Origin of the sequence: Vescimonas fastidiosa (assembly GCF_018326305.1) — a bacterium.
Lineage (GTDB): Bacteria > Bacillota > Clostridia > Oscillospirales > Oscillospiraceae > Vescimonas > Vescimonas fastidiosa.
The window spans coordinates 171070-860917 of the sequence record NZ_AP023416.1 but is presented as its reverse complement, the minus strand read 5'-3'; the positions used below and the strand labels follow the sequence as shown (position 1 = coordinate 860917).

The 689848-nt window shown below is 57.5% G+C and carries 674 protein-coding genes, 8 tRNA genes, 1 other RNA gene, 17 pseudogenes, 3 riboswitches and 2 other annotated features (1 of these 705 cut by a window edge); of the genes and pseudogenes, 260 read left to right on the top strand and 440 right to left on the bottom strand.

The window, feature by feature from the left end:
• The first annotated feature begins 283 nt into the window (after nt 1-283).
• The 28 genes and pseudogenes from KI236_RS11420 to KI236_RS11295 all read left to right on the top strand — a co-directional run.
• A pseudogene (locus KI236_RS11420) lies at nt 284-3330 on the top strand (SrtB-anchored collagen-binding adhesin).
• 12 nt (nt 3331-3342) lie between these two features.
• Nucleotides 3343-3621 (top strand): hypothetical protein, encoded by a 279-nt coding sequence (locus KI236_RS12335; RefSeq protein WP_016440371.1) that lies wholly within the window; start codon nt 3343-3345, stop codon nt 3619-3621.
• On the top strand, nt 3569-3895 hold the full coding sequence (locus tag KI236_RS11415; protein WP_005339720.1) for a YdcP family protein: 327 nt from the start codon (nt 3569-3571) through the stop codon (nt 3893-3895). The genes KI236_RS12335 and KI236_RS11415 overlap by 53 nt, the downstream gene beginning before the upstream one ends.
• Nucleotides 3896-3910: 15 nt before the next feature.
• Nucleotides 3911-4295, top strand: a pseudogene (locus tag KI236_RS11410) (YdcP family protein).
• Between the two features lie 98 nt (nt 4296-4393).
• Nucleotides 4394-5160, top strand: a pseudogene (locus KI236_RS11405) (helix-turn-helix domain-containing protein).
• 56 nt (nt 5161-5216) lie between these two features.
• A pseudogene (locus KI236_RS11400) lies at nt 5217-6614 on the top strand (FtsK/SpoIIIE domain-containing protein).
• Nucleotides 6615-6799: 185 nt separating this feature from the next.
• Nucleotides 6800-7288, top strand: coding sequence for a helix-turn-helix domain-containing protein (locus KI236_RS12370; protein ID WP_408059065.1), 489 nt, complete (start codon nt 6800-6802; stop codon nt 7286-7288).
• Nucleotides 7237-7947 (top strand): replication initiation factor domain-containing protein, encoded by a 711-nt coding sequence (locus tag KI236_RS12365; RefSeq protein ID WP_408059068.1) that lies wholly within the window; start codon nt 7237-7239, stop codon nt 7945-7947. Before KI236_RS12370 ends, KI236_RS12365 begins: the two co-directional genes overlap by 52 nt.
• Before the next feature lie 65 nt (nt 7948-8012).
• Nucleotides 8013-8147, top strand: a complete 135-nt coding sequence (locus tag KI236_RS11390) for a DUF3789 domain-containing protein (RefSeq protein WP_003061156.1) — start codon at nt 8013-8015, stop codon at nt 8145-8147.
• A 1-nt stretch (nt 8148) separates the two neighbouring features.
• Entirely contained in the window at nt 8149-8370 is a 222-nt protein-coding gene (locus tag KI236_RS11385) for a hypothetical protein (RefSeq protein ID WP_003060793.1), read from the top strand.
• 71 nt (nt 8371-8441) lie between these two features.
• Nucleotides 8442-8858, top strand: a complete 417-nt coding sequence (locus KI236_RS11380; protein WP_212821954.1) for a nuclear transport factor 2 family protein — start codon at nt 8442-8444, stop codon at nt 8856-8858.
• Nucleotides 8859-8948: 90 nt separating this feature from the next.
• Nucleotides 8949-9247: pseudogene (locus tag KI236_RS11375) on the top strand (hypothetical protein).
• A pseudogene (locus KI236_RS11370) lies at nt 9166-9670 on the top strand (antirestriction protein ArdA). The pseudogenes KI236_RS11375 and KI236_RS11370 overlap by 82 nt, the downstream one beginning before the upstream one ends.
• A gap of 17 nt (nt 9671-9687) precedes the next feature.
• Nucleotides 9688-10193: pseudogene (locus KI236_RS11365) on the top strand (antirestriction protein ArdA).
• Nucleotides 10194-10311: 118 nt separating this feature from the next.
• The gene (locus KI236_RS11360) at nt 10312-10710 is read left to right on the top strand and encodes a conjugal transfer protein (RefSeq protein ID WP_010723729.1); all 399 of its coding nucleotides are present in this window, start codon (nt 10312-10314) and stop codon (nt 10708-10710) included.
• A pseudogene (gene tcpF, locus KI236_RS11355) lies at nt 10688-13142 on the top strand (conjugal transfer ATPase TcpF). Before KI236_RS11360 ends, tcpF begins: the two are co-directional and overlap by 23 nt.
• The gene (locus KI236_RS11350; protein WP_212821952.1) at nt 13142-15343 is read left to right on the top strand and encodes a CD3337/EF1877 family mobilome membrane protein; all 2202 of its coding nucleotides are present in this window, start codon (nt 13142-13144) and stop codon (nt 15341-15343) included. Before tcpF ends, KI236_RS11350 begins: the two are co-directional and overlap by 1 nt.
• Entirely contained in the window at nt 15340-16347 is a 1008-nt protein-coding gene (locus KI236_RS11345) for a bifunctional lytic transglycosylase/C40 family peptidase (protein ID WP_003059774.1), read from the top strand. The genes KI236_RS11350 and KI236_RS11345 overlap by 4 nt, the downstream gene beginning before the upstream one ends.
• A gap of 16 nt (nt 16348-16363) precedes the next feature.
• A pseudogene (locus tag KI236_RS11340) lies at nt 16364-17274 on the top strand (conjugal transfer protein).
• 145 nt (nt 17275-17419) lie between these two features.
• Complete coding sequence (locus KI236_RS11335) at nt 17420-17734, top strand: DUF6442 family protein (RefSeq protein WP_003061887.1); 315 nt, start codon at nt 17420-17422, stop codon at nt 17732-17734.
• Nucleotide 17735: 1 nt separating this feature from the next.
• Nucleotides 17736-17945 (top strand): helix-turn-helix transcriptional regulator, encoded by a 210-nt coding sequence (locus KI236_RS11330; protein ID WP_007286202.1) that lies wholly within the window; start codon nt 17736-17738, stop codon nt 17943-17945.
• A 14-nt stretch (nt 17946-17959) separates the two neighbouring features.
• Entirely contained in the window at nt 17960-18289 is a 330-nt protein-coding gene (locus tag KI236_RS11325) for a DUF3784 domain-containing protein (RefSeq protein ID WP_003061243.1), read from the top strand.
• 15 nt (nt 18290-18304) lie between these two features.
• Complete coding sequence (locus KI236_RS11320; RefSeq protein ID WP_003060191.1) at nt 18305-18535, top strand: hypothetical protein; 231 nt, start codon at nt 18305-18307, stop codon at nt 18533-18535.
• Between the two features lie 166 nt (nt 18536-18701).
• Nucleotides 18702-19472, top strand: coding sequence for an ABC transporter ATP-binding protein (locus tag KI236_RS11315; RefSeq protein ID WP_003061398.1), 771 nt, complete (start codon nt 18702-18704; stop codon nt 19470-19472).
• Nucleotides 19462-20256 (top strand): annotated as a pseudogene (locus tag KI236_RS11310) (FtsX-like permease family protein); the annotation flags it as partial. The gene KI236_RS11315 and the pseudogene KI236_RS11310, both read left to right, overlap by 11 nt.
• Nucleotides 20257-20324: 68 nt before the next feature.
• The gene (locus tag KI236_RS11305; protein WP_001814874.1) at nt 20325-20408 is read left to right on the top strand and encodes a 23S rRNA methyltransferase attenuation leader peptide; all 84 of its coding nucleotides are present in this window, start codon (nt 20325-20327) and stop codon (nt 20406-20408) included.
• A 124-nt stretch (nt 20409-20532) separates the two neighbouring features.
• Complete coding sequence (gene erm(B), locus KI236_RS11300) at nt 20533-21270, top strand: 23S rRNA (adenine(2058)-N(6))-methyltransferase Erm(B) (protein ID WP_001038795.1); 738 nt, start codon at nt 20533-20535, stop codon at nt 21268-21270.
• Nucleotides 21271-21439: 169 nt separating this feature from the next.
• Nucleotides 21440-21715, top strand: a pseudogene (locus tag KI236_RS11295) (topoisomerase DNA-binding C4 zinc finger domain-containing protein); the annotation flags it as partial.
• Between the two features lie 116 nt (nt 21716-21831).
• On the opposite strand, the gene tnpA reads toward KI236_RS11295, so the two are convergent.
• Nucleotides 21832-22302, bottom strand: a complete 471-nt coding sequence (tnpA, locus tag KI236_RS11290) for an IS200/IS605 family transposase (RefSeq protein ID WP_118107999.1) — start codon at nt 22300-22302, stop codon at nt 21832-21834.
• A gap of 479 nt (nt 22303-22781) precedes the next feature.
• Between tnpA and KI236_RS11285 the strand changes: the two genes are divergently transcribed.
• The 7 genes from KI236_RS11285 to KI236_RS11255 all read left to right on the top strand — a co-directional run bounded on the left by KI236_RS11285 (nt 22782) and on the right by KI236_RS11255 (nt 27818).
• Complete coding sequence (locus tag KI236_RS11285; protein ID WP_003061815.1) at nt 22782-23201, top strand: RNA polymerase sigma factor; 420 nt, start codon at nt 22782-22784, stop codon at nt 23199-23201.
• 3 nt (nt 23202-23204) lie between these two features.
• Nucleotides 23205-23459, top strand: coding sequence for a helix-turn-helix domain-containing protein (locus tag KI236_RS11280; RefSeq protein WP_002322727.1), 255 nt, complete (start codon nt 23205-23207; stop codon nt 23457-23459).
• A gap of 373 nt (nt 23460-23832) precedes the next feature.
• Nucleotides 23833-24036 carry an excisionase gene (locus KI236_RS11275; RefSeq protein ID WP_002322728.1) on the top strand — a complete coding sequence of 68 codons (204 nt, stop codon included), beginning with the start codon at nt 23833-23835 and terminating at the stop codon, nt 24034-24036.
• A gap of 77 nt (nt 24037-24113) precedes the next feature.
• On the top strand, nt 24114-25304 hold the full coding sequence (locus KI236_RS11270) for a site-specific integrase (protein ID WP_003062094.1): 1191 nt from the start codon (nt 24114-24116) through the stop codon (nt 25302-25304).
• A gap of 306 nt (nt 25305-25610) precedes the next feature.
• Nucleotides 25611-27068: a sodium/proline symporter gene (locus KI236_RS11265; RefSeq protein WP_212821945.1), complete on the top strand. Its 1458-nt coding sequence runs from the start codon at nt 25611-25613 to the stop codon at nt 27066-27068.
• Nucleotides 27069-27231: 163 nt separating this feature from the next.
• Entirely contained in the window at nt 27232-27429 is a 198-nt protein-coding gene (locus KI236_RS11260) for a ferredoxin-thioredoxin reductase catalytic domain-containing protein (RefSeq protein ID WP_212821942.1), read from the top strand.
• Nucleotides 27430-27593: 164 nt separating this feature from the next.
• Nucleotides 27594-27818 carry an ATP-binding cassette domain-containing protein gene (locus KI236_RS11255; RefSeq protein ID WP_212821941.1) on the top strand — a complete coding sequence of 75 codons (225 nt, stop codon included), beginning with the start codon at nt 27594-27596 and terminating at the stop codon, nt 27816-27818.
• Nucleotides 27819-27942: 124 nt separating this feature from the next.
• Here the strand turns inward: KI236_RS11255 and KI236_RS11250 are convergent, their stop codons facing one another.
• Nucleotides 27943-28962 carry an alpha-hydroxy-acid oxidizing protein gene (locus tag KI236_RS11250; RefSeq protein WP_212821939.1) on the bottom strand — a complete coding sequence of 340 codons (1020 nt, stop codon included), beginning with the start codon at nt 28960-28962 and terminating at the stop codon, nt 27943-27945.
• Between the two features lie 131 nt (nt 28963-29093).
• On the opposite strand from KI236_RS11250, the gene KI236_RS11245 reads away from it, so the two are divergent.
• The 4 genes from KI236_RS11245 (at nt 29094) to KI236_RS11230 (ending at nt 32154) form a co-directional block, all read left to right on the top strand.
• Nucleotides 29094-29624 carry a DUF6512 family protein gene (locus KI236_RS11245; protein WP_212821937.1) on the top strand — a complete coding sequence of 177 codons (531 nt, stop codon included), beginning with the start codon at nt 29094-29096 and terminating at the stop codon, nt 29622-29624.
• 123 nt (nt 29625-29747) lie between these two features.
• Nucleotides 29748-30458: a 5-bromo-4-chloroindolyl phosphate hydrolysis family protein gene (locus KI236_RS11240; protein ID WP_212821935.1), complete on the top strand. Its 711-nt coding sequence runs from the start codon at nt 29748-29750 to the stop codon at nt 30456-30458.
• 18 nt (nt 30459-30476) lie between these two features.
• Entirely contained in the window at nt 30477-31634 is a 1158-nt protein-coding gene (locus tag KI236_RS11235; RefSeq protein WP_212821933.1) for a toxic anion resistance protein, read from the top strand.
• 25 nt (nt 31635-31659) lie between these two features.
• Entirely contained in the window at nt 31660-32154 is a 495-nt protein-coding gene (locus tag KI236_RS11230) for a TPM domain-containing protein (RefSeq protein WP_212821931.1), read from the top strand.
• Between the two features lie 279 nt (nt 32155-32433).
• Here KI236_RS11230 and KI236_RS11225 read toward each other — a convergent pair whose 3' ends face one another.
• The 3 genes from KI236_RS11225 to KI236_RS11215 all read right to left on the bottom strand — a co-directional run bounded on the left by KI236_RS11225 (nt 32434) and on the right by KI236_RS11215 (nt 35081).
• On the bottom strand, nt 32434-32973 hold the full coding sequence (locus KI236_RS11225; protein ID WP_212821929.1) for a stage V sporulation T C-terminal domain-containing protein: 540 nt from the start codon (nt 32971-32973) through the stop codon (nt 32434-32436).
• 380 nt (nt 32974-33353) lie between these two features.
• Complete coding sequence (locus KI236_RS11220) at nt 33354-34010, bottom strand: prenyltransferase/squalene oxidase repeat-containing protein (RefSeq protein WP_212821925.1); 657 nt, start codon at nt 34008-34010, stop codon at nt 33354-33356.
• Between the two features lie 468 nt (nt 34011-34478).
• Nucleotides 34479-35081: a TetR/AcrR family transcriptional regulator gene (locus tag KI236_RS11215; RefSeq protein ID WP_212821923.1), complete on the bottom strand. Its 603-nt coding sequence runs from the start codon at nt 35079-35081 to the stop codon at nt 34479-34481.
• Between the two features lie 245 nt (nt 35082-35326).
• On the opposite strand from KI236_RS11215, the gene KI236_RS11210 reads away from it, so the two are divergent.
• The 5 genes from KI236_RS11210 (at nt 35327) to KI236_RS11190 (ending at nt 41193) form a co-directional block, all read left to right on the top strand.
• Nucleotides 35327-36523 carry an aminotransferase-like domain-containing protein gene (locus KI236_RS11210; protein ID WP_212821921.1) on the top strand — a complete coding sequence of 399 codons (1197 nt, stop codon included), beginning with the start codon at nt 35327-35329 and terminating at the stop codon, nt 36521-36523.
• Nucleotides 36524-36544: 21 nt separating this feature from the next.
• Nucleotides 36545-38488, top strand: coding sequence for an NAD(P)/FAD-dependent oxidoreductase (locus tag KI236_RS11205; protein WP_212821919.1), 1944 nt, complete (start codon nt 36545-36547; stop codon nt 38486-38488).
• Between the two features lie 70 nt (nt 38489-38558).
• On the top strand, nt 38559-39332 hold the full coding sequence (locus KI236_RS11200; RefSeq protein ID WP_212821917.1) for a cyclase family protein: 774 nt from the start codon (nt 38559-38561) through the stop codon (nt 39330-39332).
• A 43-nt stretch (nt 39333-39375) separates the two neighbouring features.
• Complete coding sequence (locus KI236_RS11195; protein ID WP_212821915.1) at nt 39376-39981, top strand: peroxidase-related enzyme; 606 nt, start codon at nt 39376-39378, stop codon at nt 39979-39981.
• Nucleotides 39982-40005: 24 nt separating this feature from the next.
• Entirely contained in the window at nt 40006-41193 is a 1188-nt protein-coding gene (locus KI236_RS11190; RefSeq protein ID WP_212821913.1) for an aminotransferase class V-fold PLP-dependent enzyme, read from the top strand.
• 308 nt (nt 41194-41501) lie between these two features.
• On the opposite strand, the gene KI236_RS11185 is transcribed toward KI236_RS11190, so the two are convergent.
• The gene (locus KI236_RS11185) at nt 41502-42146 is read right to left on the bottom strand and encodes a GntR family transcriptional regulator (RefSeq protein WP_212821911.1); all 645 of its coding nucleotides are present in this window, start codon (nt 42144-42146) and stop codon (nt 41502-41504) included.
• A gap of 384 nt (nt 42147-42530) precedes the next feature.
• Here KI236_RS11185 and KI236_RS11180 point away from each other — a divergent pair, with 384 nt between their 5' ends.
• Nucleotides 42531-43952 (top strand): sodium:solute symporter family protein, encoded by a 1422-nt coding sequence (locus tag KI236_RS11180; RefSeq protein ID WP_212821909.1) that lies wholly within the window; start codon nt 42531-42533, stop codon nt 43950-43952.
• Nucleotides 43953-44000: 48 nt separating this feature from the next.
• On the top strand, nt 44001-44999 hold the full coding sequence (locus KI236_RS11175) for an ornithine cyclodeaminase family protein (protein ID WP_212821907.1): 999 nt from the start codon (nt 44001-44003) through the stop codon (nt 44997-44999).
• Between the two features lie 152 nt (nt 45000-45151).
• On the opposite strand, the pseudogene KI236_RS11170 reads toward KI236_RS11175, so the two are convergent.
• The 4 genes and pseudogenes from KI236_RS11170 to KI236_RS11155 all read right to left on the bottom strand — a co-directional run.
• Nucleotides 45152-45352, bottom strand: a pseudogene (locus KI236_RS11170) (radical SAM protein); the annotation flags it as partial.
• Nucleotides 45351-45533: an AbrB/MazE/SpoVT family DNA-binding domain-containing protein gene (locus tag KI236_RS11165; protein WP_212821905.1), complete on the bottom strand. Its 183-nt coding sequence runs from the start codon at nt 45531-45533 to the stop codon at nt 45351-45353. The pseudogene KI236_RS11170 and the gene KI236_RS11165, both read right to left, overlap by 2 nt.
• Before the next feature lie 383 nt (nt 45534-45916).
• Entirely contained in the window at nt 45917-50617 is a 4701-nt protein-coding gene (locus KI236_RS11160) for a cadherin-like beta sandwich domain-containing protein (protein WP_212821896.1), read from the bottom strand.
• Between the two features lie 592 nt (nt 50618-51209).
• Nucleotides 51210-52766, bottom strand: coding sequence for an InlB B-repeat-containing protein (locus tag KI236_RS11155; protein ID WP_212821894.1), 1557 nt, complete (start codon nt 52764-52766; stop codon nt 51210-51212).
• A 546-nt stretch (nt 52767-53312) separates the two neighbouring features.
• Here KI236_RS11155 and KI236_RS11150 point away from each other — a divergent pair.
• Together KI236_RS11150 and KI236_RS11145 are read left to right on the top strand one after the other, a co-directional pair.
• On the top strand, nt 53313-53762 hold the full coding sequence (locus KI236_RS11150) for a MarR family winged helix-turn-helix transcriptional regulator (protein WP_212821893.1): 450 nt from the start codon (nt 53313-53315) through the stop codon (nt 53760-53762).
• The gene (locus tag KI236_RS11145) at nt 53743-55041 is read left to right on the top strand and encodes an MATE family efflux transporter (RefSeq protein WP_212821891.1); all 1299 of its coding nucleotides are present in this window, start codon (nt 53743-53745) and stop codon (nt 55039-55041) included. The genes KI236_RS11150 and KI236_RS11145 overlap by 20 nt, the downstream gene beginning before the upstream one ends.
• 278 nt (nt 55042-55319) lie before the next feature.
• On the opposite strand, the gene KI236_RS11140 is transcribed toward KI236_RS11145, so the two are convergent.
• Both KI236_RS11140 and KI236_RS11135 read right to left on the bottom strand, forming a co-directional pair.
• The gene (locus KI236_RS11140; RefSeq protein WP_212821889.1) at nt 55320-58700 is read right to left on the bottom strand and encodes a M14 family metallopeptidase; all 3381 of its coding nucleotides are present in this window, start codon (nt 58698-58700) and stop codon (nt 55320-55322) included.
• Nucleotides 58701-59300: 600 nt separating this feature from the next.
• Nucleotides 59301-59462, bottom strand: coding sequence for a hypothetical protein (locus KI236_RS11135; protein ID WP_212821887.1), 162 nt, complete (start codon nt 59460-59462; stop codon nt 59301-59303).
• Between the two features lie 161 nt (nt 59463-59623).
• Between KI236_RS11135 and KI236_RS11130 the strand changes: the two genes are divergently transcribed.
• Together KI236_RS11130 and KI236_RS11125 are read left to right on the top strand one after the other, a co-directional pair.
• On the top strand, nt 59624-60226 hold the full coding sequence (locus tag KI236_RS11130; protein WP_117570197.1) for a Type 1 glutamine amidotransferase-like domain-containing protein: 603 nt from the start codon (nt 59624-59626) through the stop codon (nt 60224-60226).
• 37 nt (nt 60227-60263) lie between these two features.
• Complete coding sequence (locus tag KI236_RS11125) at nt 60264-60473, top strand: hypothetical protein (RefSeq protein WP_212821885.1); 210 nt, start codon at nt 60264-60266, stop codon at nt 60471-60473.
• A gap of 128 nt (nt 60474-60601) precedes the next feature.
• Here KI236_RS11125 and KI236_RS11120 read toward each other — a convergent pair whose 3' ends face one another.
• On the bottom strand, nt 60602-61168 hold the full coding sequence (locus tag KI236_RS11120) for a flavin reductase family protein (RefSeq protein WP_212821883.1): 567 nt from the start codon (nt 61166-61168) through the stop codon (nt 60602-60604).
• Between the two features lie 119 nt (nt 61169-61287).
• Here KI236_RS11120 and KI236_RS11115 point away from each other — a divergent pair, with 119 nt between their 5' ends.
• Genes KI236_RS11115 through KI236_RS11100 form a run of 4 tightly spaced genes read left to right on the top strand, consistent with a single transcriptional unit; the run spans nt 61288 to nt 63878 of the window.
• Entirely contained in the window at nt 61288-61626 is a 339-nt protein-coding gene (locus tag KI236_RS11115; protein WP_117495876.1) for a winged helix-turn-helix transcriptional regulator, read from the top strand.
• A 32-nt stretch (nt 61627-61658) separates the two neighbouring features.
• The gene (locus KI236_RS11110) at nt 61659-63167 is read left to right on the top strand and encodes a Y-family DNA polymerase (protein ID WP_212821881.1); all 1509 of its coding nucleotides are present in this window, start codon (nt 61659-61661) and stop codon (nt 63165-63167) included.
• A gap of 41 nt (nt 63168-63208) precedes the next feature.
• Nucleotides 63209-63436: a hypothetical protein gene (locus KI236_RS11105; protein ID WP_212821879.1), complete on the top strand. Its 228-nt coding sequence runs from the start codon at nt 63209-63211 to the stop codon at nt 63434-63436.
• Between the two features lie 40 nt (nt 63437-63476).
• Nucleotides 63477-63878 (top strand): hypothetical protein, encoded by a 402-nt coding sequence (locus KI236_RS11100; RefSeq protein WP_212822040.1) that lies wholly within the window; start codon nt 63477-63479, stop codon nt 63876-63878.
• Nucleotides 63879-64220: 342 nt separating this feature from the next.
• Here the strand turns inward: KI236_RS11100 and KI236_RS12185 are convergent, their stop codons facing one another.
• The 6 genes from KI236_RS12185 to KI236_RS11070 all read right to left on the bottom strand — a co-directional run bounded on the left by KI236_RS12185 (nt 64221) and on the right by KI236_RS11070 (nt 80251).
• A complete protein-coding gene (locus tag KI236_RS12185) occupies nt 64221-67019 on the bottom strand; it encodes a pectate lyase-like adhesive domain-containing protein (protein ID WP_228738150.1) in 2799 nt (932 codons plus the stop codon).
• A gap of 32 nt (nt 67020-67051) precedes the next feature.
• Nucleotides 67052-68287: a collagen-like protein gene (locus KI236_RS11090; RefSeq protein WP_212821877.1), complete on the bottom strand. Its 1236-nt coding sequence runs from the start codon at nt 68285-68287 to the stop codon at nt 67052-67054.
• Between the two features lie 105 nt (nt 68288-68392).
• Complete coding sequence (locus KI236_RS11085) at nt 68393-76993, bottom strand: YDG domain-containing protein (RefSeq protein WP_212821874.1); 8601 nt, start codon at nt 76991-76993, stop codon at nt 68393-68395.
• Between the two features lie 32 nt (nt 76994-77025).
• A complete protein-coding gene (locus KI236_RS11080) occupies nt 77026-78222 on the bottom strand; it encodes a collagen-like protein (protein ID WP_212821872.1) in 1197 nt (398 codons plus the stop codon).
• An 86-nt stretch (nt 78223-78308) separates the two neighbouring features.
• Nucleotides 78309-78893, bottom strand: a complete 585-nt coding sequence (locus tag KI236_RS11075) for a TetR/AcrR family transcriptional regulator (protein ID WP_212821871.1) — start codon at nt 78891-78893, stop codon at nt 78309-78311.
• A 233-nt stretch (nt 78894-79126) separates the two neighbouring features.
• Nucleotides 79127-80251 carry an aminotransferase gene (locus KI236_RS11070; protein ID WP_212821869.1) on the bottom strand — a complete coding sequence of 375 codons (1125 nt, stop codon included), beginning with the start codon at nt 80249-80251 and terminating at the stop codon, nt 79127-79129.
• A gap of 419 nt (nt 80252-80670) precedes the next feature.
• On the opposite strand from KI236_RS11070, the gene KI236_RS11065 reads away from it, so the two are divergent.
• From KI236_RS11065 to KI236_RS11050, 4 genes are all read left to right on the top strand, one after another.
• Nucleotides 80671-82839: a Tex family protein gene (locus KI236_RS11065; RefSeq protein ID WP_212821867.1), complete on the top strand. Its 2169-nt coding sequence runs from the start codon at nt 80671-80673 to the stop codon at nt 82837-82839.
• A gap of 120 nt (nt 82840-82959) precedes the next feature.
• Nucleotides 82960-84480, top strand: coding sequence for an ASKHA domain-containing protein (locus KI236_RS11060; RefSeq protein WP_212821865.1), 1521 nt, complete (start codon nt 82960-82962; stop codon nt 84478-84480).
• 233 nt (nt 84481-84713) lie between these two features.
• The gene (locus tag KI236_RS11055) at nt 84714-85562 is read left to right on the top strand and encodes a substrate-binding periplasmic protein (RefSeq protein WP_212821863.1); all 849 of its coding nucleotides are present in this window, start codon (nt 84714-84716) and stop codon (nt 85560-85562) included.
• Nucleotides 85549-87744 carry an ATP-binding protein gene (locus tag KI236_RS11050; protein WP_212821862.1) on the top strand — a complete coding sequence of 732 codons (2196 nt, stop codon included), beginning with the start codon at nt 85549-85551 and terminating at the stop codon, nt 87742-87744. Before KI236_RS11055 ends, KI236_RS11050 begins: the two co-directional genes overlap by 14 nt.
• A 620-nt stretch (nt 87745-88364) precedes the next feature.
• On the opposite strand, the gene KI236_RS11045 is transcribed toward KI236_RS11050, so the two are convergent.
• From KI236_RS11045 to KI236_RS10975, 15 genes are all read right to left on the bottom strand, one after another.
• Nucleotides 88365-89462 carry a peptidoglycan-binding domain-containing protein gene (locus tag KI236_RS11045; protein ID WP_212821856.1) on the bottom strand — a complete coding sequence of 366 codons (1098 nt, stop codon included), beginning with the start codon at nt 89460-89462 and terminating at the stop codon, nt 88365-88367.
• A gap of 14 nt (nt 89463-89476) precedes the next feature.
• On the bottom strand, nt 89477-91315 hold the full coding sequence (locus KI236_RS11040) for a DUF859 family phage minor structural protein (protein ID WP_212821855.1): 1839 nt from the start codon (nt 91313-91315) through the stop codon (nt 89477-89479).
• 4 nt (nt 91316-91319) lie between these two features.
• A complete protein-coding gene (locus tag KI236_RS11035; RefSeq protein WP_212821854.1) occupies nt 91320-92069 on the bottom strand; it encodes a hypothetical protein in 750 nt (249 codons plus the stop codon).
• Nucleotides 92066-93784, bottom strand: coding sequence for a hypothetical protein (locus KI236_RS11030; protein ID WP_212821853.1), 1719 nt, complete (start codon nt 93782-93784; stop codon nt 92066-92068). The genes KI236_RS11035 and KI236_RS11030 overlap by 4 nt, the downstream gene beginning before the upstream one ends.
• Before the next feature lie 13 nt (nt 93785-93797).
• Complete coding sequence (locus KI236_RS11025; RefSeq protein ID WP_212821852.1) at nt 93798-94169, bottom strand: hypothetical protein; 372 nt, start codon at nt 94167-94169, stop codon at nt 93798-93800.
• Nucleotides 94170-94182: 13 nt separating this feature from the next.
• The gene (locus tag KI236_RS11020) at nt 94183-94386 is read right to left on the bottom strand and encodes a hypothetical protein (protein ID WP_212821851.1); all 204 of its coding nucleotides are present in this window, start codon (nt 94384-94386) and stop codon (nt 94183-94185) included.
• A 194-nt stretch (nt 94387-94580) separates the two neighbouring features.
• Nucleotides 94581-95798, bottom strand: coding sequence for a N4-gp56 family major capsid protein (locus KI236_RS11015; RefSeq protein WP_212821849.1), 1218 nt, complete (start codon nt 95796-95798; stop codon nt 94581-94583).
• Nucleotides 95799-96431: 633 nt separating this feature from the next.
• Nucleotides 96432-97019 carry a hypothetical protein gene (locus KI236_RS11010; protein ID WP_212821848.1) on the bottom strand — a complete coding sequence of 196 codons (588 nt, stop codon included), beginning with the start codon at nt 97017-97019 and terminating at the stop codon, nt 96432-96434.
• A 39-nt stretch (nt 97020-97058) separates the two neighbouring features.
• Nucleotides 97059-97364 carry a ribosomal-processing cysteine protease Prp gene (locus tag KI236_RS11005; protein ID WP_212821845.1) on the bottom strand — a complete coding sequence of 102 codons (306 nt, stop codon included), beginning with the start codon at nt 97362-97364 and terminating at the stop codon, nt 97059-97061.
• The gene (locus KI236_RS11000) at nt 97361-99259 is read right to left on the bottom strand and encodes a portal protein (protein ID WP_212821838.1); all 1899 of its coding nucleotides are present in this window, start codon (nt 99257-99259) and stop codon (nt 97361-97363) included. The genes KI236_RS11005 and KI236_RS11000 overlap by 4 nt, the downstream gene beginning before the upstream one ends.
• A 646-nt stretch (nt 99260-99905) precedes the next feature.
• A complete protein-coding gene (locus KI236_RS10995) occupies nt 99906-101270 on the bottom strand; it encodes a phage terminase large subunit (protein WP_212821837.1) in 1365 nt (454 codons plus the stop codon).
• Entirely contained in the window at nt 101258-101638 is a 381-nt protein-coding gene (locus KI236_RS10990) for a hypothetical protein (protein WP_212821836.1), read from the bottom strand. The genes KI236_RS10995 and KI236_RS10990 overlap by 13 nt, the downstream gene beginning before the upstream one ends.
• Nucleotides 101635-101799: a hypothetical protein gene (locus tag KI236_RS10985; protein ID WP_212821835.1), complete on the bottom strand. Its 165-nt coding sequence runs from the start codon at nt 101797-101799 to the stop codon at nt 101635-101637. The genes KI236_RS10990 and KI236_RS10985 overlap by 4 nt, the downstream gene beginning before the upstream one ends.
• A 778-nt stretch (nt 101800-102577) precedes the next feature.
• Nucleotides 102578-103162 (bottom strand): hydrolase, encoded by a 585-nt coding sequence (locus KI236_RS10980; RefSeq protein ID WP_212821833.1) that lies wholly within the window; start codon nt 103160-103162, stop codon nt 102578-102580.
• Between the two features lie 68 nt (nt 103163-103230).
• Nucleotides 103231-103764 (bottom strand): ferritin-like domain-containing protein, encoded by a 534-nt coding sequence (locus tag KI236_RS10975; protein ID WP_212821830.1) that lies wholly within the window; start codon nt 103762-103764, stop codon nt 103231-103233.
• Between the two features lie 125 nt (nt 103765-103889).
• On the opposite strand from KI236_RS10975, the gene KI236_RS10970 reads away from it, so the two are divergent.
• The 3 genes from KI236_RS10970 to KI236_RS10960 all read left to right on the top strand — a co-directional run bounded on the left by KI236_RS10970 (nt 103890) and on the right by KI236_RS10960 (nt 106874).
• Nucleotides 103890-104903, top strand: coding sequence for a DUF3592 domain-containing protein (locus KI236_RS10970; protein ID WP_212821828.1), 1014 nt, complete (start codon nt 103890-103892; stop codon nt 104901-104903).
• 304 nt (nt 104904-105207) lie between these two features.
• Complete coding sequence (locus KI236_RS10965) at nt 105208-105948, top strand: ABC transporter ATP-binding protein (protein ID WP_212821826.1); 741 nt, start codon at nt 105208-105210, stop codon at nt 105946-105948.
• Nucleotides 105945-106874: a SufB/SufD family protein gene (locus KI236_RS10960; protein WP_337490809.1), complete on the top strand. Its 930-nt coding sequence runs from the start codon at nt 105945-105947 to the stop codon at nt 106872-106874. The genes KI236_RS10965 and KI236_RS10960 overlap by 4 nt, the downstream gene beginning before the upstream one ends.
• 608 nt (nt 106875-107482) lie before the next feature.
• Here KI236_RS10960 and KI236_RS10955 read toward each other — a convergent pair.
• Both KI236_RS10955 and gap (KI236_RS10950) read right to left on the bottom strand, forming a co-directional pair.
• Nucleotides 107483-108259 carry a GntR family transcriptional regulator gene (locus tag KI236_RS10955; protein ID WP_212821824.1) on the bottom strand — a complete coding sequence of 259 codons (777 nt, stop codon included), beginning with the start codon at nt 108257-108259 and terminating at the stop codon, nt 107483-107485.
• A gap of 173 nt (nt 108260-108432) precedes the next feature.
• Nucleotides 108433-109443, bottom strand: coding sequence for a type I glyceraldehyde-3-phosphate dehydrogenase (gene gap / locus KI236_RS10950; RefSeq protein ID WP_212821823.1), 1011 nt, complete (start codon nt 109441-109443; stop codon nt 108433-108435).
• Nucleotides 109444-109758: 315 nt separating this feature from the next.
• Between gap (KI236_RS10950) and KI236_RS10945 the strand changes: the two genes are divergently transcribed.
• The 3 genes from KI236_RS10945 (at nt 109759) to KI236_RS10935 (ending at nt 112721) form a co-directional block, all read left to right on the top strand.
• Nucleotides 109759-110547: a sensor histidine kinase gene (locus KI236_RS10945; RefSeq protein WP_212821822.1), complete on the top strand. Its 789-nt coding sequence runs from the start codon at nt 109759-109761 to the stop codon at nt 110545-110547.
• 13 nt (nt 110548-110560) lie between these two features.
• Nucleotides 110561-111622 (top strand): tRNA 2-thiouridine(34) synthase MnmA, encoded by a 1062-nt coding sequence (gene mnmA, locus KI236_RS10940; RefSeq protein WP_212821818.1) that lies wholly within the window; start codon nt 110561-110563, stop codon nt 111620-111622.
• A gap of 265 nt (nt 111623-111887) precedes the next feature.
• Nucleotides 111888-112721 (top strand): PhlB family protein, encoded by an 834-nt coding sequence (locus KI236_RS10935; protein ID WP_212821816.1) that lies wholly within the window; start codon nt 111888-111890, stop codon nt 112719-112721.
• A 594-nt stretch (nt 112722-113315) separates the two neighbouring features.
• Here KI236_RS10935 and secG read toward each other — a convergent pair.
• Nucleotides 113316-113558 carry a preprotein translocase subunit SecG gene (gene secG / locus KI236_RS10930; protein WP_212821814.1) on the bottom strand — a complete coding sequence of 81 codons (243 nt, stop codon included), beginning with the start codon at nt 113556-113558 and terminating at the stop codon, nt 113316-113318.
• Between the two features lie 192 nt (nt 113559-113750).
• Between secG and lexA the strand changes: the two genes are divergently transcribed.
• Complete coding sequence (lexA, locus tag KI236_RS10925; protein WP_212821812.1) at nt 113751-114392, top strand: transcriptional repressor LexA; 642 nt, start codon at nt 113751-113753, stop codon at nt 114390-114392.
• A gap of 74 nt (nt 114393-114466) precedes the next feature.
• Here the strand turns inward: lexA and KI236_RS10920 are convergent, their stop codons facing one another.
• The 3 genes from KI236_RS10920 to ffs all read right to left on the bottom strand — a co-directional run bounded on the left by KI236_RS10920 (nt 114467) and on the right by ffs (nt 116906).
• Entirely contained in the window at nt 114467-114832 is a 366-nt protein-coding gene (locus KI236_RS10920; RefSeq protein ID WP_212821810.1) for a YbaB/EbfC family nucleoid-associated protein, read from the bottom strand.
• Nucleotides 114833-114860: 28 nt separating this feature from the next.
• Nucleotides 114861-116642: a DNA polymerase III subunit gamma/tau gene (dnaX, locus tag KI236_RS10915; protein ID WP_212821809.1), complete on the bottom strand. Its 1782-nt coding sequence runs from the start codon at nt 116640-116642 to the stop codon at nt 114861-114863.
• A gap of 164 nt (nt 116643-116806) precedes the next feature.
• Nucleotides 116807-116906, bottom strand: an RNA gene (gene ffs, locus KI236_RS10910) — signal recognition particle sRNA small type.
• A gap of 1091 nt (nt 116907-117997) precedes the next feature.
• Here ffs and KI236_RS10905 point away from each other — a divergent pair.
• The 7 genes from KI236_RS10905 (at nt 117998) to KI236_RS10875 (ending at nt 125821) form a co-directional block, all read left to right on the top strand.
• A complete protein-coding gene (locus KI236_RS10905) occupies nt 117998-119158 on the top strand; it encodes a CobW family GTP-binding protein (protein ID WP_212821807.1) in 1161 nt (386 codons plus the stop codon).
• Nucleotides 119159-119170: 12 nt separating this feature from the next.
• Complete coding sequence (locus KI236_RS10900; RefSeq protein ID WP_212821806.1) at nt 119171-120100, top strand: TIGR03943 family putative permease subunit; 930 nt, start codon at nt 119171-119173, stop codon at nt 120098-120100.
• Nucleotides 120101-120314: 214 nt separating this feature from the next.
• Nucleotides 120315-121232 (top strand): DUF4340 domain-containing protein, encoded by a 918-nt coding sequence (locus tag KI236_RS10895; RefSeq protein ID WP_212821804.1) that lies wholly within the window; start codon nt 120315-120317, stop codon nt 121230-121232.
• A gap of 203 nt (nt 121233-121435) precedes the next feature.
• Nucleotides 121436-122116, top strand: a complete 681-nt coding sequence (locus KI236_RS10890) for a response regulator transcription factor (protein ID WP_212821803.1) — start codon at nt 121436-121438, stop codon at nt 122114-122116.
• On the top strand, nt 122113-123339 hold the full coding sequence (locus tag KI236_RS10885; protein WP_212821801.1) for a sensor histidine kinase: 1227 nt from the start codon (nt 122113-122115) through the stop codon (nt 123337-123339). Before KI236_RS10890 ends, KI236_RS10885 begins: the two co-directional genes overlap by 4 nt.
• Nucleotides 123336-124919, top strand: coding sequence for an N-acyl-D-amino-acid deacylase family protein (locus KI236_RS10880; RefSeq protein WP_212821800.1), 1584 nt, complete (start codon nt 123336-123338; stop codon nt 124917-124919). The genes KI236_RS10885 and KI236_RS10880 overlap by 4 nt, the downstream gene beginning before the upstream one ends.
• Nucleotides 124920-124933: 14 nt before the next feature.
• Nucleotides 124934-125821 (top strand): MBL fold metallo-hydrolase, encoded by an 888-nt coding sequence (locus KI236_RS10875; protein ID WP_212821798.1) that lies wholly within the window; start codon nt 124934-124936, stop codon nt 125819-125821.
• Nucleotides 125822-125952: 131 nt separating this feature from the next.
• On the opposite strand, the gene trxA is transcribed toward KI236_RS10875, so the two are convergent.
• From trxA to KI236_RS10825, 10 genes are all read right to left on the bottom strand, one after another.
• Entirely contained in the window at nt 125953-126273 is a 321-nt protein-coding gene (gene trxA, locus KI236_RS10870) for a thioredoxin (protein WP_212821797.1), read from the bottom strand.
• Between the two features lie 155 nt (nt 126274-126428).
• Nucleotides 126429-126674, bottom strand: coding sequence for a ferredoxin-thioredoxin reductase catalytic domain-containing protein (locus KI236_RS10865; RefSeq protein WP_212821796.1), 246 nt, complete (start codon nt 126672-126674; stop codon nt 126429-126431).
• A 162-nt stretch (nt 126675-126836) separates the two neighbouring features.
• Nucleotides 126837-127520: a ribonuclease III gene (rnc, locus tag KI236_RS10860; RefSeq protein WP_212821795.1), complete on the bottom strand. Its 684-nt coding sequence runs from the start codon at nt 127518-127520 to the stop codon at nt 126837-126839.
• Between the two features lie 65 nt (nt 127521-127585).
• On the bottom strand, nt 127586-127834 hold the full coding sequence (gene acpP / locus KI236_RS10855) for an acyl carrier protein (protein ID WP_212821794.1): 249 nt from the start codon (nt 127832-127834) through the stop codon (nt 127586-127588).
• A gap of 79 nt (nt 127835-127913) precedes the next feature.
• Nucleotides 127914-128933, bottom strand: a complete 1020-nt coding sequence (plsX, locus tag KI236_RS10850) for a phosphate acyltransferase PlsX (protein WP_212821793.1) — start codon at nt 128931-128933, stop codon at nt 127914-127916.
• Nucleotides 128933-130243 carry a methylenetetrahydrofolate--tRNA-(uracil(54)-C(5))-methyltransferase (FADH(2)-oxidizing) TrmFO gene (trmFO, locus tag KI236_RS10845; protein ID WP_212821792.1) on the bottom strand — a complete coding sequence of 437 codons (1311 nt, stop codon included), beginning with the start codon at nt 130241-130243 and terminating at the stop codon, nt 128933-128935. The genes plsX and trmFO overlap by 1 nt, the downstream gene beginning before the upstream one ends.
• A gap of 2 nt (nt 130244-130245) precedes the next feature.
• Nucleotides 130246-132540, bottom strand: a complete 2295-nt coding sequence (gene topA, locus KI236_RS10840; protein WP_212821791.1) for a type I DNA topoisomerase — start codon at nt 132538-132540, stop codon at nt 130246-130248.
• Nucleotides 132541-132549: 9 nt separating this feature from the next.
• Complete coding sequence (gene dprA / locus KI236_RS10835; RefSeq protein WP_212821790.1) at nt 132550-133776, bottom strand: DNA-processing protein DprA; 1227 nt, start codon at nt 133774-133776, stop codon at nt 132550-132552.
• A 6-nt stretch (nt 133777-133782) separates the two neighbouring features.
• A complete protein-coding gene (locus KI236_RS10830) occupies nt 133783-134556 on the bottom strand; it encodes a TrmH family RNA methyltransferase (RefSeq protein WP_212821789.1) in 774 nt (257 codons plus the stop codon).
• A gap of 959 nt (nt 134557-135515) precedes the next feature.
• Nucleotides 135516-136976 carry an MATE family efflux transporter gene (locus KI236_RS10825; protein ID WP_212821788.1) on the bottom strand — a complete coding sequence of 487 codons (1461 nt, stop codon included), beginning with the start codon at nt 136974-136976 and terminating at the stop codon, nt 135516-135518.
• Between the two features lie 326 nt (nt 136977-137302).
• Between KI236_RS10825 and KI236_RS10820 the strand changes: the two genes are divergently transcribed.
• Complete coding sequence (locus tag KI236_RS10820; protein ID WP_212822044.1) at nt 137303-137470, top strand: hypothetical protein; 168 nt, start codon at nt 137303-137305, stop codon at nt 137468-137470.
• A 58-nt stretch (nt 137471-137528) separates the two neighbouring features.
• On the opposite strand, the gene lysS is transcribed toward KI236_RS10820, so the two are convergent.
• The 8 genes from lysS to KI236_RS10780 all read right to left on the bottom strand — a co-directional run bounded on the left by lysS (nt 137529) and on the right by KI236_RS10780 (nt 146746).
• Entirely contained in the window at nt 137529-139481 is a 1953-nt protein-coding gene (gene lysS / locus KI236_RS10815; RefSeq protein ID WP_212821787.1) for a lysine--tRNA ligase, read from the bottom strand.
• Nucleotides 139482-139520: 39 nt separating this feature from the next.
• On the bottom strand, nt 139521-139997 hold the full coding sequence (greA, locus tag KI236_RS10810; protein WP_212821786.1) for a transcription elongation factor GreA: 477 nt from the start codon (nt 139995-139997) through the stop codon (nt 139521-139523).
• Nucleotides 139998-140101: 104 nt separating this feature from the next.
• A complete protein-coding gene (locus KI236_RS10805; protein ID WP_212821785.1) occupies nt 140102-140794 on the bottom strand; it encodes a hypothetical protein in 693 nt (230 codons plus the stop codon).
• Between the two features lie 316 nt (nt 140795-141110).
• On the bottom strand, nt 141111-142253 hold the full coding sequence (locus KI236_RS10800) for a murein hydrolase activator EnvC family protein (RefSeq protein ID WP_212821784.1): 1143 nt from the start codon (nt 142251-142253) through the stop codon (nt 141111-141113).
• Nucleotides 142254-142264: 11 nt separating this feature from the next.
• Nucleotides 142265-143149: a permease-like cell division protein FtsX gene (ftsX, locus tag KI236_RS10795; protein ID WP_212821783.1), complete on the bottom strand. Its 885-nt coding sequence runs from the start codon at nt 143147-143149 to the stop codon at nt 142265-142267.
• Entirely contained in the window at nt 143146-143829 is a 684-nt protein-coding gene (gene ftsE, locus KI236_RS10790) for a cell division ATP-binding protein FtsE (RefSeq protein ID WP_212821777.1), read from the bottom strand. Before ftsE ends, ftsX begins: the two co-directional genes overlap by 4 nt.
• Nucleotides 143830-144791: 962 nt before the next feature.
• Nucleotides 144792-145886: a PucR family transcriptional regulator gene (locus KI236_RS10785; protein ID WP_212821773.1), complete on the bottom strand. Its 1095-nt coding sequence runs from the start codon at nt 145884-145886 to the stop codon at nt 144792-144794.
• A gap of 77 nt (nt 145887-145963) precedes the next feature.
• Complete coding sequence (locus KI236_RS10780; RefSeq protein ID WP_212821763.1) at nt 145964-146746, bottom strand: pseudouridine synthase; 783 nt, start codon at nt 146744-146746, stop codon at nt 145964-145966.
• Nucleotides 146747-146808: 62 nt separating this feature from the next.
• Between KI236_RS10780 and KI236_RS10775 the strand changes: the two genes are divergently transcribed.
• Nucleotides 146809-147258 (top strand): DUF4830 domain-containing protein, encoded by a 450-nt coding sequence (locus KI236_RS10775; protein ID WP_228738161.1) that lies wholly within the window; start codon nt 146809-146811, stop codon nt 147256-147258.
• A 153-nt stretch (nt 147259-147411) separates the two neighbouring features.
• On the opposite strand, the gene KI236_RS10770 is transcribed toward KI236_RS10775, so the two are convergent.
• Complete coding sequence (locus KI236_RS10770; protein ID WP_212821760.1) at nt 147412-147828, bottom strand: zinc ribbon domain-containing protein; 417 nt, start codon at nt 147826-147828, stop codon at nt 147412-147414.
• A gap of 338 nt (nt 147829-148166) precedes the next feature.
• The gene (glpK, locus tag KI236_RS10765) at nt 148167-149660 is read right to left on the bottom strand and encodes a glycerol kinase GlpK (RefSeq protein WP_212821759.1); all 1494 of its coding nucleotides are present in this window, start codon (nt 149658-149660) and stop codon (nt 148167-148169) included.
• An 80-nt stretch (nt 149661-149740) separates the two neighbouring features.
• Between glpK and KI236_RS10760 the strand changes: the two genes are divergently transcribed.
• The gene (locus KI236_RS10760; RefSeq protein WP_212821758.1) at nt 149741-150679 is read left to right on the top strand and encodes an alpha/beta fold hydrolase; all 939 of its coding nucleotides are present in this window, start codon (nt 149741-149743) and stop codon (nt 150677-150679) included.
• Here KI236_RS10760 and KI236_RS10755 read toward each other — a convergent pair.
• The gene (locus KI236_RS10755; protein ID WP_212821757.1) at nt 150670-151209 is read right to left on the bottom strand and encodes a putative ABC transporter permease; all 540 of its coding nucleotides are present in this window, start codon (nt 151207-151209) and stop codon (nt 150670-150672) included. The two genes, KI236_RS10760 and KI236_RS10755, sit on opposite strands and share 10 nt — an antisense overlap.
• A 77-nt stretch (nt 151210-151286) precedes the next feature.
• Between KI236_RS10755 and KI236_RS10750 the strand changes: the two genes are divergently transcribed.
• Nucleotides 151287-151865: a uracil-DNA glycosylase gene (locus KI236_RS10750; protein ID WP_212821756.1), complete on the top strand. Its 579-nt coding sequence runs from the start codon at nt 151287-151289 to the stop codon at nt 151863-151865.
• Nucleotides 151866-152421: 556 nt separating this feature from the next.
• On the opposite strand, the gene KI236_RS10745 is transcribed toward KI236_RS10750, so the two are convergent.
• Nucleotides 152422-155064: a cation-translocating P-type ATPase gene (locus KI236_RS10745; RefSeq protein WP_212821754.1), complete on the bottom strand. Its 2643-nt coding sequence runs from the start codon at nt 155062-155064 to the stop codon at nt 152422-152424.
• 333 nt (nt 155065-155397) lie between these two features.
• Here KI236_RS10745 and KI236_RS10740 point away from each other — a divergent pair, with 333 nt between their 5' ends.
• Nucleotides 155398-155934, top strand: coding sequence for a hypothetical protein (locus KI236_RS10740; RefSeq protein ID WP_212821751.1), 537 nt, complete (start codon nt 155398-155400; stop codon nt 155932-155934).
• Nucleotides 155935-156293: 359 nt separating this feature from the next.
• Here the strand turns inward: KI236_RS10740 and rpmA are convergent, their stop codons facing one another.
• From rpmA to mtnN, 5 genes are all read right to left on the bottom strand, one after another.
• The gene (gene rpmA / locus KI236_RS10735; protein ID WP_212821750.1) at nt 156294-156575 is read right to left on the bottom strand and encodes a 50S ribosomal protein L27; all 282 of its coding nucleotides are present in this window, start codon (nt 156573-156575) and stop codon (nt 156294-156296) included.
• 46 nt (nt 156576-156621) lie between these two features.
• Nucleotides 156622-156951 carry a ribosomal-processing cysteine protease Prp gene (locus KI236_RS10730; protein ID WP_212821749.1) on the bottom strand — a complete coding sequence of 110 codons (330 nt, stop codon included), beginning with the start codon at nt 156949-156951 and terminating at the stop codon, nt 156622-156624.
• Nucleotides 156952-156957: 6 nt separating this feature from the next.
• Nucleotides 156958-157269, bottom strand: coding sequence for a 50S ribosomal protein L21 (rplU, locus tag KI236_RS10725; RefSeq protein WP_022135013.1), 312 nt, complete (start codon nt 157267-157269; stop codon nt 156958-156960).
• A 147-nt stretch (nt 157270-157416) separates the two neighbouring features.
• Nucleotides 157417-157884 (bottom strand): S-ribosylhomocysteine lyase, encoded by a 468-nt coding sequence (locus KI236_RS10720; protein WP_212821747.1) that lies wholly within the window; start codon nt 157882-157884, stop codon nt 157417-157419.
• Nucleotides 157884-158558: a 5'-methylthioadenosine/S-adenosylhomocysteine nucleosidase gene (gene mtnN, locus KI236_RS10715; protein ID WP_022136310.1), complete on the bottom strand. Its 675-nt coding sequence runs from the start codon at nt 158556-158558 to the stop codon at nt 157884-157886. Before mtnN ends, KI236_RS10720 begins: the two co-directional genes overlap by 1 nt.
• Nucleotides 158559-158692: 134 nt before the next feature.
• Here mtnN and KI236_RS10710 point away from each other — a divergent pair, with 134 nt between their 5' ends.
• The 3 genes from KI236_RS10710 (at nt 158693) to KI236_RS10700 (ending at nt 160588) form a co-directional block, all read left to right on the top strand.
• Nucleotides 158693-159847, top strand: coding sequence for a tRNA(Met) cytidine acetate ligase (locus KI236_RS10710; protein ID WP_212821746.1), 1155 nt, complete (start codon nt 158693-158695; stop codon nt 159845-159847).
• A gap of 34 nt (nt 159848-159881) precedes the next feature.
• Complete coding sequence (locus KI236_RS10705) at nt 159882-160178, top strand: hypothetical protein (protein ID WP_212821745.1); 297 nt, start codon at nt 159882-159884, stop codon at nt 160176-160178.
• Between the two features lie 104 nt (nt 160179-160282).
• Entirely contained in the window at nt 160283-160588 is a 306-nt protein-coding gene (locus tag KI236_RS10700; protein ID WP_228738148.1) for a hypothetical protein, read from the top strand.
• A gap of 94 nt (nt 160589-160682) precedes the next feature.
• On the opposite strand, the gene KI236_RS10695 is transcribed toward KI236_RS10700, so the two are convergent.
• The 9 genes from KI236_RS10695 to htpG form a co-directional block, all read right to left on the bottom strand.
• Nucleotides 160683-161216: a hypothetical protein gene (locus KI236_RS10695; protein ID WP_212821741.1), complete on the bottom strand. Its 534-nt coding sequence runs from the start codon at nt 161214-161216 to the stop codon at nt 160683-160685.
• 76 nt (nt 161217-161292) lie between these two features.
• The gene (locus KI236_RS10690) at nt 161293-161670 is read right to left on the bottom strand and encodes a RidA family protein (protein ID WP_212821740.1); all 378 of its coding nucleotides are present in this window, start codon (nt 161668-161670) and stop codon (nt 161293-161295) included.
• A gap of 158 nt (nt 161671-161828) precedes the next feature.
• A complete protein-coding gene (locus KI236_RS10685) occupies nt 161829-162047 on the bottom strand; it encodes a hypothetical protein (RefSeq protein WP_212821739.1) in 219 nt (72 codons plus the stop codon).
• A gap of 366 nt (nt 162048-162413) precedes the next feature.
• A complete protein-coding gene (gene tuf, locus KI236_RS10680) occupies nt 162414-163616 on the bottom strand; it encodes an elongation factor Tu (protein ID WP_212821738.1) in 1203 nt (400 codons plus the stop codon).
• Between the two features lie 110 nt (nt 163617-163726).
• Complete coding sequence (fusA, locus tag KI236_RS10675) at nt 163727-165832, bottom strand: elongation factor G (RefSeq protein ID WP_212821737.1); 2106 nt, start codon at nt 165830-165832, stop codon at nt 163727-163729.
• A 33-nt stretch (nt 165833-165865) separates the two neighbouring features.
• Nucleotides 165866-166336, bottom strand: coding sequence for a 30S ribosomal protein S7 (gene rpsG / locus KI236_RS10670; RefSeq protein WP_212821736.1), 471 nt, complete (start codon nt 166334-166336; stop codon nt 165866-165868).
• 126 nt (nt 166337-166462) lie between these two features.
• Complete coding sequence (rpsL, locus tag KI236_RS10665) at nt 166463-166879, bottom strand: 30S ribosomal protein S12 (RefSeq protein WP_212821733.1); 417 nt, start codon at nt 166877-166879, stop codon at nt 166463-166465.
• Between the two features lie 92 nt (nt 166880-166971).
• Nucleotides 166972-167220: a ribosomal L7Ae/L30e/S12e/Gadd45 family protein gene (locus KI236_RS10660; protein WP_212821731.1), complete on the bottom strand. Its 249-nt coding sequence runs from the start codon at nt 167218-167220 to the stop codon at nt 166972-166974.
• A 493-nt stretch (nt 167221-167713) separates the two neighbouring features.
• Nucleotides 167714-169594 carry a molecular chaperone HtpG gene (htpG, locus tag KI236_RS10655; protein ID WP_212821729.1) on the bottom strand — a complete coding sequence of 627 codons (1881 nt, stop codon included), beginning with the start codon at nt 169592-169594 and terminating at the stop codon, nt 167714-167716.
• A gap of 248 nt (nt 169595-169842) precedes the next feature.
• Here htpG and KI236_RS10650 point away from each other — a divergent pair, with 248 nt between their 5' ends.
• The 5 genes from KI236_RS10650 (at nt 169843) to KI236_RS10630 (ending at nt 173659) form a co-directional block, all read left to right on the top strand.
• Entirely contained in the window at nt 169843-170496 is a 654-nt protein-coding gene (locus tag KI236_RS10650) for an acyltransferase (protein ID WP_212821727.1), read from the top strand.
• Nucleotides 170497-170862: 366 nt separating this feature from the next.
• A riboswitch (M-box (ykoK) riboswitch) is annotated at nt 170863-171024 on the top strand.
• Between the two features lie 98 nt (nt 171025-171122).
• Nucleotides 171123-172520, top strand: a complete 1398-nt coding sequence (gene mgtE, locus KI236_RS10645; protein ID WP_212821725.1) for a magnesium transporter — start codon at nt 171123-171125, stop codon at nt 172518-172520.
• A gap of 171 nt (nt 172521-172691) precedes the next feature.
• Nucleotides 172692-172880 carry a DUF1540 domain-containing protein gene (locus KI236_RS10640; protein WP_212821724.1) on the top strand — a complete coding sequence of 63 codons (189 nt, stop codon included), beginning with the start codon at nt 172692-172694 and terminating at the stop codon, nt 172878-172880.
• Nucleotides 172881-172937: 57 nt separating this feature from the next.
• Entirely contained in the window at nt 172938-173291 is a 354-nt protein-coding gene (locus KI236_RS10635; RefSeq protein WP_212821722.1) for a TSUP family transporter, read from the top strand.
• Nucleotides 173288-173659, top strand: a complete 372-nt coding sequence (locus KI236_RS10630; protein ID WP_212821718.1) for a TSUP family transporter — start codon at nt 173288-173290, stop codon at nt 173657-173659. Before KI236_RS10635 ends, KI236_RS10630 begins: the two co-directional genes overlap by 4 nt.
• Nucleotides 173660-174013: 354 nt before the next feature.
• Here the strand turns inward: KI236_RS10630 and KI236_RS10625 are convergent, their stop codons facing one another.
• From KI236_RS10625 to KI236_RS10605, 5 genes are all read right to left on the bottom strand, one after another.
• Nucleotides 174014-175303 (bottom strand): S1C family serine protease, encoded by a 1290-nt coding sequence (locus tag KI236_RS10625; protein WP_212821716.1) that lies wholly within the window; start codon nt 175301-175303, stop codon nt 174014-174016.
• Nucleotides 175300-176772, bottom strand: coding sequence for a sensor histidine kinase (locus tag KI236_RS10620; protein ID WP_212821714.1), 1473 nt, complete (start codon nt 176770-176772; stop codon nt 175300-175302). The genes KI236_RS10625 and KI236_RS10620 overlap by 4 nt, the downstream gene beginning before the upstream one ends.
• Before the next feature lie 2 nt (nt 176773-176774).
• A complete protein-coding gene (locus KI236_RS10615; protein WP_212821712.1) occupies nt 176775-177455 on the bottom strand; it encodes a response regulator transcription factor in 681 nt (226 codons plus the stop codon).
• A 116-nt stretch (nt 177456-177571) separates the two neighbouring features.
• Complete coding sequence (spoIID, locus tag KI236_RS10610; protein WP_212821710.1) at nt 177572-178555, bottom strand: stage II sporulation protein D; 984 nt, start codon at nt 178553-178555, stop codon at nt 177572-177574.
• A 594-nt stretch (nt 178556-179149) separates the two neighbouring features.
• Nucleotides 179150-179599: a nucleoside deaminase gene (locus tag KI236_RS10605; RefSeq protein WP_212821709.1), complete on the bottom strand. Its 450-nt coding sequence runs from the start codon at nt 179597-179599 to the stop codon at nt 179150-179152.
• Between the two features lie 105 nt (nt 179600-179704).
• On the opposite strand from KI236_RS10605, the gene KI236_RS10600 reads away from it, so the two are divergent.
• Nucleotides 179705-180010, top strand: coding sequence for a DUF2508 family protein (locus tag KI236_RS10600; protein WP_212821708.1), 306 nt, complete (start codon nt 179705-179707; stop codon nt 180008-180010).
• A complete protein-coding gene (locus KI236_RS10595; RefSeq protein WP_212821707.1) occupies nt 179998-180264 on the top strand; it encodes a pro-sigmaK processing inhibitor BofA family protein in 267 nt (88 codons plus the stop codon). Before KI236_RS10600 ends, KI236_RS10595 begins: the two co-directional genes overlap by 13 nt.
• 509 nt (nt 180265-180773) lie before the next feature.
• On the opposite strand, the gene KI236_RS10590 is transcribed toward KI236_RS10595, so the two are convergent.
• Entirely contained in the window at nt 180774-181499 is a 726-nt protein-coding gene (locus tag KI236_RS10590; protein WP_212821705.1) for a tRNA 2-thiocytidine biosynthesis TtcA family protein, read from the bottom strand.
• A gap of 241 nt (nt 181500-181740) precedes the next feature.
• Between KI236_RS10590 and rplM the strand changes: the two genes are divergently transcribed.
• From rplM to KI236_RS12180, 6 genes and pseudogenes are all read left to right on the top strand, one after another.
• Nucleotides 181741-182166 (top strand): 50S ribosomal protein L13, encoded by a 426-nt coding sequence (gene rplM / locus KI236_RS10585; RefSeq protein WP_212821704.1) that lies wholly within the window; start codon nt 181741-181743, stop codon nt 182164-182166.
• A 14-nt stretch (nt 182167-182180) separates the two neighbouring features.
• Nucleotides 182181-182585 (top strand): 30S ribosomal protein S9, encoded by a 405-nt coding sequence (gene rpsI, locus KI236_RS10580; protein WP_212821702.1) that lies wholly within the window; start codon nt 182181-182183, stop codon nt 182583-182585.
• Between the two features lie 345 nt (nt 182586-182930).
• The gene (locus KI236_RS10575) at nt 182931-184343 is read left to right on the top strand and encodes a helix-turn-helix domain-containing protein (RefSeq protein ID WP_212821699.1); all 1413 of its coding nucleotides are present in this window, start codon (nt 182931-182933) and stop codon (nt 184341-184343) included.
• Between the two features lie 178 nt (nt 184344-184521).
• Nucleotides 184522-184962, top strand: coding sequence for a LytTR family DNA-binding domain-containing protein (locus KI236_RS10570; protein WP_212821697.1), 441 nt, complete (start codon nt 184522-184524; stop codon nt 184960-184962).
• A 10-nt stretch (nt 184963-184972) separates the two neighbouring features.
• Nucleotides 184973-185437, top strand: a complete 465-nt coding sequence (locus tag KI236_RS10565; protein ID WP_212821695.1) for a DUF3021 domain-containing protein — start codon at nt 184973-184975, stop codon at nt 185435-185437.
• 115 nt (nt 185438-185552) lie between these two features.
• A pseudogene (locus KI236_RS12180) lies at nt 185553-185753 on the top strand (DUF3848 domain-containing protein); the annotation flags it as partial.
• A gap of 363 nt (nt 185754-186116) precedes the next feature.
• Here the strand turns inward: KI236_RS12180 and KI236_RS10555 are convergent.
• The 3 genes from KI236_RS10555 to KI236_RS10545 form a co-directional block, all read right to left on the bottom strand.
• Nucleotides 186117-186791, bottom strand: coding sequence for a P-II family nitrogen regulator (locus KI236_RS10555; RefSeq protein WP_212821690.1), 675 nt, complete (start codon nt 186789-186791; stop codon nt 186117-186119).
• On the bottom strand, nt 186788-188311 hold the full coding sequence (locus KI236_RS10550; protein ID WP_212821688.1) for a DUF1538 domain-containing protein: 1524 nt from the start codon (nt 188309-188311) through the stop codon (nt 186788-186790). Before KI236_RS10550 ends, KI236_RS10555 begins: the two co-directional genes overlap by 4 nt.
• Nucleotides 188312-188380: 69 nt before the next feature.
• Nucleotides 188381-188602, bottom strand: coding sequence for a helix-turn-helix domain-containing protein (locus KI236_RS10545; RefSeq protein WP_212821686.1), 222 nt, complete (start codon nt 188600-188602; stop codon nt 188381-188383).
• Nucleotides 188603-188858: 256 nt separating this feature from the next.
• On the opposite strand from KI236_RS10545, the gene secA reads away from it, so the two are divergent.
• From secA to KI236_RS10505, 8 genes are all read left to right on the top strand, one after another.
• Nucleotides 188859-191597, top strand: a complete 2739-nt coding sequence (gene secA, locus KI236_RS10540; RefSeq protein ID WP_212821684.1) for a preprotein translocase subunit SecA — start codon at nt 188859-188861, stop codon at nt 191595-191597.
• The gene (locus tag KI236_RS12360) at nt 191569-191715 is read left to right on the top strand and encodes an SEC-C metal-binding domain-containing protein (protein ID WP_212822036.1); all 147 of its coding nucleotides are present in this window, start codon (nt 191569-191571) and stop codon (nt 191713-191715) included. Before secA ends, KI236_RS12360 begins: the two co-directional genes overlap by 29 nt.
• A gap of 194 nt (nt 191716-191909) precedes the next feature.
• Nucleotides 191910-192722, top strand: coding sequence for a peptidoglycan editing factor PgeF (gene pgeF, locus KI236_RS10530; protein WP_212821682.1), 813 nt, complete (start codon nt 191910-191912; stop codon nt 192720-192722).
• Nucleotides 192719-194275 carry an ABC transporter substrate-binding protein gene (locus KI236_RS10525; RefSeq protein ID WP_212821680.1) on the top strand — a complete coding sequence of 519 codons (1557 nt, stop codon included), beginning with the start codon at nt 192719-192721 and terminating at the stop codon, nt 194273-194275. Before pgeF ends, KI236_RS10525 begins: the two co-directional genes overlap by 4 nt.
• A 38-nt stretch (nt 194276-194313) precedes the next feature.
• Entirely contained in the window at nt 194314-195801 is a 1488-nt protein-coding gene (locus KI236_RS10520; RefSeq protein WP_212821678.1) for a Mur ligase family protein, read from the top strand.
• A 16-nt stretch (nt 195802-195817) separates the two neighbouring features.
• The gene (gene thyA, locus KI236_RS10515; RefSeq protein WP_212821676.1) at nt 195818-196648 is read left to right on the top strand and encodes a thymidylate synthase; all 831 of its coding nucleotides are present in this window, start codon (nt 195818-195820) and stop codon (nt 196646-196648) included.
• 12 nt (nt 196649-196660) lie between these two features.
• Nucleotides 196661-197137, top strand: coding sequence for a dihydrofolate reductase (locus tag KI236_RS10510; protein ID WP_212821674.1), 477 nt, complete (start codon nt 196661-196663; stop codon nt 197135-197137).
• Nucleotides 197138-197465: 328 nt separating this feature from the next.
• Nucleotides 197466-197714 (top strand): sporulation transcriptional regulator SpoIIID, encoded by a 249-nt coding sequence (locus tag KI236_RS10505; RefSeq protein ID WP_212821672.1) that lies wholly within the window; start codon nt 197466-197468, stop codon nt 197712-197714.
• A gap of 83 nt (nt 197715-197797) precedes the next feature.
• On the opposite strand, the gene KI236_RS10500 is transcribed toward KI236_RS10505, so the two are convergent.
• The 11 genes from KI236_RS10500 to KI236_RS10450 all read right to left on the bottom strand — a co-directional run bounded on the left by KI236_RS10500 (nt 197798) and on the right by KI236_RS10450 (nt 208150).
• Entirely contained in the window at nt 197798-198106 is a 309-nt protein-coding gene (locus tag KI236_RS10500) for a barstar family protein (protein ID WP_212821670.1), read from the bottom strand.
• Between the two features lie 244 nt (nt 198107-198350).
• Nucleotides 198351-199748: a recombinase family protein gene (locus KI236_RS10495; protein ID WP_212821667.1), complete on the bottom strand. Its 1398-nt coding sequence runs from the start codon at nt 199746-199748 to the stop codon at nt 198351-198353.
• Nucleotides 199749-199840: 92 nt separating this feature from the next.
• Nucleotides 199841-200236, bottom strand: coding sequence for a recombinase family protein (locus KI236_RS10490; protein WP_005934733.1), 396 nt, complete (start codon nt 200234-200236; stop codon nt 199841-199843).
• Nucleotides 200233-201840, bottom strand: a complete 1608-nt coding sequence (locus KI236_RS10485; RefSeq protein ID WP_212821665.1) for a recombinase family protein — start codon at nt 201838-201840, stop codon at nt 200233-200235. The genes KI236_RS10490 and KI236_RS10485 overlap by 4 nt, the downstream gene beginning before the upstream one ends.
• Nucleotides 201841-203547, bottom strand: a complete 1707-nt coding sequence (locus KI236_RS10480; RefSeq protein ID WP_212821663.1) for a recombinase family protein — start codon at nt 203545-203547, stop codon at nt 201841-201843.
• Nucleotides 203548-203562: 15 nt separating this feature from the next.
• Nucleotides 203563-205197 carry a recombinase family protein gene (locus tag KI236_RS10475; RefSeq protein WP_212821661.1) on the bottom strand — a complete coding sequence of 545 codons (1635 nt, stop codon included), beginning with the start codon at nt 205195-205197 and terminating at the stop codon, nt 203563-203565.
• A gap of 214 nt (nt 205198-205411) precedes the next feature.
• Nucleotides 205412-205654 (bottom strand): DUF6870 family protein, encoded by a 243-nt coding sequence (locus tag KI236_RS10470; RefSeq protein WP_212821659.1) that lies wholly within the window; start codon nt 205652-205654, stop codon nt 205412-205414.
• A 511-nt stretch (nt 205655-206165) separates the two neighbouring features.
• A complete protein-coding gene (locus KI236_RS10465; protein WP_212821658.1) occupies nt 206166-206648 on the bottom strand; it encodes a hypothetical protein in 483 nt (160 codons plus the stop codon).
• Between the two features lie 208 nt (nt 206649-206856).
• Nucleotides 206857-207099, bottom strand: coding sequence for a hypothetical protein (locus tag KI236_RS10460; protein ID WP_212821656.1), 243 nt, complete (start codon nt 207097-207099; stop codon nt 206857-206859).
• Nucleotides 207099-207827 (bottom strand): ImmA/IrrE family metallo-endopeptidase, encoded by a 729-nt coding sequence (locus KI236_RS10455; protein ID WP_212821654.1) that lies wholly within the window; start codon nt 207825-207827, stop codon nt 207099-207101. The genes KI236_RS10460 and KI236_RS10455 overlap by 1 nt, the downstream gene beginning before the upstream one ends.
• Nucleotides 207824-208150, bottom strand: coding sequence for a hypothetical protein (locus KI236_RS10450; protein WP_212821652.1), 327 nt, complete (start codon nt 208148-208150; stop codon nt 207824-207826). The genes KI236_RS10455 and KI236_RS10450 overlap by 4 nt, the downstream gene beginning before the upstream one ends.
• Before the next feature lie 203 nt (nt 208151-208353).
• Between KI236_RS10450 and KI236_RS10445 the strand changes: the two genes are divergently transcribed.
• From KI236_RS10445 to KI236_RS10310, 28 genes are all read left to right on the top strand, one after another.
• Nucleotides 208354-208782: a helix-turn-helix domain-containing protein gene (locus KI236_RS10445; RefSeq protein ID WP_212821650.1), complete on the top strand. Its 429-nt coding sequence runs from the start codon at nt 208354-208356 to the stop codon at nt 208780-208782.
• Nucleotides 208783-208922: 140 nt separating this feature from the next.
• The gene (locus KI236_RS10440; RefSeq protein WP_228738147.1) at nt 208923-209387 is read left to right on the top strand and encodes an ImmA/IrrE family metallo-endopeptidase; all 465 of its coding nucleotides are present in this window, start codon (nt 208923-208925) and stop codon (nt 209385-209387) included.
• Nucleotides 209388-209411: 24 nt separating this feature from the next.
• On the top strand, nt 209412-210236 hold the full coding sequence (locus KI236_RS10435; RefSeq protein WP_212821648.1) for a hypothetical protein: 825 nt from the start codon (nt 209412-209414) through the stop codon (nt 210234-210236).
• 33 nt (nt 210237-210269) lie between these two features.
• Nucleotides 210270-210578, top strand: coding sequence for a carboxylate--amine ligase (locus tag KI236_RS10430; protein ID WP_118730100.1), 309 nt, complete (start codon nt 210270-210272; stop codon nt 210576-210578).
• Complete coding sequence (locus KI236_RS12330; protein WP_329958978.1) at nt 210575-211564, top strand: YecA family protein; 990 nt, start codon at nt 210575-210577, stop codon at nt 211562-211564. The genes KI236_RS10430 and KI236_RS12330 overlap by 4 nt, the downstream gene beginning before the upstream one ends.
• On the top strand, nt 211561-211986 hold the full coding sequence (locus KI236_RS10420; RefSeq protein WP_118730101.1) for a UPF0158 family protein: 426 nt from the start codon (nt 211561-211563) through the stop codon (nt 211984-211986). Before KI236_RS12330 ends, KI236_RS10420 begins: the two co-directional genes overlap by 4 nt.
• Nucleotides 211983-212672, top strand: a complete 690-nt coding sequence (locus tag KI236_RS10415) for an AlkZ-related protein (RefSeq protein WP_118730102.1) — start codon at nt 211983-211985, stop codon at nt 212670-212672. Before KI236_RS10420 ends, KI236_RS10415 begins: the two co-directional genes overlap by 4 nt.
• Before the next feature lie 4 nt (nt 212673-212676).
• The gene (locus KI236_RS10410) at nt 212677-213411 is read left to right on the top strand and encodes a hypothetical protein (protein WP_008982905.1); all 735 of its coding nucleotides are present in this window, start codon (nt 212677-212679) and stop codon (nt 213409-213411) included.
• Nucleotides 213401-213880 carry a flavodoxin gene (locus tag KI236_RS10405; protein WP_008982904.1) on the top strand — a complete coding sequence of 160 codons (480 nt, stop codon included), beginning with the start codon at nt 213401-213403 and terminating at the stop codon, nt 213878-213880. The genes KI236_RS10410 and KI236_RS10405 overlap by 11 nt, the downstream gene beginning before the upstream one ends.
• Nucleotides 213881-213914: 34 nt before the next feature.
• Nucleotides 213915-214334 (top strand): nuclear transport factor 2 family protein, encoded by a 420-nt coding sequence (locus KI236_RS10400; protein ID WP_118564777.1) that lies wholly within the window; start codon nt 213915-213917, stop codon nt 214332-214334.
• Between the two features lie 62 nt (nt 214335-214396).
• Complete coding sequence (locus KI236_RS10395; protein ID WP_005342549.1) at nt 214397-214999, top strand: alpha/beta fold hydrolase; 603 nt, start codon at nt 214397-214399, stop codon at nt 214997-214999.
• Between the two features lie 205 nt (nt 215000-215204).
• Nucleotides 215205-215732 carry a hypothetical protein gene (locus tag KI236_RS10390; protein WP_118564778.1) on the top strand — a complete coding sequence of 176 codons (528 nt, stop codon included), beginning with the start codon at nt 215205-215207 and terminating at the stop codon, nt 215730-215732.
• Nucleotides 215733-215797: 65 nt separating this feature from the next.
• A complete protein-coding gene (locus KI236_RS10385) occupies nt 215798-216175 on the top strand; it encodes a hypothetical protein (protein WP_118564779.1) in 378 nt (125 codons plus the stop codon).
• A gap of 39 nt (nt 216176-216214) precedes the next feature.
• Complete coding sequence (locus KI236_RS10380) at nt 216215-216424, top strand: hypothetical protein (RefSeq protein ID WP_008982901.1); 210 nt, start codon at nt 216215-216217, stop codon at nt 216422-216424.
• A gap of 20 nt (nt 216425-216444) precedes the next feature.
• Entirely contained in the window at nt 216445-216966 is a 522-nt protein-coding gene (locus tag KI236_RS10375; RefSeq protein WP_110441594.1) for an SRPBCC family protein, read from the top strand.
• A gap of 20 nt (nt 216967-216986) precedes the next feature.
• Nucleotides 216987-218024 (top strand): O-acetyl-ADP-ribose deacetylase, encoded by a 1038-nt coding sequence (locus KI236_RS10370; protein ID WP_118730104.1) that lies wholly within the window; start codon nt 216987-216989, stop codon nt 218022-218024.
• A gap of 5 nt (nt 218025-218029) precedes the next feature.
• Nucleotides 218030-219562, top strand: coding sequence for a hypothetical protein (locus KI236_RS10365; RefSeq protein ID WP_118599744.1), 1533 nt, complete (start codon nt 218030-218032; stop codon nt 219560-219562).
• A gap of 22 nt (nt 219563-219584) precedes the next feature.
• The gene (locus KI236_RS10360; RefSeq protein ID WP_118730105.1) at nt 219585-221093 is read left to right on the top strand and encodes a Y-family DNA polymerase; all 1509 of its coding nucleotides are present in this window, start codon (nt 219585-219587) and stop codon (nt 221091-221093) included.
• Between the two features lie 30 nt (nt 221094-221123).
• Nucleotides 221124-221642, top strand: a complete 519-nt coding sequence (locus KI236_RS10355) for a ClbS/DfsB family four-helix bundle protein (RefSeq protein ID WP_110441591.1) — start codon at nt 221124-221126, stop codon at nt 221640-221642.
• Nucleotides 221643-221678: 36 nt separating this feature from the next.
• Entirely contained in the window at nt 221679-222101 is a 423-nt protein-coding gene (locus KI236_RS10350; RefSeq protein WP_118564765.1) for a hypothetical protein, read from the top strand.
• Nucleotides 222102-222202: 101 nt separating this feature from the next.
• Nucleotides 222203-222862 (top strand): vWA domain-containing protein, encoded by a 660-nt coding sequence (locus KI236_RS10345; protein ID WP_117570225.1) that lies wholly within the window; start codon nt 222203-222205, stop codon nt 222860-222862.
• Nucleotides 222859-223518, top strand: coding sequence for an SIMPL domain-containing protein (locus KI236_RS10340; protein WP_118730106.1), 660 nt, complete (start codon nt 222859-222861; stop codon nt 223516-223518). Before KI236_RS10345 ends, KI236_RS10340 begins: the two co-directional genes overlap by 4 nt.
• A gap of 236 nt (nt 223519-223754) precedes the next feature.
• On the top strand, nt 223755-224084 hold the full coding sequence (locus tag KI236_RS10335; protein WP_118730107.1) for a plasmid mobilization protein: 330 nt from the start codon (nt 223755-223757) through the stop codon (nt 224082-224084).
• Entirely contained in the window at nt 224045-225409 is a 1365-nt protein-coding gene (locus KI236_RS10330; RefSeq protein ID WP_199677311.1) for a relaxase/mobilization nuclease domain-containing protein, read from the top strand. Before KI236_RS10335 ends, KI236_RS10330 begins: the two co-directional genes overlap by 40 nt.
• 149 nt (nt 225410-225558) lie before the next feature.
• Complete coding sequence (locus KI236_RS10325) at nt 225559-225798, top strand: helix-turn-helix domain-containing protein (protein WP_118730109.1); 240 nt, start codon at nt 225559-225561, stop codon at nt 225796-225798.
• A gap of 70 nt (nt 225799-225868) precedes the next feature.
• Nucleotides 225869-227260, top strand: coding sequence for an NYN domain-containing protein (locus tag KI236_RS10320; protein WP_118730110.1), 1392 nt, complete (start codon nt 225869-225871; stop codon nt 227258-227260).
• A 29-nt stretch (nt 227261-227289) separates the two neighbouring features.
• On the top strand, nt 227290-229338 hold the full coding sequence (locus KI236_RS10315) for an ATP-dependent DNA helicase (protein WP_118730111.1): 2049 nt from the start codon (nt 227290-227292) through the stop codon (nt 229336-229338).
• A gap of 75 nt (nt 229339-229413) precedes the next feature.
• Complete coding sequence (locus KI236_RS10310; RefSeq protein ID WP_212821646.1) at nt 229414-230025, top strand: hypothetical protein; 612 nt, start codon at nt 229414-229416, stop codon at nt 230023-230025.
• A 276-nt stretch (nt 230026-230301) separates the two neighbouring features.
• Here the strand turns inward: KI236_RS10310 and KI236_RS10305 are convergent, their stop codons facing one another.
• Complete coding sequence (locus KI236_RS10305; protein ID WP_117570213.1) at nt 230302-230877, bottom strand: SLOG family protein; 576 nt, start codon at nt 230875-230877, stop codon at nt 230302-230304.
• A gap of 151 nt (nt 230878-231028) precedes the next feature.
• On the opposite strand from KI236_RS10305, the gene KI236_RS10300 reads away from it, so the two are divergent.
• Nucleotides 231029-231358 (top strand): helix-turn-helix domain-containing protein, encoded by a 330-nt coding sequence (locus KI236_RS10300; RefSeq protein WP_117570214.1) that lies wholly within the window; start codon nt 231029-231031, stop codon nt 231356-231358.
• A gap of 143 nt (nt 231359-231501) precedes the next feature.
• On the opposite strand, the gene KI236_RS10295 is transcribed toward KI236_RS10300, so the two are convergent.
• The 36 genes and pseudogenes from KI236_RS10295 to KI236_RS10125 form a co-directional block, all read right to left on the bottom strand.
• Nucleotides 231502-231723 carry a hypothetical protein gene (locus tag KI236_RS10295; RefSeq protein ID WP_118730113.1) on the bottom strand — a complete coding sequence of 74 codons (222 nt, stop codon included), beginning with the start codon at nt 231721-231723 and terminating at the stop codon, nt 231502-231504.
• Nucleotides 231720-233492, bottom strand: coding sequence for an antirestriction protein ArdA (locus KI236_RS10290; RefSeq protein ID WP_228738146.1), 1773 nt, complete (start codon nt 233490-233492; stop codon nt 231720-231722). Before KI236_RS10290 ends, KI236_RS10295 begins: the two co-directional genes overlap by 4 nt.
• 13 nt (nt 233493-233505) lie before the next feature.
• Nucleotides 233506-233721: a transposon-transfer assisting family protein gene (locus KI236_RS10285; RefSeq protein ID WP_118730115.1), complete on the bottom strand. Its 216-nt coding sequence runs from the start codon at nt 233719-233721 to the stop codon at nt 233506-233508.
• Nucleotide 233722: 1 nt separating this feature from the next.
• On the bottom strand, nt 233723-234916 hold the full coding sequence (locus KI236_RS10280; protein WP_118730116.1) for a MutS N-terminal domain-containing protein: 1194 nt from the start codon (nt 234914-234916) through the stop codon (nt 233723-233725).
• Between the two features lie 12 nt (nt 234917-234928).
• Nucleotides 234929-236818 carry a DUF3849 domain-containing protein gene (locus tag KI236_RS10275; RefSeq protein ID WP_118730117.1) on the bottom strand — a complete coding sequence of 630 codons (1890 nt, stop codon included), beginning with the start codon at nt 236816-236818 and terminating at the stop codon, nt 234929-234931.
• A gap of 16 nt (nt 236819-236834) precedes the next feature.
• Nucleotides 236835-237593 carry an adenine nucleotide alpha hydrolase family protein gene (locus KI236_RS10270; protein WP_118730118.1) on the bottom strand — a complete coding sequence of 253 codons (759 nt, stop codon included), beginning with the start codon at nt 237591-237593 and terminating at the stop codon, nt 236835-236837.
• Nucleotides 237590-239659, bottom strand: a complete 2070-nt coding sequence (locus tag KI236_RS10265) for a DNA topoisomerase 3 (RefSeq protein ID WP_118730119.1) — start codon at nt 239657-239659, stop codon at nt 237590-237592. The genes KI236_RS10270 and KI236_RS10265 overlap by 4 nt, the downstream gene beginning before the upstream one ends.
• A complete protein-coding gene (locus tag KI236_RS10260; protein WP_118730120.1) occupies nt 239656-240435 on the bottom strand; it encodes a DUF4366 domain-containing protein in 780 nt (259 codons plus the stop codon). Before KI236_RS10260 ends, KI236_RS10265 begins: the two co-directional genes overlap by 4 nt.
• Entirely contained in the window at nt 240428-240664 is a 237-nt protein-coding gene (locus KI236_RS10255) for a DUF4315 family protein (RefSeq protein WP_006573549.1), read from the bottom strand. The genes KI236_RS10260 and KI236_RS10255 overlap by 8 nt, the downstream gene beginning before the upstream one ends.
• Nucleotides 240665-240680: 16 nt before the next feature.
• Nucleotides 240681-242885, bottom strand: a complete 2205-nt coding sequence (locus tag KI236_RS10250; protein WP_212821644.1) for a C40 family peptidase — start codon at nt 242883-242885, stop codon at nt 240681-240683.
• Entirely contained in the window at nt 242885-243715 is an 831-nt protein-coding gene (locus KI236_RS10245) for a DNA-methyltransferase (protein ID WP_230427128.1), read from the bottom strand. The genes KI236_RS10250 and KI236_RS10245 overlap by 1 nt, the downstream gene beginning before the upstream one ends.
• A 152-nt stretch (nt 243716-243867) precedes the next feature.
• On the bottom strand, nt 243868-244461 hold the full coding sequence (locus KI236_RS10240; RefSeq protein WP_212821643.1) for a nitrogen fixation protein: 594 nt from the start codon (nt 244459-244461) through the stop codon (nt 243868-243870).
• A 14-nt stretch (nt 244462-244475) separates the two neighbouring features.
• Nucleotides 244476-246875, bottom strand: a complete 2400-nt coding sequence (locus tag KI236_RS10235; protein ID WP_212822034.1) for a VirB4-like conjugal transfer ATPase, CD1110 family — start codon at nt 246873-246875, stop codon at nt 244476-244478.
• 1 nt (nt 246876) lies between these two features.
• Nucleotides 246877-247257, bottom strand: a complete 381-nt coding sequence (locus tag KI236_RS10230; protein ID WP_212821642.1) for a PrgI family protein — start codon at nt 247255-247257, stop codon at nt 246877-246879.
• Nucleotides 247226-247714, bottom strand: coding sequence for an XF1762 family protein (locus KI236_RS10225; RefSeq protein WP_008396842.1), 489 nt, complete (start codon nt 247712-247714; stop codon nt 247226-247228). Before KI236_RS10225 ends, KI236_RS10230 begins: the two co-directional genes overlap by 32 nt.
• A complete protein-coding gene (locus tag KI236_RS10220; RefSeq protein WP_050618447.1) occupies nt 247702-248271 on the bottom strand; it encodes an MT-A70 family methyltransferase in 570 nt (189 codons plus the stop codon). The genes KI236_RS10225 and KI236_RS10220 overlap by 13 nt, the downstream gene beginning before the upstream one ends.
• 13 nt (nt 248272-248284) lie before the next feature.
• Nucleotides 248285-249154 (bottom strand): VirB6/TrbL-like conjugal transfer protein, CD1112 family, encoded by an 870-nt coding sequence (locus KI236_RS10215; RefSeq protein WP_005934793.1) that lies wholly within the window; start codon nt 249152-249154, stop codon nt 248285-248287.
• Nucleotides 249155-249193: 39 nt separating this feature from the next.
• Nucleotides 249194-249409, bottom strand: a complete 216-nt coding sequence (locus KI236_RS10210) for a Maff2 family mobile element protein (RefSeq protein ID WP_005934794.1) — start codon at nt 249407-249409, stop codon at nt 249194-249196.
• 94 nt (nt 249410-249503) lie between these two features.
• A complete protein-coding gene (locus tag KI236_RS10205) occupies nt 249504-249719 on the bottom strand; it encodes a Maff2 family mobile element protein (RefSeq protein WP_005934794.1) in 216 nt (71 codons plus the stop codon).
• A gap of 134 nt (nt 249720-249853) precedes the next feature.
• On the bottom strand, nt 249854-251608 hold the full coding sequence (locus KI236_RS10200) for a VirD4-like conjugal transfer protein, CD1115 family (protein ID WP_408059067.1): 1755 nt from the start codon (nt 251606-251608) through the stop codon (nt 249854-249856).
• A gap of 11 nt (nt 251609-251619) precedes the next feature.
• On the bottom strand, nt 251620-252111 hold the full coding sequence (locus KI236_RS10195) for a PcfB family protein (RefSeq protein ID WP_005934796.1): 492 nt from the start codon (nt 252109-252111) through the stop codon (nt 251620-251622).
• Nucleotides 252112-252239: 128 nt separating this feature from the next.
• A complete protein-coding gene (locus KI236_RS10190; RefSeq protein ID WP_212822032.1) occupies nt 252240-253094 on the bottom strand; it encodes a DUF6017 domain-containing protein in 855 nt (284 codons plus the stop codon).
• Between the two features lie 46 nt (nt 253095-253140).
• A complete protein-coding gene (locus KI236_RS10185) occupies nt 253141-253902 on the bottom strand; it encodes a phage antirepressor KilAC domain-containing protein (RefSeq protein WP_228738144.1) in 762 nt (253 codons plus the stop codon).
• Nucleotides 253895-254143: a hypothetical protein gene (locus tag KI236_RS12170; protein WP_117570518.1), complete on the bottom strand. Its 249-nt coding sequence runs from the start codon at nt 254141-254143 to the stop codon at nt 253895-253897. The genes KI236_RS10185 and KI236_RS12170 overlap by 8 nt, the downstream gene beginning before the upstream one ends.
• A 126-nt stretch (nt 254144-254269) precedes the next feature.
• A complete protein-coding gene (locus KI236_RS10180) occupies nt 254270-254578 on the bottom strand; it encodes a DUF6050 family protein (RefSeq protein WP_005934801.1) in 309 nt (102 codons plus the stop codon).
• Between the two features lie 153 nt (nt 254579-254731).
• Nucleotides 254732-254986: pseudogene (locus KI236_RS10175) on the bottom strand (recombinase family protein); the annotation flags it as partial.
• 107 nt (nt 254987-255093) lie between these two features.
• The gene (locus KI236_RS10170; RefSeq protein ID WP_212821640.1) at nt 255094-255246 is read right to left on the bottom strand and encodes a hypothetical protein; all 153 of its coding nucleotides are present in this window, start codon (nt 255244-255246) and stop codon (nt 255094-255096) included.
• Between the two features lie 86 nt (nt 255247-255332).
• On the bottom strand, nt 255333-255680 hold the full coding sequence (locus KI236_RS12165) for a transposon-encoded TnpW family protein (protein WP_228738142.1): 348 nt from the start codon (nt 255678-255680) through the stop codon (nt 255333-255335).
• Nucleotides 255681-255906: 226 nt separating this feature from the next.
• Nucleotides 255907-256146, bottom strand: a complete 240-nt coding sequence (locus KI236_RS10160) for a helix-turn-helix domain-containing protein (protein ID WP_212821639.1) — start codon at nt 256144-256146, stop codon at nt 255907-255909.
• On the bottom strand, nt 256136-256564 hold the full coding sequence (locus tag KI236_RS10155; RefSeq protein WP_212821638.1) for an RNA polymerase sigma factor: 429 nt from the start codon (nt 256562-256564) through the stop codon (nt 256136-256138). The genes KI236_RS10160 and KI236_RS10155 overlap by 11 nt, the downstream gene beginning before the upstream one ends.
• A gap of 591 nt (nt 256565-257155) precedes the next feature.
• Nucleotides 257156-257344, bottom strand: a complete 189-nt coding sequence (locus tag KI236_RS10150) for a cysteine-rich KTR domain-containing protein (protein ID WP_212821637.1) — start codon at nt 257342-257344, stop codon at nt 257156-257158.
• A gap of 16 nt (nt 257345-257360) precedes the next feature.
• Nucleotides 257361-258131 (bottom strand): ABC transporter permease subunit, encoded by a 771-nt coding sequence (locus KI236_RS10145; protein ID WP_212821635.1) that lies wholly within the window; start codon nt 258129-258131, stop codon nt 257361-257363.
• Nucleotides 258128-259027: an ABC transporter ATP-binding protein gene (locus KI236_RS10140; RefSeq protein WP_212821633.1), complete on the bottom strand. Its 900-nt coding sequence runs from the start codon at nt 259025-259027 to the stop codon at nt 258128-258130. Before KI236_RS10140 ends, KI236_RS10145 begins: the two co-directional genes overlap by 4 nt.
• On the bottom strand, nt 259027-259230 hold the full coding sequence (locus KI236_RS10135) for a PLDc N-terminal domain-containing protein (protein WP_178872969.1): 204 nt from the start codon (nt 259228-259230) through the stop codon (nt 259027-259029). Before KI236_RS10135 ends, KI236_RS10140 begins: the two co-directional genes overlap by 1 nt.
• Nucleotides 259223-259957: a MerR family transcriptional regulator gene (locus KI236_RS10130; protein ID WP_178872967.1), complete on the bottom strand. Its 735-nt coding sequence runs from the start codon at nt 259955-259957 to the stop codon at nt 259223-259225. Before KI236_RS10130 ends, KI236_RS10135 begins: the two co-directional genes overlap by 8 nt.
• A 147-nt stretch (nt 259958-260104) precedes the next feature.
• Nucleotides 260105-260290 carry a helix-turn-helix domain-containing protein gene (locus KI236_RS10125; RefSeq protein ID WP_212821632.1) on the bottom strand — a complete coding sequence of 62 codons (186 nt, stop codon included), beginning with the start codon at nt 260288-260290 and terminating at the stop codon, nt 260105-260107.
• Between the two features lie 170 nt (nt 260291-260460).
• On the opposite strand from KI236_RS10125, the gene KI236_RS10120 reads away from it, so the two are divergent.
• The 7 genes from KI236_RS10120 to KI236_RS10090 all read left to right on the top strand — a co-directional run bounded on the left by KI236_RS10120 (nt 260461) and on the right by KI236_RS10090 (nt 265915).
• The gene (locus KI236_RS10120; protein WP_212821631.1) at nt 260461-260829 is read left to right on the top strand and encodes a helix-turn-helix transcriptional regulator; all 369 of its coding nucleotides are present in this window, start codon (nt 260461-260463) and stop codon (nt 260827-260829) included.
• A 226-nt stretch (nt 260830-261055) separates the two neighbouring features.
• Entirely contained in the window at nt 261056-261385 is a 330-nt protein-coding gene (locus tag KI236_RS10115; protein WP_177754699.1) for a MobC family plasmid mobilization relaxosome protein, read from the top strand.
• Nucleotides 261346-262680, top strand: a complete 1335-nt coding sequence (locus KI236_RS10110) for a relaxase/mobilization nuclease domain-containing protein (RefSeq protein ID WP_212821630.1) — start codon at nt 261346-261348, stop codon at nt 262678-262680. The genes KI236_RS10115 and KI236_RS10110 overlap by 40 nt, the downstream gene beginning before the upstream one ends.
• 121 nt (nt 262681-262801) lie before the next feature.
• Nucleotides 262802-263395, top strand: coding sequence for a type IV toxin-antitoxin system AbiEi family antitoxin domain-containing protein (locus KI236_RS10105; RefSeq protein ID WP_212821629.1), 594 nt, complete (start codon nt 262802-262804; stop codon nt 263393-263395).
• A complete protein-coding gene (locus tag KI236_RS10100) occupies nt 263392-264237 on the top strand; it encodes a nucleotidyl transferase AbiEii/AbiGii toxin family protein (protein WP_212821628.1) in 846 nt (281 codons plus the stop codon). Before KI236_RS10105 ends, KI236_RS10100 begins: the two co-directional genes overlap by 4 nt.
• An 18-nt stretch (nt 264238-264255) precedes the next feature.
• Nucleotides 264256-264648, top strand: a complete 393-nt coding sequence (locus KI236_RS10095; protein ID WP_195320741.1) for a hypothetical protein — start codon at nt 264256-264258, stop codon at nt 264646-264648.
• Nucleotides 264649-264793: 145 nt separating this feature from the next.
• A complete protein-coding gene (locus tag KI236_RS10090) occupies nt 264794-265915 on the top strand; it encodes a phospholipase D-like domain-containing protein (RefSeq protein ID WP_212821627.1) in 1122 nt (373 codons plus the stop codon).
• 57 nt (nt 265916-265972) lie between these two features.
• On the opposite strand, the gene KI236_RS10085 is transcribed toward KI236_RS10090, so the two are convergent.
• The 18 genes and pseudogenes from KI236_RS10085 to KI236_RS09995 form a co-directional block, all read right to left on the bottom strand.
• Nucleotides 265973-266191, bottom strand: a complete 219-nt coding sequence (locus KI236_RS10085; RefSeq protein WP_212821626.1) for a transposon-transfer assisting family protein — start codon at nt 266189-266191, stop codon at nt 265973-265975.
• Between the two features lie 2 nt (nt 266192-266193).
• Entirely contained in the window at nt 266194-267144 is a 951-nt protein-coding gene (locus KI236_RS10080; protein WP_212821624.1) for a hypothetical protein, read from the bottom strand.
• A gap of 3 nt (nt 267145-267147) precedes the next feature.
• A complete protein-coding gene (locus tag KI236_RS12160) occupies nt 267148-272370 on the bottom strand; it encodes a YodL domain-containing protein (RefSeq protein WP_408059064.1) in 5223 nt (1740 codons plus the stop codon).
• Between the two features lie 254 nt (nt 272371-272624).
• Nucleotides 272625-272993, bottom strand: a complete 369-nt coding sequence (locus tag KI236_RS10065; RefSeq protein ID WP_173849602.1) for a cysteine-rich VLP protein — start codon at nt 272991-272993, stop codon at nt 272625-272627.
• Complete coding sequence (locus tag KI236_RS10060; protein ID WP_212821622.1) at nt 272990-275068, bottom strand: DNA topoisomerase 3; 2079 nt, start codon at nt 275066-275068, stop codon at nt 272990-272992. Before KI236_RS10060 ends, KI236_RS10065 begins: the two co-directional genes overlap by 4 nt.
• Entirely contained in the window at nt 275065-275838 is a 774-nt protein-coding gene (locus KI236_RS10055) for a DUF4366 domain-containing protein (protein ID WP_212821620.1), read from the bottom strand. Before KI236_RS10055 ends, KI236_RS10060 begins: the two co-directional genes overlap by 4 nt.
• Nucleotides 275825-276082 (bottom strand): DUF4315 family protein, encoded by a 258-nt coding sequence (locus tag KI236_RS10050; RefSeq protein WP_173849605.1) that lies wholly within the window; start codon nt 276080-276082, stop codon nt 275825-275827. Before KI236_RS10050 ends, KI236_RS10055 begins: the two co-directional genes overlap by 14 nt.
• A gap of 3 nt (nt 276083-276085) precedes the next feature.
• Nucleotides 276086-276541, bottom strand: coding sequence for an XF1762 family protein (locus tag KI236_RS10045; protein ID WP_212821618.1), 456 nt, complete (start codon nt 276539-276541; stop codon nt 276086-276088).
• A gap of 11 nt (nt 276542-276552) precedes the next feature.
• Nucleotides 276553-278727 carry a C40 family peptidase gene (locus KI236_RS10040; protein ID WP_408059063.1) on the bottom strand — a complete coding sequence of 725 codons (2175 nt, stop codon included), beginning with the start codon at nt 278725-278727 and terminating at the stop codon, nt 276553-276555.
• 41 nt (nt 278728-278768) lie between these two features.
• A complete protein-coding gene (locus tag KI236_RS10035; protein WP_212821616.1) occupies nt 278769-279071 on the bottom strand; it encodes a hypothetical protein in 303 nt (100 codons plus the stop codon).
• Nucleotides 279068-280048 carry a DNA-methyltransferase gene (locus KI236_RS10030; protein WP_212821615.1) on the bottom strand — a complete coding sequence of 327 codons (981 nt, stop codon included), beginning with the start codon at nt 280046-280048 and terminating at the stop codon, nt 279068-279070. Before KI236_RS10030 ends, KI236_RS10035 begins: the two co-directional genes overlap by 4 nt.
• The gene (locus KI236_RS10025; protein WP_212822019.1) at nt 280045-282420 is read right to left on the bottom strand and encodes a VirB4-like conjugal transfer ATPase, CD1110 family; all 2376 of its coding nucleotides are present in this window, start codon (nt 282418-282420) and stop codon (nt 280045-280047) included. Before KI236_RS10025 ends, KI236_RS10030 begins: the two co-directional genes overlap by 4 nt.
• Nucleotides 282374-282808, bottom strand: coding sequence for a PrgI family protein (locus KI236_RS10020; RefSeq protein ID WP_212821613.1), 435 nt, complete (start codon nt 282806-282808; stop codon nt 282374-282376). Before KI236_RS10020 ends, KI236_RS10025 begins: the two co-directional genes overlap by 47 nt.
• Before the next feature lie 3 nt (nt 282809-282811).
• A complete protein-coding gene (locus tag KI236_RS10015) occupies nt 282812-283357 on the bottom strand; it encodes an MT-A70 family methyltransferase (RefSeq protein WP_408059066.1) in 546 nt (181 codons plus the stop codon).
• A gap of 14 nt (nt 283358-283371) precedes the next feature.
• Nucleotides 283372-284235: a VirB6/TrbL-like conjugal transfer protein, CD1112 family gene (locus tag KI236_RS10010; protein WP_212821611.1), complete on the bottom strand. Its 864-nt coding sequence runs from the start codon at nt 284233-284235 to the stop codon at nt 283372-283374.
• Nucleotides 284236-284304: 69 nt separating this feature from the next.
• Nucleotides 284305-284388: pseudogene (locus KI236_RS10005) on the bottom strand (Maff2 family mobile element protein); the annotation flags it as partial.
• A 91-nt stretch (nt 284389-284479) separates the two neighbouring features.
• Complete coding sequence (locus tag KI236_RS10000; protein ID WP_118045531.1) at nt 284480-286150, bottom strand: recombinase family protein; 1671 nt, start codon at nt 286148-286150, stop codon at nt 284480-284482.
• Nucleotides 286151-286348 (bottom strand): hypothetical protein, encoded by a 198-nt coding sequence (locus KI236_RS09995; protein ID WP_003020324.1) that lies wholly within the window; start codon nt 286346-286348, stop codon nt 286151-286153.
• Between KI236_RS09995 and KI236_RS12325 the strand changes: the two genes are divergently transcribed.
• Nucleotides 286322-286561, top strand: a complete 240-nt coding sequence (locus tag KI236_RS12325; protein ID WP_004612762.1) for a hypothetical protein — start codon at nt 286322-286324, stop codon at nt 286559-286561. The genes KI236_RS09995 and KI236_RS12325 overlap by 27 nt on opposite strands.
• A 28-nt stretch (nt 286562-286589) precedes the next feature.
• Here the strand turns inward: KI236_RS12325 and KI236_RS09990 are convergent, their stop codons facing one another.
• From KI236_RS09990 to KI236_RS09955, 8 genes are all read right to left on the bottom strand, one after another.
• Nucleotides 286590-287927, bottom strand: coding sequence for a virulence-associated E family protein (locus KI236_RS09990; RefSeq protein ID WP_212822018.1), 1338 nt, complete (start codon nt 287925-287927; stop codon nt 286590-286592).
• The gene (locus KI236_RS09985; protein ID WP_212821610.1) at nt 287896-288516 is read right to left on the bottom strand and encodes a CHC2 zinc finger domain-containing protein; all 621 of its coding nucleotides are present in this window, start codon (nt 288514-288516) and stop codon (nt 287896-287898) included. The genes KI236_RS09990 and KI236_RS09985 overlap by 32 nt, the downstream gene beginning before the upstream one ends.
• A 65-nt stretch (nt 288517-288581) precedes the next feature.
• Nucleotides 288582-290162, bottom strand: coding sequence for a MobQ family relaxase (gene mobQ / locus KI236_RS09980; protein WP_212821609.1), 1581 nt, complete (start codon nt 290160-290162; stop codon nt 288582-288584).
• A gap of 194 nt (nt 290163-290356) precedes the next feature.
• On the bottom strand, nt 290357-290866 hold the full coding sequence (locus KI236_RS09975) for a hypothetical protein (RefSeq protein ID WP_006873177.1): 510 nt from the start codon (nt 290864-290866) through the stop codon (nt 290357-290359).
• A gap of 57 nt (nt 290867-290923) precedes the next feature.
• Nucleotides 290924-291178, bottom strand: a complete 255-nt coding sequence (locus KI236_RS09970) for a CPCC family cysteine-rich protein (protein ID WP_006575072.1) — start codon at nt 291176-291178, stop codon at nt 290924-290926.
• Between the two features lie 311 nt (nt 291179-291489).
• Nucleotides 291490-291786 carry a DUF3847 domain-containing protein gene (locus KI236_RS09965; RefSeq protein WP_009296086.1) on the bottom strand — a complete coding sequence of 99 codons (297 nt, stop codon included), beginning with the start codon at nt 291784-291786 and terminating at the stop codon, nt 291490-291492.
• Nucleotides 291779-292120: a DeoR family transcriptional regulator gene (locus KI236_RS09960; protein WP_054328106.1), complete on the bottom strand. Its 342-nt coding sequence runs from the start codon at nt 292118-292120 to the stop codon at nt 291779-291781. Before KI236_RS09960 ends, KI236_RS09965 begins: the two co-directional genes overlap by 8 nt.
• On the bottom strand, nt 292117-292305 hold the full coding sequence (locus KI236_RS09955; protein ID WP_054328105.1) for a hypothetical protein: 189 nt from the start codon (nt 292303-292305) through the stop codon (nt 292117-292119). Before KI236_RS09955 ends, KI236_RS09960 begins: the two co-directional genes overlap by 4 nt.
• Before the next feature lie 483 nt (nt 292306-292788).
• Between KI236_RS09955 and KI236_RS09950 the strand changes: the two genes are divergently transcribed.
• A complete protein-coding gene (locus tag KI236_RS09950; protein WP_212821608.1) occupies nt 292789-293595 on the top strand; it encodes a helix-turn-helix domain-containing protein in 807 nt (268 codons plus the stop codon).
• A 61-nt stretch (nt 293596-293656) separates the two neighbouring features.
• On the opposite strand, the gene KI236_RS09945 is transcribed toward KI236_RS09950, so the two are convergent.
• From KI236_RS09945 to KI236_RS09900, 10 genes and pseudogenes are all read right to left on the bottom strand, one after another.
• The gene (locus tag KI236_RS09945) at nt 293657-294619 is read right to left on the bottom strand and encodes a DUF3658 domain-containing protein (RefSeq protein WP_005601707.1); all 963 of its coding nucleotides are present in this window, start codon (nt 294617-294619) and stop codon (nt 293657-293659) included.
• 29 nt (nt 294620-294648) lie between these two features.
• Complete coding sequence (locus tag KI236_RS09940) at nt 294649-295026, bottom strand: TnpV protein (RefSeq protein WP_005335912.1); 378 nt, start codon at nt 295024-295026, stop codon at nt 294649-294651.
• Entirely contained in the window at nt 294986-295258 is a 273-nt protein-coding gene (locus KI236_RS09935) for a helix-turn-helix domain-containing protein (protein ID WP_002593556.1), read from the bottom strand. The genes KI236_RS09940 and KI236_RS09935 overlap by 41 nt, the downstream gene beginning before the upstream one ends.
• 161 nt (nt 295259-295419) lie before the next feature.
• Nucleotides 295420-295572, bottom strand: a pseudogene (locus KI236_RS09930) (Maff2 family mobile element protein); the annotation flags it as partial.
• 18 nt (nt 295573-295590) lie between these two features.
• Nucleotides 295591-295905, bottom strand: a complete 315-nt coding sequence (locus tag KI236_RS09925; RefSeq protein WP_178566081.1) for a hypothetical protein — start codon at nt 295903-295905, stop codon at nt 295591-295593.
• A gap of 20 nt (nt 295906-295925) precedes the next feature.
• Nucleotides 295926-297737 carry a VirD4-like conjugal transfer protein, CD1115 family gene (locus KI236_RS09920; RefSeq protein WP_212821607.1) on the bottom strand — a complete coding sequence of 604 codons (1812 nt, stop codon included), beginning with the start codon at nt 297735-297737 and terminating at the stop codon, nt 295926-295928.
• On the bottom strand, nt 297734-298195 hold the full coding sequence (locus tag KI236_RS09915) for a PcfB family protein (protein ID WP_212821606.1): 462 nt from the start codon (nt 298193-298195) through the stop codon (nt 297734-297736). The genes KI236_RS09920 and KI236_RS09915 overlap by 4 nt, the downstream gene beginning before the upstream one ends.
• A 68-nt stretch (nt 298196-298263) precedes the next feature.
• Nucleotides 298264-299211, bottom strand: coding sequence for a DUF6017 domain-containing protein (locus KI236_RS09910; RefSeq protein WP_212821604.1), 948 nt, complete (start codon nt 299209-299211; stop codon nt 298264-298266).
• A gap of 20 nt (nt 299212-299231) precedes the next feature.
• Nucleotides 299232-299447: a hypothetical protein gene (locus KI236_RS09905; protein ID WP_212821602.1), complete on the bottom strand. Its 216-nt coding sequence runs from the start codon at nt 299445-299447 to the stop codon at nt 299232-299234.
• A gap of 233 nt (nt 299448-299680) precedes the next feature.
• Nucleotides 299681-299754, bottom strand: a tRNA-Gly gene (locus KI236_RS09900).
• A gap of 115 nt (nt 299755-299869) precedes the next feature.
• On the opposite strand from KI236_RS09900, the gene KI236_RS09895 reads away from it, so the two are divergent.
• The 9 genes from KI236_RS09895 (at nt 299870) to KI236_RS09855 (ending at nt 308997) form a co-directional block, all read left to right on the top strand.
• Nucleotides 299870-300994 (top strand): D-alanyl-D-alanine carboxypeptidase family protein, encoded by a 1125-nt coding sequence (locus tag KI236_RS09895; RefSeq protein WP_212821600.1) that lies wholly within the window; start codon nt 299870-299872, stop codon nt 300992-300994.
• 79 nt (nt 300995-301073) lie between these two features.
• Entirely contained in the window at nt 301074-302420 is a 1347-nt protein-coding gene (locus tag KI236_RS09890) for a glucose-6-phosphate isomerase (protein ID WP_212821598.1), read from the top strand.
• Nucleotides 302421-302505: 85 nt separating this feature from the next.
• Nucleotides 302506-302916 carry an ATP-binding protein gene (locus KI236_RS09885; RefSeq protein WP_212821596.1) on the top strand — a complete coding sequence of 137 codons (411 nt, stop codon included), beginning with the start codon at nt 302506-302508 and terminating at the stop codon, nt 302914-302916.
• Nucleotides 302917-303102: 186 nt separating this feature from the next.
• Nucleotides 303103-303189: transfer RNA gene (locus KI236_RS09880), tRNA-Leu, on the top strand.
• 210 nt (nt 303190-303399) lie between these two features.
• Entirely contained in the window at nt 303400-304287 is an 888-nt protein-coding gene (locus KI236_RS09875) for a DMT family transporter (protein WP_212821594.1), read from the top strand.
• Nucleotides 304288-304308: 21 nt separating this feature from the next.
• Nucleotides 304309-304908, top strand: coding sequence for an ankyrin repeat domain-containing protein (locus tag KI236_RS09870; RefSeq protein ID WP_212821592.1), 600 nt, complete (start codon nt 304309-304311; stop codon nt 304906-304908).
• Nucleotides 304909-305345: 437 nt separating this feature from the next.
• Nucleotides 305346-305597: a binding site (T-box leader), on the top strand.
• 99 nt (nt 305598-305696) lie between these two features.
• Nucleotides 305697-306764 carry an ABC transporter substrate-binding protein gene (locus KI236_RS09865; protein WP_212821590.1) on the top strand — a complete coding sequence of 356 codons (1068 nt, stop codon included), beginning with the start codon at nt 305697-305699 and terminating at the stop codon, nt 306762-306764.
• A gap of 525 nt (nt 306765-307289) precedes the next feature.
• Nucleotides 307290-308222 (top strand): ABC transporter permease, encoded by a 933-nt coding sequence (locus KI236_RS09860; protein WP_212821583.1) that lies wholly within the window; start codon nt 307290-307292, stop codon nt 308220-308222.
• Nucleotides 308209-308997: an ABC transporter ATP-binding protein gene (locus KI236_RS09855; RefSeq protein ID WP_212821582.1), complete on the top strand. Its 789-nt coding sequence runs from the start codon at nt 308209-308211 to the stop codon at nt 308995-308997. The genes KI236_RS09860 and KI236_RS09855 overlap by 14 nt, the downstream gene beginning before the upstream one ends.
• A 155-nt stretch (nt 308998-309152) precedes the next feature.
• Here the strand turns inward: KI236_RS09855 and KI236_RS09850 are convergent, their stop codons facing one another.
• From KI236_RS09850 to KI236_RS09830, 5 genes are all read right to left on the bottom strand, one after another.
• On the bottom strand, nt 309153-309683 hold the full coding sequence (locus tag KI236_RS09850) for a GNAT family N-acetyltransferase (protein ID WP_212821581.1): 531 nt from the start codon (nt 309681-309683) through the stop codon (nt 309153-309155).
• Between the two features lie 8 nt (nt 309684-309691).
• Nucleotides 309692-309961, bottom strand: coding sequence for a hypothetical protein (locus KI236_RS09845; RefSeq protein ID WP_212821569.1), 270 nt, complete (start codon nt 309959-309961; stop codon nt 309692-309694).
• Between the two features lie 80 nt (nt 309962-310041).
• Nucleotides 310042-310992 (bottom strand): hypothetical protein, encoded by a 951-nt coding sequence (locus KI236_RS09840; RefSeq protein WP_212821568.1) that lies wholly within the window; start codon nt 310990-310992, stop codon nt 310042-310044.
• A 12-nt stretch (nt 310993-311004) separates the two neighbouring features.
• Nucleotides 311005-312450 carry an MBOAT family O-acyltransferase gene (locus tag KI236_RS09835; protein WP_212821567.1) on the bottom strand — a complete coding sequence of 482 codons (1446 nt, stop codon included), beginning with the start codon at nt 312448-312450 and terminating at the stop codon, nt 311005-311007.
• A 71-nt stretch (nt 312451-312521) separates the two neighbouring features.
• Nucleotides 312522-313070 (bottom strand): NUDIX hydrolase, encoded by a 549-nt coding sequence (locus KI236_RS09830; RefSeq protein ID WP_228738140.1) that lies wholly within the window; start codon nt 313068-313070, stop codon nt 312522-312524.
• 320 nt (nt 313071-313390) lie between these two features.
• Between KI236_RS09830 and hydA the strand changes: the two genes are divergently transcribed.
• Both hydA and KI236_RS09820 read left to right on the top strand, forming a co-directional pair.
• The gene (gene hydA / locus KI236_RS09825; protein WP_212821565.1) at nt 313391-314764 is read left to right on the top strand and encodes a dihydropyrimidinase; all 1374 of its coding nucleotides are present in this window, start codon (nt 313391-313393) and stop codon (nt 314762-314764) included.
• A 17-nt stretch (nt 314765-314781) separates the two neighbouring features.
• Entirely contained in the window at nt 314782-315315 is a 534-nt protein-coding gene (locus tag KI236_RS09820) for a hypothetical protein (protein WP_212821563.1), read from the top strand.
• Nucleotides 315316-315391: 76 nt separating this feature from the next.
• Here KI236_RS09820 and KI236_RS09815 read toward each other — a convergent pair whose 3' ends face one another.
• Complete coding sequence (locus KI236_RS09815) at nt 315392-315589, bottom strand: hypothetical protein (protein ID WP_212821561.1); 198 nt, start codon at nt 315587-315589, stop codon at nt 315392-315394.
• 252 nt (nt 315590-315841) lie between these two features.
• Between KI236_RS09815 and KI236_RS09810 the strand changes: the two genes are divergently transcribed.
• The 3 genes from KI236_RS09810 (at nt 315842) to rpoC (ending at nt 325222) form a co-directional block, all read left to right on the top strand.
• Nucleotides 315842-317323, top strand: coding sequence for a DUF1846 domain-containing protein (locus tag KI236_RS09810; RefSeq protein WP_212821559.1), 1482 nt, complete (start codon nt 315842-315844; stop codon nt 317321-317323).
• A gap of 481 nt (nt 317324-317804) precedes the next feature.
• Nucleotides 317805-321488, top strand: a complete 3684-nt coding sequence (rpoB, locus tag KI236_RS09805; protein ID WP_212821557.1) for a DNA-directed RNA polymerase subunit beta — start codon at nt 317805-317807, stop codon at nt 321486-321488.
• Between the two features lie 20 nt (nt 321489-321508).
• The gene (gene rpoC, locus KI236_RS09800) at nt 321509-325222 is read left to right on the top strand and encodes a DNA-directed RNA polymerase subunit beta' (RefSeq protein WP_212821555.1); all 3714 of its coding nucleotides are present in this window, start codon (nt 321509-321511) and stop codon (nt 325220-325222) included.
• Nucleotides 325223-326398: 1176 nt separating this feature from the next.
• Here the strand turns inward: rpoC and KI236_RS09795 are convergent.
• The 5 genes from KI236_RS09795 to KI236_RS09775 all read right to left on the bottom strand — a co-directional run bounded on the left by KI236_RS09795 (nt 326399) and on the right by KI236_RS09775 (nt 330540).
• Nucleotides 326399-327148 carry an amino acid ABC transporter ATP-binding protein gene (locus KI236_RS09795; protein ID WP_212821553.1) on the bottom strand — a complete coding sequence of 250 codons (750 nt, stop codon included), beginning with the start codon at nt 327146-327148 and terminating at the stop codon, nt 326399-326401.
• The gene (locus KI236_RS09790) at nt 327126-327803 is read right to left on the bottom strand and encodes an amino acid ABC transporter permease (RefSeq protein WP_212821551.1); all 678 of its coding nucleotides are present in this window, start codon (nt 327801-327803) and stop codon (nt 327126-327128) included. The genes KI236_RS09795 and KI236_RS09790 overlap by 23 nt, the downstream gene beginning before the upstream one ends.
• Nucleotides 327804-327886: 83 nt before the next feature.
• On the bottom strand, nt 327887-328657 hold the full coding sequence (locus tag KI236_RS09785; protein ID WP_212821550.1) for a transporter substrate-binding domain-containing protein: 771 nt from the start codon (nt 328655-328657) through the stop codon (nt 327887-327889).
• Between the two features lie 109 nt (nt 328658-328766).
• Nucleotides 328767-329861: a HAMP domain-containing sensor histidine kinase gene (locus KI236_RS09780; RefSeq protein ID WP_212821548.1), complete on the bottom strand. Its 1095-nt coding sequence runs from the start codon at nt 329859-329861 to the stop codon at nt 328767-328769.
• Nucleotides 329848-330540, bottom strand: coding sequence for a response regulator transcription factor (locus KI236_RS09775; RefSeq protein WP_212821546.1), 693 nt, complete (start codon nt 330538-330540; stop codon nt 329848-329850). The genes KI236_RS09780 and KI236_RS09775 overlap by 14 nt, the downstream gene beginning before the upstream one ends.
• Nucleotides 330541-331106: 566 nt before the next feature.
• Here KI236_RS09775 and KI236_RS09770 point away from each other — a divergent pair.
• From KI236_RS09770 to KI236_RS09760, 3 genes are read left to right on the top strand one after another with little or no spacing between them, the layout of a single operon-like run.
• The gene (locus KI236_RS09770) at nt 331107-331967 is read left to right on the top strand and encodes a DegV family protein (RefSeq protein WP_212821544.1); all 861 of its coding nucleotides are present in this window, start codon (nt 331107-331109) and stop codon (nt 331965-331967) included.
• Between the two features lie 7 nt (nt 331968-331974).
• Complete coding sequence (locus tag KI236_RS09765; RefSeq protein ID WP_212821542.1) at nt 331975-332439, top strand: glycosyl-4,4'-diaponeurosporenoate acyltransferase CrtO family protein; 465 nt, start codon at nt 331975-331977, stop codon at nt 332437-332439.
• Entirely contained in the window at nt 332436-333533 is a 1098-nt protein-coding gene (locus tag KI236_RS09760; RefSeq protein WP_212821540.1) for an MGDG synthase family glycosyltransferase, read from the top strand. The genes KI236_RS09765 and KI236_RS09760 overlap by 4 nt, the downstream gene beginning before the upstream one ends.
• A 244-nt stretch (nt 333534-333777) precedes the next feature.
• Here the strand turns inward: KI236_RS09760 and KI236_RS09755 are convergent, their stop codons facing one another.
• Nucleotides 333778-337692 carry an efflux RND transporter permease subunit gene (locus tag KI236_RS09755; protein WP_212821538.1) on the bottom strand — a complete coding sequence of 1305 codons (3915 nt, stop codon included), beginning with the start codon at nt 337690-337692 and terminating at the stop codon, nt 333778-333780.
• Between the two features lie 435 nt (nt 337693-338127).
• On the opposite strand from KI236_RS09755, the gene gap (KI236_RS09750) reads away from it, so the two are divergent.
• Together gap (KI236_RS09750) and KI236_RS09745 are read left to right on the top strand one after the other, a co-directional pair.
• A complete protein-coding gene (gene gap, locus KI236_RS09750) occupies nt 338128-339195 on the top strand; it encodes a type I glyceraldehyde-3-phosphate dehydrogenase (protein WP_212821536.1) in 1068 nt (355 codons plus the stop codon).
• Nucleotides 339196-339672: 477 nt separating this feature from the next.
• Nucleotides 339673-340602 (top strand): DMT family transporter, encoded by a 930-nt coding sequence (locus KI236_RS09745; protein WP_212821534.1) that lies wholly within the window; start codon nt 339673-339675, stop codon nt 340600-340602.
• A gap of 365 nt (nt 340603-340967) precedes the next feature.
• On the opposite strand, the gene cysS is transcribed toward KI236_RS09745, so the two are convergent.
• The 10 genes from cysS to KI236_RS09695 all read right to left on the bottom strand — a co-directional run bounded on the left by cysS (nt 340968) and on the right by KI236_RS09695 (nt 352306).
• A complete protein-coding gene (gene cysS, locus KI236_RS09740) occupies nt 340968-342419 on the bottom strand; it encodes a cysteine--tRNA ligase (protein ID WP_212821532.1) in 1452 nt (483 codons plus the stop codon).
• Nucleotides 342420-342856: 437 nt separating this feature from the next.
• The gene (gene pgsA, locus KI236_RS09735) at nt 342857-343378 is read right to left on the bottom strand and encodes a CDP-diacylglycerol--glycerol-3-phosphate 3-phosphatidyltransferase (protein ID WP_212822014.1); all 522 of its coding nucleotides are present in this window, start codon (nt 343376-343378) and stop codon (nt 342857-342859) included.
• A gap of 9 nt (nt 343379-343387) precedes the next feature.
• Nucleotides 343388-344716, bottom strand: coding sequence for a 30S ribosomal protein S12 methylthiotransferase RimO (gene rimO / locus KI236_RS09730; RefSeq protein ID WP_212821530.1), 1329 nt, complete (start codon nt 344714-344716; stop codon nt 343388-343390).
• Nucleotides 344717-344731: 15 nt separating this feature from the next.
• Nucleotides 344732-345349 (bottom strand): RecX family transcriptional regulator, encoded by a 618-nt coding sequence (locus KI236_RS09725; RefSeq protein ID WP_212821528.1) that lies wholly within the window; start codon nt 345347-345349, stop codon nt 344732-344734.
• Complete coding sequence (gene recA / locus KI236_RS09720; protein ID WP_212821526.1) at nt 345339-346448, bottom strand: recombinase RecA; 1110 nt, start codon at nt 346446-346448, stop codon at nt 345339-345341. Before recA ends, KI236_RS09725 begins: the two co-directional genes overlap by 11 nt.
• Nucleotides 346449-346682: 234 nt before the next feature.
• A complete protein-coding gene (gene prmC, locus KI236_RS09715; RefSeq protein ID WP_212821524.1) occupies nt 346683-347549 on the bottom strand; it encodes a peptide chain release factor N(5)-glutamine methyltransferase in 867 nt (288 codons plus the stop codon).
• A 248-nt stretch (nt 347550-347797) separates the two neighbouring features.
• Nucleotides 347798-348751: a DUF1385 domain-containing protein gene (locus KI236_RS09710; protein WP_212821522.1), complete on the bottom strand. Its 954-nt coding sequence runs from the start codon at nt 348749-348751 to the stop codon at nt 347798-347800.
• Between the two features lie 76 nt (nt 348752-348827).
• Complete coding sequence (locus KI236_RS09705) at nt 348828-350297, bottom strand: HAMP domain-containing sensor histidine kinase (protein WP_212821520.1); 1470 nt, start codon at nt 350295-350297, stop codon at nt 348828-348830.
• Nucleotides 350297-350980, bottom strand: a complete 684-nt coding sequence (locus KI236_RS09700) for a response regulator transcription factor (RefSeq protein WP_212821518.1) — start codon at nt 350978-350980, stop codon at nt 350297-350299. Before KI236_RS09700 ends, KI236_RS09705 begins: the two co-directional genes overlap by 1 nt.
• A 12-nt stretch (nt 350981-350992) precedes the next feature.
• On the bottom strand, nt 350993-352306 hold the full coding sequence (locus KI236_RS09695; protein WP_212821516.1) for an FG-GAP repeat domain-containing protein: 1314 nt from the start codon (nt 352304-352306) through the stop codon (nt 350993-350995).
• Between the two features lie 307 nt (nt 352307-352613).
• On the opposite strand from KI236_RS09695, the gene KI236_RS09690 reads away from it, so the two are divergent.
• Nucleotides 352614-353972, top strand: coding sequence for a sodium-dependent transporter (locus KI236_RS09690; protein ID WP_212821514.1), 1359 nt, complete (start codon nt 352614-352616; stop codon nt 353970-353972).
• Nucleotides 353973-354068: 96 nt separating this feature from the next.
• Here KI236_RS09690 and KI236_RS09685 read toward each other — a convergent pair whose 3' ends face one another.
• The 50 genes from KI236_RS09685 to KI236_RS09440 all read right to left on the bottom strand — a co-directional run bounded on the left by KI236_RS09685 (nt 354069) and on the right by KI236_RS09440 (nt 389230).
• On the bottom strand, nt 354069-355799 hold the full coding sequence (locus KI236_RS09685) for a cadherin-like beta sandwich domain-containing protein (protein WP_212821511.1): 1731 nt from the start codon (nt 355797-355799) through the stop codon (nt 354069-354071).
• Between the two features lie 10 nt (nt 355800-355809).
• A complete protein-coding gene (locus KI236_RS09680) occupies nt 355810-357576 on the bottom strand; it encodes a dockerin type I domain-containing protein (protein WP_212821509.1) in 1767 nt (588 codons plus the stop codon).
• A gap of 232 nt (nt 357577-357808) precedes the next feature.
• The gene (locus KI236_RS09675; RefSeq protein WP_212821507.1) at nt 357809-358798 is read right to left on the bottom strand and encodes an ABC transporter substrate-binding protein; all 990 of its coding nucleotides are present in this window, start codon (nt 358796-358798) and stop codon (nt 357809-357811) included.
• Complete coding sequence (locus KI236_RS09670) at nt 358795-359610, bottom strand: ABC transporter permease (protein ID WP_212821506.1); 816 nt, start codon at nt 359608-359610, stop codon at nt 358795-358797. The genes KI236_RS09675 and KI236_RS09670 overlap by 4 nt, the downstream gene beginning before the upstream one ends.
• Nucleotides 359603-360358 carry an ABC transporter ATP-binding protein gene (locus tag KI236_RS09665; RefSeq protein ID WP_212821504.1) on the bottom strand — a complete coding sequence of 252 codons (756 nt, stop codon included), beginning with the start codon at nt 360356-360358 and terminating at the stop codon, nt 359603-359605. The genes KI236_RS09670 and KI236_RS09665 overlap by 8 nt, the downstream gene beginning before the upstream one ends.
• A gap of 154 nt (nt 360359-360512) precedes the next feature.
• On the bottom strand, nt 360513-360869 hold the full coding sequence (locus KI236_RS09660) for a bifunctional adenosylcobinamide kinase/adenosylcobinamide-phosphate guanylyltransferase (protein WP_212821503.1): 357 nt from the start codon (nt 360867-360869) through the stop codon (nt 360513-360515).
• Nucleotides 360870-360882: 13 nt separating this feature from the next.
• A complete protein-coding gene (locus tag KI236_RS09655; RefSeq protein ID WP_212821502.1) occupies nt 360883-361620 on the bottom strand; it encodes an adenosylcobinamide-GDP ribazoletransferase in 738 nt (245 codons plus the stop codon).
• Complete coding sequence (locus KI236_RS09650) at nt 361617-362156, bottom strand: bifunctional adenosylcobinamide kinase/adenosylcobinamide-phosphate guanylyltransferase (protein WP_212821501.1); 540 nt, start codon at nt 362154-362156, stop codon at nt 361617-361619. Before KI236_RS09650 ends, KI236_RS09655 begins: the two co-directional genes overlap by 4 nt.
• On the bottom strand, nt 362157-363248 hold the full coding sequence (cobT, locus tag KI236_RS09645; RefSeq protein WP_212821500.1) for a nicotinate-nucleotide--dimethylbenzimidazole phosphoribosyltransferase: 1092 nt from the start codon (nt 363246-363248) through the stop codon (nt 362157-362159).
• Nucleotides 363245-364003 (bottom strand): sugar phosphate isomerase/epimerase family protein, encoded by a 759-nt coding sequence (locus KI236_RS09640; protein ID WP_212821499.1) that lies wholly within the window; start codon nt 364001-364003, stop codon nt 363245-363247. The genes cobT and KI236_RS09640 overlap by 4 nt, the downstream gene beginning before the upstream one ends.
• A 559-nt stretch (nt 364004-364562) precedes the next feature.
• The gene (rplQ, locus tag KI236_RS09635) at nt 364563-364907 is read right to left on the bottom strand and encodes a 50S ribosomal protein L17 (protein WP_212821498.1); all 345 of its coding nucleotides are present in this window, start codon (nt 364905-364907) and stop codon (nt 364563-364565) included.
• Between the two features lie 46 nt (nt 364908-364953).
• Nucleotides 364954-365907 carry a DNA-directed RNA polymerase subunit alpha gene (locus KI236_RS09630; protein ID WP_212821496.1) on the bottom strand — a complete coding sequence of 318 codons (954 nt, stop codon included), beginning with the start codon at nt 365905-365907 and terminating at the stop codon, nt 364954-364956.
• Nucleotides 365908-365992: 85 nt separating this feature from the next.
• The gene (gene rpsD / locus KI236_RS09625; protein ID WP_212821494.1) at nt 365993-366595 is read right to left on the bottom strand and encodes a 30S ribosomal protein S4; all 603 of its coding nucleotides are present in this window, start codon (nt 366593-366595) and stop codon (nt 365993-365995) included.
• Between the two features lie 25 nt (nt 366596-366620).
• Entirely contained in the window at nt 366621-367022 is a 402-nt protein-coding gene (rpsK, locus tag KI236_RS09620; RefSeq protein WP_212821492.1) for a 30S ribosomal protein S11, read from the bottom strand.
• 16 nt (nt 367023-367038) lie between these two features.
• Nucleotides 367039-367407 (bottom strand): 30S ribosomal protein S13, encoded by a 369-nt coding sequence (gene rpsM, locus KI236_RS09615; protein ID WP_212821490.1) that lies wholly within the window; start codon nt 367405-367407, stop codon nt 367039-367041.
• 26 nt (nt 367408-367433) lie between these two features.
• Nucleotides 367434-367547: a 50S ribosomal protein L36 gene (rpmJ, locus tag KI236_RS09610; RefSeq protein WP_014116882.1), complete on the bottom strand. Its 114-nt coding sequence runs from the start codon at nt 367545-367547 to the stop codon at nt 367434-367436.
• Between the two features lie 13 nt (nt 367548-367560).
• Nucleotides 367561-367779 carry a translation initiation factor IF-1 gene (infA, locus tag KI236_RS09605; RefSeq protein WP_021858709.1) on the bottom strand — a complete coding sequence of 73 codons (219 nt, stop codon included), beginning with the start codon at nt 367777-367779 and terminating at the stop codon, nt 367561-367563.
• Between the two features lies 1 nt (nt 367780).
• Nucleotides 367781-368068 (bottom strand): KOW domain-containing RNA-binding protein, encoded by a 288-nt coding sequence (locus KI236_RS09600; protein WP_212821488.1) that lies wholly within the window; start codon nt 368066-368068, stop codon nt 367781-367783.
• 3 nt (nt 368069-368071) lie between these two features.
• Nucleotides 368072-368833: a type I methionyl aminopeptidase gene (gene map, locus KI236_RS09595; RefSeq protein WP_212821486.1), complete on the bottom strand. Its 762-nt coding sequence runs from the start codon at nt 368831-368833 to the stop codon at nt 368072-368074.
• Nucleotides 368834-368836: 3 nt separating this feature from the next.
• Entirely contained in the window at nt 368837-369469 is a 633-nt protein-coding gene (locus KI236_RS09590) for an adenylate kinase (protein ID WP_212821484.1), read from the bottom strand.
• A gap of 11 nt (nt 369470-369480) precedes the next feature.
• Entirely contained in the window at nt 369481-370764 is a 1284-nt protein-coding gene (gene secY / locus KI236_RS09585) for a preprotein translocase subunit SecY (protein ID WP_212821481.1), read from the bottom strand.
• Between the two features lies 1 nt (nt 370765).
• The gene (rplO, locus tag KI236_RS09580) at nt 370766-371206 is read right to left on the bottom strand and encodes a 50S ribosomal protein L15 (RefSeq protein ID WP_212821479.1); all 441 of its coding nucleotides are present in this window, start codon (nt 371204-371206) and stop codon (nt 370766-370768) included.
• A 14-nt stretch (nt 371207-371220) separates the two neighbouring features.
• Nucleotides 371221-371403, bottom strand: coding sequence for a 50S ribosomal protein L30 (rpmD, locus tag KI236_RS09575; RefSeq protein ID WP_212821477.1), 183 nt, complete (start codon nt 371401-371403; stop codon nt 371221-371223).
• A gap of 15 nt (nt 371404-371418) precedes the next feature.
• Nucleotides 371419-371919 carry a 30S ribosomal protein S5 gene (rpsE, locus tag KI236_RS09570; protein ID WP_212821475.1) on the bottom strand — a complete coding sequence of 167 codons (501 nt, stop codon included), beginning with the start codon at nt 371917-371919 and terminating at the stop codon, nt 371419-371421.
• Nucleotides 371920-371938: 19 nt separating this feature from the next.
• Entirely contained in the window at nt 371939-372298 is a 360-nt protein-coding gene (gene rplR, locus KI236_RS09565) for a 50S ribosomal protein L18 (protein WP_212821473.1), read from the bottom strand.
• Between the two features lie 14 nt (nt 372299-372312).
• Nucleotides 372313-372858 carry a 50S ribosomal protein L6 gene (gene rplF / locus KI236_RS09560; protein WP_212821471.1) on the bottom strand — a complete coding sequence of 182 codons (546 nt, stop codon included), beginning with the start codon at nt 372856-372858 and terminating at the stop codon, nt 372313-372315.
• A gap of 15 nt (nt 372859-372873) precedes the next feature.
• Complete coding sequence (gene rpsH, locus KI236_RS09555; protein ID WP_212821469.1) at nt 372874-373272, bottom strand: 30S ribosomal protein S8; 399 nt, start codon at nt 373270-373272, stop codon at nt 372874-372876.
• A 306-nt stretch (nt 373273-373578) separates the two neighbouring features.
• Nucleotides 373579-373764: a type Z 30S ribosomal protein S14 gene (locus KI236_RS09550; RefSeq protein ID WP_022177242.1), complete on the bottom strand. Its 186-nt coding sequence runs from the start codon at nt 373762-373764 to the stop codon at nt 373579-373581.
• A gap of 16 nt (nt 373765-373780) precedes the next feature.
• Entirely contained in the window at nt 373781-374320 is a 540-nt protein-coding gene (rplE, locus tag KI236_RS09545) for a 50S ribosomal protein L5 (protein WP_212821467.1), read from the bottom strand.
• Between the two features lie 18 nt (nt 374321-374338).
• Entirely contained in the window at nt 374339-374653 is a 315-nt protein-coding gene (rplX, locus tag KI236_RS09540; protein WP_212821465.1) for a 50S ribosomal protein L24, read from the bottom strand.
• 15 nt (nt 374654-374668) lie between these two features.
• Complete coding sequence (rplN, locus tag KI236_RS09535; RefSeq protein WP_212821463.1) at nt 374669-375037, bottom strand: 50S ribosomal protein L14; 369 nt, start codon at nt 375035-375037, stop codon at nt 374669-374671.
• 14 nt (nt 375038-375051) lie between these two features.
• Nucleotides 375052-375315 (bottom strand): 30S ribosomal protein S17, encoded by a 264-nt coding sequence (rpsQ, locus tag KI236_RS09530; RefSeq protein ID WP_212821461.1) that lies wholly within the window; start codon nt 375313-375315, stop codon nt 375052-375054.
• Nucleotide 375316: 1 nt separating this feature from the next.
• Nucleotides 375317-375508: a 50S ribosomal protein L29 gene (gene rpmC, locus KI236_RS09525; RefSeq protein WP_212821458.1), complete on the bottom strand. Its 192-nt coding sequence runs from the start codon at nt 375506-375508 to the stop codon at nt 375317-375319.
• A gap of 1 nt (nt 375509) precedes the next feature.
• Entirely contained in the window at nt 375510-375944 is a 435-nt protein-coding gene (rplP, locus tag KI236_RS09520; protein WP_212821456.1) for a 50S ribosomal protein L16, read from the bottom strand.
• Entirely contained in the window at nt 375944-376777 is an 834-nt protein-coding gene (rpsC, locus tag KI236_RS09515; protein ID WP_212821453.1) for a 30S ribosomal protein S3, read from the bottom strand. The genes rplP and rpsC overlap by 1 nt, the downstream gene beginning before the upstream one ends.
• Nucleotides 376778-376794: 17 nt before the next feature.
• Nucleotides 376795-377130 (bottom strand): 50S ribosomal protein L22, encoded by a 336-nt coding sequence (rplV, locus tag KI236_RS09510; RefSeq protein WP_212821450.1) that lies wholly within the window; start codon nt 377128-377130, stop codon nt 376795-376797.
• Between the two features lie 20 nt (nt 377131-377150).
• A complete protein-coding gene (gene rpsS / locus KI236_RS09505; RefSeq protein WP_212821448.1) occupies nt 377151-377414 on the bottom strand; it encodes a 30S ribosomal protein S19 in 264 nt (87 codons plus the stop codon).
• Nucleotides 377415-377429: 15 nt separating this feature from the next.
• Nucleotides 377430-378266 carry a 50S ribosomal protein L2 gene (gene rplB / locus KI236_RS09500; RefSeq protein ID WP_212821446.1) on the bottom strand — a complete coding sequence of 279 codons (837 nt, stop codon included), beginning with the start codon at nt 378264-378266 and terminating at the stop codon, nt 377430-377432.
• Nucleotides 378267-378286: 20 nt separating this feature from the next.
• Complete coding sequence (gene rplW, locus KI236_RS09495) at nt 378287-378583, bottom strand: 50S ribosomal protein L23 (RefSeq protein WP_212821445.1); 297 nt, start codon at nt 378581-378583, stop codon at nt 378287-378289.
• Nucleotides 378583-379206, bottom strand: coding sequence for a 50S ribosomal protein L4 (gene rplD / locus KI236_RS09490; RefSeq protein ID WP_212821444.1), 624 nt, complete (start codon nt 379204-379206; stop codon nt 378583-378585). The genes rplW and rplD overlap by 1 nt, the downstream gene beginning before the upstream one ends.
• 19 nt (nt 379207-379225) lie before the next feature.
• Complete coding sequence (gene rplC, locus KI236_RS09485) at nt 379226-379945, bottom strand: 50S ribosomal protein L3 (RefSeq protein WP_212821443.1); 720 nt, start codon at nt 379943-379945, stop codon at nt 379226-379228.
• A gap of 192 nt (nt 379946-380137) precedes the next feature.
• Nucleotides 380138-380446, bottom strand: coding sequence for a 30S ribosomal protein S10 (gene rpsJ / locus KI236_RS09480; RefSeq protein ID WP_212821442.1), 309 nt, complete (start codon nt 380444-380446; stop codon nt 380138-380140).
• Nucleotides 380447-380834: 388 nt separating this feature from the next.
• Nucleotides 380835-381056: a helix-turn-helix domain-containing protein gene (locus tag KI236_RS09475; protein ID WP_212821441.1), complete on the bottom strand. Its 222-nt coding sequence runs from the start codon at nt 381054-381056 to the stop codon at nt 380835-380837.
• A 255-nt stretch (nt 381057-381311) separates the two neighbouring features.
• The gene (proS, locus tag KI236_RS09470; RefSeq protein WP_212821440.1) at nt 381312-382751 is read right to left on the bottom strand and encodes a proline--tRNA ligase; all 1440 of its coding nucleotides are present in this window, start codon (nt 382749-382751) and stop codon (nt 381312-381314) included.
• Between the two features lie 109 nt (nt 382752-382860).
• Nucleotides 382861-383856, bottom strand: coding sequence for an asparaginase (locus tag KI236_RS09465; RefSeq protein ID WP_212821439.1), 996 nt, complete (start codon nt 383854-383856; stop codon nt 382861-382863).
• 215 nt (nt 383857-384071) lie between these two features.
• The gene (locus KI236_RS09460; RefSeq protein WP_212821437.1) at nt 384072-385151 is read right to left on the bottom strand and encodes a metallophosphoesterase family protein; all 1080 of its coding nucleotides are present in this window, start codon (nt 385149-385151) and stop codon (nt 384072-384074) included.
• A complete protein-coding gene (locus tag KI236_RS09455; protein WP_212821436.1) occupies nt 385148-385636 on the bottom strand; it encodes a YbaK/EbsC family protein in 489 nt (162 codons plus the stop codon). Before KI236_RS09455 ends, KI236_RS09460 begins: the two co-directional genes overlap by 4 nt.
• A 12-nt stretch (nt 385637-385648) precedes the next feature.
• Nucleotides 385649-386425, bottom strand: coding sequence for a TIGR00282 family metallophosphoesterase (locus tag KI236_RS09450; protein WP_212821434.1), 777 nt, complete (start codon nt 386423-386425; stop codon nt 385649-385651).
• Nucleotides 386426-386764: 339 nt separating this feature from the next.
• Nucleotides 386765-388315 (bottom strand): ribonuclease Y, encoded by a 1551-nt coding sequence (gene rny / locus KI236_RS09445; protein WP_212821431.1) that lies wholly within the window; start codon nt 388313-388315, stop codon nt 386765-386767.
• A 171-nt stretch (nt 388316-388486) separates the two neighbouring features.
• Entirely contained in the window at nt 388487-389230 is a 744-nt protein-coding gene (locus tag KI236_RS09440; protein ID WP_212821429.1) for an N-acetylmuramoyl-L-alanine amidase, read from the bottom strand.
• A gap of 102 nt (nt 389231-389332) precedes the next feature.
• On the opposite strand from KI236_RS09440, the gene KI236_RS09435 reads away from it, so the two are divergent.
• The gene (locus KI236_RS09435) at nt 389333-390562 is read left to right on the top strand and encodes a class I SAM-dependent rRNA methyltransferase (RefSeq protein ID WP_212821427.1); all 1230 of its coding nucleotides are present in this window, start codon (nt 389333-389335) and stop codon (nt 390560-390562) included.
• 48 nt (nt 390563-390610) lie between these two features.
• Here KI236_RS09435 and KI236_RS09430 read toward each other — a convergent pair whose 3' ends face one another.
• Complete coding sequence (locus KI236_RS09430; RefSeq protein ID WP_212821425.1) at nt 390611-391024, bottom strand: hypothetical protein; 414 nt, start codon at nt 391022-391024, stop codon at nt 390611-390613.
• Between the two features lie 168 nt (nt 391025-391192).
• Here KI236_RS09430 and murI point away from each other — a divergent pair, with 168 nt between their 5' ends.
• The 3 genes from murI (at nt 391193) to argS (ending at nt 394256) form a co-directional block, all read left to right on the top strand.
• Entirely contained in the window at nt 391193-392005 is an 813-nt protein-coding gene (gene murI / locus KI236_RS09425; RefSeq protein ID WP_212821423.1) for a glutamate racemase, read from the top strand.
• A 10-nt stretch (nt 392006-392015) separates the two neighbouring features.
• Nucleotides 392016-392441, top strand: a complete 426-nt coding sequence (locus KI236_RS09420; protein WP_212821421.1) for a DUF1934 family protein — start codon at nt 392016-392018, stop codon at nt 392439-392441.
• A 72-nt stretch (nt 392442-392513) separates the two neighbouring features.
• Entirely contained in the window at nt 392514-394256 is a 1743-nt protein-coding gene (gene argS / locus KI236_RS09415) for an arginine--tRNA ligase (RefSeq protein WP_212821419.1), read from the top strand.
• Nucleotides 394257-394494: 238 nt separating this feature from the next.
• On the opposite strand, the gene KI236_RS09410 is transcribed toward argS, so the two are convergent.
• Complete coding sequence (locus tag KI236_RS09410) at nt 394495-395019, bottom strand: spore maturation protein (RefSeq protein WP_212821417.1); 525 nt, start codon at nt 395017-395019, stop codon at nt 394495-394497.
• Entirely contained in the window at nt 395019-395588 is a 570-nt protein-coding gene (locus KI236_RS09405; RefSeq protein WP_228738139.1) for a spore maturation protein A, read from the bottom strand. The genes KI236_RS09410 and KI236_RS09405 overlap by 1 nt, the downstream gene beginning before the upstream one ends.
• A 148-nt stretch (nt 395589-395736) precedes the next feature.
• Here KI236_RS09405 and KI236_RS09400 point away from each other — a divergent pair, with 148 nt between their 5' ends.
• Nucleotides 395737-395985, top strand: a complete 249-nt coding sequence (locus tag KI236_RS09400) for an AbrB/MazE/SpoVT family DNA-binding domain-containing protein (protein WP_212821413.1) — start codon at nt 395737-395739, stop codon at nt 395983-395985.
• A gap of 336 nt (nt 395986-396321) precedes the next feature.
• On the opposite strand, the gene rsmI is transcribed toward KI236_RS09400, so the two are convergent.
• From rsmI to KI236_RS09385, 3 genes are all read right to left on the bottom strand, one after another.
• Nucleotides 396322-397155 carry a 16S rRNA (cytidine(1402)-2'-O)-methyltransferase gene (gene rsmI / locus KI236_RS09395; protein ID WP_212821411.1) on the bottom strand — a complete coding sequence of 278 codons (834 nt, stop codon included), beginning with the start codon at nt 397153-397155 and terminating at the stop codon, nt 396322-396324.
• A gap of 5 nt (nt 397156-397160) precedes the next feature.
• Nucleotides 397161-397886, bottom strand: a complete 726-nt coding sequence (locus KI236_RS09390; protein ID WP_212821410.1) for a tRNA1(Val) (adenine(37)-N6)-methyltransferase — start codon at nt 397884-397886, stop codon at nt 397161-397163.
• 156 nt (nt 397887-398042) lie between these two features.
• Nucleotides 398043-398216, bottom strand: a complete 174-nt coding sequence (locus KI236_RS09385) for a DUF362 domain-containing protein (protein WP_212821409.1) — start codon at nt 398214-398216, stop codon at nt 398043-398045.
• A 234-nt stretch (nt 398217-398450) separates the two neighbouring features.
• Between KI236_RS09385 and KI236_RS09380 the strand changes: the two genes are divergently transcribed.
• Genes KI236_RS09380 through KI236_RS09370 form a run of 3 tightly spaced genes read left to right on the top strand, consistent with a single transcriptional unit; the run spans nt 398451 to nt 401922 of the window.
• Nucleotides 398451-398900, top strand: coding sequence for a CtsR family transcriptional regulator (locus KI236_RS09380; protein WP_212821408.1), 450 nt, complete (start codon nt 398451-398453; stop codon nt 398898-398900).
• Between the two features lie 23 nt (nt 398901-398923).
• Complete coding sequence (locus KI236_RS09375; protein ID WP_212821407.1) at nt 398924-399370, top strand: UvrB/UvrC motif-containing protein; 447 nt, start codon at nt 398924-398926, stop codon at nt 399368-399370.
• Nucleotides 399371-399429: 59 nt separating this feature from the next.
• Complete coding sequence (locus KI236_RS09370) at nt 399430-401922, top strand: ATP-dependent Clp protease ATP-binding subunit (protein WP_212821406.1); 2493 nt, start codon at nt 399430-399432, stop codon at nt 401920-401922.
• Between the two features lie 291 nt (nt 401923-402213).
• Here KI236_RS09370 and KI236_RS09365 read toward each other — a convergent pair whose 3' ends face one another.
• The 12 genes from KI236_RS09365 to KI236_RS09310 all read right to left on the bottom strand — a co-directional run bounded on the left by KI236_RS09365 (nt 402214) and on the right by KI236_RS09310 (nt 415995).
• Entirely contained in the window at nt 402214-402927 is a 714-nt protein-coding gene (locus KI236_RS09365) for an ABC transporter ATP-binding protein (protein ID WP_212821405.1), read from the bottom strand.
• Entirely contained in the window at nt 402914-403852 is a 939-nt protein-coding gene (locus KI236_RS09360) for an ABC transporter ATP-binding protein (protein ID WP_212821404.1), read from the bottom strand. Before KI236_RS09360 ends, KI236_RS09365 begins: the two co-directional genes overlap by 14 nt.
• On the bottom strand, nt 403849-404931 hold the full coding sequence (locus KI236_RS09355; protein ID WP_212821402.1) for a branched-chain amino acid ABC transporter permease: 1083 nt from the start codon (nt 404929-404931) through the stop codon (nt 403849-403851). The genes KI236_RS09360 and KI236_RS09355 overlap by 4 nt, the downstream gene beginning before the upstream one ends.
• Before the next feature lie 3 nt (nt 404932-404934).
• Nucleotides 404935-405822 carry a branched-chain amino acid ABC transporter permease gene (locus tag KI236_RS09350; RefSeq protein WP_212821400.1) on the bottom strand — a complete coding sequence of 296 codons (888 nt, stop codon included), beginning with the start codon at nt 405820-405822 and terminating at the stop codon, nt 404935-404937.
• 176 nt (nt 405823-405998) lie between these two features.
• A complete protein-coding gene (locus KI236_RS09345; RefSeq protein WP_212821398.1) occupies nt 405999-407174 on the bottom strand; it encodes an ABC transporter substrate-binding protein in 1176 nt (391 codons plus the stop codon).
• A 439-nt stretch (nt 407175-407613) separates the two neighbouring features.
• Entirely contained in the window at nt 407614-409440 is a 1827-nt protein-coding gene (gene ftsH, locus KI236_RS09340; RefSeq protein ID WP_228738138.1) for an ATP-dependent zinc metalloprotease FtsH, read from the bottom strand.
• Between the two features lie 19 nt (nt 409441-409459).
• Nucleotides 409460-410194, bottom strand: coding sequence for a signal peptidase I (lepB, locus tag KI236_RS09335; RefSeq protein ID WP_212821396.1), 735 nt, complete (start codon nt 410192-410194; stop codon nt 409460-409462).
• 77 nt (nt 410195-410271) lie between these two features.
• Nucleotides 410272-410829, bottom strand: coding sequence for a hypoxanthine phosphoribosyltransferase (hpt, locus tag KI236_RS09330; RefSeq protein WP_228738137.1), 558 nt, complete (start codon nt 410827-410829; stop codon nt 410272-410274).
• Nucleotides 410819-412177: a tRNA lysidine(34) synthetase TilS gene (gene tilS / locus KI236_RS09325; protein ID WP_212821394.1), complete on the bottom strand. Its 1359-nt coding sequence runs from the start codon at nt 412175-412177 to the stop codon at nt 410819-410821. The genes hpt and tilS overlap by 11 nt, the downstream gene beginning before the upstream one ends.
• Nucleotides 412164-413510, bottom strand: a complete 1347-nt coding sequence (gene dnaB / locus KI236_RS09320; RefSeq protein ID WP_212821392.1) for a replicative DNA helicase — start codon at nt 413508-413510, stop codon at nt 412164-412166. The genes tilS and dnaB overlap by 14 nt, the downstream gene beginning before the upstream one ends.
• Nucleotides 413511-413539: 29 nt before the next feature.
• On the bottom strand, nt 413540-413989 hold the full coding sequence (rplI, locus tag KI236_RS09315; protein ID WP_212821390.1) for a 50S ribosomal protein L9: 450 nt from the start codon (nt 413987-413989) through the stop codon (nt 413540-413542).
• Nucleotides 413986-415995 carry a DHH family phosphoesterase gene (locus tag KI236_RS09310; protein ID WP_212821388.1) on the bottom strand — a complete coding sequence of 670 codons (2010 nt, stop codon included), beginning with the start codon at nt 415993-415995 and terminating at the stop codon, nt 413986-413988. The genes rplI and KI236_RS09310 overlap by 4 nt, the downstream gene beginning before the upstream one ends.
• Nucleotides 415996-416755: 760 nt before the next feature.
• Here KI236_RS09310 and KI236_RS09305 point away from each other — a divergent pair.
• Nucleotides 416756-418414: a ribonuclease J gene (locus KI236_RS09305; RefSeq protein ID WP_212821386.1), complete on the top strand. Its 1659-nt coding sequence runs from the start codon at nt 416756-416758 to the stop codon at nt 418412-418414.
• A gap of 647 nt (nt 418415-419061) precedes the next feature.
• On the opposite strand, the gene rpsR is transcribed toward KI236_RS09305, so the two are convergent.
• The 3 genes from rpsR to rpsF are packed head-to-tail and all read right to left on the bottom strand — an operon-like array spanning nt 419062 to nt 420128.
• Nucleotides 419062-419313, bottom strand: coding sequence for a 30S ribosomal protein S18 (rpsR, locus tag KI236_RS09300; RefSeq protein WP_212821383.1), 252 nt, complete (start codon nt 419311-419313; stop codon nt 419062-419064).
• A 46-nt stretch (nt 419314-419359) separates the two neighbouring features.
• Nucleotides 419360-419818: a single-stranded DNA-binding protein gene (locus tag KI236_RS09295; protein WP_212821381.1), complete on the bottom strand. Its 459-nt coding sequence runs from the start codon at nt 419816-419818 to the stop codon at nt 419360-419362.
• Nucleotides 419819-419831: 13 nt separating this feature from the next.
• Nucleotides 419832-420128 carry a 30S ribosomal protein S6 gene (rpsF, locus tag KI236_RS09290; RefSeq protein ID WP_212821379.1) on the bottom strand — a complete coding sequence of 99 codons (297 nt, stop codon included), beginning with the start codon at nt 420126-420128 and terminating at the stop codon, nt 419832-419834.
• A 313-nt stretch (nt 420129-420441) separates the two neighbouring features.
• Here rpsF and KI236_RS09285 point away from each other — a divergent pair, with 313 nt between their 5' ends.
• Entirely contained in the window at nt 420442-420951 is a 510-nt protein-coding gene (locus KI236_RS09285; RefSeq protein WP_228738136.1) for a QueT transporter family protein, read from the top strand.
• Nucleotides 420952-421223: 272 nt separating this feature from the next.
• Here the strand turns inward: KI236_RS09285 and KI236_RS09280 are convergent, their stop codons facing one another.
• The 27 genes from KI236_RS09280 to KI236_RS09150 all read right to left on the bottom strand — a co-directional run bounded on the left by KI236_RS09280 (nt 421224) and on the right by KI236_RS09150 (nt 450553).
• Nucleotides 421224-421457, bottom strand: a complete 234-nt coding sequence (locus KI236_RS09280; protein WP_212821377.1) for a FeoA family protein — start codon at nt 421455-421457, stop codon at nt 421224-421226.
• 58 nt (nt 421458-421515) lie between these two features.
• Nucleotides 421516-421938 (bottom strand): cytidine deaminase, encoded by a 423-nt coding sequence (locus tag KI236_RS09275; RefSeq protein ID WP_268978137.1) that lies wholly within the window; start codon nt 421936-421938, stop codon nt 421516-421518.
• Between the two features lie 14 nt (nt 421939-421952).
• Nucleotides 421953-423839: an ABC transporter ATP-binding protein gene (locus tag KI236_RS09270; protein ID WP_212821373.1), complete on the bottom strand. Its 1887-nt coding sequence runs from the start codon at nt 423837-423839 to the stop codon at nt 421953-421955.
• Nucleotides 423832-425571: an ABC transporter ATP-binding protein gene (locus KI236_RS09265; RefSeq protein WP_212821371.1), complete on the bottom strand. Its 1740-nt coding sequence runs from the start codon at nt 425569-425571 to the stop codon at nt 423832-423834. The genes KI236_RS09270 and KI236_RS09265 overlap by 8 nt, the downstream gene beginning before the upstream one ends.
• Nucleotides 425568-426026, bottom strand: coding sequence for a MarR family winged helix-turn-helix transcriptional regulator (locus KI236_RS09260; RefSeq protein ID WP_212821369.1), 459 nt, complete (start codon nt 426024-426026; stop codon nt 425568-425570). The genes KI236_RS09265 and KI236_RS09260 overlap by 4 nt, the downstream gene beginning before the upstream one ends.
• A 248-nt stretch (nt 426027-426274) precedes the next feature.
• Nucleotides 426275-427243 carry a tRNA dihydrouridine synthase DusB gene (gene dusB, locus KI236_RS09255; protein WP_212821367.1) on the bottom strand — a complete coding sequence of 323 codons (969 nt, stop codon included), beginning with the start codon at nt 427241-427243 and terminating at the stop codon, nt 426275-426277.
• A gap of 168 nt (nt 427244-427411) precedes the next feature.
• Complete coding sequence (locus KI236_RS09250; protein WP_212821365.1) at nt 427412-427684, bottom strand: hypothetical protein; 273 nt, start codon at nt 427682-427684, stop codon at nt 427412-427414.
• Nucleotides 427685-428073: 389 nt separating this feature from the next.
• Complete coding sequence (locus tag KI236_RS09245; RefSeq protein ID WP_212821363.1) at nt 428074-430053, bottom strand: PP2C family serine/threonine-protein phosphatase; 1980 nt, start codon at nt 430051-430053, stop codon at nt 428074-428076.
• A gap of 596 nt (nt 430054-430649) precedes the next feature.
• A complete protein-coding gene (gene ribF, locus KI236_RS09240) occupies nt 430650-431555 on the bottom strand; it encodes a riboflavin biosynthesis protein RibF (RefSeq protein WP_212821361.1) in 906 nt (301 codons plus the stop codon).
• Nucleotides 431556-431561: 6 nt separating this feature from the next.
• Nucleotides 431562-432431 (bottom strand): tRNA pseudouridine(55) synthase TruB, encoded by an 870-nt coding sequence (gene truB, locus KI236_RS09235; protein ID WP_212821359.1) that lies wholly within the window; start codon nt 432429-432431, stop codon nt 431562-431564.
• A gap of 220 nt (nt 432432-432651) precedes the next feature.
• Nucleotides 432652-433596: a DHH family phosphoesterase gene (locus KI236_RS09230; protein WP_212821357.1), complete on the bottom strand. Its 945-nt coding sequence runs from the start codon at nt 433594-433596 to the stop codon at nt 432652-432654.
• Nucleotides 433593-433979 carry a 30S ribosome-binding factor RbfA gene (rbfA, locus tag KI236_RS09225; RefSeq protein WP_212821355.1) on the bottom strand — a complete coding sequence of 129 codons (387 nt, stop codon included), beginning with the start codon at nt 433977-433979 and terminating at the stop codon, nt 433593-433595. Before rbfA ends, KI236_RS09230 begins: the two co-directional genes overlap by 4 nt.
• Nucleotides 433980-434334: 355 nt before the next feature.
• Nucleotides 434335-436698 carry a translation initiation factor IF-2 gene (infB, locus tag KI236_RS09220; protein ID WP_408059060.1) on the bottom strand — a complete coding sequence of 788 codons (2364 nt, stop codon included), beginning with the start codon at nt 436696-436698 and terminating at the stop codon, nt 434335-434337.
• Nucleotides 436699-436735: 37 nt separating this feature from the next.
• Complete coding sequence (locus KI236_RS09215; protein WP_212821354.1) at nt 436736-437344, bottom strand: L7Ae/L30e/S12e/Gadd45 family ribosomal protein; 609 nt, start codon at nt 437342-437344, stop codon at nt 436736-436738.
• A gap of 2 nt (nt 437345-437346) precedes the next feature.
• Entirely contained in the window at nt 437347-437613 is a 267-nt protein-coding gene (rnpM, locus tag KI236_RS09210) for an RNase P modulator RnpM (RefSeq protein WP_212821352.1), read from the bottom strand.
• 200 nt (nt 437614-437813) lie between these two features.
• A complete protein-coding gene (gene nusA / locus KI236_RS09205; protein ID WP_212821350.1) occupies nt 437814-438884 on the bottom strand; it encodes a transcription termination factor NusA in 1071 nt (356 codons plus the stop codon).
• A 131-nt stretch (nt 438885-439015) separates the two neighbouring features.
• Nucleotides 439016-439471, bottom strand: coding sequence for a ribosome maturation factor RimP (locus tag KI236_RS09200; protein ID WP_212821348.1), 456 nt, complete (start codon nt 439469-439471; stop codon nt 439016-439018).
• 385 nt (nt 439472-439856) lie between these two features.
• On the bottom strand, nt 439857-440120 hold the full coding sequence (locus KI236_RS09195) for an HPr family phosphocarrier protein (protein WP_212821346.1): 264 nt from the start codon (nt 440118-440120) through the stop codon (nt 439857-439859).
• A 244-nt stretch (nt 440121-440364) separates the two neighbouring features.
• Nucleotides 440365-442752 carry an endonuclease MutS2 gene (locus tag KI236_RS09190; RefSeq protein WP_212821345.1) on the bottom strand — a complete coding sequence of 796 codons (2388 nt, stop codon included), beginning with the start codon at nt 442750-442752 and terminating at the stop codon, nt 440365-440367.
• A gap of 1101 nt (nt 442753-443853) precedes the next feature.
• Complete coding sequence (gene recO, locus KI236_RS09185) at nt 443854-444612, bottom strand: DNA repair protein RecO (RefSeq protein ID WP_212821343.1); 759 nt, start codon at nt 444610-444612, stop codon at nt 443854-443856.
• A 353-nt stretch (nt 444613-444965) separates the two neighbouring features.
• A complete protein-coding gene (era, locus tag KI236_RS09180) occupies nt 444966-445868 on the bottom strand; it encodes a GTPase Era (protein WP_212821341.1) in 903 nt (300 codons plus the stop codon).
• 27 nt (nt 445869-445895) lie between these two features.
• Nucleotides 445896-446471, bottom strand: coding sequence for a GNAT family N-acetyltransferase (locus KI236_RS09175; protein ID WP_212821339.1), 576 nt, complete (start codon nt 446469-446471; stop codon nt 445896-445898).
• Between the two features lie 17 nt (nt 446472-446488).
• Entirely contained in the window at nt 446489-447139 is a 651-nt protein-coding gene (locus KI236_RS09170; RefSeq protein ID WP_228738134.1) for a DUF1287 domain-containing protein, read from the bottom strand.
• 473 nt (nt 447140-447612) lie between these two features.
• Nucleotides 447613-448107: an rRNA maturation RNase YbeY gene (gene ybeY, locus KI236_RS09165; RefSeq protein WP_212821335.1), complete on the bottom strand. Its 495-nt coding sequence runs from the start codon at nt 448105-448107 to the stop codon at nt 447613-447615.
• Complete coding sequence (locus tag KI236_RS09160; protein ID WP_212821333.1) at nt 448104-449063, bottom strand: PhoH family protein; 960 nt, start codon at nt 449061-449063, stop codon at nt 448104-448106. Before KI236_RS09160 ends, ybeY begins: the two co-directional genes overlap by 4 nt.
• A gap of 11 nt (nt 449064-449074) precedes the next feature.
• Nucleotides 449075-450271 (bottom strand): sporulation protein YqfD, encoded by a 1197-nt coding sequence (locus KI236_RS09155; RefSeq protein WP_212821331.1) that lies wholly within the window; start codon nt 450269-450271, stop codon nt 449075-449077.
• Entirely contained in the window at nt 450272-450553 is a 282-nt protein-coding gene (locus KI236_RS09150) for a YabP/YqfC family sporulation protein (RefSeq protein WP_212821329.1), read from the bottom strand.
• A 643-nt stretch (nt 450554-451196) separates the two neighbouring features.
• Here KI236_RS09150 and KI236_RS09145 point away from each other — a divergent pair.
• On the top strand, nt 451197-452090 hold the full coding sequence (locus tag KI236_RS09145; protein WP_212821327.1) for a sporulation protein: 894 nt from the start codon (nt 451197-451199) through the stop codon (nt 452088-452090).
• A 42-nt stretch (nt 452091-452132) separates the two neighbouring features.
• On the opposite strand, the gene feoB is transcribed toward KI236_RS09145, so the two are convergent.
• A complete protein-coding gene (feoB, locus tag KI236_RS09140; protein ID WP_212821325.1) occupies nt 452133-454121 on the bottom strand; it encodes a ferrous iron transport protein B in 1989 nt (662 codons plus the stop codon).
• A gap of 127 nt (nt 454122-454248) precedes the next feature.
• On the opposite strand from feoB, the gene KI236_RS09135 reads away from it, so the two are divergent.
• The gene (locus KI236_RS09135; RefSeq protein ID WP_212821323.1) at nt 454249-455535 is read left to right on the top strand and encodes a LysM peptidoglycan-binding domain-containing protein; all 1287 of its coding nucleotides are present in this window, start codon (nt 454249-454251) and stop codon (nt 455533-455535) included.
• Nucleotides 455536-455892: 357 nt separating this feature from the next.
• On the opposite strand, the gene truA is transcribed toward KI236_RS09135, so the two are convergent.
• Nucleotides 455893-456630 carry a tRNA pseudouridine(38-40) synthase TruA gene (truA, locus tag KI236_RS09130; protein WP_212821321.1) on the bottom strand — a complete coding sequence of 246 codons (738 nt, stop codon included), beginning with the start codon at nt 456628-456630 and terminating at the stop codon, nt 455893-455895.
• Nucleotides 456631-456695: 65 nt separating this feature from the next.
• Entirely contained in the window at nt 456696-457313 is a 618-nt protein-coding gene (locus KI236_RS09125) for a LysE/ArgO family amino acid transporter (protein WP_212821319.1), read from the bottom strand.
• A gap of 107 nt (nt 457314-457420) precedes the next feature.
• Between KI236_RS09125 and KI236_RS09120 the strand changes: the two genes are divergently transcribed.
• The 3 genes from KI236_RS09120 (at nt 457421) to uvrC (ending at nt 461753) form a co-directional block, all read left to right on the top strand.
• Entirely contained in the window at nt 457421-457747 is a 327-nt protein-coding gene (locus KI236_RS09120; RefSeq protein ID WP_212821317.1) for a winged helix-turn-helix transcriptional regulator, read from the top strand.
• 9 nt (nt 457748-457756) lie between these two features.
• Nucleotides 457757-459811 carry an ATP-dependent DNA helicase RecG gene (gene recG / locus KI236_RS09115; protein WP_212821316.1) on the top strand — a complete coding sequence of 685 codons (2055 nt, stop codon included), beginning with the start codon at nt 457757-457759 and terminating at the stop codon, nt 459809-459811.
• A gap of 109 nt (nt 459812-459920) precedes the next feature.
• Entirely contained in the window at nt 459921-461753 is a 1833-nt protein-coding gene (gene uvrC / locus KI236_RS09110) for an excinuclease ABC subunit UvrC (protein ID WP_212821315.1), read from the top strand.
• 359 nt (nt 461754-462112) lie between these two features.
• Here uvrC and KI236_RS09105 read toward each other — a convergent pair whose 3' ends face one another.
• From KI236_RS09105 to KI236_RS09090, 3 genes are all read right to left on the bottom strand, one after another.
• Nucleotides 462113-463471, bottom strand: coding sequence for a uracil-xanthine permease family protein (locus KI236_RS09105; protein ID WP_212821314.1), 1359 nt, complete (start codon nt 463469-463471; stop codon nt 462113-462115).
• A 152-nt stretch (nt 463472-463623) separates the two neighbouring features.
• Nucleotides 463624-463860, bottom strand: a complete 237-nt coding sequence (locus KI236_RS09100) for a hypothetical protein (protein WP_212821313.1) — start codon at nt 463858-463860, stop codon at nt 463624-463626.
• Between the two features lie 608 nt (nt 463861-464468).
• Entirely contained in the window at nt 464469-464687 is a 219-nt protein-coding gene (locus KI236_RS09090) for a hypothetical protein (protein ID WP_212821312.1), read from the bottom strand.
• A 145-nt stretch (nt 464688-464832) separates the two neighbouring features.
• On the opposite strand from KI236_RS09090, the gene KI236_RS09085 reads away from it, so the two are divergent.
• A complete protein-coding gene (locus tag KI236_RS09085) occupies nt 464833-465711 on the top strand; it encodes a LysR family transcriptional regulator (protein ID WP_212821311.1) in 879 nt (292 codons plus the stop codon).
• Between the two features lie 201 nt (nt 465712-465912).
• On the opposite strand, the gene nifJ is transcribed toward KI236_RS09085, so the two are convergent.
• Nucleotides 465913-469539, bottom strand: a complete 3627-nt coding sequence (gene nifJ, locus KI236_RS09080) for a pyruvate:ferredoxin (flavodoxin) oxidoreductase (protein WP_212821309.1) — start codon at nt 469537-469539, stop codon at nt 465913-465915.
• A 317-nt stretch (nt 469540-469856) separates the two neighbouring features.
• Here nifJ and KI236_RS09075 point away from each other — a divergent pair, with 317 nt between their 5' ends.
• The 9 genes from KI236_RS09075 (at nt 469857) to KI236_RS09035 (ending at nt 480679) form a co-directional block, all read left to right on the top strand.
• Entirely contained in the window at nt 469857-471374 is a 1518-nt protein-coding gene (locus KI236_RS09075) for a YifB family Mg chelatase-like AAA ATPase (RefSeq protein ID WP_212821308.1), read from the top strand.
• Nucleotides 471375-471546: 172 nt separating this feature from the next.
• On the top strand, nt 471547-472719 hold the full coding sequence (thiI, locus tag KI236_RS09070) for a tRNA uracil 4-sulfurtransferase ThiI (RefSeq protein ID WP_212821307.1): 1173 nt from the start codon (nt 471547-471549) through the stop codon (nt 472717-472719).
• A gap of 12 nt (nt 472720-472731) precedes the next feature.
• Nucleotides 472732-473982, top strand: a complete 1251-nt coding sequence (locus KI236_RS09065; protein WP_212821306.1) for a competence/damage-inducible protein A — start codon at nt 472732-472734, stop codon at nt 473980-473982.
• Nucleotides 473983-474003: 21 nt separating this feature from the next.
• Entirely contained in the window at nt 474004-474462 is a 459-nt protein-coding gene (locus tag KI236_RS09060; protein WP_212821305.1) for a hypothetical protein, read from the top strand.
• A gap of 51 nt (nt 474463-474513) precedes the next feature.
• Nucleotides 474514-474763, top strand: a binding site (T-box leader).
• Nucleotides 474764-475199: 436 nt separating this feature from the next.
• The gene (ileS, locus tag KI236_RS09055) at nt 475200-477968 is read left to right on the top strand and encodes an isoleucine--tRNA ligase (protein ID WP_212821304.1); all 2769 of its coding nucleotides are present in this window, start codon (nt 475200-475202) and stop codon (nt 477966-477968) included.
• A 76-nt stretch (nt 477969-478044) separates the two neighbouring features.
• A tRNA-Ala gene (locus KI236_RS09050) sits at nt 478045-478120 on the top strand.
• A gap of 516 nt (nt 478121-478636) precedes the next feature.
• Nucleotides 478637-479296 (top strand): YveK family protein, encoded by a 660-nt coding sequence (locus KI236_RS09045; RefSeq protein WP_212820933.1) that lies wholly within the window; start codon nt 478637-478639, stop codon nt 479294-479296.
• Between the two features lie 119 nt (nt 479297-479415).
• Nucleotides 479416-480156 (top strand): sugar transferase, encoded by a 741-nt coding sequence (locus tag KI236_RS09040; RefSeq protein ID WP_212821997.1) that lies wholly within the window; start codon nt 479416-479418, stop codon nt 480154-480156.
• A complete protein-coding gene (locus tag KI236_RS09035; protein WP_212821303.1) occupies nt 480056-480679 on the top strand; it encodes an acetyltransferase in 624 nt (207 codons plus the stop codon). Before KI236_RS09040 ends, KI236_RS09035 begins: the two co-directional genes overlap by 101 nt.
• A gap of 190 nt (nt 480680-480869) precedes the next feature.
• Here KI236_RS09035 and KI236_RS09030 read toward each other — a convergent pair whose 3' ends face one another.
• From KI236_RS09030 to KI236_RS09020, 3 genes are all read right to left on the bottom strand, one after another.
• On the bottom strand, nt 480870-481703 hold the full coding sequence (locus KI236_RS09030; RefSeq protein ID WP_212821301.1) for a hypothetical protein: 834 nt from the start codon (nt 481701-481703) through the stop codon (nt 480870-480872).
• 67 nt (nt 481704-481770) lie between these two features.
• Entirely contained in the window at nt 481771-482913 is a 1143-nt protein-coding gene (locus KI236_RS09025; protein ID WP_212821299.1) for a glycerate kinase family protein, read from the bottom strand.
• 22 nt (nt 482914-482935) lie between these two features.
• Complete coding sequence (locus KI236_RS09020) at nt 482936-483814, bottom strand: DMT family transporter (RefSeq protein WP_212821297.1); 879 nt, start codon at nt 483812-483814, stop codon at nt 482936-482938.
• On the opposite strand from KI236_RS09020, the gene KI236_RS09015 reads away from it, so the two are divergent.
• The gene (locus tag KI236_RS09015) at nt 483813-483992 is read left to right on the top strand and encodes a hypothetical protein (protein ID WP_212821295.1); all 180 of its coding nucleotides are present in this window, start codon (nt 483813-483815) and stop codon (nt 483990-483992) included. The genes KI236_RS09020 and KI236_RS09015 overlap by 2 nt on opposite strands.
• 113 nt (nt 483993-484105) lie before the next feature.
• Here KI236_RS09015 and KI236_RS09010 read toward each other — a convergent pair whose 3' ends face one another.
• The 12 genes from KI236_RS09010 to KI236_RS08950 all read right to left on the bottom strand — a co-directional run bounded on the left by KI236_RS09010 (nt 484106) and on the right by KI236_RS08950 (nt 499257).
• Nucleotides 484106-485476: an O-antigen ligase family protein gene (locus KI236_RS09010; protein ID WP_212821293.1), complete on the bottom strand. Its 1371-nt coding sequence runs from the start codon at nt 485474-485476 to the stop codon at nt 484106-484108.
• Nucleotides 485477-485620: 144 nt separating this feature from the next.
• Nucleotides 485621-486040, bottom strand: coding sequence for a PPC domain-containing DNA-binding protein (locus tag KI236_RS09005; protein WP_212821291.1), 420 nt, complete (start codon nt 486038-486040; stop codon nt 485621-485623).
• Nucleotides 486041-486368: 328 nt separating this feature from the next.
• Entirely contained in the window at nt 486369-486944 is a 576-nt protein-coding gene (locus tag KI236_RS09000; protein WP_212821289.1) for a 5-formyltetrahydrofolate cyclo-ligase, read from the bottom strand.
• 55 nt (nt 486945-486999) lie between these two features.
• Nucleotides 487000-488382: a dihydrolipoyl dehydrogenase gene (lpdA, locus tag KI236_RS08995; protein WP_212821288.1), complete on the bottom strand. Its 1383-nt coding sequence runs from the start codon at nt 488380-488382 to the stop codon at nt 487000-487002.
• An 18-nt stretch (nt 488383-488400) separates the two neighbouring features.
• Entirely contained in the window at nt 488401-489804 is a 1404-nt protein-coding gene (gene gcvPB, locus KI236_RS08990) for an aminomethyl-transferring glycine dehydrogenase subunit GcvPB (protein WP_212821287.1), read from the bottom strand.
• The gene (gene gcvPA / locus KI236_RS08985) at nt 489801-491120 is read right to left on the bottom strand and encodes an aminomethyl-transferring glycine dehydrogenase subunit GcvPA (protein ID WP_212821286.1); all 1320 of its coding nucleotides are present in this window, start codon (nt 491118-491120) and stop codon (nt 489801-489803) included. Before gcvPA ends, gcvPB begins: the two co-directional genes overlap by 4 nt.
• Nucleotides 491121-491123: 3 nt before the next feature.
• On the bottom strand, nt 491124-491501 hold the full coding sequence (gene gcvH, locus KI236_RS08980) for a glycine cleavage system protein GcvH (RefSeq protein WP_212821285.1): 378 nt from the start codon (nt 491499-491501) through the stop codon (nt 491124-491126).
• A gap of 79 nt (nt 491502-491580) precedes the next feature.
• Entirely contained in the window at nt 491581-494226 is a 2646-nt protein-coding gene (gene gcvT, locus KI236_RS08975) for a glycine cleavage system aminomethyltransferase GcvT (protein ID WP_212821284.1), read from the bottom strand.
• Between the two features lie 76 nt (nt 494227-494302).
• A riboswitch (glycine riboswitch) is annotated at nt 494303-494387 on the bottom strand.
• Between the two features lie 3 nt (nt 494388-494390).
• Nucleotides 494391-494471, bottom strand: a riboswitch (glycine riboswitch).
• A gap of 176 nt (nt 494472-494647) precedes the next feature.
• Entirely contained in the window at nt 494648-495577 is a 930-nt protein-coding gene (locus KI236_RS08970) for an SHOCT domain-containing protein (RefSeq protein WP_228738133.1), read from the bottom strand.
• A gap of 94 nt (nt 495578-495671) precedes the next feature.
• A complete protein-coding gene (locus KI236_RS08965; protein WP_212821283.1) occupies nt 495672-496952 on the bottom strand; it encodes an amidohydrolase family protein in 1281 nt (426 codons plus the stop codon).
• 21 nt (nt 496953-496973) lie between these two features.
• Nucleotides 496974-498713 carry a cobalamin-dependent protein gene (locus KI236_RS12320; protein ID WP_329958977.1) on the bottom strand — a complete coding sequence of 580 codons (1740 nt, stop codon included), beginning with the start codon at nt 498711-498713 and terminating at the stop codon, nt 496974-496976.
• Nucleotides 498714-498720: 7 nt separating this feature from the next.
• The gene (locus KI236_RS08950; RefSeq protein WP_212821280.1) at nt 498721-499257 is read right to left on the bottom strand and encodes a DUF2284 domain-containing protein; all 537 of its coding nucleotides are present in this window, start codon (nt 499255-499257) and stop codon (nt 498721-498723) included.
• 142 nt (nt 499258-499399) lie between these two features.
• Here KI236_RS08950 and KI236_RS08945 point away from each other — a divergent pair, with 142 nt between their 5' ends.
• Both KI236_RS08945 and KI236_RS08940 read left to right on the top strand, forming a co-directional pair.
• Nucleotides 499400-500617 (top strand): homocysteine S-methyltransferase family protein, encoded by a 1218-nt coding sequence (locus KI236_RS08945; RefSeq protein ID WP_212821279.1) that lies wholly within the window; start codon nt 499400-499402, stop codon nt 500615-500617.
• Between the two features lie 253 nt (nt 500618-500870).
• Nucleotides 500871-502199, top strand: coding sequence for a sodium-dependent transporter (locus KI236_RS08940; RefSeq protein ID WP_212821277.1), 1329 nt, complete (start codon nt 500871-500873; stop codon nt 502197-502199).
• 535 nt (nt 502200-502734) lie between these two features.
• Here KI236_RS08940 and KI236_RS08935 read toward each other — a convergent pair.
• The 7 genes from KI236_RS08935 to KI236_RS08905 all read right to left on the bottom strand — a co-directional run bounded on the left by KI236_RS08935 (nt 502735) and on the right by KI236_RS08905 (nt 510094).
• On the bottom strand, nt 502735-503151 hold the full coding sequence (locus KI236_RS08935) for a hypothetical protein (RefSeq protein ID WP_212821275.1): 417 nt from the start codon (nt 503149-503151) through the stop codon (nt 502735-502737).
• A 562-nt stretch (nt 503152-503713) separates the two neighbouring features.
• Nucleotides 503714-504388, bottom strand: a complete 675-nt coding sequence (locus tag KI236_RS08930; protein WP_212821274.1) for a hypothetical protein — start codon at nt 504386-504388, stop codon at nt 503714-503716.
• The gene (locus tag KI236_RS08925; protein ID WP_228738132.1) at nt 504385-504954 is read right to left on the bottom strand and encodes an RNA polymerase sigma factor; all 570 of its coding nucleotides are present in this window, start codon (nt 504952-504954) and stop codon (nt 504385-504387) included. Before KI236_RS08925 ends, KI236_RS08930 begins: the two co-directional genes overlap by 4 nt.
• Before the next feature lie 312 nt (nt 504955-505266).
• The gene (locus KI236_RS08920) at nt 505267-506877 is read right to left on the bottom strand and encodes a putative manganese-dependent inorganic diphosphatase (RefSeq protein WP_212821273.1); all 1611 of its coding nucleotides are present in this window, start codon (nt 506875-506877) and stop codon (nt 505267-505269) included.
• 193 nt (nt 506878-507070) lie between these two features.
• Nucleotides 507071-508861, bottom strand: a complete 1791-nt coding sequence (locus KI236_RS08915) for a hypothetical protein (protein WP_212821272.1) — start codon at nt 508859-508861, stop codon at nt 507071-507073.
• Nucleotides 508836-509735 (bottom strand): ABC transporter ATP-binding protein, encoded by a 900-nt coding sequence (locus tag KI236_RS08910; RefSeq protein WP_212821271.1) that lies wholly within the window; start codon nt 509733-509735, stop codon nt 508836-508838. Before KI236_RS08910 ends, KI236_RS08915 begins: the two co-directional genes overlap by 26 nt.
• A complete protein-coding gene (locus tag KI236_RS08905; protein WP_212821270.1) occupies nt 509732-510094 on the bottom strand; it encodes a GntR family transcriptional regulator in 363 nt (120 codons plus the stop codon). The genes KI236_RS08910 and KI236_RS08905 overlap by 4 nt, the downstream gene beginning before the upstream one ends.
• 443 nt (nt 510095-510537) lie before the next feature.
• Between KI236_RS08905 and KI236_RS08900 the strand changes: the two genes are divergently transcribed.
• From KI236_RS08900 to KI236_RS08890, 3 genes are all read left to right on the top strand, one after another.
• On the top strand, nt 510538-510726 hold the full coding sequence (locus tag KI236_RS08900) for a ferredoxin (protein WP_212821269.1): 189 nt from the start codon (nt 510538-510540) through the stop codon (nt 510724-510726).
• A gap of 178 nt (nt 510727-510904) precedes the next feature.
• Nucleotides 510905-511171, top strand: coding sequence for a 30S ribosomal protein S15 (gene rpsO, locus KI236_RS08895; protein WP_212821268.1), 267 nt, complete (start codon nt 510905-510907; stop codon nt 511169-511171).
• A gap of 188 nt (nt 511172-511359) precedes the next feature.
• The gene (locus KI236_RS08890) at nt 511360-513510 is read left to right on the top strand and encodes a polyribonucleotide nucleotidyltransferase (protein WP_212821267.1); all 2151 of its coding nucleotides are present in this window, start codon (nt 511360-511362) and stop codon (nt 513508-513510) included.
• A gap of 406 nt (nt 513511-513916) precedes the next feature.
• Here KI236_RS08890 and KI236_RS08885 read toward each other — a convergent pair whose 3' ends face one another.
• Nucleotides 513917-514120: a helix-turn-helix domain-containing protein gene (locus KI236_RS08885; protein WP_212821266.1), complete on the bottom strand. Its 204-nt coding sequence runs from the start codon at nt 514118-514120 to the stop codon at nt 513917-513919.
• A gap of 111 nt (nt 514121-514231) precedes the next feature.
• Between KI236_RS08885 and KI236_RS08880 the strand changes: the two genes are divergently transcribed.
• Nucleotides 514232-514540 carry a zinc ribbon domain-containing protein gene (locus KI236_RS08880; RefSeq protein ID WP_212821265.1) on the top strand — a complete coding sequence of 103 codons (309 nt, stop codon included), beginning with the start codon at nt 514232-514234 and terminating at the stop codon, nt 514538-514540.
• Nucleotides 514541-514582: 42 nt separating this feature from the next.
• Here the strand turns inward: KI236_RS08880 and gpr are convergent, their stop codons facing one another.
• On the bottom strand, nt 514583-515455 hold the full coding sequence (gene gpr, locus KI236_RS08875; RefSeq protein WP_212821264.1) for a GPR endopeptidase: 873 nt from the start codon (nt 515453-515455) through the stop codon (nt 514583-514585).
• 187 nt (nt 515456-515642) lie between these two features.
• On the opposite strand from gpr, the gene rpsT reads away from it, so the two are divergent.
• The 4 genes from rpsT (at nt 515643) to KI236_RS08860 (ending at nt 519440) form a co-directional block, all read left to right on the top strand.
• Entirely contained in the window at nt 515643-515906 is a 264-nt protein-coding gene (gene rpsT, locus KI236_RS08870) for a 30S ribosomal protein S20 (protein ID WP_228738131.1), read from the top strand.
• A 1076-nt stretch (nt 515907-516982) separates the two neighbouring features.
• Complete coding sequence (locus KI236_RS08865; protein ID WP_212821263.1) at nt 516983-518404, top strand: glycine--tRNA ligase; 1422 nt, start codon at nt 516983-516985, stop codon at nt 518402-518404.
• 1 nt (nt 518405) lies between these two features.
• Nucleotides 518406-518528 (top strand): hypothetical protein, encoded by a 123-nt coding sequence (locus KI236_RS12270; protein WP_268978133.1) that lies wholly within the window; start codon nt 518406-518408, stop codon nt 518526-518528.
• A gap of 153 nt (nt 518529-518681) precedes the next feature.
• A complete protein-coding gene (locus KI236_RS08860) occupies nt 518682-519440 on the top strand; it encodes a hypothetical protein (protein WP_212821262.1) in 759 nt (252 codons plus the stop codon).
• 176 nt (nt 519441-519616) lie between these two features.
• On the opposite strand, the gene KI236_RS08855 is transcribed toward KI236_RS08860, so the two are convergent.
• Both KI236_RS08855 and KI236_RS12265 read right to left on the bottom strand, forming a co-directional pair.
• Nucleotides 519617-520432: a ParB/RepB/Spo0J family partition protein gene (locus KI236_RS08855; protein ID WP_212821261.1), complete on the bottom strand. Its 816-nt coding sequence runs from the start codon at nt 520430-520432 to the stop codon at nt 519617-519619.
• A 94-nt stretch (nt 520433-520526) separates the two neighbouring features.
• Nucleotides 520527-520652, bottom strand: coding sequence for a hypothetical protein (locus KI236_RS12265; protein WP_268978132.1), 126 nt, complete (start codon nt 520650-520652; stop codon nt 520527-520529).
• Nucleotides 520653-520740: 88 nt separating this feature from the next.
• Between KI236_RS12265 and KI236_RS08850 the strand changes: the two genes are divergently transcribed.
• Nucleotides 520741-520968 (top strand): helix-turn-helix domain-containing protein, encoded by a 228-nt coding sequence (locus KI236_RS08850; protein WP_212821260.1) that lies wholly within the window; start codon nt 520741-520743, stop codon nt 520966-520968.
• Between the two features lie 318 nt (nt 520969-521286).
• On the opposite strand, the gene prmA is transcribed toward KI236_RS08850, so the two are convergent.
• The 5 genes from prmA to KI236_RS08825 form a co-directional block, all read right to left on the bottom strand.
• A complete protein-coding gene (gene prmA / locus KI236_RS08845; RefSeq protein ID WP_212821259.1) occupies nt 521287-522219 on the bottom strand; it encodes a 50S ribosomal protein L11 methyltransferase in 933 nt (310 codons plus the stop codon).
• Nucleotides 522216-523088 (bottom strand): DegV family protein, encoded by an 873-nt coding sequence (locus KI236_RS08840; protein WP_212821258.1) that lies wholly within the window; start codon nt 523086-523088, stop codon nt 522216-522218. Before KI236_RS08840 ends, prmA begins: the two co-directional genes overlap by 4 nt.
• A 636-nt stretch (nt 523089-523724) precedes the next feature.
• Nucleotides 523725-525092 (bottom strand): tRNA uridine-5-carboxymethylaminomethyl(34) synthesis GTPase MnmE, encoded by a 1368-nt coding sequence (gene mnmE, locus KI236_RS08835; protein ID WP_212821257.1) that lies wholly within the window; start codon nt 525090-525092, stop codon nt 523725-523727.
• A gap of 284 nt (nt 525093-525376) precedes the next feature.
• Nucleotides 525377-526369 carry an ATP-binding protein gene (locus KI236_RS08830; protein ID WP_178671803.1) on the bottom strand — a complete coding sequence of 331 codons (993 nt, stop codon included), beginning with the start codon at nt 526367-526369 and terminating at the stop codon, nt 525377-525379.
• Nucleotides 526370-526953: 584 nt separating this feature from the next.
• On the bottom strand, nt 526954-527844 hold the full coding sequence (locus tag KI236_RS08825) for a DnaD domain protein (protein WP_212821256.1): 891 nt from the start codon (nt 527842-527844) through the stop codon (nt 526954-526956).
• Nucleotides 527845-528083: 239 nt separating this feature from the next.
• On the opposite strand from KI236_RS08825, the gene zapA reads away from it, so the two are divergent.
• The 20 genes from zapA (at nt 528084) to KI236_RS08725 (ending at nt 551334) form a co-directional block, all read left to right on the top strand.
• A complete protein-coding gene (gene zapA / locus KI236_RS08820; protein ID WP_212821255.1) occupies nt 528084-528404 on the top strand; it encodes a cell division protein ZapA in 321 nt (106 codons plus the stop codon).
• The gene (locus KI236_RS08815) at nt 528404-530467 is read left to right on the top strand and encodes a U32 family peptidase (RefSeq protein ID WP_212821254.1); all 2064 of its coding nucleotides are present in this window, start codon (nt 528404-528406) and stop codon (nt 530465-530467) included. The genes zapA and KI236_RS08815 overlap by 1 nt, the downstream gene beginning before the upstream one ends.
• A gap of 72 nt (nt 530468-530539) precedes the next feature.
• On the top strand, nt 530540-530989 hold the full coding sequence (dut, locus tag KI236_RS08810) for a dUTP diphosphatase (protein WP_212821253.1): 450 nt from the start codon (nt 530540-530542) through the stop codon (nt 530987-530989).
• Nucleotides 530990-530993: 4 nt separating this feature from the next.
• Complete coding sequence (locus KI236_RS08805) at nt 530994-531572, top strand: Maf family protein (RefSeq protein WP_212821252.1); 579 nt, start codon at nt 530994-530996, stop codon at nt 531570-531572.
• Between the two features lie 3 nt (nt 531573-531575).
• Nucleotides 531576-532409, top strand: coding sequence for a rod shape-determining protein MreC (gene mreC / locus KI236_RS08800; RefSeq protein ID WP_212821251.1), 834 nt, complete (start codon nt 531576-531578; stop codon nt 532407-532409).
• 10 nt (nt 532410-532419) lie between these two features.
• Nucleotides 532420-532926, top strand: coding sequence for a hypothetical protein (locus KI236_RS08795; protein WP_212821249.1), 507 nt, complete (start codon nt 532420-532422; stop codon nt 532924-532926).
• A 58-nt stretch (nt 532927-532984) separates the two neighbouring features.
• Nucleotides 532985-535018, top strand: a complete 2034-nt coding sequence (locus KI236_RS08790; RefSeq protein WP_212821247.1) for a penicillin-binding transpeptidase domain-containing protein — start codon at nt 532985-532987, stop codon at nt 535016-535018.
• A gap of 205 nt (nt 535019-535223) precedes the next feature.
• The gene (locus KI236_RS08785; RefSeq protein ID WP_212821245.1) at nt 535224-537047 is read left to right on the top strand and encodes a glycoside hydrolase family 13 protein; all 1824 of its coding nucleotides are present in this window, start codon (nt 535224-535226) and stop codon (nt 537045-537047) included.
• A gap of 170 nt (nt 537048-537217) precedes the next feature.
• Nucleotides 537218-537991: a ParA family protein gene (locus KI236_RS08780; RefSeq protein ID WP_212821243.1), complete on the top strand. Its 774-nt coding sequence runs from the start codon at nt 537218-537220 to the stop codon at nt 537989-537991.
• Between the two features lie 5 nt (nt 537992-537996).
• Nucleotides 537997-538869, top strand: a complete 873-nt coding sequence (locus KI236_RS08775; RefSeq protein WP_212821241.1) for a ParB/RepB/Spo0J family partition protein — start codon at nt 537997-537999, stop codon at nt 538867-538869.
• Between the two features lie 36 nt (nt 538870-538905).
• Nucleotides 538906-540228 (top strand): serine--tRNA ligase, encoded by a 1323-nt coding sequence (gene serS, locus KI236_RS08770; RefSeq protein ID WP_212821239.1) that lies wholly within the window; start codon nt 538906-538908, stop codon nt 540226-540228.
• 12 nt (nt 540229-540240) lie between these two features.
• Nucleotides 540241-540624, top strand: coding sequence for a large conductance mechanosensitive channel protein MscL (gene mscL / locus KI236_RS08765; protein ID WP_212821237.1), 384 nt, complete (start codon nt 540241-540243; stop codon nt 540622-540624).
• Between the two features lies 1 nt (nt 540625).
• Entirely contained in the window at nt 540626-541324 is a 699-nt protein-coding gene (gene rsmG / locus KI236_RS08760; RefSeq protein ID WP_212821235.1) for a 16S rRNA (guanine(527)-N(7))-methyltransferase RsmG, read from the top strand.
• Between the two features lie 9 nt (nt 541325-541333).
• The gene (gene minD, locus KI236_RS08755) at nt 541334-542071 is read left to right on the top strand and encodes a septum site-determining protein MinD (RefSeq protein ID WP_212821233.1); all 738 of its coding nucleotides are present in this window, start codon (nt 541334-541336) and stop codon (nt 542069-542071) included.
• Between the two features lie 124 nt (nt 542072-542195).
• Nucleotides 542196-542612 carry a methylglyoxal synthase gene (locus KI236_RS08750; protein WP_212821231.1) on the top strand — a complete coding sequence of 139 codons (417 nt, stop codon included), beginning with the start codon at nt 542196-542198 and terminating at the stop codon, nt 542610-542612.
• 306 nt (nt 542613-542918) lie between these two features.
• Complete coding sequence (hisS, locus tag KI236_RS08745; RefSeq protein WP_212821230.1) at nt 542919-544274, top strand: histidine--tRNA ligase; 1356 nt, start codon at nt 542919-542921, stop codon at nt 544272-544274.
• Nucleotides 544275-544543: 269 nt separating this feature from the next.
• Nucleotides 544544-546316, top strand: a complete 1773-nt coding sequence (gene aspS, locus KI236_RS08740; RefSeq protein ID WP_212821228.1) for an aspartate--tRNA ligase — start codon at nt 544544-544546, stop codon at nt 546314-546316.
• A gap of 866 nt (nt 546317-547182) precedes the next feature.
• Entirely contained in the window at nt 547183-548334 is a 1152-nt protein-coding gene (locus tag KI236_RS08735) for an alanyl-tRNA editing protein (RefSeq protein WP_212821226.1), read from the top strand.
• A gap of 112 nt (nt 548335-548446) precedes the next feature.
• Nucleotides 548447-549829: an MATE family efflux transporter gene (locus KI236_RS08730; RefSeq protein ID WP_212821224.1), complete on the top strand. Its 1383-nt coding sequence runs from the start codon at nt 548447-548449 to the stop codon at nt 549827-549829.
• 620 nt (nt 549830-550449) lie between these two features.
• Entirely contained in the window at nt 550450-551334 is an 885-nt protein-coding gene (locus KI236_RS08725) for a LysR family transcriptional regulator (RefSeq protein WP_212821222.1), read from the top strand.
• A 758-nt stretch (nt 551335-552092) separates the two neighbouring features.
• On the opposite strand, the gene nadE is transcribed toward KI236_RS08725, so the two are convergent.
• From nadE to dnaA, 10 genes are all read right to left on the bottom strand, one after another.
• Nucleotides 552093-552863: an NAD(+) synthase gene (gene nadE / locus KI236_RS08720; protein WP_212821220.1), complete on the bottom strand. Its 771-nt coding sequence runs from the start codon at nt 552861-552863 to the stop codon at nt 552093-552095.
• A gap of 236 nt (nt 552864-553099) precedes the next feature.
• Nucleotides 553100-553534, bottom strand: a complete 435-nt coding sequence (gene rnhA, locus KI236_RS08715; protein WP_212821218.1) for a ribonuclease HI — start codon at nt 553532-553534, stop codon at nt 553100-553102.
• Between the two features lie 218 nt (nt 553535-553752).
• Entirely contained in the window at nt 553753-554433 is a 681-nt protein-coding gene (tsaA, locus tag KI236_RS08710) for a tRNA (N6-threonylcarbamoyladenosine(37)-N6)-methyltransferase TrmO (RefSeq protein ID WP_212821216.1), read from the bottom strand.
• The gene (gene gyrA, locus KI236_RS08705; protein ID WP_212821214.1) at nt 554433-556919 is read right to left on the bottom strand and encodes a DNA gyrase subunit A; all 2487 of its coding nucleotides are present in this window, start codon (nt 556917-556919) and stop codon (nt 554433-554435) included. The genes tsaA and gyrA overlap by 1 nt, the downstream gene beginning before the upstream one ends.
• Nucleotides 556920-557479: 560 nt before the next feature.
• Nucleotides 557480-559420, bottom strand: coding sequence for a DNA topoisomerase (ATP-hydrolyzing) subunit B (gene gyrB / locus KI236_RS08700; protein ID WP_212821212.1), 1941 nt, complete (start codon nt 559418-559420; stop codon nt 557480-557482).
• Nucleotides 559421-560057: 637 nt separating this feature from the next.
• Nucleotides 560058-560315, bottom strand: a complete 258-nt coding sequence (gene remB / locus KI236_RS08695; RefSeq protein ID WP_212821210.1) for an extracellular matrix regulator RemB — start codon at nt 560313-560315, stop codon at nt 560058-560060.
• Nucleotides 560312-561445 carry a DNA replication/repair protein RecF gene (gene recF / locus KI236_RS08690; protein ID WP_228738130.1) on the bottom strand — a complete coding sequence of 378 codons (1134 nt, stop codon included), beginning with the start codon at nt 561443-561445 and terminating at the stop codon, nt 560312-560314. The genes remB and recF overlap by 4 nt, the downstream gene beginning before the upstream one ends.
• Nucleotides 561405-561623 carry an RNA-binding S4 domain-containing protein gene (locus KI236_RS08685; protein ID WP_212821208.1) on the bottom strand — a complete coding sequence of 73 codons (219 nt, stop codon included), beginning with the start codon at nt 561621-561623 and terminating at the stop codon, nt 561405-561407. The genes recF and KI236_RS08685 overlap by 41 nt, the downstream gene beginning before the upstream one ends.
• A gap of 12 nt (nt 561624-561635) precedes the next feature.
• A complete protein-coding gene (dnaN, locus tag KI236_RS08680; RefSeq protein WP_228738129.1) occupies nt 561636-562745 on the bottom strand; it encodes a DNA polymerase III subunit beta in 1110 nt (369 codons plus the stop codon).
• A gap of 606 nt (nt 562746-563351) precedes the next feature.
• The gene (gene dnaA, locus KI236_RS08675) at nt 563352-564671 is read right to left on the bottom strand and encodes a chromosomal replication initiator protein DnaA (RefSeq protein ID WP_212821206.1); all 1320 of its coding nucleotides are present in this window, start codon (nt 564669-564671) and stop codon (nt 563352-563354) included.
• A gap of 1182 nt (nt 564672-565853) precedes the next feature.
• Here dnaA and rpmH point away from each other — a divergent pair.
• The 5 genes from rpmH to jag all read left to right on the top strand — a co-directional run bounded on the left by rpmH (nt 565854) and on the right by jag (nt 568600).
• Nucleotides 565854-565988, top strand: a complete 135-nt coding sequence (gene rpmH, locus KI236_RS08670) for a 50S ribosomal protein L34 (RefSeq protein ID WP_212821204.1) — start codon at nt 565854-565856, stop codon at nt 565986-565988.
• A gap of 124 nt (nt 565989-566112) precedes the next feature.
• Nucleotides 566113-566460, top strand: coding sequence for a ribonuclease P protein component (rnpA, locus tag KI236_RS08665; RefSeq protein WP_212821202.1), 348 nt, complete (start codon nt 566113-566115; stop codon nt 566458-566460).
• On the top strand, nt 566457-566666 hold the full coding sequence (gene yidD / locus KI236_RS08660; RefSeq protein WP_212821200.1) for a membrane protein insertion efficiency factor YidD: 210 nt from the start codon (nt 566457-566459) through the stop codon (nt 566664-566666). The genes rnpA and yidD overlap by 4 nt, the downstream gene beginning before the upstream one ends.
• A gap of 36 nt (nt 566667-566702) precedes the next feature.
• Nucleotides 566703-567809: a membrane protein insertase YidC gene (yidC, locus tag KI236_RS08655; RefSeq protein ID WP_212821198.1), complete on the top strand. Its 1107-nt coding sequence runs from the start codon at nt 566703-566705 to the stop codon at nt 567807-567809.
• Between the two features lie 11 nt (nt 567810-567820).
• A complete protein-coding gene (gene jag / locus KI236_RS08650; RefSeq protein WP_212821195.1) occupies nt 567821-568600 on the top strand; it encodes an RNA-binding cell elongation regulator Jag/EloR in 780 nt (259 codons plus the stop codon).
• Between the two features lie 739 nt (nt 568601-569339).
• Here the strand turns inward: jag and KI236_RS08645 are convergent.
• Genes KI236_RS08645 through KI236_RS08635 form a run of 3 tightly spaced genes read right to left on the bottom strand, consistent with a single transcriptional unit; the run spans nt 569340 to nt 571140 of the window.
• The gene (locus tag KI236_RS08645; RefSeq protein WP_212821193.1) at nt 569340-570101 is read right to left on the bottom strand and encodes a TatD family hydrolase; all 762 of its coding nucleotides are present in this window, start codon (nt 570099-570101) and stop codon (nt 569340-569342) included.
• Nucleotides 570102-570104: 3 nt separating this feature from the next.
• Nucleotides 570105-570383, bottom strand: a complete 279-nt coding sequence (locus KI236_RS08640) for a putative quinol monooxygenase (RefSeq protein WP_212821191.1) — start codon at nt 570381-570383, stop codon at nt 570105-570107.
• A 1-nt stretch (nt 570384) separates the two neighbouring features.
• Entirely contained in the window at nt 570385-571140 is a 756-nt protein-coding gene (locus tag KI236_RS08635; protein ID WP_212821189.1) for an exodeoxyribonuclease III, read from the bottom strand.
• Nucleotides 571141-572084: 944 nt separating this feature from the next.
• Between KI236_RS08635 and metG the strand changes: the two genes are divergently transcribed.
• Both metG and KI236_RS08625 read left to right on the top strand, forming a co-directional pair.
• Nucleotides 572085-574049 (top strand): methionine--tRNA ligase, encoded by a 1965-nt coding sequence (gene metG / locus KI236_RS08630; RefSeq protein WP_212821187.1) that lies wholly within the window; start codon nt 572085-572087, stop codon nt 574047-574049.
• A gap of 10 nt (nt 574050-574059) precedes the next feature.
• Nucleotides 574060-574575, top strand: a complete 516-nt coding sequence (locus tag KI236_RS08625; RefSeq protein WP_212821185.1) for a nitroreductase family protein — start codon at nt 574060-574062, stop codon at nt 574573-574575.
• 95 nt (nt 574576-574670) lie between these two features.
• Here the strand turns inward: KI236_RS08625 and KI236_RS08620 are convergent, their stop codons facing one another.
• Nucleotides 574671-576332 (bottom strand): M23 family metallopeptidase, encoded by a 1662-nt coding sequence (locus tag KI236_RS08620; protein WP_212821183.1) that lies wholly within the window; start codon nt 576330-576332, stop codon nt 574671-574673.
• A gap of 199 nt (nt 576333-576531) precedes the next feature.
• On the opposite strand from KI236_RS08620, the gene KI236_RS08615 reads away from it, so the two are divergent.
• Both KI236_RS08615 and lepA read left to right on the top strand, forming a co-directional pair.
• On the top strand, nt 576532-577185 hold the full coding sequence (locus KI236_RS08615; protein ID WP_212821181.1) for a helix-turn-helix domain-containing protein: 654 nt from the start codon (nt 576532-576534) through the stop codon (nt 577183-577185).
• Nucleotides 577186-577848: 663 nt separating this feature from the next.
• On the top strand, nt 577849-579657 hold the full coding sequence (lepA, locus tag KI236_RS08610) for a translation elongation factor 4 (RefSeq protein ID WP_212821178.1): 1809 nt from the start codon (nt 577849-577851) through the stop codon (nt 579655-579657).
• A 94-nt stretch (nt 579658-579751) separates the two neighbouring features.
• Here lepA and KI236_RS08605 read toward each other — a convergent pair whose 3' ends face one another.
• Together KI236_RS08605 and KI236_RS08600 are read right to left on the bottom strand one after the other, a co-directional pair.
• Nucleotides 579752-579928, bottom strand: coding sequence for a hypothetical protein (locus KI236_RS08605; protein ID WP_212821171.1), 177 nt, complete (start codon nt 579926-579928; stop codon nt 579752-579754).
• 118 nt (nt 579929-580046) lie between these two features.
• Nucleotides 580047-580457, bottom strand: coding sequence for a hypothetical protein (locus KI236_RS08600; RefSeq protein ID WP_212821169.1), 411 nt, complete (start codon nt 580455-580457; stop codon nt 580047-580049).
• Between the two features lie 158 nt (nt 580458-580615).
• Here KI236_RS08600 and KI236_RS08595 point away from each other — a divergent pair, with 158 nt between their 5' ends.
• Both KI236_RS08595 and KI236_RS08590 read left to right on the top strand, forming a co-directional pair.
• Entirely contained in the window at nt 580616-580816 is a 201-nt protein-coding gene (locus KI236_RS08595) for a helix-turn-helix domain-containing protein (protein ID WP_212821167.1), read from the top strand.
• A 125-nt stretch (nt 580817-580941) separates the two neighbouring features.
• Entirely contained in the window at nt 580942-581412 is a 471-nt protein-coding gene (locus tag KI236_RS08590; protein WP_212821165.1) for a peptide deformylase, read from the top strand.
• Nucleotides 581413-581599: 187 nt separating this feature from the next.
• Here KI236_RS08590 and buk read toward each other — a convergent pair.
• The 4 genes and pseudogenes from buk to KI236_RS08570 form a co-directional block, all read right to left on the bottom strand.
• Nucleotides 581600-582661 (bottom strand): annotated as a pseudogene (gene buk / locus KI236_RS08585) (butyrate kinase); the annotation flags it as partial.
• 147 nt (nt 582662-582808) lie between these two features.
• Nucleotides 582809-583657 carry an HAD-IIB family hydrolase gene (locus KI236_RS08580; protein WP_212821161.1) on the bottom strand — a complete coding sequence of 283 codons (849 nt, stop codon included), beginning with the start codon at nt 583655-583657 and terminating at the stop codon, nt 582809-582811.
• A 5-nt stretch (nt 583658-583662) separates the two neighbouring features.
• Nucleotides 583663-584922, bottom strand: a complete 1260-nt coding sequence (gene ricT / locus KI236_RS08575; protein WP_212821159.1) for a PSP1 domain-containing protein — start codon at nt 584920-584922, stop codon at nt 583663-583665.
• Nucleotides 584919-585755 carry a DNA polymerase III subunit delta' gene (locus KI236_RS08570; RefSeq protein WP_212821157.1) on the bottom strand — a complete coding sequence of 279 codons (837 nt, stop codon included), beginning with the start codon at nt 585753-585755 and terminating at the stop codon, nt 584919-584921. Before KI236_RS08570 ends, ricT begins: the two co-directional genes overlap by 4 nt.
• 256 nt (nt 585756-586011) lie before the next feature.
• On the opposite strand from KI236_RS08570, the gene ppdK reads away from it, so the two are divergent.
• Complete coding sequence (ppdK, locus tag KI236_RS08565; RefSeq protein WP_212821155.1) at nt 586012-588645, top strand: pyruvate, phosphate dikinase; 2634 nt, start codon at nt 586012-586014, stop codon at nt 588643-588645.
• A gap of 200 nt (nt 588646-588845) precedes the next feature.
• Entirely contained in the window at nt 588846-589790 is a 945-nt protein-coding gene (locus KI236_RS08560; protein WP_212821153.1) for an ROK family protein, read from the top strand.
• A 110-nt stretch (nt 589791-589900) separates the two neighbouring features.
• On the opposite strand, the gene KI236_RS08555 is transcribed toward KI236_RS08560, so the two are convergent.
• The 13 genes from KI236_RS08555 to KI236_RS08495 form a co-directional block, all read right to left on the bottom strand.
• A complete protein-coding gene (locus KI236_RS08555) occupies nt 589901-590779 on the bottom strand; it encodes an HAD family hydrolase (RefSeq protein WP_212821151.1) in 879 nt (292 codons plus the stop codon).
• Nucleotides 590780-591182: 403 nt separating this feature from the next.
• The gene (locus KI236_RS08550) at nt 591183-592001 is read right to left on the bottom strand and encodes a DivIVA domain-containing protein (protein ID WP_212821149.1); all 819 of its coding nucleotides are present in this window, start codon (nt 591999-592001) and stop codon (nt 591183-591185) included.
• A gap of 41 nt (nt 592002-592042) precedes the next feature.
• On the bottom strand, nt 592043-592498 hold the full coding sequence (locus KI236_RS08545) for a cell division protein SepF (RefSeq protein WP_212821147.1): 456 nt from the start codon (nt 592496-592498) through the stop codon (nt 592043-592045).
• A 20-nt stretch (nt 592499-592518) separates the two neighbouring features.
• Entirely contained in the window at nt 592519-593214 is a 696-nt protein-coding gene (locus KI236_RS08540; protein WP_212821145.1) for a YggS family pyridoxal phosphate-dependent enzyme, read from the bottom strand.
• 413 nt (nt 593215-593627) lie between these two features.
• Entirely contained in the window at nt 593628-594842 is a 1215-nt protein-coding gene (locus KI236_RS08535; RefSeq protein ID WP_212821143.1) for an HlyD family efflux transporter periplasmic adaptor subunit, read from the bottom strand.
• 16 nt (nt 594843-594858) lie between these two features.
• Nucleotides 594859-595092, bottom strand: coding sequence for an RNA chaperone Hfq (hfq, locus tag KI236_RS08530; RefSeq protein WP_212821140.1), 234 nt, complete (start codon nt 595090-595092; stop codon nt 594859-594861).
• Nucleotides 595093-595158: 66 nt separating this feature from the next.
• Nucleotides 595159-596103, bottom strand: coding sequence for a tRNA (adenosine(37)-N6)-dimethylallyltransferase MiaA (miaA, locus tag KI236_RS08525; RefSeq protein ID WP_212821138.1), 945 nt, complete (start codon nt 596101-596103; stop codon nt 595159-595161).
• 194 nt (nt 596104-596297) lie between these two features.
• Nucleotides 596298-598892 (bottom strand): DNA mismatch repair protein MutS, encoded by a 2595-nt coding sequence (mutS, locus tag KI236_RS08520; RefSeq protein WP_212821136.1) that lies wholly within the window; start codon nt 598890-598892, stop codon nt 596298-596300.
• 123 nt (nt 598893-599015) lie between these two features.
• Nucleotides 599016-600935, bottom strand: a complete 1920-nt coding sequence (gene mutL / locus KI236_RS08515; RefSeq protein WP_212821134.1) for a DNA mismatch repair endonuclease MutL — start codon at nt 600933-600935, stop codon at nt 599016-599018.
• Between the two features lie 553 nt (nt 600936-601488).
• A complete protein-coding gene (gene miaB, locus KI236_RS08510) occupies nt 601489-602901 on the bottom strand; it encodes a tRNA (N6-isopentenyl adenosine(37)-C2)-methylthiotransferase MiaB (RefSeq protein ID WP_212821132.1) in 1413 nt (470 codons plus the stop codon).
• A 928-nt stretch (nt 602902-603829) separates the two neighbouring features.
• Entirely contained in the window at nt 603830-604780 is a 951-nt protein-coding gene (locus KI236_RS08505; RefSeq protein WP_212821130.1) for an L-lactate dehydrogenase, read from the bottom strand.
• A gap of 27 nt (nt 604781-604807) precedes the next feature.
• On the bottom strand, nt 604808-605173 hold the full coding sequence (locus KI236_RS08500; protein WP_212821128.1) for an L-lactate permease: 366 nt from the start codon (nt 605171-605173) through the stop codon (nt 604808-604810).
• Between the two features lie 231 nt (nt 605174-605404).
• Nucleotides 605405-605602 carry a hypothetical protein gene (locus KI236_RS08495; protein ID WP_212821127.1) on the bottom strand — a complete coding sequence of 66 codons (198 nt, stop codon included), beginning with the start codon at nt 605600-605602 and terminating at the stop codon, nt 605405-605407.
• Between the two features lie 609 nt (nt 605603-606211).
• On the opposite strand from KI236_RS08495, the gene KI236_RS08490 reads away from it, so the two are divergent.
• Nucleotides 606212-606287, top strand: a tRNA-Val gene (locus tag KI236_RS08490).
• 83 nt (nt 606288-606370) lie between these two features.
• Here the strand turns inward: KI236_RS08490 and KI236_RS08485 are convergent.
• From KI236_RS08485 to KI236_RS08425, 13 genes are all read right to left on the bottom strand, one after another.
• A complete protein-coding gene (locus KI236_RS08485) occupies nt 606371-606694 on the bottom strand; it encodes a hypothetical protein (RefSeq protein WP_212821125.1) in 324 nt (107 codons plus the stop codon).
• 13 nt (nt 606695-606707) lie between these two features.
• On the bottom strand, nt 606708-607085 hold the full coding sequence (locus KI236_RS08480) for a hypothetical protein (RefSeq protein ID WP_212821123.1): 378 nt from the start codon (nt 607083-607085) through the stop codon (nt 606708-606710).
• Nucleotides 607086-607099: 14 nt separating this feature from the next.
• A complete protein-coding gene (locus KI236_RS08475; RefSeq protein ID WP_212821121.1) occupies nt 607100-607522 on the bottom strand; it encodes a hypothetical protein in 423 nt (140 codons plus the stop codon).
• 130 nt (nt 607523-607652) lie between these two features.
• Nucleotides 607653-608357 (bottom strand): hypothetical protein, encoded by a 705-nt coding sequence (locus KI236_RS08470; RefSeq protein ID WP_212821119.1) that lies wholly within the window; start codon nt 608355-608357, stop codon nt 607653-607655.
• A gap of 99 nt (nt 608358-608456) precedes the next feature.
• Nucleotides 608457-608669, bottom strand: a complete 213-nt coding sequence (locus KI236_RS08465) for a hypothetical protein (protein ID WP_228738128.1) — start codon at nt 608667-608669, stop codon at nt 608457-608459.
• Nucleotides 608662-609105 (bottom strand): hypothetical protein, encoded by a 444-nt coding sequence (locus KI236_RS08460; protein WP_212821117.1) that lies wholly within the window; start codon nt 609103-609105, stop codon nt 608662-608664. Before KI236_RS08460 ends, KI236_RS08465 begins: the two co-directional genes overlap by 8 nt.
• Before the next feature lie 948 nt (nt 609106-610053).
• On the bottom strand, nt 610054-610902 hold the full coding sequence (locus KI236_RS08455; protein ID WP_212821115.1) for an N-acetylmuramoyl-L-alanine amidase: 849 nt from the start codon (nt 610900-610902) through the stop codon (nt 610054-610056).
• A complete protein-coding gene (locus KI236_RS08450; protein WP_212821113.1) occupies nt 610895-611173 on the bottom strand; it encodes a phage holin family protein in 279 nt (92 codons plus the stop codon). Before KI236_RS08450 ends, KI236_RS08455 begins: the two co-directional genes overlap by 8 nt.
• Before the next feature lie 40 nt (nt 611174-611213).
• On the bottom strand, nt 611214-611462 hold the full coding sequence (locus tag KI236_RS08445; RefSeq protein WP_212821111.1) for a hypothetical protein: 249 nt from the start codon (nt 611460-611462) through the stop codon (nt 611214-611216).
• Between the two features lie 57 nt (nt 611463-611519).
• Nucleotides 611520-613487: a DUF859 family phage minor structural protein gene (locus KI236_RS08440; protein ID WP_212821109.1), complete on the bottom strand. Its 1968-nt coding sequence runs from the start codon at nt 613485-613487 to the stop codon at nt 611520-611522.
• Nucleotides 613488-613491: 4 nt separating this feature from the next.
• Nucleotides 613492-615885 carry a phage tail protein gene (locus KI236_RS12315; protein ID WP_329958976.1) on the bottom strand — a complete coding sequence of 798 codons (2394 nt, stop codon included), beginning with the start codon at nt 615883-615885 and terminating at the stop codon, nt 613492-613494.
• A complete protein-coding gene (locus KI236_RS08430) occupies nt 615885-616550 on the bottom strand; it encodes a hypothetical protein (protein ID WP_212821107.1) in 666 nt (221 codons plus the stop codon). The genes KI236_RS12315 and KI236_RS08430 overlap by 1 nt, the downstream gene beginning before the upstream one ends.
• Complete coding sequence (locus KI236_RS08425; protein WP_212821105.1) at nt 616547-618544, bottom strand: phage tail protein; 1998 nt, start codon at nt 618542-618544, stop codon at nt 616547-616549. The genes KI236_RS08430 and KI236_RS08425 overlap by 4 nt, the downstream gene beginning before the upstream one ends.
• A gap of 90 nt (nt 618545-618634) precedes the next feature.
• On the opposite strand from KI236_RS08425, the gene KI236_RS08420 reads away from it, so the two are divergent.
• On the top strand, nt 618635-619018 hold the full coding sequence (locus KI236_RS08420) for a PH domain-containing protein (protein WP_212821103.1): 384 nt from the start codon (nt 618635-618637) through the stop codon (nt 619016-619018).
• Nucleotides 619019-619276: 258 nt separating this feature from the next.
• Here the strand turns inward: KI236_RS08420 and KI236_RS08415 are convergent, their stop codons facing one another.
• From KI236_RS08415 to KI236_RS08220, 41 genes are all read right to left on the bottom strand, one after another.
• On the bottom strand, nt 619277-619681 hold the full coding sequence (locus KI236_RS08415) for a hypothetical protein (RefSeq protein WP_212821101.1): 405 nt from the start codon (nt 619679-619681) through the stop codon (nt 619277-619279).
• Between the two features lie 4 nt (nt 619682-619685).
• A complete protein-coding gene (locus KI236_RS08410; RefSeq protein WP_212821099.1) occupies nt 619686-620273 on the bottom strand; it encodes a hypothetical protein in 588 nt (195 codons plus the stop codon).
• 15 nt (nt 620274-620288) lie between these two features.
• Nucleotides 620289-620657 carry a hypothetical protein gene (locus KI236_RS08405; protein WP_212821097.1) on the bottom strand — a complete coding sequence of 123 codons (369 nt, stop codon included), beginning with the start codon at nt 620655-620657 and terminating at the stop codon, nt 620289-620291.
• Nucleotides 620654-621013 carry a head-tail adaptor protein gene (locus KI236_RS08400; RefSeq protein WP_212821095.1) on the bottom strand — a complete coding sequence of 120 codons (360 nt, stop codon included), beginning with the start codon at nt 621011-621013 and terminating at the stop codon, nt 620654-620656. Before KI236_RS08400 ends, KI236_RS08405 begins: the two co-directional genes overlap by 4 nt.
• The gene (locus KI236_RS08395; RefSeq protein ID WP_212821093.1) at nt 621010-621444 is read right to left on the bottom strand and encodes a head-tail connector protein; all 435 of its coding nucleotides are present in this window, start codon (nt 621442-621444) and stop codon (nt 621010-621012) included. The genes KI236_RS08400 and KI236_RS08395 overlap by 4 nt, the downstream gene beginning before the upstream one ends.
• Nucleotides 621445-621460: 16 nt before the next feature.
• A complete protein-coding gene (locus KI236_RS08390; RefSeq protein ID WP_212821091.1) occupies nt 621461-622600 on the bottom strand; it encodes a hypothetical protein in 1140 nt (379 codons plus the stop codon).
• A 2-nt stretch (nt 622601-622602) separates the two neighbouring features.
• Nucleotides 622603-623208, bottom strand: coding sequence for a phage scaffolding protein (locus KI236_RS08385; protein ID WP_212821088.1), 606 nt, complete (start codon nt 623206-623208; stop codon nt 622603-622605).
• Nucleotides 623209-623328: 120 nt separating this feature from the next.
• On the bottom strand, nt 623329-623727 hold the full coding sequence (locus tag KI236_RS08380) for an HK97 gp10 family phage protein (RefSeq protein ID WP_212821087.1): 399 nt from the start codon (nt 623725-623727) through the stop codon (nt 623329-623331).
• Between the two features lies 1 nt (nt 623728).
• Nucleotides 623729-623905, bottom strand: coding sequence for a hypothetical protein (locus KI236_RS08375; RefSeq protein ID WP_212821085.1), 177 nt, complete (start codon nt 623903-623905; stop codon nt 623729-623731).
• The gene (locus KI236_RS08370) at nt 623874-625433 is read right to left on the bottom strand and encodes a phage head morphogenesis protein (protein WP_212821083.1); all 1560 of its coding nucleotides are present in this window, start codon (nt 625431-625433) and stop codon (nt 623874-623876) included. The genes KI236_RS08375 and KI236_RS08370 overlap by 32 nt, the downstream gene beginning before the upstream one ends.
• Entirely contained in the window at nt 625420-626745 is a 1326-nt protein-coding gene (locus KI236_RS08365) for a phage portal protein (protein ID WP_212821081.1), read from the bottom strand. Before KI236_RS08365 ends, KI236_RS08370 begins: the two co-directional genes overlap by 14 nt.
• A 64-nt stretch (nt 626746-626809) precedes the next feature.
• Nucleotides 626810-628075: a DEAD/DEAH box helicase family protein gene (locus KI236_RS08360; RefSeq protein ID WP_212821080.1), complete on the bottom strand. Its 1266-nt coding sequence runs from the start codon at nt 628073-628075 to the stop codon at nt 626810-626812.
• On the bottom strand, nt 628038-628418 hold the full coding sequence (locus KI236_RS08355; RefSeq protein ID WP_212821079.1) for a hypothetical protein: 381 nt from the start codon (nt 628416-628418) through the stop codon (nt 628038-628040). Before KI236_RS08355 ends, KI236_RS08360 begins: the two co-directional genes overlap by 38 nt.
• A gap of 95 nt (nt 628419-628513) precedes the next feature.
• Nucleotides 628514-629185 (bottom strand): DNA-methyltransferase, encoded by a 672-nt coding sequence (locus tag KI236_RS12310; RefSeq protein ID WP_329958975.1) that lies wholly within the window; start codon nt 629183-629185, stop codon nt 628514-628516.
• A complete protein-coding gene (locus tag KI236_RS12305; protein WP_329958974.1) occupies nt 629080-629706 on the bottom strand; it encodes a ParB/Srx family N-terminal domain-containing protein in 627 nt (208 codons plus the stop codon). Before KI236_RS12305 ends, KI236_RS12310 begins: the two co-directional genes overlap by 106 nt.
• A 434-nt stretch (nt 629707-630140) precedes the next feature.
• Nucleotides 630141-630214 (bottom strand) — tRNA-OTHER (locus tag KI236_RS08345).
• 237 nt (nt 630215-630451) lie between these two features.
• The gene (locus KI236_RS08340) at nt 630452-630916 is read right to left on the bottom strand and encodes a hypothetical protein (RefSeq protein ID WP_212821078.1); all 465 of its coding nucleotides are present in this window, start codon (nt 630914-630916) and stop codon (nt 630452-630454) included.
• A 10-nt stretch (nt 630917-630926) separates the two neighbouring features.
• Entirely contained in the window at nt 630927-631220 is a 294-nt protein-coding gene (locus tag KI236_RS08335) for a hypothetical protein (protein ID WP_212821077.1), read from the bottom strand.
• A gap of 220 nt (nt 631221-631440) precedes the next feature.
• The gene (locus tag KI236_RS08330; protein ID WP_212821076.1) at nt 631441-631716 is read right to left on the bottom strand and encodes a hypothetical protein; all 276 of its coding nucleotides are present in this window, start codon (nt 631714-631716) and stop codon (nt 631441-631443) included.
• On the bottom strand, nt 631703-632140 hold the full coding sequence (locus KI236_RS08325) for an RING finger protein (protein WP_212821075.1): 438 nt from the start codon (nt 632138-632140) through the stop codon (nt 631703-631705). The genes KI236_RS08330 and KI236_RS08325 overlap by 14 nt, the downstream gene beginning before the upstream one ends.
• Nucleotides 632133-632333, bottom strand: coding sequence for a hypothetical protein (locus KI236_RS08320; RefSeq protein ID WP_212821074.1), 201 nt, complete (start codon nt 632331-632333; stop codon nt 632133-632135). The genes KI236_RS08325 and KI236_RS08320 overlap by 8 nt, the downstream gene beginning before the upstream one ends.
• 186 nt (nt 632334-632519) lie before the next feature.
• Nucleotides 632520-633041 (bottom strand): hypothetical protein, encoded by a 522-nt coding sequence (locus KI236_RS08315; protein WP_212821073.1) that lies wholly within the window; start codon nt 633039-633041, stop codon nt 632520-632522.
• Complete coding sequence (locus tag KI236_RS08310) at nt 633041-633373, bottom strand: hypothetical protein (protein WP_212821072.1); 333 nt, start codon at nt 633371-633373, stop codon at nt 633041-633043. The genes KI236_RS08315 and KI236_RS08310 overlap by 1 nt, the downstream gene beginning before the upstream one ends.
• 212 nt (nt 633374-633585) lie before the next feature.
• Nucleotides 633586-634035 carry a 3D domain-containing protein gene (locus KI236_RS08305; RefSeq protein WP_212821070.1) on the bottom strand — a complete coding sequence of 150 codons (450 nt, stop codon included), beginning with the start codon at nt 634033-634035 and terminating at the stop codon, nt 633586-633588.
• Nucleotides 634029-634613 (bottom strand): hypothetical protein, encoded by a 585-nt coding sequence (locus KI236_RS08300; RefSeq protein WP_212821068.1) that lies wholly within the window; start codon nt 634611-634613, stop codon nt 634029-634031. The genes KI236_RS08305 and KI236_RS08300 overlap by 7 nt, the downstream gene beginning before the upstream one ends.
• Nucleotides 634606-634986, bottom strand: coding sequence for a RusA family crossover junction endodeoxyribonuclease (locus tag KI236_RS08295; protein ID WP_212821066.1), 381 nt, complete (start codon nt 634984-634986; stop codon nt 634606-634608). Before KI236_RS08295 ends, KI236_RS08300 begins: the two co-directional genes overlap by 8 nt.
• Nucleotides 634979-635173, bottom strand: a complete 195-nt coding sequence (locus KI236_RS08290; RefSeq protein ID WP_212821064.1) for a hypothetical protein — start codon at nt 635171-635173, stop codon at nt 634979-634981. The genes KI236_RS08295 and KI236_RS08290 overlap by 8 nt, the downstream gene beginning before the upstream one ends.
• Nucleotide 635174: 1 nt before the next feature.
• On the bottom strand, nt 635175-635480 hold the full coding sequence (locus tag KI236_RS08285; protein WP_212821062.1) for a hypothetical protein: 306 nt from the start codon (nt 635478-635480) through the stop codon (nt 635175-635177).
• A gap of 1 nt (nt 635481) precedes the next feature.
• On the bottom strand, nt 635482-635979 hold the full coding sequence (locus tag KI236_RS08280) for a class I SAM-dependent methyltransferase (RefSeq protein WP_212821060.1): 498 nt from the start codon (nt 635977-635979) through the stop codon (nt 635482-635484).
• Between the two features lies 1 nt (nt 635980).
• Nucleotides 635981-636484, bottom strand: a complete 504-nt coding sequence (locus KI236_RS08275) for a DNA cytosine methyltransferase (RefSeq protein ID WP_228738127.1) — start codon at nt 636482-636484, stop codon at nt 635981-635983.
• A 156-nt stretch (nt 636485-636640) separates the two neighbouring features.
• Entirely contained in the window at nt 636641-637309 is a 669-nt protein-coding gene (locus KI236_RS08270; RefSeq protein ID WP_212821058.1) for an ATP-binding protein, read from the bottom strand.
• Nucleotides 637290-637934, bottom strand: a complete 645-nt coding sequence (locus tag KI236_RS08265) for a DUF6291 domain-containing protein (protein ID WP_212821056.1) — start codon at nt 637932-637934, stop codon at nt 637290-637292. The genes KI236_RS08270 and KI236_RS08265 overlap by 20 nt, the downstream gene beginning before the upstream one ends.
• A gap of 4 nt (nt 637935-637938) precedes the next feature.
• Nucleotides 637939-638112: a hypothetical protein gene (locus tag KI236_RS08260; protein WP_212821054.1), complete on the bottom strand. Its 174-nt coding sequence runs from the start codon at nt 638110-638112 to the stop codon at nt 637939-637941.
• A gap of 16 nt (nt 638113-638128) precedes the next feature.
• A complete protein-coding gene (locus KI236_RS08255) occupies nt 638129-638533 on the bottom strand; it encodes a single-stranded DNA-binding protein (RefSeq protein WP_212821052.1) in 405 nt (134 codons plus the stop codon).
• A gap of 11 nt (nt 638534-638544) precedes the next feature.
• Nucleotides 638545-638823, bottom strand: a complete 279-nt coding sequence (locus KI236_RS08250) for a hypothetical protein (RefSeq protein WP_212821050.1) — start codon at nt 638821-638823, stop codon at nt 638545-638547.
• Entirely contained in the window at nt 638816-639361 is a 546-nt protein-coding gene (locus KI236_RS08245; RefSeq protein WP_212821048.1) for a hypothetical protein, read from the bottom strand. Before KI236_RS08245 ends, KI236_RS08250 begins: the two co-directional genes overlap by 8 nt.
• Nucleotides 639362-639932: 571 nt before the next feature.
• Entirely contained in the window at nt 639933-640601 is a 669-nt protein-coding gene (locus KI236_RS08240) for a DUF1071 domain-containing protein (RefSeq protein ID WP_212821046.1), read from the bottom strand.
• Entirely contained in the window at nt 640598-640792 is a 195-nt protein-coding gene (locus tag KI236_RS08235) for a hypothetical protein (RefSeq protein ID WP_212821043.1), read from the bottom strand. The genes KI236_RS08240 and KI236_RS08235 overlap by 4 nt, the downstream gene beginning before the upstream one ends.
• Nucleotides 640779-641069, bottom strand: coding sequence for a hypothetical protein (locus KI236_RS08230; protein WP_212821041.1), 291 nt, complete (start codon nt 641067-641069; stop codon nt 640779-640781). The genes KI236_RS08235 and KI236_RS08230 overlap by 14 nt, the downstream gene beginning before the upstream one ends.
• 140 nt (nt 641070-641209) lie before the next feature.
• On the bottom strand, nt 641210-641413 hold the full coding sequence (locus tag KI236_RS08225) for a hypothetical protein (RefSeq protein WP_212821039.1): 204 nt from the start codon (nt 641411-641413) through the stop codon (nt 641210-641212).
• Nucleotides 641410-641604 (bottom strand): helix-turn-helix domain-containing protein, encoded by a 195-nt coding sequence (locus KI236_RS08220; RefSeq protein WP_212821037.1) that lies wholly within the window; start codon nt 641602-641604, stop codon nt 641410-641412. Before KI236_RS08220 ends, KI236_RS08225 begins: the two co-directional genes overlap by 4 nt.
• A gap of 603 nt (nt 641605-642207) precedes the next feature.
• Between KI236_RS08220 and KI236_RS08215 the strand changes: the two genes are divergently transcribed.
• Both KI236_RS08215 and KI236_RS08210 read left to right on the top strand, forming a co-directional pair.
• The gene (locus tag KI236_RS08215) at nt 642208-642570 is read left to right on the top strand and encodes a helix-turn-helix domain-containing protein (protein WP_212821035.1); all 363 of its coding nucleotides are present in this window, start codon (nt 642208-642210) and stop codon (nt 642568-642570) included.
• A gap of 2 nt (nt 642571-642572) precedes the next feature.
• Nucleotides 642573-642932, top strand: coding sequence for a hypothetical protein (locus KI236_RS08210; RefSeq protein ID WP_212821033.1), 360 nt, complete (start codon nt 642573-642575; stop codon nt 642930-642932).
• Between the two features lie 21 nt (nt 642933-642953).
• On the opposite strand, the gene KI236_RS08205 is transcribed toward KI236_RS08210, so the two are convergent.
• The gene (locus KI236_RS08205; RefSeq protein ID WP_212821031.1) at nt 642954-643130 is read right to left on the bottom strand and encodes a hypothetical protein; all 177 of its coding nucleotides are present in this window, start codon (nt 643128-643130) and stop codon (nt 642954-642956) included.
• A complete protein-coding gene (locus tag KI236_RS08200) occupies nt 643127-643297 on the bottom strand; it encodes a hypothetical protein (protein ID WP_212821029.1) in 171 nt (56 codons plus the stop codon). The genes KI236_RS08205 and KI236_RS08200 overlap by 4 nt, the downstream gene beginning before the upstream one ends.
• A gap of 303 nt (nt 643298-643600) precedes the next feature.
• Here KI236_RS08200 and KI236_RS08195 point away from each other — a divergent pair, with 303 nt between their 5' ends.
• The 15 genes from KI236_RS08195 to KI236_RS08125 all read left to right on the top strand — a co-directional run bounded on the left by KI236_RS08195 (nt 643601) and on the right by KI236_RS08125 (nt 659368).
• The gene (locus KI236_RS08195) at nt 643601-644194 is read left to right on the top strand and encodes a helix-turn-helix domain-containing protein (protein WP_212821027.1); all 594 of its coding nucleotides are present in this window, start codon (nt 643601-643603) and stop codon (nt 644192-644194) included.
• Nucleotides 644195-644209: 15 nt separating this feature from the next.
• Nucleotides 644210-645211 carry a tyrosine-type recombinase/integrase gene (locus KI236_RS08190; RefSeq protein WP_212821025.1) on the top strand — a complete coding sequence of 334 codons (1002 nt, stop codon included), beginning with the start codon at nt 644210-644212 and terminating at the stop codon, nt 645209-645211.
• A gap of 481 nt (nt 645212-645692) precedes the next feature.
• On the top strand, nt 645693-646424 hold the full coding sequence (locus KI236_RS08185) for a FadR/GntR family transcriptional regulator (protein ID WP_212821023.1): 732 nt from the start codon (nt 645693-645695) through the stop codon (nt 646422-646424).
• 258 nt (nt 646425-646682) lie between these two features.
• On the top strand, nt 646683-647684 hold the full coding sequence (locus KI236_RS08180; RefSeq protein ID WP_212821021.1) for a TRAP transporter substrate-binding protein: 1002 nt from the start codon (nt 646683-646685) through the stop codon (nt 647682-647684).
• A gap of 18 nt (nt 647685-647702) precedes the next feature.
• Entirely contained in the window at nt 647703-648209 is a 507-nt protein-coding gene (locus KI236_RS08175; RefSeq protein WP_212821019.1) for a TRAP transporter small permease, read from the top strand.
• Nucleotides 648206-649483 (top strand): TRAP transporter large permease, encoded by a 1278-nt coding sequence (locus tag KI236_RS08170; protein WP_212821017.1) that lies wholly within the window; start codon nt 648206-648208, stop codon nt 649481-649483. Before KI236_RS08175 ends, KI236_RS08170 begins: the two co-directional genes overlap by 4 nt.
• A gap of 140 nt (nt 649484-649623) precedes the next feature.
• The gene (locus tag KI236_RS08165; protein ID WP_212821015.1) at nt 649624-650505 is read left to right on the top strand and encodes an NAD(P)-dependent oxidoreductase; all 882 of its coding nucleotides are present in this window, start codon (nt 649624-649626) and stop codon (nt 650503-650505) included.
• A 4-nt stretch (nt 650506-650509) separates the two neighbouring features.
• On the top strand, nt 650510-651280 hold the full coding sequence (locus KI236_RS08160) for an MBL fold metallo-hydrolase (protein WP_212821013.1): 771 nt from the start codon (nt 650510-650512) through the stop codon (nt 651278-651280).
• A gap of 32 nt (nt 651281-651312) precedes the next feature.
• Nucleotides 651313-651789 (top strand): PPC domain-containing DNA-binding protein, encoded by a 477-nt coding sequence (locus KI236_RS08155; protein ID WP_212821011.1) that lies wholly within the window; start codon nt 651313-651315, stop codon nt 651787-651789.
• 52 nt (nt 651790-651841) lie between these two features.
• Nucleotides 651842-652825: a thiamine pyrophosphate-dependent dehydrogenase E1 component subunit alpha gene (locus tag KI236_RS08150; protein ID WP_212821980.1), complete on the top strand. Its 984-nt coding sequence runs from the start codon at nt 651842-651844 to the stop codon at nt 652823-652825.
• Nucleotides 652822-653799, top strand: a complete 978-nt coding sequence (locus KI236_RS08145; protein WP_212821008.1) for an alpha-ketoacid dehydrogenase subunit beta — start codon at nt 652822-652824, stop codon at nt 653797-653799. Before KI236_RS08150 ends, KI236_RS08145 begins: the two co-directional genes overlap by 4 nt.
• A gap of 12 nt (nt 653800-653811) precedes the next feature.
• Nucleotides 653812-655053 (top strand): dihydrolipoamide acetyltransferase family protein, encoded by a 1242-nt coding sequence (locus tag KI236_RS08140; protein ID WP_212821007.1) that lies wholly within the window; start codon nt 653812-653814, stop codon nt 655051-655053.
• A gap of 18 nt (nt 655054-655071) precedes the next feature.
• A complete protein-coding gene (gene lpdA, locus KI236_RS08135) occupies nt 655072-656799 on the top strand; it encodes a dihydrolipoyl dehydrogenase (RefSeq protein WP_212821005.1) in 1728 nt (575 codons plus the stop codon).
• Between the two features lie 78 nt (nt 656800-656877).
• On the top strand, nt 656878-657873 hold the full coding sequence (locus tag KI236_RS08130; protein WP_212821003.1) for a lipoate--protein ligase: 996 nt from the start codon (nt 656878-656880) through the stop codon (nt 657871-657873).
• A 328-nt stretch (nt 657874-658201) separates the two neighbouring features.
• Complete coding sequence (locus KI236_RS08125; RefSeq protein WP_212821000.1) at nt 658202-659368, top strand: AI-2E family transporter; 1167 nt, start codon at nt 658202-658204, stop codon at nt 659366-659368.
• 294 nt (nt 659369-659662) lie between these two features.
• Here KI236_RS08125 and KI236_RS08120 read toward each other — a convergent pair whose 3' ends face one another.
• Nucleotides 659663-660034 (bottom strand): metal-dependent transcriptional regulator, encoded by a 372-nt coding sequence (locus tag KI236_RS08120; RefSeq protein ID WP_212820998.1) that lies wholly within the window; start codon nt 660032-660034, stop codon nt 659663-659665.
• Nucleotides 660035-660278: 244 nt separating this feature from the next.
• Between KI236_RS08120 and nifS the strand changes: the two genes are divergently transcribed.
• From nifS to KI236_RS08105, 3 genes are all read left to right on the top strand, one after another.
• Nucleotides 660279-661466 (top strand): cysteine desulfurase NifS, encoded by a 1188-nt coding sequence (nifS, locus tag KI236_RS08115; RefSeq protein ID WP_212820996.1) that lies wholly within the window; start codon nt 660279-660281, stop codon nt 661464-661466.
• A gap of 16 nt (nt 661467-661482) precedes the next feature.
• Nucleotides 661483-661917, top strand: coding sequence for a Fe-S cluster assembly scaffold protein NifU (gene nifU, locus KI236_RS08110; RefSeq protein ID WP_212820994.1), 435 nt, complete (start codon nt 661483-661485; stop codon nt 661915-661917).
• A gap of 64 nt (nt 661918-661981) precedes the next feature.
• Nucleotides 661982-662404: an RrF2 family transcriptional regulator gene (locus tag KI236_RS08105; RefSeq protein WP_212820992.1), complete on the top strand. Its 423-nt coding sequence runs from the start codon at nt 661982-661984 to the stop codon at nt 662402-662404.
• A gap of 583 nt (nt 662405-662987) precedes the next feature.
• Here the strand turns inward: KI236_RS08105 and KI236_RS08100 are convergent.
• Together KI236_RS08100 and lspA are read right to left on the bottom strand one after the other, a co-directional pair.
• Entirely contained in the window at nt 662988-663905 is a 918-nt protein-coding gene (locus KI236_RS08100; protein ID WP_212820990.1) for an RluA family pseudouridine synthase, read from the bottom strand.
• Nucleotides 663874-664374 (bottom strand): signal peptidase II, encoded by a 501-nt coding sequence (gene lspA / locus KI236_RS08095; protein ID WP_212820988.1) that lies wholly within the window; start codon nt 664372-664374, stop codon nt 663874-663876. The genes KI236_RS08100 and lspA overlap by 32 nt, the downstream gene beginning before the upstream one ends.
• A gap of 268 nt (nt 664375-664642) precedes the next feature.
• Between lspA and ymfI the strand changes: the two genes are divergently transcribed.
• Nucleotides 664643-665377 carry an elongation factor P 5-aminopentanone reductase gene (ymfI, locus tag KI236_RS08090; RefSeq protein ID WP_212820986.1) on the top strand — a complete coding sequence of 245 codons (735 nt, stop codon included), beginning with the start codon at nt 664643-664645 and terminating at the stop codon, nt 665375-665377.
• A 63-nt stretch (nt 665378-665440) separates the two neighbouring features.
• Here the strand turns inward: ymfI and KI236_RS08085 are convergent, their stop codons facing one another.
• The 3 genes from KI236_RS08085 to KI236_RS08075 all read right to left on the bottom strand — a co-directional run bounded on the left by KI236_RS08085 (nt 665441) and on the right by KI236_RS08075 (nt 666883).
• Nucleotides 665441-666193, bottom strand: a complete 753-nt coding sequence (locus KI236_RS08085) for an XRE family transcriptional regulator (RefSeq protein WP_212820984.1) — start codon at nt 666191-666193, stop codon at nt 665441-665443.
• A 513-nt stretch (nt 666194-666706) separates the two neighbouring features.
• A tRNA-Tyr gene (locus KI236_RS08080) sits at nt 666707-666791 on the bottom strand.
• Between the two features lie 16 nt (nt 666792-666807).
• A tRNA-Thr gene (locus KI236_RS08075) sits at nt 666808-666883 on the bottom strand.
• 105 nt (nt 666884-666988) lie between these two features.
• On the opposite strand from KI236_RS08075, the gene KI236_RS08070 reads away from it, so the two are divergent.
• The 4 genes from KI236_RS08070 (at nt 666989) to KI236_RS08055 (ending at nt 669163) form a co-directional block, all read left to right on the top strand.
• Nucleotides 666989-667222 (top strand): hypothetical protein, encoded by a 234-nt coding sequence (locus KI236_RS08070; RefSeq protein ID WP_212820982.1) that lies wholly within the window; start codon nt 666989-666991, stop codon nt 667220-667222.
• A complete protein-coding gene (locus KI236_RS08065; protein WP_212820979.1) occupies nt 667203-667499 on the top strand; it encodes a sigma-70 family RNA polymerase sigma factor in 297 nt (98 codons plus the stop codon). Before KI236_RS08070 ends, KI236_RS08065 begins: the two co-directional genes overlap by 20 nt.
• Nucleotides 667500-667654: 155 nt before the next feature.
• Nucleotides 667655-668536: a YitT family protein gene (locus tag KI236_RS08060; protein WP_212820977.1), complete on the top strand. Its 882-nt coding sequence runs from the start codon at nt 667655-667657 to the stop codon at nt 668534-668536.
• Nucleotides 668537-668614: 78 nt separating this feature from the next.
• Nucleotides 668615-669163 (top strand): TetR/AcrR family transcriptional regulator, encoded by a 549-nt coding sequence (locus KI236_RS08055; RefSeq protein ID WP_212820975.1) that lies wholly within the window; start codon nt 668615-668617, stop codon nt 669161-669163.
• A 131-nt stretch (nt 669164-669294) separates the two neighbouring features.
• Here the strand turns inward: KI236_RS08055 and KI236_RS08050 are convergent.
• A tRNA-Leu gene (locus tag KI236_RS08050) sits at nt 669295-669379 on the bottom strand.
• A gap of 212 nt (nt 669380-669591) precedes the next feature.
• On the opposite strand from KI236_RS08050, the gene KI236_RS08045 reads away from it, so the two are divergent.
• The gene (locus KI236_RS08045; protein ID WP_212820973.1) at nt 669592-670437 is read left to right on the top strand and encodes a pyridoxamine kinase; all 846 of its coding nucleotides are present in this window, start codon (nt 669592-669594) and stop codon (nt 670435-670437) included.
• Nucleotides 670438-670519: 82 nt separating this feature from the next.
• Nucleotides 670520-671008: a gamma carbonic anhydrase family protein gene (locus KI236_RS08040; RefSeq protein ID WP_212820972.1), complete on the top strand. Its 489-nt coding sequence runs from the start codon at nt 670520-670522 to the stop codon at nt 671006-671008.
• A 335-nt stretch (nt 671009-671343) separates the two neighbouring features.
• Here the strand turns inward: KI236_RS08040 and KI236_RS08035 are convergent, their stop codons facing one another.
• The 14 genes from KI236_RS08035 to KI236_RS07970 form a co-directional block, all read right to left on the bottom strand.
• Complete coding sequence (locus tag KI236_RS08035) at nt 671344-671766, bottom strand: S1 RNA-binding domain-containing protein (RefSeq protein ID WP_212820970.1); 423 nt, start codon at nt 671764-671766, stop codon at nt 671344-671346.
• Nucleotides 671767-671804: 38 nt separating this feature from the next.
• Complete coding sequence (locus KI236_RS08030; RefSeq protein ID WP_212820968.1) at nt 671805-672095, bottom strand: septum formation initiator family protein; 291 nt, start codon at nt 672093-672095, stop codon at nt 671805-671807.
• Nucleotides 672092-672562 carry a spore cortex biosynthesis protein YabQ gene (gene yabQ / locus KI236_RS08025; protein ID WP_212820966.1) on the bottom strand — a complete coding sequence of 157 codons (471 nt, stop codon included), beginning with the start codon at nt 672560-672562 and terminating at the stop codon, nt 672092-672094. Before yabQ ends, KI236_RS08030 begins: the two co-directional genes overlap by 4 nt.
• A gap of 3 nt (nt 672563-672565) precedes the next feature.
• Nucleotides 672566-672850, bottom strand: coding sequence for a YabP/YqfC family sporulation protein (locus tag KI236_RS08020; RefSeq protein WP_212820964.1), 285 nt, complete (start codon nt 672848-672850; stop codon nt 672566-672568).
• Between the two features lie 53 nt (nt 672851-672903).
• Nucleotides 672904-673161, bottom strand: a complete 258-nt coding sequence (locus KI236_RS08015; protein WP_212820962.1) for an RNA-binding S4 domain-containing protein — start codon at nt 673159-673161, stop codon at nt 672904-672906.
• A gap of 66 nt (nt 673162-673227) precedes the next feature.
• Nucleotides 673228-673503: an HU family DNA-binding protein gene (locus KI236_RS08010; protein ID WP_212820960.1), complete on the bottom strand. Its 276-nt coding sequence runs from the start codon at nt 673501-673503 to the stop codon at nt 673228-673230.
• 65 nt (nt 673504-673568) lie between these two features.
• The gene (gene mazG / locus KI236_RS08005; protein WP_212820957.1) at nt 673569-674351 is read right to left on the bottom strand and encodes a nucleoside triphosphate pyrophosphohydrolase; all 783 of its coding nucleotides are present in this window, start codon (nt 674349-674351) and stop codon (nt 673569-673571) included.
• A gap of 35 nt (nt 674352-674386) precedes the next feature.
• Complete coding sequence (locus KI236_RS08000) at nt 674387-675973, bottom strand: putative polysaccharide biosynthesis protein (RefSeq protein WP_212820955.1); 1587 nt, start codon at nt 675971-675973, stop codon at nt 674387-674389.
• Nucleotides 675974-676001: 28 nt separating this feature from the next.
• Complete coding sequence (gene hemZ / locus KI236_RS07995) at nt 676002-677480, bottom strand: coproporphyrinogen dehydrogenase HemZ (RefSeq protein ID WP_212820953.1); 1479 nt, start codon at nt 677478-677480, stop codon at nt 676002-676004.
• The gene (locus KI236_RS07990; RefSeq protein WP_212820951.1) at nt 677477-678100 is read right to left on the bottom strand and encodes an MBL fold metallo-hydrolase; all 624 of its coding nucleotides are present in this window, start codon (nt 678098-678100) and stop codon (nt 677477-677479) included. The genes hemZ and KI236_RS07990 overlap by 4 nt, the downstream gene beginning before the upstream one ends.
• A 12-nt stretch (nt 678101-678112) precedes the next feature.
• The gene (gene dtd / locus KI236_RS07985; RefSeq protein ID WP_212820949.1) at nt 678113-678559 is read right to left on the bottom strand and encodes a D-aminoacyl-tRNA deacylase; all 447 of its coding nucleotides are present in this window, start codon (nt 678557-678559) and stop codon (nt 678113-678115) included.
• Nucleotides 678560-679093: 534 nt separating this feature from the next.
• Nucleotides 679094-681301, bottom strand: a complete 2208-nt coding sequence (locus tag KI236_RS07980) for a RelA/SpoT family protein (protein ID WP_212820947.1) — start codon at nt 681299-681301, stop codon at nt 679094-679096.
• A gap of 11 nt (nt 681302-681312) precedes the next feature.
• Entirely contained in the window at nt 681313-683391 is a 2079-nt protein-coding gene (recJ, locus tag KI236_RS07975; protein ID WP_212820945.1) for a single-stranded-DNA-specific exonuclease RecJ, read from the bottom strand.
• A gap of 388 nt (nt 683392-683779) precedes the next feature.
• On the bottom strand, nt 683780-684586 hold the full coding sequence (locus KI236_RS07970; RefSeq protein ID WP_212820943.1) for a diaminopimelate epimerase: 807 nt from the start codon (nt 684584-684586) through the stop codon (nt 683780-683782).
• A gap of 139 nt (nt 684587-684725) precedes the next feature.
• Between KI236_RS07970 and KI236_RS07965 the strand changes: the two genes are divergently transcribed.
• Both KI236_RS07965 and rlmD read left to right on the top strand, forming a co-directional pair.
• The gene (locus KI236_RS07965) at nt 684726-686330 is read left to right on the top strand and encodes an MBL fold metallo-hydrolase RNA specificity domain-containing protein (RefSeq protein ID WP_212820940.1); all 1605 of its coding nucleotides are present in this window, start codon (nt 684726-684728) and stop codon (nt 686328-686330) included.
• A gap of 55 nt (nt 686331-686385) precedes the next feature.
• The gene (rlmD, locus tag KI236_RS07960; protein ID WP_212820938.1) at nt 686386-687783 is read left to right on the top strand and encodes a 23S rRNA (uracil(1939)-C(5))-methyltransferase RlmD; all 1398 of its coding nucleotides are present in this window, start codon (nt 686386-686388) and stop codon (nt 687781-687783) included.
• A 159-nt stretch (nt 687784-687942) separates the two neighbouring features.
• Here the strand turns inward: rlmD and KI236_RS07955 are convergent, their stop codons facing one another.
• The 3 genes from KI236_RS07955 to KI236_RS07945 form a co-directional block, all read right to left on the bottom strand.
• On the bottom strand, nt 687943-688566 hold the full coding sequence (locus tag KI236_RS07955; protein ID WP_212820936.1) for an acetyltransferase: 624 nt from the start codon (nt 688564-688566) through the stop codon (nt 687943-687945).
• Nucleotides 688466-689149: a sugar transferase gene (locus tag KI236_RS07950; RefSeq protein WP_329958973.1), complete on the bottom strand. Its 684-nt coding sequence runs from the start codon at nt 689147-689149 to the stop codon at nt 688466-688468. The genes KI236_RS07955 and KI236_RS07950 overlap by 101 nt, the downstream gene beginning before the upstream one ends.
• Nucleotides 689150-689326: 177 nt before the next feature.
• Nucleotides 689327-689848, bottom strand: the 3' portion of a protein-coding gene (locus KI236_RS07945) for a YveK family protein (protein WP_212820933.1). Its footprint extends 138 nt past the window's final position; only the last 522 of its 660 coding nucleotides appear in the window; its start codon lies off the right edge, out of view; the stop codon is at nt 689327-689329.

The following is a 689848-nucleotide window of genomic DNA, read 5'->3' as shown; positions in this document are numbered from 1 at the left end:
AAAACACAATAAAAATCTGATTATCCGCTAAAACACAGTATCTATCAGCATTTTCAAGGAAACAAACACATCAATTTACTACTTATTTACTACTAACGAATGAGCCTTGATACGCAAGTTTTCCTAGATATGCAAAGATATGGTACAGCACATCAGTATTGAAACAAGAAAAAATTGAATAACTTATAGACTATGGAACGCCTAAAATGACGTTCCTTTTCTATTTCCAGCCGTTCTTATTGGACGGCTATTTTATTACCAAAAATGAAAGGAGCATTAAACTATGAAAAAGACATGGAAACGATTGTGTACGGGCTTCTTAGCTCTTGCAACTGTCGTTACTTCTTTACCGACTACACCCGTTCATGCAGAAAGCAAGCAATACTGGACGGAAAGTGCAGAGCGTGTCGGTATCATTGAAAAAGTAATGAATGACGGTTCTATCGGTTCGACATTCAATGAGGGCTATATGAAAGTTGAGGGCGAAACTGCCTATTGTATCGACATCAATACAGATTTCAAAAATGGTTACAAGACCAGAGCTGACGCAAGCTCACGCATGAGTACCGACCAGATTTCAGATGTGGCGTTATCCTTAGAGTATGTCAAACAGTATGGCGAAGCTCACAAGGAACTGAACTACAAGCAACTCTATCTGTTGGAACAATGTGTTGTCTGGCAGAGATTGAGCGTACATCTTGGCTGGCAATGTGATAACGTGCGAGCTTCTTATGATGAAATTCAAAAGGCTACGCAGGACGAAGTTTTCTCTGGTGCAAAAGCCTTTGTCAAAGAAAATAAAGGACGCTATGAATGTGGCGGTTATATCTACTCTGGCGAGGGGCAGGAATTAGGACAATTCTGGGCGAAACTGAATGTCGGAAATGCAAAACTACAAAAGACTTCCAGTAATACCAGCATTACCGACGGTAATGGGAATTACTATATTGCAGGTGCAACATACGGTGTCTTTTCTGATAAAGACTGCACAAAACAGCTTGCCACCCTTACGACTGATGAAAACGGAAACACAGATATTGCAGAGGTAAAAGCAGGCACAGTCTATATCAAGGAATTATACGCACCAGCAGGATATAAAGTGGATAAAACTGTATATTCCTTAAAGGTTGAAGTTGGAAAGACAGCAATTTTGAAAGTATCAGATACGCCAAAAGTAACGGACACTTTGATTGAGCTTTTCAAGATTGATATGGAAACACAGAAAGACAATCCGCAAGGGAACGCTTCTTTAGCAGGTGCGGAATTTACATGGAAGTATTATGCTGGCTTCTACAATAAAGACAATCTCCCTGCCGAAGCTACTCGTACATGGGTTACAAAGACAATCGCTGAAACAGACAGCGACGGGACAACTCATTACATCACAAAATTAGCGGACACATACAAAGTATCTGGCGACAGCTTCTATATGCAGGACGGCAAGGCGGTTCTTCCACTTGGAACACTAACCGTAGAAGAAACAAAAGCTCCAAACGGCTACTTGTTAGAGGGTGCATATATGCGATGCTGGCGATAAGTCCGAACAGATAAAAGGCTTATATGTAACACAGATTACCGAGGACGGCGACCTTGCCGTATTATCTGGAAGTAACCAGTTTTCCGTATCAGACAAGGTTATCCGTGGCGGTGTCAAAATTCAGAAACGAGATTTAGAAACGGGCGATACAAAGCCACAAGGAAGTGCCACTTTGAAAGATACTGCCTTTGACATCATTTCCTTAAATGATAATGCAGTATTGGTTGAGGGCAAGTTATACAAGAAAAATGAAGTGGTAAAGACAATTCGTACAGATATTGAGGGTGTCGCTTCTACTTCTTCTGACCTCTTACCTTATGGAAAATTCCGTATCGTTGAGAGTGAAGCTCCCAACGGTTACTTAACTGACGGTGCAAAGCCGATTGATTTTACAATCACAGAAAATGGAAAAATCGTGGACTTAACCGAAAAAGCCCATTCTATCTATAATCAGATTAAGCGTGGAGATATTGAGGGTGTAAAAATCGGTGCAGGCACACACAAGCGTCTTGCTGATGTTCCTTTTAGGATCACAAGCAAGACAACGGGCGAAAATCACGTCGTGGTAACTGATGATAACGGGCAATTCTCCACTTCTGCTGACTGGGCTTCTCATAAGCACAATACAAACGCAGGCAAGACCAGTGAGGACGGTGTGTGGTTTGGGACTTCTGAACCAGACGACAGCAAGGGGGCATTACCTTATGATACCTATATCATTGAAGAAATGCGTTGCGATAGTAACAAAGGCTTTGAACTTATCCCACCTTTTGAAATCGTGGTATCAAGAAATAACCTTGTGATTGATTTAGGAACGCTGACTGATGAATACGAAAAAGAAATCTCTATTCATACCACAGCGACCAGCAAAGACGGCGAAAAGACTATCCTTGCAGGAAAAGAGGTTACAATCGTTGATACTGTCAAATTAGACGGACTTACAAAAGGCACAAAGTATCAGCTCAAAGGCTGGCAGATGTTAAAGGAAGAAAACGCCGAGCTTATCATTGACGGGAAACGTGTAGAAAACGATTATACCTTTGTCGCTGATGATGAAGAAATGAAAGTGGAAATTTCCTATACATTCAATGCGTCTGCTTTAGGTGGCAAAAACCTTGTTACCTTTGAAGAATTATATGATTTCAGCAATTCAGACGAACCCGTAAAAGTTGCAGAACACAAGGACATTGAGGACGACGGGCAAACGGTACTTATCACAGAGCGTATCATCAAGATACATACTACCGTTACCGATAAGGACGGCAATAAAGAGCTTAAAGCAGGAAAAAGACGTTACAATCATTGATACCGTAACCTTAGAGGGCTTAGAAGTCGGTACACAGTACAAACTTGTGGGCTGGCAGATGTTGAAAGAAGAAAATGCAGAACTTCTTATCAATGGAAAACGTGTGGAAAGTGATTACACTTTTATTGCTGACAGCGAAGCTATGAAAGTGGAAGTTGCTTTTACGTTTGACGCTACTTCTCTTGACGGCAAACAGCTTGTAACTTTTGAGGAATTATACGATTTAAGCAATCCAGACGAGCCGAAGAAAGTTACCGAGCATAAGGATATTGAGGATAAGGGACAGACGATTACCTTTAAGGAAAAGCCAGAAGAACCAGAGAAACCCGAAACACCACCGACACCGGAAAAGCCTAACAGACCTAGCGACAGTCCCAAAACGGGCGACAGTACAAATGTAATGGCATTTATCGTGATGTTGCTTGCGTCTGCTGGTGGACTGGCTGGAACATATCTTTACAAACGCCGTAAAATGAAGAAATCATAAGGCGGTAACGGTATGAGGAAAGAAAAATCACGCTCTCCGCCGAAGCTGTCAAACGGCAGATTTTTGCTTATTCTGGCTTGTCTGCCAACAACCTGCAAGAACACGGATAGTCAAGGGTGCGTAAGCATTGATTTTACCCTTTACTATCTGGGGGATTGCTGGTACTTCCCAAACCGCCAGAATAAGAAATCACAATTAAAAAACTTATCAAATATAGAAAGAAACGAGGTAAAACAATATGGAAATGAAATATGTCGTGCCAGATATGGCACAGTCTTTTGGAACTCTTGAATTTGCAGGCGAAAGCGAGCCAGTCTTTGAAAGAGATAAAAATAATCGCAGGGTCTTAGCCAGACGAAGCTATAACCTTTATTCCGACGTACAGAAAGGCGAAAATGTTGTGGTAGAAATTCCCGTGCAGGCTGGCGAAAAGAAGTTCAAGTATGAGCAGAAAGTAAAACTTGTCAATCCGAAGTTATACGGCAGAGGTTACGCAATCGGGGATATGGGACATACCGATTATGTATTAGTTGCTGATGATATTGTAGCAGTTGAAGAAAAGTAAAGGAGTGAAGAAGTTATGAGATTATCAAACGGGATTTGTTATTGACAAAGAGAAAACATTTGGAGAATTAAAATTTACAGCAGTGCGTGATGTGTTCTTACAGAATGAGGACGGGACACCGAGTACCCAGCTTAAAAAGCGTATCTATGATTTGAAGTGCAGTCTGCATGGTGGAATTATCCCCGTATCTGTACCGCCAGAAGTACCGTTAAGAGAATTTCCGTACAATGCAGTTGTGGAACTTGTCAATCCCGTAGCCGATACGGTATCACGAAAGACCTATACGGGTGCAGATGTGGACTGGTATGTAAAGGCAGAGGATATTGTATTGAAGAATAAAGGAAACCAGAACGCAGGAAGTCCACAGAACCATACACCGCAGGGACAGCCGAAAAAATAAAAATTCTCCTCATAAGTTAGAAAAATAGAGGTACTCTCCCGTTAGTAGATTGCCTACCTTATCGTAAATGGTTAAAATAACGATAGGAGGTGGCACAAATGTATCAAATCAACAATGAAAAATTTGGACAATTTTTAGCCGAAGTGCGAAAAGAAAAACAAATGACACAAAAGGACTTAGCAGATAAGTTGTTTGTGTCGGATAAACAGTTAGTAAATGGGAACGTGGAAACAGTATGCCAAATGTTACATTACTTATCCCTATTGCTGATATACTTGGTATTACAGTAACAGAACTTTTACAAGGAGAAAAATTAAAAGAGAACAAGACATTAAATAGTGATGTGGTAGAAACTCTTGTTGTAAACTCGTTAGACTTGTCGTTGCGTGATACAATTCATCAACGAAAAAAGAACTGGATATTTGCATTTCTTATCTCAATCGGTGTGGTAGTTATAGAGGCAATATTATTAACTGTTTCTGGAATTTCCATAGAACAAATGGGAGATAGTTTGTATATATCTTTGTTAATGCTTTTGTTTGCAAGTTGGCTTTGCATTTTTGCGAAAGAATTATTACCGACATATTATGATACAAATAAAGTTAATTTTGTATCACAAGGAATTTTCAGAATACACATGGCAGGGCTATCTTTTAATAATGCAAACTGGGGATATGTATTAACAGTATTTAGAGTATTTACATTAGGAACTGCTATTCTATATCCTATTATTTGCTATATCAGTTTTTTAGTTGGTGGCATTTCATTATGGAATACTGTAAAACATCCAGCTATAATTATTTTGCTGATAGGAATGTTAGTAACAACCTATATTGTTGGGAAAAAAACACGAATAATGATATAAGCAGTTAGTCTTAGGATTGACTGCTTTTTTCATACCCAGAAAGGAGTGATTGATTTATGCGTAAGATTTGGAACAAAGGACACCGTATCAGAGCCAGCGACAAGCACCTTGTTTATCATTTTTCCATAGAGACGCTTCTGTTTGTGTTCGTGGCAGTTCTCCTGCTACTGAATAGCAAACAGCTCATGCGTACCGACTGGGAGCATTTCAGCTTGTTAGAAAACGGCTTGACGCTTTCCCCTTACAACTTCATAACCATATTGATAGCGACTGGTGTTTGTGCATTGGTCGCTTTTGGGTATTACCGCTTCTGTTACGACAGTTTCAAGAAGCTACTGCACCGTCAAAAGCTGGCAAGAATGATACTGGAAAATAAGTGGTATGAAGCCGATACCGTACAAGACAGCGGTTTTTTTACTGACCTGCAAAGCAGATCAAGGGAAAAAATCGTCTGGTTTCCAAAGATTTATTATCAAATGGAAAAAGGACTTCTTCATATCCGCTGTGAAATTACGTTAGGAAAATATCAAGACCAGCTTTTACGGTTAGAGGATAAATTGGAAAGTGGCTTGTATTGTGAGCTGACCGACAAGACCCTGCATGACGGCTATATCGAATATACCCTGCTTTATGATATGATAGCGAACCGCATTACCATTGATGAAGTACGGGCAGAAAACGGCTGTCTTAGACTGATGAAAAATCTTGTCTGGGAATATGACGCACTCCCTCATGCTCTGATTGCTGGTGGGACTGGTGGCGGTAAAACCTATTTTCTGCTGACGCTCATTGAAGCCTTACTGCATACCAACGCTGTCCTTTATATCTTAGACCCGAAGAACGCTGACCTTGCAGACTTAGGGACAGTTATGGGAAATGTGTATCACACCAAAGAAGAAATGATAGATTGCGTCAATGCCTTTTATGAGGGCATGGTACAGCGAAGTGAGGAAATGAAGCGACACCCGAACTATAAGACGGGCGAAAACTACGCCTATCTGGGACTGCCACCCTGCTTTCTTATCTTTGATGAATATGTGGCGTTTTTTGAAATGCTGGGGACAAAAGAAAGCGTGAGCCTACTTAGCCAGTTAAAGAAAATCGTTATGTTAGGGCGACAAGCAGGTTATTTCCTTATCGTTGCCCTCGCCAGCGTCCAGACGCAAAGTATTTCTCGGACGGTATCAGAGATAACTTCAATTTCCGTGTGGGACTTGGGCGTATCAGCGAATTAGGTTACGGTATGCTGTTTGGTTCAGATGTGAAAAAGCAGTTTTTCCAGAAGCGTATCAAGGGGGCGTGGCTATTGTGATGTGGGAACAAGTGTTATCAGTGAGTTTTACACGCCTTTAGTCCCGAAAGGACATGATTTTTTGCAGACTATCGGCTCTCTTGCACAAGCAAGGCAGGACGGGACGGCGACGTGCGAAGCGAAAGGCGACGGCACGGACTAGCCGTTGCTGGTGTGGCGTCAGCCACGCCAGCAGGTAAAACCCCTCGGTATCTAACAGAGGGGTACGTTTGCAAATAGACAATAGACAAAAAACATAGGAAACATAAGGCTTCTGGCATGGTTTTCTAGCAAAAATCGGCTGTGAAGTCGCCTTAAAAAACTTCACACTTTACAGATTGGGGGGGTATGGTTCTGAATGAAGAACAACGGATAAAAGAATTACGGGAGAAACGGATTGCTTACGGTATCTCACAAGGCAGGCTGGCGGTGGCTTCTGGTATCACAAGGGAATATTTCAACAAGATAGAAAGTGGAAAAATGAAGCCGTCAAAGGAACTTCTGGAAACTCTGCATAAGGAACTGGCAAGGTTCAATCCAGAAGTACCGCTTACCATGCTGTTTGATTATGTGAAAATTCGTTTTCCCACGCTGGATATACAGCACATCATCAAAGATATATTAAAACTGAATATCAATTATATGCTCCATGAAGATTACGGACATTACAGTTATACGGAGCATTATTCTTTAGGGGACATCTTTATCTATACGTCGGCTGACGAAGAAAAAAGGTGTCCTTTTAGAGTTAAAGGGGGCGTGGTTGCCGACAGTTTGAAAGTTACCTGCTGGCACAACAAAGAAGTTGGTATGACTTTCTCATGGACGCACTCATAGACGGTGGCGTGATGAAGCGTATCGACCTTGCTATCAACGACCATACGGGTATTTTGGATATTCCAGAGCTTGCGGAAAAATGCAGGAAACGGGAATATATCGGAAAGTCCAGAAGTTATAAGTTTTATCAGTCGGGCGAGCTTATCAAGCATAGAGAGGACGACAGAGAATATATGGGACGCACCCTTTATCTTGGTTCGCTAAAATCAGATGTGTATTTCTGTATCTATGAAAAGGACTATGAGCAGTACGTCAAGTTAGGGACACCGCTGGAAGAAGCCGACATTATCAACCGTTTTGAGATACGGCTTAGAAATGAACGTGCCTATTATGCAGTACGAGATTTGCTGACCTATTATGACGCAGAGCAGACTGCCTTTTCTATCATCAACCAGTATGTGCGGTTTGTTGATGAAGAAGCAGACAAGCGAAAAAATGACTGGAAACTCAATGACCGCTGGGCGTGGTTTATCGGCGATAACAGACAGAGCTTGAAGCTGACGACAAAGCCAGAGCCTTACACCTTAGACCGTACATTGCGGTGGGTACAACGGCAGGTAGCACCGACCTTGAAAATGCTGAAAAGGATTGATAAGGGAAACGGAACAGACTACATGAAAACTATCGAACAGCGAGGCAAAGCTCACAGAAAAGCATGAAATGATAATCAAACAGCAGACGACCCCTGCAAAAGATTTAGTAGAAAGTTAGGAGTGATGAAAAAATGTGGGAATTATTGAAAGACTTCCTGCTGGTATCTGTTGGAACGGGTATCGGCGTAGCCTTGATGTGTATTTTAAGTGTTGGCAAAGGAGCTGACTATGAAATGAAGAAATTAAAAGAAAGCGAGGACAAATAACATGAATTTCGGGCAAAATTTGTATCAATGGTTTTTAAGCAACGCACAGAGCTTAGTGCTTATGTCGATTGTGGTTATCGGTATCTACTTAGGGTTCAAGCGTGAGTTTTCAAAACTTATCGGTTTCTTGGTAGTTGCCTTGATTGCTGTCGGCTTGGTATTCAATGCTGGCGGTGTGAAAGATGTACTGTTAGAGCTGTTCAATAAGATTATCGGTGCATAAAATTTTATTGTGGGGCTGATGTATGGGTGCTATAATGTGAAAAAAGAAGTAATCGAGGTGTTCTATTTTGAATGAGAGAGAAAAAAATTATTCGTTTATGGTTTGATATGTGGTTGAAACAGCAAGACTTAGGAATAGATAAAATTTTTACAGAAGATGTTGTTTATACGGAAAGCTGGTGTCCTAAATATGAAAATCTTAAAACAGTAAAACATTGGTTTAATGAATGGAATACTCGTGGTAAAGTCATTATTTGGGATATTAAACAGTTCTTTCATAAAGAAAATCAAACTGTCGTAGAATGGTATTTTAAAAATGAAATGAATACGGGAAGCGTTGAAGAATTTGACGGTATTTCCTTAATTGAATGGACAGAAGATAACAAAATCAAATCATTAAAAGAATATGGTTGCAATCTGAATAACTATAATCCATATCAACACAGCGATAACCCTCAATTTAGAGATGAAAAAACAAACTGGTTTTAAAACTTAATCAAATTATATCCATATACATAAAGCAGTTAGTCTTAGGATTGACTGCTTTTTTCTTACCTAAAATCAGATTGGAGTGATGAAATGAGCGATATTTTTTAAGGATATGCGAAGCAAACGTCGGCTGTGATTATATTTCTAACCTGCCCTCTTACAAGCGTAAAGTGTGGCATGAAATGAAGCGATTACCGCTTACGAATTATGATATAAAACAGTTAGAAGATTTTTCAAAGTATGTGTTTGGTATGTCGTACCAGAGCTTAAAAGATGTGATGAAGCAACAGAAAGGACGTGAGGAACAATGCAGGAAACAAGGGTGCTGGTGGAAACGAGAGGAACAACTGGCGAAGAAACAATATCATACTGGTTCGACCTGCCGATAGATGTTGCCGAGTTTGAAGAAAAAGTTAGGTATCGGTGCAGAAAGTGGGGATTATCGTATTATCGAAAAGGTGTTGCCTTATGCTGATGAAGTCCACGAACACACCAGCGTGTACCAGCTCAACGAATTAGATTTTATGTACCGCCAGCTTTCAAGTGATATGCAGGAAGAATATGTATCACTACTTACGGTGTTTGAAAATTTAGAAGCACTTTATATTTGCAGGAACGTGATTATTGTTTATCCCGACTGTAAAAGCATGATAGATGTTGCAAGGCAAAAGCTGATGAACGACCCGATGTTCAAGCATTTATCCGAGGACTGTCAAGAATACTACTTTGACTTTGAAGCCTACGCTTCTCACTTGCAGGAACACGGGAAATTTTTAGTAACAGAACACGGTATCTTTGAACTGCCAGAGTAGGAAATGAGGTGGTGCTTATGATTGATGATATGGCGGTTTATATTGCTAATCTTGGCAAATACAATGAGGGCTATTTAGTCGGTGCTTGGTTCACGTTCCCCCATTGACGAGGAAGATGTGAAAAGAAAAAATCGGCTTGAATGAACAGTATGAGGAATACGCTATCCATGATACCGACAACTTTCCCATTGCGATTGGCGAGTATGTTTCCATTGAAGAACTCAATGAGATGTATGAAATGATAGAGGAACTTCCCGACTATATTGTAGAGTGTCTGGACGAATTTATCAGCCACTATGGGACGCTGGAAGAAGTCGTGGAACATAAGGACGATATTTATTATTATCCCGACTGTGAAACCATGACAGACGTTGCCTACTACTACATAGACGAATTGCAGGCACTTGGCGACATTCCACCCAGCTTACAGAACTACATTGACTATGAAGCCTACGGGCGAGATTTGGATATGGGCGGTTGCTTTATTGAAACAAGCCGAGGTATGTGCGAGATACCATATTAACGCTGGAAGATCAGCGACAAGCATTGTTGCTACTGACAGCGTATTTCTCTTTTAAGGGACAGTCTGAAACATGGCTGTCCTTTTCTATTTAGAAACTTACGAAAGGAGCTGAAAGAACTTGAAAAAGATTAAAAGCTACACGGGTATCTGGAACGTGGAAAAAGTCTTGTATGCAATCAATGACTTTAACTTACCCTTTCCCGTTACTTTTACACAGATTACATGGTTTGTGATTACGGAATTTCTCATCATTCTGTTTGGGGATATTCCCCCACTTTCCATGATTGAGGGAGCATTTCTCAAATATTTTGGTATTCCCGTTGCTCTCACTTGGTTTATGTCGCAGAAAACTTTTGACGGAAAGAAGCCGTACAGCTTTTTGAAATCACAGATAACCTATGCCCTGCGACCTAAAATCACTTATGCAGGAAAAGCCGTAAAACTGCATAAGCAGACCTTGAATGAAACAATCACGGCAGTAAGGAGTGTGAACTATGTTCCCGATAAAATATATTGACAATAACCTTGTCTGGAACAAGGACAATGAGGTGTTCGCTTACTATGAGCTGATACCGTACAACTATTCTTTCTTATCCGCAGAGCAGAAATTTATCGTGCATGACAGTTTTCGCCAGCTCATTGCACAGTCCCGTGAGGGTAAAATTCATGCCTTGCAGATTGCCACAGAAAGCTCAATCCGCAGTATGCAGGAGCAGTCAAAGAAACTGGTAACTGGAAAATTAAAGGAAGTTGCCTATCAGAAGATAGACGAACAGACCGAAGCGTTAGTATCTATGATTGGGGACAATCAAGTGGACTACCGCTTTTTTCTTGGCTTTAAGCTCATGGTTACGGAAGAACAGCTCAATCTGAAGAACATCAAAAAATCGGTGTGGCTGACGTTCACAGAATTTCTCCATGAAGTGAACCACACGCTGATGAATGATTTTGTTTCCATGCCGAATGATGAAATCAACCGTTACATAAAAATGGAAAAAGTTACTGGAAAATAAAATCTCCCGTCGCTTTAAGGTGCGTCGCTTGGAAATCCATGATTTTGGGTATCTCATGGAACATCTTTACGGCAGGGACGGTATCGCTTATGAAGATTATGAGTACCAGCTACCAAAGAAAAAAATTGAACAAAGAGACGCTGATAAAATACTACGACCTTATCCGTCCCGACAAGGTGTGTGATTGAGGAAAGCCAGCGGTATTTACGATTGGAACATGAGGACAAGGAAAGCTATGTGTCCTATTTTACCGTCAATGCGATTGTAGGAGAGCTTGATTTTCCGTCGTCTGAAATCTTCTATTTCCAGCAACAGCAATTCACATTCCCCGTTGATACGAGCATGAATGTAGAAATCGTGGAAAATCGGAAAGCATTAACGACCGTCCGCAACAAGAAAAAAGGAACTGAAAGACCTTGATAATCACGCCTATCAAGCAGGAAGTGAAACCAGCTCAAATGTGGTGGACGCTTTAGACAGCGTGGACGAGCTGGAAACTGATTTAGACCAGACAAAAGAAAGTATGTATAAGTTAAGCTACGTCATACGGGTGTCTGCACCCGATCTTGACGAGCTGAAACGCCGTTGTGATGAAGTCAAGGACTTTTACGACGACCTCAATGTAAAGCTGGTGCGTCCTGCTGGGGATATGCTGGGGCTTCATTCTGAATTTTTACCAGCCAGCAAGCGATATATCAATGACTATGTGCAGTATGTAAAATCAGATTTTTTAGCTGGGCTTGGCTTTGGTGCGACACAGCAGTTAGGAGAAACTACGGGTATCTATATGGGCTATTCTGTTGATACGGGAAGAAATGTGTACCTGCAACCGTCCCTTGCCAGTCAAGGTGTAAAAGGTACAGTTACCAACGCTTTAGCGTCTGCTTTTGTCGGTTCGCTTGGCGGTGGGAAATCGTTCTGTAACAATCTTCTGGTATATTATGCGGTGCTGTTTGGCGGTCAAGCACTTCTGTTAGACCCTAAAAGTGAGCGTGGTAACTGGAAAGAAACGCTCCCAGAGATTGCACATGAAATCAATATCGTAAATCTTACCAGCGATAAGGACAATGCAGGGCTTCTTGACCCGTTTGTGATTATGAAGAATGTAAAAGACGCTGAAAGTCTGGCAATCGACATCTTAACATTCCTTACGGGTATTTCTTCAAGGGACGGCGAAAAATTCCCCGTACTTCGTAAGGCAGTACGCTCCGTTACCCAGAGCGACAGTCGGGGCTTGCTCCATGTGATAGACGAGCTACGCCGTGAAGATACGCCCATATCAAGAAATATCGCAGACCATATCGACAGCTTCACGGACTACGACTTTGCACACCTGCTGTTTTCAGACGGTACGGTAGAAAATGCTATCAGTCTGGATAATCAGCTCAATATCATTCAAGTAGCCGACCTTGTACTGCCAGATAAAGATACCACTTTTGAAGAATACACGACCATTGAATTGTTGTCTGTGTCTATGCTGATTGTGATTAGTACCTTTGCCCTTGATTTTATCCATTCGGACAGAAGCATTTTTAAGATTGTCGATTTAGACGAAGCGTGGGCGTTCTTAAATGTGGCACAAGGAGAAACCTTATCAAATAAGCTGGTTCGTGCTGGGCGAGCTATGCAGGCAGGCGTTTATTTCGTTACCCAGTCTGCCTATGACGTGTCAAAGGAAAGTCTGAAAAACAATATCGGCTTAAAGTTTGCATTTAGAAGCACGGATATAAACGAGATAAAGCAGACCTTAGAGTTTTTCGGTATCGACAAGGACGATGAGAACAACCAGAAACGCTTGCGTGATTTGGAGAACGGACAATGCTTATTGCAGGACTTATACGGGCGTGTCGGTGTGGTGCAGATACACCCAGTCTTTGAAGAACTGCTACACGCCTTTGATACCAGACCGCCCGTACAGAGAAATGAGGTGGAGTGATGAAAGAAAGGATAAAAGGTGTGTTCACAAAAAAGAAGATTTTCCACTTTCTCAAAATGGCTCTGTTCGTGGTGGCACTCTCCCTTATCCTGCTTTCACTTTTGGGGACGGTGGCTCATGCGACGGGGCTTGTAGACGATACCATAAACGCAGAAAATCTTTATTCAAAATATCCCCTTTCCAACTACCAGCTTGATTTTTTCGTCGATAATAGCTGGTCGTGGCTTCCGTGGAACTGGCTCGACGGTATCGGAAAATCGGTACAATACGGGCTGTACTGCATTACCAACTTTGTCTGGACTATCAGTCTTTATTTAAGCAATGCTACGGGCTATGTGGTGCAGGAAGCCTATAAGCTGGACTTCATCAATGATATGGCAGACAGTATCGGAAAGAGCATACAGACCCTTGCAGGCGTTACCGAGAACGGCTTTTCTTCTACGGGCTTCTATGTTGGTTTCCTGCTTCTCATTATCTTAGTGGTGGGAATGTACGTTGCTTATACGGGACTGATAAAACGGGAAACCAGCAAAGCACTTCACGCTGTTATCAACTTTGTGGTGGTGTTCGTGCTGTCCGCTTCATTTATTGCTTATGCTCCCGACTATATCAAGAAGATAAATGAATTTTCATCAGACATCAGTACCGCTTCTTTGGATTTGGGAACAAAAATCATGCTCCCTAACTCCGACAGCGAGGGTAAGGACAGCGTGGACTTGATACGGGACAGCCTATTTTCTATTCAAGTGGAACAGCCGTGGCTCTTGCTTCAATTCGGGAACAGCAACGCAGAAGAAATCGGGACAGACCGTGTAGAAGCTCTCGTATCGGCAAGTCCAGAGGACGAGGACGGGAAAACCAGAGAGGAAGTCGTGAAAACAGAAATCGAGGACAACGACAATAACAATCTGACAATACCGCAGGTCGTGAACCGTTTGGGTATGGTGTTCTTCCTCTTGTTCTTTAACTTGGGTATCACGATATTTGTATTCTTGCTTACGGGCATGATGTTGTTCAGCCAGATACTTTTTATTATCTTTGCAATGTTTTTACCTATCAGTTTTTTACTTTCCATGATACCGAGCTATGAAAGCATGGCAAAGCAGGCAATCGTGAGAGTATTTAATACCATAATGACACGGGCAGGAATAACGCTCATTGTAACGGTGGCATTTAGTATTTCCAGTATGTTTTACAACATTTCCACAGACTACCCATTCTTTATGGTGGCGTTCTTGCAGATAGTATGTTTCGCTGGTATCTACATGAAGCTGGGCGACTTAATGAGTATGTTCTCACTTAATGCTGGCGACAGTCAAAGCATGGGACGACGCATATTCCGCAGACCGTATCTGTTTATGCGACATCGGGCTAGGCGTATGGAACACCGTATTGCAAGGGCGGTAAGTGCTGGCGGTATTTCGGGCGGTGTCGCTGGTGCGGTGGCTGGAAGTGCCGTTGCTGGAAAACGAGCTGAAAGAAAAAATACAGCTTCTAAAGAAAATCGGGGCAATACCACTTCCAGCATGGGACAGCGTGCAGGCTCAAAGGTGGGTGCTGTCTTAGATACGAAAAATAAAGTGAAAGACAAGGCAAACGCTGTCAAAGAGAATATCAAGGATATGCCGACACAGACCGCTTATGCGGTGTATTCCGCAAAGGAAAAGGCAAAGTCCAGCGTGTCTGACTTTAAGCGTGGCATGGTGCAGGAACAGCAGTCCAGACAGACGGGACGATTGGAAAAGCAGGAACAGCATAAGAAAAATATCGCTGACAAGCGTATGGAGCTTCAAAAGGCACAAGAAGCAAGGCAGGTACAGCGAAAGGCTGACGGATCAGCGACAACGGGAGCTACCCGTCCCCATGAGCGACCAGCCACAGCTTCAAAGCCGAGTGCGGAAAAAACACAGGAAGTCAAACGTCCTGCCACAGCGACCACTTCAAAAGCAAGTGAGCCAGTCAAGACAAATGTTATCAAAGAGCGTCCGTTATCTTCTGGTGCTTCTGATAAGAAAGCACCCCAGCCTACACAGACAGTACATAGGCAGAATGTAGAAAAAGTGGTATCGCAGGAAACACGCCAGAATGACACCAAAGACCGCAGGATAAAGGTTCAGCAGACCCAGAGCGTCCAGAAGAACCAGCAGACCATAGAGAAAACCCGTAACCTTGTAACGAAGAAAGGACAGAAGAAAAAATGAAACTGAAACATATCGCTATCATTGGCAGTCTGTTTCCTATCCTCTTTTCTCTGGTGCTTTTCTTTGGCGTCCTCATTAGTGCGGACAGCGACGACGAGAACAGCAATTTTTCTTCTGGCATTACGGGTATGAACCTATCCGCAGAAGTCTTGAAACATCAGCCTATGGTAGAAAAATACGCCAGAGAAAACGGTATCTCCGAGTATGTCAATGTGTTACTTGCTATCATTCAAGTAGAAAGTGGCGGTACGGCAGAAGATGTTATGCAGAGTTCGGAAAGTCTTGGTTTACCGCCTAATTCCTTAGATACGGAAAGCTCAATCAAGCAGGGGTGTAAGTATTTTGCGTCCCTGCTTTCTTCCTGCAAAAATCAAGGTATCGACGACTTGAATGTAGCGATACAGTCTTATAACTATGGCGGTGGCTATGTGGGATATGTGGCAGGAAAAGGAAAAAAACACACTTTTAATCTTGCAGAGAGCTTCGCCCGTGAGAAATCGGGTGGAAAGAAAGTAACCTACACCAACCCGATAGCCGTTGCTAAGAATGGGGGCTGGCGGTATGGCTATGGAAATATGTTCTATGTGGAAGTAGTCAATCAGTATTTAGCAGTTCCGCAGGTATCGGGAGAACTGGCACAAAAGGTAATGAATGAAGCGTTGAAATATCAAGGCTGGAAGTATGTGTATGGTGGCAGTAACCCGAATACTTCCTTTGATTGTTCGGGATTGACGCAATGGTGCTATGGAAAAGCTGGTATCTCCTTACCGAGAACAGCACAAGCACAGTATGACGCAACCCAACATCTGCCACTCTCGCAGGCAAAAGCAGGCGATTTGGTGTTTTTCCATTCCACCTATAACGCTGGTTCGTATGTAACACACGTCGGTATTCTTGTTTCGCCGACACAGATGTACCACGCAGGCGACCCGATAGGATATGCAGACCTAAGTAGTAGTTACTGGCAACAGCACTTAATCGGTGCAGGACGAGTAAAACAATAGAAAGGACTTGAAAAATATGTTTAAGAAGAATAAGAAACAGACAGAAACTATCAAAGAACCAAAAGAAAAAAAGGTGCGTACTGTCAAGGTAGGCACACATAAGAAACCGTGATTGCGTTGTGGGTGGTGCTTGTCGCAAGCGTGAGCTTTGGGGTGTATAAGAATTTTACGGCTATCGACCAGCACACCACCCATGAAAAAGAAATCATTGAACTTTGCTTGCAGGACACCAACGGGATAGAAAATTTCGTGAAAAACTTTGCGAAGTCCTATTACACATGGGATAACAGCAAAGAAGCTATCGAAGCAAGGACGCAGGCAATCAGCGGTTATCTGACAAAGGAATTGCAGGACTTAAATGTAGACACCATTAGAACCGATATACCGACCAGCTCCACGGTTACAGATGTGATTGTATGGCATATCGAGCAATCGGGAGCGGACACTTTTTCTGCTACCTACGAAGTAGATCAGCAGATAAAAGAGGGAGAACAGACAAGCAATGTGAAAGCAACCTATACTGTAAAAGTCTATGTGGACGCAGACGGGGATATGGTAATCGTTCAAAACCCTACCCTTGCACCAGCAGTTGAAAAATCAGACTATGAGCCTAAGACACCAGAAGCAGACGCAAGCGTGGACGCTGATACGGTAAATGACGCTACCGCTTTTCTGGAAACATTCTTTAAGCTGTACCCAACAGCGACGGAAAAAGAGCTTGCTTACTATGTATTGGGAAATGTGATTGAACCTATCGGCAGGGACTACCTTTATTCTGAACTGGTAAACCCTATCTTTATAAAGGACGGCGACAATGTGAAAGTCAAGGTTGCGGTAAAATTCATTGATAATCAGACAAAAGCGACGCAGGTATCGCAGTATGAGCTTGTGCTACATAAGGATAGTAACTGGAAGATTGTAGGATAAATGATATAGCGTGCATTTCCTATCAGATTTGCACGCTTTTTACAAAACGACAAGAAAACTGTGCAAAAATATTGACTTGTAATGACCGAATGCTATAATATAAATGACAAGTGTACTTGGTATTATTTGAAGGGAGCGTTATATAATGGATAAAGAAAAAATACTATCACAAAACAAAAAAGAGAATCTATATCTTGATGAATACGAAAAACATATTAAACTTCAAGGGAAATCTTTTGGCTTAATGTTTGTTTTATTTATCTGCATTTTAATTCTTTTCATTAAAGCAGTTTGTAAAGAACCTTACTATGACATAATGACAATTATTGGGTCTGTGGCATTTGGCTCTATGGGTTATGAAGCACATATTTCAAAAAATAAATCCAAATTTGTTATTGCTTTATTCTTTTTTCTATTTATGGGGTATTACTTTTATAAATTTTTAATGGTAGGTTTATAGAATGGACGAACATTTAATTTTGCGAAACAGATTAAAAACTGTACGAAAAGAAAAAAAATTATCACAAACAGAATTAGCTGAACTAGTCGGGGTTTCTCGGAATACAGTTAGTTCTATTGAAACTGGACAATTTAATCCAACAGCAAAATTGGCATTAGTGCTTTGTATAGCTTTAGATAAAAAATTTGAAGAATTATTTTATTTTGATTAAAGGAGAGAACGATTATGGAATTAGAGGAATTGATTGTTGAAATAGTTATAGGATTGTTTTTACTTTTTACATCTTATCAAATAGGTATAAAAGAGAATATTACTTTATTACATGGTTATCATTATACACAACTTGACCCTAAAGATAAAAAGGTGTTTACAAAAAAAATAGGAATAGGCACTTTACTGGTTAGTATTGGTATTCTTGTTATGCCGATTATCAATTTAATCTCTCATTCTGAATTAGGCTATTACATAGGTCTTATTTTGATTGTTGTAGGAGTGTTTTATATCATATTCATCATTGTAAAATACAATGGAAAACTTATTAGCTTTAAAAAGTAGAATTGAGGTATGAATATGATAGGACTGAACAAAAGAGATATAAAAAAGGCATTGAAAGCTGGTGCAAAAGCTGGCGGTGTATCATTGGCTGATGTTCGGGCGGATATTGAAGCTACGATTGATGAAGCTATGAATAGCACCGACCCAGAGGTGCAGGCAAATTTCAAAAAGTATTTTGGGAATAAACGCCCTACACCAGAAGAATATATTTATATCATTACGAAAAAGACAAAGGCAAAATTATAATAAAAGGGTCGTGGAAATGCTTCACAAAATTGTGATCTGCATTATCACGGCTCTTTTACTCTCTGTTTACTTTCAAAACTGTAAGTGTAATTGAATACTGCCCTTGCTATAATTTAATTGTATTCCAAAACAAATAAATGTGGCAGGAAGAAAGGAGCGATTTTTAATGGAACACATTTTAAATTTAGAGCAAGTAAAAAAATACTACGGGGGTAACTCTGGAAATATCACAAAGGCAGTAGACGGTATTTCTATGTATGTAGATAAGGGCGAATTTGTCGCAATCATGGGAGCTAGTGGTTCTGGAAAGACTACCCTATTAAACTGTATCTCTACGATTGATACTGTAACCAGCGGACACATTACAGTCAATAATCAAGATATTACCAAAATCAAGGATAAAGATTTTGCTGATTTCAGACGTGAAAATTTAGGGTTCATTTTTCAAGATTTCAACCTTTTAGATACTTTAACGATTGGAGAAAACATTTCTTTATCATTGGTTATCAACAAACAGAACCCTACTGATATTGAGAAAAGAGTTCATGCTATCGCCGATAAATTGGGTATTCGTGATATTTTATCGAAATTTCCTTATGAAGTTTCTGGCGGACAAAAACAGCGTTGTGCTTGTGCTAGAGCCTTAATCAATGAACCGAAACTGATTTTAGCTGATGAACCGACGGGAGCTTTGGACTCAAAAGCTTCCAGATTATTACTGGAAACAATGTCTGAAATCAACAAGAAAATGCAGGCTACTATTTTAATGGTAACACATGACCCGTTTAGTGCGTCTTTCTGTGAACGTATTTTGTTCTTGAAAGACGGTAAAATATTCAATGAAATTTTCAGAGGGGAAAAAAGCAGAAAAGATTTCTTCAATGAAATACTGGATATATTAACCTTGCTCGGAGGTGAAGTGGGAAATGTTAGGTAAGTTAGCGTATAGAAATACAAAAAGAAATATTAAAGATTATTTGATTTATCTGATAACCGTTACTGCATCCTTTTCTCTTATATTTGCTTTTAATTTGGTGGCAAATTCTGATGAAATTGTAAAGTTATGTTCCAGTATGGATGCATTTAAGAATTCATTGTTCGCTGTAAATATTCTTATTATTTTTGTGATATGCTTTTTGATCAACTATACAACGAAATTTATGTTTGAAAAAAGAAGTAAAGAATTAGGAACATATATGCTTCTTGGCATTAAGAAAAAAGAAATTGCCCACTTAGTTGTAATTGAAAATATACTGTTGGGAATTTTAGCATTTGTATTAGCTATTCCTATTGGCTTTTTATTCAGCCAGTTTGTGTCGTTAGTAATTGTAAACTTACTGGGTATTCCAAAAACTCTCTTTATTTCTTTGAATTTCGTTTCTATTGGACTATTGATAATTTATTTTTTAACTATTTATGTTTTGGTTTTGCTTAATCTATTAAGAAGAATAAGTAAAATGACGATACGTGATTTTCTTTATTTTGACAAACAAAATGAAAAGAAAATGTTCCGTGACAGTAAAAAAAGAAATGTCATTTTTGTTTTAAGTATTATTCTTGGTGCGATTTCTCTTTTTCTCTGGAATTCACGTTGTACTATGGATAATTTTAATAAGCAAGAAACACTTACTTATTTGATGGTAAGCGTAATCATGTTGATTATCAGCATTTATGGTATATCTACAACTTGTGCAGATATGTTCTTGACTGTTATCTTAAAATTTTGTATAATAGGAATTGAAGTTAAATTAGATGCTAAAAATTTGTAATTAAGAAGGAGGGATTCGTCATGTTGGTATTCCAAATGCGTAATGTAGATAAAACATCTACTGTTTTGAAACAGACTAAAAACAGTGATTACGCAGATAAATAAATACGTTAGATTAATTCCTACCAGTGACTAATCTTATGACTTTTTAAACAGATAACTAAAATTACAAACAAATCGTTTAACTTCTGTATTTATTTACAGATGTAATCACTTCAGGAGTGATTACATGAACAAAAATATAAAATATTCTCAAAACTTTTTAACGAGTGAAAAAGTACTCAACCAAATAATAAAACAATTGAATTTAAAAGAAACCGATACCGTTTACGAAATTGGAACAGGTAAAGGGCATTTAACGACGAAACTGGCTAAAATAAGTAAACAGGTAACGTCTATTGAATTAGACAGTCATCTATTCAACTTATCGTCAGAAAAATTAAAACTGAATACTCGTGTCACTTTAATTCACCAAGATATTCTACAGTTTCAATTCCCTAACAAACAGAGGTATAAAATTGTTGGGAATATTCCTTACCATTTAAGCACACAAATTATTAAAAAAGTGGTTTTTGAAAGCCGTGCGTCTGACATCTATCTGATTGTTGAAGAAGGATTCTACAAGCGTACCTTGGATATTCACCGAACACTAGGGTTGCTCTTGCACACTCAAGTCTCGATTCAGCAATTGCTTAAGCTGCCAGCGGAATGCTTTCATCCTAAACCAAAAGTAAACAGTGTCTTAATAAAACTTACCCGCCATACCACAGATGTTCCAGATAAATATTGGAAGCTATATACGTACTTTGTTTCAAAATGGGTCAATCGAGAATATCGTCAACTGTTTACTAAAAATCAGTTTCATCAAGCAATGAAACACGCCAAAGTAAACAATTTAAGTACCATTACTTATGAGCAAGTATTGTCTATTTTTAATAGTTATCTATTATTTAACGGGAGGAAATAATTCTATGAGTCGCTTTTTTAAATTTGGAAAGTTACACGTTACTAAAGGGAATGGAGATAAATTATTAGATATACTACTGACAGCTTCCAAGAAGCTAAAGAGGTCCCTAGCGCCTACGGGGAATTTGTATCGATAAGGGGTACAAATTCCCACTAAGCGCTCGGGACCCCTTGTAGGAAAATGTCCTAAGTGTGGCAACAATATTGTATTAAAAAAATCGTTTTATGGTTGTTCAAATTATCCTGAATGTAAGTTTACTTTAGCTGAACATTTTAGAAAGAAAAAACTAACCAAAACGAATGTAAAAGAATTACTGGAGGGAAAAGAAACCCTGGTAAAAGGAATCAAAAACAAAGAGAAAAAGCCCTACAATGCCGTTGTAAAAATTGGGGAAAAGGGATATATTGATTTTATCTCTTTTTCAAAATCAAAACCACCGGCTTAGCCGGTGGTTTGTACTAGCCCTATAAGGGCTTATTACCGACGCTAAGTCTAAAGACTCATCGAATTTGGTTCGCCAACTGTACCGTCATTTACTTATCAAGCCCTATGGGGCTTATTTTATTTATTTAGGTTTACTGGCTCACCCGTAAACGGGTCAATATATTCTTTTAGTGTCATCTGATCATACTCTAAATCATTTTGTAATTGATTTTGAATATATTCTTGTATCTTCTTTGCATTTTTCCCTACAGTATCTACGTAATATCCTCTGCACCAGAAATGGCGATTTCCATATTTGTATTTTAAATTTGCATGGCGTTCGAAGATCATAAGTGTACTTTTTCCTTTCAAATGCCCTACAAAACTTGAAACACTTAAACTTGGTGGTATCTTTACAAGCATATGCACATGGTCTGGGCATATCTCTGCCTCTACTATTTCTACACCTTTTCTTTTGCATAGCATACTTAAAATATTCGCAATATCCTGTTTCATCTTCCCATACGCTACTTTTCTTCTATATTTTGGTGCAAAAACAATATGATACTTACAATTCCATTTCGTATGTGCTAAACTGTTTATATCCATTTGGATAACCTCCTTTGATTTTATGTGGTTGGCGAACCAACATAATTATATCACTGGAGGTTTTTTACTGTAAGCTTAAGCAATGCTGACTCACCGGCCTAGCCGGTGGTTTATTTGTTCATCAAAGTTCCGTTTCTCTTCTGAGAAACTCCACTGTGCTGAACAGGCTTAAAGCCTAACAATAAACATAAAAGCCCTTTAAAGAGGGCTTTTATATATTAATCACAAATCACTTATCACAAATCACAAGTGATTAATCACAAATCACTTGTGATTTGTGATTCTTAATGATACAATATTACTATGTTTTAGCTTTAAAGGCTCGTACAGACTATATGTTTTGTGCGGGCTTTTTTCATACCCGAAAAAATTTAAAAAATTTTTCAAAAGAGGTCATTAAATCACACCTAGCTGTCCTTATATGGTGCGGAAAGAGGGATAAACACTTTTCAAATCATAAAGGAAAGGAGGTGAGATTGATGAAACCGTCTGACTTCCAGAAAACAGTTCAATGTCGTTTTGAAAGTTGTTTAAAGAAAGTTGTCCGTAGTGTCGTGAAAGATTATTACAAGGAATTAAACCGTCGTAAGAATAAAGAAATATCTTTCAGCGAATTGCCAGATGTCCTTGTTGATAAAATGGCTGTTTGGGACGACTACGAAACAGATTATACAATCTTTTCAGTATGTGGCATTGATATTCGTGTCCTTGATGATGAATTGGCAGAAGCCTTGAAGAAACTTCCAGAAAGAAAACGCAATACTCTGTTGATGTATTACTTCTTGGAAATGACAGAAAGTGAAATTGCCAACTTGCAGAAAATCACGCAAAGCGGTGTATTTAGAAACCGACATCACGCTTTGGAAACTATGAAAAAAATACTCAAGGAGGAACATTAGAAAATGAAACAGTTATTTAAGAAACCGTCTTATTACTTGATTTCATCAGCTATGGACGGAAACGAAAAAGCGATTGAAAAATTACTGGCATTTTATGACCCTTACATATCAAAGTGCTGTTTGCGTTCACTTTATGATGAATACGGCAATGTTTATATCGTTGTAGATATGGAATTAAAAGGACGTATCAGAGAAGCACTTATCAAAATGATTTTAGGTTTTGATATTGAAGATATGGACTTAGAACCAGAAGAATAAGCAGTTTTTAGCGGAGCATGATTTAATATCCCCCTCTTTCCTGCTCTGCCACCTGCTTTTATATGAAAGCAACACGCTTTCACCACAGCTCTTTGACAACTGAATAAAGCAGACAGATACGTTTGTGAGATGGCGAGCCACGGGGACTGTACGCCACGACCTTTTCAAAAGAAAGCGAGCGACCCACGCAGTGATCCGAGAGCGACTGTTGGAAAAGTTGTTTTGCCACGACCTATCCTCACAGAATAATGATACGTCCGCATGGTGCGGTTCTGCCCACAAGAATGGGAATAGTTGAGATACTAATGGAGCTTTCCAAAGCCGTCTGCCTGCTTGTAAAAAACGACACACAGTAAAGGGGGGTGCATAGATTATGAACAATACTGATGTGCCTATTTGGGAAAAATATACGCTGACGGTTGAAGAAGCGTCCAAATACTTCCGCATTGGCGAAAAGAAATTGCGTAAATTAGCCGAAGAAAATCTTGACGCTGGCTGGGTTATCGTGAACGGCAACCGTATTCAGATTAAGCGAAAACAATTTGAAAAAATCATAGATACATTGGACGAAATCTAATGTCATTGAGCCGTAGATATGGTATAATAAATATAGCGTATCACGGCTCGTTCCATGACGGAAAGGAGCTTTACACTATGTCTAATGTAAAACGAAAAGACAGTAAAAATCGCAATTTGCGTAATGGAGAGAGCCAGCGAAAAGACGGAAGATACGTTTATAAATATACCGATATATACGGAAAGCCACAATTTATCTATTCTTGGAAACTTGTACCGACAGACAAGACACCTGCTGGAAAGCGTGATGATATATCGTTGAGGGAAAAAGAAACACAGATTAAAAAAGACCTTAACGACGGTATCGATACAGCAGGCGGTAAAATGACAGTCTGCCAGCTCTACGACAAGAAGAACAGCCAAAGAAAGAACATCAAGAGGGCTACTGAAAAAGGACGACAGTATCTTATGAACGCTCTGAAAAATGACCCATTGGGTATGAGGGCGATTGATACTGTTAAGCAGTCGGACGCTAAAGAATGGGCTATCAGAATGAGCGAAAAAGGATACGCCTATAAAACGATTGATAACTACAAGCGTTCCTTGAAAGCGTCATTTTACATGGCGATACAAGACGACTGTATCAGAAAGAACCCGTTTGAATTTAAGCTAAGTGATGTTCTGGAAGATGATACGGAGCAGAAAGTTATCCTTACACCAGAGCAGGAAGAACGCCTGCTTGCCTTTATGGAAAAGGATAAGATTTACAGCAAGTATTATGATGAGGTTGTGCTTCTGCTGGAAACGGGACTTCGTATTTCTGAATTTTGCGGACTAACGACGCATATTGATATGCAGAACAGAATACTCAATATAGACCACCAGTTATTGAAAGACAGCGAAATCGGCTACTATATTGAAACGCCAAAGACCAAAAACGGAAAACGAGAACTTCCATTGACAGAACGGGCTTATCAAGCAATCCAAAGAATACTAAAGAACAGAGGAAAGGCACAACCGTTGATTGTAGGTGGTTATAGCAATTTCCTATTCTTGAACCGTGAGGGCTTACCTAAAGTTGCAGGAAACTATGAGGGCATGGTGCGAGGACTAATTAAGAAGTATAACAAGTATCACACGGACAAGTTACCGAACATCACACCACATTCATTCCGACATACTTACTGTACGAATATGGCAAACAGAGGAATGAACCCAAACACCCTGCAATATCTTATGGGACACGCTAACATAACCATGACACTTGGCTATTATGCACACGGTACATTTCAATCTGCAAAAGCAGAACTGGAAAGACTGGCTTGTTAATATCGGAGCTTATATTTACTACTCATTTACTACTTTTGGTTGCATTTTCATGCTGGTAAATGCCAGCTTATGCAAGGTATCTTCCAAAAAGAAAATACCGATAAAGCCCTAAAATACGGGATATATCGGCATTTACCAACTTATGAAAAGATAATCAGAAATTTAGTAAGTTTTTTGGCATAAAATTAGAAAATAACTTCCTATTTGTATAGACTGCATTCTATACATGATTCTGTATTTTGTTCTACTGTTTTTTGTGTTATACTGGCCCTTGTTAGTGTGACTTATCCTGTAGGAGGGAAAACCATGAAAATCAGTGAAATCGTTGTATTTATAGTTTATTTGGTATTTATGCTGTCCATCGGCATCTATTTCTTCTTTAAGAATCGCGATGGCGGCGAGAAAACCTATTTCCTGGGCGGCCGGCAGATGGGTCCCTGGGTCACGGCGCTGTCGGCCGGCGCCTCCGATATGAGCGCCTGGGTGCTCATGGGCCTGCCCACCTCCATTTACGCCCTGGGTCTGGGCCAGGTATGGATCTCCGTGGGTCTGGCCATCGGCTACACCATCAGCTGGCTCGCCGAGGCCCCCCGGCTGCGGCGGTTCTCCATCGTGGCCAACGACTCCATCACCATTCCCCAGTATCTGACCAACCGCTTCCTCTCCAAGTCCAAGGCCCTGCAGATCATCTGCGCGGTGATCTTCCTGGTGGCCTATACCGTGTACGCCGCCTCCAGCGTGAAGGCCTGCGGCACCCTGTTTAACACCGTTATCGGTATGGACGAGACGGCGGCTATGTATCTGGCCTCCCTCATTATCATTGCCTATACCTTCCTGGGCGGCTTCTCCGCCGTCTGCTGGACGGACTTCTTCCAGGGCATGCTGATGCTGGGCGCGCTGCTCATTGCACCGATTTTTGCCCTGTTCATGCTCCAGGGCGCGGGCGTTCACCCGGTAGACACCCCCAACTATTTTAATGCCTTCAGCAGCTGGAAGGACATCGTCTCCGGCCTGGGCTGGGGCCTGGGCTACTTCGGTATGCCCCACATTATCATTCGCTTCATGTGCCTGGAGTCCCAGAAGAGCCTGAAGAAGTCCGCCAAGATCGGCATTTCCTGGACGGTTCTGATCGTCATCTTTGCCGCGGCGGTAGGTATCATCGGCCGTCTGTTCCTGGGCTATGACGAGTCCATCAACGGTCACTCCCTGGTGTTTATCACCATGGTGCGCAAGATCTTCCCGGGTGTCATTTCCGGTCTGCTGCTGTCGGCGGTGCTGGCTGCGTCTATGTCCACGGCGGACTCCCAGCTGCTTATGGCTGCCAGCGCTTTTGCCAGCGATGTGTATAAGCCCGTTTTCCGCAAGGGCAAGGCCAGCGACAAGGAGATGATGTGGGCCGGGCGTATTGTGGTGCTGATCATTTCCGTGGTGGCTCTGCTTATCGCCTCCAACCCCGACTCCGGCAGCATTATGTCTCTGGTGTCCAATGCCTGGGGCGTGTTCGGCGCGGCCTTTGGCCCGGTCATCCTGCTGAGCCTGTTCTGGAAGCGGTTCACCTTTGCAGGCGCCGTGGCCGGTATCGTTGTGGGTGCGGCTGTGGACGGCCTGTGGCTGGCGTTCCTGTCCGGCACTGGGATCTATGAGATCATCCCCGCCTTCGCCGCCAGCATGGTCGCGGCTATTGTGGCTTCCCTGCTGAGCAAGAAGCCCAGCGCGGAGGTAGAGGCGCTGTTTGACAAGGCGCTGCAGCCGGAGGAAAACTAACGCACAAGATCGAGCTTTTGGATATTTGAATAGCGAAAACATTTAGCGCGCCGTTGTCCGGCTTAAAAAAGCCGGACAACGGCGTAGACTTTTGGTGAAAGTTGGGTATATAATGGGGACATAATAAGCGCATAAAACACGAATTTACAGGGAGGATATTGCAATGAAAGTACGACTCAATTCGGATCCGGAGGTAGTGCAGTCCATCCGGGAGGGACTGCAGCGCACAGGTGGGTATTGTCCGTGTCGGTTACAGCGGACACCGGAAAACAAATGTATGTGCAAGGAGTTTAAGGAGCAGATCGCAGACCCGAATTTCGAGGGGTACTGCCACTGCCGGTTGTATTATAAGGAAAAATAAACGAATTTCCCATTTTCTTCCTGTCGCCCGCCCCGGCGCGGTGAGACAGCCGCCGCTTCGGCGGCTACAAAAGAAAGGGCGTTTTTTGAGAAAAGGTATACCAGCCCACAGCGGGCGCCATTGTGCTGGACGGCAAGGGCACCCACAGCATGACCACAGACTAGGTGAATAGGGCCGGCATCGCCCGGACCTTTCAGAATATCCGTCTGTTCGGCGACCTGACCGTGGCGGAAAACCTGATGGTGGCCATGAACGACTCCATGCGCTACGGCCTGGTGGGGAGCATACTGCACTTTCCCCGGTTCGCCCGGGAGGAGCATATCGCCCGGGAGCGGGCGGAGGAGCTGCTGGAGAGCGACACCATCCGCAAGGCCTATCTGGGCGGATAAAACGAAAAAATACGGAAAACCACCATTGGCGCGGGCACTTTTCGTCCGTGGCAATGGTGGTTTTTGAAATTATATAGCTGCGTGAAAACGGGTCGGGAGGAGGCTTACTCTCCCCTTTTATGATTTAGGGACGGAGGATCTGGTCCCGGGTAATCTCCTTCAGGGTGTGGACACCGCACATTTGCATGGCGTCCTGCAGCTCGCTTTGGAGCTTGTCCGCATAGACACGCACGCCCTCTGCGCCGCCGCCGTAAACCATGGTGACGAAGGGACGGCCGATAAGCACGCCATCGGCACCCAGGGCCAGGGCCTTGAATACATCCAGGCCCGTGCGGATGCCGCCGTCTACGAAGATCTTCATACGGCCCGCTACGGCCTCGACGATAGCGGGCAGGACCTCTGCCGTGGCGGGGCACTGGTCCAGCACCCGGCCGCCGTGGTTGGACACCACGATACCGGCGGCGCCGGCCTCCAGGGCCTTACGGGCTCCGGCGGGGGTCATAATCCCCTTCAGAATAAAGGGCTTTTGCGCATACTCGATGATCTCCCGCAGCTCCTCCACCGTCTTGCTGCCGGCGGGGGGCATATGGTTTTTAAGGAACGGCAGGCCCGCAGCGTCGATGTCCATGGCCACAGCCACAGGGTCGGCTTTACGAGCCTGGGTGAGCTTGGCAAAAATAGTATCCTTATCCCAGGGCTTCACGGTGGGAACGCCGCAGCCGTCGGCGTGATGGATAGCCCGGAGGGCCCCCTCCATGACGGCGGCGTCCATGCCGTCGCCGGTGCAGGCCAGAATGCCCGCGTCACGGCAGGCGGAGACCAGAAGATCGTTATAGGCGGCATCGTCGTACTTATCGCCATAGTGCATCTTCATGGCGCCTACGGGGGCGGCCAGAACGGGCAGGCGCAGCTTCTTGCCGAAGAAGTCAAAGGAGGTATCGGCGGGACGATTTTCGCAGATGGTGTCCATCTGCACGCAAATCTCCTGCCACTTCTGATAGTTGCGCTGGAAGGTCACGCCCAGGCCCTTGGAGCCGGGACCGGGGATGGTGTTGCCGCAGGCCCGACCATTGCACACGGGGCAGGCCTTACAGTAGGGGCCCATGCAGGTACGGGCCGATTGCAGAATCTCATTATAATCCATTGTATCTCTCCCTTACTGGAATGATATGGCTTATTGTAACGCCCCGGGCGGCAAAACGCAACGGAAAATTTTAGGTATAAATTTCGGGATATGTGCGTAAAATTATGCAAAACGACAACGGAGGCGTAGCCATGAAGAACACGCGCTGGCAGGCTTGGGAGACCATCGGCCTTTTATGGACGCTGGCAGCGGGAAACCTGCTGCATTTTGTATACCAATGGACGGGAGAAAGCACGGTAGCGGGGCTGTTCGCCGCGGTGAACGAATCCACCTGGGAGCATATGAAGCTGCTGGCGGTGCCGTGGGTCCTGTTTTCCCTGGTGGAGTATATCGCCCTGCGCACGGACGGAGTGGCCGCACCTCGGGCGGCGGGACTGCTGGCAGGGCTGGCGGCCATTCCGACACTGTTTTACACCTACAAGGGGATCGTGGGACAGGGGTACATGATCGTGGACATACTGATTTTTCAGGTGTCGGTGCTGCTGGCCTTTTGGGTGAGCCGGGTCCTGCAAAAGGGCAGGCGGCTGGCCGGAGGCGCCTGGACGGTGGCGGGGCTGCTGGTACTGCTTGGGATATGGGCGGTGTTTCTACTGTTTACCTTCCAGCCACCGGAGCTGGCGATATTTATAGACCCGGTGACGGGGACAAGGGGGATCGGATAAGAGGAACATTCTATAAGGTACAGCGGTTTATGGGGCGGGCAAATCAGCCGTCCTTTTTTCTTGACCAGGGGGACGGGATACGGTATAATAGAGGGGAAAATCATCCCGGAGGGAGACGAAGGCATGAAAAAAACGATCGTGCATAGGTCGGCGGCACCGTTTTACACGGCGGCGGCAGCGTGGGCCGTGTATGCGCTGGCATTCCCGCTCTATAAGGTGGGGCATTTTGTCATCGCGGCGGTGGTGACGCTGGCGGTGTTTTTCGTCAGCCGCTGCATCTGGAAGGACAAAAAGGAAGTCATCGAGGTGGAGCCGGAGCCGGTACGCACCGGCAACGAGGCTCTGGACAAGATGATTGCCGACGGACAGCTTGCGCTGAAGGAAATGCGGCGGCTGGATGACGCCATTGACGACGAGGTTATCAGCGGCCAGATCCGCCAGCTGGAGGAGCTGAGCAAGAAAATCTTCGAGGTGGTGCAGCAGAAGCCTGAGAAGCTGCCGCAGATCCGCAAATTCATGGGCTACTACCTGCCCACCACCCTGAAGCTGCTCAATGCCTACCACCGCATGGACAGCCAGGGCGTTTCCGGCGGCAACATCGGCGGCACCATGGAGCGGGTGGAGAACATCATGGGCACCATTGTCACCGCCTTTGAGCGGCAGCTGGACGCTCTATTCGGCGCCGAAGCCCTGGATATTTCCACGGACATCACCGTGCTGGAGAACATGATGGCCCGGGAGGGCCTGGCGGAGGACGCCGTTCACCACACCGTAAATGAAGAAAAAGATAGCAAAACGGAGCCGACCGATGGCGGCATCCAACTGGAACTATAAGAAAGAGAGGATTGCACTATGACTGAGAACATGACCCCTGAGCTGACCCTGAATCCCACGGAAACGGATGTAGCTATGCCCGAGCTGACCCTGGAGCCCAACGCCCCCGCCCAGGTGGAGGAGAAGAAAATCGAGCCCGTAGCGCTGGACGACAAGCTGCTCACCGAGCAGGAAAAGAAGGCCGTGGACGAATTCTCCAAGAAGATCGACATTACCGACACCAACATGGTCCTGCAGTACGGCGCCGCCGCCCAGAAGAGTGTGGCCGGCTTCTCCGAGAACGCCCTGAGCAATGTGCGCAGCAAGGACCTGGGCGAGGTGGGCGCTGACCTCAGCGAGCTGGTGGTGCAGCTGAAGGGCTTCGGCTCCGGCGACGAGAAGAAGGGTCTGGCAGGTCTTTTCCGCAAGGCCGGCAATAAAATCGAGAGCATGAAGGCCCAGTACGGCAAGGTGGAGGCCAATGTGGACCGCATTGCCCAGTCCCTGGAGCAGCATCAGATCACGCTGATGAAGGACATTGCCATGTTCGATCAGATGTATGAGCTGAACCTGAAATATTATAAGGAACTGACCATGTACATTCTGGCCGGCAAGAAGCGGCTGGAGGAGGTGCGCGCAGGCCAGCTGGAGGAGCTGCGCGTCAAGGCGGAGAAAACCGGCCTGGCCGAGGATGCCCAGGCCTATAACGACATGGTGAACCTGTGCAACCGCTTTGAAAAGAAGCTCCACGACCTGGAGCTGACCCGGATGATCTCCGTGCAGATGGGCCCCCAGACCCGGCTGCTGCAGAACAATGACACCCAGATGGTGGAGAAGATCCAGTCCTCCCTGGTGAACACCATCCCCCTGTGGAAGAGCCAGATGGTGCTGGCCCTGGGCATGGAGCATGGCCGCCAGGCTACCGCCGCCCAGAACGCCGTCACCGAGATGACCAATGAACTGCTCAAGAAGAACGCCGATGCGCTGAAGATGGGCACCATCGCCACGGCCAAGGAGTCCGAGCGGTCTATTGTGGACATTGAGACCCTGCAGCACACCAATCAGCAGCTCATTTCCACCCTGGACGAGGTGCTGGCCATTCAGCAGGAGGGCGCTGCCAAGCGCAAGGCCGCCGAGGCAGAGCTGGGCCGTATCGAGGGCGAGCTGAAGCAGAAGCTCATGGAGCTGCACAAGTAAGAACCTCCGTGAAAGGAGCGGGAAAATGAAGTTTTTCAAAAGCAGCGCCGTGGCGCTGGCGGTGCTGATCCTGGTGGTGGCTGCCGGGTCTGTATACGGCCTCAGCCGCAAGCCCCTGGAGGTACAGTATCACCAATGGATCGTCGACGATGCCGGGGTACTGACGGAGTCCACCGTAGAAATGCTGCACAGCTACAACCAGCAGTGGGACAGCCGCTATAACGCCGCCATTGCCGTGGCTTCGGTGGACAGCACCCACGGGTGGTCCGGGGCAAAATATGCCGCTATGCTGGGCAAGCAATGGGGCCTGGGGCAGAATGATATGCTGCTGCTGATGATAGAGGGCAAGGACTACCAGGTGCTCTACGGAAACAGCGTAAACAGCACCATCACCGACACCCAGGAGTCTATGCTGCGCAGGGCTCTGGACAGCGACTACTACGACGGTGATTACGACCAGGCGGCGCTGAAGTTCTTCCGGGCGGCGGATGTGGTGTTCGCCCAGCTGGGACAGCAGTAAGGACTTAGGTTAATACTTAGCTTATATTATAACGGAGAACGCTCCTGCACGGGTGTGCAGGAGCGTTTTTTAGGGGACGGGGGATGTGGATTGTCACGGGCGCGGTGCGCCCTCGCAATGACAGGGGGCTTTACATGGGGTACGGGGCAAGGCCGGGCGGGTCGTCCGGGAGGCCGACCCCTACACGCCGTTTACCGATAGAACTTCGTAGGGGGCGGTGTCCCCGACACCCTGTTACCTCTCAGGTTGCGGGCGGCCGCAAGGGTCTCCCCTACCGCTTCAATTTTCCATGTGGCGGCCCAGGAAGGCAGAGACGGTTTGGGCCAGCTTATATTCGCTTTCGCCGGGGTATCGCCCTTCTTCAGCGGCGAAAAGCACCAGACCCAGCACATCGCCCTGGCAGAGGATGGGGGCGGCGGTAGCGGCATGGGTGTGCAGGTTATCGGCGCAGACGGGCAGGGCGGCGTCTCCCCTGCCCTGCTGATAGATACTGCGCTTTTCCATAAGCTGCTCCATTTGGGGAGAAACAGCCCGGTCTATAAGCTCCCGCTTGCAGGGGCCTGCGGCGGCGATGACGCTGTCCCGGTCGGTGATGACGGCGGTGAAATCCGTGGCCCGGGCCAGGATATCGCAGAGCTGGGCCGCAAAATCCTCCAGACCGCCGATAAGGGAATACTTCTTAAAAATGACCTCGCCGTCACGGGTAGTGAATATCTCCAGGGGGTCGCCCTCGCGGATACGCATGGTACGGCGGATCTCTTTGGGGATCACCACGCGGCCAAGGTCGTCGATGCGGCGCACGATTCCGGTTGCTTTCATATATAAAAACTCCTTGCTGTATATTATTGTACGCCTATTATTTGTCAAATCTTCGGTTTTATGCCGCAAGGGTCATTTTTTTCCGCAGGTCATCGGGAGGATCTTCGCTTTAATTTTGCCGGAATTGCGCGGAGCTTTGCCCACAGGATTTTACTTTTTTCAATCAAATCATCCATTCTCTGTAATTCGTAAAGAATACATTTTGGAACTATTATTTTCTGTATGTACCACGATGTAAATCTTGCGGACAACAGAGATAAAAAAAGCATACCCTATGGGGAGGTTTGACGGTTACGCACGAAAACCCCCGGGGTCTCTTGTCATGCAAGAGGCCCCGGGGGTGCTGTTTTATTTTGCCGCTTAGGTTTTTTCTTTTTGGCTTACGCCTCCTGCTCCTTGCGCTTCAGGACAAACGCTGCGGCCAAGGCCGTCACGGGCAGGGCGATGACCCAAACCAGCACGCCGGTATCGCCGGTGGCGGGGGTATTGCTGCCGCCGGTCTGAATGGCCACATCGGTCATGTCATAGAGCCGGGTCTGGGCGTTTACGAAGCGGTAGTAGGCCGCCAGGGCGTAGTAGCCCTGCTCGGTGGCCATGCCGTTCCGCTCGCCGCCAGCAGTGTGCCGGAAGCCGCCGCCGGTGACATAGAACCCGGCCAGAGCGTCCAGTACGGTGTGGCCGTTCTTGATGAACCGGCTGTCGGTGGCAGGATCAATACCCAGGGCCGTCAGGGCCACGATGACCTGATCGCAGTACTCGCTGTTCACGGTGCCCCAGCTGCCAAAGCCGCCGTCATTGCGCTGCAGGGTGGAAAGGGCCTCCAGAGCCTTATCCACAGCGGCCTTCACGGTCTCGTTGGTCTTGTAGTAAGGGGCCAGGGCCTGGATGGCCATAGCGGTCATGTCGGGGTCAGCCTTGGTGCCGCTGAGGGTCCAGCCGCCGTCGTTGAGCTGGGCATCCAGGATGACCTGAATCAGCTTCTCCCGGGTCAGCCAGACCGTTACCAGTTTCCCTTGCTCCTGCACAAAAATCTCCACAGGCAATCCCCCTTCTCCTATATTTTCCGCGGTTTTGCTTTTTCCTATACATGGGGGAGTGCTGCATCCATGATACAATATGTTACGGCAGAGCCCCATTTGTAGGGCTCTGCCGTTCATTCATTTCCGTGTATGTTCCCGGTGCCGGACTGCCAGACAGCAGGGCATCCGTTTTTTCAGTTCCCCATGGGCTGAGGATTCGCCCAGGTAGGGCGCATCCAGCCCCATCTTCTTGACAAATCCAGCATGGCGAAGCAGAATTTCTCCCACCGTGACAGTGTTATCTGTGACAGGTCCTTTCCCGGCATCCGCAAGTGCTCCGGCAAACGAGCCCGGTTAAAAGAACTGGGCAGCCATCGGCTGCCCAACAATATTTTGCAGGTGCTTACTCCCAGTTTATGCGAGGTTTTCTTTCTAATAATTATCAGGAAGGGCGATTAGAAGCAACATCTTTGCCTACAATCTCAGTCAAAAGCTGAGCTCACCACTGATGAGTGTACGGATTACAGGAGGCCAAAAGGTCTCGGCATACATATCCATGTCAAAGTCGTCACGGATGATCCACCCATACAGGATGCCGCGCTGCATAGTAAACAAAAACTCAACCAAAGTAGCCGGATCAGAGGTGTTAGCAATGGTGCCGCGCTCCTGTGCCAAAGTGATAAAAGTGTGTAATTCTTCTCGCTGAATGGGGCTGCATCCCAATGAGGTACGCGAGGTGGTCCAGTGAGACTTGTTGCTCAACAGCATGGGCCCTGTCTTTTCCCAGAGTCTCTGAACATCAAGCATGAAGTTTAGCAGGTAGTGATAAGGATCCTGCACTTTTTGCTCCAAATCCTGCGTGAGTCCGATGGATATATTGATGTCCCGCTCATAAATATGCCGCAGAATGTCATCCTTGTTACGGAAAAGATGGTAGACCGAACCATTGGAAAGCCCGGTCGCTTCACAGATGTCCTTTATTGTAGTGTCCTTATACCCTTTTTTATTGAAAAGGACTATTGAGGTGTCCAATACGGCGTTATAATTGGTACGGCTCTTTTCCTGCCGTTTTGTCATAATTGCATCCATGTTCCTACCTCGCGAAATATATATAACCAACTCAATACTATCACGCAGCACAATAAATTTCAAGCGGGAAATACTTTTTAGCAGTCTTGCTGAAATATGGCTCCTTCCGCTGTGTAATATTCCGATTTTCTTATGAGGTATTATTTTTTTCTTTACAAGTTTGAGTGGAACTGATAAAATTAGATTAGCAATCTAATTTTGCGCTCTACTTTTAATACTCTTTCATACATTAGGAGGAACTGCTTATGAATGTTCACATGTCTGAAAAAATCATGCGCCCCGACTTCCAGGGTGAGTTCACCGCCAGCATCCTGGCCGCCGCCGCCTCTCCCGATCTGATCTCCTTCGCCGGCGGCCTGCCCAACCCGGTGTCCTTCCCCGTGGAGGCCATGGAGAAGGCTACTGCCAAGGTCCTGGCCGAAAACGGCGTCCAGGCACTGCAGTACAGCGGCACCCAGGGCCTGCCCGCCCTGCGCGCATGGATCGCCAAGCGTTACGAGACCATGGGCGTCTACGATGTGACGGCCGACGATATCATCATCACCAACGGCTCACAGCAGGCCCTGGCCATGTTGGGCATGTGCATGATCGACCCCGGCGACAAGGTCCTGGTGGAAAATCCCACCTATCTGGTGGCCCTGCAGTCCTTCCACATGTTCGACCCCAAGATCATCCCCGTCCAGATCAACCCCGACGGCATCGACTGCGAGAAGCTCTCTGAGACCGTCAAGGCCAATCCCGACGCCAAGTTCATCTATGTCATCCCCAATTTCCAGAACCCCACCGGCCTGAGCTACACCAAGGAAGTCCACGACAAGGTGGTTGAGATCCTGAAGGGTACCGACATCCTGCTCATCGAGGACAATCCCTACCGCGAGCTGCGCTTCGCCGGCGAGGCCACCGACAGCTTCGGCAAGGAGCTGGGCGAGCAGTGCTGCATGCTGGGCACCTTCTCCAAGATCGTGGCCCCCGGTATGCGTATCGGCTGGATCTGCGTCCGCAACAAGGAGCTGAAGGCCAAGCTGCTGAGCTACAAGTCCACCGCCGACCTGCACACCAACATCTTCTCCCAGCTGGTGCTGGCCCAGTACCTCCAGGACAACGATGTGGACGCCCACATCGAAAAGACCAAGGAGCTCTACCGCGCCAAGGCCAACTTGATGATGGATTGTATGCGCAAGTATCTGCCTGAGGGCGTGACCTTCACCCCCACCGAGGGCGGTATGTTCCTGTGGGCCACCCTGCCCGACAGCATCACATCTGTTGACCTGTACCGCGCCGCTCTTGCCAAGGGCGTGGCCATCTGCCCCGGCGATCCCTTCTATGAGATAGACCGCGGCGTCCATACCGTGCGCCTGAACTACTCCAACAGCACCGACGAGATCATTGAGAAGGGTATGAAGCTGCTGGGCGAGGCCTGCGCCGAACTGCTGGGTAAGTAATCATTTTAGGAGGAAAGCACTATGGATAAACTCTTTACTCCCGGCAAGATCGGTAAACTGACCATCAAGAACCGTGCTGTACTGGCCCCCATGCAGATGATGTATGGCGAACACCAGGGTTATGCCGGCGAAAAGGCTATCGCCTATTATGAAGAGCGTGCCCGGGGCGGCGTGGGCCTGATTATCGTCGAGGGTGTGAATGTGGACGAGGTGAACAATAAGCCCTGGAATTTGCAGATGTCCCTGGCTAGTGACAAGTACACCGCCTCCTTCCAACCCCTGACCGAGGCCATCCACAAGTACGACTGCCGCTGCTTTGTCCAGCTGCACCACTACGGCGCCAAAAGCGCCCCTACCGCAGCCGGCAAGGCCTGGGCCGCCAGCGAGGTGCCTGTAGCTCCCGGTGGTCCCTCTGCCCACAAGATGACGGTCGAGGAAATCAAAATCGTGGAACAGCGCTTCATTGACGCCGCTGTCCGTGCCCAAAAGGCTGGCTTTGACGGCGTAGAGCTGGCCGGTAGTCACGGCTACTTGCTCCACCAATTCCTCAGCCCCTATTATAATGACCGCGCTGACGAATACGGCGGCAGTATTGAGAACTGTCTGCGCATCTACACCGAGATCGTCCAGGGCATCAAAGCCCGCCTGGGAAAAGATTTCCCCGTATCCGTTCGTTTCTGCGGCGACGAGTTCACCCCCCACATCCCCAAGACCCGCACCGTGGAAGATGCCGCCGCTATCGCTCGGGTGCTGGAGGCCGCTGGTGCCGATGTGCTAAATGTGTCCAATGGCAATAACTTTAATGCCAATGCCAACTGCGAGCCCTACTCCTACGACTCCTTCTGGAAAGCACATGTTACCCGCGCCGTGAAGGAGGCCATCTCCATCCCCCTGATCGCCACCAACACCATCAAGGACCCGCTGGTAGCCGAGGAGACACTGGAAAAAGGCCTGTGCGATTTCGTGGCCCTGGGCCGCGCCCTGATCGCCGACCCCTTCTTCATGAAAAAGGCTGCCAAAGGTGATGTGGTAGGTATCCGTAAATGTATCGGCTGCATGTACTGCCGCGAACAGCTTTACGCCCAGTTGCCTGTCAAGTGCGCACTGAATCCCCGTGTGGGATACGAGAGTGTCTATCCTCTTGTCCCGGAACAGGATGGGGCGGGCCGTGTAGTTGCCGTCATCGGCGGCGGCCCCGCCGGTATGCAGAGCGCTGTGACCCTGGCAAAGCGAGGCTTCGATGTGACGCTGTTTGAGAAGGAAGATACCCTGGGCGGCACCATGAACTTAGCTGACAAGGGCCCCCACAAAGAGAAGATCGCCCGCTTTGTGGAGACCATGAAGGCTGAGGTGGAACGCGCCGGCGTAAAAGTTCTATTGGGGAAAGCCCCCTCGATCGACGAGGTAAAGGCGCTGGCCCCGGAGGGTGTTGTGATGGCGGCCGGTGCCGCCCCCATCGTTCCCCGCATCCCCGGCGTGGATAAGCCGCATGTATGCACCGCTTACGATGTGATCTCCGGTGATGTGAAGGTCAGCGGCAAGGTAGCTCTGATCGGCTCGGGCATCACGGGCCTGGAGTGCGCCGAGATGATGCTCAACGAGGGCTGTCAGGTAGCTATGATAGAGATGCTGGATGCCGTGGGCACCGGGATGTTCTCCGTCATCATCAACGACATAATGAGCCGCATCAAACCCAAGGACCCCACCATGTACCTGCACACCATGCTCACCGAGATCGGCGATGGCTATGTGATGGTCAAAGATGTAAAGACCGGAGAAGAAAAACGCATTGAGGCCGACCATGTGGTGCTCTCCCTGGGCGTAGCTCCCCGGGCTGATGTGCTGGCTGAGTACCGCAGCGCTTTCAAAAATGTGATCTGCGTGGGTGACAATGCCCAGCGGGGCCGTATCCCCCACGCCACCAAAGAGGGCTACATCAAGTCCCTGGTGTTTTTGAAGGATTGATACAAAAACCGCATATTTTACCAAAGCACGAGCAGCTCCCAACAAAAACTATTTTTAGGAGGATGTAATTATGGCAAACCTTGCACTGTGGAATCTGGTAAGTGAACTGAAGTCTGAAAAGTACAAGTGGGTCGACCTGACCCATGAGCTGAGCCCCGAGACCCCCCATTGGTACGGTTTCAATCCTTTGGAAGCAAAACTGCTGTTTGACTATGTGGAAGGCACCCCTGAGGATATGATGGCTCCCATGCGCTGTTTCCAGGTCAGCGTGGCCAGCCAGTACGGCACCCATGTGGATGTTCCCCGTCACTTCTGGGGCGAAGGCCGCTCTATGGAATCCATTGATGTCACCGAGATGGTAATGCCTCTGGTGGTGGTGGATAAGTCCAAAGAGTGTGCTGCGAATCCCGACTTTATGCTGACCATCGACGATCTGAAGGCCTGGGAGGCTGAGTACGGCCAGATCCCCGCCGGCAGCTTTGTGGCTTTCCGCAGCGACTGGCACAAGAAAGGAACCAACCTGGACAATCCCGATGAAAATGGTGTGCCCCACTATCCCGGCTGGGATGTAGAGGCCATCCGCTGGCTGGTAGAAGAGCGCAATATCGCCTCGATCGGTCACGAGCCCGCCGACACCGATCCCGGTTTCGTTACCACCAAGCCCGACGCCTATCCCTATCCCGGTGAGCAGTACATCCTGGAGGTAAACCGTTTCCAGATTGAGGTCATGCGCAACCTGGATCAGTGCCCTGCCGTGGGTGCTATGATCGTGTGCGCTTTCCCCAAGCTGAAAGACGGCGTAGGTTTCCCCGCCCGCTGCTTTGCCATCTGCCCCGCAGAATAAACCTGATGTCTAATATCATAAAAGTGTAAAGGAGTAAAGAATCATGGCACTGGAATTTAATGAACAGCTTTCTCGCCTGCAAAAACCCGACCGTGCGGAAATGACCGATGAGGAATACGCCGTATTTGCAAAAAATGTAGAAGTGATGGAAAAAAACTGGGGGTTCATCAACAACCTTTTCAAGGTGTTGCCTCTGAACGCCAAGCAGTACATCGGATTTTTGAACTTCAAGGGCTCTCTTTTCAATGATAGTTGTTGGCTCACCGATGCCCAGAAAGAAATGATCGGCGTCGTGGTGTCCAGCTACAACTGCTGCTCTTATTGTCTGACCACCCACGGCGATAACCTGCGTGGTATGTGGAAGAATGCTGAACTGGTGGATAAGCTGTCTTATAATTACCGTTCCTGCAAAGGTTTGCTCTCCGATGTTGATTATGCATTGTGCGAGTACGCATGGTTTGTTACTGCCAACCCCCGTGAGATTGATGCCGTACAGGTTGAGAAGCTGCGTGAAGTTGGTTTAAATGACCATGAGATTCTGGAGGCTGCTTTTGTGGCTGGTTTCTTCAACTACACGAATCGCTGGGTAAGCACTATTGCCCCGGTTGCTAACTCTGGCCATTTTTCTCACAATCGCAACTTTGATTAATACACATCAGAAAGAAGTGTTTGTGTGATCTATCTTGACAACGGAGCAACCACTTTCCCTAAGCCAGAAGTGGTCTATCAGGCCATGGACACCTTTGCCCGTACCGGTGCAGTGAACGCAGGTCGCGGTGCCTACGCCGCCGCCCGTGCCGCTGACCAGATGATCAAAAATGTTCGCGCTGGGCTTATCAGCCTCATGGATGCCCGGGAACAGGCACAGGTGGTGCTCACCCCATCGGTGACTATCGCACTGAACCAGATCATTTACGGTCAGGCCTGGACAGAGAACTCCATCGCCTATGTCTCGCCTTATGAGCACAACAGCGTGCTGCGGCCGCTGCATGTACTGAGCCAAAAAATCGGTTTTCAGGTGCTGGAGCTGCCGCTGGCAGAAGATCTGTCCATCGACCTTGCTAAGACGGCGGCCATGTTTGAGAAGAATCCCCCCTCTTTCGTGGCGGTAACAGCGGTATCCAATGTAACGGGTTATATCCTGCCCCACCGGGAGATCTTCCGCCTGGCCCGCCGATACGGTGCTTTTAACCTGCTGGACGGCTCCCAGGCAGTGGGCCTGATTCGCTTGCCTTTTGCCCAAACGATGGCCGATGCCATCTGCTTTGCCGGACATAAAACGCTCTATGGGCCCTTCGGTATCGCAGGTTTCCTTATCAAAAATTCAGCGAAGCTACAGGTGACGCTGGCTGGTGGCACAGGAACCAAGTCCGAGGACCTTTCTATGCCCACATCCCTGCCTGGCAGTATGGAGGCCGGCAGCAAGGATACCGTGGCCATCGCTGGTTTGGAAGCGGCACTGAAGTGGCTGCCCTCCATCAAGCCACTGGAGCATGAGCGTGCCATGGCCGCCCACTTCATCGAAGAGGCGGGAAAGATCGACGGTGTAGAACTTTATTGTGCTCCCGGCGGACTTCAAAACCAGGCCGGTGTGGTATCCTTTGGCGTCAGAGGTTTCAAGGCCATTGAAGTGGCTGCCATCCTGGACAACAAATACGATATCGCCGTCCGTGCAGGACACCACTGTGCCGCCCTAATCCATCAGCACCTAGGCAGCAACAAGTATGCCGGTACGGTGCGCGTCAGTCCCGGGTACTTCAACACGATAGAGGATATCGACGTTCTGCTCACCGCACTGCGGAATCTTGACCGCTCTCAGCTGGAAAGTGTGGCCGATGACATCCTCCGTGGTGCCTGCTGAACCAGATTTCCAAGAAGCACAGCATGAAAGCATTGTAACCCCGTAAAGGCGAGGTTTGAATTCCTAAAAGAAGGTTCAAACCTCGCCTTTAACATTACTCCCGCCCTCCGACTGCTCGATAGCGGAGATCAGCAGGCTCCAGATGGATGCCGGCCGGCATTTCCGAATGTGTCTATATTATAATATGTATAGCCATGTTTGTCATTCCGCTTTTGCTATACCACGCTTCTGCCCATTTTGCAAGAGAGAGCGAAAGAATTTCGTGCGCTCGCGGACACTGACCCCGCCAGGCAGTAAGAGCCAGTCGTTTATTCTTCCGGTATTTGATTCGCCTCAAAATGGGGAACCGACCAGGTCCAAATCATGTCGCTTACGGTATCCACCAGGCCGCTTTTCACTGCGTCAATAATCGTAGCGGCGCGCTGCACATTTATATCCCAGTCGATCTCGCGGCCAAGATGGTTATAGTAGTAGGCCAGACACAGCCTGTCAAATTCGCTGCCGAAGGAGGAGATAAACACCGTATTTTCGGTGGCCGTGACAAAGCACCGCTGAAAATCCAGGATTGCAAAGATTCTCTCTCTGTCCGTCCCGCGGCGAATGACCTTTTTTAGTGCCCGAAGCCGCTCCTCCATCAGAGCCAAAAGACATTCAGTTTTCCCGTATTTCAGGCAGAGACGGTAAGCGCCCTCGATCCAGATGTTGATGGTGTCCACCAGCTCACGGTAAAGCTGCGGCGTGATCTCAATCACATACATCCCCGCGTTTGGGCGGTTTTCCACCAGCCGGTCCTTTACCAAAAGGGTCATAGCCTCCCGGAGCGGAGAATTGCTTACCCCCTGCTCCTTGGCAATAATGTCGATATTCAGGTGCGCTCCCGGAGGGTATACCCCATCGAGAATGCGCTGCTTCAGGGTCCGGTATAGCTGCTGGCGAATTGTCAAAACTGCCATATTGGGTGATTCCTTTCCGGCTGCAGAGAGTTGCCTCTAAGCAGGAATTTCTCTGAAAGTATAGGCTCGGCGTCCCGAAAAATCCATTTGCCCGCTCCTCGGCCTTTTGGGGCACTCCCAAAAAGCTCCAAAGCCATTGTTTTGAGCATTGCAGCCCGCTTTCTCTCCCGGCCTGCCGCCCACGCCCATTCCCCTGTAATCCTGCTGTTTTATCGGCATTCTCATTATAATCGATGGTCGTTTTTTTGTCAATTTGCAGAATAAACAGCAAAGGAAAATTTTCCCTTGACAAAGCCCACTTGATACGCTATGATGAAAATATGAATCGTGCATGATGCGCGATATGTAGACAATATCCAATAAAAAAACGAAAGGGATGAGATCATGACTCCAAAAGCACTGACTACCGTTTTGGCAACCTTAGCGATCCTCGCAGCGAGCTTTATTCTGTCGCTGCTTGTCAGCCGCAGGGGTAAAAAAGCCTCAACGGGTGACGCAACCGACGACTGGAATATCGGCGGACGCAGTTTGCCGCTGTTTGTTGTAATCGGCACCCAGTTCGCCAGCGCCATGGGCGGCGGCGTGCTGGTCGGCCAGGTGGGCAACGCCTATAACAACGGCTTGGCGATGCTGATTTATTCATTCTTTGCGGTGTTACCGTTTCTGATTTTTATGCTGATCGGCAACTGGATCCGCGCAAACGAATTTGAAACCATTCCCGATATGCTGGGCAGTTTTTGCGACAACGACCTCTTTGTCCGGATACTGTCCTCTGTCCTGACCATTCTTGTCCCCTTCGGCTGGCTGATTAACCAGTTGACGGCGTTTGCGAAAATCTATCGTGAGATCACCGGCATCCCTCTGGAGATACTGATCGTATCCATGGCCGTTATCAGTATTCTTTTCGTGATGCCCGCCGGCATGAAAACCGTGGCCTGGACAGACTTCTTCTTTGCCTGCTTCATGATTCTGATGATGGTCGTCACCTTCGTTTTTGTGGCGAAAAACGGTGGCTCCCTGGCAGAGGTCAAGGCGGCGCTTCCCGAGGAGATCATCGGCTTCCCCAAAGGCTTTGTCAGCGTGGGCTGGACCACCATCTTCCTGTGGATATTCTCCACCGTGCCGGGCGGCATGACCAATCAGATGTATTTCCAGCGTATCTGCGCTATTAAGGAAAAAAAGCAAATTAATAAAAGCCTTGCCATCACCTGCATCGTTACGCTGATCGCCCTGGGCTGGTCTTGCTTCCTGGGCATGGGCATCCGCGCCATGAATCCCAACATCGAGGGCGAAAATGCCACCGGCTGGCTGCTGACCCAGTTGCCCGTTTGGCTCATTGCGCTGTTCGCCGGTCTGATCGTAGCCACGATCATGTCCACCATCAGCTCCGCCGCGCAGTCTGTGGTGGTGAACATCACCCACGACATCTACCAGCAGCTCCATCCCGAGGTCAGCAGTCAAAAGGCGCTGAAGCTCTCCCGCCTGCTGTCGGTGCTGGTCATGGCGGTGGCCTGCGTGCTGGCCATTCTCTTCCCCCATGTGCTGACCGTTCTCGTCACTACCTACGCCTACTCCGCCGCCGGTCTTGCCGCGCCCATGTATCTGGGCTACGCCCTGCGCAAAAAGAACAAGGTCACGACCATGGGGCTTCGGGCCAGCATGATTTGCGGCATTCTGGGATGCATTATCAGCACACTGCTGAAGTCCACGATTCCCTATGTGATCTGGGGCATTCTGGCCTCTGTCGTAGCCCTGTTCTTGGTCAGCGCCCTGACCAAGGGTTCCGCAAAGGCCTTGGAAGAATAAGCTTTACCTGCAAAACAATCATTATTTTTTAGTAAAGGAGCTATCATTATGGAACACAAAACCCTGCTTCTGAATCAGTCTGACATTAACAGCCTCATCACAATGAAGGACATCGTCGAGATCGTAGACAAGACCTTTGTCGGCTTCGGCGAGGGCACGACCATCAACCCCACCAAGGTCAACCTGGACCTGGGCGAAACGGCCTCTTATCCTGATTACCACGGCTTTATGAATGCCATGCCTGCCTACATCGGCTGGGAGGACATTGCCGGTATCAAGTGGGCCGGCGGCTTTTTGGGCAAGCGCCGTGAAATGGGCCTGCCCTATGTAACGGCCATGATCCTGCTGATCGATCCCACCATCGGCGAGTTCAAGTGCGTAATGGACGGTGCTCTGATTACCAACCTCCGCACCGGTGCCCAGGCCGCCGTAGCCGCCAAGTATATGTTCCCCAACAAGAAGGAGATCTCCATCGGTCTGTATGGCGCCGGTATGCAGGGCCATATGCAGACCCTGGCCTTCGCCGAGCTCTTTGACATCAAGGAGCTGCGGGTGTACGATCTCTATCCCGCCGCCGCCGAGAAGTTCAAGGAGGACATGAAGGATGCCGTCAAGGGCGACATCATCGTCTGCTCCGATCCTAAGGATGCCTCTATCGGCGATGTGGTGGTGGGCTTCACCCAGTCCAAGGACAAGTACATCAAGGACGAGTGGATCAAGCCCGGCCAGATCGTTTTCCCCATGGGCTCCTACACCGAGTGCGAGGATGCTCTGCTGCTGAATGCGGATAAGATCATCGTTGACCATGTGGGTCAGTGCATGCACCGCGGCGCGCTGCACGATGTGGTGGCCGACGGCAAGCTGAAGGAAGAAGACATCTATGCCACCATCGGCGATGTGGCCGTGGGCAGAAAGCCCACTGATGCAGCCAATGAGCGCATTATCTGCGTGCCCATCGGCACCGGCGCCATGGATATCGCCGTGGCCGGTATCGTCTATAAGCGCGCCCTTGAGAAGGGCCTGGGCGGCACCTTTGAGTTCCTGTAAGCAATAGTCCTCCATTTTTGTTCCAACCACATAAAGCACATAGCGAGAACCCCGGCTGCGCATTGGGCGCAGCCGGGGTTCTCATCTCTCTATCCTATTCCTACTCTTTTGCGCGATGCGGCACCGCCTTTCGGTGCATCATGTCCCCGCCGTCATCCATTATGCTTTTCCTCCGCCCAGAGCTTTTCGGCCTCGGGCTTCCAGCAAGCGGCATAGGCCTTGCACTTCTCGCACAGATGCTCGGCACTCTCCGGAGCCTCCAGGTCGGTGGAGTGGGCGCCGCTCTGGGCCACCATCTTCGGCAGCAGCTGGGGGTTTTCCAGCATGGGGCAGGGACGCAGCTTTTCATTATTATGTATCATCCACCCCCCACCTTTTTGACAAAGCTAACATCGCAAAGCAGAACTTTTCCCATTGTTCCAATGTCATCTGTGACGGGTCGCCCTCGCGGATACGCATGGTACGGCGGATCTCTTTGGGGATCACCACGCGGCCAAGGTCGTCGATGCGGCGCACGATTCCGGTTGCTTTCATATATAAAAACTCCTTGCTGCATATTATTGTACGCCTATTATTTGTCAAATCTTCGGTTTTATGCCGCAAGGGTCAATTTTTTCCGCAGGTCATCGGGAGGATCTTCGCTTTAATTTTGCCGGAATTGCGCGGAGCTTTGCCCACAGGGTTTTGTTTTTTTCAATCAAATCATCCATTCTCTGTAATTCGCAAAGAATACATTTTGGAACTATTATTTTCTGTATGTACCACGATGTAAATCTTGCGGACAACAGCGAGAATAAAAAAAGCACACCCTATGGGGAGGTTTGACGGTTACGCACGAAAACCCCCGGAGTCTCTTGTTATGCAAGAGACCCCGGGGGTGCTGTTTTATTTTGCCGCTTAGGTCTTTTCTTTTTGGCTTACGCCTCCCGCTCCTTGCGCTTCAGGACGAAGGCTGCGGCGAGGGCCGTCACGGGCAGGGCAATGACCCAAACCAGCACGCCGGTATCGCCGGTGGCGGGGGTATTGCTGCCGCCGGTCTGAATGGCCACATCGGTCATGTCATAGAGCCGGGTCTGGGCGTTTACGAAGCGGTAGTAGGCCGCCAGGGCATAGTAGCCCTGCTCGGTGGCCATGCCGTTCCGCTCGCCGCCAGCGGTGTGCCGGAATCCGCCGCCGGTGACATAGAACCCGGCCAGAGCATCCAGCACGGTGAGGCCGTTCTTCACGAAGCGGCTGTCCGCGGTGGGGTCGATGCCCAGGGCAGTGAGAGCTACGATGACCTGGGCGCAGGACTCGCTATTGATGGTGCCCCAGCTGCCAAAGCCGCCGTCGCCCTGCTGCAGACCGGAAAGCACATCCAGGGCCTTATCCACAGCGGCCTTCACGGTCTCGTTGGTCTTATAGTAGGGGGCCAGGGCCTGGATGGCCATAGCGGTCATGTCGGTGTCGGCCTTGGTGCCGCTGAGGGTCCAGCCGCCGTCCTCCAGGGCCGCGCCCAGGATGGTCTCAATCAGCTTCTCCCGGGTCACATCGCCCATAGTGGGATAGTTATGGCTATCCAGGGCAATGAGGGTGAAAATGGGGCCGTTAATGCCCTGGGTCTGCACATAAGCCATGTTATCCAGACCCTTGAGCAGGTTATGGCCGTCCACATTGGTGACATCCTTGCCGATGGCCGTCAGGGCCAGGATCACACGGGCGTTGTCGGTAACCTTGTTCCTATCCAGCCGCTCGTTCTTGTCGGCGTTCTCCCGGACAAATTTCACTACATTGTCGTAGTACCCGGCGGGCACGGGGCGGCCGCTGCGGGCCAGGCCGATGACCATCCACTCGCCGCCGGTGGAGTTCACCGTGGGAGTGCCCAGAGTACCCATGAAGTCGCCGGTGGTCTTGTAGATTTCCTGCAGACGCTCACTCTGCTCGGCCAGCACCTGGGCATAATCCGCTTCAGCGGCGGTGAGCTTGTCATAATTCTTGACCTGGGCCTGCTGGGCCTCCGTCAGAGCCTCATAGGCAGTCCGGGCGGCGGTGATGGCGTCCTTGGACGCCAGGGTCACCTGGCCGATGGCGTCGATCTTCTCAATAGCATCGTTTACATGCCAGCCCTCCAGCTTCAGGGACAGGGCGGGCAGCTGGGCCAGCATCGCAGAGGGAGTAGTACCGTACTGCATGTCCATGCCACCGGTATAGGACTGCATGCGGTGCGTAGGCTTACCGGCAAAGCCGCCCACCTTGATGGCGCCGGTAAGATCATAGCTCAGGCCGGTCCAATTCTCGGGAATGGTGATCTCGATCTGCTGGCGCACAGGGTTTCCGCTGAAGTCATATGCACCAAAAGTGCTGCCGGGGTTGGATTTGAAGAAGGTCCCATTCTCGCCCTTATAGTACACGGAGAAATTAAAGTTATAATAGCCGGACAGCTTTTCCTTGGGGCTGACCAGATCGTGGAACTGGATCTTCACCTTGTCCCCGGCCTTGAACTCGGTGGTCGCAGGGAGGACATTTCCGTCCGCATCCAGGAAGTCATAGCTGACGCCCCGGGCGGTGACCACCTGATAGGTCTTAACGCCGTCCTTCTCCACGCAGATGATATGACGGCCGGTGGTGAGGCCGGTGACCGTCACGGTGCCGTCGGCGGCCACGGTGACGCCCTTGGAGGTAAAGCCACTAAAGCGCATCTTATCGGTGACGGTGGAGCGGGCCACGGTGACGGTGCAGCCTTCCTCGGGCTTAAAGCTGTAGGCTGCGCCGGCATCGCCCAGGTAGAACAGAATATCGTGCTCGGCATCCAATGCCTTCTGTGCATCGTTTTTCACGGGGGCATCCATGCGGTCCATGGTCATATTGGTCTGGATGGCAGAGCCGTCCGCTCCCACGGAGACCACGAACACGCCGGTGAACTCCGGCCAGATGGCGGAGAATTCTTTGCTCTTCGTGCTGCTCTGCCCCTGCATATGGGTCATAGCGTCATAGGTCACCAGCACCAGGGCGGTGCCGTTTTTATTGGCACGCATAGAGGCCAGGGAGCTGTTATTTGCATCGGGGGTGATGGTCACCACATCGCTGGGCTGGCCGTTGAAGTCCACCACGGTGTAGTGTACATCCGGCAGGGCGATCTTAGCATTCACAAAGCCCTCAATGGCCTGCCAGCAGCGGAACACATCCAGCTCCCGGGTCTGCCCCTGCTCCAGGTTCAGATAGCCCTTCTCATTGATGTTCAGGTACACATTACCCAGGTCGTAAACATTCTTATTGAAGCGGTTCACGGTGTCCTTGGTGAAGGAGGCATCGCCGATGTGCAGATCCTCCTTGGTCACGGTGATGCTCTGGCCATCCTTGAGAGAGTCGAAGGTCCAGTAGGTCACACCGTCGGGATGCTGCACACGCACGAAGTGGTTCATGTTGCCGGCAGCGGAGGGACGGAATTTGGCCACCACCGTGTCCCCTACCGTCTCCACGGACAGGGGCTCTTCAAACTGATAGATCCAGTAGCTGCCGAACCGACCCAGGCTGATGGTGGAGCCGGCAGGCGCCGTGACGGTAATGTTGAGGGCTTCAAGTAAGCTGGCGCTAATGGACAGGGCACCCTTACCCGGGGCCGTGTCTGCCGAGCTCTTGGTGATTGTGAGAGGATTAAACTTACCGGCCTTATCGCCCATGGGCGATAAGGTCGCCTTGACGGTGTCGCCCTCAACAAAAATGCCGGAGGTGTGGGTAGTGCCCCAGCTGGTGGAGGTGCCCATCTCAGCCTTGCGGTTCATGCCGTCGGCGCCCACCACCTGGTAGTCGATGGTGTAGTCCGTATTCTCGACCCAGCCGCTGTTGGTGGCATAGATCTCATAGACGCGCTGGAAGGCGATGGAGGTGGTGTCCTCCGACACGGTGACAACGATGCCACCGTTATATTGGCCGGCCTCGTTATAGCCCTGGACCCAGTAGTTGCCCGCAGGCAGCTTCACATCGGCATACTTCAGTTTGTAGCCATCAGCCACGGTGGACTTGCCGGCCAGCAGGTCCACATCGCCCCTGACGCCGCCGACATAGCTATACAGCTTCAGGGACGCCAGCTGGGCGCTGTGCAGACCCGTCAGGTCCACGGTGACCACGGGGATCTCCTTGACCTTGGTGGTGGGGTTGAGCAGGACATAAACCTCCTCGTCCTCGTTGTCCGCGTTGCTCACAGCGGTGAGATAGCCGGTAAAGCCGTTGGTCACGGTGAAGGTGGCCTGGCCCTTTTCATCGGTGACAGCGCCGTCAATGACGGTGACAGCGCCGGTCTCGGGATCCATCCAGCCCAGCTTGGCCCCCTCCAGGGGCTTGGCTGCGGCCTTGAGGGAAGCGGGATCCTTATACAGGTAGCCGCTCATGGCATAGAAGCCGGTAACGGTGGCTGTGACCTTCTTGCCCACCTGCATTTCGGCGGGAGCGTCCACCCAGGTGTAATAATCGGAATAGGTAGTGCCGTCACTCATGACATAGAAGTCCACCACATCGCCGCTGAGCAGCGGGGTGTTGGTGACCATGGTGCCGTTATAACCGCCACCATAGGATGCGGGCGTGCCGTCATTGGGATAGCCGCCGTTGATATAGAAGCCGCTGGCATAGGTGTCTGTGCCGAAAATCTTGGAGATCCAGCCGCTGCTGCCCACAGCCAGATACTCCCCGGCTGTTTCCTTGGTAAATGCATCACCGAAGACCAGCTCATGGGCCTTGACCAGGGCATCCAGGGCGGTCACGCCCTCCAGTGCATCGGTAAAGCCGTATTTCTCGGCGTCAAGGGCGGAAACCTCCACCTCCTGGGGCGCGTGGAGATAGCTGCCCGCTGCCTGGGAGCGGATGGTGACCTTCACCGCCTGCTCTACAGTGATGGTGTACTCCTCCGCCTTTTCGGGTTTGTCGTTCATGCTGGGCCAGGCGGGATCGCCGCACTTCACGGTGATGACGGTGCCGTCTGCCACGGGGATCTTAGCCGTGCGCTTATACTCCGTGCCGCCCACGCTGGTGCGGACCTGGAAGTTCTTGTTGCTGGCGGTGGGCGTCACCACCACGCTGCTGACATCGGCGGCCAGCTTCAGCGTGTAGCTGTGGGTGTCCTTATCGAAGGCGGGAGACAGCTCGCCGGCACTGAAGGAGAGGGCCTTGACGGTATTGTCACTGCTACCCCAGCTGCCGCCCAGGTCATCGCCAAAGGCGCAGGTGTACATGATGCGGATCTCGTCGCCGCCCTCCAGCTTGCCGGCCGCCACGGTAAAGGCGCCGAAGCCTTCGTTGGCAAACCAGTCGTTGAGGGTGCCCATCCAGCCAGACTGACCGCCGCCGTCAAACGCAGCCAGGCCGTTGATCTCGCCGATGTAATTGCTTTCAGCGCCGGTCTGGGTGTACCCCTTGGCCTCCAGCGCCTTCACAACACAGCTCATCATGGTGGATTCCTCGGTGAGCTTCACCCAGGTATCCACCAGCTTGCCGTCCCAAGGGGCGCCTTTGTCTTTGGAATAGGTGGTGTTTTCCACGATGACATGGACCTGGCCCAGGTCATCGGGCGCTGCCAGCACGGAGGTGGGCACCAGGGACAGGGCCATCACCACCGCCAGCAGCAGGGAGAGGATCTTTTTCTTCATCTCTTGTTTCCTTTCTTTTACATTTTATGCAAACGCCTCTATAGCGGATTTGCTGAGGAATTGGGGGCGGAGCGGCTTAAACTCCGGCCCCCGTATGGAAAGATGCGGCTGCTGCGCCGCTTCGACTTGACAAAAAATCACCCGGCCGCCAAAAAGCAGCCGGGTGAAGCAAATTCTATACGACAGCTTCGGCTCCGGAGATGGCGGTGCCCGGGAGCAGCGCCTTGCGTATCTGACTTAGCCGAATAAATCGGCATCACAGTGACCGTCTCGCGGGGATTTTCACCCCATTCCGCCGCCGGGATAAACCCGACTCACGCTGTCCCTTTTTTCATTTCATTTGCATTGTAGCACAGAACTTTCCATATTTCAACAAGAAAATCAGGTGTGTCGAAAAAAAATCGTCGCAAGGCCATTCGCCCACCTCGTTTTCAGCGCATCTTCTGTTAAGGCCTCTCCCCGATTTATTATAGGAAAAATGCGTACAGAAATCATTCCGGAGCGTGAGGCAGGCGGAGGATTACAGGGTGCGGGCCGAGCTTTCCGCAAGCTGCAGAGGCCGAGTTAGCATTGGCCCCAGAAGGCGCTGCTATCAGCGGCGGTTTTTCTTTTTGCTTACGACCAGGGCGGCCATCACTGCGCCGCCGCTGACAACGGTCAGACTAAGCCACAGGAGCATATGGCTGCTGTCGCCGGTCTGGGGAGTCTTGGTGGCGTCATCCTTTCCGGGCTTATCGGTACTGCTATCACCGCTGCCGGTACTACCGGTGCTGCCGCTGTCGGAGAGCTTGTCGATGGCCGTGTTCTCGCTGCGCTTAGCGCCGCAAACGGTGCATTCCTCGTGCTTGATGCCGGTGGCCTCCTTGGTAGCGGCCTTGTCGATCACCCACTGGAAGCTGTGCGCTGCGGTGCCGGCCTTGTCGCCGCAATCACACGCATGCCAGTGATTGGCGTCATCACGCTTCCAATCCGCGGCGTAGCTGTGGGTATGAGCGGGGGGCGCATCCTTATAGGTGGCCTCGAGCTTCACAGCACCTGCGGGCATGGTGAAGGTGGTAGTCGCCTTGGTGGCGTCTGCCGGGGTGACACCGCCCTCCAGCACGACCCACTTATCAAAGACCTTGCCGGTTTCCGGTGCGTCCGCCGTAACGGTCACAAGGGTGTCCTGGGCGATCTTATCGGTGATGGGGGCGCCTGCAACAGAGGCCGTGCCCTTGATGACCGTGACAGTGTACCCGGGGGCAGTGGGATTCTTTACGAACCTTGTCTCGCCGCAGTCGGCGCGCTGGCAGGTGTAGAGAATTCCTTCGCTCTTACCCTGCGTTGCGGGGCTGCCGCCGTCCCAGTCGTGGCTGAGCTTATTAATGACATGACCGTAGCGGAGAATCTGTCCGCAGCCGACTGTACACTGCTGGTCGCCGCTATAGCCTGCGGCGGTGCATCCGGGCTTAACCTCATTGATCAGCTTGGAGTTGCCGGCAATTTCGTGGAGGGACGGGGTAGAGACGCCCTCGGAGTTATCCCGGCAGCACTCCAGGCACAGGCCGCAGTCCTCGCAGGACTCCTGGTTCAACAGGCATTCCTCGCACTGCTCGCAGGCCGTGTGGCAATCGATGCAGTGGATGACGCCGGTATCATCGTCGTCCACGCACTCGTCCACCGCACCGAAGCAGCTGTTGCACAGCGAGCAGTGCATCGGGTCGCTGTCATCGTTTGCGCAGTCATCGCAGAAGCCGCAGGAGTCGCAGATGGTTATGGAGCAGCAGGGGCCCTTATGGCATTCGCCGCACAGCTGGTCATCCTCGCCGATGTAGCACTTGGCGCAGGTGGAGCAGTGCGTTTCCTCCATGCACTCCGCGCACTTGTAGCACTCCTCGCACCAGTAGGGCGTGTCTCCAAAGCACACACCGCAGTCGTTACAATGGGTTTCAACCCAGCACTCGTAGTTGCAGTCAATGGTGCAGAACAGGCAGTCACACATATAATCGCTGCCAAAATGGTAGTGGTCGCAGTTAGGACAATCGAAGCCGTCGTCGTAGTCGTCCCAAAAGGCATGGGCGGGAACCACCAGACTCGGCATCAGTGAGACCAGCATCACAAGCGCCAACAGGACGCTGACAATGCGCCTCCGCGTGTTCGTTTTTATCATACTAACATTTCCTCCCTTAAAATGATCTCGAAGATTTTTCTGCGCATTTTGAGTTTGGGTATAAGCCGTAGTTTTTTGTCGATCACAGAGGACGCCGCTTTTCGATGCAGCAAACGCCTCCTTTTAGGTTATATGATTATAGCAAAAAACCGGGGCACCGTCTGTCCTCAAAAGTGAGGACAAATGCAAGAGAAAATGTAAACAAATTGTGAACAAATGGGCGTTTTGCCTTTGGTTTGCAGGCAAATCCCCGCCTGTCCGCAAGGGCAAGGCTCTGCGGCGCGGTCTGTGTGCCTTCGGGAAAGGCGTCTCTCCGCCGCCGCGGCTGCAGCTGCATCTCCATCCGGTAACCGACTGCAAAAAAAGATTGCGATGTCGCCGCTTAGCATCCACTTCTCCCCGGTGCTGCTATACTGCCGAATCTAACCGGCATGGCCGGATTATGGACCGCACTCGGTGGTTTCTATCTGCTCCAAAACAGGGTTGACTTTCCGTTAAAGCGCCCTATAATAGTCTTTACAAATACCAATATAGGGAGGAATAGCCGTGGGACGCAGCGAAGATAAAATGTGGGAAGCGTGGGGACGGACAAACGCGCTGTACACGGCATGGTGCGCCGCCGCAGGGCAGAATCAGTACCGCGTAATCGTTTTATATGCCATAGATGCACACGCGCCTATCACGCAAAAGCACATAGCGGATTACACCGGACTGTCGAAGCAAACGGTCAGCACCGTCATGCGGGCGCTGAAAGAGGAAGGGTTTGTTTCCCTTCAAGCCGGCAAGTCGGATCGCCGGGAGAAAAAGGTGTACCTGACGCAGAAAGGAAGGCTCTACGCAGCGGAAGTCCTTTCCCCGCTGCACACGCTGGAGCAGCGGGTGTTCGACATCATGGGCGCAGATCGTATGAAGCAGATGACGGATGCCATCACCCTATTCAATCTTGTTTTTGAAAAAGAAATGGAGACCCAGGCAAATGAACACCGCACTGAATAAGAAATACTTTTCCCATGTCATTCCCTCCATCCTCGCGTTCGCATTGTCGGGGGTTTACACCATTGTCGACGGCTTTTTTATCGGGCAAAGCCTCGGCGACACAGGACTGACCGCTATTACCCTGGGCTATCCGATTTCGGCGCTGGTGGGTGCCATCGGCACAGGGCTTGGGCTGTCGGGGGCGATTCGCTTTGCGATCCTGAGCGCACAGGGGGAAACCCAAAAGCGGCAGGAGTGCTTTTCCGGGACAACGCTGCTGATGCTGATTGCCGCCGCTTTATTGACGGCGACTTTATTTGCCTTTGCCGAGCCGATTCTGTATCTGCTGGGCGCAAGAGGCGATATGCTGGCGCTCTGCGTTTCCTATGCCCGCGTCATTGCACTGGGCGCCGTCTTTCAGCTACTGGCAACCGGCTTCGTCCCGTTTATCCGTAATATGGGCGGCGCGACCGTCGCCATGATCGCCATGATCCTCGGATTTGTAACCAATATCGCCCTGGACTATGCCTTCGTGTGGGCTCTGAGCTGGGGAATGGCCGGCGCCGCATGGGCCACCATTATCGGCCAGGCCGTGACCATGATCGTGGCGGTCCTCTTCTTTCTTGTGAAAAAGAGCAGGTTTTGTCTGCCGGGGCCGCGGGAGCTATGCAGGCTCTGGAAAAATGTCCTCACCGTCGCCATTTCGCCCTTCGGACTGACCTTTTCTTCTACGATCACGATGCTGTTTATAAATCGCTTCCTGCTGCTATACGGGAATGAGCAGGCGGTGGCGGTTTACGGCTGCATCGGCTATATTACCTCGATCCTCTATCTGCTGCTGCAAGGGGTAGGCGACGGCAGTCAGCCGCTGATCAGCCAGTACTACGGAAAGGGTGACCACCGTTGCGTCCGAGCCACCCGAAAGCTGGCCTATGTGACCGCCATCGTAGTCACGGCCGTCTGCATGGCCGGCGTCTATCTCGCCAGAGCAAAGGTCGGCACGCTGTTCGGTGCGTCCCAGGAGGCAAATGCCGGGGTCATTCAATACCTGCCGCTCTTCCTGGCAACGCTGCTTTGTCTGGCGTTTGTCCGCATTACAACATCCTACTTTTACGCAACGGAAAAGAACAAACTTTCCTACCTTCTGGTGTATGCCGAGCCGGTCTGCACGCTGCTGATGCTCCTGATTCTGCCGCCCGTGCTGAAGCTGACCGGCGTTTGGCTTGCCGTGCCGATCGCCCAGGTCCTTACCTTTGTGATCGCCTGGGTGGCCAAGAGGCGTGTGGATGCGAAAATTTAGAACGGCGCTGTGGACAGGGACGAGAATCGGCACGCAGGCGAAGCATAGCATATAAGCAGAAAGCGGATGCGTGCCGCTCCGCTTGTGAGGTATATTTTCAGGGAAGCCGACTAAACGCGGCGTCCCATAAAAAGCCCCCTTAGCGCAGCCTCGATTTTTCGAGTGTCTGCACTAAGGGGGCTATATTCCTCGTCCGGGGTCTCCTCTTTTATGCCGTGGGGAGCGCAGCGGGAGCCGTCATAGACAGTTGGACGGGCCTGCGTGGGCTCCGCATGGTTTTAGCGGCTCTTACGCTTCAGGGTGACGGTCACGGGGATCATCGCCACGGTGAAGGAAGCGGCCAGGACCCAAACGATGATGTTGCCGGTATCGCCGGTCTTGGGGGCATCGGGCTTGCCGGTATCGCCGGGAGTGCCGGGATTCACGGTACCGGGATCGGCAGGCTGCTTCACGCCCTCATAGGCGGAGGCGGTCAGGCTGCGGGAGAAGATGAAGTTGCTGATGAAGCTGTACTCATCGGTCTGGTGCGTCTTGTGGTTCAGGACATTGGCAAACAGGGCGAGATCCAGATTGCCGCTCTGATACTCGAAGCCCACCACACCATTGTTGAAGCGTCCGAACTGCTCGGTGAGCTCATCACTCGTCAGGCAGATGCAGCCCTGGAGCGGATCCTTGCCGGCATTCTGCACCAGAACGGTGGCACCCTGGGGAATTTCGGTGAACCAGTTGGTGCCATACATGTACATTACATCGTCACCTTCGCTGATGTAGTTGGCGTTGACCAGGGTGTTGTTGGGATACAGCACGCGGCCCAGGAAGTCGGTGCCCATGTCGCAGGCGCTGAGTGCCACACCCAGACCCCGCAGGAAGTTGTCGTTTCCTCTGAAAGCGGCGGTGCCATAGGCCATGTAGGGAGTGCCGGCCTTCACTGCGCCCAGGGCCTCGTCGCTGAGCTTCTGGGAGCCCACAATGACGTTGGCCTTGGCCAGGTCCTCGGTCATGGTGAAGCCCATGCCGGTCAGAGCCAGCCAGTCGAAGCGGTAGTTATAGGAGCCGGCGCGCAGGGTGGCCTCCACATAGCCGGAGGTGTTATTGGCAGGCTTGCCGGGCAGGAACACCTGGGGATTGAGCAGCACGGCGGCCTTGTAGCCTGCGCCGTATACGCCGGTGGCGGTGATGACATAGTCCCCGGCGATGGTGAGGAAGTCCGCATAAGAGCAGATGAAGTTGCCCTTCTCGGCACCCTCGGTGATCATGCCAACGGTCTTACCGGCCCGCAGCAGCGCGTTGACGGCGGCGGCGGAGTCGTTGGAGACATTGTCGATGATGACATCGGCGTTCTTCACGCCATCAAACTGTGCAGCGAAGGTGGACAGATAGGTCAAGGCTTCGCTATAGCTGATGGTCTCGGGGCAGGCGTCCATAATGGTCTTATAGGCGGCGGGCTCGGCCACGATGATGCGGTCATAGCCCCGGGCGTTGCTGCGCTGGGCAAAGCTCTCGGAGTACAGGCCCTGCCACACATTGATGAAGGTGCCGTCGAACAGCTGGCTGTTGGCCAGGGAGCGCTTGGCCTGATACATGGGTACCACCATCGTACCGGCAGGATAGGTCACGCCGTTGTAGGTGAAGGCCTTGGAAGCCACATTGACCTTTACATCGTTGCGGGTCAGATACTTCATCTCAGCAGCGGCATCGTACAGATTCTTCTGGTTGACGCTGTCCATGGGGATGATGTAGCACTCGGGATAGAAGTTGCCGTTCTGGCCCTCGCCGTTGTACACAGGGCGCATCAGGTCCGCCTGCTTACCGGCCTGGTCGTACTGGTCCACATACCAGGGGCCCACCAGCTCGTTGGAGTTGGTGTTGTTGACGCCCCGAGAGAACAGCTTGGCCTGGATGGTCAGCATGTCGATCTTATTTTCCTGGATGTACATTGCCTGGGTCATCAGACCGTAAGGTACGATCAGCTCGGAGGAAATGTCGCTGTAAACGGGCAGCTCCCAGGTGATACCGGCGGTACCGATCAGCACAGGGAACTGGGAGCCGTAGGCAGTGGTCATGTCATCCCAGGGCTCGGTCCAGGCCACACCGGAGGGAGAGCTATCGTCTGTCCGCAGGAAATCACGATAGGGCATCTCAAAGCTGTTGTGGTCGGGGTTATTGGCGATGGCGCCCATACCCACGGCCTCACCCAGCTGGATGAACTGCTTGGCGATCAGGTCGTACTCATAGTTGGGCTCGTGAGGAGGCGTGCAGGGCTCAATGAGCATGGCCTCCACGCGGCCGTGGATCTCGGTGAACACCATGGGGTTGAACTTATTCACCAGGGCCATGGCGTTGGAGTCCTCAAAGCTGGTCTGATTGGCCTCGTCACGGTTCGGGTCATAGCCCAGGCCGAAGGTACGGGTCATGTGCTCGTAACCCTCGATGTTCTGCTCGGGAACGATGACCATGAACACATCGCTCAGCAGCTCCTTGACATTGACCTCATTTTCCTTGACATTGTAATATTCCGCCAGATTCAGCGGGCCGGAATACAGGCTGTCGTTGGCCTTATAGCCATTTTCACCGCGGATAAAGCCGATGTAGGAGGCAAAATCCTTGATCTGCTTGGGAACGGCCACGCCCTGCCGGGCCATCTCCTGTTCCAGCAGCGCCTTACCGGCTTCGGTGAAGCCATCCAGGGTGTTAACATTGATGGTCTCATTCTCCAGCAGGAGGTGGGCAAACTCCAGAATGCCGTTGACGGCGGCGTTCTCATTGGAGTGAACATTGGAGGCGAACATGGGGACCCGCAGGTCATTAAACTCGCCGTTGGCCAGCTTGGTCAGGACCAGGTCGGGGTCGGACTCCACCAGGTCGGTGTAGGCCAGCCACTTGTCCACAGACGCCTTGGAGTCGGCAACGATCAGATAGGGCATATCATAGCCGTCCACGGTGGTATGGCCCATGGACTCCTTGGCCACATACAGGTCGGTATCCATGGCGGCCAGGGCATCGATGTCGTCATACAGCTCATACACGGTGCGGAAGCTGTCGTAGGGAACTACCTTGGCATGAACGGAGCCCACCGCCTTTTCACCGGCGGTGACATGCAGGGTGTAGTAGCCGCACAGGTCTAGATACGCACCGCCGTTGCTGTGGGGGGCGCTGTAATCCACATTGCCGGAGCGGGTACCGAAGTAGCAGTTGATGTTAATCCACAGCTTCAGAGAGACCTTGCCTGCCTCATCGACGGAAATGCCCATCTCCGTAACGGTGAACATCGGCTGGGGCTGCTGGTCCTGCTTCCACTGGGTCATCCAGGTGTCCAGCTTACCGCCCTGATAGGGATAGGGGAATTTTTCAGGATTCAGATAGCCCCGGGTGCTGTCGCGGTCCAGGGACAGGGTCAGGTCGCCGCTCAAAGCGGTGCCCAGCTCTTCCTTCGTCATGTTGGTAGGAACGGTGACCATCGCCTGGGCATCCTCCGCCAGGGAGATCTGCCAGTCGATGTCGGTATATGCGGGGTAGGTATTCGCCAGGGACTTGCCGGGGACGCGCGTGTCCTTTGCCACATCTGCAACGCTTGCAAAGGCAGATGCCGGGAATACGAGAGCGAGGATCAGGACAAACGCCAGAATCTTCGTCGTCAGACGGGATTTTGGTTGCTTCATAATTTTCTCCTTTTCTTCTCTTTCTTTTCCGTGGTGGTCCTTGGTGGTCGTCCAGCGAGAGCCGCCGCTCCGGCTTAGGGCCTGCCGCCAACTGCTCCGGCCTGCCGAAAAACCGGTGCCGCACTTACCCTCACCGGATCGTTGGTTTCAGCTTAACATGCCCCGCCTACATTGTCAACCTATACAAGCATAGGCAATATAGCAGAAAAATCTTTGTGCATATTTGTTCATTCTGCTGCTATATTTCCCCATCATACACACGCACAGATGTAGGCTGATTTTTCGGGCAGGGCGACGATATTGACACCTTGCCGGGATCTACAGCCTAACCGTCTACCGAAGCGTGACACTTCGGTGACAGATAGGCGCGTTAGAATGTCCGTAACGCCAGTAAAAATCAAAACCTCCGGCTAAGCCGGAGGTTTGACCAGGCCCTATAAGGGCCCATTACGGACGAAGCCCCGCAGGAAATTTCCGTCCCCGAATTGCAAAATTCGCTCCGGAAGCCTTTCCTGTTCCGGCAGCGCTGCCGTCTGTCGAGTAAGCCGAGACACAGGAACATCTCCACATGATATATCTGTGATATATCATGTGCCGCCGCTATACCTCTGTCAACTCTTTTTTCGGAAAAACGGCACGCCATATTTCAGCAGAAAAATCGGGTAAGTCGGCTAAAACCGCCAGGTTGCCCGTCTCGTTTTCTGCGCTTCTTCCGTGTATAAAAATTTTAAAATAACCGGCTTTTCCTTCAGTGAAGCTCATTGTCCCTTTTATCCGCACTTCAAAATGCTGATTATTTATGATACAATAGTTTAAAGTATACGGGCTTCCAGGGCAGCGTCGGGCATCAGGAGCTTGCGGCGTGGGTTGAAGGACTTGGACTTTGAAAAGAGTACAAATCGAATTTATTAAGGAGGATATGGATGAAACTGTTTTTATGTTCGCACTTTTCAAGTGTAGGAAGTTTGATAAAAGAAGAAATTGATAACAAGAAAGTCGCATTTATTCCCACAGCTTCGTTGCGTGAAGGCTATACCGGTTATGTCGGCTCGGCTCGAAAGCTATTCAATAAACTGGGAGCAGCCGTAACGGAAATTGATATTTCAACGGAGGCTTATTTAACGATACAGTCCGTTTTTGAAGATGCGGATGTGATATATTTTACTGGTGGAAATTCTTTCTTCCTTATGGACCAGCTCCGTAAAACGGGAACGGATGAGCTATTGAAGCAGGAATTGGCAAAAGGAAAACTGATGATCGGTGAATCGGCGGGTGCGATTATATGCGCTCCAACTATCCAATATATTGAACAAATGGATAAAAAGCCGGAGGACTACTCACAAGAAGATGATGCAGGGCTTGATTTGATTGATTTCTATGTTCTTCCGCATTATCTTACAGCACCATTTAAGAAAGTTACCGAGAAAATAATGACTGAATTTTCGGATTTGAATCTATGCCCAATTAACAACCGTCAGGGAATTGTAATTGATGGTGAAGGTTCAAAGGTTATTTGCAAAGACTAATTTGAAAATTCAAGTTTAACGGACAGGAGATGATCGCATGAGAATTCTATATGAACTATCTTGGCTATGGGAAACGCTGGGCATTGCACTTTTGGCTGCGGTTGTCTGCATGGCTTGCGTCGCGCTGATCTGCAAAGCAGCAAAGAAGAAACTCAGCAAAAAGGTGTTGGCAATCATCGGTGCTGCGGCCTTTGTGGGCGCGATTCTGGCGGTCATTCTGATCGCCCGGACACCGATGCCCCTTTGATAGGACGGAGCGTTTGCAGGAAGCGTATGCGTTTGGGAAAAGAATTTACTAAACAAATTAGGATTTGTGAAATCCACATATTTTAAGAAGGAGCCTTCGCTTATGCGAAAGCTCCTTCTTTGCACACCTTACTTTTTCAGCTTCAAGCCGTCGCGGAACGCTTCACCCACGCGCTCGGTGACCTTGTAATAGCCATGGGTGTAGGGGTCAAAGGCGATGGCATTGACTTTAGACATATCAATTTTTCCGTCCACCATAACGCTCTCATCGGCAGTGACATTGACTACCTTACCGATGACGCCGCAGCCATACTCATTGTTCTGATACTCGATGAACTTGCACTCCAGACAAATCGGGAACTCGTTGATGACCGGCGCATCGACGGCTTCGGCTTTGCTTGCGGTCAGACCGCTGCGGGCAAATTTGTCGCCTACTTTATTGCCGGACTCCACGCCGAAATAATCCGCCTCGACCATGTGGGCGGCATCGGCAATGCTGACGGTAAATGCGCCCCGCGCCTTGATGTTCTGCACAGTTTTGTGGGTCTCGGTGAGGTTCAGCGCAACGGTGTCCCGTTCCTGCATGGTGCCCCATGCGGCGTTCATGACATTCACACTGCCGTCCTCGTTGTAAGTTGCAACCATCAGAACCGGCATGGGGAAAATGCCTTCGGTATTTTTCAATTTTGTTCTCATGATAACTCCTCCTTGTGATCATATTGACAGGACTGTTCATCCTGCTTATAATTATACGCAGGAAAATCAGAAATTCAAGTACTGGTAATTATGACAGGTACTATCCTTGGAGAAAGCAAATGATAAAGAACTATATTGAGAACGCCAATTTTGAGGACACCGGCTTTGCCTACACGCTGTCGCTGATCTCAGGCAAGCACAAGATGGTCATTCTCTATTGTCTGATGGAGTTTGAAACCGTGCGGTTCAATGAGCTGAAACGGTATCTGAAAACCATTTCCGACAAGACCCTCAGCATGAATCTCAAGGAGCTGGAAGCAGACAAACTGATCGTCCGCACCGAGTATCCGCAGATCCCGCCGAAGGTGGAATATACGCTTTCGGAACGAGGAAAATCGCTGATGACTGTGCTGGATCAGCTCTGTGTCTGGGGCGAGGAGAATCGACTGACAGAGTGACAACTTCCAGTTTGCGGAAGGAGGTATAGAAGATGAAACAACACACATACATCGCAATCGACCTGAAATCCTTCTACGCCTCCGTGGAGTGCAGGGAGCGCGGCTTGGATCCTCTGGACACAAATCTTGTTGTTGCGGATGAAAGCCGGACGGACAAGACTATCTGCCTTGCCGTTACTCCCTCTCTCAAGAGCTACGGTATCTCCGGGCGTGGGCGGCTGTTTGAAGTCAAGCAGCGGGTGAAAGAAGCGAATGTCGGGCGGCAGCACGACGCACCGGGACACAGACTGGACGGCACATCGCACTTCTTCTCGGAGCTGCAAGCAAACCCGTCTCTGGCGATTGACTTCATCATCGCGCCGCCTCGGATGGCGTACTACATGGAGTACAGCACCCGCATCTATCAGGTCTATCTCAAGTACATTGCGCCGGAGGACATCGTAGTCTACTCCATCGACGAGGTGTTCATGGACGTGACGGACTACCTGAATACCTACAAGCTCTCGGCACATGACCTCGCCATGAAGATCATCCTCGACGTACTTGAGACAACCGGCATCACAGCAACCGCCGGGATCGGTACGAATCTTTTCCTCTGCAAAGTGGCAATGGACATTGTGGCGAAGCACATCCCCGCCGACAAGAACGGCGTCCGCATTGCGGAGCTGGATGAGATGAAGTTCCGGCGTGAGCTTTGGACGCATCAGCCCCTCACGGACTTCTGGCGCGTAGGTCGAGGCATTGCCAAGAAACTTGAACAGAATGGAATGTTCACCATGGGCGATGTTGCCCTCTGTTCCGAGCGGAACGAGGACTTGCTTTACAAGCTCTTCGGCAAGAATGCGGAATTGCTCATCGACCATGCGTGGGGCTGGGAGCCAACTACCATTGAAGCAATCAAGGCATACCGTCCCAGCTCCAACAGCCTCAGCTCCGGTCAGGTATTGCACTGCCCCTATGAGCCGCAGAAGGCGAAGCTGGTTGTCCGGGAAATGACGGACTTGCTTGTGCTGGACTTGGTGGACAAGGGGCTTGTCACCGATCAGATGGTTCTTACCGTTGGCTATGACATTGAGAACCTGACCGATCCGGCGCGGCGGGCAAGGTATCACGGCGCGGTGGAGAAAGACCCCTATGGTCGGGAGATTCCCAAACAGGCGCACAGTTCTATCAACCTTGGCGAACACACATCATCCACGCGCAAAATAATGTGTGCTGTGTCAGAACTCTTCGACCGGATTGTGGACAAGAATCTGCTTGTCCGCCGTATGTATGTTGTAGCAAATCATGTCCTGCCGGAAGCGGACGCGCCGAAGAAAAACGGCGGTGCTGTCCAGCTCGACCTCTTCACCGACTATGCCGCCGAAGAGGAAAAACAGAAAGCCGAGGACGCTGCCTTGGAACGGGAACGAAAAATCCAGAAAGCGGCTCTCGCCATCAAGAAGAAGTACGGAAAGAACGCCATCCTCAAGGCAATGAATCTGGAAGAAGGTGCAACGGCGAAAGACCGTAATGCGCAGATCGGCGGGCATAAGGCATAAAGGATCAAACTAATCGGAATTTGATGAAGGAGTGTGATTGTATGAAAAAGGTATGGACATATTTTGCGATAGGCTGTGTAGTCGCAATCATAGGTATGTTCTTTTCTGACATTTGCGGAGATTTCTTCAATGGTATGGATTATGGAAGTGCTTGTGTATTAGGAATAGGAATGTATCTTTGTGTGGTAGTTGTTACTTGCACAGGTATTATTGTTTCAAAAATCAGTTCCAAGCCAAATGAAGATACTCCTGAAGAAAAAGAAGAATGACCAATCCCAGTTTATCTAAGAGGTGAGATACAGAATGCGTATGAACAATAGGTACGACGAGATTATGGGGCTTCCTCACCACGTCTCCAAGACGCGGCCACAGATGCCCATGTCAGATCGGGCGGCGCAGTTTGCTCCCTTCGCCGCCCTCACGGGCTACGACTCCGCTATCAAGGAAACCGGGCGTCTGACCGACGAAAGGATCGAGCTTGACGAGGAAGCGCTGACCGCATTGGACAGGAAATATCAGCTTCTCATAGAGGCCCTCGATGATGCACCGAAAGTCACCATCATCTACTTCCAGCCCGATGAGCGGAAAGCGGGCGGCCAATATGTATCCGCAACCGGCACGGTCAAAAAGGTCGATACTTTTGGCCGGCGAATCCTCCTGCAGGACGGCACAAGGATTCCGCTGGACAGCGTCTATGACCTGCGCTTTTAGCTTTGGTAATCACGGTGCAGTCGTAAAAGATCCCCATAATTGGAAGATGGCCGAAATGCGTTTTCGCATTTCGGCCATACAGTGTGTCAAAAAGCCTCGCAGAGTTTGCCGCCCGCAGACGGCAAAGAAATATAATCATTTTCTCTCGCGACATGTGCGTGAGAGAAAATACAGCTCGGGCTGCCAGTGTGGAATTTGTCCGTCATAGACGGACAAATTATGCGCGCAGCAGACCGCAAGCCTTTTGTCGGAAAAACCCGGAGGGTTTTTCGACAGTCGCAAACGCCGTATCGCTACGACGCTTTTGCTTTGCCGGGGAAAGGGGGTAAGGGGTATATTCCGTTATCTGTCGTGCTTTTTCTTTCTGCTGAGGGCCGCTGCGCCGGTGGCTGCGCCGCCGCCGGCAAGCATCAGGACAAGCCACGAGGAAAGGCTGCTTGTATCGCCGGTGGGGGGAGACTTCGGCAGCTTCGCCGTTACGGTGTCGGCCTTGGCGATCTCCTTGGTGCCGTCTTTGTCACTGTAATACTTTCCGCAACCTTTGCAGTACCAATACTCGATATTGCCCTCGGCATCCTCGGTGGCCGCCTTGGCGGGGATATGCTTCAGGTCGGTGTGGTTTTTCGGGTCAAGCTCACCGTAAGCCTTTCCGCAGACCTCGCAAACTGCCTTTTCGGTGCAAGTCGCCTTGCCGCCGGTATGCCCGTCGTTGACCGTCACGGTCATTTCGGCGGTGTTGCCCGCCTTATCGGTGACAACGATTTTCTGCTCGCCGTCTGCGGGAGCGAGGGTAAAGCTGCCGTTTTCGTCAAGCGTGACCGCCGTGCCGTTTACGGTGACGGTGTCCACATACTTTTCCTCAACGGTGACCGTCTGCGCCTCGCAGTAGGTCTTGCCGGCCTCTATGCCGGAGATCACCGGCCGAACATTGTCAAGCGTTACGCGGTCGGAGCGAAGGTATGTTATGTTCAGGCTCTCGTCAACGAGCATTGCATAAACAATATGCTCCCCGTTGGGGTCTATGCCAAACGGCTCCTCGTACCCGCTGAATACGAGGGATTTCAGTTCCTCTTCGGAAAGATCCCGATCGGTCACCAGATAAGAGACAAACACGGTTCCGCTGTTGTCGGCGGCGTTTATCGTCACCGTCTGCGTGTCCTTAAAGAACAGGCCGAAGGTGAGCTTATTCAGGAATTCCTGCCATTTATTGGCACCTATGATAATTTCGCCCGTGGGCTTTTCGGTGTCTTTCCACTGCGCCGTCAGCGTGGTTACAAGCGCCGGAACGCTGCCGCCGGGGGCGTACAGGTTTCCATCGCTGCCAAGCCACATAAAGTAGCGGCCTGTATTTCCGGCCGGGCGGGTCAGCCCGCCAGACGCGGGAGCGGTAAATGCACTGCCGTTTTTCACAATGATTTGAATATCCTCGGAGCTGCCGCCCAGCTTGCCGCCGCCAAGGGCAAGGGCAACCGTCTTCAGGCTGTCGGCGGCAAGATCTGTCGGCAGCTCAAGGACGGGGCGGTAACCGACATGTGTATCAAATCTTGTGGGCGCCCCCCCAAGCTGATTACGACCGCTGCGCACAGATCTGATTATACTGCCGCTGGTGTTTGTATCCTGTCCCCATGCCCAGATTTCCGACCATGACGGCGTTGCAAGCAACAAATTTTTAATAAAACCGGAATCCTTAAAAAGGATCTGATCCCACTCGTTGTTCTCCGGAATACCTTGGGAAGCAGAAAAGGCGTAGGTATTGCCGATAGTAGGAGCACGAAGAGTATAATCAACATCATTCACAGTGCAGGAGTTACCGAAAATAAAGTCTGATGCGCTCAGCGTATCATAACTTACGTCTGTTGTGAGTATATGATCAGCCATGAACAGACTGTGCCGATATGCATGGCCGTAAGGCGCACTGCTGTCTGCAGTATTGGCAGCCTTGTCAGAGGAGTCAAGTACGCCGCCCGATGCAGGCTTCAGCACATAGCCATCCAATGTTCCTACATAGGTAAAGGGTACATAGTGTAATGTGGTATCGGGAAGATTAGCGTTCACCGTACCGGGAATGCTCTCGTCCGACAGATCAAAATAATAGGTTTTGCCGACTTCAACACCGGAAAACTGCTGGGCCGTATCCCATCGTGCCGCAACACATATATGATCATTAACAACATCCCTTGTAAAATCCCACTTAGTACCGTCTGCCTTATACCAGCCGAGGAAGGTGCTGCCGGTGTTGCTTGTTGGAATTTCCGGCTCGACAGCCAGGTTTAAACTTTCAGAAGACATTATCTGCACGGCATATGGCGCGCCGTTAGCCAAGTAAACAATCTCACGGGTCGTTCCGTTGGAAGGCGGAACATAAAAGAGACCGTATTTGACGACACCGTAGCTGTCTGCATCAAATACATTCACCTTTTTTCTGAAGACAGTGACCCCGGCAAGGTCGTCGCGGGTGGTGATCTTACTGTTCTCCCTGAGAGCCACCGTTGCGTCAACCTCGCCGCCGTTAGCGTTCATGATAGCCCAAACTTCCAGATATATGCCGGGATCGTTTCCGCAGCCTACGATCCTGCCGCCGGTCATGGTGAATGTACCGAAGCTTACATATACGCCGCTGCCTAATTTATCGGAATCACAGCCGACTATATTACCGCCGGTCATAGTGAATTTCGTATCAGCCGAGACAGCGACTCCACCGCCGCCGGAACGCTGTTCGGTTCCGGTGCTTGTGATAATACCGCCATTGACGAGCATATCGCCGTTTTCATCAAGCTGCCACCGACCGTTTTTATCATCTGCTTTAAAACGGTGCTGGGTTGTGGGTCTGCTGTCGATAAGCGTCAGGTCGCCTATTTTTTGGTTTTTCTTTTCCACCCGGATAACAGAATCATTTCCGGTCATTTTCAGCATGTATCCGTTGAGATCAAGAGTGACGGTACGGGTCACGCTAAATGCCTCGCCGGTAACAATGTTGCTTGTCAGCCTGATACCCGGCACGCTGTCGTCAGCCAAAGCGCTTTTTAGTTCCGCCGCATTTGCAACATTCTTAAATGTCTCACCCTCGGCGAATACGCTTGTAGGCACAAGGCAGAACAGCATACACAGGGTGAGCAGGATACTAAGTATTCGTTTTTTCATATTCTATTACCTCCGTTTTCGTGTATGTCGGCTCAGTCAAGAGCGGTTATGGTAATGGTGCCGATGAACTCCATAAGAAGTGTATTGTATTCCGATTGCTCAAATAAAAATTTCAATGTTATATCCTTGGCTGATGCGTCATACATTCTGTTGAAGTTAAAGGAATGATAGTCGTTACTATACGGAAGTTTTGTTCCATCTCTTTTTATGCGTGTGATATTCCTGCAAAAATCTGCATCCTCACTGCTGTCTGTCATTTGGATGCCATAATAACCGGTGTTGCCGGTAGCATTTGAGCTGACTCCCAGAGAGCCGCTTATGACGATATTGTATATGTGCCCCTTTTTCAGCATAACTTCATTTCCGGAAGCTGAAATCAGGCCGCCTCTGTTTATTTTTTCATTAAATTCAATTCTTGCAGGATGGTTTTGAAGAGTAGCCACCCCTGTTGACGCTTTTGCATGAAAATACCCGGAGCTTCCGCCGTTCTGACCGGCATCGCCCTTGTCGCCTTTATCACCTTTATCTCCCTTGTCACCTTTTTCGCCGGTGTCTCCTTTATCTCCCTTTTCGCCGTTAACACCTGCGGCTTTTACACCGGTGTCGATTTCTCCGATCCGCCAGTTGCCGTTCTCGCCGATGAAGGGGGTGTTGCCGTCTTTGCCGTCAACACCGTCCTCACCGTCAAGCCCCTTCAGAATGGAAAGATCGTACAGATTCAGCCAGATTTCGTCGCCGGTGTAACGCCACTGCAGGGTGTTTTCATTAACACGGAACTCCGGTGTCTTTCCGTTTGCTCCGTCTGCGCCTTTCTGCCCGGTGGGGCCTGTGATGTCGGCTATCGCCACAAGGTCCTGCCACTCGCCGCCCTCATAGCGCCACTGGATGTGGGTTGCGGCGCGCTGCACCTCTATGCTTTTGCCGTTCACGCCGTCCTTGCCGTCAACCCCGTTAATACCGTCTTTTCCGTTTGTGCCGTTTATTCCGTTCTTACCGTCGGCACCGTTAGAGCCGTCTTTACCGTCTGTGCCGTTCTTTCCGTTTTCCCCGGCAGCCCCCCGCAGCTCGGAAAGGGCCACCAGGTCGCGCCAGTCGGTTTCATCGCTGTATTTCCACTGAATCGCCGTGCCGTTATTGCGCACCTCCGGCAGTGCGGCGTTGGCTTTTGCCGCTTTGTTCCATCCTATGGCAAGCACGATGCAAAGTGACAAGAGTACGGTGCAAAGGGCCAAAAGTGTGCCTGTGAGTAGTTTTTTCTCTGTTTTCATCTTCTTCCCTCCGTTCGGAATTGATTATCACGGCAAAGTTCCACGCCGATGCGTACGCTGCGAATAGGTTTACCGGTTACTTTTAATTGCCTCTCCTGCCGCCCGTTATTTCACGGAGCGGTTTTTCTTTTTGTTTGCAGCCACAGCGCCGGTCACAGCGCCACCGCTGACAAAGAGCAGAGCGATCCACAGAGTCAGAGCGCCTGCGTCTCCCGTCCCCGGTGAATTTTCCTCCTTAACGGAGGAAATCGGCTTCATATAGACCGTGTACTCCGTCACATTACCCGCCTTATCCACTGCGCGAATGACATAGGTTGCCTCCGTGTCGCCCTGCAGATGGAACACCTCCTCGACAGCCTCGCCGTTCAGGGTGACCGATGCAAGGTTTTCTTCATCGATTGCGACCCTCTTGGTCACATAATAGGTCTCGCCGCTGCCGATGCCGACGATTTTGGGCGCGGTCTTGTCGATCTTGTAGCTCTCGATCACCGGTGCAGAAATAGCTCCGGTTTCGGTGTTCTTCACGAAGAAGATCAGCTTTCCGTTATCGGTTTCCTCCGATGCCGTAAGGGAATCTGCCCAATCCCCGTTTTCCGCATCGGTCAGGCCGAGCTTGTAGCCCGCTTTTGCCGTGATAACAAAGTCTTTATTGATCCAGTCGTTGGAATTTACCTCATACTCGCTGCCGTCAGCAGAATATTCCACGATGCTCGCCGTAGTGCTTGCAGGCTGCGCCGACAGCACATAGTTTGCAGCGTCCTCTCCCGATAGGGCAAAATCATAGAATGTGACCGTCTTGCCGCTGCCGACATTCTTATCATCATACAGTGCCTTGCCGGTTACAATAGAGACCTTATCGCCGTCAACCAGCCCGTTTATTACTCCGGCGGCGGTAATCTTTGCGTTTGCGTTGCCGTCGTAGGCCTTGTCAGCGACCGCAACACCGGAGATAGTCACCTCTCTGGGCTTAATTTCAAAGGCCATCGTGGAGGAAGCCGCCTTGCATGTATCGGTCTCGGCCGTGGTAATACGGATTATATACTTGCCGACCTTCTTCGGCGCGGCTGCGGTATAGGCCGAGTCATCCGCCCCGGCAGGCTTGTATTCAACCGCCCAAACGCCGTCGGAATCGGTGTTAAAGGTCGGAGCGTCTATCGGCTTTCCGTCGTAGTTCTTTGCATCGCCCGGCGCATGATGGATGCTCGGCGTTTTCCTGCTCACAGTTAATTTCACCGATGTCATGGCAGGCTCGTCACCCGACCTATATTCCTCACCCAACGGGTTATAGGCCACACGGACGGTGTATTCACCTGCGGCAAGACCGGAAAGGTAACTGTTTTTAAGAGTTACGGTTCCGTCTGCGGATACCGTGTAGCTGCTGCTGTCAATGCGTGTGTCCCCGTTATACAGCGCCGCCACGGTATTGCTGTTAAGGCTGACACGGAAGGAAACATCCGCACTGTCAAGCTTCGTAAAGCTGACTGCCTCGGTGATCGCCTCGGCATCAGTGTAGACCACCACGCCGTCGGAATTGATAACGGTAATGTTGCCGCTCACATCTGTCACGCGGAGATAGACATACGCTTTTCTGCTCGGCTCAATATTGAAAGCCGCCGTGCCCTCTGTGAGCGTCAGCTCCGTCCAGTCGCCGGCAATCGCGTCCTTATCCTCAAATGCGGTCTCGGAAAGCAGATATTCCGCCTTGGAAAGGCCGCTGCCTACATCCGATGCCGTCACGGTCACGGTCTGGGTTTTCTTAAAGAACAGGCCGAAGGTAATCGTGTTCATAAAGGAGCTGAACTTATTGGTGCCGACTGCGATTTCCGCCGTAGGCGGAGTAATATCCGCCACACCCTCCACGGTGATGGTCATGCTGCCGCTCACGCCGGTGAGCAGGAAGGTGTCGCCGGTTTCGTCACCCATAATGCCGTCCACCGCAGAGCCGTTTACAAGAACCCGGTAGCTTCCGGTCTTGGAATAGCCCTCTGCAATGTCCACCTTGAATGTATAGTCGGTGCCGTGACCGGCCGTATTCGCACCGGTGGCGGTAAAGCCCGTGCCGCTCGGCAGCGTAACGCTGTATAGCTTCATCACGCTGATGGTAATGACGGCAGCATTGCCCGCAGCATCCGTTGCCGCGATCGTGTGCTGCTCATTGTCCGGCACGAGGGTAAACCTGCCGTTTTCAGGCAGTACGGGGTTGCCGTCCACCGTTACGGTAAAGTCGTTATCGTCGGTCACGGTGAATTCGGCAGCGCCGTAATAGGTCTTTCCGTTTTCAATGCCGGAGATTACCGGCGCGTCACTGTCGGTCGTCTCCACATAGCCGCAGACGCAGCTCTTTTCGTGGGTTTCGGTATTCCAGCGGCAGTCATGCGCATGGGGTAGGACCGTGACATTTTTAAGCCTGGTCACATACCCGTTTACGATGTCGCCGCTGTCCTTATCGGCGAAGGCACGGCCCTCCCCCAGATAGTCGGCAAGGACGCTGACTTTGGAGTTTTCCGTCATGTCGATATCTGCGAACTGACCGCCGGAGATACGAGCCTCACTACTTTTCAGGCTAACATAATTGGTGAATGTACCTCCCGTAATGCTGAGCTTTCCGCCGGTAAAGGTGACCCATGCGTCCATATTGCGGTCTATGGTTACATCCGCTCCGCTAATTGTGCAATAGTCGACAGCGGCGCCCCGAATTTCAAGGGCCAGCCGTCCTTTCCTCAGCGTTAAAGACCTGACTTCGCCATTGCAAAGGGTAAGGGCGCAGCCGTAATTTTCATCGCTTTGCGCATCGGAAATTGCCTCATTGATATCTGTATATCCCCTGAAAATACCGGGCTTTGTGATCGCCGCCGCTATCTTCAGCCCGCAATACGGGCAGTTGCCGTCTGCATCCATACCGGCGTGCTCGCATTTCATCACGGCAAGGTCGTACCGCCCGGCAGCCGCCCAGCCGGTTCTGTTTTCGGCGTCCGCACGGGGAACCCAGCTGCTCCCGGAAAACTCCGTTCCGATGCCGTCGTAGCGGCGATAGGCATAGCCCTCGGGGAGGAGATCCGTCAGCTTCACGCCGTTATAGAGGTCGCACATTTTGGCATTTATATGTCCGCCGGTGAATTTAAGCGTACCGCCGTAAACCGCGATGGAATAGGCTGTGTCCTTGCTGCCGCCGGCTGTCACCTCGCCGCCGTCTCTCACCGCAAGGCCCAGGGTGCCGTTGCCCCTTGTGTCGATAACCGTCAGCTTGCCGCTGCGCCCGGCGCCGCCCACATTCAGCGGATAACCGCCGAGACTCCTGCCGTTAAGATCCAGCGTGAAGCCCGTGGCATCGGTATCCGCATAAAATCCGTCGGGCAGCATGGTGTTCCGCGCCCAGATCTTCACCGTGCAGCCGGAGTTTTCCGGCTTGCAGGCTTCCTTCAATGCCTCGATAACGGTTCCGAAATGCGTTACCGTATCGCCCAGCTTCAGATCCGCCGCAACCGCAATACCGCAGTGACTGCAGATGTTGGTGTCAGGGTCGGGATCGTGCCCGTCATATACCGTTACGGTGATTTCCGCCCGGTGACCGAGCTTATCCGTGACAACGATCGTCACATCCCCGTTTGCTGGGGGGACGACGAACCGGTTGTTTTCGTCAAGGGCAACGGGCTCGCCGCCGACGGTAACCGTGTCAATATTCTCCTCGATCACGGTAGCGGTCACTTCATCGCAATAAACCTTACCCGCTTCAACGCCCTGGATGACCGGCGCGGTGGTGTCAATAACAAAGCCGTCGGAGCTTAGATAAGTGACCTTGCCGGAGGCATTGGTGAGCTTTACATACACGGCATATTTTCCGTCCGCATCGATGCCGATAGGGCCGGTGTAGGGAGCAAAGGTATTCCCCTCCCAGCTTCCCACAAAGTACATCTTATCACCGATAAAATATTCGACCTCCACATCCTCACCGCTTGCATCCCCGGCGGTAATGGTCACGGTCTTCTCCTCCCGGAAAAACAGACCGAAGGAAATGAGATTCAGAAATCTTTGCCATGCGTTGCGCTCGTCAATGCGGATCTCGCCCCAGGGATACCCGGTTGGCTCCCACAAGGCGGTGAGCGTGACGGATCGAACGCTCTCGTCCCCTGCAAGGTCGGCATAGGTCGTTGCCGCATGGACGGCTGTTTCGCCGCACATCCAGCCGGCAAAATAATACCCGGGTCTTTTGGGAGATTCTATGTTTTCCAGCACGCGATTTGTCCATTTCACATCGGTTCTGTCGGCAATCGCCGTGCCGCCATTTGTTTCAAATCTTACGGTATAGGACGGCTGCGCCTGACCGCCGATGGTGAAACAGTGTTCCGCCCTGCCGCAAAAGCTTCCCGTGCCGCAGATCGTCACCTTAGGTGCCTTTGCGGAATCAAACCCGGCATCGTCCGGCGAAAGGGCATACGGATATATATTATTTTTATAGGTTACGGTATAGTCCGTGCCTTCCTCCAAAACGGTAAGCACCTCCGGATCGGTCCGGTGGGCAAGCCTCGTCAGCTTCTTTTCGCTTCCGTCGAATACGCAGTTTTCAAGCCCGGAAAGGCGCAGAAGCCCCTTTTCATAGCAGTATCCCAGATCGTATTTTCCGCAGATACGGCATTTGCCGTATGCATCAACGTCATGGTCAAACCGCTTCCCGTTGACGGTGCTGCCGCAGAAGGTCATATTTTCCTCCGGAATACCCGGCAGGTTCTTTTCGTGCAGGCCGTCATAAATGCGGTAGTCATCGGGTTCCTCCCCGTATTCCTTAGTATGGCACAGGGATTCTACGGTGCTGTCCGTGATTTGGATTTTGACATTCAGCCATTTGCTGTAGCTGTCTTTTCCGATACCGGGAACATATGTGCCGGAGTTGCCCGAGCGCAAGGTGCCGCCTTTGGCGATCACATTACTGTTTTCAATGATGATCTCCAGCGTTGCGTCGCCGGTCGCATGATAGCCCGCACCGATTGCAGGGCACAGCCTGTAAGTGGTGGCATCTACCGTGCTGTTTGCAATGCGGATCCGTGCGTCTTCCTTAAATGAGGTGTACCATCCGCCGCCTATTGCCGAAGCATCCACAGCCACCGGCAGATGAAGCTTGCTGTCCTGTATGTCAATACTTTTAAAGGAGGCATACTTACCGCTGCCGATACAGCAGCGGTTGGGGTAATGATCGTCGCCCATGCTTATGTCGCTGCCGCGGATCACGATTTCACCCACAGCGGCATTATCGGCATTGCCGCCGATCATAGCCCCCGTTACCACGGTGCAGTCGGTAATTTCTACTTTTTTCAGCGTACCCGCACATTTCATATAGATTCCGCAGGTATGGATCTCGGAATTCTTAAGAATAATACTCGATCCGTCCCCGCCCTGTATGCTCCTTGGCTTCGGCAGGCTTATTTCGCTGTTTTCTACAATGAGCGTGCCGTTATTGCCTACGGAAATTCCCAAGTAGGTATCGTTTCCTTTCACGGACATAACACGGGAATTTTGAATGAGAATTTTATTCCCTTCTTCAAGGGGGTTGCCGCCGATAAGATTATATTTGCAGTTAAACAGAGGGAGATCGGCATCCGTGATCGTGATATCGCCGACGCTTTTATCCGCCGACGCACCGATACAGGGCCCGGACTCGCTGGTAAGGGACTGAATGGCATTGCCGATAATGGTGATCGATCCGTAATCCAAGCCGCTTGTTCCGCCTATAGCGGCGCCGTTGCCCTCTGCCGAAGCGTAAATTTCGCCGCCGGTGATGAGAAGGGACGCGTTTTCAGAATATTTCTCGGTTTTCCATACATTTGCACCGCCGATGCCTGCCGCACCGCCTTTGCCGTACGCATGGATAACACCGCCGTCGATCAGAAGGCTTTTTCCGCTGCCGATACCTACGGAGGGAGGAAATTTCGATTCTCCGCTTCCGGTAGCCTCGATATTGCCGCCGTGGATGGCGACATCCGCATAATATCCGCCGATTCCCGCTCCGCTGTAGACAGTGGAGGCGTTGATGTTACCGCCGTTTATGGTTACAGTACCATCATGCCACAAACCGATACCGATGCCCTCCGGCCAGTAGTGTCTAGTCGAATCTTCTGTTACGCCGGCTATCGCCGTCACATCGCCGCCGTTGATGGTAATGTTTCCGCCTTTCCCGGCGCCGATTCCGCAATCCACGCCCTTGGCTATGACGGCGCCGCCGTTGATGGTAACGCTGCCGCCCAACTCGTATTTATTGGTTCCGATCCCGACTCCGCTGTCGAGAGCACTTGCAAGGTAGCTTCCGGTGGATGCGTCGACAATACCTCCGTTTATGGTAATATTACCGCCCTTTATGCCTTCGCTGGGATAGCGCATATCGCCGGTCCCTCCGATGCCGGAAGCGCCTGTCCCCGCCTTTACCTTGATATGGCCGCCGTTGATGATGACATCTCCTTCATCCCGGGAAACGCCCCTTGTCCTTCCGTCTCTTCTGGCATGGTAGCTTTTCATACCGATGCCGGGGGTATTATTGCGGAACTCAGAGATCCATTCGGCTTCCTCTTTTTCCTCTTTGGGAATTCCGTACAGATCGATGGCATCCGGAATACACGCCGTCAGCTTACCCATGGTTTCGGCATCGTCAGTCTGACCGTAGATGGTAAAGGTGTCGCCGGCCCCCAGGTCAATGCCCCATTTTGCATCCAGCTGCGCGCCGTCCGTCAGTATGAATTTCACATCGCCGTTCAGGCGGATACGGCTGGTGACCGTCACATCGCCGCTTATTACATACCACCCTGCCGGCAGATCATAAAAGGGGTTATTTTTGATGTCCGGCTCGAAATAGCTCGTCAGCTCGGTATAGGTAAAGCACCCCTGCATCTGACCGTTTTCGTCCAGGTAAGGAACCGGAGGCATACCGATGCTGTCCTCCGACCACCGGGCCACCAGCATTCTGACATTTCCGGGCACGGTCGAGCCGGGGGCATAGGTATTTCCGTCGTCGCCCACCCACATAAAGTCTGCCGAAGCGGGATTGCCTTCGGAGTCGGTCAGGTGCTTGGCTGTGGGCGCCGTAAACGATGCCCCCTGCCGCGCGATCATTCGGACAGGTCCGGTATCGCCGCCAAGCTTGCCTTTGTTCAGGTTGATCGTTACCGCCCTCAGATCTTCGGCTTCCATCTCCTCCGGTATCTCAAGAATCGGGCGATAGCCTATACCCGTGCCGGAGGACGGAGAGGCGCCTACAAAGCTGTCGGCCCCCTCGCCGCCCCGATATACGCGCATGGAGGTATCGTCGGCAAAAGCATCCTGCCCCCAGGAGGGCGATCCCTGCCAATTTTTGATATAGTTCCGGGTGAGGCTTGCGGGGTCGATCTCGCCCTTGACACGGATGGTATCCCATTCGTTGTTCCACGGAGTGCCGCGCACTTCCGTTTTGTTCAAATAGCTGTCCGTTCCCGCCGAGGGCGCGCGCATGGTATAGCTCACACCGCCGCTCTCAAAAGGCTTTCCGAAAATAAAGCCCTTTTCATTCAGCTCGTCCCAGCTCACATCCCGTGTCACATTGTAGTTTGCCACAAGCAGGCTTCTGCTGCCGTTGACCCCTGCCGAGGAACCGTCCTTTTGAGCATAGGTGTCGACCGTTCCCGCATAGGTAAAGGGAACACAGTCCAAAGAGCCGCCGTAAAAATCGGTGTTGGCGCTGCCGGGAATACCGGCATCGGAGAGGTTAAAATAGTATGTCGAGCCGGCTTCAAAGGAAAACTTCTCCTCGAAGGTCCAGCACGCGGTAAGGGTATTTACTTCGGCAGGGACGGGGTCGCCCACTCGGTAAATATTCCCGTTTTCATCCCGCCAGTGGAAGTTGTTTTTCTTCAGGTTCGTGGCGAAATACATTTCGGAATTCACAGGCGCAGAGAAGTCCTGCCCGGCTTTTACGAGGATTTTGATTTTCCCCGAAGTCCTGCCGGCGGTGCTCCACACATAGCCGCCGTTAAGGTCCAGGGTGACCACCTTGAAATCCTTTTCCGTGAGCTCGGCGGGTATTTCCAGAACAGGGCGTATGCAGGTATCGTTTCCTTCCGATCTCAGCTCGCCGTTATCAAACCTGCGACTCGACCGCTTGGAGGCATCCTCGCCGAAGGTATCCTGCCCCCAGCAATAAGAGTCGTTGCCTTTTATATATCCCTTATTCCGGATGGCATCCCATTCGTTGTTTTCCGGGATAACCGTACCCCCCTCCAAAACTCCGCTGCCCACCGTGGGCGCACGCAGAGTGTAGGTTAATCCGCCGCTCTCAAAGGGCTTTCCGAAAATAACGCTGCCCCCATACAGTCCGTTCCAATCCGTACCGATTTCCAAAGCCTCCGCAGAAACAAACAGGCGATGGTCATAGCAATAACCGTACGGCGCATCGCTGTCCGTTGCAGCCGACGCGGCAGCGGAGGAATCGGCCTTCCCTGCCGAAGCGGCGCTGAGCACATAGGAATTCACCGTTCCGACATAAACGAACGATTCATAGTATTTGTACAGGCCGTTAATCATACCCCCTATTTGAAACCAATAGGTTTCGCCCTCCTCCAGGGATAGCGGCTCCCGGGTTTGCGGGGTATTGCCCTCCGGCTGCCCGCCTTCCGTAGCGGAAGCCAACGGCGTGACCATAGACAGCACCATGCAAAGGGTCAGTAGGATACTGAGTATTCGTTTCTTCATGTTGCGTTACCTCCGTTTTCGTATATGTCGGCTCAGTCAAGAGCGGTGATGGTGATCGTGCCTCTGAACGAAAGAAGATAGGTAGCATACTCGGCCTGCTCAAGTGCAAGCCGCAGGACAATATCGCCGCCTTTGGCATCGTATACCCGGTTGAAGCTCAGGGTATGCTGCTCTCTTCTCGTCTCGTTCAGCTTTTTGCCTTTGTCCACCTTTATGCTCGTAAGATCCCTGCACAGCTGGTTATCATAGCCGTCCGTCATCCGAACAGAATAGAAGCCTTTGTCATCATTTGACATGGCATAGACCGCCCCGTTTACGCTCACCTGATAATGATGTCCACGTGACAGTCGAACGGTATCCCCGTCACAGGAGACAAGCCCGCCGCTGCTCATTTTTCCCTGAAAATAGAGCGCCGCCGTTTCATCTTGAAGATTGACCGATTGTACCACCCCAACGCCGTAAAAATACCCCGGGCAGCTGCCGTTCTGACCGGCATCGCCCTTGTCACCTTTGTCTCCCTTATCGCCTTTGTCGCCCTTGTCGCCCTTGTCGCCGGTGTCACCTTTGTCTCCTTTATCTCCCTTGTCACCCTTCTCGCCGTCAATGCCGTCTGTGCCGTCAAGACCTTTCAAAACCGATAGGTCGTACAGGTTCAGCCATATTTCGTCGCCGGTATACCGCCACTGCAGGGTGTTTTCGTTCACGCGGAACTCCGGCGTTTTTCCGTTTGCTCCGTCCTTACCGTTCTGTCCGGCGGGGCCTGTGATGTCGGCAATCGCCACAAGGTTCCGCCACTCGTCGCCCTCATAGCGCCACTGGATGTGGGTTGCGGCTCGCTGCACCTCTATGTTTTTGGCGTTCATACCGTCCTTGCCGTCAATGCCGTCTTTGCCGTCGGCACCGTCTTTTCCGTCAACTCCGTTAATACCGTCTTTGCCGTTCGTACCGTTTATTCCGTTCTTACCGTCGGTGCCATTCTCGCCGCCTGCTCCGTCCTTGCCGGCTTCCCCGGCAGCCCCCCGCAGCTCGGCAAGGGTCACCAGGTCGTGCCAGTCGGCTTCATCGCTGTATTTCCACTGGATCGCCGTGCCATTATTGCGCACCTCCGGCAGTGCGGCGTTGGTTTTTGCCGCCCTGTTCCATCCGGTGGCAAGTACGATGCAAAGCGTCAAAAGAGCCCCGCAAAGTACCAAAAACACACCTGTGAGTAGCTTTTTCCCTGTTTTCATCTTCTTCCCTCCGTTCGAAATCGGTTGTTATTACGGCAGAGTGTTCCACCGCTGCCCACGCCGCGAATGGCCGGCGGCAGACCGGCTTATGCTTGGTTTTCTTTGTATTTATCTACAAACAGGGCGACTCCCTGCTTTAAGACCTCCATCTGGGTTTTCAGGTAATATTCGTCCTCGAACATGGCATAGTGAACGCTGGCCCGGACGAATATGAAAATCAGCGGCGTGATAATCGTATAGGGAATACCTATTTTCGGCTCCAGCCTCTTGGCATACTCGGTATAGCGCTCGTTGACGCCCTCAAAAAACTTCTTGCCGTGCTCGATATACTTCGGGTGCGTATAGATCTGATACATCAGGCGATATTTTTTGCCGTGCTTTTTAGCCGTCCAGTAAGGCACCTCCTTCACAAATCGGACAACATCCTTGGGGTCGGTGGGGGCCATCTCCATAAAGTCGTCCTCAACCTTTTCCATGCAGTATGCCGTTGACTCAATAATCAGCTCGTCAAGATTTTTGAAATACGAATACAGATTTGCCTTCGTGCAGCCGCAGGCATCGGCCAGGGCTTTAATCCCCGTGCCCGTGAGCCCGTTTTCCGCGTAGCACTCGAAGCACTTTTCCATGATTTCCTGTTTTCTTTGATTGTGTTGCTGTTCTGTGGTTTTCATGTTGCTTGCGTCCTCCTAAAACGACCGTTCGTTTAGCATTAGTATAACATAGAATCTCCCCCGCCGCAAGAGCATCCTGCAAAAAATGAAAAACCCGGGTCTCATTTCTGAGATCCGGGAAAAATTCGGTTTTTGTTCTGCCTCCCTGGCAGGGAGCATAGCAAGGGCAGCCGCCGCCTTAAAATTATTCTTCTCCCTTTCACGCCGTCCTTCGGCGTTTACACAGAGTCCGCTCAGGCCAAGGTGTCTGCAAAGGCGGCCAGAGCCGCCAGCCCGTCCCGGAGCGTCTGCTTGTCGCAGGCGTAGCCGATACGGACGCTATGGGGCTGCCGGAAGCAGTCACCGGGTGTGACAAAGGCGCCGGTCCGGTGGTACATCTCCTTGCAGAACTCATAGGACGGCATATCAAAATCATAATAGACCAGTACCGTGGTGCCCGCCTTGGGCTTGGTGTAGTAGAAATGCTTGTGGGAGGCCACCCACATATCCAGGATTGACAGATTCTCCCGAACAATGGTCTGATTCCGCTTCAGCATCCTGTCGCTGTGTGCCAGAGCGATGGACGCCACCGCATCATCGAACATACCGCAGCTGATGAGGTTGTAATCCCGATGGGACAGAAAGGCCTCCCGTGCCGTCTCGTCACGGGTGGCGATCCAGCCCATGCGAAGCCCCGCCAGAGAGAATACCTTGGACATACTGCTGACAGATATACCCTTTTCGTACAGATCGGCGATGGAGGGGCACCAGTCATCGGTCTGGGTCAGGTGGCGGTATACCTCGTCGCAGAGGATATAGGCATCCACGCTGCGGGCAATATCCACGATCTGCTGTAATTGCGTCTCGCTCATCAGCGCGCCGGTGGGGTTATTGGGGTTGTTGATGCAGATCATTTTCGTCTCCGGCGTCACCAGCGCCTTCAACTCCTCCAAATCGGGCAGGTAGTCGTTTTCCTGCTTGAGGTGCATGATGGCCACCTCCGCGCCAATGGCCTCGGGGATAGAGTAGAGCTGCTGGTAGGTAGGCATGATGCTGACCACCCGGTCGCCTGCAGAGATCAGGGAGCAGAATACATGGTGGTTCGCTCCCGCCGCACCGTGGGTAGGTACCACCTGCCGAGGCTGCACGGTCTTGTACAGCTTGCAGATGCCACTGCGCAGAGCGTCACTGCCTACGATGTCGCCATAGGTCAAGCGCTTGGCGCAGAAGTCCGTTAGAAACTGTGCCTTATCCTCACCTGTCAGGGCAAACAGCTCATCCAGCGACACGGAGTCCACACAGGTTTCCGCGATATTGAAGCGGGCACCCACTTCATGTTCATTCATCCATTCTTCCACAGCAAAAGGTTCGATGTTCATGGTCTTTTCTCCTTTTCTTTTAAAAAAGTAAAGACATCCATGACCAAATCTTATCCAGCAAATGCCGGAATACCTACGATTCGGTCACGAATGCCTTTGACCCCTCAGCCGGTGCCAAGGGAAGCAGTGCAATATTCAGCTTGTCTTGCATTATAGCATAGAGTATGTATAGCCGTACTTGCCATTCTATCCTTGTTATACCACGCTTCTGCCCATTTTGCAAGAGGGAACGAAAGAAATTCGCACATTCGCAGATGCTGACCCTGCCGCCTAGAGCTTTTCGGCCTCAGGCCTCCAGAAAGCGGCGGTGCCTGCCTTCTTTTTTCCCTGCCGGGTGTGTGGCGGGGCTATTGCGCGAAAGGGATTTGGGCTGTATAATTGGGAGGACGATTTTTGTAAAACGAGAGGTAAAAACGGTAATGAATATCATTAACGCGCTTGCACAAGAACTGAACGCAAACGAAAAATATGTGGAAAATGTGGTGCAGCTTTTGGATGAGGGAAACACCATCCCCTTTATCGCCCGCTACCGCAAGGAGCTCCACGGCGCCATGGACGACACCACTCTTCGCACCTTGGAGGAGCGGCTGCAGTATCTGCGCAATCTGGACGAGCGCCGGGAATCGGTGAAAAAATCCATCGCCGAGCAGGGAAAGCTCACCGACGAGCTGGCCGCCGCCATCGACAGTGCTAAGACCCTGGCGGAGGTGGAGGACCTCTACCGTCCCTATAAGCAAAAGCGCCGTACCCGGGCCACCGCAGCCCGGGAAAAGGGCCTGGAGCCCCTGGCCGCTCTGCTTTTTGCCCAGGAGCGAAGCTGCCCCCGGCCGGAGGATGCCGCCCGGGACTTCCTTTCTCCGGAAAAGGGCGTGGACACCGTGGCCGATGCCCTCCAGGGCGCTTCGGACATCATTGCCGAGCAGATTTCCGATGACGCCGTGATCCGCAAGGCTCTGCGAGACCTGCTGGGTCGGCAGGGTCAGCTTGTGAGCTGTGCGGCAGCGGAGGAGGACAGCGTGTACCGTCTGTACTACGATTTTACCCAATCTCTCTCCAAGCTCCAGGGGCACCAAATTTTGGCCATCAACCGGGGTGAGAAGGAGAATATGCTGAAGGTCTCCGTCACCCTGGACCGTGACCGGGCGCTGCCCCTGCTGCGTCGGGCGGTGGTGAAGCCCGGCTCCCCTGCTATGGAATTCATAAAGGCCGCCGCCGAGGACGCTTATGACCGCCTGCTCTTCCCCTCCTTAGAGCGGGAAGAGCGCTCTCGGCTGACGGAGCAGGCCACCGAGGGGGCCATCGGCCAGTTCGCCCTGAACCTGAAGCCGCTGCTGATGCAGCCGCCTGTAAAGGGCAAGGTCACCATGGGCCTGGACCCGGGCTACCGCATGGGCTGCAAGGTAGCCGTGGTGGACGAAACCGGTAAGGTGCTGGACACCACCGTGGTCTACCCCACCTACGGAGCCCGGCAGGAGCAGGAGGCCATCGCCACCCTGGCGAAGCTCATCGCCAAGGACGGAGTGGAAAACATCGCCATCGGCAACGGAACGGCCAGCCGGGAAACGGAGCAAATGGCCGTGAAGCTCATCCATCAGGTCAACGAGGCCGGAGCCCATGTCAGCTACATGATCGTATCCGAGGCCGGGGCCTCCGTGTATTCCGCCAGCAAGCTGGCGGCCGAGGAGTTCCCCCAGTTCGATGTAAATCTGCGCTCGGCCGTATCCATTGCCCGGCGGCTGCAGGACCCCCTGGCCGAGCTGGTAAAAATCGATCCCAAGGCCATCGGTGTGGGCCAGTATCAGCATGATATGCCCGCCAAGCAGCTGGACGAGGCCCTGGGCGGCGTAGTGGAGGGCTGTGTCAACGCCGTAGGCGTGGATATAAACACCGCCTCCCCCTCTCTGCTCCAGCGGGTGGCCGGGCTTAATGGCACCACGGCGAAAAATGTGGTGGCCTACCGGGAGGAAAACGGTCCCTTTACCTCCCGGGCCCAGATCAAGAAGGTACCCAAGCTGGGGCCCAAGGCCTTCCAGCAGTGCGCCGGCTTTTTGCGGGTGCCGGAGAGCAAGAGCGTGCTGGATAACACCGCCGTACACCCGGAGAGCTATGACGCAGCCAAGGCACTGCTGGAACTGATGGGCTACACCCTGGCAGATGTCCGGGCGGAAAAGCTGGCGGATCTGCCCCAGCGGCTGAAGGCCTACGGAGAGGCAAAGGCCGCCGAGGCGGTGGGGGTGGGCATCCCCACCCTGCAGGACATCACCTCCGAGCTTCTGAAGCCCGGCCGGGATGTCCGGGAGGAGCTTCCCCAGCCCATTTTGCGCACCGATGTCATGGAGATGAAGGACTTAACGCCCGGCATGGTCCTCAGCGGCACGGTCCGCAATGTCATTGACTTCGGCGCTTTTGTGGACATCGGCGTTCACCAGGACGGGCTGGTGCATATCTCGCAAATCTCCAATAAATTTATCAAGCACCCCTCGGAGGTGCTGTCGGTAGGCGATGTGGTAAAGGTAGTCGTATTGGATGTGGATGAGAAGAAAAAGCGTATCGGCCTGAGCATCAAGCAGGCAGCAGGCCGGAAATGAGCCTGCGCCCCGGCTCTGTCAGCGCCGTCTGCGTTTACCTCCGCAATACAGGCCGCCGGATGCGCACAGGCCGCCGGAAGTCCTTGTTTTTGACCGCTTATCTTACTTAGGAGGTGGCGTATGCCCCAAATCACGATCCATGACGCAGCGGGAGCGGTGTCGGTACGGAAGGTGCCCCTGGGCACGCTGCTGCTCCACGCCCTGGGCGGCGGGGTAGAGGCCCCCTGCGGCGGCCATGGCCGCTGCGGCAAGTGCCGGGTGACGGTTCAGGGGGCGCTGTCCTCTCCCGACCCCCGGGAGACATCCCTGCTGGGGGCGGCTCTCAGACGCGGCGTTCGCCTGGCCTGCCTTACCACGGTGGAGGGCGACTGCACCGTGACCCTGGGCGCAGACCGGGCCGTTCGGGTCATCCGCAGCGACGGCACTATGCCCGCCTTTGCCCCGGAGCCCATTTTCGAAAAGTACGGCGCGGCGGTGGACATCGGCACCACCACCCTGGCCGCCCGGCTCTATGACCGCGCCGGGGTCCTTCTGGCCCAGGCGGCGGCCCCCAACCCCCAGCGCATCTACGGTGCCGATGTCATCACACGCACCGAAAAGTCTCTGGCAGGAGAGCGAGAGGCCCTGGCCCGGTGTATCCGGGAAGGGATAGATTCCCTGCTGCGTAAGATGTCAGCTCAAGCCGGAATCCCCCCCGAAGCGGTGGACACCGTGGTTCTCACCGGCAACACCGCCATGCTGTATCTGCTCACCGCCCGGGATGTAGACTGTCTCTCCCACGCCCCTTTTCTTGCCGATGAGCTTTTCGGCCGGTACGCAGAGCCGGAGGAGCTAAGGCTCTCCGCAGCGCCCAAAGCCCGGCTGTACCTGCCCCGGTGTATTTCGGCCTTTGTGGGGGCAGACATCACCTCCGCTCTGGTAGCCAGCCAGATCTGCACCCGCGACGAAAGTGCCCTCCTGGCAGACATCGGCACCAACGGCGAGCTGGCCCTGTGGCATAAGGGCCGTCTGTTGTGCTGCTCCACCGCCGCCGGGCCCGTCTTTGAGGGTGCCACCATCTCCCGGGGGATGCAGGCCAGCCCCGGCGCCATCCACCGGGTGACCTATGAAAACGGCAAAATTTCCTGCCGCACCATAGAAAGCGCCCCCGCCGCAGGCATCTGCGGCAGCGGCCTCATCGATGCGGCGGCGGTTTTCCTCCGGGCGGGGATCATCGACGAAACCGGCGCCTTCACCGACGAGGAGGACGCCTATCCCCTGACGCCGGAGGTGTCCCTGACCCAGAAGGACATCCGTATGCTGCAGCTGGCCAAGAGCGCTATCTGCGCCGGGATGCTCACCCTGCTGGAGGCCGGGGACCTGGGCGCCGAAGGCCCCGCCCGTCTCGTCATCGCCGGGGGCTTCGGCAGCTTCCTGGACCTCCACAGCGCCGCCTGTATTGGTCTCTACCCCCCTGCTCTGGAGATCCGCGCCCGGACCATCGGCAATGCCGCCCTGGCAGGCGCGTCCATGATGCTCCTGCGGGGCAAGTACCGGCAGCAAGCCGCCGCCCTGGCCGAGCTGGCCGAAACGGTGGATTTGAGCGCAAGCCCTGTGTTCAGGGAAAACTATGTGGAGTGCATGGGATTTGAAACGCCATAAAAGATAAGCTCTATGCCCGGCTCGGCAGTACGGGCATAGAGCTCAAAACCGCTGAAAAACGAGTCCTTCGACATCCTCACAAGCCCACCGCCCCAGACCCGGTGGGCTTTCGCTGTATTTTTGTCCTTGCTTTTGTATTTCCGGTGCAGTAAAATGCCCATAAGAGGCTTTTTGCCTTTTCCCCCGGTCCCATCCTGCGGCCGCCGGGCGAATTTTCAGCCAGGAGGTCATCTATGGATTTGACATCTTTCAAGCGCGCGGCCGCCGGCCGCATTGTGGCCGGTCTATGTGCCGTGTGCCTGCTGTCCGGCCTGCTCAGCGGCTGTGCAGGCCCGGCGGACTCTGACTCCCCCAAGACGGATGCACTCCCTGTCATCACCGTGGGCAGCGACGACTATCCCCCCTTTAACTATCAGGACACCAGTGGCCAGCCCACCGGCATTGATGTAGACCTGGCCACAGAGGCCTTCCGCCGCATGGGTTACCGGGCCCAGTTCGCCACCATCGACTGGGAGGAGAAGAAGGATTTAGTGGAGAGCGGCGCCATCGACTGTATCTGGGGCAGCTTTTCCATCAATGGCCGGGAGGATCAGTACCTCTGGACCCAACCCTATATGTATAGCCGTCAGGTCGTCGCCGTGCGCAAGGACAGTGACATTTATTCTCTCAGTGACCTGGCAGGTAAGCGCATCGCTGTGCAGTCCACCTCCAAGCCCGAGGAGCTGTTTCTCAACCACACCGATCCCCACATTCCGGCCCCGGACGAGGTTTTCTCTCTGCAAAACCGCGAGCTGCTGTACCCCTATCTCAGCAAAGGCTATGCCGATGCCATTGCCGCCCACGAGACCTCCATTTTGCAGTGCATGGACGACTACGGCCTGGAGCTTCGCATCCTGGATGAGCCTCTTTTGGCCGTGGGCCTGGGCGTGGCCTTTGCCCGCACGGATGACCGGGGCCTGGCCCAGGAGCTCTCCCGCACCTTTTCGCAGATGCGCAGCGACGGCACCATGCAGCATATTTTAGGCAAGTATTTAAAGGATCCTCAGAAGTATATGGAGGCAAGCAGCTATGCAAACGATTGAGCCTACTAAGACCCATTCCAAACGCCGGGTCCTCCTGTGGCTGCTGGCCGGCGTGGTGATGCTGTCCGCCGTGTTTGCTGTAACCGTTCAGGCAGACCTTTCCCACACCCGGCAGAGCCTCTCCTCCGCTACCGACTATGTCTGGAGCCAGTGCGCCCGCTACGACCGCATTGAGCTGGCCACCCAGACCAAGAGCCTCATGCGCGTTATCCAGAGCTGCAAGCAGTCGGCCTATGACCTGGGCACAGAGAGCGATCCTCCCTCCTCTGCCCTGCAAAGCTGCGTTGAGACGAACTATCTCTCCGGCATCCTCCTGCTGGATGCCTCCGGCCGGGTGCTGTCGCAGTACCATGAAAGCGGCCAAATACCCGATGGCGTTGGCGAAGCCCTCGCCTCCTCGGCCCTACTGGACACCGCCGCCCACCCGGAAAAGCGCTATGCCATCCGTCTGGACTGCGCCGACGGCGGCAAGCTGGACCTGGCCGCCACAGCCCGCCCGGAGGGCGCCGGCATTGTGGTGGTCTATTACCAGACCCCCGCCGTGCATATTAACTCCTTCAATCTCTCCATTGCCTCCCTTCTCTCCGGCTATAGGACCGAGAATAACAGCACCGTCGTGGTGGTCCACGGCAAAACCATCATCGCCAGCAACGATGAGTCTCTCATCGGCTCCGAAACGGACGCCGTACCCATTTTACAGCAGCTCAGTCAGCAGTCCGGTAATAGGAGTCCCATGGAGACGGATACCGACCTGCAGCGCATAAAGCAGGATGGCTCCTCCTGGTACTTCGGGCTCGTGCGCCCGGGTCGCAATTTTTATATTTACAATTTTGCATCGCAGCACAATGTGTTTTACTATATGCCCCGTGCCATGATTTTTACTCTGGTGCTTTACCTCATTGTTGTCGGCGCCATCAACGGTCTCCGCCTGTGGGCCATCCAGCGCTACCGGGAAAAGCAGCTGGCCTCCCAGCAGGAGTACGCCCGGCAGCTTCAGGAGAAAAACCGTCAGCTTAGCGCCGCCGTGGAGCAGGCCGACCGGGCCAACGCCGCCAAAACCAGCTTCCTCTCCCGCATGAGCCACGACATCCGCACCCCTCTCAACGGCATCATCGGTCTTTTGGAAATTAACGCCGCCCATCCAGACGATGCGGCGCTGGTAAGCGCCAACCGCAGCAAAATGCGCACCGCCGCAGGCCATCTGCTCTCCCTTATCAATGATGTTCTGCAAATGAGCAAGCTGGAGAGCGGTCAGGTGATCCTCTCCCACGAGCCCCTGTCCCTAAGCCAGCTCGCCGCCGATGTGCTGGCCATCGTGAGCCAGCGGGCCAGCGACAGCGGCATCACCATGGAGTATACCTCCTCCCCCGATTCCCTGCCCGCAGACCGGGTCTACGGCAGCCCCGTCCACCTGCGTCAGATTTTCCTGAATATTTACAGCAACTGCATTAAGTATAATAAGCCCGGCGGCAAGATCTGCTCCCAGGTGGAATGTCTGTCCTCAGACAGCGATACCGTCACCTACCGCTGGACTATCTCCGACACCGGCATTGGCATGAGCCCGGACTTCCTCTCCCGCATTTTTGACCCCTTCACCCAGGAGCACTCCGATGCCCGCAGCATTTACCAGGGCGCAGGCCTGGGTATGCCCATCGTGAAGAGCCTGATAGAGAAGATGCACGGCACCATTGAGATACACAGTCAGGAGGGTGTCGGTACCACCTTCCTTATTACCCTCCCCTTCCAGCCGGCCCCGGACTCCGATCCCCGGTCCCCGGTCGCCCCGGCCCCCGGCATCCGGGGCTATAAACTGCTCCTGGCCGAGGATAACGAGCTCAATGCCGATATTGCCCGGACTCTTTTGGAGGATGCCGGAGCCTCCGTCACCGTCGTTGCCGATGGAAAGCAGGCCCTGGAACGGTTCCGCCAAGACCCCCCGGGGACCTATGACGCTCTGCTCATGGACATGATGATGCCCGTGATGGACGGTCTTTCCGCCACCCGTGCCATCCGCGCTCTGGACAGGCCGGATGCGAAAACCATCCCCATCATCGCCACCACCGCCAATGCCTTCACCGACGATGCCGAAAAGTGCCTCCGCGCCGGCATGAATGCCCACCTCCCCAAGCCCCTGCAAATGCAGTCCGTCATAGAAACCCTCGTCCGCTGCTGCGGCTCCTGAAAAGCATCCCGCCGCCCGATAACCATAGCATTTCCTGTAATGTGTCATTGCGAAGCCAGTGCGCACACTGGCTGTGGGGAGCGAACTGAGCGCTGCCGGTGGCAGAGGAAGCGAAGTGAGCGAGTGGCCGCGGTCAAAATTTCCAGCGTCCGCCGTAAGGCAGCGTGGAAATTTTGGGCACCGCAACAGGAACATCCGTGCCCCCCGTCCCCAAGGCCCCCTTGCCTAAAGGGGGCTGGCACGGCGAAGCCGTGACTGGAGGATTCCTCTTCGCACCGTGCCTCTTGTAACGCTTTCGTAGGGGCGACCCTTGCGGTCGCCCACCTATTGCACCTCTTGTTTCGCTTCCGTAGGGGCGGACGCCTCTGTCCGCCCGCCGACAACGCACCGCACCCCTTGTAACCCCTCCGTAGGGGCCGATGCCCACATCGGCCCGCCGTACCGCACTCCTTGTAATGTGTCATTGCGAAGCCAGTGCGCACACTGGCTGTGGCAATCCGTACCCCCCGTCCCCAAGGCCCCCTTGCCTAAAGGGCGGCAATTTTCATCCGCCCCATCTTTCCGCCAAAAAACGCACCCGCCCCATGGGCAGGTGCGTTTTCTATTTTATCCCGACCCCCTCACAGGTCGATCTGTGCCCCGTTGTCGGCAAAGAGCTTTCTCACCCTCTGCTTCTGGGCCGGTGTCATGCGGTCCCTGTACTGCTGTGCCAGCGCCGCCGCCCGGGCTGTCTCGCCGCCCTTAAAATAGTTGCTCATCGCCCTGTGCAGGCTCTGGGCCGCAGCCGAGCTGAGACTGGCCTTCTTCTCCTCCGCAGCCGCCGCCCCGGTGTTGGCCCGGACACCGCCGGAGGCCTTCTGCTCGGCGTTTGCCATGCTGGTGTAGTGCTGCAGGCGCAGCTTGTAGTCGTTGTACTCCGCCTGCCGCAGCGTTTCCGCCTCCTTGCCCGCCCGGTCGTAGTCCGCCTGCCAAGCCTCCTGCTCCTGCAGGTAGCGCTTGTAGTCCGCCTGCTCCCGCTGGCTCAGCCAGTCGTATTGGTCCGTCAGTCTCTGCCGGGATGCCTCATATTGCTGCCGGGCGCTCTGCTCCAGCTCCGGCATCAGCTCCGCCAGCTCCTGCATATAGCGCCCGTAGGCCTGCTGTGACGCTGTCTGGGCATAGCTGGAGGCGTAGCCCCCGGTGAGTCCCGAGGCCGTACCCAGGGTGTCCTCCATCGTCTCTCGTCCCCGCCGGGCGTAGAGATGGGCATAGTTCAAATACTGTGCGTCCTGCCCGGCATCATAGGAAAAATCCTTGCCTCCGCTGATCTGCTCATACAGCCGTGCCAGCTCCTCCTCAAAGGACGACCGGTATTCCCCCGGCCGTACCGATTCCAGACTGTTTTGCACCTCCCGGGCCGCCTCCACAGCCTCCGAGGGCTTGAATCCCTCCTCCAGTCGGTGCAGCTTGTCGTAGGTCTCGTCCGACACCCCCGTCAGCACATCCTTCCCCGTGGTAGGACGGCTGGGCACAGTGGTCCTGTTCAGGCTCCCCCAGGTCTCATCCCCCACCACGCCGTCCACGGCCAGGTTGTTCTTGCGCTGGTAGTCCAGCACCGCGTTATAGGTGCTGCTGCCGAATACGCCGTCCTCATCCAGGCTGTAGCCGTTCCGGTTCAGCTTCTGCTGCAGATCCAGCACCGAACTGCCTGTGTTCCCTCTCCAAAGCTTTGTTGCCATAGTCGCCCTCTCTTTCATTTCCACCTTGCGTTCACATGGTAATAGTAGGCCCGAGGGCCCGTCCCCGGGGTCCCATCCGGATTTCTGTCATATACGGATACGCTGCCGTCTTCGTACAGCCCGCCGCAGGTAATAATATTAGGCCGCGCCGCCCGGTTATCATCCGTGCCGTACCAGCTCGTCACCGTCACGGTAGAATTTTCGGCATTGACAACAGCAAGCGGCGCCGCCGGGCTTCTGTGCCATCCATCCTCCAGGGTGAAGCCCTGCTCCTTCCCCCAGTATTCCAAAATACCGCCGGCCCATTTCCGGTAAGTCCATATGCCGCTTACGCCCTGCTCTACGATGTAGTCCGCCGCCAGGTCTCCCAGCAGCTCCGCTTTCGTCCGGTAGCGTACCACGCCTCCCGGGTCCAGCACGGCGATCTTCTCCGCCGCCGCATTCAGATCCGTGGCCCCGGTCAGCTTCAGATGCCAGTCCTCCGCCAGCTCCAGCAGGCCCTCCGTCTCCGCCGCCTTGCCGAAGGCCGCGCCCTTGCCGCCCTCCTTCAGGTGGAAGGCCACCTTCTCCGTGGGGATGTTCTCCTCATAGCGGGCGCTGTTTCCCAGGCTGTCCGTCAGCACCAGCAGGGCTATATAGCTGCGGTCTGCGGAAATTTCCACATCCCCCGTCACCAGGCCCACGGCCCCCACCGTCAGGGTCTCCCCCGCGCCGTAGCCGCCGCCCACGCTCTTCCAGTAGCCCTTCAGCGTCACGCTGTTTAGGCCCCCCAATTCAGAGTACCGGGCCCGGGCCACCCCGGCAATGTGCGCCCCGCCGTCTGCCGCCACGCCCTCTCCGTCCGAGCGAAACAGGTCCGCCCCCACCAGGGCAGGCGGGGCGTACTCCAGCAGTGAAATGCTGAAATCCTCCCAGGCCGTCAGCCCCCGGCTGTCCGTCACCGTGCAGCGCACCGTGGCGCCGGTGGTGGAAATAGTCTCCGTCCGGCAAGGATTCCCCGCCGTGGTCTTTCCCAGGTAGGTAATGGAAAACTTACTGACCCCGGCCCCCTGCCGGCAGGTGACCTTACTGCCGTCAAAGGTAGCCTTGGCCTTGGAATACCCCTGCACCCAGGCGGCCATATTCTCCGCCGCCGTGCCGCTGTTGTCATAGCTCACCGCCGCCCAGCCGCTCAAAACCGTCGGCTTCATGCTCCCGGGCACCGAGGCCGTAAAGGTCACCGATTTCGTCCCGATGCAGGTGCTGCCGCTGTAGGTCTCGCAGGTCAGCGTGCCCTTGCCGCTGGCCGCATTGGGAATCTGGGCCGCCAGGCTCTCCGGCACAAGCCAGTCATAGCCCGTGGCCACCCCTGTGGCAATGGTCTCCGCCGCCCCGCCGAACACATAGCGCAGGGTATGCGTAAAGCCACCGGACGCTCTGGGCAGGCTAATGTGCGCCGTCTCCCCCATGGTCACGCCGCCGATACCGGGCGTGGTAGCCCGGGGGATGGTGGGCAGGGCGAAGCTTCGGCTGGAGGCGTTGTAGTCCCCGTTACCGTACAGCCACCCGGAGAAGGCCCCCACCACCAGGGTCTTGCTGCCGTCCCCGTCATGCTCCACCTCCAGGGTGCCGGAGCCGAAGGTGCGGTCCTTGTAGTCCGTAATATCGGAATAGGTGCCTCCGGCATAAACCTCCACGCCGCCTATCGTCACCGCCGACATTCGTATGGCATTGGTGTAGTACTGCTCCCCGGGGCTCAGGCCGCAGGACCAGGCGATGGTGGACTTGTTCGACGCCGTGTCCTGCTCCTGCACCTCCCATTTCACCCAGAAATAGGACTTGTATTTCACATCCGTCTTGATGGTCTCGCCCATGCTCTCACCCTCCGATCCACTTGAATTTCACGCCCCCGGTGAAGCTCACATCCCACCCGCCTGCGCCGGTGATGCGATTTGTGGCGATCTGGGCCACCGTCAGCTTACCGTTGGAGAAGTAGGCCGCCTCCTGGCCGCCGATGTAAAACGACAGCTTCTCCGTAGTCCACACGGACATATTGCTCCGCTTGTCGATAACATCAAAGACCCCCTGCTCCGTCTCCACCCCGGTCTGGGTGGTGCGGATGTCCTGGCCGATGGCAATGCCGATGATGGGCGTCACCCCGTCATAGTCCACGATGCCCTGGCGGATATACCCCTGCACATCGGTCTTGTAGGCGGAAAAGTCCGCGTCCACCTTGTTCACATCCGCCTGGATGTCCGCTGCAAACTTAAAATACCGGGTGATCTTGGTGGGGTCCTCCTCAATTTCCTGGCTGGTCTTTTCCAGATAGGTCCCGAAGTCCGACACCGCCACATATTCCCCCCGCAGCTCCGACTTCATCTGCTCTATCTGCCGGGACACCGTCTCCGCCGTTTTCACGATCAGGCTCTTCAGCCCCACCGCCGTGGCGGCTTTCTCCTCCCGGCCGCCCATCTTCTGCGTCGGCTGCTGCCGGGCGATCTGTCCCACCTCCAGCTGCTCCAGCGCCCGGTTCAGGGCCTGGGCCAGCTGAAAAAGATAGGTATTCTGCTGGCGTATCTGCTGCTGCAAAGTGCCCGTAGGCGCTCCCGGCATAGCCATTACGCTCACAGGCCGTCACTTCCCTTCTCATATAGGGCCGTCAGGGCATACAGGGTACACTGTCCGCTGCCTGTCAGCCGCAGCCGCAGCCTGCGGCACTGGCGGGGCCGAATGGCAATAGCCTGCTCCCGGATGCCGCCGCTGCCCACGATCTGCCCCTGGCGTATCCAGGTCTCTCCCTGGTCATAGCTGACCCAGGCCGTCACCGCCTGTCCCTTTTCCGGTCGCAGATAGAGAAATAGCTGCGTCAGTCTCTTGCGCTCCGGGGACTGCATTCCCATCTCCCCGGTCTCCACCTGCCAGGAAAAAGTTTCCTCTGCCTGGCCGCTCTGTCCGTGAAGGCTCCAGAGCTTCCCGTCTGCCCCCAGCGCATAAAGCTCCGTGCCCTTGCCCGCAAAGTCCACCGCCCGCAGCGCATCCTCTCGGTGCCAGAGCTGCCGGGCGCTGTCATACACCAGCAGCGACGGTTTTTCCTCCCGGTCCAAAGCGGAAAGGTAGTATTTCTCCTGCCAGCACCCGGCCACACCGCCGTGATAGCGCTCTGCCCCCAGGGCCTGGGAAACGCACACAGGCAGGCTCCCGTCAAAGGCCTGTACCCCGTCGCCGGAGAGGTAGTAAAGCACGCCGCCCACCACCTGCAGGCTCCTTGCGCTGCCCTTTTGCACGCCGCTGCACTCCGTGGTCACGATCTGATGAGCCCCGCTGCCGGAGGCATACACCCGCTCCATGCACCGCTCCTTAAAGAAAATAGGGTTTCCCAGGTAGCTCACCGCCCCGGTGAACACGCCGTCGGACCCTCGGGCAGCGGCGTAGCTGTCCGTAGCCAGCCCCGCAAAGCACCGCCAGTTCTTGCAGTCGCCCAGCTTGCTGGCGTATATTTCATTCACAGGCTTCCCGTCCACCATGCCGTACTTGCAGCCCCAGAGTCGGTTGCCGCTCTGGACCACATAGTCCATCTCCGGCACAAATCGCCGCAGCTTCATGGCCGTCTCCGTCACAGCGCCCCCCGCCACCGTACCGGGAAAGGCCACCCAGTCCGTGTCCGCCGCCTGCAGGACCGTCTCGCCGTTGAGCCGGGCCACGCTGCAGCCGGATACCTCCACGCCGTCCCCGGCGGCAAAGCCCGTGCCGATGCCCGTAGCCTGCACCTTCACGCATACGCCCTCCAGGGCTGTCCACACCTCTCGGCTGTACTGCCGCAGCACCGGCTCCGTCCCGGACAGATCCAGCCACAGCGCCCCCTCCCGAGGCTCCTCCGGCGCCCCGGCCGACTCCGTAACGCCGCTGTACGCCGTCCCCGTCTCGTCACACAGGGCCAGCCCGCTGCCCGCCGGGGCCGTTCTCTCGCACTCCAGGCTGCCGCAGTCCGTCACATCCTGGGTGTTCACATACACCTTGTCGGGAAACACCACCACATACGCCCCCATGGACACCAGGCTCTTCTCTCCGTCCGTAAGCTCCGGCCCCACCTCCAGCCCGTTCATGTAAAGGTGTTTCCCGTCCACCCACAGCAGCGCGTCCTTGGCCAGGAGCCCGTTGGGCTTTTTCAGGGTTTCTACCAAGCCCCGGCCGGGCCGTGTCCGCAGGGCGGGGTAGCCCTCCGAGCAGAGGTTTTCCATCTCCCGAAACCCCGGCGTCGCCGCGCTCTCCCGTCGATCCAGTCCCGGCAGCTTCGTCTCCGTCACCCGCTGCAGCCTCGTGCCCTTCAGCATCGGAAAAAACATCCTGCTCCTCCTTTCAGCACAGCCGCAGGTGTCGGGCCTCCCGGCCCATGCCGCCCCGGCGCAGCCGCTCTGCCTGCATGGTCGCCACCCCCTGGTTCCACAGGCTCATGGCGTTGCTGCACCGGGCCATGTCGCCGTTGGCATAGTGTATCTGCCCCTGCACATACAGGCTGTAAAGCTCCTCATACGGTGTCTCCGCCTTCAAAACGGTGTCCTCACGCAGCTCCGGGAAAACGGTCGGTGCCTCCCCTGTCGGCTGCCAAACCTCCCGTATAAGGCCGGCCTCCGCCTGGGCGAGCCACCGCAGCTTCTCCTCCCGGGTGTAGGCATTGGGCAGCAGACCGTCCACCTGCGCCAACACCTGTCCCGCCGTCAATGCACCCATAGTCTCCTCCTTCTCAGTTGGCCACCGCATCCACATAGCGCCGGGCGGCCTCGGCCATCATGCGGCTGTTCTCCAGCACCTCCGCAACGCATTCCGGCACCTCCACCTCAACGCCCTTCATAATTTTGTAGCTGCGCCCGTTCACCGACACGATCACAAAATTTTCCTCGTTCTTCCTGCCCCTGGGCAGAAAGACCTTCTTCATATCTTCTTTCATAAAAATCCCCTTTCATCACATTTCCACCCCACCACTCCCCTTGTGCCCCACCCGTAGGGGCCGATGCCTACATCGGCCCGCCCTACCGCACTTCTTGCAACCCTCCGTAGGGGCGGACGACCCTGTCCGCCCGCCGTGCCAACTCTCATCCCTCCGTAGGGCGGGGTGCCCTCACCCCGCCCCCCGCAAGTCACTCAGTTGGCCTTATCCTCACCGGAGTAAGAAGAGCCGCACTCCACGCGCACCATGTACTCGTCGTACAGGATGGCCGCAGCATGAATGCCCTTCCAGCCCACGCTGGAGCGCTGGTCCAGGGGGTCGGCGGTGCCGGAGGAGCCCCGCGGCTTCACAATGACCTCCGTTCCCTCGCTGAGATCCACCACGCCGTAAGCGCCCTTACCTACGAACAGGCAGCCGTATACAGCGCAGCCCTCTGCGCCGCCCTCACCGGGATAGATCACGGCGTTATCCGCGGCGGTAATGGCCTCCGCCAGGGTCATAGCGCTGCCGGTGTTGCTGAGCACCTTATAGCGCTTGCCGCCGATCAGCACATAGCGGCCTGCCAGGCTGCCGGAGTCCACCGTGCCGCCGTCAAAGCCCACGGTGGCGCTATTCGTCACCGCGCCGTTCACCGCCAGATTGCGGCTGTTTTTGGCCAGGTCAGCGCCGCAGAAAATTTTTGCCTCCGTGGTCTCCACAAAGCGCACCCCGTGCAGCTCGCCGATTTCGCCGGAAAACAGCTCCGTAGCGGCGGCATACTGGTGGGCGGCGATCCACGCCTCGTCCTGACGCAGGTCAAAGGCCACGGAGGGGTGAATGATGCACACATACTTGCCGTCAAAGGTAGGCGCGTTCATCTTCTTCAGCTGGGTAGCGGCCTTGGCCACCAGCTCGCTGGTCATCTTGCAGGCCGGGGTCAGGGCCACACGGCTGGTCACCGCAGTCTGCTGGCCGCCCTCACCCAGTACAGGGGCATAGATGACCTGGTTGCCCTGCTGAATTTCGTTGCGGGTCACGGTGTCCAGGGTCAGGCCCATGTTGTTGCCGTGGCGGTCGGTGATCTCCAGCACCACATCGTCAATGGCCGTCAGGTCCAGCATATCGGACACCGTGGTGTAGTCGCCGTACTGGGCCAGCTCCTTGGTGATGTAGCTGACCGAGATTCCGCTGCCGTCGGGGGTCACGCCCTCGGTCAGCGGCGTCAGTGCCTTGTCAAAGGCACCGAACTTGCGCCACTCCACCGTCTTGCCGCCGCCCACAGGCAGAGGCTTGGTGGCGGCAAACTGATTGTGCACCAGCTGGGGCTTGGCATTCTCCAGCAGCTCCATGCCGTAATAGGTTTTCATCTCGGCGGACAGACCGCCGGTAGTCTGGGTATTTGCATCTGCAAACATCTGATAATTCAACTCCATACACATCTTTCCTTTCTAAAAATCAAAATAATAAGCTCTCTGCTCTCCGTAGGGGACGATGACCCTGTTGCGGTGCCCAAAATTTCTACGCTGCCTTACGGCGGACGCTGGAAATTTTGACCGCGGCCACTCGCTCACCTCGCTTCCTCTGCCACTGGCAGCGCTCAGCTCGCTCCCCACATCGTCCCGCCTCCACGCACTCCATGTTACGCTTCCGCAGGGGCGACCCTCGCAGTCTCCCGCCCCACCGCGCTCCTTGCAACGCTTCCGTAGGGGCGACCCTTGCGGTCGCCCGCCCATTGCACTCCTTGCAAAAACCGTGTCATTGCGAAGCCAGTGCGCACACTGGCTGTGGCAATCCGTACCCCCGTCCCATTCGTAGGGGGCGGCGTCCCCGACGCCCCGCTCCACAAGGTTTCTTGTTACCCTCCGTAGGGGCGGACGCCTCTGTCCGCCCGCCGGCCTTGTACCGCACTCCATGCAAAAACCTGTCATTGCGAAGCCAGTACGCACACCGGCTGTGGCAATCCGTACCATCCGTCCCCTTGGCCCCCCTTGCCTAAAGGGGGCTGGCACGGCAAGGCCGTGACTGGGGGATTCCTCCCCCGTCCTAAAACCTCCTGCGCGCATCCGTCAAAATCGAATCTTTTCCCCGTCCAGCACACGCCTGCGAATGTCCGCCAGGTCCTCACTGGTAAGCCCCCTGGGGTCACTGGCCGTCACGGCAATGCTCCGCCCGCCGTTCTCCGCCACCCGGCCCATGCCGCTGGCCAGACTTCCGGCCACCTGTCTGCGGGTGCGTCCGGCGGCATAGCGCATAGCCTTTTCCATCAGCTCCCGGCCATGCACTGTCTCGTAGGCCGTCCGAGGCTCCACTCCGGCCAGGATCAGTCTGCCGAAATCCTCCCGGCGCATCTCCTCCTGCCAGCAAAAGTCCGGATACACCTTTTGCAGCTCTCCCTCCTGCCTGCGCAGTCGTTCGATCCGCCCCGCCGCCTCGGCACGGCGCTCCCGGTCGGTTTTCTCCTGCTGCTCCTTCAGATGCTGATTCTCCTGCCGCATCCCCCGCAGCCGACCGTCCAGAATTTTCCGCACCCTGGCGTCAAAGGCCTCCTTGTACCGGCCCCGGATCAAAGCCTCGAAGTCCTCCTGCTCCCCGGCGTCGGGAGCCGTATCGCCCGCTTGGTCACAAACCTGTGTCCCCTTCTCTTCCATATCCATGGCTTTCTCCTTTCCCGTGGTAGGCCACGACCCGTATCATCACTCCCTCATCGAGAGAAATGAACCCCCTGCTTCCTTCACTTCCACATACCGGGGAAACCGCCGCTGCAGCTGCTTGAGCCCGCACTTCACCAGCTCCGTCTCCTTTTCCGCGCCCCGCATGGCAATGCGCATATATCCCGGCCGCATAATAAGCTCCCTCACCAGGTTTTTCTCCTGCATCCGCTCCGCCAGCGCCAGCATCAGGGCCGATACCGCCGCGCACACAATGTCCTGTCCCGCCGGAGCATACCCTGCGTGTCCCTCCAGGGTCAGCCGCCCCGGCTCCGCCGTCACCCGTATCATCGGGGCCGCACCGCCTCCCGGGTGCTGCGGCGGCTGCGCTCCATGGCCGTGGTCTTTTCCTCCCGGTGCTTCCCGGCGCCGGTGCCGTCGGCAGCCGCACCGCCGGCGTATTCCCGGGCCAGCGTCTGCGCCAGATTAGTCCCCTTTGCCCGGTCCAGCACCTCCGCCGTCTGCAAAAGTCGTGTCCGCAGGCTCTCAATCTCCTTCTGCTGGGTCTGCCCCCGCCGGATCATGCCCATCACCAGGTCCTTGTTCTTAAAGTCCATCAGCTCCAGGCACCGCAGGGCCTGCTGGGCCATGTCGTCCCGGAAAAAGCCCATCTGGAAAAGCTGCAAGGCAAACTGGTTATACTCCATAGTCTTATAGGGGTTTTCCTGCTGGGCGGAAATCTCCAGGTCAAACACCGGCACCCGGTAAGAGACCTCCACCCCGTCGCTCATGGCCACCGGCTGCAGTCCGCTGCTGTCATAGCTGGCAAATTCGCCCCCCAGCAGGCGAAACTGCCGGGGCAGGCTGTAAAACTGCCTGATCAGCTCAATGCACAGCGTCACCACATCGGAAAACGCCTCGTACCCGTCGTCGATCATGTTCCGGGACAGCTTGCCTCCCGCCTCCTGGAGCGCCGCAATGGCCGTAGCCGCCGTCACGCCGGAGGCGGTGCCGCCGTTGGCCACATCCCGGTTGCCTGCGGTCTCCTTCATTTCGGCGATCTTACTCTGCAAAATCGCCACATACACGCTGTCCAGTCCCGCTGTGTGGATAGGTGCAATGGAGTCGCTGCCCAGGTTTCCGTTGGTGTGTACAAAGGGCTTTGTCCAGTCGGCGTATTCGTTTTCGTTCACCGCCCCGTCGGCCCGCACGAAAAATCTCGGCGTTGCCGCCGCCAGGGTGTTCTTGAGAATGGCCTGGTTCATCAGGTCGATCTGCTTCTGGGGCGATTTGCACAGGTCAATGTATCCGTACCCGCAGGGTGTCCCCTCCTCAGGAAACAGCACATCGAATACAAACGGGTATTTCCCGTGGTCGTACCACCCCCGCAGGGACATAGGCAGCCCCACCGGCACATTCTCCACTCTCGGCGTGCCGTCGGGCTCAAAGCCCGCCACCCTTTCCTCCGTGGGTACCTTCGTGTCGTTTTCCGTGGCGTAAAGCACCGTTTCTCCCACAAACTTGCAGTATTGCAGCACCCTTCGGCCTCCCTCCGTGGTGTGGTAGTACCAGTCCACCACCAGGGACTTGTCGGAGGTGTCCACGGTGTCGTCATAGAGAAACCGGCTCACCGTGAAGCTGCCGCCTCCCAGCTTCCCCTCCAGCTGCGGGTAGCTGCGCAGAAGCTGGGCATTGCTGATAAGCTCCGTAGAAAAGAAATGCTCGGAGTCCTGGATGTCCCGGACCCCCGGCTCCCAAAACAAATTCAAAAGGTCCATCCTGCGGATAGAGATGTCCCCCAGTCCGCCCAGCTTTCCTGCGTCCCAGAAAACGCCGTAGGCCGCGCACCCGCTTTTCAGCTTGTACCACCAGGCGTCGGAATAGGTCCGCTTAAACTGGTTCTGCTTCAGCACCACCGGCAAAATTCTTGTCAGCTTCGCCGCCTCCGCCCGGTCGCCCTCCTCCCGGGGCAGCACCGTGGGCTCTGGGTAGCAGTCCATGGCGTCTGCGTGCTTGGAGAGGAGGCAGTTCACCAGCCATGCGCTGGCCGGCTGGGGATCTCCGGGGTTGCCTCCCTGCCCGTTTTTCTCCATCTGCTGCCAGTGCCGCATTTTCCAGAACTGCTCGTTGTCGATGATGCGGCTCTCCAGATGTGCCTTCCCCTGCTTGTACTTTTTCAGGATCTGCGCCGCCCGGCGCACCTCCTCCGTGCCGATCTTAGGCTTCTGCAAAGTCATACCGTCCATGACTCAAACCTCCTTATAGTTCTCACCTATTCCCTCCCCTCCCTCTCCGTTGTCTCCCCCGTTGCCCTCTCCCGTGCAACACCCCAAAAATTCAGAAAATTTCACCCCGCCACACCTCCGTAGGGGCGACCCTTGCGGTCGCCCGCCCCACTGCCCCCCTTGCACCCCCCGTAGGGGTCGGCCTCCCGAACGACCCGCCCGGCCTTGCACCGCCCCCCCACGAAATGCATAGGGCGGGGTGCCCTCACCCCGCCGCCGACCACACTCCGCAGCTCTTGTAACCTGTCATTGCGAAGCCGGTGCGCACACCGGCTGTGGCAATCCGCATCCCCCGTCCTCAAGGCCCCCTTGCCTAAAAGGGGCTGGCACGGCGAAGCCGTGACTGGGGGATTCCGCTCTCCCCTGCCCCCCTTGTAACGCTTTCGTAGGGGCGACCCTTGCGGTCGCCCGCCCACCGCACCTCTTGTTGCGCTTCCGTAGGGGCGGGGTTCTACCCCGCCCGCGGGAGGGGCAGAGCCCCTCCCCTACGCACCCCATGATACGATTCCGTAGGGGCCGATGCCCACATCGGCCCGCCGTCCCGCCCTCTTGCAAAAAACTATGTCATTGCCACGGACGCAACGCACCCGTGGCAATCCGCCCCTACTCATCTCTTTCTCATATTCAGCGGATCATCCCCCAACGCCAGCTCCTCTCCCTGCCGCACGGGCCGAATGGGCCGCGCCATACAAAAATACCGGCACTCGTCCGCCACATGATCCTCCTGCCGTGTATCCAGGTCCTCCGGCTCGGTGTCGGAGAACATCAGCTCCGGGATCGTCCGAATAAAGGCCCTGCACCCACTGAATACATACATCTGCGGGTATCCCTCCCCGTCAAAGGCCATCCGGTAGTGCATCTGCATCCATCCCGGAATGCGCCGGTTGTCCCCCGGCGAAAAATACACCCGGTGCCGCAGAGCCGTTTCATATACACTCTCTCCCCGGCTGCTGTCCCAAATGGCCGGGTCCGCCACACCGCTGATGCTCCGTCCCTTCAGCCACGGGTGGGTGTCCTCGATCTCCCGGATTTTTGCAAACTGCTTCTCCGGTGTCCACCGGACCCCCTCGTTGGGATTCTCCGTGCAGCCGTAAAGCTCCAAAATCCGGTAAATGCACCCGTCAAAGTCCACCGCCCACCAGGCGCAGGAAAAGGGCTTTGCGTACCCGAAGTCATAGCTTCGGTAAATCCTCCACTCCCTGGGAATGGTAAACGGCTCAATAACATGGGTAAATCTCCGGTCCTTATAATGCTCCGGATCGTCCGTAAACTCCTGAAAGAACTGTCCCTGAAAGATGTCCCATTTCCCCTCCAGCCACGCCTCCCGCAGCTTCCGGGGCAGGGCCCTAAGCTGCTGCAAATACTCCGGCTGCTTTTTCAGCAGCGCCTCGTTGTCCGTCACCCGTGCCGGGATAAACACATAGTCCTCCCCGTTTTCCCCGGCCTGAAACCGCCGGTCAATAAACAGCCGCTTAATGTATCCATGCCCCGGCCCTCCGGGGTTGCAGGTGTAGTAAATGCGCTTGGGATAGTCGTTCACGCCCCGCAGGCACGCGGCAAACTGCCGCATCCATTCCTCCCGCAGCTGGGTGGCCTCGTCCAGGAAGATCACATCGTACTCCGCCCCCTGGTAGCGGTCCAGGTCTCCGTCACAGGCACAGTACCCAAAATCCAGTACACTTCCGTTGGGAAAAACAAACTGCCGCCCCGTGGCCCTGTACTCGGCGATCCCCGCCAGCTCCCGGCGCAAAAAGCGGATGTGGTTGTTTTCCAGTTCCTGATAGGTCCGCCGCACCAGCAGCAGCCGAATGCCCGGATAGCGCAGGGCCATGAGCTTTGCTTTCGTCCGCACCGCCCAGCTTTTCCCGCCGCCCCGGGCGCCGCCGAAGGCGATGTATTTGGCCCGGCACTGCAAAAACAGCTTCTGCTTCTCATTGGGTACCCCGATATGGAGGGTATTCACTCGCTCCACTGCTCCGTCTCCTCCCCCCACTGCACCCGCAGGCTCTCCGTCCGGTCCTCCCGGTCGCACTTAGCCAGCTGGTTCAGCTCCCGCACCAGAGCGGTCAGATCCCGGATGGTTTTCACATCCGCCTCCTGCTCCTCCAGCCGCTCCACCTCCCGCATCGCCGCGCTGTGGAGCTTCTGTGTCACCTCCCGCATAGCCCTCTGCTCCGGGCGCAGAAGCGGCTCCGTTTTTTCCCATGCCTCGTCTTTTCCGTGTCTGCAAATGGTCCGCTTGCTCACGCCGAACCGCTCCGCCAGCTCCTGATAGCTGCCCTCGCCCCTCTCGTACGCCCCGCGCACCTGCTCCCAAAAGGCCTTGCTTTTTCTGTTCATAGCTCCTCCCCCGCAATGAGCCGAAACGGCGCAAACCAATGCCCCGCAAACTCCTCCAGGCACTCTCTGCACACACACTGCCCGTTGATCTGGTAATATTCCGACCCCTCATAAATTTCCCCGTCACACCGGTCACACCGAATCCATTCTCTCTCCCGCATCTTAAAAATCTCCTTTCAAAAAACCTCTCTACCCTCCCCCAAATTAAGCCAAAAGTTTCCTTCCCGTTGCCCCTCCCCCGGCAACCCCCGCAAAAACCGTCTTCAATACCGCCTCCATGAAAAATAAAACTGTCATTGCGAAGCCAGTGCGCACACTGGCTGTGGCAATCCGCATCCCCCGTCTCCATGGCCCCCTTGCCTAAAGGGGGCTGGCACGACGAAGCCGTGACTGGGGGATTCTTCTTTCGCACCCCTTGTTACCCCTCCGTAGGGGCGACCCTTGCGGTCGCCCGCGGGAGGGGCAGAGCCCCTCCCCTACGCACCACAAGATACGCTTTCGTAGGGGCCGATGACCCTGTTGCGGTGCCCAAAATTTCTGCGCTGCCTTACGGCGGACGCTGGAAATTTTGACCGCGGCCACTCGCTCACTTCGCTGCTTCTGCCACTGGCAGCGCTCAGTTTGCTCCCCACATCGGCCCGCCCCACCGCACTTCTTGTTGCCCTCCGTAGGGGCGGACGCCTCTGTCCGCCCGTCGGTCTTGTGCTGTACCCCCGGCAGGGCACACGGGCCCTGCCCTACAAAATGCTCGGCTGTAGGGCGGGACCCATGTGTCCCGCCGCACACCGCACCCCATGTATAACTCCCTGTCATTGCGAAGCCGGTGCGCACACTGGCCGTGGCAATCCGCATCCCCCGTCCCCAAGCTCCCCAAAACGCAAAAAAACAAGGCCCCCGCAGGGACCTTGCCATAAAAAATATTCAGCTTCTATCAAACCCTCAAGCCTTCGCCAGCTCCTCCGCCACAAATGTCTCGCAGGAGCGCATGGCCTCCAGAGTTTTCTCCATCAGCACATCCAGCTCCCAGCCCAGGCGCTCGGCCCCGGTGATGATCACATCCCGGGAGCATCCGGCGGCGAACTTTTTGTCCTTAAACTTTTTCTTAATGCTCTTGAGCTCCATGTCCTGCACACTCTTGCTGGGCCGCATCAGCGCCGCCGCGCCGATAAGCCCCGTCAGCTCGTCGGCTGCATAAAGCACCTTCTCCATCTCCTCTGTAGGCTCCACATCACAGCAGATGCCATACCCGTGGCTGCACACGGCGTGAATAAACTCCTGGCTGCACCCGGCCTCCTGCAAAAGCTCCGGGGCCTTCACGCAGTGCTGCTCCGGCCACTGCTCAAAGTCGATGTCGTGGAGCAGGCCCACCGTGGCCCAGAAATCCGCGTCCTCGCCATAGCCCAGCTCGTTTGCATACCAGCGCATAGCGCCCTCTACGGTTAGGGCGTGCTGAATGTGAAACGGCTCCTTGTTATACTTCTTCAGTGCGGCCAAGGCCGCGTCTCTGCTGATACACTCTTTCATAAAGGGCGTCCTCCTTGTATTGATTTTGCCCTATTGTATCAGCAAATTCCCCATTGCGCAAGACCTATTTATTGAATCGGTATTAGTTTTTCCAAAAGCCCCAGCACCTGCCGTGCGTGTCGGTATTCGTCCTTGGAAAGCTCCGAAAATATCTCCCCCAGGCACTCGTCCGTAGTCTCGTCTCCGGCCCGGCGATAGTTCAGTCCCCCGCAGCTCTCCTGGTGATATCGCAGCCGCAGCAGCTCTCGCCAGGACCCCGGGCATTTCTCGCACCCGCCGCTCACCGCCGGGCAGTACACCTGTCCCGTCACCAGATAGTATACCCCCATGAGCTTTCGGGCGTGTCCCCCCTCCTCCGCCGCCAGCCGCCGCATCACCTGCCGCGCCGCGGCATTCGGGGCCATCCCTGCGCAGGCCAGATAGCTCCGCCGGTCCGCCAGCTCCTCCTCAATAAAGCCCTGTATGACCTCCACATCCTCCCGGGCGTTCACCCCCATGCAGCACACATTCACCGCGTCCGCCTCCGCCGGGTAAGGCTGCAAAGTAGGGTTCACCCTCTGCCAAATGGCCCTTTTCTGCTCCACGGTCTGTTCCGTATCCATACCGCATCCCCCTTTCCGTTTTCCGTACAGTGTATGCGCCCGCCCCGAAATGCTTTACATTTTTCCGGAAATCGGTTACACTTATTTTATATATAAATGACGGCATGGAGCAGGAGATCATAAAAATGTGGAAGCAATACAAAACATTTTTCGCTCGTTTTCGATTCATAGGCTATGTGCTGATGATCGCAGGCATCTACCTGATCGTGAACGGGATCAAGGACTATGCAGAGCAATCCCGCCAGAACGACTGGCTCACCACGCAGGCAACGGTCACGGATGTCTCCAGCCATGTTGTCCGCTCCCACGGGAGCGGTAACAGAAGCAGTACCTATTACACCCTCGTATACGAGTATACAGTGAATGGGGAAAACTATACCGGCAAATCGGGACAGCTGTCATCGCCCCGTTTGGTGGGGGATGTCATCACCGTGAAATACGACCCGGAGGCGCCGGAGGAGAGCACGACCACCCTCTCTCCCCATACCCGTGATCTGGTGGTTCTTCTGGTTTTGGGAACGGCCATTGCGGCGGTGGGGGTTTACCTCTCGGGAGTGATCGGTCTGGTTCGTGAGCTTCTGCAAAAGGGACGCACGGGGAAACCGAATGAATCGGTTTCGAAGACAGACACAGGGTTTGATTCATCGGCCATTGCAAAGATCCCGGCGAAGCAGTGGGTTCCCCGGCTTGCGGCTTGGCTACTTGCGTTCGCCGCCGTTGTCCTGTTCGTGAAATTTTTCCTCACATCAAATATCGCAAGCCCGGACGAGTTTCGCAATGCCGCCGTGTCTGCCGGGTACGCCGCCGCAGACTCCACGGAGGATCTCCGCGAGAGCTGGGGCGTCGGTTCCATGCTGAGCCGCTCCGTGTCCGTGTACGAGAGCTCCCTGCGGCTGGATCTATGCAAGATGGATTCCGCAGACAGCTGCCGCCGCTTATATGCCGGCATGACCCTCCCGATTACGGGCGAGGTGACGGAGAGCAATACCCTTTCCCATCAGGTCTATGCCGTTGACACCCCCACGAATTTTTCGGCGAAGATCTGCATTGGGCAGATGCTGCTTTATGTTTTTACCACGCAGGAGGACAAGGCCGATGTGCTTGCGTTTCTGGAATCTGTGGGCTACTGGGACGAATAAAAAGTATAGAAAAGGAGCGCCCACCAGAAAGCTCCAGCAGCTCAAATACGCCGTCACCGTCTCCGAGTGCGGCACCATCCGCATCCCCCGTCCCCCAAACACCTTTCCTCTCCTCTCATAAATCCCTCTCCCTCCGGGAAAAATAGGTAAAATGCCCCTGCGTCCATTGCTTTTCCCTGCGCAGTCTGTTATAATAATGAAACCAATTTGTCGATTTTCGTATTTTGTTGCAATTATCACATCCATTTTGCGGCAAAAATTGGTATAGTATCCCCGAGAAAACCTCAAAAGGAGGAATTTTTTCATGTTAGAGCTGAAAGACATCTGCTATCGTGTCTCCACGCCGGAGGGTGAAACAGACATCCTCAACCACATTGACCTGACCATCCCCGACCATAAGCTGGTGGTGTTCACCGGCCCCAACGGCGGCGGCAAGACCACTCTGGCCAAGATCATCATGGGCCTGGTCCGCCCCACCGGTGGTCAAATCCTCTATAACGGCCGGGACATCACGGACCTCTCCATCACCGACCGCGCCCGTCTGGGCATCAGCTACGGTTTCCAGCAGCCCCCCCGCTTCAAGGGCATCACCGTTCACGACCTGCTGCTTCTGTCCGCCGGCAGTGAAAAGCTCTCCAAGGACCGCTGCTGTCAGTACCTGACCCGTGTAGGCCTGTGCGCCAATGACTATCTGGACCGGGAGGTAGATGTCTCCCTCTCCGGCGGCGAGGTCAAGCGTATCGAGATCGCCACCATTCTGGCCCGGAACAGTCAGCTTATGATCTTCGATGAGCCCGAAGCCGGCATTGACCTTTGGAGCTTTGCCCGCCTCACCGAGACCTTCGAGCAAATTCATAACGAGGGCCGCTCCACCATGATCATCATTTCCCACCAGGAGCGCATCATCCAGCTGGCGGACGAGATCATCGTGGTCTCCGGCGGCGCCATTGCCCACCGGGGCACCACGGAGGAGATTTTCCCCCTGATCCTGGCGGACACCCTGGGCAGCTGCCCGGTACTGGAGAAAAAGGAGGCCAAGCTATGATTACCGACATTGACGCCAAGCTGCTGGAGAAGATCGCAGACCTCACCGGCAAGCCCGTAGGCGCCTTCAATATCCGCAAGGACAGCGGCTGCGAGGCCCGCCAGTCCACTGAGCACATTGAGATCACCCCCAAGACCGACGGCAAGCAGGGCATCGACATCCGCATCAAGCCCGGCACCAAGGGCGAGCAGTGCCACATCCCCGTCATCATCAGCAAAACGGGCCTTTCCGAGCTGGTGTATAACGATTTCTATGTAGGCGATGACTGTGATGTGGAGATCGTCGCCGGCTGCGGCATCCATAATTCCGGCTGCAATGAGAGCCGCCACGACGGCGTGCATACCTTCTATATCGGTAAAAACAGCCGGGTCCGCTATTCCGAAAAGCACTATGGCGAGGACGCCCCCGGCGAGACGGGCCGCAATGTGATGAACCCCCAAACCATCGTCCACCTGGGTGAAAACTCCACCATGCAGATGGATACCGTCCAGATTCGCGGCATCGACTCCACCAAGCGCGACACCCGTTTTTACTGTGATAAGGGCAGCGAGGTGGTGGTCACGGAGCGTCTGCTGACCCATGGCAGCCAGGAGGCCGAGAGCGATATGCATATCGAGCTCAACGGCGAGGACGCCAAGGGCCGTGTCATTTCCCGCTCCGTCGCCCAGGACGATTCCCGGCAGGTGTTCCACCCGGTCATGGTGGGCAATAGCCAGTGCTTCGGCCATGTCCAGTGCGACTCCATCATTATGGGCCACGCCCATATCGAGTCCATCCCCGCCATCACCGCCAACTGTCCCGACGCCCAGCTCATCCACGAAGCCGCCATCGGCAAGATCGCCGGTGACCAGCTCCTGAAGCTGGAGACCCTGGGCCTCACCCCCGAAGAAGCCGAAGAAACCATCCTCAAGGGCTTCCTGGCCTAAATAGCATAAAGGCAGCGCCTCCGCGCTGCCTTTTTTGCACCTCTCCCCACCGCACCACCAATAACCCGTCCGCCCACCCGGATTTGCCCCGTATTCCCTTGTAACCTTCCGTAGGGGCCGATGACCCTGTTGCGGTGCCCAAAATTTCTGCGCTGCCTTACGGCTGTCGCTTGAAATTTTGACCGCGGCCACTCGCTCATCTCGCTTCATCCGCCACCGGCGGCGCTCGATTCGCTCCCCACATCGGCCCGCCTTACCGCACCCCTTGCAAAACCCCCTGTCATTGCGAAGCCAGTGCGCACACTGGTTGCGGCAATCCGTCCCCCCGTCCTCTCGGCCCCCTTGCCTAAAGGGGGCTGGCACGGCGAAGCCGTGACTGGGGGATTCTTCACCACATCGCACTCCTTGTAACCCTCCGTAGGGGCGACCCTTGCGGTCGCCCGCCCGGACTCGTACCGCATTTCATGCAATGTGTCATTGCGAGGCCGGTGCGCACACCGGCTGTGGCAATCCGTCCCCTCGTCCCCAAGCCTTCCCGCCTAACGGCGGATTCCCCTGCCCCTGCAAAAAATCCGCCCCGCACTCCCGTGCGAAGCGGATATTTTCTTTCACCTGACCGTCCGATTAAAGGTCATATTGTTCTTCTGCATATGCACATCCAGCGTCACCCGGTCGCCCCGGATATAGCTGCAGGTGTACTCATAAATGCGTCCGTCCTCGGTGCGGGTACGGCGCTGGTGGTAAAAGGCGCAGCTCCCCTGGGGCACCCCCAGCAGGTTCGCCCGCACCTCATCCAGCACCACCGCCTCGTAGGTGTCCTCCGCCGCGGCGGGGGTAATGCCCACATGGTACAGGAGACTGTAAAAGCTGTGGGTCTGCACCAGCTCCCGGGTCAGGTTGGGATAGATGTACTGGGGATAATAGCTGGTTTCCAGGATCAGCGGCTCCCCGTCCACATTACGCACCCGGGTAAAGCAGTAGACCTTGGTGCCCTCCTGCAGCTGCATTTTCCGGCTCACCTCCGGAGGCGGCACCTCAATGCCGAAGTCCACCATGGTAGACGAGGGGATCTTACCCATGGAGGAAATCTCCGTGGTGAAGGAGTAGCGCACGCATTTGGCCCGGGCATTGGGGTCGGCCACGAAGGTGCCCTTGCCCCGCTTGCGCACCACCAGTCCCTCCTCCTCCAGCTCTCCGATGGCCTGTCGCACGGTGTTGCGGCTGATGTTCATAGCCCGGCACAGCTCCGCCTCCGAGGGCAACAGGTCCCCCACGCCCAGCTCACCGGAGGAAATGCTCTGCTTAATAATGCCCACCAACTGGCTGTACAGGGGGATATTGCTGTCCATACTCAGCCGGTTGGTCAAAATGGAATGGTTCTGCATAGCGGTTTCCTTTCCTGCGCTCAAAAGTATACTTAACCCTGGATGGCGGCAGAGCCGCCATCCAGTCTAAAAAAGCCTCGCAGAGTTTGCCGCCCGCCTGCGGCAAAATTATGCGCGCAGCAGACTGCAAGCCTTTTGTCGGAAAATTCCGAAGAAATTTTCGACAGGGATTTTTATTTGTGGTCTACGGAATACATATGCTCAATGAGGCACAGCAGCTTGTCAGAGTAGCCCATCTCGTTGTCGTACCAGCTTACCACCTTCACAAAGGTGTCCGTCAGGGCGATACCGGCCTTGGCGTCAAACACAGAGGTGTGGGGATCGCCCAGGAAGTCAGAGGACACCACCGACTCATCGGTGTAGCCCAGCACGCCCTTCAGCTCGCCCTCGGAGGCCTCCTTCATGGCGGCGCAGATCTCGTCGTAGGTGGCGGGCTTCTTCAGGTTCACCGTCAGATCCACAACCGACACATCCAGGGTAGGCACCCGCATGCTCATGCCTGTGAGCTTTCCCGCCAGCTCCGGGATCACCTTACCCACGGCCTTGGCCGCGCCGGTGGAGGAGGGAATGATGTTGCCGCTGGCCGCCCGGCCGCCCCGCCAGTCCTTCAGGGACACGCCATCCACGGTTTTCTGGGTGGCGGTGATGGAGTGTACGGTGGTCATCAGGCCGTCGGCGATGCCGAACTTGTCGTTAAGCACCTTGGCGATGGGTGCCAGGCAGTTGGTGGTGCAGCTGGCGTTGGACACAAACTGCATATCGGAGGTATACTTATCCAGGTTCACGCCCGTCACAAACATGGGGGTGTCGTCCTTGGACGGGGCAGACATCACCACATGCTTGGCCCCGGCGGCAATGTGGCCCTGGGCCTTCTCCTTGGTCAAAAACAGACCCGTGGACTCAATGACATACTCTGCGCCCAGGTCCTTCCAAGGGAGGTTCGCGGGGTCACGCTCGGCGCTGACGGGGATGCGCCTACCGTTAATGATAATGACGCCGTCCTCCGCCTTCACCTCTCCGGTGAACTTGCCGTGCATAGAGTCATATTTCAGCATATAGGCCAGGTAATCCGCCGGGCACAGGTCATTGATGCCCACGATCTCGATTTCCGGGTGCTCCAGGGCCCGGCGCACCACCATACGGCCGATACGGCCAAAGCCGTTGATACCAACCTTAATACTCATTATAAAATTCTCCTTTCGGGTGGAATATCCTAAACATATGGTACATTCTGTATTATATTCGATTTTTTTTAAAAATGCAATCCCCACTTTGTAAAAAATAATGCCCGCCCTTTCAAAAAATTATTCGTAATTTCGTCAATATTTCTCATCAATGTTCTTGCCTTTTCGGTCTCTTTTTGCTATGATGTGTTAACGGAAACCGCGATGTGTTAACGGAAACTATACACAAGCCCTTTTCCCTGTGCAATTTCCCACGCCCCCGCACGGGATATTTTCCTCTTTCCCTCAAACACTACCTATGAAAGGAGGCTTGGTATGGACTACACACCCCAGGAGGTGCAGCTCCTCACCAAAACGCTGCCCGGCATCGCCGCCCAGCTGCGCGGCACCCTGGCTAATATGCACGCAGCCCTGTCCTCGGGAGATACCCCGGACACCTGCATTCTGCGTCAAAGCTATTACCGCCTGCTGCGCACCGTCACCAACCTCACCGACGCCTCCCTGCTGGCGGAGGATTTCCCCCTGCCCAAGCAGGACATGGATCTGGTCCTTTTTATAGATGACCTGTGCCGCCAGGCCCAGCCCCTTTTGGAGCAGTGCGACCTGACCCTGTGCGCGGACCTCCGTCCCCGGCACCTCATCATGGGCTTCAACGGGACCTATACCGCCCGTATTTTCTGGAACCTGCTGTCCAACGCCGCCAAGTTCACCCCTGCCGGGGGTCAGGTGCGCGTCACCCTGCTCCAGCAGGGGAGCCAGGCCCTTTTGCAGGTGTCCGATACCGGCTGCGGCATTGCTCCGGAGCTTCAGGACACGGTGTACGACCGCATTTTCCATGCAGGCCGCATGGACCCTCCGCCCCACGGTCTGGGTCTGGGCCTGAGTCTTTGCCGCTGCTTTGCCCAGCGCCAGGGCGGAAGCCTCCTGCTCCGTTCCACCCCCGGCCAGGGCACCTGTGTCACCGTGTCTCTGCCCGCCCGGCGCTGCGGTGCCGCCGTGCAGGATGTGCCCTTCCACTATGCCGGCGGCTTCCAGCCGGTGATGATGGAGCTTTCCGATGCCCTGCCCTACGCAGGCTTTGCCGAAAAAAATCTGAATGAATAGAGCGTGCCGCAATATGAGCGAGAAAAAAGTCTTAGTGGCCATGTCCGGCGGGGTAGACAGCTCCGCCGCCGCCCTCCTGCTCCGGCAGCAGGGCTATGCCTGCGACGGGGCCATGCTGCGCCTGTACAGCGGAGAGACGGAGGGCACCTGCTGCTCTGCCGACGATGCCGCCGATGCCCGCAGCGTTGCCTACAGTCTGGGCATGAAATTCTATGTTTTCAATGAGACGGAGCGCTTTGCCCGGGATGTCATGGACCGCTTTGTCTCCGAATACTGCGCCGGGCGAACCCCCAACCCCTGTATCGACTGCAACCGCTGCCTGAAGTTCGGCGCCCTGCTGGAGCGCGCCCTGCTCCTGGGCTACGATTACCTGGCCACCGGCCACTACGCCCGGGTGGACTTCGATGCAGCCACGCAAAAATACCGCCTCCTCCGGGGCCGCGACCGGCACAAGGACCAGAGCTATGTCCTCTACCAGCTCACGCAGCACCAGCTTTCCCACCTGCTGCTGCCCGTAGGGGAGTACGACAAGCCCTCTATAAGAGACAGTGCCCGTCAGGCGGGCCTGCTCAATGCCGACAAGTCCGACAGTCAGGACATCTGCTTCGTCCCCGACGGGGATTATGTGCAGTTTCTCCGGGAATATGGCGGCGTAGACCTGACCCCCGGCGACTTTGTAGACCGGGACGGCCATGTGCTGGGCCGTCACAAGGGCCTGCCCTGCTACACCACCGGCCAGCGCAAGGGTCTGGGCGTCAGTGCCGGGAAGCATGTCTATGTCCTGCGGAAAAACGCCGCCGATAACACCATCCTGCTGGGGGATGATCAGGACCTTTTTACCTCCGACCTCACGGCAAACCGGGTGAATTGGATCAGCGGCGAGCCTCCTGCCGCCCCCCTCCGGGTCACGGCCAAAACCCGTTATAGCCAGACCGAGGCAGCGGCCACCGTGACCCCCCTTCCCGACGGCCGCATCCGGGTGACCTTCGACACTCCTCAGCGCGCCATCACCGCCGGTCAGGCCGTAGTCCTCTATCAGGACGAGGTCACCTTGGGCGGCGGCACCATTGAATGAAAGCCGCGTGTCAAAAAGCCTCACAGAGCTTGCCGCCCCACCGGCCCCTGTAATACCACCCTGCCCTTGCCACACCGGTGACCCATTCACCGGTGTGGCAATCTGTCTTTTTTCCCTCCCCCATCTTGCCCCCCGGGCCTCCCCATGCTATACTATCCCCGTAAACTTAAAGTTGCCCCCGAAAACCGCCCTGTGCAACTTCAAATAGGTGGTAAACCCACCCCGCGTCCTGTATGATAAAGAAAAAAGAGAGGAGGACTGAAATATGCCGACCATCCGCTGCGCCGCCTGCGGCAAACACTACGACTATCACCGGGAGGGCTGCTGCCCCCGCTGCGGTGCCTATAACCGCCCGCCCCGCCAGGAGTGGGTGGCAGCCGACGGCTCCGTCCACCACGGCACACCCTCGGAAAAGGTGTGCTACGAAAAGAAGGTCTGCTTCGAGGAGCAGACCCGCAAGCCCCGGAAAAAGCCCTCCGCCCCACAGGCGGAGGGCGCCGCCCCAAAGCCATCCCAGGTCCGCTATTCCAAGGGCAAGCCCCGAAATAACACCCTTGCCTTTGTTATCATCGTCATTGTTTTCCTGCTCATTTTCGCCCTGGCTAAGGGGGGTCTGCTGCACAAAGCCATCTGGGATCATGAATTCCGGGAGGCCAACGACTGGTCCGACATCGACTGGGATGATAGTGACTGGGATTCGGAGTCCACCACACCGGCTGTCCATTACCGGGACATCGAGGCCGACTGCGGCGACATCATCGACATCAGCGACGACCTGGCCATCCAAATTTTAGGCTATGTCTCCGGCGATAACGGACAGGTATATGTCCTCTATTGGGCCAGCGATACTGACCTCGCCAAAGCCCTGCTGGAAAGCGGCTCACTCCTACTCTGGTCCGATACAGGGGGCTTCGCCTGCCCCCCTGATGAAATAGGCGACGGCTATATCTATTTCAGCACCTACTCCCCGGACACCCGCTGGCAGACCCTCACCATTTCCGACTGCACCGCCGGCAATATCGCCATCCGCAGCCTCCTCCCCCACGAGGGTGCCGATATGTCCGACTACAACATCTCCACCACCGCCTACCCGGCATAAACCCCCGCACCTCTTGTAACCGTCCGTAGGGGTCGGCCTCCCGGACGCCCCGCCCACCGCACTCCTTGTAGCACATCCGTAGGGGCCGATGCCCACATCGGCCCGCCCGTTGTACCCCTTGTAACCACCCGTAGAGGTCGGCCTCCCGGACGACCCGCCCGCTGCACCTCTTGTAACCCCCTCGTAGGGGCGGGGTTCTCTTGCCCACCGTCGTGCCAACCGATTCCCGGCCACCGTTGTGGCCGCCAATCGGGGCACTTCCTCGAAACCGGCTCGCTTCCTCTGCCACCGGCAGCGCTTCGCCGATTTCCCCGCCCGCGGGAGGGGCAGAGCCCCTCCCCTACGCACTATAAGGGAACCCACCGTAGTCCTTGCAAAACCCGTGTCATTGCGAGGCCAGTTCGCAAACTGGCCGTGGCAATCCGCATCCCCCGTCCCCTTGGCCCCCTTGCCTAAAGGGGGCTGGCACGGCGAAGCCGTGCCTGGGGGATTCTTTTCCGCACCCTCCCCCCACACGCAAAAATACCGCCCGAAGCCATGGCTTCGGGCGGTATTTCTACACAACACAATTATTCACTTCATGCTCCCGGTCGATTACAAACCGGCGGCAACCATGCAGTCCAGCACCAGGGTCAAAATAACAAACACAGCGCCTACCCACTTGGTAGCCTTCGCCAGCTTGGCGTCTACGGTGCGAGCCTTGCCCTTGGACATATAGGAGTCGGCAATGCCGCCAATGGCGCCGGACAGGCCCTGGCTCTTACCGGACTGGAACAGCACAATCAGAATCAAAACAAGAGCAGCCAGCAGCTGCACAATGGTAACAGCGATCAACATAATCTTTCTTCCCTCCGTATTTTTGGATGCCATATGGCATAATATCCATTAAGTAATCATCATCATAGCATATTCTTTCCCCAAATGCAAGTATAAAACCAAAAAAGAATTCAAAAAAATAATCGAACAGTTGTTGCAATCTCCGGAAATGTGTGCTATACTATTTAATAACATAAGGCAGGAGGGGATCGTATGCAGAAATTGACCGCCATGCAGCAGAGAATCTACGACTATATCGCGTCCTTTATCCGCGACCAGGGCTATCCGCCCTCCGTCCGGGAAATCGGCGAGGCCGTGGGGCTGAAGTCCCCCTCCACCGTGCATTTTCATATTAAGCATCTGGAGGAGCTGGGCTACCTGAGCAAGGACGGGCGCAAGGGCCGGGCCCTGACCTTGGTGGAGCGGCCGGATGCTGCCCCCGCCACGCAGCAGGTCACGCCGGTGCAGGAGGCGGGCTATGCTCCCGGCCGGGTGCCGGTGCTGGGCGATGTGGCCGCCGGTACACCCATCTTGGCGCAGGAGTGCATTGACGATTATATCCCCTTCGACACCCAGGGTCGGGACGGGGAGTTTTTCGCCCTGCGTGTTCGGGGCGAGTCCATGCTGAACGCAGGCATTCTCCCCGGTGATCTGGTGGTGGTCCACCAGCAGAAAACCGCTCAGAACGGTGAGATCGTGGTGGCGCTGCTGGAGGACGAGGCCACGGTGAAGCGTCTCTCCCGCCGCAACGGGCAGGTCTGGCTCCTGCCGGAAAACGAAGCATACAGCCCTATTGATGGCCGCCACGCCTCCATTTTGGGCAAGGTGGCCGCCGTGGTGCGCACCTATTCTTAATTCTTTAAAATAATTTAAAATTTATAGCAAAGCATCCTGAAACCATGGGGTTTCAGGATGCTTTTGTTTGCTTTTTACAGGCCGAAGCCGGGGAAATTCAGCCCGCCGGTGAGGCTCTGCATGCTGTTTTCCAGGGCGTCCTCCGCCTGGCGCATGGCCTCGTTCACAGCGGAAATCACCAGGTCCTGGAGCATCTCCACATCCTCCGGGTCCACGGCCTCGGGCTGAATGGTCAGCTCGGTGAGCTGGCGCTTGCCGCTGACCGTTGCTTTTACCACACCGCCTCCGGCGGTGGCGGAGAAGAAGGCGCTCTCCACATCGGCCTGGGCCTTCTCCATTTCCTGCTGCATTTTCATGATTTTCTGCTGCATTTGCTGCTGCTGGCGCATCATTCCGGCGCCGCCGGTGAAGCCGCCTCTTGCGCTGTAACCCTTTGCCATACTTATGTTTCTCCTTATTTTATAATTATTATTTTATATTGAAATTATCCAGCCGTCCGGCCTCCTCCAGCAGCTCATCCATCCGGTCCGACGCAGGGGGCGGGGCCTCCCAGGGGGGCGTTTCGGCGGGCTTTTCCGCCGGGACAGACGGTGCCGATTCGGTGCTGTTTGGTGCCGGTTTGGTGCGCTTTGGCGGTGCCGATTCGGTGTCAGACCGGTGCAGCGGGGCGGACTTTCCGCTCCCCAGGGTGAACACCACCCGGACCGGGCTTCCGCACTGGGCCTCGGTGACGCTCTGAAGCACCCCGTTTACCTCGGGGCAGTCCAAATATCTTTTGACCATATCGTCCGGGCAGGTGACGGTGAGCACGCCGCCGGACAGGACGCCGCTGGCCCGATTCAGAAACACCCGCTTATCCGTCCGCAGCCCGGCCTTATACTGGTTTTGCAGGCGGGCCCAAATTTCGCCGTCCTCCCGGGCGGAGGCCGCCGCTTTCGGCTCGGACGGTGCCGGGGCTTTTTCCGCCGGGGCGGGCTGAATTTTCGGCTCCGGCTTGGCCGGGACAGGCTGGGCCTTGGGGGCCGGAGCGGAGGGAATGGGTTGGCGGATTTCCGGCTGCGGCACGGCCGGGGCCGAAGTGCTTTCCGAAGCCGGGGCCGCAAAGCCCTTGGCCGCCGCCTTTTCCAGCCGCTCCAGGCGGGTGTTCAGGGCCGAGAGGTCTCCGCAGAGGCTTTCGTCGCAGAGCTTCAGCAGGCACAGCTCCGCCTCGGTGCGGAGAGAGCCGCTGTCGCTGAGGCGGGCCAGGGTCTGCCCCAAAACCTCCGCCATATAGAACAGGCGACTGCCCGACGCGTTCGCGCCCAGAGCCGAGAGGGTCTTTTCCTCATACAGTCCCGTCAGCAGAGCCGCGCCGCCCTCCGGGGCCGTGTGCAGGATCAGTAGGTCCCGGCACAGGTCCGACAGCTCCCGCAGCAGGGCGGCGATGTCCTTTCCGTCCCGGTAGAGCTGATCCAGCAGCAGCAGGGCTTCCCGGGCGTCCCGCTTCAGAAGCAGTTCCATGAGCCGGGCGGTCTGCACTCCCCCTGCCAAACCCAGAAGGTTCAAAATAGCCGAAGCACTCAAGGTCCCCTCAAAGCTGCGGCACTGGTCCAGCAGGCTCAGCGCGTCACGCATGGCGCCGCCTGCCATCCGGGCCAGAATATCCGCCCCGTCCGGGGTCAGGTCAATCTGCTCCTCCCCGGCGATGTAGCGAAGCTGACGGGCGATGTCTCGGGGCAGGATACGCTTGAAGGAATAGCGCTGGCAGCGGGAGAGGATGGTGGCCGGGACCTTATGCAGCTCCGTGGTAGCCAGGATGAACACCAGATGCTCCGGCGGCTCCTCCAGGATTTTAAGCAGAGCGTTAAAGGCGGGGGTGGAGAGCATATGCACCTCATCGATGATATACACACGCTTTTTCAGCACCGAGGGGGTATACACCGCCTCCTCCCGAAGGGCCCGGACGCTGTCCACGCCGTTGTTGCTGGCGGCGTCCAGCTCGGTGATGTCCAGCAGGCGGCCCTCGTCGATGCCCCGGCAGGCCTCACACTGATTGCAGGGGGCGCCGTCCACAGGATGCAGGCAGTTGATGGCCTTGGCCAGGATCCGGGCGCAGGTGGTCTTGCCGGTACCCCGGGTGCCGGTGAAAAGGTAGGCGTGGCCCGTGCGGCCCTCAGCCACCTGACGCCGAAGGGTATCGGTGATATGCTCTTGGCCGACCACCTGAGAAAAGGTGATGGGCCGCCACTTGCGATAGAGTGCCTGATACATGGGCCTGCCTCCCTTATAAAAATCGGTTTCCCAAAAACCGTTTAGCCCGCCGGTGTGGAATTTTTGCGCTTTGCGCAAAAATTACGCGCGCAGCGGGCTGTAAATCTTTTCGTGAAAATTCCTTTGGAATTTTTGCGAAAATAGATAGTCCTCCCCATGAAGCCACAGAGCCGGCGCCCTTGCGGCACATGAATGATCCCTCTTAATGCTGCTCGGTTCCCCGCCTGACATGATTCGTGGGCATCCATTGCGCAAGACCGGCTCCGCAGCTTCACACGGAGGACTGTCAACAGGGTTATTTTACTACAAGTCGGGGCGTTTGGCAACAGGAAAAAAGCAGATGTGGCGCGTATCACAAAAAATTCACAGGGGAAGCCTTGCTTTTTTCGGAAAATGGGATAAGATAAATAGGATAAGAGGGATGCCCCGGCCCAAGAAGTGCGCCGCAGAGTGGAATCCCCCAGTCACAGCTTCGCCGTGCCAGCCCCCTTTAGGCAAGGGGGCCGAGGGACGGGGGTACGGATTGCCACACCAGTTTGCGAACTGGTCTCGCAATGACACATTACAAGGAGTGCAGTGCGTAGGGCGGGCTGCCCTCAGCCCGCCGCCCGATAACCACCGCACCATCACGGCGGCGTGAGGGCACGCCGCCCTACGGACGGGTTATAAGAGGTGCGGTAAGCGGGACGATGTAGGCATCGTCCCCTACGGAGCGTTTACCGATAGAACTTCGTAGGGCGCGATGTGAGCATCGCGCCGCGCGGTAGACGCAGAGGGCCACCCTGTTAGGACGGGCAGCACAAGCGCGGAGCGCGTCGCGGTGGATAGAGCCTGAGGCAATGCGAAAGCACGAAACGGATTTGTACTGTTTTATTCGCGGAGATGAAAGGCCCCGATACATTCCGCACCACGCCCGCGCAAGGATTCCAAAACCATTGGTTTTGGCGGCGTTCTTTGGGTACTTTCTGTCGCTGGTGACAGAAAGTGCCCCGCCGGAGGCATTCGCGTAACATGAAGTGCGGTAGGGCGAGCCAATGCCTACATCAGTCCCTACGCACCATTCACCGATAGAACTTTGTAGGGGGCGGCGTCCCCGACGCCCCCCTTCGCCACAGTTCTTGTTACGCTTCCGTAGGGGAGGGGCTCTCTTGCCCACCGTTGTGCCGACTGACTGACGGGCACTGTCGTGCCCGCCAATCGGGGCACTTCCTCGAAACCGGCTCGCTTCATCCGCCACTGGCGGCGCTTCGCCGATTTCCCCTCCCACGGGCGACCGCAAGAGTCGCCCCTACGGATATGGATATAGTTTACACATTATATTTTTATATACAAAAGTCAGAAAGGAAGCACGAATTATGACTAAAATTGATATTGTGTCCGGCTTTTTGGGCGCGGGAAAAACCACGCTTATTAAGAAGATGCTGGCGGAGGCCTACAAGGGCGAGAAGCTGGTGCTCATTGAAAACGAGTTCGGTGAGATCAGCATTGACGGCGGGTTTTTGAAGGACGCCGGGGTGCAGATCAGCGAGATGTCCTCCGGGTGCATTTGCTGCTCCCTGGTGGGCGACTTTGGCCGGGCGCTGGTGGATGTGCAGAAGCAGTTTGCCCCGGACCGCATCCTCATTGAGCCCTCGGGCGTGGGGAAGCTCTCCGATGTGATCCTGGCGGTGGAGAACACCGTGAAGGATGTGCCGGAGATGAAGCTGAGCAGCTTTGTCACCGTGGCCGACGCCTCCAAGGTAAAGGTCTACATGAAGAACTTCGGTGAGTTTTACAACAACCAAATCGAGACCGCCGGTACCATCATCCTCAGCCGCACCCAGAAGGTGAGCCCCGAGAAGCTGGAGGCCGCCGTGGCCCTGCTGCGGGAGAAAAACAAGGACGCCGCCATTATCACCACCCCCTGGGACCAGCTGGACGGCAAGACCATCCTGGCCGCCATGGAGAAGGTGTCTCTGGCGGACGAGCTGATGGAGCGCATCCGGGCCGAGCACGAGGCCGAGGAGGAGGAGCATCACCATCATCACCATGACCATGATGACCATGATGACCACGATGAGGGCGAGCATCATCATGACCACGACCATCACGACCACGAGGAGGACGAGGAGCACCATCACCACGACCACGACGGATGCTGCCACGACCATGACCACGACCATGAACATGAACACGAGCATCACCACCACGACGGCGAGTGCGACGACCCGGCGTGCGCCTGCCACCACCATCATCACCACGCCGACGAGGTGTTCACCAGCTGGGGCGCGGAGACGCCCAAGACCTTTACGGAGGCGGACATCGACCGCATTCTCACGGCTCTGGACGGCGGCGAATACGGCGCAATTCTCCGGGCCAAGGGCATCGTTCCCTGCGAGGGCGGAAAGTGGCTGCACTTTGACTATGTGCCCCAGGAGCACGAGGTGCGCTTCGGCCCGGCGGACTATACCGGGCGGCTGTGCGTTATCGGCTCCAAGCTGGATGAGAGCAGGCTGGCAGAGCTGTTCGGCCTGTAAGGGAGAAGAAGTATGGATATTCCTGTATATCTCATTGCCGGGTTTCTGGATGCCGGCAAGACAAACTTTATAAACGGCATCCTCAAGGACGGCTTTGCCGCCGAGGACAAGACCCTGCTCATTTGCTGCGAGGAGGGGGAGGAGGAATACGATCCCCACGGGCTTTTCAATGTGTTCACCTACACGGTGGAGGACCAGGCGGAGCTGACGCCGGAGCTTTTTAAGAAGCTGGAAAAGCAGTATCGCCCCAAGCAGGTCATCATCGAATATAACGGCATGTGGATGATGGAGCCCCTGTACCGGGACGGGCTGCCGGGAAACTGGGTCCTGTATCAGATCATCTGCCTGATGGACGCCCGGACCTTTGAGCCCTACCTGAAGAACATGGGCCAGCTGGTGATGGAGAAGGTCTCCAACGCCGATATGCTTATTTTTAACCGCTGCAACGAGCAGCTCCGGGCCGACCTGCGCTCCAAGAACCTGCGCATGGCCAACCGCCGGGCGGACATCTATCTGGAAAACGAGGACGGTACCAGCGAGGAATATGTAACGGAGGACATGATGCCCTTCGATCTGTCCTCGGGGCACCTGGAGGTGGCGGACGAGGACTACGGCATCTGGTATGTGGACCTGATGGACCACCCGGAGCGCTACGAGGGGGTCAGCGTCACCTTTAAGGCGCTGATGTGCCACTCCAAGAAGTTCAAAGGCGTGGACTGCCCCGGGCGCTTTGCCATGGTGTGTTGCGAAAACGACATGCAGTTTTTGGCCTTGGTGTGCAAGGGCCAGGGCATGGACCGCTTTAAAAACCGGGACTGGGTGAAAATTCGCGCCACGGTGAAAAAGGAAAACTGCGAGGCCTACCAGGGCCAGGGGCCGGTGCTGTATGTAGACCGCATCAGCGCCTGCCAGAAGCCGGAGCCGGAGACCGTCTCCTTCTGACTGGATAAAATTCCTTCGGAATTTTATGCCAAAAGGCTTGCAGTCTGCTGCGCGCATAATTTTTGCGCCTGCGGGCGCAAACTCTGCGAGGCTTTTATTGGGGCCGCCGCGGCGCTGTGGAGCGCTGCGGCGGCTTCCCTTTTTTAGGGGGGCTTCCCTTTTGCGGAAAAATCTGTTATAATCGGGGAAATTACGAAACAAGGAGTCGAATCCTATGAAGAAAATACAGATCCTTGCGGGGGCCTTGGCGCTGGCGGTGCTGGCCTGCGCGGGCTGCGGAAAAAAGGTGCCATCCGACCCCACCACGCTCAACGATACGGGGCTGGTGAGCAGCTCCACCCAGGAGCTGATCTACAAAAACTCCAGCTACACCCTGCGCTTTAACCACAACGACGCAGGCGAATGGCAGTGGAAGGATGACACCACCATCCCTCTGAACCAGTCGAAGGTCCAGGAGCTTTTGGACCAGGTGAGCGCTCTGAATGTGCTGGTGCCGCTGGAAAATCCCGGTGACATCACCACCTATGACCTGGATGCCCCGGACCGGACTCTGGAGGTAAAGGACGCCGATGGGTCGGGCATTTCCCTGCAGATCGGCAGCGCCGCCGAGGGCGGCGGACACTATATGTGCCGGGACGGCGACACGACGAAAATCTATGTGGTACCGGACGCCCTGGTGCAGATGATGGACCGCAACATCTATGAGCTGGTGCAGATACCGGCGGTGCCGGTATTGGCAGCGGAGCAAATTACAGCCATTGAGGCCCAGGGCGGCGGCGCAAGTGTGGCCGTCAGCCGCAGCGACGATGGCCGCTGGCTGCGGGAGGGCACGGATGTGTCCGGGCAGCTGGAGGGGCTGGTGAGCCTCCTGGGGCAGGGTATGACGCTGGAGTCCTGCGTGGACTATAACCCCAGCTCCGGGGCGCTGCCCATCTGCGGCCTGACTGACCCCACGGTGACGGCCACGGTGCATTACACCGCCGCCAACGGCAGTGCCGGGAGCTTCACGGTGAAGGTGGGGCTCAGCTATGAGGACGGGTATTTTGCCATGTACAACGAGGTACCGGCGATTTTCAAAGTGTCCGCCGCAACAGCCCAGCTTTTAACGGGGCTTTTGAGCCTGGCGGCGTGAGTATAACAGAATCGGTTGACCGGGAGGCTTCGTCCTCCCGGTTTTTTCATGGAGTGAGGGAATGCGGCGGTTTTTGCGGAAATAGGCTCTTTTTTTAATGTTTCTTAAAGCATGGCGGGATACGATGCTCTTACACGCCGGGGCTTGTGTCCGGGAGAATTTCGGTATACAATAGAGAAAAACGGAGCCGGGAGGGTATGGTCATGCGAATTCTTGTGGTGGAGGACGAAAAGCGGCTGGCGCAGACCTTGCGGGACCTGCTGCACCGGGAGGGGTACACGGTGGATGTGTGCTATAGCGGCACCGAGGGCCTGGACAACGCCTTATCGGGCATTTACGACCTGATGCTGCTGGATGTGATGCTGCCGGGGCTGGACGGGTTCACGGTGCTGGAGCGGCTGCGGGGGAGCGGGAGCCGGCTGCCGGTTCTGATGCTCACGGCCCGGGGCGAGCTTTCAGACCGCGTCTGCGGGCTGGACCGGGGCGCCGACTACTATCTGACCAAGCCCTTTCAGAGCCCGGAGCTGCTGGCCTGCGTGCGTCTCCTGCTGCGGCGGCAGGCCGGGACGGCCACGGTGGACGACACCATTCGCTGGGGCGACCTGCAGCTGCAGCCCGGCTCCTTTCAGGTTTGCTGCCAGGAGCGCAGCGCCCGGCTGAGCCGGAAGGAATACGACCTGCTGGAGATGCTCATGCGCAACGGCGGACAGATTCTCTCCAAGGAGCAGCTTCTGCTCAAGGCCTGGGGCTATGACTCCGATGCAGAGGACAACAATGTGGAGGTATACATCTCCTTTTTGCGGCGAAAGCTGGCGCTGATCCGCTCGGCGGTACAGATCAAGACCGTGCGGATGGTAGGATACTATCTGGAGGAAGCAAAATGATTCGGAAATTGCGGCTGAAGATCGTGGGCATCAGCGTCATTGCGGTGGCGGTGCTGCTGGTGAGCGTGCTGGCCGCGGTGGCGCTGTCCACCCGGAGCCAAATGGTGCGCGCCAGCGAAAGCCGCCTGCAGGAGGCCCTGGCGGGGCATATGCTCTCCGGCGCCCAGCCCGGAAGCGGCGGTGGCCAGCCCTGCTTTGTGGCAGATATTTATGCCGACGGCACCGTGCGTCTGGCGGGCAGCGGGTACTACGATCTGGATAACGATGCGCTGATATTAAGTATTGTGCAGGATGCTCTGCAGCGGGAGAGCCGGGAGGGCGTCCTGCAGGACTACGCCCTGCGGTATATGCGCCAGAACGGGATGCTGACGGTGCGCCTGGCCTTCACCGACTGTTCCCAGGAGCAGGCCACCATGCGCAGCCTGCTGCTGCGGATGGGCGGGGTATCCCTGGCGGCGCTGCTGCTGCTGACGGGGGTAAGCTACTGGCTGGCGGGCTTCGCGGTGAAGCCGGTGCAGCAGGCCTGGCAGGAGCAGAAGCAGTTTGTCTCCGATGCCTCCCACGAGCTGAAAACGCCCCTGACGGTGATCCTGTCCTCGGCGGAGCTGGCGGCCAGCGAGACGGACGGGGGAAAAAGCAGGCAATACCTGGACAACATCCACGCCGAGTCCCTGCGCATGAAGGACCTGGTGGAGGATATGCTGACCCTGGCCCGGACCGAGAGCGGCACAAGGCTGCCGGAGGAAGCGGTGGACCTGTCGGACACGGTGCTGGAGAGCGCACTGGCCTTTGAGCCGGTGGCCTTTGAAAACGGGAAGCCCATGGAATACACCGTGCAGCCGGAGCTGACGGTCTCCGGCCGAAGCGCGCAGCTAAGGCAGGTGGCGGATATTCTGCTGGACAACGCCGTAAAATATGCCGAGCCCGGCTCCCCCATTCAAATGGGCCTGCGCCGGGAGGGGCGAAACGCCGTGCTGTGGGTGGAAAACCGCAGCGCCCCCATCCCGCCGGAAAAGCTGGGGCACCTGTTCGACCGGTTTTACCGGGTGGACGAGTCCCGCACCGGAGGCGAGGGCTTCGGGCTGGGCCTGGCCATTGCCCGGACCATTGTGCAGAGCCACCGGGGCAGCATCGGCTGCACCAGCACCCAGGGCGTGACCCGATTTACCGTGACATTGCCCCTGGCTAAAAATGAAGTGACAAAAAGAGGGAGCGAAGCATGATCGATCTTTTGATTCGGGACGGAACGGTGGTAGACGGCACCGGCCGGGCCCCCTACGCCGCCGATGTGGCGGTGGAAAACGGAAAAATCGTCGAGGTGGGGCAGCTGCCCGAGGCCCACGCAAGACGGGTCATTAGTGCCCGGGGAAAGCTGGTGACGCCGGGGTTCATTGACATCCACCGCCACGCGGACCTGGCGGCCTACCGGCCCGGGTTCGGCCAGCCGGAGCTGCGCCAGGGGCTTACGACCATTGTAAACGGCAACTGCGGCCTCTCCGCCGCGCCTATCCGCCGCAGTCGTCGGGCGGAAATCGCCGCCTATTTGCAGCCCATATGCGGGCAGATGCCCGCCTCCGTCTCCACAGACTCCCTGGCGGCCTATTTTGAAAACCAGCCGGACTCCCCGCTGCACACCGGGATGCTGGTGGGTGCGGGGGTGCTGCGGGCCGGCGCGGCGGGCTACGCCTTGGAGCGGCTGGAGGAGAAGCACTACAAGGCCATCCATAAGGCCATGGAGCAGGCTCTGGGAGACGGGGCCCTGGGGGTATCCCTGGGCCTGGGGTACGCCCCGGAATGCTTTTACACCACCGAGGAGCTGATGCGGGCTCTATCGCCCCTGGCAGGGCAGAGCATCCCCGTGACGGTGCATATGCGCCAGGAGGGCGGCGGTGTTTTGGAGGCCCTGGAGGAGATGCTGACGGTGGCGCGGAAGCTGCGCATACCCGTTCACATCAGCCACCTGAAGGCCATGGGCCGGGACAACTGGGGGGTAAAGATCCCCAGGGCCCTTTCCATGCTGGAGCAGGCCCGGCAGGAGGGCCTGGAGGTGGGCTGCGATGCCTACCCCTACACGGCCGGGTCCACCCAGCTGATTCACATTCTGCCGCCGGACCTTCTCACCGGAGGCATGGAGGCGGTGGTGAAACGGCTTCAGGACAAGGGCGTGCGCCGGGAGCTGGCAGCACGCATCGAGGACGGCTGCGGCTTCGACGACATCGCCAAGCTGGCCGGGTGGGACGGCATTCGCCTCACCAGCCTCCACTGCCCGGAGGACCACCCGTACCAGGGCAAGAGCATCGCGGAAATCGCGGCTCTGTGGGGGCAGAATCCCCTGGACTGCTGCTGCGACCTGCTGGTGCGGGAGCACTGCGAGATCACCATGGTGGACTTTATGGCCTCCGAGGAGGACATCGTGACCATTTTGCAAAGTCCCCTTTCCAATGTGATCTCCGACGCCACCTACCCCACGGAGGGGCTGCTGCACCCCCGGGTATACGGTACATTTGTGCATATATTGGAGCATTTTGTGCGGGAGCGGGGCGTGCTGACGGTGGAGCAGGCGATACACAAGATGACGCAAAAGCCGGCGGAGGTCTTGCACCTGCCGGGCAAGGGCGTGCTGGCGGCAGGCATGGACGCGGACATCAATGTGTTCGCCCCGGAAAAGCTGCACCAGCCCGGCACCTATGAAAACCCCTGCTGCCTGGCAGAGGGTATGGACTATGTGCTGGTGGACGGTGCGGTGGCCGTGGAAAAAGGAAAATGCACCGGCGTGAAGGCCGGGCGGATTTTGCGCAGATAGCAAGGAGAAACGCTATGTACGAACTGATACAGCTCACGGAGCAAACCTACTACATCAAAAGTCCCGCCAATATCGGCCTGGTGCGGCTGGAGGGGCAGGAGGTCTGCCTCATCGACAGCGGCAGCGACAAGGACGCAGGGCGGAAGGTCCGGCAAATTTTGGACAGAAACGGCTGGACGCTCAAGGCCATTTACAACACCCACGCCCACGCGGACCACATCGGCGGCAACCGCTATTTGCAGGGGCAGACCGGGTGCAGGATCTACGCCCCGGGTATCGACTGTGCCTTCACCCGGCATCCGATCCTGGAGCCGTCCTTCCTCTACGGAGGCTACCCGCCCAAGGACCTGCGGCATAAGTTTTTGATGGCCCAGGACAGCGGCGCGGAGGTGCTGACGGCGGAGGCGCTGCCGGAGGGCTTCGAGAGCATACCGCTACCGGGGCACTTCTTCGACATGGTGGGCTTTCGCACGGCGGACGATGTGGTTTTCCTGGCAGATTGCCTGTCCAGCCGGGAGATTTTAGAGAAATACCAGGTTGGCTTTATCTACGATGTAGCGGAATACCTGCACACTCTGGAGACAGTGAAGGGCCTGCAGGCGCGGATGTTCGTCCCTGCCCACGCAGAGGTATCGGAAAATATAGCAGACCTGGCCCGGTACAACATCGACAAGGTGCTGGAGGTGGCGGAAAAGATTTTGACGCTGTGCCCGGAGCCCCGGTGCTTCGAGGAGATTTTGCAGGGGCTGTTTGCGGCCTTTGCCATGAAGATGGACTTCCAGCAGTATGTGCTGGTGGGCAGCACCCTCCGGTCGTACCTGGCCTGGCTGAAGGATGCAGGCCGAGTGCAGGTGGTCTTTGAGGACAACCGAATGCTGTGGCAAAGGGTGTGCAGCCTGTAAGCTGCAATGGGCACATAGGCAGGACACATAGCCGCTGCGCTCGTTCATGATGACCTGGGCGTGTTCATCCAGACGGCGGATGCGGGCGGCGGCAGAAGCTCCGCCCGCCACACCGCCTGCGATCACTGCTTTTATCTTGCGCCCTCCACCATTGCGGCGACCTCCGCCTTTGACCGGTAGCCCACCGATTTGGCAACGATCTTTCCATCCTTGAATACGACCAGCATCGGGATACTGGACACCTGAAAACGCATCGCCAGCTCCATCTGCTCGTCCACATTGACCTTGCCCACCTTGAGGGCACCGCTTTTTTCTTCGGCAAGCTCATGCAGTATGGGAGCGAGCATTTTGCACGGCCCGCACCAGTCGGCATAGAAGTCCAGCAGGACGGGTTTGTCGGAATGCAGTACCTCGTTTTCAAAATTCGCAGCAGTAATTTTCAGTTCAGTCATGAGAATGACTCATTTCTATTGTCCTTAATTATTCTTTGTTCTTCAGCTTGCAAATATCCTGCGCCACCCAATCAGCGACTGTGCCGGCGGTGTAGGCCCAGCCCCACGGCACACGGAATGGCGGCCAGTTTCTTTGGCAGCATAGCTTTCCCCCCTTAATCCTGCAAGGATTTGTAATAGAGCATACAGTGGCAGAATCCCTCGAAGTCCGGATCTGCAATTTGATCCTTAAACTCCTGGCACATACACTTGGTTGCCTCTGTGCGCTCTAAGCGGCAGGGACAGTATCCTCCGGTGCGCTTGAGTCCTTCCCGGATGGTATTGACAATCTCCTGATCGGGATTGAGCTTGATTTTCATGTTCGCCACCTCTTTCTTGTTTCTTGATTGTGGCTTTATCATACCCCAGGACAAAGCGTTTTTCTGTGACGAGGTCACATTGATAAAAAAAGTGGGTGCAACGGAAAACCGTTGCACCCACTTTTTATTTTTCAGCGGGTCGAAAAAACTTTTCGACCCGCTGAAACTCTCAAATATAAACAGATGCGCCTCTGTCGCTGGGGCTCATGCCTGCTGCAGCTTCTCCAGCGCCGCCCCGGCAGCCGCCTGCTCCGCTTCCTTCTTGCTGTGGCCCGTGCCTGTGGAAAACACTTCTCCGTTCAGCAGCACCGCCGCCTCAAAGACCTTGGCATGGTCCGGCCCGGTGGAGCCCACCAGCCGATAGCCCAGGGTGGAGCCGCTCTTGCGCTGCACCAGCTCCTGCAGCTCGGTTTTGAAGTCCCGGCGCCGCTCCTCCACGGCCTCCTCCCGGCCCTTATCCAGCAGCACCCGGTGTATCAGCTCCGACGCGGCCTCCATGCCGCCATCCAAATACACCGCCGCGAACACCGACTCTGTGGCGTCAGCCAGGATGGAGGGCCGCCGGCGGCCTCCCCCCTGCTCCTCGCCCCGGCCCAGCTTCAGATGCCGGCCCAGCTCCAGGCTCTGGGCCACCTCATGGAGGCTATCCTCGCATACCAGCGCCGCCCGAAGCCGCGTCAGGTCGCCCTCCGGCAGGTCCGGGTGCTTGCGAAACAGGTAGTCCGCCGTCACCACACCCAGCACCGCATCGCCCAGAAACTCCAGCCGCTCGTTGCTGCGCATACCACCGCCCCGATGCTCATTGGCATAGGAGCTGTGCTGCAGGGCATTTTCCAGCAGGGCCTTGTTCTTAAAGGCATAGCCCAATTTTTCCTCCAGTGTGAACATAAGATAAATAATCTCCTCTCCACAACTGAAAAAGGAAACCCCACGGGGATGTGGGGTCTCTTTTTTCAACTGTTGATTTTATGATTCAAATACTGCACGCAGTCGCGGACGGTTTTCAGCCCGGCCAGATCCTCCTCGTCGATCTCACCCACATCAAACTCCTCCTCCATGGCCATCACCAGCTCCACCAGATCCACGGAGTCGGCGCCCAGGTCATCCACGAATGAGCTGTCCATGGTGATCTCCTCCGCGTCGATGGCAAACTGCTCGGCGATGAGGTCCTGCATCGTTTTGAAAATTTCCTCTGCTGTCATATTGAATAAAACTCCTTTCGGATATATCTTGAAAAAGAATACTGCATCGGCGTAGGTATGTCAATAGTGAAATTGGTATTTAGTGTTCAATTTTCATCAAATTCACATTTTCCTCAATTTTTTCAATGAGGCCGCTGCGGGCGAAGGCCGCCGCCTGGCCGATGGCGTTTTCAATGGCCTCGGCGTTGGAGGCGCCGTGGGCCTTGATAACGGGCCTTGCAATGCCGATGAAGGCGGTGCCGCCCACCTTGTTGGGGTCCAGCTTGGCCTTGAAGTCGTTGAGCCCCGGCATCACCGCCAGAGCGGCCAGCTTGGTCAGCAGGTTTTTCTTGAACATCCCCTTCAGGGCCGACCCGGCAAAGGAGCCTACGCCCTCCATGGTTTTCAGCAGGATATTCCCGGAAAAACCGTCCGTCACGATGACATCACAGCCGCCCTTGATGGCCTCCTTGGCCTCGATGTTGCCGATGAAGTGCAGGTGGCCCTCCTCCGCAGCCTGGCGCAGCCGGGCCAGGGTCTGCTTTTGCAGGTCTGTACCCTTGCTGTCCTCGGCGCCGATATTCAGCAGGCCCACCCGGGGCTTGGCCAGCCCCAGCACCTGCTGGGCGTAGAAATTGCCTAAGTAAGCAAACTGCACCAGGTACTCCGGTGTACACTCAGCATTGGCGCCGCAGTCAATAAGCACCGCCTGCCCCGTGGTGGTGGGGATCACCGGGGCCATCGCCGCCCGGCGGATGCCGTGGATGCGTTTGGTGATGAGGGTGGCCCCGGTGAGCAGGGCCCCGGTGGACCCGGCGGAGACCAGCGCATCCCCCTGCCCCTCCCGGAGCATGGTCAGACCCACACCCATGGAGGTGTCCTTCTTCCGGCGGAACACCGTGGCCGGGTCATCGCACATTTCCACGGTCTGAGAGGTGGAAATGATCTCCATGCCCGTAGGCACCTCCGGCTGTCCGCACCGGGTCAGAGCCCCCCGGATGGCATTTTCATCCCCGGTGAGGACGATGTCCACACCCCAGTGCTTCTGCCCGGCCAGAGCGCCCTTTACGATTTCCAGGGGCGCATTGTCGCCGCCCATGGCATCTACAATAATCTTCATTAGGTCAGCACCTCCTCACGCATTTGGTCAATGATCTGCAGGGAGCGAGCGGAAAGCTCCGCATTCTTATTTCGCTTGCCCTTGACCCGGTGGTCAAGAGGCGGGATAATCCCGAAATTGATGTTCATAGGCTGGAAAGCTCCCACGCTTTCGTTGCTCACATACAGCCCCAGGGCTCCGATGGCCGTCTCCCGAGGGAAGTCCAGGGGCGGCTGCCCCTTGAGCCGGCGGGCCATCTCCACCCCGGCTAAAAATCCGCTGGCGCAGGACTCCACATAGCCCTCCACTCCGGTCATCTGCCCGGCAAAGGCAAGGCGGGGCTGGGTTTTCAGCCGGTAATAGCGGTCCAGCAGCCGGGGGGAGTCCAAATAGGTGTTGCGGTGCATGACCCCGTAGCGCAAAAACTGCGCATTCTTCAGAGCGGGGATCATGGTAAATACCCGCTTCTGCTCCGGCCACTTGAGATGGGTCTGGAAGCCCACCAGGTTATAGATGGACCCGTCGGCGTTGTCCTTGCGCAGCTGTACCACGGCGTAGCTCTCCCGGCCGGTCTTGGGGTCCTTCAGCCCCCGGGGCTTTAAGGGCCCGTAGCGCAGGGTGTCCTCCCCCCGCCGGGCCATAACCTCCACAGGCATACACCCCTCGAAAACCTGCCCGTCCTCAAAGCCGTGGACCGGGGCCTCCTCCGCCTCCGTCAGGGCTTTCCAAAAGGCCAGGTACTCGTCTTTTTCCATGGGACAGTTGATATAATCCGGCGTCCCCTTATCATACCGGGAGGCAAAATACGCCGAATCCATGTCCACGCTTTCAAAGGAAATCAGCGGGGCGGCGGCATCGAAAAAGTTTAAGGTCGTGTTCTCCCGGCCCAATAGATCCAGGAGCTTTTCGGCAAAGGCATCGGAAGTCAAAGGGCCGGTGGCTATCAGCACCTCCCCCTCCGGAATTTCCGTCACCTCGCCGGGGACGACCTCGATATTGGGGTGGCTGCAGACGGCCTCCGTGACCATTTTCGCAAAGCCCCGGCGGTCCACCGCCAGGGCGCCCCCGGCGGGGACCCGAGTGGCGTCCGCGCAGCGCAAAATCAAGCTGTCCAGCCGCCGCAGCTCCTCCTTCAGCAGGCCCACGGCGTTTTCCAGCTGGTCCGAGCGCAGGGAATTGCTGCAGCAAAGCTCGGCAAAATATTCGCTTTCATGGGCGGGAATTTTCTTCTCCGGCTTCATCTCACAAAGCCTTACGCAGATCCCTCTTTGGGCCAGCTGCCAGGCAGCCTCACTGCCCGCCAGACCCGCGCCGATCACCATTACTTGCATGCTCACTCCTTTTCCTCGCCCTTTTTGGCGGTGACTTTCGGTGACTTTTGGGCACCCTTCGGTGCAGCCTTGGTCACCTTTTTGGTGGTCTTTTTGGCGGCTTTTGCGGCGGTTTTTGCACCGGCTGCTTCACCGCCGTCCTCGGTCTTTTTCCGATAGCCCCGTTTATCCTCGGGAAGGAAGTTGGGACAGTCGGGGTTGATGCAGAAGGGACGGTTGAAGCCCTTGCCGGATTTTTTGAACATGGTCCAACCGCACAGGGGGCAGTCATCCTTGGTGGGTACATCCCAGGTGCGGAAGTCACAGCGCTGACTTTCGTCGGCGGCGGTAGAGCGGTCGCAGCAGTAGTAGGTGTACTGCTTGCCGCTCTTTTGGCTGACGCCGGTGCGCTTCATAAGCCGCCCGCCGCACTTGGGGCAGCGGCCCGGCATCTGGACCACCAGGGGCTTTGTAAAGGTACACTCCGGGTAGCCGGGGCAGGCCAGGAACCGGCCGAAGCGGCCGCTCTTGACCACCATGTTGCGGCCGCAGACATCGCACTTCTCCTCGCTGACCTCATCGGGCACCTTGAGATACACGCCCTCCATGTCCTTTTCCACCTGGGAGAGATTCTCCTCGAAGTCGCCGTAGAACTCCCGCAGCAGCTCCTTCCAGTTCTTATCGCCGGACTCCACCTCGTCCAGCTCCTTTTCCATATTGGCGGTAAACTTCACATCCACGATCTTGGGGAAGCGCTGGCACATCAAGTCGTTGACCACGGACCCCAGGGGAGTCATGCGCAGATACTTGCCCTCCTTGACCACATACTCCCGGTCCAGGATGGTAGACACCGTGGGAGCGTAGGTGGAGGGGCGGCCAATGCCGTTTTCCTCCAGGGCGCGAATGAGGGAGGCGTCGGTAAAGTGGGCGGGGGGCTGGGTGAAATGCTGCAGGGGCTCCATCTTCTGCAGCTGCACCGTCTCCCCCTCCTCCAGAGGCGGCAGAGCGGGCTCCTTCTCCTCCTTCTCCTCGTCCCGGCTCTCCTCGTACACGGCGGCATAGCCGGCAAATTTCAGGCTGCTGGCGCTGGCACGGAAGCTGTGGTCCCCCGCCTGAAGCTCGGCGGTGACGCTGTCATAGACGGCGTTGGACATCTGGCTGGCCAAAAAGCGGCTCCAAATGAGCTTATAGAGCCGGTACTGCTCGCCGCTGAGGTCGCCCTTTACCTGCTCGGGGGTGAGGCTGACATTGCTGGGGCGAATGGCCTCATGGGCGTCCTGGGCCCCGGCCTTGGCCTTATACTGGCGGAAGGCGTTGGGACGGTAGGCGGCGCCGTAGCGGCTGTCGATGAGCGCACGGGCGGCCACCTGGGCCTCATGGGAGATGCGCAGAGAATCGGTACGCATATAGGTAATAAGACCTACGGCGCCCTCGCCGCTGAGCTCCACGCCCTCATACAGCTGCTGGGCGATGGCCATGGTGCGGCGGGGGGTCATATTCAGCTTGCGGGAGGCCTCCTGCTGGAGGGTGGAGGTGGTGAAGGGAGGGGACGGAGAGCGCTGCTTATCCGCCCGCTTCACGCTCTTGACGGAGAAGGTCCGGGACATAACATCCTCACAGATGGCCTGGGTCTCCGCCTGGGAGGCGGGCTCGTACTTTTTGCCGTTTTTCCCGTAGTAATGGGCCTTAAAAAGGGTCTTATCCCCCTGCTTATGGAGCAGGGCATCCAAGGTCCAATACTCCTGGGGCACGAAGGTCTCAATTTCCTTCTCCCGCTGGGCCACCAAACGCATGGCCACGGACTGGACCCGGCCGGCAGACAAGCCCCGGCGGATCTTCTTCCACAGCAGCGGGGACAGGCGGTAGCCCACGATACGGTCTAAAACGCGCCGGGCCTGCTGGGCGTCCACCAGGTCCTGGTCGATGCGCCGGGGGGCGGCGATGCTCTCCTGCACCACTTTTTTTGTGATCTCGTTGAAGGTGACACGGCGGGTCTTGGCATCGTCCAGATCCAGCAGGTATTTCAGATGCCAGCTGATGGCCTCTCCCTCACGGTCCGGGTCGGTGGCAAGATAGACCATGTCGGCCTTATCCGCCGCCTTTTTCAGGCTCTTGATGATGTCCTCCTTGCCCCGGATGGCCCGGTAGTCGGGCTTAAAATCGTTTTCAAAATCAATGCCGATCTTGCTCTTGGGCAGATCGCGCAGGTGGCCCATGCTGGCCATGACCTCGTAGTCCGGGCCCAGGTACTTGCCAATGGTCTTGGCCTTGGCCGGGGACTCCACAATGACCAGATTTTTTGCAGCCTTTTTTGCCATAGTTCCTTTTTACTCCTTTGTTTCCTCGACCTCCACGGTCCGCAGGTACTTTCGCATACCCTCTCGGCGGATGAGGCCGTCTATTTCCATGATCGTTACCGCTGAGAGGACTTGGGCTACCGGCAGCTGTAAGCGGTCGGCGGCCTCATCGATCAGCAGGGGGATTTTATCGTCTAAAATGCGCAGGAGGGAGAGCTCCAGGTCACTGAGATCCCGGGCGCTGCGCCGGGGAAGGGCCGGGGCAGCCGGCTGGGGAGACCAGGGCTTATCCTGCACGGGTTTTTCCCACCGGGGGGTATCCTCCGGCCCGGCAGGCGGCTCCGCCAGAGGCGGCCTGTCGCCCCGGGGATGCAGCTTATGGGGAAAGCGGAGATAATAGCCGCTGAGAATATCGCTGCTCTGGGCAGCCAGACCCGCCCCATCCCGAAGCAGGGCGTTGCAGCCCAGACTGGTCCGGGCGTCGATGGGCCCGGGGACGGCGAACACCTCCCGTCCCTGATCCAAAGCCGTGGCAGCGGTGATAAGCGCGCCGCTCTTTTCCGGGGCCTCCACTACCAGGGTCGCCACGCTCAGGCCGCTGATGATGCGGTTGCGGACGGGAAAATGCCAGGAGCGGGCCTCGGTGCCCGGCGGATACTCGGAAAGCACCACGCCGGAGGAGAGAATATCGGCATAGAGCCGGGCGTTTTCGGCGGGATAGGCAATATCCGGGCCGCAGCCCAGCACCGCCGCCGTGATGCCGCCGGCCCGAAGCGCTCCCTCATGGGCCGAGGCGTCGATGCCCCGGGCCAGGCCGGAGACCACCAGAGCGCCCTCCCGGGCCAGAGAATAGCCGAAATGCTCCGCCGAGCGGAGACCGTAGGGCGAGCAGCTGCGGGTGCCCACCACGGCGATGGCAGCCTCGTCATCGAAGGAGGGCATGGCCCCCTTGCCGTAGAGCAGCAGAGGCGGGTCGAAGATATTGCGCAGGCGCTGGGGGTAGAGCGCATCGTGGAGGGTGAGGACGAACACATCCTTCCGGGCGCAGCGGTCCAGGATGGCCAGGGCCTTATCCAAAGATTTATCGGAAAGAGAGTCCAGCTGCTCCTTTCCCAAGGGCTCCACCGACGAAAGGGCCTGAGGGTCGGCATAGTAAACCTCCTCGGCAGAGCCGAAGCGGGCCAAAAGCGCACACTTGCAGGCCGTGGTGAGATGGGGCCTGGTGGAGAGCCAAATCCAGTATTGCAGGGCAGACATAGCTTCTCACTCCCTCCCGTCACTGCCCCGGTAGCCCTCCCACAAAAGGACGGAGGCGGCTACGGCGGCATTGAGAGACTCGCAGCGCGGGGACATGGGGATGCGGACGGTGCCGTCGCAAAGGGCCAACAGCTCCCGGGACAGGCCCCGGCCCTCGCTGCCGATGGCCACGGCGGCCCGGGTCAGGTCCACGGTGCGGGCGTCCAGGGTGTCGAGGCGGAGGGCGGCGCCGTAGAGGGGCAGGCCGCTCCTTTGCAGCAGCCGGCAAAGCTCCGAAGCCGAGCAGGACCACACCGGGCGGCGGAACAGGGCGCCCATGGAGGAGCGGAGGGTTTTGGGACTATAAGGGTCGGCACAGCCGGGGAGGAGAAAAAGCCCGTCCCCGTCAAAGGCGTCCAGGGTGCGCAGCACCGCGCCCACATTGCCGGGGTCCTGAACCCCCTCCAGGGCCACATAACGCCGCCCGGTGAGCTTTTCGGGCGGGGTGAGGGCCGGGATGCGGCCTGTGAACAAAACGCCCTGAGGGCTTTTCATGGGAGAAACGGAGGCCATGACATCCCCGGGCACGCAGACGACCCGGACACACTCCGGGAGGGTGGGAAGGGTCACTCCCTCGGTGCAGACCACGCACACCGGCTCCACCCCCCACTGCAGGGCCTCCCGGAGCAGTTTGGGGCTGTCGCCCACGAACTGACCGCTTTGGCGGCGGTAAGCAGCATCGGAGGACAGGCGGCGGATATGGGAAAGCAGAGGATTGGCGCGGGATGTGATGCGGTCCATGGAGGGGCCTCCTTTGGGTGGAGTAGAAGGATGGGGGTGCATGGGGTGCGGGATGCGGATTGCCACAGCCAGTGTGCGCACTGGCTTCGCAATGACAGGTTTTTTACAAGGGGTGCGGGGGAATGTCCGGCGGGCGGACAGAGGCGTCCGCCCCTACGGATGACAATAAGTGCGGTAAAACGGGGCGTCGGGGACGCCGCCCCCTACGGATAGGGTGCAAGAGGTGCGGGGGGCGGGCGACCGCAAGGGTCGCCCCTACGGAGGGTTACAAGGGGTGCGGGGAGCGGGCCGATGTGGGCATCGGCCCCTACGGAAGCGATTGTAGGGGCGGACGACCCTGTCCGCCCGGGCCCAATAACGCAACACCTTGTAGGGCAGGGCCCGTGTGCCCTGCCGGGAGTGCGGGAAAGGAATCCCCCAGTCACGGCTTCGCCGTGCCAGCCCCCTTTAGGCAAGGGGGCCATGGGGACGGGGGGTGCGGATTGCCACGACCAGTTTGCGAACTGGTCTCGCAATGACAGGGTTTTTACAAGGGGTGCGGTAGGCGGGCCGATGTGGGCATCGGCCCCTACGGAAGCGTTGCAGGAAGTGCGGGGGGCGGGCGACCGCAAGGGTCGCCCCTACGGAGGGGCATGCGTCTATATCATATACCTATATAATAAAGCAGTATTTTTTTGCGATGTCAAGAAAATTTTTTGCCGCAGAGGTAAATCTGCGGCAAAGGAGAGGGATTTTCAGATGGGATCGGGAGGGGTGCGGACCGGGAAAGTCTCCCCCCTGTGGCCGCTGCCGGTGCAAGGGGGCAGGGGGTATACGGGCGCGTTTTGCTATGCAAAAGCATAGCAAAATAAGAAATGTGCCATTTCCTCGCCCCTACGGGGCAACCGGAAATGATGCACAAAAAACTTCATGCACCGGCATTTGCGCATTTTCGTGGTGCAGCGTTCCTGCATGAAGTTTTATGCGGACAGGCTCCGCTGTTTTTTACTTTTTGCACCGAACAGATACCGCGCCGCCGGATAAATCAGCGAAGCCACCGCCAGGGTCCACGCCCCCGGATCTCCGAAGCACAGGGCAATATACGCCCCGGTGGAGGCCGAGGAGTCGATGGGCCCGCCGTTTACCATCGCCGGGAGAAATGCGCAGATCAGGACCCGCGCCACCAGCTCGGCACAGCCGGCCACCAGCGCGTACTCCGCGTGTCCGACGCCCTGGACCGCCGCCCTGAAAACAAACAGGATCATCAGCATGAAATACAGGGCCAGGTCCACATAAAGATAGATATTTCCGTAGCGGATCGTGGCCTCCGTGATCTTATCCGCACTCATAAACAGGTGCTGGTACGCGCCGTTTATGGTGAGAAGCATACCGAGGCCGCCGAGAATCCCATACATGGCAAGGCCGATAAGCAGGCTTTTTACGGTGCCGCGGCGGATCCGGTCCTGCCGTCCCGCGCCCAAATTCTGGGCATGGAAGCAGACGATGGCCGTGCTCAGGGCGTTCATGGGGCACATAAGGAAGTTATTGAGCTTATTGGCGGCGCCGAATCCGTTCTGGGCGGGATTGCCGGCTACCATGACCCCGCCCTCGCCGATGTCAAAGCCCACAAGCGCGCGCTGCATCACGATGATGCCGATTGCCAGCACCGAGAACTGAAGGCCCATGGGAATGCCCTGTCTCAGGTGCCGGACATAGAAGGAAAGGGCCACATGGAAGTCACTTTTCGTGGGGTGGAGCTCCTCGTATTTCCTGAACGCGTAGATCAGGCACAGTACCGCGCTCAATGCCTGGGCCAGCACGGTTGCCACCGCCGCGCCAACGACCCCGAGCCTGAGCGCAAGGATGAAAAACAGGTCCAGGCCGATATTCAGCACGGTGGAAAACAGCAGGAAAATCAGCGGCGTTGTGGAGTCTCCCAGGCTCCGCAGGACGGAGCAAATCAGATTGTAGTAAAACTGGGCGAATATGCCGATGAAAATTATCAGGGAATACTGATAGGCGGCCTTCCAGACGCCGGGATTTGTCTCGGACAGGCCGATGAAGCGAAGCAGGGGCCCCAGGGCCAGTATGGCGATGGCGGTCAGCAGCAGGGACATAGCACCGCCGAGAATGAGCTGCGCCGCGAAGGATCTTCTGACCCCGGGTTTATCGCCCTGCCCCGCCGCTATGGAGGTTATCACCGAGAATCCGGCGGTGCAGCCCACTGCAAACTGCAGGAATATAAAGAGGATCGGGAAAACATCATTTACGCCTGCAATTTCATCGACGCTGAGGGTCTGGCCGCAGATGGCGGCATCGCTGATGGTATAGATCTGCTGAAGCAGGTAAGAGAGAATGATCGGTACGGAAAATTTGAAGATCACCCATCCTTCGCTGCCGGAAAGCAGGTCGAGGGAGGGTCTGTTTCTGAGTCTTAACATTTTTATCCCTTCAGTTGCAAATTTGATTCCCGGGCTATAGACCCGGGGTTTTTAGTTTGGCCAGGGGGCAAGGGCTTACAGCCGCAGGCCCTTGATGTCCTTGATGCGCGAGAGGATCATGTGGCAGCTGCACAATCTTTTGATCCAACCCGTCCAGTCCGTCCAAATACATATTGCATCCTCCGCAGGCCATGCCCTTCCATGATCTTTAACGCCTTATAATAGCACCGCTCCCACAAAATGTAAATAGAATATTGACAGAATGCTTTAATAGACCTGCAATGCTTTCAAAATGCAGGTTTTTTCTTGCATTTCGGAGGCACGCTATGAATCAGGATTTAACGAAGGGTCCTGTTACCAAATCCATGCTGCTGTTTGCCGTTCCCATGATTTTAGGGGATCTGCTGCAGCAGCGCTATAACATCGCCGACAGTCTCAAAAGCCCGCTGACCGAAATCAGCGGGCTTTTTTCATGTGAACTTGAATTTGTCTGATTCGCATTTGGCGTAAGCCTGGCGTAAATTGGCGTAAGCACCGACAATTTAGGGGCAATCAATAGAGCTTTGCGCCGGCGGGGATGTGAGGATCCACCATCAGCAAATGGAGCTTTTCCTCGCCGTTTTCGTGATGCACGGCAGAGATGAGCATACCGCAGGAATCAATGCCCATCATGGGTCTGGGCGGCAGGTTCGTGATGGCGATGCAGGTCTTTCCAACCAGCTCTTCCGGCTCATAATATTCGTGAATACCGCTCAAAATGACCCTATCTGTGCCGGTTCCGTCGTCCAAAACGAACTTTAAGAGCTTTTTGGACTTCTTCACAGCTTCGCATTCCTTGACCTTTACGGCACGGAAATCGCTCTTGGAGAAGGTGTCGAAATCGACCTGATCCTGGAACAGCGGCTCGATCTCCACATTGGAAAAATCGATTTTTTCCTCCACGACCGGAGCCGCCTGAGCAGCCTCCGCAGGAGCCGAAACTTCCTTGGAAACCTTCTTGTCAGAGTCCAAAGGTTTCATTGTGGGGAACAGGATCACATCCCGGATGGAGTCGGTGCCGCAGAGCATCATGGCGCAGCGGTCGATACCGAAGCCCAGGCCGCCGGTGGGGGGCATACCGTATTCCAGAGCCAGGACGAAGTCCTCGTCCATCATGTCGGCCTCCTCGTCGCCCTGGGCGCGCTTTTCCGCCTGGGCCTTGAAGCGCTGGTACTGGTCGATGGGGTCATTGAGCTCGGAGAAGGCGTTGCCCATCTCGCAGCCGCAGATGAACATCTCATAGCGCTCGGTGAGGTAGGGGTCGGCGGGGCTGCGCTTAGCCAAGGGGCTGACCTCCACGGGGTACATGGTGATGAAGGTGGGCTGGACCAGGGTCTCCTCCACCTTCTGATCGAAGGTCTCATAGAGGGCATTGCCCCAGGTGTGGGCCACGCCGTCCATATCCACGCCTACGCTCTCCGCCAGCTCCACAGCCTTGTCGGCATCGCCCTCAATGGCCATGAAGTCGGCGCCGGTGACAGTCTTCACCGCGTCGGCCATGGTGACGCGCTTCCAGGAGGGGGTCAGGTCAACTTCATGGCCCAGCCAGGTGACCTTGTAGGTGCCCAGAATTTCCCGGGCAGCACCGGAGAGAATGCCCTCCAGAATGTCCATCATGCCGTCCAAATTGGTGAAGGCCTGATAGAGCTCACAGGTGGTGAACTCCGGGTTATGCTTGGTGTCCATGCCCTCGTTGCGGAAGATGCGGCCCACCTCGTACACCCGCTCCATGCCGCCGACGATAAGCCGCTTCAGGTGCAGCTCCGTGGCGATGCGCATATACATATCAATATCCTGGGCATTGTGATGGGTGATGAAGGGACGGGCGTTGGCGCCGCCGGCAATGGGGCTGAGAACGGGAGTCTCCACCTCCATAAAGCCCAGATTATCCAGGTAGCGGCGCAGGAAGGCCACAAACTTGCTGCGGATCTCAAAATTGCGCTTGCTCTCGGGATTCATAATGAGGTCCACATAGCGCTGGCGGTAGCGCAGCTCCTTATCCGTAAGGCCGTGGAACTTCTCGGGCAGGGGCTGGAGGGACTTACTCAGCAGGGTGATGTGCTTGGCCCGGACACTCATCTCGCCCTTTTCCGTGCGGAACACAGTGCCCTCCACACCCACGATGTCGCCGATGTCATACTTCTTGAAGCGGTTATACTCCTCGGGGTCCATCTCGTCCCGGCGGGCGTAAAGCTGGATGCGGCCGGACTTATCCTGCAGGTCGCAGAAGGAGACCTTGCCCATACCGCGCTTGGACATCAGGCGGCCGCCTACGGAGACGGTCTGACCCTCCAGGGCGTCAAAATTATCCTTAATTTCCCGGGCATGGTGGGTAACATCATACTTGGTGATGGTGAAAGGATCCATCCCCATATCCTGCAGGGCCTTGAGTTTATCGCGGCGCACCTTGAGAATCTGCTTGAGATCCTGCTCCTGTTGAATGTTACGGGTTTCCTGCTCTGCCATGGCGGATATCCTCCTTTGTAAAAATTTTGGTTTATAAACTCATCTCTCGATGGAGTCGATGCGGTAGCGAATGGCCCCCCGGGGAGCCTCTACGGTGATCTCCTCCCCTGCCTTGCGGCCCATGAGAGCCTTGCCGAAGGGGGAGTCCTCAGAGACGGCGAAGTTCATGACATCCGCCTCCTGGGAGCCGACGATCTTGTACACGGGCAGCTTTTTGCCGGTGGAAAGGTTGGTGACCGTGACCTTGCAGCCGATGGAAATCTTATCGGAATCGGTTTCGGACTCGCTGACGATCTTGGCGTGAAGCAGGATCTCCTCCAGCTCGGCAATGCGGGAATAGAGCTTGCCCTGCTCGTTTTTGGCCTCGTCGTATTCGCTGTTTTCACTCAGGTCGCCGAAGCCCCGGGCCTCCTTGATAAGCTCGGCGATCTCGTCGGCCCGGGTGGTTTTACTGTAATCCAGCTCCGCCTTCAGCTCGTCGTACCGCTCCTGGCTCATTTTGAACTCTTTAACCATGGTAACGCTTCCTTTCTATGATCCGGTGTGGCCCCTTATCTATACAATACTACACCGATTTTATAATAAGTCATACTGCATTATAGTGAGTTTCCCACCCGGTGTCAAGCACCGAAATGAATTCTTTTTACCGCCAGCTCCGATGCGGGGAGCCGGCCCTGTCGGTGCAGGGCCGCCAGCAGACACTCCCCCTCGATGCCGGGAGGCACCGCGTCCCGGAGAGTCGGGGGGAGTATGTACTCTACCGGCTGGCAGCGGCACCCCTCCCCCAGCAGCAGGGCGGAGGGTGGGGCGTCCGGGCTGAGGGACACCTCCAGGGACGGGGCTGCGCCGCCGCAGGCCAGGCCGTAGCGCCGGAGGAGCCAGTCCTCCAGAGCCTGCTGACCGCAGCCGGCAGCCAGGTGCAGGTAGCGTACCCGCTCCGCCAGAAGCTGGGCCGCCCAATAGACCGGCAGGCTCGTCCCCGGAGCGGTGAGGCGGACGGAGGCGCTGCCGGGTGAGAGGTGTTTTTGGTGAAAGGCGCAGGCAAGCAGGGACGGCAGCACGGCCCGGCGCAAGGGGGCAATGTCCACCGGGCGGAGATCCATTTGACCCCAGGAGGGCAAATCCTCCGCCCAGGCGCCCTCCCGAATGCCCGCCTCACGGAGAGCGTGACCCTCCCGGCGCAGAAGCAGCCGCAGCAGCACCGAGGGATGGCCGCCGATTTCCACCCGGCACAGAGGCAGGCCGCAGAGAAGCTGTATGTGATGACGCACCCGGGGCAGGCCCCGGGGCTGATATGTGATCCAGGCAAGCATGATGATCCCCTCCCATGGAAGTGTATGGAGGGAGAAGGGGGAATATGCGGGGAGAGGAAAGCGGTAGGGTGGGGATTACGGATTGCGAAGCCGGTGTGCGCACCGGCTTCGCAATGACACGGTTTTTACAAGAGGCGCGGTGCAAGGCTGACGGGCGGACAGAGGCGTCCGCCCCTACGCACCGTTTACCGATAGAACTTCGTAGGGGGCGGCGTCCTCGACGCCCCGTATGCACCAGTTTTCATATTATGCTTGGGGTTTTTGTCATGGGAAAAGGGCGGACACATTGTGTCCGCCCTCAGAGGCGCAACTATAATTACCAATCCCAGGCAATGTAACCGGGAAGGTAGGGCAGCGGGTCGATGGTGCCGCCGTTTTTATACATGGTGTAATGGATATGGGCGCCGGAGGAATTGCCGGTATTGCCGCAGATCCCGATGGTCTCGCCCTGGGACACCGTTTGGCCCACGGAAACGCTGCAGCCATCCATGTGTCCATAGAGGGTGGTGATGCCGTCGTCGTGGGCGATCATAACGCTGATGCCGTAGCCGCCGTTCCAGCCGGCCTGGATGACCCGGCCGGACTTGGCTGCCAGCACCGCAGAGCCCCGGGCGGCGTCAATATCTGCGCCGTTATGGCTCTCGTAGCCGTGGAAGGGGCACCAGCGCTCCCCATAGGGACTGGTGACCACCCGGGTATTATTCGTGGGCCAGATATAGCCGTCCACGCCGCTATTGCTGCCGCTGCTGCCACTGCCGCCGGAGCTGCCGCCGCTCTGCTGCTGACGGATCAGCGCCTGGATACGGGCCTCATCCTCCGCGGCCTCGTCCAGCATGGCCTGGTGGCCCGCCTCCGTCTCCTCATATTCCCGAATCAGGGTAGAGGCGGCATCTACCTGCTGCTGGAGCTTGGTCTGGGAGCTTTCCATCTCCGACTTTTGTTGCTCTAAGGCGGCCTTATCCTCTGTGAGCTGCCGGCGGGTGGTCTGGAGGTCGGAGATCACCTGACGGTCATAGTCCATGACCTCGTTTACAAAATCCATCCGGGCCAAAAGGTCCGTGAAGCTGCTGGCCTTAAAAAGCACCGACCAGTAGGACACGGTGCCCCGCTCCTCCTCCTCCCGCACCTGGCGGCAGAACAGCTCGTACTGCTCCTGCTCCTTTTGGGTCAGCTCCGTGATGCGGGTCTGGGTCTCGTCGGACTGCTGCTGCAGGAGGCTGATCTCCGAGCGGAGCTTATCATTCTGCCTATCCAGCAGGGCCTTTTCCTCCAGAGCCTTGCTCTTATCGGACTGAATGGCCTCGATCTGCTTTTCCAGCTCCGCCTGGGCGTCCCGGGCCTCCTGAAGCTGGTCGGACAGGCTGCTGGCATAGGTGGGAACGGGCTTGGCCATGCACAGAAGGGATGCTGCCATGCAGGCGGCGCACAAAAGGGATAGGGCTCGTTTACGACTGAACATTGCTGCCTCCTTTACACACGCAGGAATTTACGGATGGCGGTAAGGCTGCCGCCTACACCCACCAGGATGCCCGCCAGCAGGAACACGCCGCCCACGGGCCAGCCGATCTTTTGGAAGCTGACCACCCGGAGGATCTGCAGGCTGTCGGACCCGGCGATGCCGCTGGCAATGGCGTTATACAGCAGCCACTGGAGAAAGAACGCGATGACCGCGCCGAACAGGCCCAGAAGCAAACCCTCGAACACAAAGGGCCAGCGGATGAAGCTGTCGGTGGCTCCCACCATTTTCATGATGGCAATTTCGTCCCGCCGGTCAAAGGTGGTGAGCTTGATGGTGTTGGAAATGATGAATACGGACACCACCAGCAAGATGGCAATGAGGGCGATGCTGATGACACCGGCCACATTCCGGGCGGTGATGAACCCGGCGGAAACCGCCTCGTCCGCCCGGACCTTGGCAATATGCTCCACCCCGCGCAGGGCTTCCACGGTCTGGGAAAGCTGGGTCTCATCCTGCAAATGAACGACAAAGCGGTGGCGGAAGATGCTGGGGTCCAGGTCCGCATAGAGATCGTTTTCATCGTACTGGGCCACATAGCTGTCACGGGCCTGCTCCCGGGAGACGAAGGTGGCATCGGCCACATTGGGCACAGCCTCTACCTTCCCCTGCAGGGCCCGGGCCTGGTCTTCGGTAAGGCTCTCGTCGATAAAGGCCAGGACGGCGTTCTCCTTTTGCAGGTTTTTCAGGTTATAATCCGCGTTGTAGGCCACCAGGGAAAAGGTGCCCATAATGAGCAGGCAGGCCACGGTGATGCCGATGGCCGCAAAGGACATGAAGCCGTGGGAGAACATATTGCGGCTTCCTTCCCGGAAGAAATATCTGAAATTACCTTTCATCTGGCCACCTCGTACCGTCCCATAGCATCCCCGGCCACCATGCCGGCATTGATGGTGATGACGCGCTTGTCAAAATGATTCACCAGGCCCTTTTCATGGGTGACCACCACCACGGTGGTGCCCAGAGCATTGATGCGCTCTAAGAGGGTCATAATTTCCAGGGAGCGGGCGGGGTCTAAGTTGCCGGTGGGCTCGTCGGCCACGATGGTGCTGGGGTTATTCACCAAAGCCCGGGCAATGGCCACCCGCTGCTGCTCGCCGCCGGAGAGCTGATCGGGCAGGCTCTGCTCCTTACCCTTGAGGCCCACCAGCTCCAGCACATAGGGGATGCGGGCCTTGATCTCCCGGGGGCTGGCCCCCACGGCGCGCATAGCAAGGCTCAGATTGTCCCACACGGTCTTATTGGTAATGAGCCGAAAGTCCTGGAAAATCACGCCGATGGTGCGGCGCATATAGGGGATCTGCTTGTCGGAGATGCGGCCCATGGAAAAGCCATTGACCATGACCCGGCCGGAGGTGGGCACGATCTCCCCGGTGAGCAGCTTGATAACGGTGGATTTGCCGGAGCCGGAGGGGCCCACCAGGAAGGCAAACTCCCCGTCCTCAATGGAAAAAGAAATGCCCTTCAGGGCCTCTGTCCCATTGTCGTATACTTTTTTAACATCTATCAGACGAATCATAGGTTCCTCTCAATCAAAAACACAGGTTTCTTGTGTGGAAAAGTAACAAAACGGTTACATAATTTATTATAAGGGGTGGGGCAGTATTTTGCAACAGGAAAAATATGAAAAAAGTGTGAACTGTGGGGAAGGAAGGGGGATTTGAGGGAATAGGGGAAAATGAAATGCGCAGCGGGTTTGGGGACGGGGGATGCGGATTGCCACAGCAGTGAATCGGTCACCGGTTCGCAATGACAGGGGTTTTACATGGGGTGCGGTGGGGCGGGACGATGTGGGCATCGTCCCCTACGGAAGCGTATCTTGAGGTGCGTAGGGGAGGGGCTACAAGAGGTGCGGTGCAGAGAGGAATCCCCCAGTCACGGCTTCGCCGTGCCAGCCCCCTTTAGGCAAGGGGGCCAAGGGGACGGGGATGCGGATTGCCACAGCAGTGAATCGGTCACCGGTTCGCAATGACAGGGATTTTTGCAAAGAGTGCGGGGCAAGGCCGGGCGGGCGACCGCGAGGGTCGCCCCTACGGAGAGTTACAAGGGGTGCCTTGCAGCGGGCGGGGTAGAACCCCGCCCCTACGGAGGGGCTACAAGGAGTGCGATGGGGCGGGACGATGTGGGCATCGTCCCCTACGAATGCGATACAAGGGGTGCAAGGGGCGGACAGAGGCGTCCGCCCCTACGGATGCGTTACAAGAGGTGCGGTGCAGGGAGGAATCCCTCAGTCACGGCTTCGCCGTGCCAGCCCCCTTTAGGCAAGGGGGCCAGGGGGACGGGGGTTGCGGATTGCCACAGCAGTGAATCGGTCACTGGTTCGCAATGACAGGGATTTTTGCAAGGAGTGCGGGGCAAGGCCGGGCGGGCGGACAGAGGCGTCCGCCCCTACGGATACCTCTATTGATAATTGCCAATGGCCAGTGGCGTGAAAACAGGGAGGCACCGACGAGGGTGCCTCCCTGGGGGTCGATTGATTCTTTACGCTTCGATACCGCGGCTGGTGAGATACTTTTTCACCATCAGGGCTACCTTGAAGGTGATAGCGTCGTCGAATTCCCGCAGGTCCAGGCCTGTGAGCTTTTTGATCTTCTCCAGACGATAGACCAGGGTATTGCGGTGAACAAAGAGCTTCCGGGCGGTCTCGGACACATTGAGGTTGTTTTCAAAGAACTTGTAGATGGTGAACAGCGTCTCCTGATCCAAGGCATCGATGGGATTCTTCTTGAACACTTCCTGCAGGAACATCTCGCACAGGGTGGTGGGGAGCTGATAAATCAGACGCCCGATGCCCAGGTTCTCATAGTTGACAATGTAACGCTCGGTGTCGAACACCTTGCCCACCTCAATGGCGATCTGGGCCTCCTTGTAGGACTTGGCCAGATCCCGCAGATGGGTGGCAATGGTGCCCACGCCCACGAACACGGTGTTCTCCCCGTCTACCTTCAAGGCCTCGCCGATCTGCTGGGCCACCCGGTCCAGGTCACGGCCATCGGCGCCGTCGGGCAGCTGGTGAATGAGAGCCACATCCGCCTCGCCCACACTGAGGACGAAGTCGTTCTGCCGGTCGGGGAACAGGCCCTGGACCACATCCATGGGTACGCTCTCCATGCGCTCGTCGATAGGCCGGATGACAAACACACCCCGGTTTACCTCCACGGGTACATGAAGCTCCTTAGCACGCATATAAATGTCGCTGATAAGGATATTGTCGGAAATGATGTTCTTAATGAAGGAGCCCTTGTCGTGCTTCTCCTCATAATAGGCCTTGGCCGAGTTCAGTGCCACGCAGGCCATGGCGCAGACCGTGCGGCCCACGCTGTCGTCGCCGCTGGCAAACACGGCATAGTCGAAGTGGCTGCCCCAACCGGGCAAAGCCTTGAAGGTCTTGCCCTCCACGCAGACACAGTTGCCGTCGGCCCCTTCAATGGCGTCCACATACTTGGTCCACTTTTTGCCGATCCCGGTAAGTTCGCTGCAGGCAATAACGCAGCCGTCAGCGTCCAAAACGCCGATGACACGGTCCGTTGTCTCCTTGAATTGCAGCACTACATTTTGAAAAATCCGTCCCGACATGATAATCCTCCCGGCCATTCCCTTAGGAATGAATTTGTGCAATCTGTTTAGGCCTTTTTTGTATTATACCGTCAGAATCACGGTTTTGCAAGAGTTTTTTTATATTTCTCACAAAAATTGTTGTCATTTTTTTGGCAATCTGTCTCTGTAAACCCAACGCATTGGCCTAAGATGGCAATTTCTTCCTGGGTAAGATGACGAAATTCACCCGGGCGCAGGGTCTCATCCAGGCTGAGAGGGCCCATGGACAGGCGTTTGAGATAGGTAACGGGGGTGCCGCAGGCGGCCAGCATACGCTTGGCCTGATGAAACTTTCCCTCCTGCAGGGTCAGCAGCACCTCCCCGTCCCCGGTGACGCGCAGGTGGGCGGGCAGGCAGACCAGGCCGTCCGAAAGGGTGAGACCGGCGGCAAGGCGGGCGGTGTCCGCCGCCGTAGGGGTGCCCCGGGTGCGGGCATAGTACACCTTATCCACATGGCTCTTGGGAGAGAGCAGGCGGTGGGCCAGGGCGCCGTCGTTGGTGAGGAGCAAGAGCCCCTCGGTGTCCTTATCCAGACGGCCCACCGGCGAAAGGCCCCGGCGCCGCAGCTCCGGGGGCAGCAGGTCCAGCACCGTTTTCTGCCGGCTGTCCCGGGCGGCGGAGAGAACGCCGGCGGGCTTGTGGAGCATCAGATAGGTAAAGCGGCTGTAAGACAGGGCTTCGCCATCCACCCGAATATCTGCGGCGGTGGGGTCTATTTTCACATCTGCGGCGGCGGCAGGCTGACCATCCAGCTCCACACGGCCCTGGCGCACCAGGTCCTTCACCTCCCGCCGGGACCAGCGGCCCGTGGCGGCGAGGAGCTTATCCAATCGTTCCATGTTTTTTCTCCTGTGTGCATATCCCGGGCGCAGCGCGCATAGGCTGGTCCGGGGTGATCGAGATGAAAATGCTATGCTTTTCCCGCCGAAAGCTGCTGCCGGCGGCGGCGATAGTCCTGGTTATTGCGGTGGGGGCCGTGCTGCTGCTCTCCCGGGGGAGAGGAAAAGGGGCCGAAAGGGTATATCCGGGCGGCAACGAGGGCCGCGTCACCTACCTGGAAAAGCTGGGCTGGCAGGTGGAGCCGGAGCCGGTGGAGACGCTGCAAATAAAGCTGCCGGCGGACCTCAAGGGCTACGAGGACTACCTGGCCCTGCAAACGGAGCAGGGGCTGCCCTTTGCGGACTGCGGGGGGAAGGTGGTGTGCCGCTACACCTACCGGGTGACCAACTACCCCGGTGGGCGCAGGGACGCCCAGGTGAACCTGCTGCAATGCGACGGCGCGGTGGTGGCCGGAGATGTGGTGCTGCTGGGAGAGGACGGCGGGGTGTTTGGCCTGGAATTTCCGAAATAATCGTATATTATAATAGTTATGGTAAGGCAAATCGCCATGGGCGGACAGAGGCGGACGCCCCTACAAGCAATTTCGTAGGGGCCTCCGCTGCCGGGTGGCTTTTGCTCTAAAAAGGGCGGCGCGATGCGCCGCCCTTTTTGATTTCGGGGTTCATTACTCCTGGGTATCCTTGGCCTCGCCCATGGGGGCGCCGCACTCGGGGCAGAACTTGCTGTCGGCGGTGGTGCCGCAGACAGGGCAGGTACGCTCGGCGGGCTCTTCCTCCTCGTCCTTCTGGGGCTTGGAGGCCTCCAGCTCGGCGATCTTGGCCTTGGAGGCGTTCACAGCCTCCACCACATCCTTCACAGCATCCGGAATATCTTCGCCGTACTCGGCTACAAACCACTCGCCGATGGCCTTGTAATTCTTATCCAGCTCCCGCTGCTCAGACAGGATGGCCATATTGATCTTGGCGGAGTCGGCCACTTCCTTGGCCTTCTCGCTGGCGGCACCTGCCAGATCCTTTGCCTTATCCACGGCTACGCCTGCATAGGTCTGCGCCTTCTTGGTCAATTCATCAAAAAATGCCATATTATAATCTCCTTTCACATTTTGCGGTTTTGGTTATTATACAAAATTTTTTTAGGGTTTGCAAGAGAAAGATGGGGGTGGGGGACGCGCAATGACACTATTTTCGCAAGAGCTGCGGTGCAAGCCCGGGCGGGCGGACAGAGGCGTCCGCCCCTACGGGGGGGTACAAGGGGTGCGGTGGGCGGGCCGATGTAGGCATCGGCCCCTACGGAGGGTTACAAGGGGTACGGTAGGCGGGCCGATGTAGGCATCGGCCCCTACGGAGGGGTACAAGGGGTACAGTAGGCGGGCCGATGTAGGCATCGGCCCCTACGGGGGGGTGTTATCTATTGCTGTTTTTAATGCTCGATCCAGTCGGCGGCCCGGGCTACGGCCCGCTTCCAGAGACGGTATTCCTCGTCGCATTCGCTCTGGACCCTCTGGGGCAGGAACACCCGGTCGCTGCGGCGGAGGGTCTCCAGCTCCTCCAGGCTGCTCCACATACCGCAGGCCAGACCCGCCAGAGCCGCCGCGCCGAAGGCGGTGGTCTCCACCATGGCGGGACGATCCACGGGGATGCGCAGACCGTCGGCCTGGAGCTGCATCAGCAGGTCGCTGACGCTGGCGCCGCCGTCCACCCGCAGGCAGGCAATGTCGCACCCGGCGTCCTGGCGCATGGCCAGCATCAGGTCCGTGACCTGGTAGGCGATGCACTCCAGCACCGCCCGGGCAATATGGGCCCGGCCCGTGCCCCGGGTCAGACCCAGGATGGCGCCCCGGGCATACATATCCCAATAGGGAGCGCCCAGGCCTGTGAAGGCGGGCACCACCACCACGCCGCCGGAGGAAGGGACCGTGGCCGCCAGGGTATTGATCTCCGGGGCGGAGCTTATGATACCCAGCTCGTCCCGCAGCCACTGGATGGTGCTGCCGCCGTTAAAAACGCTGCCCTCCAGGGCGTAGCAGGTTTTACCTTTTACCTGCCAGGCAACGGAGGTGACCAGGCCCGCCCGGCTGCGCACCGGGTCCGTGCCTACATTTATCAGGGTAAAGCAGCCGGTGCCGTATGTATTTTTAGCCTGGCCGGGAGCAAAGCACCCCTGGCCGAAGAGGGCCGCCTGCTGGTCCCCCGCCGCACCGCACACCGGAACCCCCGCCACCTTTTCAAAGCCGGGAATATCGGGCTTCACGGTGCCGTAGATCTCGCTGTTGGACACGGGCCGGGGCAGGGCGGACATGGGAATATGCAAAATGTCGCACAGCTCCTCGTCCCAGCGGAGGTTATGAATATCGAAGAGCATGGTACGGGAGGCATTGGAGTAGTCCGTCACATGGCTGCCGGTGAGCTTCCAGATGAGGTAGCTCTCCACGGTGCCGAAGAGCAGCTCGCCACGCTCCGCCCGATCCCGGGCCCCGGGGACATTATCCAATATCCAGCAGATTTTCGTGGCCGAAAAATAGGCATCCAGCAGGAGGCCGGTGGTGGCCTGAATCCGCTCCGTAAGGCCCCGCTTTTTCAGCTCCTCGCACATCTCCGCCGTGCGGCGGCACTGCCAGACAATGGCGTTATACACCGGCTCGCCGGTTTTTTTGTCCCACAGCAGGGTGGTCTCCCGCTGGTTGGTGACGCCGATGCCCAGCACCTGGCCCGGCTTTACGGCGCGCAGAGCCTCTGCCGCCGCCCGGCTCTCAGACCCCCAAATGTCTGCCGGGTCGTGCTCCACCCAGCCGGCCTGGGGATAGATCTGGGGAAAGTCGTATTGGCCCACCGAGGCGATCTGACCGCGGCGGTCAAACAGAATGGCGCGGGAGCTGGTGGTTCCCTGGTCCAGCGCCAGAATATACTGCTCCATTGGCTTCTCCTCTTTTCTTTTTCACACCGATGTGATATAATACTACGCTGATAGTATACCACGGAAGGAGCGCCGATTCTATGACAAATTGTGAACATTTCCGTTTCCTCTCCTCCGACGGAAAGACCCAGCTGCACGGGTGCATCTGGACCCCGGAGGAAAAAATCAAGTTCCGGGGTGTTTTGCAGATCGCCCACGGTGTGGCAGAACACATTGAGCGGTACGACGACTTTGCCCGGTTTCTGAATAGCCAGGGCATCGTGGTGGCCGGGCACGACCACCTGGGCCACGGCAAGTCCCTGCCCCAGGGAGGCACGCCGGTATATTTCGGGGAAAAGGACGGATGGAAGCACGCGGTGGACGACATCCACGGCCTGCACCTGATTTTGGCCAAGCGCTATAAGCGTCTGCCTCAGCTTATCCTGGGGCACAGCATGGGGTCATTTCTCACCCGGTCGTATCTCATCCGCTATCCCGGGGAGAAAAAGGCCGCCGTCATCATGGGCACCGGCTGGCAGCCGGGCTATATGCTCACAGGCGGCACCTTGGTCGCCAAGCGCTTCCTCTATAAAAACGGACCGGACTCCACCAGTCCCTTTGTCACCGAGATGGCCTTCGGCGGGTATAACCGGGCCTTTGCCCCCAACCGCACGGGCGTGGACTGGCTCTCGGCAGACACGGAGAATGTGGACCGCTACATCGCCGACCCCCTGTGCGGAGCGGACGCTACGGTGGGCCTGTTCCGGGATATGCTGGGGGGTATCCGCTTCAATCAGAAGCGGGGGAACCTGGCAAGGATGGACACCTCTATGCCGGTGCTGTTCATCGCCGGGCAGGATGACCCGGTGGGCAACATGGGAAAGGGCGTGCGGCGGTCATATGATGCCTTCCGGGCCGCCGGGATGCAGGATGTTTCCATTCAGCTCTACCCCGGCCTGCGGCACGAGATCCTCAATGAAAAGGCCATGCAGGAGACGGTGTATAACGACATTTTGAATTGGCTTTCCCGTTATATCTGATGCAATTCCGCCCAGAGGTTTTTAAGGCCTAAGAGGTCTATATTATGGCTGCGGCGCAGGAGACGGACGGTAAAGAAGCTGTCGGCCATGAGCAGCAGCACCGCAGCTAAGGTCGCCTCCGGAGAGATACTCGCCAGCACCGGGGCAATACGCGGCTGCACCAGGCGCACCGCCAGGGCCGAGAGCAGTCCCCAGGCCACGGCAAAGGGGAAGCAGATGCGCCGGTGGAGGTCTAAGTGGGTGCCGCTGTAATCCCAAAACAGGACGCCCAGGCATTTTTCATAGAGAAAATGCACGGCGTACTCCACGGCGGTGCAGAGGATCCCTCCATACAGGGCCAGCTGCCAAAAGCTCTCCGTGTCCCCCGCCAGGCGAAGCACCGCCACCATGGCCAGGCCGTACACCGGGCACAGAGGCAGCAGCAGAAAGCACTTGCGCACCCGATGCCGGGCTCGGACGGCGAAGGCGTAGAGCTTTTCCAGGCCATAGCCCGCCAGGCTGTAAAAAATAAAGGTCCAAAACCAGATCATATGATCACCTCGCCTTTCAGTTTTTCACCCAGGCGGCGGTGTTATGCCCGATTTTGAAAATAGGGGGAGGAAAAGCTATGTCCGAATGGGAGAAATTGGAAAACGAATGCAGAAGCTGCCAGGCCTGCGCCCTGAGCCGGACCCGGAAAAATGTGGTGTTCGGCGTGGGAAGCCGAGAGGCGGAGGTCCTGTTCATCGGTGAGGGGCCCGGGGCCAACGAGGACGCAGAGGGCGTACCCTTCGTGGGCGCCGCCGGGAAGCTGCTGGATGATATGCTGGAAATGATCGGTCTGAAGCGGGAGGCGGTATACATCGCCAACATCGTCAAGTGCCGTCCGCCCCAGAACCGGGACCCGCTGAATGTGGAAAAGGACGCCTGCATCGGCTATCTGCGGCGGCAGGTGGCGCTTCTGCGGCCCAAGATCATTGTGTGCCTGGGGCGCATTGCGGCCATGGAGCTGATACGGGAGAATTTCAAGATCACCCGGGAGCATGGGCAGTTCTGTGAGAAAAACGGTGTGCTGATGACAGCCATGTACCACCCGGCAGCCCTGCTCCGGGACGGAAGCAAGAAGCCGGAGGCTTTCGTGGATCTAAAGGCCCTGCAGGAAAAGATCCGGGAGGTCTGCGTAAGAACGCCCATTGAATTTGATTAAATCGGAATGAGACGGGGGCGGGCGACCGCAAGGGTCGCCCCTACGAAAATGCTGGAATGCTTGCGTAGGGTGGGTTACAAGAAGTGCGGTGTGCGGGCCGATGTGGGGAGCGAACTGAGCGCTGCCGGTGGCAGAGAAAGCGAAGTGAGCGAGTGGCCGCGGTCAAAATTTTAAGCGTTCGCCGTAAGGCAGCGCAAAAATTTTGGGCACCGCAACAGGACCATCGGCCCCTACGGAGGTTTGGCAAGAAAGTGCCTGCTTGGAATCCCCCAGTCACGGCTTCGCCGTGCCAGCCCCCTTTAGGCAAGGGGGCCTGTAAGGACGGGAGTTACGGATTGCCACAGCCGGTGTGCGCACCGGCTTCGCAATGACACATTATAAGAAATGCGGTGCAAGCCCGGACGGGTGGACAGGGGCGTCCGGGCCTACGGATGACAAGGAAATTTGTGCAAACCCGGTTCGGGCCGATGTAGGCATCGGTCCCTACAACCGAATATCCGCGCCACGAAAAAAGACCGCCGAGAGGCGGTCTTTTTCCTGCATATATCTATTATGATTATTTGTGCTTTTTCTTTGCGGCACGGCGCTGGAAGAACTTCACCAGCTCCACCACCGGGATCACCAGCACGGCCAGGGCCAGGGCGATACCGTACTCGGCCCAGCCCACAGGGGTGAAGCCGAAGGCATCGGCAATGGGCCCCACCTCCAGGACCAGGGTGGTTATAAGGAGGCTGCCCAGCATGGCCGCCCACAGGACTTTATTATGGCTGTGGCCGGAGAAGATGCTGCGGCGCTGGAAGCGCATATTGAAGCTGTGGAATATCTCGCACATGCTCATGGTCAAAAAGGCCATGGTCATGCCGTGGGGAGAGACGCCGGAGGGCATCTCGAAATACCCCACCTCCACGCAGTGGCCGATGATATAGGAGGCCAGGGTAATGACGGTGATAAGCACGCCCTGATACAGAATATCCAGGCCCAGGCCGCCGGCAAAGATGCCGTCGTGGCTGTCCCGGGGCGGCCGATCCATCACATCCGGCTCCGCCTTCTCCAGGCCCAGGGCCAGGGCCGGGAAGCAGTCGGTAATAAGATTGATAAACAGCAGATGCACCGGCCCCAGCAGGGTGAAGCCCAGGAGGGTGGCGGTGAACACGCCCAGCACCTCGCTCATATTGGAGGCCAGGAGGAACTGGATGGTCTTGCGGATATTGTCGTAAATGCGGCGGCCCTCGCCCACCGCGCCCACGATGGTGGCAAAGTTATCATCGGAGAGGACCATGTCCGCCACATTCTTGGTGACATCGGTGCCGGTGATGCCCATACCCACACCGATGTCGGCGGTCTTGATGCTGGGGGCATCGTTGACGCCGTCGCCGGTCATGGCGGTAATGGCTCCGCGCTTTTTCCAGGCACTGACGATGCGCACCTTATGCTCCGGCTGGACCCGGGCATAGACGCTGTACCTGGGCACAGCCTCCGCAAGCTCCTCATCCGTCAGGTCGTTAAGGGCGCTGCCGGTGATGGCCTGGTCGGCGCTGTCGAGAATATCCAGCTCCTTGGCGATGGCCACGGCGGTGTCCTTATGGTCACCGGTGATCATCACCGGGCGGATGCCCGCCTTACGGCACTGGTGGATGGCGTCCTTCACCTCCGGACGCACGGGGTCGATCATGCCCGCCAGACCTATGAAGCACAGATCCTGCTCCAGGGTCTCGGGGCTTATATCCTCGGGCAGCTTGTCGCCCCAGCTGCGCTGGGCGGCGGCCAGGACCCGGAGGGCCCGGTCGGCCATAGCCTTATTCTCCAGCAGAATAGCCCGGCGCTTTTCCTCGGTCATGGGGCGCATTTCGCCGCTCTCTATATAGCAGGTGCAAAGGCGCAGCACCTCATCCGGGGCGCCCTTGGTATACTGGATAAAGCCGCCGTCGATCTGGTGGACGGTGGACATCATCTTTCGGGAGGAGTCAAAGGGGGCCTCGGCCACCCGGGGCTGCTGCTCCTCCAGCAGGGGTTTTTTCAGCCCCGCCTCGGCGGCGAAATTCACCAGAGCCGCCTCCGTAGGCTCGCCCTGGGCTCCCTCCTCTGTCCAGGCAGCGTCGCTGCACAGAGCCATGGCCGTGGCCAGGAGCCGCTGGGGGCCTGTGTGGTCCACCACGGTCATCTTATTCTGGGTAAGGGTGCCGGTCTTATCGGAGCAAATGACCTGGGTGCAGCCCAAGGTCTCCACCGCCGTCAGACGGCGGATCACCGCCCCGCGCTTACTCATGTTGGTAACGCCGATGGACAATACCACCGTCACCACCGTAGCCAGGCCCTCGGGAATGGCGGCCACAGCCAGGGAAACGGCCACCATGAAGGTTTTCAGAATGGCCTCCAGGGAGTAGTCACCCTCCACCAGCAGGTCAAACACAAAGATAAACACACAGATGGCCAGCACCAGGTAGGAAAGGGTCTTGCCCAGCTGGGTCAGCTTGCGCTGGAGGGGGGTCTCCTCCTGCTCCGTCCGGGCCAGAACCCCGGCGATCTTGCCCATTTCGGTGTCCATGCCGGTGGCGGTGATGACGGCGCTACCCCGGCCATAGACCACGGTGGAGCCCATATAGCACATATTTTTCCGGTCGCCCAGGGGCACATCCCCCTCGGCGCTGATGGTCTCGGCGGTCTTATTCACCGGAACGCTCTCGCCGGTGAGGGCGGCCTCCTCGATTTTCAGGGAAGCGGACTCCAGCAGCCGACCATCGGCGGGCACGGCGTCTCCGGCCTCCAACAGCACCACATCTCCGGGCACCAGGTCGGCGCTGTGCAGCACGGTGATCTTGCCGTCCCGCAGCACCTTGCTGGTGGCGGCGGTCATGGTTTGCAGGGCCTCAATGGCGGCCTCAGCCTTACTCTCCTGCACCACGCCCAAAACGGCGTTCAGCAGCACCACCGCCAGGATGATGATAACCTCCGTCAGCTTCTCCCCGGAGAGAATACTGGTAACGGCGGACACCGCGGCGGCGGCCATCAAAATCAGCAGCATAGGATCCTTCAGCTGCTGCAAAAAACGCTGGAGGTTGGTGATCTTCTTGGCCTCCTGCAGGCGGTTGGGGCCGTGCTTCTCCAGGCGAGCGGCAGCCTCCTGTGAGGTGAGCCCACCCCGCTGGCTGCCCTGACTGCACAGGACCTCCTCCGCTGACTGTAAATATTCCGGTTTCATTTTTATCCTCCTTTTCCGCCCAACCGGGCAAAACAAAAAGACTCCCACACAGGCACTGACCTATGTATGAGTCTCATTCTTTCAAGGCAGCCCGGGCCGCACAGGACCGTACTGACGGGTCTGTCTCATCCCACAAAGCAGGATGGAATTACTCCCTCAAAGCGGAAATTCGATTTGCTCCCATTATAATATCCAATTCATACTCCGTTGTCAAGTAAAATACACATAAAATAAAATAGTCTTGACGGGCCGGGGCTTTCCCGATACAATGAGGGAGTAAGGGTCGAAATCCGTCGCCCTGCAGACTGAGGCATTTTTTGAAAGGAGAACACTATGTACGACTACGCTCTTTACGGCTCCTCCCTAAACACCCTGGGGACCCTGGGCCTTATCGCACTGGTGCTGGCCATCGTGGCCACGGTGCTGGCCTTCATTTTTATCGTTCCCGCCAAGCGTCGGGACCAGATGGGGAAATTTGGTAAATTTCTCCATGACACCTGCAACTTCAAGTATCTTATCATCGAGAAAATTTTGCAGGCTCTGTATATTTTCGCCACGGCACTGACCATTCTCATCGGCTTCTTCATGCTCTTCTGCACTGACTGGAACGGCTGGATGGGCGGCAAGGGCATCCTGCTCATGATCCTGGGCCCCATTGGCGTACGGGTGACCTATGAGCTGCTGATGATGGCGGTGCTGGCGGTGAAGAACATCATCTCCATCAACAACAAGCTCCGCAACCAAAACGGGGATGCAGCGGCTCCGGACATCTTCTCCCCCGATATGAGCAACCTCAAGGACGCCTTCGGAAAGAAGGAAGCCCCCGTCCAGGCAGCCCCGGCGGCTCCGCAGGAGAATGACGCACAGTAACCTCATTGCAAGCTGCATAAGAGCGGCCCTCCGGTGAACGCCGGAGGGCCGGTTTTTTCGATAGAATGGAAAACGGAATCAGCGGCAGGACACGCGGGCCCTGCCCTACAAAATCAAATCATACAATGTAGGGCGGGCCCTATGTGTCCCGCCGCCCAGTTGCACACGCCTCTCCGTAGGGGCCGATGCTTACATCGGCCCGCCCACCGCACTCCTTGCAACATATCCGTAGGGGCGGGGTTCTACCCCGCCCGCGGGAGGGGCAGAGCCCCTCCCCTACGCACACCTACACCGGGCGCCCGCCGACATCCGATAAAAAAACTCCTCCGACTACTGCCGGAGGAGTTTTTATAAGCAAATTACTCGGCGGGGTAAACAGAGACCTGCTTACGATCCTTGCCCAGACGCTCGAAACGGACAACACCGTCAGCCTTGGCAAAGAGGGTATCGTCGGTGCCGATGCCCACATTCTTGCCGGGGTGAATGTGCGTGCCGCGCTGACGCACCAGGATGTTGCCGGACAGAACGAACTGACCGTCAGCACGCTTGGGGCCCAGGCGCTTGGACTCGGAATCACGGCCATTCTTGGTGGAGCCCATACCTTTTTTATGAGCGAAGAATTGCAGACCGATATACAGCATAATTCAGTACCATCCTTTCTATAAGATGATTGCGGAGAACAGGAGGTCACTCCTCCATTACTTCGATGTTTTCGGGGTATTCGTCGTGAAGCTGAGTAAGATACACCATGAGCCCCGTCAGCAGATTTTGGCAGGTACTCTCCGCCGGGGCGGACAGGCCGCCGGGCAGACGAAAGATGATCTTGGCGTCCTTTTCCCGGACCTTAACCGAGGCGCACAGGCCCATCACATCATTGACGGTGCTCTCCACCAGACGGATGGCGCTGGTTACGGCGGCACAGACGATGTCCGCGCCCTCGTCTCCCCAGCCGCTGTGCCCCTGGACATCAAAGCCCACGATGCGGGACTGCTCCACAAGGAATGAAACGGTGGTCATACGCTCTTAGAAAGTGATTTTGCCGATCTCAACCTTGGTGTAAGGCTGACGATGGCCCTGGCGTTTGCGATAACCCTTTTTGGGGGTGTACTTGAAGATACGGATCTTCTTGCCCTTGCCGTTCTTCACGACGGTGGCGTCCACCTTAGCGCCCTCCACCACGGGAGTGCCGAACTTGGTGTTCTCCCCATCTACGATGGCCAGAACCTGATCGAAGACCACGGCGTCGCCGGCGTTGACATCCAGCTTCTCAATGAACAGAGTGTCACCCTCAGAAACATTGTACTGCTTGCCACCGGTCACGATGATTGCCTGCATACTTGTTGCACCTACCTTTCCTTTATTACGGACTCGCTGTCGGGGGCGGCCTGCACGGGGCAGACGCTTATAACCCATTCAAAGCGGCTTATATAGTTTAGCAAACTTTTGGTAGTCTGTCAACCGATTTTGGGAACTTTTTCGGTATTATTTTGCGGGATAAACCAGCATTTCCTCCGTCCAGGAGGCAATCAGGTCACGATACCGGGCGCAGCAGGCCCGACCCTCCTCCACACTGAGGTTCCGGTAGTTTCCACACTCGGCGGCGGAGCAGCCGGGCATAGGCCCGTCATATTCCGCGGCCCGGGCAAAAACCGCCTGCAATAGGGCGATGGCCTGACTATTCGTAAGCTTATCCCCGTCAAAGAGGAAGTAAAAGCCCGTCTGGCAGCCCATGGGGCCGAAGTAGACCACCGCATCCCGGCTTTGGGAGTTGCGCAGGAGGGTGGCGATGAGATGCTCCACGGAGTGCATTTGGCTGTTTGAAAGCAGGTCGCCGGTGTTGGGCTTCTTAAAGCGCAGGTCAAAGGTCACCACATTCCCGTCCCGCCGGGAGAGATACAGCCCCGGCTCCAGCACGGTGTGGTCCACGGTAAAGCTGGCTATACGCTCCATCACTCCGCCTCCAGATTGTCGATGAATTTCATGGCCACGCCGTTTAATTCCCGGATGGCCTCGGGGAAGTTAAAGAAGAAGTCGTGGTGCTCCAGCACACAGTCGCTGACGGACTTCAGGGAGAGGAACGGCACGCCGTTTCGGTAACACACCTGGGCCACGGCGCCCCCCTCCATCTCGCACAGCAAGGGGTGGAAGGTGTCGTAGATCCAGTGGCTGCGGGGGGTGTCGGTGGCGAACCAGTCGCCGGTGGCCACCAGCCCCGTGCGATAGGGCAGGCCCGTCTTATCCATGGCGGCCCGGGCCTTCTCGGGCCAGGCGGTGGGGAACTCCACCTTATTCACCGTGGACACCAGGCCCACAGGGTCGCCCAGGGCGGAGGTGTCGGAGTCGTGCTGCACGAAGCCCGTGGCCAGCACCAGGGTGCCAATGGGCACATTTTCAAAGCACCCGGCCACGCCCACATTCAGCACCACATCCGGGGCGTAGCGGCTGAGGAGCAGCTGGGTGGACATGGCGGCGTTCACCTTGCCCACGCCTCCGGCGCAGGCCACCACATTTTCCCGAATCTGATAAAAGGAGGCACCGGATACCTTTTCTATAAGGTGGGCGTTTTCGTTTTTCAGCAGGCTCTCAATTTCGCCATCCATAGCGTACATCATGCCTATTTTCATGGAGGGGAACTCCTTTCGGTTGCAAATTTAATTGTATTGTACCTTTTTTTGTGTCGGATTGCAACAGGCCGTTGCCCAAAGCAGAAAAATAGGGTAAAATGGAATGAAAATAAGTATGCAAAGGAGGGACGGCCATGGACGCAGTGGGCGTTGTTTGTGAATTTGACCCCCTGCACCGGGGACATGAGGCGCTGCTGCGCCGGGTCGGTGCGTCGGGGCGGCCGGTGGTGTGCGCCATGAGCGGCAACTTCACCCAGCGAGGCAGCCCGGCCTGCGCGGAAAAATTCGTCCGGGCGGAGATGGCCGTCCGATGCGGAGCCGACCTGGTGGCGGAGCTGCCCACCCCTTGGGCCATGGCCACGGCGGAAAAATTTGCCGACGGCGGTGTAGGCCTGCTCTCTCTCTGCGGCGTGAAAACCCTCTGTTTCGGCAGCGAGTGCGGGGACATAGACGCCCTGTGGACGGCGGCGGAGGTCCTGCTGCGGGAGGATATACACCGGGCCATCCGGGCAGAAATGAACGAGGGCCTTTCTTACGCCGCCGCCCGGCAAGGGGTGCTGGAGCGGGAGGCCGGATGCGGCGGGCTCCTGGCCCAGCCCAACAACACCCTGGCCGTGGAATATCTCAAGGCCATACGCCGCCGGGGCCTTGCCGCAGATGCAATTACGGTGCGCCGGGAGGACGGCGGCCACCACGGGGCTGCCTCGGCCTCCCGAATTCGGGCGCTGCTGGCAGCGGGACAGGCGGCGGACGCTTTCGCCCTGATGCCACCGGCAGCGGCGGACATCCTGGACCGGGAGATAAAAAAGGGCCTGGCCCCGGCGGACCCGGCCCGGCTGGAGGCGGCTATGCTTGCCCGGCTGCGGCTGATGAGTGAAACCGACTTCGCCCCCTATGACGGCGGCAGTGAAGGGCTTTACCGTCGGGTGTATCGGGCGGTGCAGGCGGGGGTCAGTCTGGGGGACATTCTCACCCGGGCCACCACCAAGCGCTACCCCACCGCCCGGGTGCGGCGGATGCTGTGGGCGGCGTTTCTAAACCTGGAGCCGCCCTCGGCGGAGGTCCCCTATATCCGGGTTCTGGCCGCCACGGAGGCAGGCCGCAAGCTCCTGCGGCAAATGCAGGATAGCGGTGTGCCCGTGCTGACCAAGGCGGCGGATGTAGGGCGCTTAGGCCCCGCCGCCCAGGCCCTTTTCACCCGGGAGGCCCGGCGGACGGATGTTTACACCCTGGCCGCCTCTCCCCTCCCCTGCGGCAGTGACTGGAGAAAAACACCGGTAATGGTGTGAGGAACGAGAGATAACAAACTGAGGAGGATTCAGAATGAAAAATGTACTGCTGAGCGCCGACGGCCCCCTTTCCGTCTACTCCGTCCCCGATGATGTGGCGGATAGTTTGTGGGAATACTGCCTGGAGTTTATAGATTGGCTCCACTATAGCCCGGATGCGGAGGCTTATGTGCGAGATACAAGCGCCGGACCCATCATTTGCTTTGACGAAAGTGATTTCATCGACTACCTCAACCAGTATGTTTACCAGGAGCAGTCCACGCTGGTGGCGGCCCTTTCTTCCATGACCCCGCCCGAAGAATACAAGTATCTGCCCCACTTCAACTTTTGACGCGCAGCATATCCGCATAAAAAATAAGGGAGCCTTCCGGCTCCCTGTCATTGCTGAAAAATTTTGCAGAGGTGTTCTATATGCTAAAACACGAGTTTGGGATCATGCCGAAAGCTCCTAAACCGGGCAAAAGGTATGACAAATACGAGCCGCAGAAATATGACTGCATTTCTGTGGACGACGCCTATTTGCAGGAGGTCACCGATAGGCTCATCGCCATTGATTTTTATTGGCACACCCTGTCCGTCAGGGGCCGGGGGCTTGCATACTGCGGCATTACGCTGATTCCCCCCGATTCACTGAAAGTATTTGCAGATGTCGTTACCGACATTCCCCAACTGCGCGAGTTGGCAGAGCTGCTTAAGAAAGCAGCCCGTGAAAGCAAATGGGTCATTCATTTTGGAATCTAATTGCCATTTTAATTTCAAATCCCAAAGCAAAAGCGGAGCCGTTTCGGAAGGAAGCGGCTCCGCTTTTGCTCTTTTTTATAAATTATCTCCCGCCTCATTCAAAAAACGACCATATCGTTTCATAAAGGGCGTCGGTGTTTTTCAGGGCGGTGTCCAGGGGTTCGCCGGTGATGTAAGAGGACTGCGCATGGTCCGAGGGGTAGAGGGTGATCACCGCATAGGCGCCCTTTATCACCAGGCCGGGCTCCAAGGGTTCCTCGGTGATATAAGAAGCCTGGTCCTGGCCCGAGGGGTAGAGGGTCATGGTCGCATGGGTCCCCTGGGCGACAACATGGATAGAGCAGGCCCGATCGCTGGGCTCTATGTAGTTTCTGCCCTTGTACAGACCCTTATACTGGATGGCCGACAGGGCCGTGATAATTTTCTCCAGCTCCGCCGGGTCCGTCACTGTAATGCTCTCTGCGTCTCCAAAAATATACAGGCTGACCTCCATTTTCTCTGCGTGGGCTACGGACTCAGTGATGAACTGGACCTCTCTTTTTGCCGCGATCTCGCGGCTGGCCACCGCCCCCACTGCCAGCGCCAAAACGACCAGCCCGATGCGCATAGCCAGAGTCAACTTTTTCATGTTATCCTCCCTCTCCCCCATATTTATTTATAAAAAACGGAGGGGGCTGCAGGGCTCCCTCCGTTTTCCTTTTTCATCACTTAACGCAGATGCACTCGATCTCCACCAGGCCGCCCTTGGGCAGAGCGCCCACCTCCACGGCGGAACGGGCGGGGTAACTGCCCTGGGTGAAAAACTCGGCGTAGACGGCGTTCATGGCGGCAAAGTCGCTCATGTGCTGCAAAAACACAGTGGTCTTGATGACGCTGTCCATGGTCAGTCCGGCCTGGGCCAGAATTGCCTTCACATTCTCCAGGGCACAGCGGGTCTGGGCCTCGATGCCCTGGGCCAGCTCACCGGTGGTGGGGTCCAGGCCCAGCTGGCCGGAGGTAATAAGTACGCTGCCGCCGTCCACAGCCTGGGCGTAGGGGCCAATGGCCGCGGGAGCGTTGGGGGTGTCGATGATCTTCTTCATAGTCGGGTTCCTCCTGTTTTTATGCGCGGCAAAGCCGCTGCGGCGTATTCTTATGCCCTTATTTATAGCACATATTTTCCCCCTTGGCAAGCCCTCCGAAGGCCCATACAGGCGGGCCGAAGTGCAAAAGGGCCGCACTCGAAGATGCGGCCCGAGCGTCAGGAATCTTTTTCCAAATCGTCCTTGGTGAGCTTGCGGTTTTTCCACTGGGCAGGCAGACCCGGGCCGATGAGGGGAAAGAGGTTTTCCGTGTCGGCAGTGGCCTGGATATTGTAGGTGCCCCAGCCATTGATGATATCGCGGATAGTCTCCGGGGGTGCGTGAAAGGCATGGACATCCGGGGTGGCATCATGGGGCAGCTTGCGTTTTTCGCTCATAAATCATCGCCTCCGAGGTTAGGTTGCGCGGAGGAGCAGAATTTATGCGCTAAGGACGAGGGTTACGGATTGCCACAGCCAGTGTGCGCACTGGCTTCGCAATGACACCGACAATAAGCGAGGCGCCCCCCCACAAAAAGCCTCGCAGAGTTTGCCGCCCGCAGGCGGCAAAAATTGAGATCATTTTTCACCGCGACATGCGCGTGGGGAAAAATACCGCTCAGGCTGCCAGTGTGGAATTTTGGCGCCCTGCGCCAAAATTATGCGCGCAGCAGACTGCAAGCCCCTTAACGGAAAAATTTTCAATTTTTCCGTTAAATTAAAAAAGGCTGTCCCGAAGGACAGCCTTTTTGAAATTGGGGGAAATTACTCCTCGATGTCGATAACAACGCCGGAACCCACGGTACGGCCACCCTCACGGATAGCGAAACGCAGACCGTTCTCAATGGCGATGGGGGTGATCAGCTCAACCTTCATGTCCACATTGTCGCCGGGCATGCACATCTCGGTGCCCTCGGGCAGGGTGATGACGCCGGTAACATCGGTGGTACGGAAGTAGAACTGGGGACGATAGTTATTGAAGAAGGGGGTGTGACGGCCACCCTCGTCCTTGGTCAGAACATAGACCTGGCCGGTGAACTTGGTGTGGGGATGAATGGAGCCGGGAGCGGACAGAACCTGGCCGCGCTCGATCTCGGTCTTAGCAACACCACGCAGCAGAGCGCCGATGTTGTCGCCGGCCTCAGCGTAGTCCAGCAGCTTGTGGAACATCTCGATACCGGTAACGACGGTCTCGCGCTTCTCGTCCTGCAGGCCGACGATCTCGACCTTCTCGTTCAGCTTCAGCACGCCACGCTCCACACGGCCGGTAGCCACGGTGCCGCGGCCGGAGATGGTGAACACATCCTCCACGGGCATCAGGAAGGGCATATCCTCCTTGCGGTCGGGGGTGGGGATCCAGGTATCAACAGCGTCCATGAGCTCCTTGATGCAGGCATACTCGGGAGCGTTGGGATCGGTGGACTCGGAAACCAGGGCGTTCAGAGCGCTGCCGCGGATGATGGGGGTGTCATCGCCGGGGAAGCCATAGAAGTCCAGCAGCTCGCGAACTTCCATCTCAACCAGCTCCAGCAGCTCCTCGTCGTCAACCTGATCGCACTTGTTCAGGAACACCAGCACGGAGGGCACGTTCACCTGACGGGCCAGCAGCAGGTGCTCACGAGTCTGAGCCATGGGGCCGTCGGAGGCAGCGATGACCAGGATAGCGCCGTCCATCTGAGCAGCACCGGTGATCATGTTCTTGATATAGTCGGCGTGGCCCGGGCAGTCCACATGGGCATAGTGACGCTTAGCGGTCTCATACTCCACATGGGCGGTGTTGATGGTGATACCACGCTCGCGCTCTTCGGGAGCCTTGTCGATGGAAGAGTAGTCGGTGTACTCAGCGCCGCCCTGCATAGCCAGGTACTTGGTGATGGCAGCGGTCAGAGTGGTCTTGCCGTGGTCGATGTGACCGATGGTGCCGATGTTAACATGGGGCTTAGTTCTCTCAAATTTCTGCTTAGCCATTTGAAAAAATCCTCCTTAACAATTTGTGTATTGATTTTTATTTTGCAATGTCTGACACTAACATTGCTATTTTACAGTATTTTCGGCAGAAAAGCAATCCTTAATTAGAATTATTCGCTTTTGCCGGTGTGCTTGCTCACCAGCTTCTCCTGCAGGCTCTTGGGCAGCTCCACATAGTGGCTGGGCTCCATGGTGTACTGACCGCGGCCCTGGGTGCGGGAGCGCAGGTTGGTGGCATAGCCGAACATCTCGGACAGGGGCACGAAGGCGTCGATCTGCTGGGCGCCGGAGCGCATCTCATAGCCCTGGATCTGGCCGCGGCGGGCATTGAGATCGCCGATGACATCGCCCATGTACTCGTCGGGTACGATGACGCACACCTTCATAATGGGCTCCAGCAGCACGGGGTCAGCCTCGCGCATAGCCTCCTTGAACGCCATGGAACCGGCGATCTTAAAGGCCATTTCGGAGGAGTCCACCTCGTGATAGGAGCCATCGTACAGAGTGACCTTCACATCCACGACGGGGTAGCCGGCCAACACGCCGGCCTGCATGGCGCCCTGGATACCGGCGTCCACAGCGGGGATAAACTCCTTGGGAATAGCGCCGCCTACCACGGCGTTGACAAACTCGTAGCCCTTGCCGGACTCGTTGGGCTCCAGGGTGATCTTCACATGACCGTACTGGCCGGAGCCGCCGCTCTGACGCTTGTACTTGGTCTCGTGGTTGACCTTCTTGCGCACCGTCTCCTTGTAAGCCACCTGGGGAGCGCCTACATTGGCCTCCACCTTGAACTCACGGAGCAGACGGTCCACGATGATCTCCAGGTGCAGCTCACCCATGCCGGCGATGATGGTCTGACCCGTTTCCTCGTCGGTGTAGGTGCGGAAGGTGGGGTCCTCCTCGGCAAGCTTTGCCAGGGCAATGCCCATCTTCTCCTGACCGGCCTTGGTCTTGGGCTCGATGGCCACGCGGATCACGGGCTCGGGGAACTCCATAGACTCCAGGATAATGGGGTGCTTTTCATCGCACAGGGTATCGCCGGTGGTGGTGTTCTTCAGACCTACCACGGCGGCGATGTCGCCGGAATAGACCGTTTCCAGATCCTCACGGTGGTTGGCGTGCATCTGCAGCAGACGGCCCACACGCTCGCGCTTACCCTTGGTGGCGTTGAGCACGGCGGAGCCGGTGTTCAGCGTGCCGGAGTAGACACGGAAGAAGCAGAGCCGGCCCACATAGGGATCGGTCATGATCTTAAAGGCCAGGGCGGAGAAGGGTTCATCATCGGAGGGATGACGGTCCTCCTCCTCGTCGGTCTTGGGGTTGGTGCCCTTAATAGCAGGGACATCGGTGGGGGCGGGCATATAGTCCACAATGGCATCCAGCAGCTTCTGAACGCCCTTATTGCGGTAGGAAGAGCCGCAGACCACAGGCACCATCTCCACGGCCACGGTGGCCTGGCGGATGGCCTTGCGGATCTTATCCGTGGGGATCTCCTGACCCTCCAGATACATCTCCATGATCTCATCATCGAACATGGACACGGCATCCAGCAGCTTTTCCCGATACTGGGTGGCCAGATCCATCATGTCCTCGGGGATGGGCTCCACGCGCATATCCTTGCCCAGCTGATCGTAATACATATCGGCATTCATTTCCACCAGGTCGATGATACCCTTGAAGGTATCCTCCTTCCCTATGGGAAGCTGAATGGGCACGGCGTTGCACTTGAGACGGTCATGCACCATGTCCAGGACATGGTAGAAGTCCGCGCCGGTGATGTCCATTTTGTTCACATAGATCATCCGGGGCACATGGTAGTGGTCAGCCTGACGCCACACGGTCTCAGACTGGGGCTCCACGCCGCCCTTGGCGCACATAACCGTAACAGAGCCGTCCAGCACACGCAGAGAACGCTCCACCTCCACAGTGAAGTCCACATGGCCCGGCGTGTCGATGATGTTGATACGGGTCTGGGGGAACTGATCCTTGGAGCCCTTCCAATAGCAGGTGGTTGCAGCGGAGGTGATGGTGATACCACGCTCCTGCTCCTGCTCCATCCAGTCCATGGTGGCCGTACCCTCATGGGTCTCGCCAATTTTGTAATTGACGCCCGTGTAGTACAAGATACGCTCAGTAGTGGTGGTCTTTCCTGCATCAATGTGGGCCATGATGCCGATATTTCTTGTATTGTCCAGTGTAACCTTTCTCGGCATACCGTTCTCCTTTTTCTAACGATTCTGCTCCGATTACCAACGGAAGTGGGCGAATGCCTTGTTGGATTCGGCCATCTTGTGGGTATCTTCGCGTTTCTTGACTGCGCTGCCGGTATTGTTGGCAGCATCCATAATCTCGCCTGCCAGGCGCTCAGCCATGGTGCGCTCGCTGCGGGCGCGGGAATATGCGGTCAGCCAGCGCAGACCCAGGGTCTGACGACGGGCGGGACGCACCTCCATGGGGACCTGATAGGTGGCACCGCCCACACGGCGGGCCTTAACCTCGAGGCTGGGCATAATGTTTTCCATAGCCTCGGTGAAAACTTCCAGGGGCTCCTTATCGGTCTTTTCCTTGATGATGTCAAAGGCACCATACACGACCTTCTGAGCCACGCCCTTCTTACCGTCCAGCATGATGCTGTTGACAAGCTTGGTCACCAGCACGGAGCCGTACATAGGATCGGGCAAAATTTCTCTCTTGGGAACATTACCTCTTCTGGGCACTTTGCTTCCCTCCTTCATAAGAATATGATTTCATAGGTACTCAGCGGCGCTTTCACCGCTGTACGGCCTGCCAAAGAGGTAATACATATATAAAAACCTTTTCGGCAAAGCTCAATTCAGATGTGCTTACTTGCTCTTGGGACGCTTGGCGCCGTACTTGGAGCGAGCCTGCATACGGCCATTGACACCCTGGGTATCCAGCGTACCACGGATGATGTGGTAACGGACGCCGGGCAGGTCCTTTACACGGCCGCCGCGGATCATGACCACGGAGTGCTCCTGCAGAGAGTGACCCACGCCGGGAATGTAAGCGGTGACCTCGTAGCCGTTGGTCAGACGCACACGGGCGATCTTCCGCAGAGCGGAGTTAGGCTTCTTGGGGGTAGCAGTTCTCACGGCGGTGCAGACGCCACGCTTCTGAGGAGCGGAAAGATCGGTTTCCTTGTTCTTCAGAGTGTTCAGGCCCTTCTGCATAGCGGGAGAATTGGACTTGTAGGTCGTCTGCTTTCTGCCCTGCTTGACCAGCTGATTAAAGGTAGGCATACTATATTTCTCCTTTCTATAGAATAGGTTTGGGAGCATAGCTCCCTTTATTTTCCACGGAATAACGGAAAATTATTCCGACCGGAAACCCATTAGGGACTCTTTAATTCCGCCGCGGCGGCGCAGCCCACCTCAATGCGGCAGGCGCGGCCCAGCCGGGCCATGGTGAGCTCCCGATCCACGGGAATGCCGGACTGCCGGCATAGCTGCAGGATCGGCTCGGTGCGCGCAGGATCGGCGTCCTTGGCCAAAAACACACGCTCCGCCCGACCGGCCAGCACGGCCTTCTGGGTTTGGCGCAGGCCGGTGACCCTTCGCCCCGGGCTGTGTGCTTCCTCCACGCAGGTCCCTCCTGTTTGTGCATAACAAAATCCGCAGGATGCTACCCACGCAAGTTAGAATTATAGCATAGCCTTGAAAATGCGTCAAGAGCAATCGGCGGATTTTTTTGTATATTTCACTGAAATTTCTTGACCGTTTCCGGTGAAATTGGCAAAAGGCCTCTCCGCAGCCCCCGATGCGGAAAAAGTCCCGAGGTCCTGTGACCTCGGGACACCGTGTGTTAAAAAAGCCTCGCAGAGTTTGCCGCCCGCAGGCGGCAAAGAAATAAAATCATTTTCTCTCGCGACATGTGCGTGAGAGAAAATACCTCTCGGGCTGCCAGTGTGGAATTTGTCCGTCACAGACGGACAAATTATGCGCGCAGCAGACCGCAAGCCTTTTGTCGGAAAAACCCGGAGGGTTTTTCGACAGTCTCAGGCCCGAGGTCCTGCGACCTCGGGACACCGGGTGTTAAAACGCCTGCGTGCCGAAAAAATCTTTTCGCCGACCCGCTCAGCTCCACAGGGAGCATACCAGGTCTGTATACCCGGACGGGTCCGCCAGGGGCAGGCCCGCAATGAGCAGCGCCTGGTTATACAGCACCTCCGCGTACTTCTTGGCAAGCTCCGGATCGGTAGCCCGGACGCTCTCCAGCTTCAGAAAGGCCGGGTGGGCCACATTCACCTCCAAAATGCGCTTGGCCTTCATGGACAGCTCCGGCTGCACCGCCTGGAAATACTTCTCCATTTCAAAGGTCAGGCCGTCGCCGCTGGTCATGCACACCGGGTGGCTCTTGAGCTTCTGCGATGCCTTCACCTCGTCCACCCGGTCCCCCAGGGTCTCCTTGATGAACGCCAGGCACTCCTTGTCGCTCTCGCTCTCCTGGGGCTTGGGCTCGTCCTCCAGGCCCAGGTCGCCGTCCACGGCGGAGCGGAACTCCTTGCCGTCGTAGGTGCGCAGGCTGTCCGCCAGGAACTCGTCCGCCCGGTCGGTGCAGTAGAGGATCTCCGTGCCCCGCTCCTTCAAAAGCTCCGTCTGGGGCAGGCTGTCGATTGCCTCCAGGGTGTCCCCGGCGGCATAATAAATATACTTCTGGCTCTCGGGCATACGGTCTGCATACTCCCGGAGGGTTACGAGCTTCTTCTCCGTAGAGGAGTAGAACAGCAGCAGCTCCTGGAGGCTCTCCCGCTTTTCGCCGAACTGGTTCAGCACGCCCACCTTCAGGGCCCGGCCAAAGTTCTCATAGAACTTCTCGTAGCCCGCCCGGTCGTCGGAGAGCATCTTCTTCAGCTCAGAAATGATCTTCTTTTCCAGGTTGGAGGAGATGATCTTCAGCTGTCTGTCGTGCTGCAAAAGCTCTCGGGAGATATTCAGGCTCAGGTCCGGAGAGTCTACCACGCCCCGGACGAAGCTGAAATACTCCGGCAGCAGCTCCTGACAGTGGTCCATGATCATGACCCCCGCGGAGTAGAGCTGCAGGCCCGGCTTAAAGTCCTGGGTGTAGTACAGATTCGGCACCTTAGAGGGGAGGAACAGCAGGGCCTTGTAGGTCACCGCGCCCTCGGCGGACACGGAGATAACGCTCTGGGGCGGGGCCATCTCGCCGAAGCGCTGCTGGTAAAATTCGTCGTACTCCTCCTTGGTGACCTCGCTCTTTTTCCGCTGCCACAGGGGCACCATGCTGTTGAGGGTCTCCCACTCATACACCGTCTCATACTCAGGCTTATCGTCGGGGCTGTCGGGCTTTTTCACCGAATGGGGCAGGAGCATTTTAATGGGGAAGCGGATGTAGTCGGAGTATTTTTTCACCAGGCTCTTAATGGTCCAGTCCTCCAAATAGCGGCTGAATTCCCCGGCCTCCTCGCCGTCCTCTTTGATGTGCATGATGATGTCCGTGCCTACGGCGTCCCGCTCCGCCTCGGTAACGGTGTAGCCCTCCGCGCCGGAGGACTCCCACTTCCAGGCCTGGGTCTCGCCGTATTTCTTCGTCACCACGGTGATGTGGTCGGCCACCATGAAGGCCGAGTAAAAGCCCACGCCGAACTGGCCGATGATGTCGGTATCCGCGTCCTCGCTCTGCTCCCGGCGGAACTTATAGCTGCCGCTGGAGGCGATGACGCCCAGGTTGTTCTCCAGCTCGTCCGCGCTCATGCCGATGCCGTTGTCGCTGACGGTGAGGGTACGGGCATCCTTGTCCACCGAAATGGTAATGGCAAAGTCACCCCGGTTCAGCCCCACCTTATCGTCTGTCAGGGACAGATAGCAGAGCTTATCAATGGCGTCCGAGGCGTTGGAAATGATCTCCCGCAGGAAGATCTCCTTATGGGTGTAGATGGAGTTCACCATCAGGTCCAGCAGCCGCTTGGACTCGGCCTTGAATTGCTTTTTGCGCATGAAAAACGCTCCCTTCGTGTAAAAAGAGATGCCCACGCATCTCACTTGACTATTATTGACCATATTGTAACGCATCAAATTTCAAATGTAAATGCCCACCCTGTAAACAATTTTTGAACATATTTACAAAAGCCGGCGGGGGTGCTACAATGGCACCATGCAAAATCCCATGGCATTGTGCGGGCGCAGCGCACCCGCGGCAATCCGTTTTATCCAAACATACACTATAATAATACAAGGAGAACATCATGCTGACTATAAAAGACCTGTTCGACCTGGATCACACCATCGCCAAGGACTATCTCGCCCAATTCACCTACCCCTGGGAGGCCCTGGCGGGCATAAAGGACTTCATCCTCTCCGTGGGCCCCACTCTGGAGGACTACGACGAGGTTTCCCCCCAGGTCTGGGTGCATAAAACCGCCACCGTGGCCCCCACCGCCTTCCTGGGCGGCCCCTGCATCATCGGCCCGGAGACGGAGGTGCGCCACTGTGCCTTCATCCGGGGCAGCGCCCTGGTGGGGGCCGGCTGCGTGGTGGGCAACTCCGTGGAGCTGAAAAATGTCATCCTCTTCGACGGTGTACAGACCCCCCATTATAACTATGTAGGCGATTCCATCCTGGGCTATAAGTCTCACATGGGCGCCGGGTCCATCACCTCCAATGTAAAGAGCGACAAGCTGCCGGTGGTGGTCCGCTGCGGCGATGAGCGCATAGACACCGGCCGCAAAAAGGTGGGCGCCATGCTGGGCGACTTTGTGGAGGTGGGCTGCAACAGCGTCCTGAACCCCGGTTCCGTTATCGGCCGCCACAGCATCATCTATCCCACCTCCTGCGTCCGGGGCGTGCTGGCCGAAAACAGCATTCACAAAAACGACGGCACCGTTCTCTCCCGGAAATAATCCATCCGCCTGTCCGGGCGGGGCTCTGCCCCGCCCGGACGCACGATCAATACCCCAACGCACCGCTCGGGCAGAGTCGTCCGCCCCTACACCCCCCTACAATCGCCCCTGCAACTTTTCCCCTGACTCGCCTCACAAAAAGGGTTGACAGCGGCATTTTTTTGGCATACTATTAACACATTAAAGGCCTCGCAGAGTTTGCCGCCCGCAGGCGGCAAAAATTGAGATCATTTTTCACCGCGACATGCGCGTGGGGAAAAATACCTCTCAGACTGCAAGTGTGGAATTTTTGCGCTCTGCGTAAAAATTATGCGCGCAGCAGGCTGCATGCCTTTTGGCAGAAAAAACGAAGTTTTTTCGCCAGTTATAATATTCCGGTAGGTAAGGCTACCGCAGGGATACGGACTGCTGCCGCGAAGTGGTGGAGACACCATAAGATGGTTTGAACAGGCGATATCGAAACCAAGGTATCATCTAATGCAGTTTCATTGCCCCGCGATGCTAAAGCTTGTTACGGTGGACAATAGCCCGCGTCACACTCTGTATGGCGCACTTTTCCGCAGCGGCCCGCCTCACCCGGAGCCCGGCTGCGGCTTTTATTTTTTGCAGAAAAGGAGGAGCTAACCATGTTCGACCGCGAAGAAGAATTGGACCGCTATTTGGATGAAATTAAGGACATGCTGCGACGAAAGCAATACGCCGCCGTCCGAGACCTGCTCCTCCCCTTGGAGCCGCCGGACATCGCCATGCTTTTGGAGGAAGCCGGTGAGGAGTTCATGCCCCTGCTGTACCGGCTGCTGCCCAAGGAGCTGGCGGCAGAGGTGTTCGTGGAGCTGGAGTCCGACAGCCAGGAAATGCTCATCAACGGCTTCTCCAACACGGAGCTGAAGGAAGTGCTGGACGAGCTGTACCTGGACGATGCCGTGGACATTGTGGAGGAGATGCCCGCCAGCGTTGTCATCCGTATTCTGGATAAGGCCACCCCGGAAATGCGCAAGTCCATCAACGAAATGCTGCAGTATCCCGAGGACTCCGCCGGCTCCATTATGAATGTGGAGTACCTGAGTCTGAAAAAGGATATGACCGTGGCGGACGCCTTCAAGCGCATTCGCCGTATCGGCGGCGAGCTGGAGACCATCAACATCCTGTATGTCACCGATCCCACCCGCCACCTGCAGGGCGTGCTGTCTGTCCGGGACCTGCTTCTGGCCGACGAGGATGACCGCATTGAGGAGATCATGGACCCCAATGTGGTCTCCGTCACCACCCTGGACGACAAGGAAGATGTGGCCCAGGCCATGAGCAAGTACGACTATCTTGCCATGCCTGTGGTGGACCAGGAAAACCGCCTCATCGGTATCGTTACCGTAGACGATGCCATGGATGTTATGGAAGAGGAGACCACAGAGGACTTCGAGAAGATGGCGGCTATGCTGCCCTCGGACAAGCCGTATCTGAAAACCTCCATTTACTCCACCTGGAAGGCCCGTATCCCCTGGCTGATGGTGCTGATGCTCTCGGCCACCTTCACCGGCCTCATTCTCAACCATTACGAGAGCAAGCTGGCGGCCTGCCTGGTGCTCAACGCCTATATCCCTATGCTCTCCGGCACCGGCGGTAACTCCGGCACCCAGGCCAGCGTGGCGGTGATCCGCGCCCTGAGCCTGGACGAGGTGGACTTCTCCGACCTGCTGCAGGTGCTGTGGAAGGAGCTGCGGGTGTCGTTTTTGTGCGGCGTATGTCTGGCGTCGGCCAATTTTGTGAAAATGCTGCTGGTGGACCGTATGCTTTTGGGTAATGACGCCGTGACCATCACCGTCTGCACAGTGGTGTGCCTGACGATTTTGTTCGTGGTTATCTTCGCCAAATGTGTGGGCTGCGCCCTGCCCCTGCTGGCGGAAAAGGTGGGCCTGGACCCGGCTGTGATGGCCTCTCCCTTCATCAGTACCATTGTAGACGCCACCAGCTTGCTGATCTATTTTGCCCTGGCGTCGGCGTTTATCCCCGCACTGCACACTATGTAACTTGCCGGCAAAAGCCTGTCATTGCGAATCAGTGACTGATGTCGCAGGTTCGCAATCCGTAACCCCGTCCCGTATCCATCTATCAAAATTTTCTTCGCATATTTTCCCCCATACGATGCAAAATAAGCTCAGGCTTCGTGCCTGAGTTTATTTTTTTGGAGGAAGAACACCATGTCCAATTGTACCAACGACGGGTGCGCCTGCACCCCCAACTCCGCCATCAAGTGTACCGTCACCAGCTGCGCCCATCACTGCAGCGAGGTGAATAACTGCGGCCTGCGCTCCATTCAGATCGGCACCCACGAGAGCCATCCCTCCATGGATCAGTGCACCGACTGCAAGAGCTTCCAGAAGCTGTAAAGGCGCATCCCCTCACAGCTTTAGGGCCGTGAGGGGCTACATAAAGGGGGCAGGAGCATGAATAAAAGGTGGAAATACGGTCTCAGCGGCGCGGCGGCGGGGCTGGTGAGCGGTCTGTTTGGCGGAGGCGGCGGCACGGTGCTGGTGCCCCTGCTGACCGGCTGGTGCAAAATGGAGCAGAAGCGGGCCTTTGCCAACTGCGTGGCGGTGATCTTTCCTCTGTGTGCCCTGTCGGCGGTGATCTACCTGCTGCGCACGGGCCTGCGGCTGGTCACGGCCCTGCCGTACCTGGTGGGCGGCCTGGCCGGTGGCTTTGTGGGCGGCAAGCTCTTCGGCAAGGTATCCGCCCCCTGGCTGCGGCGGATTTTCGGCGTATTTTTGGTCTACGGCGGGGTGCGGTATCTGCTGTGAGGGACTTTTTTCTTCCCGCCCTGGTCGGATTTTTTACGGGCATTCTCTCCGCCTGGGGCATCGGCGGCGGCACCCTTTTGCTGCTGGTGATGACCCTGTTTCTGGGGGTAGACCAGCTCTCCGCCCAGGGCATCAACCTGCTTTATTTTCTTCCCACGGCGGCCATGGCCTTGGCGGAGCATAAGAAAAACGGCCTGTTGGAGCCGTCCCTGCTCCGCAGCGCCATTCCCTGGGCCTTGCCCGTCACCGCCCTCGCCGCCTGGGCCGCCACCGCCGTGGATGTGGAGGCGCTGAAAAAGCCTTTCGGCGTATTTCTTCTGGTGTCCGGGCTTTATACCGTTTTCAGTAAGCCGCCGAAAAGCAAATGATCCCCGGGCGGACAGAGTCGTCCGCCCCTACGCGCCATCAAGAACCCGCCGCCCCCCCTTGCAACCCCTCCGTAGGGGCCGATGCCTACATCGGCCCGACCGGTTTTTTCCCGCACCCACGGCAGGGCACACGGGCCCTGCCCTACAAGGTGTTGTGTTATCGGGCCCGGGCGGGCAGAGTCGTCCGCCCCTACAAATCCGCAACAGGCGGGGCGATGTGGGCATCGCCCCCTACGAAATTCTATCATTCATCGGTGCGTAGGGGCGACCCTTGCGGTTGCACGCCGCACAACGCAAAAAGGACGGACCAGGCGGTCCGTCCTTTTTTACATAACCGGTTTCCAACCGGTTTCGTCACTTCGTTGCCGTCAGGGTCACCTGGCAGTGGATCTCCTCCCCGTTTCGCAGCAGGGTCAGGTCCACGGTGTCCCCCACCCGAAGCTGCCGCCGGTAGTCCATCAGATCCCAGTTGTTGTGAATGGCGCAGTCGTCCGCCGCCACCAGTATGTCCCCGGGCTGCACCCCGGCCGCCTGGGCGGGCAGGCCCTCCTCCACGGAGTGAATGGACACATAGGACTCTCCGCTCTCGTCATACTCGGTCATAATGGTGAAGCCAAAGGTAGGCATCCCCGCATACTCGCCGGTGGCCAAAATGTCGTTGACCACATAGGACACCTGGGAGGTGGGCAGCGCAAAGCCCAGCCCCTCCACCGTGGCCTCGGCCCCGGTCCCGGACTGGCTCATTTTCATGGTCACGATGCCGATGACCTGGCCATAGGCGTTTATAAGGGGCCCGCCGGAGTTGCCGTTATTCACGGCGGCGTTGGTCTGGAGCATGGTCAGGGTCTTGCCGTCCATCTCCATCTGCCGCTCCAGGCCCGAGAGGATCCCCGAGGTGAAGGTCCCCCGCAGGCTCAGGTTCAGGGGATTGCCGATGGCATACACCGTCTCGCCCACCATGCAGTAGTCCGAGTCGCAGAATTCCGCCGGGGTCAGGCCCTCTGCGTCCACCGCCTTCAAAACGGCGATGTCCTGGCCCGCGTCATAGCCCACCAGCTTCGCCTCATAGGTATCGCCGGTGTCCAGGGCCATAATGCAGGAGGTGGTGCCCGACACCACATGGGCATTGGTGAGGAAATATCCGTCGGCGGTGAGCAGGACGCCGGTGCCCATAAAGTTCTTGCCTGTGGCGTCGGTGGCCAGCACCGTCACCGTAGAGGGACTCATTTTTTGAAATACATCCACCGCCGTCAAGGCCTGCTCCCCGGGGGCCACCAGGTTCAGCCGCACCTCCGGGGCCGGGTCCGCAGCGGGGATATGGCACCCGTCATCGCTGGAAATATCCACGATGCTCCCGGCGTGATTGTCGTCCGCACCCGTATCGTCGGAGCCCAGCAGATTCACCAGCAGCGCCGTCACGCCGATGATAACCGCCAAAACCGCCGCCAAAATTACGAAAATGGTCCGTCCCTTTTTCTTCTTTTTCACCGGTGCAGCCTCCGCCCGGGGGCGCACACTCTCCGGCAGGGGCCGGGGCTGCACATAGTAGCGCACCACTTCCTCCCCCTTTTCCGGGGGCACATACCAGGACACGACCTCTCGGCCCTCCTGCTCCCGGTGCGTCAAGTTGTTTTCATCCATCATTGCTCCTGCTCCTCCCCGTAGGCGCGGGCGCCGTCGGCCATCTGCACGGTAAAGCTAAAGGCCGTTACGCCGTTTTCACTGGTCACGGTGATTTTTTCTTTGTGTTGATTGAGAATGGTTTTCACCACATATAGCCCCAGTCCGTAGCCGTCCTTGTCCACGCTCCGGGACTTATCCGACTTATGGAACCGCTCGAAAAGCAGCGGTATCTCCTGGGCAGGAATGGTGTTGCCGGTGTTGCGCACGGTGACCACCGCCTTCTCCCCCCGGCAAGCCAGGCCCAGGTACAGGGTGGACCCGGGTGCGGCGAACTTGGTGGCGTTTTCCAGCAAATTGTACACCACCTGGGTAATCAGCTCGTTATCCCCCCGGACCATCACCGAGTCCTCCGGGATGTCCGCCTCCACATCCAGGCCCCGGTCGTTGATCTTCTGCTCCATGCTCAGCAGCGCGATGCGCATACTCTCGCACAGGTCGAAGTCCTCCTTGTGCATCTCCTGGGACTGGATCTGTGAGATGTCCAGCATCCGCCGCACCAGGCGGCTGAGCCGGTGGCTCTCATCGGAAATGATCTGCAGGTACCGCCGCTCATCCTTCTGGGGAATGGTCCCGTCCAGGATGCCGTCGGTGTAGCCGGCAATGGAGGTCATAGGCGTTTTCAGCTCGTGGGAAATATTGGCGATAAAGTCCCGGCGCTGGCGCTCCGTCTCGGAGAGGGAGTCGGCCATCATGTTAAAGGAGCGGGCCAGCTCGCCTATTTCGTCGCCCCGGCCCTCGTCCTCAATGCGTATGTCAAAGTTCCCGGCGGCGTAGGCCCGGGTACCCCGGACCATCTCCTTGATGGGCTGAATTTGCCGCATGGACATAAAGGAGCTGGCCACAAAGGCAATGAGCAGCACCACGGCGGAGATCATAAAGAACAGCCCCGTAAACGACCGCCACAGCCGCATGAGCTGGCTGGCGTCGATCATGGCCAGCACCATGCCCACCACCTGGCCCTCTGCCGACCTAACCGGCAGACCCACCGCAAATTGCCGCAGCTTATAAAGCCCCGACAGGGTGGTGTTGCCCTCGAAGCCGTTTTCGTTTTCCAGGATCTGCGTCCGTATCTCCTCCGGCAGGCGGATGCTCTTTCCGGCCAAGGCATTGTCGGTGGTGAGCATGGCCTGTCCGTTTTCATCGCAGATGAGGAAGTTTACCTCCGTCATCATGCTGGCCACCCCCGCCATGCGGCTGAGGCTGCTGTCCACCTCCTGGTCCGCCTCACTGGCGGCCAGGTAGTCTGCGGTCATTTGGGCAATGACCTGGGCCCGGGTCTGCATCTCCTCTCGCTTTTCCCTCACCAGATAGTTGTAGCTCAAGGCGTAAAAGGACGCCCCCAGCAGCAGCAGCGTCAGCAGCAGGATGCCCGCAATGAGGCTGAACTGCTGCCAGTACAGACTGCGAAAGCGTTTTTTCAGTTCCTTCATCGTTACTTCACTTCAAACTTGTAGCCCACGCCCCACACGGTTTTCAGCGCCCACTGGTCAGACACATTTTCTACCTTTTCCCGCAGGCGCTTGATGTGTACATCCACGGTGCGGCTGTCGCCGAAGTAGTCAAAGCCCCACACCTCGTCCAGAAGCTGGTTGCGGGTGTAGACCCGGTTGGGCGTGGAGGCCAGGTGATACAGCAGCTCCAGCTCCTTGGGGGGCGTGTCCACCTTTTTCCCGTCCACGATCAGCTCATAGCTGTCCAGATTGATAATGAGCTTGTCGAACACCAGCTTTTTCTTGGTGTCGTCGGGGATCTCGCTGCGGCGCAGCACGGCGTTGATACGGGCCATCAGCTCCTTCATCTCAAAGGGCTTGACGATATAGTCGTCCGCGCCCATTTCAAGGCCAGTGATGCGGTCGTTCACCTCGCTTTTGGCGGTGAGCATGATGATGGGCACCTTGCTGGTCTCGCGTATCTTACTGCAGACGGCCCAGCCGTCCATCACCGGGAGCATGATGTCCAGCAGCACCAGGTCCGGCGCCTGCTTTTCAAACTCCTCAATGGCCTTGCCGCCGTCATAAGCGCTGCGAACCTCAAAGCCCTCCTTTTCCATGTACATCCGGATCAGATCGGATATGTTGCGGTCGTCCTCAACCACCAAAATATTGCGTGCCATGGAGGCTCCTCCTTTGTTTCCGCCGGGGGCGGTCTTTTTTTCTATTATACCGGGAAAGCCCCTGCTTTCCTGAACATTTTGTGAATACTTACTTTAATTAGTGTATTATAGCATAACTATTTCCAGGTTTCAATAGACACGCCCCGGTAATACCACCGCAAAATTTCCTGCCAGCTCTTACCCTCCCGGGCCAGGGCATCGGCCCCGTACTGGCTCATGCCCACCCCGTGTCCGAAGCCTGTGACACGGAAGGTGATGTCCTCCTCCCCGCACTCCACCGTAAAGCACGCTGACCGCAGCCCCAGGATGCTCCGCAGCCGCGTCCCCCGGATGGGAACGCCTCCCACCGTGGCAGACTCCACCCGACCGGAGCTGTTTTTTTGCAGGTCCGTGACCCAGCCCTTGGCTGAGCCCTCCAGCACCGCCTCCGGCTCCTCGGCTAAGATCTTCTCCCGGAACTGCTCCGCCGTAAATGTGTTCACGCTGTAATAGTTGGGTACGCTCTCCGCCGTCTCCGGGCTCTTTACGCTCACCAGATACGGCAGGTCCGACACCCACGCATCCCCGCTCTTGGCCGTGATCCCTGCCGAGGAGGAGTGAAAGGCCGCCAGGATGGGCTTGCCCGCATAGAGCATCACCTGGCCGTCCGTTTCTTCTACAGATTGTAATATTTTTCGATCATATTCCTCAAAGTTATCGCCCCAGTTGCTTTTTGCCTGCTCCCGGGACACCCAGGCGTTGCAGCAGCGGTAATCCATACACACATCTGCGTCCGGGTGGGCCGCCTTGCGCCCGCCCTGCATGTGGTAATAAATGAAGGTCCGCTCCGCCACCGCCTGGGCCTTCAGGGCCTCCAGGGCAAAGGTGGCGGGCATCTCACCCCGCACCACCCCGGGAAGATACTCTGCCATGGTCATCTCCACGGTTTTCTCCCCGTCATACACCTGTAAAACAGACCGGCTGTCCGCCAGCGTCTCCCCGCCCGACTGCGCCGACGGCCCGGGCTCCTCTGCCTCTGCCGCCAGCCGGGGCGCCAGGAGCCATGCGCCTCCAAACAGCAGCACGACCCACAGCGCTCCCACCGCCAAGGCTTGTTTCATCGGTATCATCTCCTTCGGTGCTATCTCTATGCGCCCAAAGGAGAAAAAATGCCCCGCACGCCACCGCGCAAATTACAACCCACTCGTAGGGGACGATGATCCTGTTGCGGTGCCCAAAATTTTTGCGCTGCCTTACGGCGAACGCTTAAAATTTTGACCGCGGCCACTCGCTCACTTCGCTTCCTCTGCCACTGGCAGCGCTCAGTTCGCTCCCCACATCGGCCCGCCTTACCGCATCCCTTGCAACACATCCGTAGGGGTCGGCGTCCCCGACGACCCGTTTACCGCACCCCTTGATACGCTTCCGTAGGGCGGGGTGCCCTCACCCCGCCGCCCGTCAACCACCGCACCTACCCGGCAGGGCACGCGGGCCCTGCCCTACAAAAATAATGTAGGGCGGCACCCATGTGTGCCGCCGCCCGATAATCTCCCCGCCCCTTGCGGTGTCCCTAAAAAACCAAACGGCAGAGTACCCGAGGTCGGGTCCTCTGCCTATCTTGGTCAAAAGGAAGAATGATGAAAAAGTCTTGCTTGACTGTACCCATCATACCGAGAGGATATTAAAAAAGTTCGCAGCAAGTTATTAAAAAAGTATTAAATCTTCCGCAGCCGCCGGAAAAAATCCGTCAGCACACCCCGGCACTGCTCCTCCAGTATGCCCCCCACCAGGGCGGGCCGCTGGGGAAAGTCCTCCATAAACAGGTTCAGCACGCCTCCGCAGGCGCCCATCTCCCGGTCCCGGGCGCCGTAATACACCCTGGGGATCCGGGCATTGAGAATAGCCCCGGCGCACATGGGGCACGGCTCCAATGTCACATACAGGGTACACTCGTCCAGCCGCCAGGAGCCCAGCGCCTCATTGGCCTGCCGAATGGCCTCCATCTCCGCGTGGGACTGGGTGTGCTGCTTTTCCTCCCGGCGGTTGCGTCCCCGGCCCACCACTCGGTCTCCCTGCACGATAACGCAGCCCACGGGCACCTCGCCGCACTCCGCTGCCTCCCGGGCCAGGTCCAACGCCTGGCGCATATACCCTTCGTGGTCCATATAAGCTCTCCTTTTCTAAAAAAATCTTCGCCGCCGACTAAACCCCGGCATAATTGGCCAAACTGACAGTAAAATAAAACCAAGGCTTGTGCCGGGAGGAAGCATATGAAAAAACAACCTGTAAACGCCGAACACGATCTGCGCCTGCTGGAGCTGCGCCGGGAGCTCCGGGACACGGCCCGGGAGCTGCACTTCGCCTACGACCGCTTCAACTATGTCACCGACCCCGGTCTCATCGAGGCCGGTATCTACGACATCAACGCCCTGAAATCCCGCTATGACTTCCTGCTGCGCAAAATGAAGCTGGCACAGGGCCAGGCCGTGCCGTCCCGGTGCCCGGAGCCGCCGGCGGCAGAGCCCGCCTGTATGCCCGCCGGAAATGTGAAGGGAGGGCCCTCATGTCCGTCGTAGAAAAAATCGCCCTGGGCCTCACGCTGCTGTTTCTGGTGGTGGTGTGCCTGCGGCTGTTCGCCGCGCCGCTGAAGCTGGCGCTGAAGGTGGCGTTCAACTCCGCCCTGGGCTTCGGGGCGGTGTGGCTGCTGAATCTCACCACCTCTGTCACGGGGCTTTCCCTGGGGCTAAACTGGTTCAACGCCCTCCTCATCGGCATCCTGGGCCTGCCCGGCTTCGGCCTGCTGCTCCTGGTGCAGTGGGTGCTTACATAATATAGTGTATATGGTGTGTGCAAAGTGCTTGTAAATATGTCACTGCCAGGGTGCAGTGCGCCCGTGGCAATCCGCATCCCCCGTCCCCCAAGTCACGGCAAAGCCGTGACTTGGGGATTCTTTTTTCCACCGCACCGACAGGGCACGCGGGCCCTGCCCTACAAAGCGCTGCGTTATCAGGCCGGGCGGACAGGGTCGTCCGCCCCTACAAACCGTTCCGTAGGGGCCGGCGTCCCCGACGGCCCACTGTACCGCACTCCTTGTAACGCATCCGTAGGGGCCGATGATCCTGTTGCGGTGCCCAAAATTTCTGCGCTGCCTTACGGCGGACGCTGGAAATTTTGACCGCGGCCACTCGCTCACTTCGCTCCCTCTGCCACTGGCAGCGCTCAGTTCGCTCCCCACATCGGCCCGTCCCACCGCACCCCTTGTAAAAAGTCATGTCATTGCGAGACCAGCGCGAACGCTGGTCGTGGCAATCCGTATTTCCCTTTTTTACCCTCCCGGGATCACTTCTCCATCTCCTCCAGATTCCACCCATACAGGGGATACCGCTGCACCGCGCCGAAAATCTTCTGCCGCAGGTTCGGATACCGCTGCTCCAGCTGCACCAGCAGCTCCTTCACCTCCTGGCGCCGGGTGGAGCCGTTGGCGGGGCACGGATTCTGCACCACCGGCAGTCTCAGCCGCTCCGCCGCCCGGCGCACCTCGTCCTCGTGGCAGTAGAGCAGGGGGCGTATCTGGGTGATACCGCTGCGGTCCAGGTAAGTCACCGGCTGAAAGCACCCGATGCGACCCTCAAAGAGCAGGTTCATGAGCATGGTCTCCACCGCGTCGTCGAAGTGATGGCCCAGGGCGATCTTGGATATGCCCAGCTCCCCCAGAGCCGTGTTCAGGCTTCCCCGGCGGAGCTTGGCGCACAGGGAGCAGGGATTTTTCTCCTTCCGCTCCTCAAAGACGATCTGATAAACCGGTACGGAGATGCGGGTGTAAGGCACCTCCAGCTCCCGGCACAGATCCGCCACCGCGTCAAAGCACATCCCCGGTGTCCCCGTCTCCAGGGTGATAGCGTGTACCTGAAACGCCACCGGGTAGAATGCCCGCAGCCGGGCCAGGGCCACAAGGGTCAAGAGGCTGTCCTTGCCGCCGGACACCCCCACCGCCACGGTTTCCCCGGGCTCGATCATGTGGTAGTCCTCCACGCACCGGCGCACCCGTCCCAAAATATGCTGCATAAATTTTCCCTCCGAAAAATGTAAATTACGATATAAGAAATTAAGAGAAAATCAAAGAAATCATGAGATAATCGCAGATGTTTCCGCCGTAAATTAAATTCATCTTGACAATCGGGCGCGAACATGGTATAAATATTTTTGCGCGTTGAGCGCATTGATTTTTGTTTTCTCTCTCCCCCGATTTTACCAAGGGAGCATGAAAAAGTAAAGCAATACATTATTATACTGGAGGAAAAACACCATGTCCACTTTTATGGCAAACAAGGGCAATATCGTCCGCAAGTGGTATGTCGTTGATGCCGCCGGCAAGCCCCTGGGCAAGACCGCCGTCATCGTGGCTGACCTGCTGCGCGGCAAGGGCAAGCCCACCTATACCCCCCACGCCGACTGCGGCGACAATGTCATCGTCATCAACGCCGGCAAGGCCATCCTCACCGGCAACAAGATGGAGCAGAAGTATTACCGCACCCACTCCGGCTGGGTGGGCGGCCTGAAGGAGACCAAGTACCGCATTCTCATGCAGGAAAAGCCCGAGGTGGCCGTCCGTGTGGCCGTGCGCGGCATGATGCCCCGCAACATCGTCACCAAGGACTCCCTGAAGCGTCTTCACATTTATGCCGGTGAGCAGCATGAGCATCAGGCTCAGAAGCCCGAGCTGGTCAAGTAAGGAGGAAAAGAAGAATGTATCAGTCCAAGAATCCCTATAAGTACGGTACTGGCCGTCGTAAGTCCTCCGTGGCCCGCGTCCACCTGTTTGAGAACGGCACCGGCGCCATCACCATCAATGGCCGCGATATCGACGATTATTTCGGCCTGGAGACCCTGAAGATGGTCGTTCGTCAGCCCCTGAATACCACCTCCACCCTGGGCAAGGTGGACATCGTTGCCACCGTCGAGGGCGGCGGCGTGTCCGGCCAGGCCGGCGCTCTGCGTCACGGCATCTCCCGGGCTCTGCTGCAGGTGAATCCCGACTTCCGTCCCATTCTGAAGAAGGCCGGCTTCCTGACCCGCGATCCTCGCATGAAGGAGCGTAAGAAGTACGGCCTCAAGGCCGCCCGTCGCGCGCCTCAGTTCAGCAAGCGCTGAGTTTACTGGAAAAACTATCAAAAAGCCTCGGAAACCCTATGGTTTCCGGGGCTTTCGCATTTGTAGACAGCAGCAGAAATTTATCACATCTGGTACACATGCGTAGACAAAAATTTTATTCCAAAATAGGCTAATTAGCCTATTTTGGAAATTGCGTAGAGCCCCGGATTGGGCACATCTTTCGATGTGTCCAATAAGCGCGAGAACGAAATCGTCGGCGGTGAACCCGATGAGGGTGATAAGCCGCCCGAAAAGAAACCGAGGGACTTGGAAAGATAGCCGAACCTCTTGACAATCGTTATCATATATGATAACATTATAGTGGATCGGAAGGGAGGGTTTTGTATGACCGAAAAGGAACTATTGACAGCAAGGCAGAGCATCGTGCAGAAGCTGACGCAGGCAAGACTGGAAAAAGGATTGTCGCAGGAGCAACTTGCAAAGCGCATCGGAACCCAGCGTTCCAACATCTGCCGCATTGAAAAAGGAACGCAAAACCTCTCCCTTGACCTGATGCTCAAGATCGCAGAGGCACTTGACAAGGATGTGTCCGTAATGCTTGAGGAAAGGAGCAGCACAATGGAAAAAGTATATAGCCTGCGCCTTTATGATGAAACACTGCTGACCTTCACGCTGGAGGAAAGAGGCTTGGAAGGCTTGCAGGCGACAATTCTTCACACCGAAACGGCAAAGCAAAAGCTGTTTCCCCTCGACTTGGAGCTGACAAACGAGGGCGTTGTGAAGTGGCTGGAACGGCGGGTGATTCCGAAGAACCGGCAGTTTGTAGACGAGATCTTAAAGACGCTGAGGCTGAGTGTCAACAACACGAAGGGCATCATTGATGTCTGTATGGGGCTGTCCCTCAACGACAGCTATTGGGTCGTCCCCACCGACTTTGACGGCAAGTATGCCGATTATAACCTCTATAAAAACCGCTTCTCCGAAGCGCTGTCGCTGGTGGCTTATACCGGCGTGGGCGGCAGTCGGGAGGCATTCTCCACCTCGCCGGAGCTGACGACCAACGGTATGCTGCGGAAGGCTTGGAGGTTCGTGGAGGGTGACGGCATCTATCTGTATAAGGGCGGCACGGAGGGCGCTGCGAACACCGGAAACGAGCCGTACAGCGAGTATTATGCCTGTCAGATCGCAGACAAAATGGGCATCGGCTGCGTACAGTACGACTTGGAAACCTGGAAAGGTATCCTTGCTTCCAAGTGTCGGCTGTTCACAGATATTGATACCTCTTTCGTCCCTATCGGGCGTATTCTCCGCAAGACGACGCTGAAAGCCTGCCTGGATTATTACAAGACCTTGGGCGACGAGTTCTACGAGCAGCTTTGCAGTATGCTGGTTTTCGACGCCCTGATTTACAACGAGGACAGACACTTCGGCAACTTTGGCTTGCTGCGGAACAATCACACGGGCGAAATTATCGCCCCTGCACCGATCTTCGATAACGGCTTGTCGCTGTTCAACTATGCAATGCCGGATGATTTCAAGAACCTGCGTGCGTATGCAAAGACCCGTTCCAATCCCTACCGCATTTCCTATGAGGATGTGTGTAAAGAGGTAATGGGTGCAAAGCAGAAAGCGCAGCTGCGGCGAATGGTGGACTTCAAGTTCACCCGTCATCCGTCCCTCAATTTGCCGGAGCAGCGGCTGACAGCCATTGAAAAGCAGCTGGTCGAGCGCACAAGAGAGCTGCTCTCCATTCCGGTTCAGAGAAGTACAAAGCGCAAAAACGAGCCGGAAAGATGATCCGTCTGCGGTATGGGAGCAACCCCGTACCGCAGATACTTATCAGCCGCCCATCCAGACCGGTATGAGATTCCCGTAAAAATTACCACCTATGTTCTTAAAACAACCACCTATCGAGAATCAGTAGAAATCGGTTCTTGATTTTCCTATACTGTAACCGTAGCGAGGAGGTGAATCGATGCAAATTGAAATCAAGATAGACGAAAAATGCAAAGAGCCAAAAATCATCGTGATAACGGACAAAATGACCGATGAAGTCAATGCAATCATAAAAAGACTATCAGACGAGCAACCGCAGGTCATTGCCGGATTCAGGGAGGATGTGGTCGAGGTTCTGGAAGCGTCTGAAATCTACCGCGTTTTTGCCGAATCAGGTAAGGTGTTTGCCGAGACGAATCACGGCGAGTATGCGCTCCGCCTGAGGCTATACGAGGCGGAACAACGGCTTGACAGCAAGACTTTTGTCCGAATATCAAACTCGGATATTATCAATCTGAGAAAGGTCAAGAGCTTTGATTTGAGCTTTGTCGGGACAATTTGCATCACGCTTTCAAACGGTACGGTTACTTATGTTTCACGGCGATCCGTCGCCAAAATCAAACAACTGTTAGGAATGTGAGGTGGCAAAAATGAAGAAAAAACTGATTGGACGAGGTGTAATTGGTTTCCCTGTTGGCATTGCAATCGGATATGTCATTACGGTGATTATCTCAATCTGCATTGGGGATGGTTTCTTCCACCCGGTCAATCCAGAGCTTGTGAATAAAATGGGGAGCGAATTAAATGCGATTCTCATTCAAACCGGCCTGAGCGGAATAATGGGCACAGGCTTTGCAATGGCTTCGGTTATTTGGGAGATCGATTCGTGGAGTCTTGCAAAGCAAAGCGGGGTTTATTTTGCAATTGCTTGCGTGATTATGTTCCCCATCTCTTATTTTGCCAACTGGATGCCCCATTCGACCGGTGGAATTCTGTCTTATGTAGGTATATTCGTAGCGATCTTCCTCGCTGCTTGGGTAACTCAGTATTCTGTGTGGAAAAGGAAGATCAAAAAAATGAACGAAGGCATTAAAGATAATAACGATATGAATTGATCCCGCTGCTTTGCATCCTGCGCCTTGTTTTAACAGCAGAATAAACCACATACATAGCCGCTTGGTTTTCAAAAGAAATCAGGCGGCTATTTCTATTTTGAAGGAGGTGTTCGCTATGAGCGAAACAGATCACAATGCTCGACTTTACGAGAAAATGAAAGCCGAACAGGACAAATACCGGGACTGGCTACTGCATCAGGAGCCGTCTGAAATTCTTGAGCATACCTACGAATACACGATGCGGGAGGACATCGCAATGTGTATGGACATTTACGCCAAGGTGAAGTACAATAAGCCTTGGGAACTGGCACCGGTAATAAACCAAGTTTTCAGCATAAATAGCGAAAAAGAATCGGCTTAATTGATGGGTTAACTCGTAGGGGAAAACAGCAAGACAGAACGCAGAAACCCTTGAAAATACAGAGAAAAGGAGAAAAAACTGGTTCAATACGGCCTCAAAGCAGCCCGTCGCGCACCTCAGTTCAGCAAGCGCTGATTGGACGCAAATTTACAACTCAAAAGCTCAAAACCCCGGAAACACATGGTTTCCGGGGTTTCTTAGTATATCAAAATGTCTCTCAGGCTGCCAGTGCATAATTTGTCCGTCATAGACGGACAAATTATGCGCGCAGCAGACTGTGCGCCTTTTGTCGGAAAAGCCCGGAGGTTTTCCGCAACCTCAGTCCCCCGTCTCCCGGCGGAAGCCGAAGCCGGCCACCTCCGTGGTGGGCAGGGAAAAGGCAATGGACTGGGCCGGGGAATCGGGTCCGGCCTTTTCCAGAATGGAGCGCATGATCTCCGCCTTCTGCTCCGCCCGGGCCACGATAAGCACCACTTCCTTCTCCTGGGCGATGGTGATGTTATAAAACTTCTTCACCTGCTCATCGCCGGTGCCCTTTCCGTGGAGCACCGTGCCGCCCCGGGCTCCGGCGGCCCGGGCTGCGTCCATAACCAGGTCGCTCTGGCCCTGGCTGGCGATGACCACGATCAGCTCATAGGCAAAATTCAGCTCCGGCTTATATTTCCCCGAGCCGACCTCCGCGCCTTTCAAAAATTCCATGGTTTTACCTCCTCCTACGCTTTTCATGGGTACGGCAATGACAATGCCGTGGCCGGGCACGCCCAGGTGCAGGCGCTCCCGCTGGCCCTCAATAAAGGCCTTGGTTTTTTCCTCTGTGGCCGCCGAGAGCATCACCCGCTTTTCGTTGGACTCAATGCCCAGGAAGTCCAGCATACTCTGGATGGCCGTGCCATATCCCAGGAGCGTGACATTCAGCGGCAACGCCAGCTCCTCCGTCAGCTCCTCCAGCCGGGGCAGCGCCTCCGGCGTAACGATGGAAATTACATAATTCATGCCGGTTCCTCCCACAGCTCAATAATATCGCAGTCACCATAGCTCTCCAGCTCCCGGGTGACCTTCCGGGCCTTGCGCTGGTAGTAAAAGCCCACCACCTGAATGGACAGCAGCGGCATCATTGCCACCATTGCCACAATGCCGAAGGCATCGGTGAGCACATTGCCGCCCAGGGCGATGCTCACGCCCATCATAAATTGCAGCATAAAGGTCGCCGTCATGGGGCCGGAGGCCACGCCGCCGGAGTCAAAGGCGATGGCCGTGTAAATATCCGGCACGAAGAACGACAGGCCCAGGGCGATGGTATAGCCCGGCACCAGGAACCACAGCAGCGAGACGCCCGTCACCACCCGCAGCATGGCCAGGCCCATAGCCAGGGCAATGGCCACCGACAGGCTCACCTTGATTGCCTTGCCGGGGATAGCGCCGGCGCTGACCTCCTCGATCTGCTTTTCCAGCACCGCCACCGCAGGCTCTGCCGAGATGATGAACCAGCCCAGCAGCGCCGCCAAGGGAATCAGCAGCCACTCCAGAGAGCTGCTGACCAGTGCCGCGCCCAGCTCCGCACCCAGGTTGGAAAAGCCCACATTCACGCCCGTAAGGAACAGCACCAGCCCCACATAGGTATACACGATACCCACGAAAATTTTGCCGAAGCTGCGCGTATTCATGCGGAACACAAACAGCTGGAACAGCAGGAAGATGCCCACAATGGGCAGCATGGCTATGGCCATCTCCTTCATATACACCGGCAGCTCCTGCATAAAGGCCGTGCCGATGCCGGTGGTGCTGTCAAAATGCACCGGCGTAATGGCCGCCGCCTCGCCGCTGCCGCTGCTGAAAAAGCCCAGCAGCAGCACGGAGAGGATGGGCCCGATAGAGCACAGGGCCACCAGGCCGAAGCTGTCGGCCTCCGCCTTACGGTCGCTTCGCACATGGGAGATACCTACGCCCAGGGCCAGGATGAACGGCACCGTCATGGGCCCCGTGGTCACACCGCCGGAGTCAAAGGCAATGCACAGGAATTCCCTGTCCGTAAAGGTCGCCAGGGCAAACACGGCTATGTAACACCCCAGCAGCACCCACCGCAGGTTGATGCCGTAGAGGATACGCACCACGCACACCGCCATGAAAAAACCCACGCCGATGCCCACCGCCGCCAGGAGAACGGACTTGTCGATGTTGGGCACGGTGTCCGCCAGAACCTGCAGGTCCGGCTCCGCCACCGTCACCGCCACCCCCAGAGCAAAGGCCACCAGCAGGATGACCGGCAGCTTATTGGTCTTGGTCAGGGCCGTACCGATCTTGTTTCCGATAATGGTCATGGACCGCTCCGCGCCCAGGGAGAAAAGGCCCATACCCACCACGATCATCAGCGCGCCGATGAGGAAGGTCAGCAGCAGCGTGGGCTGCATGGGCACCAAAAACAGGCACAGCAGCGTCACGATGATGATAATGGGCAGCACCGACACCAGAGACTCCCTTATTTTCTCCGTAAGGAGGGTGCGGGTTTTTTCCATGTGTGCTTTTCGCTTTGCTTTGGATCTACTCAACAATTTGATTCCTCGCCTTCCTTTAATTATAAATTATTATACATCGTCCGTTTTATCCACCAGGTCCGCAATGTCCCAGAGCTGACAGTCCAGCGCGCAGCAGATGCGCACCAGCATTTGGGTAGATACCGGCTGGTCGTGCTGGAGCTTGAAGTAGGTGGACTGGCTGATGCCCGCCTTCTCCCGCAGGTCGTGGCCCTTCAGGTCCCGGTCGATCATCAGCTTAAAGAGCTTTTTGTAGCAGATCTTCTTTTGCATGACTGCCCCTCCGCATCTCTTTTTTTATTTAATATAACATTAAAATATTCAAAACACAATAGTTACATCCCGATTTGAATATTTTTTACGGTTTATTAACATCTCCCCCTCCGCCGGGGCTTCGGTGAGGCAGACCAGTGCCGGCTTCTATATTATCCGTCCAAAACGGGATAATTGTTTGCATATAGAATAAAAGTGTGGTATACTTTAGTATCTATTTGCAAACACTTACTGCATAGAAAGGAAGTTTTTAGATATGGGCCTGCTTACCAAGATTTTCGGTACATACAGCGACCACGAGCTGAAAAAAATCTATCCCATTGCCGACAAGATCGAGGCACTGGAGGAGGAGTATAAAGCCCTCACCGATGCCCAGCTTCAGGCAAAGACCGCCGAGTTTAAGGAGCGGCTGCAAAACGGGGAGACCACCGACGACATTCTCCCCGAGGCCTTCGCCACCGTCCGGGAGGCAGCGGACCGGGTGCTGGGGCTGCGTCCCTACCGGGTGCAGCTTATCGGCGGCATTGTGCTGCATCAGGGCCGCATCGCCGAGATGAAGACCGGCGAAGGTAAAACCCTGGTGGCCACCCTCCCCGCCTACCTCAACGCCCTTACCGGCCAGGGGGTACACATCGTCACCGTCAACGACTATCTGGCCAAGCGTGACTCGGAGTGGATGGGCAAGGTCCACCGCTTCCTGGGTCTTTCCGTGGGCCTTATCATCCACGACCTGACCAAGGCCCAGCGCCAGGCCGCCTACGCCGCCGACATCACCTACGGCACCAACAACGAGATGGGTTTTGACTATCTGCGTGACAATATGGCCCTCTACGCCAGCGAGCAGGTCCAGCGGGGCCACCACTTCGCCATCGTGGACGAGGTGGACTCCATCCTCATCGATGAAGCCCGTACCCCCCTTATTATTTCCGGCATGGGGGAAAAGTCCACCCAGCTCTATGACCAGGCTGAGCAGTTTGCCGCCCGCCTCAAGAAATATGTGGTCACCGAGACCGACGACAAGGCCGAGGAGGACCCTGCCATCGACGCGGACTATGTGGTTGATGAAAAGGCCAAAACCGCCACCCTCACCGCCCGGGGCATCGCCAAGGCCGAGGAATTCTTCGGCCTGGAGAACCTCTCCGACCCCGAAAACAGCACCATTGCCCACCACATCAATCAGGCCATCAAGGCCCACGGCACCATGAAGCGGGATGTGGACTATGTGGTCAAGGACGGGGAAATCATCATCGTGGACGAGTTCACGGGCCGCCTGATGTTTGGCCGCCGCTACTCCGAGGGTCTGCACCAGGCCATTGAGGCCAAGGAGCATGTGTCCGTCCAGCGGGAGAGCAAGACCCTGGCCACCATCACCTTCCAGAACTATTTCCGCCTGTATAACAAGCTCTCCGGCATGACCGGTACGGCCCTGACGGAGGAGGAGGAATTCTCCACCATCTACAAGCTGGACATCGTGGAGATCCCCACCAACCGCCCCGTTATCCGTATCGATAATGAGGACTCGGTGTATAAGACCGAAAACGGCAAGTATCGGGCCGTGATCCGGCAGATCAAGGCGTGCCACGAGAAGGGGCAGCCGGTGCTGGTGGGTACGGTTTCCATCGAGAAAAACGAACTGCTGGGCAAGCTCCTGACCCGGGAGGGCATCAAGCACAATCTTTTGAACGCCAAGAACCACGAGAAGGAAGCGGAGATCGTGGCCCAGGCCGGTAAATTCGGCGCCGTCACCGTGGCCACCAACATGGCAGGCCGTGGTACGGATATTATGCTGGGCGGTAACGCCGAGTACCTGGCCAAGACGGACCTGCGCAAGGCGGGTATGTCCGATGAGCTCATCGCCGAGGCCACCGGCTACGCCGAGACCGAGGACGAGGAAATTCTCAATGCCCGGAAGCTCTTTGCCGAGAAGCTCCGCCAGCACAAGGAGGAGATCGCGGGCGAAGCGGACCGGGTGCGCCAGGCCGGCGGCCTGTTCATCATCGGCACCGAGCGCCACGACTCCCGCCGTATCGACAATCAGCTCCGTGGCCGTGCAGGCCGTCAGGGGGACCCCGGCGAGACCCGGTTTTACATCTCCCTGGAGGATGACCTCATGCGTCTGTTTGGCGGCGAGCGGGTCACCAACATGATGGAGCGGCTGAATATTGACGAGGATACCCCCATCGAGCAGAAGTTCCTCACCCGGGCCATCGAGCAGGCTCAGACCACCGTGGAGTCCCGGAACTTCCAGGCCCGTAAGTCCGTGCTGGAATACGACGATGTGATGAATAAGCAGCGGGAGATCATCTATGACCAGCGCAAGCAGGTGCTGGACGGCCTGGATGTGAAGAACATCATCATGAACATGATGAATACCTCCATCTCCCACCTGGTGGCGGAGCATTTCGCCGGAAACGACCATCTGGATGCCGCCTCCTGCCGGGAGCTGCTGCGTCAGGTAGAGGGCCTGTACTTCCCCAAGTTCACCGTCCGCTTTACCGAAGAGGAGCTGAAGGAAAAGACCGCCGCCGATGTCACCGAGGCCTTTACCGCCGCGGCCGCCGCCTACTACGAGCAGAAGGAGCAGGCGTTCACCTCCCCCGTCATGCGCGAGGTGGAGCGTGTGGTGCTGCTGCGGGTGGTGGATGAATACTGGATGGACCACATCGACGCCATGGCCGACCTGCGCCAGGGCATCCGCCTGCGGGCCTATGCCCAGACCGATCCCATCATCGCCTACAAGAAGGAATCCCTGGATATGTTCGAGGAGATGATCTCCGCCATCCAGTCCGAAACCGTGCGTCGGCTCTACTCCGTGCGCATCAAGAAGGACGAGGAAATCAAACGCGAGCGGGTGGCCAAGGCCACCGGCGAGAGCGTCGGCGGCGACGGCACCGTGAAAAAGCAGCCCCGCCGGGTGCAGAAGATCGGGCGGAACGACCCCTGCCCCTGCGGCTCCGGCAAAAAATATAAGAACTGCTGCGGACGGAACGCGTAAAAATTCCATCTCGCCTATACCCTGTCATTGCGAAGCCAGTGCGCACACTGGCTGTGGCAATCCGTACCCCTGCGGCAGCGGCAAGAAGTATAAGAACTGCTGCGGCAGAAATGCATAAGCAATAATTCGTAGGGGCCGATGTAGGCATCGGCCCGCCCCGCAGGCACCCCTTGCAGCCCATCCGTAGGGGCGGACGACTCTGTCCGCCCGCCGGACCCTGTACCGCATTTCTTACTGTGTCATTGCGAGGGCGCTCTGCGCCCGTGGCAATCCGTACCCCCACTCATCTTCCCCCTTTTAAGGAGTCCCGTCATGTCCTTTCTCACCCATCAAAATAACGACCTGCTGTGGCTGTCCAGCTCTCTGCTGGACGGTGCGCCGGTGCGTCACGGCTTCTCCACCCGGTTAGGCGGCGTCAGCCCCGCCCCCTGGGACAGTCTGAACTTGGGCATCAGCCGGGGCGACAGCGACGAAAATGTGCGGGAGAACTATCGCCGGTTCTGCGCCGCTGTGGGGGTGACGGTAGAGAGCACTGTTTTCACCCAGCAGACCCACTCGGAAAACATCCGTCTTGTCACGGCGCAGGACGCCGGAAAGGGCTTGCTCCGCCCTCGGGACTACACGGAGGTGGACGCCCTCATCACCGACACCCCCGGCCTTTCCCTGGTGGTCTTTTCCGCCGACTGCGGCACCATCCTGCTCTATGACCCGGTGCATCGGGCTATTGGGGCCGTCCACGCAGGCTGGCGGGGCGTGGCAGCAGGCTTGGTCGCCAAAACTGCCTTGAAAATGCACGATACCTTCGGCACGGAGCCGGGAGACCTGCTCTGTGCCTTGGGCCCGGCCATCGGCCCGTGCTGCTTTGAAACGGACGACGATGTTCCCGCCGCCATGCACGACGCCCTGGGCGCCCAGGCCGATCCCTTCCTGACCCGCCGGGGTGCCAAGTGGCACATTGACCTCAAGGCTATCAACGCCCACTGGCTGAAGAGCCTGGGCGTGCGTCACATTGACATTTGCTCCCACTGCACCGCCTGCCGCCAAGACCTGTACTGGTCCCACCGCAAGGTGGGCAATGCCCGGGGCGCGCAGATCGCCCTGCTGGCGCTGGAGGACCCGCTATGAAGATAAAACGCCTGCTTTCCCTGCTGCTGGCTCTGGGTATGCTGCTGTCCCTGCTGGGGTGCAGCGGAACCGACGCCAATGCCGATTCCAACGAAATTTATAACGAGCTTGCCGACTACTATAAGCAAAAGGAGAAGAATAAAAGCACCACCATCTCCTCCTTTTCCCTGCCCTATCTCCAGGGCCTGACCCTGGACCCCGTCACCTGCGCGGACGGTACCCAGCAGGACATCGGCCAGCTTCTCTACGAGGGTCTGGTGCGCCTGAGCCTGACCCTGGAGCCGGAGCCGGTTCTGGCCGAGTCCTGGAGCTATGACGCCGCCAGCTATACCTGGACCATTTCCCTGCGCAGCGGTGTCACCTTTTCCGACGGGTCGGCCTTCACCGCCTCGGATGCGGTGGCCACTCTGCGCCGGGCCCAGTCCTCGGCCCGGTACGCCGGACGGCTGAGCCAGGTCTCCTCCATTTCCGCCAGCGGCTCTCAGACCCTTACCATCCGTCTCAGCCGCCCCAATTCCTCCTTCCTCTCCCTGCTGGATATTCCCATTGTAAAGTCCGGCACCGAGGGACAGCTGGTGCCCACCGGCACCGGGCGCTACACCTATGTGGCCGCCTCCGGCTCTGAGGGAGCGTATCTCACCGCAAACACCGCCTGGTGGCAGCAGCAGAAGCTCCCCATGGACCGGGTCAATCTCTACACCTGCAAAAACAGCGACACCGTTTCCTACGCCTTTTACGCCCGGGAGGTGCAGCTGCTGCGCTGCGACCTGTCCAATACCGCCTCCACCGGCACCGTGTCCTCCGCTGACTTCACCGATGCGGACACCACCGTTCTGCACTACCTGGGCTTCAATACCACCCGCGCCCCCTTCAACAATGCCGACCTGCGCCGGGCCGTGAGCCTGGGTATCGACCGCGCCGGCTGCGTCAGCTCCTTCCTCATGGGCCACGGCACGGTGACCCAGCTCCCGGTGAACCCCGCCTCCCCCCTCTATCCCAAGAGTCTGGACACTGTCTATTCCCCGGATAGCTTCACCTCTGCCGTCACCGCCGCCGGCTTCGGCAGCGGCTCGGAGCCCGTGTCCGTGACCCTGCTGGTGAATTCCGAGAACGCCCATAAGCAGAGCGCCGCCGCGAAAATCGCCGCCGCCCTCAGCACCTCCGCCCTGCGTGTTACCGTGGAGGCTGTGCCCTGGAGCGACTTTGTCTCCCGGCTGAAAAGCGGTCGCTTCGATCTCTACTACGGCGAGTATAAAATGACCGCCGACTGGGACCTGACGGACCTGCTCTCGACCTCCGGCGCCAACAACTACGGCCGCTTTAACGACGCCGATTTCGCCGCCCTGCTCACTGCCGAGCGCAGCGCCACAGGCGACGGGCACACCGACGCTTCGACCAAGCTGTACGAGGCCTTCTGCCGGCAGACGCCCATCGCGCCCATCTGCTTCGCCCGCAGCTCCATTCTCACCACCTCCGGAGCCATAGAGGGGCTCACCCCCTCCCTCACCGATCCGTTTTACAATCTGCAGGATTGGACCATCCATTTTTCCTGATTATTTTCCCTATACAAATGATAAAAAAGGAGGCTCCTATGATGAAGCAAACAACCGCATTGGAATCTGTTTTGCGTGCTGACGGCCTGTTGCTGCAGGGCATTGGCCGAAATGTGGACATTCTGGGTATCAGCAATGACTCCCGCACCGTCAAGCCCGGTGACCTGTTCATCTGCAAGGGCTACGGCTTTAAGCCCGAGTACCTGGCCAAGGCCCAGGAGGCCGGAGCCGTGTGTTACCTGGCCCAGGAGAAGCTGGAGAGCGATCTGCCCGCCATTTTGGTCCGCGATGTGCGCAAGGCACAGAGCCTGGCCGCCCAGTGGTTCTATGACTACCCCTCCCGTGCCTTTACCCTGGTGGGCATCACCGGCACCAAGGGGAAAACCACCACCACCTATATGACCCGCTCCGTTATGGACGCTGTGACCGGTACAAAGACCGGCCTTCTCTCCGGCATGGAGCATGACCTGGGCGGTGAGGTGACCTACACCCATCTGACCACCCCCGAGTCTCTGGAAATGCAGCAGCTCTTTGCCGAGGCCCGAGAGCGCAAGCTGCCCGTGGTCACCGCCGAGATCAGCAGCCAGGCCTACCAGGTCCACCGCACCTACGGCCAGCACTTCCGCTACGGCATTTTCCTGGACATCGGCCCCGACCACATCTCCGCCCATGAGCATCCCACCATGGAGGACTACCTCAAGTGCAAGGAAGCCCTGCTGGAAAATTCCGACACCGCCATCATCGTCCGCAGCACGGACTATTTTGACCATGTGCTTGCCGCCGCTCAAAAGGCCGGGCGCACCCTTTTGGTGGGCATGGCCGAGGACGGCGAGAGCGACTATACCGCCTCGGATGTGCAGAAGCTCCCCCGGGGCTATGCCTTCACCGTCACGGAAAAGGCCACCGGCCGCCAGGACATTTATAAGGTGGGGATGGACGGCCTTTTCAATATTGAGAATGCCCTCACGGCCATTGCCGTGGGCCGTGACATGGGCGGCGACCCCGCCGTTATCTCCGCCGCTCTGGAGCACCTGGTGGTGCCGGGCCGGGCGGATGTGATGGAGGGCGCGGGCCTGAAGATCTTCATCAACTATATGCACAACGGCATCAGCTGCCAGGCGGTGCTGAAGGCCCTGAAAAAAGACTACCCGGATAAGTTCGTCACCGTGGTCATCGGCGTGGCCGGCCAGCGTTCCCCCGCCCGTATTCAGGGTGTAGGCGAGGCCTGCGGCCGGTACGCCGACCGTGTGTTCTTCACCGCCGACGACCCGGACCTGGAGGACCCCCGGGACATCGACACCCGCCTTGCCCATGCCGCGGCGGACGGAAAGGCGGAGGTCATCATCGAGCCGGACCGTGTCATCGCCGTAGAGCGCGCCCTGCGGGAGGCCCCGGCAGGCTCCGTGGTGGTGCTGGGCGGCAAGGGCGACGAGGATACCCAGCGGGTAAACGGCGTCTATGTCCACTATGAGTCCGACCCGGTCATCGCCAAGCGCGTGGTGGCCGAGCTGGAAAAAGAGAGATAAAAAGGAGGGCCTGCCTGTGAGCCGTGCCGACGAGATTTTTAAGGCCAACTGCCGCGACATTCTGGAAAACGGCGTTTGGGATACCGACCTGGCCGTGCGCCCTCACTGGGAGGACGGCACCCCCGCCCACACGGTGAAAAAGTTCGGCCTTGTAAACCGCTATAATTTGCAGGAGGAGTTCCCCATTCTGACCCTCCGCCGCACCTATTTCAAAACCTGTATCGACGAGCTTCTGTGGATCTGGCAGCAGAAGTCCAATAATATTCACGACCTCCGTGGCCACATTTGGGACAGCTGGGCCGACGAAAACGGCTCCATCGGCAAGGCCTACGGCTACCAGCTCTCCGTAAAGCACCACTACCCCGAGGGGGACATGGATCAGGTGGATCGGGTGCTCTACGACCTGAAGCACAACCCTGCCAGCCGCCGCATCCTCACGAATATTTACAATTTTCAGGACCTGCACGAGATGGCCCTCTACCCCTGCGCCTACTCCATGACCTTCAATGTCTCCGGCCGCACCCTCAATGCCATTTTGAACCAGCGCAGCCAGGATATGCTGGCCGCCAACAACTGGAATGTGGTGCAGTATGCGGTGCTGGTCCATATGCTGGCCCAGGTGTCGGGTCTGAAGGCCGGGGAGCTGGTCCATGTCATTGCCGATGCCCATATCTATGACCGCCATGTGCCCATCATCCAAAAAATGCTGGAAAAGGAGCCCCGTCCGGCGCCTAAATTCGTCATAGACCCCACCGTCACCGACTTTTACCGGTTCACCCGGGACAGCTTCTCCCTGGAGGGGTACGACCCTCAGCCCTTTGAGGACAAGATCCCTGTGGCCATCTAAGGAGGTACGCCTATGCAAGCCATTGTGGCCGTAAGTCAGAGCTGGGGCATCGGTCGGGACGGGCAGCTGCTCTTTCGCATCCGGGCCGACCTGCAGCGCTTCAAGGCCCTCACCACCGGTCACACGGTGGTCATGGGCCGCAAGACCCTGGAGACGCTCCCCGGCGGCCGGGGTCTGCCGGATCGGCGCAACCTGGTGCTGACCCGGCAGGAAAGTCTCACCCCGGACCGGGCGGAAACCGTCCACTCCCCGGAGGAGCTGCTGGCCCTGGCTGACAGTGACGCCTTTGTCATCGGCGGCCAGGAGGTGTATACCCGGCTCCTGCCCTACTGCACCCGGGTCTATGTCACCAAGGTTTTTGCCGATGTTCCGGCGGATGCCTTTTTCCCGAATCTGGACAAGGACCCCCATTGGCAGATCGTCTCCGTGGGAAAGCCTCAGGAGGAAGCGGGCCTGCGCTTTCAATATGTAGAGTACCGGCGCGTATAAAGGCCGAAGGTTTTTCACCGCAGCGTGTCAAAAAAGCCTCGCAGAGTTTGCCGCCCGCAGGCGGCAAAGAAATAAAATCATTTTCTCTCGCGACATGTGCGTGAGAGAAAATACAACTCGGGCTGCCAGTGTGGAATTTTGAGCCAAGGGCTCAAAATTATGCGCGCAGCAGACTGCAAGCCTTTTGTCGGAAAAACCCGGAGGGTTTTTCGACAGTCTCAGGCGAAGCAAACGCTTCGTCCCTTTCTGTTTCTGCTGCATATCTCTCATATTATCGGGCGGAAACACATAGGATGGACTGTATCATTCAGTCTTGGGAGTGTTGCCGATGAAGGGAAATATGGAGCAGCGTGCCTGCGAGGAGGCCGTTTACATCATAGAGAGCCGGGGGACCGTGCGGGATGCCGCCCGGAAATTCGGCATCAGCAAGTCTACGGTGCATAAGGACATTTCCCAGCGTCTGCCCCTGTTCAACCGCAGTCTCTACCTGCAGGTAAAGGCCATTTTAGAGGAAAACAAGGCCCAGCGCCACATACGCGGCGGCCTGGCCACCCGGCGCAAGTACAAGGGCGGCTGAGCCCGCCCCAAAAGGAAAAGGACTTCAAGATTTTTCTTGAGGTCCTTTTTTGCGGCTGTCCGCAGGTATTGTTGTGCATGCAGTCAACGGTATGTTACTGAGACCCACGGATATTTTTCCTGAAGGTCACCGAAGATTTCCCGCATCGGAGCGGCATACTCCCGCAGCTCCCGGGGCATGGAGTCAAATCCTTCCACCACAATGTGCCTTTGTACCGGCTGCAAGAATACATCCGTCAGGCAATCCCACATGGCATCCCAGTTTTCCCCGTAATAGTCCGGAAACCCAAATGTCTTGCGGATGCGCCGGTGCAATGCGCCCCAGTCTTTACAGCCATCCAGGTGCAGGACAACGGGGTCAGTTGTAATGGGTATATAACCATAGTAATTCATAACGAAATCCCTTTCTGTCAAACGATCTCGACAAATGTGGCGTAATGGTCGTAAGTTGCAAAGATCAATCCGTCACTGGAAATGTATGCAAGGGGAACCTTAGTCGGGTTTCCCTTGCGTGTTAAATCACCCGCCCGCAGGCGACCACTTTTGCGGAGCAAAAGTGCTGCTCCAAAAAGAAAGACACCCGTACGGGGCGGTGACTTAAGAAAACATTGAAGCAAAAGACGGTTTAGCTTGACGGCTATGCCGTCTTTTGCTGTTTTTCAGTTGTATTGCGGGCTTCTTCGATAGCCCGTGTAAAGTCAAATGCACCGATGAAGTTATAGACAATGGTGATCTCCCTTGTCTTGGATTTCTTGTCTGCGTGGGACACTTCGATGCGGTCAATAAATTCACGGAGAACTGCCGCGTCAAGCTCCTGCATATCCGTGTACTTTTTCACCGCTGCGACAAATGCCTTGGCATTGGTTTTCTGCTGCTCCTGCTGTTTCAGCTCCTTGCGCAAAACTTCTGCCATAGATTTTAAGTTGCTCTGTTCCAGCTCGTAGTCGTGGGACAGTTTGATAAATCTGTCATCGGACAGTTTACCCATTACATTGTCCTCATACAGTTTGGAAATGATATGGTCAAGCTCTGCAATGCGTTTATCAGCTTTCGCAAGCGTATCACGTTTCCGCGCAAATTCCGCGTCACGATCTCGCATACTGATGTCTGCCGCTTCCTGCATAAACTCGGCTTCGTGCTGGCTCACATACTGTATGGCTTCGCGCAGATTTCTCAACACGATTTCATGCAGCACCACATTCTTGATGGAATGTGTTGTGCAAAGATCTTTTCCCTTGCGGTAGGTAGAACAGATAAAGTATTTCTGTTCCTCCGTAAAATTGGTGGCGCGGCATTGATACATCTTGCCGCCGCACTCTGCACAATAGAGCAGCCCGGAGAAGATACCCATATCACCCATCTTGGTAGGACGGCGGCGGGATTTACGGATATTCTGGACAATGATAAATACGCTTTCCTCAATGATCGCGGGCTGGGTGTTCTCAAAGATTACCCAATCCGCAGGATCGTTCCAGAGCTTCTTTTTGCTCTTGTAGGATTGCTTCGTTGTCTTGAAGTTTACTGTGTGTCCCAGATAGTCCACGCGCTCCAAAATGCGGGAAACGGTTTCATTTGTCCATTTGTACGGATCAGCCGTAGGTTTGTTGCTGGCTGGTAGCCCTTTGGAATAAGCATAAGCAGTAGGATTCAAAATCTGATGCTGTTTCAGCCACTTGGCAATTTGAGTAGGTCCCAAACCGTCAACACAGAGGGAGAAAATCTTTTGCACAACGGCTGCGGCTTCTTCATCGACAATCCATTTCTTTTTGTCCTCCGGGTCTTTGATATACCCGTATGGGGGAATGGTAGTCAGATGTTCGCCGGATTTTCCTTTGCTCTGCCATGTGGCGCGGATCTTCTTGGAAGTATCGCGGGCGTACATTTCGTTAAATACATTGCGGATAGCGGTAAACTCGTTTTCTCCGCGTGTACTGTCAACACCGTCATTGACGGCGATAAAGTGTACGCCAAACTCCGGGAAAAGAACATCCGTATACATACCCACTTGCAGATAGTCGCGCCCGAATCGGCTCATATCTTCTTGTGTCAAGTAGGGACTAAAAAAATTTTGAGAATTTACAAGCCGTTCATAGGTGGACAACCACCCGTGAACGGCTTGAGTTTTCTCTATGCTCTTTTGCCGTTCTTTGTGCGACGTTTCTTATACGCCGCTTCAAACGCCTCCATCATCGGAGTGACCGGAAGCTCGTTGTCAGGCTTGGACAGATACTCGAACCGGATGCCGTTCTCCCGGAACTTTCGCTCAAACCTCATGAAAGAGGAAGTGTCCCGGCTGATTCGCGAGGTGTCGCGGGTGAGGATCGTACCGATGTCCTGACGCTTTGCTTCGTTCAGCAGGAAGTTCATGATACCTTCCGTATGGACGCCGGAGATGCCGTCTGCCGCCACAGCAGCAGCCACCTCATAGCCTTTGTCCTTCGCATAGCGTTCCAGCTCTTCCCGCTGGTCTGCTGCCGCAAGCTGATCCGCACAGGCAACGCGGATATAAAGAAATACTTTCATTTGGCTTCTCCTTCTGATGTAGTGAGGAAGTCCTTGAACTTCCAGACGATTTCTATGTTGTCAAGATCGTAAATGTAGACCGCAGAAATGAATGCGTGGGTCAGCTCATAGGTCAGAGCTTTGCAGTCGGCGTACTGTTCGCAGACCGCATCCAGCTTTTCATCTGAACAGGCGGTCTCGGAGTCAAGCTCCTTCATCCGCTCGTAACTGCGCTGGATTACTCCATCGTTTTCAGCAATCTTCACATCCGCTGCCGCCTTCTGCTGAATGTACGCCTCCTTCGTGATGCTTCCGGCTGCATACTTCTCGTAGAGCCTCAGCTTGGACGCCTTGTGCTGCTCGTTCTGCTTTTGCAGAGTGCGGATTTTATCAGCACATTCCTTGATGGCAGATTTCCGCAGATCACCGACTTCGCGGTTCTGTATTGCTTCCTTCTGTGCCAAAGCAAGAAACTGAGTAAGGGCATGGAAGACAACCTTCTCAATATCCATTTCCGGAAAGCTCCTGCCAACCGGGCAGTCTGTGTTTCCGTTGTTGACCGAGTGAATGCACTGGAAGTATCGAATGCCAGCCTTGTTCTTTCGGCGTGTCATAGCACGTTTACAGTTACCGCAGCGGACGAGTCCCTTGAGCGGATAGTCATGCTGCTTGCGCGTGGGATTCCGACCTCCGCCTCGAATGACCTTCTGAGCAAGCTCAAAGTCTTCCTTGCTGATAATAGCTTCATGCGTACCTTCTACGATAATCGGCTCATTGACAACACGCTTTTTTGAGCCGACACCGCAGGACTTCATTTTGCGGCTGACCAGTGTTCCGGTGTAAACAAGGTTTTTGAGGATGTTGTAGACCATCACGGTTTCCCAACTGATTTTCTCGCTCATGTTACTGAACTTCTTCTTGTCGGGATGCTTGCTCTTGAAGTATTGCCCCGGCGTCGGAATGCCGTCATCATTCAGGCTGCGGGCGATCTGAGAGGTGTTGCTGCCTTCCAGCGCCTCGCGGAAAATACGACGGATCACATCAGCCGCCTCCGGGTCTACGGCAAGTTTGTTCCGAATGGTGGGATGCAGGACGTAGCCGTATGGGGCGTAGCCACCGACATACTTGCCCTGCTTCATCATCTGGATTTTTGCCGATGTGGTCTTTACGGAAAGGTCTTTGCTGTATGCGGCGTAGATGATGCTGCGCATAACCACTTCCAGACCGCCCGTTGTGCCTTTGTAATCGTCACTGTCATAGCCGTCGTTGATGGAAATAAAGCGGACGCCCATGAATGGAAAAGTGCATTCCAGATAGTTTCCCGTTTCAATGTAGTCACGAGAAAAGCGGGAAAAGTCTTTGACGCAGATCAGGTTAATCTCGCCGCGCTTGACCTTCTCCATCATCTGCGTGAACTGAGGACGGTGAAAATTCGTGCCGGTATAACCGTCATCCGCAAACTCAGACCGCTGACAGTGAGACAGATCCGGATGATTGTCAAGAAAGCGGTTGATGAGCATACGCTGGTTGCCGATGCTGTCACTTTCCGCCTTGCTGCCATAGCCGGTATCCTCATCAGCCATTGAGAGGCGGATGTAGATGCCGATGTTGTATTCCTTGCTCATTTACATCGCCTCCTGTACTTCCTTGATACTCTGAACGGTCAGAGCATAAATATCGCCGTATTTCATGACCAGCTCGATTGATCCGTCCTCATGGACTTTCACAAGCTCTACGGACTCGTCAACCAACTCCTGAGAGAGCATCGTTGTACCGCTGACGGATTTCATCAGCGTGAGCCACTTGTTGTCCTCGGACATTGCCTCGGCAAATCTTACTTTCCGCTGAACCGCTTCATCCAACCGCCGGGAAAGGTCGGCATACTGCTCATCGTAGGCTTTCTTGGCAAAGGTGTATTCCTCTTCATCGAGAATGCCTTCCGTGAAGTCCTCATAGAGCCGGGTGCGTTTCTTGGAGATGCCGCTGAGTTTCAGATTCAGGCTTGTAATGAGCGCATTCTGTTGATCGCGGATGCTGCGTTCACCTTCGCTGTTTCTCAGCTTGGCAAGCAGCTTGTCGTAATTGAGAGCCGCCTTGACTTGAAGCTGGATCGCCGCAAGCACATCGGCTTCGAGTTTATCCTGCCGCGTATAGTGCGGCGTACAGAGATTGCCGCGCTTGACGGATGAACTGCACTCATAGAAGGCGTACCATGCTCCGTCCTTGCGCTTGTCAACGCGCTTGCGATGGAAATAGAGCTTCCTGCCGCAGTCTGCGCAGACGATTCTGTCTTCAAAAAGATTGACGAGTGTAGCGCGAATTTCCTCCGTGCGCTCCATCTTCTCAACCCTTGTCCTTGCAGCAGCGTTCCGCATTTCTCGTACCTTCTGGAAGTCCTCACGGGAGATAATCGCCTCGTGAGTATTGGGAAAAACAATCCATTCCTCGCGGTCGATATGCTGATTCTTGACGCCCTTATAGATGGCGTTCAGCGTCCGTCCGAGAACGGTATCTCCGACGTAATGGGGATTATCCAGAATGGTAGTGAGTGAAGATTTGTTCCAAATCTTCTTTGCCGTAGCATTGCCTGTGCGGACGCCGACCTGATACTTCTGAAACTCCGGATTGGGCGCGTTCATTGCATCAAGCCGGTCTGCAATCGCAGGAAGGGACAATCCTTCAATTTTCCATTGGAAAATCTTCCGGACAATCGGTGCGGTTTCTTCATCGAAAACCATATTGCTGTGTTCTTCATCCCAGCGATAACCATACGGGAGATTGCGCTTCTTGAACTCTCCACTTTCCATCTGTGCTTTGAGCGCAGTAGAAACCTTGCGGGAGATGTCCTTCGAGTAAAGGGTGTTGATCATGTTTTGCAGAGGGATGATGAGGCTTTCGCCGGAGCCGTCCGTATCAAAGTTGTCGTAGTTCTCTTTGATGGCGATAAACCGAAGCCCGATCTGCGGAAAGACCCGTTCCAGATAGGTTCCAGCCTCGATGTAGTCACGCCCGAACCGGCTGAGATCACGAACTACAAGGCACTTGATCCTGCCGGTGCGGATGTCGTTCATCAGACGGTTGAACTCCGGTCTATCAAAAACCGTACCCGTTCGTCCGTTGTCCACATAGGTATCTATCAGATTCAGATAGGGACGCTCTGCAATGTAGGACTTGCAAATCTCAATCTGATTTGCGATGACATCCACCTTTTCGGACTTGCCGCTGTTTTCAACGGAAAGACGGGCATAGATGGCTGTTGAGAAGACCTCGGAAGAAACAGATTCGATAACCGGCTCTTCGACCGCAATTTGCTTTCTGCTTTTTCTTGCCATTTGCTCATCCCTCCTTTATACGGCAATATCCAGTTCGTCGGCATAACCAAGAACGTATTCAAGTGTCTGCTGGTATTCGTCCTTGTATTTGAAGACGATTTCGATTGCATGGTTTTCGTGAATCAGAATGCGGTCAACCAGCGACATTAGCACCCGGCGGTTCAGCTCTTCGACGTTTTCATACTGCTTGAAAAGCGTTACCCAGTTCCGTTCAGTCGTGCCGGTTGTCACCGTCTGCTTCATTTCTTTTTTGACACGCAGAAGCGCGTCCTGCTTGTCTTCAATGATTTTGGTGTAGCTGTTGCGGAACTCGAAGTATTCCGACTTATCAATGACGCCGCCGATGAAGTTCTCGTAAAGCCCCAGCTTGAGCTTTTGATACCGCTCAATCTCTTCCTCGATTTTGGCAATCTGGGCTTCGTAATTGAAAGCCTTGCGACTTTGAGACGGAAGCCGCTCTATCATCGCAAGCGCGTGTTCCAAATTGATGACAAGCTCGATCTGGTCATGAATGGCACGGAAGACCTTTTCCTCAACCTCTTTTGCGGCGATGCTGTGCGGGCTGCACGTCCGGCTGTGCTTATTAGTGGAGCAGACATAGTAGATATACTTTTTCGTCTTCGACGGGACGGTCTTGCGGATCATTGGCTGCTGACAGTCTCCGCAGAACAGGAAGCCGGAAAACAGATGCGCCTCGTTCTGATCGGGTGAACAGCGCATATCCCTTTGCATCATGACCTTGACTGCCATGAAGTCCTCGTAGGACACAAGAGCTTCATGCGCATTTTCAACCTTGACCCACTCAGATTCATCCTTGCTTTTCACGACGCGGACTTTGTAGTTGGGAGTGCCGCGCTTGCCCTGAGCCAGAACGCCGATATAAACCTCGTTGGTGAGAATACGCTGGACGGCTTTGTATGTCCATTTTGCGGTATCGCCGGTCTTGAAGACGGTGTCGAACTTCACACCGGCGGAATGCTTGTATTCCATTGGAGACAGGACGCCCATCTGGTTCAGACGCTTTGCAATACGTCCGATGGAGAAGCCGTCCTTGTACATGGAAAAGATCATCTGCACATATTCGCTGACCGCTTCATCCACGATGAGCTGATTCTTGTTCTCCGGCGATTTCATGTAGCCGTAAGGCGCGAATGAGCCGACGAACTCACCGCTCTTCTGCTTGACTTCCAGACTGCTTCGGATTTTCATAGAGATGTCCTTGCAGTAAGAATCGTTAATCAGGTTTTTGAACGGGATGACAAAGGAGTCGGACTGCGGATCACCGGTCAGACTGTCATACGCATCATTGATTGCGATGAAGCGAATGCCGAGCTGCGGGAAAATCTTTTCAATGTAGCGTCCGCCGTCGATGTAGTTTCTTGAGAAGCGGCTGAGATCCTTGACCACGATGCAGTCAAGCGCACCCTTGCGGATTGCCTCTTCCAGCTTTTTGAACTGAGGACGATTGAAGGAAACGCCGCTGTAACCGTCATCCACAAACGGCTCACAGACAAGCTCTAAATCATCGTGCCTTGCAATGTAGTCCTCGCAGATGGCTCTCTGGCTGGCGATGGAGTTGCTTTCTACTTTGTCTCCATCCTCACGGGACAGACGGCAGTAGATCGCCGTGCGGTAAACCTTATCTGGCATAAAAATAACCTCCGTTTTTCTGTTTGGTGTGGTACATCAAATCAGAAAGACGAAGGCTTGCTTCAACTCTTATGAAGAGAAACACGAAAACGCCACATGACCATCCGGGCAAGCGGCTTAATCCGTATTCATCTTTTTTTGACCGATTTCATTATACCACAGGCTCAATCGCTTGTCCATAGAACCGGGTGAAAAGATTCAGACTGTTCATAAATCAAAGACCTCTCAGATAGTGTTCCAGACAATCTTCCATTGTCGTGTCCGTCGCGGCGAAGCTGATCTTCACCACTGTCTTCCCGTCCAGATAACAATAAGGATTTCTGATCTGCTTGATGAACTCCCTCAGTCTGTCCTCTCGCGGTGCCGCAGGATCAAGCCGGACGCTGCTTCTCTGAACGAGTGTGCTTCGGTCAACCGTTTTCGGGCTGACGTTTTTCATTGTTTCAATGCCCATCATATTCTAAGCACCTCCTGTTTCGTGGAAATATTCAGGACAAAAGGATATGGCAGAGCATCTTGTGAAGACACTCTGCCACATAGTTTTCATCCTGAAACTATATAGTAAGTTTCTTTTGGGTTTGTTTCGTTGTCCGGCATATTTGCAGCTCGCGCCCCTGCCAGAAGAACTTTGCAGTTCCGGGAATGCTGCGGACTACCAACGGTTAATCGGTATCATGGGACTCTCACCCCTCCGAGGATCGCTCCGAGCCGCCCCTTCAAAGAAAAGACGGAAGTATCATTATACCCGGCATCTGCATCGTCGCAAGCAGCCGCACCACACGGCTGTTATAGCTCTCCGGAGGTCGCTCACTCCCTTTTGGGAGGTCTTGGCGTCGGAAGCTGTGTTGCTTCGCAGAAGCGGAAAGATCCGCAGCACTGAACTATTCAGTTTTCAAGGAACAGCGAAGTGGTCTGATTGACCCTTTCACTTTACAACGGACATCTTTTTGCCGTTTGTTGAGTACCGCTCAAAAAATTTTTTGAAATTTTTTCTGCACCGCTGCTTTGAGGTCAAATGCAGCTCTGATGCCGATGCCTTTCTTCCGGGCAAACTCTCGAAGAGTCAGCCCTTCACGGGTCATCGCAAGATACAATTCGCGCTGCTTCTCTGTCAGAATGGAAAGAAGCTCCTTCTCTTTGAGGGCGGTGATCAGTTCCTCCATGCAGTCGCGGGAGTCTGCCAGCCATGCAGCGGACTTCACATCGTCCTCCGGTATAGCGTCAAGGGACAGCACGGTATCAGAAATTTTCTCTGCGCCGTCCTCATCCTCGGAGGTGCTGTCAGAGCCATACGAGCGTCTGATCCGCTTTTCCTCTGCGCGAAGGATTCTCATAACCTTGCGGTCAACCTCGGAAACTTCGCCGGTTCGTTTCACGCGCACCATGCACTTGCCGTCCTCCGTAGTCCAGAGGTCGTAATCGAACGCGATAGGGGTTTTAGGGATTTTCATTGTTCATCCTTTCCGCTGCGCGGGAGCAGCGGGAAGGGTGAAGACAGAAAAAGAGCCGCATGACGGTGAGGTTTGAATCCCATGCCGATAAAACAGAGCAATTAAACTCTGTCTCATGCGGCATTAGGATGACTTCACCTATCAGGCGGCTCCACAGCTCAGCTATGACATATATTTTATTTTAGAACAGAGGCTTGTCCTCTGATTCTTACTTGTTACGCGGGCGCAGTCTTCTCATGTTCAGCACATCAAAGACTGTGATCCGTCCGCATTTCTTGCACTTGGATTCTACATGACCTCTCGTGTCCTCGTAGACAGCAATGGCATTATGCTGACAATACGGACATTTCAGGTATCTGGGCTTCTGCTGGGAAATGGCAACTCTTGCCCTGCGGATTTTTTCGGTCAGCTCCGGCGTCGGTTCCTGAACCCGAATGGATGCTCTCTTCATTACCATACCTCCAATGGGTCAACATACTCACAGAGTGGACGATCTACCATGTAGCCGAGCTGACGAAGGCGGATAGACGCCGTTGTCTTGGAGACACCGAACAACCGGCAGAAAAGACGCAGCGTTAAGTGATCACCATACGAATACCTCCCCTCGTAATTGATCAGCGGCGTTTCTTCAAACCGACGCATTGCCAGGTCAACCTCTTTCTGAGGAAGCAGGATCGCCGCGCCCAAGACATTTGCTTGCCACTCGTTCCAGTCCTCGCGGGTTTTCAGCTCTCGCGGCGTATAGGCTGTCCGTGCGGAATATCTCATTTCGCAGGATGCCTTTACATCTTCCGATTCCAGTTGGAAGAGAATCTGATGGGCGCACTCGTGGGCAAGGGTAAATCTGCGCTTGGCGCAGAGCCGCTGCACGTTGCCGGATCGAATGAAGCTCTCGTCCAAGATGACCTGATTACGCTTCAAAGCCAGTGTGCGCGTAATGCCAAGCTCCGTGATCTTGTACTCAGTGTCGGCATAGGCAGTGACACCGCAGATGCTTCCATCCGGCGAGAGACGGGCGAATGATACGCGAAGACCGAGATAATTCTTTGCAAACTGATCAATGGGTGTTGGCAAAGCTGATCGGTCGGGCTTGTCCGCCTCATCCCCGAAAAAGAACCGATTGAAGTCCTTTGTTGTTGAGGCTGCAATTTCTTCAAGTTGGCGCTGGGATAAAATCATGAGCAGTTGTCCTCCTTTGCTTCGACGAACCACTTGTCTCCTTCGTGAAAAAGAAATGACTCCTTTCCGCGAATCTGAACTGTGTAACGGATGCCTCCGCCCCCAACCTTCTTGGATGTGGCGCGGCATTTGTAAAGAATCTGGTCGATTTGAAAGATCACACCGTTGTCCCACCAGATAAGGCGAGGGAGGATTGCCCCCTCCTTGTCCACATCCAGCGTAACCGGGACGTATGCTTTTCTGTACTGTGTAGCCATTTGCGTTTTTCTCACTCCTGTTCCCTTATACCGGTGTATGTCAGTACGGATGATCTTCGGCAGCATAAATGCCTGTCCATTTGAACTGCTCAAAAGATGTAACTTTTTCGTGTACAACTACTCATGCCCCTTGACAGGATGAGCAATTCAGGATATACTATGAGTAGTTGGATTACTCAGTCATTATTATACGCACTTCAAGTGCCTTTGTCAATAGACTTGCGCAATTTGATGTCGCAAACTTTTTGTGAACAGGAGTGATTACCAAAATGACGTTTGGAGAGAAATTCAAGGCTGAACGGGAGAAGCGGAAGCTGACCCAGCAGGAAGTAGCCGATGCACTGGGAATCAACAGACGTATGATTACCCGGTACGAGAACGGCATTTCCTTTCCCCGTACCAAGGACGCTTACAGAAAAATCGCGGAATACTTCAAGGTGGATGTGAACTATCTGCTGACCGAGGACGAAGAGTTTGTGGTTCAGGCATCCGAGCAGTACGGCTCCCGTGGCATGAAACAGGCAAAGGACCTGATTGAAGGGATGTCCGGCTTGTTTGCGGGCGGTACGCTGTCTGAGCAGGACAAGGATGCGGTGATGAAGGCGTTGCAGGATATATATTGGGAATCCAAAGCCCGGAATGTTGAGAAATACACGCCGAAGAAATACAAGAAGACCAGTACGGACGCAGAGGAATAACTGTCTACGTCTCGGTTTCTTGACGGATTTACTTTGACTGTTTTCAACATGAAAGGGGTGAAGGTCCCGTGATAATTCGCTCCGAGGAAATATACAAAAAGGCGAACAGCATTGTCAAAAGCTGTGGAACAAGAGATACCTTGAAGATTGCCCGTGAGCTGGGCATTCATCTCCATTTTCTTGACAATCTGAACGATCTGCTCGGAATGTACACCTACCGCCATAAAGAGCGGCATATTCTTCTGAACTCCAGCATGGAGTATCTGATCATGCAAATGGTTTGCGGTCACGAGATCGGGCATGATACCTTTCACCGTGATCTTGCCAAAGGAAACGAACCGCTCCCGGAGTTCGTGCTGTTCGATATGCGCACAAAACACGAATATGAGGCGAATGCGTTTGCCTCCCACCTGATCATTGACGATGATGAGCTGATTGACCTGATGAAGCAGGACTACGATGTGGTGCAGCTTTCTGCTGCAATGGGAACAAACATCAACCTGATGCTGATCAAGCTCAACGAGCTGAACCGCATGGGCTGGCAGCTCAACTTGCCGTATGTACCGCACTCTGACTTCCTGAAAAATGTCAGACCGGAGGGCTGAATGAGGATGAAGGATAGTAATTAGATGAACAACAACGACTATAAAGAAGCCCTTTTCTATGCTGCTTCCATCTTTAACGAACGCTTGAGAACGGAGTTCAGCGAGGACAACCTTGTGCTGTGCTGCTTTCAGACGGAAAACCAGCAGGAAGTCTTTGAGCAGTTCTGCAAGCAGTATTTCCCTGACCGGCTGGAAGACCGATATACAGAGGACGGCTATTTTGACTTTCACGCCTCTGCATTCGTCGGCACAGGAGACGGCGCGGACGGAATCCTTCTGCGCACAGACATAGCGCGTCATCCGGCAGAGTTGAAACACATTCTTCTGCATGAGCTGGCGCATATCTTCTGCACCCGCAACGAGATTGACGGAGATAATTTCTTTGAGCGATACTGCATGGACGATACCATCAGCCGCGAAGAGGACGGAACCATAAACGCCGGTTATGCAGTCTGGCGGGAACTGATTGCGGAGCTGATTGCATTTGAGCTGGATGACAACTGCGATATGATTCCGCTTCGGCGCAAGAAAGACCTACTCAGCTATTACGAAGGAGAACTCCTGACCGGTAACGGGAAAATGGGCATCAGCATGATTCTCTGTGAGGCAATGACCAGTGCTGAGGGCGAAGCGTCTATGACATGGGACGCTGCCAAAAGCAAGTTTACGCGGTTCAAGCCCTTTGATGATCCACTGTACAGGGACTTGATGGAACTGGTTTTTACACACGTTAGAGAATACTTTATCGTAATCGACCGCGACTTTATCTATGAAATTGGAGTTTTGTATCTGAGCATTGCCGCGCAAGCGATGATTGCGTCCCTAAAGAACAGATTTCAGGAAGAATAGACAGACCGATAGAGAGAAAGGACGGGCAATGATATGAAATACAAGCTGTTTCGCTCCCCCGGTGATCTGGATAAGGCAGTCCGGAAGCATGAACTGGTTGCCGTGGAAACCGGCAAGAGCATTGATGATGTGGCGGACGCGCTTATCCGTGCCGTTCGGGATGATCTTGCGGAAATGCCGGAGTATGCGCACTGCGAGACTGCCGCCTATGCACCGGAGGCGGTTAAGTCGTTTCGCCGGGTGAGGCGTTATCGGTATGAGATGATGGGTATTGTCTGCCCGAAGTACGCCGAAGAGAACGTCCTGATTGACTACGGAATTATCGAGGAAGAAGAGGCATGAGCAAGGAACAGTACATCGAGTTTCCGGAGGAATACACACGCCGGGAGCTGAACGCCCGGTATCGGGAAATCCCGCTGAAGGACACGACCTCGCGCCTCCTGCGCAAATATTTCAATGCGATGGCAAACCTCTACGGTATCATTCCGCTGCACAAGGCAAAGGAGATTGTTTTCTCCCTCAGCCCGAAGCTGGTAACGGAAGATGAATTTCTTGCCTTTGCAGAGATCGCCCGTCATGAGTGCGAGGACTACTACATTCTGGGCGGAGATGAGCTTTACACAGATGTCAGGCACACAAAGCCGCTTGACCGCGAGATCATTGATGTCACACTGATTGGGGAGTCCATTGACCTTTTCATAGAGACGAAGCGCAGCCAGCGGGAAAAGCCTTACTATGTGCCTGACAAGAAGCATCTGCTGGAATACGACGATCCCTTCTACTGCGAGGACACTCCGGAAAAGACTGCGCTCCGCCGTTTTATGGAAGAGCGGCTTGGTCTGAGCGGCGACAAACTGGAAGATGCCTTTGACGATCTTCTCTACGGCGTCCGGTCTGTTTCGGGCAGTGTGGAGGGCGTTCTAAGTCACTTCGATAAAAGGAACATCCGCTTCCGGTCTGATCGGGACATGAATCGGTTTGTTGAACTTTACAGCAAATTCAGCAATACGACGCGGATGCCCTGCAACCGTGGCTACACACCGGATGAGATGATGCAGATGACGCCTCCGGAGGAACGCTTCAAGTCGCTCTCTCTTGGTCCGAACATCCGAAAATCCCTCCAAACCGGCGAAATGGACATTGAAAACTTCCGCAAGCAGATCCTCACAATGGAGCTGCCCAGCGAGGCATTGCGCTTTGACCTTCTGAAACAGCTTGCAGACATCAAGCCCTCCGCTCCCCAGCCGGAGAAACAGAAGAAGGTCGGACGCAATGATCCCTGTCCGTGCGGCAGTGGCAAGAAATACAAGAGGTGCTGCGGAAAATGACGATCCCATTAAAACAGGTCATTCAGGCAATCGAAGAAGCAAATGAAGTCTTCACGAGCTTCTGGGACACAAAGACCGGCAAGACCGTTTATCTTGCCGATCCATTGATGACTGATATGACGGAGGAAGACAAAGCTCTTGCTGCTGAAATGGAAAATACGCCGGAGCGGTTTCTTCGCTTTCCGACCAAGTGTGAGATTCATCAATACCGCATCATGGAGGATTTCATTGACCGGCTCCCTCCCGGAAAGGCACAGGAGGAACTTGCCTATGCCATCCGGGGAAAAGGCGCATTCCGCCGCTTCAAACAGTCTGTGCGCTATCACGGGCTGGAACAGCGTTGGTATGATTATCTGGCGGAGGCGTATCGAGAGCTTGCGATCCGCTGGTGCGCAGAGGAAGGCTTGGAGTACACAGAATGAAAGAGAATGAACAAAAGGCATTGCTGCGGAGCAGTGATGATCTGATTGCCGCCGTCGAACAATACGGCTTTCTGCCCTTCTTTCGGAACGAGATTCACGGCTTCTCCATCGAGGAACTTTGCCCACCTGAGTTATGGTTTGCGGATGATGTAGATGGTCCGTGGGAATGGAAAGGACCGGCTGCGCGGAGCGGCAAATGTCTTTACGGCAAACTTTTCAACAAGAAGGCTGGATTTGTGAGTCGGGAGTGGATTCCGGACTTTGCGAACTTCCGGCGTGACGGCTATGACTTTGACGCCCGTTGGGATGACGGCTTGGCGTCCTACAAGGACAAGGAGCTTTATGAAGCCATAGCCGGTGAAGGCAGGATGCTTTCCAAACGGCTGAAAGAGGCTCTGAACTACCGCAAGGGCGGCAACACCGGTTTTGAGACGTGCATCACGCGGCTGCAAATGCAGAGCTATGTCTGCATCGCGGATTTCGTCTATATGCAGGACAGATACGGAAGACCTTATGGCTGGGGTGTCGCAGAGTATGCGACGCCGGAAGAACTTTTCGGGTACGACCTTATCACATCTGCCTATCAGCGAGACCCGCAGGAATCTAAAGAACGTATCCTAAAACATCTGCATTCACGTCTGCCTAACGCGACCGAAATGCAGCTTGAGAAAATCATAAAGGGGTAACGCAATGGACGATATTATCTTTGAGAAGGATTACCGGGAAACCGAGTCTGCCGAATACGATAAATGGTGCGATGAGGTGTTTGACCGCGCAGTTAATTGTGGTATGCTGAAAGCGTACTCCGAAGCAATGGACAAGATACCAAAGATCATTGTACCGGAGGACAAGAAGAACTACGAGTATCTTCTGGAACGCTGTGATGCGTTTGTCAAGCAACACCGCGGGTATATCAAGGGAATCGTGGACTATCATCGTTGGCACGCGGAAATCAATATGTTTCTTCCGTTTGCGGAGTTCGATGACTCAGAAGACCTTGCATTTTTGAAAGAAATTGCAGAAAAATCGCAAACCGTCTGCTTCTCCCCGGAGGAAGAAGGTGGCATCCGCGTTCATATTTTTATCAACTACTTTGAAGAATTGATGTCAGCCGAGCACAAGTCATACATCGAATACGATGCTATTATGCAGGACAAGAAACTATCTGAGCTACTTGGCATACCGGAGCTTTCTGACGAGGAAAAAGAACTCGCTCTGAAAATGAAGGGCATACTTGACCGCATTGATGAGGAAACAAGGATTGACCGTGCCACGGCTTTTCGAGCCGTACTTGATAAGATGGCAAAAGAGCCGGAAGAAAACTGGTCGCTTCACTATATGGCAACATTGCTGGAAGCGCTGCTATACTTCATGCTGAATGAAGGAAATGAAAAGATTGATGAGGAAGAACACAATGAGCAATAAACTTGTAGCATATTTTTCTGCGTCCGGCGTGACCGCGAAGGTAGCTGAGACGCTGGCAGAGGCAATCGGCGCGGACATCTTTGAGATTGAGCCGAAGGTGCCTTACACGGAAGCTGATCTGAACTGGATGGACAAGAAAGCCCGCAGCACGATTGAGATGAACGATCCTGCCTCCCGTCCTGAGATTGCCGTGAAGCGGGACAACATGAAGGACTACGACACAATCTTTGTGGGTTTTCCGATCTGGTGGTACGTTGCGCCGACGATTATCAATACGTTCCTTGAGAGCTATGACCTGACCGGCAAGACGATCATCCCGTTTGCAACCTCTGGCGGAAGCGGCATTGGCAAGACGAACGAGCGCCTTGCGCCGAGCTGCAAAGGCGCAAAGCTGATGGACGGCAAGGTCTTCAAGAGCAGCGTCGGGCATCAGGAGCTTGCGGCGTGGGTTGAAGGACTTGGACTTTAAGGGGCAGACAAATCGGGAGTTGTGGAGGTGCTTTATGAACGAGAGAGAAAAAATTATCCGATTATGGTTTGATATGTGGATTAAGAAAGCAGATTTAGGAATTGACAATATTTTTACAGATGATGTTGTATATACTGAGAGTTGGAGTCCTAAATATGAAAACCGCAAAACGGTAAAGCACTGGTTTGACGAATGGAATACACGTGGAAGTGTTCTTGTCTGGGAGATTAAGCAATTTTTTCATCAAGGCAATCAAACAATCGTGGAGTGGTATTTTAAAGACAAAATGAATAATGGAAATGTTGAAGAATTTGACGGAATATCTTTAATTGTATGGACACAGGATAACAAAATAAAATCATTAAAAGAGTTTGGTTGCAATCTTCATAATTACAATCCATATCGAGATAGTGATATTCCCGTATTTCGAGAAGAAAAAGCAAATTGGTTTTGAGAGGACTATAAATTCCAGTTTGTTTGTGCATTGATGGTTATCTTGAGCTTAGGAGGCGTTTAATGAAAACTGTTTTTTTACATGGGTTGGGACAAACTGCACAGGACTGGAAAGAAGTAGTCCAACAACTATCAATTTCTGATGTCGATTGCCCAGAACTTTTTTCTTCAACAGAAGATGAAATATCCTATTCGCAGATTTTGGGTGATTTAGAACAGCGGTATTCAGAAGTAAAAGAGCCGCTTCGTATCTGCGGTCTTTCGTTAGGTGCGCTTCTTGCGATTGATTTTGCCATTCGACATGAGGAAAAAGTGGATTCGCTGGTTTTGATTGGCGCACAATATAAAGTTCCAAGTTTACTGATAGATTTTCAAAATCTTATCTTCCGTTGTATGCCAAACAAGGTTTTTGAAAGTATGGGACTATCAAAAAGCAGCACCATAAAATTGGCTCACTCTATGCGGTCATTGGATTTTACTTTGCAATTAAATAATATTCGTTGTCCAGTAACAATTTTGTGTGGCAAAAAGGATACTGCCAATCTAAAGGCTTCTAAAAGGCTAAAAGAATTGCTACCCCAAGCTACTTTGCACATCGTTCCAAATGCAGGACATGAACTCAATAAATATGCACCAAACACGATTGCAGAGATATTAAATCAGTAAATTTATTGTGCAAAAAATATAGTAAGATAAATTGTCTGACAGGTAAGCGATCTCTCTCACTTTCATCACAACATCCCACTGTCCTTAGAGAGATGGACGAAGTACAATGTAAGCAACAATCGGAATTGACCGAGTTCTTTGAGTGAGATACACTTCTTGGACGAAGGGAAGGAAGAAGAAAAAAGTACTTTAGAGGTATTATGGAATGAGTAATAAATTGGTTAAGCACCAAGAATCAAAAGAAATATTAACTGGAAATCAAAAGAAAATTTTGTTTTGGATTTGTTTCATTATTTTAAGTATAGCGTTCATTACAGTCTGGATAAATATACTTTTGACATCTAAAGCATTTAATACACAAATGGAAGAGATGGTACTGGGAGAAGATTACTATATAGAGGATATTGTGATTACAGGTAAAAGGGTTGAAGATGCTTCGGCTGATACGATATCTCAGAATTATTTCTTCTACTACAACAATGGAAAAGTGAATGATTATCACAAGCGAATGCAAGTACCGGGATTTGTATATTCGGAATATAATGTAGGAGATTCCATAGCTGCATATACCACAGACCATGTTAGTTATTCTTATTACAAGTATGGGATTCTTCCGGATACAGAGTATACAAACAATGAATTAATGAAAGTGGCTGGCGTATTGCTTGGAATTGGAATATTTTTATTGGCTTTGTTTGGGGTATTAAGTAAGAAAATGAATTACAAGAAGTAACCAACTTCCCGTTTATTGGGAAGTCGCAGAGAATGAAAAATCGAAAGTTTTAAAGGAGAAATACTATGGGATTATTTGGTAAAAGCAAAAAAGAACGAGAAAAAGAATACATGAACAAATTAGATGTTCCGTCGTGTTTAAAAGAAAATTTTGAATTGATTATTGATGATGCATTTACAATTATGGGGATTGGAACAGTTGCCACAGGAAACATATTAATAGGGATGTGCAGAGAAGGGGAAAATGCGTGTATTTATAAAGCAAATGGAGATATCTTAGAATCCAGAATTACTACTGTCGATGTACATACAAAAGAACGAAAAGCAAATGGTTGTGGATATAAAACAGAGCATGTTGGACTTGGGTTACGAGGAATTTCCAAGGAACAATTAGAAAAAGGCGATAAAGTAATTGTAAAAAATGCCAATATGTATGGAATGTAATTACAAATTCCAGTTTAACGAACAGGAGATGATGAACGCATGAAAATCCTACATGAACTTTCTTGGCTATGGGAAACGCTGGGCATTGCGCTTTTGGCGGCGGCTATCTGCATAGCTTGCGCCGCGCTGATCTGCAAGGCAGCGAAGAAGAAACTCAGCAAAAAGGTATTGGCTGTCATAGGGGCTGCGGCATTTGTAGGGGCAATTCTGGCGATCATTCTGATCGCCCGGACACCGATGCCGCTTTGACAGAATAGGAGAAACTGACAATGATTGTTCTTACAGAGCAGATAGAGATTCCGGCTTCCTATGAAAAATTAAAGGCATGGACTGCTAACTTTGAGGAAGAGTTTGTGAAATGGAGTCCCTACCACATCGAATGCAATCTCTATAACGGAAACTATAACGCAGGAAGCAAGATCCGCTTCCGCGAGATCGTCATGGGGCTGGACTACGATGTGACCGGCACAATTACGGAATGCGAACAGGATGAGAACCACTTCCGCATTGTATTCCGGAGCGACAAGAAAACGGCGTTCATCACCTTTGAAGGGAAAAGAACCAAAACAGGATGCCATTTCTCTCACACCGAGGCTTTCGGCATGACCACGCCGGTAATTGGGGCGATCATGAATTTCCTGATCTTCAAGGTGTTTTTCAGGAAAAAGGCAAACTGGCAGCTTATCCGGGATGATATGATTCTGGATAACAGGTATTTATATGACATTCTGACCGAAGGAAAATACCCGGAAAGAATCCCGCTGGACAAACTGCTGACCGGCGCGAAGTAACCGAATGGGAGGGCTTGATCATGCCGCTTCAAATCGTCAGAAATGACATCACAAAAATGAAGGTGGACGCCATCGTCAACGCTGCCAACGAGTCGCTGCTGGGTGGCGGCGGTGTGGACGGCTGCATTCATCGTGCCGCAGGACCGGAGCTGCTGGCAGAATGTGAAACGCTCCACGGCTGCGAAACCGGGAGCGCAAAAATCACGAAGGGCTATAAGCTACCCTGCAAATATGTCATTCATGCAGTAGGTCCGCGCTGGCATGACGGACGGCATGGTGAGCGCGAACTACTGACATCCTGCTATCGGACATCGCTCATGCTGGCGAAGGAATACGGATGCGAGTCGGTTGCGTTCCCTCTGATTTCCTCCGGCATTTTTGGCTATCCGAAGGATCAAGCTCTCAAGGTTGCGATTGACACCATCAGCAGTTTCCTTCTTGAAAACGAAATGACGGTGTACATCGTCATCTTCGACCGCAAAGCCTATCAGATCAGCGGGAAGCTATTTGCTGATATTGCAGCGTACATAGATGACCGCTATGTGGACGAGCATACCGATAGTCGTTCTGAGCGTCTGCGCAGAATGAGTGCCTTCCGGATGGAAGAACCCATACCTTGCGAGTCATCCGTTTGTGATGAAGCTATTGAAAAGCTCGCAGCTCCTATGGCAGTCAGTTCTGAAAAGGCAGCAACTCTTGACGATGCACTGGGACAGATCGATGAGAGCTTTTCGGAGATGCTTCTGCAGAAGATTGACGAACGCGGCATGACGGACGCACAGTGCTACAAGAAGGCGAACATTGACCGGAAACTCTTCTCGAAGATCCGCTCGGACAAGTCCTACAAGCCTTCCAAGCCCACAGTCATTGCGTTTTCCATTGCCCTTGAGCTGCCCCTTGCGGAAATGAAGGATATGCTCATGAAGGCTGGTTTTGCACTCTCCCACTCCAACAAGTTTGACATCATCGTGGAGTATTTCGTGGAGCATGGGAACTATAACGTCTTTGAGATCAACGAGGCTCTGTTTGCCTTTGACCAGAGCTTGATAGGAGCATAAGGCTTATGGATAAAGTATTTCAGAAATTTTTGCGGAGTGGTATTGACCTTTCGCCCGTAGGGGTGGAGCGTCGTGAAGATAATAACCCCTACTTTTGCACGCCCAAAGGTGCATCTATTTTTGGCTGGGCGGGTGTGGATGGCATCCACTTCTGCTTTGTTCGAGGCTTTGGCGGCGTGGTTTTTTCCGTTAGTCCCATGAACTCGGCTCCTGATTATGTTCATCCGTTGGCAAACAATTTTGAAGACTTTTTGAGGCTGCTCCTTGCTTGCAGTGATTCGGCAGCGTTGGAACAGGCGTGGATGTTGGATAAGTCCCAATTTGAAGCCTTTTTGCGGGATAACCCTCCAACGCAGGATCAGCAAAGAACGCTATTAGAGCTTGCCGAGAAAATGAAATTGACGCCTATGGAACAGCCGTGGGCATACATCAAAAAACTGCAAGCATCTTTTGATTACAGCAAGATCAAGTACACCGAGGACTATTATGATGTTGATATGAACCCGGAAGCAGAACTGACCATGCCTGAGTGGAAGGTCTACTTTGAGGGAAACTTCTGGGGACATTCGGGAAAAGGCCGTGCCGGAACGGAAATCCGGTTGAATAAGCAATTTGACTGGGCTGGGCATCATTGGGTTATTCCTGCGGCGTATTCTTGCAGTAAGGGACTCGTCATGGACTTTTGTATGCGCACCCCAGATGAAGACATTCGTAAGTTCATGACTAAATGGGATTTACACCCCGAAAACGACTCCTGCGAATACTTCACACAGGAGCAGCAAATGCAGATAGATTTAGACAATCCACTTTGCCTTGACTTTATTCCTCGTTTGGAATTGAACGGGAAAACAATGCTGACCTCCCACGGCTGTTCGGTGGTCTTTAATCCATGTTTGCCGGACAGGATGATCAATGAAGCGGAAGCAAAGTGGGCATTAGAACACTATGGTTTGGATACATCCTATGGATGGATGATTTTTCGGGCAGCTTTTCCATGGACAAGCAAACGCCGTCCTGAAATAAAAGCCCTCTCCCTTACAATGGAACAGCAGTCACGCCGTGTCCCGGGACCGCATTTCAAGACACACGCTCCCGGCGATTCGTTTTCTTTTTCCCATCCGGTCAGCGGAACAAAATATACATTGACCGTTCAGGAAATGGAGCAGCAAACAATTTCTGAAAAGTTCGTTGGTTCCGACCGGTGGTTCTATCCCACGCATTTTACTGCTATGAGCTATACGCTTTCTCCTGAACCGGACAATGATATTTCGATCTGTGATTGCGCTGAGGGAGACAAGCCTTTAGAAATTGCCTCATGCTCTGACCGCTATGCACCAGAGGCACAAAACGATATTGCTTGTATCGGCATTATCGGCGGAGCGGACGGTCCAATCGCAATCGTGTGTGGAGGCAGCTCAAAAGAAAAACTCCATGCGGCTTGTTCCTCTCTACACTTTGAGCCGGTGGAGGGTGATATTGAATGGCGTGTCGTATTCAACATTAAAAACTCTAATGAAATGTCATTAGAGCTAATCTAAGAAGAAAGCGGAGGCAAAGAAGATGAAGCAACGCACTTACATCGCAATCGACCTGAAATCCTTCTATGCCTCCGTGGAGTGCAGGGAGCGCGGCTTAGATCCTCTGGACACAAACCTTGTTGTCGCGGACGAAAGCCGGACGGACAAGACCATCTGCCTTGCCGTCACGCCCTCCCTCAAGAGCTACGGCATCTCCGGACGCGGGCGGCTGTTTGAAGTCAAGCAGCGGGTGAAGGAAGCGAATGCCGGACGGCAGCACGACGCACCGGGACACAGACTGGACGGCACATCGCACTTCTTCTCGGAGCTGCAAGCAAACCCGTCTCTGGCGATTGACTTCATCATCGCGCCGCCTCGGATGGCGTACTACATGGAGTACAGCACCCGCATCTATCAGGTCTATCTCAAGTACATTGCGCCGGAGGACATCGTAGTCTACTCCATCGACGAGGTGTTCATGGACGTGACGGACTACCTGAATACCTACAAGCTCTCGGCACATGACCTCGCCATGAAGATCATCCTCGACGTACTTGAGACAACCGGCATCACAGCAACCGCCGGGATCGGTACGAATCTTTTCCTCTGCAAAGTGGCAATGGACATTGTGGCGAAGCACATCCCCGCCGACAAGAACGGCGTCCGCATTGCGGAGCTGGATGAGATGAAGTTCCGGCGTGAGCTTTGGACGCATCAGCCCCTCACGGACTTCTGGCGCGTAGGTCGAGGCATTGCCAAGAAACTTGAACAGAATGGAATGTTCACCATGGGCGATGTTGCCCTCTGTTCCGAGCGGAACGAGGACTTGCTTTACAAGCTCTTCGGCAAGAATGCGGAATTGCTCATCGACCATGCGTGGGGCTGGGAGCCAACTACCATTGAAGCAATCAAGGCATACCGTCCCAGCTCCAACAGCCTCAGCTCCGGTCAGGTATTGCACTGCCCCTATGAGCCGCAGAAGGCGAAGCTGGTTGTCCGGGAAATGACGGACTTGCTTGTGCTGGACTTGGTGGACAAGGGGCTTGTCACCGATCAGATGGTTCTTACCGTTGGCTATGACATTGAGAACCTGACCGATCCGGCGCGGCGGGCAAGGTATCACGGCGCGGTGGAGAAAGACCCCTATGGTCGGGAGATTCCCAAACAGGCGCACAGTTCTATCAACCTTGGCGAACACACATCATCCACGCGCAAAATAATGTGTGCTGTGTCAGAACTCTTCGACCGGATTGTGGACAAGAATCTTCTTGTCCGCCGTATGTATGTTGTGGCAAATCATGTCCTGCCGGAAGTGGACGCGCCGAAGAAAAATGACGGTGCTGTTCAGCTCGACCTCTTCACCGACTATGCCGCCGAAGAGGAAAAGCGGAAAGCCGAAGACGCTGCCTTGGAACGGGAACGAAAAATTCAGAAGGCTGCTCTCGCCATCAAGAAGAAGTACGGAAAGAACGCGATCCTCAAGGCGATGAATCTTGAAGAAGGCGCAACCGCAAAGGACCGAAATGCTCAGATCGGCGGGCATAAGGCGTGAACAGCAATTCAATTTCAAGGAGAAAATATTTTGAGAACATACAAGGATAAAGAGGAATTAAAAGCCGAAATCAGCAAAGGCTTTGAAAAATACATTGCTGAATTTGATTCTATTCCGGAAGCCCTAAAAGATATAAGAGTAGCCGAGGTGGACAGAACACCGGCTGAGAATCTTGCTTATCAGATCGGTTGGACAACGCTGCTTCTAAAATGGGAAAATGACGAGAAGCGCGGAGTTGAAGTGAAAACACCATCAGAACTGTTTAGGTGGAATCAGCTGGGCGATCTATACCAATGGTTCACAGATACATACTCTCATTCATCCTTAGTGGAATTGAAGGATCAGTTAAAAGGAAACGTTACTTCTATCCAGACAATGATTGATTCTATGAGTGAAGAAGAGTTATTTCAACCGCACATGAGAAAGTGGGCAGATGATGCTACCAAAACAGCGGTATGGGAGGTTTACAAGTTTATTCACGTCAATACCGTTGCTCCCTTTGGAACATTTAGAACGAAGATCAGGAAGTGGAAAAAGGCAACGCTGTAACTATTATTTGACTGTAAAAGGAGATGTGGGATGCACATGAAAAGCAAATATGATGAGATTATGGGGCGTCCTCACCACGTCTCCAAGACGCGACCACAGATGCCAATGTCAGATCGTGCGGCGCAGTTCGCTCCCTTCGCAGCACTCACCGGCTACGATGCTGCCATCAAAGAAACCGGGCGTCTAACCGATGATAAGATCGAGCTTGACGAGGAAGCATTGACTGCATTGGACATGAAGTATCAGCTTCTCATGGACGCCCTTGATGATGCACCGGAAGTCACCATTACCTACTTCCAGCCTGATGAGCGGAAGGCTGGCGGCAAATATATAATGGCAACCGGCGCGCTCAAAAAAGTCGATGATTTTGAGCGGCGAATCACCATGCAGGACGGCACGAAGATTCCGATGGATGACGTTATAAGCATTGACGGGGAGCTGTTCTCATCGCTGGAATAATGTCGCTTGCCATGCGACCAAACGAAGTGAATACCAAAGTACAATATGACTGTAAGGTGAGACACCAAGCAGTCATATTTTTATATGCGGAGGTACTGAACATGAGAAAGAACTTAACGGAGATCGTATTCATCCTTGACCGCAGCGGCTCAATGAGCGGACTGGAAGCAGACACCATCGGAGGCTTCAACTCCACGATTGAAAAGCAGAAAAGGGAGAATGGCGAGGCATTGATCTCTACCGTCCTCTTTGACAACGTGAGCGAGGTTATTCATGACCGTGTACCGGTTCAGAAGGTCGAGCCGATGACCGACAAGGACTATTACGTTCACGGCTGTACTGCCCTTCTGGATGCTATTGGCGGAGCAATTCATCACATTGGAAATATCCATAAGTACGCAAGAATTGAGGATGTGCCTGAACACACGCTGTTCGTCATCACAACGGATGGCATGGAGAATGCAAGCCGCCGTTATGATAGCGAGAAGGTCAAGAAGCTGATTGAGCGGCAGAAGGAAAAGTACGGCTGGGAGTTTCTATTCCTCGGCGCAAACATTGATGCAGTTGAGACGGCAAAGCATTTTGGAATCGGAGCAGACCGAGCGGTCAACTACCACTCTGACCGCGAGGGAACGCAGCTCAACTATGAAGTTCTGAGCGAAGCGGTTTCCGCTGTCCGTTGCAGCGTACCGCTAGGTACGGATTGGAAAAAGCGTATTGATGAGGACTTCAATTCCAGAAAGGACGGGAGAAAGCAATGAGAACGATCACTGTAAAAGGGACAGGCAATGCCTCCGCCAGACCGGATTACATCATCCTCTCCCTGAACATTGAAGTCTTATCCGAAACCTATGACCACGCAATGTTGGAAGCTTCCGTGAGGATTGAAAAATTGCAGGGTGTTGCTGTCCGCGTTGGGTATCGCAAAGAAGACTTGAAAACCACGAGCTTTGATGTCCAGACAAGGTACGAGAACGTCAAGGATCGGCAAGGAAATTACAAGCGGGAGTTTGTGGGATATGCTTGCACCTACCGCCTAAAACTCGCCTTTGACTTCGACAGCAAGCAACTTGCACAGGTTATTTCTGCGATTGCAGAATGCGGTGCGAAGCCGGAACTCAGCATTGCGTTTACGGTGAAAAACCCGGCAACGGTAAGCGAAGAGCTCCTGAACAGCGCGACGGAGAACGCCAGAGCGAAGGCGGAGATTCTTTGCAAGGCGTCTGGCAATGCGCTGGGACAGCTACTCAATATCGACTATAGCTGGGGCGAACTCAATGTGTATTCCAGAACGAGCTATGAGGTCGAAGACTGTATTCAGCCTCTTATGGCAATGAGCAAATGCGCTGCACCCGAAATCGAGCCGGATGATATTGACGTATCGGACACCGTGGCTTTCACATGGGAAATCCAATGAATTTTTGACTTTTCTGAAATCTGGTACTCAACAAACGCTCTTATTGTGTCCGTTGTAAAGTGAAGGGACATTTCACGGAGGAATCTTCGGGGAATACGATTTTGGGAGATTAGCAAGCAAATCCGGTGAGTACCCACCGGAGAAAAATCAGTTAAGGAGACCCTGCCCTTAACATCAGATTTTTGCTTGTTGGGATAGTCCCAAACCCTTCTAATCTTTACGACGGAGGGCGCAGCATGGTACGAAGAACGCGAGACATTCAGAAGAAGATTTGGCTGACACCACAGGAAGAACGAACGATTGCAAAGAAGATGGAAATGATCGGCACGGAGAACTTCGGTGCGTATGCAAGGAAGATGCTGATCGACGGTTACATCATCGTTGTAGACTACACGGAGCAGAAAAAGCTCGCCGCCGAAATCAACAAGATCGGCGTGAACATCAATACCGTCTGCCGCAGGATCAACTCGACGGGACGATTCTATCAGGACGATATTGACGAGCTGAAAGAAAAGATGGACGCGGTATGGCTGTTACTAAAATCAAAGCAATCCGAGGAACTTTGAGCAAGGCAATCGCGTACATTCTGAATCCCGAAAAGACAGACGAGAAGCTGCTGGTCTCGTCCTACGGCTGTGCCAGCGAGACCGCAGCGCGGGAATTTGAATGGACGCGGAAAATAGCCGAGCAAAAAGGGATGAATCCGGTCAGGATCATAGCCCGTCATGTGATCCAGTCCTTTGAAATCGGAGAGGTCACACCGGAGCTTGCCCACGAGATCGGCAAGCAGTTTGCAGATGAAATCCTCGGAGGAAAATATGAGTATGTGCTGACCACTCACATTGACAAAGACCATGTTCATAACCACCTGATTTTCAATGCGGTTGACTTCGTGGACTACCACGCATATAAGAGCTACAAGCGGATTTACTATGATATGCGCGAGGTCAGCGACCGGCTCTGTAAGGAAAACGGTCTCTCTGTTATCCCTCCCTCTCAGAACAAGGGCATGGGCTACAAGGAGTACACCGAAGCCAAACGCGGCACGAGCTGGAAGCAGAAACTCAAGCAGACCATCGACCGGATTGTCATTACAGCGAAGGATTACGATGATTTTTTGCGGCTCATGCAGGAAGCTGGTTATGAAATCAAGACCGGCAAATACATCTCCTTCCGCGCTAAAGGTCAGGAGCGGTTTACCCGGTCTAAAACCATCGGAGAGAACTATACCGAGGAACGCATCAAAGAGCGGATTGCCGGACGGACGCCCCGAAGAAGTCAGAGACAGACCACGCCAAAGGGCATCTCTCTCATCAGAGATATTCAGGAGCGGATCAGGCTCATCGACAGCAGGGGTTATGAGTATAAAGCCAAGCTCACAATCCTCAAGGAAGCGGCGCGGACGCTTAACTATCTCACGGAAAACAGCTTGCTCCAATACGCCGATCTTGAAAAGAAGGTCGAGGACGTTCACAGCTCCTATGACCGCACCGGCAAGGAACTGAAAGGCGTCGAAGCGCGACTACGGGAAGTCCAACCGCTTATCAAAAACATCTCCAACTACCAGCGCCTAAAACCCGTATATGACGCCTTCCAGAAGGCGAAAGACAAGCCGAGCTTCAAGGCAAAGCACGAAGCCGAACTTGTGATCTTTGAGGCGGCGCGGAGTACGCTGCTTGCCATGCAGGGCGATGAAAAACTGCCGAGCTTGAAGACACTGCAAGCGGAACAGCAGCGACTTCTTGAAGAGCAACAGCGGCTCTATGATGAACGTGCGAAGCTCAAAAAAGAAGTAAAGCAAATAGAGACGATCAAGTCTAATGTTGATACATTTCTCGCTTCCTCTGCTGACCATGACCGTGATCATCTGCGCAGCACACAGCGCGAATAATCTCGTCAAAAGCAGGGCATCTCCTGTTGATCGGAGGTGCCCTGCATCCTTGAGAGAAGGTTCGAGAAATTGAAACTTTTTCTTTAATTTCTGCATCAACGGATTGCTTTTGAGAATGAAATCCAGTATAATATTATAAGCGATGTTGAATGCAAGCAAGTGAAAGGATGGTTGCCGTGCACATAAGCTATAAGAAACTATGGATGCTTCTTCTGGAACGCGACATAAAGAAGGCTTCTCTACGACATGAAGTAGGGCTGTCTGCCGGAACATGGACAAAACTGAATAAGGGGGAAGAAGTGTCCCTCTCTATTTTGCTGCGCATTTGTGATTACTTGAACTGTGACATCGGAGATATATGTGAGGCTGTGCGAACGGACAAAAACTGAGTCCGGTTTTTCGTACAGCTCTTTTTGTTGAATAAAAATCGCTCAACTCTCCGCAGGAAAGGAGCAATTTATGGGCAATTCAGTCATGTTGAATGGTATCGAATATGCCGGAGAACAGATTGCCTACAAAGGCAGCACCTACGAGATTGTATCGAAGGTTGCCTACCTGATCGGCGTCCCGCTCCGTATTTTTCAAAATGAACACGAGCCGCCAAAGATAGAGATATACAGCCGGCTTGAACAGGATAAAAATGCCCGCATCATTCGTAATCTATGTATCATCCGCACCGCCATTGAGCGCAACTACCGGAAAATAAATGACATCATGCGAATGGAGTATCGAGGGCTGCTTTCAATGCCAGAGATCATCCCGGCTTCCAGTATGCAGCAGCTTTCAAATGACGGAATCAACTTTATCAAAAAGGCGAGTACAAAGCTCTGCCACCACATTATCGAGATCAACCGGCTGATTTCAGACCGCATTAACAACTGCAAAAGCCTCTTTCCAATCTGGATTAACTGGGCGTACATAAAAGAGCTGTTCATCATGCCAAACGGCTTGACAGAGGACGGAACGAAAGATGCTGCGGACATCTATTACGCAAGTCTCTCCTACTACCCCTATCAAATGTATATCAACTGGGTACCGATGGACGAGGGTAATGTCCTCTATAATGATAAAAAGTTTGCTACCCTGCTTTATCAATGGCATTGCGACGCCTTCACGGAATACAGTAAAGTCTCCGATGCAGGGGCTTTTGTAAAAAACAATATCTACGACTTCATAGATGACAGTGAGAAAACCGTATTGGTAGTGGACTGCGAAAACTCCGACCCGTACAAGCTGTGCGCCACGCTCAAAAATCTTGATTATGAGGTCATGCAGAAAATTACGGCGATCATTCTCTTTGATGACGTACATACTGCTACGGCGTGGCGGATTCTTGAAAACTACACCCGCATCCCCGTTGAACATATCATGATTGAGCGGATCAAGCAGAACAAATCACTGGTAGACATCAAGCTCACCGCAAGAGCCTGTCAGGAACACTACCAGAAGCAAGTGGATTCCTTCGTCATCGTCTCAAGTGATTCCGACTACTGGGGGCTTATCTCTTCCCTGCCGGACGCCAGATTCCTTGTCATGATTGAGCGGGAAAAATGCGGACCGGATATGAAGGCGGCACTTGCAGAATCCGGGATATTCTACTGCTATCTGGATGACTTCTACTCCGGCAACAGCGAGGACATCAAGAAAAACGCACTATTCAAGGAGATGTACCGCTGGATTGACAACTCCGTTCACCTGAATGTCAACGATATGTTTGATGCGGCTCTGCGAAACACGCGGATAGAAATGTCTCCCGCAGAGCGGCGGCAGTTCTATGAGAAGCACATCAGGCACATGACGCTGACCATCGACGAGAACGGAAACGTCAGCATTGAACTGAAACGCGGATAACCTTGGTTTCTATTCCGGGAGGAATGTGGATGGACAACAGATTCTATTTTGGATTCAATACATCGGAGGAACGGAAAAAGCGCAGAAAAGCAGAGCTGTACTCCATGAGTGAGCAAGTCAGCACCTTCTTTTGGGATGAAGCCCCGCAGCATGGATTGGAAACGCGTGAGGGGCAGCAGGATATGTCCTTTGAGATTGTGGACGCCCTCATAAATGATCAACATTTTGCGATTGAAGCTGGCGTGGGCATTGGCAAATCCTTTGGCTATCTTGTGCCGGTGCTGCTGTACAGCAAACGCATGAACAAGCCGGTTATCATCGCAACCTCGACCATCGCGCTTCAAGAACAGCTCTGGCGTGATGTCCACGCGGTAATGCCCCTTCTTGGGCTGAACAGAGATGTGATTCTGGCAAAAGGACAGACTCACTATCTCTGCAACAAACGCGCAGATGAGTATATGTGCGATCCGAAAGCAGCTCCACCGGACGCGCTTAAAGAAGGAATCCAGCAAGGGTATGAGGAACGCAAGGATTTCCCGGAGGTTTTGCCGCAAGGCGTCTGGGACAAGGTAAACGTGCAGCGGTTCAGCATGAAGAATTGCGGCTCCTGTGAAAAGAAGTGCAAATATTACAAGGTCCGTGCAGCATTGAAGTTTACGGATGGCGTTGTTCTGTGCAATCAGGACTTTCTTACCCAGCATCTCATGAAACTACGACGCGGGCAGGACGGACTGATTAACGCCGCCGCTGATCTGCTTGTCGTGGATGAAGCGCACAACTTGGATGATAAGGTGCGGAGTGCCACAACGGAGCGTTTCGGGCAAGGTATGCTCTTTGGAATGATTAAAAGCGCATTCTATGAACTGCGACCCTCTGACCAAAGCAGTGTGTCCGGTGAAAAGCGAGAGGCAGAGAGCGCAATCATCGCCTTCTATAACTGCCTGAAAGCACAAGTTCAAAAGCAGATCGACGATGCAGATCAGGATATGCGCTACGCTGACCGCTTTTTCTTTGACCAAAGCGGCAGTGCGATTGAACTGCTTACCGAGATGAACGCCGCCATACACAACCTTTCGTCCAGCATTCAGATTTATTCCAGCATGGATTTCAGAAACAACCGTTCCTTTGCTGCCTCTGATGATCTGGATGCCGTCAGCGAGTCCCTTTCAGAGCTTCTTGACCGGATAGATGATATGCTGATCTGGATTGAGCAGCACGGCAGCAACACGGAACTCGTCTATTGCCCTAAAAACACAAAAGAAATTGTGAGCCGCCTATACTTCAATGGTGATGAAAGAACCATCTTGACCTCTGCCACGCTGACGAACGCCACGAGCGGGTCTCTGGAAGAACAGTATTCTTACTTTATCAGCAATACCGGCTTTCCCGCTGGTGATCGCGGCTGCTTATCCGAGCCAAAGCCTTCCCCATATCCATACGATGAACACGCCATGATCTACTATTGCGACGATCTCCCGCACCCGACCAGAGAACATGAAGCCTTCATTGAAAAGGGTGTGGAGCGGCTGCTTGAGATCCTGAGCATTTCCAATGGAAAGGCACTCGTGCTGTTTACGGCAAAGACCGACATGGAAGAGGTCTACTCCATTCTCAGTGAGAAAAATCTTCCGTACAAAATCCTGATGCAGCAGCCGGGATCGTCGCAGGACAAGGTGCTGCTTGAGTTTAAGGAAGATACGAACTCCGTACTTCTGGGGACGGGTGCATATTGGGAAGGAATCAGCATTGAAGGAAAAAGCCTTTCCAATGTCATCATTTTCCGGCTTCCGTTCCCTGTCCCCGATCCAATTATCGAGTATAAGTGTTCCGTCGCAAAGGATGCCCTGATGGATGTCCGCGTTCCCGAAATGATTATCAAGCTCAAGCAAGGTATCGGGCGATTGATCCGCAATTTCACAGACACCGGCATTGTCTGCATTATCGACCGAAGACTGCGGGACGAGCCGCCGGAACGCTATCATGACATTACATGGGACTCCCTGCCTATCAAAAATCGGACAAGCAGTTTGGACGAACTTAGGAAGTTTTACGAAGGTCTGCCCTCAGCCAAGGAATGATGATACAAACGGCAGTCTCTTCGGAAACATAGAGCAGCCCCCCAAAAAACGACAATCAGAAAACGGAGGTGTATCATGTTGTACAATGAAAATCTGCACGAAGAAGAACAACATCTGATCCAGCAGATTGCCGAGCAAACAGAGAGAGGAAAAATCGACTGGGAACTGACAGAGTATAATCCGCTGTCATTTCTGAATGAGGACAAGATAGACAAAAACCCAGCAGTAATCTGTCAGTCCTTCTCCTTTGAAGCGATCATCGGCGGCTCCCGTTTCGAGCTTGATGTCATGGAGAATATTGATGTGCCGTCCGGTATGGGAGACTACACCATAACCTTGACGCGGGATGAAACCGAAAATTATCTTAAAATTGAGGATGCGCTTTCCTTTGACTGTGACCGCTATGAATGCACACCGGAGGAAGTCGCAGAGCGATTTGCGGACAGCCCCATTGTCCGTCTCTGCAACGCTATCATTCCTGCCACGCTTGGGCAGGAGGATTTAGAAGAGGTCTTCACATGGGCAAGGTTTTTCAACGAGACTGGCATTTCTGCAAAGCTAATGAATCATCCGCTGACCAAGCTCTGTGAAAAGCTGTTCGACGAACACCGTTTGATGGACTTCCATCGCTGCATCTTGGATGTGGACTATCGAAAGCTGCTCCTAAATGAACTGGCTCATATCTAAGACACGGAAAAACGCCCCCGACACTGTGCCAGACGCACAGTGCCGGGGGCGTTCCCGTTTCCAGCGATTTATTTTTCCCTCGGCAATGGACTGTCCATAAGGTGACACTTTCCGTTTTGCGATGCCGCGAAAATTCGATGTGTTCCATGGAGATGTTCACTGGGCAGCATACGCCGTACACGTTTCCAATAATCACTGAGCAGTGCAATGGGTATTCGCTATCGGGAAATACTTCACGGTTTTCACAACGCTTGATTCAGAAGGGATTTTTTTGCCTTATTCCCGCGTGACATCAAGGGAAACCGGATTGATGACGATGATGGTCTTGCCCTTTTTGTGGGCATATCTCACGGTATTCCCGGTACCGCTGGGGCATCCATTCCATACTGCGAGAATATAATCGGCGTGATCGACCATGTACCGATTTCTCTTGTCCATGCAGTCCGGCGTGTACTCCCGTTGCAGCATGGTCTCCTTGTCACACTTTGCCGCGATATTATAATACCGTTCCCGTGAAGCCACAGACCATTTGATCGCTTGTGTCTCACAAGGGATTGCGCTTTCCAGAGTAATGCGAGGGTATTTTGATTTCAAATCGAGTACAATTTCCGCAGCGTACATATCGACGCCAAGAGCCATGCCGGTAATAAAATGCGTGACGCCCTCGTTCTCGATGAGTGCTACAATCTGATCCCGCATAACAGACTTCAAAGAAGTACAACGCTTATCGGATTCATCAAAGCCGAACGGAAGACTCTGTGGTCTATGACCGGTAAACGCACAAGTCTTGCCTTGAACGGATTGCTTTTCAGCTTTTTGAGCAGACTTTCTAAACTCAATAATGCGCGACATGACACCCCTTCTTTCACTCTTTTGGTAGGTAACTCCATTCTATCACCCTCATCACGGACAGTCAACGCATTGTCGTTAGTAAAATCAACGACAGCGTGCCGTGGATAATGACACCGCCGTTAGGTACACTAAATGCAAAGGTGGTGAGGCTATGCGAGAGAAGAAGGACATCAATATTGAAATCGGCGGCAATATTCAAGTGGCAAGAGAACAGGCGGGATATACGCAGGACACGCTCTCAGAAATGCTTGGCATGACGCCGAATCACCTGAGTGCTATTGAGCGTGGTGCTTCCGGTATCTCTCTCGAAGCCTTGCAGCGTCTTTGCCGTTTGCTCGGCGTCAGCGCAGACCGAATTATTTTTGGGACTGACGCGCCAGAAGCGGAAGCCCTTGCGCTTGCCAGACGTATTTCGGATATTAAGCCGGAATACCGGCAACAGGTTCAAGAGCTGCTGTCCGCTATTTTGAATATGTCGTAAAAAAAGAGCCTCTGCCGACACCCAAAACGGGCATCGACAGAGGCTTTTGGTTCGTTTTCCGGGCATTCAAACAAGTGCCGAAATCGACACTTATTTCTGCGCTAAAGAAGAAATTGCGCAGGGAATACAATCACTTAGGTTGGTCAATTTGCGCCGCTCTGGGGCTTGCAATCACAGGCTTTTTCGCCCCCTAACTGTCTACACTGCGATGCCTTGCGGGAGAAGTGCGGACAGGCGATGAGATCCGCGCGGAAACTCTGCTTGCAGCTATGGACGCAGCGGACGCAGAAGCGGTTATACTTCCGGCGTCCGCTGTCCCCGATGAAGAATGACCACTCCTGCCGCCATTTCTGACTTCTGCTCACAGCTCAATCTCTCCTTTGTGCTTTTTGGGAGGGCAGCATTCCTTCTGCTTTTCAGCCTTTGCAGACTTGAGTCTGTCCATGATGGAGGACTTTTCGCCCCTTTCGGGGGCTTTGACCTCTGCGGTCTTGTCCTCCTTCGGACCGTTGTTGATGATCCCATCAATCATGCCGTAGTCATCCTCCATCGACATCTCCGCCGCCTTGAGGTAGTTTTCCTTCTCAAGAGCTGCCATCCAGCTTTCCTTGCTGATACCGAGCATTCCGCCCTTTGACGCATGATCGGCAATCTCTTTGGCATCTACGCACAAGCCCTCGGTGTTATCGGAATAGAGACGGTAAACCTCGCAACCCTTCTCCAAAGCCTTCTCAGCCGCCTCCTGACCGGCGGGAAGAACACCAGCCCATGCGTAGCCGTAGTCCTTCATATCCTGAACGGAGAGCGCGGGATCGGGCATTTCCGGCACTTCCTTGACCTCAAGGTCGAGAAGGCGGAGCGTGTCATCGTCAAAGCCGTTGTAGACATCATCAAGGACGAGCTTGCCGCGCTCATCGACGATGATGCAAGCCGCCTCATCGCCGTAGGTGTCATGCTCCATCAGATAAAAGCTGTGACCGCCGACTTCGTGCTGGTCAATGGTGTGCCACGTCCCGATGTGACCGGCAACCGTCAGCCCGGAGGTGTCGGCGTTCATCTCGAAGTCCTTCTGCTCGATGCTTTCCTGCTTCTGCTGCTCCTTCGAGATCATGGGGATCGCCACAATCTTATCGCCCAGCTTGACAAACTGCTCCGGCACTTTGAAGTGGTCAGCGAACTTCTGCATCTGCTCTACGGTCAGAGAGTCGAAGCTGTCATCCGTCAAGCCGACCACCATGAATGTTCCGGCAACAACATCGTAGATGTCACCGTCCTCATCACGCAGAGCGCGGTTCAGGGGCAGACCTTCCAGCTTGCCTTCCTCGTTGCAGACTAAGGCAACCGGGTCTTCGTAGGGATAAATTGCCTCGATGCAGCCGCCGACCTCATGCTGCAAGGACTTGAGATCCGAGTCAATCTCCTTCACATAAGGCTCCTTTCCCGGCTCAACGACGAGAACGGCGATGGTGCTGTCACGCTCGGCGTCTTCCCCTGAGCCGGTGATCCGGTATTCGTCGGGAATATCGTCCAGCTCACCGTTAAACTGCCTGTCCCAGCGTTCGCTTGCGACGCGGACATAGCCTTCATCGGTGAAGCGTCCCTGTTCATCATAAGCGATGTCGTGACCATAGCGTTCATAGTCGATGTAGTCTGCCAGAGGACCGAGATCCTTTTCGGAGTAGATACCGGCTTCGTTGGCATAGTAATAGCCGAGGTCATATTCGTCGTTGATACCGGGCATGATGTCGTAGCAGTCCAGATTGAACGTCAGGTTGATGAGATCGTCGATGTCGCTGACCTCATCGCAGCCAGCCTCCATAATGGCAACGAGCTTTTCCTGATCGCTCAGGGAAAGCTCGTCAATCAAAGCGGCAAGGTAGTTGAGCTTATCAAGGCTCTCGTACTCGCCAAGCATCTTCTGAACGCCATAGATCGGGCATTCGTAGTCGGTGATAAACCACTCTTCGTAGGGCTGACCGAACTCATCCTGCTTGCCGATCCCGATACGCTCAAAGACCTTCTGCATCTCTTCCTCGGTGGTGGGCAACTTCACCCACTCACCGATCAGCATACCCTCGTTGTACTTGCCAAGGTTCGTGACGAAGGCTTCAAAATCACCGTCTAATACGGGCATAGGCATCCTCCTTTCAGTCATCCACCATGCCGTCCGGCATGATATACAGTTCCTCAAACTCCGCGTCGGTCATGACTTCGAGCTTCCGGACGGTCTTATACATCAGCTCCGCAATCTCACCGTCCATGTCGTTCAGGGTGACGCTCTTCATATCGTCGATCAGCCGCTTCCGGCTGGATGTGTTGAAGCAACACATCAGGTTGATTTCTTCCACGGTAAAGTTTTTCATATCAGAGTTCCATATCCTTTCCTTTCAATTTCTGCGGCTTCGGTGTGTGAGGCGGCTGTGCCTTCTGTGCGGATTTCAGTTTGTCACGGATGGATTCACGGGCAGCGGGCTTCTTCGGGATGGTGTCGTAGATGGCAGTTCCGGCATCCTCCACATAGGCGCGGACATACTGGATGCTCTCAGAAAAGCGGATGGGGCGGTTCTTGTCCTCGATGTTGGTCAGCCGGACTTCATCAGCGGCAAAATCAACCGCGTCGATTCTGCACTTGATCCCATCCACATTCAGCGTTGCGCCGACAGGAATGTAATCTGCGGCTTTGAGTTCCTTGAAGGTCTCGCCGTCCTTGCTGAGAAAGACATCCATGCCGGACTTCCAGAGCTTATGAGAACCAGCTACCCATGCGCTTTCACGGAAACCAGTAACCGGCACAGAAGGCTTGCCGCGCACCTTCTTTTCAAGGAGTTTTGTGCCGAGAAGCGGCGCGGCTTTCTCTGCGTCCTTGCCGTACAGCTCAAAATAGCCGTTCTGAGCAAAGCAGACCAGCGCGTCGGGATGCGCCTTTTTGACTGCCTCGTACTTACGGAGTTCTGCAACGGGCAGAGGCGAAAGCGCCTCTGTCCTTTCTGCATCCGGCAGTCTGTCACGGCGGCTTTTCTGCTTGGACAGCACTTCCGCCAGAGCATCCGCGTCCTTCGGGAGCGTCTGGTGGGTTTTGACGCCTCCATGCTCACCGACCAGAGCCATTGCTGCATCGAAGCTGCTGCGGCAGGGGGCGTCCAGCACAAAGCCGTCTGCGAAGGTCAGCCGGTCATGATCCGGCGCAACCGAGTTCTGCGCCACATTTGCCGCCTGTTCCCGGTAGTTGATCTCAAAGACATCCCCGAACACCTTGCCGCGCTTGACGGCTTTTGGGACGATGACGCGGGCAATGCACTCGTCGTAGGTCTGTTCCGCATAGAAACGGAAGGTATTGTGATCTCGCGTTCCCTGAATAAAGACCTGATTTTCGTTGAGGCAGTGCGTTCCATGCGGACGGCAGAACCACATCAGCGTCTTGTCTTCGGGATTCTGACTTTCGGCAGCGCGGCGGATGATGCGCTTGTCGATGTCGAAGTCTTCCTTGTAGCTGTCTACATGACTGTCCACGAGCTTCTGCAGCTCCGCAACGATGTCAACGTCTGTGTATTTCTTCATGCGTCTCCTTTCTCACAACTCCATGTCGTGCGTTTTGGATTTGACCGGAGACTTCTTCTCCGGCTGCTGTTTTGCGGCAGTCCTGAGCTGATCGCGGATGGAGGGCTTTTCCTGCTTCTGCTCCTGCCTGACGTATTCCAGCGTCGGCATCAGCTCACGGTAGCAGCCCTGTGTTTTTCGCGCCGCATGACGGCGATGGATTTTGAACAGCGGCTCACCGTTCTGCGTGACCGTGTTGCCCTCGATCCTGATGCCGTTCCGTGCCAGCAGATTGAAGGAATGGTTAGAGGCGCGATAGGACGCCCGCATACCGTCGTTGTTATAGGCAATCTGCCCCTTGAGCGTGTCCATGACGGCGGCTTTGATCTCCTTCTCTTCGGCAGTCAGGCGGTGCGCTTTCGGTGCTTTTGCCGCTTCCTCCGGCAAGGGCGCAAAGGGAGGCTTGACCTCCACGGTTTTTACCTCAATAGAGGTAATCTCATCATTCTCCCATGCAACAACCTCCGGGTCTCTTTCCTCTGTTTTTTCAGGCATGACTTCCTTCTGGGGTTCTGTCTGCTGACGGAACGCATCCACGAAAAGTGCCGTCAGTCCGGGATTGGGTTTATCCACAAGGAAGCGGGAGGCATTCTCCGGGCAGACATCAACGGTCTTCGCCCATTCCTTGAGGGGCTGCGGAATACGCCCATCAAAGTCTTTCTGCTGAATGGTGTTTGCAAGGACATATCGGACACGCTCCGGAGAGAACTGCTCAAGGACGCTTTTCACGGCAGCATCCGCATCCAGCCGGTTGTCTCCGTAGTTAGAACTGATTGCCGCCTCAATCGCACGGCGGCATTCCACGTTTGCAGCGAGAGAAGCACGATATGACTCCAGCTCACCGGCTTCATAAGCATAATTCGCCGTCTCGCGGTAAATGGGGACTTCCGGCTTTTCTTCCAGAATGGCTTCCTTTGCAGGAGCCTCGGCTTCCTTCTCTGCGGACTGCGCTTTTTCTGCCAGCAGCACCTTGAGCTTGCCGTCAATGCCCTCAATCATCTCAGCCGCCGTCTTGCGGATGGTGTCCAGAGAGCTTTTCAGTTCCTTGGTTTCCTTGCCGGATGACCAACCGGCGATATAGCCGAAGGAATAGTCTGAGGTTTCGATGCCGTAACGCTGGCAGACGGTGTAGGCAACGCTTTCCGCTTCAACCTCCTTGGTGTGCCGATCCTTCTTATCTTCTGGCGCGGCTTTCTCATCCGGCTTGACGGCGTGGAGCTTTGCGTGGGCGATCTCGTGAATGGCGGTCTTGACCGTCTGGATTTCGCTCATGCCCTCCTGAATGGCAATGCGGCTTTCAACCGGAGAGAAGAATCCCTTTGCACCGCCCGGAATGTCCTCAAAGGAAATAGGGACGGGAGATTCCTGCTTGAGCGCATCGAAGAACGCCTCGTAGTTTTCGACGGTGCCTTTCAGCTCATCGACGATGATGTCCGGAAGCTCCTTGCCGTCCGTCTGGGAAACATCAAAGACACTCACCACCTTGAAGGCAGGACGCAGAACCTCAACTGTTTCTGTGACCGCCTTCCCATCTGCGCCGATCACCGGCTTCTGCGTCGCGGGGTCAATCTTCTCACGCTCTTCCTGCGCCTTGTACGGCGCGGGTGCAAGAATCTTGATGCCCTTTTCGCCTTTCATGACCTGACGGTCAAAGTTGCGCTGCCACGAGGTATAACCAGCAACATAGGTTGCCTCTGGCTTCTGCATCGCAATGAGCAGCGTGTTGTTGAAGGAATAGTTGTAGAACTTGGACATCGTGCGGAGATATTCCTTGAACCGCTCGGATTCAAAAAGCTCCTTGATGCCCTGTTCCAGCTTGTCCGTGATTTCGCGGACTTGCTGTGCATTTTTGTTTTCAGCCATCTCAAACCTCCATTTCTTATTTGCTTTTGGGCGAAGAAAACCCCGTCTGGGATTTGCTCAGTAAACGAGCCTTTACCTCAGACGGGGTTTCTCTGCGCGTCATCCGACGATGGAAGATGTTATCCTCGTTCTCCCATTCAATCAGCCGGTCAAACATATCCGGGTGCTTTGTGACCATGTGCAACAGCTCCGAGTCACTGGCGTTGGGACAGAACCAGCAGCCGTTTCTTCGGCAGTGAGCGTAGATTGGGGAAAGCAGGCCGTGTTCCTGACAGAGCTTGTAGGCGTCCGCCTCGGTCATACCGTATTTGGCAAGCAGACTGACCTTCGTTATTCCATCCAGACGAGCAAGGCGTTTTGGCTCATCCTCCGCAATGCCGACATAGCTCACAGTGTCCGGCGAGAGCGTGGCGTTGTACTTGCGGACGGGCGGGATTTTGCAGTCCCGATTGACTGCGCACATACCAGCCCATGCGAAGCCGCGAACCTCGCCCTTATGCGGTCCGCGGGTGATGACGTGATGGAATACGTCATCGTAGGTCTTGCCTGCATGGAGAATGGTGAACTTGATGCCCAGCTCCTTTTCACAGAAGGGCTTGAGCCGGTCATAGATGAAGTCCCGGTGTTCCGGGACTTCACCGCTTGTATCTTTGTCGAACATGACCTCACTGAACACGGCTTCATCCAGCGGTTCATTGTGCTGTGCAGCCAGCAGGAGCGTCGCTACGCTGTCTTTGCCTCCGCTGCATGAAGCAACATACTTTGGGCGGGTCATCGATCAAACTCCATCTTGAAGCTGACGTATTTGCCGCCGCTGTCATCCAGCCGGATCACCGCATCATAGAGCTGAGGCTTCTTCGGCGTGTAAAGCCCGGTCACTCGGCACCAGCCCTTGTCCAGCATCTCCTTTGCAATCTTCTTGGTCAGCTTCTTTTTCTTGCTGGAAAAGAACTTATTGTCTTCCCACAGGCAGAAGGAGCATTCCTTGTTCGAGCAGTAGAAATTGCCCTTGCCGACATAGACCGGAGAGCCGCAGCGGGGACACTTGCCGATTTCCTCCTTGCCCGTGCCGAAACGCTGGGCTTCGGCATCGGAGAGAAACGGATAGGCTTTCACGAGATCACCGGTCATCCGGACAATGCCGCTGAGGAAAGCGTCTGCATCCGCATTGCCGCGCTCAATCTCCATAAGCGTGTTTTCCCATTCCGCCGTCATTGCGGGAGACGTGATCTGTTCCGGCAGGACGCAGACAAGGTTGCAGCCGTCCTTCGTGGGAATGAGAGACTTACCCTTGCGCTCTGCAAAGCCGGACTTCACCAGCTTTTCAATGATACCGGCGCGGGTCGCGGGTGTTCCAAGACCTTTCTTCTCGGTGTCATCGTCAAACTGATCGTTTCCGGCAGTCTCCATTGCAGACAGGAGCGTGTCTTCCGTGTACTGCTTCGGAGGCGTTGTGAAGTGTTCGGTGACGCTGGCGGACACATTATCCAGAACATCGCTCTCATGGACTTCGGGCAGGGACTTCATGGGATCGTCCTTTTCCTTCGTCTTGACGGAAGCCTTGAACAGCTCTTCAATGGCTTTCCATCCGTTTTGAGCGACGGTCTTGCCCTTGGCTTTGAACGCATAGCCCTCGCAGGAGAGCGAGATCTGCGTCTCTGCGTAGGTGTGCTTCTCGCCGGTCGCACACAGAAGGCGCATCCCAACAAGATTGAGGATTTTCTGCTCCGACTGAGGGAGAGCCGAAACATCCTGCTTTTCAAGCTGGACGGTCGGGAGAATAGCGTGGTGATCTGTGACCTTGCTGTTGTCGGTTACGCGGGCAATGTCCGGAGTAACCGAAACGCCGGAGAAAAGCGGAAGCTTGCGGCAGACAATAGAAATGACCTGACGGGCGGTGTCCTCCATATCATCCGTAATAAACTGGCTGTCCGTGCGCGGATAGGTCAGGAGCTTCTTTTCGTAGAGTGTTTGTACGAGATCGAGCGTCTGCTGGGCGGTGAAGCCGTAGTAGCGGTTAGCCTCGCGCTGCAAGGTAGTCAGATCATAGAGCTTCGGAGGATTGACGGTTTTCGTCTCCCGCTTGAGAGAAGAAACGACGGCTTGCTTTTTCTCGCAAGCCGCCGCAATTCTTTTTGCTTCCTCTTCGGTTTTGACCTTTTCCAGATCGGCGGTCAGATCGCCCTTGCCGACGTGGACGTTGAAATACTTCTCCTTCTGGAAGGTTGAGATTTTCCCGTCACGCTCCACCAGCATTGCAAGGGTCGGCGTCTGGACGCGCCCGACCACCAGCTTCTTATGATAGAGCGTGGTGAAAAGGCGGGTGCCGTTGATGCCGACAATCCAGTCTGCCTTCGAGCGGCTGAGTGCCGCTTCATAGAGACGGTCATATTCCTTGCCGTCCCGGAGATGGTTGAAGCCTTCGCGGATGGCGGAGTCCTCCAACGAGCTGATCCACAGACGCTTGAAGGGCTTGGTGCATCCGGCTTTGTTGTAGACCAGCCGGAAGATCAACTCACCCTCGCGTCCTGCATCGGTTGCGCAGACCAGCTCGGTGACGCGCTTGTCCTTCATAAGAGCGGACAGCACCTTGAACTGCTGTGCTTTGTCCTTTGTGACCTCGAACATCCAGTTTTCCGGAACAATGGGCAGATCGTCATACCGCCACTTGGCATACCGCTCATCGTAGGAGCTGGCGTCTGCCAGCTCCACCAAATGACCGAAGCACCACGAAACGATGTAGTTGCCGCCTTCCATGTAGCCGTCCTTGCGGGACGTCGCGCCCAACACCTTTGCGATGGACTGGGCGACGCTGGGTTTTTCAGCAATGACTAAGATCAATCTTCATCACCTTCCGTTTCGGCATCCTCCGCAATCTGCGGCTCATCATCCTCGTTGATGTACGGCTCTTCCTCGTAGCCTTCATCATCAAAGAAGTCCATATCCTCATCCTTGGGCTTTCTGCCCTTGACGAACTTGATGTAGTAATAAGCTGCACCCGCAGCACCGGCAAGGGCAAAGATGACGAGGATCATGCCGACGTTGGACTTCTTTTCGGGTTTAGGGGCGGGAGCATCGGTTTCTGCATCCTTATCCGGCTCAGGTGTAGCGGGGGCTGTGCCGGTGCATTCGCTCATGTTGGTCTTGCAGACCGGGCAGTCGGTGTTGACCTGACCGGCAGCGCATTTTTCCTTGCAGTTACAGGTAGTCAGAGCCGCCGCAGTATCATCATCCAGCAGCGCAAGCAGGTCGCTCTCATCGACCATGTTGAGGAAGTACGTCTGATACTGTTCCTCATCCTCGTTGATGGGCGCATCGTAGTCGATGACAATGAAGAAGGTGTTGCCGCTTTTCGTCTGGACAGTGATGAACTGCTTGTTGGTTGCCCTGTCATAGAGCAAGTCGCGGGTGTAGGCGTTGCCCTCATCGTCAATCGGCTCACCCTTCGGCTTTTCCGGCGTGGGAGTGACTGCGGGCTGCTGTTCGGGCTGAGTTGCCTCCGTAACGGGAAGGTTCTGCTCGGTATCATCGGCGTAGGCAAACGCCGTGACAGAGAAGCAGGACAGAACCATGACGCAGACCGCAAGGACGGTCAGAAAACGAAACTTCTTACGCATTGTCGATTACCTCCGTATTTTCAGCGGGCTTGGTGCCGCCCTTCATGGAAGACAGGAACGCCATGATCTGATCCTTGTCCATCACCATAGAGCGCACGGTGTTGATGATTTCAAGGTTTTCCAGCTCCGTCTTCTTGTCGTACAGCTCCTTGAGCTGTCCTTCGATTTCGGACTTCTTCTTTTCAGCCTTCTCAATGTCGGAGAGGACTTTCTGATACTTGGGATTCATGCAAAACTCCTTTCTTTTAATAGGCGGGTCTTCCGAAGGCGTAGAAATGCTGCTGCCAGTAGGAAGAGTTGATGGATGTGTACTGAATGGGATCGCCGCAGTGGATCATGACCCCATCACCAACGTAGATGCCGACGTGAGACACGCCGGGGGTGTCATACGTCCCGACAAAGAAGATGAGATCACCGGGCTGTGCATTCGCCTTTGAAACCGGCGTACAGACGTTGTAAAGCCCCTGTGCGCCCAGCCGTCCGGTGTTCACAAGTCCGCTGTTCGTGAGAACATAGCTGACGAAGCCGGAGCAGTCAAAGGACGTGTCGGGATTGGAGCCGCCCCACACATACGGATAGCCGAGATACTTTTCCGCCTCGGTAATCAGCGCTGCAAACTTCTCATCGTTCAGGTATTCCGGGTTGACATCGTAGTCGGCGGGAGGATTGGTGATGTACTTGTCCACATAGGGAGAGTCACCGAATAGATCCTCACGGTTGCCCAGCACAGACATATACGTCGCATACATGGAGAGCTGTTCCTGCCCCATGATGTAGACCGGGACATGGGAGAGGTTGAAGTTTTCGAGCTTCACGTTGCAGATGTAGTAGTCATACGGGACACGATAGGTTTCCGTGTGCGTATTGCCGTCTGCATCCGTCCATGTGTCGGTCTCCGTGCGGTATCTGGTTTCGACGATAACCTCTTCGGTGAGAATGTACTGCTTTTCAAACAGCATTTGGAGCGTACCCTGCACCTCATCCAGCGTGAACTCGCCCTCATGGAGAGCCGAGAGAATGGAGATCAGCACATACGGGTCATGCTCAATATCGTCCAGATCGAAGTGGTATTCATCGTAGTTGTGAGTGCTTTCGTAGGTGTCGAGATAGCGTTGCAGCTCCTGCTCCATTTGGCAATACTGCGCTTCTGCGCCCAGCATCGCATCATCCTCGCTGAGATAGGAGGAAGCGATAACCGACGAACCGGTAGAAGTAAGCATCGAACACGAGCTGATTCCGGCACCGAGCAAAACGAGAAGGGCAATTCCGACGCCGATCCAGATGAAGACCTTCTTGTTTTTCTCAAAAAACTCCTTGATCTTGTCGGACACCTTTTCACCGAGCTTCTTGCCGGTATTCTTTGTGGCAGTCCCGGCAGTCTGAGAACCGGCATTTCGAGCGGCGGCATATTCCTTCTTGATGTTCTGCTTCTGGTAGTGCTTGTTCAAGTTCTGCTTCTTCATCTCAGGATGCTCCTGCTGATTTCTCTCATATTGGAGCTTCGCATCGGCAGCATCCGCCTTGTGTTCCAGCTTGGAGACCTTCTCATAAGGCTTGTTGACGCTGCTTTCCCGATGATGACGGAAATGCCTCGCAGCGGTCTCAGCGGCAATCTCTGTTTTATGCGCCGCCTCAACCGCCGAGTTTTCCTGCTCGACCTCATGGATTTTGCCGTGAATGCCGGAAGCGAGGGTGTCACCGACCTTGCGGACGGTTTTATCTGCTTCAAATTGCAGCTTGCCTTTGCCCTTGGGCTTTTTCAGCTCATCCTCAAAATGAAGGCGGGTTTTGCCCTTGCCGGTCTCTTCATCGAAGACACGCTCTTTCTTGAGAACCTTGTGCGTGGGCAGCTTCTCACGGGCGGCATCCAGACGCTCATGCGCCTTCTCGGACTTCCTTTCGAGCTTCTGCATCCGCTTCGTGGGCGGGGCGGCATCGTCCGAGACCGGCTTTGCAGAGGCGGTTTCCGCCGCTTGAGTGAGAATAGCATCCGCATCCACTGCTTCAACCGCAGAGGTCTTGCGCAGCTTGTGTGTGACAACCGTTTCGGCAATCACCGTGCCGGTATGAGAAGAAACGCCGTGCTGCTCTAAAGTTGGAGGCTTGAACGGCGTTTCCGAGGGCAGCGGTTCAGGTACAATCTGGGGTGGATTTTCTGCCCTTTTCTCTTCTGTGACGGACGTTTCCGAGGGCGGCTGCGTGTCGTTATTCTCGGCGTGTTCCGCCTGAAACTGACGCTGCTGACGGCGCATCTGCACCTTTTTCTGTTCCTCCGCAGAAAGAGCTTCGGAAGGTTCTGCTGTCTCAGCGGGCTTCACCAGCTCCGCATCTTCCAGCCGCTTTGACACACGCTGCTCGGTGCCAGCCGTCAGGTTTTCCTCAACCGCGCCCTCCCGCTTCATCCGCAGAACAACCTTGTCGCGGGCTTTGAGTTCCGGTTCCTTGGGCATCAGATTTCACCTCCGATCCGCTTGTAGGCAAGCTCGGTGTATTCTGGGTTCAGCTCTACGCCTACAAAATGCCGCCCCATCTGTGAGGCAACCATGCCGGTTGTGCCGCTTCCCATGAACGGGTCAAGCACAATACCGCCTTCTGGACAACCGGCGAGAAGACAGGTTTCAACCAGCTTTGGAGGGTAGGCGGCATAGTGACCGCCCTTGAAGGGAACGGTGTTGATCTTCCAGACATCGCGTTTGTTGCGGAGTGGATTGATGTCTGCGTCCTTGATCTCGCCATGCTCACGGGGGCGGTTGATGGACTGCGGCTGAGGCTGACCGGGAACGGGTTTGCCGTATTTGTTGCCGCCCTTCATGCCGCGCTTGAGACGTTCTGCCGTCGCGGGAGCAATCGGCTCGGAGATTGCCTTGTAGTCAAAGAAATACTTCTTGGACTTTGAGAACAGGAAAATATGCTCATAGCAGCGGGATAGGCGGTCTTTCACGCTCTCCGGCATGGGGTTATCCTTCATCCAGATGATGTCGTTGCGCAGATACCAGCCGGTATCGCGGAGGGCAAAAGCCAGCATCCACGGAATGCCGATCATGTCTTTCTGCTTGCAGCCCTCAACCTTGTTGTTGAGAGCCACAGCCTGACCGTTTCTGCCGTTGGGGTTCTTCGGATCAACGAAATCACCCTGATTGCCTTTTCCGGCGTAGGTGTCCGAGATGTTCAGCCAGAGCGTTCCATCCGGACGCAAAACGCGCCTGACTTCGGTAAACACTTCCGTCAGGCGCGAGATATATTCCTTCGGCGTTGTCTCTCTGCCGATCTGAGCCTCCATGCCGTAATCGCGGAGCGCGTAATACGGAGGGGACGTCACACAGCAATGAACGCTGTCATCGGGCAGAGTTTTCAGGATTTTAAGGCAATCGCCGGTATGAATGATGTCAAGCTCTATAAAAACCAGCTCCTTTCTTCGGATTTGAGCGCATATCAGTCGGAGTAATACTCGTCCGGCTCGTAGTCCTCATCTTCCATGAAGTCCTTGTCGAGATCGTCAATCTCGTCCGCCCAACGGTCGAAGATTTCCTCGGCTTCCTTCGCCGCCTCACGATAGAGGCTCAACCGGTTCTTCTCGAAGGCAGCGAAGGCGGGGACGAACTTGCCGAACTCGCGGATTGCCTTCACATCCTGCGTGCGCATATCTGCGACGCACTGGATGATTTCGGACATCGTGAGCAGATCGTCGATCATCAGCTCATACTCATCCTTGGGGATAGATACGGCTTCAACATCCGCCGCGTCAGCGAAAGGGGTATTCTCGTCGCTGTTGCTGCTTTCGGGAACATCAACCTTGAAGTAGAAACCGATCATATCCACAGATACCTTGGTCATAATCTGACGCGCCTCCTTGACCTTCTCGTCGATGTCCCCCCTCACATGGAGGTAGGCGCGGTGATGCTTCTTGAGGTCGCTTTCCAGTCGGATCAGATCGGTCAGCTCCCACAGAGCCTTAAACAGCGCGGAGGTGTTCTCTCCGTATTCGATAGCGTCCGCATAGGGAATGGTAATCATCTTGTTGTTCATATTCAAAATCCTCCTTAGTTCTGTACGGTTTCTTCTAAGCGGGTGGTCATGATGCGGTAAAGCTGGGTGTCCTTCGGGAAATCGTCCTTGAAGGGAACGATGGTCGAGCCGTAGAAGATCAGCCCCTCACCGGCATTGGAATTGGTGATGTAGTTCTGCTGGCTGGGCGAGATGTTCAGCGCCTTCGAGAGAATCTGCCGGTCGCCGGATGCCTGATTCAGAAGGTAGACAAAATCCGAGTTTTCAAAGATGTTCTCCACCTCACGGGATGCAAGCAGATCCTTGACGTTCTGCGTGATTCCGGTCGGAATGCCGCCCCATTTTCTGAAACGCTTCCAGATTTCCACGCTGTACGCGGCGGTCTGTTCTTCCTTCAAGAGCAGATGGAACTCGTCCATGTAGTAGCGCGTTGCCTTGTGCTGGGCGCGGTTGATGGTAACTCTGTTCCACACCTGATCCTGAACAATCAGCATACCGAGCTTTTTGAGCTGCTTGCCGAGTTCGCGGATGTCATAGCAGACAAAGCGGTTGTTGACATCCACATTCGTTCTGTGATTGAAGACGTTCAGAGAGCCGTGAACATAGATTTCAAGGGCAGTTGCAATGCGCTGTGCCTCCGGCTCCTTCTGATTTCTCAGAATGTTGTAGAGGTCTTCGAGGATCGGCATTTTCTCCGGCTTGGGGTCTGCAAGAAACTCCTGATAGACCATGCGGACACTGCGGTCAATGATGGTCTTCTCAACCGGCTGCAAGCCGTCCTTGCCGCCGACAATCAGTTCACACATGGAGAGGATGAAGTCGGATTTCAGCGTCAGCGGGTTTTCCTCTTCGGAGTAGTTCGTGTTGATGTCCAGCGGATTGATGTAATCCGTGCTGACCGGCGAGATACGGATGACCTGACCGCCGAGCTTCTGCACGAGGGGGAAATACTCGGCTTCGGGGTCGCAGACGATGATGTCATCCTCCGTGATGAGGAAGGCGTTCGTCATTTCACGCTTTGCGGAGAAGGACTTACCGGAACCGGGGGTACCCAAGATCAGCCCGTTGGGGTTCTTGAGCTGCTTGCGGTCAACCATGATCATATTGTTGGACAGCGCATTCAGCCCATAGTAGAGAGCTTCGCCTCCCTGAAAAAGCTCCTGCGTGGTAAACGGCACGAAAACCGCTGTGCTGGAAGTGGTCAGTCCGCGTTCGATCTCCACCTGATTGACGCCGATAGGCAGAGAGGACATCAGCCCTTCTTCCTGCTGGAAGTCGAGACGCTTGAGCGCACAGTTATACTTTTGGGCAATGGCGGCGGTCTGAAATACCGCGTTTTCGAGCTTCTGGCGATTGGTTGCCGTATTCATGATGAGGATGGTCACGAGGAACAGTCTCTCATTGCGGGTCTGGAGATCCTGCAACAGACGCTTTGCCTCACCGCCGAAGGTGGCAAGATCGGACGGGATGATGTCCATATCGTAGCCGGAGCGGACTGCCTTTTTCTGCTCTTCGATCTTCATCTTGTCGAGGTCGGTGATCTTCATCTTGATGCTCTTGATTGCTTTCGCCTGGTCAATCGTCCGGATATGAAAATTGACCGTGATGTTGCTGTCCATCTCAAGGAAGTCGGCAAGCATACGGTCATTGAGTTCCGGCGCGAGGATTTGCAGGAAGCTCACCGCGCCGATGGTTCTGCCCATCTTGAAGCACTTGCCTTCACGGAAGTCAAAGGAAGTGGGCGCGATGAAGTCCTTCGAGCTGAGTCCCGTCCGGGCAACCATGTCAAAGGAAAAGCGGAACGGCTCATTGGTGTCCATGTTGAATACATCATGAAGCACTTTCAGCCGTTCATAGCCGGACAGCGGTTCCGTTCTCACACCGAGGGTTTTGAAGTTGTTGAGAATGTCGGTTTCAATGCGTTCGAGCTTCGGCTTTGCCGTGCGGAGGGAGTCTGCCTCAATGCCGAAGGTGATGTACTTCTTCTTGACCAGCCCGTTGTTGCCCTTGGTAAGCTGGCTTTGCAGCATACCGGAATACTCGGAGCGGATGTCGTTGAAGGCGTCCTCCTGTGCCGGAATGTTGATGCGCTTGCGGAACTCATTGAGGCTTGCCTTCTGATTGATAAAGGAGAGCTGGACGAAGATCGAGCTGTCGAAGTAGTTCAGAAAGTCGCACCAGTTCTCAAAGATGGCAGTTTTGTCCTCGTTCTGCGCAAGCTGGTAGTTGATGTCCTCAAAGGCGATGGACTTCGTGTAGAGGCGGCTGTTCACCTTACAGATACCGTCACGGCACATCTCCACATAGGGGATGGTCTGCTGGGCGGACTTGCGGACTTTCTTTGCCTTCCTGTCCTTTTTCTTCTGCATGACGATCCGCTTCTTTTCCTGAGCGGAAAGGGCATCGCCGTAAACGACACCGTTTTTGACGGTCATCTTAGGCTTTGCCTTTGCTGTGCCGTTGTTCAAGCTGCAATTCCTCCTGTTCTTTGATTTTCTGCTGAATCTCAGCGTAGAGATTGTTCGTGCGATAGGGACGCACCTTGTCCCGGATGAACATGGACTGTACGATGTGGTACAGATACTTTTCGGCGGGCTGACCGTCCTTCTCGTAAAGCGCGAAGAAGATAAACGGAAGCATGATCACCACCATCAGCATTGCCGCCGTAGACAAGTCGAGATGCGCCTTTGCCAGAAAGAAGATCGGGACGCCGACTGCCGCAGCGATGGAAAAACAAATGAGCTGCCGCTTGGTCAGGTTGAACATGACCTTCGTTTTGACGCGGTTAAGATCCTTCGGGACCGGAACAAATGCCATTGACTGTTTCCTCCTTTCTAAGCTGCTTTTCATAGCGCAGCTTCATTTGTGCGGGATATTGATCCTCCTTCGGTTGACGCTTGCCCGTCCAGCGAAGCCCACCCGCTTTGCCTTGACAGATCCAGCCGGAAGCCCGAAGGCTTGCACCGTTTTCACTTTCCAGTGTGTAGGTGATGATGCGCTTATAGCCCATAGCCGCAGCAGCTCTTGCCGCCGCGCCGTAGAGAAAGCTGCAAGCGTTCTTCTCTCCGTTGGTGCATAGCCTTGTAACCTCCAATGTGAAGCCGTCATCCAGATACCGGCTGACGGGACGCCCGGCGATAATCACGCCGACCAGCTCACCGTCTGCTTCACAGCCGATGGAAAACTTGTGACCGGCAACCGGCTTGTGATGCCGGTGATGCTGCCGGACATACTCGTTGGCGTCTCGAAGAGAGATGGGTCTTAGCCGCAGCATGGTGTTTCCTCCATAGGAAGATGAGCTGTGCATTCGACCTCATTGCCCCAAACGTCCCAGCCTTCGGGGGACTGACGGGCAAAAAGCTCCACGCGGGGAAGGTCTCCCATGAGCCGAACAATGCGCTCCCGCGCTTCATCCGGCTTTTTGGAATGCTCTTCGATGTGGCTGAGGATGACCTGACGCACACCGGCGTCAACTCGCTTCGGATGTCCCTTTGTTGCAAGGATGCAGATTTCGGCGTTCGCCCTTGTCCAATACCCCATGCCGGTGAAGAGGTCATCGTTCTTGCGGTTTTGCTTCACCCATACAAAAGCCACGGTCTTATAAGAAAAGCCCCATGCCGTCAGCACTTCGAGTGCTTCACAGAGGCACGGGAACGTGATCCAGAGGAACAGAGCGCAGTCCTTGGCGGCAAGCTCACCGACCGGAAGTGCCTTGATGTCTTCAATACACATTGTCGGGTAGTGGCTTTCTGCCGACCGTCCCTGCCCCTTCTTGGAATAAGTCCGATACGCCCAAGGGGGATCGGCGTAGATGATGCTGTACTTCTTCATGCTGCCGACCTCCTTAGTGCGCGTGGAAAATGGATTTTGCGAGGCTTCCGGTCTTGAACAGCGAGAAACACAGAATGACCGTATACGCTGCCACAGAGAACAGAGCCGAGTGAATGTTGTCTGCGATAATCATGCCGTTGATCAGCACTGCATAGATGCCGACACAGACCATGATGAGAAAGCCCTGAAATGCCAGAGCGAACAAGCCTTTCAGATAGTTCGTGCCGATGCTGCCCCATTCGCGGTTGCTCATGGTTGCGATGGGAATAGGCGCAATGCTCACGGTGCAGTAAATCTCAATCATGCGCCCGTAGAGAATAACCGTAATGAGGATTGCCATGATTTTGAGGCACAGGCTGATCAGAAGCGTTTCTATTGACAGACCGAGCAGTTCTCCGACGCCCATGTTCTCCATGCCGGTACGCATCTGCGCAATCGTCGCGTCAATGTCAATGCTGGTGTTGCCGTGGATGACTCCGGCTGCACCGGAAACCACGTTCTGCCCGATGTCGAATACTGCCATCACGATGTCAAACGTATGCGTCACGAGGTAGATCGCCACAGCCGCCTTGAAAAACCACTTGAAGAACATCCAAGTGTCCATGTCGTGAAGGTTGTTTTTCTCGGTGATCATGGAAATCAGCTCGTAGCACAAAACGAAGGTGATGATGATACCAGCGATGGGGACTATCACGTTTTCAGATAGTCCCCGGATCATCTGGTACACGCCGCCGTTCCAGCCGGACGGTGTTTGCCCAACTTCGGCGGCAATCGTTCCTACCTTCTCGTTGACATCGGTGAACATATTGGTCAGGTTGCTCTCGATCCATCCGATCAGCATATCCTTGAGAGCTTGTTCGATCTTTTCTAAAATGCTGCCCAATATTTCACCACCCTTCGGTTAAGCTGGGCTTGCCGTGGATTAGCCGAACAAACCGGAGAGCAGGGGGATGAGGGTCGTGCCGATCAGCACCACACCGCCGCCAGCCATGAGCTGCTTGATGCCCTGAGACTTAGCGCCGGGGTTGTCGTTGCCGTAGCCTTCCATGAGGTTGACAACACCCCACACCGCAAGACCTGCGCCGAGGGCGATAACAAGCGTCTGGAGAACCGTAACTGCCTGATTGATAAATGCCATACTTGAATTTCCTCCTTAAATCGTTGGTGAATTGTGAAGGGCGAGTGCCTTTTCCAGCACCCGCCCCGATGGTTACTTCTGCGCGGCTGCCGGATTAACCGAACAGACCGGAGAGCAGAGGGATGAGGGTCGTGCCGATCAGCACCACACCACCGCCAGCCATGAGCTGCTTGATGCCCTGAGACTTGGCGCCGGGGTTGTCGTTGCCGTAGCCTTCCATGAGGTTGACAACACCCCACACTGCGAGACCGGCTCCGAGAGCGATAACGAGCGTCTGAAGAACCGTGACAGCCTGATTGATGAAAGCCATAGATTTTCCTCCTTGATTTGAAAAAGATTGATTGTGTATTTCCGAAAATGGGCATAAAAAAAGAAGCCCCGTCGCTGTTCTGCTTTGGGATGAGCCATCAGGCTTTACCCACTGCGCAGTGCAGCGACGGGGCTTTAATCATCTTCGACCTCGCCCATATCATAGAGGTCGAACGTGTCATCGGGCTTGACTACCAGCTTATGCGTCCGGTACTTTTCAATGTCAAAGGCGTTTCGTTTATCGAAGTCGGAGAGCTGCCTATACTTTGGATGCTTCGTGATGTCGTATTTGTTACTGAGAAAAGGTCTCACGCCTCGAAGCTGTAAAATACACTTGCCTCCGTCCATGACGGCGATCTCATCCTGAGACATCAATTCCTTGCCGGTCTTCTGATAGTTCAAGCCATAAGAGTTGTTGTTGGAACGGGTTTCCGATGTGTTGTAAAGGTCGATTGTTTCCTTGCCCAGCACCTCGCTGATTTCCTTGAGCGTGGATTTCTCCTTGCCGCCGAGGAAAAGTGTGCAGTCGCAGTTGCCCGTGATGGTGTCCGCCGCATCCTTGTAGATGGTCTTGAGCTGAGACTGGGACTGTAAGATGATTGACGCCGAGATTTCCCGGCTTCGGATGGTTGCGATGAGCTTATCAAACTTCGGGATTTGACCGATGTTCGCAAACTCATCGAGCAGACAGCGCACATGAACAGGAAGCCGTCCGTTGTAAACGTCATCTGCTTTGTCGCAGAGAAGGTTGAAGAGTTGGGAATACATGATTGCCACGACGAAATTGAAGGTGTCGTCGGTATCAGAAATGATGACGAACAGCGCCGTCTTCCGGTCTCCGATGGTGTCCAGCTCCATCTCATCGTAGCTCATCAGCTCCCGCAGCTCTGCGATGTCGAAGGGCGCAAGCCTTGCACCGCAGGAAATCAGGATCGACTTCGCGGTTTTGCCCGCCGCCAGCTTGTATTTGCGATATTGCTTGACCGCAAAGTGGTCAGGGTCGCGGGCTTCCAGCTCATCGAACATGACATCCACGGGGTTCTTGAAGGTCTCATCGTCCTCTCTGGCTTCTGAGGCATTGATCATTTCGAGCAGGGTAGTAAAGTTTTTCTCGTGGTCGGGTGCCTCATACCAGATGTAGCCGATGAGAGCTGTGTAGTAGAGCTTTTCCGCCTTGACCCAGAAATCTTCGCCGGACTTATCGCCATCTCCCTTCGTGTTGACGATGATCGTATTGACCAGCTTGAGGATGTCCTTCTCACTGCGGATGTAGCTGAAAGGGTTGTAGTGCATGGATTTTCGGAAATTGATGGTGTTCAGCGACTTGATGACATAGCCGCCCTTTTCGAGCATCTTGCCGCACTCTACCAGCACCGTACCCTTCGGGTCGGTGACAACGTATGAACTGTGCATCTGCATAAGATTTGGTTTTACAAAAAAGCGCGTCTTGCCTGAGCCGGAACCGCCGATGACAAGGATGTTCTTGTTGCGGGCGTATTTCGGCTGCTTTGGACGGCTGTTCATGGTCAGGAACTCCGTCTGCGTCAGAATGACATTGTTGGAGAACTCCGGGTCCATGTACGGCTTGATGTCCTCCGGCTTACCCCATCGTGCAGATCCGTATTCTTCGCCCTGCCGGAACTTCTTGCGGTTCTTGCCCTTGACATAGACCGCCAGCTTGAGCAGCGCACCGGCAACCAGACCGACGAGCAGATCAACGGGATGAAAGCTGGGAAGCGGATTTGCAAAGGCAGTGCCGAACACGGCAAAGCCGTTTGTCAGCTTGTCGATGAACTCTGTGCCGGGAGCGAGACGAAATACGGCGGCAATCTTATCCGCAAAGTAGAAGGCGAAGACATACGGAAGGTTCAGAAGAATGAGCTTCTTCATATCGGGTTTGTTCACAGCTCCACACCCCGATCCTTGGTCTTGACCTTGACTTTCTCTTTGTGCTGTGCCTTGCTCTGGGCTTTCTCCTGATCCAGCTTGTGCCGGATGGACGGCTGTTCCTTCTGCTTGACGGTTTTTGCGGAGAACTCCTTGAACGCGGCGGTCATAACATCAACATCTCGTCCCTTGAAGAAGACAAGATAGCTGGGCGGCTCAACGGAAACGTCCTTCTTGAGCGCAAAGTCCAGACCGTATTTACTGGCTGTTCGCTCAAAGGACTTGATGTTGCCGTCCGTCACTTCGATGTTGGAGATGGCGGCGTTCTGGCTCATCAGATGCTTGATGGACTGCTTGCCGCGATAGGTTTTTGGCTGCTGCATCTGCTTCTGCGCCTTCTCAATCTCCTGCACGAACTTGTCCAGTGCCTTTTTCAGCACCTCGGCTGAGATTTTGCCGCCCTTGATCATGATTGCAACAACTTTGGTGTTGACTTCATCCTGCATTGCAGTGATACCTCCTTTCCTTGAAATGATTGAGGGAATGCTGCCTCAGCTAAGGCGGCACAATCCGGCGACAGATGATTTTCATTTACACTGTCCTCCTTTCCGAGCATTGCTCACGATGGTATTCATTAAAGAGTGTCTTCGCAAAGGCTATAATCGTAGGTCTTCGGCTTCTTTGACCCTGCCGATCTGTCCTGCCCGTAGAAATCATGATTGACGAGCGCGGAGTAGTAATTGTCTATCGTCAGAGAGGCGTTATACAGAGCGGTCAACAGGTACGCCCGGATATTACGGATGTCTGACGGGTTCTTGTTCATTGCTTCCAGAACGTACTCTATGTGGCTGCTATTCAGCTTGAGAAAGCGGGACTTAACCACTTGCTGCGGCATATCCTCGCCATTGATACGGATGGTCGGAGCGGTAGAGCAGACGGCATCCAGCATGATGTCCATGATCTCCCGGAAGCGGTCTTTATCGAACTTCGGATCCTGACAGAGAATGTTGTAGTCAAGATTCTCTTTGATAATCTCTCCATACTCGCTTCGCTCATCCATCCTGTCCATCACATCAAGATTGATGGATTGATAGTTCTTTGAGAGAGTATTTCTTTCTTGTGTAATTACTTGGATAGTATTTCTTTGTGCGGGATTTTCCCTATGGGGATTCTCCACGTCTGGATTCTCCACATCGGGATTTTCCCTGTGTGGATTATCCCTGTGTGGCAAACCGGCTTGCGGCATCTCATAGATGTCGAACTCCGTGCTGACCATTCTGCCCTTATCATCTCTGCCACGGTGACGGACAAGGTAGCCGTTTTCCTCAAGCTCCTTGAGTGCCGAAAGTATGGCGTCGGGACCTTCCTTGCAGAGTGCTGCAAGACCACGGGTGGAGAACTGCCAGCCGTCGTTGAAGGACAGCATCTTTGAGAGAAGACCGACTGCTTTGAGGGAGAGGTTCTTATCTCTCAGGTGGGTATTGCCCATGACCGTGAAGTCACGGGTTTTATTGACGCGATAGACTGACACATGATCACCCTGCCATTTCCGTAGATACTTCAACGCCGCAGATTCCAAAGTAGCGGATGCGGATGACGTTCTTGCCCTTCGGGGTGAAGTAGGTCTGAGAGCCGGTATAGCGGAAGGTCACGAAATCCCGGACGATGAAGAGTCCTTCGTTGCTCTTCTTGTTGTAGGGAAGAAGCTGACCGGAGGGAGAGCGGAACAGATACCCTTCGTTAAGCAGGAATTTGACGAACTTGCGCTCCGGGATTTTCAGTTCCTTCGCCGTGGTGCGAATGTTGGTGCAGTCATCTGGATTGACGAAGACGTCAAAGTAATCGGCTTTCGGTCTTGCGATGCCCAGCTCCGCTTCAAGGGCATTGGCGCGATTCGTTTCCTTGAGCAAGGTCTGCGCAAGCTCTATGATGACCGCCGGTTCCTTCTGAATGCGGTCCAGCAGGGATTCCGTCATGTAGCAGCCGGTCTTGCGGATCATGGGAACAACCTCATCGAACAGCCAGTGTTCAAATCTTTCCGCCGAGGGGAGTTTGCTATGGACAATTAGCCTGTAAACATCACCCTCCGTAATGTAGGAAAGGGACTGCGTACCGCCGCTCGTAAGGGTGTCCCGTTTTAGGACACCCTTGCAATGGTCAATAATTGCCTTGCCGGGTCTGGCATATCCCAATGCTCTTGCAACATCTGAGCCGCAGAACAGAAGTGTTTCTCCGTCGAGGATCGTCCTCACCTCACCGAACTGTTCATTCTTGAAGACTTCGATTTTGTTATCCATGACAGGTTTCCTTTCCGGCATCAGATGTGCCACTTTGATTTTTGAGTGTAGAAACGGGATTGCAGCAGTAGGGACACTCTGCAAACACGCAGGACTGATATTTCCAGTGAGGACGGTGAAAGCGGCAGCTTCGGCACTCAGGGAGAATGCCATCCGCGCCGCTGTCAAAATGCTCAAAGCCGGGTATGGTCTGCATCAGCAATTCCAGTGCTTGCAGATCACCGGCTGTCATGCGTTTCATGCTTAAAAACTCCTTTCCTTCGCCGCATCGCCAGCAAATATTCCGGCTTTTGGGCAACAAAAAAAGAGGGTTTGCTTCTTACTCCAAATTGGAGAAGAAACAAACCCTCTTCGTTTACGATGTAGTTCAGATGATTTCTCGGATGGTATGAATGACACCGAGCAGCAGCCCGATGAAGAAGGCAAGTCCTCCGATAAGACCGCCTATGATTAAGTTCAATGCGAAGATGCCGACTGAGCCGGAGATACCGTAGCCGCTGGGAACGAGCCAGAGGCACATCCTCCGGATGCCAAATGGCAAGCCGACGCAGATCCACATAAGGAAGTAGTCACATACGCCGTCAGGCATATAGATCGGCTTGAGAAATGACGCGAGGCAGAACGCAAGCGCGATTGGAAGCAGAACCTCCTTCAAGAAGACTTTGATAGCACCCACTATATCCTCCTTCTGCCGGAAGTGTGCAGCGGCACACTCCGGCTTGCTTGATTATTGTGAAAGTCCTTTGTTTTCGGTCAAAAAAAGAAGGGACTAAGCCAGAATGCCTTGGTTTTCAAGGTCTTTCTGATTTAGTCCTATTATCGCACAATAATCCTTTACGATGACGCGCTTGATTTTACCAGCCTTAATATCGGCAAGCATACGCTGGAAGCCCGGACGGTTAAAGTTCGTTCCCGAATAGCCGTCATCCTCGTCATAGTGTCGGATAGCGGTATACCCGTGATCTTTGCAGTAGCGTTCCAGAATCTTCTTCTGATTGGCAATACTGTTGCTCTCGCCGTCTAACTTATCTTCCTGCGACAAGCGTTCATACAGGGCGGTTATGCCTTCTTCCTGTGCATCCATTCCGTTGCCCTGCACATAGAATTGCAGAACATTGTCACGGATCACGCTGCGGAGTTCGCTGCTTAAAGCGTTAGGCGTCTGCACACTCTGAAACTGGATTCCGTTCATCATTTGCAGTCACCACCTTTCGCAGCAAGGGACACACCGTTTGTCATTGCATGGTGGAGAAGTCGGTACATTTGATTGTCAAGGTACAAATCTGTATTGATATGCGCCGCACGATAGTAGTATGCGGTCATCTTGTCTGGCTGCTGTTTCATGTTTACCTCCTGTTCCGGCAGCCGGACAAACAGGTTGCTCATATTATACCATAAAACCTGTTCGCCGTCAGTAGGCAAGATGTTAATTATTTGTGGCTCTTTGCCTGCTGCATATCATTTCTTATCATGCGGCGAATTTTTGTCGCGGCGTCCTCTTTTGCGCCGTCCTTAACGACGGCTTTCACGATATATGTCATGCCCCCGATTTTGTACTCTCGTACAACGGGGACATTTGCTTTCTGATTGATTGCTGTGTTCATAGAAATAAATCCCCCTTTCATGGGATAGAAAAATAAATCAAAATAAAGAAGCTCAAAGGACGGCTGCTGGCGCAGCTCCACGGGAGTTCCACCCCTCCGACGGTCTGCCGGAGATCCGCTCATTGCCTGCGACGGTTTTATCACGCTCGGACTGTGACTGCGAATGAGTACCATTGTTCCTCCTGCGCGTCCTCGCCCGCAAGCTGCCACGCTGCATTACGGTGATAGTGTTTGTCGCTCGGCATATCCTCCCGGATATGTGTCTTGGCGCATCCGCCGCACGGCTCGACGCAAAAGGGATGTGTCCTTTGTGCTTTATGACGCGGCGGGCGCGTGTTTGTCAAGGAGCATCAGCCGAATCAGACGGAAAGGGGAATGAAACGCTTGTCCGGCAGTCGGGTCAATTCACCCGAAAAGTAAGAATCTTCGTTATGAGCTTCGTTTCCAGCCTACGGCGCAGTTCTTCGTCCACACACAAATGAGGGTTGCCGTATTCGTCGTACAGCTCGCGCAACGACAGTCTGGCTATGTACCCCTCGTAGTGTTTCAAAACAGCGTTGATGGCTTCGACATCGCCGCCTGCCGCTTTCTGAATGACAGAAAAGGGCAGCAGATGCGCTTTCACATTGTTATGTGTCATCTGTGTTACCTCCCATCAGTTCTTTCAGCAGCTTCAAGGTGCTTGTCCTGCGGTATGCAACGGAGCTGCGTACCATATTCAGCAGCTTGGCGATCTCGTTGTCCGACATATCAAGGAAATAGGACAGCAGGATAATATCGCGCTTGTCCATCGGCAGGGCTGCAATCGCCTGCGCCAGATCGTCATTTTCGATATACACCGCATAATCAAGAACGCCAAAGGTCTTGTCCTCTACAAAATAGAGATCGCAGACGGAAAGCTGCTCCATAACTTCAACCGGCAGATCGGAAAAGGAAATCTCACGGTTTCTTTTCCGTGCAAGTTCGTCCTGGTAGTCCCGCGCTTCGTTCCGCAGTACCTTTTTGCAAAACGCATCAAAGGAGTGCTGGATGTGTTCTTCGTGCGAATGAGGCTTCATGTATTCACCTCCCTTCGCGTCCGCAAAGGCGGGTGATACTTTTCCTCCCCTTTCGCCACTACTACGGTAAGCGGGGGCTGAACTTCCAAATATGAAAGATGAATTTTTAGAAAGTTGTTACGACTAATCCATGCGTCGCACCTCCTGTCCGAGTGTTGAAATCAGCAACAGATCGGACAGCGGCGGGGATCGACAGCCGACAGCAAAGCGGCTAAAACGACAAAATGCGCCCGTCTGCAATTTGCAGACGGGCGCAAAGGATTTGTCAGCAGTATTTAGATGTATTGACAGTTCATGCTCATGGGCGAAATATCCCGACGGTGGGTAAAGGCTTTTTTTGAGCGTAGGCTATTTGGCGGGGGAGTACAAACAAAAATGAACATGACGATACCTCCTTGATACCGCCATATCCTTAAAAATGGGTGACTTTAATACCCCCCGTAAATCCAAATTTTCAAAAGGAAAACGGCGGCTTGAAATTGATATTTCAAAACCACCGTTGATTTTCTTTCACGCAAGATCGTCATTGAATGGCGGTTTTGTGTGTTGATAAAAATTAAGAGCCGATAATCCGCGCTCAATGGCTGCGGGTTATCGGCTCTGCGTCTCTGCGTCTGGCTCTTTGAGTATTGTAATTTTTAGTTGTTTAACGCTTATTAGCGTTTCTTGTTTGCACTTCGGGCAGAAAAGCGGAAAGTTTTTAAGTTCCGTATCTTCCCGCATCTTCAAGCGAGTTTTGTTTTTACAGATCGGACACAATATAAAATCTGTTTGTTTCATTGTTTTGATTTCAAAATTACAGTTGCTTTTTGTTAAATATAGGTATACTTACGGCAAAGCATATCAAACTCGCAACCACTGTAATTAAAATAGCTAGGATGTATGTTTTTGCTTCTACAACACCGTAAATCAAAGGGTTTCCGTTGGCTAATAAGGTCGGCAAATATTTACTTATTTTAGAAAGCAAGCCGAGCAGATAAGACGCAAGGACAACGCTACCCGTTCCGACAAGCACACCTGTGTTTGAATTTGCAATCGTAGAGAATAAGATCATCAACGAAATTACACACACACCGAACAGCCACCAACATACCACAGAAAGGATAAGGTTTTGTGCTACCGAATTATCCCAGAAATATGCGTTATATCCGTATGTGATCCCAAAGCACAGCCAATAGCCAACCGTCCAAAGCACAGTAAGCACAACAGTTTTGGAAACAACGACCTTAAAGCGTTCAAGCCCTTTGGTTAAAGACAGAACCAACGTGCCCGATTGATATTCCTTGGTGAAGATGCTGCTTTGAAGCAAAACAAAGACAATCAATCCAAGTGGCATATTCTTAAAGAATTGCACCCATGAATCCATTGCGCTTACAGTTACAGGCGTTACAGTCATACCGCTTTCCGCAAGGGAATCTGCCAATATCTCAAGCAGCCAAGGTGTTATTTTTGCAACAGCCGGATTCATAACGCCGAGCAGAACAAACAGTATGCCGAGAATCATCAATCTGCCCGAGCGAAACTGTTCCATTGTTTCTTTTTTTATAAAGGCAAGCAAGGATTTCATTTCTCAACCACCTCCATAAACAAAGACTCCAACGTTGGCTCTGCTCGTTCCAATTTCAAAAGTGCGATATGCTTACCCGCTATAAAGCGCAGTATATCAAATACGGTGTAATCGCCTTCGCAAAAAACAAGTTGATTTCTGCCGATTTGTTGCATATTAGGAAAAGTTTGCTGAAGAATGAGCATATCTGTATCATTTCCCGTTTCCAACTGATATTCTTCACTGCGGTATCTCGTTTTAATGTCGGAAAGTTTTCCTTGAACACCTACCACGCCGTTATTAAGAAAGGCCACGTCGGTACAAATGCGCTCTACGTCTGAAAGGATATGCGTGGAAAACAACACCGTCGTTTGTTCCCTGATAGCCAAAAGAATATCCAATATTTCTTTTCTTCCCACGGGATCAAGCGCAGAAGTGGGTTCATCACAGATCAACAGCTTTGGTCTATTTAAGAGAGCCTGTGCAATACCCAAACGCTGTTTCATACCTCTTGAAAAACCTTTTATGTGATGCGTTTCATTCCCAAGTCCAACTAACTCCAATAGATCCTTACAACGCTCTTCATTCTCTGTTCGCTTCATTCCTGTAATTTCGCCGCAAAAGTGAAGATATTCTGCCGCCGTCATAAATGGATAAAACTCCGGTACGTCGGGCAGATAACCTATATAACGATTAGTTGTTGTTTGTCCGTAAACCACTTTTTCACCGTTTACTATAATCTCACCTGCATCCGCTTTTAAGAGTCCGAGTACCATTTTCATCGTCGTTGTTTTGCCTGCGCCGTTTTTACCTATAAATCCGAATATGCTATGTTCTGGTACAGATAAATTCAGCCCATTCAAAACCTTTTTATCACTAAAACGCTTGTACAGATCGGAGATGTATAACATATCCATTATGCATCCTCCTTTCCGAACAGAAAGTAAAGGATCGGCCCAACAAAGTTCATCAGTACAATGGTTATGATAAGCCACAAAGTACGATTTCCACGCTTATAGGTGTTATGGGTCAAAATGTGATGCAATGTATACCCTAACAGTGCAAATTCCGCAATTACAAGCGGAATCAAAAACGGAAGAAATTCCATAACCTTATCCATTTTTCTTTTCCTCCTTTCCGTAAGTTTCTACACAGAAGCCGTGATATCCACAACAAGTACAGGTCAGCTTTCGGAGTGTCGGTGTATGTCTTGCCCAAAATGCTTCCTTAAAATTTGGTTTGAATACTTCATGGCACCGTGGACAGATATACGCAACTCGCTTGAAGTAAAAGTTGGATACCCAGATTCCATACGGAATCGCTAATAAAGCCCAAACAATGATAGGCCACCATATTCCTGTAGCTATCCACATAATAATTGATGTCCACTGAATTATGCCGATAGGAATACCAGAAATTAACAAAATGGCATGAAGCTGATTCATTTTCTTTTTGTTTCCCATCGCATATGCTATATCACCGATAGATTCAACAGAGAAATTCTCCATGCTCTTTAGCTCTCGTCTGATACCGTCGATCATTTCCAGCTTCGCTTTGCGCTCACTCACTTCTTCTTGCAGAAGCTGCTCTTGCTGTTCAAGTAAAACAGAAATAACACTGCCCGGATTATCTTCTGAAAGTAGTTCACCAATGCTGTTAATTGAGATTCCTGCATCACGAAGAAAGCAAATAATCTTCATTCGCTTCAAATCCTGCTCAGAGTATAGCCGACGTCCACCCTCTGACAATTCGCTGGGAATGAGAATATTTCTGGAATCATAATACTGTACCGTTCGGACAGAAACGCCACAGAGCTTTGCAATTTCTCCTGTTGTGTACTTTGACATAGCTTTCACCTCCTTACACTGCCTATTTTACATCATTACGCAGCGTCACAAGCAATACCTCACGCAAGGGGATTTTTCAAATATTCTCGATTTTTCGTTGAGTTTTAACTATAAAACCTATTTTGGTTTCTTTATGATGTAGCATTTTTAGGTCGATTTGCGATTTTCTTTTCTACGACCATCAAATGGCTTTTCTGCATTTCGGGGAATAAGCCAAACGCGACTTAATCTTACCACACCGTCAATTCTATTTTCTTCGCATAACTTTTGTATGCGGCGTTCGGAAATCTCCCACAACTTTGCCGCCTCTTGTACTGTCATATATTCAAACATAGATTATCCCTCCCTCCATAAAGTGATAGCACTATATATTATATACGGTCAAACGAATAAAATCAAGAAACATCCTGTGAATTATTTGAATTATATTGGCTAATCATAGGAACTGTATAAGCATATCCAAAACGAAAGATGAACTGTAAAATGTAATAGGGTGAATAAAAATGGCGAAAAGACCAGTACCACTTTATGACTTCAAGGCTTTCGGGCAAGCCATAAAAGCGGCACGGATGGAGAGAAAGGAATCGCGCAAAGATGTTTGCGACGCTATGAACTTATCTCCGCGCTACCTTGCGAATATCGAAAACAAAGGTCAGCAACCGAGCCTGCAAATCTTCTATGAGCTTGTTACCCGTTATTCCATATCGGTAGATCAGTTTTTCTTTCCGAACAAAGACGCTGAAAAGAATACACAGCGGCGTCAGCTTGATACCCTACTTGATGGTATGAGTAATGACGGATTGGAAATTGTCACCGCAACGGCACAGAAAGTTGTGGAAGTCGAGAAAAAACACGAAGCAGCAGCGGATTAAAAACCGCTGTTGTTTTCTTTTATACACGCTGCAAAAGCATACTGCTCCTGCGGCTTTTTTGTGTCTGTTTGGCAGTTTCGGGGGTGTTCACCGTAGTAGTAGTGAGGGTAGAGATACCGTAGCAAGCATAGGGAGTGTAGCCACACTCCCGAAAAAGCACCTGTCTGTGCTTTGCTTGTTGGGATAATCCCAAACCCTTATTCGGAGCGGAAAGGACGGTGAACAAATGGCAAACCGAACGCGGAATATCGTGCTGCGCGTTCCTGTGACTGCCGAGGAACGGGCAATGATCGAGCGTAAAATGCAGCAGATGGGAACGGGCTGTTTTTCCGTTTATGCGCGGAAAATGCTCATAGACGGCTATGTGATCCGGCTGGATTACAGCGATGTGAAAGCAATGACCGCCGAGCTGCAAAAAATCGGCACAAACATCAATCAGATTGCAAAGCGCGTGAACGCTACGGGAACGCTCTATGCGCAGGACATTGAGGACATCAAGGGGGCGATGGCGGAGATATGGCAATTACAAAGATCCATCCTATCAAAAGCACCTTGAAAAAAGCTATTGACTATATCGTTGATCCTGCAAAGACCGACGACAAGCTGCTGGTGTCCTCGTTCGGCTGCGCCGTGGAAACCGCAGACCTTGAGTTTGAGAAAACACGGCTGCTTGCCATGCAGAAAGGCAACAATCTCGCTCACCATCTGATACAGGCCTTTGAGCCGGGCGAGGTCAGCTATGCGCAAGCCCACGAGATCGGGCGGCAGCTTGCCGATGAAATCCTCGGCGGCAAGTATGAGTATGTCATTGCTACTCACATCAACAAGGAGCATTGCCATAACCATATCATTTTCTGTGCTGTGGATTTTGCGGAGCATAAGAAGTACGTTTCCAACCGCAAAAGCTACGCGCAGATCCGCCGCGTCAGCGATAGATTGTGCCGAGAAAACGGGCTGTCCGTTGTCACACCCGGCGCGGAGCGCGGCAAGCAGTATGCCGAATGGGACGCTCAGCGGAAAGGGACAAGCTATAAGCAAAAGCTGAAAATCGCTATCGACAGGCTCATTCCCATTTCCAAAGGCATTGACGACCTCCTGCGTCGGCTGGAAGCCGAGGGGTATGAAATCAAGCGTGGAAAGTATATCTCATTCCGCGCTCCCGGTCAGGCGCGATTCACCCGTGCAAAGACGTTGGGTGAAGCCTACACCGAGGAAGCCATAGCCGAACGCATCAAGAGCAAAGTCATTCTGAAAACGCCGAAGCCGGAACGCAGCGGCGTGTCGCTGCTGATTGATATTGAAACCTGCATCAAGGCGCAGCAATCCGCAGGATATGAACGCTGGGCAAAAATTGAGAACCTAAAACGCGCCGCCCGCACAATGGTATTTCTCGACCAGCACGGCATTTCCCACTATACCGATTTGGAGCAGAAAATCACGGAGCTTCAGGACAACAACGAGCAAACGGCCGCTGCGCTGAAAACGGCGGAACACCGCCTGTCTGATCTGGCGCTGCTGATAAAGCATACCGCCACCTACAAAGAGCTAAAGCCTCTGTATAGCGAATACAAAAAATCCCGTGACAAGGAAAAGTATCTGCGCGGACGTGAGCGCGAAATCATTCTCTTTGAAGCGTCGGCGCGGGCGCTGAAAGCGGCGGGCGTCGGTGACAAGCTCCCCGACCTTGCCAAGCTGCGTGAGGAATATTCCAGACTGACCGAAGAAAAGGATCGGCTGTACGCTGAGTACGGAAGCCTGAAAAAACGTATGCAGGAATACGATGCCGTCAAGCAGAACATCGACAGCATCCTGTCCCCCAATCGTGGGCAGGAACAGGACAAAGCCTTGTAGTTTCTCTGACATTCACACATTATTTCCAAACATTTTAATGTGTGTTCGTCGTTTCACGCTTGACAATCACACATTATTTCTCTATAATATAATGTGTGATTGTCAAAGCGAGGTGAGAAGCATGAACGCCAAGGAGAAAATCGAAGAACTGCTGGAAGCGTCGGAGGACGGCACGATCACCGCAGCGCAGGTGACGGAAGCCGGGCTGCACCGCAGCGTTTTACAGGAGTTCGTCAAGAGCGGTGAAATGTACCGCTTCGGGCGCGGCCTGTATGTGCGGAGCAGCGCATGGGAGGACGATTTCTACCTCTTGCAGCGCAAGTATGGGCGTGGGATCTACTCGCACGATACCGCCCTGTATCTGCTGGGCTATTCAGACCGTACCCCGGCAAAATATACGATGACCTTTCCCAAGGGTTACAATGCCCCGTCCTTAAAACAGGAGAACCTAATCATCAAGCGCGTTGTGCCGGAGAACTACGAGTTCGGCAGAGTTGAAATTGAATCCCCCTCCGGCAATCCAATTCGTGTTTACGATTTGGAACGGACGCTGTGTGACATCCTGCGCGGCAGCGGCAGCGATGTTCAGATCGTCGGAGAAGCCATGAAACGCTATGCAGCGTCCAAGGATAAGAACATTCACAAACTGATGCAGTACGCAGACCAGCTTCGTGTGAAGCCCAAGGTGCTGCGATACATGGAGGTTTTGCTATGATTACAAAAAATCCGATGCAACTGAAAGCCTTTATCAAGAACAAAGCGGCAGAGAAGCATATCTCGGCGCAGCTCGTCATGCAGAACTATATGCTCGAACGGCTACTGGAACGGATTTCGCTCTCGCCCTATAAGAACAATTTCATTCTCAAAGGCGGATTCCTGATTTCCGCCATTGTGGGACTGGACACGCGGGCAACAATGGATCTGGACACAACGATCAAGGGCTTCACCCTGACGCATGAAGCAATCCGCAAAATCTTTACGGAGATTTGCACTGTCCAGATTGCCGACGACGTGCAGTTTGAGGTTGTCGGTATCTCTGACATTCGGGAAACCGACGATTACCCCGGTATCCGGGTCGCGCTGAAAGCGAACTATCCGCCGATCAGCGTACCGCTGACGGTGGATGTCACCACGGGCGACATGATAACGCCCCGTGAGGTGGAATACACATTCTCGCTGCTGTTCGATGACCGCACAATCAGTATTCTTGCCTACAACCTTGAAACGGTGCTGGCGGAAAAGCTGGAAACTGTGCTGTCCCGCAACATTGCGAATACCCGTCCGAGAGATTATTACGACGTACATATCCTGTACGCGCTGCGCGGCGCGGAGTGCGACAAAGCGACGCTGCGCCGGGCGCTGGAACGGACGACGCAAAAACGCGGCAGCGGCATGATCCTGACAGACTACCCGGAGATTATGAAAGAGATCCGCGAAAGCGATACGCTCCGTAGACTGTGGGAGAAATACAGCCGCGAGTATGAGTACGCAAAGGATATTTCCTTTGACGATACCTGTAATACAATTCAGACGATTATGGACGCAATCATGGCGTAAACGAAAGGAGGCTTCTTTATGGGTTGGTTGGCAGCGCAGGGCGCGATTATGGCGATTGGGCTTTTCATTGGGCTTGTCTGCTCGGTGATCGGACTATTCTTTGGGCATATCATTCTCTTTGACAGCATCGCTCTTGGCATCGCCGCCGGAGTGTGCTGCAATCAGTTTACCGCAATTCATCCGGCGCTGTGCCTTGTGATTGGCATTGTGACATTCCTGCTACTGTTGTGGCTGCAAAATACCAGCATCGGCTTCTGGCTCGTGGGCGGGCTGCTCACGCTGATCTATGCAGCGGTGTTCGGGCTGCTGGCCTACTTCATTTCGGAGCATGATTCCATTTGGGGCTGGGTGATTTTCGGGCTGGTATTCCTGGTGGTCGGTGCGCTGCACCTACGCGCACGGGATAACTGAAAGCAAGTGCATAGTCACGGCTTAGAGTGCCTGTATGCCTTGCTGGGAGCGGCTTTGCAGCGTGGGAAACACAAGGGGAGTATGTTTTCCTGCCAGTTATGAAAAACGAGTTTGAAAGCGTGACGTAGGACGTAGGAGGTATAACATGGAAATCTCTTTTGAAAAGGGGAAGTTCGTTTATTGCCCGGGCGGTTTTAATTATCAAGAAGTTTTGGATGACTTCAAACGGGCAAAAAAAGTCAGAATAATAACATACAATATTTCAGGAACCGGAAATACGGATCCCTTATTGGAACAAATAAAGAAACTGGGCGAAGATGTTGATGTTCAGATAATAACAAATATCCCATCGAGGTTTGAAACTTATTATTCTTCTGCTGCTGGGGAAGCAATGCGGTCACGAGCCAAGCATAACATCGAAGTATATCTTAAAAAGCTGAATCCAGAATCTTTTCCAACTGCGTTTTCCATTTCCTTCAATTTCTTCAATCACGCAAAAATTATTGGGACGGAGAATATCGTTTACATCGGCTCTGCCAACTTTTCTAATGAAAGCAAACAAAACATTGAAACCGGAGTTATCATTGAAGATTCAGCGTTTATTGCCAGACTATATGATGAATTTTTTGAATATATTAAAGGCAACTCTACTCCTTACTTTGATGATGACTTCAATTTACTCAGACTGCTCACTCTTAACTTGATTGCGAAATTTACTGTTCATAGAGCAAAATTGTCGGACACACTATTCCAACGAACTGCCTATGGCACATACTATCTGCCGGATTCTCCTGACAACGTATATTTTTCTGGTGAGGATCTTGCAGAATTGGTATTTGACTTGCAGAGCTTTCAAGATTTGGATGTACGCGCCGAAAACACCTATTCGGAAGATAATAACGGGTACAATGATGATATTGATGAAATTGTGGCTCGTCTATCTGAAATAGATGTTAACTGGCTCATAGAAATTGCATCTGACGATGGGGTTTTGTTTGACTTTGTAAACTTCAATTATGAACAGACGTGGAATAACTGCTTACAAGAATACAGCGCAGAAGCCTACGACGAATACTTGGATGAATATGTAGAGAGAGCTCAAAATGATGCAATAGCTATCTATGATTCCAAAAAGCAAGATTTTGAAGATGTTTCAGATATTTTTATTCGGGGCATTGATTCAATCATTGAAGTACTCAAATTAGTTGAAGAACTAATTGACAGGTACAAGGATGCGAGAATAAGTGCCGACATTGATAATACATAATAGTAAAAAACGCGGGACGCAGCAGCCATCATCGGCTGCTGCGCCCCGCGTCATCTTTTACTCTGCGTCGGAAAGCGTCATGGTGAACTGCGTTTCCTCAAATGCTGCGTCGGTAATGTTGTGCAGCTTATGGATCGTCTGCTCCGCCAGCGGGCGCATATCTGCGTCCATATCCGGCAGCGCGTCGGAAATCGCCGCAATCGTTCTGCGGCGGTCGTGCTTGTGGTAAATGCAAATCAGATTTTCTTCCTCAATGGTGAACGGAACATTGTTCATGCTCATACCTCCAAATCATTATCTTTCGCCTTTGCCGCTGCCTTTTTGGGTGCAGCGGTCTTTTTTGACTGCCCCTCCTTGAGCTGCGCCCGGACAGATGGACGCTGCTTGCGCAGCGGCAGATCGCGCCGCTCGTCCTTGCTGATAAAAGCGAAAACGCCGTGTCTGTCCTTGACCGAGGAAAGATACAGCGTCTTATACGGAAGCAGCGCAAATAGCCGCTCATGCTCCCGGCTGGATGCGATGCGCTCAAACCACGGCGACACTTCTACGGCAAAATGTGTTCTGTTGGGGCTGTTGGGCGCTTGCAGGGATTGGAACGCCGCCGAAAGGCGCTGTGCTTCGGCAAGTACCTTTTCGTCGGAGAGCCGCCCGATATGCTCCTTGAAATTGCCGGGTTTCAGCCGTTCACGCTTCCGGCTCTCGTCGCGCAGCAGATCCCGCAGCGCGTCCGGGTCATGCGGCACGGCTTCATAGCGCAGGAACTTTCCGTAGTCCCGATCCGATGTCGCTTCAAAGCGGTATTCTTTCGGCAGCTCCCGTGTCCCTCGTTCATAGATCAGACGGTTATTATCCGTTCGCAAGGCAGTCTGGGCTGCAAGCTCGGCTTTTCGTTCGTAGTCCAGCTCATAAATACTCCCCATCACCTTGCCGCGCTCTACGCCGGACAGCACCACGGTATAGGCAAGCACACGCTCCTTGGTCTGCTCATGGTAGAAGCGGAACGTATTATGCTCCCGTGTCCCGCGCAGAAACACGTCCCATTCCCGCAAGCAATGTGTCCCGTTTGGGCGGCTAAACCACAGATAAATCTTGTCCTCTGGATTTTTGCTTTTTGCCGCCCGTGTCAGTATGTCCCTGTCAATGTCAAAATCGTTTTGGAAAAATGCTGTATTCTGCTGCATGATCTGTTGCAGGGATGCCAGCACATCCACATTTTCAAACTTATTCATAGGTCACTCCATTTCCAAAGCCTGCCGGATGCTCCGCTTGGCTTCCTGTTCCTTTTCCCGCTGCTGCGGCTTGCCGGACTGCGCACGATCCGCTTTGAGCTGCGCACGGATAGACGGTTTTTTGCCGTCCGGGTCGCGCTGGGGCGTTCTGCCATCCTCGGCCTTGACCGCTGCGGCAAGCGCGGAGAGCGAAATCACCTCGCCGCGCTTTGCCTTTTCTTCCAGCTCGTCCACGGACGGGGTGTTGTTGATCTGCCCGTCAATCATATTGTAGTTCTGTTCGGTGGACAGCTCCGCCGTGCGCATATAGTTTTCCTGCTCCCGCTGCTCGGCGGCAATGGCAAAGGCCTGTGTGCCGTTGCCCATGATAAGATACTTGCCGTCATCGGTGCTGTGGTGAAACCCATAGCCTGCGGCTTCCATCTGCTCGCGGGTCATATCGGCAACGTGAAAGCTGCCGCGCGGCGTTGAAATGTGCTCCCCGGTCAGGTGGGCGTCAGGGACAGTGGATTCCTGCTGCTGGGCGCTGCGCTGCACGTCAATGGGCTTTTCACCGGAGATAGGCTGAATACAGGAAATGTACCCTGCGGCGTAGTATGCGTTTTTGTTAAGCTGGCGCTGCCATGCGCCGACGCTGGGCGCCCAGCGGAAGCCGTTTGCTTTCAGCTCGTCTCGCGCCGCTTCATCCGGCTTACCGTCAAAGAACACTTGCAGACGGTTATCCGCTTTGTTGGCTTCCACGCGCCCGCCGTCAAATTCCCATCCGGCAAAATTGGTGTCCTCATGCTGCCGCACCTGTTCAATGCGCCCACGGATGCGGCGGATCTCGGCATTGTTGTTGGAGAGCATATAGGCGGGATACGGCCGGCTCTTATCCAGATGCCAGGACTGCGCCATTTCCTGCTGCAATTTGGTGATCTGCTCCGGCGTCAGACTGGGGCAGCCCTCCAAAGTCTTATTCTTACGGAAATAGGCGTTGACGGCTTTCATGGTTTCCTGCGCCGATTCCAGTTTGACGAGCTTGGCTTCCAGCTTTGCCGCCGCCTGCGGGTCGTCCATGCTGATACCGCTCATGCCTGTGCTGCGGATCTTGTCCAAAATCCCCTGAACATCCTGCCATTCCTGCATATTGCGGTCACGGGCGGCGTTTTGCTTCTCTTTCTTGCGAACGGGGAAATTGCTGCCGCCTGCAACGAGGATCGAGGGAACACGGGCTTCAATGGCATAGTGGTCGTTCAGATTTTCCGCCAGCTTGCGGGCGTAGGTGTCCAGCAGCGCGTCAATTTTCTCATGGTACATGGGATCGACGCGCTCTTTCTGCCGCTGCGCAATCGCCGCTGCCTGATCTACCATCTGCCGATATTCGGCGGTGGCACTGCCTGCGGCGTAGTCACGGTAGCTGTTTGCATCGTTGGCACGGCGGGCAGCGCCCTCATTGATGGTGTAATACCTGACGGCGGTTTGCTCCGGCGCGGTATCTGCGGGCGGCGCTTTCTCCGGCTGCTCCTGTACGTCGGCGGGCTGCTCCTGCGGCTCGTAGCCATTGGCGGCATATTCCTCCACGGTTATGCCTGCGGCTTCGGCTTCCTGTGCGATCTCACTTTCTACATGGGCTTTGTAGTCCTGAAGCTCTTTATCAAAATCGGAAAGCTGCGGTGGATCGGGCAGGTGATAATCGCCCGCGTTCAGCTTTTCCCGGCAAGCGTCCACATGAGCAAGAACCTCATGAAAATATGCTGTCTGCTCCGGCGTCAGGGTTTCTCCGTTTTCCAGCATAGCCGCAGCGGTGCGCTCCTGCTCGGAGAGATTGCAGTGCAGCCGCATATACGGCACGAACTCGGTGAGAAGCATTTCGCGTTCGGCCTTGTCCTTTTCCCACGCTTCCGCACCCTCGTTGTGCAGCACAAAGTTTTTCCAGTTTTCGTCCTTGGCATAGTATTCGTGATAGGCTTGGATATGGTCGATCAGAGCGCCGTCCCCGTCGCCAAAGTCCTGCCGTCCCTCGTAGCTGTCGCGTTCCCCGTGGAATGTGCAGTCAATGCGGAATTTGGTTTTATCGTACCAGCCGCCTGTATAACCGGGCTTCTCACGCTCGGAACGCTTTTCATCGTCCAGCGCCTTAAAAAGTGCGTCAGCGCGGGCAAGCGGGAGCTGTTCACCCTCTTGCAGCTTATCGCTCTCGCTCCAAACAATCGTCACGACAGGCTGTACCGCAGGATCAAGGGAGGGCGCTTCCTTGCCGGACACTTTCTCTTGGTCGTGGAACATGGCAATCTGCTCGTCGCTGGCATAGGTCAAGTCGTCAAACTCCAAATCGTTCAGCTCGCCTTGGATCAGCGCAGCCAGCGATTCATATTGTTGGCTTTCAATCAGCACGTCACCCAAATATTTTTCAACGCGGAAGTCTGTCAGGTTTGCGTATGCCTGAATGGGGATTTCATCATCCGTAATGGTCGTGTGTCCAATGCCGACGGCGGACAGGTCGCTGAAATCTGCGCCGGAATGAAATTCTTCGCGGCAGTAATCGTCGATCAGTTTTTTCGCAAGCTCCAATTCGGCGCGTCCCCATGCGGCGTCGCTCAGATGCAGAGAGTAAAGGCCGGAAGCAGAGGAAAAGCCGACGTTGTTGAAAACATAGTCCACATCACTTTCTTTCAGCGCTCCGGCTGCGTAGTAATTTTCCCGCGTGGGCGTCGGGCTTACGCTGCCGGATGCGATGTCGTGATTCAAGCCTGTTTCCAAATGCGTGCAGATTTTTCCGTCCACCGCCAGCGTCGCATAGTACCAACCTATGTAACCGCTGCTTTGCTGATCTGCGCCGTCGTTGAACTCCACATTCAGCAGAGTGTAGGGCTTCAAGCCCTTTTCTGCGGCAATGGCATTGTCCTGAAGCTCACGCTCTTTGAGGGCGGTATAAGCAGTTTCCTTTGCAATGCGGATGATTTCAGGGTTGTACCGTACCAACGCGCTATCGACAAGCTCCTGCTGTACCTTTTTGGTTTTGGCTTTTCGCGTCATGTGGTTGCCCAAAAACAGAGAGCTGCCGTTATCAAAGCGAATGGAAATATCACTTGTGCCGCGCCATTTTCCCGTGCAGGGCGAGGTTTCAATCGTGCCGGATGTGCAGCCGAACGCCTGCGCAATCACGCCGATTTTCTCCTGCATGGAAAGCGTTTCATACCGCTTGGCAATTTCAACAGCCTGCTTCTGTAGCTCTGTCAGCGGTCGTTCCGCTGGCGGGGCGTCAGCCTGTGCTTCCTGCTCTGCGGCCTGCTCCGGCTGAAAAAACTCCGGCACTTCGGTATAGCCGCCGCGATCCAGATAGTGCGCCGTTTCCTGTTCTCCGCGACGCAGCACAATGACATCGGACATGGAAAGGCTATGCCCGGTGAAGTCCTGCGGTCTGTCCATATTGAAGCGAACGAAAATGTCCTCCAGCGTGTCCGTATCGGAGAGGGATGCGGTATAGACCAGCTCATAATTTTCGCGGTCAACCCGCAGCCCGGCGGCCTTTACCTGTTCCAGTGGCCCAAATCGGAGATCCCGCGTTGCGTCGCCGTCTTTGAGCTGATAGATGGAAAAGGTGTTCTCCGGCATATCCTGCGCAGCAGCCTGTTCCTGCTCTGCGGTGTGCTGCGCCTGAAGCTCTGCAAAATGCCCCTCGATTTCGGAAATAAGCTCGCTGGCGGCGGTGCGGATGGTTTCAAGGGATGCTTTCAGCTCCTTAATATCGCGGCCGCTGCTCCACCCGGCGACGTAGCCAAAGGAGTAGTCCGACGTGTCCAGTCCGAAATGCTGGCACACCGTATAGGCGACGCTTTCCGCCTGCACCTCGCGGGTGCTGCGGTCGGGTCGCTCCGCCTGCTCCGGCGCGTTCAGGTCAATATCGTGCAGCTTGGCATGAGCAATCTCATGGATCGCCGTCTTGATGGTTTGCAGCTCGCTCATGCCGTCGTCAATGGCAATGCGCTTTTCTGCAAGGTCATAATAGCCGTGTGCGCTGCCGTCGATTTTTTCAAGTGTCACGGGAACGGGAGAGGTCAGCTTCAAGGCTCGCCAAAAATCCTCGTACTGTTCCACATTGCCCGTGAGCGCGTCCACGGCAATGTCGGGAAGCTCCTTGCCCTCGGTCTGGCTCACATCGAATACCGACACCACCTTGAACGCCGGAATCGTCACCTCTTGCTGCTCCGTGACTGGTTTTCCGTCTGCGCCGATCACGGGCTGCCCGGTGTCCGGGTCGGTTTTCGCCACATCCTTTTTGATTTTGTAGGGCGCGGGGGCAAGGATTTTAATGCCCTTTTCGCCGGATTTGACATGGCGTTCAAATTCGTCGCGCCACTTTCCGTAGCCTGCGACAAGGGATGCGTCCGGCTTCTGCATGACGATCAGCAGCGTATTGTTCAGGCTGTAATTGTGGAAGCGGGACATGGCTTTCAGATAATCCCGATACCGCTCACTTTCAAAGACCTCCTGTACGCCCTGTTCCAAATGCTCGGTGATCTCCTTGATTCTGCCCTGTGTGTCGGTGGCGTTCAGCACCAGCGGACGCACGGGGATTGGCTCTGCGGGCAGCGCCGCGCCCTGCGGCAGCTCGTCCATATCCCGTTGGGGGGTAGGCTGCGCAGTCAGACGATATTCCTGCGGCACTTGGTTGGCTTTGTACCATTCTGCATAATCGTTGCCGTTATTGTAGACATAGCCATAATCAGTAAAAATGCCGCGATCCTCTTTGACCGCTTCGCGCCCATAGCTCTTGTAATCAAAGAATCTCTTGGCGGCGTCCGGCAATTCCAGCTCGTCCAGATCGTCAATGAGGTAATGCCCGTAATCGTCGGAATTGTGTACGGTGGGATAAAGCCAGTAGCAGTCCAGATTGTGCGTCAGGTTGATTAAGTCCGCCGCGCTTGCCGCATGGTCGCCGTACTGCGCGGCAGTGGCAAACTTGTCGCGTTCCTCGTTGCTGCGCTGGGTGAGCAGCGCGGCAAGATAGTTCAAGTCGTCCAGACTTTCGCCGGGTTTCAAGGCTTCGCTCCACCCGTCCAGAGAGGAATGAAAGGCAGATACCTGATACTGTTCCGTGTCGCTCCCGTCTACGCCCAGCCGTTCAAAAACGGCTTTCATCGTTTCGGCGTCGGTGGGCAGCGATACCCATTCCGCAACAGGCGTTTCCTCGGTATGCCGTGCGGTGTTGATAAGATATACTTCCAAAAGGTGTTCGTCCACGTCTGCGCTCCTTTCTGACATAAGGGTTTGGGACTATCCCAACAAGCAATCGCCGCCCGGTCTGTGCCGGACGGCGATTTTCGGGAGTTGTAGCCACACTCCCTATGCTTGCTGCGTTACTGAATCGTTCTTTTATCTCCGTAAAATGCGTTCTGTCACGCTTTCAAAGCCGTTTTCCGTAGTTTCCATAGGAATACCCTGCATACTCCAAAAGCGCATCTGGAAAACCGCTTGCCGCAAGGCTTTTGAAGCCCTTAAACCGTGACACACCGCGCCTTTGCCCGCTGGCGGCGCTTGCGCTCGGCTGCATTGCGCCGGGCAGCATAGGGCGCACAGCGGTCACAGTATTTTGCGCGGTTGCTGCGGGCGGGAAAGGGCTTACCGCACAGCTCGCATTTCTTGCGGGTGTCCGCCGTGGCTGCAAGATCCGCGCATAGCTCCCGGTCTGCGGGCAGCACCGCTTCCCGGAAGTATCGGCAGAGTAGCGAATAGCTGATGGCCTGCACACAGACGCACGGTTCGCCATCGTCCAGCAGCAGACAGCACCCGCGCACATTGTTAGCGCAATGGCAGCGGGTCAGCTTTTTCACTCTGCGATGCTGCGCGTCATTCAGCCGGATCATTTTCTCTGCTCGATACGGTAATTCACATACTTCTCTCCCGTATCACACAGCAGCACCGTCCCGTCATAGGTCTTGCCCGTGCGCTCAGAGTACAGCCCCTTGACTTTCGCCTTGCCGTCCTTTAGGAGTGCGGCGGCGATTTTCTTGGAAAAGACGCTTCTCCGGCTTTCAAAGAACTTGTCATTCTTCCACATGACAAAGCGGCAGGAGCGGTCAGAGCAGTAGAAATTCTTCTTGCCCTCATAGACAGGGCTTTTGCAGCGTGGGCAGATGCCGACTGCTTCCTTTTCCGGTGCGAACAGCTTTTTACCGTCCTCGGTGATGTGGGAATACTGCTTCACCAGCTCCCGCGTCATATCCTCGATTCCCTGCATGAAGCTCTGCGGGTCGTCGCTGCCCTTGGCGATCTCCGTCAGGCGGGTTTCCCATTCAGCGGTGAGCAGCGGCGATTTCAGCATATCCGGCAGGATGACAGCGAGATTGATGCCGTCCTTGGTCGGCACAAGACTTTTGCCCTTGCGCTCGACAAATCCGGCAGAGAGCAGCTTTTCAATCATCGCTGCCCGCGTTGCCGGAGTTCCCAGCCCTTGCCGCTCTGCATCCTCCGGCATATCCTCCTTGCCCGCGTTCTCCATTGCGGACAGAAGCGAATCCTCGGTGTAGGGCTTGGGCGGCGTGGTGTAATGCTCGGAGACAGAAGCCGTGACCGTTTCAAAAATCTGCCCCTCGGAAAGCTCCGGCAGCGCCACATCCTCTGCGCTGCCCTCGTCTGGCTTTGCTTTGAGCGTGGCGCGGAAACGGGCGTCAATGTCTTTCCAGCCCGCAATCAGAATCGTTTTGCCCTTGGCGGTGAACGGCTTGCCGCCGCAGTCAAAGGCCGCCGTAACGGTTTCATACTCCTGCGGCGCTACAACGGCGCACAGCAGCTTGCAGCAGACAAGGGACATCAACTTCTTTTCGCTCTCCGGCAGTCCGTCAAAGCCGTTGCCTGCAAAGGCCGCCGTGGGGATAATCGCGTGGTGGTCGGAAACCTTGGCGCTGTTGATGACGCGCCCGATCTCCGGCACAAGCTCCGCGCCCCGCATAAAGGGAAGCACAGGCAGCAGCGCCGCAACAAGGTCAGTTGCCGTCTGCGCCATATCCTCGGTGAGATAATTGCTGTCGGTGCGGGGATAGGTCAGAAAACGCTTTTCATACAGGCTTTGCGCATAGTCAAGGGTCTGCTTGGCGGTAAAGCCGTAAACGCGGTTGGCTTCCCGCTGCAAGCAGGTAAGGTCAAAGAGCTTCGGCGGCAGCGCGGTTTTCTTCTCTTTTTTGAGAGAAACGCAAACGGCCTGCGACGCTTCGCAAGCCGTTCTCAGCGTATCCGCAGCGGCAGCGTCGGAAATGCGTTCACTTTCTGCGTCCACGCCGCCGCAGCCGATATGTACGATGTGGTATTTCTCCTTGTGGAACATCGTAATTTTTCCGTCGCGCTCCACCAGCAGATTCAGCGTGGGCGACAGCACCCGTCCCACATTCAGGGTCTTGTGATACAGCACGGAGAAAAGCCGCGTCGCATTGATGCCTACAAGCCAGTCTGCCCGCGCACGGCACAGCGCCGATTGATACAGCGCGTCGTATTCCGTTCCGGCTCGGCGTCCGGCAAAGCCCTCGCGGATGGCGCTGTCCTCCATAGAGGAAATCCAAAGACGGGAAAAGGGCTTCGTGCATCCGGCCTGTTCGTAGACAAAGCGGAAAATCAGCTCACCCTCGCGCCCGGCGTCGCAGCCGTTCACCACCTCGGAAACGTCGCTGCGGTGCAGCAGCTCTTTCAGAACGGCAAGCTGCTTTTCCTTGCCGGGAGTAGGGGCATATTTCCACGTTTGCGGAAGAATGGGAAGCTCCTCATAGCGCCACTTTTTGTATCGCTCATCATAGCTGCCCGCGTCTGCCATGCTGATAAGATGCCCGATGCACCACGACACCAGCAGCCCGTCGCCGGAAAGATACCCGTCCTTTTGCTCCGCAGCGCCCAGCGCAAGGGCAACGGTCTTTGCCACAGAGGGCTTTTCACAAATAATCAAAACACTCATTCTTCATTCTCCTGTTCGTCGGGATCGCTGGCGCTGTCTGCGTCCTCATCATCCCCGTATTCTTCGGCTTCGTCATCCTCGTCAAAATCGAACTCGTCCAGCTCGTCGCCGCCCTTGACGCTGGATTTCGGCTTGCGCAGCTTGAAGTACCACAGCGCACCGCCGCCACCCGCAGCAAGGAACAGTACAAGGATCAGAATGCCGCCCACATTGTTTTTCTTCTCTGGCATCGGCTCGTCGGGCTGTTCTGTTTCCTCCGGCGTCGCTTCCTTTCCGGCACAATTCGTCATATCCGTTTTGCAGAGGGTACAGTTCGTATTGACCTTGCCAGCGGTGCATTTTTCGGTGCAGGAGCAGACAACGGGCGTGTTCTGGCTGTCGTCCTCCAGCAGCGCCATCAAGTCGGCTTCGTCTACGGGATTTAAGAAATATGTCTGATAGCGTTCTTCTTCCTCGTCCAGCAGCTTGTCATAGTCAATAACGATATACAGCGTATGCCCATTTCGGGTTTCCACGGTGATAAACTGCTTATTGGTGTGTTTATCATAGAGAAGATCGCGGGTCGCAGCGATGCCGTCCTCGGTGAACGGAGTGCCGGGGACAATCGTGTTGTCCTCCGGCTGCGTTTCCTCCTGCCACGTTTCAGGCGGCAGCTCGTCATCGTAGTAGTCGCCGCCGTCCGCATACGCGACGGTGGCAAAGGCCGTCATGCACAGCACCGCGCAGAGCAGCGCGGCGAATACAGAGCGAAAATGCTTATTCCTCGTCATCGGTCATGTCCTCCTGTTCGTGATAGGCGGTTTCCACGGGCGGCGCGTCGTTGCCGCCGCCGCGCAGGAAGTTCATCAGCTCATCGCGGCTCATGCACATAGAGCGGACAAGATTGACGATTTCAAAGTTTTCCTGCTCGGTGCGCTGGGCTTCCAGTTCTTTCAGCCTGTTTTGGTACTCGGTGATTTTGCCGCGGGTCTTTTCAATCTCACGGTCAATGCGGTCAATTTTGCTCATAGCCATAGGTTAGCAGCTCCTTTCATTCAACCGCTTTTCGTAGCGGTATTTCATTTGTGCCGGATAGAGCGGCTGGGCAGGACGGCGGCTGCCTGTCCATGCCTTGCCGCCCGCAAGTCCGGCGTTCGTCCAGCCTGCGGCGCGTAAGCTCGCGCCGCTTTCGGTGTCTAAGGTGTAGGTAATGATTTTGCGGTAGCCCATCGCCCGCGCAGCCCGTGCCGCTGCCGCATAGAGGATGCTGCAAGCGTTCTTCGTGCCATCGCTGCATAGGCGGTTGACCTCCAGCGTAAAGCCGTCGTCCAAATAGCGGCTCACAGGCCGTCCCACAATGGCAACGGCGCAAAGCCGCCCATTTTCAGAACAGCCAATGGAAAACTTGTGTCCGGCGACGGGCTTGTGGTGGCGGTGATGCTGCCGCACAAACTCGTTCGCCTGCGCAAGAGAAACAGGGATCAGCGTCAGCATAGCCGCCCTCCTTAGTTGTACGGCGGTCTGGCGTAGGCGTAGAAATGTACCTGCCAATAGCTGCTGTTCAGGTTGGAATAGGAAATCGGATCTCCGCAATGGATCATCATGGAATTGCCGACGTAGATTCCCACATGGCTAACGCCCGGAGTATCGTATGTCCCGACGAAAAACACGAGGTCGCCCGGCTGCGGGTTGGAAACGGGGGTGGAAATGTTGTAAAGCCCCTGTGCGCCCAGCCTGCCCGTATTGCACACGCCGCTGTTTGTCAGCACCCAACTCACAAAGCCGGAGCAGTCAAAGGAGGTGGACGGGCTGCTGCCGCCCCACACATAGGGGTACCCCAAATACTTTTCTGCTTCTGTGATAACGGCGGCAAAGGTTTCGTCCTCCATTGCAGAGGGCGGGATCTCATATTCCTCCGGGCGGTTCGTGATGTACTTGGGGATGTACTCGCTATCCCCGAACAGCTCCGGCTTGTTGCCCAGCACCGACATATACAGCGCATACTTGGACAGCGTTTCTTCGCCCATGATATAGACGGGGATATGCGAGAGGTCAAAGTTTTCCAGCTCTACGGTGCAGATGTAATAGTTATATGGAACTTCTACCTCGTACTCGTTGCCCTCGCTGTCTGTCCGGGTAACGGTGCGGTAGCGCACCTCGGTCACGACGGTTTCTGTGAGAATATATTGCTTTTCAAAGAGCATTTGCAGCGTCCCCTGCACCTCGCTTGCCGTCCATGCGCCGTCATGCAGCGCGGAGAGGATCGATGCCAGGACATAAGGATCGTGTTTGATCTCGTCAAGGTCATAGTGGTATTCGTCGTAATCATGGGTGCGTTCATAGGTGTCGAGATATTCTTGCAGCTCGGCTTCCAGCGCACAGTAGGCGGCTTCGGCGGCAAGAATGTCCGCGTCCTCCGACTGATAGCTGGATGCCGCCACACCGCCGCCAGCCGCGCCCACCAGCGCAGAGCAGGATTGCAGCCCGCCGATCAGCATGACAATCAGCAGGAAACCAGCCAGAACGACCAGCACACCTTTCCAATGGCGGGCAACGAACTCCGCTGCTTCCTTTGCCTTTTCTGCCGCTTTTTTCGCTGCCGTCGCCGTGGCTTCTACGGTTTTTTCGGCGCTTTTGGCGGTTGCCTGCGCGGTGCTGCCCGCAGCCTTTGCCGTTCTTGCAGCCTTGGCATACTCACGCTTTAGACGCTGCTTCTGGAAAAAGCGGTTGAGCGGATTGCCGGAGAGCATTTCAGGGTTATCATGCAGCGCCTTTTGGTAGAGATATTCTGCATTGGCATTTACGGCTTTGCGCTCGGCCTTTTCCGCAGCGCGGTAGGGTTTCAGCTTGCGGTGACGGCGCTCCCAGCGAATTGCACCGCCTGCGCCATGCTCGGCAAGTTCCTCTGCCTTATGCCCGCTTTCCACACCGACGTTTTCATGCTCGACCTCATGGATTTTTCCGTGCGCCTGTACTGCGACCTCCCGCAGCGGACGGCCTAACGGATTCGGTTTCAGCTTGGGCGGGGACTTATCCACGGTATCAAAGCGCAGCTTGGTCTTGGCTGTTCCGCTGGCTTCGTCAAAAACACGCTCCTTGCGCAGCACCCGTTTCTTGGGGATTGCTGCCTGCGCCGCATCCAGCTTGTCGGCGGCCTTTTCCGCACGGTGAATATGCTTGCGCAGCTCCGGCGCGGCGCGTTCTTCCTCGGAAAACTGCAAACGGGATGCAGAATACCGCTGCTGCGCCGCGTTGCGGGACATCCGCGCTGTCTGCCGCGCCTTGTGTGCGTCATGCTCTGCGGCTGCACGGTCAAAGAGCTTTTCCGCTGTACCGCCCGGCACGGCGGACGTTGGAATGTCCTGCGGGATATGAGAAACGGGGCTGCCGCCCTGCGGTTGGAACGGCTCGGTGCTTGGCTGCTGCGGTTTTGACTGCTCCTTTTCTGGCTCTTTTTGCTCCTGTGCGCGAAGCTGCCGCCTGTGCTTTAGGGCATCCTCTGCCGGATTCATAGGTGCGTCGCGTTTTCCCATCTGGACAGGCTGCTCATTCGAGGAAAGTTGTTTTTCGGCATCGCGCCCGGAAATGTGGATTTCTTCACCCGTAGCCTGATTGTCCAGTACCGCGCCATCGCGGGTCATGCGCTGGGTGAGCTTATAGCGGGGCTTTTGCTCTTTCAATGGGTATCACCTCCGATCTGTCCCCCACATGGAGAACGAAATCAAATTTCAGTTTCTTCTGCATCATCGGGCAGTGGTGTCAGATACTTTTTTTCAAGCGCTTTTTGCAGCGTATCAATCGCAAAGGATTCGCAGTCCTTGGGGATGCCCCATTTGTGCATTTTCTTGTACGCTCTTTTTTGATAGCGATCAGCCTGCTTTTGCAGCCGCAGAAAATCCTTTTGGCTTTTGGCAGCAGATAGCCGCCGCGCCAAACTGACATTCTCCACAAAGACCAGATACAAGTCCAAAATCAACAGGCGGTAGTGCCAGCCCTCAATGATGTATCGCGTATCGTATATCACGGCAAATTCCCCTTTCCGCGCCGTTTGTCGGCGTCATGTTCAATTCGCGTCTGTGCGAGAGAGCAGAACTCTGTGTTCAGCTCAATACCGATGTAATGCCTGCCGTGCCGCTTTGCCGCAAGCCCCGTCGTGCCGCTGCCCATGAACGGGTCAAGGACAATGCCGCCCATGGGACAGCCAGCCAGAATACAGGTTTCTGCCAGCAGGGGCGGATAGGCGGCAAAATGCCCGCCCTTGTAAGGCACGGTGTTGATAAACCACACATCGCGCTTTGCCCGGACGGGCAAGATCATGTCGTCGGTGATGCTGCCTTTTTCCCTCGGCTTATTGATATTCTGCGTCTGCGGCTGTCCCGGCACGGGAGCGGAATACTTGCCCACGCCGCGCCCCGCCTTTTTGCGCAGGGCGGTCGTGGGGGCAATGGGTTCGGCAATGGCAAGCCAGTCATAGAAATAACGCCTGCTCTTGGTGAGCATGAAAATATGCTCATGGCTGCGGGTGCAGCGGTCTTTGGTACTCTCCGGCATGGGGTTTCCCTTTGCCCAGATCACGTCATTGCGCAGATACCAGCCGTCGGCGCGGAGCGCAAAGGCCAGCATCCACGGAATCCCGATCATGTCCTTTTGCTTGCAGCCCCGCACCGCTTGACAGAGAGAAATGTTCTGCCCGTTGCGCCCCTGCGGATATTTGGGGTCACGGGTATCACCTTTGCTGCCTGTGCCGCAATAGCTGTCCGCGATATTTACCCACAAGGTCCCATCCGGGCGCAGCACCCGGCGCACCTCGCGGAATACCGCTGTCAGCCGCGAAATGTATTCCTCCGGCGTGGCTTCCCGCCCGATCTGTGCGTCCATGCCGTAATCCCGCAGCCCGTAGTAGGGCGGCGAGGTCACGCAGCAATGAACACTGCCCTCCGGCAGGGCTTTCAGCACATTCAGACTGTCGCCGCAGAGAATGGTATCAAGCTCCATCATCATACGCCGTTCACCTCGCTTGGCTTGGTGGACATAATGCGGTAAAGCTCGGTGTCCCGTGGGAACTTGTCTGCAAAGGGCAGGATCACATTTTCAAAGAACAGCAGCCCTTCGCCGGGTGGGGAGTTGGTAACGAACTTTAGCTGCTCCGGCGAGATATTCAGACGTTCAGCAAGAATTTTGCGGTCGCCCGCCGCTTGGTTGAGCATACAGATGAAGTCTGAATTTTCCAGAATATTTTCGATTTCCGGGCTGGACAGCAGATCCTTGACGTTTTGCGTCGCACCTGTTGGCACACCGCCCCATTTTCTGAATCGCTTCCAGATCTCCGCGCTGTATGCTGCGGTTTGCGGCTCTTTTAATAACAAATGAAATTCGTCCGCGTAGTACCATGTCGATACGCCTGTGTTGCGGTTGCGGGTGACACGATTCCAAACCTGATCCTGAATCACCAGCATACCCGGCTTTTTCAGGTTCTTCGGCAGCTCCTTGATGTCAAAGCAGACAAAGCGGTTGTCAATGTCAACCGTCGTTCGGTTGTTAAAGAAATTGAGCGATCCCGACACATACAGATCAAGCGCCTGTGCCACACGGTCGGCTTCCGGCAAATGCTGCGCTGTCAGCGCGGCATGGAGGTCGGAGAGGATCGGCATATTCTCTGGGCGCGGGTCTGCAAAGTAGGGCTGATAGATACGCTGCACAGCGCGGTCAATTACGGTGCGTTCGATGGCTTCCAGCCCGGTCTTGCCGCCCATAATCAGCTCACAGAGGGACAGCACAAAATCGGATTTGAGCGCCAGCGGGTTTTCGTCCTCGGAATAGTTCAGGTTGATGTCCAGCGGATTCAGGTAATCGCGGCTGGTGGGAGAGAGCTTGATAATCTGCCCATGCAGCAGCTTTACCAGCGGCGCATACTCGCCCTCCGGGTCACATACCAGCACATGATCGTGGGTTTTCAGCAGCACACCGATCATTTCCCGCTTGCAGGAGAATGACTTGCCGCCGCCCGGTGTGCCGAATACAAGGCCGTTGGGTGAACGCGCATTTTTGCGGTCAAGCATAATCATGTTGCCGGACTTGGCGTTTAGCCCGTAGTAGAGGGAATCGCCGCCTTGAAATAGCTCCTGCGTCACAAAGGGAACGATGATTGCCACGGCCGAGGTCGTCATGCCCCGCGTGATATGGATTTGATTTTCCCCCAGCGGCAGCGAGGACACAAGACCGCGCTCCTGCTGGAAGTCCAGCCGCGTCAGGGTGCAGTTGTGCTTTTGCGCTACGCCTGCTGTACGGAACACATCGTTTTCCAGCTTGCGTTTGGTATCTCCGTAGTTCAGAACAAGAAACGTCAGCAGAAAATACCGCTCGTTGCGGCTTTGGAGATCTTGCAGCAGCTTTTTCGCCGCACCACCGTAGGTGGCAAGGTCGGACGGCAGAATATCCATATCGTAGCCGTCCCGGACAGCCTTTTTCTGCTCCTGAATTTTCATAGCGTCAAGGTCTGTGATTTTCCGCTTCACCATTTTTACGGCTTCTGTCTGCTCCAATGCCTGAATATGGACATTGACGACAAGGCTACTGTCCGTATCAAGAAAATCGGTCAGTATGCGGTCGGTCAGCTCCGGCGTAATGATCTGCAAAAAACTTGCAGCGCAGAGCTTGCCGCCCATCTGGAACATACGGCTATTCTTGAACGCAAAGGAGGACGGCGCGATAAAGTCCTTGGTGGAAAGCCCGCCAGCGGCAAGCCACTTCCAGTCAAAGTTGAAGCGTTCTCCATCCGGGTGCATGATGCCGTGCAGCACCTCTAAACGCTCCTTGCCGTCCAGCACACGGGACACCGCACCCATGATTTTGAAGTAGCCCTGAATATCCAGCGAGATACGCGACAGCCTTGCCCGTGCCGCCTTGAGGTTATCGGCTTCAATGGTATAGGTAATGTATTTGGTTTTCACGCTGCCGTTGTTGCCGCGGGCAAGCTGCCGCTTGAGAATGTCCGTCTGCTCCTGTCGGATCGGATCTAAACCGTCATTGCAGGGCGGCATTTCAAAGCTCCGAGCAAGCTGCTCCCGATCGGACTTACGGTTGGGATAGGTGAACTGCACATAGATGGAAGAATCCAAATAGTTATACAGATCGCAGAGATATTCAAAAATAGCCGTCTGATCGTCAGGCTGCGCAAGCAAATAGTTGATGTCAAAAAACTCAATGCTCTGCGAATAGCGCCTGTTTCCGAGATAGCAGATGCCGTCCGGGTACATGATCTGATAGGGTATCGTGTCCTGCGCGGTATGGGGCTTGCCGTCACCGCGATATTTACGAATGACGGCTTCAATCTGTTTTCTTTCGGCGCGGGTGAGCTTGGGCTTGTCCGCCATGCTTTTTGCTTCCGCGCTGTCTGCTCTTTTCGACAATCGCCTTTACCTCCTGTTCCATTTGATATTGACACACAAGGGCGTCGTATGCGTTGACGGTCTGATAGGGGCGCTCCTTGGGGCGCAGAAAGCAGCTTTCTATGATTTGCCGCCCTACCACTTCAAGGGGCTGCCCGTTCTTCTCATACACCCCAAACAGAAAACCGGGGAGCATGACAACGATCATCACCATTGCCGCAGCCGTCGTCCCGATGCCGCCTTTGAGCAAAAAGAAAAGCGGCACTCCCATGAGCGCCGCCAGCCCAAAACAAATAAGCTGCCGCTTTGTTAAATTGAAAAGCACCTTGGATTTGATTTTCGTCAAATCCTTTGGCACATTCACATAGGCCATGTGCTAACTCCTTTCCGCAAGCGTAATATCGCTTGCAATTTCATTGCCCCATGCGTCCCAGCCCGGCGTTTTCTGCCGGGCGAACAGCTCCACGCGGGGCAGATCGCCCATGAGCGCAAGAATTTTGTTCCGCGCTTCATCCGGCTTTTTGCTGTGCTGCTCAATGGGACTGATGATAAACTGATGTACGCCTGCCGACTGCCGTTTTGGTTTGCCCTTGGTCGCCAGCAGACAGATTTCCGCATTGCTTCGTGTCCAGTAGCCCATACCGTAAAACCATGACGGACTTTTACGGTTACGTTTGAGCCAGACGAACGCCACGGTTTTATACCGAAAGCCCCATGCGCGGATCAGCCGCAGGGCTTCGGGAAGCTGCGGAAAGGTCGCCCAGAGGAACAGGGCGCAGTCCTTCGCCGCCAGCTCCGGCACGGGCAGGGCGCAAAGCTCGTCAATGCTCATGGTGGGATAGTGATTTTCTGCCGCGCCCTGCACCTTTCGCTGCTCATAGCGCCACGGCGGGTCTGCGTAAATGATGTTGTATGTTCTGATAGGCAAGCCCTCCGTCAATGGGCGCTGAACACGGCCTTTGCCATACTGCCCGTTTTGAACAGGCAGAAGCACAGCAGCACCGTATAGCCCATTGCCAGCCAGATTGCGCCGGACACGTCGCCCGTCGCGGAAATGCTCTGGATCAAGACCGAGTAGATGCCCACGACCACCATAATCAAGAACGCCTGAAAGCCCAGCGCCAGCAGAGATTTCAGATAATTTTGCCCGACATTGCGCCATTCTCCGTTTGTCATGGTAGCAAGCGGGATGGGTCCCAACGAGGTCACAAGATATATTTCAATCATTCTCCCGTAGACCACCAGCATAATGCAGATGGAAAGAATGTTCATCGTCAGCCCGACAAACAGAGATTGAAACCACAGTCCAATCAGTCCGCCAAGACTCATAGCTTCCAGCGACGTTTGCAGATCACCCACAATGGAATCTATGTCAATGCTGGTATTGCCGATTATCACGCCTGCGCTCTGATTGACGACCTGCTGCGCTGCATCAAAAACGCCCATGACAATATTCCAAGTGTTCGTGACAATCAGAACAGCCGCGTAAGTTTTGAACACCCATTTGAAGAACATAAAGGTGTCAATGTCGTGCAGATTGTTTTTCTCTGTCACCATCTGGATCAGCTCGTAGGTCATTACAAATGCGAGAATTGCACCTGCAATCGGGATGATGACGGATTCGGACAGGTTGCGGATCATATTGAAAATGCCGGAGTTCCAGCCCTGCGGCGTCGCTCCGACATCAGCGGCAATTTCACCCACCTTTGTATTCACTGTATCGAACAGCCCCGACAGGTTGCCGATGATTCCGTCGATCAGAACGCCCTTAAACCATTCCTCCAGCCAATCAATAATCAAAAGGCAGCACCTCCTTTCCCGCGCCGCCCCCGGTCAGGGGGGCGGCGCGGCGGTGTATTTCAGAATCGGTTAGCTGAACAGGCCGGAGAGCAGCGGGACAAGAACGCCGCCAATCAAGGCAACGCCGCCGCCCGCCATGAGCTGTTTTATCCCCAATTAGGTGTAAAACTCTGCTCGATGGCGGGCGGCGGCGTACAAAAAATCTATATGGTATTTTTTAAGAGAACCGTCCCGGCGGGACAGGTCAGGCAGTGACCTGTTCCACCTCCGGGATGGGTTTGAGATTAAAATGAATTTCGATAGAAATGTGTCTTGTTTTATCTTCGTCAATGCGCTCATGCACGACGATTTCTTTGATTAAGCGGTTGAGGGTGGCTGCGTCCAGCTCTGTGATGTTGGCGTATTCCTGAATGGCTTCCACCCATTGTTTTGCGTCATTGGCAAGCTGGACTTCATCGGACAGCCGCTTTCTGCCCTCGGACACTTTTGTTTTAAGCTCCGTCTGCTCGGTCTGTGTCTTTTCCAGCATGGTGTTGAAATTCTGCTCACTGATACGCCCTGCAATCATATCCTCATAAAGCCGCATGACCATTTTGTCCAGAACCTCAATCCGTTCCTCGTCCCTTGTAAGGGAGCGTTCCATTGCTTCCCGCTGTTCCCGCTGCTCGGCTTCACAGGTATTGGTCAGGCGGTCAGCAACCGCTTCCCCGTCCATCAGGGCAGCTCTGGCACATTCCCGGATTTTCCGCAGCACATGGCTGTAAAGGGTGTCATAGTCAATCCGGTGCTGGGTGCAGTGGTTCTTTCCAAAGGCATTGTAGGTCTTGCAGGAGTAAATCCGCTGGGGATGTTTTGCGTTTGTGTAGCGTATCGTCAGCGACTTCCCACACTCGCCGCATTTTATCAGTCCGGCAAACAGGCTGATTTCATTGGTCTGCCCCGGACGCTGGCGGGATTTCAGCTTGTTCTGCACAATATCAAAGCTCATGCGGTCAATCAGCGGTTCGTGCTGTCCCTCAACCACAACCCAGTCCTCCGGTTTCTTTTCCCCAATCGTGCCGATTTTGAAGCGGTAGTCTTTTTTCTGGGAAGCAATCGCCCCGGTGTAGACGGGATTCATCAAAAGGTCTTTGATAACGGAGAAGTCCCACATATACCGCCCGTTTTCCGGGTCTTTCTTTTCCCATTTGGTGCGGGTATTGCGAAGCCCCCGTTCCCGGTTCCACCATGTGGGGCAGGGGATTTTTTCTTCCTCCAGCCGTCTGCGGATATAGTTCGGACCATGACCGTTTAGGGCATATCCGAAAATCAGCCGCACAATCGGGGCGGTTTCCTCGTCAATGAGCAGATGGTTTTTGTCCTCCGGGTCTTTCCGATACCCAAACGGGGCAAGACACCCGGTAAACTGTCCTTTCTGCGCTTTCAGAAGATAAGAGGAATGGACTTTCTTGGAAATATCCTTGCTGTACATCTCGTTCAGGATATTCTTGAACGGGGCAATATCGTTGTTATCCCGCAGGGTGTCGATACCGTCATTCATGGCGATATAGCGGACACCGTTTCTTGGGAAAAAGTCCTCAATCAAATGCCCGGTTTGCAGATAGTTACGCCCCAGTCGGCTGAGGTCTTTCGTGATGACAAGGTTGATTTGCCTGCGCTCAATGGCTCTCAACATTCTCTGTAAATCAGGACGCTCCATATTAAGACCTGTGAAGCCATCGTCCTGATAGACTGCCACAACCTCCCATCCCTGCTTTTCGCAGTATTTTTCCAGCATATCACGCTGGTTTGCGATACTGGCACTTTCGCCTTGCAGGTCATCGTCCTTTGACAGCCTGCAATAGACCGCTGCACGATACCCTCCGGCAAGTGCCGAACCGATTGTTCTGTATTCCATTTCGTTCATCATAGCCATTTACCCACACAATCCAGACGGTATCTGGCTCTTTTGAACCTCATCTTCATTATAGCTCATATCTTTCCTTTTAGCAAGATATTCTTTCGTATTTGTCTTGCCGTATTTCTGGGAAATCAGGCTGACGAACACATCGGTTGCGTCAAGCTCCCCGTCAAACACAGTAGTCACATGAATCTCTGTTTTGTTTTTTGCCATAGGCAGTTATCCTCCATACATGAAAATAGCCAGACAGAGGGTGTCGGCAACGAAGTCCGGCAACGGGCTTCAAAAGACCTTGCAAACAATCTCAATCTGGCGATGATTACTATTTATACTTTTCTTTTATTTTTCTGTTGTTTTGGTTGTTATAAGGGAGAAAAGCCCGGAAATAAGGGGTTTTCCCCGGCAACCGGCTCGGCAACGGGATAGCAACAGGGGGTGCAACGGGCTGTCATTTTCAGAATGGAAGCTCCATCTGTTCTGTGACCTCCACAAAACCGTCCATCGTTTTTTCAGACGGGTTGCCGGAGTCCGTTGCCGGGTTTTCACGCTCCCAGCCCTTTTGTCTGCCATATTCGGAAAACATTCTTGGGTTCGGGAAGTACCGCCAGCCAGAAATGCACTGGTTCATAATCTCGTTGATTTCCCGGATTTCCCATTGCTTCGGCTCGTCAAAGGCATGGTTCAAGGCTTCCTTATAGAGCTGCTTGGAGCAGACCATGCTCCCGGTGTACTTATCAAGATACGCCTGTATCATCCCGGCTTTGGTGTCCTCCGGCATAAAATCCCGCTGGTGTTCTTTGAGATACCGCTGCATGGCAGGGCTGAAAGCCAGCTTGAACCTTCCGCTTCTGTAAATTTCCATCGCTTCTGCCCACATCTGCTCGATATAGGCTCTGGAAGCGGCTTCGTCCTCCAAAATGTGAACCTCGGCTTGCTCCGGGTACACCATGACGGGGATAAAGCGGCGGTTGCCGGAACGGTCAAGGGGCAGGAAGTCAAGGGCATTGGAAGTGCCGCCAAACACGCACTGACGGGGGCGGTCTGCTGGGTGGGTTTCATAGGGTATCTTGTAAACCTCTTTCTGTCGGCTTAAAAATGACTTGATTTCCTCAATGCTCTTGGCGTTGGCGGTTGCCATCATTTCCGACATTTCGATAATCCAGTGACCTTGCAGCTTGCGGTACACATTGTCATCGTCCAACTTCCGCAAATCATCGGAGAACCACTCGTCCCGGACTGCCAGCAGACGGAAGAAGGTGGACTTGCCAGCCCCCTGACCGCCTACCAGACAGAGCATGATTTCAAATTTGCATCCCGGCTGAAAGGCTCGTGAGATTGCGCCCAGCAGGAACAGCTTCAACGCTTCATAGGTGTAATCGTCTGCGTCAGCCCCCAGAAAGTGCCGCAGGCAGAAACGGATTCGTTCTGTCCCGTCCCACACAAGGGTATTGAGATAGTCCCGGATGGGATGGTACTTGTTTTCATTCGCCACAATCCCGATGGCGTTATCAATCTTCTTCTCATTGGTAAGCCCGTAGGTTTCTTCCAGATAGAGAAGCAGATACTTCATGTCCGTATCGTTCAGGGCGGTGCTTTCCCTGTGGAAGCCGATGGGCTTTATGATGTCCTTGCGGTCGGTCAGGATGTTGTATGCGATAGCCCCGGAAAGCAGCGGGTCACGCTGGAATACGGTCAGGCAGTTCCGTATGCTCTGACGGACACCGCCTTTCTCGGTAGTTCCCAGCCCCGCCTTGATTTCCTCAATGCTCTGGGGCGGCTGCATGGCGTTCATGGTGTTTTTTAGTTCTTGCTGCGTTTGCGGCGGCAAGCTCTGCCATTCGCTTTTCAAGCTGTATCACATCCTTTCCGTAGTCCGTAATCAAAGCTGCTTTTTCCTCTGTCTCCCCAAAGAGCAGCACATCCAGCAGATATTCCACTTGGTCTTGCTTCTGTAAGGCTTCCTCCGGGGAGTGCGGGGCATAATCCTTTCTCCATGCCCGAAGCAAGTGAAGATAATCGGCAAGAATACGGAAGCAGCGGTTTTTTGCTTCCTGAAACTGTTCCTCCGGGGATTTCTGCCGGGGCTTGGGCTTTTTTACCTTCCCCGGCGGTTTCCAGTCCTCATAGGAAAGCCCGAAGTCCTGTGCCAGCTGTACGGCGGCTTCTTTCTTTCCCAGCCCATACAGGGCGGCGGCAAAATCAATCACATCCCCATCCGCACCGCAGCCGAAGCAGTGGTAACGCCAATCCAGCTTCATGCTTGGGGTTTTATCGTGATGGAACGGGCAACAAGCCATCCCGTTCCGGCCTACACGGATTCCATAATGCTCCGCAGCCTGTCTTGTTGTGACGGACTGCTTCACAGCTTCAAATACATTCAAATCTATCCCTCCTTGAAAAAAAGAAAAGCACCTGACATTCTCTGATTGAAAATGGCAAGTGCCTGTTAAAGTTCCATATCCTGTTGTTTGTGTTTTGTCTGCTCCGGGGCAGTTCTTTGTGCTTTTTTCTCGTCTGTCTTATCCTGCAAGACTTCCTTGATGGGCTGCTTCTTGGGCGGCTCTTTGCTTTCCTCTGTGCCGGGTGTGGCTTTCCGTACCCAGTAGCGGATGTCCCGCAGCTTCTTCAAATCCTCCTGTACCTCGGTCAGCGGTGTTTTCAGAGCTGCAATTTCTTCCAGAAGCGTTTCCTGCTCCTCTTGCAGCTCCTTTTGGGTACTGTCCTTATCATCTGGGTGCTTGGCAAGGTGGGTGGCGGCTTTTTCATACCGGGCAACCTCCGGGTGTTCCTGTTTGAATTTCTCCTTTGTTTTCTTAAAAAATATCTTCTGGTACTTCTCATAGACAGGCTTACATTCCTTGCAGTCTGTCCGGCTGGCAAGAATCCCGTCAATCACTTTGCTGCGGGCTTCCTTTGGCTTCATCTGATTGCGGTAATCTGCGGCTGATTTCCCGGAAGATTCCAGAAATGCTTCTAAGTCCTCCACAGTGGAAAGCCCCTTTTGCCGGAGATAGGATAGGGCTTCGCTGACTGCCTTTAAGTCCTGTGAAGTCCCCCGGTTCTGTCCAGCCCTCGTCCAGTCCTTCCGTTCTTCCTTTCGTATCTCCATATACTTCATCAGCAGATTGGGAAGAAGTGTCGCTTCCTCCGCCGCTTTTTGTGCAAGCAGCTCCTTCCGTTTTTCTCCCAGCTCGGTAATCCAGCCTTTGAGGTTTTGGATAAGCTGCCGGATGGACTTCATTAGGCGGTTGGCAGCTTTGATTTCCCGGTTCAGGTTGCCGATATTTGTCTGGATACCACGCTTTTCCATCTGCTGGACAGCAGCCCCCTCATGGACAGTAGGGATAATATCAAGCCCCTGTCTGGCATAGGAACGCAAGTCCACACGCTCCGGGCGGTCATTGGCTTCCAGATAGCGGTTCTGGATTACTTCCCATTCATGCCGCCAGATTTCACAATATTTCTGGTCGTTCCAGTCAACCGTATCCTCCTTGTGGCTTTTCCACCTGCCGGACGGAAGTTTTATCCGTTCTCCGCTTTCATCAAGGTCATAAACCTTGCGGCTCTTGGGAAGCCATTTCCCATGTTCGTCTATTGCCCTCATAGTGAGCATGACATGGGCGTGGGGATTGTGTCCCGGCGGATGGGGGTCATGGATGGCAAAGTCAGCAATCATGCCTTTGGAAACAAACTGCTTCTGGCAAAACTCCCGGACAAGGACAGCATACTGGTCGGGCGGTATCTCTCTGGGGATGGTAAGCACCCACCGCCTTGCAAGCTGGGAGTTCCATTGTTTTTCCACCGCTTCGGCGGCGTTCCACAAAGTATTGCGGTCTGCATATTCCTGTGGGGCATTAGGTGGGAGCAGGATTTCATTGTGGACGATACCACGCTTTTCCGGGTAGTGCTTCACTTGCTGGTCATATTCACAGAACAGTTTTTCGCCACTCTGGTAAGCAGCGGCGGCAACCGCAGACTGCCGCTGACTGCGCTGAACAATCGTGATTTCGTTGTGTGGACAGGGCATTTCGTGTCCCTCCTTTCGCTAATTGGTGGACGGGGTGGCGTTTTACCACCTCATTTTGGGCAGAAAAAAAGCAGGAAACCTTTCTTTCAGATTTCCTGCTCGGTGTGCCGCTGTGTGGGCGGCGGGTATTTAGTTGTAAAAGTTCGGGACAAGTTGACCCGATGTGAAGCTGACGAACTGGAATTTATTTGTTGTTATTTTCTATCAATCCCCAAAACATCATAGTATTCATCACTATACTCAATGCCACTATTGTCAAAGCGAGATTGCAGTTCTTTTACATAGTCATAAGGGTTATCAATAGGGGAAATTTCTAATTCTGTTTCAAGATAACTTAATGTCGCTTTCTGTTCCTCTGTGCGGATTGCTTCTTCCTCTTTGAGGTGTTTTTCAAATTTGTCTTTGTCCATCCAAATAATCTGCTCAATAGGATTAGTAGAACCACAAGCAAGAATAAGTCTCATAAAATCCTCAAAGGTTCTTGCCAGTGGATAAACAAAAACATCTGCACAAGTATCAGGATTGCAGGCAAAAACCATTTCCCCATACGGCTCAATAAAGCAATACATAATACTTCCTTCAAAACCTATTGCCTTTGCATTGGTCGGATAGCAGAAGTAAGAATAAATATCTTCAACTTGTTCAAGACAAATCAAAGAGCCATTTATATTCAGTTCTTTGTATTGGTCAAAAAGTGTTTCCATTTTATCACACTCCTTTACAACTTCTAATTTTTCAGTTCTACAAGTTGGAAGTTGTCGCTATGAAATTTCTTTTTCATCATCTCTTGGTGGTCGGACATAACATAACATTTCTTTTTCACAAGCACCAAATTTTGAGAAATTGGATTTCGCTTCTTTTAGCGTTATTCCATGATTAGAGTCGCTTGGTTCGTTATCAGAAGCAATGAACGGGTCATTCTCCCAAAAACAAACGGGGCAAATATACCCACAATCTTCATTTGCCGGAACATTATAGGTAAAATATCCGCAGCAAGGACATTGGTATTTTTTCATATAAACCTCACGTTTAAGCCTTGACCTCAAATTCCTGATTTATTTCTGACTTTATTATACTTCATCGATTATCGAAAAGATAGCATATTTTATGAAACTTGTCGGCTGGGAACAGCTTGCACCGCAAGGTGTCCCCAACAGGCAAGTCCACAAAAGGGTAGCTGGCTGCAGCCAGCGCAGGGGAAGTGTAGCGTCCCCTGTTTGATTTGGAGCAGACCATGACTGCGGAAAATCACAGCTCTCCGGCGAGGAGCCTTCGGAGAACGCAATGCACCAACCTCTGGGTGGTGTATAATTGCGCCCTTAGTAAACTAAGGGGTTTCCGGCTTCTCCCGTTCCAGCATTTTTTTCAATAGTTCCTGCGTGTCCTGCCTGTGAAAAATGAGTTTCAACAACAGCATGACATCATCATCTGTTAGGCGTTCCGGCTCTTGCAGAAAACTTTCCAGCATACCGCCACGAGTGCAGAGCCGGTGCGTCCGTTCCTTTCGGGTAAGCTGCTTTAACTGGTGCTGCAATGCCTTTTCATCATTGATGGCTTTCCGCAGTTTCTTTTCGCTTTTCTCCAGCTCCCGGTTGAGCTTTTCCAGCTTCGAGGTATCAGGCAAGGGCAGCGTCCTCCTTTCCCGGTATCAGCACATAAATCCTATTCGGTTCTCCCACGCCCTGACGCACCCGCATGATAAGTCCGGCGTTTTCCAGTTCATTCAGAGAACGCTTGACCGTCATGGGACTGCGGGACAGGACTGCGGCAATGGCTGTGACAGGGAAGCAGACAAACAGGATTCCGTTCTCGTCCTCCTGCTCTTTGGATAGCATAGCGTCCAGCATCCGGCAGTACATGACCTTTGCGGTGCTGCTGACTGGAAATCCTGTCAACGCTCTGGGAAATGGCATACAGGGCGGCAATGGTGTGTCTATCGTCATAAATTCAAAATTCATTCGGTGTGTTCCTCCTTTTTCTTTGATCGTTTGGATAAATAACGGGGGCAGTCAATCACAACCGCCCGGAAGCTCTGCTTGCACCCATGCTGGCATTTCCGGCATAATTCGTTGTAAGTGACACGCCCCCGGTCATTGAGGTAAAAGGAAAGCTCATGCTTCCTCTTTTTGCTCATTCTCGGCATATTGTATTTCCTCCCGTTTTAGTGTATGGTTTCGGGGCGATTTTCGGCAAAATTACGGTCATAGAGCCGATTAAAATCTCCCGAAGTATCAGCGATAGGGTAGACTATCCCCCTATCAGATTGTCGTGTTTCGGTATCATTTCGGTGTCAGTTCGCCAGTTCTCCCCGGTGTCGTTCCTCCCCTGAATCTCACAGCGGCGTATCGCTCCCTTTGGTACGCTCGTTTCGGTCAGGGTTCCTCCACATCCCTGCCAAAAGTCATGGCGCTACATCGCCGGGGAAGCATATCCCACACAGGCTGGTCATTCGATTGGAATAATCCATCGATGAACTACCTGTATCATAGAACATTTTTGTGCCCTGTGCCGTATGTCCACAAAGTAGGAATTAGGGGTAAAAATCAGAAATTTCCACGATTGCGGAAAGTGTGATATAATCCAGATAAGCGGCAGCAATGAAACCATTGGAAAGGAGCGTGCGCCCATGAAAGGAGCAACAAGCATACAGGAACGCCTTTGGGAACTCCGCAAGGACAAAGGCTTAAATCTGGAAGAACTATCAAAGCTGACGGGCATTTCTAAATCAGCCCTTGGCAGTTATGAAAAAGAGGATTATAAGGAAATCAATCATGGCAACCTTATCACGCTGGCAGACTTCTATGGGGTTTCCGTCGATTATCTGCTGTGCCGGACAGAGAACAGGGAGCAGATCAACACGCCACTGACGGAGCTGCATTTGAACGATGAGATGGTGGCACTGCTGAAAAGCGGTCGGATTAACAACCGTCTGCTCTGCGAACTTGCCACCCATAAGGACTTTATCAAGTTTCTTGCGGACATTGAGATTTATGTGGACGGGATTGCCACCATGCAAATCCAAAATCTCAACTCCCTTGTTGATACCGTCCGGCATGAAATTATTGAACGGTATCGCCCCGGCGAAGATGACCCGCATTTGAAGGTGCTGCAAGCCGCACATATCAGTGATGATGAGTATTTCAGTCACATGGTTCTGGATGACCTCAACCTGATTATCCGGGATATTCGGGAATTCCACAAAAAGGACAGCGAGAGTGCGCCCCAAACTACCGTTGCCGATGAACTGAAAGAAAATCTGGAAGCGGTCGAAAATTTCAAGGGCAGTCGAGATGAAAAACTGGTTATCCTTTACTGCAAGCAGCTTGGTATCAACTATAAAAACCTGTCAGAAGAAGAATTTCGCTGGTTCATTCGTATTCTCAAAAAATCAAAGAAAATGGGAACGCCTATCAGCCAGAGGAAAAAACGGTAAAGGAAAACCGCTGTTGCATGGTTTGTTGGATTCCATGTAGCAGCGGTTTGTGCTGTGGTTATTATTTCATTCGTTTTCTTAATATTCGGCGATAATTTGTTTCTCCCTTTGGTGCGTCCTGTATAATTTCCAACACACCATCTTCAAGCATTTTATCAATGCGATTGGAAATCCATACATCACTAATTCCAAGTTGATATTTTCCTAAAACATTACCTATGACAATAGCCATTTTGAATTGCTCTGGCTGTTCCGCAATTTCACGAAGAATGAAACTATCATATATATCTTCTGAAACGCTTTGCAATTTACCATTTAACATTGCACGCAAAGGTGCATTTTCATTTTGAAGTTGATTCCATTTCATAGTACAAGCTGAAAGAAATACAGGATTAGCTTTCTCTTGTAGAGTTATATAGTTTCCCCATTCGCCAGGAGACACCTCGCCCCATGCTATTTTGGATGTCATAGTATTTTCTTTTCCATATTCCCATGTAGGTAACTTAACCAAATAAATTGTTGTCTGGCAGTTTAATGGTTGAAGTTGTTTCATAAGCCAATACATACCACAAAGCTCATCTGGATTATAGCTATACCAAATGCGAATTTCTTCCCCAGCTACATATCGTTCAATCACTGAGGTCAATGTAGTTTTAATTTTCTGTATTTTTTCTTCAACCTGATAATCTAAATCCTCTACAAAGCAGACAGACAGCATTTTCTTGAAAATATTTTTCCGCTGTTCGCCAATTCCATTATCAGAAATATCTCCCACACTAAGAACCATATCAAAACAATAAACATCACTGCTCTTGCCTCCCAATGGAATAGCATTCTCCCAAGCAATGCGTTCTTGTTCCTGTGCTTGAAGCTGTGCCTTTTTCATTTCATCTGAAGATGGAACACTCCCGTCTTCGTGCCTCATAAATATTGAAACAGCACTTCCTCTATACTTTCCCTTGCCGTAAGTTTGGGCAATTTTCAAACTTCCACAGGCACTTTCACCAAATACAATTTCAATCATCTTATATACCTCCGATTTAATTGCTCCCGTTATGAATAAATCATCTCATACAAAACAATTTCTTCTGCCCTGTTGTGAATGTTATTGCAACGCTGCACCCATTCCATTTGTCGGGTACACTTCAATTCCTCTGTCACGCCCTCGGTAGCTTTCATCTGCTCCATGATAGTGTCTAACCGTTTTTGTGCCTGTTCATTCAGGTCTGCAAGATATGTCAACAATTCTCCGGTCAGTATCAATGTATTCAATCTGGCTGGGTGGACTTCTCTTAAATATTCCCGGTGCATTCGTCCGTACTTTCCGATAGGGCGGTGTTCCTCCGGCAGTTTCAAGCCTGGAATGTAGTAATCTCCGACAAGGATATAATCAATTCCGTTTTCCGTTATTCTTGGTTTCAATTCGCTCATGTTCCTTACCTCCTGTGGAAGCAGGCTCGTCTGGTACTAACTCAATCACATCAGTAATCTCACAATTCAGAGTTTCACAGATACGGGCTAATGTATCCATGCTGATGTGCTTTCCCTCTTTGCTCATGTTGGCAATCATATTTGTTGTCATACCAGCAGCAAGCCTTAAATCCTCTTTTCTCATATCACGCTCTAACAGTGTGTGCCAGAGTGGTTTATAGCTGATGTGCATATTGTTTTCCTGCCTTTCTATCCATACCACCGGGGCGGTTGCCCCGGCAGGAACTTTTCTCTTATTATAACACCAATCTTGTGAAATCACAATTTATTCTTGTAGCCTGCCGCTGATACCGTCTGGATTGTGCATTCCCTTTCTTTTTGTTCCCTTTAATTAGCCATGAACTGTTTCATGCCCTGGCTTTTGGCACCGGGGTTGTCCGAGCCATAGCCCTCCAAGAGGTTAATCACACCCCAAATGCCAAGGCCTGCACCGAGTGCGATCACGAGGGTCTGCAAAACACCAACTGCGCTATTGAAAAATGCCATATTCGTACCTCCATAAAATCATGTTGAATTGTTGTGTGTAGGAAAATTGCAGCCGTTTTCTCCGGCTGCGGCATCGGAAGTATCGCTGTTCTGGGCGAAGTGCTGCTCTGTCCATTCGTACAGGGCAAGTGCATACAGCCTGTCATGCGACATCATAAGGCGGTAGGCTACATCCTGCGAAACCGCTTCAATGTCAATATCTGTGTAGGGAACACCGCGCCTGTCACAATCCTGCATCTGCTCCCAAAGGGCAAGACCGCAGAGGATGTTGCAGCCAATCTTTTCCCACTTGCGCATACATTCCATAAATGCCTGATAATTCGAGAGTTCCATAAACAGCTCCTTTTGCCGCGTTATTCTGCGACGGTAAAATCAGCGTCCTCGTCGGACAACTCAATCTCATAGAGGTCAAACGGTTCCTCCGGCACAATGACTGCCGAGGGATGTTTCTTCTTTTTTCGCTGCACCCGAATGTAGCGTTCTACATCAAAGGTGTTCTTCTTGTCGGCGTCGGACAGGTACTTATAGCGTGGGTGCTTGGTGATGTCATACTTCTTGGAGAAGAACGGGCGTACACCACGTAGCTGCAAGATACACATTCCGCCGTCCATTGTTGCAATTTCGTCCTGTGTCATCAGCTCCTTTCCTAATTTCTGATAATTTAAGCCGTGGGAGATTTCCTTTCCCCGATTTTCTGAGGTATTGAAGCTGTCGATGGTTTCTTTGCCCAATATCTCCGAGATTTCTTTCAGGGTTGTTTTCTCCTTACCGCCTAAAAACAACATGGTATCGCAGTTGCCGACTATGGTATCGGCGTTATCCTTGTAAATCGCCTTTAGCTGGCTCTGCGACTGCAAAATAATAGAAGCCGATATTTCACGGCTTCGGATGGTGGCAATCAACTTATCGAATTGCGGGATTTGACCGATGTTGGCAAACTCGTCCAGAATAAAGCGCACATGAACGGGCAGCCGCCCGCCGTACACATCATCGGCTTTGTCGCATAACAGATTGGTAAGCTGGGATTGGAGAATGGCAATGACAAAGTTAAAGGTCGAATCGGTGTCGCTCATAATGAGAAACAGCGCCGTTTTCTTATCTCCGATGGTATCAAGCTCCATCTCGTCATAGGCCATCAGGTCGCGCAGCTCTTTGATGTCAAAGGGAGCAAGTCGTGCGCCGCAGGAAATCAGAATCGACTTAGCTGTTTTGCCAGCAGCCAATTTGTACTTGCGGTATTGCTTCACCGCGAAATGCTCCGGCTCGCGTTCCTCCAATCGGTCAAACAGAAGATCCACGGGATTTTTATAATCCTCGTCGTCCTCGCGGGTATCGCTGGCATTTATCATGTCAAGCAGGGTGATGAAGTTCTTTTCTTCCTCCGGCGCTTCGTAGTGGATATAGCCGATCAGCGCCGTATAATAAAGACGCTCCGCTTTCACCCAAAAATCTTCGGTGCTTTGTGCGCCCTCGCCCTTGGTATTGACAATGATGGTGTTGACCAACTTCAAAATGTCTTTCTCCGTGCGCAAATACGCAAAGGGGTTGTAGTGCATACTCTTGGAAAAGTTGATAGTGTTGAGAACGGCAATGCGGTATTTTGCTCGCTGCAAAAGCTGTCCCACTTCGCAAATCAGGCTGCCTTTGGGGTCAGTAATGACATACGAACTGTGAAGCTGCATGATATTGGGCTTGCAGAAAAAACGTGTCTTTCCGCTGCCAGAACCGCCGATGACAAGAATATTCTTGTTTCTTGCGTTCTTCGGGTCTTTGGGGCGGTTGGACATCATCAGCCGTTCCGTGGCGGTCAGCAGCACATTGTTGTCAAAGACAGGATCAATGAACGGCTTGATGTCTGCCGCTGTACCCCAACGTGCCGTGCCGTACTCCATGCCCTTGCGGTATTTTTTGGCGTTCTTTTGCTTGGAGTAGACCACCAGCCGGATAATCACGGCTGCGGCAAGCCCAATCAGCAGATCGCTGGGATGGAAGCTGGGGGCGGCGCTGGCAAAGGCAGCGGAGAAGCCCTGCCCGATATGCAGCAGCTTTGCAGATATATCCACACCCTGCGCCAGCCGGAACGCCTGTCCGACCTTTCCAAACAGATAGACAAAGGCAAGATATGGGAGATGGAGTATGATTTGCTTTTTGATTTCCGGCTTCATCGGTCGATCCCCCTGTCCATATTTTTCACCTTGTCCCGCTTGGCGGTCTGAGCGGCTTCGGCCTTCTTCTCGGCAAGGTCGCGTCGCACAGAGGGCTTGCGCTCCTTATCCAGTTTTTTCTTGGAAAACTCCCGAAACGCTGCCGTCAGCACGTCCGCGTCCCGTCCCTTGAAAAACACAAGGTATCGGTCATCTGCCTTTTTCAGTGCAAAATCAATGCCGTATTTCTTCGCCGTGCTTTCAAAGGCTTTGATATTCGCATCGGTGATTTCGATATTGGAAACGCCTGTGCCATGCCGCATAAGCTGTTTCAGCGTTTGCTTGCCGCGATGGGGCGTGTCCCTTGCCTTGCGGTAGAGCTGCAAGAGCTTCCGCAGCGCGGCTTGCAGCACCTTTCCGTCCAGCTTTGCCGTCTTGATTGCAAGGGCAATCGTCTTTCGGGTCACTTCTTCCTGCAACGGTTATCACTCCTTTCGATTTTTCTGCCGCAGTCAGGGCGGGCGCACCCGCCAGATCAGCCATATCCTCATAGGCTCTCGCCCGGCGAACAGGAATAGTCCGGGATGCCTGATTTCGGCTTGCCCCAATCAGGGCTTGCCATGTCGTGAGCGACGAGGGCGGTATAGTAGTTGTCGATGGTAGACGGAGCGTTGAACAGCACCGCCCGCAGATATTGCTTGATGTTGCGGATCTTCGTGGTGTTCTCCCGCATACAGTCCATGACAAACTCGATGTGGCTGCTGTTCAGCTTCAAGAATTTACTCTTTACCAGCTCGGCGGGGTAATCGTCGCCAGCGATGCGGAGCGTCTTTCGCGCAGAGCAGACAGTTTCCAGCATGAGGTCTACAATCTCGTCCAAACGCTCCTTGTCCATTTTGGGGTCCTGCATGAGTTCGTCGTACTCGATATTCTCCATGATGATTTCACGGTAAATATCTACGGCACTCTGTTTGAACGCTTCCGTTCCTTTCCGTTCCGGCGCAGCCCCGCAAGGTGAGGGGTCAGGGGAAAGGATAGGAAAGGAATCGGTATTTGATAGATCTGTAATTGATTTTTCTTTCTTTGATAAGTTAGTTCTTGATCTATCTTTATTTAATTGCGTTGGATTTTCCGACGTCGGATTATCCGCTGTCGGATTTTCCAACATCGGTTTACCCGGCATTGGATTTTCCAACATCGGCTGCGGCTGTTCATAAATGGTGTATTCGATAGCAGTCATTTTGCCTTTTTCATCGCGTCCCTGCCGTCGCAGGATATATCCGGCTTTTTCAAGCTCCCATACGGCGGTGCGGATCGCGTCGATGCTCTCACGGTTGATATGGGACAGCCCTGCGAGGGTGTAGTCCCAATCCTCCGGCAGGGACAGCATTTGCGACAACAGCCCCTTGGCTTTCAAGGTCAGCTCCTTGTTTCGCAGATGGTGGTTTGACATGACGGTGTACCCGCTGTTGCGCTCCACCCGAAATACTGCCATAGGTTATCAGCTCCTTTCGCTCACTTCGCCGTGCCGCGCCGGAGGACAGTCAGTTTGCCCGGCTCATACGGACATTCCGCGTACACACAGAACTGGTACTTCCAATGCGGACGGTAAAAGTGACAGGTATTGCAATCCTCACAGTCGGCACAGCCGCCGTTTTCGTAGCGGTCAAAGCCGGGCTTTCCCCGCATGAGCATTTCAAACGCACGGCTGCTGCCGTTCGTAAAGTACATTGTGGCTGCACCTCCTCTCAGATTTGGGCAGAAAAAAACGCCGTAGACTTTTCTCAAAATCTACGGCGTGGGCGTATGCGAAAAGGGATGCTGCCTTGCGGTAACATCCCTTTTGACGCTTGTTTATTCAATTTTTGAGCTAACCTGTTTGCCCTCTGCCCTTAAAAGCGTTGATTTTACTGGGTTTCTGCTTGTTTTCCTATGTCAACGCTCTTTAGGGGTGTCTTTCTTTTTGGAGCAGGGTACGGGAATCGAACCCGCCTCCTCGGCTTGGGAAGCCGATGTACTACCGATGTACTAACCCTGCATCGCGATAGCTATTATAGCAGAGAAATCCGTCCTTTGCAACCGAAAAATGCCGGTAAGCATGAAATTTCTTTTTGCGGCATAGGATAGGCCAGCTTATTTGGGGAGGGTGGACGATGAAAAAGCGAGTTTTAGCGCTGCTTTTGGCGCTGCTGCCGATGGCTGTCCCGGCGGCAGAGGCGGTAGAGCTGCCGGTGGAGGCCCCGGCGGCGCTGCTGATGGAGAAGGAGACAGGGCAGGTGCTCTACGCCGAAAACGAGCATGAAAAACTGGAGCCTGCCAGCGTCACAAAGGTGATGACCCTGCTTTTGGTCATGGAGGCCATGGAGCGCGGGGAGCTGAAGTATGAGGACACAGTCACCGTCAGCGCGGGTGCCGCGTCCATGGGCGGCAGTCAGGTGTATCTGTCCGAGGGGGAGCAGATCACCGTGGAGGAGCTTTTGAAGGCTGTGTGCGTCTCCAGCGGCAACGACGCCGCCGTGGCCCTGGCGGAAAAGGTGTCCGGGGTGACGGAGCTGTTCGTGCAGCAGATGAATAACCGGGCCGCTGAGCTGGGTATGCAGGACACCCATTTCGTAAACCCCACGGGCCTGCCCGCCGAAGGACATGTGACCAGCGCCTATGACATTGCCCTCATGAGCCGGGCGCTGATTTTGCGCCACCCGGACATTCGGCGCTTTACCACCATCTGGATGGACACCATACGGGGCGGCGAATTCGGCCTCTCCAATACCAACAAGCTCATTCGCTTTTATGAGGGGGCTACGGGGCTGAAAACCGGGTCCACAGGCTCGGCAGGCTACTGCATCTCGGCCACGGCAGAGCGGGACGGCATGGAGCTTATTGCCGTGGTGCTGGGGGACGAGACCAGCCAGCAGCGCTTTGAGGACGCCAAGACCCTGCTGAACTACGGCTTCTCCGCCTACGCCCTGGCCCATGTTGCCCCGCCGGAGCCGCCTACGGTACCGGTGAAGCTGGGAGCGTCCAAAGCCGCTGCCCTGACCCCTGCTGAGAATGTGCTTCTGGTGAAAAAGGAGCGCGCCGGGAGCCTGACCTACGGCACCGACCTGCCGGAGTGTCTCACCGCCCCAGTGGAAAAGGGGCAGCAGGTGGGAACACTGACGGTGCGCTGCGGGGACGAGATTTTGCGGGAGATCCCCCTGACGGCAGCGGAGGGCGTGGAGCGAATGTCCTGGAGCGGCCTGTTTCTGCGTCTGCTGCAGCGGGCGGTTTTCGGGTAAGAAAACCGCCGGATTTCTCTTGTATTTTTCGCCGGATAGATGTAACATAGGAAAAAGAACAAAACAGGAGGGCGCTATTATGATCCGTGTTGATCTTTCCCATATGCGGCACTTTATCCCGCTGCCCTATGAGGCGGCGCTGACCCCCCGGCTGCATTTGGCCCACGAGCGGCTGCGCAGCGGCACCGGGGCCGGGGGCGAATTCACCGGCTGGGTAAGCCTGCCCCGAACCTACGACCGGGAGGAGTTCGGGCGCATCAAGGCGGCGGCCAAGAAGATCCGGGGCGATTCTCAGGCGCTGGTGGTCATCGGCATCGGCGGGTCTTATCTGGGGGCCCGGGGCGTTATCGAGTGCCTGTGCTCCCCTAATTACAATCTGAAAAAGAAGGATACCCCCAACATCTATTTCGTAGGCAACGGCCTGGATAACGACCAGCTGGCCGAGGTGATGGAACTGCTGGAGGGGCATGATTTTTCCGTGAATGTCATCTCCAAGTCCGGCACCACCACGGAGCCGGCGGTGGCCTTCCGCTTCTTCCGCCAGCTTTTGGAGCAGAAATACGGGCGTGAGGAGGCGGCCCGGCGCATTTACGCCACCACTGACCGGAATAAGGGCGCCCTGAAGGCCCTGGCTGCGGCGGAGGGCTACGAGAGCTTCGTGGTGCCGGATGACATCGGCGGGCGGTACAGTGTGCTGACGGCGGTGGGGCTGCTCCCCATTGCCGTGGCGGGTATCGACATTGAGCAGCTCATGGCCGGGGCGGCCGCCATGGAGGCCGACTGCGCCCGGGAGGGGATGGACGCCAACCCCGCCTGGCAGTATGCCGGAGCCCGGTACGAGCTGCAGCACCGGGGGATGGAAATTGAGGTCCTGGCCTGCTATGACCCCTTCTTCCGCTTCATGGCGGAGTGGTGGAAGCAGCTTTACGGCGAGTCCGAGGGCAAGGAGGGCAAGGGCCTGTTTCCGGCCAGCGTGGAATTTACCGCCGACCTCCACTCCATGGGTCAGTATCTCCAGGAGGGGCGGCGAAATCTCTTTGAGACGGTGGTGCGCTTTGAGCCCCGGGCCGGGGAGCTGGCCGTCCCCTTCGATGCGGAAAACGGCGACGGGCTGAACTTCCTGGCGGGCAAGACCATGAGCGACTTAAAGCAGCAGGCCATGGACGGCACTCTCCTGGCCCATGTGGAGGGGGGCGTGCCCAACATCCGCGTGTGCTGCGGAGCGCGCAGCGCATTCACTCTGGGAGAGCTAATTTACTTCTTCTGCTACGCCTGCGGCCTGTCGGGCTACCTGCTGGATGTAAACCCCTTTGACCAGCCCGGGGTGGAGGCCTATAAGAAGAATATGTTTGCTCTGCTGGGAAAGCCCGGCTACGAGGATCTGGGGCAAAGTCTCCGGGCGCGGCTGGCGGAAAATGATTCATGAAGTTTTCATGAATTTTGCTTTCTCCATTGCCATTGCCGCAGAAGTGTGGTATAGTATTGGTAAATACACAAAGGAGTGATCTCTTATGGTTAGACTGATCATGGGTGCGAACGGCGCCGGTAAAACAAAGCAGCTCATCGACCTGATCCACAGTGCCGTGGAGTCCGAAAACGGCAGCGTGGTCTGCATCGAGCCCGGTGCGGATATGACCTTTGACATTAAGTCCAGCGTGCGTCTGGTCAATGGCAAGGAATATAATCTGAATTCTTTTGAGTGCCTGCGAGGCTTCATCAGCGGCCTGTACGCCGGCAATTACGATATTTCCCATGTGTTTGTAGACAATCTCTCCAAGGTGGTAGGCAGCAACAGCCTGCCCGATGTAGAGAACTTCCTGCACTGGCTGGACCGCTTCAGCGAGGCAAACAGTGTGAAGTTCACTGTGACCCTCAGCATGGACGAGGGTACCGCCACCGAGGGTATGCGCAACTACCTGTAATATTTTTCGGATATGCGTACATAAAATGCACGGCGCTTTTGCGCCGTGCATTTCACTGCTTCAGGCCCCGCTCCAAAAAACCACAGCGATTGCCGCCCCCAGGCCGGGGCGTGAACGATTTCCCCGACAAATGCAAATTTTCCTCTTGAAATAGGCCCGAAAGTGCGCTATAATAATTCAGCACCTGCCGGTGTGTTGGAATTGGTAGACGAAGTGGACTCAAAATCCACCGCTGGCGACAGCGTACCGGTTCGAGTCCGGTCACCGGCACCATATCGAGTGTTCATAACCAACCTGAGAGTTGGATGTGGACACTCGATTTTTTTGCGGTGAAACGGTCCGAGCGGTCCGTGGCGGCAGAGGCATCGCCTCCCCTGCGGGGTCGGAAAGCCGCCCTTGCACCCGGGATAAAAATAGTATATGATAAGTGGGAAGGTAGGTCGCTCCTGCCTCCCCGCTTTGCTATGATAGGAGGTCCCCCCCATGACAACACAGAGAAAAGCCGACCTGCTGCTGGTGCTGATTACCGGCTTTTGGGGCTGCTCCTACTACCTGTCCGACCTGGCCCTGGGGGAGATGCCGCCCTTTGCCCTGTGCGCCGTGCGGTTTTTGCTGGCCTTTGTGCTGCTGGGCATTGTGCTGTTTCCCAAGCTGCGGCATGTAAACCGCAAGACCCTGCTGTGGGCGGTCCCGGCGGGCCTTTCCCTTACCCTCACCTACATCGGCGCCACCGTGGGCCTGCTGTATACCTCCATCTCCAACGCCGGGTTTATCTGCTCCCTGCCGGCGGTGACCACACCCCTTTTGACCTTTTTGGTGTACCGGAAAAAGCCGGAGCGGCGGATGCTGCTGTGCCTGGTTCTCTGCACGGTGGGCCTTGGGCTGCTGACCCTGGGAAATGATTTTCGCCCGGCGCCGGGAGACCTTATCTGCCTGCTGTGCGCCTTGGGCTACGGCATCAACCTCCTGGTGGTGGAGCACGCGGTACACCAGCCGGAGGTAGATGCTCTGCAGCTGGGCGTGTTCCAGCAGCTGGTGACGGGTGCGGCCATGCTGGTGCTGTCGCTGCTGTTTGAGACCCCCTGCCTGCCCCAAACCCCCACAGGCTGGGGCAGCGTCCTGTTTCTGTCCGTTTTCTGCACAGGCATCGCCTTCGCCATCACCGCCGTGCAGCAAAAGCACACCTCTGCGGTCCATGTGGGGCTGATTTTTACATTGGAGCCGCTGTTTTCGGCCATCGTGGCCTTCTTCTTCGCCGGGGAGCGGCTGGCTCCCCGGGGCTATGTGGGGGCAGCGCTGATGATGCTGGCCCTGGTGACCATGGAGGCGGGCTTTCCATTTCTCAAAAGGAAAAAAGCGGTGGAGGAGTGAACCGTCAGAAAGGAGAACATCATGGGATTTGACGCGGCACACGCCATCAGCGCCCTGTCGAAGCTGGCGCTGCGGCTGATGCGAAACGCTAACAAAAAGGAGGCTTCCCAGCAAATGGATATGTATTTTTCGGCCAAACGGCAGACCCTTGCGCAGTTCATGGAGGTCTACGACCCGCAGCGGCTTCACGAGGTACACGGCGGCTCCACCATCGTATTTGACGCCATGGCCCACCAGTCGCCCCAGGACCGATATGACATAGTTCGTTTTCTCATCGCCCAGGGTGCGGAGTTGACGGGCACGAACAGTGAAAACGAAACCCTGTTTCACATCCTGTTCTCGCGCCCGAAGCACAACATGGCGCAGACGGTGGAGCTGACAAAGCTGCTGATAGATGCCGGGGCTGATATAAACCAGCCGGACGCGAAAGGCCGGGTGGCGCTCCAGTATCTCATCAGCCATCCCAAACTGGCGGACCGGGACATGGCCCCGCTGTATGACCTGCTTTTCACCCGGTGCCGCCTGGATCTGTCCATAAAAAACGCCTGGGGCTATACCCCCATAGACCTGGCCCAAAAGCTCCCCTACCGGGCGGACCTGCTGCGGCGAATGACGGAGTGAGTTGGTACCTGATACCCACCGCGCCACCCACGGCAGGGCACACGGGCCCTGCCCTACAAAAATATTGCGCACCCACATCGGGCGGACAGGGTCGTCCGCCCCTACAATCGCTTCCGTAGGGGCCGATGCCTACATCGGCCCGACCTGGTTTTTTTCGCACTCCCGGCAGGGCACACGGGCCCTGCCCTACAAAAATGGTTGTAGGGCGGGACCCATGTGTCCCGCCGCACACGGCACCACCAATAACCCGTCCGTAGGGGCGGACGCCTCTGTCCGCCCGCCGGGCTTGTGCCGCACCCCCTTGTGAGGTGTCATTGCGAGGGCGCACCGCGCCCGTGGCAATCCGCCTCTCCCCTTCCCAAAATTTTCTCAAAATATTTTCGTTTTCCCTCTTGACAAAGGCCCAAAATGCGATTATAATGCGCTTAATTTCAAACGACAAACCTGTGAGGAAGAAGAGTAGCTCAGCACAGAGCATCCTAAGAGAGCTTCGGGTGGTGAGATCGAAGCGGTGCGCGGCGGTGTGAATGGCCTTCCGAGGGCGGCTTGAACAGGAACATTCCTAAGTAGGGTCCGACGGGAACCCTCCCGTTATCCGTGGGGTACGCATGATGGTGCGTAAAAGCGAGTGGGCATCGCAAGATGTCAATTTGGGTGGTATCGCAGAAGCAAAGGCTTTTGTCCCATGTGGGGCAGAGGTCTTTTTTGTTTTTAAAATCCAGGCCGCCGGCAACGGCCCCTCCATCCGCTACCCAAAACCCTATATTAAATTTTGGAGGTAAACAAAAATGAAAAAGAACATTCTGAAGCGTGTGCTGACCCTGGCCCTGGCCGCCCTGCTGACCCTGTCCCTCTTCGCCTGCGGCAAAAAAAACAACGACAGTTCCACCAGCACCTCCGGCGCCACGTCCTATAAGGTCGGCATCTGCAACTATGTGGACGACGCATCCCTGAATCAGATCGTGGACAACATCAAAACCCAGCTGGCTGCCATCGGCCAGGAGAAGGGCGTCACCTTTGAGATCAGCTATGATAACTGCAACGCCGATTCCGCCGTGCTGAATCAGATCATCGCCAACTTCATCGCCGACAAGGTAGACCTGATGATCGGCGTAGCCACCCCCGTGGCCGTGGCCATGCAGGCCGCCACCGAGGGCACCGACATCCCCGTGGTCTTTGCCGCCGTGTCCGACCCCGTCAGCGCCGGCCTGGTGGAGAGCCTGGAGGCCCCCGGCGCCAACATCACCGGCACCTCCGACTATCTGGACACCGACGCCATCCTGGACCTGATCTTCGCCGCCAACCCCGGTGCCAAGAACATCGCCCTGCTGTATGACCAGGGTCAGGACTCCTCCACCACCCCCATCAAAAACGCCAAGGCATACCTGGACAAGAAGGGCGTGTCCTACAAGGAGTATAACGGCACCACCACCGATGAGATCAGCCTGGCCGTCAGCAGCATCGTGGCCGACAAGGCCGACGCCGTGTTCACCCCCACCGACAACACCGTGATGACCGCGGAGCTGGCCATTTACGAGACCCTGGCCAAGGCCGGTATCCCCCACTACACCGGCGCTGACTCCTTCGCCCTGAACGGTGCGTTCCTGGGCTACGGCGTGGACTATGCCAACCTGGGCGTGGAAACTGCCAACATGGTCTCCGGTATTCTCCTGGACGGCAATAAGCCCGCCACCACCCCCGTGCTGACCTTTGACAACGGCACCGCCACCATCAACACCGACATCTGCAAGGAGCTGGGTCTGAACTACGACGACCTGGCCAAGACCTTCGCCCCCCTGTGCACCAAGGTCCAGTCCATCGTCACCGCCGAGAACTTCGACGATCTGAATAAGTAAGAAGCAAAAATTCCACCCACAGGGCGGGGCGCTCCCCCGCCCTGTTGACGGGCGAAAGGCCGCTTGCAGCCCCTCCCCCACGCACCACAAAGTAACATAATATAATGTAGGGCGGGCTGCCCTCGCCCCGCCGCCCGATAACGATCGCACCTCTTGTTATATTTCGTAGGGGCCGATGCCCACATCGGCCCGCGCGCAGGCACTTCTTGCAACCCTCCGTAGGGGCCGATGGTCCTGTTGCGGTGCCCAAAATTTTTGCGCTGCCTTACGGCTGTCGCTTAAAATTTTGACCGCAGCCACTCGCTCACTTCGCTTCCTCTGCCACCGGCAGCGCTCAGTTCGCTCCCCACATCGCCCCGCCCATGGCACTTCTTGTTACGCTCTGTAGGGGCGACCCTTGCGGCCGCCCGCCCAGACTCGTACCGCATTTCATACAATGTGTCATTGCGAAGCCAGTGCGCACACTGGCTGTGGCAATCCGCATCCCCCCGCCCCCCCATCACTCTTCATCAAAGGAGATCCCCCATGAACATTTTATCCCTGGTCCAAACCGCCCTGGAGCTGGGCCTCATCTGCTCGCTGACGGTGCTGGCACTGTTTTTGAGCTACTCCATGCTCAATGTGTGCGACCTGTCCACCGACGGCTGCTTCACCCTGGGCGCCGCCGTGGGTGCTACGGTGGCTATTGCCGGGCATCCCTACCTGGCCATCCTGGCCGCCATGGCCGCCGGAGTCCTCTCCGGCTTCATCACCGCCCTGCTGCAAACGAAAATGGGCATCGACAGCCTCCTGGCGGGCATCATTGTCAACACCGGGCTCTACTCCATCAATATCGCCGTCATGGGCGGCTCCTCCCTGCTGAACATGAATAAAACCGAGACCGTGTTCACCAAGGCCCGGGCTCTGCTGCAAGGCACCGTCCTTTCCGAGCAGTATAAGCTGCTGGTGGCGATCATCGCCGTAGCCGCCGTGGTGGTATTTTTGACCCTGTTTCTGCGCACCCGCCTGGGTCTGGCCATCCGCGCCACCGGCGACAATCCCGACATGGTCCGCTCCTCCTCCATCAACCCCACCTTCACCACCATCGTGGGCCTGTGCGTGGCCAACGCCTTCACGGGCCTGTCCGGCTGTCTGCTGGCCCAGAGCCAGAAATCCGTCAGCATCGACATCGGCACCGGCATGGTGACCATCGCCCTGGCCTCCCTGCTCATGGGTCAGGTGCTGCTGGGCAAGGGCAGCATTTTCAAACGGGCCATGGGCATGGTGGTGGGCGCTTTTGCCTTCCGCCTGGTGTACACCATCGCCCTGCGGCTGGATATGCCAGCCTTCATGCTGAAGCTGGTGTCCTCGGTGATCGTGGTGCTGGCCATCGCCACCCCCTATTTCAAAAAGCAACTTCCCATGCTGCGCCGCCGTATGGCCGCAAGAAAGGAGGCCCGCCGCTATGCTGAAGATTGAAAACATTTCCAAGACCTTCAACCCCGGCACCATCAATGAAAAGGTGGCCCTGCAGGACCTGAGCCTGCACCTGGCCCCGGGAGATTTCGTCACCATCATCGGCTCCAACGGCGCAGGCAAATCCACCCTCTTTAACGCCATCTGCGGCAGCTTTTTCACCGATAGCGGCAGCATTTATCTGGACGGAAGAAACATCACCTTCCTGCCGGAATACCAGCGCTCCCGGCAGATCGGCCGCCTGTTCCAGGACCCCATGCGCGGCAGCGCCCCCCATATGACCATTGAGGAAAATCTCTCCCTGGCGGCGGCCTCCGGCGGCTGGCTCAGCCATGTGACCCGGGCGGAAAAGGCCGCCTTCCGGGAAAAGCTGGCCCAGCTGGACATGGGCCTGGAGGACCGGATGAAGCAGCCTGTGGGCCTGCTCTCCGGCGGCCAGCGTCAGGCGCTGACGCTGATGATGGCCACCTTCAAGCCGCCGAAGCTCCTGCTGCTGGACGAGCATACCGCCGCCCTGGACCCCGCCACAGCGGAAAAGGTCCTGGAGATCACCCGCCGGACCGTGGCGGAAAACCGCATCACCACCCTCATGGTCACCCACAATATGCACCAGGCCCTGGAGCTGGGCAACCGCACCCTGATGATGGATAGCGGCCATATCATTCTGGATGTCTCCGGGGCGGAGCGCTCCGGCATGACCGTAGACGACCTGCTGGCCAAGTTCAAAAGCGGTGCCGGTAAAGCCCTGGATAATGACCGCATTCTGCTCTCGGAGTGAGCTTTTCCCGGGCCAGCCATCAACGCTGCATAAAAAGCTCGCAGTCCATACCGCCCGCAAGCGGAAAGCTCTCTGCCGGAAACCCCACGGCTTTTTCGGCAGCGCCAAAAAAGCACCCCTCATCGGGGTGCTTTTCAGCGCTTGTCGCAGCTCCATTAGTAAATTTTCTTCTCCAGCATAACCAGGTCTACATCCGGGAGGCCGTTAAACCGGCAGGGGACGATGCCCACCTCCCGATAGCCCAGTTTTTTGTAGAATTTACGGGCCACCTCGTTGCGGGCATTGGTGTCAATGCGCAGGTAAGGGCAGCCGTTTTGGGTGGCATAGGCCTCGTAGAACGCGGCGAACTGACCGCCGTAGCCGTGGGCGCTCTCCGAGGGGTCGATAACCAGGGTGTGCAGGACCATAACCTGGCTGTCCTGCGCCGGATACTGCCAGGCAGCCTGGGCGTAGACATCCACCTGGGTCTGGTTGATGATGGCGGAGCCCACGACCTTTTCCCCCCGGCGCTGCACGAAGAGCTCGTCCCGCTCCAGGGCCGCCCGGGCCGTTTCCAGAGTGGGATACACCCCGGACTGCCAGCCGATGTAGGGGCCGCCCCGGTCCTGGCGGGCGATGATGTCCTCATAGATCTGCGCCACGGCGGGCAGGTCAGCGGCGGCAGCCTTGGTGATAACGGCTTCCATAGGTCACCTCACAGGCCCAGCACATAGCTGTATATCTCAAAGCCGCCCACCACCAGGTTAAACAGTCCGAAGGCCAAAACCAGAATGGCCGCCAGACGGCGGGAGGTGTTTTTCTTTTTTCCGGTGCCCTTGAGCATATCCGCCCCCTCTGCGCACATAGCCACGCACAGGGTCAGCGCCGTAAGCCCCGGCACATAGGACACGCCTGTTTTGTGCAGGATCCCACTGGCGGCGGCAATAACCAGGAACACTACGGCAATCTTCTGCATTTTACTCATACGCAATTCTCCTCTCGGCACATAGCTCTGCCTTCAGTGTAACGGAAATGCCTCCAAAGCGCAAGGGTTTTCTTGTGGGGTCAAGAAATAAGGGCTGCTAAATCTTCTTGCAGGGCCTGTGAAAAGGCTTTGGCTCCGGACAGGTTCAGGTGGTCGATGTTCTTGAAATAGGAATACTGCCCTGAAAAGTCAGCGTCCCGGGAATAGTCCAGCCAGGGGGCACCCGTCTCTGCGCTCAGGCTCGTCATAAGGTCTTGAAAGCACCCTAAAATTTTGGCGGAATAGCACTGGGTATAGACATCCGGGTAGGGAGGGGTCACAAACACCGCGTTCCAGGCGTTTTCCCGGCAGAGAGCCGCTATTTCCCGGAGTGCATCCAGCATCACTGGGTTGCCGTCGGGCATGGCCGGTTCCACGGCGGTCAGGTGGTCTTTTTGGATGCGCTGCTGCTCGCCTGCAATGTCCTGAGGCGAGAGGACCTGCTGGCCGTAGAGGGTGTTGGTGTCTGCCCGCAGCTCCGGAGGGTGGATGAACGCCGACAGAACATCGGTGCAGTCGTTGGTCAGCAGCGGTGACCAACGCACCAGCACCCAATGGCCCACATCGCAGTCCACAATGTTTTGGGGGCTGAGGATGCGGTAGTAGCGCTCCTGCTTGTCCGAAAAGCTGTCCTCCGACTCCGTCCAGAAGGGAGACATATAGCTCACCGTCACCACCACAGTAGCACCAGGAGTCAGATGCCCCCGAAACTGCCGGAGCTGCATCAGGTCGTAGAGCGGGGTCTGGGAGGACATGGAAAAATTGAAAAAGGTTTTGTCGGGGTAGTCCGCTGCCTGAAAAGCGTCGCGGCCATGGGATGCACCGAACACGGCGAAGGTGATGCCGTCGGGCATGGCGTGGTATTTCTCCGTTTCCTCTGTGCGGTCCAGGTTTTTGTAGGTGGTTGTATGCTTATAGGCCAAGCCGCCCACCCAGAGCAGCACGGCGACCACCAAAAACAGGGCGGCACAGCGACACAAAAATTGTTTCATCGGCCAGCCTCCTTAAAACTGGAAATAGATAAACGGCGCTGCCGTAGTTTTGGGGATCAGCAGGAGTATACCCAGCAAAAACACCACATACAGGGCGTACCGAGCCGCAGGCCGCAGCCGCCCCACCGCCGCCATGGCGTCGTTCTTTTCGTCCAGCAGGTCGCCCAGGAGCAGGACCAGTACGGAAAAGACGGTGATGGCCGCCGTCAGGGTGCCGCCTGCTGTCAGCAGATGCCAGGCATCCTGCATCCAGGTCAGGGGATGCCGCAGTCCCGCAAAAGCAGCCCCCAGGACGGCCAGGGCGTCGGCCATGGTGTCCGCCCGAAAAAATGTCCACGCGATACACGCCAGGACAAAGGTTTTCAGCAACAGAAGCGCCTTGCAGCAGGGGCCGGGAGCCTTGGGGGCGTTGCGGCGGAGCCGGTTCCAAATCAGCTCTGCGCAGAGGTACAGGGCGTGGAGCAGCCCCCACACCACGAAGGTCCAACTGGCACCATGCCACAAGCCGCTGAGGGCGAATACAATCAGTGTGTTGCGCAGGGTACGGGCAAAGCCCCGGCGACTGCCACCCAGGGGAAAGTACACATACTCCCGAAACCAGCTTGTGAGGGAGATATGCCAGCGCTTCCAGAAATCACGCATGGAGAGGGCGAAATAGGGCGCTTTGAAGTTCACCATCAGCTCCACACCCATCATCTCCGAGCAGCCCCGGGCGATGTCGGAATAGCCGCCGAAGTCGCAGTAAATTTGCAGGGCAAAGGCTGCCGTGGCCAAGGCCGCCGCGCCGCCGGAGGCATAGGAAGCATCGTTATACACCGCGTCCGCCAACCGCGACAGGTAAGCGGCACACACGCACTTTTTGAAAAAGCCCCAGACCATGAGCCGGACGCCATGGGCGGCCTGGTCATACCGGAAAACCTGCTCCTTTTTGAGTTGAGGCAGGAGGTTATCCGCCCGCTCGATGGGGCCGGCCACCAACTGGGGGAAGTAGGACACAAACAGAGCAAAGGTGATAAAGTCCCGCTCGGGCTCCATCTTGCCCCGGTACACATCGATGGTGTAGCTGAGAGTTTGGAAGGTATAAAAGGATATGCCAACCGGCAGGATGATGTCCAGAGCCGGGGCGGTAAAGGGGATACCCACCGCCCGGCACAGGGCCGTAAGGGTCTCACCGAAGAAATTCAGGTATTTGAAGAAAAACAAAAGTCCGAAGTTAACGATCAGGTCGGCAATGAGCATAGGCTTTTTGGCCCCGGGATAGCGCCGGATGCACAGGGCGCAAAAATAATTGACCGCTGTGGAAAACAGGATCAGCACGATAAACTCCGGCTTCCAGCACATATAAAAATAGTAACTGGCCGCCAGGAGCAGATATTTCCGAAACCGATGAGGCAGGGCCCAGTAGAGGACCAGCACCGCCGGCAAAAAGACCATGAATTTCAGTGAATTGAAAAGCACCTGTATACCGCCTCTCCTGTAATGAATCGATGAACATTATAGCCTGTTCCGGTTGAAAAAGCAACCGGGCTTTATAGGCCACTCTTTTCCCTCAGCACCTTGGCCTTGAGCACGACGGCCACGGTTTTGGCGTCCTGGAGCTGGCCGTTCAGGCATTTTTCCACAACCTCCTCAAAGGGGAAAAACCGCACCTCCAAAAACTCGTCCTCATCCAAATGCTGCCGGGTAAAGGTCAGTCCCTCCGCTTTATACAGGTACAGCCGCTCAGCGTAGCAGCCGGGGGAGGCGATGAGCGTCCCCAGGTCCGTCCACCTTTCGGCGTCGGCGCCTACCTCCTCATGCAGCTCCCGCCGGGCCGTTATCCGGGGCTCCTCGCCCTTCTCCCGCTTGCCGGCAGGTATCTCCCACAGATGCTCGCCCACCGCATAGCGGTACTGGCGCACCAGGGCCACCTGTCCCTTGTCATCCAGGGCCAGGATACCCACGCCGCCGGGGTGGTCCACCACCTCCCGCAGGCCGTGGCCGCCGTCGGGCAGCAGCACCTCGTCCCTGCGCACACGGATGATGCGGCCATTATAGATCGGGTGGCTTTGCAGCAGTTTTTCCGTTAAGTCCAGCATGAAGCATTCCTCCTTTGGGCCCTACTATAACACAGGGCGCGGTTTTTTTCAATTTTTATAGACTTTTTTTGCGGGTGTGGTATAATAAACCTGTCAAAAATTCCTTTGGAATTTTTCGACAAAAGGCTTGCAGCCTGCTGCGCGCATAATTTTGCCGCCTTGCGGCAAAATTCCACACTGGCAGTCTGAGAGGTATTTTTCCCCACGCGCATGTCGCGGTGAAAAATGATCCCAATTTTTTGCCGCCTGCGGGCGGCAAACTCTGCGAGGCTTATGGATGCACAGGATATAATTTGTTTATAAAATAAGGAGGGCCTGAGATGAGATATTTGCTGAAAGGCGGCACTGTGGTCTCCGGACGGGGCACCCGCCGGGCGGATGTGCTGGTGGAGGACGAGAAGATTTTGCAGGTGGGCCGCAGCCTCCGGGACCCCCTGGCCCGGGTGGTGGATGTATCCGGGAAGCTTCTCCTGCCCGGCTTTATCGACGCCCACACCCACTTTGACCTGGATGTGTGCAACACCACCACCATCGACGACTTCGACAGCGGCACCAAGTCCGCCATCCGGGGCGGCACCACAACCATCGTGGACTTCGCCTGCCCCAACAAGGGTGAGTCCCTCCGCTACGGCCTGGACCTCTGGCACAAGAAGGCCGACGGCCACTGCTGGTGCGACTACGGCTTCCACATGACCATTGACGACTGGAATCCGTCCATTGAAAAAGAGATCGACGATATGTATGCCGAGGGCATTTCCTCCTTTAAGATGTACATGACCTACCCGGCCATGATGATCGGCGATGAGGCCATGTACAAGGCCCTAAAAAAGCTGAAGGAAAAGGGCGGCATCTGCGGCGTCCACTGCGAAAACAGCGGGGTTATTAGCGCCCTCATCGAGGAGAAGAAGGCCGCCGGCCGGATGGGCGTTTCCTCCCACCCGGAGACGAGGCCCGATTTTCTGGAGGCGGAGGCCGTGAGCCGTCTGCTGCGCATCGCCCAGGCGGTGGACATCCCGGTGGTCATCGTCCACTTGACCAACGCCGCCACCTTGTCGGAGGTCACCGCCGCCCGGCGTCGGGGGCAAAAGGTGTATGTGGAGACCTGTCCCCAGTATCTGGTGCTGGATGACAGTGTGTATTATAATGAGGACTATTCCCGGGCCGCCCGCTATGTGTGCGCACCGCCCATCCGCAAATCGGAGGACTGCCGGGCTCTGTGGGCCGGACTGCGCAAGGGCGAAATCCAGACCGTTTCCACGGATCACTGCGCCTTTACCCTGGCGCAGAAGGAGGCGGGCCGGGGCGACTTCACCAAGATACCCGGGGGCCTGCCCGGGGTGGAGGCCCGGGGCGAGCTGGTGTATTCCTTCGGCGTAGCCACCCGGAAGATTTCCCTGGCCACCATGTGCCGGGTCCTGTCGGAAAATCCGGCTAAGCTGTACGGTATGTTCCCCCGCAAGGGCATCCTCGCCCCCGGCGCAGATGCGGACATCGTAGTCTATGACCCCCAGGCGGACCATGTTCTCCGGGCGGAGGATATGCAGAGCCGAGCCGGATACACCCCCTACGAGGGCTTCGTGACCCGCGGCTCCGTGAGCCAGGTCTGGCTGAGGGGTCAGCTGGCGGTGGAAAACGGGCAAGTCCTCGGCGGGCAGCGGGGCCGGTATATCGTGCGCGGCAAAAATATGCTGTAAAAAATTAGGAGACTGCTATGAATCATACCTTTGGATATGTGCTGTGCTGCCAGTCGCCGGCGCTGTTTCTGCTGGCCATCGCGCTGGTGATCGACTTTTTCGTGCGAAAAGGACGGGCCAGGCTCCGGGCCATTCTGGCGCTTTTGGGCGCAGGGGTGTGCATAGGGCTGGGATTCGTGCTGTATTACCAGGGGATGCTGCAGGAATATTTCGAGGTGAAGAACTTCTGGCGCATCCGGGCCCCCGGCTGGGTGGGTCTGGTGCTGGCGGCGGCGCTGCTGGTGTATGTGCTGGTAAAGGCCATTGCCCGGGCCTCAGCCCAGCGGACGGCGCAGAAGGAGGCTGCCCGGGCCGAAAACGCCCGAAAGCAGGAGATGGAGAGCGCGAAAAACGCCGCCTATGAAGCGGGCCGGGCCGACGCCCTGTCCGGGGCGGCCGCCTTCCAAAGGGAGACCCCGCCGGAGCCGGCGCCAGCCGCTGCCGGGACGGATTGCCCTGCGGCAGAGGCGGATAAAAGCAACGAAGGCGCACCGGACAGCCCCACATTATAATATAAAATGAAGCACCGGTCCTGCGCTTTTGCGCAGGACCGGTGCCATAAATATAATATTGTGTATATCCGCGCCGTCAGACCCGGTAGACCAGGGCATCAAAGTCTCGGACGATCTCCCCGCGCTTGGTGTCCTGCACATAGACATTGTTGGTCTCGTCAAAGGCCAGACGCATGGCGAAGTCCTTGGCCTCGTCGATGCTGTCGGTCTCGAAAAAAGCCCGGTACTCCTCCGTAGATTGGTTGATCTTTTTCTGCATAATGTGAAAGCGCATAGAAGCCTCCCGAAAAATAGCCATTTTATAAACGCCCTGCCGGGCTTGCCGCCCCGGGTGAAAAAAAGGGGTATTTTTAAGTATATCCTAAATGACTGCGAAAAACAAGCCGTCCCGCCTCCAAATTTTCCACAAATTTTACCCTTAAAGTTTGGCCCCCGAAAATGGGGAAAAGGCCTTTTCCCCGGCGGCTTTGCGATGTATAATTGCCATGTTATTTTGAAAATGAGACGCTTAGAAGAGGTGCTGCATATGAAGATCGGATTTGACAACGACAAATACTTGGCCCTGCAGGCCGCGCATATCAAGGAGCGCCGCAGCCAGTTCGGCGACAAGCTGTATCTGGAGTTCGGCGGCAAGCTCTTTGACGACTACCATGCCTCCCGGGTGCTGCCCGGCTTCCGGCCCGACAGCAAGATTCGTATGCTGGCCACTCTGAAGGACGAGGTGGAGATCGTCATCGCCATCTGCGCCGGAGACATTGAAAAGAGCAAGATGCGCGGCGATTTGGGCATCAGCTACGATGACGATGTGCTGCGCCTGACGGATGTGTTCCGGGGTCTGGGCTTTTATGTGGGCTCCGTGGTCATCACCCAGTATGCCGGGCAGCCCGCCGCCGACGCCTTCATCAAGCGCCTCACTGACCTGGGCGTGAAGAGCTACAAGCACTACCCCATCGCCGGCTACCCCTCGGATGTGGCCCACATTGTCTCCGATGAGGGCCTGGGGAAAAACGACTATATCGAGACCACCCGCTCCATTGTGGTGGTCACGGCTCCCGGCCCCGGCAGCGGCAAAATGGCCACCTGCCTGAGCCAGCTCTACCACGAAAATAAGCGGGGCGTCCGGGCGGGCTACGCCAAGTACGAGACCTTCCCCATCTGGAACCTGCCCCTGAAGCATCCGGTGAACCTGGCCTACGAGGCGGCCACCGCCGACCTCAACGATGTAAACATGATCGACCCCTTCCACCTGGAGGCCTACGGCAAGACCACCGTGAACTATAACCGGGATGTGGAGATTTTCCCGGTGCTCAACGCTATGTTTGAGAAGATCCAGGGCAACTCCCCCTATAAATCCCCCACGGACATGGGCGTGAATATGGCGGGCTTTGCCATTGTGGACGATGCCGCCTGCCAGGAGGCCAGCCGCATGGAGATCCTTCGCCGCTACTATGCGGGCCTGGTGGACCGGGTCAGAGGCAAGTGCGACGAGTGCGTGGTGCGCAAGCTGGAGATCGTTATGCAGCAGGCCGGCGTCACCCCGGACATCTGCCCGGCGGTCCGGGCCTCTTTGGATAAGGCCCAGGCCACCGGCGCCCCCGCCGGCGCCATGGTGCTGCCCGATGGCCGTGTCGTCACCGGCAAGACCAGCTCCCTTCTGGGCCCCTCTGCGGCCATGCTTCTTAACGCCGTGAAGCTCCTGGCGGGCATTGACAAGGACCTGGACCTGCTCCCGGCCTCCATCATCGCCCCCATCAGCGACATGAAGCTCCGTCACCTGGGCCACCACAATCCCCGCCTGCACTCCGACGAGGTGCTCATCGCCCTGTCCATCTCCGCCGTCACCAACCCCCTGGCGGAGCGGGTGCTGAAAAAGCTGGATGATCTGCGGGGCAGCGATGCCCACTTCTCCGTCATTCTCTCCGAGGAGGATGCCAAGCTCTATAAACGCCTGGGCATCCAGGTAAGCTGCGAGCCGAAATATGAGGTAAAAAAGCTCTATCACAAGTAACTACGGTTTTTCCCCGGTCTCCTCAGCGTTTCAAAAAAGCCTCGCAGTGTTTGCCGCCCGCGGACGGCAAAGAAATAAAATCATTTTCTCTCGCGACCTGTGCGTGAGAGAATCCCCGGCGCACCGAAAGGACTTTTCGGTGCGCTGCTTTTTTGCCCCAGGCAGGGTGCCTCTCCGGCTTTTTCCCCTCCCAAAACGCAAAAAAACCGGGGTCTGTCCCCGGAAAAAACAAAAAGCCCTTGACAAGCAGGGGCTTGACTTGCTATAATAAATCGATTATGTTCGGATAGTGGGGCTATATCCCCTTTTACGATCTGCTCATAGCATACCATCTTCAGCTGGCAATTACAAGCCGGGAAGCGGGAAAAGAAACAACTATCCCGTGCGTGTCGCTTCCGAGCAGAGCCCCACCCCACCGTCATCCCCCAATCCGTTAAGCAAAAATGTTGACATAAAAGCAAGAAAGGCGTGAGTATTGAAGATGGCCAAGGACAAGTATTACGGCAAAACCCTGCGCAAGAATTTTGCCAGACACGAAGAGGTCATGGCGATGCCCAACCTGCTGGAGATCCAGAAGAAAAGCTATCAGTGGTTCCTGGAGACGGGCCTGCATGAGGTGTTTGAGGATGTAGCATCCATCAGCGACTATGCCGGGAACCTGGAGCTGAGCTTCATCGACTTCAGCATGAACGAGCAGCCCAAGTACGATGAAGAGGAGTGCAAGTCCCGGGACGCCACCTATGCGGCCCCCATGAAGGTCAGCGTGCGTCTGCACAATAAGGAGACGGGCGAAATCAAGGAGCAGGAGATCTTCATGGGCGATTTCCCCCTGATGACCCACTCCGGCACCTTCGTTATCAACGGTGCCGAGCGCGTGGTGGTCAGCCAGATCGTCCGCTCCCCCGGCATCTACTACGGCAAGGAGGTGGACCTGAAGACCGATCTGCCCCTGCTGACGGCCACGGTCATCCCCTATCGCGGTGCCTGGCTGGAGTATGAGACCGATGCCAGCGAGGTTTTCTGGGTCCGTATCGACAAAAACCGCAAGCTCCCCATCACCTGCCTGATCCGTGCCCTGGGTCTCAAGACCGACAGCGAGATCCTCGACCGCTTCGGTGATGACCAGCGCATCGTGGCCACCCTGGAAAAGGACGGCTGCAAGTCCTACGAGGAGGCCATGCTGGAGATCTACCGCAAGCTCCGCCCCGGCGAGCCCCCTACCCTGGACTCCGCCGAGACCCTGCTCAATAACCTGTTCTTCGATCCCCGGCGCTACGATCTGAGCATCGTGGGCCGCTATAAGTTCAATAAGAAGCTCACCCTTTGGGCCATTGCCCGGGATCGCCAGCTGGCCCTGCCCGTGGCGGACCCCGCCACCGGCGAAATTCTCTTTGACGAGGGCCATGTCCTCACCGGCAAGGAGTGCCGGGAGCTGGACGCCATCGGCGTAGCCGAGGTCTCCGTCCGTGCCGACGACGGCTCCACCGTCCGCATTTTCACCAACCGTATGTGCGACATGAGCCGCTATGTGGACTTTGACCCCAAGGCCCAGTGCGGCATCAAGGAGCGTGTCCGCTTCGATATTCTCCAGGACCTGCTGGGCCAGTACCAGGGTCAGGAGCTCATCGACCAGTGCCGTCTCCATGCCGACCAGCTGGTTCCCAAGCACATCATCGTAGACGACATTCTCGCCTCCATCAACTATATGAACGCCCTGGCCCACGGCCTGGTCACCAAGGACGACATCGACCATCTGGGCAACCGCCGTCTGCGCTGCGTGGGCGAGCTGCTGCAAAACCAGTTCCGCATCGGCTTTAGCCGCATGGAGCGTGTCATCCGCGAGCGCATGACCATCCAGGACCTGGATGTGGTCACCCCCCAGAGCCTTATCAATATCCGGCCCGTCACCGCGGCCATCAAGGAGTTCTTCGGCTCCAGCCCCCTGAGCCAGTTCATGGACCAGACCAACCCCCTGGCGGAGCTGACCCATAAGCGGCGTCTGTCCGCCCTGGGCCCCGGCGGTCTGAGCCGTGAGCGTGCCAACATGGAGGTCCGCGATGTCCACTACTCCCACTATGGCCGTATGTGCCCCATCGAGACCCCCGAAGGTCCCAACATCGGCCTGATCTCCTACCTGGCCACCTATGCCCGGGTCAATGAGTACGGCTTCATCGAGGCCCCCTTCCGCATGGTGGACCATGCCACCGGCAAGGTCACCGACGAAATCCATTACATGACCGCCGATGTGGAGGATCAGTATGTGGTCTGCCAGGCTGCCGAGCCGGTAGACGAGGAGGGCCGCCTCACCGGCAAGCGTATCACCTGCCGTCACCGGGACGAAATCATTCAGGTGGAGCCCCAGTATGTGGACTATATGGACATCTCTCCCCGTATGATGGTGTCCATCGCCACCGCCATGATCCCCTTCCTCCCCAACGACGACGCTAACCGCGCCTTGATGGGCGCCAACATGCAGCGCCAGGCCGTGCCCCTGCTGAAGCCCCACGCCCCCATTGTGGGCACCGGTATGGAGCACAAGATCTGCCTGGACTCCGAGGTGGCCGTCCTGGCCGAGGGCGACGGTGTCGTTACCAAGGTAGACGCCCGAGCCATCTCCGTCCGCTACGACAGCGGCGAAACCAAGGAGTATAAGCTCATTAAGTTCCTCCGCTCCAACCACGGCACCTGCATCAACCAGAAGCCCATCGTCTCCGTAGGCGAGCGGGTCCATGGCGGTGAGGACCCCACGGTCCTGGCCGACGGTCCCGCCACCGAGCAGGGTGAGATCGCCCTGGGTCAGAACATTCTGGTGGGCTTTATGACCTGGGAGGGCTATAACTACGAGGACGCCGTGCTGCTGAACGAGCGTCTGGTGAAGGAGGACCTATATACCTCCATCCATATTGAAGAGTACGAGATCGACGCCCGGGACACCAAGCTGGGCCCCGAGGAAATCACCCGGGACATCCCCAATGTAGGTGAGGATGCTCTGAAGGATCTGGACGAGCGCGGCATCATCCGCGTAGGTGCCGAGGTCCACGCCGGGGACATCCTGGTGGGTAAGGTTACCCCCAAGGGTGAGACCGACCTCACCGCCGAGGAGCGGCTCCTGCGGGCCATCTTCGGTGAAAAGGCCCGGGAAGTCCGTGACACCTCTCTGAAGGTACCCCACGGCGAGAGCGGCATCATCGTAGACGCCAAGGTGTTCACCCGTGAAAACGGCGATGAGCTGGGCCCCGGTGTCAACGAGGTGGTCCGTGTCTATATCGCCCAGCGCCGCAAGATCCAGGTGGGCGACAAGATGGCCGGCCGCCACGGTAATAAGGGCGTTGTCTCCCGGGTCCTGCCCCAGGAGGATATGCCCTTCCTGCCCGACGGCACGCCTCTGGACATCGTTCTGAACCCCCTGGGCGTTCCCTCCCGTATGAATATCGGTCAGGTGCTGGAGGTCCATCTGGGCTACGCCGCCAAGACCCTGGGCTGGAAGGTGGCCACCCCCATTTTCGACGGTGCCACCGATAAGGACATTACCGCCGCCCTGGAGCAGGCGGGCCTTGATCCCGAGGGCAAGAGCTGGCTTTATGACGGCCGCACCGGCGAGCGCTTCGATAATAAGGTCACCGTAGGCTATGTCTACTTCCTGAAGCTCCACCACCTGGTGGACGATAAGATCCACGCCCGCTCCACCGGCCCCTACTCCCTGGTCACCCAGCAGCCTCTGGGCGGCAAGGCCCAGTTCGGCGGCCAGCGCTTCGGTGAGATGGAGGTTTGGGCCCTGGAGGCTTACGGCGCCAGCTACACCCTGCAGGAGATCCTCACCGTGAAGTCCGACGATGTCACCGGCCGTGTGCGCACCTATGAGGCCATCGTCAAGGGTCACAATGTGCCCACCCCCGGCGTGCCCGAGTCCTTCAAGGTGCTGGTGAAGGAGCTGCAGTCCCTGTGCCTGGACATTCAGGTTCTGGACGAAAACGGCAACGAGATCGAGCTGAAGGAGGACGAGGACGCCCTGGATACCTTCAACCTGGCCCGGATGGATGCCGACGACGACCGCCAGAGCCGCTATGCCGACGAGAGCGAGCTGGCTGATGCCGGATATGAAGAGGTCGATGACGAGGAAGTTGACGCTTCCTATAACGACATCGGCGATGACGACGAGTATTAAGGAAGGGAGGAGCTTTTACAATGAGTTACGCAACATTTGATGCTATTAAAATCGGTATCGCTTCTCCGGAAATGATCCGTGAGTGGTCCTTCGGCGAGGTGAAAAAGCCGGAGACCATCAACTACCGCACCCTCAAGCCCGAGCGGGACGGTCTGTTCTGCGAGAAGATCTTCGGGCCCACCAAGGACTGGGAGTGCCACTGCGGCAAGTATAAGAAGATCCGCTTCAAGGGCAAGATCTGCGACCGCTGCGGCGTGGAGGTCACCCGTGCCAAGGTGCGCCGGGAGCGCATGGGCCACATTGAGCTGGCCACCCCCGTCAGCCACATCTGGTACTTCAAGGGCATCCCCTCCCGCATGGGTCTGCTGCTGGACATCAGCCCCCGGATTTTGGAGAAGGTCCTGTATTTTGCCGCCTATATCGTCACCGATCCCGGTGAGACGCCTCTGGTACGCAATCAGATCCTCTCTGAAAAAGAGTACCGGGATATGCGCGAGAAGTATGAGAACGACTTCGATGCCGGCATGGGCGCCGAGGCCGTGAAGAAGCTGCTGCAGCAGGTGGATCTGGAGTCCCTGAGCCAGGAGCTGCACACGGAGCTCAAGACCGTTTCCGGCCAGAAGAAGGCCCGGGTCGTCAAGCGCCTGGAGGTAGTAGACGCCTTCCGTCTCTCCGGCAACAAGCCCGAGTGGATGATTATTGATGTGCTGCCCGTGATCCCCCCGGAGCTGCGCCCCATGGTGCAGCTGGACGGCGGCCGCTTCGCCACCTCCGACCTCAATGATCTCTACCGCCGCGTTATCAACCGCAATAACCGTCTGAAGCGCCTGCTGGAGCTGAAGGCCCCGGATATTATCGTCCGCAATGAAAAGCGTATGCTTCAGGAGGCCGTGGACGCGCTGATCGACAATGGCCGCCGTGGCCGTCCCGTCACCGGCGCCAATAACCGCGCTCTCAAGTCCCTGAGCGATATGCTCAAGGGTAAGCAGGGCCGTTTCCGTCAGAACCTGCTGGGCAAGCGTGTGGACTACTCCGGCCGCAGCGTTATCGTGGTAGGCCCCGAGCTGAAGATTTACCAGTGCGGCGTGCCCAAGGAGATGGCCGTGGAGCTGTTCCGCCCCTTCATTATGAAGAAGCTGGTGGAGGACGGCGTGGCCAATAACATCAAGTCCGCCAAGAAGATGGTGGATAAGGGTGTCACCGAGGTGTGGGATGCCCTGGATGTGATCATCAAGGACCACCCCGTCATGCTCAACCGCGCCCCCACCCTGCACCGCCTGGGCATCCAGGCCTTCGAGCCGGTGCTGGTGGATGGCCGCGCTCTGAAGCTGCACCCCCTGAACTGCACCGCCTTCAACGCCGACTTCGACGGCGACCAGATGGCCATCCATGTGCCCCTGTCCGCCGAGGCCCAGGCCGAGGCCCGGCTGCTGATGCTCTCGGCCAATAACCTCCTGCGTCCCCAGGACGGCGGCCCCGTCACCGTGCCTACCCAGGATATGGTGCTGGGCTCCTACTACCTGACCATTGAGCGCTTTGAAAACGGCATGAGCCAGCTGGAAAACGACGAGTTCTGGCCCGAGAATATCGACTTCTCCCTGGCCGGTAAGAGCTACGATGAGCTCACCGACGAGGAAAAGTCCCATAACCCCCTGAATATCTACCGCAATGAGGATGAGGTGCTCATGGCCTATAATGAGCATATCATCGGTATCCACCAGCCCGTTTGGGTCCGTGTGGAGAAGGAGCTGGACGGCGTCAAGACCGCCCATGTGGTCCGGGGCTCCGCAGGCCGCATCATCTTCAACCGCAACATTCCCCAGAACCTGGGCTTCGTAAAGCGGCTGAATGAGGACGGCACCCCCACCGACAAGTTCTTCGACTACGAGATCACCGAGATCTGCGGCAAGAAGCTCCTGGGTAAGATCGTGGACCGCACCATCAAGCAGTACGGCTTCACCGTAGCCGCCGAGGTGCTGGATAATATCAAGGCCACCGGCTATAAGTATTCTACCCGCGCCTCCATCACCATCTCCATCGCCGACATGACCGTGCCTGAGAAGAAGTACCAGCTCATTGCCGAGACCGAGCAGCGGGTGGTGGACATCGAGGACCAGTACAACATGGGCTTCATCACCGATGAAGAGCGCTATAAGCTGGTGGTCCGCGAGTGGGAAAAGACCACCGCCGATGTTACCGATGCCCTCACCGCCAGCCTGGATAAGTATAACCCCATCTTTATGATGGCCGACTCCGGCGCCCGCGGCAGCATGAAGCAGATCCGTCAGCTCACCGGTATGCGCGGCCTGATGGCCAACACCGCCGGTAAGACCATTGAGATCCCCATCAAGGCCAACTTCCGGGAGGGTATGTCCGTGCTGGACTACTTTACCTCCTCCCGCGGCGCTCGTAAGGGCCTGGCCGATACCGCTCTGCGTACCGCCGACTCCGGCTACCTGACCCGCCGCATGGTGGATGTGTGCCAGGATGTCATCATCCGCGAGGATGACTGCGGCGTGGATAAGGGCATCGTTGTCTCCGAGATCGAGGAAAACGGTCAGGTCATTGAGAAGTTCTCCGAGCGTCTGAAGGGCCGCTTCCCCGTCCGGGATATCCTGAAGCCCGGCACCGATGAGGTGCTGATCTCCAAGGATCACATGATGACCGAGGACGATGCCGCCCTGCTGGAGAAGTTCGATATTCACTCCGCCGAGATCCGCACCGTGCTGACCTGCAAGGCCCACAGCGGTATCTGCGCCAAGTGCTACGGCATGAACCTGGCCACCTCCAAGCCCGTTGCCCCCGGCGAAGCCGTGGGTATCATCGCGGCCCAGTCCATCGGTGAGCCCGGTACTCAGCTGACCATGCGTACCTTCCACACCGGCGGCGTGGCCGGCGGCGACATCACCCAGGGTCTTCCCCGAGTGGAGGAGCTGTTTGAGGCCCGTAAGCCCAAGAAGATGGCGACCCTGTCTGAAATCGCCGGTAAGGTCCGCTTTGAGGATGCCGCCAAGGGCAGCCTCCTGAACATCATTGTCACCGCCGATGACGGGGATACCCGCACCTATTCCATGCCCCACACGGGCTTGCAGGTACGGGATGGCGATGTTATCGAAAAGGGCAAGCAGCTCCAGGACGGCGCTCTGAACCCCCACGATGTGCTGCGTATCCGCGGTGCGTCTGCCGTGCATAACTACCTCATCCAGGAGGTTCTGAAGGTGTACCGTCAGCAGGGCGTGGACATCAATGATAAGCACATTGAGGTCATCGTCCGTCAGATGATGCGCAAGGTCCGGGTGGAGGAGGCCGGTGATACGAACCTGCTCTCCGGCGCCATGGCCGATGTCCTGGAGGTGGAGCTCGAGAACGCCAAGCTTCGCGACCGCATCGCCGCCGGCGAGGTGAACGCCGAAACCGGCGAGCCCCTGAAGGAAGCCACCTATACCCAGCTCCTTATGGGTATCACCAAGGCCTCCCTGGCCACGGATTCCTTCCTCTCCGCCGCCTCCTTCCAGGAGACCACCAAGGTCCTCACCGAGGCCGCCATCAAGGGTAAGGTAGACCACCTGGTGGGTCTGAAGGAAAATGTCATCATCGGCAAGCTGATTCCCGCCGGCGCAGGTCTGGGTGCCTACCGCCACTTTGCCGAGGAGCTGGTCCCCGAAAAGGAAGAGCCTGCCCACGAGGTGCAGATCATCTCCAACGCTGTGGCTGCCGCCCATACGGAGGACTGATTTTAAAACCGACCTACGCTGAATAGCCCCCTCCGCGGAGATCCCCCTCTCCGCATATACCCCTTCTGAAGCCCCCGCCCCCCGGCGGGGGCTTTATCGTGTCAAAAAGCCTCTGTTTTCTCCCGTCCTCCTCGGCCCCCTTGCCTAAAGGGGGCCGGCACGGCAAAGCCGTGACTGGAGGATTCCGCTCTCCCCTGCCCCCCCTTGTAGCGCTTTCGTAGGGGCGACCCTTGCGGTCGCCCGCCCCGCAGACTTCTTTCAAACCGCCCGTAGGGGTCGATGATCCTGTTGCGGTGCCCAAAATTTTTGCGCTGCCTTACGGCGAACGCTTAAAATTTTGACCGCGGCCACTCGCTCACTTCGCTGCTTCTGCCACTGGCAGCGCTCAGTTCGCTCCCCACATCGGCCCGACGGTTTTGTACCGCATCCACGGCAGGGCACACGGGCCCTGCCCTACAAGGTGTTGTGTTATCGGGCCCGGGCTTGTACCGCACTCACGGCAGGGCACGCGGGCCCTGCCCTACAAAATGTTCGGCTGTAGGGCGGGACCCATGTGTCCCGCCGCACACCGCACCCCATGAAAAACCATGTCATTGCCACAGCCAGTGCGCACACTGGCTGTGGCAATCCGTACCCCCGTCCCCTCGGCCCCCTTGCCTAAAGGGGGCTGGCACGGCAAAGCCGTGACTGGGGGATTCCGCTCTCCCCCGCACCTCTTGTTATGTGCCCGTAGGGGCCGATGCCCACATCGGCCCGCCCCACCGCACTTCTCGCTACACTCCGTAGGGGCGGGGTTCTACCCCGCCCGCGGGAGGGGCAGAGCCCCTCCCCTACGCACCGCAAGATACACTTCCGTAGGGGCGAACGCCTCTCCCCGTCCCTCGTTCTCCCTGCTCCAAAAAAATAACCCCGACCCGCGTTTTCGCGGGTCGGGGCAGCGTGTCAAAAAAGCCTCGCAGAGTTTGCCGCCCGCAGGCGGCAAAGAAATTAAATCATTTTCTCTCGCGACATGTGCGTGAGAGAAAATACCTCTCGGGCTGCCAGTGTGGAATTTGTCCGTCATGGACGGACAAATTATGCGCGCAGCAGACCGCAAGCCTTTTGTCGGAAAAACCCGGAGGGTTTTTCCGACAGTTTTCCCCGACCCGCGTTTTCGCGGGTCGGGGAGCATACGCTTCACAGCACCTTATTCAGGAAATCAATGGCCCGGGGCGTCTTGGGATGGTTAAATATCTCCTCCGGCGTCCCCTCCTCCACGATGCAGCCCTCATCAATGAACAGCACCCGGTCAGCCACCTCCCGGGCAAAGCCGATCTCGTGGGTCACAATCACCATGGTCATGCCGTCGGCAGCCAGGGCCTTCATGATCTGCAGCACCTCGCCTACCATTTCCGGGTCCAGTGCACTGGTGGGCTCGTCAAAGAGCATCACATCCGGCTCCATGCACAGAGCCCGGGCGATGGCCACCCTCTGCTTCTGTCCGCCGGAAAGCTGGCTGGGAAAGTTCTCCGCCTTGTCGGCCAAACCCACCCGCTCCAGCATCTCCAGAGCCTTGGCCCGTGCCTGCTCCTTGGTGGCTTTTTTCAGGTCCACCGGGGCCAGCATCAGGTTGCGCAGCACATTCATGTTGTTGAACAGGTTAAAATGCTGAAACACCATGCCGATTTTTTCCCGGGTGGTGTTAATGTTGGTCTTGCGGTCAAAAATGTCCACATCGTCCACAACGACCTTGCCGCTGTCGATCTGCTCCAGGTGATTCAGGCACCGCAAGAAGGTGGACTTGCCGCTGCCCGACGGGCCAATGATGACCACCACCTCGCCCTCGTAGATGTCCGTGGAGATACCCCGCAGCACCTGCAATTTGTGGAAGCTCTTTTTCAGATCCTCAACATGGATCTTAATGTTACCCTCGTTCACGGCCTGCATTGAGCCTCCTTTCCAAGCGCTTGGCAATGATGGACAGTATGCTGATAACGATCAGATACATCACGCCCACAATCGCCCAGATCTCAAAGACCTTGCCCTCTACGGCGTTTACATTCTTCGCCGCATTGATAAGCTCCGGGAACCCGATGATGGACAGGATAGAGGTGTCCTTCAGGGTGATAATGAACTGGTTGATGATGCTGGGGATCATGGTCTTGATGGCCTGGGGCATCACCACCCGGTGCATGGCCCGCCAGTAGGGCAGGCCCAGGCTTCTGGCCGCCTCCATCTGCCCCACATCCACCGACTGGATGCCGGCCCGGATAATTTCGGACATATAGGCGCCGCAGTTCAGCGCCAGGCAGATGGTGCCCGCCTGCAGCGCGCTGAGCAGCAGGCTCCCGGAGGTGTAGTTGTTCACAAAGAACGGCACACCGAAGTATACAAAGTAGGCCAGCACAATCATCGGCACGCCCCGGATCAGATACACAAACACGAATGCGATACCGTTGCAGACCTTACTTTTCAGTACGCTGAGTATACCGAAAATCACGCCGATGATGCAGGCAAAAAACAGGCCATACAGCGCCAGCAGCAGCGTTTGGCCCATTGCTTTGAGCAGTATGTTGCCGTAATCAGCAATTAGATGTGTCATGTGGCATTCCTTTTCTTTTCCTTATAGTACCGCTGTGCCGCCCAAGCGGCACAGCGGTACTTATTCTTTATTTGCGGGTCAGATCAGCCCAGATACTTGGCAATGATCTTGTCATAGGTGCCGTTGGCCTTGATGTTGGCCAGGCCCTTGTTGAACAGGTCCAAAAACGCCCGGTTCTCCTCGTCGAAGACGGCCACGCCGTAGTCGGCGCCGTCGTTCTCGCTGCCCTCCACCACCTTCAGGTCGTAGCCGTTCTCCTTAATGGTGGTGATCATGATGGGGGTGTCCTCGAAGCAGGCCACAGCCTGGCCGCCGATGACGGCCTGGTACATGGTGGGAGAGTCCTCATAGTAGCTCAGGGTGAAGCCGTACTGATCCTTCAGGCTCTCGGCGTAGGTAGCGCCCATGGTGCCGGTTTTCACGGCCACAGCCTTGCCGCTGAGGTCGCCGAAGCCCTTGATGTCGCTGTCGGTGCGCACGGTCATGCACTGGGTGGCGGTGTAGTAGCCGTCAGAGAAGATCCAGCCGCTGTCGATGCGGTCCTGCTTAATGGAGGCGCCGGCGATCATGGCGTTGGCCTGCTTAGACTTGCAGGCGGCGATGGCGGCATCCCAGCCCAGGCTCTTCAGCTCATACTTAAAGCCCTGGTCGGCGGCCACAGCGGCCATGATGTCCACATCAATGCCCACGAAGTTGCCGTCCTTGTCGGTGTACTCAAAGGGGCGGAAGGTGGTGTCGGTAGCCACGACCCAGGTCTTGTCGTTGTTGGTATCGTCGTTTTTCTTAGAGCCGCATCCGGCCAGTAAGGCGACGGTCATCAGTGTGCAAAGCACAAGTGCAAGAATTCTTTTCATTTTTCATTCCTCCAAACATTGGTATTTCTATCATACATAATAATATGGCTTTCGTCAAGAAATAATCGCACATATCTTCCCGATTTTGCAAGAAAAATCTTCCTAACTTTCATTTTCCTCCCTGAAAGCCCCTCTCCTTTCCCCCTCCTCTGTCCTCCATTCCCAGCGTCACCGTAAAGGTTGCCCCCTCTCCGGGCCGGGAAAAAACCTCCACCGTGCCGCCGCATAGCTCCACGGCCCGGCGCACAATGGAAAGCCCCAGCCCGTTCCCCCGGCTGTCTGAGCCCTGTTCTCCCCGGTAAAACTTGTCGAAGATGTGCCTTTGGGTCTCCGCGTCCATGCCGATGCCCGTGTCCGACACCGCCACGCTCACCGCCCCCGGCTCCTTCCGCAGCACCACGGTGATCTGTCCTCCGGCGGGAGTAAAGCGGATGGCATTTGCAATAAGGTTCGACCAAATATGCTCCACCAGCTCCTCATTGCCGTAGTAATCGGCCCGGTCCAGGTCCCCCTCCACGGTGAGTCCCTTCTGCAGCCAACTCCGCTCCTGCTGGTGGATGCACCGGCGCAGCTGCTCATCCAGGCTGTATAGGGTCTTGCCGGACACGATCTCCGTGTTTTCGTACTGGGTCAGCTCCAAAATATGCGTGCTCATGGCCGCCAGCCGCTCCGATTCCCGGGCGATGGTCCCGGCATAGGTGGCCCTCTGCTCCGCAGAGAGGTCCGGGTTCTGTAAGAGCTTGGCAAACCCCCGGATGGAGATAAGGGGCGTCTTGAATTCATGGGAAAAGGTGTTCACGAAGTCCGACTGCAGCATCTCCACGCTCCCCAGCTCCTCGGCCATTTTGTTAAAGCTGCGGATGTAGTCCGCCACCTCGCCCCGGGCTCCCCGCAGCTCCACCCGCACCGAGTAATCCCCGGCAGCCACCGCCTGGGTGGCCTGCATCAGCCGGGACAGCGGCGCCAAATATCCCCGGAAAATGAAGATGGCCAGCACCACGCCCAAAATGGCGCTCACCGTCAAGATGAGAATGGGCCATACCAGGGTGTAATTGCTCTCGTCCAGCCGCACCAGCCGCTGCACCAGGGCAAAAATGCCCAGAGCCAGGGTTCCGTACACCACCACCAGCCCCAGCACCAGCAAAAACATAGTCCATAGGAGCCGGGCCGGAGGATTCTCTTTTTTCACCCTACTGCTTTGCATTCTCGTCCTCCTTGGGCATTCCCATGTACCCAAACCCCCGGATGGTCCGCAGCTCGAAGTCCGGGCTCCCCCGGAACCGCTCCCGCAGCCGGGAGATGTATACCTCCACCGTATGCTCATCCACCTCGCTGTCCAGATCCCAGATGTCGTCAATGAGCTGACGCTTGGTAAATAATGTTCTGGGATAGGATAATAATTTGAATAGAAGCATAAATTCCTTGGCCGTCAGCTGCTGAACGCCTCCGGGGGTGATGACCTGCATCGAGCTGCGGTCCAAAACCGTGCCGCCCACCGTCAGCCGCCGCTCCGCCGTGCTGCGGTAGCGCCGCAGCAGCGCCTCAATGCGCCAGAGCATTTCCTCCTCGTCCACGGGCTTTACCATGTAGTCGTCGCACCCTGCCCGGAATCCCCGGCGCTTGTCCTCCTGGGTCACCCGGGCCGTCACCATCAGCACCGGCAGATCGCAGTTCCCCTCCCGGAGGGTCTGGGTAAAGGCGACGCCGTCCATCCGGGGCATGGTGATGTCCACCACCGCCAGGTCGCACTGGTAGTGCTCCATCACCTCCAGGGCCTCCACGCCGTTGCAGGCCGGGCACGGCTCATATCCCGCCTGACGCAAAACCTCACACATCAGCAGCCGGGTGCTCTCGTCATCCTCCGCCACCAAAATCCGAAACATACCATTCCCTCCCTGTCAAAAAACTTCCGCAAGGGCCGATACCCAGCCCACACATTCCTCGCAGCCCTCCGTAGGGGGCGATGGTCCTGTTGCGGTGCCCAAAATTTTTGCGCTGCCTTACGGCGAACGCTTAAAATTTTGACCGCGGCCACTCGCTCACTTCGCTGCTTCTGCCACCGGCAGCGCTCAGTTCGCTCCCCACATCGGCCCGCGTCCTGTACTACTTGCAACCCTCCGTAGGGGCGGGGTTCTACCCCGCCCGCGGGCGGGGCAGAGCCCCGCCCCTACGCACCACAAAGAAACCCACCGTTCCCCTTGCAAAAAATCGTGTCATTGCGAGACCAGTGACCGATGTCACTGGTTGTGGCAATCCGCATCCCCCGTCCCCTCGGCCCCCTTGCCTGCTGTGGTCTGTCGGCGATTCTTCCCTTCTCCAAAGGCCATTTTTCTTTCTCCCCCCATCCTACCACATTTCCTCTCAAAAAACGACCCTAATTTTGAGTTTCGCTTGAGCTTTCTCCCTTATAATGCTATACTGTAATACAAGACATAGGAGGAACCTTGCCGTGTCCAGACCCGTATGCATCACATATGACAGCACCTGCGACCTTACCCCCGCTCTGCTGGAGCGCTTCCAAATCCGTACCGTACCCCTGACCATCCAGAGCGGCCAGCGCACCTTCCCCGACGACGGCAGCTACACCGCGCTGGACCTCTATGCCGACTATCAAAAGGACGGCACCCTGCCCAAGACGGCGGCGGTAAGCCCGGAGGAATTCAAAAACTTCTTTGCCCCCATCCTGGACGAGGGCTTTGACATCGTCCATATCGACATCAGCTCCAACCTCTCCTGCACCTGTCAAAACGCCCTCCTGGCCGCCACGGAAATGGAGGCAGCCCACCGCATCCATGTGGTAGACAGCCGCCAGCTCTCCACCGGCGGGGCTCTCCTGGCCCTCCAGGGCTCCAAGCTCCGGGACCAGGGCCTGCCCGCTGCGGAGATCGCGGAGGAGCTGCGCCGTCTGGCCCCTCTCAGCGACACCAGCTTCGTCCTGGACACCCTGCAGTTCATGTGGAAGGGTGGCCGCTGCAGCGGTGTCACCGCCCTGGGTGCCAATGTGCTGAAGCTGAAGCCCTGCCTGGAAATGCGGGAGGGCAATCTGGTGGTCTGCAAGAAATACCGCGGGTCTATCGAAAAGGTCTACCCCCAGTACATCTCCCAGCGCCTTGCGGGCAAGTCCGTGGTGGAGGACTGGGTCTTTATCACCCACTCCGGCCAGGTGTCCGAAGAAACGCTGCGGGAGCTGACAGAGCAGGTCAAAGCCGAAGCCCCCTTCCGGGAGGTGTTCATCACCCAGGCCGGGTGTACCGTCTCCTCCCACTGCGGCCCCAAGACCCTGGGCGTTCTGTTTTTAAGAAAGGAATGATCTCCCCATGCCGCCGCTTCTGAAAGGCGTTTTCTACCTTCTGGCCCTGAGCCTGCTGGCCCACCCCGTGGGCCAGGCCCTGCCCCGCCGCTGGTTTTCCGGTGACCGATGGCCCTGGGCCTCCGCCCCCTTTGAAAAGGAGGGCCGGTTTTGGCGCAAATTGGGCGTCCACCACTGGAAGGACAAGGTGCCGGACATGAGCCGCCTGTTGGGCGATATGGTCAAAAAGCGGCTTGCTCCCGACGGGAAAACCGACTATGCCCTCCTGGTGCAGGAGACCTGCGTGGCCGAGTGCGTCCACTTCTGCCTGGGCCTTCTGTCTCTGGGTGCCTTCGCCCTTTGCCGAAGCGGCTGGATGGTTTGCATCGTGGCCGTATACATTCTTTTGGGAAACCTCCCCTTTCAGATCATCCAGCGGTATAACCGTCCCCGGCTGCTGCGCCTTATGCGGAAAGCGAGAAAAGCAAAATGAAAGTGACGATCTTCACCTGCGCCACCGGCGGCGGGCACAACAGCACCGCCGCTGCCATCGGCCGGGAGCTGACGGCCCGGGGCCACACCCCTGTTATCCGGGATGCCCTGGCCTTCCTGCCTAAGTCCTCGGCTAACTTTATCAGCAAGGGCCACAACTTTGCCTACCGCTATGCCCCCAAGCTCTACGGCGTAGGCTACCGCCTGGAGGAGCGAAACCCCTCCCCACTGCTGTATGAGCAGTCCATCAAGGGGGCCGATCTCCTCCGGGAAGCCCTCCGGGCCGATGGGGCCGATGCCGCCATCTGTGTCCATGTGTTCCCGGCCATGATGATAACCGAGCTGCGCCGCCGGGGGGAGCTGTCCCTTCCCGCCTGGTTCGTGGCCACGGACTACACCTGCTCCCCCGGCGTGGGTGAGCTGGATATGGACGGCTACTGCATCCCCCACCCGGCGCTGCTGGAGGAGTTTGCCGCCGCCGGGCTGGACCCCTCCCGGCTCCACGCCACGGGCATCCCTGTCTCCCCGGACTTCATCCGCCCCCTGGATAAGCAGACGGCCCGCCGCGCCCTCCACCTGGAGAATAAGCGCCATGTCGTCGTCCTGGCCTGCGGCAGCATGGGGGCAGGCCCCATGCGCTCGGCAGCGGAGAAGATCGCCCGGGAGCTCTCCCCGTCGGAGGACAAGCTGGTCATGGTCTGCGGCAGCAACCGCCGCCTCTACCGCAGCAGCAAGCTCACCCTGGAGGAGTACCCGCAGATCCAGGTGGTGGGCTTCACCAAGCGGATGCCCCTGTACCTCCACGGCTGCGACGCCCTGGTCACCAAGGCCGGGGGTCTTACCACCACCGAGGCCGTGGCCGCCGGAGTCCCCCTGCTCTATTTGGATGCCGTCCCCGGCTGCGAAACCAGAAATCTGGAGTTCATGTCCTCCCGGGGCTATGCCCTGGCCGCTGCGGACGAGGCGGAATTGCCCCCGCTGATCCGGGGTCTCTTCTCCGGCGCCATCGACCCGGAGACCATGCTCCGCAACCGGGAAAAAAACTTCCCCCGGGACGCGGCCAAGGCCATTTGCACTCTGGTGTGTCCGGCGTAAAAACGGCACCGAAACGGCACCGAAAACCATCACCGAATTGGCACCGAATTGACACCAACCTTCACCGCACTTGCACCGCGGTGAAGGTGTTTTTTTGCGTAAAAAAAAGCGGCCACCCGCCAAGGGGGTGGTCAGTCTGTCAAAGACTGACGCAGGGCGATACCGGTTTCGGTATCGCCCTGCGTGCAGCTATTGAATAAAAATCGCGATTTTTCTCCGGGGGTCTTTTACGGGCGGAAGGGCTTTACGGTGTTTCAGCGGGGGTCTTTTCCTCGTAGGACAGGTCGCTCTCGGACACCTTGCGCAGCTCCTTACGGCTGATGATGTCGTACATACACGGCACCACCAGGAGGGTCATGAGGGTGGCATAGACCAATCCGCCGATGCAGACCAGGGCCATGGGCTGCATCAGGGCTGTGCCTGCATCGCCGCCAAAGGCCATGACCAGCAGGCCCAGGATCGTGGTGATGGAGGTCATCAGGATAGGGCGCAGTCGGGTGACGCCCGCCTCAATGATGGCCTCTTGGCGGTCCATGCCCTCCAGGCGCAGCTGGTTGATATAGTCCACCAGGACGATACCGTTATTGACGATGATGCCCACCAGCATCACAAAGCCGATGAGGGACACCACGCTCAGCTCCACTCCGCACACAAGAAGGATGATAAAGCCGCCGGTGAAGGCCAGAGGGATGGTGAACATGACAATAAACGGAGACTTCAGGGACTGGAACTGGGCCACCATCACCAGGTACACAAGCAGTATGCCCAGCAGGAGCATGAGCAGGAGCTGCTGCATGGCCTCCATGATGGTCTCGTTTTCGCCGCTGAACTCGGCAGTGGTGCCCGCCGGGAGGGTCAGGGCTTCCACCGCCCGAATGGCCTCGGAGGAGACCCGGGTCACATTGTGATCCTCGTCCACAGCGGCGGTGACGGTGATGCACCGGCGCTGCTCCTGACGGCTGATGGTGCTGAGGCTCACGGTGCGCTCCAGGGTGGCCACCTCGCCCAGCTTGAAGCTATCGGCGGAGGCAGCAGCCGCAGCGGAGCTGCCCAGGGAGGAGCCGCCCATGGAGCTGCCGCTCATGGAGGAGCCGCTCATAGCGCTGCCCGTGCCGCCGGACATAGAGCTCATGGCACTGCCGGTAGAGGAGCCGGGGGTGATCTCCAGGTCCATAAGGTTATCCAGGGTCACCTGCTGCTCCTGGGGCCGCCCGATGGTGACGGTCATATCCTGACCGTCTAAGGTCATGTCCGCCCCGGTGGTGGTGCCGGACAGGGCCTGGGCCACCTGCATATAGATCTGGGCAACGGTCATGCCGTGGGTCATGGCCTTCTCCCGGTCCACGGTGATATGGATGGCGGGGACGGCATCCTCCAAGCCGTTGGAAACGCTCTCTACGCCGGTAACGCCCTCCAGGGCCTCTCCGGCCATTTTGGCGGCCTCCTGGAGCGCGGTCATATCATCGCCGTACACCTGCAGGGTGATGCCGCTGCCGGTGAGCATCTGGGTCATGCTGTCCGCCGCGCCGGCATAGGAGACGGTACACTCCATATCCTTGCACAGCTCCACCAGCTCCCGGCCTGCGGCGTTGCCGCTCTCCCCCTCCGGGACGATGATATAGGCCGTAACATCGTAGTCACCCCCGGTGCCGCCCATGCCGCCCATATTCATCATGGACATGGCGGAGCTGGAGGACATGGCCGCGCCGACGGTCTGGACATTGTCAATGGTCAGCGCCCGGCGGGTCACCTCGTCGGCAAGCTCGGCGGCCTTATCATGGTCGCAGCCCTCGGGCATGGTGATGGTGGCGCTGACGGTGTTCAGGTCGATTTCGGGCATGAACACGAAGCCCCGGTGAATGGTCAAAGCTGCCGAGCCTACCAGCAGCACCACCGCCGTACCCAGCACCGCAGCCTTGTGGCGCAGGGACCAGGCCACGGCCATGCGGTAGCCGGGATAGACCTTATCCAGCAGGCCCGGCTTCATGGGCTTCTGCTTTTGCAGCATACCCGCCGCCATAGCCGGAACCAGGGTCAGGGCAATCAGAAGGCTGGCCAGGAGGGAGAAGGTCATGGTCAGGGCCAGGTCTGTGAAGAGCTGCTTGGTAATGCCCTCCACGAACACGATGGGCAGAAACACGCACACGGTGGTCAGGGTAGAGGCAGTGATGGCCCCCAGCACCTGGCCCGCTCCGGCCACCGCCGCCTGGCGCACATTGGCGCCCTGAGAGCGGAGCCGGTAAATATTCTCAATGACCACCACGGAGTTATCCACCAGCATACCCACCGCCACGGCCAGGCCCGACAGGGAGATCATGTTGATGGTGACACCGCAGAAATACATAAGCACCACGGCGAAAATGACACTGATGGGGATGGAGACCAGGGTGATGACCGTGGGGCGCAGGTCACGCAGGAACAGATACAGGATCAAAATGGCAAACAGGGCGCCCCAGGCCAGGCTGGAAAAGATGGAGCCGATGATGATGCGAATATAATCCCCCTGGTCCATAAGGGCGGTGAAGTGCAGGCCGTCGTACTCCTGCGCCAGCTGGTCGAAGCGGTTGGAGATGTTTTTGGATACCTCCGCCGTGGCATAGTTGGACTGCTTATTAAAGGTGACGGTGACGCCGTTTTCGCCGTTGAGCTTGGCATAGATCTTATCGCTGTTATCGGTGACGAATACCTCCGCCACATCCTCCAGGCGGATGGCGTCTACCCCCTCCAGGCCCAGGTCCAGCAGCACTAAATGGCGCAGGTCCTCCTGGGTGGTGATCGTATCGCCCACGGACACCATATACTGCACGCCGTCCTCCTGAACATAGCCTGCGGGCATGGAAAAGTTCTGCGCCGTAAGCAGGGCGGAAACGGTGCTCAGCTGCAGCATGCCAGAGAGGTCTGTCTGGGCCAGGGCCGCCGAGCGGCTCTGCTCCAGTGTGGCCAGGCCCGAATCCAGCTGGGTCAGGGCCAAGTCTATCTGAACGCTGCCGGAAATGAGCTGCTGGGCCCCCTCAGCCAGGGTCATGGCTCCGGAGGTGATCTTCTCCACCAGGTCAGCCAGGACAGCGTTATCGGACTTGAATTGCCGGATCTTTTCCTGGAGCTGACGGAGCTGCTCCGCTGTTTTCTCGATTTCATCCCGCAGATGGTCCCAGTCCGTACCCAGGGCCTTCAAGCGCAGGTCGATCTCCGCCAGCTCGGAGGTGATGCGGATATATTCACTCTCGGCCTTGATGGCGGCGATCTTCTCCTCCTTCTGCTCGGGCGTCAGGAGGGGGTTATTCTCAATGGCGGCAATGCGGGCATCGTAGCCGGCCTTTTTTGCCTCCAGCTCGGTTTTCCGCTGCAAAAGCTCTTGGAGCAGGGTCAGTCTTTCCCGGAGGGACTGCTCCTGGATATCCATTTCCCGGAGGCTATCCCGGACGGCCAAAAGGGCCTTTTCCGCCGTCTGCGAAATGGCCGTCTCCTCTGCCGTGCGGATGGCCTCCTTAGCGTCCAAAAGCTGCTGGCGGGTCTGCCGGAGCTGGTCCCGGGAGGCGTCTAACCGGGCACTGACGGCGGCGGCCAGCTTTTCGGACAGGGCGTCCAGCTTCTCCTGACTGAGGATCACATTCATCTGCCGCTGCAATACGCCGCTGACGGAGACGCTGGCTACGCCGGTGATACCCTCCAGCTTAGCGGAGAGGGTACTGTCTACAAACTCGGAAAGCTCCGCCACATCCATCTTGTCGCTGGACACGGCCGCCACAGCCACCGGGAGCATGGTGGGGTTTATTTTCAGCACATAGGGGGTGCCCACGGTATCATCCCAGCCGCCCTGGAGGGTGGCTATTTTCTGCTGGATGTCCACGCCCGTGGAGTCCATGTTCACGCCCTGCTCAAACTCCAGCACCACCATGGAGACGCTGTTTTGGCTGGAGGAGGTCACATGCTTTATTTCATTCAGCGTAGCCATGGCCTGCTCCATGGGCTTGGTGATGTCCGCCTCCACGGTCTCGGGGCTGGCACCGGGGCTGGTGGTCACAATGACCACATAGGGGAAGTCCATATTGGGCATCAGGTCCGGCGTCATCTTCAGGTACGCCACCACACCCAGCACCAATATGGCCAGCACAGCCACAAACACCGTAAGGGGTTTTTTCACGCTGAATTTCGGCATCCGATCCACTCCTCTTTTTGGGCGCAGCGCGCCCAAAGTCCTCCGGGTTTTCCGGCAAAAAGTGTGCCGCCTGCACAGGCAAGCTCCGGGAGGCTTTTTTGACACATTATATAAGGGTAAGTTTAGCATGGGGGATTTTTTTTTGCAAGAAGGAGGCTGCATTATTTACGAAAGCGTTACAAAAAAAAGGGTGTCCGGTGGGAGCGGAATTTACGGCAAAAATTGGATTTGCTCATTTGAGATGTATGGAATGTTTGGGTATGATTTTTGAAATTTTTGTTGAATTCCTATAAAAGGAGTTTAAAAAAGAGATTATTTTCGTCAATGATTTTTGAAAATTGCACAAGACAAACGCCGTGGGCATGATATAATGATTTTAGATGAAAACGCCTCCGTCGGGGGCAAGTCTTGAGGATGAAGAAAGGTACTTTTGCTATGGCGATTAAAATTGGTATCAATGGTTTTGGCCGTATCGGCCGGGTGATCCTGCGCATTTTGATGAAGAATCCGGAGAAGTTCGATGTGTGCGGCATCAACCTGCGCAAGGCCGACATCGACTACATGGTCTACCTGCTGAAATACGACTCCGTATTCCGCAATTTTGAGGGCACGGTGGAAAATCTGGACGGCAATCTGGTGGTGAACGGCCACAAGATCCGCGTGTTCAGCGAGAACGATGCCGCCATGATCCCCTGGTCTCAGTGCGGGGCGGAGTACATCCTGGAATGCACCGGTGCCAACAACACCACCGAGAAGGCCTCCCGCCATTTCAAGGGCGGCGCCAAGCGTGTGCTTCTCACCGCCCCGGCCAAGGACGAGGTGACCCCCACCTTCGTTTACGGCATCAACAGCAAGCTCTATCGCCCGGACATGAAGGTGGTTTCCAACGCCAGCTGCACCACCAACTGCCTGGCTCCCCTGGCCAATGTGATCCACGAGGTCTTTGGCATTGAGCAGAGCCTTATGTCCACCATCCACGCCTCCACCGCCAAGCAGAAGGCTGTGGACTCCCGCGGCGGCAGCGACTGGCGCACCGGCCGCTCCATCCTCAACAATATCATTCCCTCCACCACCGGCGCGGCCAAGGCCGTGGGCCGGGTCATCCCCTCCCTGAAGGGGAAGATGACGGGTATGTCCTTCCGGGTGCCCACCGCCGATGTGTCTGTGGTGGACCTGACCGCCAGACTCTCCCGTCCCACCAGCTACGCCGAGATCTGCTATGAGATTCGCCACGCCAGTGAGACCAACATGAAGGGCATCATCGGCTACACCAAGGACCAGGTGGTGTCTACGGACCTCATCGGCAACCCCTGCCCCTGCATCTTCGACGAGAGCGCCGGCCTGATGCTGGACCACGACTTCGTGAAGCTCATTGCCTGGTACGACAATGAGTGGGGTTACAGCTGCCAGGTGGTGCGGATGCTGGATCATATGGCCACCATCGACACCGAGGAGGAGGCCAAGGAGGCCGACGCCGCCAAGCAGGCCGGCGCCGCTAAGTAAGCAAGCAAGTCGTACATAGATTACCCTCTTTTAAGCGCCGAGCCGCTGCAGTTTTTGCAGCGGCTCGGCGTTTTTTTTGGGGCGGATTGCCACGGGGCGGTGCGCCCTCGCAATGACAGGGATTTTTGCAAGAAGTGCGGTGCAAGACAGGCGGGCGACCGCGAGGGTCGCCCCTACGAAAGTGTTACAAGGGGTGCGGTGGGGCGGGCAGGGGCAGCGGCCCCTACGGTGGGTTGGCCGGTACGATGGCCTTTCTTTTTAGGATGATTTGTCCTATTTCATTTACCGCTGGCTGATCTGCCATTCGTCTTCATAGATCATGTCGTCGATGTCTTTCTTGTCTTTTTCCATGGCGCTTCCCTCCCCTTTTTTCATATACCTGACAGTATATGCGGCGGGGCGGGATTTATGTCCTTGCAGGGCATGACTTTCTATGTTAGTATAGAGTTAATTTTGAGGAAAAAGGTCGTGTTTTTTATGTCCGGTTCCCGCAGGCATACGGTGGCCGTGCTTACGGCGTGCGTTGCCTTTGTGATTTTCGGCTTCAGCTTTATGTTTTCCAGCATCGCGCTGTCCATCACGGCGCCGATGGTGCTGCTGTGCTGCCGGTTCGTGGCGGCAGTGGTGACGCTGTCTCTGGTGGTGGGTCTCAACGCCCTGGTGGGACGCATCCGGGGACGGGCCTGGTTCTCCTTTTCCCTGAAGGGGAAGCCTCTGGGCGGATTGATCCTGTTGGGACTGGTGCAGCCGGTTTTCTATCTGGTATTTGAAAATTACAGCATTCTCTACACCTCCTCCGCCGTCACAGGGACGGTGCTGGCGGTGGTGCCGGTGATCTGCATTTTGGTGGATGTGTTCGTGAGCCACGAGTCTGTGAGCAAGCTGCAGGTGGTGTGCGCCGTGGCCTGCGTGGCAGGCGTGGCCCTGGTGGAAACGGGCGGGGAGAGCCGGATGAGCCTCCTGGGCTCCTTCTGCCTGCTGATGACCCTGGTGTGCGATGTGGGCTACTACGCCCTGAGCCGCCGGGCCTCCCAGCAGTTCAGCCCGCTGGAGGTGACCTATGTGATGTTCCTGATGGGTATGCTGGTGTTCGTCCCGGCGGCGCTGATACAGGGACGGGGACAGATGGCGGAGCTGTTTCTCCCGGCGCTGCGGTCCGGGGCCTTTTGGGGCAGCGTATGGTTTTTGGGCGCGGTGTCCTCTGTGGGCGCCTACGGCCTGCTGAACTTCGCCAATGGCACTCTCACAAACTCCGAAGCGTCTCTGATCGGCAACATCGGCACGGTGGTGTCGGTGCTGGCGGGGGTGCTTCTGCTGCACGACCCCTTTACCCCGGTGCAAGCGGCGGGGGTTGTGGTGATCCTGGTATTCGTTACCCTGGCCAATTTGCCGAAAAAGAAGAAATAGATGAAATCATGGTGCGTGCAGGGTATGGGGTGTTCGTTTGCGGGAAGCTGGTGCGGGGAGGAATCCCCCAGTCACGGCTTCGCCGTGCCAGCCCCCTTTAGGCAAGGGGGACGGGGGAAGCGGATTGCCACGACCAGTTTGCGAACTGGTCTCGCAGTGACACATTACAAGAAATGCGGTACAAACCCGGAGGGCGGACAGAGGCGTCCGCCCCTACGGGTGGGTTACAAGAGACGCAACGCAGGCGGGCGGCGGGGTGAGGGCACCCCGCCCTACAGGATGTTCCTAACAGTATATATATATATATATAGCAAATCGCCCGAAGATAGGCTTCGGGCGATCTTTTCTCATTTGTTGGGTTTTTCTCAGATGCGCTTCCACTTGGCGCCGCCGGGAACATCGGTGACTTCCACACCCATGTCCTTCAGGGCGTCGCGGATGCGGTCAGCCTCGGCAAAGTCCTTCGCCTTTTTGGCGTCCTGGCGCTGACGGATCAGCGTCTCCACCCGGGCATCCTCCTCCCCGCTCTCGCTAACCACGGTGAAGGCAGCGGGACGGGCGGCCATCTGGGCCAGCTTTTTGCGCTGCTCAGCCGCTTTTTCCGGCAGCTTCAGGCCCAGAACACTGTCGAAATCCGCCAGCACGGCGCACTTAGTGGCACCGTTTGTCTTGGCCTTGAGCACATCGTAGAGCACCGTCACAGCCATGGAGGTATTCAGGTCGTTATCCATGGCCTTGGTGAATTTCTCCTTCAGCTCTGCGGCAGCGGCTTCGTCCACGGGGCCGTCGCCCGGGTCCAGGGCTGCGATTTTCGCAATGAGCTTGTTAAAGGCCACGGTGGCATTATCCAGATTCTCCCAGGAGAAAACCAGGCTCTTGCGGTAGTGGCTTTGCAGGCAGAAGAAGCGGTAGGCCAGGGGGTCGTAGCCCTTTTCCTCCAGGAGGGAGACGGTGAGGAACTCGCCCTTGGACTTGCTCATTTTGCCGCCCTCGGTATTCAGGTGGGCCACATGGCACCAGTGGGGGCACCAGGGATGGCCCAAATAGCTCTCGGACTGGGCGATCTCGTTGGTGTGGTGGGGGAAGGCGTTATCCACGCCGCCGCAGTGGAGGTCCAGGTACTCGCCGTTATACTTCATGGATATGCCGGAGCACTCAATGTGCCAGCCGGGGTAGCCCACGCCCCAGGGGGAGTCCCACTTCAGGGCCTGATCCTCGAACTTGGACTTGGTAAACCAGAGGACGAAGTCGTTTTTATTGCGCTTATTGGCATCCTCCTCCACGCCCTCACGAACGCCCACGGCCAGGTCCTCCTCGTTGTGGTCGTTGAAGATATAGTACCGCTCCAGCTTGGATGTATCGAAGTACACATTGCCGCCGGAGAGGTAGGCATAGCCGGTGTCCAGGAGCTTGGTGATGATCTTGATATAATCGTCAATGAGGCCGGTGGCGGGCTGGACCACATCCGGGCGCTTGATATTCAGCTTGCGGCAGTCGGCAAAGAAGGCATCGGTGTAGAACTTGGCAATCTCCATGACGGTCTTATGCTCACGCTTGGCGCCCTTGAGCATCTTGTCCTCGCCCTCGTCGGCGTCGGAGGTCAGGTGGCCCACATCGGTGATGTTCATGACGCGGTTCACATCGTATCCGGCGTAGCGAAGGTACTTCTCCAGCACATCCTCCATGATATAGCTGCGGAGGTTGCCGATGTGGGCAAAGTGGTAGACGGTGGGGCCGCAGGTATACATCTCCACATGGCCAGGGGTGTGGGTCTTGAACTCCTCTTTCTTGTGGGTGGCGGAATTATACAGATACATGGTCAGGTCTCCTTTATGGTTGCAGTTTTATTATATAGACGGATTTGCGGGGGATGCGGATTGCCACAGCAGTGACATCGGTCACTGGTTCGCAATGACAGGGTTTTTTACAAGGAGTCGGTGCAAGGCCGGGCGGGCGGACAGGGGCGTCCGCCCCTACAGGTTGGCTCCAACTAAAAACGCCTCCCATGCCCGGAGGCATGAGAGGCGAAAAAATCGCGGTTCCACTCTCGTTTATCACTCAATGGGGGCCTTTTACGCAAGGCCGGGCGGAGGGCGTCTGCATCCCCCGCGCTCCCGGACGCACTTTCCGCGCCGCTTCACAGGGCGGCTTGCAGCCGGTGACCGCCCCTCTCTTGGAAAAGCTGTGGCGCGTACTCTTTCCGATCAACGCGCTATGTAGTTTACAGCCATTTTAGCAGGCTTTGCCCTTGGTGTCAAGATTCCTTGAAAACATCCCAGTTTTTGGCGAAATATTCCACGCCGGAATATACCGTGGTCACCAGGATGACCCCCTGGCAGACATAATTGAGCACCTGGGGAATGCCGAAGAGCATCAGGCAGATGCAGACCATGGTGCTGGCGGTCTTGACCTTGCCAGACCATCCGGCGGCAATGACCCGGCCCTTTTCCACGGCCACCAGGCGCATACCGCTGACGGCAAACTCCCGCAGCAGCACCGCGGCCAATATCCAGCCGTAAAACTCCCCGGACTCCACCAGGCAGCACAGGGCTGCCATGACCAGGCACTTATCCGCCAGGGGATCGGCAAACTTGCCAAAGTCGGACACCTGGTTATAGTGCCGGGCGATGTACCCGTCCAGCAGGTCCGTGAGACAGGCCGCCACATAGACGGCCAGGGCCACATACCGGTAGCCGGGAAAGCCCCAGTACATCACCACCAGGAAAACCGGGATGAGAAAGACCCGCAGCAGGGTCAGCTTATTGGCTGTATTCATGGGCATAGGTTATTCCTCCGTTTCTATCACTTCGCCGGTGAGATCGCCGTCCATAGTGCCCGTAATACGCACGGACACGAACTGGCCGGACTGAACATCCCGATCCGCTGTAAAATAAATCACGCCGTCGATGCCGGGACTTTCGGCATAGCTGCGGCCCACATAGGCCATGGCCTGGGGGTCAAAGCCGTCGCACAGCACCTCCAGGGTAGTGCCCAGGCGGGTATCGTTGAACGCGTCCATCACCTGGCTTTGCAGCTGCATCACCAGCTCAGCACGGCTCTGGGCCTCGTCGCTATCCACCCGGTTGAGCATCTTGGCTGCCGGGGTCCCCTCCTCCGGAGAATAGGGGAAGGCGCCGGCCCGCTGGATTTTCTCCTCCTGCAGGAAGTCGCACAGCTCCTCAAAGGCGGCCTCGTCCTCATAGGGCAGGCCCGTGATGACGGTGGTGCGCAGGACCAGGCCGGGGATACGGCTGCGAAGCTTTGTAAATAGCTGATGCAGACCCGCGTTAGTCTCCCGGCGGCGCATGGCTTGGAGGATGGTATCGTTGCAGTGCTGGATAGGGATATCCATATACTTGCAGATTTTCGGCTCGGATGCGATGGTGTCTATGAGCGCATCGGTAATGCTGTCGGGGTAGAGGTAGTGCAGGCGAATCCAGTGAAAGTCCAGCTTGCACAGCTCCCGCAGCAGCTCCGGCAGCTTCTTCTCTTTATACAGGTCGATGCCGTAGCGGGTGATGTCCTGGGCGATGACGATGCACTCCTTTACGCCGCTGTCAGAAAGGGCCTTGGCCTCGGTGAGGATGTCCTCCATCCGGCGGCTGCGGTACTTGCCCCGCAGGGCCGGGATAATGCAGTAGGCACAGCGGTTGCTGCACCCCTCGGCGATGCGCAGATAGGCATAGTGCATGGGGGTGGAAATGACCCGGGGCAGTTCCTCCACTGGGCCGCTGATGTCGGCAAAGTGGCTGAATTTCTGCCCGGCGGCCACCTGCTCCACGGCGGAAACAATGTCGCCGTAGCTGCCGGTGCCCATGATGCCGTCCACCTCCGGAAGCTCCTCTAAAAGCTCCGCCTGATAGCGCTGGCTCAGGCAGCCGGTGACCAGGATTTTACCCACCCGGCCCGCTGCCTTCAGCTCCGCCACGGAGAGAATGGTCTCGATGGCCTCCAGCTTGGCACTGTCGATGAAGCCGCAGGTGTTCACCACCACCACATCGCTGCCGGCGCAGTCCTCCTGCACCGTCATGCCCGATTGCAGGCACAGGGCCATCATCTGCTCGGTGTTTACACGGTTTTTGTCACATCCCAGGGATATAAATGATACGATCACGGTTTTTATCTTCCTTTATTCCTGAATCTCGGACTCCAGGCGGCGAAGGGGGGCCTGGATATCCTGCCACGAAAAGCCCCGGCGCTGCAGGGCGGCAGAGAGCTTGCGAAGAAGCGCCTCGTCCACGGTTTTATTCCGGCAACGGGCCCGGAGAAAACGCTCCGCCGCTTCCTCCGCCGGGGGCATTTGAGAAAGAAGCTCCTCCCACAGATCCCGGGGGATGCCCCGGTGGCTCAGCTCCTGGCGGATGCGGCCGGGACCGTAGCCGGAGGCGCTGTAATGCCGGACAATGGCGGCGCCGTAGGCCGCCTCGTCCACCGCACCCAGCTCCTCCAGCCAGAGGGCGGTGTCCTCCGCCGTCTCCCTGTCGCCGCCCCGGCGGGTGAGATGCTCTACCACCTGCTTCTTTGACAGCATACGGCTGCCGGTGAGCTGGGCGCCCCGGGCCTTCATTTGGGAGGTCTGGGCGGCCTTTTTCAGCTCCACCACCGTCTCCTCCGAAAGCTCCGCGCCCGGGCGGAGGTCATAGTACAGCAGTTCGTTTTCGGTTATTTTCAGCAGCTCGCCGCCCTCTAAAAAGACCAGTATCCGGTTCTTTTTATGCTTGGACGGCTCCACGCGCTCAATCCGCATCGTCGAAATCGTCGGCGGACACATCCACGGCCCGGCCGGCAGCCCGGGCGGCTACCTTGGACTGGTTGCTCATGAGCTTGTGGAAATTCTTGCGGATCTCCTGCTCCACGGCGTCGCACTGGTCGGGGTGGTCCACCAGATACTGCTTGGCTGCGTCCCGGCCCTGGCCCATGCGCACCTCGCCCAGGCTGAACCAGGAGCCGCTCTTCTGAATGAGGTCCAGCTTCACACCCAGGTCCAGAATCTCCCCTGTGCGGCTGATGCCCTCGCCGTACATGATGTCAAACTCCGCCTCACGGAAGGGAGGGGCTACCTTGTTTTTCACCACCTTGGCCCGGGTGCGGTTGCCGATCATCTCGCCATTGGCCTTGAGGGTCTCTATCCGGCGCACATCAATGCGCACGGAGGCATAGAACTTCAGAGCCCGGCCGCCGGTGGTGACCTCGGGATTGCCGTACATGACGCCCACCTTCTCCCGGAGCTGATTGATGAAAATGACCACGGTATTGGTCTTGGCGATGACGCCGGTGAGCTTGCGCAGAGCCTGGCTCATGAGCCGGGCATGGAGACCCACGAAGCTGTCGCCCATCTCGCCCTCGATCTCCGCCCGGGGCACCAAGGCCGCCACGGAGTCCACCACCACCACATCAATGGCGCCGGAGCGCACCAGGGCCTCGGTGATCTCCAGGGCCTGCTCGCCGGTATCGGGCTGGGAAATGAGCATATCCTCGATCTTCACGCCCAGGGCCCGGGCATAGGTGGGGTCCAGGGCATGCTCGGCGTCCACGAAGGCCACCTCGCCGCCCTTCTTCTGGGCCTGGGCCAAAATATGCAGGGCCAGGGTGGTCTTGCCCGAGGACTCAGGGCCGTAGATCTCAATGATGCGCCCCTTGGGAACGCCGCCGATGCCCAAAGCCACATCCAGGGCCAGGGAGCCGGTGGGAATGGCCTCTACATTGGTCTCGGCGTTATCGCCGTAGCGCATGATGGAGCCCTTGCCGTACAGGCGCTCGATCTGCTGCATGGCCCCCTCCAGAGCCTTTTTCTTGTCGGACTTGTCCACCACCGCGGCGGCGGTGGGCTCTTTCTTTGCTGCCATGATCCATTCCTCCTACATTATAATTCCATTATAAATATAAGTTTTAGCTTAATAAGCCTCGCAGAGTTTGCCGCCCGCAGGCGGCAAAAAATTAAAATCATTTTTCACCGCGACATGCGCGTGGTGAAAAATACCTCTCAGGCTGCCAGTGTGGAATTTTGCCGCAAGGCGGCAAAATTATGCGCGCAGCAGACTGCCATCCCTTTGGCAGAAAAATCGAAGATTTTTCGCCAGTTATATCTCGTCGTAAAGAATGCCCTGCACCACCCGGGGGATGCCGGCGGGGTCGGGGGTGATCTCCAGATCCCCGAAGCCAAAGGAGCGCATGATGCGCAGCACATCATCCGCCTGACCGATGCCCACCTCGAAAAGAAGCATTCCGCCGGTGCGCAGAGCCTCCCGCCAGAGGCTGCTGACGGCGCGGTAAAAGTCCAGGCCGTCCTCCCCGCCGTCCAGAGCGCTGCGGGGCTCGTAGTCCCTCACGGAGGTGTCTAAGCCGGCGATGTCGCCGGAGGGGATGTAGGGGGGGTTGCAGAGGAGGCAGTCGAAGGTACCCAGGCGGCTGGGCGGGGACTGCATGGCGTTCATCTGCAGGGGGGCCACCCGGTCGGAGAGATCGTTGCGGCGGATATTTTGGCGGCAGATCCGCAGAGCTCCCTCAGACAGATCACCCAGGGTCACCCGGCAGTCCGGCACCTGGCTGGCCACCGCCAGGCCCACGCAGCCGGACCCGGTACAAAGGTCCAGCACCCGGCTGCCCGGATTCACCCGGAGAAAGGGCAGGGCGCAGTCCACCAGAGTCTCTGTGTCTGCGCGGGGAATGAGCACCTGGCGGTCGATGTCCAGGGGCAGGCCGTAAAACTCCCACTCGCCGATGAGATAGGCCACCGGCTCCCCGGCCAGGTGCCGCTGCACCAGACTGCGGACCTGCTCCTCCACCACCGGGGGTACATAGAGCTGCCCGTCCCGCAGGAGCTGCTGGCGGGTCTTGCCGGCGGCAAAGCACACCAGCTCCCGGGCCTCCAGGGTGGAGGCTCGTATTCCGGCCAGGCGGAGCTGCTGGCGAATATCCATATACAAATTGTTATATGTAATGGCCATAATACTATTCGTTGTCACTTTCTGTGGAAATTTGGAATTTTTTAACTTGCAAAGTCTAAAATGGCCTCGCAGAGTTTGCGTCCGCAGACGCAAAAAATGGGGATCATTTTTCACCGCGACATGTGCGTGGGGAAAAATACCGCTCAGGCTGCCAGTGTGGAATTTTTGCGCCCGGCGCAAAAATTATGCGCGCGGCAGGCTGTAAGCCTTTTGGCAGAAAATTCCGCAGGAATTTTCGCCAGAGTTCTTTACCAGGCGTCCTTGCCTTTTTCGTCGGGCAGAACCAGTTTCAGGGCCTCGATGGCCACCTCCAGCATGGAGTCGTCGGGCTCGAAGGTGGTGAAATTTTGCAGCCACATACCCGGCGCCGACAGCACCCGGGTGACGGCGTTATCATGACGGCCCACGAAGCGGTTAAACTCGTAGGTGATGCCCACCACCGGCACCAGCAGCAGCAGATGCATCCCGATACGCACCCACAGATTCTGCCACTCCACCTGGGTAAAGGCCAGGGAGGAGAACAGGATGGACACCACGATCACCACGAACAAAAAGCTGGTGCCGCAGCGGGGATGATGCCGGGGCTGGATGCGGGCGTTTTCCACCGTCAGGGGCAGGCCCGCCTCATAACAGAAAATGGTCTTATGCTCGGCGCCGTGATACTGAAACACCCGGTGCACATCCTTTTGCTTGGAGCAGAGGATCAGGTAGGCCAGGAATATGGCGATCTTGATGACACCCTCGATGAGATTGTGGACCAAGGCGCTTTGGGCATGGAACAGGCCCGCCACAAAGGTGGGCAGCAGCATGAACAGCAGCAGCGTAAGCCCCAGGGAAAGCACCAGGGACACGCCTACCAGCACGCTCTGGAGCTTTTCCGCCGGCACATGCTTCTCCAGCCATGTATCCAGCTTGGAGGGCTGGGCAGACGCATCGTCGGGGAAGTAGTCCGCCGAGAACATCAGGGCCTTGATGCCCTTGACCATAGAGTCCAAAAAGGTCACCACGCCCCGGATAATGGGTAGGCCCAGGATGGGGTACTTGTCCCGCACCAGCTTCAGCTCCTCCACCTTTGTCACCAGGCCCTCCGGGGCCCGGACCACGATGGCCTGCTTCTCCGGGCCGCGCATTAAGATGCCCTCAATGAGAGCCTGGCCGCCGATGGAGGTACGGAAGGTTTCTTTCTTTTCGCGTTTTGCCATGTGTCAGTAAGTCCTCTCTGCTTCCCCCACAGTATAGCACAGCCGTGGAGGAAATGCAACATTTGTTCTACTATTTTTATTCTTCTTCGCGGGAAATCGGCAGGCGGATGGTGACCACGCAGCCGCCGCCGGGGGCATTACCGATGTCGAAGGTGCCCTCGTGGCGGTGGATGATCTCATCGCACACCGCCAGGCCTATGCCGCTGCCCCGGGCCTTGGAGCTGCCCTTATAGAACTTCTGCTTCACATAGGGAAGCTCCGCCTCCGGGATGCCAGGGCCATAGTCCCGGACCCGTACCGTATAGTACTCTCCCTCCTGCTCCATGGACACGGTGATGCGCTTGCCGGAACCGCCGTGCTTGGCGGCATTGTCCAGCACATTGCACAGCACCTGCTTCAGCCGCTCCGGGTCGCCGGTGATGGGCCGCTCGAACATCTCCCCGGCATTCAGATACTCCAGGTCGATGCCGTCCTGACGGAAAAGCTCCCGATAGGTGTAAATGGCGTCCTCCACCTCGGCCTGAAGGTCCATCTGCTCCACCCGAAGGGTAAAGCGGCCGTCCTCTATCTTGGAGAACTCCAGCAGCTCCTCCACCATGTTGGTGAGTCTGCGGGACTCCCGCAGAATGATCCGCACGCCCCGGCGCAGCTGCTGGATGTCGCCGCCATCGTCGGCCAGGAGGGTCTCGCCCCAGCCGTTGATAGCGGTAAGGGGGGTGCGCAGCTCATGGGACACGGAGGAGATGAACTCCGTCTGCATCTTCTCGCTCCGGCTGATTTGCAGGGACATCTGGTTGATATTGTCCACCAGCTGCCCCATTTCATCCTCGTATTTATTGGGGATCTGGATGCCGTAGCTGCCATCGGAAATGCGCTTGGCGGCCTCCGTCACCTCCGCCACCGGGGCGGCGATCCGGCGCATAAACACCAGGTTCACGCACAGCACCACGCCGCTGATGACGGCTGCCAGGCCCATGACGGCTACGGCCAGCAGGGCCACCTGCTTATCCAGCTCCCGGGTGGAAGTGACCAGGCGCAAAGCGCCTACCACGCCGCCGTCATACTCCAGGGGTGCGGACACGGCCAGGATATTCTCCCTGGTAAGGGGGTCCCGCCCGGTGAAGGAGTCCATTCTTCCGGTATCCAGGGCCCGGCGTACCTCCGGGGTCTCCGGGGTGATGCCCACGGTCTGACCCCGGCTGGAAATTTCCACGCGGCCATTGCGGTCTAAAAACTGCAGCTCAATGGTGTCCGCCTCGTCGAAATTCCCGGCGTAGAGCACCGCGTTGCGATAATATTCGCTGTAGTTGGCCATGGCATAGGTATTGAAATAGCTTGCCCCGGCCCGGGCCTTATTTTCCAGGGCGAAGCGGGCATTGCTGTAATAGCTCGCCACCAAGACAACCGAGCTGAGGGCGGCAATGAGCATGAGAATGGTGATGACCGGAAACACGCTGGTGATGATCCAGCGGCGGCGCATACCCATCATGCGCCGCTTGCGGCCGTGGCTGACCTTAGCGGTATCCCCGGCGCTCCTGTCCTGCATTATGCGTCCCACTTATAGCCGTACCCCCATACCGTGGTGATGTAGGTGGGATTGGTGGCGTTATCCTCGATCTTCAGCCGCAGGCGGCGGATGTTCACATCCACGATCTTCAGCTCGCCGAAGTAATCCCGGCCCCATACCAGGTCCAAAATTTCCTCCCGGGACAGAGCCTTGCCCGGGTTCTCCATGAACATCTTCATAATAGCGTATTCCATCTGGGTGAGCTTAATACGCCGGCCGTCCTTCTCCAGGGTGCGGTTGCGGGTGTTGAGGACGAAGGGCGGCTGGGTGAGCTGGCCCGACATCTCCTCGGCCATGCCGGAGCGGCGCATGAGGGCGTCCACCCGGGCCGTAAGCTCCGCCGGAGAAAAGGGCTTTGTCACATAGTCGTCGGCGCCGGTCATCAGGCCCGTGACCTTGTCCATCTCCTGAGACCGGGCCGTGAGCATGATGATACCGATACGCAGATTGGTGGCCCGGATACGGCGGCACACCTCGAAGCCGTCGATGCCGGGCAGCATGATGTCCAGCAGGGCCACCCGGATGTCCGGGTTCTGCTGCAGCTTTTCCAGGGCCTCCTCGCCGCTCTCGGCCTCGATAACATCGTAGCCCGCCCGGCGCAGATTGATAACGATAAAGCTGCGGATGCTGCTCTCATCCTCTAAAACCAGTACTTTTTTCATTGCCCTCTCCTCTCAGTTTCCGGCGGCCCAAGCCGTCGAGATCAAATAGAAATGGCTGTTGACCCACTCGTTGCTCACGCCGATGCGTTCGCCCTCCTCCGTGATACGCATGGCATACGCCATGTTGGAGCGGAGCATCAGCAGCGTACGCCCGTCGCTGCGGGCCTCCCGGTCCCGGTCCTCGCCGCTGAAGCTGTACAGGTACAGCACCGCCTCCCCGTTACACTGCAGGGTCACGCAGGAGCCCTTGTCGGTGCTTATGATGTCGGTGCCCTTCATGCAGCCGTGCCAGTCTTCGCTGAGGGTCAGATACCAGCCGTCGGGCTGGTTGTGATAGGTGTCCATGACCCAGACGCTGTCCCCGCGGTCATTGTACCGATACCAGCAGAACACCCGGGCCGCCGAGCGAACGGTGCTGTCGGCGGGATAGGGGATCTCGATGATGCCGTCGTTATTGATGTCCTGGGGACGGAGCTGGCTGAAGGCGTAGCGGACATCGGTTTTCCCGGTGCTGCGGCTCTGGGTCACATTTTTAAGCTCGCCCTCCCGGCTCACCAATATGTCGGTCATGGCCTGGTTGCCCTCGTCCACGCCGGTGATGAAGGCGGCGTTGCTCTGGCTGTCCAGCTTGCCGCAGACGATGCTGCCCCGACTCAGCTCCGCCGCCGTGCAGCTCAGGCGACATGGGCTGCCGCTGCGCAGCTCCCCCTCCCGCCAGCGGAAATGCTCGGCCAGGGTGGCGCCGTCGGCATCTGTGCGCAGGAGCAGCAGGTCAAACAGACCGTCGCTGTCCAGATCGTCCACCACAAAGCGGCTGTATCCGCTTTGCATCATCACCTCGGGGGTATTCCCCCGCAGGCGATACACGGCCACCGTCTGCACCTCTGTACTGATGCGCCAGCCCACAGCCACCTCCAGCTTGCCGTCGCCGTCAAAGTCCCGGAAGGAAATGGAATCAATGGAGGTGCCGCCGGACTCAATGGTGCAAAAGAGGGTGAACGACTCCTCCTCCGACCGGAAAAACAGAATCTTCAGGGGCTTCTCGTCCGACGCGCAGCGGAAAAAGGCCACCGCCTCCTTGCTGCCGTCGCCGTCCAGGTCGATCATCTGCAGAGACTGCATATTGTTGCCGCCGGTGGGGTTTATATATTCGTAGCCGCTCTTCAAATAAGTGTTGAGGGTGTTGGACAGGCCCGTGTACTCCACCGGCACCTCCGGCAGGGTAAACAGGTTTTCCGCAGAGGTCTCCAGGGCGCAGCCGCAAAGCCCCAAGGCCAGCGCCAGGCTCGCCACCAAAACTGCCATTTTCTTCTTCCACTTCTTCACGCCTCACCCTCCCATGTGTCGATTCTTATACAGAATATACTATACCACGAATCGTGCCGTTTGGGTAGCCCCTGTTTTGCTTTTTCCGGGGAAAGGGGCTGCCTCGGACAGCGGGGCAGATCGTGCCGGGTTTCGGGCTCGTTTTCGTTGTTTTCGCTAATTTCAGGGCGATTTTATCAGCGTTTTCCCGATTTGCAAAAACTTGACAAAGATGAATTTTCTCCCTATGATACTATTGTTATACTATTTTAGCGGGCTCTTAACATGATCCCCTGCAGCGCCCGCCCGAAAACAGGAGAGAAACATCGTGGAAAGAGAATCTTTTAAGTCAAGACTGGGCTTCCTGCTGGTGAGCGCCGGGTGCGCCATCGGCATCGGCAATGTGTGGCGCTTCCCCTTCGTGGCGGGGCAGAACGGCGGCGGATTTTTCGTGCTGATCTACCTGATCATGCTGGTGGTGCTGGGCCTGCCGGTGCTGACCATGGAGCTGGGCGTGGGCCGCGCCAGCCGCAAGAGCGCGGTGCTGGGCTACAAGGCCCTGGAAAAGCCCGGCAGCAAGTGGCACATACACGGCTGGTTCGCCATTCTCGGCTGCTACCTGCTGATGATGTACTACACCACCGTATCCGGCTGGATGCTGGACTACTTCTTCAAGTTCGCCACGGGCACCTTTGCCCACGGCATGAGCAGCGAGGCCAATGCCAAGGTCTTTACCGATATGCTGGCCAACCCTATGGAAATGGGCCTGTGGATGGCCATTACGGTGGCGGCAGGGGTGCTGGTGTGCAGCATCGGGCTGCGCAAGGGTCTGGAGCGGGTCAGCAAGGTAATGATGACGGCGCTGCTGGTGCTGATCGTGGTGCTGGCCATTCACAGCTTCACCCTCTCCGGCGCCCGGGAGGGCATTGCCTTCTATCTGGTGCCCAACATGGACAATGTACGCTCCGTGGGCCTGGGCAATGTTATTGCCGCGGCTATGAACCAGGCCTTCTTCACCCTGAGCCTGGGCATTTCCGCCATGGAGATCTTCGGCAGCTACATGAGCAAGGACCACACCCTTCTCAGCGAGGGCGCCCGTATCTGCGGACTGGACACCTTTGTGGCCATTATGGCGGGCCTTATCATCTTCCCCGCCTGCTTCAGCTATGGCGTGGAGGTAGACTCCGGGCCCAACCTGATCTTTATTACCCTGCCCAGCGTGTTCACCAACATGGCCGGGGGCCGGGTCTGGGGGGCACTGTTCTTCCTGTTTATGACCTTCGCCTCCTTCTCCACGGTCATTGCGGTCATTGAAAACATCATGTCCTCGTGCATGGATCTGTTCGGCTGGAGCCGCAAGAAGGCCGCCGTGGTAAACGGCGCTCTCATTCTCATCGCCAGCATTCCCTGTGTGCTGGGCTACAATGTGCTCAGCGGCTTCCACCCCATCGGCGGCCGGGATGTGCTGGACAGCGAGGATTTCCTGGTCAGCAGCATTCTGCTGCCTCTGGGGTCGCTGGTATACCTGCTCTTCTGCGTGACCCGCTGGGGCTGGGGCTTCAAAAACTACCAGGCTGAGGCCAACACCGGCAAGGGCATGAAGGTGGCCGGGTGGATGCGGTGGCTGTTTATGATCGTGCTGCCCATTATGATTCTGGCGATTTTCGTTATCGGGCTGATGGGATAAAAGCAGAATATGCCCGCTTGCACGCGGTAAACTCGAGACCTTTTTATACAAAAACCACCTGGCGTATCCGATGATGCGCCAGGTGGTTTTTTGATTTTACAGGTCCCGGATGTCTTGCAGAAGCTCATCCAGGGGCAGCTTTCGCAGGGTGTCCTCCAGGGACTTATCCTCGGTGGGGGCCTCCTCCGGCTGGGCCGGGGGTGCTTCCTCCGGGACAGAGGTTTCCTCCGGGGTGGGGGCAGGCTCTGAGGTGGAGGCTGCCTCCGGGGTCACAGGCTCCGGGACTTCCGGGGCGGCAGGCTCGGCAGCGGGAACGACTTCCTCTTCGGAAGTCTCCGGCTCCTGGGCAGCGGGCCCAGCTTCCTCCCCGGGAACGGGTTCCTCTGCCGGGGCTTCCGCTTCCTCCTCCGGGGCAGGCGTCGCTTCCTCCACAGGGCTCTCCTCCGGGGTCTGTGTTTCCTCCGGCAGGGCCTCGGGAGCGGCTTCTTCGGCGGGCTCCGTCTGCTTAGATGCAAGGGCCCGGAGCTTCCGCCCGCGGCTGCCGGAGACGCAGGCAAAGACGAGCATCAAAATCAGCAGCAGCGCCGCTGCGCCGCCGGCGATGTACACATACAGCATGGGCACGGCCAGGGTTTCGCCGCTGTCGGTAAACACCGCGCCGCTGAAGCGCTGGAGGGTGGCGTTTTTAGTGTCATAGGTGTAGTAGCCGTATTGGCCGCTGTCATCCATCAGGTAGAGGACCAGGAAATCCGACAGAGCCGCATCCTCATAGCGCCAGCCGGAAAGGGTCTGGGAAAAGGCCTCCACGGTGGCGGCTTTCAGGCCGGGCACCGCGGCTTTCTCCGACGGGATGCCGGTATAAATATAGGTGGCGCCGCCACAGACCAGGGGGAGATAGGGAGACAGAACGCCCTCGGTCCGGGAATAGAGGTAGAACCCGGCCACGCCCTTCTCGTCCACCAGGTAGACCAGGGTGTGCTTGCCGCTGGCATCTACCCAAAGGGGCAGGGTGTCCCCTCCCTGGGAAACAGGCTCGGCGGCGGTAAAGCCCGTGGGCGGGGTGACCCCCTCCACATCCTTCACAACCCCCAGCTTGGCCCCGGAGAAGCTGAGAAACAGCGTGGGGGCCTGGGCCACCTTGGCGGTGACGGTATAGGTCTTGGTATCGCCGTTTTCGGCGGTGACCACCAGGGGAAGCGTATTCTCCCCCTCCTGAAGCGTCAGCTCCCCGTCACCCTGGACGGTGGCGTTGGAGTCGGAGGGCGTGGCGGTGAGCGTGAGCTTCTCGGTGCCCTGGGGCAGGGAGATGGTATACTCGGTCACAGCCGGGTCAAAGGCTGGGGTCAGGGTCCCGGCGCTGACGGTGAGAGCGGAGAGGGCATTGTTGCCGCTCTTGCCCGGGGTGCTGGGGGTGTAGTCCGGCTCGCTGTCGTCAGGGGTGGAAGCGGAGACGATGGACACCGAGGCGCTGCCGGAGGCATCATAGTCCACGCCGGACACGCAGTAGGAGCCGGCGGAGATCCACACGGAGCCGGTGCCGGTGTCATTGGCCCGGAACACGAGTTGGTTGGTGCGGTTATCCCCCTCAAAGCCCATGGGGGCCAGGTCGCCGGACTCCAATGTAAGGTTAGCGGAATAGGCCACGGAATAGGTCCACGCCTCAGACCCGGCAGGCACGGTGATGGTAAAGGCCACGGTACGGCCCACGCTGACGGTGCTCTGTCCGGCGGACACAGACATTCCCGCAGCATAGCTCACCTGCAGGAGGGAGAAAAGCATGACGCACAGCAGCGCAAGGCTCACAAGGGGTTTTTTCAGTAGTTTCATAGGTCACCTATCATTTCTGCACGATGGGCGCAGTGCCCAGGATGTGTTTCTTAATGGCCAGCAGTGAGGTGGCCGCGATCTTGCTGCCGGAGAGCTGGGCAGCGCGGGCATAGGCCCCGGATAGAGTCTGGGTGCCCAGGATGTGCTTCTTCACCGCCAGCAGGTCCGTGGCGGCAATGCGTCCGTCGCCGTTAGCATCGCCATACACCACGCAGGTGTAGGTATAGGTCCCGGCGGCGTCCTGGATGGTCAGCACCTGGCCGGTAGCGACCAGGGCACTGCCCGCAACGGCCTCTCCCCTGGCGGTGACGGTGACGGTGGCATTCTTATTCACCGACTTGATCTGGGAAATCAGGCTCTTAACAGGGGTACCCAGGGTGAAACCAGAGAGGTAGGAATCCGACAGACGCAGGTTCAGCTCATTCACATAGTCATAGCGCTCAGAGGGCTCCGGATTGGGATTGGGCTCAGGTTCAGGTTCGGGTTCGGGCTCCGGGTCCACATATTCGTCCTCGTACCTGGCCGTGGGCAGCTTGGTCACAGCGGGCATATTCTCCAGAATCGGCACGGAGATTATGAGATTAACACCCAGCATATTGTTCTCAGCATAAGACCCATAGGTGTCCCAGCCTCCCATATACGCATAGGTAATGTCTGTGGCGTACTGGTGTTCGAAGGTATTTGTTTTTGAAAAGTTAAAGCGCTGAAGAAACATTGTATTCTGTCCCTTGGCTATGTAACTCCCGGATATAAATTTTGCCCCGCCCAGCAGCGCCTTGTAGCTGGTGTCCCAGCCTTCTTTTTGCGCATATAGAATTCCATTGTAGTTGGGGTCACTGCCGCCGTAGGCGCCGATATTGAAGAAATTATAATATTTTTTTCCGTCGCTGAGGGGGTATCCGGTGGCATTTTTGGTAGCGCCGGTGCCGATCTCGCCCCGGGCCTTCACCGCCAGGTAAATGGGGCTGACATTGGCCTCTTTTCCGGCCTGAATAAATTCGTCGATAAGCTCGTCTGTAGCCCAAACGCAGTCGCCCAGCACCTTTTTCAGCTGGTCACGGGTGATCGCATTGTTGCTGGAAAGCAGCTCAAAGGCAATGCAGGTGCCGTCTGTCAGGTAGGAACGGGGGTCCATGTAATAGGCCACCGTCTCCCGGCTGGCGGCGTACCAGCCCGGCTCAAACTGCCTCCACTCTCCGGTGGAGCTATCGTAAGCGCCGGGGGCCGTGGAGCGCTGGGCGGTGTCATAGGACCAATGCAGCAGCGCCCGGCCCAGGGTGGACTCGTTTTCCAGGGCCTTCTTCCAGTCCAGGCCGGTCTTGTAGGCCACAAAGGTCCACTTGCCGCCGCTGGCGGCGTACAGGGCCCGGAGATAGGGCTGGTAGCTCTTGGGAAAGCCCTGCTCGTCCAGATACTTGCGGTACGCCCGGTCATCACCGATGTAGGTGATGAAGTCGCTGCGCATATAGCCCACCTTGGTGTAGCCCTTGTAGACGAACACGATCTGATACCAGTCGTACCCATCGCTGCCCCGCTGCACGGCAATGACCCGCACATACTGCCCCCGATAGAGCCGGATGGACTTGGAGCCATTGAACAGCACGGTACCGTAGCCGGTGCCGGGGCCGGTGCGGACATTGATCTCGTCGTCGTTAACATAGGCGTCCGTGCCCACGCTGCCCAGCACGGGAATGATCATGCCCGCCAGAAGCAGCAGGACCAGCAGCGCGGAAATGATCTGCTTGACGGTATTCACTTTTGTCACAGAGGCTGTCACAGCGATATTTCATCCTTTCCCAAACAAGTAAAACGCACTTGATGATACTAATACAAAATAAAGATAGCACAAATCGGGATATTTGTCCACAATTTCCGCCGAAAAATGTGGAAAACCTCCGAAAAAGAGCAGTCCCGCCGCCGGGACAGGCCCCGGGCGGCGGGAATTTTTCACAAAAAGCCTCGCAGAGTGCGCCTCCGCAGACGATAAAATTCAAATCCTTTTTGCCAGCTTAGTTGATCGCGTTTTGGGCAAAGGTGTTGTTTACCAGCTCCTCAAAGGGCACCCAATCGCTATGGCGCAGCTCACCGGCCTGCTCCATCACCGTCTCCAGCCGCTCCAGGGCCTGGCGCTCCATCACCGGGGTGGCATTCCAGGCATCGATCTGCCGGTGCCGGGCGGTGACGGCCTCCAGCTCCGCCAGGTCGGTATCCGGGAACTGGTCGCAGATGGCCTCGGCCACCTGCCGGTCCGTGTGCTCCTGCACCCATTTCTGGGCCTTGGCAATGGCGTTTACGAACCGCTGGGCCGTGTCGGCGTTCTTTTCCAGCCAGCTGATGTTGGCAAAATAAGCCGTGTAGGGAATTTCGCCGCTCTCCAGGCCGATGGAGGTGAGCACATAGCCCTGGCCGGCAGCCTCCACCTGGGTGGCCGTGGGCTCAAAGAGGGTCACATAGTCCCCCTGACCGCCGGTGAAGGCCCCGGCCATCATGTTAAACTGCACGGAGGTGTCCACGGTCACATCCACGCCCGGGGTCAGGCCGTTCCGGCGCAGCACATATTCCAGGGTCATCTCCGGCACGCCGCCCTTGCGCCCGCCGATGACGGTCTTGCCCCGCAGGTCCTCCCAGGAGAACTCCCCGTCAGACCGACCCACCAGGAAGGAGCCGTCCCGCTTAGTGAGCTGGGCGATGATCTGTGTGTGGTCCTCCTTGCCCTGATTATATACATAGATGCTGGCCTCGGGCCCTGCCAGGCCGATGTCCGACTGGCCGGAGACAACGGCGGTCATCACCTTGTCGGCCCCGCCGCCGTTTGTAAGCTCCACCTTCAGGCCCTCGGCCTCAAAGAATCCCTGGCTCATGGCCACATACTGGGGCGCATAAAACACCGAGTGGGTCACCTCGTTCAGCCGCACCAGGGTCTGCTCCTTCTTGCCGCAGGCACACAGGGCCGGAACGATCATCAGTGCAGCCAGCAGGAATGCAAGAATCTTTTTCATAGTCCTTTCCCCCAAAAACGATTTAAGATTTTTTCCACCCACAGCACCAGCCGGTACATCACCACCGCCGCCACCGCCAGGATCACCACGCTGGTCATGACCAGATCCATGTTGAACACCTGGGAGCCGTACACGATGAGATACCCCAGTCCGGCCTGCGAGACCAGAAACTCGCCCATGATGACACCCACCCAGGAAAGCCCTACATTCACCTTCAGGGTGGAAAAAAGGGTGGGGGCGTTGGCCGGGAATACCAAAAGCCACAGTATCTGACGGCGGTTGGCTCCCAAAGAGCGCAGCAGCCGAATTTTTTCCTCATCCGTGGAGAGAAACCCCTGGTACATATTCAGTATGGTCACGATCAGGGAGATGGCCAGGGTCATGACGATGATGGCGCCCTGTCCCGCCCCCATCCATACGATGAAAATGGGGCCCAGGGCCGTTTTGGGCAGGGCATTGAGCACCACCAGATACGGGTCTAAGATCCGGGCCAGCTTCCCCGACCACCACATACAGATGGCCACCGCTGTGCCCAGGGCGGTGCCGGAGAGAAAGCCGATGACCGTCTCTCCGCAGGAAACGCCTATGTGCCGCCACAGGTCGCCGCCGCGGCAAAGGGAGACGAAGGTGGCGGCCATGCGGCTGGGACTGCTGATGAGAAAGCCGTCGGACAGGCCCACCCGGCAGCTCAGCTCCCACAGCGCCAGCAGGCCCGCCAGCAGGGCCGCCTGCCACAGCCGCACCTGCCGCTTCTGCCGCCGCACCGCCAGCAGATACGCCTGTCGGCCCGGCGACAGAGAGGGACTATTCATGGTGATCCAGCTCCTTCCAAATGGCCTGAAAATAAGTGTGAAACGCCTCTGTGTCCCGCCACTCCAGAGGGGAAAGCCCCCGAAGCTTTGCAAGGTCGTGGACATTTTTCACCACGGCGGGCCGGGCACTGAGCACGAAAATGCGGTCTGAGAGGCTGATGGCCTCGGAAATATCATGGGTGACCAGAAGCGCGGTCTTGCCCTCCCGGCGGATGATGCGGCTGATGTCCGAGGACACCGAGAGCCGGGTCTGGAAATCCAGCGCCGAAAACGGCTCATCCAGCAGGAGAATTTTCGGCTTGGTGGCCATGGTGCGAATGAGGGCGCAGCGCTGACGCATACCGCCGGAGAGCTGGGCGGGCCGCTTCCGGGCAAAGTCCCACAGGCCGTAGCGCCGCAGAAGGGTGTCGGCGTAGGCCAGGTTTTCCGGGGTCCGCTTGCCCAGCACGGATAGGCCCAGGGTCACATTGTCCCGAATGGTGCGCCAGGGGAAAAGCTGATCCCGCTGGGGCATGAGGCCGATTTTATCAGAGGGGCCGCACACCGCTGCGCCGTCTACCTCCACCGTGCCGGAGGTGAGTCTTTCCAGCCCCGAGATCACAGACAGCAGCGTGGATTTGCCGCAGCCGGAGGGGCCCACCACGCTGCAAAATTCCCCTGGGGCAATGTCCATATCCACCTGCCGCAGAGCCTCCACCTCCCCGTCGGGCGCCTGATAGACAAAGGACGCGCCACGAAGATGAATCATTTGATCTGCCTCCTTTGCTGAGAGGAATGCCTCTCCTGGTCATACTATGCCCGGCCGGGCTCGAGGGTGCGCCCTTCGCAGTCGCCCGCCCAGCAATTCTCCCCAGCAAAAAGCGCCACAGCCGGGATTTCCGGCCGTGGCGTTTTTTCTTTATTCACTTCAGCCTTAGCGACAGTCCGCAGAACACCCGTGTTACGCTGTCTGCCCGGCGGGCCAGGGCGCACACGGTCCGGCCCACCTCCTCCCGCCACAGGCGCTGCACCCTCTCCATAGGCACTACGCCGCAGGACACATCCGTGCAGATCACCACGGCGTCCGCCCGCAGCGGGGGCAGCTCAAAGGGGCGCCCCGCCGCCACTGCGTCATACACCGCCTGCTCCAGATAGCAGAGGCAGCGCCGGGTGGTATCATATCCGTTTTCATAAAAGGCCAGGTCCTCCGCCTCCAGATGAAACCGTTCCCGGGCGTAATCCAGCTTGCCCTGATAGGCCCCGCCGATAATCAGATCCATGGTTTTTCCTCCTTCACAGCAGCAGCGCCGCGCTGCCTGCCAGCTCTGCCAGAGTAATGGCCGCCCCGGAGATGTCCCCGGACATGCCGCCCAAATTCCGCCGCAGCAGCAGTATAACGATCCCCGCGGCAACGGCAGCCGCGAGGGGCGCCAAAATGCCCTGCCCGGGCAGCCATACGCCCAAAGCCACGGCTGCGGCGACCAGAGCCAGGGCCCCTATGGCCGGGGCGGCGCCGTGCTCCATGGACTTATACCCGCTGCTCTCCAGGGGTGCAAACCCCAGCACCGCGGCGGCACTGGCGCCCCGGGCGGCGGCGCACAGAAGCGGCAGCGCCCACAGCTTCCCGCTCTCCACCGGGCAGGACCACACGCTGTACCCGGTCAGGGCCAGCAGCACCAAACAGATGACAGCAAAGGAGCCCACATGGGGATCCTTCAATATCTCGATGCGCCGGGCTCTATCCCGGCGGGATAACACCGCGTCGCTGCAATCCATGAATCCGTCCAAATGGATGAACCCTGTCAGGCACCAGGGTACAGCGGTCATGCACAGGGCAAAAATAGGCCCTGGGGCCGAAATATGCACCAGCAAAAAGCCGATCCCCGCCCAAATAAGCCCCAGCATACCCCCCAAAAAGGGCAGGCACAGGAGCATCTGGCGGTAGCACCCCTCATCCCAGCGGCGCACCGGGTTGGGTATGGCGCAGAACATCCCCCAGCACATGGAAAAGCCTGTAAGCCATTTTTTCATACGGGAATTTCTCCTTTATACACGATCCGCCCGCCGAAGCTCACCTCCGCCACCGTGTCACAGGCGGCAGCCAGGGTCCGGTCGATGTGCGCCAGACCCCGGCGGTAGGCCTCGGTGAGTTCGTCGTAGGGCAGGGCATCGGAATAGATGTAGTCGCTGACAAATACGATGTGTCGCAGGCGGCCCGCCAGGGCTATAAGCTCCCGGGCCACCCGCGCCGGAGCGGTCAGGTCTACGGACCCGTCCGGGCGGAACATCTCGTTAGAGAGCAGGGCCGTGACGCTATCCAGCAGGTAGCTGCCCTCCGGGTCCGCGTCCTGAAGTCCCTTTTCCAGAGACAGGCCGCATTCGACCGTTTGGAAGCCCAGCCCCGCCCGGCTCTCTACATGGCGGGCAATCCGGGCCCGATCCTCCTCGTCGTGGGGGATCATGGTGGCCAGATAATACAGCCGGCCCGGCTGGCTCAAATGCACGGCGATCTGCTCCGCCAGGGTGGATTTCCCGTTTTTGCAGCCGCCGGAGAGGAACACGGTCATTCAGAAACAGTCCTTTCCGCGAATTTCGTTCAAGTAGCTGTCGTCAATGGCGGCACCCTCAAAGGTGGCCATGCCCCGGGCGGCAGCGCAGGCGGCCTCCAAGACCCGAAAGGCTATCGGACAGCCGCTGCCCTCCCCCAGGCGCATCCCCAGATGCAACCACGGAGCCAGGCCCAGCTCCTCTATGGCGGCGGTATAGCCTACCTCCCGGGACAGGTGGGAAGCAAAGAGATAGTCTCCCACGGCAGGACACAGGCGGTAGGCGCACAGGGCCGCCACAACGGAGATGAACCCGTCAATGACCGCCGGGAGGCCATACCGTCCTGCGCCCAAAAACACGCCGCACATGGCCGCTAAGTCCAATCCGCCCACCTTACTTAAAACATCCAGGGCGTCGTTTTTATCGGGCCTATGCAGGGCTAAGGCCCGGGTAATGACCTGCTTTTTCCGCAGGAAGCCCGCATCGGTCATGCCGCCTCCCCGGCCCGTAACCGCCTCCACAGGCAGCCCCGTCAGGGCAGCCAGCACCGCAGCGGAGGTAGTGGTATTGCCAATGCCCATCTCCCCTACGCCCAAAACGGCCACGCCCTCGGCTTTGGCCCGGCGGGCCAGCTCCATGCCCGTCCAAACAGCTTGGGCAGTCTCCTGCCGTGTCATGGCAGGCTCCCGGCCCAGGTTGCGGGTCCCGGGTCTGATTTTTCGGTTTACAATTTCCGGGCAGTGATATTCGTCGGCGATGCCCACATCCACCACCTGCACCTGGTCGCCAAAGTGGTGGGCCATGGCGCTCATGCCCGTGCAGTGGCGGGTCATATTCACCGCCTGGGCCGCCGTAACGCTTCGGGGCGTGACAGACACCCCTTCCTTCACCACGCCGTTATCCGCGCAGAGGACAATGATACGGCAGGGCGTATAGCCGGGGCACAGGGTCCCGGTAATGCCGCACAGGCGAATGTAGATATTTTCCAGTTCTCCCAGACTGCCGGGGGGCTTGGCCAGGGTGCCCTGGTACACGGCGGCCCGGGCCATAGCGCCTTCGTCGGCGGGTGTGATAAGGGTCAGCTCCCGGCGGAGCATTTCTTCGTAATTCATAGCTTCAAAAATCCTTTTTCCAGCAGCCAGGTCACATTTCCCCCGGCCTCCAGGGTCTCCAGTGTGTAGGTCAGGCTCGTGTCCTCAGACAGCAGCTCCAGGACTTCCTCCATGGGCACAGTACCCCGCTCCAGGGGATCGTGAAGGTCCCAGCCTCCGGCGTTGTTGTGCAGGTGCAGGTGCGACAGCCAGGGACGGCATCGCTCCACCCACTCCTCCACCGGAGTGAGGGACAGCTCCGCATTGGCATGGCCCACATCCAGGCACAGCCGCAGGCGAGGGTCATTCACCTGGCGGACGATGTCCACCAGCATCTGCGGAGAGGGCTCCATGACATTCTCCAGGCACAGGACCATTTGCTCCGGGATCTGCGTCAAAAAGTCGCGCCAAAACTCCACCGATTTTTCCACAAACCACACCGGAAAATACACCCGGGGAATAAATCCCGAGTGAACCACCAGCTTGCGGCAGCCCCAGCCCTGCGCCGCCTGCACCGCTTGGGCATACCGGTGCCGGGACAGCTCCAATGCCAAGGGGTCAATAGCCGCCGGGCAAAGCTCATTGAACGGGGCGTGGAAAGTAAAACGGTCCGCCGCCTGTCGGTGTCCGGCTACGGCGCTGACCACCTCCGGCGTGGGGGCGTCCAGATTGGCGGCGGTACAGTATTCCGCGATCTCCAAACCCAGGCCGTAGCGGGCGGCGGCTTCGTCGCAACCGGCGGCCACGGTGGAAATATATAGCTGCCTACGGTCCATGGCTCCGTGCCCCTTCCCAAAAAAATATAGCCCGTCCGATCGGCGAGCCGATGGAAAAAGTATAGCACGGCGGGGCAGAAATGTAAAGGCGGGGGAAATAACGTGAAAGCGGAAAGGGGAAACGGAATAAAGGCTTCCTTTATGTAGGGGGGCAAGGGGACGGAGATGCGGATTGCCACGACCAGTTTGCGAACTGGTCTCGCAATGACACCGTTTACAAGAAGTGCGGTACAAGGCCGGGCGGCGGGCTGAGGGCAGCCCGCCCTGCAAGTTTGATTTTGTACGGAGAGACGGGCGGGGTAGAACCCCGTCCCTACGGAGGGGGCATGGGGTGCGGGGGAGGCGGGACGATGTGGGCATCGGCCCCTACGGAGGGGTTACAGGGAGTGCGGTAGTTGGCAGGCGTCCGCAAGGGCCGGCCCTACGGAATGGATTGTAGGGACGGACGACTCTGTCCGCCCGGTGCATAGTTTTTCCGTTTAGGGGCGACCCACATAAAAAAAGCCCTTTGCTATGACGCAGGCATCATAGCAAAGGGCTTTTTTATTTTGGACTGCGCTTACTTGACCAGCTCGATGATGGCGGTCTCGGCTGCATCGCCGCGGCGGACGCCGGTGCGAACAATGCGGGTATAGCCGCCGTTGCGCTCTGCATATTCAGGAGCGATTTCCTTGAACAGCTTGTGCGCCACATCCTCTCTGGTGATGAAGCTCAAAGCCTGACGATAGGCTGCCAGATCACCCTTCTTGCCCAGGGTAATCATCTTTTCAGCCAGGGGCTTGATCTCCTTGGCACGGGTAATGGTGGTTTCCATACGGCCGTTATCCAGAAGATCGGTGACCTGCTGACGGAGCATCGCCATACGCTGATCGGTAGTTTTACCGAGCTTACGAGTTCCGGGCATTTCTGTTTCCTCCTTGTAAGGATCTTACTGCGCGGGGGCGCGCAGGTTAGTTGTTTTCTTCGCCGGCCAGATGCAGACCCATCATGGCCAGTTTGTTGATGACTTCCTCCAGAGACTTGCGTCCCAGGTTGCGGACCTTCATCATTTCATCCTCCGTCTTGGAAATCAGGTCCTCCACGGTGTTGATGTTGGCTCGCTTGAGGCAGTTGAAGCTGCGCACAGACAGGTCCAGCTCCTCAATGGTCATCTGCAGCTGCTTGCTCTGGCTATCGCCGGACTTCTCCACAATGACGGGCTCGCCGCCCACATTTTCGGACAGATCCGTGAACAGAGCAAAGTGGTCGCAGAGGATCTTGGCGCCCAGAGACACAGCATCCCGGGCGGAAATGGTGGAGTCCGTCCATACCTCCAGCGTCAGCTTGTCGAAATCGGACATATTGCCGACACGGGTCTTTTCCACCGTGTAATTGACCTTATACACGGGGGTATAGATGGAGTCGATGGGAATGACGCCGATGACGCCGGGACGCAGAGCCTTATTCCGGTCGGCGGACACATAGCCGCGGCCATGGCTCAAGGTCACTTCCATGCTCAGGGTGGCGCCTACATCCAGGGTTGCGATGTGCAGCTCGGGATTCAGGACCTCCACCTCGCCGTCGGGCTTGATGTCGCCGGCTGTAACTTCACAGGGGCCGGTGGCCTCGATGAAAACGGTCTTTCCACCGTCGCAGTGCAGCTTGGTCAGCAGGCTCTTTATGTTCAGAACGATCTCCGTGACATCCTCTTTTACGCCGGGGATGGTGGAGAACTCATGCTGAACGCCTGCAATCTTGATGCTGGTGGCTGCGGTGCCGGGCAGGGAGGAGAGCAGGATGCGACGCAGGGCGTTGCCCAGAGTCGTTCCGTAACCGCGCTCCAGGGGTTCGATCACATACTTTCCATAGGAAGCATCGCCAGGTGTTTCGATACACTCGATCTGAGGCTTCTCAATTTCGATCATGCAGTACCCTCCTTCATTTCAGTTGGGCGGAGTTGTGGCTCCGCACCGTATTCGGTTCCAGTTCTGGTTGAGGGCTTCGACCCTATTACTTGGAGTACAGCTCGACGATGAGGTGTTCCTCGATAGGCATATCAATGTCATCACGAGCGGGCATCCTGGTTACGGTGCCCTTCAGGGCGTTCTTGTCACGCTCCAGCCAAGTGGGAACGGTGACCAGGGGGGCATCCTCAGCAGTGAAACGCTTGAAAGCCACGGAGGAGCGGCTGCTCTCCTTGACCTCGATGACATCGCCCACACGCACCAGGTAGGAAGGAATGTTGACCTTCTTGCCATTGACGGTGAAGTGAGCGTGGCTCACCAGCTGACGGGCCTCACGGCGAGTCATGGCAAAGCCCAGACGATAGATCACATTGTCCAGACGACGCTCCACCAGGCTCAGCAGGTTCTCGCCGGTCTTGCCGGGCATACCGGTAGCCTTCTCGTAATACATACGGAACTGCTTCTCCAGGATGCCGTAGACGAACTTCACCTTCTGCTTCTCATTGAGCTGGATGGCATACTCGCTCTTCTTCTTTCTCATCTGGCCGCCGGGGTTGCGCTTGGTGTCCTTCTTGGCGTAACCCATGACGGTAGGAGAAATACCCAGCGCCTTGCAACGCTTGGCGATAGGCTGCATATTCTTAGCCATAATCTAATTATCCTCCTTGTTCCGATTACACGCGACGACGCTTGGGGGGGCGGCAGCCATTGTGGGGGATGGGAGTGACATCCTTGATCATGGTCACTTCCAGGCCCACGGCCTGCAGCGCACGGATGGCAGCCTCACGGCCCTGGCCGGGGCCCTTGACAAAGACCTCAACGGTCTTCAGGCCATGCTCCATAGCGGCCTTGGCAGCCGTCTCGGCTGCGCTCTGGGCGGCGAAGGGAGTGGACTTTTTGCTGCCACGGAAACCCAGACCACCGGAGGAGGCCCAGGACAGGGCGTTGCCCTGTGCATCGGTAACAGTTACCATGGTGTTATTGAAGGAAGAACGGATATGGACCTGGCCCTTTTCGACATTCTTCTTTTCACGGCGGCGACGGATAACCTTCTTGCCGGTCTTAGCATTAGCCATATTCTATCTTCCCTCCTTACTTCTTCTTGTTGGCAATGGTCTTCTTGGGACCCTTGCGGGTACGGGCGTTGGTCTTGCTGCGCTGACCGCGGACAGGCAGGCCGCGGCGATGGCGCATACCGCGGTAGCAGCCGATCTCAGTCAGACGCTTGATGTCCAGGGCCACCTGGCGGCGCAGATCGCCCTCCACGGTGTAGCTCTGGTCAATGGCCTCACGGAGCTTGGCCTCATCGGCCTCCGTCAGGTCCTTCACGCGGGTGTCGGGGTTGATGCCTGTTTGCGCCAGGATGTCCTGTGCGCTCTTTCTGCCAATACCATAGATATAGGTCAAACCGATCTCGATTCGCTTATCCTTGGGCAGGTCAATACCGGCAATTCGTGCCATACTCTTAAAGCACCTCCATTTTCTTCTTAGCCCTGTCTCTGCTTATGCTTCGGATTCTCGCAAATGACCATAACACGGCCCTTGCGGCGGATCACTTTGCACTTCTCGCACATGGGCTTCACGGACGGTCTTACTTTCATTTTGATAAACCTCCTACTTACTACGCCAGGTAATCCGGCCCCGAGTCAAATCGTAAGGAGACATTTCCACTGTCACCTTGTCACCGGGCAAGATCCTGATGAAATTCATTCTGAGCTTTCCGGAAATATGCGCTAATATGGTGTGTCCATTTCCAATGTCTACCTGGAATGTGGTGTTGGGCAGGGATTCGACCACTACGCCTTCCACTTCGATCATATCGGATTTTGCCAAGCTATAATCCCTCCTGGTCTTGATTACCGCTGCCTGTGCAGGCAGCTAAGGCTTTACGAAGCTCACTATTTGTGATTTTTTCGCTGCTCCTGATCTTCTCGGCAACGACGCTGTGGCTCTCGCCCACAAAGGAAACATGCTTGCGCTTTTTCCTCTTGGGGCTTTCTACCCGGCGGCGCTTACCGTCTGCCAGCAGGAGAAACTCCTCCTGGGTATCCAGCACGAAGAAGAGGTCCCCTTCGTCCCGTCCGGCAGTGGATTTTACGATGTTGGATTTGACAATGTCCATAGCTTACACCAATGACTCTGCGGGATCCGTCAGAAGCTCCGGGTCGCCGGCTGTGATCAGGATGGTGTTTTCATAGTGGGCGGCATACTTGCCATCGGCGGTTTTCACCGTCCAGCCGTCAGGCATTTGCTTGATGGCGGCGGTGCCTGCGTTGACCATGGGTTCTACGGCCAGGGTCATGCCCCGCAGAAGGCGGGGGCCGTGACCGGGCTTGCCGTAATTGGGCACCTCAGGCGCTTCGTGCATATTCCGGCCAATGCCGTGGCCCACATATTCGCGCACCACGGAATAGCCGTTTGCCTCCACAAAGGTCTGCACTGCATGGGATATATCCGACAGGCGGTAGCCCTCCCGAGCGAACTTCAGGCCCTCAAAGAAGGAGTCCTGAGTCACGCGGATAAGGCGCAGGGCTTCGTCGGACACCTGGCCGCAGGGGTAGGTGCCGGCGCAGTCGCCATGGTAGCCGCCGATGTATGCACCCACATCCACGCTGACAATGTCACCCTCCCGCAGCACCCGTTTGCCGGGGATGCCGTGGATGATCTCATCGTTGACGCTGATGCATACACTGGCCGGATAACCGTTGTAGTGCAGGAAGGAGGGGATAGCCCCCTGCTCCCGGATAAAGTGGAACACTGCCTTGTCAATTTGTTGGGTTGTTACGCCGGGCTTTACCATTTCCCGAGCCAAGGCCCGGGCAGCCGCGGTAATTTTTCCCGCCAGGCGCATCGCTTCGATCTCGTGAGCTGACTTTAGGGTGATCATAGCTTATCTCCCCAGTGCTTCCAAGATCGCCTGCGTCGTACCGGCCACAGTGGACTGGTCCTCCACAGTTTTCAGAATCCCCCGGGCCTCGTAGAAACCCTTGAGCGGTTCTGTTTCTTTATGATAAACCGCCAGACGGTCACGGACCGTCTCGGGGTTATCATCCTTACGCTGCACGAGCTTGCCGCCGCACACATCGCACACGCCGTCCTTTTTGGGAGGTATGTTTACAATGTGATAGCTGGCGCCGCAGTTCTCGCAGACCCGTCTGCCGCCCATACGGGCGACGATCTTTTCATCGGGAATTTCGATGGCTACCACAGCGTCGAAGCTGATGCCGGCCTGCTCCATGGCCTCGGCCTGGGCGATGGTGCGGGGCACGCCGTCCAGAATATAACCATTGGCGCAGTCGGCCTCCTGCAGGCGCTCATTGATGATGCCGATGATGACCTCATCCGGCACCAGCTTGCCTGCGTCCATGTACTCTTTGGCCTTGAGACCGGTGGGAGTGCCGTTTTTCACAGCTGCACGCAGAATGTTACCCGTGGATATGGTGGGGATATTCAGCTTGACCTTGAGAATGTCAGCCTGGGTCCCCTTACCGGCACCCGGGGCACCTAATAGGATCAGTTTCATAAAAACACCTCTTATTCCAAGAAGCCCTTATACTGACGCATCAGCATCTGGGACTCCAGAGCCTGTACGGTCTCCAACGCAACACCCACCACGATGATGACGGAGGTGCCGCCGATGGACAGAGCGGCATTGTTGACAGCCTTGCCGATGATGAGGGGCAGGATAGCCACAATACCCAGATAGATGGCGCCAAACAGCGTGACCTTATTGAGGACCTTCTTGATGAAGTCTGCGGTGGGCTTGCCGGGCCGGAAGCCGGGGATGAAGCCGCCGTTTTTCTTCAGGTTGTTGGAGATCTCAATGGGGTTGAACTGGATGGTGGAATAGAAATAGCTGAAGCCGATGATCATCACGAAGTAGAAGATCATATACAGCACAGACTTGGTATCGATGGCGTTCAGGAAGCTATACCAGAAGGTTCCCTTCTCAGGCTGCTTGCAGAAAGCGGCGATGGTGGAGGGGATCATGGCGATAGACTGCGCAAAGATGATGGGCAGAACGCCGGACATATTCACCTTCATGGGGAGGGTGGATGCCTGGCCGCCATACATCTTACGACCCACCTGGCGCTTGGCATACTGCACCGGGATGCGGCGCTCGGCGCCGTTGACCCAGGTGATCAGCACGATCAGAGCCAGGATACCGATAACCACCAGCACGGCGGCCCACCACTGGAGGCTGCCTGTCTGCAGACCGGAGATCATGGAGGAGACCATGGCCGGCACGCGGGACAGAATGCCTGCGAACAGGATGATGGAGATGCCGTTGCCGATACCGAACTCGGTGATCTGCTCGCCCATCCACATAACGAAGGAGGAGCCGGCGATGAAGGAGGCAATGATGACCAACGCGGCCCAGACGCCGGTATTGGTAAGGATGCCGTAGTTCTTCATCAGCATATAGTAGCCCCAGCCCTGCAGGATGGCGATGGCCACAGTAGCATAGCGGGTAATGGACTGGATCTTCTTCTTGCCCTCCTCGCCGCCATCACGGGCCAGACGCTCCAGGGCCGGAATGGCGATGGTCAGCAGCTGGATGATGATGGAGCTGTTGATGTAGGGCTGAACACCCAGTGCAAAGACAGTTGCCTCGGCAAAGGCGCCGCCGGACATGACATTGTACAGGCCCAGGACGGTGGTGCTGAGCTGATTGATGTAATCATTCAGCAGGGTGGTGTCCACATAGGGCACCGGGATAGCATTGCCGATGCGGAAGATCAGAAGGATCAGTGCGGTGAAGATGATTTTCTTGCGAAGTTCGGGAATGCCCCATGCCTTGCGAATCGTCTGAATCACCTTAGATCACCTCTGCCTTTCCTCCTGCTGCTTCGATCGCATCCTTAGCAGCCTGAGAGAAAGCAGCGGCCTGCACGGTCACCTTCTTGGTAACGGTGCCGTTACCGAGAACCTTGACGCCATACTCGCACTTGCTCAGGATGCCCTTGGCCAGCAGAGCTTCTGCGTTCACAGTCTCGCCGTCCTCGAACTTGTTCAGAGCGGACAGGTTGATGATCTCCAGGGGCTTGGCGAAAATGTTGTTGAATCCGCGCTTGGGAATGCGGCGGGCCAGAGGCATCTGACCGCCTTCAAAGCCGATGCGGGTGCCGCCGCCGGAGCGGGCCTTCTGGCCCTTGTGGCCACGGCCGGCAGTCTTACCGTTGCCGGAGCCGGCACCGCGACCCTTGCGGTAGGCCTCCTTGGTGGAGCCGACTGCGGGGGACAGTTCATTGAGTTTCATCCTCTCGCACCTCCTTATTCTACTTCGGTGACCTGGAGCAGATAGCCGATCTTGGCGATCTTGCCCTTGGTCTGAGCGTTATCGGGCTGAACGGTGGTGTCACCGATCTTACGCAGGCCCATGGAATGAGCAGTAGCAATGTGCTTTTCCAGGCGGCCATTGAGGCTCTTGACGAGCTTGATATTCAGATTAGCCATTTTTCAAACTCCTCCTTAGCCCACGATCTCGTCCACGCTCTTGCCGCGGGTTCTGGCAACTTCCTCGGGAGTGCGCAGAGCCTTCAGGCCCTCGAAGGTGGCGGCGACAACATTGACTGCGGTATTGGAGCGCAGGCACTTGGTACGAATATCCTTCACGCCGGCTGCTTCCATAATGATACGCACGGGACCGCCGGCGATAACGCCGGTACCGGGTGCGGCGGGCTTCATCAGCACGCGGCCTGCCCCTGCCTCACCGGTAACCTCGTGAGGGATGGTGCTGCCGGACAGAGAAACCTGAATCATGTTCTTCTTAGCATCCTCAATGCCCTTGCGAATGGCCTCGGGAACCTCGGCGGCCTTGCCCAGGCCGTAACCGACCTTGCCCTTGCCGTCGCCCACGACCATGAGAGCGGAGAACTTCATGACACGACCGCCCTTAACCGTCTTGGATACACGGTTGGTAGCAACTACTTTTTCGATATACTCGCTTTGTTCTCTTTCAAATCTTGCCATTGTCAGTTATCCTCCTCTCTTAGAATTCCAGGCCGCCCTCGCGGGCACCCTCGGCCAGCTCGGCCACGCGACCGTGGTACACATAGCCGCCGCGGTCAAACACGACAGTATCGATACCCTTGGCCTTGCAGCGCTCGGCAACCAGCTTGCCCACGGCACGGGCTGCGGTCTTATTGCCGCCGTTGCCCTCGATGGCCTTATCCAGAGAGGACGCGGAGACCAGGGTGTTCCCGGCCACATCGTCGATCACCTGGGCATAGATGTTCTTTTCGCTGCGGAAAACATTCAGACGGGGTCTCTCGGCGGTGCCGAAAACCTTAGCGCGCACTCTCTTGTGGCGCTTGAGACGCTGAGCGTTGGTATTGGGTCTTTTAATCATATCGGCACACCTCCTTACTTCTTAGCGCCGGTCTTACCGACCTTGCGGCGGATGACTTCATCGACATACTTAATGCCCTTGCCCTTATAAGGCTCGGGAGGACGCTTCTCGCGGACTTCGGCAGCGAACTGACCGACCTTCTGCTTATCGGCGCCGTGGATGACGACCTTGTTCTGCGCGGGGACCTCGATGGTAATGCCATCGATCTCGGGCACAATGACCTGGTGGGAATAGCCCAGGTTCATAACCAGCTCGTTGCCCTTCTTCTCGGCGCGGTAACCGACGCCGTTGATCTCCAGCTCCTTCTTGAAGCCTTCGCTGACGCCAACGACCATGTTGTGCAGCAGAGCGCGGGTCATGCCGTGCAGAGCGCAGTGAGCCTTGTCGTCGGTGGGGCGCTTAACATGAATGATGTTGCCCTCCTGCTCCAGGATCATCTCGGGATGCAGCGTCTGCACCAGAGTGCCCTTGGGGCCCTTAACGGTGACAACATTGCCCGCAGCAATGGAGACCTCCACACCGGCGGGGACGGTAATGGGCATTCTACCAATTCTCGACATTGTTCAAATACCTCCTTACCAAACGAATGCCAGGACTTCACCGCCGACATGAGCTGCGCGAGCAGCCTTATCGGTCATGACGCCCTTGGAAGTGGATACGATTGCGATGCCAAGGCCGCGGAGAACGCGGGGCAGCTCGTCGGTGCCGACATACACACGCAGGCCGGGCTTGGAAACACGACGCAGACCGGTGATGACCTTCTCCTTGCCGGCGTTGTACTTCAGGGTGATGTGAATGGTGCCCTGGGTACCGTCGTCGATGACCTGGTAGGCCTTGATGTAGCCCTCGTCCAGCAGGATCTGAGCGATGCTCTTCTTCATGTTGGAAGCGGGGACATCCACGGTCTCATGCTTGGCATTGTTTGCGTTGCGGATACGGGTGAGCATATCGGCAACAGGATCAGTGATGTGCATAATGGGTTATCCTCCTAATTTAGAGTTACAGGAAATCTTCCTGTTGAGGCAGCGAGGTATCACTGCTAATTTAGCGCACCGGAAGCCGATGTTTAATTAACAGTGACCTTTCGCCATCCTTTTATTGCCAGAGCGTCACCTACGCTCTTGGACACGGTTTTGCGGAGAACATTCTCACGCAGGACGCTGCTCTCCTATTATAAAGAGCAGTATCGGAGTTGGAATTTTTTTCGTCAGACGAGGCGGCAAGGCGAAGGCGTACTTTGTGTACGCCGAGCCGAGCCAACGAAGTATGGCGGAAAAAATTTACCAGGAAGCTTTGCGGACACCGGGGATCTCGCCCTTGTAAGCCAGCGTGCGGAAGCAGACACGGCACACGCCGTAGTCACGCAGATAGGCGTGGGGGCGGCCGCACAGCTTGCAGCGGTTGTACTTACGGGTGGAGAACTTAGCGGGAGCCTGCTGCTTCAGGATCATAGACTTCTTTGCCATTTTTTTCTCCTCCTAATCAGCGTTCAAAGGGAGCGCCGACCAGAGTCAGCAGCTCGCGGGCCTCTTCGTCGCTCTGCGCAGTGGTGCAGATGACGATGTCCATACCACGGATCTTGTCGATCTTATCGTACTCGATCTCGGGGAAGATCAGCTGCTCCTTGACGCCCAGGGCATAGTTGCCGCGGCCGTCAAAGGCGTTGGCGCTGATGCCGCGGAAGTCACGCACACGGGGCAGAGCCACATTGAACAGACGATCCAGGAACTCCCACATCTTGTCGCCCCGCAGGGTGACCTTGGCGCCCACGGGCATACCTTCACGGAGCTTGAAGTTTGCAACGGACTTCTTGGCGATGGTCACGATGGCCTTCTGGCCGGTGATCTGGCCCAGGTCCTTGCAGACAGCTTCCAGAACTTTGGGATTTTCACGGGCTTCGCCGCAGCCGACATTCACGACCACCTTGTCGATCTTGGGGATCTGCATGGTGGACTTGTAGCCGAACTTCTTGAAGAGAGCGGGAGCCACTTCTTCGGTATACTTTACTTTCAGTCGTGCCATTTTTACCTCTCTCCTTTCTTACAGCTCAGCGCCGCACTTCTTGCAGACGCGGACCTTCTTGCCGTCGGTGACCTTGTAGGCCACGCGGGTGCCCTTGTCGCACTTGGGGCAGACGACCTGCACCTTGCTGGCATAGATGGCAGCCTCACGCTTCACGATGCCGCCCTCCTCGCCCTGCTTGCGGGGCTTGATGTGGCAGGTGACCATGTTGATGCCTTCCACGACGACCTTGGCCTCGCTGGGCACGGTGCCCAGAACCTTGCCGGTCTTGCCCTTGTCCTTGCCGGACAGGACAACGACCTTGTCGTTCTTTTTGATTTTCAGACTATTCATTTCTTCGGCCCCTCCTTAAACTACTTCGGGAGCCAGGGACAGGATCTTCATGTAGTCCTTGTCACGCAGCTCGCGGGCAACGGGCCCAAAGATACGGGTACCTCTGGGGTTTTTGTCGTCCTTGATGAGGACGGCGGCGTTTTCATCAAAGCGGACATAGGTGCCGTCGGCACGGCGAACGCCCTTGGCGCTGCGAACGATGACAGCCTTGACGACCTCGCCCTTCTTAACCTGGCCACCGGGGGTAGACTTGCGCACGGAAGCGACGATGACATCGCCGATGTTGCCGTACTTGCGCTTGGAACCGCCCAGGACACGGATGCACTTAATCTCCTTGGCGCCGGTATTATCGGCAACCTTCAGATAAGACTCTTGCTGAATCATTCTCGGTTACCTCCTTACTTAGCCTTCTCAACGATCTCGACCACGCGCCAACGCTTGTCCTTGGACAGGGGGCGGGTCTCCATCACCTTAACAATATCGCCTACGCCGCAGGTGTTCTCCTCATCGTGGGCCTTCAGCTTATAGGTGCGGCCAACGATCTTCTTATACAGAGGGTGAGCGACACGATCCTCAATGGCCACGACCACGGTCTTGTCCATCTTGTCGGAAACTACCTTGCCAACTCTGACCTTGCGGGAGGAAACTCTCTTTTCTTCCATATTACTTCTCCTCCTTTTCACGGATAACGGTCTTCACCCGGGCGATGTCACGCTTGGTTTCAGCGATTTTGAGAGGATTGTCCAGCTGATTGGTTGCGTGCTGCATACGCAGGAAGAACAGATCCTTCTTCAGGGAGTCGAGCTTTTCATTGAGCTGCTCAACGCTCATAGTACGCACTTCAGTTGCCTTCATCTCATTCACCTACTTCCTGGGCTGCGATGTCCTCGCGCTTGAGGATCTTGGTCTTGATGGGCAGCTTGTGGCTGGCCAGACGCAGAGCCTCGCGGGCGACATCTTCGGAAACACCGGCGATCTCAAACATGACACGGCCGGGCTTAACAACGGCTACCCAATACTCGGGAGAGCCTTTACCGGAACCCATACGGGTCTCAGCGGGCTTCTCGGTAACGGGCTTATCGGGGAAGATCTTGATCCACACCTGACCGCCACGCTTGGTATAACGGGTCATGGCGATACGGGCGGCTTCGATCTGGTTGCTGGTGATCCATGCGGGCTCCAGCGCTACGAGGCCAAATTCACCGTAGGTGATCTTGTTGCCTCTGGTGGCCTTGCCGGTGAGGCGGCCACGGTGTACTCTGCGGTACTTAACTCTCTTGGGCAGAAGCATTACTGAGCGCCTCCTTCTTTCTTTTCTGCGGGTTTGCGGAAACCACCCTGGGGACGGCTGCCGTTACGGTCGCGGTTGAAGCCACCGTTCTGACCGTCACGACGGAAGCCACCACGACGGTCGCCGTCACGGCGGCCACGGCGCTCACGGCGCTCCTGGTAGGGCTTGCTGGTGTCCAGGGTACGGGGGGTGGTGCGCAGAGCCTGGCTCAGCACCTCACCCTTGTAGATCCACACCTTCACGCCGATGCGGCCAAAGGTGGTGGCAGCCTCAGCGAAGCCGTAGTCAATGTCGGCACGCAGGGTCTGCAGGGGAATGGTACCCTCGTGATAGTGCTCGCTGCCGGCGATCTCACGGCCACCCAGGCGGCCGGAGCAGTTGCACTTGATGCCCTTGGCACCGGCGCGCATGGCGCGGCCCATGGCATTCTTCATGGCGCGGCGGTGAGAAATACGCTTCTCCAGCTGAGCGGCGATGTTCTCGGCCACAAGCTGGGCGTCCATATCGGGGTTGCGGACCTCGACGATGTTCAGCTTCACGGTCTTGCCGATGAGCTTCTCAACGCTCTTGCGATACTCCTCGATCTGCGTGCCGCCCTTGCCGATGACCACGCCGGGACGGGCCACATGCAGGTAAATGGTAACGACCTCGCTGCTGCGCTCGATCTCGATCTTGGAGACACCGGCTGCATACAGGAGCTTCTTCAGGTACACGCGGATCTTGTGATCCTCTACCAGGAGGTCGCCTACCTTCTCATTGCTGGCATACCAACGGGAATCCCAGTCTTTGATGACGCCCACGCGGAAGCCGTGGGGATTAATTTTCTGTCCCATAAAACTGTCTCCCTCCCTTACTCTTTCTCAGCGACGGCCAGCGTCACATGAGAGGTTCTCTTGTTGATGCGATAAGCACGGCCCTGGGCCCGGGGCATCATTCTCTTGAGAATGGGGCCGGGAGTGGCGAACACCTGGGTGACCACCAGCTTTTCAGGATCCATGTTGAAGTTGTTTTCTGCGTTGGCGCAGGCGCTCTTGAGCAGCTTCACCAGGGGCTCGGAGGCCGCCTTGGGGGTCTGCATCAGAATGGCCATGGCCGTCTTGGCATCCTTGCCGCGGATCAGATCGCAGACGATCTGGACCTTGCGGGGAGAGATGCGGACATATCTCAAATAGGCTTTAGCTTCCATTGTATTCTGCATCCTCCTTCTTACTTAGACTTTGCGTGGCCGCGGAAAGTGCGGGTGGGAGCGAACTCACCCAGCTTGTGACCCACCATATCCTCCTGGATATATACGGGCACATGGCGGCGGCCATCATGCACTGCGATGGTGTGACCCACGAATGCGGGGAAGATGGTGGAGCTGCGGCTCCAGGTCTTCAGCACATTCTTCTCGCCCTTTGCGTTCATCTCTTCGACCCGCTTGAGAAGCTCCGGGGCAACATACGGGCCTTTTTTAATAGATCTGCTCATATTCTCTTGCCTCCCTTACTTCACATTACGACGCTTGACAATGAACTTGTCGGTGGGGTTCTTCTTCTTGCGGGTCTTGTAACCCATAGCAGGCTTGCCCCAAGGAGTGACAGGGCCGGGACGACCCACGGGGGACTTACCTTCACCACCGCCGTGGGGGTGGTCGCAGGGGTTCATGACGGAGCCGCGGACGGTGGGACGCCAACCCATGTGGCGCTTGCGGCCGGCCTTACCGATCTGCACATTCTCGTGCTCCAGGTTACCCACCTGGCCGATGCAGGCCTTGCAGTTGGTGCGGATGATGCGCACCTCGCCGGAGGGCATACGGACCTGGGCGTTGTCGCCCTCCTTAGCCATCAGCTGGGCATAGGCACCGGCGGAGCGAACCAGCTGGGCGCCGCGGCCGGGATGCATCTCGATGTTGTGAATGACAGTACCAACGGGGATGTTGGCGATGGGCAGGCAGTTGCCGGGCTTAATGTCGGCAGCGGCGGAGGAGAGGACCTTGTCCCCGGCCTTCAGGCCCACGGGAGCGATGATGTAACGCTTCTCGCCATCCTCATACTGCACCAGCGCGATGTTGGCGCTGCGGTTGGGATCGTACTCCAGCTGCAGGACGGTGGCTTCCATGTCCATCTTGTCGCGCTTGAAGTCGATGATACGGTACTTGCGCTTCTCGCCGCCGCCGCGATGACGGACGGTGATGCGGCCATAGCTATTGCGACCAGCATTCTTCTTCAGGACCTCGGTCAGGCTTGCCTCGGGCTTGGCGTGCTTGTTGATGCCGTCGAAGCCGTTGACAGTCATGTGTCTGCGGGAGGGTGTGGTCGGCTTAAAGGTTTTAATAGACATTCTTTACACTCCTTCCGTTATCAGACCATACCTTCGAAGAACTCGATGGTCTTGGAATCCTTGGTCAGCTGGACATAAGCTTTCTTCCAGCTCTTGCGCTTGCCGGGACGGCCGGCGCCCAGGCGCTTGGCCTTGCCATCGTAGTTGATGGTGTTGACCTTTGCCACCTTCACGCCGAAGATCTTCTCCACGGCGTCCTTGATCTCGATCTTGCCGGCGGTGGGAGCTACCTCGAAGACATACTTCTTCTCGCCGGTAGCAGCCATGGAGCGCTCGGTGATGATGGGACGAATAATGATGTCGTATACGGTTGCCATTATGCGAACACCTCCTCGATTACTGCGAGGGCTTCCTTGTCGATGACCAGGTACTTGGCCTTGAGAATATCATAGACATTGATCAGGTTGGCCATAGCGGTCTCCACGCCGGGGATGTTGCGGGCGGACTTAACGATGATCTCATCCTTGGCAGGAGTGACCACCAGAGCCTTGCCCTCTGCCTTAACGGCGCCCAGGAAGGTGCGGAAGTCCTTGGTCTTGATAGCGTCCATCTTGATGGAATCCACCACGATGATCTCGCCTGCGGCTGCCTTGGCGGACAGAGCAGACTTCATAGCCAGTCTCTTGACCTTCTTATTCAGGACATAAGAATAGCTGCGGGGCTTGGGGGCAAACACGATGCCGCCGTGGGTCCACTGGGGCGCACGGGTGCTGCCCTGACGGGCGTGACCGGTGCCCTTCTGACGCCAGGGCTTCTTGCCGCCGCCGGAAACTTCAGCACGGGTCAGAGCGCTCTGGGTACCCTGTCTGCAGTTTGCCAGGTGATTTTTCACCACTTCGTGAACGACGCACGCATTGGGCTCGATGCCAAAGATGCTGTCCTTCAGCTCCACGGTACCGACTTCTGCGCCGGCCATGTTCAAAACTTTAATAGTAGACATTGTTCAAGCACTCCTTTCCTTACTTATTACGCGCAGAGGCCTTCTGGGGATTGCGGCCGGAAGCCTTCTGCGGGTTGTTGCTGATACCGGCCTCCACATTCTTGACGCGGTGGGTCTTGACGGTGCTCTTGATGAGAACCAGGCCGCCCTTGGGGCCGGGCACGGCACCGCGAACAGCGATGAGATTCAGGTCAGCGTCCACCTTCACCACATCCAGGTTCTGGACGGTGACGGTATCGCAGCCCATCTGACCGGCGCCGATGTGGCCCTTGAAGATACGGCTGGGATCGGTGGTGGAGCCCATGGAGCCGGCATGACGATGGACGGGGCCGCCGCCGTGGCTCATGGGGGTGCGCTGTGCGCCGTGGCGCTTGATGGGACCCTGGTAGCCGTGGCCCTTGCTGGTGCCGGTCACATCCACAAAGTCGCCCTCCTTGAAGGTGTCGGCCTTGACGATGTCACCGATGTTCAGCTCGGCGGCGTTTTCCAGGTTAAACTCGCGCAGGTACTTCTTGGGGGCCACGCCAGCCTTGTTCAGGTGGCCCATTTCGGGCTTGGTCAGCTTCCGCTCGGGAACATCCTCAAAGCCCAGCTGGACAGACTCATAGCCTTCCTTCTCGGAAGTCTTCTTCTGAACGACGGTGCAGGGACCCGCCTCGATAACAGTGACGGGAATGACCTTGCCGTTTTCGTCGAAGATCTGAGACATGCCAACTTTCTTGCCGATGATTGCTTTCATGTATGATCCTCCTTAAAGGTTATTGGTCGGCATAGTTCAGTCTGCATTGGGTACAGGCCGCTTGCTCTGCCGACTTAACCCCGCCCGTCTCACGCAAGTCGACGGACGATGGGCTTGCAAGCAATGATAAATGGTTTTGCGCACTCCGGCGCAGGGGTCAATTTGAGATGCGCTATATTATATAAGGTATAATTACAGCTTGATCTCGATTTCCACACCCGCGGGCAGATCCAGGTCCATCAGGGCCTCCACGGTCTTGGGGTTGGAATTGGTGATGTCGATCAGTCTCTTGTGGGTGCGGCGCTCGAACTGCTCGCGGCTGTCCTTATACTTGTGGGTAGCGCGCAGGATGGTGACGATCTCCTTCTTGGTGGGCAGAGGGATGGGGCCGGACACGGTGGCGCCGTTGCGCTTAGCGGTCTCCACGATCTGCTCAGCGGACTTGTCGATGACCTGGTGGTCATAGGCCTTCAGGCGAATGCGAATCATTTCTTTTGCCATTTGGTTTGTTCCTCCATTTTTCGTACGGTTTGTGTTTTGCGAGGGCCGCGTTCCGTACGGCGAGAAGAATTTCTATACGCTCACCCGTGCGTATCATTCCGACTCATAAGAAACACCGGCACGAACTCCGGCCGGTGTCACTCTGGCACAGCGATCTACGCTGGCGTAGAGGTTCTTCTCAGCCGCCCGATTATCGGACATACTCCCCGAAAGTTACCTCCTTGCGGAGCAATCTCCCGGTTCATCGCATTTGTAAACGCTCCCGGGTGTGCAGCACCCATGATGCGCGTACCTGCTTATAATATAGGAAAACCCCCTTTTTGTCAAGGGGGTTTTCGTCTCATTTTTATAAAATTTTGAAATATTTTTGTAAGGGGTGCCGAAATTTTTACCGAGGCCGTTTCAGCCCCTCCGGCAGACCCAAAATGTAGTCCGCGCTGACCTCATACAGCAGGCAAAGCGCCCGTAAATGCCGCACGGGCAGCTCGTTTATGCCCTTTTCATACCGGGCATACACCTGCTGCGTAGTCCCCAGCGCCGCCGCCACCTGCGCCTGGGTCAAGTCGCTGTCCTCTCGCAGCTCCCGCAAAATTTCCGTATAGTCAGCCATAGCGTTGTTTCGCCCCCATCCTGTAAAGACCGGCGCGGAAATTTATCCGCGCCGGTCAGCTTATTCGCAAAAAGCCTCGCAGAGTTCGCGTCCGCAGACGCGAAAAAATTAAATCATTTTTCACCGCGACATGCGCGTGGGGAAAAATACCTCTCAGACTGCAAGTGTGGAATTTTTGCGCCCAGAGCAAAAATTATGCGCGCAGCAGGCTGCAAGCCTTTTGGCAGAAAAATCAAAGATTTTTCGCCAGGTGTCTTAATACGCCACGCCCCAGTAAATGTCTGTGGTACATTCCTTGCCGCACACAGGGCATTTGCCGGTGGTGCCGGACTGCTTCAGGGGCATGCAGCGGCTGGAAACACCGGCCTTTTCCTTCATAGCCAGCTCACACTCCAGGCTGCCGCACCACTTGGTCCGGGCAAAGCCGCCCTTGCCCTGGGCCATCTCCTTGACCTCCTCCCAGGTGGTGAAGTCAAAGGTATTGTCCTCCAGGTTCTTCTCGGCCATAGCGTAGAGGTTATCGTGGATGTCCTGCAGCAGAGACTGCACGGCGCTCTCCAGGTCAGACAGGGGCACGAAGGTCTTTTCGCCGGTATCACGGCGGGCTACGCAGCACTGCTGCTTTTCCATATCCTTGGGGCCGATCTCCACCCGCAGGGGCACGCCCTTCATCTCGTACTGGGCGAACTTCCAGCCGGGGGACTGCTCACTATCGTCCATTTTCACCCGCAGGCCCAGCTTCTCCAGCCGGTCCCGCAGCGCCGCAGCGGCATCCAATACGCCGGGCTTGTGCTGGGCGATGGGCAGAACGATCACCTGAATGGGTGCCACCGCCGGGGGCAGGACCAGACCGTTATTGTCGGAATGGGTCATGATGCAGGCGCCGATGAGGCGGGTGGTGGTGCCCCAGGAAGTCTGGAAGGGGTACTGCAGCTTATTGTCCCGGCCCGTAAAGGTCACATCGTAGGCCCGGGAGAACTTGTCGCCGAAGTAGTGGCTGGTGCCGGACTGGAGGGCCTTATGGTCCTTCATCATGGCCTCGATGGTGTAGGTGGCCTCGGCCCCGGCGAACTTCTCCTTCTCGGTCTTGCGGCCCTTGACCACAGGCATAGCCAGAGCATCCCGGCAGAAGTCGGCGTAGCAGTTCAGCTGCTGCTCGGTCTCGGCAATGGCCTCCTCCGCCGTCTCGTGGATGGTATGGCCCTCCTGCCACCAGAACTCACGGGAGCGCAGGAAGGGACGGGTGGTTTTTTCCCACCGGATGACGGAGCACCACTGGTTATAGAGCATGGGCAGCTCCCGGTAGCTCTGGAGCACATTGTGCCAGTGGTCACAGAACATGGTCTCGGAGGTGGGCCGGAAGGCCAGGCGCTCCTCCAGCTTCTCGCTGCCGCCGTGGGTGACCCAGGCCACCTCCGGGGCAAAGCCCTCTACCAGCTCCCCCTCCTTTTTCAGCAGGCTCTCCGGGATCAGCACGGGCATAGCCACATTCACATGGCCGGTTTTCTTAAACATTCCGTCCATGATGCGCTGAATATTTTCCCAAATGGCATAGCCGTAGGGCCGCAGGATCATAAAACCCTTGACGGAGGCGTAATCCACCAGCTCCGCTTTCAGGCAAATATCGGTGTACCACTTGGCGAAGTCCACCTCCATGGGGGTGATGGCTTCCACATTTCTCTGGTCTTTAGCCATGATGTATCTCCTAACTTTTTCTATAAAATAATTTTCAAAAAGATGTATTCTAACTAAATATTGTATCGCGCAGGGCGCGGATTGTCAAGGCCGCAGCCAGCCCCGGTTTTCAGCTTTGGGTGAGAATATCCCAGGCCACCGGGCGGTTAAACAGCGCCCGTACCTGCTCAAATTCCCGGGTCTGCCCCAGGATCCACATGAGCTTGCACACAGCGGCCTCGGTGGTCATGTCGAAGGCCTCCAGCAGGTGCAGGGTGTTTTTCAGGTGTCCGCCCACATGGTACACCGACAGGTCGCTGCCCTCGTTGGGTACCTGGGTGGTCATCACCACGATCTTGCCCTGCTCCACCGCCCGCTGCACCAGGGGATAAAACTCCTCCCCGGGATACTCCGGCAGGCCGCCCACGCCGAAGCTCTCCACCACGATGCCGTCATAGCGCTCCATCATAAACTCCACCAGCTCCCGCTTGGTGCCGGGGATCAGCTTCAGCAGGCCCACATTTTCGCAAAGCTTATCATAGAAAACGGGCCGGGGCAGGCTCTCCGTGCGGATATATTGGAGCAGTCTCTCATCCTGCAGCACCGCCAGATCCGGGTAGTTGACGCTGGAAAAAGCCTGAAAGCTCTTGGAAAAGGTCTTTCGCGCCCGGGTACCTAAAATCACCTTGCCGTTAAAGACGATCTGCACGCCCCCGCAGCCCCGGCAGGCGTAGAGAAAGGCGTCCGTCAGGTTGCGCTTGGAGTCCGTGCCGTCGAACCAAATGGGCTTTTGGGCCCCGGTGAGGACGATGGGCTTGGCGCTGCCCTGGACCAGGTAGCTCAGGGCCGCCGCCGTATAGGCCATGGTATCGGTGCCATGGCTGATAACGAAGCCGTCGTAGGCATCGTAGCTTTTGCGCAGGAGGTCCGCCACGCCCAGCCAGTCCGCGGGGCGGATATTGGTGCTGTCCAGGTTATAAAGCTGGAGGCAGTCTACCCGGCAGAACTTCCCGATGTCCGGGATGAATTCCAGCAGCTGCTCCGTGTTCAGCTCCGGGGCCAGGCCCTCGGCGGTCATCTCCGAGGCGATGGTGCCTCCGGTGCCGACCATGAGAATCTTCTTCATACACACCTCTTATAACGCAGCTTTTCAAAAAGCCTCGCAGAGTTTGCCGCCCGCAGGCGGCAAAAAATTCAAATCATTTTTCACCGCGACATGCGCGTGGGGAAAAATACCTCTCAGACTGCCAGTGTGGAATTTTGCCGCTATGCGGCAAAATTATGCGCGCAGCAGGCTGCAAACCCCTTGGCAGAAAAAACGAAGTTTTTTCGCCAGGTTATTTAGTCTCTATTGTCCAGGGCCGCCAGGCCGAAGCGCACCGCCAGGAGGATCTCCTTCTTCTCTTCCTCCGATGCCCCATCGTAGCGCCCCCGCAGCTCCTGCAGGAAAAGCCCCCGCAGAGAGTCCTCTCCGCACCGAGCCCAAATATCCTCCTCCGGATAGGTCTCATCAGAAAAGGTCAGGGCCGCGCAAAGGCCCGTCAGCTCCTCCTCCAGAGCCCCCAGGGAGAAATCCTCCCGTCGGGCGCCGGTGAGCAAAACCCGGCATACATCGCCCCCGCAGCCGGGTCCCAAGGCCCGGCGCACAGCCTCCGCCGGGTCCCGGTCCGTAATATCCGCCGTGACGCTCAGGTAGCGCCGCCGGGCAAAGGGGATAAAGTCCAGGTCGGCGCCCTTTTCAGTCACCTCGCCGAACAGGAAGCCCTTGTCCCCGGTCTCGTCAAAGCCCCGGCCGGGCAGGCAGCCGGGATAGGCGTAGGCGGTAGCCCCTGCCCGCTGCACGCCGCCAAAGCGGTGAACATGACCCAGGGCCAGATAGGTAAGGCCGGTTTTTTCTATTTCCGCCGGGGGAATGGGGCGATACCGGCTCTCCCCCGCCGTTACCTCACCGTGGAGAACACCCAGGCGAATGGGGGCATCGTCTCCGCCGAAGGCCGCACCATCCAGGCCCGTGCGCTCCTCGGCGGCGGTGAAGGCCGCCCCGGTAACAGAGGCGTTCAGCTCCGGCAAGGCTACCGTCCGGGCCGTCGGGGCGGTGAAAATATGCACATTTTCCGGCCAGGCTACGGTGTCATAGCTGCTGCCGGGGGCGTAAAAATCATGGTTGCCCGGGGCCAGAAAAATCTTGCCCCGAAAGCGCCCCAGAGCCAGGGCCAAGGTCTGGGCCGTCTGACTGTAAAGCCGGTCGGAGTCGAAAAGGTCTCCGGCCAGCAGCATCACATCGGCTCCATGGTCGTTGCCCCAGTCCACCAGGCGGCGCACCGTGGTGCGGCTCTCCTCCCGGCACAGAGCAGCCTCCCGGTCGCTGAGACCGGCAAAGGCGCTGTCTAAGTGCAGGTCGGCCGCGTGCAGGAGCTTCATGCCTGCTCCTCCTGCCAGCCCTTACACACATCCACCCACTCCACGAAGTTCGCGCCGCAGCAGCGCTCCAGCTCGTCGCAGGTAAGCTCAATAGCCGAGGCGGCACTGCCCACGGCAGGGAACACCGTGTCAAACCGCTTCAGCGACACATCCAAATAGGTCTTTACATCCTCCGGCAGGGCAAAGGGGCACACCCCGCCCACCGCATGGCCGATGCGCTCCACCGCCTCCTCGGGGGTAAGCATCTTGGCCTTGGTGTGGAAGAAATGCTTATACTTGCTGTTATCCACCTTGGCGTCCCCGGCGGCCACCACCAGGATGGGCGTCTCGTCCACCTTAAAGCTCAGGGTCTTGGCAATACGGGCCGGCTCCACGCCCACAGCCACCGCCGCCAGCTCCACCGTGGCGCTGGACACGGTGAACTCCTGCATTCTCTCGGCCATGCCGTAGCCCTTCAAATATTCTCTCACCTTTTCAACGGACATAATTTTTCCTCCTTACGAAACTTCTATACGCTCCACACCGACGCACAGGCCGGTGCCGCTATCCAATGTAAACAGGGCCCCCTGCAGTCTGCAGGGCCCCTCCGCCGTCTGATACCGCCCCGGGAGACCGCCCAGGAAAAACTCCACCGACTGCTCCGGCCGAATGCCCAAAACAGACCGGGCAGGTCCGGTCATGCCCAGGTCGGTGATGTACCCGGTGCCCTTCTCACAAACCCCGGCGTCGGCGGTGGGCACATGGGTATGGGTGCCCCACAGGGCGGACACCCGGCCATCCAGATAGTAGCGCATCGCCAGCTTCTCGCTGGTGGCCTGGGCGTGAAAATCCACCAGCACAAAGGTGGGCTTGTCCGCATTTTTCAATATGCGGTCGGCAGTGGTAAAGGGGTTTTCCGCGTTAAAATCCAAATCGCAGCGGCCAATGAGGTTCAGCACCCCCACCTGCACCCGTCCGCAGTCATACACCGCCCAGCCCCGGCCCGGCGCCCGGCCCGTGAAGTTGGCAGGACGCAGCATATAGGGGTTCTCCTCCAAAAAATTCGACACCTGTACCTTGCCGAAGGTGTGGTTGCCCAGGGTGATGACATCCGCCCCGGCGGCCAGAATATCCTCCGCATGGGCAGGCAGCAGGCCGTTCCCGGCGGCATTTTCCCCGTTGACCGCCACAAAGTCGATGCTCTTTTCCTTTTTAAGCGGGCGCAGCTTACGGCGCAGAAAATCCACGCCGCTCTCCCCTGTCACATCGCCCACGGCCAGCACCTTAAACAGCATGGCACGCCCTCCGTTTCTATCGATTCACCTTATTATATATAAAATACCCGCCCTACGCAAGCGGCAAACGCTGTTTTTTCGCGGTTTTACGGTATTAAAAAGCCTCGCAGAGTTTGCCGCCCGCAGGCGGCAAAGAAATAAAATCATTTTCTCTCGCGACATGTGCGTGAGAGAAAATACAACTCGGGCTGCCAGTGTGGAATTTGTCCGTTATAGACGGACAAATTATGCGCGCAGCAGACCGCAAGCCTTTTGTCGGAAAAACCCGGAGGGTTTTTCGACAGTCATAGAAATACTGCGTGTACGCAAGCGTACACGCAGTATTTTTGTGAACAAGTTTTACTTGGCGTACTCCACCACTTTGGTCTCCCGCAGAACATGGACCTTGATCTGACCGGGATACTCCAGCTCGCTCTCGATGCGGCGGGCCAGCTCCCGGGCCAGGATAACCATTTGGTCCTCGGACACCTGCTCGGGCTTCACCATCACGCGGACCTCCCGGCCGGCCTGAATGGCGTAGCTCTTCTCCACGCCGGGATAGTCGCTGGTGATCTCCTCCAGCTTCTCCAGGCGCTTGATGTAGTTCTCCAGGTTCTCACGCCGGGCGCCGGGTCTGGCTGCGGAAACGGCATCCGCCGCCTGCACCAGGCACGCCACCAGCGTCTTGCACTCCACATCGCCGTGGTGGGCCTGAATGGCGTGGATAATATCCTCTTTTTCTTTATACTTGCGGCAGAACTCCACACCCAGCTGGATGTGCGTGCCCTCCATCTCATGGTCCACGGCCTTGCCAATATCGTGGAGCAGGCCCGCCCGCTTGGCGGCGGCCACATCGGCTCCCAGCTCAGCAGCCATCATGCCCGCGATATGGGACACCTCAATGGAGTGCTGCAAAACATTCTGGCCATAGCTGGTGCGATAGTGCAGGCGGCCCAGAAGCTTCTGCAGCTCCGGATGCACGCCCCGCACGCCGGTCTCCAGCACAGCCCGCTCACCCTCGGAGCGGATGACGGCGTCTACCTCACGGCGGGCCTTCTCCACCATCTCCTCAATGTGGGTGGGGTGGATGCGCCCGTCGGCAATAAGCTTCTCCAGGGCCAAACGGGCTACCTCCCGGCGCACCGGCTCAAAGCAGGACACGGTGATGGCCTCCGGGGTATCGTCGATAATCAGGTCCGCCCCGGTCAGGGTCTCCAGGGTGCGGATGTTGCGGCCCTCGCGGCCGATGATACGGCCCTTCATCTCGTCATTGGGCAGGGGAACCACACTGACGGTAATCTCGGCCACATGGTCTGCGGCGCAGCGCTGGATGGCGGTGGCCACGATCTCCCGGGCGCGCTGGTCGGCCTCGTCCTTGGCCCGGGCCTCGATCTCCTTGATCTTCAGGGCTGTTTCGTGGGTGACCTCCGACTCCACCTGCTGAATCAGGTACTCCTTGGCCTGCTCGGCGGTGAATCCGGAGATGCGCTCCAGCATTTCGGTCTGGCTGCGCTTGATGAGCTTGATCTCATCCTGTTCTTTCTGGAGGGCGTCGTGCTTCTGGCTCAGCGCCTCCTCCTTTTTCTCGATGGCATCGGTCTTGCGATCGATGTTCTCTTCCTTCTGCTGCAGACGGCGCTCCTGCTTTTGCAGGTCGGCTCTGCGCTCCTTGACTTCCTTTTCGTACTCTGTGCGGTTTTTCAGAATCTCTTCCTTTGCCTCCAGCAGCGCCTCGCGCTTTTTGCCTTCGGCGCTCTTGATGGCCTCGTTGATAATGCGCTTGGCCTCATCTTCAGCGCTGGAGATTTCTTTTTCCGCTACCTTCTTGCGGTACTGAATGCCGATAGGAAAGCCAATCACCAGCGCAATAACAAAGGCTGCAGCCGCTACAATGTAGCCAACTGTGGTCATGATCGGTTAACCTCCTGTGATAGTGTATAAATCCCTGTGAAACGGTTTCCCGTTTGAGTGTAGAAAACAACCAAAAAGATCCCCTAAATCTCTCGGGTGCATATCTTTACTAATTCTAATCGCATTCTGCGAAACTGTCAAGGGCAAAACGGCCTATAGGAAAAATATTTCCTACAATTGTATAAAAGCCGAGTTGGCGTAGCCCAGGGCATCCCCGTACAGCACCACATACCACCCCCGGTACCGGCCGAAAACCGTCACCGTGGAGCCGTTTGGAATTTGAACAATCACCTGTCCCTGGGCGGAGGGATAGCTCCGCAGGTTGACGGGCCCGCCGGAGTCGGTAACGGCCAGGCCCGTCTGGCTGGGGCCCGGGCACACATAGGGCAGGCCGAAATACTCCGTCAAGGCCTGCACCAAGGTCTGGGCGATGAGGCCGATATGCTCCTGGACCCACATGGCGTCGGCGGCATTGTCGTGGTAGCCCAGCTCCAGCAGCACCGCCGGGGCCTTGGTGCGCCGCAGCTCCGTCAGGTTTGCGGCGGAGCGGGTCGTGACCCGGTCGGGCAGGGGATAAATTTCCCGCAGGGCCGACGCAAACAGCTCCGCCGCCCGCTGGCCGCTGACGCTCCCGGGGTAGTAAAAGACGATAATGCCCCGATTCTGTCCCTCGCTGCCCGAGCCGGAGGCATTGGAGTGGAGGGCCAGGTGAAAGTCATAGCTGTCGGCGTTACTCTGGCGAATGGAGTTTCCCACCGTTCCCTGGGGATCATTGCGGACGAACTGGATGCCGTTGGCCAGCAGCAGCGGCTCCATAGCATCGGCCAGCAGATTCATGAAGTATTCCTCGCTGCCCGCCCCGGTGACATAGGGGTTATATTCCTGCGTGGATGGGCTTAAAAAAATCGTCGGCATAGGTCGCATCCTCCCTGATTGCAATTTCTCCTTTTATTTATATGGCAATCTCCGGGCAAATGTGCTACAATGAATTGATTTTTTGGAAAGGCGGATGCAGTTATGAAGGCAGAACGACCCTATCCCCAGGTACATATCACCCCCAAGGGCCAGCGGGCCCTGCAGGCGGGCCACCCCTGGGTGTACGCCGGAGAGGTGACGGAGCTTACAGGCCCCGTGGAGGACGGCGGCCTGACGGACATCATCGGCAGCAAGGGCGCCTATTTGGGTACCGGCTTTTATAACAGCCACTCCCTTATCCGCTGCCGGCTGCTCTCCCGCAACGCCAACGACCGCTTTGACGACGCCTTTTGGCAGCGTCGGGTGCAGTACGCCTGGGACTATCGCAAGAGCGTGATGCCCCCGGAGGACCTGCTCTGCTGCCGGGTCATCTTCGGAGAGGCGGACGGCTTCCCGGGCCTGACGGTAGACCGCTTCGGGCCTGTGCTGGTGGCCCAGGTGCTGAGCCTGGGCATGGAGCGCATCCAGCAGCGCCTTCTCCCCCTCCTGGCCCAGGTGCTGCGCCGGGACGGCCAGGACATCGCGGGCATCTATCTGCGCAACGATGTGGCCCTGCGGGAAAAGGAAGGGCTGGCCCAGGGAAAGGGCTGGTTCCCCCTGCCCGGAGAGGAGGAGCCCACCCTCACCGAATCAGACATTGTGGAAAACGGCATCCGCTACCATGTGGACTTCATCAACGGCCAGAAAACCGGCTTTTTCCTGGACCAAAAATATAACCGCCAGGCTGTGGCTCGGCTGGCCAAGGGCCGGACGGTGCTGGACTGCTTCACCCACACCGGCTCCTTTGCCCTGAACGCCGCCAAAGGCGGGGCCAAGCATGTGACGGCGGTGGATGTGTCAGAGTTTGCCGTCCAATGCGCCGCGGAAAACGCCCGGCTTAACGGGCTGGACGGGGTCATGGAGTGCCGGGCCGCCAATGTATTCGACCTGCTGCCGGAGCTGGAAAAGGCGCCCAGGAGCTATGACTTCATCATCCTGGATCCCCCGGCCTTTACCAAGAGCCGCAAGACCATTGACAGCGCCATGACCGGCTATAAGGAGATCAACTATCGGGCCATGAAGCTGCTGCCCCGGGGCGGGTATCTGGCCACCTGCTCCTGCAGCCACTTCGCCTCCACGGAGCGGTTCATCACCATGCTCCGCAGTGCCGCCCACGATGCCGGGGTGCAGCTGCGCCAAATTGAGCAGCGTCAGCAGTCCTGCGACCACCCCATCTTATGGGGCGTGGAGGAGACGGATTATCTGAAATTTTTTCTCTTCCAGGTCGTTTAACACTCCTCACTAAAAAAGAGACGCCCCCGGCGTCTCTTTTTTCAATTGTCACTCCTCCAGCTCCACCGTCACATGGTCGGTGCCGTGGCGCTGAAATTCGCCCAGGTATGCATTCATCCGCTCCATGACCTCGTCGTAATTCTCCTCCGTAATGGGCGGGTCATCCAGATCCCGCAGCGCCAGCTCCTGGGCCAGGATCTCAAAAAACACATTGTCCTCATAGGCCATGATGGCCTCGTGAATACCGCCCTCGGCAAAGGCCCGGGAGGGGATCAGCTCCCCCTCGTACAGCTCCGTCAGCTTCTCCATGCCCCGGCCCAGGCAGTGGGAAAACACCAGGCTCTCCACCTGGTCGTAGTCCCGTATACGGTCGTCGCCCCGGGTGGAATTGAGCACCCAGTTGCCGATATACACCAGATCCAGCAGCCGCCGGAACTGTTTTTGCGTCAGTTTAAGCTCCATTTTCAGGCACCTCCTCGCTTCACTTCTTCCCTTTCGGGTCTCAGTATAGCAGAACTCACGGAAAATTACCACTGAAAAAAATGGGCAGCCGCGCCAAATTTTCCTTGAGATACCCGCCGATCCATAGTATAATTGATTGGTTACTATAATCATTCGAGGTGAATCACTATGGATCAGCGGCCTGTGGGTGTATTCGACTCCGGCGTAGGCGGACTGTCCGCCGTCCGGGAGCTGCGAAAACTTCTGCCCTCTGAAAACATTATATACTTCGGCGATACTTCCCGTGTGCCCTACGGGGGCCGCTCCCCGGAGATCCTGCTGAAATATGCCCGGCAGGATGTGCATTTTCTCCGCAGCTTCGACATCAAGGCCATTTTGGTGGCCTGCGGCACTGTGTCCACCACCTGCCTGCCCATTCTGCGCCGGGAAAATGACCTGCCCATCCTGGGCGTGGTGGAGCCTGCCTGCCGCCGGGCGGTGCAGGTGACCAAGACCCGTCGGGTGGGCCTCATTGCCACCGCCGCCTCCGTCCGCAGCGGCGCATACGAGAAGTGCATCGGTGGTCTTGACCCGGCGGTGGAGGTCATCGCCAAGGCCTGCCCCCTGTTCGTCCCCCTGGTGGAAAACGGGCGCTATCGCCCCGGCGACACGGTCATCGAGACCGTAGCCCGGGAGTATCTGGAGCCCCTGCGCCAGACGGGTATCGACACCCTCATTCTGGGCTGCACCCACTATCCCCTGCTCATGGATGTCATCGGCAGCGTCATGGGTCCCGCCGTCACTCTCATCAACGCCAGTGAGGAGGCCGCCTGGGACCTCAAGCGCGCCCTGCGGGACGGCGGCCTGCTCTCCCCCGGGCCCGGCGGTGAGGCCACCCTCTACGCCAGCGACCAGCCCTCGGATTTTCGCACCGTGGCCCAGCAGTTTTTGCGGGAGGAACTGCACAAGCCCGTCTTGCCCGTGGACATCGACCGCTATTAAGGAGGCCGCTATGGAAGGAAACGCTCAAATTCGCATTGCCAGCCGCAGCGTGTTCGGCGGCGTGGAGGATGTGATCCGCCTGGAGGGCACGGCCACGGTGGAAAAGACCGACTACGGCTGGCACCTCCAATATGAGGCCGTCAACTGCGAGGATGAAAAGTCTGCCGTCCGCTCCGACATCAAGCTGGAGACGGATACCCGCCGGGCCATTGTGGTCAATCAGGGAGAGGGCTACGGCCTGCTGTTAGACCCCGCCGCCGTCACCGCCACCCAAATCAAAACGCCCCAGGGGAGCCTCACTCTGAATGTGAAGGCCAAGGAGGTGGCCTGGGACCTGGCTGGACGAAAAGACGGCTCTGTGACCCTGGAATATATGCTGCTGGTGGGGATGCAGCCCCTCAGCGCCCTGCGCATCAGTCTGTTCCTGAAAAAATAACCGGCGAAAATCCTCGGTTTTTCTGTCATCTGATAAACTGTGTTTCTAAAGAAAAGTAAGGAGTTAATTGCTATGAATATGATCCAAAACGCCAAGGACCAGGTGCTGGAGCTGACCCTGGCCGCCTACCGCAAGGCCGCTGATGCCGGCCTTCTCCCGGCTGACTGCCCTGTGCAGCCCTCGGTGGAGATTCCCAAGGACACCGCCAACGGCGACTACACCACCACCTTCTGCCTGGCCGCCGCCAAGGCTCTGCGCAAGAATCCCCGGGAGGTGGCCCAAATTTTGCTGGACAACATGGCCCTGGAGGGCAGCTACTTTACCTCCGCCGCCATGGCCGGTCCCGGCTTTCTGAATTTCACCCTGGGTCAGCGCTGGTTCAGCGAGACCGTGGCCACCGTCCAGCGTGAGGGGGCGGACTACGGCAAAAACGATATGCTCGCAGGCAAGAAGTACATGGTGGAGTTCGTCTCCGCCAACCCCACCGGCCCCATGCACATGGGCAACGCCCGGGGCGGCGTATTGGGTGACACCCTGGCCTCGGTGCTGCAAAAGTCCGGTGCCGATGTCTGGCGGGAGTTCTATGTCAACGATGCAGGCAACCAGATCGAGAAATTCGCCAAAAGCCTGGAGGCCCGGTATTTCCAAATCTTCAAGGGAGAGGACGCGGTGGAGTTTCCCGAGGACGGCTACCACGGCGACGACATCCGGGAGCTGGCCCAGCTCTACGCCGATGCCCACGGCGACGAGCTGCTCCATGTGGACGAAAAGACCCGCCACGATGCTCTGGCCCGGTTCGGTCTGGACCACAACATCCCCAAGATGAAGGCCGACTTGGCCCGCTACGGCATTCAGTACGATGAGTGGTTCTTCGAGTCCAGCCTCCATGAGAGCGGCTATGTGGCCGACTCTGTGGCGGAGCTTACCAAGCGCGGCTACACCTACGAAAAAGACGGCGCCCTGTGGCTCAAGACCAGCGAAATTCTCGCCGCACAGCTGCGGGCCGCCGGAAAGAGTGACGAGGCCATTGAAAAGCTGGGTCTGAAGGACGATGTCCTTCGCCGGGCCAACGGCTTTTACACCTACTTCGCCGCCGACATTGCCTATCACCGCAACAAATTCGCCGTTCGCGGCTTCGACAAGGTCATCAATATCTGGGGCGCCGACCACCACGGCCATGTGGCCCGGCTGAAGGGCGCCATGGATGCCCTGGGTCTGGACGGTGCCCATCGCCTGGACATCGTGCTCATGCAGCTGGTGAAGCTGGTGCAGGACGGCGAGGTGGTCCGTATGTCCAAGCGTACCGGCAAGGCCGTGTCTCTGACCGACCTGCTGGATATGGTCCCCGTGGACGCCTGCCGCTACTTCTTCAATGCCAAGCCCGAGACCCAGATGGAGTTTGACCTGGGCCTGGCGGTTCGGGAGGACAGCGAAAACCCTGTCTACTATGTTCAGTACGCCCACGCCCGGATCTGCACATTGCTTAAAAATCTGGCCGCCGACGGCCACACCGTCCCCTCTCCCGACGCCGTAGACTTCTCCCTGCTCACCGATCCCACGGAGCTGGCCCTTATCAAGCAGATCGCAGGCTACAGCGACATTGTGCGCCTGGCCGCCCGGGACTACGACCCCAGCTTCATCAACCGCTATCTCACAGACCTGGCCGCCGCCTTCCACAAGTTCTACAACGCCTGCCGCATCAAGGGCGAGGCCGAGGACCTGCTGAATGCCCGCCTTCTGCTGGCCGACACCGCCCGCAGCGTGCTGAAAAACGGCATGGAGCTTATCGGCTGCTCCGCACCGGAGAAAATGTAATCTATAATGTAACGTATATCAAAACCCTCCGACTTCAGAAACCGAAGTCGGAGGGCTCTTTTTCCCCCTTATCCCCGCCGTAGGGGACGATGCCCACATCGTCCCGCCTCACCGCACAACTTGTAATTTGTCCGTAGGGGGCGGCGTCCCCTACGCCCCGCTTTCACGCACTCTCCTATAATCCGTAGGGGCAAACACCTCTGTCCGCTCACTTTCCATGTGCCCCCTATCTCTTCCTCTAAAATATCCATCGCACCGTCCACGCCGCGGCCAGAAAGCCCGTAATATCCGCTGCCAGGGCCGCCGGAATGGTGTGGCGGGTGCGGCGTATCCCCGCCGCCCCGTAGTATACCGCCACGGTATAAAAGGTCGTCTCCGTGCTTCCCAGCATCACCGCCGCCGTGCGCCCGATGGCGCTGTCGGGGCCGTAAGTCTGCATGATTTCGCTGCCCACAGCCAAAGCCCCGCTGCCGCTGACCGGGCGGATAAGCAGCAGCCCCACCGTCTCCGGCGGGATGCCCACACGGGTCAAAATCGGTGTCAAAAGCCCTGCCAGCAGCTCCATGGCTCCGCTGGCCCGCAGCATATACACCCCCGTCAGCAGTGCCGTCAGCGCCGGCAGGATGCGCAGCGTCACGGAAAGCCCCTCTCCGGCCCCGGCACACAGCGCCGAAAATACATCCACCCGCCGCCACAGAGCATACAGCGCCGTCCCCGCCAGCAGCAAAGGGATCAGCCACACGCTGATACGCGCCAAATCCATCACCGCACCACCCTTTCCAATAGCCGGGCCGTCAGCAGTCCCGCCGTCACCGACAGCACCGAGCTGACCCACACCGCCGGCAATATGTCAAAGGGCGCAGCGGACCCACATCCGGCCCGCACCGCCGCCACGGTGGTGGGCAAAAGCTGTACCGAGGCAGTATTCAGCACCACCAAGCGGCACAGCTCATTATCGGCCGTGCCCTGGGACCCCAGGGCCATGCGTCGGGCCGCTCGAATACCCAAGGGCGTGGCGGCGTTTCCCAGCCCCAGGAGGTTGGCCGACAGATTCCCGCTCACCGCTGCCAAGGTCTCCGGGTCCCGGCTGGCCCTCGGCAGCAGCCGCCGCAGCGCCGGGCGAAACAGAGCCGCCAGCTTCTTATCCAGCTCACACTGCTTTAAAAGCTCCATAAATCCCGACCACAGGCACAGGGCGCCTGCCAGGGAAAGGCACAGCTCCACCGCTGCCCCGGCTCCCTCCAGCGCCGCCGCGGACACCTCCGCCATGCGTCCGCACGCCGCCCCACACAGGACCGAGGCCGCTACCATGGCCGTCCATATAAATGCCATTGCCAATGTCCTCACCTCATAGGACTATATGCACAAACATCGTGGAAAAGAAATATACCATTTGCATAAATTGTCGATTTATAGTTGACTTTTTTCTTGTATCATGACATAATTAGGGCAGCAAAAAAGGGAAAAGGGGTATACCAGAGTGAAAGCAACCGGGATCGTAAGAAAAGTTGACGAGCTTGGGCGGATCGTGCTTCCCGCCGAGCTTCGCCGCACACTCAGCATCGCAGAGAAGGACCCGCTGGAAATTTATGTAGACGGCGGCTCCATCATTCTGCAAAAGCACGAAGAGCGCTGCGTTTTTTGCGGCGGAAGCGAGGATCTTCGCACCGTCTTGGGCAAGAACATCTGCGGCAGCTGCCTGTCGCGGCTGAAGAAAACACGCACATAAAAAAACAGAGGAGTCTTTCGCTCCTCCGGAGGGCGTACCGGAAAATTCTTCTCGGTACGCCCTCTAAGACTGTCGAAAAACCCTCCGGGTTTTTCCAACAAAAGGCTTGCAGTCTGCTGCGCGCATAATTTGCCCGTCTATGACGGACAAATTCCACACTGGCAGCCCGAGAGGTATTTTCTCTCACGCACATGTCGCGAGAGAAAATGATTTCATTTCTTTGCCGCCTGCGGGCGGCAAACTCTGCGAGGCTTTTTTGACACACTGGGAGGGCGTACCAAAAATTTCTTTTTGGTACGCCCTCTAATTTTAATTGTAAAGGGTCCGCTGCGGCTCTCACCTTTCCGCCTGCAGCACCGCCTCGTAGAGGTCGTTTTTGTTCAGCTCTGTTTGGGCTGCCACTGTGCGGACGGCTTCCTTCATTTTCATGCCGTCCTCCCGCAGCCGCAGCACCCGCTGCACGCCCTCCTCCAGGGTCAGGGTGGTCTCCTCCTCCGGCTGAGCCCCGGCCACCACCAGCACATATTCGCCCCGGGGCTCCCGCTCTCCATACAGGGCCACCGCCCCGACGAGGGTCGTGCGCACGGTCTCCTCGTGGAGCTTCGTCAGCTCCCGGCACAGGGCCACGGGCCGATCGCCCAGGATCTCCGCCATGTCCGAGAGGGTCGCACGCAGCTTGTGAGGGGCCTCGTGAAACACCATGGTCCGCTCCTCGCCCTGCAGCTTCAGCAGCGCCGTCCGGCGCTCTTTTTTGTTGGCAGGGAGAAAGCCCTCGAAGGTGAACCGCCTTGTACTCAGGCCCGACACCGCCAGGGCGCACACCGCCGCGCAGCAGCCGGGGATGGCCTCCACCGTCACGCCGTTCTCTCCGCACAGGCGCACCAGGTCCTCCCCGGGATCACTGATGGCCGGGGTCCCGGCGTCGGTCACCAGGGCGCAGCTCTCTCCCGCCAGCAGCCGGGCCAGGATGGCCTGCCCCGCCGCCGCCCGGTTGTGCTCGTGGTAGCTCACCAGCGGCTTTTTTATTGCAAAATGATTCAGCAGCTTCACGGACACCCTCGTATCCTCGGCCGCAATGAAGTCCACCCGGTCCAATGTCTCCCGGGCCCGGGGCGAGAAGTCCCCCAGATTTCCGATGGGCGTAGCTACCAAATACAGTGTTCCGGCCATAGCTTTTACTCCTTATCACGAAAATAGATCTGCGCCAGCTCCTCTGACTCGCCGCCGTCCGGGCCTCGCAGCAGCAGCGGCGCCGCCACGGAAAGTCCCGGCTTGCCGCCCTTTCTGGCCTCCAAAAGCAGCAGCTTAGGGGCACTTTGGGCCGTATTTTGCACCAGGCGCAGCCGTTTCGGTTCCAAAGTACAGCTCTGCAGGCAGGCAAAAAGCTCTGCCATCCGCTCCACCCGGAACACCAGGCAAAAGCTGCCGCCGTGGCGCAACAGCCGTGCAGCCGCGGCGCAGAGCTGGGGCAGCGTACAGGTGCAATCCGCCCGGGCCAGGCCCCTTTCGGTGCCTTTTGCCACAGCGCCCCGGGCCGCGTCAAAATACGGCGGGTTGCTGACCACCAGATCGAAGGTCCCCGCCGGGGGCAACCGGGTTTTGTCCCGCAAATCCACCCGGAGATTTGCCACCCGGTCCGAAAGGCCGTTCAGGGCCGCGTTTTGCCTTGCCAGCTCCACCGCTGCCTCCTGCAGCTCCACATTGGTTACCTGCAGGGACGGCTCCCGGGCCAGAAGCAGCAGGCCCAAAAGCCCTGTTCCGGCCCCCAGGTCGCACACCCGCGCCCCCCGCCGCAGCCGGGGAAAGCTCCCCAGGAGGAATGAATCCGTTCCCGGCTGAAACAGCCCGTCGTCAAAGAAAAAGCGGAAGCCGCCGGGCCAAAGCTGATCCTGTTTTACCACCGTGGCTCCCTCCTGCATCGTTTTCACCCATTATAATATAAAAACAGCCCCAGGGCAATGCCCGGAGCGATCCTCATTAAAAAAGCCTCGCAGATTTTTCGCCGGGCAAAAAAATATCGCAGGGCCAGGCCCTGCGATATTTTTCACTATGTAAGATTAGTCAGCGGGGCTGATAGCGCCGTTGGGGCAAGCATCGCTGCAGGAACCGCAGTCCAGGCAAGCGTTTGCATCGATCACATAGCTGGAATCGCCCTGGGAAATAGCACCCACGGGGCAAACATCTGCGCAAGCGCCGCAGCTGACGCAGGCAGAACCGATCTGATAAGCCATAAGAGCACCTCCATTAAGATTTGTAACCTCATTGTATCACAAGAATCTCAAAAAGCAAGTAAATTCTATTTGAAAAAGTGCTATTTTGTCAAAAGAATACAAATAAATTCTTATGTTCACAATTTGTTTTCAAAAAGGTCAAAGAAAGTCAAATTTTCCCCCTTGACATTTTGCCGCATCGTGCTATACTACAATCAAAGTCAAAGAAGGTCAAACCAAGAGGAGGAGTTCCCTATGGGCATTTCAGATTTGATAGCAGGATTCATTCAAGAGGCTTTGGATGAGACCGACGGGGTGCTGGAGCTGCAGCGCAGCGACCTGGCCCAGCGGTTTGGGTGCGTGCCCAGCCAGATTAACTATGTGATGTCCACCCGGTTCTCCCCGGAGCATGGCTACATTGTGGAGAGCCGTCGAGGCGGCGGCGGATACATCCGCATCACGCGGGTGCAGATGGACCGGCAGACGCTTTTGATGCATGTCATCAATTCCATCGGCGACAAGCTGGATGGGCCCAGCGCCCGGGCCATCGTTGCCAACCTAAGGGACTCCCAGGCCATCGCCCCGCAGGCGGCGCAGGCGGCCCTGTGTGCCCTGTCGGACAGCGCTCTGCGCAGCGTTCCCCGGGAGAGCCGCGACACCCTGCGGGCGGATATTTTGAAACAAATTCTTATCCATTTGGTTTGAACGGAAGTAAGGAGGAACATATTATGAAGTGTGAACATTGCGGAAAGAATGAAGCCACATTTTTCTATAAGAGCAGCGTAAACGGCCATGTGACCCAGGTGCATCTGTGTCAGGACTGTGCCCGGGCCATGGGCTACACCAGCTCCCTGCGCCGCAGCATGCGACCCATGAGCCTGTTTGGTGACGACGACTTTTTCAGCCGTCCCTTCTCCATGCTGGAGCCGTTTTTGGAGGGCTTCGGCACAAGGATGCTCACGGAGTTCCCGGAGCCGGGCCAGCCGGTGGCTGTGGAGGCGCAGGTCCCTGAGGAAAGCGCAGGTCTTGTAGACAAAGCGCAGCAGGATTCTCTGCGCAGCCAGCGCCAGAGAAACGCCCTTGAGCAGCAGCTCAAGACCGCTGTGGAAAGCGAAAACTATGAGGAAGCCGCCCGCATTCGGGACCAGCTTCGTTCCCTGCCCTCGCAGTCGTAAGGGCGGCGGGTATTTCAGCGATTGCATAACGATACTGTAAGCGAGAGGAAGTGTTCTATATGACACATGAAAATCAATTTACACCCCGTGCAGAGGAGGCCCTGCGCCTGGCCCAGGAGGCCGCTGAGGAGATGGGCCACGGCTATGTGGGTTGTGAGCATATTTTGTTAGGCCTGATGCGGGAGGAGGATGGCATTGCCCACCGGGTCATGCAGGAGTACGGCATGACGGAGGATATGATCTGCACTGTGCTGGAGCGCAGTGTGGGCAAGGGTATGTCCGGTGCAGCCCCCACCCAGGGGCTTACTCCCCGGGCCAAGAGCGCCGTGGAGCTGGCTGTGTCTGAGGCTATGCGCACCGGCGCCGGGTACATCGGCACCGAGCATCTGCTCATGGGCCTGCTGCGGGAGGGCAACAACATGGCCATCCGCGTGCTGGACACCGTGGGTATCGACCCCAAGAAGATGTACAGCTCCGTGGTTCAGAAGATCAACGAGGGGCCCCGGGCTTCCGCCGGAAGCGCCCCCGCTCCCCATCGGGAAGACGGCAAGAAGGGCAAGACCCTGGCCGAATTTACCCGGGATCTGACCGAGGCGGCCCGTCAGGGCAAGCTGGACCCGGTCATCGGACGGGAAAAGGAAATTCAGCGGGTCATCCAAATTCTGTCCCGCCGCACCAAGAATAACCCCGTTTTGATCGGCGAGCCCGGCGTGGGCAAGACGGCTATTGCCGAGGGTCTGGCCCAGCGCATCGCTGCGGCGGATGTGCCGGAGGAGCTGCTGGACAAGAAGGTCCTGTCTTTGGACCTGTCCGGCATGGTCGCCGGGACTAAGTACCGGGGCGAATTCGAGGAGCGCATTAAAAAGACCATCGACGAGGTGAAGAAGGACGGCAATGTCATCCTCTTCATTGATGAGCTGCACACCATCGTGGGCGCAGGCTCTGCCGAGGGCGCCGTGGATGCCGCCAACATCCTCAAGCCCGCTCTGTCCCGGGGCGAAATTCGCGTGGTAGGCGCCACCACTCTCAATGAGTACCGCAAGTACATTGAGAAGGACGCCGCCCTGGAGCGCCGGTTCCAGCCGGTGACCGTGGGGGAGCCCACCCCCGAGACAGCCATTGAGATCCTGAAGGGTCTGCGGGACAAGTACGAGTCCCACCACAAGCTGACCATCACCGACGAGGCCATTGAGGCCGCCGTGCGCCTGTCCGTGCGGTACATCAACGACCGTTTCCTGCCCGATAAGGCCATCGACCTGATGGACGAGGCCGCCAGCCGGGTGCGTATGGACGCCGAGGCCGCCTCTCCGGAGCTGAAGAGCCTGGAGGAGAAGCTGGCTGCCCTGCGCAAGGAGAAGGCCGATGTCATTGCCGCCCAGGACTACGAAAAGGCCGCCCAGCTTCGGGACATCGAGCAGAACTATGTCCAGCAGGTGGAAATCGAGCGGGACAACTGGCGCAAGAATCTGGCCGTGAATCGCGGCACTGTGGGTGAAGAGGACATCGCTAAGGTGGTGGCCGGGTGGACCGGCATTCCCGTCACCCGTCTCACCGAGGACGAGAGCCAGCGTATGCTGAAGCTGGAGGAGACTCTGCATCAGCGTGTGGTGGGCCAGGATGAGGCCGTCACCGCTGTGGCCAAGGCCATCCGCCGGGGCCGTGTGGGGCTGAAGGACCCCAAGCGTCCCATTGGCTCCTTCCTGTTCCTGGGCCCCACCGGCGTAGGCAAGACGGAGCTGTGCAAGGCTCTGGCTCAGGTAATGTTCGGCAGCGAAAACGACATGATCCGTATTGATATGTCCGAGTATATGGAAAAGCACACCGTGTCCCGGCTGGTTGGCTCGCCTCCCGGCTATGTGGGCCACGAGGAGGGCGGCCAGCTCACCGAAAAGGTGCGCCGTAAGCCCTATTCCGTGGTGCTTTTCGATGAGATCGAGAAGGCCCACGAGGATGTGTGGAACATCCTGCTGCAGATCCTGGAGGACGGCATCGTCACCGACTCTCAGGGCCGCCGGGTGGACTTCAAGAACACCATCATTGTCATGACCAGCAATGTGGGCGCCCGGAACATTACCTCCGCCGACAAACCCCTGGGCTTTGACGGCCGGGAATCCGACGCCGACGAAAAGGCCCGCTTCGCCCGCATCAAGCAGGCGGTGATGGAGGAGCTGCGCCGGACCTTCAAGCCCGAGTTCCTGAACCGTATCGACGAGACCATTGTGTTCCGCCAGCTTACGGAGGAGGATATCCGCCACATCGCCCAGCGTATGCTGCAGATCACCGGCGGGCGCATGGCCCAGCAGGGCATCACCCTCCTGGCTGACGATGACGCCGTCACCGCCCTGGCCAAGGATGGCTTTGACCCCCAGTACGGTGCCCGTCCTCTGCGCCGGGCCATCCAGAACGAGGTGGAGGATGCTGTGGCCGAGCTGATGCTGGAGGGCACGCTGCAAAGCGGCGATACCGCCCGCATCTGCCTGCGCGACGGCAAGGTCACCATCGAGAAGGAGGCCGCCCCTGTCAAGGAGCAGTCCGAGGGCGCAGCGGTGTAAACACCGTAGCTGTACTGCAAAAACGGAGACTCCCATCCGGGAGTCTCCGTTTCCATGTTTTAAAAAAGCCTCGCAGAGTTTGCCGCCCGCAGGCGGCAAAGAAATAAAATCATTTTCTCTCGCGACATGTGCGTGAGAGAAAATACCTCTCAGGCTGCCAGTGCGAAATTTATGCGTCTACGGCGCACAAATTCTGCGCGCAGCAGACTGTAAACCTTTTGTCGGAAAAACCCTCCGGGTTTTTCCGACAGTTTCAAGCGGAGACTCCCATCGGGAGCCTCCGCTTTTTTGTTACTTTTTGCTCTTGCCCAAATAAGCCTCTTTGATAGACTCGTCTGCCAGGAGCTCCGCGCCGGTGCCGAACTTGGTGATGGTGCCGGTTTCCAGCACATAGGCAAGGTCTGCCACCTTCAGGGCCATGTTGGCGTTCTGCTCGATGAGCAGCACCGTCACGCCCTCCTTGTTGATGGTGCGGATGATGTCGAAAATACCCTGCACCACCAGGGGAGCCAGACCCAAGGACGGCTCATCCATCATCAGGACCTTGGGGCGGCTCATAAGCGCCCGGCCCACGGCCAGCATCTGCTGCTCGCCGCCGGAGAGGGTACCCGCCAGCTGCCAGCTCCGCTCCTCCAGCCGGGGAAACAGCTCGTAGACCCACTTGAGGTCCTTCTCGATGCCGTCCTTATCCTTGCGCAGGTATGCGCCGATCTTCAGGTTTTCCAGCACCGTCAGGTTGGCAAAGACCCGCCGGCCCTCCGGAGACTGGGCGATGCCCGCCTCCAGAATTTTGTTGATGGGCTTACCCAGCAGCTCCTGGCCGTCATAGGTGATGGAGCCGCTGTCGGCCTTTACCAAGCCGGAGATGGTGCGCAGAGTGGTAGATTTGCCCGCACCGTTAGCGCCGATGAGGGTAACGATCTTTCCGTCGGGCACCTCCAGGCTAATGCCGCGCAGAGCCTTGATGCCGCCGTAGGACACATGTAAATTCTCAATCTTCAGCATCTTCAACCACCCCCAAATAAGCGTCGATAACGCGCTCGTTGCTCTGGATCTCCTCAGGCGTACCCTGGGCGATCAGCTTGCCGAAGTCCAGCACATAAATGCGGTCGGCAATGTCCATGACCAGGTCCATGTGGTGCTCAATGAGCAGAATGGTCATGTGGAAATTCTTGCGGATCTCGCCGATGAACTCCGTCAGCTCCAGGGTCTCCTGGGGGTTCATACCGGCGGCAGGCTCGTCCAGCAGCAGCAGCGTGGGATTCGTGGCCAAAGCCCGGGCGATCTCCAGGCGGCGCTGCTTGCCGTAGGGCAGGGAGGTGGCCAGCTCGTCCTTCACATCCTCCAGACCCACCAGCTTCAAAAGCTCCAGCACCTCCGCGCGCTGCCGGGCCTCCTCCTTGCCGTTGAGGTGGAGGGCCGCGGTGAACAGGTTGCTGGTGCGGCGCAGATGCTTGGCGATGAGCACATTGTCAAACACCGTCTGGGTCTTCCACAGGCGGATGTTCTGGAAGGTACGGGCCATGCCCTGGACGGTGATTTTATCCGGTGTGGGAGAGAGCACATGGTCGCTAAAGGCGTATTCGTCCCGCTCCTTCTGTGCAAGCTTCCACGCCTTCAGTGCCTCGTCCTCCAGAGCCTCCCGGGGCCCAAACTGCGCGGTATACATGGTGGGCTCTTCGCCCTTATAGGCCTTTTTCATCTTGCCGGTGGGGTGATTGCGCACGATGCATTTCTCGTTGAAGCACACCCGGCCGTTGGTGGGGGCGTACACGCCGGTGATGACATTGAACGCCGTGGTCTTTCCTGCACCGTTGGGGCCGATAAGGGCCACGATCTCGCCCTCGTTTACCTCCATGGTCAGGTTATCCACGGCCACCACGCCGCCGAACTGCATGGTGACATTTTCCACTTTCAGCACATTTTTCATTTGGAGGCCACCTCCTTCTTTTCCTTCTTCTTAAAGAGCTTTTGGAAGAAGCCGATGATGCCGTCCCAGGAGAACTCCCGGTCGCCCATGATGCCCTTGCGGAAGAACAGCACCACGATCATAATGACCACCGAGAACACCAGCATACGGAAGCCGCCCCGCATGAAGGGGATGTTCACGCCCAGGTAGGGCATGGGGTCGTCCAGGAAGCGCAGCCACCACTCGGAGGAGGCGATGTAGAGGAATGAGCCCAAAATGGAGCCGGTGATGGAGCCGATACCGCCGATGACCACGATGAGCAAAATCTCATAGGTCATGGTAGAGGTAAAGGTGTTGGCCTGGACGCTGGACTGGAACATAGCCAGCAGCGCGCCGCCGACACCGGCGAAGAAGGAGCTGATGAGGAAGGCCTGCATCTTGTGCTTGGCCAGGTTGATGCCCATAGCCTCGGCAGCGATCTCGTCGTCGCGGATGGCCTTGAAGGCCCGGCCATAGGTGGAGTTGATGAGCAGCACAATAAAGCCGATGCAGATAGCCGACACGACGAAGGGGAACAGGATGGAGTCGAAGTTTGCAAACTTCTTCAGCAGGTTGGAGGCGTTGGTCAGGGGACCCACCTGCTTCCACTGGATGATGGCGCGCATGATCTCGGCAAAGCCCAGGGTGGCAATGGCCAGATAGTCGCTCTTCAGCTTCAGCACGGGCAGGCCGATAAGCCAGGCAAAGATAGCCGGTACGACACCCGCCAAAATCAGGCCCACCAGCATGGGCAGGCAGAACTGCACGATGCCGCCGTCAAAATACTGGTAGATGTCGGGCCGGTCCGCCACGGGAATCGTCAGGATACTATAGGTGTAGGCGCCGATCATCATGAAGCCCGCCTGGCCCAGGGAAAACAGGCCCGTAAAGCCGTTGAGCAGGTTCAGAGACACGGCAACCAGGGAGTAAATGGCGCCCTTTTTCAGCACCGTGGCCAGCATGGAATAGTGCTGGAACTTGTCCACATACAGCAAAAACGCAATGCAGACAGCTGCCAAAATCAGTGACAGCAGCAGATTTCTTTTCTTGTTATTCTTCATAGCTTACACCTTCTCCGTCAGTTTCTCACCGAACAGACCGTTGGGCTTGCACAGCAAGATCACGATCAGCAGGGCAAAGGTGAAAGCGTTGCTGAATACGGCGATGGTCTCATTGGCCTTGATAAAGGACTCGCAGATACCAATGATGAACGCACCGATCACGGCGCCGGGAATGGAGCCAATGCCGCCGAACACAGCGGCCACGAACGCTTTCAGGCCGGGCATAGCGCCGATCATGGGGCTCACCTGGCCGTAGTTGGCAAAGTACAAAATGGAGGCCACGCCCGCCAGGAACGAGCCGATGACAAAGGTCATGGAAATGACGCTGTTGATCTTAATGCCCATGAGCTGGGAGGTCTCGAAGTCCCGGGACACGGCACGCATAGCCATGCCCACCTTCGTCTTTTGAATGAGGATCACCAGCACCACCACCAGGGCGATGGTCAGCAGAGGGGTGACGATGGTGATGCGCTTGACGCTCAGGCCGCCCACACTCATCACCTGCGTCAGGAAAGGAATGTCGGGGTAGGCTCGGGCAATACCGCCGGTGATGTAGTTGGCCAGGTTTTGCAGCAGATAGCTGACACCGATAGCCGAGATCATCACGGACATACGGGGCGCCGTGCGCAGGGGCTTGTAGGCCGCCCGCTCAATGACCACACCCAAGATCACCGTCAGCAGCAGCACCAGGGGGATAGACACCGCCAGGGAGCAGGAGGCGGAGATATACACCATGAAAAAGCCCGCCATCATAAAAATGTCGCCGTGGGCAAAGTTGATAAGGCGCAGGATGCCGTAGACCATGGTATAGCCGATGGCAATGAGGGCGTACAGACTGCCCACCGTGACGCCGGAGAGCAGAAGCTGGATATAGTAAGCTGCGTCATGCATAAGTACGGAAACCTCCTTCTATATGAATCATGCGCTTTCAGCATTCGGGGAGTGGATGTCCCTCGTCTGCCGAAAACGCAAGAGTCATCAAAGTGCAAAAACCTCGGAATCGTGAGGGGAGCGGCGCTCCCCTCACGATGAAGCTCTATGTCGTTTATAGAAACGCCGGGTACTTATCAGCCGTTGTAGGTGCTATAGTACACGATGTCGCCATCCTTGATGGTCTTGATAACGGCATAGGTCTTGATAGCGTCGCCGTTTTCATCGAACTTCAGGTCGCCGGTGACCAGGCCCTTAACCTCCAGGGCAGCCAGCGCGTCGCGGATGGCAGCGCCCTCAGTGGAGCCGGCCTTCTCAATGGCGTTGACAGCGGCCATGTAAGCGTCGTAGCCGCAGGGGATCACGCTGGAGATAGCGTCAGCGGTGCCGCCGTTGTTCTCGATACGGGTCTTGTCCTCGGCAACCCACTTCTTGAAGCCCTCCACGAAGGTCTTACCTTCGGCGTTGGACTCGTCGGCTGCATCAAAGAAGGCGGAGAAATAAATATCGGTGGCCTTGTCGCCGGTACGCTGAGCGATGGAGATGTCATCCCAGGTGTCGCCGGCCATGATGGGGCAGGTAACGCCGCTGTCCCGGGCCTGGCTGATGATCATGGCAGCGGTCTCGATGGACACGGGGGCGAAGATGCCGTCATATCCGGCGGACTTGATGGTAGCCATGATGGTGGAGAAGTCGGTCTCGCCCTTCTGGAACTCCAGAACGGTGGCCTTACCGCCCAGGCGCTCCATTTCCTTCTGGAAATAGTTACCGAAGCCGGCGGAGTAGTCGTCGCCGGACTCAATAATCAGAGCGCAGTTGACGCTGCCCTTTTCCTTGTTGGCGAAGTTGGCCATCACAGCGCCCTGGAAGGGATCAATGTAGGAAACGCGGAAATAAAAGTCGTTGCCCATGGTCACATTGGGGTTGGTGCAAGAGGTGCCGATAGCGGGAACCTTCGCATCCTTGAACAGGTCGCCGGCGGCAATGGCGCAGCCGGAGCCGTAGGTGCCGATGACCACGGACACACCCTTGGAGATCAGGGTCTGAGCCGCAGCGGGAGCCTTGGACGCATCGGATGCGTTGTCGGCGGTGATGAGCTGGACCTTGTACTCCTTGCCGTTAATGGTGACGGTGGGCTTGATGGAGTTGGCATACTCGATGCCCAGGATCTCCTTCTTGCCGCCGGCGCCGTTCTGGCCGGAGGTGGGCTCAAAAATACCGATCTTCACGGTGTCGCCGCTGTCCGAGCTGCCGCAGGCAACCAGCGCCATGGCCATGACCAGGGCCAGCAGCAATGCAATGATTTTTTTCATCTTTTCTTCCTCCTAGTTTGTTTCAGTCACAAGCTATCCAAAAATCACCTATGACTATTTTTACATTTTATTAGAAACCTGTCCCGATTGCAAGAGAAAATGTTGCATTAAATTTCCGCCGCCGCAGGCTTTTTTTAAAAGAATTTTTCGCGTTTTATTTTGACATTTGTCCGCCAGCGGCGGACAGTTTCTTTCGTAGCCCCTTTATTTTCCGTTTTTTTCCTTTTCCTGTCTCTCATTGAGAGACACTGTTTTTCGTGATTTTGCACAAGTGGCCTTTGCTGCGCAGAAAAATAAATCGTCCCCTCTGCTGTGCAAAGGGAACGATTTACAAACAGCGTGTCGAAAAAAAGCTCTCCGCCATGCGGTTTCCTGATTTTAGGTAGCGAGGAGCCTTTCGCGGAGCTCTCCTTTTCCGGGCAGCGGAACAGGTATTTTTTTACGGGTTTTCCGTCTTAAAAACAGACGCAAATTCCTCTGCCGTCATGGTCTCATGCTCCAGCAGGAAGTCCGCCACCGCCTGCAGCTCCATCCGCTGGCGCTTCAGGATCTCCGTGCAGCGGTCGTAAGCGTCCGAGAGGATCTGCTGGATCTCGTCGTCCATCTCAGCGGCGATTTTCTCCGAATAGGGGCGGGTGTGGCCCATACTCTTGCCTATGAACACCTCGTCGCTGCCCGCGTCAAAGGCCACATGGCCCAGGCGGCCGGACATACCGTAGGTGCCCACCATTTTGCGGGCGATGGTGGTGGCCCGCTGCAGATCGTTGGATGCACCGGTGGAAATATCTCCCAGCATCAGCTCCTCGGCCGCCCGACCGCCCAACAGCACCACGATCTCGTCCTCCATGTAGCGCTTGGACAGATAGGAGCGGTCCTCCTCCGGCAGGCTGATGGTCATGCCCCCCGCCTGGCCCCGGGGCACAATGGTGATCTGATGCACCGGGTCCTGACCCGGCAGTTCATGGGCTGCAATGGCGTGGCCCGCCTCATGAAAGGCGGTGAGCCTGCGCTCGGCCTGGGGAATGACACGGCTGTGCTTCTCCGGCCCGGCGATAACCTTAATAATGGACTCCTGAATGGTCTTTTGCCGGATCACCGGCTCGCCCCGACGGCCCGAGAGCAGCGCCGCCTCATTGAGCAGGTTCTCCAGGTCCGCCCCGGTGAAGCCCGCGGTGCCCCGGGCGATCTCTCCCAGGTTCACATCCTCTGCCAGAGGCTTATTCCGGGCATGAATTTTCAGAATTTCCTCCCGGCCCTTGATGTCCGGCAGGCCCACATAGACCTGGCGGTCAAACCGGCCCGGGCGCAGCAGCGCCGGGTCCAGAATATCCACCCGGTTGGTGGCGGCCAGGACCACTACGCCCTGGCTGGCGGTGAAGCCGTCCATCTCCACCAGAAGCTGGTTGAGGGTCTGCTCCCGCTCATCGTGTCCGCCGCCCAGGCCGCTGCCTCTCTGGCGGCCCACGGCGTCGATCTCATCGATGAATACAATGGCCGGGGACTGCTTTTTCGCCTGCTCAAACAAATCGCGCACACGGCTGGCGCCCACGCCCACATACATCTCCACAAAATCAGAGCCCGAGATGGACAAAAACGCCACATCCGCCTCCCCGGCCACAGACTTCGCCAGCAGCGTTTTGCCCGTACCCGGAGGGCCCACCAGCAGCACGCCCTTGGGGATATGGGCGCCCAGTTGCAAATACTTGTCCGGCTCCCGGAGGAACTCCACGATCTCCTGTAGCTCCTCCTTTTCCTCGTCGGCCCCGGCCACATCGTCAAAGGTGACGCGGTTTTCGCCCCGGCCGGGCATCTGCACCCGGGCCTGGCCGAACTTGGCCATTTTGTCTTGGGCGGCGGCATTTCCCCCGGCCATGCGCCCCATAAGGTTAATAATCAGCAGCAGGGCGATGAAGCCCATCACATAGGGCAGCAGGGCGGAGACCCAGTTGGTAGCGTGGATGAAGCTCTGCTCCTTCACGATGCCGCTTTCCACCTGCTGCTGCACCAGGCCGTCTAAGTCACTGTAAAAGGTCTCCACGCTGCCGATGGTGCAAACCACCACCGTGCCGTCCTGCAGCTTGGCCTGCAGGCTGTCGCCGGTGATGGTGAAGCTCTGCACCTTCTCCTCCCGGAAATACTGGCACATCTGGCTGTATGCAATGCCGCTGTCACCGGCGCCGATGTTTCGGGCCAATGTAAAAACGCACAGCACCAGCAGCAGCAAAAACAGGATGCTGCCGGGCCGCACTCTTCGTCTCTCCGTCACGGTTTTTCCTCCTCTTTACTCACGCCACCGCTCGAATACCGAGCCAGCTGTTTCCCTTCAAAAAGAATATGCACACCAACACATGGGACCGCACATTTTCCACCGGGATGAAGGGATCGTCCCAGGAGCGCGCATCCCAGGAGCCGGTGCGGTTATCTCCCAGGAAAAACAGATGTCCCTCCGGCACCGCATATTCTTCCCGGCTGCCGCTGGCGCTTATGCCCTGCCGGGGCAGGTAAGACTCATCCAGCTCCTCCCCGTTTACATACACATAGCCGTCCCGAAAGCTCACGGTGTCCCCGGGCAGTCCGATGACCCGCTTGACCAGGAGCTTGCCCATTTCATCGCTCCAGAAGGTCACGATCTCCCCCCGCTGGGGCGTGGGGTCGCTGACGGCGTAGGGAAGCTGCCACGACAGCAGCAGGGATCTGGTGGGCAGGGTAGTCTCCATGGAGCCGCTGGGCACCCAGGCGATCTGAAAGATCACCTTGAACAGCAGCAGCATACACACCACCGTCACCGGGATGTAGCCGTAGTCCTTCCACAGCCTGCGCCAGGTGTTCTCCTTTTGCAGTCTGCGTCCGGGCTGCGCCGCCCGGGTCTGCCTGGGTTCTCTCACCGGCTGCCCGGTCTCCTCCGGGGCATTCTCCTGCCGGAATAGCTCCGGCAGCTCCATGTCCGGCAGGGGAGCCTCCGCCCGGTGATCCTGCCGGTCCTGTGCCTCCTCCGGAAAGCCGTCTCTGTTTTCGTCCATGATAACCTCCTTTTCCCCGGGCCATGCGCCCGGAGAAAACCTGTCCTTGCGCAGCCGGCGTCCACGCCGATAGCGCTTTACTTGCTGTACACCTCGGGCTTCAGCACGCCGATATAGGGCATATTGCGGTACTGCTGGCAGTAGTCCAGGCCAAAGCCCACCACAAACTCGTCCGGCACCTCAAACCCAGACAGGTCGGCCACAATGGGCTTTTCCCGGCGGGAGGGCTTATCCAGCAGGGTCACAACGGTAATAGACCGGGCGCCCTTGGCCAGCAGATAATTGCGCAGGAAATAGAGGGTATTGCCGGAGTCGAGAATATCCTCTACCACAATGATGTCGCGGCCCGTAATATCCCGCTGCAGATCCCGGGTGATCTCCACCACGCCGGAGCTCTTGGTGGCGTTTTTATAGGAGGACACGCTGATGAACTCCACCTCGCTCTTGAGCTGAGCGGCCCGTACCAGGTCTGCCATAAACACAAAGCACCCGTTGAGCACGCCCACAAACATAGGGTCCTTGTCCCGGAACTTTTCAAACAGCTCATCGCCCATCTCCTGAATGCGCTGATGCAGCTGCTCCTCCGACAGCAGTACCTTCAAAATATCCTGATTCATGTTGCTTTTAGCCATCATTCTGTCCTCCTGATGTTTCTCTCTCAATGGTAATTATAATCCTCATGCCTCCGGTCTCCCGGGGCAGAAATTCCCGATCTGTGCCCAGCGGCCACACCGCCGCCAGCCTTCCGCCTGCGTAAACGGCAGGCAGTCTATCCCGCTCCACGGGGTCCAGGCCCCGGTCCAGGCACAGCCGCTTCACGCTGCGCCGTCCCCGGCCTTCCGGCAGGTACAGCCCGTCCCCGGGCCTGCACGGGCCCAGGGTGAGCCCGCCGGTTATCTTATCCGCATCCAGCACCAGCGCATTTCCCCCGGAGACAGGATGCTCCGATTTTTCAAGTAAAACGGTATATCCGCCCCACCGGGTCACCCCCGGCAGCAGCGCCACGGTCTCCGGGGCTCTGTCCTCCTTTTCCAGGGAAAATTTTTCTCCCCGGCACAAGGCCACCACCCCTCCGGGCAGGTGTAAAAGCCCCCCCGGCCCGTGGGCCAGCCGCTCCATAGCCTCGTAGTGCGCCGCGCCGTAATCCTTTCGGCCCACGGCAGTGCGCTCCACCAGGGCCCGCAGGGCCCGCAGCCGCAGGGCATAGGGAAGCTCCAGCAGCACCCGGCGCTCCATCTCCGTGCCCCTCTCGGGCAGGGCTCGCTCCACCAGCTCCCGCCAGCACTCCTCCTCCCGCCGGAGGATCTCCGCCGTGCGGCAGATGCTCCCTTCTGCGCCGGGATACAGCTCCCGCAGCAGCGGCATAATGTCCAGCCGGAGCCGATTTCGGGTCAGGCTCCTGTCGCCGTTGGTCTCATCCTCCACATGGTCGATGCCGTGCTGCTCCAAATAGGCCTCGATCTCCTGCCGGGAGGTCTCCAGCAGGGGACGGATGATCTCCCCCCGCACCGGAGGGATCCCCGCCAGGCCCTCGGGGCCCGTGCCCCGCAGCAGGTTCAGCAGCACCGTCTCCGCCTGGTCGGCGGCATGGTGGGCCGTGGCGATGCGGTCCGCGCAGGTCAGCTCCGCCGCCCGGCGGAAGGTCTCATACCGCAGCCGCCGCCCGGCCTCCTCGATGCCCACGCCCCACTCCTTTGCCTTTTCCGGCACACTCACCTGCTCCGTAACGCAGGGGATGCCCCGCTCCCGGCAAAAATCCTGAACGAAAAGCACATCTCTTTGGGCCGTCTCCCGCTGGCCGTGATTCATATGCACAGCGGCCACGGAAAAATTCTCCCGCCGGCCAAGGGTCCACAGGTAGTGAAGCAGGCACATGGAGTCCCGCCCGCCGCTGACGGCGCAGAGAATGCGTCCTCCCGGAGGGGGCAGCATATCCCACCGCCGCATAAACGGCAGCAGGTCCAGACCCTCACTCCTCCTCATAGCGGTTTTCCAGGGTGCTGAAGGCGGTGTATTCCGGCATCCAGCGCAGCTCCACCTTGCCGGTCTCGCCGTGACGGTTCTTGGCCACGATGCACTCGGCAATATTCCGCTTTTCGGAATCTTCATTATAATAGTCGTCCCGGTACAGGAACAAGACGATGTCCGCATCCTGCTCAATGGCGCCGGACTCACGCAGGTCCGAGAGCATGGGTCTCTTATCCTCCCGCTTCTCGTTGGCACGGGACAGCTGCGACAGGCACAACACCGGCACCTGCAGCTCCTTTGCCATGATCTTCAGCATACGGGAAATGTCCGCCACCGCCTGCTGGCGGTTCTCGCCGCTGTAGCTTCTGCCCCCGGCGGAGGTCATGAGCTGCAGGTAGTCGATAACCACCAATCCCAGGTTTTCGAGCCTGCGGCACTTGGCGTTCATGTCCGCCACGGTGAGCAAGGGGTTGTCGTCGATGCGGATGTTGGTACGATTCAGAACCGAGGCGGCCTGGGCGATCTTCTCCCAGTCGCTCTCCCGCAGGTTGCCGGTGGCGAGTCTTGTGTTTTCGATCAGTCCCTCATTGGCCAAAAGCCTTGTCACCAGCTGCTCCTTGGACATTTCCAGGGAAAATACAGCCACGGTTTTCTCCGGCGACGCCTTGGCCACCGACAGCGCCACATTCAGGGCCATACTGGTCTTGCCCATACCGGGCCGGGCGGCCAGAAGCAGCAGGTCGGACTTATTCAGGCCGTTGATCTTTCTGTCCACAGCGGAAAGTCCCGTAGACAGGCCCGGAGGCTCAGCTCCGGCGGTGAGCTTGGCCAACTGGTCCATGACCTCCTCCACCACCACGCCCACATGGGTCATCTCCTGAGAGCCCCGGCCCTGGCGGATGGCATAGATCTTCTGCTCCGCCGAGGCGAGAATTTCCCCGGCGTTGCCCACCCCCTCCTGGACCATGGCCGCAATGTCCCCGGCGGCCTTGGCCATGGAGCGCAGCAGGGCCTTGTCCCGGATGATGCCCGCGTACTCCAGTACATTGGCAGAGGTCGGGGTCACCTCCATAAGCTGCAGCAGATACGCCCGGGTATCCTCCCGGTATACCCCGGCTTTTTCCATCTCCCGGGCCACCGTCACGCCGTCGATGGGCTTGGAGTAGATGAACATGGAATAAATGGTCTCGAAGATCTCCCGATTTTGCCGCAGGTAAAAATCCTGGGGCTGGAGCCGGTCCATCACATCCTTGATGCAGTCCGCGTCAATGAGCATGGACCCCAGCACCGCCTGCTCCGCCTCCGGGGAATGGGGCATGGCACGGCTCAGCAGCTCGTCCATAGGCATAGGGGAAACCTCCTTCCGTCCTGTTTTTCTTACTTCTCCTCCGTCACGATCACATACACCGTGCCGCTGATCTCAAAGCCCAGCTTGGCCTTCACCTGATAGCTGCCGAAGCTCTTGATGGGCTCGTCCAGCACCAGCTTCTTGCTGTCGATGTCCACGCCGTGCTGCTCCGTCAGGGCAGCGGAAATTTCCCGGCCCGTCACGGCGCCGAAGAGCTTACCGCCCTCGCCGCCCTTGGAGACCACCTTCACCTGCACGCCCTTGAGCTTCTCGGCAAGGGCCGTGGCGGCAGCCTTAGCCTCCGCGTCGGCCTTGGCCTTTGCCTTTTCCTGCAGGCGCATGGTGTTTACCGCGTCCGCCGTAGCCAGAACGGCCAAGCCCTTGGGCATCAGGAAGTTCCGGGCGTAGCCTTCGGCCACCTCGATCATCTGGCCCTTCTTACCCTTGCCTCTCACATCGGCCTTTAAGATAACTTTCATTTTGCAGTTCCTCCTTGGTTGGATTTTTCGTAATATTTATCAATGGCTTCCTGGAGCATTTGGCGCACCTGCTCCACCGTCACGCCGGGCAGCTGCCCGCCTGCGCTGGTGGAGTTGCCGCCGCCGCCCAGAGCCTCCACAATGACCTGTACATTCACCTCGCCCAGGGACCGGGCGGAGATATACACGCCGCCGTCCTTTGGGTAGAACACAAACGATGCCTGCACGCCGCTGAGGGTCAGCAGCTCGTCGGCCGCCTTGGCCGCCGTCACCCGCTCGCACTCCTCGTCGATGGCGGCGATGGCCAGGTCCTCCCGGTACAGCACCGCCTGGCGTATGATGGCGTAGCGGTCGATCATAGACTCCAGATCGCTCTGGAACATCCGCTGCACATCCTGGGTGTCGGCCCCGGCCCGGCGCAGATACGCCGCCGCCTCAAAGGTCCGGCCTCCGGTGCGGTTGGTAAAGTTCTTGGTGTCCAGCACAATGCCCGCCAGCAGGGCCTCTGCCTCGGTTTTCAGCAGGTCGCCGGGCTCCAGCAGGTAGCCCAGCAGCTCCGTCACCAGTTCGCTGGCGGAGGAGGCGTAGGGCTCGTGGAAGTTCAGGGCCATTTTTTCAATGTAGCTGCTGCCCCGGCGATGATGGTCAATGACCGCCACCCGGTTGCACGCCTCCAGCAGAGGCTCCGACTCCACACTGGCCGGGCGGTTGGTATCCACCACCACCAGGAGCGTGTCCGGCTGTACCCGCAAAAAGGCGTCGCCGCCGCCGATGAACACATCCTTGTACTCCGGCAAGGCCTTCAGCTTTCGCAGCATGGGCCCCACGGAGTTGTTCTCCGTGTCCATCACGATCCGGGCGACCTTGCCCCGCTTACGGGCAATGGCGCACACGCCCGCCGCCGCGCCCAGGGTATCCATGTCGGCGTACTGGTGGCCCATAACATACACATGCTCCGTTTCGTCCATCAGGTCGCCCAAGGCGTTGGCCATGACCCGGGACTTCACCTTTGTGCGCTTTTCCGTGGTCTTGGCCCGTCCGCCGTAAAACTCGAAATTCATCCGGTCCTTTACCACGGCCTGGTCTCCGCCCCGGCTCAGGGCCATCTCCAGCGCCAGACCCGCATTTTTGAATAGCGCGTCGTAGCTCCCGGCCTCCCGGCCCACGCCGATGGACATGGTGGCATACACGCCCTCGGCGGCCTGCACCGTGCGCACCTCGTCCAAAATGGCAAACCGCCCCTGGGCAAAGGCCTCGTACTGCTTCTCCGTGAACACCATCAGGTAGCGGTCCCGGTCGTACTTCATCAGCAGCGCCCCGGAGGTGCCCCGCCACTGGTCCATTTTCTCCTCAATGGCCGCCCGTATCGCCGAGCGCTTCCCCTCCGGGCAGGCGCTCATCAGATCCTCGTAGTTATCGATCATCACAATGGCGGCCACGGGCTTGGTCTCCTCCAGCGTAGAGCGCATATGCTCCAGGTCCGTCACATCCATCCAATAGGTGGTGGCCAGCACCCCGAAGCGACCCTTTTCCTCAGGCTGCGACAGGCAGCCGAACACCCGATAGCGCCGGTCGTTCCAGGTGAAAATCCCCGGATACTCGGGCTTCCCCTCCATGAGCCAGTGGGTCTCGAAGCCCTTTACCACATCCCGCACCCGGGACTCATAGATGTTCTCTCCCACACCCGGCAGCTCCGCAAACAGGTCGTTGGCCCACAGCACATCCTCGCTGTCGGGGTTAAAGACCATCATAGGCATGGGAGCGAAAAGCATATTGCTGGTCTTGGCGGTGTCGGCGCCGCCGGAGATGCGCTCCACATACTGGTGAAGCTGCTGCTGCATGACCTTGTTGCGCCGCCGGCTCACATACCACACCAGCAGGGCCGCCGCCACCTCACCGGCGGCAAGCAGCGGCGACAGCCGCGCCGTCAGTCCGGCAAACACCAGCAGCAGCAGGATATACAGCACCATATTCGTCTGCACGAGCTTGCGTAATTTCCCGTTCATTGCCTGCCCTCCTGTCGCATAGGGATAGTGACCCAGTTTCATTTTGATTGTTCATTATACCATAATAACGCAAAGCAGACAAGGGGTTCTTTCGAGACTTTTGGGACGGGCAGATTTTTTTGAGGCTGTCGGCAAAGCAGCAGGATTTTCGATAACGGCATGGAAGACCGTATAAGGGCCTCCCTCGCCGCTGAAATCGGTCGTCCCGCCCTCCTTCTGTCGAGCCCGGGCAAAATCCGTCGCACGGTTGGGGGTGTACAAATGATAAAAACTGTGCTATACTATAAAATAATCGAGGAAAATCCTCACCAAAACCCGTCACTGCGAAGTGATCGGTGTCACCGGCTGTGGTGTTTCAAAAAGCCTCGCAGAGTTTGCCGCCCGCAGGCGGCAAAGAATTGGGATCATTTTTCACTGCGACATGCGCGTGGGGAAAAATACCTCTCAGGCTGCCAGTGTGAAATTTTGCCGCAAGGCGGCAAAATTATGCGCGCAGCAGACTGCCATCCCTTTGGCAGAAAAATCGAAGATTTTTCGCCAGTTATCTGTATCTTTTCGCGTGCAATGTGGATGCCGCGATGCGATAAACGGGGCTTATCCCCCGAAAAAATTAAACTACGGTCACGGTCAGGCGGTCCTCCGCCGCCGCGCAGGGCGATGCAGGGCCCGGCGCAGGCGGGGCGCCTTTGTTTTGGCGCGCATTTTTGCGTTGTTCCCGCCCGCCGCGACCCCGGAACTAAAAAGGAGAATCAATACTTTTATGGCAGAAAAATTAAAAATCATCCCCCTGGGCGGCCTCAATGAGATCGGTAAAAACATGACCGCCTACGAATACGGCGGTGAGATCATCGTGGTGGACTGCGGCATGGCCTTCCCCGGCGACGATATGTACGGCATCGACTGTGTCATTCCCGATGTCAGCTACCTGATCAAAAATCACAACCGCCTCCGGGGCCTGTTCATCACCCACGGTCACGAGGACCACATCGGGGCCATTCCCTATGTTCTCAAGCAGGTGAATATGCCCATCTACTGCACCCGCTTCACCGCCGGACTTATTAAGCTGAAGCTCCAGGAGCACCGCCTGCTGGACTCCACCAAGATCATCACCGTGGAGCCGGGCAGCACCGTCCGGGCCGGCAAGTTCCAGGTGGAGTTCATCCATGTGAACCACTCCATTGCCGACTCCGTGGCCTTCGCCATCCGCACCCGCATGGGCACCGTTGTCCACACCGGCGACTTTAAGATCGACTCCACCCCCATCGACGGGGAGGTCATCGACCTGGCCCGCTTCGGTGCCCTGGGTCACGAGGGCGTTCTGGCCCTGCTGGCCGACTCCACCAATGTGGAGCGCCCCGGGTACACCATGAGTGAGCGAGCCGTGGGCAAGACCTTTACCCGCCAGTTCACCGGCTGCAAAAAGCGCATTATCGTCACCACCTTTGCCAGCAATGTCCACCGCATTCAGCAGGTCATTGACGCCGCCCACGCCTGTGGGCGCAAGGTGGCCGTCACCGGCCGCAGCATGGAGAATATTATGAAGGTCTCCACAGACCTGGGGTATATGAAGGTGCCCAAGGGCACCGTGGTGGACCTGAATCGGCTGAAAAATCTGCCCCCGGAGCAGCAGGTCATCGTCACCACCGGCTCCCAGGGCGAGGAAATGAGCGCCCTGTACCGCATGGCCTTCTCCACCCACAAGCAGATCGATGTGGGCCCCACGGACAAGGTCATCATCTCCGCCTCCGCCATCCCCGGCAACGAGGTGACGGTGGGCCGGGTCATCAACGAGCTGTTCCGTAAAGGCGTGGATGTAGTGTATGACAAGGCGGATATGCTCCATGTCTCCGGCCACGCCTGCCAGGAGGAGCTGAAGATCATCCATGCCCTCACTAAGCCCCGCTTCTTCATTCCCCTCCACGGCGAGCAGCGTATGCTGCAGATCCACAAGCGCGTGGCGGAGTCCATGGGCATGAACCCCAATAATATCGTGGTGGCCGACAACGGCTCCGTCATCGAGATCACCGGCAAGCACATTAAGTGCGAGACCAGCGTCCCCGCCGGCGAGGTGTTCGTGGACGGGTCCGGCGTGGGCGAGGTAGGGGCCGTGGTCCTCAACGACCGCAAGCTCCTGGCTGAGGACGGCATGGTGGTGGTGGTGCTGCCCATGTCCTCTCACGATCACCAGCTCCTGTGCCCGCCGGAGATCGTCACCCGGGGCTTCGTGTATGTAAAGGAGTCCGAGGAGCTGCTGCATCAGCTCCGGGAGGTGGCCCAGAAAACCGTGGACGCCATGCCCGCCCGGAAGCGCCGGGACGACGGCGAGGTCTCCCGGGCTGTACGCAGCGCCGTGAGCAGCTACCTGTATAAGCACACCAAGCGCAGCCCCATGGTCATCCCCATGGTCACAAAGCTGTAAAATAAAATAATCAAAATAAAGTGGTCTATCCCGGCTCAAGCCCCGGAATAGGCCACTTTTTCGCATCCCCGCCGCCCCGTTTATCTCATTTCCTGACCCATTTCCGTAGGGGCGGGGTTCTACCCCGCCCGTGGCCCGTGGGAGGGGCAGAGCCCCTCCCCTACGCACCATCAAGAACCCACTGCACCGGGCGGACAGGGTCGTCCGCCCCTACGAAGATCTATCGATAAACGGTGCGTAGGGGCCGATGATCCTGTTGCGGTGCCCAAAATTTCTGCGCTGCCTTACGGCGGACGCTGGAAATTTTGACCGCGGCCACTCGCTCACTTCGCTTCCTCTGCCACTGGCAGCGCTCAGTTCGCTCCCCACATGGGCCCGCCCCACCGCACCATCCTGTCATCCGTAGGGACGGGGTGACCTCACCCCCGACGCCCCGAGTCTCTCCTGACCCCACAGCAAAAAAGAAACCGCCACTCCGACAAGTGACGGTTTCCACTTTGGTAAACTTGTAAAACTACCGGGCTAACCGCTTGCTGCAGCGTCCTTTCTATATCCATTATACCGCCCACACCCATTTGTCAACCCGTTTCCACGAAAAAACAGGCGCACCCATGGGATGCACCTGTTTTGATTTTGTTCTCTCTGCCTTATTCGGTGACGAAGGGCAGCAGGGCGATCTGACGGGCCCGCTTAATGGCCATCGTCAGCTGGCGCTGATGCATAGCGCAGGTGCCGGTGGTGCGGCGGGGCAGAATCTTGGAGCGCTCGCTGATGAAGCGGCGCAGCTTGGCAGCGTCCTTGTAATCAATGTGCTCGCACTTGTCCACGCAGAACTGGCAGACCTTGCGGCGCTTGCGGCTGTTGCCGCGGGGCGCTCTATTTTCGCGTTCCATAGCCATGGAAAAATTCCTCCTTTATAGAATTGGTGTACCCCGGGGGTACAGGTCAGAACGGCAGGTCGCCGTCCTCGTCGTCGATCTCGGAAAAACCGGAGCTCGTGCCGCCCACAGGTGCGGCATAACCGCCGGAGGGGGCACTATAGCCGGCAGCCGGGGCAGCATAGTCGCCGCCGGTGGCGCCGTCGCGCTTGGAGTCGCCGAAATACACATTGTCGGCCACCACCTCCGCGCTGCGGCGGTTGTTGCCGTCCTTGTCCTTCCAGTCCCGGATCTGCAGGCGACCCTCCACAATGGCCATGCGGCCCTTGCTGAAGTACTTGCTCACGAATTCCGCCGTGCTGCGCCAGGCGACCACATCGATGAAATCCGTGCTTCTCTCGCCGTTTTGAGACTTGAAATCCCGATCCACTGCCAGGGAAAATCTGGTCACAGCGGTGCCGTTTTCCAGTCTGCGCAGCTCCGGGTCCCGGGTCAGACGACCCATAATAAAGATCTTGTTCAGCATTTGCGTGCCTCCCTTACTCGTCCTTGCAGACGATCATGGAACGCATAATGCCCTCGGTAATGCCCAGGATACGATCCAGCTCCTTGGGGAACTCGGGCGCGCTGGTGAAGCTCATCAGCACATAGTAACCCTCGGTCTTGTAGTCGATAGCGTAAGCAAGACGACGCTTGCCCCACTCGTCCACGACTACATCGGAACCGTTCTGCTCAGCCAGAGCCTGGAACTTTGCCACCGTGGCGGCAATAGCCTCCTCACCCTGTGCCGGGTCGATGATGTAAACGACCTCATAGTTGGCAGAAATTTTAGCCATACTTTTGCACCTCCTTCTGGTCTTATGGCCCTCACATTCGGTGAGAGCAAGGATTTGCCTGCATAATGCAAGCCTTATTATTTTACCTGATTTTTGTCAAAAGTCAAGGCCTTTTTGTCGCAAACTCCCACTTTTTTTGCAAAAAGCGCCCCTCTAACCCCGATTTCCGCTGCGTCGTTTCTCTTTTTCCCCTTGCATTCTTCCGTTTTTGTGTTATACTACCTCCCGACCGGTTTCCACACCCTGTCCAAGCGCCGATAGGCGTTCGTTCGGCTTCGGCCGTTCTCTAAACAAAAAATGGGAGGATATTACCATGAAAAAATTCACTGTTCAACACCTTGCCACCGCCGCCGTAGTGGGCGCCGCCTATGCGGTGCTGTCTATTTTCGGGTCCGTTTTCGGCGTGACCTTCGGCCCCGTCCAGTGCCGCTTTGCCGAGGCCCTGTGCGTGCTGCCGTTTTTCTTTCCGGAGACGGCAGGGGGGCTGTTTGTCGGCTGCCTCATCACCAACCTTCTCAGTCCTTACGGCCTGCTGGACATCGTCATAGGCTCCCTGACCACACTCTTGGCGGCGGTTTTAACAGCCCGGTGTAAGCGCAAGTGGCTGGCCCCGCTGCCCCCGGTGGTGTGCAACGGTCTGTTGGTGGGCGGGATGCTGGCCTGGGAGCAGGTGGGCTTCACCGATGCCTTCGCCGCCACCTTCGCCCTGAACGCTGCCTCCGTAGCCCTGGGCGAGCTGCTGGCCTGCTACGGCCTGGGCTCTCTGCTTCTGTGGCGGCTGCCCAAAATCTCTTTTTTCAAAAGCCGCATGAGCAAAGCATAAAATAACAAGCCGGGATGTTGCGGTCATGCCGACTTGTTCAGCGTGTCAAAAAAAGCCTCGCAGAGTTTGCCGCCCGCAGGCGGCAAAGAAATAAAATCATTTTCTCTCGCGACATGTGCGTGAGAGAAAATACCTCTCAGGCTGCCAGTGTGGAATTTTGAGCCATGGGCTCAAAATTATGCGCGCAGCAGACTGCAATTCTTTTGTCGGAAAAACCCTCCGGGTTTTTCGACAGTCACAACAAGCCGGGATGTTACGAGCATCCCGGCTTGTTATTTTACTGTTTCGATCTCAATACGCCTGGCATCGGCGCTGCGCAGGGCAATCACCGTCCCCATAACCTCATAGGACACGGCCCCGCCGAAGGGTGCCCTTTGCAGGGCCGTCACCGCCGCGCCGGGAATGAAGCCCAGCTCCATGAGCCGCCGTCTTTTCCCTCCGGAAAAATGCAGCCGGGTAATCACGCCCCTCTGTCCGCTGCCCAGGCAGGAAAGATCGCTCTCCACAGGCACCGCCCTCCTCCGTTCCGGGCTGTGCCATTCTATGCCCGGCTCAGCCCGGGCGTTACAGGTATTCCGGTCCGAAGCTCTCCGGCAGCAGCTCCTTCAAGGCGAAGTGCCGCGCCTCTCCCTTGCCGTTGAGGCAGATGACCTCGATGTCCGGCGCAAACTCCCGCAGCACCTGCCGACAGGTGCCGCAGGGCACGCAGAGCTGTTCGCAGCGGCCGGCGATGGCGATGCGGCGGAAGGAGCGGTGGCCTTCGCTGACCGCCTTGGCGATGGCTGTGCGCTCGGCGCAGATGGTGGGGCCGAAGGCAGCGTTTTCAATGTTGCAGCCGGTATACACCGTGCCGTCGTCGCACTCCAACGCCGCTCCCACGGGGAAGTGGGAGTAGGGCGCATAGGCCATATCCAGCATTTTCACGGCCGTTTGGATGAGTTCCTTTTCCGTCATGTTCTGTTCCTCCTTAAAATTATTATCCTGAATATTTTTGCTTGAAATCAAGAAAGCTCGCTCTGACCGGTGTAGAGCTGATAGTACCGTCCCTTTTGCTTCAAAAGATCCTCGTGGTCCCCCCGCTCGATGATCTCCCCCTGCTCCAGCACCAGGATGGCCTGGGCATTGCGCACGGTGGAGAGCCTGTGGGCGATGACGAACACCGTCCGTCCGGCCATAAGGGAGTCCATGCCCTTTTCAATGAGCTTTTCCGTCCGGGTGTCGATAGAGGAGGTGGCCTCGTCCAGTATCAGCACCGGCGGGTCGGACACCGCCGCCCGGGCAATGGCCAGCAGCTGCCGCTCCCCCTGGCTCAGGCTGCCGCCGTCGCCGGTGATCTGGGTTTCATATCCCTGGGGCAGGTGCCGGATAAAGCCGTCGGCGTTGGCCAGCTTAGCCGCCGCCACAATCTGCTCATCGGTGGCGTCGGGCCGTCCGTAGCGGATGTTCTCGGCCACGGTTCCGGTAAACAGGTGCGTGTCCTGCAGCACCATACCCAGGGACCGGCGCAGAGAGTTTTTCTCAATATTGCGCACATCAATGCCGTCATAGGTGATGGTTCCGGCGTCGATGTCGTAAAAGCGGTTAATAAGGTTCGTAACGGTGGTTTTTCCTGCGCCGGTGGAGCCCACAAAGGCGATCTTCTGCCCGGGCTTGGCGAACAGGCTCACATCGTGCAGCACGGTCTTTTCCTTGGTGTAGCCGAAGTCCACATGGTCAAACCGCACATCGCCCCGCAGCTCCGTCATGGTGCCGTCCGGGGCCTTCCAGGCCCAGCAGCCGGTGCGGTAGGGCACCTCCCGGAGCGTCCCGTCCTTCTTCTCCGCCCGGACCAGCACGGTCTTGCCCTCGTCCGTCTCGGGCTGCTCCTCCATCACGGCGAATACACGCTCTGCGCCGGCCACGGCGGCCAGAATAGTATTCACCTGCTGGCTCATCTGGGCAATGGGCTGGGACACCTGCTTTACATACAGCAGGTACGCCGCCAGGGAGCCGATGTCCCCCACGCCGCCGATAGCCAGCAGGCCGCCCACGCAGCAGGTAACGGCGTAGTCAATGCGGGAGAGGTTGCCCATGGCGGGCATCATGGAGCTGGCGTAGGCCTGGGCGGCGGTGGCCGCCTGGCGATAGCTCTCGTTGAGGGTGTCAAACTGGTCGATGGTCTTTTGCTCGTGGTTAAAGACCTTAATGACCTTTTGTCCCTCGATCATCTCCTCCACATAGCCGTTCACTGCGCCCAGCGCCGCCTGCTGCCGCTGAAAGCTCACCCGGCTGCGCCCGCCGATGGTCTTTACCGTCAGGAGCATCAGCGCCAGGAAGGCAAAGGTGATCAGCGTCAGCACCCAGTTCAGGTACAGCATCATTCCGATGGTCCCCAGGAAGGTCAGGACGCAGGAGATGAGGTTTGCAAAGCTGGAGTTGATCATCTCTGAAATGGTGTCGATGTCGTTGGTAAACCGGCTCATGAGGTCGCCGGACTGGTGGGTGTCAAAGTAGCGCAGGGGCAGGGACTGCATTTTGTTGAAAAGGTCCCGCCTTATGGCCGCCACGGTGTTTTGGGCAATGTGGACCATGAGCCGCGCATAGGCGTAGGAGCACAGGCCCGACAGGGCAAAGGCCCCGCCCAGCAGGCACAGCATCTTGATCAGTCCCGGGAAATCCCCCGGCAGAATATAGTCGTTGATAATGGGCTTGAGCAGGTAACTGGAGAGGATCGACCCTCCGCTGCTCACCACCAGGCACAGGGCCACCAGCACCAGCGCCCCCTTGTAGCGGCCCATATAGCGCAGCAGCTTTTTCACGGTGCCCTTCATGTCCTTGGGCTTCTGGTATCCGTGGCGCTGCCCGCCGCCGGGTCCGTGGGGCCCGGGTCTGCGTTTTGTCTCAGCCATCAATGGCGCCTCCTCCCTGCTGGGATTCATACACTTCTCTGTATATCTCGTTGGTTTTCAGCAGCTCCGTGTGGCTGCCCACGCCGGAAATTTTTCCGTCGTCCAGCACCACAATGATGTCCGCGTCCTGCACAGAGGAAATGCGCTGGGCGATAATGACCTTCGTGGTCCCCGGCAGGGTGGAGCGCAGCCCCTGACGAATGGCCGCATCCGTAGCCGTGTCCACTGCCGAGGTGGAGTCGTCCAGAATCAGTACCTTGGGCCTGCGCAAAATGGCCCGGGCAATGCACAGCCGCTGCTTCTGCCCGCCGGACACATTGGTGCCTCCCTGCTCGATATAGGTGTCGTAGCCATCGGGCATTTTCTCAATGAACTCCTCCGCGCAGGCAATGCGGCAGGCCTGTCGCATCTCCTCCTCGGTGGCGCCTGCATCGCCCCAGCGAAGATTTTCCTTGATGGTGCCGGAGAACAGGGTGTTCTTCTGCAAAACCATGGCGCAGGCGTCTCGCAGCTGCTTCATGGAGTATTCCCGCACATCGTGTCCGCCCACGCGCACACTGCCCCGAGTTGCCTCGTACAGCCGAGGGATCAGACTCACCAGCGTGGTCTTGGCGCTGCCCGTGCCGCCCAGAATGCCCACCGTAGCCCCGGAGGGAATGTCCAGGTCGATGTCCTCCAGGTTCCAAGTCTGGCCGTTGGGATTGTAGCGGAAGTACACATGGTCAAAGCGGATAGAGCCGTCCTCCACCGCCAGAGCCTCCCGGGCCTTTTCATCGGTGATCTGCGGCTCCTCGTTGAGCACCTCCATCACGCGCCTGCCGCAGGCGATGGATCGGGTGAGCATCATCATCACCATGGACACCATCATCAGCGACATGAGAATTTCCGACACATAGGTAAAAAAGGCAATGAGGTCGCCGGAGAGCAGGCTCCCCTCATACACATAGTTGCCGCCGATCCAAAGCACAGCCACAATGGTGCCGCCCATGAGGAGGAAGATCAGCGGCATAAACATCACCACAAATCCAAAGGCCTTTTCCGCCATGCTCTTGAGCTTTTCATTGCGCCCGGCGAATTTCTCCTTTTCCACATCCTCCCGCACGAAGGATTTCACCACCCGGATGGCGTTCAGATCCTCCTGTACCACCAGGTTCAGGTCATCTGTGGCCTTCTGCAGGGAGGTGAAGAACGGCCCCACCTTTCCCAGCACCAGGGCCACCCCCAGCACCAGCAGGGGTATCACCACCAGGAACACCTGGCTCAGCCGTGTACTGATGATGAGGGCCATCACCAGGGCCGTCACCAGCATCACCGGGGCCCGCACCAGCATCCGCATCCCCATCATCAAGGTCATCTGCAGGCTGCTCACATCGTTGGTGAGCCGGGTAATCAGCGAGGCCGTGGAAAAATGCTCAATGTTTGCAAAGGAGAACCTCTGCACCTGCCGATATTCCGCAGCCCGGAGATTGGCGCCGAAGCCCATGCCGGCCTTGGAGGCCAGCACCGCCGCCCCCACGCCCAGTGCCAGGGCCACCAGGGCCATCAGCACCATCTTAAGCCCCGCCATCAAAATATACTCTCTGTCTCCGTTCTGAATGCCGATGTCCACAATGTCGCTCATGACCTGGGGCAGCAGCAGCTCCAGCACGGCCTCCCCCGCCGAGCACAGGATGCCCAGTATAATGAGCCCCCGGTACCCGGCGGTATAGTCGAATAGTTTTTTCTTCTTCATGGATGTTTTTCCTCCGTTTCCCGGGACAAATTCTCAGCCACCCGCACTAAAAAGCTCTGCAGCAGCTTCACCTCATCCTCTGTGAAGCCCCGCTCCGCCTGCCGGTGGACCTCCTCCGTAATGGCGATAAACTCCTGATAAAAGCACCGCCCCTCCTCAGTCAAATGCAGCAGCTTGCACCGTCCGTCCCCGGGAGAAATGCTCCGGGTCAGCAGATGCTTTTCCTCCAGCCGCTCCACGATGCCGTTCACCGTAGGCGGCTTCACCCGCAGAAATTCCTGGAGCTTTTTCTGGGTCACATCCCCCTGCTGCTCATAGAGAAAGGTCAGGGTGCGGCACTGCATAGGCGACACATCGTACCCCCGCAGCTTGCGCACCATCAGCTTCATCATCTGGTGGTCACAGTATCCCAGCAGCGGGCCGAAATGCTCCTGCTGTGCGTCACAGCACTTCACGGTCCATCCCTCCTTTTTATAAATTTAGCGTGCTAACTTTTAGAGGACTAAATATTACCACGCATTTTTTGAATATGCAATAGGCATTTTGTCCCATTCTTGTAAACAATTTATGAATCCTGTCCCTGCGCCGTTGACAATTCCCCCTCCATCCTGTAAGTTAAACCTGTACATAGTGTTTTTCTCTCCTCTTCTTAAAAAACAGGCGGCAGCCCCACCCCGGGCCGGCCGTCTGTTTTCCTTTTTCCCTACCGCAGATCCCGCTTGATCCCCTCCGTGATCCGCGTCACATCCTCCAGGGTGTTCATCCGCACGATCTGCTCCTTGTAATAGTTGGCATGGGCCACGCCCTTTAGATACCAGGCGTACTGCTTCCGTGCCTCCAAAATGGCAATATGCTCCCCCTTGTCCTGGGCGGCCCAGTGAATTTGCCGCACCGCCGTGTCGCATCTTTCATCCAGCGGCGGCAGGGGCGGGATCTCCCGGCCCTCCAGAGCCGCCAGAGCCTGCTGAAACAGCCACGGATTGCCGAAGGCTCCCCGCCCGATCATGGCAAAGTCCGCCCCGGTGAACTGCAAAATCTTCACCGCATCCTCCGCCGAAAAAATATCCCCATTGGCCATCACCGGAATGGATACCGCCTGCTTCACCTGGCGGATGGTTACCCAGTCGGCGGCCCCGGCGTACATCTGCGCCCGGGTGCGCCCGTGGACGGCCACGGCGGCCACCCCCACCTGCTCCAGCATTTTCGCCAAGGCCACGGCGTTGATACTGCCCTTGTCCCAGCCCCGGCGCATCTTCACCGTCACCGGCACCTTTACGGCCTTTACCACCGCCTCCGCGATCCGCGCCGCCTTCTCCGGGTCCTTCATCAGGGCCGAGCCGTCGCCGTTCCCGACGACCTTTCCCACCGGGCAGCCCATGTTGATGTCAAGGATGTCCGCCCCGCTGATTTCCAGGGCGATCTGCGCCGCCTCGGCCATGCAAACCGGGTCGCTGCCGAATATTTGTGCGCTGACCGGATGCTCTCCGGGCCCCAGCTTCAGCAGGCCCCGGCTTTTTCTGTCCTGGTAGCACAGGGCCTTGGCGCTGACCATTTCCGTCACCGTCAGCCCGGCCCCCAGCTCCCGGCACACCCGGCGAAAGGCCAGGTCCGTCACCCCCGCCATAGGGGCCAGCACCAGGGGATTGGGGATGAACACATCGCCTATATACATTGCGTTTCCTCGCTTTTTTCAGATTTTATCCCAGTATACCACAGAATTCTCCCGCCGAAAAGTAAAAAAGCCGGGCGACCCCAGGCCGCCCGTAAGTGAGGAGAAAAAATGATGAAAAAAGCAAATTATCAGCCCACCGAAAAGCCTTGCCGGGTTTTTCGGCAGCCTCTACAAAAGCGCCGCCGCCAGCCATACAAGGCCCATGAGCCCGCCGCCCAAAATGGCGGCAATGATCGGGGACAGGCGGTGGCGTTTCGGGGGCGGCAGGCCCTGGGTACGGGTGTAGCTCTTGGCGATGCGCACCGCCTGGTCCACAAGCTGCCGGGAAGAAACGCCGTCCTCCCCCAACACATCGTTGCGCAGAATAAAGATCGCCTGATCGAAAACGCGGGGGTCGGGAGACTCCACAACAATGACCCGCCTGGAAATACCCTTGACCAAAACCTAAGCCCTCCTTCAATGTGGATCGGATAGTCTCAGTATGGGCAAGGAACCTGGAAATTATACACTCGAAATCCATCAAAAACGCAGCGTGTCGAAAATGCCTTTTCACCCCGCTGCCGGGCTTGCACTGCATTCCTTGCAATGTGTCATTGCGAGACCAGTTCGCAAACTGGTCGTGGCAATCCGCATCCCCCGTCCCCTCGTCCCTCTTGCCTAAAGGGGGCTGGCACGGCAAAGCCGTGCCTGGGGGATTCCTCACCGCACCGCACCTCTTATAACCCGTCCGTAGGGCGGCGGGCTGAGGGCAGCCCGCCGCCCTACGAAATTCTATCGTTAAACGCTTCGTAGGGGCCGATGATCCTGTTGCCTTGCCCCGCAAGGCCCCCTCACACTGCCGTGCTTCGGTTCTCCCCCGCAAGGGGCAGGTGCAGCACCATCACGGCGCAGTCGTCCCCCAGGCCCTTGCGGCACCGGGATTCCTCCAATATCAGCGCCGCCAGCTCCCGGGCGTCCGTCCCGGTGAAGCCTGCCAGCAGGTTCAGCAGCCACTCGTCGCAGCTCTGATCGGCTATACCGTCGCTGACCAGCACCAGAAAATCCCCGCCCTGAAGGGGCACGCTCACCCGGTCCGGGGGCAGGGGTGAATCGGATAGGCCCGTGGGCGGTGCATCGGAGCGAAACCGCCGCACGGTGCCTCCGTGCTTGAGGTAGGACGGTGCCGCCCCGCACTTGTAAAGCTGCACCGTACCGCTGCGCCGCTGCATCACCGCCAGGTCCACCGTGGAAAAGCCCCCGCAGCTCTCCCCCCGCAGTTTCATAGCCGCGTTGAGGGTTTTCAGCGCCGGGCCGGGCCGAATCCCCGCCTCCAGAAATTGCCGCAGCAGCCGCACAGTCATGGCCGCCTCCCGGTGGGCCTCCTGGCCGCTGCCCATGCCGTCGCACAGCAGCAGGTACACCTCATCTCCCACCTCGAAGTGGTCCACCTGATCCCCGCACAGATGCTCCCCGCTCCGGGGCCGCAGGGAGGTGCTGACCCGGTAGCCGATGCTGTCTCCGCCCGACACCGGCACCGCCGCCTGATCCAGCAGCTCTGACAGGCAGGCGTACTGCTCCTTGGCGCTGCTCCGGGCCTCCTGTAATTGTCGGTGAAACTGCCTGCGCAGGAGATAGTCGTGGGTCTGGCGGTCAATGGCCTGCAAGAGGGCCGGGAAATGCACACACCGAGAGGAAAAATGCAGGGGAAAATCCTGGGCCTCCGCCCGTCCCCGCTTCATAAGCTCCGGGCAGGCGTCGTTAAAGGCGCTGTAAGTGTCGCTGTAGCGGCTCTGCCAGCAATCGGTGCGCAGCACGCATCCGCTGCAAACCTCTTGGGCCGCCCGGTCAAAAATCACCGCCGGATTCTCCGGCGGCCGGGGCTGCTGTCCCCGGAAAAAGCTGTCATAGAGGGCTCGCAGAGCCGCCGCAGGCCGGGCATAGGGCGCCGCCGCAGGCTCCGGCGTGTTTTCTGCCCGCTTCCCGGCGGCGTAGAGCCCCGGCAGGATTTTTTTTGGCAGAAGTGCATAGATGCCTGCCCCCGCTCCGCACTCCCACAGGGTCACCGGCAGAACATCCGCCCCAAAGAGTAGCGCCAGTCCCCCGCTGACGGCGGCGGCGCACAGGCCGCACACCCCCCGGGGCAGCCGCCGCAAAAGGCCGCTCACCGCACCACCGGCTCCGTAAATCAGCGCCAAAAGCACCACCGGCTCCGTAGCTGTCAGGTCAGCCAATAGGCCCAGGCAGCCCCCCAGGGCCGCACACTGGGACACGCTGCACCCCCGTCCCGCCGCCAGCAGCAGGGCCATCAGCGCCACCCGCCCCAGGGAAAAGCCGTAGGCCGATACCGGCAGCAGCGCCAGAGCCAGGCCGCACAGAAATCCCCAGTTCTCCAGCTTCCGCTCCCGCAGCCACGCGGCCCCTGCCGCTGCCGCCCCGGCGCACAGGGCCAAAAGCCAGCTTGAGGCGCTGCGTCCCAGCAAATAAATGCTCTGCACCAGCAGAAAGAATACCGCCGTGCAAGCCGGCCTGAAATACGGCTTTTTGTACACCGCCGTGTCGTAGAGCGCCGTGTTGGCGGCAAAAATAAGGATGGCCGCCGCCGCACACCGCAGCCCCGACTGGAAATCCATAAATACAAATGCGCCCCCGGCCACACCCAGCACAGCCCCCAGGCCCGCCAGCCGTATTCCGGCCACCGCCACAGCGGCCAGGGCAAAGGGGGCATAAAGTCCCGCCACCTGTCCGCCGCACAGCAAAAAGCCCAGCAGGGGCCATTTCACTGCCGCCGCCAGCTTCCGCGCCTCCGGCGGCAGAGCCCGTCCTTTTTTCACGCGATCCCCTCCTTTGTCTCCCCCATTGTAGACGGCAACCCGGAAGAAAAAAGTCGGGAAATCACCGAATCCCCCTGTCTCAAAAAATTTTCGTCAGGAAAAATAACGAAATGCAAAATTTCGTAGGGGCCGGCGGTTGCCCACCGTCGTGCCAACCGATTCCCGGTCACTGTCGTGTCCGCCAATCGGGGCACTTCCTCGAAACCGCCTCGCTTCTTCTGCCACTGGCAGCGCTTCGCCGATTTCCCCGACGACCCGTTTTGCTGCGCCCCTTGTAACCCCTCCGTAGGGGCCGATGCCTACATCGGCCCGCCCGACCTTGCCCCGCACTTCTTGTAACCCTCCGTAGGGGCCGATGCCTACATCGGCCCGCCCGACCTTATGCCGCCCCCCGGCAGGGCACACGGGCCCTGCCCTACAAGGTGTTTCGTTATCGGGGACGGGCGGACAGGGTCGTCCGCCCCTACAAACCGCTCCGTAGGGGCGACCCTTGCGGTCGCCCGCCCACCTATCCCCTTTTTCCCTTTAATTTCCCTCTCCCCGCAAAAAAACAGCGGGGCTTACGCCCCGCCGCTTCATACCATATTCTCTCCGCCTCACTCCACGCCGTTTTCCTCAAAATACGCCCGTGTCTGGCGGATATTTTTCTGTATCTCCTCCCGCAAAGCCTCCAGGGAGTCAAATTTCACCTCGCCCCGCAGCCGCTTGCAGAATTCCAGCCGAATGTCCTGCCCATAGAGATCCCCGTCAAAGTCCAGCAGAAATGTCTCCACGGACACCGCCTCCCCCCGGCTCACGGTGGGCCGGGTGCCCACATTGGTCACCCCGGCGCAGCTCCGCCCGTCCGGCAGATACACCCGGCTCACATACACGCCGAATTTCGGCGTCAGCACATGCTCCGGCACTGTAAGGTTCACCGTGGGAATGCCGATGGTCCGGCCCAGCCGCTGGCCGTGGCCCACGGTCTGGGTCATGCAGTGGCGGTGTCCCAAAAACCGCGCCGCCGTCTCCACATCGCCGCTCTCCACCAATTCGCGGATGTAGGTGGAGCTGACGGTGATGCCGTCCACCTCCACCTTGGGGATAATGTCGCACCCCAGGCCCAGCTCCCGGCACTTCTCCTGCAAAAGCTGGGGCGTCCCCTGGTTTTTGTGTCCGAAGCGGTGGTCGTGTCCGGCCACCAGATGCACGGCGTGCATATCCCGCACCAGCTTCTGCTCCACAAAGGCGTCCCAGGGCAAGGTCATCATCTCTCGGTCAAAGGGCGCCAGAATGATCCGCTCTATGCCGTACAGGCGCTTCACCAACCCCCGCCGGTCCTCCGGCGAGTTAATGAGCAGCACAGGCTTTCCCGTGACCACCTCCTTAGGCGGGCGGTCAAAGGTAAATACCACCGGCTCTGCGCCCAGCTCCCGGGCCCGCTGCACGGTCTTTTCCAGCAGGGCCCCGTGGCCCCGATGCACCCCGTCAAAAAAGCCCAGGGCAATGACTGTCTGGTTCAAAATCTCTCACGCTCCGAAAAAGTTTTTCAGGGAGGTCATGGTGTCCCCCTGTAAGCGGCTCAGGCAGAGGAACTCCCCCTCCCGGCCGTAAATGCGGTATTCGCCCTCCGGCAAATTTTCCCGAATGAAAAAGGGATTACCGTTGCGGCACCGCTCCTCCTGCTTCTCTGTTTTCAGCCGATAATCAGGCCGGTCCCGAAACAGGCTGTCCGTAGGCCGCAGCAGCGCTTCGCCGCCCTCCTGCATCTGCTCCAGGGTCACGCTCTCATCCAATGTGAATCCGGCGGCCATGGTACGCCGCAGGGAGAACATACATCCCCCGCAGCCCAGAGCCTGTCCGATGTCGTGGCACAAGGTCCGCACATAAGTCCCCTTAGAGCAGCGAATACGCAGAATATAGTCCGTTTCGGACACCTGCTCCACCACCTCCAGGGCAAAAATCGTCACCGCCCGGGCCTTGCGCTCCACCTCCTTGCCTTGCCTTGCCAAATCATAGAGCTTCTGCCCGTTTATTTTAATGGCGGAAAACATCGGCGGGATTTGGCTGATTTCCCCGGTAAACCGGGGCAGCACCGCCTCCAGCTCTTCCCTCCTCACCGCAACGGGAGATTGGGTCAGGGTCTCACCCTCCGTGTCCTGGGTGTTGGTGACGAGTCCCAGGCGCAGCCCGGCCACATATTCCTTCTCCCCGCCCTCAGCGAAGCTGACGGCCCGGGTGGCCCGGCCCACAAACACCGGCAGCACCCCGGTGGCCATAGGGTCCAGGGTCCCGGCGTGGCCGATTTTTTTTGTTTTCAAGATCCCCCGCAGCTTCGCGCACACATCCATCGATGTCCACCCGGCAGGCTTGTCAATAATGATGATACCATTTGCCATACAGGCACTCCTTTTCTCTGTGTGTGCGCATCGCACCAAGTGGTGCGTACAAGCGTTTTCCCATAGGGAAAACCTTGCCGCAGGCGGAATTCACTTCCGCCGAGGAATTAAAATCCGTGCGAGGGCCCCCACAAAATGCTCCGTCATTTTGTGGGGACGGGCACACATCCATCGATGTCCACCCGGCGGGCTTGTCAATAATGATGATACCATTTGCCATTTATTCGCCCACCACCATGTCGATGGCTTGCAAAACAGCCTGTTTAGCCTCTTTGAGGGTGCCGCTGAGGGTAGCCCCCGCCGCCGCCGCGTGTCCGCCGCCGCCCAGCAGGGCGCACACTTCCGTTGCGTTGACCCGAGGCCCGGTGCGCAGGGAGATCTTCACCTTCCCCGGCTCCAGCTCCCGGAGCGTCACGCCGCAGTCGGTACCCGCCACCAGAGCCGCCAGGCTGGACAGCTCCTCCACATCCGCCTCGGTTGCCTTATAGTCCAGGCACAGGGACAGGGGGATCTGCATAATCACCACCCGGTCGTTGTCGTAGTATTCCGCCCACTCCGCCATCCAGGCCTCCATGGCCAGACGGGTGCGGCTCTTGGTGCGAAACAGCGCCTTGTTCACCCCAGCCACGGCAATACCCGTGTCTATCAGGGCCGCCGCCACCTGATGGGTGTGGGCCGTGGTGTTGGCGTATACGAAGCATCCGGTATCCGTGGAAACGGCCACATACAGCGGCAAAGCGATCTCCGCCGTCATGGGCGTCAAAAGGCCCACGATCTCATAAATAATCTCCCCGCAGGCCGCCATTTCCGCCAGCACGCAGCTCTCCTTGGCAAAGCCCTCGTTGGAGGGATGATGGTCGATGGCTAGGTCAATGCGCGAGGCGTATTTCTTGGCGTTCTCCGGCAGCAGCCCCAGGGCCGCAATATCCACCGACACCACGAAATCCGGCTCGAAGCCCTCCTCCGCCCAGTAGGGTGCGGCATAGCACGCATAGGTCTCCGTGATGCCCGGATTCGGCAGCAGATAGGCGGTCTTGCCCAGATCCCGCAGGGCTCGGCACAGGGCGGCGGCGGAGCCGATGGTGTCCCCGTCCGGGCGCACATGGGTCAGCAGCAGCACCCGGTCCATGGTTTGCAGCAGAGCTGCGGTCTCCTGAATGGTCATTTTATATCCTCCGGCAGCACGATGTTCTCATTTTCGGGGTTAGCGGGCTTCACATGGTTCAGCATATCCAGAATATGGGCCCCGTAAGCAATGGAGTCGTCGGCGATGAACTGCAGCTCCGGGGTGTAGCGCAGGTCCACCCGGCTGCCCAGCTCCCGGCGCAGGAAGCCCGCCGCGGATTTAAGCCCGCGCATCAGCTCCTTTTCGTCCTTGCAGTTCAGGGCGCTGACATAGACCCGGCACTGGCGCAGGTCGGGGGTGGTGTCCACATGGGTGATGGTGAGCATAGCCTCCGCCACCCGGGGATCCTTCACCGTCCGCAGCAGCGCCGAAAGCTCCTTGCGAATTTCCTCGTTAATGCGTCCGATACGATTGGATGCCATAGTACACTCCTTTCAATAACTGGCGAAAAAACTTCGTTTTTTGCCAAGAGAATTGCAGTCTGATTTTCTAAAAAACGGGGCGGGCGAAACGCCCGCCCCTCGGCTTAATTACTGTGTTCCGAAAAAACTGTCATTTCCTTTACTGCGGAATTTCCTCCATAGTAAAGGCCTCGATAATATCGCCTGTCCCCATGAAACGGGGTTTCATGGGGGCCCCGGATCAAATCCTCTTTGGCAGAAGTGAATTCCACCAAAGCAAGGTTTTGCTTTGCAAAACACTTGTACGCACTTTGTGCGGCGCAGCCGTGCTGCGCAGGAAGGCGACCGGGGTTATTCCTGTCTCGGCAGCTTTTCCTTACTGCGGAATTTCCTCCATAGTAAAGGCCTCGATAATGTCGCCTTCCTTAATATCATTGAACTTCTCAATGGTCATGCCGCACTCGTAGCCGGAGGCGACCTCCTTCACCTGGTCCTTAAACCGCTGCAGGGAGGCCAGCACGCCCTCGTGAATAACGATACCGTCGCGCACCAGACGCACCTGGCAGTCCTTGCGCTGGATCTTGCCGTCCTGGACATAGCAGCCCGCCACGGTGCCCACGCCAGAGACCTTGTAGGTCTGGCGCACCTCGGCGTGGCCCAGCAGGGCCTCCCGATACTTGGGGGCCAGCATACCCTTCATAGCGGCCTCGATCTCATTGATGGCGTCGTAAATGACCCGGTACATCCGCATATCCACATTGGCCCGGGCCGCGCTCTCCCGCGCCGCCGCGTCAGGCCGCACATTGAAGCCCACGATGATAGCCTGGGAGGTGGAGGCCAGCATCACATCGGATTCGTTGATGGCGCCCACGCCGCCGTGGATCACCCGCACTCGCACCTCGTCGTTGGAGAGCTTCTCCAGAGATGCCTTCACAGCCTCCACGCTGCCCTGAACATCGGCCTTGACAATGAGGTTCAGATTCTTCATCTCGCCCGCCTGGATCTGGCTGAACAGATCCTCCAGGGACACCTTGCTCACCGGAGCGTTTGCCTTGGCCTTTTCCTCGGCCTTGCGCTGCTCCACCAGCTCCCGGGCCAGCTTTTCGTCGGCCACGGCGTTGAAGGTGGCGCCGGCGGAGGGAGCCTCCGAAAGGCCCGTAATTTCCACAGGCACCGAGGGTCCGGCGGAGTTGATCTTCTGTCCCTTGTCGCTGACCATGGCCCGCACCCGGCCTACGCTGGTGCCGGCGATGATAATGTCGCCCTGGTGCAGGGTTCCGTTCTGCACCAGCAGGGTGGCCACGGGGCCCCGGCCCTTATCGAGCCTTGCCTCGATAACCGTACCCTGGGCGGCGCGGTTGGGGTTGGCCTTCAGCTCGCCCACCTCAGCGGTAAGAACGAGCATTTCCAGCAGATTGTCCACGCCCATGCCCGTCTTGGCGGAGATGGGGCACACAATGGTCTCGCCGCCCCACTCCTCGCACACCAGGCCGTACTCGGTGAGCTGCTGCTTGATGCGCTCGGGGTTGGCCTCGGGCTTATCCATCTTGTTGATGGCCACGATGATGGGGATCCCCGCGGCCTTGGCATGGTTGATGGACTCCACGGTCTGGGGCATGATGCCGTCCTCGGCAGCCACCACCAGAATGGCGATGTCCGTGACCATGGCGCCCCGGGCGCGCATGGAGGTAAAGGCCTCGTGGCCCGGAGTATCCAGGAAGGTGATGGGCTTTCCGTTTACCATCACCTGGTAAGCGCCGATATGCTGGGTAATGCCGCCGGCCTCGCCGCTGGCCACATGGGCGTTGCGGATGTAGTCAAGCAAACTGGTCTTGCCGTGGTCTACATGGCCCATAACCACCACCACCGGGGCCCGGGGCACCAGATCCTCGGCCTTATCCTCGTGGTCGTCAATGAGCTTTTCCTCGATGGTAACGACGACTTCTTTCTCTACCTTGCAGCCCATTTCCTCAGCGATAATGGCGGCGGTGTCGAAGTCGATCATCTGGCTCAGGGAAGCCATAACGCCGTTTTTCATCAGGCACTTGACCACCTCGGCGCCGGTCTTTTTCATCCGGCTGGCCAGCTCGCCCACGCTGATCTCGTCGGGGATCTGCACGGTAACGGGGGTCTTTTTAATAACCTCCAGCCGCAGGCGGCGCAGACGGTCTGCCTCCTCCTGCTTGCGCTTGTTGCTTACAAAGTTGCCGTCCCGCCGCTGCTTGCTGTTGCGGAACTTCTCCTTGCCCTGGGTCTGCTGCTGGTCCCGGCGACCGCCGCCGGTGCGGCTGTCGGCCATGTCCTGCAGCTTTTCATCGTACTTGGCAAGGTTAATGTTGGTGGCCTTGCTGGTGTCCACCACCTTGGTCTTGGGCACCCGGCTCATGGGCTGGCCGGACTGCTGGACCGGCTTCGCCTCCGGCTTTTTCTGGGCAGGCTCCGCCTTGGGAGCCGGGGCCTTGCCCTGCTCCTTCTTCGGCTCTGCCTTCTTCTCCGGGGCCGGCTCCGCCTTCTTCTCGGCAGGCTTCATCCCCTCGGCGAAGATCACCTGGATGCCCGATACCGGGTTGTGCTGGGTCAGATACTCAAAGATCAGTGACAGCTCTCTGTCCTCCAGCACCTGCATGTGGTTTTTGGGGGTCTGCGCATACTGCGTCAAAATCTCCGTGATCTGCTTGGTGGGCAGGCCGAAGTCCTTGGCCACCTCATGCACTCTGTATTTGTTCCCTATATTACCCAAATAAAGCCACCTCCATATTGTGATGCTTAGTTTACGATTACTTGCGTTCGGAGCCCTTGCCCTTTTTCACCGGGCGACTTCCCTCAAACCGGGCCCGCGCCTGGGATTTCTGACGGCTCCTGGCCGCCGCGCTGCGCTCCCTCTTGCCTGGCCGGGACGGCTTCTTCTCCCGCTCACGCCGCTCCTCTTTCTCCGGCGGCGCGGCCTTTTCCGGGGGCTTCGGCGGACGCTTTTTTCCCATGCGCACATTTTTCTCGTGGGCCAGCTGCTCCAGCTTCCGCTCCCGGGCCCGCTGGGCCTTCACAGCCATACGCTCGGCGGCGCTTCCAAAGCGCTGCGGGTCCAGCGCCGCCAGCTTTTTCGCAATGGCGTCGGCAAAGCCCATGTCCGTAATGGCTGCCATAGCGCAGCTTGTGCGCCCCAAGGCCCTTCCCAGCTCCTCCTTAGAGGCCGGAATCACCAGGCACAGGCAGCTCCCGGTATTGGCAAAGCTCATGGCCCGGCGCACGGAGCTGGCCGCCGCGTCTCCGGCCACCAGGATGATCCGCGCCTTTTTGGCCCGGGCCGCAGAGCCCACCGGCTCCTCGCCGATCTCCACCCGGCCCGCCTTGTGGGCCAGGCCGATCATAGATAAAATCTTCTCCATGCTCAGCCCTCGATCTGCGCCTGCAGCGCCTCATAAATATCCGGGCCGATGGCCGCCTCAAAGGCCCGCTCCAGGGCCCGGGACTTCCGGGCCTTTTGCAGGCACTCGGCATTGGGGCAAATGTACGCCCCCCGGCCGGACTTCTTGCCGGTAGCGTCCACGCAAATCTCCCCCTCCGGGGTTTTCACGATGCGCACCAGCGCCTTTTTATCCTTCATGGTGCGGCACCCCACACACTGCCGCTGGGGAATTTTCCGCTGCTTCTGCATGGCGTACCTCCCTTAATTTTACTGGCGAAAAAACTTTGTTTTTTCTGCCAAAAGGTTCGCAGTCTGCTGCGCGCATAATTTTTGCGCCGTGCGCAAAAATTCCACACTGGCAGACTGAGCGGTATTTTCTCTCACGCGCATGTCGCGAGAGAAAATGATCTCAATTTTTCGCGTCTGCGGACGCGAACTCTGCGAGGCTATTACTCCGCCGCTTCCTCCTCGTGATAAGAAGCGGGCTTAATGTCGATCTTGCAGCCGGTGAGCCGGGCGGCCAGACGGGCGTTCTGCCCCTCCTTGCCGATGGCCAGACTCAGCTGGTCGTCGGGAACAATGGCCCGGCAGGCCTTGCCGTCCTCCGACATGGTCACGCTGATGACATCCGCCGGAGCCAAGGCGGCGGCCACAAACTCCGCCGGATCCTCGCTAAAGGGCACAATGTCGATCTTCTCCCCGTGGAGCTCCTCCACAATGGCGTTCACCCGCTGACCCCGGGGGCCCACGCAGGCGCCGATGGGGTCCACATTCTCATCGGAGGACCACACCGCCATCTTCGTGCGGCTGCCCGCCTCCCGGGCGATGGAGCGAATTTCCACCGTACCGTCGAAAATCTCCGGCACCTCCAGCTCAAACAGCCGCTTCACCAGCCCCGGATGGGTCCGGGAAATGAGCATCTGGGGCCCCCGGGTGCCCCGGCGGACCTCCACCAGATACACCTTCAGCTTCTGGCCCTCGTAGTACTCCTCGCCGCTGACCTGCTCGCCCAGCAGCAGCACCGCATCAGAGGCGTCTGCGCCGGTGCCCAGGCGGACGGTGGCATTGCCGGTCCGGGGGTCCACCCGCACCACGGTGCCGGTGAGGATCTCATGCTGCTTGGAGTTGTACTCGTCATAGATCATGCCATGCTCGGCCTCCCGCAGGCCCTGGATGATCACCTGCTTGCCGTTTCCGGCGGCGATGCGTCCGAAGTCCACATTCTTCACCGGGAAGCGCACGGTGTCGCCCACATGGTACTTGGCGGAGATAGCCTTGGCCTCCTCGGCGGAGATCTCGGCGGCGGGGTTCTCCACCTCCTCCACCACGGTCTTTTCCACGAACATCTTCAGGTCGCGCTTTTCCTCGTTCACATCCACCACCACATTTTCCACATCCTCGTGGTCACGCTTGTAGGCGGTAACAAGGGCCTGCACGATTTTTTCCATCATAAAGTCCTGGGGGATGCCCCGCTCCTTCTCCAGCAGCGCCAGCGCGGCAAAGATCTCGTCACATTTCATAGCTGAATCTCCTGTTCTGTATTAGAAAAATCTTTAATAACAAAATTATACTATTAAAAAATAGTGTACATTAAAAAAGCCTCGCAGAGTTTGCGCCCGCAGGCGCAGAAAGATGAAGTTTTTTCGCCCGGTCAGAATACGACCCGCAGCCGCACCATAGCGACCTCGTTTTTCTCAAACCGCAGCTCCTTCGTGCCCATTTCCAGCACCACCGCGCCGCCTTCATACCCCTTCAGCACCCCGGCGAACTCCTTGCGTCCGTCGCGGTTTTGATAGGTTTTCAGCAGCACGGGACTGCCCATAAACTCCTCAAAGTCTCCGGGCCGCTTCAGCTGCCGCTCGGCCCCGGCGGAGGAAACCTCAAAGATGTAGCTGCCCTCGATGGGGTCCGCCGCATCCAGCAGGTCGCTGACCTTCCGGCTGACATTTTCGCAGTCCAGGATGTCCACGCCGCCGTCCTTATCCAGGTACAGCCGCAGATACCACTGCCCGGCCTCCCGCACATACTCCGTGTCCCAAAGCCGGCATCCGAACTCCTCCACCACGGGCGCAGCCAGCTCCGCCACGATCTCGGTCACTTTTTTCATCGAAAACCCTCGCATTTCCGCAATTTTAAGGTTTGGATTTTAGCCAACAAAAAGAGCGGACCGGGAAGTCCACTCTGCGAAACACATACCTTACTGCTTATACTATAACATATCCCGCCCTGCAATGCAAGCCTTTTTTATAAAGTAAAATAAGATAAAATGCCCCGCGCCTCTTGTTAAAGCACCGTAGGGGACGATGATCCTGTTGCGGTGCCCAAAATTTTTGCGCTGCCTTACGGCTGCCGCTTAAAATTTTGACCGCAGCCACTCGCTCCTCTCGCTTCATCCGCCACCGGCGGCGCTCGATTCTCTCCCCACATCGTCCCGCCTTACCGCCTTAACAAAAAACGAAGCGACCGAAGCCGCTTCGTTTTTTCGCTTGTTCTTATTCGCCGAAGTTGCCGTTAATCAGCTCCGTCAGGGCCTCCACAGCCTCTTTTTCATCGGAGCCGTCGGCAATGAGGGTGATGGTGGTGCCGCCCACGATGCCCAGGCTCAGAACGCCCAGCAGGCTCTTGGCGTTTACGCGGCGCTCGTCCTTTTCCACCCAGATGCCGCACTTGAACTCATTGGCCTTCTGAATGAAATAAGTAGCAGGTCTGGCGTGCAGGCCCACCTCATTGTTCACGGTGACTTCCTGTGTATACATATGCTCTTCTCCTCTGTACACTGCAAGTAGGTGAAAAAAAGATTCTCAACCACCTATAATTATACGGAAAGAGCCCGGAAATGCAATGGCAAAAACCACAAAAAAAGTGGCAAAACCTGTCCAAACCCTGTAAAAAATCTACTTTTCCCGCAAGATAAGCCCATTCCGTTTCCCGAAAATCGTTCCGTCCCCTGTAAAACTCCGTCTCTACCGGGGTGTCCTGCCTTCCTTCGCGCCCTTGCGCTCACTTCAGCTCCACCACCGTCACGCCGGCCTCGCCCTCACCGTAGCGGCCCAGGCGGAAGCTCTTGACCGCCTTGCTGCGCTTGAGTATTTCATGCACCGCCTTGCGCAGGGCCCCGGTGCCCTTGCCGTGGATAATGGTCACCGTCTCCAGCTTCGCCATCACTGCGGCGTCCAGGTAGTTTTCCACCACGCTCTCGGCCTCCAGGGTCTCGTAGCCCCTTATGTCCAGCTCCGAGGAGGCCCGCCGCTCCAGGTGCAGGGTGGGTGCGGTCCCCGCCTTGGGCACCGCCGCCTGCTTTTTCGCCTGGGGCTGACCCTCAATCAGCCGTACCTGCCCGGGCTTAGCGGTCATTTTCATCTTGCCCGCCTGCAGCACCAGGCTCCCGTCGCCGTTCACCTGCACCACCGTGGCGGCGGTGTGCACACCGGGCAGCTCCACCCGGTCTCCGGCCGCAATGGGCCGGGACGGGGTCTCCGGCTCCGGGGTCTCCTCCCGCAGATGCAGGGCCTCCTGGGCGGCGTTCATGTGCTTCCTGGCCGACACCTTTGCGTCGTTGATAGCCTGGAAATCCGCCTGCTGCTGCATTTTCCTGCGCAGCTCGTCCAGCTCCGCGAATATCTCGTCCACCTGCTGCTGGGCCTGCCGCACAATGCGGCGCGCCTCGTTTTCGCCCTTGCTCCGGGCGTTCTCCTTGGCCTTTTCCATCTGCTCCCGGAAGGTCCGGGCCTTCCGGGCATCCTCCTGGCTCTGCTGCCACAGCCGGTCCGCCTCAGCCTGGGCCTTTTCCAGCCGCTGCCGCTTCTCCTCCAGCTGGGTCAGCACATCCTCAAAGCGGATGGATTCGCTGTCCATCTGGGCCTTGGCGGCGGCAATAACCTCCTCGTCCAGGCCCAGTCGCCGGGAAATAGCAAAGGCGTTGGACTTGCCGGGAATGCCGATGAGCAGCCGGTAGGTAGGCCGCAGGGTGGCCACATCGAACTCGCAGCTGGCATTTTCCACCCCCGCCGTGGTCATGGCAAAGGTTTTCATCTCCGCGTAATGGGTGGTGGCGGCGATGAGTGACCCCTTGCTGCGCCCGTTTTGAATGATGGCAATGGCCAAGGCCGCCCCCTCCACCGGGTCGGTGCCCGCCCCCAGCTCGTCAAAGAGCAGGAGGCTGTTCTCGTCCGCCTGACGCAGAATTTCCACGGTGTTGGACATATGCGCCGAGAAGGTGGACAGGCTCTGCTCAATGCTCTGCTCATCCCCCACATCCGCCAGCACCCGGTCAAAGACCCGCAGCCTGCACCCGTCGTCGGCGGGGATCTGCAGCCCGCACTGGGCCATCAGTGTCAGCAGCCCGATGGTTTTCAGCGTCACGGTTTTGCCGCCGGTGTTGGGGCCCGTAATAACCAGGGTATCATAGGAATTGCCCAGCTCCAGGGAGATAGGCACCGCCTTGGCCTGGTCCAGCAGCGGATGCCTTGCCCGGCGCAGCACGATGCCGCCCCTCCGGGCCAAAATAGGCTTGGCTGCGTTCATCCGGTAGCTCAGCTGTCCCCTTGCAAAGATCACATCCAGATGCACCAGGATGTCGTAGTCGTAGAGAATGTTCATCATCTGGGCCGCGCACTCCCCGGAGAGGATGCGCAAAATGCGGTCGATCTCCTTCTCCTCCCGGGCCTGCAGCTCCTTCAGCTCGTTGTTGGCCTGCACCACGCCCATAGGCTCCACAAACAGCGTAGCCCCGGAGGAGGAGATGTCATGGACCAGTCCCGGGATGCTCCCCTTGCACTCGGCCTTCACCGGCACCACAAACCGCCCGTCCCGCTGGGTAATGAGGGCCTCCTGCAAAACCTTGGCATAGGAGGGAGAGGAAATGATACGCTGCAAAATCTGCCGGCCCTTGCTGGCCGCCAGGCGCATCTTGCGGCGAATGTCGGCAAGCTCCGGACTGGCGGAGTCGGCAATGGTCTCCTCGTCCAGAATCGCCCCGCGAATTTTGTCCTCTAAAAATTTGTTGGTGTGCAGGGCGGAGAACAGGTGGTCCAGCACGGTTTTCTCTCCCTGCCGGTCCCGGTCGTATTCCGCAACCCGGCGGGAGGCCGTCAGCAGGTCTGCCACATCCAAAAGCTCCCTTGTGTTCAGCACCCCGCCGTGGTCAGCCCGGTTCAGTGCCCGGGACACATCCTTCACCCCCGAAAAGCTGGGACTGCCGTAAAGCCCCAGCCGTTCCCGGGCGCTCTGGGTCTCCTCCTGAAGCCGCACAGCCTCCTCCAGCTGGCACACCGGCGAAAGTCCCCGGCACTTCTCCTTGGCCGCGTCACTCACCGCCAGGGAAGCCAGCATCTCCAAAACCACCGGCAGCTCCAGCGTCCGTATGGATTTTTCAAATAATGTATTCATAAATATTCCTCTTTTGCCCCGGAAATATAAATTTTCCTATGTAAATAAAGCCAAAATGATCCCGTAGAGTCGTCCGTCCCTACAAGCCGTTCCGTAGGGGCCGATGCCCACATCGGCCCGCCGTACCGCGCCCTCTTGTAATCCTCCGTAGGGGCGACCCTTGCGGTCGCCCGCCCATTGCACCCCTTGTAACGCTTCCGTAGGGGCGGACGCCCCTGTCCGCCCGCCGGGTTTGTACCGCATTTCTTATAATGTGTCATTGCGAGGGCGCAAGGCGCCCGTGGCAATCCGCATCCCCCGCCCCCTCGGCCCCCTTGCCTAAAGGGGGCTGTCACGGCGAAGCCGTGACTGGGGGATTCTTCACCTCACCACGCCTCTTGCAACGCTTTCGTAGGGGCGGGGTTCTCTTGCCCACCGTCGTGCCAACCGATTCCCGGCCACTGTCGCGGCCGCCAATCGGGGCACTTCCTCGAAATCGCCTCGCTGCATCCGCCACTGGCGGCGCTTCGCCGATTTCCCCGCCCGTTCTTCCGCGCCCCTTGTAACGGACGCGGGGCGATGTGGGCATCGCCCTCTACGAAATCCTATCGGTAAACACTCCGTAGGGGCCGATGCCCACATCGGCCCGCCGTACCGCGCCCTCTTGTAACCCCCCGTAGGGGCGACCCTTGCGGTCGCCCGCCCATTGCACCCCTTGTAACCCCTCCGTAGGGGCGGACGCCCCTGTCCGCCCGCCCGGGCTTGCACAAATTTCCTTGTCATCCGTAGGGGCCGATGCCTACATCGGCCCGCCGTACCGTGCCCTCTTGTAACCCTCCGTAGGGGCGACCCTTGCGGTCGCCCGCCCATTGCACCTCTTGTTGCGCTTTCGTAGGGGCCGGCGGTTGCCCACCGTCGTGCCAACCGATTCCCGGTCACTGTCGTGTCCGCCAATCGGGGCACTTCCTCGAAACCGGCTCGCTTCATCTGCCACTGGCAGCGCTTCGCCGATTTCCCCGACGGCCCGAACCGAATTTTTCCCGCACCCACGGCAGGGCACACGGGCCCTGCCCTACAAGGTGTTGCGTTATCGGGCCCTGGCGGACAGGGTCGCCCGTTCTCTCAAATAAGTATTGCCTTATAATACCCCAGCGTCCGAAAGCTCCGCTCCAGTTGCGCCGCGGCGAAGCCCTCCGCCGCCCTATCCAGCAGCTCCAAATCCTCCGGCCCCAGGGTGAAGCTATACAGCCTCCGGCTCGGTCCGTGGAGGATGTGCTCCAGCGCCGTCACGCACGCCGCCGACAGGGGAAGCTTCTCCCCGCTCCCCTCGCCGCATTTACGGCAGTGTACCACGCCCTGCACCGCATCCAGCACCGGGTCCCGGGCCGTCTCTGCCCCGCACACGGCGCAGCCGTCGCATAGCGGCTCAAACCCCGCCAAAGCCAGCAGCCGAAAGGTAAACGCCGGCTTCACCAGGGCCGGGTCCCTGCCCAAATTTCCCAGGGCGTACAGTCCGTTGAGCAGTAGCCGCAGCAGCTCCCCGGCCTCCGTTTCCTCCCCGGCCACGAATTCCGTCAGCTCCGCCAAATAGGCCGCCAGCGCAAACCGCACCAGATCCTTTTGCAGCCCCGAAAACAGCTCCTCCGGCTCCGCCGCGTCCAGGTAGTACCAGTTCCCCCGCCGGTACAGCGTCATTTCCGACCAGGCAAAGAGCTGGCAGGCCGCGGCCAGGCGGCTGTTTTTCCGCCGAGCGCCCCGGGCGATAACGGAGATCTTCCCCATTTCCGCCGTAAGCACCGTGAGGATCTTGTCCGTCTCCTTCGTGTCCGTGTCCCGCAGGATCAGCCCGTGGGTGACGGTTTTTCCTTGTTCTCCCGGCATATCTCGTCCTCCCGGGCCCGGTACAGCATATAAAACTCCGGCGCCCCCGTCTCCAAAAATAAGCTCCAATAGTCCTCCACAGCCGCCGCCTCCTTTTTGAGGTTAGCTTGCCGTAGAGCCGCCGTTTTCATCCGTGGAAAGTTCTGGCTCTTTGCCCTTCGCCGCAGCGAAAAGCCTCGCAGAGTTCGCGTCCGCAGACGCGAAAAATTGAGATCATTTTTCACCGCGACATGCGCGTGGGGAAAAATACCTCTCAGGCTGCCAGTGTGGAATTTTGCCGCTCTGCGGCAAAATTATGCGCGCAGCAGACTGCAATCCTTTTGGCATAAAATTCCGAAGGAATTTTAGCCAGCTTAATTTTCGTTGTACCCCTGGCTGCGAATGAAGTTCACATTGTCTCTCCAATTCTCCTTCACCTTCACCCAGGTCTCCATGTAAACCTTCGTGCCCATGAACTTCTCAATGTCCCGCCGGGCCAAGGAGCTGATGCGTTTGATCATCTCCCCGTTTTTGCCGATGATAATGCCCTTGTGGCTGGCCTTTTCACAGTAGATGGTCACATCCAGGTCGATAATGCCGCTGTCCCGCTCGGAAAACCGTGTCACCTCCACCGCCGTACCGTGGGGGATCTCCTTGTCCAGGCACAGCAGCATCTTCTCCCGCACCGTCTCGGCGCAGACCTGGCTGTCGGCCTGGTCGGTGGTCATGCCGTCGGGGAAAAGCTGGGGCCCCTCCTGGGCGTAGCCCGCCAGCAGGCCCATCAGCTCCTCCAGCCCGTCACCCTTTCGCGCCGAAATGGGTACGATAGCCGCGAAATCCGGGTAAACCTCGCTGTACGCGGCGATCACCGCCAGCAGCTCGTCCTTTTTGGCAACGGTGTCAATTTTATTGATGCACAAAATGCACGGCAGCTTCTCCTCCCGGATGCGCTCCAGCAGGATCTTCTCCGGCTCCCCCACATGGGCAATGGGCTCCACCAGCAGCACCGCGCACTCCACATCCGCCAGGCTCTCCCGCACCACCTTCACCATGTAGTCTCCCAGCCGGGACCGGGGCTTGTGCAGGCCCGGGGTGTCCAGCAGCACAAACTGGGTGTCCCCCCGGTTCACCACCCCGTAAATACGGTTTCTCGTGGTCTGGGGCTTATTGGATACAATGGCGATCTTCTCCCCCACCAAGGCGTTGGTCAGGCTGGACTTGCCCACATTGGGCCGTCCGCACACGGTGATCATAGCGGTTTTTGTAATGTTACTCATAGGTGATCCTCTCTTTCGAGCAATTTTTTATGTAAAATCCATCTTCACATCCGTAAACGGGACAATATTCGCCTGCCCCGCCTGGTGCTGACCGATGATTTTTTCCATCCAGATCATATCATACCACCGCCCGAATTTGTACCCGCAGGCGGTAAAGGTCCCGATTTTTTCAAATCCCAAATGGGCGTGGAAATCGGCGCTGTTGGTGCTTAAATATTCATCGTCCCCTTCCCGGGGATAGCCGATGCAGGCGTAGAGATTCAGCACACCCATAGCCCCCAGAGCCTTCTCCATGGCCTCATACAGTGCCCGGCCCAGCCCGCGCTTTCGGGCCTCCGGGTCTAAGTAAATGGTCAGCTCGCAGGCCCAGTCGTAGGCAGCCCGGCCCACGAAGGCCCCGGCGTAGGCGTACCCCGCCACGCGCCCGTCCACCTCCGCCACCAGATAGGGGTAGCGGCGCATAGTGCGCTCCATCCGCCCCCGGAACTCCTCTGGGTTCGGCACGGTGTATTCAAAGGAAATGGCCGTTTTCTCCACATAATATCCGTAAATCTCCACCAGCCGCGGCGCGTCCTCCGGCACCGCCCTGCGAATGCTCACCATTTAAATCCCTCCTTCGCTCAGCTCATCCGATAGTGCCCCACCAGGTCGTCCCGGTGCTCCAAAATGTCCTCCTCGTAAAAGAGCTGCAAGGGACTGCCGTTGTGCAGCACAAAGGCCACGCCCCTGCCGTTGCGCTTGTCCGACACAATGCCGATGTGGTTCTCGAAGATCACAATGTCCCCGCCCTGCCACTGGCCGATGTCGTAAATGTCCGTGGTCAGCGCCGTGGCGGTGTGTTGAAAAAACACCTTGAGATTCCGCACCCGCCGAAAGTCGATGTTCGCGTCCACCGGGTCAATGTTGTAGCGGTCCCCATGGGCCAAAACATCCTCATGCACCAGCTCCATCAGGTCGTACCCGGCCCCCAGCAGCCCAAAGGCCACCACATCCGTGCAGACCCCGTACCCGTCGTCCGGGTAGCCGGTGGCGTAATACTTGCTCTTGTACTTGGGCCGGGTGGCAAGATAGGCCCGGACAGACTGCAGAATATCCGTCTGGTCGTCCACTCCGTCCCCGTCCCGGTCCACTTGGCTGCTGTAAGTCTCAATGCCGAATTTCTCGTTAGTATACTTCGGATGCGGCAAATAGTTAAAGCGATACAGCACATAAATCAAAGCCAGCGCCAAAACCGCCAGAGAGCCCAGCAGAATTCCTTTCTTCTTCGTCATACCGCCGCCCTTTCTCCGCATCTTTTGTATAAAACTCCTCCGTAGGGGCGACCCTTGCGGTCGCCCGCCCATTGCACCTCTTGTTGCGCTTCCGTAGGGGCGGACGCCTCTGTCCGCCCGGGCGGGCTTGTACCGCACTCACGGCAGGGCACACGGGCTCTGCCCTACAAAATGCTCGGCTGTAGGGCGGGACCTATGTGTCCCGCCGCACACCGCACCCCTTAAATACCATGTCATTGCGAGGCCAGTGCGCACACTGGCTGTGGCAATCCGCATCCCCCGTCCCCTTGGCCCCCTTGCCTAAAGGGGGCTGTCACGGCGAAGCCGTGACTGGGGGATTCCTCACCGCATCGCACTCCTTGTAACCCCTCCGTAGGGGCCGATGCCCACATCGGCCCGCCGTACCGCACTCCTTGTAATGTGTCATTGCGAGGCCAGTGCGCACACTGGCTGTGGCAATCCGTTCCCCCGTCTTACCTTTCCAGCCCCAGCAGGGCCATGATGGCTTCCTCCCGCTCCCGCATCTGCTTTTTCATCGCCCCCTCGTCCAGGTGGTCATACCCCAGCAGATGCAGCACCGAGTGGGTCACCAGGTACGCCAGCTCCCGCCGCTTGGAGTGGCCGTACTCCTTGGCCTGGGCCGCCACCCGTTCCATGGACAGAACCATGTCCCCCAGGGGGATAAGTCCCGTCCCCGGGTCTGCGTCCTCCTCTGTGGGCAGCTCCCCCGGTCTCAGGTCAAACTCCGGGAAGCTCAGCACATCCGTGGGCCTGTCCACATTGCGCATATCCAGGTTGATCTGATAGATGCCCTCGTCCCCGGTCAAAAGCACATCAATTTCGCACGGCAAGGCCATCCCCTCCGCCGCCAGGGCCGTGCGGATGGTTCGGCGTATCAGCGCGCAGTTCCCCTCCGACGCCGCCCCGGGCACATCGGCGGTAACGGGTATATAGTGGGTCTTTCTCATTTCTTTTTCCTCTCCTCAAACCTCGCGTAGGCCTCAATGATCCGCTGCACCATAATGTGCCGCACTACATCGTTTTGGGTGAGGCGGCAAATGCCCACTCCCTCCACGCCGTCCAGCACCCGCATGGCCTCCTTCAGGCCGCTGGGCTTGTCGCTGGGCAGGTCGATCTGGGTCACATCGCCGGTGATGACCACCTTGGACCCGAAGCCCATTCTGGTCAGGAACATTTTCATCTGCTCCCGGCTGGTATTCTGGGCCTCGTCCAGAATGATAAAGCTGTCGTCCAGGGTACGCCCCCGCATATAGGCCAGGGGCGCCACCTCGATGTTGCCCTTTTCCAAATACTTCTGATAGGTCTCCGGCCCCAGCATATCAAACAGGGCGTCGTACAGGGGCCGCAGGTAGGGGTCCACCTTGCTCTGCAGATCTCCGGGCAGAAAGCCCAGCCGCTCTCCGGCCTCCACCGCCGGGCGAGTGAGGATAATACGGCTGACCTCCTTCTCCCGGAAGGCCGCCACCGCCGCCGCCACGGCCAAATAGGTCTTGCCCGTGCCCGCCGGCCCCACGCCGATGGTCACCGGGCAGGCCTGAATGGTCTTTATGTAGTCCTTCTGGCCGATGGTCTTGGGCTTAATGGGGCGGCCCTTGGCGCTGATGCACACCACATCCCTTGTCAGCTCGTCAATGCGGTCTAATTGCCCGCTGCGGCACAGGCCGATCACATAGCGCACATGCTGCTCGCCCACATTCTCCCCCCGGGAGATGAGCCGCAGCAGGGCCTCAATGGCCTTTTCCGCCAGCATAGTGTCCTCCGGCTCCCCGGTGATGATAAGCTGCTCCTCCCGGTTTACCACGGACACATGAAATTCATTTTCCAAAATGCGAATGTTTTCGTCAAAGGAGCCGAAAAGGCTGACAGCCTCCTCCATGCGCTCCAAGCTGATGCGCTGTTCCATGCGCTCCCTCCTTAGTTGCTCTCCTCCGCCTGCACCTGCACCGGCAGGCCGATCTGCTCCAGGCACTCCGCCTGCATGAGTACGATCAGATTCTCCCCCTCTGTTTTTGAGGAGAATTTCGTCTCCGTAATGCGCCCGGTGTCCCGGAGCTGCCGGCGGAGCTGCTGCACCAGAAGCGTCTCCCCCTCCTTCTGGGCCTGCTCCCGGCTGCGCCGCACCTGCTGCGGTGCATAGACCGTCACAGTCTCCCGCACCAGGGTGATGGGCAGCCGCAGTCCCCCCGGCAAGGTCAGCGGATGATAATATGTTATTTTATCACAGTTCGGGCCGCTTATGCTACCCCTGCCCCACAATTTTATTCTTTTTTTGCCAATATCCACGGATATAGCCGTCTTTTCCCGCCGCTCCCCGCTCTTTTCCGCAATGGCCAGGGGCACGGAGACGGAGAGGTCATACCAGGTCCGGGCCTCCACGGTGCCCAGGCTGTGGGTCATGTAGGTGCTGCCTTCCCGGGATTCATATACCCCCGTCACCAGCAGCTCCCCCGCCGTCACGGTGCTGCCCGCCGACACCAGGGCCTTTCCGTCCAGGGCCTGCACCCGGGTCACCAGGCCGTCCCGGGCGGACACAATGTTCCACACCCCGTCCTTTTCGGCAATTTCCGGCGGCCGCTGCCGCTCCACCACCTGCACATGGGCCACGCACCCCTTCACATTCACCGTCAGCCACGACAGGTCACCTACCTCCAGCAGCACATGGTTGCGCATATCCTCCTGGTCGATGTGCAGTCCCGGAGAGCCGATGGTGATGCCGTAGTTTTCCAGGGCCCGGAGCACCGTCTCCGTGGGTACGGTTTCATTTCCGCTGACCCGGAATTCCCATATAAAGAGGTTTCCCCCGAATAAAAGCAGCCAAAACGCCGCAAACCCCGCCAAAAGCACATACCGGGTGCGAAACCGTTCCCATAGGACCGGCGCTCCCCGCCGCCGCAGCACCGTCACCTCCGCCCCGGCCACGGCGCCGATCTCCTGCAAGGTCTCCACCTGGGGCAGCAAAAGCCACAGCCGAAAGCAAATTTCCGACTGCCAACGCAGTCCCCAAAACACCACCCCCCGGCTCCCCAACAGATTCAGCACCCGCTCCGGGCAGGCGCACTGCACCTCCGCCAAGGCGCTGCCCCGCAAAAAATGGACGGTTTTTTTATACATTTATTTCATCAGCTCCACTTGCTCAATGTGTCCCGTCAGCCGCAGCTCCGAGTCCGTCATAGCCGCCAGCTGCAAATTCTCCCCCTTGATGCGCACCGTAAGGCTCCCTCCGGACACGGCCACCTCCTCCGTGCTGTAAGCGATGACGCCCCGGTGCCCGGCCATATAGAGCTGCCTGTCTCCGTACAGCTCCACCTGCGGCACCCCCGCTGCCACCTCTGGCGGCAGATCCAGCCGCTCCACCGCCTCCTGCCCCACCTGGGAGATTTTCCGCCTCTGCATACCCCAACCTCCTGCATTTTATAACTGTCCTTGCCAAGCCGGTGCGCACACCGGCCGTGGCAACCCGCATCTCCCGTCCCCTCGGCCCCCTTGCCTAAAGGGGGCTGGCACGGCGAAGCCGTGACTGGGGGATTCCTCACCTCACCGCACCTCTTGTAACGCTTTCGTAGGGGCGGGGTTCTCTTGCCCACCGTCGTGCCAACCGATTCCCGGCCACTATCGCGGCCGCCAATCGGGGCACTTCCTCGAAATCACCTCGCTGCATCCGCCACTGGCGGCGCTTCGCCGATTTCCCCGCCCGTTCTTCCGCGTCCCTTGTAACGGACGCGGGGCGATGTGGGCATCGCCCCCTACGAAATCCTATCGGTAAACCCTCCGTAGGGGCCGATGCCTACATCGGCCCACCCCACCGCACTACTTGTAATGTGTCATTGCGAAGCCAGTGCGCACACTGGCTGTGGCAATCCGTACCCCGTCCCATTCGTAGGCCCGGACGACTCTATCCGCCCGCACGCCTGCACCGTTCCGCTTGCAAATCCTATGCCCCGGGAATAGAAAACTTGCCTGTCCGGGGATAGACAAACCGAAACCAGGCAAGCCCCGCGGCCCCGGCGCATAGAGTGATGCCGAAGGGGGCGAGGCCGTGACAAGACGAAAACTGTGGGCTCTGATTTTGGTGTCCGTCATGGTGCTGCTGCTGTGGCGCAGTGCCGTGGCGGCGGAGGCGGTGCGGCGGGGACTGACCCTTTGCGCCCGGTCGGTGATTCCGGCGCTGTTTCCCTATTTTGTGGTGTCGGGACTGTTCATTTCTTTGGGCTTTGCCGACGGGGTAGGGCGGCGGCTGGAGCCGCTTACCCGGCGGCTTTTCGGGGTGGGCGGGGCCGGAGCCTCGGCTTTTTTCCTGGGTCTTTTGGGCGGCTACCCGGTGGGTGGGCGCACGGTGGGCCAGCTCTATCGGGCGGGCCGACTCTCCAAAGACGAGGCGGAGCGGCTGCTGGCCTTTTGCAACAATGCAGGACCCTCATTCATTTTGGGCGTCGTGGGGGTGGGCTGCTTCGGGAGCCTGCGCACGGGGATTTACCTCTATCTCGTCCATGCCTTTTCGGCGGTTTTGGTGGGAATTTTATTCAGAAAAAAAGCCCCGGTATCGGGGCAAAAAGTCAGGCATTCCGCGGCTTTTGAGCCCATAGCGGCCTTTGTGCGCGCCGTGGGGGAGGCGGCGAAGGGGATGGTGCAGCTGTGCGGCTTCGTGGTGTTTTTCCTTGTTATTTTAGCCCTGATCACGGACCTGACCGGGCTAAACCACCCGGTCCTTTTGGGCCTGGCGGAGCTGACCACCGGAGTCACCGCCTTGGAGGGAAGGCCGGGGGATCTTGTGTGGGCGGCGGCGCTTCTGGGCTGGGGCGGGCTGTCCGTCCACGGACAGACGGCGGCGGTGCTCAGCGACACGGACCTGGGCCTGGGCCGGTACTTTCTTGGAAAAATCTTGCAGGCGATCTTCTCCGCCGGGGTGGTGACTTTTGGGGAGATTTGGTGAAGCATCGGTGCCGTTTCGGTGACGAAAACCCTGCCGTAACGGCTACGGAACGATGCAGAAAAGCCCGTGGAGCAGGCAGCAGGTGAAAAGTCCCCAAAAAAGGGATAGGAGCATCCCCACCAGGGTCCACTTTTTGCTGCCGGTTTCTCGCAGCAGGGTCAGGCAGGTGGTGCCGCAGGGCAGGTGGAAAAGACACAGCACCGCCGCGCACACCGCCGTCTGCCACGACCAGCCGTGGGAAAGGAGGACAGCCCCCAGCCGGAGGGTATCCACCTCCGCCATGACGGAGGTGGAGAGGTAGCCCATGGCCAAAATAGGGAGCATGATCTCGTTGGCGGGAAAGGCCAGGAGGAAGGCCAGCAGCACCATACCGTCCAGGCCCATGAGACCCCCCAGGGGCTGAAGGAAATCGGCCAGGACGGTGAGCAGAGGCCGGCCCGATACGGTGAGATGGGCCAGCACCCAAATCAGCGCCCCGGCAGGCACGGCCACCGTCACCGCCCGGCCCAGGACGAAAAGGGTCCGATCCAGCAGGGAGCGGACCAGGACCCGCCCCACCTGAGGCAGGCGGTAGGGGGGCAGCTCCAGAGAGAAGGAGGAGATCTCACCCCGCAGGAGGGTGCGGGAGAGGAGCTTGGAGGAAAGGAGGGTCACGAGCACAGAAAAAACAATGATGGCCAGAAACAGGCCCGCTCCCAAAAGCCGACGAAGGGGCCCGGCGGTATTTCCCAGGAAAAACAGGGTCAGCAAGGTCACCAGGGTGGGAAAGCGGCCATTGCAGGGCACGAGGGAATTGGTGAGCTGGGCCGTGAGCCGCTCCCGGGGAGAGTCGATGATGCGGCAGCCGGTGACGCCGCAGGCGTTGCAGCCGAAGCCCATGCACATGGTTAGGCTCTGGCGTCCGTGGCCTCCGCAGCGGCAGAAAAGACCGTCTAAATTAAAGGCAACCCTTGGCAGATACCCGGCATCCTCCAAAAGGGTAAACAGAGGGAAAAAGATAGCCATGGGCGGCAGCATCACCGCCACCACCCAGGCGGTGGTGCGGTAGACCCCGTCGCACAGAAGGCCCCGGAGCCACTCCGGCGCGCCCAGGGCGGAGAGGCCCCGGCCCAAGGGCTCCAAAAGGGAAAAGAGCGTCTTCTGCAAAAAGGCAGAGGGGGCGGCGGCTCCCCAAATAGTGAGATAGAACACGGCTCCCAGCAAAAGAAGCATGGCGGGGATGCCCACCAGGCGGCCCGTAAAGAGCCTATCCAGGCGGCGGTCCAGCCGGTGGGGCGGCTTGCGCCAGCGCTGGCAGGCGGCGGCCACGGCTTCGGCCCGGCGGACCCGGGCGGCGGTGACGGCATCCCGGAGAGGGCGGCCCGTGAGAGAGCCTAAGGTCTCCCGGGCCCGGGCCAGAGCGGACTCCTCCTCGGGCCGGGGCGACACCTCCTCGCACAGCAGCAAAAGGCCCCGGTGCCGGGGACAGGGGAGTTTGGAGAGGGCGGCTTCAACAGGCTCGGGGTAGACGATACGCCAGGAGTCCGGAGTCTCCGGCCGGGCGGCCTCTTCCACAAGGGCGGCGGCCAGGGCGGAAAGACCCCGGCCGCTGCGGGCGGCGGTGCCGATGACCGGGCAGTTGAGCCGTTGAGACAGGGCGGAGAGGTCTGTCTCTACCCCCTCCTTTTCCGCTTCGTCCAGAAGATTCACGCACAGGACCAAGCGGGGCGTGATCTGCCGAATTTGCAGCACCAGGCTCAGGTTCCGGGCCAGGCAGGTGGCATCGGCCACGGCCACGGTCACATCCGCCGCCCCGGAGAGGAGATAGTCCCGGGCTATCTCCTCCTCCGGGGAGTCGGCGCTGAGGGAATAGGTGCCGGGCAGGTCCACCAGGCGCACGGCGGTGTCTCCGACCCGAAAGCCCCCCTCCGCCGAGGCAACGGTCTTTCCGGGCCAGTTGCCGGTGTGCTGGTGCAGACCCGTGAGGGCGTTGAACACCGTGGATTTGCCCACATTGGGGTTTCCCGCCAGGGCGGCTGTGATTTCTTTCATGTGCGCTCCCCCTTGCCCCATTGATTTTCCACCCATTGTATGCCGGGGAGGTGGATGAAGTGTCTATTTAAGCGGGGGGGTGCATATACTGCTGCGTGCTGCAAAGCAGCCGGGAGGAGGATGAACATTGAAAATTCATGTGGTGAAAAAGGGAGAGACGGTTTTATCCATTGCCCGACAGTACGGCGTGTCCCCCGGGCTGCTGCAAAGGCAGAACCAGGTGCCGCCGGACGGGGCCCTGGTGCCGGGGCAGACCCTGGTGGTGCAGGAGGCAGAAAAGACCCACACCGTCCGGCCGGGGGACACGGTTTGGTCCATCGCAAGGCGGTATGGCATCACGGTACGGGCACTCTATCAGAACAACATCTTCTTACAGGGACAGGGGCGACTGCAGCCGGGGGAGGAGCTGGTGATCTCCTACCGGGCGGAGGGCAAGGCCGGGCCCCTGGGGGTGAACGGGTACGCCTACCCCTTCATAAACGGCGACCTGCTGCGCCAGGAGCTGCCGTACCTGACCTATGTGACCCCCTTTACCTACGGCATCGGGCCGGAGGGGGAGCCGGTACCCCTGCGGGATGAGGGGATTCTGGCGGCGGCGGGGCAGTACGGCGTGCTGCCGTGGATGCATCTGTCGTCCCTGACGGAGGAGGGGTGGTTTTCGTCCAGCCGGGCAGAGGTGCTGCTGAAGAGCAGCCACCGGCAGGAGGCGCTGCTGGAGCAAATTAAGGAGATTTTGAAGGAAAAGGGCTACGGCGGCGTAGATGTGGACTTTGAATACCTGCAGCCGGGGCTGGCAGGGGCCTACACAGCCTTTATAGAGCGGCTGCGGCAGGAGCTGAACAAGCTGGGCTACACGGTGCAGGTGGCCCTGGCCCCGAAAGTCTCCCGGGGGCAAAAGGGGCTTTTGTACGAGAGCCACGACTACGCGGCCCTGGGCCGGGCTGCCAACGGGGCGCTGCTGATGACCTATGAATGGGGCTACAGCGCCGGGCCGCCTATGGCCGTGGCCCCCCTGGACAAGGTGCGGCAGGTGGTGGACTATGCGCTGGGAGAAATCGAGGCAAAGAAGCTGTTTTTAGGGGTGCCGGTGTACGGGTATGACTGGCCGCTGCCGTATAGGCAGGGAGCGACCCGGGGTGTATCCGTCGCGCCCCAGGAGGCCCTGGACCTGGCACGGCGGCAGGGGGCGGAGATCCAATTCGACGAGACGGCCCAGGCACCGTGGTTTCGCTACACGGCGGCAGACGGGCGGGCGCATGAGGTGTGGTTTGAGGATGCCCGGAGCAGCTATGCAAAGTTCCGTTTGGCGGCGGAGAAGGGCTTGCAGGGTGTGGGCCTATGGAACCTGATGCGCCCGGCGGTGCAGACCTATTTGGTGCTGCACGGGGGATTTGAGATCGAGGAGGTGCGGTGAGGAATTCAGTCCCCTACGGAGGCGCAACAAGGAGTGCGGGGGAGCGGGACGATGTGGGCATCGTCCCCTACGGGCACATAACAAGAGGTGCGGGGAAGGAATCCCCCAGTCACGGCTGCGCCGTGCCAGCCCCCTTTAGGCAAGGGGGCCGAGGGGACGGGGGACGGATTGCCACGGGCGCAAAGCGCCCTCGCAATGACAGGGGGTTTTACATGGGGTGCGGTACAGGGATACAAAAACAGGTGAGCCGATTTACTCACCTGTTTTTTATCATGTTCTTTTTTAAGGCAATTCCGCATAATTGGACAAGAGCGATTTGTGAGTAAATTTTGCGACCTGATAAGGTGCGGTGTTGCCTTAATAATCCACCTTCATCAGGCACAGGCCCTCCGGGGGGGCGGTGGGGCCGGCGAGCTTGCGGTCTTTACTATCCAATATTTCCCGGACATAGGCCGGCTCCCAGCGGCCACGGCCCACCTCCAACAGGGTACCCACCAGGATGCGGACCATATTCTGCAAAAAGCCGGTGCCGTGGAAAGTGAAAAGGATGCGGTCCTTGCGCTCCTCGATTTGAATGGTGTCCACCAGGCGGACGGTGGATTTTTTCATCCGGGGGTTGCCGCAGAAGGCCCGGAAATCGTGCTCACCCCGGAGAATTTCCGCCGCCTGGCGCATTTTTTCTATATCCGGGGAGAAGTCCAGCAGGGTGACATATTTGCGGTCGAACACGGGCTTTACGGGGCCGGTGAAGCAGGTGTAGCGATAGGTCTTGCCCAGGGCGTTATAGCGGGCGTGAAAGCGGTCGGACGCCTCCTTCACCTCCCGGACGGCGATGGAGTCCGGGAGATAGCGATTCATATAATCCCGAATCTCCTCCGGGGACCGGCGCACATCCAGGCGGACGCTGGCCACCATAGCCCGGGCGTGGACCCCGGCATCGGTGCGCCCGGCGCCGATGAGGTCCACCGGGTGACCCTGGAGACGCTCCAGGACGGTTTCCAATTTTCCCTGTATGGTTTCTTTATCCGGCTGGTGCTCCCAGCCGAAAAAGCGGGTGCCGTCGTAGGCCAGTGTTAATTTATAATTTTTCTCCATAAAATGCCCCTCCGTTTCTACTATAATCATAGCAGAAACGGAGGGGCTTGAACAGTCTTATTTTATTACAGCCAGCCCATGAGCTTTACAAAGCTCCACAGGAGCTTGCAGCCGTAGAAGATAATCACCGCGCCGCAGACCTTATTGATGATATTGAGAACTTTCTCATTGAACTTGCTGCCCAGCAGGGACACCACCGTGGAAAGGGTCAAAAACCACAGGATCGAGGCGCTGCCGAAGCCGAAGATGAAGGGCAGATCGCCCCCGACCGGGAGGGTGGCCCGGAAGGCGCCCAGCATCATGGTGCCGTCGATCAGGGCCTGGGGATTCATCCAGGTGACCACGAAGGCGGTGGTGAACAGCTTCCAAATGGGGATATTCACATCCTTGCCGCCCTCTAAGCTGGCCTTGGCTCGGAGGAGGCCGACACCGATATAGATGACGATGAGGCTGCCCAGGCCCAGGATGACCTTTTGCAGCCACGGCACCGCCTGCATCAGCGCTCCCGCGCCCAAAAAGCACGCAACGCCCAGGGACACATCCCACAAAATAACGATGAGGGCCGTGATATACACCCGGCTGCGCTTTTGGGTCAGGGCGGAGTTGATAACAAACAGATTTTGCAGGCCGATGGGGGCCACATACGCAAGGCCCATGGTGAGGCCCTGGAGATAGATGTGCATAATTTCCTATTTACTCCTCTTTTCTTACTTGGTATAATCAGTATAGAGCATTTCGGGAAAAATGCAAGAGAGCAGATTATCCTGTGTAGGTAAGGAGGAGCTTACTTATGGGTCACTATGACTGTCCCTGCATGGAAAAATGCCCCCTGCAGCACGCTATGCTGCTCATTGGCGGCAAGTGGAAGGTGCAGATCCTCTGCGCGGTGTGCAATGCCGGCTCCATCCGCTACAACGCCCTGCGGGGAAAGCTGGACGGGGTGAGCAACACGGTGCTGTCGTCGGCTCTGAAGGAGCTGGAGCGGGACGGACTTATCCAGCGGCAGGAGTTTTTGGAGGTGCCGGTGCGGGTGGAATACCGCCCCACGGAGCGGTGCCGGACGCTGCTGCCCATCCTGGAGGCCCTGTCGGACTGGGCGGAAGAGGACATGAAGTGAGGTGGCAAAATGGCGGATTTGCAGACGGATGTGCGCTATATAAAGGGCATCGGCGAGGCCCGGGCCAAGGCCCTGTCTAAGCTGGGCATTGGGACGCTCCAAGACCTGATCGGCTATTTCCCCCGGCGGTACGAGGACCGGACCATGACCCGGGCCATCCGGGAGCTGGAGCTTGGGGAGACGGTGTGCGTCCGGGCTATGATCGCAAATGACCCCGTGGCCAGCCGCATTTCCGGCGGACGCACGGTGGTGAAGGCCCGGGCCGTGGATGACAGCGGCGCCCTGGACCTGACCTTTTTTAACCAGGAGTACCGAAAAAACAGCCTGCACCGGGGCGAGACCTATATTTTCTGCGGCAAGGTGGAGGGGAATCTGCTGGCTCGGCGGATGATCAACCCCATTGTGGAGCAGGAGGGGCAGCAGGTGCTTACAGGGCATATTGTGCCCATTTATCCCCTCACCGCCGGGGTGAGCCAAAATCTTCTGTACAAGGCCGTGGGCCAGGGGCTGACCGAGTGCCGCCATCTGCTGGCAGACTGCCTGCCGGACGCGGTGCGGCAAGAACATCAGCTGTGCCACAGCGGATACGCCTATGAGAACATCCACTTTCCGGCGGACGCGGAGGCTCTGACTCTGGCCCGGCGGCGAATGGTGTTTGAGGAGCTGTTTATCCTCTCCTGCGGGCTGCAGATGCTCCGCTCCCGGCGCACGGATGTGGCGGGGCCTGCCTGCAAGGCGGCAGACATGGAGGAATTTTACCGGGCCCTCCCCTTCCCCCTTACGAAGGCCCAGCGCAGAGCCATTACGGAGGCGGTGACGGACATGGAATCCGGGCGGCCCATGAATCGGCTGTGCCAGGGAGATGTGGGCAGCGGCAAGACCATGGTGGCGGCGGGGTGCGTGTGGTTCGCCGCCCAAAGCGGATGGCAGTCGGCCCTGATGGCCCCTACGGAAATTCTGGCCCGGCAGCACTACGAGAATCTCGCGCCGCTATTTGAAAAATTCGGACTCCGGTGCGCCCTGCTTACCGGGTCCACCAAGGCCAGGGAGCGGCGGGATATTTTGGAAAATCTGACCCTGGGGAGCATTGATCTGTGCATCGGCACCCACGCCCTGCTGACGGAGGATGTGTCTTACGCCCGGCTGGGACTGGTGATTACCGACGAGCAGCACCGCTTCGGGGTGAACCAGCGGGCGGCCCTGGGGCAGAAGGCGGAAAATCCCCACATGCTGGTGCTGTCCGCCACGCCCATTCCAAGGACGCTGGCGCTGATCATCTACGGCGATTTGGATGTGTCGGTGATGAACGAGCTGCCCCCGGGGCGGCAAAAGGTGGACACCTTCGCCGTGGGCGAGAGCTACCGGCAGCGGGTGAACCAATTCATCCGCAAGCAGGTGGAGGCGGGGCATCAGGTATTCATCGTATGCCCGCTGGTGGGCCAGGAGGACCACATCCCCGACGAGCGCAAGGCCGCCGCAGCCTACGCCAAAAAGCTGCGGGAGGAGGTATTCCCGGATTTGCGGGTGTGTCTGCTCCACGGGAAGATGAAGGCCAAGGAAAAGGAAAAGGTCATGGAGGACTTTGCCGCCGGAAACGGGGACATTTTGGTGGCCACCACGGTGGTGGAGGTGGGCGTGGATGTACCCAACGCCACCTGCATGGTGGTGGAAAACGCCGAGCGCTTCGGTCTTTCGCAGCTGCACCAGCTCCGGGGCCGGGTGGGCCGGGGACAGGCGAAAAGCTACTGCATTTTGCTCTCGGAGCACCCGTCGGAGGAGACGAAGCGGCGGCTGAAGGTGATGACCAAGACCAACGACGGCTTTGAAATTTCCCGGGAGGACCTGGCCCTCCGTGGGCCCGGCGACTTCTTCGGCCAAAGGCAGCACGGGCTGCCGACGCTGAAAATTGCCGACCTCAGCTGCGACATGGCGCTATTGGACGAGGCCCAGCAGGCGGCAAAGGGCTGGATGGCCCAGGACCCTGGGCTGGAAAAGCCTGAGAGCGGGGCGCTGCGGGCAAGGATCGAGACGCTGTTCGCGGTGAAGGCGGAGGGATTAAACTGAATCTGACGAAAAAACTTCGTTTTTTCTGCCAAAGAGATTGCAGTCTGCGGACGCGAACTCTGCGAGGCTTTGGGAGTATACTGAAAAATGCACGAAAGGAGGGGGCTCCGTGACCAAGGACGAATTGCGGGAGAAGGCCAATGACCTGCCGCTGGCGCCGGGGGTCTATCTGATGATGGACAGCGGCGGGCAGGTGATTTATGTGGGCAAGGCCAAGAAGCTGAAAAACCGGGTGAGCCAATATTTTCAGGACACCGCCTCCCACAACAGCAAAACGAAAATGATGGTGTCCCAGGTGGACCGGTTCGACACCATTTTGGTGCGGTCGGAGTTTGAGGCCCTGGTGCTGGAAAACTCGCTGATCAAGCGCCATATGCCCCGGTTTAACATCCTCCTAAAGGACGACAAGGGCTACCCCTTTGTGCGCCTGGACAAGGGGGCGGCGTACCCCCGGTTTAGTCTGGTGAGCCGGGCGGAGGAGGACGGGGCCCGGTACTTCGGGCCCTTTGGCGGGCGGCGGGAGACCAGGCTCGCCATTGAGGCGGTGTGCGGGGCGCTGAAGCTCCCCACCTGCAGCCGGAAATTCCCCCGGGACATCGGAAAAGAGCGGCCCTGCCTGAATCTGCACATCGGAAAATGCGACGGCTTCTGCCGCCCGGAGGGGCCGGGACAGGCGGAGTATCAGCGGCGCACGGAGCAGGCGGCGCGTATTTTCAGCGGCCACTACCGGGCCCTGACCCGGGAGATGGAGCAGGAGATGGCCCAGGCGGCGGAGGAGCTGGACTTTGAACGGGCCGCCGCCCTGCGGGACCGCATTCGGGCGGTGAGCGTGCTGGGCAAGACCCAGGGGGTCATTGCCGGGGTGTGCGCCGACACGGATGTATGGGGTCTGTACCGGGGCCAGGTGCGCTGGGGCTTCGGCGTGCTGCACCTGGAGGAGGGAAACCTCCTGGGCCGGGAGGTAAAGGTCCTCTCCGCCGGAGCCGAGGAGGACGAGGGGGAGACCCTCTCCGCCGTGCTGCGGCAATATTACGCGGGCCGGGGCGCGGCACCGAAGGAGATCTGCGTGGCGGCCCTGCCGGAGGACGCGGAGGCCCTGGAGGAGCTGCTGAGCCGGGACTGCGGTCACCGGGTGCGGCTGCGGGTGCCCCAGCGGGGCCAGCGGGCGGAGCTGCTGCGCATGGCCCAAAGCAACGCCCGGGAGGAGACGGAGCGCATTACCTCCGAGGCGGAGCGGGTGAGCAAGACCCTGGAGCAGCTGGGCGCTCTGGCGGGGCTTTCCGCCGGGCCCCACCGCATAGAGGCCTACGACATTTCCAACACCGGAAGCGCCGACATGGTGGCCTCTATGGTGGTTTTTCAGGACGGCAGGCCCCTGAAGCGGGACTATCGGAAATTTCAGGTGAAAACCCTGGATCACCCGGACGACTACGGGGCCATGGAGGAAATTTTGGGGCGGCGGCTCCAGCGATATTTGGACGGGGATGAGAAATTCAGCCCGCTGCCGGACCTTATTTTAATGGACGGCGGCCAGCAGCACGCCGCCGTGGCGGAGCGGGCCTTGGCGGAAAAGGCGCTTTCCGTGCCGGTTTTGGGCATGGTGAAGGACGACAGGCACCGGACCCGGGCGCTGATGACGGCCCGGGGGCAGGAGCTGGGCATACAGCAGAGCCCGCCGCTTTTCGCCCTGGTGGGACAGGTGCAGGAGGAGGTCCACCGCTTTGCCATCACCTACCACCGGAAAAAGCACAGCCGCAGCGCCATACGCTCCCGGCTGGAGGGCATACCCGGGCTGGGGGAGGTGCGGCGAAAGAAACTGCTGCAGCAATTCGGCACGGTGAAGGCCGTGATGCAGGCGGAGCTGCCGGAGCTGGAGGCGGCGCTGCCCAAGGCCGTGGCCCTGGCGGTGTATGAGCGGTTTCACGGGGCAGAGGATAAGTGAATTTTTGCGCGAAAAATGACCGCCGGGGGGCGGTCATTTGGGGCTGTCGAAAAACCCTCCGGGTTTTTCCGACAAAAGGCTTGCGGTCTGCTGCGCGCATAATTTGCCCGTCTATGACGGACAAATTCCACACTGGCAGCCCGAGAGGTATTTTCTCTCACGCACATGTCGCGAGAGAAAATGATTTCATTTCTTTGCCGCCTGCGGGCGGCAAACTCTGCGAGGCTTTTTGACACACTGAAATGACCGCCGGGGGCGGTCATTTTTTTGGTAGGTTAGGGGGTACGGATTGCCACAACCAGTGACATCGGTCACTGGTTTCGCAATGACAGGTTTTTTGCAAGGGGTGCGGTGGGGCGTTATTTCTCCTCCTTGGGCAGGACCAAATTCAGGAACACGGCCATGAGGGTGGCGATGACCACCGGGGACTTGCCGAAGATGGTGGTGACGGCCTCGGGGAACTGGGCCAGGGCGGCGGAGGCCTGGGAGATGCCCACGCCCAGGGCCGCAGACAGGCCCACGATGGTGGTATTGCGGGCGGTGATGCCCTCGGCGGCGATGAGCTTCATGCCGGTCATGGCAATGGTGGAGAACACCGCCACGGTGGCGCCCCCCAAAACGCACTGGGGAATGGTGGTGAGCGCGGCGGAGAATTTCGGCACCACGCCCGCCAGAAGGAGGAAGGCACCTGTGAGGGCAAAAACCCAGCGGTTGACCACCTTATTGGTGGCCACGATGCCCACATTCTGGGAATAGGTCGCCGTGGGCAGGCCGCCCAGCAGGGCCGTTATAACATTGGATACACCATAGGCCACGATGCCCCCCTGAAGCTCCCGGGTGGTGGGCTCCCGGTCCATGCCGCCCACGGTGGTGGCGGTGAAGTCACCGATGGCCTGAATGGAATTGATGGCAAACAGCAATCCCAGGGCCACACAGCCGGAGAGCTCGAAGGTCACACCGAAGGGCACGGGACGGGGCAGGGAGAACCAGCCGGCCCCGGCGACACCGGAGAGATTCACCATCCCGGCCGCAAACGCCACGGCGTACCCGGCCAGGATGCCCAGAAGAATGGAGGCCAGCTTGCAGATGCCCCGGCCATGATTGGTCAGCAGCATCACCACCGCCAGGGTGAAGGCGGCGATGGCCCAGTTTTGCCAGGAGCCGTAAACCAGGGCCTCGGTGAGACCCCGCTCCTCCACCACGGACTGATAGGTGTTGCCGGCGCCGCCGGCCATATAGTTAATGGCGGTGGGATAGAGGGACAGGCCGATGGTAAAGACCACGGTGCCGGTGATGACAGGCGGGAAAAGCCTGCGGATAGGCTTTATGAAAAGGCCCACCAGGGTGGCGATGACGCCGCCCACCAGCATGGCCCCGGCCACCGCCGCCATGCCGCCCCTTCCGGTGGCAATGGCCTGCATACTGGGCAGGTACGCAAAGCTGACACCGAATATCACCGGCAGCCCCGAGCCGAAGCGGCCCCCGATAGGGAAAAGCTGTAGGAGCGTTGTAACGGCAGACAGCACCAGAGACGCCTGGATCAGCAGCACCTGCTCCCTGTGGGTGAGGGCGGCGGCGTGGGCGATGATAATGGCCGGGGTGACGCAGCCTACGATCATGGCAACCAAATGCTGCAGGGCCATGGAGACGGTGAGGCCCACAGGCGGCAGGCCCCGATATCGGAACAGTGCCTGGGGATCGGCGGTAAACTTTCGCATGGTGTAAACTCCTTTGCAGGATTTTGCAGGGTTGTGGATAGTTTATATTATAAAAGAAGTATAACACATTTTTAACGGGTAAAACAAGGTTTTGCCATAAAGAAACGCCCCCGGGTCTATGCCGGAGGGCGCTTCCTTGTCGATTTTTCTTCTCAGTTTTCGGGATTGTCCCGCAGGTATTGCAGGCGCTTCCAGGCCCGGCGGGCTACCAGAAAGCCGCCGATGGCCAGGACGGCGCAGAGGAGGCCCAGAAGGATCATCCACCAACGGAAGGCCGGCACCTCACACAGGTAGGCAAAAATCCGGTAGGCCAGCAGCACCGACACGATGCCCGCAAGGAGCAGGCCCACCAAAAGGTCGGTGTGGGTACAGGTATCGATGCGTTTCATGGGGCGTCCTCCTTTGTCTTGGTGCGTCCATTATAGCAAAGGGAGAAATTGGCTGTCAATAGGGGGAATCAGCCCTTTTTGCGGTAGAGAAAGGCCACGGTCAGGCCCAGGGTCAGGACCATGTCCAGAACGGAAACGCTGGTCACATTTTCCAGGAAGCTGGATTTGAAGATGTCTGAGAAGGTCATAATGGTTTCTCCTTTTTTATTTTTTGGGGGGACGGGGTGCGGGGAAAGAATCCCCCAGTCACGGCTTTGCCGTGCCAGCCCCCTTTAGGCAAGGGGGCCGAGGGGACGGGGGATGCGGATGTCCCTGTTGCGGTGCCCAAAATTTCTGCGCTGCCTTACGGCGGACGCTGGAAATTTTGACCGCGGCCACTCGCTCACCTCGCTTCTTCTGCCACTGGCAGCGCTCAGTTCGCTCCCCACGGCCAGTTTGCGAACTGGCCTCGCAATGACACGGTTTTTGCGCGGAGAAGGCCCAGGCCGCAGGGGCGTTTTCGCAAATGCTGGGGGGTAAAAAAGAAAAGAACGCACGAATGTGCGTTCTTTTCTTTTTGGAGAGAGGAAGAAAGAGTCTTGCAACAAAGCAGTTCTCTGTGTCAGCAATCAGTTGGCATGGGCGTGAGCTTGGTGCTGCTCCTCACGCTTTTCCTCGGCCAGCATTGCCTTGGCGGTGAACCAGGTGCTGATAGCGCCGAAGATCAGGGTGACATAGCCGCTGGCTTGGCGAATTTCCGCGTCGGCGGCGGTCAGCAGGAAGGCGGACGCCACCATCATCATCAGCGCAACAACAGCGGCAAGCAGATAGATTTGAATGTTTTTCATGGTAGGTTCCTCCTTAAAGATTTTGCCAAATTTAGGTCTTGCGGTTTCTATGGTCATATAGTAGAATAAATAACAAGAAAAGTAAAGCTACGGTTTATTACACCGTATATTAGAACTACTTACAGCTAAAAAGGAGGCGATCGTAATGGAAACGGCAAGATGTCGGGCGGTGCTGGCGGCAGCGGAAACAGGCAGCTTTTCCAGGGCGGCGGAGGTGCTGCGCTACACACCGTCGGGGGTAAACCAACTGGTCACGGCCCTGGAAAGCGAGCTGGGCTTTGCCCTATTCCGGCGCAACACCAAGGGCGTGGCTCTCACGGAAAACGGTGAGCTTCTGCTGCCCACCATTCGGGAATTTCTGCGCCAGGAGGACCGGATATTCGAGCTTTCCACGGAGATAAACGGCCTGCTCGTAGGCAGCGTCACCATCGCCGCCTATTCCAGCATCGCCACCCACTGGCTGCCGGAGGTGATCCGGGTCTTTCAGCAGGATTTCCCCCATGTGAACATACGGCTCATGGAGGGCATCTGGCAGGAGGTTTCCGGGTGGCTGGACGAGCGCACGGCAGACATCGGGTTTTTCAGCTACCAGGAGGGGATGCCCTACGAGTGGATCCCCCTGGCCGAGGACCCCATGCTGGCCCTGCTGCCGCCGGACCACCCCCTGGCCGGGGAGGCGGCCTACCCGCTGATAAACTGCCAGGAGGACCCCTTCATCATGCCCGCTCTGGGCTGCGACGATGATGTGGAGGCCCTGTTTCGGCGCAACGGCATTAAGCCCCGGATCCACTTTACCACTTTGGAGAGCTTTTCGGCCATGTCTATGGTGGAGCAGGGCCTGGGCATCTGCGTGATGAATCGGCTCATTACGGAAAAGTACATCTGCAATGTGGTAAAGCTGCCTCTGGACCCCCCTGCGCAGATCACCATGGGCGTGGCCCTGCACTCTAAAGTCGATGTGTCCCCGGCGGTGAAGATGTTCCTGAAATATGCCGTGCGGATGCTGACTAAAAAAGAAAAATAAGACGGCCACGGAGCAAGGGCCAGCGGGGCGAAAGCCAGCGGGGCAAAAAGCCAGCGGGGCAAAAAGCCAGCGGGGCAAAAAGTCTTTTCGGCAAAAGGATTGCCGCCTGCGGGCGGCAATCTCTGCGAGGCTTTTTAGGCACGCAAAAAGGGACACGCCGGAGCGTGTCCCTTTTTTGCGTACTATTTGCAAGCCTAAGGCTTACTTGTCATACATCTCAATGAGCTTGAGCAGGTGATCGTAACGAGCCTTGGCCTCGTCCTCGTTGCGCTGGAAGAGCACACCGGCACGATCCGGGAACTCGCGGGTCAGGCGGGAGTAGCGAGCCTCGTTCATCAGGAACTCCTGATAGCCGCCGGCGGGCGCCTTGGAATCCATGGAGAAGCGCTGGCCTGCCGGAGCAGCGGGATTGAAGCGGAACAGGTTCCAGTAGCCGCAATCCACAGCCTTCTTCATTTCCTTCTGGCAGTTCATCATGCCGCCCTTGATGGAGTGCATCTCGCAGGGGCTGTAGCCGATGATCAGGGACGGGCCGTGATAGGCCTCGGCCTCGCTGATGGCCTTGATGGTCTGGGCGGGGTTGGCACCCATAGCTACCTGGGCCACATACACATAGCCGTACTGCATGGCGATCTCGGCAAGGCTCTTCTTCTTCACTTCCTTACCGGCTGCGGCAAACTGGCAGACCTGGCCAATGTTGGAGGCCTTGGAAGCCTGACCGCCGGTGTTGGAATAGACCTCGGTATCGAAGACGAAGATGTTCACATCCTGCTTGGAGGCGATGACATGATCCAGTCCGCCGTAGCCGATGTCGTAGGCCCAGCCGTCGCCGCCGAAGATCCACATGGACTTCTTGGCCAGGTACTCCTTCTTGCTCAGCAGGTCAGCGGCGATGGTGCAGGCCTCGCAGTCGCAGAACAGAGCGCCCTTAGCCTTCAGCTCGGCAGCGTGTGCAGCGAACTTAGGATTGGCGGCCAGCTCCTCTACGGTGGTGATGCTCTCCTCCAGGGCCTTGACGAAAGCCTTGGTGGGCTCTGCATTGGCGGTGCCATCGTTCATGGTGTCCAGCCAAGCCTGGGCGGCAGCCTTCAGCTCGGGGCGGGCCCACTCGATGTTCACCAGGCGGCGGGTCTCGGCGGCCAGATCCTCGCGGATCTTATTCTGGCCCACGAACATACCCAGACCGTGCTCGGCGTTATCCTCGAAGAGGGAGTTGCACCATGCGGGACCGTGGCCCTCCTTATTGGTGCAGTAGGGAGAGGTAGCCGCGGGACCGCCCCAGATGGAGGAGCAGCCGGTGGCGTTGGAGATATACATATGGTCGCCGAACAACTGGGTCACCAGACGGGCATAGCTGGTCTCGGCGCAGCCGGCGCAGGAGCCGGAGAACTCCAGCATGGGCTGCTTGAACTGGCTGCCCTTGACGGAATTATCCTGCATATCCTTCTTCTCGGAGACCTTGCTGACGCAGTAATCAAACACATCCTGCTGTTTGAGCTCACCCTCCTGAGGAACCATAGACAGGGCGCTCACCGGGCACACGCCGATACACACGCCGCAGCCCATGCAGTCCAGAGGAGACACGGCCATGGTGTACTGATACACACCCTTGCCCTTGCCGGCCTTCACATCCACGATCTTAGCGGCCTCGGGAGCGTTCTTAGCCTCCTCGGCAGTGAGAGCGAAGGGACGGATGGTGGCGTGGGGGCAGACATAGGCACACTGGTTGCACTGGATGCACTTGGTGCTGTCCCAGGTGGGGACGGAGACGGCTACGCCGCGCTTTTCATAAGCGGAGGCGCCCAGCTCGAACTGGCCGTCCACATGGTCCACAAAGGCGGAAACGGGCAGGCTGTCGCCGTCCATCTTGCCCACGGGCTCCAGGATCTCCTTCACCATCTTCACCAGCTCGGGCTTGCCCTCCAGGGCCTTGTGCTCGGGCTCGTCCACGGCATTGGCCCAGTCGGCGGGAACATCGATCTTCTTAAAGGCGGTGGCGCCCAGGTCGATGGCCTTGTAGTTCATATCCACCACGTCCTGGCCCTTCTTCAGATAAGAGGCCTTGGCCTTCTCCTTCATGTAGCGGATGGCATCCTCCTGGGGCATGACCTTGGCCAGGGTGAAGAAGGCGGACTGGAGAATGGTGTTGTTGCGCTTGCCCATGCCGATCTCAATGGCCAGATCAATGGCGTCGATGGTGTAGAGCTGGATGTTATTCTTGGCGATGTAACGCTTGGCATCGGCCTTCAGGTGATGGTTCAGCTCATCCATATCCCACTGGCAGTTGATCATGAACACGCCGCCGGGCTTCACATCGTTGACCATCTTAAAGCCCTTGGTGATATAGCTGGGGTTGTGGCAGGCCACGAAGTCGGCCTTGTTGATATAATAAGGAGAACGGATGGGCTTATCACCGAAGCGCAGATGGCTGATGGTGACGCCGCCGGTCTTCTTGGAGTCGTACTGGAAGTAGGCCTGTACATACTTGTCGGTATGGTCGCCGATGATCTTGATGGAGTTCTTGTTGGCGCCCACGGTACCGTCGCCGCCCAGGCCCCAGAACTTGCACTCGATGGTGCCGGGAGCTGCGGTGTTGGGGCAGTTCTCCTCCTCGGGCAGGGAGAGATTGGTCACATCGTCCACGATGCCGATGGTGAACTGACGCTTCATCTCGTCCTTCTTCAGCTCGTTATAAACGGCGAACACGGAGGCAGGAGGCGTATCCTTGCTGCCCAGGCCGTAACGGCCGCCGATGACCTTCACATCGTTCCAGCCGGCGTTGGCAAGAGCGGTGACAACATCCTGATACAGAGGCTCGCCCATGGCGCCGGGCTCCTTGGTGCGGTCCAGCACGGCGATCTTCTTCACGGAAGCGGGGAAGGCCTCCAGCAGTTTCTCGGGAGCGAAGGGACGGTACAGACGCACCTTCACCAGACCCACCTTCTCGCCGTGGGCGTTCAGGTAGTCGATGACCTCCTCGGCCACATCGCAGATAGAGCCCATGGCCACGATGACGCGGTCGGCCTCGGGATGGCCATAGTAGTTAAACAGCTTATAGTCGGTGCCCAGCTTGGCATTGACCATGTCCATGTACTTCTCCACCACGGCGGGCAGCTCTGCATAATACTTGTTGCAGGCCTCGCGGTGCTGGAAGAAGATGTCGCCGTTTTCGTGGCTGCCGCGCATATGAGGATGCTCGGGGTTCAGGGCGTGACGGCGGAACTCGGCCACAGCGTCCATATCGCACATATCCTTCAGGTCCTCATAGTCCCAAACGGCGATCTTCTGGATCTCGTGGCTGGTGCGGAAGCCGTCGAAGAAGTTGATGAACGGCACCTTGCCGGAAAGGGCGGCCAGATGGGCCACGGGGGACAGGTCCATGACCTCCTGCACATTGCCCTCGCACAGCATAGCAAAGCCGGTCTGGCGGCAGGCCATTACATCGCTGTGGTCGCCGAAGATGTTCAGCGCCTGGGTGGACACGGTACGGGCGGACACATGGAACACGGCGGGCAGCTGCTCGGCTGCGATCTTGTACATATTGGGGATCATCAGCAGCAGGCCCTGGGAAGCGGTATAGGTAGTGGTCAGAGCGCCGGAGCCGAGAGAGCCGTGAACGGCACCGGCTGCGCCGGCCTCGGACTGCATCTCCACCACTTTGACCTGGGTGCCAAAGATGTTTTTCAGACCGTTAGCGGACCACTGGTCCACAAAGTCGGCCATGGGAGACGACGGGGTGATGGGGTAGATGGCCGCTACTTCCGAGAACGCATAGGATACATGCGCCGCGGCGTTGTTGCCATCCATGGATTTCATTTTTCTAACCATGTTATTTGCTCCTTCCATTTGTTTATCTAAAATGTGATGCTCTTGCAGGAATCTTTCGCATTGTTGATAGTAGCACAATTTCCTTTGTTTGTAAACGATATTTTTGTATCTTTCGTCGTTATGATGCTTTTTCATTGTCATGCACAAAAATTCTTACAACGGGTGGGAACTTTTTTTATATTTTTGTTTCCCGCGGCGTGATTTTGTGGTAATATGGGGATGATTTGGTAGGCGGGCCGAGGACACCTGCACCGGGTCAAGGCCAAACGCATACTTCCGTGGGAATTATCATCGAGTCTTTGAAAGGAGTGGGCCACATGGTCGTTACCGTGCGCTCTCTGGGCCTGGGCGGCCTCAGCGGATATGAGGTGAGCGTGGAGTGCTTCCTCTCCGGCGGCCTGCCCGCCTTTGATATTGTGGGGCTGCCGGACACGGCGGTGAAGGAGGCCCGGGAGCGGGTTCGGGCGGCAGTGAAGAACTGCGGAGCCAAGTACCCCGTCAGCCGCATTACCGTGAACTTGGCCCCTGCCTCCCAGCGCAAGGAGGGGACGGTCTACGACCTGCCCATCTTTCTGGGCATCCTGGCTGCCTCGGAGGAGCTGCCGCCCCTTCCGGCCGACGCGGCCTTCATAGGGGAGCTGAGTCTCACCGGACGGCTGCGGCCCGTAAGCGGTGTGCTGCCCATGGCCATGGCGGCTCCCCGGCTGGGTATACGCCAACTCTACCTCCCGGCGGAAAACGCCGCCGAGGCCACCCTGGCCCAGGGTCTGACCGTGTACCCGGTAGAGACCGTGGAGCAGCTTGTGGCCCATCTCCGGGGACAGGCTCCTCTCTCCCCCGCCCCCATCTGGCAGCCTCAGCCCCGGGAGCGGCAGCAGCAGCCGGATTTTGCCGATGTCATGGGGCAGGAGACGGTGAAGCGGGCCCTGGAGATCGCCGCCGCTGGAGGACACAACATCTTACTCATCGGCTCTCCCGGGTCGGGCAAGTCCATGCTGGCAAGGCGTCTGCCCTCCATCCTCCCCGACATGACCAGGGAGGAATCCCTTCAGACCACGGAGATCTACTCGGTGGCCGGGCTCACGGAGGCCCGGCATCCTTTGGTGACCAGCCGCCCCTTCCGCAGCCCCCACCACACGGCCTCGGCGGTGTCCCTTACCGGCGGCGGCGCAGTGCCGAAGCCCGGGGAAATTTCCCTGGCCCACAACGGTGTGCTGTTTTTGGACGAGCTGCCGGAGTTCGATAAGTCCGCCATGGAGACCCTGCGCCAGCCCCTGGAGGACGGAGTGGTGACTATCACCCGGGCCTCCGGCTCCCTAACCCTCCCCAGCCGATTCATGCTGGTGTGCGCCATGAACCCCTGCCGCTGCGGCTGGTACGGCCATCCGGAGCGCCGATGTACCTGCTCGCCCCGGCAGGTGGAGAGCTATATGCGCCGCATATCCGGGCCCCTGCTGGACCGCATCGACCTGCACATTGAGGTGCCATCGGTGGACTACGAGGCTATGCGCCGCAAGGATAGACCCGAAAGCTCCCGGGAGGTGCAAAGGCGGGTAAACGCCGCCCGGAAAATTCAGCAGCGGCGCTATGAGGGTACCGGCATCTCCTGCAACGCCTACATGGTCCCGGCCATGATCGGAAAATACTGCGCCTTGGACGAAAAATGCGAGGCGATCATGCGCAGCGCCTTCGACCGGCTGGGTCTCACCGGCCGCAGCCACGACCGCATTCTGCGGGTAGCCCGGACCATTGCCGACCTGGACGGCGCCGAGGCCATTGCCCCCGCCCACATCGCCGAGGCTATCCAGTACCGCAGCAGCAACCTATTAAAATAGGGAATTCCCCGCACCACTTATAAAGATGTCCTTGCGCGGACGCAAAGCGTCCGGGGCAATCCGTTCCCCTTTAGATTTGCACAGAGATTCCCACGACCCGTGTGCGCACCGGTCTCGGAATGACAGGATACGCTTTTCACTTTTCAACTATATTTATATAAGGAGAAACCCCATGCATGAAATCATCCTCTGCAAGCTGGGCGAGGTGGTCCTCAAGGGCCTGAACCGCCACAGCTTTGAAACCAAGCTCATGTCGAACATCCGCCGCCGGACCCAAAAATTTGGCAAGTTCAAAATCTACTCCCGCCAGAGCACCATCTATGTGGAGCCGGTGGGGGACGGCTGCGACCTCGCCGGGGCCTATGCCGCCTGCAAACAGGTCTTTGGCCTCATCGCCATCGCCCGGGCCGTGCCCTGCGAGAAGAGCAAGGAGGCCATTTTGGAAACCGCCAAGGCGTACCTGGGCGACAGTCTCCGTAAGGCGGTCAGCTTTAAGGTGGAGAGTAAGCGGGCGGACAAATCCTTCCCCATGAGCTCCATTCAGATCAGTCAGTGGGTGGGGGGTATGCTCCACGACGCCTTTCCCCATCTGAAGGTGGATGTCCACACCCCGGAGCTGACGGTGTATGTGGAAATTCGTGAGGACGCGGCCTATGTCCACGCCCCTGCCGAGCCCGCCGCCGGGGGCCTGCCCCTGGGCATGGGCGGCAGCGCCCTGAGCCTTCTCTCCGGGGGCATCGACTCCCCGGTATCCTCTTACATGATGGCAAAGCGGGGCGTGGTGCTGGAGATGCTTCACTTCGCCGCGCCCCCCTATACCTCCGACCTGGCCCGGCAAAAGGTCCTGCGGCTGGCCCAGGAGCTTACGCCCTGGTGCGGCCGCATGAGCGTACACATCGTACCCCTGACGGAAATTCAGGAGCAAATTCGCAAGCAATGCCCGGAGGAGTATTTCACCCTCATCACCCGGCGGTTCATGATGCGCATTGCAGATAAGCTGGCCAAGGAATTTGACTGCCGAGCCCTCATAACCGGGGAAAACCTGGGGCAGGTGGCCAGCCAGACCATGGAGGCCCTGCGGGTCAGCGAGGATGTAACGGATCTGCCCGTGCTGCGCCCCCTCATCGGCATGGATAAGGAGGAGATCGTACGCATCGCCCGGCACATCGGCACCTTCGACACCTCCATCCTCCCCTATGAGGACTGCTGCACCGTCTTTACCCCCCGGCACCCCAAGACCAAGCCCCATGTGGAGGAGGTACGGGAAATTGAAAGCGTGCTGGACATCGAGGGGCTGGTTTCCCGCGCCATGGAGCAGCGGGAAGTGGTGAAGGTCAAGCTGTAAGGAGAGATCACTATGTTTCATCATGCCGAGATCATTGCCGTAGGCTCGGAGCTGCTGCTGGGCAACGTAGCCAACACCGACGCCCAGTATGTGTCGCAAAAGCTGGCCGCCGTGGGGGTGGACGTGCTGTACCACACGGTGGTGGGCGACAATCCGGAGCGGCTGCGGCAGGTGACGGACATTGCCCGCCAACGCTGCGACCTGCTCATTTTCATCGGCGGGCTGGGGCCGACCTATGACGACCTGACGAAGGACACCGTCTGCGCCGCCTTCGGCGTGGCGACGGAATTTCACGAGGATGTCATGGAGGAAATTTCCGGCTATTTCAAAAACGTTTTCCGGCGGGAAATGCCGGACTGCAACCGTCGGCAGGCGTATCTGCCCAAGGGCTGCACGGTGCTGCACAATCCGGTGGGCACCGCCCCGGGCTGCGTTTTCACGGCGGACGGCGTGACGGTGGCCATGCTGCCGGGAGTGCCCCACGAGTGCCGCTATCTCACCGACCACGCCCTGCTCCCCTATCTGCAGGCGCGGCAGGAGAGCATGATTTTGTCCCACACGCTGCACGTGTTCGGGCTGACGGAGCCGAAGGTGCAGGAGGAGCTGGGCGACCTGATGAATGGCGCTGTGAATCCCTCGCTGGCGCCCTATGCCAAGGGAGCGGAGGTGCAGCTGCGGCTCACCGCAAAGGCGGCTACGGAGGCGGACTGCGAACGCCTGCTGGCGCCGCTCATGCAGGCGGTGCGGCAGAGGCTGGGAGCGCACGTGTACGGCGTGGACATGGGCAGTCCCGAGCAGCACGCCGTGCAGGCGCTGACAAGGCGGGGACTGACGGTTTCCGCCGCCGAGAGCTGTACCGGCGGGCTTATCGCCAAGCGGCTGACGGACGTGCCCGGCGCTTCAGCGGCCTTTTTGGGCGGCGTGGTGAGCTACACCAACGGCGTGAAGCACGGAGTCTTGGGCGTGCCGGAGGCGCTTTTACAGCAGTACGGCGCCGTGTCCGAGCCGGTGGCGAAAGCCATGGCGGAGGGCGCGCGGCGCATCACGGGCAGCAACCTCGCCCTGTCGGTGACGGGGCTGGCGGGGCCTGACGGCGACGACCGGGGCAACCCCGTGGGCACCGTTTACATCGGCCTTGCGAAAGCGGGCGGCACGCAGGTGACGCAGCTTTTTCTCAAGGGCGACCGGAAAAGCATACGCCAGCAGGCGGCGGACTATGCCTTTGCCCTGCTGAACAAATATTTGCAGAAGATAAATCCATAAATAAAAGGAGAAAACGGAACCATGGCAAAGAACAGCACCCCCTACGACCCTTACCGCAGCCAACAGGAGGCCATACGCAAGGCCAAGGGAAATCCCAACAAAAACGTACATCACAAGAAAAACAACTCCAACTACGGCGGCGGAGACTACCAAAAGGAAAAGGCTGCCCTGAAAAGCCAGGCAACCGAAAAGGTCAAGCTGCCCCTGTGGCTGAAGATCACCCTGGGCGTGCTGTTCGGCGTGCTGCTGGCGGCGCTGATCCTGCGCATGACGGTGTATAAGGAAAGCCTGTTTATGAACTATCTGACCTCGCTCCTGCTGGGTCTGGCCTGCGCGGCGCTGTTTTACACAAGGCGGTTCCGCAATAGCAAAAAGGACGGGAAGCTATACTCTGTGATTACGGTGCTGCTGGCCATTATGGCGGTGATCTACGGCGGCATGGGACTGCTGGGGCTTTTGACCTATTTCGGAATTGTGTAATTTTCCTGTTGACAAAAGCGACTTTTGTGGTAAAATGACAAGCAATACAGCGCAAATGCAAGGATGGGGATCAGTAACCCCAGGCTATCGGTGCCAAGAGATCCGCCGGTTTGGTGTGAGGCGGAGACCGGGTCTGCGGCGAATATCACCCCGGAGCTTCCGGCTGAACAGGAGAAAGCCCTAAGTAAGCACGGACGGCGGAGGGCCGTTATCAACCCTCGCCCACGGATGGTGGGACGGAGTGGCCGCCTTGGGGCGGCAACAAGAGTGGTACCGCAGAGGTTTATTTTTCGCCTTTGTCTCTTAGAGGAGACAAAGGCGATTTTTTTACTGGCGAAAAAACAGCTCCCGACAAGGACGGTGGGACGGATTGCCACAGCCGGTGTGCGCACCGGCCTCGCAATGACAGGTTACAAGAAGTGCAGTGAGGCGGGCCGATGTAGGCATCGGCCCCTACGCGCCGTTTACCGATACGATTTTGTAGGGGCGGACGACCCTGTCCGCCCGGGCCCGATAACGCAACGCCTTGTAGGGCAGGGCCCGTGTGCCCTGCCGGGGTGCGAGGGAGAAAAGAATCCCCCAGTCACGGCTTCGCCGTGCCAGCCCCCTTTAGGCAAGGGGGCCGAGGGGACGAGGGTTACGGATTGCCACGGCCAGTTTGCGAACTGGCCTCGCAATGACATTCATTAATTCGTTTTTAATTTTGTTTTTTCAATACACATATATGGAGGTACATCATGGAGTACAAAAGCACACTGAACATGAGCAAAAGCGGCTTTCCCATGCGGGCGGGGCTGCCCAAGCGGGAGCCGGAAATGCTCAAGCACTGGGAGGAACTGGACCTTTACAATGAACTGCTGAAAAAGAATGAGGGCAAGCCCCTCTTTAACCTGCACGACGGCCCTCCCTTCTCCAACGGCGCCCTGCACATGGGTCACGCCCTGAATAAGTCCCTGAAGGACTTCATTACCCGTATGTACGCCATGCGGGGCTACTACACCCCCTATATCCCCGGCTGGGACAACCACGGCATGCCCATCGAAAGCGCCATCATCAAGCAGAACAAGCTCAACCACAAGGCTATGAGCGTGGCGGATTTCCGCACCGCCTGCCATGAGTTTGCCGACCACTACATTGATGTGCAGCGGGAGGGCTTCAAGCGCATGGGCGTGGTGGGTGACTGGGAGCATCCCTACAAGACCATGGACCCGAGCTTTGAGGCCCAGGAGGTCCGGGTGTTCGGCAAGATGTATCGCAACGGCCACATCTACAAGGGTCTCAAGCCCGTGTACTGGTGCCCCCACGACGAAACGGCTCTGGCAGAGGCTGAAATCGAGTATCAGGATGACCCCTGCACCACGGTGTATGTGAAGTTCCCCATGAATGACGACCTGGGCAAGCTGGGCCATCTGGACAAGAGCAAGCTCTCCTTCGTCATCTGGACCACCACCATCTGGACCCTGCCCGGAAACCTGGCCATCGCCCTGCATCCCGCTGAGAGCTACGCCGTGGTGAAGGCCCCCAACGGGGAAATGTACATCATGGCCGAGGCCCTGGTGGAGAAGGTCATGAAGATCGGCGGCTTTGACAGCTATGAGATCGTGGAGACCCATCCCGGCTCCTTCTATGAAAATATGCTGGCCAGCCATCCCTTCCTGCCCAAGACCAGCCGCCTGGTTCTGGCGGACTATGTAACCATGGACAGCGGTACCGGCTGCGTCCATACCGCCCCCGGCTTCGGCGCCGACGACTATGAGACCTGCAAGCGCTACGGCATGGAGATGGTGGTACCCGTGGATGACCAGGGCCACCACACCGACTACGCAGGCAAGTATGCCGGAATGGGGACCGACGAGTCGAATCCCGTCATCCTGGAGGACATGAAGAAGGCCGGCTCCCTCTTTGCCAGCGAGGATATCGTACACAGCTATCCCCACTGCTGGCGCTGCAAGAATCCCATCATCTTCCGGGCCACGCCCCAGTGGTTCTGCTCGGTGGATTCCTTTAAGGACGAGGCCATTGCCGCCTGCGAGGATGTGCGGTGGGTGCCCGGCTGGGGCAAGGACCGTATGCGCTCTATGATCCTGGAGCGCACCGACTGGTGCATCAGCCGCCAGCGTCGGTGGGGCCTGCCCATCCCCGTGTTCTACTGCAAGGACTGCGGCAAGCCCATCTGCACCGAGGAGAGCATCGAGGCTGTGGCGTCCCTGTTTGAAAAGAAAGGCTCCAACGCCTGGTTTGACATGGAGGCAGAGGACATCCTGCCCAGCGGCTTCACCTGCCCCCACTGCGGCAAGCAGGCCGGCTTTGAAAAAGAGACGGACACCCTGGACGGCTGGTTCGACTCCGGCTCCACCCACTTCGCCGCTATGGAGCGGGACCAGGGCTTCTGGCCCTCCACCATGTACATCGAGGGTTTGGACCAGTATCGCGGCTGGTTCCAGTCCTCCCTGCTGGTGGCCGTAGGCGCTCTGGGCCGGGGCGCACCCTTCAAGGAGTGCGTGACTCACGGCTGGACCGTGGACGGCGAGGGCAAGGCCATGCACAAGTCCCTGGGCAATGGCATGGATCCGGCGGAGATTTTCGACAAGTACGGCGCGGACCTGCTGCGCCTGTGGGCGGGCTCCTCGGACTACCATGTGGATGTGCGCTGCTCGGACGAGATTTTCAAGCAGCTCTCCCAGAATTACCTGAAGTTCCGCAACACCTGCAAGTTCTGCCTGGATAACCTGGTGAATTTCGATCCCAACGACCTGGTAAAGCCCGAGGACATGCTGCCCCTGGATAAGTGGGCCGTGACAAGGCTTAACAACCTTATCGGCAAGGTCTTTGGCTGGTACGACAATTACGAGTTCCACTCTGTATCCCACGCCATCAACGACTTCTGCGTGGTGGACCTGAGCAGCTTCTACTTTGACATCCTCAAGGACCGGCTGTACTGCGACGAGGCGGATGGCCCGGAGCGCCGCAGCGCACAGACTGCTCTGTACCTCATTCTGGACGCCCTGACCCGGATGTTCGCGCCTATCCTGGCCTTCACCTGCGACGAGGTGTGGCTGGCCATGCCCCACCGGGCCGAGGACGACGGGCGCAATGTCCTCTTTAACGAGATGGTGCAGCCCTACACGGAGTACGCCCTGTCCGAGGAGGAAATGGCCAAATGGGGCCGCATTGCCGCCCTGCGCAGTGCCGTGAACGGCGCGCTGGAGCAGGCCCGGGCGGACAAGGTCATCGGCAAGAGCCTGGAGGCCGCCGTGGATCTGACCGTACCGGAGGAGGACGCTTTCCTGGTGGAGATGGATGCGGACGAGGTGGCAGACCTGTTCATCGTGTCCCAGGTGAGACTGACCGTAGGCGACCAGGTGAAGGTGGCTGTGGAGGCCGCCCAGGGCGCCAAGTGCGGACGCTGCTGGAAGGTGCTGCACAGCGTAAAGGCCGTGGGCGAGCACGAGGCCCTGTGCCCCCGCTGCGCCGCCGTGATGGCAAAGCTGCCGAAAGTGGAATAAAACACTTGCATTTCCCGCAAAAGTGTGTATAATGATGGGGTGGAACGAGTTTGTTCCACCCCATTTTTCCATATCCGGGCTTGTAGCTCAGCTGGGAGAGCGTTCGGTTCGCATCCGAGAGGTCGAGGGTTCGAATCCCTTCAGGTCCACCAAACAAGGTTCGGACGAACACCTATTTCTTCAGCGGTGGTTTCGCCGTGAAATGTTCGCTCTGATCCGCAACAGAAAAACGCCGTCTTGGAAGTGATCCCGAGACGGCGCTTTTTTACTATCCGCACATTCGCTTTCTGCTAATTCTCCTGCTACAATGGTTGCAAAAATAAAGAGGAGGTTATACAAATTCACCTTTTCCCTTACACTGTCCGCCCCTGTGCAACAGGGGCAGATTTTTAGCCGGTGTTAAATTTCCGTATATTTCGATAATAGGAGAATTGCAAAAATTACGATTGATTCCACATAAATCCCCCTTATTTTTCGGTATATTGCCGAAAAAGCGCAACAAAAATCTACAAACAGGTATATAGGAAATGCTGGTAAACTTATTCTTATATGTTATAATTAGACCGTAAAATCTTTCGTTTATTCGGCAAAATGAGACAGGCACTTGTCCGGCGCAGCCCGCTGGGGCCGAAGGCATTGCCTGTGATTTAAGGGGACGAATCTGCATTATGGATGAGAAAAAGTCCATAAAACTGGATTTTTGGAAGTGCATAGAGTACCTCCGCCCCAAGGCGGCGGTGGTGATCTGTCTGACGGTCCTATTGGCGTTGGGCGGATTTTTAACGGCGCGTTTTCTCATTCCCCCCACCTACCGTGCCGAGCTTCTTCTTTACGCCAGCAACAGTGGCGGCCCGGGCGTCGCCGAGCCGGCAACCCTCACCGCCTCCGACCTCGCCGCGTCCAAAAGTTTGGTGGATACCTGTGCGGCCCTGCTGGACTCCCGGACCCTGTACGAGGAGGTGGCCCGGCTTTCAGACCCGGACGGCGGCTATAAGTCGTGGCACCGAAGGGTCACCGCCGCCTCCGCGGAGGGCTCGGAGGTGTTTCGAGTCTATGTGACCGATAGAGACCCGACCCGGGCCGCGGCCATAGCCAACGCGGTGGCGGAGGTTTTCCCGGGGTATGTCTCGGGCATTGCGGAGGGCTGCTCCCTGCATGTGGTGGATCGAGCCACCGTGCCGGAGGAGCGCTATGCTCCGAGCAGCGCCAAGTATGCAGCCCTGGCGGGACTGCTGGGCGCTGCGCTCTCGTGTGCGTGGGTCGTTATGAGTGGGCTGGCTGCCGAGCTCAGGGGCAGCGCTGCCTGTGCTGCCTATAAGGGGAGGTAGAGCCAGCGGCAGCAGCCGTAACGATGGAAAGAGCCGGGGACGAGAGCGTGTCCTCCGGCTTTTTCTCTTGTGGCCCGACGGGTATGCCGGGAAAAATCTGTCAGATCTTCGAGGCCGTTATGAATACACATAGGAGAGGTTTTTACGAGAAGTATATCAAGCTGCCCCAGGACACGGTGCTGGCTCTGGTGGCCCTGGCGGTACTGAGCCCGGTGCTGGGTCTGGTGGCCCTGGCGGTGCGGCTGCACCTGGGTGCGCCGGTGCTGTTTCGCCAGGAGCGGGCGGGAAAGGACGGCCGGAGCTTCACCCTGTATAAGTTCCGCACCATGTCCGACCGGCGGGACGCCGCCGGAGTCCTGCTGCCGGACGAGCAGCGGCTGGACGGGTTCGGCCGGTTTCTGCGCAGCACCTCCTTAGACGAGCTGCCGTCGCTGTGGAATGTGGTAAGCGGCAGCTGCGCCCTGTGCGGGCCCCGACCGCTGTATGTGAAATATGTGCCGCTGTACAGCCCCCGGCAGGCCCGGCGGCTGTGGGTGCGTCCGGGGCTTACGGGCTTGGCTCAGGTCAGCGGACGCAACGCCATCGGTTGGGAGGAAAAATTTTCCTATGATGTGCGCTATGTGGAGCGCATTACTTTTTGGGGAGACTGGAGAATCCTTTTCAAAACCGTCCGTATGGTCCTGCACCGGGAGGGCATCACCGCCCCGGGCTGTGCCACGGCGGAGGAATTCAAGGGAGGGAAAGAGGCGAGAGCGGAGCATGAACAAGCGCCTTGTGATCCTCGGCGCCGGCGGTCATGGCAGAGCCGTGGCCGATGCCGCGCTGAAAATGGGCTACCGCACCATCGTGTTCCTGGATGACCGCGCCGCGGGCCGGTGCATCGGCTTCCCCATTGCGGGGCCGCTGGACCGGGCGGAGGCGCTGCGGGACGGGGAAACGGACTTTGTCATCGCCCTGGGCGATAACCGCCTGCGCCGCCGGGTGGCCATGGGGCACGATCTGCCCTGGGCCCGGATCGTTCACCCCTCCGCCCAAATCAGTCCCTTTGCGGAGCTGGGGGCGGGTACGGTGGTCCTGGCCGGGGCGGCGGTGAATGTCTGCGCCCGGGTGGGCCGGCACTGCATCGTCAACACCGGGGCCGTGGTGGAGCACGACAATATGCTGGAGGACTTCGCGCAGGTGGCACCCCGGGCGGCCCTGGGCGGCTCGGTCCGGGTGGGGGCCCTGGCGCAGATCGGCATTGGCGCGGTGGTAAAGAACAATGTCGCCGTGGGCATGGGCTGCGTCATCGGCGCCGGAGCCGTGGTGGTGAAGTCCACGGAGCCCGGGGGCGTATATGTAGGTGTCCCGGCCTGGAGACGGGAGAAGGGGGCCGCCGGATGAACATTCTCCTGCCGGACAGGCTGCCCCGGAAGTTTTTCTGCTCAACTATTTAATTCTTACCGAGCCGCGCATCTTTTCTCCAGCCTTCCATGAAAACACCCCTATTTCCGCTATTATAGCAGAAATAGGGGCGGTTGGGTAGTTTTTTGACAGGCTGACCACCGTCCCTCGGGACGGTGGTTTTTTGCGTTTATTTCTCCCCCTGCGGGGTGCTGAAGGGCAGGGTCAGCACCTCGGGGTCCCGGAGGATGCGGCGAAAATCGTGGCAGAAGGCGGCGTATTCGTAGCCGGTACAGATACGCTCGTCCATGACAATGCCCAGGGGCATCATCTTCCGGCTCAGGTCTCCGGCCATATAATTAGGCACGGGCTTACCCATGCACACAAAGATGCTGGTGGTGCCGAACTCATAGCAGTGGTGGTGGATGTAGCTGGTCTTGATGGAGGCCAGGTTGGTAATAAAGAGGCTGGTGTGGAAGGGAGAGAGGTCGATGATCTTCCGGGGCAGCAGACCATGCTTATCCAGGAAATAGGCCAGGCCCACCACAAAGCCCGGAAGCCCCGGCACGGAGAACATGAACCGGGCAAAACGGTCAGTACTGTTGCTCTGGGCCGTATCCCGGTTGGCCTCGATGGCGGACTTTATTTTCTTATTCACGGTAAACACCGTGTCCTCCGGCTCCAGGTAAATCTTCAGCGTGGTCTCGCTGGGAGAACCGTCGGGCAGTCTTTTCATGATGACAAAGGACACGCAGAAGTGATTGCGCTTATAAATCTTACGGTTCATCACGAAATAGTTTAGCTTCGGATTTTCCAGGGTGGCCTTGTAGTAAGCGGCGATGATGACGCTCATGTGGTTCAGGCGCACACCGGCGCGGCGTTGGTCGCGGATGAAAGCCTTGATGACCTCCTCGTCGATATTCTCCGTGATGGTGTTCCAGGCGTCATAGCGCTTGGGCATGATATAGGGAATGGCCGCCACCAGAGGCGGCAGGTCTTTTACGCGGGTTCCGTCGGGACGCATGGGAAGTCCCCCTTTCCATATTATAAATCTCAGTATATCGTGAAAATGCAGCCATGGCAAGCGGCTTTTACCGATTTTCTTCCAGGCACCGGGCAAAGCGCAGCACATTCTCCGCCGTAAAGGCCAGGTGCGTCCGGGCATGGGCCAGAGCTTCGCTTAGGGTAGTGGGCGCGGGATTGATGGGGAAAACGGCCGTGACCCCTGCATCGTAGGCGGCGGCAATATCCGTCTCACTGGAGCCCACCAGAGCCACCACAGGCACGCCCAGGGCCCGGGCCCGGCGGGCCACACCCACGACCACCTTGCCCCGAAGGCTCTGGCTATCCAGCCGGCCCTCCCCGGTGATGACCAGATAGGCATCTGCGGCCAGGCGGTCAAAATCCGTCAGGTCCAGAACGGCCTCGATGCCCATTTGCAGCCGGGCACCCAAAAAGGCCACACTGCCTGCGCCGAAGCCGCCTGCCGCGCCGCCTCCGGGGAGAGTGAGCAGGGAGCGGCCCAGGTCCTTTTCGATAACGGCGGCCAGGTGCGCCAGGCCCTCATCCAGCATACGGACGGTGGCCGCGTCCGCGCCCTTTTGGGGGGCGAATACCGCTGCCGCACCACTCTCGCCGCAAAGGGGGTTATCAATGTCGCACATGGCGATAACCTCCGCCTGCCTCAGAGCAGGCAAAAGGCCATCCGTGCGGATGTGGGCAATGCGGCGGAGGGTCCCGCCTACGGGCACAAAGGCCTTGCCCTCCGCGTCCAAAAATTCTACGCCCAAGGCCGCCGCCGCACCGCAGCCGCCATCGTTGGTAGCGCTGCCGCCCAGGCCCAGAATAATGCGCTCCGCGCCGCGCTTGAAGGCATGGGCTATGAGCTGGCCTACGCCGTAGGTGGTGGCATCGGCCACACGGCGGTCCTCCCCCACCAGAGGCAGTCCCGCGGCGGCGGCCATCTCGATGACGGCGGTTTTCCCATCCGGGAAAAGCCCGTAGTGGGCCGTAAGGGGGCGGCCATAGGGGTCCCGGCAGGGCACGGCTATTTTTTCGCCGCCCAGAGCCCCAAGGAAGGCATCCACCGTACCCTCGCCGCCGTCAGCCACCGGGAGGGTGTACACCCGGGCCTCCGGGTCCCGACAGCGTATTTCCCGGGCAATAATGCCGCAGATCTCCCCCGAGGACAGGCAGCCCTTGAAGGAGTCGGGGATGACCACATATTTGCGCATAATACTCCCTCCCGCAAAAATTTCAGTGTCCCATCCGGTCCCGATGGCGGTTATACAGGAACATTCCAACGCCCGCGCCGCAGATAAGCACATAGCCCACCACGCTCCAGCCATCGGGCACCTGGCGGAAGAAGATATAACCCAGGGCGGCGGCAAAGAGGATCTGCGAGTAGTCATAGACGCTTATTTCCTTGGCCGGGGCGCAGAGGTAAGCGCAGGTGATGCCGAACTGACCGATGCAGGCGGAGGCGCCGCACAAAAGCAGCATCAGCAGCTGGTGGTCGGTAAGGCGCACGGGGCTGAGCATAAAAAACGGCAGGGTCAGCAGCGTGGAAAAGAGTGAGAAGTAGAACACGATACGCAGGCTGTTTTCCCCTCGGGTGCCCAGCTTGCGCACAAAGGTGTAGGCCAGGCCCGCCGTCGCGCCGCTGATGAAGCCCGCCATAGACGGCACGAAGGGCGCCCCCTCAAAGCCGGGCTTAATGATGAGAGCGCTGCCCAGCAGGGCCGTGAATACTCCCGCGATCTGCACGGCGGTGGGCCGCTCCTTCAGCAGAAAAACGGAGAAAATAATGGCGAAAAAGGGCGAGAGCTTATTGAGCATATTGGCATCCGCCAGCACCAGACGGTCCACGGCGTAAAAATTCAGCAGCATGCCGATGGTGCCGAAAACGGCACGGCCGGCCAAAAGCGGCCAGTCCCCCGGCCGGGGCTTCAGAGGCACTCGCTTCACGGCCAGCAGCGCGCTCACCAGCAGCAGGGCTACAAAGTTGCGGAAAAAAGCCTTCTCCGCCGTGGGTACATCTCCGGCCAGGCGGACGAACACCGTCATCATGGAGAAACCAAAGGCTGCAAAGAGAATGCAGACAATGCCCTTGGTACGCTGGGAAATTTTATTCATGAAATCCGATACCCCTTTCCTTGGCAAGCAGAAAAAGCACCCCCAGCGGGATGCTTCTGCGCGTCAAAAAAGCCTCGCAGAGTTTGCCGCCCGCAGGCGGCAAAGAAATAAAATCATTTTCTCTCGCGACATGTGCGTGAGAGAAAATACCTCTCAGGCTGCCAGTGTGGAATTTTGAGCCATGGGCTCAAAATTATGCGCGCAGCAGACTGCAAGCCTTTTGTCGGAAAAACCCGGAGGGTTTTTCGACAGTCTCAGCACCCCCAGCGGGATGCTTCTGCGCGGTGACTGTCATTTTCGCCGATGCAGTGCGGCGGCAGGGCCGTCCACGCACTTTTCCAGCACGGTGAACACAAGCACCGTCAGCGCGGCATTGGGCAGGGGGCAGAACAGCCCCGGATTCGTCATGGACACCATCAGCATTCCCAGGTAGTACATGCCCGCCATGTAGCAGGCCTCCCGGTCGTGGAGCAGCAGCCGCAGCCGATCTCCCAGCAGCAGGGTGTAGGCCGCTACGCCCACGATGCCCATGCTGCCCAAGACCTGCAAAACGGCGTTGTGGTAAAACACCATGCTCCCAGGCACCCCGGCGAAAAGGTCGATATTCTTCTGGTTGCCCAGACCGATGCCCAAGAGCGGATGGTTGAAGAAGTCCGCAAAGCCCCGATCCAGCAGCAGCCAACGCTCCTCCGTGGGGCTGATGAAGTGATCCGGGTCGCCCCGGGCACCGAAAAACATATCATAGATTTGGGAGCCGAACAGGGCCATGATCACCGTTACGGACGCCACAATGACAAAAAAAGACCACAGGGGCAGATAGTTCCGCTTCACCAGGTACACAAAGCCCAGCAGCACCATCACCGCGCCGAAAAGCAGGGCGCTGCGGCTGCCGGAGAAGAACATGGCCGCGCACCACAGCAGCACCGTGAACAAATGGCGCCGGCTCCGCCCGGCCATGTAAAACACCGCCGGCAGGGTGGAGACCAAAATGGTGGCGGCAAAGTTGCGGTAGGAGATGCCGGGCAGCTCCCAGCACTGGGAAAACTCCGCCCAGTGGTGCAGGTAGTAGCTCCCCACCGCCAGCACCATGGCAAGGCCGATGGTGTAGAGCAGCTGCATCAGGCGGTAGAGCAGATCGTAGCTGCGGGGCAGCTCCAGCTCGGCACGCAGCAGCAGATACACGGCCAAAAGACCCAGGCCCAGGCCCAGGGTGTAGTAAACGGACAGGGGAGAAAAATACTGCGAGGCAGGGATAAAGCCCACGCCCCCCAGCAGCGTGGCCACGGATACCGCCAGCAGGCTCCGAATGCTGCGCCCGGCCACCGCGGGCTTTTTCCACCGCACAAGATGCACGATCAGCCCGCCGATGACCAGCGCCGCCAGAGGCGCGCAGGGCAGGAAAACGGACAGATCATTATATTGCAGGGTGGACAGCAGGAATATCAGCAAAAACGGCAGCGCCGCCGCCAAAATATCCCGGCAGAATACCAGCATCCAGGCGCACAGCACCGCCAGCGCCACCGTGGAGGGGACCACATTCTGCGTCAGCATGGACACAGCGGTCACCGCCAGCATCAGGGCAAAATAGAGATTCGTATTCCAAAAATATTCAGTTTTCTCCGTTACGCGGCCCCAAAAGGAGCCGGAAGTCGATTGCGTCATAAAGCAGTGAATTCTCACTTTCAGGGGCCCGCAGCGGGGCCCGTATTAAATAAGGTATCGCATCCGCTTGGAAAGCCATTTTACCATATCATTTTGCGGGCAAAAAGTCAACAGTATACCTGAAAAATCCTCCCCGGCAGGCGGTCAAAACCGAAAGAGATTCAGCCCCACATCCTCGCTGAAGCGGCGCTCCACGGTGCCGTCGATGATCTGAATGACCATTTCGCAGGTGGCGCTGATAACGGCCCGGTTCAGATGCCCGCCGAAGGCCTGCCCCTGCTCGTTTCCGGCGCACATATGCAGATGGGCATAGAACTCGCCGTCCTTGGTGGTGACGGTGCCCGTCAGGGACACGATCTCATAGGCGCCCTGAAAGCGGTTGGCGTGGTACTGCTTCTGCCGCACATTGAAAACGCCTACGGTAAAGTCATCCGTAGCGCCCAGGGCGCTGACGGCGGCCAGCTTGATATTCTCCCGGAGTGCGATGTCCTTCAGGGCGCTTAAAACCTCCTCGCCCCGGTCGATCCGGGCCACCACTGTGCTGCCAAATCTTTTGTACTCCATTCTATTCTCCTTTCCGCCCCGGCGGCAGGGAGCGCCCCCGGAGCCTTTCGTTTATGCAATTCTATCACAGCTTGCGTCAAAATACGAGAAAATTCTCCACGAAGAGAATTTTTTCTTTTTTTCTGAAAAATTTGAAAAAATGCTTGCTTCGTTCAGGGGTGAACGGATTATAATAGCGTTATTAAGAGCATCTTTGTGAAAAACGATACATACGGACGAGACGCCCTCAGATACCGCACCGGTGTGATCACTGGAAAGACAGTGTTTACATAATGTCATTAATAGAGCACAAAGCCGCACCGGTGCAGTCCGGTGCGGCTTTGGTGTCTTATTCGGCGGCCCAGAGCCGCCCCTTTTCCGTAATCACGGCGGGAACGCAGATGTCGTGGGTCTCCCGGGGAATGTCCGGGCACAGGAGCCTTTCCCGGCACAGCAGCAGGGCGGAGCCGGTATACCGGGCCAGAAAGCGGTCATAGTAGCCGCCGCCCCGGCCCAAACGCCGGCCATCCGCCGCCGCGCCCACACAGGGGACAATGGCCAGGTCAATGTCCTCCGGCACCGCCGCCGGGGCCTCCGGGGGCGGCTCCGGAATGCCGTAAGAGCCGGGGCGCAGCACGGACAGATCCTGCACCCGGCGGCACTCCATGCGCCCCGGGCCGGTACACAGGGGCACGCACAGCTCCTTGCCCTCGGACAAAATCCGCTCCAGCAGGGCCCGGGTGCCGATCTCCCGGCCACAGCCCACAAAGGCGAACACCGTGCGGGCCCGGCGGTACTCCTCCGTCCGGGTCACATGGTAGATAATGGCCCGGTCGGAGAGCTCCCTTTCCCGCTGGGTCATGGCCTGCTCCCGGGCCGCCAGCCGGCGGCGCAGGGCGGCCTTTTGCTGCTGTATCGTCTCCATAAAAGTACCTCAAAAAGCAGGCAGAGAAGCCATCCGCTTCCCTGCCTGCTGCGATTTATGCCAGCTTGGCGGTCAGATTTTCCACGGCCTCGCTCAGGGCCTCCTCAAAGGAGGGGTGGGGCCGCATAACGGAGAGAAGCTGCCGGGCCGTCAGGTGATTCACCATGGCGGTGCTGAGCTGGGAAATCATGTCGCTAGCGTGCTGACACATGAGCTGCGCACCGATGATCTCCCGGGTATCGCTGCGGGCCACCAGCTTCATGAAGCACCGGCCCGGATCCTCAATGATGGTGCGAGCGTTGCTGAACAGGGTGCATTTGCCGGACACGGCGGGGATGCCCTGCTCCTTGGCCTCGGCCTCGGTGAGACCCACCACGGCGATCTCCGGGGCGCTGTAAATGCAGCTGGGGATCACATTCAGATCCGTGCTGCCCTTGCCGCCGCACATCCGCTCCACGCAGTCCGTCCCCTGGGCCGCAGCCACATGGGCCAGCTGCACGGCGGCGGAGGCATCGCCGATGGCGTACACGCCGGGAATGCTGGTGCGGTAGTCCTCATCCACCAGCAGGCGCTTGCCGTTCAGCGCCGGGTTCAGGTCCGGGGCGAATAGGCCCTCGAAATACGCACGGCGGCCAATGGCACACAGGACCTTTTCGCCGGTGACGGTCAGCTCCTTGCCCTTTTGCTCCAGATGGACGCACAGGCCCTCCCCTGTCTGCTCCAGGGACCGGACCATGGCGGAGGTCAGCACCTCCACGCCCTGCTTTTTCAGAATCTGCGCCAGATTTTGGCCCAGCTCCCGGTCCAGCTGGGGCAGCAAATTGGCCATGCCCTCCACCAGGGTCACCCGGCAGCCCAGGTGACTGTAAAAGGTGGCAAATTCCACGCCGATGACGCCGCCGCCGATGATAACGATGGAGGCATAGGGCGTGTCCGTCCCCTCCAGCAGCTCGTCGGAGGTCATGACCCCGGGCAGATCCAGGCCGGGGATGGGCGGGCGGACATTCACAGAGCCGGTGGCGGCCAAAATGCGCTCCGCCGTGTACGCCGTCCGGGTGCCGTCAGCGCCGGTGACACTGACCTGGCCGGGGGCGGTGATCTGCGCCGTACCCTCAAGCACATCCACCTTCGCACTCTTCAGCAGGGAGAGGATGCCGCCCCGGAGCTTCTCGCTGACGCTGCGCTTAAAGGCGAACATCTCCCCCATGTCGTAGGAAAGAGCACCGTGGACGCCCACGGACGCGCCGTTTGCGGCGTCGTGGTAGACCTGGGAGGCGTGGAGCAGGGTCTTGGTGGGGATGCAGCCCCGATTCAGGCAGGTGCCGCCCACCTCCCGGCGCTCCACAATGGCGGTGTGCAGCCCCAGCTTGGCGGCGCGCAGGGCGGCGGTATAGCCCCCGGGACCTGCGCCGATGACCAGCAGTTGATAATCAGACATAGGAGTCCCTCCTGTGAATCATGTGTTTTTCCAGCGCAGGACGGGCTTGCGGGCCGCCTGAACCTCGTCGGGCCGGCCGATGGGCATATTGTGGGGGGCGGTGTGCATGGACGCTGCATCCTCAAAGGCCTTATGATACAGCTTGCGCAGTACCTCCGCCGCATGGTCCAGGGTCTCGATGCCCTCGGTCTCCGTGGGCTCCAGCATCAGCGCCTCATGGACGATCAGCGGGAAGTACATGGTGGGCGGATGGATCCCCTCGTCGATAAGGGACTTGGCCACATCCAGGGCGGACACGCCGGTCTCCTTCTTCAGGTCGCTGAGATCCAGCACGAACTCATGCATACACAGCCGGTCGTAGGCGGGGGTGTAGGTGCCCCGGAGCTTGGCCATGAGATAGTTGGCATTGAGCACGGCGTTCTCCGCCGCCTCGGGGATGCCCTCCTTGCCCAGAGTCAGCAGGTAGGCCAGGGCCCGGACCACCACCAGGAAGTTGCCCTGGAAGCTGCGCACCTGGATATGACCCGGCTCCTCCGCCAGGGCGCTATGGGGCAGGAACTCCTTCAAAAACGCCTTGCAGCCCACCGCACCTGCGCCGGGACCGCCGCCGCCGTGGGGCGTGGCAAAGGTCTTGTGCAGGTTCATGTGGATGCAGTCAAAGCCCATGTCGCCGGGACGGACCACGCCCATAACGGCGTTAAGGTTGGCGCCGTCATAGTAGCACAGGCCGCCGGCCTCGTGGACCAGACGGGTGATCTCCAGAATATTCTTGTCGAAGATGCCCACGGTGTTGGGGTTGGTGAGCATCAAGCCGGCGGTGTCCTCCCCCAGAGCGGCCCGAAGCGCGTCCAGATCCACACAGCCGTCCGGGCCGGAGGCGATGTTCACCACATCGAAGCCGCACATGGCCGCGGTGGCGGGGTTGGTGCCGTGGGCGCTGTCGGGCACGATGATCTTGGTGCGCTTTTTATCGCCTCGGGCATCGTGATACTGCTTGATAAGCAGCACGCCGGTGAACTCGCCGTGGGCACCGGCGGCGGGCTGGAAGGTCATATCGTCCATGCCGGTGATCTGGCAGAGATATTCGGCGGCGGTGTCCAGCACCTGCTGCATACCCTTGCGGTCTTGGGCGGGAGAAAGGGGATGTACCCCCGCAAAGCCGGGCAGGGCTGCCATTTCCTCGTCGATGCGGGGATTATACTTCATGGTGCAGGAGCCCAAGGGGTAGAACCCGCAGTTTACGCCGTGGACCTGCTTGCACAGCTCCGTATAGTGGCGGGAGATGTCCGTCTCGCTCATTTCCGGCAGGGCGGGCTTTTCCTCGCGCCGCAGGGAGTCGGGCAGGGATACGCTCTCCACATCGCAGGCGGGCAGAATGGTGCAGCGGCGTCCGGGAACGCTCTTTTCAAAGATCAGCTTCATTTTGCCAGCACCTCCTTCACAATGGAAACAGCCTTGTCAAGCTGGGCTCGGGAGACCTTCTCCGTGGCGCACCACAGAACGCCGTCCTCACCCACAGGCAGGCCGCCCAGGATGTCGCCCTCCGCCAGAGCGGAGAGAACGGCCTCCCGCCGGGGCATATGGGTGACGAACTCGTGGAAATATTCTCCGGTATAGGCCAGGGACACGCCCTCGATGGCGCACAGGGCCCGGGCCAGATAGTGTGCCTTGGCCATGGACTGCTCCGCCGCCTGGGCCATACCGTCCGGGCCCATGGTGGCCATGTACAGCCCTGCGGTCAGGGCGCACAGAGCCTCGTTGGAGCAGATGTTGCTGCTGGCCTTTTCCCGGCGGATGTGCTGCTCCCGGGCTTGCAGGCTCAGCACATAGGCCCGGCGGCCTTCGGAATCCGTGGTCTCGCCCACGATACGGCCGGGCAGCTTGCGCATGAGCTTCTCCGTGGAGGCCATGTAGCCCAGGTAGGGGCCGCCGCAGCCCAGGGGCAGGCCCAGAGGCTGCCCCTCCCCCACGGCGATGTCCGCGCCGCAGGCCCGGGGTGTTTTCATAATGGCCAGAGCGATGGGGTTGCAGCCCATGATATACAGGGCTCCCGCCTGGTGGGTCAAAGCGCCCAGGGCCTCTGCGTCCTCTAACTGGCCGAAGAAGTTGGGCTGCTGCACATAGAAGCCGGACACCTCCGCCGTGAGCATCTCGCCCAGGGCGTCCATGTCGGTCTTGCCGTCCTTCACGGGTACGATACGCACCTCGTCGCCGGTGCCGTAGCAATAGGTGCGGACGGTGTTGATGGTGTCGGGGTGCGCCGCGCCGGAGATAAGCGTCACCCGGCGCTTGCGGTCCCGGCACATGGCGGCGGCCTCGGCGGCGGCGGTGGCGCCGTCATACACGGAGGCGTTGGACACATCCATGCCCGTCAGCTGGCAGATCATGGTCTGGTACTCGAAAATGGACTGCAGAAGTCCCTGGCTCATTTCCGCCTGATAGGGGGTGTAAGCGGTGAGGAACTCCTCCTTGGCAGGGATATACTTTACGATGGAGGGGATATAGTGGTCGTAGGCCCCGGCGCCCCGAAGCACCGTACCGTACACGCGGTTCTCCGCGGCCATAGCGGTCATGGTGCGGCTGACCTCCAGCTCACTCATCCCGGCGGGGATATGCAGCGGCTCGGTGAGGAGCATCTGCTCCGGCACATCCCGGAACAGCTCGCGCATACTGCTTACGCCTACAGCCTTACGCATTTCCTCCCGCTGCGTCCCGGTAGAGGGAACATAGCTGCCCATAGCTTAGCCCTCCTCGGTGCAGAAGGCCTCATAGGCGGCGGCGTCCAGCAGCTCCTCGCTGCCGTCCACATTCTCCACCTTGATGATCCAGGCGCCGTAGGGGTCGCTGTTCAGCTTCTCCGGGGCGTCCAGCAGGTCCTCATTCACGGCGCACACGGTACCGCTGACAGGGGAAACCAGGTCGGACACGGCCTTCACGGACTCCACATCGCCGAAGGCATCGCCGGCGGTGACGCTGTCGCCCTCACCGGGCAGGTTTACGAACACCACATCGCCCAGGGCGTTCTGGGCAAAATCGGAAATGCCCACGACAGTGACGCCATCCTCTACCTTCACCCACTCATGGGACTTGGAATATTGCAGCTCGACAGGATACAACATGATACTTTACCTCCATTAAATAAATATATTGTTTGCTTTCTCTGCCCCGCCCCCGACGGAGGCGGGGCGTAACGCTTTTTTACACCAGCTTGGCAGCCAGATTCTCCAGAGCCTCGTCGATCTCGGCATCGCTGAAGCAGTAGCGCATCTCCAAATGCTCGCTACGCAGCTTCTTCACTTCCTCCTTCACCTCCGTGCCCCGGAGGATGCAGTCGGCCATGAGGGCGGCCAGGCGGTCAAAGTCGGCGGCCTCGAAGCCGAAGCGGGTCATCTCGCTGACGCCCATGCGCAGGGCGCCGGAGGCGGTGAAGCCCTCCTCATCGGGGGTGGCCTGGTAGTTCACCACGATGTTGTTGCGCTCCAGGCGCTCGGCGATCTCGGGGCCCTCGCCGTAGCCCACGGACACGATGACCTGGTGGGTCTCGGTGTAGTCAATGGCGGGGTCGCCGGCCACATCCAGCCCATGGGCCTTCAGGCTGCGGGCAAAGGACTTGGCGTTTTCGATGACGGCCTTCTGGTACACATCCCGGAACTGGTTCATTTCATAGGCGGCCATCAGCATACCCAGCTGGGTGCCCAGGTGATGGTTGGAGACGCTGCCGGGGAAGGTGCGGCTCTCAATGGTCTTCCACAGGCCGTACTTCAGGTCGTCCTCCTTGTAATTCACGCCGATGACGCCGCGCTGGGGGCCGAAGAAGGTTTTGTGGGTAGAGCCGGTGACGATCTCTGCGCCCTCGGCAAAGGGATTCTGGAAATGGTCGCCGATGAGGCCCAGCACATGGGCCATGTCGTACATGATGGTGGTGGGGATGTTCTGCTCATCCACGAACTGACGGATGGCGGCCACAGGCTCCTTGTGCAGCACCATGCTCTTGCCGAATATGATCAGCTCCGGGCGATAGCGGTCAATGAGCTTCTTGGTCTCCTCCACATCCATCTTATAGGGATTATCGGCGCAGACGGGGAAGTTGACCACAGCCGGCTTCTCCGTCACGGGGTCGATGGCAATATAGTCATGGAGAGCGCCCATGGGCTGGGCAGACAGGTGGCCGCCCTTGATGATGTGGTTATTCATCACATAGCCCAGGCGCTTGGCCTCGTGCTTGCGGTCCACACGGTTTTTCCAGTCCATCAGGGCGGAGAATACAGCCATGTTGGACATCTGGCCGCTGAGGGTACGGGTCTCCACCTCGGTGCAGCCGAAGTAGGCGCGCATCTCCTCCACCAGGCGGCGCTCCACCTCGTCGATGAACTTGGTGCCCTGATAATAGAACACTTCCTTCTCATAGAAGGCCAAAACCTTCTTATGCTCGGCGTAACGGCAAGCGGGATCGCTGCCGCTGAGCAGACGCACGGCGCGGCTGGGGGTGTTCTCCGAGGGGATGAGGTTGATGCACTGCTCCTGGCGCCAGATATGGTTCTCCAGGGCCTTGTGTACCAGCTCCAGGGCCTTAGGAGCGCGGTCACCGCCGCCTACACCATGCTCGTCCTCCTCCACACCATAGAGCAGAGGTCTGGCAAAGGGGGGCGCACCCACGCTCATGTGCCGGGCGGGAATCACGGCCTTGAGCCGCTTACCCCGCACATCCACCTCCACGGTGTCGTCGGTGAGAATATCGCTGTCAATGTAGCACAGGCCGATGGCGCGCTTGCCGCTGGCCTCCAGGATCACGGTGGAAAGGCCCTGGCCCTCGGTCTTGAAGTAGGGAACCATGGTGCCGCTGGTGACCCAGCCCACCAGCTTATCCCCCTGATAGATCTCCATGCCCGCGCGCATAACGCCCCGGTCCTCCAGAGCGATGGGAGCGATCTTCCGGGGCAGGCCGGACAGGTCGGAGAAGTCACGGTCCATGTACTTCATAAAGTACTTATGCTGCTTTTCCAGAGCGGCGCGGCCGATGTAGTCCCCCTTCTGCTCCGAGAAGCTCACGGCGAACTTAGCCAGCGGCACGGCGAAAATGGGGATCTCGCTGCCATCGGGGGCGGTGCCCATCTCATGGCCGTACAGGGGCATGGATGCCTCCATGCGCAGGGTGTCCCGGGCGCCCAGGCCGGCGGGGTGTGCGCCCATTTCCACCAGGCGGTTCCACAGCCACGCTGCGTCCTCGCTGCGCACATAGACCTCGTAGCCCAGGGGCTCGCCGGTGTAGCCGGTCTTGGCTACCCGGGCGTAGTGACCCTCCAGGGACACGGTGCCCAGAGCATTCTTCATGGGCTCGGTCATCTGGGCGCCGCCGTTGAGAGCGGTGAGCATCTCCTTGCTCCGGGGGCCCTGGACGGCGATGGCCGCCCAGTCGGCAGAGATGTCGGTGATGGTGCAGTCGAAGCCCTGCAGGGCCGCGCGCAGGTGGGCCAGGTCCTTCTCGGTGTTGGCGGCGTTTACCACCAGCAGGTAGTTATCCTCCTGGAACATATACAGGTAGGCGTCGTCCACGGCGCCGCCGTTTTCATTGGGGATGATGCAGTACTGGGCCAGGCCCACATCCAGGGCAGCCACATTGCTGGTGAGCACATGCTGCAAAAAGGCCTTGCGCTCCGGGCCCTCCACCAGCAGCCGACCCATGTGAGACACATCGAAAAGGCTGCACACCTGACGGGTGTACAGATGCTCGGCAATGATGCCGCCGGGGTACTGGATGGGCATTTCCCATCCGCCGAAGTCCACCATTTCCGCACCGGCGGCCACATGGACATCGTATAATTGGGTACGCTTCAGTTCGCTCATTCTGGTTCCTCCTTAAAAGATGAATGGTTTTTAAGCAGCAAAAAGGGACACAAAGCCGCTTTATACGGCCTTGTGCCCCCGTTGAGTTACCTGAGAGATTCCCTCCCCGGCGGGAGGTTGCACCTTCGGTGGTCGGGCGTTACCGTCCGGCCTTTTCGGAGTATCGTCCGAAATCGGTCCTTTTGCCTGAGAGCTTCTGCGTTCCCCTTCGGCGCCGCCTGGGCGGTCTCTCCCGATTCCATCGTCCGATCTATATGAAATTATATCTGCGGGCATATCGCACCGCTATTTTGATTTTATCACCCGAAAAGCGCATTTGTCAAGGGCCAATTCCCGCTGTTTCGTTCCGTTTTTTTAGCTTTACAGGAAATTTGTCCGGTGGGGTAAGCCCCGGTTGCGCCCCGATTGAGCCTTCGGATTTTCAGATGCCCAGAAGCTGCTTTTTCTTGGCGGCGAATTCCTCCTCGGTGAGGACGCCAGCGTCGAAGAGCAGCTTATACTTCTGAATCTCCGCCACCGGGTCGGCGGCAGGGGCGGGAGCGGCGGCTGCGGCGGCGGGCTGGGGGTCATCCTCCCGGCGCTGGGGGGCGTCGGGGTTGACGATGTGCTGGAGCCGGGAGGCAAGCTCACGGAGGGCCTCCACCTTCTCCTCATACTCCCGGAGATAGTCCTCGGCGCTGGGATACTGGCTGCTGAAGTCCGGGGCGCCGATCTCCTGGGTGAAGCTCTTCCAATAGGGATGGGAGAAGGTCAGCTCCAGGCGGAACTTGCGCACCGGGGGCGTACACACAAACTCGGGCCGGGGAGGACGGGGATGGTCGTGGTCGTGATCCCGGTCCCGATCCATCATGCGGTGCATCTCCTCCATGTGCTCAAAGTCCTGCTTGCGGCGCATGAACTGGTCGATGCTGGGGATCAGGGCCTCCACCTTATCGGGCACATCGCTGCGGTGGCAGGTGAGGCCGTCGGCGTTTCCCGTAAACAGAGGATCGGAGTCCTCCAGGATGCGGAAGGACTGCAAATTCTCCGGGCCGAACACCAGCGCACTATCGTAGGGCTTGATGCGCAGCAGGCGGTGGGCGCTGTCCACCACCAGGGCGCCGCTGAGGAGGCCGAAGCCGTAGCGGTAGTCCTCGCTGAAGGTCTCGCGCAGGGCGGCGTTTTCCTCGTAAAAGGCCATGTACTGCTCCAGCTGCGCCAGGGTCATGCAGTCCAGGGCCCCGTCGGGCAGGTCGATCTTCCCGGCACACTCCTTGCACAGGGGCATATCCTCCACCTTGGTGGCCAGGAGCCGGGGGGTGGGATTGCCGCAGAGGGGGCAGGGTTTTTTGTTATTGCTGAAAAGTCCCATAGTGATTTTCCTCCTATTTCTATGCCTCGATTTTACCACGGTGGCCGGGGTATTTCCAGTGTTTTCCTCCGCCGGAGGGGCAATTTTCGGAAATTTACAGGAATTTATCCAGCTCCCGCTGGGCTTTTTCGATTTTCTTGACCTTGGGGCTCCGGTAAACCTTGCCCCGGGCGATGACCAGGTCCACATGGCGGAGGGCCTTCAGGTCCTCCAGGGGGTTCTGCCTTGTCACGATGAGGTCGGCGCACTTGCCGGGCTCTACGGAGCCGATCTCCTCCCCCAGACCCGCTACCCGGGCGTTGCCCAGGGTGGCGGTGTGGAGGGCGAAGGCGTTAGAGACGCCGCAGAACTTGTGGAAATAATAGACCTCCCGCCACATATCATAGTGGGTGATATAGGGGCAGCCGGTGTCGGTGCCCAGGCCCACGGGAATGCCCCGGGCCAGGCAGGCCTTGGCGCAGTCGATGATGCCGTCCATGACAAGCTTGCCGTTATACTGCTCCGTTTCCGACGCGCCGGTGACGCTGCGGTCAAACAGCGCGTAGGGCAGGGCCGGCGAGATGGTGGCGATATGGCAGGCCTTGCGCTCTTCAAACAGGCGGAGGATCTCCTCGTCGGGCCGGGCGCCATGCTCAATGGTATCTACCCCGCCCTCCAGGGCCACCCGGACCCCCTGGGGACTCTCCACATGGGCGGCCACGGGCAGGCCCAGGGCGTGGGCCTGGTCACAGGCGGCCTTCACCAGGGCCGGAGACATTTTCAGCTCCCCGGGCTCCCCCTTGCACTTGGCGTCCAGGACGCCGCCGGTGATCATCAGCTTAATAAGATCGGGCTTGTCCTGAGCAATTTTCCGGACCAGGGCCGCCGCCTCCTCCGGGGAGGTGGCCTCGTAGGCCAGGGACCCGGCCATATGGCCCCCGGGCACGGACACAGCCATGTTCCCCGCCAGAATCCGGGGGCCCACGGCCCCGCCGGAGAGAATCTTATCCCGGAGGCGGGAGTCTATCGCCTGAATGCCGCCCACGGAGCGGAGGGTGGTGACGCCGGAGAGCAGCTCCGTTTTGGCGTAGCCTGCGCAGACCCGGAACGCAACAGAGCGAAGGAGGGCGTTGCTGGTCATAAGGCGGACGGCCTTTTTGGGGTCCTTTTGCTTGACGGTGGGTTTGCCGGAGGCGGGCAGGTGGACATGGAGGTTAATAAGGCCGGGCATGACATAGCCGCCGGAGAGGTCGATTTTCTCGTAGTCCGGGGTCTCCGTCCCGGCGGGGACGATAGCCTCGATGCGGTCGCCCTTTAGAAGAACGGTCAGGCCCGGGCGGGGCTGCATAGCTTCGGTGCCGTCCAGGAGGATACCGTTCACCAATGCGTATTTCATGGAAGAAGCTTCCTTTCTTTTTTATTTTGCCGGATGGGTCAGGCGGTCTACGGCGGCCCGGGCCGCGGAGGCGGCGTCGGGGGTGTAGAGGTCGGCGTGAATTTCGTCGCAGAAGCTCTGGCTGATGGGTGCGCCGCCCACCATAATGCAAACCCGGTCACGGATGCCGCTCTCCCGGGCCAGCTCCACCACCCGGCGCATCTGCTGCATGGTGGTGGTGAGCAGGGCAGAGCAGGCGATGATGTCACAGTGATGCTCCCGGGCGGCCTGGATAAAGGTCTCCGGGGCCACATCCGCCCCCAAGTCATAGACCTCGATATTGCTGCCCTCCAGCATGATCTTCACCAGATTCTTGCCGATGTCGTGCATATCGCCCCGGACGGTACCGATACAGGCCGAGCCGATGGTGCGGCGGACACCGCCGCCGTCCACCAGATGGGGCTTTAACTGCGCCGTGGCGGCAGACATACAGCGGGCAGCCATGAGCATCTCCGGCACAAAGGCACGACTGGCGGAAAAATCCTCACCCAGGTCGTTCATACCCTTTATCAGGCCGCCGGAGAGGATGTCCTGGGCGGAGATGCCCCGGGAAAGAGCCTTATCCACCAGAGCCAGCAGCTTTTTCTGCTGGCCGCGCTTGGTGGCGGCGGCAACGGCGGCCAGGAGGTCCTCCCCCTGCTCCGCCGGAGTCTCCGATACGGCGGCAGTGGGAGCGGAAGCACGGGGCGCCAGGCTGCGCCGAGGCTCCGGCGGCAGCGGAAAAGCAGGCAGGTGTACGCCGGCGTTGTAGGCGTCGATGGTCTCATCGATATACCGGTCGATATGAGAATAGACGGCGCCGGGGAGGCCGTAGGTAATGGAGGGGATGAAGTGGCCCCCGGGGCAGCAGGCCCGGAGGGTACGCCGGGTGTAGTCGCAGACCTCCCCGGCCGTGGCGTCCGAACGGTCGATGGCTGCGCCGATGCCGCCCATGAGGACCAGCTTGCCCTGCAAATGGCGCTGGAGAGCGGGGATGTCATTCTCCGGCAAAACCCCCTGCCAGACCTGAATGCCGATCTCGGCCATGTCGTCCACGATGGGCACCAGATAGGAGTCGGCGTGGTGGATGGCGATGCAGCCCCGGGAGCGGATATAGCCGTAGAAGCGGCGGTAGGGCTCCTTGAAAAACGCCCGCCACATATCCGGATGCATAAACAGGGCATCCTTGGTGCCCCAGTCATCGTGGGAGAAGATGACATCCGGGTGAAGGTTATCGATGAGCAGCTTCACATAGCCCAGGCGGTAGTCGGTGATGTAGTCAATGAGCCGGTGCATTTCATCGGGATGCTCATAAAGGGCGGTGAGGGTGTTTTCAAAGCCCATGAGAAAATGGCACTGCTCAAAAATACCCGTGCCCATGAAGCCTGCCAGGAGCTTTTCCTCTCCGGCGGCAGAGCGGGCGGCGGCGCGGCAGTCCTCCCAGCCCGCAGTGCAGCTCACCGCCAGGTCCGGGGCATGGACCGTCTCCTCCCAATGCGTCACATCCGGGCAGACGGTGAGGTCGTCCGTGTGGACGGGAATGGCCCCGGGGGCGTCGGCGGGAAAGCTGATGGTGGTGCCCCAGCGGTCACGGCTGACGCTGCCGCGGCGGCGGTTTCCCCGCAGGTAGGTGTTAATAGGGTCATTGAGGCACATATACAGGGCCTCATACTGCTTCAGCACCCGCTCCGGGCGGCCATTGGGCTTTAATAGCTCCAGGAAAATTTCTTTGGGTGTCTGCATGGCTTTTTCACTCCTCCGCAATAAGCACACAGGATGTATAGGTGAGGGTCTGGGGGCCGTAATTATAGGGCAGGCCGGACTTTTGGCAGATGTCGCTGACCCAGAGGCCATAGGCCTCCATGGAGGTCAGGCGCTTGGACGGGTAGCGGCAGGGCCGGGTGGGACAGGTACACCGGGCGCACAGGGTGCAGGCTCCGGCTGTGAGGGCCAGGCAGCCCGGGTGCAGCAGCCGCGCCTGCCGGGCAAAGCCTTGAAAAGACTTTTTATGCTGCCGGGCCAGGCTCTCCATGGCGGGATAGTCCAGCGGGTGAGCCAGGGGGCCGGTGGTCTGGACCAGGAGGCCCCTGCGGCACCTTGCAATGGCGGCGGCTGCCTGGGTGAGACTTCCGCAGGCCGGGGGGCAGGCCCAGTTTTTACCGTATTGGCCGCAGCGGTCCGCCGCGCACATGGCCCGGACAGACGCCAGGGGCTGAAAGGCCGAGAGATTGGCCGCCCCCCAACGGGTGAAGCCGTTTTCCCTCGCCAGGGTCATAAGCCGCTCCACGGTCTCCCCTCCCCTCTTGACAAAGCAGCCCGGGACTGCTAAAAATTATAGGTAGATATAGTATAATAAGGTGTCGGGGCCGTGTCAAGGTCGGCGGCACCGGGTTTCCATTTTTTGATTTTACGAAACGGAGGACGGCAGGATGCAGGTACAATTTCCGCTGATTTTGGACGGGGCCACCGGCACGGAGCTGCAAAAGCGGGGCTTTACCGGGGCGGTGAGCGCCGAGGAGTGGGTGCTTGCGCACCCGGAGAGCATTTTGGACATCCAGCGGCGCTATGTGGACGCCGGGAGCCGGGTGCTGTATGCCCCCAGCTTCGGCGCAAACCGCCAGAAGCTGGAGGAGCACGGGATCTTCAACCAAACGGCAGCCTATAACCGAAGGCTGGCGGCGCTGTCAAAGCAGGCGGCGGCGGGCCGGGCCCTGGTGGCCGGAGACCTGTCCCCTACGGGGCTGTTTCTCTCGCCCATGGGAGAGACCTCCTTCCGGGAGCTGGTGGACATTTACACGCCCCAGGCGGCAGGGCTGGAGGAGGCCGGGGTGGACCTGTTCGTTATTGAGACCATGATGACCCTGTCCGATGCCCGGGCGGCGGTGCTGGCGGTACGAAGCGTCAGCGACAAGCCCATTTTCGTCACCTTTACCTGCGATGAAAAGGGCCGGACCGTCTCCGGCACAGACATCACGGCGGCCCTGGTTATTATGCAGGGCATGGGCGTGGATGCCTTTGGCCTGAACTGCTCGGCGGGGCCGCAGGAGATGCTGGTGCAGCTGCGGCGGCTGCGGGAATATGCCCGGGTGCCGCTCATTGCCAAACCCAACGCCGGAATGCCGCAGATCGTGGACGGCAAGGCGGTATATAGCTGCCCGCCGGAGGAATTTACGGCGCTGGTGCCGGAGCTTTTGCAGGCAGGTGTGGCCATTTTCGGCGGCTGCTGCGGCACGGACGCCGGGCACATTGCAGCGCTGAAAAAGGCCCTGGACGGGGCGGAGATCACGCCCCCATCGCCCCGGCACCCGACGCTTTTACCGGCGGCCACGGAAAAGCTGCCTATGTATTTGCCGGCGGACGCCAAGCACGGGCCGGTGATCGCCGTGACGGAAAATCTGGAGGATGACCTTCAGGAGGCCATGGACGGAGACGAGCCCATGGTGGCCGTGGCGCTGCAAAGCACGGCGGACGCGGAGGAACTGGCCCAGGTACAGTACCTGATCGAAAAGCCCCTATGCCTGGTGTGTGACGACGGGGCGGTGCTGGAGGCGGCTCTGCGGAGCTACCAGGGCCGGGCCCTGTACGAGGGCGCGATACCGGAGGAGACCCTGGCGCGGCTGCAGGAGCTGTATGGGCTGATTTACTGAGCGCCGGCGCCCTCTGCCTACGGAAAAGAATCGGATTGCTTCGGTAGGTATTTCCGCCGCAGCAATCCGATTTTATCTTTTTTACAATTTATTAACACTTCCCAGGAGGCCTCCTTGACTTTTGCGATTCAATGCGCTAAAATGGCAGTGGTTTGAGGAACTCTCCGCCACGGAGGCGGAAAAACGAAAAAAGGCCGCGGCGCTGAGGGGCCCCCCCGGGGGGCGGATTTTTTGCGGCCGGACGGGAGAAGCAATGAAAGAGAAAAGTACAAAGAATTTCGGCACCCGCTGGGGCTTTATCCTGGCCTCGGTGGGCTCCGCCGTGGGCATGGCCAATGTGTGGGGCTTTCCCAACAAGCTGGGCAGCAACGGCGGCGGTGCATTTCTGCTGATCTACCTGCTGTTCGTATTCATTTTCAGCTATGTGGGTCTGCCGGCGGAGTTCGCCATGGGCCGCCGGGCCGGCACCGGTACTCTGGGCGCCTATGAAAACGCCTGGTCCACCCGCAGCAAGGGCATGGGCAAGGCCGGCGGTCTTTTGGGCTGGCTGCCCCTGGCAGGGTCTCTGTGCATCGCCATCGGCTATGCGGTGATCGTCACCTACATTCTCAAGGCGCTGGTGGATTCCGTGGTGGGTACGCTGATGACTGCGGACACCGCCGCTTGGTTCGGCGAGTTTTCCTCCACGCCCTTTTCCGTGGTGCCCTATCACATTATCGTGGTGGTGGGGACGCTGCTGACCCTCTATCTGGGGGCCCACAGCATTGAAAAGACCAATAAGATCATGATGCCGGTGTTTTTCATCATTTTCCTGGTCCTGGCGGTGCGGGTGGCGCTGCTGCCCGGGGCGGCGGAGGGCTACCGCTTTATGTTCACCCCGGACTGGGCGGCGCTGAAGGACCCGATGATCTGGATCTGGGCCATGGGCCAGGCCTTCTTCTCCCTGTCGGTAACAGGCAGCGGCATGATCGTGTACGGCGCGTACCTCTCGAAGGAGGAGGATGTGGTGCATATGGCCCAGCGGACGGCACTGTTTGACACCATCGCGGCGGTGGTGGCGGCGCTGGTCATCATCCCGGCGTGCTTCTCCTATGACCTGGATGTGGGCGCAGGCCCGGGGCTGCTATTCGTGACCCTGCCCACCATTTTGCAGGACATCCCCCTGGGGCGGCTATTCGCCATTATTCTGTATGTGGCCATGATTTTCGCAGGGGTCAGCTCGCTGCAGAATATGTTTGAGGCGGTGGCGGAGTCGCTGCTGCACAAGTTCCCGAAGCTGAATCGCACGGCGGCCCTGGCGGTGCTGTGCGTGCTGTGCCTGGGCGCAGGACTGTTTATGGAGCCTATCGCCAAGTGGGGACCCTGGATGGATCTGGTATCCATCTACATCATCCCCATCGGGGCCACATTGGGCGCAGTGTCGTGGTTCTATGTAATGAAGAAGGACGACCTGCTGACGGCTATCAACACCGGCAGCCACAAGACCCGGGGCGCCCTGTGGTACAGCGTGGGCCGGTATGTGTATGTGCCCTTGGCGCTGGTGCTGTGCCTGGTGGCGCTGATCGGCGGCGTGGCGTTTTAAGGAAAAATTGAAATTGGGCATAAGAATCCCCTCCGGAAGCCGCGGCTTCCGGAGGGTTTTTGCGTGGGAAGGATGAAAAAGAGAAAAGCTGAAAGTGGAAAGAGGGAGCGTAGGGGCGACCCTTGCGGTCGCCCGGGGGCAAGGAGGACGGATTGCCACGACCAGCGTTCGCGCTGGTCTCGCAATGACGGGCTTTTTGCAAGGGGTACGGTGAAACGGCGGGACACATGGGTCCCGCCCTACACGGCATTATTTTGTAGGGGCGGACGACCCTGTCTGCCCGGCTCGGCGTGTTCCTTGTGGTGCGTAGGGGAGGGGCTCTCTTGCCCACCGTCGTGCCAACCGACTGACGGGCACTGTCGTACCCGCCAATCGGGGCACTTCCTCGAAACCGGCTCGCCTCATCCGCCACTGGCGGCGCTTCGCCGATTTCCCCTCCCGCAGGCGACCGCGAGGGTCGCCCCTACGGAGGGGAACAAGAAGTGCGCCGGTTATCGGGCGGGGCAGAACCCCGCCCCTACGCATGATAGGGGTTTTACAGGTGCGGGGGGATATTGGGGAGCAGGTGTGGGCCGGACAGGGTGAAGATGGCACCGTTTAAGGCGATTTCCGGCGTGCCGTCCGTGGAGAGGATTTGCAGGGTACGGGTCTCGTGAGCAGTGGTGAGGGTCAGGGTTGGGACGCCACCGTTCATTTGGCCCGGGCGATACTTTTTCACATAGGTAAGCTGAAGAGCCCGGAAATAGTCCGTCCAGACCTGGAATTCCTCCCCTGTCAGGGCGGTGGAGGCGGCATAATCCACGGTGGGACGCAAGACGATTTCGGTCATGGGGGTTTGGAGGAAGGCCTGGCAGGAGGATGTTACCGTCCGGGTGCGGGGAATGCACAGACACGCTGCCAAGGCAGCAGCACAGAGGAGGACCAGGAGAGGGAGGGCGAATTTTCGTGGCATGGGGACACCGCCTTTCTGTTAAGTTGAAAGTGGAAAGCGGAAAGAGGGAGCGTAGGGGCGACCCTTGCGGTCGCCCGGGGGCAAGGAGGACGGATTGCCACGGCCAGTGTGCGCACTGGCTTCGCAATGACGGGCTTTTTGCAAGGGGTACGGTGGGACGGCGGGACACATGGGTCCCGCCCTACACGGCATTATTTTGTAGGGGCGGACGACCCTGTCCGCCCGGCTCGGTGTGTTCCTTGTGGTGCGTAGGGGAGGGGCTCTCTTGCCCACCGTCGTGCCAACCAACTGACGGGCACTGTTGTGCCCGCCAATCGGGGCACTTCCTCGAAACCGGCTCGCTTCATCCGCCACTGGCGGCGCTTCGCCGATTTCCCCTCCCGCGGGCGACCGCGAGGGTCGCCCCTACGGACGGGAACAAGGAGCGCGGTAAACGGGGCGTCGAGGACGCCGCCCCCTACGGAGGGGAACAAGAAGTGCGGTGGTTATCGGGCGGCGGGCTGAGGGCAGCCCGCCCTACGGAAGTGCAATATGAAGTGCGTAGGGGCGGGGGTGCCTGCTCTTATGGCGTGGACAGGGTGCCGGTGGGCGGCAATGATGAGGCATCGGCGGCGGTAATGAGATTGGGTTCCTCTATTTGAACGGGGGTGCCGTCGGGGTTGGTGGGGAAGCAGAAAGCGTAGCCATACTCGGAATTTACGGGAAAATTTCGAATCTGCTCCTCGGTGAACAGGCCCACTGCGATGGGCCAGGTGATGATCAGGTCGTCGTCCTGTTCCTGCAAATTCACCAGGCGGAGGTCATAGCCCAGGGCGGCCAAACGCTTAAATTCGCCGCCCAGGCTTCCGGCGGCTACCTGTTCCCCATTTTGGAATACATCCATTTCTAAAAGGAACTTTACATTCCGGCCCGCGTACTGCTTTCGGGCGGCGTTGACCTCCACAAAGCAGAAATACTCGCCGGGGTCCGGGGCCTTGTAGCAGGCTTCGACGCCGATTTCGTAGTCTGTAACGGACTGGCTGGGGGAATAGTTCGTGTCTCCGTCCTTATATTCCTTCAGCGGCAGGTAGCGGGCCGTCAGCAGCACGGCTATGGCCGTGACCAGACACAGGCAGGCCGCCGCGCTCCAGCGGTGCCAGGTGGGTGCGGGCCGGCGGGGGCGGACGGGTTCATGGGCCCGGGCCACAAAGTCATCCCGGATGTCTCCCAAAAGCAGGGAAAATTCTTCTGTTTTCATAGCATAAAGCCCCTTTCCGAAAGGCGGCGGCGCAGCTGCGTGCGCAGGCGGTGGAGGGTGACATAGACATGGTTTTCCGAGAGGGCGAAGCGCCGGGCGATGTCGGGCACGCTGTCAAAATACCAGTAGCGGCAGACGAAAATCCGGCGCTTGGTGTCCGGGAGGGCGGCCAAAAACTCGTTGATAGCTCCCAGCAGCTCCCGGCGGTCCAAATCGGACTCGGGGGTGTCCTGATGGGAAACCACTTGGGCCAGCTCCTCAAATACCGCGTCCGCTTCCCCACCGCCCCGTTTTTCCGCCGCGTCCTTACGGCGGCGGTTCAGGGCCAGGTTTCGGGTGATCTTACCCAGAAAAGCCGACAGCACCGCCGGGCGGTGGGGCGGCATGGCGTTCCAGGCCCGGAGATAGGTGTCGTTGACGCACTCCTCCGTGTCTCGTTGATCTCGGAGTATATTCCGGGCCACGGCGGTGCAGTAGGAGCCATATTTTTCGGCGGTAGCAGGGATGGCTTGGGCGTCTCGGTGCCAATACAGGCTGATAATGGCGGCATCCTCCAGGTGGTCCATGGGCTTCCCTCTCCTTCCTCGTTGCCTTTCACTTTTAAGGACAGCTTTTGACGGCGATTCTTACAGCGATTTTGAAAAAAACTCCCGGAAACGGATTCCGGGAGTTTTTAGTTCTGATAAAGGGCAAAAAGCCTCGCAGAGTTCGCGTCCGCAGACGCGAAAACTCCAATCATTTTTCACCGCGACATGCGCGTGGGGAAAAATACCTCTCAGCCCGCAAGTGTGGAATTTTGGGCCTTTGGCCCAAAATTATGCGCGCAGCGGGGTGCAAGCCTTTTGGCAGAAAAAACGAAGTTTTTTCGCCAGGAATTTTTATCCCCACAGGGCGGTGAGCATGGGGATGATCTGCTTTTTGCGGCTCATGACCCCCGGAAGGAAGAGGGTGTTGTCCTTGGGCTCCACAGAGAAGGCGTTGCGAATGGCGTCGTCGCTGCCCACATACAGTAGCTGCGTGCCCTCCAGCAGCACATCCGTGAGCATCAGAAGCACCATGTCGTAGTGGCGCTCGTCCCGGAGGCGGGCCATCTCCTTCAGCAGCTCGTCCTTGCGGTTCATGATTTCCAGAGAGTCCAGGCAGGTGATCTGCCCCACGCCCAGCATCTGCTCGGCAATGTGGAACTCCTTGAAATCGGAGGCGATAAGCTCCTGCACGGGCTTATCGGGACTGACGGAGGAAAACAGCTCCTTGCCCAGGTCGTCCAGCTTCACATTGGCAATGCGGGCCAGGCGCTGGGCCATGGAAATATCCCGCTTGGTGCAGGTGGGGGACTTGAACATCACCGTGTCCGACAGGATGGCCGCCGCCATAAGACCCGCCATGGGCCCCGAGGGGATGACCCCGTGCTCCTGGTACATGGCGGCGATGATGGTATTGGTGCTGCCCACCGGCTCATTGCGCACATAGATGGGCTGGCCGGTCTGAATATCCGCCAGGCGGTGATGGTCGATGATCTCCAGGATCTCCGCCTGGTCCAGGCCCGGGACGGACTGGGCAAACTCATTATGGTCCACCAAAACCACCTGCTTGCGCCGGGGACGGAGCAGATGATAGCGGGACAGGGTGCCCACCACCCGCTCCTTTTCATCCAGCACCGGGTAGCTGCGGTAGCGGCTCTTTAGCACCACCTCACGGACATCATCGATATAATCATCCAGGTGGAAGCAGACGATCTCTCCCCGCTGGCAGGGACGGGAGATGGGGATGGCCTGGTAAATCAGGCGGCAGGCCCGGCCCGCGGCAAAGGGAGTGGAGATGATGCAGGTGTCGCCCTCGTAATTCTCCAGGTCCGGGTTAATATCCGCCCGGCAGATGATGAGGCAGCTGACCTTCTGGTCCAGGGCCCGCTGGATCATGTCCGGCTGGCTGGCCACCAGGACGATATTATTGCTGCCGGTGAAGCGGAGGTTTTCGGAGGCCTGGGGCATGGCCACCACCACATTGCCGCTGATGCTGGTGGGGATGCCGGTACACTCATTGACAATGCGCCCCTCCAGGACGCTGACCAGGTTGAATACCGGCAGATCCTCCACCCGGGTGTCCACCAAAGTCTCCATGCTGAAGGTGGCAATGTCGCCGGCAGAGAGCATACCGTAGAGGGAGCCATCGTCATTGACCACGGGGACAGCGGAAATGCGCTGCTCATGCATCACATGCCAGGCCCGGTCCATGGTGACGGAGGAGCTGAGGCAGGGAGGCGTGTCGAAATCCAGGTCTCGGACCTGGGTGCGTACGGTGCGGATGGACTCGGGCTCGGAAAGGCCGAAATGCCGAAGCATACGCTCCGTTTCATCGCTGATATGGCCCAGATGGACCGGAATATATCGACGGTCACCCAGGGCATTGCGCAGCGCGGCATAGGACATGGCGGCGGCAATGGAGTCCGTATCGGGATTTCGGTGACCGGTTACATAAATCTCGTTCATAAGCTCTCCTCCTGTGAGCGTTTTTTTTCATTATAAAACGGGGCAATTCGTTTTTCAATACGGGGATATTATAAATTTTTATTTTTTAGAAAGTTTTTTTCGCAAAAAGGTAGGGAGTGGCGGAGAGGCAAGGCAGAAGCGGAAGGGTTTTTCGACAGTCTTAAAGCCCCGCCGGGTAGGCGGGGCTTTGGGGTCAGCCGATGGCGATATTGTGTATGCCGCCGGAATATGCTATGGTATCCTCTGCATCCTCCTTGTCCGTGGCACCGAAGGCTTCTCCGGGGGAGCCGATCAGCCCCCACTCCTGCAGGAGGGCCAGGGTGCGGGTACACTGGGGATTGAGTCTGGCGGAGATGGTTTTTTCATCGTCCTCCAGCATGATATCGAGGCAGGGGTCCTGGTAGTCATAGAGGTCGCGGTCCAGCATATTCATGTGGGCGATGTCCTCCAAAAGCGTCTGATACAGGAGCCTGCACTCCTGGGCCGTCAGCTCTCGCCTCCGTTCCTTTGCGAAATTGATTATATAGCCGTGGCGGAGAGCATCCGCGTTCACATTCACATCGTCCAGCACCAGGCTGCGGCGGAAGGTCTCCGATTCCAGCATAGCCCGGACGGCGGTGCGATCCTCATTGCGCAGCTGGTACTGCCGGGAGAGGGTTCCGCCGTTTTTCAGATGGTAGGTGATGCTAATGGTGTTCTTCCCCAACCAGTCGGAGCCGAGGTTTTCTTTGGCAGCACAGTCGGCAAGGTAGCGGTGGGCCTGCACAATGGCGTCGATCTCCTCCGGGTCGGTGATTCTTGCCCTGCTTCCGTAAATGGCCCGCTGATAGACCTCCACAGACTCCACCTGATTGGTCTGGGGAATGCGCTGCTCGAAGCCGAAGAGGTCGGCCTTGATGCACAGGGTCAGGGCCAGGAGCACCGCGCACAGGGCCAGCAGCTCCGGCCAGAGCTTGCCGAAGACGCGGGGGGTCCGGGCAATGAGCATCTGGGTGACGATCATGCACGCCAGGCCCAGGGTCACGATGCAGGCCAGCAGGGCCGGGGTATTTTTGGTGCAGCTGAGCATCCCCGCCAGCACAAGGCCCAGGCCCAGGCCGCCCAGCAGACCCACCGCCCACCGCACCACCGGGCGCAGAGGCCGGAAGGCCAGGGTGTCGCCGGAGGCCTCGCTGCGGCGGATGCGGTAGAGCAGGGCGCTGGCCGCCAGCAGCACCAGGGCCACGATGCCGTACACCAGCAGGCTCTTCCAGGTGCCGGCGCTCAGGAGGGGGCCGCTGCCGTTATTATACACTTCATACAGGTTCTGGTGCAGGCGCAGGACCGGGGTAAGCCAGACCACGATATGATCTCGGCCCATGGAAAACGCCGTGTCGTTATAGCTGGGGTAAAAGATGCTGCACATGGCGTCCGCCAGGATACGGCAGAAGATGACCACGCAGTTCACCGCGCCGTAGGCCACGGCCATGGCCGGGAGCCAGCCGCAGAGCATACAGCAAAAGACACCCAGGGAGAAAAACAGCAGGAAGGTCACCAGGGAGAACACCAGCCAGGAAAGGCTGGCCCCCCAATGGGTGCCGCCGCTCTGGGCCGAGAGCAGGCAGATAAGCACATTGCTCACCACCACGCAGCCCACGCAGCTCAGCACATGGGTGCGGAACTGGCAGCCCCGGCTGGCGGGGAAGCTGTGCATACCGTAGGTGCCCCGGGCGCTGGACAGATAGGAAAACAGGGCCATGGCCAGGACAATGCCGAAAATAAGATGGATCCAAATGGCGGCGGTGGTGGCGTTTGCGATGATTTCCAGGGCCACGCGCCGGGCCTCATACGGATGGGCGGCTTGCAGGTCCGCCGGGACATCGTTCCACATCCGCAGGGGCAAAATCAAAAACCACAGGAAGGTATAGCCGGCAAAGAGGGGCCAGCAGCGGCGCAGGTCGCTGCGCAGCAGGGCCGGGTTAAAGAAGGATTTTGTGAGCAGCATCGTCCGCACCTCCTAATTCATAGATAAAGATTTCCTCCAGGGTCAGGGGGATGGCCTCCAGCAGCACCGGGTCGGTGATCTGCATACGGCGGCAGATCTCCTCGCTGCTGCCGCGCATAATATAGGTATGCACCCGGCCCACCCGGGAATGATGGAGCACCTGCAGCTCGGCGGGGAGGGTGGGCTCCTCTGCCGTTTTGTAGGCCACCTGTATTTTCACGGTGTTATCCTGCAGATCCGAGAGGGTGCGCTCCAAAAGCACCTTGCCCTTATCCATAATGCCCACATGGTCGCACACATCCTCCAGCTCCCGGAGGTTATGGCTGGAGAGAAGCACCGTGGTGCCCCGGGCGGACACATCATCCAGCAGCACCTGCCAGACCTGCCGACGCATCACCGGGTCCAGGCCGTCCACCGGCTCATCCAGCACCAGGTACTCGGGCATACAGCTCATGGTGATCCAAAAGGCCGCCTGGCGCTGCATACCCTTGCTCATGCGGCGGATGGGCTTTTTCTCCGGCAGACGGAAAAGCTCCCGGAGCTTATAAAACCGCTCCCGGTCAAACTGCGGGTACATCCCGGCATAGAGCTTGGCCATTTCCCAAATGGTAGACTGATTATAATAGAACCAGTCGTCGGGAATGGAGACGATGCGCTCCTTGGCATGGCGGTTTTCATACACCGGAACGCCGCACACCGTCACCTGACCGCTATCCTGCTTATAGACCCCGGTGATGTGGCGCAGCAGTGTGGACTTGCCTGCGCCGTTGGGGCCCACCAGGCCGTACACCGCCCCCTTGGGCACGGTGAGAGTGGCGCTGTCCAGGGCTGTGAAGCCGTCAAAGGTTTTTACCAGATTTTTTACCTCGATCATTTTCCTTCCTCCTCTCTCCACAGATCCAGCCACTGCTGCTCTGTCATGCCCAGCTGCCGCAGCTCCAGTATCGTGTCGTGCAGGCCCTCCGTAAGCTCAGCCATGCGGCGCCGACCTTGGTCGCCGTCCTCCGCCACAAAGCTGCCCCGGCCCGCTACCGTGTACACGAAGCCCTCCGCCTCCAGCTGGGCCATGGCCCGCTGAATGGTGTTGGGATTGATGGCCAGCTCCGTAGCCAGCTTGCGCACCGAGGGCAGCTGGTCCCCCGGCTGCAGAACGCCGCTTACCATCAGACGCCGCAGCCCGTCCCGCACCTGCTGGTGAATGGGACGGTTGTCCCGATAGTCCAAATGCAGCACAGTATCTCCTCCCCTCTTGTGTTTTTAGTGTATTAGTAGTATTAGTACGGTTAATATATCATAGCCCCTGTTGGCTGTCAAGGGGGCGGGGAATATTTTTTTGTGGGGGCGGGTATGCTGGGAGGGGCGGACTGCATAGGGGCCGGAAATCGGCTGGTACAACGGTGGGCAACCGACGCCCCGTTACCTCTCAGGTTGCGGGCGACCGCAAGGGTCGCCCCTACGGAGGGGTCACAAGGCGTGCGGTAAGGTGGGCCGATGTGGGGAGCGAGCTGAGCGCTGCCGGTGGCAGAGGAAGCGAAGTGAGCGAGTGGCCGCGGTCAAAATTTTAAGCGTCCGCCGTAAGGCAGCGCAAAAATTGTGGGCACCGCAACAGGATCATCGGCCCCTACGAATTATTGTTTTCTTGGGGATTACATATTTAATATAAAGGAGGGTCGAATATGAAGGCTATGGTCTACGCCAAGAGCTGCATTCAGTGCGGGCTTTGCGTGTCGGTCTGTCCGGAGGTGTTTTCCCTGCTGCCGGGGCAGACGGCGGTGGCCCGGGACGAGGACATCCCCACCGATTTGCAGCTGAGCGTGCAGGCGGCGGCGGAGGGGTGCCCTACGGATGCCATTTCCCTGCAATAATTTGCGGAAAAAACCTTATTTTTTCAAAAATCAGGCTTTACAAGACGCAATGAGTGTGGTATCTTAATTAAGTACGCACGCTATGCGTACAGGTTGCCCTTGCCTTAGTCCCGCGGATGCTTCACCCGTCCCGGCACTCAGACAACGGGCGAAACAAAAAGAAAGGTGGAACAAAACCATGATGCTGAAAGACCAAAAGACCTCTATCATCGAGGCCAACCGTACCCACGAAAGCGACACCGGCTCCCCCGAGGTGCAGGTGGCTATCCTCACCGAGCGCATCAGCCAGCTCACCGCTCATCTGAAGGTGCATCCCCACGACTTCCACAGCCGCCGCGGTATGCAGATGATGATCGGTAAGCGCCGTCGTCTGCTGGACTATCTGGCCAAGAAGGACATCGAGCGCTATCGTGCTCTGATCGCCAAGCTGGGTCTGCGTCGATAATTTCAGGAATCCGGGTGGTGCAGGCTCCCCTGCGCCACCCTGTTTTCGCATTTACCTGCCGCGTCAATCCATCCGCCGGAGAAAACGGCACCTTTAGCGTTTGAAACTGCGCCCTGTGCGGGGACGCGCTTTCAAGTGCTAAAGGGTTTATCTCCGGAGGAAATCCAATTCAAAAAGGAGATAAAACCATGTCAACGATCATTACCAAGCGCCAGTTCCCCGGCTACCACAAGTATGAGCTGGACCTGGCCGGCCGCCCCTTGACCCTGGAAGTGGGCAAGCTGGCCGAGCTGGCCAACGCCGCCGTGATGGTGGGCTATGGCGACACCCGTGTGCTCTGCTGCGTCACCGCTGCCCCCCGTCCCCGGGACGGCATCGACTTCTTCCCCCTGAGCGTGGACTTTGAGGAGAAGATGTACTCCGTGGGCCGCATTCCCGGCAGCTTTAACCGCCGCGAGGGTCGCCCCGGCGAGAAGGGCATCCTCACCAGCCGCGTCATCGACCGGCCCATCCGCCCTCTGTTCCCCTCCGATTTCCGCAACGATGTGTCCGTGATGTGCACCGTCATGGCGGTGGATCACGACTGCTCCCCCGAGGTAGCCGCCCTCATCGGCACCTCCGCCGCTCTGGCCATTTCCGACATTCCCTGGAACGGGCCCGTGGCCGCCCTGAAGGTGGGCCTGGTGGACGGCAAGCTGCTCTTTAACCCCACCAGCGAGCAGCGCAAGATCAGCGACCTGGATGTGACCGTGGTTTCCACGGGCAAGAAGGTGGTCATGATCGAGGCCGGCGCCAATGAGGTGCCCAACGATGTGATGTTCGAGGCCATTCGCATGGCCCACGAGGAGAATCAGAAGCAGATCGCCCTCATCAATCAGATGGTCGCCGAGATCGGCAAGCCCAAGTTTGACTATCCCCACGCCGACTTCAACCAGGAGCTGTTTGACAAGATCGTTCACGACTTCATGGATGAGGCCAAGGCCGCCATGGACACCGACGACAAGAATATCCGCGAGGCCCGCTGGAACGAGATGATCGAGCACTGGCACGAGAAGTATCTGGAGGAGTATCCGGATATGGATCAGTACCTGGAGGAGTTCACCTACAAGTTCCAGAAGAAGATCGTGAAGGCCTGGCTGCTGGAGGGTCACCGTGTAGATGGCCGCCAGAAGAACGAGATCCGTCCCCTGGACGCCGAGGTGGCCGTGCTGCCCCGTGTCCACGGCTCGGGCCTGTTTACCCGGGGCCAGACCCAGGTGCTCTCCGTCTGCACCCTGGATACCCTCTCCGCCAACCAGAAGCTGGATACCATCTGGGAGGAGACCGAGAAGCGCTACATGCACCACTACAACTTCCCCGGCTACTCCGTGGGTGAGGCCAAGCCCGCCCGCAGCCCCGGCCGCCGGGAGATCGGCCACGGCGCGCTGGCAGAGCGTGCCCTGCTGCCCGTGATTCCCCCGGTAGAGGAGTTCCCCTACGCCATCCGCGTGGTGTCCGAGGTGGTCTCCTCCAACGGCTCCACCTCCCAGGGCTCCATCTGCGGCTCTACCCTGGCGCTGATGGACGCCGGCGTGCCCATTAAGGCCCCGGTGGCCGGCATCTCCTGCGGTCTGATCCAGGACGATGACGGCTCCTTCACCACCTTCATCGACATTCAGGGCGTGGAGGACTTCCACGGCGAGATGGACTTCAAGGTGGCCGGCACCAAGAAGGGCATCACCGCCATTCAGATGGACCTGAAGAACGACGGCCTGACCATGGAGATCATTCAAAACGCCCTGGACATCACCTACGATGCCCGCTGCCAGATTCTCGACCAGGTGATGCTGCCCTGCATTGCCGAGCCCCGGCCCGAGGTCAGCAAGTACGCCCCCAAGATGGTCACCATGCACATTGACCCGGACAAGATCCGCGAGGTCATCGGCAAGGGCGGCAGCGTCATTCAGAAGATCGTGGCCGAGTCCGGCGCCAAGATCGACATCGACGACGACGGCACCATCCACATCGCCTCCCCCGACGCCGAGAGCTGCGCCATCGCCAAGAAGTGCATCGACGACATCGTGTTCGTGCCCGAGGTGGGCGCCCTGTACTATGGCCGCGTGGTGCGCCTGATGACCTTCGGTGCCTTCGTGGAGCTGGCCCCCGGCAAGGACGGCCTGGTGCATATCTCCAAGCTGGCCGACCACCGCATCGAGAAGGTGGAGGATGCCTGCAAGATCGGCGACATGATGTGGGTAAAGGTCACGGAGATCGACGAAAAGGGTCGCGTGAACCTGAGCCACAAGGACGCCATGAAGGAGATCAAGGCCAAGGAGGCCGCCGGCGAGCCCATCAAGTAAGGCCCGGATTTTTGCCCGAATACAGCAGCAGGAGGACACCCCGGCGGTGTCCTCCTGTTTTTAGACTGTCGAAAAACTCTCCGGTTTTTTCCGACAAAACGATGGCAGTCTGCTGCGCGCAATTATTATATTGACAGGTTTTATTTAAATTGCTATAATTTCGTCAGGCGCTGCACGAACGGCAGGCGGTTGGCTACATCTCCGAGAGGAGGTGGTAGATATGCCTATTACGATCACGCTACATATCTTCGGATATACAGTTACGATTCGTATTAAAAAAGGCGAAAACCGCCACCCGGCACGGTGACGGTTTTCTTAGCTTCGGCTAAAAAACTATAAATCCACTGGGCTAACCGCTTGTCGCAGCGCCCTTTCTATGCTTATTATAGCAGAAAATTGGGGGGTGTCAAGGGGCCGTGTCGCTCCGCTCCCGGCCTACTAAATAATCAATGCTCACATGGAAATAATCTGCAATCCGTATCAGTTCCGCGATGCCCGGCTCCCTCTCCCCGTTTTCGTAGCGGCTGATGGTGTTTTGAGACATATTCAAGTCCATCGCCATCTTTAATTGGGTAATATGTCGTTGGGTGCGGAGTTCTTTTATCCTCATACCATTTCCCCCTTGACATTATTATCCCAAAACGGTATAATAAAAATATCCCGTTTTGGGATACTTTGTGCATTTTAAGACCAGGATTCTTAAAAATTAGGAGGGAGATTTATGCAAGTAAAAATCTGCCCGAAATGTGGACACCAAAACGGGCCGTATTTTTTGGAATGCTCCAAATGCCATGCACCGCTTAGCACGGTCTCTGTAACAGAGAAAACCATGATTGCAAAAGCCCTAAGAATCATCGCCATAGCGATATATATTGTCGGTTTTATCGGCGGCGGTCTGGCGGGTCCGGTGACAGAGAGCTTTGCGGCGATCCTGCTGGTTTGGATCTCCGCTGCTGTGTCCGGCACCTTGATGCTGGGCTTCTCGGAAGTGATCCGTCTGCTGCATGAGATTAACGCAAAGATAAAATAAGCTGCCGCCCTCCGGTTATGCCGGAGGGCTTTTCCTCTCCCCTCACCCCAGCAAACCCGTGATGTCCTCCACCGTCAGGTGGGGCTGCAAGGCCAGGTCTATGCCGTAGGCCATCATGCGGCTCAGCTCCCGAACCCGTTGGTCGATGTCCCGAGGGGTGACGAACAGGGGCTCCCCCTCCGCTGGGGTCTCCTCCCCTACCAGCTGTTCGGCCCGAATCACCGTGGGCAGGCCCAGGGCCAGCACCGGCACCCCCAGCGTTCGCCGGGACACCTCCTTGCGGTGGTTGCCCACCCCGGAGCCGGGGGTCAGGCCCGTGTCCGTCAGCTGCAGCACGGCGCAGAGCTTTTCCCGAGTGGCGGCAGCCAGGGCATCCAGGACGATGACGCACCGGGGCCGCAGCTTTTCCGTCGCCGCGGCGATAAGCTCGGAGCTTTCCAGCCCCGTCTCCCCTAAGACCCCGGTGGCCAGGGCCGCCACAGAGGAAAAGCCCGCAAACTCCTCCGGCATGGCCCACAGCATATGCCGGGTGACTAAAATGTGCGGCAGGGCCAGGGGGCCCACGGCGTCCGCCGTCAGGGAGCGGTTGCCCAGGCCCACCACCAGGGTCGGCCCCTCCCCCTCCGGCAGCAGCGCCGCCAGCTCCCGGGCGATGCACCCGGCGCCCCGGGCGAAAAAATCCCGCTGCCGGTGCAGGTACGGCCCTAGCTCCATGGTGATGTATTTACCCACCGGCCGCTGCAGCTCCGCCGCCCGATGGGGGTCCGTCAGGTCCATGGCCGTCAGGGCGTAGCCGCCGCGCTCCCGGCGCCGCACCTCCAGGCCCGGGCGGCTGGTCAGGCGGGTGGTTTTTGCCTGCATTTGCGCCGCTTCCAGCGCCAGATCCGTTCCCAATACGCTCACGCTTGTGGTCACACCCCTTCTTAAAACACAAAATATTGTGGCTATGGCGTAGGTTGCCGCCGAAATTTGAAAATATTCAATTTTTTCCGGCAAATCTCAAAAAAAGGCTTGCAATTTGCGGAAAACAATGCTAAAATATCATCCTGCGTGGATGTTTTTTAAGCGAAGCGCAAAATTGATCATCGGGGAGGTGTATGGTTTGCCGAATATCAAGTCTGCTAAGAAGCGTGTTCTGGTGTCCGAGGCTCGCAATGCCCGTAACAAGGCCAATCGCTCCGCACTGAAGACCGCTATCAAGAAGTTCGAGGCTGCTGCCGTTGAAGGCAATCGCACCGAGGCCGAGGGCGCTTACAAGGTCGCAGTGAAGAGCATCGATAAGGCTGCTGCCAAGGGTCTGCTGCACAAGAACAATGCAGCCCACAAGAAGAGCGCTCTGACTCTGAAGCTGAACAACATTGGCTAATGAACCGCACCAAGAGGACATCCGAGAGGATGTTCTCTTTTTGTTTGTCGCAGGAATATACGAATTGCCGCGGGTGCTTTGCGCCCCAGCAATGACACCGTTAACAAGAAGCGCAGGGTACGGCGGGAGACATGGGTCCCGCCCTGCAACCGTACATTTTTGTAGGGCAGGGCCCGCGTGCCCTGCCGGGGGCGCGGGAAATAACCGGTCGGGCCGATGTAGGCATCGGCCCCTACGAATAGGGTTGTAGGGGCGGACGACCCTGTCCGCCCGGTGCAGTGGGTTCTTGATGGTGCGTAGGGGCGGGGCTCTGCCCCGCCCGCGGGCGACCGCAAGGGTCGCCCCTACGGAGGGTTGCAAGTAGTACAGGACGCGGGGCGATGTGGGGAGCGAACCGAGCGCTGCCAGTGGCAGAGGAAGCGAGGTGAGCGAGTGGCCGCGGTCAAAATTTCCAGCGTCCGCCGTAAGGCAGCGCAGAAATTTTGGGCACCGCAACAGGATCATCGCCCCCTACGGACTTCTATCGGTAAACGGCGCGTAGGGGCCGATGCCTACATCGGCCCGGTTGCACCGATTTTCAAACCGTGCGTAGGGGCGGGGTTCTCTTGCCCACCGTCGTGCCAACCGATTCCCGGCCACTGTCGTGTCCGCCAATCGGGGCACTTCCTCGAAACCGGCTCGCTGCATCCGCCACTGGCGGCGCTTCGCCGATTTCCCCGCCCGCGGGAGGGACAGAGCCCCTCCCCTACGGACGGTTACAAGTAATGCGGTGGGGCGGGCGACCGCGAGGGTCGCCCCTACGCAAAAATTTATATTGGGTCGTCACACACAAAAGTTTCTCTTGACTCCCGGGGGAAAAAGTGATACCCTTAACGCAATACAGGCGATGATGGGCGTGGCGGCCCGGAGCTGCGGGAGGAAATGCCCGCCGGATGGCACCGTTATGGCCGTTGAGTGCGGAGTTTTCCGAATTCAGGTGGAACCACGGACTATGATTTAGTTCGCCCTGAGCTGCGTCGGCAGTTCAGGGCGTTTTTTTACTGAACTGAAAAATCTTACCATAAAGGAGAATCCCTATGAAAAACACCGAGAAAACCATGGACAAGATCGTTGCCCTGTGCAAAAACCGCGGCTTCATTTTCGCCGGCTCCGAAATTTATGGGGGCCTGGCCAACACCTGGGACTACGGCCCCCTGGGCGTGGAGCTGAAGAACAACATCAAAAAGGCCTGGTGGAAGAAATTCGTTCAGGAAAACCCCTACAATGTGGGCCAGGATGCGGCCATTTTGATGAATCCCCAGACCTGGGTGGCCAGCGGCCATCTGGCAGGCTTCTCCGACCCCCTCATGGACTGCAAGGAGTGCAAGGAGCGCTTCCGGGCCGACAAGCTCATTGAGCAGTGGTGCCAGGAAAACGGTGTGGAGCTGCCCAAGCCCATCGACGCCTTCTCCCAGCAGGAGATGAAGGACTTCGTGGAGGACAAGAACATCCCCTGCCCCTCCTGCGGCAAGCACAATTTCACCGACATCCGGCAGTTTAACCTGATGTTCAAGACCTTCCAGGGTGTCACCGAGGACGCCAAGAACACCGTGTACCTGCGGCCCGAGACCGCCCAGGGCATCTTCACCAACTTTGTCAATACCCAGCGCACCACCCGGCGCAAGCTGCCCTTCGGCGTGTGCCAGATCGGCAAGTCCTTCCGCAACGAGATCACCCCGGGCAACTTCATCTTCCGTGTCCGGGAGTTCGAGCAGATGGAGCTGGAGTTCTTCTGCAAGCCCGGCACCGACCTGGAGTGGTTCAACTACTGGCGCACCTTCTGCCACAACTGGCTGCTGGGCATCGGCCTGAAGGACGAGAATCTCCGTCTGCGTGACCATGACCCGGAGGAGCTGTGCTTCTACTCCAAGGCCACCACGGACTTTGAGTTCCTCTTCCCCTTCGGCTGGGGCGAGCTGTGGGGCGTGGCTGACCGCACCGACTACGACCTGACCCAGCACCAGAACACCTCCGGCAAGGACCTGACCTACTTCGACCCCGAGACCAACCAGCGCTACATTCCCTATGTGGTGGAGCCGTCCCTGGGCGTAGAGCGCAGCGTGCTGGCGGTTCTGTGCGACGCTTACGACGAGGAAACGGTGGACGAGAGCAAGAACGATGTGCGTGTGGTGCTGCACCTGCACCCGGCCCTGGCCCCCTACAAGGCAGCCATCCTGCCCCTGAGCAAGAAGCTGTCCGAGCCCGCCCGGAAGATCTATGAGGAGCTTTCCAAGGAGTGGATGCTGGACTTCGACGAGACCGGTTCCATCGGCAAGCGCTACCGCCGGGAGGACGAGGTGGGTACCCCCTTCTGCATCACCGTGGACTTTGACACCGTGGGCGACGCAGAAAAGGCCGGGGACAACTGCGTCACCGTCCGGGAGCGGGACAGCATGGAGCAGGTGCGCGTGCCCATCAGCCAGCTGAAGGAATACCTGGCAGAGAGGCTGGCGTACTGATATGAAGCCGAAAAAACAGCTTGCCCTGGGCACCGTGCTGCTGGCGGCCACCGCTGCCGCCTGCGTAAACCTGGCCAAATGGGCGGGTAAAAAAATCGAAGAGCGGACAAAGAAAAAGAAGTAATATTTATAGCATTTATAGCACAGAGGGACAGGCGCTGACCTGTCCCTCACCCTTATAATCCCCCTGTGCCGTCCGCATAAATTCAAAATTTCACTTGATCTTTCGTCAAGATGTGATAAAGTTAAAATACTAGAAATAATGCGAGGTGACGATATGACTTCTTTATTGCATAAAAATTCCCCCGAGCCACGCGACCCCGAAAAAGGCTCACCGGACTCCTCTCGCATTCTCTTAATCATTCGGTGGAGCCTGACCGCATTCTTTTTCTCCGGAATTCTTGTTTTCTTCCCCTCCGTCAGCAGTGTACTGCTTCTTTTGCTCACGGTGCTGACCGTCCCCATTAAACCGTTGGAGCGTTTTTTTTGCAGTAAGATTCCTTTAAAAAAAGGCATCAAAATTGCTGCAATGGCGGTAGTTTTTTTCGTCTCCGTAGCTATCTCGCCGAATTTGGAAACAACTCCAGCGGAGAGCTCAAGGCAGCCGTCGACCATCCAGACTGATCCCAGCTCCAAGGGACAAATCTCTACCGATAAGACCCCCGTACAAACGCCCGCCAAGGATGCGCCCGCCACCGAAACACCCAATTCTCCGGCGCAGACCGGCTCCGGCACTGACGCGGTGCCAGCCTCTGACTCGCAAGCCAATTCCTCCTCCGACTCTGAGGGCACTTCCAACGCAGAACCTGCACCCGCCCCCGAGCCAGAACCCGAGCCCGAGCCAACACCTGCCCCGGAGCCGGAAATTCCATATAAGGAAAATTATCATGGACATGTGTACGCAACCCCCAGCGGCAAACGCTATCATTACGAAGAATACTGTGCTAACGGCAAAAAGAAAAACAGCGTAGAGATTACATGGGACGATGTAACTCGCCGTGGCCTTACGCCTTGCCAAACCTGCGTAGCAAACTAATGCACCTACACGAAGAGCACCGACAACTTTTGTCGGTGCTCTTCGTGCTGTTGGGGACGGGGGATACGGATCGCCACGGGCGCTTCACACCCTCGCAATAACACTATGGAGTACCGTGCATTTTGGGGTAGCCTCCCCCTTGCCCTATTATGGATATTTCCTTGCAGGCCTTTTTCTCACCCCACCCTCCGGGCCTTGGGGATGCGGATGGTCAGCAGGATTTCATCCTCCGTGTCCTGGCGGCCGCAGGCGGCATTTACCCCTGCCGAGCGCATGAGATTCAGGGAGCGGTCCAAGCTGTTGAGAAACAGGCGGACATCCTTTAATATGAAGGTGGGCCTCCGTCGGGACGGTGCGGTTTGTATTTCCCGCAGCAGGGTCTCTATGTATTCCTCCGTTTGGGCCACATTCAGGTGCCGGGCCAGGATGGTTTTCACCGCCGCCAGCTGCTCCTCCGGGTCCGTCAGCCGCAGCAGGGCCCGGGCATGGCGCTCGGAGAGGTCGCCCTGCCGGATCTGCTCCACCACGGCCTCGGGCAGGCGCAGCAGACGCAGCTTATTGGCCACGGCAGACTGGCTCTTGCCCAGGCGCCGGGCCGCCTCCTCCTGGCTCAGACCCCAGCGCTGCACCAACTGGGCGATGGCCGCCGCCTCCTCCATAAAGCTCAGGTCCCGGCGCTGGAGATTCTCCATCAGGGCCAGCAGGGCCGAGTCCTCCTCCCCCACCTGGGCGATGAGGCACGGAAGCTCCCGAAGCCCGGCCATCTTGGCCGCCCGCAGCCGCCGCTCCCCGGCCACCAGCTCATAGTCCCGGCCCCGGGTGCGCACCGTGGCGGGCTGCAAAACCCCATACTGACGGATGCTGTCGGCCAGCTCCGACAGGCCCTCCGGGTCAAAATCCCGCCGGGGCTGGTGGGGATTGGGCACGATGCGCTCTAAGGGTATGTACCGTACACGGCTGGAAATGAAGTCACTTTTGGGAATATTTTTCACGCAAAACGCCTCCTTTTTCTCGAATATAACAGAAACAGGTGAAAAAAAAGTGGGAAAGCTGTCGGGAAATCCAAAAAAGTTTGCGTGTCGTGGGTCAGTCCTCGTCGTCCTGGGTGTCCAGGTACATCTCCTCGCACTTTTGCTGGGCCTCGATGAGGATGTTTTGGGCCTGCTCGGCGGCGCGGACCATGTTGAGGTACATTTCTTTGTAATCGGGCATTGATTTTCACCTCCCTCTTTCTAATTATAGGACAATTTGACCCTATAATCAATAGGACAAATTGGCATAATTTCATTGGGTGATGAAATTGAGCAGAATTCGGGAGCTTCGCAAAGAGCGGGGCTATACACAGGTGAAAATGCAGATGCTGACGGGTATCGACCAGAGCGCCTACTCCAAGATCGAGCGGGGCGAGCGGTACCTGAGCTTCGAGCAGTGCAAGCGGGTGGCCCAGGCGCTGCACACCAGCATGGACTATTTGGCCGGGCTTACGGACGAGAAGAAACCGTATCCGAGAAGTAAACGCGCAGAGTGAATCTCTGCGCGGTTTTTTGTTTTTTGCAAGAGGTGCGGGGGCACATGGACCCCGCCCTACAATGGTATTTTTTTGTAGGGCAGGGCCCGCGTGCCCTGCCGGGAGGCGGTGGTTGTCGGGCGGCGGGCTGGGGGCAGCCCGCCCTACGCATTACATGAAGGTGCGCGAAAGCGGGGCGTCGGGGACGCCGCCCCCTACGGGTGGGTAACAAGTAGTGCGGTGGGGCGGGCCGATGTAGGCATCGGCCCCTACGATTTTTATTTTTTGGCGCGCAAAAAAGCACCCCGCCGGGGGTGCTTTTCGGCTTAATTCAATTTTTCAGCGGCAGAGGAAGCTGTACCAGCCCTCGCTGGTGTTGGTCTCCCGTATCTCCCATCCGTCCTGGCGAAGGCGGTCGGCCACTTCTTCGGCCCGGGTGTCAATGATGCCGGAGCAGAGGAACAGGCCGCCTTTTTTCAGAAACGGGCGCACCTGGGGGGAGATGCCTATGATGACATCGGCCACAATGTTGGCCACCACAATATCATATTCCCCGCCAAACTCCCTTTGCAGGGCCTGGTCCGTGACCACATTGCCCCAGCGGACGGTGTAGCGGTCCTTGCCGATGCCGTTGATGGCGGCGTTTTCATAGGCCACATCCACGCATTTATCGTCGATGTCGCAGGCAAAGGCCTCCGCCGCGCCCAGGCACAGGGCGGCAATGGACAAAATCCCGCTGCCGCAGCCCAGGTCCAGGACCCGCTCGCCGCCGTGAATATGGGCGTCCAAAGCCCGGAGGCACAGGCGGGTGGTGGCATGGCTGCCGGTGCCGAAGGTAAGGCCCGGGTTCAGCCGCAGCTCCACCCGGCCGGAGGTACCGGCCTGCTCCCACTCCGGGATCACCAATAGCCGCTCCCCGATCTCCATGGGCTTATAAAACTGCTTCCAGTTATTCTCCCAGTCGGCATCTTGGACAGCAGCCCGGCTCAGGTGCGCCTGGGGAAGCGCCCCGACCATTTTTTCAATGTCTGCAAGCTGACGCTGGCCGTCCGGGTCGTCGGAGAGGTAAAAGGTCACCCGGCACAGGCCCTTTTTCTCCTGCAACAGATCGTCGTCCACATAGTCCCAGTACTGGTGATTATTTTCCAGAAAATCCTTGAAATCCGCCTCATCGTCGATGACCAGCCCGGTGATGCCTTGGCTCTCCAGCCGGGCGCAGAGATCGTCCAGCTCCCCGGGGCAGGTGTCGATATGTACCTCGATCCAGTTCATCGCTGGGTGCCCACAAAGAAGATGCCCATGGTGTTGGGGCCGGTGTGGCTGCCGATGACGGGCCCGATGTAGTTAATATGCACCGTAGGGGTGCCGAAGCGGTCCTGGATGGTCTGGGCCACGGCCTTGGCGTCCTCCTCGCAGTCGGCATGGCAGATGAACATGGTCTGCTTCTCCGGGTGAATGCCCAGAGCCTCGATCTTATCCAACAGGGCGGCAATGGCGGCCTTGCGGCCCCGGGCCTTGCTGACGGGGACCAGCTTGCCCTCGTCGGAGGTGTGCATAATGGGCTTAATGGAGAGCATGGTGCCCAGCAGCGCCGTGGTGGCGCTGACCCGGCCCCCGCGCTTTAAGAAGTTCAGGTCGTCCACGGTGAACCAGTGGCAGACGGTCAGGCGGTTATCCTCCACCCACTTGGCAAGCTCCGCCGCCGTGAGGCCCTTTCGCTTTTGCTCCACGGCCAAATACAGCAGCAGGCCCTGGCCCAGAGACGCGCTGAGGGAGTCCACCACATGGATCTCCGCCTCCGGAAACTCCGAGCGCAGGTCCTCCGCCGCAATGACGGCGGACTGATAGGTGGTGGAGAGGGCCGAGGAAAAGCAGACGCAGACAATGTCCCTGCCGCTCTCCAGCACCCGGCGCATGGCGTCCTGGAACTGGCCCACATTCACCGCCGAGGTGGTGGCCAGCTTCCCGGCGCGGATGCGCTTATAAAACTCCTGGTTGGAAATAGCCGTGCCGGCCAGGTCGTTGGGGTAGTCCTGTCCGTCCATGTGCATGGTCAGGGGCAGGACCTCCAGCTCCAGCTCCCGGGCCATCTGGTCGGTGAGATCGCAGCAGCTATCGGTCATGATAACATAATCGCGCATAAAATATGCCCTCCTTTGGTTTATTTATGAATTGTCCGGGCGCAGCCCGGCGGGAAATACGATAATAGAGGAAATGGATGGATGTACAGCGGGGGAAACGGATTGCCGCAACCCCCGTCCTCTTGGCCCCCTTGCCTAAAGGGGGCTGGCACGGCGAAGCCGTGACTGGGGGATTCCACACCTCACCGCACCTCTTGTAACGCTTCCGTAGGGGCCGATGCCTACATCGGCCCGCCCGGGCTTATACAGCACCTCTTGTTAACGGTGTCATTGCGAAGCCAGTGCGAACACTGGCTGTGGCAATCCGTTCTCCTCGACCTTTGTGCAGGGGTATTACGGATTCCCACGACCAGTCTGCGGACTGGTCTCGGAATGACACGCAAGTTCTTTCGGCTTCTGTTATTGCGAGGGCGCAAGGCACCCGTGGCAATCCGTCCCCCGTCCCTCGGCCTCCCTTGCCTAAAAGGAGGGGGACCAGCCGAAGGCTGGTGGAGGGATTTCGTGGGGAGTAGGGAGTTCATTTATCGAATGTGCGGTGCGGGCCGATGTAGGCATCGGCCCCTACGGAATGCGTTGTAGGGTCGGACAACTCTGTCCGCCCGATGCGGTGGGTTCCGATCCGTGTAGGGGCAGGGTTTATTTCCCCACGCAGAAGCGGGAGAAAATGGTGGTTACCAGGTCCTCCCGGATGCTCTTGCCCGTCAGTTCCCCCAGGGCGGCCAGGGCCTCCTCGGCATCGGTGAGGACGGCATCGGGGGTCAGACCCCCGTCCAGGGCGGCGGCAGCCCGGTCCACCGCCTGCAAAGCCCGGCTTACGGCCTCGGCCTGGCGGCTGTTGGTGAGCAGGGCCCCGGTCTCCCGGTGGGGAGTGGGGTACAGCCTTTGAATCAGCGCCCCAAGCTCCTCCAGGCCCTCCCCGGTTCGGGCGCTGAGGGTGCAGATGTTCGGAAACCGCTCCTGTATAGCTCCCGTGTCCAGCCGCTGGGGCAAATCGTTTTTATTGATAATTATAATGGTATGCTCCGCCTTTTCCGCCAGGGTCAAGACCGCCTCCTCCCCGCCGGTAAGGCTTTGGGAGCCGTCCAGCACCACCAGGGAAAGGCCGGCCTGCTCTGCCGCCGCCACGGCCCGGTCCACGCCCAGCTTCTCCACGCTGTCGCCCGTTTCCCGGATGCCTGCGGTGTCGCACAGCCGCAGAAGCTGGCCGCCGAAGCAGACCTTTTCCTCCAGGGTGTCCCGGGTGGTGCCGGCCACCTCGGTGACGATGGCCCGGTCGTAGCCCAGCAGGGCGTTAAGCAGCGACGATTTCCCGGCGTTGGGCAGGCCCAGCAGCACCGTGGGGATGCCCCGCTTCAGAATGCGGCCCCGGCGGAAGGTGTCCAGCAGCCGCTGAAGCTCCCGGCGGCAGCCGGTGAGGGTATCGGCTATCTGCCGATGCTCCGGCGGCTCAATGTCCTCGTCGGGGTAGTCCACCGCCGCATAAAAGCGGGAGGTAATGTCCATGAGGTCGCCGTACACCCGCTCCACGCCCCGGCTCAATGCGCCGGAGAGCTGGAGGGCGGCGTTTTGGGCGGACTCGGCGGTTTCGGCGTCAATGAGGTCCGCCACCGCCTCCGCCTGGATCAGGTCCATCCGCCCGCTGAGAAAGGCCCGCTTGGTAAACTCCCCGCCCCGGGCCTGCCGGGCCCCGGCGGCAAAGGTGCTGCGCAGCACCTCGTCCAGCACCACAGGGGAGCCGTGGCAGTGCAGCTCCGCCGACCACTGGCCGGTATAGCTGCTCTGGGGCGGAAACAGGACGCACAGGCCGTCGTCGATGACCGTCCCCTCCGCCGTGCGCATCTGGCCGTAGAGCATCCGGCGGGTAGCCTGGTCGGCGGCAGGCTTTCCGTTTTTGGCCCGAAACACACGGTCCGCCACCGAAAGGGTCTCCGGCCCGGAAATGCGCACAATGCCGATGGCGGCAGGCGTCCGGGCGGTGGCAATGGCGGCAATGGTATCGGTCATGGTTTTTATACTCTCCTTAAGAAAACTGGCGAAAAAACTTCGTTTTTTCTGCCAAGAGGATTACAGTCTGCTGCGCGCATAATTTTGAGCCATAGGCTCAAAATTCCACACTTGCAGCCTGAGAGGTATTTTTCCCCACGCACATGTCGCGGTGAAAAATGATCCCAATTTTTTTCGCCTGCGGGCGCAAACTCTGCGAGGCTTTTTATAGGTTAGTTGAATCTATTATAGCATATTAGATACGCCGTGTATAGCGTAACTTTTTTCTGCCGGGGCCGGGAAAATCAGCTCCGTTCCCGCTTCAGCTTGCGGATGTCCCGGCCGATGAAGGGCAGGACGGTGTACTCTCCCTCCAGCCGGGAGCGGACGGCTGCGCCGTAGCGCACGCCCAGCTCGGGCGGGGTGAGATTGGTGTTTATCACGGTGCTTTTCCCCGCCAGAAGGCGGCTATTCACCAGCTGATACAGGGCGCTCTGGACAAAGGCCGTGGTCATCTCCGTGCCCAGGTCGTCCAGGATCAGCAGGTCGCTCTTTTCATAGCGGCGCACATCCTCCGCCGCGTCCGGCTCCTCATCGGAGCGGAACTTGGCGGCCTCGCACCGGGCGAACACATGGCCCGCCGTGTCATACACCACGGAAAATCCGTCCTCGCTGACCACCCGGGCGATGCTGGCGGAGAGGAAGGTCTTGCCCAGGCCCGGGTCGCCGAAAAGGAGCAGGTTGCCCCCGGAATGCCCAAAGTCCTGGGCAAAGCGGCGGCAGACGGTGAAATTCCGCTCCATGGTCTCCCGGGGACTGCGGCTGAAGGCGCCGGGCTCGGTGTCGTACCAATCCAGCTCGAAGGTGTCGAAGCTCTGGGTGCTTACATCCAGCATACTGCTGAGCTGACGAATTTGCTCTCGGGCATAATAATTTTGCAGGCAGGCGCAGACGCTACCCCGGCAGTACCCCGTGTCGCCGCAGAGGATGCACCGGGGCCGCTCCTCCAGGGCGTCGGCGGGATACCCATGCTCCTTGAGCAGGGCCGAGCGCTCCTGCTGCAGGGTCAGATTCTCCGCCCGCAGCCGGGCGATAGCCGGGGCCGGGTCCTCTCCCCGGCGCAGGGCCTGGGCCATAATGCGCCCCACGGTGCCCCGGAGCTGCTTTTCGATCTCCTCCAGCCGGGGCACCTCCTGATAGATGCGCCGGCGGCGAGTCTCCGCCTGGGATGCCCGGCGCTGCTTATCCTCCTCAAAGCGCTGCCACGCCGCGCGCATAACCTTGCCGTCGTATGCCATATGTCTGCCCCCTTCGTGCCTGATTCTATGTTATTATCTGTTTATATCAAAAAAGTCTCCCGGAGTTTGTGTCCGCAGACGCAAAACACCTCTCCAAAAAACTTCCCTTGTCATTGCGAAACCAGTGACCGATGTCACTGGTTGTGGCAATCCGTTCCCCTTTGGCTTTGTGCAAGGGTATTACGGATGACCCTGTTGCGGTGCCCAAAATTTCTGCGCTGCCTTACGGCGGACGCTGGAAATTTTGACCGCGGCCACTCGCTCACCTCGCTTCCTCTGCCACCGGCAGCGCTCGGTTCGCTCCCCACGACCAGTGTGCGCACTGGTCTCGGAATGACAGTTTATAATGGGTGTGCGGGTGTAGGGGCGGACGACTCTGTCCGCCCGGGCCCGATAACACAACACCTTGTAGGCCAGGGCCCGTGTGCCCTGCCGTGGGTGCGGTACAGAACCGTCGGGCCGATGTGGGCATCGGCCCCTACGGAGTTTTCATTTCACCGTTGTAGGGGCGGACGACTCTGTCCGCCCGGTGCAGTGGGTTCTTGATGGTGCGTAAGGGAGCGGCTCCCCACGACCAGTGTGCTTTACCACTTCATATATTCCTCAATGGCCTGGGTTTTCCCCTGCTGGGACTTAGGTTCCGGCCGCTTTTCCTGCTCCAGGGCCTGCGGGGTGTGGAGGCCCTCCTGGTTCCAGCGGCGCAGGATGCCGTTTAAGTATTTCCAGTTCATGCCCTGCTTTTTCAGCACTGTTTTTTCGTAGGCAATGGCCACCATCTCCGGGGAAAAGCCCCAGTCCATCCACTGGCCGATGTACTTCTCCTCCGCCTCCACCGGGCGGCGGTCCCCCATTTGCAGGGCGGCCATGTATTCCCCGGTCCGCTCCCGGCGCTGGGACACCGACCGGAGAAACCGGGCGGCGGATTCCTGGTCAAACAGGCCCCGCTTTGCCCAGTAGTGTCCCTCCCGCTCGATGAAGGCCACCGTGGGCCGGCGGCCCGGGCCGTAGCAAAGCTCCTGGTTTTCTACGCAGTGGCGCACCAGCAGGAAGATCACATCCGCCGGCAGCCCCACCTCCCGGTGGAGGCTGGCCAGACGCTTCAGGTCCATGGTGGTGAGCTTTTTGCCCAGGGCCCGCTCCGTCTCCTCCACCAGCATTTGAAATTCGCCGTCCCGCAGCAGGTCCCCCAGCTCCCGGTCGGTAAACTCCGCCGGCCGGCGCGGGGGCTCCGGCACCGGCAGGGCCTGGGCACGGATGAGGCCCAGCTTCTCCAGCTTGGTCTGGGCCGCCTGGAGCCGCAGGGCGCTCAGGTGCAGCTTTTCCATCAGCTGCTCCGGCGTCACCGCCCCCTCCACGCGCATAAGGCACAGGTACAGCAGCGCCGCGTCGCCGTCGGAAAGGTCCAGCAGGGCGTCCACCTGCCGGGCAGGCAGGGTGAGCATCTGCTCCCGATCCTGAATTATATAGCCTGCCATACGCCCTCCCCTTTCAAATACCGGCGAAAAAGCTTCGTTTTTCTGTCAAAAAGACTGCACAATAATGCAGAGTATATTTTACACGAAAACCCCCTTTTCGTAAAGCCGCGAAAGCGTTTTATTTGTTAATTTTTTATTTTCATACAGAAAAGGCTTTTCCCCATGGAAAAATGTGCTATAATAAAGTGATTTAGTATGAGGATGTATACCCTTTTTCGGAAAAAGAACAGGAGGCAGCTATGGCGAATCGAATCACAGTGAACATCTGCGGCGAGGACTACACCCTGGTGGCCGAGGAAAACACCGCCTATATGGAGCAGGTGGCGAGCCTGGTGGACAAAAAAATGACCGAGATCATCGCAGGGGCCAAGGTGGGCCGGGGCGACGCAGCGGTGCTGGCGGCGGTAAACCTGGCCGACGAGCTGCTGAAAAGCGAGCAGACGGCGGAGAACCTGCGCCGCCAGGTAAAGAGCTATCTGGACGAGGCCGCTCAGGCCAAAAACGAGGCCTCCGAGCTGAAGCGCCAGCTCTACAAGGCCCAGCAGCAGGGCCGGAAGTAATGGAGCTTCTCTCCCCTGCCGGGTCTCCGGAGGCCCTGCTGGCCGCCGTGCAAAACGGGGCCGATGCCGTATACATGGGCCTGGGCAGCTTCAACGCCCGCCGCAGCGCCCGAAATTTTACCGATGAAACCTTTCCCCAGGCCGTGGACTACTGCCACCGGCATGGGGTGAAGGTCTACCTGACCCTCAACACCCTCCTCACCGACCGGGAGCTGCCCGAGGCGGCGGAGACCCTCCGCAAGGCCAGCGCCTGGGGTGTGGACGCGGTGCTGGTGCAGGACTGGGGCCTGTGGCTTTTGGCCCGGCAGGTGGCCCCGGATCAGCCCCTCCACGCCAGCACCCAGATGAGCCTGCACACCCTGGCCGGAGCCCGTCTGGCGGCGGAGCTGGGCATGGAGCGGGTGGTGCTGGCCCGGGAGCTTTCCGCCCACGACACGGAAGTCATCTGCCGCCGCTGCGGAGCGGAGGTAGAGGTGTTCGGCCACGGAGCATTGTGTATGTGCTACTCCGGCCAGTGCGCCATGAGCGCCATGATCGGCGGCCGCAGCGGTAACCGGGGCACCTGCGCCCAGCCCTGCCGGCTGCCCTATGCCCTGGGCGAAAAGCGCGGATACCTGCTGAGCTTAAAGGACAACAATCTCTCCCCCTATCTCCGGCAAATGGAGGAAATGGGGGTGGCGTGCCTGAAAATCGAGGGACGCATGAAGCGGCCCGAGTATGTGGGGGCGGTGACGGGCATTTACCGCCGCCTGCTGGATGAAAAGCGTCCCCCCTCCCCGGCAGAGTCGGCGCAGCTGGAGCAGGCCTTTTCCCGCAGCGGCTTTACCGATGGATACTGGACCGGACACCGGGGCGCGGCCATGTTCGGTATGCGGCCCGAAAATGCCCGCTGGCCCGAGGACTGGTTTGCGCAGGTGCGCAAAACCTATGAAAACGGGGCGGAGAATCGGCCCGTGGCGGTGGACTTCACCTGCCGGATAGCGGCGGGAGCCCGGGCCCTCCTGACGGCGGCTCTCCCGGACGGGCGGCAGGTCACCGTAGACGGCCCCGTGCCGGAGGCGGCCCGAAGCCGCTCCCTGACGGAGGAGGAGCTGCGCGCCCGGCTGCAAAAAACCGGCGGCACGGAATTTGTGTGCCGCAGGATAGATATTTCCCTGGAGGAGGGGCTGATGCTCTCCGCCGGAAGCATCAACGCTCTGCGGCGGGAGGCCCTTTCCCGGCTCCGGGCGCTGCTGACGGAAAAGCCGCCCCGGCGCGTCCTTGACACCCCGGCGCCGCCCCCGGCTCCAGCGGCCTGCACAGGCGCGCCGAAGCTCACCGCCTCCGTCACCTATGCCCACCAGCTCACACCGGAGCTGGCCAAGGCCGTGGACTATCTATACCTGCCCCTTGCCCTATTGGATGCCATTGACCTGGAGGAATACGCCGGGTACACAAGGCTCTGCGCCGTGCTGCCCCGGGTTTTCCGCACGGAGGACGAGGCCGCTTTCCGAAAGGTCCTGCAGTCCCACCCCCGGCTCTCCGCCGTGGCGGTGAGCAACCTGGGCCACCTGCCCATTGTAGCCGGTCTGGGTCTGGAAATTCGGGGCGACATGGGCCTGAATGTGTTTAACAGTCTCTCCCTGCTTTTCCTGGGGCAGCTGGGTGTGACCGCCGCCACGGTGTCCCCGGAGCTGCGGCACCAGCAGGTGCGGGACCTTTCCAAGTACCTGCCCTGCGAGGCTGTGGTCTACGGGCGGCTGCCGCTGATGATCACAGAGAACTGCCCCCTGCGGTGCAGCGGTCAGTGCAGCCATGGAAACGGCGGCACCCTCACAGACCGGACCGGCGCAGCCTTTCCCCTTCTCTGCGCCCACGGCTGCCGCAGCGAGATTCAAAACAGCAAGGCCCTGTATCTGGCGGATAAGCCCCAGTGGAAAAAATGCGGCCTCACCTGGGCCCGGCTCCGCTTCACCACCGAGACGGCGGAGGAGGCTCTGGACATCCTGCGGCGGTATCAGGGGGAAGATTTCCCCGCCCCCGCAGACTTCACTCGCGGCCTGTTTTACAGGGGAGTCGAGTAAAATTCTGATAGATAATTGTATTATTATCATATAATATTACTATTTGTATTTACTTTTTGAGAGGTTGACCCCATGGAACTGAAAATCAAAGCGGTACATCCCAAGATGGGCAAGGACTTTCCCCTACCCAAGTTTGCCACCCCCGGCTCGGCGGCCATGGATTTGCTGGCCTGCATCGACAGCCCTGTGACCCTGGCCCCCGGAGCGCGGCAGACGGTGCCCACGGGCATCGCCATCGCCCTGCCCTCTGCCGACTATGTGGCCCTGGTGTTCGCCCGGAGCGGGCTGGGCATCAAGCAGGGCGTGTGCCTTTCCAACGGCGTGGGCGTCATCGACAGCGACTATCGGGGCGAGATCGCCGTGGGGCTTGTGAACCTCTCCGATGTGTCCTACACGGTGCAGCCCGGTGACAGAATTGCGCAGCTTATGGTGACACCGGTGGTGCAGCCCCGGGTACATTTGGTGCCGGAGCTGGACGAAACGGAGCGGGGCGTCGGGGGCTTCGGCTCCACCGGGAGGTAAGGCTATGGAGAGGATCGTTTTGGCCTCCGGGTCACCCCGGCGGCAGGAGCTGCTGGGCCGCATGGGCATCACGGATTTTGACATCCGGGTGCCGGAGGTGGAGGAGCGCTATCCGGAAAACCTGTCCCCGGAGGAGATCGTGCAGTTCATCTCCCGGGAGAAGTCCGACGCGGCGGCCCTGCTGTGCAGGGAGGATGAGCTTATCATCACCGCCGACACCATGGTTTTTTTAAGGGAAAAGCGCCTGGGAAAGCCCCGGGATGAGGCCGAGGCCCTGGAGATGCTCACCATGCTCTCCGGGGAGCGGCACACGGTATGTACCGGCGTGACCGTGCGCCGGGGGACGAAAATCTCCACCCGGGCCCAAAAAACGGATGTGTATTTCCGTCCGGCCACGGAAAAGGAGCTGCGGGCCTACATTCGCACCGGAGAGCCCATGGACAAGGCCGGGGCCTATGGCGTCCAGGGCAAGGGCGCGCTGCTGGTGGAGCGCATCGACGGAGACTTTTTCAATGTGATGGGTCTGCCGGTGGGCATGCTGGCGGATATGCTCAGGGACTTCGGGATCGAGCTTTTGGAGTAAACTATGAAGAATTTTTTTAACAAAATGGGAATATGGATCCTGGCGGCGGCGGTGGTCATTGTGCTGACGCTGTCCATCCTCTCCGCCACCGGGACGGGACTGCTGGATAACATTGCCGGGACCATCGCCTCCCCCTTCCGCTCCGCCGGGGCCGCCATCGGCAACTGGGTGGGGTCTATCAGCGATAAATTCGACGATGTGGACACCCTGCAAAAGGAGAACGAGGAGCTGAAAAAGCGCATTGCGGAGCTGGAGGAGGCCAACCGCCAGGCCCAGACGGACAGCCAGGAAAACGAGCGCCTGCGCAACCTCCTGAATCTGCGCCAGCAGCGCAGGGACTTCACCTTTGAAAGCGCCAAGGTGACCCAGTACGAAAACTCCAACTGGGCCTCCACCCTGACCCTGAACCGGGGCACAAGCAGCGGCGTAGCCGTGAACAACTGCGTGGTGGATGAGTACGGCGCCCTGGTGGGCGTGGTGACGGAGGTGGGGCTCAACTGGTGTACCGTGGCAACGGTTTTGGACACCCAGGCCCAGTTCGGCGCCACGGTGTTCCGCACCGGGGAGGCCGCCGTGGCTATGGGCGACCTGTCCTTAATGAGCAGCGGCAAGGTGAAGCTCAACTATCTCTCCGGCACCAATCCCCCGGTGGGCGGCGACCTGGTGCTTACCTCGGGCCTGGGCGGCTACTTCCCCTCGGGCCTGGTCATCGGCTCGGTGGAGGATGTACGCACGGACGACTCGGGCCTGACCCAGTACGCCGTGGTGCAGCCCAATGTCCGGCCGGAGAGCCTGGTGCAGGTGTTCGTCATCACCGCCTTTGACATTGTGGACTGAGGGGTGCGCTGTGGAACGTCGTGGCTATGTATATAAGTGGCTCTCTTACACCCTGGTCTCCCTGCTTTTCATCCTGGTCCAGTGCTTCGGGCTGGTGCATCTGCGGGTATGGGGGGTGCATCCCTTTATATTCCCGGTGCTGGTGTCCACGGTAGCCGCCTTGGAGACCGCCCACGAAAGCGCCATTTACACCCTGGCCCTGGGGCTGCTGATGGACCTGACCATGCCGGGGGTGCTGCCGTGCTTTTACACGGTGTCGTTTCTGGTGGTGTTCGTGGCGACGCAGCTGCTGTCGGCCAAGGTGCTGTCGTGGCCGTTTTTCTGCTGTATGCTGTGCGGGGTGCTGAGCATGGTGTGCTGCTCTGTGCTGAACATCCTGTTTTTGCAGGCAAAGGTGGACTTCACCCCCCTCTCCGCCCTGATGCTGCTGGGCAAGGAGCTACTGCTGACCCTGCCCCTGATGCCCCTGGTATATCTGCCCATGCGGAAGCTGCGGCGGGTGTTTGACCGGGAATAAGGCCCACCGAAAGGTTTTTTCGACTCTTTGCCCCTCTGGAAAGGAGGAACTCTGACCCATGAAAAAAAATAATCCCTACCGCACCCGGCTCATCGTGCTGCTGAGCGTGTTTGCGGCGGTGCTGTGCCTGTTCGGCATTCTGCTGGTGCATTACCAGATCGTTGAGGGAGACAGCTACCGGGCTCTTTCCGCCGCCGGCACCGCCAAGCGGGAGGTGGTGGAGACCAGCCGGGGCATCATCACCGACCGAAACGGCAAGGTGCTGGTGTCCAACCGCCTGACCTACACCCTGAAATTCTCCGCCGAGAGCTTTGCCGATGACGCTGCGTGCAACGCGGCAGTGTGGCGGCTTCTGGAGCTCTGCACCCAGGAGGGCCTCACCTGGATCGACCCCCTGCCCCTGGGCCGGGACGACCCCTACGGCCTGACGGACCTGGAGCCCGGCGAGGCCTTTACAACCTGGATGGACGACTACAAGATCGCCTATTCCGGGGAGGAGCAGATCACCCTGTCCCTCTCCGGCGACGAGATGATGGCCAAGCTGCGGAAGATCTACACCATTTCCTCCGACTACACCGACCAGCAGGCCCGGCTCATCGCCGGGGTGCGGTACGGCGCGGAGGTTTCCGGCGGCTATGTGTTCGCCGAGGATGTGCCGGTGCGGGTGATCAGCCAGGTGGTGGACGGCCACTTTGCAGGCGTGTCCACAGGCACCTCCAGCCAGCGGGTGTATAACACCACCTATGCCGCCCACATCCTGGGCCGGGTGAGCCGCATCTTCGCCGAGGACTGGAACGAAAAATACAAGGACAACAGCGACTACTCCATGGACGACCTGGTGGGAAAGGGCGGCGTGGAGGAGGCCTTTGAGCAATATCTCCACGGCGTAAACGGCGTGAAGCTGGTGACCACCGACAAAAACGGCAAGGTTACCGGCGAGCTTTACGCCAAGGAGCCCCAGCCCGGCAACACCGTGGCCCTGACCATTGACATCGACCTGCAAAAGGTGGCCGAGGACTCCCTGGCCGCCACCATCCAGTCCATGACCGGCAGAGACGGCGTGGCCCGGGGCGGCGCGGCGGCGGTCATCGGCGTGGGCACCGGGGATGTGCTGGCCCTGGCCAGCTACCCCACCTACGACCTGAACCGGTGGGACGAGATGTACGACAGCTGGAGCAAGGACCCGGCCCTGCCCATGTTCAACCGGGCCACCGACGGCACCTATGCCCCCGGCTCCACCTTTAAGCTCTGCACCTCCGTGGCGGGGCTGGAATCCGGGGTGATCACCCCCTCCACCACCATTGTGGACCGGGGCATCTACACCTACTACGAGTTCCCCCAGCCCAAGTGCTGGATCTATAACGCCACCGGCGGCACCCACGGGGCGGTGAATGTGTCCCAGGCTATCACCGTGTCCTGCAACTACTTCTTCTACGAGGTGGGGCGGCTCACGGGCATTCGGCGGCTGGACGACTACGCCAGCCAGTTCGGCCTGGGCCGCAGCACGGGCATTGAGATCGGCGACTCCAAGGGGGTGCTGGCCAGTCCCGAGTACGCCGAGGAGATCGGCGAGACCTGGACCGACGGCCAGACCATTACCGCCGCCATCGGCCAGTCCTATAACCTCTTCACCCCCCTGCAGCTGGCAAACTATGTGGCCACTCTGGTCAGCGGCGGCGACCATTACGACGCCCACCTGCTGAAAAGCGCCAAGGCCTACGACAATTCCTCCGTGGTCTACGCCTACAACAAGGGCCCCAGCAACCATGTGGACATGGCGGACAGCACCCTGGAGGCGGTAAAGTCCGGCGCACGGGGTCTGGCCACCGGGAGCCTCAGCTATGTCTTTAACAGCTGCATCGTACCCGTGGGCTGTAAAACCGGTACGGCGGAGACCGGCGGCGAGCTCTCCAACGGCTGCTTCGTGGCCTTTGCCCCCTACGACGATCCCCAGATCGCCGTGTGCGTGGTCATTGAGCAGGGCGGCGGCGGCTCCAACCTGGCCCCCATCGCCCGGGACATCATCAACGCCTATTTCTCCAGCGCCTCCGCGGACACCACGATTTCCGGGGAGAACACCCTGATCCAGTGAGCTGGCGAAAAAACTTCGTTTTTTCTGCCAAAAGGATTGCAGCCTGCTGCGCGCATAATTTTTGCACTGGGCGCAAAAATTCCACACTTGCAGTCTGAGAGGTATTTTTCCCCACGCACATGTCGCGGTGAAAAATGATTTAAATTTTTCGCGTCTGCGGACGCGAACTCTGCGAGGCTCTTTTGACCTGTCGGAGGAGTTTTATATGTCGATTTATTTTGATTCCAAAGATTTACAGTGTAAAAACCCCTTCGGTGCCGTTTTGTGCGGCACCGAAGTGTCTTTTTCCCTGCTCTGCTCCCGGGAGGAGGACATCTGCGCCGGGGCCCTGCGGCTCCGGGCGGAGTTCGCCGGCCTTGACCGGACGGTGCCCCTGACACCGAACGGCGGCGCTTGGCGCTGCACGGTGACGGCCCCGGAGGAGCCGGACCTGCTGTGGTACGATTTCACCCTGACCCGAGGAAGCGGCGAGACCGTGTCCCTTACCCGAAGCGGCGGCCCCTGGCAGCTGACGGTGTATGAGGACACCGGGACGCCGGAATGGTTCGGCCATGGCGTGAGCTACCAAATTTTCCCAGACCGCTTTTGCCGCAGTCGCCTGCCGCAGCCGGAGGGGCTGGTGGGGGAGCGAACTATTCACGAAAGCTGGGAGGACACCCCGGACTATCTGCCGGACGAGAAGGGGGAAATTCGGAACTGCGACTTTTTCGGCGGCGATTTTCGGGGCATTACGGAGAAGCTGGACTATTTGCAGAGCCTGTCGGTGACGACGCTGTATCTCAACCCGATTTTCGAGGCTGCGTCCAACCATCGGTATAACACCGCCGACTATCGGGCCGTGGACCCCATGCTGGGTACGGAGGAGGATTTTCGGGAGCTGTGCCGCCAGGCCCACAAGCGCGGGATGCGCTTGCTGCTGGACGGGGTGTTCAACCACACCGGCAGCGTGAGCCGATATTTTAACCGGGACGGCTTTTACCCGGAGCTGGGGGCGGCCCAATCCCAGGCTTCTCCTTATTATAATTGGTATCATTTCACCCGCTGGCCGGAGGAGTACGACGCCTGGTGGGGCATCAAGACCCTGCCTGCGGTGGACGAGGGGCAGGACTCGTACCGGGCGTTTATCATCCGGGACCGGGACTCCGTGGTCCGGCGCTGGCTCCGGGCCGGGGCCGACGGCTGGCGGCTGGATGTGGCCGACGAGCTGCCGGACGACTTCATTCGGGAGATTCGCCGGGCCATGGAGGAGGAAAAGCCCGACGCAGTGCTTATCGGCGAGGTGTGGGAGGACGGCAGCAACAAGATCGCCTATGATCGGCGGCGGTATCTCCTGGGCCGGGAGACCCACGGGCTGATGAACTATCCCTTCCGCACGGCGGCCATAGACTGGCTCCTGGGCGGGGACGCGGCGGCGTTTCGTGAGCGGATGGAGGAGCTTCGGGAGAACTACCCCTCCCCTGCCTTCTACTGCGCCATGAATTTTTTGGGCACCCACGACACGGCCCGGGTCCTCACCCTCCTGGCCGGAGAGCCTGTGCCGGAGAGCAGGAGTCAGCGGGCGGCGGCTTGCCTCTCCCCTGCCGGATACCGGCGGGCGGCGGCCCGGCTGCGGCTGGGGGCGCTGCTCCTCTATGCCTTCCCCGGCTCACCCACGGTGTACTACGGGGACGAGGCCGGGATGCAGGGCTACGAGGACCCCCTGAACCGCCGCACCTATCCCTGGGGCCGGGAGGATGCCGCTCTTTTGGCCTGGTATCGGCGGCTGGGGCAGGTGCGCAGGGAGCGGCCCTCCCTGCAAACCGGCTCCCTGCGCTATCTTTTTGCCCAAGGGGGCGGCCTGGTGCTGGAGCGCCGGACCGAAAAGGATGTGACCGTAGCGGCCCTGAACGCCGGGGAGGAGGCCCTGGAGCTGACCCTTCCCTGGGCCGGAGCCGTGGCCACGGATGCCATGTCCGGGCAGCAGTTTTTGGCGGTGGAGGGCCGGGTGCATCTGACCCTGCCTCCTATGGGCGGCGTGCTGCTGGTGTGAGGCTTTTTTGTCAAGCCGGGGGGTGTTTCACATGAAACATCTCCCGGCTTTGCAAAATGTTTCACATGAAACAAATTCTTTCAAATTTTTTCGCATTATCTATTGAAACGACACTCTTTTTTGGTATATAATAGAGCGGAAAGGCAAAAAACAGGAAGGCGAGTGGTCTCATGGCTAAAGTTGTTGCAATTGTGAATCAAAAGGGCGGCGTGGGCAAGACCACCACCTGCGTGAATCTGGCCGCCGCGCTGAAGGATAAGGGCGCCCGGGTGCTGCTGTGCGACTTTGACCCCCAGGCCAACGCCACCTCCGGCATGGGCGTGGACAAGACCCGCAGCAACGGCGTGTACGATGTGCTTATCAACGGCGTGGAGACGGAGAAGGTGCTGGTGCGCACCCCTTACGGCGATGTGCTGCCCAGCAGCAAAGCCTTGGCCGGAGCCGGGGTGGAGATGATCGACCTGGAGGGGCGGCAGTTTCTGCTCAAGCGCGCCCTGGACCAGGTGGCCGACGGCTACGACTTCATTTTCATCGACTGCCCGCCGTCTTTGGAGCTGCTGACACTGAACGCCCTATGCGCGGCGGACACCCTGCTGGTGCCGCTGCAGGGGGAATACTACGCTCTGGAGGGGCTCAGCGACCTGATGGGCACTGTGCGCATTGTGCGCCGGGGGCTGAATCCGAAGCTGGAAATCGAGGGCGTGCTGCTGACCATGTTCGATGGCCGCACCAATCTGGCCATTCAGGTGGCCCAGGAGATCAAGCGCTTCTTCCCCGGCAAGGTGTACAGCACCGTCATTCCCCGAAATATTCGGCTTTCCGAGGCCCCCAGCCACGGAAAACCCATCAACGCTTACGACCGTACCTGCCGCGGTGCCGAGGCCTATAACGCCGTGGCGGAGGAATTTTTGAAGAAAAATCCCCTTGAAAAGGAGGAGGGCTGAATCCTATGGCGAACAATGCAAAAGGCTTGGGCAAGGGCTTGGCCGCCCTGCTGGGCGACAATGTGATGGAGTCCGGCCAGGAGAAGAGCAGCCTGTATCTGCCCATTTCCCAGGTGGAGAGCTGCGCCGCCCAGCCCCGAAAGCAGTTTGACCCCGATGCCCTGGCGGACCTGGCGGACTCTATCCGCGAGCACGGCATCATCCAGCCTCTGACGGTGCGCAAGCTCCAGTCGGGCTATTATCAGATCATCGCCGGTGAGCGGCGCTGGCGGGCCGCCCGGATGGCGGGTCTGGACCAGGTCCCCGCCATTGTGGTGGAGGCCGACGACCGCAAGGCCATGGAGCTGGCCATGATCGAGAACCTCCAGCGGGAGGACCTGAATCCCATGGAGGAGGCCGAGGGCTATCAGCAGCTGATGACCCAGTACAACCTCACCCAGGAGGAGACCGCCCAGCGGGTGGGTAAATCCCGCTCCGCCGTGGCCAACGCCCTGCGTCTGCTGAACCTGTGTCCCCCGGTGCGGGCTATGGTGGAGGATGGCCGTCTCTCTAACGGCCACGCAAGAACCATCCTGCCCCTGTCCCCTGCCCTGCAGGAAAAGGCGGCGGATGCCATCCTCAAGTCCGACCTTTCCGTGCGGCAGACGGAGCTGCTGGTGAAAAAGCTCACCGCCGAAGAAAAAGCCCGGCCCGCCGTGACCACCGGAGGTCTGGAGGTAAACTATGCCGAGGAGGCGGCCAAGTCCCTGGGCGCCCACCTGGGCCGGGGCTGCAAAATCGTCAGCGGCCGCAAAAAAGGCCGCATTGAACTGGAATACTACGGGGTGGACGACCTGAATAATCTCCTGGACGCCCTAAACGCCCTGAAGCTGAAATAAAATTGTTTCACATGAAACAGAACGGAGAGAACATCCATGCTGGATATTAAGTTTGTGCGGGAGAATCCCGAGCTTGTAAAGGAAAACATCCGCAAGAAATTTCAAAATGCCAAGCTGCCCCTGGTGGACGAGGCCATTGCCCTGGACGCCGAGCGCCGCCAGGCCATTGCCGACGGCGAGGCCCTGAAGGCGGAGCGCAACAAGCTGTCCAAGGCCAACGCCCCCCTGTTCGGCCAGCTGAAAAAGTGTACCGACGAGGCCAAAAAGGCGGAGCTGCAGGCGCAGATCGACGCCAACAACGCCGCCGTGAAGGCCAGCGCCGAGCGCATGGCCCAGATGGAGGCCAAGAAGGAAAACGCCGAGGCGGCTCTGAACAAGATCATGCTGGTCATTCCCCAGATCATCGACCCCGCCGTGCCCATCGGCAAGGACGACAGCTGCAATGTAGAGGTGGAGCGCTTCGGCGAGCCCAAGGTGCCCGACTTTGAGATCCCCTACCACACGGACATTATGGAGCGCTTTGACGGCATCGACATGGACGCCGCAGGCCGCGTCTCCGGCAGCGGGTTTTACTACCTACTGGGGGACATCGCCCGGATGCACGAGGCGGTGCTGGCCTATGGCCGGGACTTTATGATAAACAAGGGCTTCACCTACTGCATCCCCCCCTTCATGATCCACGGCAATGTAGTAGAGGGGGTCATGAGCCAGACAGACATGGACGGCATGATGTATAAGATCGAGGGAGAGGACCTCTACCTCATCGGCACCAGTGAGCATTCCATGATCGGCCGCTACATCGGCCAGATCCTCCCGGAGAGCGCCCTGCCCCAGACCCTCACCTCCTACTCCCCCTGCTTCCGCAAGGAAAAGGGCGCCCACGGCATCGAGGAGCGGGGCATCTACCGCATCCACCAGTTTGAAAAGCAGGAGATGATCGTGGTCTGCAAGGCCGAGGATAGCAAGGACTGGTACGAGAGGCTGTGGCGCTACAGTGTGGAGCTGTTCCGCTCCCTGGACATCCCCGTGCGGCAGCTGGAGTGCTGCTCCGGCGACCTGGCAGACCTGAAGTGCCGCTCCTGCGACATTGAGGCCTGGTCCCCCCGGCAGCAGAAGTATTTTGAGGTTTGCTCCTGCTCCAATCTGGGTGACGCCCAGGCCCGGCGGCTGAAGATCCGCTATAAGGACGAAAACGGCAAAATGCAGCTGTGCCACACCCTGAATAACACCTGCGTGGCACCGCCCCGTATGCTCATCGCCCTGCTGGAGAACAATCTCCAGGCCGACGGCAGCGTGCTGATTCCCAAGGCCCTGCAGCCCTACATGGGCGGCACGGAAATTCTCCGCCCCAAGCACTGACAGGAGAAGCGTATGAAGAAATTTTTCCAGGAATTTAAGGAATTTGCCATGCGCGGCAATGTGCTGGACATGGCCGTGGGCGTTGTGGTGGGCTCTGCCTTCACCGCCATCGTCACCTCCATCGTGCAAAATCTGCTGACCCCCCTGCTGGGCCTGCTGATTCCCGACAGCACCTTTGCCGAGTGGGCCCCCGGCGGCTTCGGCATCGGCGCGGTCATCAACTCCATTATCACCTTTCTCATCACGGCCTTCGTGGTGTTCCTGCTGGTAAAGGGCGTGAACAAGCTGACGCACCTGAAAAAGCAGGAGGAGCCCCAGGAGCCGGAGGAGCCCAAGGCCCCCACCACCGAGGAGCTGCTGACGGAGATCCGGGACCTGCTGAAGGAGCAGAAGTAAGTTGGAGGAAATTTTGAAACAGGGCCTGGGTTCCCTGGGCCTGGACACGGCGGCCGTCCCGCAGCTCACGGAGTTTGCCCGGCGGCTGCTGGAGAAAAACAAGGTGATGAACCTGACGGCCATCACGGAGCCTAAGGATGTGGCCACGCTGCACCTGCTGGACTCCGCCTGGCTGCTGACGGCGGCGGACTGCCGGGGCAAAGCCCTGGTGGATGTGGGCACCGGGGCCGGATTTCCCGGAATGCCCATGGGCATTTTGGAGCCCACGGCGCAGCTGACCCTGCTGGACAGCCTGGGAAAGCGCATTGACTTCCTGCAGGAGACGGCCCGGGCTCTGCACCTGCAAAACATCACCTGCGTACACGCCCGGGCGGAGGAGTTCGCCGGGCAGCACCGGGAGGGCTTCGACCTGGCCGTGTCCCGGGCAGTGGCGGCCCTGCCCATGCTCTGCGAGCTGGCCATGCCCTTGGTAAAGACGGAGGGCCTGTTTTTGGCTATGAAGTCCGTGGAGTCGGACGGGGAAATTGAGAGCGCCCGGGGCGCCATTGGGCAACTGGGCGGAAAAATCGAAAAAATTCTCGACTACACTGTCCCCTGCACGGAGGTGCGGCACCGGCTGGTAGTCATCCGCAAGGTGCGGCCCACGCCGTCCCAATTCCCCCGACCCTTTGCAAAGATCAAAAAATCCCCTCTGAAATAAGGAGGCACAATGGGCAAGATCATTGCCGTGGTGTCCGGCAAAGGCGGCACCGGAAAAACTACATTTACCTCCTGCATCGGCTTCGCCCTGGCATCCATGGGCAAAAAGGTGCTGTGCCTGGACTGCGACATCTCCCTGCGGAATCTGGACCTGGCCCTGGGCCTCAGCGACAGCGCCCTGATGGATTTCTCCGATGTGCTGTCGGGCCGATGTACCCTGGAGCAGGCGGTGGTGAGCCACCCCAAGTACCCCTCCCTGTTCCTGCTGGCGGCGCCCCTGGCCTACGACGGCTTCCGGGTGGAGCCGGAGCAGGCGGCGGCGCTGATGGGCGCCATCCGGGAGAGCTTCGACTTCTGCCTGGTGGACGCCCCTGCCGGACTGGGCCAGGGCTTCCGCCTGGCCACCCAGGAGGCGGACCATGTGGTGGTGGTGACCACCACGGATGTGACGGCCCTGCGGGATGCCCAGCGCACCGTTATGGAGCTGGAGCGCTTCCCCAACGGCAAGGTGCATCTGGTGGTAAACCGGGTGGCCAAGAAGCTGCTGCGCCAGCTCCACACCACCATCGACGACGCCATGGACGCGGCGGGCCTGCCCCTGCTGGGTGTGGTGCCGGAGGACGGGGACATTCCCCGGTGTCTCAACCAAGGTGTGCCCTTATGCGACGATAATTATTACGCCGCCCGGGCCTTCTATAACATTGCAAGACGCATCGCGGGATATAAAATTCCGCTGATGAAGCTATAAGCACCTGGCGAAAAAACTTCGTTTTTTCTGCCAAAAGGCTTGCAGTCTGCGGACGAAAACTCTGCGAGGCTTTTTTATATTTCTATATAACTACTCTTAATTGCACAGAAAGGAGAGCGCAATTATGAATATCGCACTGATCGCTCACAACAACCGCAAGGAACTCATGGTCCAGTTCTGCACCGCCTACTGCGGCATTCTGGCCAAGCATACCCTCTGCGCCACCGCCACCACCGGCCAAATGGTGGCAGATGCCACAGGTCTCACCATCCACCGCTTCCTGAGCTTTTATCAGGGCGGAGGCCAGCAGATCGGCGCCCGCATTGCCTACAACGAGCTGGACATGGTCCTCTGCTTCGACGACCCCAACACCAAGGCCCCCTCCGAGGACATCATCTATATCTCCCGCCTGTGCGACAGAAATAACATCCCCTACGCCAGCAACATCGCCACGGCGGAAATGCTGGTACTGGGCCTGGCACGGGGCGACCTGGATTGGCGGGATGTGGTCAATCCCAAAAGCAGCCCCTTCACCGCTTGACAAGCAGGCCGAGATAGGCTAAAATAAATTGATATACCGCAATAACGGAGCAGGAGTAGCTCTGTCCCCGCCGATGCAGAGAGGCGCGCCCCGGCTGAAAGCGCGCCCGGCACACAGAGAGAAGACAGCCCCAGCAGCGGGGATGGAAACATCCACGGCCCGCTCCCCGTAACAGGAGCGCCAAAGGGCCCCCTTGGGGCCGAAATTGGGTGGCACCACGAAGCTTCACGCTCTCGTCCCAATGCATGGGACGGGAGCGTTTTTTCTTTCCGTCTATCGAAATTCATCACAAAGGAGTAAACGAACATGGCAAAAATGACCCCCCGCACCCTCTCGGGCTTTATGGAGCTGCTGCCGCAGCCTCAGCAGCAGATGGAGCGGATGATGCAAATTCTCCGGGAAACCTATGCCCTCTACGGCTTCACCCCCCTGGATACCCCGATCATCGAGGCCAGCGAGGTGCTGCTGGCCAAGGGCGGCGGCGAAACCGAGAAGCAGATCTACCGCTTCCAGAAGGGCGACGCCGACCTGGCCCTGCGCTTTGACCTGACGGTGCCCCTGGCCAAGTATGTGGCCCTCCACGGCGGCGAGCTGTCCTTCCCCTTCCGCCGGTATCAGATCGGCAAGGTCTACCGGGGCGAGCGGGCCCAGCGGGGCCGGTTCCGGGAGTTTTATCAGGCGGATATTGATGTCATCGGCGACGGCAAGCTGGACATCACCAACGAGGCGGAGATTCCTTCCATTATTTACCAGACCTTTACCCGCCTGGGGCTGAAGCGGTTCCAGATTCGGGTAAATAACCGCAAGATACTCAACGGCTTTTACGCCATGCTGGGGCTCACGGAGCAGTCCGGGGCCATTATGCGCACCGTGGACAAGCTGGATAAAATCGGGCCGGACAAGGTGCGGGATTTGCTGCTGTCCGACTGCGGGCTGCGGGAGGACCAGGCGGCGGAGATCCTCAAGTTCATCGCCATTACCGGGTCTAACGCCGAGGTTTTGGCGGCCCTGGAGGGCTACATGGGCCGGCACGAGCTGTTTGACACGGGGCTTTCCGAGCTGAAAACCGTGGTCAAGTACCTGGCGGACTTCGGCGTTCCGGAGGAGAATTTCGCCGTGGACCTGACCATCGCCCGGGGCCTGGACTACTACACCGGCACCGTATACGAGACCACCCTCCTGGACCACCCGGAGATCGGCTCCGTCTGCTCCGGTGGCCGGTACGACAATCTGGCCGAGTACTACACCGACCGGCAGCTCCCCGGCGTGGGCATTTCCATCGGCCTTACCCGGCTGTTCTATGTCCTGGGTGAGCAGGGGATGCTGAACCCGGACCTGCCCACCGCCCCGGCGGATGTGCTGGTGCTGCCCATGACAGAGGACCTGGCCCCGGCCATCAGCCTGTCCACCCGGCTCCGTGGCGCCGGGGTGCGGACCCAGCTCTACACCGAGCAGAAGAAGTTCAAGGCCAAGATGAACTATGCGGATAAGATCGGCGTGCCCTATGTGATCTTCCTGGGCGACGATGAAATTGCCGCCGGGGTGGTGGCCTGCAAGGATATGAAAACCGGCGAGCAGACCAAGCTGCCCTTTGCCGAGACTCTGGACCTGATTCGCTCGGGTCTGGCGGAGAAAAACAAGGGTACCGTGATTTTGGAGTGAGGTACGGGGCGGACGACCCTGTCTGCCCGATCCCGGTAACGCAACACTTTGTAGGGCAGGGCACGCGGGCCCTGCCGGGTAGTGCGGTACAAGCCCGGCGCGGCGGGGTGAGGGCACCCCGCTCTACGGAATTCCTTGTAGGGGCGGACGACCCTGTCCGCCCGGTATGAGGGGTCCCATCACATCCCTTTTGGAGCCATTTTTGAAAACTTATAGTTATATCCAACTTAAATTATACAATTCATTATCAAAACAGGAGGAAGAATACCATGATGCAAATGCGTACACACACCTGCAACGCCCTTCGTCTGGCCGATGTGGGCAAGAGCGTGAAGATCGTGGGCTGGATGGAGAATGTCCGGGAGGTGGGCAGCAATCTGGCCTTTGTGGTCCTGCGGGACTTCTACGGCACCACCCAGGTGGTGGCCGAGACCGAGGATATGCTGGCCATTATCAAGGGGCTGAACAAGGAGTCCACCATCAGCGTGGAGGGCGTGGTCCGGGAGCGGGCCAGTAAGAATCCCAAGCTGGCCACCGGCGAGATCGAGGTGGTGCCTAATAAAATCGAGATTCTGGGCCGCTGCCGCTACAACAGCCTGCCCTTTGAGATCAACCGCAGCCGGGAGGCCGACGAGACCGCCCGCCTGAAGTACCGCTATCTGGATCTGCGCAACCCCGCCGTGAAGAAGAACATCATTCTGCGCTGCCAGGTGGTGGCAGCGCTCCGGGCCGCCATGACCGAGCACGGCTTCCTGGAGATCACCACCCCCATCCTCACCGCCTCCTCCCCGGAGGGCGCCCGGGACTACCTGGTGCCCGCCCGGAAGCACCCCGGCAAGTTCTACGCCCTGCCCCAGGCCCCCCAGCAGTTCAAGCAGCTGCTGATGACCTCCGGCTTTGACCGCTATTTCCAGATTGCCCCCTGCTTCCGGGACGAGGACGCCCGGGGCGACCGCTCCCCCGGCGAATTCTATCAGCTGGACATGGAGATGGCCTTTGCCACCCAGGACGATGTGTTCGCCGTGCTGGAAGATGTGCTGCCCCCGATTTTTGCCAAGTTCGGCACCTACAGCGTGGCCTCCTCCGCCCCCTTCCGCCGCATCCCCTATTTGGAGTCTATGGAAACCTACGGCTCCGACAAGCCCGACCTGCGTATTGATTTGACCTGCAAAAATGTTACGAAGCTCTTTGAAAACAGCGACTTTGACGCCCTCAAGGGTCAGACCGTGAAGATGGTGGACATCACCGATTGCACCCTCACCCGCAAGCAGATCGAAAAGCTCCTCACCGACTGCCAGGTGCAGTCCGGCAGCAAGGGCTACTGGTTCAAGGTGGATGAAAACGGCGAGCTGGCCGGGGGCATCGGCAAGTTCGTGGGGCCTGTCCGGGAGGAGCTGTCCAAGGTCCTGGACCTGAAGCCGAACACGCTGGTGGTGGTAGCCGCCGGGGAGAGCGCCACCAAGTCCGTGGGCGTGATGATCAAGACCTTCGGCGCCGCCTGCGAGGGCCACATGGACAAGGAGCGGTACGAGTTCTGCTGGATCGTGGACTTCCCCATGTACGAGATCGGCGACGAGAGCGGCGAGCTGGAGTTCTGCCACAATCCCTTCTCCATGCCCAGCGGCGGCATGGAGACCCTGCTCAAGGCCGAGCGGGGAGAGCTGGACCCCCTGGACATCATGGCCAACCAGTACGACCTGGTGTGCAACGGCGTGGAGCTGTCCTCCGGCGCCGTGCGTAACCATGACCCGGAGATCATGATCAAGGCCTTTGAGATGGTGCGCCTGGGCGAGGAGGATGTGAAGAAGAAGTTCCCCGCCATGTACAACGCCTTCTGCTACGGTGCGCCCCCTCACGCAGGCATCGCCCCGGGTGTGGACCGGATGGTGATGCTCCTGGCCGGCGAAAGCTCCATCCGGGAGATCATCCCCTTCCCCATGAACAAGAACGCCCAGGATGTTATGATGGACGCCCCCTCCACCGTGGAGCAAAAGCAGTTAGATGAATTGCATATCGCTCTGGTGGGTCAGCTGGAGGAGTAAGCGCCCCGCAATCGCAGTTTTATAAGAGGTGGCCACCCGGCCACCTCTTTTTTTGGGGAGATGAAGGAATAAATGCGTAGGGGCGGGGCTCTGCCCCGCCCGGCACAAAAGCCTCCCTTGCCTAAAGGGGGCCATGGGGACGGGGGATGCGGATTGCCACAGCCAGTGTGCGCACTGGCTTCGCAATGACGGAAGCCGAAAGAATTTGCGTGTCATTCCGAGACCAGTCCGCAGACTGGTCGTGGGAATCCGTAATACCCCTGTGCAAATCCAAAGGAGAACGGATTGCCACACCAGTGACATCTGTCACTGGTTCGCAATGACAGGGTTTTTTCATGAGTTGCGGTGCAAGTCCGGGCGGCGGGGTGAGGGCACCCCGCCCTACAACCACACACTTTGCAGGGCGGGGCCCGCGTGCCCCGCCGTGGGTGCGTTGGAAAACCGCTTCGGGTCGTCCGGGAGGCCGACCCCTACGCACCATTCAACGATAGAGCTTCGTAGGGGGCGGCGTCCTCGACGCCCCGTCAGAATCAGCTATCAAGTTTTGCGTAGGGCAAGGAAGAATCCCCCAGTCACGGCTTCGCCGTGCCAGCCCCCTTTAGGCAAGGGGGCCATGGGGTCGGGGGAACGGATTGCCACAACCAGTGACATCTGTCACTGGTTCGCAATGACAGTTTTTTGCAAGAAATGCGTAGGGGCGGGGTTCTACCCCGCCCGTCCGTGCTTGTTCAAATCTCCTTGCTTGGTGTAGGGGCGGACGACCCTCTCCGCCCGGCGGTGGGCTTGTTTTCCCTTTCCCTCTTGCATTTCTCCCGGTTTTGCGGCATACTGGGGGTGTTCAATCTTACATTAAAGGAGTTTTCGCCATGGAAACCGTGAAGCTATATTATGAAAATGCGTTTTTGCGGGAATTTGACGGGGTGGTGGTCGATTGCCGTCCCCAGGGGAAAAAGTGGCTGGTGCAGCTGGACCGCACCGCTTTCTATCCCGAGGGGGGCGGCCAGCCTGCCGACCATGGGATTTTAGGCGGCGCCAAGGTCACCGATGTCCACGAGCGGGACGGGGTGATTCTCCACACCTGCGACCGGGCTCTGACGGTGGGCGAGACCGTCCACGGGGAAATCGACTGGGCCCGCCGCTTTGACCATATGCAGCAGCACTCCGGGGAGCACATCGTCAGCGGAATGCTCTGCGCTGCCTATAACTGCGACAACACCGGCTTCCACCTGGGCGAGGAGTCCGTCATCATTGACTACAACGCCGACATCCCCTGGGAGGGGGTGCTGGACATCGAGGCCCGGGCCAACCGCTACCTCTGGGAAAACCACCCCTTTGAGGCCCTCTATCCCAGCGCCCAGGAGCTGGCCGCCCTCCCCTACCGGAGCAAAAAGGAGCTCACCGGCCAGGTGCGCATCACCCGCTTCCCCGGGGCCGACTGCTGCGCCTGCTGCGGCACCCATGTGGCCTATTCCGGGCAGGTGGGGCTGGTGAAATTCATCGGCTGGCAAAAATTCCGGGACGGCGTGCGCCTGGAGCTGCTGTGCGGCAGCCGCGCCCTGCATTACCTGGCCCTGAACTGGGCGCAGAACACCGCTGTGGGCCGGAGCCTGTCCGTAAAGCCCGGCAAGACCGCCCAGGCCGTGGAGCGGCTGCAGGGGGAGCTGCAGGCGGTGAAGGCCCGGTGTGCGGACCTGGAGGAGAGCAGCTTTCAGCGGCTGGCGGAGGACTACCGGGACGCAGGCAATGTGCTGCTGGTGCAGCCGCCTATGGAGTCGGACAGCGTGCGCCGACTGTGCGACGCAGTGAGCCGGAGCTGCGGGGGCCGGTGCGCCGTGTTCGCCGGAGCGGACGGCAGCTACAAATACGCCGTCATCCACCCGGGTCAGGACATTTCTCCCCTGATCAAGGCCCTGAATGCCCAGCTCCATGGCCGGGGCGGCGGACGGGACGGCTTCGCCCAGGGCAGCGCCGCCTGCACGGAGGAGGAAATTCGCCGTTTTTGGGCAGAAAGCGCATAAAACAAGGAAAAAAGGCCGGAAAAGCCTGCGTTTTTTAGCTTTTTCTGTCTTTTCTTTTCCTTAAAAAGGTGTTATACTGGCTGGGTCTGAAGTTTCAAAGAGGGTAAATGCTATGCAAAAGGAAAACAAGCTGGGCGTCATGCCCATTGACAAGCTGATATGGAATATGTCCCTGCCCATCATCATCTCCATGCTGGTGCAGGCCCTGTATAACATCGTGGACAGCGTGTTCGTCTCCTGGGTCAGCGAGGCGTCCCTGACGGCGGTGTCTCTGGCCTTCCCGGCTCAGAACCTGATGATCTCCCTGGCCTCCGGCACCGCCGTAGGCGTCAACGCCCTTATGGGCCGGGCCCTGGGCGCCAAGGATCAGAAGCGGGCGGACACCGTGGCTATGAACGGCCTGTTCCTGGCCTTTGTGGGCTTTGTCCTGTGCGCCGTCCTGGGTCTGACCCTGTCGGATTTCTATTTCCGCAGTCAGACCGATGTGGAGGAGATCATTCAGATGGGCAACCGGTATCTGATGATCGTCATGGGCGCATCCGTGGGTATTTTCGGCCAAATGATGCTGGAGCGGCTGCTTCAGGGCACCGGCCACAGCATTCTCTCCATGTATACCCAGGGGACCGGGGCCGTTATCAACATCATCCTGGACCCCATTTTCATCTTCGTGTTCAAGATGGGTGTAGCCGGGGCGGCCGTTGCCACGGTCATCGGGCAGGTTTTTGCCTGCATCTTTGCCCTGGTGCTGAATCTGAAGAAGAATCCGGAGATCCACCTGGTGTTCCGAGGCTTCCGGCCCAACTGGTCCATCATCGGCAGCATTTACGCCATCGGCCTGCCGTCGGTGGTGATGATGGCTATTGGCTCGGTGATGACCTTCCTGATGAACAAGATCCTCATCACCTATCACTCCGCCCGGGAAACCGCCGCCACGGCCTTCGGTATCTACTTCAAGCTCAATAGCTTTGTGTTCATGCCCGTGTTCGGCCTGAATAACGGCGTCATCCCCATCATCGCCTTTAACTACGGCGCCCAGCAGCGCCGCCGCATGATCGAGACCATCAAGCGCAGCACCGTCTATGCCTCCTGCGTGATGGTCCTGGGCATGGTGATTTTCCAGCTCTTCCCCGGCACCCTGCTGAAAATTTTCAAGGCCACGGACACCATGATGTCCGTGGGCATCCCGGCTCTGCGCATCATCTCCCTGAGCTTCTGCATGGCCGGGGCCTGCATCGCCCTGGGGGGCTGTTTCCAGGCCCTGGGCAAGTCTATGTATTCGCTGATCGTGTCCTTCATCCGCCAGCTGGTGCTGCTGATCCCCGTGGCCTTCGTCCTGGCGCAGATCGGCCACAGCATGGGCAACGACAACCTGGTCTGGTGGTGCTACCCCATTGCGGAGGTGTTCTCCCTGGGCGTGACCCTGCTGTGCTACCGGCGTCTGTACCGCACCCTGATCTCCAAGCTGCCCGAAAATGGCCCGGAAATCCCGGCTTAACATTGTATCCTGTCAAAGCGCCTCGCAGAGTTTGCCGCCCGCAGGCGGCAAAGACCGAAGGGTTCTTCGACAGGCAGGAAAAGGACCGCTCCCGTTGGAGCGGTCCTTTTCCTGTTTAAGAGGGGGAGGGGAAGAATTTACTATGGGAAAGAACAGACTTCTTGTACTTACTTAGCTCTTCGTGGCAGCAGAAACGATACCCACCACTGCCAAAATACCCGCCAAAGCGGCCAAAATAACATTCAGGATCATTGTTCTGACCTCCTTTTTCTTATTTCAGGTTTTCCCTGTTCGGGTTGATTTCATATTAGCAGAATCTTAGCAATTTGTAAAACGAATGTTATTCATCATTTTCATGAAATTTACTTGTGCCTGACACGCAGATGTGCTATAATAATTAAGCAATAGGCTGCCAAAAAGCCTCGCAGAGTTCGCGTCCGCAGACGCGGAAAATTAAAATCATTTTTCACCGCGACATGCGCGTGGGGAAAAATACCTCTCAGACTGCAAGTGTGGAATTTTGCCGCAAGGTGGCAAAATTATGCGCGCAGCAGGCTGCAAACCTTTTGTCGGAAAAATCTGAAGGATTTTTCGACAGCCTCAAAAGGAGGGGGTGCGCCATGAGCGTGACAAAATACCAGGTTTTTCTGACGGTGGCGGCCTGCGGGGGCTTTACCCGGGCGGCGGAGGAGCTGCACTTCACCCAGTCCGGGGTCAGCCACACCGTGGCCGCCCTGGAGAGCGAGCTGGGGGTGCCGCTGTTCGTCCGAAACCGCAGCGGCGTGACCCTCACCGCCGATGGCCGGGCTCTGCTGCCCTATATCCAGGCCCTGTGGGACGACGCCCGCCGCCTGGAGCAAAAGGCCGCCGACCTCCGGGGTCTGGACACGGGCCTGGTGCGGGTGGCCACCTTCAGCAGCGTGTCCATCCAGTGGCTGCCGTACCTGCTGAAGTCCTTTCGGGAGGTACACCCCCATATTGAGTTCGAGCTGCTGCCCTTTGTGGAAAATGCGGAGCTGGAGGAGGCGGTGCTCAGCGGCAAGGCGGACTGCTGCTTTGCCAGCCTTCCCACCATACAGCCCCTGGACACCTGGCTGCTGCACCGGGACCAGTGGCGGGTCATCGTGTCCTATGGGCATCCCCTGGCCGGCCGGGACCCCTTCCCCTTAGAGGCTCTGTCCACGGAGCCCTTCATCTTCCTGCAGGAGGGCGACGACTATGAGATTCAGGCGGTGCTGGACAGTCTGCAGGTGCGGCCCAATATCCAGTACATCCTTCGGGACGACCTTTCCATCCTGGCTATGGTCTCCAACGGCCTGGGCATCAGCATCATGCCGGAGCTGGAGCTGGAGCACTGCCCCTACCCCCTGGTGGCCTGTCCCCTGCCCCGGTCCTTTTACCGCAACATCGGCATCGCCGTGAAGGACAAAAACGCCCTGTCCCTGTCCACCCGCTGCTTCATAGACCACACCCGCCACTGGGTAGGGACCCATTACAGTAAATAAGGGCCGGTGAACGCCGCCCCTTGACAAATAACGAAAACCCGTTATAATAAATAAAAAAGGCACTGCGACAAGCGGTTAGCCCGGCTTAGAAAATTTTGCTAAGATAAACTTAGAAAACCGTCACCGGCCAGGGTGGCGGTTTTCTTTTTTATTGACAAGTTTACCGTATTTTGCTATAATTTCGCCAGGCGCTGCACGAACGGCAGGCGGTTGGCCACACCACCCGAAAGGGGGTGAGGCTCATGCGAGTTACTTTACATATCGGGCCATTTACGGTCACGATCATTGTAAAACGCAGAAACCGCCACTCGGCAAAGTGACGGTTTCTTAAGGTTTCTTAAGTTGCTTCTCTTTTGACGGGCTAACCGCTTGTCGCAGCGCCTTTCTATGCTCATTATAGCAGAAATATCCGTCCTGTCAAGTACGGGGGTGCTATTTCCGCTTTCTGACTTTTGCGCGGGGGCGCGGATTGGTTCTTCTGTTGACAAAATAATAAAAAATTGCTATAATTTCGCCAGGCGCTGCACGAACGGCAGGCGGTTGGCCACACCACCCGAAAGGGGGTGAGGCTCATGCGAGTTACTTTACATATCGGGCCATTTACGGTCACGATCATTGTAAAACGCAGAAACCGCCACCCTGCACGGTGACGGTTTCTTAACAAATAGAAACATAAACTTGAAGGGCTAACCGCTTGTCGCAGCGCCTTTCTATCCTCATTATAGCAGAAATGTCCCCTTTGTCAAGGGCAGCTCCCCTTATTTGTAGAAGCCCGTCTCCTCCTCCAGCGCCATAGGCAGGCCGTTGTGGTACACGGGAATGGAGGAGAACTTGAAGCGGCTGGCCTTGTGCTTTTGGTCGATCTGCTTCTTGATCTCCGGGTCGCAGATCCCCCGGCGCACATACTCATTCACAGCGTGGTAGGTAAAGCCCAGGTTGTCCTCGTCCGTGAGTCCGGTGAGCCCGTCGGAGGGGGGCTTTTGCAGGAAATGCTCCGGCAGACCCAGGACGCGGCCCAGGGCGATGACCTCCTCGGTGGTGTACATGCCCAGGGGCGAAAAGGCCCCGGCGCTGTCGCCGTAAATGGTGCAGTAGCCCACCCAGTCCTCGGAGAGGTTGGAGGTGTTCAGCACCGTGCCGCCGGGGAGGGACTGGGCCACGGCATAGAGCGTGGCCATGCGGATGCGGGAGGGCAGGTTCACGGTGGTCTGGCGGCTGGGCTCCAGGCCCGCCTTCTTCATCTCAACCAGCACCCCCTGCACTGCGTCGTGGATGTTGATGGTGCAGTGGGGAATTTGCAGATGCTCCACCAAGCCTTGGGAGAAGTCAATGTCCGGCTGCTCGCCGTCGGGCATCAGCACACCGTACACATTCTCCCGCCCATAGGCCGCCACAGCCAGGGCCGCCACGGTGGAGCTGTCCTTGCCGCCGGAGATGCCGATAACCGCCGTCTTGCCATGGCACGCCTGCATTCTCTCGTGCATCCATTCCAGCAGGCCCGTAAGCTGCATCTGGGGGTTAAATTCCATAAAAAACGCCTCCCTACTATAATAATGGTCTATTGTACGGCAAATTCAGAAAAAATGCAATGTATTTTTCCCAATCGCAGAAAATCCCCCCAGCCTGATAGCTGAGGGGATTTTCCGTGTGTTTGTTAGGAGAGAGAGAGAAAATCACTTATGGAAAGGTTTCTTTGTATGCTGTTATATTACTTTGTAAATATGGCAAAACAATAAATTACCGATGAACAATTTGTGAACAATGCTCAAAATTTTCGGCTTTCCGCCACCGCCAGCTCATCGCAGCGGTTGTTTTTGGCGTTGGAGGCGTGGCCCTTGACCCAGTGGTAGTGTACCTGGTGCCGGTCGATAAGGGGTAGGAGCTGCTCCCACAGGTCCACATTCAGGGCGGGCTTTTTGTCGCTCTTGATCCAGCCCTTTTTCCGCCAGCCGTAGACCCAGCCCTTGGAGAGGGCATCAATAACATACTTGCTGTCACTGTAAAGCTCCACCACGCAGCTCTCCTTCAGCAGCTCCAAGGCCCGAATAACGCCGGTAAGCTCCATGCGGTTGTTGGTGGTCTCCGGAGCGCCGCCGGAGATCTCCTTCTCCACGCCGTTCCACTCCAAAATCGCTCCCCAGCCCCCGGGCCCGGGATTGCCGGAGCAAGCGCCGTCGGTGTAAATGGTAACAGTTTTCATAATAACTCCTTGGAAACACCAATGTCATTGCGAAACCAGTGACCGATGTCACTGGTTGTGGCAATCCGTACTCCTGGTGCGGCGGGCGACCGCAAGGGTCGCCCCTACGGAGGGTTTCCCGATAGGATTTCGTAGGGGGCGATGATCCTACGAAGTTTTCATTTCACCGTTGTAGGGGCGGACGACCCTGTCCGCCCGGTGCGGCGCATCCGCCCCTGTTACTCCTCCACTGCCAAAACCGTCAATACCCGGTCCCGCACGGTAAACTTCACATTTTTCCCGGCGAAGGCCAGGCCGTATACCCGCTCCGGGTCCTCCTGGTATCGGGGCCGGGGGTCACAGGCCAGCACGCCCATAAGCCCCGCCCGCTGCGGCGCCTCCAGACCCGCCAGCAGCGCCTCGTCGCACTCCACCTCCAGGGGCTCCGTCTCCAGGGGGTCGGTAAAGCCCCCGGTGGCATCCCTTGGGCAGTCGGCATAGGGCAGGTACGGCTTAATGTCCAAAATCGGTGTTCCGTCCACCAGGTCCGCCCCGCTGACACGGATAACAGGCCCCAGCTTCTCGTCCCGGCTCACTCCCTCCAGCTTCACGCAGGACAGGCCCAGGTTGTTGGGCCGAAAGGGTGACCGGGTGGCGAACACGCCCATGCGCCGGTTGCCCCCCAGCCGGGGCGGGCGCACCGTGGGGGACCAGCCCTCCCGCTCCGCCCGGTGAAACCGGAAAATCAGCCACAGGTGGGAAAAGCTCTCCAGCCCCCGCAGGGCGTCCGGATTTCGATAGTCCGGCTCGAACACGATGGTCCCCTGCAGCTGCGGCACCAGGCCGCTCTGCCGGGGCACGCCGAATTTTTCCGGCAGATCCGTGCGGATGTGGGCAATGGTGTGCATGGTGATGTCCATTATTCCTCCGCCGTCCCGGCCTGCTCCTCCGGGTCAGCCAGGGCCATGGAAATGACCCGGTCGCCCTCGGTCTTAAAGCGCATAACGATAACGCCCTGGGTGGCGCGGCCCGCGGTGCGGATGTTCTGCACCGGGGTGCGGATGAGGATGCCGCTCTCGGTGACCAGCAGCAGATCCTCGCCGCCGTCCACCACCTTAATGCCCACAATGGGCCCGGTCTTGTCGGTAACCATGTAGTTGCGGATACCCAGGCCGCCCCGGCTGGTAATGCGGTAGTCCTCCACGGGGGTACGCTTGCCGTAGCCCCGCTCGGTGATGGTGAGGACGGTCTTACCCTCCTGGGCCCGGGCGGCGCCCACCACATAGTCGCCCTCCCGGAGTCGGATGCCCCGGACGCCCACCGCCGTGCGGCCCATGGGCCGCACATCGCTCTCGTGGAAGCGCACCGCCTGGCCGTCGTGGGTGGCGATGAGGATATACTGCTCCCCGTCCGTCTCCTGAACGCTGATGAGCTGGTCGCCCTCGTCCAGGGTCAGGGCGCGGATGCCGCTCTGGCGAATGTTCTTCAGCTGGTCCACAGGCAGCCGCTTCACGGTGCCGCTGCGGGTGGTCATAAACAGGTACAGGGGCTTATCCTCCGTCTCCCGGAAGTGGAGCATGGCCTGGACCTTCTCCCCGGTCTCCACCTGAATGACATTGACCATGTTGATGCCCTTGGCGGTCTTGCCGCTCTCGGGGATCTGATAGCCCTTCTTGCGGTAGACCTTGCCGGTGTCGGTGAAGAAGAGGATGTAGTCATGGGTGGACGCGGTGAACACCGACACCACCTCGTCCTCCTCCCGGGTGGACATCCCCTTCTTGCCCATGCCGCCCTTGCTCTGGGCGGCGTACTCGCTGACGGGGGTACGCTTGATATACCCGGCCTTGGTGAGGGTAAAGACGCACTGCTCCTCCTCGATGAGGTCCTCGATGTCGATCTCGTCCTCCACATCCTGGATCTCGGTCTTGCGCTCGTCGCCGAATTTCTCGGCCAGGGCGGAAAGCTCCTCCTTGAGGATCTGCCGCACCAGAGCATCGTCGGACAGCACCCGGCGGAAATAGGCGATCTTCTCCTCCAGGTCGTCGTACTCCTTCTGCAGCTTCTCCCGGTCGAGGCCCTGTAAGGCTTTCAGACGCATATCCAGAATGGCCTGGGCCTGGACCTGGTCCAGCCCGAAGCGGCGCATGAGGTTTTCCCGGGCGTCGTCGTAGCTCTCCCGGATGATCTTGATAACCTCGTCAATGTTGTCCTGAGCGATGAGCAAGCCCTCCAGCAGATGGGCCCGCTCCAAAGCCTTGTTCAGGTCGAACTTGGTGCGGCGGATGATAATTTCTTCCTGGAAGGTCAGGTACTCGTCAATAATGTGCCGCAGGGACAGGATCTTCGGCTGGCGCTGGTTGTCAACCAAGGCCAGCATATTGATGGCGAAGGTGGTCTGCAGCTGAGACTGGGCAAACAGGCGGTTTAATACCACCTGACTGTTGGCGTCCCGCTTCAGCTCGATAACGATGCGCATACCGTTGCGGTCGGACTCATCCCGGATGTCGGAAATTCCCTCCAGGCGCTTGTCCTCCACCTGCTCGGCGATGTTCTTAATGAGCATCCGCTTATTCACCTGGTAGGGCAGCTCGGTAATGACGATGCGGGTGCGGTCCTTGCCGAACTCCTCAAACTCGTGCCTTGCCCGGACCACCAGCCGGCCCCGGCCCGTGGCGTAGGCGGCCCGGATGCCGCTGCGGCCCATGATAATGCCCTTTGTGGGGAAGTCGGGGCCCTTGATGTGCTCCATCAGGTCTCCCAGGGTGGCGTTAGGGTCATCCAGCACGCAGATGCACGCGCCAATGACCTCCCGCAGGTTGTGGGGCGGGATGTTGGTGGCCATGCCCACGGCAATGCCGCTGGAGCCGTTCACCAGCAGGTTCGGGAATCGGGCCGGAAGCACCCGGGGCTCTTTCCGGCTCTCGTCGAAGTTGGGGTCCCAGTCCACGGTGTCCTTTTCAATGTCCCGGAGCATCTCGTTGGAGATTTTGGAGAGCCTTGCCTCGGTGTAGCGGTAGGCGGCGGCGGGGTCTCCATCCACGGAGCCGAAGTTACCGTGGCCGTCCACCAGCATATAGCGCATGGAAAAGTCCTGGGCCAGACGCACCAGGGCGTCGTACACCGACGCATCGCCGTGGGGATGATACCGGCCCAGCACATCGCCCACGCAGGTGGCGGATTTCTTAAAGGGCCGGTCGGAGGTGAGGTTGTCCTCGTACATGGCGTAGAGAATACGCCGGTGGACGGGCTTCAGGCCGTCCCGCACATCGGGCAGGGCCCGGCCCACGATAACGGACATGGCGTACTCGATGTACGACTTCTCCATCTCCGGCACCAGGGGCGACTCCACAATGTGCTGCTGGGGATACCGAATTTCCTCCGGATCGTATTGGGGTTTTTTACTCATATCGTTTCTCCTTTGTCAAAGGATTGGTTCATCGGATTTTATGGGATTGTGCGGAGCGGGGCGGCGGGGACGCCGCCCCCTACGGACTTCTATCGGTAAACGGTGTGTAGGGGCCGATGCCTACATCGGCCCGGTGGCACCGTTTTTCAATTCATGCGTAGGGCGGACAGGGTCGTCCGCCCCTACAAGGGGAAATTTTTTCGTAGGGGCGACCCTTGCGGTCGCCCGAATCGCCGCACCCTCGGAAACCGTTGCCTCCCTTGCCTAAAGGGAGGGGGACCAACCGAGCTCTGGTGGAGGGATTCCGTGGGGGGTAGGGGGCTCATTTATCGAATGTGCGGTGCGGGCGGCGGGACACATGGGTCCCGCCCTACAATTAGAATATTTTGTAGGGCAGGGCCCGCGTGCCCTGCCGGTGCGCAGGGGCGGGGCGATGTAGGCATCGCCCCCTACGAAATTTTATCGTAATTTGGTGCGTAGGGGAGGGGCTCTGCCCCTCCCGCGGGCGGGGTAGAACCCCGCCCCTACGGACGGTTTAGGGTGAAATCCCCCGCCTTATTTTAGTAATCCAAATTCACCGCGTATTTGGCCTTCTGCTCGATGAACTCCTTCCTGGGCTCCACCTTCTCGCCCATAAGCACCGTAAAGGTGGCGTCGGCGGCCACAGCATCGTCCAGGGTAATGCGGCGCAGGGTCCGCTTCTCCGGGTCCATGGTGGTCTCCCACAGCTCGTGGGGATTCATCTCGCCCAGGCCCTTGAAGCGGCTGATGTCCACCTTGGCGTCCGGGTTATCCCCCCGGAGCAGGGCGGAAACCGCGTCCCGCTCCTTGTCGGAGTAGGCAACCCTCGTCTGCTTGCCCCGACTCAGCTTATACAGCGGCGGCACCGCCGAATACACATATCCGTTTTCAATGAGGGGCCGCATGAAGCGGAAGAAGAAGGTCAGCAGCAGCGTGCGGATGTGCGCGCCGTCCACATCGGCATCGGCCATGATGATGATTTTGTGATACCGGAGCTTGGCCGCGTCAAACTCGTCGCCAATGCCTGCCCCCAGGGCGGTGATCACGGGCTGGAGCTTGTCGTTTCCATACACCTTGTCCGCCCGGGCCTTTTCCACATTGAGCATCTTGCCCCACAGGGGGAGGATGGCCTGAAACCGGGAGTCCCGACCCTGGGTGGCGGAGCCGCCTGCGGAGTCGCCCTCCACGATGTAAAGCTCTGTCAGCTCCGGATTATTTTCATTGCAGTCCCGGAGCTTGTCGGGCATAGCCGCACCGCCCAGGGCGGTCTTGCGCCGGATGGATTCTCTCGCTTTCCGGGCGGCCTCCCGGGCGCGGTTGGCGGTGAGGGCCTTGTCGAGAATGGTCCTGGCCACCGCCGGATGCTCCTCCAGATACACCGAGAGCTGGTCGGACACGATGCTGTCCACCAAGGTGCGGATGTAGGCGTTACCCAGCTTGTCCTTGGTCTGGCCCTCGAACTGGGCCTCCGTCAGCTTCACGGAAATTACCGCCGCGATGCCCTCCCGGCAGTCCTCGCCGGAAACCTTGTCGTCCCCGTCCTTGAGCATCCCGTATTTCGTGCCGTAGGCGTTCAGCACCCGGGTCAGCGCCGCCTTGAAGCCGGTCTCGTGCATACCGCCGCCGGGGGTGTGGATGTCGTTGGCAAAGGAGACCAGGGTCTCGTTGTAGCCGTCGTTATATTGCAGGGCGATCTCCGCCGTGGAGTCCCCCTTGGCCCCGGAGAGATAGATGACCTCCTGGTGCAGAGGGGTCTTGTTGCGGTTGAGATAGGTCACATACTCCCGTATGCCCCCCTCGTAGCACATGGTCTCCCCCTGCTCGCTGCCGGGCCGGGCGTCGGTGATGGTGATGCGCAGCCCCGCGTTGAGAAACGCCTGCTCCCGCATACGGGTGTGGAGGATGTCGTAGTCGTACACCAGCGTGTCGAACATCTCCGGGTCCGGCTTAAAGGTGACGGTGGTGCCGGTGCGGTCGGTGTCGCCGACGATCTTCATCTCCTGGGTAATGTCGCCCCGGGAGAATTTCATCTCGTAAATGTGGCCGTTCTTGTAAACCTGCACCTCCAGCCACTCCGACAGGGCATTCACCACGGACGCGCCCACGCCGTGAAGGCCGCCGGAGACTTTGTAGCCCCCGCCGCCGAACTTGCCGCCGGCGTGGAGCACGGTGTAAACCACCTCCAGGGCAGGCCGCCCGGTCTGGGGCTGGATATCCACGGGGATGCCGCGCCCGTTGTCGGTAACGGTGATGGTGTTGCCTTCGTTGATGGTCACGGTGATGTCCGTGCAGTACCCGGCCAGGGCCTCGTCAATGGCGTTGTCCACGATCTCGTACACCAGGTGGTGCAGGCCCGAGGAGGAGGTAGAGCCGATGTACATACCGGGCCGCTTTCGCACGGCCTCCAGGCCCTCCAGCACTTGGATCTCCGAGGCATCATATTCCGTCTCCACGGCGATGACTTTTTCCAGTTCTGACATAAATCCTATCCTTTCTCAAGGGAAGATGATCTTCCGCTGTATTTACAAAACAAAGACGGGGGGAACAAAATGAGCTGTGTTACGGCGGGGCGATGCTCACATCGCCCCCTACGAAATTCTATCGAAAACCCTCCGTAGGGGCCGATGATCCTGTTGCGGTGCCCAAAATTTTTGCGCTGCCTTACGGCGGACGCTTAAAATTTTGACCGCGGCCACTCGCTCACTTCGCTTCCTCTGCCACCGGCAGCGCTCAGTTCGCTCCCCACATCGGCCCGCCCGGGCTTATACCGCATTTTCTGTAATGTGTCATTGCGAGGGCGCAGCGCGCCCGTGGCAATCCGTCCCCCTCGTCCCTAAGGCCCCCTTGCCTAAAGGGGGCTGGCACGGTGAAGCCGTGACTGGGGGATTCTTTCCCCGTACCCACGGCAGGGCACACGGGCCCTGCCCTACAAGGCGTTGCGTTATCAGGACCGGGCGGACAGAGTCGTCCGCCCCTACAAGCATTTCCGTAGGGGCGACCCTCGCGGTCGCCTGCTACAAGCATTTCCGTAGGGGCGACCCTTGCGGTCGCCCGCCCCACCGCACATCTTGTGCCCATCCGTAGGGGCCGATGCCTACATCGGCCCGCCCTACGCTCCTACTCTCCCCTGCTCCGCTTCTGCAGGGTCTGGGTATTCAGCTGCGAAATATACACGATCTGCCTGTGATACGGGTGGTCGCACACCAAAAAGGACTTGGGAATGTCCTCCGTCACCGGCACCACCACCCCCTCCTGCTCCGCTTTTTCCAAAAATTCCCGGGTGCGCTTGGATTGGGAGGTAATGTCCAGGTCGAATATGCCGATGATCCGCTTTTCCGGAAGCATGGCATTTTGCCCGATGTGCAGGTAACTCATAAAACCACCTCCCCGCTTCGTATGTGAAACAGCCGCCCCGCTTGCAAGCGGTCCAGCCTGTCGTTTTCGCAGCAGGTGATGAACACCTGTCCCCCGGAAATGCGGTTTAATACATATTCCTGCCGCTTGGGGTCCAGCTCCGAGAGCACATCGTCCAGCAGCATCACCGGGTACTCCCCCACGGCGCTGCGGTGTATCTCCCGGTCGGCCAGCTTCAGGCACAGGGCCGCCGTGCGCACCTGCCCCTGGGAGCAAAACTGCCGTGCGCTCCGTCCGTTGACCTCCACCAGAAAGTCGTCCTTGTGGGGCCCCGACAGGCACAGCCCCGAGGCAAGCTCCGCGTGATAATGGCTCTGCTGGTGGTCCCGTAAATTCTGGGCGATGTCCTCCGTCTTGGCAAAGGGGTCTACCACGGTTTTCACCGTCTCATATCGTAATTTTAATTTTTCCCGTCCCCCGCTGCAATCCCCGTGGGCCGGGGCGGCATAGGCGTCCAGGGCCCGGCAATACTGGGCCCGATAATGGATGAGGATGGCCCCCATCCGGCACATTCCCTCGTTAAAATCCGGCAGCATGGCCAAAAGCCCCGGGTTTTCCTCCCGATCCCGCAAAATACGGGTCTTGTGCTCATAAAGCCGGTGGTACTCCGCCAAGGCCCGGGCGTACCGGGGCCGCAGCTGGCACAGGGACTGATCCATGAATCTCCGCCGGGCCGCCGCCCCCTCCCGAATGAGGAACAGATCCTCGGGGCTGAAGAACACCGTGTGCAGCGTCTCGGAAAGCTCCGAGGCGTTCTTGGCAGCCACGCCGTTCACGGTCATTTTCCGCCGACTTCCGGCCCGGAGGGTGATGTCGGTGATGAATTCCCGCTCCCGGGAATAAATCTCCCCGATGATCCGGGCCTCGCCGCCGTCAAAGGAGATCAGCTCCCTTTCCGTCCGGGTCCGGGGGGACTTGCCGCAGGAGAGATAGACCATAGCCTCCAAAAGGTTGGTCTTTCCCTGGGCGTTCTCCCCGTGGATCACATTGCACGCCGGGTCAAATTCCAAGGTCTGCCCCCGGTAATTGCGAAAGCCCTCCAGGGTCAGCTTATTGATCCTCATACTGTACGCCGTATTCGTTTTTTTCATAGACCACGGTGTCGCCGGGCCTTATTTTCTTTCCCCGCTGGGTGCAGACCTGGCCGTTTACCGCCACGGCCCCCTCCTGCACCCGGATTTTCGCCTCTCCGCCGGTGGCTACGGCGTCCGCCAGCTTCAGCAGGTCCTGTAATTTAATGTATTCCGTTGTGATGGTCACGATTTTCATTTGATTCGCTCCTTATGCCTTCAGCCGCACCGGCAGCACCATGTAAAGGAAGTTGTCGCCGCCGTCCACCGGGGTCAGCACGCAGGGGCTGATGCCGGTGTTCAGCTCCATGATCACCTGGTCCGCCGGGGCAAAGCGCAGGGCGTCCATAAGATAGCGATTGTTAAAGCCGATCTCCAGCCCCTGGCCGTCTCCCTCCACGACGCACACATCCTCCGCCTCGCCGTTGCCGGTCTTGGCGGAGAAATTTATGATATTCTTGTCCATAATGCAGCGCACAGGGCTTTTCAGCTTCTCGCTGATAACCACGCTGACCCGGTCCAGGCTGCTGAGCATGGTTTTAGTGTCCACCAGCAGGCGAATGGGATTATTCCGAGGGATGGCGTTCTTGTAGTCCAAAAATTCTCCCTCCAGCTTCCGGCAGATCAGCTCCGTAGACCCCGTTTCAAACAGCAGATGCCGCTTGCCCAGGCTCACGGTAATAGGCTCCTCGCTATCCTCGCAGATCTTCTCCACCTCGTTCAGGGCGCTGCCGGGACACACGAAGCGGAAGGCGCCGCCCTCCAGCTTTTCCAGCTTCTCGTGGCGCAGGGCCAGGCGGAATCCGTCCACGGACACCACCGTCACGCCCCCCATCTCCACCTCAAACAGGGACCCCGTGTGAATGGGCCGGTTTTCGTTGGTGGAGACGGCGAAGGAGGTCTGGTTGATCATCGCCTTCAGGGTGCCCTGCTGCAGGGTGAGGGCGTATTCGCTCTCCACCTCGGGCATCTCCGGGTAATCGTCGGCGGACAGGCCCAGAATTTCAAACCGTGTCTCGCCGCAGGTGAGGGTGACCATGTACTTCTCGTCGGCGGAGAACACGATGACATCATCGGGCATTTTGCGGATGATGTCCCCGAAAAGCCGGGAGTTCAGCACAATGCGCCCCTGCTCGCGGATGTCGGCCTCCAGGCGGGTGCGGATGCCGGTCTGCATATTGTATCCGGACAGGGTCAGCACCTCCGTGCCCTCCAGCAGCAGGCCCTCCAGGCCGGGGATAGAGCTTTTGGTGGCCACGGTGCGGGACGCGGTATTCACGGCGAGCTGCAGCAGCGCCTTTTCGCAGGAAAATTTCAGCATGGCACAGATTCCTTTCTAATTCCGAAATTTCCGGGCATATTTTCTGCCCACAGAACATAAACTAAGTATTTTTTAGTAATAATAGTCGTAGAGAAAACTTTTGTGGAAAACCCCCGTAAGGCCGCGAAATGCATGGATTTTTTGTCCACAGGGGAAATGATGAATTTCCACAGGAAGAGGGGAGAAATGGGGAGGGGAAGTTTATCCACAGGGAATCCACACACAGAGAACAGGAAATGTGGAGAAGGTGGGGTAGACCCTGCGAAATCCTATCGGGAAACCCTCCGTAGGGGCGGACGACCCTGTCCGCCCGTCTGGGCTTGAACCGCATTTCTTATAATGTGTCATTGCGAAGCCGGTGCGCACACCGGCTGTGGCAATCCGTACCCCCGTCCCCTTGGCCCCCTTGCCTAAAGGGGGCTGGCACGGCGAAGCCGTGACTGGGGGATTCTTCCTACCGCACCTCTTGTAATCCACCCGTAGGGCGGCGTGCCCTCACGCCGCCGGAATGGTGCAGTGGTTATCGGGCGGCGGGCTGAGGGCAGCCCGCCCTACGCAAGCGTTCCAACCTTTCCGTAGGGACGACCCTTGCGCTCTCCCGTCTCTTCAGCCCGGGTTGGTATTGATATTGGTGGTGATCTGCTTCACCGTCTCGGCAAAGGCCGGGTCGCTGCGCATTTGCTTTTCCACCTTGTCCAGGGAGTGCAGCACCGTGGTGTGGTCCCGGTCGCCGAACTCCTTGCCGATGTCCACCAGATTCATGCAGATGATCCGGCGCATGAGATACATGGCGATCTGCCTTGCCGCCACCACCTCCCGGCCCCGGCTCTGGCCCCGCAGCACATCCTCGTCGATGTGATAGGTGGAGCAGATATAGTTCACCACCGCCTGGGCCGTGGGGATGTACTCGTTATTTTTCTTGATCATGTCCCGGATGGCCTTGAGAATGTCCTCCTGGCTCATGGAGCTTCCCATCAGGTCGTAATAGGCCAAAATTTTGTTCAGGGTGCCCTCGATCTGCCGGACATTGGCGGTAACATTTTCCGCGATCAGGTCCGAAACCGCGTCGGACAGCTGCACCCCCAGCATGGCCGACTTGTTGCGGATAATGGCCAGGCGGGTCTCGTAGTCCGGAGGCGCCACATCCACCATCAGGCCCCACTCGAAGCGGGTGCGCAGCCGGTCCTCCAGCTTGGTCATCTCCCGAGGGGGACGGTCGGAGGTGAGTACGATCTGCTTGCCGGACTCATACAGCGCATTGAAGGTATGGAAAAATTCCTCCTGGGTCTGGACCTTACCGGCGATGAACTGCACATCGTCCACCAGCAAAAGGGTCGCCTGGCGGTACTTCTCCCGGAACTCGGCGTTTTTGCCCTCCTGGATGGAGGCCACCAGCTCGTTAGTAAAGTCGTCGCCCTTGATGTATACCACCTTGGCCTCCGGGTGATTTTGCTTCAGGCCGTGGGCGATGGCGTAGAGCAGATGGGTCTTGCCCAGTCCCGAATCGCCGTAGATAAACAGGGGGTTATAGTTGGCCCCGGGCCGCTCCGAAACCGCGTGGGCGGCGGCATAGGCCAGCTTGTTGTTGGGCCCCACCACATAGGTCTCGAAGGTGAAGGCCCCGCAGTCCCCGGGGTCTCCGGGATGGTCGGGCTTAATGCCGTGGTAGGCGGAAAGCTGGTCGTCGTTGAGGACCTTGATTTCAAAGTCCGCTGAAAACAGGTCCCGCAGGGCGTCCCGGATATAGGGCAGAAAACGGGCCTCAATGGTTTTCTTCTTAAACTCGTTGCCGCAGTGCAGCACAAAGGCGGAGTCCTCCATAGTCACCACCTCCACCTCGTCAAACCAGGTATTGATGGTGGTAGGGGCCAGCTGGGTAGACATCCGCTGCAGTACGCTGCTCCATACATCTGATAGTGAATTCAAGGGATCGTTCTCCTTTCCAAGCAAATGATTCTATCTATGACCGGAAAAACACATTCGTTGCATGGATAGGAGCAACGAAGAAAAAATTATTTTGAAGGGACGAAGAAACGGGGGATTCCTCACTGCACCTCTTGTAAACCTCCGTAGGGGCGACCCTTGCGGTCGCCCGCCCATTGCGCCTCTTGTAACGGACGCGGGGCGATGTGGGCATCGCCCCCTACGAAATTCTATCGTTAAACCCTCCGTAGGGGCGGACGCCTCTGTCCGCCCGCCCGGGCTTGCACCGCATTTCTTATAATGTGTCATTGCGAAGCCAGTGCGCACACTGGCTGTGGCAATCCGCTCTCCCGTCCCCTTGGCCCCCTTGCCTAAAGGGGGCTGGCACGGCGAAGCCGTGACTGGGGGATTCCTGACCTCACCGCACTTCTTGTAACGCTTCCGTAGGGGCGACCCTTGCGGTCGCCCGCCCATTGCACCTCTTGTTGCGCTTTCGTAGGGGCCGATGCCTACATCGGCCCGCCTACTGCACTACTTGTAATGTGTCATTGCGAAGCCGGTGCGCACACTGGCTGTGGCAATCCGTTCTCCCGTCCCCTTGGCCCCCTTGCCTAAAGGGGGCTGGCACGGCGAAGCCGTGACTGGGGGATTTCACGCAGGCACTTTCTTGCCAAACCTCCGTAGGGGCCGGCGTCCTCGACGGCCCGACCCGGATTTTTCCCGCACCCCCGGCAGGGCACGCGGGCCCTGCCCTACAAGGCGTTGCTTTATCGGGCCCGGGCGGACAGGGTCGTCCGCCCCTACAAGCGCTTTCGTAGGGGCCGATGACTATACATCGGCCCGCCGTACCGCGCCCCTTGTAAAACCCCATATCATTGTCCGGGCGCCGTACAGAATAAAACCCACATCATAGCACACTAAGTATAGCAGAAATCCCGCCAAAAGTCCACACTTATATATTAGAATATGTATAAAAAATATTTCCCTCCCCCGCCCGGAAAACCCCCTGCCGCTGAAAATTTTTTATTGACAGCCCCATTCCCGGTATGTATAATAAATAAAGTGTCGTTCTTTCGGCACCTGAGCTTATCAACTGCGGGGCGGAGGTATCTTCGCCCGCCGTCGAGTAAGTGTGGCGGCCCGGTTGCCGCCGCCGGATTTTCTATGTAATGGAGGTGTCCTGCAATGTTCCGTACCTATCAGCCCAAGAAGCGCCAGCGCTCCAAGGTGCACGGTTTCCGCAAGAGAATGGCTACTGCCAACGGCCGCAAGGTCCTGGCCCGTCGCCGCGCCAAGGGTCGTGCTCGTCTGACCCTCTGAGGTCACGGAAGGTGCATCCGGCATAGCTCTTGAATAGCAGGGACGGTGGAAGGGAAAACTGCCGTCCCTATTCGTCTATGCAAATGCCCATTGGCAAATGTGCTTGAAAAGCCGAGGAAAAGTCATGAAAGCAGCCGTAACGGTCAAGGAAAATCACGAATTTCGCCGCATTTACCGCAAGGGCCGCTCCGCCGTTTCCCCGTATCTGGTGGTCTACTGCCAGAAAAATCGGGAGGGTCGGAGCCGCCTGGGGGTCACTGTGAGCAAAAAGCTGGGTCACGCCGTGGTGCGCAACCGGGTGCGCCGCCGGATCCGGGAGATATACCGCCTGAACCGGGAGAAAATGCTCCCGGGCTGGGACATCATCGTGGTGGGCCGGGGCCGCAGCGTCAAGGGCCCCTACGAAAAGATGAACGAGGCTTACCTTGACTGCCTGCGCCGGCTGTCCCTTCTGCGGGAGGAGACGCTGTGAAAAAAGCATTTATGGCCGCCATCCGGTTTTATCAGAAGGGGATCTCGCCCCTCTATCCCCCCCGCTGCCGCTACATCCCCACCTGCTCGCAGTACGCCCTGGAGGCGGTGGAGAAATACGGCGCTGTCAAGGGGACCTTTCTTGCCACCAAGCGCATCCTGCGGTGCAATCCCTTCCACAAGGGCGGGTATGACCCCGTCCCGTAAACAGGTTTTCCCAAGCAACTTACGGAGGAAAAAAATATGTTCGCACAACTCGGATATTATATCTGTGTGCCGTTTGCCTGGCTGACCCGGGTATTCTATTCTCTCACCGGGTCCTACGGCCTGGCGCTGATCCTGTTCACCCTGGTTGTGAAGCTGGTGATCCTGCCCTTCCAGCTCAAGGGTAAGAAGAGTATGCTGCGCATGAACCGTATGCAGGGCAAGATGAAGGACATCCAGACCCGCTACGCCAATAATAAGCAGCGTCAGCAGGAGGAAATGGCCAACCTCTACGCCCAGGAGGGCGTAAACCCCATGTCCGGCTGTCTGTGGTCCTTCCTGCCCTTCCCCATTCTTATCGCTCTGTACGCTATCATCCGCCAGCCCCTGCGCTACCTGATGGGTCTCAGCATGGATACCATCACTGCCATCTCCGACGCCGCGGCCAAGCTGGGCTATGCCGCCGCAGAGGGGGGCCAGGCTGCGGCCTATGAGCAGATCTACCTGGCAAAGTTCGTCCACCAGCACTGGAGCAGCTTCCAGGGCCAGTTTGACGGGCTTATCAACCTGGACTACAATTTCCTGGGCATGGACCTGGCCAGCCAGGGCTCCACCCTCTTTAAGCAGATCACCACCGGTGGCTGGCCCGTCATCGGTGTGCTGCTGCTGCCCGTCATCGCCACGGCCCTGCAGTTCCTTATGACCGTCGTGAGCATGAAGTCCAGCGGCGCCGCGGCCAATAGTCAGAGCAAGATGATGATGTACCTCATGCCGCTGATGACCCTGTGGATGGGCTACATTCTCCCCGCCGCTCTGTGCGTGTACTGGATTGCCAACACCGCCTTCTCCGTCATTCAGGAGCAGCTGCTCAATAAGCGGTTCAATAAGATCCTGGACCGGGAGGAGACCGAAAAGGAGCGTGCCAAGCGGGAGGCCCGGGCCGCCAAGATGATGGCCTCTCGGGAGCGTATGCTTCAGCAGCAACAGCAGTATGAGAAGGCCAAGTCCGGCAATAACGGCAATAAGAAAAAGGGTCAGCCCTCCAAAAAGGCCGAAAAGCGTGCCAGCACCAATGAAAACGGCCGGGTGGGTCAGCGCCCCTACGCCCGTGGCCGTGCTTACAGCGAACACCATTATGAGGAATAAGGAGTTTTGTCATGCGTTATATTGATGTAACAGGCAAGACCGAGGAGGAGGCCATCCGCGCCGCCCTGAGCCAGCTGGGTCTGGAGCGGGACGATGTTTCCGTGGAGATCCTGGAGCGCTCCAAGAGCGGATTTTTGGGCATCGGCAGTAGCCCTGCCAAGGTGCGGGTAAGCTACGAGCTGGATGTTGTGGATGAGCCGGAGGTCCCCCAGGCCAAGCCTGCGGAGAAAAAATCTGTGGAGAAAAAACCCGTAGAGAAAAAGCCGGAGGGTAAGCCCGAGCCTGCACCCGAGAAGCAGCCCGAGCAGCCCGCCGCCCCCGTCAGCGAAACCGAGGATGCCGACCGCATCCGCGCCTTCCTCACGGGCCTGCTGGAGCATATGGATTGCCGGGCTCAGGTGAAGGTGTACGAGGAGGAGAAGAACCGCTATAAGGTCATTCTGGAGGGCCAGCGCCTGGGCGCCCTCATCGGCCGCCGGGGCGAGACCCTGGATGCCATCCAGCAGCTGACCAATTACGCCGTGAACAGCGGCCGAGATAAGCGGGTGCGCATCCATGTGGACGCGGAGAACTATCGTGCCAAGCGGGAGCAGAGCCTGGAGAGCCTGGCCAATAAGGTGGCCGGCAAGGTGCTGAAATACCGCCGCAGCGTGACCCTGGAGCCCATGAACGCCTATGAGCGCCATGTGATCCACGCCGCCCTGCAGGATAAGGAGGGCGTCACCACCTACTCCATCGGTACCGAGCCCAACCGCCGTGTCGTGGTAGCCTACGAGCGGGGCAACCGGTAAAAATGCAACACGAAAAAGAGAGGGGATGCCCCTCTCTTTTTTTGAAATACTTTCATCTAATATTGACAAAATAGCTGAAAATAGATATAATTTCGTCAGGCGCTGCACGAACGGCAGGCGGTTGGCCACACCACCCGAAAGGGGGTGAGGCTCATGCGTATCACTTTACATATCGGAGCCTTCACGGTGACGATCATCGTAAAACGCAGAAACCGCCACTCTGGCAAGTGACGGTTTCTATTTAGAACCTTAAAATCCTTCCAGGGCTAACCGCTTGTCGCAGCGCCCTTTCTGTTTCTATTATACCTTTCCGCGTCAATTTGTCAAGTCCGAACACGCAGAAACCGCCACTCGGCAAAGTGACGGTTTCCATTGTGAAATCTTAGCTTCCCAGGGCCAACCGCTTGTCGCAGCGCCCGTTCTGCTTCTATTATACTTCCCTGCGCCAATCTGTCAAGCCCGAACACAGGGACCCCGCCCTTGATGGCCCCCTTGCCTAAAGGGGGCTGGCACGGCGAAGCCGTGACTGGGGGATTCTTTCCCTCACCGCACCTCTTGTAACGCTTTCGTAGGGGCGACCCTTGCGGTCGCCCGCGGGAGGGGCAGAGCCCCTCCCCTACGCACCACAAGATACGCTTCCGTAGGGGCCGATGCCTACATCGGCCCGCCGTCCCGCACCCCATGTAAAACTCACTGTCACTACCGTGGCACCCGTTTCCCTCTCCGGCGAAAGTGTCCGTCACACGCCGAAAAACCGCCGTCCGTTTTCCCAGGTGGCCTTTTCCACCTCCTCCGGTGTCAGGCCCTTGATCTGGGCGATTTTCTCCGCCACCAGGCGCACATAGGACGAGTCGTTCCGTTCCCCCCTGTGGGGCACCGGGGTCAGGTACGGCGCGTCGGTCTCGATCATCAGCTTTTCCAGGGGCACCGCGGCGATGACCTCCGGGGCCTTTTTCGCGTTTTTGAAGGTGACCGCCCCGTTAAAGGACAGCATCCACCCCATTTTGATAAGCTCCCGTGCCATTTCCGCAGACCCGGCAAAGCAGTGGAATACCCCCCGCACCCGGGGAAATTCCCGCACAATGTCCAGGGTGTCCCCGTGGGCGTCCCGGTCGTGGATGATCACGGGTAAGCCAAGCTCCTCCGCCAGCCGAAGCTGCCGCCGCAGCACCTCCTGCTGCAGCTCCCGGGGCGGATTTTCCGCCCAGTAGTAGTCCAGGCCGATCTCTCCGATGGCCACCACCCTGGGATTTTTCGCCATCTGTCGCAGCCGGTCCATCATGCCGGGTTCAAAGTCTCCGCAGTTTTCCGGGTGGATGCCCACGGCGGCGTACACAAAGCCAAAGCTTTCCGCCAGGGCCACCGCCGTCCGGGAGGAGGATACATCGCAGCCGGGATTTACAATAAGGCCCACATTTTTCTCCGGCATACCCGCCAGCAGCGCCTCCCGGTCGCCGTCAAAGCGCTCGTCGTCATAGTGGGCGTGGGTGTCAAACAGCATGGCTCAGTCCCGATTCAGCTTCGTCTCGGCGATGCACTCGTCCTTGATGACCCGCAGGCGCTTCATGTGCTCCTGCTCCATGTGTATGCGCTGGTGCTCGTCGGTGTCCCACTGCTCCAGCAGGAGGATTTCGTCCTCATTCTGGCAGGAGAGATAGTAGTCGTACCGCAGGCAGCCCTCCTCCCGGCGAATGGCCGTGAGAATGCCCTCCTCCACCACACGGCGCAAAAATTCCTCCCGCCGTCCGGGCTTTGCAAAGTAATTCACAGATAATTTCAGCATATTAAACCTCCAGTTCCAAATAGACCGGGCAGTGATCGCTTCCAAAAATGTTGTCGCGGATGTCCGCTGCCTTCACCTTGTCCTTGAGCCGCTGGGATACAATGAAGTAGTCAATGCGCCACCCCACATTTTTGTCCCTGGCGTGGAAGCGATAGCTCCACCAGGAGTAGCGGTCCGTGACATCGCCGTGAAGGTAGCGGAAGGTGTCCACGAAGCCCGCGTCCAGAAGCACCGACATTTTCTCCCGCTCCTGGTCGGAAAAGCCGGGGTTTTGGCGGTTGGTCTTGGGATTTTTCAGGTCGATCTCCCGGTGGGCCACATTCAGGTCGCCGCAGTAGACCACGGGCTTTTTCCCGTCCAGCTCCCGGAGATAGGCGCGCAGGTCGTCCTCCCACTGCATCCGGTAGGGAAGGCGCTTCAGCCCGTCCTGGCTGTTGGGGGTGTAGCAGCACACCAGGTAAAAGGCCGGGTACTCCGCCGTGATGATCCGTCCCTCGTGGCGGTGCATATCGTCCCCGAAGTCATAGGTCACGGACAGGGGCTCGGTTTTCGTGAGAATGGCCGTTCCGGAGTACCCCTTTTTGTCGGCGGAGTTAAAATAGCGGTGGTAGCCCGGCAGGTCGAAAACCGCCTGCTCCGGCTGCAGCTTCGTCTCCTGCAGGCAGATCACATCCGGATCCTCCGCCGCCACATAGTCCAAAAAGCCCTTGCCCAGGGCTGCACGCAGTCCGTTTACATTCCAGCTTACAAGTTTCATAGGTCGCTCCTTCCGGGTCTTTTTTGCCATTATAGCACAGCCCGTTTCAAAACCCAACAAAAATATTGACAAAGCCGCCCCGGTAGAATAATATAATAAGGAATGACAAAGGCTAAAACGCGAAAGCATAAAAGCCTCGCAGAGTTTTCCGCCCGCAGGCGGAAAAAAATTAAAAGCCTTTTGTCGGAAAATTCCGAAGGAATTTTCGACAGGTTCAAAATGGCAGTGAAGGAAAGAGTACCCCGTTGGCAGACCGCCCAAGAGAGCCCGAGTAGGTGAAAGCGGGCGCGGGACGGACGGGGGAACATGGCTCCGGAGCCGCCGGGTCGAGGGCCTCCTGGGCCTTAGGCTCGGACGGGCGCGCCCGTAACAGCGCGGAAGTGTAGCGACACTTCATAAGGCCGCCTGCGTGAGCAGGCCGCGAAGCAAGGTGGTACCACGGTGCAGCGCATCGTCCTTGGCAAAAGCCGGGGGCGATTTTGTTTTTTGCCCGGGGCACAAACCCTTTCGTAGGGGCCGATGGTCACATCGGCCCGCCCACCGCACTTCTTGTAATGTGTCATTGCGAAGCCAGTGCGCACACTGGCTGTGGCAATCCGTCCCCCCGTCCCCTCGGCCCCCTTGCCTAAAGGGGGCTGGCACGGCGAAGCCGTGACTGGGGGATTCCTTCCCCGCACCGCACCCCTTGTAACGGACGCGGGGCGATGTGGGCATCGCCCCCTACGAAATCCTATCGGTAAACACACCGTAGGGGCCGATGCCTACATCGGCCCGTCTCACCGCGCCTCTTGTAACCCTCCGTAGGGGCGACCCTTGCGGTCGCCCGCGGGAGGGGCAAAGCCCCTCCCCTACGCACCACAGGAAACCCACCGCCCCCTTGCAAAATCCCATCTACAATTTTAAGCCGCTCTTCCATTCGGAGCGGCGGAAAAGGAGATACACCCATGGAAAAGAAAACGTTCTACATCACCACCCCCATCTATTACCCCTCCGACAAGCTCCACATCGGCCATAGCTACTGCACCGTGGCCACGGATGCCATCGCCCGCTACAAGCGCCTCCAGGGCTACGATGTCATGTTCCTCACCGGTACCGATGAGCATGGCCAGAAGATCGAGACCAAGGCCCAGGAGGCGGGCATGACCCCCCAGGCCTTTGTGGATAAGATCGTAAACGGCGAAAAGGGTGTGCGGGATCTTTGGAAGCTGATGAATATTTCCAATGACCGCTTCATCCGCACCACCGACGACTATCACTGCCGCGCCGTGCAGAAGATCTTCAAGAAGATGTACGAAAAGGGCGATATTTATAAGGGCGCCTATAAGGGTAAGTACTGCACCCCCTGCGAGAGCTTCTGGACCGAGAGCCAGCTGGTGGACGGCAAGTGTCCCGACTGCGGCCGGGAGGTCCACGATGCCCAGGAGGAGGCCTACTTCTTCCGCCTGAGCAAGTACGCAGACCGGGTGCAGCATCTCCTGGAGGATACCGACTTCCTCCAGCCCCGCAGCCGTGTCAACGAGATGGTCAATAACTTCATCAAGCCCGGCCTGGAGGACCTGTGCGTCAGCCGCACCAGCTTCACCTGGGGCATTCCCGTGGACTTTGACCCGGGCCATGTGGTCTATGTGTGGGTGGATGCCCTGTTCAACTACTGCACCGCCCTGGGCTTCTGCAACGAGCAGTACGATGATTACGATAAGTATTGGCCCGCGGATTATCACATTGTGGGCAAGGAGATCGTCCGTTTCCACTCCATCATCTGGCCCGCCATGCTCATGAGCATGGAAATGCCCCTGCCCAAGCATGTGTACGGCCACGGCTGGCTGGTTATCGACGGCGGCAAGATGTCCAAGTCCAAGGGCAATGTGGTGGACCCCTATGTGCTGGCGGAGCTGTTCGGGGTGGATGCCCTGCGCTTCTTCCTGCTGCGCACCTTCCCCTTCGGCACCGACGGCAATTTCTCCAATGAGCTGCTGATTAACACCATCAATGTAGACCTGGCCAACGACCTGGGGAACCTGGTCAGCCGCACCTGCGCCATGGTGGAGAAGTATTTCGGCGGCACCCTGCCCGAGGCCCGGGAGGATAGCCCCGCCGATGGGGAGCTGAAGGACCTGGCCACCGCCCTCCGGGGCCGCTACCAGGCGGAGATGGATAAGCTCCAGCTGCAAAACGGCCTGGAGGAGATTTTCAAGGTCATCGACCGGGCTAATAAGTATATCGACGAAAACGCCCCCTGGAAGCTGGCCAAGGAGGAGGGCAAGGAGGCCCGCCTTGCCACGGTGCTTTATAACCTGCTGGAGACCGTGCGCATCTGCACCGTCCTGCTCACCCCCTTTATTCCCGCCAGCTGCGACAAGATCTTCGACCAGATCGGTGCCTGCCAGGGCTGCCGCACCTGGGAGAGCGCCGAGACCTGGGGCCATCTGAACGATACCGTCACCGTCCGCAAGGGCGAGGCCCTCTTCCCCCGCCTGGACGCCGAGAAGGCCCTGGCGGAGCTCACCGCCCTCCAGGAGGCGCAGAAGAAGGCCGCCCTCCCCGACCTGGAGGTGGAGCCCTTCGAGCAGGAGGAGGTAGACTTCGACACCTTCTGCCGCTCCGATTTCCGGGCCGTGAAAATCAAGGCCTGCGAGGCGGTGAAAAAGAGCGATAAGCTCCTGAAGTTCACCCTGGACGACGGCTCCGGCACCGACCGCACCATCGTCTCCGGCATCCATCACTACTATGAGCCGGAGGACCTGGTGGGCAAGACCGCCGTGGCCATTTTGAATCTCCCCGTCCGGAAGATGATGGGCATTCCCTCCTGCGGCATGCTCATTTCCGCCGTACACAAGGAAAAGGGCGAGGAAAAGCTGCACCTGCTGCTGCTGGACGACTCCATCCCCGCCGGCGCAAAGCTCTGCTGAGGTGAGAAATATGAATTTTAACGAATTGGCTCTGGCCCGCTATTCCCTGCGGAAGTTTGACCCCCGGCCCATCGAGGAGGAGAAGCTGCGCCTGCTGCTGCAGGCGGCCCAGTCCGCCCCCACGGCCCATAATAACCAGCCCCAGTATCTCCTGGTGTGCAAAAGCCCGGATGCCCTGGCCCGGGTAGACCGCTGCACCACCATGCACTTCGGCGCCCCGGTGGTGCTGGTGGTGTGCTACGACCCGGCCGCCGCCTGGGTGCGCACGGGTATCGACGGGAAAAACCACGGCGAAATCGACGCCGCCATCGCCACCGCCCAGATCATGCTGCAGGCGGCGGACCTGGGCCTGGGCAGCACCTATGTGGGCGTGTTTGACCCGGAGAAGCTGGCACTTGCGCTGCCGGAGCTGGCCGGCCGCACCCCCATCGCCCTCCTCCCCGTAGGCTATCCCGCCCCGGACGCCCACCCCAGCAAGCTCCATACCCAGCGCAAGCCCCTGGAGGAATTTTATACCGAGCTGTAAGAGGCTAATATCCATAGTAAACACGGAAGCGTCCGAGATTCCCTCTCGGACGCTTCCTGTTTTATATTTTTTATCGTTTTTGTGGGCCTTGCGCGTCACAGGTAATTCAGCGGGTCCACCGCAGTGCCGTTAATATACACGCCGAAGTGGCAGTGGCTGCCGGTGCTGATGCCGGTGGAGCCCATGTAGGCAATGAGCTGTCCCTTGTACACATGCTCGCCCACGCCCACCTCCAGGCTGCTGCAGTGGGCGTACAGGGTCACCATGCCGTTGCCGTGGTCAATGCGGATGCGGTAGCCGTAGCCGCCGTCCCACCCGGAGGAGATGACGGTGCCGCCGTCCGCCGCGTAGATGGGTGTGCCCCACCCGGCGGCAATGTCCAGGGCTCCGTGGTTAGAGGAGGCGCCGGATACGCCGATGTCCCGGTAGCCGAAGTAGGAGGTGATAATGCCGCTGCAGGGCCAGCGCAGGCTGCCCGTAGCCGCCCAGGAGGGCCGCTCCTTGGTGCCCCGGGCCTGCAGCTCCGCAATGGGCTGGCTCAGGGTCACCGCCGCCACCACATCCCGGCTCACCTCTGTGCCGTTGATGTAGGTCACATTGGCGGTCACATCCTCCTTGCCGTAGGTGCCCGCCTTCAGCACCCGGTAATCGCCCTCGTAAATAGACGAGTCATCCTGGTATTCCACGCTGTAAGCCACATCCTGCAGATAGCTCTGCCTCTCCACATCCACCACCGTCAGATAAGGCACGGCGTTGCTGATGGTCAGGGTGTCGCCCACATGGATCATGTCCGCCTGATAGCCGGGGTTCAGATTCAGCAGCGTGTTCACGCCCATGTCATGCTCCATAGCGATGTCGTAGAAGGTGTCCCCGGCCTGCACCGTGTAGGTCACGGCCCCGGCCTTGGTGGCGTTGAGCTTCTCGGCGATGTAGCCCAGATTCATCATCAGGTCCGCCGTGGTGTATTCCTGCCGGATCTCGGTTTTCTCCACAAAATAGCACTCCACGGTCCGGTCGGTGATGTACCCGGTTTTCAGCTGCTCCAGCAGCTCCTCCATAGCGCCCTCATACTCCGTGGCCGCCACCGGCTCCCCGTCCACATACAGCACATAGCCGTAGGCCACCTTGCCCAGCTGCTTGGAAAGCCGTGTCTCAAATTCCTGCCGGGTCTGCACGGTGCTGCGCAGCACCACCTTCGTCTCTTGCTGCAGGAGGGATTTGTCCACGGCGTAGCTCTCGTCGCCCAAAACCTCACGGGTGACCTCCTCGATGTTGGCCGCCGCCGTGCGCACCGCCCGCTTGGAGCTGGTGGTGCCCAGGCTGATGCCGTCGTAGGACACATTCACGCCGATGGTGTACAGGCTCAGCACCACCGCAATGGCCGCCACAGCCACCGCCGAGCCGAGAAACAGCGCCGGATGCAGTCGAATTTTCTCAAACAAGGCCCGCCGCTTGCTGCCGAAGCGGATGCTGCGCCGGCGAAGGTGGTACAGCCGCTCCCGAAACCGGCTGCCGATCCGGGGAAGATTTCCCCAAATAAACAGCACCATCTGGGCCAGCCGATGGTCCGACTCCGGAAACCGCCGGGCCTTGCGCTCCCGTCCGAAGTACCGCAGCGCCTGCCGGGCCTGGTCCAGCTTCCGCCGGAAAAAGCGCAGCACCCGCCGCACCAACCCCTGCAGGTCGGTGTAGTGCTGCAAAAGATCCGGATGCTCACCCAGATACCATAATAGGCCCCGCTTTTTCTGATCGTTCATATCTATATCCATCCTAAAGGTTACAAAATAGTTACAAACCAATCATACTCTATTTCCTCTGTTCCGTCAAGGAAAAATACACGGCAAATCCTGTAATTGTGCAAATTTCCCCGAAAAAAATCGTTTACAATCCGTATAAAGTGCGGTATAATTTACTTCCTGTATAAGAGAAAGAAGAGAGAGAAAGGAGGGCGACCTTGTGGCAACGGATTTTTCCCGGACCCTGAGCCTGCTGCGGCAGGAGCGGGGCATTTCCCAGCGCAAGGCGGCCACGCAGCTGGGCATCTCCCAGGCGCTTTTGAGCCACTATGAAAACGGCATCCGCGAGCCGGGTCTGGCCTTTGTGGTCCGGGCCTGCGACTACTATCAGGTGTCGGCGGACTATCTGCTGGGCCGCACCCTCAGCCGGGACGGGGCCATCATCGTGGCCGATGATTTGTATGATTCCACGGATGAAAAGGGCAATCTTCGGGGCAGCATCATGGCCACCCTGCAAAAGAAGCTGGTGGTGAATACCGCCAATGTCCTCTTTGACCTCCTGGGCAAAACCGGCAGCCGCAGCGCCATCACCGCCGCCGGGGACTATCTCAGCGGGGCCATGTACCTGCTGCTGCGCCACCTGTATCGCCGGGGCAAGGGCAATGAGGAGCTTTTCGGCGTGGATGCGGTGTCCTTTGATGCCGGAGCGGTGGAGGCGGATATGGCCGTCAGCCGTATGCGCTACCAGCAGGCCCTTCAGGCAGAGCCCTGCCCCCCCATGACCGCCGAGTCCCTCACCGCCTATCCCGGCCTGGGCCAAAGCGTGGCCCAGGTGGTCCATAATACCGACGAGCGCTGCAAAAAGCTCCCCTGATGCAGCGCAGCAGCCCGCCCCCGCACGCAGTCACTTCTTGTAACCTTTCGTAGGGGCCGATGATCCTGTTGCGGTGCCCAAAATTTCTGCGCTGCCTTACGGCGGACGCTGGAAATTTTGACCGCGGCCACTCGCTCACCTCGCTTCATCTGCCACTGGCAGCGCTCGGTTCGCTCCCCACATCGGCCCGCCTACCGCACCTCTTGCAAAAACCCTGTCACTGGTGTGGCAATCCGCATCCCCGTCCCCTTGGCCCCCTTGCCTAAAGGGGGCTGGCACGGCGAAGCCGTGACTGGGGGATTCCTCACCGCACCCACGGCAGGGCACACGGGCCCTGCCCTACAAAGTGTTGCGTTACCGGGACTGGGCGGACAGGGTCGTCCGCCCCTACAAGCGCTTCCGTAGGGGCCGATGCCTACATCGGCCCGCCTACTGCACCCCATGTAAAACTCCCTGTCATTGCGAAGCCAGTGCGCACACTGGCTGTGGCAATCCGTTCCCCTTTGGATTTGTGCAGGGGTATTACGGATTCCCACGACCAGTCTGCGGACTGGTCTCGGAATGACACGCGAATTTCTTCGGCTCCTGTCACTGGCTGTGGCAATCCGCGTCCCCGTCCCCCCTGCACCCCCCAAAATCCCCATTCATCGGAGGTCAATACCTATGTTCGATCAATCCCACATCCGCAATTTTTCCATCATCGCCCACATCGACCACGGCAAGTCCACCCTGGCGGACCGCCTGCTGGAGAAGTGCGACGCCGTCCCCCAGCGGGAAATGGAAAACCAACTCCTGGACAATATGGACCTGGAGCGTGAACGGGGCATCACCATCAAGTCCCGGGCCGTCCACCTGTTTTATAAGGCGAAGGACGGGGAAATCTACGCCCTGAACCTCATCGACACCCCGGGACATGTGGACTTCAATTACGAGGTCTCCCGGTCCCTGGCCGCCTGCGAGGGGGCGGTGCTGGTGGTGGACGCCACCCAGGGGGTAGAGGCCCAGACCCTGGCCAATACCTACCTGGCCCTGGATCACGACCTGGAAATTCTTCCCGTTTTCAACAAGATCGACCTCCCCGCCGCCGATCCCCTGAAGGCCAAGCAGGAGGTGGAGGACATCATCGGCCTGCCGGCCCTGGATGCCCCGGAGATCTCCGCTAAAAATGGCGTGAATATCGACGCGGTATTGGAGGACATCGTGGCGGGTGTCCCCGCCCCCAGCGGCGACCCCAACGCCCCCCTCCAGGCCCTGGTGTTCGACAGCCAGTATGACCCCTATGTGGGTGTGGTGGTCTATTTCCGTATCCGCCAGGGCACCCTGCGCCGGGGTCAGACCATTCGCCTTATGGCTACCGGCGCCCAGTATACCATCCTGGAGTGCGGCTACCTCAAGCCCCTGGGCAATGAGCCCACCGACGCATTGCAGGCCGGGGAGGTGGGCTACTTCACCGCCTCCATCAAGACCGTCAAGGATACCCAGGTGGGCGACACCGTCACCGACGCGGAAAATCCCGCCTCGGAGCCCCTGCCCGGCTACCGTCCCGCCCAGTCCATGGTCTACTGCGGCATTTACACCGAGGACGGCAGCAAGTATCCGGACCTCCGGGACGCCCTGGAAAAGCTCCAGCTCAACGATGCCTCCCTGACCTTCGAGCCGGAAAGCTCCGTGGCCTTGGGCTTCGGCTTCCGCTGCGGCTTTTTGGGTATGCTCCATATGGAGATCATCCAGGAGCGGCTGGAGCGGGAGTTCAATTTGGACCTGGTCACCACCCTCCCCTCCGTTATTTATCATGTGTATAAGACCGACGGCACCCTGGTCAAGGTGGATAACCCCCATAATTATCCCGACCCCGCCGTTATTGAGCACGCCGAGGAGCCCTATGTGAAGGTTTCCATCATCACCCCCAACGAGTATGTGGGCAATATCATGCCCATGTGCCAGGACCGCCGGGGCGAGTTCAAGGATATGCAGTACCTGGACACCCATCTGGTGGAGCTGCACTATCAAATGCCCCTGAACGAGATCATCTATGATTTCTTCGATACCCTCAAGGCCAATACCAAGGGCTACGCCAGCCTGGACTACGAGCTCTCCGGCTACCGCCCCAGTGACCTGGTGAAGGTGGACCTGCTCCTGAACGGCGACGGCGTGGACGCCCTGAGCTTCATCGCCCATAAGGATAAGGCCTATCCCCGGGCCCGCCGTCTGTGCGAAAAGCTGAAGGATAATATCCCCCGCCAGCTCTTCGAGGTCCCCATCCAGGCGGCTATCGGCGGGCGCATCATCGCCCGGGAAACGGTGAAGGCCATGCGAAAGGATGTTCTGGCCAAGTGCTACGGCGGCGATATCACCCGCAAGAAAAAGCTGCTGGAGAAGCAAAAAGAGGGAAAAAAGAAGATGCGGAATCTCGGCACGGTGCAGGTGCCTACCGAAGCCTTCATGGCTGTACTCAAGCTGGATAGCGATTGATACCATAATAGAGAAAGAGGAAGCAGTCGGAGGCTGCTTCCTCTTGTTGCTGTCAGCGGTTATTTTTTTTGAGGCTGTTTGCCGGGAGTGCGCGTCAGACCTGGATGGTGGTGCGCTTTCTCTCTTCATCTGCCGCTGCGGCGGCGGCCTGCGCCCTGCCACGGGCGAGGATAGCCGGAAGCCGGTCTCTGGGGATGACCATGACCCGACCGTTGGCATCGTAGCGGGGGTACATGCCGTTAAAGTAGACAACGCCCGTTTCCGCGTCCACAAAAACAGCGATTGGAAGCGGAGAACTCTGCGAGATATATCTTAAGCTCGAGTATATGTTCACGGAATCTATTTGAATCAGTTCCATCGTGTTTTCTCCTTAAAGGCAGGTCTTTCTATTATTTTCTTGGTATCCACACTTCGAAATAATCATATTCGCTCCATCCTCCTACTTTGCCCCCTCCCTTTCCGAAGCGCTTTGCAATTTCATCAGCCACGAACTTTGCTGCATCGCGAGAGACATTTTTATATCCATGGGATGCATAAGCGTAGTTATAGCTATATCCGCTCCATGACCGAAAATATATACCGCCCGCTTTACCATAATAAGAATCATAACTAACACGGGCAATTTCGAGATCGGGGGCTACCCGTTCAATGGTGGCGATAACATCGTCCGCGAGTTCCCGCTGCGCGGTATTTTGGGGATGCTTGCTTTCTTCCTCCCGTTTTGTTCTTGAGGACTTAATCACCACAAACAGCACCACCCAGAAAAGAATACCTGGCAGAGCCAACATGAAGTCACTCAAAAAACATCCCCCTTTTCTCGCCAAATTGTGTAAAACAGACTGCTTGCAGTATAGCATACAGAGTTAACATGTGTCAATATCCGTACATACGAATTATAGCAGATACCGAAATCCGTATATGGTTTTTATACTGTTTGGTACGAAAGGGGTGTCTGCCAATGATAAGCTACGAACCGCTGTTTCGGACCATGGAGGAAAAGGGCGTGACCTCATACCGGCTTGGGAAGCTGGGCTTTCCGCTGTCGAATTTCTACGCCATGAAGCACGGCGACAATGTATCGACACACACCATCAACCAGCTCTGTCGGCTGCTGCAATGCCGCGTACAGGATGTGATGGAGTATATAGACGAAGAATAATCGCAAAAATGAAATGCCCTGGAGCAGATCGTGTGACTCCCCGCTGGACAGAGGGCAAATTTGGTAGTATACTATGTGTAATATTTGCGGCGAAAGGGTCTGCAAAAGTGAGAGGAGAACGGAAAATGAAGCGAAAAGTATTGCTGCTGGGCGACCCGGCTCTGTATGAGGTGAGCTCCGCCGTGACCCGGGAGGAGCTGGAGGAGCTGCGGCCCGACATTGAGGATATGTTTGAATGCCTAAAGGATGCAGGCTTCGGCCACGGCATCTCCGCCCCCCAGATCGGCATTAAAAAGCGGCTTATTTGCCTGGATTTAGACGGGGTGCGCCGGGTCATCGTGAACCCCACATTGGAGCTGGTGGGCAGCGAGATGATGGAGCTGATGGACGACTGCCTGTGCTTCCCGGGCCTGCTGGTAAAGGTCCGGCGGAATCGGCGCTGCATCGTCCGCTACCGGGACGAAAATTGGCAGGTGCAGGAGCTTGCCTGCGAGGGGTATCTGTCCGAGCTTATCCAGCACGAGTACGACCACCTCAACGGCATCCTGGCCACCATGCGCGCCGTGGACGGCAAGGCCTTTGTGATGAAGGCGTAAAAATTTTCACCCTATAATCTATGGGAAACGGCACCGGAGACGGTGCCGTTTCGGTGCAATTTGGTGCCGTTTCGGTGAAGAAACGAGGCCATAAAGACAAAAAAAGGTCCCGGTTCCCGGAGAAGGCTCTCCGGGGACCGGGACTCTGTACTTTTTTTGGGGGTATGTGTGCAGCGGAAAGGGATCGATAGTCCTTGGCCTGCTCCTCGCCGTTGAGGACCCGGAGGGCAGCCTGGGCCAGAGCCAGCAGCTCGTCCTCGCCGGGATAGACGGTGACGGGGGCGATCCACTCCACCATATCCTTCAGGGCCTGGACGGTCTCCTTGCCGTAGGCAATGCCGCCGGTGAGAATGATCTGATCCACCTGGCCGTGCATGGCGGCGGCCATAGCGCCGATCTCCTTGCCGATCTGATAGTGGAAGGCGTCGATGACCTCGGCTACCTTGGCATCGGTCTCGGCCATCTTCAGCAGGTCACGCATATCGGTGCTGCCGGCATAGGCCACCAGACCGCCGCGGCCCACGAACATCTTCCGCAGCTCCTCCTCGGTATAGTCGCCGGAGAAGCACAGCTTCATCACGGCGTCGGTGGGGAGGCTGCCGGAGCGCTCGGGGGAGAAGGGGCCCTCGCCGTCCAGAGCGTTTTCGGTGTCCACCACGCTGCCCTTTACATGGGCGCCTACGGACACACCGCCGCCCATGTGGCAGACGATGAGGTTCAGGTCCTCATACTTCTTGCCCACCTCCTTGGCGTAGCGCTTGGCCACGGCCTTCTGGTTCAGGGCGTGGAACTTGCTGACCCGCTGGATCAGGGGATGGCCGGAATAGCGGGCAATGGCCTGCAGCTCGTCCACCACGGGGGGGTCGGCAATGAAGGAGGGGATGCCCAGCTCGTCGCCGATCTCCCGGGCGATGAGGCCGCCCAGATTGCAGGCGTGCTGACCCTGGACGCCGGCTACGCAGTCGGCCAGCAGGGCATCGGAGGTGGCGTAGGTGCCGCCACGAATGGGCTTTACCAGGCCGCCCCGGGCGCAGATGGCGGTGAGCTTCTTCATGTCGAAGTTGTTTTCGATCAGGGCCTGCTCCACCAGCTCCTTACGCCATCCCTTCTGGTCGGGAATGGTGGCAAACTTTGCGATCTCCTCGGCGGGATGACGCAGGGTTTTGTCAAAGAGCAGGGTGCCGTTTTCAAACACGCCGATCTTGGTAGAGGTGGAGCCGGGGTTGATAACAAGAATGTAATTAGACATAGTGATTTCCTCCTGAGGCTTCAAAATTATAAGATAAAACGCAAAACCGTTTCGGTCATAATGCTTATATTATACACCATACTTTAGGTGGATGTAAATTGTTTTTTTGATGAAAAAAGCGCATTTTGGCCGCAATCTTCTGCCGATTCAGGCATAAAGACCGTCCAGCCGGTCTATCAGCGCCGCCAGGGCATCCTCCCGGCAGTCCGGCAGCAGCTCCACCCCCGGCGCCCGGCGCACGGCCTCGATGGCATTGGCCGGGGCAAAGGCGTGGCCCGCGGCGGCCAGCATGGTCAGGTCGTTGGCCTGGTCCCCTACGCAGCAGACATTTTCCGCCCGGATGCCCAGGACAGACGCCAGCTTTTGGGTCATGGCCCCCTTGGTGGCACCCTTGGCGGTGATTTCCAGGAAAAATTTTCCGGAGCGGACGATCTCAAAGTCCCGGGCCCAGGGCTGGCTGCGGATATACCGCTCCAAGTCCCGGCCCCGCTGGCCCGTCTCCTCAAACAGCACCTTGCTGATGGGCATGGGCACCTGCAGGATGGAGTCCGCCTCCGTGGCGGCGGAATGGGTCAGGGCCATGTGGTTGCGGGTCAAATCGTTGGGGTGGAGGGTGTGGATCTGGCTGCCGTCGTGATAAATCTCGGCGGCGAGACCCGGGAAGGCCAGCTCTACCGCGTGGAGGTCCCGGCGGATGGAGTCCGGGAGAAAGGCGGTGCAGAGGTACTCGCCCCGGGCAAAATCATAGATGGCCGCGCCGTTAAAGAGGACGGTGGGGCCGTTCATGGGCAGCGTGGGGGCAATGGGCGCAAAGCTGGGCAGGGCCCGGCCTGTGGCCACGGAAAAGAGGCCGCCCTGGGCCGTGAAATACTCCAGGGCCCGGCGGTTTTCCCGGGAAAGGGGCGGCAGAGAACCGCCGCCCAAAAGAACCTCCTCGGTATAGACCAAGGTATTATCAAAGTCGCTGACCAGGAGGACACCTTGAAATTTTCCCATGGCTGTTATGCCTCCGTCTTGCCGCTGCCGCCGGGACCCCGGCGGGGGTGACGGCGTCCGCTCCGGTGCCGGGGCTTCTTTACCTCGCCTCCGGCGGCCTGCTTGGGAGGCTGGGGCTTGGCCGCCTGGGGAGCGGCTCCCTCGGGCTTTTGCCCGCCCCGGCGGCGCGGGGGACGGGGCTTATCGGCCTGCTTTTCGCTCTGCTTGGGGGGCTGCTTCTGGGCCTTGGGGGGATTTTTCTCCGGGGACCTATCCTCGGCAGGGCGGCTGCCTCTGCGGCGGCGATTGCGGCCGGAGCGGCCGGACTCCCGCTTTTCCTCCGCCGGGGGCTCTGCCGCCTCGGGAGAGCTATAGAGGAAGTCGGACACCACCGCCGGGAACTCCTCGGGCTTCTCCTCCACCACCATTCGGGCGGGGCGCTCCCGGGGCACCTGGATACCGTCGCGGCTGCCCTTGCCGTTGCGCAGGACGCAGATCTCGCAGTTGTGGTAGCACCGGGGGGACTCGGGCTGATCGTCCAGCCGGACGGTGACCTGCTCCTTCAGCAGGTTTACGGCGCTGATGTTGCCGGGGCCGTCGGGGGTCTGGACAAAGGAGTCGTTTTTCGGCATACGCCGGGCGGCATCCTCATAGGCCTCCTGCTCGTACTTCAGGCAGCACATAAGGCGGCCGCAGGTGCCGGAGATCTTGGCGGGGTTCAGGGAGAGATTTTGGGTCTTGGCCATCTTGATGGACACGGGGATGAAATCGTCCATATACTGGCTGCAGCAGAAGGGACGGCCGCAGATGCCCAGGCCGCCCAGCATCTTTGCCTCGTCCCGGACGCCGATCTGGCGCAGCTCGATGCGGGCGTGGAAGGCGGCGGCCAGATCCTTTACCAGCTCCCGGAAATCCACCCGGCCGTCGGCGGTGAAGAAAAAGAGCAGCTTATTGCCGTCAAAGGAGCTTTCCGCCCGGACCAGCTTCATCTCCAGGCCCCGCTGGGCGATCTTCTTCTGGCAGACCGCAAAGGCCTCCTTTTCCCGGGCCCGGGCCATTTGCAGGCTGCGTCGGTCATTCTCCGTGGCCGGGCGCAGCACCCGGCGCAGAGGCTCCACCACCTGATGATCCTCCACGGTGTGGTTGCCCTGGGTGCAGGTGACATACTCCGGCCCCTGGGCGGTCTCCACGATCACATCCTGGCCCGGGGCAACGGTGAGCTGCCCGGGGCTGAAATAATAATTCTTGCATCCGCTGCGGAAGCGGACGCTGATAACTTCCTTCATAGGATATCCTCCCATTCTACGGCGACGGCGCCTAAAACCTGGCCCACCGCCACATTCCATTCACATTCTTGGGCGAATTTGCCCAGCATTTCACACAGCCGCATAAGCTGCTTTTTTGTAAGCCTTCGGCTCAGGGGCCCTACCCCGTCGGCGCACAGAGTCTCCGGGGGTGCGCCCCAGCGCAGACGCAGGGCCTGCAGGCTGCCCTCCCGGCACTCCCGCAGCACCTGCTGGAGCTTTTCCCGGGTCATTTTCCCGTTTTCAAAGCCCACCAGCACCTGCGTAACCGCCGGGCTCTCGCCGCCGGCCATAGCCTCCAAAAGTGCCTGGGCCTCCGGGCTTGGCGCCGCCGCCTCCTGCTCCGTGGGGCGCACGGAAAGCTCCGCGCACCGGGAGCGCACCGTGGGCAGCAGCACCGAGGGATTTTCCGCGCAGAAAAGAAACGCCGCGTAGGCAGGCCCCTCCTCCACAAGCTTTAAGAGAACATTCTGGTCCTGGACCGTCAGGCGGCGGCAGTCGGGGAAAAGGAACACCTTGCACGCGCCCTCGTTGGGCTGGATATAGGCATCGGAGCGCAGGGCCCGCAGCACCTCCACGGACAGATCCTTGTGCTGGCTGTCCTCGGCGGTGACGCAGTCGGGATGGGTGCCCCGGAGCACCTTGCCGCAGGCGGGGCAGCGCAGGCAGGGCTTATCCGCCTGCCGGCACTCTAAGGCGGCGGTGTAGAACCGGGCGGCGGCCAAAAGATCGCCGCTGCCGGAAAAGATGACGCTGTGGGGCAGCGCACCCTGCCGGGCCCCGCGGCGAATACGGCTCTCCAGCACAGGATCCATTGGGCTCCCCCTCCCCTTTTCCGAAAAATACACCCTGCCATGACAATAAAATACAGTACCAGTATAGCACAGCTCCGGCATTTTCTCAACCGCTCCCGTATTTTTTTTGTGATTTGCGCCATTTATTTGCAAAAGGGACGAGAGAATTCGGCAAAAGGGTAAAAAATAGAAAAAAGGGAGAGAATATGTTGCATTTTCTTATCTTTGTGGCTATAATGAATTCTGCTATTATTAAAAAGGTATATTGGAGGGTATTATGAGCAAAAAATTCTGCTATCTGTTTACCGAGGGTAATGCATCCATGCGCGAGCTGCTGGGCGGCAAGGGTGCAAACCTGGCTGAGATGACCAACATCGGTCTGCCGGTTCCCCAGGGCTTCACCATTACCACCGAGGCCTGCACCCAGTACTATGAGGACGGACAGAAGATCAATGACGAGATCATGGCCGAGATCATGGAGTACATCGAGAAGATGGAGAAGATCACCGGCAAGAAGTTCGGCGACCATGAGAATCCTCTGCTGGTGTCTGTGCGCTCCGGCGCCCGGGCCTCCATGCCCGGCATGATGGACACCATCCTGAACCTGGGCCTGAATGAGGATGTGGTGGGCGTCATCGCCGCCAAGTCCGGCAATCCCCGCTGGGCCTGGGACTGCTATCGCCGCTTTATCCAGATGTATTCCGATGTGGTGATGGAGGTAGGCAAGAAGTATTTCGAGCAGCTCATCGACGAGATGAAGGAGAAGAAGGGCGTCACCCAGGATGTGGAGCTCTCCGCCGAGGATCTGAAGGAGCTGGCCATGCAGTTCAAGGCCGAGTACAAGGCCAAGATCGGCGCCGACTTCCCCTCTGACCCCAAGGAGCAGCTCATCGGCGCCATCAAGGCCGTGTTCCGCTCTTGGGACAATCCCCGGGCCAATGTATACCGCCGGGATAACGACATCCCCTATTCCTGGGGCACCGCTGTCAACGTTCAATCCATGGCCTTCGGCAACATGGGCGACGACTGCGGCACCGGCGTGGCCTTTACCCGTAACCCCGCCACCGGCGAGAAGAAACTCATGGGCGAGTTTTTGACCAACGCCCAGGGCGAGGATGTGGTGGCCGGCGTGCGCACCCCCATGCCCATCGACCAGATGGCCGAGAAGTTCCCCGAGGCCTATGCACAGTTTGTGGATGTGTGCAAGACTCTGGAGGACCATTACCGGGATATGCAGGACATGGAGTTCACCGTGGAGCACGGCAAGCTCTATATGCTCCAGACCCGTAACGGCAAGCGCACCGCCAAGGCGGCCCTGAAGATCGCCTGCGACCTGGTGGACGAGGGCATGATCTCCGAGCAGCAGGCCGTGGCCATGATCGACCCCCGGAACCTGGATACCCTCCTGCACCCCCAGTTTGACGCCGAGGCTCTGAAGAAGGCCCAGCCCGCCGGCAAGGCCCTGCCCGCCTCCCCCGGCGCCGCCTGCGGCAAGATCGTCTTTACCGCCGAGGACGCCAAGGCTTGGGCTGCCCGGGGTGAGAAGGTGGTCCTGGTCCGCCTGGAGACCTCTCCCGAGGACATCGAGGGCATGAAGGCTGCCCAGGGCATCCTCACCGTGCGCGGCGGTATGACCAGCCACGCCGCTGTGGTGGCCCGCGGTATGGGCACCTGCTGCGTCTCCGGCTGCTCCGCCATCGCTATGGACGAGGAGAACAAGAAGTTTACCCTCTCCGGCAAGACCTATCACGAGGGCGACTGGCTGAGCCTGGACGGCTCCACCGGTAATATTTACGACGGCGCTATGCCCACCGTGGACGCTACCATCGGCGGCGAGTTCGGCCGCATCATGGGCTGGGCCGACAAGTATCGCCGCCTGAAGGTCCGCACCAATGCCGACACCCCCCACGACGCCGCTAAGGCCCGTGAGCTGGGCGCCCAGGGCATCGGCCTGTGCCGTACCGAGCATATGTTCTTCGAGGGCGACCGTATCGAAGCTATCCGCGAGATGATCTGCTCCGACACCGTAGAGGAGCGGGAGGCGGCTCTGGCCAAGCTCCTGCCCATGCAGCAGGGCGACTTCGAGGGCATCTATGAGGCCATGGAGGGCTGCCCCGTGACCATCCGCTTCCTGGATCCCCCTCTGCACGAGTTCGTGCCCACCGAGGAGGCCGACATTGAGAAGCTGGCCAAGGCCCAGGGCAAGACCGTGGAGCAGATCAAGAACATCATCGCCGCCCTCCACGAGTTCAACCCCATGATGGGTCACCGTGGCTGCCGCCTGGCCGTTACCTTCCCGGAGATTGCCGCCATGCAGACCCGGGCTGTCATCCGCGCCGCCATCAATGTGCAGAAGAAGCACCCCGACTGGACCATGGTCCCCGAGATCATGATCCCCCTGGTGGGCGAGGTGAAGGAGCTGAAGTATGTAAAGGACATCGTGGTTACGACCGCCGACCAGGAGCTGGCCGCCGCCGGGATGGACATGAAGTACCTGGTGGGTACCATGATCGAGATCCCCAGAGCCGCCCTCACCGCCGACCAGATCGCCACCGAGGCCCAGTTCTTCTCCTTCGGCACCAACGACCTGACCCAGATGACCTTCGGCTTCAGCCGCGACGACGCCGGCAAGTTCCTGGGCGCTTACTACGATAAGAAGATCTACGAGAACGATCCCTTCGCCAAGCTGGACCAGGTCGGCGTAGGCAAGCTGGTGAAGATGGCCGCTGAGATGGGCCGCGCCACCCGCCCCGACATCCACCTGGGCATCTGCGGCGAGCACGGCGGCGACCCCAGCAGCGTGGAGTTCTGCCACAAGGTGGGCCTGGACTATGTGTCCTGCTCCCCCTTCCGCGTTCCCATCGCCCGTCTGGCCGCTGCCCAGGCTGCCATCAAGGAACAGCGCCAATAAGAAGCCCGCGCAAGTGGCGTAATGCCCCTTAATACCCTATAAAAACGGCCACACCGCTTCCCGGAGCGGTGTGGCCGTTTGAGATGGTCGGAAAATCCACCGGTTTTTTCCGACAAAAGAGAAACCGTTTCGTTACGGAGGTTTTGACAGCCCCGGCCGGGCATGGTATGCTAGTAAAAAAGAAAAGCGGAGGCGCGGACATGAAGCAGTACATCGGCATCGACCTGGGCGGCACCGGCATCAAGGGGGCCGTGGTCCGGGAGGACGGGGAAATTTTGGCCCGGCAGACCTGCCCCACCCGGCCGCGGCGAGGCCCGGCGGCGGTGGCGGAGGATATTGGCGCCATGATCCGTACCCTGGGCCGGGGCCGGGAGGTGGCCGGCGTGGGCCTGGGCTGCCCCGGTACGGTGGATGACCGGGCGGGCACCGTGGTGTACGCCTGCAACATCGGCTGGGTGAACTATGATGTGCGCCGGACCCTGGAGGACACGGGCTTTTCCGTGCGCCTGGTAAATGATGCCAACGCGGCGGCCCTGGCAGAGGCGGCGGTGGGGGCGGCCAAGGGCACCCGAAGCGCCGTAGTGGTGACCCTGGGCACCGGCATAGGCGGCGGCGTGGTGCTGGACGGGCACCTGCTCACGGGCTTTACCGGGGCGGCCAGCGAGCTGGGACATATGTGCATTGTGGCCGACGGGGAGAGCTGCGCCTGTGGCCGCCGGGGCTGCTGGGAGACCTATGCCTCCGCCACGGCGCTGATACGCCGGACGGAGGCGGCTATGGCGGCCCACCCGGACAGCGCCCTGCACCGCATCGCCCGGGAAAAGGGCGGCGTAGATGGCCGCACGGCCTTTGCCGGGCAGGAGGCCGGAGATCCGGCAGCCACCCGGGTGGTTGCGGAGTACATCCGGTATCTGGGTGTGGGGATCGCCAACCTGGTGAATATCTTTTTCCCGGAGGTCATAGCCCTGGGCGGCGGCATCGCCAACCAGGGGGAAACGCTGCTGCGGCCCCTGCGCGCCCAGGTACAGAGCCAGGAATATGGCTCCGCCTACACGAAAAAGCACCCCCGCATCGTGACCTGCACCCTGGGCAGCGACGCCGGTGTCATCGGCGCGGCCCTCTTTGCCGCGGAAAAGCCGGAATAATGCCCCAAGCGTCGGCCCCTGCAGGTGGGCCGACGGGGAAAACGCCCAAAATAAAAAAGCCTCCCGGAGCTTGCCGCAATCGGTACGCTCCGGGAGGCTTTTTCTGGTTTTTATTCAAATAGGCTGGCCTGATACGGCAGGTCGCCCCGGCCCAGCTGCCGGAGCTGGCGGCTGTTTTCCTCGGTCAGGGCATCGGTAATGGCCATTTTCCGGATGATGTTTTGGACGGTGGTCTCCAGGTCCGTGCCGGCACGGTAGTCGGCGGGGAAGATAAAATCCACCCGGCCCTTGCTCAGCAAGTCCTCTACGCCCTGGCGGTTTTCCTCCTGATAGACGGCGATGGCCTCGCCGCCGTAGGAGCGCATCATCTTCATGCAGGGCACATCGGAGAGACCGTCGCCAATGTAGATCATGTTGGTGAAGGGGATGCGCTTGCTGTCGTCGGGCATGGAGGCGTTGAGGGTGCGGTCGTCGGACACATCCAGCACGCCCTTATTGATGCGGTAGACAAACTGGGTCTTATTGGTAAAGTTGACATCCAGCTTGGGCCAGGAGGCCAGACCCCGGGCATCATAGAAAAACTCGCAGGCGTAGATCTCCTTAAACTCGTGGCTGATGCCGCTGCCCTCGATGATCTCCCGGAGACCGGAGGAGATGACATAATGCTCAATGGCTACGCCCTGGCTCTCGCCGAAGGCGTTGATGCGGGCAAACCAGTCCTGCACGCCGGGGAAGAGCTGTATATCATGGCCGCAGCGAACCAGAAAGTCCCGGTCCAGACGGATGTTTTGGGCCCGGCACTCCTCGATCATGGTATACATATAGGCCAGAAGGCCGTCCATGCGGTTGTTATAGCCGAAGTCGTTGGCCTTTTTCCAGAATTCGGCGGGCTTATAGCCCAGGGCGGGAATGAAGGTGTAGTCCTCCATGTCGGTGGTGCAGAGGGTTTTATCGAAATCGTAGAGAAGGGCGATGATGGGCTTTTCCATGGGGGTATCTCCTTTTGGGGCTATTTTGGGGACGGGGGTACGGATTGCCACACCAGTGACATCGGTCACTGGTTCGCAATGACAGGGGGGTTACAAGGGGTGCGGTAAAACGGGGCGTCGGGGACGCCGCCCCCTACGGGGGGGTACAAGGGGTGCGTAGGGGCGGGGCTCTGCCCCGCCCGCGGGCGACCGCAAGGGTCGCCCCTACGGAGGGGTTGCAAGAGGCATGGGAAAAGAATCCCCCAGTCACGGCTTCGCCGTGACAGCCCCCTTTAGGCAAGGGGACGGGGGATGCGGATTGCCACACCAGTGACATCGGTCACTGGTTCGCAATGACAGTTTTTTTACATGGGGACAATATGGGGATGCAGAGGCTTGGGGTGGGCAAGCCTCTGCATTTTTGTCAGTTCTTTTCGGGGTCGTAGTTGCGGCCGAACTTCAGCTCGTCCAGGTCCAGCTTGAACTCGGAGACAAAGTCCGTGTCCGGGTGCAGGGTGTGGTCGGGCTCGGGGGCCTGCTGCTTTTCGTAAGCGCTGAGAATGTCCTTTCCGATGATGCGGACGGTGTCCTGGGTCGGGGCGTCGTCCCGGGGTTCTTCTGCCTGGACAGCCTCCTCGGCGGGGACGGTCTCCTGGGCGGGGACGGCTTCCTGGGCGGGGGCGGCCTCCTGGGCAGGAGCGGCCTGCGCAGCGGGGACAGTCTCCTGGGCTTCGGCACTCTCCTGGGCAGGCAGGTCGCTATGGGGCAGCTTCTCTAAAAACTGCATCTGCGTCCGGCACAGGGCCAGGCTCTTGGCCACATAGTCCTGCATGGCCTCCTCGGCGGCGGAGAGCTTTTGCCGGGCGGCCTCGGTCTTTTGCTGGAAGTCGCGGTTGGCCACGGCGGCGGCGTTCTGCGCCTCCTCCAGAATCTGCTCCCGCTGGCTCCGGGCCTCGGCAAGCATCTTCTCGGACTTCTCCTTGGCCTCGTCGGTCATGGAGGCGGCCATCTTCTGAGCGGCCAGGAGCATGGAGCGCATGGTGTCCTCGGTGGCGCGGTACTCCTCCAGCTTTTCGGCTAAAATCTTCAGCTTGGCCTTCAGCGCGGCGTTTTCCTTATAGAGGGCTGTATAGTCCTCGGTGAGCGTGTCCAAAAACTCGTCCACGGCGGCCAGATCGTAGCCGCTGGAAAAGGATGAGGATTTGGGGAATGTTTTTTCGGAAACTTCCTGTGGTGTGAACATATAAATCCCTCCGTACTGTCTTTTTATCCGGTATGGGGCCTTTACAGGTAAAGACCGCTGCTCTCCAGCTCGTCGATAAGGTCACCCATGAGGTCTACGGAGTAGGGGGTGATGATGTAGGTGTTGGCGGAGACCTTCTTGATTTTGCCGTCACCGGCGTAGGCCACGCCGGAGAGGAAGTCGATAAGCCGCCGGGCAATGTCCTTATTGGTGCTCTCCAGATTCAGTACCACGGTGCGCTTTTCCCGGAGGTGGTCGGCGATCTCGGAGGCGTTTTCAAAGCGCTCGGGCTTCACCAGCACCACCTTCAGCTGGGTGGTGGCGTGGATATTCACCACCTTGTTGCGCCGGTCGTCGCTGCGGCGGTCTTCCTTGCGGTCGTCGAAAGCGGACTCCTTGCCGGGGCGCTGGGTGGGGAACTGATCCTCGTTTTCATAGTCGTAATCTTCATCGTCATAGGGGTGGATGATCTTCTTGAATTCGTCCATCAAGCTCATGTGTATACTACCTCCCGCTTTTACTTGCTGTAATCTCTGGCGCCGAAAATGGCCGATCCAACACGGACCATATTGCTGCCGGACTCGATGGCCTCGGCAAAGTCGCCGCTCATACCCATCGACAAATACTTAAACTTATTATCGTATATATTTTGATTTATGTCAACATAAAGAGCCTGCATTTGGGCAAAAAACGGGAGATTTTCCCCGGGAGCCGACTCCACGGGGGGAATGGTCATGAGACCCAGCACCTGCACATGGGACAGGGTCTTGGCGTAGCGGGCGGCCTCGGGGGCCTCGGCGGGGGCAAAGCCGCTCTTGGCCTCCTCGCCGCCGATATTCACCTCCAGAAGGATGTCCTGGACGATGCCCAGCTTTTCGGCGGTTTTCTCGATCTCATCCAGCAGGGCCAGAGAGCCCACGGACTGGATCAGCGCCGCCTTGCCCACCACCTGCTTGACCTTGTTGCGCTGGAGATGGCCGATGAAGTGCAGGGGTGCGCCGTCGTAGGCGTTTTCCGAGAGCTTCCGGGTCATCTCCTGAACGCGGTTTTCGCCCAGGGCATCAATGCCGGCGGCGATGGCCTCCCGGCAGGCGGCGGCGTCGTTCATTTTGCTGGCGCCCACCAGGGTGATGTCCGCACCGGTGCGGCCGGTTTTAGCGGCGGCGGCTTCGATTCGCAGGCGGATGGACGCAATGTTTTCGGATATGGACATGGAAAATTCCTCCCTTTTTATTTCTGTTGGTGGAATGGGTGGGTGGCGACCCTTGCGCAGGGGAGCCTTTATTGGGGACGAGGGTTACGGATTGCCACGACCAGCGTGCGCGCTGGTCTCGCAATGACTGGTTTTTTATATGGGGTGCGGTGCGTTGTCGGCGGGCGGACAGAGGCGTCCGCCCCTACGGAAGCGCAACAAGAGGTGCAATGGGCGGGCGACCGCAAGGGTCGCCCCTACGGATAACAAGTAAGTCTTTGTTGCGGGCCGATGTAGGCATCGGCCCCTACGCACGGGTTTTCGATAGAATTTTGTAGGGGGCGATGCCCACATCGCCCCGCCGTAACGCAGTGGCCCGGGAGGGCGAACAGGGTCGTTCGCCCCTGCGGATAGATTGGATGCCGGTTAGGCGGTCAGTTGTCCGGGAAGATCATGCCGTCGGTGAGGGCCCGGGCGGTGGAGATGACCAAATCGCCCTGGCGGAGGATCCGCTCATCTGCGGCGCCCTGGGCGGAGCGGACCAGGCAGAAGCCGTCGCCCCGGTACACCAGGTCTACGGGCTTGCTGTACACATAGGCGCCCAGGCGGCAGAAAAGCTGCAGCGAGCCATCCTCGTCCATGCGCAGGGCGGCGGAGGGGACCCGGAGGCCCTTATACTCCCGCAGGAGGATCTCCCCCTGCTGATGGCGCAGGAGGGTGACCTGGGAGATATAGCGGGTGCAGGAGAGGACCACGGCCACATGACCGTCCTCCTCGGCGCTGATGGACTGAACATAGGCAGGGGTGTCCTGCTGCAGGCCCTTGCTCAGGCGGAGAGTGACCTCCTGGCCCACCTGAAGCTCCCGGGCCTGCTGGGCGGGGATATTGGCGGCGAAGTACCAGGTGTTATCGGTGATGATCTTGCCGGCGCTCTTCACGGCGGAGCCGGTGCTGAGAGCGTCCAGCCGGGCGGGGGTCACATCCGTCAAAAAGTCCGGGGTGAGGGTCTCCTCGCTGCCGTCGGTGGAGCCGCTGTAGACTCCGGCAACAGCGGTTTTTACCGAGGTGGCGCCGGAGAGCTGATTTTGCAGAGAGGAAATATCGCTGCGGGTCTGGGCGATGGCCTGGTCGATCTGCTCCAGGGACTCATAGCTGTAGCTGCGCTTGAGCACGGCGGTTTTCATGGCGGACATCTCCTGGGTGGCGGTGGCATAGTCGCCGTCCGCCGTGGCTATGTGCAGGCGGAGAATGCTGTCGGAAATATCGCTGTCCACCTTCAGGGCGGCGTCGCTGTCCAAAAAGGAGCTGCGGGCAAACTGAAGCTGCTGCAGCTTCAGCTCCGTGTCCTCCAGCCGGCTCACCACCTCCAGAGCGCTCTTGCTGGCGTAGGCCATGGCTACGGCCTGGCCGGCGTGGACCTTCTCCCCTTCCTGAACCTGGCGCAGGAGGGTGCCGGAGGTGTCGGGCAGGGGCGTCTCCTGACGGACCACCCAGCCGGTGACGGAGAGGCTGTCGGTCACCTGGCCGGTGTAGGCCACGGAGACGGACACGGACCGGTGGAAATACCGGTAGCCCTCTATGCCCAAAAGCGTCACCACGGCCACAAGCACCGCCAGGGAGAGAATTTTGAAAATGGGAGTGGATCGCATGGCTGCTCCTTCGCTGTCAGTCGTCCCCTTCCTCCTCCCGCAGAGAGAGAGGGCGCAGGGGCACAAGGGTGGAGACGGCGTGCTTGTAGATAAACTGCTGGCGGCCGTCGCTGTCAAGCACCAGGGAAAAGCTGTCGAAGCCGGTGATTACGCCTCGAAGCTGGAAGCCGTTCATCAGAAATACCGTGACGGGAACGGCCTGCTTGCGTACCTTGGTGAGAAAAATGTCCTGTAAATTTGCCTTTTTCATATCGTCTGCTCCTTTTTCTATGTCTTGGTGCGGACGATAGATTTTTCTATGCTTGTCCGCCCGGGTCTATCCTAAGCCCTGGGCGAGGAGATATTCTGTCGCATTTTGGAGGCCCGCCGGGAAATCGGGGTCTTTTTCCCAGAGAAGCCAGTGGATGTCGTCTTTGCGGCGCAGCCAGGTGAGCTGGCGCTTGGCATACTGCCGGGAGCGGAGCTTCACCTCCGCTACGGCCTCTGACACCAGCGTGTCCCCCCGGTAGACGGAGAGAAACTGCTTGTAGCCGATGGCCTGGAGAGCGGTGGCGGTCTCGGGGAGGCCGGTTTGAAGAAGGGCCTCCACCTCCCGGAGGAGGCCGCACTCCACCATGGTGTCCACCCGGCGGTCGATGCGCGCATAGAGGTCGGCCCGGTCCCGGAAGGTGAGGCCGATGGTGCAGGCCCGGTATTTAGGGGGCCGGAGGCGGGTGCGGGCATCGTGGGCGGTGAGGGTCTCGCCGGTCTCCCGGTAGACCTCCAAGGCCCGGAGAATGCGCTTTTCATCGCGGATAGGCAGGCGGGCGGCGGTTTCGGGGTCTATCTCCCGGAGCTGGCGGTAAAGGGACTCGATGCCCTCCCGGGCCATCTCCGCCTGAAGGGATTTTCGTATCTCTCCGCCGCTGTGCCCGGGGGCAAAGGTGCGGCCTGAGAGAATGGAGTCCAGGTACAGGCCGGTGCCGCCCACTAAGACGGGGCGTCCTCCCCGGCGGAGAATGTCCCCAATGCACAGGTCCGCCTGCTCCGTGAATCGGGCCACGGACCAGCTCTCGGCGGGGTCGGCGATGGCCACCATGTGGTGGCGGACGCCGTCCATTTCCTCCGCCGTGGGGGCGGCGGTGCCGATGGTCATGCCCCGATAGATCTGCATGGAGTCCACGGACACCACCTCGCCGCCGAAGCGCTTTGCCAGGGCTACGCCCATTTTGGTTTTGCCGGTGGCGGTGGGGCCGACGACGCAGATGACACGGTTATCCATGGTAGGCTCCTTTCGTGGAAAGTGGGGTGGGACGGATTGCCACAGCCAGTGTGCGCACTGGCTTCGCAATGACACATTACAAGTAGTGCGGTGGTGCGGGCCGATGTAGGCATCGGCCCCTACGGAACGGCTTGTAGGGGCGGACGACTCTGTCCGCCCGATGCGGTGAGTTTCCTATGGTGCGTAGGGGGCGTTTATTGCAGCTTTTGCTTTAATTCGTAGAGCAAGTTCAGTGCCTCCAGGGGGGAGAGGGTGTCTACCTGCTCCCGGCGGAGGCGGCTCAAAACCTCAGTTTCGGCCAGGCTGGACAGGGAGACCTGGTCGGCCTCCTCCTGCATGGGGGCCGGGGGCTTACCGGCTTCCGATTCCAGCTCCCGGAGAATGGTCTTGGCCCGGGCGATGACCCCCTCGGGCAGACCCGCCAGGCGAGCCACCTCGATACCGTAGCTGCGGTCGGCGCCGCCGGGGACGATCTTGCGCAGGAAGATGATCTCCTCCCCCCGGGCCCGGACGGCAATGTTATAATTCTGCACGCCCGGGAGGCTGTGCTCCATGTCCGTAAGCTCGTGGTAGTGGGTGGCAAAGAGGGTCTTGGCCCCCAGTTTTTTGGGGTCGGCACAGTATTCCAGCACCGCCCGGGCAATGCTCATGCCGTCGAAGGTGCTGGTGCCCCGGCCAATTTCGTCCAAAATCAGGAGGCTGTCTTTCGTGGCGGCGTGGAGAATGTCGCTGACCTCGGTCATCTCCACCATGAAGGTGGACTGGCCGGCGGAGAGGTCGTCGGAAGCGCCGATGCGGGTGAAGATGCGGTCCACCACCCCCAGGCGGGCGCTTTTGGCCGGGACGAAGGAGCCGATCTGGGCCAGAAGCACGATGAGGGCCACCTGGCGCATATAGGTGGATTTACCGGCCATATTGGGGCCGGTGATGATGGCGGCCCGGCCCTCTTTTTCGCCCATATAGGTATCATTGGGGACAAACAGGGCGTCCGGGCGCATTTTCTCCACCACCGGATGGCGTCCGTCGTGAATCTCCAGCACGCCGGAGTCGTCCACCGTGGGGCGGCAGTAGCCGTTGCTGACGGCGACAGAGGCAAGAGAACAAAGGCTGTCCAGCTCCGCCACCGCCGAGGCGCTGGCCTGGATGCGGGACACCTGCCCGGCCAGCTCCGTGCGCAGGTCGGTGAAAAGCTCATATTCCAGGGCGGAGACCCGGTCGGAGGCGGTGAGAATGTCGCTCTCCAGATTTTTCAGCTCCTGGGTGATGTAGCGCTCGCCGTTTACCAGGGTCTGCTTTCTGATATAGGTGTCGGGGACCTGATCCTTGAAGGAGTTGGAGACCTCGATATAGTAGCCGAACACCTTGTTATAGCCGATTTTCAGGGTGCGAATGCCGGTTTTCTCTTTCTCTTGGGCCTCCATGGAGGCCATGAGGCCCTTGCCGCCGTGGAGGATGCCCCGGAGCCGGTCTACCTCCGGGTGGAAGCCGTCCCGGATGAACTCCCCCTCCCGAACGGAAAAGGGCGGCTCGTCCTGAAGGGTGGCGGCGATGCGCCCGGCCAGATCATCCAGGGTGTCCAGGGTGCGGCACAGCTCCTGAAGGCGGCCCTTGGGAAAGACCGTGAGCAGCCGCTTGATAGGCGGCAGCTTCTCCATGGCGGCCCGGAGGGCCACCACATCCCGGCCCCCGGCGCTGCCGTAGACAATGCGGCTCATAAGCCGCTCCATGTCGCCGATGCCGGACAGGGCCAGGGCCAGCTCCTCCCGGGTGACGGTGTCGTTTACCAGGCGCTCCACGCAGTCGGCCCGGCGGTCAATATCCCGGACGCTGAGCAGGGGCCGCTCCAGCCAGCTGCGGAGCATCCGTGCGCCCATGGCGGTTTTGGTCTTATCCAGCACCCACAGAAGGCTGCCCTTTTTCTCCTTGCCCCGGAGGGTCTCGGTAAGCTCTAAGTTGCGCCGGGCGGAGATGTCCAGCTCCATAAACTGACCCTGACGGTAAAAGTCCAGGGTGTCGATGTGGTGCAGGTCGCCCTTCTGGGTCTCGTGGAGGTAATGCAGAAGATTCCCCAGGGCCAGGAGAGGGGCGAAATTATCGGCGGGGAAGTCTGAAAGGACCTTTTCCCCGAATTGCCCGGCAATGCTTGCCCGGGCGGCGGGGCCGTCAATTTCCCGAACTTCCCGGTGGCAGGAGAGCTTATTCTCCGTGAGCATCCGCAGCGCCGCATCCTGGGCGGCGGTATCGTTGAGAATGATTTCCGCCGGGGAGAACCGGGCCACCTCATTGAGCAGGTGAACCCCGGCGTCGGGGCCTGAAAAGGCCGTGGCGTGGGTCTGGCCGGTGGAGATGTCGCAGGCGGCAAAGCCGGCCTTGTCCTCGGCCAGCCAGGCGGCGGCGCAGAAGTTGCTGCGGCCTGCCTCCAGGGAGGTGTCGTCCAGGACGGTGCCGGGGGTGACCACCCGGATAATGTCGCGCTTCACCAGGCCCTTGGCCGTGGCGGGGTCCTCGGTCTGCTCACAAATGGCAACCTTGTAGCCCTTGGCGATGAGACGGGCGATGTAGCCCTCGGAGGAGTGGTAGGGGATGCCGCACATGGGCACCTTCTCGTCAAAGGACTTGTTCTTATCCTTGTCCCGGGTGGTGAGGGTCAGGTCCAGCTCCCGGGAAGCCGTCCGGGCGTCCGAGCCGAACATCTCGTAGAAATCACCCAGGCGGAAGAACAGGATGGAGTCCTTGTTCTGCTCCTTGATTTCCAGATATTGCTTCATCATGGGGGTCAGTTCAGCCATAATAGGTCACATCTTTCTGCTGCCGGGGCGGGTCTGCTGTCGGCAGCCGGATTTGGTTGGGAAAAGGTGGAAAACTTTGTGGAAAAGTGCAAAATTGCACCTTAGAGGGCAATAAAAGCCGTCTCAGGCCCGCTTGAACATCTTCTCGATCTCGTAGCGGGTGAGCTTCACCGCCACGGGGCGGCCATGGGGGCAGTACTGAATCTCGCCGGACTGCACCCGGTCCACCAGGGCCCGCAGCTCTGCGGGAGAGGTGTGCATCCCGGCCTTGATGGCGGACTTGCAGGCCATGGTCTGCAGGAGACTGTCTCGGGCGGCATCGGGGTCGGCCCGGCCCAGGCGCAGGTCCTCGGCCAGCTCCTCCAGGGTGGCGGCGGCGTCCTCCGGGCGAATGTCCGAGGGAACTTCACGCACCAAAAGGGTGCCTGCGCCGAAATCCTCACAGGAGAAGCCGAACTCCTCCAAAAGGGGGAGGCTGGCCAGGGCGGCATCGTAGGCATCCGCCTCCAGGTCCACCGCCAGGGGCTGCAGCAGGAGCTGGCTCATGGGCGGCTCCCGGCGCTGCTTCAGGGCGTTGAAGCGCAGGCGCTCGTGGGCGGCGTGCTTATCGATGAGCCAGAGATTTTCGCTTTCATCCTGGCAAATTATATAGGTGTCCAGGGCCTCGCCTACCAGGCGCCAGGGGGCGGGATGGTCGGTAAGGGTCTGCTGGAGGGGCAGGTCAATGGTATTGCGCCGGGGGACGGGGGTCTCCGGGATGGGGGCCTCCGGAACGGGGGCTTTGGCAGGGACAGGCTTTTCCGCTGCCGGGAAGGTGGCCGGGGCGGCGGGCATCGGTGCAGGCCGGGGCTCCTCCCGGGGCTCCGGGGCTGCCGGGGCCGGAGGGGACACGCTGTCGCGCAGGGGGAGCTTTGCGTCCGGATGCACCGCCGGGGCAGAGCCGTAGCTGCCCAGAGGGCGCTTTTCCGCCGGGGGCGGGGTCTGCCGCTCCTTATACTCCTGGACGGTCATAGACCGGTAAAAGGTTTGCTGGACGGGCTTGGGGGCCGGGGTTTCCCCGGCGGTGAGCAGGTCCTTGACGGTGTAGTGTACCGCGTCAAAAACGGCCCGCTCATTTTGAAATTTCACCACGGTCTTAGCCGGGTGGACATTCACATCCACGGTGCTCTTGGGCAGGGTGATGTGCAGGACGCAGCCGGGGAACTTGCCCTTGAGCAGCCGGTTGCGGTAGGCCTCCTCCAGGGCGGCGGTGAGGAGCTGGCTGCGCACAAAGCGGCCATTGACGAAAAAGAGCTGACGGGCCCGGGTGCCGCCGCCGTTTAAGGGCTTGGTGACGAAGCCCTCCACGGAAATGTCGCCGCCGCAGCCGGAGACCGGCAGCAGGCCCAGGGCAAAATCCCGACCCAGGGCGGCATAGACGGCGGAGCGGAGCTGGCCGTCGCCGGGGGTGTGGAGCACCTCAACCCCGTCCCGGATCAGCTTCACGGATACCTCCGGATGGCTCAGGGCCAGATGGGTGACCACGCCGGTGACGGCGGTGCCCTCGGCGGAGTCCTTTTTCATAAATTTCATGCGGGCGGGGGTGTTGAAAAACAGGTCCCGGACGCATATCGTGGTGCCCTCGGGGCAGCCGGTCTCGGTGACCTCTCCGGGCACGCCCCCCTCTAAGTGCAGGGATGCGCCCCGATCCGCCCCCCGCTCCCGGGAGAAGATGTCCACCCGGGACACGGCGGCAATGGCGGCCAGGGCCTCGCCCCGGAAGCCCAGGGTGCCGATGGCGGCCAGGTCCTCCGCCCGGCGGAGCTTGCTGGTGGCGTGGCGCAGAAAGGCCGTGGGAAGCTGGCCCGGGGCGATGCCGCAGCCGTTATCGGTGATGCGCAGATAGGTGAGGCCCCCGTGCTGCACCTCCACGGAAATGGCGGAGGCTCCGGCGTCCAGGGCGTTTTCCAGCAGCTCCTTGGCCACGCTGGCCGGGCGCTCCACCACCTCGCCGGCGGCAATGAGGTCGGCAATATGGGGATCTAAGCATTGAATGGTGGGCATGGGGACGGCCTCCTTTTTTGAGGGATGTGGGGATTATGGATTGTCGCAGCCGGTGACATCGGCCACTGGTCTCGCAATGACAGGGGGTTTACATGGGGCGCGGTGTGTTATCTTGGGGTGCGTAGGGGCGGGGCTCTGCCCTGCCCGCGGGCGGGGTAGAACCCCGCCCCTACGAAAGCGTTACAAGAGGTGAGGTGCGGCGGGCCGATGTAGGCATCGGCCCCTACGGAGCGTTACAAGGAGTGCGGTGAGGTGTGGAATCCCCCAGTCACGGCTTCGCCGTGCCAGCCCCCTTTAGGCAAGGGGGCCGAGGGGACGGGGAAAGCGGATTGCCACGACCAGTTTGCGAACTGGTCTCGCAATGACACATTACAAGGGGTGCGTGGGTCGGGCCGATGTGGGGAGCGAACTGAGCGCTGCCAGTGGCAGAGGAAGCGAAGTGAGCGAGTGGCCGCGGTCAAAATTTCCAGCGTCCGCCGTAAGGCAGCGCAGAAATTTTGGGCACCGCAACAGGACCATCGGCCCCTACGGATGGATTTTTTGAGGAATAGCCTTACACCATTTCGCCGAAGAGGGCCCAGGTGTTGCTGTCGGTGATCTTTATGTCGCGGTACTGGCCCAGGGCGGATTTGTCGCCCACCAGATGCACCAGACGGCCTCCGGCGGTGCGGCCGGAGAGGGGCCAGCGGGCATCGTCCGTTTCACCGTCCACCAGGCAGCGGAGGGTCTTGCCCACATAGCGGGCATGGAGGCGGGCGGAGATGTCATTTTGGGTGGCGCAGAGGGTGTCAAACCACTTCTGCTTCTCCGCCCGGGGCACGGGGTCGTCCATCTTGGCCGCCGGGGTGCCGGGCCGGGGGGAGAAAATAAAGGTAAACAGGGCGTCAAACTCCACCTGACGCACCAGGCCCACCGTCTCCATGGCCTCCGCCTCCGTCTCGCCGGGGAAGCCGATGATAATGTCGGAGGTGAGCACCAGGTCGGGCATGACCTTTCGGGCGTAGTTGATAAGCTCCAGATACCGGGCCCGGTCATAGGGGCGGTTCATGGCCCGAAGCACCCGGTCACAGCCGGACTGCACGGGCAGGTGGAGCTGGTGGGCCACATGGCGGCTTTGGGCCATGGTGTCAAAGAGCTTGAAGGAGGCGTCCTTGGGCTGGGAGGACATGAAGCGCAGGAGAAAGTCACCGTCGAGCTTGTCCAGCTCCCGAAGCAGGTCTGCAAAGTCGTGCCGGGGCTCCAAGTCCTTGCCGTAGGAGTTTACATTCTGGCCCAGGAGGGTGATCTCCTTAAAGCCCTGGTCGGCCAGCTCCCGTACCTCCGCCACGATCTTGTCCATGTCGCGGCTGCGCTCCCGGCCCCGGACATAGGGGACGATACAGTAAGAGCAGAAGTTGTTGCACCCGTACATAATGGAGACCCACGCCCGGGTGTGACCCTCCCGGACTATGGGCATTCCCTCGGCGATGGTGCCGCTCTCGTCCTCCACGGAGAACACCCGGCCCCGCCGGGTATAGACCCGGTATAAAAGCTCCGGGAATTTCCACATGGCCTGGGGGCCGAACACCAGGTCCACATGGCGATAGCTGGTGCGGACCTTTTCGGCGATCTCCGGGCGCTGGGCCATGCAGCCGCACAGGCAGATGATCTGATCGGGATTTTTCTTCTTGGTATGGGTCAGGGCGCCCAGGTTGCCGAAAACCCGCTTCTCCGCATGGTCCCGGATGGCGCAGGTGTTCAGCACGATGATGTCGGCCCGGTCCGCATCCCGGGTAAATTCGCAGCCCATGGCCCGGAGCATACCCATGATGTGCTGGCTGTCGGCCACATTTTGCTGGCAGCCGAAGGTGTCCACCAGGGCCAGAGGGGTGCGGCCCCGGCCCTGATGAAGGGCCCGGATCTTTTGCTCATATTCCCGCTGGCGGCCGGTCTCCTCCGGGGATAAGATCACTTGTTTTCTGTCCAAAATATACCTCCGTAAGCACCACTGGAAAAAATGGCGCTAAGATTCGACTTTAATTAAGAAATTATAGCACATTCGCCGGGGCAAAACAAGGGGCGGGGAAAAATAGTGGGGAGGTTTTGGTGTGCGGCGGGACATTGGGGGATCGCCCCTACGGAAATGCTTGTAGGGGCGGACGACTCTGTCCGCCCGGGCCCGATAACGCAACACCTTGTAGGGCAGGGCCCGTGTGCCCTGCCGGGGAGCGATGGGCGGGCGACCGCAAGGGTCGCCCCTACGGAGGGTTACAAGGAGTGCGGTAGAACGGGGCGTCGGGGACGCCGCCCCCTACGGACGGGCACAAGATGTGCGGTGGGGCGGGCTACGCAAAAAAGCCTCCCTTGCCTAAAGGGAGGGGGACCAACCGAAGGTTGGTGGAGGGATACTTGCGGGGAGAACGGCTGCGCGTTTGCTGTAAGTTCGTGCGGGGAAGAATCCCCCAGTCACGGCTTCGCCGTGCCAGCCCCCTTTAGGCAAGGGGGCCAAGGAGACGGGGGTTGCGGATTGCCACACCAGTGACATCGGTCACTGGTTCGCAATGACAGGGAGTTTTACATGGTGTGCGGTGGGCGGGCCGATGTAGGCATCGGCCCCTACGAGGTGTTTACCGATAGGGTTTCGTAGGGGGCGGCGTCCTCGACGCCCCGCGTCCTTTATAAGGGGTGAGGTAAAACGGGTCATCCGGGAGGCCGACCCCTACGGAAGTGTATCTTGCGGTGCGTAGGGGAGGGGCTCTGCCCCTCCCGCGGGCGGGGTAGAACCCCGCCCCTACGGATGAAATGATAATGCCGTGCGGGGATGGTTTGGGGCAAGGGGCAAAAGGATAGGGCGGACACAAGCGTGTCCGCCCCGGAGGGTGTGGGAAAAACCCGCAGGGTTTTTCGGCAGTTTTTTAGAGTTCTTTCAAATGCTCCATGTTGTGGCGGATGCCCTCACAGCAGGCATGGAATTTTGCCTTTTCCTCGTCGGTGAGGGGCAGCTCCACTACCTCCTCTACGCCCTTTGCGCCGATGACGCAGGGCACGCCCGCGAACAGGCCGCTCTCCCCGTATTCGCCGCAAAGCTCCATGCTGGCGGGCATGATGGCCTTTTCATCGTGGAGGACAATGTGTACCATCCGGGCGGCGGTGGTGGAAATGCCGTACTCGGTGCAGTTTTTGCCGGAGAAGGTGACCCAGGCGCCGCCGATGGACTCCTTCTGCAGAGCCTCCCGGTCAAAGCGGAAGCGCTCGTCCGTCTGGGCCCACTTGTCCAGAGGCATACCCCGGAAGCTGACGCAGGACCAGGGGGCAAACTGCTGATTGCCGTGCTCGCCCAGCATATAGCAGGTGATGGACTTGTGGTCGATGCCCGTCTGCCGGGCCAGAGCGCTGAGCAGGCGGGAGGTGTCCAGGCCCGTGCCGGTGCCGAAGACCCGGCCCTTGGGCAGGCCCAGGCCCAGTGCCAGCTCCCGGGTGACAATGTCGCAGGGGTTGGTGATGTTTATCACCACGCCGTCAAAGCCGCTGGCCTTGATTTTCTCCGTGTAGCTCCGGACGGCGGGAATGGTGAAGTCCATCTCCTTGACCCGGTCGTGATTGCCCCGAAGCAGATCGATCTTACCCGCGCTGTTGACGATGACATCGCATTCGCCCAGGTCGGCAAAGTCTCCGGGGCGAACGGTGACCCGGTGGGGCAGGTAGGCTGCGGCGTCCCGCAGGTCCTGCACTTCACTTTGGAGCTTCTGCTGGTTCTGATCCACCAGCACCAGCTCGTCGGCGATGCCCTGCACCGCCAGGGAATAGGCTACATGGGCTCCCACATGGCCCAGGCCGATGACGCCTACCACACGATTCTTAGTCATTTGCAAAATCTCCTTTACAGAAAATATTTATTCCATACCGAAATGGGGAAACAGCACGCAGGTGTAGAGCATGGTCAGCACCATGTACACCCCCAGGATAATGGCAAAGGCCGGGAGGGTGCGCTTCGTGACCTTATTTTCGTTGCCGATCTGGTCCACGGTGGCGCAGGCGGCCACGGTGTTATTGGGGCAGATAAGGTTACCCAGGGAGGCACCGGTATCCCGGAGGAGGTTCAGAATCACAAAGGCGCCAAAGACCATGAGCGCGATCTTCAGGCCATCCTTGATGCCCTTCCAGAGGAGGGCGTCGTACACGGCCACATTCTCCTTAAAGGAGGCGCCGGTGACATTGAAGTAGGTAAAAGCCAGCACCAGCGTCCATATAAGGGCCACCGGGGCCACTTTTTTTGGCGGACTGGCGGAATCCGAGGATGCCCACCAGCACCACGATGATGGGGCTGAGTGCCATAACAAAGTTAAGAAATTCCATGATTGCCTCTCGCTTTCTGTCTTGATGGGGGTTCCCCTTCTGTGCTGGCTGGGCATAGCAGAAGGGAAACATCTATAAATAAAGAGGCCCCGCCGGATGGGCGAGGCCTCGAGCTTCTGCAATAGGTGGGCGTGTCAACACGCCTGCAAAGAAGGAAGGGAACGCACCGTCCGGGTCACGGAGGAAAGCAATACAAAAACGGACCCCAGCAGCAGGCTGGCGTCCAGAATAATAATGCCCAGAATGGCGTGCATATCCGCGCAGGAGGAAGCGGCGCAGGGGGCCTGCGCAGAAGTGGTATGCATGAGGGAGGCGCACATTGCGTTGGTCATAACCACAGCTTCCTTTCCGGATGCTAAACGGAGCATAACACAAAAAAATATTCTCTGCAAGAGGAAAAAATTGTCACTCCAGGGAAAATCAGATAAACGCATAAATTTTTCCGGGAGGCCCCCGGGCGGTGTTGGTGAGATTGACGAAAAGTATAGGCCGGTATACAAATGAAACGGGGTAGAAAATTTTGCCATCGTAGGGCGGGCTGAGGGCAGACCATCGCCGGTCATCCACCGCACCCCTTGTAAAGGACGCGGGGCGTCGAGGACGCCGCCCCCTACGAAATCCTATCGGTAAACACTCCGTAGGGGCGACCCTTGCGGTCGCCCGCGGGCGGGGAAATCGGCGAAGCGCCGCCAGTGGCGGATGAAGCAAGCCGGTTTCGAGGAAGTGCCCCGATTGGCGGGCACGACAGTGGCCGGGAATCGGTCGGCACAACGGTGGGCAAGAGAGCCCCGCCCCTACGCACCATCAAGAACCCACTGCATCGGGCGGACAGGGTCGTCCGCCCCTACGGAGGGCGAGGGGGGAAAATGAAAAAATATGCCATCCGGGCAAGAAAACTATTGACAAACGGCCGGGAACACGGTATTATAATATTCGTTCTTGCGCGGTTAGCTCAGCTGGTAGAGCACATGCTTGACGTGCATGGGGTCACAGGTTCAAGTCCTGTACCGCGCACCAAAAAGTCCAGGAATCTCAAGGGTTCCCGGACTTTTTATTTTTGCCAAGATTAACTTTGTTAGTAATGTGTTAGTAGTAGCGATTTAGGTTAGTTTTTTCAGGACGCTGTTATAAGCTTTCTCATTGACGATTTTTAGGGTGTCCATAAGCTCGTCCATGACTTCCCACGCCCTATCCTGCGCCACATTCCCGACCGCTTTCAAAAATTCACTGCCGGAGGGTTTTATTGTCTTGGCCGGCGCAGGCTCTGCGGAATACAGCATTGGGGGCGCTTTCGCCTGCGGTTGCTCCCCGCCGTGCTCGTTACGGATAATGTAGAGAGCCGCCAGTTTCTCATAATTGGGCCAGCTTGATTCTTCTGTTTCCAGCCGTGCGATCCATAGTTTCAGCTCGGTTTCATCGATCATGGGGAATCCCCCTTTAATTCTCCATAAGGCTGACAGCGCGGCGCAGGGCATCCCTGACGCGTTCGTCATCAGTTTCCCGCATCATGTCGTTTAACTGGGTGCGCAGATGCTCCGCGCCATCCGCACGGCTGTAATGTCCGCGCACATAGTGCGAGCCGCGCCGCGCGTAGGAACTGCCCCGGCCATAGGCGCCGCGCATATCCGCTTCCCAATCACCGCCGCCAGAATAGCCGTCTGATTCCATCATGTCAATTTTATCTATGTTCTTGATGGTTGCTGTCAGTTTGTGGGCAATTTCCAGGTCACCCGCACCCAATTCGCCTTTTCGGGCCAGTTCGTCCAGCTCCTTGCAGAGCATATCGCGCAGATCATACATAGATTTCATACCCATTACTTTCTCCTTTCTCAGCTCACGCGGTCCACGGTCAGATTGCTATTGGCAAAGCTGATCGCCTCCGCGCTGGTGTTCTTCGCCGCCACGGTCACGCAGCAGCCGCGCGGCACTTCCACGATGGCGCTGACATAGACGTTAAAATAGTTTTCCACCGCAGCGGGTGTGACGGTCGCCGTAGCGCTGTTGAGCGCCTCGCCGTTGACAGCGAGCGCCGTGGTGATCGCGCCTACCGTTCCGCCCGTGGGGACGGCGATGTTTGCGCCAAAGCTCACCCGAAAGCGCGCCTTGCACTGCTGCGTCAGTCCACGCAGGGTAACAAGACCGCTGCCCTCGCGGTGGACAATGCACGGCTTGCCGCAAGCCGCCGTGGAGACCATCGGCACATTTTGGCCAGCGGAGACGACTGCGATACCGGGGTTTACATATTCAGCCATATATTTCAGTCCTTTCTAAAAATACAGCGGCGGAGCTATTGCCCCGCCGCGTTGTCGTAGTATCGGCACGGGGCCGACCATTTTGTTGGCGTCAACAAAATCGCCAACAAAAAGCTATGCTATGCAGTTGTCAGCAGCCGCCGCCCTGATTGCAGCCGCAGCCGCCGTAACCGCTGCCCGCCCACGGATTACAGGTAATGTAGGCGGGCGAAGGGCACGGACGCAGCTGCGAGATCAGATAGTTGTTCTGCGCGGCCTGAGATGCCGCCAGCTTCAGATTCTGATTCTCGGTCTGGAGGTCGGACAGCTTGCTTTGCGTCAGGAAGTCGAGGATGGCGCGGCTGTTTTGGTTGTTCGCGTCAATGATGTCGCGCGTGGCGTTCTGCACGGTGTTGCGCGTGTCGCACGCCTGCGTCGCCATGTCGTAGCGCACCTGGGCGATAGCTGCACGGTTTTCGCAGCAGCAATTAGCGGCCTGCATCTGCATGGCGTTGAGTTGCTGCATCAGCGCCGCCTGCTGGTTGCTGCGGGAAAGCTCGGCCTGTGCAAAGCCGTTTGCCATCGCCATGTTGGTGCCATTGACAAGCTGCGCCTGCTGGTAAAATCCGTCGCAAAGGCCCTGATTTACACTGTCGATTTTGCGCTCGACATTGGCAAAATCAGAGGTCAGCACATAGCCGTCGACCACGCCGCCGGAATTGCCGGCGTTGTTTCCCCAGCCGTTGCCGCCCCAGCCGCAGAACACAAACAGGAAAAGAATGATGATCCACCACGCGCCATCGCCGCCGAAGCCGCCAAAGCCGCTGTTCATCATGCCGGTAGGCGCAACAGGCATAGTGGCCTGAACGCCGCCGTCAGAAAGAGACATAGTATCACTCCTTTGAAAAATTGTTATTCATCAAATCGTGGCCACGATGTTGATTTATGTTGATGATTACTGCATCAGGCTTTGAAATTGCTTCGCCATCTGCTGTAGCTGATTAAGCTGCTGCTGGTTTAGCCTACCACTCTGCAAGAGCTTTTCGACCTCGGCTTTGGGGTCGCCCTTGAAATTTGCTTTGAACTGGTTGAACTGCTGAACCATCTGGGCAAAGTTCCCCATAGGACCCTGCCCGCCGCCCAGCGCGGCCATAAACGGGTTACTCATCGTCTTCGTCCTCCTCGACCTTGCGTTTCTTCTTACCCTTTATTTCGCCCACAAGCACCGCCAGACGGTCGAACTCCTCGCGGGTGACAAATTCCACGCCCGGCTTTTGTGGCGCGTTAGGGGTCGTTTCTGTGCGTTCTACGAGGTCATAAATCTTGAGCGTCGGTTTCCCGCTTGCGTCTGCCTGCTTGAGGTAAACGGTGGGGGCGGTGGAATCCCACAGTGCTACGGCAGAGTTGGGCGCGATGAGATAACCTCTTGCCTCCTGCTCGCCGCTTACCCACTGTACGCCGCCTTGTGCGATGGGGTTCTGTTGCACTGGCTGCGACATAGGCTGCTGCATGGGCGGCATCTGTGGCTGCTGCATCTGCCGCATCTGCATGAGGTTGTCCGGCATCGGCTGCGGATAATAGGGGTTGAAATAGGGATATGCCATGTTCATTCCTCCGTTTCTTTGTCCCAGAAATAAAGCGGGATTTCGTTCTCGCTGTTCCAGCTGTCATAGATGATCCCGTCCTGAACGCACACTACATGCCCAGAAAGGGCGAGAATATACGTCCCGCGCGGGTGCTCATCGGCAAACCTGCCGACCGTGTAACAGTCCGGGCAAGTGTCCGGGATAATATGCCGCCGGTATCCGATACTGCGCAAGTAAGACCCCCAACAGGCGTTAGCGTTTGGCAAGTCGCCGTCCAAGTAGCCCCGCATGCACAGCCGGAGATAAACCTCGCCCCAATCCTTTCCCGTGGCCTTACAGATTGCACGGACAGTGCAATCGGACACGTTTTTCCCGCATGGATTTGGATTAAAATATTTATACATGATTGCAATCCCTATATAGGCTTTCAGCAATTTCTACATACGCTAAAAGCCCCCGGGGATCGTCTGCGTACAGAATGCAAATATCCTGCGCCATTTGCTCCGTGTATCCGCAGGCTATAAGCCGTTCGTACATTTTGCCACCTTCTTTCTGCTTTTATGGTACAAAAAAACAGGCACCCGAAAGTGCCTGAAAAGTGTCAGGAAAAGTAAAAATCCCCCCGCCGGTTAAGGCAGGGGGATAAATAGTTCCTGTGCAATTTTGTGGTATGCTCTGCATCTGTGCCGCTTCACCGTTTCCACGGACATATTCCGCTCCATAGATACCTGTACGCAGCTTTTCCGGCGTACATCGCATTCTATGATTACCATCGCTTCGTTGTCGGGAAGCAAAAACGATTCGACAAACGCAATGGCTCGTTTCGGTGGCAGCTTTGACAAAAAGTCTCTTACGGCCTTGTGGTTGCTGTTCATGTGCAAAACCATAGCCGTGGAGGTGCGGATGCTTACGCATGGGCGCAAGGTCGGCGTTGTCGTAGCCTATACTCCCTCCAGATGATTTCTGTTACCGGATGAAGCCCTCGAAACCGGCAGCCTTCAGCTTGGCCAGAAGCTTCTCGGCGTTCTCGCGGTTGGCGAAAGCGCCGACCTGGACGCGGTAGAGCTTATCGGTGGCAGGCTGCTCCGGCTCGGGGGCGGGCTCTACCGGCTCGGCAGGCGTGGGCTGCTCCGGCGCATCGCCGGTCAGGATAGCGTTTACTCGATCCTGTACGGTGTCGTAGTCGTACCCTGCTGCCTCCAGGCGCTGGCGGCGGTCGGAGCCATTGCCCCACTCACCGCGGATCACCTCCCGGGCAACCTCGTCCACGGACTTGGCGGGCGTGGGCTGCTCCTTCTCTTTGAAGGTCACGCCGAAGTAGTCGCAGATGCCCTGGGCGATAGCCTCGCCGATGTCCGTGGTGTGCTCCACGATCCACTTGGCCGTGGTGGCATTGTCGTGGAACTCGCACTCCACATAGGCTGCGGGGGCGTTGGTGTATACGATCTCGTCGTAGTCGTTCACCTGGATGCTTTCGCTTGTGCCGGGGGTGATGGGGGCCAGGCGGGCGAAGATGGCCTTGCAGGCCTTCATGCCCTCGCCGCCGCTGCTAAAGCAGAACATCCGGGTGCCGGTGACCGTGCCGTTAAAGGCGTTGGTGTGGATGGGAACATGGAGGTCAGCGCCGAAGGCGTTGGACTGGGCGATCTTTTCGCTCATGTGGATCATGTGCCCCACCTGCACGGTCATGCCGCTGCGCTCCAGGGCGGCCTTGCAGGCCTCGGCGATCTTGCCGCACTGGACGGCCTCGGTGGTGCCACCGTAGGCGTAGCGGTTGTCGTACTGGTTGCTGGGAGAAAGAAATACTTTAGGCATTGTCATTCCCTCCCTTATCGATCAGGTTGCGGAACAATTCATACAGACCGGTGGAGGCAAGGCCACTGAACAGGCCGCCCAGGAGAATCTGCGGAGTAAAGAGGAAACCGCAGATCCAGACATTCAGAATCACGCCCAGCACGCCCATAATGAGCGGGATGTAACGGTTCACCTTGTCAGTGGGAACCACATTCTTCAGAATGTAGCCCACACACAGGCAGATACCTACCACGAGCAGTACGATGTAGTCTTTGAGAAATTCCAGATTCATTTTTTGCTCCTTTCTGTGCCAGGGTCTGGCACCACAAAAATTAATGATTGTTTTCTAAATCCGCGATGCGGTGGTTGGCGACCTTGATCTGCTCCTCCAGTACCGGGACGCGCCGCGCAAAATTGTTATGCTCCCGGACTTCCCGGGTCAGCTCTTCCAGCTTTGTCTCGGTTACGGCCTGCTGCATGTCCAGTTTGGCCTGCACATCCCGGGTGGTTTTGTTGCTGGTGATGATTACCCCCAGCAGCGACAGGCCGCCGGTGATGATAGCCACGACGATTGTTTCCATTCAGTAATTTCCTTTCTCCTCTGGGGGGCTTGGTTGATTTGATTTTATGCCAGTTTTTTATTTCCACTTGCCTTTTACACTGATATGCGCGGAAAAGGTCTGCGTGCCGCTGTTATTTGATAGCGCGTCAACACCGATTGATGCATTGGTCAAATTTATATATGCAGGGATTGCGTATCCGCTTCCGAACTTTGGATTCACATTGGCTTCCGCCACACTTGCGAAAAGCCCGGTCGGCAACGAGAAGTATGTGGAAAATGCATACGCGCCAAGGAATGTGCCGGATGATGCCACGCTCTTAGACGGCTGCCCCCAGCACTCTGCCGCGCCACTGGCCCATTTGCGGTAAGTCCAAATACCACTGGTGCCTTGCTCTAACACATAGTCCCCATATCCCAAATCGGCCCGCAGCTCCGCCGGTGTCCGGTAATACACCCAGCCGGCATTATCCAGCACCGCCACCTTAGGTGGTGTTTTGCCCAGGTCTGAGGCCTCCGTGGTTTGCAGCCATGTGCCGGTAAGATATTTGCCTGTTAGGTTTCCGCCCAGCGTTGTGGCACCGCTGACTTGCAGTCCCTTTTCAAAATGCGCATCCCAGGCCACATCCAGCCGCCTCTCTCCGCTCTCGCTGGCGTACCGCCCAATACCCACGGCTTTACCATTCTCGCCCAAGTGAAAGGTCATCTCGGATGTGGGGATTCTCGTTTCCACCGACCCGCTCTCACCCAGCTTGTCCACCGCCTGAATCTCGATGGTATATACCACCGATACCGATAGGGTGACACCGGGCACCACGCCTGCGTAATCGTTTCCGGAAGATTCTGCCAAAAGCGTGATCCAGCTTGACCAACCGCCGCCCTCTGCCGCATAGCGCAGACGCAATGTGCATTTATTATTGTTGGCCAGAGGGGAAAAGGACTTGGCGCACGCCACACAAAGCGCTGTACCGTCTTCACTTATTGTTCCGTCAGAGGTAGACCGTGCGCATACAAAACTTCCCGTGGTGCCGTTACGCACCACAGAGGGCGTATTGTACGCCAGCACCGTGACGGGTTTAGATGCTGTAGTGGAAAAGCCTCTGCTGTCCGTTGCCGTGCCGGTGATGGTCAGCACGCCCGGCGTTTGCAGTGCGTCACTGGTGGCTGTTTTCCCGGAATAGGCTTTACCCTCTACGGAGGCGGAATATTGCTTTATGGTCGCGCCGAACTTTCCGCTGGCCGTGTGCGTGATTTTGGCCTGTGTTCTGCCCTGGATATACAGGCCATTAAACGGCGCAGACAGGGCGCTGACGGGGGCCACGGCAATAGCTTCGCTGGGTCGGGTGGCCGCATTATTGGTGACGGTAAATGTCCTTTCTGCGGTGTCGTAGTAATAGGTGCTTCCGATTTTGGTGCGCAGCAGGAACACGACTTTTCGCGTTAAGGTCGTGTTGTTGCGCAGCACGGCCCGCTCCGCATTGGTAAGCTGGAAGGTATAGCTACCGCCGCTGGTGCTGACGGCTCGGTAAGCAATATCCGATGCCGATCCGGTCAGAGAAATGCACACATCCAGCGCAGAAACCGCCGAGCCTGCCGGATTGGCATAGGCAATGGCCGGGTTGTCCACATCTGTAAAGTTGGGCGCGGATGCGATGGTAGCCGCCCGGGGTATGGCAGGCAGGGCAAAGCTCTCCGCCGAAGCGGTATAATCTCCGTTTCCGTACAGCCAACCGGAAAAGGCGGAAACGGTGAAGGTCTTGCTACCGTCATTGTTGTGGGCGATGTCCAGTGTGCCGGAGGCAAAGGTGCGATCCTTGTAATCCGTGATGTCGGAATATGTGCCGCCGGAATACACAGTTTGACCGTTAATGACCACCGCACCCATTTTTATGGCGTTTGTGTAATATTGCTCCCCGGGGCTCAGGCCGCAAGACCAGGAAATGGTAGTCTTGTTCCCGGCTATGTCCTGACTGCCGCTGATCTCCCACTTGACCCAAAAATAGGAGCCATATTTTGTGTTTGTTTTTACGGTTCCGCTTGTTGCCACTCTGTCAGCCTCCTATCCACTTGAAGCCAAGGCCCTTATTCCGGCGCAGCTCATAGCCGCCGAGATTCAGGTTTTGGACGATGATACCGCTGTCGATGTAGAAATCTTGTCCGGCAAAGTGGCTGATTTCATGCCCGGCCTCATCGAAAAAGGAAATTCGGCCGGCCGTGAACTGGGCAAAGGCGTTATAATTGCCCGCCGTATCGGTCTGCCCGATTTTCACGCCGTAGATGGGATTCCCGGATTCATCCTCTGCCACCTTGCCGGTACGGATATAGCCCGCCGTCTCCGTGACCTTTTTCTGCACATCCGTGACTTTGCCATCTACGCCAAGGACTTGCTGCTCCACGGTCTTGATCTCGGTATACCGCTGCTCTATGGCCGCACTGTTGGCGGTTAGGTCGGATTCCGTTTTTTGCTTGAACTCATTGAAGTTGGATTTTTCGGTGTAGGTCTCAGATACCGTAGCCTTGAAGCTGTCTACATCCTGGGTCAGCTTCGTCACCGCCGTGCGGGTCTCGCTGACTATCGGTTCGGCGCTCTCGGTCATGGCTTTACTGATGCAGTATGCGCCGGTGTAGGTCGTTTTGCCGTTGGAATAGGTGATCTTAGTGCGTCCCCACAGATACTTTCCATCCGTTATAGCCGGTGCCGTAGACTGCCATGTGCCGCCGGAAAGCTCTGTCTCGGAAGCGGAAAGATAATATTCCACTGTGGTGGCGGTGACGCTTACGCCCTGGGGGCCAGTTGCCCCTTTTTCACCTTGCGGGCCGGTGGCCCCCGTTGCACCCTTCTCACCCTGTGGGCCTTGCGGGCCGGTGTCGCCAGTATCGCCTTTCACTCCCTGCGGCCCCTGCTCTCCGGGGTCGCCTTTCTCTCCAGGAATACCCTGCTCCCCCTGGGGGCCAGTTGTGCCGGGGTCTCCCTTTTCGCCGGGAACGCCCTGAATTCCCTGTTCACCCTTTTCACCCAAAATCCGTATAGGCGTACCCCATGTGCCAGCCGTAGCAGATGCAGCCACCTTCTGCGACATCCACACCACATCTGCGGTCAAGTCCGTGTGCCAGCCGTTCAGCGTACCGTTTCCTGTCGGAGTTGCCGGTGTGGATGTGCCGTCATGGTAAGTAATCCACACAGATAGACCGTTGGTGCCGTCCTTGCCGTCTGCCCCGGCAGGGCCGGGAGGCCCGGGGGTAAGCTCGATGTCCTCAATTTTCTTGTTTAAGTCAGTGCGGACTTGCGAGGTGCTTTCCTCGGCTTTCCGCACTGCATCGATCTGTGAGCCGGTGAATGTGCGCCGGGTCGAACCCAGCGTGATCTGTGTGTTGCCGGGGTCAAGAATATCCGGGGCCAGCTCCATCAACGGATATGACGCGCTGTAGCCGTGGGGCGTACTGACCAGGGCGGTCATTCTGCCAACCCGGAAATGCTGGATGCCCTCTTGCCAGCCCAAATCCACCGCCTTGCAGGTGATGGTCTCCGGCATGGACAGACCATTGTCGGCCAGCGCCGCCTTCGCCTTGGTCTGAAGGTTGGCGGCAACAGTCACATCATCCCATTTGATGTGCCGGGTAATGCGCCCGTATGTGGCCACGCCGGACTTGCTGTAGATGACTTTTCCGGACTTCACCAGGTCATCCGTCAAGTCACCGTCCGGCAGATTCCCGATGGTCAGGCCGTCCTTGCCCTCCGGGAGAATAGCAGTGTAAATGTCCGCACCGTCCGTCTCGCTGGACAGGTCAAGAAGATTTTCGGCGAATTTCACCGTCTGCGTGTTTGTCAGCGGCAGCGCGGCGTAATAGTCCAAATAATTGCCGTCATCCTCGTAACGGATCAGCAGATTCCCGCCCAGAGAAGATTTGAACAGCTTATCGGAAATAGTGGTCATCGCCGTGGCGTACTCCTCAGAGCTGCGGGCAATGAAATTGTTCGGGTCGGACACGGTGACCACGCCGGGCTTGATCTGCTGCTCTGCGGTCACCTGCGCATTGTGCTGTGACAGAATCCAGCGGAAGAAAAACTCCACCACATTCCCGCTTGCGGCGGCGGCCTTATAGGAAGCGTCCTCCGTAAAGTCCTCTGGGAAGTTGAACGGTGGAATGATGCTGTCATTCAGCACAGCCATAATGCCCTCTGTTTCGATTTTGTGCGCCCCGTAGAAGTCTTTTATATCGCTGGTTATTCTTCCCCTATATATAGGAAAAGTGCCGTCCAGCAGCTCCACAAGGCCGCTCATGCGGCGCAGATTACTTAGATAGGGATGCTCTGCACCCACCGTAAAGGACATTTCCCCGGCCTTGCTGACCGCCAGCTTCACAGAGGGGTCACGGACGATTAGTTTTTCATCCGCAAGGCGCGGGTCATACAGGATATAGTTTTTATATTTGAGTTGGTACATTACAGGCTCGCCTCCTGGTATGTAACCGTGATACTGCCGGTGCCGCTTGCAACTTTGGCTTTCATAATGTTGTTTCCAGCCGCAAGGCGAATAGCGGGCAGAATATGATCCCCAGCGCTGATGTTGATTGTGCTGCTGCCCCAAAGCAAGGTGGTGTCCTGGGCCACCGTGATGGTGGGAATCACTGGGCGGCGTTCATTCGGAAGCGAAAGCTGTTTATAGACCGTGCCCAGGTCAGAGCGGGAAACCGTGGTTTTTGCGTTCTTGTATTTCCACGGGTCGCAGTTGACTGTGACCGGGATAGTCTGCATCATTTTGACAAGCCCCACTTCCCCAACAGAACACCGCCCACTGTAAAAATGGGCGGTGTCCTCAGGGAATGTTATTTTAACGCGCTTGCCGTGGACTTTGTTGCAGAAATCGGAAATCGTAGCAGGCCATGTCTTGCCGCTCACCGTGTCCACGCCAGTCAGCTTCAGCGTAATAGTGCGGTTCTTATAGGTGACTTCGCCGGTCAGAACCTCGGACGCATCCAGCAGGCCATCCCGGCCCGGAACATCGATCATGTTCGTGCGAACTTCCGGCAGAGAAATGGACTTGCTTGCAAGCAGCAGGCCATATTCTGTGTAGGTGTCTTTTCCGTCAAAAAATACCTTTCCCATCATACGGCCCTCGCCCTCCTCGCATTGATTTTGGCCAGTTCTTCATCCATGCCTGGGGCAAGCAAACCAACAACCTGGCCGCTGTCCATGATGACTTTCATATTTGCCAACATAGGCAAGTACTGTTCAAGCAGCATTATAATTCTGCTGAATCCTCCGCTTGCTACGCCGTAAGCTCCACTTGCATAGTTTCCGCTGATATTTGCTCCTGCCGTAATGGATCCAGCAGAAAAACTCATGTCCCCCTCTATGTCTTTTTTCACAGATGCAAATTCATCGCTAAACCCTTCGCCAAGGCCTTCCGCCATATATCCACCGATACCGGCAAAGACCTTAGAAGGCGAATTTATCCCAAGGATCCGTTTTACACTGCCAACCAGCCCATCTACTTTCTCACTGAACCAGTTTTTGATATTGTCCCACATTCCGGCAATGCCGTCTTTTAAGCCCTGCACGATGTTTCTACCGATGCTGCCCCAGTCATAATTTCGGATCGTGTCAGCAATAGCCGCGATAATGCGTGGGACGGCTGCAATCAGCTCCGGGATTGCTCCGACAATGCCGGTAATCAGCGATACAATGATTTGCGGTGCGGCAAGGATAATCTTATCAAGGTTATTAACAATGCCGTTGATAAACGCAATAATCAGTGTAGGGACTGCCGCCACCAATTCCGGGATGCACTGAATAATTCCGTCTATCAGCGCAAACAGAAGGTCAATGCCCATCTGGATAATGTTCGGCAGCTCTACAATGATTGCGGCAAGCAAGTTGCCAATAATCAGAGGAACTGCCGCGATAAGCTGCGGAATCGCGTCAATCAGTCCGTTTGCAAGCGTCACAATCAGCAGGATTGCCGTTTCAATGAGCTGCGTCAAAAAGTCCGGGCTTGTCAGCATTTGCACAATCGTCATGGTCACTTGCACAATGCCGTCAATGAGCGTGGGCAGGTTTTCTATCAGGCCATTTGCGAGGAAGAAAAGAATGTCGATTGCCGCCTGCGTAATTGCAGGTAGGCTATCAATGATACCCTGTCCCAATGCGCCGACAAGTGCAACCGCCGACTGCAAAAGTGCAGGAAGATTATCTGTGATGGTTGTAATGACCATCGGGATAATCGTGGTAGATGCAGATGTGGCCAACCGTGAAATGCCGCCCAAAATGACATTAATGCGCGGAATGATATTTTCGCCAACGGTAACAAGACTATCAACGAACTGTTCTGTAAGTGTCTTGAAATCGGCGTTATCGTCAGCAATTCCAACCAGCAGATTGCCCCATGCGGACTTCATGGATGAAACAGAGCCTTGAATGGTGGTGCTTGCTTCTTTTGCCGTAGTTCCTGTGATACCCATTTCTGTCTGAACCACATGGATTGCTTCTACTATTTCTGCGTAGCCATATCCCATGCCATCCTCGCCCCACAGAAAGTCTTTGCCAGAGAGCTTCGACGCATCGGCAAGCAGACGCTCCATTTCTTCTTTTGTTCCACCATAGCCAAGCTTCAGATTATCAAGCATGGTATAGTTCTGCTTTGCAAATCCCTGATAGGCGTTCTGGATAGATGCCATATCCGTGCCCATTTTATTGGCATTATCAGACATATCCGTGATTGCTACATTAGCCATGTCTGCCGCCGCTGCTGTATCACCGCCAAGCGATTGCAGCAAGGACGCAGAAAAACTTGTAACTGTGTCCATATATTCGTTAGCGGATAGGCCAGCAGTCTTATATGCATTTGCTGCATATTCTTGAACTTTTGCAGAGCTATCCTTGAATAGCGTATCAACGCCGCCGACCAGTTGTTCATACTCAGCATAGTTGTTAAGCGCGTTTTTCGTAAGCACGGCAATGCCGGTAGCAGCCGCACCTACAGCTGCGGCGCCGACTTTAGCCGCAGTGGCAAGCCCATTTTTGAATTTTCCTGATAATGTCTCTACATTTTCGCTTGCCTCGTCTTGCACAGATATTTTCACAAACAGATCAAGAAGATTCATGCGTTCACCTCGCTCTCTTTGTAAATTCTGAAAATTATTCGTGACATTCCATTGATAGTATGGTATGATATCGGCAAGGAGGGATTATTTATGATAAGTTTTAACAAAGATTCTGCGTGGGACTTAAAGCCGATTCCCGTTTCCGATGTGCGTGACGAAGTGAATGGCTTGTTGATTGACGGGGAAGAAATCGCTGCCGCATTTAAGACCGTACGCGACCAGCTGATTTTTACTAACAAGCGAGTCATATCGGTTGATGTACAGGGGATTACAGGAAAGCGCAAGTCCTTCAGCTCTATGCCCTATTCGAAAGTGCAGTTTTTCTCCGTGCAAACCCCAGGCTTTGCCGAAATCATCCCGGATAGCGAACTTGTTCTGACATTCTCCAATGGTTATGTCGCAAAGTTTGAGTTTAAGGGAGGCACAGACATCGGGAAAATCGGAAGAATGATTTCTGATTATGTCCTCAAGTAACGCATATTCGCCCGCCGCCCCTTTACGGGGCGGCTTTTTTAATTTGTAACCCGCACCGATTGACAATATCGCTGGTGATTTCTTCACAGGAGCGATTGTCTATTTTGCTCACATCTATAATTTCAATATATCGCTTATCGATTGAAACGCCCGCGCATCGCTCGCATATTGCTTTAAGCAGGTCAGCAGAATAAATTCGATATGCTTTTTCTTCTGCATCCTGCTTATACCGCGCTACACAGTATGACAGAAATGGCTTTACTCTTTGGCTTCCCCGATATTCTCCTGCACAGAGCCGGACGGCGTTTCTGCCGTCTCGGTCTGCGCAGATGTAAAAAGGTCCGTAAAGGCATCGTCCGTCATAAGCTCAGTAACATCAACCAGCAACTTGGCAAGCGTCAGCCCAGAGGCATATTTTTTTGCAGGCACGCCTTCCACAGCCGCCAAAATTGCGATTAGATCTTTCTTGTGCCCACGCAAAAGCAGCGGAGCAGATTTCTTAACCCTTGCCAACACAAAGTCCTTTGCATTTACGCCATCCGGGAGCTTCTGACGCTGAAACAACGCTGCGGCTTCTTTGTCCGCGGCTATGTTGGCAATAGGATCGATAATGTCTGCGATAACATCAAACACTCGCTCCCCTTTAATTGTTGACAGTTTCATGGTGTTACGCCTCCGCCGTGCCGGCCTTGATGTAGATTTCAAATGGCACAGTGTCCTGCGCGCTCATGGAGTAGTGGGCCGTATACTCAAACGCGAACTGCCCCTTCGCTTTGTCAGCTGTTTTCATTTGGAATCCACCCGTAGAAAGCGCATTCAGCAGATGGATGGCGATAAAGCCTCCATTTGTTTCCCCGTTCATATCGGAGTAGTCACCCACAATCCAAAGGTCATCAAAGTCGGAATCCTTGAGATCGTTTCTCGGTGTGATCTTGGTGGCGTCTGCCGTACCGATATCCGCCGCCCCGCAGAGGCTCTTGGCGATTGCAGTATCTGCATTTACAAATGTACCGCTGGCTTTTGCTTCCCAGCTATCCACCATTTTCAGCTCCTTGGTATTCTTGGGGCAGTTGTCGATGTCCTCTCCATAGTCCTTATAGGTGGGCGTTGCGGTAAAGCTAATGCCGCCGGTCGTCGCGCCAATCTGCCCCGATTCCCCGATGGTGCCGGTTGCGGGGGTAAAATCGGTAGTCAGAATACCGGCGTTGATCTGGAGCTTCTGAAATGCATCGGAGGGAATTTTAGTGAATTTCATATTTTCTTCCTTTCATCAGTTTTGCGATAGGTATTCCACCGTGATATTGAGATACCTTCGCTTGATGTTTTTATCGCTTTCGTCCGCGATGTTCTGACACCACGGGGATCCACGCTTGATCCACATTGCTCCGCCGTCATAGGCGACCATACAGCCGCCCATGCCGATTGCGTCGCTGATTTCTTGTGCCTTTGCGTTGGGCATCGCTTCGCTCTCGGTGTAATACCAGAGGTTGACCGTCAGCGGGATCTCGCCGCTCTCCCATGATCCTGTGATAAGCTCATAGGTCAGCCACGGGAAAACCGCGTCATCTGGCACGTTGGAGGTTGGGTATGATGGGAGGAATTGAGAGAACCACGCATGGAGCGCCTTGTCCTTTGTCATTTCGGCAGCTCCTTTCGCTCCGCAGTAAAGAATTTCAGTGCCTTGATGGTCGACCCCGCAGACCTCGGTGCGGCCTTTTCCTCGGGATTTGAGGTCACGCGATAGGTAATCCCCGTTTCCGTATCGCGGAAATAATCGTTATACTCGATGGGGACGCTCTGATTGACAAGTGCGGAATATACCGAGGTCACACCCTCCTTTTCCGCTTTTCGCGCCTCCATCGATGTGTCAAGAGACTGGTAATTGAGGAACTCCGCTCCCTCTTCCCACGCGGTGATGTAGCCGCCCGCGCCGTCAGGCGTGCGCTTTTTCTCCATCAAAATGCACTTGTGGGCAAAATCGTCCAGTAAACTCACGGTTCCACCCCCTTGAGCTTGCGCCAGTCATTTAACCGGCCTTTAAAAGCGCCCTGCCAGCCCGTCCCAGCGCTCGTGTCGGCATTTCCGCCGCTCGCCTTGGTGTAACTGTACCCGCCGAAGCTTTCGCTCGTGTACGGGCTTAAAACGGCCTCCCCGTTCTTTTCTTCCCACGCGGCGATATCTTCGGCAAGCGCAACCACAGCCTTTGGCACCGCCAGCACCCACACCGTCCCGGTAAACGTTTCATCCGTCAGGTCAGCCGCCGGATACTGGTGCAGGCCATCGTTGAACACGGAGCCGCAGATGCGGAAATATTGATTGGTCAGGAGAAAGGGCAGCGTAATGCTGCCATTCTCCACGGTGAACGTGCCCTCGTGGATCTCCACAAGGAACCAGTTGTTCAAGTGCCGCAAGACCTGTTCAAGCATTACGCTGCCCTCCTTATCACTTTGCGGTCACGCTCGCGTTGCCGCTCTTGAGCGCGTGGTAGTTGCCGTCGCACTCGACCACGGTCACGGTCTGTCCGGTCGCAATGGTCAGGTCGCTCTTGCCGTCCCAATCGTTCCAACCGGCGACATTGTCGCCGTAAGCGACGGTCGCGGCAGAGGCGCCGGACGTGTACTTATACTTGTTGCCCGCAGCAGCCTTTGCCGGAGACACGGTCAGCTTGGTATCGCCGCTCTTGGAGCCTGCGGCAGAGGTGACCGTCAAAGAGCCGAGCGTGCCGTTGTCGATGGTACCAACGACCACGCCGTCAATGCGCTCGGCAAACAGCTCCATGCCGTTAATGACGGTGTCCGATGCGGTCATGTTGGTGTAATCAGGCTCCTCATGGATGCCGATGTAGCCGGTCGCATCGGTGGTAAAGGTGAAGACCTCCTGCAGATCGGCACCGTTGACGGGGATGTAGTAGAGGACGATGTTGTCCTTCGCCGTAGCGTAAATCTTGCCCTTCGGGACGCTGGCGTTCATGATGAGCGTGCCGAGGCCGAGGAAGTTCTCGACGTAGCTCATGCCGAAAGCGGTCTGCACGGTGATGTTGGCCGTAGACAGGTAATCCGCAACGTCCAGCGGATTCATGAAGTAGACCGCGCCAATCTCGTCGTCCTCGAAAAGAACCTGCAGATTGCCCCACGCCTGCGCAAGAACAGTCTGGAAGTTCTTACCGCTCACCGCGCCGGTGCCGGTCGAGAGGAAGTCAAAGAAGCTCTTGCGGATGCCTTTCTGGACGTCCTTGAGCATTTCATCGGTGGTCGTTTCCACCGCCTGATCGTAGCCGCGATCGGTGATCGCCTCGGCAGAGGTGGCCTTGCGCCACTTCTTGATCGTGATCTCCTTGTAGTTCACAGCCTCGGTCTTGTAGTGGGAAAGGGGGATGGTGTCACCCTCGGCCACAACGCCGCTCTCGAGCGTGCCGGTCGCCTTGTAGCTCTTGAGCACAGTACCGGCCTGCTTGGCGATCTTACGGGTCACACCCAAAGCCTCCATCAGCTTCTTGATGGAGTACCCGAACATTTCGGTAAATTCGATCTCGCGCACGCGGGCGAGGTCATTTTTCTTGATCAGATTGGTTTCAGCAGCCATAATTAGCCTCCGTTCTTATTTTCAAAAAGATTGATGTTTGCAGCGATCGCCGCGCGGCGCTCCGACCTGTCCTTGATCTGCATAATCTGGTCTTTAGTCATTGCGCCTCCGCCGGTATTCGCCGGGGGAGTGGCGGGATTTGCGCCCTTTGTCTGCGTGGTGGAGACAAGCCCCTTGTAGGTGCCGTCTACGAGCGCATCAAGGCTTTTGGTGTCCTTGATCTTCTCGCCGTCTAGCTCCAATGCGGCCATTTCCTCGCCGCAGCCGCGCATAGCAAGGTCGAGATTCGCGCCGGTGATGTTTTTGCTCTCAAAGTAAGCGCGGACGGCCTTTTCCTTTGCCGCCTTGCTCTCCTTTGCCGTGACATTGGCCTTGAAGTCCTCAAAAGCCTTGTGCTCTTTCTCGTACTTCTCCTGATAGCCGTTGTCACCTGCCGCCTTGAGATCGTCCAACTGCTTCTGGACGCTGGGCAGCTTCTCCGCGTCCGCCTTATACTTGCTGACATCAGCTTTCAAGCCGTCCACGGTGTCGGTATGCGCCTCGATGATGGTATCAACCTGCTCATCGGTAAGTCCCATACCCTTCAAAAGTTTTCGTGTAAGTGCCATGACACTATCTCCTTTTCTTCGGTTCCGTTCCTTCGGAAACGATAGTTTTATAAAAACCGCTGTCCCTTGCGGTAATTAACAAAAAGAGCCAACTGCATACAATTTGTAAGCAGTTAGCTCCTATTTCAGTTCGTCCTCCAATATCTTCCGGTATTGGATGGCATGGTCTGCCGCAGCAGGTTTCAAAAACGGCTGTGCCTTGTTGCCACGCGTGTAATGCCAATTTCCCTTTGCGTCCTGATACACCCACGGTGTAGGCCGTCCGCCGCCGCCCTCGGCGTAAATGCCGGTGCCAAGCTCAACATAAGCAGCATACTCGTTGCCTGTCCCGATGATTGCCGCCGGTTCCTGCTCGTCTACCACATGGGTAATGCTGTTCCTCAGATTGCCAGTGTCAACGGGGCACAGTTTTTTCGCATATCCCTCTGCCACCAGACCGATCTTTTCCAGCCCGCGCAGCAGTGCTGCCTTAATCTCGGCAGAAATCTCTTTGCTGTTGTCGTGGGTCTCAATGTTCATATTACGCCTGTCTACTCTGTGTCTCCAGTATTTTCTTGGCAATTGTCGCCATCATGCGGTCGTTATCACATTCACCGTCAAAGTCATGCATTGCGGGATCGCTTTCGTCATATGGTTCATGATGCTTTAAATACTCCAATAGCTCCTCACATTCTGTATCTGTCAAAATGTGTGCCATATTCTTCGCTCCTCTCTAAAAAACCTGCTATTTCCGCCACATATTCATTCGGCTTGTTTTCTTCTGCCAACCGCTTTAATCTCGTCTGCACTTCCGAAAAGTCTTTTAAAAATAAGAACCCGTCGTAATCATCCGTGCGTTGCAAGATGTAAATCGTTCCGTCATTCCCCACTACTGACATCATCTGCATATTCAAATTTGCGGCAAATATCTGCAAATCTTTTGCGGAGAATATCAGGCTATCCGGGTGGCTATGGATCGAAATGTACGCCTCATTCGGTGATAGCAAGCAAATATGATTGCGCTCACCAACCGTGACCTCCGAGATCCTTTCCATCCGCATGTTGAATACCGAACCCACTTCTGTCCGAATGTCTTCCTGCTCCATTGCCTTGGTCAATATATCTTGATATGCCTCTTGCAATCGGCCCGCCATTTCCTTGGTAAAGCCCCGCGGTACTATTTCAGGTACGCTATCTATTGTCGCTTGTGTAATTGGATCGGCTATAACTTTCCAGCTATCATTTGCCCTTATTATACTACTATGTGACGCAGTTTTAAAGTCTTTCCACTGCGCATATGTCATGTCAGATATAAGCCCGTCGCGTGTCCTACGCAGCCCGTCTGATGTATCTACACCATCCACGGCGGCAATCAGCGTACAGCGGCAGTTATATATCTCCCACGGTGGCCCTTGTGGGTCGCCGGGAAAGCGACAACCGTTAGAAAATTTCTTGTCCTGCGCCACTTGTTCGCCGTCAAGCATGGCATGAGAGTGGCGTGTACGCGCGTCCAGCGTAGACAACCATTCTTTTTTGAGCTTTATCCCCATCTTCTCCGCCGCCGCGTAGCTGTCCATGCGTCCGGCGTTCTGCGCGCCGGTCACGGCTGTACGGGCAGTGCGGATGGCGGAATCTCGGCTCATGGTGGTGATCCGCTTTTGCAGGTCATCCGCCATGTGCTTGATGCTCTTTCCCTGCAAGATGGAGCTTGTCACGCTTGCCGTGATTTGTTTCTTGCCATACGCAAGATCAATGCCACGCTTTAATGCTCGCTTTGGCGGGTAATACGGCATTAAGTCCGGCTGCTCTACCATAAGCCGCTTTACCGCCTGCTCGTCCCATAGGTCAAAGCCAACATTCCCGGCCACGCTCTCAATGGTGTACGCCGCATAATTGCGGTTGAGGGAGTAAATACCGGGCGTAGCATCGTTGGTGTAGGACACCGCCACGGCGTTTGCATCTGTTACACGGTGCGCCACTTTGTCACGCATGGCTTGATAGCGTTCCCCGCGCCCGATCTGGTTGAGCCGCCATTGCTTATAGTCGGCCTCCGTCCATTCTTTGCCGTTCTGCACGGTGCCGATCAGCGCTTTCATTTCCTCGTCGCGCTTTTTGAATTGCTCGAAATATGCGTCGATGGTAGCTTGCAGCTCTTTCCCAGCCTCGCGGTATAGCGTTGCAATACGCCGCTCCAGCTTCGCAAGCTCCTTATCGGTCAGCTTGTGGCCGAGGTCACTGTTCGCCATCGCCGCTCACCTCCGGCGCATCCGGTTCCGCAAAGCTTCGGTCAATCTCTTCTGCCGCTTTGCGCTTCGCCATGTCCTCGTACTGGTCAATGTCGCCGTTGATGGTCAGCAGCTTCTTTGTGATGTATTCATCATCGTAATACGCCGCGCCCAGAAGAATGTTCTGCGTTTCCTCGCTCTTGTTGATGATCTGATTGCGCGTATAGCTCGGCTGATCTTCAATGCCTGCCAGACGCAAGATTTCCACGATAAAACGCGTGACCTCGGATTCAAACTTGTCCGTCTTCAAATCCAACGGCACATAACTGGCCTTGATTGCCGTTGCCGTCTGGTTCCCTGCGGATACCGCCGCAGCATCAAAGCACTGGAAATCTTCATAGAGCTTCTTTTTCAGCATATCAATGGTGCTGCTCGTGCCCTCATACGGCGCCTCGATGGTCTTGCTCTCCACCTTCGCGCCGTCGTCGCCGTTGGCGTGGGCAACGTGCGTGGTTTTCAAGCGCTCCACGAATTTCGCATCGTCCAGATCGTCCATGCCGTTGCAGTTGGACAGCACCCAATAAATCAGATTGCCCTCATCCACGTTGTTGACCATGTTCGAGGACGCAAGGTCGAGCGCGTCGATGGTGTTGCGCTTGCCGACAATTTCGGATAGACACCGCTTATTGTTTTTCAGCGGGACGATGGGGAAACTCGGATAATTGCCTCCGTCATAGATTTCGGTTTCGCCAACTTCGGCCTTGCGGATAACGAGCTTGTAGCTGCGCTTTCCCTGCAATACGCTCATATCTTTGTTCTTCGGCTGGAAATACTCTGTAAAGCCGTCCAGCTCGTACAGCGTCGCTCTCAAGGGCTTATCCGGCGCCACTTGCCAGAACCGGATACCGGCTTTCATCGCGCCGTCTTCCTCATCGTATAGGGGGACAAACTCAAGCAGGGAGAACACGCGCAAATGCGTCAGATCCCAGAAGCCGAAGGATACGCCCGCGATTTTCGCCTCACGCGCCGCGTCCATGACTTCCTGATCGAAGTCTGGGCATAGCTTTTTCGGCGTTTCTTTCTCCGCAAAGGTCACACCGTTTCCCAGCAGATACGAAACCTCCTGATCGACCGCAAGGCCAAAAAAGCGGCTGGCCAGCTTATGGTTTGCCGTCCACATATCCGTGTGGCTGCGCCCCTGCATATCGTAGATGATCTTTTCATAGCGATTTATGGTCGGATTCAGGCCGTTGTAATATTCCTCAGCATCCGCCGCCGTCTTATATGCGTGGGATTCGCGGTGCTCGTTGATTGCGCTGCGGATAAACTCCATCCGCGCCTTTTCGTCCTCGCCCACCGCCACAAGGTCATTATATGTCTTAATCTCCGCTCACCCCTTATCTCAGAATGGAAACATAATCAGAGCTGTCGCGTTTGTTCCACAGCCGCTTTACGATGCTGGCCGCGCTGTCCGGCGCGTCATCATGCTCAACATTCTCGTTGTAATCGCAAATCTGGTCGATATACGCATCATCCGTACCGGCCACAAAAACCACATTGCGCCATTCCGCCTTGAGATAGCTTGTGATTTTAAGGAATTTGTTCATGTTTTCGTGATAGGTAACGGCCCGTTCGCCCTTCGCACGCAAAGCCTTTGCCAAATAGCCCTTGTCAGCGTTGGTCTCGCAGTAAATCTCCCCAGCATTGAAGGACTTCCGAAGCCGAATAATCTCATCCATGCAATCGTCCACATGCTTGTGCCAAAGCCGCCCATAGAGGTAATATGTTGTTCCCTTCTTCCGGGCGATCGTAAACGCCGTGTAGTCATCGCCGCCGTATGCCGCGTCGATATGGCAAATGCCCTGCTCTGCAAGGCAAGGCTCCGCGCCCATTTGCGGCGTGTCAAAGATCACATCGTCACTGGCAATATGCCGTAGCTCGTAGTTTGCCGCAAACAGGGATGACGTCATAGACGATTTAATGGCTTGCAACTCATTCCCGGAGATCAGCCCGGTTGAATAGCAATCGTGCTTCTCGATATTCGGCATCATGGAAAATGCGTCTTCCTTATGCCAGGGCGTTCCGGTATTGAAAATGCGTCCGCCACGATTGCGGATGTTTTGCAACTCCTGATAAATCGTTTTTGTATGATCCCGCTCTGCGCGGGAAATGCGGTCCTGTACGTTTACAATATCGTCCGTAAATATGCGGTCAAAATGCTTGCCGGTCAAGGACCCGTTCACGCCGCACGCCACAAGCTGGCTCGTGCCCTTGTTGTCCGCTGTCAGATTCGTGGAAATCTCCGTCGCGGATACTGTTGTCAGGATCAGCGGTTTCCCGTGGATCTTCTCGCACAGTGCCTCCATGTATGGCGATAGCAGCAGATTCCGCACCTGCCGCACAACCTCTTTCACATCCGCATCCGTTTTTCGCATAAACAGCGTTTTGAGATTCGGCAGAAGGACGATGATCTCCGCCAGCGCAATCGAAACGCATGTTGTTTTATAGCTGCCACGGTGCGCCTGCAAGGTTTTGTCCTCACTCCCGCGCACCATATCCTGTATCCATGCGTTGTGCAGCGCGCCCAGCTTATCAAACCCAACAGCATGGCCAAACGCGATGGGGTTATGTATCAGCAGTTCCGCCGCTTGTATCCGCGTCATTCTGCATCACCATCTTCTCCAGCTCGTCCAATGCAATGCCCTTTGCGTCCGTCACTGCCACGTCCACGCTGTCACGCTGCCCCAAAAACTGTTTGCCGAGGAAGATTGCCATTGTAGCGTTCTTTTCAGCCAATCGCCACTGACTTCTCCGCAGCGAAATTTTCCCCGCTCCTCGCTTTTGCCTAAATACCTCGGAAAAACTGGCATGATAGGTGCGTTTACACCAACTATCCAATGTTTTATCGGTCACATCAAACCAGCCGCAGATTTCCTCAAGCGTGCATTGCAGGCCGCAGAGGTTCTCGAACTGCTTCTGGTCTATTTCCTTTCTTGGCCTTGCCATACGCACCCTCCTTTCTCTGCTGGCGTTTAATAAACTTCTCCATGTCCCGCTTTAGGTGCGGGCTGCTTGTTTTTTCGATGATTGCCCGCGCCTCTTCAATCGTCATTCAGAAGCACCGCCTTTTCTCCGGTAAACTTTTCCCATCGATCAATAATGACGTCGGCATACTTCGGGTCATACTCCATGCAGAAGGCGTGTCTGCCATTCTGCTCCGCTGCCATGATTGTTGTGCCGGACCCAGCGAACAGGTCAAGCACATTCTCACCCAGCTTACTGGAGCACTGCATCTGGTAATCAAACAGCTTAATCGGCTTCATGGTCGGATGCTCCGCAGACTTGACGGGCTTATCGAAATTCAGCACGGTTGTCTGTCTGCGGTTCTTGAAGAAATAGTGCTTCTTCCCTTCCGTCCATCCGTACAGGCAAGGTTCGTGTGCTTCCTCTTCAATCTCGCTCTCACCATACAGGCAAGGCTCATGTTTCCACTGGAAATCTTGTCTCCCCATCACAAGGGAGTTCTTCACCCAGATCAGGCACTGCTGGACACGCAGCATCGCATCTCTGCACGCGCCTCGGAAGTTATACCCCTCGCTGTCTGCATGCCAGATGTAGAACGGAGCACCGGGCTTCATGACCATCGCCGCATTGGAGAATGCATCCGTCAGAAAACGCCTGAAGGCCGTATCCTCCATATTGTCGTTCTTAATCTTCCCGGCGGTGCCCTGATAGTCCACATTGTACGGGGGGTCTGTGAGCAGCAAATCCATTTGTGCCCCCCCACGAGCTTCTGTACGTCTGTCAAAGATGTGCTGTCTCCGCACATAAGGCGATGGTCTCCAAGCTGGTACACATCGCCCAGTTTGCTCTTCGGCTCTGCCGGTAAAACAGGATCGTAGTTGTCCTCTACCACTGACGTGTCGAGTTCATCACGCAGGCCCCAATCAAAGTCAAAAGCCGACAGGTCAAGCCCCGGCAGCTCATCAGCCAGCAGGTCAAAGTCCCAATCGCTCTCGTTGCTCTTGTTATCCACCAGCCGCAGGGCGTTCACTTGCTCCGGTGTCAGATCGTCCACGCAGACACAGGGCACTTCTTCCATGCCCAGCTTTTTCGCCGCCAGAGCGCGGCAATGCCCGATTACGATCACGCCGTCACGATCAACCACAATCGGCTGCACAAAGCCGTATTGCTTGATGCTCTCCGCAACGTTGTTGATTTGCCGTTTATCATGCTTTTTTGCGTTGCCGGCATACGGCACAATATCCGCAAGCCGCCGTTTTGTGATTTCCATGCTTTCCTCCTGTTTTGCTACCAACCCCCACCCCTTGGCTACAGTAACAGTCTTTCCCCGCCCATGCGGGCCTCTTGGGCCTCTCAAACATGGGCTACACACTATTTTTTATATTTTCTAGGGAAAGTCCCCGTCACTCGCTGTGGTCTCCCCTTACGGGGCACCTATGCCGCGTGTGGGGCATACGCCCCAAGAAAGCCCCTTGCGGGTGAAAACGATTCAACGTTTTCATCTGGAGCCGCATATTGGCCGTCTTCCCGCTTAGATTGTCACACGCTACCGGCAACTACGCTCCGAAAAGTCGTAGCCCCTATTCCGTCTGGTCAAACCGGTCTTGACGCATCAAGACAAGCGCAGTTTTCAGCGAGCATTGTCATTTCCATGTGAGCCACGACGAACGGTCTCACAGTGTCCGGGTGCTACCCGGCCTCTTGCGCAGACGGCAGGATTCGAACCTGCGAACCCGAAATTTTACTATCGGAGCTGATTCCTCCCAGCTTCCGCCCGCATATATTTGCGCCGTGTGGGAGGTGCGACCTCCCGCCCCAGATCGTGGGGTGCAACGAGCGCACGGCATATAACAACAGCCCATAGGTTTCCCTACAGGCTGTTTGTGCCGGTATGACCTTTCGGTGCCAGAAGGTGCGCCCAATACCGGCGGCGCATAGAAGGGAGGAAAGTGATGATTGGGAAAACGCGTGAATGACCATGTCCTATCATCCACTGTACCTATTGTAGCACATCATTAGGCGGAATTTGTGCCAACTTTCTCTGCAAAACCACAATATATGGCTATGTCATATAGAAATTGCTCTTTCCTCCGGCTGAATGTTCTCTCGCTGATACCCGGAATCACGATCCGATTACGGGCATACTTGTGCTTGCCTTGGCAGTTGCGCATAATGCCATATATTAGCTGCCGCCGGATTGTATCGCTGCCGATATCTCTGCCGCAGCGGTCTATGGCGTATTCCACCGCCAGCATCTTTTGCGTCTCCGGCCATCGCTCTATGGCTGCAAGCTGCTCCGCCTTGCTCTCGGCGGGCCTACCAGCGCCCGATCCAGTTGGCATGCCCTCTGTGGCGCCATGCGTCCCGCCCAGGATCTCCGCCCGGGCCTCGCGATACGCCCGCACCCGGCGCGGATATCCACGCACATAAGCAATGCACTCCAACCGCACATCATAAGGCAGCGTCGCCTTTTTGCTCATTTGCCCTCCTTTACTCCGCACTGTTTACCATCTTATATTCGCCCCGCAGAGCCTTTTCTATGTCCGCCATCTTGATATAGCCGTTGTTTTTGGCCTCCACCAGCTCCACAAGGCACTGCTGTAAGTATTCCAGGCTGCGGGTGTCGTGCTCGTCCGCCGTCTCCTCCATCACATGGAATCCGCACTTGTCCAGCAGTACGCAGGAAACATTGTCCATACATTGCTTGGTGCCATTCAGGCGGCCCAGTTCGTAGGCCTTAGCCGGATTATTTGGCACCGGTCTGCCGTTTACCCTTTTGAGCATCGCTATCACCCCTTTCCTCGTATTTGCATACGCCCGGTGTATTTGCCACTGGGCAATAATCCGCACACGCCGGGCAATCTGCGTTGACGCATATTTCGTCCTGCATCCATTTGCAGTCATCAAGCATCGCCGTCACCGTCCTCCAGATATTCGCACCACGGAAAACACACCACATCTGATAATAATGCGGGACATTCCAGCTCGTTAGGGCAAGTGCAAATTAACATTCCGCACCGTCCCTCCGTTCGCCGTAGGAGCAGAAGTCGTCAGGCTGCACCCGATGCCACCCGCGCCCCCAAATCGCGCAGAAAAAACCGCGCCCTTCGTGGTCAGTCGCTTCTTTACAGTGTTTACAACCCCTACACCGCACCGCGGGCACTGCATCCACCGTGGGGCAAGCATCAACCACCCCGCTTACTTCGTCCAGTGGGCAAAGTACAGCAAACTCGTTGTCATACAGCATGTCCACCAGCTTTTCCGCATCAATCAGCCGCATTGTTGTCACCTCCGTCCATTATAGCGCCGCAGTTGGGGCAGTAGTTCTCATGCGCATCTCTGGATGTTTCCGCACACTCAGAGCAATAGTAGTGCCCAATTTCGCACTCCGTGGTTGACCAGTCAGGTGTACAATGTTCGCAAAATGCCGTATGGCAAATTTGACATTCCGGCCCGTTGTGAAAACCGTTGTCAACTCTCCATTCGTCAATGTTTCCGTTTTCGTCCTTGTACCACAAATGTCTCTTTGTGAATATCCACCGCCCATGCACCACCGGAGCCACATCAGCGGCGGGCAAATTCTCCGCATATTCCAACACCGATTCAATGCCGTTTATAAAATGTTTGTTGCCGTTCTTTCTGTCGTAATGATCGCGACGGATGGGAAATTGCATCAACGCGCCTCGCTCGATGTATTCAGCCATTGTCGTCCTCCTGTTTCAACTCTCGCACAGTCTGATGGATACGATTCGCGCAGGCAGGGCATATTTCCCCCACATCCACTATGTTCGGGTCGCTTGCGTAGGGGATTCTTGCGTTGTTCTTCACGCTGACCCTATAAGTTTCCTGAAAATTGTGTATTTCTTTTCCACAAAGATCACAAAAATGCTTCGTCATGTTCTTTCCTCCCTCCCGTAAAATGCCTCTAAGTCATCCTGTGCTTTTTTCACAAAATCAGGGCAAACTACGCAATGCGGCAACGGGTCATCCGTCATCAGGTCAACCCTTCCGAGACAGTAGATGCGGTCTTTCTTGCCGTCGTTCCATTCGTGAGACGGGCGTCCTCGCTTGCCAAGCGCACACTTAACCGTTGCCATCCTTCATCGCCCCCAATGCTTTCTCCGCCTCCTCGCGGGTGAGGAATACGGTCTTGCCGATGTCAGCCTGCTCGAAAGATATTTGATCGGACAGCGTCGTGTAAAATATGTTTATCTCTCCGTTACTTTCCATACCGATAAGCGCTTCGCACAGCGAGTCCTCAAAAATTTCTCCTTCCTCGATGATATACAGCATACTTCCGATGCTCTGCGTGAGGACTGGCCGCACAGGCAGCACCATCACTCGCCCGTCCTTGTCGGCCTCGGCCAGCCAGCGGAACCTGTCCAGTGCCTCACTGGCTTTTTGGTTTCCGATTAAATCCTGAAGAAACACCACATAAGATTGAAACACCTCCGGCGTCATCCCCGTGTCCTCGTAGGCGGCGAGGCGTTCAACCAGACAGTCAAACGATGGGCAATCTATGCAATCCATGTCCACATTGCAGCTACCAGAACACTTCATGTAATGGTCGGTGCCAAGATAGTGCTTTTCAGTCAGTCGTTCCATCACTCCACCTCCTGCATCCAGAACTCGCGGCGGCACTCAGCGCAAGGTCTATTAGGCTTTGCGCAACATCCATTCTTATCCCTGTATTCAGAGGAAAAAAGCGTGGGACACGCATATAAAAGTCCGTCTTCGGCAATGGGGTCCATCAACGCGGTCGGCCATTGTTCAAGAAACAAATCCTGCCGTGTCTTACGCGGATGTGCAGCCGACCATTCCTCAACGATCTTAACTACTTTCTCGGAATTGTAATTGATATCAATGCCAAGGCCCGGCACAGGGTTGCCATTCTTGAACATTCTCTTTCGTTCTTCCAAAAACTTCACAGCATCCATATTGTCAACCTCCTATCTCTTGTGATTCTTCCCCCGTTGGGCGCTCCGCCACCCGCGCCGGAACATGGATTTTCTGCCGGCTGTAAGTGCGCCTACAGTAGTCCCATTGACCCGCTCCAGCCGCTGGGCTTCATATTCCCGGAACGCCTCGCAGCTCTTCCGGCAGGCCCCGCATGGAAGCCTGTCCGGGCAATCTTTTACGCAGGGGCTTTTCATCCAGCCCACCTCACAATCTTTTCCCGCACGCCCCATTGGAGTGCATCCTCGTGGCTGTCAAAATACAGATCCAGCCGATTTCCGGCAATGGCGCCGCCGGTGTCCTGCACGGTGTATGTATGGCCGTCCAGTTCGATTTCCGTACCCATCGGCAGCACATCTGGGTCTGCGGCGATCGTCACGCCCTGGGTGGCCTTTTCGCCGGTGGCTGTGTAGCCATTTGCGTACGCTCCACAGCATTTTTCACAGGGGCAGTACGCAGTGACGGTAAATACGCACGTCCGCGTCTCCTGGGTCTCCTGCGGCTCATCGCGGGGCATAACCACCCCCGGCGGCACAACTACAGTCTCCGGCGTTTGCCCGCTGTCCTCTGTGGCAGACGCAATGCCCAAGGCCCCCAAGATTGCTACAAGCAGCGCCGCGATTAACATGCTTCTTTTCACCATTCCACCGTCACCCGCCCTTCATCCGGCAGCAATACCCGTAGGTTTGCAAGCAGGGATTCCCGGTCACCGCTCATCTCCAGCCGGGCATGCAGCAGCTTAGCTCCCACCTGTGGTTTTTTGCCTTCCGGTACATCGGCGGTGATGTGCCCCCCCTCAACCTGTGCATCTGCCGGATGTATGTCCACCGCATCCGCATTAGCCCACTCCATGATTTTACGCTGCCACATCTCCGCGTTTCTTCCACCGCGCCGGAATGGCGCACCTACTAATTCCGCCTCGCGGCGTATCGTTGCATCACAAGCGTTCATTTCCTCCGCCAGCCATTTGGCCGTACCGCCGAAAGATTGCATGTTGCGGAAAAACTCGCGTTTCAGATCCTCCGGCATAGCCTTAAATTCATGCCACGGCATAGGCCGCGTGATATTATAGCTTTTCACTTCTCCGTTTTTCTCCTTCCTCTGCTTTTCAGTGAGGGCGTCGCTGGGGAGCGAACACCCACCGCGTTTTCTGTTGATGTGAGCAAATGCACCCATCGCTATTCGTTTTTTCTGCATGCAGTCGTAATCAAAATCATTCATAGTCAGCTATGTACACCTCCGTGCGGGGATTCTGCTTGTCGTACAACACCCGACTCCCGTCGTGGCTAACGATAATGCCGCTGTGGTCGTCCTTGAGCACACCGGACTTCACCAGCACATCGTCGATGGATTCCAGCAGATTTGTCAAATCCACTCGCCGCCGGGTAGGCATATAAAACAGGCATTTGACCTCCACAGGCTCCTCAATAAGACGCTGCAGTGTGGCAATTTTGCAGTGCCATACAGCTTCCGCCTCGTAGTCCATATATTGCTGGGACGGCATAATAAACGGCTTCCCCGTTTTGCTGCTGTGCATGATCCGCATAGAATTTTTCTTTGTGATTGGTGCCAGCGGCACCGTGATCTCAATCATCGTCTCCCTCCTCGATGGACACCGCCACATAGCCGGGCCGTCCTTTGTACCGTCTGCCGCTGTTGTATACTGCCTTGTAGATAGAGTGCCAGTTAATATGGCACATATTGGCGAGCTCAATGATGGAATCGGACACCGCCTCCGGTAGCTCGTACTTGTCCCGGCTTACTCGCATGTAGATTGTCATATTACACCGCCAATCCGTCCAGCAGCTCCTCCACGGTCATCTGACCCGGTACCTGCATGGCCTTTGCAAGCATGCTGTAGGTAGCCAGCTCGTCCAGAGCCCGCTTGCGGTACATGGCAAGGAGCATCTTCTTCTCCTCGTCCGTCTCCGCCAGTTTGTACCCGCCATCCGGCAGAGCCACAATGGGTACCCCCTGCCGCCGCTGCGCCCTGATCATTCGCCGGTTCTCTCTGTCCGGCATACCGGTGAGTGCTTCCAGGTTCTTCCGGGTGTATGTAATGCCGGGAATCATGCGTAATGTGGCCATGTCAATCCTCCATAAGTTTCATAAAACATCCCCAAAAGGTCTGTGACTTCTTTCCGCTATGATGCCCGAAAAGCGGGCGTTCTCCGATTGCCGCCCAAACATCTGCAGCGGGGATTTGCGTTTCTGCCCACTTAAAAATCAGCACGCCGTCCGGTTTTAATACGCGCATACACTCGCGGAATCCGTCATGCAACATTTCGCGCCAGTTCTCGCCGAGCTGTCCGTACTTCTTCCGCATCCAAGAGTTTTCCCCGATGCGGCGAAGGTGCGGTGGATCAAAAACGACAAGAGAAAATGTGTTGTCCAAAAACGGCAGATCCGTAGAATCACACTGTATGTCTGGATGCACGACGCAGGTTCGTTCAGAATCGCGATTTGTGCTCTTCCAAATCCCCGTATATTCCTCGTCCCGCGAATCGCAGTAGATTGCGGCAGGATGGCTTTTGTTAAACCATATCGTCCGAGATCCGCAGGTGGCATCAAGAATTTTCTTTGTCATGTCATCCCTCCAATCCACCCCACTGCTCCGCCATCGCCTTTGCGACAGAGGGGAATGTCTTGGAGCGTTCCTTAGGCGTTCTCCGCCCTTTGTTCTCCCATTCCCCAGGTCTGGCCGCTCTACCGTGCGGAGTAGTTTCCACCCATTTCCCAGTTGGCACTACGCAATTCGTGGCCATCAGCAATGGTAAGTTTTTGAGCCATAAGCATGTTCTTTTTAGCCAGGCATCCCCGAACATATATGGTTGTATAATCTGGGAGTATGGCGGGAGACCGTGAATTTTGCCCGGGACCGGGTTTTCAACAGCAATTCTCGGAATTTCGGCATCCAGCATCTCCATAAACATGGCCCTGGCTGCTTTCGCTTTTTCCATGCGTCCAGGCTGAATCTCACCGTTGACTCTAAGTCTGTTGGCTCCAGCATTGCTGAGATAAGTACACGGTGGATGTGCAATCAGCAAATCCCATTTTCCCACATCATGCGTCTGTCCGTCCATCGTGGTCACTTGCCCCCCCCTTGATAGCCACAAGGGCATCGCCTAAAATGTGCCACTCTGGGTGGCCGCCGGACGGTTCCTGTATGTCACAGCTATACGATTCATGGCCTTTTGCCCGAAACGCTTTGCATACCTCCTGCGATTCCTCGCAAGCAACCAAAACTTTCATTTCAGCCTCCAATTCTGCTTTTTGCCGATGTTAAGCATATAATCCCTTGCACGCTGGTTGATTCTGCTGCCGATTGCTTCATCCCAGCTCAAAATGCGGTCAATGGTCAACTCCGTGGAGATGATCGTGATTGCATCCGGGTCAATGTACCGGGCATTCAGCAGGTCAAAGGCAATGTTTTTGTCGGCATCCGTAACGCTGCCCTTTAAGAAATCGTCGATATACAGCGCACGGACGGTTTTCAGCGGGTGCATGGCTTCGGTGTATGCTTCCGCATCGTTTACCTTTGCCTTGATTGCCGGAATATCTCCCCGCCATTGCACATACCGGACAGGGATTCCGCCGTCCATCAGCTTGGCGCAAATCGCCGTACACAAGTGGGTTTTCCCAGTTCCGGGAGAGCCGCCGATGAAAAACCACTTGCCCTTCCAGTCGGTCAAATACTTCTCCGCCGCTTGTTTTGCGGCCTGTTGCCAATACTCCCGCGTTTGGAATGCCTCGAATGTGCAGTTATCCAGCAGACCAGCAAGCCCGGAACGCTCCATGCGAATTCTGTTTTGCCGGATGATCTCGCATTTGCAAGTGCTACTCACCAGTTCGCCGCTTTCCGTGCGCCGGACGGTGTAGCCCAGCCCGCCGCAGATGTCACAGCCATGTTCCGACATGGTACTCCTCCTTCGTTGGTTGCGCTCCGGCCTCCGTCAGCACATCATCCCATCGGCCTTGATTCAGCCATGTGGCTGGGTTTGGGATGTATTGACCGTTATCCTTGCGCCACTGTTCGCTGTTTTTCTGACTGTTGACGGCATCGATAAGCGTTTTAACCGGCACAGAAACCTTGGAAAATGCTTTCTTTGCGGCCTGCTTTCCGACTTTTCGGGGATATACCGCCCAAAACGATTCAAACGGCGACGCGCTATTGTCTTTGTCTTTGTCTTTGTCTTTGTCTTTGTCTTTGTCTTTGTCTTTGTCTTTGCTTGTTTTGCTTGGCAAATCTGGCATTTGCTTGTTTTGCTTGGCAAATCTGGCATTTGCTTGTTTTGCTTCTGCGCCCTTTCTTCCGGCTTCGCTTCGTGCGTCGGATAAACTATCCATTGCGGAGTTGTCTCGATCTATCTGCGCCCGCATCATCGGGAATAAAAACCGTTCGTTCCCGCCGAGCTGCGGGGCTTCGCCCGTCCTTGCATAAACCAACAAGGAAGTGAAAAGCCGCCCCCTCTCTGCGTCACCGAGCGGCTCTATCGCATCTAAGTAATCGATGAACAGCTTGATGTATGTCATATCCGCCATGCACTTACTCCTTGCGCGGAAGTAGGCAAATACCGATTCCGTGATCCGTAAAAATGCAGGCTAACTGCACTGCATCCTCCTCCGAAAGATCATCAATTCGTAAAACATTGTTAGTAAGAGAATCGGAAAGTGCGTCTCGAATGCTATCGGCATCGTAGATAATCGCGTCAAATGTCATCCCTCGTCACCTCCAATTAGAACGGCAAATCGCCGTCATCCTCGGAAATCTCCGTGAAGGTCTGCGTGGGTTCCTGTACAGCGAAGGTATACGTGGGTTTCTGTACAGCATCCTTGCTGCCGCAGAAATGTACCTTGTCGGCAGTCAGCTCCACCACGGTGCGCTTGTTGCCGGCCTTGTCCTCATAGTCCCGGCTGGAGAGCTTGCCCTCCACGATGATCTCCTTGCCTTTGGTAAAGTGGGTGCAGATCAGCTCTGCCGTTCCCTGCCATGCCACACAGGAGAGGAACAGCTTCGTTTCTCTGTCCTTTACCTTCTCGCTCCACGCCAAGCGGAAGCTGCACACCGTTGTCCCGTTCTGTGTGGCTCTGCGTTCGGGGTCAGAGCAAAGCCGCCCCTGCAAAATCATTCTGTTTACCATCTTTTTCCTCCTTACAAATAGCTTTTTCCGAATTCACGCCGGAAGTCATCTTCCGTCCAGCCCTGCTCCCGCATGGCCTTTAATTGGCCGTATCTTTGCAGCTGCCGCATTTTTAAGGCGTTGTTGTGTACGGCGGTTTTCGCGAAGATATGGCATCTGCTGTGGCACAGATACACCACAAGGCCGTATCTCTCACTTTTCTTGCGGTAAGGGCCCGGGAATATGTGGTGCCGGTCCAGTGGGTCCTGTGCGCCGTTTCTGCCGCAAAGAAAGCACCGTTTCTCATCCAATGCCCTGCGCCTCCTCCCATCGAGATTTCAGCGCATCCAGCTGCTGGGGTGTCATGGTCTCGATCTCGGCCTCCCGGCAGTCCTCGGCGATCGCGTCTATCAGTCGTGACATCTGCAAGGTGTCATAGGTGCTGGATCCGTACCACACCGTAACGCATACGCATCCGTCGAGCTTTGAGGGAAACCGCTCTGCCATCCAGCCGATGCCCTTTGCCGACCAGCTCTTACAGAAGAAATCGGCTGACTTTTCGGGGATGCACACCACATCTCTGACCCCGGGAATTTGTTTTATCTTCTCCCGATAAATATCCTCCGGGTTTAACCCGTAGTGCGCCGCCAGCTTATCCATCAGCACCCACGCATAGGCGTTGGCATCCAGGCTCCGGCCCCTGCGTTTAATCTGCGCCGTGTACTCCTTGCCGGGCTGCAGCTCGTCGCACACGGCCATTGCCGCCCGGGGGGACTGCACCCGAAGGCACAGCCACGCTCCATCGCTGTCCTGCTGCCACCGGGCGGCATCAACGGTTACTTGCTGCATATTACCTCCTCTGACTGCGGCCACTTCCCGCGCTTTAAGCATTTTGACAAATATCGCAGGCGTGGGAGATACTGTGATTCTACCCACTCGCTGTCATACTTGACCTTGTGAGTTGAAAGCCTGTTCATGTCGATCGGAAGGAAAAAATTCTCATATTCCGCCGGTGTCATCCGATATGCGATGATTTGGCAGGCTTTCCGTTTTCTAAAGATTCCGCATCCGCTGGCGTACATCTCCACTTGACACTGCATCCAATATCCCTTGGTGACCTTAAAAACAGGCTTGCTGTGCGTTTTGACCTCGTGTATCATGTCGCGGGTTTCCCCGTCGTAATTCACGCGCAGCCGCAAACGGCGCACTTTTATCTGCCTATCTCTCGTTTGGACATTCGCGGCATCCAGTATCTTGTGTTCGTATGCCGTTCCGGCCTGCATCGCCGCATTGGAAAAATGGTCTTGCCGAATACCAAGCTTTACAGCCCACCATCTGCGGAATGTTTCTGTGCCCCACGATCCCATAATCGTAGCCGTGTCCGACGCTCCAAACCATCCGCTCCTATCGTGGTTCCGTATCACAGTTTGCTGACCGCCTTTTCAAGCTTGTCAATCGTCGCGAAATATCCCATAAGGTTATTTAGCTGCTTGTCGCTAATGCCAACACTGGCCAGCAAATCTCTGTGGTCAAGGCCGTTCTTTTCCTTGATAGTGATGAGCCTTTCCAGCCGCTCTTTTATTGCCCAAATGCTATGGCGGCTCAAATCGTCCTCGCCATCGTCGGTATCTCCCTCTGCCCACAAGTCAAATCCAAGCCCCGTGCGGATGGCCACGCCCTTCACAAATGCTCTCGCCAGGGCATTGTTTATGCGGAGCTGGTTCAGCGTATCGGTGTATACAACAAGCGATCCGTTCAGCAGCGGGGTGTCATAGGTGTATTCCATGCCGTCAATGTGGATCAGCACCCGCACAAACCAGCACTCGGTTTCCCGCCCCTTGCTCGTGACTACTTTTGCCTGCGGCCAAAGATAGGTCTTTGTTTCCGGGCATTCAACGGGCGCATACCAAACGGATTCCGCGCCGTTTTCGTGCAGCAGTTTCACGCACTTTGCCCAGCTCAGATAGGGGACTTTAATTAGTTTCCCACTTTCGTCCTTTGCATCCCGCACATCGCAGTAAGGACGCACATCCAGTTTTACAAGTTCATCAAATGATTTAAGCATTCCTTTTCCTCCGTTATCGCTCATTCCCAAGCCTCCTCGATATACTCCTCATTGTTGTTGACGCACTCCCAGCAGAGCCAAACCCCCTTGTAATGCAATGCACAATCCTCTTGGATAGGCTCCCCACAGCAGTCGCACACGGGGCGCCGGTCGGTCTGCCTATCCTGCTCTGCGGCGTAGCACTCCGCGTCCCATACCGGGTCAGATGTCCACATCGGATGCATCCTCCTCTTCCAGCTCCAGCTTCCACACATCCCGGGTGACCTTGGAAACCTGGGGAATATCCCCCGCATACAGGGCGTTCAGAAAATCGTCCTCACTGGTCCCGCACAGGACAAAGTGCGGCTCTGTGATGACCTTGTACCCGGAATATACGACTGCCTTATTGCTGCCGCTAACCAGGTCGCCCACCTCGGCCACATCGCACTCCGACCGCATAATTACCCGGACGCCGCACCTTTCAGCCACGATGGCGTAGTAATGTCTTTGCATCTTCATTCCTCCCAAATTCTCACTTGCCTGGTCTATCCAGCTTGTCCACCAGCTTCACGAACATCCACGCCACCGTTGCCGCGCCGATGATGACCAGTGTCAATGTGTAAGTATCCATCATGTCCTCCTCTTCGCAAAAATCATTCGTCCGCCTCTACCTCCGAGATCCACGCATCCAGCTTCTTTTTAAAAATCTGAAATACCCGGCTGCGGTCGGTGCGGATGCACACGCCGAAGGGGTACACACCTTGCTCCAGGCCGTCGGCCAGGGTGTCAGAACAAAGGCTCAAGCCTTTATCTCTAAGATACTTCGATGCCTGGTGCAGCGTCATGGTTTCGATCATTTGTCAGCCTCCTTCTTCAACAGCTCGTCCACCGTGCAGCCGTACAGCTCGGCGATCTCCGGCAAGCGGCTGGCTCTCGGTGCCTGCGTGCCGGTCTCCCACATGTAAACCGCCGCATCCGTCACCTTTAGTTTCTCGATTACCTGCTTGACACTCAGACCAGCGGCCAATCGAGCGCTGCGAAAACTCATTCTTTCACCTCCAGTTTGTATTTACTTAGTTTTCGTTGACTGTGGCGGGGGAATTTGTTATACTGCCTTTAGCCCTTGCGGCAAATTTAAGGAGGTGGACTTTTTGACCAACCTTTTGACTTTGCCCGTTCCAGACCGAAGTACCGGCGCAATGCGATAGGGTCAGGCTGCCCCAGAACTGCCAAAGTGAGCGGTGCGTCACAGAAACGGAAGTCCGTTTTTCGTCAGACTGGCATTTCCGAGCCGCAAGAATGACGGCTTGGCCATCGGCTAAGGATTGCCGGTGAACAGTCTGTGCAGCGCACTCTGGTAACAAATCTGGGAAGAAAACGCCCGCAAACGGACTGCGGGTGTTTTTCTTTTCGCCTTTTCCTCCTCTCCGCAATCAACAAAAACTAAGTTTTTCTTGACAACTTAGCAAACTGTGGTATTATGGAAGTGCCAACAACCCTTAATATTTTCCGCAGTCCGCTAAGTGCAGGGGGCTCGGCTTTGTATTGCCTCCCGCCGATTCTTATTATAACTAATTAGAAATTATAAGTCAACCGCTTTCTATTAGTTTTTATTAGTTTTGGCGAACTGCACAATATACACGAGGTGCAAATGGACGCTATAGACAAAATCAACTTTTACTTGAGCAAAAATGGCAAAAATGGAGCCGATTTAAGCCGCGCATTAGGGCTATCAAATAGCATTTATAGCCAATGGAACACGCGGAAAACTAAGCCGTCAAATGCTCGCCTTCCCGCTATTGCCGAATATCTCGGCGTTTCCGTAGAGGACATTATGCCAGACGATGTATCCGCCAACGCAGCTTCGGAGGGCGCAAAAAAAGCCCCCGATCCGGAGATCGAGGGCGTAATGGAAGATGAAGATTTGAAAGAAGCTGTCGAGCTTTTGAAAAAAATGGATAAGGAAACCCTGCGGATTTTTATCAAAGCCGCCCGCGGGGCTTTGGAGAATTAATTATGAGTATTTCGTGGGGTGAAATCGGCGTTTCCGCCTTTTCTGTTTTGGCATCCGCCGGAGTGTCTGTCTACATTTCTAAGCGGACAGCAAAAGCAGAAATCGAAAAGCTGCGGGCAATATGGGCGCACGAGAAAGAGGCCGCTTGCGATTCCGATTTTGATGCGATGGTTGCCGCCGTTTCCTTATATGCAAAGTATCCGGCTCCCGCAAACTTTCAGTCCGCTACCAACGCCGTCGGCATTTATCGCGCAAAAGCCACGGGAGAAACGGCAGAAAAGGTTGACGAACTCAGCCGTTTAATCGTGAGGGAATGCCCAAATCGCGCAGCAGTATCCCGACCAGCTGCAAGCCGTAATTGAGTGCAAGCGTAAAGCGTAGCTTTAAAAGGTCGCCTTGCCCTGCTCTCCCTCTTTCCAAAACATATCAAGTTCACCGGCAAAAAGATTCCTGGCAATTTTGTAAAGCTCACTGATGGCTGTTTCGCGGTCAACGCCGTCCAGCTCAAGGCCGATTTCGCGCTCGTAGCCGTTTTCTTTACTGATAGCCCAAATTTTCATTTTATCGCCTCCATAATTTTATCAAACTGAGTGCGGGTCATTTTACTCGCCAAAGAAATCGCCTCAGAAAGTAACGCAATATGCTCTGCATTCTTTATTATATTACATTTATTTTTCGTTTCACAGCTTAAAATTTCCATCTTTATACTTTTCTGCTTCCAATCCACATTATTTCTCCTTTCGGTTTATCTACCCATAGTCAAAATATGGCATTTGTTGCACAGTTTAGGGCAACAAGGCGAAAAATTTTAGGGGAAGTGTTTTCTGTGATGATCTTATGTGATTTATCCCCACCGCCCCCGCACCGGACGGTGGGGATTTTTGCCGCCTATCGCCGTCACCGGCTCTTGGCCGCATACCCACGGTATCAGTTTGCTGTTTGGCAAGTCAATACAAAAACCGGATAATATCCGATTAGCCGATAAAAACAAGCGGAGATGTTTGCCCGAAATAGGGCAGGAGGGGAAGAAATGGAAAAAACTTTGCAGGATATTTGCAGAGAGGCAAAAGAAGACCAGCATCTTACCACGCAAGACTTAGCCGATTTAACAGATCTGTCATCGTCCACGATCAGCAATTACTTTTCTGCGTCGTCAAAGGATCCAAGCCTATACAAAATGGGGCTTATATGCGCCGCCCTCGGTGTGTCTATAGATGAGTATTTTGGTATCGTAAAGAGACCATCCACGGAGGAGCAGCTTGCAGAGGCCCACAGAGCAATGGCCGATGCAGATGCAAAGCATAGCGCAGACCTACGCATTGCGCACTTGGAGGGCGGCATTGAGCAACTGACCGGATCAGTGGCAAAGCACGAAAAAAAGGAGCGCGTATTGCAAATTTTGGTGTATATCCTGGCGGTTTCGCTGTCGATTTCCGTATCCATAATATTTGGATATTTGGCGTTTGACTCAAGCGTCCCCCACACAGGGCTTATCCGCAACGGGAAGATTACATCACTCGGCTGGATGCTATTTGCGCTGCTTGCGGTAGGCATCGGTGTAATAATTGCTGCGCTGATTAACGCACTGCGATATTACAGATGCCATCAAACCGATAAAATATAGGGCAGGAGGATAAAAATGGGAAAAGCAATGAGGAGGGCCAACGGAACCGGGACAGTGTATAAGCTCGCCGGGCGCCGTCGCAGGCCCTGGGTGGCCGCAAAGCAAAAAATCATTATAGGATATTACCCCACCAAAAAAGATGCTATAGCGGCGCTGGAACGTCTTGCAGGCAAGGATTTAACGGAGCGGTACAACATGACCTTTGCCCAAGTGTTCGACGCTTGGAAAGTGGAGCATTACAAAAAAATAGGGCCAATCGGTATAGAGGGCTATGACGGCGCATTTAAAATTTTTGCGCCGCTGCACGACCGGAAGTTCCGGGAATTAAAAACGGCAGATTTCCAAGGCGTGCTGGATGCCCATATGCATAAATCCCATAGCACTGTGTCCAAGTATAAGCAGCTCATAACGCAGATGTCCACATGGGCCATGCGCGAGGAGATCATCACAACAAATTTTGCAAAATTCGTCCAGCTCCCCGAAAACACAAAAAAAGAAAAAGAAACATTTACCGATGCTGAAATAAGCAAGCTGGAAGCGGACGGCAGCGACACCGCAAAAATTATCCTCATGCTGATTTACACAGGCATGCGCATAGGGGAGTTGTTTTCTCTCCCGACTAAAGACTATCACAAAGATTATGTGATCGGCGGTGAAAAGACGGAAGCCGGGCGAAACAGGATCATCCCCATCCGCCCCGAAGGGCTCCCATACTTTGCCTATTTTGCAAATAAGGCCACCGGCCCGCTGCTCATATCCGGCTATGCTGGTGAAAAAAAACCAGCAAACTTCCGCCGTCGGGATTATTACCCGCTTTTGGAAAAATTAAAAATCCAGCGCAAAACGCCGCACTCCACCCGGCACACCTATGCGAGCTGGGCGAGAAAAGCGGGGATTGCTCCGGAGACGCTACAGAGGATCCTCGGCCACGCCAACTACTCCACTACCGCAAATATATATGTCCATACGTCAGCGGAGGAATTGGTGCAGGCCGTTAAAAAGGCGAAAATTTGTTAGTAGTTTGTTAGTTACCGACGGGAGCCAAGGCAGGCCTGTGCAAAATTACTCGGCGAAAAGTTGCAAAATCGCAACAAATATTGTTATTTTTATTAACTTTTGTGCTTATATATTCAGAACAGGTATATTTGACGTGCATGGGGTCACAGGTTCAAGTCCTGTACCGCGCACCATCGTCAAAAGCCCCGGAATCTCATGGGTTCCGGGGCTTTTCGTCATTTTGCCGAAGTACGCTTTTCTCGGTTTTGGCCAAATGCCTCTAAAAGTTGCAAAAATAGCATTTCCCCCGGGCCTGGCAAAAGCAGTATAGATGCAAAGCGCCCTATACATTATATATTAATGGATTTTGTGGGAAAAAGATGGGTCGGAGGCGTAAAAATTTTTGGTCATACCATTGATTTATGTAAAAATTCCGTGTAGAATAGGCAGATAAGAAGAATGCTGCCCCGTTATGGCAAAACAGAAAGGGTAAGGAACGGCCATGCACATCGAGAAAATACAGCAGAATAACGCGCCGCGGGTGCCGGAGCTGATCATGCAGGCCCTGGTCAAGGCCATTGAGGACGGCCACATCCGGGTGGGCGAGGATATGCCCTCGGAGCGGGACCTGGCGGAGATGCTGGGCGTGGGCCGCGGCTCTCTGCGGGAGTGCCTGGCTATTCTGGAGTTTTTAGGCGCCATCGACAGCCGGGGAAACCGGAAGGTGCTGCTGCGGGACGCGGACTATATTCAGAAGGCCCGCACCTGGATCGAGTGCTCCAATGAGATGGGCGGAACGGAGCCCTTCAACGAGTTCCGCCGGGTCATCGAGGTGGGCATCGTGGGCCTGGCCTGCGAGCGCGCCACGGAGGAGGACATGGCCGCTTTGGACGAGGCCATCCGCAACCTGGACGAGGACCCCGCCAACTATATGCACGATGTGGAGTTTCACGATGCCCTGGCCGTGGCCAGCCACAACGCCATGCTGGCCTCCACCATTCACCTGGTGAATAATCTCATCGCCGATGTGCGGATGCGGTTTTGGGACCTGCCCCGCTACAAGGAGCTGACCCAGCAGACCCACCACGAGATCTACATGGCCGTAAAGAACCGAAATGCGGCAGAGGCCCAGGAGGCGATGATCCGGCACCTGAACGTCGTTTCCCGATACGCCCTGTGCTATCCCGCCCGGGACAGCGGCGAGGAGGAGGCCCCTGTGCCGGAGGAGGCCTGAGAAATTAATTTCCCGACAAGAAAAAGAGGAGGATATACCCTGTGAAGAAAGGGTATATCCCCTCTTTTTTCGCTTTAGTAAATTTATTAAAAATTTTTTATACACAATAGACAATTCCCATCCTCAAAATTCGGTTTTAATTGCGGATTGACGAGGGTCGAAAAAGGTGGTATTTTGGTATCGTGGTTAGATGGTATGACCAAATTACCATCTTTTTGAGAGCGAATTTGAGAAACTTTGAGAGTTAGGAGGAATCGTATGAAAAAGCTGATGGCAGCGGTGCTGGCGGGCTTGATGCTGGCGGGCCTGTTATCGGGCTGCGCAAACACCGCAAACGACGACGAGGTGGAATACCGCTGGAAAATGGCGCTGAACTCCACCGAGGGCGACAATGCCTATGACACAGGCGTTCTCTTTGCCCAGAAGATCAAGGAGCTGACCGACGGCCGGGTGCAGGTAGACCTGTACGGCGGCGCCCAGCTGGGCACCACGGCAGAGGTGCTGGAGGGCATGTACGCAGGTGTGGCCGATGTGATGTGCGAGTCCATCGGTACGCTGGCTACCTTTACCCCCCTGGCCAACATTGAGGCTATGCCTTATATGTTCAGCAGCTACGATCACTTTATGAATGTATGGTACAGCGATCTGGGTCAGGAGATCAAGGACGCCGTAGGCGATGACGCCGGCTTCAAGCTCATGGGCGCGTCCTACCGCGGCCCCCGTGTGGTGTGCGCCACCAAGGAGCTGAAAACCGTTGCCGACTTCAAGGGCTTCAAGCTCCGTGCCCCCAATCTAGAGATGTATCTGAAGACCTGGCAGTGGGCGGGAGCCAACCCCACCCCGATCCCCATGAACGAGGTTTACACCGCTCTGCAGCAGAAAACCGTGGACGGCCAGGAAAACCCCGTGGTGGACTCCGTGAACTACGCCTTTGACGAGGTGTGCAACTACTGGATCAAGACCAACCATGTCTACGGCTGCAATGTGGTGATCATGGACAAGAAGTACTTCGAGAGCCTGCCCGCCGACATTCAGAAGGCCACCCTGGAGGCCGCCGAGTTCGCGGGTCGGGCCATCAGTGAGCAGCAGGCGGACAAGGATGCCGTGGCCTGGCAGGAGCTGGAGGACGAGGGCAAGACCATCATCGAGGTGGATAACGCCGCCTTCGCCGAGCATTTCAAGGACTTCGCCGCCACCAACTATCCCGCGTTTGCCGACTGGGTGGAGCGCATCGCCGCCATGGATCCTGCTAAGGGCTAAGAAAGGAGGAGAATTGTCGTGATCAAAGCGTATTCCAAATTTCTGGATATTCTGGAGAAGATCCAGAGGGTCATTCTGACCGTGTCCGTGCCGGCCATGGTGCTGATCATGTTCTATCAGGTCGTTATGCGGTATGTGTTCCACAATTCCCCGGCCTGGAGCGAGGAGCTGGTGCGCTACCTGTTCATCTTCAATGTGATGATGGCCGCGGCCATTGCCGTGCGGCGCAACAGCCACCTGCAGATCGACATTGTACTCAACGCCCTGAAGCCCCATATGCGCCGGATCTTCACCATCTGCGCCACGACGGTGGGCCTGGTGTTCCTGGTATACCTGTTCATCCTCTCCCTGGAGCTGGTGCGCAGCGGCGCGCCTAACACCTCCGCCGGCCTGGGCCTGCCCATGTCCATTCCCTATACCTGTGTACCCATCGGCACGGCGCTGATGGTGCTGACCTCCATAGAGGTCATTCTCAAGAACATTCAGGAACTGGCTGACGAAAAGAAAGGAGGTACCGCCGTATGAACGCAGGACTGCTTGTATTTATTCTGCTGCTGCTTCTGTCCTTCCTGGGCATTCCCATCTTTATCTCCCTGGGCATCGGCACCCTGATAGCTCTGAATATGGCGGACCTGCCCATGCTGGTGCTGCCCCAGAAGCTCTTTGCCGGCATGAACTCCTCCTCCCTGCTGGCCATTCCCTTCTTCATCCTGGCGGGCAACCTTATGTCCCGCAGTATTACGGGGAAGCTCATCGATGTGGCCAACGCCCTTATCGGGCGCATTAAGGGCAGCCTGGCCCTGGTAACGGTGGTGGCCTCGGGCCTGTTCGGCGCCATCTCCGGCTCCGGTGTGGCTACGGCCTCCGCCATCGGCGGCCTGACTATTCCCGCCATGAAGAAGGAGGGCTATCCCGCTCCCTTTGCCGTGGCCGTGTCGTCCATTTCGTCCATTCTGGGCCCCATCATTCCCCCGTCTATTACCCTGATCGTGTACGCCTCCATCACCAATGTGTCGGTGTCCAAGCTGTTTATCGGCTCCGTGATCCCCGGCCTGCTGCTGGTGGTGTGCCTCATGGGCTACGCCCTGGTATATGCCAAGCGCTATAACCTCCCCGCCCACGAGAAGATGCCTGCCAAGGAGGTGGCCAAGACCTTCAAGAGCAGCATCTGGGCGCTGCTGATGCCCATTATCATTCTGGGCGGTATCTTCGGCGGTATCTTCACCGCCACCGAGGCCGCTGCCGTGGCCGTGGTGTACGCCCTGATCGTGAGCCTGTTCGTCTACAAGGACACCAAGTGGAGCGAGCTGCCCTCCTCCTTTGTGGAGGCCTCCGTTTCCACCGCCACCATCATGGTGATGGTGGGCCTGTCCAAGGCCTCCAGCTATGTGGTGGTCACCTCCGGCCTGCCGGCCCTGCTGCTGGACACCTTCTCCAGCCTCACCGAGAGCCGGGTGCTGATCCTGCTGCTGCTGAACCTGCTGTTCCTCATCATCGGTATGCTCATGGAGGCCAATGCCGCCATCATTATGATGACCCCCATTCTGATGCCTCTGCTGACCCTGTACGGCATCAACCCCCTGATGTTCGGTATCGTTATGAGCTTCAACCTGTGCATCGGTCTGGTCACGCCTCCTGTGGGCCTGTGCCTGCTGCTGAGCAATCAGATCGGTGAGACCAGCCTCAGCAAGTCCCTGAAGGCATTGATGCCCCTGCTGCTCATCAGCATCGTGGTGCTGCTGCTGATCACCTATGTGGACCCGCTGACCACATGGCTGCCGTCCCTGCTGAAGAAGTAAGGACTTAATATTGCCCCCCCTATACACTCCTTTTCTGTTTCCAATGTGCTTCCCGCCCCTCCGGGGGCGGGAGGTACGGAGGGAAAAAATAAGGAGTTTGTTGAGTTTCCATATGTATTTCAATAAGGAGATGTATGTATATGAAGATCGGTTTCCTGGGCCTGGGCGTTATGGGACTGCCTATGGCAAAAAATCTGGTTAAAAAGAGCGGCTGTGAGGTGCTGGGCTTTGATGTGGCCCAGAATCGCCTGGACGAGTTCGCCGCCGCAGGCGGTACGCCGGTGAAGGAGCAGACGGATATTTATAAGCAGTGTGACATCATCATGCAGATCCTGCCCACCCACGCCATTATCCGCAAGTCCGTGGAGGACGCCGTGCGCTACGGCAAGCGGGGCAACATCATCATTGACCTCAGCTCCACCGCCCCCGACATCATCCAGGACCTGTATAAAACCGTCAAGGAAGCGGGTATGTACCTGCTGGATTCCCCCATCAGCGGCGGTAATCCCATGGCCATTGCCGGCACCCTGGCCATTATGACCGGCGGCGACAAGGAAGTGTTTGAGAGCGTAAAGCCCCTGCTGGAGTGCATGGGCCATCCCGTTTACACCGGCGGCAGCGGCAGCGGCAGCGTCACCAAGCTGGTGAATAACATGGTGGCCGGGGCCTACATGGTCGTCATCGCTGAGGCCTATGCCTTCGCCGCCAAGGCGGGCATCGACCTGCAGACCACCTTCGAGGCCACCCGTGGCGGATTTGCCGGCGGCCCCGTGTATGAAAACAAGGTGCCCAAGCTCATCAAGCGCGACTTCGAGCCCGGCGCCCGGGTAGCCGTTCACCGCAAGGACATTCTCAATGCCAAGCACTTTGCCCATCACATGGGCGTGGATACGCCTATGACCGATGTGGTGCTGCGGGTCATGGACTGGATGAACGACAACGGCCATATCGACGAGGACCAGATCGCCATGGTCAAGTATTACGAGGACAAGATGGATGTGACCGTGGGCGAAGAAAAATAAACCTATGGACCGCTATCCCATCCGCGTAACCCTGCTGGCCAACGCCGGCGTTCTGATCCGCTACCGGGACACGGCTCTGCTCCTGGACGGGCTGTTCGGCAGAAAGGACAATCCCTTCAGCCTCCTGCCCCCCGGCTGCCGGGAGGCCATGCTTCAGGGCCGACCGCCCTTTGAGCGGCTGGACTACCTGCTGTTCACCCACTACCATCCCGACCACTTTGACCCGGAGATGGTCCGGGCGCTTTTGGAGCGCCGGAGGGTGAAGGGCCTGTTTTATCCCAAGGACGAGTCCCCGGCGGTGCAGAAGCTCAGCCGGTGGCTGCGGCAGGAGGGCATCCCCTGTGTGCCCCTGTGCCGCGATACGGACCGGGCCGCCATACAGATCGAGCCGGATATTTCGGTGCAGGCGTTTATGGTGCCCCACCTGGGAGAGGAGTACCGCTCCGTCCCCCATGTGTGCTACCTGCTGACCTTTGACGGGCGGCGGGTGCTGTTCACGGCGGACAGTGACTATCTCCACGAGGACTTCTCCCGGCTGGCGGACACACCCCTGTACGCGGTGTTCCTCAATCCCCTGTTTTACCAGGCTTATTATAATACACGCCTGTTTCACGGGCATTTTGACACGGATACGCTGTGCGTCTACCATGTCCCCTTTCCAGAGGACGACGGGATGCATATGCAGGATATGGCGCGGCGTATGCCGCGTGGGGCGGCGGACAGTGGGCTGCGGGTCCTGCCGCTGACGGAACCGATGCAGCAAATCGAGCTTTAATCGAGCTTTAACGGAATAGGGAGTGAATAACCATGAATGACATTCTGGAAATGGCCCAGGGCAATCTCACCCGGGTCATCGCCGTGCGGCTGCGTCCCGGCACGGATGTGCTGCAGGGCCTCACGGAGGCCTGCCGCCGGGCCGGTATCAATAACGGCGTGATCCTCAGCGCTATCGGGAGTCTGGACGGTGTGGCCTACTGCAATCCCGTGGAGCTGCCGGACAAGAAGGCCGGCTACGGCTACGGCGAGGTGCTGCACCTGACGGGGCCCATTGAGCTGACCGCCGGCAGCGGCATCATCTGCCATGATGACCAGGGGGTCACGAACCTCCATGTACACATGAGCCTCAGCGACCGCTACGGCAACGCCCACGGCGGCCACCTGGTAGAGGGCACCAAGGTGCTGCTCACCGTGGATGTGATCATCGCCGAGATCGGTGGACTGGTCATGGGAAGAAAATTTGACGACGAATTGGAAGTGCCCCTGTTCGCGCCCAAGCAGGCGTAAGGGACAGCTAAAGAAAGGTGTGAGAACATTGGCTGAAAAGAAAACTAAGGAAATGTACAGTAAGGAGCAGCTTTTGGAGTTCTACCGCACGATGGTGCGTATCCGTACCTTCGAGGAGAAGGCCGCCGAGTGCTTCACCAAGGGTATGCTGGCAGGCAATATCCATCTGAGCATCGGTCAGGAGGCTGCTGAGGCCGGCGCTTTCGCCGCTATCGGCCCCCAGGACTACTTTACCTCCACCCACCGTGGCCACGGCCACGCCATTGCCCGGGGCGCTGACCCCAAGCTGGCTATGGCCGAGCTGTTCGGCAAAAAGACCGGCTACTGCAAGGGCAAGGGCGGCTCCATGCACATTGCGGACATGGAGAAGATGAACCACCTGGGCGCCAACGGCATCGTAGGCGGCGGCCAGCCCATCTCTGCCGGCAGCGCTCTGGCCTCCAAGATCCTGGGCGACGGCGCGGTGACCGTGGGCTGCTTCGGCGACGGCGCCACCAACGAGGGCAGCTTCCACGAGTCCCTGAATATGGCCGCCGCATGGCAGCTTCCCATGGTGTGGTTCATTGAAAACAACTGCTACGGTGTGTCCACCGAGATCCACCGGGTTACCAATACCCCCCATCTGGCCAGCCGTGCCGAGGCCTACGGCGTGCCCTATGCCATCGTGGACGGTACCAACCCCACGGAGGTTTACGAGGCCATGAAGAAGGCCATGGAGCACGCCCGCAGCGGCAAGGGCCCCTATCTGGTGGAGGCCACTGTGTACCGCTATCAGGGCCATTACTGCGGCGACCCCGCCGTGTACCGCCCCAAGGAGTACATGGAGCACGCCCTGGAGAATGACGGCATCATGAAGCTGGGCAAGCGTTTGCTGGCTTTGGGCGCCACCCAGGAGGAGCTGGACGAGATCACCGCAGCGGCGGATGCCGAGATGACCGAGGCCGTTAAGTTTGCCGACGAGTCCGAGTATCCCGATCCCGCCACGGTGCTGGACGATATGTATGTGAGCGACAATGAAAGGTGTGTGGCACGATGAAAAAGATTACCGTCAGCAAGGCCATCGGTGAGGCCCTGCACGAGGAGATGCTCCGGGACAAAAATGTCTTTATCATGGGCGAGGATATGGCCGTTATGGGCAATGTGTTTGCCATTACCAAGGGCTTTTTGGAGGAGTTCGGCCCCAACCGGGTCATTGATACCCCCATTTCCGAGGAGGGCTTCGTAGGTATGGCCGTGGGCGCGGCTATGCGCGGCCTGCGTCCCGTGGTGGAGCTGATGTATGACGACTTCGCCACCGAGTGCGCCGACCCCCTGTTCAACCAGGCGGCCAAGATCCGCTATATGACCGGCGGCCAGTGCAATGTCCCTATGGTCCTGCGGGCTCCCATGGGCGCCGGACGCCGCAACGCCGGCCAGCACTCCCAGTCTCTGGAGAACTTCTTCTGCCACTTCCCCGGCCTGAAGGTGGTGGCTCCCTGCTCCGCCGCGGATGCCAAGGGCCTGCTGAAAACCGCCATTCGGGACGATGACCCCGTTATCTTCCTGGAGCACAAGCTGCTGTACGCCAAGAAGGAGGAGATCCCCGAGGAGGAGTACACCATTCCTCTGGGCCAGGCCGCTGTGAAGCGGGAGGGCAAGGATATTTCCATCATCACCTGGAGCCGCGAGGTAAACTTCTCCCTGGAGGCGGCTGCCAAGCTGGCCGAGCAGGGCATTGAGGCCGAGGTGCTGGACCTGCGCACCCTGGTGCCCCTGGATTGGGACGCCATTGTAAAGACCATTTCCAAGACCCACAACGCCATCATCGTCTCCGAGGAGGTCAAGCGCGGCAGCTTCGCCGGTGAGCTTTCCGCTCAGATCGGCGAGGAGCTGTTCGACGAGCTGGACGCCCCGGTGGAGCGTGTCTGCGGCCTGAACATCTGCTCCCCCTTCAGCCCCGTGCTGGAGGACAAGAACTTCCCCCATCCGGAGGACATCGTGGCCGCGGTGAAGCGCGTGCTGAACAAGTAAGGAGGGAGAACTATGGCTTTTGAAGTATGTATGCCCCAGTTGGGCCTGACCATGGAGGAGGGCACCGTCTCTCAGTGGATCAAGCATGAGGGCGATGCCGTAAAGACCGGCGATGTGCTGCTGGAGATCACCACCGACAAGCTGACCAATGAGGTCACCAGCGAGCATGACGGCGTTTTGCTGAAGATCGTAGCCCAGGAGGGCGAGGATGTACCCGTGAAGGGCCTGCTGTGCTATGTGGGCCAGAGCGGCGAGGCCGTAGGCGATGCCCCTGCCGCCGCTGCCGCTACACCTGCCGCCCCGGCTGCTCCCGCCGCACCCGTTACCGCTGCCCCTGTGCCCGCTCCCGTGGCCGCAGGCGGCGCCCGCATCCGCATCTCCCCCCTGGCCCGCAAGACGGCGGCCAAGCTGGGCGTGGATGTCAGCGGTATCGTAGGCAGCGGCCCCAGCGGCCGTATCCGCCAGCAGGATGTGCTGGCTGCCGCCAATGCACCCAAGGCCGCGGCCCCTGTGGCTGCCGAGCCCGCCCCCGCCGCCAAACCCGTGAGCAAGACCGGGCTGGAGCTGATGGAGGGCGACACCGTCTCCAAGCTGGCGGGTATGCGCAAGGTGGTGGCCCAGCGTATGCTGCAGTCCCACACGGAGATCCCCCCTGTTACCCAGAACACCAAGGTGGATGTTACGGAGCTGATGAAGTTCCGCAAGATGCTCCTGGCCGAGACGGGCAACAAGTATTCCGTCAACGATCTGATCCTCAAGGCCACGGCCAAGTGCCTGCGTCAGCACCCGGAGGTGCTGGTGAGCCTGGACGGCGACCAGATCATCCAGCGGGCCCATGTAAATCTGGGCATGGCAGTGGCTCTGGACGCGGGACTGATCGTTCCCGTGATCCGCGACGCCGACCGCATGGGCCTGGACGCTCTCTCCGCCGCCGCCAAGGATCTGGCCTCCCGGGCCAAGGGCAACAAGCTGACCCCGGACGAGTACAAGGGCTCCACCTTCTCCGTCTCCAACCTGGGTATGTTCGGCATTGAGACCTTCACCCCCATCGTCAACCAGCCCGATGCCGCCATTCTGGGCGTGTGCGCCGTGGAGGACGAGCTGGTGATGGACGACGAGGGCAACATCTCCAAGCACCAGGTCATGCGCCTGTCCTTTACCTATGACCACCGCCTCATCGACGGCGCCGTGGCCGCCAAGTTCGTGATGGCTCTCCGGGATCTGCTGGAGAAGCCCATGAGCATCATCCTGTAAGCGGGGAGGATTAGAAAAATGGCTTATGAACTGAAAATGCCCCAGCTGGGTCTGACCATGGAGGAGGGCACTCTTTCCAAGTGGCTCAAGCACGAGGGCGATACCGTAAAGGTCGGCGAGGTGGTGGCAGAGATCACCACCGACAAGCTGACCAACGAGCTGACCAGCGAGCAGGACGGCGTTGTGCTGAAGCTGGTGGCCCAGGAGGGCGACGACATTCCCGTTAAGGGTACCCTGGCCTGGATCGGTCAGGCCGGCGAGGCTGTGCCCGGTGCAGTGCCTGCCGCTGTGGCGGCGGCTGTGCCCCAGGCTCCGGCGGCGCCTGCCGCTGCTCCTGCCGGCGGCAAAAAGTCCGTCATCGTCATCGGCGGCGGCCCCGGCGGCTATGTGGCTGCCATCCGTGCCGCGCAGCTGGGTGCGGAGGTCACAGTCGTGGAGAAGCAGTACCTGGGCGGCACCTGCCTGAATGTGGGCTGCATTCCCACCAAGTGCCTGCTGCATTCCGCCGAGCTGGTGGAGCAGATCAAGACCCAGGGCAAGGACATCGGCGTGGAGGTGGAGGGCGTAAAGGTCAACTTCCCCCAGGTCATCGCCCATAAGAACGCCATCAGCAAGCAGCTCACCAGCGGTGTGGCCGGCCTGCTGAAGATGAACAAGGTCAAGAAGGTGGACGGCACCGCCAAGTTCACCGGCGAGAAGCAGCTGGAGGTCACCAAGGCCGACGGCAGCAAGGAGACCATGACCGCCGATGCCATTATCGTGGCCACCGGCTCCGTCAATGCCCAGCCCCCCATTCCCGGCCTGAAGGAAAATCCCAACTGCATCGACTCCACCGGCGCTCTGTCCCTGGAGAAGCTGCCCCAGACCATGGTGGTCATCGGCGGCGGCGTCATCGGTCTGGAGCTGGCCTGTGCCTATGCCGCCTTCGGCACCAAGATCACCGTGGTGGAGGCTATGGACCATATGCTGCCCATGCTGGACGGCGACCTGACCAAGATCGGCGTGGCCCACATGAAGAAGATGGGTATGGACTTCCATCTGGAGTGCCCTGTGCAGTCCGTGGAGAGCAGCCCTGTGGGTGCCAAGGTGGTCTGCAAGGATAAGAGCGGCAAGACCGTCAGCTTTGAGGCGGAGAAGGTGCTGGTGGCCATCGGCCGCAAGGCCAATACCGCCGGGCTGGACCTGGCCGCCGGAAAGATCGACAACGACAAGGGCCGCATCCTGGTCAATGACAAGATGGAGACCAATGTACCCGGTGTGTACGCCATCGGCGACTGCGTGTTCGGCCATGCACAGCTGGCCCACACCGCCTCCGCCATGGGCGAGGTAGCCTCGGAGAATATCTGCGGCCTGGAGGCCCAATACTGCGAAAAGACCAACCCCACCTGCGTGTACATGGAGCCGGAGGCGGCCTCCGTGGGTCTGACCGAGGAGCAGTGCAAGGCCCAGGGTATTGCCTATAAGGTGGGCAAGTTCCCCATGAGCGCCAACGGCAAGGCCCTGATCCTCAACGGCGGCGAGGGCCTGGTGAAGATCATCGCCGGGGCCGAGTACGGCGAGATTTTGGGTATGCATATCATCGGGCCCCGGGCCACCGACCTCATCGCTGAGGGCGCTTTGGCCATTGAGGGCGAGATGACCCTGGATGAGATCGTCGACACCATCCACTCCCACCCCACCGTCACGGAGACCATGCGCGAGGCGGCTCTGAACGCCGAAAAGCGCGCCATTCACACCAAAAACTGAGTTCGCATTACTCTATCCCTCCGTGAGCTCTCCTCTCTCACTCTCGGAGGGATTTTTTCACCGACAGGAGGACACCGTATGCAGCACGCCGTACACTATTTGGAAACGGGCTCCCGGGACCCGTATTATAATCTTGCCTTTGAGGAATATGTGCTGACCCACCGCACCCGGGGCGACTATCTTCTGCTCTGGCAGAACGACAACACCATCGTGGTGGGGCAGAACCAGAATACCGAGGCGGAGATCAACCGCCCCTTCGTGGAGGCCCATCACATCCATGTGGTGCGCCGCAGCACCGGCGGCGGCGCGGTCTACCATGACCTGGGGAATCTGAATTATTCCTTCATCACCGACGCCGGAGACAGGGCTGCCTTAAGCATGGCCCGGTTTACGCAGCCGGTGGTGGAGGCGCTGCAGGGCCTGGGCCTGCAGGCGGAGGCCTCCGGTCGCAACGATATTTTGGTGGAGGGGCGCAAGGTCTCCGGCACGGCCCAGCGGCTGTGGGGAGACCGTATCCTCCACCACGGCACCCTGCTCTTTGACGCCAATGCCGACATGGTGGCCGGGGCCCTGCAGGTGGACCCGGAGAAGTTTCGCTCCAAGAGCACCAAGTCCGTCCGCAGCCGTATCGGCAATATCCGCAGCTTTTTGAAGCAGGATATGGATATGCCCGCCTTCTGGGCCTATCTGAAGGAAACTCTGGCCGGCAGCGGCATGGTGTTTGACGCTCTGACAGCCCAGGAGCTGGCCCAGGTGGATGCGCTGAAGGCGGAGAAATACGACACCTGGGAGTGGAACTATGGCCGCTCTCCCCGGTTCGATATGACCGCCAAGCGCTACTGGGACGGCGGCTGCCTGGAGGTGGGCGTGTCCGTGTCCCGGGGCCTTATTACGGATGTGATCTTCCACGGGGATTTCCTGTCTGTCAGCAGCCTGGAGCCGCTGACAAAGGCTCTGCTGGGTACGCCCTTCCGCCGGGAGGAGGTCTGCCGGGTGCTGGAGCGCTATCCGGTGGCGGACCTCTTTGGCGGCATTACCCGGGAGCAGGTCCTGGACACCCTGTTCAGCGACTGAGGCCGCCTGCAGGCGCAAATACCCTCTCTTCATGCGGAGGAAAAGGAACATTGTTATTTCCCATAATATGGAATATAATATAGATGGAGGAATAGTATCTGCCGGAGAGGAAGCACACAGGCGACGATTTCGTGATCCGCTTTCATTTGCTCTCCCCTTTTCCCCTATAGCGGCGCCCCCGGCGGCTTCGGCCTCCGGGGGCACCGCGCTTTTTATGGGATCGGCACGGAAAATTTCCTTTTTCTACATAGAATCTTCACAGATGCTATGGTATAATAGGTGTAATTAGGTGCATTTCGGTGCAATTTCGGAGAAGGGTGGGTTCCATTTGGAGCTGAATAAGAAGAATTTTAAGTGCATTTTACTGCTGGTGCTCTGCGCCATCCTGCTGTACTGGGGGCTGAATAATCTCTCTGCCCTGAGCGCAGTGGTGGACAGCTTTTTCTCTTTGCTGGCGCCGCTGCTGCTGGGCATCTGCGTCGCCTATGTGGTAAACCTGCTGCTGAAGGTGGTGGAGCGGCTGTGGGACAAGGCCTTGGCCAAGGCGCCGGAGATATGGCGGGGAAAGCTGAAGCGCCCCATCTGCCTGACGCTGACCATGCTGCTGTTTTTGGGCATCATCTTCGCCATTATCTTCATTCTCATCCCTCGTCTGGAGGAGGCCGGGGCCACGCTGGTGGCCAATGTGCCCGTCTATGTGGATCAGCTTCAGAGCTGGTGGAACGGGGTCATAGCCTTTGCAGCGGAGCGAGGCGTCACATTGCCGGAGCTGTCTATGAACGCCGACAACGCCACCAAGGTGCTGAAGGACTTCCTCACCAACAACGGCGACAATGTGGTGAATACCACCCTGGGCATCACCACCTCCATCCTGGGGGCGCTGGTGAATTTCCTGCTGGCGCTGGTATTCTCCGTGTACCTGCTGGCCCAGAAGGAAAAGCTGCTGGCCCAGAGTAAGCGCCTGCTGCTGGCGGCCATTCCCAAAAAGGCCGGAAAGCGCACCATGCATATTTTGAAGATCACCAACAACGCCTTTTCCAGCTTTGTCACGGGGCAGGTGACGGAGGCGTTCATCCTGGGCACCCTGTGCTGCATGGGTATGCTGATACTGCGCCTGCCCTATGCGCTGCCGGTGTCGGTGATCATCTGCTTTACCTCCCTTATCCCCATTTTCGGCGCGTGGATCGGCGCGGCCACCGGGGCGTTCCTTATTGTATTTGTGAGCCCCATCAAGGCCCTGACCTTCCTTATCTTCCTGCTGATCTTGCAGCAGGTGGAGGGAAACCTGATCTATCCCAGAGTGGTGGGCAAGTCCGTGGGCCTGCCGGGGCTGTGGGTCCTGGCGGCGGTGACCATCGGCGGCGGTGCTTTCGGCATTGCGGGGATGCTCCTGGGCGTGCCGATATGCTCGGTGGTTTATGTGCTGGTGCAGGACTTTGTCCGCTCTCAGCCTGCGGAGGATGACGAGAAGCCCGTGCCTCCCGAAACAGAATAACACCATATAATAAAAGGACCGGCCCCGGAAACAGGAGCCGGTCTTTTTTGAAGCAACAAAAGCCTCGCAGAGTTTGCGTCCGCAGACGCGAAAAATTAAAATCATTTTTCACCGCGACATGTGCGTGGGGAAAAATACCTCTCAGGCTGCCAGTGTGGAATTTTTGCGCCTCGCGCAAAAATTATGCGCGCAGCAGACTGCAAACCCTTTGGCAGAAAAAACGAAGTTTTTTCGCCAGTATAAAAGAAGGACCGGCCCCGAAAATGGGGTCGGTCCTTTGGCTTAGGGGCTGATTCAGTCCTTATGCGCCTGGGCGTGGCGGCAGATGGCCGCAAAGGTCTGGGGGCTGATGTCGTGCTCGATCTTGCAGGCGTCGGTTTCCGCCGTATCCCGGTCTACACCCAGGCGGACCAGGAAATCGGTGAGGGTCCGGTGCCGGTCCAGCATCTCCTGGGCAATGGCCAGGCCGCTGGGCTCTAAGGTGATAAGGCCGGTTTTATCCATGGTGATGTAGCCGTTTTCCCGCAGGCGCTTGGTGGCATAGCTGACGCTGGGCTTGGTGACACCCAAATGCTCCGCCACATCGATGGAGCGGATGAAGCCGTGCTTCTTCTGCATCATCAGCATGGTTTCCAAATAGTCCTCCGAGGATTTCTGAATTTCCATATAGGCACACTCCGTCTTTTCATTATGCTTGCGTCCGGCGAAAAAGTTTCGGGCTTTCTGCCAAAGGGTTTGCGGTCCGAAACTTTTCCGATGATCATTATGTTTAGGTTAGCACAGCGCCGGAAAAAATACAAGAGGCATTCAAAATATTTTACTAAAACCTATTGACAAAGTATGCTTTTAGAGGTATTGTAAACATACCTAATAAGTAGGCTTTAGTTTTTCATACCAGGAGGACCAGCGTATGACCATTTATACCGATAACGCCGCCACCACAAGAATGAGCGACACCGCCGTGGCCGCCATGCTCCCCTGCCTGCAGGGCAACTACGGCAACCCCTCCAGCCTGCACACCGTGGGGCAGCGAGCCAACGAGGCGCTCCAGAGCGCCCGGGAGACCGTGGCCCGGTGCCTGGGCTGTGACCCCAAGGAGATCATCTTTACCTCCGGCGGCAGCGAGGCCGACAACCAGGCCATTATCTCCGCTGCCCGGTTTGGCGCCCTGAAGGGCAAGAAGCACATCCTCTCCACCGCCTTTGAGCATCACGCCGTGCTGCACACCCTGAAGAAGCTGGAAAAAGAGGGCTTTGAGGTGGAGCTGCTGCCTGTGGGCACCACCGGCACCATTACCCCGGAGCAGGTGGCTGCGGCCATCCGTCCCGACACCGCCTTGGTGACCATTATGTACGCCAACAACGAGATCGGCTCCATTCTGCCCATCCCGGAGATCGGCGCGGTGTGCAAGGAAAAGGGAGTCCTGTTCCACACGGACGCCGTGCAGGCGGCGGGACACCTGCACATTGATGTCCGGGCGCAGAACATCGACATGCTCTCCCTCTCCGGCCACAAGTTCCACGGGCCCAAGGGCTCCGGCGTGCTGTACGCCCGCAAGGGTATCCCGCTGGTGAACATCATCGAGGGCGGCGCCCAGGAGCGGGGCAAGCGGGCCGGCACGGAAAATCTCCCGGCCATCGTGGGCATGGCGGCGGCCCTGCAGGAGGCCTGCGACCATATTGACGAGAACGCCGCCAAGGTCTCCGCCCTTCGGGACAAGCTCATCGCGGGCCTGTCCAAAATTCCCCATTCCGACCTCAACGGCGATCCGGTACACCGCCTGCCCGGCAATGTAAACTTCTGCTTTGAGGGCATTGAGGGAGAGAGTTTGCTGCTTCTGCTGGATGCCAAGGGCATTTGCGCCAGCTCCGGCAGCGCCTGCACCTCCGGGTCCCTGGACCCCAGCCATGTGCTGCTGGCCATCGGCCGGCCCCACGAGGTGGCCCACGGGTCTCTGCGGCTGAGCCTGTGCGAGTGGAACACGGAGGAGGAAGTGGACATCATTTTGCGGGAGGTCCCCAGGGTTGTGGAGTACCTGCGCAATATGAGCCCCATGTGGAAAGACCTGGTCAGCGGCAAGAAGCCGTTCATGCTGTAATAAGGAGGCAATTATCATGGCACTGTATACCGACACTGTAATGGACCATTTCATGCATCCCCGGAATGTGGGCGAGATCAAAGACCCCAGCGGCGTGGGCGAAGTGGGCAACGCCAAGTGCGGCGACATTATGAAAATGTATCTGGACATTGAAAACAATGTGATCAAGGATGTGAAGTTTGAGACCTTTGGCTGCGGCAGCGCCATTGCCTCCTCCTCCATGGCAACGGAGATGATCAAGGGCAAGACCGTGGAGGAGGCCCTGGCCATTACCAACAAGGATGTGGTGGATGCTCTGGGCGGCCTGCCCGCCCACAAGCTGCACTGCAGCGTGCTGGCCGAGGAGGCCATCAAGTCCGCCGTGAAGGATTACTACGACCGCAGCGGCATCCCCTATGACCACAGCCAATTTCCCGACTGCGAGAGCTGCGAGGGCTGCCGGATGGTGTGAGACCCCTTGTGAGAGGGATAAAATTGTGGTATTATGACCCTGTGAAGAGGGAGGCGTGTAAGGAATGAAAATTTCCACCCGGGGTCGGTACGCCCTGCGAATGATGCTGGACCTGGCGGAAAACCAGGGAAGCGGCGTAGTGGCCCTGAAGGACATTGCCGCCCGGCAGGACATTTCCAAAAAGTACCTGGAGCAGATCATCCCGGTGCTGAATCGGGCGGGCCTGCTGCAGACCTCCCGGGGCTTTCAGGGGGGCTATCGCCTGGCTAAGGACCCGGCGGACTACACGGTGGGGGAAATTCTCCGGGCCGCCGAAGGGGGACTGTCGCCGGTGGCCTGCCTGGAGCACTCCCCCAACGCCTGTCCCCGCTGCCATGAATGCGACACCCTGCCCATTTGGGCGGGTTTGGAGCAGGTGGTGAACGAGTATTTGGACAGCATCAGCCTGCAAAGCGTTTTGGACGGACGAAAGAAGATAAAAGGATAAAAAATTCCCGCGCCGGATTTCCGGCGTGGGAATTTTTTCGGATGGGGTAATCGCAGGGCGGGGCGTTACAAGAGGTGCGGTACGGCGGGAGAATCCCCCAGTCACGGCTTTGCCGTGCCAGCCCCCTTTAGGCAAGGGGGCCATAGACGGGGGATGCGGATTGCCACGGGCGCGTTGCGCCCTCGCAATGACAGGGGGGCAAGGGGGGCGTAGGGGAGGGGCTCTGCCCCTCCCGCGGGCGGGGTAGAACCCCGCCCCTACGAAAGCGATTGTAGGGGCGGACGACCCTGTCCGCCCGGGCCCGGTAACGCAACACTTTGTAGGGCAGGGCCCGTGTGCCCTGCCGTGGGTGCGGGAAATGAATCCCCCAGTCACGGATTTGCCGTGCCAGCCCCCTTTAAGCAAGTGGGCCGAGGGGACGGGGGAGCGGATTGCCACAGCCAGTGTGCGCACTGGCTTCGCAATGACAGAGAGTTTTACAGGGCTGCGGTACGGGTGCGAATAACAAACCGGGCGGGGGTTTATCCCGGCCCGGTGCTTGCCCTTTATCTTTCCGCTTATCCATGTCGCCTTTTCTCTTGGGTTAGCGTTGACTTTGCAATTTCTTCAGCATTTTTGTGAATTCCTCCGGCAAGGGGCAGGTGAGGGTGATTTTCTCCCCGGTGGAGGGGTGGAGAAACTGCAGGCCGGTGGCGTGGAGGCACTGGCCCGTCAGACCCGGCACGGGCTTTTTGGCCCCGTACACCGTGTCCCCCAGGATGGGATGGCCGATATAGGCCAGGTGTACGCGGATCTGGTGGGTGCGGCCTGTTTCCAGCCGGCAGCGCAGGTGGGTGACGCCCTGATAGCGGGCGATGACCTCCCAGTGGGTCACGGCCCGGCGTCCGTCCGGCACCACGGCCATTTTTTTCCGGTCGGTGCGGTGGCGGCCGATGGGGGCATCCACGGTGCCGCTGTCCTCTTTGAAATTGCCTACGGCCAGACACTCGTAGGTCCGGGCCAGGGTATGGTCGGCCAGCTGGGCGGCCAGGCAGGTGTGGGCGGCGTCGTTTTTAGCGGCGATGATGAGGCCGCTGGTGTCCCGGTCGATACGGTGGACGATGCCGGGGCGCAGTTGGCCGCCGATGCCCGAAAGGCTCCCGGCGCAGTGGTGCAGCAGGGCGTTGACCAGGGTGCCGTCCGGGTGCCCTGGCGCCGGGTGGACCACCATGCCCACGGGCTTATTCACCACGATTACATCCGCATCCTCGTAGACCACCTCCAAGGGGATGTCCTGGGGCCGGGCCTCCGGCTCCTCCGCTTGGGGAAGGGTCACGGAGACCGTTTCACCGCCGGTGAGGCGCGCACTTTTCCCGGCGGGCTTACCGTCTACGGTGACAAGGCCGCCCTCAATAAGCCGGGCCGCCGCCGAGCGGGTCAGGTCCGGGAGCCGGGCGGCCAGGAAAGCGTCCAGCCGGGCCCCGGCGGATTCAGTTGTGGCCGTCAGGGTCCTTGTGTCCATGGGTGCGCTCCTTCTTGTCATATTTATCGTAGAACCACAGGTAGTACACCGCGCCCAGCACGGCGCCCACCACCACGAAGCAATCCGCCAGGTTGAAAATGGGGTAGTCAAACAGGGGCGAAATGTCCAGCATATCCACCACATAGCCCCGGAGGACCCGGTCGATCATATTGCCCAGGCCGCCGCCCAAAAGGAACAGACCCGCCGTGACGCCCAGGGGATGGCGCACGATCTTCTTAATAAGCAGCCAGGCTACGGCCACCATCAGCGCACCGGTGACCACCAGCAGCACCACCACCTTGCCCGAGAGACTGGACCAGGCCGCGCCGTAGTTGTGCAGCCGGGTCAGCTGAAGAAAGCCCGGGATCAGCTCTGCGCTCTCCCCCAGGGCCAGATGGGTCACCGTCCAGTATTTCAGAGCCTGATCCAGTCCGATGAGGACCGCCAGCAGCCCAATGCTCCACACCATATGCAATACTCCTTTATGTCAGCGTGTCGAAAAAGTCTTTTCGCCCCGCTGCCTAAGATTTCAATGGTGAGGGACACCCCTCTTGGGTTTCCCTCACACGCCCTTCCTTACCGTTATCGTAATGGCACCACTTTATCGGCAGTCCGGTTTCGCTGTTTGCTGCTCTTATCATACACGCATCTCCGGAAATTTGCAACGGCGTTCCTTGCGCTTGCGGGGATATTTTGCTATACTATTTTTAATATGTTATTTTGGAGGGTGGAAAATTATGGAAAAGATCGCGTTGGTCACCGGGGCGTCCCGGGGTATCGGACGGGCTGTGGCGACAGAGCTGGCACACCGGGGCTGGGCCGTGGCCATCGGCTACCGGGTGCGCCGGGACAAGGCGGAGGAGCTGGCGGCGGCGCTGACGGCGGAGGGCTGCCGGGCCATGATCTGCCGGGCGGATGTGTCCCGCCGGGAGGAGGTGGAGGAGATGGTCCGCACGGTGGCGGACACCTTCGGGCCCGTCTCCCTGCTGGTAAATAACGCGGGCATCGCGGGCCAGTGCCTGTTTCAGGACCTGACGGATGAGCGCTGGCACGAGTTTTTCTCCGTGAATGTGGACGGAGCCTTCTACACCAGCCGGGCGGTGCTGCCCGCCATGCTCCACGAGCATGAGGGCTGCATTGTGAATATATCCTCCATCTGGGGTCAGCGGGGCGCCAGCTGCGAGGTGGCCTACTCCGCCACCAAGGCGGCCCTCATCGGCCTGACCCGGTCCCTGGCGGCGGAGCTGGCACCCAGCCACATCCGGGTGAACTGCGTGGCTCCGGGGGTCATCCGCACGGATATGCTGAATGAGCTGCCCCCGGAGCTGCTCCCGGAGCTGGCACAGCAGACGCCTATGGGCCGCCTGGGAAGGCCCGAGGATATTGCCGCGGCGGTGGCGTTTTTGGCCGATCCGGCGGCGGATTTCATCACCGGGCAGGTGCTTACCTGCGATGGAGGTTTTATCCTTTAAAAACTGTCAAAAAATTTTCGGAGATGTTGCCGTAAGGGGGGCAACATCTCCGTTTTTCGCTTTTTATATAGGGAGAGGAAGGTTGTGGAGCATCACCCGGCCAAAGCAGGTGAGGCTGCGGCCGCTGCCGGCGGTGAACACCTGGTCGGCATCGCTGCGGCTGCGGTTCAGGGAAAAGAGATACACGGTGCCCAGGCTGTCCCGGTAGTACTGCTTGCAGAGCATATCGCCGTCTACGCAGAAAATGCCCACATCGCCGGAGCGCAGGGGATCGTGGTTTACATACACCACGGACTCGTCCCGGATGTAGGGCTCCATGCTGTCGCCCTGGATGCGCACCGCCAGCTCCGCCCCCACGGGAACCTCCCCGTCCACGGTCAGCAGTTGGTAGTCCTCGCCGAACACCGGGGCCGCATAGCCAGCCGCCGCCGGGGAACGGTACAGGGGGATGGTCCGCTGCTCCGAGGCAGGCCGATCCTGCTCCGCCTCCGCCTGCAAAACCCCCAGGGCATCCAGCATGGTACACAGGGTCTGCCGGGCGGTGAGGCCCAGCTCCCGGTATTTCCGGAGGAGGGACGCCTCCTCGCTGCTGACGCCCTCTCCCCGGCGTCCGGCGGCGTAAAAGTCCCGGTACAGGTAGTTGGGCTCCACCTGCAGCACATCGAATAGCCGCAGCAGCACGCTCTCCCGGGGGGCACTGACGCCGGTTTCATAGTTGCCCACTGCCGAGCCGGTGATGCCCAGCTTCTGGGCCAGCTCCTCCCGGCTGTAGCCCAGCTCCTTGCGCCGCCTGCGCAGCTGCTCTCCGAATCCCATACGCGTTCCTCCCGTTCTGACATGATTCGACATCTTCAGACACAGTGTACCCTATTTTCTTGTGCTTGTCAACCAATAATTACAAGAAACTTGTAAATTAAGTATTGACACAACAAGAAACTTGTGATACCGTAAGAAGCAAGACAAGAACCTTGTGACTAATAGAGAATACTGTGAGAAAAGTTGTTCCCGGGAGCGGGTGCAAGGGGACGGAGAACGGATTGCCACACCAGTGACATCGGTCACTGGTTCGCAATGACAGGGGGGTTACAAGGGGTGCGTGTGCGGCGGCACACATGGGTGCCGCCCTACGAAGTGCTTACCGATAGGATTTTGTAGGGGGCGATGCCCACATCGCCCCGCGTCCGTTACAAGGGGCGCGGAAGAGCGGGCGGGGTAGAACCCCGCCCCTACGGAGGGGCACAAGGAATGCGGTAGGGCGAGGGGTTTGCGTGGAGGAGAATAGCGAAAAGCGCAAAAATAAAAAGCCGATCGCTTTTGCAATCGGCTTTTTGGTGGGGGATGGTGGATTCGAACCACCGAAGGCATCGCCAGCAGATTTACAGTCTGTCCCCTTTGGCCACTCGGGAAATCCCCCATATTATCTATGAAATTGGAGCTGGTGGACGGATTCGAACCCCCGACCTGCTGATTACAAATCAGCTGCTCTACCAGCTGAGCTACACCAGCACAACAACCAGCGAACATTATGCTACCACAAACCGCGAGCTTTGTCAACAAAAAAGTGCATTTGGCCCGCAAAATTTTTACATATGGAAAAGGAGAACGGAGACTATGACACTACAGCAGCTATCGTACCAGTATCAGGAGCAGGCCCGGGTTCTGCACCAGCGGATCGTGGATCTGCGCCGGGCCCAGGCCCAATGCGAGAGTCGGGAGAACGAGGAGCATCTGCGCCAGCGCATCCGGGACCTGGAGCCGCTGCACCGGGAGTCCCGCCAGCTGGCGGAGCTCACCGCCCGCTATTACGACAGGGGGTATCACAAAAATGCGTACTACACCCTCTGAGGCCTTCGACCCCATCGACATCGCCAGCCTGTGCCTGTGGCGGCAGGAGGAGTCCGGCGACAATCGGGAGCGCATCCGCCGTCTGCTCAGCAACCTTCCTCTGGCGGTGCAGCAGGAGCTGACGCCTAGGCAGCGGGAAATTCTGCGGCTGCGCTTCACCGGCGGCATGAGCGTCACCGCCATCGCCGAAAAGCTGGGGCTGAACAAGTCCACCGTGTCCCGGTCCTTAGCCCGGAGCATAGAGCGGCTTTATAAGTCCCTGCGCTACAGTCTATAACCCTTACGGCGCAGGGGCTCCTCCCCTGCCAGCTCCGCAGCACATCTGCGGGAAAAACCCGGATGGTTTTTCCCGCAGTCGGATTTTTTTCTATTGACATTTGGCCGGGAAATGGGAATAATGAGAAAAAGGACAGATAGAAGGAGGAGCATATCATGTTCAGCAAAGCGCTGCATAACCGCTGGGCGCGCCTGGGGATAGGAATTCTGGGTGTGCTGCTGATGGCTATATCCATAAACCTGTTTGTGGTGCCGCACAATCTATACACCGGCGGTCTGCTGGGCTTCTGCCAGCTGTTTCGCTCCATTTTGACCCAAAGGCTGGGCGTGGACCCGGGCTTCGACATCTCCGGCGTTCTGTACCTGCTGCTGAATATACCGCTGCTCATACTGGCGTGGAAAACCATGGGCCGGGGCTTTGTGGTGCGGACGATGACCTGCACGGTGTGCTGCTCCCTGTTTCTGACTATGATACCGGTGCCGGCCCACCCCATCGTGGAGGACACCCTCACCAGCTGCCTCCTGGGGGGCATGGTCAACGGCTTTGCCGGGGGCATCGTGCTGACCTGCGGGTGCAGCAGCGGCGGATTTGACATCCTGGGCCTGTACATGAGCAAGAAGGGTAAGGGCTTCACCGTGGGCAAGTTCAGCATCTCCTGCAACGCCGTGCTTTACGCCCTCTGCCTGGTGCTCTTTGATGCCGCCACCGCCATCTATTCCACCATTTACACGGTCTTTAACAGCCTGTTTCTGGACCGGACCCACCAGCAGAGCATCACCGTCCAGGTGCTGATCTTCACCAGGGAGAAGCACACGGAGCTGCCCAAGTTTATCATGGAGCGGCTGGAGCGGGGCGTGACCTACTGGCAGGGCTACGGCGCCTACACGGATCAGCCCCTGCAGGTGCTGTGCGTGTGCCTGAGCAAGTACGAGATCCAGACCCTGCAGCAGGAGGTGCGCAAGGTGGACCCCAATGCCTTCTTCATCGTGCAGGAGGGAGTTCGCGTGGGCGGCAACTTCGAGAAGCACCTGAGCTGATGGGCGAAAGCCCTTGCATTTTGGGGGCATTTCCGATACAATACAGACAGAGACACTGACTGCACAGGAGGTGCCGCTGTGGCACTGTACACGAAAAAGCTCATTATGACCGCCTTTGCGGAGATGCTGGAGGAGCTGCCCTTTGACAAGATCACCGTGGCCGCTCTGGTCAAGCGCGCCGGGGTCAGCCCCAATACCTTTTACTACCACTATGAGGATATTTACGCCCTGCTGGACGCCTGGTTTCGGCAGGTGGTGGAGTTCTATGCCCCGGCAGACTCTTTTTTGGAGTGGAAAAGCGCCACTAAGGCTGTGCTGCACCGGTGCAAGGACCATCCGAAGGTTATATATCACATTTTCGACGGCCTGTCCCGGGACCGGATGGAGCGATATATCTTCTCCTTGACGGACGATGTGTTTTACCGCCTGGCTCGGCAGGCGGCCCAGGGACGGGAGCTGCCCGAGGAGCGGGTGCGCAGCGTGGCGTCCTTTTGCCGCTATGCTTACATCGGGTTTGTGATGCAGTTTTTCTGGAACCGTATGGAAAACGACATCGATACCAGCGTGGACCGGCTGGCCGACCTGTTTGACAGCTTCCTGGCCAGCGCTGTGCAGGTAGAGGCGTGAGGGCTTCGGTACAACAATGTGAATCAACGGAAAAAGCCGCCTTTGGGCGGCTTTTTTGGAGAGGGCCGATAAGGGGTAGGATCTGCGCTAACGATAAAAATTTAGCCGCCGCAAGAGAACCTGCGGCGGCCTGGTGCGGGCATGGGGACTCGAACCCCAACGCATCACTGCACGAGAACCTAAATCTCGCATGTCTACCAATTCCATCATGCCCGCGTTTTCTCCGAAATTATAGCACATTCTTTTCCCGTACACAAGATTTATTTCGGGAGGGCCGATAAAGTGGTGAGATTGCAATGGCGGTAAGGAAGGGAGTCTCTTGCCGCGGGCCTCATCTGGTATTATCCGTCAGCGCAAAACTGGTCCTGTTTTTATATCCGGAATCATGGTATACTATTCGTAATTAACCGCTAAACGGAGGAATGACAATGAAGCGAGTGGCAAGCATACAGGACATCTCCTGCCTGGGACGATGCTCCCTGACGGTGGCGCTGCCGGTGCTTTCGGTGCTGGGGGTGGAGTGTGCGGTGATCCCCACGGCGGTGCTGAGCACCCACACCATCTTCCCGGATTTCACCTGCCGGGACCTCACCGACGAGCTGCTGCCCATTGCTCGCCACTGGCAGAGCCAGCAGGTGCATCTGGACGCCCTCTGCAGCGGTTACCTGGCCTCACCCCGGCAGACGGAGGCGGTGTGTCAGGTGTTTGACCTGCTTCGCGCCCGGGACACCCTGGTGGTGGTGGACCCGGCTATGGCCGACCACGGCCGGCTCTACAAGCCCTTTGCGCCGGATTTTCCGCAGTACATGAAAAAGGTTTGCGCCCGGGCGGATGTGCTGCTGCCCAATCTCACCGAGGCCTGCCTCCTGACGGACACACCCTACCGGGAGGAGGCGGACGAGGCGTTTATACGGCAGCTGCTGAAAAAGCTCTCGGCCCTGGCACCCCGGGTGGTGCTTACCGGGGTCAGCTTTGATGAAAAGCGTCTGGGCGCCATGTCCTATAACCGGGAGACGGACCGTTATTTTTCCTATTTCAACGAGAAGGTCCCCGCCAGCTTCCACGGCACCGGCGACATTTTCACCGCTACGGTGCTGGGCGGCATGATGCAGGGGCGCAGCTTGGAGCAGGCGGTGGCCCTGGCGGTGGACTTTACCCTGGAGTGCATCCGCTGCACCCGGGCGGACCCGGAGGCAAGCTGGTACGGCGTGGAGTTTGAAAAGGCCCTTCCCTGGCTGGCAAAGCGGGGGGCTGAGGAAATGAAACAGGGATAGCGGGGCGGCGTGCCACGCGCCCTGTATTTACAGCTGTTATATCCGGGAAAACGCATCCCGGAGGGAAAAAGGAGGTTCCTTTATGATTGAGAAAACCAAGCTGCCCCAGGCCGCCTTTGTGGCGGAGAATGCCACCGTCCGGGGCCATGTTACCGCCGGGCCGGGCAGCAGCATCTATTTTGGCGCGGTGATCCGCTCGGAGTCGGAGGAGACGCTTATCGGCCCCGACACCAATATCCAGGACAACTGCGTCCTCCACACCGATGCGGGCTTCCCCATCCGCATCGGCCGGGGCTGCACCATCGGCCACGGGGCCATTCTACACGGCTGCACCATCGGCGATAATACCCTGGTGGGTATGGGCGCCATCGTGCTCAACGGTGCGAAAATCGGCCGGGACTGCATCATCGGCGCCGGGGCCCTGGTGCCCCAGGGGATGGAAATTCCCGACGGCAGTCTGGCATTCGGCTCCCCGGCCAAGGTCCGCCGGGCTCTGACGGAGGAAGAGGTGCGCTCCAACCGCGCCGCTGCCGAATTTTACTGCCGGGAAGCGGCAGAGTATGCAGAGTAAGCGATACCATCGGTTGACAAGGGCAAACACGCCTGCCAGTGCGCCTTTGCGGCGCTTTTTGCCCTTCTCACCTTGGCGGGCGCCAGCCCGCCTGCGGCTCAAAAGCCAAAAATCGCTCGGAAATCCATCGCTGGCAGGTGCGAAGCAGTTTTGCCGCGCAGAAATACGTCCAGACAAGGAAAGACCCGCAGGGAATACTTGTCGTATTTCCAAGGGGCTTGACGCGGTATGGGCGTATTTCTGCCCGTCAAAACCATGTTTGCCCTTGTCAACCGATGGTAGGCCCGTATAGACATAGGAAAAGCTCCCCGCCCTTATCGTGCGGGGAGCTTGCTTTACTTTCTGCGGCGGCCGCCGCGTTTACCGGCTATGTAGCGGTTGAGCTCAGACTGCTTGCTGTCGGACACGGACATAAACTGCTTGAGCTTGTCCTCAAAGGTCTGCTCCGCCGGCTCCGGGGGCGCGGCGGGGGTAGGCGCGGTCCGGCGGGCAGGGGCTTCCCGACGCCCGGGACGCTGGGGACGGGGCATGGCCTGCTTGATGGAGAGGTTGATCTTCCCCTCCGGCGTGATGGCCAGTATCTTCACGGTGACCTCCTGGCCCTCTGTCAGAAAATCATGCACATCACTGACAAAGGTGGGGGCCACCTCCGAAATATGCACCAAGCCGCTTTTTCCCTCCGGCAGGGCGATGAACGCCCCGAACTTTGTGATGGTGGTCACCTTTCCGGTGACGATATTCCCAACCGCCAAATCCATAAATGTGTGTTTTTTCTCCTTTAGCCCAGTCTCTCCACTCAGTGGTTTACATCATAAAAAATGCGCTCGCCGTCCTCGGCCAGGCCCAACTGATCCTTGGCCAGGCCCTTGATAAACTCCTTGTCATCGGCCTTGCTCAGGTCGGACTCCAGGTCGCTGTTTTCTTTTTTCTGCTCCTGCAGCTGCTGGCTCACGGTCTCCCGCTGGGCCTTTGCCTCGCCCAGCTGCCCGTATACACGGATGAGCTGCACAGCCACCACGGCCAGCAGCACCACCAGCACAACCAGGGTAATGGGTGCGCTGCGCTTTTTCTTCCTTGCCTGCTTCAAGCGTCCTTCGCCTCCTTCGCCGCATTTTTCTTCCTGTACAGTTTTATTTTACCGATTTTTTTCAAAAAGGCAATATTTTTTTGCGCTAAAACCAATACTTTTTTACAAAAATGCAAAAAAAGTATCACCGGGCGGCACAGCCAGCGGCCCGTCTGCGCCGCCGCGCCCCACCAAAACTGCCACACGCCCCGAAAAAACGGGGCCAGGAGCTGCCGGGAGAGGAGGGCGCCCAGGGCTGTGCAGGGCAGCACATAGAGCCGCAGCTCCCCCTGACCGATGGACAGGGTGAAGCGCAGCAGCGCCCAGAAAGCCGCCAGCACATACACCCCGTCGGTCAGGTGGGTCACCCAGCGACGGCGCCGGTTCAGGCGCACGGTGCGCAGCAGCTCATACACCAGCACCGCCGCCGCCCCCAGGGCCAGGGCCGCGGCGATGGTTTGGACCTGGAGGCGGATATAAAGCTCCATCCCTTACCCCAGCAGCCTGGAGAAGAAGGACCCCTTCCGCACCGGCGCGTCCTCATAGTTCAGTCCGTCGATGTGTCCCTCCACCAGCAGCTCGCCGCCGTCCAGGGAGAGCTTTCCGATGTGCAGGTCCTCCCCGGTCACCACCAGTACCCCTGCCGCCGTGCGCATGACCACGCTCAGCTCGTCAAACCGCTCCACATCCTCTACGCCCGTCACCGTCAGCCTTTCCCGCCCCGTCAAGTCAATGCGCTGGCTCAGCTCCGCCGCCTGCTTCAGCTCGTATGCCATAAAAAAGGACCTCCCATACACCGTTTTTACCAGTGTATGTGAGGTCTTGGTTTTTATGTCGGTTTGTCCGCCGAAACCTCCCGGTACATGGCGGCGGCATCGGCCTTTCCTACATTGTCCTGGACGCTGAGCACCTCCACCTGCAGCTCCTTGGGGCCGAAGCGGATGCTGATGCGGTCGCCCACCTTTACATCGTAGCTGGCCCGCTGCACACGGCCGTTTACGCTGACCCGCTCATTGTCGCAGGCCTCGTTGGCCACGGTGCGGCGCTTTATAAGCCGGGACACCTTTAGATATTTATCCAGTCGCATGGCTTTCTCCTTGGGAAAAAATCGGTGCCGATGCAGAGCGCACCGGCACCGGGATAGGACAGATAATTACTCAGCCACGGCGTCCTTCAGAGCCTTGCCGGCCTTGAAGGTGGGGTTCTTGCTGGCAGCGATCTTCATGGCCTCGCCGGTGCGGGGGTTGCGGCCCATGTGGGCGGCCTTCTTCTTCACCTCAAAGGAGCCGAAGCCAACAATCTGCACCTTATCGTCCGCCTTCAGAGCGTCGGTGATGGCGGCAATGGTGGCGACTACGGCGGCCTCGCTGTCCTTCTTGGACAGACCGCTCTTCTCTGCAACAGCAGCAATCAGTTCGGTTTTGTTCATAATACATTTCCTCCCATATTTTTATCCTTAGTGATTATGCGATTTATTCCAAACGAATACTCGTTTCAGAATCTCTTTGCCCGGTTCCACAGCTCCGTCATTTCCTCCGGGGTCAGCGTCTCCAGGGGGCGGCCCTGGGCCCCGTCCTCCACGGCCCGGAACCGATGGATGAATTTTTCGCAGGTGGAGGCTATGGCCGTCTCCGGGTCCACCCCGGCAAAGCGGCCCACCTTCACGGCGGCGAACAGCACATCGCCCAGCTCTTCCTCCACGCCCCGGCCCGTTTCCACGGCCTGGCGCAGCTCCCGGACCTCCTCCTCCAGCTTGCAGAGCGCTCCGGAGATGTCCTTAAAGTCGAAGCCGGCGTCGGCTGCCTTCTTCTGCAGCTTTTCCGCCCGCCACAGGCCCGGCAGGCTCCGGGCTACGGCGTCCATGGCATCGCCTGTGGTCTTTTGCCCCTTTTCCGCCCGCTTGAGCTTATCCCAGCTCACCGAAACGGACTGGGGACTGTCCTCCTGTCCACTCCCGAACACATGGGGGTGGCGGTACAGGAGCTTTTTCACCACGCCGTCCACCACATCCTCCATGGTGAAGCGGCCCCGATCCTTCTCGATGTCGGCGTGAAAGACCACCTGCATCAGCACATCGCCCAGCTCCTCCTGCAGCAGCGCCGCATCGTCCAGGTCGATGGCCTCGGCGGCCTCGTAGCTCTCCTCCAGCAGGCCCCGGCGAATGGAGGCGTGGGTCTGCGCCTTGTCCCAGGGACAGCCCTCCGGGGAGCGAAGCAGCCGGATGATCTCCAGCAGATCCGCATAGTCGTAGCGTGGCTTCCTCGTAAAATTTACCATAGTTTCCCCTCTATTGCAATAGGAATTCATATTTTTCATGACTTAAATAGAAATTTTGCCAATTTTTCGCCCTTGGGAAGCTGCAAAATCTCCTCCCGGCGCAGCACCTCCAGGCACAGCACCAGCAGGACATAGACCGCCCCCGCCGCCAAAATGGACAGGAGCGTGGCGGCCCCGGAGCCCATGTGCCGGGAGAGGAGGCCGTAGCCGCCCCGGGCCGCTGCCACCATGGCCGCTGTGGAGAGCAGGAGCTTTCCCGCTGCGCCGCCCAGGCCCAGGCGATGGGGCACCACCCGGACGATGGCCAGCAGATTCAGACCCGCAATGACGGCGTAGCACAGCAGCGTCCCTATGGGCGCGCCGTGGATGGAGATGGCCGGGTCTGTCACCAGCAGGTAGTTGGCGGCAATCTTCACCCCCCCGCCCACAAGCAGGGTGATGACCGGGATCCGCTCCTTGCCGTAGGCCTGCAGGATGCCCGCCGTGGCGATCATCAGGCACACAAACACCGAGGCGATGCCCAAAATGCACAGGTGATAGGCGGCGGCCTCCGCCGTCTGGGGCACCGCCGGGTACAGCAGGTGTAAAATGGGGCCCGCCAGCACCGACATCCCCACCCCCACCGGCAGAGCCACCACCATGGCCAGCTTCAGGGCCGAGGCGGCGTTTTGGGCGGCGGCCTCCCCCCGCCCGGCGGCAGTGGCGGCGCTGATGGAGGGCACCAGGCTGATGGTCAGCGGGTACATAAAGGACGCAGGCAGGGCAAACAGGGTCATGCCGAAGGTGTATTCTCCGTAGAGCGCGGCGGCATTCGCCTCTGAGAGACCCAGAGAGCTTTGCAGGGTGCCCAGCACCAGGGCCTGGTCCAGGAGGGTAATAAGGCTCATGCCCACGGAGCCCAGGGTAACGGGCACGCCGATTTGCAGCACCCGGCGCAGGATCTCCCGGCGGCTCTGGGGTACATCCGTCCCCCGCTGGCCGCTGCGGCTGCGCAGGAGCCAAACGGTCAGCACGGCAAGGCCTGTGGCCGCACCCACCGTCACGCCGGAGATGGCCCCCGCCGCGCACCGGCCCGGCTCGGCCCCTTGCCGCACCAGCAGCCAGGCCACCGTGAGGCCCACCGTCAGCTTGCAGGCGGACTCGATGATCTGGCTCACCGCCGTGGGGAGCATATTGCCCCGGCCCTGGGTATAGCCCCGGATGGCCGAGAGGATACACACGCAAAACACCGCCGGGGCCAGCACCCGGATGGCCGGAGCCGCCTGGGAGTCCCGCAGGGCTCGGGACAGCGGCTCGGCAAACAGGAGCATCACGGCGCTGCACACCACGCCCAGCAGACAGAAAAGCCCCAGGGTTACCCGGAAGATGCGTTTGCGCTGGTTCACCCGGCCCCGGGCCTCCGCCTGAGACACCAGGCGCGACAGGGCCAGGGGCAGGCCCGCCGTGGACACAATGAGCAGCAGGCTATAAATATTGTAGGCCACATAAAAATGGGCCATGCCGTCCTTATCCAGCAGGTTTCCCAGGGGGATCTTATATACCGCCCCCAAAACCTTGGTTACGGCCACGGCCAGGGTCAGAACGGCGGCGCCCTCCATGAAGTTTTGCTTGCGCTGGGGCAAAGCCATCCCTCCTCCCGGCCCTTTCGGTTTATTTTTTCATGCTGCGGTAAAAGTCGGCGAAGTCCTCCAGATTTTTTTGGATCTTCTCCGGTCGGGTGATGTATTCATTGGGGTATTTGGCGTGGAACACCCGCTCAATGCGGCCCGCCGCCGGGTCTACCATCTTGGTGGAGCCTCCGGCCCCCAGAGAGAGGATGCTGTGCAGCTCCTCCATGATATAGATATTATACAGCCCCTCCGCGCCGCTTATGCACCAGCCGATGTTTTCAAAGCTGCCGGACATATACTTCTGCCGGTAGAGGTAGTAGGGGTGGAAATCAGCCCCGCGCAGGGCGGAAACGGAGTAGTCCAGCATCTGCCCCACCGCCTCTGCCGAGGGGATCTTCTGCCCCTCCAGGAGGATGCGGCTGCCCTTTTTCAGGGCCAGGGTGTGGACGGTGATGTTGTCCGCCCCAAAGGAAAGACACTTATCCAGAGTCCGCCGGAAGCCCTCGGGGGTGTCGGCGGGCAGGCCCGCGATAAGGTCCATATTCACATGCTTGAAGCCCATGGAGGTGGCCAGGCCCATGGTCTGCTCAATGTCCGCCGCCGTGTGCCGCCGTCCGATGGCCTGCAAAACACTGTCCTCCAGGGACTGGGGATTCACGCTGATGCGGTCGCAGCCGTGGTCTAAAAGCACCTGGAGCTTCTCCCGGTCAATGGTGTCGGGCCGTCCGGCCTCGATGCAGTATTCCGCGCAGTGGGAGAGGTCAAAGCTGCGGTTCAGGTGGGTCAGCAGCCGGTCCATTTGTCCGGCGGAGAGGGTGGTGGGGGTGCCGCCGCCCATGTAAAAGCTCTTAATGTGCAGGCCCAGGTCCTCCACCATCTGCGCCGCTCGGGTGATTTCCCCCAGCAGCACCTCCAGGTACGGCTCCATAAGGCCGAAGCTCTTTTCCACCGCCTGGGACACAAAGCTGCAATAGGCGCAGCGGGTGGGGCAGAAGGGAATGCCGATATAGAGGGAGATGTCCTCGGGGTGCAGCTCCGCCTTGGCCTTCAGCCCCGCCTGGGCCGCCTCGATGCACAGCTCCCGGCGGGTCTGGGAGACGCAATAGGTGTCCCGAAGGAGGCGGTCCACCTGCCGGGGCGTCATGCCCTGCTCCAGGTAGCCCGCCGCCAGCTTGGCCGGGCGGATACCCGTAAGGGCGCCCCAGGAGGGGGTCACCCCCGTCACCTGCCGGGCGGCCTTGAAGAAGCTCAGCTTCACCGCCCGCTGGCGCAGGCGCTCGGCGGCATAGGCATCCGCCGAGGGGTCCCAGAGTACCCGGGAGATGCCCCGCTTGGTACACCCGGCATAGCATAGGGTGGTTACGACGGTGATGTATTTTTTTCCCTGGGAGAGGGTGACGGTGGCCTGGTTTTTCTCCCGGGCCGCCGGGTCATATACCGGGCGCTCCTGGGGGAAAAAGGCCAGCAGGCTCTGCTCCACGGCGTAACGGGCATCGTGGCCCTTAAACAGCAGCTTCATTTCCGCAGACCCTGCTTTACATAGGGATTGACCCGGCGCTCAAAGTCCAGGTTGGTGGAGCGGTCGTGGCCGGGATAGACCTGATACTGCCCGGGGAGCTGGGCCAGCTTTTTAAGGGAGCGGAGAATGTCCTCATAGCTGCCTCCGGCGAAGTCCGTGCGGCCGCAGCTGCCGTGAAACAGGGTGTCACCGGAGAAAATGACATCGCCCACCACCAGGCACACAGAGCCCCGGGAGTGGCCCGGAGTCTCCAGGACGGTGATGGTCAGGCCGCCCAGAGTCAGGCGGTCGCCCTCCTTGTAATACCGCTGGTTTTTCTCCGGCAGCCGGGGAAACAGCAGACCGAAGCCGCCCACGGGCTTGTCGGTGACATCTCTTTCGTGGATGTAAACGGGCAGCTCCGGCCACTTCTCCAGCAGGCCCTTAACGGCGGTGTAGTGGTCAAAATGTCCGTGGGTCAGCAGGATCATGGTGGGGGTGCAGCCGGTCTGTTCCACGGCGGAAAGAATGCGCTCCGGCTCGTCGCCGGGATCGATAACGGCGCAGAGCTTTGCCGCCTCGTCCTGCAGAATATAGCAGTTGGTGCCGATGGACCCTACGGCCAGGGAATCAATTTTCATGGTACTCTCTCCTTACAGCTGATCGGTGTCTACGATGAGGGTCACGGGGCCGTCGTTGACGGACTCCACCAGCATCTCCGCGCCGAATTCACCGGTTTCCACAGAGAAGCCCTTGTCCCGGCAGAGGGCGATGAACTTTTCATAGAGGGGTATGGCGATCTCGGGTCGGGCGGCGGCCAGGAACTCCGGCCGGCGGCCCTTCTTGCAGTTGCCATACAGGGTGAACTGGGACACCACCAGCACCTGGCCGCCTACATCCTCCAGGCTGCGATTCATCTTGCCGTTTTCGTCCTCGAAGATACGCAGGCCCATAAGCTTATCCGCCAGTTTCACGGCCTGGGCCTCGGTGTCCTCGTGGGTGACGCCCAGGAGAATCAGGAAGCCCTGGCCGATTTGGCCGATCACAGAACCGTCTACGGTGACGGAGGCACTTTTTACGCGGGTCAATACAGCACGCATGGTAAATTTCTCCTTTTTTATAGAAATTAGGGAATGTCCTCGTTGGGGAGGACGGATTGCCGCGGGCGCTTTGCGCCCTCGCAATGACAGGGGGGCAAGGGGGTGCGGTGGCACACGCGGGTGCCACCCTACAAGAATTTTTGTAGGGCAGGGCCCATGTGCCCTGCCGTGGGTGCGGGAAAAATTCGGGTCGGGCCGTCGAGGACGCCGGCCCCTACGGAAGCCTATCTTGCGGTGCGTAGGGGAGGGGCTCTGCCCCTCCCCTGGGCGACCGCAAGGGTCGCCCCTACGGAGGGGTTACATGGGGTGCGGTGAGGTGAAGAATCCCCCAGTCACGGCTTCGCCGTGCCAGCCCCCTTTAGGCAAGGGGGCCAGTAAGGACGGGGGATGCGGATTGCAACAACCAGTGAATCGGTCACTGGTCTTGCAATGACAGGGTTTTTGCAGGAAATTTTCTCGTTCAAAAAGCCTCGCAGAGTTTGCCGCCCGCAGGCGGCAAGCCTTTTGGCAGAAAAAACGAAGTTTTTCCGCCAGTTACTTTCCGGCGGGTCTTGTGACGCGCAGGACGCCGGAGACCTGCTCCAGACGGCGACGAACGGTGGCCAGCTGGGTGCTGTCGGACACGCCCACCTCGATGGTGATGAGGGCGAAGCCGTCATTGGTGGTGCGGACGGACATATTGGTGACCCAGGTCTTGGTGGAGGAGAGGACGGTGGAAATATCCATAATGAGGTTCAGCCGGTCCTTGGCCACCACCTCCAGGGTAGTGCTGTAATTCTCCCGGGTGCTGTCGTCCCAGGAGACCTTGATCCAGCGGCCCTCCTCCTCGGGCTTGCGCCGGGCGGGGTCGGCATTGGGACAGTCGGTCCGGTGAACGGACACGCCGTAGCCCCGGGTGATGAAGCCCACAATGTCGTCGCCGGGAACGGGGGTGCAGCACTTGGCAAACTTCACCAGGCAGTTGCTCAGTCCCTCCACCACGATGCCCTGCTCGCTCTTGGTACGCCTGGGCACGGCGGGACGGGTCTTTTCCGGCTCATCCTTCAGGGGCACCTCTGCGGCCCGGTCCTCCTGGTGCATTTTGAGAATACGCTGGATGTCCTCCCGCAGACGGCCCACCAGCTTCAGGGAGGTGACGCCGCCGTAGCCGATGGCCGCGTACATATCGTCCAGACTCTTGTAGGCCAGGCGCTTGAGGATGCCCGGGAGGTTCTCCTCCGCCGTCAGCTCCTTGAGGCTCACGCCGGTGCGCTTCACCTCCGCCTCAAAGGAGGCGCGGCCCCGGACGATGTTCTCATCCCGGCACTCCCGCTTGAACCACTGGCGGATCTTGCTGCGGGCCTCGCTGGACCGGGCGATCTTCATCCAGTCGCGGCTGGGGCCGTGGGCGGATTTGGAGGTGACGATCTCCACAATGTCGCCGTTTTGCAGCTTGGAATCAAACTGGGCGATGTGGCCGTTGACCTTGGCGGCCACCATGTGGTTGCCTATGGCGGAGTGGATGCTGTAAGCAAAGTCGATGGGTGTGGCCCCGGCGGGCAGATTGATCACATCCCCCTGGGGGGTGAACACGAACACCTCGTCGGCGAACATATCCACCTTTAGGGAGTGGATGAAGTCCTCGGCGTCGGCGCCCTCCTGGTTTTCAAGGAGGCGGCGCACCCACTCGTAGTTATGCTCGTCCCCCTCGCCCTGGCCGTTCTGCTTATATTTCCAGTGGGCGGCGATACCGTATTCGGCGATCTCGTGCATTTTCTGGGTGCGGATCTGCACCTCAAAGGGGATGCCGTTTTCGCCCACCACGGTGGTGTGGAGAGACTGGTACATATTGGGCTTGGGGGTGCCGATATAGTCCTTGAACCGGCCCAGAACGGGCTTATACAGGTCGTGGATGATGCCCAGCACATGGTAGCACTCGGATACGGTGCCCACAATGACCCGGAAGGCAAAGAGGTCGAATACATCGTCCAGGGACTTATTTTGGGTATACATCTTGCGGTAGATGCTGTAGGGGTGCTTCATGCGGCCGTAGACGGTGCCCTGAATGCCCGCCTCCTGCAGACGCTTTGTGATCTGATCGTGGATGGAGGCCATGAAGCCGTCGTACTCCGAGGCCTTTTCCTCCAGGGCGTCGATGATCTCCTGGTAGCCGATGGGGTCCAGGTATTTCAGGCTCAGATCCTCCAGCTCCCATTTCATTTTCTGCATTCCCAGGCGATGGGCGATGGGGGCGTAGATCTCCATGGTCTCCAGGGATTTCTGCTTTTGCTTCTCCGGGGTCTGGTATTCCATGGTGCGCATATTGTGCAGCCTATCGGCCATTTTAATGAGGATGACCCGGATGTCCTTGCTCATGGCCAGGAGCATCTTGCGTAGGTTCTCCATCTGCTCCTCAGCCTTGGAGGCGGCTTGGACGCGGGTGAGCTTGCTGACGCCCTCCACAATGTCGGCAATGGTGGGAGAGAAGGTGCGGGCAATGTCCTCGTGGGTGGCGTCGGTGTCCTCGATGGTGTCGTGGAGCAGGGCGGCGGCAATGGACTCGGAATCCAGGTGCAGCTCCTCCGCCACGATCTGCGCCACAGCCAGGGGATGGGTGACAAAGGGTGAGCCGTCCTTGCGGTTTTGGCCGCGATGATGCTCCTCGGCATAGAGAAACGCCGAGCGGATCAAGTCAAAATTGGCGCCGGGATTGTAGCTGCGGACGGTATCCTCCAGACGCTGGTATTTTTCCTGCACATTCATGCCGCCTTACCTCACTTTCCTTTGATATTATCCACAAGCGCCTGCCAGTAAACAGAGCGCTCCAGGTCCACTTTTTCCTGCCCGGGGGACAGGCACAGGGTCATATGCTCGCTGTCTGTCTTGCGCTGCAAAAGACCCCGCTCGCAAAACAGCTCCATGCAGAAGCAGCCCCGCAGAAACGAGTCTGTGCCGGGGATGGCGGCGGAGAGCCTGCGCAGAAACGGCAGGGTGAACAGCTGTACCGGGCCGCCGCCTGCCGCCTGCTGCAAATACCGCCAGGCGGCCACACACTGCTGCCGGGAGGGCAGCATACGAAGGGCGTCCTTATACGCCGGAGCCTGGCCCTGCTTGAGTCTGCGCACAAGCAGCAGCGACTCCTCCTCCCGGGCCGAGCATTGCAGGGAGGGGCGCAGGTCTACCACCTGGAGCTGCACCGTGCGGCTGCCGCGAAACTCATTTATCTGCAAATAAAAGGCCACATCCACCCGCTCTCCGGGCCGAACCGGACACTGCTGGGGAGTAACGGAAAAGAATATGCCCTCCAGCTGTGACGCCCCCTTGGAAAAGAGCAGCTTCAGGTGACGGTTCTGCCCTACGCCCTGCACCCGCTCCAGGGTCACGCCCGGCAGGCAGAAGAGGGGACGACCGTTGCCGTTTCCGTAGGGTTCCAGGCGGCGGAGCTGCTCCACCTCCCACAGCGTCACCAGCTCCGGGCGGCGCAGCATCACATCCACATCCAGGGCGGAGGTGGCGGGGCGGCCATCCATAAAGCGCAGAACGCATTGGTTCATCCGGGCCCGGAAGGCGGGGATATTTTCTTCTTCAATGGTAAAGCCTGCGGCCAGCTCGTGGCCGCCGAAGCCCAGGAGCAGGTCGCTGCACTCTTCCAGGGCGGCAAAGAGGTTAAAGCCCCCCCAGCTGCGGCAGGAGCCTTTGCCGGTGTGGCCGGAAATGTGGATCATAAAGCTGGGGCAGGCGTATTTCTCGCTGAGACGGGAGGCCACGATGCCCACCACCCCCTGGTGCCACCGGCGGTCCGCCAGGACCAAGGCGTGGCGCTCCTGGGCGGGCATGGCTTCGATCATGTCGATGGCCTGGGCATAAATCTCCTGCTCCACGGCCTGGCGCTGGCGATTCAGGTCGCACAGCTCTCGGGCCAGAGCCTGGGCCCGGATGGGGTCCTTGCACAGCATCAGGTCCGCCGCCCGGTCCGCCTCGCCCATGCGCCCGGCGGCGTTGATACGGGGGGCCAGGACAAAGCCGATCTGCACGGAGGTGATCTCCTTTTGCAGCAGGCCCGTCTCCTGTAGGAGGGCCCGGAGGCCGATGAAGTCGCTATCTGCAATATGGGAAAGACCTCGGGCCACAATGGTGCGGTTTTCCCCGGTCATGAGCATCACATCCGCCACGGTGCCCACGGCGGCCAGGGGGCAGTATCGGGTGAGCAGGGCCTCCCGGTTTTCTTCGCCGCCCAGGGCCAGCACCAGCTTCAGGGCCACGCCGCAGCCGGCCAGGTGCTTGAAGGGATAGGGGCAGTCGGGCCGGTGGGGGTCTACCACCGCCGCGGCCCGGGGCAGCTCCTCCTTGCACTCGTGGTGGTCCGTCACCACCACATCCATGCCCAGGGAGGCGGCATAGTCCACCTCCTCCACCCCGGTGATGCCGCAGTCCACGCTGACCACCAGCTCCACGCCCCGACTGCGGAGGGTGCCTAAGGCGTCTGCGGAGAGACCGTAGCCGTCCTCGATGCGCCGAGGGATATAGTGGCTGACCTCGGCGCCGCAGCGGCGCAGATAGTCCACCAGTATGGCAGTGGCGGTGATGCCGTCCACATCATAGTCGCCGAAAACGGCGATATGCTGGCCCTTCTCCATAGCCTGCCGGATGCGCCGGACGGCCCGATCCATGTCCTTCATCAGGAAGGGGGAGAGGGTGAGGGTGTCGTCGATCTGCAGGAAAGCCCGGGCGGCGGCATCATCGGTAATGCCGTGGGCGGCCAGCACCGCCGACAGCAGAGCCGGGTAGCCGGCCTGCTCCAGCTCCGCGACCGCAGGGGCAGCGGCGGGAAGATTCCACTTTTCAAATTTCATGCCCGGCTCACCTCCTTGTAAGCTGCCGAAAAATCCTGCGGATTTTTCCGACAAAAGGCTCGCAGTCTGCTGCGCGCATAATGCTGACATTATAATAGAAGAATATTATAGCAAATTGCGGCGAAAAGGTAAAGAAAAATCTTCGGTTTCACAGGGTATGGAGTGGTTTTGGGTGCAAAAAAAGCACAGCGTGTCGAAAAAGTCTTTTCGCCCCGCTGCCTAAGTTTTTGAAACTTCGAAAAAGTTTCAAAAACTATTGATTTCAATGGTGAAAGACACCCTTCTTGGGTTTCCCTCACACGCCCTTCCTTACCGTTATCGCAAATCTTACCACTTTATCGACAGCCTCAGCAAACCGATGGGGGAAAATCGGTCTGCGGTTGGAGTGTTAGAGGGGGATGTTGTCGGTTTTGGTTTGGCCGATGACCACGGTGCCGGTGATGGTCAGACCGATGAGGCTTGCACCGTCCTCCGTCCGGGTAACCACCTGAATGACCCCGCCGGGCTGGCCCAGGGACACGCACTGATCCGCCCCCCGCACGGATGTGAGCCAGGCGCCGATGGCCGCCGAGCCGCTGCCGCAGCCCCGCTCCCACACGCAGGAGTCCGTGGGCTTCACATACACCAGGGGAGCAAAGGAGGTCTGGTCCTCCGCCAGCAGCAAAAGCCCCATGGCCTCCCCCGGAAGCAGGTGGCTCCAGGAGCGCAGGGTCTCCTCCGCCCGGTCCCGGCCGATCATATCCGCCGGGACGATCACATGGCTGATGCCCGGGAGAAACACCGTGGGCAGGCTCTGCATTACCCCGCATACCGGGAGAGACAGGGTCTCAATGCGCTCCGGCAGGGGCATGGCCACGGTGCCGATGAAGCAGCCGTCCAGGCGTGTCACCCGGCAGGCAACCGGCGCCGAGGCCCCGGAGACGGGCAGGGTCAGGGCGCGGCTCTCCCCTATGGGCAGGTCCCGATGCAGCCAGGCGGCCATGGACATGGTGGCGTTGCCACAGAATTCGCCGCCCATCATCTGCAGCCGCGGATCTCCGGCGGCCAGGCCCTCGGCAAAGCCCACCTGCTCGGCGTCCTTTTCCCGCCGCAGAAGCTCTGCCGCCACCCGGGGCTGTACATCCCTGGGCACGGGAGTGGTGACCAGGAGCGTGATATTTTTCGTGGGGTCGATGACCGTATAGCGCAGTTCCATGTTTTCGTCCTCCCGGGAAGTTTTTCTTTATTATACCCGTGCGGAAAGCAAATTGCAATTGTTGTTGCCCTTTGGGAATGAAAATGGTATAATCACGGTAAATCCATTTGTATCAACCCACAAGAAAGGATCGTCCACTATGAAACTGCATTTTTTCGGCGCTGACCAATGCGTTACCGGCAGCTGCCATTGCTTGGAGGTAAACGGCAAGAAGATCCTCATCGACTGCGGCCTGCAGCAGGGCCGGGACGAGGTGGATAACAGCAGCCTGCCCTTCCATGCAGGCAATATTGACTATGTCCTGGTGACCCACGCCCACATCGACCACTCCGGCCGCATTCCCCTGCTGGTAAAGCAGGGATTCCGGGGCCGCATTCTCACCACCCGCCTCACCGCCCAGCTTATGGACATCATGCTCCAGGACTCGGCCCATATCCAGGAGTCCGATGCGGAGTATAAAAACCGCAAGAACCTCCGGGCCGGCCGACCGGTGGTGGAGCCGCTTTACACCGTGGAGGATGCCCTGCGGGTGAAGGAATTCATCACCACCTGCGAATACGGCGAGACGGTGGATCTGTGCGAGGGGGTGCAGGTGGAGTGCATCGACGCGGGCCACCTGCTGGGCTCGGCCAGCATGAAGCTGACCGTTACGGAAAACGGCGAAACCCGCACCATCGTTTTCTCCGGCGACATCGGCAATGTGGACCAGCCTATTATCCGGGACCCCCAGTTTTTCCACCGGGCCGACTTTGTGGTCATGGAAAGCACCTACGGAAACCGCAATCACACGGAGGTGTGGAGCTATACCGACGAGCTGGCCCAGATCATCGACGAGACCCTGGGCAAGGGAGGCAATGTGGTCATCCCCTCCTTCGCTGTGGGCCGCACCCAGGAGCTGCTGTATTTCATCCGGCAAATCAAGGACGAGAACCTGGTGAAGTCCGTGCCCAATTTCAATGTGTATGTGGATAGCCCCCTGTCTAAGGCCGCCACCACTATTTTCTGCGGCGACCTGCGGGGTTATCTGGACGAGGAGGCTCTGGCCCTGGTGAAGGACGGCACCCATATGTTCAGCTTCCCGGGCCTGCACCTGACGGAGACGGTGGATGAGTCTAAGAACCTGAATCTGGACCCCTCCCCCAAGGTTATCATCTCCGCCTCGGGTATGTGCGATGCGGGCCGCATCCGCCACCACCTGAAGCACAATCTGTGGCGGCCGGAGAGCGCCGTGGTGTTTGTGGGCTTCCAGTCCCCGGGGACTTTGGGCCGCCACCTGCTGGACGGAGCCGAGTCGGTGAAAATGTTCGGCGAGGAGATCGCCGTGCGGGCTAAGATCGTGAACTTCCAGGGCCTCAGCTCCCACGCCGACCGGGATCATCTGCTGAACTGGATCGACCAGTTTACCCCCGCCAAGCCCACCCATGTGTTTGTGGTCCACGGCGACCGGGAGGTGGCCCCCGCCTTTGCCCAGGATATTGCCGCCCGGGGCTTTTCTGCCCACGCGCCTCAGTATACCGAGGTCTATGATCTGCTGGAAAACCGCACCGTGGAGCAGGGCTACCTGCCCGAGCCCAAGAAGAAGGCCTTCGAGGGCGCGCCCCGTGCCTCCTCCGGCTACAAGCGCCTGGTGGAGCTGGGCGATGCACTGGCGGCCCTTATCCGCCGCAGCCGGGGCCGGGACAACAAGACCTTGGCCGATTTTGCCGAGAGCCTGCGGAAGATTTTGGAAAAATTCAACTTCTGATAGAAACAGCGAGCCACGGTCTCTCCGTGGCTTTGCTGCCGAAAGGAACGCTTTTATGACATCCCCGGTGAAAAATCAAGTTTACACCGCTGAAATTCTGGGCTACTCCAGCGAGGGCCTGGGCATTGCCCGTATCCATGGGCAGGTGGTGTTCGTCCATGATGCCATTCGCGGCGAGGTTTGCGATATTCTCATTATGAAGGTGGGTAAGAGCGCTGCCTTCGGCAAGGCGGTGGCTTGGCACACCGTCTCTCCCCACCGCCGGGAGCCGGACTGCCCCTACTACCGCCGCTGCGGCGGCTGCGCCTACCGCCACATGGACTACGCTGAGGAGCTGTGGGCCAAGGGTCAGCGGGTGCAGGACGCCCTGACCCGCCTGGGCGGAAGCCATGTGCAGGTGGAGGAAATTCTGGGCGCATCGCAGCCCCTGCACTACCGCAATAAGAGTCAGTACCCCGTCTCCCCGGACGGAAAAGTGGGCTTTTACCGGGCCCGGACCCACTGCGTAACGGACCTGACCGCCTGCCTCATCCAAAAGCCCCAGGCGGATGCCGCCGCCGGGGCCCTGCGGACCTATCTGGCGGAGTATCGAGTGCCGGGTTACGATGAGAAAACCGGCACGGGCTTGGTGCGCCATCTGTATGTGCGCACCAATGCCAGCGGGCAGTCCCTCCTCTGCGTGGTGGTGAACGGGGAAGCCCTCCCCCATGAGGACGCCCTGATTTCTGCCCTGCGCCGGGCGGTGCCGGATGCAGTGGGGGTGGTGCTGGGGGTCAACACCCGGCGGGATAATGTGATCTTAGGGGACCGATACCGGACGCTTTGGGGCCGGGACACCCTCACGGACACCCTCTGCGGGCATACCTTCCGGCTGTCTATTCCCTCCTTTTACCAGGTGAATCGGGACCAGGCGCAGGTGCTGTACCGCCGGGCGGTGGACTACGCCGGCCTTACGGGCACGGAGCTGGTGCTGGATCTTTACTGCGGCGCCGGGACCATCACCCTGACCATGGCGGACAGGGCGAAAAAGGTCATCGGCGCGGAGATCGTCTCTGCGGCGGTGGAAAACGCCCGGGAGAATGCGGCGGCCAACGGCATGGAGAATGCGGAGTTTTTCTGCGGCGATGCCGGAGACATCGCCTCCAAGCTGGCGGCGGAGAAGCTGCACCCGGATGTGATCTGCGTGGACCCGCCCCGAAAGGGCCTGGCCCCGGAGGTCATCGACGCCATGGCCCAGATGGGGCCGCAGCGCATCGTCTATGTCTCCTGCGACCCGGCCACCCTGGGCCGGGATGTAAAGCTGCTGGAGCAAAAGGGCTATCGGCTCACCCGGGCCACCGCCGTAGACCTGTTCCCGGGTACGGCCCATGTGGAGACGGTGGCCCTCTTGTCGCGGGAAACAAATCCACCAACAGCTGGGACAACTAAAGGAGCCTGCGGCACTTCGGAATGACCGCGAAGTAAGTATACAGCTTAAAGCCCGGCATCACGCTATATGGCGCGGTGCCGGGCTTCTTTGTCTGCCAAAACCACCCGTTAGACGCGCGGCTCGGTAAGAATTAAATAGTTGAGCAGAAAAACTTCCGGGGCAGCCTGTCCGGCAGGAAAATGTTCATACGGCGGCCCCCTTCTCCCGTCTCCAGGCCGGGACGCCTACATATACGCCCCCGGGCTCCGTGGACTTCACCACCACGGCTCCGGCGCCGATGACGCAGCCCATGCCCACGGCGACATTGTTCTTTACCACCGCGCCAATGCCGATCTGCGCCAGGGCCCCCACCCGTACCGAGCCGCCCAGGGCCGCCCGGGGTGCCACCTGCGCAAAGTCCTCCAGCACATTGTCGTGCTCCACCACGGCCCCGGTGTTGACGATGCAGTGCCGGCCCACCCGGGCGCAGACATTCACCGCCGCCCCGGCCAGGACCACCGTACCCGCCCCCAGCTCCGCAAAGGGACTGATTTGGGCGGAGGGGTGAACGATCCGGGCCCAGGGCAGATCGTGCCCCATGGCCACCCGGCGGCGCAGGCGGTTATCGCCCAGGGCGATGACAAAGTCCGTTTTCCCGTCCCGCAGCGCCTCCGCCCGGTCCAGCGGCCCCGCAATGGGGAAGCCGATGCACCGGCCTGCGGCGCGGTCATCCAGGAACACGATGGTGCGGTAGCCCATTTTCAGCGCGGCATCGGCCACGGCTCTGCCATGGCCGCCGGCGCCGAGGATCACAAGGAGCTTGTTCATGCTCCGCTCTCGCCTCTTTCCCTCCCTTGAATTCCTCCGCCGTGGCGCAGCCCGGGGCGGTGATGCCCTCCCGGCGCAGGACCATACGGACGGTTTTGAAAAGGATTCTCCAGTCTCCCCAAAAAGTAATGCCCTCCACATAGCGCACATCATAGGAAAATTTTTCCTCCCAACCGATGGCGTTGCGTCCGCTGACCTGAGCCAAGCCCGTAAGCCCCGGACGCACCCACAGCCGCCGGGCCTGCCGGGGGCTGTACAGCGGCACATATTTCACATACAGCGGTCGGGGCCCGCACAGGGCGCAGCTGCCGCTTACCACATTCCACAGCGACGGCAGCTCGTCTAAGGAGGTGCTGCGCAGAAACCGGCCGAACCCGTCCAGCCGCTGCTCGTCCGGCAGCAGGGCTCCGGCGGCGTCCCGCCGGTCGGACATGGTGCGGAACTTATACAGGGTGAAGCTCCGGCCGTCCTTTCCCGCCCGCTCCTGGCGAAACAGCACCGGCGCACCCAGGTGCAGCCGCACCGCCAGGGCCACCAGACCCAGCACCGGGCTCAGTACCGCCAGGGCCACCAGAGCCAGCACCGTGTCCTGGGGCAGCTTGATATACTTCTCGTAAAAAACCTCTCCTATGTGTATTCATAACGGCCTCGAAGATCTGACAGATTTTTCCCGGCATACCCGTCGGGCCACAAGAGAAAAAGCCGGAGGACACGCTCTCGTCCCCGGCTCTTTCCATCGTTACGGCTGCTGCCGCTGGCTCTACCTCCCCTTATAGGCAGCACAGGCAGCGCTGCCCCTGAGCTCGGCAGCCAGCCCACTCATAACGACCCACGCACACGAGAGCGCAGCGCCCAGCAGTCCCGCCAGGGCTGCATACTTGGCGCTGCTCGGAGCATAGCGCTCCTCCGGCACGGTGGCTCGATCCACCACATGCAGGGAGCAGCCCTCCGCAATGCCCGAGACATACCCCGGGAAAACCTCCGCCACCGCGTTGGCTATGGCCGCGGCCCGGGTCGGGTCTCTATCGGTCACATAGACTCGAAACACCTCCGAGCCCTCCGCGGAGGCGGCGGTGACCCTTCGGTGCCACGACTTATAGCCGCCGTCCGGGTCTGAAAGCCGGGCCACCTCCTCGTACAGGGTCCGGGAGTCCAGCAGGGCCGCACAGGTATCCACCAAACTTTTGGACGCGGCGAGGTCGGAGGCGGTGAGGGTTGCCGGCTCGGCGACGCCCGGGCCGCCACTGTTGCTGGCGTAAAGAAGAAGCTCGGCACGGTAGGT

What these genes read in the sequence shown, in the direction of transcription:
- KI236_RS12335 (WP_016440371.1), top strand. Translation starts at nt 3,343, where the DNA reads ATGAGGAAAGAAAAATCACGCTCTCCGCCGAAGCTGTCAAACGGCAGA.
- KI236_RS11415 (WP_005339720.1), top strand. Translation starts at nt 3,569, where the DNA reads ATGGAAATGAAATATGTCGTGCCAGATATGGCACAGTCTTTTGGAACT.
- KI236_RS12370 (WP_408059065.1), top strand. Translation starts at nt 6,800, where the DNA reads ATGGTTCTGAATGAAGAACAACGGATAAAAGAATTACGGGAGAAACGG.
- KI236_RS11390 (WP_003061156.1), top strand. Translation starts at nt 8,013, where the DNA reads ATGTGGGAATTATTGAAAGACTTCCTGCTGGTATCTGTTGGAACGGGT.
- KI236_RS11385 (WP_003060793.1), top strand. Translation starts at nt 8,149, where the DNA reads ATGAATTTCGGGCAAAATTTGTATCAATGGTTTTTAAGCAACGCACAG.
- KI236_RS11380 (WP_212821954.1), top strand. Translation starts at nt 8,442, where the DNA reads ATGAGAGAGAAAAAAATTATTCGTTTATGGTTTGATATGTGGTTGAAA.
- KI236_RS11350 (WP_212821952.1), top strand. Translation starts at nt 13,142, where the DNA reads ATGAAAGAAAGGATAAAAGGTGTGTTCACAAAAAAGAAGATTTTCCAC.
- KI236_RS11345 (WP_003059774.1), top strand. Translation starts at nt 15,340, where the DNA reads ATGAAACTGAAACATATCGCTATCATTGGCAGTCTGTTTCCTATCCTC.
- KI236_RS11335 (WP_003061887.1), top strand. Translation starts at nt 17,420, where the DNA reads ATGGATAAAGAAAAAATACTATCACAAAACAAAAAAGAGAATCTATAT.
- KI236_RS11330 (WP_007286202.1), top strand. Translation starts at nt 17,736, where the DNA reads ATGGACGAACATTTAATTTTGCGAAACAGATTAAAAACTGTACGAAAA.
- KI236_RS11325 (WP_003061243.1), top strand. Translation starts at nt 17,960, where the DNA reads ATGGAATTAGAGGAATTGATTGTTGAAATAGTTATAGGATTGTTTTTA.
- KI236_RS11320 (WP_003060191.1), top strand. Translation starts at nt 18,305, where the DNA reads ATGATAGGACTGAACAAAAGAGATATAAAAAAGGCATTGAAAGCTGGT.
- KI236_RS11315 (WP_003061398.1), top strand. Translation starts at nt 18,702, where the DNA reads ATGGAACACATTTTAAATTTAGAGCAAGTAAAAAAATACTACGGGGGT.
- KI236_RS11305 (WP_001814874.1), top strand. Translation starts at nt 20,325, where the DNA reads ATGTTGGTATTCCAAATGCGTAATGTAGATAAAACATCTACTGTTTTG.
- tnpA (WP_118107999.1), bottom strand. Translation starts at nt 22,302, where the DNA reads ATGGATATAAACAGTTTAGCACATACGAAATGGAATTGTAAGTATCAT.
- KI236_RS11285 (WP_003061815.1), top strand. Translation starts at nt 22,782, where the DNA reads ATGAAACCGTCTGACTTCCAGAAAACAGTTCAATGTCGTTTTGAAAGT.
- KI236_RS11280 (WP_002322727.1), top strand. Translation starts at nt 23,205, where the DNA reads ATGAAACAGTTATTTAAGAAACCGTCTTATTACTTGATTTCATCAGCT.
- KI236_RS11275 (WP_002322728.1), top strand. Translation starts at nt 23,833, where the DNA reads ATGAACAATACTGATGTGCCTATTTGGGAAAAATATACGCTGACGGTT.
- KI236_RS11270 (WP_003062094.1), top strand. Translation starts at nt 24,114, where the DNA reads ATGTCTAATGTAAAACGAAAAGACAGTAAAAATCGCAATTTGCGTAAT.
- KI236_RS11265 (WP_212821945.1), top strand. Translation starts at nt 25,611, where the DNA reads ATGAAAATCAGTGAAATCGTTGTATTTATAGTTTATTTGGTATTTATG.
- KI236_RS11260 (WP_212821942.1), top strand. Translation starts at nt 27,232, where the DNA reads ATGAAAGTACGACTCAATTCGGATCCGGAGGTAGTGCAGTCCATCCGG.
- KI236_RS11250 (WP_212821939.1), bottom strand. Translation starts at nt 28,962, where the DNA reads ATGGATTATAATGAGATTCTGCAATCGGCCCGTACCTGCATGGGCCCC.
- KI236_RS11245 (WP_212821937.1), top strand. Translation starts at nt 29,094, where the DNA reads ATGAAGAACACGCGCTGGCAGGCTTGGGAGACCATCGGCCTTTTATGG.
- KI236_RS11240 (WP_212821935.1), top strand. Translation starts at nt 29,748, where the DNA reads ATGAAAAAAACGATCGTGCATAGGTCGGCGGCACCGTTTTACACGGCG.
- KI236_RS11235 (WP_212821933.1), top strand. Translation starts at nt 30,477, where the DNA reads ATGACTGAGAACATGACCCCTGAGCTGACCCTGAATCCCACGGAAACG.
- KI236_RS11230 (WP_212821931.1), top strand. Translation starts at nt 31,660, where the DNA reads ATGAAGTTTTTCAAAAGCAGCGCCGTGGCGCTGGCGGTGCTGATCCTG.
- KI236_RS11225 (WP_212821929.1), bottom strand. Translation starts at nt 32,973, where the DNA reads ATGAAAGCAACCGGAATCGTGCGCCGCATCGACGACCTTGGCCGCGTG.
- KI236_RS11215 (WP_212821923.1), bottom strand. Translation starts at nt 35,081, where the DNA reads ATGGATGCAATTATGACAAAACGGCAGGAAAAGAGCCGTACCAATTAT.
- KI236_RS11210 (WP_212821921.1), top strand. Translation starts at nt 35,327, where the DNA reads ATGAATGTTCACATGTCTGAAAAAATCATGCGCCCCGACTTCCAGGGT.
- KI236_RS11205 (WP_212821919.1), top strand. Translation starts at nt 36,545, where the DNA reads ATGGATAAACTCTTTACTCCCGGCAAGATCGGTAAACTGACCATCAAG.
- KI236_RS11200 (WP_212821917.1), top strand. Translation starts at nt 38,559, where the DNA reads ATGGCAAACCTTGCACTGTGGAATCTGGTAAGTGAACTGAAGTCTGAA.
- KI236_RS11195 (WP_212821915.1), top strand. Translation starts at nt 39,376, where the DNA reads ATGGCACTGGAATTTAATGAACAGCTTTCTCGCCTGCAAAAACCCGAC.
- KI236_RS11185 (WP_212821911.1), bottom strand. Translation starts at nt 42,146, where the DNA reads ATGGCAGTTTTGACAATTCGCCAGCAGCTATACCGGACCCTGAAGCAG.
- KI236_RS11180 (WP_212821909.1), top strand. Translation starts at nt 42,531, where the DNA reads ATGACTCCAAAAGCACTGACTACCGTTTTGGCAACCTTAGCGATCCTC.
- KI236_RS11175 (WP_212821907.1), top strand. Translation starts at nt 44,001, where the DNA reads ATGGAACACAAAACCCTGCTTCTGAATCAGTCTGACATTAACAGCCTC.
- KI236_RS11165 (WP_212821905.1), bottom strand. Translation starts at nt 45,533, where the DNA reads ATGAAAGCAACCGGAATCGTGCGCCGCATCGACGACCTTGGCCGCGTG.
- KI236_RS11160 (WP_212821896.1), bottom strand. Translation starts at nt 50,617, where the DNA reads ATGAAGAAAAAGATCCTCTCCCTGCTGCTGGCGGTGGTGATGGCCCTG.
- KI236_RS11155 (WP_212821894.1), bottom strand. Translation starts at nt 52,766, where the DNA reads ATGATAAAAACGAACACGCGGAGGCGCATTGTCAGCGTCCTGTTGGCG.
- KI236_RS11145 (WP_212821891.1), top strand. Translation starts at nt 53,743, where the DNA reads ATGAACACCGCACTGAATAAGAAATACTTTTCCCATGTCATTCCCTCC.
- KI236_RS11140 (WP_212821889.1), bottom strand. Translation starts at nt 58,700, where the DNA reads ATGAAGCAACCAAAATCCCGTCTGACGACGAAGATTCTGGCGTTTGTC.
- KI236_RS11135 (WP_212821887.1), bottom strand. Translation starts at nt 59,462, where the DNA reads ATGAGCTTCACTGAAGGAAAAGCCGGTTATTTTAAAATTTTTATACAC.
- KI236_RS11130 (WP_117570197.1), top strand. Translation starts at nt 59,624, where the DNA reads ATGAAACTGTTTTTATGTTCGCACTTTTCAAGTGTAGGAAGTTTGATA.
- KI236_RS11125 (WP_212821885.1), top strand. Translation starts at nt 60,264, where the DNA reads ATGAGAATTCTATATGAACTATCTTGGCTATGGGAAACGCTGGGCATT.
- KI236_RS11120 (WP_212821883.1), bottom strand. Translation starts at nt 61,168, where the DNA reads ATGAGAACAAAATTGAAAAATACCGAAGGCATTTTCCCCATGCCGGTT.
- KI236_RS11115 (WP_117495876.1), top strand. Translation starts at nt 61,288, where the DNA reads ATGATAAAGAACTATATTGAGAACGCCAATTTTGAGGACACCGGCTTT.
- KI236_RS11110 (WP_212821881.1), top strand. Translation starts at nt 61,659, where the DNA reads ATGAAACAACACACATACATCGCAATCGACCTGAAATCCTTCTACGCC.
- KI236_RS11105 (WP_212821879.1), top strand. Translation starts at nt 63,209, where the DNA reads ATGAAAAAGGTATGGACATATTTTGCGATAGGCTGTGTAGTCGCAATC.
- KI236_RS11100 (WP_212822040.1), top strand. Translation starts at nt 63,477, where the DNA reads ATGAACAATAGGTACGACGAGATTATGGGGCTTCCTCACCACGTCTCC.
- KI236_RS12185 (WP_228738150.1), bottom strand. Translation starts at nt 67,019, where the DNA reads ATGAAAAAACGAATACTTAGTATCCTGCTCACCCTGTGTATGCTGTTC.
- KI236_RS11090 (WP_212821877.1), bottom strand. Translation starts at nt 68,287, where the DNA reads ATGAAAACAGAGAAAAAACTACTCACAGGCACACTTTTGGCCCTTTGC.
- KI236_RS11085 (WP_212821874.1), bottom strand. Translation starts at nt 76,993, where the DNA reads ATGAAGAAACGAATACTCAGTATCCTACTGACCCTTTGCATGGTGCTG.
- KI236_RS11080 (WP_212821872.1), bottom strand. Translation starts at nt 78,222, where the DNA reads ATGAAAACAGGGAAAAAGCTACTCACAGGTGTGTTTTTGGTACTTTGC.
- KI236_RS11075 (WP_212821871.1), bottom strand. Translation starts at nt 78,893, where the DNA reads ATGAAAACCACAGAACAGCAACACAATCAAAGAAAACAGGAAATCATG.
- KI236_RS11070 (WP_212821869.1), bottom strand. Translation starts at nt 80,251, where the DNA reads ATGAACATCGAACCTTTTGCTGTGGAAGAATGGATGAATGAACATGAA.
- KI236_RS11065 (WP_212821867.1), top strand. Translation starts at nt 80,671, where the DNA reads ATGAATATCATTAACGCGCTTGCACAAGAACTGAACGCAAACGAAAAA.
- KI236_RS11060 (WP_212821865.1), top strand. Translation starts at nt 82,960, where the DNA reads ATGCCCCAAATCACGATCCATGACGCAGCGGGAGCGGTGTCGGTACGG.
- KI236_RS11055 (WP_212821863.1), top strand. Translation starts at nt 84,714, where the DNA reads ATGGATTTGACATCTTTCAAGCGCGCGGCCGCCGGCCGCATTGTGGCC.
- KI236_RS11050 (WP_212821862.1), top strand. Translation starts at nt 85,549, where the DNA reads ATGCAAACGATTGAGCCTACTAAGACCCATTCCAAACGCCGGGTCCTC.
- KI236_RS11045 (WP_212821856.1), bottom strand. Translation starts at nt 89,462, where the DNA reads ATGGCAACAAAGCTTTGGAGAGGGAACACAGGCAGTTCGGTGCTGGAT.
- KI236_RS11040 (WP_212821855.1), bottom strand. Translation starts at nt 91,315, where the DNA reads ATGGGCGAGACCATCAAGACGGATGTGAAATACAAGTCCTATTTCTGG.
- KI236_RS11030 (WP_212821853.1), bottom strand. Translation starts at nt 93,784, where the DNA reads ATGTTTTTTCCGATGCTGAAGGGCACGAGGCTGCAGCGGGTGACGGAG.
- KI236_RS11025 (WP_212821852.1), bottom strand. Translation starts at nt 94,169, where the DNA reads ATGGGTGCATTGACGGCGGGACAGGTGTTGGCGCAGGTGGACGGTCTG.
- KI236_RS11020 (WP_212821851.1), bottom strand. Translation starts at nt 94,386, where the DNA reads ATGAAAGAAGATATGAAGAAGGTCTTTCTGCCCAGGGGCAGGAAGAAC.
- KI236_RS11015 (WP_212821849.1), bottom strand. Translation starts at nt 95,798, where the DNA reads ATGGAGTTGAATTATCAGATGTTTGCAGATGCAAATACCCAGACTACC.
- KI236_RS11010 (WP_212821848.1), bottom strand. Translation starts at nt 97,019, where the DNA reads ATGGATATGGAAGAGAAGGGGACACAGGTTTGTGACCAAGCGGGCGAT.
- KI236_RS11005 (WP_212821845.1), bottom strand. Translation starts at nt 97,364, where the DNA reads ATGATACGGGTGACGGCGGAGCCGGGGCGGCTGACCCTGGAGGGACAC.
- KI236_RS11000 (WP_212821838.1), bottom strand. Translation starts at nt 99,259, where the DNA reads ATGGACGGTATGACTTTGCAGAAGCCTAAGATCGGCACGGAGGAGGTG.
- KI236_RS10990 (WP_212821836.1), bottom strand. Translation starts at nt 101,638, where the DNA reads ATGAACAGAAAAAGCAAGGCCTTTTGGGAGCAGGTGCGCGGGGCGTAC.
- KI236_RS10985 (WP_212821835.1), bottom strand. Translation starts at nt 101,799, where the DNA reads ATGCGGGAGAGAGAATGGATTCGGTGTGACCGGTGTGACGGGGAAATT.
- KI236_RS10980 (WP_212821833.1), bottom strand. Translation starts at nt 103,162, where the DNA reads ATGAAAGAGTGTATCAGCAGAGACGCGGCCTTGGCCGCACTGAAGAAG.
- KI236_RS10975 (WP_212821830.1), bottom strand. Translation starts at nt 103,764, where the DNA reads ATGGATACGGAACAGACCGTGGAGCAGAAAAGGGCCATTTGGCAGAGG.
- KI236_RS10970 (WP_212821828.1), top strand. Translation starts at nt 103,890, where the DNA reads ATGTGGAAGCAATACAAAACATTTTTCGCTCGTTTTCGATTCATAGGC.
- KI236_RS10965 (WP_212821826.1), top strand. Translation starts at nt 105,208, where the DNA reads ATGTTAGAGCTGAAAGACATCTGCTATCGTGTCTCCACGCCGGAGGGT.
- KI236_RS10960 (WP_337490809.1), top strand. Translation starts at nt 105,945, where the DNA reads ATGATTACCGACATTGACGCCAAGCTGCTGGAGAAGATCGCAGACCTC.
- KI236_RS10955 (WP_212821824.1), bottom strand. Translation starts at nt 108,259, where the DNA reads ATGCAGAACCATTCCATTTTGACCAACCGGCTGAGTATGGACAGCAAT.
- gap (WP_212821823.1), bottom strand. Translation starts at nt 109,443, where the DNA reads ATGAGTATTAAGGTTGGTATCAACGGCTTTGGCCGTATCGGCCGTATG.
- KI236_RS10945 (WP_212821822.1), top strand. Translation starts at nt 109,759, where the DNA reads ATGGACTACACACCCCAGGAGGTGCAGCTCCTCACCAAAACGCTGCCC.
- mnmA (WP_212821818.1), top strand. Translation starts at nt 110,561, where the DNA reads ATGAGCGAGAAAAAAGTCTTAGTGGCCATGTCCGGCGGGGTAGACAGC.
- KI236_RS10935 (WP_212821816.1), top strand. Translation starts at nt 111,888, where the DNA reads ATGCCGACCATCCGCTGCGCCGCCTGCGGCAAACACTACGACTATCAC.
- secG (WP_212821814.1), bottom strand. Translation starts at nt 113,558, where the DNA reads ATGTTGATCGCTGTTACCATTGTGCAGCTGCTGGCTGCTCTTGTTTTG.
- lexA (WP_212821812.1), top strand. Translation starts at nt 113,751, where the DNA reads ATGCAGAAATTGACCGCCATGCAGCAGAGAATCTACGACTATATCGCG.
- KI236_RS10920 (WP_212821810.1), bottom strand. Translation starts at nt 114,832, where the DNA reads ATGGCAAAGGGTTACAGCGCAAGAGGCGGCTTCACCGGCGGCGCCGGA.
- dnaX (WP_212821809.1), bottom strand. Translation starts at nt 116,642, where the DNA reads ATGTATCAGGCACTCTATCGCAAGTGGCGGCCCATCACCTTTTCTCAG.
- KI236_RS10905 (WP_212821807.1), top strand. Translation starts at nt 117,998, where the DNA reads ATGACTAAAATTGATATTGTGTCCGGCTTTTTGGGCGCGGGAAAAACC.
- KI236_RS10900 (WP_212821806.1), top strand. Translation starts at nt 119,171, where the DNA reads ATGGATATTCCTGTATATCTCATTGCCGGGTTTCTGGATGCCGGCAAG.
- KI236_RS10895 (WP_212821804.1), top strand. Translation starts at nt 120,315, where the DNA reads ATGAAGAAAATACAGATCCTTGCGGGGGCCTTGGCGCTGGCGGTGCTG.
- KI236_RS10890 (WP_212821803.1), top strand. Translation starts at nt 121,436, where the DNA reads ATGCGAATTCTTGTGGTGGAGGACGAAAAGCGGCTGGCGCAGACCTTG.
- KI236_RS10885 (WP_212821801.1), top strand. Translation starts at nt 122,113, where the DNA reads ATGATTCGGAAATTGCGGCTGAAGATCGTGGGCATCAGCGTCATTGCG.
- KI236_RS10880 (WP_212821800.1), top strand. Translation starts at nt 123,336, where the DNA reads ATGATCGATCTTTTGATTCGGGACGGAACGGTGGTAGACGGCACCGGC.
- KI236_RS10875 (WP_212821798.1), top strand. Translation starts at nt 124,934, where the DNA reads ATGTACGAACTGATACAGCTCACGGAGCAAACCTACTACATCAAAAGT.
- trxA (WP_212821797.1), bottom strand. Translation starts at nt 126,273, where the DNA reads ATGACTGAACTGAAAATTACTGCTGCGAATTTTGAAAACGAGGTACTG.
- KI236_RS10865 (WP_212821796.1), bottom strand. Translation starts at nt 126,674, where the DNA reads ATGATAAAGCCACAATCAAGAAACAAGAAAGAGGTGGCGAACATGAAA.
- rnc (WP_212821795.1), bottom strand. Translation starts at nt 127,520, where the DNA reads ATGTTCACACTGGAGGAAAAATTGGGCTATGCCTTTAAGAACAAGGCC.
- acpP (WP_212821794.1), bottom strand. Translation starts at nt 127,834, where the DNA reads ATGACAGCAGAGGAAATTTTCAAAACGATGCAGGACCTCATCGCCGAG.
- plsX (WP_212821793.1), bottom strand. Translation starts at nt 128,933, where the DNA reads ATGAAGATTATTGTAGATGCCATGGGCGGCGACAATGCGCCCCTGGAA.
- trmFO (WP_212821792.1), bottom strand. Translation starts at nt 130,243, where the DNA reads ATGCAAGTAATGGTGATCGGCGCGGGTCTGGCGGGCAGTGAGGCTGCC.
- topA (WP_212821791.1), bottom strand. Translation starts at nt 132,540, where the DNA reads ATGGCAAAAAAGGCTGCAAAAAATCTGGTCATTGTGGAGTCCCCGGCC.
- dprA (WP_212821790.1), bottom strand. Translation starts at nt 133,776, where the DNA reads ATGTCTGCCCTGCAATACTGGATTTGGCTCTCCACCAGGCCCCATCTC.
- KI236_RS10830 (WP_212821789.1), bottom strand. Translation starts at nt 134,556, where the DNA reads ATGGACCGCATCACATCCCGCGCCAATCCTCTGCTTTCCCATATCCGC.
- KI236_RS10825 (WP_212821788.1), bottom strand. Translation starts at nt 136,976, where the DNA reads ATGTTAAGACTCAGAAACAGACCCTCCCTCGACCTGCTTTCCGGCAGC.
- KI236_RS10820 (WP_212822044.1), top strand. Translation starts at nt 137,303, where the DNA reads ATGAATCAGGATTTAACGAAGGGTCCTGTTACCAAATCCATGCTGCTG.
- lysS (WP_212821787.1), bottom strand. Translation starts at nt 139,481, where the DNA reads ATGGCAGAGCAGGAAACCCGTAACATTCAACAGGAGCAGGATCTCAAG.
- greA (WP_212821786.1), bottom strand. Translation starts at nt 139,997, where the DNA reads ATGGTTAAAGAGTTCAAAATGAGCCAGGAGCGGTACGACGAGCTGAAG.
- KI236_RS10805 (WP_212821785.1), bottom strand. Translation starts at nt 140,794, where the DNA reads ATGCTTGCCTGGATCACATATCAGCCCCGGGGCCTGCCCCGGGTGCGT.
- KI236_RS10800 (WP_212821784.1), bottom strand. Translation starts at nt 142,253, where the DNA reads ATGTTCAGTCGTAAACGAGCCCTATCCCTTTTGTGCGCCGCCTGCATG.
- ftsX (WP_212821783.1), bottom strand. Translation starts at nt 143,149, where the DNA reads ATGAAAGGTAATTTCAGATATTTCTTCCGGGAAGGAAGCCGCAATATG.
- ftsE (WP_212821777.1), bottom strand. Translation starts at nt 143,829, where the DNA reads ATGATTCGTCTGATAGATGTTAAAAAAGTATACGACAATGGGACAGAG.
- KI236_RS10785 (WP_212821773.1), bottom strand. Translation starts at nt 145,886, where the DNA reads ATGTCGGGACGGATTTTTCAAAATGTAGTGCTGCAATTCAAGGAGACA.
- KI236_RS10780 (WP_212821763.1), bottom strand. Translation starts at nt 146,746, where the DNA reads ATGGAACGATTGGATAAGCTCCTCGCCGCCACGGGCCGCTGGTCCCGG.
- KI236_RS10775 (WP_228738161.1), top strand. Translation starts at nt 146,809, where the DNA reads ATGAAAATGCTATGCTTTTCCCGCCGAAAGCTGCTGCCGGCGGCGGCG.
- KI236_RS10770 (WP_212821760.1), bottom strand. Translation starts at nt 147,828, where the DNA reads ATGGCATTTTTTGATGAATTGACCAAGAAGGCGCAGACCTATGCAGGC.
- glpK (WP_212821759.1), bottom strand. Translation starts at nt 149,660, where the DNA reads ATGGAGCAGTATATTCTGGCGCTGGACCAGGGAACCACCAGCTCCCGC.
- KI236_RS10760 (WP_212821758.1), top strand. Translation starts at nt 149,741, where the DNA reads ATGACAAATTGTGAACATTTCCGTTTCCTCTCCTCCGACGGAAAGACC.
- KI236_RS10755 (WP_212821757.1), bottom strand. Translation starts at nt 151,209, where the DNA reads ATGATCTGGTTTTGGACCTTTATTTTTTACAGCCTGGCGGGCTATGGC.
- KI236_RS10750 (WP_212821756.1), top strand. Translation starts at nt 151,287, where the DNA reads ATGTCCGAATGGGAGAAATTGGAAAACGAATGCAGAAGCTGCCAGGCC.
- KI236_RS10745 (WP_212821754.1), bottom strand. Translation starts at nt 155,064, where the DNA reads ATGAAACCGGAATATTTACAGTCAGCGGAGGAGGTCCTGTGCAGTCAG.
- KI236_RS10740 (WP_212821751.1), top strand. Translation starts at nt 155,398, where the DNA reads ATGTACGACTACGCTCTTTACGGCTCCTCCCTAAACACCCTGGGGACC.
- rpmA (WP_212821750.1), bottom strand. Translation starts at nt 156,575, where the DNA reads ATGCTGTATATCGGTCTGCAATTCTTCGCTCATAAAAAAGGTATGGGC.
- KI236_RS10730 (WP_212821749.1), bottom strand. Translation starts at nt 156,951, where the DNA reads ATGACCACCGTTTCATTCCTTGTGGAGCAGTCCCGCATCGTGGGCTTT.
- rplU (WP_022135013.1), bottom strand. Translation starts at nt 157,269, where the DNA reads ATGCAGGCAATCATCGTGACCGGTGGCAAGCAGTACAATGTTTCTGAG.
- KI236_RS10720 (WP_212821747.1), bottom strand. Translation starts at nt 157,884, where the DNA reads ATGGAGCGTATAGCCAGCTTTACCGTGGACCACACCGTGCTGGAGCCG.
- mtnN (WP_022136310.1), bottom strand. Translation starts at nt 158,558, where the DNA reads ATGAAAATAGGCATGATGTACGCTATGGATGGCGAAATTGAGAGCCTG.
- KI236_RS10710 (WP_212821746.1), top strand. Translation starts at nt 158,693, where the DNA reads ATGGACGCAGTGGGCGTTGTTTGTGAATTTGACCCCCTGCACCGGGGA.
- KI236_RS10705 (WP_212821745.1), top strand. Translation starts at nt 159,882, where the DNA reads ATGAAAAATGTACTGCTGAGCGCCGACGGCCCCCTTTCCGTCTACTCC.
- KI236_RS10700 (WP_228738148.1), top strand. Translation starts at nt 160,283, where the DNA reads ATGCCGAAAGCTCCTAAACCGGGCAAAAGGTATGACAAATACGAGCCG.
- KI236_RS10695 (WP_212821741.1), bottom strand. Translation starts at nt 161,216, where the DNA reads ATGAAAAAGTTGACTCTGGCTATGCGCATCGGGCTGGTCGTTTTGGCG.
- KI236_RS10690 (WP_212821740.1), bottom strand. Translation starts at nt 161,670, where the DNA reads ATGAAGAAGATCATCGACACCCCCAACGCTCCCGCGGCCATTGGCCCC.
- KI236_RS10685 (WP_212821739.1), bottom strand. Translation starts at nt 162,047, where the DNA reads ATGAGCGAAAAACGCAAGCTGCCCCATGATGCCACCCCGGATGTCCAT.
- tuf (WP_212821738.1), bottom strand. Translation starts at nt 163,616, where the DNA reads ATGGCTAAGCAGAAATTTGAGAGAACTAAGCCCCATGTTAACATCGGC.
- fusA (WP_212821737.1), bottom strand. Translation starts at nt 165,832, where the DNA reads ATGCCGAGAAAGGTTACACTGGACAATACAAGAAATATCGGCATCATG.
- rpsL (WP_212821733.1), bottom strand. Translation starts at nt 166,879, where the DNA reads ATGCCTACCTTTAATCAGCTGGTCAAGCAGGGCAGAAAGCAGACGACC.
- htpG (WP_212821729.1), bottom strand. Translation starts at nt 169,594, where the DNA reads ATGCGCAAAAAGCAATTCAAGGCCGAGTCCAAGCGGCTGCTGGACCTG.
- KI236_RS10650 (WP_212821727.1), top strand. Translation starts at nt 169,843, where the DNA reads ATGCTGACTATAAAAGACCTGTTCGACCTGGATCACACCATCGCCAAG.
- mgtE (WP_212821725.1), top strand. Translation starts at nt 171,123, where the DNA reads ATGTTCGACCGCGAAGAAGAATTGGACCGCTATTTGGATGAAATTAAG.
- KI236_RS10640 (WP_212821724.1), top strand. Translation starts at nt 172,692, where the DNA reads ATGTCCAATTGTACCAACGACGGGTGCGCCTGCACCCCCAACTCCGCC.
- KI236_RS10635 (WP_212821722.1), top strand. Translation starts at nt 172,938, where the DNA reads ATGAATAAAAGGTGGAAATACGGTCTCAGCGGCGCGGCGGCGGGGCTG.
- KI236_RS10625 (WP_212821716.1), bottom strand. Translation starts at nt 175,303, where the DNA reads ATGATGGATGAAAACAACTTGACGCACCGGGAGCAGGAGGGCCGAGAG.
- KI236_RS10620 (WP_212821714.1), bottom strand. Translation starts at nt 176,772, where the DNA reads ATGAAGGAACTGAAAAAACGCTTTCGCAGTCTGTACTGGCAGCAGTTC.
- KI236_RS10615 (WP_212821712.1), bottom strand. Translation starts at nt 177,455, where the DNA reads ATGGCACGCAATATTTTGGTGGTTGAGGACGACCGCAACATATCCGAT.
- spoIID (WP_212821710.1), bottom strand. Translation starts at nt 178,555, where the DNA reads ATGAAACAAGCCTTGGCGGTGGGAGCGCTGTGGGTCGTGCTGCTGTTT.
- KI236_RS10605 (WP_212821709.1), bottom strand. Translation starts at nt 179,599, where the DNA reads ATGGACCACGAAGGGTATATGCGCCAGGCGTTGGACCTGGCCCGGGAG.
- KI236_RS10600 (WP_212821708.1), top strand. Translation starts at nt 179,705, where the DNA reads ATGAAAAAACAACCTGTAAACGCCGAACACGATCTGCGCCTGCTGGAG.
- KI236_RS10595 (WP_212821707.1), top strand. Translation starts at nt 179,998, where the DNA reads ATGTCCGTCGTAGAAAAAATCGCCCTGGGCCTCACGCTGCTGTTTCTG.
- KI236_RS10590 (WP_212821705.1), bottom strand. Translation starts at nt 181,499, where the DNA reads ATGCAGCATATTTTGGGACGGGTGCGCCGGTGCGTGGAGGACTACCAC.
- rplM (WP_212821704.1), top strand. Translation starts at nt 181,741, where the DNA reads ATGTCCACTTTTATGGCAAACAAGGGCAATATCGTCCGCAAGTGGTAT.
- rpsI (WP_212821702.1), top strand. Translation starts at nt 182,181, where the DNA reads ATGTATCAGTCCAAGAATCCCTATAAGTACGGTACTGGCCGTCGTAAG.
- KI236_RS10575 (WP_212821699.1), top strand. Translation starts at nt 182,931, where the DNA reads ATGACCGAAAAGGAACTATTGACAGCAAGGCAGAGCATCGTGCAGAAG.
- KI236_RS10570 (WP_212821697.1), top strand. Translation starts at nt 184,522, where the DNA reads ATGCAAATTGAAATCAAGATAGACGAAAAATGCAAAGAGCCAAAAATC.
- KI236_RS10565 (WP_212821695.1), top strand. Translation starts at nt 184,973, where the DNA reads ATGAAGAAAAAACTGATTGGACGAGGTGTAATTGGTTTCCCTGTTGGC.
- KI236_RS10555 (WP_212821690.1), bottom strand. Translation starts at nt 186,791, where the DNA reads ATGAATTATGTAATTTCCATCGTTACGCCGGAGGCGCTGCCCCGGCTG.
- KI236_RS10550 (WP_212821688.1), bottom strand. Translation starts at nt 188,311, where the DNA reads ATGGAAAAAACCCGCACCCTCCTTACGGAGAAAATAAGGGAGTCTCTG.
- KI236_RS10545 (WP_212821686.1), bottom strand. Translation starts at nt 188,602, where the DNA reads ATGCAAAAGAAGATCTGCTACAAAAAGCTCTTTAAGCTGATGATCGAC.
- secA (WP_212821684.1), top strand. Translation starts at nt 188,859, where the DNA reads ATGGGCCTGCTTACCAAGATTTTCGGTACATACAGCGACCACGAGCTG.
- pgeF (WP_212821682.1), top strand. Translation starts at nt 191,910, where the DNA reads ATGTCCTTTCTCACCCATCAAAATAACGACCTGCTGTGGCTGTCCAGC.
- KI236_RS10525 (WP_212821680.1), top strand. Translation starts at nt 192,719, where the DNA reads ATGAAGATAAAACGCCTGCTTTCCCTGCTGCTGGCTCTGGGTATGCTG.
- KI236_RS10520 (WP_212821678.1), top strand. Translation starts at nt 194,314, where the DNA reads ATGATGAAGCAAACAACCGCATTGGAATCTGTTTTGCGTGCTGACGGC.
- KI236_RS10510 (WP_212821674.1), top strand. Translation starts at nt 196,661, where the DNA reads ATGCAAGCCATTGTGGCCGTAAGTCAGAGCTGGGGCATCGGTCGGGAC.
- KI236_RS10505 (WP_212821672.1), top strand. Translation starts at nt 197,466, where the DNA reads ATGAAGGGAAATATGGAGCAGCGTGCCTGCGAGGAGGCCGTTTACATC.
- KI236_RS10500 (WP_212821670.1), bottom strand. Translation starts at nt 198,106, where the DNA reads ATGAATTACTATGGTTATATACCCATTACAACTGACCCCGTTGTCCTG.
- KI236_RS10495 (WP_212821667.1), bottom strand. Translation starts at nt 199,748, where the DNA reads ATGAGCCGATTCGGGCGCGACTATCTGCAAGTGGGTATGTATACGGAT.
- KI236_RS10490 (WP_005934733.1), bottom strand. Translation starts at nt 200,236, where the DNA reads ATGAAAGTATTTCTTTATATCCGCGTTGCCTGTGCGGATCAGCTTGCG.
- KI236_RS10485 (WP_212821665.1), bottom strand. Translation starts at nt 201,840, where the DNA reads ATGAGCAAGGAATACAACATCGGCATCTACATCCGCCTCTCAATGGCT.
- KI236_RS10480 (WP_212821663.1), bottom strand. Translation starts at nt 203,547, where the DNA reads ATGGCAAGAAAAAGCAGAAAGCAAATTGCGGTCGAAGAGCCGGTTATC.
- KI236_RS10475 (WP_212821661.1), bottom strand. Translation starts at nt 205,197, where the DNA reads ATGCCAGATAAGGTTTACCGCACGGCGATCTACTGCCGTCTGTCCCGT.
- KI236_RS10470 (WP_212821659.1), bottom strand. Translation starts at nt 205,654, where the DNA reads ATGATGGGCATTGAAACAATGAAAAACGTCAGCCCGAAAACGGTTGAC.
- KI236_RS10465 (WP_212821658.1), bottom strand. Translation starts at nt 206,648, where the DNA reads ATGAAAATCCCTAAAACCCCTATCGCGTTCGATTACGACCTCTGGACT.
- KI236_RS10460 (WP_212821656.1), bottom strand. Translation starts at nt 207,099, where the DNA reads ATGAAGAGAGCATCCATTCGGGTTCAGGAACCGACGCCGGAGCTGACC.
- KI236_RS10455 (WP_212821654.1), bottom strand. Translation starts at nt 207,827, where the DNA reads ATGATTTTATCCCAGCGCCAACTTGAAGAAATTGCAGCCTCAACAACA.
- KI236_RS10450 (WP_212821652.1), bottom strand. Translation starts at nt 208,150, where the DNA reads ATGCTGCCGAAGATCATCCGTACTGACATACACCGGTATAAGGGAACA.
- KI236_RS10445 (WP_212821650.1), top strand. Translation starts at nt 208,354, where the DNA reads ATGACGTTTGGAGAGAAATTCAAGGCTGAACGGGAGAAGCGGAAGCTG.
- KI236_RS10435 (WP_212821648.1), top strand. Translation starts at nt 209,412, where the DNA reads ATGAACAACAACGACTATAAAGAAGCCCTTTTCTATGCTGCTTCCATC.
- KI236_RS10430 (WP_118730100.1), top strand. Translation starts at nt 210,270, where the DNA reads ATGAAATACAAGCTGTTTCGCTCCCCCGGTGATCTGGATAAGGCAGTC.
- KI236_RS12330 (WP_329958978.1), top strand. Translation starts at nt 210,575, where the DNA reads ATGAGCAAGGAACAGTACATCGAGTTTCCGGAGGAATACACACGCCGG.
- KI236_RS10420 (WP_118730101.1), top strand. Translation starts at nt 211,561, where the DNA reads ATGACGATCCCATTAAAACAGGTCATTCAGGCAATCGAAGAAGCAAAT.
- KI236_RS10415 (WP_118730102.1), top strand. Translation starts at nt 211,983, where the DNA reads ATGAAAGAGAATGAACAAAAGGCATTGCTGCGGAGCAGTGATGATCTG.
- KI236_RS10410 (WP_008982905.1), top strand. Translation starts at nt 212,677, where the DNA reads ATGGACGATATTATCTTTGAGAAGGATTACCGGGAAACCGAGTCTGCC.
- KI236_RS10405 (WP_008982904.1), top strand. Translation starts at nt 213,401, where the DNA reads ATGAGCAATAAACTTGTAGCATATTTTTCTGCGTCCGGCGTGACCGCG.
- KI236_RS10400 (WP_118564777.1), top strand. Translation starts at nt 213,915, where the DNA reads ATGAACGAGAGAGAAAAAATTATCCGATTATGGTTTGATATGTGGATT.
- KI236_RS10395 (WP_005342549.1), top strand. Translation starts at nt 214,397, where the DNA reads ATGAAAACTGTTTTTTTACATGGGTTGGGACAAACTGCACAGGACTGG.
- KI236_RS10390 (WP_118564778.1), top strand. Translation starts at nt 215,205, where the DNA reads ATGAGTAATAAATTGGTTAAGCACCAAGAATCAAAAGAAATATTAACT.
- KI236_RS10385 (WP_118564779.1), top strand. Translation starts at nt 215,798, where the DNA reads ATGGGATTATTTGGTAAAAGCAAAAAAGAACGAGAAAAAGAATACATG.
- KI236_RS10380 (WP_008982901.1), top strand. Translation starts at nt 216,215, where the DNA reads ATGAAAATCCTACATGAACTTTCTTGGCTATGGGAAACGCTGGGCATT.
- KI236_RS10375 (WP_110441594.1), top strand. Translation starts at nt 216,445, where the DNA reads ATGATTGTTCTTACAGAGCAGATAGAGATTCCGGCTTCCTATGAAAAA.
- KI236_RS10370 (WP_118730104.1), top strand. Translation starts at nt 216,987, where the DNA reads ATGCCGCTTCAAATCGTCAGAAATGACATCACAAAAATGAAGGTGGAC.
- KI236_RS10365 (WP_118599744.1), top strand. Translation starts at nt 218,030, where the DNA reads ATGGATAAAGTATTTCAGAAATTTTTGCGGAGTGGTATTGACCTTTCG.
- KI236_RS10360 (WP_118730105.1), top strand. Translation starts at nt 219,585, where the DNA reads ATGAAGCAACGCACTTACATCGCAATCGACCTGAAATCCTTCTATGCC.
- KI236_RS10350 (WP_118564765.1), top strand. Translation starts at nt 221,679, where the DNA reads ATGAAAAGCAAATATGATGAGATTATGGGGCGTCCTCACCACGTCTCC.
- KI236_RS10345 (WP_117570225.1), top strand. Translation starts at nt 222,203, where the DNA reads ATGAGAAAGAACTTAACGGAGATCGTATTCATCCTTGACCGCAGCGGC.
- KI236_RS10340 (WP_118730106.1), top strand. Translation starts at nt 222,859, where the DNA reads ATGAGAACGATCACTGTAAAAGGGACAGGCAATGCCTCCGCCAGACCG.
- KI236_RS10335 (WP_118730107.1), top strand. Translation starts at nt 223,755, where the DNA reads ATGGTACGAAGAACGCGAGACATTCAGAAGAAGATTTGGCTGACACCA.
- KI236_RS10330 (WP_199677311.1), top strand. Translation starts at nt 224,045, where the DNA reads ATGGCTGTTACTAAAATCAAAGCAATCCGAGGAACTTTGAGCAAGGCA.
- KI236_RS10325 (WP_118730109.1), top strand. Translation starts at nt 225,559, where the DNA reads ATGCAAGCAAGTGAAAGGATGGTTGCCGTGCACATAAGCTATAAGAAA.
- KI236_RS10320 (WP_118730110.1), top strand. Translation starts at nt 225,869, where the DNA reads ATGGGCAATTCAGTCATGTTGAATGGTATCGAATATGCCGGAGAACAG.
- KI236_RS10315 (WP_118730111.1), top strand. Translation starts at nt 227,290, where the DNA reads ATGGACAACAGATTCTATTTTGGATTCAATACATCGGAGGAACGGAAA.
- KI236_RS10310 (WP_212821646.1), top strand. Translation starts at nt 229,414, where the DNA reads ATGTTGTACAATGAAAATCTGCACGAAGAAGAACAACATCTGATCCAG.
- KI236_RS10305 (WP_117570213.1), bottom strand. Translation starts at nt 230,877, where the DNA reads ATGTCGCGCATTATTGAGTTTAGAAAGTCTGCTCAAAAAGCTGAAAAG.
- KI236_RS10300 (WP_117570214.1), top strand. Translation starts at nt 231,029, where the DNA reads ATGCGAGAGAAGAAGGACATCAATATTGAAATCGGCGGCAATATTCAA.
- KI236_RS10290 (WP_228738146.1), bottom strand. Translation starts at nt 233,492, where the DNA reads ATGCCCGTATTAGACGGTGATTTTGAAGCCTTCGTCACGAACCTTGGC.
- KI236_RS10285 (WP_118730115.1), bottom strand. Translation starts at nt 233,721, where the DNA reads ATGAAAAACTTTACCGTGGAAGAAATCAACCTGATGTGTTGCTTCAAC.
- KI236_RS10280 (WP_118730116.1), bottom strand. Translation starts at nt 234,916, where the DNA reads ATGAAGAAATACACAGACGTTGACATCGTTGCGGAGCTGCAGAAGCTC.
- KI236_RS10275 (WP_118730117.1), bottom strand. Translation starts at nt 236,818, where the DNA reads ATGGCTGAAAACAAAAATGCACAGCAAGTCCGCGAAATCACGGACAAG.
- KI236_RS10270 (WP_118730118.1), bottom strand. Translation starts at nt 237,593, where the DNA reads ATGACCCGCCCAAAGTATGTTGCTTCATGCAGCGGAGGCAAAGACAGC.
- KI236_RS10260 (WP_118730120.1), bottom strand. Translation starts at nt 240,435, where the DNA reads ATGCGTAAGAAGTTTCGTTTTCTGACCGTCCTTGCGGTCTGCGTCATG.
- KI236_RS10255 (WP_006573549.1), bottom strand. Translation starts at nt 240,664, where the DNA reads ATGAATCCCAAGTATCAGAAAGTCCTCTCCGACATTGAGAAGGCTGAA.
- KI236_RS10250 (WP_212821644.1), bottom strand. Translation starts at nt 242,885, where the DNA reads ATGCCCAAGGAACCGGAACTCAAAGCCCGCGACAAGGTTGTTCTGCGG.
- KI236_RS10245 (WP_230427128.1), bottom strand. Translation starts at nt 243,715, where the DNA reads ATGGAGGCTCAGATCGGCAGAGAGACAACGCCGAAGGAATATATCTCG.
- KI236_RS10240 (WP_212821643.1), bottom strand. Translation starts at nt 244,461, where the DNA reads ATGAACAACAAGATGATTACCATTCCCTATGCGGACGCTATCGAATAC.
- KI236_RS10235 (WP_212822034.1), bottom strand. Translation starts at nt 246,875, where the DNA reads ATGACCGTCAAAAACGGTGTCGTTTACGGCGATGCCCTTTCCGCTCAG.
- KI236_RS10230 (WP_212821642.1), bottom strand. Translation starts at nt 247,257, where the DNA reads ATGGCATTTGTTCCGGTCCCGAAGGATCTTAACCGCGTCAAAACGAAG.
- KI236_RS10225 (WP_008396842.1), bottom strand. Translation starts at nt 247,714, where the DNA reads ATGCTGCGGCTAAGACCCATCTCTCTTCGAGACGCCAACGAGTATGTC.
- KI236_RS10220 (WP_050618447.1), bottom strand. Translation starts at nt 248,271, where the DNA reads ATGAAGAAGTACAGCATCATCTACGCCGATCCCCCTTGGGCGTATCGG.
- KI236_RS10210 (WP_005934794.1), bottom strand. Translation starts at nt 249,409, where the DNA reads ATGGCATTTATCAATCAGGCAGTTACGGTTCTCCAGACGCTTGTTATC.
- KI236_RS10205 (WP_005934794.1), bottom strand. Translation starts at nt 249,719, where the DNA reads ATGGCTTTCATCAATCAGGCTGTCACGGTTCTTCAGACGCTCGTTATC.
- KI236_RS10200 (WP_408059067.1), bottom strand. Translation starts at nt 251,608, where the DNA reads ATGAAGAAGCTCATTCTTCTGAACCTTCCGTATGTCTTCGCCTTCTAC.
- KI236_RS10195 (WP_005934796.1), bottom strand. Translation starts at nt 252,111, where the DNA reads ATGCAGGATGAAGTCAACACCAAAGTTGTTGCAATCATGATCAAGGGC.
- KI236_RS10190 (WP_212822032.1), bottom strand. Translation starts at nt 253,094, where the DNA reads ATGGGCAATACCCACCTGAGAGATAAGAACCTCTCCCTCAAAGCAGTC.
- KI236_RS10185 (WP_228738144.1), bottom strand. Translation starts at nt 253,902, where the DNA reads ATGGATAACAAAATCGAAGTCTTCAAGAATGAACAGTTCGGTGAGGTG.
- KI236_RS12170 (WP_117570518.1), bottom strand. Translation starts at nt 254,143, where the DNA reads ATGAAACGCATGACAGCCGGTGATCTGCAAGCACTGGAATTGCTGATG.
- KI236_RS10170 (WP_212821640.1), bottom strand. Translation starts at nt 255,246, where the DNA reads ATGAAACAGCAGCCAGACAAGATGACCGCATACTACTATCGTGCGGCG.
- KI236_RS12165 (WP_228738142.1), bottom strand. Translation starts at nt 255,680, where the DNA reads ATGGTACTCATTCGCAGTCACAGTCCGAGCGTGATAAAACCGTCGCAG.
- KI236_RS10160 (WP_212821639.1), bottom strand. Translation starts at nt 256,146, where the DNA reads ATGACACATAACAATGTGAAAGCGCATCTGCTGCCCTTTTCTGTCATT.
- KI236_RS10155 (WP_212821638.1), bottom strand. Translation starts at nt 256,564, where the DNA reads ATGAAGCCTCATTCGCACGAAGAACACATCCAGCACTCCTTTGATGCG.
- KI236_RS10150 (WP_212821637.1), bottom strand. Translation starts at nt 257,344, where the DNA reads ATGAAACAAACAGATTTTATATTGTGTCCGATCTGTAAAAACAAAACT.
- KI236_RS10145 (WP_212821635.1), bottom strand. Translation starts at nt 258,131, where the DNA reads ATGAAATCCTTGCTTGCCTTTATAAAAAAAGAAACAATGGAACAGTTT.
- KI236_RS10140 (WP_212821633.1), bottom strand. Translation starts at nt 259,027, where the DNA reads ATGGATATGTTATACATCTCCGATCTGTACAAGCGTTTTAGTGATAAA.
- KI236_RS10135 (WP_178872969.1), bottom strand. Translation starts at nt 259,230, where the DNA reads ATGGATAAGGTTATGGAATTTCTTCCGTTTTTGATTCCGCTTGTAATT.
- KI236_RS10130 (WP_178872967.1), bottom strand. Translation starts at nt 259,957, where the DNA reads ATGTCAAAGTACACAACAGGAGAAATTGCAAAGCTCTGTGGCGTTTCT.
- KI236_RS10125 (WP_212821632.1), bottom strand. Translation starts at nt 260,290, where the DNA reads ATGTTTGAATATATGACAGTACAAGAGGCGGCAAAGTTGTGGGAGATT.
- KI236_RS10120 (WP_212821631.1), top strand. Translation starts at nt 260,461, where the DNA reads ATGGCGAAAAGACCAGTACCACTTTATGACTTCAAGGCTTTCGGGCAA.
- KI236_RS10115 (WP_177754699.1), top strand. Translation starts at nt 261,056, where the DNA reads ATGGCAAACCGAACGCGGAATATCGTGCTGCGCGTTCCTGTGACTGCC.
- KI236_RS10110 (WP_212821630.1), top strand. Translation starts at nt 261,346, where the DNA reads ATGGCAATTACAAAGATCCATCCTATCAAAAGCACCTTGAAAAAAGCT.
- KI236_RS10105 (WP_212821629.1), top strand. Translation starts at nt 262,802, where the DNA reads ATGAACGCCAAGGAGAAAATCGAAGAACTGCTGGAAGCGTCGGAGGAC.
- KI236_RS10100 (WP_212821628.1), top strand. Translation starts at nt 263,392, where the DNA reads ATGATTACAAAAAATCCGATGCAACTGAAAGCCTTTATCAAGAACAAA.
- KI236_RS10095 (WP_195320741.1), top strand. Translation starts at nt 264,256, where the DNA reads ATGGGTTGGTTGGCAGCGCAGGGCGCGATTATGGCGATTGGGCTTTTC.
- KI236_RS10090 (WP_212821627.1), top strand. Translation starts at nt 264,794, where the DNA reads ATGGAAATCTCTTTTGAAAAGGGGAAGTTCGTTTATTGCCCGGGCGGT.
- KI236_RS10085 (WP_212821626.1), bottom strand. Translation starts at nt 266,191, where the DNA reads ATGAACAATGTTCCGTTCACCATTGAGGAAGAAAATCTGATTTGCATT.
- KI236_RS10080 (WP_212821624.1), bottom strand. Translation starts at nt 267,144, where the DNA reads ATGAATAAGTTTGAAAATGTGGATGTGCTGGCATCCCTGCAACAGATC.
- KI236_RS10065 (WP_173849602.1), bottom strand. Translation starts at nt 272,993, where the DNA reads ATGATCCGGCTGAATGACGCGCAGCATCGCAGAGTGAAAAAGCTGACC.
- KI236_RS10060 (WP_212821622.1), bottom strand. Translation starts at nt 275,068, where the DNA reads ATGAGTGTTTTGATTATTTGTGAAAAGCCCTCTGTGGCAAAGACCGTT.
- KI236_RS10055 (WP_212821620.1), bottom strand. Translation starts at nt 275,838, where the DNA reads ATGACGAGGAATAAGCATTTTCGCTCTGTATTCGCCGCGCTGCTCTGC.
- KI236_RS10050 (WP_173849605.1), bottom strand. Translation starts at nt 276,082, where the DNA reads ATGGCTATGAGCAAAATTGACCGCATTGACCGTGAGATTGAAAAGACC.
- KI236_RS10045 (WP_212821618.1), bottom strand. Translation starts at nt 276,541, where the DNA reads ATGCTGACGCTGATCCCTGTTTCTCTTGCGCAGGCGAACGAGTTTGTG.
- KI236_RS10030 (WP_212821615.1), bottom strand. Translation starts at nt 280,048, where the DNA reads ATGATGATGGAGCTTGATACCATTCTCTGCGGCGACAGTCTGAATGTG.
- KI236_RS10025 (WP_212822019.1), bottom strand. Translation starts at nt 282,420, where the DNA reads ATGGCGGACAAGCCCAAGCTCACCCGCGCCGAAAGAAAACAGATTGAA.
- KI236_RS10020 (WP_212821613.1), bottom strand. Translation starts at nt 282,808, where the DNA reads ATGGCCTATGTGAATGTGCCAAAGGATTTGACGAAAATCAAATCCAAG.
- KI236_RS10000 (WP_118045531.1), bottom strand. Translation starts at nt 286,150, where the DNA reads ATGGCTATGATGAACGAAATGGAATACAGAACAATCGGTTCGGCACTT.
- KI236_RS12325 (WP_004612762.1), top strand. Translation starts at nt 286,322, where the DNA reads ATGAATCTCTGTTTTGTTTTTTGCCATAGGCAGTTATCCTCCATACAT.
- KI236_RS09995 (WP_003020324.1), bottom strand. Translation starts at nt 286,348, where the DNA reads ATGGCAAAAAACAAAACAGAGATTCATGTGACTACTGTGTTTGACGGG.
- KI236_RS09990 (WP_212822018.1), bottom strand. Translation starts at nt 287,927, where the DNA reads ATGAACGCCATGCAGCCGCCCCAGAGCATTGAGGAAATCAAGGCGGGG.
- mobQ (WP_212821609.1), bottom strand. Translation starts at nt 290,162, where the DNA reads ATGCCCTGTCCACACAACGAAATCACGATTGTTCAGCGCAGTCAGCGG.
- KI236_RS09975 (WP_006873177.1), bottom strand. Translation starts at nt 290,866, where the DNA reads ATGGAAACACTTTTTGACCAATACAAAGAACTGAATATAAATGGCTCT.
- KI236_RS09970 (WP_006575072.1), bottom strand. Translation starts at nt 291,178, where the DNA reads ATGAAAAAATACCAATGTCCTTGCTGCGGATATTTTACCTATAATGTT.
- KI236_RS09960 (WP_054328106.1), bottom strand. Translation starts at nt 292,120, where the DNA reads ATGAATTTTGAATTTATGACGATAGACACACCATTGCCGCCCTGTATG.
- KI236_RS09955 (WP_054328105.1), bottom strand. Translation starts at nt 292,305, where the DNA reads ATGCCGAGAATGAGCAAAAAGAGGAAGCATGAGCTTTCCTTTTACCTC.
- KI236_RS09950 (WP_212821608.1), top strand. Translation starts at nt 292,789, where the DNA reads ATGAAAGGAGCAACAAGCATACAGGAACGCCTTTGGGAACTCCGCAAG.
- KI236_RS09945 (WP_005601707.1), bottom strand. Translation starts at nt 294,619, where the DNA reads ATGATTGAAATTGTATTTGGTGAAAGTGCCTGTGGAAGTTTGAAAATT.
- KI236_RS09940 (WP_005335912.1), bottom strand. Translation starts at nt 295,026, where the DNA reads ATGAGCGAATTGAAACCAAGAATAACGGAAAACGGAATTGATTATATC.
- KI236_RS09935 (WP_002593556.1), bottom strand. Translation starts at nt 295,258, where the DNA reads ATGCACATCAGCTATAAACCACTCTGGCACACACTGTTAGAGCGTGAT.
- KI236_RS09925 (WP_178566081.1), bottom strand. Translation starts at nt 295,905, where the DNA reads ATGGAACTCTCGAATTATCAGGCATTTATGGAATGTATGCGCAAGTGG.
- KI236_RS09920 (WP_212821607.1), bottom strand. Translation starts at nt 297,737, where the DNA reads ATGAAGCCGGAAATCAAAAAGCAAATCATACTCCATCTCCCATATCTT.
- KI236_RS09910 (WP_212821604.1), bottom strand. Translation starts at nt 299,211, where the DNA reads ATGGCAGTATTTCGGGTGGAGCGCAACAGCGGGTACACCGTCATGTCA.
- KI236_RS09905 (WP_212821602.1), bottom strand. Translation starts at nt 299,447, where the DNA reads ATGTACTTTACGAACGGCAGCAGCCGTGCGTTTGAAATGCTCATGCGG.
- KI236_RS09895 (WP_212821600.1), top strand. Translation starts at nt 299,870, where the DNA reads ATGAAAAAGCGAGTTTTAGCGCTGCTTTTGGCGCTGCTGCCGATGGCT.
- KI236_RS09890 (WP_212821598.1), top strand. Translation starts at nt 301,074, where the DNA reads ATGATCCGTGTTGATCTTTCCCATATGCGGCACTTTATCCCGCTGCCC.
- KI236_RS09885 (WP_212821596.1), top strand. Translation starts at nt 302,506, where the DNA reads ATGGTTAGACTGATCATGGGTGCGAACGGCGCCGGTAAAACAAAGCAG.
- KI236_RS09875 (WP_212821594.1), top strand. Translation starts at nt 303,400, where the DNA reads ATGACAACACAGAGAAAAGCCGACCTGCTGCTGGTGCTGATTACCGGC.
- KI236_RS09870 (WP_212821592.1), top strand. Translation starts at nt 304,309, where the DNA reads ATGGGATTTGACGCGGCACACGCCATCAGCGCCCTGTCGAAGCTGGCG.
- KI236_RS09865 (WP_212821590.1), top strand. Translation starts at nt 305,697, where the DNA reads ATGAAAAAGAACATTCTGAAGCGTGTGCTGACCCTGGCCCTGGCCGCC.
- KI236_RS09860 (WP_212821583.1), top strand. Translation starts at nt 307,290, where the DNA reads ATGAACATTTTATCCCTGGTCCAAACCGCCCTGGAGCTGGGCCTCATC.
- KI236_RS09855 (WP_212821582.1), top strand. Translation starts at nt 308,209, where the DNA reads ATGCTGAAGATTGAAAACATTTCCAAGACCTTCAACCCCGGCACCATC.
- KI236_RS09850 (WP_212821581.1), bottom strand. Translation starts at nt 309,683, where the DNA reads ATGGAAGCCGTTATCACCAAGGCTGCCGCCGCTGACCTGCCCGCCGTG.
- KI236_RS09845 (WP_212821569.1), bottom strand. Translation starts at nt 309,961, where the DNA reads ATGAGTAAAATGCAGAAGATTGCCGTAGTGTTCCTGGTTATTGCCGCC.
- KI236_RS09840 (WP_212821568.1), bottom strand. Translation starts at nt 310,992, where the DNA reads ATGAAACAATTTTTGTGTCGCTGTGCCGCCCTGTTTTTGGTGGTCGCC.
- KI236_RS09830 (WP_228738140.1), bottom strand. Translation starts at nt 313,070, where the DNA reads ATGCTGGACTTAACGGAAAAACTGCTGCAAAGCCACCCGATCTATAAT.
- hydA (WP_212821565.1), top strand. Translation starts at nt 313,391, where the DNA reads ATGAGATATTTGCTGAAAGGCGGCACTGTGGTCTCCGGACGGGGCACC.
- KI236_RS09820 (WP_212821563.1), top strand. Translation starts at nt 314,782, where the DNA reads ATGAATCATACCTTTGGATATGTGCTGTGCTGCCAGTCGCCGGCGCTG.
- KI236_RS09815 (WP_212821561.1), bottom strand. Translation starts at nt 315,589, where the DNA reads ATGCGCTTTCACATTATGCAGAAAAAGATCAACCAATCTACGGAGGAG.
- KI236_RS09810 (WP_212821559.1), top strand. Translation starts at nt 315,842, where the DNA reads ATGAAGATCGGATTTGACAACGACAAATACTTGGCCCTGCAGGCCGCG.
- rpoB (WP_212821557.1), top strand. Translation starts at nt 317,805, where the DNA reads ATGGCCAAGGACAAGTATTACGGCAAAACCCTGCGCAAGAATTTTGCC.
- rpoC (WP_212821555.1), top strand. Translation starts at nt 321,509, where the DNA reads ATGAGTTACGCAACATTTGATGCTATTAAAATCGGTATCGCTTCTCCG.
- KI236_RS09795 (WP_212821553.1), bottom strand. Translation starts at nt 327,148, where the DNA reads ATGCAGGCCGTGAACGAGGGTAACATTAAGATCCATGTTGAGGATCTG.
- KI236_RS09790 (WP_212821551.1), bottom strand. Translation starts at nt 327,803, where the DNA reads ATGACACATCTAATTGCTGATTACGGCAACATACTGCTCAAAGCAATG.
- KI236_RS09785 (WP_212821550.1), bottom strand. Translation starts at nt 328,657, where the DNA reads ATGAAAAGAATTCTTGCACTTGTGCTTTGCACACTGATGACCGTCGCC.
- KI236_RS09780 (WP_212821548.1), bottom strand. Translation starts at nt 329,861, where the DNA reads ATGCAAAGCAGTAGGGTGAAAAAAGAGAATCCTCCGGCCCGGCTCCTA.
- KI236_RS09775 (WP_212821546.1), bottom strand. Translation starts at nt 330,540, where the DNA reads ATGTTTCGGATTTTGGTGGCGGAGGATGACGAGAGCACCCGGCTGCTG.
- KI236_RS09765 (WP_212821542.1), top strand. Translation starts at nt 331,975, where the DNA reads ATGCCGCCGCTTCTGAAAGGCGTTTTCTACCTTCTGGCCCTGAGCCTG.
- KI236_RS09760 (WP_212821540.1), top strand. Translation starts at nt 332,436, where the DNA reads ATGAAAGTGACGATCTTCACCTGCGCCACCGGCGGCGGGCACAACAGC.
- KI236_RS09755 (WP_212821538.1), bottom strand. Translation starts at nt 337,692, where the DNA reads ATGCCGAAATTCAGCGTGAAAAAACCCCTTACGGTGTTTGTGGCTGTG.
- gap (WP_212821536.1), top strand. Translation starts at nt 338,128, where the DNA reads ATGGCGATTAAAATTGGTATCAATGGTTTTGGCCGTATCGGCCGGGTG.
- KI236_RS09745 (WP_212821534.1), top strand. Translation starts at nt 339,673, where the DNA reads ATGTCCGGTTCCCGCAGGCATACGGTGGCCGTGCTTACGGCGTGCGTT.
- cysS (WP_212821532.1), bottom strand. Translation starts at nt 342,419, where the DNA reads ATGTATCTGTATAATTCCGCCACCCACAAGAAAGAGGAGTTCAAGACC.
- pgsA (WP_212822014.1), bottom strand. Translation starts at nt 343,378, where the DNA reads ATGAATACAGCCAATAAGCTGACCCTGCTGCGGGTCTTTCTCATCCCG.
- KI236_RS09725 (WP_212821528.1), bottom strand. Translation starts at nt 345,349, where the DNA reads ATGCGGATTGAGCGCGTGGAGCCGTCCAAGCATAAAAAGAACCGGATA.
- recA (WP_212821526.1), bottom strand. Translation starts at nt 346,448, where the DNA reads ATGGCAGCAAAGAAAGAGCCCACCGCCGCCGCGGTGGTGGACAAGTCC.
- prmC (WP_212821524.1), bottom strand. Translation starts at nt 347,549, where the DNA reads ATGGCCATTACATATAACAATTTGTATATGGATATTCGCCAGCAGCTC.
- KI236_RS09710 (WP_212821522.1), bottom strand. Translation starts at nt 348,751, where the DNA reads ATGGCAAAACGCGAAAAGAAAGAAACCTTCCGTACCTCCATCGGCGGC.
- KI236_RS09705 (WP_212821520.1), bottom strand. Translation starts at nt 350,297, where the DNA reads ATGCAGGACAGGAGCGCCGGGGATACCGCTAAGGTCAGCCACGGCCGC.
- KI236_RS09700 (WP_212821518.1), bottom strand. Translation starts at nt 350,980, where the DNA reads ATGAAAAAAGTACTGGTTTTAGAGGATGAGAGCAGCATCCGCAGCTTT.
- KI236_RS09685 (WP_212821511.1), bottom strand. Translation starts at nt 355,799, where the DNA reads ATGAAACTACTGAAAAAACCCCTTGTGAGCCTTGCGCTGCTGTGCGTC.
- KI236_RS09675 (WP_212821507.1), bottom strand. Translation starts at nt 358,798, where the DNA reads ATGAAAAAGATTCTTGCATTCCTGCTGGCTGCACTGATGATCGTTCCG.
- KI236_RS09670 (WP_212821506.1), bottom strand. Translation starts at nt 359,610, where the DNA reads ATGAATAGTCCCTCTCTGTCGCCGGGCCGACAGGCGTATCTGCTGGCG.
- KI236_RS09665 (WP_212821504.1), bottom strand. Translation starts at nt 360,358, where the DNA reads ATGATTCATCTTCGTGGCGCGTCCTTTGTCTATCAGGCGCCCGACGGG.
- KI236_RS09660 (WP_212821503.1), bottom strand. Translation starts at nt 360,869, where the DNA reads ATGGATCTGATTATCGGCGGGGCCTATCAGGGCAAGCTGGATTACGCC.
- KI236_RS09655 (WP_212821502.1), bottom strand. Translation starts at nt 361,620, where the DNA reads ATGAAAAAATGGCTTACAGGCTTTTCCATGTGCTGGGGGATGTTCTGC.
- KI236_RS09650 (WP_212821501.1), bottom strand. Translation starts at nt 362,156, where the DNA reads ATGACCGTGTTCCTCTCCGGCGGCTGCAAAAACGGGAAATCCACCCTG.
- cobT (WP_212821500.1), bottom strand. Translation starts at nt 363,248, where the DNA reads ATGAATTACGAAGAAATGCTCCGCCGGGAGCTGACCCTTATCACACCC.
- KI236_RS09640 (WP_212821499.1), bottom strand. Translation starts at nt 364,003, where the DNA reads ATGGACCGTAGGCAGCTATATATTTCCACCGTGGCCGCCGGTTGCGAC.
- rplQ (WP_212821498.1), bottom strand. Translation starts at nt 364,907, where the DNA reads ATGCCCGGAACTCGTAAGCTCGGTAAAACTACCGATCAGCGTATGGCG.
- KI236_RS09630 (WP_212821496.1), bottom strand. Translation starts at nt 365,907, where the DNA reads ATGATCGAAATTGAGAAGCCTCAGATCGAGTGTATCGAAACACCTGGC.
- rpsD (WP_212821494.1), bottom strand. Translation starts at nt 366,595, where the DNA reads ATGGCTAAGAATATGCAGCCTATCGCCAAGCGTTGCAAGGCGCTGGGT.
- rpsK (WP_212821492.1), bottom strand. Translation starts at nt 367,022, where the DNA reads ATGGCTAATGCTAAGACCGGCAAGAAGGTTATCCGTCGCCGCCGTGAA.
- rpsM (WP_212821490.1), bottom strand. Translation starts at nt 367,407, where the DNA reads ATGGCACGAATTGCCGGTATTGACCTGCCCAAGGATAAGCGAATCGAG.
- rpmJ (WP_014116882.1), bottom strand. Translation starts at nt 367,547, where the DNA reads ATGAAAGTAAGACCGTCCGTGAAGCCCATGTGCGAGAAGTGCAAAGTG.
- KI236_RS09600 (WP_212821488.1), bottom strand. Translation starts at nt 368,068, where the DNA reads ATGGACATTGTCAAATCCAACATCGTAAAATCCACTGCCGGACGGGAC.
- map (WP_212821486.1), bottom strand. Translation starts at nt 368,833, where the DNA reads ATGATCACCCTAAAGTCAGCTCACGAGATCGAAGCGATGCGCCTGGCG.
- KI236_RS09590 (WP_212821484.1), bottom strand. Translation starts at nt 369,469, where the DNA reads ATGAAACTGATCCTATTAGGTGCCCCGGGTGCCGGTAAGGGGACCCAG.
- rplO (WP_212821479.1), bottom strand. Translation starts at nt 371,206, where the DNA reads ATGAAACTCAATGAACTGTCCCCCGCAGTCGGCTCCACCAAGGAGGCC.
- rpmD (WP_212821477.1), bottom strand. Translation starts at nt 371,403, where the DNA reads ATGGCTAATCTGAATATCAAGCTCGTCAAGAGCCTCAATGGCCGCCTG.
- rpsE (WP_212821475.1), bottom strand. Translation starts at nt 371,919, where the DNA reads ATGGCAAGATTTGAAAGAGAACAAAGCGAGTATATCGAAAAAGTAGTT.
- rplR (WP_212821473.1), bottom strand. Translation starts at nt 372,298, where the DNA reads ATGATTAAAAGACCCAATACCAACGCTCAGCGTCTCAAGCGCCACAAG.
- rplF (WP_212821471.1), bottom strand. Translation starts at nt 372,858, where the DNA reads ATGTCGAGAATTGGTAGAATGCCCATTACCGTCCCCGCCGGTGTGGAG.
- rpsH (WP_212821469.1), bottom strand. Translation starts at nt 373,272, where the DNA reads ATGCACATCACTGATCCTGTTGCCGATATGCTCACCCGTATCCGCAAC.
- KI236_RS09550 (WP_022177242.1), bottom strand. Translation starts at nt 373,764, where the DNA reads ATGGCAAAGAAGTCTATGATCCTGAAGCAGCAGGCTCCCGCTAAGTTC.
- rplE (WP_212821467.1), bottom strand. Translation starts at nt 374,320, where the DNA reads ATGGCACGACTGAAAGTAAAGTATACCGAAGAAGTGGCTCCCGCTCTC.
- rplX (WP_212821465.1), bottom strand. Translation starts at nt 374,653, where the DNA reads ATGAATAGTCTGAAAATCAAAAAGAACGACAAGGTCGTTGTCCTGTCC.
- rplN (WP_212821463.1), bottom strand. Translation starts at nt 375,037, where the DNA reads ATGATTCAGCAAGAGTCTTATCTGAAGGTTGCCGATAATACCGGCGCC.
- rpsQ (WP_212821461.1), bottom strand. Translation starts at nt 375,315, where the DNA reads ATGGAAGAAAAGAGAGTTTCCTCCCGCAAGGTCAGAGTTGGCAAGGTA.
- rpmC (WP_212821458.1), bottom strand. Translation starts at nt 375,508, where the DNA reads ATGAAGGCAACTGAAGTGCGTACTATGAGCGTTGAGCAGCTCAATGAA.
- rplP (WP_212821456.1), bottom strand. Translation starts at nt 375,944, where the DNA reads ATGCTTCTGCCCAAGAGAGTTAAGTACCGCAGAGTACACCGTGGCCGC.
- rpsC (WP_212821453.1), bottom strand. Translation starts at nt 376,777, where the DNA reads ATGGGACAGAAAATTAATCCCCACGGCTTCCGCGTGGGCGTCATCAAA.
- rplV (WP_212821450.1), bottom strand. Translation starts at nt 377,130, where the DNA reads ATGGAAGCTAAAGCCTATTTGAGATATGTCCGCATCTCTCCCCGCAAG.
- rpsS (WP_212821448.1), bottom strand. Translation starts at nt 377,414, where the DNA reads ATGAGCAGATCTATTAAAAAAGGCCCGTATGTTGCCCCGGAGCTTCTC.
- rplB (WP_212821446.1), bottom strand. Translation starts at nt 378,266, where the DNA reads ATGTCTATTAAAACCTTTAAGCCGACCACACCCTCCCGCAGACACATG.
- rplW (WP_212821445.1), bottom strand. Translation starts at nt 378,583, where the DNA reads ATGGCAACCGTATACGACATCATTATTCGTCCCATCATCACCGAGCGC.
- rplD (WP_212821444.1), bottom strand. Translation starts at nt 379,206, where the DNA reads ATGTCTACTATTAAAGTTTTGAACATGGCCGGCGCAGAAGTCGGTACC.
- rplC (WP_212821443.1), bottom strand. Translation starts at nt 379,945, where the DNA reads ATGAAAGCAATCATCGGCAAGAAAGTTGGCATGTCTCAGATCTTCGAC.
- rpsJ (WP_212821442.1), bottom strand. Translation starts at nt 380,446, where the DNA reads ATGGCAAAAGAAATGATTCGCATTCGCCTGAAGGCCTATGACCACCAG.
- KI236_RS09475 (WP_212821441.1), bottom strand. Translation starts at nt 381,056, where the DNA reads ATGGCTGACTATACGGAAATTTTGCGGGAGCTGCGAGAGGACAGCGAC.
- proS (WP_212821440.1), bottom strand. Translation starts at nt 382,751, where the DNA reads ATGGCTAAAGACCAGAGAAATGTGGAAGCCATCACCCCCATGGAGGTG.
- KI236_RS09465 (WP_212821439.1), bottom strand. Translation starts at nt 383,856, where the DNA reads ATGAAGAAGATTCTCATGGTCGGCACCGGAGGCACCATCGCCTCGGAG.
- KI236_RS09460 (WP_212821437.1), bottom strand. Translation starts at nt 385,151, where the DNA reads ATGAAGCTCCTGCACGCGGCCGACCTGCACTTAGACAGCGCCTTTGCC.
- KI236_RS09455 (WP_212821436.1), bottom strand. Translation starts at nt 385,636, where the DNA reads ATGTCCGTTGAAAAGGTGAGAGAATATTTGAAGGGCTACGGCATGGCC.
- KI236_RS09450 (WP_212821434.1), bottom strand. Translation starts at nt 386,425, where the DNA reads ATGCTGTTTAAGGTGCTGGCCGTGGGCGATGTGACAGGGGAGAGCGGC.
- rny (WP_212821431.1), bottom strand. Translation starts at nt 388,315, where the DNA reads ATGACCACAGTTGGCTACATTGTAGCGGCTGCAGCCTTTGTTATTGCG.
- KI236_RS09440 (WP_212821429.1), bottom strand. Translation starts at nt 389,230, where the DNA reads ATGCCGACGATTTTTTTAAGCCCATCCACGCAGGAATATAACCCCTAT.
- KI236_RS09435 (WP_212821427.1), top strand. Translation starts at nt 389,333, where the DNA reads ATGAAGGCAGAACGACCCTATCCCCAGGTACATATCACCCCCAAGGGC.
- KI236_RS09430 (WP_212821425.1), bottom strand. Translation starts at nt 391,024, where the DNA reads ATGGAGCTTAAACTGACGCAAAAACAGTTCCGGCGGCTGCTGGATCTG.
- murI (WP_212821423.1), top strand. Translation starts at nt 391,193, where the DNA reads ATGGATCAGCGGCCTGTGGGTGTATTCGACTCCGGCGTAGGCGGACTG.
- KI236_RS09420 (WP_212821421.1), top strand. Translation starts at nt 392,016, where the DNA reads ATGGAAGGAAACGCTCAAATTCGCATTGCCAGCCGCAGCGTGTTCGGC.
- argS (WP_212821419.1), top strand. Translation starts at nt 392,514, where the DNA reads ATGAATATGATCCAAAACGCCAAGGACCAGGTGCTGGAGCTGACCCTG.
- KI236_RS09410 (WP_212821417.1), bottom strand. Translation starts at nt 395,019, where the DNA reads ATGGATTTGGCGCGTATCAGCGTGTGGCTGATCCCTTTGCTGCTGGCG.
- KI236_RS09405 (WP_228738139.1), bottom strand. Translation starts at nt 395,588, where the DNA reads ATGGCATTTATATGGACGGCCATGGTAGCGGCCTCGGTCCTGTGTGGG.
- rsmI (WP_212821411.1), bottom strand. Translation starts at nt 397,155, where the DNA reads ATGGCCGGAACACTGTATTTGGTAGCTACGCCCATCGGAAATCTGGGG.
- KI236_RS09385 (WP_212821409.1), bottom strand. Translation starts at nt 398,216, where the DNA reads ATGGCTTATCAGATCGGTTCTGCCTGCGTCAGCTGCGGCGCTTGCGCA.
- KI236_RS09380 (WP_212821408.1), top strand. Translation starts at nt 398,451, where the DNA reads ATGGGCATTTCAGATTTGATAGCAGGATTCATTCAAGAGGCTTTGGAT.
- KI236_RS09375 (WP_212821407.1), top strand. Translation starts at nt 398,924, where the DNA reads ATGAAGTGTGAACATTGCGGAAAGAATGAAGCCACATTTTTCTATAAG.
- KI236_RS09370 (WP_212821406.1), top strand. Translation starts at nt 399,430, where the DNA reads ATGACACATGAAAATCAATTTACACCCCGTGCAGAGGAGGCCCTGCGC.
- KI236_RS09365 (WP_212821405.1), bottom strand. Translation starts at nt 402,927, where the DNA reads ATGCTGAAGATTGAGAATTTACATGTGTCCTACGGCGGCATCAAGGCT.
- KI236_RS09360 (WP_212821404.1), bottom strand. Translation starts at nt 403,852, where the DNA reads ATGAAAAATGTGCTGAAAGTGGAAAATGTCACCATGCAGTTCGGCGGC.
- KI236_RS09355 (WP_212821402.1), bottom strand. Translation starts at nt 404,931, where the DNA reads ATGAAGAATAACAAGAAAAGAAATCTGCTGCTGTCACTGATTTTGGCA.
- KI236_RS09350 (WP_212821400.1), bottom strand. Translation starts at nt 405,822, where the DNA reads ATGCATGACGCAGCTTACTATATCCAGCTTCTGCTCTCCGGCGTCACG.
- KI236_RS09345 (WP_212821398.1), bottom strand. Translation starts at nt 407,174, where the DNA reads ATGAAAAAAATCATTGCATTGCTGCTGGCCCTGGTCATGGCCATGGCG.
- lepB (WP_212821396.1), bottom strand. Translation starts at nt 410,194, where the DNA reads ATGGACGAAAACAGAGACGGCTTTCCGGAGGAGGCACAGGACCGGCAG.
- hpt (WP_228738137.1), bottom strand. Translation starts at nt 410,829, where the DNA reads ATGATGGCTAAAAGCAACATGAATCAGGATATTTTGAAGGTACTGCTG.
- tilS (WP_212821394.1), bottom strand. Translation starts at nt 412,177, where the DNA reads ATGAGGAGGAGTGAGGGTCTGGACCTGCTGCCGTTTATGCGGCGGTGG.
- dnaB (WP_212821392.1), bottom strand. Translation starts at nt 413,510, where the DNA reads ATGCCTATGGACGAGCTGCTGAGCCGTGCCATGCCCCATTCCCCGGAG.
- rplI (WP_212821390.1), bottom strand. Translation starts at nt 413,989, where the DNA reads ATGAAAGTTATCTTAAAGGCCGATGTGAGAGGCAAGGGTAAGAAGGGC.
- KI236_RS09310 (WP_212821388.1), bottom strand. Translation starts at nt 415,995, where the DNA reads ATGAACGGGAAATTACGCAAGCTCGTGCAGACGAATATGGTGCTGTAT.
- KI236_RS09305 (WP_212821386.1), top strand. Translation starts at nt 416,756, where the DNA reads ATGGCAGAAAAATTAAAAATCATCCCCCTGGGCGGCCTCAATGAGATC.
- rpsR (WP_212821383.1), bottom strand. Translation starts at nt 419,313, where the DNA reads ATGGCTATGGAACGCGAAAATAGAGCGCCCCGCGGCAACAGCCGCAAG.
- KI236_RS09295 (WP_212821381.1), bottom strand. Translation starts at nt 419,818, where the DNA reads ATGCTGAACAAGATCTTTATTATGGGTCGTCTGACCCGGGACCCGGAG.
- rpsF (WP_212821379.1), bottom strand. Translation starts at nt 420,128, where the DNA reads ATGGCTAAAATTTCTGCCAACTATGAGGTCGTTTACATCATCGACCCG.
- KI236_RS09285 (WP_228738136.1), top strand. Translation starts at nt 420,442, where the DNA reads ATGAAAAAATTCACTGTTCAACACCTTGCCACCGCCGCCGTAGTGGGC.
- KI236_RS09270 (WP_212821373.1), bottom strand. Translation starts at nt 423,839, where the DNA reads ATGGCTGAGACAAAACGCAGACCCGGGCCCCACGGACCCGGCGGCGGG.
- KI236_RS09265 (WP_212821371.1), bottom strand. Translation starts at nt 425,571, where the DNA reads ATGAAGAAGAAAAAACTATTCGACTATACCGCCGGGTACCGGGGGCTC.
- dusB (WP_212821367.1), bottom strand. Translation starts at nt 427,243, where the DNA reads ATGTATATAGGCGATGTGTTCATCCCCAATCCCCTGGTGCTGGCCCCT.
- truB (WP_212821359.1), bottom strand. Translation starts at nt 432,431, where the DNA reads ATGGCAAATGGTATCATCATTATTGACAAGCCTGCCGGGTGGACATCG.
- KI236_RS09230 (WP_212821357.1), bottom strand. Translation starts at nt 433,596, where the DNA reads ATGACCATTCAGGAGACCGCAGCTCTGCTGCAAACCATGGACCGGGTG.
- rbfA (WP_212821355.1), bottom strand. Translation starts at nt 433,979, where the DNA reads ATGGCATCCAATCGTATCGGACGCATTAACGAGGAAATTCGCAAGGAG.
- KI236_RS09215 (WP_212821354.1), bottom strand. Translation starts at nt 437,344, where the DNA reads ATGGAGAAGATTTTATCTATGATCGGCCTGGCCCACAAGGCGGGCCGG.
- rnpM (WP_212821352.1), bottom strand. Translation starts at nt 437,613, where the DNA reads ATGCAGAAGCAGCGGAAAATTCCCCAGCGGCAGTGTGTGGGGTGCCGC.
- nusA (WP_212821350.1), bottom strand. Translation starts at nt 438,884, where the DNA reads ATGAAATGTGACGAGATCTTTGCCGCGCTGGCGCTGCTGGAGAAGGAG.
- KI236_RS09200 (WP_212821348.1), bottom strand. Translation starts at nt 439,471, where the DNA reads ATGAAAAAAGTGACCGAGATCGTGGCGGAGCTGGCTGCGCCCGTGGTG.
- KI236_RS09195 (WP_212821346.1), bottom strand. Translation starts at nt 440,120, where the DNA reads ATGTATACACAGGAAGTCACCGTGAACAATGAGGTGGGCCTGCACGCC.
- KI236_RS09190 (WP_212821345.1), bottom strand. Translation starts at nt 442,752, where the DNA reads ATGAATACATTATTTGAAAAATCCATACGGACGCTGGAGCTGCCGGTG.
- recO (WP_212821343.1), bottom strand. Translation starts at nt 444,612, where the DNA reads ATGCCGGGAGAACAAGGAAAAACCGTCACCCACGGGCTGATCCTGCGG.
- era (WP_212821341.1), bottom strand. Translation starts at nt 445,868, where the DNA reads ATGAGTAACATTACAAAAACCGCTATGATCACCGTGTGCGGACGGCCC.
- KI236_RS09175 (WP_212821339.1), bottom strand. Translation starts at nt 446,471, where the DNA reads ATGGTGAGCATTCGCAGGGCGGTGCCGGAGGACGCGCCGCGGCTGGTG.
- KI236_RS09170 (WP_228738134.1), bottom strand. Translation starts at nt 447,139, where the DNA reads ATGACGAAGAAGAAAGGAATTCTGCTGGGCTCTCTGGCGGTTTTGGCG.
- ybeY (WP_212821335.1), bottom strand. Translation starts at nt 448,107, where the DNA reads ATGAGAAAGACCCACTATATACCCGTTACCGCCGATGTGCCCGGGGCG.
- KI236_RS09160 (WP_212821333.1), bottom strand. Translation starts at nt 449,063, where the DNA reads ATGGAACAGCGCATCAGCTTGGAGCGCATGGAGGAGGCTGTCAGCCTT.
- KI236_RS09155 (WP_212821331.1), bottom strand. Translation starts at nt 450,271, where the DNA reads ATGTATAAAAAAACCGTCCATTTTTTGCGGGGCAGCGCCTTGGCGGAG.
- KI236_RS09150 (WP_212821329.1), bottom strand. Translation starts at nt 450,553, where the DNA reads ATGCAGAGGCGGAAAATCTCCCAGGTGGGGCAGGAGGCGGTGGAGCGG.
- feoB (WP_212821325.1), bottom strand. Translation starts at nt 454,121, where the DNA reads ATGAAAGAAATCACAGCCGCCCTGGCGGGAAACCCCAATGTGGGCAAA.
- truA (WP_212821321.1), bottom strand. Translation starts at nt 456,630, where the DNA reads ATGGAGAAAAATTATAAATTAACACTGGCCTACGACGGCACCCGCTTT.
- KI236_RS09125 (WP_212821319.1), bottom strand. Translation starts at nt 457,313, where the DNA reads ATGCACATCTATCTCCAGGGCCTCACCATGGGCCTTGCGTATGTGGCC.
- KI236_RS09120 (WP_212821317.1), top strand. Translation starts at nt 457,421, where the DNA reads ATGGGTCACTATGACTGTCCCTGCATGGAAAAATGCCCCCTGCAGCAC.
- recG (WP_212821316.1), top strand. Translation starts at nt 457,757, where the DNA reads ATGGCGGATTTGCAGACGGATGTGCGCTATATAAAGGGCATCGGCGAG.
- KI236_RS09105 (WP_212821314.1), bottom strand. Translation starts at nt 463,471, where the DNA reads ATGCGAAAGTTTACCGCCGATCCCCAGGCACTGTTCCGATATCGGGGC.
- KI236_RS09100 (WP_212821313.1), bottom strand. Translation starts at nt 463,860, where the DNA reads ATGAAACGCATCGATACCTGTACCCACACCGACCTTTTGGTGGGCCTG.
- KI236_RS09090 (WP_212821312.1), bottom strand. Translation starts at nt 464,687, where the DNA reads ATGAAAAACATTCAAATCTATCTGCTTGCCGCTGTTGTTGCGCTGATG.
- KI236_RS09085 (WP_212821311.1), top strand. Translation starts at nt 464,833, where the DNA reads ATGGAAACGGCAAGATGTCGGGCGGTGCTGGCGGCAGCGGAAACAGGC.
- nifJ (WP_212821309.1), bottom strand. Translation starts at nt 469,539, where the DNA reads ATGGTTAGAAAAATGAAATCCATGGATGGCAACAACGCCGCGGCGCAT.
- KI236_RS09075 (WP_212821308.1), top strand. Translation starts at nt 469,857, where the DNA reads ATGGTCGTTACCGTGCGCTCTCTGGGCCTGGGCGGCCTCAGCGGATAT.
- thiI (WP_212821307.1), top strand. Translation starts at nt 471,547, where the DNA reads ATGCATGAAATCATCCTCTGCAAGCTGGGCGAGGTGGTCCTCAAGGGC.
- KI236_RS09065 (WP_212821306.1), top strand. Translation starts at nt 472,732, where the DNA reads ATGTTTCATCATGCCGAGATCATTGCCGTAGGCTCGGAGCTGCTGCTG.
- KI236_RS09060 (WP_212821305.1), top strand. Translation starts at nt 474,004, where the DNA reads ATGGCAAAGAACAGCACCCCCTACGACCCTTACCGCAGCCAACAGGAG.
- ileS (WP_212821304.1), top strand. Translation starts at nt 475,200, where the DNA reads ATGGAGTACAAAAGCACACTGAACATGAGCAAAAGCGGCTTTCCCATG.
- KI236_RS09045 (WP_212820933.1), top strand. Translation starts at nt 478,637, where the DNA reads ATGGATGAGAAAAAGTCCATAAAACTGGATTTTTGGAAGTGCATAGAG.
- KI236_RS09040 (WP_212821997.1), top strand. Translation starts at nt 479,416, where the DNA reads ATGAATACACATAGGAGAGGTTTTTACGAGAAGTATATCAAGCTGCCC.
- KI236_RS09035 (WP_212821303.1), top strand. Translation starts at nt 480,056, where the DNA reads ATGAACAAGCGCCTTGTGATCCTCGGCGCCGGCGGTCATGGCAGAGCC.
- KI236_RS09030 (WP_212821301.1), bottom strand. Translation starts at nt 481,703, where the DNA reads ATGCGTCCCGACGGAACCCGCGTAAAAGACCTGCCGCCTCTGGTGGCG.
- KI236_RS09025 (WP_212821299.1), bottom strand. Translation starts at nt 482,913, where the DNA reads ATGCGCAAATATGTGGTCATCCCCGACTCCTTCAAGGGCTGCCTGTCC.
- KI236_RS09015 (WP_212821295.1), top strand. Translation starts at nt 483,813, where the DNA reads ATGAAATCCGATACCCCTTTCCTTGGCAAGCAGAAAAAGCACCCCCAG.
- KI236_RS09020 (WP_212821297.1), bottom strand. Translation starts at nt 483,814, where the DNA reads ATGAATAAAATTTCCCAGCGTACCAAGGGCATTGTCTGCATTCTCTTT.
- KI236_RS09010 (WP_212821293.1), bottom strand. Translation starts at nt 485,476, where the DNA reads ATGACGCAATCGACTTCCGGCTCCTTTTGGGGCCGCGTAACGGAGAAA.
- KI236_RS09005 (WP_212821291.1), bottom strand. Translation starts at nt 486,040, where the DNA reads ATGGAGTACAAAAGATTTGGCAGCACAGTGGTGGCCCGGATCGACCGG.
- KI236_RS09000 (WP_212821289.1), bottom strand. Translation starts at nt 486,944, where the DNA reads ATGGAGACGATACAGCAGCAAAAGGCCGCCCTGCGCCGCCGGCTGGCG.
- lpdA (WP_212821288.1), bottom strand. Translation starts at nt 488,382, where the DNA reads ATGTCTGATTATCAACTGCTGGTCATCGGCGCAGGTCCCGGGGGCTAT.
- gcvPB (WP_212821287.1), bottom strand. Translation starts at nt 489,804, where the DNA reads ATGAAGCTGATCTTTGAAAAGAGCGTTCCCGGACGCCGCTGCACCATT.
- gcvPA (WP_212821286.1), bottom strand. Translation starts at nt 491,120, where the DNA reads ATGGGCAGCTATGTTCCCTCTACCGGGACGCAGCGGGAGGAAATGCGT.
- gcvH (WP_212821285.1), bottom strand. Translation starts at nt 491,501, where the DNA reads ATGTTGTATCCTGTCGAGCTGCAATATTCCAAGTCCCATGAGTGGGTG.
- gcvT (WP_212821284.1), bottom strand. Translation starts at nt 494,226, where the DNA reads ATGAGCGAACTGAAGCGTACCCAATTATACGATGTCCATGTGGCCGCC.
- KI236_RS08970 (WP_228738133.1), bottom strand. Translation starts at nt 495,577, where the DNA reads ATGGGACTTTTCAGCAATAACAAAAAACCCTGCCCCCTCTGCGGCAAT.
- KI236_RS08965 (WP_212821283.1), bottom strand. Translation starts at nt 496,952, where the DNA reads ATGAAATACGCATTGGTGAACGGTATCCTCCTGGACGGCACCGAAGCT.
- KI236_RS12320 (WP_329958977.1), bottom strand. Translation starts at nt 498,713, where the DNA reads ATGCAGACACCCAAAGAAATTTTCCTGGAGCTATTAAAGCCCAATGGC.
- KI236_RS08945 (WP_212821279.1), top strand. Translation starts at nt 499,400, where the DNA reads ATGCAGGTACAATTTCCGCTGATTTTGGACGGGGCCACCGGCACGGAG.
- KI236_RS08940 (WP_212821277.1), top strand. Translation starts at nt 500,871, where the DNA reads ATGAAAGAGAAAAGTACAAAGAATTTCGGCACCCGCTGGGGCTTTATC.
- KI236_RS08935 (WP_212821275.1), bottom strand. Translation starts at nt 503,151, where the DNA reads ATGCCACGAAAATTCGCCCTCCCTCTCCTGGTCCTCCTCTGTGCTGCT.
- KI236_RS08930 (WP_212821274.1), bottom strand. Translation starts at nt 504,388, where the DNA reads ATGAAAACAGAAGAATTTTCCCTGCTTTTGGGAGACATCCGGGATGAC.
- KI236_RS08925 (WP_228738132.1), bottom strand. Translation starts at nt 504,954, where the DNA reads ATGGACCACCTGGAGGATGCCGCCATTATCAGCCTGTATTGGCACCGA.
- KI236_RS08920 (WP_212821273.1), bottom strand. Translation starts at nt 506,877, where the DNA reads ATGAACGAGATTTATGTAACCGGTCACCGAAATCCCGATACGGACTCC.
- KI236_RS08915 (WP_212821272.1), bottom strand. Translation starts at nt 508,861, where the DNA reads ATGCTGCTCACAAAATCCTTCTTTAACCCGGCCCTGCTGCGCAGCGAC.
- KI236_RS08910 (WP_212821271.1), bottom strand. Translation starts at nt 509,735, where the DNA reads ATGATCGAGGTAAAAAATCTGGTAAAAACCTTTGACGGCTTCACAGCC.
- KI236_RS08900 (WP_212821269.1), top strand. Translation starts at nt 510,538, where the DNA reads ATGAAGGCTATGGTCTACGCCAAGAGCTGCATTCAGTGCGGGCTTTGC.
- rpsO (WP_212821268.1), top strand. Translation starts at nt 510,905, where the DNA reads ATGATGCTGAAAGACCAAAAGACCTCTATCATCGAGGCCAACCGTACC.
- KI236_RS08890 (WP_212821267.1), top strand. Translation starts at nt 511,360, where the DNA reads ATGTCAACGATCATTACCAAGCGCCAGTTCCCCGGCTACCACAAGTAT.
- KI236_RS08885 (WP_212821266.1), bottom strand. Translation starts at nt 514,120, where the DNA reads ATGAGGATAAAAGAACTCCGCACCCAACGACATATTACCCAATTAAAG.
- KI236_RS08880 (WP_212821265.1), top strand. Translation starts at nt 514,232, where the DNA reads ATGCAAGTAAAAATCTGCCCGAAATGTGGACACCAAAACGGGCCGTAT.
- KI236_RS08865 (WP_212821263.1), top strand. Translation starts at nt 516,983, where the DNA reads ATGAAAAACACCGAGAAAACCATGGACAAGATCGTTGCCCTGTGCAAA.
- KI236_RS12270 (WP_268978133.1), top strand. Translation starts at nt 518,406, where the DNA reads ATGAAGCCGAAAAAACAGCTTGCCCTGGGCACCGTGCTGCTGGCGGCC.
- KI236_RS08860 (WP_212821262.1), top strand. Translation starts at nt 518,682, where the DNA reads ATGACTTCTTTATTGCATAAAAATTCCCCCGAGCCACGCGACCCCGAA.
- KI236_RS12265 (WP_268978132.1), bottom strand. Translation starts at nt 520,652, where the DNA reads ATGCCCGATTACAAAGAAATGTACCTCAACATGGTCCGCGCCGCCGAG.
- prmA (WP_212821259.1), bottom strand. Translation starts at nt 522,219, where the DNA reads ATGAACTGGATCGAGGTACATATCGACACCTGCCCCGGGGAGCTGGAC.
- KI236_RS08840 (WP_212821258.1), bottom strand. Translation starts at nt 523,088, where the DNA reads ATGCGCGATTATGTTATCATGACCGATAGCTGCTGCGATCTCACCGAC.
- mnmE (WP_212821257.1), bottom strand. Translation starts at nt 525,092, where the DNA reads ATGACCGATACCATTGCCGCCATTGCCACCGCCCGGACGCCTGCCGCC.
- KI236_RS08830 (WP_178671803.1), bottom strand. Translation starts at nt 526,369, where the DNA reads ATGGCATACGACGGCAAGGTTATGCGCGCGGCGTGGCAGCGCTTTGAG.
- KI236_RS08825 (WP_212821256.1), bottom strand. Translation starts at nt 527,844, where the DNA reads ATGGCAGGCTATATAATTCAGGATCGGGAGCAGATGCTCACCCTGCCT.
- zapA (WP_212821255.1), top strand. Translation starts at nt 528,084, where the DNA reads ATGGCGAATCGAATCACAGTGAACATCTGCGGCGAGGACTACACCCTG.
- KI236_RS08815 (WP_212821254.1), top strand. Translation starts at nt 528,404, where the DNA reads ATGGAGCTTCTCTCCCCTGCCGGGTCTCCGGAGGCCCTGCTGGCCGCC.
- dut (WP_212821253.1), top strand. Translation starts at nt 530,540, where the DNA reads ATGGAACTGAAAATCAAAGCGGTACATCCCAAGATGGGCAAGGACTTT.
- KI236_RS08805 (WP_212821252.1), top strand. Translation starts at nt 530,994, where the DNA reads ATGGAGAGGATCGTTTTGGCCTCCGGGTCACCCCGGCGGCAGGAGCTG.
- mreC (WP_212821251.1), top strand. Translation starts at nt 531,576, where the DNA reads ATGAAGAATTTTTTTAACAAAATGGGAATATGGATCCTGGCGGCGGCG.
- KI236_RS08790 (WP_212821247.1), top strand. Translation starts at nt 532,985, where the DNA reads ATGAAAAAAAATAATCCCTACCGCACCCGGCTCATCGTGCTGCTGAGC.
- KI236_RS08785 (WP_212821245.1), top strand. Translation starts at nt 535,224, where the DNA reads ATGTCGATTTATTTTGATTCCAAAGATTTACAGTGTAAAAACCCCTTC.
- KI236_RS08780 (WP_212821243.1), top strand. Translation starts at nt 537,218, where the DNA reads ATGGCTAAAGTTGTTGCAATTGTGAATCAAAAGGGCGGCGTGGGCAAG.
- KI236_RS08775 (WP_212821241.1), top strand. Translation starts at nt 537,997, where the DNA reads ATGGCGAACAATGCAAAAGGCTTGGGCAAGGGCTTGGCCGCCCTGCTG.
- serS (WP_212821239.1), top strand. Translation starts at nt 538,906, where the DNA reads ATGCTGGATATTAAGTTTGTGCGGGAGAATCCCGAGCTTGTAAAGGAA.
- mscL (WP_212821237.1), top strand. Translation starts at nt 540,241, where the DNA reads ATGAAGAAATTTTTCCAGGAATTTAAGGAATTTGCCATGCGCGGCAAT.
- minD (WP_212821233.1), top strand. Translation starts at nt 541,334, where the DNA reads ATGGGCAAGATCATTGCCGTGGTGTCCGGCAAAGGCGGCACCGGAAAA.
- KI236_RS08750 (WP_212821231.1), top strand. Translation starts at nt 542,196, where the DNA reads ATGAATATCGCACTGATCGCTCACAACAACCGCAAGGAACTCATGGTC.
- hisS (WP_212821230.1), top strand. Translation starts at nt 542,919, where the DNA reads ATGGCAAAAATGACCCCCCGCACCCTCTCGGGCTTTATGGAGCTGCTG.
- aspS (WP_212821228.1), top strand. Translation starts at nt 544,544, where the DNA reads ATGATGCAAATGCGTACACACACCTGCAACGCCCTTCGTCTGGCCGAT.
- KI236_RS08735 (WP_212821226.1), top strand. Translation starts at nt 547,183, where the DNA reads ATGGAAACCGTGAAGCTATATTATGAAAATGCGTTTTTGCGGGAATTT.
- KI236_RS08730 (WP_212821224.1), top strand. Translation starts at nt 548,447, where the DNA reads ATGCAAAAGGAAAACAAGCTGGGCGTCATGCCCATTGACAAGCTGATA.
- KI236_RS08725 (WP_212821222.1), top strand. Translation starts at nt 550,450, where the DNA reads ATGAGCGTGACAAAATACCAGGTTTTTCTGACGGTGGCGGCCTGCGGG.
- nadE (WP_212821220.1), bottom strand. Translation starts at nt 552,863, where the DNA reads ATGGAATTTAACCCCCAGATGCAGCTTACGGGCCTGCTGGAATGGATG.
- rnhA (WP_212821218.1), bottom strand. Translation starts at nt 553,534, where the DNA reads ATGAAAACTGTTACCATTTACACCGACGGCGCTTGCTCCGGCAATCCC.
- tsaA (WP_212821216.1), bottom strand. Translation starts at nt 554,433, where the DNA reads ATGGACATCACCATGCACACCATTGCCCACATCCGCACGGATCTGCCG.
- gyrA (WP_212821214.1), bottom strand. Translation starts at nt 556,919, where the DNA reads ATGAGTAAAAAACCCCAATACGATCCGGAGGAAATTCGGTATCCCCAG.
- gyrB (WP_212821212.1), bottom strand. Translation starts at nt 559,420, where the DNA reads ATGTCAGAACTGGAAAAAGTCATCGCCGTGGAGACGGAATATGATGCC.
- remB (WP_212821210.1), bottom strand. Translation starts at nt 560,315, where the DNA reads ATGAGTTACCTGCACATCGGGCAAAATGCCATGCTTCCGGAAAAGCGG.
- recF (WP_228738130.1), bottom strand. Translation starts at nt 561,445, where the DNA reads ATGAAAAAAACGAATACGGCGTACAGTATGAGGATCAATAAGCTGACC.
- KI236_RS08685 (WP_212821208.1), bottom strand. Translation starts at nt 561,623, where the DNA reads ATGAAAATCGTGACCATCACAACGGAATACATTAAATTACAGGACCTG.
- dnaN (WP_228738129.1), bottom strand. Translation starts at nt 562,745, where the DNA reads ATGCTGAAATTTTCCTGCGAAAAGGCGCTGCTGCAGCTCGCCGTGAAT.
- rpmH (WP_212821204.1), top strand. Translation starts at nt 565,854, where the DNA reads ATGTTCCGTACCTATCAGCCCAAGAAGCGCCAGCGCTCCAAGGTGCAC.
- rnpA (WP_212821202.1), top strand. Translation starts at nt 566,113, where the DNA reads ATGAAAGCAGCCGTAACGGTCAAGGAAAATCACGAATTTCGCCGCATT.
- yidC (WP_212821198.1), top strand. Translation starts at nt 566,703, where the DNA reads ATGTTCGCACAACTCGGATATTATATCTGTGTGCCGTTTGCCTGGCTG.
- jag (WP_212821195.1), top strand. Translation starts at nt 567,821, where the DNA reads ATGCGTTATATTGATGTAACAGGCAAGACCGAGGAGGAGGCCATCCGC.
- KI236_RS08645 (WP_212821193.1), bottom strand. Translation starts at nt 570,101, where the DNA reads ATGCTGTTTGACACCCACGCCCACTATGACGACGAGCGCTTTGACGGC.
- KI236_RS08640 (WP_212821191.1), bottom strand. Translation starts at nt 570,383, where the DNA reads ATGCTGAAATTATCTGTGAATTACTTTGCAAAGCCCGGACGGCGGGAG.
- KI236_RS08635 (WP_212821189.1), bottom strand. Translation starts at nt 571,140, where the DNA reads ATGAAACTTGTAAGCTGGAATGTAAACGGACTGCGTGCAGCCCTGGGC.
- metG (WP_212821187.1), top strand. Translation starts at nt 572,085, where the DNA reads ATGGAAAAGAAAACGTTCTACATCACCACCCCCATCTATTACCCCTCC.
- KI236_RS08625 (WP_212821185.1), top strand. Translation starts at nt 574,060, where the DNA reads ATGAATTTTAACGAATTGGCTCTGGCCCGCTATTCCCTGCGGAAGTTT.
- KI236_RS08620 (WP_212821183.1), bottom strand. Translation starts at nt 576,332, where the DNA reads ATGAACGATCAGAAAAAGCGGGGCCTATTATGGTATCTGGGTGAGCAT.
- lepA (WP_212821178.1), top strand. Translation starts at nt 577,849, where the DNA reads ATGTTCGATCAATCCCACATCCGCAATTTTTCCATCATCGCCCACATC.
- KI236_RS08595 (WP_212821167.1), top strand. Translation starts at nt 580,616, where the DNA reads ATGATAAGCTACGAACCGCTGTTTCGGACCATGGAGGAAAAGGGCGTG.
- KI236_RS08590 (WP_212821165.1), top strand. Translation starts at nt 580,942, where the DNA reads ATGAAGCGAAAAGTATTGCTGCTGGGCGACCCGGCTCTGTATGAGGTG.
- KI236_RS08580 (WP_212821161.1), bottom strand. Translation starts at nt 583,657, where the DNA reads ATGGGAAAATTTCAAGGTGTCCTCCTGGTCAGCGACTTTGATAATACC.
- ricT (WP_212821159.1), bottom strand. Translation starts at nt 584,922, where the DNA reads ATGAAGGAAGTTATCAGCGTCCGCTTCCGCAGCGGATGCAAGAATTAT.
- KI236_RS08570 (WP_212821157.1), bottom strand. Translation starts at nt 585,755, where the DNA reads ATGGATCCTGTGCTGGAGAGCCGTATTCGCCGCGGGGCCCGGCAGGGT.
- ppdK (WP_212821155.1), top strand. Translation starts at nt 586,012, where the DNA reads ATGAGCAAAAAATTCTGCTATCTGTTTACCGAGGGTAATGCATCCATG.
- KI236_RS08560 (WP_212821153.1), top strand. Translation starts at nt 588,846, where the DNA reads ATGAAGCAGTACATCGGCATCGACCTGGGCGGCACCGGCATCAAGGGG.
- KI236_RS08555 (WP_212821151.1), bottom strand. Translation starts at nt 590,779, where the DNA reads ATGGAAAAGCCCATCATCGCCCTTCTCTACGATTTCGATAAAACCCTC.
- KI236_RS08550 (WP_212821149.1), bottom strand. Translation starts at nt 592,001, where the DNA reads ATGTTCACACCACAGGAAGTTTCCGAAAAAACATTCCCCAAATCCTCA.
- KI236_RS08545 (WP_212821147.1), bottom strand. Translation starts at nt 592,498, where the DNA reads ATGAGCTTGATGGACGAATTCAAGAAGATCATCCACCCCTATGACGAT.
- KI236_RS08540 (WP_212821145.1), bottom strand. Translation starts at nt 593,214, where the DNA reads ATGTCCATATCCGAAAACATTGCGTCCATCCGCCTGCGAATCGAAGCC.
- KI236_RS08535 (WP_212821143.1), bottom strand. Translation starts at nt 594,842, where the DNA reads ATGCGATCCACTCCCATTTTCAAAATTCTCTCCCTGGCGGTGCTTGTG.
- hfq (WP_212821140.1), bottom strand. Translation starts at nt 595,092, where the DNA reads ATGAAAAAGGCAAATTTACAGGACATTTTTCTCACCAAGGTACGCAAG.
- miaA (WP_212821138.1), bottom strand. Translation starts at nt 596,103, where the DNA reads ATGGATAACCGTGTCATCTGCGTCGTCGGCCCCACCGCCACCGGCAAA.
- mutS (WP_212821136.1), bottom strand. Translation starts at nt 598,892, where the DNA reads ATGGCTGAACTGACCCCCATGATGAAGCAATATCTGGAAATCAAGGAG.
- mutL (WP_212821134.1), bottom strand. Translation starts at nt 600,935, where the DNA reads ATGCCCACCATTCAATGCTTAGATCCCCATATTGCCGACCTCATTGCC.
- KI236_RS08505 (WP_212821130.1), bottom strand. Translation starts at nt 604,780, where the DNA reads ATGACTAAGAATCGTGTGGTAGGCGTCATCGGCCTGGGCCATGTGGGA.
- KI236_RS08495 (WP_212821127.1), bottom strand. Translation starts at nt 605,602, where the DNA reads ATGACCAACGCAATGTGCGCCTCCCTCATGCATACCACTTCTGCGCAG.
- KI236_RS08485 (WP_212821125.1), bottom strand. Translation starts at nt 606,694, where the DNA reads ATGATCGATGAAACCGAGCTGAAACTATGGATCGCACGGCTGGAAACA.
- KI236_RS08480 (WP_212821123.1), bottom strand. Translation starts at nt 607,085, where the DNA reads ATGGGTATGAAATCTATGTATGATCTGCGCGATATGCTCTGCAAGGAG.
- KI236_RS08475 (WP_212821121.1), bottom strand. Translation starts at nt 607,522, where the DNA reads ATGGCTGAATATGTAAACCCCGGTATCGCAGTCGTCTCCGCTGGCCAA.
- KI236_RS08470 (WP_212821119.1), bottom strand. Translation starts at nt 608,357, where the DNA reads ATGCCTGTTGCGCCTACCGGCATGATGAACAGCGGCTTTGGCGGCTTC.
- KI236_RS08465 (WP_228738128.1), bottom strand. Translation starts at nt 608,669, where the DNA reads ATGAGTAACCCGTTTATGGCCGCGCTGGGCGGCGGGCAGGGTCCTATG.
- KI236_RS08460 (WP_212821117.1), bottom strand. Translation starts at nt 609,105, where the DNA reads ATGGCATATCCCTATTTCAACCCCTATTATCCGCAGCCGATGCCGGAC.
- KI236_RS08455 (WP_212821115.1), bottom strand. Translation starts at nt 610,902, where the DNA reads ATGCCTAAAGTATTTCTTTCTCCCAGCAACCAGTACGACAACCGCTAC.
- KI236_RS08450 (WP_212821113.1), bottom strand. Translation starts at nt 611,173, where the DNA reads ATGAATCTGGAATTTCTCAAAGACTACATCGTACTGCTCGTGGTAGGT.
- KI236_RS08445 (WP_212821111.1), bottom strand. Translation starts at nt 611,462, where the DNA reads ATGGAAACAATCGTCGTGGCTATCATCACCGGCGGCCTGTCGCTGCTG.
- KI236_RS12315 (WP_329958976.1), bottom strand. Translation starts at nt 615,885, where the DNA reads ATGTACCAACTCAAATATAAAAACTATATCCTGTATGACCCGCGCCTT.
- KI236_RS08430 (WP_212821107.1), bottom strand. Translation starts at nt 616,550, where the DNA reads ATGATGGGAAAGGTATTTTTTGACGGAAAAGACACCTACACAGAATAT.
- KI236_RS08425 (WP_212821105.1), bottom strand. Translation starts at nt 618,544, where the DNA reads ATGAATCTTCTTGATCTGTTTGTGAAAATATCTGTGCAAGACGAGGCA.
- KI236_RS08420 (WP_212821103.1), top strand. Translation starts at nt 618,635, where the DNA reads ATGATAAGTTTTAACAAAGATTCTGCGTGGGACTTAAAGCCGATTCCC.
- KI236_RS08415 (WP_212821101.1), bottom strand. Translation starts at nt 619,681, where the DNA reads ATGAAACTGTCAACAATTAAAGGGGAGCGAGTGTTTGATGTTATCGCA.
- KI236_RS08410 (WP_212821099.1), bottom strand. Translation starts at nt 620,273, where the DNA reads ATGAAATTCACTAAAATTCCCTCCGATGCATTTCAGAAGCTCCAGATC.
- KI236_RS08405 (WP_212821097.1), bottom strand. Translation starts at nt 620,657, where the DNA reads ATGACAAAGGACAAGGCGCTCCATGCGTGGTTCTCTCAATTCCTCCCA.
- KI236_RS08395 (WP_212821093.1), bottom strand. Translation starts at nt 621,444, where the DNA reads ATGCTTGAACAGGTCTTGCGGCACTTGAACAACTGGTTCCTTGTGGAG.
- KI236_RS08390 (WP_212821091.1), bottom strand. Translation starts at nt 622,600, where the DNA reads ATGGCTGCTGAAACCAATCTGATCAAGAAAAATGACCTCGCCCGCGTG.
- KI236_RS08385 (WP_212821088.1), bottom strand. Translation starts at nt 623,208, where the DNA reads ATGGCACTTACACGAAAACTTTTGAAGGGTATGGGACTTACCGATGAG.
- KI236_RS08380 (WP_212821087.1), bottom strand. Translation starts at nt 623,727, where the DNA reads ATGAACATTGAGACCCACGACAACAGCAAAGAGATTTCTGCCGAGATT.
- KI236_RS08375 (WP_212821085.1), bottom strand. Translation starts at nt 623,905, where the DNA reads ATGGCACACATTTTGACAGATACAGAATGTGAGGAGCTATTGGAGTAT.
- KI236_RS08370 (WP_212821083.1), bottom strand. Translation starts at nt 625,433, where the DNA reads ATGGCGAACAGTGACCTCGGCCACAAGCTGACCGATAAGGAGCTTGCG.
- KI236_RS08365 (WP_212821081.1), bottom strand. Translation starts at nt 626,745, where the DNA reads ATGGAGTTTATCCGCAGCGCAATCAACGAGCACCGCGAATCCCACGCA.
- KI236_RS08360 (WP_212821080.1), bottom strand. Translation starts at nt 628,075, where the DNA reads ATGACGCGGATACAAGCGGCGGAACTGCTGATACATAACCCCATCGCG.
- KI236_RS08355 (WP_212821079.1), bottom strand. Translation starts at nt 628,418, where the DNA reads ATGGCAAGGCCAAGAAAGGAAATAGACCAGAAGCAGTTCGAGAACCTC.
- KI236_RS12310 (WP_329958975.1), bottom strand. Translation starts at nt 629,185, where the DNA reads ATGGATTTGCTGCTCACAGACCCCCCGTACAATGTGGACTATCAGGGC.
- KI236_RS12305 (WP_329958974.1), bottom strand. Translation starts at nt 629,706, where the DNA reads ATGGAAATCACAAAACGGCGGCTTGCGGATATTGTGCCGTATGCCGGC.
- KI236_RS08340 (WP_212821078.1), bottom strand. Translation starts at nt 630,916, where the DNA reads ATGAGCAAAAAGGCGACGCTGCCTTATGATGTGCGGTTGGAGTGCATT.
- KI236_RS08335 (WP_212821077.1), bottom strand. Translation starts at nt 631,220, where the DNA reads ATGCTCAAAAGGGTAAACGGCAGACCGGTGCCAAATAATCCGGCTAAG.
- KI236_RS08330 (WP_212821076.1), bottom strand. Translation starts at nt 631,716, where the DNA reads ATGCGGCTGATTGATGCGGAAAAGCTGGTGGACATGCTGTATGACAAC.
- KI236_RS08325 (WP_212821075.1), bottom strand. Translation starts at nt 632,140, where the DNA reads ATGGCTGAATACATCGAGCGAGGCGCGTTGATGCAATTTCCCATCCGT.
- KI236_RS08320 (WP_212821074.1), bottom strand. Translation starts at nt 632,333, where the DNA reads ATGACGAAGCATTTTTGTGATCTTTGTGGAAAAGAAATACACAATTTT.
- KI236_RS08315 (WP_212821073.1), bottom strand. Translation starts at nt 633,041, where the DNA reads ATGGAACGACTGACTGAAAAGCACTATCTTGGCACCGACCATTACATG.
- KI236_RS08310 (WP_212821072.1), bottom strand. Translation starts at nt 633,373, where the DNA reads ATGGATGCTGTGAAGTTTTTGGAAGAACGAAAGAGAATGTTCAAGAAT.
- KI236_RS08305 (WP_212821070.1), bottom strand. Translation starts at nt 634,035, where the DNA reads ATGGTGAAAAGAAGCATGTTAATCGCGGCGCTGCTTGTAGCAATCTTG.
- KI236_RS08300 (WP_212821068.1), bottom strand. Translation starts at nt 634,613, where the DNA reads ATGAATGATTTTGATTACGACTGCATGCAGAAAAAACGAATAGCGATG.
- KI236_RS08295 (WP_212821066.1), bottom strand. Translation starts at nt 634,986, where the DNA reads ATGATTGAGATCACGGTGCCGCTGGCACCAATCACAAAGAAAAATTCT.
- KI236_RS08290 (WP_212821064.1), bottom strand. Translation starts at nt 635,173, where the DNA reads ATGACAATCTACATGCGAGTAAGCCGGGACAAGTACGAGCTACCGGAG.
- KI236_RS08285 (WP_212821062.1), bottom strand. Translation starts at nt 635,480, where the DNA reads ATGGCCACATTACGCATGATTCCCGGCATTACATACACCCGGAAGAAC.
- KI236_RS08280 (WP_212821060.1), bottom strand. Translation starts at nt 635,979, where the DNA reads ATGACAAAGAAAATTCTTGATGCCACCTGCGGATCTCGGACGATATGG.
- KI236_RS08270 (WP_212821058.1), bottom strand. Translation starts at nt 637,309, where the DNA reads ATGTCGGAACATGGCTGTGACATCTGCGGCGGGCTGGGCTACACCGTC.
- KI236_RS08265 (WP_212821056.1), bottom strand. Translation starts at nt 637,934, where the DNA reads ATGGCGGATATGACATACATCAAGCTGTTCATCGATTACTTAGATGCG.
- KI236_RS08260 (WP_212821054.1), bottom strand. Translation starts at nt 638,112, where the DNA reads ATGACATTTGACGCGATTATCTACGATGCCGATAGCATTCGAGACGCA.
- KI236_RS08255 (WP_212821052.1), bottom strand. Translation starts at nt 638,533, where the DNA reads ATGGTAAACAGAATGATTTTGCAGGGGCGGCTTTGCTCTGACCCCGAA.
- KI236_RS08245 (WP_212821048.1), bottom strand. Translation starts at nt 639,361, where the DNA reads ATGCAGCAAGTAACCGTTGATGCCGCCCGGTGGCAGCAGGACAGCGAT.
- KI236_RS08240 (WP_212821046.1), bottom strand. Translation starts at nt 640,601, where the DNA reads ATGAGCGATAACGGAGGAAAAGGAATGCTTAAATCATTTGATGAACTT.
- KI236_RS08235 (WP_212821043.1), bottom strand. Translation starts at nt 640,792, where the DNA reads ATGTGGACATCTGACCCGGTATGGGACGCGGAGTGCTACGCCGCAGAG.
- KI236_RS08230 (WP_212821041.1), bottom strand. Translation starts at nt 641,069, where the DNA reads ATGCAAAGACATTACTACGCCATCGTGGCTGAAAGGTGCGGCGTCCGG.
- KI236_RS08225 (WP_212821039.1), bottom strand. Translation starts at nt 641,413, where the DNA reads ATGATCGAAACCATGACGCTGCACCAGGCATCGAAGTATCTTAGAGAT.
- KI236_RS08220 (WP_212821037.1), bottom strand. Translation starts at nt 641,604, where the DNA reads ATGAGTTTTCGCAGCGCTCGATTGGCCGCTGGTCTGAGTGTCAAGCAG.
- KI236_RS08215 (WP_212821035.1), top strand. Translation starts at nt 642,208, where the DNA reads ATGGACGCTATAGACAAAATCAACTTTTACTTGAGCAAAAATGGCAAA.
- KI236_RS08210 (WP_212821033.1), top strand. Translation starts at nt 642,573, where the DNA reads ATGAGTATTTCGTGGGGTGAAATCGGCGTTTCCGCCTTTTCTGTTTTG.
- KI236_RS08205 (WP_212821031.1), bottom strand. Translation starts at nt 643,130, where the DNA reads ATGAAAATTTGGGCTATCAGTAAAGAAAACGGCTACGAGCGCGAAATC.
- KI236_RS08195 (WP_212821027.1), top strand. Translation starts at nt 643,601, where the DNA reads ATGGAAAAAACTTTGCAGGATATTTGCAGAGAGGCAAAAGAAGACCAG.
- KI236_RS08190 (WP_212821025.1), top strand. Translation starts at nt 644,210, where the DNA reads ATGGGAAAAGCAATGAGGAGGGCCAACGGAACCGGGACAGTGTATAAG.
- KI236_RS08185 (WP_212821023.1), top strand. Translation starts at nt 645,693, where the DNA reads ATGCACATCGAGAAAATACAGCAGAATAACGCGCCGCGGGTGCCGGAG.
- KI236_RS08180 (WP_212821021.1), top strand. Translation starts at nt 646,683, where the DNA reads ATGAAAAAGCTGATGGCAGCGGTGCTGGCGGGCTTGATGCTGGCGGGC.
- KI236_RS08170 (WP_212821017.1), top strand. Translation starts at nt 648,206, where the DNA reads ATGAACGCAGGACTGCTTGTATTTATTCTGCTGCTGCTTCTGTCCTTC.
- KI236_RS08165 (WP_212821015.1), top strand. Translation starts at nt 649,624, where the DNA reads ATGAAGATCGGTTTCCTGGGCCTGGGCGTTATGGGACTGCCTATGGCA.
- KI236_RS08160 (WP_212821013.1), top strand. Translation starts at nt 650,510, where the DNA reads ATGGACCGCTATCCCATCCGCGTAACCCTGCTGGCCAACGCCGGCGTT.
- KI236_RS08155 (WP_212821011.1), top strand. Translation starts at nt 651,313, where the DNA reads ATGAATGACATTCTGGAAATGGCCCAGGGCAATCTCACCCGGGTCATC.
- KI236_RS08150 (WP_212821980.1), top strand. Translation starts at nt 651,842, where the DNA reads ATGTACAGTAAGGAGCAGCTTTTGGAGTTCTACCGCACGATGGTGCGT.
- KI236_RS08145 (WP_212821008.1), top strand. Translation starts at nt 652,822, where the DNA reads ATGAAAAAGATTACCGTCAGCAAGGCCATCGGTGAGGCCCTGCACGAG.
- KI236_RS08140 (WP_212821007.1), top strand. Translation starts at nt 653,812, where the DNA reads ATGGCTTTTGAAGTATGTATGCCCCAGTTGGGCCTGACCATGGAGGAG.
- lpdA (WP_212821005.1), top strand. Translation starts at nt 655,072, where the DNA reads ATGGCTTATGAACTGAAAATGCCCCAGCTGGGTCTGACCATGGAGGAG.
- KI236_RS08130 (WP_212821003.1), top strand. Translation starts at nt 656,878, where the DNA reads ATGCAGCACGCCGTACACTATTTGGAAACGGGCTCCCGGGACCCGTAT.
- KI236_RS08120 (WP_212820998.1), bottom strand. Translation starts at nt 660,034, where the DNA reads ATGGAAATTCAGAAATCCTCGGAGGACTATTTGGAAACCATGCTGATG.
- nifS (WP_212820996.1), top strand. Translation starts at nt 660,279, where the DNA reads ATGACCATTTATACCGATAACGCCGCCACCACAAGAATGAGCGACACC.
- nifU (WP_212820994.1), top strand. Translation starts at nt 661,483, where the DNA reads ATGGCACTGTATACCGACACTGTAATGGACCATTTCATGCATCCCCGG.
- KI236_RS08105 (WP_212820992.1), top strand. Translation starts at nt 661,982, where the DNA reads ATGAAAATTTCCACCCGGGGTCGGTACGCCCTGCGAATGATGCTGGAC.
- KI236_RS08100 (WP_212820990.1), bottom strand. Translation starts at nt 663,905, where the DNA reads ATGGACACAAGGACCCTGACGGCCACAACTGAATCCGCCGGGGCCCGG.
- lspA (WP_212820988.1), bottom strand. Translation starts at nt 664,374, where the DNA reads ATGGTGTGGAGCATTGGGCTGCTGGCGGTCCTCATCGGACTGGATCAG.
- ymfI (WP_212820986.1), top strand. Translation starts at nt 664,643, where the DNA reads ATGGAAAAGATCGCGTTGGTCACCGGGGCGTCCCGGGGTATCGGACGG.
- KI236_RS08085 (WP_212820984.1), bottom strand. Translation starts at nt 666,193, where the DNA reads ATGGGATTCGGAGAGCAGCTGCGCAGGCGGCGCAAGGAGCTGGGCTAC.
- KI236_RS08070 (WP_212820982.1), top strand. Translation starts at nt 666,989, where the DNA reads ATGACACTACAGCAGCTATCGTACCAGTATCAGGAGCAGGCCCGGGTT.
- KI236_RS08065 (WP_212820979.1), top strand. Translation starts at nt 667,203, where the DNA reads ATGCGTACTACACCCTCTGAGGCCTTCGACCCCATCGACATCGCCAGC.
- KI236_RS08060 (WP_212820977.1), top strand. Translation starts at nt 667,655, where the DNA reads ATGTTCAGCAAAGCGCTGCATAACCGCTGGGCGCGCCTGGGGATAGGA.
- KI236_RS08045 (WP_212820973.1), top strand. Translation starts at nt 669,592, where the DNA reads ATGAAGCGAGTGGCAAGCATACAGGACATCTCCTGCCTGGGACGATGC.
- KI236_RS08040 (WP_212820972.1), top strand. Translation starts at nt 670,520, where the DNA reads ATGATTGAGAAAACCAAGCTGCCCCAGGCCGCCTTTGTGGCGGAGAAT.
- KI236_RS08035 (WP_212820970.1), bottom strand. Translation starts at nt 671,766, where the DNA reads ATGGATTTGGCGGTTGGGAATATCGTCACCGGAAAGGTGACCACCATC.
- yabQ (WP_212820966.1), bottom strand. Translation starts at nt 672,562, where the DNA reads ATGGAGCTTTATATCCGCCTCCAGGTCCAAACCATCGCCGCGGCCCTG.
- KI236_RS08020 (WP_212820964.1), bottom strand. Translation starts at nt 672,850, where the DNA reads ATGGCATACGAGCTGAAGCAGGCGGCGGAGCTGAGCCAGCGCATTGAC.
- KI236_RS08015 (WP_212820962.1), bottom strand. Translation starts at nt 673,161, where the DNA reads ATGCGACTGGATAAATATCTAAAGGTGTCCCGGCTTATAAAGCGCCGC.
- KI236_RS08010 (WP_212820960.1), bottom strand. Translation starts at nt 673,503, where the DNA reads ATGAACAAAACCGAACTGATTGCTGCTGTTGCAGAGAAGAGCGGTCTG.
- mazG (WP_212820957.1), bottom strand. Translation starts at nt 674,351, where the DNA reads ATGGTAAATTTTACGAGGAAGCCACGCTACGACTATGCGGATCTGCTG.
- hemZ (WP_212820953.1), bottom strand. Translation starts at nt 677,480, where the DNA reads ATGAAGCTGCTGTTTAAGGGCCACGATGCCCGTTACGCCGTGGAGCAG.
- KI236_RS07990 (WP_212820951.1), bottom strand. Translation starts at nt 678,100, where the DNA reads ATGAAAATTGATTCCCTGGCCGTAGGGTCCATCGGCACCAACTGCTAT.
- dtd (WP_212820949.1), bottom strand. Translation starts at nt 678,559, where the DNA reads ATGCGTGCTGTATTGACCCGCGTAAAAAGTGCCTCCGTCACCGTAGAC.
- KI236_RS07980 (WP_212820947.1), bottom strand. Translation starts at nt 681,301, where the DNA reads ATGAATGTGCAGGAAAAATACCAGCGTCTGGAGGATACCGTCCGCAGC.
- recJ (WP_212820945.1), bottom strand. Translation starts at nt 683,391, where the DNA reads ATGAAATTTGAAAAGTGGAATCTTCCCGCCGCTGCCCCTGCGGTCGCG.
- KI236_RS07970 (WP_212820943.1), bottom strand. Translation starts at nt 684,586, where the DNA reads ATGGAACTGCGCTATACGGTCATCGACCCCACGAAAAATATCACGCTC.
- KI236_RS07965 (WP_212820940.1), top strand. Translation starts at nt 684,726, where the DNA reads ATGAAACTGCATTTTTTCGGCGCTGACCAATGCGTTACCGGCAGCTGC.
- rlmD (WP_212820938.1), top strand. Translation starts at nt 686,386, where the DNA reads ATGACATCCCCGGTGAAAAATCAAGTTTACACCGCTGAAATTCTGGGC.
- KI236_RS07955 (WP_212820936.1), bottom strand. Translation starts at nt 688,566, where the DNA reads ATGAACAAGCTCCTTGTGATCCTCGGCGCCGGCGGCCATGGCAGAGCC.